This window comes from Pseudomonas sp. AP3_22 TE3818, assembly GCF_053628995.1.
This window is the reverse complement of record NZ_JBRJHL010000001.1, coordinates 3,050,873-3,973,618: the sequence shown is the minus strand read 5'-3', so window position 1 is coordinate 3,973,618 and position 922,746 is coordinate 3,050,873. Positions and strand designations below refer to the sequence as shown.

The window sequence follows — 922,746 nt, the reverse complement described above, 5'->3', positions numbered from 1 at the left end:
ACCCATGACGCGGAAGTCGACAAGGGAGCCGGTGTCTTCCTTGACCTTGAATTTATCGTTCTCGTCCTTGGCGCGGATCAGCGATCCTTCGCCATTGATGTTCGGGCGTTTGAGAGCCAGGCGAGCGAGAAAACCGGCACAGATGATCGCCGCGATGTTGCCGACCACGGCGGCGGGCGCCAGTTGCGCCACGTAGATATCCGGGGTGCCGCCGAGGATCGCCGAGTAGGCCAGCGACAGGGGCAGAATCCCTTCGCCGATCCCGCCGCCAATGATCGGCACGATGATGAAAAAGAACGTGTGGTGAAAGCTGTAGCCCACCAGTTTGCCGACCGCCAGCCCGCTGGCAACGGCGGCCAGGGTGCCGACGAGCAGGGGAATGAACATCCGCAGCATGCCCTGGACCAGGATGAAACGGCTCATCCCCAGAATGCTGCCGACCACCAGGCTGGCGATCACGAAGTACAGGAAATTGGCTTCCTTCATGAGCATTTTGGTGGCGTCGATCGTCGCCGGCCCGAAGAAGCCGTAGAACACCAGGATCGAGGGCAGCATCAGGCACAGGATCGCGCCGCCGCCGATTTCCTTGAGGATCGGCAGGCGCGAGCCCAGTTGGCCGAAGAACACGCCCATGGTCATGATCACGGCGAGCCCGCCGATCATGTTCTTGGGCAGCAAGCCCAGGTGGGCCGAGAGATAAACGATGACTGCGATGCCGAGAAAGATCGGCAGCGGGATGACGCCGATTTCGTAGGCGCAGAGGCTGCGCAGGCGTTGCACGAAACCGCCGTCGGGGGTGTTAAGGGTTTGCTCGTAGGGCTTGTTCATGTCGCGCTTTCCTCATGTTGTTTTTATCGAGGATTCAGAAACCACGGTTGGCCGGGGATGGATTGCCACTCGGTAGATCGATGCTATCCTTCGCGAATAACGCGATAAACAGCAAAAGTATGAGGCGTATGAACACGAATCGTGATCAATTTCCCTTGCCTGAAGACCTCAAGGTGTTCCTCACCGTCGTGCGCAAAAACGGCTTCGCCAGCGCCGCCGAGGAGCTGGGGTATTCGCCGGCCTACATCAGCAAACGCATTTCCGTGCTGGAAACCACGCTCTCGACCCGCCTGCTGCACCGCACGACAAGACGCATCGCACTGACCGACGACGGTGAGCGGGTGCGGGTGTGGGCGGAGAAGTTGCTGGGTGACTTCGATGACTTTGTCGGCGAAATATCCGAGGCGCGGCAACAGCCCATGGGCTCGTTGCACATCTGCAGCAGCTTCGGTTTTGGCCGTAATCATGTGGCGCCGGCCATCTGCGAGTTGTCGCAGACCTATCCGAAGCTGGAACTGCGTCTGGACGTGTTCGACCGCGTGGTCGATATCGTTGGCGAGGGCTTCGATTTGGAGATTCGCGTGGGGGATGACCTGCCGGGTCAGCACCTGGGGCGCAAACTGGTGAGCAACCGGCGGGTGCTGTGTGCGACGCCCGAGTACCTGGAGCGGCGTGGTGTGCCGCAGTCTCTGGCTGACCTCAAAGACCATGATTGCCTGGTGCTCAAGGAGCGCAACAACGCGTTCGGCGTATGGAACCTGACGAAGGACGGGCAAGAAGAATCGGTACGTGTCAGCGGGCCGTTATCCTCGAACAACGGTGAGATCGTGTTGCAGTGGGCCTTGAGTGGCGGCGGGATTCTGTTGCGCTCGATGTGGGATGTGAAGCCGATGCTGGAGCAGGGGCGACTGGTGCAGGTGCTGCACGATTACACCCAGAGCGCCAACGTCTGGGCGGTGTACCCGACGCGGCTGAGTCAGTCGGCCAAGCTGCGGGTTTGCGTCGAGTTTCTCGAGGAATATTTTCGTCATCTGTCTCTGTAGGAGCGAGCTTGCTCGCGATGGACTCAAGAGCGCCGCGTTTAGCCAGTAAACACGCGTTATCGTTGACGACCATCGCGAGCAAGCTCGCTCCTACAGGAATCTGCTCGGCCCGTTGCAACGTGGTGCCAATGGCATCGAGCCCCACCGGCGTCATTATCCTCTGTAGGAGCGAGCTTGCTCGCGATGGATTCAAGAGCGTCGCGTTTAGCCTGTAAGCACGCGTTATCGTTAACGACCATCGCGAGCAAGCTCGCTCCTACAGGAATCTGTTCGGCGCGTTGCAACGTGGTGCCAATGGCATCCAGCCCCAGCAGCGTCATTATCCTCTGTAGGAGCGAGCTTGCTCGCGATGGATTCAAGGGCGCCGCGTTTAGCCAGTAAACACGCGTTATCGTTAACGACCATCGCGAGCAAGCTCGCTCCTACAGGAATCTGCTCGGCCCGTTGCAACGTGGTGCCAATGGCGTCCAGCCCCAGCAGCGTCATTATCCTCTGTAGGAGCGAGCTTGCTCGCGATGGATTCAAGGGCGCCGCGTTTAGCCAGTAAGCACGCGTTATCGTTAACGACCATCGCGAGCAAGCTCGCTCCTACAGGAATCTGTTCGGCGCGTTGCAACGTGGTGCCAATGGCATCCAGCCCCAGCAGCGTCATTATCCTCTGTAGGAGCGAGCTTGCTCGCGATGGATTCAAGAGCGCCGCGTTTAGCCAGTAAACACGCGTTATCGTTGACGACCATCGCGAGCAAGCTCGCTCCTACAGGGTCCTTATCAGTTCAGCCAGGGATTTTCCGCCAGGTGCCGGGCTTCGAACTGGCGAATCTGTACGGCCCGTTGCAACGTGGTGCCAATGGCATCCAGCCCCAGCAACAATGACTGCTTGCGCAGTTCATCGATCTCGAACGGGATCAGGTTGCCGTCCGCCAGTTCGATGGTTTGCTCCGGCAGGTTGACGCTGATTCGAGCCGTTGCCGGATTGCTGGTCAACGCGGCAATCTGCTTGAGTTGATCCTCGGTCAGCTGAATCGCCAACACCCCATTGCGCTGGCAGTTGTCGTAGAAAATGCCGGCGAAGCGGGTGCCGATCAGTGCGCGGATGCCGACCTGCTTCAGGCCCCAGACCGCATGTTCGCGGCTCGAACCACAGCCGAAATTGGCACCCACCACCAGAAACGCAGCCTCGCTCCAGGCCGGTTGGTTGAGGATGAACCCCGGATCGGGTTCGCCGGACTCAAGGAACCTCAAGTCAAAGAACAGGCCCTTGTCCAGGCCCTTGCGATCAATCCCTTTGAGGAACTGCTTGGGCATGATCACGTCGGTGTCGATGTTGGCGGCCAGGAGCGGGGCGGCGCTGCCGCTGATGATAGCGAAAGGTTGCATGGTTCAAGCCTCCAGCGCGAAGGTGCGCACGTCGGTCAAGTGCCCGGTAATCGCTGCGGCGGCAACCATGGCCGGGCTCATCAAATGGGTGCGCGCACCGGCGCCTTGCCGGCCTTCGAAGTTGCGGTTGGTGCTTGAGGCGCAGCGATCACCGGGGGCGAGCACATCGTCATTCATGGCCAGGCACATCGAGCAACCCGACTGACGCCATTCAAAACCGGCGTCGAGGAAGATCTGCGCCAGCCCTTCGTCTTCGGCCTGGTCACGCACCATCGTCGAACCGGGAACAATCATGGCCCGCACGTGGGCCGCCACCCGTTTGCCGCGCACGACGCGGGCGACGTCGCGCAGGTCCTCGATGCGCGCATTGGTGCACGAGCCGATAAACGCGTGGCTGATCACCACGTCGCTGAGCGGCATGCCCGGCTCCAGGCCCATGTAGTTCAAGGCGCGTTGCATGCCCTGACGCAGGATCAGGTCTGGCTGCGCGGCCGGGTCCGGCACATGCCCGCCCACCGGTGCGGCCTGATCGGGGCTGGTGCCCCAGGTGACCATGGGTTCGAGCGCCGCGACATCCAGGGTGACTTCGCGATCGAACACCGCACCTTCGTCGCTGTGCAGGCGGCGCCATGTTGCGACGGCCTGTTCCCACAGCTGGCCCTGGGGTGCGCGGGGCTTGCTTTGCAGGTAGGCGAAGACCTTGTCATCCGGAGCCATGAACGCGCCTCGGGCGCCGGCCTCGACGGCCATGTTGCAGATGGTCATGCGCGCTTCGACGCTGAGGTCGCTGATCGCCGGGCCGGCGAATTCGACGGCATAGCCCGTGGCGCCCGAAGCGCCGATTTTCTCGATCAGGGCCATGATGATGTCCTTGGACGTCACGCCAGGCCCGAGCAGGCCATTGACCGTCACGCGCATCGTCTTCAGGCACTTGTAGACCAGGGTTTGCGAGGCCAGCAGGTGTTCGATTTCCGAGGTGCCGATGCCGAAGCCGAAGGCACCCAGGGCGCCGTAGGTGGTGGTGTGGCTGTCGCCGGCGGCAACGACCATGCCGGGCAGGATAAAGCCCTGCTCGGGGGCCACGACGTGCTCGATGCCCTGGCGCTTGTCCAGCACATCGAACAGTTCGATGCCGAAGTCGCGGCAGTTTTCTTCGAAGTAGGACACCTGACGGGCACCGCCGGCGTCCGGCATGGCGGCAATACGTGTCGGTGCCGTGGGATTGACGTGGTCGACCACCGCCAGCGTCGCACTCGGCCGCCAGGCTTTGCGACCTGCGTCGCGCATGCCGCTGAAGGCTTGCGGGCTGGTGTATTCGTTGGCGACCTGGCGGTCGATGTACAGCAGCACGTGGCCCTGATCGTCGAGGGCACAGACGGTGTGACTGTCGATGTGTTTCTGGTAGAGCGTTCTGGGGCTGTGCATGGTGTGGGCTCTTGTTGTCATGCGAGATCACGGAAACGTACCCACAGCATATTCGTCGCCATTTCTGCATCAAGCGCCATTAAGTGAAGGCATTGAACACGTTGTGTGAACAATCGATGCCTGCCCGGCGTAAAGAAATCACCTGGAACACTGGGGGAAATGCCGTAATCGATGGGGTTCTTCTCAATATCCCGCCTGTGGGGGGCTGCCTTAGGCTGTGTGTTTTTGGCAAACCGGTCGGCGGAGTCGCTATGCGTTTATTTGAACTGATCACTTTCACTGTGCGCGTGCGTACCGTCGCCGACCCTGGTGCGCACCCAGGCAGTCGCCGACGCCGTCTGGCCGCCGGAAAACTCCGGCCCGCAATTGCGCGACATGCGCTCGACGATCTACCTGCCGGCGAAGTTCTCGCCCTGCAGTGACGGGGGCATGGCTCGACTAGCCAGGGGTGAATTCAAGATGGTTGAATAGCGCTCCCCAAGACGTCGAGACAACACAGTGCTCAGAAACGTGACGGACATGGATTTGCGCCTGCTGCGCATTTTTTCCATCGTCGTGAAATGCGGTGGGTTCACCGCGGCCCAGGCCGAGTTGAACATGAGCCAGTCGAACATCAGCACGCACATTTCCGGGCTGGAAAAGCGCCTGGGCTACCGCATCTGCGAGCGCGGCAAGGGCGGGTTTCGCCTGACCGAAAAAGGCCAGCGCATTCTCAAGGCGTCGTCGGTGATGTTCAGTGCGGTGGACGCCTTTCGCGACGAGGCACAGGACCTGGCGGGGCGGTTGGTCGGCGATCTCCATGTGGGCCTGGCCGACAATATCGCGACCTTGCCGACGGCGCGCATCGATGCCGCCATTGCGCGGTTCTATCAGCGTGAGCACGACATGCACCTGCACATCTTCGTCAATTCGCCGACGGAGTTGGAACTGGCGGTGATTGATGGGCAACTGGACCTGGCCATTTCGTACTTCAGCCGGCCGTTGCCGACCTTGACCTATCAGCCACTGTACTCGGAAGAAATCGGGATTTTCTGCGGGCAGGCGCACCCGTTGTTTGACGTGGCGTCGCCGAGCCTGGAACAGCTCCAGGCCAGCGACTGGATTCGTCACGGTTTTCTGCCGGTCGATCAGGTGCTGCCGATTGCACCGGATCGCGCTTCAGCCACCGCCTACCACATGGAGGCGGTGGCCCATGGCGTGCTGGCAGGGACCCATCTGGGTTATCTCCCGGCGCATTACGCCCGGCCGTGGTTACAGAGCGGGCAGATGCGGGCGTTGCACCCTTTGAAGCTGCGCTACGAGGTGCAGCACAGCATGATCACCCATGTCGGCCATCCGCAAAGCGAAGCGGTTCGCGCGTTTATTGCGGACTTGCTGACCGAGCACGGCGTGTAGCCAATCAGCCCAGGCAGCGGGTGACGTGCTTGACCGACTGATAGGCCGACAAACCCCACGGCCCGAGTTCGCGGCCGATGCCGCTGCCCTTGGTGCCGCCCCACGACGTTTCGACGAACACGGCCTGGATCGAGTTGATCCACACATGACCGACTTCCAGCGCATTGGCGACACGTTCGGCACGTTCCAGGTCGGCGCTGATCACCGTGGCGACCAGGCCAAAACGGCTGTCGTTGGCCAGCGACAAAGCTTGCTCTTCTGAACTGAAGCGATGGCTGCACAGCACCGGGCCAAAGATTTCTTCACGCCACAAACGGCTGTTCAACGGCACGTCGGTGTACAGCGTCGGGCAGACGAACCAGCCCAAATCAGGCAGCACGTCCCCACCGGCCGCACAGTGCAGGCCTTCGGCGCGGGCGATGGCGAAGTACTCGTTGACCTTGTTCCATTGCACCTGGCTGGTCAGCGGGCCCATGTCAACTTCGCCAGTGAGCGGGTTGCCCACACGCAGTTTTTCCAGGGCTACTTTCAAGCGTTCGGTCAGCGCATCGGCGATGTTGTCCTGCACCAGCAGGCGCGAGGTGGCCGAGCACATCTGGCCGGCGTTCCAGCAGATGCCGGCGACGATCCATTCCACGGCCTGATCGAGGTCGCAATCGTCGAACACCACGATGGCCGACTTGCCGCCCAACTCCAGGGTGACCGGCCGGCAGTGGGCGGCGCTGCTGTGCATCACCTGGCTGCCAACGGCATTGCTACCGGTGAACGAGAGCTTGTCGATGCCGGGGTGATTGCTCAACGCCGCACCGGTTTCAGCCTTGCCACCGACGATGTTGAGCACGCCCGCCGGTAAGCCCAGTGCCTCGGCGATGTGGCCGTAAGTCTGTTCGATCAGCGGGGTGATTTCCGAAGGCTTGAGCACTACGGTGCAACCGGCGGCCAGGGCCGGTGCAAGCTTCCAGGCACTGGTGACCAACGGGAAGTTCCACGGCACGATCAAGCCGACCACACCCACCGGTTCCAGACGTGTGTGGGAGGTGAAACCGGGCACGGACAGGGCCACTTCACGGCGCTGCTGATCCGCGAGTCCTTCGGCAAGGCCAGCGTAATAGGTGAAGGTGGACACGGCGTCGTCGATGTCGACGACCGCCTCGTGATGCGGTTTGCCGTTGTTCTGCATTTGCAGTGCGATCAGGCTTTCACGGCGCTGTTCGATCTGCTCGGCGAAGCCACGCAGGTAGGCGGCGCGTTCGCTCGCGCTGATGTTGCGCCAGGCAGGCAGCGCCCGGCGCGCGGCGGCGATGGCTTGATCCACTTGTGCCGTGCTGGTGGCCATGAATTCGGCAAAGGGTTGGCCGAGGGACGGGTCGAACACGGTGATCAGTTCGGCACCTTCGCCCGCCACCCAGTGTCCGTCGATGTAATGTGCGTGGGTCATGCGGATACTCCTGGCAGGACGCCCTTGACTGCGTTACTAAAGATCTGGCTGTAGTCGGCGGCGCTGAGGACGCAGGCGTTGGTGTCGGAAGAAGAAATGTCGGCGAGCGCTTGTTCCCCGACCCAGTCTGCCGCCTTGGCGTCGAGGCCGATTTCCTCCAGGCAGTGGGGAATCCCGAGCCGTTGACGCAACTCCAGCACCCAGTCGAGGAAGCCTTGGAAGTCCGCCTGCGGCAGTTCCAGGTAGCGGGCCAGCCGTGCGATGTCGGGGCTGATGGTGTCGCGGTTGGCGATTAACACGTAGGGCAACAGGATCGCGTTGAGCAATCCGTGATGCTTGTGATAACGCGCACCCAGCGGATGGGCGAGGGCATGCACGCCGCCCAGGCCTTTCTGGAACGCCACCGCTGCCATGGCCGAGGCCACCAGCATGCCTTCGCGGGCGACCAGGTCCTGGCCATCGGTGTAGGCATTGAGCAGATGCTGCTGGATCAGGCGAACACCTTCGACGGCCACGCCGGAGGACATCGGGTGATACAGCGGCGAGCAGAAGGCTTCGATGTGGTGGGTCAGTGCGTCCATGCCCGTCGCGGCGGTCAGCGCTGCTGGCAGGCCGCGGGTCAGTACGGGATCGAGGATCACCGTGGCCGGGAGCATTTCCGGGTGGCTGATCACACGCTTGATGTTCAGTTCGCTCTGGGTCAGCACGGCTTCGCGACCCAGTTCGGAACCGGTGCCGGCGGTGGTAGGCAGGGCGATCAGGCGTGGCAGGTTCAGGCGTGTGAAATCCGCCAGGCTCGGGTAGTGGGCCATCACTTGCGACCACTCGAAGCGCACCAGGCCTTCAGGGTCGACGGCCGCGAGGCTGATGCCTTTGGCAGCATCCATCGCGCTGCCGCCACCGAGGGTGATCAGCGAATCGTGTTGCCCGGCGTGGTAGGCGGCAACGCCACGGGCCACGTCGTCCATGCTCGGGTTGCTGGCGAGGTCGCTGAACACCGCGAATGGAATCCGTGCCTCGGTCAGTCGGGCCTTCAGCAGCGCCAGTGGTTCCAGTGCGAGCATGCCAGGGTCGGTGACCAGCAGCGGGTTGCGCATGCCCAACAGGTTGCAACGCTCGGCCAGCAGGTCGAGCGCGCCCGGCCCACAGAAAATTTCTGTAGGGTAATTCCAATAATGAACAGACATTTGAAACTCCGGATCGGCGAGGCCCATCAACCGTGGGCCTCACACAACAAGACAGGGGGTGTTATTCGGTGCGCAGTTGTGGGGTGGCGGTGCGCAGATACGGCTTGGCCCAGACCATGTAAAGCAGGCCCAGTACTGCCAGCACCGAGAACACCAGGATTACCGCCCACACCTGGAACCACGGCGCGCCCGGTGGTGCCAGCGATTCCCTGGGCCAGGCAACGTTGATGGCTTCGAACACCAGCCACACGAACGCGACAACGTTCACCAGCAGCCCCCAGCGGCCGAGGCTGAATACGCCAGGCTCGGGTTTCCAGCGACCACTCAGGCGAGCGAGCAGGGCGCAGGACACGACGATCAAAAACACCACGAAGAAGCCGCCGCTGCCGAACGCAATCAGGGTGCCAACGGCGGTCGCGTTCAAGCCCAGCACCAGGCCGAAACTGGCAAACAGGGTGCTGAAGACCATGGCCGCGAACGGCACCTTGCGCTTATCGACCTGACGCAACAGCGCCGAGGCCGGCAGGATCGAATCGCGGGCCATGCCGAACACGGCGCGACCGATGTAGGTCTGCACCGACACCACACAAGCGATGAACGCCACTAGCACGATGCCCACAAATGGACGCTCCGACCACGCACCGAAGGCGTCGACGACGGCTGGGGTGACCGGGTCGATGATCTGCCCCGAGACCATGCCGGCAGTGTTGGTGTAGGACAGCGTCACGGCGAACGCGGTTAGCATCACGGTCAGGCCGACCAGGATCATTGAACGCAGAATCGCACGCGGCGTTGAGGTACGGGCGTCGGCGGTTTCTTCCGACACTTGCGAGCAGGCATCAAACCCGAGGAATGCCCAGCCACCGACCGCCATCGCCGTCAGGAAACCGGAGAAATACGAACCGTCAGCGTTGCCGGTGGCCGGCAAGCCTTCAAACAGCAACGACAATGAATGGTTGCGGAAGAACAGCAGCAACAGCACGCCAATGCCAATCGAGGCAATGGCTTCGGCGACGATGCCGGCGTTGACGAAATGCTTGAGCGGGTTGATCCCGAACAGGTTCACGCCCAAACCCACCAACAACAGCACCGCGCCACAGAACACCTGGGCATTGGCCGACGGTGGCTCACCGGTGAAAAACAGCCACAACCAGAAACCGCCGAGGTAGGCCACGGTGGTCAGCGAAGCCAGCGCCGAGGCCAGGTACATGAAGCCGGTGAACCAGGCCCAGCGGTCGCCGGCCAGGCGCTTGACCCACTGGTAGCAACCGCCGGCCAGCGGGTATTGCGAGGCCAGTTCGGCATAGACCAGTGCAACGAGCAATTGCAGCGCCAGGCACAACGGCACGATCCACACCCAGGACGACCCGGCGCTCATGGCGCCCAGGGACATCACCGAATAGATACCCACGACCGGCGACACTGTGGCAAAACCCACCGAAAACGACGACCAGAGGGACAAGCCGCGATGCAGTTCCTGGGCATAACCCTGGCTGTGCAGCAGGTTTTCATCGGCATTTTGCCGTGAGGGGGAGGAGGTCATTGATCACCTCCAACACAAGCGCAACGACCGGCACGCAAGCGTGCGAACGTAAATGACATGGGAATTCCTTGGGTCGGCAGACACATTGTTTTTAGGATCGCCTTTTAATCAGGCTTACCGACGAAACGGGCTCCTGCGGGGAGGAGTGGGGGCAAGCTTAAATCAGCCAAACATTGGGAAAAATTCATATGTTTGTAGGCTGACTTCTGGATTTTTAAATGTTTGCCGGGGGCCGCTGCGCGGCCCAACGGGGGCAAGCCCCCTCGCCACAGGGCTCGTGTTTAAAGGGCGTCAGGGTTACTTCATGAAAGCTACAAGACCTTGCGCCGTTGCCTGCGGTTACCGATCCGACATCCCCCTGGGAAAGCCCCGATTCAAAAAAAACTCCACGAAGCCGCCGTGGGTCGCGCAATGCCCTGCTTGTGATGAATGACCCCAGGCAAGTCCCCCCTGTTCGCCCACCCTTTGCCCTGTCGGCAAGGGGCCCGTGCCGGCTGTCGTTGAACTCAGAATCGATCCAGCCGGTACGGCGCCGTCGCTGGCAGGCTGTGGGGCTGGGTGTCGGTCAAGGGCGAGGCCATTTGCGCGATCATCTCTGCCGTGACCGCCGCCTGGGTCAACCCCAGGTGCTGATGGCCGAAGGCAAGCAGGACCTTGCCGTCGCACACCCGGTCGATGATCGGCAGGGAGTCGGGCAGGGAGGGGCGGAAACCCATCCATGGCGTCGCTGCTTCGGCACTCAGGTCGCGTTTGAACAGGCCTTTGCTCAGGCGATGCAACTGCCAGGCGCGCTCCATGGTCGGCGGGCACTCCAGGCCGGCGAATTCAACGGTGCCGGCCAGGCGCAGCCCGTCTGCCATCGGCGTCATGATGAACTTGCGCTCCAGCGACGTGACGGCGAACGGCAGGCGCCCGTGTTCGTGGGGCAGCATCAGGTGATAGCCGCGCTCGGTGTCCAGCGGCACCTTCTTGCCGGTCAGCGTGGCCGTGAGTTTCGCGGAATGCGCGCCGCAGGCGATCAGCACCTGGTGGCTGGAGAGCCGGCCTTGATCGGTGATCAACGACACGCCGTGTGCATTCAATTGCCCGCCCTCGACCCGCAGCTTGAGGAACTGCACGCCGCTGCTTTTAGCGGCGCGGACCAGTTCGCCGACCACCCGGAAAGGATCGAGAAAATGCCCGGTGCGCGGGAAGAACAATCCACCCTGGATCTGCTCGCTCAGTTGCGGCGCCGCATCGCGTACCGCCTTGGCCTGCCAGAAATCCACCGGCACCTGCTGCTGGCGCATGCGCACCTGTAGCGCCTCGATGGCCTGTTGCGAGTCGGCGCGCTCGAACACCAGCAACGAGCCGTCTTCTTTCATCAGTTCGGGACGGTCGATTGCCTGCAGCAAGCGGTGCCAGGCACCCAGGCTGCTTTCATTGAGCGCGCGGATGCCAGCCACGGTGCGCTGGAACGGTGCCGGGCGCAGGTTCAGCAACAGGCGTGCGAACCAGGGCAAGGCCCGGGGCATGTATTTCCAGTCCAGGCGCAGCGGGCCCATCGGGTCCATGAGCATGGCCGGCAGGCGTTTGAGGATGGACAGGTCGGCGATGGGGAACACCTGTTCCGTGGCCAGGTGCCCGGCATTGCCGAACGAGGCGCCACGGCCAGGCTCCTGTTGATCGATGACCACCACCCGCCGGCCCTGGCGCGCCAGGCGCAGGGCGCAAGCGACGCCGATGATGCCGGCGCCGATCACGGCAACGTCCGCCACTGTATTGGGGCTGTTGAAAAGGGAGTCGTTGGACATGGCCTAGGCTTCTCTCTGGCCGTCGAGCAGGCGACGCAACTGCAACGGATTGTCGTGCTTGAGCGCGGCCGGCAGCAAGGCGTCCGGGAAGTCCTGATAGCAGACCGGGCGCAAGAAACGCAGGATGGCGGCGGTGCCGACCGAGGTGCTGCGCGCATCGGATGTCGCCGGGAACGGGCCGCCATGGACCATGGCGTCGCACACCTCCACCCCGGTCGGCCAACCATTGACCAACAGGCGCCCGGCCTTGCGTTCCAGGGTCGGCAGCAAGGCGCGGGCGCTCTCCACATCGCCGTCGTCCAAGTGCAGGGTGGCGGTCAATTGACCTTCAAGCTGTTCGATGACCTGGCGGATTTCCTCGTCGCTGGTGCATTGCACGATCAACGATGCGGCACCGAACACTTCCGCCTGCAACGCCGGGTTGTCGAGAAAGTCACGGGCCTGGGTGACGAACAGGTGGGCCTGGCACTGGTTAGGTGTTTCGCCCCTCAGGCCGGTGGCCACCGATTGCGCGTGCGCATGCTCGAGCAACGCACCGACTCCGGCCTCGTAGGCGTTGAAAATGCCGGGCGTGAGCATGGTCTGCGCCGGGCTGCGTCGTACCTGATCCGCCGCTGCATGGAGGAAGTGCTCAAGCGCCGGGCCCTGGCGGGCAATCACCAGACCTGGGTTGGTGCAGAACTGGCCGGCGCCTTGGGTGAGGGAGGCGACGAAACCTTGCGCCAGCGCTTCGGCTCGCGATTGCAGGGCCGCCGGGAACAGCAACACCGGGTTGATCGAGCTCATTTCCGCATACACCGGGATCGGCTCTGGACGCGCCTGGGCTGCGCTGCACAAGGCCATGCCACCGCTGCGCGAGCCGGTAAAACCCACGGCCTTGATGCGCGGATCGCTGACCAGGGCGATGCCCACTTCGCGGCCGGAGCCGAACAGCAGCGAGAACACGCCTTCGTGCAGCCCGCACAGTTTGACGGCGCGAGCCAGCGCTCGGCCCACCAGTTCACTGGTGCCGGGGTGCGCGCCATGGGCCTTGACGATCACCGGGCAACCGGCGGCCAGCGCCGACGCGGTGTCACCACCGGCGACCGAGAAGGCCAGGGGAAAATTGCTGGCGCCGAACACCGCTACCGGACCGAGCGGTACCTGACGCTGACGCAGGTCCGGGCGGGGCAGGGGTTGGCGTTCCGGCAGCGCGGAGTCGACCCGTACATCCAGCCATTCACCGGCTCGCACGGTGCGGGCAAAGATGCGCAGCTGCTGGCAGGTGCGGACGCGTTCACCCTGGATGCGCGGGCGTGGCAGGCCGGTCTCGACCATGGCGCGGTCGATCAACTCATCGCCGAGGGCTTCGATTTCGCTGGCGATGGTTTCGAGGAATTCGGCGCGGGCGTCCAGGGATGTCGCGCGATAGCTGTCCAGGGCACGCCACGCCAGGGCGCAGGCCTGTTCGACGTGTTCGCCGCTGCCACCGTGATAGGCCGGTTCGAGGGGCAGATCAGTGGCCGGATCAATGCCGCGGATCGCTTCGCGGTTGCCGGAGATGGCCTGCTGGCCGATCAGCATGTTGCCTGTCAGAGTCATGGTGTTTCCTTAAAAAAATTGGGCGGATCGGTCAGCGAAACAACGGGGGCTCCACGGGTTAATGCCGATCGAGACCCCTCGCCACAGGTTGATCAGCGCTGGTCGAGCCTCAACTGATCGGCATTAGGCTTCATGGGACGAAAACAAAGGCGGCGCACCTCGGCACGCCGCTGTACAGCCGGATGTCAGGCGAAGTCCTGCTCCGCCGACCACTGCTCGTACCACTGGCGGAACAGCGCGTACTGGTTCTCGGCATAACGACGCTGGGCATCGCTGAGCGCATCGGTTTCGTTGAAGTGCAGGCTGTATTCCTTGTCGCCGTTGAGCACCATCAGGTGCTTGTAGTAGAGCACCAGGTCGCAGCCCTCATCGAAGGACGACAGCACGGCGAGTGCCGACTCCAGCTCCCGGGCCTGGCGACGGGCCTTGGCATCGCCCTTGGCCGCTTGTTTGCTCAGGGCCACCAGGCGCAACACTTCGCGCGGCAGTGCGTTGCCGATGCCGGTGATGGCGCCGGTGGCGTTGCAGTTGACGAAGCCATGCACCACCTGGGTGTCGACACCGACCATCAGGGTCACGTCATCGTCCTTGGAGGTGATGTGTTCGGCCGCATAGCGCAGGTCGGCCGCACCGCCGAATTCCTTGAAGCCGATCAGGTTCGGGTACTCGCGGCGCAGTTCGAAGAACAGGTCGGCGCGGGTGGCGAAGCCGTAGTAGGGGCTGTTGTAGATCACCGCCGGCAGGCCAGGAGCGGCCTGGAGGATCGCGGCGAAGTGGGCTTTTTGCGCGGTGGCCGAAGCGCCGCGGGACAGCACGCGTGGGATGACCATCAAGCCATGGGCGCCGACCTTGGCCGCGTGTGCCGCATGGGACACCGCTTCGCGGCTGTTGACGGCACCGGTGCCGACGATGGTTGGCACGCCAGCGGCCACCAGGCGCGCCACGCCTTCCTGACGCTCGGCTTCGGTCAGCAGCGGCCAGTCGCCCATGGAGCCGCAATACACCACGGCGCTCATGCCGATGTCGATCAGCTCGCGACCCTTGGCCACCAGTGCGTCGAAGTCCGGCTTGCGCTGGGCGGTGCATGGGGTCATCAGGGCAGGGATGCAGCCAGTGAAAATGTTATCGCTCATTGTGTTGTCACTCCTTGAAGCGTTCATTCAGATTTAGGGAAGAGGCGTGGGGCTTAGATGCCCCACGCAAAGGGATCCTGCTCGTCGATCAGCAAGGTGCTGTCGGCGGTCATGTAGGCGCGGCCGGTGATGAACGGGATGATGCGTTCGCCTTCCCATTCGAAACGGCCGACGAACTGGCTGGCGGTGATGCTGGCCTGGACCCAGCGTTCACCGGCGGCGAGTTTTCCGTCGGCCGCCAGGCACGCCAGTTTTGCGCTGGTGCCGGTGCCGCAGGGTGAGCGGTCGTAGGCCTTGCCGGGGCACATGACGAAGTTGCGGCTGTCGGCGTGGTCGTCCTCGGCGAACAGTTCGATGTGGTCGATCAGCGCGCCGTCTTCACCGTGGATGCCCTGATCCTGGAGGGCCTTGAGCATGGCCCAGGTGTACTCGGTGAGGAACTCGACGTTGTCCATCTGCAACGCGTGACCGTGGTCGGACACCAGGTAAAACCAGTTGCCGCCCCAGGCGATGTCGCCGTAGACACGGCCATGTCCGGGCACGTCGACCGGCACCTGGTGGCGGTAGCGGTAGGCGGGCACGTTGCGCAGGGTGACGTTGCCGTCCTCGTGCAGCGTGGCGCTGATCGGGCCGACCGGCGTATCGATCTTGTGCTCGCCGGGCTGGATGTGACCCAGGTGATGCAGCGAGTTGACCAGGCCGATGGTGCCGTGACCGCACATGCCGAGATAACCGGCGTTGTTGAAGAAGATCACGCCGCAGGTGGCGTCCGGCGACACCGGTTCGCAATACAGCGCACCCACCAGCACATCGTTGCCACGGGGCTCCAGCAGGCAGGCGCGACGCCATGGGTCATGCTGCTCGCGAAAGGTGTCGCGCTTCTCGGCCATGGTCCGGCCAGCCAGCTGGGGCAAACCCGACATCACCAGGCGAGTCGGCTCGCCACCGGTGTGGGAATCAATGACATGTACTTTTTTCATAAACCTTCCTAGTGGAAAAACTCAGAGGTTTTGCAGGCCTGAATTTCAGCGAGAGGTCTGCACGGACGCACCGATCGGGCGCTGGCCTGTGGCCGTGCCGCTGTAGACGGGAATGACTTCTTCTTCACCGTCCTCGGCATCCAGGCGAACCAGATGCGCCGGCACGCCGGTGGCCGCGCCCCAGTAGTAGATGCCCATCGCACAGGCCGCTACGACCAGGGTGTCAAATGGATGGGTGAGTACGCCCATGCCGCCAAAACTGCCAAGCCAGGACAGCACGATGGTCACGGCATAGAAGCCGATCAGCCATGCCGAAGAGCGCACCTGCTGGGCCAGGCTCAGGTGTTGGGTCGGTACGAAACGACCGCACAGCAGGTACACCACGAACATCAGGATCTGCAGGCCGAGCAGCCAGGACACGGTGCTCCAGCCCGACCAGTAGACGATCAGTGCGGCGATGATGAATGACAGCGGGCCGAGGACACCCATGCGCTTGACCTTGAACGGTCGCGGCATGTCCGGCGCATTGCGCCGCAGGGCGGCCACCGACACCGGGGCAACGGCATAGCTCAGCACCAGCGCGGCGGAGACCACGTTGATCAGGGCTTCCCACGAAGGGAAAGGCAGGGTCCAGAACACCGACAGGGCAAAGGTCAGCCACAGCGCCGGACGCGGGATGCCGGACTTTTCGTCAATGCGGGTGAAGACCTTGAAGAAGGTGCCGGTCTGCGCCCAGCCGTAGATCACCCGTGGGGTGGCGTTCATGTAGATGTTGCCGCAACCGCTGGGGGAGATCACCGCGTCGGCCACCACCAGATAAGCCAGCCAGCCCACACCCAATGCCAGGGCGATGTCGCGGTAGGGCAGGGCCAGTTCCTTGGCCACACCGGCCCAGCCGTTGGCGAGCATTTCGGTGGGCACGCCGCCGAGGAATGCCACTTGCAACAGCACATAGATCGCGGTGGACAGCAGCACGGAGAGGATCAGCGCAATGGGAATGGTGCGTTGCGGATTCTTCACTTCGCTGGCCACCGAGATGATCGGCGTCAGCCCCAGGTAGGCGAAGATGATGCCGCCGGCGGACACCGCCATCTCGACACCGGACAGCCCGAACGGCATGAAGCCCTGGGACTGGAAATTCTCCGGTTTGAAGAAGGTGAACAGCACGCCGATCACCAGCAGCGGCACGATGAACTTGAACATACTGATCAGGTTGTTGGCCTTGGCGAAGGTTTTCACGCTGTAGTAGTTGAGCATGAAGAACAGGCACAGCAAGCCGAACTGCACCAGCCAGCCAAGCGCCGTCGGATTGCTGGAACCGGCCTGGGTCAATGCGGGAAACCACGCCGCGGCGTACTGGCGCGCGGCGACCACCTCGATGGCCACCAGGCTGGAAAACGCGATCAGCGTGATGAAGCCCATCAGGTAACCCAACAGTGGGCCGTGGGAGTAAACCGGGTAGCGAATCACACCGCCGGCACGGGGCAATGCGGCGCCGAGTTCACAGTAGACGATGCCCAGCAGCAGCACCGCAAAACCGCCCAGCAGCCAGGAAAAGATCCCCGCCGGCCCCGCGATGGCGGACACGTGACTGGCTGCGAACAGCCAGCCGGAACCGAAGATGGCCCCCAGTCCGATAAACGTAAGGTCTATCAACGAAAGTTGTTTTTTGAACTTGCCTTGGCCTGACATGGCATCGCCTTCTTGTGAGTTATTGGATAGGCAGGTGTGCACTTCAAATCGCCCCCCTTTCGGTTTTGCCGGGGAGGGCGGTGGCCATAGAGTGAACTTGGCGGCGTGCTCGCGATTGATGTTTTGCTTGGGTGTCGATGACGAAATCAGCACAATGGGAACTGTCTGATTTTTGCGAGGGGCCGGTGGATGACTCAGGATGCGTTTGCGCTGTTGTGCCAGGGCGACGACTCGAACCGCCCCGAATCCATCGAGCAACTGCTGGCCGGCGTTGCGCTACTGCTGCCCATGCTCGATGTCATTCCGAATGCGGCGATCTTCATCAAGGATGTGCAGGCGCGCTATGTCATGGCCAACCGCACACTGGTGCAGCGTTGTGGCCTGAAGCAGCTCAAACCCTTGCTGGGGAAGACCAGCGCCGAGGTGTTTCCCGAGCAATTGGGGCCGGGTTACACCGAGCAGGACCGGCGGGTGCTGGAGCAGGGGTTTGTCCTGGAAGACCAGCTGGAGTTGCATCTGTACGGCAGTCGCGAGCCGGGCTGGTGCCTGACCCATAAGCGACCCTTGTATAACCGCCGCAATGAAATCATTGGTCTGGCGGGGATCTCGGTCGACCTGCAATCGGCCAGCGACACGCACCCGGCGTACCAGCGCCTGGCGGCGGTGGACGAACACATTCGCGCGCATTTCAACCGTCGCGTCACCCTCGGCGAGCTGACACGCATCGCCGGGATTTCCGTGGCGCAACTGGAGCGCTACTGCAAGCGCGTGTTCCACCTGACGCCACGGCAGATGATCCAGAAGGTTCGCCTGGAGCATGCGCATCGGTTGCTGCACACCGACCTGCCGATCACCGACGTCGCCCTGCAATGCGGCTACACCGACCACAGCGCCTTCACCCGGCAGTTCAAGGCCTTGACCGGCTTCACCCCGCGCCAGTACCGCCAGGCCACCGGTCTTGAGTAGCCGAGCGCTGCGCATTAGCGACGCGCCCGGAATGGCCCTGTAAACTGGCGGCGCAAAAGGCGCTCGCCTTACCCTTTCAAGCAAGAGAACTTCCAATGGCAAACCACGACCTGACCTTTACGCCTGACCTCGATGCCGATTCGATTTCCTCCGACGTCGTCGGTTTCGCCGGTGTGCTGGTCTCGACCCAGATCCCGACCCGCGCCGACGGCAGCCTGGAACTGGGCGACATCACCCTGCAAAGCGAATGCACCCTGCAAGCGCTGAAGGTTGCGCTGGAACGTGCCGGCAGCTCCATGGACCGCGTGATGCACCTGACCATCTACCTCACCGACATGGCCGACCGCGCCGCGTTCAACGAGGTCTACAAGCGCTACTTCGCCAAACCGTGGCCGGTGCGCGCCGCTGTCGGCGTTGCCTCGCTGGCGGTGGAAGGCATGCGCGTGGAAGTGACCGCGATGGCGGCCAAGGCCTGATCTCGGCAACACACAAAAGCCCTGAGGGCTTAATTTGTGGTCAACGCCGATCAAATGTAGGAGCGAGCTTGCTCGCGATGAACATAAGGGCGACGCGTGCATACAGAATGCCCGCGTCATCGTTAACGTCCATCGCGAGCAAGCTCGCTCCTACAGGGATTGAGGCTGGCCAGGCCTGCCCGAAACGCCACCCGGCAGCATACGGGTGCCGGTCAGGCGAGCAACACACAAAAGCCCTGAGGGCTTAATTTGTGGTCAACGCCGATCAAATGTAGGAGCGAGCTTGCTCGCGATGAACATAAGGGCGACGCGTGCATACAGAATGCCCGCGTCATCGTTAACGTCCATCGCGAGCAAGCTCGCTCCTACAGGGATTGAGGCTGGCCAGGCCTGCCCGAAACGCCACCCGGCAGCATACGGGTGCCGGTCAGGCGAGCAACACACAAAAGCCCTGTGGGCTTAATTTTTGGTTAACGCCGATCAAATGTAGGAGCGAGCTTGTTCGCGATGAACATAAGGGCGAGGCGTGCATACAGAATGCCCGCGTCATCGTTAACGTCCATCGCGAGCAAGCTCGCTCCTACAGGGATTGAGGCGGGTCAGGCCTGCCCGGAACGCCACCCGGCAGCATACGGGTGCCGGTCAGGCGAACAACACACAAAAGCCCTGTGGGCTTAATTTGTGGTTAACGCCGATCAAATGTAGGAGCGAGCTTGCTCGCGATGAACATAAGGGCGACGCGTGCATACAGAATGCCCGCGTCATCGTTAACGTCCATCGCGAGCAAGCTCGCTCCTACAGGGATTGAGGCTGGTCAGGCCTGCCCGAAACGCCACCCGGCAGCATACGGGTGCCGGTCAGGCGAGCAACACACAAAAGCCCTGTGGGCTTAATTTTTGGTTAACGCCGATCAAATGTAGGAGCGAGCTTGCTCGCGATGAACATAAGGGCGAGGCGTGCATACAGAATGCCCGCGTCATCGTTAACGTCCATCGCGAGCAAGCTCGCTCCTACAGGGATTGAGGCGGGTCAGGCCTGCCCGGAACGCCACCCGGCAGCATACGGGTGCCGGTCAGGCGAGCAACACACAAAAGCCCTGTGGGCTTAATTTGTGGTTAACGCCGATCAAATGTAGGAGCGAGCTTGCTCGCGATGAACATAAGGGCGACGCGTGCATACAGAATGCCCGCGTCATCGTTAACGTCCATCGCGAGCAAGCTCGCTCCTACAGGGATTGAGGCTGGTCAGGCCTGCCCGAAACGCCACCCGGCAGCATACGGGTGCCGGTCAGGCGAGCAACACACAAAAGCCCTGTGGGCTTAATTTGTGGTTAACGCCGATCAAATGTAGGAGCGAGCTTGCTCGCGATGAACATAAGGGCGACGCGTGCATACAGAATGCCCGCGTCATCGTTAACGTCCATCGCGAGCAAGCTCGCTCCTACAGGGATTGAGGCGGGTCAGGCCTGCCCGGAACGCCACCGGGCAGCATACGGGTGCCGGTCAGGCGAGCAACACACAAAAGCCCTGTGGGCTTAATTTTTGGTTAACGCCGATCAAATGTAGGAGCGAGCTTGCTCGCGATGAACATAAGGGCGACGCGTGCATACAGAATGCCCGCGTCATCGTTAACGTCCATCGCGAGCAAGCTCGCTCCTACAGGGATTGAGGCTGGTCAGGCCTGCCCGAAACGCCACCCGGCAGCATACGGGTGCCGGTCGGGCGTTTCGCCGCTACAATGCACGCCTCGACCGTGACAAGCCTGACTAAAAAAACTATGTCTTTGCCCAAACATCACCTGGAATTGCTCAGCCCTGCCCGCGATGTCGCCATCGCCCGCGAGGCTATCCTGCATGGTGCCGATGCCGTGTACATCGGCGGCCCGAGCTTCGGCGCCCGCCACAACGCCTGCAACGAGGTGAGCGAGATTGCCGAATTGGTGGAATTCGCCCGTCGTTATCACGCGCGGATCTTCACCACCATCAACACGATCCTGCACGACAACGAACTGGAGCCGGCCCGCCAGCTGATCCACCAGTTGTACGACGCCGGCGTCGATGCGCTGATCGTCCAGGACCTGGGTGTGATGGAGCTGGACATCCCGCCGATCGAACTGCACGCCAGTACCCAGACGGACATCCGCACCCTGGAGCGGGCGAAGTTCCTCGATCAGGCCGGTTTCTCGCAACTGGTGCTGGCCCGTGAGCTGAACCTCAAGGAAATCCGCGCCATCGCCGACGAAACCGACGCGGCCATCGAGTTCTTTATCCATGGCGCGTTGTGCGTGGCGTTTTCCGGCCAGTGCAACATTTCCCACGCGCAGACCGGGCGCAGCGCCAACCGTGGCGACTGCTCCCAGGCTTGCCGCCTGCCGTACACCCTCAAGGATGAAAAGGGTGGCGTGATCGCTTACGAAAAGCACCTGCTGTCGATGAAGGACAACAACCAGAGCGCCAACATCCGCGCGCTGGTCGAGGCGGGCGTGCGCTCGTTCAAGATCGAGGGCCGCTACAAGGACATGGGCTATGTGAAGAACATCACCGCCTACTACCGCCAGCGTCTCGACGACGTCCTCGAAGACCGCCCGGACCTGGCCCGCGCCTCCAGCGGCCGTACCGCGCACTTCTTCCTGCCCGACCCGGAAAAGACTTTCCACCGTGGCAGCACCGATTACTTCGTTACTGACCGCAAGATCGATATCGGCGCCTTTGACTCGCCGACCTTCACCGGTCTGCCGGTGGGTGTGGTCGAGAAAGTCGCCAAGCGGGACATGCAGGTCGTGACGCACGAGCCGCTGTCCAACGGTGACGGTCTCAACGTGCTGGTCAAGCGTGAAGTGGTGGGTTTTCGCGCCAACATCGCCGAACCCAAGGGCGAATTCGAGGAGGACGGCGAGAAGCGTTATCGCTATCGCGTCGAACCTAACGAGATGCCGGAGGGGATGTACAAGCTGCGCCCCAACCATCCGCTGAATCGCAATCTCGATCACAACTGGCAACAGGCGCTGCAACGGACCTCGGCCGAGCGTCGCATCGCCCTGAGCTGGGTCGCTCGCCTGCGTGAAGAACAGCTGGAACTGACCGCGACCAGCGAGGAAGGCATCAGCGCCAGCGTCACCCTGGCCGGCCCGTTCGGCGCGGCCAACAAGCCGGAGCAGGCGCTGGAGCAATTGCAGGATCTGCTCGGCCAACTGGGTACCACCCAGTACCACGCCATCGACATCAAGCTGGATGCGCCGCAGGCGTTCTTCATCCCGAACTCGCAGCTCAAGGCCTTGCGCCGCGAAGTGATCGAGGCCTTGACCCAGGCGCGGGTCGCCGCCCACCCGCGCGGCAGCCGTAAAGCCGAAACCACGCCGCCGCCGGTGTACCCGGAGTCGCACCTGACGTTCCTGGCCAACGTCTACAACCAGAAGGCCCGCGACTTCTATCACCGCCATGGGGTCAAGCTGATCGACGCCGCCTACGAGGCCCACGAGGAAGCCGGCGAAGTGCCGGTGATGATCACCAAGCACTGCCTGCGTTTCTCCTTCAACCTGTGCCCGAAACAGGCCAAGGGCGTGACCGGCGTGCGCACCAAGGTCGCGCCGATGCAGCTGATTCACGGCGATGAAGTGCTGACGCTGAAGTTCGATTGCAAGCCATGCGAAATGCACATCATCGGCAAGATGAAGGGCCACATCCTCAACCTGCCGCAACCGGGCAGCGTGGTCGGCCACATCAGCCCCGAAGACCTGCTCAAGACCATCCCGCGCGCACCGCACTGAGTGACCGGCGAGCGCGCCGCAACGGCGCGCTCGCCTGTTGTTCAATACCCCGTGTAATTGAAGTAAACGACTGCCACGGCAACTGCGAGGCCAAAGGCTGCCAGGGCTTTTGCCTGTGCGCTTGCCTGGAATTCACTCGACGCCTGCTCAAGGGGATGCGCGTACGCGGTGGGGTCCTGGCGGCGCTGCCGCATGGCCCGATAGCTGTAGCGCAAGCCAATCAGCAGGGAAATGGCGATCAGGCCGAGGATCAGCCTGCGTATCGGCGGTTTTCCAGTGGCGGCCAGGCTGCCCTCGTGTTCACAGGCCGGACTCCCGAACTCCACCACGGAAATCGGTTGGTAGACCGCGGGGGACTGCTTTGCATCTTGCAGCGCCGCCATCTGCTCCAGATCCATTGCCTGATACTTCCACAGTGTCGACGATCCTTCCCGGCAGTAAGTGAACGCAACGGGGCTCGAGGCGCCGATGATGCACGCGTCATTGATGCCGATTTTTTTCAGGGTTTGCGTCGCAGACCGTGTGAAGTCCAGTTCGAGGACAGGAATGACGCCGTTGGCAGACACCGCGACCGACACCAGCAGGCCCGCCATGGCGCAGAGGGTTGATATTTTCAAGGTGTGGGCGTCCTCGTTTGTAGTTTTTTTTGTTTTAAACGCGGAGTCGGGTTACAGCCTGTTCTTGCTGGAGTCTAGACGCTGGCGACAAACCCGCAGCGGCAGTCGTTGCTATCCACAGGTCTCGAGGACAGCTTTTTCAGCTCGTTTGAATTCCTGTTTGATGTCGGTGGGGATGCGTTGCTTTTTGAGTTCCTGGCCGAGGAAGGGTTGATCGCTGCGGGAATGGACCTCGGCGTCTTCGGCCGATATCTGTGCTTCGATGGCGGCGGCGTGTTTGTCGATGACGGCATTGACCTCGGCTTCGTTCCTGGCCGTATCAAGTGCCAGGACCAACTGGCCGGCCTCGGCTTTTTCGGCCTCGGCATAGGCTTCGACCGTTAATCCGGAGGCCAGGGCTCGCGCCTGGGTTTCCAGGCCGTTGAGATGCTCCCGGGCGGCCCTGCAGACCGCTTCCTGTCGCTGGCTCTCGATGTGTTCCCAGGTGTTCAGTCCATAAATCGCGGCCCCGACCACCAGGATGGTTGCAAAGGTGCCCATCAGTTTGCCTTTCACATTTTGCGCCCTCAAATGGCAAAGGAGGGGTGTTGAGCAAACGATTTCCGATTCCATCCCCTAAAGGAAAAGCGTAGCAGACGTGATCGGGCCGAATGTGCGTCGAGCACTTCCCCGGGACTTGGCTGAACACTAAGCATCTGTTTTAAAAAACAAATTGTTTTATTGGGGCTTCCCATGCGAGGCAAAAGTTGGTAAATTGCCGCCCACTCTTGCACAGGCCCTCAGGGAGCCTCTCACGCAAGCAGGCAACATCGCTTGTTGCCACTCAAGAAAGCGAGTGCCTGGCACTCATCGCTACAGATACAGGGGCGTCGCCAAGCGGTAAGGCAGCAGGTTTTGATCCTGCCATGCGTTGGTTCGAATCCAGCCGCCCCTGCCATTTTTTCTTCCTGCTCAATCAGAAAACACTCGGCCGACGGTTGTTGTTCGTCGATTCGCCGGTTTTTTGCGTTCGTTATTCATGTTCCGGATGTTCCCTCGCAAACCAGCGTGCAGCCAAGGCTCGCGCAAGGTCTTTGTGCGCGAGCCTCTAGCGAAAGCGCTCCGGGATGGCCTCGGCAAACGGATACCAGGCAAACCAGGGCCGTGCCTCGTCGATCACCCGCTTGACCGAGGGCCTTTCGGTCAACCTGTCGAAATAGGCGTTCAAGTGGCGATGCTCGTCGGCAAAGGAGACGAGGGTGCTGGCATAGAACAGCGCCGGGGCGGCGGCGCAATCGGCCATGCTGAATGCCGGACTGGCCACCCAGGTGTTTGCCGCCAGTTGCCGTTCAAGCAGGCCGTATGCCGTTGTCAGCGCGGCGCGCTCGCGGGACAGGTCGCCGTTGGCGGCGTTCAGGCGGTCAGCGACGATCTTCTGCATTGGCACCTGGACGTGGAGGTCGAAAAAGCGATCCCACAGCCGCACTTCCAGGGCGGCTTCCCAATCGTGCGGAATCAGGTGTGCCTGGCCGGCATGGAGCCGGTCCAGATATTCAATGATCACACTCGACTCCGGCACGTTCTTTTGCCGGGTGTGATCGCGAAGCACCGGAAACTTGCCAATCGGCCACAGCGCTTGAAGTTCGGCCCGGTCGGCGTCGTTGCCCAGGTCGATGACCCTTTTTTCAAACTCGATGTCCAGTTCATAGAGGGCGATCAGTGCTTTGTGGCAGAACGACGAGAGCGGGTGGAAATAAAGAGTCAGTGACATCCTTCCATTCCTCGGTGAGATGCAAACCGCTTCATTATCCGTCGCCATCGGCCAATGCGCGAGGCGCTCCATCATGATGTCCGGTGCGGGCTGTTCGGGTTAGAGTGCAGATCCTGGCCTGAATATCAGGCATGCCACGTTCAGGGACATAGCGCCATGCACCAGATCGGACTCATTGTTTATCCCGGTTTTCAGGTTCTGGGGCTGGCCATGTGTGCCGCCTTCGAATTGGCCAACAGTGCCGGTGACGAATCCTTGTACCGCATCGCCTTGTTGTCCGAGCCGGGTGGCCTGGTGCAAACGTCCGCCGGTTTTGCTGTGCAGACCGAAGCGTTCGACCAGCGCGCGTTCGATACGCTGCTGGTCCTGGGCGACAACCTGATCCGCCCGACCACTGCGGGCATGCTGGCGTTTTTGCGCCGCGCCAGTCACGGCACCCGACGCCTGGGCTCGATTTGCACAGGGGCGATTGCTTTGGCGGAGGCCGGTTTGCTTGACGGTCGGCGGGCGACCACCCACTGGGCGCATGTGCCGGCCTTTCGCAAGGCGTACCCGAACGTGAAGGTCGAGCAAGACCGGATCTTCGTCAATGATGGTCATCTGTGGACGGCGGCGGGCATGAGCGCGTGCGTGGACCTGGCGTTGGCGCTGGTGGAGCAGGACCTGGGCGCCGACCTTGCACGCAAGGTGGCGCGGCAATTGGTGGTGTACCACCGGCGTTCCGGCGGACAGTCGCAGTTTTCAGCGATGCTGGAACTGGCCCCCAAGACCGATCGGATTCAGGCCGCGCTGAACTACGCCAGGCAGAATCTCAAGTCCGCGCTGTCGGTCGAGGAGCTGGCCAGCGTGGCCAATCTCAGCCCCCGGCAATTCAGCCGGGTGTTTCATGCCGAAACCGGCCAGTCTCCGGCCAAGGCCATCGAACGCCTGCGGGTCGAGTCGGCCCGGTTGATGATGGAAACCGGACGGCACTCCATCGATGTGGTGGCGACGGACACCGGTTTTGGTGATCGGGAGCGGATGCGTCGTGCTTTCATTCGTGCCTTCGGGCAGCCGCCGCAGGTGATCCAGCGCGCAAGTCGGGGTTGATTTGGTGATGTCCTGAAAGGTGGTGTATACGACATTCAAGCCTTAATATGATAGGCGTAATCTTGATCTCGTTGAAACCTTTCCCTCAGTGAGATCACCGCCATGACCATCGTCAAAGCCGCCGCCGTACAAATCAGTCCCGTTCTCTACAGCCGTGAAGGCACCGTCGACAAAGTGGTGCAGAAGATTCTCGAACTCGGTGAACAGGGCGTGCAATTTGCCGTGTTCCCGGAAACCGTCGTGCCGTATTACCCGTACTTTTCCTTCGTGCAGTCGCCGTTCGAAATGGCCGCCGAACACCTCAAGCTGCTGGACCAGGCTGTCACTGTGCCTTCGCCCGCCACCGATGCCATCGGCGCAGCGGCCAGGCAAGTCGGCATGGTCGTGTCCATCGGCGTCAACGAGCGTGATGGCGGCACGCTGTACAACACGCAGTTGCTGTTCGATGCCGACGGCTCACTGATCCAGCGTCGCCGCAAGATCTCCCCGACCTACCATGAACGCATGATCTGGGGCATGGGCGACGGCTCCGGCCTGCGGGCCGTCGACAGCGCGGCAGGGCGCATCGGTCAACTGGCCTGTTGGGAGCATTTCAACCCGCTGGCCCGTTATGCCTTGATGGCCGATGGCGAACAGATCCATGCGGCGATGTACCCGGGGTCGTTTGCAGGCCCCCTGTTCGCCTCGCAAATGGAGGTCAGCATTCGCCAGCATGCGCTGGAGGCTGCGTGTTTCGTGGTCAACTCCACGGCATGGCTGGACCCCGAGCAACAGGCGCAGATCATGGCGGATACCGGCTGCGCCATCGGCCCGATCTCCGGCGGCTGCTATACCGCGATCATCAGCCCGGATGGCACAGTGCTGGGTTCGTTGCAGGAAGGTGAAGGCGAGGTGATCGCCGACCTCGACATGGGCCTGATCGACAAGCGCAAACGCATGATGGATTCCCGCGGCCACTACAGCCGCCCGGAACTGCTGAGCCTGCTGATTGACCGTACACCGCACGCCCATGTGCATGAACGCAGTGCGCATCCGAGGCTGGTCGAACAGACCGGGATGGAAGAAGTGATTGGGTAGGTTGTTCACGTAATTGCGGGGAACACCGATACCTGTAGGCGCGAGCTTGCTCGCGATGGAGGTCAACGATGATGCGGGGAGCCTGACACCCCGCGGTGCTCTCAGGTTTTTCGCGAGCAAGCTCGCTCCTACAGGTATCGGTGAGCCCCGGGATTCCGTGAAGTCCCTTCTGTTTGTCCGCATTGCAGATTGCGTTTCAGCGACGCCAGAAGTAACGCGCCAGCAGTGCGTCGAGGCTGAGCTTGCCGGCACCGGACAGCAACAGCGGAGTGAGGGCCACAAGGTAGATCAAGGGCAGTTTGAAGTTGCCGTAACCCTTGTTGCTGATGGCGTACCCTTGGGCAAGTTCACTCAGGGTGTGCCAGTCGGCGGGCCAATGCACGGCGGCGGTGGCGACGACGGTCACCACCATCAGGCTCAACGCCGAGAAGCGTGTGCCAAGGCCCACCAGCAAGGTCATGGCGAAGATGAGTTCGGCCCACATCGACAGTTCCCAGTTCAACGTCGCTGGAAGGTGGTCGAACGGAAACGGGAAGCGCTCCTGGATATCGGCGAACCAGTTCTGGCCGTTGAATTTTTCCAGGCCCGACTCGAGGAATTCCCAGGCAAGGAACACTCGCAGCGCCAGGGGCGCAACCCAGTTGCCGGCACGGTCGAGGTTCAGGTTCAGGCCTTTGACGGCCGAGGAAAGGGTGGTGTTCATGGACGATGATCTCCTTCAGGTCGGGGAGGCGGGGCAACGGCATGCCCCGTGAATTGAGCGCTTTGATCGGCGTGGCCAATCGACAGGCGTATTTCATCAACGGGGTGTATCTGCGGTGTGTCGTTGGGGTGGGGTTTTGCGTGCGGGGTGTGTCTGGGGCGGGGCGGTATACATTGAGATACGTAAGTGCACAACCAGTGTGGGAGCGGGCTTGCTCGCGAAAGCGGTGTGTCAGTTGACATAGTGTTATCTGACACACCGCTTTCGCGAGCAAGCCCGCTCCCACAGGGGATCACCGGTGCGAAGCGTGACGCTCCGGGGAAATTGCTATACATTTTCCGGCCGCCCCCCTGCATGGTGAAACCGCTTCATGTCTCTCGCGCTCGAACGTCTAGTCGCTGGTACGCCCATCCCTTTCGCCGGTAATCGTGTCACCGTCGTCAGCCCCGAACTGGCGCAACGCTTCCAGCCCGGTGATCACCTGCTGGTGGAGCAGGTCAGCGGCGAGTTGTTGTTGATCCCCGTGGCGGACCAGCAAGCGGCCAACGTCGCGATCGAGCGCGCCCAAGCGGCGTTTACCGCGCTGTCGGCGGTGTCTGATCAAGCGATCAGCGCCTTCTTCGACCTGTTTGCCCAACGCCTGGAAACCCCGCAATGCTGGACCTTGATCGAGGCCGCCAACCTGGTCGACATCGAGCGGGCCAAGGCGCGCGGTCGCTCGACCACCCGGTTGCTGGCCGATGAGCGCATGCGTCGCGACATGATCGCCGGCCTGCGCGCGTGGCGTGATGCCGCGGCCACTCGGGGCAAGGTGATCAGCTGCGTCGAGCACGATGGCTGGAAGGTCGAGCAAGTGGTCTCGCCGTTGGGCATTGTCGCGTTCGTCTTCGAAGGCCGGCCGAATGTATTTGCCGATGCGGCCGGTGTGTTGCGCACTGGCAACACCGCCGTGCTGCGCATCGGCAGCGATGCGTTGGGCACGGCCCAGGCAATCGTTACGCATGCACTGAACCCTGCGCTGAGCGACGCCGGCTTGCCGGCCGGTGCGGTGTCGCTGGTGGAAAGCGTCAACCACGCCGCCGGTTGGGCGATGTTCGCTGACCGGCGCCTGTCATTGGCGGTAGCCCGCGGTTCGGGTCGCGCCGTCAGCCAGTTGGGCAGCATCGCGCAGCAGGCCGGCACGGCGGTCAGCCTGCACGGCACCGGTGGCGCCTGGCTGATCGCCAACGCCGATGCCGACGCCCAGCGCTTTGCCGCCGTGGTGCGCAATTCCCTGGACCGTAAAGTCTGCAACACCCTGAACGTCTGCCTGATCCACCGCGACCGCGCCGCTGAACTGGTGCCGCTGTTCCTCTACGCACTCAAGCAGGCCGGTACTGCGCGGGGGCAGGGCTGCAAGCTGCACATCGTCGAAGGCAGCGAGTCGCACCTGGCGCAAGACTGGTTGACCGCAACGGTGGAGGTGTACCGCGCTGAAGGCTATCAGACCGAAGCCCAGGCCGAGGCGTTGCCGGAAGATCAATTGGGCCGTGAATGGGAATGGGAAGAAACCCCGGAAGTCAGCCTGAAAATCGTCGACGACCTGGACAGTGCCATCGCCTTGTTCAATCGCTACAGCCCGCAGTTCACCGTGTCCTTGATCAGTGAAAGTGCCGAGGCCCAGGAGCGTTTCTACAACGCGGTCAACGCGCCTTTTGTCGGCAATGGCATCACCCGTTGGGTCGACGGCCAGTACGCGTTGAACAAGCCGGAACTGGGCCTTTCGAACTGGGAGAGCGGGCGCCTGTTTGCGCGCAGTGCGATTCTCTCGGGTGATGGCGTGTTCACCATCCGTAGCCGCATGACCCAGATCGATCTGGGCGTCAAACGCTGAGACAGCGGAACCAGTGACCGCTGCAAGGGCGGTCACTTTTTTTCAAAAACCGGTGGTTCCGGTCAAGCGGCTTTGATCGCCTTGGCCGATACCGCACAAGTGCCCGGATGCTCGACCAGCGACACGAATCTTCGGCTGTCGGCATCCAGCGCGTCGATCGAACCGGTCTCGATGTCGTACACCCAGCCATGCAGGTTCAACAGGCCTTTTTCCTGGGCCAGTCGCACGCTCGGGTGCGTCTGGATGTTGGCCAGTTGGGCGATGACGTTCTCCCGCACCATCGAACTGACCTTGGCCGCTTCACTGGCGTGTGGCCGGGCTTCGTTGATTACTTTCGCCGACTCGGCGTGTTGCAGCCAGCCGCTGACGGCGGGCAGGTGATCCATGCAGGTGCACTTGGCCACCGCCGTCATGGCGCCGCAGTCCGAATGACCGCAAATCACGATGTCGGTGACGCCGAGCACCGCGACGGCGTATTCGACCGTGGCCGATACGCCACCCGGATGCGGGCTGTAGGACGGCACGATGTTGCCGGCGTTGCGGATCACGAACAGTTCACCGGGTTCTTGCTGGGTCAGCAGTTCCGGCACGACACGGCTGTCGGAGCAGGTGATGAACAGTGTGCCCGGATGCTGGGTGGTGGCCAGGTGTTTGAACAGGTCGGTGCGTTGCGGAAAGGCTTCTTTCTGGAACTTCAGGAAACCGTCGATGAGCGCTTTCATGATCGCGTCCTCATGGGTGAGCAGGGTTCGGCCCGCACGGGGCATGCGGGCCGGTATCAACTTAGAAAGGACGCAGCGGCAGGAACTTGCCGTCGAGGGTGATGACCGCGCGGGAGCCGCCTTCCGGATCGTCGACTTTCTTCATGTCGAGCTTGAAGTTGATCGCGCTGATGATGCCGTCGCCGAACTGCTCATGAACCAGAGCTTTGAGGGTGGTGCCGTAGATCTGGATCATTTCGTAGAAGCGGTAGATGGTCGGGTCGGTCGGCACACCCGAGAGGCTGCCGCGCAGCGGGATGATCTGCAAGCGGGCCACGGCGTCGGCGTCCAGTTCGAGTTTGTCGCCGACCACTTTGGCGGCGCTTTCCGGCAGCGGGTGTTGACCGAGCAGGGCGGCGGTGACGTAGGCCAGGCTCAAGCCGGTGCCATCGGCGAGGTCTTGCCACGACAGGTTTTTGCGAGCCTTGGCATCAAGGACAGAAGTGGTCAGGGCCAGGCTTGGGTCGTTGTAGGCGTGGGACTGTTGCATGGTGATTCTCCTATCGGGAGTGACGTTGCTGGGGGGTGGGGCCATCTTCTGCCGATCCATCCATAGCGTCCAAGACCGATATACAATGCAATGCATAAGCACTGCCTATAGATGGAGAGTCCGATGTTGCTTCGCCATTTGCGTTACCTGCTGGCGGTGGCCGACCAGGGTGGTTTCACGCGCGCCGCCGAAGTGCTGCATGTGTCCCAGCCGACCTTGTCGCAGCAGATCCGCCAACTGGAGGAATCACTGGGTGTGAGCCTGTTCGACCGCACCTCGCGCACGGTCAGGCCCACCGATGCCGGCCAGGCTTACATTGAATGCGCGCGGCGGGTACTGGTGGAGCTGGAGGCGGGCAGGCGTGCGTTGCATGACGTGAAGGATTTATCCCGCGGCACCTTGCGCATGGCCATGACACCGACCTTCATGGCTTATCTGGTAGGGCCGCTGGTGCGCGACTACGTGGCGCGCTACCCGAACATCCACTTGGAGATTTTCGAGTTGTCGATGGACGAGATCGAAGCCGGGCTGGCGGATGATTCGCTGGATATTGCGATTGCGTTTGATCAGGTGCGCAGCACCGACATCGAGTCGATCCCGGCGTTTACCGAGACCCTGGGGCTGATGGTCGGGCGCGATCATCAGCTTTACGAGCATCAGGACGCGTTGTCCGCGCAAGAGGTGGCTCAACTTGAGTTTGCGCTGCTGACCCCGGATTACATCACCCGCACATGCATCGATGAGTATTTCGCTGAGGCGAAGATCACGCCCAAAGTGGTGATTGAAGTGAACTCGGTCAACACGCTGCTGGAAGTCATCCGACACTCCGCTATTGCCACCATCCTGCCGGAACCCATCGCCACGCAGGATCGGGCACTACGCAAGCTTTCCATGCAGGGGGCGGCGCCGGAGCGCGGGGCTGCGTTGCTGCGGCGCAAGAACAACTACCACAGTGCAGCGTCGGTGGCGTTTGTGGATCTGGTGTTGGGGACCGATTTTTCATAACCACTACAAAACCCTGTGGGAGCGGGCTTGCTCGCGAATGCGGTGTATCAGTTGACATAGTGTTATCTGACACACCGCATTCGCGAGCAAGCCCGCTCCCACAGTTGATCTTCGTACGGGCATAAAAAAAGGCCTGCTCCTTAATGGGAGCAGGCCCTGTTTTTCAATAAGTCAGTGACGACTCATTCAATTAGTAGAACCGGTCAATCACCCGAACTTCGTTCTGATTCTGCATCGAGGCCCAGGCCTGTTTCAGGGTTTGCAGAACATTACCGATGAAGTCCTTGTCGGCCGCTGCCTTCTTGCCGACATAGCCCTGGCCGCGACGGTACATCTTCAGTCGGGCCAGCAGGTTCTGGTTGTTCTGGTCGAACTCTGCTTCGTGGGCGTGCGGCGACAGGCAGTCGATATGAACCTGGCCACACTTGCTGATCCAGAGAATATGGCTGTCGTGGCTGTCTTTCTTTGCAGCGAACATACGAGCCAGTTCATCGATAGTTGGTTGATTGTTCAGATTCATCATAAAGCCCCTTGACCAATTGGTGATCTTTCAAAGTTGATTCGCTAATACAGGTAGCCCATCGGTTAGTTGATCCCTGGCACCGAAACCAGGACGTCAGCGTTCGACCGCCTTATCGGGCGGGGTCCTGCGTCTGTTGCATGTAGTCGTGTTGAATAACTGCTACGCAATAGCGTCACAACGAAGAGAAGCGGCGAAAACCTTAAGGCCACTGCCGACATTTTCAGGGTCGGCCACAAGCATCATGAGGATTGCTCGCCAAGACTTCTCGCCCTTGTACTGGACGTTCAGGCCAGGTCAGCTTCTTCAATCTGCCTTGTGGGCAGCGTGTATCCGGGAAAAACAGCTCGGCGGTCAGACGAGCTTGCTCAAACGTGTTGCCTGTACTCCCGATCGGGGAGACGTCTGCATCATGCAAGGGCAAAACGGAGGCGTCAACGGTTTTGTAGTGAATATTTTCAGTCACTACATATTGTCGGACAAAGCTGTTCGGAATTAGCGAGGGGAGACGAGGGTGTGTCCATCAAGACGACAAAGGCGGACACGCAAAGCGGTAAAAAGTGCAGGGATGACCGTCTACCACCTGCTGATGCAAGGTGAACGCGCCAACGCCGAGCCCCGGCATCACGGTGGCCCAGAACAGGCGTGCCGGCTGATTCGCCTCGAGATGGAAAATCTGCCATTGACCGGGTAATTGGCTCAAGAGGGTGGAAACGACAAATCGCGCGACACCCCGGCCACGAAAGCGTCGACTGACAAACAGATAGCCGATGTTGTAGTCGGCGCCGGGGAGATGAGTCCGGTTATCCACGGTCACGAACCCGGCCAGTTCCCCGTCGACCTTGATCAGGAAAGGTCGGGTGGCCGGGTGTCGCCAGTACTCCGGCATGGGCAGGATGTTGAAGAATCCGGATTCACCCAGCTTTAGCGGCAGCCATTCGCTGAAGTCGTAGGTGTAGAACTGCATCAGGTTTTCGAGGGTTTCCAGTTCGTCGCGTTGGGCGGCGTGCAGTGCTATCGAAGACATACGGGGGTGGCTCCTGATCGGCCAAGGGACACAATTGATTATGGTCGGCGTCGCCACAAAGGCTCAGTGTCAGGTCTATGTTTTGCTTGCCGGTTTTGACTTGCGCCGGGTGCCGCTCGCGGGTTTGCGCGGGGCGCTCTTGCGTTTTTTCTTCCAGGGGGCTGCGGCGGATCCGGTGGGCGGCGGACCGCTGATGGTCAGGCTCAGTCCGGCACAACGGCTGACCTGCTTGCTCATCCACGCCGCCTGTTTGGTGACGAACTCTTCAAGGCTCATTTCCCCGCTTTGCACCATGTCCAGGGCCTGTTCCCAGATCGCCGTGGTGCCCGGGTCGGCGATGGCCCGTGGCACGGCGTCGATCAGGCTGAACGCGGCCGGCGTGGCGGCCAGGGCCTTGCCGTTCTTGACCAGATAACCACGGTCGAGCAGGCCCTGGATGATCGACGCACGGGTCGCTTCGGTGCCGATGCCGGTGGTGTCCTTGAGCTTTTGCTTGAGCAGCGGGTCTTCCACCAGTTTGGCGACGTTCTTCATGGCCTTGATCAGATCGCCTTCGGTGAACGGCTTTGGCGGTTGTGTCCAGAGGTCCTTGAGCTGCACGCCGGCCACTGCACAATCGATGCCTTCGGCCAGGTTGGGCAGTGTCTGTGGCGCTGGAGCTTCGCGTCCCCTGGTTGCAGCCAGTGCCTCGGGCAGGGCGCGTTTCCAGCCCGGCTCGATGATCTGCTTGCCGACAGCGCGCAAGGCAAGACCTGCGCAATCGAAGTCGGCCTGGGTGCGGTCGTATTCGTGGTTGGGCAGGAACTGCGCCAGGTATCGCGCGCGGATCAGCGTGTAGACCGCGCGCTGTTTGCCGGCCAGCTTGTCGAGGTTCTTCGCCGCAGCGGTGGGGATGATGCCGTGGTGAGCGCTGACCTTGGCATCGTTCCAGGCCCGTGAGCGCCGTTGCGGATCAAGGTGATCGTGCAAGGCGTTCAACGCCGGGTCGGCCTGGCGCAGCGCCGCCAGAATGGCCGGTGCTTCGCTGTGCTGGCTGAGGGGCAAGTAGCCGCAATCGCTGCGCGGATAGGTAATGACTTTGTGGGTTTCGTACAGCGCCTGGGCGATGTCCAGGGTTTCCTGGGCGCCGAGGCCGAGCTTCTTTGAACAGACCTCCTGCAGGGTGCCCAGGTCGAACGGCAGCGGGGCCACTTCGCGCATCCGTTCGGTGCGCAGCTTGATCACCCGCGCACTGGCCGCGCCGCTCATGGCGGCCGCCGCTTGTTGGGCCAGTGCCTGATTCAGGCAGCGGTCCTGATCGTCGCAAACCTCGGATGCCGCGCGCCATTGCGCCGTGAATGCGGTGCCGTTGTGCAGCAGTTGCACATCGATGGCCCAGTAGGGGACGGGCACAAAGTCGGCGATGCTGCGATCGCGATCCACCACCAGGCGCAAGGTCGGCGTTTGCACCCGGCCCACCGGCAGCACGCCTTGATAGCCGGACTGGCGCCCCAGCAAGGTGAACAGCCGGCTCATGTTCATGCCGATCAGCCAGTCGGCCCGGGAGCGCCCCAGGGCCGAGTGATAGAGACTGAACGTTTCGTTGCCCGGTTTGAGTGCCGCGAGGGCCTTGCGGATGGACGCATCATCCAGGGCCGACAACCAGAGGCGGCGGATCGGCCCGCGATAGCGGCAATGCTCCACCAGTTCCCGGGCGATCATCTCGCCCTCGCGGTCGGCGTCCGTGGCAATGATCAGTTCGCTCGCTTCACCGAGCAGGCGCTTGACCGCCTTGTATTGGCTGGCGGTGCGCGGCTTGACGGTCATTTTCCACTTTTCGGGAATGATCGGCAGGTCGGCCAGCACCCAGCGCTTGTAGCGCGCATCGTAGGCATCCGGCGGTGCGGTTTCCAGCAGGTGGCCGATGCACCAGGTCACCGTGACGTCTGTTCCCAGCCAGCAGCCATCGCCCCGGCGCCGGGCGCCGAGGACAGCCGCAATGTCTTTGGCCTGGGAAGGTTTTTCACAGAGGTACAGCCGCATAACCACCATCGTCGATCTATGTGTCAGGGGTGCACAGAATGGCGCTTGATGGACGATGGAGCAATCTTTATCTGTATGGATGTACAGCCTGGTGTGTCGCTCCCGTTCGGCTGTGAAGCCGTCGGGAGGGGGAAACTTGGGTTATACCTGATAAATCGTGGTTTCAGGTTTGGGGCTGCTGCACAGCCCATCGCGGGCAAGCCACGCTCCCACATCATCGATTTGCAGGTCCATCACCGTCATGAGGAACGTATTCCATGAAAAGCTCCGGTCCTAGTCCTGTCATCACCATCGCCGAGCAGCCTGGCTGTCTGCTGGTGAGGTTTCACGGTATTCAAGTGGCCGCTTCGGCGCGGGCCCTGGTATTGCTGGAGGCCAACTACCCGCCGGTGTACTACGTGCCGCGAGAGGATATCGACGAGAAATATTTCGCCCGCACCGACCACACCAGCTATTGCCCGTACAAGGGCGATGCGAGTTATTTCAGTTTGCAGGTGCCGGGGCATGAGAGTGCCAATGCCGTGTGGAGTTATGAGAACCCCAAGATATCGGTGCAGCAGATACGCGAATACGTGGCGTTCTACCCGGATCAGGTGAAGTTCGAGTTGCTGGACGCAGAGGTTTGACGGGCGCCGTCAGCCAGGCGCAGTGCTGGCGAGAGAGTCCGTGGACGCCCCCGCCAGCAGGACGGATCAATTCTTGTCGAGATCCACGTTACGCGTCTCACGCAGGCATATCATCCCCACCACCAGGCTCACCCCGGTGATTACCACCGGATACCACAGCCCGTAGAAGATGTCCCCGGTGTACACCACCAGCGCGAACGACACCGTCGGCAGGAAGCCGCCGAACCAGCCGTTGCCGATGTGGTAGGGCAGGGACATCGAGGTGTAGCGGATGCGGGTCGGGAACAGTTCGACCATCAACGCCGCCAGCGGGCCGTAGCACATGGCCGAGATGATGATCAGCGCGACAATCAGCGCCACGATCATCGGTTTGTTGATCTGCTGCATGTCCGCCTGTTGCGGGTAGCCGGCGAGGGTCACGGCACCGCGCAAGGCGGCTTCGTCGAAACCATCGATCTTCACGTCACCGACGCTTACCTGCACGCCACTGCCGGCCGGGGCCGCTGCGCCCTGGTACGGCAGGCCCTGCTTGACCAGGAAGGTCTTGACCTTGTCACAGGGGCTGTCGAATTTCGCCTTGCCCACCGGGTCGAACTGGAACGTGCAGGTGGCCGGGTCGGCCATCACGGTGATCGGTGCCTGGCGGCTGGCCTGGTCGATGGCCGGGTTGGCGTAGTGGGCCAGGGTCTTGAAGATCGGGAAGTACAGCGCGGTGGCCAGCAGCAGGCCGATCATCAGCACCGGTTTGCGCCCGACCTTGTCCGACAGCCAGCCAAAGAAAATGAAGAAGGGGGCGCCTATGGTCACGCTGACAATCAGCAAGCCGTTGGCCACGGCCGGGTCCATTTTCAGGAACTGGGTGAGGAAGAACAGTACATAGAATTGCGCGGCGTAGAAGGTCACCGCTTGCCCGGCATTGATGCTGAACAGCGCGATCAGCACCACCTTGAGGTTTTCCCATTTGCCGAAGGAGTCGCGAATCGGCTGTTTGCACAGCTTGCCTTCCTCTTTCATTTTCACGAAGGCCGGCGACTCGTGCAGGCTCAGGCGAATCCAGGTGGAGATGCCCAGCAGCACGATGGAAAACAGGAACGGAATGCGCCAGCCCCAGACTTCGAACTGGTCGCCGGTGAAGTAGCGGCAGCCCAGCACCACCAGCAGCGAGAGCAGCAGGCCCAGGGTCGCGGTGGATTGAATCCAGCTGGTGTGGAAGCCGCGCTTGCCGATGGGCGCGTGCTCGGCGACATAGGTCGCGGCGCCACCGTATTCACCGCCCAGGGCCAGGCCCTGGAGCATGCGCAGCACCACCAGGATGATCGGCGCGGCGATGCCGATGCTGGCGTAGGTCGGCAGCAGCCCGACACAGAACGTCGCCAGGCCCATGAGGATGATGGTGGCGAGGAAGGTGTACTTGCGCCCGATCATGTCCCCCAACCGACCGAACACCAGCGCGCCGAACGGCCGGACGATGAAGCCGGCGGCGAAGGCCATCAGCGCAAAGATGAACGCCGTGGTGTCGTTGACCCCGGCGAAAAACTGCTTGCTGATGACCGCCGCGAGGGCGCCATAGAGGAAAAAGTCGTACCACTCGAAGACGGTCCCGAGGGACGACGCGAAGATGACTTTCTGGGTTTCCTGGCTGGTGCCCGCGCTGCGCACGGCTTCCAGGGGCTGAACGTGTTCTGACATACCGGTATCCCTCACAGTGATTGTTTTTGTTGTTCCACTGTCGGCGCCGGCCTTGTGGGCGGGTGCCGCTACTGCGATGTATCGGGTGTACTCGTTACTTGTAGGAGCGAGCTTGCTCGCGATGAACCTGAGAGCGCACGTGGGTGTCAGGTTTACAGCGTTATCGTTGACGACCATCGCGAGCAAGCTCGCTCCTACAGGGGGCGCACAGGATTCAGGGGTGTGCGATCAGTTCCATTGTCGGTGTGATGCTCCTTGTGGCGGGGTGAGGATCAGTTGTGCCGCTTTCTCTGCAATCATCAGCGTTGGTGAGCAGGTGTTGCCCGAGGTGATGCGCGGCATGATCGAGGCATCGGCGATGCGCAGGCCGGGGATGCCATGGACCTTGAGTTGCGCATCGACCACGGCCTCGGCGTCATTGCCCATGCGGCAGGTGCCCACGGGGTGGAAAATCGTGGTGCCGATGCGCGCGGCGGCTTCGTGCAGTTGTTCCTCGCTTTGCAGGCTGGCGCCGGGCAGGTATTCCACCGGATTGAAGGCGCGCAGGGCGGGTGCGGCGACGATGCGCCGGGTCAGGCGAATGGCGTCGGCGGCGACCCGCAGGTCTTCCGGGTGGCTGAGGTAATTGGGCTGGATCAGCGGTGCTTGTTGCGGATCCGCCGAGCGGATATCCACCCGGCCACGGCTTTGCGGGCGTAGATCGCAGACCGATGCGGTGAACGCCGGGAAGGCATGCAGCGGTTCGCCAAAGCGCTCCAGCGACAGCGGTTGCACGTGGTATTCGAGGTTGGCTGAAGTCTGTTCCGGTTCCGAGCGGGCAAAGGCGCCCAACTGGCTCGGCGCCATGGACAGCGGGCCGCTGCGGTCATACAGGTAGCGCAGGCCCATGCCCAGCTTGCCCCACAGGCTGCCGGCCATCTGGTTGAGGGTGCGGGCATTTTCCAGCTTGTAGATCAGCCGCAGTTGCAGGTGATCCTGCAAGTTGCCGCCGACACCGGGCAGTTCATGGGCGACGCCAATGCCCAGCCTCTCAAGCAGCGGACGCGGGCCGATACCGGAGCGTTGCAGGATGCCGGGCGAACCAACCGAGCCGGCACAGAGGACGATCTCCTTGCGCGCCTTGAAGGTCTTCGCCTGACCTTGCCAGCGGGCGCTGACGGCAGAGGCGCGGCCATTGTCCAGCAGCACGCGGTCGACTTCGACCCCGGTCAGTACGGTGAGATTGGAGCGTTGGCGAATCGGTTTGAGAAACGCCTTGGCCGCGTTCCAGCGGATGCCGGCCTTCTGATTGACCTGGAAATAGCCGCAACCTTCGTTGTCGCCCTGGTTGAAGTCATCGATGCTGGCGATGCCGCTTTGTTCGGCGGCACTGCGGAAGGCGTCGAGAATCGGCCACGACAGGCGCTGGCGTTCGACTCGCCATTCACCCGCGTCGCCGTGAAATTCGGCGGCACCGGCGAAGTGGTTTTCACTTTGCTTGAACAGCGGCAACACGTCTTGCCAGCTCCAGCCCGGGTTGCCGTCGGCGGCCCAGCGGTCGTAGTCACCGGCCTGGCCGCGCATGTAGATCATGCCGTTGATGGATGAGCAGCCGCCCAGTACCTTGCCGCGCGGATAGCTCAGGGCGCGACCTTGCAGGCCCGGTTGCGCTTCGGTCTTGAAGCACCAGTCGGTGCGCGGGTTGCCGATGCAGTACAGATAACCCACGGGGATGTGAATCCACGCATAGTTGTCGCGGCCGCCGGCTTCGAGCAACAACACGCGATGTCGAGGGTTGGCCGACAGTCGATTGGCCAGCAGACACCCGGCCGGCCCGGCTCCGACCACGATGTAATCGTATTCATCAAGGGAAGCCTGCATCCCTGACCTCGTTTTGTTGTTCTTGTTGTCTGTCATCCTAGTTGTTAGCTTTCGTCAAAAGAATGTTAGTTTTTGCGCAGCCGCTGTGCGTTTTTAAACAGCATCCCGAACGGCAACGAACAAGGACGCTTCATGTTCGACTGGAATGACCTGCGGTTTTTTCTCGAATTGCAACGCAGCGGGAGGTTGCTCACGGCTGCCCGGCGCTTGAACACCACCCATGCCACCGTGGCGCGGCACATCGAGGCCATCGAAAAGAGCCTGGGTACGGCATTGTTCGTTCAGCATGCCCAGGGTTATGAGATGACCCCGGCGGGCGAGGCGTTGCTTAAACACGCCGAGGCGATGGAGAACGTGGCGCTGCTGGCCCAGGAGGAAATCACCCAATCCACCGCACCCTTGGGCAAGATCCGTGTCGGGGTGACCGAAGGCCTGGGCATCATGTTCCTCGCCAGCCGCATGAACGGCTTGTTCGAACGCTATCCGGGGCTGGAAGTGGAACTGGTGGCGGTGCCGCGGTTTGTCAGCATCCTCAACCGCGAGGCGGAAATCAGCATCCACCTTGAGCGCCCGGCCGCCGACATGCTGGTCACCCGCAAGCTCACTGACTATCGCCTGGCGTTGTATGCCAGCCAGGAGTACCTCGATCGTTCGCCGCCTTTGCGCAGTCGCGAGGATCTGGGGCGTCATGCCTGGATCGGCTATGTCGACGACCTGCTGTTCAGCCAGGAATTGATGTTCCTCAACAGCTTCTGCCGCAACCCGCAGGTGGTGTTTCACAGCACCAGCGTGATCGCCCAGCAGCAGGCTGCGCGCTCAGGCCTGGGGATTGCGGTGTTGCCGTGTTACATGGCCGGCGCCGATCCGGGGCTGGTGCCGCTGTTGCCGGATGAAAGCATCCAGCGCAGTTACTGGATCAGCACTCGCCGGGAGTTGCACAAGTCGGTGCGGTTGCGGGTGCTTTGGGATTATGTGGTGGAGTTGTGTGAGCGGGAGCAAGACCTGCTACTAGGCCACAATCGTCTGTAGGAGCCGGCTTGCTGGCGAAGGGGCCCGAGAGAATTGCATCCGATTCGGGACCGTTTTCGCTGGCAAGCCAGCTCCTACAAGGGATAGCGGCGTAATCAGACGATCTCGAACTGTGTGCTGGCCAGCCGCTCGCCGTTAACCATGATATGCACCGCATGACGCCCCGCATAATGCCGGCGGGTAGTCAGCTCCTTGATCTGCTGCCCACGGCTGACGGCTTCGCTGGCGTTGCCGGGCAGTGTCAGCGCCTTGAGCTTGAAGACCTTCGCCGAGGTGCTGCCGTTGGCCTTGACGTAATCGATGGCGTAGTCGATCACCAGGCGCTGGCTGTTTTCAACGGTGGATCTGATGGCAAACGACAGGGTGATTTTTTCTCCCAGGCCAATCACCGGCGGTTCGACTTTCACATCGACGATCTCGACTTCAGGCTTGCCGCCCGCGCCGATAATCGCCAGTGCCCGCTGATTGCCCTGTTTGATCAGGCTGCGCAGGGCGTGTTTGGCGATCCATGCGGTGTGCCGGTTATCCAGCGACCAGCCTTCGATCAGGTCCAGCACCCAGCCGGGGTGGTCCTTGGTGATGTCGTTGAGGTGGTTGGCCACGGACTTGCGCACGTGCAGGCTGGTGTCGGCCTTGAGGTTGTCGAGGATTTTCGCGGCGAGTGTCGGGTCGGCCTGGATGGGTTCCAGGCGGAAGGACCAGGGCAGGCGTGGCCGGCAGCCTTCACTGGCCAGGCGTCGTACGTGTTCGTTGTCATCCAGCGACCAGTCGTGCATCAGCTTGAGCGAACGCTCGAGGTCGCCGCGCAGAAAGTGGCGGATCGCGAATTCCGAAGAGCCGAAAGCAGTGAAGTATTTGAGCGCGTCCATCGACTGATCGAACGCATGGGCGCCGTAACGGGCGACGTAGTGCGGCAGGCACATGCTGACGAAGCCGCTGTTCAGGCGCGGGGCGAGGGCGCGCAGCACCTGCAGCGATGCTTCATAGTCCAGCGGCAGCACGGCGTGCAGGCATTCGCTGACCCGGGCCATGCGCTGCATGACGCTGAGGTCTGCCAGGCCGGATTGGGCCAGCTTGAGGAATTTCTTGGCATCAAAACCGGGATACACCGCTGTCATCTCTGTGGCGATGTGCTGGAGGCGCTCGGTGTTGAAGATTTCCTTGAGGGCGGGGGCAGGTTGGTCAGCCATGGTGGTTCCTTGGTCGTTGTTGATCCATCACACCGCGTTATCGTTCTTCGCGAGCAAGCCCGCTCCCACACTGGATCTGAGGTGCGCACAAATGTTGAGCCTGGCAGAGACCTCTGGTGGGAGCGGGCTTGCTCGCGAAGAGGCCATTCCAGTCACCTCATTTCTTGCCCGCCTGCTCCTGCAGTTGATCCGACTCGAACAACCTGGCCAGTTCCGCCCGGGCTTCCTGCGCCGTCTGCATCACTTTCACCGCGTCGTCATACACCGCGTGCTGGGCTTCCAGCACCTCTTCGTCGTGCTGCTTGAAACGCTTGATCCGTGCATCGGCCTGGGCTTGGGTCAATCCCAACCCGATCAGGGTTTGCCGGCTCATTTCCAGGCTCGAAAAAAAGGTCTCGCGCACGGCGTGAGCACCGACGTCCATCAGCCGGTGCACATGCTGACGGTTACGGGCGCGGGCGATGATTTTCATATGCGGATAGAGCTTGCGCACCAGCTCGGCAGTCTTGATGTTGGTGTCCGGGTCGTCTGTGGCGATCACAAAAAACTCGGCTTCGCCGACCTTGGCCGCGCTGAGGATTTCCGGGCGCATCGGGTCGCCGTAGAACACCGGCACGCCACCGAAGCTGCGGGACAGTTCGATGGTTTCCACCGAGGTGTCGAGGGCCACGAACTTGATGTTCTGCGCGCGCAGGATCCGCGCAACGATCTGGCCCATGCGGCCCATCCCGGCGATTACCACTCGCGGCGCGTCGGCGTCGATTTCACGGAAATTATCCGGTACTTCCACCGGTTGCACTTTCGGGCTGACCAGGCGTGCGCAAGCCAGCAGCAATAGCGGCGTCACGGCCATGGACAGGGTGATGGTCAACACCAGCAAGTCATACAGCCCGGCGGCGAACAGCCCATGATCGCGACCGATCTTGAACACTACAAAGGCAAATTCACCACCGGCCGCCAACACGATACCCAGGCGGATCGCACTGACGTTCTTCAAACCTCCGGCCAGGCGGCCGACGATAAACAGCAGCGGCAGTTTGATCGCGATCAGCAGCAGGGTCAGGCCCAGCACTGCGACCGGCGTGCTCAGCAACAGGCTCAGGTTCGCGCCCATGCCGACGCTGATGAAAAACAGCCCCAGCAACAGGCCCTTGAACGGTTCGATCTGGGCTTCCAGTTCATGGCGATACTCGGAGTCCGCCAGCAGCAGACCCGCGAGGAAGGCGCCAAGGGCCATGGAAATACCGACCAGCTCCATCAACCAGGCCGTGCCGATCACCACCAGCAACGCGGTGGCGGTGGAAACCTCCGGCAACGCGGTCTTGGCCACCACGCGGAACACCGGCCGCAGCAGGTAACGCCCGCCGATCACCACTACGGCGATGCTGGCCAGCACTTGCAGACCGTGGTTCAGGTTTTCGCTGGCGCTGGTGCTGTGATCGCCACCGGCCAGCAGCGGCACCATGGCGATCAAGGGGATCGCGGCGATGTCCTGAAATAACAGGATCGCGAACGCCAACCGCCCGTGGGGGCTGGTCAGTTCCTTGCGCTCAGCCAGGCTTTGCAGGCCGAACGCCGTGGACGACAGCGCCAGGCCCAGGCCGAGGACGATCGCGGTGTTCAACGGCTGGCCAAACAACCACAAGGCCACCACGCCAATCACCGTGCCGGTCAGCAGCACTTGCGCCAGGCCCACGCCGAACACAGATTTGCGCATCACCCACAAGCGTCGCGGCGACAGCTCCAGGCCGATGATGAACAGCAGCAATACCACGCCGAGTTCGGAAATGTTCGCAACGCTTTGCGGGTTGTCGATCAACCCCAGCACTGACGGGCCGATGATCACCCCGGCGAACAGATAACCCAGGACCGCCCCCAGTTGCAGGCGCTTGGCTAACGGAACGATGAGTACGGCCGCCATCAGGAACACGACAGCGGCTTGTAGCAGGTTGCCTTCATGGGGCATTGGAAAACTCCAGGACTCGGTACAGCGGGGGTGACAAGAATAAAGGCTGAGCCCTTCGGCGTCAGCAAAGCGCTCGGCTTCAGATGTTACAATTTGCATTAGTTAGTTACATTTATAGGATTAGCTGATCAATCAGCGTCGCTTGCGAGTAACCCCATGGCGATCAACTTCGACCTCAATGACCTGCAGGCCTTCCGTGCCGTGGTCGAGCAGGGCAGCTTTCGCAAGGCCGCCGATACGGTGCGCATTTCCCAGCCCGCGTTGAGCCGGCGGATCGAAAAACTCGAAGATGCCCTTGGCGTGCGCCTGTTCGAGCGCACCACGCGCAAGGTCAGCCTGACCCAGGCCGGACGGGGTTTCATGCCCAGCGTCGAGCGCCTGCTGGACGATCTGGACGTCGCATTGCTGGGCATCAGCGAAGTCGCTTCGACCCGGCTCGGCCATGTCACGGTCGCCTGTGTACCCTCGGCGGCTTACTACTTCATGCCGCGGGTGATCGCGCACTATCACCGGCAGTTTCCGCGGATCAAGGTCAAGGTGCTGGACTCCAGCGCCCACGACGTCTTGAGCGCGGTGGTCAATGGCGAAGCGGATTTCGGCCTGAGCTTCATGGGCACGCTGGAAGCCGAAGTGGATTTCGAGCCCCTGGTGCAGGAAGGGTATGTCGTGGCGTGCCGGCGCGATCATCCGCTGGCGGGGCGAAGCAGTGTCACCTGGGACGAGTTCTATCGGCAGGATTACATCTCGCTGGATAAAACCTCGGGCAACCGTTTTCTGCTGGACCAGGCGTTGACCGGCGTGGTGCCGCAGCGGCCGAGCATCTGCGAAACCCGGCACGTAACCACCATGATCGGACTGGTGGAGGCTGGGTTGGGCGTAGCGGCAGTGCCGCTGATGGCGATGCCGGCAGCGGATCATCCGATCCTGACGCGGGTGCCGCTGACCGATCCGCAAGTGATGCGCAGCGTCGGTCTGATCAAGCGCCGGGGTCGAACCCTGACCCCGGCGGCATTGGAGCTGGAACGGCTGGTGGTGGAGATGAAAGTCCTGCAGCCGGCGGTCAGCGACTGACCGAGTCCAGTCCGGTCGCTTTCACATCCGGTTGAGCCTGGGTCGAGGCCATATATTCCAACAAGGCCTTGGCTTCGGCCGGGTGCTGGGCACCTACCGGGATGCCGGCGGCAAACCGGGTCACCGATTGCACTGACTCCGGAATCTTCGCCACGAAGCTCACCCCCGGCACTGGCAACAATTCGCTGACTTGCTGGAAGCCCAGTTGATAGTCGCCGGTGGCAACCACAGAGCCCACGGGGATTTTCGGCACCATGGTCGATTTGGGCTTGAGCTGGTCTTCGATCCCCAGGCGTTTGAACAGCTGCTGCTCGATGTACACGCCGCTGGCACTGTCGGAGTAGGCCACCGATTTCGCCTCGAGCAATGTCTTTTTCAGGCCCTCGACATTGCTGATGTCCGGCTTCGGTGCACCTTCGCGCACCACCAGGCCAATGCGCGAATCCGCCAGTTCGACCCGTGAAGCAGGGTCGACCTTGCCTTGTTTGATCAGGTCGTCCAGTGCGTAGCCGACCATGATCACCACGTCGGCTTGCTCACCCCGGGCCAGGCGATTGGGAATCGCTTCCGGGGCCTTGCCCATGGAGGGACCGAGCGCGGTGTCGAGGGTGTTGCCGGTGGCGGCGGCGAACTTCGGGCCGAGGATCTTGTAGGCCGCCGTGAAGCCGCCGGAAGTCATCACACGGATCTCTTCAGCCTGGGCAATGCCGCTCAATCCAAGGCTGGCCACCAACGCGATGGCGGCAAAACCGAACTGTTTTTTCATGATTGTGTTCTCGATCAAGGGCAGGTTCACGACGCCACCGGTTGCAGATGATTCGAGGCGCGGCGATAGAGCATGAGCGTCGCGCACAGCGCGCACAGTGCTGCAAAGCTCATCCAGTAGCCTGGCGCCGCCTTGTCGCCGGTGTACTGGATCAGCAAGGTCGACATCGCCGGCGTGAACCCGCCGAACACGGCCGTGGCCAGGCTGTAGGCGAGGGAGAAACCGGCCACCCGGACCTCCACGGGCATGATTTCCGTCAGCGCCGGGATCATCGCGCCGTTGTACAGGCCATAAATGAACGACAGCCACAACAGCACCAGCAGCATGTGGATGAAGCTGGGCGCGTTCACCAGGTAGGTCAGCACCGGGTAAGTGGTGGCGATGGCCAGCAAGGCCATGGTGATCAACACCGGGCGTCGACCGATACGGTCCGAAAGTGCACCGCCAATCGGTAGCCAGATGAAGTTCGAAACACCCACCAGCAATGTCACCAGCAGCGCATCGGACGTGCTCAGGTGCAGGACGGTTTTACCGAAGGTCGGTGCGTACACCGTAATCAGGTAGAAAGCGGTGGTGGTCAGGGCGACCATCATCATGCCGGCGAACACGATCAGCCAGTTTTGTCCCAGGGTGCGGAACACCTCACCCATGCTCGGGCGGTGTTTACGGGTGGCGAACTCTTCAGTTTCTTCCAGGTTGCGGCGTAGCAGGAAGATGAAGGGCACGATCATGCAGCCGACGAAGAACGGAATCCGCCAGCCCCAGTCGGTAATCACACTCGGCGCCATCCACTGGTTCAAGGCGTAACCCAGTGCGGCGGCGACGATGATCGCCACTTGCTGGCTGCCCGACTGCCAACTGGTGAAAAAGCCCTTGTGGCCGGGTGTGGCGATTTCCGCGAGATACACCGACACGCCACCCAGTTCCGCACCGGCGGAAAAGCCCTGCAACAGCCGCCCGATCAGCACCAGGGCAGGGGCGAACAAACCGATGGTTTCGTAACCGGGCACCAGCACAATCAGGACCGTACCGCTGGCCATGATCGACAGGGTCACGATCAACCCTTTACGTCGACCCACGTCATCGATATAGGCACCCAGCACCACGGCGCCCAACGGACGCATCAGAAAGCCTGCGCCGAACACGGCAAAGGTCATCATCAGCGAGGCGAATTCGCTGCTGGCCGGAAAGAACACGGCAGCGATCTGCGTGGCATAGAAACCAAAAAGGAAGAAGTCGAACTGTTCGAGGAAGTTGCCCGAGGTGACCCGGAAGATTGCGCTGGCCCGGGAGCGACCGGCAGTCGCGGGCCGTTGGATTGATGCTGTCATTGATCTGTACTCCACCGCTTTTATGACGTGCACCGGCTGGACGCGGCGCACGGTTCTTATTAGGGCGGATAGTGGAGCAGGGGCATCGATATGTTAATTGCATTGTTGGCATGCATTGATGCGAGAAGTGGATCAATGCATTCGAGGAGCAAACGCTATTCGCTGTGTGCCCGCACCACGCTCTCGGTGCCCAGCCGATACTGATTGTTCCCGCCGCGCTTGGCTTCGTACATCGCCAGCCAGGTCGGCAATGGCCATCAGGGCGTTGAACCGTACGGGTAATAGTTGATTATCTTAGGTCAGCCAACAGGTTTGAACGCAGCGCGCGCAGACGGCAATGGTTGCCAATCGCGGGCAAATCTGGGAAAACGGCGCCCATCAGGCCCTTGAGGGCGAGTGAGCATACGAGTGAATTCAATGAATGACGAGCTTCAGGTAATCGATCTGCAGTTGGGTGACGGAAAAGCCGCCGTCAAAGGCGCGCTGATCACCACCCAGTACCGTGGCTGGCTGGAGGACGGGACCGAATTCGATTCGTCCTACAGCCGGGGCAAACCCTTCCAGTGCGTGATCGGCACCGGGCGGGTCATCAAGGGCTGGGACCAGGGCATCATGGGCATGCAGATCGGTGGCAAGCGCAAGTTGCTGGTGCCGGCGCACCTGGCCTATGGCGAACGCACCATGGGCAAGATCACGCCGAATTCGAACCTGATCTTCGAAATTGAATTGCTGGAAGTGCTGACGCGGGATGATTGACCGGTGCGGCTGGGGAGATCTACGGCAACTGCCCCGTATCCCAAAGATGGACCAGCTCTCCCGGTGCCTGGTCCTCCGGCACTTTGAGCACCATCCGGTCTTCCTGCTCGCCTAGCCGATAGTTCACCTCTATCTGGTAAAAGCGCTGATCGCCACGCCCGGATACCGTGCTGTCCAGGGTCAGGCAACCCTCCAGTACCGAGCAGATGCGGGTGCGCTGGCTGATGTCGCATTGCGCAAACTCGATCTCCCGAGGGCGGCTCAAGGCGTGAATCGCCGCGAAACCACCCTGGCGGGAGAGGCGAACCCGGGCGTCGTCGCCCAATGCAGGCAGGGTTTTCATAGGGTCTCCGTGATTTCGATGCCCGTTTGAGCCCAGCCCTGGCGCACGGCCTCGACTTCTCGCGCACCGAAGCGTTGGCCGGCATGGTCGACGGTCAGCCGGGCGAAGGCATCGAAATCGGCGTCCGGATTCAGGCGTTTGTCGCACAGGGCGTCGTACCAGATCACCCCGGCTTTCTTCCAGGCGAACCCGCCAAGCGCTCTGGCCGCCAGATAAAACGCGCGATTGGGGATGCCGGAATTAATGTGCACACCGCCATTATCCTCCTGGGTGATGACGAATTCACGCATGTGATCCGGTTGCGGATCCTTGCCCAGCAGCGGGTCGTCGTAGGCCGTGCCCGGATGGGACATCGAGCGCAGGCCTCTGCCATTGATCTTTGGCGACAGCAGGTCAGCCCCGATCAGCCAGTCCGCCTGCTCGACGGTGTGGCCAAGGACGAATTGCTTGGTGAGGATGCCGAACACATCCGACAGCGACTCGTTCAAGGCGCCGGACTGGTTGGCGTAGATCAGCCCGGCCGTGCTTTCGGTCACGCCATGGGCCAGTTCATGGGCGACCACATCCAGCGAGCGGGTGAAGCGCTGGAAAATTTCCCCGTCACCATCACCAAAGACCATTTGCGCACCATTCCAGAAGGCGTTTTCATATCCCTGGCCATAATGCACGCTGCCGACCAAGGCAAATCCCTTGTTATCGATCGAGTCGCGGCGCAGCACCTTCCAGAAGAAATCATAGCTGGCACCCAGTGCATCGTAAGCTTCATCGACGGCCGCATCGCCTGTGGCCGGCTGGCCTTCCATTCGCACCGGCATACCCGGCAAGAGCATTTTGTTCTGAGCGTCGTGGAGGCTGCGCTGGGCCACTCCCGGCTTACCGGGCGGTGGCAGAATCGCCCGTTCCGGCGGCCGCGAAGGTGGCCCGGGATTGGGTAGCAGGTTTTGTACATGATGCAGGGTGATCATCGCCGCCGTGCGCTGCGGCTCTGAACCGTGGGCGATGATGCGGTTGAGAATGTAGGGCGGGATGAAACTGCGCAGTGCTGGTGAGTCGTTCATCAGTGCATCCCTGGCGTGACGGCGGTCGATACTGATCTGATCCGGGCACCCCGCGTTCGGTTCCGTGCTCGGTCCTGTGGGGCGAACTTGCTGGCGATAGCGACAGGTCGGTCAACAATGATGTTGAATATCACGCCACCGTGGCGAGCCAGTTCGCTCCCACAGGTTTTATGATTGAACTCACCCCCTTACAGGAAGCCCATGTCACCAACCAATGAATTTCTGGAGATGGTTCAATTGCTGGATGTCGCTTACCGGCACTGGACCGGTGTGCGCTTGCCGGCTCCGCAATCGCTCAGCGAAGACGAGCGTCTGGCCTGGCTGCATGCTCACGCGCCTTTTGCTTTGCTGGCCCATGGCACTGAGGCCGATCCGCTGTTTTATTACGCCAACGAGCAGGCCCTCGCCAGTTTCAAGTACCCGCGCGAGCAGTTCATCGGCATGCCTTCGCGTTTCAGTGCGTCACCGCTGGACCGGGACATGCGCCAGACGCTTCTGGAGCAGGTCACGGCCCATGGCATTGCTCATGGCTACAGTGGCTATCGGGTGGATCGGCAGGGCAATGCCTTCATGATTCATGAAGGCAAGGTGTGGACGCTGGTTGATCAGCAGGGTGTGCATTTGGGGCAGGCGGCGTTGTTCTGGCCGGATGCTGCACGGGTTGGGCGGTTGGACTGAGCGTCGATCAAGCCACCGGCCAGTCCCTGAACAGCGGAATTCGTCCATTGGCGGACGGGCGGTAATCCCAGGTCAGGCGGTCCAGTCCCGGCTTCATCGCCAGAATGTGGCGGACAGTAGCGCCAGCGATGCTCAACGCCAGCGTCTGCCCCGGACATTGATGGCGCCCCGCACCAAAGGTGAAGCTGCGCCGGTTCGGGCGGTCGAGCAGGAGTGCGTCGGGGTTGTCGTTGAGCTGTGGGTCGCGATTGGCCGAGGCCAGCAGCACCAGGATCATGTCCCCGGCATTCAGCTTTGCGCCGTCAATCTCGCAGGGGGCGGCGACGAAGCGGCGGGTGTTCTGTACCGGCGGGTCCAGGCGCTGCACTTCGGCCAGCAGTTCGTCGACATGGGGTGACTCGCTGAGTAACCACGGGTGTTGAATCAACGCCAGCACAGCGTTGCCGATCAACCCGGCCGTGGCGTCGAACGTCTGGGAAAACAGGCCGATCAGGTTGGCGATCAGCGTTTGCGGTGCGCCGCGGGTGAAGCGCTGGCGAATGCCTGCAAGCAGACGGCTGTGGTTGTCCGGGTCGGCCAAAAGCTCGACACAGTAACCGCTCAGTTGTTCGGCGGCGACATGGGCGGCGGCCAGCTGTGCCGAGGTACTCAAGGGCGACAGGCAAGCCACGAAGTCCGCCGTCAGTTCGCTGATGATTCGGCCCTGAGCCGGGGTGAATCCCAGCAACGCCGCCACCACGCACACCGGCCCACGGAACATGGCGTTGTACAGGCCGACGGCGTCGGCGGTGATCAACCGGGCGCTGACCAGACTCTCGACTTCCCTCGTATCGATCAACTCCAGCCCCGGCGCAATCGCCGACCGTGGGCATTGCTGGCGCTCACCCTCATTCATGCGCATCAGTTGGCCGAACACCTGGCCGGCCATGCCATCGGCAATCGCCCTGGGGACTGGCTCCTGCGCGGGGCGAACCTGGCAATCGGCATGCGCCAGCACGGCAGTCACCGCCCGGGCGCTGCTGGCCACCCACATGTTCAGCCCCGGATGAAAAGCCAGCCCGCCCTCGGCACGCAGTTGTGCGTAGTAGGGATAAGGATTGGCATGGGTCGCAGCGATGATCGGGTCCATGGGTCACAGCCTTTTGTTGTTGGAAAGTGTTGCTACTATCTCCAGTCCGAAAGGGCGTTGATTCGTCCGGGAGCGAAATATGAGCGCAGAACAACACGACATGGGTGTCTCGCAGGTGGCGGCGGCCATCGCCGAGCCGGCGCGGACGAAAATCCTCTGTTCGCTGATGGACGGCCATGCCCGCACCAGCACCGAGCTGGCGGCGGTGGCCGAAGTCAGCGCGTCGACCGCCAGTGCCCACCTGGCCAGGCTCAAGGAGCTGGCGCTGGTGCGGCTGCACGTCCAGGGGCGTCACCGCTATTACAGCCTGGCGGACAAACGTGTCGCCCAGGCCCTGGAAGCGCTGATGGTGATCGGCCAGAACACGGCGCCGCGCTTCCAGGCGCGGACCCCGGACCGCCTGCAGTTCGCCCGCACCTGCTACGACCACATGGCGGGCACCCTGGCGGTACTGTTGCATGACCGGATGCTCGAAGCGGGCTGGCTGGAGGAAACCGACGAACAGGCCTATCGCTTGAATGACAGTGGTTCGGCAATGTTTCAGGGGCTTGGGATCGAGGTAGAGGACTTGAGCACCTTGCGCCGTCGTTTTGCCTGTCCGTGCCTGGACTGGAGCATGCGCCGGCCGCATCTGGGCGGGTCGCTAGGCGCAGCGTTGCTGCAAACGGCGCTCAAGCGCCAGTGGGTGACCCAGGATCTGGACAGTCGGGCGTTGGCGTTGACGGCGTTGGGGCGCAAGGAGATGGGCGTCCGTTTTGGTGTCGAGTTGCCCACGGAAATTGAAGGCAGCCGATCGCAGTCTGCGGCGGCCCGGGGGGCATTGCTCAACCCGAACCAGTAGGAGCCGGCTTGCCGGCGATTGGGCCTTCAAGCATGGCGGTGTATGTGAGGACGCCATCGCCGGCAAGCCGGCTCCTACAGGGGCAGGTGGTAGTTTTTGAATTCGGAGCCATGAAAAAGCCCCCCGTCGGTCACCCGATGGGGGGCTTTTGTGCGCCTGGCGTCAGGTCAGACCTTGACGATCCAGCCCGCTGGCGCTTCGATGTCGCCGGTTTGCACACCGGGTCAGCTCTTTGTAGAGCTTCTGGGTGACCGGGCCGACTTCGGTTTCGCTGTGGAACACGTGCAGGTGGTCGTTGTAGTCGATGCCGCCAATCGGCGTGATCACCGCCGCAGTACCGCAAGCACCGGCTTCCTTGAAGTCGGAGAGCTTGTCGATGAACACGTCGCCTTCAACCACTTCCAGACCCAGACGGGTCCTGGCCAGCTCGATCAGCGACAGACGGGTGATGCCCGGCAGTACCGATGGCGAGTTCGGGGTCACGAACTTGTTGTCGTGGGTGATCCCGAAGAAGTTGGCCGAACCGACTTCCTCGATCTTGGTGTGGGTCATCGGATCCAGGTAGATGGCGTCGGCAAAGTGGGCTTTCTTGGCCTTGGAGCCCGGCATCAGGCTGGCGGCGTAGTTGCCACCGACCTTGGCCGCACCGGTGCCTTGTGGCGCGGCGCGGTCGTAGCTGGAAATCTGGAAGTTGTGCGGGGTCAGGCCACCCTTGAAGTAGGCGCCGACCGGGATGCAGAAGATCGAGAAGATGAACTCGGGGGCGGTACGCACGCCGATGTTGTCACCCACGCCGATCACGAACGGGCGCAGGTACAGCGCGCCGCCGGTGCCGTACGGCGGAATGAAACGCTCGTTGGCGCGGACCACGGCCTTGCAGGCTTCGATGAATTGCTCGGTGTCGACTTGCGGCATCAGCAGACGGGCGCAGCTGCGCTGCATGCGCAGGGCGTTCTGGTCCGGGCGGAACAGGTTGATCGAGCCGTCCTTGCAACGATAGGCCTTCATGCCTTCGAAGCATTGCTGGCCATAGTGAAGGGCTGTGGAGCCTTCGCTGATGTGCAGCACGTTATCTTCGGTCAGGGTGCCCTTGTCCCATTCGCCATTGCGAAAGTACGACAGATAGCGCTTGTCGGTCTTGATGTAGTCAAAACCCAGCTTGTCCCAATTGATGCTTTCGTTACCCATGACACCCTCTATCACTTAACAACCGCCGAAACGGTTCAAGGCTTCTGACGTTTTTCCGGATGGGCACAACAATACTTCATTCCGGGCCGATTTCGCAGCCCGCAATGTATTCCTTTGATCGTTCCCGCTTTGCCTCGTAACGATTACATCCCTGTAGGAGCCGGCTTGCCGGCGATGGCGGCGAACCTGATCCACCGCGTTGCATTGATCGCCAGCAAGCCGGCTCCTACAGGATGTGCGTAGAGTGTTTACAGATGCAGCGCGTGGCCCAGAGCCCGTAATGCCGCTTCCTGCACCGCCTCACCAAGCGTCGGATGCGCATGGATGGTGCCGCCGATGTCTTCCAGCCGCGCGCCCATCTCCAGGCTTTGCGCGAACGCCGTGGACAATTCGGACACGCCAACCCCCACCGCCTGCCAGCCGACAATCACATGATTGTCCCGACGGGCGACCACACGCACGAAGCCGCTTTTCGACTCCAGAGTCATCGCCCGGCCATTGGCGGCGAACGGGAAGCTCGACACGATACAGTCCAGACCTGCAGTCCTGGCCTCGTCCGGGGTCTTGCCGACCACCACCAGTTCCGGGTCGGTGAAGCACACGGCGGCGATGGCGGTCGGGTTGAACTCGCGGGATTTACCGCTGATCAGCTCGGCGACCATCTCGCCCTGGGCCATGGCCCGGTGCGCGAGCATCGGTTCGCCGCTCAGGTCGCCGATGGCATAGACGTTGCGCATGCTGGTCTGGCAACGGTTGTCGATCTTGATCGACGAACCGTTCATGTCCAGGTTCAGCGCTTCGAGGTTCCAGCCCTGGGTGTTCGGCTTGCGACCGACGGCCACCAGCACCTGGTCGGTTTCCAGGTTCAGGGTCGCGCCGTTCGGGGCCAATACTTGTAATGTATTTTCTTTTAAATCAAAGCCTTGCACGCTGTGCTTCAAGTAAAGCTTTACGCCGAGTTTTCTCAGTTCGTCGTGCACAGGCTGTGTCAGTTCGGCGTCGTAGGCCGGCAGGATGCGCTCCTGCGCTTCCACCACGCTGACCTCGACACCGAGCTTGCGATAGGCAATGCCCAGCTCCAGGCCGATGTAGCCACCGCCGACCACAATCAAGCGCTTGGGCATGGATGTCGGCGCCAGGGCTTCGGTGGACGAGATGATCGGCCCGCCAATCGGCAACATCGGCAAGTTGACGCTTTTCGAACCGGTGGCCAGCACCAGGTGTTCGCACTGGATGCGTGTGTCGCCGACCTCGACGGTTTTACCGTCAACCACTCTGGCCCAGCCTTGAACGACCTGGACCTTGTTCTTTTTCAGCAGCGCGGCAACGCCGGTGGTCAGGCGATCGACGATGCCGTCTTTCCATTCGACGCTCTTGGTGATGTCGAGGGTCGGCGCTGAAACGCTGATGCCCAGGGCCGAAAGCCGATGGTGCTGCTGCGTCTGATGAAACTGCTCGGCGACGTGAATCAATGCCTTGGACGGGATGCAGCCGATGTTCAGGCAGGTGCCGCCCAGGGATTGGCCTTCCACCAGGATAGTCGGGATGCCCAGCTGGCCGGCACGGATCGCCGTCACATAACCGCCGGGACCGCCGCCGATGATCAGCAGCGTGGTATTCAGGGTCTGCATGACTTTCTCCACAAATGCTTAATCGACAAAGAGCGTGGCGGGTTGTTCGAGCAAGCCACGAATGGCCTGGATGAAGAGCGCCGCGTCCATGCCGTCGACCACGCGGTGATCGAAGGAGCTGGAGAGGTTCATCATCTTGCGGACCACGATCTGGCCTTTGATCACCATCGGCCGTTCGACGATCTTGTTCACGCCGACAATCGCCACTTCCGGCAGGTTCAGCACCGGCGTGCTGACGATGCCGCCCAGGGCGCCGAGGCTGGTCAGGGTGATGCTCGAGCCGGACAGCTCATCGCGGCTGGCCTTGCCGTTGCGCGCGGCGCTGGCCAAGCGCGAGATTTCCGCTGCGCTGTCCCACAGGCTGCGGGCTTCGGCGTGACGTACCACCGGCACCATCAGGCCAATATCGGCTTGCGTGGCAATGCCGACGTGCACGGCGCCAAGGCGGGTGATGACCTGTGCCTCATCGTCATAACGGGCGTTGATCTGCGGGAAGTCGCGCAAGGCGACGACCATGGCGCGGACCAGGAACGGCAGCAAGGTCAGCTTGCCGCGAGTCGCACCGTGTTTTTCGTTGAGGTGCGCGCGCAGCTCTTCCACGGCGGTGACGTCGATTTCTTCGACGTAGCTGAAGTGGGCGGCGCGCTGGGTGGCGTCCTGCATGCGCTGGGCGATCTTGCGGCGCATGCCGATCACCGGGATCTGCTGTTCATCGGTGCGCTGGATGTAAGCGCTGCTGACCGTCGATGCATTCGACTCACCCTGAGCCAGGTAGGCGTCCAGGTCTTCATGCAGCACGCGACCGGCCGGGCCGCTGCCACGCACCAGGCGCAGCTGAATGCCCAGGTCCAGCGCATGCTTGCGCACGGCCGGGGAGGCCAGCGGACGTTCATCGGCCGCGCGAGCCACCATCGGGCCCTGGCAGACAGCCGCTTTCGGCGCTGGGGCAGCGACCGGTTTGCTTTCAACCACGGCTTCGACTTTCGGTGCGACCACCGGGGCTTCTTTAATGGGAGCCGGTTGCGCCGACTCCTTAACGTTGCCTGCGCCTTCGACTTCAATGCTGATCAGCACACTGCCAACCGCCATGACTTCGCCCGGCTGGCCACCGAGGGCAATCACCTTGCCATGCACCGGCGACGGGATATCGACCATCGCCTTGTCGGTCATGACATCGGCCAGCACCTGATCTTCGACGACCATGTCGCCGACCTTGACGTGCCAGACCGACAATTCAACTTCTGCAATGCCTTCACCAATGTCCGGCATTTTAATGACGTGCGTGCCCATTCAGACCTCCATGACCCGTTTCAACGCCGCGCCCACTCGGGACGGCCCTGGGAAATACGCCCACTCTTGCGCGTGCGGGTAAGGGGTATCCCAACCGGTGACGCGTTCGATCGGCGCTTCCAGGTGGTGGAAGCAATGCTCTTGCACCAGCGACACCAGTTCGGCACCAAAGCCGCAGGTACGGGTCGCTTCGTGCACCACCACGCAACGGCCGGTCTTTTTCACCGATTTGACGATGGTTTCAAGGTCCAGCGGCCACAGGCTGCGCAGGTCGATGACTTCGGCGTCAACGCCGCTTTCTTCAGCAGCGACTTGCGAGACGTACACGGTGGTGCCGTAGGTCAGCACGGTGACGTCCTTGCCCGGACGGGTGATCGCAGCGACGTCCAGCGGCACGGTGTAGTAACCGTCCGGCACTTGCGCGGCAGGGTGTTTCGACCACGGGGTTACCGGGCGGTCGTGGTGACCGTCGAACGGGCCGTTATACAGGCGTTTCGGCTCGAGGAAGATCACCGGGTCATCGTTTTCGATGGAGGCGATCAACAGGCCCTTGGCGTCGTACGGGTTGGACGGCATCACCGTGCGCAAACCGCAGACCTGGGTGAACATCGCCTCGATGCTCTGGCTGTGGGTCTGGCCGCCGTAGATGCCACCGCCGCAAGGCATGCGCAGGGTCATCGGTGCGGTGAACTCGCCTGCCGAGCGATAACGCAGGCGGGCGGCTTCGGAAATGATCTGGTCGGAAGCCGGGTAGACGTAGTCGGCGAACTGGATCTCGGCCACCGGACGCAGGCCGTAGGCGCCCATGCCCACGGCGACACCGACGATGCCGCTTTCGGAAATCGGCGCGTCGAACACCCGGGAGGTGCCGTATTTGTTCTGCAGGCCTTCGGTGCAGCGGAACACGCCGCCGAAGTAGCCCACGTCCTGGCCGAAGACCACGACGTTGTCGTCACGTTCAAGCATCACATCCATGGCCGAGCGCAGGGCCTGGATCATGGTCATGGTGGTCGTGGTCATGGCGGTTTCCAGCTCGATATTGTTGTTGTGATCGTTCATGTCAGATCCCCAACTCTTGACGCTGGCGCTTCAGGTGCTCCGGCATCTCTTTGTAGACGTCTTCGAACATGGTCGCAGCGCTTGGAATCTGGCCGCCGGCGAGGGTGCCGTACTGTTCGGCTTCTTTCTGTGCGGCGATCACTTGGGCTTCCAGTTCGGCGCTGACCGCGGCGTGTTCCTCTTCGGACCACTGGCCGACCTTGATCAGGTGCTGCTTGAGGCGCGCAATCGGATCGCCGAGCGGGAAGTGGCTCCAGTCATCGGCAGGGCGGTATTTCGACGGATCATCGGAGGTCGAGTGCGGGCCAGCGCGGTAGGTGACCCATTCGATCATGGTCGGGCCGAGGCCGCGGCGCGCACGTTCGGCGGCCCAGGCGGAGGCGGCGTACACGGCGTAGAAATCGTTGCCGTCGACCCGCAGGGAGGCAATGCCGCAACCGACGCCGCGACCGGCGAAGGTGGTGGCTTCACCACCGGCGATCGCCTGGAAGGTGGAGATCGCCCACTGGTTGTTGACCACGTTGAGGATCACCGGCGCGCGGTACACGTGGGCGAAGGTCAGGGCGGTGTGGAAGTCCGACTCGGCGGTGGCGCCGTCGCCGATCCAGGCCGAGGCGATTTTGGTGTCGCCCTTGATCGCCGAGGCCATGCCCCAGCCCACGCCCTGGATGAACTGGGTGGCGAGGTTGCCGGAGATGGTGAAGAAACCGGACTCCTTGACCGAGTACATGATCGGCAATTGCCGGCCCTTGAGCGGATCGCGCTCGTTGGACAGCAGCTGGCAGATCAGGTCGACCAGCGGCACGTCGCGGGCCATCAGGATGCTTTGCTGGCGGTAGGTCGGGAAGCACATGTCGTCGATGTTCAAGGCCAGGGCCTGGGCGCTGCCGATGGCTTCTTCGCCGAGGCTCTGCATGTAGAACGACATCTTTTTCTGACGCTGGGCGACCACCATGCGGTTGTCGTAGATGCGGGTCTTGAGCATGGCGCGCATGCCCTTGCGCAGGATCTCCACCGGCACGTTTTCGGCCCACGGCCCAAGGGCATTGCCCTGATCGTCGAGCACGCGGATCAGGCCACGGGCCAGGTCAGCCGTGTCAGCCGGTTCAACGTCGATTGGGGGTTTGCGCACCGTGCCGGCATCGGTCAGATGCAGGTAGGAGAAGTCGGTTTTACAGCCGGGACGGCCCGAGGGTTCGGGGACGTGCAGGCGCAGCGGTTCATACGCTTGGGTCATGGCTTCTACGCTCGATCTTGTGAATTTCTTGTAGTGAGCTGACAGATTTCGTTCGGTAGAAGAAATCTTGTCCTACAACAATCATAGGCCCGCCCAAGAAGAATATTTCTCTCTGTTTCGTTGCGCCAAAGATCATTTGCAGATAAAAAACCTGCATAAACAAAAAAAACAGGTGGTTTTGTCTCATGCGCAAACTGGACCGTACCGACATCGGCATTCTCAACAGCCTTCAGGAGAATGCGCGCATCACCAACGCCGACCTCGCACGTTCGGTGAACCTCTCGCCGACGCCGTGTTTCAACCGGGTCAAGGCCATGGAAGAACTGGGGGTGATCCGCGAGCAAGTGACGCTGCTCGATGCCGACCTGCTGGGGTTGCACGTGAACGTGTTCATTCACGTCAGCCTGGAGAAGCAGGTGGAGGAGGCGTTGCAGCATTTCGAAGAAGCGATTTCCGACCGCCCCGAAGTGATGGAGTGCTACCTGATGGCCGGCGACCCGGACTACCTGATCCGGGTGCTGGTGCCTACCATCCAGTCGCTGGAGCGTTTCATGATGGATTTCCTGACCAAGGTGCCCGGGGTGGCGAACATTCGATCGAGCTTTGCCCTCAAGCAGGTGAGGTACAAAACCGCGCTGCCGCTGCCGGCCAATGGCCTGACGTTGGGCACCTGAAAATCAAGGATCGCGCTGTGTAGGAGCTGCCGAAGGCTGCGATCTTTTGATCTTCAGGGAGCCACCTTTCCCCAGAATCAAGAGATCGCAGCCTGCGGCAGCTCCTACAGGGTCAGAGCTGATTGATGGGGATTTTCCGTGTGGTACAAAACCGCGCTGCCGTTGTCGGTCAGTGGGTTGACGCTGGGAGGATGACCCACGGAACTCGGTTAGAAATACTCATATCGATAGTCAAGACCTTCCGTGCTCAGGGTCTGTTCAACGGTAAAGTGTTGCGGCCACGGGGCAGGCTCGTTGTCAGGATTAAAAACCAGCGTTGATTCGAACAGTTCATTAAACATGTCCGGCCGGCCCGAGTATGGAGGTGTCGTTGGGTGTTGACGTCTCCACCGCTCCCACAGGAGATCGAGGTAGCAATGATGCAGGAAAAACAGGGGGTCGTTAGGAGAAGAGGCGGTTGTCATGTCTCCACCGATCCAGGAATGCACGGGATTGTGCAAGTCATTTTCCGATGAGCTTTCCCATCCGCCTGTCGGTTCCTGGTAAAGAGGATTTTTGAGTGTCGAGGTAACTGCCTCAATGGTCGGTAAAAAGGCTGTGCCCGCCAGGTTACGTCGCAGTCCAGGGTTGCCCGTCTCCCCGTCCCACACCCTGATGTCGAATCGACCGTTTGCCATGGCAAACGGCCCAAAGGTGACACGGGCGTCTTGCGCCGGATCGCCATCTCCTCCCATGAAATGCGAAGTGAATGGGTTGTCTGTTCCGCCGAGCTGCCAGTTCCAGTAGGGCAGGGTGATGCCAGGGTTACTGGTTGCAGCTTGCATCGCCAACTCGAACTGACGGAGGAATATTCGATGCCAGGGATAGAAGAGTGGGCTGCCGTGGGGGTTGGGATCAAGAGGAGTTCCCGCGCCCATGGAGTTTTTATGTATTTGAACAAAGTCATCGTAGCGGCTTTGGCGGCCAGGACGAAGGACGCTGCCGACGTCGTTTTTCAGACTCAACACCGCCTCGATAAAATCAGCTTTTTGCTGTGGCGTCATGTCACGGTGGTTGCGGCGGATATCCATATTGCAAAATCTCCATTGGTTGTTTGCCCAATGAAGTCTGATTATCTGATGAGAAATATTCCACTTCACCCCTATCGCCAGGGCATGTAGGCAAAGTCTTTTGTGCCAAACCGTTCGGTGCCTTTTCTTATAGGGTGTTTAGCGGGATTTTCAGATAGACCACGCCGTTTTCCTCCGCCGGGGGTAAATTCCCCGCCCTCACGTTCACCTGAATCGCCGGTAGCAGCAGTGTTGGCATGCCCAACCCGGTATCGCGTTTGGTGCGCATGTCGACAAAGGCCTTTTCGTCGATGCCGTCTCGTACGTGGATATTGCTTTTGCGCTGTTCACCCACGGTAGTCATGCATTGGGAGGAGCGTCCCTCGGGCGGATAGTCGTGGCAGACGTACAGGCGCACGCTGGCGGGGAAGGCCAGCAGCTTGCGGATCGAGGCAAACATCTGGTTGGCATTGCCACCGGGGAAATCACAACGGGCAGAGCCGACATCGGGCATGAACATCGTATCGCCTACCAGAATCACATCTGCGTCGATCAGGTAGGCCATGTCCGCCGGCGTATGGCCGGGCACGTGCAGGGCGGTCGCCTTGAGGTTGCCGATCATGAACGATTCGTCGGGGGCGAACAGGTGATCGAATTGCGAACCGTCGACGCGAAATGATGGCTCCAGATTGAACAGCGCCTTGAACACGTCCTGCACCTTGCTGATCGACTCGCCGATGGCGATTTTGCCGCCCAGTTGCTCGCGCAGATAGGGCGCGGCGGACAGGTGATCGGCGTGGGCGTGGGTTTCCAGCAGCCATTGCACTTGCAGTGTGTGGGCGCGGACGAAGGCGATGATTTTATCAGCCTGGGTGGTCGCGGTACGCCCGGCCGCACCGTCGTAGTCGAGCACGGGGTCGACAATCGCACACTGCCCGCCATCAGCCTCGTAGACCACGTAGCTGTAGGTCGAGGAGGCGGGGTCGAGGAAAGCTTCAATCAGTGCGGGCATGGACACGAACCTGTGCAGGGGTGGAAAAGTCAGTTGCAACACTTTATATAAAAACATAATGTTCGCAGCTTAAGTGACGTTGAAGGCATCCTGCAAATGCAATCCAGTCTGACCGAATGTGAAGTCGCCCAACTGCGCGCCTCGGCCTCCAAGGCTTGCGCGCTGCTCAAGGCCCTGGCCAATGAGGATCGCCTGTTGATCCTGTGCCAGCTGACCCAGGGCGAGCGCAACGTAGGCGAGCTGGAAAAAATGACCGGCGTGCGCCAACCGACCCTGTCCCAGCAACTGGGGATCCTGCGCGATGAAGGACTGGTCGCGACCCGTCGTGAAGGCAAGTACATTTTTTACGGTCTCGCCAGTCACGAGGTGATCCAGGTGATGAAAACCCTCTCCGGGCTGTATTGCGGGGCGGTGCTTAAAAGCTGGGTTCAACCTTGATCTTGTTCAACACACCGAACCTGTGGGAGCGGGCTTGCTCGCGAAAGCGGTGTGTCAGCCAACGTTTATGTCTACTGACACACCGCTTTCGCGAGCAAGCCCGCTCCCACAGTTGTTTTGTGTCGCGGCTGATAGAAAACTTGCGTGCAGCAAAAGGAACAAGCAATGAACGATCAACACTGGGGCCCATCCATCAGTGCAGATATCGTGGTGATCGGCGGCGGCACGGCGGGCATAGGCCTTGTCGCCAGCCTGCTCAAGCGTAGCCCGCAGCTGAACATCACCCTGATCGAACCCGACTCCCGGCACTACTATCAACCGGCCTGGACGCTGGTCGGCGGTGGCGCCTACAACGTGGAAAACACCGTGCGGCCGATGGCGTCGGTGATGCCGCGCGGGGTCAATTGGGTGCAGGCTGCCGTGACCGGTATCGACCCCGACCATTGCCGGCTCATCCTCAGCGACGCGCGCACGGTCAGCTATCAGAACCTGGTGGTCTGCCCCGGTCTGCGCCTGGCCTGGGAGAAAATCGAAGGCCTGGAGCAGACCCTCGGTCAGCACGGCGTGACCTCCAACTACAGCTACCGGCACGCGACCTACACCTGGGATCAGGTGCAGAAACTGCGCGGCGGCAAGGTGCTGTTCACCCAGCCGGCCATGCCGATCAAATGTGCGGGAGCGCCTCAAAAAGCGCTGTACCTGTCCTGTGATCACTGGAACAGGAGCGGTGTGCTGAACAACATCGATGTCGAGTTCAATCTCGCAGGCGCTGCGTTGTTCGGCGTGGCGACCTTTGTCCCGCCGCTGATGAAGTACATCGAGAAGTACAACGCCCGGCTGGCATTCAATTCGAATCTGGTCAAGGTCGACGGCCCGGCGAAAACCGCGTGGTTCGAGGTCAAGGACGCCGAGGGCACTGTCACCCGCCAGGCAAAAACCTTTGATTTGCTGCATGTCGTGCCACCTCAGGTGGCCCCGGAGTTCGTCGCCCAGAGTCCGTTGGCCGACGCCGCCGGCTGGTGCGAGGTCAATCCGCAAAGCTTGCAACATCCGCGTTATCCAGACGTCTTCGCACTGGGTGATATCTGCGGCACCACCAATGCAAAAACCGCCGCTGCGGTGCGCAAGCAGATAGTGGTGGTGGCCGAAAACCTGCTGGCCTTGCGCAAGCAACAACCACTGCCGCTGAAGTACGACGGCTATGGCTCCTGTCCGCTGACGGTGGAGAAGGGCAAGGTGATCCTTGCCGAGTTCGGTTATGCGGGCAAATTGCTGCCGACCTTTCCCCTTGACCCGACGACGCCGCGCCGCTCGGCGTGGTGGCTCAAGGCAACGCTGCTACCGTGGTTCTATTGGAACGGTATGCTCAAGGGTCGCGAGTGGCTGACGCGTCTGTCCCGGGTCGACTGAGAATTCCCTATGTTGCTGGCAAGTCTGTTTGGCGTGGTGATGGGGTTGGTATTGGGTTTGACTGGCGCGGGCGGCGGGATTCTCGCGGTGCCGGCCCTGGTATTGGGATTGGGCTGGAGCATGACCCAGGCCGCTCCGGTGGCGTTGTTTGCGGTGGGCAGTGCGGCGGCAGTCGGCGCCATCGATGGATTGCGCCATGGCCTGGTGCGGTATCGCGCGGCGTTGCTGATCGCCGCGCTCGGTGCGGTGTTTTCGCCGGTGGGCATCTACTTCGCCCATCAGTTGCCGGAAAAAATCCTGATGATCCTGTTCAGCCTGCTGATGGTCATGGTGGCCTGGCGAATGTTGCGCCGTGAACGCAAGGACGAAGGCCCGAGCGACCACGGGCATGCCAACTGGGGCCAGAAAAACTGCATGCTCGATCAACAGACCGGGCGTTTTTCCTGGACCGCCAAATGCACCGCGACCCTCGCCGCGCTCGGAGCGGTCACGGGTGTGGTCTCGGGATTGCTCGGGGTGGGTGGCGGCTTCCTGATCGTCCCGGCGTTCAAGCAACTGACCGATGTGCAGATGCGCGGGATCATCGCTACTTCGCTGATGGTGATCAGCCTGATTTCGGCCATCGGCGTGATCGGCGCGTTTCATGCCGGCGTGCGCATCGACAGTGTGGGTGCCACCTTCATTGGCGCTAGCATCATCGGCATGATCATCGGCCGCAAGCTCTGCGCCCGGGTGCCGGCGCGGGCGTTGCAGGTCGGCTTTGCCAGTGTCTGCGTGGTGGTCGCCGCCTACATGTTGCTCAAGGCCAACGCCTAGCCGGTACCGGTTCCTGTGGATGCCAGTCGGGTCCACAGGCCTACGCCCTAAGTGGCGAGCCTCGCCGACGAGCGGTCTTACGCCATAGCGGTCACGCGCCGCCAGCCAATCCAAAGCACCTCAAAACCAGCCCCAAGGCAGCGTATGGCGCCGCCCGTCAGGTTTCGATAATCGCCTCCGACACTCAGTCCCCCGTTTCGGAGCGCGCCATGCACAACAATAAGAACGTCACGCATCGTTTTCTGCCAGCCTTTATCGCCAGCCTGTCTGCCCTGGGCCTGAGCCAGGTGGCTGAGGCGGATATCATGCTGTACGACAAGGACCAGACCACGTTCTCCACCGACGGCTACATCAACGCCTTCTACGTAAACAGCGATGTCGACCGCGCCGGCGATCAGTACGACCGTCGGCAGTCACGGGTCAAGATGGGCTTTTTGCCCAACTACCTGGGGTTCAACATGGGCAAGCAGGTAGACGATCTCAAGCTCGGCGCCCGTGCCTCGTTCTGGGTCACCATCAACGACAGCCAAACCAACGGCACTGACACTGCCATCGATGTGCGGCAGTTCTTCGGCACCGTGGCCAACCCGGAGTGGGGCGAGGTGCTGATCGGCAAGGACTTCGGCTTGTTCGCCCGTTCCAACATCCTGCTCGACGAAATGCTCGCCGGTTACGGCCAGGTCAGCGATACGTTGGGGCTGGTGGATGGCGGCGGGGTGTCGTTCGGCAACATCGGCACCGGCTACCCGTATCCGTTCCCGACCTCGCAGATCACCTATCGCACCCCAGTGATGGACGGTCTGCGCGTGGCGGTCGGCATCATGGACCCGGTGGACACCAACGACAGCAGCCCGACGGGCAAGGCCTATCAGGAAAACCCGCGTACCGAGAGTGAAGTCACCTATCAGTTCGACCTGGCGGGGGCCAAGATCTACAGCTGGGTCAACGGCAGCTACCAGACCTCGGACAACACCGACTCGACGGTCGAGACCGTTACCTCCAAGGGCGTCGGTTATGGCGTGCAGGCGAAGATGGGCGGCTTGTCCCTCACCGGGTCCGGTTTCCAGGCCAGGGGCATCAACCCGTTTTTCACCAACAATGCCGGCGAGCCGACCCTGCGCAACGTCGACAGCGATGGCTACCTGATGCAGGGCTCCTACAAACTGGGCAAGAACCGCCTGGCCTTGTCCTACGGCAAGACCAATGACGACGGCAACGGCGTGGTCGGCAGCGGTGCGGACTACGAGACCCGCGGCATCGCGTTGTTCCATGACGTGAACGACAACCTCAAGCTGGTGGCCGAATACAACCAGTTCGAAATCAACGGCCATGACACCGATGAGCAGAACGAAGACACCGACACCTTTGCCGTGGGCGCGGTGCTGACCTGGTAGCAGGCTGGAATACAAATAATTGTGGGAGCGAGCTTGCTCGCGATGGCTGAGTGTCAGGCGACATGGATGTTGGCTGTGATGGCCCCATCGCGAGCAAGCTCGCTCCCACAGGTATGAGCTTTATCTGTCTCATCCCATCGAAGCGGCTACCCGCTACCCAAGTAGCATTCGTCGCACCCCACAGACTTCGTACACTCGTGCCTCATACACACGCACCTGCGGGAGGTAAGGATGCAGCAGAGCGAAGGCGTCGTCAGTGCAATGTCCCAGGCCACCGATGCCCGGCAGGTCGCGCAGGAACTGGCACGACAGTTGTTGCATCCGCACCTGGGGTTCGTGCTGTTCTTCTGTTCCGCCGAATACGACTTGCAGGCGCTGGGCCAGGCCTTGCAGCAAAGCTTCGGCGGCATTCGCCTGGCGGGTTGCACCAGCGCCGGGGAAATCACCCCGCTGGGCTATGGGCGCAATTGCGTGACGGCGGTGGGTTTCGACCACCGGCACTTTTCCATCTCGATCGAGCTGATCGACCAGATGGAGCACTTCAGCCTGATCGACGCCCAGCAAATGGTCGAGCGCCTGGTCAGTGGCTGTCGCAGCAACACCCTGGCCCCGATCAAGGGCAACAGCTTTGCCCTGACCCTGCTCGATGGCCTGTCCAGCCGCGAAGAAATGGTCCTGGCAGCCTTGAGTGCGGCCTTGGGCGACATTCCGCATTTCGGCGGCTCGGCCGGCGACGATAACTACCTGACCCATACCCATGTGTACTTCGATGGCGAGTTCCACAGCGGCGCGGCCGTGGTGGTGCTGGTCAATACCTGGCTGGATTTCGAAGTGTTCACCACCCACCACGTGCTGCCCCGCGCCGAAAAGCTGGTGGTCACCGGGGCCGACAGCACCTTGCGCCGGGTCTTCGAACTCAATGCCGAGCCGGCTGCCGAGGAGTACGCCCGGCACATCGGCGTGCCGGTGGCGCAGCTCGATCATCGGGTCTTCGCCGCGCACCCGTTGGCGGTGCGGATCAACCAGCAGTACTACGTGCGGGCCATCCAGCAGGTGCATCCGGACCTGAGCCTGAGTTTCTACTGCGCCGTGGAAAACGGCATCGTCCTCACCGCCATGACCCCGGGGCCGATGCTGCCGAACCTGCAGCGCCTGTTCGAGGGGTTGCAGGAGCGCCTGGGTGATTTGCTGCTGACCATCGGTTGCGACTGTTTCCTGCGGCGTCTGGAACTCGAAGACGACGGCAGCCTTGATCAGATCGGCAGTTTTTTGCGCGAGCAACGGGTGATGGGTTTCAACACCTACGGAGAACAGTTCAATGGCATGCACATCAACCAGACCTTCACCGGCGTTGCCATTGCCCGCGGCCGTGCCCCAGGACATCGCTGAGCTACAGGCCGAGTTGGCCGTGCTGCGCCTGGAGAACCATAAACTGCAGCGCATCAATGCCGCGCTGATCGAACGGGTCGAGTCAGGGGGAACCCGCGGCAACGATCCGTATGCGGCATTCCAGCATTCGGTGGTGCTGGCCGAGCAAGTGCGCGAACGCACCGATGCCCTGAACCAGGCCATGGCCGAACTCAAGGCCGGTAATCATTTGCTCAGCGAAGCCCGCCTGCGCGCGGAAACGGCGCACCAACACCTGATCGATGCCATCGAAAGCATTTCCGACGCCTTCGTGCTGTTCGACGCCGACCAGCGCATTGTGCTGTTCAACAGTCGCTTCAAGGCGTTCTGGAGCAACAGCCGGGTGCGGATCAACGCTGGCATGCGCCTGACCGAGGTCAAGCGGCTGATGATGAACAACGCCCTGTTCACCGAAGAGCCGCGCGGGCATGCCGACGAAAACCTGCTTTACCGCCTGCAGAACGGGCGCTGGCTGCAAGTCAGCGAGCGGCCGACCCAGGAAGGTGGGCGGGTGATCCTGTTCACCGACATTACCGACGTCAAACTCAGCGAAACCGTACGCCGTGAGCAGGCGGTGGCGCAGAAGTCGCATCTGTTGCAACGGGCGGTCGACAACCTGTCCCAAGGGGTGGCGATGGTCAGCGCCGAGGGCATCCTGGAGTTGTGGAACCGGCGTTTCCTGGAGTTGAGCGGCCTGGCGCCGGTGGCGGCCCATCGCCCGTTTGCCGAAGTGATCGCCGACAGCGAGCTGAACCTGCTGACCCCGGCCAGCCGCGATGGCAACGGACGACCGGTGCGTGAATGCGAGCAGCGCCTGTACGATGGCCGGGTCCTGGAAATCCGCACCCATCCGTTGCCCACCGGGGGTTTCGTCAACACCTTCACCGACATTACCGAGCGCTACCAGCACGCCGAGGCACTGAGTGAAAGCGAACACTGGATTCGCCTGATCACCGATCATGTCCCGGCATTGATTGCCTACCTCAATGCCGACCTGGTCTACGAGTTCACCAACAAGGTCTACGAAGAGTGGTACTGCTGGCCTCGCGGCGTGATGCTCGGCCAGAGCCTGCGCGAAGTGCACAGCGAACAGCATTACCAGCGGCTGGAGCCCTACGTGGCCAGGGCACTGGCCGGTGAGAGCGTAACGTTCGAGTTCGCCGAAACCAACGTCAACAACCAGGAGCGCTACATGCTGCGCTCTTATGTGCCCAACCGTCTGGCCAGTGGCGAGGTGGTGGGAATCTTCGTGCTGATCCGCGACATCACCGAACGCCGCCGCACTGCCGAGGCGCTGCATCAGGCGTATCAGAACCTGGAGCTGCGGGTACGCGAGCGCACGGCGGAATTGACCACCCTCAACGATCAGCTGCTGCGCGAGATCGATGAGCGTCGCCTGGTCGAGTCACGCTTGCGCGAGGCCAAGCAGGAAGCCGAGCAGGCCAACCTGTCGAAGACCAAGTTCCTCGCCGCCGTCAGCCATGACCTGCTGCAACCGTTGAATGCCGCGCGCCTGTTTACCAGTGCCTTGCTGGAACGGCGCGAGCCGATGTCCAGCGAGACGCTGGTGCGCAACGTGAGCAATTCCCTGGAAGACGTGGAGAACCTGCTCGGCACCCTGGTGGATATTTCCAAGCTCGATGCGGGGGTGATCAAGGCCGACATTGCGCCGTTCGCCCTCTGTGAACTGCTGGACAACCTGGCCGCCGAATACACCCAGGTGGCGCGCAGTGAAGGCCTGCAATTGCACTTCATCGGCTGTTCGGCGCTGGTGCGCAGTGACATCCAGCTGCTGGCGCGGATCTTGCGCAACCTGTTGAGCAATGCGATTCGCTATACCTACAGTGGTCGCGTGGTGCTCGGTTGCCGGCGGCATCATCAGTGCCTGACGATCGAGGTCTGGGACAGCGGCATGGGCATTGCCGAGCATCGCCTGGAGGAGATTTTCCAGGAGTTCAAGCGCGGCGATGTGCAGCGACCCGATCAGGATCGCGGTTTGGGCCTGGGCCTGGCCATCGTAGAGAAGATTGCCGGCATCCTCGGGCACCCCATTCATGTGCGCTCGTGGCCGGGTCGGGGTTCGATGTTCTCGGTCGAAGTGCCCTTGAGCGCCACCGCGCCGAAGCCGCCGCCCGCGTTGCAGATGAGCGAGCCGATGCTCGAGCGCCTGCGGGGGGCCCGGATATGGGTGCTGGACAACGACGCGACCATCTGTGCCGGCATGCGCACCTTGCTGGAGGGGTGGGGGTGTCGGGTGGTGACGGCGTTGTCGGAGGAGGACCTGGCGCGGCAAGTGGACAACTACCACGCCGAGGTCGACTTGCTGATCGCCGATTACCACCTGGACAACGATCAGAACGGTGTCGACGCTGTGGCGCGCATCAATGCCCGGCGCGCATCACCGGTCCCGGCGATGATGATCACGGCCAACTACAGCAATGAACTCAAGCAGCAGATCCGCGAACTGGGCCATACCCTGATGCACAAGCCGGTGCGGCCGATGAAGCTGAAGACGGCGATGAGTCATTTGCTCGCAAGGCCATGAGCCTGTCGGTGTTTGTGAGGGCCTCATCGCTGGCAAGCCAGCTCCCACAGTGGATGTGTGCTGTTCACAAAACCCTGTGGGAGCTGGCTTGCCAGCGATGGAAGCGACACGGTCTTGCTGACTCAACGCCGCAAATAAGACCCGAAATCAATATCCCCGGCACTCAGGATCGCCTGCACCCGGTTGTGCACGTTGAGCTTGCGCAGGATCGCCGAGACGTGGGCCTTGACCGTGGTCTCGGCGATTTCCAGGGTGTAGGCGATCTGCTTGTTCGATTCGCCCTTGGTCATGCGTTCCAGTACCTGCAGTTGCTTGCGGGTCAGGGCCTGGAGCAGTTCGGGCGGGAAGCTCGGGGTGTCGTTCATCCGCCGGTGGGTGCTGCTTTTGGCGGTGCGGATGATGTCGGGGGGCAGGTAGACATTGCCATTGAGAATCTGCTGGATGGCATCGGTCATCTGGGCACGGGGTGAAGACTTGGTGATGAAACCCACCGCGCCGTAGGTGATGGCCTGCAGCACGATCTGTTTGTCCTGTTCGGCGGAGACAATCACCACCGGAATGGTCGGCGCTTCGTTACGCAGGTTGATCAGGCCATTGAGCCCGTGCATGCCGGGCATGTTCAGGTCGAGCAGGATCAGGTCCAGGTCATCGTGTTCCTGGGTCAGGGCCAGGGCGCTGTCCAGGTCGGCGGTTTCCATCACTTCGCTGCCGGCAAAACCGTCGCTGATGACGTTGTGGATGGCTTCGCGAAACAGCGGGTGATCGTCGGCAATCAGGATTTTGTACATGGCCTTTCACCTCATTATTTTGATTATGGTGTGGCATCAACACGCACGCGTAAAGCTCAGGGAAAGGGTTCGGGCCTGGCTGGCGAAACCGGCAGCCTGGCCGCTTGCCAGGCGTCCAGACCATCGCGATACCAATACAGGGTCTTATAGCCCATGGTGGCTGCGCGCCTGACCGCATTCCAGCTCAACCAGCAGTCGGCGCGGCAATAGAAGACCAGCGGTTGCGTCGGGTCGCCGGCGGTCAGTTTTTTCAGGTTGGCGGCGAAATAGTCCTGCCATTGCGGCGTCAGCTCACCGTCACCGGTATTGGCCAGCCAATGGCTGCCGGGCAGGTTTTCATGGGGTTGGTCTTCGATGAATTGCCCTTGCAGCCACTGCCGGCGGTAGACATCGATCAGCACCGGGCGCGGGGTTTGGCCGAGCAGGGCTTGCAGGGCGGGGGTATCGACGATGGTTGCGCCTTGCAGCTGGTCGGGCGTCGGGCTGCGGTACAGGCCGATGCGATAGCCGTCGCTGGAGAACAGCGCGGTGTCGGCCTGCGCGGTGCTCAGCAGCAGGCCCAGCGACAGGGCGGCGAGAGTAGGGCGCAACAGGCAACGTCGGGCACGCGGCATGGGGTCAGTCCTTATAGTTATGGACCTATTACATGCCAGTCGGGGGACGTTGGGAATGCGACGATAGACAGGGAAAACCAGTACTAAAGTAGGAGCCGGCTTGCTGGCGAACCAGGCTACGCGGTGCAATTGATACGCCGCATCGTCTGGATCGCCGGCAAGCCGGCTCCTACAGTGGGGGGTGTCAGTTGGATTTACGCAAGGCCGCATGCTGCGGGTTGAAGGTCAGTACGGCGAGCAACGCAAACAGCAGCGTCAGCCCCGTGCACACCGCCAGCGCCAGCGGATTGAAGCGTTCATACAGGGCAAAACGCACCAGTTCCACCGCATGGGTGAACGGATTCACCGCGCACAGCCAGTACAACCCTGCGCTGGCTTCGCGCATCTTCCACAGCGGATACAGCGCCGATGACAGGAAAAACAGCGGGAAGATCACGAAATTCATCACCCCGGCAAAGTTCTCCAGCTGGCGGATCGCGTTCGACAGCAACAGGCCCAGTGCGCTGAGCATCAACGCCACCAGCAGCAGGGCCGGCAACGCCAGCAACAGGCCCATGGCCGGTGGCTGCACGCCGTAGACCCAGGCAATCGCCAGGAACGCATACACCTGCAGCAGCGAAATCAATGACGTGGCCAGCAGCTTGCTGCACAGCAGGAAGGTACGCGGCAGGGGGCTGGTCAGCAGCACGCGCATGCTGCCCATCTCACGGTCGTAGACCATCGACAGAGACCCCTGCATGCCATTGAACAGCAGGATCATGCAGGCCAGGCCGGGAATGATGTAGACCTCGTAGGGGATGTAGGTGTCGTAGGGCTCGATGATCGCGATCCCCAGCGCCGCGCGAAAACCCGCGGCGAACACCAGCAACCACAGCAGCGGCCGCACCAGGGCGCTGAGAAATCGGGTGCGTTGCAGCACAAAGCGCAGCCATTCGCGCAGCACGATACCGCTAAAGCATTGCCAGTAAGCGTTCATTGGGCAGCTCCCGATGTAGTCAGGCGGGTGAAGGCCGAGCCGAGGTCTGCGCCGTGTTCCAGGCTCAGGGCATCGGCCTGCCCACTGGCCACCAGCCGGCCTTGATGCAGAATCAGCAAGCCATCGCTGGGCTGCACTTCGTCGAGCAGGTGGGTGGTCCAGAGCACGCTGATGTGCTCCTCGCGACACAGGCTGCGGATGTGCCGGTTGAGCGCCAGGCGACTCGCCGGGTCGAGGCCGACACTGGCTTCATCGAGCAGCAGCAGGCGTGGCTCATGCAACAGGGCGCGGGCAATTTCCACCCGGCGACGATGGCCGCCATTGAGTTCGCGCACCCGTTCGCGGCGGCGGTCGGTCAGGGCCTGGCGGGCCAGTTCGGCGTCGACCCGAAGGTCGGTCTGACGCCGGGACAGGCCATGCAATGCGGCGTGATAACGCAGGTTCTGCTCGACGCTGAGGTCCAGGTCCAGGGTGCTTTGCTGGAACACCACGCCCAACTGCCTGAGTGCCGGGCGTGCCGCGCTGCGCAATGAATTGCCACCGACGCGGATCTCGCCTTGCTGCAGATCATAGAGCCGGGTCAGCAGGGCAATCAGGGTCGACTTGCCGGCGCCGTTGGGTCCCAGCAGCGCGGTGAAACGCCCGGGCTCCAGGCTGAAACTGACCTTGCGCAAGGCCTCCCGGGCGCCGTAGGCAAAGCTCAGGTCGCTGACTTCAAGGGCGTTCATGGCGTCACCACCACGCCCCAGGGATAGCGCCCGACCTTCACCGATTTGCTGACCTTGAGGCTGTCGACATCGATCACCGAGACATCGCCGCTGACGCCGTTGGTGGCCAGCAACTGCTTCTGATCCGGGGTGAACGCCATCTGCCAGACCCGTCGACCCACCAACAGGTAATCGAGTATCTCGTAAGTCCTGGCATCGATCACCGCCACATGATTGGCCGGGCCCAGTGCGACAAAACCGTATTTGCCATCGGCGCTGAGCTTGATGCCGACCGGCTGGACCTTGTCCGGGTGCACGCCCTTGATCTGGAAGTTCAGGGTCTTGAGCACGGTGCGGCTGGCTACATCGAGAATGGTCACGGTGCCGCCGATTTCCGCCGAGGCCCAGAGTTTCGCGCCATCGGGGGAGAACTCGACGAAGCGCGGACGCTGATCCACCAGGGTGCTGTCGGCCAGGGTCTGGGTGCTGGTGTCGATCCAGTGCAGCATGTTGGTGGTTTCGCTGGTGTTGACCGCCCACTGGCCGTCAGGGCTGACGGCCATGCCCTCGGGCTCGACGCCGACATCGATCTGGCCGAGTACCTTGGAGGTCTCGGTGTCGATCACCGTCACCAGCGCATCGTCTTCGTTGGAGACGTACAGCCAGCGGTTGTTCGGGTGCAGGGCGAATTGCTCGGGGTCTTTGCCCGAGGGCAGTTCCTTGATGATCTTGCGTGTGGCCACGTCCATCACCTGGACCCGGTCCGAGTCGCTGGCGCAGATGTACAACAGCTTGTTGTCATGGGACAGCAGCAGGCCGCGGGGGCGCTGGCCGACGGGCAGGGTGTCGGTGACTTGCAGGGTCTGCAGGTCGATCAGGCTCAGGCTGTTGTCCTTTTCGTTGGAGACCCAGGCAGTGCTGGCAACGGCATGGCCAGCGGCGAGCAGCAAGGTGCACGAGAGCAGGGTGCGGCGCATGGCGGATTCCTTGTTGTTGTGATGTTCGGATCAGGGAAAGCGGCAGCTGACTTCGGGTTTGTCGTAGCCCAGGCTGTCCATTTCGTTGAACGGGTGCAGAAAGCCGTCCTGGGGTGAGGTGCTGACCAGCGCCCGTGGCTGGACGATGGGGATCGGCTGGCGCAACTGGCCGTTCCACGGCCGGTAACTGAGCTTGCGACCCTTGAAACCGTCGAGGGGCAACTGGTCGCTGATTTCAAGCGTACGGATCGCCATCGGCTCGGCCTGGCGCAATTTGCTCACGGCGCTGGCGACACTGCGCACGGCCATCCAGGCGGCGAAATCGCGGTCATTCATCCAGCGTCCGGTCAGGGCTTCGAAGCGTTTTTGCAGCTGCGCGGCGCCGTAGGTTTCCACGGTCTTGTGCCAGCCCACCGGGGTCAGGCCCTGGGTGCCGGCGACCGGGCGTGGGTACCAGGTCTGGTAGGGCACGTATTCACCGAAATCGCCGCGTTCATCGGCCACCAGTACCACGTCGTACTCGGCGGTCTGGGTGAACAGCGGCATGTCGGCCTGGGCGCTGCGGCGTTGGTCGTTATCGAAGCTCCAGGTTTTTTCCGCCACCAGTTGCAAGCCGAAACGTTTGGCCCCGCGGCGCAGGGCGGCGGCATAGGCTTGATCGTCCGGCGTCGGGCCGACAATCAGCAGCGCCCGCTGCCATTTGCGCGACACCAGAAACTGCGCCAGCGCATCGGCGAGCATCGCCCGGCTCGGCAAGGTGTGCAGCACGTTCGGCAGGCAATCGGTGGTGCGCAGGCTGTCATCGGCACTGCCGGCGTTGAACAGCAAACTGTCGGGCAGTGCCGCACTCAATTGGCGCAGGCTGGTCGCGGGGGCATTCACCACAAACAGGCGCAGGCCTTGTTCGTGCTGAGCTTTCGCCGCTTCGAGCAAGGCTTCGGGGCTGTCGACGCTGGCGCTGACCAGGCTGTAGCCGTGGTTGAGAAAACGCCCGGTGCTGTTGCTGTCGGTGATCGCCAGTTCGGCGCCGCGCAGCCCGGCATCGGTGGGTTCGGGAATGACGTTGGACAGCAACGGGCCGGGGTCGGGGCGATAACCCAGGTAGCCGATCCGCACCTGCAAGGGGGCATCGGCGGCCTGGCTTTGGGTGGCCAGGCCGGCGGCGCAGGCAATCGCCAGCAGGTAGATCAGGGCGTAAGGGGCAAGCTGGCGCATAAGGCTCTCCATGACCGTTAGCGCCAGCATAGGAAGCCTTTGGTGCAGTGAACATATGCAGAAAGTACCGAAGGGCCAGTACCAAGGTAGTAACTCGCCACGCGCGGCGCGGTTCTAGCATGGGTAGCCACGGCCATTGATCTGGAGGGGATTGACCATGCGTATCGTCAAAGCACTGCTCCTGCCGTTTCTGCTGATCCTGACCCTGATCGGCGTCGACCGGCTCCAGGGCCCGCGTCCGGTGTCCAACGATCGCCTTACGACCAAGGGAGTAGGTGGCGACCACCAAAGCAGCATGGGGTCTGGGCGCAGGGCTTTCTAAGATGGCTGCCATAGCCTCTGCCAAGAGGTTTTGCGTGCAATCCAGAGGGCATGACAATGACAACAAAATGCAACGCCTTGCTCGTGACCGGGCTATTGGCCAGTTTGATCAGCGCAGGTTCCGTCTGGGCCCACGGCAACGTGGTCCCACAAGCCGTGGCCACCCCGGGGCTGACCCCGATCAAGGAAGCCGGTGTGCAACTCGATGCCGATGGCTGGGCCGCGGTGAACCCGTATCGCACCGCCCCGGAACACGACAAGGCAGTGGAAATCGGTGCCTCGGCCTACACCCAGAATTGCGCGGCCTGCCATGGCCTGGAAGCCAAGTCCGGGGGCATCGCCCCTGATTTGCGCATGCTCGATGTCGGCGAGGCGGGCGATGAATGGTTCGCCGAACGGGTGCGCCATGGCGCGGTGCGCGACGGTCGCGTGTACATGCCGAAGATGGCCGACTACCTGAGCCAGGAAGCCCTGTGGGCGGTGCGCACTTACCTGGACACTGTGCACGTCGAGGAGTGACCCATGCGCCTGTTCGCGGTGTTGATCAGCGCTCTGTGGCTGTGCTGCCAGGCGGCGCAGGCGCAGGTTCGCAACTACGACGAAATGATCGCCGCCGGGGAGCTGAAGGTGGCGGTCTACCAGGACTTCGCCCCCTACAGCTTTGAGCGCGCCGGCAAGCCCCAGGGTGTCGATGTCGAGCTGGCCGAAGCCCTGGCCAAGGCGCTCGGCGTGCGCCTGACGCTGATCTGGGCGCCGGCCGGGGAAAAGCTCGACGACGACCTGCGCGATTACATCTGGCGCGCCAGTGCCTTGCACAACCAGCAACTGGCCGACCTGATGATGCGCGTGCCCTACGACCATGACTACGCGCAGAAGCGCAACGAACTCGGTGAGCTGGTCAACGGCCATGTGGTGATGTTCGGTCCGTACCAGAACGAACAATGGCAGGTGGCCTATGACCGCCGAAGGCTGGACAAGGTCGCCAGCGTCGCGGTGTTCGAGCAGCACCCGATTGGCGTCGAAGTCGACAGCGTGCCGTCGTTCTACCTGACCTCGGTGTTCAACGGCATGCTCGCCGGCAAGACCCATCACTATCCGGGCGTGCCCCAGGCGTTTGCCGCGATGAAGGCCGGCGAGGTCGACGCGGTGATGGCCATGCGCGGCGAAATCGACTGGCAAGTGCACGAAGCGGCCGACCCGCAGCTGGCGCTGGCAGAAAACGCTTACCCGAACATGGGCAAGCAGCTCTGGGAAATCGGCATGGCGGTGCACGAAAGCAACCGGCAACTGGCCTATGCCGTGGAAGAGGCGCTCGAAGGCCTGATCCGCGAGGGCGCGGTGAAGACCATCTACGGCCATTACGGCCTGCAGTACGACGTGCCCGAGATGTATCAATAAGGAGCAGGCGATGAAATGGCGAGGGAGTTGTCTGTGGGCCTGCTGGTTGAGCCTGGCGGCACAGGCTGGCGCGATCGATCCCGGCAAAGACCCGGTGCCATCGGTGATGTGGGCCTTCTATCAGCAGCAGTTTCTGGGCAACACACCGTTCGTTTTCGATGAGCGGGTCAAGCTGCTGGCGCCGCCGTTTGCCGAAGATGCCCGACAGGTGCCGCTGGAAATTGATGCCCGGGCGTTCAAGGGCGATGTGGTGAGAATCCTCGCCTGGGCAGAACTGAATCCGTTGCCGAAAATCGTCGACTTCCAGCCGCTGGATTCGGTTTTGCCCTGGCTGTCGTTGCGCATTCGCATCGAACAGGCCACGCCCTTGCGCGCGGCGGTGTTGACCCGCGACGGCGTGTGGCATGTCGGCTCGACCCTGATTGACGCCGCGGGTGGCGGTTGCACCGCGCCGAGCCTGGTGCGCACCCAGCCGGGCTGGGAGGAGCACATCGGCGAAGTGCTCGGCGGGCGCTATCCCCGGGACGGGTTCAGCCGTTTGCGTTTGCAGGTGGCCCATCCCATGGACAACGGCATGGTCAGCGGCATTCCGGAATTCTTCATCAACCATGCCGAGTTGCGCGACCACAACGAGCAGGTGCTGGCCCGGCTGGAGCTGTTTCCCGCGGTCAGCGAAAACCCCAGCTTGGCCTTCGACATCGAAGGGGCAGGGCAAACGCGCCTGCTGCTGCGGGACAACAGCGGCAATGAGTTCGATGCGTCGATCCCCTGACCCCAAGGAGCGTGGCATGCGCTGGATCCTGTTGATGGTGTTAAGCGTCAGTCTGCCGGCCCTGGCCGATCTCGACTACTCACTCAAGCCCCGGCAGATCGCCCAGGACACCTGGCTGCTGGAAGGCAGCACCGATAATTTCGCCAAGGGCAACGGCGGCAACATCGTCAACACCGCGTTCATCGTCACTGAACGCGGTGTGGTGGTGATCGACACGGGGCCGTCCCGGCGTTACGGCGAAGCGATGCGCAAGGCCATTGCCACCACCACCGACAAACCGGTGATCGAGGTCTTGCTGACCCATCACCACCCGGACCATGTGCTCGGCAATCAAGCCTTCACCGACGTGCCGATCGGCGCCCTGGCCGGCACCACCGAGTTGGTGCACCGGCAAGGCGATGCCATGGCCGAGAATATGTACCGGATGGTCGGCGACTGGATGCGTGGCACCGAAGTGGTGCTGCCGACGCAGACGCTGACACCCGGCGTGAAAAGTTTTGGGAATCACGATTTGCGCTTGCTGAGCCTGGGTGGGCATACGGGCGCGGATCTGGCTATTCTCGACCAGCAAACCGGCGTGCTGTATGCCGGGGACCTGGTGTTTTATCAGCGGGCGCTGACCACGCCCAACAGTCCGGGGCTGTCAGTGTGGCTGGCGGACATCGCGACCCTGCAAGGCTTGCCCTGGACGCAGGTTGTGCCGGGCCATGGGCCGGTGGCCAGTGACCGGCAACCCTTCGAGCAGATGCGCGATTACCTGAGCTGGCTCGATCAGCTCATGCGCGACGGCGCGGCCAATGGCAGTGATATGGCGGAGATGATCCGCAGCCCCATCCCCGAACGCTTCGCCGGGATCAACCTGAGCCGTTATGAACTGATCCGCAGCGTCAGTCATCTGTATCCGCGCTACGAGCGCGAGCGGATGATGCGGGTGGATTCCAACGCAAATAACTGACCCACCCCGATCTAATGTGGGAGCGGGCTTGCTCGCGAAGGCGGAGTGTCAGGCGACATCGATGTTGAATGTGCCGGCCTCTTCGCGAGCAAGCCCGCTCCCACAGGGGACCTGTGTCGGGTACAAATCGCTGCTCATCTCCTCCGACCCTGTACCAAGGAACTAGCAATCTCCTCATTGCGGGCAATTGTTGCCAGGGCGGCGGCGCCCAAGAATCTGCACCAGACCGGGAAAATTTCCGGACATAACAAAAATCCGCAGAGGAAGCCGTCATGACTCAACCCGCACGTCGCCAGCCCTTCGTCTTGAGCCTGCTGCTCAGTGCCATGCTGTTGTCCGGCCAGGCATTGGCCGGGGTTTCCGACCAGGACATTCTCCAGGACCCGAAGAACCCGGAACAGGTCGTGACCAACGGCCTCGGCGTTCAAGGGCAGCGCTACAGCCCGCTGGATATTCTCAACGTCGACAACGTCAAGGAGCTGCGCCCGGCCTGGGCGTTTTCCTTCGGCGGTGAAAAGCAGCGGGGCCAGCAAGCGCAGCCGATGGTCAAGGACGGCGTGATGTACATGACCGGTTCCTACTCCCGGGTCTTCGCCGTGGATGCGCGCACCGGCAAGAAACTCTGGCAATACGATGCGCGCCTGCCCGATGACATCCGCCCTTGCTGCGACGTGATCAACCGTGGCGTTGCGCTGTATGGCGACCTGGTGATCTTCGGCACCCTCGACGCCAAGCTCGTGGCGCTGAACAAGGACACCGGCAAGGTGGTGTGGAGCAAGAAAGTCGCCGACCACAAGGAAGGCTACTCGATCAGCGCCGCGCCGCTGGTGATCAACGGCAAGCTGATTACCGGCGTGGCCGGTGGCGAGTTCGGCGTGGTGGGCAAGATCGAGGCCTACGACCCGAAAAACGGTGAGCTGCTGTGGACCCGGCCGACGGTCGAAGGCCATATGGGCTACGTCTATAAGGACGGCAAAGCCGTGGAAAACGGTATCTCCGGCGGCGAGGCGGGCAAGACCTGGCCGGGCGATCTCTGGAAAACCGGCGGTGCGGCCCCTTGGCTTGGCGGTTATTACGACCCGGAAACCAACCTGCTGCTGTTCGGTACCGGCAACCCGGCGCCGTGGAACTCGCACCTGCGCCCTGGCGACAACCTTTACTCCTCGTCGCGCCTGGCGCTCAACCCGGATGACGGCACCATCAAATGGCACTTCCAGAGCACGCCCCACGACGGTTGGGACTACGACGGCGTGAACGAGCTGGTGTCGTTCAACTACAGCGAAGGCGGCAAGGAGATCAAGGCGGCGGCCACGGCCGACCGTAACGGTTTCTTCTACGTGCTGGATCGGACCAACGGCAAATTCATCCGTGGCTTCCCGTTCGTGGACAAGATCACCTGGGCCACCGGCCTGGATAAGGACGGACGGCCGATCTACAACGAAGCCAGCCGACCCGGCGCCCCGGGTTCGGAAGTCAAGGGCAGCTCGGTGTTCGTGGCGCCGGCGTTCCTCGGCGCGAAAAACTGGATGCCGATGGCCTACAACCGGGACACCGGGTTGTTCTATGTGCCGTCCAACGAATGGGGCATGGACATCTGGAACGAAGGCATCGCCTACAAGAAAGGCGCGGCGTTCCTCGGCGCCGGCTTCACCATCAAACCGCTCAACGAAGACTACATCGGCGTGCTGCGGGCCATCGATCCGAAAACCGGCAAGGAAGTCTGGCGTCACAAGAACTACGCGCCGTTGTGGGGCGGGGTGCTGACCACCAAGGGCAACCTGGTGTTCACCGGCACGCCTGAAGGCTTCCTGCAGGCGTTCAACGCCAAGACCGGCGAAAAGGTCTGGGAATTCCAGACCGGCTCCGGCGTGCTCGGCTCGCCCGTGACCTGGGAAATGGACGGCGAACAGTACGTCTCGGTGCTCTCCGGCTGGGGCGGCGCGGTACCGCTGTGGGGCGGCGAAGTGGCCAAGCGGGTGAAGGACTTCAACCAAGGCGGCATGCTCTGGACGTTCAAGCTGCCCAAGGACCTTGTAGCCAAGCACTGATCCCACGTCGACCGCATAACCCCTGTAGGAGCGAGCTTGCTCGCGTGGACCTGAGAACACCGAGGGGTGTCAGGTGCCCAGCGTCATCGTTGACGACCATCGCGAGCAAGCTCGCTCCTACTAAATAACGAGAGCCCCTCCTGCCAACGACGCATTCGTCTGGCACGCGGGGCTCTCTAGTATCGGCTCATCGCCTGTCAGTACGACAGGCATCGACCCAGACAGAGGCCCACCATGATCTACGCACAACCCGGAACCCCAGGCGCCGTCATCACCTTCAAACCGCGCTACGGCAACTTCATCGGTGGCGAGTTCATTGCCCCGATCAATGGCGAGTACTTCACCAACACCTCGCCGGTCAACGGTGAAGTGATCGCCGAGTTCCCGCGCTCCAGCGCCGCCGACATCGACAAGGCCCTCGACGCCGCCCATGCCGCTGCCGACGCCTGGGGCAAGACCTCGGCCCAGGACCGCTCCCTGGTGCTGCTGAAAATCGCCGACCGCATCGAGCAGAACCTTGAGGTCCTGGCCGTCACCGAAACCTGGGACAACGGCAAGGCCGTGCGCGAAACCCTGAACGCCGACGTACCGCTGGCGGCCGACCACTTCCGTTACTTCGCCGGCTGCATCCGTGCCCAGGAAGGCGGGGCTGCCGAGATCAACGAGCTGACCACGGCCTATCACTTCCATGAGCCCCTGGGCGTGGTCGGGCAGATCATTCCGTGGAACTTCCCGCTGCTGATGGCCGCCTGGAAACTCGCACCGGCGCTCGCCGCCGGCAACTGCATCGTGCTCAAGCCTGCCGAGCAAACGCCGCTGTCGATCATGGTCTTCGCCGAGCTGATCGCTGACCTTCTGCCAGCGGGCGTGCTGAACATCGTCCAGGGCTTCGGTCGCGAAGCCGGCGAGGCCCTGGCCAGCAGCAAGCGCATCGCCAAGATCGCCTTCACCGGTTCGACCCCGGTGGGTGCGCACATCATGCATTGCGCCGCCGAGAACATCATTCCGAGCACCGTCGAACTGGGTGGCAAGTCGCCGAACATCTTCTTCGAAGACATCATGAACGCGGAACCGGCGTTCATCGAAAAAGCCGCCGAAGGCCTGGTGCTGGCGTTCTTCAACCAGGGCGAAGTCTGCACCTGCCCGTCCCGGGCGCTGGTGCAGGAGTCGATCTACGAGCCGTTCATGGCCGAGGTGATGAAGAAGATCGTCAAAATCAAGCGCGGCAACCCGCTGGACACCGAGACCATGGTCGGCGCCCAGGCGTCCGAGCAGCAGTACGACAAGATCCTCTCGTACCTGACCATTGCCCAGGAGGAGGGCGCCGAGCTGCTCACCGGCGGCGCGGCTGAACGCCTGGAGGGCGACCTGTCCAGCGGTTACTACATCCAGCCGACCCTGCTCAAGGGCCACAACAAGATGCGCGTGTTCCAGGAAGAAATCTTCGGCCCGGTGGTGGGTGTCACCACCTTCAAGGACGAAGCCGAAGCCCTGGCGATTGCCAACGACAGCGAGTTCGGCCTCGGCGCCGGCCTGTGGACCCGCGACATCAATCGCGCCTATCGCATGGGCCGGGCGATCAAGGCCGGACGGGTGTGGACCAACTGCTACCACCTGTACCCGGCGCACGCCGCGTTCGGCGGGTACAAGAAGTCCGGCGTCGGCCGGGAAAACCACAAGATGATGCTCGATCACTATCAGCAGACCAAAAACCTGCTGGTGAGCTACGACATCAATCCGCTGGGGTTCTTCTGACTTCGCACTAACGACAACCACCCTGTAGGAGCGAGCTTGCTCGCGATGGACGTCAACGATGACGCGTTCTGTCTGTATGCACGCGGTGTCTTCACGTCCTTCGCGAGCAAGCTCGCTCCTACAGCGTTTGTGCGTTCATGTCGACCGCACACCCCCTACCAAATCACCCCGCCAACTCCTTCGAAAGTAGCATTCGGGCGCCCGATGCCCCGTGCATTAATGGCACTACCGGAATCACCCGGCACAAGAAGAGGAATGACCCATGTGGACTAAACCCGCGTTTACCGATCTGCGCATTGGCTTCGAAGTGACGATGTATTTCGCCAACCGTTGATTGATCACCCGGCCAGCCGATGGGTTGGCCGGGCCTGCCTTCTGGAGCATCCGCCATGCACATCCGCGTACTCGGTTCCGCCGCTGGCGGTGGTTTTCCGCAATGGAACTGCAACTGTCGCCAGTGCGCCGGTGTGCGCAATGGCAGCCTGCGGGCCCAGCGCCGTACGCAGTCGTCGATTGCCTTGAGTGACGACGGTGTGGAGTGGGTACTGTGCAACGCGTCACCGGACATTCGCGCGCAACTCGAAAGTTTTGCACCACTGCAACCGGCGCGGCGCCTGCGTGACAGCGCTATCGCCGGCATCGTGCTGCTGGACAGCCAGATCGACCATTGCACCGGTTTGCTCAGCTTGCGCGAAGGCTGCCCCCATGACGTTTGGTGCACCGAGCGTGTGCATCAGGACCTGAGCAGCGGTTTCCCGTTGTTCAACATGCTCGGACACTGGAACGGCGGATTGCACTGGCAACCGGTCAGCCTCGATCGCCAGCCGTTCGGCATCCCGGCCTGCGGGCATTTGCAATTTCGTGCGATCCCCCTGGTGAGCAACGCGCCGCCGTATTCACCCAATCGCGGCAACCCGCAACCGGGCGACACCATTGGCCTGTTCGTTGAAGACCTGCGCAACGGCGCGTCGCTGTTCTATGCGCCGGGCCTTGGCCGAATCGACGATGAAGTGCTGGGCTGGATGCAGCGTGCCGATTGCCTGTTGCTGGACGGCACCCTGTGGCGCGACGACGAGATGCGTCTCTGCGAAGTCGGCCAGAGCCTGGGCAGCGAAATGGGGCACCTCCCACAAAGCGGCCCCGGCGGGATGCTGGACGTACTGGAGGGTTTCAACCGCCAGCGCAAGGTGCTGATCCACATCAACAACACCAATCCCATTCTCGATGAAGACTCGGCCGAGCGGGCGCTGCTGGAGCGGCGGGGGATCGAAGTGGCTTATGACGGCATGAGTATTGAGCTGTAGCGAAGGACGCCTTCGCGGGCAAGCCCGCTCCCACAGGTTTTGTGGACACTGCCGAACCCTGTGGGAGCGGGCTTGCCCGCGAAGAGGCCGGAACAGACACCGAAGATTCCCCGGAGACCCGCAATGACCGACACCCCCCTGTCCCCCAGCGAATTCGAAGCCGCCCTGCGCGCCAAGGGCGCCTACTACCACATCCACCATCCTTTCCATCAGGCCATGTACGCCGGCCGCGCCAGCCGCGAGCAGATCCAGGGCTGGGTCGCCAATCGCTTCTACTATCAGATCAACATTCCCCTGAAGGACGCCGCGATTCTCGCCAACTGCCCGGACCGCGACGTGCGCCGCGAGTGGCTGCAACGGATTCTCGACCACGACGGCGTCCCCGGCAGCGAGGGCGGTATCGAAGCCTGGCTGCGCCTGGGCGAAGCCGTGGGCCTGGATCGCGAGCAGATCCTCTCCCAGGAGCTGGTGCTGCCCGGTGTGCGTTTCGCGGTGGACGCCTACGTCAATTTCGCCCGTCGCGCCTGCTGGCAGGAAGCGGCCAGCAGTTCGCTGACCGAACTCTTTGCCCCACAGATCCATCAGTCTCGACTCGACGCCTGGCCGACCCATTACCCGTGGATCGACGTCGCCGGCTACGACTACTTCCGCACGCGCCTGAGCCAGGCGCGGCGCGATGTCGAGCATGGGTTGCGCATCACCCTGGCGCACTACGTGACGGCCGAGGGGCAACAACGCATGCTGGAGATCCTGCAATTCAAGCTCGACGTGCTGTGGAGCATGCTCGATGCCATGAGCATGGCCTACGAACTTGCGCGCCCGCCGTATCACACGGTTACAGGCGACAATGTCTGGCACCGGGGGATCGCCCTGTGAGCCTGATCGATCGCCAGCAGTCACCGGCCTTGCGTCGCGGTTTTCGTCTGCAATGGGAGCCTCGTCAGGACTGCCACGTGCTGCTGTACCCCGAAGGCATGATCAAGCTCAACGCCAGTGCCGGGCAGATTCTCGACCTAGTGGACGGCCAGCGCAGTGTGGCGGCGATCATTGAGCGATTGAGCGCGAATTTCCCCGGCGTACCCGGGATCGACGAAGACGTGCTGGCGTTTCTGGAGGTGGCCCATGCGCAATTCTGGATCGAGTGAGACGCTTCCCGGCCCCCCGTTGTGGCTGCTCGCCGAGCTGACTTACCGCTGTCCGTTGCAGTGTCCCTATTGCTCCAATCCGTTGGACTTTGCCCGGCACGACGAGGAACTGAGCACACAAGAATGGATTCGCGTATTCCGCGAGGCGCGGGACATGGGCGCCGCGCAATTGGGCTTTTCCGGTGGTGAGCCATTGGTGCGTCAGGACCTCGCCGAACTGATCAAGGCCGCCCGGGACATGGGCTACTACACCAATCTGATCACCTCCGGCATCGGCCTGACCGAGCAGAAGGTGCGCGACTTCAAGGTGGCCGGGCTGGACCATATCCAGATCAGCTTCCAGGCCGCCGATGAAGCGGTGAACAACATGCTCGCCGGTTCGCGCAAGGCCTTTGCCCAGAAACTCGCCATGGCCCGTGCGGTGAAAGCCCAGGGCTATCCGATGGTGCTGAACTTCGTCACCCATCGGCACAACATCGACCGGATCGCGCAGATCATCGAGCTGTGCCTGGAGCTGGAAGCGGACTTTGTCGAATTGGCCACCTGCCAGTTCTATGGCTGGGCTGAACTCAACCGCGTCGGCCTGCTGCCCACCCGTGAGCAATTGCAGCGTGCCGAGCGCATCACTAACCAATACCGCGAACGCCTTGAAGCCCAGGGCCACCCGTGCAAGCTGATCTTCGTCACCCCGGACTACTACGAGGAACGTCCCAAGACCTGCATGAACGGCTGGGCCAACCTGTTTCTCGACATCACCCCCGACGGCACGGCCTTGCCTTGCCACAGCGCCCGGCAGTTGCCGGTAGCGTTTCCCAACGTGCGCGAGCACAGCCTCTCGCACATCTGGAACGACTCGTTCGGCTTCAATCGTTTTCGCGGCGACGACTGGATGAAGGAGCCGTGCCGCTCCTGCGACGAAAAGCACAAGGACCTGGGAGGGTGCCGCTGCCAGGCCTTCATGCTGACCGGCGATGCCGCCAATGCCGACCCGGTGTGCAGCAAGTCGCCGCACCACGGTGTGATCCTCAAGGCCCGTGAGGACGCCGAGGCGCCGGGGCTGGGGATGGAGCATCTGACATTGCGCAACGCGAAGGCTTCGCAGCTGATCTATCGCGGCTAACCCGAACGACACAACCGCCTGTAGGAGCGAGCTTGCTCGCGATGGAGTGTCAGAAAAATGAGTGTCGACTGACACACCATCGCGAGCAAGCTCGCTCCTACAGGGGGGCTGTGGTGAATCCAGCCATTGGTCTGATTGCATTCACGGCAGGATGGTTTAGTGTGGTTTCTACCTTCCAGAACAATAAAAACAGGCTTTCCAATGAGCCAGAGTCTCAACCAGCTGCGCAAGTTCGTTTCCCCTGAAATCATCTTCGGTGCCGGTAGCCGGCACAGTGTCGGCAATTACGCCAAGACCTTTGGTGCACGCAAGGTCCTGGTGGTCAGTGACCCCGGCGTGATCGCCGCCGGTTGGGTCGCCGATGTCGAGGCCAGCCTGCAGGCGCTGGGCATCGAATACTGCCTGTACAGCGATGTCTCGCCGAACCCTCGGGTTGAAGAGGTGATGCTCGGTGCCGAGATGTACCGGGAAAACCACTGCGACGTGATCGTCGCCGTGGGTGGCGGCAGCCCGATGGACTGCGGCAAAGGCATCGGCATTGTCGTCGCCCATGGCCGCAGCATTCTCGATTTCGAGGGCGTGGACACCATCCGCGTGCCCAGCCCGCCGCTGATCCTGATTCCGACCACCGCCGGCACCTCGGCCGATGTCTCGCAATTCGTGATCATTTCCAACCAGCAGGAGCGCATGAAGTTCTCCATCGTCAGCAAGGCCGTGGTGCCGGACGTTTCGCTGATCGACCCGGAAACCACCCTGAGCATGGATCCGTTCCTGTCGGCCTGTACCGGCATCGACGCCTTGGTACATGCCATCGAAGCCTTCGTGTCCACCGGCCACGGGCCGCTGACCGACCCCCACGCGCTGGAGGCGATGCGCCTGATCAATGGCAACCTGGTGCAGATGATCGCCAACCCGAGCGACATTGCCCTGCGCGAGAAGATCATGCTCGGCAGCATGCAGGCCGGGCTGGCGTTCTCCAACGCCATCCTGGGCGCCGTGCATGCCATGTCCCACAGCCTCGGCGGCTTTCTCGACCTGCCCCACGGCCTGTGCAACGCGGTGCTTGTCGAGCATGTGGTGGCCTTCAATTACAACTCGGCACCAGAGCGCTTCAAGGTAATCGCCGAGACGTTCGGCATCGACTGCCGGGGCCTGAATCACCGGCAGATCTGCGGGCGCCTGGTCGAACACCTGATCGCCCTCAAGCACGCCATCGGCTTTCACGAAACCCTCGGTTTGCATGGCGTCAGGACCTCGGACATTCCGTTCCTGTCGCAGCATGCGATGCACGATCCGTGCATCCTGACCAACCCGCGCGAATCCAGCCAGCGTGATGTCGAGGTCGTCTATGGCGAAGCCCTCTGACGAGCAACAACGGGCCCTGACCGGGCTGCTGGGGCTGGGCAGCCATTCGGCGCGCAAGAGTCATTACCCGGAACTGGCCGCGCGCCTGGATGATCTGGAAGCCGAGCGCAACCGCTACAAGTGGTTGTTCGAAAACGCGGTGCACGGGATCTTCCAGGCCAGCCTGCACGATGGCATGCGCGCCGCCAACCCGGCGCTGGCACACATGCTCGGCTACCAGGACCCGCAGGAGGTGCTGTTCTCCCTGACCGACCTGGCCAGCACCCTGTTCGTCGACGGCGCGCAGGAACTGGAAGCCATCGGCGAAATCCTCAGGCACCAGCGCAGCCTGCACGGCTATGAAACCCGCTTGCGGCGCAAGGACGGCAGTCACCTGGATGTGTTGATGAACCTGCTGCTCAAGCCCGGCCAGGAAGGCCTGGTGGAAGGGTTCGTCTCCGATATCACCGAGCGCAAGCTGGCCCAGCGACGTTTGCAGCAACTCAATGACGAACTGGAGCAGCGCGTCGTCGCGCGCACCGATGAATTGCTCGAAGCCAACCGTAACCTTCAGCAGCAGATCACCCAGCGTAAACAGATTGCCAAGGCCTTGCGCGATGCCCGCGATGCCGCCGAGGCCGCCAACCACAGCAAGGACAAATACCTCGCCGCCGCCAGCCACGACCTGCTGCAACCGCTGAACGCCGCGCGGTTACTGATTTCGACCTTGCGCGAACGCAAGTTGCCGGAAGCCGAACAGGTGCTGGTGGAACGCACTCACCAGGCCCTGGAAGGGGCCGAAGACCTGCTGACGGATCTGCTGGACATTTCCCGGCTCGATCAGGCCGCGGTCAAGCCGGACATCGCGTTGTACCGCCTCGACGAACTGCTGGGGCCTCTGGTGTCGGAGTTCCAGTCCGTCGCCCAGGCAGCCGGTTTGAACCTGCGGGTGCACATGGCCGATTACGCCATCAGCACCGACTTGCGCCTGATGACGCGGATCCTGCGCAACTTCCTCAGCAATGCCTGCCGCTACACCGATGACGGCAGCATCCTGCTGGCGGCAAGGCGTCGGGGCGAGATGTTGCGCCTGGAGGTCTGGGACACCGGGCGTGGCATCGCCGCCGACCGGCTCGATTCGATCTTCCTCGAGTTCAACCAACTGGACGTCGGCCGCGCCGCCGACCGCAAGGGCGTGGGCCTGGGGTTGGCGATTGTCGAGCGCATCGCCAAGATCCTTGGCTACAGGATTGGCGTTCACTCGTTGCCGGGGCGGGGTTCGATGTTCAGCATCGAGGTGCCGTTATCCGACGAGGTTCCATTGCCCGTGAGCCAGGCGGTGCCACAGCCGGGCACCGGCAACCCGTTGCCGGGACGCCGTTTACTGGTGATCGACAACGAAGTGAGCATTCTCCAAAGCATGGGCGCGTTGCTCGGGCAGTGGGGCTGCGACGTTCTGGTCGCCACCGATGAAGCGGCTGCACTGGCGGCGTTAGGCGGGCAGGCGCCGGAACTGATTCTCGCGGACTACCACCTCGATCACGGGGTGGTCGGCTGTGATGTGGTGCGACATTTGCGCGAACATTTCCACCAGGACATTCCCGCGGTGATCATTACTGCCGACCGCACCGACCATTGTCGGCGTGCGTTGCAGCGGCTCAACGCGCCCTTGCTGAACAAACCGGTGAAGCCCGGCAAGTTGCGAGCGGTGTTGAGTCAACTGTTGGGGGCATCAGCCTGAAACGGCCGATACTGCAGGGTCAAGCCCAGTTCGGTGGCTTGACCTTGCTCCAGCAAACGCAACCCCGGCCGACCGGGCAGGTGGTGCGCGTTGACCGGGTGGCTCACCGGTTCGATGCAGAAAAATTCCAGGCCCACGGGGCAGTAGAGCAGGTAGTAATCGCTGCCGGTGGCCTGGCAGTCCAGTTCGTATCCGAGGTCGGGCTGGCGGATCAGGCAATGGCCGTTCCATTCGCAGAAGCCGTTGTCCACGAGCGATTCGGGCAATGGCTTGAGCTGCTGAAAATCCCACTCGACCGGCAATGCGCTGAGTTGCGTCGGTAGCTTTTTCTCATTGCACAACCATACCTCGCGAGCTGCGGCCTGCAGTCGGGTGTTGGCGGTGCGCGGCAGATACGGATGCAGTCCCAGTCCATGCCAGGCCGCGTGTTCGGCCAGATGCGTAACGCTCAATTCGATGCTCAACTTGCCCGCGTTCAAATGGAAACGTTGCCGGGCGCGATAAGCGAAGGGGGGTGTGCTGTCGAGTTGCAGGACCACTTCATTTTCCGACCGGGAAACCACATCCCACGCCTGCTGCCAGGCGCTGCCGTGAATCGGCAGGGGATCGGTGAGGCTGTTGGGCGCCAATGCCAGCCAGCCATCGGGGCAATCGAAGCCGCCTTCGGCGATGCGGTTGGACCAGGGGATCAAGGGAAAGCAGCCGAGCTTGCCGGGCAGGCCGGTGTTCAGGGCGTGCTCATCGGCGTGGCGCAGCAAGGGCTGGCCGCTGCTGCGCACGGTCCAGTTGACGATACTGGCGCCGAGTTCGGGGGCGAGGTTCAGGTGAGTGTATTCGTCTTCGAGTTCGAGAAGTGCGGGCGTCATCGTCGTCACTGATCCTGAAATCGCGGTTCCGCCAAGCCCTTCACGCCAGGATCGAGCGCGAACACGCCCCCGGCCAGTGATTGCGGGTCATGGTCGTCGCCGGGGCGGATCGAGGTCACGAACAGCGTGTCCAGTCGAGAGCCACCAAAGGCGCACATGGTGGGTTTTTTCACCGGTACCGCGAGGGAGCGGTCAAGTCGGCCGTCGGGGGTAAAACGGTGAATCAAGCCGGCGTCGTTGGCGCAAATCCAGTAGCAGCCATCGGCGTCGACCGCCGCACCGTCGGGTCGACCTTCGTGCCGGTTCATGTCAACGAACACGCGGCGGTTGGAAGGGGTGCCGGTTTCGGTGTCGTAGTCGAAGGCCCAGATCTGCTGGATCTGCGGGTGGGAGTCGGACAGGTACATCGTGCGCCCGTCCGGGCTGAAGCCCAGGCCGTTGGGCACGATGAACCCGTTCAGTCGGGAATCGAGCGGCCCGCGTTGCCCGGCGCTGTAGCGGTACAACGTACCGTTGGCGGCGTTGGCGCCCATGTTCAGCACCATGCTGCCGGCCCAGAAGCGTCCCTGACGATCGCAGCGGCCGTCGTTCAGGCGCATGTCGGCGCGGGCATGCTCGACGTGGGCCAAGGGTTCACTGTCGAGGCTGCCGTCGTTGTGCGGATGCAGGCGGAAGAACCCGCTTTCCATGCCGGCGACCCAGCCGCTGTCGGCATGACGCGCGATGCAAGCGAGCATCTGCGGGGTTTTCCAGGTATCCACCTGCCCGGTGTCGGTACGCCAGCGCTGTAAACCGCCGGCGGGAATATCGACCCAGTACAGAGCGCTTTCTTCAGGCACCCAGACCGGGCTTTCACCGACTGCGTTGCGGGCGTCGACAATCAATTCAGCTTGCATGGCAACTCATTCCCTTGGTTTTTGTTGTGGGGATCAAGCGGGGCGCAAAGGTTCAGTCACCGAACGGGCCGGCTACGCAGAAGGCGCCGCCCTGATACAGCCGCGCCGGGTCATCGGCGGCAGGCATCGGCTGGGCTTCGATTTTTTCGCGGAACTGTTCGGAGCTGTCCTGCGCGACAAAACCCAGGGCCGTAGCGTAGCGGTTGTCCCACCAGACGTCCTTGTTGTCGGACACGCCGTAGACCACGGTGTGGCCGACGTTCGGGGTGTACAAGGCGCGTTCGAGCAGTTGCGTCAGGTCGCCGAAACTCAGCCAGGTGCTCATCATCCGCCGATTGTGCGGCTCGGGGAACGAGGAGCCGATGCGCACGCTGACGGTCTCGATGCCATAGCGGTCGAAGTAGAACGTGGCCATGTCTTCGCCGTAGGACTTGGACAGGCCGTAGTAGCTGTCCGGGCGGCGAGGGGAGTGGGCGTCGATGACTTCGTCCTGCCGGTAGAAGCCGATCACATGGTTGGAACTGGCGAAGATCACCCGCTTCACCCCGTGGCGGCGCGCGGCTTCATAGATGTGGAACACGCCGCAGATGTTGGCGCCGAGGATCTCTTCGAACGAGTGCTCGGTCGACACGCCGCCGAAGTGCAGGATCGCGTCCACGCCTTCGACCAGTTGATGCACCGCTTGCTTGTCGGCGAGGTCGCACGGCATCACTTCTTCGCGATCATCGATGGCGGGCGCGATGTCGGCGATGTCCGACAGGCGAATGACATTGGCGTAAGGGCGCAGGCTTTCGCGCAGGACTTTGCCGAGGCCACCGGCGGCGCCGGTCAGCAGCAGGCGGTTGAAAGGGGGGCGGGTGGTTGCTGTGGTCGTCATGGGAATCCTGGGGCGCGGTTGTTGTTTTTGATTTGTTGTAGGTTGTCGTATGACTTGGTTGAAGTATCGTTAGGCTTTCCGCTGCTTGTCAACGCGGCATGAGTGGAAATTGACGGAGGGTCGTCCTGTCCGTCCTGTAGGAGCGAGCTTGCTCGCGATGGTCGTCAACGATAACGCTGGAAACCTGATACCCCGTGGCGTCGGGTTCATCGCGAGCAAGCTCGCTCCTACAGGGGCTGGTGTTGATGCCTACGATTTACAACAACGAAATCGGGTAGCTGATGAAAATGCGGTTTTCATCGAATTCGTTGGTGCTGAAACTCTTGCGGATGCTCGCGTTACGCCATTTCACGTTGAGGTTTTTCAGCGCACCGCTCTGCACCGTGTAGGCCAGTTCGGATTCGCGACCCCATTCCTTGCCGTCGGTGATGGCGCCGGTGTGCACGTTGTCACCACTGATGTAGCGGTTCATCAGGGTCAGGCCGGGAATGCCGAGGGCGACGAAGTTGTAGTCGTGGCGCACCTGCCAGGATTTCTCCCGGGCGTTGTCATAGCTGGAGTTGTAGCTGTCGTTGGCCAGGGTGCCGCCGCTGGTGCCGTTGACCCGCATCCACACATCGTCGCCGGTGAGTTTTTGCAGGCCGACATAGAAGGTGCTGCCGCCATATTTGGCCGAGAGCAGGGCAAACGCGGTCTTGTTGTCGAGGTCACCGGCCTTGGCGCTGCCGTCTTCCTTGCCGATGAAGTAGCCCAGGTTGGCGCCCAGGGTCCAGTCGCCGACGGGCTGGCTGTGGGTCAGGTTGAAGTATTGCTGCTGGTAAATGTCGCTGAGTTCCGAGTACCAGACGCCGACCTGGGTGCGCTTTTCATTGAACGCGTATTCACCGCCGCCGAAGTTGAAACGGTCGGAGGTGAACGCCGTTTTTCCGTTCATGAACATGTCTTCCATGCTCGCGTCGTTGCGCGGGCTGTTTTTCTGGAATTGACCGCCATACAGCGTCAAGCCGCTGATTTCGGCGGACGTCACCTGGGCGCCCTGGAAGGTCTGCGGCAGTGAGCGGCCATCGTCGGAGCGCAGGATCGGCAGTACCGGCATCCATTCGCCGACCTTCAATTCGGTTTTTGAAATCTTGCCTTTGAGCGCCACGCCCAGGCGGCCGAAATTGTCGGCCGGGCGGCCGTCGTCGTGGATCGGCAACAGTTGCGTGCCGCCAGTGCCCTTGCCGCCATCGAGCTTCTGCGAGTACAGGCCCAGTACGTCTACACCGAAGCCAACGGTGCCCTGGGTGAACCCGGACCTGGCATCGAGGATGAAGTTTTGCGTCCACTCTTCAGCCTTGCCCTGGGGGTAGGCCGGGTTGATGTAATTGCGGTTGAAGTAGGCGTTGCGCAGGTTCAGCGTGGCCTTGGCGTCGTCGGTGAAACCTGCGGCCTGGCCGGTGATGGGCAAGGCGAGGGCCAGCCCGCTGCAGCCGATCAGGCTCAGGGTATGACGACGAGAAAGGTTTAAACGCGATGAACGGACGGACGAATTGCGGACGAGCTTGCTCACTGTGACGCTCCCTTGTTTCTTGTTTTTATTGTTGTCATACGTCGTCGTACAACATTGGGGGCGATATTTGCGGGATTTTTGTGGGTTGTCAATCGGAAGTTGTACGATGACTTGGTACTGTGGGAGCGGGCTTGCTCGCGAAGGCGTCGTAACATCCAACATAGATATTGCCTGTGCTGGCGCCTTCGCGAGCAAGCCCGCTCCCACAAGGGAATGGAGTGTCAGCTGGAAATCATGGGGGGCAGGGTACCCAGCAGCGAAACCGCCGCCACTGCACCAAGCCCCAGCATCCACTCCAACATCACGCTGGTGCGCAATGCTTGCAGGCGCTGCTCGCAATCATTGATCCGCAAGCGATTGAACAAAGCCAGGCCGAGCATCGTCGCCACCAACGTAGCCTTGATCAACAGGATCAAGGCAAACCCGCTGAACAACGGCGTCGGCCAGAACGCCCCGGTGAGCACCCTTACATTGATCAGCCCGGTGATCAGCAACCCGGCGACCAGGCCGTAACCGACGCCGCTGAAACGCTGCAACATCACGCGGATCGAATGCCCCGCAGGCTGTCGCAGAATCATCACCAGTAACAACAGGCCGCCGAGCCAGGCACCCACGCAGAACAAGTGGATCAGTTGATTGAGGATCAGCAACTGGCCTGCGCTGCCATCGAGCATGGCGCCGTGGCCGACCGGGGCCAGGGTGGCCAGCAGCAGGCCGCTGAGGCTCAGGCGCAGTGCAAGGCTTGTGCGCAAGGGTGTCAGCAGCAACGCCACCAGCGCGAGGTTAATCAGCAAATGCCAGCGCCAGACCTGGCCGAAAAAGGTATTGCCCAGCACCCGGTACAGGGTCGACGGATCGAAGGCCGCGTCCCAGGCCCCGGCCATGCTCGCGGTAATCAGCAACAACCAGCAGACCCCGCTGGCCAGCGCCACCACGGCCAGCCAGCGGCAGGTGCGTGCCAGGCGCTGATCCAGTGCGCTTTCGTCACTCGATAGCAAGGGCCTGAACAGCCAGGCCCCGAACAGCATCAGCACCACGATGAAATGCAGGAAGCGGCACAGCACCAGCGCACTCGCCATGAGTTACTGGCCAACCTTGAAGGCGTAGGCTCCTTCGCTTTTGTGGGTGTCGACCGATACCGCATGCCATTCGACCTTGTAGGCGCCGGCGGTCAGCGGCGCGGCGGGGGTGACGACCAGGGTTTTCTTGTCGCTGCCTTCGGTGGTCAACGCTTTCACCGCCACCGGTGCGCCATCCCGGGTCAGGGTGACTTTGGTGAAACTGGCCTCGACACCCTCGGAGAACTCCAGGCGCAATTGCGTGGGTGCGGTCACGGTGCTGTCGGCGGCCGGTGTCTGGCTTTTCAGGTGGGCGTGGGCCAACACCGAAGAAGCGGCGAGCAGCGAGCCGAGCAGGACCGTGATGGTCAGGGTTTTCTTGAGCAGCATCGTGAGTACCTCAGGCAGTTTCCAAGTGCGCTGAGTTTAGCTTTCCGACAGCGGCTGTACGAAGATTCGTTTTACCCTGTCGCCGCAGTCCAGAGCGGATGCTAGTCTTGCTCAACGCTGTTGTCGGGGACCCGCATGGGCAATCACAAGATCGAGATTCGTCGCAGTAACGTCGAAAAAATCCTGCTGGGGGCGGAAAAGGTCTTCGCTGAAAAGGGCTTCGGCAGCACGGCCATGGCCGACATCGCCGCTGAAGTGCAACTGCCGCGTTCCAACCTGCATTACTACTTCAGCACCAAGACCGAACTGTACAGCGCGGTGCTGTTCGATTTGCTGGAAGTCTGGAAGCAGGACGCGCTGTGCTTCGAGATGTTCGACGACCCGCGCGTGGTGCTCAGCAGCTACATCCGCGCCAAGATGAACCATTCCCGCAGCCGGCCTCATGGTTCGAAAGTCTGGGCCAACGAAATCATCCACGGCGCACCGACCCTCGGCGCAGCGCTGGATGCGAGCCTGTACGACTGGGCCAAGATGAAGGAAGCGAAAATCCGCCAGTGGGTGGACGACAAACGCATCCTGCCGGTGGAGCCGTCGAGCCTGCTGTACATGATCTGGGCCTCGACCCAGCACTATGCCGACTTCGATCACCAGGTGAATATTCTCAACGACCACCAGCCGCTGTCGGACATGCAATTTGAAAAAGCGGTGCAGACGGTGACCAGTGTGATTTTGCGGGGGATCGGGTTGGAGCCCTGAGATTTTTGGTGGTTGTTCGGGACCCATCGCTGGCAAGCCAGCTCCTACAGGTTTATCGCTATCCCTGTAGGAGCTGGCTTGCCAGCGATGGCATCAGTTCAGACACCCCTGAAGTCAGATACTGACGTGATACGGATTCCTCGGATCATGATTCCAGTCCAGGAACGGCTTGCCAGTCTCCACCGGCACCATCTCGATACAGTCCTGCACCGGACAGGTGATCTGGCACAGATTGCAGCCCACGCACTCCTCATCGATCACCTGGTACTTGTGCGTCCCATCCGCTTGCTTGAGGCTGGCCACGGCCTGGTGTGAGGTGTCCTCACAGGCAATGTGGCAACGACCACAGCCGATGCACGCTTCCTGATCGATTTTCGCGATCACCTGGTAGTTGATGTCCAGGTACTTCCAGTCCGTGGTGTTGCCCACCGCGCGCCCCGAAAATTCCGCGATGCTGGCGTAGCCCTGACTGTCCATCCAGCGTGACAAACCGTCCTTCATGTCTTCGACAATCCGGAAGCCATGCAGCATCGCCGCCGTGCACACCTGCACCGCGCCGCTGCCCAGCGCAATGAATTCCGCGGCGTCGCGCCAGTTGCCGATGCCGCCGATGCCGCTGATCGGCAGGCCTTGGGTCTGTGGGTCACGGGCGATTTCGGCGACCATGTTCAAGGCAATCGGCTTGACGGCCGAGCCACAGTAACCGCCGTGGGTGCTCTGGCTGCCGACCATGGGGTTGGCGACCATGCGTTCGAGGTTGACGCTGGTGATCGAGTTGATGGTGTTGATCAGCGACACCGCATCGGCGCCGCCACGGTGGGCCGCACGGGCGGCGACGCGGATGTCGGTGATGTTCGGCGTGAGCTTGACGATCACCGGCAGCGAGCAATAGGTTTTGCACCAGCGGGTGACCTGTTCCACGTATTCCGGCACCTGGCCGACCGCAGCGCCCATGCCGCGTTCCGGCATGCCGTGGGGGCAACCGAAGTTGAGCTCGATGCCGTCGGCGCCAGTGGCTTGCACCAGCGGAAGAATGTGTTTCCAGGACTCTTCGACGCAGGGCACCATCAAGGACACGATCAGTGCGCGGTCCGGCCAGTCCTTTTTGACCTGGGTGATTTCCCGCAGGTTGATCTCCAGCGAGCGGTCGGTGATCAGCTCGATGTTGTTAAAGCCAAGCACCTCCCTGTTCGCGCCGAAGTGCGCCGAGTAGCGCGACGACACGTTTACCGCCGCGGGATCTTCCCCCAGGGTTTTCCAGACCACGCCGCCCCAGCCGGCCTCGAAGGCGCGGACCACGTTATAGGCTTTGTCGGTGGGTGGCGCGGAGGCCAGCCAGAACGGATTGGGTGCCTTGATGCCGGCGAAGACAATCGACAGATCGGCCATTTACGCAGCCTCCACGTTGAGCATCAGTTGAGCGTTGATCGCCTCGGCGGCGCGCTTGCCATGCTGCACCGCTTGCACGGTGAGGTCTTGATCGAGGCTGGTGCAGTCGCCACCGGCATACACGCCGGGGATGCTGGTGCGCAGTTGTTCATCGACGGCAATGCGCTCGCCCTGGCGCTTGAGTTCACGCGCCAGCGGATCGGCGAGGGCGTCGTTGTCGAAGGCCTGGCCGATGGCCTTGAAAATCGCGTCGGCGGCCAGTTCGAAGGTTTCACCGGTGGTTTGCAGGCGCCCTTCGACCAGATGAGTGCGGGCGAAACGCATGCCGCGCACCCGGCCGTGGTCATCGTGCAGCACTTCTTCAGGTTGTGCCCAGGTCATCAGCCGCACCTGATTGGCCTTGGCAATCTCCTGTTCGTGATGGGTGGCGCCCATGTCTTCGACGCCGCGCCGGTACACCAGATTCACGTCACGGGCGCCGAGACGGGCCATTTGCACGGCCATGTCGATGGCAGTGTTGCCCGCGCCGAGGACGATGCAATGCTCGGCCAGGGGCAACTGGCTCAGGTCATCGGCCTGGCGCAGTTCGCGGATGTAGTCGGTGGCGGCGAGCAGACCGGGCGCGTCTTCGTGGGCCATGCCCAGTTGTTTGCTGGCGTTGAGCCCGAGGCCGAGGAACACCGCATCGAACTGTTGATGCAGTTCGCTGAGGGTCAGGTTGTCCCCGAGTTTTTGCCCGTGGCGGATTTCGATTCCGCCGATTTCCAGCAGGAACTCAAGCTCCCGTTGCGCGTAGTCATCCACCAGTTTGTATTTGGCAATCCCGTATTCATTGAGGCCGCCAGCCTTTTCCCGGGCCTCGAAGATCACCACGTCATGCCCGTGCATGGCGCTGCGGTGGGCGCAGGACAATCCGGCCGGACCGGCGCCCACCACGGCGATGCGTTTGCCGGTGGCGGCAGCACGCGGGAACGGGTGAGTGCTGAAATGGGCGTTGTCCACGGCGTAGCGCTGCAACAGGCCGATCATGACCGGCGCACATTCGTGGGCGTTGTTGCGCACGCAGGCTTGCTGGCAAAGGATTTCCGTCGGGCACACCCGGGCGCAACTGCCGCCGAGGATGTTGGCCGAGAGGATCTTCTGCGCGGCGCCTTGCACGTTGTCCTGCTGGATATTGCGGATGAACGAGGGAATGTCGATTTCGCTCGGACAGGCATTCACGCAGGGCGCGTCGTAGCAATACAGGCAGCGCGAGGCTTCGAGCTGAGCCTGGCGCTCGTTGAGCGGTGGCGCCAGATCGGTGAAATGGCCGGCGAGGGCGGCCGCATTCTCAACGGGATGCGGAAGGTGGTCCAGGGTCTTGATCACGGTTTTGGCCTCACGGTTATTTGAGGTGCTGCCTCTGATGGGCATTGTTTTTTTGTTGGCTGTGATGACGCCATCGCTGGCAAGCCAGCTCCTACAAGGGGAATGCATTTCAACCTGTGGGAGCGGCGGTGCGACGATTCGACTTGCCCGCGATAGGCCGCAGGCCGCTTTCAGCGTTTCACAGCGACCGGCTGATTCAACTCGGCCCGCTTGCTCAGCAAGTCAAACACCGCCGGGTACGCCGGTCGTTCGATGTAGCGCCCGGCGCCACGCTCGGCCCGCAGGTCGCCGTCGGCCCAGACCACGCGGCCCTGGCTGATGGTGTGGCTGGGCACGCCGCGCACGGTCTTGCCTTCGAAGATGTTGAAGTCCACCTGCTGATGGTGGGTCTTGGCGGAAATGGTCCGCGTGCCTTGCGGGTCCCACAGCACCAGGTCGGCATCGGCCCCCACACGAATCGCGCCTTTGCGTGGGTAGAGGTTGAAGATCTTCGCGGTGTTGGTGGACGTCAGCGCGACGAATTGCTGCATCGAGAAGCGTCCGCTGTTCACCCCTTCATCCCACAACACCGCCATGCGGTCTTCGATGCCGGCGGTGCCGTTGGGGATCTTGCTGAAGTCGTCGCGGCCGGCGGCTTTTTGCTCGGCGCAGAAGCAGCAGTGGTCGGTGGCGGTGGTGTGCAGGTTGCCCGATTGCAGGCCATGCCAGAGCGCCTCTTGATGACCGCGAGGGCGGAACGGCGGGCTCATCACGTAACCGGCGGCGGTTTGCCAGTCCGGATGGCGGTAGACACTGTCGTCCAGCAGCAGGTGCCCGGCCAGCACTTCGCCGTACACCGGCTGGCCCTTGCCGCGGGCGTAGGTGATTTCGTCGAGGGCTTCCTTGGTCGAGACGTGCACCAGGTACAGCGGCGTACCCAGGGTTTCGGCGATGCGGATCGCCCGGCTCGCGGCCTCGCCTTCAACCTGTGACGGCCGCGACAGCGGATGCGCTTCCGGCCCGGTGATGCCCTGGGCCATCAGCTTGCGTTGCAGGTGATAGACCAGTTCGCCGTTTTCCGCATGCACGGTCGGCACGGCGCCCAGTTCCAGGCAGCGTTCGAAGCTCGCCACCAGGGTGTCATCGGCGGCCATGATCGCGTTCTTGTAGGCCATGAAGTGCTTGAAGCTGTTGACGCCGTGCTGGCTGACCAGTTCGGCCATTTCCTCGCGGACCTGGTCGCTCCACCAGGTAATGGCGACGTGAAAACCGTAGTCCGACGCCGACTTCTCGGCCCAGCCGCGCCATTGATGGAAGGCTTCGAGCAGGGATTGCTGCGGATTGGGAATCACGAAGTCGATGATCGAGGTGGTGCCGCCGGCCAGTCCCGCCGCCGTGCCACTGTAGAAGTCTTCGCTGGCCACGGTGCCCATGAAGGGCAGTTGCATGTGGGTGTGCGGGTCGATGCCGCCGGGCATCAGGTACTGGCCGCTGCCGTCGAGCACTTCGGCGCCTGCAGGGATATCGAGGTTTTCGCCGATGGCCTTGATCACGCCGTCTGCGCAATACACATCGGCGCGATAACTTTCATCATGGGTAATAACGGTGGCGCCACGGATCAACAGAGACATTCCGAGTTCCTCGCAGGCAATGACCGGCTTATGCCGGTTCTAGATGTTCTATACAAAAACAGCCAGGACGGATCGATTCCTGTCAACGCTGTCAGGATTAAACGCTAGCTGCAGTTATTCGAATCGGCAAGAATATTTTTTATAAGCTTATCTAGTTATTAACTGATTGATATTTAACGACTAAATACAAGAATCACCAAAATGGTGAGCGACCTCACCATTTTGACGCACTTGACAGGATCGAAAAATAGTCAAGATTTCTTATGTGAAATCAGCTGTTTGAGTATGGTCTATGGTTGATGCGCAGCCATTGAAAAAAAGATCAACGCACCAGTTTGAGTCCTGACTGTCCGGACAACTTGCCTGGCATTCGGCCTGAGTGGCCTGACAACTAGTCGAGTCAGCGAATAAAACTGATAAACAACAGTGGGTTGCAATGTGTTTATGGAACTGCCCGATGCGTAATCGGGGTACCCGGCACGTTTATTGATGCCGCCAGCCCCCGATGAGCAAAAAAATAATTCAAAGAACAGTGGAGCGGCCATGCAACAGATCAGATCGCAAGTGACCGAGCGCGACGGCTTGTTTGAGCTGGAAGCCGGCAGCGATGTCCTCGACAGTCCCCGTTACAACCACGACATTGCACCGACCAAGGTGCGCGAACGCACCTGGAACAAATGGCACATCACCGCGCTGTGGGTGGGCATGGCGATCTGTGTGCCGACCTACACCCTCGGTGGCGTGCTGACCGCGTACTTCGGCCTGACCGTCGGTGAAGCGCTGCTGGCGATTCTGTTTGCCAACATCATCGTGCTGATTCCCCTGACCCTGAACGCCTTTCCCGGCACCAAGTACGGCATTCCCTTTCCGGTGTTGCTGCGCTCGTCCTTCGGCGTACTCGGTTCCAATATTCCGTGCCTGATCCGCGCCCTGGTGGCGTGCGGCTGGTTCGGCATCCAGACCATGTTCGGCGGGCTGGCGATTCACCTGTTCCTCGGCTCGGTGTTCGAGGGCTGGAAATCCCTGGGCGGTACCGGCGAGGTCATCGGCTTCATGGTGTTCTGGGCGCTGAACCTGTGGGTGGTGATACGCGGCGCCGAGTCGATCAAATGGCTGGAAACCCTGTCTGCACCGCTGTTGGTACTGGTGGGCGTAGGGCTGCTGGTCTGGGCCATGCCGAACGTGTCGATGACCGAGTTGCTGGCGATTCCGGCCAAACGTCCCGAAGGCGCCGGGGTGGCCAGTTACTTCGCCGCCGGGCTGACCGCGATGGTCGGCTTCTGGGCCACGCTGTCACTGAACATTCCGGACTTCAGCCGCTACGCGAAAAGCCAGAAGGATCAGATCGTCGGGCAGATCATCGGCCTGCCGCTGACCATGTTCCTGTTTGCTTCCCTGGGTGTGGTGATGACCGCGGCCTCGGTGAAGCTGGTGGGCGTGACGGTTTCCGATCCTGTGACCCTGATCGGCCATATCCAGAGCCCGGTGTGGGTCGCACTGGCCATGGCGCTGATCATTATCGCCACGCTGTCGACCAATACCGCAGCGAACATCGTGTCGCCCACCAATGACTTCCAGAACATCGCCCCCAAGGTGATCAACCGCACCAACGCCGTGCTGCTGACCGGCTTCGTCGGCTTGGCGTTGATGGCCCATGAGCTGCTGAAAAAGCTTGGCCTGATTGTCTCTGATCTCAGCCTGGAAACCGTTTATTCCAACTGGTTGCTCGGCTATTCCAGCCTGCTCGGGCCGATCGCCGGGATCATGGTAGTGGACTATTTTCTGATCAAGAAACAGCAGCTGGACCTTGCCGGCCTGTACCGCGATGACGTGTATCCGGCGTGGAACTGGAGCGGTTTCATGGCCTTCGGCGTGCCGGTGGTGTTGACGTTGCTGTCGCTTGGCAGCGATGTCTTCAGCTGGTTTTACAGCTACGGCTGGTTCACCGGTTCGATCCTGGGTGGGGTGATTTATTACGGGTTGAGTGTGATGTGGCCCAGCCCGTCTGTCGCGAAATCTGCGGTGTGAACATGGGCCCCATCGCTGGCAAGCCAGCTCCTACAGGGTTCTCGGGTGTTCCCAAAACTTGTAGGAGCCGGCTTGCCGGCGATGGCGGCCACTGAAGAAACAAAAAAGAACAGCCAGAGGAGATCATCATGAACGCGGTCGTCGACGTTCTGCAGTCCAGCCATCAACACATCAACCGCGACCGCCTGTGGCAGTCGCTCATGGAACTGGCCAAACTCGGCGCCACGGTCAAGGGCGGCGTGTGTCGTCTGGCCCTGACCGATCTCGATCGCCAGGCTCGCGACATCTTCGTCAAATGGTGTGTCGATGCCGGCTGCACCGTCAGCATCGACGCGGTCGGCAACATCTTCGCCCGTCGCCCCGGACGCAATCCTGACCTGCCACCGGTGATGACCGGCAGCCACATCGACACCCAGCCCACCGGCGGCAAGTTCGATGGCTGCTTCGGTGTATTGGCGGGCGTCGAGGTGCTGCGCACCCTCAATGACCTGAACATCGAAACCGAAGCACCGCTGGAGGTGGTGGTGTGGACCAACGAAGAAGGCTCGCGCTTTGCCCCGTGCATGATGGGTTCCGGTGTGTTCGCGGAAAAATTCACCCTCGAAGAAACCCTGGCCAAGGTCGATGCCGATGGCGTGACCGTAGGTGAGGCGCTGAATGCCATTGGCTATGCCGGCCCGCGTAAAGTCAGCGGCCACAAAGTCGGGGCCTATTTCGAAGCCCATATCGAGCAAGGCCCGATCCTGGAAGACGAACGCAAGACCATTGGCGTGGTCATGGGCGCTCTCGGGCAGAAATGGTTCGACCTGAAACTGCGTGGCGTCGAAGCCCACGCCGGCCCGACCCCGATGCACCTGCGCAAGGACGCCCTGGTCGGTGCCGCGGTGATCGTCGGTGCGCTCAACCGCGCCGCCCTCAGCCATCAACCCCATGCCTGTGGCACCGTCGGTTGCCTGCAAGCCTATCCCGGCTCGCGCAACGTCATTCCCGGCGAAGTGCGAATGACCCTGGACTTCCGCCACCTGGAACCGGAGCGTCTGGACTCGATGATCGCGGAAGTGCGCGAAGTCATCGAAACCACCTGCGACGAACATGGCCTGACCTACGAACTCACCCCGACCGCGGACTTTCCGCCGTTGTACTTCGACAAGGGCTGCGTCGAGGCTGTGCGCGGTGCCGCCCAAGGTTTGGGCCTGTCGCACATGGACATCGTCAGCGGAGCAGGGCACGACGCGATCTTCCTCGCTGAGCTCGGTCCGGCCGGGATGATCTTCGTGCCGTGCGAGGGCGGTATCAGCCACAACGAAATCGAAAACGCTGAACCGGAAGATCTGGCGGCTGGGTGTGCGGTGTTGTTGCGGGCGATGCTGGCGGCTTCGGTGGCGGTGGCCAAAGGCGAATTGGCTGCCTGAAAACTGTGACGTGCGCTGAATTATTCAGCGCACGTCACAAAGCAAAATGCTCAATCGTCATCCTGTTGAATCCCTCAATCAGTGGAGCAACGCGATGTCGTCCAACACCCAACCGGTCAATCTGCTGCAATTGATCCCGCAGGTTTTCGAAAGCCTGACCCAGGTTCATGTCGCTCTCGACAATCATGATCTCAATCCCACCCTCAAGCATTTGATCCACCTGCGCGCCTCGCAGATCAACCAATGCGGTTTCTGCGTGAAGATGCACACCCGCGAGGCCCGTGAGGCGAACGAGACCAACGAGCGTCTGGATCGCCTGATCGTCTGGCGTCATGTCAGTGATTTCAGCCCTTCGGAGCGCGCCGCGCTGGCGTGGACCGAAGCCTTGACAGTTCTGGATGAAAAAACCGATTACGCCAGTTTGCGCGGTGCGCTCAGAGCGCATTTCAGCGACGAACAGATCGGCGCCTTGACGGCCGAGATCGGCATGATCAACCTGTGGAACCGTTTACAGGTGTCGAGGCACTGATTGATGAGCTCCGCTGAAAACGCCGCCACTGCGTTCGAGCAGCGCCGGCCCTTTTTGCTCGGTCTGGCCTACCGCATCCTCGGCTCGCGCGCCGAAGCCGAGGATGCGGTGCAGGAACTGTTCATCAAATGGCTGGAGGCCGATCGGGCCTCCATCGCCACGCCGGCCGCCTGGCTGACCACGGCCTGCACCCGGCACTGCATCGATGTGCTGCGCTCGGCCCACACCTCCCGGGTCGACTACATCGGCACCTGGTTGCCGGAGCCGATTCACACCACCCATCAGGACTCACCCGAACACCGGCTCGAACTGGCCTCGTCATTGTCCACGGCGTTCATGTTGCTGCTCGAGCGCCTGTCACCCAAGGAGCGCGCCGCGTACCTGCTCCATGAAATCTTCGACATGGATTACCCGCAGGTCGCTGATGCGGTCGGCGTACAGGAAGCCGCTTGCCGCAAACTGGTGTCCCGGGCCAAGGCGAGTCTTGGCAGCGGACACGCCCGTTACCAGCCGCCACCCATGCGTCAAAACCAATTGCTGAGCGCGTTTCACAGCGCTATCGCCAGCGGTTCGACCGTCTCCCTGAGCGCCATGCTGACCGAGGACGTTGAACTCTGCGCCGACAGCGGCGGCAAGGCCCCGGCCATCCGCGAAACCCTGGCGGGTATCGCTCGCGTACTGGATTTCATTGGTCAGTCGCTGCACACCTATTGGCAGGCGTGCCAATGGCTGCCCATTGAGATCAACGGTGCCCAAGGTGTGCTCATCAAGGCCGACGGCGTCATCACCGCGTCGATGACCTTTGGCTTTGATGAAGCGGGGCGGGTGAGCCGGATCTTCATCATGCGAAACCCGGAGAAGTTGGCGCGGCTGGAAGCGTCGTTGGACGTGCACTAGTCAAGCGACCACGAGTTCAGGAAAGTATCGAGATCCGTGTGGGAGCGGGCTTGCTCGCGAAGGCGGTGTATCAGGCGAAATTGGTGTTGGCTGCAACACCGCCTTCGCGAGCAAGCCCGCTCCCACAGGTTCTTCGCACGATCAGACACTCCTGCGGTCGTAGTCTTCACAGGGGAAGAATACTAGTGGAGACGTTATGAGTCAGGACGTCCTGAGCACGGAAACCAATCGCCGCCAATTGCAGCAGATCATCGCCGGTCTGTCCGACGGGGTGATTCTGCTCGATCCCGACCAGAGCATTCTGTGGGCCAATGAGGCAGCGCTGGCCATGCACGGTGTTGCGCAAGTCAGCGACCTGGGTGCCAACGCCGGGGCCTATGCCAAACGCTTCGCCTTGCGCTATCGCAACAATCACGGGGTGGCAATCGACAGCTACCCGATCAACCGGGTCGCGCGGGGCGAGACGTTCAGCGATGTGCTGGTGGAAGTGACGCCGGCGGCGGACGAAGCGCGTACCTGGGTCCATCGCGTGCGCAGCCTGGTATTGGCCGACAGCCGTGGCGAGCCGGAATCACTGGTGTTGATCATGGACGATGTCACCGAGTGGGCCAGCGCCGAGCAGCGTTTTGAAAAAACCTTCACGGCCAATCCGGCACCGGCGGTGATTTGTCGGCTCAGTGATTTGCGCTACATCAAGGTCAACCCGGGGTTCCTCGAAATGACCGGTTACTCCCGTGACCAGGTGATCGGCACTTCCACTTATGAGCTGGACGTGTTGGACCAGGCTGAGCACAAGGAACTGGCCAGGCAGCGACTATGCGAAGGGGCGACCATTCCCCAAATGCAGGCCGAGTTGCGCCTGGCCGACGGGGGCAGCAAGCAAGTGATCGTGGCCGGCCAGCCGCTGGAGCTCAACGACGAAGCCTGCATGCTGTTTTCCTTTGTCGACATGGAGCCCCGGCACAAGGCTGAAATCGCCCTGCGCCAAAGCGAAGAGCGTTTCGCCAAGGCCTTTCGCCTGTCGCCGGTGCCGATACTGGTATGCGGCGCGGCGGATCAGCTGGTGCTGGATGTCAACGAAGCGTTCCTGCATACCCTGGGGTATTCCGGTGAAGAGGTGCGGGGGATCGGCATAACGCAGATCGACTTCTTCGAAGACCGGCACGCACGCATCCAGCTGTTCGCCGCCCTGGAGAAAACCGGCAGCCTGGACCGCATCGATGTGCGTGTGCGTAGAAAAGACGCCGGGCTGATCGATTGCACGGTGTCGGCGGACACCGTGAACATTCAGGACACACCCTGTTATCTGCTGGTGTTGATGGACATCACCGAGCGCAAGCGCACCGAGCTGGAGCTGGTGGCGGCCATCGAGGAAGTGATGAAGGACGCCTCCTGGTTCAGCCGCACGCTGATCGAAAAACTGGCCAACGTAAAAAGCGTGAATTCACCGAAGTTGCCCAGCGCGGCCCTCACCGAGCTGACCGGCCGTGAGCGCGATGTGCTGGGCCTGATCTGCGAAGGCCTGGCCGACAAGGAAATCGCCGCGCGCCTGAAGCTGGCGCCGAACACGGTGCGCAACCATGTGGCTGCGGTGTATTCCAAGCTCGCCATACACAGCCGCAGCGAGGCGATTGTCTGGGCGCGGGAGCGAGGACTGTTCTCCAGCGAGTGGCGGCCCAAGGGGCAGCGCTAAGGTGCAATTGCACTAAGGCACAGGGTGCAAATTCATGTGTCGACCCGCTGTGGCGGCTTTTAGGCTGGGGATGTAGCAGGCGACTTGAAGTCACCTGCGCGCCCCCTGCGTAAACCGTCTACAGGAATAGCCCCCATGAGCCCGTTACACCTTGCATCAAGCCGCCAGGGCCCGTCGCAATGATTACGCTGGCGCAGTTGAGGCTGCTGATTGAACGCAGTTTTTCACCCTTGGCCTGTGAATGCAGTATCACCGGCGAACACTGGCTGACCGTGAAGCTCTATCACCCGGTGTCGGGCCAGGTGGACCTGGTGGTCAGTGGCCTGAACATGAGTACGCTGCAAACAGCAGAGTCGGTCGCCTCGCTGATCGAAGAATTGCGCTATGAACTGCAGTGCAACTCCCTGCAGCGTCCTGACCCGGTGATGTAAGAACTGCCAGCTTTTACTGGCATTGGCCACTGGCTGGGCTATAAGTGATTCGCAGATATTTATTTTTGTGACAGGTGTATGGATTTTGCGCGCCGGTTTTGTTGTCACAAAAATGTGTCTATCACTTATCGCGGGTCAACCTATGAAAACTCTTGGGAAACGCGTTATCTCACCCTTGTCGCTGGCAATGTGCGTAGCGATTCTCGGCGGCTGTTCCAGTCCGCCACCCCCTCCAGCGGTCACGCCGCCCCCTCCTGTACGCACCTGCCAGGCCATGGATAAAACCGATGTGCTGGGCGATGTGCGTGCTGAAAACGGCGAGGTGACCCGAGTCACCACCACGACTCGCTGCGTTACGCAATAAACCCGGGCGCTGCCTTCGTTGAAGCCCCCGTGTCGAGTGCACCGTACTGATCGCCGACCTTGCCGGTACGGCGGTATTCGCCATTGAAGGCGCGATCAGCGCGATGCGCAGTCTCTACTTGCCTGGAGTGATCCGGGGCTTGCAGACCGTCGTCAGCTAAAAATCTTCAATAACTTGTAAGCCATCAGCGGTTTTTATCGCAATTTGTTCTACTTGATCTGTCATTTATGACAGTTCCCAGTGTGTCGATTTTTCCTGATAGTTGAAGGACTGTTTCTAGGTCCATCGCTGAATAGGAAACGTCGTCATGACCGCCAAACTGAAAGCCGCAACCGTTATACCAAGCTCGTGGGATCAAGCCACGTTGTTGATCAACGGCAACAAAGTGGAAAGGGGAGCGAAAGTCGTTTTGCGACGTGGGCAGGATAACATTGTGACGGTAGAGGCCTCTCTCGCGATCGCCAAAAAGCTCAACCTGGGGTTGGTGCATGGTGGCGATTTGATTGTCGATGCAATGCCGAAAGTTGGCGATTGGGTGTCTCCCGACGCAGGCACGTTCAAATGGACGATTACGCCGGGACTGCTCAAGAGCGGCCGTATCACCCTGGTGTTTTTCAGTCGGGAAGTGAATGTGCCGTGGGTCCATCAAAGTGTGGTGGTTTCGAGCAATCTCGCCGCAGAAGCCACGGTTTATTTCGACGGTACTGAAATTCCGGAAAACGGTGTGAATCTTTTCGGCGGCGAAACAAAAAAAATCACGTTGGTTGACAAGAACGGGAATCTTCTGGACGGTATTCCCCTGGCTCTCGATTGGGTTCCTGGCCAAGGGCTTGAATATAAGGATCTTGTTAGTGAACCACCTCTTCGAGAGTTTTCCACGGGGCACGAGTGGGCTATCACCGGTGCTGAGAAGGAGGGAACATTCAGGCTGAAAATTTTCAATGAAGGAGAACAGACGGCACTGCAGACGCCGACTAATCGATTGGTGTCTGCTTACAGGCTAAGGTACCTGGCGCTGATGGGGGGAGAGTATGTAGAGATTCCTCAACCTCCGATTGAGGTGGGTGTAGTCATAGGTATCTACTTCATGATTGTTCGGGTAAGAAAGTCTGATAATTCTCCGGTAGAGGGTGCCACTGTGACATTCAATGTCCCGGGCTTCTCCCCTCAATCGAAAACTACCAATGCTGATGGAATCGCGTCTTCGCCATTTTCTTTGTTGATACCGGGTAAACGAGAATGTTCTGCGGTAATGACAAGCGATGGCCGGGAGTATGTGACGAGGTTACTTTTGGATGTTCTACCGCCGAATTAAAAACGGATCAAACATTAATCGTCTCGCCATTTTTATCATTGGAATGAAGAAAGGCAGTCAATCGACTGCCTTTCTTCATTCCGTACATGACGTTGAAACGCAAATCTAGAGCTTTTATCGAATTTTGCTCAAGATAATCTATCACTTATGACGGTTTTCAACTTGTCGATTCATCCTGATAGTTAACGGACTGTTTTTAATGTCTATTACTGAGAAGGAACGTCTCGTCATGATCACCGAACTAAAAGCTGCAGCCGCTGCATCTAGCCCCTGGAAACAAGCCACGTTGTCGATCAACGGCAAGAAAGTGCAATGGGGAGCGAAACTCGTCTTGCTCCTTGGGCAGGAGAATGTTGTGACCGTGGAAGCCCCACCCGCGATCGCCAGGGCGCTGAACCTGGGGTTGGTGAATGGTGGCGATTTGAATATCGTTGCATCGCCTAAAGTTGGCGATTGGGTGCCTCCCATCCTTGGCAAGTTCGAATGGAAGATTACGTCGGACGCAAGCAAGAGCGGCCGTGTCACCCTGGTGTTTTTCAGTAGGGAAGTGGAGGTGCCTTGGGTGCATCAAAGTGCGGTGATTTCGAGCGATCTGGCGGAGGAGGTCACGGTTTTGCTCAATGGCAATGCGATGCCGTCCCGCGGGGCAAACTTCATTGCCGGGCAGCCCAACCGACTGACGCTGGATTACAAGAATGGAGATCTGCTGGCGGGTGCACCGTTGGCGATTGACGTGGAGCCTCTATCAGGGGTTGTACCCAATGACTTCACTTGTGTGCCAGAGCTTCAGGAACTATCCACGAAGCATGAATGGACGTTAACCGGCAAACAGCTGCAATCCGGAATCTTCAAGTTGAAGTTGTATAGCGAAGGTGAAGGGGCGTCACTTTCAACGCCGGCGAATCGGTTGAGTCGAGAGGTTTTCCGATTTCTTGATCTGCTCAATTTCGACTTGCCATTACCTCCTGGACAAGTCGTGTTGCCGCGTAACCTTTGGCTTGTTTTCAGGGTGAGGCTCATGAATTCAGATGGCTCTCCTGCAGTGGGTGTGGATGTGACGTTTACAGCCCCTGAACACGAGCCATCCCAGTATAAAACTGACGCCAACGGGATAGCCCTTTCGACCGGCTTGCGCTTCAGTACTCCTGGCGTGCGTTTAATCAAAGCGGTAGCAGCGCTTCCTGTGGGGGCAACACCGCTCGACCTGCTGGTGAGGATTACAGGAGGCGAGAGCTAAGCAACAGAAAGGCTGCCCTATCGGCTCCACGGGCTGCCTTTTCATTCCACATTCAACGAAACCCGAGTCATTGATGTTGTTTTAATCAAAGTTGATATCAAAGACTTGCTGTTTATCGCCGAACGATCTTTCGCTCTGTCATTTCTGACAGTAGGCGCCAGCCGACATTTTTCAGATAGTGAAAACACATGGTTTTTCACGCTGTGCCAATGATCGGGAGATGTCGCTATGGCGGGTAATCGTAATTCTGGGGTGATGGCTATTGAACCGCTGCTTATCTGCCATGGTGCTGAACATGACTTGAAGCTCGCGGCAGTCGAGGACAGTCCCTGGATCAACCAGGGCGCCAGCGTCAATCCGATTCCCGGAGAAACATCACCCATCAGTAGCGAACCTGAAATCGGTCAATATCAGCCACTTCTGGCGGACGGGGCCGAGTGGAAGCTCATATGCCCGGCTGAAGGTACCGACATCGATTTCAATCTTCAGGTGCAGAGTGAATTTACCGCCGTGCCTTACCCACTTTCTTTCAAACTGGGGGATTACCGGCGAAAAATTCTGAATGAGCGGGATCCTATCAGTGCGCCGGTGGTGGGCGATGAAGTAACAGCTGAGATTCAGGTCGGTTCGTTTTATACCGATAAGGAACTGGAAGGTGTGGATTCGACTGGTACTTCGACGGGACAATCGTGTGTACTGTAAAAACAACAGGTTTGGGGTGGAGCAAGTTCGACCATGCAGTTACCGAAGTGGGGGAGCATACGATTACGGCCAAGGTCTACAGCCCGTATGACGACACCACGTCGGAGCATAACTTTACGCTCAACGTCTATCTGGAAAGCCCTTGGGAGCAGGCCACACTGCTGATCAACGGTGAGCTTGTTGCCTGGAATTCACCGGGCGTCTTTTTGTTTCGTGGACAGCCCATTGATGTGAAAGTCGAAGCGCCATTCCTGAGGGGGAAGGAAGTCGCTCTTGTTTTGATCAATCCGGACGATTTGGATATTGAAGCCTCTCCGGAATTTGAAGCGTGGGTGCCGACATCCGATGCCAAGGCAAGCTGGACACTTGCGGCGAATGGTACAAAAAGTGGTCGTATCAAGCTGAAGTTGCTGAGTAACGATGTCCAGGCTTGGGAAATCCCTTGTGCTGTGTTGTCAGCCAATTTGGCGGAAGAGGCTGACGTCGAGATTGAATGTGCTCCTGTTCCCAACGACGGCAATTGGTTTATCCGGGATAAGCCGCAAACCGTTACGCTCAAACTAAAACCAGGCAGTCCACTCACGGGGCTGCCTGTAACCTTGAGTCTGGAAGTCATAAACGGTCTTGATCGTTAAAACGTGAGGAGTGAACCGGATTTTGGCTGTGAGGACACAAGTTATAGCTGGGCAGTGACGGGGAATACCAAAAGCGGCGAATTCCAGCTATCGCTGAAAGGTACGGGCATGACTGCGGCGATTACTGTGGCGGTCAGCAAGTTGATATCGAACGATCTGGCCGAAGAAGTAACGGTCAAGATCGGAGGGCAAGACGTTCCTTCCGGTGGTAACGTGTTCTTCAGGGGGCAGTCCAAGGACGTTGTGGTGACCCCCAAGCCTGGCAGCCTAATCGCTGGTTACCCGATAGCACTGGCATGCACGGTCAACGAGCCTCTTCAACTGACGGATTTGAGCAGTAGACCGTCATTCAATGATTCTAATCCAACCTATGAATGGGATGTCACTGGGGCGAACAACAGCGGCTTCTTTCAATTGCAGATAGTTGCCAAGGATATGACCCCGATTAACGTAACAGCCAGTAAGTTGCTGTCGACAGACCTGAACGATGAAGGAGAGGTCTGGATTGGAAGGGAAAACGTTTCTTCTGGCGGTAGCGTGTTCTTCAGGGGGCAGCCTAGGGACGTGGAGTTGAAGCCCAGACCCGGCCGCCCGATCGAGGGGCACCTGATATCGCTGACACGCAAGGTCAACAATCCTCTTGAACACAATGACTTGAGCAGTTCACCGCGATTCGATCCGTTTGAACCAACCCTTAAGTGGAGTGTTACCGGAGCGAACAGAAGCGGCCTCTTTCAATTGGAGCTGACTGCTGAGGGTATGGCTACGCCGATTACCGTAACTGGTAACAAGTTGTTGTCGACCAGACTGGCCGATGAGGTAGACGTCAAGATTGGAGAGAAAGAAGTTACTTTCGGTGGTGGCGTGTTCTTCAAGGGGCGGGCCAAGGTCGTTAAGTTGCTCCCTATACTCGGGAGCCCGATCGAAGGTCACCCAATAGCGCTGACGCGCACTACCGAGATCCCTCTTTCTATGGGCGATTTGAGTAGTATTCCACTATTCAGTCGTTTTTTACCGACCTTAGAATGGGAGGTCACCGGGGCAAATAAAAGCGGCATCTTTCATTTGCACGTGACGGGTGAGGGTATGGCCACACGGATTAACATAACTCCCAACAAATTGCTATCCACCAACCTGACCGATGAAGCTATACCATTGTTCAACGGGAGAGCTATTCCTGCCGACGAAGTATTTGGTGGGGGAGTGACTAAAGTGTTGACTCTTGACTATAAGAGCAGTTTTTTGCCTGGTGTCCCTTTACGCTTGAATTGGGTACCGAAACCCGGCCTTGTAATAAATGATGTGTCTTCCACGCCTCCACGTAATTCTGATACGACAACTCACAGTTGGGACATCGTTTGTGCGAAGAATAAGACGGGTATATTTGATCTGGAACTGGTTGCCGGTGATAACAACGAGGCCAAACTTCTAATTCCGGGTAACAGACTATTTCCTAAGGCTGTCATTTTCAGGTTCTTAAATACCGACGGTGAGTATCATCCCCTGCCTCCAGAGACAATTGTCGCGAATAGAGGTTGGGCGTACTTTGTGGGTGTGCGACTTCTTACGATGGACGGTTTACCGTTGCCGGATAAAAGGGTAACGTTTCGAATTCCTGAGCATCCACTGTCTGAAGGTAGAACTAGTGAAGCTGGATATGCTAGGTCGCCGCTTGGGGTGTTGTTTAGGAATCTAGGAATCTTTGAGGTTTATGCAGAATTCAACATTGAAGGGAGGGTAGAGTCTGTGAGTATGCTGGTGGAAGTTAAAAATATATCGCTCTCGGAGTGAAATATCACAGTCCTGTTAGTCCCCATCCGCCACAGGTGCTGCGGTTATTGCCAATGTTTCGCGATGCGCAATAGGGGGGAAGCACTGTCTTCCCCCCTATGCGTTTTCAGGGATTGATCAGTCAGTTGCCTTGTTCCGTTCAAATCCCCCCATCAAGACAAAAACCCACCATCCACATTCAACGAAACCCCAGTCGTATAACTGGAAGCATCACTCGCCAAATACAGCACCGCCCCCGCCATCTCACTCGGATCCGCCACGCGCTTCAACGGAATCTGCTGCAACGCCGTGTTCAAGATCGCCTCATTCTTCACCAGTGCCGAAGCAAACTTGGTATCGGTCAACCCCGGCAGCAGGGCATTGCAACGAATCCCGAACTGCGCGCATTCCTTGGCGAACACTTTGGTCATGTTGATCACCGCCGCCTTGGTCACCGAGTAGATGCCCTGGAAGATGCCCGGTGAAACGCCGTTGATCGAGGCGACGTTGATGATGCTGCCGCCACCGTTTTCGCGCATCAGCTTGCCGGCTTCGACCGACATGAAGAAGTAGCCGCGGATGTTCACGTCGACGGTTTTCTGGAAGGCGCTGAGGTCGGTGTCCAGGACGTTGCAGAACTGCGGGTTGGTCGCGGCGTTGTTGACCAGGATGTCGAGGCGGCCGAACTGTTCCTTGATGCCGGCGAAGACCTGGCTGATCTGTTCCATTTCGCCGATGTGGCAGGCGATGGCGGTGGCCTTGCCGCCGGCGGCGATGATCGCGTCGGCGACGTGCTGGCAGCCTTCAAGCTTGCGGCTGGAGACGATCACGTGGGCGCCTTGCTGGGCCAGCAGTTTGGCGATGGCTTCACCGATGCCACGGCTGGCGCCGGAGACGAAAGCGATCTTGCCGTCGAGGTCGAACAACTGAGTCTTGGACATGGGATTCCCTTATGAAAAGTCTTGTTATCGAGTCAAATGCCGTGTGCGGCCAATGCTGTTCAGTCGAGGCCAGTCAGTGCGCGTTATCGTTCACGATCATCGCGAGCAGGCTCGTTCCTACAGGCTGGATTTCTGGATCACCTGCAGGCTCATCTGCTCCAGCAGCTTGTTCATGTGAATGAATTGCGCGAAGCGTTTGTCCTGGGTCTGGCCGTGGTAGAAGCGGTAGTAGATCTGCTGCACGATGCCGGCCAGGCGGAACAGGCCATAGGTGTAGTAGAAGTCGAAATTGTCGATCTGGATGCCCGAGCGTTGGGCGTAGTAATCGACGAACTCGCGGCGGGTCAACATGCCCGGCGCGTGGCTTGGCTGACGACGCATCATCTGCACCGGTGCCGGATCATCGGCTTCAATCCAGTAGGCGAGGGTGTTGCCCAGGTCCATCAGCGGATCGCCGAGGGTGGTCAGCTCCCAGTCGAGCACGCCGATGATCTGCATCGGGTTGGCCGGGTCGAGGATCACGTTGTCGAAGCGGTAGTCGTTGTGCACGATGCTGGAGGTCGGATGGTCGGCCGGCATCTTGTCGTTGAGCCAGGCTTTCACCTTTTCCCATTGTGGCGCATCGGGGGTCAGGGCCTTCTCGTAGCGATCGCTCCAGCCTTTGATCTGGCGCGCCACGTAGCCTTCGGGCTTGCCGAGGTCACCGAGGCCATAGGCGTTGTAGTCGACCTGGTGCAGTTCGACGAACTTGTCGATGAAGCTCTTGCACAGGGCTTCGGTTTTCGCCGAATCCAGCCCCAGCTCCGGCGGCAGGTCGGAACGCAGGATGATGCCGTTGACCCGTTCCATCACGTAGAACTCGGCACCGATCACCGATTCGTCGGTGCAGTGCACGTAGGCTTTCGGGCAGTACGGAAATCCGTCGCGCAGTTGATTGAGGATGCGGAATTCACGGCCCATGTCGTGAGCCGACTTGGCCTTGTGGCCGAAGGGCGGGCGACGCAGGACGAACTCCTGTTCGGGGTATTCCAGCAAGTAGGTGAGGTTTGAAGCGCCGCCCGGGAACTGGCTGATCTTCGGCAAACCGCTGAGCCCCGGTATATGGGCCTTGAGGTATGGATCGATCAGGCTGGCATCGAGCTCTTCGCCGGTGCGGATACGGGTGGACTGGTCAGTAAGCGCCATGCTTATCCCTTCTGCTTATTCTGGAGGCCTGAAACTATTGGCTAATCTAATGCGCACACCCCGCACCCACAACCGCGATCGGCTCTTATAGGTGAGCGTGTTGCCGGCCAATCATTGTTTTTGATACAGCTGTTTGAATTGCCCTCAATGAACGACCTGGCTCCTGGCCGGCGGCAAGTCGATCGGCGTCAGCACCGGTTGGCTGGAGAAAAACGCCACGAGGTTCTTGCCCACCAGTTCGACGGTGCCCTGGGTGGCTTCCGGGGACAGTCCGGCGACGTGGGGCGTGAGGATCACGTTGCTCAGGGTCTTGAGCGCATCCGGCACCTTCGGTTCGGCGTCGAACACATCCAGCGCGGCGCCGGCGATCCGGCGTTGCTCCAGGGCGGTGATCAGGTCGGCGGTGGCAATCACGCTGGCCCGGGCGATGTTGACGATAAAACCCTGGGGACCCAAGGCGTCGAGGACCTGGCGATTGATCAGGTGCTTGGTGCCCAGGCCGCCGGGCGTGGCGAGGATCAGGTAGTCCGAGGCGCGCGCCAGTTCGGTCGGGGTCGAGTAGAACGTGTAGGGCACATCGCTGCGACGTTGACGGTTGTGATAGCAGATACTCATGTCGAAGCCGGCACCGGCACGTTTGGCGATGGCCATGCCGACTGCGCCGAGGCCGAGGATGCCCAGGCGTTTGCCGGCGAGGGAAGGGCGCATGATCTTCGGCCACTCGCCGCGCCGAACGGCGGCATCACAGCGAGGCACGTCGCGTACCAGCGACAGCAGCAGCGCCATGGCATGGTCGGCGACGGACGAGGCGTTGACCCCGGCACCATTGGTGACGGTGATGCCCCGGTCGGCGGCGGCCTGCAGGTCGACGTGTTCATAGCCGGCGCCGATCACACAGATGATCTTGAGTTTGGGCAGCGCGGCGATTTCATCGGCATACAGCCCCAATGGTCCACGGGTCAGGACGGCGTCGATCTGCCCGGCGTGGCGGGCGATGGCTTCGGCGCGCTCGGCGGGCGTCGGGGCCAGTATCAGGTGGAAGCCCTGATGTTCGAGGATAGGCAGGTAATCATTGATGGTTTCAACCAGTACCAGAACGGTTACAGGCATGCTTGGCTCCCTGTGGGCATCGAAAAATCGGCTCGAACGTCGCTTGAGATTGCTGATTTCAGGATAGCTTGGCAACCGCCGGCGATCGCTGCCTGCGCCATTTCAAGTGGAACTGCGTGTGTAGGAGCTGGCTTGCCAGCGATGGTCGTTAACGATAACGCGTGTGATCTGGATAAACGTGGCGCACTTGAATCCATCGCCAGCAGGCTGGCTCCTACAGTTTTAGCGTGGGCGCGGTCCTTTGTAGGAGCTGGCTTGCCAGCGATGGTCGTTAACGATAACGCGTGTGATCTGGATAAACGTGGCGCACTTGAATCCATCGCCAGCAAGCTGGCTCCTACAGTTGCAGCGTGGGCACGGTCCTTTGTAGGAGCTGGCTTACCAGCGATGGTCGTTAACGATAACGCGGGTGAGCTGGATGAACGCGGCGCGCTGGAGTCCATCGCCAGCAGGCTGGCTCCTACAGTTGCAGCGTGGGGCACGGTCCTTTGTAGGAGCTGGCTTGCCAGCGATGGTCGTTAACGATAGCGCGTGTGATCTGGATAAACGCGGCGCGCTGGAGTCCATCGCCAGCAAGCTGGCTCCTACGGTTTCCCGGGAATGCGTGAAGAACCTTTTATTTCGACGCTGAGAGTGCTGCCCGCGCAGCCTCGAGAATTTCATCCGACAGTGGATCGCCGCGGGTCGCCCGGGACAACATCAGCGCGCCGAACATTAGCGAATACTGCACCAGCGCCTGCTGCCGTTTGTCGGCTTCGTCTTCGGTGTCGAGCAGTGAGCCCAGGGAGTCGAGCAGGTTGTTCAGGCCCTGCAGATAGGTTTGACGCAAACCGCTCTCGGCGGCCTCGTGGCACATGTCCCCGGCAAAGGCCACCACCGGGCAGCTGTCACCCGGATTATCCCGGCTTTCGTTGGACAGGTACGTTCCGACCACGGCGCGGCGGGCGGTGTCCTTGCTCTCCTGAGCGGCCACCCGCGCTTGCCAACGTTGCGCGGCCTGCTCGAAGGCCCGGCCACTGGCCTCTTGCGCCAAGGCTTCGCGGGATTCGAAGTGCCCGTAGAAGCCGCCGTGGGTCAGGCCCGCGGCGGCCATCACATCGACCACGCTGATCCCGTGCAAGCCGCGTTCGCGGAACAGCCGTGTGGCGGCATCGACAATGGTCTCGCGGTTGAGGTCGGCTTGTTTGCGGGATACGCGTGGCATGGGTCACTCTCGGGTCTGCAGGTTGAGCATCAGAGGGCGTATTGGGCAATTCCGTTGCCGAACGACCAGTTCTCTTTTTTAACTTCCACCAGATTGATGAAAACGTCCTCCATGCGCACGGCCAGCTCTGTGTGAAGGCTTTCGGCGATGGTTTTGTAGAGGTTTTTTTTCTGCTCGACGGTTCTCCCCTCGCTCATGGTGATCTGGATCACCACCAACTGGTCCGTGCGGTCGATACCCAGGTAACCGGGATCAAAGATGAAATGCTGCTCATCGTGTTCGGCGAGTATCTGGAAATTATCATTCTCCGGCACACCGATGGTGCTGTGCATGGCGGCGTAGATCAATTGGCCGATGCGTTTGGCGTGGGTGGGGTCCTGATGTTTTTTGATGTCGACGCGAACCAGTGGCATGGGAAGACTCCAGTAGGAATGCAGGTTGTTTAAAAATACATGATGGCGGACCTTTATCAAGTGCGGATTGCGCTTTGGCGATCAAGTGCCAGTGCCTGAATCACCGCATTCCCCTGTAGGAGCCGGCTTGCCGGCGAAGGCGGCCTTGAGCCTTGCGCCGATCTTTCAGGCGCCTTCGCTGGCAAGCCAGCTCCTACAGGGTTTTTTTCGTCAACCTGGTACCACCGTTCCTCACCTAAGTCTTTGCTTCTGTTCACTAATCCTCCAGAATCGCGCCCCTGTTCCGGTCAGGGCGCTGCCTGTCGGGTATTCCGACGCGTTCTGACCGGGTGGCAAGTGACCGGAATGTGGAGATCCCACCGGATGAATGATCAGGCCAATAGCGTCAACAAACGCTATGTAGCAGCAACACCCGCAACGCTTTCGAGCTGGAATCGCCAGGACACCACGTGGATGCTGGGCCTGTTTGGCACGGCGATTGGTGCGGGCACCCTGTTTTTGCCGATCAATGCGGGCCTCGGCGGTTTCTGGCCGCTGCTGATCCTGGCGTTGCTGGCGTTCCCGATGACGTTCTACGCGCACCGCGGGCTGACCCGTTTTGTGTTGTCCGGTCGCGAAGGCGCCGATATCACTGAAGTGGTGGAAGAGCATTTCGGCATCAAGGCCGGTGCGCTGATCACCTTGCTGTACTTCTTCGCCATTTTCCCGATCCTGCTGATCTACAGCGTGGCCCTGACCAACACCGTGGGCAGCTTCCTCGAGCATCAACTGCACATCACGCCGCCACCGCGCGCCGTGCTGTCGCTGGTGCTGATCCTCGGCCTGCTGGCGGTGGTGCGTTGCGGTGAGCAACTGATCGTCAAGGCCATGAGCCTGATGGTCTATCCGTTCATCGTCGCCTTGCTGTTCCTGGCGGTGTACCTGGTTCCGCACTGGAACGGCGGCATCCTGACCACCGCCAGCAGCGTGCCGGCACCCTCGGCGCTGTTGCACACTCTATGGCTGGCGATTCCGGTGATGGTGTTCTCGTTCAACCATTCGCCGATCATCTCGGCCTTCGCCGTGGACCAGAAGCGTCGCTACGGCGATCACGCCGAGGAGCGCAGCTCGCAGATCCTGTCCCGGGCGCACCTGTTGATGGTGGTGATGGTGCTGTTCTTCGTCTTCAGTTGCGTGCTGACCCTGTCGCCAGCGCAACTGGCTGAAGCCAAGGCGCAGAACCTGTCGATCCTGTCGTACCTGGCCAACCACTTCAGCAATCCGACCATCGCCTTCGCCGCACCGTTGATTGCCTTCGTGGCCATCTCCAAGTCGTTCCTGGGGCACTACATCGGCGCCAGCGAAGGTCTCAAGGGGCTGATCGTCAAGAGCGGCAAGCGTCCGTCCGCCAAGGCCCTGGACCGCATGACCGCCGCGTTCATGCTGGTGGTGTGCTGGATCGTCGCCACGCTGAACCCGAGCATCCTGGGCATGATCGAAACCCTCGGTGGCCCGGTGATCGCGGCGATCCTGTTCCTGATGCCGATGTACGCCATTCGCAAAGTGCCGGCGATGGCACGCTATCGCGGTCAGGCGTCCAACGTCTTCGTGACGGCGGTGGGCCTGGTGGCGATTACCGCGTTGATCTACTCGCTGACGGCATGATCGACCGGCCTGCTCGCGCAGGGCCGGATTGACAGCTACAGTGGCCGCTGCACGTACGTGCAGCGGCTTTTTTTCGCCTGGAGACATTGGATTGTCGAGCGCCCCCAACGCAAATCCCACCGAACAACCCAACCGCTGGCAGGACCTGTTGGCCGGGTTGTCGATAGCCGGCCTGTTGTTGCCCGAAGCCGTCGCTTATTCAAGCATCGCCGCAGTGGCGCCCCAGGCCGGGGTGATCGCCTTGTTTGCCGGGTTGTTGTGCTATGGCCTGTTCGGTACCAGCCGTTTTGCCATTGTCTCGGCGACTTCCTCATCAGCCGCCGTGCTGGCCGCTGCCACCGCGACCCTGGCCGATGGCGATCCGCAATTGCGCTCGACCCTGGCCATCGGTCTGGTACTGATGACCGGGGCGTTTTTCCTGCTGGCCGGGCTGTTCAAACTCGGCAGCGTGACCTCGTTCATCGCCAAGCCGGTGCTGCGCGGCTTTGCCTTTGGCCTGGCGCTGACCATCATTCTCAAGCAGGTCGCCAGCGTGGTTGGCGTGCATTTGACCGAAGCCAACCTGGTGGGTTTTCTGCCGCAATTGCTGGAACAACTGCCGCAATGGAACTGGGCCGCAGCCACGGTCGGTGCCGTCGCATTGGCCTTGTTATGGCTGTTCGCGCGGTTTCGGCGCCTGCCGGGTGGTTTGCTGGTGGTGGTGATCGGCATCGCGGCGGGGCAGTGGCTGGACCTGCCGGCCCATGGCGTGAAGCTGATCGGCTTGATCGACCTGAGCCTGGAGGTGCCGAAGCTGCCGGTGCTGCCGTTTGCCGACTGGTTGCGTGTGGGTGAGTTGGCGTTCGCCATGGTGATGATTCTGTATGCCGAGTCGTATGGCTCGATCAGTGCCTATGCGCTCAAGCACGGTGATCGCGTCACCTCGAACCGAGACCTGCTGGCACTGGGGGCTTCCAACCTGCTGTCCGGACTGTTCCACGGCATGCCGGCGGGCGCGGGGTATTCGGCGACGTCGGCCAATGAGGCCGCCGGTGCCACTTCACGCCTGGCCGGGATCGTGGCGGCGCTGGTGGTGCTGCTCATTGTCCTGACGGTGCTGCCGTATATCGCCCTGACGCCGGAACCGATTCTCGCCGCCATCGTTATCCATGCCTTGGGGCGTGGCTTGAGCCTGCAGCCGCTGGGACGCTATTTCATCTGGCGCCGTGACCGCTTGCTGGTGATCTGCGCCGTGGGGGCGGTATTGCTACTGGGTGTGCTGGACGGCTTGCTGGTGGCGGTGGCGATCAGTGTGTTGCTGATGCTCAAGCAACTGTCGGCGGCGGATATCCAGATTCTCGGGCGCATCGATGGCGGTCACGACTTTGTCGACCTGCAACGCCATCCAACGGCGCAAGCCGTGCCTGGCGTGTTGATCGTGCGGCCGGGTGAGGCGTTGTTCTTTGCCAATGTCGAGCGGATTCTCGGCGCTGCCTTGCACTTGATCCGGCATTCGCAAACGCCGATTCATACGGTGATTCTCAGTCTGGAGGAGTCGCCGGATCTGGATGGCACCAGCATTGAGGCGTTGCAGGCGTTTTTTGTGCATGTGCATCAGGAAGGCCAGTGCCTGATCCTGGCGCGTCTGAAGGACGAGGCACAAGCGGCGTTGGCGACGTTGCCGCAGGTGGGGGCTAACGGGGTGGTGCTGAGTGGGTTGAGTGTGGATGGTGCGGTGAAACAGGCCCTCGAGCTGAGCACATGACCGCTGGGTGCAGGCCTTTGTGGCGAGGGGGCTTGCCCCCGTTCGGCTGCGAAGCAGTCGTAAATTCGGTAAACACTGTTTAGCCATGGAAATACCGGGGCCGCTGCGCGCCCCAACGGGGGCAAGCCCCCTCGCCACAAAAAGCTCTCACTTCACTGGCGAGTTTTCAGGCATAAAAAAACGCCGCTCATCTCACGATGGGCGGCGTTCTTCATTGCTTTGTAACGTTAGGCTTGAACGACCGGGATGTTGGCGTTCGCAGCCGCTTCACGGAACTCGGCGATCTGGTCGAAGGACAGGTAGCGGTAGACATCGGCCGCCATGCTGTCGATCTTGCCAGCGTATTCCATGTACTCCTCGACGGTCGGCAGGCGACCCAGGATGGAAGCCACGGACGCCAGCTCAGCCGAAGCCAGGTAGACGTTCGCGCCGTCACCCAGACGGTTCGGGAAGTTACGGGTCGAAGTCGACACAACGGTCGAGTTCGGCTCTACACGTGCCTGGTTACCCATGCACAGCGAGCAGCCCGGCATTTCCATGCGCGCGCCGGCCTTGCCGTAGATGCCGTAGTAGCCTTCTTCGGTCAGCTGGTGAGCGTCCATCTTGGTCGGCGGCGACAGCCACAGACGGGTTGGCAGCTGACCCTTGACCTGTTCCAGCAACTTGCCGGCAGCGCGGAAGTGACCGATGTTGGTCATGCACGAACCGATGAACACTTCGTCGATCTTCTCGCCAGCAACGCTGGAGAGCAGGCGAGCGTCGTCCGGGTCGTTCGGCGCGCAGAGCACAGGCTCTTTGATGTCGGCCAGGTCGATCTCGATGACTTCAGCGTATTCGGCGTCCTTGTCCGCTTCCAGCAGCTCAGGGTTGGCCAGCCAGGCTTCCATCGCTTGAGCGCGACGTTCCAGAGTACGTGCATCGCCGTAGCCTTCGCCGATCATCCAGCGCAGCAGGGTGATGTTGGACTGCAGGTATTCGGCAATCGACTCTTTGGACAGCTGGATGGTGCAACCGGCAGCCGAACGTTCAGCCGAGGCGTCAGACAGTTCGAACGCTTGCTCTACGGTCAGCTTAGGCAGACCTTCGATCTCCAGGATGCGACCGGAGAAGGCGTTCTTCTTGCCTTTCTTCTCTACGGTCAACAGGCCAGCCTGGATCGCGTAGTAAGGAATGGCGTGAACCAGGTCACGCAGGGTGACGCCTGGCTGCAGTTCGCCTTTGAAGCGAACCAGGATCGACTCAGGCATGTCCAGCGGCATGACGCCAGTGGCTGCGGCGAACGCAACCAGACCGGAACCGGCCGGGAACGAGATGCCGATCGGGAAACGGGTGTGGGAGTCACCACCGGTACCGACGGTGTCTGGCAGCAGCATGCGGTTCAGCCACGAGTGGATGATGCCGTCGCCCGGACGCAGGGAAACGCCGCCACGGGTCATGATGAAGTCAGGCAGGGTGTGGTGGGTGGTCACGTCGATCGGCTTTGGATAAGCCGCGGTGTGGCAGAAGGACTGCATCACCAGATCGGTCGAGAAGCCCAGGCACGCCAGGTCTTTCAGTTCGTCACGGGTCATTGGACCGGTGGTGTCCTGGGAACCCACGGTGGTCATCTTCGGTTCGCAGTAGGTGCCCGGACGAACGCCGGTCACGCCGCAAGCCTTGCCGACCATTTTCTGCGCCAGGGTGAAACCCTTGGTGCTTTCAGCCGGTGCTTCCGGCTTCTTGAACAGGGTCGAAGGTGGCAGACCCAGCTCGGCGCGAGCCTTCTCGGTCAGGCCACGGCCGATGATCAGCGGAATACGGCCGCCGGCACGAACTTCGTCCAACAGGACCGGGGTCTTCATTTCGAAGGTGGTCAGGACTTCGTCGGTGCCGTGTTTGCAGACTTTGCCAGCATGCGGGTACAGGTCGATCACGTCGCCCATGTTCATGTTGGAAACGTCGAATTCGATTGGCAGTGCGCCAGCATCTTCCATGGTGTTGTAGAAGATCGGAGCGATCTTGTTGCCGAAGCAGAAACCGCCGGCACGCTTGTTCGGCACGTAAGGAACGTCGTCGCCGAAGAACCACAGTACGGAGTTGGTCGCCGATTTACGCGAAGAACCGGTACCGACCACGTCGCCGACGTAGGCGATCGGGAAGCCGGCGTTGCGCATTTCTTCGATCTGCTTCATCGGACCGGTGACGCCTTGTGCGTCCGGCACAATGCCGTCGCGCGCCATTTTCAGCATGGCCAGGGCGTGCAGCGGGATGTCCGGGCGGGACCAGGCATCCGGAGCAGGGGACAGGTCGTCGGTGTTGGTTTCGCCGGAGACCTTGAACACGCGCAGGCTGATCTTGTCGGCCAGGGTAGGGCGCTTGACGAACCACTCGCCGTCAGCCCAGGACTGCAGCACGCCTTTGGCGTGAACGTTGCCGTTCTTGGCTTTTTCCGCGACGTCGTGGAAGGCATCGAACATCAGCAGGGTGTGCTTGAGTTCTTCGGCAGCTACTGGCGCCAGTTCGGCATCGTCCAGCAGGTTTACCAGGGTCACGATGTTGTAGCCGCCCTGCATGGTGCCGAGCAGTTCAACAGCGCGCTTCTTGTCGATCAGGGGGGATTTGGCTTCGCCCTTGGCGATGGCGGACAGGAAGCCAGCCTTGACATAGGCTGCTTCGTCCACTCCAGGCGGAACGCGATTGGTGATCAGGTCAACGAGGAATGCTTCTTCGCCAGCCGGGGGATTTTTCAGCAGCTCGACCAGGCCTGCAGTTTGTTCGGCGTTTAGCGGCTGGGGAACGATACCCAGTGCTGCGCGCTCTTCGATATGTTTGCGGTAGGCTTCAAGCACAGTTATTACCCTCATCAGTGGTCCCAAATGGGTGTCCGGGACGCTCATCCCGAAATTGCCGTACTCATGCGCTGCATGGCGTTGTGAGCCACTTAGCCAGAATTACCGACAATTCCTTACAGAAGCTGCTTTCAAAGTTTTACGCCTGCAGAACGGGAGCTGATGAGGGTTGGCGTTGGGCTTTTCCCCGCTGGAAAAACCCCTCGCCAACACCGCTCTGAAGGAACGACTGTGCTCGTGACGCTTTGAAAACAGCTTCTAACGGACATTGGCGCCTAAAAAGGCAGGCTGATTCTACGGCAAAAAAAAATTTAAGGTAAGTCAGGTTTTATTGGACTTTGGTGGCGGCCGGTAAACGCCGATTTACCCATGGCCCTGAACTTTGAGGGGTGATCAATGGTGGACAAAGGTCTAACATGCCGGCCTGTTCTGCTTTTTCGCGTTTTGCCTACCTATGCCCAATCAGACCATCAAGACGCCGTGCGTCGGCCTTTGCTCCACTGTTTACGGTGACTTGGTGTGCCGTGGCTGCAAGCGTTTCCACCACGAAGTGATCCACTGGAACGGTTACAACGAGGAGGAGAAGCGCGCTGTATGGCTGCGTCTGGAGCAATTGCTGTCGCAAGTGATGGCCGCCAAGGTGGAGATTTTCGATCCGGCGCAGCTGCGGATGCAGCTGGAGCAACGCAAGATCCGTTTCGTGCCCCATCAGTCGGAATATTGCTGGGCCTACCAGTTGATCGCCCGGGGGGCGCGGGTGATCAACAACCTGGAAGCCTATGGAATGGTGTTGCTGCCGGAGTTTCGCGACTGGAACCTGCCGGAATTGCGCGATGCCATTGATCGGGAATTTTTCCTGCTCTCCGAGGCGCATTACCAGCGCTACATTGCGCCGGGGTTCCTGAGGGATGCGTTTGAAGGCTGATTTTTAAAAGCTTCGCGAGCAAGCCCGCTCCCACAGGGGATTTGCGTCGTTCACAAATCCTCTGTGGGAGCGGGCTTGCTCGCGAAGACGGCCTTTCAATCACCACATATCTCAATGCTTGCCGGCAATTTCCTCAAGATGATCCTCGATCTCCTGCGGCTTGAGCACCAATACGTCACTTTCAACCGAATCGAGCACCACTTCCGCCGTATTGCCGATCAACGCCCCTGACAACCCGCTACGGGCCACGGTGCCGATGACGGTCACGGCCGCCTGCAGCTTGTGCACCATGAACGGAATCAACACGTCCGCCGGGCCTTCCTCGATGTGCAGGTGATCATCGTCGATGTCGAACTCGGCCTGGAACGACTTGCATTGCTCGCGGTAGCGCGCCTGGATGGTTTCGCTGAGTTGAAACGTCGGGTCGGCCGACGACAGCATCGGCGACGGGTGGGCGCTGATCACGTGCAAATGGGCCTTGGCCAGGGTTGCGATTTCATAACCATGATTGATGATGGTGTTGTGCAGGTGGCGGTGTTCGAGGTCGGTGTTGCCGACGTCGATGGCTGCCAGTATCACTTTGTCTTTCCATGAACCAGCGGTTTTCACCAGCAGTACCGGGGAAGGGCATTGGCGCAGCAATTTCCAGTCTTCGGGTGTCAGCAGGGCCTTTTTCAGGGCGCTGTCGGGAAAGTGCTGCTTCACCACAAGACCGCAGCCTTCGGCTTGCTGCACCTCGACGATGGTTTGATGCAGGCTCTGGTTCCAGGCCTGCTCAGTGGTGACGCTGAAGCCATCCTCCGTCAAAGCGGCCTTGAGCACACTCAACAGGCTACTGTGATCATGCTTGGGGTCGCACACCAGCAGATGCAACTGTGCCTGGGTCACGCCGGCGATCAGCTTCGCCCGTTTGAGCGCGAGGCTTTCGGAGTGTTCGGGGTCTATGACCACCAGAATGCTGCGTACGGCTTGCATGAGCGTGATCTCCTGAAAATTAAAAAGCACGGCGTTGCACAACTATAGTTGCTGTCTGCGATTCGGGGACTTGATGCATATCAATGGTTGGCGACTGGTGGTCTGCGGGCAGGCCGGTATAATCGGCGCCCTTCGTTTTGAACCTATTTGTCCGTGAGCCCCATGATCCTTCCCGAAATTCACGAGTTCCTTGGCTGCCGCACCCCCGACGGCTGGGTTCAAGCCGCGCTGGCCGATCAGGAAACCTTGCTGATCGACCACAAGAACTGCGAATTCAAGGCCGCCAGCACCGCGTTGAGCCTGATCGCCAAGTACCATTCCCACGTCGACCTGATCAACATGATGTCGCGCCTGGCCCGGGAAGAACTGGTGCACCACGAGCAGGTCATGCGCCTGATGAAGCGCCGCAAGATTGCGCTGCGCCAGCTGTCCGCCGGGCGTTATGCATCGGGCTTGCGCAAGGTGGTGCGCAGTCACGAGCCGGTGAAACTGGTGGACACCTTGGTGGTGGGCGCATTCATCGAGGCCCGCAGTTGTGAGCGTTTCGAAGCGCTGGTGCCGCATCTGGATGAAGAACTGGGCAAGTTCTATTTCGGCCTGCTCAAGAGCGAGGCCCGGCATTTCCAGGGTTACCTGAAACTGGCCTACCTGTATGGCGACGCCAGGGACATCGCCCAAGTGATCGACAAGGTCCGCGCCGCCGAACAGGAACTGATCGAATCCCCGGATGTGGAATTCCGTTTCCATAGCGGCGTACCGGCCGCGGCATAATCACGCAATCCCGGGAAACTGTAGGAACAGCCGGTCGACGCTCGATTGCTGGCGATGGACTCAAGTGCGCCGCGTTCCTCCTGTTCACACGCATTATCGTTGACGACCATCGCGGGCAAGCCAGCTCCCACAAGGGACCGTGCCCACGCTGAAACTGTAGGAGCCAGCCTGCTGGCGATGGACTCGAGTGCGCCGCGTTTATCCAGGTCTCCCGCGTTATCGTTAACGACCATCGCTGGCAAGCCAGCTCCTACAGTAGACCGTGTCTGTAGGAGCCAGCCTGCTGGCGATGGACTCGAGTGCGCCGCGTTTATCCGGTTCACCCGCGTTATCGTTGACGACCATCGCTGGCAAGCCAGCTCCTACAGTAGACCGCGTCTGTAGGAGCCAGCCTGCTGGCGATGGACTCGAGTGCGCCGCGTTTATCCGGTTCACCCGCGTTATCGTTGACGACCATCGCTGGCAAGCCAGCTCCTACAGTAGACCGCGTCTGTAGGAGCCAGCTTGCTGGCGATGGACTCGAGTGCGCCGCGTTTATCCAGGTCTCCCGCGTTATCGTTAACGACCATCGCTGGCAAGCCAGCTCCTACAGTAGACCGCGTCTGTAGGAGCCAGCCTGCTGGCGATGGACTTGAGTGCGCCGCGTTTATCCGGTTCACCCGCGTTATCGTTAACGACCATCGCTGGCAAGCCAGCTCCTACAGTAGACCGCGTCTGTAGGAGCCAGCCTGCTGGCGATGGACTCGAGTGCGCCGCGTTTATCCGGTTCACACGCGTTATCGTTGACGACCATCGCTGGCAAGCCAGCTCCTACAGTAGACCGCGTCTGTAGGAGCCAGCCTGCTGGCGATGGACTCGAGTGCGCCGCGTTTATCCGGTTCACACGCGTTATCGTTGACGACCATCGCTGGCAAGCCAGCTCCTACAAGTGTCCTCCAAACCAGTGAAAGTCCCCCCCAAAAAAAACCGGCCTTTCTGGCCGGTTTTTTTCAGGTGCCCAGCTTCAGAAATCCCACGTGGTGGTCAGCATCACGTTGCGTGGTTCGCCGTAATACGTGGTGTCGAAGTTGCCCAGGCCTGTCAGGTAGCGTTTGTCGAAAACGTTGTTGGCGTTGACGGTGAAGCTCAGGTTCTCGTTGAACTGGTAGCGGCTCATCAGGTCGACGAGGGTGTATCCGCCTTGCTTGATGCGGGTGTAGTCGCCCACGGTCGGGCTGTAGATCTTGCCGTAGAACGCGCTCTGCCAGCTGATACCGCCGCCGATGGTCACCTTGTCCAGTGCGCCGGGCAGGCGGTAGGTGGTGAACGTACGCACGACGTGTTCCGGTTTGCTGGTGGACAGCGGGAAGCCGAAGATGCGCTGTTCATCGGCGTCACGGGTGCGGGCGTAGGTGTAGCCGGCCGACACGTTCCAGCCTTCGGCCAATTCACCGGCCAATTCCAGCTCCACGCCTTTGGTGGTCGCGCCGTCGACGGCCTTGTAGATGCCTTCGTTGGTCACCGCGTTGGTGCCGATCGATTCAGCGAGGTTGTCTTGCTCGATGTGGAAGAAGGCCAGGCTGGCATTCAGGCGCCCGTCGAAGTAGGCGGCTTTCAGGCCGGCTTCGTAGCTGTCGCCTTCGACCGGTGCCAGGGTCGAACCGTTGATGTCCTTGTAGGTTTGCGGCTGGTAGATGCTGGTGTAGCTGGCGTAGACCGAGTAGGTGTCGTCCAGGTCATAGACCACACCGGCATAAGGCGTGACCACGCCATGTTCCTTGTAGCTGGCATGGGTGTCATCGAGTCCCGCACCCGGATAGTACGAATAGTCTTCGTTGTACTTGAAGGTGCTCAAGCGGCTGCCGAGGATGATCGACAGGTCATCGGTCGCGTGCAGGCGCGTGGCCAGGTACAGGCCGTTCTGGCTTTGGGTGCGTTCGTACTTGCCGTTCTTCGGGAAGTCCTGTTCCGGCAGATCACCGTTCCAGTCGTAGATGCTCCCCGGGACCATGGCGAAGGCACTGGTGTCGAAGGTCGCGCCGGTCTGGCGCGAGTGGGAGGCCATGAAGCCGGCCACCAGTTCATGCTCGCGGCCACCCAGGGAGAAGGGGCCGGTGACGTTCACGTCAGCGGTGTTTTGCACCCGATGACCTTCCCAGCGACCCCAGTACAGGAACATGCCTTCACCGGTGGCACGGTCCGGGTTGCCGCCACTGGCCGAGGCCAGGCGAGTGTCGTGATCGGTGGTTTTCTGGTCGACAGTGGCCTTGAACGTCCAGTCGTTGGCCAGGGCCTGTTCCAGGGAGGCGAAGTAGGTGATGTCGTCGAAGTCGCGACGACTCCAGTCGGCGCCCGGGTTGAAGTGACGCGGGAAGTCGGTACGGCCGCCGTCCGAGAAGTACACCGGGTTGCCGGTCCAGGACGAGCCGCGCGGGGTGGCGCTGGACTTGTCGATGCCGAAGGTCAGCAGGGTGTCGGGTGTCAGGTCGGCTTCGAGGATGCCGTAGAACAGGTCCTTCTTCTGGCTGTAGTGATCCTGGTAGGCGTTCTTGTCGGAATAAGCGCCGACAAAGCGGCCACGCACGCTGCCGGAATCGTTCAGCGAACCGGAAATGTCGCCGACGCTGCGATAGGCATCCCACGATCCGACGGTCCCGCTGATCGAGGCCTTGAATTCCTTGGTCGGCTTCTTGCGGATCAGGTTGACGGTGGCGGCCGGGTCGCCCGAACCGGTCATCAGGCCGGTCGCACCCTTGACGATTTCGATGCGGTCCAGGCTGGAGGCGTCGTCGCCATTGCTGGGATTCTCACCGTAGACGCCGTCATACGGGATGTTGATGCCGTCGAACTGGAAGTTGGTGATGGCAAAGCCACGGGCGGAAAACTCGGTGCGGTCACTGTCGTACTTCTGCGTCGAAATGCCGGGGGTGTTGCGTAGCGCGTCGCCGATGGTCTGCACGCCGCGGTCGTCCATCTGCTGGCGGGTGATGACAGTCACCGATTGCGGCGTTTCGCGGATCGACAGGGGCAGGCCGGTGGCCGAAGACGTTGAACCGGTGGTGTAGGAGTGGGTGCCTTCGGTGGTGGCGCCCAGCGCCTGGGCGGAAATGGTCGTTGCGCCCAGTTGCAGTACGCCGTCGTCCTTGGCCGGCTTCTTCTGGGCATCGGTTTCAGCGGCGTGGGCAGTGAGGCTCAGCAGGGCGGCGGGCAGGGCCAGCGCCAGAGGGCACAAGGCAAAACGGAAACGGGCGACAAGCGGGTGCGACATGGGGATCCCTTTGCATCGAATCGATCGGTAGTTGAAGTGCTTCTGAGGGGTTAACCGAACGAAAAATGCAAAGGGGAACTGTCGCCTGAAAAAAATTGATAATTATTCTCAGCGAGCCAGGCCGAGACGCTGATGCCACTGGGCGATGGATTCCTCAGGGTACAGATCGAACTGCTGATCCCCGGGCTGTGCCTGGACCTCCACCCACGGCGCTTTCGAGCCGAGCATCAGGTGCGTGTGCTCCGGAGGCACCGGCAGCGGCGTGTCGATGGCAGAGGCGAACGGATGAATCAATTCTGGCCACTGCGGGCTGAACAGCCACAGGCCCGAGCCGCAGACCGCACAGAAATGCCGCTCGGCGGTGCTGCTGTGAGCGCGTTTGTCGCCTGCTTCCTTGAGCCGCGCATGGTAAATCGCGATGTGCTTGCGCCCGCGCACCTTGAGGCTGGCGGCATCGCCACCGAGGTTGATCGCATAGCCGCCACCGCCCTGGGTCTTGCGGCAGATCGAGCAGTAGCAACGCTGGTAGGGGTAGGGGTGGGCGCAGGTCAGGCTGAACGACACCGCGCCGCAATGGCAGGAACCTTCGAGTTGCATGGGAGCCTCCGGCTGTCTTGAGCGTACCCGGGACAGCCTAGACCGTTAGCGTGACTCGACAGGCACCAGAATCGTGTCGCCGGTCGCCACCAGTTTCAACTGGTCGCCGGTTTGCGCGAACAACTCGGCGCGGGTCACTTCGAAGCCGGCCCAGCGGTTGAAGGCCGAGGTCGAGTTGATCTGTTTGAGTGTGTCGAGCATGGTGGATCCCTCCGGTTGAGTGTCCAACATGCGCCGGGTGCGGGTGGATGTCATGGTCCATAAGGGAAGGTGATGGGCGGGTGGGTTTGTGGTGAATGGGCCGGCCTCATCGCTGGCAAGCCAGCTCCCACAGTGGATCGAAGTGCACAAAATCTGTATTTGCCACGGCCCCCTGTGGGAGCTGGCTTGCCAGCGATGAACGATAACGCGGTCCCACTGGACGCCTGCCAAACGCCAAGTCAGCATGTCCACCTCGAAACCGGGACACGACCTGATGCGACGATTACCTTCCCTGGCAGCCCTGCGAACCTTCGAATGCGCCGCCCGCCATGCCCATTTCGGCCGGGCGGCGGCCGAGTTGTGCGTCACCGACAGCGCGGTCAGCCATCAGATTCGCCAGCTCGAGGAGCAGCTCGGTGTGCCGCTGTTCGTGCGCGAAGGCCGGCAGATTCGCCCGACCCTGGCCGCCGGGCGCCTGATGCAGAGTTTGCAGCAGGCGTTCGAATTGATTGGCGATGCCTGCGATGAATTGCGCGATCCTTCATCGCTCGCGGTGCTGCGCCTGGCGGTGACCGCCGAGCTGGCGCAAAAGTGGCTCATGAGCCGTCTCACGGATTTCTATGCGCGCTATCCGCACATCACCCTGCATCTGTACGAACAACCGATCGATGCGACGGCCCCGGGGGAAGACATCGACCTGGCGATCACCTACGGCACCGGCCCGGTGGACAGCAGCGCGTATTTCGTCCGGCCGCTGCCGGCGTTGCAATTCTTCCCGGTGTGCAGCCCCGGCCTGTTCAACCAGGGCTCGCTGAAAACCCCGAAAGACCTGGCCCGGCATTGCCTGCTGCACGACGACCAGGACGGCAAGACCTGGACCGCGTGGCTCACCAGCCATGCCGGCGACCAGCGCCCCGACCGCCAGCTGTATTTCGCCCACGCCGGGCTGGCGCTGGAGGCGGCGGCGCAAGGGCAGGGCGTGGCCATGGGCGACAACCTGACGGCCCAGGAAGATTTGCTCAGCGGCCGCCTGGTACGGCCGTTTACGTCGAGCATGACTGCCCTGGGCCAATACGCGCTGGTGTGCGAACGGGTGCGGCTGGAGCGTCCGGCCGTGGCGCAGATGCTGGAATGGTTCAACGATCAATTGCTCGATTGATGAGTTGAATTCAAGTATTCCGAAATAATCATCGTTGGCGAGCCCGTCACCAACGCCCTTAGCCTGTGGTCATTCCAATCCCTGCTGAAGAGGTTTGACCATGGCCCGTTTGCTCGACACCACCCCCAAACAGGACGGTTTCCGTCTGCCCGGCGAATTCGAAGCCAAGTCCGGTTGCTGGCTCGGCTGGCCGGAGCGCACCGACGTCTGGCGCAACGGTGCCAAGCCTGCGCAGAAAGTCTGGGTGCAGATCGTCACCGCCATTTCCATGAGCGAACCGGTCACCGTGTGCGCCTCGGCGGCACAGTTCGCCACCGCGCGCCGCCAGTTGCCGCCGCAGGTGCGTGTGGTGGAAATGACCTGCAACGACACCTGGTTCCGCGACAGCGGCCCGTGCTTCGTGGTCAATGACCAGAGCGGCGAAGTGCGCGGCGTCGACTTTGAATTCAATGCCTACGGCGGGCTCGACGGCGGCCTGTACTACCCGTGGGACAAGGACGACCAGATCGCGAGCAAGATCCTCGAAATCGAACGTTTCGACCGCTATCGCGCCCCCTTGATTGCCGAACTGGGCGGCATCCAGAGCGACGGTCAGGGCAGCATCCTCACCACCGAGCAATGCCTGCTCAATCGCAACCGCAACCAGCATCTGGGCAAGGACGAAGTCACCCGTCGCCTGACCGATTACCTCGGCGCCGAGCAGGTGATCTGGTTGCCGCGGGGCTGCAAGTTCGACGAAACCGATGGTCACGTCGACGACCTCGCCTGCTTCGTGCGCCCCGGTGAAGTGGTGCTGCAATGGACCGACAATCGCGCCGACCCGCAGTGGGAAATCTATCAGGAAGCCTATGACATCCTGCGCAGCACCCGCGACAGCCGCGGCCGCGAGCTGATTGTGCACAAGCTGCCGCAGCCGGATGTGCTGGAATGGACGGCCGAAGAAGCCGAAGGGCTGGACCAGCAGGACAGCACCCATACCCGTCAGGCCGGGACGAAGATCTGCGCGTCGTACATCAACTACTACGCCGGCAACAGCGCCATCGTGGTGCCGCTGTTTGGTGATCGCAACGACAAGGTGGCGCTGGCGACCCTGGCCGAGCTGTTTCCGAAACACAGCATCGTCGGCATCGAAAACTCCCGGGAAATCCTCCTCGGCGGCGGCAACGTCGCGTGCATCACCATGCCGCAGTACGCCGGCACTGCTTGCAACAAAAAGGGAGTCTGACCATGGGCCTGCACAAACTGACTCAAGCAATACTGCTGGTGCTTGCACCCCTGTGTGTGCAGGCCGCCGACACCGCCAGACCGGTGGTCAACCTGTACATCTGGGGCGAGTACCTGGCCCCGGACACCTTGAAGAATTTCGAGGAAAAAACCGGCATCCATGTAGTGGTCGATCATTTCGATTCCCTGGAAACCGTCGAGACCAAGCTGCTCACCGGCCGCAGTGGCTACGACCTGGTGTTGACGGCGGGGCAGCACCTGTCGCGCGCCATCGAGAGTGGCGCGGTGCAGACGGTCGACAAGCAGCAACTGCCGCATTTCGCCGGCGTCGGCGAGGAATTCCGCCAGCACATGGCGGTGTTCGATCCGGGCAACCGCTATGCCGGGATCTACGCCTGGGGCACCACGGGCGTGGGTTATCAGGAACAGGCCGTGAAACAGCGCCTGCCCGACGCACCGACCGACAGTTGGGCGATGCTGTTCGACCCGGCTGTGGTCTCGAAATTCGCCGATTGCGGGGTCAGCCTGCTCAACGATCCCAATGAAGTGTTCGCGGCGGTCATGAAGTACATGGGGCTGGACATCAACCGCCAGAACCTCGACGACCTGAAACTCGCCGAGCAGCAACTGGCGAAGATTCGGCCGTACATTCGCTACTTCGACAACGACCTGAACATCAGCGACCTGGCCAACGGCAACACCTGCGTGGCGATGTCGTGGAACGGCAACGTGGGCATCGCGGCGGGCCAGGCCGAGGCGGCGGGCAAACCCTATTCGCTCCAGTACCGGATTCCGAAGGAGGGCACGTTGATCTGGTTCGATGCCATGGTCATTCCCAAGGATGCGCCGCATCCAAAGGCCGGCCTGGCATTGATGGACTACCTGATGACCCCGGAAGTGATCGCGCCGATCACCGATACCATCCATTACGCCAATGCGATCACGGCGGCGGATGGCTTGATCGACCCGGCGATTCGCAATGATCCGGGGACGTACCCGACGGCCGCGGTCAAGGCTTCGCTGTACAGCAAGAATGACAATGGCAAGGCGTTCAACCGGGCGTTGATTCGGGCGTTCAGTCGGTTGAAGTCGGGGTTGTGATGGGTTTTGGATAATGTGTTGAATGGGCCGACGCCATCGCTGGCAAGCCAGCTCCCACAGTGTCCGAGTCGTACACAAAATATGTGTATGCCGCTTAACCTGTGGGAGCTGGCTTGCCAGCGATGAACGATAACGCGGTTTACCGCCCGGGCACCCGCCATAAATACCAGGCCGCCACCGTCCGGTAAGGGCTCCATGCCGAGCCGATCTCGATCATCTGCTTGCGCGTTGGCTGCACCTGGAGCCCCTTGAGCCGGCGATACCCCTCACGCACGCCAAAGTCATCGGCCGGCAGGATGTCCGGGCGTTCCAGGCTGTAGATCAGCAGCATCTCCACGGTCCAGCGCCCGACGCCGCGCAACGTGATCAACCGCTCGATCAATGCTTCATCGTCCATGGCCAGCGCCGTGGCGTAATCCGGTACCACACCGTCCAGCGATGCCTGGGCGATACCCTGAATGGTCGCGATCTTGTTCGCGGAAAACCCGCAACTGCGCAATCGGTCGAAATCCGTGGCGACGATCTGTTCAGGCCGGGGAAAGGCACCCGAACCGAACAGCGCCAGCAGCCGCCCGACAATCGCATCGCCGGCCTTGGCGTGCAGTTGCTGATAGGCAATCGCCCGCACCAGCGACTCATAGGGATCACGCGCCGCATGCGGCTGGTGCAGGCACGGGCCGATGGTGTCGATGTGGCGACGCCAGTCGTCATCGATGGCGGCCAGGAATTCACGGGCCGCCTGATAGCCCTCGGTCATGGGCTCAGGCTTTCCCGGACGGTTTCAACAGGGCGTTGATTTCGCCATAGGTGAAAGCCTTCAGGTTGTGGCTGTCGAACTTGCCGGTTTGCAGAAAGCTTTGGGCGATGCCGGCCATGGCACCGTAGAGGAATTCGGCGATGCCGGAACCGGCGCTCAGACGGCGTACGCCGAGCGCTTCTAGCGCTTCGGGCGACGGCAGGCCCGGGAACCCCAGCACATTCAATGGCAGCGAGGTGCCGTGGCACAGCGCCTTGATCTCGTACTCGGCGGTAACGCCCGCCGCAAACAGGCCATTGGCACCGGCGGCCTGATACAGCGCGGCGCGCCTGAGGGTTTCGGCGACGCGGTCTTCGGCAGGCACCAGGCCGCGCAGGTAGACATCGGTGCGCGCATTGATGAACAGGTTCACGTTACGTCGATCGGCCACCTGGCGCGCGGTTTCAATCTTGCGTACCAGCAACTCCGGCGGCGAGGAACCGTCTTCGATATTGATCCCGACCGCGCCGGCGGCGATCACCGCGTCAACCACCTGTGCCACCCGTTCCAGGTCATCGGAGTAACCGGCCTCGATGTCCACGGTCAGCGGCACCGAAATGACCCGGGCAATCGACTCGACGGTCGAGACCAGGCGCTCAAGGGGCAGGGTGTTGCCGTCCGGGTAGCCATGCACCCAGGCCACCGCGGCGCTGCTGGTGGCGACCGCCTTGTTGCCCAGTTGCTCCACCAGTCGCGCCCCGGCGGCATCGGCGACGTTGGTGAGGATCAGCAAACCTTCGTGATGCAGTTGGTGCAGTTGATTGTCGAGCCTGTCCATCGAGTGTCCTTCCTTATGAAAAGCCTGTGGGGGGATCAGAGCGTCAACTGCTCCGTGAGCTGCACCGCAGCGTTTTCCAGCCTGAGCAGAAACGCCTTGCGCGGCTGGCCTCCAGCGTAGCCGGTCAGCGAGCCGTCGGCGCCGATCACGCGGTGGCACGGCACGACAATCGATAAGCGGTTATGCCCGTTGGCCAGGCCCACCGCCCGGCTGGCACCGGGCTTGCCCAACGTCGCGGCAAGGGTGCCGTAGGTGGTGGTCTGGCCGTAGGGGATCTTCGCCAGTTCAGCCCAGACGCGGCGGGAGAACTCGCTGCCGGGCATGTGCAGGGCAACGCTGAACTCCGTCAGCGTCCCGGCGAAGTACGCCGACAATTGCGCTTCGATCTGCTGTAAATGGGTGTTGTGCCCCGGGGCCACGGCGTAACCGAAACGGTTTTGCAGCGCTTGGACCGAAGGGGTCAGTGAGGCCTGATCGAGAAACTCCAGCAACACCAGCCCGCGCCGTTCGGCCATGGCGATCATCGGCCCCAGCGGCGTGGTCAGGCGCGTGAACAGCAGCGGCTCGCTGTTGGCCGCGCGGCCCGGGGTGATGTGAAACGACTTTTGAAAGGCATCGCGAAAGCCGCTCAGGGACTCGTAGCCGGAATCGAAGGCGACGTCGTCGATGGAATCGCCCTGTTTGATCCCGCCCAACGCCATACCCAGGCGCCGGGCGCGCAGCCACGCGTGGAAGGTCATGCCGAAATGCTGCTTGAACCAGCGGCGCAGTTTCAGCGGCTCGATGCCTGCGGCCAGTAGCTGGGCGTCGGTCCAGCGCTGCTCCGGGTCGGCGTCTACCGATTTGAACACCTTCTGCACCCAGTCCGGCGCGCTGGCGGCGGTGTCCAGCGGTTTGCAGCGCAGGCAGGCGCGGTAGCCCGCCGCGAGGCATTGCTCGACGTTGGCAAAGAACTCGACATTCTCAGGCTTCGGGCTGCGAGCGGTGCAGCCGGGGCGGCAGAAGATGCCGGTGGTCTTGACCGCCGTGAAGAACACGCCCTCGTAGGAGGTGTCTCGTGCGAGCATGGCGCGAACCATCTCGGCGCGGGGCGGGAGCAGCGTTTTTTGTAGGTTCATGGGCGCAGCATAGAGGGCGTCATGGGTGACCTCCACCGGAAAATCGACAGCGAATTCCAGTTGTTTCCAATCCTGCTTCGCCCTCAAGTGTGGAATGGCTCGCGATCGGCCAGTTCTTCCAGCAGATCGGCCGAAGGCACAAAGAACAAGCCGCCCGTGACTGCCGTGCTGAAATCCAGCAGGCGGTCGTAATTGCCAGGCGGCTTGCCGACAAACATGTTCTCGAGCATTTGTTCCATAGGCTCAGGCGAACGGGCATAGCCGATGAAATACGTGCCGAACTCACCGGCACCCGGCCGGCCAAACGGCATGTTGTCGCGCAGGATTTTCACTTCCTGCCCGTCCTTGGTGATCGTCGTCAAGGCGCTGTGGGAGCAACTGGGTTTGATCGAGTCATCCAGTTCGATATCGGACAATTTCGTGCGCCCGATCACCCGTTCCTGAGCTTCGACCGAAAGCGCGTTCCAGGCCGTCATGTTGTGCAGGTATTTCTGCACCAGCACATAGCTGCCCGCGGCAAACAGCGGGTCTTCATCGCCGACCATCGTGAAGTGGGCAGCCTTGCGACCGACCGGGTTTTCGGTGCCATCGACAAAGCCGATGATGCTGCGCATATCGAAATAGCGAAAGCCCTGAACTTCATCGACGACCGTAACCGCGTCTCCAAGGGACGAGAGCAATTGCGTGGCCAGTTCGAAGCACAGGTCCATCTGCTCGGCACGAATGTGCAGCAAGATGTCGCCCGGTGTTGCCACCGCTCGACGTCCTTCGGCGCCGAACTCGCGAAACCCGTGCAGCGAAGCCGGGCGCGGGCCGCCGAACAAGGTGTTCCAGGCACTGGAGCCAAAGCCACAGATGCACGACAAATTGCCGGTGGGAACACGTTTGCCGACCGAGCGCGTGAGGGCCGCGATGTCTGCACACCAGGCCCGCACTTTAGCGGCCGCATCGCCGCCGGGCGCCAATGTGGCGACGATGAAAATCGCGCTGCCGGTGATGGGGCTGCATACAGCTTGAGGCTCTGGTGTTGGGTTATTCTTTGGCATTTGCACTCCATGGGCAGGGGAAATGTTAAGGCGCGTCGCGCCATCAGCAACACTGAAGCCGCCGCCGACAGTAACCCGGCGCAGCAGCGGTTGAACAGGCGCTTGCCGGACGGCCTGGCGAACCAGCGACGCATGTGCAGGCCCATGTAGGCATAGGCGCCGATGGCGATCCATTCCAGCACCAGAAACAGCGCGCCCGACACTACGAACTGCGGCGCAATGGCCTGGGTCGAGTCGACGAATTGCGGCAGGAAAGCGGTGAAGATCAGGATCGCCTTGGGGTTGCCTGATCTGAACGTGATTTGGCAGTCGCAGCGCACATCGGGAGGGGCCGGTTTCGACCCAAAGCTGCCGTTGGCCAACGGCGGAACTATCTTTGCATATTGTGTTGAAAGTAGAGCTTTTCGTCGCCATACCGAGACGCCACGATCTTGGAATTCAGAACCAGTTGGCCTAAAAGTTTAGCCTGCCCGACCGTCTCGCCTTTATCCAAGGCGTAAACGTCGTACAGCACCTCTCCGACAGGGAAGTCAGTCAACCTTATCCGAAAGTCATCCTGCATTGTCACCCCGTTGAAGCGAGCAGCTGCTGCGGGACGCGGCTTAAAAAGAAGTTGGTAAGGTGCTCTTGGCGCAGCCACTTTAGAGCCATCGACGTTAATATCGGCCAGATGCTCAACGGTCAAGTGACCGGGGTCTGAATCTCTAGCCCCAAAACGTATGGCTGCCCGTTCAAAGAAACCGGCGAGTAAGCGCGTCGAAAAAGAGTCTGCGGGTGGAATGATGTTGCTGAAAGTCTTCTCGAAGAAATTGTATCTCTCTTGGCCATCGATGGAATTCATAACCTGTAAATTGACCGACGGGTGATTACCGTCAATGAAAAACTTCAAAGCCAAGGCTGGCACAGAGTGCGTATCCGTCGGCTTAGTCGCCAACGAAAGACGACCAATCACGCAGTCGGTGCCGCTTTGGAAGATGCCGGTATAGCTACTCTCCACTGCATGGTTCGCGACAAATCGGAAGCGCGCCTCTGCACCAAATGCATGCACCAATTTGTGCCGCCCTTGCTCCAGCTCATCTCCTTGCGCAGTCAGCGACTTAACCGTAAAACTCGACATTGCCAAGGTTAAGGTATCGCCGATGCCTGGCGCAGTCAGCGCTGGGAGTTCAGAACCGTAGAGCGAAGGCACAATCTTGTTATTCCAGATGAAATCCTCCTTTTGACACGCCGATTGAGACCGTGCTGAGGCATCCCCAGTGATTGATAACGGCTGAACGATGGAGGGGTGGCAGCCCGTTGTCGTGAATACAAAAAAGGCGGATAAGAGGGGGCTTGCATTTCTCAATGGCATCGTCGGGCTCCGAGTATTCCCTGCCAATGTATGCGCAATAGCTACGATCTCCGTATAACACGGCAGATTGGTGTCTTCGGTTCTGCTTCAGCGAGCAGCACCGGTACCACTGCTTGCTTACCGAGCGGGTTGCGCATCAATGCTTCCGAGCTCCTCGGATCTTCTTGGTACAGGCAAACCAGCCTGACTGGGGATTGCTGTTCAAACCGGCACGACCGCTGATTTCAAAGCAACCGCACTGTTGGCGCAGATTGAAAACTGACCCAGGACGGATTGCTGATTTTTGCCCCCGCAATTGTGGATAAGCTTAGCAGCAGTTGTTCGGCATTGAGATGATCGAAAGGCAATCATCCCGGCGAACGCCAGCAACCGGCCGATGCCGGCCACGCACGCGGTGCGGTAGCCATAGCGGGTCGAATTGCCGAGCGATAGCAGGTTGTTGGGGCCCGGTGCCATGTTGGGGCGAAGCAGGCCGGCAGAAACAGGGTGAGGGTGGCTCCTGAAGCAAGAGCGCTATTTTTATCACAGCCCGGCGGCGGTCAGACCCATACAGTGATGGGCGTAAACCACCGTATCAGGGATTATCTGGCGAACTTTTTCGCCCCGGCGACGCACAGGATCACGGCGACGGTCACACCCAGCATGCCGACGCTGACCTGTTCATGCAGAAGGGTCGCCGCCAGGGTCAACCCGAAAAACGGCTGCAGCAGCTGCAATTGTCCAACGGCGGCGATGCCTCCTTGGGCCAGGCCGCGATACCAGAACACGAAACCGATCAGCATGCTGAACAGCGAGACGTACGCCAGGCTGAACCAGGCTGGCGTGCTGATGCCGCTGAACGAAGCCGGCATGCGCATCCAGCTGAGCAGCGCCACGACCGGCAGCGACAGCACCAGCGCCCAGGAAATCACCTGCCAGCCACCGAGGGTGCGCGACAGCTTGGCGCCTTCGGCATATCCCAGGCCACAGGCAAGGATCGCCAGCAGCATCAGGATGTCGCCCTGGGGGGAGGCGCTCAGCCCCTGGGACAGGGCAAAGCCGACCACCAACAGGCTGCCCAGCACCGAGAAAATCCAGAACGCCGCCCGTGGTCGTTCGCCGCCGCGCAGTACGCCGAACACCGCCGTCGCCAGGGGCAAGAGGCCGACGAAGACGATGGAGTGCGCGGACGTCACGTATTGCAGCGCCAGGGCTGTCAGCAGGGGAAAACCGATGACCACGCCAAGGGCGACTATGATCAGCGGGACCAGTTGCTGGCGCGCCGGGCGTTTTTCCTTGAATAACCCCAGCAGGCACAGCGCCAGGATCGCAGCGATGGTCGCCCGCGCAACCGTCAGGAACACCGGGTCGAACTCCAGCACCGCCACCCTGGTCGCCGGCAGCGAGCCGCTGAAAATCACCACGCCGATCAGTCCGTTGATCCAGCCGCTGGTGCTTTTTTCCAGCGTCCGGTGTTGCAGGTTCGAAGTCCGTTCCATTTGGCTCACGCTCATTGTCTGATTGCACGAAACCCATCGTATGAGCGAGTATCGATACAATCAAAAAATTGTCATGGATACATCTCGACATGCCTCGATCCCGCTATAAAACGCTGGTGGATGCCTTTGCCGCCGACATCCGTTCCGGGTGTTTGCCGCCGGGCACGCGCCTGCCGACACACCGGCAACTGGCAACCGAGCACGGCCTGGCGCTGGTCACCGCCAGCCGGGTCTATGCCGAGCTGGAGGGCATGGGCCTGGTCAGTGGCGAGACCGGTCGCGGGACCTTTGTCAGGGAGACCTCGCTGCCGCCGGGGCAGGGCATTTCGCAGCACGTGGTGGCGGCGGGGATGATTGACCTGAACTTCAACTACCCGTCATTGCCCGGTCAGGCCGACCTGTTGCGCCATGCCTTGCGTCAACTGGCGCTGTCCGGAGACCTGGAGGCGCTCCTGCGTTACCAGCCCCACGCGGGGCGCCTGCATGAGCGGGCCTCGGTCGCCCGTCATCTGGTCGAGCGCGGGCTGAACGTGCCGGCCGAACAGGTGTTGATCGTCAGCGGTGCCCAGCATGGCCTGGCGGTGACGCTGATGACGCTGCTCAAGCCCGGCGATGTCATCGCCGCCGATGCGCTGACCTACCCCGGTTTCAAGACGCTGGCCGAAACCCTGCATCTGGAAGTCTTGCCCATTGCGGTCACGGATACCGGGCCTGATCTGCCGGCTTTGGCAAAACTCTGCCGCAGCCGATCGGTGCGCGCCGTTTATTCGATGCCGACCCTGCATAACCCGCTGGGCTGGGTGATGGATGCCGAGCAGCGCGAGCAACTGGTGGCGATAGCGCGCCAGCATGACCTGACGATCATCGAGGACGCGGCCTACGCGTTTCTGGCCGAAAACGTACCGCCACCCCTGGCCGAGCTGGCGCCGGAGAGAACGGTGTACGTGTCCGGTCTGTCGAAGAATATCGCCACTGGCTTGCGCGTCGGCTTTATTGCCGCACCGGCGCAATGGATCGCCGCCTTCGAACGCACCATCATGGCGACCACCTGGAACACCCCCGGCGTGATGACTGCCATCGCCACGGCCTGGCTCGACGATGGCACCGTCGTCCAGCTGGAGGCGCAAAAACGTGCGGACGCCCGGGCCAGGCAAGCCCTGGCCCGGGAGGTGTTGACGGGACTCAGGACTGTCAGTCACCCGAATTCCTACTTCATCTGGTTACCGTTGGCGGAAGACGCCCGGGCCGACCAGATCGCCATGGCGCTGATGCGCGAGCAAGTGTCGGTGTCGCCGGCCGAACCCTTTGCGATTTCAGCCCATGTGCCCCACGCGATACGCCTGGCGTTGGGCTCGGTGGACATGGACTCGCTGCGCATTGCTCTGACCAAGGTGAAAAGCGTCGTCGGTTATTACTCATAGCGATGCAGGGCAGTTTTGTTCAATACGCGAGCCGCTCGGCTCTTTACCTTGAGGGCCTTGTTCAACTCGATGGAAGAAGGTGTGCAATGAGTCTGATGATGTCCATGGCGGCGTTTGCGCTGGTCGCGTCCATCACGCCGGGGCCGGTCAATATTGTGGCGTTGAGCGCCGGTGCGCGGTTTGGCTTCCGGGCCAGCCAGCGTCACGTGGCCGGGGCCACGCTGGGGTTTGTCCTGCTGTTGGTGCTGATGGGGCTGGGCCTGCATGAGTTGTTGCAACAGTGGCCGGCGTTGACCCAGGGGGTGCAATGGGCCGGCGTAGCCTTCCTGTTGTACATGGCCTTCAAGCTGGCGGCCGACAATGGGCAGGTGCAAGCCCGTGAATCGGCGCAGGCCCCGTCGATGCTGTATGGCGCCATCATGCAATGGCTCAACCCCAAGGCCTGGCTGGCCTGCGTGGCCGGCATGGGCGCGTTTGTCGCCGATGGCGAGGCACGTCTGGTCTGGCAGTTTGCCGCGATTTATCTGGTGATCTGCTATGTGTCGGTGGGTTGTTGGGCGTATGCCGGGACGTTTTTGCGCGGTTTCCTGAACAACCCGGCGGGGATGCGGTTGTTCAATCGGGTCATGGCGGCGTTGTTGGTGGTGAGTGCGGTGTATCTGGTGTTGCCGTAGCTGCAATCAACACAGGTTTTGTGGCAAGAAAGTACTTTGTGGCGAGGGGGCTCGCCCCCGTTCGGCGGCGTAGCCGTCGTAAATCCTGCATGCAGAGTATGTCTGAAAGAGCGCCGAGGGCCGCTTCGCAGCCCAACGGGGGCAAGCCCCCTCGCCACAGGGGACAGTCAGGTTCAAGAGCATCTTTGCCAAGAGGTATTGTGCTGCCTCACCCCCGATACTGCCCCGGTGTCGCCGCCAGATGCTGTTTGAACGCCCGTTGAAAATGCGCCTGATCGGCGAACCCCGCTTCCAGTGCCACGTCCGCGATCAGCTTGCCGCTGCGCAATTGATCCTGGGCGAACTGGATGCGCCGGTTCACCAGGAACGCGTGGGGCGTCATGCCGTAATGCTGTTTGAAGGCGCGGATCAGGTAGGACGGTGACAGTTGCGCGGCCTCGCAAATGTCTTCGAGCCTGAGGGTTTGCGTGCAGTGGTCGCGGATGTAATCGGCGGCACGTTCCAGCTTGAAATTGGGTTCGCGCAGCGGCTGATCGACCGGGTTGAGTCGCAGCTGCACGTCAGTAAAAAACTCCACGGCCACGCTGTGCTTGCGCAGGACATCCTGTTGCGGGTCGACCAGCACTTCATACAACTGCGCGAGGCCGGCAAACAGCTGGGCATCCCGCGTATGGGTCGCTGAAAAACGGCGAAACGCCGCGTCATCGCTGAACCCGAGCTGGTGCTGTAAATCGGTCAGCCACGGCGTATCGACGTACAGCATCAGGTACGACCAGGGTTGGTCTTCGATCGGGTTGCAGGCGTGGACGTCGCCGGGGTTCATCAGCACCACCGTGCCGGCGCTGACCTCGAAGGCTGACTGCTCATGGAGATAGGTGCTGCGCCCGGCGGTGATCGCTCCGATGGAAAAGTGTTCGTGGGCGTGTCGGGTGTAGCAGACCTCGCGCCCGTCGGCGATGGCGCGCGCTTCGATGAAAGGCAGGGCGTCATCGCGCCAGAAGCGCGGGGCCTTGTCGGCGTTCTTGGCAACGGCGTGCTTCATGTTCACTCCTCGGCAGGTCAGCGCCCGAGTGTATTAGCTCTCGCCGTCAAAGGCTCGTTGCAGGGTGGCGATATCGAGTTTTTTCATTTGCATCATCGCCTGCATGGCCCGCTGGGACTTTTTCGTGTCGGGGTCTTTGAGCATGTCCATCATCGCGACGGGGACGATCTGCCACGACAGCCCGAACTTGTCCTTGAGCCAGCCACATTGCTGGGCCTCGAGCGCGCCATCGGCCGACAGGTTGCCCCAGTAATGGTCGATTTCTTCCTGGCTCAGGCAATTGACCTGAAACGAAACCGCCTCAGTGAACTTGAACAGGGGGCCGCCGTTGAGGCCGGTGAAACTCTGGCCGTCGAGCTCGAAGCTGACGGTCATGACCGAGCCTTCGGGCCGGCCGTGGAACTCGAAACCGGCGTGGCCGTAATGGGTGACGGCCGTGATTTTCGAATGGTCGAAGATCGAACAATAGAATTTCGCCGCTTCTTCGGCCTGATCGTCGAACCACAGGCAGGGCGTGAGTTTTTGTACGCGTTGCATGGCGGGCACTCCTCGGCAGGTTATGCATGCAGGAATACAGCGTAGCCAGCCTGAGTGGGGTCGGCAGTACCGTAGATCGCCAAACAGCCGTTTCAGGACACGATCAGAACACCCATCGGGTGGTCAGTTGCACGGTGCGCGGTTCGCCATAAAACCCGGTGCCGAAGTTGCCCAGCCCGGTGTAGTAGGTTTTATCGAACAGGTTCTTCACGTTCAGCGTAGTGCTCAGGTGCTCGTTGAAGCGATAGCGCGCCATCGCGTCCACCAGGGCGTAGCCCGGTTGGGTGATCGTCGTGTACTGACCGAGGTTCACCGTATCGGCGGGGTCGGGACGGAACACCTTGCCGAAGAATTCACTTTGCCAGTTCACGCCGGCGCCGACGGTGAGCCTGTCCCACGCGCCTGGCAGGCGGTAGGTGCTGAAAACCCGCACCAGCTGTTCCGGTGCCGTGGTTTGCAGCACCGAACCGTAGACGTAATCACCCTGGGCATCGCGGGTGTGGTTGTAGGTGTAGCCGGCCGACAGGTTCCAGCCGTCGCGCAACTCGCCGGCCAGTTCGAACTCGAAGCCTTCGGTGGTGGCGCCCTGGACGGCGCGGTACACCGACTCGGTATCAACGCCACTGACATGTTCGGCGATGTTGTCCTGTTCGATGCGGTACAGGGCGAAACTGGCGTTCAGGCGCCCGCCAAAGTATTCGGCCTTGATGCCCGCTTCAAGGCTATTGCCTTGTACCGGATCGAGCAGTTGCCGGTTGGCGTCCTTGCTCATTTGCGGCTGATAGATGCTGGTGTAGCTGGTGTACACCGACCAGGTGTCGTCGAGATCATAGACAAGCCCGGCGTAAGGCGTGACGACACCGCTCTGGCGATAGCTGTCGCGCAGGTCGGCGCTGTTCGGGTCGCTGTAGTCCAGGTCGTCGTGTCCGCTGAAGTTGCTGATGCGCGCGCCGAGGATCAGCGCCAGGTCGTCGACGGGTTTGAGCCGGGCGGCCAGGTAGGCCCCGGTCTGGCGCAGGACGATGTCGTCGGTGCCCACCCGCGGGATTTCGGGTTTGGCAAACTCGCCGCGCCAATCGAAGATGCTGCCGTCCACCGGCGGGTACACCGAGCCGTACACCGGGATGTCCTGGCGCGTGTTCATCGACATGAACCCGGCAATCAGTTCGTGCTCGCGACCTGCCAGGGTGAACGGACCGCTCAGGTTGACGTCGACGTTGTCCTGCACCTGGTCGCCCTTGAACTTGCCCATGTACATGAACATGCCGTCACCGCTGACCGGGTCCGGGTTGCCGCCACTGGCGGAGGCGAGGAAGGTATCGTGCCGGCGGTGCTTGCGGTCGTAACTGACCTTGAGTGCCCAGTCGTTGGCCAGTTGTTGCTGCACGTTGGCGAACAGCGTCTGGTTGGTGAAATCGCGACGGCTCCAGTCGGTGGCCGGGTTGAAGGAACGGGAGAAATCGCTGCGCGAGCCGTCGCTGTAGTACATCGGGAAGCCGGTCCAGCTGGCGCCCCGGGAGCGGGTGTCTTGCTGGTCGATACCGAGGGTGACGAGGGTGTCCGGGGTCAAGTCGGCTTCGACAATGCCGTAGGCGATGTCCCTGGTGTTGCGGTAGTGATCGACGTAGGCGCTGCGGTCCTGATAGACCCCGACCAGACGCCCGCGGACATTTCCGCTGGCGCTCAGCGGGCCGGAAATGTCGCCTTCGCTGCGATAGGTGTCCCAGGAGCCGAGGGTGCCGCTGACCGAGGCTTTGAATGCCGGGGTCGGGCGCTTGCGAATCAGATTGACGGTCGCCGAGGGATCACCCGCCCCGGTCATCAGGCCGGTCGCGCCCTTGATGATTTCGACGCGGTCATAGGGGGCCATGTCGGTGCTGGTGGTGCCGTAGTCGTAGACGCCGTCGTAGTCGGTATTGACGCCGTCGTACTGAAAGTTGGTGATCGGCAGGCCACGGCTGGAAAATTCCCAGCGCTCGCTGTCGTAGTTTTGCACGCTGATGCCGGGCGCGCGGCGCAGGGCGTCGACGATGCTGGTGGCGCCCTGGTCGTCCATGAGTTGGCGGGTGATGACCGTGACCGATTGCGGGGTTTCGCGCAGGGACAGCGGCAGGCCGGTGGCTGAAGACGCCGTGCCGACGGTGTAGGCGTGGGAGTCTTCGCTGATCGTCCCGGGTGCCTGCCCGGAAATATTGGTCGCCCCCAGTTCCAGCGGGCCTTGTATGACGGGGGCGGCGTGCAGCACATACCCGCCGTTCCCCTGGCGTTGCGCTTGCAGACCGCTGCCTTGCAGCAGTCGTTGCAACGCTTGCTGCTGGCTGTAGACACCGTTCAGCCCCGGGCTGCGTTTGCCGGCAGCGAGTTCATTGTGTCCGGCGAGGAAGATCCCGGCCTGTTCGGCAAAGCGGTTGAGAACGCTCACCAGCGATCCGCCGGCGATTGCGTAATGGCGTGTCTGGTTGCCGGATTGTTCGCTCTCGACCAGAGGGGCGGCTTGACTGCGGGACACGTCCAGGCCCGGCAAGACCACCGCCAGCGCCAGCACCAGCGGATGCAAGGCGAAGCGCTGGCGAGTAAGGGTGGCGCGCGGCATGGAGTTCCCGGAGGTCGGATCAATCTGCATTCGTAGTGCTTGAAGGATTAACCGAGCGAAAAAGGCAAAAGGGAACCGACGCGCCGGAAAAAAACCTCATCAGGTTTTCGGGCCTACGTTGACCCACCACTCCAGCGGCTTTTGTACCCGTACCGGCAATGCCGCTTCCAGCAGGCGCAAGGCCTGATCGCTGTCCTTGAGCGGGAACACCCCCATGACCGGCAGCCCGGCCACCGCCGGGTCACATCCCAGATGCCCGGGGCAATAGCGGCTCAGTTCTTCGAGCAACTGCCCCAGCGGCAGGTTGTCCGCCAGCAACAGGCCGCGGCGCCAGGCTTCGCGGCTGGCCGACACCGCGGTCGGTGTCGGCGTGTGGTCTTGTGTAAAGCACAGCTGCTGTCCGGCCTTGACCACCTGCACCTGACCCTGGGTGGTGCGAACTTCAACCGCGCCTTCGTAGACATTCAACAGCGTTTGCCGGTCTTCCTGGCGCACGCTGAACCGCGTACCCAGCGCGCGCAGGCGGCCCTCGACGGTTTGCACCAGCAGCGGGCGGCTGGTGTCGCTGGCGGTGTCGATCAACACCTCTCCGGCCTGCAACAGCAATAACCGTTGTGCGGTGTCGAAACGTACATCCAGTGCACTGAGGGCGTTGAGCCAGATCCGGCTGCCATCGCTGAGCCGGGCTTCCCGGGTTTCGCCGGTGCCGGTGGAGAGGTCGGCGGTCCAGCGGGCCAGGGTCAGCGGCAGGGCGCCTTGCCGCCATGCGCTGCAGCCGAGCCAACTGCCCGAGACCAGGACCAGAAGGCTCTTGACCGTCTGGCGGCGGCTGATGGAGGAGCGGCCGCTGTTGCGTAACACGTAACCGGCCGCTTGTTGATGATTGCCCTGTAGCGCGGCAAAGCGCTGACTCACACGCTCGACATAGTGCCACGCGGCCTGATGCTCGCTGCTTTGCGCCAGCCAGGCTTGCCAATGCTCGCGTTCCTGCTCGCTGGCGTGGTGATCGTTGAGTTGCACGTACCAGCTGGCCGCCTGTTCGAGGCTGGCGTGGCTGATGGCAATGGTGGCGGCGCGGGTCACTGAATCAGCAGGCCGTCGAGTTCGGCTTCGAGCATTGCGCAATGCATCAGCGCCTGGGCCAGGTACTTTTTCACCATGCGCTCGCTCACGCCGATTTCTTCGGCAATGTTTCGGTAGGGCAGTCCATGCACCTGTGCCAGAACGAACGCATCACGCACCCGCTGGGGCAAGCGCTGCAGCATGGCATCCACTTCGTACAGGGTTTCGACGATGATCGCCCGCTGCTCTGGTGAAGGCTGGGTGGCCTGGGGCTGCGCGGCCAGGGTCTCGAGCCAGGCCTGTTCCAGCTGGCGACGACGCCAGTGGTCAATGCACAGGCCTCGGGCGATGGTCGCCAGGTAAGAGCGTTCGTGGGTTTCCCCGTCAAACACCTGAGGACGCTTGAGCACCCGGATGAAGGTGTCATGGGCCAGGTCGGCGGCATCGAACGCATTGTTCAAACGTCGGCGCAGCAACTCGTGCAGCCAGTGGTGGTGGCTGGCGTAGAGGTTCTGGACGCAGGAGGAGTCGGCAACCGTCATCGTGAGCACATGTCCATGGGCGATCCGTCGCTTATGTAAATAAGAATTGATCGCGATTAAAGCAAAAGACCTATGACTGTGCAAATGATATTGGTTTGCTTTTACAAAGTTCGACCCGGGTTCGAATGAGCTTGCAGTCTCTATGGCTCTTGTGGGTTCCAGGGCCGCCCATCGAGGCGGCCTTTGCATGACCGGTGGTCGATGCGCCAAGGTCTGGCGGCAAATCTGCGCTTAGCTGAAGGGATAACCCGAGGCGCGCGCAGGTTGTAAAAGGCTGCAGCGACGCCCCTTCAGATCACCGTGAGTCTGAGGAACCGCGCCATGCTCACCCTGAACATCAATGGCCAGGATCAGGAGCTGGATGTCCCCGCCGACATGCCGTTGCTCTGGGTCTTGCGCGATGTCGCCCACCTCACCGGCACCAAGTTCGGTTGCGGCATGGCCCAATGCGGCGCCTGCACGGTGCACGTTGACGGCGCGCCGCTACGCGCCTGCATCACACCGGCCACCGCCGTCGCCCATGGACAAAAGATTCTCACCATCGAGGGCCTGTCGGCGGACGGCTCGCATCCGGTGCAACAGGCCTGGGCGGAGCTCGACGTGGTCCAGTGCGGCTACTGTCAGTCCGGGCAGATCATGTCGGCGGCAGCATTGCTAGCGAAAATTCCCAAACCGACCGACAGCGACATCGATCAGGCGCTGTCCGGCAACATCTGCCGCTGCGGCACTTACCCGCGGATTCGCGCGGCGGTCAAGCGCGCCGCCGAGCTGGGTTGAGGTGGCCATGAACCGCATCAACGCGTTATCGCGCCGGGGTTTTCTCAAGGGCAGTGCCTTGCTGGGCGGTGGGCTGGTGGTGGCGTTTGTCATGCCCGGCGCCCATCGGTTCGCCATGGGCGCGGAGAATCAGGGCAACGTGTTTGCGCCCAACGCTTTCCTGCGCATTGGCAATGACAACAGCGTCACTGTGTTGCTCGGCCATTCGGAAATGGGCCAGGGCATCTGGACCGGCCTGACCATGCTGATTGCCGAAGAACTGGACGCCGACTGGTCGAAGATCCGCGTCGAGCATTCCCCGGCATCGGCCGCCGATTACGGCATGCCCGGGTTTGGCGGGATGCAGATCACCGGCGGCTCGACCTCGACCTGGATGGAATTCGATCGCTATCGTCAGGCCGGCGCGGCGGCGCGCTTGATGTTGATCGATGCCGCGGCCAAGCGTTTCAACGTTGCTCCCTCCGAAATTCATACAGAGTCGGGCGTGGTGGTTGCCGGTGAGCATCGCGCCACCTACGGCGAGTTGGCCGATGACGCCGGACAGCTGCCACCGCCGGACCCGGCCTCGATCAAACTCAAGGACGCGAAAGACTGGCGCCTGATCGGTAAACCCACCAAGCGCCTGGACACACCGGAGAAAATCACCGGCCGGGCGAAATTCGGCATGGACGTGCAGTTCGAGGGGCTGATGACGGCGATGGTCGCCCGTTCGCCCACCTTCGGTGGCTCCGTCAAATCCTTTGAAGGCGCCGAGGCGCTGGCGATTCCCGGCGTGCACAAAGTGGTGCAAGTGCCGACGGGCATTGCGGTGATTGCCGATCATTATTGGGCCGCGAAGCTGGGGCGCGATGCGCTGAAAGTCGAGTGGAACCTGGGGCCAAACGCGGGGCTCAATAGCCGGGCGCTGCTGGAAAGCTTCCGCAAGCTCGCCGCTACCCCCGGCCTGAACGCTGGCAAGGCGGGCGATACCCCGGCTGCGCTGGCGAAGGCGGCCAAGACCATTGACGCCGAATACAGTGTGCCCTATCTGGCCCACGCGCCGATGGAGCCGCTCAACTGCACCGTGAGCATCAGTAAGGAAAAGTGCGAAATCTGGACCGGCACCCAGTTCCAGACCCTGGACCAGATGGTCGCCGGGCAAATCACCGGGCTCAAACCCGAACAGGTCGAGATCCATACCGAGTTTCTCGGCGGCGGCTTCGGGCGCCGGGCCAATCCGACCTCGGACTTCGTCAGCGAAGCGGTGCATGTCGCCAAGGCCGCCGGTGTGCCGGTGAAAACCGTGTGGGCGCGGGAGGACGACATCCGTGGCGGCTATTACCGCTCGGCGTTCCTGCACCATGCGCGTATCGGGCTGGGCGCTGACGGCCTGCCGCTGGCCTGGAAGCATGTGATGGTCGGGCAGTCGATCATGGCCGGAACCTCGCTTGAAGCGAGCATGGTCAAGGACGGGATCGACAAGACCTCGGTCGAGGGCGTGGCCGACAGCCCCTACATCGGAGGGTTGGCCAATCACCAGATCGAACTGCACTCGCCACAAACCGGCATCAGCGTGTTGTGGTTGCGTTCGGTGGGCCACAGCCACACCGCGTTTGTCATGGAGTCGCTGATCGATGAGCTGGCGACGGCGGCCGGCAAGGATCCGGTGGAGTACCGGCGCACCTTGCTCAAGGACCATCCGCGCCACCTCGGTGTATTGAACCTGGCGGTGGAGAAGGCCAACTGGAAGGCGCCGCTGCCGGATGGCCATGCCCTGGGTGTGGCGGTGCATGAATCCTTCGGCAGCTACGTGGCCCAGGTGGCCGAGGTGTCCCAGGACAATCTCGCCATCCGTGTGCACCGGGTGGTGTGCGCGGTGGACTGCGGCATTGCGGTCAACCCGCAGAGCATCGCGGCGCAGATGGAGTCGTGCATCACCTTTGGCCTGAGCTTCGCCTTGCACAGCAAGCTGACGCTCAAGGACGGGCAGGTGGTGCAGTCCAACTATCACGACTATCAGGTGCTGCGGCTCAACGAAATGCCGGTGGTCGAAGTGCATATCATGCCCAGCAGCGACAAGCCCGGTGGTATCGGCGAAGCCGGTGTGCCACCCACGGCGCCGGCGGTGGCCAACGCGGTGTTTGCCCTGACCGGGCAGCGCCTGCGCGAGCTGCCCTTGCAACTGTCGGGAGTGTGAGATGAAACGTCATCACTGGTTGCTTGGGGCGGTGATTCTGATCTGTCTTGCAGCCTACGCGTCGCACGTGTTCGCCGATGACCGCGAGGCCTTGCAGGCGTTCGACACCGTGCAGAAAGTCTTCCAGAGCCCGCGTTGCCAGAACTGCCACATTCCCGGGGATTCGCCGCTGCAATTCGATGCCGGCGTGTCCCACGCCATGAATGTCGTGCGCGGCATGGACGGCAAGGGCGCGGCCGGGTTGCCCTGTGCAACCTGCCATGGGCAAAGCAATCCACCTGACAGTTATGGTCCTCATGCGCCGCCCGGGGCGCCACACTGGAGTCTGCCGCCGGCAGCGCAGCGTATGGCCTGGATCGGCCTGCCGGCCGACCGGCTGTGCGCGATGATCAAGGATCGCGCCAGCAACGGCGACCGGGATTTCGCCGCGCTGATCAAGCACGTCAGCGACGACAAGCTGGTGCTGTGGGGCTGGAATCCGGGCGGCAATCGCGCGCCGGTGCCGGTGCCGCACGACATCTTCGTCACCCAGTTCAAACGCTGGGCCGATGCAGGAGGGCCGTGCCCGGTGGCGGGTAGCTGACCAACGGCGCGCTTGCAGGGAGTCAATGCGGGTATGGGCGACTCTAAAGTGCATAGCCGCAAAGGGAGTGAACGATGTTGATCTCAGGCAAAACGGGCAAATCGGGTCGATCCGCACGCCCGTTACTCACGCCCCAGCAAGAACGGGAACAGCTGCGTGAAATGGCGCGCGAGGCCGAGCGAGAGCTGGCGGGCGTGCAGATGGCAAGCATGGATGAGCTGACGCTGCTGTCCAATCGCCATGGTTTCACCGCGCTGGCCCGGCTCGGGCTGGACGCTTGCCGGGCGCTGGAGACGCCGGCGACGCTGCTGTACTTCTCCCTCGATGAGTTCAAACGCATCAGCTATCTGTATGGTCGGGCCAAAGGTGACGATGCGCTCAAGACCTTCGCCGATGTGCTGCGTATCGGCTTTCGTGAAAACGATGTGGTCGGCCGGCTCGAGGGCGACCGCTTCGTGGCGCTGCTGACCGGATCGGGCAGCGTTGAGATTGCGGCGATCAAGGCACGCCTCAATGAGATACTCGACGAGCGCAACGCTGCGGCGAATCGCAGTTATGACATTCACTTCAGTGTTGTGCAGGTCGAATATGACCCGGTTGTGCATGGCTCGATCGAAGAGTTGCTGGGGGAGGCTGAGGGGGTGATGAGCCGTTAGTGTGATGTTGTCTGGGCGGGCCTCATCGCTGGCAAGCCAGCTCCCACAGGGGTTAATGGGTGTCCAGAAGACGAATGAGCAACGCCGATCAATGTGGGAGCGGGCTTGCCCGCGATGGCGTCCTGACAGACACCACCTATTTGGCAAACAACTGCCCGATATCCTTGAACGCCTTGAACTCCAGCGCATTCCCGCAAGGATCGAACAGAAACATCGTCGCCTGTTCGCCCACCAGCCCCTGAAAGCGAATCCCCGGCTCAATCACGAAGCGAGTTCCCTGCGACTTCAGCCGCTCGGCCAGCGCTTCCCACTGCGCCATCCCGAGCACCACGCCAAAGTGCGGTACCGGCACATCGTGGCCATCGACGGCATTGGTGTGGGCTGCTTCTTGCGAAGGGTTTTTCGGCGCCAGGTGAATCACCAGTTGATGGCCGAAAAAATTGAAATCGACCCAATGGTCGCTCGACCGACCTTCTTCCAGGCCAAACACCGCACCATAAAAGTGCCGGGCGGCGGGCAAGTCGTAGACCGCAATGGCCAGGTGAAAAGGGGAGAGTTGCATCGGGCGAACCTCGGTGGTGGGTGGGCGTGTGTTGAGTTTAGTCCTGTGCTTTTTGATTGAAAGACGATAATTTTTGCGTCGAGCTCAAATAATTTCGATCAATCGAGGCCGCCATGCTGCGAGAACTGAAAACCTTTGTCGCCGTGGCGCGTCACGGCACTTTCGCCGCGGCCGGTATGCACATCGGCCTGACGCAGTCGGCCGTGAGCGCGCAGATTCGCAACCTGGAACAGGCCCTGGGCATCCGTCTGTTCGACCGCACCGGCCGCCAGGCGCTGCTCAATGCGGCGGGGCAGCGTGCGTTGCCGATGGCCAGGGAAATGCTCGAAACCTTCAGCCGCATGGCGGTCAGTGACGATGTCAGCGAGTACCGTGGCGAGTTGAAAATCGGCGCGGTGGCGACCGCCCAGACCGGGCTGCTGCCTCAGGCGCTGCTGCGATTGCGCCAGCAGGCGCCCTTGCTGGAGCCCAAGCTGGTGCCGGGTGTGTCACTGAACCTGCTGAGTCAGGTGGACACTGGAGAAGTGGACCTGGCGATCCTGATCAAGCCGCCATTCGAGTTGCCCAAGGAGTTGTCCGCGCAGGTGATACGCCGAGAGCCGTTCGTGCTGATCGTACCGGCGGACCTGGACGGTGATGATCCGTTGCAACTGCTCGCCGAGCACCCGCATGTGCGCTACGACCGCAATTCGTTTGGCGGGCGACTGGTGACGCGGTTTTTGCGCGAACAGCAGATCGAGGTGCACGGGGCACTGGAGCTGGATGAACTGGAGGCCATTGTCAAAATGGTCGAGTGTGGGTTGGGGATTTCGTTGTTGCCGCTGGCGGGGTTGTGGCTTGAGCATGGGGCGAAAGTCCGGATCATCCCGCTGGGTGAGTTGACCTTCTACCGTGAAATTGTCCTGTTACAGCGTTACAGCCAGCGGCAGCAACCGATTCAGCAGTTGTTCGCCAACTGCCTGACACATATAGCCGGCTAAACACTATCCCTGTGGGAGCGGGCTTGCCCGCGAAGGCGTAGTGTCAGTCGATGTAAAGGCTGAATGACACACCGTATTCGCGAGCAAGCCCGCTCCCACATTTGATCGAGTCATGGCGGAAATCGCAGGCATAAAAAACCCGCCAAAACAGGCGGGTTTTTCTTGGCTGACCGAAGATTACTCTTCGAGGCTGCCCATGGCCGTGGTGTTGAAACCACCGTCCACGTACATGATTTCACCGCTGATGCCGGACGCCAGGTCCGAGCACAGGAAGGCGCCGGCGTTGCCGACTTCTTCGATGGTGACGTTGCGGCGCAGCGGGGTTTGCGCTTCGTTGGCAGCCAGCATCTTGCGGAAGTTCTTGATGCCGGAAGCGGCGAGGGTGCGGATCGGACCTGCCGATACACAGTTGACGCGAGTACCGTCCGGGCCCAGGGAACCGGCCAGGTAACGTACGCCGGCTTCCAGGGAAGCCTTGGCCATGCCCATCACGTTGTAGTTCGGCATGGTGCGCTCGGCGCCCAGGTACGACAGGGTCAGCAGGCTGCCGTTGCGGCCTTTCATCATTTCGCGGCCGGCCTTGGCCAGGGCCACGAAGCTGTAGGCGCTGATGTCGTGAGCGATGCGGAAACCTTCACGGGTGGTGGCTTCGGTGAAGTCGCCGTCCAGTTGGTCGCCCGGGGCGAAGCCGACGGAGTGCACGATGCAGTCCAGGCCGTCCCACTTTTTGCCCAGCTCAACGAAGACCTTGGCGATTTCTTCATCGCTGGCCACGTCGCACGGGAAGCACAGCTCAGGGTTCGAACCCCAGCTTTGTGCGAACTCTTCGACACGACCCTTGAGTTTGTCGTTCTGATAAGTGAAGGCAAGCTCAGCGCCCTCGCGATGCATGGCGGCAGCAATGCCGGATGCGATGGACAGCTTGCTGGCGACACCGACGATCAGTACGCGCTTACCGGCGAGAAAACCCATGTGTTGCTCCTCTTTCAGGTTATTGCGCAGTGGCCGGAGCCAAAAAAGCGGCTTCCAGCAACTGCTGTGTATACGGATGTTGGGGGGCGGCAAAAATGCTTTGCGCGTCTCCCTGTTCGACCACTTGGCCATGCTTGACCACCATCAACTGGTGGCTCAGCGCTTTCACCACAGCCAGGTCATGGCTGATAAACAGATACGTCAGGTTGTACTTGGTTTGCAGCGAACGCAAAAGCTCGACTACCTGGCGTTGTACCGTGCGGTCGAGGGCCGAAGTCGGCTCGTCCAGCAAAATCAACGCCGGTTTTAACACCAATGCCCGGGCAATGGCGATTCTCTGCCGTTGCCCGCCGGAAAATTCGTGGGGGTAGCGGTGCCGGGTTTCCGGATCCAGGCCTACCTCCTTGAGTGCTGCAATGATCGCTTGTTCCTGTTCTGCCTCGGTGCCCATCTTGTGGATCCGCAGGCCTTCGCCAACGATGTCATTGACGCACATCCGCGGGCTCAAGCTGCCGTACGGGTCCTGAAACACCACTTGCATCTCCCGCCGCAGCGGCCGGACCTGTTGCTGCGTCAGGCTGTCCAGCGGCTGGCCTTCAAAGCGAATGGCGCCTTTGCTGGCGATCAGCCGCAAAATCGCCAGGCCCAGGGTCGATTTGCCGGAACCGCTTTCACCCACTATCCCCAGGGTCTGGCCCTGGGGCAGGCTGAAGTTGATGCCGTCGACCGCCTTGACGTAATCCACCGTGCGCTTGAGCAAGCCTTTCTTGATCGGAAACCAGACTTTCAGGTCCTCGACCGCCAGCAAGGGCGGGCCGATCACGTTGCTTGCAGGCTTGCCGCCGGGCTCCGCTGCCAGCAGTTCCCGAGTGTACGGATGCTGCGGCGCGCGGAACAATTCTTCGCACGATGCCTGTTCGACGATGCAACCTTGCTGCATGACACATACGCGGTGCGCAATTCTTCGCACAAGGTTCAAATCATGGCTGATCAGCAGCAGCGCCATGCCCAGGCGGGCCTGTAATTCCTTGAGCAATTCGAGGATTTTCAGCTGAACGGTCACGTCCAGCGCTGTGGTCGGCTCGTCGGCGATCAGCAGTTCCGGTTCGTTGGCCAGGGCCATGGCGATCATCACCCGCTGGCGCTGGCCGCCGGACAATTCGTGGGGCAGGGCCTTGAGACGCTTGTGCGGCTCGGGGATGCCGACCATCTCCAGCAGTTCCAGGGTGCGTTTGGTCGCCACCTTGCCGCTCAGGCCCTTGTGGATGCCCAGCACTTCGTTGATCTGCTTTTCGATCGAGTGCAGCGGATTGAGCGAGGTCATCGGCTCCTGGAAGATCATCGCAATCCGGTTGCCACGAATGTGGCGGATGGTTTTTTCCTTCAGCTCCAGCAGGTTCTGCCCCGAATATTCGATGGTGCCGGAGGGATGGCGGGCGAGCGGGTAGGGCAGCAGGCGCAGGATCGAATGCGCGGTCACCGATTTACCGGAGCCGCTCTCGCCGACCAGGGCCAGGGTTTCGCCGCGCTTGATGTCGAAGCTGACGCCTTCGACGGCCCGCTGACAACGATTGCCGACGACAAACTCGACGGACAGGTTGCGCACCTCGATCAGATTTTCCTGATTCATTTCACTTCCTCGGGTCGAAGGCATCGCGAGCGGATTCGCCGATGAACACCAGCAGGCTCAACATCAGGGCCAGCACCGCAAAGGCGCTGATGCCGAGCCATGGCGCCTGCAGGTTGGATTTGCCCTGGGCCACCAGTTCACCCAGCGACGGGCTGCCCGCCGGCAGACCGAAACCGAGGAAGTCCAGGGCGGTCAGTGTGCCGATGGCGCCGGTGAGGATGAACGGCATGAAGGTCATGGTCGAGACCATCGCGTTGGGCAGGATATGGCGGAACATGATCGCGCCGTTCTGCATGCCCAGGGCGCGGGCGGCGCGTACGTACTCCAGGTTGCGCCCGCGCAGGAATTCGGCGCGCACCACGTCCACCAGGCTCATCCACGAGAACAGCAGCATGATCCCCAGCAGCCACCAGAAGTTGGGCTGTACGAAGCTGGCGAGGATGATCAGCAGGTACAGCACCGGCAGCCCGGACCAGATCTCCAGGAAGCGCTGCCCGGCCAGATCCACCCAGCCGCCGTAGAAACCCTGCAAGGCACCGGCGATCACGCCGATGATCGAACTGAACACGGTCAGGGTCAGGGCGAACAGCACCGAAATGCGGAAACCGTAGATCACCCGGGCCAGCACGTCGCGGCCCTGGTCGTCGGTGCCCAGCAGGTTGTCCGTCGAGGGCGGGGCCGGGGCCGGGACTTTCAGGTCGTAGTTGATGCTCTGGTAGCTGTAGGGAATCGGCGCCCACAGCACCCAGGCGTCCTTGGCCTTGAGCAGTTCGCGGATGTACGGGCTCTTGTAGTTGGCTTCCAGCGGGAATTCGCCGCCGAAGGTGGTTTCCGGGTAGCGCTTGAGCGCCGGGAAGTACCAGTTGTCGTCGTAATGCACCGCCAGCGGCTTGTCGTTGGCGATCAGCTCGGCGCCCAGGCTTGCGCCGAACAGGATCAGGAACAGCCACAGCGACCACCAGCCACGCTTGTTGGCCTTGAACAGTTCGAAGCGCCGGCGATTGAGAGGGGACAGGTTCATCTCAATGCTCCCGGCTTTCGAAGTCGATGCGCGGATCGACAAAGGTGTAGGTGAGGTCGCCGATCAGTTTCACCACCAGCCCCAGCAACGTGAAGATGAACAGCGTGCCGAACACCACCGGGTAATCGCGGTTGATCGCCGCTTCGAAACTCATCAGGCCCAGGCCGTCGAGTGAGAAGATCACCTCCACCAGCAGCGAGCCGGTGAAGAAGATACCGATGAAGGCTGAAGGGAAACCGGCGATCACCAGCAGCATGGCGTTGCGGAACACATGGCCGTACAGCACGCGGTGGTTGGTCAGGCCCTTGGCCCTGGCGGTGATCACGTACTGCTTGTTGATCTCGTCGAGGAAGCTGTTTTTGGTCAGCAGGGTCATGGTCGCGAAGTTGCCGATCACCAGCGCGGTCACCGGCAGGGCCAGGTGCCAGAAGTAGTCGAGGATCTTGCCGCCCATGCTCAGTTCATCGAAGTTGTTCGAGGTCAGCCCGCGCAAGGGGAACCAGTCCAGATAACTGCCGCCGGCGAACACCACGATCAACAGGATGGCGAACAGGAACGCCGGGATCGCGTAGCCGACGATGATCGCCGAACTGGTCCAGACGTCGAAATGGCTGCCGTGTCGCGTGGCCTTGGCGATCCCCAGCGGGATCGACACCAGGTACATGATCAGGGTGCTCCACAGCCCGAGGGAGATCGAGACCGGCATCTTTTCCTTGATCAGGTCGATGACCTTGGCGTCGCGAAAGAAGCTGTCGCCGAAATCCAGCGACGCATAGTTCTTGACCATGATCCACAAACGTTCCGGCGCCGACTTGTCGAAGCCGTACATGTGCTCGATTTCCTTGATCAGCGCCGGGTCCAGGCCTTGGGCGCCGCGATAGGCGGAACCTGCCACCGAAACTTCGGCACCGCCGCCAGCGATGCGGCTGGTGGCGCCTTCGAAGCCTTCGAGCTTGGCGATCATCTGTTCCACCGGCCCGCCCGGGGCGGCCTGGATGATCACGAAATTGATCAGCAAGATGCCGAACAGGGTCGGAATGATCAGCAACAGTCGACGAAAAATGTACGCCAGCATCTGATTACTCCGTGCCCGCAGGATCGGCCTGCAGTATGGTTTCGACTTCTATCGCCGGCTTGATGTCGGGCTTGACCCACCAGGTGGCCGTGCCGATGTCGTACTTGGGCGAGACCTTCGGGTGGCCGATGTGGTTCCAGTACGCCACGCGCCAGGTCTTGATGTGCCAGTTGGGTATTACGTAATAGCCCCATTGCAGAACGCGGTCCAGCGCGCGGGCATGGGCCACCAGGCTTTTGCGCGAATCGGCATTGATCAGTTGCTCGACCAGTTGATCGACCACCGGATCCTTGAGCCCCATGGAATTGCGGCTGCCGGGTTTGTCGGCGGCGGCCGACATCCAGAATTCCCGTTGTTCGTTACCCGGTGAGTTGGACTGCGGGAAGCTGCCGACGATCATGTCGAAGTCCCGGGAGCGCACGCGGTTGATGTACTGCGAGACGTCGACCCGGCGGATCACCAGGTCGATACCCAGGTCGCTCAGGTTGCGCTTGAACGGCAGCAGCACCCGTTCGAATTCGGTCTGGGCCAACAGGAACTCGATGACCACCGGCATGCCGGTGGCGTCGACCATTTTGTCATCGACGATGCGCCAGCCCGCCTCCTGCAGCAGTTGATAGGCTTGCCGTTGCTGGGCGCGGATCATGCCGCTGCCGTCGGTGGTCGGGTTCTGGAAGGCTTCACTGAACACCTGTGGTGGCAGCTTGGCGCGGAACGGTTCGAGGATCGCCACCTGATCGGCGTCAGGGAGGCCGGTGGCAGCCATTTCCGAGTTCTCGAAATAACTGCGGGTACGTGCGTAGGCGCCATTGAACAGTTGCTTGTTGGTCCATTCGAAGTCCAGCAACAGCGACAAGGCCTGGCGTACGCGCACGTCCTGGAACACCGGGCGGCGCAGATTGAACACGAAGCCTTGCATGCCGGTCGGGTTGCCGTTGGGAATCTGCTCCTTGACCAGTCGTCCCTCGGTGACCGCCGGAATGTTGTAGGCGTTGGCCCAGTTTTTCGCGGTCATTTCCAGCCAGTAGTCGAACTGCCCGGCCTTGAGCGCTTCCAGGGCCACGGTGTTGTCGCGGTAGTAATCGGTGGTCATCACGTCGAAGTTATAGAAACCGCGATTGACCGGCAGGTCCTTGCCCCAGTAGTCCTTGACTCGCTCGTAGCGCACCGAGCGCCCGGCCTTCACTTCGCCGACCTTGTACGGGCCGCTGCCCAACGGGATTTCCAGGTTGCCCTTGTTGAAGTCGCGGTCGGCCCACCAATGCTTGGGCAGCACCGGCAACTGGCCAAGGATCAGCGGCAGCTCGCGGTTGTTGGTGTGCTTGAACTTGAACAGCACGGTCAGCGGGTCTTCGGCGATCACTTCCGCCACGTCGTTGTAGTAGCCGCGGTACATCGGTGCGCCGTCCTTGGTCAGCATCTGGAAGCTGAACACCACGTCCTCCGCGCGTACCGGATGGCCGTCATGGAAGCGTGCCTCGGGGCGCAGGTAGAAGCGCACCCAGCTGTTGTCCGGGGCTTTCTCGATCAGCCGGGCGATCAGGCCGTACTCGGTGAACGGCTCGTCCAGGCCTTGCTTGGCCAGGGTGTCGTAGATGATGCCGATATCATCCGCCGGCACGCCTTTGCTGATGAACGGGTTGAGGCTGTCGAAGCTACCGAACCCGGCCTGGCGGAAGATCCCGCCCTTGGGGGCGTCGGGATTGACGTAGTCGAAGTGCTTGAAGTCGGCCGGGTATTTCGGCGGCTCGTTGTACAGGGTCACGGCGTGTTGCGGGGCGGCGCAGGCCAGCCCGGCGAACAAAAGGCCGCTGGCCTGCAGGAGCAGGGTGCGGATGGGGTTCATTGATCTTTCTCCGAAGATTTCAGCCACCACGCATTCAGGCCCAGGGTGTAAGGCGGCGTGGTGACAAAGGCGAGCCGGTTGCGGTACGCCAGACGGTGATAATTGAGGTACCAGTTGGGAACGATGTAGTGCTGCCACAGCAGCACGCGGTCAAGGGCCTTGCCGGCGGCGACTTGCTGGTCACGGGTCTGGGCGGCCAGCAACTGTTCGAGCAGATGGTCGACCACCGGGTTGGCAATGCCGGCGTAGTTCTTGCTGCCCTTGACCCCGGCCTGGCTGGAGTGAAAGTACTGCCATTGTTCCAGGCCCGGGCTGAGGGTCTGGTTGAGGGTCATCAGGATCATGTCGAAATCGAACTGGTCGAGGCGCTGCTTGTATTGCGCGCGATCGACCGTGCGCAGCTGCGCATCGATGCCAATGCTGGCGAGGTTCTCGACGTAGGGCTGGAGGATGCGTTCCAGGTTCGGGTTGACCAGCAACAGCTCCAGGCGCAAGGGTTGGCCTGCAGCGTTTTGCAGGTGCTGGCCATTGAGCTTCCAGCCGGCTTCGGCGAACAGGCCGAGGGCTTTGCGCAAGGTTTCCCGGGGGATAGCGCGGCCATCGGTCTGCGGCAGGCTGAACGGCTCGGTAAAGAGCCTGGCCGGCAGCTGTTCACGATAGGGCTTGAGCAACAGCCATTCATGCCCGACCGGCAAGCCGCTGGCCGAGAACTCGCTGTTGGGGTAATAGCTCATGGCGCGTTTGTAGGCACCGCTGAACAGCGCGCGGTTGGTCCATTCAAAGTTGAACATCAACCCCAGTGCTTCACGGACCCTGGCGTCCGAGAACGTCGGCCGGCGGCCGTTCATGAACAGGCCCTGGGTCTGGGTCGGGATCTGGTGGGGGATCTGGGCCCTGATCACGTCACCGCGGCGCAGGGCGGGAAAGTTGTAGCCGGTGTCCCAGTTCTTCGCCTGATGCTCGATATAGATGTCGAATTCACCGGCCTTGAACGCCTCGAACGCGACGTCGCTGTCGCGGTAGAACTCGACTTCCATGCGGTCGAAGTTGTACTTGCCGCGATTGACCGACAGGTCCTTGCCCCAGTAATCCTTGACCCGTTCGAAGACGATCTGGCGTCCTGGCGTGACCGACGTGATGCGATACGGCCCGCTGCCCAGCGGCGGTTCGAACGTGGTGGCCTTGAAGTCACGGCCTTTCCAGTAGTGCTGTGGCAACACCGGCATTTCGCCCAGGCGCAGGATCAGCAGCGGATTGCCGGCGCGCTTGAACACGAAACGGATGCGCTGCGGGTTGAGGATGTCGACCCGCAGCACCTCCTGAAGGTTGGTGCGGTACAGCGGATGCCCTTCCTTGAGCAGCGTGCGGTAGGAGAACGCAACGTCGAAGGCGGTAATCGGCGTACCGTCATGGAAGCGTGCTTCAGGGCGCAGGTTGAACACCACCCAACTGCGGTCCTCGCTGTACTCCACCGACTGGGCGATCAGGCCATAGCTGGACGCGGGTTCGTCACCCGAAGGCGCGTACTGCCCGGTGCCGACCATCAGCGGTTCGTTGAGTTCGTTGATGCCGTACTGCAGGAAGTTCGGCGTGGTGACCGGGCTGGTGCCCTTGAAGGTGTACGGGTTGAGCGTATCGAAGGTGCCAAACGCCATCACCCGCAACGTACCGCCCTTGGGCGCTTGCGGGTTGACCCAGTCGAAGTGGGTAAATCGGGCCGGGTACTTGAGCGTGCCGAACTGCGCATAACCATGGCTTTCGCTGATCGTCGCGCTTGCGGTGGAGCTCAAGGCCAGGCTGATCAGGAGCAGGGGCAGGGGACGCTTCAAATAGGAGATCCGATCCAGGCGGCTTGGGCTTTGTGGACCGTACAGTAACAGCTTGTATGGACAGGAAAAAGACGGGGGTTAATGGGTAAATTCGGCTGGACGCAATCCTGTGGGAGCTGGCTTGCCAGCGAAGGCGGCGTGACAGGCGAAATCGATGTTGACTGTGCCGATGTCTTCGCTGGCAAGCCAGCTCCTACAGGTATAAAACAGCCCCTGAAATCAGGGGCTCTTTTTAATGCGGACTGGCCACCGTCAACATCTGGCCGGGCTTGAGCGCCTGGCCTACACGAGGATTCCAGCGCTTGAGGTGCTGCATTTCGACGTTGAAGCGCTTGGCCACGAGGGCCAGCGAATCGCCTTGCTGGACCTTGTACTTGGTCTGCTGCTTTTTGGAGTTGGCGGCAATCACGGTGTTGACGCGCCCGGAGCTGCGTTTGCTGGTGTCCTGCATGACCAGGGTCTGGCCCGGCTTGAGATTCTTGCCGGTCAGTTTGTTCCAGCGTTGCAGGTCCTTCACGTCAACGTTGTTGGCCTTGGCGATGGAGCCGAGGTTGTCACCCCGTTTGACCCGGTAGGACCGCCTGGCGCTGGCGACCTGGGTGTCGTCGGCGCCTTCGAAGACCGGCTTGAGCGATTTCTTGCTGATCAACTCTTCAGGACGCATGGTCTGCAGGCTGCTGGTCAGCAGTTGCGCCTTGGAGGTCGGCACCAGCAGGTGCTGCGGGCCGTCGATGGTGGTGCGCTGCTTGAAGGCCGGGTTGAGCTGGAACAGTTCGTCTTCGTCGATGTTGGCGACTTCAGCGACCTTGGACAGGTCCATGCGCTGGTTGATTTCGACGACCTGGAAATAGGGTTGGTTGGCGATCGGGTTGAGGTTCACGCCGTAGGCTTCCGGCGCCATCACCACTTGCGACAGCGCCAGCAACTTCGGCACATAGGCCTGGGTTTCGGAGGGCAGCGGCAGGTTCCAGTAGTCGGTCGGCAGGCCCAGCCGCTCGTTGCGCTCGATGGCCCGGCTGACGGTGCCTTCACCGGCGTTGTAGGCCGCCAGGGCCAGCATCCAGTCGCCATTGAACATGTCGTGCAGGCGGGTCAGGTAATCCAGCGCGGCGGTGGTCGACGCGGTGATGTCGCGACGGCCATCATAGAAACGGGTCTGGCGCAGGTTGAAGTAACGCCCGGTGGACGGGATGAATTGCCAAAGACCCACCGCGTCGGCCCGGGAGTAGGCCATCGGATTGTAGGCACTTTCAATCACTGGCAGCAGGGCCAGTTCCAGCGGCATGTTGCGTTCTTCAAGGCGCTCGACGATGTAGTGAATGTAGAGGCTGCCACGTTCGCCGGCGTTTTCGAGGAAAGACGGGTTGCTGGCGAACCACAGGCGCTGCTGCTCGATGCGCGGGTTGACACCCAGCCCGTCCTGCAACTGGAAGCCCTGGCGCATACGCTCCCAGACGTCCTGTGGAATTTGCGGGCTGGGCTTTTCGCTGAGCCAGATCGGCTTCTGCTTGGCGCGCGCGGCGATGTTCGGCGTGTGCGCCGCATCGGTCTGCGGCGCATGGCTGGAACAGCCCGCCAGGGTGGCGGACACAGCCACCGCAATGGCTTGAGCCAAGCGGGTCAATGCGTCTGAACTGATGGCTTTGCGAATAGGTGACGACATTGGCTGGAAGTAAGTTCCGGGCAAAAATGTCGGGCGATTCTAGAAAGCGCACCCTGCGCGGTCAACCTTTCAGAATTGTTGCAGCCTTGGGGGACCCCTTTAGAACGTGTCTTTCCACGCTCGAAGCGCAGCAAAAACCATATCGGGCGCCGAGTTATCGGTGCCGGTCCGTTCGTCCGCTTTTTCTTTAACGGATGTTTCAGCGGAACGCAAAAACGGATTTGTGAGCTTTTCCAGTGCCAGTGTCGACGGCAGCGTCATGATCCCGGATTCCCGTTGGCGGGTGACTTTGGCCAGGCGTTCGGCCGTATCCGGATTGTTCGGTTCGACGGCTGCGGCAAACTTCAGATTGCTCAGGGTGTATTCGTGGGTGCAGTAGACCAGCGTGTCTTCCGGCAACCCCGCGAGGCGTGTCAGCGAGCTGTACATTTGCTGTGGCGTGCCTTCGAACAACCGCCCGCAGCCGGCGGCAAACAGGGTGTCGCCGCAGAACAGCAAACCGTGATGGTAATAGGCGATATGCCCAAGGGTGTGGCCGGGAACCGCGAAGATATCGAAGTCCAGCCCGAGCACGCTGATGCGGTCGTTGTCCTTGAGCGCAACCTCCCGCGCCGGGATCGTTTCGCTGGCCGGACCATAGACTTTCGCGTCCGTCGCTTTTTTCAGCTGTTCGACGCCGCCGACGTGGTCATGATGGTGGTGAGTGATCAAAATATCACTCAGTACCCAACCCGGATTGGCCGTGAGCCAGGCGTGTACCGGGGCGGCATCACCCGGGTCGACGACCGCGCAGCGTTTGCTGCCGTGGTCTTGTAACAACCAGATGTAGTTGTCGGTGAAGGCGGGCAGGGCTGTGATCTGTATCATCGTCGGATTCGCCAAGCGGTAAACAATGGCGCATCTTAGAACTTCCTGGCGCGTTGGAGAATGCAATGACTGATAAAGCGTTCGCACAGGCTGATCCTGACTGGCTGGCGTTGATCAGCGCGGCCCGCGAGTGGCTGGAAGGTCCGATCGGGCAATTCCTGCTGGACGAAGAGCGGCGCATGCTCGAAGACGAACTCGGGCGGTTCTTTGGTGGCTATCTGGTGCATTACGGTCCCTCGGCCCAGACTCCGCCGTCAGCGCCGCAGGTGCAGCGTAACGTACGCCTTGGCGCGCCGTTGCCGGGGGTCGAGATCGTCTGTGAGGAGCAGGCTTGGCCGCTGAGCGAGCACGCCGCCGATGTGGTGGTGCTGCAACATGGCCTCGATTTCTGCCTGTCGCCCCACGGTTTGCTGCGCGAGGCGGCAAGCAGCGTGCGCCCCGGCGGGCATTTGCTGATCATCGGCATCAATCCCTGGAGCAGTTGGGGCCTGCGGCATGTGTTTGCCCAGGATGGGCTGCGCAAGGCGCGCTGCATTTCGCCGTCACGGGTCGCGGACTGGCTGAACCTGCTGGGCTTCGCGCTGGAGAAACGCCGCTTCGGGTGCTATCGTCCGCCGCTTGCGTCACCGGCGTGGCAGACCCGTCTGGCCGGTTGGGAGCGCAAGGCCGGTGACTGGCAACTGTCGGGCGGCGGCTTCTACTTATTGGTGGCGCGCAAGATCGTGGTGGGCCTGCGACCGGTCCGTCAGGAGCGGCGCGAGCCGATGGGCAAGTTGATTCCTTTGCCGATGGCCAAGGTCAACCGTCGCAACATCGAACCGTAATACACACTTTTCATTTGCGGCCGGGCCTGTCCCGGCTTCGGGCGTCGTCGATCTGCGATCGGCGGGCCAGCGCATTTTCTGGATAGATTGGCATGAGCGATAGCGTAGAACTGTTCACCGACGGCGCCTGCAAGGGCAACCCTGGCCCAGGCGGCTGGGGCGCACTGCTGGTGTGCAAGGGCGTTGAAAAGGAACTCTGGGGCGGCGAAGCCAATACCACCAACAACCGCATGGAGCTGATGGGCGCGATCCGTGGCCTGGAAGAGCTCAAGCGTCCCTGTGAGGTGCTGCTGGTGACCGACTCTCAGTACGTGATGAAAGGCATCAACGAGTGGATGGACAACTGGAAGAAGCGCGGCTGGAAAACCGCGGCGAAGGAGCCGGTGAAAAACGCCGACCTGTGGAAGTTGCTCGACGAGCAGGTCAACCGCCACAAGGTCACCTGGAAATGGGTGCGCGGGCACATTGGCCATCACGGCAACGAACGCGCCGACCAGTTGGCCAACCGTGGCGTCGACGAAGTGCGTGGCTACAAGCAGGACTGATTCCGGTACTACCGATGCACCGCGCCGCCGCCTTCGCGAGCAAGCCCGCTCCCACATTGATCTCCATGCGCCACAGATTCCTTGTGGGAGCGGGCTTGCTCGCGAAGGCGGCGACTCGGTGTATCTGAAAGCCCCTGCAAGCGTGATAACATCACCGCTTTTGCCCGAATACCGATTGAGAGCTGAGCACTGATGGCCACCAGATCCGTTGTACTCGACACCGAAACCACCGGCATGCCGGTGACCGACGGCCACCGGATTATTGAAATCGGTTGTGTCGAGTTGATCGGCCGACGCCTGACGGGCCGGCACTTTCACGTGTACCTGCAGCCCGATCGGGAAAGTGACGAGGGCGCCATCGGCGTCCACGGCATCACCAACGAATTCCTCGTGGGCAAGCCGCGTTTTGCCGAGGTGGCCGAAGAGTTCTTCGAGTTCATCAAGGGCGCGCAGCTGATCATCCATAACGCGGCGTTCGACGTTGGCTTCATCAACAACGAATTCGCCCTGATGGGGCAGCAGGACCGCGCGGACATCACGCAGCACTGCTCGATCCTCGACACCCTGATGATGGCCCGGGAACGTCACCCGGGGCAGCGCAACAGCCTCGACGCCTTGTGCAAACGTTATGGCGTCGACAACTCCGGCCGTGAACTGCACGGCGCCTTGCTCGACTCCGAGATTCTCGCCGACGTCTACCTGACCATGACCGGCGGGCAGACCAGCCTGTCCCTGGCCGGTAACGCCTCCGATGGCAATGGCTCCGGTGAAGGGGCGGACAATTCGGCCACCGAGATCCGTCGTTTGCCGGCGGATCGCCAGCCGACGCGCATCATCCGCGCCAGCGAAGACGACCTGGCCCGTCACGCGGCCCGCCTGGAAATCATCGGCAAATCCGCTGGTGCCCCGGCGTTGTGGGTGCAGTTGGCAGAGGCTGAAGCGCAGGCGTGATCCCCCCCCATTTTGCAAACACTGCTTTTGTGGTGAGGGGGCTTGCCCCCGTTCGGCTGCGAAGCAGTCGTAAATACTGCAAACGTCATTTGTCTGAATAAGCACGGGACCGCTTCGCGCTCCAACGGGGGCAAGCCCCCTCGCCACAAAGTGGTGCATCCCGCTCGCCACTTGCGCGGCAACACTCTACCCTGAGGTGATTGGCAGGTTCCGGTCTGCCGCCTCAGGACACTGAGCCTCATGTATAAAGATTTGAAATTCCCGGTCCTGATTGTCCATCGCGACATCAAGGCCGACAGCGTCGCCGGCGACCGCGTGCGGGGGATTGCCCGGGAGCTGGAGCAAGAAGGCTTCAGCGTCGTTTCGGCGGTGGACTACACCGAAGGACGACTGGTGGCGTCGACCTACCATGGCCTGTCCTGCATGTTGATAGCGTCTGAGGACGCCAGTACCCATTCCCATTTGTTGCAAAACATGGCCGAACTGATCGGTCTGGCGCGAGTGCGTGCGCCGGATCTGCCGATCTTTGCCCTGGGCGAAAAAGTCACCCTGGAAAACGCGCCCGCCGATGCCATGGCCGAGCTCAACCAGTTGCGCGGCATTCTTTACCTGTTTGAAGACACCGTGCCTTTTCTTGCCAGGCAGGTGGCCCGTGCTGCGCGCAAATACCTCGATGGCCTGTTGCCGCCGTTCTTCAAGGCCCTGGTGCAGCACACCGCGGATTCCAACTATTCCTGGCACACCCCCGGTCACGGTGGTGGCGTGGCGTATCACAAAAGCCCGGTCGGGCAGGCGTTTCACCAGTTTTTCGGGGAAAACACCCTGCGCTCGGATCTTTCGGTGTCGGTGCCGGAGCTCGGATCCTTGCTCGATCACACCGGCCCCCTGGCTGAAGCCGAGGCCCGCGCAGCCCGCAACTTTGGTGCCGATCACACCTTTTTCGTGATCAATGGCACATCCACGGCCAACAAGATTGTCTGGCATTCGGTGGTCGCTCGCGATGACCTGGTGCTGGTGGATCGCAATTGCCACAAGTCGGTGCTGCACTCGATCATCATGACTGGCGCGATCCCGCTGTACTTGTGTCCGGAGCGTAATGAGCTGGGGATCATCGGCCCGATTCCCCTGAGCGAGTTCAGTCGCGAATCGATCCAGGCCAAGATCGACGCCAGCCCGCTGACCAAGGGGCGTTCGCCGAAGGTCAAGCTGGCCGTAGTGACCAATTCGACCTATGACGGCCTCTGTTACAACGCCGAACTGATCAGGCAGCAACTGGGCAATAGCGTCGAGGTGCTGCACTTCGACGAGGCCTGGTACGCCTATGCGGCGTTCCATGAGTTTTTTGCCGGGCGCTACGGCATGGGCACGTCCCGTGATGAAGACAGTCCGTTGGTGTTCACCACCCATTCCACCCACAAGTTGCTGGCGGCCTTCAGTCAGGCGTCGATGATTCACGTGCGCGATGGCGGCGCGCGGCAACTGGACCGGGATCGCTTCAACGAAGCGTTCATGATGCACATCTCGACCTCGCCGCAGTACGGCATCATCGCCTCGCTGGATGTGGCTTCGGCGATGATGGAAGGGCCGGCCGGGCGTTCGCTGCTGCAGGAAATGTTCGACGAAGCCCTGAGTTTTCGCCGGGCGCTGGCTAACTTGCGCCAGCATATTGCCGCTGATGACTGGTGGTTTTCGATCTGGCAACCGCCGTCGGCACAAGGCATCGAGCGGGTCGTCACCGAGGACTGGTTGCTGCAGCCGGAGGCCGACTGGCACGGCTTTGGCGGCGTGACCGACGATTATGTGCTGCTCGACCCGATCAAGGTCACGCTGGTGATGCCGGGGCTGACGGCCGGTGGCGCCCTCAGCGAGCGCGGGATTCCGGCGGCGGTGGTCAGCAAGTTCCTTTGGGAGCGTGGCCTGGTGGTTGAGAAGACCGGGCTGTATTCGTTCCTGGTGTTGTTCTCCATGGGCATCACCAAGGGCAAGTGGAGCACGCTGCTCACCGAATTGCTGGAGTTCAAGCGCAGCTATGACGCCAACGTCAGCCTGGCCAGTTGCCTGCCTTGCGTGGCGCAGGAGAATGTCGCGCGGTATCAGGGCATGGGCCTGCGTGATCTGTGCGATCAGTTGCATGCCTGTTATCGCAGCAATGCCACCGCCAGGCACCTCAAGCGCATGTACACGGTACTGCCGGAAGTCGCGATGAAGCCGGCGGACGCCTATGATCAATTGGTGCGGGGTGAAGTCGAAGCCGTATCGATCGATGCGCTGCACGGACGGATCGCCGCGGTGATGCTGGTGCCGTATCCACCCGGCATTCCGTTGATCATGCCGGGTGAACGCTTTACCGAGTCGACCCGCTCGATCATCGATTACCTGGCGTTTGCCCGCACGTTCGACAGCAGTTTCCCGGGGTTCGTTGCTGATGTGCACGGATTGCAACATGAAGATCAGGGCAGTGGGCGGTGCTACACCGTCGATTGCATCAAGGAGTGAGGACCTTTCCCAGTATGCAGCCGGTTATAAATCCGAATTATCCAGGGTTGTCGGTACGGGTTGCCGATGAAGGTTTTGCCGCCTACATCTGGGGCAGTGATTTCAGTTTTGAAGTCGCGGCCTATGGTGCGGCCGAAATCGGCAAACCGGTCGCACAGTGGCCGGTGACGCCGATCACGCCTTATCGCAAGTGCTACGGCATCGACCCAGAGGAGTTCAGCAGCTTTCGCGATGCCGCCGACAGCGCGATTTTCATGGCCTATCTGGATGACCAGCCCGTGGGGCACCTGGTGGTCAGCACCAACTGGAACGGCTTTGCCCATATCGACGAACTGGCGGTGCATGCGCCGGCCCGGCGGCACGGTGTGGCCAAGGCCCTGCTGGATGTGGCGCAGTTCTGGAGCCGCAAGAAGAAACTTCCGGGCATCATGCTCGAAACCCAGAACAACAACCTGGGGGCCTGCCGGCTCTATGAACGCTGCGGTTACATGATTGGCGGGGTCGACCACCTGCGCTATCGCGGCATTGATCCGAACACCGCCGAAGTGGCGCTGTTCTGGTATCGAATATTCGAAAATCCGCTGGAAAACCCGCTCAGTTCGTCAGCATCGCCGCGGCTTGTTCCGTGACGATGGCCAACAGGGCCTGAACCGCCGGAGAGGGTTCGGCGTTTTTCAGGGACAGGGCGTAGAGGCTGATCGGGATGGCGGGTGCCAGCGGGCAGCTGTCCAGTCCCGAGGCTTTGGCGCCGAGGGCGGTGAAGGGGTCGACGATGGCCAGGCCTTCGCCGGCCTCGACCATGCTGCGCATCATCTGGTGCGTCTGCACCCGGGTCTGGATCACCGGGGCAGGGCGCAAGCCGTGCAGTTTGTTTTCCAGCGCCGGGCTCAGCGGGTCGTGCCCCTCCAGGCCGATCATCGATTGACCGGCCAGATCCTGCAGTGAAATGTATTTCTGTTTCGGTTGCAGCCAGCCATGGGGGGCGAGCAACTGAAGTTTGCCCTGGGCAATCACCTGGCAATCGAGGTCGGCGTGATCGGGGTCGTGCAGGCTCAGGCCCAGATCGCTTTCACGCAGCAACAGGCTTCTGACGATGTCGCGGGTCGGCTGGCTCAGCAGTGTGCAAGGCGCGTCGGGCAGGCGTCGGCGCAGGGCCGCGATGCTGTGTGGCAACAATTGGTTGGCCAGGGGCGGGGTGCAGATGATGCGCAGCGGCGGCGCCAGGTATTGCCTGAGGCTGTTGGCCAGACGCTGCACCGGTTCGAGCGCGTCGTAGACCCGGGCAATTTCCACCTGCAGTTGCTGCGCTTCGCGGGTGGCCTGCAATCGTCCGCGAACACTGGCGAACAGCATGAACCCCAACTGATCCTCGGCGTCGCGCAGCAAGCGCTCGACTTCGGCCACTGGCAACTGCAGCCATTCGGCGGCGGTGCCCAGGTGACCGGTCTGCAGGAGCGCCTGGATCACTTCGATATGGCGTAAGCGCATGCGTGAAGTCCATGTTCAGCAGGTGGAGGAGTCAGTGACTGAATCCTACCCCAAGTCCGTGCATATGACTTCTGCTCATAACGACCAGTTATGAAGCGCTGGCGGTTTGCGGTTCACGGATAATGGTCACGCCGGTTTGCACCAGCATGAATTCATTGTCGTCGACCTTGTTGAGGCGGTCGCCAATGGCCAGCTTATAGGTGGTGACAGGCCCTGAGCCATCTGCCGCCGGGGTGGAGTCCTGGAACTCGTGCACCGAATAAATACGGCCTTGCGCGTCTCTTGCATGGAACTGACCGACGAGTACTGCTGCCATCTGCTTAGAACCTCTGGAGATAAATCACTCAATTTGCGGCTCTGTAGACCGTGTCTGGGTGAGGTAAGTTTTCCTACAGGAAAAAAATAGTCAGGGACGGCGTTTTCAGTCGCCCGCTGCTTGAATCGTCATCTATAACTACAAGCTCTTCATATCGGACAGTCGAGACATTCCCATGAGCAACGTCTATTCGGTCGCCGTCGTGGTCGGCAGCTTGAGAAAGGAATCGATCAACCGCAAGGTCGCACGGGCCCTGGCTGAACTGGCACCGGCCAATCTCAAGCTCAACATCGTCGAAATTGGCGACCTGCCGCTCTACAACGAAGACATCGATGGCGCTTCACCGCCGGCAGCCTACAGCACTTTCCGACAAGAAGTGAGTTCATCCGACGCGGTGCTGTTCGTCACCCCGGAATACAACCGCTCGGTGCCGGCACCGTTGAAAAACGCGATTGACGTGGGTTCGCGTCCTTATGGGAAAAGTGCCTGGAACGGCAAACCGGGCGCGATTATCAGCGTTTCGCCGGGGGCCGTCGGCGGGTTTGGTGCCAACCACAACCTGCGTCAATCCATGGTGTTTCTCAATGTGCCGCTGATGCAGCAACCGGAGGCCTATCTGGGGAACGCCGGTTCGGCGTTCGACGAGGCGGGCAAGCTGTCCGAGTCGGTCAAGCCGTTCCTGCAAAGTTTCATCAATGCCTATGGACAATGGGTCGAGCAGCACAAGAAAGTCTGATGTACGTTTGCCAGCGCTCAGTCCTGCGAAGCGCTGGCCAATCGGCTGCAAACCAGCGCTTCCATTTCCGACAGCCAGGCGGCGGTTTGTTCCGCCGCCGGTTGTGCCGTGATGCAGTAGCGACGACCGCCCCAGGCCATGATGACCCAGGCTTCTATAGTCGGCGCTGACGGCTGCGTCGGCAAATCGCCGCAGGCCGCGAAGGCTTCCCGCCATTTTTGCGACAGTTCCTCGTACACCCTTCGGTGGTGCTTGGGTTCGGCGATCTGATGCTCGATGAGCGAAACGGCATGGTTGAACAGGGGTTGTCGGGGATCGTCAGGGTCGCAGGTCAGGCGCACCAGTCGCTTGATGCGTGCCAGCCAGTCCAGGTCGTTTGCCTGGATGACGTCTTGATCCATTTGCGCCAGCAGTACATCCAGGCGATGCCGAATGTAACCCGACAGCAGGGCTTTTTTGCTCGGGAAATAGTCATACAGCGTGCCGACCGCCACGCCGGCTTCGAGTGCCACGTCCCGGGTGGTCAGTCTTGACCAGCCGTTGCGCTGCCAAATCCGAACAAAAGCCTCGTAAATCGCCTCGACGGTGAAAATCGCCCGAGCCTGGCTGGGTCGTTTCAGCGGCTTGGCGCGGGAATTGAGGGTGGGCGAGCTGCCCCTGGTGTTTCCGAACCCACTTTTCATCGGCAGTCATTACTCTTGTGTGACCCGCCACCGTGTCGCAGCAGGAGACCGAACATGCAGGATTTCACCAAGGTAACACGCCTGATTACCCGCAAAAATGCCCTGGACCAGAGCCGCATAGCGCAGGAGCGACATAGCCTGGCTCCGGCAGCCGGCGAGGTAATCCTGAAGATTGATCGTTGCGCGCTGACCACCAATAACATTACGTACGCGGCGTATGGCAATTCAATGAACTACTGGGGTTTCTTTCCCGCAGGCGAGGAGGGCTGGGGCCACATTCCGGCCTGGGGGTTCGCGGACGTCATTGCGTCAACCGTGACCGGCATCGAAGTGGGCGAGCGCTTCTACGGCTACTTTCCGCTGGCCAGCCACCTGTGGATGCGCCCGGAACGGGTCACCGAACGTGGGTTCTACGATGGGGCTGAACACCGCTTGGGGCTGACCTCGGCGTACAACCAATACACCCGTTGCAGCTGGGATCCGTACTACAACCCGGAAACCGAAAACCTGCAGATATTGCTCAAGCCACTGTTCCTGACCTCTTCAATGCTGGCGGACTTCCTTCAGGACAACCAGTTCTTTGGCGCAACCCGGCTGGTGTTTTCCAGTGCGTCGAGTAAAACCGCCTACGGCACGGCGGTCTGCCTGGAGAGTCATCCGCAACTGGAACGGATTGCCCTGACCTCGACCGCCAACAAAGCCTTTGTCGAAACCCTCGGTTGTTACGAGCGGGTAGTGTCCTACGAAGAGCTGACGAGTCTTGGGAATGACCGTCCTATGTTGTATGTGGATTTTTCCGGCGACCTGGATCTACGTGATCGAGTCCACCAGCACTTTGCCGGGCAACTGGTCTACAGCTGCTTCGCCGGCTCTGCGCAAAGTACCGATGAGGCACAGTTGACGGCTATCGAAGGGCCACAACCGGTGTTCTTTTTTGCGCCGATCCAGATCCGCAAGCGCAATGCCGAATGGGGGCCGGAAGGCGTCAGCCAGCATATCGGCGAGGGGTTGCTGCGGTTTTTTCGGCAGGTGACGGAAAGTGAAAAACCATTGCTGAATGTCTTTGAAAGTCGAGGTTACGAGGCAGCGCAAAGCGTCATTTCCCGCTTGTTCCATGGCCAGGTCCCACCTGTCGAGGGGCATGTGATTCGGTTGTAGGCGGGGCGGTCTTCATGCATCCCGGATAGACCGTGGTGACTTGTTCGCGAGCAAGCCCGCTCCCACATTTGATCTCGGTCGACTACAGATTTTGTATCCGCTGAAGATTACTGTGGGAGCGGGCTTGGTCCGGGCGGCGATCCGACGAAGGGGCCGGCTCAGGCAATGCAAAAACTCAACCCTGTCCCGGCACATTCGGCCAAAGATCCGCCACCAGAAACAGGCGCTCGGCCTCTTCCCAGTCGCCATTGGCATTTTCCGTCAGGCGTACCAGCAATTGTGCCGGCGCCAGCGGGTCCAGGTCATTGAGCCATGCCTGCATCTGTTCAGGGGTCCAGGTGTGCTCCCCCGCATAGTGCGCCGGTGCCAGCCAGGCATGGCGGGGCAGGGGTTGCCAGCGGCCGGGCGCGCTCTGGGCAACCAACGCCGGCCAATCCTTCTGATGCAGCCAGCGACCGCGCAAATGCTGCGGATGGGCACCCGACGGCGGGGCAGCCTGTCCGGGCCAGGGGTAGAGCAAATAACCCCCCAGCCATAAGTGGGCGCTGAAGGCCTGGATATCCAGCGCCGCCAGCACTTCACGGCTCTCGGGGCGTGCGGAAATCGGCAGTTGATGCTGGCTCAGGTGCGCCAGTTTGCGGTCGAGCCGATCGTGGCAGCCCGGGCCCAGCCACTGGGCGGTGTCGTGCCCGTCGCCGGATTGCGGGCCGAGGTAGAGCTTGATCGCCAGTTCCAGGTGATGCACGCCGTCGCGGTCGCGCAGCAGCATGTCCAGTTCACCCAGGGTGTGCCCTTCGCGGCGAATCGGCATGTTGGCGGCAATCAGCTCAATGCCCGGCGCGTGCTGCACGGCGAATTGCCATAGGCGTTCGTAGTACAGGCCCAGGCGGCGGGTGCGGGCCTGGGCCAGCCAGTGCAATAAGCCATAACTGTCCCGGTCCAGCTGCCGCAGCCACTGCTCCAGCCGGTCCGGCGCCTGCACCCAGTCGCTGCCGGCCAACGGATGACGTTGCGGCCACGGGGTATCGTCCAGCATGGGCGGGGCGAGGATGACCCACGCCAGGTCACGCACTTCGGGATGGCGTAACTGATGGGGCAGGTGGAGCAAATCCGGAAATAGCATCATCTTGCGAGCATAGCCCGAAACCCGGGCACACCCTTGAAGCTGAAAGGATTTTGTCTACGGGCGGCTTTCGCCCATAATCGTGGTTTTCGCCGTCACACAGATCCCCGCAGGAGCCCCATGGAGCAATTTCGCAATATCGGCATCATCGGTCGCCTGGGCAGTTCCCAGGTGCTGGATACCGTCCGCCGACTGAAACGGTTTCTGCTCGATCGTCACCTGCACGTGATCCTCGAAGACACCATCGCCGAAGTGCTGCCAGGGCACGGCCTGCAAACCTCGTCGCGCAAGATGCTCGGCGAAGTCTGCGACATGGTCATCGTGGTCGGTGGTGACGGCAGCCTGCTCGGCGCGGCCCGGGCGCTGGCCAAACATAATATTCCGGTGCTCGGCATCAACCGGGGTAGCCTGGGGTTCCTCACTGACATCCGCCCCGACGAGCTGGAAGCCAAGGTCGCCGAAGTGCTGGACGGCCACTATCTGGTGGAAAACCGCTTCCTGCTGCAGGCCGAAGTCCGCCGCCATGGTGAGGCCATTGGCCAGGGCGATGCCCTGAACGACGTCGTTCTGCACCCTGGCAAATCCACGCGAATGATCGAATTCGAGCTGTACATCGACGGCCAGTTTGTCTGCAGCCAGAAGGCCGACGGCCTGATCGTCGCCACGCCGACCGGTTCCACCGCCTACGCGTTGTCTGCCGGCGGGCCGATCATGCACCCCAAGCTCGACGCTATTGTTATTGTGCCGATGTACCCCCATACCTTGTCGGGTAGACCGATCGTGGTCGATGGCAACAGTGAGCTGAAAATCGTCGTGTCCAAGGATATGCAGATTTACCCGCAAGTCTCGTGCGACGGGCAGAACCACTTCACCTGCGCGCCCGGCGACACCATTACCGTCAGCAAAAAAGCCCAGAAACTGCGGCTGATTCACCCGCTCGACCACAACTACTACGAAGTCTGCCGGACCAAGCTCGGCTGGGGCAGCAAGTTGGGGGGTGGAGGCGACTGATGCTCGATCCCGCGCGTAGCTACGACCTGATCGGTGACGTGCACGGTTGCGCTCTGACCCTGGAGCACTTGCTCGACCGACTCGGTTATCACAAACAGGGCGGCGTCTGGCGGCACGCGTCGCGCATGGCGGTGTTCGTCGGCGATATCATCGACCGCGGCCCGCGGATTCGCGAGGCGCTGCACATCGTCCACGACATGGTCGAGGCCGGTCAGGCGCTGTGCATCATGGGCAATCATGAGTTCAATGCGCTGGGCTGGAGCACGCCGGCGGTGCCCGGCAGCGGCAAGCAGTTCGTGCGCGAGCACACGCCGCGCCATGCCCGCCTGCTGCACGAAACCCTGACCCAGTTCGAAGGCCATCCGGCTGACTGGCACGACTTCCAGCAATGGTTCTATGAGCTGCCGCTGTTCGTCGATGCCGGGCGTTTTCGTGTGGTCCACGCCTGCTGGGATGCCGGGCTGATCGAGCCGCTGCGGGCGTTGTTCCCCAACGGTTGTATCGACGAGCATTTTCTCCAGGCATCGGCGGAGTCGGGTTCGTTTGCCTGCACCGTGTTCGATCGCCTGTTGCGCGGCACCGACATGCGCTTGCCCCATGGCCTGACCATGACCAGCGGCGACGGCCTGGTGCGTTCGTTCTTCCGCACCAAGTTCTGGGAAGACGATCCGAAAACCTACGGCGACATCGTGTTCCAGCCGGACGCGCTGCCTGAGCCCGTGGCCCGGACGCCGCTGACGTCCACTGAAAAGAACAGCTTGCTGCGCTATGGCATCGATGAGCCGTTGTTGTTCGTCGGCCATTACTGGCGCAGCGGCAAGCCGGCACCGATCCGCCCGAACCTGGCCTGCCTGGATTACAGCGCAGTGCTCTACGGCAAACTGGTTGCCTATCGACTGGATCAGGAAACCCGCCTCGATCCGGATAAATTCGTCTGGGTCGATGTCGAGCGGCCGGAGGTGCTGCAATGAGTGCTGTAGCGGTTTTGCGTCTGCCCCTGGCGGTGGATTTGAGCGGGTTCGTCACCTTGCTCAAACGCATGCAAGTGCCCCATCGGGTCAGCGAAGAAGCGGGCGAGCAAGTGCTGTGGGTGCCGGACAACATCAGTGAAGACGTGCGCGCATTGTACGAACGGTTTCCGGCGGGCGATCCTGACCAGCAACTGGACATTCCGGTGGCGCAGACCATCAAGCGTCCGGGCTTTGTCGAACAGCTGAAATACGCCAGGGCCACTGCACTGGTGTTGCTGCTGAGCCTCATCGTCGGTGCGATTACCTTGCTCGGTGACAACCTGGAAACGATGCGCTGGCTGACCTTCCTCGAATTTCGCGTAGTCGGCGAATACCTCCACTTCACACCGCTGGCCGACAGCCTGGCGGCGGGGCAGTGGTGGCGCCTGTTCACGCCGATGCTGATCCACTTCGGTATCCTGCACCTGGCGATGAACGGCATGTGGTACTGGGAGCTGGGGCGGCGCATCGAGTCGCGCCAGGGCAGCATCAACCTGATCGGCCTGACCCTGCTGTTCAGCCTGGTGTCCAACTACGCCCAGTACCATTTCAGCGGCCCGACCTTGTTCGGCGGTTTGTCCGGCGTACTGTACGGCCTGCTCGGGCATTGCTGGATCTTCCAGCTGCTGGCGCCGAACCCGGCTTATCGCCTGCCGCGCGGCGTGCTGGTGATGATGCTGGTGTGGTTGCTGCTGTGCCTGTCCGGGCTGGTCTCGATGATCGGCTTCGGCGAAATCGCCAACGCGGCCCACGTCAGCGGGTTATTCATCGGATGCTTCACCGGTTTGTTGGGCGGTTTGTATAACCGCCGTAAACTGGCCGCCTAATTCAAGAACATGCAATAAAGAGACGGAGACCCAATGTCCTCTTTTAACGAAATGATCCAGAACATCACCCCCGATATCTACGAGAGCCTGAAACTGGCCGTGGAAATCGGCAAATGGTCCGACGGTGGCAAACTCACCGCCGAACAACGCGAGCTGTCGCTGCAGGCGATGATCGCCTGGGAAATCCAGAACCTGCCCGAAGACCAGCGTACCGGCTACATGGGGCCGCAGGAATGCGCCTCGAAGTCGATCGAAGTGCCGAACATCCTGTTCAAGTCGGATGCCATCCATTGATCGAGATTGGCCGCGGTGCAATCAGCAAAATGTCGGCACGCCTTGACGGGCCGAACGTGCAATACGCTTTCCGTCTGGGCGAAACCGAGGTTCCGGTCAATCCGTTGATCGGCACCACGGTGCGCCTGGAATACCTGGGGGCGATCCACTGCACCCATTGCGGACGCAAGACCAAGACCAGTTTCAGCCAGGGTTACTGCTACCCGTGCATGACCAAGCTGGCCCAGTGTGATGTGTGCATCATGAGCCCGGAGCGCTGCCACTTCGACGCCGGCACCTGCCGTGAGCCGGAGTGGGGCGAGAAGTTCTGCATGACCGATCACGTGGTGTACCTGGCCAACTCGTCGGGGATCAAAGTCGGGATTACCCGCGCCACCCAGTTGCCGACCCGCTGGCTCGACCAGGGCGCGAGCCAGGCCTTGCCGATCGTGCGCGTATCGACCCGGCAACAGTCGGGTTTCGTCGAGGATCTGTTTCGCAGCCAGGTGGCGGACAAGACCAACTGGCGTGCTTTACTCAAGGGCGACGCGGCGGCGGTGAACCTGGCCGAGGTTCGCGATCAATTGTTCGACAGCTGCGCCGAAGGCTTGCAAGGGTTGCAGGAACGATTCGGCTTGCAGGCGATCCAGACGGTTACCGGCGTCGAACCGCTGGAAATCCGCTACCCGGTCGAGCAATACCCGGCGAAGATTGTCAGCTTCAACCTGGACAAGAACCCGATTGCCGAAGGCACGCTGATGGGGGTCAAGGGCCAATACCTGATCTTCGACACCGGCGTGATCAACATTCGTAAATACACGGCTTACCAGCTCGCCGTGCATCAGTAAGGACTCCAGCATGCGCACCGAACAACCGAAGATGATCTACCTCAAGGACTATCAGGCGCCCGAGTACCTGATCGATGAAACACACCTGACCTTCGAGTTGTACGAGGACCACAGCCTGGTCCATGCGCAACTGGTGATGCGCCGCAACCCCGAGCGTGGCCCGGGGCTGCCGCCGCTGGTGCTGGATGGCCAGCAGCTGGAACTGCTGTCGGTCACCCTGGCCGACCAGGCGCTTACTGCAGCGCAGTATCAGCTGACCGAGAATCACCTGACCCTGCAACCGACCAGCGCTACTTTCACGGTCGATACCAGCGTCAGGATCCACCCGGAATCCAACACCGCGCTGGAAGGCCTGTACAAGTCCGGCACGATGTTCTGCACCCAGTGCGAGGCCGAAGGCTTCCGCAAGATCACCTATTATCTCGACCGCCCGGACGTGATGAGCACCTTCACCACCACGGTCGTCGCCGAGCAGCACAGCTATCCGGTGCTGCTGTCCAACGGCAACCCGATCGCTTCCGGCCCCGGCGAAGACGGCCGGCACTGGGCGACCTGGGAAGACCCGTTCAAGAAACCGGCGTACCTGTTTGCACTGGTGGCCGGTGACCTGTGGTGCGTCGAAGACAGCTTCACCACCCTGAGCGAGCGCAACGTGGCGCTGCGCATCTACGTCGAGCCGGAAAACATCGACAAATGCCAGCACGCCATGAACAGCCTGAAGAAGTCCATGCGCTGGGACGAAGAGGTCTACGGTCGCGAGTACGACCTGGACATCTTCATGATCGTCGCCGTGAACGACTTCAACATGGGCGCCATGGAGAACAAGGGCCTCAACATCTTCAACTCCAGCGCCGTGCTGGCCAAGGCCGAAACCGCCACCGACGCCGCGCACCAGCGGGTCGAGGCGATCGTCGCCCACGAATACTTCCACAACTGGTCGGGCAACCGCGTGACCTGCCGCGACTGGTTCCAGCTGTCGCTCAAGGAAGGCTTCACCGTGTTCCGCGATGCCGGTTTCTCCTCGGACATGAACTCGGCCACGGTCAAGCGCATCCAGGACGTGGCGTACCTGCGCACCCACCAGTTCGCCGAAGACGCCGGCCCCATGGCCCACGCCGTGCGCCCGGACAGCTTCATCGAGATTTCCAACTTCTACACCCTGACCGTGTACGAAAAGGGCTCGGAAGTGGTCGGCATGATCCACACCTTGCTCGGTGCCGAAGGCTTCCGCAAAGGCAGCGACCTGTACTTCGAACGCCATGACGGCCAGGCCGTGACCTGCGATGACTTCATCAAGGCCATGGAAGATGCCAATGGCGTCGACCTGACCCAGTTCAAGCGCTGGTACAGCCAGGCCGGAACACCGCGTCTGGCGGTGAGCGAGTCCTTTGATGCCGCGGCGAAAACCTACAGCCTGAGCTTCCGCCAGAGCTGCCCGGAAACTCCGGACAAGGTTGAAAAACTGCCGTTCGTGATCCCGGTTGAGCTGGGGCTGCTCGATAGCAAGGGGGGCGAGATTGCCCTGCGTCTTGCCGGTGAGGCCACCGCGCAAGGCACTTCGCGGGTCATTTCCGTGACCGAAGCCGAGCAGACCTTCACCTTCGTCGACATCGCCGAACAGCCGCTGCCGTCGTTGCTGCGTGGCTTTTCGGCGCCGGTGAAACTGAGCTTCCCGTACAACCGCGACCAGTTGATGTTCCTGATGCAGCACGACAGCGACGGCTTCAACCGCTGGGATGCCGGCCAGCAACTGTCGGTGCAGGTGCTGCAGGAATTGATCGCCCAGCAGCAGAAGGGCGAAGCGCTGGTGCTTGATCAGCGTCTGGTGTCGGCGCTGCGCACGGTGCTCTCGGACGAGTCGCTGGATCAGGCCATGGTCGCCGAAATGCTCTCGCTGCCAAGCGAAGCGTACCTGACCGAAATCAGCGAAGAGGCGGATGTCGAAGCGATTCACAGCGCCCGCGAGTTTGCCCGCAAGCAACTGGCTGACGCGTTGTTCGAAGGTTTGTGGCTGCGTTACCAGGCCAATCGCGAGCTTTCGAAGCAAACACCGTACGTGGCCGAGGCGGAACATTTTGCCCGTCGCGCCTTGCAGAACATCGCGCTGTCGTACCTGATGCTCAGCGGCAAGCCGCAGGTTCTGGCGGCGACGCTGGAGCAGTTCGATGCGTGCGACAACATGACCGAACGCCTGACCGCGCTGGCGGTGTTGGTCAATTCTCCCTTCGAAGCCGAGAAGGCCAAGGCCCTGGCCAGCTTCGCCGAGCACTTCAAGGACAACCCGCTGGTCATGGACCAGTGGTTTAGCGTCCAGGCCGGCAGCGTGTTGCCGGGCGGACTTGCGCGGGTCAAGGCGTTGATGCAGCACCCGGCGTTCAACATCAAGAACCCGAACAAGGTGCGGGCGTTGATCGGCGCGTTTGCCGGGCAGAACCTGATCAACTTCCATGCGGCGGATGGTTCCGGGTATCGCTTCCTGGCGGATCTGGTGATTGAGCTGAACGGGTTTAATCCGCAGATTGCTTCTCGGCAGTTGGCGCCTTTGACTCGCTGGCGCAAGTATGACGGTGCCCGGCAGGCTTTGATGAAGGGGGAGCTGGAGCGGATTCGGGCTTCGGGGCAGTTGTCCAGTGATGTGTTTGAGGTGGTCAGCAAGAGTTTGGCTTGAGTCTGCTGTTGACCTTGGCGGCCTTCGGGCCGACCAGGTTCTTGGGTGATTGAGTACATATCCGTTTCTGCGGTAATGGCCGCTTATGGTTCCGCTCTTACAGCGGGTCACTTTTGGCAAACGCCCCAAAAGTAACCAAAAAGTCTCGCCCCTTACGTACGGCCTCTCGCTTAGGCTCGGGGTACCTTCGCTGCGGTATTCATCCGGGGGCATTGCCCTCCGGTCGGCTTCGCTTCGACCTACATGCAATGAGTTCGACTGCGTCGAACGGCGCTGCGCGCCCATCCCCGGATGAACACCTGCGCTCAGCCTGCCGAGGGGGCGGGTGGATCAAGATCAAGAGCGGCAGGCGAGCTAACGCTCGGCCTGTTGAGTGGTGGGGTTGTACGCGGGCGGCCTTATGGCCGACCAATCTCTTTCGGCTAAACACACGCCCCCTGTAGGAGCGAGCTTGCTCGCGAAAAACCTGAGAGCACCGCGGGGTGTCAGGCTCCCCGCATCATCGTTGACCTCCATCGCGAGCAAGCTCGCTCCTACAGGCCGGGCGGCGTTCCGTTTTTCCAAGTGACCCGCCGTAGGGGCGGAACCATTAGCGGCCGTTACCTAAACAACGGATATGTCCCCCCCCCCCAATCACCCCACCTGATACCCAATCATTCAGACCAAGCCCCCATCCCCCTCGGTTAACAAAAGATAACGTGGCGTCGATTGTCAGACATTAAAAAACACCGATAGGATAGGCCAGCTTCCGAAGGGGCTCTGGATGGCGGGTTTCAGGACTATGCTCTGAAACAGCCGGTCCAGACACGCATCCTTGCGGCGCCCAGAAAGGTTGAACGACCTAACAATAATAATGGGAGAAGGTCTATGAGTGAGCCTGTCATGGGTGTGGGTATCTGCCGCCCGCCGGCACTGCGCAAATTAGCGTTGCTGGCTACAGCGCTCTCGCTGTTGGGCTCTGCCATGCTGTCGGCACCTGTGCTGGCCGCGGCGGCGCCAGCATCCGATGTTGTTTATTCCATTGAATCGGCCAAGGCTGCCAAAAGCCTGATGCTCGATGTCGTCCACGCCGGCAAGCGCCTGGTGGCGGTCGGGGATCGTGGGCACATCCTGTATTCCGATGACCAGGGCGCGACCTGGACCCAGGCCAAGGTGCCGACCCGGGCCCTGCTGACGTCGGTGTTCTTTGTCGATGACAAGCACGGCTGGGCCGTCGGCCATGACGCGCAGATCCTTGCCAGCGAGGACGGCGGCGCGACCTGGACCAAGCAATTCGAAGATCTGAATCGTGAATCGCCGCTGCTCGATGTCTGGTTCAAGGACGTCGACAGCGGCTTTGCCGTGGGCGCTTATGGCTCGCTGATGGAAACCACCGACGGTGGCAAGCATTGGGAAGACGCCAGCGACCGCCTGGACAACGAAGACCAGTACCACCTGAACGCGATCGCCGCGGTCAAGGATGCCGGGCTGTTCATCGTCGGCGAGCAGGGCAGCATGTTCCGCTCCGCTGATTGGGGCCAGACCTGGGAGAAGCTCGAAGGTCCGTACGAAGGTTCGCTGTTTGGCGTGATCGGCACGGCGCAGGCCAATACGCTGCTGGCCTACGGACTGCGCGGCAACCTGTACCGCTCCACGGATTTCGGCAGCACCTGGGAACAAGTCGAGCTCAAGGCTGAGCGCGGCGACTTGGAGTTCGGGCTGTCCGGCGGCACGCTGCTCGACGATGGTTCGATTGTCATCGTCGGCAACGGCGGTTCGGTGATTCGCAGCAGTGACAATGGCGAAACCTTCAAGGTGGTCAACCGTCCGGACCGTATTTCGGTCTCGGCAGTGGCGGCGGCAGGCAATGGCAATCTGGTTCTGGCCGGGCAGGGCGGCGTTCGCGTCACCTCGCCAAACGGTACCGAGTCGGGCAAATGAGCCGGGTTAATAATAAGAAGGCGGAGCTATGACTTCCTTGAGTACACATCACCAGGACAAGGCGACGTTCCTCGAGCGCCTGATCTTCAACAACCGCCCGGCAGTGATCACAATCTGCCTGCTGGTCAGTATTTTCCTGTTCTGGCAGGCGACGCTGATCCGTCCGTCCACCAGCTTCGAAAAAATGATCCCGCTGGAGCATCCCTTCATCCAGAAGATGATGGAGCACCGCAACGATCTGGCGAACCTGGGCAACACCGTGCGGATCTCGGTGGAAGCCACCGATGGCGACATCTTCTCCAAGGAGTACATGGAGACCCTGCGTCAGATCAACGACGAGGTGTTCTACATCTCCGGTGTCGACCGTTCCGGTCTGAAGTCGCTGTGGAGCCCCAGCGTTCGCTGGACCGAAGTGACGGAGGAGGGCTTCGCCGGCGGGGAAGTGATCCCGCAGAGCTACAACGGCTCCCAGGCCAGTCTCGATTTGCTGCGCAACAACGTGCTCAAGTCCGGTCAGGTCGGGCGCCTGGTGTCCAACGATTTCAAATCGAGCATCGTCGATATTCCGTTGCTGGAGTCCTACCCGGACCCGCAGGACCAGGGCAAGCTGCTGGCGCTGGACTACCGCCAGTTCTCCCACGAGCTTGAAGACAAGATCCGCACCAAGTTCGAAGCGCAGAACCCGAATGTGAAGATCCACATCGTCGGTTTCGCAAAGAAGGTCGGTGACCTGATCGATGGCCTGGTGATGGTCGTGATGTTCTTCGGCATCGCCTTCGTCATCACCCTGATCCTCCTGCTGTGGTTCACCAATTGCCTGCGCAGCACCGTCGCCGTGTTGAGCACGACGCTGGTGGCCGTGGTCTGGCAGCTGGGCCTGATGCACTTCTTCGGCTTCGGGCTCGATCCGTATTCGATGCTGGTGCCGTTCCTGATCTTCGCCATCGGCATTTCCCACGGCGTGCAGAAGATCAACGGGATCGCCCTGCAATCGAGCGAGGCGGACAACGCCCTGACCGCGGCGCGTCGCACGTTCCGTCAATTGTTCCTGCCGGGGATGATTGCGATCCTCGCCGATGCCGTGGGTTTCATCACGCTGCTGATCATCGATATCGGCGTGATCCGTGAGCTGGCCATCGGCGCGTCCATCGGTGTGGCGGTGATCGTGTTCACCAACCTGATCCTGCTGCCGGTGGCGATTTCCTATGTCGGCATCAGCAAGCGTGCCGTGGCCCGCAGCAAGAAAGACGCAACCCGCGAACATCCGTTCTGGCGCCTGCTGGCGAATTTCGCCAGCGCCAAAGTCGCCCCGGTTTCCATTCTGCTGGCGCTGATCGCCTTTGGCGGCGGCCTGTGGTACAGCCAGAACCTGAAAATCGGCGACCTCGACCAGGGGGCCCCGGAACTGCGTCCGGACTCGCGCTACAACAAGGACAACAACTTCATCATCAACAACTACTCGACCAGTTCCGACGTGCTGGTGGTGATGGTCAAGACCAAGTCCGAAGGTTGCTCGCGCTATGAAGCCATGGCGCCGATCGACGAGTTGATGTGGAAGATGCAGAACACCGAGGGCGTGCAGTCGGCGATTTCCCTGGTGACCGTGTCCAAGCAAATGATCAAGGGCATGAACGAGGGCAACCTGAAATGGGAAACGCTGTCGCGTAACCCGGATGTGCTGAACAACTCCATTGCCCGCGCCGACGGCCTGTACAACAACAGTTGCTCCCTGGCGCCGGTGCTGGTGTTCCTCAACGATCACAAGGCCGAGACCCTGGATCGCGCGGTGCATGCAGTGCAGGAGTTCGCCAAGGAAAACAACAAGGAAGGCCTGGAGTTCATCCTCGCTGCCGGTAACGCCGGGATCGAGGCGGCCACCAACGAGGTGATCAAGAAGTCCGAGCTGACCATCCTGATCCTGGTGTACATCTGCGTGGCGGTCATGTGCATGATCACCTTCCGATCCTGGGCGGCGACCTTGTGCATCGTGCTGCCGCTGGTGCTGACCTCGGTACTCGGCAACGCCCTGATGGCCTTCATGGGCATCGGCGTGAAAGTGGCGACCCTGCCGGTCGTGGCGCTCGGGGTGGGGATTGGCGTGGACTACGGCATCTACATCTACAGCCGCCTGGAAAGCTTCCTGCGTGCCGGCCTGCCGCTGCAAGAGGCGTACTACCAGACGCTGAAGTCCACCGGCAAGGCCGTGCTGTTCACCGGTCTGTGCCTGGCGATCGGCGTGTGCACCTGGATCTTCTCGGCCATCAAGTTCCAGGCCGACATGGGTCTGATGCTGACCTTCATGCTGCTGTGGAACATGTTCGGCGCACTGTGGCTGCTGCCGGCACTGGCGCGTTTCCTGATCAAGCCGGAGAAACTGGCGGGGCAGAAGGGCAACTCGTTGTTTGCTCACTGATCCATGCAGAAATGAAAAAGCCGCAACCTCAGGGTTGCGGCTTTTTTTATTCGAATTTCACACCGTCCAATGTGGGAGCGGGCTTGCTCGCGAAGGGGCAGGAACAGTCGACATCAATAGTGACTGGCAGTCCCCCTTCGCGAGCAAGCCCGCTCCCACATGGGTTCTTTGGTCGTTATGAAAGATCGGTGCCCAATACGACATTCAACGCACTACGCGCATCATCCAGCTGCACCAGCGTCGCATGCCTCGCGCCCAGAGCATCACGGTTCTCGATGGCGGTAAGAATCGCTTTGTGCCGCGGCAGCGCCAGTTCATGCAGGTTCGGTCGCTGGTTCGAATGCTTCAAGGCTTCGGCAATCGCCACCGAGAGCATGTTGCACAGATTGGCCAGCAAGTCGTTGTGCGTGGCGTCGGCGATGCGACTGTGGAAGTCTAGGTCTGGCTGCAACAGCGCCTCCGGTGTCGGCGCGGCTTCCATGCGCTGGTAGGCCTCACCGATGGACGCGATGTCCGCCTCGGTGGCGAATTGCGCGGCGAGGGCGGCAGCGGCCGGTTCGATGATGCTGCGCACACTGGTCAGCAGGTCGAAAAACTGGTTTTGCGGACTGCTCTGCATCAGCCAGTGCAGCACGTCCGGATCGAGCATGTGCCAGTCCTTGCGCGGCTTGACCACAGTCCCGACGCGCGGGCGGGAATACACCAGGCCCTTGGCAACCAATACTCGGGTGGCTTCGCGCAACACCGGCCGGCTGACCGCATATTCTTCGCACAACAGCGCTTCGGCGGGCAGTTTGTCGTCCGGCAGGAAACGTCCCGAGACGATCTGCATGCCCAGTTCCTGGACGATGCGCGAGTGCATGCTTTTGCGGTCGGAGGGTTTGCGGTAATCCATGGGGAACGGCGCGGTCCTGTGCGAATAGGTGTCGCGCATGATAGCAGGCGCGGCACTTACTTTGAGGCGGGCGTAGATCAAATGTGGGAGCGGGCTTGCTCGCGAAAGCGGTGGGTCAGACAACATATGCGTAGGCTGACACTCCGCTTTCGCGAGCAAGCCCGCTCCCACAGGGGACGGAGGTGATCAGTGAGAGTGACGCGGCACTTCAGCCCCACGGCAACCGACCAGGAAGTCGAAGTCGCATCCCTGATCTGCTTGCAGCACATGGTCGATGTACAGCTGACGATACCCACCGACGATCAGATTCTGCGGCGGTTGCAGGTCGGCCATGCGCGCGGCCAGTTCGGCGTCCGGAATATCCAGGTGCAAACGGCCGCTGGCGCAATCGAGCTCGATCCAGTCGCCTTCCTTCACTGCGGCCAACGGCCCACCAGCCGCCGCTTCCGGCGCCACGTGCAGCACCACTGTGCCGTACGCGGTGCCGCTCATGCGCGCATCGGAAATGCGCACCATGTCCGTCACACCCAGGGCCAGCAGCTTGGCCGGCAGACCCATGTTGCCCACTTCGGCCATGCCCGGATAACCCTTCGGCCCGCAGTTCTTCATCACCAGGATCGAGTTGGCATCCACGTCCAGTTCCGGGTCGTTGATCCGCGCCTTGTACATGTCGAAGTTCTCGAACACCACCGCACGTCCGCGATGCTGCATCAGTGCCGGCGTGGCGGCGGACGGCTTGAGCACGGCGCCCAGCGGTGCCAGGTTGCCGCGCAAGACACAGATGCCGCCATCGGCGCGGATCGGGTTGTCGAGGGTGCGGATCACTTCGTCTTCGCCGTAGATCGGCGCATCCCGGGTGTTCTCGCCGATGGACTTGCCGTTGACGGTCAGGGCATTCGGGTTCGGGATCAGGTTGGCTTCGCCGAGGCGACGCAGCACCGCCGGCAAGCCACCGGCGTAATAGAACTCTTCCATCAGGAAGCGTCCCGACGGTTGCAGGTCGACGATGGTCGGCATGCCGCGACCGATGCGGGTCCAATCGTCGAGGTCCAGCTCTACGCCAATACGCCCGGCGATGGCTTTGAGGTGGATCACCGCGTTGGTCGAACCACCGATGGCGGCGTTGACGCGAATGGCGTTTTCGAAGGCTTCCCTGGTGAGGATCTTCGACAGTTTCAGGTCTTCGCGCACCATCTCCACGGCACGCATGCCGGACATGTGGGCCAACACATAACGGCGCGCATCCACGGCCGGGATCGCGGCATTGTGGGGCAGGGAAGTGCCGAGTGCTTCGGCCATGCAGGCCATGGTCGAGGCCGTGCCCATGGTGTTGCAGGTGCCGGCCGAGCGGGACATGCCGCCCTCGGCCGCGAGGAAGTCGTCGATGCTGATGGTGCCGGCCTTGACCTGTTCGCTGAGCTGCCAGACCACGGTGCCGGAGCCGATGTCCTTGCCCTTGTGCTTGCCGTTGAGCATCGGACCGCCAGTGACGACGATGGCCGGCACGTCGCAACTGGCGGCGCCCATCAGCAGTGCCGGGGTGGTTTTGTCGCAACCGGTCAGCAGCACCACCCCATCGATCGGGTTGCCGCGAATGGCTTCTTCCACGTCCATGCTCGCCAGGTTACGGGTGAGCATGGCGGTAGGGCGCAGGTTGGATTCGCCGTTGGAGAACACCGGGAACTCCACCGGGAAGCCGCCGGCCTCGATCACGCCGCGTTTGACGTGCTCGGCGATCTGGCGGAAATGCGCGTTGCACGGAGTCAGTTCCGACCAGGTGTTGCAGATGCCGATGATCGGCTTGCCATGGAACTGGTGGTCGGCGATGCCCTGATTCTTCATCCAGCTGCGGTACATGAAGCCGTTTTTGTCGGCCGTGCCAAACCATTGGGCGGAGCGCAGGGTGGGTTTCTTATCAGACATGATCGGTTCTCTTATTGTATGACTATATTGTTCGAGCTGAGGCGTAACATAAGCTCAAATTGCGCTGTTTGGAAGTGTTGTTGAGTAAATAGTATTACTATATAGTCGGCTCAAACGGAGGGATGACCCTGGCGGATTTTCGCGAGAGGCGTCCCCCGAGGTTCCATAACAACAACAATCGGAGACCGATCTCATGAGCCAGGAACTGCGGCTTATCCGCCGCATCACGCTGAAACTGATTCCCTTCCTGATCCTGCTGTACCTGATCGCCTACGTGGACCGCTCCGCAGTGGGCTTCGCCAAACTGCACATGGGCGCCGACATCGGTCTGGGCGATGCGGCCTACGGACTTGGCGCCGGGCTGTTCTTCATCGGCTACTTCCTGCTGGAAATCCCCAGCAACCTGATGCTCGACCGCTTTGGCGCACGGCGCTGGTTCGCGCGGATCATGATCACCTGGGGCGCCATCACCATCGGCATGGCCTTCGTCCAGGGGCCGAACAGCTTCTATGTGATGCGCTTTTTGCTTGGCGCCGCCGAGGCCGGATTCTTCCCGGGCGTCCTGTACTACATCACCCAATGGTTCCCGGTGCGTCATCGCGGCAAGATCCTCGGGCTGTTCATCCTCTCGCAACCCATTGCGATGATGATCACCGGCCCGGTGTCCGGCGGCCTGCTGGGTATGGACGGCGTGTTGGGTCTGCATGGCTGGCAGTGGCTGTTCATTGTCATCGGCACCCCGGCGATCCTGCTGACCTGGCCTGTGCTGCGCTGGTTGCCAGACGGCCCGCAGCAAGTGAAGTGGATGGACCAGGCGGAAAAGGACTGGCTGAGCGGCGAGCTGAAAAAGGACCTGGACGCGTACGGCCAGACCCGCCATGGCAATCCGCTGCACGCCCTCAAGGACAAGCGCGTCCTGCTGCTGGCGCTGTTCTACCTGCCGGTGACCCTGAGCATCTATGGCCTCGGCTTGTGGCTACCGACCCTGATCAAGCAGTTCGGCGGCAGCGACCTGGTGACCGGTTTCGTTTCCGCGGTGCCGTACATCTTCGGCATCGTCGGCCTGCTGATCATCCCGCGCAGTTCCGACCGCCTGAATGACCGCTACGGCCACCTCGCCGTGCTTTACGTTTTGGGTGCGATCGGTCTGTTTCTCAGCGCTTGGCTGTCGGTGCCGGTGCTGCAACTGGCGGCGCTGTGCCTGGTGGCATTCGCGTTGTTCTCCTGCACGGCGGTGTTCTGGACCTTGCCGGGCCGCTTCTTTGCCGGCGCCAGCGCGGCGGCGGGGATCGCCTTGATCAACTCGGTGGGCAACCTCGGCGGCTACCTCGGCCCATTCGTGATCGGCGCACTCAAGGAATACACCGGCAACCTGGCTTCGGGCCTGTATTTCCTGTCGGGCGTGATGGTGTTCGGGCTGGTGTTGACCGGTGTGGTGTATCGCTTGCTGGAGCGCAAGCACGTGTTGCCGGCCGATGAGTTTGCGGCGAGTGCGCGTGGGGCCACCCGTACCTGACAGTAAACAGTCATTCACCACGGACTCTGTGGGAGCGGGCTTGCCCGCGATAGCAATCTGTCTGGCACATCAATGTTGAATGTGCCGCCGTCATCGCGGGCAAGCCCGCTCCCACAGGGGGGCATGTTTGCCCAGGTTCTGGGTTAACAGGAGAAAATTCATGCATTTGGTTCAATTCGAATTGAGTAACGGCGAACGCCGTGTCGGCGTGGTCGACAACGGCCTGGTCCGTGAAGTGCAGGACGCGCGCACTGTCCGCGACCTTGCACTGGCGGCGATCGAAGCGGGTGCGAGCCTTGAACAACAGGTGCAGAGCCTGGGGCTGGGCATCAGTCATGACTATGCCGAACTGCTGACGCAACAGCGCATCCTGCCGCCGCTGGATCATGCCGACCCGGCACACATGTTGGTCAGTGGTACGGGCCTGACCCATCTGGGCAGCGCGTCGGCCCGGGACAAGATGCACCAGCAAAGCGGCGACGAAACCGCGATGACCGACACCATGCGCATATTCAAATGGGGCGTGGAGGGCGGCAAGCCGGCGGCGGATGAAGCCGGCGTGCAACCGGAATGGTTCTACAAAGGCGATGGCAGCATCGTCGTGAGGCCGGGCCAGCCGTTTCCATTGCCGCCGTTTGCCGAAGATGCCGGTGAAGAACCGGAGATCGCCGGCCTGTACGTGATCGGTCACGACGGTAAGCCATATCGCCTGGGTTTTGCCGTGGGTAACGAGTTCTCCGATCACGTCATGGAGCGCAAGAACTACCTGTATCTGGCCCATTCGAAATTGCGTAGCTGCAGTTATGGCCCGGAACTGCGGGTCGGCGAACTTCCACAGCATCTGGTGGGCACCAGCCGCATCCTGCGCAACGGCGAAGTGCTGTGGCGGAACGAGTTCCTCAGTGGCGAGGCGAACATGTGCCACAGCCTCGCCAACCTTGAATTCCATCATTTCAAGTACAGCCAGTTCCTGCGCCCGGGGGATGTGCACATTCACTTCTTCGGCACCGCGACCCTGTCCTTTGCCGACGGCATTCGCACCCGACCGGGTGACGTGTTCGAGATCACCCAGGCTGAATTCGGCGCACCATTGATCAACGGCATCGCACCGGTCCCGGCGGCTTTCGAGCCCGGCACCGTCGGTACACTTTGAGGACTTTCCCATGATCCGGATTCTTGGTCACAACTACATCGGCGGCCAACGCAGCGCCGCCGGCAGCATCAAGTTGCAAAGTGTCGATGCCAGCACCGGCGAGACCTTGCCCCACGATTTTTCTCAGGCGACACCGCAGGAAGTCGATGCGGCGGCCAACGCAGCAGCGCTCGCCTATCCGGCTTATCGCAGCCTGAGCGCGGAGCGACGGGCGCAGTTTCTCGATGCCATCGCCGATGAACTGGACGACCTCGCTGATGATTTTGTCGCTGTCGTCTGCCGTGAAACGGCGTTGCCCGCAGGCCGGATTCAAGGCGAGCGTGGGCGTACCAGCGGGCAGATGCGCCTGTTTGCCAAAGTCCTGCGTCGCGGTGATTTCTACGGCGCGCGAATCGACCGGGCATTGCCGGAGCGTCAGCCGTTGCCGCGTCCGGACCTGCGTCAGTACCGCATCGGCCTGGGACCTGTGGCGGTCTTTGGTGCCAGCAACTTTCCGCTGGCGTTCTCCACCGCCGGCGGCGACACCGCCTCGGCGCTGGCCGCCGGGTGCCCGGTGGTGTTCAAGGCCCATAGCGGTCACATGGCCACGGCCGAGCAGGTGGCCGATGCGATCATTCGCGCTGCCGAAAAAACAGCTATGCCGGCCGGCGTGTTCAACATGATCTACGGCGGCGGTGTCGGCGAGGCGCTGGTCAAGCATCCGGCCATCCGGGCCGTGGGTTTCACCGGTTCGCTCAAGGGAGGTCGAGCCTTGTGCGACATGGCTGCGGCACGTGCGCAACCGATTCCGGTGTTCGCCGAGATGTCGAGCATCAACCCGGTGATCGTCTTGCCCCAGGCATTGCAGGTGCGGGCCGACACGGTTGCCCGGGACCTCACGGCCTCGGTAGTGCAGGGCTGCGGGCAGTTCTGCACCAATCCGGGGCTGGTGATCGGCATTCGCTCGGCGTCATTCAGCGCCTTTGTGCAACAAGTGGCCGGGCTGATGGCCGATCAGCCGGCGCAGACCATGCTCAATGCCGGCACCTTGAGCAGCTACGGTCAAGGCTTGCAAAAACTGCTGGCGCATCCGGGGATCGAGCACCTGGCCGGTGATCCGCAGCAGGGCAATCAGGCCCGGCCGCAACTGTTCAAGGCCGATGTGCGCCTGCTGCTCGATGGCGATGAAGTCCTGCAAGAGGAAGTGTTCGGGCCGACCACCGTGGTGGTCGAGGTCGCGGATCAGGCGCAACTGACGGCCGCCCTGAACGGCTTGCACGGCCAATTGACCGCCACCGTCATTGGCGAGCCGCAAGACCTCGAGCAGTTCGCCGGGCTGACGGCATTGCTGGAGCAGAAGGTCGGACGAATCCTGCTCAATGGCTACCCGACCGGCGTGGAAGTCTGCGATTCGATGGTCCACGGCGGGCCTTACCCGGCCACGTCCGATGCGCGCGGTACGTCGGTGGGCACACTGGCCATCGATCGTTTCCTGCGCCCGGTGTGCTTCCAGAACTACCCGGACAGCTTGCTGCCGGACGCGCTGAAGAACGGCAATCCGCTGCGCATCCAGCGTCTGGTGGATGGGCAACCATCGCGCGAGGCGTTGTAACAGGCAACCACAATCCCTGTGGGAGCGGGCTTGCTCGCGAATGCGGTTTATCATTCAACATCTCTGTTGGCTGACACGCCTCTTTCGCGAGCAAGCCCGCTCCCACAGGTTGGTCATTCCAACCGGGGGAAATGGGGTGCGATGAGCTATCATTGCGGCTTTCCCATTCAAAGATTGACTGCCATGACTTCCGCAACCGATACCCTGCTCAATGCCCTCGAACACTGTGGAATGGTGGAAATCGACGGATTGCATGCCTTCGAATTCGCCCTCGATCTCGATGACAACCTGCATATCGAATGCATGGACGGCCGCGCCGCCAAGCATTGGGAGTTCAGCCCGGCGCAGGTTCAGGCTGCGACATACGACACCACACTGCAAAGCTGGTTGATTACCGGTGATTCGGGTGAACACCGTTTGGTTTGCCTGGGCGACGTCGTCAGCGGTGACAACGATGACGATGAATCTGAGGATGAGTAAGCTCTGGCCGCTGCTGATGGCCGGCAGTATCGGCGCGATGGGCGTCCAGGCCGCATCCGCAGATGACTATCAACTGCTCGTCGGCTCCTACACCGCCGGTCAAAGCCAGGGGATCTATCGCCTGGCTTTTGACAGCGCGACGGGGCAGATCAATGCCAAACCTCTACAAATCATCAAAAGCGAAAACCCGTCGTGGCTGACCCTGTCGAAGGACCGACGATATCTGTTCGTGGTCAATGAAAACGGCCCCGGTCAGACCGATCCGGTCGGGCGCGTCAGCAGCTACGCGATTGATCCCAAGACCCATGCGCTAAACCTGATCAGCCAGGTGCAAAGTCTGGGCAACGAGCCGACCCATTCCGGTCTCAGCGCCGATGGCAGCCATTTGTTTGTCAGCAATTACTCGGTGGTCGAAGACCCCGGCGGCACCCTCGCGGTGGTGCCGGTGGCGGCCGATGGCAAGCTAAAGCCGGTGGTGCAGATGAGCAGCCACCCGGCAAGCCGGGTCAATCCCGAGCGCCAGGCCTCGGCCCACGTGCATTCGACCATCGCGTCACCGGATGGCCAATACGTGTTCGCCAATGACCTGGGCGCCGACAAGGTGTTTGCCTATCGCTTCGACCCCAAGGCCAATCCGCAGCTGCCATTGACCCCGGCCAACCCGGCATTCGTGCAACTGCCGCCCGGTAGCGGACCGCGTCATCTGCTGTTCAGCCGCGATGGCAAACACGCCTGGCTGACCATGGAAATGAGCGCTCAGGTGGCGGTGTTCGATTACCACGACGGCACGCTCGAGCAGACGCAGATGGTCGACCTGGCTGCCGGGCAACCCGTCTCGGACAAGGCGGCCGCGGCGCTGCATGCCTCGGCCGATGGCAAGTTCCTCTACGTCAGCAACCGTGGCACGGCCAATCAACTGCTGGTGTTTGCCATCGATCTGGCGACCGGTCACCTCAGTGAGCTGCAGCGTCGGGCGGCGGAGGGCGATCATCCACGGGAGTTCAGCCTCGATCCGAGCGGCAAATTCCTGTTGATCGCCAACCAGAAGAGCAACCAGATTGTCGTCGTCGAACGCGATGCCAAGAGCGGTCTGTTGGGTAAAACCGTGCAAAAACTGCCGATGGACGCCCCGAGCGACCTGAAGTTTCTGCTGCGTCAATAAGCCGCAGGCCCCGGTTGATGGGGCCTGCCTGCTTTTATTAATGGCGCTGATATCTGGTACTGCTACAAAGCATTTCAAGGCATGAACCCTCGAGGGTTAAGTTTGCTTCACGGCCCCACCGGGCAAGCAAGCCAACTGAATCCGAGGAATACCGCCATGAACTTCAACATCTTCTCTGTTATCGCCGCTTCCGCCATTTCTGCCACCGTTGCGCTGCCAGCCAGTGCCAACGTTGAAATCAGCGACAAAAAAGCCCACACCCAGAGCTACACCCAGAAATACCTGCAACAGAGCGCCAACTTCTACGCCGCGCTGGATCACAAGACCCAAGCCTGAACTTCTCCCCCTGCCTTTATGCAGGAGCGAAGTCACTGATGATCGTTGAAAACGATCAGAGTGATGTCGCTCCTGCATAACGCATTTGCGATAGCATCACTTTGCTATCAATGTCGCGCTTGATATCACATAGCCATACGTTTAAATTGACGCTGATTTTTTGACTCCTCCTCACGGCAAGGATCGGCAGCATGGTGACGCGTCTGGCATTGGTTCTTCTGTTTCTCTATTCCACCCCTATTTTGTCGGCATCCGACGCTGTTCCCGGTGAGCCGGATGCTGCGCGCGAGCGCTTGATGAGTTTTATTGAAGACTGAAATAGTCTGGCTTGATGATCAACGAAGCTGATGATCACTATGGATAACCCTGAGTGGTGACCCAGGCTTTTTTGATCGATTCTGTGGGCATTGAAACATGCCTGCGGAGAACATCATGGCCAGCGCAATTCTCACTTCTGCCAAACACGGCGCCTATGTAGCGATCGGCCTGTACCTTGCCATGGTGCTGTTGGTCAGCCTGTCAGCCCAGTCACAATCCAGCTTCGAAGCGCCGATCCAGGTCGCTCATCCCGGCATCCAGTTTGACCACCGTGCGCAAAACGCCAGCGTTGATCAGGCTGAACTCGCAGGAGTCGCCGGCGCATGAAAGGGCACAGACTCTGGGTGATCGCCTTCCTGGCGTTCATGACCAACGGATCCTCCCTGTTGGGGATCGGACAGGGCTCGGCGGGCTCGGTGGCTCGCGCCATCGAAGCCAATCACAACATTGCCCGCAATATCGAAAATGCCAACGCGCAGGGCATGCTGGCCGGCAATCCGCCGATCAGGAATGAAGGCGTGGTTTTCGGGCCGTTCAAGGTGGATTGCTCGGCGATCGGGATGTGTGGGGTGTTGGCTTGAACCCTGCTGGTCACTGAGTCCATTGTGGCGAGGGGGCTTGCCTGTGGCGAGGGGGCTTGCCCCCGTTCGGTCGCGAAGCGGCCGTAAATCCGGAGGACCCGAAAAAGCTTGGGGCTGCTTCGCAGCCCAACGGGGGCAAGCCCCCTCGCCACAGGGGCTGCGTTTACTTTTTCATCACGCCGGTAAACAGTTCAGACTCCAGAAACCGCTGCAACCAGGCCTGCAACCGCCGATACGGCGTCTGCGCAAACCATTCACGGTCGACGTGGGCGAACTGGCGCACGAAGGGCATCAGCGCCACGTCGGCCAGGCTTGGATGCTCGGCCAGCAAATAGTCGCGTCCCTCCAGCAACTCATCCAGCCTTTGCAAAAATACCTCGCCTTCGGCGCGATAAACCTCCATCGGCTGCTCGGGATAACGCTCGGCGTACTTGTAGCGGTTCAAGTGCACCTTGAACACCTGATCGTTCTGTTCGATCAGCGGGGCAATGTGTGCCGCTGCATCAGGATCATCCTTGAGCAACCAGTCTTGCGGATCGTTCTGTGCCAGGGCCCAGCGCATGATGTCGAGGCTTTCGTCGATCACCCGGTCGTCGGCGCTCAGCACCGGCACCGTGCCTTTGCCCGACAGCGCGAGCATCTGGGCGGGCTTGGCCTTCAGGCTGACTTCGACGATGTCCACGGCCACTGCCGAATAACGCAGGGCCATGCGTGCGCGCATGGCGTACGGGCAGCGGCGGAAGGAATACAGCGTGTTCATTTCACCTCCAGGGTGCTCAGGCCGTTGCCCTGGCGGCGGACCTGGATCTGCACCGGGATCCGTTCATGCATTTCCTGTACGTGGGAAATCACCGCGACCTTGCGACCCTGGGCCTGCAAGCCGTCGAGGGCGTCCATGGCCAGTTGCAGGGATTCCGGATCGAGGCTGCCGAAGCCTTCGTCGATGAATAGCGACTCGATTTTCAGCGTGCTCGATGCCATCGATGCCAGGCCGAGGGCCAGTGCCAGCGATACCAGGAAGGTCTCGCCACCGGACAGCGAATGCACCGAACGCAGTTCGTCACCCATTTCGGTGTCCATCACCAGCAACCCGAGCATGCTGCCGCCGCGCTTGAGGCGATAACGGCGCACCAGTTGGCGCAATTGCACGTTGGCGTGATGCACCAGCAGGTCGAGGTTGTAGGCCTGGGCGATCTTGCGGAAGGTATCGCCGGTGGCGGAACCGATCAACGCATTCAGGCGTGCCCAGCGTTGATACTCGTTGTAGGCGTCGGCAATCTGTTGGGCCAGGGCCTGATTGGCGTTCTGCCGGCGCTGGTCTTCGACCTGCTCGGCGCGCAGTTCGGCGCAGTGCTGCTCGCTGACGGCGAACTGATGTTGCAGGTCGGTGAGGGCAGTGGCCAGTTGCTCGGCATCGAGGTGGCCGTTGTGCTGGGCTTGATGGTCGAGCAAGCGCTGATCACGCTCCTGCAGCAGCACCTTGGCCTGTTCGATGGCTTTTTCGTTGTGTTGCAAGCGTTGGCGCAGTTCGCTGACCTGCGTGTCGTCGATCCGCAGCAGATCTTCGAGGCCACCGTCATCCAGCTCAGGATGTCGGCCGCGCCAGTCGGCGATCTTGTCGGTGAGATCGCGATCTTCGTTTTCCAGCGCTTGCAAACGCTCCTGCTGCGCCTTGAGCTCGGCGGCGATCTGCACCCGTTGCGTACGTACGTGCTGCAGTTCCTGCGCCGTCGTTGCCTGGGCGCTGCGTGCTTGCTCTACGGCGTTTTCCAGCCCTTGCTGCCACTGCTCGGCGCTGCCGTGCTCGCCCAGCAGTTGTGCAAGTTGGTGCTGGCAAGCCCGTTGCTGTTCGGCCAGTGCACTGAATTGCTGCTCGGCGATTTGCTGCTGTTGCACGCGGGTTTGCTGGCGATCCTGTTCTTTCTCAAGCGTCTGTTGGCGTTGTTGCTGCTCGGCAAGTTCTTCCTTTTGCTGATCGAGCTGTGTGAGGCGCTCGGCGATCTGCCGATCCAGCTGCATGAACGTCGCAGCAGGGTCCACCCGTAGCGCTTCGAGGGTTTCGGCCGGCAGCAGACTGCCGAACGCGGTGAGTTCCTCTTCGAGTCGTTGACGGTCGCTGCCCAGCTCGCGCTGCTGGTTGCTCAGGTGCTGGGCCGCTTGCTGATGCGCGGTTTCGGCATGGCGCAATTGCTGGGTCAAGCGCGCGGCGTCCTGCTGCAGGGTGAGCAGGGCGCGCTGACGTTGTTCGTCCTGAGCGATGCTCTGGTTCAACTGATCGTTCTGTCGGGTCAGCCAGGCGTCGCGCTTTTCGGCGTCCTGGTCCAGAAGCTGTGCGGCCAGTGGGTGAGCGTCGAGGCTCGGTGCCAAGGCTTGTTGCTGGGCGTCCAGTTGCTCCTGTTGTTGCAGCAGCTCCTTTTGCCGGGCGATGACGCCCACCACCTCGGCGCGCAATTCGGTGAGCTTTTCCTTGAGCTGGTCCACCGCTTGCTGCGCGAGTGCCTGTTCGTTTTCATCGTGGCGACCGAGGCTTTGCAGCAGCGCTTCGGGCTGATGGTAAGGATGCTCATGACTGCCGCAGACCGGGCACGGCTGGTCGTCCTGCAACTGCGTGCGCAACTCTTCGACACTCGCACTGCGGGCCAGACGTTGGCGTTCCAGCAGTTCCCGGGTGACGTTGAGGGTTTGTTCAGCGACCGTCAGTTCGGCTTTGGTTTTCACCCCGTCCTGAGTCAGGCGCTCACGTTCCTGTTGCGCGGCGAGCTGACGCTGTTGCAGTTCGGCGCCGCGCTTGTCCAGTTCCTGCTGGCTGGCCCACAGCCGCGTCAGGTCTTCGATGGCGCGCAGCTGTTTACGGTTGTCCTGCAACAGGTTGCCGAGGATGCCGATCTGCTCGGCCACGGCGTCCGGCTCCGCGCCGGCCTCCTTGAACAGCACTTCAAGTTGCTGCTTTTGCAAGGCGAGTTCTTCGCCGTAGCGGGTGGCGTTTTGTTCGAGGGTCGCCAGCTCGGCCTGACCTTTGTTCAAGCGGTTGCCGATCAACATCAACTGTTGCAGGCGATCCCGATAGGCATGCCACGCGTCGCTGAGCGGTGCCAGATGGCCGCTGTGCTCAAGCTCGGTGGCGATACGCTGCAAACGTTCGGCAACCTGGTTCTGCTTTTCCAGCAAGGCTTGGATGGCGCTTTGGCCCTGGATGCAGGCTTGTTCTGCGGTGTGCTTCGCGTCGGCGCTTAGGGCGGTGTCTTTGGCCAGGCGGGCGAGGGTGCTTTGCTCCTCGAAGGCCTGACGCAGTAGCGGCGCACATTCGGTTTGTCGTTGCTGGGCTTCGCTCAGGGCGATTTGTGTGGCAGAGAGGTTTTGCTCCAGCAACGTCTGGCGTTCAGTCAGCTCGTGCTGCTGCCGGGTATGGGCAGCAACCTGTGCGGCCAGTGGCGTCAGCAGTGCATCGAGTTCGGTTTTGCGGGCGAACTGGTGCCGTTGCGGGCCGAGTTGTTCCAGCCGTGTCAGCTTCAAGCGTTCGCCGGCCAAACCTTCCCACTGCTGTTGGGCACTGTGAAGTTGCTCGGTCACGGCGTGTTGAGCGTCCTGCAACTGACGCAAATCCTTGAGCCAGGTGTGCTGCTGCTCAAGCTGTTTGAGTTGTGCCTGCTGCAACTTCAGCTGTTGCTGCGCGGCATTGAAGCGCTCATCCAGTTCCGCACGGGCCTGCGGCGCCAGCGGCGTCACTCCGCTGGCCTGATCCTGCAGCAGCTTGTGAACCTCGCGAGCCTCCTTGGTCTTGTCGAAGGCGCGACGACCGAGGCGGGTGTAGAGCGCCGTGTCGGTGAGTTTCTCCAGCAGTTCGCTGCGGTCGTTGTCGTCGGCCTTGAGGAACGCGCTGAACTCGCTTTGCGCCAGCAGCACGGCACGGGTGAACTGTTCGAAGTTCAGCCCCAGCGCGGCTTCGAGCTGAGCCTTGTATTCGCCTTTCTGGCTGGCCAGCAACTGGTCCTGATCGATGTCACGCAAGCTCTGGCGGCTGGCCTGCAGTTTGCCGGCAGCCTTGTCCCGGGCGCGATTGGCTTCCCAGCGGGCGCGGTAACGGCGGCCGTCGACTCCGACGAAATCCACCTCCGCATAGCCTTCACCCGTGCCGCGACGCAGCAGGGTGCGCGGGTCGCCGGTGCCGATTTCGCCGTCGGCGTCCGGCACCTTGGCATCGCGGCCGGTGTTGTTCAGGCGGGGTACGGCGCCAAACAGCGCCAGGCACAACGCATCGAGCAACGTACTTTTACCGGCACCGGTGGGGCCGGTGATGGCGAACAGTCCGGCACTGGCCAGGGGTTCGGCAGTGAAGTCGATTTCAAAGGGGCCGGCCAGTGAGGCAAGGTTTTTCAGGCGGATCGCGAGAATCTTCATGGCTGTTCGCTCTCCATCTGCACGTCCTGCAACAGCTCGGCAAAGTCCTTGAGGGTTTGCTCGTCGACTTCGCTGCCGTAGTTATCCTGCCAGGCGCGGCTGAACAGCTCCTGGGGCGTGAGCTGGTCCAGCTCGATCAGCGTGCTGCCCTCATCGACGCCGTCACGGCCGCCGTTGCCGGCGTACTCGGCGGCAATGCGCACCAGGCGCACGGCCTTGCCTTGCAGGGCGGTTTCCACTTGATTGCGCAGGTCGGGCTGCGGTTCATCGAGGCGCACCCGCACCTCCAGCCAGGGTTGGCGCTGGATGTCGGCCAACAGGTCGATGTCCGGCAGGTCCGCCAGCTGCAGCAGGATCTCGCTCAAGGGTGCCGGGCCGATGCGTTGCAGGTTGACCGCGCGGGGAATCAGTTTCGCCTCGACGCTGACCAGGGTTTCGCCGTCGAGCGTGATGTCGAGAATCTGGTGCTGATAGCTGATCTCGGAGAACGACAGCGGAATCGGCGAGCCGCTGTAGCGGATGCGCTCCTCGCCGTTGACCTTCTGCGGTTTGTGCAGGTGGCCCAGGGCAACGTAGCTGATGCTCGGCCCGAACAGACTGGCGGGCAGGGCTTCGGCGTTGCCGATGATCAGGCTGCGCTCGGAGTCTTCCGACACCGAGCCGCCCGCCATGTGCGCGTGGCTGATGGCGATCAGTGCCTGGCCTGGCGTGCGCCTGGCGTTGGCCGCTTCGATCAGCCATTCGTGAACCTGACCGATCCCGCGCAGGTAGTTGTCGCCCAAATGTGCGCCGGTGACTTCCGCCGGGCGTAGGAATGGCAGCGCCAGGCACCAGGCGGCGATCGCACCACTGGCGTCAGGCAACGGCAACAACAGGCGCTCGGCATCCAGCTGCCCGTCGTCGAGCCACAGCACACGGCCGAGCGCGTGGGTGCGCAAGCGCCGCATCAATGGCGCGGGCAGTTCGATCCGCGAGCCGGAATCATGGTTGCCGGCAATCATCACGATGGTCAGCGACGGCTGCTGCTCGTGGGCGCTGACGATGAAGTCGTAGAGACGCTCCTGGGCTTTGACGGGCGGGTTGACCGTGTCGAAGATATCGCCGGCGATCAACAGCACATCCGGCTGATCCAGCTTCAGCTGGCGCAACAGCCAGTCAAGAAAACAGCCATGTTCGAAATCGCGATCCTGGCCGTGCAGGTTTTGCCCCAGGTGCCAGTCGGAGGTGTGAAACAAGCGCAAGGCGGACTCCGGTACAAAAATAGGTGATGGCCGCGTGAAAGATGAAGGCGGCGAAAGGGGGGAGAGTTTACTGGCAAACACAGCGGGATGCTGAACGCCTTTGCCCTTACAGGTCTGCAGCAGCCCCCTTTCTGTCAAAAACTTTCGGTCCGTAGGAGCTGGCTTGCCAGCGATGGCGGCCTGGAGGGCTGCGCAAGATCGAAGAGGGTTTCGCCGGCAAGCCGGCTCCTACAGGTTTGACATAATCCTTGGTTCGGCGTTACTTCGGATAAAGCGGCGGCAACCCACTGTCGCCGACCGGATCCTGCACCCGTTCGGCCATCGGAATCGCCTTGATCGCCCGCCACAATTCGTCGCCTTGCCAGTACTGGCCGGTTTCGCTGTAGAGCGCGCCGTTCAGGCTGGCCTTTGACCGACGAATTGACCGTGCAGTTTCTGCCCGAGGTGCCAGCCGGAGGTGTGGAACAAGGGCAAGGCGGACTCCGGTACAAAAATAGGTGATGGCCGCGTGAAAAATGAAGGCGGCGAAAGGGGGGGAGAGTTTACTGGGAAAAGGACGGGAATGCAGAAGGCAAAAAAAGCAGCCTGCGACAGCTCCTACAGGATATGCGCATGTCCCATGTAGGAGCTGCCGCAGGCTGCGATCTTTCGATCTTGGTGTTGGTAGAGGGGCGCACCTGGTCGAGGTACATTGGCCTCCGGGACGTCTGGTGTTGAGGGTGACACAGGATCTTTCGACGTCTATCAGGGCGGGCATGCTGTTACGCACCATCAGGGAGTAGTTCAGTGCTTATCGGGCCGATTGCATAAGGAAGTGTCATGACTCAACGGTTACTTCAACTTGATCAAGTGTCGTTCAACCTGCCCGACGGGCGCGTATTGTTTGATCACTTGAACCACACCTTCAGTCCCAGGGCCACGGGAATCGTCGGCGCCAATGGCTGTGGCAAGTCCTTGCTTGGCCGGCTCCTGACGGGGGAGCAACAGCCCACCAGCGGCATCGTCCGTCGCGAAGGGCGGGTTTACGCCGTGGCGCAGTTACTGGAACCGGAGCGCTATCCCAGTGTTGCCGCGCTGGCCGGGGTCGCCCCTATTCTGGCGGCGCTGGATCGCATTGCTCAAGGTAGCGTCGACGAGGACGACCATTCGCTGGCGGTCGACCAATGGGACTGTGCCACTCGTCTTGAGGCGCAGCTTGCGCAGATCGGGCTGGGTCATTTGAACGCCGACTCCCGCACCGACGCACTCAGTGGTGGCGAGCGACAGCGGGTGGCACTACTGGGGGCATGGCTCTCCAGAGCCGACTGGCTCATTCTCGATGAACCCAGCAACCACCTCGATAGGGATCAGCAACACAAGCTCGCGCAGCAGATCGATCGCTGGCCGAGCGGCCTGGTGTTGATCAGTCACGACCGAGGGCTTTTGGAACACATGGACGAAATCGTCGAGCTGTCGCCATTGGGGCTGGCGGCTTATGGCGGCAACTACAGTCAGTATGCGGTGGCGCGCGAGCAGGAGCAGCAGGCGTTCCAGTCGGCATTGCAAGGTGAGCGGGCGCAGGCCAAGCGCGAGCAACGCGAGATGGTCATACAGATGGAGCGTCAGCAGCGACGTAATGCCCGTGGCGACCGTCAGGCTCGCGATGGTAACCAGACCAAACTCATCACCAACGCCCAGAAAGAACGCAGCGAAAACAGCCAGGGCAAGTTGCGCCTGAACCAGCAGTTGGCCCGGGAACAGCAGCAACAACGAATCGCCGAGGCCAGGGCGCGGTGTGCGCCCGACATTCAACGCATGATGCTGTCTCCGGAAAGCGTAGTGCCCAATGGCAAGCTGATTGTGCAGCTCAACGACGTCATTCTCCCGTTCGGTTACGCGGCACCGATCAATCTGACGCTGACCGGGCCTATGCGCATGGCGATTTTGGGCGCCAACGGCAGCGGTAAGTCGACGTTGTTGCGAGTGATCGCCGGCCAACTGCCGGTGTGCGAAGGCGAACTCATCCGTAGCTGCCATGTCGGCTGGCTGGATCAACACGCCGGGTTGCAGCACTCCGAACGCACGGCGGTGCAATGGCTCTACGAGAGCAATCCTGAGTTACCCGAAGCCGAGGCGCGAACCCGCTTGGCGCAGATGGGGATTGATGCTGCCCGTGCGATGCTCAAGACTTGCCAGTTGAGTGGCGGCGAACGCCTGAAAATAGCGCTCGCTGCGCAGTTGTATGCACAGCGTCCACCGCAACTGCTGTTGCTGGACGAACCGGATAACCATTTGGACTTGCCCAGTCGAATCGCGCTGGAGCAGATGCTCAATCAGTATCAAGGGGCATTGATCGTGGTTTCTCACGATTGCGCTTTTTTACACGCTATTCATCTGGATGCTGAGTTTCATCTCTAAAGCTTAAAACAATCATTTCGGATAAAGCGGCGGCAACCCACTGTCGCCAACCACATCCTGCACCCGTTCGGCCATCGGAATCGCCTTGATCGCCCGCCACAGCTCGTCACCTTGCCAGTACTGGCCGGTTTCGCTGTAGAGCGCGCCGTTCAAGCCGTCGAGGGCGTTGGACAGTGGCACGAAGCGGGCGGCCATGTCGGCCAGGGTTTCCGGTTGTTGCCGGGCCCAGGCGTCGAGGGCCTGGCGGGTGGCGTGGGAATCATTGGCCAGGCAGGCGCGCTTGAGGTCGTCGAGTACGGTGCGCGGGCTCGGGCCGGTTTGGGCAGTGCGCGCCACCGCCGGTTGCCAGCGGCCACGCCACCAGAGGCCGAAGCCGAGCAGGGTGGTGCAGGCCAGGAACAGGGTGCTGAGCTTCCAGCGCCACAGGGCTTCGCTGTCGGCGCCGGCTTCGACCGCAGACGTGCCGGCCGGGGTGTCGACCACCAGGCTCGGGTTGACCGCCACGTGTAGCGTGCGGGCAGGCAGGCTGCTGTGTTCCAGATGGTCTTCGAAAGTGTTCCACCAGACCACGTCGACGGTGGGCAGTTCGATGGCGCCGGTCCGTGTCGGCACCAGGGCCTCGCGGTCTTCACGGCTGCCGACCAGGCCGCGTTCGCTGTTCTGGTTGCCGAGCACCGGTTGATCCGGGTAGCGGCGCAGGCCGCCGACATCGGTGCCGGGCAGCGGTGGCAGTTGGGTGCTGGACAAGCCTTCGGCCGTCACCGTCAGGCTGCGGGTCAGTGAATCGCCGACCTGGGTATGGTCCGGCTCCGGGTTCCAGCTTTCGCTCAGGGTCAGGCTGCGCGCAGGCAGCCAGGGGGCATCGGCCGGCCAGGTGATGGGTTTGGCCTTGACCGTCAACAGCAGTTCGGCCGAGGTGACGCGCATCAGCTTGCCGGATTTCGGCCCCTGGGCGGCGCTGTCCTGTACCGGTTGTGCGTCGACCAGCGCAGCGTTGAAGACCTGTGCCGGAATGATCAGTTCGCCACTGTGTTGCGGGTAGATCGCGTAGCGCATTTCGATCACACCGTGGCGCAGGCCATCGATGTCTTTTTCGTAGGTGCGTGAGTCGCCCAATTGTTCGATGCGTGCGTCAGGTATCTGCAAGGGTGGCAGGCTGCTGTCGTCGTACAGCGACACCGAGTGGTAGATGCGCAGGGTCAGGACTGTCTGGGCCTGAACGTACACGCTGGTTTGATCGAGGCTGGCATCGATGAACACCGGGGCGCGTTTGTTCGGGTTGTCTGGTGTTTCGCTCTCGACCACTTGCAGGGTGATCGGCTGGCTCTGCAGTTCGCCCAGTTGCAGTGGCGGAATCACGACGCTGCCGTTTTGCCGGGGCAGGAGGGTGATGATCCAGCGCGTGGCGGCCTGGTTTTCACCGCTGAGGGTGTTCAACTGGTTGACCTGGCGGGTGCCGCGCACTTCGAACAACGGCTCAAGCGGTGTCAGGTCGGGTTTGCCGAACTGAGTCACGTCGGTGGATTCCAGGGTCAGCTCGACCGTCTCGCCTGAGCTCAGGCGACTGCGGTCCACACTGGCGGCCAGCTCTGCAGCCTGCGCCTGGACAGAGCAGAACAACAAGCCATGCAACAGCGCGAGCAATAAAACGGTGAAGCGGGTCATCGAGTTTTTTCCTGATCCTGATGTTGTTGCTGTTCGTACCAGAATTTTCGCCGCAGCAGCTCACCGGGGTCATCCGGGATCTGCCGCAACCACTGCTCCAATGCCTGACGCTGTTCACCTTCGATACTGTCGGTGGCAGGGCGCAAGGGCGGCGTGGTGTGCTGTTCGTCACCCAGCTCGCTGCCGGGCACTTCATTGGTGCCCGGTCTGGGCGGCGACACCTGTGGTTGCCTGGTGTTGGAGTCGGCCGGCGGTTCTTGCGTCTGCGGCTCACCGTTGTCCGAAGACTGCGATGAAACACCGGGTGGAGTCTGTTGTTGCATGGCCTGGGGTTCGTCGCTGGCGGAAGGGTCCGGTTCCGGGGCGGGCGGGCTGTTTTTCTGCTTGAGCAGCTCTTCCACCAGCGCCTTGTTGGTCAGCGCCGGGCGCAAATCCGGTTGACGTTCCAGCGCCTGTTCGTACGCGTCCAGGGCCGCCTCCAGCTCACCGCTTTTGGCCAGGGCATTGCCTCGATTGTAGTGGGCGTGGGCATCGTTGCCTTCTGCGAACCGCTCGGCGGCGCGGGCATAGTCTGCGGCTTCATAGAGCGCCACGCCTTGCCACTGGTGGTCTTCGAAGCGCCGGGCGGCTTCGGCCGGGCGCTTTTGCTTGAGCAGGTGCACGCCTTGTTGGTCGGGACGCAACCACAGGTCGACGAGGTCGAAGGCGTAGCTTGGTTGAGGCAATGCCAATAGCAGCGGCAGGCACAGCAGCCAGCCGCGACGCCCCGCGCAGGCCGCCAGCAACAGGAGCGGGAGCAACAGCCAGTAACCTTGATCGGCCCAGGTGTCCAGGCGCAGGGTCTGACCGTCGTTGCGCAGGTGGCGTGGGCCGTCGAACAGGCCAAGGGCATGCAGGTCACTGTCGTCCAGGCGTGCCTGACGAAAGCGTCCATCCAGGTCGTTGGCAAAACCCTTCAAGCCGGGCTCGTCCAGGCGCGGCACGAGAATGGCCCCTTGTTCATCCTTGAGGAAACTGCCGTCCTCCTGGGTGATGGGCGAGCCTTCGGCGGTGCCGATGCCAAGCATCAGAAATTGCGTCGATTTGCCGTTGAGCGCATGACGGATGCCCAGCCGTTCCTGTTCGGTCAAGGACGAACCGATCAGCAGGATCCGGCCATCGCCCAGCGCTGCTTGTTCGAGCAGTGCCAGGGCCTTGGTCACCGCCAGATCGGCGCGATGCCCGGCCTCCGGCATCAACGACGGCTTCAGTGCGTCCAGCAGATTGCGGCTGGTGGACAGATCATCCGACAGCGGTACCAGCGTGTGGGCACTGCCGGCGTAGACGACGATGGCGGTTTGCGCGTCGCTGCGAATCTGCAGCAGATCGAACAACTTGCGTCGCGCCTGTTCGAGGCGGTTGGGCATGACGTCGGTGGCGAGCATTTCCGGGGTCAGCTCGAGCACCACCACCAGCGGGTCGGCGGGCTTTTGACTGGTCTGCTCGACACGCTGCCAACCCGGACCGAGCAGGGCGAGCACGGTCAACAGCCACGCGAGACCGAGGGCGATCCAGGGCAGTTTGCTGTCACGGCCACTGCCGCCACTGAGCAGTGCGGCGTGAAAGGCCGGTGGCAGAATCATTTGCCAGCGCCCGGCGCGCTTCTTGCGGTGCCAGAGTTGCCAGAGCAACCAGCCAAGCACCGGCAGCAGCAGCAGCCACCCGGGGCGGAACCAGTACGGCCACAGCGCACTCATCGACGCCTCCGCAGGCGCAGGCGTTTGAGACGCTGACGCCAGTCAGGCAGCAGTTGGGTTTGCAAGAACAGATCCTTGGTAAACAGGCGTTGCAAGGGGTTGTCCGGCCAGAGCACGGGGGCCACCAGGAGCATGCTCAACCACAGCGCCAGGGCCAGTGGCCAGTGGTACAGCGCTTGAGTCGGCCGGGCCTGGGTGGGTTGCTGGGCCACGGGCTCCAGTTGGTCCAGGGTGTCCTTGATTGCCTGCAGCTCTTTGCCGTCGCGAGCACGGAAATACTGGCCACCCGTGGCCTCGGCGATGGCCTTGAGGGACGGTTCGTCCAGGTCCAGGCTCGGATTCACGCCGAGAAAACCGACCGTGCCACTTTGCTCCGGATCGGCGCCGATGCCGATCGGGTAGATTCTCACGCCTTCCTTGGCGGCGAGTCGCGCAGCGGTGAGCGGGTCGATTTCACCGCCATTGTTGGCACCATCGGTCACCAGGATCAGCACGCGGCTGGTGGCCGGACGCAGACGCAGGCGCTTGAGGGCCAAGCCGATGGCATCGCCGATGGCGGTGTTCTTGCCCGCGATGCCGATGCGCGCCTCATCGAGCCAGACGCGCACGGTGTGGCGGTCGAAGGTCAGCGGTGCCTGCAGGTAGGCCTGGCTTCCGAACAGGATCAGCCCGACCCGGTCACCTTCGCGGCTTTCGAGGAAGTCTCCGAGCAGATGCTGGACCAGTGACAGGCGACTGATGTCTTCGTCCTGCCATTGCATGTCAGGGAAATCCATGGACCCGGAAACGTCCACTGCCACCAGCAGGTCACGGCCGCTGGCGGCGATCGGCAGGGGTTCGCCGAGCCACTGCGGGCGAGCCGCCGCGACCAGCAGCAACAGCCACAGCAGGATGAACGGTGCCTGCTGGCGCCAGGCTGGCAGGTTGGCCCGGGCGCGTCGCCCGGCGAGGCCTTCCAGGTCGCTGAGGAAGCTGACCTTGAGGGACGGTTCACCACTGTCGGCCACCGGCAATAGGATGCGCATCAGCCACGGCAGCGGCGCAAGGGCAAAAATCCACGGCCAGGCGAATTCAAACATGTTTGCGAATCCACGTATCGACGGCTTGGGTCAGGCCGGCAATGGCCTTGTCGTCAAGTTTGCATTCGGGTTTGTAGGCGCCTTCCACGAGCACCATCCAGCGGGTCAGGCCGGCCGCCGGGCAGCGATTGTCGAGGAACGCCAGCCATTTGCGGCCGTTGAGGGTGTGGCTCTGGCTGTAGGGATAGTGGTTGCGGCACAGACGCTTGAGCAGGCCGTTGAGTTGCTGCAACCAGGCACCGGCCGGCGCACCGTCGTAAGGCTTGGGCATCAGTGCCAGCTCGGCCAGGGCCGCCAGGCGTACCGGGTCAAGCGGCTGTTCGGCACGTACCACGGGGCGTTTTTGCGGAATGAAGCGACGCAGCTTCCACAGGCCCAGACCGATCAGTGGGACCACGAGCAGCAGCAGCCACCAACCCGGTGCCGGAGGCCAGAATTCCACCGGTGGCGGGGATATCAGCGGTTGCAGTTGATCAAGGCTGCTCATCGGCCTTTCCCCGGTTTCTGTGGGTTCAGGTACTCGCGCAGTTGCTCGACCATCTCGCTCTGAGTGCTCAACGGCATCATCAGCACCCGTAGCTTCTGCGCGAGCAGTTCCCAGCGAGCGATACGTGCTTCGGCCTGGGCCCGGTAAGTCTGGCGCAGGTCGAAATTCAGCGTGTCGAGTTCAAGTTGCGCGCCGCGTTCGGCGAAACGCAACAGGCCGGCGGCGGGCAGGGCATGGTCCAGCGGATCGGACAATGGCAGCAGCAACAGGTCGCAATGGCGCGATAACAGGCTCAGCTGTTGCTCTGCGCTGTCCGAGAGGGCGCGTTCGTCACAGATCACGATCACCAGGCTGCCAGGGCGCGACACTTCCCGGGCGCGGCGCAGGGCAATGCCAAAGGCGTCGCGGTCCGGCTCGCTTTCGCTGTTGAGCGACTGATTGACCCGCACCAGCCGGTTGAGCAACTGCAGCAGGCTTTGCTTGCTGCGCCGAGGCTTGATTTCGTAGTGCTCGTTGTCGCCATACACCAGCCCGCCGACCCGGTCGTTGTGCCCCAGGGCGGCCCAACCGATCAGGCTCGCGGCCTGGGCGGCGAGCACCGACTTGAACATCAGGCCCGAGCCGAAAAACAGCCGGCGGCTCTGTTCGACCATGATGAAGATCGGTCGCTCACGCTCTTCGTGGAACAGCTTGGTGTGGGGTTCCTGGGTACGGGCCGTCACGCGCCAGTCAATGGTGCGCACATCGTCGCCGGCCTGATAGACCCGCACCTGATCGAAGTCGACGCCACGTCCGCGCAGTTTGGAGTGGTGCAGGCCGATCAGCGGGCTGCGCTGGCTCGGCGTGGAAAAAAGCTGCACTTCGCGCACGCGATGGCGCATCTCGATCAGGTCGGCGAGGCTGACACGGATGCCCGGCTCGGGCGGCAGGCTGGCGTTCATCGGGGTCAAGCGACGGCTACGACGTCGAGAATCCGCTGGACCACCCGGTCCTGATCGATGCCGGCGGCTTCGGCTTCAAAGGAAAGAATGATGCGATGGCGCAACACGTCGAACAGCACGGCCTGGATGTCTTCCGGGCTGACGAAGTCGCGGCCGGCCAGCCAGGCGTGGGCGCGGGCGCAGCGGTCCAGGGCAATCGAACCGCGCGGGCTGGCGCCATAGGCGATCCACTCGGCCATCTCCGGGTCGAACTTGGCCGGGATGCGGGTGGCCATGACCAGTTGCACCAGGTATTCCTCCACGGCGTCGGCCATGTACAAACCGAGGATTTCCTTGCGCGCGGCAAAAATGGCCTGCTGGCTGACCCGGCGCTCGGGCTTGGTTTCGCCGTTGAGCGCTTCACCACGGGCCTGTTGCAGGATCTTGCGTTCAACGGTTGCGTCCGGGAAGCCGATTTTCACGTGCATCAGGAAGCGGTCGAGCTGGGCTTCAGGCAGGGGGTATGTGCCTTCCTGCTCGATCGGGTTCTGCGTGGCCATCACCAGAAACAGGGGCGACAGCTCGTAGGTGCTGCGCCCGACACTGACCTGGCGCTCGGCCATGGCTTCGAGCAGCGCCGACTGGACCTTGGCCGGGGCGCGGTTGATTTCGTCCGCCAGAACCAGGTTGTGGAAGATCGGGCCTTGCTGGAACACGAAACTGCCGGTTTCCGGGCGGTAGATTTCCGTGCCGGTAATGTCGGCCGGCAACAGGTCAGGGGTGAACTGGATGCGGTGGAACTGGGCTTCGATGCCTTCGGCGAGTTCTTTGATGGCCTTGGTCTTGGCCAGGCCAGGGGCGCCTTCGACCAGCATGTGGCCGTCGGCGAGCAGGGCGATGAGCAAGCGCTCGATGAGTTTTTCCTGGCCGAGAATCTGCGTTGAAAGAAAGGTTCGCAGCGCGAGCAGCGCTTCACGATGTTCCATCGATGACTGTTCCTGCAAAAGGGTGGCCGAGGACGTTCGAAAATGCGCCAGGGCTGGGGGCGTTACTTTAATCCATCGCGGGGGGCGGCGACTAACGGCATTTTGCGCAAAGTGCAGGAAATGGTTGGCAATCGTTGTAGGAACTTTCTACAGGTTGCAGGCTGGTGGTGTTCTTTCGGGCCTCTTCGCGAGCAAGCCCGCTCCCACATTTGATCGCATTCTTGCCGGAATAACGCGGTCGACTGTGGGAGCGGGCTTGCTCGCGAAGGCACCATTAAATCTGGCTGATGTAGGTGCCAGTACCCTTGAGAATGTTCTGCAAGGTTTCTTCCACTTCAGCCAGATCCGTCATGTCGGCATCAAAGGTGATCTCAAGCACATCATCCCCATTGAGCGCATCGGCATCTGCCGCCGCAATTTCGATCTTCAGCAGGGAAGGGCTCAGGGTTACTTTCACGCCATCCAGGGTCGAAGGCTCGCCGTCGAGGGTGATTTCCAGTTCATCCTCGTCCGGGTAGCGGCTCATCAGGAACATTTCGCCCTGGTCGCTGTGGCAGCAAAGCATGGCCATGTCGTCTTCTTCGTCATCGCAAGGGTTGACGATCAAGAGGGCGGTTTTCATTTTCATGGGAAATTCCTGGCTCGACGGGCGTGGTAAACGCAACAAGGGGGCGATTCTGCCAGCCCGCGCACATTTCTGCTCGTTCGCGTATCAGTGACCGGGTCGTGAACGGGCAGAGTGTTACTGGTCATTTCTGGTACGGATGTCCCGTAAAACCGGATGGATAACCGTCATTTTTCTGTGCGAATGCTAGTGTTGTTCGATGCGCATGCCTTGAGCAGCGTGCCGATGACCGAATATGTCGCAGCACCGCAAGCATGGGCCTTGCCGCACTCGTTAAGCTGCGCAACGGATGAGCACCCGTAAAGACATTGCGCTGCACCCGGCCCAGTCGTTTTTGCAGATGCCCATTCACGGAAGGTGAATGTGACCTGAGTGTCTCGTCCAGCTTCACCCACCTGTCACCCTGTTTCCTCTGCCCGAGAATCAGGAACCGGGTGACGGCTAGCTTTGAAACGTAGCCCCGAAAGGGGTTTCGCGCGACGCTTTCATCAATAACAAGCCCAAGCGGAGTACCACAGATGGCGTTCTTCACCGCAGCCAGCAAAGCCGACTTCCAGCACCAACTGCAAGCGGCACTGGCGCAGCACATCAGTGAACAGGCACTGCCACAAGTGGCGCTGTTCGCTGAACAATTCTTCGGCATCATTTCCCTTGATGAGCTGACCCAGCGTCGGTTGTCCGACCTTGCCGGCTGCACCCTTTCTGCATGGCGCCTGCTTGAGCGCTTCGATCACGCGCAACCGCAAGTGCGCGTCTTCAACCCCGATTACGAACGCCACGGCTGGCAGTCGACCCACACGGCGGTCGAAGTGCTGCACCACGACCTGCCATTCCTGGTGGACTCGGTGCGTACCGAGCTGAACCGCCGCGGCTACAGCATCCATACCCTGCAAACCACCGTGCTCAGCGTGCGTCGTGGCAGCAAGGGCGAGTTGCTGGAAATCCTGCCCAAGGGCACCCAGGGCGACGACATCCAGCAAGAATCGCTGATGTACCCTGGAAATCGACCGCTGCGCCAACACCGCCGAGCTCAATGTGCTGAGCAAAGAGCTGGAGCAGGTGCTCGGTGAAGTCCGCGTGGCCGTCGGCGATTTCGAGCCGATGAAGGCCAAGGTCCAGGAGATCCTGACCAAGCTGGACAACAGCCAGTTCGCCGTCGATGGCGACGAGAAGAACGAAATCAAGAGCTTCCTGGAATGGCTGGTGGGCAACCACTTCACCTTCCTCGGCTATGAAGAGTTCACCGTGGTCGATCAGGCAGATGGCGGCCATATCGAATATGACCCGAACTCCTTCCTCGGCCTGACCAAGCTGCTGCGCACCGGTCTGACCAACGAAGACCGGCACATCGAAGACTACGCCGTGAACTACCTGCGCGAACCGACCCTGCTGTCGTTCGCCAAGGCCGCGCACCCAAGCCGTGTACACCGCCCGGCTTACCCGGACTACGTGTCGATCCGCGAAATCGACGCCAACGGCAAGGTCATCAAGGAATGCGCGTTTCATGGGCCTGTACACCTCGTCGGTGTATGGCGAGAGCGTGCGGGTGATCCCGTACATCCGCCGCAAGGTCGAGGAAATCGAACACCGCTCCGGCTTCCAGGCCAAGGCTCACCTGGGCAAGGAACTGGCGCAGGTACTGGAAGTGCTGCCGCGCGACGATCTGTTCCAGACCCCGGTGGACGAGCTGTTCAGCACCGTGATGTCGATCGTGCAGATCCAGGAGCGCAACAAGATTCGCGTGTTCCTGCGCAAAGACCCGTACGGCCGTTTCTGCTACTGCCTGGCCTACGTGCCGCGCGACATCTACTCCACCGAAGTGCGCCAGAAGATTCAGCAAGTGCTGATGGATCGCCTGAAAGCCACCGACTGCGAATTCTGGACCTTCTTCTCCGAGTCCGTGCTGGCCCGCGTGCAGTTGATTCTGCGCGTCGATCCGAAAAACCGCCTCGACATCGACCCGCTGCTGCTGGAAAAAGAAGTGGTGCAGGCCTGCCGCAGCTGGCAGGACGACTACGCCGCACTGACCGTCGAGAGCTTCGGTGAAGCCCAGGGCACCAACGTGCTGGCCGATTTCCCGAAAGGCTTCCCGGCCGGTTACCGCGAGCGTTTCGCCGCGCATTCCGCTGTGGTCGACATGCAGCACCTGTTGAGCCTGAGCGACAAAAACCCGCTGGTGATGAGCTTCTATCAGCCACTGGGCCAGGTCGCCGGTCAGCGCCAGCTGCATTGCAAGCTGTACCACGCCGATACGCCGCTGGCACTGTCCGACGTCCTGCCGATCCTGGAAAACCTCGGTCTGCGCGTGCTGGGCGAGTTCCCGTATCACCTGCGTCACAGCAATGGCCGCGAATTCTGGATTCACGACTTCGCGTTCACTGCCGCCGAAGGCCTGGAACTCGACATCCAGCAGCTTAACGACACGCTGCAGGACGCATTTGTCCACATCGTGCGTGGCGATGCCGAGAACGACGCGTTCAACCGTCTGGTACTGACCGCCGGCCTGCCATGGCGTGACGTGGCGCTGCTGCGTGCCTACGCCCGTTACCTGAAGCAGATCCGCCTGGGCTTCGACCTGGGTTACATCGCCAGCACCCTGAACAACCACACCGACATCGCTCGCGAGCTGACCCGGTTGTTCAAGACCCGCTTCTACCTGGCGCGCAAGCTGACCAGCGATGACCTGGACGACAAGCAACAGCGCCTGGAACACGCGATTCTCAGCGCCCTGGACGACGTCCAGGTACTGAACGAAGACCGCATCCTGCGTCGCTACCTGGACCTGATCAAGGCCACCCTGCGCACCAACTTCTACCAGACCGATGCCAACGGCCATAACAAGTCGTACTTCAGCTTCAAGTTCAACCCGCACTTGATTCCCGAGCTGCCCAAGCCGGTACCGAAGTTCGAAATCTTCGTGTATTCGCCGCGCGTCGAAGGCGTGCACCTGCGCTTCGGCAACGTTGCCCGTGGCGGCCTGCGCTGGTCCGACCGTGAAGAAGACTTCCGTACCGAAGTGCTGGGCCTGGTAAAAGCCCAGCAAGTGAAGAACTCGGTGATCGTGCCGGTGGGTGCGAAGGGCGGCTTCCTGCCGCGTCGCCTGCCACTGGGCGGCAGCCGTGACGAGATCGCGGCCGAGGGCATCGCCTGCTACCGCATCTTCATTTCGGGTCTGCTGGACATCACCGACAACCTGAAGGACGGCGCACTGGTACCGCCAGCCAACGTCGTGCGTCATGACGACGATGACCCGTACCTGGTCGTGGCGGCGGACAAGGGCACCGCGACCTTCTCCGACATCGCCAACGGCATCGCCATCGACTACGGCTTCTGGCTGGGTGACGCGTTTGCGTCCGGCGGCTCGGCCGGTTATGACCACAAGAAAATGGGCATCACCGCCAAGGGCGCGTGGGTCGGCGTACAGCGCCACTTCCGCGAGCGCGGCATCAATGTCCAGGAAGACAGCATCACTGTGGTCGGTGTCGGCGACATGGCCGGTGACGTGTTCGGCAACGGCTTGCTGATGTCCGACAAGCTGAAGCTGGTCGCGGCGTTCAACCACCTGCACATCTTCATCGATCCGAACCCTGAGCCGGCGTCGAGCTTCGCCGAGCGTCAGCGCCTGTTCGACCTGCCGCGTTCGGCCTGGTCGGACTACGACACCAGCATCATGTCCGAAGGCGGCGGTATCTTCTCGCGCAGTGCGAAGAGCATCGCGATTTCCCCGCAGATGAAAGAGCGCTTCGACATCGAGGCCGACAAGCTGACCCCGACCGAACTGCTGAACGCCTTGCTCAAGGCGCCGGTGGATCTGCTGTGGAACGGCGGTATCGGTACGTACGTCAAGGCCAGCAGCGAAAGCCACGCCGATGTCGGCGACAAGGCCAACGATGCACTGCGCGTGAACGGCAACGAACTGCGCTGCAAAGTCGTGGGCGAGGGCGGTAACCTGGGCATGACCCAACTGGGTCGTGTGGAGTTCGGCCTCAATGGCGGCGGTTCCAACACCGACTTCATCGACAACGCCGGTGGCGTGGACTGCTCCGACCACGAAGTGAACATCAAGATCCTGCTGAACGAAGTGGTTCAGGCCGGCGACATGACCGACAAGCAACGTAACCAGTTGCTGGCGAGCATGACCGACGAAGTCGGTGGTCTGGTGCTGGGCAACAACTACAAGCAGACCCAGGCCCTGTCCCTGGCAGCCCGTCGCGCCTTGCCGCGGATTGCCGAATACAAGCGCCTGATGAACGACCTGGAAGGCCGTGGCAAGCTGGATCGTGCCATCGAGTTCCTGCCGTCGGAAGAAGCGATCAACGAGCGTGTCGCGCAAGGCCATGGCCTGACCCGTGCCGAGCTGTCGGTGCTGATCTCCTACAGCAAGATCGACCTCAAGGAGCAGCTGCTGGGCTCCCTGGTGCCGGACGACGACTACCTGACCCGCGACATGGAAACCGCTTTCCCGCCAACCCTGGTGAGCAAGTTCTCCGTGGCCATGCGCCGTCACCGCCTGAAGCGCGAAATCGTCAGCACCCAGATCGCCAACGATCTGGTCAACCACATGGGCATCACCTTCGTTCAACGACTCAAAGAGTCGACCGGCATGAGCCCGGCGAACGTGGCCGGCGCCTACGTGATCGTGCGTGACATTTTCCATCTCCCGCACTGGTTCCGTCAGATCGAAAACCTGGATTACCAGGTTTCGGCCGACGTTCAACTGGAGCTGATGGACGAGCTGATGCGCCTGGGCCGTCGCGCCACGCGCTGGTTCCTGCGTGCCCGTCGCAACGAGCAGAACGCTGCCCGTGACGTCGCGCACTTTGGTCCGCACTTGAAAGAGTTGGGCCTGAAGCTCGACGAGCTGCTCAGCGGTGAGATCCGTGAAACCTGGCAGCGCCGTTATCAGGCCTACGTCGAAGCCGGTGTGCCGGAGTTGCTGGCGCGTATGGTGGCGGGTACCTCGCACCTGTACACCCTGCTGCCGATCATCGAGGCTTCCGACGTGACTGGCCAGGATCCGGCTGAGGTAGCCAAGGCTTACTTCGCCGTGGGTAGCGCGCTGGACATCACCTGGTACATGCAACAGATCAGCGCTCTGCCGGTTGAAAACAACTGGCAGGCCCTGGCCCGTGAAGCGTTCCGCGATGACGTCGACTGGCAGCAACGCGCGATCACCATCTCGGTCCTGCAACAGGGCGACGGCACCCAGGACGTGGAAACACGGCTTTCCCTGTGGATGGCGCAGCACGAAAGCATGATCGAACGCTGGCGCGCCATGCTGGTGGAAATCCGTGCCGCCAGCGGCACTGACTACGCCATGTACGCGGTGGCCAACCGCGAACTGCTGGACCTGGCGTTGAGCGGTCAAGCGGTAGTGCCTGCCGCTGTCGCCGCCGAGCTGGAACCGGCGGCCTGATCAGGCGTTGAATGAAAAAGCCCCGTATCGAGAGATGCGGGGCTTTTTTTCTTGAGTTTTTGTAGTGATCAGGAGGGCCTCATCGCGGGCAAGCCCGCTCCCACAGTGGATCAAGGTGCACACAAGTTGTGTGGACGACACAAAATCCTGTGGGAGCGGGCTTGCCCGCGATGGGGTCGTCAGCATCAACCAATTACTTGAAGACAGAAGTTCTTTCAGTGTTCATCGATACATTACTTGTCGGGCTGGTCAATAAATTACTGAGCGACTGGTCAAACTTCTGCAGCGCCCGAACTTGCACATTCTGTTGTTCGTTAATGTCAGCCACTATCTCTTCACTGCGTTTATAGTCGGCCCAGACCGGACTAAGTGACTTGGCGTCATGGCCTTGTGCAGTGCCTATGTAGTTGAAGTTCTTATCGTAAAAGTCCGCACTGACATCTGACTGGATGTCCGAACTGCGCGATGTCATCAGTTGGTTGCGGGTGTCGACCACCGCCATCACGTCCGGTTTCGCCGCCCTGAGGCTCTGCATGTCCGGATACACGGTCACCGAACCGAATTGCCGCTGCAGGGAGGCCTTGACCCAATCCACGGCCATGTCCGGCCTGGAGGTGGCTACATAGGCGTCATGAATCGGCTGCACCAGCAGGCTCTGGCCGAAACCGGTGCCGGCGTTGGCCTGGTAGTCCCGCAGATAGGCACGGTTCGTCTGGGTATTCTGGCTGTAGACGATGCCCAGCGAGACATGGCTGCCATTGTTAATCAGCGTGGCACCGCTGCGGCCTACCGGTTCGGTGAAAATGCCATTGAGCGAAGAGACCGCGGTGGGCGCAGTAGGGATCGAGCAGCCGGTTAAAACTACCGTTAGGGTCAACGTACTGCCAAGAGCAAGTTTCATGGTGTTTCTCCAGTGAAACAATTCAGTCGAAAGTTTAAGTTGCCGGTGCTGTGTCGGCGGTGACTCAAGACTAAACCCTGGCTGTTTTATTTAAATAGCCAATGTCCGCACTTGTCCGACGGCCAATAGTTTTGTTTGGTTTAACAGGCTGTGGTTAATTGCCTCGGGAAATAAAAAGGCCCGAATTCGCCATTCGAGCCTTTTTATTTATAGCTGTACGTTCGGCCATCAGTTTTCCAATGGGATCAACACTTTCTCGTCCGGGGCCAATACCATGAACACCAACAGCTTCGCCGGCTTGGTTGTACTGGCGTTTTTCGAGACCAGGTGTTCCGAACCTGCGGGTTCGTACCAGTACTCACCGGCCTTGTAGGTGACCGCTTTCTCGCCTTTCACCTGAGACGTGATCGACCCCGAAAGCACATAGGCCATGGCCGTGCCGTCGTGCTTGTGGGCGATGGACGATTGGCCTGGCTGGTAGTCAACCTCGATCATCAAAGCCTTTTTGCCCGGGGCATTTTTCAGCATCTGGTCCTGCAAAACGGTGACCTTTTCCGAAGGGTCATGGGCAAAGGCCGATACGGACACAATCATGGCCAGGGCGGCGAGGGAGGCAGCCCGCAAACGCAACATGTTCATGGTTCTTTTCCTGTGGTGGTTAGTTGTTGCAAACCACAGTAGTGCGCAAGCGGTAACGATTAAACAGCCAATATTCCGGAAGGCGAGGGGACCAAAGCAAAGATCGCAGCCCATGTCGGAGCTGCCGCAGGCTGCAATCTCTTGATCTTGTTTTCAGACGATCGGAAAACTGTTGAAGTCCACGGCATTGGCCAGTTGGCTGTCGATCAGGCCGATGAAGCCCTGGACTTCGGGGCAGTTGAAATGCGATTTCATGGCCGCTTCCGATTGCCAGCGGGCGCTGACGGTCCAGCGATTGCTGTCCTCTGGGCAGCGGTCGACCATATAGGATTCGCAGCCCGGTAGTTCACGCAGGGTTTCGACAATCTTTTGCAGTTGCTTACCCAGTTCATCCGAGCGGCCGGCGACGGCACGTACCTGTACGGTATTGATCACTTCATGGGACATTGCTCACACTCCTGAATCAGGCCGGACGAATCCTGCTCATTGAGGGATAACGCCTATGCAGGATAGGCCTGACCTTCCAGACCGCCAATAGCCAATCGCCGGATAAAGCCGCAGGCCAATCCGTCAGGCCACCTGCTGCAAAATGTCGCGCACACGGTCCAGGGCGGTGTCGATGTCCAGGGTCTCGATGGCGCCAAAACCGAAGAAAAACCCGGCCTTGGGCGCTTGCTGATAGAAAAAGCTGTCGATGGCATAGAGCCCGACTTCGACTTTTTTCGCCAGTTCGATCACCAATGGAATATCCAGGGGCACTTTGCACATCACCACCATGTGGAAGCCGGCGGTGGACGGCACCGCCTCCAGCCAGGGTGAGAGGTCGCCGGCCATGCGCGTCAGGATCCGCTCGCGGCGCCCGGCATAGATGGTATGGCAACGGCGGATGTGCTTGAGCAGGCAGCCTTCGGCGATGAACTTGGCCAGCGCCCACTGTGGCAGGGTCGACGTGTGCAGGTCGGTGAGCTGTTTGGCCCGCACCACGGCCTCCAGGATCGCTGGCGGCAGGATCGCATAGCCAAGCCGCAGTTCCGGCAGCAGGGTTTTGGAAAAGGTCCCGACGTAAGCGACGATCCCCTGTTCGTCCATGCTTTGCAGGGAATCGGTGGGGCGGCCTTCGTAGCGGAATTCGCTGTCGTAGTCGTCCTCGATGATGATCGCGCCCAGCTCATGGGCCTTGGCCAGCAGTGCTTGCCGACGCGCCTGGCTCATCGGCATGCCCAGCGGGAACTGGTGCGACGGGGTGACGTAGATCAGGCGCGTGCCGCGAGGAATCTGCTCCACCACAATGCCTTCGGCGTCCACCGGCACACCGATCACCGTGGCGCCATGGGTGCCGAACAGCAGCCGCGCCGGCGGGTAGCCAGGGTCCTCCATGGCGACCAGGCTGCCCGGACTGATCAGCACCCGCGCAATCAGGTCCAGGGCCTGCTGCGCGCCGTTGCACACCACCACATCCTCATCCTGGCAATTGACCCCGCGGGAGAACGCGATGTGCCGCGCAATGGCATTGCGCAGGGCGGGCAAGCCCTCAGGCAAGCTGTACAAGCCCTTGGAGCCGGCAATCTGGCGCAGCGCGTGGGAGGTGCAGCGTCGCCAGTCATCCTGGGGAAACTGGCCCTTGCTGGTGGCGCCACCAATGAAGTCGTAGCGCAGCGAGCCTTCCAGGGTCGGATGACGCAGAAACACCGGCAGGTTGCGCCAGGACTCGATCACCTCAAAGCCGCCAAGCTCTGTGTAGTTCTGTTTACGCTGCACCTTCGACGTGCGCGCATTGACGTAAGTACCTTTGCCGACCACCCCGGTGAGGAAGTTTTCGTAGGTCAACTGGGCGTAGGTATCGGAAATGGTCTTGCGTGAAATGCCCAATTGTTCGGCCAGCAAACGGCTGGGCGGCAGTTGCGTCCCGGCGGCCAGGCGTCCGGACTCGATGGCGCTGCGCAGTTGGTTATACAACTGGCCGGCCAGGTCCTTGCGGCCGTTGATGACAACATGTAGTTCCATGCCGGCGAGACTCCGGGACTGTTGAGGCGCGTGTGCGTCGCGCAAGATTACCCTTATCCGCTCGGTCGGCAGAAGTTGCGCAGCGGAAAAACCGTCAATTGGTCTGCAGGCCTTGGTCCACGGGGAAATCGCGAAATTGGATCTGTCACGCTCCCGCGCCAGCGATTACCGTGAAAATCAACTCAAGGCAGCACGAGAGCGCTCCATGAAGCCCCGCCTGGATTACTACAGTGCGTCCCCCAAAGCGATGAAGGCCATGATCGCCATGGAGGCCCTGACCTGCAGCCTGAGCATCGAGCAGGGCCTGCTGCACCTGGTCAAGATTCGCGCCTCGCAACTTAACGGCTGTGCCTTCTGCACCGACATGCACTCGGTGGATGCAAGGCGCCTCGGCGAAAGCGACCGTCGCCTGTATTCCATCGTGGTCTGGCGCGACAGCAACTTTTTCAATCCGCGCGAAAGAGCCGCGCTGGCCTGGACCGAAGCCGTCACCTTGCTCTCGCAAAGCCACGTACCGGATGATGTTTACGCGCTGGCCAGGGAGCAGTTCAGTGAAAGCGAAATGGTCGACCTGACCATCGCCGTCACCACCATCAACAGCTGGAATCGCCTGGCCGTGAGCTTTCGCCAGACACCCAGCGCCTGAGTCATTGTCACAGCAGGTTCACCAATGATCCGCAGGATGGAGCTGTCAGTGTCATGTCGACAGGGAGTCCTCGATGTCAGTCATGGAAACCAGCGCCCACCGGGGCGCTGCCGAGTATCGTGTAGCCATCGATAAAAATGCGTCCTGGCGCCAGTTGGCCGCGGGTATCGACCCCGAACTGGCGCTGTGCTTCACCGTCAGTGCCCGTTGCGGTTGTTTCATGCAGGCCGCGCGCAGCCTGAACATCAAGGCCACCCGCTTGCGCAGGCAACTGGCGCTGCTGGAGACACAGCTGCGCTGCTCACTGTTCAACCCGTCAGACAATGGTTTGAGCCTCAGTCGCGATGGCTTGCGCCTGCACGCACAATTGATCGCCCTGGCCCATGAGCGCGATTTGCCGGTGATCGAACAGCCGTTGATTCGCCTGGCCGTGGCCGATTCGATCCTGCATGACATTCTCGGGCGTGACCTGGTGGCGCTGCTGCGGCGCAATGCCAGCGTGCGCCTGGACATCAAGACGCTCGACAGCGAATTGTCCCTGCAAGCGGTCAGCGCCGACGTGGTGGTGTGGCTGGGCGAAACCGGATCGCCATTGCCGGGGCCGAGCTTTGCCACCACCGAACCCCGGTCTCTGGCGCAACTGGAGTACCTGCCGCACATTGCCAAGCGTTACTCACGGGTGGCTTCCAGGCCGGAATGCCTGGAGGAACTGGCCGATTTCCTCCTGGTGCAATGGCAGCAGGACTGCCAGGTTGAAAGCTTCCGGCCATGGAATGCACTGGTGGACCAACGCCTGGCGGGAGCAGTGCAGTTGCAATCCTATGAACTGATGCTGGAGATGATCCGTTGCAGCGCCTGCGTCGGCCTGCTGCCGCACTACATGAGCCACTTCGACCGCGGCCTGGTGGCCTTGCCGGGCCTGTTTGACCGGCCGATGCGGCGTCAGGTGTGGATGGCGGTCAACGCCGAGTCACAGGGTGAAGCACAGGTGCGGACGGTGGTCGAGTTGATCGAGAACACCTTCAGCGAGCGTCGGGAGTGGTTCGAAAGGTGAGTGCGATCAAAATGTGGGAGCGGGCTTGCTCGCGAAGGCGTCATCACATTCAACATTGAAGATGACTGGTCAACCGCTTTCGCGAGCAAGCCCGCTCCCACAAGTTTGATTTGTGTCAGGCCACCAGAAAACTTGGCATGTCGAGGATCCGGCCACCGCTGAACCGCGCGAACGAACCGGCAATGGATTCGTGCGGCACGCCTTTGGCCACCTCGCTGACACCGTCCAGCCGCGCCAGCTGATCAGTACTCAACTGTACATTCAGCGCGCCCAGCGTGGCGTCCAGCTGCTCACGAGTCCGGGAACCAAAGGTCGGAATCAGCGCAGTTGTCGAACGCCTGGCCTTTTCCCGCAACCAGGCAATGGCCACGTGGGTCGGGCTGGCGTCGAGTTCGCGGCGACGTCGATCAAGGTGTCGAGCAGGGCGGTTTCGCGGGCGCTTTTTTCAGCATGAATCAGCACGCCGAGCTTGTTCGCGCGGTTTTCACCATCCCTGTTCCATGAACACTCGCCAGAGCGACAACGACCAGCAAACATAAACTCAATACCAAACGCCTCACTGGTTTCTCCCTTGGGGGCCGACGCTGCGAGTTTCGATACCTGATCGTCTTGCGGGCGTTAATCCGCTTTCACGTCCAGGACGAATTCCATGGCACCGCTCTGCAGCGTACGCTGTTTTCTGGGAACGACTTCAAGCGCGCGGTCAACGGGCAGTACGGGAACGCCGGTGCCGAGAAAGATCGGAATGGTGGTGATGAACAGCTGCTGCAATTCCCCGGCGTCGGCAAAACAGGCTGCCGTTTTGCCGCCACCGACCAGCCAGACATTCTTGCCCTTCGCCGCTTGCCTGGCCTTGGCCGCGATGACCCCGGCATCACCGTGTACGAAGGTGATATCCAGATTGGCAGGGACTGACCGATTCCGGTTGCTCATGACAAAGGCGGGTACATCCTGGTAGGGCCAGTCATCAGGAGCGTTCGACATGATCCAGTCATAGGTCTGCGACCCCATGACCACCGATCCGACCGTCTGATAAAAATCTTCATAGGTCGTTGCATCATCCCCCAGCGCAAAGTTCTCCAGCCAATCCAGTTTGTGTTGTTGAGTGGCAATATAACCATCCAGGGTGGCAGCTACGTAATAGACCAGCGTCGACATGTGTTTTCCTTGTAGTCATGCAGGTGGGAAATGACCCGTAAATAAAGAGCACCTCTCGAAAGTGGTGAGGGGCGATGGTGATCATTTATTTCGGGTAGGCGAAGATAATGCCGTTCCCACTTGGCAGGCGCTTTACCGGGTTGCGCCGTATATTAGCTCCATTGGTAATGGGGTGAGCGTTTTTACTTGTCGTGCTGATACGGCGAAGCAGCGGAGCTTTATGTCTCATGCAGCTTGTAAAGTGTCCTTGATTACAAGATGCAGTTGAATTTTTAACTTTGAATTTTAGGCGCAGTGCGGCAATTGCAGTTGGATTTATGATTGATAATTTAGATTGCAAATCAAATGATAAGAGAGTAACAAAATGCTGCGAGGGCCCAAAAATTTGGATAGAAAGCCAATTTTTATGAATGATCTGTAGGAATATTCTGAGGAAGCCCAGCATCCAAAAAACAAGTTCTGGAAGTGCGGGGGCAGACAGATATTGTGCAGGAGAGTGGGTTTTTTCAGCGTTTTTCTAGGTCGCACCAAACTATATAAGAGTGGCTAAAATGGGATATTTATTTTTGAGTCAGGACCCTAGCTAGGGGGCAGATGTTGTTTGTCTGCTTATTGTATTTTTATTTTAATTGTATGGGATGGGTTTCACTACTAAGGTCCGTAATGGATAACTATTGACATATGGATGCTCAATAATGCCTAGCGCTTGCTCGCGAAAGCGGTTGATCAGACACCTTCAACGTTGAATGTGATAACGCCTTCGCGAGCAAGTCGGATCGCCGCACCCCCGCTCCCACATCGATTCTCGCCACACGTGAAGAAAGCGTTATAGAGTGAACGGCCATGTCTGCTTCAAGGATGATTCACCCATGCCGATCACCGAACCCGTTATCACGTTCGAGCGCTTCAACGAATCTCATATCGAAGGCATTACGGCGCTGTACAACGATCCCGCCATCGCCCGGCAGACCCTGCAAATGCCGTTTCAGTCCACCGAGCTCTGGCGCAGTCGCCTGGCGCCGGATAACGAACGCCTGGTGAAGGTAGTGGCCCTGCATCAAGGCACGGTCATCGGCAACATCGGCCTGGAGCAGTTCTCGCGCATTCGTCGCAGCCATGCCGGCAGTTTCGGCATGGGTGTTGCGGTCGAGTGGCAAGGCAAGGGCGTGGGTTCGAAGCTGCTCGCGACGGCGCTGGATATCGCCGACAACTGGATGAACCTGAAGCGCGTCGAGCTTTCGGTGTTTGCCGATAACGAAGCGGCCATTGCCCTGTACCGCAAGTTCGGCTTCGAAACCGAGGGCCTGTTTCGTGATTACGCCGTTCGCGATGGCGTACTGGTGGACACCTTGAGCATGGCGCGCCTGCGTCGCACGCCCAGGGTCGGCTGAGTCATTCGTCCAGGGCGCATGCTGTGCTCCGTTTGTCAGGTGAAGTGCGTACCTGCAGTGCCCGCGATTACGCGACGGTGCAAACTGTCGTCAGGTTTTAGTCGTACGCAGCGTGCGAGCATCTGCCATGCTCCAGGTCCGCAACACCGGTCTATTCAGGGAACACCGCTATGGACGATGTACAGCAACTGGGCGAAATGCTTCGCCACTACGCCGAAAGCGAAGCGCACAAAAAACAAGTGTTCGAGTCGCAGTCGGCCGAGTGGGCGAAGCGCATTGGTGCGCTGTTCGATGAGATCCAGCAGTGGCTCGAACCGGTCAAGGCACCTGACCTGCTCGAAGTGAACCGCGAAGTGTATGTCGCGTCGGGGCCCAGTGTTCCGGTGGAAACCTCTACATTCAAGACTGAAAAGCTGAGCATCCTGATCGCGGGTAAACCTGTGGAGTTCGTGCCGGAGGTGATGGGTGTCGGCGGGCAGATTTCCGTGGCGGTGATGGGCTTTACAGCAGCCCGTTATGGCAGCGTGTCACTGGTGTGCCTGCCGCCATCCACTGGCTGGCAGTGGCGCAAGACCAATGGCTTGAAAGACCCGGATACGTTTGAGTTCGATGCAAACTTCCTGGCGCAACAACTGCAAAGCCTGATTCCCCGGGAACGTGCCTGAAATCTCGACCTACAACCCTGTGGGAGCGAGCGTGCTCCCACAGTCATCGCAGGCCCATCAGATATCGAGGGTTCCCCAATCCGCTTTCGCCTCTTGCGGCGGGAGTGTCTTGACGGTTTTTCCGGTCGCCAATTCCACCCGCCGCGCCACTTCCGGGTCATCCGCAAACGGGATCAGGCTCGCATCGTCCAGGCTCTCGGCGGTCTGGTGGCGCAGACAATACTCTATGGCGAACCACAAAAATGCCACACCCGCCATGTTCAACATGACTTCAATCATCAGGCCAACTGCGCCTCGCGTTCGGCCATCGCCACGTCCGCTACCCGCACCGTGCGCCATACGTTGTAGGCCATCAACAGCATGCCGCTGAGGAAGAACACCCCGCCGGCAAAGCGCACGACGAATCCCGGATGGCTGGCCTGCAAGGCTTCGACGAAGGAGTAGGTCAGCGTGCCGTCATCGTTGATCGCGCGCCACATCAGGCCCTGGGTAATGCCGTTGACCCACATCGAGGCGATGTACAGCACGGTGCCGATGGTCGCCAGCCAGAAGTGCAGGTTGATCAGCGGCGTGCTGTGCATCCGATCGCGTCCGAATACCTTCGGCACCATGTGATAGGTCGCCCCGAAGGTGATCATCGCCACCCAGCCGAGCGCGCCGGCGTGCACGTGGCCGATGGTCCAGTCGGTGTAGTGGGAGAGGGCGTTGACCGTCTTGATGGCCATCATCGGCCCTTCGAAGGTCGACATGCCGTAGAACGCCAGGGATAGCACGAGAAAGCGCAGGATCGGGTCGGTGCGCAGCTTATGCCAGGCGCCCGAGAGCGTCATCATGCCGTTGATCATCCCGCCCCAGCTCGGCGCCAGCAGGATCAGCGACATGGCCATGCCCAGCGACTGCGCCCAGTCCGGCAGCGCGGTGTAGTGCAAGTGGTGAGGGCCGGCCCAGATGTACAGGGTAATCAGCGCCCAGAAGTGCACGATCGACAGGCGATAGGAATACACCGGCCGGCCCACCTGTTTCGGCACGAAGTAATACATCATGCCCAGAAAACCGGTGGTCAGGAAAAAACCCACGGCGTTGTGGCCGTACCACCACTGGACCATGGCGTCGGTGGCCCCGGAATACACCGGGTAGGACTTGAACCAGTCCACCGGAATCGACAAGTGATTGACCACGTGCAGCATGGCGATGACGACGATGAACGCACCGAAGAACCAGTTGCCGACGTAGATGTGCCGGGTCTTGCGTTGCACTACGGTAGTGAAGAACACCACGGCGTATGCAATCCAGACCACGGTCATCCACACCGCACCGGTGAATTCGATCTCGGCATATTCCTTGGTGGTGGTGTAGCCCAGCGGCAGGCTGATCAGCATCACCACGATCACCGATTGCCAACCCCAGAAGGTGAACGCGGCGAGCTTGTCGCAGAACAGCCGCACCTGGCAGGTGCGTTGTACCGCGTAGTAACTGGCGGCAAATTGCGCGCTGCCGGCAAAACCGAAAATCACCAGGCTGGTGTGCAACGGGCGCAAGCGGCCGAAGGTGGTCCAGGGCAGGTCAAGATTCATCTGCGGCCACACCAGTTGCGAGGCGATCCACACGCCCATCGCCATCCCCACGACGCCCCAGAAGACGGTCGCCACCACGAACTGGCGCACGACCTTGTAGTTATAGGCCTGACTGATAGTTGTTGTGCTCATGCTCAATGCTTCCACGGTTGCAATGCCGTGCACTGTAGAAACCCCGATGGAAACAAAACAGGCTCAGGAATATTTCATTTAGGCGGATCAGATTTGAGTGCCGCCTGCGGCCATCTGCCGCGCTCTGATACGGTTTTTATGCACTCAGGTGAATCTGTAATGCGCTGAGCCGCAAGTCCATAGTCAACCCCACACAACACCGCATACCCACCAACCCGTAGGGGGAATGCGGTGGGTGAATCCTGATGAGGTTGCCACATGTATCAGTACGATGATTACGACCGGGCACTGGTGTTCGAACGGGTTGCGCAGTTTCGCGATCAGGTCGAGCGCTTCATGGCCGGCGAACTGAGCGAAGAAGAGTTCCTGCCATTGCGCCTGCAGAACGGCCTGTACCTGCAAAAGCACGCCTACATGCTGCGGGTGGCGATTCCCTACGGCACGCTGAGCGCCCGGCAGATGCGTACGTTGGCGAGCATCGCCCGGGATTACGATCGCAGCTACGGCCATTTCACCACCCGGCAGAACATGCAGTTCAATTGGATCGAACTGGCCCAGGTGCCGGACATCCTCGATCGCCTGGCCGAGGTGGAAATGCATGCGATCCAGACCTCCGGCAATTGCGTGCGCAACATCACCACCGAAGCCTTTGCCGGGGTGGCGGCCGACGAAATGATCGACCCGCGACCGTTGGCGGAAATTCTGCGGCAGTGGTCGACCATCAACCCGGAGTTCCTGTTCCTGCCGCGCAAGTTCAAGATCGCCATCTGCTCGGCCGAGCAGGACCGCGCGGCGATCATGATGCATGACATCGGCCTTTATCTTTACCCAGGCTCCGACGGGCACATGCTCCTGCGAGTCATGGTCGGCGGCGGCCTGGGGCGCACGCCGATCCTCGGCTTGCAGATCCGCGAAGGCCTGCCCTGGCAGCACCTGTTGTCTTACGTCGAGGCGGTGCTGCGGGTGTATAACCGCCATGGCCGGCGGGACAACAAGTACAAGGCGCGAATCAAGATTCTGGTCAAGGCCCTGGGCATCGAGGCCTTCGCCCGGGAAGTGGAAGAAGAGTGGCAGTACCTCAAGGACGGCCCGGCGCAACTGACCCTCGACGAGTTCGAGCGTGTGGCCAGTGCGTTCGTCGCACCGCCTTATCGTGATCTGTCCGACACCCATCTCGATTTCGGCACGCACCTGGCCGAAAACCCGGTGTTCGCTCGTTGGGTGCAGCGTAACGTGCAGCCGCACAAAGTATCGGGCTATGCCAGCGTGGTGTTGTCGACCAAGCCGGGCGCCGCTGCGCCACCGGGTGATGTCACTGCCGAACAGATGGAGGCGGTGGCCGAGTGGTCCGAACGCTTCGGCTTCGGTGAAATCCGCATTGCCCATGAGCAGAATATCGTTCTTCCGGACGTGTCCAAGGCCGATCTGTTCACCCTGTGGCGCCTGGCCTGCGGACACAATCTGGGCAGCGCCAACGCCGGATTGCTCACCGACATCATTGCCTGCCCCGGTGGCGACTTCTGCGCGCTGGCCAACGCCAAGTCGATCCCCATTGCCAAGGCCATTGCCGCACGCTTCGAAGACCTTGACTACCTGCACGACCTGGGCGACATCAGCCTCAATATTTCCGGCTGCATGAATGCCTGCGGTCATCACCACATCGGCAACATCGGTATTCTGGGCGTCGATAAGAACGGCGCCGAGTGGTACCAGATCACCCTGGGTGGCGCCCAGGGCAAGAACAGTGCGCTAGGCAAGGTCATTGGCCCGTCCTTCAGCGCCGCGCAAGTGCCCGGGGTGATCGAGCGCATTGTCGACACCTTCGTGCGTTATCGCGAGAGCGAAGAACTGTTCGTCGACGCCTTCCAGCGAATCGGGCTGGAGCCGTTCAAGGAGGCGGTCTACGGGAAAGTGCCGGAGGTGTCGGCATGAACAATCTGTTGCGCCTGGAAGAGGGCGTGGCGCGGATTGTTGCGGATGATCCGTGGGCGCTCGTGCGCGACCCGCAAGCAGCGCTGCCCGTGGGTGCCGCGATTCTGCCGCTGAGCCGTTGGCTGGAAAACCCGTCGCAAAACGGCGTGTGGCTGGGGCCGGACGATGAAGTGGAAAGCCTTCAGCCATGGTTTGCCCAACTGCCCTTGATCGCCCTGGATTTTCCGAGCTTTCGCGATGGCCGCGGGTACAGCCAGGCGTATCTGCTGCGCACGCGATTGGGCTGGGCCGGCGAGTTGCGCGCCATCGGCGATGTCTTGCGCGATCAACTCAGCCACATGCGCCAATGCGGTTTCGACAGCTTTGCCGTGCGTGAAGACAAATCCGCGGAAGATGCATTGAAGGGATTGGCGGGGATGAGCGTGTTGTATGGGCCTTCAGTGATTGAGCCGCGGCCCTTGTTCAGGCGCCGCTGAAGGAGCGAGCTTGCTCGCGATGGACGTCAACGAAAACGCGAACATTCTGGATAAACGCGTCGTCTGTAACGCCATCGCGAGCAGGCTCGCTCCTACAAATGCGGTTTCGACAGCTTTGCCGTGCAAAAGGGCGCATCCCGAACGGCGGAATGCGCCGGGTGATGTCAGTTGATGCGAACCAGCGAAGCGCGCTCGCCTGGCGACAGTTGGTCGATTTCCAGCAGTGTCAGGTTTTTTGCTGCTTCGCCGGCCAACGGACTGCCGAGGTTACCCGCGGCGTCCTCGGGAAGTTTGTACATTGCGCCGGTCAGTGGATCGACTACCAGCATGCCGATCAACCCGCCAAGCAGAATGTTGCCCCAGTACCAGCCGCTCATGCTGGTATCCAGAGTGGTACTGACATCGGCATAACCCTCTTTCTTGAAGGTGATGGTGTAGGCCTCACCCTTGAAGTAACCACGACCGGAAGGCAGTGTCACGGTGTTGGGCGTGGAGCCGTTATGTACGACGACACCGGCTTTGTTGGTAATGGTGAAGTTGGCGCCGCTAGGCGTGCTCGATACGTTCACCGGGTATTTGCTGTCACCGACGATGCTTGCACAGCCCGAAGTCAGGAGTGCTGTGGTCAGGGCTGTAACGGTGAACAGCTTGCGGAGAGCTTCCATGGTTGATCCTTGCGACCGGTCATTGCCGTCATTGGCCGAGGCTTGCTTCATGTCGCCTCGAAATGTAATGGGGGAGGGGTTTTTCAAGCGCCGCGAACCTTATCACTAGTGGCCTAGTGATATCATTAAAAATCTAAGGGATTCGCATTGTTTGCTGACCGATACAGGGCAAACAGGGAAGAGACATACTTGGGGTGGGCGTTGCTCGCACGGCCGTCTTCGCGGGCGTGCCCGCTCCCGCAGAGTTAGTGTCGTACACGGATTCTGTCGACGACGCTGACCCCGTGAGAGCAGGATTGCCCGTGAACGGGCATCCGGTTCAGCCCCGATCATTTCAACGCAGGATCCCCCATGTTCATTTTCTTCCAGCCCTGCAACAGCACCTGGGCCTTGGGCTCCTGGCCGTTGGCCAGGTAATACTGGATCAGCGAGAGGCGGGCATTGCGGTTGGCCGGTTGCTCTTTCAACAGCCGTTCCAGTTCTGCGCAGGCTTCGTCAATCTTGCCGCTGTCATGCAGGGCCACTGCCAGTACGTAGCCGAATTGCCCACTCTGCGGTTCCAGTTTCGCGGCCTGGCTCAGGTACGGCATGGCTTGAGCCGCCTGGCCGGTACGAATCAGCGCCAGGCCCTGGGTGTATTGCAGCAGGCCCGAGTCAGGATGGTCCTTGAGGCTTTGCGCCAGCAGGGCATGGCCTTCCTGGCTGCGACCGTTGGCCTCCAGCCATTGCACCAGGGTGACCAGCGCCGGGTAGAAGTCCGGATCGCGCTGCAGGGCCGTGCGCAGGAATCCTTCGACTTCGGCGTTGCGACCGCTGGCCTGATACAGCATCGCCAGGTTGAGGTTCGCTTCGGCGCGTTCGAGCAGATTTTTCTGCACCGCCTCGTATTCGGCGATGGCGGCATTCCAACTGTCCTGGGCCGTGCCCAGGCCGTTGCGCGCGACACTGAGCAGATCACGGGCGGCGGCGATGCGCACGGCTCTCACAGGGTCACTCAACAAGGGCGTCAGCAGTGGCGCACGTTCCGCTGGCGGCAGGAAGGCGCTGAGTGCGCGGATGGCGCTCTCACGGACTTGCGGCGCCGGGTTGTTCAGATCCCTGGTGGCCAGTTTCAACGCTTGCTCGCTCGGATACTGCGCCAATTCGCCAAGCAGCGTCGCGCGCTGGATCGCCGGCAGGTTGCTGCGTTGCAGTTGCTCGATCAAGGCCTGTGCGGCACCGGCCTGACCGTTGCGAATCAGCCACAGGCTTTCGTCGTAGCGAGGGGCTTGCACCGCACTGGCGTTGGCGGTGTTCCACAGCTTGAACTGCTCGGTGACCTTGTCGCCGGCCTTGCCCTGGTGGCAGGTCAGGCAAGCATCAGGCGTACCGAGTTTCTTTGCCCGCTCAGGGTTGGGGATGCTGAAGCTGTGGTCATGCCGCAAGTCATTGCCCATGTAGAACTTGCCGGGCATGTGGCAATCCACGCACTGCGAACCCGGTTGGCCCATGGTGTGGTGAGTGTGTTCGGTGGAGTCGTAGTTTTTCGCTTGCAGGCCCTTGCCGTCGATACCTTCCACGGTGGTTTTGCCGGCGGTGTTGTGGCATTGCAGGCAGACACCGTTGCCTGGCGCTTTCAATTGCGTGCTGTGCGGGTTGTGGCAGTTGCTGCAACGCACACCCTTGTCGAACATTTTGCTCTGGGCAAAGGAGCCGTGTTCGAACACTTCGTCCATGATCTTGCCGTCCAGCGCATACAGTTCGCGGGTCAGGACGCTCGGCAGGTAGTCATCCATCAGCCGCTTGCCGACCGTGTAGCCGTCATCCAGAGGCGCGCGACGCGAGTGGCAGCGGGCGCAGGTTTCGATTTCGACGGTGGCGTTCTTGTCCTTGAGGTCGACGGCAAATCCGGCACGGATCAGGTCGGTCTTCTTCGCCGTCCAGTCCAGGTGATTGGACGCCGGGCCATGACAGGCCTGACAGCCGACACCCAGGCTGTTCCAGTGGCTGTCGAAGGTGTTTTTTGGCGCATCGAAATTGCGCTTGAAGCCGGTGGTATGGCATTCGACGCACATGAAGTTGGCGTTCTGGCTCGGTTTGCTCCAGTGCAGCGGGTTCTTGAAGTTCACGCCCTGGCCCGGGTAGAGGTGAAACCAGCGGTGCTTTTCGGTATCCCAGGCAATCCCAAGGGCCTGCAACCGGCCTGCGCCGACCTCGATCAGGTACTGCTGCAAGGGGGCGATGCCAAAGGCATAGGCCACCTTGAAATCGGCATTCTTGCCATCGGTACCTGGCGTGTTGACCCAGAATTCGTCGCCTTTGCGCGAGAACACAGTGGTCTCTTTTTCGGCCTTGAAGGTGACGTTGTTGAAGTCGCCGAGCATCGTGTCGGCGTTGGCTTGCTGCATTGCCAACTGGTGGTGGGAGCCTTGCCAGTCCTTGACCTGCTCGCCGTGGCAACCCTGGCATTGCTGCTCGTCGACCATTTTCGCAGGCGCGATGGCGACGGGTTGCGGCTTGGCCGGTTGAACAGCAGGGGGGCTGACGGTGACCGGCTTGGGCGTCGTTGGTGTACTGCTCAGCAAAAACCAGCCAATACCCGCCACAGTCAGCAACAGGATGCCGATGGTGACGGGGAACAGATAACGGTTGATCAGGGTCGGTTGCGAATCAGGGTTTGGCTGTGCAGCTTTGTTTTTATATGTCGGCATTACGACTTCCATGGTCCAGGTGCGATTGCCGTCAGGCGCGCGTTGAAGCTTGATGCAGCTTTGCCGGATGGTCGGCGTCTGTCAAATAACGGATGCGGTGAAGCTGATGGCCCCTTCGTCGGAACGCCGCCCGGACCAAGCCCGCTCCCACACTGGATCTGTGAGCGCCACAAGTCCCCTGTGGGAGCGGGCTTGCCCGCGAAGGCGGCCGCCAAGGCGCTGCATCACTCCCCGACAAACCACCGGTAATACGGATTCCCGGAATCCCCGCGCATCACCTCACGCATATCCCTGGCCCAAGCGTCACGGTTTCCGTCATAGGCATGCAGGCTCGCCCGGTAGAACTGCATCAGACGTTGTTGCTGGGCGTTCATGCGCTCGATGAATCCGGCGTCGGCGTTCAGCAGTGCGGGCGGCTGATGCAAGTCGAGCAGGGCCGGCAGTACCCGTGTGATCTCCCTGGCTCGAACCCACGGCGCGTATTCGATGCGCGGCTGATCGTCCGTCACCGGTTGCGCTTGCCCAGCGAAGCGTTCCAGCCCCGTACGATCAGTCACCCAGGTGGCGAGCAATGCCGCGGCCGAGCCGATGCCGACATCCTGCAAGGTGCTGCGGACGCTGTCCTGCTGGAAGCGTTCGTTGATCTTCGCCGCATCCAGTTCAATCGGTTCCATTGAACCCACCAGCAGCATCTCGTGGAACTCGCTGGTCCACAGGGTCGCGTAGGGGAACACGTCGAGGAAGCTGCGTACCAGTGAGCGCGAGTCATCGATGTTCTGCGTCGGCAGCGGCAGCCATTGGGCGACCAGGCCCTGTTTCTGCAAACGGCTGGCGGCCAGTTGGTAGAAGTCCCGGGAATACAGGTTGACCACGCCGGCAGCGGAGGGCGGTGGCGGTTCAAGGGTGATCAGGTCGTAGCGCTGGGGATTGCGCAAGAGTTCCTGGCGACCGTCGCGCAAGCGCACATCGACACCCGGATCGGCCGCGGCATTGAAATTGCCCTTGAACAAGGGGGCCGCCTTGACCACCGAGGGCAGCAGTTCGGCGACCACGCGATGATCCAGGCCGGGGTAGCGGGTCAGGGCGCCGGCGGTGATGCCGGTGCCGAACCCGATCACCAGCGCCGAACGCGGTTCACCGTTGTGGATCAACAAGGGCAGCAGCGCCTGAATCCGCATGTAACGCAGGGACGGCATGGCGTCGCCGGTATTGGACACGCCCTGGATATACAAACGCTGGAACGCCCGTTCGCCCTTGCCCTGGGTGACCACGGCGACGGTCCCGCCACGGCCTTCTTCGTAGAACGTCAGCGTGCCATTGCGCGCGCCCGGCAGCAGGCTGGCGAGCTTGTTGACCGGCGTGAACACGGTCAGTGCCAGGGACACCAGGCCAATGGCAATCACCGCCTGGCGCCGGCCTTTCTTCACGCCATGGCCCTTGCGCACGGCGAGGTACGCGATACCGGCGGCGATCATCGCCAGCAGGCCCAGGGTCCGTACCAGACCCAGCATCGGGATCAGGACAAAGCCGCAGAGCATCACGCCGATGATCCCGCCGAGGGTATTGAACGCGACGACTTCGCCGACGTTGCGCCCCACCTGTGCGCCGCCGACGCTCAAGCGCAGGGCCAACGGGAACGCCGCGCCCAGCAACAGGGTCGGTACAAATACAATGCTCAAGGCAGCCACCGCAAACCGCGTGCTCATGCCCGCCAGTTCACTGCCGCCCCATGACAATACCCAGGATTCGGCCAGGGTCTGGGCGAGCACCAGCCATCGTCCGAGCAACGCCACTTCCAGCAAGGCAATCGCCCCGGCTGCGGCAATCAGCAAGCCGAATACCCCCCAGGGATCGCGCAGGCGATCGACCCGACGGGCCAGCAGCATGCTGCCCAGGAACAACCCGGTGAGGTAAGTCGCCAGCACCACGGCAAAGGCGTAGGTACGGGTGCTCATGAACTGCACGATCGATTGCGACCACACCACTTCGTAGCCCAGCGCCACACCACCGGCAATGGAGTACAGCCAAAGGGCCAGGCGGTCGGGGGCTTTTTGAAAGTGATGTTTCGCCACCGCATCAACGGGGGCCACGCGCCGGCGCTGGAACCACAGGGCTCCTGCGGCTGCCAGCAGGTTCAGCATGGCGGCGGCCAGCGCGCTGCCGCGCACGCCGAGGGTGGCAATCAGCACGAACGCGGCGAGCAGGGTGCCGGCGATGGCCCCGGCGGTGTTCGCCGCATACAGTTGCCCGCCGGCCTTGCCCAGGTGTTGCGGGTCAGTGGCCAGGGAGCGAACCAGCACCGGCAGGGTGCCGCCCATCAACAGCGCGGGAATACCCACCAGCGCGAACGGCAGTATCCAGGCCAGCAAGCCCACGTGCGCTTCCAGCCAGGCAAACGGGCTGGCCGCCAGGCTCATGGCGAAGGTCGCAGCGACACCCAGCAGCGCCACCAGCACTTCCAGCACGGCGTAGAGCACAACCGGTTGCCGCATCCGGTCCGCCCAGCGGCCGAACAGCAAGCCGCCCAAGGCCAGCCCGGCAAAGAATGCGCTGATCCCGGTGGTGATGGCATAGACCTCGACGCCCACGACCAACGACAGCTGCTTGATCCACAGCACCTGATACACCAGCGCCGCGGCGCCGGAGACAAACAGCAGCAGGGCGGGGATCAACAGCGCCGGGGAGGCGACTTGCGGGGCAGGTATGGCCGACGACTTGCTGGCGACACGTGAGGTCATGGATCTGTTGCCTTGTGCGAATTTCGAATTGGAAACCAAGCCCTGTAGGAGCTGGCTTGCCAGCGATGGCTGACGTCCAGCCACCCAAGAAGTTGCCTGAGCCATCGCCATCGCTGGCAAGCCAGCTCCTACAGTTGGAATGTGTTCGCATTCCGGAAAAAAGTCCGCTCGCCGGTGAGTGCGAGCGGCGGTCCAGCGGTCTTACTGTGCAGCCGGTGCAGCTTTCATTTTTTCAGCGATCTTGGCATCTACCGCAGCACGGATCTGGTCGATGCTGAAGCTGGCCGGTTTCTGGCTTGGTGGGTATTCGATGAACGTCTGCAGGAACCCGGCCGCTTTTTGTACGGCTTGGGCGGCGAGGTAGACGTTTTTGGTCTGCCAATCGTAATACTGATCGGAAACCACGTCGGCCCGTTCATACGGGTCCATCCTCAGGTTGAAGATTTTCGGTACGCGCAGGCACACGAACGGTTCGCTCCAGACTTTAAAGCCACCGGGCGCGCGTTGTTCGCAGAACACCACTTTCCAGTTACTGAAGCGCATGGAAACCAGCACGCCGTCGTCGTTGAAGTAGTAGAACTCCTTACGCTCGCCTTTAGGTTGCTGGCCGGTCAGGTAAGGCAGCTGGTTGAAACCGTCCAGGTGCACTTTGAAGTTGTTGCCACCCGAGGTTGGTGCCCAACCCTTGAGCAGCTTTTCCTTCACGTCGGTTTCGCCTGCGGCTGCCAGCAAGGTCGGGAACCAGTCCATGCCCGAGAACATTTCGTTGGAGACTTCACCGGCCTTGATCTTGCCCGGCCAGCGAATGATCGCCGGCACGCGGTAGGCGCCTTCCCAGTTGGAGTTCTTCTCGTTACGGAATGGCGTGGTCGCCGCGTCCGGCCAGGAGAACTGGTTCGGGCCGTTGTCGGTGGTGTAGACGACGATGGTGTTGTCGGCGATTTTCAGGTCGTCCAGGGTTTTCAGCAGTTTGCCGACGTCGCCGTCGTGTTCCAGCATGCCATCGGCGTATTCATTGCCGGGCATGCCGCTCTGGCCCTTCATCGAATCGCGTACGTGGGTGAACAGGTGCATGCGCGTGGTGTTCATCCAGACGAAGAACGGTTTGTCCGCCTTGGCCTGTTTCTCGATGAACGCTTGCGCCGCAGCGGTGGTTTCATCGTCGATGGTTTCCATGCGCTTGGTGGTCAGCGCGCCGGTGTCTTCGATCTTGCCGTCGGCGAAGCTGTGGATCACGCCACGCGGGGTGTTGGCCTTGACGAACTCGGCATCGTCTTTTGGCCAGTATGGACGCTCAGGCTCTTCTTCGGCGTTGAGGTGGTAAAGGTTGCCGAAGAACTCGTCGAAACCGTGATTGGTCGGCAGGAACTCGTCCTTGTCGCCCAAGTGGTTCTTGCCAAACTGGCCGGTGGCGTAGCCCTGGGACTTGAGGGCCTGGGCGATGGTGATGTCACGCTTTTGCAGGCCCACCGATGCGCCCGGGATGCCGACTTTCGACAGACCGGTACGCAAGGGCGTCTGGCCAGTGATGAACGATGAGCGGCCGGCGGTGCAGCTGTTCTCCGCGTAGTAGTCGGTGAACATCATGCCTTCTTTGGCAATGCGGTCGATGTTCGGCGTCTTGTAGCCAACCACGCCCATGGAATAGGCGCTGATGTTGGTCTGGCCGATATCGTCGCCGAAGATCACCAGAATGTTGGGTTTATCAGCGGCTCCGGCCGTTGCCGAAATCGCCATCACCGAGGCTGCCACCAGGGCGAGTTTCGGTAACCACTTACCTATGCGAGTCATCTGACTGGCTCCTTTTCACTGCGTCGCTGAATGCGACAAACGTTTATTGCGGTCCTGCGTTACGTCTTTTTATTGCACTTGCTCGGGTGTGGCGGCGTCGTACGGATAGATCCGGCGCCATTCGGACGCCATGTCGACGACTGTCCAGCCACGCTTGTTCGCTTCGTCCAGGGCCTTGTCCAGGCGACCGATCTGCGACTGTCGGTCATAGGCCCATTCACGCTTGGCGTCGGTGTGGTGCACCAATCCCATGAATCGTTTGCCGGGACCGGCGGCGGTCCACTGGAGCATTTGCAGGTCACCGTCGGAGTTGCCGAACGCGAGGATCGGACGACGACCGATCACCGCGTTGATGCTTTCCGGCTTGCCCGGGCCATCGTCGTTGTGGGCCAGTTTTGGCGTGCGCAGGATCGACGCCTTGCCGTCCTTGTACTGGAACGCGGTGACGAAGGTGGTGCCGATCACTTGCTCCGGTGGAATGCCGTAGACCTTCTCGGCAAAGGCGCGCATGAACCCGGTATCGCCACCGGAGACGATGTAGGTCTTGAAGTCGTTGCCGCGCAGGTAGTCGAGCATCTCCAGCATCGGCTGGAAGATCATTTCGGTGTACGGCTTGCCGGTTTTCGGATGCCTGGCCTGACTCAGCCAGGTCTTGGCGTAGTCATCGAACGCTTCGCTGGTCATGCCGGTGTGGGTCGCACCGAAGATCTTCAGGAGGCCTTCCATGCCGGTGGCGGCCAGTGCCTTGTGATCGTTGTCCAGCACGGCCTGGAACGGCTGGGTGGTTTTCCACTCGGGGTGCTGCGGCGCGGTGCGTTTGACTTCTTCGAGGGCGAACAGCAATTCGAAGTACATCGGCTGCTCGCTCCACAAGGTGCCGTCGTTATCGAACACGGCAATGCGGTCCTCGGGTTTGACGAAGTCCTTGCTGCTTTGATCGGTGACCGCCTGCACGAACTCGATGATCTGCTTTTTCGACGGCCCATCGTTCCACGAGGGCAGGAGTTCGGCTGCCTGGACCAGCAGCGGCAGGCTCAAGGCCAGGGTCAGCAGGAAGCTGAATACGCGAGGATGGCGTAACGATGTCGAGTTCGTCATGGGAAATCCTTCTCGTGATCGGGGTTGAGCGGATGAAGAGCAGAAGAGACTGACTCTCTGTTGCCCACGGCCTGACTATGCAGCGTAGACAAGGATTCCCTGATTTGGCGCAGGGCCTGCTCTTTGTCCGTTTCGCGGCCGTAACAGGCGCGCAGGAAGCTTTGCAGGCGCGGGCCGAGACCGGTCAATTTCAGGCCCCGGCGGCTGCGTCGGGTCCACAGGTACAGGGCGCTCAATTGCGTCGGTTTGCTCTCCAGTTGTGCCGGAATCTGCTGCCATGCGTATTCGGCGGACTCGAGCCAGGCGGCATGTCGGGCGCGGCGGCGGGCTTGCCACTTGAGGTGTGCGCGTTGTACGAGCGGGCGACTGAACCAGCCCAGGGCCACCACCGCCAACGCCAGTGCCAATAGTCCGAACCCGTGCCCGGAAAGGTGCAAACGATTGTGCTGACCGAGTTTTTTCAGGTCTTCGGTGATTGAAAACACCGGCTTGTAGGCGCTGTTGGCTGCGGCGTCGAAGGTCACGGCAGGCACCGTGGCCGTGCGGGTTTGCCGGCCGCTGGCATCCCACCATTTCAGTTCGATGGCTGGCAGGCTGTAGTGGCCTTCGGTGTCGATTCGATACGTCACGCTATCGATGCGCTGGCCGCCATTGAAGTGGCCGCGACCGTCATCCAGATTGCGGATTTGCGCTGCTTTCGGGTAACGGCTCAGGCCCTTGATGGCGTCCATAGTCGGTTTCGGTAGCGACATGGCCAGGGCACCGTCGGCCTGTAGCGTCAGTTCCCGGGTGATGCTGTCACCGACCTTCAGCGGCGTGGCCGAATGGATGGTCTGTTGGGAAAACCGCAGCCCTTGAGCCACCAGCTCCGCCTCCCCGGGCTGGAATCCCGGCGGCTGTGCGGCGTTGAAGTGCAATGGCTGACTTTGGGCGTTGAGTGCGTGGCTGGCCTGGCCCGGTGTGGCTTGCACCGTCAGTGCCGGAATGTCGAAGCCCTGAGCCAGGTTCGGGGTGATCAGGTAGCTGTAGCGCATGCCGCTGAAGGATTGGCCGTTGATCGTCTGGTTCAGGTGTTCGGCGTGGCCGTCCGGTGGCATCACCAGTGCACCGGGCAGTTTCAGGTCGGGCAGGGTGGGGGCGCTGGTGAACCAGGTGTCGGTGAAGACATCGAGCTGCAGTTCGACCAGGCCGCCGACCATGACGGGGGCGGCGGGGTGCAGGGTGGCCTGGACTTTCAGTTGAGGGTCGGCGGCGAATGTGTTGAGGCTGATCAGGCCGATGAGCAGGGCTCCGAAATTTGTGGTGAGTGGTCGGGCCCTTTCGCGGGCAAGCCCGCTCCCACAGGGGATCGGTGGCGCACACAAATCCAGTGTGGGAGCGGGCTTGCTCGCGAAGGCAGCGACTCGGTCTTGAAGGCAGCTCATGGCTTGGTCCCCGCCTGATCCTGCAGGCTGAACTTCTGCTTGAGAAACTTCGCCGGCGACGTGGTGAGGTTCTGCAACCATTGCTCATCCGAGGCCGCTTGTTGGGTTTCCATCTTTTTGCTTTGCCCTTTACCCGGCGCCTTGTCCATCTTGATTTCGTCGGGTTTGACCTCCGGCGTGTTTTTCTCGGCGCTTTCGGTATCTTTCTGCAAGGCAACGGCCAAGGCCAGGTTGGCCGTGGCTTCCGGGAACTGCGGTTGCAACTTCAGCGCCTGGTTGTAGGCAGCGATGGCCTGATCGAACTTGAACCGGCGCACGTAGATATTGCCCAGGTAAAAATAGGCCTGCGGTGTATCGAGCCGCGCGAAGCTGGCCAGTGCCAGGTCGAAATCAGCCGCGTTGTAGGCGGCCACGCCTTTCCAGTACGGATCGACGAACAGCGCCGCCGCCTGAGGGTAGTGCCGGTGTTCGAAGGCCCAGCGCCCTTGCTGGTCGCGGGTGAAAAAGGCATCGGTCAGTGCGTGGGCCTGTGCCGGCGCCGGTTGCAGGCCCAGGCTCACCGCCAGCAGCAGTCCCGCCATCCAGTTCACGCTCCAGCCCCTGCGTACGCTGAAGAAGGCGAGCAGCAACAGCGGCCAGCACAACCAGTAACCGGCGTCTTTCCAGTGCAATTCACGCTGTTCGTCGCTGGCTGACTGGTAGTGCTGCTCGGCGTGCAGTTCGATCCAGTCCAGATCGTCATCGGTGAGGGTCAGGCTGCCCAGCGGGGCATTCAACGTTGAGGCAAGCTGCTTGAGGGCGTCCGGGTCGAAGCTGCCGAGTTGCGGGCGACCATTGCTGTCGATGCGCGGCTGGCCGCTGGCATCGCGGATAATCCCGCCGTCGGTGCTGCCGGCGGCCAGAATCAGCACTTGCAACGCACTGCCAGCCAGTCGTTTATCCAGCCCGGCCAGTGCCGAGGTGTCGGCGCCATCGGTGATCAGCAGCAGGGTACCGGGTGTTTTCTCGGCGGTGAGCAGGCGTTTGGCCTGATCGATGACCGCACCGACATCTTTCCCCGGTTTGTTGATCAGGTCGGTGCTCAGAGCCTGAATGAAGGTATCGAGCAGGGCCGGGTCATCGGTGGCGGGCAACACCAGATGCGCGCTGCCGGCATAGGCAATCAAGGCGTTGCGCGAATCGGCGCGGCGCTGGATCAGGTCGTGGAGCTTGTGTTTGACCGCTTCCAGGCGACTGGGTGGAACGTCGCTGGCGTCCATCGACGGCGACAGGTCGACGGCGATGATCAGCGGCGCGCGGTTTTCCAGAAAGTCCGGGCGATCCTGTTCCCAGGTTGGTCCGGCGGCGGCGAGGGCGCCCAGTACCAACAGCGCACACAATAGATGCACCGGGCGCAGGCGGTGCCGGTCTTGCGGGGTGATGAGCAGATGCGGCAGCAGGTGCGCCGCGATGTTGCTGCGCAAGCGCCGTTGTAAATCCTGGCTATGTCGCCACAGCACTGGCAGCAGTGCGCCGAACACGGCGAGCAGCAGCCACCCAGGGCGCAGGAAATGGAAGTCGCCGAGGTTGATGTCCATCTCAGGCCTCCTGCCGTTGACGGGCGAACATCAGCCGTGCAAGCAGCAGGGCGCCCAAGTGATACATCGCCAGCAGAGCAATGGCTGCGCCCAGCGGCCACCAGAACAGATCGCGTTTGGGCTGATGGCTAAGGGTTTTCACCTGATGTGGGGTGAGTTTGTCGAGGGTGCTGTAGACCTGATCCAGGGCGTTGCGGTCTTCGGCGCGGAAGTAGCGTCCGCCGGTGGCCTGGGCGATGTCCTGCAAACCTTGCAGGTTGACCTTGGCTTCGCCTTCGGCGTTCGGGTCGCCGATGCCGATGGTGTGAATCACCACACCTTTGGCGGCAGCCATGGCGGCCGCGTGATCCGGAGTGATGGCGCTGCTGGTGTCGTTGCCGTCGGTGAGCAGAATCAGCACTTTTTCCTGCTCGTGGGCCTGCTCCAGCAGTTTCAGGCTCAGGCCGATGGCGTCGCCGATGGCGGTGTTGGGGCCGGCCATGCCGATGCCGGTGTCATCCAGCAGCAGTGACAGGCTGGCGTGATCGAGGGTCAAGGGTGCCTGCGGATAGGCGCCGGTGCCGAACACGATCAGTCCGATTCGATCGTCCTTGCGCTTGTCGATGAACCCGTGCACTACGTCCTTGACCGCGGCCAGGCGGTTGATTTTCTGACCGTTGGCGTCGGTGAAGTCGGTGGTTTCCATCGACTGGGAAATGTCGATGGCCAGCATCAGGTCACGCACCGGCTGCTGGCGCTCGATGGGCTTTTCCACCCACACCGGCCGGCTCGCCGCCACCAGCAACAGTGTCCAGACCAGCAGGTTCAGGAGCAACTGCCAGCCGTTGCTGCGGGTGCCGGCCTGGCTGGGTGCCTGGCCGACAGCACGGCTCATGGCGCCGAAAAACGGTACGCGCACGGCACTGCGCGCCTCGCGGTAATCGGGCAGGTAGCGATAACCCAACCATGGCAATGGCAGCAGGATCAGCAGCCAGGGGTAATCAAGCTGCCACATGATGACGCTCCACCCAGGTTTTGCAGGTGCTGAACAACAGTTGGCGCTGCTCGTTGGGCATGGCGCGCAATGTTGCGTCAGGCGCGTAGGCCAGCAGCGACAGTTGTTGGCTGAAGTCAGCGGGTAGCGTTTGTTTACTGTGCCGCTGCAAAAATGCCTGCCAGTCCTCTTTGCCCAACGCCGCAGGCCCTTGTAGGAGCTGGCTTGCCAGCGATGGCGCCGGGTCAGCCGACTTCGATGTTGAATGTGAAGGACTTATCGCTGGCAAGCCAGCTCCTACAGGGTGTGGGGTGCGATGGGGGGAGGGCATCGAGAGGGCCACGCGTTTGAGCAGTTCCGGAAGTTCGCGCAACGCATTCAGGTCATTGCTGCGTTGCTGCAACTCCGCCAGCCGTGCCAGCGCCTCGCGCCGATAGCGGTCGCGCCGCCATTGCCGGTAACGTCGGGCACTGGCCAGCAACAGGCTGAGCACCAACAATGTCAGCAACGCCCACCAACCCCACGTCTGCGGCGCATAGCTGACCGGTACCGGCAGGGCCATTTCCTTGAGTTGGTCGATGCTCGGGATAGCGGAGCTCATCGGCGTCTCCCGGCGAGCTTGCCCAGTTCGGCACGCAGTTGTTCGTGGGCTTCGGTGGCGGTGCTGAACATCATCAAAGGCACCTGGCTACGGCGCAGCAAGGTCGCGACGTCCTTGAGCCGACCGCTGAGAAAGTCCCCCAAGGGCTGATGCACCTGTTGCCGATCCACTGCCAATTCCACCTGCAATTGCCCCTGAGTGATCAGCACTCGGCCGTTTTTCGGCAGGTTCAGCGCCAGCGGGTCATAGACCTGCATGGCGATCACATCGTTATGGGCCGCCAGTTGCCGCAGGAGCTGCAAGGTGCGTTCGCCGGCCCCGGCAAAATCACTGACGATGCAGATCAGGTGATCGTGACCGGCCACGGCCAGGCAATGCTGCAGGACCTTGTCGAGCTGGTCTGCGCCCTCGGCATCCGGGTTGCCCGCATTGAGTGCCTGGTTTTGTTGGGCAATGCGACTGCACAGCGCCTCGACGCGTTTGCGGCTGCGCAGCGGGGCGATGCTGTCGATGCGTTGATCGTTGAATACCAGCCCACCAACGCGGTCGCCGGCGTTGAACACCATCCACGCCGCCAGGGCGCCAAGCTCGGCGGCGATGGCGGATTTGAAGCTGCGTTGCGAACCAAAGAACATCGACATGCGCTGGTCGACGAGGATCAGCGCCGGGCGGTCGCGCTCTTCAGTGAATGTGCGTACCACCGGTTTGCCGGTGCGCAGGGAGGCGCGCCAGTCGAGATGACGCAAATCGTCCCCCGGCTGATAACGGCGCAGCTCATCGAAGTTCAGGCCACGGCCTCGCAAGCGTGAAGCGTGATTGCCCGCGAGGATGCTGCCTTGAGGTTGGCGAGCGACAAAACTCAGGTCACGGGCCTTGAACTCCAGGGTCATCAACTGCGCCAGAGAGACATACACCAGGCCGTCGACGCTGTTCATGGGCATCAGGCCGGGATCGCCACTTTATCGAGCAGACGGTCGAGCACCTGGTCGGCGCTCACGCCATCGGCCACCGCGTCGTAGCTCAGTTGCAGCCGATGGCGCAGCACCGGGTGCACCACGGCGCGTACGTTGTCCGGAGACACGAAATCCTGGCCCTGCAACCAGGCGTCGGCCCGGGCACAACGGTCCAGGCCGATACCGCCGCGAGGGCTGGCGCCGATGCTGATCCAGCGCCCGAGATCGGCGTCGTAATCGGCCGGATGGCGCGTGGCATTGATCAGGTCGATCAGGTAACGGTCGATGGCCGGGGACACGTGCACCGCACTGACTTCCCGGCGCGCGGCAAAGATCACGTCCTGGGCCAGGGCGAACCCCTGCACCGCAGCCGTTTTGGCGCCGAGCGCCTGTTCTTCTTCGCGCAGCAGGCGCAGCACCTGGCTTTCGTTTTCCGCGCTCGGGTAATCGAGCAGCACCTTCATCAGGAAGCGGTCCATCTGCGCTTCCGGCAGCGGGTACGTGCCTTCCTGTTCGATCGGGTTCTGGGTCGCCACCACGATGAACAGTTCCGGCAGGGCATGGCTGTTGCCGGCCACGGTGATCTGGCGTTCTTCCATGGCTTCGAGCAACGCGGCCTGGACCTTGGCCGGCGCACGGTTGATTTCGTCGGCCAGGATCAGGTTGCCGAACAGCGGGCCGGGCTGGAAGCGGATTTCGTTCTTGCCTTCGACCTGATGCAGCACCTCGGCGCCGGTGATGTCCGACGGCAGCAAGTCCGGGGTGAACTGGATGCGACTCATCTTCGCGTCCAGGTGTTTGGCCAGTGCTTTCACCGTGCGGGTCTTGGCCAGGCCAGGCAGGCTTTCCAGCAGCAGGTGACCGTTGGCCAGCAGGCCGACGAGGATTTGCCTGATCACCTGGTCCTGACCGAGTACCGCTTCGGCGATGCTGGCTTGCAGGGCGTTGAGGTCGTTGAGTGCGGTCATGAAAGGTTCCTGCAAAAGGTCGAACGGGTGCTGATGGCCATCCCTGGCTACCTCTTAGAAAAATGCCAGGGTCAGGTTGACGCTGATGCCATTGCCTTCGGGCCGGTTCTTGGTGTCGAACTCCGGCACCCAACGGGCACTGATGTTGGCCTGGGCGTCGGCGAACTTGCCGCTCCAGCCTACCGTGGGGCCCGCGCCCACCGATCGCCCGCGAAAACCGCTGGTTGCGCCGGATCCGGAGTCATCGGTGACCTGCTGGATATAGCCTGCCACCAAGCCGGCGTTCCAGCCGTTGCCAAAGCCGTGGGTCCACAGGGCGTCGAGGGTGAAAATGTTGCCGTTTTGATAATCCGTGGCGTCGTTCTCGGTGTAGAACTCCAGGCCGCTCGACAACGTGAACTCGCCGCCCTTGCCGTCCAGATGGGTGAACGCCACGGTCGGCATGAAGGTGTAAGTGTTCTGCCCGGGGTTGGCCAGTCGATCGTCGTTGTAGGCACCGGTCGGCACGTAGATCGGCAGCGAGAAGGCGATGTGGTTGAGTTCGTCGAAGTGATAGCCGGCGGCAATCGGTGTCACCAGCATGTCGGCGAACTGGGTGCCGGTGTCCTCGGTGCCCAGGGTCCTGCCGCGAGGGCCGGTGATGCTCGCGGTAATGTCGGTGTACTGCACCGGTACCCCGATGGCCGAGGCGTAGTTCCAGCGGCCCTTGCCCGTGTCCCAGACGTGAGTGAAGTTGGCCATGGTGTAAGACACTTTCATGTCCAGCCCGGTACTCAGCGCTCCCACGATCGGCACCTGGGTGTTGCCCTTGAGATCGCCGTCGTACCAGATGCTGGTCAGGGACATGACCCAACCCGGCTCCGGGGGCACGATCCCGGCATCGGAAAACACTTGTTGCCCGGTGATCGGGCGACCGACACCCCCTTCGGCCGCCATGACCCATGGACTGAGGCTGACCATGCACAGCGCCAACAAGGGGCGCACTACCAAAGGCCTGATCATGAACGACTCCGCTTATTGTTGTGTGGTGGCTGGCGTCAGCAGCGGCAGTTTCCACTGGCCGTTGTTGACTTCCGGTTTGGGCAGGTACAGGCGCAGCACGCCGTAGAACGGACCATTCGGAGCCGGCAGCCAGTTGCTTTGCAAAGCTTTGGCCGGTGCCTTGTGTTGCAGATAAAGGGTCAGGCCGCCATCGGCATCGAGCTTGAGGTCGGGCAACATCCGCGAATTGATCAAGTAGCGATTGAGCGGGTTGGCCACCAGCAGTTTGTTTTTGCCGTCGTACATGGTCAGGGACCAGAACGCATCGACCGGGGGCAGGGCGTCCTTGTCAAAATGCAGGGTGTAGTCGGTTTTCGACGCGTCGACCGGCTTTGCGTCCTTGTCGACAAAATAGCCGAAGTAGTTCGCCTCTTCGGCAGAGTTGCCGAAAATCCCCATGTTGGCGCCTGCATAGCGGTACAGGTAGTTGCCCTTGAGGTGGTCGCGACTGCCGAACAGGTCACCGCTGCTGATCTCATGGGTGTCGACTTTGGTTTTCTTGAATTCGGCGAACTCGGCCCTGGCGTCACTGATGCCGTCTTCCAGTGCCTTGCGTTGTTCGGCGCTGAGATCACTGAGCTTGAAGGGTTTACCAGCCTCGACGCCGATTTTTGCGAAGCGCGCCAGCAGGTCTTTTTCCACGTCCTGGGCCGGGGTGAATGCCAGCATGAAATTCAGGTAGCGAAACAGGTCCGGGGTCTCGCTCATGGTTGGCGTCGGTTTCGGCCAGTCGATTTTCGGTGCGGCAGCCGGCGCCTTCTGTTTGACGTAGTGACTCAGGGGTTCGACCTTGTAGCCTTTCTGGATCTGCTTGACCTTGGCCAGGTCTTTTTCATCGAACAATTGCGTGCGGTACAGCGCGTAAGCGATGTTGCTTTCACTGCGGACCATGCGGTCGATGTCGACCGGTTGCTGACCCTGCCAGGTCGGGCCGGCAATCATGTAGTGCCCCCCGTTGTTGCCCGTGCTGCGAGTACCCAGATAGCCAAAGTTCTGGGTGTAGGCGTCGATCAGTTGCACCGAGTAATAACGGTGTTCTTCGATGGGCGGCAGGGTCAGCACCAACGGCTCGGCGCGCAAATCCATCCAGACAAAGGAGTAGGGTGTGTCGGAATTCGGGGTGACGAACGCCGTGTCCTTCGCGGTAAACGCCTTGGCGGTATTGCCGATCTGGTTGAACGGTGCCTTGAAATTCGGGCTCTTCCTGTCCACGGCCTGGGTGTAGAGGGTCTTGTACATCTCCACCACCGGGAAGCCGTACAGATAGGCCTCTTTGGCAATGGCCCGGGCTTCGTCCGGGGTGGCGGTGAAGTCGGCCCAGGCGTTGGTGCTCAGAGCCAGTGCAAGGCCGGTGAATACGATGCGGTCGTTCATAGTGCTTCCTGTCTCGGTGTTCATTGCACAGCCGTGATGTCGTCGAGTTTCCAGCTCTTGTCGAAATACGCCTCGGTCGGGGCGTACAGGCGGAAGTAGCTGAACCAGTGCTTGCCCGGCAGGGTTTGCACCCAGTTGTCTTCAAAGCCTTGCGGCGCTGTCGGGCCGAAGTAAAGATCCACCGAACCATCGGGGTTTTTCTTCAGGTTCTGCCGGGACGACAGGTCGGCCTTGCGCTGCGGGTTGTCGATCAGGCAACGGCTGTCGATGTCGTACACGGTCATCGACCAGAACTGCTTGGCCGGAGGGTTGGCGCCGACATGCAGGCGATAGTGCTTGCTGCCGTCGAGCCAGTTACCCTGGTTGTCGGTGTAGGCGCCAAGGTAGGTCTGGCCCAGCCCCGGGGTTTTCGAGACCATGCCTTTGGTGTTGGTCACCGCCTCGTAGAACCAGGCACTGCGCTCCCACAGCTGGTCGTAATAGGCGACACGCTGGGACGGCTCGGCGATGTTCAGCACGGTGTCCCATTGGCGATCCGGCCAGTACTGGGCATCGGGGAAACGCTTGGCGAAGGTGTTGGCCTTGGCGATCAGTTCGCCGACCTGCGCACCCTGTTCCAGGGCAGCGCGTTGCTTGTCGTCGGGATTGAACGGCTTGTCCTTCTCGATGCCCAGGCTGGCCAGCATGGCCATGTAGAAACGGTCACGTTCGTTGACCGGCTCCTTCTGAATGATCTGGTGCAAGCGCTCCCAATACGCCAGGCCTCGAGGCTGGGTACCGGACCAGGCTTTGCCGCCGGGGGACAACAACCTGGTCCTGGACGGTTCTGCACGCTTGGCATACGGGTACATCTTGAATTGCTCGACCAGCGCCTTGCCCTTGGCCGGGTCTGGATCGAGTACGCGGAAACCGACCAGCACGTTCATGGTTTCCGATTTGGCCAGATAATACTTGCCGGCATCGGCCGGTGGCTCGGCACCCGGTGGCAGCACCAGGTATTTGCCTCCCTTGCCTTTGTCCGGGCCTGTCTGGCCCATGTCGATGATCGCCCGCTGCCAGAAATCGCCCACGCCACCGGCGGTCGGGCCCGGTGGCAACTCAATCACCAGTGGCCCGGTTTCATTGAGGTCGACAAAGCCAAGGATGTAAGGCGTGGTGGCGTTGGCCGTGATCACTCCGAGCTTGTCTTCGTAGCTGTTGAGCACCATCAGGTCGCCGCTGTGGGCACCCAGTTTGTCGCGAAACTCTTCTTGCCATTGGGCGTAGGACACCAGCGGCAACGCCCACAGATAACTTTGGGTGGCCTGCTGGAAATCCAGTTCGGCGTAAAGCCTGGCGATCGATTCGTGGGCCGGCAGTTCGCCTTGCATGGCAATTTTGCCGATACGTGTATCGACATCCTGGGCGCCCACACCACAACTGACGAACATTGTCATCAGGCTAAAACCGGCTGCGCGAAGTGCACCGTGCATACAAAAGTCCTTATTTACCGAAGGTGACATTGATCCCGGCGAACAGTGTGAATTGCGGCAAGCCATCGCCTTTTCGGTCAACGGTCCACTGTGGCTCGATAAAGGCATTGAGGATATTGGACCCGGACTTCCAGGCTTTGCCGCCACCCAAACCGAGTGGGATGTAGTGAGTGTTGTTCTTCAGGTCGAACGTCCAGATGCCGGTCGAACGCAGGTACCAGCCTTTTTCCAGGTTGTGGATGATGAACGGCTGGAAGGTGGCGGACTCGACGTGAGGGCGGTCCGAGATCGGTGCTGTAGCCGCTTGGCCGTCTCGGCGTGTGCACAAAAAACAGGCGACAGCGAAGTCACCCAGACGAAGGCGTACTTCCCCAATTGCTTTGACATCATTCCCCCGGTTCCCTGGTGGCTGGCTGATCGGGCCTGCGGCCCCTTATGTTCAGCCGCAACTTCGTAATCCCTTTCCGATCAAGCCTGTAGGACTTATCGGATGAAGTTAGCAGTTAACCACGGGTAATCCAGTCCAATGGATTAATTCTTTCGTTTTGTGTATGGATTCTCGTTGTTTTTGTGTACTAAAAAGTTAATACGGATCAAGGGTTTGCCTAAGCAAGTTAAGTGGCTATCTAGTTCAATGTGGGAGCGGGCTTGCTCGCGAAGGCGGCGTCATATCCAACACAATTGTTGGCTGATCTACCGCTATCGTCGGAGCGCCGCCCGGAGCAAGCCCGCTCCCAGAGGAAACTGAGGAAAAGGTCGAATCAGTCAGTTCTTCTTGGCCTGCTCCCAAACCCGCTGTTCCTGCTCCCGCAGTTCCGGCGTGAACTCGGCGCCAAAATCTTCGGCTTCAAACACCTGGCGAATCTCGATCTCGGCCTCGGTGCCCGGCATCGGGTTGGGGCAGCGCTTGACCCATTCGATGGCCTCTTCCCTGGACTTCACTTTCCACAACCAGAAACCGGCAATCAGTTCCTTGGTTTCGATGAAGGGGCCGTCGATCACCGTGCGTTTTTCACCTGAAAATTTTACACGAGCGCCCTTGCTGCTCGGGTGCAGGCCTTCGCCCGCGAGTATGATGCCGGCCTTGACCAGTTCTTCGTTGTAGTTGCCCATGGCGGTCAGCAGTTCCTGGCTGGGCATGACGCCGGCTTCGGAATCCTGGCTGGCCTTGATGATGATCATGAATCGCATGGTGATGTCTCCGTTGTAATTGAATGACTCGCTCAATGGTCGAATGGCTGCGGTGCAAATCGACAGCACGCTGAACAAAATTGTCGTAGGTACCACCTTGGCAGATTTATTTTCGACTTCCATTTCACTACACGGTATTTCTGGCCCATCCGTTTACTGACCAAAGGAATGTGTCCCCTATGCCAACCTTGCAGCTCACCACGCTCATTCCCGGTCGTACACCCGAAGACGTCCTCGACTTTTGCCTGGAAGGCATCAACTTCCCGAAAATTTTCCCTGAACGCATCACACCGCTGGGCGATGTCGACCTGAGTCTTTTGCGGATTGAAGCCGGGCGGCAATTTCGCTTTCGCCACTGGATGTTCAACGTGATTCCAATGAACTGGACGGTGGTGATCCGTGAAGTCGGCAAAATGCATTTCATCGACGAGATGCTCAAGGGACCGATGCGTGCCTTTCGTCACGAACATCGGGTCGCAGCAGGCGAGAGCGGTACGCTATATACCGACCGGGTCACCTACTCGTCGTTGGGGGGTGCTCCCCTGGAGTGGTTGCTGGTCAATGGCTACCTGCGGCGGATTTTCGAGGCGCGGCACCGCAATATGCTGGAGTTACTCAAGTAACACCGCTGTCCCTGTGGGAGCGGGCTTGCTCCGGGCGGCGCTCCGACGAAAGCGATCTGTCAGTCACTGCAATGCTGAATGTGCTGCCGTTTTCGCGGGCAAGCCCGCTCCCACAGGGTCTTGTAGTGAGTGAGAACGCGCTTGTATCCAGTTTTGTGCCCTGTTACATGACAATTTATGTTCGACCATAGGTCGCAAGACAATTTCGTGGTTAACTTCGGCCTCGTCAAAATTCTCCACCACAACGTTCAGAAGGACTCCGTTCATGGCTCAAGTCACTCTTAAAGGCAACCCGGTTCAAGTCAACGGCCAACTGCCACAAGCCGGTTCCAAGGCGCCAGCCTTTTCCCTGGTTGCCGGCAATCTGTCCGACGTCACCCTCAAAGACTTTGCCGGCAAGCGCAAAGTGCTGAACATCTTCCCAAGCGTTGACACTCCGACCTGCGCTACCTCGGTGCGCCAGTTCAACGCCAAGGCCGGTAGCGTCGACAACACTGTCGTGCTGTGCATCTCCGCAGACCTGCCGTTCGCCCAGGCCCGCTTCTGCGGCGCTGAAGGCCTGGAAAACGTACAGAACCTGTCGACCCTGCGTGGTGCCGAGTTCATCCAGAACTACGGCGTGGCCATCGCTGACGGTCCGCTGAAAGGCCTGACCGCCCGTGCCGTGGTCGTGCTGGACGAAAACGACAATGTGCTGCACAGCGAGCTGGTTGGCGAAATCGCTGACGAGCCGAACTACGAAGCGGCACTTGCTGTTCTGAAATAAGCGTACCTTTACAATGTTTAACGGCCTGGCCCTGTCCAGGCCGTTTTCATTTGTGCTTCAGTGTCTTACACAAAACTCCTGTTACGTAAGCCGAAAGTAAATTGCCGGTAAAGGCGCTTTGCTTAAAACCCGCCAGTGCTTATCGTTCAGCCTCATGTAAAAAAGCCCACGCGCCCAATGGTTGATCACTCAATGCAATCCTCCGCTTCCCGTAGTCCCCGTCGCTGGCTGTTCGGCCTGCTTGTCCTGTTGGTCATCGCCGCCCTGTGCTGGAAATTCTGGCCGGGCAGCGCTGCACCCAAAGAGGCGGCGGGGCAGAAAGCCGTTGCCGGGCATACCGGTCGATCGGGGGGCATGCGTCCGGGGTTCGGCGGTGCGTCAGGGCCGGTGCCGGTGCGCGTGGCTCCGGCCGTCACCGGTGACTTCCCGCTGTATTTCAAGGCGCTGGGCACGGTCACGGCGCTGAACACCATCAACGTCCGCAGCCGTGTCGGCGGTGAGCTGGTCAAGATCTATTTCGAAGAAGGGCAGATGGTCAAGGCCGGCGACTTGCTGGCCGAAATCGACCCGCGCCCTTACCAGAACGCCTTGCTTCAGGCCGAAGGCACTTTGCTGCAGAATCAGGCGCAACTGAAAAACGCCCAGGTCGATGTCGAGCGCTATCGCGGTCTGTACCGCGAAGACAGTATTGCCAAGCAGACCCTGGACACCGCCGAAGCGCTGGTCGGTCAGTTCCAGGGCACGGTCAAGACCAATCAGGCAGCGGTCAACGATGCCAAGCTCAACCTTGAATTCACCCGGATCCGCGCACCCATCACCGGTCGCGTGGGTCTGCGTCAACTGGACGTCGGCAACCTGGTAGCGGCCAATGACACAACCGCCTTGGCGATCATCACCCAGACCCAACCGATCAGCGTGGCCTTCACCCTCCCGGAAAACAGCCTCGACACCGTGCTTGCCCGTTATCGCAGCGGTGCCCAATTGCCGGCTGAGGCCTGGGATCGCGGCGATACCAAATTGCAGGCCACTGGCGTGCTGCAGAGCCTGGACAACCAGATCGACGTCACCACCGGCACCCTGAAATTCAAGGCCCGTTACGAGAACCGCGATCAGTCGCTGTTTCCCAACCAGTTCGTCAATGTGCGCCTGCTGGCCGATACCCTCAAAAACGTGGTGCTCGCACCGTCCGCCGCGATCCAGTTCGGCACCAACGGCACGTTCGCGTATGTGCTGGACGGTGACAAGAAGGTCAGGATCCGTCAGTTGAAAGTCGGCGCCAGTGACGGCCTGAACACCGTCGTCACCGAAGGCCTGTCCGCGGGCGACCGGGTCGTACTGGAAGGCACTGACCGCCTGAAGGACGGCAGCGACGTGGAGGTGGTCAACGACAGCCAGGACGTGCCGAGCACGCCAACCGAACACCTGCAAGGCAAGTCGGCGGTCAACGCGGCTGAGCCCGCGACCACCGACAAGGCGAAAAAGGGCGGCGCATGAATCTCTCGCGGCTGTTCATCCTTCGCCCGGTAGCCACCACGCTGAGCATGCTGGCGATTATCCTGGCCGGCGTGATTGCCTATCGGTTGCTGCCGGTGTCGGCGCTGCCTCAGGTCGATTACCCGACCATTCGCGTCATGACCCTGTACCCCGGCGCCAGTCCGGATGTCATGACCAGCGCGGTGACCGCGCCGCTTGAACGACAGTTCGGCCAGATGCCCGGCCTGACACAAATGGCGTCCACCAGTTCCGGCGGGGCGTCGGTACTGACGTTGCGGTTCAGCCTCGACATCAACATGGACGTGGCCGAGCAACAGGTACAGGCGGCGATCAACGCCGCGACCAACCTGCTGCCCAAGGACCTGCCGGCACCGCCGGTGTACAACAAGGTCAACCCGGCTGACACGCCGGTGCTGACCCTGGCCATCACCTCCAGGACCATGCTGCTGCCCAAGCTCAACGATCTGGTCGATACGCGCATGGCGCAGAAAATCGCCCAGATCAGCGGCGTCGGCATGGTCAGCATCGCCGGTGGTCAACGCCAGGCCGTGCGGATTAAGGTCAACCCGGAGGCCCTGGCGGCCAACGGCTTGAACCTGTCGGACGTGCGCACCCTGATCGGCGCCTCCAACGTCAACCAGCCCAAGGGCAACTTCGACGGCCCGACCCGGGTCTCGATGCTCGATGCCAACGATCAGCTGACCTCGCCCAAGGACTACGCCAACCTGATCCTGGCCTATGCCAACGGCGCGCCGCTGCGGCTTAAGGACGTGGCGGAAATCGTCGACGGCGCCGAGAACGAACGCCTCGCGGCATGGGCCAACGAGAACCAGGCCGTACTGCTCAACATCCAGCGTCAGCCCGGCGCCAACGTGATCGAGGTAGTGGACCGGATCAAGGCCTTGCTGCCGAGCATCACCGACAACCTGCCGGCCGGCCTCGACGTGGTGGTGCTGACCGACCGCACCCAGACCATCCGCGCCTCGGTCAAGGACGTGCAGCACGAATTGCTGATCGCCATCGCCCTGGTGGTCATGGTCACCTTCCTGTTCCTGCGTCGCGCCAGCGCCACGATCATTCCGTCGGTGGCCGTGCCGCTGTCGCTGATCGGCACGTTCGGCGTGATGTACCTGGCCGGGTTCTCGGTCAACAACCTGACCCTGATGGCCCTGACCATCGCCACCGGTTTCGTGGTGGACGATGCGATCGTCATGCTGGAGAACATTGCGCGCTTCATCGAGGAGGGCGACAGCCCGCTGAACGCGGCGCTCAAGGGCGCCAAACAGATCGGTTTCACCCTGATTTCCCTGACGTTGTCGCTGATCGCCGTGCTGATCCCGCTGCTGTTCATGGCGGACGTGGTCGGACGGTTGTTCCGCGAGTTCGCCATCACACTCGCGGTGGCGATCCTGATTTCCCTGGTGGTTTCCCTGACGCTGACGCCGATGATGTGCGCGCGACTGCTCAAGCGCGAACCCAAGGAAGCCGAGCAGGGGCGTTTCTATCGCGCCAGCGGTGCGTTTATCGACTGGATGATCGCCGCTTATGGACGCAAGTTGCAGTGGGTGCTCAAGCACCAGCCCCTGACCTTGATGGTGGCCATCGGCACTCTGGCGCTGACGGTATTCCTGTACATGGTGGTGCCCAAAGGCTTCTTCCCGGTGCAGGACACCGGGGTTATCCAGGGTATTTCCGAAGCGCCGCAATCGATTTCCTTCGCCGCCATGAGCGAGCGTCAGCAGGAGCTGGCCAAGGTGATTCTGGCCGACCCGGCGGTCGAGAGCCTGTCCTCCTACATCGGCGTGGACGGCGACAACTCGACCCTCAACAGCGGCCGTTTGCTGATCAACCTCAAGTCGCACCACGACCGTGACCTGAGTGCAACGCAAGTGATTGCCCGCCTGCAACCGGAGCTGGACAAGCTGGTCGGTATCCGCCTGTTCATGCAGCCGGTGCAGGACCTGACCATCGAGGACCGGGTCAGCCGCACGCAGTACCAGTTCAGCATGTCGTCACCGGACTCGGAGTTGCTGAGCCTGTGGAGCAGGCGCCTGGTCGAAGCCTTGGCCGACCGCCCGGAATTGACCGACGTGGCCAGCGATCTGCAGGACAAGGGCTTGCAGGTCTATCTGGTGATCGACCGCGATGCGGCGTCGCGGGTCGGGGTGTCGGTGTCGAACATCACCGATGCGCTGTACGATGCCTTCGGCCAGCGGCAGATTTCCACGATCTACACCCAGGCGAGCCAGTACCGCGTGGTCTTGCAATCGCAGTCCGGCGAGAAGATCGGCCCGGATGCGTTGAACCAGATTCACGTCAAGACCACCGATGGCGGCCAGGTGCGCCTGTCCAGCCTAGCGCACATTGAGGAGCGTCAGGCGCAACTGGCGATCACCCACATCGGCCAGTTCCCGGCGGTGATGATGTCCTTCAACCTTGCGCCCGGCGTGGCGCTGGGGCATGCGGTCGAGATCATCGAGCAGGTGCAGAAGGACATCGGCATGCCGATTGGCGTGCAGACCCAGTTCCAGGGCGCGGCAGAGGCGTTCCAGGCTTCGTTGTCGAGCACCTTGCTGCTGATCCTGGCGGCGGTGGTGACCATGTACATCGTCCTGGGCGTGCTCTACGAGAGCTACATCCACCCGATCACCATTCTCTCGACCTTGCCGTCGGCGGCGGTGGGCGCCTTGCTGGCATTGATCCTGAGCGGCAACGACCTGGGCATGATCGCGATCATCGGCATCATCCTGCTGATCGGCATCGTCAAGAAGAACGCGATCATGATGATCGACTTCGCCCTCGACGCCGAACGCAACCAGGGCATGGACCCGCAAACGGCGATCTATCAGGCCGCCTTGCTGCGTTTCCGGCCGATCCTGATGACGACCCTGGCCGCGCTCTTCGGTGCCGTGCCGTTGATGCTGGCCACCGGTTCCGGCGCGGAACTGCGCCAGCCGCTGGGGTTGGTGATGGTCGGCGGCCTGTTGCTGAGCCAGGTTTTGACCCTGTTCACTACGCCTGTGATCTACCTGTATTTCGATCGGTTGGGACGCCGCTTTGGCAAGACCGACGCTCAGGAGACGGCGGTATGACGGCCTGCATCACCTGTGGGAGCGGGCTTGCTCGCGAAGGCGCCGGGTCAGTCGCCAGGGATGTTGAATGCAAGGTCCTCTTCGCGAGCAAGCCCGCTCCCACAGGGGGGCTGCAGGGCTTGTGGATTGGTGCCGGGAGCAGTCATCGATGAATCTCTCGGGACCTTTCATCAAGCGCCCGGTCGCGACCATGCTGCTGAGCCTGGCGATCATGTTGCTGGGGGGCGTGAGTTTCGGTTTGCTGCCCGTGTCGCCGCTGCCGCAAATGGACTTTCCGGTGATCGTGGTCCAGGCCAGCCTGCCCGGCGCCAGTCCCGAGGTGATGGCGTCGACCGTGGCCACGCCGCTGGAGCGCTCCTTCGGCGCCATCGCCGGGGTCAACACCATGAGCAGCCGTTCCAGCCAGGGATCGACCCGGGTGATCCTGCAATTCGACCTCGACCGCGACATCAACGGCGCGGCGCGGGAAGTGCAGGCGGCCATCAACGCCTCGCGCAACCTGCTGCCCAGCGGGATGCGCAGCATGCCGACCTACAAGAAGGTCAACCCGTCTCAGGCGCCGATCATGGTGTTGTCGCTGACCTCGGATGTGCTGGAAAAAGGCCAGCTCTATGACCTGGCCTCGACGATACTGTCCCAGAGCCTGTCCCAGGTGCAGGGTGTCGGCGAGGTGCAGATCGGCGGCAGTTCGCTGCCGGCGGTGCGTATCGAACTCGAACCGCAGGCGCTGAACCAGTACGGCGTGGCCCTGGACGATGTGCGCAACACCATCGCCAATGCCAACGTGCGCCGGCCCAAGGGTTCGGTGGAAGACGATCAGCGGCTGTGGCAGGTCCAGGCCAACGACCAGTTGGAAAGGGCCAAGGACTACGAGTCGCTGATCATCCACTACAACGGCGGCGCGGCCCTGCGCCTCAAGGACGTGGCCAAGGTCAGCGACGGCGTCGAAGACCGCTACAACAGCGGTTTCTTCAACGACGACGCGGCGGTGCTGCTGGTGATCAACCGGCAGGCCGGGGCCAACATCATCGAGACGGTCAACGAGATCAAGGCGCAGTTGCCGGCGTTGCAGGCGGTGTTGCCGGCCAGCGTCAAGCTGAACCTGGCCATGGACCGCTCGCCGGTGATCAAGGCCACGCTGCATGAAGCGGAAATGACCCTGCTGATCGCCGTGGCGCTGGTGATTCTGGTGGTGTTCCTGTTCCTCGGTAACTTCCGTGCCTCGCTGATCCCGACCCTGGCGGTGCCGGTGTCGCTGGTCGGTACCTTTGCCGTGATGTACCTCTACGGCTTTTCGCTGAACAACCTGTCGCTGATGGCGCTGATCCTGGCCACCGGTCTGGTGGTGGACGATGCCATCGTGGTGCTGGAGAACATTTCCCGGCACATCGACGCAGGCGTGCGGCCGATGAAGGCGGCCTACCTCGGCGCCCAGGAAGTCGGCTTTACCTTGCTGTCGATGAACGTGTCGCTGGTGGCGGTGTTCCTGTCGATCCTGTTCATGGGCGGGATCATTGAAAGCCTGTTCCGCGAATTCTCCATCACCCTGGCGGCGGCCATCGTGGTTTCGCTGCTGGTGTCGTTGACCCTGACCCCGATGCTCTGCGCCCGCTGGCTCAAGCCGCACACGCCGGGGCAGGAAAACCGCCTGCAACGCTGGAGCCGGCGGGCCAACGACTGGATGGTTGGCAAATACGCCACCAGCCTCGACTGGGTGCTGCGCCACAAACGCCTGACGTTGCTCAGTCTGTTCGTGACAATCGGCGTTAACATTGCGCTGTATATTTTTGTTCCTAAAACATTTTTACCTCAGCAGGATACCGGTCAGTTGATCGGTTTCGTGCGCGGCGACGATGGCCTGTCCTTCAGCGTGATGCAGCCGAAGATGGAGATTTTTCGCCGTGCGGTGCTCAAGGATGAGGCGGTAGAAAGCGTCGCCGGCTTCATCGGCGGCAGTAACGGCACCAACAACGCCTTCATGCTGGTACGCCTGAAGCCGATCAAGGAGCGCAACATTTCCGCGCAGAAAGTCATCGAACGCCTGCGCAAGGAAATGCCCAAGGTGCCCGGCGCACAGCTGATGCTCATGGCCGACCAAGACCTGCAGTTCGGTGGCGGCCGTGAGCAGACCACCTCGCAATACTCGTACATCCTGCAAAGCGGGGATCTCGGGGCGTTACGCGAGTGGTATCCGAAAGTCGTCACTGCGCTCAGGGCCTTGCCGGAACTGACGGCCATCGATGCGCGGGAAGGCCGGGGCGCCCGGCAAGTGACCCTGATCGTCGACCGCGACCAGGCCAAGCGCCTGGGTGTCGACATGGAGATGGTCACGGCGGTGCTGAACAACGCCTACAGCCAGCGGCAGATTTCGACCATCTACGACAGCCTCAACCAGTATCAGGTGGTGATGGAGGTCAACCCGAAATACGCCCAGGACCCGATCACCCTCAAGCAGGTCCAGGTCATCACCGCCGATGGTGCGCGGATCCCGCTGTCGACCATCGCCCATTACGAAAACAGCCTGGAAAACGACCGGGTCAGCCATGAAGGCCAGTTCGCCTCGGAAAGCATTGCCTTCGACATGGCCGAAGGTGTGACCGTGGAGCAGGGTGGTGCCGCCATCGAACGGGCGATTGCCAAGGTCGGGCTGCCGGAAGAGGTGATTGCGAAAATGGCCGGCACAGCCGACGCTTTCGCGGCGACCCAAAAAAGTCAGCCGTGGATGATTCTGGGGGCGTTGGTGGCGGTGTATCTGGTCTTGGGTGTGCTGTACGAAAGCTACATTCATCCGCTGACCATCCTGTCCACCTTGCCGTCGGCCGGGGTCGGCGCGTTGCTGTCTATCTATGCGCTGGGCGGCGAGTTCAGCCTGATTTCGTTGCTGGGGCTGTTTCTGCTGATCGGCGTGGTCAAGAAAAACGCGATTCTGATGATCGACCTGGCGTTGCAGCTGGAGCGGCATCAAGGCATGGCACCGCTGGAATCGATTCGCAGTGCCTGCCTGCAACGTTTGCGACCGATCCTGATGACCACCCTGGCGGCGATCCTCGGCGCCTTGCCGTTGCTGCTGAGCCGCGCCGAAGGGGCGGAAATGCGCCAGCCGCTGGGCCTGACCATCATCGGCGGGCTGATCTTCAGCCAAGTGCTGACGCTTTACACCACGCCGGTGGTTTACCTCTATCTCGACAAACTGCGCCATCGCTTCAACAAATGGCGTGGCGTGCGTACCGATGCTGCTCTGGAAACTCCGCTATGACTGAACGTTCGCTTTTCAACCTGGCTGCACCGCTGATCACGGCTCGAGGCTCGCGTCTGCTGAGCCTGTCACTGTGCGTGGCGATGCTCAGTGCCTGCGCCGTCGGTCCGGATTACCAGCGCCCGCAAACTGCGGAGCCGGCGCAGTACAAGGCCGCAGAAGGCTGGCGCCAGGCCAACCCGAGCGATGCCCTGGCGCGCGGCGCCTGGTGGGAGCTGTATGGCGATCAACAGCTCAATGGACTGATCGAGAAGCTCAACAGCTCCAACCAGACCGTCGCCCAGTCCGAAGCCCAATACCGTCAGGCCCAGGCCTTGGTGCGCAGTGCACGCGGGGCGTTTTTCCCGACGGTCGACCTGAACGTCAGCAAGAACCGTTCAAGCCAGGGTACCGGCAGCAGCAACTCCAGCCTGAGCAGTTCGTCCAGCGGTATTCGCGACACGTATTCGGCCCAGGCGGGCGTCAGTTGGGAGGCGGATGTGTGGGGCAAGTTGCGCCGAGGCCTGGAAGCCGACACCGCGAATGCCCAGGCAAGCTTTGCCGATCTGGCGGCCATGCGCCTGAGTCAACAGTCGGAGCTGGTGCAGAATTACCTGCAATTGCGCGTGATCGATGGCCAGAAGCGCCTGCTGCAGGACACGGTCGAGGCCTATCAGCGCTCCCTGAAGATGACCGAGAACCAGTACCGCGCCGGCGTATCGGGCAAGGACGCCGTGGCCCAGGCCCAGACGCAGCTAAAGAGCACCGAAGCGGACATGATCGATCTGATCTGGCAACGTGCGCAGTTCGAGAACGCCATCGCCGTGCTGATCGGCCTGCCGCCAGCGGAGTTCAGCCTGGCGGAAAGCCAGGACATTCCGCAGTTGCCGCAAGTGCCGCCAGCCCTGCCTTCGCAGTTGCTGGAGCGTCGCCCGGACATCGCATCCGCCGAACGCTCGGTGATGGCTGCCAACGCCAACATCGGTGTGGCCAAGGCTGCTTATTACCCGGACCTGACCCTGAGCTTGAACGGTGGTTACAGCAGCAGTACCTCGAAAGACTTGTTCAGCCTGCCGAACCGCTTCTGGTCGGTCGGGCCGCAATTGGCCATGACCCTGTTCGACGGCGGCCAGCGCTCGGCGGAAGTCGACCGCAGTGAAGCGGCCTATGACGAAACAGTGGCCAAGTATCGCCAGACTGTGCTGGACGGATTCCGCGAAGTGGAAAACTTCCTGGTGCAACTCAAGGTCCTGCAGGATGAAGCCGTCGTGCGCCAACAGGCACTGGACGCCGCCCGTGAATCGTTGCGCCTGACCCAGAACCAGTACAAGGCCGGCTTGATCGCATACATCGATGTGGTGGTGACCCAGGCGGCGGCGCTGAGCAATGAGCGCAGCAACCTGGACCTGTTGCAAAGCCGCCTGATCGCCAGCGTGCAGTTGATTGCCGCGCTGGGTGGTGGCTGGGACGGGCAGCTTGAGGTGAGCGAGAGCCAATAAAGGTTGAACGCTGCAATCCCTGTAGGAGCTGGCTTGCCAGCGAAAGCGCTGTGTCAGGCGACAACAATGCTGGACCTGATGGCCTCTTCGCTGGCAAGCCAGCTCCTACAGGTTTTTGTGTCCGATGCGAGTTAATGTAAAACCTTAAAACAAGCGTTTCATCGGACTGATGGCCCTTTGCTTATTTTGTGAGTGCGTTCTCATTCGGAATCAGTACAATCGCCGCATTTTCCCCCGGCGAAAATCAATATCATTAACGGGGGCATTCGCGAGAAGTCCGCATGCTCATCGGTAGCTATTCCCCCACCCTGGTTATCATTTCGCTCTGTGTCGCGATTCTCGCATCCTATACCGCACTCGACCTGACCGGACGCATTGCCACTGCCAAAGGCCGCGCCGTGCATTTGTGGACCGCGGGCGGGGCCATTGCCATGGGCATCGGCATCTGGTCGATGCACTTTATCGGCATGCTCGCATTCAAGCTGCCGATCGATCTGGGTTATGACGGCGCAATCACTCTGTTGTCGCTGTTGATCGGGGTACTCTCCAGCGGTTTTGCGCTGTGGCTGGTCAGCCAGCCGCAACTGCCGGCCTGGCAACTGGCCTTTGGTGCGCTCGTCATGGGCGCCGGCATCAGCGCGATGCACTACACCGGCATGGCTGCCATGCGCATGCAACCGGGCATCGACTATGACCCGACGCTGTTCGGCGCTTCGCTGATGATCGCTGTCGGTGCCTCGGGCGCGGCATTGTGGATCGCTTTCCGTTTGCGCCAACACACGCCTTATGTCCGTCTGATCCGTGGCGGTGCCGCTGTGATCATGGGCATCGCCATCGTTGGCATGCACTACACGGGAATGGCCGCCGCGCGCTTTGCCGACGGCAGCTTTTGCGGAGCAGCGGTTGATGGGTTGAGCGGCAAGGGCCTGGACAACCTGGTGCTGATCACCACGCTGGCGGTGCTGAGCATCGCCTTGCTGACCTCGATCCTCGATGCACGCCTGGAGGCCCGCACCGCGAGCCTGGCCCAGTCGCTGACCGAAGCCAACCGTGAACTGACCCAACTGGCCCTGCATGACACCCTCACCGGGTTGCCGAACCGGACGTTGCTCGCCGACCGAATCGATCAGGCCATGTCGCGGGTTCGTGAAGAGGGTGGTTGCTTTGCCCTGATGTTCATCGACCTGGACGGCTTCAAACCCGTCAACGATGCCTTTGGCCACCACATGGGCGACTTGCTGTTGCGCGAAGTGGCCCTGCGCCTGCGCGAAGACTTGCGCAGTCAGGATACCCTGGCGCGGATCGGCGGCGATGAGTTTGTGTTACTGGTGCAATTGAGCGAACAGAACGATGCCTTGAACCTCGCGGCCCGTCAGGTCGGGTTGATCGCGCAGGCGTTCCGGGTTGCCGAACATGATTTGCACATTTCCGCCAGTGTCGGCATCGCGCTCTATCCGGGTAACGGGCAGTCCGCCCACGAATTGCTGATGAACGCCGACGCGGCGATGTACCACGCCAAAGGCGCCGGTAAAAACGGCTACAGCTTTTTCGATGCCTCGATGAACAACAACGCGCGCAAGCAGCTGCAATTGCTGCAGGACTTGCGCAATGCCGTGGAACATCAGCAATTCAGCCTGCATTACCAGCCCAAGTTCGATGCCGCCAATGGCCGGCCGGTGGGCGCCGAGGCCCTGTTGCGCTGGGAGCATCCGACGCAAGGGCTGCTGTTGCCGGACAAATTCATTGAACTCGCGGAAAAAACCGGGCTGATCATTCCGATCGGCGAGTGGGTGCTCAACGAAGCCTGTCGCCAGATGCGCGAGTGGTACGTGCTGGGCTATACCGATTGGCGCATTGCCGTGAACCTGTCGGCCATCCAGTTTTGCCATGCCGGACTGGTCCAGAGCGTCGCCAAGGCGCTGGCGACTCACCATCTTCCGGCCAATAGCCTGACCCTGGAAATCACTGAAACCACCGCCATGAGCGATGCCGACGCGAGCATGACGGTGCTTCAGGAACTCTCGGAAATGGGCGTCGACCTGTCCATCGACGATTTCGGCACCGGTTATTCGAGTTTGATGTACCTCAAGCGCCTGCCGGCCAACGAGCTGAAGATCGACCGCGGTTTTGTCCGCGACCTGGAGCGCGACAGCGATGACGCCGCCATCGTTTCGGCCATCGTGGCGCTCGGCCAGGCGCTGGGGTTGCGCATCGTTGCCGAAGGTGTGGAGACGGGCTCGCAGCAGGACTTCCTGACGCAACTCGGCTGCGACTCGTTGCAGGGTTACCTGTTGGGGCATCCGTTGCCGGCCGAAGGTTTCATGATGGAAATCCATCGCTCGGAGCGAATGGCGCTGGCTTGACAGTCCGTGTCATCGTTCATCGCGGGCAAGCCACGCTCCCACAGAATATGCAAAACCTGTGGGAGCGTGGCTTGCCCGCGATGGCGTCTGTGCAAACGCCACCGAAGCCATGCAAAAACCGCCAATGGCGGTTATTCTTGCCCCCGACCGCTTAAGCTTTGATTGGGGGAAGGCTCGCATGGACAAAGTCATCGTCATCACCGGCGGCAGCCGCGGCATTGGTGCCGCCACCGCACTGTTGGCCGCCGCGCAGGGCTATCGGATCTGCATCAACTACCAGGCGGACGAAAAGGCCGCACTCGACGTGCTGGAGCAAGTCCGCGCCCTCGGTGCGCAAGCCATTGCAGTACGGGCCGACGTCAGCATCGAAGACGAAGTCATCGCGCTGTTCCATCGGGTCGACAATGAACTGGGCCGGGTCACCGCGCTGGTGAACAACGCCGGCACCGTGGGGCAAAAGTCCCGGGTCGACGAAATGTCCGAGTTCCGCATTCTCAAGATCCTGAAAACCAACGTCCTGGCGCCGATCCTCTGCGCCAAGCACGCGATCCTGCGCATGTCCCCCAAACACGGCGGGCAGGGCGGCAGCATCGTCAACGTGTCCTCGGTGGCCGCACGCTTGGGCGCGCCCAACGAATACGTTGATTACGCGGCGTCAAAAGGTGCGCTCGACACCTTCACCATCGGCCTGTCCAAGGAAGTGGCGGGAGAGGGGATCCGTGTCAACGCCGTGCGCCCGGGTTACATCTACACCGATTTCCATGCCTTGAGCGGCGATCCGGACCGGGTCAGCAAGCTTGAATCGGCAATTCCCATGGCCCGCGGCGGGCGTCCGGATGAAGTGGCGGAGGCGATTGTCTGGTTGTTGTCGGACAAGGCGTCTTATGCGACGGGGACGTTTGTTGACCTGGGTGGTGGACGCTGAGTTGAGCCTGCAAGCGTCCACCTGTTATTTCTGACAGTAGACGCTGCTGACAAGGGCGCCTAGATTGGCAACGAGCCACGCAACCGAACACTGCGTGTGTTGAAGCCTCTCAAAGTCGGGCGCCCTGTGCATGGACATTCACACACCAACGCTGAGCGCCGTCGACCCTCGGGGTTTAGCCGTTCGTGTGGTGGCTTATCACCGTCGCAGGGCCAGTGAGCCGCCCGAGTCACGGGTCACGCATCAGCAGTATGACGGGGCTGGCCGTCTTGCTCGGCAACGCGATCCGCGATTGTTTGCGTTGCTTGATGCGCCTTCAAACCTGTCCACCACTTACAACCTTTCGAATCAGCCGCTGTGCAGCGACAGTGTCGATGCCGGCTGGCAAGTCGATTTACCCGGCCCCGCCGGGCAGGTAATCGAGTCATGGGATCAACGGGGTTGGCATCGTCGCACCGAGCATGATTCGTCGCTGCGGCCGGTGGCGATGTTCGAGCAAGGCGTCGGTGAGGCAGAACGCTGCGTCGAGCGCATCCGATGGGGCGCAGCCACGGATGAAGAGGCCCGGCACAATCGCTGTGGTCAGCCGATCCGACAGGATGATCCGGCAGGCAGTCGATTGCTTTCCGATTACGGGATGTCAGCGGCGGTACTGATTGATACTCGACATTTTTTGAACAGTATTGATCCGCCCGATTGGCCCCTTGTAGAAACGGAGCGCGACCGTCTGCTGGAACCGGGCGAGGGCACACAGGCATCCTGGTCCTTCCTGCCTTCGGGCGAGCTCTCGCATCAGACCGACACCAAAAGTCACACCCGACATTTCACCTATGACCGCGCCGGGCAACTGCATTCGGTCGGGCTGCAACGGGCTGGTCAATCCACCACCGACACGCTGGTCAATGCCATCGAGTACAACGCCTTTGGCCAGATAGAACAGGAGCGGGCAGGCAATGGCATGCGCACCTCCAGCAGTTATGACCCGGCCAATGGACGCCTGACGAACCTCGATACCCAAGGCCCCGCTCAGGGATATTTGCAGAAGCTCAGTTACGGCTACGACCCGGTTGGCAACATCAGCGAAATCGCCGATGCGGCGCTGCCCATTCAGTACTTTGCCAATCAGCGCATCGATCCGGTGCGGCGCTTCACCTACGACACGCTGTACCAGCTAATCAGCGCCACCGGTTGGGAAACCGCCAAGCCGTCGTTGGGGCCGGCATTGCCCGACTGGCAAGGATTCGGCCCGCCGGACGCCAGTCGCTGGTGCAATTACACAGAGACTTATTATTACGATGAAGCGGGCAATCTGCTGCAGCGTCTGCATCACGGTGCGGTAGACGACACGTTGATCATGGGCGTGGCATCGCACAGCAATCGCAGCGTGAAAGATCGAGCCGGTCAGCCGGCCATTGACGAGCTGTTCGACGCTCGCGGCAACCTGCTGGTCTTGGAGCCGGGCCAAGCGTTGAACTGGAACGGGCGCAATCAGCTGACGCAAGTCACCCAGGTTGCGCGACTCGATAACGTCGATGACCAGGAGCGATATGTCTACGATGGGCAAGGCATGCGCCTGCGCAAGTGTGTGACAGTGGCGGCAAAATCCGTCGTTCACACGTGCGAAGTGCGTTACTTGCCGGGCATCGAGTTGCACAACAACAGTGCCACCGGGGAGCAGTTGCAAGTCATCACTGTTCAAGCCGGGCGCTGCAGCGTACGCCTGCTGCATTGGGACAGTCCGCCGCCAGCGGGATTGGATAACGATCAGTGGCGTTACTGCTTCGACGATCACCTGGGATCGAGTGCCTTTGAGGTCGATGCACAGGCTAAAACCATCAGCCAGGAAGTCTATTACCCCTTCGGCGGTACGGCGTGGTTGGCGGGGCGGCACGAAGTGGAAACCAGCTACAAGACCATTCGTTATTCGGGCGAAGAGCGGGATGCGACGGGGCTTTATTACTATGGCGCGCGGTACTACGCACCGTGGTTGCAGCGCTGGTTGAATCCGGACCCGGCGGAGGATGTGGATGGGTTGAATTTTTATCGGTTTGTCAGGAACAATCCTATTAATTTTTTGGATCAACAAGGTCACTTCCCAACACTGTCTAATTTGTTTTCTCGTTACGGTGAATTTTTACGGTCCACTTTTTTTGATCACAAAATCAAGGCACGAGGGATAGACGAAATATCCACGCTTTATCCGGACAGGGGAGCGACACTAGATGACGCTTTCGGTGGTTTGGAAATTTTGCTGGAGCTTGCTATTTCCGAATTGGACGAGCCCAGTAGCAAAGATATTTATTCTGCAAATTTTGGGGGGGAGGCGCCATCAAGTTTTGATTACTTTAAACACGGGTTTATCGAAATGCTGTCAGAGGTGGAACTCATAAAAAGCAAGCCGGATAGAGTTGTTTTGATTAAAGGGAGTGATGCGAATGCTTATGTCAATAAGTTCGATTTTGAGCGAAATATTTACATTGAAAAGAGCACTTTAAGTCCCCGCTTTCCGGAAGTTTTGCTGTGGACCTTAGGTCACGAGTTAACTCATTTGAATAGTGTTTTTAATTCGGGGGATTTTTGGTATTTTGGTCCCCAAGACGACCCCGCTCTAAACAGTCCCCCATTTGACATGGTTAGGAGGCCCGAAAAAATTTTATCCGGGGAGGTGACTGAGGAGAACTTTGTGAATTCTTTTGGTTTACTTTGGCAGACGGGGGCGATTTCCTTAGCTGGCGCTGTGGAGGTCTTTAACAAGTCTCCAGAAGTTAGAACTCGTTTGGCGCTTCATAATGCTGATACGTTGATTAATTTTGCTTCGTCCTTAGCAAATGCACGAGTTATGAGGGATCAATTCAAAAGGACCTGACAATCCGCCCCAACGTCTCCATGGCCTTCTCCGCAGCCTCATCCCACGGGCTCCCATAATTCAACCGAATACAATTCCTGAACCTTTGCGTCGGCGAAAAAATCGGCCCCGGCGCAATGCTGATCCCCTGCGCCAGTGCCATCTGAAACAACTTCAACGAATCCATCTGCTCTGGCAATTCCAGCCACAAAAAGTACCCGCCCGCCGGTTGGCTGACCCGGGTCTGCGCCGGGAAATAGCGGGCGATGGCGGCGAGCATGGCGGCTTGCTGGTCTTCCAGCGCGTGACGCAATTTCCGCAGGTGCCGGTCGTAGCCGCCGTGTTGCAGGTAGTCGGCGATCGCCGCCTGGGCCGGCATCGAGGCGCACAGCGAAGTCATGAGTTTCAGTCGTTCGATTTTCTGCGCATAACGCCCGGCGGCGACCCAGCCGATGCGGTAACCGGGGGCCAGGCTCTTGGCGAACGAGCCGCAATGCATCACCAGGCCTTCGGTATCGAATGCCTTGGCCGGTTTCGGGGCTTGTTGACCGTAATACAGTTCGGCATAGACATCGTCTTCGATCAGCGGCACCTGGTGGCGACGCAGCAGTTCCACGAGCTGCTGTTTCTTGGCCTCGGGCACGGTGGCACCCATGGGATTCTGGAAGCTGGTCATGCACCAGCAGGCCTTGATCGGATGGCGTTCAAGCGTTTGTTCGAGCACGCCGAGGTCGATGCCGTCGCGCGGGTGCACGGGGATTTCCACGGCTTTGAGTTTCAGCCGTTCGAGCACTTGCAGGCAGGCGTAGAACGCCGGAGCTTCGATGGCCACCAGGTCGCCAGGTTGCGTCACCGCTTGCAGGCACAGGTTGAGGGCTTCCAGGGCGCCGTTGGTGATCAGCAGTTCTTCCATGGGCAGCATCAGTCCGCCGACCATGTAGCGCAGGGCGATTTGCCGGCGCAGTTGCGGGTTGCCGGGCGACAGGTCGGTGACCACCATGCGCGGGTCCATCTCGCGGGTGGCGCTGGCCAGGGAGCGGGACAAGCGTTGCAGGGGGAACAGCGTCGGGCTGGGGAATGCCGAGCCGAAGGCCACGGTGTTCGGGTCCTTGATCGAGTCGAGTACCGAAAACACCAGTTCGCTGACGTCGACTTCCGTGGATTCGTTGACCTGGCTGCTGATCACCGGCTCGGAAAACGGTCGCGGCGCATGGGCATTGACGAAATAGCCGGAGCGCGGACGGGCGCGGATCAGCCCGCGACGTTCCAGCAGGTAGTAGGCCTGGAACACCGTCGATGGGCTGACGCCGTAGGTCTGGCTGGCGTAGCGCACTGACGGCACACGCTGGCCCGGTCCGAGGACGCCGGAGCGGATCAGTTCTGCGATGTCGTCGGCGAATTTTTCGTAGCGTTTCATCGGTGTCCTGCAATGGAGTCGTTTCGATTAATTGTGGTGAGGGGGCTTGTCGGAACGCCGAACCGCCCCGTTCGGCTGCGCAGCAGTCGTAATGCCTGAGTGTCAAATCTATCTGTATGACAAAGAAGGGCCGCTACGCAGCCCAACGGGGGCAAGCCCCCTCGCCACAATGGATTGCATTGCCAAAACAAGACTGCACTTCACCAAGGTCAACATCTTAAAGGCTCAGCGATTCATCGGCGCAACAAACCGGCTCTTCGCCACGCTGTAGACACCAGGCTCATCGCTGTCGACCACCTTGAAGCTGATGCTCTGCGAACTGCTGGCCGGGCGCTCCGAGAGCATCGCCACCGACACCGGCAGATCGACAATCTCACCCGGCGCCAGACTGAACACGGTCTTGCCCTGCAATTCGAAATCATCGGCATCGACAAGGCGCAATTGGTAGTCCTGACGCTGCTGAGTCTTGTTGATCACCTTCAGGCTGTAGATGTTTTCGATCTGCCCCCGGCTGTTTTCGCGGAACAGACCCCGGTCCTTGCTGACGTCGAGCGAGACCATCGGCCGTTCCACCAATGCCACCACCAGGGCGGCGATCATCACCAGCAGCACGGCGGTGTAGCCGATCAGGCGCGGACGCAGCAGGTGGGTCTTGCCACCTTGCAACTGATGTTCGGAGGTATAGCTGATCAATCCTGGGGCGTAGCCCATTTTGTCCATGATCGAATCGCAGGCGTCGATGCACGCGGCGCAACCGATGCATTCCATCTGCAAGCCATCGCGGATGTCGATGCCGGTCGGGCAGACCTGTACGCAGAGCTGGCAATCAATGCAATCGCCCAAACCGACCTCGGCGGGTTTGACCTCGCGTTTGCGCGGGCCACGGTTTTCGCCACGGGCCACGTCGTAGGAAATGGTCAGGGTGTCTTTGTCGAACATCACGCTCTGGAACCGCGCGTAAGGGCACATGTGCATGCACACCGCTTCACGCAGCCAGCCGGCATTGATGTAGGTGGCACCGGTGAAAAACAGCACCCAGAACAGGCTGACGCCGCTCATTTGCAAGGTCAGCAGTTCTTCGGCCAGCGGCCGGATCGGGGTGAAATAGCCGACGAAGGTCAGGCCGGTCAGCAGGCTGATGGCCAGCCACAAGGTGTGTTTGGCCGAGCGACGCATCAGTTTGTTGACACCCCACGGCGCGGCTTGCAGCTTGATCCGTTGGTTGCGCTCGCCCTCGGTGACTTTCTCGCACCACATGAAGATCCAGGTCCACGAACTTTGTGGGCAGGTGTAGCCGCACCAGACCCGTCCGGCAAACACGGTGATCGCGAACAGGCCGAACGCGGCGATGATCAACAGTGCCGACAGCAGGATGAAGTCCTGCGGCCAGAAAGTCGCGCCGAAGATATGGAATTTACTTTCGGAAAGATCCCAGAGCACCGCCTGGCGGCCGCCCCAGTTCAACCACACGGTACCGAAAAACAGCAAAAACAGAAAACCCGCGCCGCTGATGCGCAGGTTGCGGAACAGTCCGGTGAAGCTGCGGGTGTGGATCAGGTTGTCGCTGGTTCTGGCCTTCGTCTTTGGACGCGAAGGCTCGAATGTTTCTACGGTTCGGACGGGGATTCTTTCGCTCATGGTCTTTCGCTCATCAGCCTCCATCAGGCATGAGCACTATGAGCGGCGATCTGTTTGCATAACAGACTCAGGTATCGCATTAAAAAGCGGATCAGATGGCGATGTCCGCCCGGCCTGCGACAACTTGAAGCACCCGTCGCACAAAGGTGCAAACGCCTAGGCAAAACAGCTGCGGCGGGTGTTGATCAACGTCAGTCAAATCACCGAATCACTGTCGGTGGCTTTCAGGTGCCGGCGTCCATCCACCGCGCCTGCGACGGTCAAGGCGTCGGCTTCCGCTTCGGTGATGTAGATGCGCTGGCCTTCGATGTCCACCGCCGACATGGCTTTGCGACCATCGGTGACGATGGTCACGTCAGGACACAGACGAATTTCTTCGCCATTTTCAGTGGTGAAAAAGCAGGTCTGGTTCTCGATGCGCACGGTCATGGCGGAATCCTTTTTCAGGGGTATCTGAAGTTTCAGGCCGCCACCGCCGGTCATCGTTCTGTGCAACCGATTAATGGTCGCTGCGGTCCACTCTCCATGGCTCCTCACAAGGACAACACCATGAACGCCTGGTGGCACGAAGTCTGGGTGACCCTGCAAGCCGAGTTCGCCGACATCACCGATGCCTCGCAATTGACGCGGATGACCGTGCGTCTGTTGATGGCCGCCGTACTGGGCGGGATTCTCGGGTTCGAACGCGAGCACCAGGGCAAGGCCGCTGGCGTGCGCACCCACATGCTGGTGGCGATGGGGGCGGCGCTGTTCGTGCTGGTGCCGCAGATGTCCGGGTCTCAGGCCGATGCCATGAGTCGGGTCGTGCAGGGCGTGATTGCCGGGATCGGCTTTCTCGGGGCCGGCACCATCCTGAAAAACCACGAAGGCGACGAAAGCGACGTCAAGGGCCTGACCACCGCCGCCGGCCTGTGGATGACCGCCGCCATCGGCGTCGCCACCGGACTGGGCCGGGAGGCTACGGCAGTGCTCAGCACGCTGTTGGCGCTGGGGGTGTTCAGTGTGATGCCGAGGATTGTGAAGCTGATTGACAAGGATCATCCACCCTAGGAGCTGTCAGGAATTCACCCTGTCTGCACAAGTCGCTTCACAGCCTGACTCCTGCTCGTTGCTCTGCGTTTCCGAGAGTTCGTGCTGGCTGTAGTCCATATCACTGTGCAGCAGATGTTTCTCCAGTTCCCTGATGATTGAGCTTTTGGTTGATTGTTCAGAGGGATTGCGTTCGGCTTCGAAGCAAAGAAATTGGTAGTTGAATATTTTCAAGAGATGTCCAGCCGTCGGTGGGTCGTTCACGGTGTAGCGCGTGGTGCTGTGCGCTAGCGCTGTTTGCGAATTCGCTGACGCTGGAAAAAAACGTTTTCATGGCTAACCACACTCAAGGCTGAAGAAGTGATGGCTATATAAGGCGCGGGGTGTAAGTTTCGTAAAGTGTCGGACGGGCAGAATGGGCGCTTTAGGATCGGTACTACAGGTACTTGGGAAACGTCATTCATTTTTGATGATCGTTCCTGGTGTCGAGGCAGGAACGATCAACTGTCTTCATTCAGGATTCACAATCACCGGCGGCATCGTCGCTGGCGGTTCTTCCCTTGGCTGCGGGGTCGTGCCGGGCGGGTCCTGTTCGGGCACCGGTTGTGGTTCGCTGGGGGGGATCACCGGGTTGTCGATGTTTGGATCGGGGGTTTCAGCCGGGAATGGATTGTTCATTGTTGAGGCCTCCGGTGGCACATGGCGTGAGTCGTGCTTTAGTAGGTTGACTGCTGTGCGAACGATTTGATTCCGCAAATTGGTGATGAACTTTTCCCGGCGGCTGTCGCTCGGAACCTAAGTGAGTACGTTCCGGGGCGGATTGCCCAACGGGATGGCGACCCGACACAAGCGCGTCCATGGGGCGTAAGGAGAGAGGCTCGATGACGGCTGAAAAACCGACTGAGTTGAGCTACAACCCGCACATGCCGCTGTCGCAGGCGCTGTTGCTGCCGCGCATTGTCATAGAAAACATCATGCCGACCCTTGAAGGCGGGCAGTTCGCGGTCAAGGCGGTGGTGGGCCAGGATGTGGTGGTGACGGCGAAGGTGTTTGCCGACGGGCATGACAAGCTGGCGGTTCGCGTGCGCTGGCGGGCCGAAGACGAGGACGTCTGGCAAAGCGCGGTCATGCAGGATCTGGGCAACAACGGCTGGCAGGGGCAGTTCCGGGTGAACAGTCAGGGCCGTTATCTGTTCTGTATCGAAGCCTGGATCGATCAGTTCGCCAGTTTTCGCTACGAACTGGAAAAGAAGCATGTGGCAGCGGTGCCCGTCAGCCTCGAATTGCAGGAAGGGCGGATTCAGGTGCAGCAAGCCGCCGAGCGCAGTGAGGGGCAACTCAGCGAGCAATTGGCGGCATTGCACCATGAACTGGCAGGGCTGCTCGAAACCGAGCAGGTCGCACTGTTTTTGCACCCGCGTAGCGCCGACCTCATGGCCCGCGTCGATCATCGTGCCTACCTGAGCCTGAGCCCGGAGTACCCGGTGGATGTGGAGCGCGAGTTGGCGCAGTTCGCCAGTTGGTATGAGTTGTTCCCGCGTTCGATCACTGACAGTCCGGAACGCCACGGTACTTTCAACGACGTGCATTCGCGGCTGGCGATGATCCAGGACATGGGCTTCGACGTGCTGTATTTCCCGCCGATCCACCCGATCGGGCGCAGCTACCGCAAAGGCCCGAACAACTCACTGACGGCAGGCCCCGATGATCCGGGCAGCCCCTATGCGATCGGTAGCGAGGAGGGCGGGCACGAGGCGATTCACAAACAGTTGGGGACTCGCGAAGACTTCCGCCGACTGGTCTCGGCCGCTGCGGCCCACGGCCTGGAAATCGCCCTCGACTTCGCCATCCAGTGCTCCCAGGACCACCCATGGCTCAAGCAGCACCCCGGCTGGTTCAACTGGCGACCTGACGGCACGATCAAGTACGCGGAGAACCCGCCGAAGAAATACCAGGACATCGTCAACGTCGACTTCTATGCCCCCGAGGCGATTCCGAGCCTGTGGGTGGAGCTGCGCGACATCGTGGTGGGCTGGGTCGAGGAGGGCGTGAAGATCTTTCGCGTCGATAACCCGCACACCAAGCCGTTGCCGTTCTGGCAATGGCTGATCGCCGATGTACGGGCGCTGTACCCCGAAGTGATCTTCCTGGCCGAGGCCTTTACTACTCCGGCAATGATGGCGCGCCTGGGCAAGGTCGGTTATTCCCAGAGCTACACCTATTTCACCTGGCGCAACACCAAGGCCGAACTGGCGACTTACTTCACTGAGCTTAACGAATCGCCGTGGCGCGAGTGCTACCGGCCGAATTTTTTCGTCAATACCCCGGACATCAACCCGGCGTTCCTGCATGAATCCGGGCGCCCCGGGTTCCTCATTCGCGCCGTGCTGGCGACCATGGGCTCGGGCCTGTGGGGCATGTATTCGGGTTTCGAGTTGTGCGAGTCGGCACCGGTGCCGGGCAAGGAGGAGTACCTCGACTCCGAGAAGTACGAGATCCGCCCCAGGGACTTCAACGCGCCGGGCAACATCATTGCCGAGATTGCCCAGCTCAACCGCATCCGTCGGCAGAACCCGGCGCTGCACACGCATCTGGGCCTGAAGGTCTACAACGCCTGGAACGACAACATCCTCTACTTCGGCAAACGCAGCTTTGACGGCAGCAACTTTATCCTGGTGGCGGTCAGTCTCGATCCGCACAACGTGCAGGAAGCGAATTTCGAGTTGCCGCTGTGGGAAATGGACCTGCCCGACGACGCCAGCACCCAGGGCGAAGACCTGATGAATGGCCATCGCTGGACCTGGCATGGCAAGCATCAGTTCATGCGGATCGACCCGGCGTACCAGCCGTTCGGGATCTGGCGCATCACCGCCTCATAAATACATCACAGGCATCTCTGGCGAGAGGGCAGCGTAGACCTGTAGGAGCCGGCTTGCCGGCGATGGCTGCGCATCATTCTACATGGATGACGCCTGACACACCGCTATCGCCGGCAAGCCGGCTCCTACAGGAGGCAGGCGTCCCATCCAAAGTTTCCCGGCTCTGTGGTGGTTACTTTGAATTGAACAGGAGTTTCACATGGCGAAGAAACCCAAGGCAGCCACGTTCATCAAGGACCCGCTCTGGTACAAGGATGCGGTGATCTATCAAGTACACGTCAAATCGTATTTCGACTCCAACAACGACGGGATCGGCGACTTTCCCGGCCTCATCGCCAAGCTCGACTACATCGCCGACCTGGGCGTCAACACCATCTGGCTATTGCCCTTCTATCCCTCGCCACGGCGCGACGACGGTTATGACATCGCCGAGTACCGCGGCGTGCACAGTGACTACGGCACCATGGCCGATGCCAGGCGTTTCATTGCCGAGGCTCACAAACGCGGCCTACGGGTAATCACCGAACTGGTCATCAACCACACCTCCGACCAGCACCCTTGGTTCCAGCGCGCACGCAAGGCCAAACCCGGATCGGCGGCGCGGGATTTCTACGTGTGGTCCGACGACGATCAGAAATACGACGGCACCCGCATCATTTTCCTCGACACTGAAAAGTCCAACTGGACCTGGGACCCGGTCGCCGGCCAATACTTCTGGCACCGTTTCTACTCCCACCAGCCGGACCTGAATTTCGATAATCCGCAAGTCATGAAAGCGGTGCTGTCGGTGATGCGTTACTGGCTCGACATGGGCATCGACGGCTTGCGCCTGGATGCGATTCCCTACCTGATCGAGCGTGACGGCACCAACAACGAAAACCTGCCGGAAACCCACGACGTCCTGAAAAAGATTCGCGCCGAAATCGACGCCAATTACCCCGACCGCATGCTGCTGGCGGAGGCCAATCAGTGGCCGGAGGACACCCAGCTGTACTTCGGCGACACCGACAAGAAAGGCCTGAACGGCGACGAATGCCACATGGCCTTTCACTTCCCGTTGATGCCACGCATGTACATGGCGCTGGCCCAGGAAGATCGCTTCCCGATCACCGACATTCTTCGCCAGACCCCGGATATCCCCGCCAACTGCCAATGGGCGATCTTCCTGCGCAACCACGATGAGCTGACCTTGGAGATGGTCACTGACAAGGAACGCGACTACCTGTGGAATTATTACGCCGCCGACCGTCGCGCGCGGATCAACCTGGGGATTCGCCGGCGTCTGGCGCCGCTGGTGGAGCGTGACCGACGCCGGGTCGAACTGCTCAACAGCCTGCTGCTGTCGATGCCCGGCACGCCGACCCTGTACTACGGCGACGAGATCGGCATGGGGGACAACATCTACCTCGGCGACCGCGATGGCGTGCGCACGCCGATGCAATGGTCCATCGACCGCAACGGCGGTTTCTCCCGCGCCGACCCGGCCAGCCTGGTGCTGCCACCGATCATGGATCCGCAATACGGCTACTTGTCGGTCAATGTCGAAACCCAGGCCGGCGACCCGCATTCGCTGTTGAACTGGACCCGGCGCATGCTCGCCGTGCGCAAGCAGTCCAAGGCCTTCGGGCGCGGTACATTGAAGATGCTGTCGCCGAGCAACCGGCGGATTCTGGCCTACACCCGTGAATACACAGGAGCGGACGGCAAACGCGAAGTCATCCTGTGCGTGGCCAACGTGTCGCGCAGTGCCCAGGCCGCCGAACTCGATTTGTCGGCCTACGTCGGCATGGTGCCGGTGGAGATGCTCGGGGGTAACGCGTTCCCGCCCATCGGCCAGTTGAATTTCCTCCTGACCCTCGCGCCCTACGGCTTTTACTGGTTCGGCCTCGCTGCGGAAAACCAGATGCCCAGCTGGCATGTGGAGCCCGCACAGAGCCTGCCGGACTTCACCACGCTGGTGCTGAAAAAACGCATGGAGGAACTGCTCGAAGCACCGTCACGCCACACCCTTGAGCAGAGCATCCTGCCCAGCTGGCTGCAGAATCGTCGCTGGTTCGCCGGCAAGGACGCCGCCATCGAGCAGGTCGATCTGGCCTACGGTGTGCGCTTCGGCGATGCGCAACATCCGGTGCTGTTCAGTGAGATCAATGTCACCAGCGGTGGCCAAAGCAGTCGCTATCAGTTGCCGTTCGGCTTTATCTCCGAGGATCAGGTCGGTACCCCGTTGCCGCAGCAACTGGCGCTGTCGCGGGTACGGCGCGGACGCCAGGTCGGCCTGATCACCGATGCCTTCAGCCTGGAGACCTTTGTGCATGCGGTATTGCAAGGGATTCAGGCCGGCACCGTATTGGGCTGCAGTGATGGCGACATTCGCTTCGAGGCCACCGCCGAACTGGAAAAACTCGGCCTCAATGCCGACTCGCCGGTGCGCTACCTGTCGGCGGAACAGTCCAACAGCTCGGTGGTGATCGGCAACAGCATGGTGTTGAAGCTGATTCGCAAGGTCGCCAGCGGCGTGCACCCTGAACTGGAAATGAGCGCCTGTCTGACCGCCGCCGGGTTCAGCAATATCTCGCCACTGCTGGGGGCCGTGGTGCGCCGGGACGGGGCGGGTGAAGACAACCTGCTGATGATCGCCCAGGGCTACCTGAACAATCAGGGCGATGCCTGGGAATGGACGCAAAACAATCTCGAACGGGCGCTGCGCGATGAACTGGCCGACGCCATGTCCGAGCAGGAGCAACACTACAACGCGCTCGGCGAACTGAAAGATTTTGCCGGTATGCTGGGACGGCGCCTGGGGGAAATGCATCAGGTGCTGGCAGCGCCGAGCGCCAACCCGGACTTCTTGCCGCAGGTCACCACGCAGAAGGAGGCGCTGGCCTCGGCCAGGGATGTCGCAACGCAAATCGAGCACGCGTTGAACTTGCTCAAGCAGCATCAAAATCAACTCGCCCCGGCGGACCAGACCCTGGTCAGCCGTTTACTGGACAACAAAAAAGCCATTCTCGGACATGTGCAAGCGTTGGGTAAAAAGACCGCGGGCGGCTTGCGCATTCGTGTGCACGGCGACCTGCATCTGGGCCAGGTGCTGGTGATCAAGGGCGATGCGTACTTGATCGACTTCGAGGGGGAACCGGCGCGGCCCTTGCATGAACGACGGGGCAAACACAGCCCGTACAAGGACGTCAGTGGCGTGCTGCGATCCTTCGACTATGCGGCGGCAATGGCGATCAACGTGCACAACGTCGATAACACGGCGGCGGCCGATGCCGCGCGTGTGCGGGTCACCGAGCGCTATTTGAGTGAAGCGCGAACAGCATTTGTCGACGCCTATCGGCTGGCGGCAGCTAGTCTTGCCCATGCATGGCAAGATCCGGAAGGCGAGGACGCTGCGCTGGCGTTGTTCGGTCTGGAGAAGGCGGCGTATGAAGTGGCCTATGAGGCGGAAAATCGCCCCACCTGGTTGCCCGTGCCGTTGCACGGTTTATATGGATTATTGAGTGGGCTTAAACCCTTTTCCGATCTTGGTGGAGAGTAGTCATGAGTGTCTCGAACAAGGAACAGGGTCATCACAAAGAAGCGCTGCTGCCCGGCGCACGGGATATCGATGCCTTGGTGCGTGCCGAGCATATCGATCCCTTTGCCATACTCGGCCCCCACGGTGATGGTGCCGGTGGGCAGTTCATCCGCGCCTATCTGCCGGGCGCCCTGAGTGTAGAGGTGCTGGCCAGGGACTCGGGCGAAGCGCTTGGGAATCTTCAAGCCACAGAGACGCCGGGGTTGTTTGTCGGGCATTTCGACCGCCCGCAAGCGTATCTGCTGCGCACCCGCTGGGCCGGCGGCGAGCAGACGGCCGAAGACCCTTACAGCTTCGGCCCGTTGCTGGGCGACATGGATTTGTACCTGTTTGCCGAAGGTAATCACCGCGACCTCAGTGCGTGCCTCGGTGCCCAGCTCAAAACCGTGGACGGCATCGACGGTGTGCGCTTCGCGGTGTGGGCGCCGAATGCGCGGCGGGTGTCGGTGGTGGGTGATTTCAACGTCTGGGACGGGCGCCGCCATCCGATGCGCCTGCGGCATCCTACCGGGGTCTGGGAGTTGTTCATCCCACGCCTGCAGGCGGGGGAGGCTTACAAGTACGAAATCCTCGGTGCCCACGGCATCTTGCCGTTGAAGGCCGACCCGATGGCGTTGGCCACCAGCTTGCCACCGGACACCGCCTCGAAAGTCGCTTCACCTTTGAAAGTCGACTGGCAGGATCAGGACTGGATGATCGCCCGTGGCGACCACCAGCGGGTGACGGCGCCCTTGTCGATCTACGAATTGCACGCCGGTTCGTGGCAATGCGAGCTGGACGACCTGGGTGAAGTGGCCCGCCAGTACACCTGGCCGGAACTGACCGAACGACTGATACCCTATGTCAAAGACCTGGGCTTCACCCACATCGAACTGATGCCGATCATGGAGCATCCGTTCGGTGGATCATGGGGCTATCAACTACTGTCGCAATTCGCGCCGAGTGCGCGATATGGCACGCCGGACCAGTTCGCCGCGTTCGTCAACGCCTGCCACCAGGCGGGCATCGGGGTGATCCTCGATTGGGTGCCGGCGCATTTCCCCACCGATACCCACGGCCTGGCCCAGTTCGACGGCACAGCCCTGTACGAGTACGGCAACCCGCAAGAAGGCTTTCACCAGGACTGGGACACGCTGATCTACAACCTGGGGCGCACCGAAGTGCACGGCTACATGCTGGCGTCGGCGCTGCACTGGCTCAAGCATTTCCACGTCGATGGCCTGCGGGTCGATGCGGTGGCCTCGATGCTGTACCGCGACTACTCGCGCAAGGCCGGCGAATGGGTGCCGAACCGCCACGGCGGGCGGGAGAACCTGGAAGCCATCGACTTCCTGCGCCACCTCAACGATGTGGTCGCCCTGGAAGCACCCGGTGCGCTGGTGATCGCCGAGGAATCCACCGCCTGGCCGGGCGTCAGCCAGGGCACGCAACAGGGTGGCCTGGGCTTTGCGTACAAATGGAACATGGGCTGGATGCACGATTCGCTGCATTACATCCAGCAGGACCCGGTGTACCGCGCCCATCACCACAACGAGCTGAGTTTCGGCCTGGTGTACGCCTGGTCCGAGCGCTTCATCCTGCCGATCTCCCACGACGAAGTGGTACACGGCAAACACTCGCTGATCGACAAAATGCCCGGCGACCGCTGGCAGAAATTCGCCAACCTGCGGGCCTACCTGAGTTTCATGTGGGCGCATCCGGGCAAGAAGTTGCTGTTCATGGGCTGTGAATTCGGCCAATGGCGCGAGTGGAACCACGACCAGCAACTGGACTGGTACTTGCTGCAGTACTCCGAGCACAAGGGCGTACAGAAACTGGTCGGCGACCTCAATCGCCTGTACCGCGAAGAACCGGCGCTGCACGACCAGGATGACGTACCGCAGGGGTTCCAATGGCTGATCGGCGATGACGCGATCAACAGCGTTTATGCGTGGCTGCGCTGGAGCAAGGACGGCCGGCCTGTGCTGGTGGTGGCGAACTTCACACCGGTGCCGCGTGAGGCTTATCGCGTTGGCGTGCCGTTTGCGGGGCAGTGGAACGAGGTGCTCAACAGCGATTCGTCGATTTATGCGGGTTCCAATTATGGCAACAGTGGCGGGGCGGTTGCAGAGGAAACGCCGAGCCATGGGCAGGCGTTGTCGCTGGTGCTGAATTTGCCGCCGTTGGCGGTGTTGATGTTGCGGCCGGAGGGGTGATCCGGGACCGCATCGCTGCCTTCGCGAGCAGGCTCGCTCCCACAGGTTCCTTGTGATCCTGTGGGAGACTCCATTTTGCAGGGAAATCCTGCAACCTCAAACTCGGCTGGTATTCACCTTTGTTTTCCTGAATCCTTAATGCGGCAACGGACTTCTGGGACCTGTATACCCCCGTTTTTCGTGAAGATGGATAATTCGGTTTGCCTTATCAACTTCTATAACATCAAAGTCTGCGTGTGGTGTAAATACAGATCCTTTTACTGCCGATGCAGAAGTTGCGCCGTTCATATTTGCGGCGCTAAAACCTTTTATTTTAAAGATGCCACCTTCTAAGTTGGATCTGAATTCTTCGGCAACTGATTGATCGAGGGATACTGAGAGAAAACTCATGGAATGAAGTACGGTGCCACTTTCTTTGGCTGCTTCGTAAGCATTCAATGCCGCGTCGGTTAATCTGCCTCCTCGAAAATAAGTTCGAAGTTTTGTATTTTCTTGATGATATATTTGGTGGCTTACACTTTTGGCATCGTCTAAACCGAAGACGCTAGCCGCTATTTTGATGTGTTTTTTTAATGCTATCCCGCTGCGTCCTTCAAATAGCTTGTCATGTCGATCCCGTATTTCGCGTATTACGGTTGTTTCATCTATTTTTATTTTTGATCCTTTTCTCATTGCATTATTGATCGTGTCTGATCCATGGGTTGTTGTGTATAGCGCGATAAATGTTTTTATGTCGTATTTATTTTTTGGGGTGGGGATGTTTTTTTTGGATGGGGTGACTACCACTTTGCTTGTCTGTGGCGCTTCGGTTGTAGCGGTTGCTACAAAGCCCAGCCCTGACATGATCGTACCAGCATACTGTTTTGGGTCAGCACCTTTTCCCTTCAAGTACTGATTAACAACATCAAGGACATCCTCTTGAGAAAGGTTGCCCATGTCACGTTTGATGGTGTTTGTTATACGGCTAATATCAGCAGTTGTTAGTTCTACCCCTGCATGCCCTTCCAGATCTCCAAGATTGATGGGGCTGTTGCTCACCATCGCATACAAATTCATCCCATCCACATATCCCGCCGGATCCGGATTAGTCCACCGCTGCAACCACGGCGCGTAATAGCGGAACCCATAGTAATAAAGCCCCGTTGCGTCCCGCTCCTTGCCTGAATAACGCACCGTCTTGTACTTGGCTTCTGTGGCCGAGCGGGCCGCGAAACACGCCGTGCCACCAAAGGGGTAATACCATTCCTGGCTGATCAGGTCGGCATTCTGGTCCAGTTCCAGGGCGCTGGACTGCAAGTGGTCGTTGAGGCTGTAGCGCGCTTGATTGTTGGCGATGTCCTTGGGCTGTCCAGCGACCCAATGCAGCACCTGCACGCTGTTGCTGCCCGCGCTGGCAGTGATCACATGAAGGACTTCCCCGGTGCCACCGTGACTACGGATCTCCACGCCGGGCAGGTAGCGCACTTCACTGACCAACGTACGGGCATTGGTCTGGCTCGCCCGGAGCTTGCGCACGCGTTGGCCGCCGCCGTCGTAGATATAGCGTTCGTAGTCGTCCTCTGCCTCCTCGCGCACCACCGGGCGCACGACGGTGAGTTGATTGCGCAAGTCCCACTCCAGCTTCTGGCCGACCTGCAGTTCACGCAGGTTGCCATTGGCATCGAACCCGGCGGCCAGCTCCGCTTCAGTCGGTGGCCGGCCGTTGCGTTCGGGCAGGCAGCGGTTGCTGTATTGGGCGCGAGTCAAAAGGCGGCCGTGGGCCTGGGCGCCGACGTGTACCAGGTTCAGCAGGTTGCCGCCGGCGTCGTAGTGGTAGGTCTGGGTGTAGTTGGCGACTTGGCTGGGGTCGGGGGGCAGGGGTTGCAGGTCGGGCAGGGCGGGGCCGCCATGGCCGGTTTTGGCTTCCCAGCCGCTGGCTTCGATCAGTTGATCGAGAGTGTCGTAGCGGTAGGTCTTAAGCGGTTCGATGCGCTGGTTGTTGAAGTAGCGGATCGGTTGGGCGGCGTCTTCGAGGCTTAGCACGTTGCCGGTGGCGTCGTAGCGGTAGCGCAAGTCTTGAAGGGGGGTGCCATCGGCTTTGTGCGCGCTCAAGCCAATGAGGCGTCCGTCCGCGAGGTCGTAGCGATGGCGGGTGATGACGCGGTTGCCGGCGGTTTCCGCCTCGATCTGGCCGAAGGCGTTGTAATGGAGATCGCTGACCAGCGTGATCTCGTCCTCACCGACCAAGGTCAACCGGGTGTCTTTCAATTCGCCGGCGACGGTGTAGGCAAAGCGCTGACGGTTACCCAACGCATCCGTTTGCTGGAGTGGTTCAGCGCCTGGCGAGTAGACATGGGACGTGGTGGCGCCATCGCCGGTTTCCAGCAAGGCGTCGCGGGCGGCTTCGTTCGCAGGCCAATCCGGTGTGTTGGCATCGCGCAAGAAGTGCCGAATCTGTTGCAGCACCGCGCCGCCGAGCCCCAACTCCTTCAGATGCAGCGTGCCAGCCGGATCGTCATGGCGAATCAGTTGGCCGCAGAGGTTGTGCACGGCTGTGTCAGCATCAACCCCTGCATAGGTAAAGCGTTCAATCACGTGTTCAGCGCTATCACCACCACGTTCTCGCACAGCCACGGGGCGCAACAGTGCATCGAACTCAGTCAGCGTGCGACTACCACGACCGTCCCAGCGCTCAAAAATTTGCCCGGCAGCACCCTGCAACGCGACCCGCCACCCGGCGTCGACGTTGTCACTCGCCAACGGCACGCCGGAGAGGGTGAACACTTGGCTGAGGTTCGCCGGGACCGACGCATCGTTCTGCGCCAAGGCAAACAGGTACGGATCACGGCTGGCCACCGGTCGCCCGGCGGCATCGAAGCGTTGATGCGTGACGCACACGTCAACCGGATCGACCACTTGCCGCCGATGGTATTGAATGGCCCTGACCGTCAGCCCGCGCGCGTCAGAAACCGCAAGGGTGGGCGTACCGTGATGCGCATGGTCCACAGACATCCGTGCCGGCCTCGATCAGGGTGACTTGCCCATTACAATGCATCACCCTCAACCCTGCGGATACTGTAAGAAATACCAGTTTTACCAACGCATTCGTACACCCAGGCTGCCAATCAACCCATTCAAATCATTGTCGTCCACGTCGCTGCTGTAGTCGGCGCTGACGTACAGGCTCACGGTCGGGGTGACCCTGGCGACCAGACCCAGGCCCAGTTCGACGGTCGAGGACTTGCGGCTGCTGCTGATCTTGTCGACCTGATCGAGGGTCACGGTATTGCCGGTGTACACGGTGTGCCACAAGTTGGTCCGCACGTAGGGTTCGACCGGCATCCCGCTGATGTCGTAACTGCCTTTCAAGTGCGCACCGACCCGGCCGCTCCACGAAGTCAGGTCGGAGGAAGACGCGTTGCCCGAGCCGGCATACGGGGTGTCCAGGGTGATGCGCTGATTGATCAATTGCGCCTGGGGTTCAATCACCCAGTTTTCACCCAGACCGATAGGGAAGCCGCTTGAACTGGCCTAATGATCCCGGACACCTCTTAAGGGCGATATGATTCGTCCAATCAGGAGGTTCCATGCAAGAACGAAAGACCTACACCCGCGAGTTCAAGCAACGTGCTGCGAGCATGGTTCTTGATGACAACTGCTCAATTACTGATGTCTGTGCGTCGATGGATGTCGGCCCTACGGCTCTGCGCCGCTGGGTTGATCAGGTTCGCAAAGAGCGTCAGAAAGGCCAGCCACTAGCCGGTACCAAGGCCATCAGCGACGAACAGCGAGAGCTCCAACAGCTGCGAGCCAAGGTCAAGCGTCTGGAGACCGAGGCTGAAATCTTAAAAAAGGCTACGGCTCTCTTGATGTCGGATCCCGATCGTTTTTCCTGATCGAGGAGCTGAGGGAGTCAGGCTCGTATCCGACTAGCCTGCTTTGCAGTGCGCTGAACGTATCCCGTAGCGCGTTTTACGACTGGCTTCGCCGCCGTTCAGCGCCGAATACCAAGCGTGACGTGCTCAGAGCCAAAGTCGTGCAATTGCATATTGAAAGCCGGGGAAGCGTAGGCGCGAGAATGCTCTCTGAGCATTTGAAGGCCCAGCAGCTCAAGGTAGGACGGTATCTGGCCGGAAAACTCATGGAGGAGGCAAATCTGGCCAGCCGACAGCGCCGCAGGCATCAGTATCGCTCCAGAGGCGTCGAAGCTTTTGTGGTCAAGAACCTGCTCGAGCGCAACTTCGAGCCGACCTCAATAAACCAGGTCTGGTGCGGCGACGTTACCAGCTTGTTGGTCGCAAAGCGCTGGTACCACCTGGCAGTCGTGATTGATCTGTTCGCCCGCCGGATCGTTGGTTGGGCGTTTTCTCTGATCAATGACGCCAACCTGGTTAGCAGGGCGTTGAGAATGGCGGTGGGGGTTCGAGGCAAGCATACGGGCTTGATGTTTCATTCAGATCAAGGCTGCCAATACACCAGCCAGCGCTTCCAGTCCGAGCTGCTTGAGCACGGGATAACGCAAAGCATGAGCCGCAGAGGGCAATGCTGGGACAACGCTCCAACGGAGCGATTCTTTGGGACACTCAAGTCAGAGTGGGTACCCACCAAGGGCTACAAGGAAATTGAAGAAGCCAGGCGAGATATGACCAGCTTCTTCATGCGATACAACCGAATTAGGCTCCATAGCTACAACAAATACCTGTCGCCGATAGCCATGGAGCAGCAGGCGGCTTGATCACCGTAAATGGTGTCCGGCAAAACTTGACCAGAACAGCCTTCCACCGACAGCGTCATCGCGCTGCCCTCGGTGGCTCTTCGGGTCCCTTGTTCGTTGCGGCTGAATCCGTTGACCCGGCCACCGCTGGCGGTCAGGTCAACGTGCCAGCCTTGTGGGCCGGTCAGGCTCCAATAGGCGCCGAGGCTTTGCCCCCGGAGGTTGAGCGTGTCGTGGTTGGGGTCGGACATCGCCGGGGTGATCGGCGCGCCCTTGTTGTTGAGCTGGTACTGACTCGTGCCGCCGACCAGACCGACCCTTTGCGTATGGCCGCTGGCACTTTGCAGGGTGAGGATCGCCGGGCCTTTGAGTTCGTGGGTGCCGGGAACGGTCATTCCCTGGGAAAGGTAATCGGCTTGTGCCTGGCGGGAGGGCTGGCCGTAGAGTTGGTCCCAGGCCGTGGGCGCGGCGTCTTCGGTGGTCAGGCTGGAACTGCGCAGATCGGGATGAGCGTTGAATTGACCGGGCCAGGTTGCTGCAAGGCCGGGCAGACCGAGTGTCGGGATGTCCTGGCGATACCACGGTGTTGTTTCCTGCTCGGCAGTGGCGGCGAGCAATTCAATGGAGGAACACAGCAGAAGTGAACTCGATACGGTGCAAAAAGTGACTTTGATTTCTTGCGAGGTGAGGGGGATGTTCATGGAGGCCTACCTTGCAGTTGCATGTGGTATCTCGCTCTGGCGTCTCTCCTACCCCGAATGAGGGGCGACCGAATGGATTAGGGCTCGCTATGGGCTGCCCGTTTTTACGGGGGGCTTGAGGCTGGTCCTGATGGTGATTCCGGGGGTAGTACGTGAAGTCAAGAAGACCGAAACGGTCGCGTCAAGAAGATGATCGATAAGTGGTAACGGTCAAGCAATAGATTTATGGGTTTTCTGTAAGTTGTTGTTTTTTCAAAGAAACGTGAAAAAAGGCCATGGGGTAGAGCGGTTTCAACTCCTCACCACTGCACCCGAATCCCCACGTTACCGAATGTCCCCCGTTGTTGGTTGCTGTCGATATTGCTGGTGTAGTCCAGTCCGGCGTACACGCTGACCGAGGCGGCAACGCTCAGCACCATGCCGATGCCGAGGTCGGCGGACGTGGCTCGTTGTTGGGTTTCGATCTGGTCGACATGATCAAAGGTGACCGTATCGGTACCGGTAAAGGTGTGCCAGATATTGGCCCGCAGATAGGGCTCCAGCGGCCGTCCACTGACTTCGTAGCGACCCTTGATACGTGCGCCGACACGGCCGGTCCAGGCGCTGTCGGAATCGAACGAGACATGGGAAATGCCGTCGTCCTGGCTGTCGAGTTTGACCTTCTGATATATCGCCTGAGCCTGAGGTTCGACCACCCAGTTGCCAGCCACGGTGATCGGGTAGCCGACTTCTGCCGATAACGTCGTTACGTGGCCGTCGTTGTCGATCTTCAGGCCACTTTCGGAACGGTTGTCGCCATTGAGCCAGGTGTACATGGCCACGGCATCGAAATAGGCGCCGGCGGGATCGGTGAGGGTCCAGTACACGCCAAGGCTGTCGCCTTTCAGCTCGACGTTGCCGGAGCGCTTGCCTTCGAAGCCCTGATTGAAACCGTCGACATCACCTTGCAGGCGACTGTGGCCGATGAAGAAGCCGCTGCGCTGGGTTTGCCCACCCGCCAGTTGCGAACTGAACAGGTCATTGCCGACCTGGAAGCCATTGAGCGAGCCGTCCAGTCTTGGTGTGACGGTGCCGGCCCAGGTCTGCTCAAGGTTCTTGCCGTAAACCCGCCCCCAACCTGCACCCAGGGCCCCGGTTTCCGTCAGCAGACGCTGATCGCCTTGACGGTCATGAAAGGTACCCAGTGCTGTCAGGGTCAATTGTGCTGCAGCCGGCGGCACCACCGACCAGGCAGGCACTGCCTCGCGATACAGGGGGATCGGTGCTGCGCCGGGTACGGCGGCCGGTAGCACTGCAGCTTTGAGCGTCACGACGCCTCCAGCGCCTTGAACCCCGGTAGCCACGACCACAGGCGCGGCGACCGGCACTGCCACGATGGGTTCCAGCGTCGGCGGCAAGGCGGGATCCGGGTTGGCAACGGCAACCACGGGCGGCGCCACCACCGAGGAGCGCAAATACCAACTGTTTTCGCTGCCCGGTGTGATGCCGCCTTTGAACAGGCGGTAATCGAAGGCACCCACCGACACCGGGGCTTTGAGGGCGAACGCGGTGTTGTCGCTGACCGCCGTGCCTTGGGCCTGTACCAGCTGGATACCGTTTTGCCGGGTCAGGGCACCCGCGCCGCCAACGTTGGTGACGCCGATCAGGGTGCTGCCGGTCAGCGTTCCATTGTTGACCACCAGCCTGTCGCTGGGGGAGCTGTCATCGCCCACTGTGCTTTGCAAGAGCAACTGACCGCCGTTACCCACGTAATTGCCTTCAACCGTCAGGGTGTCGTTAGTACGCGAGTTACCGCTGGCAAGGTCGATGACCCCGCTGTTGTTCAAGGTGGCGAGCCGGCCCGCGGTCAAAGACGTGATGCTGCCCCGGATTGACGTCAGCATACTGCTGCCATCGACGTTGAACACGCCCGTACCGCTGGTGTCGTCCCCCAGTTGAAAGTTGCCATCCACATCGAAGCGCGAACCGTTGCCCAGGTTGACGGTTTCCCAGTTGATATACCGGGCAGCGCCCGATGAAGTGGTGTGATCGAAGGTCAGCAGGTCATTGCCATTGCCACCATTGATGATCGGGGTCGGGGCGAGGGTGCTTTCGGTCAGATTGCGCAAAGTGACGCGATCATTGTCTGCCCCCAGCAGGACTTGCGAGCGGATGATCCCGCCGCCATCCCACACCAGCGTGTCATCGCCGTTGCCGGCGCGAATCTCGCCGACGATTTCTCCGCCGGTGATCGTGATGCTGTCATTGCCGTTGCTGACACTGATGTTGCCGCCGATACGCCCCCCGGAGAAGATGATCTTATCGGTACCCAAACCGGTCACCAGGTTGCCGAGGATCTGCCCACCGGACATATCGAAGATATTGTTATCGAGTTTCATGTCGACGCGGCCGATGGTACCGCCGGTCATCCTGGCCACGTCGCCATCTTCGAAGGCGCCGACGATGGTGCCGCCGATCATCAGGAAGGTATCGCGGCCGTCGCCTTGGGCCAGGGACTGAAGGCCCCCATCGGACATGATGAAGTCATCGATGCCGCTACCCTGGCTGATCGCTCCGACCACAGTGCCCGAGGCTATGTTCACAGCGTCGGCGCCGGCACCGAAGGTCACGTTGCCGTTGATCCTGCCGGTGCCATTGGCGGGGAAGGTCAGGGTGTTATTGCCGGACAAGTCGGTCAACGGTCCGCTGGTGCCGCTGTCGCAGAGGAAGTTGTCGTTGCCGGCGGTAGGGGCGAGTGTGCAGGCAGCGAAGGCGGGTAAGGGCCAGCCCATGCATAAGAAAATTGAAATGGCACAGGTGCTGTGACGGTTATTGAGCAGGTCGGAAAACTTCATACAAATCTCCCGCGTTTGGATTGGCAGCTTTATGCCGCTCGCGATTAACGGTGACGCATTGGACGCACCTGTAGCGTGAGTTGCGAGACTGCATCGAAAGGCAACTGACCTTGGGGCCGCGCCGATAACTGTGAAACGAGTGAGCGCTAGGCTGCAGAGGTCAAGTTAAACGGTAACAGCAGCTTTTGAATGTCGCTACTGTCATAAATGACAGTTGACAATTTAAGGTGGCTTTCTCCATGGTCAATTTTCGGATTACTCTGTGAGCAAGATTTCAGGTGTCATCGAAAAAGTTTTTGAATAGACGCTAGTATCCCGGTTCTCCGTCGTTGCGTTGGCAGGGGACTTCTGGGCGACTCGAAAGCAGCGTCGTTGGCAGCAGCCTCTCCCAAATTGCCCGGATTTCTTTCGGTGGAAACTACGGGAGCAGGCTGCACATGTATTAGAAAGCTGACTTTGTTTTCAGAGGAAAATTTTTCAACCTTGGTAGCCATCAAACCGAAGTCACTCAGTATTCTTTGGGTGGATTTTCCATTTGGTGTCTTTTTCATAAAGGTTTGAAGCATTTCGTTACTTCCGCTTTTAAGGCGTTTAGTTGCTTTTAGTGTTTCCTTATTGATGACGTTGCTTCTGGTAATGCGGGAGGGAAGGTGACCAAAGAAGTTTTGTTCTCGAGCTATTTTTGTGTACTGAAATCTTGTCATTTCATTTGCGTAGTAATCCGTTGTTTTAGGGTTCCGAAAGTTGTGCATGAATTGCCAGTGATCTCGTTGGAATATGTTGTGAAAGTTATCAGAAATAAACGACGAGTTTATGCCGTATTTCAATATTATTTGATGGGTAAAATTTTTTTCGATGAAATTCATGTGATTTTTTACTGCTTCGCTATCTGAGTCAAAGCGTTCTTCTAAGTGCTGGTCGTAATAGGAGATGTTTGGTTCTGCGTTTTGTCGGCCTGACGTTAATGGTCGATGCGGATTTGTTGTTGATGTGCGCCCAAGGCCATTTTCATCAAAAAAAGCCACGGGATTATTTTTCACCATCAAATATCGATTCAACCCATCCACATTCCCCGCCGGATCCGGACTCATCCACCGTTGCAACCACGGTGCGTAATATCGATGGCCATAGTAATAAAGCCCGGTGGCATCCCGTTCCTTGCCTGAATAACGACGTACCTTGTATTTCGCCTCCAATGCACTGCTGCCAGCCCACCATGCTGTTCCACCAAACGGGTAAAAACCTTCCTGATTCAACAGCCTGGCATTTTCATCCAGCTCCAATGTGCAGGAGCCGAGCAGGTCACCGAGGCTGAACCGCAGTTGATCATTCATTACGTCCTTTGGCGGATGTTCTGCCCAATGCATCATCCGGATCTGGCTATGTCCCGCATCAGCTGTAATGACATGTCGTTCTTCACCGCGTGTGGCGTCGAGGTGAATTTCCAGCCCCGGCAAATAGCGTGTGTCGGCAAGTAAGGTGCGACGGCCTGTGTAGGTGATGCGCGCCTTACGCAGGCGTTGGCCGCGAGGGCCATAAATGTAGCGCTCATGGTCATCAGGTCCGTCCTCGCGCTTGACCATGGTGACCTCACTCAACTGTTGACGACCGTCCCACTGGATGAACTGGCCACGTTGCAGTTGTCGTTGATTGCCGCAGGGGTCGAACCCATTGACGATGTCCTCCTCGTCGAGTCGTTCTCCGTCCGCTTGCAGCGCAAGGCTGCGGTTGCTGGTGCGCGAGGTTTTCATGCTGAAGGTCGGTGCACCGGAGTGGTGGCGAGTGAACAGGTTGCCGGCGGCATCGTAGTCGAAGGTTTGTGTGTAATGGGTCAGTTGATTCGGGTCCAGCGGAGTGGGCAGCATTGCCGGAAGTGCGGGACCGTAAGTGGCGGGCATCACTTGTCTGCCACTGGCTTCGACCAGTTGGTAAAGGCTGTCGTAACGATAACGGTTGATCGGCTCGACCCGCTGGTTTTTGAAAAAAACCACGGGCTGTGCCTTGTCTTCCAAATGAAGGATGTTGCCGACCGGATCGTAGCGGTAGTGCAGGTCCTGGAGTGGAGGGCTACCGGGCACGGCGCTCACCCGTTGCATCGGACGGCCATCTTCGACGGCATACCAAATTCGGGTAAGTACACCATTGCCAGCCGTTTCACTGTCTATCTGTCCGGCGGCGTTGTAATGAATGTCGCTGACCAATAGGCGAGGTTCTTGTCCGGTACTTGCTAGCTGCAACCGGGTTTCCTTGAGCTGGCCGGCTACCGAATAAGTAAATTTCCGCTGGTTGCCTTTGGCATCGGTCAGGCTTTGTGGATCGCCGGCGGCGGTGTAGCTCCGAGTGGAAACAAAAGACTCGCCAACTTCCAGCAATGCCTCGCGCAGTTGAATGTCGAGCGGCCAGTCCGGCGTATCAAGGCTGCCGAGAAACTGCCTGGTTTCCATCCGTATTTCGCCGTGAACGGCATACTCGTTCAAATGCTGACTGCCGGCACCATCATCGTGACGTACCCGTCGACCGCATTGGTTGTGTGCCGCCCATTCACGGCTAGCCATACCGTAGGTGAATCGCTCGATGACTCGAGGTGGCTCACCGGCCAACCCTTCACGGATGGCAACCGGACGCTGAAGTCGATCGAATTCTGATTGATGGCAAGTGCCACGACTGTCCCAACGACACAGAATGGATTGGGCGTCATTCGGTAAACTCAACTGCCAACCGGCATCGACACTGTCACTCAATAGCGTCTGGTCCGAAAGGCTGAAGATCGTCGCGAGGTTGGGTGCAGGAGCGTTGCCCCAAAGGCGCGGATCCCACTGCGCCACCAGTCGTGCGGCAGTGTCGAATACTTGACGGGTGATCCGGGTGTCAAGGGGCTGATCCACCTGCTGTCGGCAGTACGCTACTTCACGTACGGTCAAGCCACGCGCGTCCGTGACCGTCAATGTTGGCGTATCCCTGTGGTGAAGCGCCCGGTAAGTCATCGCGGTACTTCGCTACCTGCCCAATGCCCGGAATCCAGCATGCCTGTCAAACAGGGAGCGCGATACTGTAAGAACTAACAGTTCTGGCGATTCAAAGATGCACTTCCACCGCCAACGGCAAATGGTCGGAAAGGTGCGTCCACGGCTTGTTCCCGAGTATTTTCGGCTCATGGCTGCTGGCATTGCGCAGGTAGACGCGATCCAGGCGCAACAGGGGGAACCGCGCGGGGTAGGTTTTGGCCGGGCGGCCATGGTGGCGCTCGAAGGCTTCGTGCAGGTAGTCGCGGCGGGCAAGGGCGGCATTGCCTTGCATCTGCCAGTCGTTGAAGTCGCCGGCAATGATCACCGGCGCATCATCCGGCAGGGACTCGAGGAGCTGGCAGAGCAACTGCAATTGCAGCTGACGATGGCTTTCCAGCAGGCTGAGGTGCACGCAGATGGCATGCACTTCGCTGTGCCCCGGCACGTCCAGCACGCAGTGCAGCAAACCGCGGCGTTCCGGGCCGGTAATGGAGACATCCAGGTTGCGGTATTCGCGGATCGGGTATTTCGACAGCAGGGCATTGCCATGGTGACCGTCGGGATAGACGGCATTGCGCCCATAGGCGAAGTCGCTCCACATGCTGTCGGCAAGGAACTCATATTGCGACGTCTGTGGCCAATCGTTGTAGCGGGAGGAGTGGCGGTCGTGCTCGCCGACCACTTCCTGCAGAAACACCAGGTCCGCCGACGTACTGCGCACGGCTTCACGCAGCTCGGGCAGGATGAAGCGCCGGTTGAGCGCGGTAAATCCCTTGTGGGTGTTGACCGTCAGCACGCGCAGTCGGTGGATGTCCGGGGGAGTACTCAACGGCACCGATTCAGCTGATTGCCGCTTGGAATGACTGGCCACGTTCGCTCCTGTGATTGGGGGTTGCCTATGCATGCGACTGACGCATGGACGGGCAGTTCAGTTTGCCTTTAACGCCAATGCGCCAGATCTGACACTTTGCGGCGTAACCTCGGCGGCCAATGCCCCCTGTAGGAGCGAGCTTGCTCGCGATAAACCGGAGAACACCGCGGGGCGCCTGCCAACCAGCGTTATCGTTGACTTCCATCGCGAGCAAGCTCGCTCCTACAGAACGCCCAGTGGGCTTAGACGAAGACGATTTCATAAGGCAAACGGATGCGCTCCAGTAGCGTGCGCGGCAGTAACGGCGCAAGGCCGATGGCGGGTTCACCGTCGAGTTGGCTGGCGTAGGCGTGGGTGGCGTGGCTCTTGCGGGCGACGGTCCAGGCATCGAGGCGCACCTTGCGCGCACGATGCCAGGGGATCAGCTCCCGGTCCCGCGCCGGCCAGTGCCAGGCCCGGAACGGCACGTCGTTGTAGGTGGCTCCCACACTGGCCGCCGCCGTGGCACTGGCGCGGCCGACGGTGTCGTGGTCGACGTTGCCGTCTTCGCACCAGGTGCTGAACACCACATCACCCGGGCGCAGGTAGCGCCCGATGAATTGGGCGATCCGTTCTTCGTGTTCCCCCAGGGCGTTGTCGGTAAAACCGCCACGGATCCACTTCAGGCTGTGCATCGGCAAACCGAGTCGGCGTATGGCTTCCACACTTTCCTGGGGACGAAATACGCTGAGGCGTTTTTCCGACCACTGTCGAGAGCCGGGATGGCTGGCGCTGCCGTCGGTGATCGAGATCAATTGCAGCGGGTGGCCCAGGTTACTGAGCAATTGCAGCAGGCCGCCGCAGATCACGACTTCATCGCCGGGGTGCGGAGCAATGAGCACTGCGCGTGCACCGGCAGGCACCAGGGATTGGGTGTTGATGACCGCAATGCTGTCCAGTTGCGGGGCGCTGTTCCAGATCTGGGAGGGCAGGCTGGCTTCGCTGAGGGAAACGGATTTCATGGGTATTACGTCCTTGTGCTGCTTCGCCTTCAGTCGTGCACGGGACAAGCCCGGCCGACCCGTGAGGGCTGGTGGATAGCGAGGTGCGACAACCCCAACCCTGGATCGCCGCGAATCGAGTATTGCTCATGCAACGCTATTCGTCGCGTCGCGACCCCGGTCAAAATTATTTTTCCGCTCTGCGGCAGTCGCGTGCTGAATGCCTGGACCTCGCCGTCACTCCTCTTCCTCACGCTGCAACTCGAACAACAGCAATGAGCGGCCGGTAACCGAGTACTCGTGGCCGAACTCGAAGCGCTCCTGGCCACGGATCGACGGCTGGTTGGTGTCGATCATGCAGGTCCAGAAACCGCCGTCGGGCACTTCCGGCAGGCGGAAATTGACGATGTCGTGATGCGCGTTGACCACCAGCATCAGCGTTGCGTCGGCGCCTTTGCGGCGAATGCCGGTTTCCTGGGCGCGGCCATCGAGCAGCATGCCCAGGCAGCGGTTGTGCGCATCGTGCCAATGTTTGGTGGTCATTTCCGTGCCGTCCGGCGCCATCCAGGTCACGTCCTTGACGCCGATGTCCTCGTTGTAGTTACCCACCAGAAAACGCCCGCGGCGCAGGATCGGGTAGGTCAGGCGCAACTTGATCAGGCGTTTGACGAACTTGAGCAGGGCCTTGCCGTCTTCGCTGAGGTCCCAGTTGACCCAGCCGATCTCGCTGTCCTGGCAATACGCATTGTTGTTGCCGTCCTGGGTGCGGGCGAACTCGTCGCCGGCCACCAGCATCGGCGTGCCCTGGGCCAGCAGCAGGGTGGCGAAGAAGTTGCGCATCTGCCGATGGCGCAGCGCGTTGATCTCGGGATCATCGGTGGGGCCTTCGACACCGTGGTTCCAGGACAGGTTGTTGTTGCTGCCGTCCTGATTGTTTTCATCGTTGGCCTCGTTGTGCTTGTCGTTGTACGACACCAGGTCGTTGAGGGTGAAGCCGTCATGGGCGGTGACGAAGTTCAGCGACGAGTAGGGGCGGCGCCCCCGTTCATTGAACATATCCCCCGAAGCGGTCAGGCGGCTGGCGAAGTCCGCCAGTTGACCGTCGTCGCCCTTCCAGAACGCGCGCACGGTGTCGCGAAACTTGTCGTTCCACTCGACCCAGCCCGGCGGAAAATTGCCGACCTGGTAACCGCCGGGGCCACAGTCCCAGGGTTCGGAGATCAGCTTGACCTGGCGCAGCACCGGGTCCTGGCGGCAGGCTACGAGGAAACTGTGGCGCTCATCGAAACCGCCGTGATAGCGCCCGAGTATGGTTGCCAGGTCGAAGCGGAAGCCGTCCACGTGCATTTCCGACGCCCAGTAGCGCAGGGAGTCGGTGACCATTTGCAGCACGCACGGATGACTCAGGTCCAGGGTGTTGCCGGTGCCGGAATCGTTGATATAGAAGCGTTTGTCATCGGGCATCAGGCGGTAGTAGGACGCGTTGTCGATGCCGCGCATGGACAGGGTCGGGCCTTGCTCGTTGCCTTCGGCGGTGTGGTTGTAGACCACGTCGAGGATCACTTCCAGATTCGCTTCGTGCAGGTGCGCGACCATTTCCTTGAACTCGGCAATCTTGCCACTGGCCAGGTAACGCGGGTCGGGGGCGAAGAACGCAATGCTGTTGTAGCCCCAGTAATTGGTCATGCCCTTGTGCAGCAAATGCTGGTCGTTGACGAATGCGTGGATCGGCAGCAACTCCACGGTCGACACGCCGAGCTTGCGGATGTGCTCCAGCACGTCATCGACCATCAGCCCGGCAAAGGTTCCGCGCAGGTTTTCCGGGACCGAAGGGTGACGCATGCTGAAGCCGCGCACATGGGTTTCATAAATGATCGTCTTGTCCCACGGTACGCTGACGCGGTGGTCGTGGCCCCAGGTGTGCGCCGGGTCGATGACCTTGCACTTGGGCACGAAGGGCGCGCTGTCACGTTCATCGAAGCTGAGGTCGGCGTCGGGGTGGCCGATGGTGTAGCCGAACAGCGCTTCGGACCATTTCAACTTGCCGACCAGTTGTTTGGCGTAGGGGTCGATCAGCAGTTTGTTGGGGTTGAAGCGATGACCGTTGGCCGGGTCGTACGGACCGTAGACGCGATAGCCGTAAATCAACCCGGGATGAGCGTCGGGCAGGTAGCCGTGGAAGATCTCGTCGGTGTATTCGGGCAGTTCGATGCGTTCGAGCTCCACCTCGCCGCTGTCGTCGAACAGGCACAGTTCAACTCGGGTGGCGTGGGCGGAAAACAGGGCGAAGTTGACTCCCAGTCCGTCCCAGGTGGCACCCAGCGGGAAGGGCAGGCCTTCACGGATTCGCGTGGTTTCAGCGCGGGGGGCTGGCGCGGGGGCTTTCTTTGGGCTGGTCATTAGTGCTCCTGCAAACGGGAGTTACCTGTAGGAGCGAGCTTGCTCGCGAAGGCGGTGTGTCAGGCAACATCAATGCTGGATGTGATGGCCTCTTCGCGGGCAAGCCCGCTCCCACAGTGTTTGGTGGTGTGGCTGCAATCTGTGGCAACGCACAGGTCCCTGTGGGAGCGGCGGTGCGACGATTCGACTTGCCCGCGAAGGGGCCTCAGACATATTCAAACCGCGGGCGGTTTTCGTGGTGCTCGAGGCTTTTTCTCGACGGCCTTTTCTCCCGGCGGGATCACTTTTGAAGCCGCCGCCGGTTTGGCTTTGGCTTTCGGCGCGGCGGTCTTGCCATTGAGTGTCTTGTCCGGGGCGATTTTGGCGTCGCCGGTTTTCTTCGGCGCTGCCTTGCTGGCGGCGGACTTCGCAGGCTTTTTCGGGGCCAGGGCTTCGGCTTCCGCCAGTTTGCACGCCATCTCCCAGTGGCGGGCTTCCTGACCTTCGGGTTTTCCTTCGGACTCCCAGATCTGATAGGCGAATTCGCGGATGCGTTTATCGTCGGTACTCATTGCAATGCTCCTGAACTGAACTCAAGTGTGGTGAGTTTGAATAATGAGATTGACCGGGAAATCCCCCAGCGCGGCGCTGATCAGCAGCTCTCTGTGTTTTGTGACTGTGAGGCCGGTAAAAAGTCCCTTCAGATGTTCGTCGGCAACGGTGAACGGCAGTTTGACCCGGGTATCGCCCCACAGCGGCGCGTGGACCAGGGGTACGGCACTGTTTTCCAGCAGTTCGGCACAGCGTATCGGCACAATCACAATGGCGCGTTCTCCCTCCCGTTCGCGGACAAAACCCAGCACTCGATGGGCCTCGCTGCCCAGCACTTCCAGGGCCTGGTAAGTGCCACGCCGAAACAGCTCGGCATGTTCGGCACGCAGACCCAGGGTGCGCGCAATCAGGGCTTGCTTGATGCGCCCGTCCTGCCAGTTCGACAGCAGGTCCGGCAGGTCCACCGCGTGCTGCAGTGCCTGCTGGCGGCCGGCGAAATCGACGGGGCGACGGTTGTCCGGGTCGACCAGGCTGAAGTCCCAGAAATCGTTGCCCTGATACAAATCCGGCACGCCGGGCACGGTCATGCGCAGCAAGGTTTGCGCCAAACCGTTAAGAGCGCCGGGGGCGGCAATTGATCGGGCCGCCTTGGCGAGGGCCGCACGCAGCAGCTCACCTTCGGGGCTGAGCAACAGGCGCTGGATAAAGTCCTCGGTCGCTTGCTCGTAAGCGTCATTGGGCGTGTTCCAGCTGCTTTGCAGCTTGGCTTCGCGCAGGGCCTTGCGCTGCCATTGCCAGAGGCGTTTGGCGTAGTCCTCGAGCGCCGGCGGATTATCGATACCCAACTCCAGCGGCCAACTGCCGAGGATCGCCTGGTACAGAATCAGCTCATCGCCCGCCGACGGCACTTGATCGTCCTGGCGCAATGGCCGGGCAAGGGCGCGCCACAGGCCGACCTGCTCGCTGTACCAGCCGCTGCGCTCGCTCAGTACCGCCAGCCGCGCGCGTGAGTCTTCGCCACGCTTGTGGTCGTGGGTGGCGCTGGCCAGGAGATTGTCCGGGAAGGTTTCAAGGCGCTCGATGCAGGCCCGATGAAAGTCGGCCACCGGCGCACTGAACTGCCCGGTGCTGAACCCCACGTCATTGCGCGAAAGCAGGACGGCCGAACGATAGAACGCGGTGTCTTCCACCGCTTTCGCCGCGGCTGGCGAGGTCAGTTGCTGGAAACGTACGCAGGCGTGCTTGAGGCGTTTGCGCTGGCGACCGGCCGGGCGTTGCCGCCAGGGCTCGCCACCGAGCCAGCCGGCCAGGCAGTCGAGCACCGGCCAGTCTGCCTCGCCCAGTGTCTGGCGGGCGCCGTCCATGGCCTGCTGGAAAAACGCCTCGCCCTGGCCTGTCCGGCCGAGGGGGCTGATGTAGGTGCGGTACACCGGGAAATGCACGATCAGCGCCTGCAAGGCCCGGCGAATCGCACCGAGGGTCAGGTCGCGGCTCATGAGATTGTCCCGGGCCACTTGCAGCAAGGCCTGGGCGACGCTTTCGAAATCGCCGGCCAGGGAGCCGTTGAGGATTTGCTGGCGGGCCAGTTGTGCTTCCAGGGAGAAGTCAGCGGGCCGCTCACTGTGGCGCTGCCAGAGTTCGGCCAGTGTCTGCGCGCCCCGTGGGTCGTGTTGCAGCAGTGACAGTTGGTTCATGAATTCATAACCGGTGGTGCCGTCCACCGACCAGTCGCGATGCAGGGTCTCGCCTTCGCCGAGGATTTTTTCGACATAGATGGGCAGATGGCGGCCCGCGCACAGACTGTCGACCCGGCGCCGCAGCTTTCGGCAGTAGCCCCGCGGGTCGGCGAGGCCGTCGATGTGGTCGATGCGCAACCCGTCGATCAGCCCCTCGGCCACCAGTTGGAAGATCTTCGCGTGGGTGGCTTCGAACACCGCGGGACGCTCGACGCGCAGTCCGCCGAGTTCATTGATATCAAAGAAGCGTCGCCAGTTGATGTCATCGGCGGCCGTGCGCCAGCTGGCGAGGCGATAGCTCTGGCGCTCCAGCAGGTTGTGCAGGCGCTGAAAGCCTTCGTGGGTCACTGAGTCGTAGTGCTTCAGGTGCCGGTCAATGGCTTGAGCAATAAGCGGATCGCTGACCAGATCGCGCAGTTCCGCTTTCAACGGTATGGCCAGGCTGTGGGCGTCGGACTGATAGCTCAGGGTGCTGAAGCGATCGGCCAGGTTTTTCAGTTGTTTGGCCTGCTCCGTATCGAGCGCTGCATCGGTCTTGAGCAGTTCGCCGTAATCCCAGGGGCAAATGGGGAAGCGGTGTTCGTAATGCTCGACATGGAAGCTGCCGTGCCAGGCATCGAAGTGCAAGGGCAGGGTGCCGTCCTGCAACGCCACGCCGTAATCGCTGCCCAGGAACGGCAGGAGCAACTGGCCTTCCATCAACGGATCGGGAGAGTGCCACTGGATGTCGAAAAACTCGCCGTAGGGACTCAGGCGTCCCCACTCCAACAGATCCAGCCACCAGGGATTGTCAGCACCGCCGACCGCCATGTGGTTGGACACAATGTCGAGGATCAACCCCATGTCCTGCCCGTGCAAGGCGTTGACCAGGTTGCGCAGCGCCACTTCGCCGCCCAGTTCCGGGTTGACCCGGGTCGGGTCCACCACGTCATAGCCATGCATCGATCCGGCTCGGGCACGCAACAGCGGGGAGGCGTAGACATGGCTGATGCCCAGGCGTGCGAAATACGGCACCAGCGGCACTGCATCTTCCAGCGTGAAGCCTTTATGAAATTGCAGGCGCAGCGTCGCGCGCAGCGGGCGGGTCGGTTGTGGAGTCATCGGTCACGCTCGGCCGCCTGCAGTCGCGCACAGGCGAGCAGTTCCAGACGCCGCGCGGCATCCGGTCCGTCGAGCAGGGCTTCGCTGTAACCGGGCAGGCGGCGCGACCAGTTCGGGTGGGTGTCGATGGTGCCGGGCAGGTTGGCCTGTTGTTCCACGCCAAGGGCATCTTCCAGCGGCAACAGCACCAAGGGTGCCCGGGTATGACCGAGAAATCGCACGCTGGCGTCGAGCACCTGGTCGGTTTCGTGGGATTCTTCGCGGAAGTTCTGCGGGTCCTGGCTCAACGCCCGGCGCAGGCCCTCGCGCTCGCGCTCGCGATGCTGGCGCCATTCGATCTCACCGCTGGCGTCGACCATGCCGAGCCGGGCGTTCCAGTCGATATCGCGACCATGCCACCAGCCGTTGAGGGTCGGCAGGTCATGGGTGCTGGTGGTGGCCAGGGCGTTATCCGGCCAGTCGAGGATCGGCTTGAAGTGCGTGTTGTCCTGCTCGAACAGCAGTACCCGCATGCCGAGCATCGAACGGGCGATGAGTTTTTCCCGCAGGCCGTCCGGCACGGTGCCGAGGTCTTCGCCGAGGACGATGGCCTGGTGCCGATGGGATTCCAGGGTCAACAAGCGCAACAGGTCGTCCACCGGGTAATACAGGTAGGCGCCGTCGGCCGGCGGCGAGCCGTTGGGGATCACCCACAGCCGCTGCAGCCCCATGACGTGATCGATACGCAAGCCACCGCAGTGGGCGAAATTGGCCCGCAGCATTTCGATGAACGCTCGGAAACCATTGCGCACCAGGCCTTCAGGGGAGAATGCGGAAATCCCCCAGCCTTGGCCCGTGCGGTTGAGTATGTCCGGTGGCGCGCCGACGGTGAGGGACGTGAGCAGTTCGTCCTGACGGCTCCACGCCTGGCTGCCGCCGCCATCGGCACCGACGGCCAGGTCGGCGATCAGGCCGATGCTCATGCCGCTGGCGCGGGCGGCGGTTTGCGCGCGTTCCAGGCAACGGGTGATCAGCCACTGGCAGAAGGCGAAGAAGCCGATGCGCCCGGCATTCTCTTCGGCAAAAGCCGCCAGTTCGGCGCTGCGCGGGTTGCGCCAGGGTTCGGGCCACTGTCGCCAGTCGAGGCCTTCACCGCGGGCGGCACGTGCCTCCTGGATGGCTTCGAAGCGACAGTGGTTTTCCAGCGCTTCGCCGCCAGCGTGACGAAAACTGCTGAAGTCTTCGTGCAAGGGGTGTTCACCCTGGACGAAACCTTCGTACAGCGACTGCAACAGCCGATGCTTGGCTTCGGCGGCGGCCGGCCAGTCAATCAGCGCACGCTCTTCCAGCGCCTTGAGTTCAACGGCGAGCCCGGTGGCATCGATGGCGGTGCGCAGGGCGCGCTCGCCGAGAATGGTGCCGGGGGCGCAGTAAAGGCTGTTGAGAAACAAACGGCTGGACGGCGAATACGGGCTGTAGCGTTGGGTGTCATTGGAAAACATCGCATGCAAGGGGCTGATCGCCAGCGCCTCGGCGCCACGTTCACCGGCCACCCGGGCAAGGTCCTCCAGCGCCTGGGTGTCACCAAACCCGCCATCGCCGGGGCGGCGCAAGGCGTACAATTGCACGCTCAGGCCCCAGGCACGGGGGATCGGGTTATCCACGGCATCGGCGACGCTGTAACAACGGGATGGGGCCACCGCCAGGGTGAAGGTTTGTCCGTCGATGCTGACCTGCTGATAGCCGACCGGTACCAGCCCCGGCAGCTTTGCGTTGGCGTCCAGTTTCAGGTTGAGCCGCGAACCGTCTTCGAGGTGGATTTCGCAAGGGGTTTGAGGTGCAAAAAAACGCGCCAGATCCAGGCCTGTCCCGACATCGGCGGTCATCAATGGCGGCAAATGATGGGTCTGTTGCGCCGCCTGCAATTCCAGCAGGCTGGCGTCGATTTCCTGGGCACTGCCCGCCGGGTGGCCAAGGCCGATCAGCACATTGCGCAACACGGAGGGTGCGACTTTTTGCGGGCGGCCGTTGGCGTCGATCCAGTCGACCGCGAGGCCGGCACGGCTGGCCAGAATTTCCAGTTGCGCATCACTCATGGACGCTCTCCATACGAAGTGGCATAGGGGCTGCGGCGGCGAGGCTGACGAGCGCGCAATACGGGGCAAGGGTGCCCCGGTCCAGCAGATCGGCGCTCTGTGGCGGGTATTCGAACAACCGCGAGGCCCCAGTCTGTGAGGTGTGGACTACGGGCTTGTCGCTGAGGTTCAGGTCAATGCGCAGCTCGCTGCCATCGACCAGGCGCCAGGCGGCACTGACCGCGCCTTCGCCCAACACGTGAGCCCCCATAGCCTGCGTACCCGGCAAGCGGGGGATGAGGAGCCGGTGACGGATCTGCAACAGCCGGCAATACAGGTCGTGCATCTCTGTATGGCCGGTCGAAGGCAGGACAGGGCGGGATGCTGCAAACGTCTGCGGATCATTCGGGTCAGGAATGTGTTCGCGCAGGAGTGGGTCGGCAAACACGCTGAACGCCGCGAACTCGTTGCGCCGGCCGTCCCGTACCAATTTTGCCAATTCACCGTGATGGCTGGTGAAAAACAGGAAGGGTTGCTCGACGGCGAACTCGTCGCCCATGAACAGCAGCGGAATCATCGGCGACAACAGCAGCAACACCGTGGCGGCCCGCAGCGCTTGCGGGTGGGCGAGTTGATGCAGGCGCTCGCCGAAGGCCCGGTTGCCGATCTGGTCATGGTTCTGCAGGAACAGGATGAAGGCGCCAGGTGGCAAGTGCCCGCTGGGTTCACCGCGTGCCACGCCATGGCGATTGATATGACCCTGGAACACGAAACCCTGGCTCAGGCAGCGCGCCAGTTGTTCGGTGGGGTTGTGCGCGTAGTCGGCGTAATAGGCCTCGGTTTCGCCGGTCAGTAGCACATGCAGGGCATTGTGGCCGTCATCGTTCCACTGCGCGTCGTAACCCTGTTCGAGCAGACCGGCCTGGTTGTGTTCGTTCTCCACCATCAGCCACACATGTCGTGCCGGTCCCGTCTGCTGGCGCACCCGTTGCGCCAGTTCCTGGAGGAAATCCGGATCTTCGATGGCGTGCACCGCGTCCAGGCGCAAACCGTCGAAACGGTATTCGAGCAGCCACATCAAGGCGTTTTCGATGAAGAAGTCCCGTACTTCGCGGCGACGGAAGTCGATGGCCGCGCCCCACGGCGTCTGTTTGTCTTCGCGAAAAAAGCCCTTGGCATAACGATGCAGGTAATTGCCTTCCGGACCGAAGTGGTTGTAGACCACGTCGAGAATCACCGCCAGGCCATGACCGTGGGCGGTGTCGATCAAGTGCTTGAGCTGCTCGGGTGATCCGTATGAAGCCTGGGGCGCGTAGGGCAGGACGCCGTCATACCCCCAATTGCGCTCACCGGGAAACTGCGCGACGGGCATCAGTTCGATCGCGGTGACGCCCAGCTCGACCAGGCGCGCCAGATGCCGCTCGACGGCACTGAAGCCGCCGAGCGCACCAACGTGCAACTCGTAAATCACCGCTTCGTTCCACGGCCGTCCCGACCAGGCACTGTGTTGCCAGGCATAGGCCAGCGGATCGACCACCACACTGTGCCGGTCGATATCGCCGTCCTGAGCGCGGGAAGCCGGGTCGGGCACTTCCAGTTCGCCGTCGATGCTGTAGCGGTAACGCGAGCCCGCCGCGCATCGGATGTTGCTCACGAACCAGCCGTCGGCCTGGGGCAGCAACGGCAAGGACTGTCCATGTTCCAGTTCGACACTGACGTAAAACGCATCTGGCGCCCACAACGCGAATTGCGTGTGCTCTGCGTCCAGCATGATTGCGCCGTGGGGCCAGGTCTCAAGGGTCCGTAACGGCATCTTGAAAGCCTCTTACTGTTTGTTCGATTTCCCCAATGCTTTTGCCACAAGCTGTTCATAGAGTTCGGCGTAGGGTTCGACCGCCTTGCACCAGTTGAATGGCGCTGCCATGGCCCGGCAGCGCATGGCGTGCAGCAGGTCGGGGAAGGCGAACACCTTGAACGCGCGGCTCAGGGCTTCCTGGTAGCTCTGTACCGTTGATTCATCGAACAGGAAGCCGGTCACGCCGTTTTCGATGGTGTCGGCCAGGCCACCGGTATTGCGCGCCACCGGCAAGGAGCCGAAGCGCTGGGCGTACATCTGGCTCAGACCGCAAGGTTCGTAACGCGAAGGCATCAGCAAGAAGTCGCTGCCGGCGAACATGCGCCGGGCATCGGTTTCATTAAAGCCGATGCGCACGCCGATCTGCCCGGGGAAACGCAGGGCCAGTTCGCGCATCGACTGTTCTTCTTCCGGCTCGCCACGGCCGATGATCGCGATCTGGCCACCGGATTTGACGATGTACTCGGAGACCGCTTCGGTCAGGTCCAGGCCTTTCTGGTAGACCAGGCGCGACACCACGGCGAACAGCGGCCCTTCGGAGTCTTGCAGGCCGAACAGCTCGCGCACATGGGCGGCGTTCACTGCCTTGCCATCCCAATCGCCGATGCTGAACGGGCAGAACAGGTGCGGGTCGGTCGCCGCATCCCAGCTTTCATCGATGCCGTTGGGAATCCCGCTGAGCAGGCCTTGCTGGGTCTTGGCGGCGAGGAAACCGTCGAGTCCGCAGCCGAAATCCGGGGTGGTGATTTCCTGGGCGTAGGTCGCGCTGACGGTGGTGATGTGGCTCGAGTAGGCCATGCCGGCCTTGAGGAACGACATCTTGCCGTAGAACTCCATGCCTTCCTGTTGCAGCGCGTGATGGGGAATGCCCAGTTCGGGGCACGAGCCCAGGCTGGTCACGCCTTGATAAGCCAGGTTGTGAATGGTGAACAGGGTTGGTGTGCGCTGTCCACGCCAGTGCATGTAGGCCGGGGCCAGGCCAGCGGGCCAGTCGTGGGCGTGCACCAGGTCCGGGCACCAGTGGATTTGCGCGAGGTTGGCGGCGATATCGGCCGCCGCCAGGCCCAGGCGGGCGAAACGGATATGGTTGTCCGGCCAGTCGCGGCCGTTGTTGGCGCCGTAGGGTGAACCTTCGCGCTCATAGAGTTCGGGGCAGATCAGTACGTAGATGACCAGACCATCGGGCATGTCCATGCGCCCGATCTTGCACGGAGGCAACGCGGCATGACCGCCGAGCTCACCGATGATATGAATGGGGTTCTCGCTGTGCAGCACTTGCGGGTAACCCGGGATCAACACCCGCACATCGTGCAGGTGGGCCATGGCCCGAGGCAGCGCAGCGGATACGTCGCCCAGACCACCGGTTTTCACCAGGTCGGCAATTTCCGAGGTCACGAACAACACTTTCTTACGGTTCGGATTCTGGTGGGCTGCCGGGGTCAACGTCCTGGTGCCGGGCACGCTGACGGGTTGGGTGTTCGCGGCAGTTACGGCGCTCGATTCGCCGACCTGATGAGCACGCTCTCCCTGTATTTCCAAAGCCGTACTGATCATATGAATCTCCCGTGCTGTTGATCTAATTCTTAGGTCTGGCAAACGGTGTTTCATGGCCAATTCCCGTGGCCGGGCGCGAAAGCGCTGCGCATCAGTGAGCAAGCGCTGCCCGATGCGTCGAAGCAAAAGGGGTGAATGAGCCGTTGCAAAGATTGCACCAGTCGCAACGCACCTTCTTGTCAGAGGACCGATCGGGAATGGAAAAAGTTTCGACTGTTTTTCCACTTTATGACCAATCGGTTTCGCTTTGAGAAAATGAGTCTAGGCCAGAACTTAGAGCGGTAAAGGGCAGATGGCAAAATTGTTCGACAATTGGTTTGTAACGGTACGGACGTGCCTGATCGAGGTGCAAACGCCCCGACGAAGTGCATGTTTTTTTGCGTTTTGGCTTCAAAAAGTCACCGGGCGGTCACATGAATGTGCGACGTGATCGAGCGGTTGCGCACCAATGTGGTGCTCGCGCTAAGTCCCGGATTTGGCTGAACCACTGCCTTACTGCCGGTCGCGATGCCTTGTTATAGTTCGGGCCTCGTTTTTTGCCCGCAAAAGGATCAATGGAATGTCTCAGTACAGCGCGTTCAACGTCGAACTGGTCGAAAAAATCGCCCATGTGCAGATCAACCGACCGGAGAAGATCAACTCGATGAACGCTGCTTTCTGGAGCGAGATCGTCGAGATCTTCCAGTGGATCGACGACACCGATGAAGTGCGCGTGGTGGTCCTCAGCGGTGCAGGCAAGCATTTCTCCTCGGGTATCGACCTGATGATGCTGGCCGGTGTGGCCAATGAACTGGGCAAGGACGTCGGCCGCAATGCCCGCCTGTTGCGGCGCAAGATTCTTTCCCTGCAAGCGTCGTTCAATGCCGTCGACAACTGCCGCAAACCGGTGCTTGCAGCGATTCAGGGCTACTGCCTGGGTGGCGCCATCGACCTGATTGCCGCGTGCGACATGCGTTATGCCGCCGAGGACGCACAGTTCTCGATCAAGGAAATCGACATCGGCATGGCCGCGGACGTGGGCACGCTGCAACGCTTGCCGCGGATCATCGGTGACGGCATGCTGCGCGAACTGGCTTACACTGGTCGCACCTTTGGCGCCGACGAAGCGCGGAGCATGGGCCTGGTCAATCGCGTCTACAGAGACAACGCCAGCCTGCTCGACGGCGTCATGGGGATTGCCCGCGAAATCGCCAGCAAATCGCCGATCGCCGTCACCGGCACCAAGGAGATGATCAGCTACATGCGTGACCATCGCATCGATGACGGCCTCGAATACATCGCCACCTGGAACGCCGCCATGCTGCAATCCACCGATCTGCGCGTGGCCATGGCCGCCCATATGAGCAAACAGAAACCCGAATTTCTGGATTGATTAACCATGATTCCTCGCTGGACCACTGCAGTACTGGATACCCACCAACCCGGCGGCTGGGCCGTCGCGCGCAGCCCCGAAGGCTTTCTGTTCGATGACAATGGCGCACTGTTTCCACGGGAATGGTTGAAGCGTCAGGACTTGCCGATTCTCGCCGAGCATGGCATCGGTCATCTCGATGGCGAGCCGGTCTATCTGCTGGAGCTGCGCAGCCAAAGCGAAGTGCCGGGCTGCAACTGGAAAGGCTTGCGGGCGTTCATGCTCGAAGGCGATCACACGGTCTACAAGGTGCTCGGTTACGCCGCACAGATCGGCACCTGGGCTCGCGAACACCGCTTTTGCGGCAATTGCGGCCAGGCGACCCATCAGGTGGTGCGTGAGCGGGCGATGTACTGCGAGCCGTGTGACTTGCGCTATTACCCGCGGATTTCACCGAGCATGATCGTACTGGTGACCCGTGGCGACGAGATTCTGCTGGGGCGCTCGCCACGTTTTGTGCCGGGGGTCTACAGCACCCTGGCCGGGTTTGCCGAGCCGGGCGAATCGGCCGAGGACTGCCTGATTCGCGAGGTTCGCGAAGAGGTGAACATCGAGGTCAGGAACATCCAGTACATGGGCAGCCAGTGCTGGCCGTTCCCGCACTCGATGATGCTCGGCTTTCATGCCGAATACGCCAGTGGCGAGATCGTCTGCCAGGAGGACGAGATCGAGGACGCCCAGTGGTTCAACGTGCACGCGCTGCCGCCGTTGCCGGCGTCGCGCTCGATTGCCCGTTACCTGATCGACGTCTACGTGGCGCGGCGTTTAGGCCACGCTGAACCAGTGCTGCCAGGCTAGACGCACGGTCAGGCCCAACACCACGGTGATGAACACCGGACGAATGAATTTCGCGCCGCCGCTGATGGCGGTGCGGGCGCCGAAGAAGGCGCCGACCATCAATGACGAGCCCATGCACAGGCCGATGATCCAGTCCACCTGACCGGAAAAGATGAAGATCGACAGCGCCGCCGCGTTACTGACGAAGTTCATGCTGCGCGCCACGCCGCTGGCCTTCACCAGGTCGATGGGGTAGAGCAACAGGCTGCTCACGGTCCAGAACGCGCCCGTGCCGGGACCGGCCACGCCGTCATAAAAACCGAGGCTGAAGCCCTGGGTCGACTGCCACTTTTTCTTGATCGGTGCATCGCTGTCCGTTGGCGCTTTCGGCGTACCGCCAAACAATAGATAGACACCGCAGGCGAAGACGATTACCGGCAGCATTTTGTTCAGCCATTCCGCCGGCAGGTAGTGCGCGACCACGGCACCGGTCAGCGCGCCGACCAGGGTACCGACGATGGCGTGCACCCATTGCGCGGGGTGGAACAGCTTGCGTCGGTAGAAGGTGAAGCTGGCAATCGCCGAGCCGAAGGTCGAACTGAGCTTGTTGGTGCCCAGCACCAGGTGCGGCGGCAGGCCGGCGGTCAACAGGGCCGGGGTGGTCAACAGACCACCGCCACCGGCGATGGCGTCGATGAAGCCGGCAACAAAAGCGACAAGGGCCAGGATGGCCAGGGTGGAGAGGTCAACGCTGAGTTCGAAAGGCATGGGATCGGCTTATTCGGCGGGTGCAGAAAGGGCTGCAGGGAAGGGCAGCATCTTAACCACCTGCACAACACAAAACCAATGTGGGAGCTGGCTTGCCAGCGAAAGCGGTGTGTCAGCCAACATTGGTGTTGGATCTGACGACGCCTTCGCTGGCAAGCCAGCTCCTACAAAAAAGGACGTGTTTACAGGCCCAGATCCGACAGGCTCGGATGATCGTCAGGACGACGCCCCAGCGGCCAGTGGAATTTGCGCTCGCTTTCCTTGATCGGCATGTCGTTGATGCAAGCGAAGCGACGGGCCATCAGGCCGTCCTCGTTGAACTCCCAGTTTTCGTTGCCATAGGAGCGGAACCAGTTGCCCGAGTCGTCGTGCCATTCATAGGCATAACGCACGGCGATGCGGTTGTCGGTAAAGGCCCAGAGTTCCTTGATCAGTCGATAATCCAGCTCCTTGGCCCATTTGCGGGTCAGGAAGCCCTTGGCTTCTTCGCGGTTATGGGCGAACTCGGCGCGGTTTCGCCACTCGGTGTCCAGGGTGTAGGCCGGGGACACGCGCTGCGGATCGCGGGAGTTCCAGCCATCCTCAGCCAGGCGAACTTTTTCAATGGCCGATTCACGGGTGAAAGGGGGCAATGGCGGACGAACTTCGGCATTAGACATTTCAAGTCTCCGTATCAAGTTAAAGTTAAAACAATTGTCGAGCTTGATCAGGTTGCTACAGGTCCAATAACTTGCGCGCCATGCATTGCGCATTATCGGCGGCACTGTGATCACCCGTTACAAGCGCCACGGTAATGGCACCATCGATCAGGATCAGCAGCTGTCTGGCCAGCCTCTGCGGATCCTCGGCGCCATGTTCGGTACACAGCTCGCACACGTAGTCGAGCAGCTTCTGTTTATGTGCTTTGGCGACCAGTCGCACCGGGTCTTGCGGGTCGCCGGTTTCGCCGCTGGTGTTGATGAAGGCGCAGCCGCGGAAGCCTTCGCTGTCGAACCACGACTTGAGTACGGTAAACAGGTTGAGCAGCCGTCCGGCCGGGGTTTGTGCCTGGTCGACTTCGCTGCGGAACCAGTGCATCCAGCGCTGATCGCGGCGTTGCAGGGCGGCCACGACCAGTTCGTCCTTGTTGGCGAAGTAGCGGTAGATGCTTTTTCTGGAAACACCGGCGGTTTTCACCAGCAGATCCATGCCAGTGGCGGCAATGCCACTTTTGTAGATCAACTTTTCGGTGACATCCAGAATGATGTCGCGTGTGTCGTTGCTATTGATTTCGTTCATGTGACTAACAGTAGAACGATCGTTCTCCTTGGTCAATTGTTATTTTTGCGTGACCTGAAGATTGTCATCGCTGGCAAGCCAGCTCCTACAGATTGACCGCGTTCCCCTTGTAGGAGCCGGCTTGCCGGCGATGACGTCAGGACAGACAGCAACAAGACCCGAACCCAGCGATGGTGTAAGCTCTCAGGCTCTTCGGATTCGACCCATTGCGAGCCCTATGCCGTCGCTTTTCAAACGTTCCCTGCTGCCCAAGCTGCGCAGTTTTCCGCTGACGGCCGATGCCGTCGGCATCCTCTCCGGCGCTGCCGAGTTCCGTCGCTGCCTGCTTGAGCAAATCGCCAGCGCGACCCGGCGCATTTACATCGTTGCGCTGTACCTGCAACAGGATGAAGCCGGCCAGGAAATTCTCGATGCCTTGCACGCGGCCAAACTGGCGCGTCCGGAACTGGACGTGGTGGTGGTCGTCGACTGGCTGCGCGCACAGCGCGGCCTGATCGGTGCCGGCAAGCAACCGGGCAACTCGGCCTGGTACCAGGAGATGACCCGCACCCACGAAAGCGTTGTGCCGATCTATGGCGTCCCGGTACAAACCCGCGAACTGTTCGGTGTGCTGCACCTCAAAGGTTTCGTGATCGATGACTGCGTGATCTACAGCGGCGCGAGCCTGAACAACGTCTACCTGCACAAGTTCGACAAGTACCGCTACGACCGTTATCACGTGCTGCACAATCGCGAACTGGCCGATTCGATGCAGCACCTGGTGCAGCATGGCCTGGTGGCCTCCAAAGCGGTGCACCGCCTCGACCTGCCGAACCTGCCGACCACCCGCAGCCTGCGCAATGACATCGGCGACCTGCGCAGCCGGCTCAAGCACGCGGCGTACGACACCACGCGAGGCACCACCGACCGGACCGGTCTGTCCGTCAGCCCGCTGCTCGGCGTCGGCAAGAACAATCCGCTGAACCGGGTGATCTGCGAGCTGATCGCCAGCGCCCAGCAGCAGCTGACCATTTGCACGCCGTACTTCAACCTGCCGCTGGCGATCATCCGCGAGATCAACCGCGCGCTGGCCCGTGGGGTGAAGATCGACATTGTGGTCGGCGACAAGACGGCCAATGACTTCTACATTCCGCCGAGCGAACCGTTCCGGGTCATATCGGCGCTGCCGTACCTGTACGAAATCAGCTTGCGCCGGTTTGCCAAGCGTCATCAGCGCAACATCGACAGCGGTCAGTTGAACCTGCACCTGTGGCTTGACGGTGACAACACCTATCACCTCAAGGGCATGTGGATCGATCGGCGCTATACCTTGCTGACCGGCAACAACCTCAACCCGCGGGCGTTCCGGCTCGATCTGGAAAACGCCTTGTTGATCGATGATCCGCACGGCGAATGGCTGGAGCCGCGCCGTCAGGAACTGGAGGAGATTTTCCAGCACACCCGGCGAATCGAGCACTTCCAGAACCTGGAAACCCTGGCCGAATACCCGATGGGCGTGGCCAAGTTCCTCAAGCGCGTGAGCCGTGTGCGGATCGAGCGGTTGCTGTACCGGATTCTCTAAAGATTAAAATCAAAAGATCGCAGCCTGCGGCGACTGACGCCTTCGCGGGCAAGCCCGCTCCCACAAGGATCTTTGTCGTACACAAACTCTGTGTTCGCTGAATAACCTGTGGGAGCGGGCTTGCCCGCGAAGGCGTTTTCACTTTCAGTACATCAACGACAGGCACACTGCTTTCGCGAGCAAGCCCGCTCCCACAAGGGATCTGCGTTGAGGTAGCGGTTTCAGCTAATATGCCCCCCACTCGAACAAGATCAGGGCTTGCCGCAATCCATGTCGGAAAAAGACACCATCTCCATCCAACTGGTGCGTGAAGCACTGTTGCAAAGCTGCGCGCCAGGCATCGACAAGGACGAGGTGTTGATCAAGGTCGGCATCGACCCGCAGCTGTTGGGTAACGCCGACGCCCGGGTTCCAGCCACCGCTTATGCGCGCCTGTGGCGGCTGCTGGCACGGCGCGGGGATGACGAGTTTTTTGGCATGGACCCACGCAAACTCAAATCCGGCAGCTTCGCATTCCTGTGTCGCAGCGCGATGCTCCAACCCAACGTAGCGGCGGGACTGGCTGGCGGCCTGGCGTTTCTGTCGCTGATCCTCGAACACCTGCCGGCGCAGTTGGTGCGTCAGCAAAGCCTGGCGGAAATCGTTCTGCTCGAAGACGACAAAGAGCCACGCCGGGCCTTCACCTATTTCACCTACTGGATGATCGTCCACGGGGTTGCCTGCTGGCTGGCAGGGCGACGGATTCCGATTCTGGCCATTGAACTGCGCTGTTCGAAACCGGATTTCTGCGATGACTATCAGGTGATGTTTTCCGAGAACCTGCGTTTCGACCGGCCGCGTACGCGGATGATTTTCTCCGCCGATTGCCTGGATCTGCCGATCAAGCGCAGCCCCGAAGAGCTCAAGCGATTCCTGGCCCTCGCGCCGGCGAACATTCTGGTGAAATACCGTGATCCGCAGAGCCTGGCCAGCCGGATCAAACACGATCTGCGTCACCTGCCGGCCGAGCACTGGCCGGAAACCGAGGCCCTGGCGCAACGCCTGTGCATGTCGGCATCGACCTTGCGCCGCCGGCTGGCCGAGGAAGGGCAAACCTATCAAGGTCTCAAGGACAGCGTGCGCAAGGAACTGGCGATCGTCTGGCTGGCCGAGCCGGCGATCAGCTTCAGCGAAATCGCCACGCGGCTGGGGTTCGCTGACGTCAGTTCGTTCTACAAGGCCTTTCGCAAGTGGTCGGGGTCAAATCCGGGGCATTACCGCAGCCTGATTCTCAATGACGTCGAGTAGATTCAGCGCCTGCCTGACCCTCTCTCACTAGCGGCTGCCAGTGGTCGACCCCGGTAGATTGAGTGTGCCGCTGTCGACGAAACGCATCGTGTTGAACAGCCCGCCCGAGAGCTTGCCGCGCAGGATATAGGGCATGTTGTTGAGGGTTTTCATCTGGCTGATGCCGTAGGTCTGGCGGATGAACGAAAATGCCGAAACGCTGACCGGCACGCTCACGACGGTGTCGGAAAAACGCCCGATCTCGCCCCTCTGATCGCTGACGCCCGAGGCGAATGGCTGGCCGTTGATGTCCAGGTCCAGGGCGACGCCGCTGTAGGTGAGGTTGTAGTCATTGGGGTTCTGCACGCGGATTGTCACGGCAAAGCGTACTTCCATGCCCTCGCCCTGCAGGGGCTCGATCCCCACGACGTTGATTTTCAGCGGGTCTCGATTGGGTAGCGAGGAACAGGCGCCCAGGCAGAGCAGGAGGGAAATCAGGACCGCGTGAACGCTGCGCATGGACGTGCTCTCATCTGAAAAGGGCTGTACCGCCAGCGGCTCAGCCCCTGAGCCCGTCCGGCGGTTTTACGGTGCGACCACCGCAGCCTTTGCGGGTTCATCCCTGGTGGTCACATCGGGGTTCTGCATCACCTGAAGCACGGAGGCCTCCGGATCGAATTCGTCCTCTTCCAGCTCGATGAACTCCTCAGGCAGGAAGATATTAAGAACGATAGCGCACAGCGCGCCGACGGTGATGGGCGATTCGAAAATGTTGTGCAGGGCCTTGGGCAGTTCACGCAAGACTTCCGGCACGGCGGCCACCCCCAGGCCCATGCCGATGGAAATCGCCACGATCAGCATGTTGCGCCGATGCAGGCCGGCCTCGGCGAGAATCTTGATCCCGGCCACGGCGACGGTGCCGAACATCACCAGCTCCGCGCCGCCCAGTACCGGTTTGGGCATCAGTTGCAGTACCGCGCCGATCATCGGGAACAGGCCCAGCACCACCAGCAAACCGGCAATGAAAAACGCCACGTAACGACTGGCCACGCCCGTGAGCTGGATCACCCCGTTGTTCTGGGCGAAGGTCACCATTGGCATGCTGTTGAACACCGCCGCCATGGCCGAGTTGAGGCCATCGGCGAGCAGGCCGGACTTGATCCGGCGAATGTATACCGGGCCTTTGACCGGTTGCCGGGAAATCATCGAGTTGGCCGTGAGGTCACCGGCCGCCTCCAATGGCGAAACGAGGAAGATCACCGCCACCGGAATGAACGCCACCCAATCGAAGGAAAAACCGTACTTGAAAGGCACTGGTACGCTCATCAGCGGGACTTGCGGCAGGCCGTTGAAATCCACCTGGCCCGTGAGCCAGGCCACCCCGTAACCGAGAGTCAGGCCGATGACAATCGCCCCCAGGCGCAGAAACGGCACGTCTACCCGGTTCAACACCACGATGGTTCCCAGCACCAGCGCCGCCAGGGCCAGGTGACTGGCAGCCCCCAGGTCCTGGGCGCCGAAGCCGCCGGCGATGTCGGTCATGGCCACCTTGATCAGCGACAAACCCATCAGCGTGATGATCGTCCCGGTCACCACCGGGGTGATCAGCATGCGCAGGTTGCCGATGAACTGGCTCAACACCACTTCAATGAATGCGGCAAAAAAACACACGCCGAAGATGGTCGAGAGAATCTCGTCGGTCCCGCCGCCCCGGGCCTTGACCATGAAGCCGGCGCTGAGAATCACACTGATGAACGAGAAACTGGTGCCTTGCAGGCACAACAGGCCCGAACCCACCGGGCCAAAGCGCCGCGCCTGGACGAAGGTGCCCAGGCCCGAGACGAACAGCGCCATGCTGATCAGATAGGGAATTTCGCTTTGCAGGCCCAGGGCGCTGCCCATGATCAGCGTCGGGGTGATGATGCCGACGAAACTCGCCAGCACGTGTTGCAGGGCGGCGAAGACGGTGGCGGTCAGGTGCGGGCGGTCATCGAGGCCGTAGATCAGGTCATTGTTACGTGGCGCGGGGGCTTTTTCGGAGGCGGTCATGGTGGTTTGCGTGCCAGAAGGCGGGCCGGGTCGGAAAATGGAGGCGCAGGATGCCAGAACCGCCCGGCCACGGCAAAAGATCCTCCAGAACAGGGGCTTACGGACGCGGGGCGAACACCTCGGCGACGCTGCGGCGCTTGGCGTGCAATTGGCTGGCCTGGATCAGCTGTTCGAGGTCCTCGGGCGTGACGTCATAGAAGGCTTCCATGTCCGCCAGCGCCAGTTTCAGGTCTTCGACGGTGATGGCCTGACTGTCGACGGGCGGGTGATCGGCCGGGATCATGACGGTCGGTTCGCTGCTGCCCTTGGGGTAACGAACGCGGGTCAGGTTGTTGTAGGCGAGGGCGCAGAACAGCATCGTCGCTGCGCTGAGCATGACCGGCTCAATGGCTTTCCAGTCCATGGCAATGGTCACCGGGTCGGCCAGCACCAGGGTCAGGGCCAACGCCCCGGCCGGTGGATGCAGGCAGCGCAACCAACACATCAGCAACACCGCCATGCCCGCCGCCAGACAGGCGCTCCCCAGGGTTCGACCCAACACATGGGCCACCAGCAGCGCAATCACTGCAGCACACAAGTAGCCACCCAGAATCGACCAGGGCTGTGCGAGCGCTCCCGAAGACACGGCAAACAACAGCACCGCCGAGGCCCCCAGCGGGCCGATCAGGTGCTGGGCCACCTCGATGCCAAACACCTGGCTACAGAGCCAGACGCTGAGCAGCGTGCCCAAGGCCATGCCGATGGCGGCGCGGCTCCATTCGGTGGGGCGGGTGTTGATGGCGACGGGCAACCAGCGGGCAAACATTGCGAGAAAACTCCGGCAGAAAAAATCGAGGTAAAAAAGTTTTTTTTTCACGCAATCGCGGGAACTGTAGGAGCCAGCTTGCTGGCGATGCACTCCAGTGCGCCGCGTTTATCCAGTTCACACGCGTTATCGTTAACGACCATCGCTGGCAAGCCAGCTCCCACAAAAGACCGCGCCCACGCCGAAACTGTAGGAGCCAGCTTGCTGGCGATGGACTCCAGTGCGCCGCGTTCATCCGGTTCACACGCGTTATCGTTAACGACCATCGCTGGCAAGCCAGCTCCCACAAAAGACCGCGCCCACGCCGAAACTGTAGGAGCCAGCTTGCTGGCGATGGACTCCAGTGCGCTGCGTTTATTCAGTTCACACGCGTTATCGTTAACGACCATCGCTGGCAAGCCAGCTCCCACAAAAGACCGCGCCCACGCCGAAACTGTAGGTGCCAGCTTGCTGGCGATGGACTCCAGTGCGCCGCGTTCATCCAGTTCACACGCGTTATCGTTAACGACCATCGCTGGCAAGCCAGCTCCCACAAAAGACCGCGCCCACGCCGAAACTGTAGGAGCCAGCTTGCTGGCGATGGCCTCCAGTGCGCCGCGTTCATCCGGTTCACACGCGTTATCGTTAACGACCATCGCTGGCAAGCCAGCTCCCACAAAAGACCGCGCCCACGCCGAAACTGTAGGAGCCAGCTTGCTGGCGATGGACTCCAGTGCGCCGCGTTCATCCGGTTCACACGCGTTATCGTTAACGACCATCGCTGGCAAGCCAGCGCCTACAAGGGATCGTGTGACCTCCAGCCAGTGAAGAACCTAAAAAAGGGCTCAGCTGGGAAACCCAGAAAGCCCTTGAAGGTGTTCCTACTGTTGGGGGAGGAACAGGCACAGTGTGCCGTTCAATCCAGCTACTGACAAATTCATATTAATGAGCTTTCAGTGCATTAATTTTGCTTTAACTGGCCCCTCCGGCCACTCATGTAGCAGAGCAGGCCACCTAGCGTTGCGAGTGCACTCAAGGCATAAAACATCGTCGGCGCCGGGGTGTGCATCAGCATGAAGCCGCAAATCACCGGGCTCACCGCGCCGCCAAGTGCCGCAAGGTTTTGCGCGCCGTAGTAACTGCCGCGCAGTGCTTCCGGAGCCAGGGTGTCGACAAAGAGAAACTCGGCCGGGTAGATGATGATTTCACCCAGGGTGAAGATGAACATTGCCACGCACCAACTCACCAGGCTGTCCGCCAGGCTGAAACCGATCAGGCCGAGGATGAACAGGCCGGTGCCGGCCACAATCCACTGGCGCAATTGCTCACGTTTGAGAAAACGCCCGACCTGGTATTGCAACAGGATCACACTGATGGCGTTGCAGGCGAGCAGGGCGGCCATGATTTCCATGGTGTGCCGGGGATTACTGGTCACCAGCAAATATTGCGACAGGTAAAAGGTAAATCGCCCGTGCACCACGGTGCTGAGCAGGCAACCGGCGGTGAACATGATCAGGGTGCGGTCGTTTTTCAGGGTGATCAGGGTTTTCAGAAAACTCTGCGCTTGACCGGCAAGAGGCACCTTGGCCGGATCCGCGGGAATGCCGGTCATCAGGAAAATACTGAAAAAGGCGATGGCCGCCGCGATCAGGAATGGCGCACTGGCAAAGGCGCCGGCAATCAGCACGCCAAGCATCGGCCCGACAGCGTAGCCAATGTTGGTCAGCGTATAGCTCAAGGAAAACGCCTTGGCCCGCTGGCCCACGGGCAGGTTGTCGCTGAGGATCGCTTTCGAACCGATCAGGAATAGCGCCGAGGCGGTTTCGGTGACGATCAGGGTGATCGTGGTCAGGTAGAGGTTTTCGGCAAAGGTCAGCAACACCAGGCCGATCGCGCTGGACGCCATCGACAGCACAAGCAATCGGCGTTTTTCGAAGCGATCAATGATGTAGCCGCCGTAGAGAGAGAGCAGGGTGGCGACGAACACCGCAATGCCGAGCAGCAGACCAACGTCCTGCTGGTTCAGGCCAAGCTTGTCGCTGACGAACAACGTGAGTAACGGGCTGGTGATGGCGCGGCTGACGACGATGGTCAGCGAGCAGATCAGCAGGCGGCGGATGAGGGGGGAGTAACGGGTCACGACGTGAATGTCCTTATTCGATCGGGCCGGCATCAGCCCAAGGTCAGCGCTACTCTAGCAGTCGGACACCTGCTCGTTGCTACGGGATTTACTTGAGGTGCAGCAGCACGAAATCATTCTTGTCGAAACGCCCGCTCAACACGGGTGGCAAGGCACCGATAGCCGTGCCTTGCAGTGTCCTGTAAACCTTCAGGTCCATCATTAGCCACGCCGGACCCTTGAGGGCGTCAAGTTCCTGGGGGGAGTCGGTGAACTCCGGTTGCAGGCCTTGATTGATGTTGACCATGAACTTGATGGCTTTGGCATCCTTGCCCATCGCGTGCATCACCAGGGGTGCGGGGTCTTTTTGCACGAGTTCAAACGCTTCGTGGCTGAAGGTCCGGGTGTCGTAAAGCTGTCGCTGGATGGGCTCGAACTGCAGGATATATAACGACCACAGTGCCAGGACCGCGCAAAGAGCGAGAATCTGTGCACGCCAGCGGGGTTGCTTGAGCGCCGCCACGGCGACTGTTTGCAGCACGCCGAGAATGATGAACAACGAAGTGAGGTGAGCGACGTCTTCGGGGAATCTTCGCTGTACCACCAGCAAGGTCACGATCAGCAGCCCCGGGATCAGCAGCCATAAGCCCTGCATCAATACGCGCAGCCAACTGAACAGCCGACCTTGCACCGCGTAGAACGGGTAAGCCGCAATGATCGCCGCCATGGGCAGCATCGGCAGCAGGTAACGGGCCTTTTTCGCCTGTGGGACGGAAAGGCCGACCATCACGATCAACCCGGCGGCTGCGCAGTACAGCGTCAGGCGCAATGCCGGGCCTGACTGTTGTCGACCAGACGCTGCGACCGCCACCAGCGCCAGCACTGCCAAGGGCCAGGCCAGTGCGTAATTGCCTATCGAGCTGGTGAAGTAATACAACACTTCGTTGGAGCCTTCACTGCCGTCCATGCGTCCCATGAACTGCATGCGAATCACGTCCTGCAAGAAGGCCGGGCCGCCGCTGACGTCGGCCAGCCACAGCAACAGACCGACACACATCGCCAACAGCACCGATGCCAGCAATCCGAAGACAAACAGCCGCCGCCATTGGCGGTTGACCAGAAAATAGCTGCAGAGTATTCCCGCAGGAATCACCAGGCCGATGGGGCCGCGAATCCAGAAGCCCAGCATCAGCAAGGCAAAAATCAGGCCCCGGCGGCGCGGTGCCGCGAAGTGATCGGCGGCATAACCCAGGTAGAACACGCTGAACGCGACGGCCGCCAGCATCAGGTCGAGGGAAACGGCGCGGGTTTCGGTGATGAAGGTGTTGGTCAGCAGCATCAGGGCGATGCTCAGCAGCGCCCAACGCGTGGAGTAGGGCGCCAGCAAGCGGTACATCAAGGTGACGATGACCGCTGCGGCGATGGCGCTCGGCAGCCACGCGGTCAGGCTGGTGACCTGGCCGAGCGGCAGTGAAAGCAGCCAGATGAATACCGTTGAAAGGCCCGAATAGTCTGCGTAGGGCTGGCCGTAGGTCGTCGGAAAAAATGACGGTCCGTTGCGCAGCATTTCCTGGGCGAACAGCACGAAGCGCGAATCGAAGCCGATGGCCGGCTGCTGATACATCCCGGCGCAGAACAATATCAGCGCCAACAGACCCAGCGCGAGGGACTGTTGGCGCAAGTGGGGGAGCATGACGTTTAAGCGACCACTGATTCGGTCAGCCATTGCTGGTAAGGCATCGGCAACTTGCGCGACTCACCCCGACCGATCGGGAAGTAGGTAAAACCGATGCGCGCCAGTCGGTCCGCGTCGTACAGGTTGCGGCCATCGAAGATCACCGGTGCGTTGAGTCGTTGGCGGATAAACTCGAAGTCCGGCGCCTTGAACTGTTGCCATTCGGTGCAGATGATCAGCGCATCGGCGCCGGACAAGACTGACTCAGGCGTCCCCATGAGCATCAGTTTCGACTCATCCGGGTACAGCTTCTGGGTTTCCTGCATGGCTTCCGGATCGAACGCGCGGACATTCGCCCCGGCGGCCCACAACGATTCGAGCAACACCCGGCTCGGTGCATCGCGCATGTCGTCGGTATTGGGTTTGAAGGCCAGGCCCCAGACCGCAAAGGTCTTGCCACGCAAGTCGCCCTTGTAGAACGCGTTGATGCGCTCGAACAGCTTGTGCTTTTGCCGCTCGTTGATGGCTTCCACCGCTTGCAGCAGGTCGCTGGAGCAATGGGCCTCTTCGGCGCTGTGGATCAGGGCGCGCATGTCCTTGGGGAAGCACGAGCCACCGTAGCCGCAACCGGGGTAGATGAAGTGGTAGCCGATACGCGAGTCGGCGCCGATGCCCAGGCGTACCGATTCGATGTCGGCACCCAGGTGTTCGGCCAGTTCGGCGATCTGGTTGATGAAGCTGATCTTGGTCGCCAGCATGCAGTTGGCGGCGTATTTGGTCAGTTCGGCGCTGCGCAGGTCCATGAACATGATGCGTTCGTGGTTGCGGTTGAATGGCGAGTACAGGTCACGCATCACGTCACGCACTTCATCGCGCTCACAGCCGATGACGATACGGTCCGGGCGCCGGCAGTCGGCCACGGCCGAACCTTCTTTCAAGAACTCCGGGTTGGAGACGATATCGAACTGCAATACCCGCCCGGCGCTGAGCAGGCATTTGTCGATGTGTGCACGCAAGGCGTCGCCGGTGCCGACCGGGACGGTGGATTTCTCCACCAGGATCGCCGGTTGCTCGCGATGACGCGCCACGGCTTCGCCCACCGACATCACGTAGCGCAAGTCCGCCGAGCCGTCGTCCCGGGAGGGAGTACCGACTGCGATGAACAGCACCTCGCCGTGCTGGACGGCGAATTTTTCGTCGCAGGTGAACTGCAACCGCTTGGCGTCAAGGCCTTCGCGTACCAGGCTGGCCAGGCCGGGTTCGAAAATGCTCACGTGGCCCTGTTGGAGCAGTTCGACTTTCTTCTCGTCAACGTCCATGCAGACCACGTCGTGGCCGACTTCCGCCAATACCGCTGCCTGCACCAGGCCAACATAACCGCTACCAAACACACTGATTTTCATGGGGCACTCCTTAATTCGGGCGCACGAGCAGGTCGGGAATTGATGGTAATGACGCCGAGGATGACCAATGCCACGCCAAGGCTTTTTGTAAGGCTGAACGCTTCGCTGAACAGCGGCAGACTGGCGGCCAGCAGGTACACCAGCGCATAGCTGATGCTCAGCAACGAGTAGGCACGGCCCAGGGGCAGGTCCCGCAGGGCGGCGAGCCAGCACAGCATCGAGAAGGCGTAGGCGAGGATGGCCACGAGCACCACGGCAACGGCTGTCAGGTCGATGTGCGCGCTGAGCCACTGTTCTGGCGATGGCAGGTGGCTCATGCTCCAGCGCATGCCCAATTGGGCGCCGCTGACCAGTAACACACTGCCCAGTGCGAAGGTGATACCGCGCCTGCGGTTCATGCGTGTTGCCCCAACAGAGCCACGCCACCGATCACCAATACCACACCGACCCAGTGGCGGCGGTCGATGGTTTCGTGGAACACGAAACGCGCAACCAGGGTGATCAGCACGAAGTTCAGGCTCAGCATCGGATAGGCAACCCCGACTTCCAGGCGTTGCAGTACCAGCAGCCATACCAGCAAGCCCAGGCCCAACGCAGCCAGAGCCAGCCAAAGCCAGGGCGAGCGCAGTTTGTCCATCCACCCGGAAGGTTTGCCGCGCCAGCTTTCCACCGCATATTTCTGGGCGATCTGGCCCAGGCAGGTCAGCAGGCAGGCCACCAGTAGCAATAGCAGGCTCATGGTGCCGCCTGCGGGATAATCAAAATCACCAGGTTGCCTTGTTCATAGCGCTTGCCCTCTTTGGGCAACTGTTCGAGTTCATGCAGCTCTTCCTCACCCTTGACCCGCATGACCACCCCGACCGAGCCTTGCTGGCGGGCGTCGTGCATCCACTGTTGCACCTGGTCCGGGTCGACGCGCTGCTTCAGCGAATCAGGATAGGCAAGGCCATATTTCAATTCGCCTATCGTGTTGAAAAAAGCCACTTGCGGCCGTTTCATCCGCCAGGACAGCGCCGAAGCGGCGCCCAGGTCGTTGCTCAACAACCTGGCGCTCTGGCCGAGTTCCTGGGCGTGATCGAGGATGAACTGGTCAGGCGTTTTATTGGCGACTACGGAATTGGGCAGGCCGGCAGGCAACAAACCGGCGAACAGCAGGCTGCCAAAGGCCGGGGCGGCCCAGCACTGCAATGGGCGGAAGGCTTGCAGCAGGTTGGCCATGATCCAGCCGATCAAGCCGATGAACACCAACACCAGGTTGTGCAGTTCATGATCGTAGATCGGCTTTTTCAGTTGCACGTAAACCAGGGCCAGCAGAGTGACCACGCCCACCACCAGGTTCAGCAGGCCATTGATGCCGAGCACGCGGCCTTGTTCGAGCTTCAACCGGTCAGCCAGCGCATGGCCGAGCAACAAGGCCAGGGGTAACAGGCACGGCAGGATGTAGGCCGGCAGTTTGCCTTTGCTCAGGCTGAAGAAGATCAACGGCATCCCCAGCCACAGCAGCAGGAACCCGATACCGGACTGGCGCCGGGTCTGCCAGGCTTGCTTGAGCGCGGGCGGCAGCAAGGCAACCCACGGCATGCTGAAAACCACCAGCAGCGGCAAGTAGTACCACCAGGGTGCGTCATGCTGGGCGTCGTCCCCGGCAAAGCGGCGGATGTGTTCGTGCCAGAAGAAAAACCGCCAGTAGTCGGGCTCCTGGGCGTGCACGGCCAGTGCCCATGGCAGGCTGACGGCGATGGCGACGACGACCGCTACCGGGCCGTAGACCAGTAGTTCACGCCAGCGCTTTTGCCAGATCACCCAGGGCAGGGCAACCAACACTGGCAGCAACCAGGCCAGGAAGCCCTTGGTCAGGAAACCCATGCCACAGGCCAGCCCCAGCACCGCCCACGCCACCAGCCGTTGACGGCGGCCGACGCTGTCCAGCGCAAACCACAAGGCGACCAGGCTGAGGTTGACCCAGAAGGTGAATTGCGGATCGAGGTTGGCGTAGCCGGCCTGCCCGGCGATGACCGTAAAGCTCATGTAGAGCAAGGCACAGGCGAAACTCTTGCGCGGATCGTTCCACAGGCGGCGGGCGATCAGGTAGCACAGCAGCACGCTCAAGCCGGTGCTCAGGGCCGAGGCGAAGCGCACCCCGAAAAGGTTCTGGCCGAACAGCGCCTGCCCGAGGGCAATCATCCAGTAGCCGGCCGCCGGTTTTTCGAAATAGCGTACGTCCATGAAATGCGGCGATACCCAGTTGCCGCTCAGCAGCATGCCCTGGCTGATCTGGGCGTAGCGGGTTTCGTCGGGAATCCACAAGCCATGACTGCCCAGTGGCAGCAGGTACGCCAGCGCCACCATGGCCAGCAACAACGGCAAAGCCCAGCGTTTGCTCATGCGCCTTGCACTCCCAGCCAGCCTTCGCGACCTTCGAGCGCACCGCGTACCACGCGGCCGACCGGCAGATTGTCAGGGGCCTGGGGCAGCAAGTCGCCCAGGGGTTGAAAACGGATGTCCCGCTGACGCGCATCGCTCAGCAGTTGACGGAAATCGTTGGCCATCAGAATCCCTTCTACCTCGGCATGGATCGTGTAGACGTTGAGTGTTTGCGGAGTGAACCGGTCCAGGATGAACCTGTTGAAGTCCTTGGCGGCGACGCTCGGTCCGACCACCTCGTCGAAGGTCGGCAGGTCCACCGGAATTTGCGGTGCGCCCAGGCAACCATTGGCCAATCGCGGCTGGAACAGGCTCTGGCCACGGCAATCGCTGTTGTAGCGAAAGCCGAACCCTTGCTTGGCCTCGATCACACGCTCGTCGGCACGCCAGCCGGCGGAGGCCGAGCAGGTGATCTTTTCCCCGAGAATGTCGTTGAGGGTGTCCACGCCACGGCGTATCTGGTCGACCAGTTGTGCATCACTCCAGCGCCCGGCATTGGCTTGCCAGCCGTGGTGGTCCCAGGCGTGCAGGCCGACTTCATGCCCGGCATCCCGGGCCTGACGCATCAAGTGCCCCAGGTCGCGGCCGATCGGTTTTCCAGGCCATGCGGTGCCCGCCAGCAGAATGTCCCAGCCATACAGGCCGGCTGCATTGGAACGGAGCATTTTCCAGAGAAACTGTGGACGGATGAGACGCCACAAGTGGCGCCCCATGTTGTCCGGCCCGACGCTGAAGAAGAACGTCGCCTTGATCTGGGCTTCATCAAGGATTTCCAGTAGCCGAGGCACCCCCTCACGGGTGCCTCGGTAGGTGTCGACATCGATCCGCAGTCCCGCCTGCATCAGCGCTTGTCCGCGATTTCGAGCATGGCCTCACGCAGGAAGAAGTCCAGCGTGTTGCCGATGGTTTCGCTCATCTCCACGGTTGGCGTCCAGTCCAGCAGGCGCTTGGCGTTGGCGATGCTTGGCTTGCGGTGCGATACGTCCTGGTAACCGGTGCCGTAGAACGCCTTGCTCTCGATATCGCGGAAGCCGGCGAACGGAGGGAAGTTGTGGCGCAGCGGATGAGCTTCGAACTGGCGCAGCAGCTCTTCGCCCAGTTGACGGATGCTGGCTTCGTTCTCCGGGTTGCCGATGTTGATGATCTGGCCGTTGCAGACGTCATTGTCGTTGTCGATGATTCGTGCCAGGGCTTCAACGCCGTCGGCGATGTCGGTGAAGCAGCGTTTTTGCTCACCACCGTCGAACAGGCGAATCGGCGTACCTTCCACCAGGTTCAGGATCAACTGGGTAATCGCCCGGGAGCTGCCGATACGGGCCGAATCCAGACGGTCCAGGCGCGGCCCCATCCAGTTGAACGGACGGAACAGGGTGAAGTTCAGGCCTTTCTGGCCGTAGGCCCAGATCACCCGGTCCAGCAGTTGCTTGGAGACCGAGTAGATCCAGCGCTGCTTGTTGATCGGGCCGACCACCAGGTTGGAGTTGTCTTCGTCGAAGTTGTTGTCCTGGCACATGCCATAGACTTCCGAGGTCGACGGGAAGATCACGCGTTTGTTGTACTTGACGCAGTAGCGAACCAGTTTCAGGTTCTCTTCGAAGTCCAGTTCGAATACACGCAGCGGGTTGCGGGTGTATTCGATTGGCGTGGCGATGGCCACCAGCGGCAGTACCACGTCGCATTTCTTGATGTGGTATTCGATCCACTCGGAGTGGATGCTGATGTCGCCTTCGACGAAGTGGAAGTTCGGGTGGCTGCGCAGGCGCTCGATGGCGTCCGAACCGATGTCCAGGCCGTAGACTTCGTAGCGGTCGTCACGCAGCAGGCGCTCGGACAAGTGGTTGCCGATGAAGCCGTTGACGCCGAGGATCAGCACGCGGGTGCGACGCGGGGCACGGCCGGATTCGGCACCGCGCAGCACGGAACCGTCCACCAGGCCCAGTTCGTTGGCCAGTTGCGGACCGCTCAGGTACAGGCCGTTGTCGTTGCGCTGGCCGGCGTTGATGATCAACGAGTCTTCACCGCAGGCGATGCGCAGCGGATCGACGCTGATCACGCGGCCCGGCGCCTGGCCTTCGTTGCCCTTGGCGACTTCGGCGCTCCAGACAATCAGCTTGTGCTCGCCCACCGCGCAGAAGGCGCCCGGGTACGGCTGGGTCACGGCGCGGACCAGGTTGAACAGTTCTTCGGCCGGCTTGGCCCAGACCAGTTTGCCGTCAGCCGGTGTGCGACGGCCGAACACCGTAGCCTTGGATTCGTCCTGTGGTGTTTCGCTGACTTTGCCTTGCAGCAGCGCTGGCAAGGTATCGCGTAGCAGATCAGTGGCCGCCGTGCGCAATTTGCCGTGCAGGCTCAGGGCCGTGTCGCTGCGCTCGATCGCGACTTTTTGCTGGGCAACGATAGCGCCGGCATCGGCACGCTTGACCATGCGGTGCAGGGTCACGCCGGTTTCGGTTTCGCCATTGACCAGCACCCAGTTGGCCGGTGCGCGACCACGGTAGCGCGGCAACAGCGAACCGTGCAGGTTGAACGCGCCCTTGCGCGCCGTGGCCAGCAGCGGCTCGCTCAGCAGGTTGCGGTAGTAGAAGGAGAAAATGTAGTCTGGATCGAGCTTGGCGATACGTTCGATCCACAACGGATGGTTGGCGTCCTCCGGTGCATGCACGGCAATGCCGTGGCGGGCGCACAGTTGCGCGACGGAACCGTAGAAGGCGTTCTCCTTCGGATCGTCGGCGTGGGTGAACACCGCAGCGATCTCGAAACCGGAGGAGAGCAGGGATTCGATGCCGGCACAGCCAATATCGTGATAGGCGAAGACAACAGCTTTTGCACTCATGAAGGAACCTGATCTGAAGAAGTGGAAGTAAGGCCGTCGACGGTGACAACGGAAGCAGGGGAGGCCGGCTGGCTGCGCAGCACCTTTTCAATGAAGAAGCGCGGGCGTGCGCGCACATCGCTGTACATGCGGCCCAGGTATTCACCCAACAGGCCCATGCCGATGAATTGCCCACCGGTGAAGACGAACAGCACGGCGAACAGGACGAAGGTACCGCCACCGGCCCAACCGGCGCCGAACACCAGGCGCAGCAGGACCAAGGCGATGGCGAACAGCATGCCCAGGGCCGCCATGCCGACGCCGACGATGCTCAGCAGTCGCAGGGGCGTGGTGGTCATGCAGGTGACCAGGTCGAACATCAGGTTGATCAGGCGCATCGGGCTGTACTTGGAATCGCCGTGTTCACGCTCGGCGTGGGTCACGAGGATTTCCGTGGTGTGGCGGGCAAAACTGTTGGCCAGGATCGGAATGAAGGTGCTGCGTTCACGGCAGGCGAGCATGGCGTCGACGATGGTACGTCGGTAGGCGCGCAGCATGCAGCCGTAGTCGCTCATGGCCACGCCGGTGGAGCGTTGCACGGCGAGGTTGATCAGCTTCGATGGCCAGCGGCGCAACGCCGAGTCCTGGCGGTTGTTGCGCACTGTTGCGACGACGTCATAACCCAGCTCGGCCTGTTCAATCAGCCGCGGGATTTCTTCGGGCGGGTTTTGCAGGTCGGCATCGAGGGTGATGACGACATCGCCCTTGCATTGTTCGAAACCGGCCATGATCGCCGCGTGCTGGCCGTAGTTGCGGTTGAGGATGACGGCCACCACCGGGCTGCCTTCGCGGGACGCAGCGTCTTCCAGGATCTGTGCGGAGTCGTCGCGGCTGCCGTCGTCGACCAGCACGATTTCGTAGGCATGGTGCAACTGCTGGCAAGCCGCTTCGGTGCGCCGGAGTAATTCAGGCAGGCTGTCCTGTTCGTTGTAGACCGGAATGACGATCGACACGAAGTTGATTGGGTAAGGTCTCAAAGGCTTCTATCCATGCAGTTTTCAATGGCGCCGACGACGCGCTGGACATCATCGGTGGTCATGTCGGGGAACAACGGGATCGAACACAGCCGCGCCGAATTCCATTCGGTGTTGGGCAGGTACAGGTTGGGGTAACGCTGGCGGTAGTAGGTGTGCAGGTGGGTGGCAATGAAGTGAATGCCGGTGCCGACATTCTGTTCTTGAAGGGCTTTCATGAACGCTTCGCGATCCAGTCCGCACTGCTCGGCATCAATACGCAGGATGAACAGATGCCAGGCGTGTTGTTGCGAATAAGCGGGGACAGCCAACGGTTGCACCGGCAGACCTTCCAGGCGCTGCAAGTAGGCCTGGGCCAGTCGAGTGCGCTTGGCGTTGATCTCGTCCAGGCGTTCCAGTTGCACCAGGGCGATGGCCGCGTTGATATCGGCCAGGTTGTATTTGAAACCGGGCTCGACCACCTGGGCCTGGGGCTTGCGGCCGTGGGTCAGGCGGTCGTAGGCATCAACCCCCAGCCCGTGAAACTTGAGCATGCGCACCCGGGACGCCAGGGCTTCATCGTCGCTGACGAACATGGCGCCCTCGGCGCAGGTCATGTTCTTGATCGCGTGGAACGAGAAGATGGCCGTGCCTTTGGCGCCGACGTGACGACCTTTGTAGAACGTGCCTGCGGCGTGGGCGGCGTCTTCGATCACGGCAATGCCGTGTTTGTCGGCCAGGGCGTAAAGCGGATCGAGATCGAATGCCGCACCGGCGTAATGCACCGGGATGATGGCTTTGGTGCGCGGCGTGATCGCAGCTTCAATCATGGCCACGTCGGTCATGAGTGTGTCGCGGTCGACGTCGACGAACACCGGCGTGGCACCCAGCAGGGTGATCATGTTGGCGGTGGACACCCAGGTTTGCGACGGAGTAATCACTTCATCGCCGGGACCGATGCCCAATGCCAGCAGGGTGATGTGCATGCCGCCCGTGGCCGAGGACAGTGCCACGGCATGTCGGCAACCGACGTAGTTGGCAAAGTGTTCTTCCAGTGCCTGGTTCTTCGGCCCGGTAGTGATCCACCCGGAACGCAATACTTGCTCGACGGCGGCGATTTCTTCGTCACCGATACTGGGACGGGAAAAAGGGAGAAACGCCTGACTCATGGGCACCTCTGGGGCTGAAAACGTAAATAGCCTTTGAGGCTAAAAGGGATCCAAAAATCAGCATAGACGCTAAAACAGAATGTGCATCAAATCAACTAGTTACCGGTTGGCGGTAAAAAACTGCATCGGTTGACTTTTTTCGCCGTGGGCGGCAGGTTGGACGTCCATTCGGGTTGCGCCGACTTTATAGGAGGTTATGCCCGATTTTGTGAAAGGAACATGAAAAAACGGTTGGGGAATCATTTTATCTGAAGGCCATTAAGCCGCTGTTCAGACTTCTTCCGTTTATCGCGAATGTTAGGAAAAGTCCTACATCTGTAGCGTCTTTTAGATCATCGTTATTTCTCTTCTTAGTTGCTTCATTGAACTGTTTACATTCAAGGCCGTTTCGTTTGATTGACTTACCTGGTACTGATCCACGCACACCTCTCACCAATCCGCTGACCCTGTATCTGGCGCGACTGGCACCCTCCAGCCAGCTGACCATGCGCTATGTGCTGCAGGACGCCGCCGACCGCCTGGGCTTCGAAGACTGCGATATCGAGGAGATACCCTGGCACAACCTGCAGCCCGAAGACGTGATCGCACTCGTGGCCACATTGCGTTCAGACGGCTATGCGCCGAACACCTCTTCACTGTATGTCAACGCGGTGCGCGGGGTAATGAACGAAGCCTGGCGCATGAGCCTGATTTCCCAGGAGCACCTGTTAAAGATGCGCTCCGTGAAGGGCATTGCCGGTACACGGCTGTCCCAGGGACGCAACCTCAGGCGTACGCTGATCCAGGAGCTGATGGCCGTCTGCGCCGCCGATCCGCGGCCACAAGGCTTGCGGGATGCCGCGATTATCGGGATTTTGTATGGCTCGGGAATGCGCAAGTCCGAATCGGTGAACCTGGAACTGAATCAGGTCGACTTCACCCAGCGCAGCCTGCAGGTGACGGCCAAGGGCAACAAGCAGTTGATCAAGTACGCGCCGGCCTGGGCTTTCACCAAACTGCAAGCCTGGCTTGAACTGCGCCGTTCGTTGCTCAAGGAAGGCGAGTCGGACGATCCGTTTCTGTTCAACCGCATCCGTCGTGGCAGCCATATCACCCGGGAGCGCATCACCAAACATGCGATCTACTACATCGCCCGGCAACGGGGCGCGCAGGTCGGGGTGAAAATCATGCCCCACGACTTCCGGCGTTCATTTATCACCCGGGTGATCGAAGAGCATGACTTGTCGATTGCGCAGAAACTGGCGCACCACAGCAACATCCAGACCACGGCCAACTACGATGTGCGCGACGACAACGAGCGGCGTCGGGCAGTGGACCGATTCGACCTGTGAACGATTACAGCTCGCTCAACACGTGGGCGTGGCCAATGGTCGAGACCTGAACCGCGCTGCCGGCGGGTGGTGCGTACATGCCGGAACTGCGCACCAGCAGTGATCGGCCCGGCTGCTCGCGGCGGGTCAATGACTGGAGTTCGACCGTCAGCGTGCAAGTGTTGCCGCTGAAGTCCCGATCGGTGACCACGGCCCGGCAACCACCGGCTTCCGGGTCGCTGGGAAGGATACTGGCCAATTGCAGCTGTTCGGGGCGTAGCATGATCTGTGCCGAGTTGTTGTTGCGGTGGTTGTTGACCGGGATCCGCCCCAGGTCGCAATGAGCCCAACCGGCCTCGATGCGTGCCGGCATCACCACTGCATCCCCCAGGAACAGGGCGGTCTGTTCGTCTTCGGGATAGCGGTAAAGGTCCAGCGGATGCCCTGACTGTACCAGTCGGCCCTGGCGCATCACCGCCAGCTGGTCGGCGAACGACAGGGCTTCACTCTGGTCATGGGTGACCAGAATGGTGGTGACGCCCGCGTCTTCCAGCAGCCGCGCGACCATCTTGCGCATCGCGGCGCGCAATCCGGTATCGAGCGCCGAGAACGGCTCGTCCAGCAGCATCAACCGTGGTTGTTGCGCCAATGCCCGGGCCAGGGCCACGCGCTGTTGCTGGCCACCGGACAATTCGTGAGGCCAGCGCTCGGCCATCTTCGCGTCCAGCGCCACGCTGTCCATCAGTTCGGCGACGCGCTGTTGTTTTTCAGCGCCCTTGGTCGACAAGCCGAAGCCGATGTTCGCCGCCACGGTCATGTGCGGAAACAGGGCGCCGTCCTGTGGCACGTAGCCGATCAGGCGTTGATGGGCCGGCACTTCGTGGGTGCCGTCGACCAGGGTCTGGCCATTGAGCGAAAGACGTCCGGAATCGGGGAATTCGAAGCCGGCAATCATTCGCAGCAAGGTGGTTTTGCCGGAGCCGGACGGGCCGACGATGACCGTGCGGCTGCCGCTCGGCACCGACAGGCTGACGTTGTCCAGCGCGCAATGGGCGCCATAGGACTTGTAGAGGGCATTCAGTTCAAGAGTGTTCATCGGCCAGCCGTTTTTTTCGATTGGTGATAAAGAAGTCCGGTCAGCGGCAGCGACAGCACGACCATCAATAAGGCGTAGGGCGCCGCGGCGGCGTAATCGATTTCGCTGGTCATGGCCCAGAATCCGGTGGCCAGGGTGCGCGTGCCGTTCGGGGCCAGCAGCAGGGTGGCGGTCAATTCGTTGGTGATCGCCAGGAACACCAGCGCCGCACCGGCAGCTGCCCCCGGCGCGGCCAGGCGCAAGGTGATCAGCCACAGTGCCCGGGCTGGCGAACGCCCAAGGCTGCGGGCGATGTTCTCCAGTTCCACCGGCGCCTGGGCAATGCCGGCGCGCAGGCTGACCAGGGCGCGGGGCAGGAACATCAGCAGGTACGCCAGCAACACGGTGAAGGTGGTCTGGTAAATCGGCCGGGCAAAATGGATCGTGACGGTGACCAGGGCCAATGCCACGATAATTCCGGGCAAGGAACTGGTGATGTAGTTGCAGCTTTCCAGCACGCGTTGCATAAGGCCAGGGTAACGGATCGACAGCCAGGCAATCGGGATCGCCGCTAACGTTGTCAGCGCCGCACCGGCGACGCCGAGCAACAGGGTCTGCTCCAGAGCGGGCAACAACTCGGCCATGTCCCAGACTTCCACGCCGCCGGCGATCAGCCATTTGCCCAAGGTGATCAAGGGCACGCCCAGGGCCAGGGCACAGGTCACGATTTGCAGCGTCAACGAGAGCAGGGTGGATGCCGGTTTCAGGCACACGACCCGTTGCTCCCGGGCGCTCCCCGAACCGACGCGAGCGTAACGTGCAGAACCCCGGGCGGCGGACTCGGCCGTCAACATGGCCAGGCAACACAGTGCCAGCACGCTGGCCAGCATGTGCGCCGCCGCGCCGTTGAAGGTCGATTTGAACTGGTCGAAGATCGCGGTGGTAAAGGTGTCGAAGCGGATCATGGCGTACAGGCCATATTCGGCCAGCAGGTGCAGACCGACCAGCAAAGCGCCGCCGCAGATAGCCAGGCGCAATTGCGGCAACACCACACGCAAAAACACTTTCCAGGGTTTGAGCCCCATGGACTCGGCGACGTCTTCGATGGCCGGGTCGAGCCGGCGCAACGTGGCCGCCACCGGCAAGTACAGGAACGGGAAGTAGGCGATGACCGAGACCAGGACACCGGCAAACAAGCCGTGAATCGGTGGTACCAGGCTGACCCAGGCGTAGCTGTGAACGAACGCAGGCACCGCCAGCGGTGCGGTGGCCAGCAACGACCACCAGCGCCGCCCAGGCAGATTCGTGCGTTCGGTCAGCCATGCCAGCGTCACGCCCAGCGCCACGCACAAGGGAATCGTCAGCAGTACCAGCAACACGGTGTTGACCAGCAGTTCACCGACCCGAGGGCGGAACACCAGGGCCACGGCAGTTGACCAGCCTGTCTGCAGGGACACGCCGATAACATAAGCGATCGGTAGCAGTGCCAGTAACGAAACCAGCACCGACAAACCGATCACCCATACACCGCCACGCCCGGCAAACAGTCCGCGGGATCGTCGACGCAATTGTGCGGGAGTCGCCTCGGCGACTTCCGCTGGCAGGGTTTCAGGCATCAATTAGAGCAGTCCGGCCTGTGTCATCAGCTCTACGGCTTTTTTGCTGTCGAGTTTTGAAGCATCGACAGTCGGCGCATCGAGTTGATTCAGAGGCACCAGTTTAGGGTTGGATTCAGCGCCTTTGCCGACGGCGTATTCAAACGACTTGCCGTTCTTCAGTACAGCCTGGCCGTCCTTACCGGTAATGTATTTGAGGAACGCCTGGGCTTGTTCCTTGTGTTTACTGGAAGCGAGGACGCCGCCGCCGGAGATGCTGACAAAAGCGCCCGGGTCCTTGTGCTTGAAGTAGTGCAGGGCGGTGTTCTTGCTGTTTTCGCCGGTCTTGGACTGATCCACCAGGCTGTAGTAGTGGTAGATCACGCCGCTTTCGATCTGCCCGGCATTCACCGCCTTGAGTACCGCGCTGTTGCCACGGTAGCTGGTGTAGTTGGTTTTCATCGCCTTGAGCCATTCCAGCGTGGCGGCTTCGCCCTTTTGTTGCAGGATGGCGGCAACGATGGCCTGGAAGTCAGCACCGCCTGGCGACGCGGCCCAGCGACCTTTCCAGCTTGGGTCCGCCAGGTCCATGATCGATTTCGGCAGATTGGTTTCCGAAAGTTTGCTCGGATTGTAGACAAACACCGTGGAACGCGCGGCGATCCCGACCCATTTGCCGTGGGCCGGACGGTAGGCCGGGTCAACCTGCTCCAGCGTGGCTTTATCGACAGGCGCGAACAGCCCGGCGTTGTCGACCAGCACCATGGCCGGAGAGTTTTCGGTCAGGAATACATCGGCCGGAGAGGACGCGCCTTCCTGCACGATCTGATTGCCCATTTCGGTGTCATCGCCGTTGCGCAAGGTGACAGGGATACCGGTCTCCTGGGTAAAACCCTCGACCCAGGCCTTGGTCAGGCCTTCATGTTGCGCGTTGTACACCACGAGGCCGACCGAGTCAGCGGCGTAGGCCTGGCCTGCGCTGAGCAACGCGGTGGCCAGCAGGGCTTTTTTCAAGAACGAAGGGATTTTGGGAATCATTCTGCGGGCTGCTCCTGGTGCATTTTTTTAAAAGTCATGCGCATTGAAACGCCAGTTAACCAATGCGAATCATTTGCATGTCTGGAATTGCAGGGAATGTAGAGATCCAAATGAGAAAATAACGTCAAAAAAACCGTTAATACATGTAATTTTCATTCAGATTAGCAGCAGTGTGCCCACTGTGGTTCGCTTCGTCGATCAAACGGTGTCGTCGATCAGAATGTGAGGCTGCCCCCGACGGCCTTTTTCAATCCCCCGATGCCAGTTGCTGCTGGCCCCGCATGGCGTTCATCGGGGTTGCGAAAGGATAGCTCGGTGATTGCCGGTGTGCCGGAGAACGGGGCCACCCACTTCAACTCTTCGTCAACGGCCCAACCGGGGGGCGCAGGGTGCAGGCCTTGCGGGCCTTTTTCTGGCCTGCCTGTCAGGGCTGGATTGGCGGGAAGATCAGGACCTGCAGGTTGCCGCGCTGATAACGCGTGCCGTCGGCAGGTAGCGCCTCGACTTCCTGAATCTCATCGACGCTGTTGACCCGCATCACCACCCCGACCGAGCCTTTCTTGCGCGCCTCGGTCATCCATTGTCCGATATCTTGCAGGGTCACTTTGCGCGAGGCGGCAGCGGGATCCTGGAGGCCGTATTTCATTTCACCGACGACGTTGTAGAGCGCTACTTCCGATCGCCTGGTCAGCCACGACAGGGCCGAGGCTGCCCCCAGGTCGTTGCTCAGCAGCGAGGTGGTCTGGTTCAGGCTGTCCAGGTGTTCGGAGATAAACCGGTCGGGCATCTTGCTGTCGACGATCTGAGCCGGCATGGCGGCGGGTAGCAGCGCCACCAGCAGCCAGCTGCCGAGGGCCGGCATCGCCCATAACGTCAATGGCCGCAGGATTTGCAGGGCGTTGGCGATGATCCAGCCCAGCAATACGATGAATGCCAGGGACAGGCTGAACATCTCGGTATTTTCGAATATCTCTTTGCTCAGTTGCAGGTACAGCAAGGCCGTCAGGGCCGCCGTGGCAATGACGACGTTGAGCCATCCGTTGAGGCGAATCGTCCGTCCCCGTGCCTGTTGCAGCAGGCGGGTCAGGGCATCCCCCATCAACAGTGCCAGCGGCAACAGGCACGGCATGATGTAGGTTGGCAACTTGCCGCTGCTGATGCTGAAAATCGCCAATGGCAACAACAACCAGAGCAGGAGAAACCCGCTGACGGGCTGACGCTTGTTGTTCCAGGCCTGGGTGAGGGTTGTTGGTAACAACACAGCCCAGGGCAGGACAGAAACGACCAGCATCGGCAGGTAGAACCACCACGGACGCGCGTGTTGCGCGTTGTCGGCGGCGAAGCGGCGTACGTGTTCGTTCCAGAAAAAGAAGTTCCAGAAGTTCGGTTCCTGATAATGAATGGCCAGTGCCCAGGGCAGGCAGACGGCCGCGGCGACCACGACAGCCAGTGGCCCGTAACGTAACAGCTCGCCAATACGACGCTGCCAGAGCATGTAGGGCAGGGCGATCACCGCTGGCAGCAGCCAAGCCAGGAAGCCCTTGGTCATGAAGCCCATGCCGCAGGCGATGCCCAGGACCATCCAGGCAACCAGGCGAGCATGCGTGGTGCGGCTTTCGTTGGCAAACCACAGGGAGACCAGGCTCAGGTTGACCCACAGGGTGAATTGCGGGTCGAGGTTGGCGTACCCGGCCTGACCGGCAATCAGCCCGAAGCTCATGTACAACAGTGCGCAAGCAAAGCTTTTGCGCGGATCGTCCCAGAACCGGCGGGCAATCAGCCAGGTCAGCCAAACGCTCAGCCCGGTGCTCAGCACCGACGCGATGCGCACTCCGAACAAGTTGTCGCCAAACACCGCCTGACCGATGGCAATCATCCAGTACCCGGCAATCGGCTTCTCGAAATAACGAAGGCCCATGAAGTGCGGCGAGATCCAGTTCCCGCTTTGCAGCATTTCCTGGCTGATCTGCGCATAACGGGTTTCGTCGGGAATCCACAGGCCGTGGCTCATCAGGGGTAGCAAGTAGAACGCCATGAACGCCAGTGCCAGGGCGAACAGCATCCAGCGCTCATTGGCAGGTGTCGTTGGTGCGAGCAGGCGGGAAGAATGGCCAATAAAATCCGGCAGTGGCTGATTTGACGTCATGTCTCGACCTTGGCGCTGAACAGGCTGATTGAAGAAAGAGATGAAAGTTGCAAGAGGGAAAAGCGGGATGATATTGAACAGCGAGAAGTCAAGTCATGTTTCTCGCCGTTTGTTCAGCTGTTATTCAGTCAACTTTGAAGTAACTTGTTGCCAGAGTTCTCGCCGAATGATGACTCAGTCTTTTTCTTGTTGCAGAGTATTCCAGTCTTCGGCATTCACAATGCCGAGTACTTGCAATTGCCCATTGCCAGCGATGTGGACAAACAACGAACTGCCGTACTCGGCATCCTTCGCCGCATGCTTGAGGCCGGTCTGCTGTTCAAAGTCCGCGATGCAACCGCTGTGGGTCACCAGTACCAGGTTGCGATGGGCCACTTTGTGTGCCACGACATCGTTACGCAGGGTCGTGCCGCAGGTGGCCAGCCATTCCTGGGTCCGAGGGTCGCTGTTGAACATGTAATGCGCGGTCTGCACCGTGCGTGTAACGGGGCTGGTCAGGATGTCGGTCTGTGACAGACCCAGGTGCGCCAGACCTTGCCCGACAACGGCGGCCGCTTCACTGCCGACACGGGTAATGCCGTCAGCCGGGCCCAGGCAAGGATTGCTGGAACGGTCGCACCGCTCGGTGTGGCGAACCAGCACCGCGATCTCGCCGGCATTCCATTGTTGCAGCAATTGGGCCCGGGCCCGGGCTTGCGCGTCCTCCTGGGCCAGGTTGGTCGGGGATTTCGGCCACAGGACAAAGCCGGTGACCAGCACGGCGATGGTCAGTGCGCTAATGGCCATGACCGATTTGGACAGGCGCGAAGACGGTTTACGCAAGACAGAGTCGACCAAGTTTGTCCACCATTGAAGCGCCAGGGAAAGTGCTGTTGAACAAACCCTAAACAGCACAAAAAAATCTGTCGAAACTAAGTTCGGCGAATTAACTGGAGCCCAAGTTAAATCTGCGCAGGTGTCGGAACGGTGAACAGAATGTGAAAAAATTGCAGAGGGGGTTGTGGCGGGTAATTAGTCAACTATTGGGAATTGTTATCTTTTGCTCTTGCGTGGGATGGCAGCGCTAAGAAGAGGTTCTTCACGCAGTCCCGGGAAACACCAATAACGCAACTCCTGTAGGAGCCAGCCTGCTGGCGATGGACTCCAGTGCGCCGCGTTCATCCAGGTTACCCGCGTTATCGTTAACGACCATCGCTGGCAAGCCAGCTCCTACAAGGGGCCCTGCCCACGCCGAAACTGTAGGAGCCAGCCTGCTGGCGATGGACTCAAGTACGCCGCGATTAACCAGTTCACCCGCGTTATCGTTAACGACCATCGCTGGCAAGCCAGCTCCTACAAGGGGCCCTGCCCACGCTGAAACTGTAGGAGCCAGCCTGCTGGCGATGGACTTCAGTGCGCCGCGTTTAACCGGTTCACACGCGTTATCGTTAACGACCATCGCTGGCAAGCCAGCTCCTACAAGGGGCCCTGCCCACGCTGAAATTGTAGGAGCCAGCTTGCTGGCGATGGACTCCAGTGCGCCGCGTTTAACCGGTTCACACGCGTTATCGTTAACGACCATCGCTGGCAAGCCAGCTCCTACAAGGGGCCCTGCCCACGCTGAAACTGTAGGAGCCAGCCTGCTGGCGATGGACTCAAGTACGCCGCGATTAACCAGTTCACCCGCGTTATCGTTAACGACCATCGCTGGCAAGCCAGCTCCTACAAGGGGCCCTGCCCACGCTGAAACTGTAGGAGCCAGCCTGCTGGCGATGGACTCAAGTACGCCGCGATTAACCAGTTCACCCGCGTTATCGTTAACGACCATCGCTGGCAAGCCAGCTCCTACAAGGGGCCCTGCCCACGCTGAAACTGTAGGAGCCAGCTTGCTGGCGATGGACTTCAGTGCGCCGCGTTTAACCGGTTCACACGCGTTATCGTTAACGACCATCGCTGGCAAGCCAGCTCCTACAAGGGGTGTGCCCACACTGAAATTGTAGGAGCCAGCTTGCTGGCGATGGACTCCAGTGCGCCGCGTTTAACCGGTTCACACGCGTTATCGTTAACGACCATCGCTGGCAAGCCAGCTCCTACAAGGGAACGCGTCTGTAGGCGCCAGCTTGCTGGCAATGGATGGCCTTCAGGGCGAAGGGCAACTCGCCTGTGGTCGGGTGGCTGCCTGGCTGATCAGCGCGGCCAGGCGTTTGATGTTGTTTTGCTGGGCTAGCACCAGCTCATCGACACTTGCGCCTGACGGCGTTTGCAAGGTGCTGCGGCAAATCACCTGGGCCTTGTTGCCGGGCTCTGCGCTGCGCAGACGCCATATCACGTCCATCAGCGCATATTGACCGGGGACAGAGTCAAAACGCTGCACATCGACCCGCACCGAATACTTGCCCTGTACGGGACTGTTGCTCAGTTGATCGGCCAGCGCACTGCGCAATTCCTCCACCAGGGTTGCGCCCCACCAATGGGTTTCGAGGATCGCCAGACTACTGTTGCCCTCGCGAATGACGATCTGCGCCCGATCGACCTGGGGCGGCAAGCTTATCGTCTCGATCTGAATCACCCCGACGGTGGTCGTGGAATGATTGCCCACCTGGGCCGGGGTCAGGGTGTGGAACTGAATCGGGTCACTGCGGCAAGCGGTGAGCAGCAACAACGCGGTGAACACGGTGAACTTCAGCGGAAAAGCCATGAGTGTTGCTCCTGTGCTCAATTGCGCGGTGGCCCTTGCAGATCCATAGGCGCGGCATTGTTCGGGCGGCCACGAAGCAGCGACTCCGGATGCCGTCCCAGGTAATCCGAGAGATCACGCAAGGATCTCGACGTGCGTCCCAGTTCATCCAGTGTCTGATCCAGTTTTTCCCGTTGCGGCGAGTCGTCGGCCAAGGTCGAACCGGCGGATTGCAAGGTCGAATTGGCGGTTTCCATCGTCTTGCTGAAGTCCGATAGAGTGCTTTGCACGCCAGGCAGGATCTTGCCGTTGAATTGCGCCATGCCCTTGCGCAGTTCGACGAGATTGCCGTCGAGATTGCCGGCGATTCGCTCGATCGGCAGTTTGTTGATCTTGTCGACCATGGCTTCGAGTTTTTCCTGCAATTGCTCGAGGCTGCCCGGAATGGTCGGAATCATGACCGGACGCGCCGTTGCATCGAAAGCGACTTTTTCTGCCTTGGGGTAGAAGTCCAGGGCAATGTACAACTGGCCGGTCAGGAAGTTGCCCGTGCGCGCCTGGGCACGCAGGCCGTTGTCGATAAAGGTGCCGATCAGGCGTACGCCAGCCGCTTCGTCATTGGGGTCATGATTGAGCGCCTTGAGCATCTTGTCGTGGGCCTTGCCCAGGCGTTGCGGGTAAATCACGATGCCGACGTTGACCGGAAAGGAACGAGTCTTTTCGTCGTAATCCAGATTGACCGCCACCACCTTGCCGATTTCCACACCAAGGAATTCCACCGGAGCATCCACCTTGAGCCCGCGCATTGCCTGGTCGAAGCGCATGGCCAGGTACTGCGGCTTGCCGTTTGGCGGGGCGAGGGCGGTTTGCTGGTCGTCGAACAGTTCGTAGGCGTACTCCGCAGCGGCCGGTTTATCGCCAGGGCTGTAGTCGGGTGCGCGGAAGGCAATGCCGCCCACCAGCAGGGAGGACAAGGATTCGGTCTTGACCGCAAACCCATTGGCGCCGACGTTTACGTCAATACCGCTGGCGTTCCAGAAGCGCGTGTTTTCGGTAACGTACTTGTCGTTGGGGGCGTGGATGAACAGCTCGATGTTCACGCCTTTGCCATCCGGGTCCAGCGCATAGGCCACCACCTGACCCACCGGGATCTTGCGGTAGTAGACCGGGGAGCCGATATCCAGCGACCCCAGGTCCTGGGTAAACAGGGTGAAACGCTTGCCCGGCTCGCCGTAGGTGATGGGCGGCGGGTTTTCCAGCCCCGTGAAGCGTTTTGCCCGGCCGTTGGCCTGGCCGATATCGGCACCGATGTAATCGCCCGACAGCAGCGTATCGATACCGGACACACCGCCCGCGCCAATGCGCGGGCGCACGACCCAGAACTGCGAATCCTCGCGGGTAAAGCTTTCGGCCTGCTTGGCCAGCTTGATGGTGGCGTTGACACTCTTCTGGTCATCGCTCAGTTCCACATCCGAGACTTGGCCAATCACCACATTACGGTACTTGACCTCGGTTTTATTCGCCGTCAGGCCGCTCCCTGTCTTGAACGTGACAACGATGGTCGGGCCTTGCTGCAGAATGCTGTGAACCACCAGCGAAATACCCACCAGCACCGCGACGATGGGCACGATCCAGACCAGCGAAACGCTGAAACGGCGGGTCTTGATCGGTGCCTGCCCAGGGGCTTGCGGCCCGTCAGTGGCTTGCGACTTCATCCGTGACCTCCTCATTGTGTGGGTTTTTCCGCTCTTTATCCCAGATCATGCGTGGATCAAAACTCATTGCCGAGAGCATGGTGAACACCACAACCAGACCAAAAAACAGAATGCCCGGGCGCGGCTCGATGTCGGCCAGGGCCTGGAATTTCACCAGCGAGGCCACCAGGGCGACCACGATCACATCGAGCATCGACCAGTAGCCGATGACCTCGACGAAGCGGTACAGCGTCGAACGCTCTTTACGTGCCCACTCGCTGTCGCGCTGCACGGTGATCAGCAGCAAGGTGATGGCGACGAACTTGATGCCCGGCACCGCGATACTGGCAATGAAAATGATCAGGGCGATGTCCCAGGCCCCGGCTTCCCAGAACTCCAGCACGCCGCTCATGATCGTGCTGTCGGCACCATGGCCGACCATTTCGGTGTTCATCACCGGCAACAGGTTGGCCGGGATGTAAAACACCAGGGCCGCGATCATGTAGGCCCAGGTACGGGTCAGCGAATTGGTTTTGCGCCGGTGCAGCGGCGCACCGCAACGCTCGCATTCGTGAGGTTCGCCAGTCATGTCGCAAGCCAGGCCGCAGGTGTGACACAGGCACAGGTTGAGCTCGTCGGCGTACGGAGGCGTGCTCATACAATGTCCCATAGTTCGCGGATGTCGCGCCCGGCGATGCGGATCATCATCAGGCTCAACACGGCCAGGGCAAACAACCCGATACCGGGCAGCACATCAAGCAGCCCGGCGAGTTTGATCACGGCGACCATGGCGCCCAGCAGGCAGACTTCGAGCATGCTCCAGGGCCTGAGGGTTTCCAGCCAGCGCATGCAGAACTTGAATCCGGGTGAGCGTTGCCCGGAGAGTGCGAAGCCCAGCACCCAGATCAACAGCAACAACTGGAATATCGGCGCGATGATCATGGCGATCGCCGCCACCATGGCGATGAAGGTGATAGGCCCCAGGCTCAGGGCCAGCACCGAGTCCCAGAGGGTTGCGCTGTGCTTCGAGCCTTTGAGGCTGATGCTCATCACGGGATAGAAATTGGCGAAAATCCACAGCATCAGCGCGGTAAAGGTCAACGCAAGACGCTGCTCCACCGTGAGGCCGTTATAGCGCTGAAGTACGCCGCCGCAGCGCGTACACAAGGTTTTCTGATGTTTGGCGAGCGTGACTTTCTGGTAAACGCTGTCGCAGTGCTCGCAGATGATCAGTTGATCGGTAGTTGCCATGGGTCAAGCTCAACAAGAGGCAGGAAATTCAGAGCACCCCCTCAATATAGAAGTGCCTCGCGATTGAGCAAATCGAAAGTCGAAACAAGAGGATGGGTAGATGAGCGAATACGCAGAACCCTATGGGAGCAAGCTCCCCAATGACTTGGGTGGTTCGCAGGTTTTGCGCTCAATCGCTGAACCTGTGGGAGCGGGCTTGCTCGCGAAAGCGGTGGGTCAGTCGACATCAATGTTGAATGTCCGACCGCTTTCGCGAGCAAGTCGGATCGCCGCACCGCCGCTCCCACAGTAGGTAGGGGCGCTCGGGAGGATTGTTTCAGCCCAGCATTTCCCGCATCCGATACCAGAACATGCCCAGGGCCAGCAGTGGCGAGCGCAGGGCGCGTCCGCCGGGGAAGGTCATGTGCGGCACGGCGCTGAACACGTCGAAGCCTTTGCTGTGTCCGGCATGGATCGCTTCGCCCAACAACTTCGCGCACCAGTGGGTCACGTTCAGGCCATGGCCGGAGTAGCCCTGGGCATAGAACACGTTCGGGTGCTGGCTCAGGCGTCCGACCTGCGGGAAGCGGTTGGCCGAGATGCCGATCATGCCGCCCCACTGATAGTCGATGCGCGTTTTGGCCAGTTGCGGGAACACCTTGAGCATCTGCGGGCGCATGTAGGCAGCGATGTCCGCCGGGTCGCGCCCGGAGTAATGACAGGCACCGCCGAACAACAGACGCCGGTCAGCCGAGAGCCGGTAGTAATCCAGGCCGACTTTCTGGTCGCACAGCGCGACGTTGTGCGGGATCAGTTGCCTGGCGGCGTCTTCCGACAAGGGTTCGGTGGCGATGATGTAGCTGCCCGCCGGGAGCACCTTGCCGCCGAGCTTCGGTTCCAGCTCTTCCAGGTGGGCATTGCAAGCGAGCACCAGCGTAGCCGCACGCACGGTGCCACCGGCACAGCGCACCTGCACCGTGCTGCCGTGGATCAACTCCAGCACCGGGCTTTGCTCGAAGATCTGCACGCCGAGGGACTCGGCGACTTGCGCTTCGCCCAGTGCCAGGTTCAACGGGTGCAGGTGGCCCGAGCCCATGTCGACCAGGCCGCCCGCGTAAACGCCGGAGTCCACCACGTGCTCGCGGATCTGGCCAGGTTCGATCAGGCGCGTTTCATGGGCGTAACCGGACTCGAGCAATTCAGCGTGTTCGGCCTTCAGCCCGGCAAAATGCGCCGGGGTGTTGGCCAGTTCACAGAAGCCCCAGCGCAGGTCGCAATCAATCCCGTGTTCGCGGATGCGCTGGGCCACGACTTGCACCGATTCGACCCCGGCCTGTTCCAGGTACTGCACGCCTTCGGTGCCCACATGTTTGGCAAAGCCGCTGACGTCATGGCCGATGCCACGTATCAACTGGCCGCCGTTGCGCCCGCTGGCGCCCCAGCCAATCCGCCGGGCCTCCAGCAGGACCACCGAGAGCCCGCGCTGGGCCAACTCGATGGCGGTGTTGATGCCGGTGAAACCCGCGCCGACCACGCAGACATCGGCCACCAGGTCCGAGGCCAGCGCCGGACGCTGCCTCATGCCCTTGGCGGACGCTGCGTAATAGGAGTGGGTATGTTCCTGGGTGTACTGATTCATTTGTTGGACTTCACTTTGCTCCACGAGCGGGTCATCAGGCGCATGATCGACTGTGGCGGCGTGGTGGAGATGTAGAGTTTGTCGAGGACCTCCTGGGGCGGATACACCTCGGGGTTGTTGACCAGCTCGGGGTCCATGTACTGCTTGGCGGCCGGGTTCGGGTTGGCGTAGCCGACCGACGCGCTGACCTTGGCAATCACTTGCGGGTCCAGCAGGTAGTTGATGAAGGCGTGGGCTTCTTTCGGATTGCTGGCGTCGGCGGGGATGGCCAGCAGGTCGAACCACAGGTTGGCGCCTTCCTTGGGAATGGCGTAGGCGATGTTCACGCCGTTCTTGGCTTCCTTGGCGCGGTTGGCGGCCTGGAACACGTCACCCGAGTAACCGAACGCCACGCAGATGTCACCGTTGGCCAGGTCCGAGACGTATTTGGAGGAGTGGAAGTAGGTGATGTAAGGACGGATCTGCAGCAGCTTGGCTTCGGCCTTCTTGTAGTCCTCAGGGTTTTCGCTGCGCGGGTCCATGCCCATGTAGTTGAGGATTGCCGGGAACACCTCATCCGCCGAGTCCATCATCGACACGCCGCAGGCGCTGAGCTTCTTGATGTTTTCCGGTTCGAACAGCACAGCCCAGGAGTCGATCTTGTCGATGCCCAGCACGGCCTTGACCTTGTCGACGTTGTAGCCGATGCCGTTGGTGCCCCACAGGTAGGGCACCGAGTGGGCGTTGCCCGGATCGTTTTTCTCCAGCAGCGCCAGCAGTTTCGGGTCCAGGTTCTTGAAGTTCGGCAGCTGTTCGCGATCGAGCTTGAGGAACGCGCCGGCCTTTACCTGGCGGGCGAGGAAGTGGTTCGACGGCACGACCACGTCATACCCGGTGCGCCCGGCAAGCAGCTTGCCTTCCAGGGTTTCGTTGGAATCGAAAACGTCGTAGATCACCTTGATCCCGGTCTTGGCCTGGAAGTCGGCGAGGGTGGTTTCGCCGATGTAGTCGGTCCAGTTGTAGACGCTGACCTGGGGTTGAGCCTGGGCAACGGTGCTGAACAGAACCGCCAGTGCGGCCGGGACCACGGATTTCAAAAGACGCATATCGATACCTTCTTGGAATTATTGGATTCTTCGATTTGTTGGCTGCCGTCACTGTAGGAGCTGGCTTGCCAGCGAAGGCGGCATATCAGGTACACCGCGTTGCGCCTTTCGCCAGCAAGCCGGCTCCTACAGGGGCGCGTGAGTTCCGGCCTCAGACGCTCAGCATCAGGAACTCACGCTCCCACGAACTGATCACGCGCTTGAAGTTCTCGTGCTCGGCGCGTTTGACCGCGACGTAGCCCCGCACGAACTTGCTGCCCAGGTAGCGGCTGATGGTGTCGCACTCTTCCATCTGGGTCAGGGCGTCTTCGATGGTGATCGGCAGGCGCAGGTTGCGACGCTCATAGGCGCGACCCTGTACCGCGGCGCTTGGCTCGATGCGCTCGACCATGCCCAGGTAACCGCACAGCAGGCTGGCGGCGATGGCCAGGTACGGGTTGGCGTCGGCGCCCGGCAGACGGTTTTCCACGCGCATGGCGTCCGGGCTGGACGTCGGTACGCGCAGGCCGACGGTGCGGTTTTCTTCGCCCCATTCGACGTTCACCGGTGCCGAGGTGTCCGGCAGGAAACGGCGGAACGAGTTGACGTTCGGCGCGAACATCGGCAGCACTTTCGGGATGTACTTCTGCAAGCCACCGATGTGATGCAGGAACAACTCGCTCATGTTGCCATCGGCATCGGCGAAGATCGGCTGGCCGGTGGCAATGTCCACCACGCTCTGGTGAATGTGCATGGCGCTGCCAGGCTCGTCGCCGACCGGCTTGGCCATGAAGGTTGCCGCCACGTTGTGCTTGAGCGCCGCTTCACGCATGGTGCGCTTGAACACGGTGATCTGGTCGGCCAGGTCCAGTGCGTTGCCATGACGGAAGTTGATTTCCATCTGCGCCGGGCCGTCTTCGTGGATCAGCGTGTCGAGGTCCAGGCCTTGCAGTTCGCACCAGTCGTAGACGTCTTCGAACAGCGGATCGAATTCGTTGGCCGCGTCGATGGAGAACGACTGGCGACCGCTTTCGGCACGGCCCGAACGGCCCATCGGCGCCTTGAGCGGCAAGTCCGGGTCTTCGCAGCGCTGGGTCAGGTAGAACTCCATTTCCGGCGCGACAATCGGCCGCCAGCCTTTGTCGGTGTACAGCTGCAGGACTTTCTTCAGCACGTTGCGCGGCGACAGCTCGATCGGGTTGCCGAACTTGTCGAAGGTGTCGTGGATCACGATGGCGGTCGGCTCGATGGCCCATGGCACCACGTAAACGGCGTCGGCGTCCGGCTTGCAGACCATGTCGATGTCGGCCGGGTCGAGCAGGTCGTAGTAGATGTCGTCGTCGACAAAGTCCCCGGTTACCGTTTGCAGAAGGACACTTTCCGGCAGGCGCATGCCTCGCTCATGCAGGAACTTGTTGGTCGGTGCAATTTTGCCGCGTGCAATGCCGGTCAGGTCGCTGACAACGCACTCGACTTCGGTAATCTTGTGATCTTTCAGCCAAGTGAACAGCTGATCGAAAGGGACATTCATAAAGACCTCGTTATTGGTTTTATTAACGCCAGGAGAGGCCGGTTTCATCCGCCGGACACTTCCCCTGTAGCGCGTTGAGGTCTATCTTGGGCGAGCCTTGCGGTTCCATCTATCCACTTTAAGCAGCACAAAGCGCACCAAAAGAGTGCGTAAGGTCACCCATGACAGGTTCCAATTCCCTCCAGGTCCAAGCCTTCAACACCGCCGATGTCGCCGAGCAAATCCGCGCCACACCGGGTTGGACTCAGCATTACCAGCAGATGTCGCCGGGGCATTTCGCGGGGCTGGTACGCTATCTGGATCTGCAGGGTGTGGAGATTTACGAAGAGTCGATGAACACCCGGGTCGAGCAGAATTTCAGCGCGCCCCAGGGCTCGTTGTCGTTCTGTTTCGATCGCGGCGACAACGCGCTGTACGTGTTGAACGGCGAAAGTCGCAACATCTGGATCACCCCGGAGAACTACCAGGAAATCGCCGTGGTGTTCGGGCCGGAGTTTGTAAAACGCCACAGCCTCGACATCGCCCGGCTCGAAGGGCTGTTCATGGCGCCGCTCAACTCGCAGCAGAACGCGCTGTTCTGCCGCTGGCTCAGCGGGACCCTGACGCGGCTGTCGCAGACCTTCGATCCACCGAGCCGCGAAGCGCTGACCCAGCAATTGCTGGAAGATTGTCTGTTCATTCTCGATAACGCCTGTGTCGGCCTCGACCAGGGCGCATTGCAGCGCCGTGCCGGAGAGCGGGCGATCATGAAGCGGGTAGGGGAATGGGCGGCGGACACCCCGGAAGAACACCTCAACCTGCTGGAACTGTCCCAGGTGGCCGGGGTTTCACTGCGCCAGCTGCAGCATGCGTTCAAGACCTACACCGGCATGGCGCCGACCCAATGGCTGCGCCTGCGCCGGCTCAACAGCGCCCGCCGCGAACTGCTGAGCCGCACACCGACGCAAACCACCGTGGCCGAAGTGGCGATGCACTGGTCGTTCTGGCACCTGGGGCGGTTTTCCAGCAGCTATCGCGCGCTGTTCAAGGAACTGCCGAGCGACACCCTCAAGCGTGCGAGTGTCGCGCAGCCCATCGGGCGCGGCCGGCGTTAAAACGTTGGCGGTGTAATCACCCAGATCACCACTGCGTCCACATCGCCGGGGTTGCCGTAGCGGTGCGGTTCCTGGCTGGAAAAGCTGAAGCTGTCGCCTTCATTGAGCTGGAAATGGCGCTCGCCAACCCACAGTTCGAAGCTGCCGGACAGCAGAAAACCGGCTTCTTCGCCGTCGTGGCTGTAGCTTTGCTGGCTGTAGGTGCCGGGCGGGAAACGCGAGTGGAGCATTTCCAGTTGGCGGTTGGCTTGTGGCGTCAGCAACTGGTCGACGATGCCGTCTTCGTAATGCACGTTCAGACGGCTGTTCTTGCGCACCACGACGCCATCGTCTTCGGGGGCGGTGACCGCTTCACTGGCGAAGAACCACTGGATGGTGACACCGAGGCTGCGGGCAATATTGAACAGCGCCGGAATCGACGGGTAGGCGAGGTTGCGCTCCAGCTGGCTGATGTAGCCGGCCGTGAGTTCGCTCTGTTGCGCCAGTTCCGCCAGGGTCATGCCCCGGCGTTTGCGCAGGCCGCGAATGCGCGTGCCGAGGAAATGCGGTTCGGCGCTGCCGGGTGCGGGCGGGATCTTGCTGTTGTTGCTCATGGAAGGTTCCGAACCGGGATGGGGCGTTACAATCCCCTGTAGGAGCTGGCTTGCCAGCGATGGTCGTCAACGATACCGCGTGCTGACAGGCCGAACGCGGCGTCTTCAAGTCCATCGCTGGCAAGCCAGCTCCTACAAGGGTTTAGGCCAAGCCCCGGAGTATAAACAGCCTTAAAGCTCCCACGCGACTTTCAGCCCTTCATAAATCGCTTCTTCGGCGGTGCGCGGCGCCAGGCAGTCGCCGATGCGGCGAAACTCCACCAGCCCTTGCAGCTCGGCACCCAGCGTATCCACCGGTTGATGACCCTGGCACAGCACCAGCGTATCGATGTTCTCCATCAGCATCGGTTCGCCGCTGGCGGTGTGTTGCAGGTAGACCGTGTTGTCATCGCAGCCATACAACCGCGCGTACGGCGTGATCGGCACGCCCAGTTTATGCAGCTCGCCGGCCAGTTGATCGCGCACGTACAGCGGCAGGTTTTCCCCGCAATGGGTGCCGTTGACCGCCAGTTGCACCTGATGCCCGGCACGAACCAGGCGCTCGGCGATGCCGGGGCCGATCCAGTCGCAGCGCCAGTCGACCACCACCACCGAGCGGCCGATCCGTACCTCGTCGCGCAACACCTGCCAGGCATCCACCACCTGCAATTCACCGCCACGCTCGAAGGTTGGCCAGTAGGGTTCGGCACCGGTGGCGACGATCACCATGTCCGGTTTTTCCTGCTCCACCAGCGCCCGGTCGACCCGGGTATTGCGCACCACGCGCACGCCGGCCAGCTGCATTTCCCGCTGCAGGTTGGTGCTGGCGCCGCCAAACTCACCGCGCCGTGGCAGCAACTGCGCGAGCAACACCTGGCCGCCCAGTTGTGAACCGGCTTCGTACAGGGTCACGTCATGTCCGCGCTGGGCGGCGACAGCGGCTGCTTTCATCCCGGCCGGACCGCCGCCGGCGATCATGATGCGTTTGCGATTTGTCGCTTGTCGGCGTTCAGCAAAAATCAGCTCGCGACCGGTTTCCGGGTGCTGGATGCAGGAAATCGGCAAGCCCTTGTGGAAGTGCCCGATGCACGCCTGATTACAGGCAATGCATGCGCGCACGTCTTCGACGCGGCCGGTATCGGTCTTGTTGGGCATCTGCGGATCGCAGATCAACGCCCGGGTCATGCCGCACACGTCGGCCTGGCCGCGAGCCAGAATCAGCTCGGCTTCCTGGGGCTGGTTGATGCGCCCGGTGACGAACAGCGGAATGTTCAAGCCGGCCTTGAACGTCCCGGCTTCCTTGGCCAGGTACGCCGCTTCGATCGCCATGGGCGGCACGATATGCACCGCACCGCCAAGGGAGGCCGAAGTCCCGGCGACGATGTGCACGTAATCGAGCTGCGCTTGCAGTGACTGTACGGCGGCCAGGGACTCGTCTTCGGTCAGGCCTTCGGGGTCGCGTTCGTCGGCAGAGATGCGCAGGCCGATGATGAACTGCTCGTCGGTCGCCGCACGCACGGCAGCGATGACTTCGCGCAGAAAACGCAAGCGCTGTTCCAACTCACCGTTGTAGCCATCGGTACGCCGGTTGACCCGCGGATTGATGAATTGCGCCGGCAGATAACCATGGCTGGCAACCACTTCGACGCCATCGATTCCGGCCTGATGCAGGCGGCGGGCGGCAGCGGCATAACCGGCGACGATCTCGTCGATCATGGCCTGATCGAGGGCGCGGGGCATCACCCGGAAACGTTCGTTGGGCACTGAGGAGGCTGAATAGGCCACCGCCAGCAGGCCATCGCTGGACTCCATGATCTCCCGCCCCGGATGGAACACCTGGGACAACACCAGGGTGCCGTGGGCGTGGCAGGTTTGCGCCAGTTTGCGATAGCCCTCGATGCACGCATCGTCGGTGGCCATCAGCACATGGGAGGTGTAGCGCGCACTGTCGTGCACACCGGCCACTTGCAGCACGATGAGCCCGGCACCGCCTTTGGCACGTGCCCGGTGGTAGGCGATCAATTGCTCGTTGACCAGGTTGTCGGTGGGCATCGAGGTGTCGTGACCGCTGGACATGATGCGGTTTTTCAGGCGCTTGCCACGGATTTCCAGGGGTTCGAACAGGTGCGCGAAGGCAGGTGTCGAGGTCGGCATGGTGCGGGTACTCCAGGCAGGCTGACCTTTGTAGGAGCGAGCCTGCTCGCGATGGACGTTAACGATAACGCTGGGTACCTGACACCCAGCGGCGTTCTCAGGTCCATCGCGAGCAGGCTCGCTCCTACAGAGGCATCAGGTTTTCGGTTGTTATTATTGCGCTATAAAAATTTACCTTCAGTAAAAAATCAACTTGTTTTTTTACTGTGGCGTGGAGTAATTTCATTTCGAGCCCGCTCCCGGGCCGTACCTCACAACAATAAAAAGGGCTGCGCCGGCCTCTGTCCGGGCGGCACCTGCAAGAGGAACCCTTGATGAAATCGCACACGCTCAAGCACGGTTTTTATCCCTTGGTGTTGTCCGTGGCCATGGGCCTGGGCAGCGCTCAGGCAGCATCGGACATGGTGGTGGTCGGATACGGCGGAGCCGGACAAAAAGCCCAGGACGTGGCGTTCTTTCAACCCTTCGCCGCCGTGGATCAAAGCAAGGTGATCCAGAGCGAATACAACGGCGAGATGGCGAAAATCAAAGTGATGGTCGACACCGGCAACGTCGACTGGGACGTGGTGCAGATCGAAGGCCCGGACCTGATGCGCGGCTGCGAGGAAGGCATGTACGAGCGGCTGGACTGGACCCGCCTGGGCCACGCCGACCAGTTGATCCCCGACGCGGCACAGGAATGCGGTTCCGCCGCACTGGTGTGGAGCGTGGCGATTGCCTACGACACCGACAAACTGGCCCAGGCCCCGACCTCCTGGGCGGACTTCTGGGACGTGAAGAAAACCCCCGGCAAGCGCGGGCTGCGCAAACGTGCGGTGTACAACCTGGAATTCGCCTTGCTCGCGGATGGGGTGAAAACCGAAGACGTCTACACAGTACTCGGCACCCCGCAAGGCGTGGACCGGGCATTCGCCAAGCTCACTGAACTCAAGCCGTACATCCAGTGGTGGGAGGCGGGCGCGCAACCGCCGCAATGGCTGACCGCCGGCGACGTGGTGATGACCTCGACCTACAGCGGACGCATCGCCGACGCCGCGCAGAAAGGCAGTCACCTCGGCCTGGTCTGGCCCGGCAGCCTGTACGGCATGGACTACTGGGCGATCATCAAAGGCTCCAGACACGTGGACCAGGCCAAGCGCTTCATCGCCTTCGCCAATCAGCCGGACGCTCAGGTCAACTACGTGCAGCAGATTCCTTACGGCCCGACCAACATCCAGGCCGCCGCACGGCTGGACGACAAGCTGGCGCAATGGGTGCCCACCGCACCGCAGAACCTCAAGGGCGCGCTGTCGATGAACGTCGGCTTCTGGGTCGATCACGGCGAAGAGCTGGAAGAGCGCTTCAACGCCTGGGCCAGTAAATAACCTGGCGCGGACTTTGTAGGAGCTGGCTTGCCAGCGATGACGATCTCATGGTCCGCGCAAGTCTCAAAGCCGCCTTCGCTGGCAAGCCAGCTCCTACAGAAAAGCGTTAGTGGGCGGCTGTACACTAGCGCCCAGCCGATCACCTTGGAGAACCACGACAATGAACAACATCGCCAGCCACCTGGCCCCTGAACGCAGCGCCACCGAGCAGCGTCTGCGTGAGGAACTGGCGGCTTGCTACCGCCTGATTGCGCACTTTCGCATGACCGATTTGATCTTCACCCACATCTCGGTGCGCATTCCGGGGCCGGAGCATCACTTTCTGATCAACCCCTACGGGCTGATGTTCGACGAAATCACCGCGTCCAACCTGGTGAAGATCGACCTCGATGGCCACGCCGTAGAGCCATCGCCGTACCCGGTCAACCCGGCCGGTTTCGTGATCCACAGCGCCATCCATGGTGCCCGTGAAGATGCGCAATGCGTGCTGCACACCCACACCAAATCCGGGTGCGCGGTGGCGGCGTTGAAGTGCGGGTTGTTGCCGGTCAATCAGATTTCCATGGAGTTCTATGGCCGCGTCGCTTATCACGATTACGAAGGCGTAGCGCTGGACCTGAGCGAGCAACAACGGCTGGTGGCGGACCTGGGCGACAAGTCGGTCCTGATGCTGCGCAACCACGGCTTGCTGACGGTCGGCGAGACGGTGAGCCAGGCGTTCCTGCGCATGTACTACCTGGAAAAAGCCTGTGAAATCCAGTTGGCCGCGCAAGCTGCCGGTGAAATTGTTCTGCCGTCGCACGAGGTCTGCGCGCACACCGAGCGGCAGTTCAATGATCCGGGGCGGCCGTTGGATGAGGGCGAGTTGAACGATCCGGATGCCATGCACCTGGCCTGGGCGGCGTTGTTGCGGATGCTGGATCGGGTGGCTCCGGAGTATCGGGGCTGATCTGAATTTTCGGTTGATTGTGCGGGCCTCATCGCTGGCAAGCCAGCTCCCACAGTGTCCGGGTCGTACACAAAACATGTGAACACCCTTGAACCTGTAGGAGCTGGCTTGCCAGCGATGGCGGCACCGCGGTCCATCTTGCTTGCTCTTGACTGGAGACATGCCCCACTCTTGCTGTACAGTCGTTCAGCCCGCCGCCAACCCGCGCAGGTCCAAACGATTGAACCAAGGAGCGTGTCGCCCATGAACCAGGAAGCTCGTTTTTCCCGCATGGAACCGGAGCTGCGCAAAGCCAACCTGATCGAGGCGACGCTGGTGTGCCTCAAGCGTCACGGCTTCCAGGGCGCGTCGATCCGCAAGATTTCCGCCGAGGCCGGGGTCTCGGTGGGGCTGATCAGCCATCACTATTCCGGCAAGGATGAACTGGTGGCCGAGGCCTACATGGCAATCACCGGGCGGGTCATGACCCTGCTGCGCGACGCCATGGAACAGGCCGCACCGAATGCCCGGGAGCGGTTGTCGGCGTTTTTCCGCGGTTCGTTTTCCGCCGAACTGCTCGATCCGCAACTGATCGATGCCTGGCTCGCGTTCTGGGGCGCGGTGAAAACCGCCGAGGCCATCAACAAGGCCCACGATCATTCCTATGGCGAGTATCGCGCCATCCTGCGCAAGGTGCTGGCGGAACTGGCCCAGGAGGAGGGCTGGGAAAACTTCGACGCCGACCTCGCCGCCATCAGCCTCAGCGCCTTGCTCGACGGCCTGTGGCTGGAGTCCGGGCTGAACCCCGGGACCTTTACCCCGGAGCAAGGCATCCAGATTTGCGAGGCCTGGGTCGATGGTTTGCAGGCTGGTGGACGCCAGCGCTTTTGCGTGCAGACGAGCGACTGTTGATCAGTTGTTCAACACTGGATACTCTCTGGCGCCGATGCGGGAAAACACTCTAATAAGAAACTGGCCTTCGGGCCTGAGCCGGACACCAAGCGATGACTCCTCGGGTACTGATCGTCGATGACGATCCGCTGATTCGCGATCTGCTGCACGCCTACCTGTCCCAGGAAGGCTACGACGTCCATTGCGCCGCCACGGCGGAACTGGCGGAAACCTTCCTGGCCAGCCAGACCGTCGACCTGGTGATGCTCGACATCCGCCTGCCGGGCAAGGACGGCCTGACCCTGACCCGCGAGCTGCGGGTGCGTTCGGAGGTCGGGATCATCCTGATCACCGGGCGCAACGACGAAATCGACCGCATCGTCGGCCTCGAATGCGGCGCCGATGACTATGTGATCAAACCCCTCAATCCGAGGGAACTGGTGTCCCGGGCGAAAAACCTGATTCGCCGGGTACGTCATGCGCAAATACCTCAGCCGGCCGTTGCGCTGGCCAAACCGGTCAAGCAGTTCGCCGATTGGGCGCTGGACACCGACCGCCGTCGCCTGATCGATCCATCGGGCAACGAAACCCTGCTGACCCACGGCGAATACCAGTTGCTCAGCGTGTTCCTGCGCAACAGCGGCCACACCCTCAGCCGCGATCAATTGATGGACCAGATCCGCAACCGCGAGTGGGTGCCCAACGACCGCTCCATCGACGTGCTGGTCGGGCGCCTGCGTCGCAAGTTGCACGACGACCCGGCCGAACCGCAGTTGATCATCACCATACACGGCGCCGGTTACCTGTTCACCGCCGGCGTGGCGGCCTGAACCGGATGGCGCGATGGCTTTGCCTGCTGGCGCTGCTGGTGGCCGGCCATGCCGTCGCCGCGGACAAGGTTCGCTATTGCGATTACCCGGTGTACCCGCCGATCTCCTGGAGCGATGGCAAGCAGGTGCGTGGCCTGGCGCCGAGCGTGGTGAAAAACCTGTTCGGTCAGTTGGGGTACGAAGTCGAGATGGTCGTGCTGGGCAACTGGAAACGCTGCCTGCTGGACGCCGCCGAAGGCCGGGTCGATGTGGTGCTGGCCTACAGCACCGCGCAACGGGAGCAGAGCATGCTGTTCTCGACGGTGCCGGTATTGCGTGAAGAAGTGGCGCTGTTCATCAACCGTCAACACCCGGTGAAATTCGAACAGCTGGACGACCTGGCCCATTACCGTGGCGGCCTGTTGTTCGGTGAGAGCTATGGGGTGGAGTTCGATCGCATGGTCGCGCGCAGCAACAACATCGAATGGGTGTCCGACAGCCACCAGAACTTCGGCAAGCTGATTCGCGGGCGCATCGACTTCATCACCCAGGAGCGACGCACCGGCCAGTTGTACGTGGAGAACCTGCCCGGCGGCCAGGACATCGTCGCCTTGCCCAGGGCCTTGAGCGTGGACTATCTGCGGGTTGCCGTGTCGCGGCGCTCGCCCCTGGCCAATCGAATGCCCGAGATCAACGCGCAATTGCAGCGCATGGTCGATGCCGGCGATATCGAGCGCTGGCTCAATGAAAGCGAAGTGATCTACCGCGACATGATCAACCTGCCGGCGGATGCGCAATGATTCGCGCGCGTCCCGGTGGACTGTTGCGGCGCCTGTTGCTGTTCATTCTGTTGTTCAGCCTGTGCTTTACCGTGCTGGCCAGCAGCGTGCAACTGTACATCGAGTATCGACGGGAAATGCGCGACATCGATTCGCGCATGGAACTGATCCGCGCCGGTTACCTGGCCAGCCTGGAGCGCAGCCTCTGGGACTTGAACCAGGAGCAGCTGAACGTGCAGTTGCGCGGGCTGGTGGACTTCTCCGACGTTGCGCGGGTGCACTTGACCAGCGCCGATTTCGACCTGATACAGGGCAATCCCGAGCCGGTCGGGCCGCTGCGTATCGAGCGCTTTGCCTTGGACTATCAGCCGCCGTCCGGCCCGTTGCGCCACCTGGGTGAACTGGAGGTCAGCACCGATCTGGGCGCGGTGTACCAGCGTCTCTACGCCACCGGTTTGACCAGCCTGTTGTGGATGGCGGTGTTTCTCTGCGGTCTGGCCGTGGCGTTGTCGGGCTTGTTTTATCGACTGGTGACTCGACACCTGAAAGTCATGGCCGAGTTCGCCCGGCGCATCGCTGCTGGTGAATGGCAGGAACCCCTGCAACTGGACAAGCGCCGCGGCAGCGACGAAATCGATACCGTGGCCCATGCCCTGGACGACATGCGCCGGGCGATCCTGCGCGACATCGAGCGCCGGGAAAGTGATCGCCTGGCCTTGCAGGACAATCGCGACGAGCTGCTGAAAATGGTCGAGCGCCGTACCGCCAGCCTGATGCGCGCCAAGGATGAAGCGGAAGCGGCCAACCTTGCCAAGTCGCGGTTCCTGGCGACCATGAGCCATGAACTGCGCACGCCCCTCAACGGCATCCTCGGCATGGCCGAACTGTTGCGCGGTGCGCGCCTGGATGCCCGGGACGGCAAACGCCTGGATGCCTTGCACAAGGCCGGCGAAGGCTTGCTGACGATCCTCAACGAAGTACTGTATTTCGCCAGGCTGGAGGAGGGCGTCAGTCATCCCGAGCCGGTGGATTTCTCGCTGCGCCAGTTGCTCGACGAGGTGCTGACACTGCTCGAACCGCGAGCGTTGACCAACGACACGATCCTCAGTTGCCGGGTCGATCAGCGGATTGCCGAACATCACCACGGCGCCGAGCAGTTCCTGCGCCAGGTGCTGAGCAATCTGTTGGCCAACGCGATCAAGTTTACCGAAGGCGGCGAAGTCAGTGTCCAGGTGGCGCTTCTCAGCGACACCGGCGAACAGACCGGGCAGCGACTGCGGGTCAGTGTCACTGACGACGGCATCGGCATAGCCCCGGCGATGCAGGCGAAGATTTTCGAGCGTTTCACCCAGGCCAGCGAAGAAGTCGCACAACGATTTGGTGGCACCGGGTTGGGGTTGGCGATCTGCAAACACCTGGTGGAACAGATGGGCGGCTGCATCGGCGTGGACAGCGAAGAAGGGCGCGGCAGTTGTTTCTGGTTCGAGCTGTCCTTGCAGCCGGCCAGCGGTGTGGCTGAGGCTCCGCCGGTTCGGGCGGCGGGGCCGGCACTGGATATCCTGGTGGTCGAAGACGTGGCGCTCAACCGCGAAGTGGCCGAGGGTTTGCTGCAGCGCGACGGCCACCGGGTGTGGCTGGCCGAAGAGGCGGAGCAGGCGCTGCAACACTGCGCGACGCAGGTTTTCGATTTGCTGTTGCTGGACGTGCATCTGCCGGGCATCAGCGGTGTCGAGTTATGCCGGCAGATCCGCCACAGCGACGGGCCGAACCGCCATACCCGCATTTTCGCCCTGACCGCCAGCGTGCAACCGGCACTGGTGCGCGGTTATCTGGAGGCCGGCATGGACGGCGTCCTGGCCAAGCCCTTGAAGCTGGAAAACCTGCGCCAGGTGCTGGAAGGGCGTACTCACAGCGCCGGGGCGCTGACGAGTGATGAAGCGATGGACTGGCCGCTGTTGCAGACCCATCGCACCTTGCTCGGTGAGCAAAAGGTCCAGGGCCTGCTGGCGGTGCTGCGTGACTCGATCCTTCAACACCGCGATGCGCTGCATGAAGCCATGGCCGCCGATGACTGCACAGAAGTCGCGCAACTGGCGCACCGTCTGGCTGGCAGTTGTGATTCCCTGGGTTTTCGGGCCTTGGCCAGCACCTTGAGGACGCTGGAAACTCTGGCGTTGGCTAACGAAGAATCGGACATCCAGCGCATGAGCACCGCGCTGGATGAGCAATTGCAGCACTCGCTCGATACCCTCAAAGGCTTGTTGCAGAGCTGACGTACAAATTTGTTACGACTTTGTACAACTTCGATCTTTACGGTCAACGCGAACTTACATGGCTTTCCAATAATCGACGCAACCGCCGCAGCGCGGTCTTCGAAGCTTATTGGAGATAATAATAATGAATTGCCGTAAAGCTGATCCCTCCCTGCGCCGTGACGTCCTGTCATGCGCTGCGCTCCTCACTGACTGCTGAGGTGCCGACATGAACGAAAACACTGATCGCAGCACCCATCAAAAAGGCATCCAGCTGACCCGTGCCCTCAAGAGCCGGCACATCTTCATGCTGTCCCTGGGCGGCGTCATCGGCACCGGTCTGTTCATGGGTTCCGGCGTGACCATCAACCAGGGCGGCCCGGTGGGGGCGATCCTGGCTTACCTGGTCGCGGGTTTCCTGATGTACCTGGTGATGGTCTGCCTGGGCGAACTGTCGGTGCAGATGCCGGTGTCCGGTTCGTTCCAGACCCACGCCACCAAATACATCGGCCCGGCCACCGGGTTCATGATCGGCTGGGTGTACTGGATGAGTTGGGCCACCACCGTCGGCCTGGAATTCACCGCCGCCGGCATGTTGATGACCCGCTGGTTCCCGGCGGTGCCGATCTGGTACTGGTCGGCGCTGTTCGTGGTGGTGCTGTTCGGCATCAACGCCATGGCCACCCGCGCTTTCGGTGAAGCGGAATACTGGTTCTCGGGGATCAAGGTCGCGGCCATTCTCGGTTTCATCGTGGTGGGCGTGCTGGTGATCTTCGGCGTGATGCCCCTGAGCAGCGGCGCACCGGCACCGATGGCGACCAACCTGATCGGCGATTCGCTATTCCCCAACGGTCTGTCCGCCGTGTTCGCGGTGATGATGACCGTGGTCTACGCGTTCCAGGGTTGCGAGATCATGGGCGTGGCGGCCGGTGAAACCGACCAGCCGGAAAAGAGCATTCCCCGCGCCGTGCGCAACGTGGTGTTCCGCGTGCTGATTTTCTACGTGCTGGCGATTGTCGTGCTGTCGGCCATCGTGCCGTGGCAGCAGGCGGGGCTGATGGAAAGCCCGTTCGTGCAGGTGTTCGACATGGTTGGCATTCCCTACGCCGCCGACCTGATGAACTTCGTGATCCTCACCGCGATCCTGTCGGTGGGCAACTCCGGTCTCTATGCCTCGACGCGCATCCTGTGGGCGATGTCGAAAACCGGCATGGCACCGAAAAGCCTGGCGCCCTTGAGCAAGCGCGGCGTGCCGTTGCGGGCCCTGAGCATCACCCTGTGCTTCGCGCTGGTGTCGCTGATGACCAGCTTCGTCGCCGCCGACACTTTGTTCATGGTGCTGATGGCGGTGAGCGGCATGTCCGGCACCGTGACCTGGATCGTCATCGCCCTGGCGCAGTACAAGTTCCGCAAGGCGTACCTGCGTGACGGCGGCAAACTCAGCGACCTGAAATACCGCGCACCCTGGTTCCCGGTGTTGCCGCTGATGTGCATCACGCTGTGCTGCTCGCTGTTCGTGTTCCTGGCCCTGGATGAAACCCAGCGTCCGTCGCTGTATTGGGGTTTTGGCTTCATTGCGCTGTGCTATGGCGCGTACTTCCTGATTCATCGCAAGCGCCAGGGCGTGCTGGCACCGAGCTTGCCGACCGTTTAACGGCAAGCACCATGCAAAAACGCGACAGGCGACTGTCGCGTTTTTTTATGCCCGCACGACAGACGTGCACCTGTAGGAGCTGGCTTGCCAGCGATAGCGGCCTTGAGTCATGCGTCAACATTGAAAACGCCTTCGCCGGCAAGCCGGCTCCTACAGGTTGGGTGTTGCCGTTTGTTCGAAGTTGTAACACTCATGCCAGCACCCCATCGGGCTAATGAGAAAAATCCATTAAAAACAATTGGATAGATATTTTTTAAAACTGTTACACCAAGATTCTTTACCGATTGCCGCCTTACTGAACACTCGTTTAGTATGGCCTCAAGTCGCATCACCTCAGACCAATCACAATAATTCGAGGATTCCCATGACCACTCAATCGTCGCTGCTCAGCCAGGTCGAAGCAGGCGTTGCCTGGATCACCCTCAATCGCGCTGCCCAGCGCAATGCGCTGGATGTTCCGACGCTGAAAAACCTGCACGCCTTGCTCGACGGTTTCAACGCCGATCCAGCAGTGCGCGTGGTGGTATTGACGGGCAGTGGCCGCAGCTTCTGCGCGGGTGCCGACCTCGATGAGTGGGCGGATGCCGAAGCCCGGGGCGCACTGGAGACCTACGGCTGGACCGAGACCGCCCACGCCTTGATGACTCGCCTGCACAGCCTGGAAAAACCCACCATCGCCGCCATCAACGGCACCGCCGTCGGCGCCGGGATGGACCTGACCCTGTGCTGCGACCTGCGCATCGCCGGCCAGTCGGCACGCTTCAAGGCCGGCTACACCAGCATGGCGTACTCGCCGGATGCCGGCGCCAGTTGGCACCTGCCGCGCCTGATCGGCAGCGAACAGGCCAAGCGCTTGTTGTTCCTCGATGAACTGTGGGGTGCTGACCGTGCCCTCGACGCCGGCCTGGTCGGCGATGTCTGTGCCGACGATCAACTGCTGACGGTCACCCGCGAACTGGCCGCACGCCTGGCCGCCGGGCCGACGTTCGCCTTTGCCCAGACCAAAAAACTCATGCGCGAAGGCGCCGACCGCAGCCTGGCGGAACAACTGCAAGCCGAACTCGCCGCGGGTCTGCTCTGCGGGCGTAGCGAAGACGGCAACGAAGCCCTGCGCGCCGCCATGGAAAAACGTCCGGCGAACTTTGTCGGCCGCTAATCGCAGTCGACCTGTAGGAGCTGGCTTGCCAGCGATTGACTTCTGCATCGCACCCCAAAAATTGCAATCGAACAACAGGTAGCAGCATGAATTTCCAACTGACCCAAGAACAAGAAATGTTGGTGGACTCGGTACGCAGCTTCGTCGAGAAGGAACTGCTGCCCTATGAAGAGCAGGTCGACCGCGCCGACGAGGTGTCCCCGGAGCTGGCGGCGCAGATTCGCGGCAAGGCGATCGCCGCCGGGTTCTACGCCTTCAACATGCCCGAAGAAGTGGGCGGTGGTGGCCTGGACTACCTGTCCCAGGCGCTGATCGAGCGTGAACTGTCCAAGGTGTCCTGGGCGCTGCACGTATTCGTCGCACGGCCGTCGAAAATCCTCATGGCCTGCACTGGCGAGCAGATCAATGACTACCTGTTGCCGTGCATCCAGGGCGAGAAAATCGACTGCTTCGCCCTGACCGAGCCGGGTGCCGGTTCCGATGCCAATGCGATCAAGACCCGCGCCGTGCGTGAAGGCGACGACTTCATTCTCAATGGCAGCAAGCATTTCATCAGTCACGCCGGGCATGCCGACTTCGCCATCGTCTTCGCCGTGACCGACACCTACGAACACAACGGCAAAAAGCGTAACGCCGTGACCTCGTTCCTGGTCGACCGCAACACCCCAGGCATGACCATTCGCCGTGGACCCAAGTGCGTGAGCAACCGGGGTTACCACACCTTCGAAATGTTCTTCGACGACTGCCGCGTACCGGCCAGCAAAGTGCTGGGCGAAGTCGGCAAGGGTTGGGACGTGGCCAACGCCTGGCTGACCGCCGGGCGCGTGATGGTCGCGGCCAACTGTGTCGGTCAGGCCCAGCGTGCACTCGACGTGTCGCTGCAATGGGCGGCGGACCGCAAGCAATTCGGCCAGCCGATCGGCACTTACCAGGGCGTGTCGTTCAAGTTGGCCGACATGGCCACGCAGATCCGCGCCGCCGAACTGCTGACCCTGCACACCGCGTGGAAAATGGACCAGGGCACCATGACCGATGGCGAGGCCGGCATGGCCAAGCTGTTCGCCAGTGAAGTGCTCGGCCGTACCGCCGACGAAGCGGTGCAGATTTTCGGCGGCATGGGCCTGATGGATGAAGGTCCGGTGGAGCGCATCTGGCGCAACGCACGGATCGAGCGGATCTGGGAAGGCACCTCGGAAATCCAGCGCCACATCATTTCCCGCGAGCTGCTGCGGCCGCTGCTGCGCTGACCGGCCCGGAGAATTCCCATGTCCCAAACCATTCGTGACAACCTCAAACGCATGCTCGCGCCGCAACACGTGGCGTTCGTCGGCGGCCGCAGCATGGCGCGCGCCCTCAAGCGCTGTGCCGAGGGTGGCTACCCAGGGCAGATGTGGCTGGTCAATCCGCAGCATGACAGCCTTGAAGGTGTGCCGTGTGTGCGTAGCGTTGCCGAGCTGCCTTGCGGCCCGGACGCGGTATTCATCGCCACCAATCGCGAACTGACCCTGATCTGTGTGGCCGAACTGGCCGCCATCGGTGCGGGCGGCGCGATCTGCTACGCCTCCGGCTTCGCCGAAACCGGCGCCGAAGGCCAGGCTCTGCAACAGCAATTGCTCAAGGCCGCTGGCGACATGGCCTTGCTCGGCCCCAACTGCTACGGCCTGCTCGACTACCTGCACAGCTCCGCGCTGTGGCCGGTGGCCCATGGCGGCAAAGCGGTGGAGAAGGGGGTGGCGGTGCTGACCCAGAGCGGCAATTTCGCCTACAACCTGTCCATGAGCGACCGCTCGTTGCCGGTGGCCTACATGGCGTCGGTGGGCAATCAGGCGCAACTGGGCGTGGCTGAGTTGATGGACGTGTTGCTCGACGAACCTCGGGTCACCGCTATCGGCCTGCACCTCGAAGGCCTGAAGAACGTCCCGGGTTTTGCCCGTGCCGCGCACAAGGCGCTGGAGAAGGGCATTCCGATCATCGCCCTGAAAACTGGCGTGTCGCAGATCGGCGCCGAACTGGCCTTGAGTCACACCAGTTCGCTGTCTGGCTCCGATGCGCTGTACGACGCGTTGTTCGACCGTCTCGGGGTGATCCGCGTCAGCGGCCCGGTGAGTTTTGTCGAAACCCTCAAGGCCGCGGCCTGCGGCAACCTGCCAGCGGGCAACAGCCTGATCGCGCTGGCCTGTTCCGGTGGTGACGCCGGCCTGATTGCCGACTACGCCGAACGCAACGGCCTGGGCCTGCCGAAACTCGATCAAGGGCAGGTCGGCGAACTCGCGCACGTGCTGCCCACCTACGCCAACCTCGTCAACCCGCTGGATTTCACTACGGCGATCTGGGGCGACGGCGAAGCCTTGAACCGCATGCTCGACAGCGCCCTGCGCACCGAGGCCGACGCGGCGATGCTGGTGCTCGACTACCCGTCGGAGTTCACCGGCGAGCGCAAGGAGTGCGACCTGCTGCTGGAGCTGTACTGCGCGGCATTGCAGCGCCACGGCAAGACCGGTTTCGTGACTTCGGCCTTCCCCGAATTGCTGCCGGCCCATGCCCGTGAGCGTCTGCACGCGCAAGGTGTCGCGGCGTTGCAGGGCGTTGAAGACGGGCTGGCCGCGTGGGGCCGCATCGCCGGTTATCAGCGCAATCGCCAGGCCTTGCTGGCGTTGGGCGAATCGGCACTGGTGCCGCTGTGCCCGCACGCGCTGGAAGGCGAGGGGCGCCTGCTCAATGAATGGGATTCCAAACAGGCGTTGAAAGCCTTTGGCCTGCCGACGCCAAACGGCGTATTGAGCACCCCGGAACTGGCCCTGAAGGATGCCGAGTCACTGGGCTATCCGCTGGTCTTGAAAGCCGTCAGCGCACAGCTGCCGCACAAGACCGAGGCCGGCGCCGTGGCGCTGAACCTCAAGGATGGCGCGGGGTTGAGTGCAGCTCTGGAAAAAATGCACTGCAGCATTGCTGCCTACGCCCCGGGCGTAGCCGTCGATCAACTGTTGCTCGAGCCGATGGCCAAGCCGCCACTGGCTGAACTGATCGTCGGCATCAAGCGCGAAAACGATTTCGGCCTCGCGCTGGTGATCGGTGCCGGCGGCATTCTGGTGGAGTTGCTCAAGGACAGTCGCAGCCTGTTGCTGCCGACCACCGACGGCGCAATCCGCAATGCCTTGCTCAGCCTGCGCAGCGCCCCGTTGCTGCAAGGTTTCCGTGGCAGCGAGTCTGCTGACCTCGACGCCCTGGTGACGGCGATCCGCGCCGTGGCCGATTACGCCTGCGAAAACGCCGCGCAACTGCTGGAACTCGATGTGAACCCATTGTTGGTCGGTGCCCAGGGCACGACTGCGGTCGATGCGTTGATTCGCCTCGGCCACGAGTGAGGACATGAACATGCAAAGCAAAACCTTGACCGGCGGCCAGGCCCTGGTGCGCCTGTTGGCCAACTACGGCGTCGATACCGTGTTCGGCATCCCCGGCGTACACACCCTGGAGCTGTATCGCGGCTTGCCCGGCAGCGGCATTCGCCACGTGCTGACCCGTCATGAGCAGGGCGCCAGCTTCATGGCCGACGGTTATGCCCGGGTCAGCGGCAAACCCGGCGTGTGCTTCGTCATCACCGGCCCCGGCGTGACCAACGCCGCCACCGGTATCGGCCAGGCCTATGCCGACTCGATTCCGATGCTGGTGATTTCCAGCGTCAACCACAGCGCCAGCCTCGGCAAGGGCTGGGGCAGCCTGCACGAGTGTCAGGACCAACGGGCGATGACTGCGCCGATCACGGCGTTCTCGGCCGTGGCGCTGACCGCCGAAGACCTGCCGGAACTGGTCGCCCGTGCCTACGCGGTGTTCGACAGCGAGCGGCCGCGCCCGGTGCACATCTCGGTGCCGCTGGACGTGTTGGCGGCACCGATTGCCCGTGACTGGAGCAACGACGTGGTGCGTCGTCCGGGCCGTGGTCCGGCATCCGCCACTGCGCTTGACCAGGCCGTGGCCAAACTCAACGCGGCCAAACGCCCGATGATCATCGCCGGTGGCGGTGCACTCAATGCCGTGCAGGAACTGAGCGAACTCAGCACACGTCTCGCTGCGCCACTGTTCACCAGCGTCGCCGGCAAGGGCCTGCTGCCACCGGATGCACCACTCAATGCCGGTTCCTCCCTGTGTGTGGAGCCGGGCTGGAACCTGATCGCCGAGGCCGACGTGGTGCTGGCGGTCGGCACTGAAATGGCCGACACCGACTTCTGGCGCGAACGCCTGCCGCTCAAGGGTGAACTGCTGCGCGTCGATATCGACCCGCGCAAATTCAACGACTTCTACCCCTGCGCAGTGGCCTTGCAGGGCGATGCACAACAAACCCTCAGCGGTTTGCTTGAGCGCCTGCCATCCGACGTGCGTGATGCCGGCACGGCGATCGCCTCGGTTGCCGCGTTGCGTGAAGCGGTCAAGGCCAGCCATGGCCCGCTGCAGTCGATCCATCAGGCGATTCTCGAGCGTATTGCCGCGGAGCTGCCGGAAAACGCCTTCATCAGCACCGACATGACCCAGCTTGCGTATACGGGTAACTACGCCTTTGACAGCCTGGCCATCCGCAGCTGGCTGCACCCGACCGGCTACGGCACCTTGGGTTATGGCTTGCCGGCGGGGATCGGCGCCAAGTTCGGCGCACCGCAGCGGCCCGGTCTGGTGCTGGTCGGCGACGGCGGTTTCCTCTACACCGCGCAGGAACTGGCGACGGCTGTTGAAGAACTGGACAGCCCGCTGGTGGTGCTGCTGTGGAACAACGACGCCCTGGGTCAGATCCGCGACGACATGCTCGGCCTGGACATCGAACCCATCGGCGTACTGCCGCGCAATCCGGATTTCGCAGCCCTCGCGCGTGCGTTCGGTTGCACGGTGAACCAGCCGCAAAGCCTGGCCGAGTTGCAGACCGACTTGCGCCACGGCTTCAAGCGCAACGGCGTGACCTTGATCGAACTCAAGCATGCCTGCGCGCACTGATCTGTATTTGAAGGGGACGAAGCCATGCGCTTTTCCGATCTGACTCAACGTATCGCCGGTGATGGCGCTGCCGCGTGGGATATTCACTACCGCGCCCTGGCGCTGCGCGAGCAGGGCCAGGACATTTTGCTGCTGTCCGTGGGCGACCCGGATTTCGACACGCCACAACCCATCGTGCAGGGGGCCATCGACAGCCTGCTGAGCGGCAACACCCATTACGCCGAGGTGCGCGGCAAGCGTGCCCTGCGTGAGGCCATTGCCAGGCGCCATCAACAACGCAGCGGTCAAAGCGTTTCGGCCGATCAGGTCACCGTGCTGGCCGGGGCGCAATGTGCGCTGTTCAGCGTGGCCCAATGCGTGCTCAATCCCGGTGACGAGGTGATCGTCGCCGAACCGATGTACGTCACCTACGAAGCCGTGTTCGGTGCCTGCGGCGCCGTGGTGGTGCCGGTGCCGGTGCGTTCGGAAAACGGCTTCCGGGTGTTGCCTGAAGATGTCGCCGCACGCATCACGCCGCGCACCCGGGCCCTGGCGCTGAACAGTCCGCACAACCCGTCCGGCGCCAGTCTGCCGCGCAGCACCTGGGCCGCTCTGGCCGAGTTGTGCATTGCCCACGACCTGTGGCTGATTTCTGACGAGGTCTACAGCGAACTGCTGTTCGAAGGCGAGCACGTCAGCCCGGCGAGCCTGCCGGGCATGGCCGAGCGCACCGCGACCCTCAACAGCCTGTCGAAATCCCACGCCATGACCGGCTGGCGCGTCGGCTGGGTGGTGGCGCCACCATCGCTCGCTGCGCACCTGGAAAACCTTGCGCTGTGCATGCTCTACGGCTCGCCGGACTTCATTCAGGACGCTGCCGTGGTGGCCCTGGAAAGCAACCTGCCGGAACTGGAGGCCATGCGCGAAGCCTATCGCCAGCGTCGCGATCTGGTGTGCGACAGCCTGGCCGATTGCCCCGGGGTGCGGGCGTTGAAACCTGACGGCGGCATGTTCGTGATGCTCGATATCCGCCAGACCGGGCTCAGTGCCCAGGCGTTTGCCGACCGTCTGTTGGATCGCCACGGTGTGTCGGTATTGGCGGGCGAGGCCTTTGGTCCGAGCGCGGCGGGGCACATTCGACTCGGTCTGGTGGTCGGTGCCGAACCGTTGCGCGATGCCTGCCAGCGGATTGCCCGTTGTGCCCAGGAATTGATGGAGACCCAGGTTCATGCTTAACCACAACGCACTGTTTATTGATGGCCGCTGGCAAAAACCGTCGGGGCAGGGCATCGCCGAGGTGATCAACCCGGCCACGGAAGAAGTGGCTGGTAGCGTGCCGCTGGGCGATGAGCGCGATGTTGAAAACGCCGTGGCGGCTGCACGCCGGGCCTTCGACTCATGGTCACGCACACCGTCCAGCGTGCGCGCCGATTACATTCGTGCCCTGGCCGGGCAATTGCGTGCCCGCGCTGATGAGATGGCCTCGGTCATCACCACTGAATTGGGCATGCCGGTGCAATGGTGCCGCTCGGTGCAGGTCGACGGGCCGATCGCTGGCCTTGAGCAGTATGTCGAACTGGCTCATCTCATGGACGAGGTGCGCGAAGTCGGCAATTCGCTGGTGATCCGCGAAGCCGTGGGTGTCTGCGCGTTCATCAACCCGTGGAATTACCCGCTGCACCAGTTAATCGGCAAACTCGCCCCGGCCCTCGCCGCCGGTTGCACCGTGGTGGTCAAGCCGAGCCAGGAAACCCCGCTGCATGCCTTCCTGCTGGCGCAGATGATCGAGGACATCGGCCTGCCGGCCGGGGTGTTCAACCTGGTCAGCGGGCCGGGCTCGAAAGTCGGCGAAGCGCTGGCCAAACACCCTGACGTGGACATGGTGTCGTTCACCGGCTCCACCGGCGCGGGCGTTCGCGTTGCACAAGCGGCGGCGCCCTCGGTGAAACGGGTGTGCCTGGAACTGGGCGGCAAGTCGCCGCTGCTGATTGCCGAGGATGCGGACCTGGACGCGGCCGTGCGCTACGGCGTGCAGGACGTGATGATCAACTCCGGCCAGACCTGCACCGCGCTGACCCGCATGCTGCTGCCGGTCAGCCGTTATGCCGAAGCCGTGGAAATCGCCCTGCAGGAGACCCTGAGCCTGCGCATGGGCGATCCCCTGGACCCGCAAAGCTTCCTGGGACCTATGTGTTCAGCGGGGCAAAAACGCACCGTGCTCGATTACATCAAGGTCGGCCAACAGGAAGGCGCACGGCTGCTGTGCGGCGGTGACGCGCCGTCGGCATTCGAGCGCGGCTTCTATGTCAGCCCGACGCTGTTCGCCGATGTCGACAACCGCATGCGCATCGCCCAGGAAGAGATCTTTGGCCCGGTACTGTGCCTGATTCCCTACACCGACGAGGCGCAAGCGGTGCAGATCGCCAACGACTCGCCGTTCGGCCTGTCCAGCGGCGTCTGGGCCGGCAGTGCCGAGCGTGCCTTGCACCTGGGCCGGCAGATGCGTGCCGGCCAGTGCTTCCTCAATGGCGCGGCGTTCAATTACCAGGCGCCGTTCGGTGGCTACAAACAATCGGGCAATGGCCGGGAGTGGGGGGAGGAGGGACTCAACGAGTTCGTCGAAGTGAAGGCGATCCAGGTGTGACGGTTGGCGATTCGAACGTTGTATGCACCGGGCCCTGGCCCGGTGTCTTGCGTGGTTTTGAACCGGTATTTCATTAGCTTTTATCAGGGGCAATGCAATGAGCGATAACAAAAACAAGATTACTCAAGCGAACCATGAATTCAGCTTCCCGCGCAGGGACTTCCTGAAGTACAGCGCGGCAGCCGCGGCGGTGGCCGGGGCGTTCTCCATGGGGCTGCCGTTTGGCGCCTTTGCCGGGGAGGCCACGCCAAAGCCGGGTGGCGTGTTGCGTCTGGGCCTGGCGGGTGGCAGCACCACGGACTCGAAAGATCCGGGTTCCTGGTCCGACACCTTCACCTTCGTCGGCTTCTCGGCGGTCTATAACACCCTGACCGAAATTGCCGTCGACGGCAGCGCCATCCCCGAACTGGCCGAAAGCTGGACCTCGACCCCGGACGCGCGTGTCTGGACGTTCAAGATTCGTCAGGGCGTGACCTTCCACAATGGCAAGACCCTGACCGCCGAGGACGTGGTGGCGTCGATCCAGCATCACCTGGGCGAGAAATCCACCTCGGCAGCCAAGACCGTGCTGGGTGACGTGGCCAAAGTCAGCGCCAACGGCAGCGACAGCGTGGTGTTCGAACTGCATTCGGGCAACGCCGACTTCTCTTATGTGGTTGCCGATTACCACCTGGCGATCATGCCGAGCAAGGACGGCGCGGCGGACTGGCAGGCCGGCGCCGGCACCGGTGGCTATCGCCTCAAGGACTTCGAGCCGGGCGTGCGCATGACCCTGGAACGCAGCCCCGATTACTGGAAACCGGGCCGCGCGCACTTCGCCAGCGCCGAGTTGATCGCGATCTCCGACGGCGCGGCACGGGTCAATGCACTGGTCACCGGGCAGGTGGATGTGATCAACAAGGTCGACCTGAAAACCGTCGCGCTGCTCAAGCGCAACCCGAACCTGGTCATCGAAGAAACCAAGGGCGCCCAGCACTACACCTTCCCGATGCTCACCGACAGCCAGGTGTTCCTGAACAACGACGTGCGCCTGGCGATGAAGCACGCGATCAACCGCGAAACCTTGCTGGCTTCGGTGCTGCACGGCTATGGCCTGGTGGGCAACGACCACCCGATCCAGCCCGGCAGCCGCTTCATCAACACCGCACTGGAACAACGCACCTACGATCCGGACAAGTCGCGCTTTTACCTGAAGAAGGCCGGTCTGGATTCGCTCAAGGTGCGCCTGCAAGCCTCCGACGCGGCCTACACCGGCGCCGTGGACGCCTCGGTGCTGTTCAAGGAGCAGGCCCGCGCCGCCGGGATCGACATCGACGTGGTGCGCGAGCCGGCCGATGGCTTCTTCTCCAACGTGTGGATGAAGCAACCCTTCACCACCTCGTTCTGGTACAGCAGCCTGACCGCCGACCGCATGTTCAGCATCGGCTACGCCAAGGGTGCGGCCTGGAACGAAACCCACTGGGACAACCCGCGCTTCAATCAACTGCTCAACGCCGCTCGCGGCGAAATGAACGACCCGCTGCGCCGCGAGATGTACAACGAAATGCAGGCGCTGTGCCGGGACGAGGGCGGGGCGATCGTGCCGCTGTTCGCCAGTTCGGTGGCGGCGCGTTCCAACCGGGTGGTTCACGGTGGGCAGACTGCGCCCTACGGTGAACTGGATGGCCTGCGGGTGATCGAGCGCTGGTGGCAGGCATAACCCCGGGAACGATGGAGATCCCCTGTAGGAGCTGGCTTGCCAGCGATGGCGGTCTGGAGTCTTGCACCGAAAATGAAGACGTCATCGCCGGCAAGCCGGCTCCTACAGTTGGATATTTGCAGTCTTCAAAGGCGTGCCCAATTCAAGGAACTGCACGATGAGAAGTATTTTCAAGCTGTTGGGACAGCGCCTCGCATTAGGCCTGCTGTCCCTGTTCGCCGTTTCGGTGATCATCTTCCTGGCCGTCGGCATGCTCCCGGGCGACATCGCCCAGGCCATGCTCGGCCAGTCGGCCACCCCGGAAACCGTGGCGGCCTACCGGGCGCAACTGGGGCTGGATTTGCCGCCGCTCACCCGTTTCGGCCACTGGATCTGGCAACTGTTGCACGGTGACCTTGGCGTATCGCTGGCCAACCAGCGGCCCATCGCCGAACTGGTCGGCTCGCGCCTGGGAAACACCTTCAGCCTCGCCTTGCTGGCGGCCCTGGTGTCGGTGCCACTGGCATTGTGTCTGGGGATGCTCGCCGCGCTGTACCGCAACAGCTGGTTCGACCGCTTGCTCAACACCTCGGCCCTGAGCGCGGTGTCGTTCCCCGAGTTCTTCGTTGCCTACATCCTGATCCTGGTGTTCGCGGTGAAGCTCAACTGGTTCCCGAGCATTTCCAACCTGGCGCCGGACGCTTCGTTGGGCACGATTCTGGAGCGCTCGGTGTTGCCGGTGGCGACCCTGAGCCTGGTGGTGATCGCGCAGATGATGCGCATGACCCGCGCCTCGTTGATCAACCTGCTGGCCAGCCCCTACATCGAAATGGCCCGGCTCAAGGGCATCAGCCAGTCGCGGATCATCTTCCGTCACGCCTTGCCCAATGCCCTGGCGCCCATCGTCAACGTGGTGGCGTTGAACCTCGCGTACCTGGTGGTCGGCGTGGTGGTGGTCGAGGTGGTGTTTGTCTATCCGGGGCTCGGCCAGTTGCTGGTGGACTCGGTGGCCAAGCGCGACATCCCGGTGGTGCAGGCCTGCAGCCTGATCTTCGCCGCGACCTACATCCTGCTCAACACCAGCGCCGATGTGCTGTCGATTGCCAGCAACCCGCGCCTGATGCATCCGAAGGGGTAGACCATGAGCCTGTTAAAACACGTGTGGCGGGCGCCCCTGAGCGCCCAGTTCGGTTTGTTGATGATCCTGCTTTACGTGCTGGTGGCGGTGTTTGCGCCAGTGTTGGCGCCGTTTGGCGAAACCCAGGTGGTGGGCGACGGCTTCACGCCGTGGGGCGGGCAGTTCCTGTTGGGCACCGACAACCTGGGGCGCGACATGTTCAGCCGCCTGGTCTATGGCGCGCGCAACACCCTGGGCATTGCCTTCCTCACCACGGTACTGGCGTTTTTGCTCGGTGGGTCCTGCGGCTTGATCGCGGCGATCAAGGGCGGTTGGGTCGATCAGGGTTTGTCGCGGGTGGTGGACATCCTCATGGCCATTCCGCAACTGATCTTCGCCTTGCTGATCCTCAGCGTGGTCGGCACCACGGCGACGTCGCTGGTGTTGGTGATTGCGCTGCTGGATGCGACCCGGGTGTTTCGCCTGTCGCGCGCGGTGGCCATGAACGTCGTGGTGCAGGACTTCGTCGAAGCCGCACGCCTGCGCGGTGAGGGCCTGTGCTGGCTGGTGACCCGCGAGGTGCTGCCGAACGCCGCGGCGCCGCTGATTGCCGAGTTCGGCCTGCGCTTCTGCTTCGTGTTCCTGTTCATCAGTGCCTTGTCGTTCCTCGGCCTGGGCATTCAACCGCCCACCGCCGACTGGGGCAGCATGGTGCGCGACAACGCCGTGCTGATCACCTTCGGCGACATCAGTCCGTTGCTGCCCGCCCTGGCCGTGGCCTTGATCACGGTCAGCGTCAACTTCGTCGTCGACTGGATGCTGCACAAATCCAGCGGCCTCAAGGAGTGCTGAACATGACGACCACAAAACCTTTACTGGAAATCCGCGACCTGCACATCGAAGGCCATTACGAAGACGCCTGGCATCCGCTGATCAAGGGCATCGACCTGACCCTGCAACGGGGCGAAGTGCTGGGGCTGATCGGCGAGTCCGGCGCGGGCAAGTCGACCCTCGGCCTGTCGGCCATGGGCTATACCCGCGACGGCTGCCGGATCACCGGCGGCTCGGTGCACTTCGACGGCATCGACCTGCTCAAGGCCAAGCCTGAAGCCCTGCGCAAACTGCGGGGGCTGCGCATTGCCTATGTGGCACAGAGCGCGGCGGCTTCGTTCAACCCGGCCCATCGACTGATCGACCAGCACGTCGAAACCGCTGTGAAAAACGGCGGCATGAGCCGCGACCAGGCCATGCGTGATGCAGTGGAACTGTATCGGGTGCTGCGTTTGCCCAACCCCGAAACCATCGGCCAGCGCTATCCGCATCAGGTCTCCGGCGGCCAGTTGCAGCGGGTCATGACCGCGATGGCCATGGCTTGTCACCCGGACCTGATCATCTTCGACGAACCGACCACGGCGCTGGACGTCACCACCCAGATCGAAGTCCTCGCCGCCATTCGCGACGCCGTGGCGACCTATGGCAGCGCGGCGATCTACATCAGCCACGACCTGGCGGTGGTCGCGCAGATGGCCGACCGCATCATGGTGCTGCGCCACGGCAAACTGGTGGAAGAGGCCGAGACCCGCAAGATGCTCGGCGACCCACAAGAGGACTACACCAAGTCGCTATGGGCGGTGCGCAGTTTCCGCACCGAGCCCAAGGCAAGCCCGCAGCAGGAACAACCGCTGCTGGAACTGCGCAACAGCTGCGCCAGTTACGGCCAGCAACCGGTGCTGCACGACGTATCGTTGAAGCTGTATCGCGGCCAGACCCTGGCGGTGATCGGCGAATCCGGCAGTGGCAAGAGCTCCACGGCGCGGCTGATCACCGGCTTGCTGCCGCCGACTTACGGCCAGGTGCTGTACGACGGCGAACCCTTGCCGGCGGACTTTCGCCAGCGCAGCAAGGAACAACTGCGGCGCATCCAGATGATCTACCAGATCCCCGACACGGCGCTGAACCCGCGTCAGCGCATCGTCGACATCATCGGTCGACCATTGACGTTTTATCTGGGCCTCAAGGGCAAGGCCATGCGTGCCCGGGTCGCCGAACTGCTGGAGATGATCGAACTCGACCCGGCGACCTTCATGGAGCGTCAACCCCGCGAGCTGTCTGGTGGGCAGAAACAACGCATCTGCATCGCCAGGGCCCTGGCGGCGGATCCACAACTGATCATCTGCGATGAAGTGACCTCGGCCCTCGACCAACTGGTCGCCGAAGGCGTACTGAAATTGCTCAACCGCATCCAGCAACAACTGGGTGTCGCTTATCTGTTCATCACCCATGACGTCGCCACTGTTCGGGCGATCGCCGATGAGGTATTGGTGATGCAACGGGGCAGGGTGGTGGACCACGGCTCGCGCAGCCAGATCTTCACCCCGCCACACCAGGACTACACCGGGTTGCTGTTTTCTTCCGAACCGCAAATGGACCCCGACTGGCTAGACCGCTTGCTGGCCACGCGCGCTTGCACACCTTCAACCGATTCGCTGGAACACGTCTAAGGAACCACCATGAAAGTACTGATCGTCCACGCTCACCCGGAGCCGCAATCCTTCACCGCCGCCCTGCGTGACCAGGCCGTCGCCACGCTCCAGGCCCAGGGCCATGAAGTGCAGGTCAGCGACCTGTACAAAATGAACTGGAACCCGGTGGCCAGCGACGCCGACTTCTCGAATCGGGAAAACCCCGAGTACCTGGTCTATGCCCTGGAACAACGCCTGGGCGTGAAGAGCCAGTCGCTGGCGCCGGACATCCAGGCCGAGCTGGACAAACTGTTGTGGGCCGACCTGCTGATCCTCAACTTCCCGATCTTCTGGTTCTCCACCCCGGCCATGCTCAAGGGCTGGATCGACCGGGTGCTGGTGTCGGGCATCTGCTATGGCGGCAAGCGCTTCTACGATCAAGGCGGATTGGCCGGCAAGAAAGCGCTGGTGACCGTGACCCTGGGCGGTCGCGAGCACATGTTTGGCGAAGGCGCGATCCACGGTCCGTTGGAAGACATGCTGCGCCCGATCCTGCGCGGAACCCTGGCTTATGTCGGTTTTGACGTGTTGGAACCCTTCGTGGCCTGGCATGTGCCGTACATCAGTGAAGAGGCGCGCCAGCAATTTCTGGTTGATTACGGCCAGCGGCTGCAGCATCTGAGTGATGACCAACCGCTGGTGTTTCCGAAGCTGTCGCAGTTCGATGACAAGCTCTATCCGCTGACCACCAATGCCTGATCAACACCGCTAACCCTGTGGGAGCGGGCTTGCTCGCGAATACGGTGGCACAGTCAACATTGATGTCGGCTGACCCACCGCCTTCGCGAGCAAGCCCGCTCCCACAATGATCGGCGCTGCCGCAGAGGCTTGACCAACACCACAAAACCTGTAGGAGCGGGCTTGCCCGCGAAGGGGCCTTCAAATTCAACATCATTGGTGGCTGATACACCGCCTTCGCGAGCAAGCCCGCTCCCACAATGATCGGCGTTGCCGCAGAGGCTTGACCAACACCACAAAACCTGTAGGAGCGGGCTTGCCCGCGAAGGGGCCTTCAAATTCAACATCATTGGTGGCTGATACACCGCCTTCGCGAGCAAGCCCGCTCCCACAAAGACCCGCATTGTTCTGAATACGCAAACACTGAAGTCGCCGAGAATGGAATTGTTGGTGCAGTGGCAGGCTTGTAGCCTCCATTACGCCGAACACCACGATCTGCCAACGATCGGGTGGAGCTCAAGCCAGGGCTCATCAAGACGTCATACCTTGCTTTCGGCCTCATGCCCCTTCGGGGGATTGGCGCCTGATAAAAATAAGGAAGGCAGGTATGAGTATTCGTGCATGGGTTTGCGCAGCAACCCTGTTCGCGCCCGTTCTGGGTGCCGACGTTTTGTTTCCCTCTATGGCTCTGGCAGCAGACGATCCGATGGGTTCGCTGGTGCGCAATGTCTTCGGCGACAGCCTTGAGCGCGAACACGGGATCAAGATCTATGGCTGGGCTCAGGCCGGTGTGATCTATAACAACAACGGCACGGATGACGTCAGCAAGCAAAGCTTCTTCAATACCGACGAAGGTGTGAACCTCAACCAGTTCGCCCTGGCCGTGGAGAAGAAACCCAAGAGCAATGTGATTGGCCGCGTCGGACCGTTTCCCGGCGCGATGCCGCAAGAAGCCGATTGGGGTTTCAACGTCACGGCGCTGTACGGCAAGGATGCGCGCTTCTTCAAGACCTACGGCTGGGACGAAGACCTGAGCGTCAACCGCGACAACAAGCCTGAAGATCCGGCGTTCACCGTCGCCCAGGCTTACGTCAACTTCTACTTCCCCGTGCTGGGGGGCTCTGAATTGATGATCGGGATTTTCCACACGCCGCTGGAAAACGAAATCGGTTTCGCCTTGCCATCTCCGGCACCGACCGACTTCTACACCCACACTTACTCCTTCATGCACGGCCCGGCCAAACATGCCGGAGCACTGTACTCGTTCAAACTGCCTTCGGAACCGGGCGAAAGCATGCTCGGCTTCGAACTGGGCGTGGTCCAAGGCTGGAACAACCTGCAGGACCCCAATCACTCGCCGGACGTGATCGCCAACGTGCGCTGGCGCTCGGCGGACTTCGGCACCTGGATCGACTGGGAAAACATCTACGGCAATGGCGCTGGCGACAGCTTCGCCGAATGCAGTTGTGGCTCGCCGCTGCCGGCGGGCACCAAGGATGACGACTACAAGCGCCTGGCGTCCTACCTGACCCTGTCGCAAGTGCTCGACCCGAACAACCGCGTGGCGCTGGAGTTGAACTACGGCAAGCAGGAGCAGGGTGCTTTCGCCGGGTTTGCCAACAAGAACGACGCGACCTGGTATGGCACCGACATCAACTGGTACCACAAGCTCAGCGAAAACCTGATGTGGAACAGTCGCGCCGAGTGGTTCTACACCGACGCTCCGGTCCACGTGATGATGGCCAACATCGACCCGAACACCGGGATTCCCGATCCGACCTGGGGCAGTTTCTACGGCGTCACCACCAACCTGGCCTGGACGCCGACACCCAACGTGCGCCTGCGCCCGGAATTGCGCTACGACATCCATTCAGGCCCCGGCCGCGATGCTTATGCCGACGGCGAAAAAGATTCGCAAGTGGTCGCGTCGTTCGACGTCAGTTTCTTCTTCTAAACGGATTTCCCTGCTTTATCCCTGACCCTGCGTGATGGCCCGGCCACACGTGGCGACCCCGTTCGTCCAGGCTTTTGGAGTACTTACATGACAGACAACAACGATAAAAACCTGTTAGGCCGCGACTTTTCCCGCCGTGACTTCCTGCGCAGTACCGGTATTGCCGCCGGCGGCGTGGCACTGGCAAGCATGCCATTCACCTTTGCCATCGGCGGTGAGCGGGTGATCAAGCTCGGTTATGTCAGCCCGCAGACCGGGCCGTTGGCGCCCTTTGCGGCAGCCGACAACTACATCATCGAGTCGCTCAAGCAAGTCTTGAAGAACTCGATCAATGTCGCAGGCAAGGCCTATCGCCTTGAGGTCATCGTCAAGGACAGCCAGTCCAACCCCAACCGCGCGGCGGAAGTGGCGAGCGAGCTGATCCTGTCGGACCAGGTCGACCTGATGCTGGTGTCGTCGACCCCGGAAACCACCAACCCGGTGTCCGATCAGTGCGAAATCAACGAAATTCCCTGTATCTCCACCGTTGCCCCCTGGCAGCCGTGGTTTTTCACCCGGGGTGGCAAGCCGGATCAAGGCTTCGAGTGGACCTACCATTTCTTCTGGGGCCTGGAAGATGTGATCGGTACTTACAGCGCCATGTGGGGGGCGATGCCGTCCAACAAAGTGGTGGGCGGGCTGTTCCCCAACGATGGCGACGGCAATGCCTGGGGCGACCAGAAGCTCGGGTTCCCACCGGTATTGGCGCAAAAGGGCTTTCAACTGGTCGACCCTGGCCGCTTCCAGAGTCTGACCGACGATTTTTCCGCGCAGATCGCCGCGTTCAAAAAGGCCGATGTCGAGATCGTTACCGGCGTGGTCATCCCGCCGGACCTGAGCACGTTCTGGACCCAGGCCCGACAGCAGGGCTTCAATCCAAAAGCCGTGTCGGTGGGCAAAGCGCTGTTGTTCCCGACGGCAGTCGAGGCATTGGGCAAGACCGGCAACAACCTGTCGACCGAAATCTGGTGGAGCCCGACTCACCCGTTCAGCTCGTCATTGACCGGCGCTAGCGCCGGCCAATTGGCCCAGGGCTTCACCCAGGCCACCGGCAAGCAGTGGACGCAACCGTTGGGGTTCGTGCATGCCCTGTTCGAACTGGCCGTGGACATCCTCAAGCGCACCGAAGAAATCGGCAACGCCCAAGCGGTCCGCGATGCCTTGCTCAAGACCCACCTCAACACCGTGGTCGGCCCGATCAACTGGAATGGCGGACCGGTGAAGAACGTCGCCAAGACGCCTCTGGTCAGCGGCCAGTGGCGACTGGGCAAGGACAATAAATACGACCTGATCGTGACCAGCAATGCCACCGCCCCGGCGATTCCGCTGGGCGGCGAGATGCAGGCCATTACGTATTGATCGCGCAACAGAACACGGGTGCACCATGCAACAACCACTTCTGCAAATGACCAATGTGCATAAAAGCTACGGCTCGGTGAAGGTCACGGACGCCATCGACCTGACCCTGCAACCGGGTGAAGCATTGGGCATCATCGGGCCTAATGGCGCGGGTAAAAGCACGCTGTTCAACCTGATCGCCGGTGGCGTGGCGGCCGACAAGGGACAGATCCATTTCGAAGGCCGCAACGTCACCCGCGAACCTGTGTTCAAACGCTGTCAGCAGGGCATCGGCCGTTCCCACCAGATTCCGCATCCGTTCGTGAAAATGACCGTGTTCGAGAACCTCTTGGTGGGCGCGACCTTTGGTGCGCGGCTGCGTGACAACGAAGCCAGTCAGTGGTGTGCGCAAACACTGGAACTCACTGGCCTGATGCGCAAGGCCAATGTGCTGGCCGGCTCACTGACCTTGCTCGACCGCAAGCGTCTGGAAATGGCCCGGGCCTTGTCGACTCGGCCGCGCCTGTTGTTGCTCGACGAAATTGCCGGAGGCCTGACCGAACCGGAATGCCTGGCGCTGGTGGAAACCATTCAGGGCATCCACAAGTCCGGCGTTGCCATCATCTGGATCGAGCACATCGTGCACGCCTTGCTGGCGGTGGTCAGTCGCCTGACGGTAATCAACTTCGGCGCTAAATTGGCCGAAGGCGAACCGCGCAGTGTGATGGCCGATCCTCGGGTCCAGGACATCTACATGGGCATCGGGAGCTGACGCATGCTGACCATCGAAAAACTCTGCGCCGGCTACGGCGATTTTCAAGCGCTGTTCGACATCAGCCTGACCCTTGAGGCCGGTGAAACCGTGGCGATCATCGGCTCCAACGGCGCGGGCAAATCGACGTTCCTGCGCTCCTTGGCCGGGTTGATCAAGAACCAGCCGAGCGCCATTACTTTCAAGGGGCAGACCATTGGCGACATGGCAGCCAATCAGGTGCTGGAGCGCGGCATCGCGCTGGTGCCGGAGGGCCGAAAGCTGTTTGCGTCCCTGAGCGTTGAAGAAAACCTGCTGATCGGCGCCTACAGCAAACGCCCGGGACCGTGGACGCTCAAGCGCATCTATCAGCTGTTTCCGGTGCTGGAAAAACTGCGCAAGCGTCCGGGTACCGCACTGTCTGGCGGCCAGCAGCAAATGGTCGCGATTGGCCGGGGCCTGATGGCCAACCCGCATTTGCTGTTGTGCGACGAAATCAGCCTGGGCCTGGCGCCGACGACGATCAAGGACATCTACGCCGCATTGCCCTCGATCAAGGCCGACGGCACCACGGTGATTCTCGTCGAGCAGGACATCAATCAGGCGCTGAGTGTGTGCGACCGCTTCTATTGCTTCCAGGAAGGGCGGGTGTCCCTGACCGGTCGGCCTGGGGATGCGGACAAAGCACAAATCAAAGCCGCGTATTTCGGGATCTAGTGATGGAATGGCTCAATACCTTGCTTCAAGGCATGTTGCTCGGCGGCCTGTACGCGATGTTCGCGGTGGGGCTATCGCTGATGTTCGGCATCATGCGTCTGGTCAACATCGCCCATGGCGACTTCATCGTGCTGGCGTCGTACCTGGCGCTGCTGGTGGTCAATCACCTGGGGTTCAGCCCGTTGGCGAGCTTGCTGATCGTGGTGCCGCTGATGTTCTGTTTCGGCTATCTGCTGCAACGGCTGTTGCTCAACCGCACGCTGGGCACGGACATCCTGCCGCCGTTGCTGGTGACGTTCGGCCTGTCGATCATCGTGCAGAACGTGTTGCTGGAATTTTTCAGTGCCGACAGCCAAAAACTGGCTCAGGGCGATCTTGAGGTCGCCAGTGTCGGTTTCGGTGGTTTGAGTGTGGGCGTCATGCCGCTGATCGTGTTCGGCAGCGCCTTGCTGATCATCGGCGGCCTGCAATTGCTGTTCTACAAAACCTCGCTGGGCCGGGCATTTCGCGCTACTTCAGACGATCAGCACACTGCACGGCTGATGGGCGTCAACAACGCGCACATCTTCGGTCTGGCCATGGCGCTGGCGATGGCGGTGGTGTCGATTGCCGGGGTATTTCTGGCGATCCGCACCAGTTTTGATCCTACGGTCGGGCCGGCGCGGCTGTTGTACGGCTTTGAAGCGGTGATCATCGGCGGCCTGGGCAGCCTGTGGGGCACGCTGGCCGGAGGAGTGATTCTCGGCGTTGCGCAAACCCTGGGAGCAAAAATCGATCCCGGCTGGCAAATCCTCGCCGGTCATCTTGTGTTTCTGCTGATCCTGGTCGTGCGCCCGCGTGGCCTGTTTCCCCGGAGTGTCGACTGATGAATGCCTTGAACAACCCCGCGCTCGTTTATCGCGTACAACGCACGACCACCAGCAGCACCATCGGCCTGTCGTTGCTGGGCCTGTGCGTATTGATCTTGCTCAGTGCACCCTTGTGGGCCGACCGGGCGAGCCTGCGCCTGGTGGTGGAGTTCGCCTATTACCTGGCGTTGGCGCAAATGTGGAACCTGCTGGCGGGCTACGCCGGCATGGTCTCGGTAGGGCAGCAGGCCTTCGTCGGTCTGGGCGGCTATCTGCTGTTCATGCTGGCGAGCCAATTCGGTGTGCCGCCCCTGGTCGCGGTGTTGCTATCAGGCGTGTTGGTGGCGTTGCTGGCGATTCCCACGGCGCTGATCGTGTTTCGTCTGCGTGGCGCCTACTTCGCCATCGGTACCTGGGTGGTGGCAGAGGTCTTTCGTTTGGGCCTGGCGCAGATGAGCAGCCTGGGTGGCGGGTCGGGGCAAAGCCTGCCGGCGGCGATTGTGCGGCAGATCGGCAATGACCGGGACGGACGCGAAACGCTGATCTACTTCACCGCGCTGGCGATCGCCATCGTCGCCGTGGCGGTGGTGTACTTCCTGTTGCGCTCGCGTCAGGGGCTGGCCCTGGCGTCGATTCGTGATTCCGAGCCGGCATCCGGCAGCCTCGGGGTGGATACGTTCCGCACCAAACTGATGGTCTACGTACTGGCCGCCGGTTGTACGGGCGTGGTCGGGGCGTTGATCTTCCTGCAAAAGCTGCGCATTTCCCCGGATGCGGCGTTCAACCTGCAGGACTGGACTGCGGTGGTGATCTTTATCGTGATCATCGGTGGCATCGGCACCCTGGAAGGGCCGTTGATCGGTACGCTGATTTACTTCGTATTGCGCGGCTGCCTGGCGCAGTACGGTGCGGTGTACATGATTATCCTCGGCGTGGTCGCGGTGGTGATGATGCTCAAGGCGCCGCAAGGAGTGTGGGGGTTGATCAGCGAGCGGCTGGGCTGGCAGGTGTTCCCGATGCAGCGACGGCTATCGGTGCAAGCCCGGGATGTGTAGGAGCCGGCTTGCCGGCGATAGCGATCTTACTGGCCACATAGAGGCTGGTCGATCTGCCGCCATCGCCGGCAAGCCGGCTCCTACAGGTCTAGGATCTACACAGACCGGGACTCTCCAGGAGCCTGCACCATGGATCGTTTACTCAGTGTCGAAGCCTTTGTGCGGGTGGCCGAAACCGGCAACTTCGCCAAGGCCGCCCAGCAACTGGGGGTGACCCGTTCGGTGATCACCCACCGCATCCAGCAACTGGAACAATTCATCAACGCGCCGCTGTTTCACCGCAGCACGCGCCATGTGCGGCTTTCCGAAGTGGGCGAGACCTACTACAAGGAATGCGCCGACATGGTCGCCGGTTTCAACTCGCTGACCGAACACATGCGCGAACTACGGGCCAAGCCCACCGGCAAGCTCCGGGTGCAGATGCTGCCGGGTTTTGCCATTGGTCACTTCGGCCGCATGCTGGCCGAGTTCACGCGTCTGTACCCGGACATTGAAGTCGACGTGATCGTCAACGACCGGGTGGTGGACCCCATCGAGGAAGGCTTCGACGTGGCGTTCCAGATGTTCCCGCCCATGGCCGAAACCCTGATCGAGCGCAAGCTGTTCAGCGTGCGCCGATTGTTCTGCATGTCGCCCGATTACGCCGGCGAGTTCGGTGTACCGACCCACCCCCAGGAATTGCTGCAACACAAGATCGCCCTGTACGAAGGCTATCCGTCGCGCAACCGCTGGATCTTCACCCGCGACGACGAGCAAGTGGAGCTGAGCCTGCCGGGCCAGGTGCGCTCCAACTCCGTGCACTTGCTGCGCGATTACGCGCAGACCGGGGTGTGCATTGTCTGCCTGCCGACCCTGGTGGCCAGCGATGATTTGCTCAGCGGCCGACTGATTCCGGTGCTGCCGGAATATGCGCTGTCCTCGTTCAACTTCTCGGCGGTGTATCCCGCCACCCAGCGCCGGGCCTTGAAAGTCCGTACGTTGATCGACTTTCTGGTGAACAACTTCGGCGATGAGCCATGCTGGGACAAGCCCCTGCTGGAGCGTGGCTGGGTGCGCTGAGTCAATACACGAACCCTGTAGGAGCGAGCCTGCTCGCGATGGTCGTTAACGATTGCGCGTGACTGCTGGCGAAACGCGGCGCTCTTGAGTCCATCGCGAGCAAGCTCGCTCCTACAGGGATTGCAGTATGGCCAGTGTTTGCGTTTCGCAAACACTGTTGTCGCCGGTCCTCTAATTGTTCGCAGAGCGGGTGCGACGTACTGTTGGCTCACTGTTACTACAACAACAAAACGGTGAAAACCATGAGTAGCGCTGCAATCGAAACGGTCTTCGGCTCGCTGGACAACTACACCAAAGGGTCGGTTGAAATCATCAGCGGCCAGGCCAGCCACTACGCCTTTTCCAACATTTTCGAAGTGGCGGATAAATCCCTCCCTTATGAAAAAGTCGTGGTGGGTTTCAACCTCGGCTACGTCGTTGAGTCCATCCGTGCCGAAGGCCAGTCGCCCTGGTACACCGCAGCACACGACGAATTCGCCATCGTCATGGACGGTGAGGTCCGCGTGGACTTCCTCAAGCTCGATGCGCCGTTGCAAGCCGGCGAGGGCACGCACATGGCCGGTGACGTACCTGCCGGCAAACCGATGGGTTATGTGTTGCTCAAGCGCGGCCATCAGTGCCTCTTGCCGATCGGCACCGCTTATCGCTTCGAAGCCAGTCGCCCGGGTGTGATCCTGCAGCAGACCATCAAAGGCCCGCTGTCGGTCGAGAAGTGGGCCGACATCTGCTTCAAGTGATCTGCCGCACCCGACCGCCCACCCCACAACAACAAGAGGAATTCCGCCATGGCCATGCTTGAAACCGCTGCCGACACCGCCCACCTTGCCGACGATGAAGTCCAGGCCAGCGCACCCCATGCCGTCACCGGCTACCGCTCATTCAAACTCGGCGCCTTCGCACTGTCGCGCGACGAGTATTTCGCCCGCATCACCTGGCCGGCCAAGGGCCAGACCCGCTCGCACCTGATTCCGGTCGACGCCTTCCTGCGCGCCATGATGCGTGACGTGGCCTGGGGCTTTTTCTATGGCTGGGTCAACTTTGACCAGGTCATCGGCACCCGCAACTACTACGGCAAGGTCGACCTGTACGCCGGCACCTTCAACGGCACGCTCAAGGCGGCCGGGGTCAATTACACGGAAAACTTCGAAACGCCGCTGATCATGGCCACCTTCAAGGCCATCCTGCGCGACTGGACCAACGCCACCTTCGACCCCTTCGCCGCCCCGGAAGAAACCGGCAGCGCATTCGGGCGCAAGAACGGCAACAACATCGAAGCCATCGAGCGCTCGCGCATCGCCACCAAACGCATGCCGGGCCTGAAGGGTGACTCGCCGCTGCGTGACGACCTGCCGGTCAACCGCCAGTTCATCGATGTGCCGCAGGACGAACCGGAGGTCCATGCCGCCGAAGGCTTCGAAGGCGAACTGCATGCCTTCAACCTGTTCAAGTACCTGTCGCGCTCCGACGTGACCTGGAACCCGTCGGTGACCTCGGTGTGCAAGGCCAGCCTGTTCTGCCCGACCACCGAGGAGTTCATCCTGCCGGTGTTCCACGGCAACGACCGTATCGAGTGGTTCCTGCAGATGTCCGACGAAATCATCTGGGACGTCGGCGACAAGGACGACGGCAATCCTCGTGCGCGCATCACCATGCGTGCCGGCGACATCTGCGCCATGCCCGCGGACATCCGTCACCAGGGCTACTCGACCAAACGCTCGATGCTGATGGTCTGGGAAAACGCCACGCCGAACCTGCCGCAACGCTACGAAAGCGGTGAGCTCAAGCCGTATCCGATCGAGTTCTAGGACCTCGTGTCCGGCCCGGCCCAGCGCCGGGCAAAGCGTTCAGCAATCACTTCGTCAAACACTGCGCCAGCCGCGCGGTGCGAGGAAACCATTATGCAAAATCAGCTCTATATCGATGGCCGCTTCGTGGATGCCGTCGCCGGCGGCACCATCGACGTCGTGTCGCCCCATGACGGTTCGTTGATCACCCGCATCGCTGCCGCCGAAGCCGCTGACATCGACCTCGCCGTCGCCGCCGCCAAGCGCGCCTTCCCGGCCTGGTCGGCGCTGGGCGCCGCCGAACGCGGACGCCTGTTGCTCAAACTGGCGGACAGGATCGAAGCGTGCGGTGAAGAACTGGCGCAGCTCGAATCCCTCAATACCGGGCATCCGATCCGCGATTCCCGTGGCCTCGACGTGCCGCGCACGGCAGCGTGCTTCCGTTATTTCGGCGGCATGGCCGACAAGATCGAAGGTTCGGTGATTCCGGTCGAGGCGGGGTTCCTCAACTACGTGCAACGCAAGCCGATTGGCGTGGTGGGGCAGATCGTGCCGTGGAACTTCCCGCTGATGTTCACCAGCTGGAAAATGGGCCCGGCGCTGGCGGCGGGCAACACCATCGTGATCAAACCTTCGGAAATCACCCCGTTGTCGACCTTGCGCATTGTCGAGCTGATGACGGAAGTCGGCTTCCCCAAAGGCGTGGTCAACGTGGTGCCGGGCTACGGCCATACCGCCGGGCAAGCGCTGGCCGAACACCTCGACGTGGGCAAGATTGCCTTTACCGGTTCGACCGCCACCGGGCGGCGGATAGTCGAAGCTTCTCAAAGCAACCTCAAGCGCATCCAGCTGGAACTGGGCGGCAAGGGCGCGAACATCGTGTTCGAGGACGCCAACCTGGACGCGGCGGTCAATGGCGCGGCCTGGGCGATTTTTCACAACCAGGGCCAGGCCTGCATCGCCGGTTCGCGGCTGATTCTGCACAAAGACATCGCCGATCAATTCCTTGAGCGTTTCATTGCCTTGGCCAAGTCCATTCGCCTGGGCGACCCGCTGGACCCGGACACCGAAATGGGCCCGCTGACGTCGGCGCTGCACCGCGACCGGGTGATGGCGTACATCGACATTGCCATCGAGCAGGGCGGCAAGGTCCTGGCCGGCGGCAAGGCCCCGGATGACCAGGCGTTGGCGAATGGCTTTTACATCGAGCCGACGGTGGTCGAAGCCAGGCCCGGTGACCGCGTTTGCCAGGAGGAAGTCTTCGGTCCGTTCGTGACCGTGGTGCGCTTTGGCACCGACGAAGAAGCCCTGGCCATTGCCAATGGCTCCGAATACGGGCTGGGCAGCGGCCTGTGGACGCAGAATTTGAGCCGCGCGCACAAAATGGCCGAGGCGATTCACGCCGGCATGTGCTGGATCAACTGCTACAAACGGGTCAACCCGGGCAGTCCGTTTGGCGGTGTCGGTCAGTCCGGCTATGGCCGGGAAATGGGCTTCGAAGCGATCCACGACTACACCGAAGCCCGTTCGGTCTGGGTCAATGTCGACGCCAACATCCCGCCGTACTACAAGCGTTGAGGCCAGCCATGAATCCCTTTGTCTATCAAAGCCTGCCGACCCGTGTGGTGTTCGGCTGGGGCAAGCTCTCGGCGCTGGCCGAGGAAATCGAACGGCTGGGTGCCCGGCGTGCGTTGATCCTGACCACACCGCAACAGCAGGGGCTCGGCGAACAGGTCGCGGCGTTGCTCGGTGATCGTGCCGCCGGTGTCTATCCAAAGGCGGTGATGCACGTTCCTCTGGAAGTGGCGCAAGCGGCGCGCCTTGAGGCGGCGCGGCTGGATGCCGATTGTTGCGTGGCCATTGGCGGTGGCTCGACCATCGGCCTGGGCAAGGCGATCGCGATGGATTCCGGCCTGCCCATCGTGGCAGTGCCGACCACCTACGCCGGTTCCGAGATGACGCCGATCTACGGGCTGACCGAAAATCGCCTGAAAAAAACCGGACGGGATCTGCGGGTTTTACCCAGAACCGTCATCTACGACCCGCAATTGACCCTGACCCTGCCAGCGCACATTTCGGCCTGTTCGGGCATGAACGCCATGGCCCACGCGGTCGAGGCGCTGTACGCCCAGGACGCCAACCCGATCATCGGCTTCATGGCCGAAGAGTCGATTCGCTCGCTGGCGCAGGCCTTGCCGGGTGTGGTCAAGCATCCCGATGACCCCGAAGCGCGCAGCCAGGCGCTGTACGGCGCGTGGCTGGCAGGCATTTGCCTGGGTTCGGTCGGCATGGCCTTGCACCACAAACTCTGTCACACCTTGGGTGGCACGTTCAATTTACCCCATGCCCAGGCGCACGCCATCGTCTTGCCCCACGCCGCGCATTACAACCGCGAAGCGGCGGCCGGGCCTTTGCAACGGGCTGCACGCGCGTTGGGTGGGAGTGAGGCGAGCGAGGTCGGTGCCTTGTTGTACGCACTGAACCAGAAGCTGGGTATCCCACTGGCCCTGGCGGACATCGGCTTCCCGGCCAACGGCCCGGCCGAAGCCGCGCAGATCGCCTGCGCCAGCCCTTACTACAACCCGCGGCCGTTTGAACAAGGCCCGATTGAGGCGCTGCTCAACCGTGCCCTGGCAGGTCAGGCCCCAGCCTGATCTGCCAACCACTCTTATCCTCGTCGGAATAACAACAATGACCGATCAAGACAACACCATGGAATCACTGATCTCCCGACAGGCAGTGAACAGCTTCAACGATGCGCCGAATGCGCGTTACAAACAGATCATGCAAAGCCTGGTGCGCCACCTGCATGCGTTTGTCAGCGAGGTCGAATTGACGGAACAGGAGTGGTTCGAAGGCATTGGCTTTCTGACCGACACCGGGCACAAATGTGATGGCCTGGTGCGCCAGGAATTCATTCTGCTGTCGGACACCCTGGGCGTTTCGATGCTGGTCGACGCGATCAACCATCGCCACAGCGCAACGGCCACCGAGACCACCGTGTTCGGGCCGTTCTACATCGATGGCATGCCGGATCGCGAGTTCGGTGAAAACATGGCCTTCACGCCTGGGGAAGCGGCGCTGGTACGCGGGCGCGTGGTCGACATTCATGGCAATGCCCTGGCCGGCGCGGTGCTGGACGTGTGGCAGACCGCTGAAAACGGTATGTATTCCGGACAGGACACCGAACAGCCGTTCGGCAACTTGCGCGGGCGCTATCGCACCGACGCGGATGGCTGCTTTGCGATTCGCACCATTGTCCCGGTGGCCTATCCGATACCGACCGATGGCCCGGTAGGGCGCATGCTCGATGCCGCCAATCGCCATGCGTGGCGGCCAGCTCACCTGCATTTCATGATTGATGTGCCGGGCTATCGCAAACTGGTCACGCACCTGTTCAACCACGATGATCCGTACCTGCAATCCGATGCAGTGTTTGGGGTGAAGCAGTCGTTGCAGGTGATTTACGAAGACTTGACCTGCCACGACGATGTGTCCGCCAGGCTGGGTATGGACGTGCCGTTCAAGCGTGCGTGTTATGAATTTGTCATGGAATCTGCGTGAATCATGGGTCAGTTCTTTGCGGTGTTTGCCACTGATCATTCGGACTGCCAGGCGCTGCGCCAGCGTCTGCGGCCCAGTCACCAGGCGCATTTACGTGCGACCGGGGATCATCGGGTCGTCGTGCGCCTCGGCGGCCCGATCCTTGATGATGCCGGCGCGGCGATGACGGGGACGTTGCTGGTCATCGAGGCGGGCAGCCTGCCGGAGGTGGAAGCGTTCATGCGCGACGATCCCTATGTCCAGGCGGGACTGTTCGCCAGCCTGCAGATTCGCCCCTGGCACTGGAGCCTGGGCAATCCGGAACTGCGCGGTTTTCCATGACCCGCATTTCCTTGTGCCGACTGGACGACATCGCCGACGGCGGGGCGTTGGGATTGCCACAGCACCAGCAATTGCATCCCGCCGGGTTGGTGGCGGTGCGTCAGGGCGAACAGGTGTGGGTGTACATCAACCGCTGCCCGCATTTCTCGGTGCCGCTGAACTTCAATCCGCAGCAGTTCTGCACCTGGCGCGGCAAGGTCCTGATGTGCGCCCATCACAGTGCGATGTTTCGTTACGACGACGGGCACTGCATCGACGGCCCGTGTAAAGGCGCGCAACTGGAGGCCGTGCCGGTACGTTGGGTCGCAGACCAACTGGTGATGGAGATTGAACTCACCGCCGGTCAGTAACCGGGTGGCTGATGGGGGCTGATCTAAACTCCTGTTGGGGGTGAACCAGGTTCATCCGGAGGTCATCATGAAAAAATTCTCACCTATCAGTCTGTGTCTCGCCTTGTCGGTTTTGAGCGCCCCGGGATGGGCGCAAACGGTAGTGCCGATGAAAGGGCAAAGTTCGCAACAAACCCAGGCCGACATCAACGAATGCAACAGCATCGCCGCCAGCCAAAGCGCCTCGACGGCTTCCACGCCTTCCGGCGGGAGGGTCAAGGGCGCTGCTGCCGGGGCTGCCGCTGGCGCGGTTGGGGCCCAGGTGCGCGGCAATCAACATGACGAGGTTTATGATCGTGTCGACGATGACAGGAAACAGGACTATCGCCAGAACCGCGCCAAGGAGACGGCGGCGGCCGGCGCCGTGGTCGGTGCGTCACGTCAGCGCCAGGAACGCCGGGAGCAATCGAAAACCACGCAGGCGAACACTACGTCGGCTTACACCAGCTGCTTGCAGGGCAAGGGGTATCAGGTGAACCCTTGAATCAGGAATTGAACACACCGTAACTGTAGGAGCGAGCTCGCTCGCGATGGTCGTCAACGATAACGCGGGGTGGCAGGTGCCCCGCGGTGTTCTCTGGTTTATCGCGAGCAAGCTCGCTCCTACAGATGGCATTGGCCGCCGGCGCAACACAAACCCTGTAGGAGCGAGCTCGCTCGCGATGGTCGTCAACGATAACGCTGGCTGGCAGGTGCCCCGCGGTGCTCTCGGGTTTATCGCGAGCAAGCTCGCTCCTACAGATGGTATTGGCCGCCGGCGCAACACAAACCCTGTAGGAGCGAGCTTGCTCGCGATGGTCGTCAACGATAACGCGGGGTGGCAGGTGCCCCGCGGTGTTCTCTGGTTTATCGCGAGCAGGCTCGCTCCTACAGAGGGCATTGGCCGCCGGCGAAAACACAAATCCTGTAGGAGCGAGCTTGCTCGCGATGGTCGTCAACGATAACGCGGGCTGGCAGCTGCCCCGCGGTGTTCTCTGGTTTATCGCGAGCAGGCTCGCTCCTACAGAGGGCATTGGCCGCCGGCGCAACACAAACCCTGTAGGAGCGAGCTCGCGATGGTCGTCAACGATAACGCGGGGTGGCAGGTGCCCCGCGGTGTTCTCTGGTTTATCGCGAGCAGGCTCGCTCCTACAGAGGGCATTGGCCGCCGGCGAAAACACAAATCCTGTAGGAGCGAGCTCGCTCGCGATGGTCGTCAACGATAACGCTGGCTGGCAGGTGCCCCGCGGTGTTCTCTGGTTTATCGCGAGCAGGCTCGCTCCTACAGATGGCATTGGCCGCCGGCGCAACACAAACCCTGTAGGAGCGAGCTCGCTCGCGATGGTCGTCAACGATAACGCGGGGTGGCAGGTGCCCCGCGGTGTTCTCTGGTTTATCGCGAGCAGGCTCGCTCCTACAGAAGCACCAATCTGACAACCGTTCATCGGTGAACTACGCTGCGGTACGTACACTCGACCAGAAATTTGTGAAGTAGGGATCTGACAGATGCGGAGCAGGCTGCTCGTTGTATTGTTCACTGTTTTCGGGTTGTTCTGGTCGTTGCAGCTGTGGGCCGAGGATTCACCAAAAGTGGTTGATGCGCCCGCTGAACTGAAAGTGGCCAACCGCAGTGTCGTGGTGTTTCGCGCGACCCTCCTCGGTGAAGCCCCGGCCTCGCGGGTCAAACGCGCGAAAGCGGTGATCGGTGAGGCGCTGGACGAGGCCGACGACCTGAAGGTTACCCTCGACCCGATCATGACAAGCTACATGGTGCTGCTCGGTTCTCGGCGCGCTTTCATCGTTACGCCCAAGGATTTCGACGCCACCGAATTCGACTCGGTGCAGATGGCCGCCGAAGCCGCGGCTGAAAAACTGCGTCAGGTAGTGGCCGAAACCCAGGAAGCTCGCAGCCTGCACTTGATACTCCGGTCGGTGGGCGCCGCGCTGCTCGCCACCGGTATCTATCTGGGCCTGCTCCTGGCCATGGCTTTTCTACGGCGCAAACTGCTGAAAAAACTGCCCGACCTGATGCATCGACACACCCAGGCCCTGAAGGTCGGGCGGGTTCCGCTGATCGACGCCAGCTTCCTCTATCCATTGGTCAGCCGCGTGTTGGAAGTGCTGCGCTGGGTCATCGTGCTGCTGCTCACCTACGAGTGGCTGGGGTTTGTCCTGTCGCGTTTTCCCTACACCCGGCCCTGGGGTGAAAGCCTTAACAACTATCTGCTGGAAGTCGCCGACTATTTGCTGCAAGGGATTCTCGGGGCCATCCCCGGGCTCGGCGTGGCGCTGGCGATCTTCTTCATTGCGCGAGGCGTGACCGCCTTCTCTCGCCGGATACTGCGGCGCATGGCCACGCCCGGCACCTTCAACTGGCTGAACCACGAAACCCTGAAGCCCACCCAGCGCCTGACGTCGCTGGCGATCTGGCTGTTTGCCCTGGCCATGGCTTATCCCTACTTGCCGGGTGCCGGTACCGATGCGTTCAAAGGCTTGTCGGTGCTGGTCGGCCTGATGATCTCGCTGGGTGCTTCCAGCGTTGTCGGACAGGCGGCGGCCGGATTGATCCTGACGTACACCCGAACCCTGCGCCCCGGTGAATTCGTGCGCATTGGCGAGCACGAAGGCACGGTCACTGAACTGGGCATGTTCACCACCAGCATTCGTACCGGCCTGGGCGAAGTGCTGACCTTGCCCAACTCGATGATCACCGGCACGGTCACCAAGAACTACTCACGGGTCGTACAAGGCCCCGGTTATGTGGTCGACACCGTGGTCACCATTGGCTATGACACCCCCTGGCGGCAGGTCGAAGGGATGTTGCTGGAAGCCGCCAAACGCACGCCCGGCGTCCTCGAAACCCCACCGCCGCAGGTGTTCCAGACGGCGTTGTCGGACTTCTACCCCGAGTACCGGTTGGTGGCCCAGGCCATCCCCAGCCAGCCACGGCCGCGAGCGGTGCTGCTGAGCATGCTGCACGCCAACATCCAGGATGTGTTCAACGAGTACGGCGTACAGATCATGTCGCCGCACTATCTGGGTGATCCGCAACAGGAGAAATGGGTGCCCAGGGACAAGTGGTACGTGGCGCCGGCGCAAGAGTCGAAGGAGCCTTGATTTACGCCTGACCGCTAGTCCGCCCCCCGGTTATTGCCCCCGCTGCCACACCTTCAAGTAGTCCACGCTGAAGGTGGAAGGCAGGTCGGCGTCGTCCACGACGCCGAACCAGTTCCAGAAGGCCTCGCTGTCAAACACGATTTGCATCGGGAAGTGCCAGTGGGTGTTTTTCGATTCCCTGACCAGCACGCCATCGACATACCAGCGCAGGGTGTCGGGTTGCCAGTCGAAGCCGTAGACATGAAAAGCGCTGGCCAGGCGCCAGGGTGCGGTCCAGGTGCTGCCATTGGCCAAATGCTCGGCGCTTTGTGGCGTGGCCCATACATGGGCGTTCATGTTGTACAGCCGGTCGAAAGTACCGTTTGCGGTTTTGCCGCCGATTTCGAAAATGTCGATTTCAGTGGCGTTTTCGGGCAGCCCCGTCCACGCCAGCCAGAACGCGCTGGAGCCGGCCGAGTTCATCGGTTTGGCGCGGACCTCGTAGTAGCCGTACAAGCGTCGGTCATGGGTGTGCACCATCGCCGAGGTGTAATCCTTGAAGCCCAACTTGATGTATTTCTCCGGCAAGGTCTGCTTGCGGAAGACGATATTGAGGTTGCCGTCTGCGACGCTGGCATTTTCCGGCGTGAACAGGGCCGGTCGACGTCCCAGCGAGTCGCTGCCCGTGCCGTTGTTGACGTACCAGCGCTCACGGTCGAGGGCATCGCCGTTGAAGTCGTCGCACAGTGGCGTGTCGAGCACCCAATGCCCGGCATTGGCTTGATCCGACAGTGGCAGGCTGGCATGGGTCGATGCAGGCACGGCGCCCAGCGGACCCACCCGGGTCCAGACATTCGCCTGCTTGGGAATGGCGACCGACCATTTGTTCGCCAGGTACTCGAACACGGCCTGGCGCTCCTGTTGTGTGATCAGCGGCCGGTCATAAACCAGCACTTCAGCAACGTCGCCACGCAAGACTTCGGTGCTGCCGACCACGTTGCGCGCGACGGCGTAGGGGCCGATGGGCACATCATTGAGTTCCAGAAAGTCCAGGGTCGGCTCGAAGGCCGTGGTCTTTTCCACGCTGAGCGCGAAGTTGGGCGCCCTGTTGTCGTTATCGGCCAGTTGCGGACGCGAGCTGAACTGGCGCTGCCAGGTATCGCCGCCGGCCTGTTCGGGCAGCCGGCGTGACACCAGAAACACCGTGACCGGCCCCTTCGCCACGCGGATTTGCTTGCCGATGAATGCCGAAACCCCACTGAAACGCACCACGGCGTTGCCATTGATCCCATCGTCGATGCGCTGTGGCAGCGACGTGGCGTTCGGGTCGTCGACGCTCGCATGGTTGAACTTGCCCGACTTGTCGAGCCAGCGCAGGACCCGGTTTTGCCGGTCCAGGGACATCGCTGACTGATCGGCGCCATCGAGCCACAGGACCAGGCCCTCGGTCGCCGGAAGCGAAGGCGCAGCCTGGGCACAACAGGCCATCGCGGCCAGCAACATAACCAGCCAGCTTACCCTGAGCATGTGAACTCCCTGAAAGGCAATGGAGGAGTGGCGCGGCAGTCACCTGGCCAGGGTGGCTGACAACTCGACAGCGTGGTGGTAGCCGAACGGATTGCTCGATTGCCAGCGCCAGCTGTCCTCGATCATCTGTGCCAGGTTGCGCCGGGCGCACCAGCCCAGGTCACGCCGGGCCTTGCTGGCATCGGCCCAACATTGAGCGATATCGCCCGCCCGGCGCGGGGCGATCTGGAACGGAATGCTGACGCCGGTGACGTCTTCGAAACTGCGGATCATCTGCAGCACGCTGTAGCCGATCCCGGTGCCGAGGTTCCAGATGTGCACGCCGCCCTCACCGTGCAACACCTGCAAGGCCTTGACATGCCCTTCGGCCAGGTCGACCACGTGGATGTAGTCCCGCACGCAGGTGCCGTCGACGGTGGGGTAGTCGTTGCCAAACACCGTCAGCTCGGGGATTCGGCCGATCGCCACTTGGGTCAGGCAGGGCAACAGGTTGTTTGGCCGACCGTTGGGGTCTTCGCCGAGCAGCCCGCTTTCGTGTGCGCCAATCGGGTTGAAGTAGCGCAGCAGGGCGATGCTCCAGCGCGGTTCGGAGAGGGCAAGGTCAGTCAGCAACTGTTCGACCATCAATTTTGAACGCCCATAGGGACTGGCCGGAAAGCCAGTGCCCGAATCCTCGAGGATGGGCGTGCGCGCCGGTTCGCCGTAGACCGTCGCCGAAGAACTGAACACCAGTTTGAACACATTGAAGCGCGCCATGACCGCACACAGGTTGAGGGTGCCCACGACGTTGTTGGCGTAATAGTCCAGGGGATGACTCACGCTGTTGGCCACGGACTTGAGGCCGGCAAAATGCACCACCGCGTCAATGTCGTAATGACTGAAGAGGCTCAAGAGCAAGGCTGTATCGCGGATATCGCCTTCAATGAAGTCGACCCGGGCATGGGCCAGGTGCTCCAGGCGCTCTATGGACTCGTGGCAACTGTTGCTCAGGTTATCCAGCAGCAGCACGTGTTGGCCGGCGTCGATGAGGGTCAGCGCGGTGTGGGAACCGATGTAGCCGGCGCCGCCCGTAATCAGTGTGGTTTTATGCATTTTGGGCGTTCCTGTTTGAAAAAATCAGGGTCAGCGGGCGGTGAAAACCAACTTGAATTCTTGTGGCCAGCGCGGGTGCAGCACGCTGTAGGCCAGCGCATAGGTCAGGGCACCGATGGCGATGCTGCAGGCCAGGTGCAAGAAGCCTTGCAAGGCCAGGTGCGGGGAAACCGAGAACACCGTGACCGCCATGACCAGCGAGGCGATCACGCTGCGGTAGCCGGACTCGAAGAACGCGCCCCAGCCGTAACCGATGGCGGTGTTCAGCCCGCGGATCTGCAATGGCGTGATAAGCAGCATGCGCACCAGCAAGGCCAGGGCAGCGCCCATACCGCCATAGGTCGGGCCCAGCAGATAAACCAGCGCGAGGGCGAGCAGGGTAGTGGTCACCTCGGCCTTGAGGGTGACGCGGGTGTGGTTGACCGCCACCAGTGCCGTGGTGGCGTACATGGCAAGGTTGCCGATGGCTGCGGTGATCGCCAGTACTTGCAGCATGGGAATGGCGTCGGCCCACTTGGCGCCGAAGATCAACAGGATGATATCTTCGGCCGTCAGGGCAATCCCCAGGAAAAAAGGCGTGAGCAGAAAACCGCTGATCGCCGTCGAGTCGCTGATGATCCCGATCAGTCGCAGCGGGTCACTGCTGCGCCGGGCGAACACCGGCAAGGCATAGCTCATCAGACCGTTGTAGATCGCCGAACGTGGCAGGTCGATGATGCGCATGGCCAGGTTGAACATGCCCACCACATGGGCCCCGGCGGTCATGCCCAGTACCACGGTGACGCCACGTTGCAGGGTTTGTGTGCTGAGCATGTTGATGGCTACCGGCGCTCCGGTCTTGAGCAGTTCCCGCAGGAAAGGCCCATCAATGCACAAAGCGATGCGCCGCCTGTCCCCGTTCATCAGCACCACGACGCAGACAAATTCCATGATCAGCGCCTGCGCGATCACTGCCCAAGGACCGAACCCCCAGAGCGCCACGACAATCCCTCCGGCGCCGCCGACGATTTTCCCCAGCAGCGTGCGCGACGCCAGTCGCTTGAAGTTGCTGGTGCGGCGCATTTGCACGACGTACACCCGCGCCATCATGGTGAAGAGAATCTTCACCGAGGCCACTGCCGTCATCCATTGCAGTGCCGGGGAGGGTGTGTACAGCATCGCGGCCAGCGAGATGACGACGATGGATGCGAGGCTGATCAGCACGGCAAACCAGAACGCAGTGCTGATGTGCCTGTCTTCCAGGCGCTCGGCCCGGACCAGTGGATCTTCCAGCACCGATGAATAAAGCAGCCCGACCATTTCCACAATCGCGATGATCACCGTGCCTACACCCAGTTCCGTGGGCGTGAGCAACCTCGCGTAGACGACAAAGGTGATCATCGACAGGAAAATCAGGCCGAATTTCTCGGTGAAGATCCAGAGCAGGGTAACCAGACGATGGTTGGCCATGGTGGGCCCCGGTTCAATGAGCGGTGGTTGACTCGGCGGTCCGGCCCAGGGTTCTGGCGCACGCGTAGAGGTAGCGCAAGGTCGGTTTGCCCCGGTTGAAAATCAGCGCCTGCCAGGAGTGCGCCAGCATGCGCCGGTACACGGTGATCACTTCGGCATGCTCGCCGCAGCGGGAAAAGGCACCGAGGAAGTCCGCGTGGTTGCCCAGCACGAAATCGATCCGCTGTTGCGGGCTCAATTGTGCGCCATAACGGGCGAGGAACAGTTCGATGAACCTGAGCTTGTGCGGGTAGTATTTTTTCGGCTGGGCGGTGACGTTGCCGTCGTTGACCGTCCGCCGCACGAGTATTTGCGGCACCGTGTGGATTTCCCGGTGTTCGGCGATCCGGGCCCACATCATCCGGTCTTCGGAATAACGCAGGCTGGTTTCGAAGCCACCGAGTTGTGTGAGCAGATCGCGGCGGATCAGCACGGCGGAAACGCCATTGACGATGTTGCAATGGATGAAATCGTGGAAATGCATGCCGTTCTTGTAGCGATCTTCCACAAGCCGGGTGCCGTCGCTGTAATCAATCATCACGTTGCAGTCGATCAGCCCCACCGGCCGTCCCTGGCGGAGCAGGTCGTCATACAGCGCCAGTTGCTTTTCGAGCTTGTGCGGATGCCATTGGTCATCGGCATCGAGAAACGCCACCAGGGTTTCTTCCGTGTGCCGCAGGCCATGATTGCGGGCGCTGGCCGGGCCTTCATTGGCTTGCTGCAGCAGCGTCAGGCGAAACGGCGCCGCAAAATCCTTGACCCGTTGCGGCCCATCATCGCTGGAACCATCGTCGATGACGATGACGTGATCGGGCAACCGGGTCTGGCCGGTCAACGAGGCCAGCGTCTGCTCGATGCTGTCGGCACCGTTGAACATCGGGATCACGACGCACACTGAATGCCTTGAAGCGGGGTTTTGCTCTAGCACGAGGTTTTCTCCTTGGGATACGCCTTCGCCGACCCGGGGAAGCGGGCCCTGCCAGTTGCCGGGGAGTGTTGCGGGCGAGTGGCGTGAGGGGACCGAAACGACAGGGCCAGGGTGCAGAACACCAGGAACTCGGCGCTGCGATAGTTGGGAATCACATACGCCACGTAGTTGGTCATGACGAACAGCCCGATGATCACCAGGGCACAGGTGCGCACCTGGGCCGACTGTTCGGACGTGATTGACCGGTATTGTTTGATCAACGCCTGGGCAAACAGCAGGAACAGCGCCGTCAGTTGAATCACGCCGCCGTTGAGCAGGGTTTCCAGGTAGCCGCTGTGGGCGTTGCCGATGTAGCCCCAGCGCTTGATGAAAATCTCGGCATCATCACTGCCCCAGAATGCTCCGTATCCGTAGCCCTTGAGGAATTTGGCATCGATGAATGGCGAGAGCAGTTCCCAGATCAGCGTGCGGTCGGTGAGTGACGAGTCCCGTCCGAGCAGGTCCAGCAACAAGGTGTAGTTGCCGTACAAAAACACGCAAATCAAGGCATACACCAGTGTGGCGCCAAAGAACGCCATCATCGAACGATTGATGCGCAACCGCACCAGGGTCAGGAAGTACCAGTAGCTCGCCGCGCCGGCCACGATCAAGGCAATCGCGGTGGCGGACTGCGCCAGGCCGATGGCTATCAGCGAGAACAGTGCATACAGGATGGCCAACGGGTTGCGTTGCCTGATCGTCGGCAGCAGCAACAGGATGCCGATGGCATTGATCCGCGCGCCGGCGTTTTTCTCGGCAAAGATCCCTTTGAAGGCCCCGTCGCGAATACCGCCGGCGATGAAGGCGATATCGGGTCTGATCACGGCAAAAATCAGCCCCATCAAGGCTATGGCACCGATGAGACAACCGAGCATGAAGGCGATTCTTTCGATGCGGTAGTTGTAGACAATGAACCCTGCGAAGCACACCACACTGATCATCGCGATATAGCGCTTGAAGCTCAGCATCGGATCGTCAGACCAGAAGATCGACGCCGCCACGCAGATCAGGAACGCCAGCAAAAAGAAGTTGCCGCGGTAAAAGCTTTTGCTCAGGAACACCTTGTGGCGCATGAACAGGAACAACGGCACCAGCAAGGTGATCAGGCCGCACACCTGGTTGAGCACGTTGCCTTCGAGGTCTTTTGCGACATCGTCGATGTCGACCGCATTGCCCAGGCCGAGAAAAAACGACGTCACCTGGAAGTAAAACAGCAGGCCAAACAGTGTGAAGGCATCGCGCAGCGTAGAAAACCTGACTTCCAGCTTGTTCATGACGACTGCCTCCCAAGCAGTGCGGCGAGGTAGGTCTGCACGGCGCGGCTGCTCATGAACCGTGCGGCGGCATCAATGCGTGTCTGGCGGTGCCGCCCCCTTGGCTGGGCCAGTTCGATGCCGATGGCCTGGGCCAGCGCTTGCGGGTCATCGACGCTCACCAGCGGCGCCACTGCGCCGTCTTCGAGAATGTCTTGCGGGCCATAGGGGCAGCGGGTCGAGACCACCGGCGTGCCGGTGGACAGGGCTTCGACCAGGGCGTTGGGGCTGCCCTCGAAACGCGACGACAGGACAAAACAATCGGCGGCGGCCACTTGGGCCATGGGGTCGTCGGCATAACCCGGCAAATCGAAACGGTCCGCCACGCCGAGGCGCGCGGCTTGTGCCAGCAGGTCGTCCCTGAGCGCGCCCTCGCCGAAAATGATCAGCCGGGCGTTGCGAACCGGTAGCCGGGCAAACGCCTCGATCAGGGTGTCAAAACCCTTCTGCGGTGCCAGGCGTCCCACGGCGACAATCACCGGGGAGGTCTTTTCCTGAAGCCAGCGATGCGTCGGGCAGCCCGGTGGTTTGTCGCGAAAGTCATTGTCCAGTACCGGATTGTCGGCAATGGTGACGTCCTGCATGCGGGCAACCGTGGTTTCGACCAGGTCCTGGGCCACGCCGCGCGAGACGCAAATCACCGGGTTGGGGATCAGCCGATACAGCAGCGGTGCCAACCAATAGGCCAGGCGTACGCGTATTGAAGAATTGACGTGTTTATCCCGGGAAAACGCATTGCGCTCGCTGACGTGCAACCGTGCCAGCGTCCCCGACAGTGCAGCGGCGGCAATGGCCACCACGTTGACGTGGGTGAGGGCGGCCAGTTGTGCGTCGAAGTGGTTCTGGCGCAGAAAACTGGCCAGCGCCGGCACCGCGCTGGCGCTGCGGGCGCTGCGCAATTCCACCTGTTTGACCCGAGGGTCGACGAGCGCCACGTTGACTCCGCCACCCGTGAGCATCAGCAATGTCACGTCATTGCCGGCGTCGACCAGCGCACCGGCCAGGCGCGCCATCATTTTCTCGGCCCCGCCTGCCCCGAGGTCGTGCAGGATGATCAGCAGGCGTTTCATTGAGCCCACACCGCGTAGTAGGCGTGCGCGGCGTGCACGCTGGTGTACGGACGCACGGTGCGGGTCATCGATCTTGCGCTGTGCGCCCTGAGATACAGGCTTTGCTGTAGCGCTTGCGCCAGGTCTGGCACATCGTTGACTTTCACCAGTTGACCCAGTCGCCCATTATCAAGCAGCTCCCGGGGGCCGGTGGGACAGTCGCTGGCGAGCACGGGTGTACCGAGTGCCATCGCCTCGATCAACACGGTGGGCTGACCTTCGGAAAGAGAGCTGAGGATCAACAGACGTGCATGGCGGATCTGCGGGTAGGGGTTTTGCAGGTGGCCGGTAAAGTGCACCCGGTCGGCGATGCCCAGTTGCCGCGCCTGAGCGGTCAGTGCCTCGCGCTGCGGGCCGTCACCGACAATCACCAGGTCGGGAACGTCCGGGTTGTGGATCACCAGGGCATAGGCCTGGAGCAACAAATGAAAACCCTTGAGCTCGACCAGGCGGCCCACGCCGATCCAGTAGTCATGGGGCATGTCCTTGGGCAGTGGCGCCCGAGAGGCGATGTGCAGTTGCTCGTTGACCACCGCATTGGGGCAGTAGCGGATGCGTTCGCGTCCCCAGGGCATCAGACGGGCAATGGTTTGATGCAGGCCTTGGGACACCGTCACGACTTTGCCGCTGCCACACAGGTACAAGGCATAGAGCAGGCGCAGGCTGTGCACACCGGTTTTCTGTTCCGCGCAATCGAGGGCCGTGTGCCGGGTGTAGATGACCTGGCAACGGCTGCCGAGGGTGGCAACCCAGGTACAGAGGTTGGCTTGCTCCTTGGCGCTGATCAGGTGAGTCACGCCTTCATGGCGAATGATCCTGCGCAGCAGCACAATCGACTTGATCAGGCCCAGGAGTCCGGTACCGCCGCCGCCGATGATTTGCGCGCCCTCTACATCCGCTGTTTCGCCGTTCATGACGAAAAAACTCACGCGCTGCCCATCCTTGAGAAACTGCCCGGCCAAGAGTTGCTGGACGCGCTCGACACCGCCACCGAGCTTGAAATCCTTGAGAGTGAACATAATGTGCATGGCCATTCTCCGGCGCTCAGGGCGCAGTGATGTTGATCGCGACTTTGTGGCGCAGGATCATCGCCGCCAGTTGCAAAAAGTTTTTCGGGTAGTCGATCGCGTAGCGCCTGATCGTGTGCGGCTCGCGGTACATGCGATAGAAGGCTCGCAAGTGCAGACGATTGATTGCCTCGGGGTAATAGACACCGTTGGCCATGGCTTCCTGGCGAATAAAACCGCCGCAGGTAAACGCCACACCGGTGAAGCCGGCATTCAGTGCGCTTAGCGCGAAGCGCTCCTGCAAGCCGGCGCCCAGGCCCACGATCAGGACGTTGGCACGACCCAGGCGAATGTCCGCCTGGATTGCCGACAGCTGAGGGGCATCGAAGTAACCGTTGTGGTAACCGGCAATCGGCAGCCGTGGGTAGCGAGCGTGCAATTTGCAGATGAACAGTTCCAGTTCGTTTTGCGTGGCGCCGACGATGTACACCCGCTTGCCCTGTTTTTCGGCATCGCTGAATACGGGGCCGGCAATCGAAGTGAAGTCGAAACTGACCCGCTCGATGGTTCGTCCGGTGACTTGCGACATGAAACTCGACATCAGCATGCCGTCGCAAAAGTAGGCAATGGCGTCAGGCGGGTGCTGGAAAAAGCTGCCGATCGACGCGAAGTTGATAAAGGAAAACACCTTGTTGGTCTCGAGCATGGCCGGCGAATACTGGCCGATCAAATCCAGGTGAATCATGGCCTGTCTCCCGGTGGCATCAGTGGTGAAGGGGGCGGGCGGCCCACCGACACATAGGTGAAGCCGCGTTTGCTCAGGCGCTGCGGGTCGTACAGGTTGCGCCCGTCGAAGATCAGCGGTTGCTTGAGTTGTGTGGCCAGCAGTTCGAAGTCCGGTGCACGGAAGGCTTGCCATTCGGTAACGATGACCAGCGCATCGGCATTTTTCAGCGCCGCTTCCTTGGTGCCGGCCAGGGTCAGGTCATCCCGGGCGCCGTACAGGCGCTGGGTTTCTTCCATGGCTTTGGGGTCGAACGCCTGAACGCTGGCTCCGGCTCGCCACAAGGCCTCCATCAGCACACGGCTGGGCGCATCGCGCATGTCGTCGGTGTTGGGCTTGAAGCTCAGGCCCCACAGGGCGAAGGTCTTGCCGTGCAGCGCGCCGTTGAAATGCGCATGGATCTTGTGGAACAGCGTGGTTTTCTGTTCGTTGTTGCGTGATTCCACGGCCTTGAGCACGCGTGCATCAAAGTCGAGGCTGTTGGCGGTATGGATCAGCGCCTTCACGTCCTTGGGGAAGCACGAGCCGCCGTAGCCGACACCGGGGTATATGAATTGGTACCCGATGCGCGGGTCCGAACCAATGCCGTGGCGGACCATCTCGATATCGGCGCCCAGTCGCTCGGCGAGATTGGCCATTTCGTTCATGAAGCTGATCTTGGTCGCCAGCATGCAGTTGGCGGCGTACTTGGTCAGTTCGGCGCTGCGGATGTCCATCACGATGATTTTTTCGCGATTGCGATTGAAGGGCTCGTACAACTCGCGCATGACCTCTTCAGCGCAGGGGCTGTCGGTGCCGATGATGATGCGGTCCGGGCGCATGCAGTCTTCTACCGCGCAACCTTCCTTGAGAAACTCCGGATTGGAGACCACGTCGAACGTCAGGTCGCTGCGATTGTTGTCGGCCAGCACCTGGGCGATGCGCGCCCGCACCAGATCGCCCGTGCCCACCGGTACGGTGGATTTGTCGACGATGGTTTGATGGCGCCGCATGTGTAAACCAATGGTCTGGGCCACGCTCAGGACGTATTGCAAATCGGCCGAGCCGTCTTCGTCGGGCGGCGTACCGACGGCGATCAACTGCACATCACCATGCTGCACGGCACCGGCGAGGTCGGTGCTGAACTGCAGGCGACCGCTTTTATGATTGTCCCGAACCAGGGCATCCAGACCCGGCTCATAAATGGGCAGCGTGCCTTCATTCAACGCCTGGACCTTGTCGGCGTCGACGTCCACGCACATCACGGTGTGACCGACCTCGGCCAGCGCCGCACCTTGTACAAGTCCTACATAGCCAATGCCAAACACACTCACATTCATGGCAAACCCTCAGGTTTCGTGGGACCGATCCAGGACCGGGCACGAGGTCAGTAGATGTTTTTCGAGAACAAAGTGAAGGGCGTCTTGAGCAGAATCTTGATGTCCAGCCACAGCGACCACTGGTTGATGTAGTTCAGGTCCTGGGCGACCCGCAGCTGCATCTTTTCCAGGGTTTCGGTTTCGCCCCGGTGGCCGGTGATCTGCGCCAGCCCCGTGATGCCCGGCTTGAGACGATGACGGGCCATGTAGGCGCGGACTTTGCCGGTGTAATAGATGTTGTGCGTGACCGCATGCGGGCGCGGGCCGACCAGGGCCATTTGCCCGAACAGCACGTTGAACAGTTGCGGCAGTTCATCGATGGAACTGCGACGCAGGAAGCGTCCCAGCGGTGTGACACGGTCGTCGTCGCGGGTGGCCTGGCGGACCTCGCAGTCATCGTGAACGCGCATCGATCGGAACTTCCACACCGTGATCACCTGGCCGTCGCAGCCGTGGCGGTTCTGCTTGAACAACACCGGCCCCGGTGATGTCAGCTTGACCGCCAGCGCCACACACAACAGCAACGGGCCGAGCAATATCAGAGCCACGGCGGCCAGGCTGCGTTCGAGCAGGTCTTTGCAAAACAGGCTGCCGGGGTGGGACGTGAGCAGGCTTTCGTTTAGATAGATGGCGGGCATTCGCTCGATCTCCGAGATCGAGTGGTTGAGCAATACCATGCCGCCGAAATCGGGAATCCAGACCACGTCGACGTTCATGTCCAGCAAGTCGATGTACAACGCCTCGATGGTGGCGGCTTGCGCCATCGGCAACACGATATAGACCCGGCGCACTTCCAGGCGCGTGATCAGTTCCCGCAATTCATCGACGTGACCCAGCAGTGGCAGAGTGCTGGGGGCAGGGCCATGGTGTTCTTTGGTGGCAATGAACCCCAGCAGCAATGCGCAATTGGGCCTGGACAGTTTTTTGGCCAGCTCATGGGCGGTCGGACAGGTGCCAATGATTACCGAGCGGCGTTCATAGAAAACCATCCGCGCATACAGCCGGGCAAAGTAGTGCAAGGGCAGGAAACTGGCTGCCTGGACGAGGAACCCGGCGAAGGCCCAGACAATGATGACCTGTCGCGAGAACAAGGCGCTGGTCTGGGTGACGAAGGCAATGCTGATCAACACCGCCAGCAGGATCAGCCAGCCGGCCAGCAGGCGACTGAGCCCGACCAACAGGCCATGTCGCTTGTGGTAGACCTGCATGAGGCTGTAGATCGGCACCGAACCGAGGACGGTCAGAATGATCAGGACGCGGTACTCGGGGGTCAGGCTGCCGACGCGCATCTGTACCAGCAGAATCAGCAACAGGTTGACCAGGGTGATCGCACTCAACCACTGGCCCCAGAAGGTCACGCCCCGGCGGTGCGCCATTTGAGCGGTATAGATCGGAGTCATCGGCTCAATCTCCGGACATGGGGCGTCATTGGAAGCCGGATCGGACGGCCCGGCTTCGATGCGCACATGGGGGATGAGGTCGCGCAGCTACGGCTGCTGCCCGTTGTTATCGCGGGGCTTACCGGGGGGCGAAGTCATAGTCGTAGAAGGATTTGGAGTGGCTGTGGTCGTACTTGCGCGCCTTGCGCAGGTCGACCTGGTTGAGCACCACGCCAAACACCGGCGCATGGCTCTGTTGCAGCATCGCCAGGCTTTTCTGTACCTGGTCGATCGACGTGCTCTCGGCTTTCACCACATAGATCACTGCATCGGAATGCTTGGCCAGCAATAGCGCATCACTGACCATCTCGGCGGGTGGAGAATCGATGACGATGTGCCGCGTAGCGCGACTTGAGCACGTCGAGCATGCGTGCCACCCGCGGCGAACTGAGCAGATCCTGCGCGGGGGGCTGGCGCAGCGTATCGAGCGGATCGTTCGGCGAAGGCAGGCGAGGGGTGTCGAACAGGTCCAGCGAGGGCGATGAGACACTCCCGGCCGGTAGCATGTCCAGATTGCCCACGGTGCGAATGCAGTCTTCGAGGCGGGCGGTCCCGGCGATCACGTTGGAGAATCCCGGGCTGTCCGGCGGAAAGTCGAAGTTCAGCGACAAGGTCGGCTGGCGCAAATCGGCATCGATCAACAGCACCCGTTCCAGTGGCGCCAGCGAGGAGGCGAGGTTATTGGCGATGGTGCTTTTGCCCTCTCCCGGTACGGTCGAGGTGATCAACACCACCTGCGAAGGCTCCTCGGTGCTTTGCAGCATCAGCCAGGTTCGCAGATTGCGAATGGTTTCAGAGAACCGCGGGTTGTCGTTGTCTTCGAACAGCCGTGCCAGTTGCCGGCGACTTTTTTTCATGACCAGCGGCACCACGCTGAGCACCGGCACGTTGAGAATGCTTTCGATGCTGTCGTCGGTCCTGAAGGTATTGCTCAGGGTTTCGAACAGGAAGGCCAGCGCAACGCCGATGATCGACGCAACCACCGCGACAATGGCCACAATCAGGGTTTTATGCGGCTTGCTGGGTTCCATCGGGGTGATTGCCGGGTCGACGACGCGGGCCTTGGCAGAGTCCATGTCGGAGGTGGCGGAGGTTTCCTTCAGGCGAGTCACGAACGTTTCGTACAGAGCACGGGAGCTGTCGACTTCCCGTTGATACTCGCGCAGTTGGAACTCTTTACGTGAAATGTTCTGGATCTGCGCCTTGTTGGAGTTGAAGGATTTCTGCAGGGCACCTTCGCTGGCCACCGCCAGTTGATACTGTCGCTCGATGCCGGCCACCACTTGCTGCACTTGCAGGCGCAAGCTGGTTTGCGCCGTACGCAACTCCGATTGAGCGGAGATCAACGCCGGGTGTTTGGAACCATATCGTCCGGAAAGCTCCTCGACCTTGGCTTGGGCCTTGGCCACCTCCGCCTGAAACTGCTGGATCAACGGGTTGCTCAATACCGCCGGCACACTGGACAACCGGCTCATGTCGCCGTTGCTCAACGACTGGGCCTGGCGGAACTGGCTTTCGGCTTCCGCGCGATTGCGCCGTGCATCGATCATGCGGTTTCCGGTCATTTGCAGTTCGTTGGCGCTGATCGTTGCCACGCCGTCGACGTCCACCAGGCCTTGCTCTTCCCGATAAGCTTGCAGTTTGTCCTCGGCGGCGCGCAGGTTGCTGCGTAACTCGACCAGGCGGGTGTTCATCCAGTTGGTGGTGGTTTGCGATGACTTCAGGCTGGTGTCGAGCTGGCTGTCGATGTAACCCAGGGCCAGCGCGTTGGCCGCCGCCGCCGCGAGATCAGGGTCGGGTAACTCGACGGCAATTTCGATCAGTTGGCTCTTGCCGACAAACTTGACCGTGGTGTGCAGCATGAGGTTCTGCGTGACGTCATTGAATATGTCCTGTTCCGTGGGCGCGGGTTTCTCCGGGGGCAAATAGGCCAGCCAGGGCAGCCATTGACCGGCATTGAGATCGCTCAACCATTGACGAGGCTTGAACCAGGCTTGCGTTTGCTGGCGCGGATCGGTCACCGGGTGGGTGGTGAGACTGAGTTTCTTCACGACCCGTTCCGCCAGATCCCGCGATTGCAGGAGCGCTTGTTGGGTTTGCAGATAGTCTGCGGTCGTCGATGCGCCGGAGTCGGAGACTTGCTGGAAGGTCAGCACCGGTGGGGTCTTTTCCTTGATCAGCAGCGTGGTGCTGCCCAGGTACTGGGGCGTGATGAAGGACAATACCGCCACCGCAAGGGCGCAACAAAGCACCACAAACCAGGCGATGTTCCATTTGGCGTGCCAGATGACTCTCCACAGTTTGAGCAGATCAATGGTGTCCGACTCTTCGCCGTGCTGCGGATGCAGATGCGCCTGGAGCGGACGTTCGACGTAGGTGCTAGGGCTATTGTCCATGATTAGAAAAAGCCTTGTGCAATGGAAATGGTGTCACCGGGGGATATGGCGGTGGTCCTGGAAATGTTGTCTTCAATCGGTGGGCCGCCGTCGCCGCGCAGGATAGTCACGCGTTTCATCGAGGCGCGTTCGGTCAGGCCGCCGCCCAGGGCAATGGCTTTTTCCAGGGTCAGGCCGGGCACGAAGGCGTAGCTGCCGGGCTTCTGCACTTCGCCATTGATGTAGAAGGGGCGGTATTCGATCTGGCTGATGCTGACTTTCGGGTCGATCAGGTAGCCTTGTTTGAGCCCGTCGACGATCTTTCTCTCAACCTGGTTCGGGGTCAGGCCCTTGGCGACGATTTCACCCAGGAACGGGTAGGAAAACGTCCCGGCATCATTGAGTCGGACTTTCTTGATGCTCAATTCGGGCTCCCCGAACACGGTGATGCGCAACACATCACCGGCGGCCAGTTTGTAATCGGTGATGGGGTCTGCTGCATAGGAGAGGGGAGCGAGCAACAGCCATAACAACAAACCAAACAGGCGCGGGTTCATATGCATGTCCTCCTACAGGCTGACGTTGAAACCGAGTTGAAACACATTGCGCAAGAAGCTTTCGTTGTCGGCATCGGAGTCGTTATCGCGCAATCGATAACCCAGCTCGATGTCCAGCCAGCGACGCATCTGGTAGATCACCGCAAGGTTGTATTCTTGAAGCTTGTCGGTGCGGTTTTCACCCTCGTAGACTTTGTGCCCGTAACCGGCCTGTGCGACTGTGGTGATCCGTTCGGTCCAGCCGTGGCGCCAGCCAATCTGGGTGAAGGTTGCCTTGACGGCGTCGGAACCATCGTCACCTTCGGCCAGGGCCTGACGGGCGAGGAAAGTGAAGGTCGAATAGGTGCGGGGTTTCCACTGCAGATCGATTTGCCAGGTCGGATTGTCCAGGTCCTTGGACGTGCTTTCATCGAAGTTCTTGCGCTCATAACCGATACGGACCTTGCCGGTCGTGCGTGCTGTGATGTCCCACTCTGCACCGGCCAGCAGCGCGTCGGATTTACTGCTGCGCGGGCTGTTGGACTGCAAGTAGTCGAAACGGGTGTGGTCGTATTCCAGCAAGCCACGGGTCTTGCTGCCGATGCGGTGATACCAGGTCGTGGTCAAACCGGTGGTGTTGCGTTCTTTGTCGTCGTTGATGCCGTCGGCATTGTCGTAGCGCAGTTGCGCGTAGTTGGCGCCGACGTCTATCTGGTTGGCGGCGCTTTTGGCGCCGTAGGTATAGACGCCCCCCACGCGTTTGTTATTGATCTTGTCGTTGACGCCGGTAACGGCGGTGTCGGTCGTGCGCTCGAACTTGCGGTACTCGGCCTCGAGCTTCAGGCGGTGGCGGTCGGTGAATTCCATGATGCTGTCGGCGCGCAGGCGCTGCGAGGTGCTCGATGCATCGGACTCCGAATGATAAATGTAGCGTGTCGGTTGCCAGATGATGCGGGTGGCGCTGTTGCGGTCTTCAGCCTTGAGTTCGAAGGAGGGCGCAATCCTGGTCACCATCGAGGACTGGACGTTGTGCTCGACCTCCCGAATGTTGTCGTCGTAACTTTCCGTCAAGCCGAAGGTGGGGATGAACTGGAATCCGTAAACATCAATGGATTGCGGGACAATACTCCAGGCAATGCCGGGATACAGGGAGGCCAGGAGAAAAGCAAAAGGGCCGCGCGAGTTGAGGGGCATGTTGTTATTCCCGAAAGGTGAACAAGCCAGGCTGTTGTTGGTTTTGTTGTTGCTACCGTTGGCGCTCGAGATAACTGAGCGGGACGCAGACATGCTGCTGTCGGTTCAAGAACTGTAGCAGGAGCATGACCCGTTCGGCGCCGAGCATAGACAGGAACACACCTTCGAGCGGCGCCAGCGGGCCGTGGACGATTTGCAGCATTTCCCCGGGCTCGATTGTCGTGCAGGTTCGCAATTGATCCAGCGATTGAAGGCTGCGCACGCGCAAGTGCTCGATGATCTCGTCGGACACCTCTGCGGGGACATGGTTGAATTCAACGATACGGCTGACGCCGCGAGTAGAGCGTATGGGCGCCCAGTGATCATGGGGACTCAACTGGATGAAGAGGTACCCTGGAAACAGGGACTCCAGCATCCGGTGGCGCTTGCCGCGAACCAGGCGTTCACTCACATGTTCAGGGCGAAACGTGACGTAGTCTTGTTGCAACAGGTTGAGCTGGGCTCTTTCGTCCTGACGGGGTTTGCATTGCAGTAGATACCAATGAGTGCCGTTGGGGCTATTAGTCAGCATTCTGGAGAGCTCCGTACATAGCTTGGTGTTGAGCACGACAGACCCGAGAAGAGGGGAGGAGACTCCGTCGTGCTGGCTAGTAGGTAGTTGGCCTATCGGGCCTTATAAGAATTCATTCCAAAAAGCATCATGTTTTTTATTGCTGGCTTTATGTGTTTCAGAAGTGAGCGTATATGTGTTTCAGAAGTGAACGTATATGTGTTTCAAGTGTGAGGCAGTTTGGCGGGGTGTATGTAGGGTCGTGTGTGGAACAAGAACCCTGCAACTTTCTCTGGCTCAAAGCTACCGCACGGTCCGCACTTGGCGTCCTGTATGCAAAGGTGTGTTTCACGTGTTGCCCGGACTCTTCGGAGATATAGTTTCGCTGTACTCACGAAGTATCCATGTGGGGCGGTATATAGTTATCGGCCTCTCTAAGCGGTCTGTCAAAACATAAGAAGTCAAAAAGCATACCTTTTATCTGTTTGTGAGTATGCTGCTACTAATCGATTGTTTTTAAAGGTAAAATGTATTCTGTCGGAAAAATTAAACTTTCGCTGACGTCCAGGGTCAGCGGAAGGTGAGTGCATTGCTTAGTTGGGAGACGATAGTGTATTTGTTAGTAATTACTAGTTGCGAATGATAATATTTTGCACGCTTGGCGCGCTATTGGTGCATGGCTTATAAGTGGGTTGCATAAGAGCCCCATAATGTTTCATTCGTTCAGGGGTGGTTGCTGTTTGATGGCTCTTTGAAATGCGTCAGAACTTGGGTGTGTCGCTATTTCTTTACACGCTGTAGTTACAAGAGTCTTGATACATCATGCGCCGCAGAGTGTGCGAAGTAATAGCGAGGGCCAGGTTGGGCGGCGGGGGACGAGCGTTGCGCAGAGTGCGTTGAGCGACCGGCAAGGTCGCTCAGTTGCAGCGGTGTTAAAAAAGCATATAGGCGGATGCAGTCGTCTGATTCAGGTCGATCTCTCCGACCTCCAGGACTTCGTATTCAGCGCGCAGGCCGATGTTGCGAAAGACATCGAACTCCACGCCGGCACCGTAGGTCAGGTCAACCCCGGTATCGTCGTCGGTGGCATTGCCGTCGGCGTCCCAGGCGTGAGCACCGACACTGCCGAATACCCGCAACCGATCACCCAGCGGAAAGCCGACATGGGCGGCAGCCTGAACCGACTTGCCGTCGAAATCGATATTCTTGTCCTTGAATTGACCGAGGTCGACGTAGGCACCTTCGAAGGCCAGGTAGCTGTTGAGGCGATAGCCTGCATAAACTTTGTAGCTGGTGTCCTCGTCGTCCAGTCGGGATTCGTCGGTCTGGATGTTGCTTACGCCAGCTCCAAGATACAAACCTTTGTCATCAGCGAGCGCCTGGAAAGACAGCAGCGATAGCAGTGAAGCGAAGCCAAGGTTTCGAAGTAGCATGTGTAGTGGAGTCCTTGTACAGGTTTGTCAGGTGTTAGGGTTCGGCGAGCATTTGAGGGGCCATGGGGGGTTAATAGAAATCATTGATTGATATTTTCGGGTCGTGAGGCAGGTTGTTGGCCGGGCATTGAAAGTAGCGCCTTGCCAGCGCCTGGACAGGCAGCGCTTTGCAGAACAACCAGCCTTGTGCCAACAGAACGCCCTCCGAAACCAGATGCGGCAGTTGCTCCGGAGTCTCGACACCTTCGGCCACGACCTTGAGCCTTAGCGACCTGGCCAACTGGGCAATGTGTCGCCACAGGGCATCCTCGGCCGCGATCTTGTCACCGGCGATGAACGAGCGATCTATTTTCAGAATGTCGAAAGGCACTGAATCGAGGAGCGAGAGGTTGGAATAGCCGATACCGAAGTCGTCCACGGCGATGCGATGACCGCACGCACGAAGCCGTCGCAATTGCATGGCGGCAGGCTTCTGGTCGAGCATGGTTCTTTCGGTGATTTCAAAGGCCATGGCTGACACAGGCATGTTGTAGGTTGCCAGCACGCTGGCCACATAATCTGGAAAGTCCGGGTCCTGAATATCCTGGGCGGACAGATTGACCGTAATGTAGAAATCCTTGCACGCCCAAAGGTAAGTGCTGTAATCCTCCGCTACTTGTCGAATCACCGAACGCGTCAGTTTGCGGATCAGGTCAGACTTCTCCGCCTGCGCAATGAAAACGTCCGCAGGCACGGGGGTGCCGTTGTCGCTCCAGTGAGACAGTGATTCGGCGCCAACCAGATAGCCCGTCGTCAAGTTGACGATTGGCTGATAGTGAACGCCCAGTATGTTGGCTTTCAGGGCCTTGCGAAGTCGTACGGCAGTAGAGGTGTAATGCCGTTGGATACACCTTGCGAGCAACACCAGCGCTGCGAACACGCACACAAGGCCAATGAATAATTTGAATTTGAGAGCTGTCAGGTAACTCGACGGAAGCGAAATGACCGAGATCAATTCATTTCGGTTGCCCGCAAAGGCAATGAGGGCTTTATCTGCCGAGGTGACCAATTCTTCAAGGTGGAACGGCTTCAGCATCTGCAGGGGCTTGAGGCCAGTAGAGGCAATGGGGACTGCGCCGCCGGGGCCGATGAGGTCCAGTTGCAGGTCATCGGGAAACTTCAAGTTGTCGAACAGAATCTTCTTGTTTGCCCAGACGTAGGTCGACTGTTCTGACACGATGATAAAATCGGTGTCCGCAGAAACGGCGTGGCCGGAATCGACCCAATAGGTTCGCTTTCCAACGGAGAACTTGCGCTTCTCATTACCGGCCGGTATCGACGGGACTTCTTGTCCATAGGAGGAACAGATCTTGCCATTGGGCAACTGGATTGCCGCTTGGTCAACAAATCGCAGGTCCTTAACCAGGTCGGCCAGTTGTGAGTATTGCTCGACAGAGCATTCCTGGCCTGAGCGATCAAGATCGCCGAGGGCTTCCAGTACCTTGTCGATCTGTGCATTGGGCTCCACTTGAGCCGCACGCAGATCGGCATAAACGTTATTCAACTTCCGTGCAATGACTGACTCCGCCAGACCTGCGGCACAGAACCATGCGGCCCAGCCTGCTGCAGCAATCAGACATACAGTGATTGCGTGCCTTCCAGATAACGCTTTATATACGGCAATCATCGAAAACCCCGAGGTATCATTATTTCACTGTGCACCTTGCAGTCGCGAGTTAAACCTCTTCAGTACCAGTCAATGACCCAGGCCAATAAGATGCCGCTGACATAGGCGGTCATGCACAGTATGATTTTCTGCTTGAGTGGCAGCGTGTTTATTCGATGAAGCATGCTTATCTCCTTGAGTGGGAAAACAAGCAATTGTCGGCATCCATGGTCCATCAACGGAAATTATTAATCCTCATTTTCCGGGGCTTGGTGGAAACGTGCCAACGACCTGATTGTAAAGGGATGAGGTGATGTTTCTGGGCCTGGCTGAATTGCGTCTGGCCGTTTCTGACGGTGTCTCTCCGTAAGCAGTCTGATAGGCCTTGGAGAATCGGCCCAGATGATGAAAGTTCCAGAACATCGCGGTTTCCGTCACGGTGGGCCATGTTTTATTGATCAGGTCGCGGCGGGCACTGGCGAGTCTCAGGTTTCTGATATAGGCGATTGGTGACATCCCGAATGTTTCGATAAAGCCAAAATGCAGGGTGCGGGTGGTCGTCTCAAGTTGCCTTACCAGTGACTTTATGGTGAGTGTTTTCTTGACATTGTCATGAATGTACTCGATGGCTTCTATCGCCACCTTTCGTCTGGTCGGGACTTTCCGGCTGAAGCCGCCAGCGGGGGTCAATGATTGCAATACAGACGCCAGTACCGCAGTTTCAATCGTTGAGCGCTCTGCTTCAGCATACTGTGGCGAGGCAGCGTCATTGATGTCGACACAGCAAGCGCTGATGGCTTGAATGGCAGACTGTATGAATTGAAAGTTATCAACCTGGTAGCTGTGTTTTGTTCTGTTCGCCAGTATGTCTTTGACAGGGTGAAGTTGGCGGCACCGGTCATAGTGCTCCAGTGTTGTGGTGATGGTGAACAGTGTTTCATTCGGTTCGCAGGTGTAATGCACCGATTCGTCGCTGTGCAGTACGATGATTTCGTCAGGCCGTAGTTTGTGATTGTTCACGACGGGGCGGCCAATCGGGGCCTGCGAGATGGCGAATGTGACGAATCCGGCGGGGACAGAACTGACCAGGGTGACGGATGAGTCGAACTCGAGGCGACTGCACTGCAGTTCAGGGCTGTGAAAGAGCCTATGTTGCCGGATGCGCGCCTCGTGCTCGGTCGGGATAAGGCTCATTTCCCAATTGCCTATTGTTCTGTTCAGTTGGCTGGGCGAGGCAGAAGACAAATGAAAGATTTCATCGGGAGGTGCGATACTCATGAAATTGAAAGCTCACCTGTTAAATGATTAGGGTCAGGCAATGACTGTCCGTGCGGCGATGACGGTCACATGCCGGATGAAGGTACAGCCGCGTCGGAAGGGTTGTCAGAGCCCCCGGATTATTTCCAGTTCCGCTGAAAATGCGTAATTGCTGTGCGATGGTGAGGCGTCCAGCTGCTGTACGTTGCGCGGGTCAACCATCGGACTGAAGATTTTCGATTGGGGTTTCATCGGGTCAATGGCTGCCGCTGTAAAGGAATAAAAGTCGTCAATGCGGTAACCCGTTTTTACCTGATAGCCAGTTTTCACGGAATCCGGAGCCTTCTTGTTGGTTTCGACACTCGTCAGTTTTGCACTGTAGATGCCTTTGTCGTCGGCCATGGCCTTGAGGGAAAGCAATAAACCAAACGACACGGTGACGAAGTTTTTCAGTAGCATCGAGGCGATTTCCTTATTTACAGTTTATTCAGGCAGAACCTAGTGAGAGCTGCATCTCTGCCACGACGTGGTCTGCAAATAATCTCACCCCGACTGCGCCTTCCAAAGTCAATAACTCATATTTGCCAGGTCGTCAGAAGAGGCCAATCGCCGCTTGCGACGGCAAATACCGCGCTGTTCAAAGTAATATGAGCGAGGTGGCGTAACTCATTCCCGCATCACTTTGTGGAGAAGGAGGGAGGGCTGAATCACTGTCCTGCTCGTCCGTATGATACTCATTCTCACTATGGATTTTCAGATGCGATAGTTTCTGAGTGTCATCCGGGTTTGTTTGAATTTCATAATATTCGATGGTCGTGCTTTCGACGGCGTGCTCGTCGTTCGCTAACGAACAAAATGGCAGGGCAGACAGAAATAAAACCGCCAGGCATCCGAAGGTTGTCGATTTATTGCTTCGCAGGAAATGCATTGTTTTCACTTGATTCCCCTGTGTAGGGCGTTGTCCCGGACGAGAATCAAGCAGGCTCGATTCCAGAGATTATTGGCGGGGGATTTTTTTCCGGGACGCCATCTGATTCAAGTCAATAACCGTTATTTTTATCAGGAGTCATCTTTGATATGAGCCTGTGCCAGGCGGGTGCTGAATCACTTAATGGTTCATGCAGCGCAAACGGCCAAGATCATGTATGTAAAAACACACGGTGTTTTTGTTCTGCGTCGGAATCAATTCGTAGTTCAGGATGGCGCCTTCCTGCAAGACATATTGGCGTCTGAAGAACAGGTCAGGGGTCTTTTCAATGGCAAAGAGTTCATTGTCCTGGCTGAGTTTGACGTTACTGATTTTGATCTGTACCTGGGTTTTGCTTTCTCTGATTATATTTGCCGATAGGGTTGCATTGCGGATTTTCCCATTCAGGCTTTCCAGCGTGGTCCCGGTGAGTCGGCCATGCCCGATAGTGAGATACTCTTCGGTGTTGAGCTGATTGAGATCTTCCAGCCATTGCCGGGCCTTTGTTTGATAGCTGGTATTTTCCATGTAGTGCGAAGGAGAATAAAAAAAGGAGAAAATACAGAGTGCATTGATCAAGGCTATAATCGGCCAGTGAACCGCTTGCGGAATTTCAAACTTCATAAGGTGACTTCCAAGCATTGACGAATCATCATGGCGAGGTCTCTTTCGCTGCTGTTTAATTGTAGATTTGCAGTGCTTAGATCCGGGCGAATGCACGAAACGGAATAGTTGGTTTTATACAGGTTGATCCAGACTTGACCCTTCAGGTTAGGTGGAAGCTGTTCTGATTGTTTGGCCGACAGCTCCATCAACGCTTGTGCCTCGGCAAGATCATTGCCTACGGCGTGGATGATCAGTCCATTCCTGTCGACGCTGGAAATTTCAATTTTTGGCGCTTCGAAGTCGAACTGAAAGACCGTCAAGGCAACGACTGCCAGGGTAACGATATAAGCGATTAGTTGGGCCTTGGTAATGCGGGTGGACTTTTCGGTTTTACTCGAGGGTGCCAGCGACTCATCGCCATCTGGCGGTGGTCGTTGTCCAGGAGTGGCTGCGGGTGGTTGCACAGCTTCTTCTGAGGGGGCCGGCAAGTCGGCTGCTGCATCGACTACAAAGTGCCGGTTGAAGCAATATCCCCGGCGAGGAACAGTCATCAGGATCTCGTGATCCCGACTGTCATTCAAAATGTTTCGTAGTGAGAAAACGGTTTGATTCAAACTGCCGGAAGCAACTACGCGGTCATTCCAGGTGTAGTCGATGATTTCATCGCGGCTTTTAGTGACACCTGGCTCCATGAGCAGCAGGTCCAATAGACGCGACTCGGCCCTGCCTAGCGTGGAATTCTGTACATCTCCATGGGGTGTTGTAAGGGTGAGCATGGCGCTGTCCGGGTCGAATATCGCCACGGCGCCATTTTTCAACTTGAAGGTGTAGCTCATAGAAATCTTCCGATCAGGCGTGCTGGCCTGAGTATAGGGGCCGGATTTGGCTCGGTACATTCGGGACTGGGAGATGAAATGGATGAGGACCAGGCGCAAGGCGCGCTGTGGTGCCTTTACGATGCGGGACCGGCTCGGTTCAGGAGCGCGGGGTGCGGTAAACAGCCCTGCCTGTCAGCGGTATCAGTTGAACCAAACAAAGGAAAAGCATTGTTGGATGCCCCATGGTTTTTGATTTTGACAGCGCGAATGATGCTTTGAATGGATGTTCTGCGCTATCCGAAAACTGCAAGCTCGGGCGGGTGAGTTTGCATGTAGCCAGGGCTTGGGCGGATTGCCTGCGCTGTCCGGACAAGGCATCGGTTGCTCCTGAACGGGTCGAGTGCTTTCACAATACGAGTCAATGATTGTTGTTTGTGCACCCAGTCAACGGCAGATTATTTTTGATCCCAATTAGCTTTGAACCAGGCTCGTTAGCGCTTTTAATGGATCTCGAGGAGCGTTGACACGCATCGCGTTCAGGCTTTGCCTGACGCGGCGCAAACGATCCTCACCTCTCGTTCGACGGCTTTTGCCCCGCGCCCTTCATGGAGGACGCGGGGTTTTTTTGGTTCGGGAAATTGCAGGAGCTGGCTTTCCAGCGATGGTCGTCAACGATAACGCGTGTGAACCGGATGAACGCGGTCCTCTGTAGGAGCTGGCCTGCCAGCGATGGTCGTTAACGATAACGCGGGTGAACTGGATGAACGCGGCGCACTGGAGTCCATCGCCAGCAAGCTGGCTCCTACAGTTTCAGCGTGGGCATGGCCCCTGTGGGAGCTGGCTTGCCAGCGATGGTCGTTAACGATGACGCGTGTGCACTGGATAAACGCCGCCGATCAAGGCAAGACATCGTAGCCACGCTGCTGCAGGCAACTGCTATAGACGGAATTGTTGGCGGTGACGCTTTGCTCGCTCGCCGCATTATTCTGCCGGCGCGCCTGGCGTTGCCTGGAAGCGCCCACCACGGCGCCGGCCGCCGCGGCACTGCGCGCGTGGTTCTGGCGATAGTCTTGCCGGGTGTCGTCGTCGATCTGGTCATAGACGTTTTCATGTTGGCGGCCTCGAACTTCAGCCGCGGTCGCCCCGGCTACGGCGGCGGTAGCGGCGCCCTTTGCCCGACCACCGGATGGCACGGTGCTTTGTACCGGATGTTGTGCGTTGGCCTGGGATTGGCAGGCACTGGTGTCCTGTGCGATGGCCTGGGAAGTCTGTCCTTTGAGAGGGATCACCGTCACTGCCAGGGCGCTGGTGCTCTGCAACAGCATCAGCACCGCCAGGGTATGGGCCAGTATTTTCATGATGGGGTCTCACGTCAGGCGTCGGCACGGCTGACGGTTTGTCAGGGAACAAGCGCGGTTGAAACCCCATGCCAGTCTGCGTGCGATGGGGTTTATCCGGGCATCAGTGCTTGAGGAGCAGGGCCTGCATATCGTCTGTCATGCTTTTGAGCGCGACCTTGAAGTCACTGGCAAGCACCGGCTGTTGGGCATTGTCGAGTGTCGCGCCAAACACCTTGCGAACCATCTTCGCGACCGGCAAACCGGTCTTGGCATCGATCAGGTTGGCTTCGATGTACATCTCGGCAGTCTGATCGCGATGCCCGGTGGCTGCTTGTGTCGCCCCGACAATGGCGCCGATCGGAACGGCCTCATACCAGTGCATGCCTTCGTTGTTGGCGCTGACGTGAGTGATCGCCGCTTGCAGGATCAGCGAGCGCGAATCGGTCGGTGCCAGTTGCGGATAAGGGACGATCGCATAGCGGCGGGAAAAGGCTTGCTTGACGCTGTTGCTGGCCATCAATTGCAGGTCTTGCAGGGTCTTCAGGCTGACGCGTGCGGTCGGCTTCGGCGCCGGATACAGCTCCATCCGCCTGAACACTACGGTGGAGTAGGCGCGAGGATCGAACCCCGGCGATACCCAGCGCAGGACCTTCTGTTCACTCGGTGTCGTTTGCTCCTCCAGGCCCTGGTAATTGCCCAGGAAGCCCGAGTATTGCTCCTGTTGCGCCACTTTCGAGACACAGCCGACCTGAAATACACAGCTCAAAGCAATACCCGCAATCCATTTATTCGACATGCCCATGTGTTCGGTTCTCACGTAATGAAAGTTGTCATTCGGGTACAGGTGTTTGCACGCCGGTCAATGCGGGCCGAATGCTGCCTGCAGCAGCGGGATAATCCGAATCAAAAACTCTCAAAAACCGTTAAACACCCGGCCAGCGAGGGGCAGGGCCGGGTTGCACATCGATCACAGTTGCCTACGCTAACCCTTTGCAACGCCGGTTTTTGACAACGACAGGTGAGTGAGATGGATTTGAAAGATGGGTGGATGGGTAGCGCGTCGACACTCGTCGTTGCGTTGGGCTTCATCCCGATGGCTCAGGCTGAGGATTCGGCAGAGTTGGCGAAAAAAGCCCTCAACCCGGTCGCCGCGATGTACAGCCTGCCGGTGCAGTACAACTGGGACCAGAAAATGGGGCCGTCCGGGGAGGGGATGCACAGCGTGACCAATATCCAGCCGGTGCTGCCGTTTGCCCTGAACGAGGACTGGAATCTCATCTCTCGCACCATTCTGCCGATCATCGACCAGCACGGCCTGGCCCCCAATGGCGCGGCGGACAAATCCGGCACAGGCGATATCACCCAAAGTTTTTTCTTCTCGCCGACCAAGCCGACGGCAAGTGGCTGGATACTCGGTGCCGGCCCGGCGTTGCTGATACCGACCGGCAGTGATGAGTTGCTCGGCAGCGAGCAATGGGGCCTGGGCCCGACGGGGGTGGCGTTGAAACAATCCAATGGCTGGACCCGCGGCATTCTGGCCAACCATATCTGGGGCCTGGACGACAGCCCGCCGGACGACAAGGAAAAGGTCAACCAGACCTTCCTGCAACCCTTTCTCTCGTACACCACCCATACGCTCACGACCTACGGGGTCAACACCGAGTCAACCTATAATTGGCAATCGCGGGAATGGTCGGTACCGGTCAACCTCACGGTCACCCAATTGTTGAAGCTCGGCGGTCAACCGCTGACAGTGCAGGCCGGCCCGCGCTACTGGCTCGACAGCCCGCAAGACGGCCCGCAAGGCTGGGGCTTTCGCGCCGCCGTGACGTTCCTGTTTCCACGCTGATACGCCGTTTCGGACGGCCTGGAGGAGACACCCCATGGACCGATTCACCGGCGGTTGTTTGTGCGGCAAGGTGCGCCTTGTCGCGTCGGGGCGCCCGTTCCGGGTTGGCGTTTGTCACTGTCTCGACTGCCGCAAGCATCATGGGGCGCTGTTTCACGCGTCCGCGATATTTCATCAGGATGCCGTGACGATCGAAGGCGAAACACGTGACTACGCCGGGCGGCATTTCTGTCCGCACTGCGGTTCGTCCGTGTTCGCGCGCAGTGCTGACGAAGTCGAAGTGAACCTCGGATCCCTGGATGCCCCGGACCAACTGACGCCAACCTATGAGAGCTGGGTCGTGCGTCGCGAGGCCTGGCTGCCGGCGTTTGCGCTCACACGACGCTACGAGCGCGATCGGGATGCCACGGGGCGTTTCGAGGACTAGCGGGCACGTATTGCGGTACGCCAGGTCTTGAGGCTCCGGGTGTCCGGTTCAACGATCAGTGAGTTTTCAGCACCGCACAGAAAGATTGATGCAGCGTATCTCTCGCCGCTAATCAATCAGCTGATCGATCAGCACCGCGTTGGTATAAACCAGGCTGCCATCGCTCGCCCGATGCCCGACCAGATGAAACTGACCGCGTTCGTGCTGCAGATAGACGCGCATCTGACAGTCGGACAAGGGCGCGTATCCCTCGGGCATTTTCAAATCCATCGAGTCCATATCGACATCGACCATGGCTTCACGCTCGTGGGTCTTCTGCAGGCGCTCTTCGGCCTGTTCCAGACGGAGATGGAGAGGTCCGTCGACGTAGAAATGGACTTCCCCCATCGGGGTGGACTTTTGGTCGCCGCTGGTTTTGCACCAGCCTTCGATCGTCAGGGCACTCATGACGAAACCTCCCATGTGGATTGCTGGACTGTGTGGCTGTCGTCCCTGCTCAATGTCACCACTTTTGTTTGACGACTCGACAAGGGCAGGGTTCGAACTTTGCGGTGCCGAACTCTGCCATCCGTCATCAGCACTCAAGTATAGCTGGCAACCGGAACTCACTTGCCGGCCTCACGTTACAAGCCGATCGCTCTATACTTCTTACTGACTTTAACGCCCGGACGGGTGGTATTTGTCGGCCCTGCTTGGACGTCAGTGGCGATGCTTATTGCATAACCAATGAACAACAGGAATAGGATGAAGAGCAAATGGCAATAGCAATTGTCTTGATACTCATCGTTATTGCATCCGTGCTATTCCACATACTGGCGCCCTGGCATGCGACACCGGCCGCTTCCAATTGGGGATCCATAGACACCACCCTGTTCATCACCCTGATCATCAGCGGAATATTTTTCATTGCTATCACGGGATTCATGGCGGTAGCGGTGATTCGTTATCGTCACAAGGTGGGTGCCAGGGCGGCCTACCAGCCGGAAAACAAAAAACTGGAAACATGGCTGATCATCGTTACCTCGGCCGGTATCGCCGGGATGTTGGCGCCAGGTCTGGTTGTCTACAACGATTTCATCCGGGTGCCGAAAAATGCCTACGAACTTGAAGTGGTCGGCCAGCAGTGGCAGTGGGCCTATCGTTTTGCCGGGCAAGACGCAAAACTGGGCAAGTCGGATATCAAGTTTGTCGACTCCACCAATCCCCTCGGCCTTGATCCCAAGGATCCTGCCGGGCAGGACGATGTACTCGTCATGAATAATGAAGTTCGCCTTCCGCTCGATCGGCCGGTGAAAGTTTTATTACGCTCCAAAGATGTCCTGCACGATTTCTATGTACCGCAAATACGCAGCAAGATGGATATGGTGCCAGGGATGGTGTCGTACTTCTGGTTTACGCCGACTAAAACCGGAAAATACGAAGTCCTTTGCGCTGAATTTTGTGGCGTAGGTCATTACAACATGCGCGGCCATATGATCGTGGAAGAGCAAGCCGTCTTCGATCAATGGCTGAAAGGCCAACCGACTTTTGCGCAGACATTGACCACAGCTGCCAAACCCGGTGGAGACAGCGTGCTGGAAAAAGGCCGCCAGTTGGTCGAACAGCTAGGCTGCAAGGCCTGCCATAGCCAGGATGGCAGTGCCAGTCTCGGCCCGGGATGGAAGGGGCTGTACGGCCGCACTGAACAGCTTGCCGATGGCACCGGCGTGCTGGTCGACGAGGCCTACCTGAAAGAGTCGATTCTCGATCCGAAGGCCCATCTGGTAAAGGGCTACCCACCGGTCATGGTGGCCTATACTCTCAAAGACGACGAACTGGGTGCCGTCATCGCCCTGATCAAGTCACTGGGTGCTGCCCGGCAAGACGATCAACCTTCGACAGGCGAAGCGCCGAGCCCGGGTGAAGACCTGGTGGCGCAGGGGCAGCGACTGGCCGGGTCGCTTGGCTGTCTGGCCTGCCACAGTGTCGATGGCAACAAGGGTGTCGGCGCCAGCTGGCAGGGCCTGTATGGCAAGACGGAAACCCTTGCCGACGATACGAGCGTAAAGGTCGATGAGGGCTATTTGAAAGAGTCGGTTCTTCATCCCAATGCCAAAATCGTCAAGGGCTATCCAGCCGTCATGCCGACCCTGGCGCCGAGTGACAAGGAACTGAATGCACTGATCGCTTTTATCAAATCCAAAGCGAATGCTGACGCTGATGCGACCAAGGCGGAGCCAGGGAAGTAGCCGTAAAGCAGCCAGAAACACACTGAAACTTCGGAACGAGGATGACGTGATGGCCTATGCGGAACAAGCCGAAACAGAAGCACTGCACGAGCCTAAAAGCTTCCTGACCAAATACATCTGGAGTCAGGACCACAAGGTCATAGCCATTCAATATTCCTTGACGGCTCTGTTCGTGGGGCTTGTCGCGGTGGTGTTGTCCGACTTGATGCGCATGCAAATCGGCTTCCCCGGCAGTTTGGCGTTCATGGATGCCAATACTTACTATCAGGCGATGACCATGCACGGCATGATCATGGTCATCTACTTGCTGACGGCCTTGTTTCTGGGGGGCTTCGGTAACTATCTGATCCCGCTGATGGTGGGCGCCCGTGACATGGTCTTCCCCTATGTCAACATGCTCAGTTACTGGTTTTACCTGCTGGCGGTAGTGGTGTTGCTCAGCAGTTTTTTCGTCCCGGGCGGCCCCACGGGTGCCGGCTGGACGCTCTATCCGCCGCAGTCCATCGCCCAGGGGACACCGGGCGTCGAGTGGGGCATTGTCCTGATGCTCGTCTCACTGGCGATTTTTATCGTCGCCGCCACCATGGGCGGGTTGAACTACGTCACCACGGTGTTGCAGGCGCGCACGCACGGCATGACTTTGTTTCGCATGCCGCTCTCGGTGTGGGGCATCTTCATGGCCTCGATCATGGCCTTGCTGGCCTTCCCGGCGTTGTTCGTCAGCGCGGTGATGATGCTGTTTGACAAGCTGTTGGGCACCAGCTTCTTCATGCCGGCGATGGTCTCGCTCGGGCAGCAGCTCGATCACCAGGGTGGCAGCCCGATATTGTTCCAGCACTTGTTCTGGTTTTTCGGCCACCCGGAAGTCTACATCGTTGCCCTCCCTGCATTTGGCCTGGTCTCCGACCTGATCAGCACCCATGCGCGTAAAAACATCTTCGGTTACCGAATGATGGTGTGGGCCATTATTGCGATCGGCGTGCTGAGTTTTGTGGTCTGGGCGCACCATATGTATGTCAGCGGAATGAACCCGTACTTTGGCTTTTTTTTCGCCGTCAGCACCTTGATCATTGCGGTGCCGACCGCGCTGAAAGTCTATAACTGGGTACTGACCCTGTGGCGCGGCGACATCCATCTGACCGTGCCGATGCTGTTTGCCCTGGCCTTTATCGTCACCTTCCTGGTCGGCGGCCTGACCGGGTTGTTTCTCGGCAATGTGATCGTGGATATTCCGCTTTCGGACACCTATTTCGTCGTCGCCCATTTTCATATGGTCATGGGGGTCGCACCGGTACTGGTGGTGTTCGGCGGTATCTATCACTGGTATCCGAAAGTCACCGGGCGCATGTACAACGACACCCTGGGCAAACTGCATTTCTGGATTACCTTTCTGGGCACCTACGCCATCTTCTTCCCCATGCACTACCTGGGTTTCCAGGGCATGCCACGTCGCTACTACGCCTATGAAAACTACGCGTTCATCCCGCAGTCGGCGCAAGAGCTGAATGCCTTCATTACGGTGGTCGCATTGACTGTCGGGGTTTCTCAATTACTGTTCGTGTTCAACATGGCCTGGAGTGCATTCAAGGGCAAGCCCGCCGGCAGTAATCCCTGGGGCGGGGCCAGCCTGGAATGGCAAACGCCGAACACCCCGCCGATACATGGTAACTGGGGAGAGAAATTGCCGGTCGTGCATCGCTGGGCCTATGACTACAGCGTGCCGGGGATAGAGCAGGATTTCGTGCCGCAAACGGTCTCCGCCGAGGAGTTGGAGCACATGCGCCAACTCAGTGCCGGAACCAAAATAGCGGACGTCAAGACATGAACAGGCTGCTATTGAGAAACGCCGACGGCGCTGACCCCGGCGGCAGTTGGAATCGCGACCCTGAGGGCGTTCACGACGCCGAGGGTGCCAATAGACGTCAAATCGCAAGAGTGGGCTTGCGCTTGTTTCTGGTGGTGGTCAGCTCGTTGTTCTTCCTGTTCCTGATCGCCTTTGTTGCCCGTTCACAAATGGCCGACTGGCTACCCCTGACAGAGCCTTTGGCGCCGTTAAGCAATCTGCGGCCGCTATGGCTGAATTCGGCTTTTCTGCTATTGAGTTGCATCGCACTGCAATGGTCGCGCATGGCCGCCCGACAGGCTCGGCCGGTCGCAACCGTGATGGGTTTTGCACTGGGGGGCGTCTTTGCAATTGCCTTTCTGGCGGGGCAACTCTGGGTCTGGCAGCAGTTTGTCGCCTGGGGTTACTTTGTCGCCAGCAATCCGGCCAACAGTTTTTTCTACCTGTTGACCGGGCTGCATGGGCTCCACCTGCTGGGCGGGCTGATCGCCTGGTGCTGGATCGTCGCTAAATTCCTGCGCCATGTGCCATTGGCGCAACTGAGCGCCAGCGTAGACCTCTGTGCCATCTATTGGCATTACTTGCTGGGACTCTGGTTCGTGCTGTTCGCTCTGCTGGCCAGCACGCCGCAAACCTATGAAGCCATCGCCAGATTCTGCGGCCTGAGGTGAAAAACCATGGCATCGCACCCGCAAGTCCAAGCCCAAGCCGAGACCCGTTCATCCAATCCACCAGGTTCGCCAACTGCGCCGGGATGGCAAGGCATCGCCAGTGACTGGTCCTCGGACAAAGAGGCCTTCAAGCAGGTGCCCTGGGGCAAGGCGATGATGTGGATATTCCTGCTCAGCGATACGTTTATATTCACCTGTTTTTTAACCGGCTACATGTCAGTACGCATGACCATCACGACGGCCTGGCCGAACCCGAGTGAAGTGTTTGCCTTGACGATCGGAGGAAGGGAGATCCCGCTTATTCTGATCGCCATCATGACCTTTGTGCTGATCAGTAGCAGCGGCACCATGGCCATGGCCGTTAATTTCGCCTATCGCCGTGATCGTACGAAAACGACTGCCCTGATGCTGGCGACCGCTGCCTTGGGTGTGACTTTCGTCGGCATGCAGGCATTTGAATGGAGCAAGCTCATCGCAGAAGGCGTGCGTCCGTGGGGGAACCCCATGGGGGCGGCGCAATTTGGTGCCAGCTTCTTCATGATTACCGGTTTTCACGGACTGCATGTGTCAATCGGCGCCATCTACCTCAGCATTGTGGCGCTGAAAGTTTTGCGCGGAGATTATGAACGTTCCGGAAACTATCAGAACGTCGAAATAGCCGGGCTTTACTGGCACTTCGTGGATTTGGTGTGGGTGTTTATTTTTGCTTTCTTCTATTTATGGTAGAGGAGCACGGGTGATGGCACATGCTCAGGGTCAGCAACATCCAATCAGTTTGTACCTTAAAATCTGGGGACTGTTATTCGTCCTCAGCACGCTGTCGTACCTGGTCGACTATTTCCACTTCCATGGCTACCTTCGGTGGTCCCTGATAATCACTTTCATGTTGTTGAAGGCAGGTTTAATTGTCTCCATCTTCATGCATATGGCCTGGGAGCGGTTGGCTATGGTCTACGCCATATTGGTGCCACCGTTATGTTTGCTGGTACTGGTCGGACTGATGGCCACCGAGGCTGACTATATTTTCCTCAGCCGGGTCATTTTCTTTGGCCAGTAAGCCGTTTGCGGATGGCCTCGGGTCGCCAGGCGCTAACCCGATATCACTCGCTTGAACTGATGCCATTTGTGTTGCCAGGCCACTGTCCAATGGGGAGCTGCCGCGCCAGTGCCGGCTATCTCCAGCTGTGGATGTTGCCTGATGACCTGATCCAGTACCGACTCCTGGTTCGGCTCAACATCGACGAAGAAGATATGTTTGCCCTCGTTTACCAGCTGTTTGAAATTGCGGAAGTGAGTGTTTGGCACCTGGAACCCGAAAAAACCGCCTTCCCAGATGCAAAAGCCCAAAATGACAATGGAAAGAAAGATAAACGGCATCCAGCCTGCGGCGGATTCGGTCCAGCCCATCCAATAGGCGCCACCCAGAACCAGTGCCGCCAGGGGCAAACCGATCACCGCGCCAATCTCGCCTGAGTGAACAGCATCCTGTTCCAATAACGAGTTAACCTCGTGGAGGTGATGTTGTTCGACATCGGCAACTTTTTCACTGAGCACATGAATCTGTTCAGAGTTGATGCCGCTGGCTTCCAGTTCATATTCAACGGTTTCAAGATCGTTGAGATTGTCACTGATGTAATAGTGCCGATTCATGCCACACCTCCCGACTCGAGATTGCTGTAGACCTCCTTTGTCGGCAGCGATTAACCTGGATTTGCAGTCGGTGTCTGAACCGTGGGGAACGTTGCACACTTCATGCAATCTGAAAAAAAGTATAGCACTCGCCATCCTGCGGACCGGTCGCTAGTTGATCTGCACAATCACCGGACCTTCCGTCACGATCGGTGGGTTCGCGTGGATATGCGAAGTGTTTTTCTGAATCCACTCACGGGCAACTTTCAGGCTCGCATCACTGCCGGCCTTGTCCTTGCACACAGTGATCGAAGTACCACCGTCACCCGTATTCAACAGTGTGTAGCTGACGAGGCCAGGTACTGTGCGCAAGGTCGCTTCGATGTCGACGCTGCGCTGTTCCATAAGCTCGAATAGCTGCTTGGCTCCAGCACCCAGGTAGGTTCTTATCACCGCATACATGGTCGTCTCCTTTGAGCGTACCGTCTTGATGCAATACAGATCCGTTGATGTCCGCAGTCCCCGGGTTTCAGGTCGCCCTGATTCAGTAAGCTTAGTCAAACGCCGGCGACAATCGACACGCAACGACCACCGGCCACATGGGGTCGATTTCGGCTTCTACGATCGAAGGCGAAACACGAGCTACATCGAACATCTCGATATGTTTAAGCAACATTTCACGGTTTTTCCGATAACACCCTGTCGCGATAATCCCCCCTCAAAAGTAACGGGCAGGACAGCGTGATGGCGAAGGAAGGAAGTTATACCGGTACAGCCAAGTGGCTGCATTGGGGCATGGCCCTGATCTGGCTGGGTGCCTGGGTTATCGGAATGGTGGCAACGCATTGGCGCGACCAATTCAATGCCCACCATGAACTCACCTACTTGCACAAGGCGATGGCCAGCACGCTGCTGTTTCTCATCGTCGTGCGTATCGCCTGGCGATTGAGTCACCCGGCACCGGCGCTACCCGATTCGATGAGCCCGACGATGAAGCGTGGTGCGCTGGTCGGGCATGTGCTGCTGTACGCCGTGGCCCTGATCGGGCTGCCGTTGTCCGGCTGGTACTGGAGCTCGGTCGCCGATAAACCCATCATGGTGGCGGCGCTGTTCATGCTCCCGCCAATCGTTGACCCCGATCAGAGCTTGTACGATCTGGCAAAGGCGGTTCACACCTACATGTCGTGGTTGTGCGGCGCGCTGGTTGGTGGCCATCTGCTGATTGCGCTCAAGCATCACTTCGTTGAAAAGGATGATGTGCTCAAGGGCATGCTGCCCACACGCAACCGCTGACTTTCCTGTCGTTTCATTATTGACGCAACTGCGCCGGACTCACGCCAAGGCGTTGCCTGAAGGTGGTCGCCATGTGCGCCTGGGAATTGAAACCGCAGGCGTAGGCGATTTCAGCCAGCGTGGCGGTCGAGTCGCGCATCAGGGCGCGGGCCCTGGCCAGGCGTCGGTCGATCAGATAAGCATGGGGGCTTTTGCCGGTGGCGTTTTTGAAGGCCCGCATGAAATAACCTTCGGACAAGCCGAGCAGGCCCGCCATCGCCGGTACGCTCAACGGGCCATCGAGGCCCGCGTCAATGAACTCATCGAGCAAGCGCATCCGGCTGCCGGTTATCGAGCCATGGGGCGGTGTCGACACGGCTGCGCTGGCCGTCACGCGCTCGGACAATGCCAGTGCCCAGGCCTCCCAATCGTCCTCCACGCCAGCGTGCAACAGCGCTGCGCGCATGCGCCATGCGAGGGCCGTGGCCTGCCGGTCGATGCGATTGTTGAAAGCGTGATTACCCTCCAGCGCCACACCGTCAGTGCGTATCACCCGCAGATATTCACCCCCCTTGGGCGATTCGGACAACACGTCACACCCCACTGGAACGAACGCCAGGCCGTTGGGCAGGGCATCGAAGGGTTGTACCCGGTCGCTGCCGATCGCGTGCAGGCCTCGCTGGCTGTCGAAGGCAAAGCCGATTCCCGCCTGGGTCGCTACGTATCGGGTCGCGTAGGCGCAGCCGGGGAGCAATTCGATCGCCCAGGGGCCGACCTCGATACGGCGGACCGGTTCGGACAGCAGGGGTGGATGCAGACGGTTTCGATGGCTCATGAGCACCATAGTAGTGAAGAGGGCATACAAAAGTCAGGTCGGTTTTTTGAAAGCCTGCGTGCTGCGCCCCTGTTCAGACTGGGCAAAATCCCGGGGAGACCACTCATGCACACACTGACTCGCGACGACATCGAACAGGCCGCACGCAACGTGTACCAGGTCATGCCCGCCACCGCCCAGTACCCTTGGCCCTTGTTGGGCAGCCGGTTGGGTTGCACGGTGTGGGTCAAGCACGAAAATCACACGCCTACCGGTGCTTTCAAAGTGCGCGGCGGCATCACGTTCATGCACTGGCTCAAGCGCGAGCATCCGGGCGTGAAGGGCATTGTCAGCGCGACCCGCGGCAACCATGGCCAGAGCCTTGCACTGGCGGCTGGCGCACTGGGTTTGCGGGCGCTGATCGTCGTGCCGCAAGGCAACTCGGTCGAAAAGAACAACGCCATGCGCGGCTTTGGCGCTGAAGTGGTCGAGTATGGCCACGATTTCGATGATGCCCGTGAAGAGGCGGCACGCCTTGCCCAGGAGCATGACCTGTTCCTGGTGCCGCCGTTTCACACCGAGCTGGTCAAGGGCGTCGCCACCTATGCGCTGGAGTTGTTCAACGCCGCGCCGGATCTGGACACCGTCTATGTACCGATTGGCTGTGGATCGGGGATTTGTGGCGTGATCGCCGCCCGCGATGCCCTGGGCCTGGACACCCGGGTGGTGGGCGTGGTTTCCACCGAAGCGGCGGCTGCGCAGTTATCGTTCGACACCGGAGCCCTGTGTGAAACGGCCTCGGCGACCACCTTTGCCGACGGTCTGGCCGTACGCAAGCCGGTGCCTGAGGCCTTTGCCGTCTATGCCGCAGGTGCGGCGCGGATCGTTGCGGTCAGTGACGCGCAGATAGCCGAGGCCATGCGCGTGTATTACACCGATACCCACAACCTGGCGGAAGGGGCCGGTGCCGCGGCGCTGGCGGCGCTCATTGCCGAGCGTGAAGCCATGTCGGGAAAAAGGGTGGGGGTGATTCTGTCCGGTGGAAACGTTGACAGATCGGTGTATGCGGGCGTGATTGCGTGAAGAGGGGCTGTAGCCTGGTCGCATAAATTTGAAATGCACGGCATTGCCCGACACAATCGCGCCCCGTTCCGGCCAAAGGCGCCGGACGTTCGTGGTGAGAAGGGGCCGCAGTTGAACGAACAGACATTGTCCATGCGCCTGGAACGCGTGGCGGCGCATGTGCCAGCCGGTGCGCGCCTGGCCGATATCGGCTCGGATCACGGTTACCTGCCGGTGGCGTTGATGCGCCGTGGCGCCATCACGGCGGCGGTGGCTGGGGAGGTGGCATTGACGCCGTTCCGCGCGGCCGAACGCACCGTGCACGACAACGATCTGGAGCAACGGATCAGCGTGCGCCTGGCCAACGGCCTGGCGGCAATCTTGCCGGGAGACGGGATCACGGCGATCAGCCTCTGTGGCATGGGCGGCGAAACGATCCGCGACATCCTCGAGAGCGGCAAGGCGTACCTGAGCGGGCAGGAGCGCCTGATCCTGCAACCCAACGGCGGCGAGCAGCCACTGCGCCTGTGGCTGATGGAAAACGGCTATCGCATCCTCTGCGAGGAAGTGCTGCGGGAAAATCGTTTCGACTACGAAATCATCGTCGCCGAGCGCGCCGGGCCGGTGATCTACACCGCAGAAGAGTTGTACTTCGGCCCGCTGCAGTTGCAGGCCCGCAGCCCGGCGTTCCTGGTCAAGTGGCAGCGCAAGCTGCGCCAGAAGCAGAAGACCCTGAGCCAATTTGCCGGGGCACAGCGGGCCGTGCCTGAGGAAAAGGTGCAGGACATCGCGCGCCAGGTCCGGTGGATCAGCCAGTTGCTGGCTTGATCCTGTTCAGCAAGCATCGAATGGCGTGGCTGCCTGCGAGGCAAAACTCGCTATTTGCAGGGTCAAACGGTGTGAGTTCCGCGCGAAAACCGCTTTTTTTTTCGGCACTGATCATGAATCGATTCAGCCGCTTGGCAACGGTGGTTTCAGCCAATGAAACCGGCCTCCCGAGCCATTATTGACAGTACCGTTTGTCGAGGTTTTTGTTCGAAAAATGAACGATCGGGATATGCTGGGTTCTGATCTTCCAGCAGGCGGATCCCTTGAGCTTCGCACTGCACTCCCTAGTAAAATGGACGTATACCTCATCTGCATTGAATGGAATGCACATGGGGATTTTTTTTACCTGAGACCTGGAGTGATAGTATGCCGTCATCACTGACTCGCGGGGCGAGTCGCTCTCTCTTGTAATACCCAAACTATTTTAGTTGCTTCAATCAATGTGAACTTTGATTGTGCAGGCGTGAGTATTCAATTCTCGTGCCTGGGGCATGGTCAATTCACACTGCCGCAATAAGTGGAGATGTAAGCGTGGATATTAATACAATGATCGGCCTGCTCGGCCAGAAAGAATCCATGGAGTTTATGCGTTTAGGAGTTGTATACGTACACCTGCTGGCTTGCTGCGTAGCCATTGGCCTGGTGTTTGCCAGCGATGTCGCCATGGTCAAGGATTTATTGAAGGGCCGTGTGTCGTCCGGGCACGATAATGATCATATGGCCAGTCTGCAGAAGTCTGTTTCCAATGCGTTGCTATTTTTGTGGATCACCGGTGCAGCAATTATAGGTATTGATTACCTTGATAAAGGCATGACTTATTTTGCCAACCCGAAACTTCAAGCCAAAGTTATTATTGTCCTGTTGCTGACATTCAACGGCATGCTGTTGCACCGCTATGTATTGCCCGCCATGCTCAAGGCCGGTTCCTTGCTTGACCTGCCTATCAATGTGCGAATGTTTGCCCTGTTCTCTGGCGCGCTGTCGGGCGTTTCCTGGCTGTATGCCGCGATGCTCGGTGTAGGCCGACCGCTGGCCTGGAAATACTCGCTGACCGAGTTGCTGATGGCCTATCCGGTATTGATCGTGCTCGGCTTTGCGACGATGGTGGCGCTGACCCAATGGGCGCGCAATCGCAACGCCGCAGCGCCGGCCGAGGAGACTACCTGGCTGTTCGCTGGAATTCCTGCGCGATGAGCTGACGAAAGTCCAGGTGAAGACGGGGGTAACCGTTAGAACCTTGCAAACACCCGACCCCCTCCCTGTGAGGGGGTTTTTTTTGGGTTCTTCACGCATTCCCGGGGAATTGCAGGCGCTGGCTTGCCAGCGATGGGCGTTAACGATAACGCGGGTGATCTGGATAAACGCGGCGTACTTGAGTCCATCGCCAGCAGGCTGGCTCCTACAGTTGCAGCGTGGGCGCGGTCCTTTGTAGGAGCTGGCTTGCCAGCGATGGTCGTCAACGATAACGCGTGTGACCTGGATAAACGCGGCGCATTCGAGTCCATCGCCAGCAGGCTGGCTCCTACAGTTTCAGCGTGGGCGCGGCCCTTTGTAGGAGCTGGCTTGCCAGCGATGGTCGTCAACGATAACGCGTGTTAACCGGATAAACGCGGCGCATTCGAGTCCATCGCCAGCAGGCTGGCTCCTACAGTTTCAGCGTGGGCGCGGCCCTTTGTAGGAGCTGGCTTGCCAGCGATGGTCGTCAACGATAACGCGTGTTAACCGGATAAACGCGGCGCATTCGAGTCCATCGCCAGCAAGCTGGCTCCTACAGTTTCAGCGTGGGCACGGTCCCCTGTAGGAGCTGGCTTGCCAGCGATGGTCGTTAACGATAACGCGTGTGACCTGGATGAACGCGGCGTACTTGAGTCCATCGCCAGCAGGCTGGCTCCTACAGTTTCAGCGTGGGCGCGGCCCTTTGTAGGAGCTGGCTTGCCAGCGATGGTCGTTAACGATAACGCGGGTGAGCTGGATGAACGCGGCGCGCTTGAGTCCATCGCCAGCAGGCTGGCTCCTACAGTTTCAGCGTGGGCACGGTCCTTTGTAGGAGCTGGCTTGCCAGCGATGGTCGTCAACGATAACGCGTGTTAACCGGATAAACGTCCCGAGAATGCGACCCTTTTTGTCCGTGGCCGAATGTTGTCCGCTCATCCCTTGATTCGGCGAGGGGGAGGGCAGCACGCTCGGTCGCGAACCTGCCGCTCGTCGCCAAGGCATAAAATAAACTTTGACATCATTGGGGCTTTGGTAGAGCATTCATATATCGCATGCGATTAAGTCGAATGCGACAACAAATACAGACAACCCTTGCCGTTTGGAGAATCAGCCATGAACACCGGAAGCCGCCGCACCCTGTTGATCGCTACCGCTCAAGCTTCCCATGGCCACAACGGCAACAACTGGATCGTTGCACAGGCCAATTGACGAATGTTGTCTTTTGAATGGTACAAATATCGCACGCGATACAATCGCACGAACTTTAAAACCTGAGGAAATCCCCATGAGCAAAATCGAAAAAGTACTGGCTACCGGCAAAACCCACACCACCCGCAGCAATGTCAGCGGTCACAACGGCAACCTCGATATCGTCCTGTCGTCACCGGGTTCCACCCAGCCAGCCCACGTCTTTGCCGCCACACAGCCGCATCCGAAAGCCGAGCAACTGTTCGCCGGGGCCTGGTCGGCCTGCTACACCGCAGCAGTGGGGCTGGTGGCGCAGGAGCGCAATATCGTTTTGCCGGCGGACATGGCCGTCGACATTGAAGTGGACCTGGGCCAGACTGGTCCGGCCTACTTCCTTCAGGCCCGACTGACCCTGCGCGTGCCAGGGCTGGCACAGGATGTCGCGACCGAACTGGCGCACATCGCCGACTCCATCTGCCCTTACTCCAAAGCGACACGCGGCAATATCGATGTTGCCCTGAACGTGATCACGGCGTGACGCGCAGATGTGTCACTAATATCGCATGCGATGCAAGCGCATACGAATATAGCTGTTTGTAATCCTGAGGGAATCATCATGAGCAAGATCGAAAAAGTACTGGCCAGCGGCAAAACCCACACCACCCATAACAGCGCAGGCAACACGTCGCGCGGTCACAACGGTAACCTCGACATCGTACTGTCGTCCCCCGGCAGCGACACACCGGCACACGTATTGACCGCTGTCCAGCCGCACCCGAAAGCCGAGCAATTGTTCGCCGGAGCGTGGTCGGCTTGCTACATCGCAGCGGTGGGGCTGGCCGCCCAACAGATGAAGGTGACACTGCCGACCGACACGGCCGTCGACATTGAAGTCGATCTGGGCCAGACCGGCGCGGCTTACTTCCTCCAGGCCCGACTGACGTTGCGCGTGCCGGGGCTGGATCAGGGGGTGGCGACTGAACTGGCCCACAACGCCGATGCAATCTGCCCGTACTCCAAGGCCACACGCGGCAACATTGATGTCGACATCAATGTCTTGACGGCCTGACCCGTTGCACGGCCGGCTCAACGGGGATTTTCCCGGTGAGTCGGCCGTCGGTGTTTATGCACACTTCCGATACCATCGTGTACGACGTATAGTTTCAGTCTAGCAAGACTGACCCCTGAGAACGTCCATGAAAAACACCGAAAAGACATCCGCCCTGGATCTCAAACTCTCCGACTTCCTGTGTTTTGCCGTCTATTCCACCAATCTGGCCTTCGGCAAGGCCTACAAGCCGATGCTCGAACGGCTCGGCCTGACCTATACGCAATACATCACCCTGGTCGCGCTGTGGGAAGAGGACAATCAGACCGTCGGCAGCCTTGGCGAAAAGCTGTTTCTCGAATCCAACACCCTCACGCCGATCCTGAAGAAGCTCGAAGCGATGGGTTATTTGCTGCGCCAGCGCGACCCGGAAGACGAACGCCAGGTGCGGATCAATCTCACAAAAGAGGGACGAACGCTGCGTGAAGGCCTGCGCGAAGACGGCTTCCCGCAAACCGGCCTCGATCCCGACGACTTCGTGCAAATGCAGAAGGCCATCGTGAAGTTACGGGGTAATCTCATCCGGACAACGAAAGACAGGGATTAATGGGGATCGACCCAAGACGGTGAGTGGCCCCCGATTTCGGTGTGAGCGTCCCCACAAACGGGGCGCTATTCCCCAGCAGTATTCACGCCAGCATCAGCACGGCATTTCAACTTTCGACGAATGTTTGCAGGGACCTTCCGCTCCTCGCACATATTTTGTTACAGCGATGGCAGGGTAATTGCTCAGTGAGCTTGTCCCGTTCATGAAGGTGCAGCGTCGGCAAGCTGTGGAGCTGTAAGTACCCCATTGAGTGATTGCATGTAACCATCGGTTTGCATCACGAAATACCCCTGGCGACTCAATAGAAGTACTGCAGTCATCCTCTGCGAACCGTCCAGAGGAAATGCTATGAGCCACTCCAGATCAACGTGTGCACAGTTAGCGCTGCACGGGCTATCGGTCGTGATTGTTCTATGGACGATCAGCGCCGGGTCTTACATGGCAATGTTCAACGTACCGCCAGGCGTCAAGCTGGCTATTGTCGACTTGAACATTTCCCTGGCGACATTGTTCATACCGTTGTTCCTGGCGCTCAGGCCTCTGGCTCGCCGTTTTTTGTTCTTTCTGGCCTGCCTGCTGACGGTGACGCTGGTGGCGGCCGACGAGCCGCAGAGCAGTAACAATCCGGGCAATGACAATCAGAGCAATGAGAAGTGGTTAGAGCCGGCACGCTCCAGGCTCATGCATGTGAACGGCGGGATGCCGTTCTTCCCGCACCGGGCCAATACCACCGGTAACCTGGTCTTGAATGTGAAGGACTTCGACAATGCCCAGGTCTGTGGCGCTTGTCATACGGAGATCTACAAGCAGTGGCGCTCGTCGATGATGTCCCAGGCCTGGGATGAACCCATCTATCGGGCCTTGCTCAAGCGTGCGAGTTCGGCCACCGAGGGCAAGGTCGATAATTTCTGCACCGGCTGCCACACACCGATCGGTCTCACGACCGGGCAGATCACTTCGCAAGTCAACCGCTCCTCGGTTGAAGACAGCGCGAAGAACACTCCGATGCCCGGGGTCGATTGCGAAACCTGCCACAACATCAGTGCCCGCACGGGCCTGGACAATGGTGCCTATGTTCTTAGCCCCCGGGCACACGGCAAACCGACCAAGTTTGGCCCGCGCAAAGACGCCGTCTCGCCTTATCACGACACGGTGTACTCGGCTTTGCACACCCGCTCGGACTTTTGCGGCACCTGCCACAACGTCACGCACCCGTTCAGCAGCGTGGCGGTGGAACGCACCTATGACGAATGGCAGGAGAGCACCTACAGCCTTAACGATGTCACCTGCCAGAGCTGCCACATGCCGGGTTTCAAGGGTAAGGCCGCGATCATGGGGCCGGATCGCGAGGAGGTCGCCTCGCATTGGTTTAGCGGGGCCAACGCGATGATGCTCAACCATCTCGGTCAGGATGAGGGCGCACAACGGGCTCGCAACATGCTTGCGCGCGCGGGGGAAATAACCTTCGAGCAATTGCCGGCAGCGATCGTTTCCGGGCAATACACCTCGGTCGCCGTCAAGGTTTCCAATATCGGCGCGGGGCACAAGCTGCCGACCGGCTTTCCGGAGGGCCGGGAGATGTGGATCGATTTCCGGGTGCAGGATGCCACGGGTCGCGAGATCTACCGGCTGGGCTCAATCAAGGACGGCAAGACCGAAGTCAACACGCGAAATTTCAAAGTGCACATCGGCGACAAGGACGGCAACCCGCTGGACGTCGAGGTCTGGAATGCCACGCAAATTCTCTCGGACAACCGCATTCTGCCCAAGGGCTACGATATCGGGGAGTTCTCCTTCCTGGTGCCGGCCGACGCCGTCGGGCCGCTGACCCTGACGGCCGACCTGAACTACTGGCCGTTTTCGCAGAAGCTGGCCGACTACCTGCTCGGCAAGGATAAGGTGCAGGTGGAAATCACCCGGATGGCCAACGTCACGCAGAGCGTACCCCTGTCGACGAGTCTGCCGGTTGTCGGGGCGGATACGGGTGCAGTCTCGGCGCCCGGGCTGGCCCCGGTCCTGCAAGGTGATAATCAGAAGACCACTGATGCGAACAGTTTTGTCATCTTCAGACTTCGTTAAGAATTGTCTTCGATACTGCTCCCCAACTGATCTGGGGAGATGTTTTTCAATGTCCGATTTCAACTGGAACGTTCAGTTGCCGCTGCGCTTTGGCTTGACCGAAGCACAGCAGATGCACCTTGTCAGGGCCTTGCCGGACGCCCCGCAAAGGTGTGTCTTCGAAGCTTTTATCCAGCAACGGTTTCGCAGGGCCCATGGTGCCGATGTTCGCCACTTCATGCCGGAGCTGTTTGGCATGAGCGATGCGTCCGGCACGCTTTGCGCGGTGGTTGGCGTGCGTCTGGCGAGCAGCGGACCGCTGTTTCTGGAAGGTTACCTGGACGAGGCAATCGATCCACTGATCAGTGCCGCCGCCGACCACACCGTAAGCCGCTCAGCCATCGTCGAGGTCGGCAACCTGGCTGCCAGCGACACCGGCAGCGCACGGATGAGCATCATCGCGATGACCTACCTGCTGGCCATGGGGGGGCTGGAATGGGTCGCCTTCACTGGAAACCTGGGGCTGGTCAATAGCTTTCATCGCCTTGGCTTGAAGCCCGTGACCCTGTGTGCTGCCGATCCGGCGCGCCTGGGCGACGACCGCCACGCCTGGGGCAGCTACTACGAAAGCAAGCCGTGGGTTCATTTCGGCAATATCCGCTCCGGGTTCATTCATTTGCGCAACATCGGCCTGTTCAGTCGCCTGGGCTTGCCGACCTCCATTGAAGGGGCCTGCCATGTCGCCTGAAATGGAGCAGTTCAAACAGACCCTGCGTAATCATGCTGAGCAAAAAGCCAACGCCATTGCCTTGTGGGACGACCATCGCAAGCTCGACTACGCCACGCTCTATGCCGAGGTCATTTATCGTCAGCAGCGCCTGCGCGATGAACGGGTCAGGGTGGTCGCCCTGGCGCTGGACAATGGTATCGAAGCCCTGCTGTGGGACCTGGCCGCGCTGTTCGAGGGTTTGACCTGCGTGGCCTTGCCGCCTTTTTTCAGTCCGGCGCAACGCAAGCATTGCCTGGAGCAAAGCCAGGCCGAACACGTCATTGCCGAACCGCCATTGCAGGACGAACTGCAAGCCGCTGGATATCAGAAGTGCGGCGAGTTCTGGCACCGCACGTTCAGTGGCCCGAACCGGATGCCTGAAGGTACCGCGAAGTTGACCTTCACTTCGGGCACCACAGGCACACCCAAGGGCGTGTGCTTGAGTGCCGACAGCATTCTGCGGGTCGCTCGCGAGCTGGACCTGGCCAGCCAACCCAGCGACCCGCAACACCACCTGGCGCTGCTGCCGCTGGCCATCTTGCTGGAGAACATCGGTTGTTACGCCGCACTGTATGCCGGAGCCACCTTGAGCCTGCCCAGCCAGAAAACCCTGGGGATTGCAGGCGCCAGCGGTGTGGAGGTGCCAAAACTGTTGGGATGTCTGGCCAGCCGGTCACCCCAGAGCCTGGTCCTGGTGCCGCAGTTGTTGCTGATGCTGGTCGGTGCTGCCGAGCAGAAGGCTTTCGACCCACAGCACCTGCGTTTTGCCGCCGTGGGCGGTGCCCGGGTCAGTGAAGATCTGCTGCATCGCGCTGAACGCGTGCGCATACCCGTCTATGAAGGTTACGGGCTGTCCGAGTGCGCATCGGTGGTGTGCCTCAATCGCCCGCACGCACGGCGCCCCGGCAGTGTCGGACGACCATTGCCCCATGTGGAGATTCGCCTGGCGGAGGACGGAGAAGTGCTGATCAAGGGTTCAACCTTGCTGGGCTATCTGGGAGAGGCGCCGCACACCGCCCAGTGGTGGCCCAGCGGCGATCTCGGCGAGTTCGACGCCGAAGGTTTTCTCTACCTCAAGGGACGCAAGAAGCATCAGTTCGTGACCAGTTTCGGGCGCAACGTGAACCCCGAGTGGGTGGAAGCCGAATTGACCCAGCGTGGGCCTGTCGCCCAGGCCTTCGTCTATGGCGAGGCGATGCCTCACAACCATGCGCTGCTCTGGCCGCATCGCCCGGACTGTACCGACGAACAACTGGCCGCCGCCGTGGCCCAGGCCAACGAGGCCTTGCCCGAGTACGCCCAGGTCCGCCACTGGAGTCGGCTCGACCAACCCTTCACTGCCACCAACGGTTTGCTCACCGCCAATGGCCGGCCCCGCCGTGACGCCATCATCGAGCGATACCGGCGGCAATTGACCGCATCTGCATTTTCCGAGGAATCCGCACCATGAGCTTTTTTGACACGTTGCAACAAGCCACTGAGCAAGAGCGCAATGAGTTGTTCAACCTGCCGATCATCCGTGACGCGCTGCAGGGCGACGTCAGCCTGGAAAGTTACCGGGCCTTTCTGGCACAGGCCTATTACCACGTGCGCCATACCGTGCCGTTGATGATGGCCTGCGGTGCGCGTCTGCCTTCGCGCCTGGAATGGCTGCGCAAAGCGGTCTGTGAATACATCGAGGACGAATACGGCCACGAACAATGGGTACTCAATGACATTCAAGCCTGCGGCGGTGACAGGGACGCTGTACGCGACGGACGCCCGTCATTGCCGATCGAATTGATGGTCAGCTTCCTCTACGACCTGATTGCCAGGGACAATCCGGTGGGACTGTTCGGCATGGTCAACGTGCTTGAAGGCACGAGCATCGCTTTGGCGACCCATGCCGCCGGCAGTATTCGCCAGCGCCTGGACTTGCCGGAAAGCGCCTTCAGCTACCTCAGTTCCCACGGTTCGCTGGATATCGAACACATGCAGACCTACCGTCGACTGATGGACACTCTGGATGACCCGCACGACCAGGCCGCCGTCATTCATGCCTCCAAAGTGGTGTACCGGCTCTACGCCGATATGTTTCGTGGCTTGCCGCGTAACGGGGAGAACCTGCATGCGCCTGTCTGAAGCCCGCGTCGTGTTGACCGGTGCCAGTGGCGGCATCGGCCTGGCCATCGCCACTGCACTGTGCGCCAGTGGTGCCCAGGTGCTGGCCGTGGCTCGTCATCGGGAACCCCTGGTGCCGCTGCTTGAGCGATATCCCGATAATCTGTGTTGGATCCGTGCAGACCTGACGGTGCTCTCCGACCGCCGTGAGGTGCTGTCGCGGGCCCAGAGCATCGGCGGCATCAACCTGCTGATCAATGCCGCCGGGGTCAACCATTTCGCCATGCTCGAACAGCTCGACGACAGTGAGATCAACTCGATGCTCGCGGTGAACATCAGTGCGCCGATATGCCTGACAAAACTGATGTTGCCACTGCTCAAGCAAGCCGACAGTGCCATGGTGGTGAACGTCGGTTCGACCTATGGCTCCATTGGCTACCCCGGCTACGCCAGTTACTGCGCCACCAAGTTTGCCCTGCGAGGTTTCTCCGAAGCCCTGCGCCGAGAGCTGGCGGACACCCGGGTCAGTGTGCTTTACGTCGCCCCGCGAGCGACCCGTACCGGCATGAACAGCCCGGCAGCCCAAGCGCTCAATGATGCGCTCAAGGCCAATGTCGACGATCCGCAAACCGTGGCGGCGGCGGTGATTCACGCCATTGCCGGTGACCGTCGCGACTTGTACCTGGGCTGGCCCGAGCGTTTTTTTGTACGCCTGAACAGCTTCCTGCCCCATCTGGTGGACCGGGGGTTGCGCAAGCAATTGCCACTGATCCGCCGCCTGAGCCAGAAACCCGACCAGGAGAATCTCGAACCATGAAAAAGATCATCGCTTGCCTGCTGCTGGGCGCATTGAGCCAGACTGTCTGGGCGCTGGATGCTGCCGACCAGCAGCGTCTCAACGGTATCCAGCAAAGCTGGGCGCACATTCAATACGAGTTGCCCGAGGGACAACGCACCGCGGCTTTTGAAAAGCTGGCCGCCCAGGCTTCGAGCTTCAAGCAGGAGCGCCAATCGGTGGCGGAGGCGTGGATCTGGTCTGGCATCGTCACCAGTAGCTGGGCGGGCGCCCAGGGCGGGCTGGGTGCGCTGAGCAAGGTCAAGGATGCCAAGGCCGATCTGGAAAAAGCCCTGGCCCTGGACCCCAAGGCCCTGCAAGGCTCAGCCTATACCAGTCTGGGGGCCCTGTATGACCGCGTACCGGGCTGGCCCATCGGTTTCGGCGATTCGGACAAGGCCGAGCAGTTGCTCAAGCTGGCATTGCAAATAAACCCCAACGGCATCGACAGCCTGTACTTCTGGGGCGATCACCTCTACCGTCAGAAGCGGTATGTCGAAGCCAGGGCAGCGTTGCAAAAAGCCTTGCAGGCTGCGCCCCGACCTGGCCGCGAGAGCGCTGATGCCGGGCGTCGCAAGGAGATCGAAACGTTGTTGGTGGATGTGAACAAGAAACTCGGCTGACAGGAGACCCTGTGCGTTTATTACTCGTAGAGGATGACGTGGCGCTCGGCGAGGGCATTCATCAGGCTCTGCGCCGTGAAGGTTATACCGTCGACTGGTTGCAGGACGGCAACAGTGCCTTGCACTCGCTGCTCAGTGAAACCTTTGATCTGGCGGTGCTCGACCTTGGCCTGCCACGCATGGACGGTGTCGAAGTGCTCAGGCGTTTGCGTGACAGCGGCTCCAACCTGCCGGTGTTGATCCTGACGGCGCGCGATGCCACTGAAGACCGCATCGCCGGCCTGGATGCCGGCGCCGATGACTACCTGATCAAGCCTTTCGACCTGGCAGAATTGAAGGCGCGCCTGCGTGCGTTGCTTCGGCGCAGCGCCGGGCGTGGGCAATCGCTGATCGAGCACGCGGGTATCAGCTTGAACCCCGGCACCCAGCAAGTCAGCTACAAAGGCGAACCGGTGGCCCTGACACCCAAGGAATACCAGTTGCTCCACGAACTGCTCTCGCCACCGGGCCGGGTAATGACTCGCGATCATCTGACGCAGTTGCTGTACGGCTGGAGCGAGGAGGCCGAAAGCAACACGCTGGAAGTGCACATCCATCACTTGCGCAAGAAGCTCTCCACCGACCTGATTCGCACCGTCCGCGGTATCGGTTATCTGGTGGAGGAGCGTCGATGACCTCGATACGGCGTCGCACCCTGACCCTGATCATTGGCCTGATGCTCGCAGGTCTGGCGGTGATCAGCGTGCTGAACCTGCACGACAGCAACCATGAAATTGCCGAAGTCTATGATGCCCAACTGGCCCAGAATGCTCGCCTGCTGCAAGGCGTCATGCGTATGCCCATGGTGAGCAAGGATCACGCAGACCTGTACAAGGCTTTCAACCAGGCCCTGAACGAGGCGATACCCAGGGACGAAGGGCATCCGTATGAAACGAAGATTGCGTTTCAGGTCTGGAATGCCAGGAATGAAGTGCTGGTACATACCGCCAGTTCTCCGTCCTTCAGCCAACCCGCGGTCACACCAGGCTTCAGCGATGTCATCGACCTGAACAACCGGCATTGGCGGGCCTTCCTGCTTGAAGACAAACAGAACAACCTGCGCATCTGGGTGGGCGAACGGGACGATGTGCGAATGGACCTGGTGGACCGCATCGTACGCCACACCTTGTGGCCTAATATTCTGGGGAGTTTGATACTGGCCGCCATGCTCTGGTTGGCCATCGGCTGGGGATTGAGACCTCTGGTCAACATGGCTGCAACACTGCGGGCGAGGCATCCCGGTTCACTCGAGCCCCTGCAATTGACACCGCTGCCTACGGAGCTTGAGCCGATGCAGGCGGCCCTTAACCGTATGCTTGCGCAGATTCAGGAAGTCATGGGACGTGAGCGACGTTTTATCGCCGATGCCGCCCACGAAATGCGCACACCCCTGGCCGTGCTCAGGGTGCATGCGCAGAACCTGATGGAAGCGGGGAGCGAAGGGGAGCGTCGTGCGTCGCTTGAGCACTTGATTGCCGGAGTGGACCGTACCAGCCGGCTGGTTAATCAATTGCTCACGATGGCCCGTATCGAGCCTCAAGCAGGCGCGCAACCGCCAGTACCTGTCGATCTGGCAGCCACGGTTCGCGACAGCCTGGTCCAATTGACGCCCTGGTTGTTGAGCAAGGACCTTGAACTGGTTTTCGATGTCAGCGACAACATCGGCCTTGTGAGGGTCGACCCTGCGGCCATCGACATTGCCTTGAACAACCTGGTCACCAACGCGGCGAACTTCTCCCCCCGGCACGGAGTGATCACGGTAAAACTGGTCGAAAAGAACAAGGGCTACGAACTGTCTGTCGAAGATGAGGGGCCGGGTATCGATGAGCAGGACCGCGATCGGCTTTTCGAGCGTTTCTACAGTCGCGCAAATGATCAGGGGGCAGGGTTGGGGCTGACCATCGTCAAGGCCATTGCGGTTCGCCTGGGTGGACAGATCAAACTGGAGAACCGCATCGCTGGCGGGTTACGCGCCACGTTGGAAATTTGTTGCGTTTGACGTCCGGCCCGGTTTGCCGGGTGCTGTGGTCGCCTGTACCCAAGCGTTGCAGGGCGACTGCTGGTCGGATTGAAGACGGATCCGGGTTTTTATGAAGGCTTCTGTTTTTTTTGTATGTTCAAACCCCTTTAAAACAAAGCGTTGAAATAGAAATATAAAGTGCTTTGTAAGACTTTTTACTTGTTCAGGTTCTGATTGCATCCGACCTAAGTCGGATATCCGGATGACTGGAGCCCGGTACATACGATTGATGGCCGGCGGCTTCGCAGGTTCCCTGCTATTAATCAATGTGTATCCGAATGCTTATTCTTGCGGGAGCGTCTCATGAGTCCATTCATTCGCATCGGCATTGCCGACGATCACCCGATGTTGCGTGAAGGCGTTGCCAATACGTTGAGAAAACGGGCGGATCTTCAGGTCGTGGAGCAAGGTTCCAATGCGCAGGATGCCATGGATATTGCGCAGAAGGAGCGTCCGGACGTGATGTTGATGGACGTCAATATGCCGGGCGACGTGTTCGCTGCGGTGCGGTTCATTTCCACGCAGCTGTCGGAGGTGAGGGTGCTGATGCTGACGGTTTCGGAGTCCGAGGATGATGCCTTCCTGGCACTGGAGGCCGGCGCGCGCGGGTATGTGTTGAAAGGTGTCAGCGGACCGGAACTGGTCCTGGCGATCAGGACGGTTGCCAAGGGTGAGTCGTATATCACCCCCGAGTTTGCCAACAAACTGCTCAGCAACATCAAGAAGCACGAGGCGGAAACCCGCAAGTTCGATCTGACCCACCGCGAGGAGGAGGTCATTCGTGAAGTTTCCAAGGGGCTGACCAACAGGGAAGTGGCGGACAGGCTGTTGATCAGCGAAAAAACCGTCAAGCACCACATGGGCTGCGTGATGCAGAAGCTGAACGCGCGAAATCGAGTCGAAGCGGTCACGGCTCTGCGCCACTACCGGGAGCGCGAAGCTATCGGTCACCTTCACATCGGCGCGGCGAAAGCGCCAATGGATGCCGAAGCGGCGCCTGACTAGAGTTTGAACTGGGCATTGACCGACGTACCCGCGTCGCAGGAGTCGATGCTGAACAACCCGCCCAGCGATTCGACGCGATAACGCAAACCGGCGAGGCCCAGTCGGGTTCTACCGGATTTTTCGAGCTGCATCGCGTCCGCCGCCATGCCTGGCCCACTGTCCCTGACGCTGATGTTCAATACACCATCGATGTACTTCGCCTGGATCACCTGACCCTCGCCGTTGGCGTGCCGGTAAGCGTTGTTGAGGGCTTCTTGCACAAACCGGTACAAGCAGAGTTTGAGCGGCAATGGCGCGGCCTTGGGTAGCTGCCCCAGGGTCAATGTGACCTTGGTGCCAGTGCGTTGCTCGTGCCGTTGCGCCACCAGTTGCAACTCCTCCACCAGGCTCACGTCGTTGATTTCCGGAAGTGCCAGGCCTCGTGATAAATCGCGGACCTCACGCAATGCGTCGGTGGCGGCGGCACGGATGGTTTCCAGCGATTCCTGATCGACCGCCGTGCAGTTTTCGGCCACGTCGTCGAGCCGGATCAGAATCAAGGTCAATAGCTGCGCCGGCCCATCGTGCAGGTCTGCGCCAATGCGCCTCAAGGTGAGTTCGTTGACTCGGGAAAACTCCTGGGTAGCCGTTGCCATCTTGTGCTGGAGTTCAGCATTGCTGATATGCAAACGGGTTTGCTCTATCAGCCGCAAGTGCAGTGCCACCTGCTGTTGCTGGATAATCTTGTCACCGCGTCGCACGATGAAGAAAAGCAGGGTCAGCATGGCCAGTGTCGCGGCGCCGACGACCCCCCACACCTCCTCCCGGACCCGATTGATCTCGCGCCTGAGGCTGTCGGCCTTTTCATAGAATTCGCCCACCGCGATGATTTTCCCGGAGCGCGAATCCCGCAGGGGCGCGTAGATTTCATAGAGAGGCACATTGAGCGTGCGCTCGAACGCATTCTCATCCTGGGTCAGTTCCTGAAGGTCGGTGACCACTTTGCCCTTGAGTGCCTCGGTGATCTCATCCAACGGGAATTGAACGTTGGTGATGTCTTTGTTCGTGCTGTAGACCACCGTGCCATCCGCTCGCCAGATCTTGATCGAGACAATGTGCTGTTTCAGCGAACGACTTTCCGTGAGGCGGTCCAGGGACTGGATACTTGCAGCCGAGAGGGTGTTGTCCTGGCTCAACTCCTGCACAAAGGGCTCCAGAAACGTATCCATGTACTGAGCGCCTGCTTCTGCTGCGCTATGTACCGCGGCACTTTCGATGCGTACGCTCACCAGATTGCCGACGAAAAACATGGTCAGCCCCAGGATCACCGCAGCGGCAATGACAAACTGGGTCGAGTGACTCAGCTTGCGCGCCCGGACCCTGATCCATGTACGCCAGAGGCCATTGCGATTCACATCGCCAACAGGGGCGGGTTCGTCCAGCGCCTCGGCTTGCTGCGCGGTAAACGTCTGGTTTTCCGATTCGACTTTTGCATTTTTTGCCATAGGTCCGCTTCCCTGATCATCGAGACAGGTCGGTTGGAAACCCGGCAGTTCAAGGCAAATCTCGAGATTGACGCCAAGCCCATGACTGACAGTAGTTCACTGCATGGCGATCCGACAGCTTCACGGATGATCAGCCAGGTCGCACGGCGTTGCGTTGCAACACGTAAAAAGCTGGCTCCTACAGTTTGAGCGTGGGCACGGTCCTTTGTGGAAGCTGGCTTGCCAGCGATGGTCGTTAACGATAACGCGTGTGAACTGGATGAACGCGGCGAACTTGAGTCCATCGCCAGCAAGCTGGCTCCTACAGTTTTCAGCGTGGGCACGGTCCCTTGTAGGAGCTGGCTTGCCAGCGATGGTCGTTAACGATAACGGGTGTGAACTGGATAAATGCGGCGCACTTGAGTCCATCGCCAGCAGGCTGGCTCCTACAGTTTCAGCGTGGGCACGGTCCTTTGTAGGAGCTGGCTTGCCAGCGATGGTCGTTAACGATAACGGGTGTGATCTGGATGAGCGCGGCGCACTTGAGTCCATCGCCAGCAAGCTGGCTCCTACAGTTTTCAGCGTGGGCACGTTCCCTTGTAGGAGCTGGCTTGCCAGCGATGGTCGTTAACGATAACGCGTGTGATCTGGATGAGCGCGGCGCGCTTGAGTCCATCGCCAGCAAGCCGGCTCCTACAGACGCGGTCCCCTGTGGGAGCTGGCTTGCCAGCGATGGTCGTTAACGATAACGCGTGTGATCTGGATGAACGCGGCGCACTGGAGTCCATCGCCAGCAGGCTGGCTCCTACAGTTTTCAGCGTGGGCACGTTCCCTTGTAGGAGCTGGCTTGCCAGCGATGGTCGTTAACGATAACGCGTATGAACTGGGTAAACCCGGCCTATGTTCAGGCTTGCGCGGCGCTGAGCTCACCAGTGACCGTGGCGTTCTTGCGCACCGCTTGATACAGCAGGCTCGATACCATGAACCCGACAATGGCCAGCAGGCTCATCAACGAGAAGACGTAGTTGTAGCCTTGTTGACCCGGGAAGTGGTCGAGTATCGCGCCATAGATGACGTAGGCGAACATGCCCGGCGCATAGCCGATCAGGCAACCAATGCCAAAGGCCGAGCCCGTGATGTGCTGGGGAATCCCGACTTCACCCATCGGTGCCCAAAACACACCGCGCATGGAAAACACAATCAACGCGAAGGAGAGGGTGGCCGCCATGCCTGCGTAGATGAAACCCGGGCTTTTCGGGATGAGCATGATGACGCCCATCAGCGGCAACAGCGCCAGGAATGCCCACTTCAGATAACGGCTGGAACTCTTGAACTGCTTGTCGGCAATGAAGCCGCCAGCGGGGCCGCCGAGGATCTTGAGGAAGTACTGGTTGATGATCCCGTAAGCACCCACCAGGGCCACGGGCAGTTCGTACATGTCCTTGAGGTAGGGAATGAAATAGGTCAGGCCGCAGTAGACGATGTAGACCATGAACACGTTGAGGCTGACCAGCCAGATGCCCGGCACCTTGATGGCCTCGAGCAGGTTCGACAGTCCGTTCTTCGGCTTGACGGTCGACTGGGTCTTGCCGCTCTTGAGCAACAGCCAGGTCAGGGTGCCGGCAAGAATGTCGATGACCGAGTAGAACAGGATCGCCGACTTCAAACCGTTTTCACCGGAGCCCATGGCGACGAAGACGCCCAGCGCAGAGAAGGCGACCAGGGTATCAATGACGCCACGCCCGCCTTCGAGCAGGCCGAACAGGCGCCCCTGTTCCTTATCGTCACCCAGGTTGCGGATGGCCTTGAGCAGCGCTGGCCAGAAGAGGCAGTCGGCACACACGGCCAGCAGGCAGAACACAACCAGCAGATTGCTGAACGGCGGAAAGGTCGCCAGGTAAAGCCCCAGGCCCCCGGTACCGATCAGGCCGAGGGGGATCAGCTTGCGCGTGTCGTACCGGTCGGCGAGCATGCCGCCCACCACGAACAGCGCGGTGGCAACGATGGCGTTGGCGCTCAGCAGCACGCCGATTTCAGTGTGGGACAGCCCCATGAATTCTTGCATGGGGATGTAGAAGGCGTCCTTGAGGCTCGCCAGCTTGTAGACGGTGCCGCCACCGAGGATGAGAATCAGGAATCTGAGCCATTTGGCCTTGTCATGGGATGTCATTATTGTTCTCCAGGCATATTAGGGTAGGCAGTGCCGCTCGGCACGTCAGGTTCAGGCGTCAGCGCAATGCGCCAGGGTCAACTCGGCCAGGGTTCGGAACTCGGCCAGCAGACCTCGTACATAGGCGACCTGGTTGTTTGCCCAGCGGTGTTCATCGGTCAGCATTCGCTCCAGCGAGTAGCCTTGCGGCAGGGCTGTCTCACTCATTTCCCGGTACGCAATGAACGGGTCGGCGGTTTCGTCGAGCTGGCGGAACGCCGGTGCCACGTAGTGGTTTTCCTGCTCGAGAATGAAGGCGATCACTTGCGGGGTCGATTCGCCGAGCATCAGCAGTTCGAACAGCATGCGTGCGTTGGGCAGGTCGTCTTCGTCACAGCCCTGCAGCACACCGTAATGCCCGAAGCCGTTTTGCTCAGGCACGATGCGCACACCCTTGAGGTGGGTCTGGCGTATGTGCGGGGCCAAGGCGCGCAGTGCCGCAAGGGGCTGCTCGCAGGCATTGATCATGTTGCCGAAGTCGAACAGGGCGTGCAGGCGCGGGTGGTTCAGCCGGCTCAGCAGTTGCGCGATCTCGCCGCTCTTGAGTTCCTCGTGCTGCTCGAAGTCGAAGAACAGGTCGTGCTCGTCTGCCTGTTGCGCGAGGTAGTGCAGGTCGGACTCGATCACGTCCATGACCCGGGACAGCGCCCCTTCGTAGCGTGAGTAGACACGGATGTTGCGGGTGCCCAGCGCCTTGGCAATGGCGATCACTTGATCGACATCTTTTTTCAGGGTGCTGCTGATTTCCAGATGCACATCCAGCCCGAGGGCATTGGCCTTGGCCGCGAACGCCTGAAGCTGCGCGGCGGTCATTTGACTCAGGCTGTTTTCCTCACCGTCGAGCAGGTGCAGGCTCAGGCCCTGGAGTTCGTGGCGATAGGCAAAGTCCAGCAGGTCGCCAGGGGTGACACGGCCGTGGGTCAGGTTGGTCAGCAAGGGGTAGGCATGGGCAAACAGGCGCAGTTGCCCAAGTCGGTCGAGCAACTGGCGCGCCAGTGCCTCGGTCAGTAGCGGGGGAGTCTCGGCCTCGACAGCCTTATGGCTGAGCAAGGCGTTGAATCGTTCCTGGATCTTATTGTTCATTCGAGTCGTTCCTGGTTCAGGCACCGGGTCTACCGGCGCAGCCTTTATCGCGCCAGTCAGGAACTCTCGATAGATCCATTATCAGTTAAATCATAAGACCACTTGCCCGGCGTCAAGTGGTCGGCTGCAGGTAGCCCATTTTGTCCAGGGCCTGGGCCAGCGCTTCGACCCGCGCCTGGGCCTGGTCCTCGGGGGTGCTGGCAAAGCCGATCAGCAGCGCCGGCGGCAAGACGTGCTCCAGACAATAGTCACTCAGGGGATAGGTGTGAATGCCATGCTGGTCGAGCGCCCTGGCCAGGGCATCGTCATCGAGATGCGCGGGTAACCAGGCGATCAGGTGCATGCCGGCTTCCACCGGGGTGATCCTGAAGAAAGTCCCCAGTTGTTTCTGCAGCTGTTCGACCAGTGCCTGCTGGCGAGCCTGGTACAGGGCGCGCATCCGCCGAATATGACCGAGGAAGTGGCCTTCGCGCATGAAGTCCGCGGTGGCGGCCTGAAGCAGGGTAGGCGGGCTGCGATCCATGACCGCACGCAGGGTGCAGAAGGGTTCGACCAGGGCGTTGGGCAGTATCACGTACCCCAGTCGCAGCGAGGGAAAGAGCACCTTGCTGAAGGTCCCGGCGTAGATGACCCGGGCCCACTGGTCCATGGCATAGAGTGCCGGCAGGGGGCGGCCGTTGTAGCGAAACTCACTGTCGCAATCGTCCTCGATGATCCAGCTTTGATTCTGCGCGGCCCAGTCGATGAGTTCCTGGCGTCGTCCATAACTCATGGTGACGCCCAGGGGATGCTGGCGAGACGGTGTGGTAAATACCAGGCGGGCGTCAGGACACAACGCCAGGCCTTGCCGGACATCGATCCCCTGTTCGTCGATACGCAACGGCACGACCTGACCACCCTGGGCCTGGAGCGCAATGCGCGCCGCGATATGCCCAGGATCTTCCATCCAGAAGCTGTCCTGCGGATTGAGCAACAGCATCCCCAGCAGGTTGAAGGCTTGCTGGGCGCCGGACACGATGACCACCTGCTCGGCACTGCAATCAATGCCACGGGCATCGAAGACGTACTCGGCAATCGCCTCGCGCAGGGCCAGCAACCCCTGCAGTTCGCCATAGCCGAGCATGGCCTTGGTCGGCTTGTGCAGGTGGCGGTTCAACAGGCGCTTCCAGACCGATTGCGGGAACGCATCGTAAGCACTGTGACTGGGCAGGAATGACGTCGGGCTGTCCGTAGCCCAGCCGGCATAGGAAACGCCACGGAAATGATCGCTGCGCAACGACAGCATCGACTGGCTCAGGTCAGACAAGCGAGGCGGCTGGCGCGGCTGCTCGTCATCACTGCCGCGGCCTTCCCATTCATGGCCGACGTAAGTCCCGGCCCCGGTCCGCGACGTCAGGAAACCCTCGGCAATCAGTTGATCGAACGCATTGAGAATGCTGATTCGCGACAGCTCAAGCTCCTTGCTCAGGGTCCGCGTGGACGGCAGGCGCACGCCGCCCTGAAGCCTGCCACTGAGAATCTGTTTGCGAATCTGCAAGTAGAGTTGGCGGTACAAGGGGATGGAACTGGCACGGTCCAGCTCGATACCCGACAACAGCAAACCTGCGGAGGATTTCATTATTCGTTCGTCTGGATGGAGTGTGGTCTGGCCTGAATCGCTGTCAGGCATCCGGGTGCGAAAGGGTAGCGAGGGGTGCTGGATAAGTCATCTACCCCGGCGTCACAATAGCAAGAGTGCCGGGTGCGGCATTGCACTAACCGGTCTGCTCATGGTCCATAACCCCCGCACGACCCTCAGCGGTCGAACCGACCGGCCCCGGATCGGTCATTTGATCAAGGACAGTGAAAGCATGCTCGCCGCCACATAATCAGCAACCCCTCCATCCGGTTCCGTGAATCGGGACTCGCCGTACGTTTACCCCTCAATTCCTTTCGAAGATCTGACCCATGCACCTACGCAAAATTGCAGTTGGGCTGTCGGCCCTTGTTTTGCTCTCGCCCGGGGCGCAAGCCCGCAGTCTGCTGGACCTCCTCAAGCCGCCCGCCGCGCAACACGAACAAACCTCCCGCTCAGGCTCGATCAGCCGGAACGCGGCCCTGGACCTCTATTCAAGCAAACAGAAACAGGCCTCGTTCGATGGCTGTGCAGATCTGTTCCCGGCAGCGAAACCGATCAACGCCGCCACTGTGCCTGCATCCATGAAACCCTTGGCATTGTGTTCCGACAACTTCGCGGTGCTGTACTCGCAGACCAGCAAGACCCCGCTGGTGGTGGTCGAACGCTTGAATGCGGCCCAGTTGCGCGATGCCAAAGGGGAGGAGCGCACCAACCAGTTCTACCCGGACCCACGCATTCCCAAGGGTGGGCGCGCAGAGTTGAGCGACTACCGCAGCCAGCATCCGGCCGTGGACCGTGGTCATCAATCCCCGGCAGCCGATGCACCGAACCCCAATGCAATGGCCCAATCCTTTGCGCTGTCGAACATGGTGCCGCAAGACCCGACCAACAACCGCAAGATCTGGAGCAAGGTCGAGTCGGATGTCAGGAAGTTTGCCACGCGAGCCGATGGCAACGTGTTCGTCTTTACCGGTCCGCTCTTCGATCCAGGCCACTCGACCATCGGCGACAACCAGGTCTGGGTGCCGACCCGTCTGTTCAAGCTGGTGTACGACGCCTCGTCCAAACGGGCCTGGGCCTACGTACTGCCCAACGCTGAAACCCGTATCCAGAAGCCGATGGACTACGACACTTTCGTGAAGAGTACCGGGCTCAAATTGCTCGGGAACCTGCCCGTTACAGGTTCCGCAGGGCGCACCTGACGGCAGGATGAGCAGCACCCCACAGGTTGGACGCAACCTGTGGGGTGTTTCATTCACGGATAAGGAGGGCGGGTGATCGCCGTGAGCCATGCTCAAAAGGTCCGGGAATACATTCAGCAAGAAGTAACAAATTGTGAATTTGAACTATACCCAATAGGGCAATCGCTCCTGGCCACGGGGCATGATGCCTCCCCAGATATTCATCCCAGGAAGTTCAACGTCGGACAGACCGAGAAATTCTGCTGATGAACGCTTTGAAAATCCCTGCCAGCAATGCGGTGCGTTTACAGGTTCAAGGTCTGATCAAGCATTAGCCCTGTCCGGCCCCGTGCTGCACGTCGCCAGGCCCAGGTTCAAAACGCTGAACAAGGCAAGGAGTTTGCGATGGCTGATTCAAGCAAGAAAATGACCCTGATGGGGCTCACGACGCTGGTAACGGTCAACATGATGGGCTCGGGCATCATCATGTTGCCCACCAACATGGCTCAACTGGGCGCCGTCTCGCTGCTGTCATGGATCTTTACCGCGATCGGCTCGATGGCGATCGCTTACTGCTTTGCTCAATGCGGAGTCTTCTGTTCGCGTTCCGGCGGTTTGTCCGCCTACACAGAAGAGGCCCATTCAAAGTCGGGTTTTTTCCTCTGCTCGTACCTGTACTTCTTGTCCCTGGCCATCGCCAACGTGGCCGTGGCCATTTCGGCGGTGGGCTACATGACGGCCTTCGTGCCCTGGCTGGGCACGGGGGCCATTCCGCTGTGTGTCGGCACCATCGGGCTGATCTGGCTGACCACCTTCGCCAACTTCGGTGGCCCGGGCATCACCGGCAAGATCGGCGCGTTCACGGTGTGGGGCGTGATCATTCCGGTCGCGGGCCTGAGCATCATCGGCTGGTTCTGGTTCAAGCCCGATGTGCTGGCCGCCGCCTGGAACCCCAACAGCCTGGCGATTTCCGAGGCCATCAGCAAAGCCATCCCCCTGACCCTGTGGGCCTTCCTGGGCATGGAGTCGGCGGCCCAGGCCACCGATGCGGTGGAAAACCCCAAGCGCAACGTGCCGCTGGCCTGCCTGTTCGGCACTCTCGGTGCCGCCGTGGTCTATGTGCTGTCGACCACCGTCATCCAGGGCATCATTCCCAACGTGGAGCTGGCCAAGTCCTCGGCGCCTTTCGCGCTGGTCTACGCCACGATGTTCAATCCGATGGTGGGCAATATCGTCATGGCCCTGGCCGTCATGGCCTGCGTCGGCTCGCTGCTGGGCTGGCAATTCACCCTGGCGCAAACGGCCAAGATGACGGCTGACCAGAACCTGTTCCTCAAGCTGTTCAGCAAGGTCAACTCGATGAATGCGCCCGTCGTCGGCATGATCGTCTGCGGTGTGCTGCAAACCCTCATGGCCCTGTCGACCATCTCGCCCGACGCCGCTGCGCAGTTCAGCAAGCTGGTCAGCCTGGCCGCGGTCACCAACCTGATCCCCTACATCACTGCGCTGACCGGCCTGCTGGTGATCATGCACAAGGCCGGGGTCTCGTCAGCGATTCGCACGCGTAACGTGGTGGTCTTGCTGATTGCCGTCACTTACTCCCTGTACGCCCTGTATGCCTGCGGCAAGGACGCAGTGATGGGTGGCACCCTGGTGCTCGCTGTCGGCTACCTGCTCTACGGATTCCTCGCCAAGCGCTTCACCGAAGTGCCAGCGGCCAATCAGGCCAGGGCCGCAAACCCTCAGGCGTAGCCATCGGGACTGCACAGTCATCTGCATACGGGGAAACCGGACATGAACGTACCATTTGCCACAACCACCAGACTGCTGCTTGCCTTCGCACTCTTGACGCTGCCAATGGTGGCCGGCGCCAACACCCTTGAACGCGTGCGCAGCAGCCACACCTTCACCTTGGGCTACTTGCCAGACCTGGCGCCTTTCAGCAAGCAGGAAGGCGACAAGGCCGGCGGTTATGCCATCGACCTGTGCCTGAAAGTCGCCGACAAGCTCAGGAGCGAGCTGGGCCTGCCCGACCTGCAAGTGCACTACCACCCGGTCACGGTTTCGGACCAGGTCAGTGCCGTAAGCCAGGGCAAGGTGGATATCCTCTGCACGCCGACCGCGCCCACCCTGGAACGGCGCAAGATGATCAGCTACTCGATACCGGTCTACACCGCCGGCCTCTCGGTCGTGGTGCGCAACGATGCGCCTGAACCCTTGCTCAATGTACTCAATGGCAAGGTCGCCAATAGCGGCCCGACCTGGCGTGCCAGCATCAACAATGGCCTGGCCAACCAGACCTACGCGACCCTCGAGGGCGGGGTGACCGAAGACTGGATTCGCGAACGCATGCGCCTGCTCAACGTGATTGCCTCGCTGGTGACCGTGGCCAACAACGACGAGGGCGTCAAGCTGGTCGCCGAGGGCAAGGCCGATGCCTTTTTCTCCGAACGCATGCTGCTGCGAAATGAAGTCGCCAAGGAAGGCGCGGCCAGGAACCTGATGATCCTGGACCGCATCTTCGAGTACTCGCCGGTGGCGATGATGGTCGATCGCAACGACGAAGACTTCCGCCTGCTGGTCGATACGGCCCTGAGTGAAGCCTATTACTCGGGCTACATAGAAAAGGCCTACGACCAGTATCTGGGCGGGAGCAACCTTACCGTGAAGAGGCTGTTCAGGGTCTATGCGTTGCCTTAGTGAAATCGTTGGCAACGGGCCGTCCGCCGACGTAATGCTACTGTAGGAGCGAGCTTGCTCGCGATGGACTCAAGAACGCCGTGTTCAGCCAGTGAGCACGCGTTATCGTTGACGACCTTCGCGAGCAAGCTCGCTCCTACAGGTGATCAGCATTAATTGGCGAAGGCCCTGGCAAAGCAGGAATCGCCCTGTCGCTACTAACGGTTAAAGCGCTCGGCCAGGCTGTGCAGGTAGTCGGCCATGACTTCAAGATCCTGGCTGATCACGGCGCCTTGTTTGGCCTGCCCGGCGCTGTGATCACAGAGTTGGGCAATACGCGTGATCTGCTGATTGATGTCTTCAGCCACGTGACTTTGTTCTTCAGACGCCGAGGCCATTTGCTGGCTCATCCCGGTAATCCGGGTGACGGCCTGACTGATGCCGACCAGCGCCGACTGCACCGCCTCGACACGCTGCATGCTTTCGCGAGAGATCTGCTCGCCACGGCTGGCCGTGGACACTGCGCGATCGGCACCGTCGTACAGCGAAGCAATGATGCCGTGGATCTGTTCGGTGGAGGTGCGAGTGCGTTGTGCCAGGGAGCGCACTTCATCGGCAACCACGGCAAAACCGCGACCTTGCTCACCGGCCCGGGCCGCCTCGATGGCCGCATTGAGCGCGAGCAGGTTGGTCTGTTCGGCAATGGATGTGATGACATCCACGACACTGCCGATCGATTGCGTTTCGCTGGCCAATGCGTTGACCGCCTTGCCGATCTCGTTGACCGCCTCATGCATGGTTTCCATGGCGCTCAGGCTTTGCCGGGCCAGCTCACTGCCCTCACGCGTCAACTGGTCAGCCTGCGATGCGGCATGCGCAGTGCTGATGACGTTCTGGGTGACTTCCTGGATGGTGGCGGCCATCTGTGAGATGGCGGCGGCTGACTGATCGGTTTCACTGCGCTGACGATCAAGCGACTGCGCCTGCGAACCGGAGAGTTCGGACGACTGCGCGGCCTTGGCCTTGACATTGACCCCGGCATCGACGAGTCGGCTCAGGGCGGTCTGCAAGCGCGCTTCCTCACTGACCATGGCCATGTCCAGGCGCCCCTGGGGGCCATGGTTGTCGCTGTAGGTGAGCGCGACCAGTGGATCGGAAAAAGCTTTCGGATGCTCGGCCAGGGTGCGCTCGATGGCCCTGCGATGCCGGGACTCGATCAGGTACCAGGCCATACACAGGCTCGCCACCATCAGCCCCTGTGCCGCCGAATTGGGCAGCCACTGCTCGGCGAGCAATGAAACAGCGCCAGTGATCAGCAACGGCCAGCCGTGTTGCAGCGGCCGGGAAATCCGCGTGCTCAGGGAAACGATGGGCTTGCCGGCCCGCATCCGAGCATAGAGTGCTGCTGCCCGACGAACCTGGTCGCGGCTGGGCAGCGAACGAACCGACTCGTAACCACTCAGGCGTCCGTTTTCATGGATGGGCGTGACGTAGGCACTGACCCAATAGAAATCACCATTTTTCGCGCGGTTTTTCACAATACCCATCCAGGGTTTGCCTTGCTTGATGGTGTGCCACATATGAATGAATACCCCGGGAGGCATGTCGGGGTGTCGAACCAGGTTATGGGGCTGGCCCACCAATTCGTCGTAGGTGAAACCGCTGATGGCAACAAAGGCCTCATTGCAGTAGGTGATCCGGCTATCGAGATCGGTCGTGGAGATCAATCGTTGTTCGGCGGGAAATACTCTTTCATGCTCGGTTACGGGCAAATTCACGCGCATACGATGCGACCCCTCGGATTATTATTATGGTGTTGAGCCTGTAAACCAGAACGGACCCGACGTCAGAACACGGGATTCAACGCGTGCGGGCCCGAAGAGGAATTTATGGAGGGGGGAGGCTGACGGCCATTCATTCGACGACAATTTCTTTTCATTTCATGACAAGTCCACGATGTCGCTGTGGAATCATGGGTGACGTCGAATCGAGTCGGTTTCGGGGCGCGAGGCATAACCTCGGGTGACGGATATCGTCGCCCCTCTATTCAAGGCAGGTTCCAGACATGGCGGGCAAGCCATGGAGAAAGGTGGCAATCTGCCGGCTATTGCGCAAATGCACCACGGGAATGCGCGGGCCCATGGCCAGGCGCACCGCTTCGATACCTGGGCGGTAGCCTCGATCGAAATTCCACACGAACTCAAGGAACGTCAGGAACGCCCGGTCGAGCTTCTCTGCGCAGCCGGCTGCAAGGTCAGGGCGAGGACGGTTCAAGACGCTGCGCAGGATCACTCGGGCGAAGCAGGTGAGTCGCGGCGTATCGAGCCAGATGATCAGGTCGGCCCGGGGCAGGCGCAGGTCAAAGGTGCGCCGGGCATAGTTGCCTTCACAAATCCAGCTATCCGCTGCGATCGCTGCGCTAACCCGCGCGCGGAACTGCACCGCGTCGGGTTCGACCCAGCCGGGCTCCCAGAACAAGGTATCGAGGTGCACCACAGGCAGGCCAAGACGCTTGCCGAGGGTGCGGGCGAGGGTGGATTTGCCGCTGCCGGCATTGCCCAGAATTACAATCCGTTGCATGAGTGACGTCCTGTCAAAAAAAAGATTCTTCACGCATTCCCGGGGAACTGTAGGAGCCAGCCTGCTGGCGATGGACTCCAGTGCGCCGCGTTTATCCAGGCCACACGCGTTATCGTTAACGACCATCGCTGGCAAGCCAGCTCCTACAGGGGACCGTGCCCACGCTAAAACTGTAGGAGCCAGCCTGCTGGCGATGGACTCAAATGCGCCGCGTTTATCCAGTTCACCCGCGTAATCGTTAACGACCATCGCTGGCAAGCCAGCTCCTACAGGGGACCGTGCCCACGCTAAAACTGTAGGAGCCAGCTTGCTGGCGATGGACTCCAGTGCGCCGCGCTCATCCAGTTGACCCGCGTTATCGTTAACGACCATCGCTGGCAAGCCAGCTCCTACAAGGGACTGCGCCCACGCTGAAACTGTAGGAGCCAGCTTGCTGGCGATGGACTCCAGTGCGCCGCGCTCATCCAGTTGACCCGCGTTATCGTTAACGACCATCGCTGGCAAGCCAGCTCCTACAAGGGACTGCGCCCACGCTGAAACTGTAGGAGCCAGCTTGCTGGCGATGGACTCAAGCGCGCCGCGTTCATCCAGTTCACCCGCGTTATCGTTAGCGACCATCGCTGGCAGGCCAGCTCCTACAGGAGCCGCGTTTATCCAGATCACACGCGTTATCGTTAACGACCATCGCTGGCAAGCAAGCGGCCTCCAAACCAGTGAAAGCCCCAAAAACAGCCGGCAATTGTGCAGGGTTTTGCTGGCCAGTCAAAGGCCTCTGGGGAAAACCGCGGTGACATGACGCCTGCCGGCTCGTTTCGTGTCTCAGGCGGAGGCACCCACGCCTTCGGTTTTCTCCTGCGCCGCCACTTCATGCAGGGAAATCCTCGAGGTCTCCGGCAATGCCAGTCCACCCGCCAATGCGAGCAATGCGATCGCGATCAGGTAGAACGCCGGCGACAGGTTGCTGCCGGTGGTGCTGATCAGCCATGTCGCCACCAGCGGCGCGGTGCCGCCGAACAGGGTGTACGCCATGTTGTAGGTGATGGCCGAGGCGGTGTATCGAGTGCGGGTCGGGAAGGTTTCCGAGAGCAAGGCCGCCGTCACCACGCCACACAACACCGCGCCAATCGCCAGGAGCATGACGCCGACGACGGACGCTGCGAACGAGCCGGAGCTGGCCATCAGGAACGATGGATACACGACAACGATCAACAGCGCGCAGGCCGTCATCACCGTCATGCGACGCCCGACCCGGTCGGAATACAGCCCGGCCAGCGGGCAGATCGCCGCGGCGAACAGCAAGGCAATCAGTGACACCAGCAATGCGGTTGCGCGACTCAGGCCACCGGCGACTTGCAGGTACGTCGCGAAATAGGTGGTGAACATATAAAACGACAGGGCGGTCAGTGACACAAAGGCGCCCAGGCAACAGATCGCTGCCCCATGGTTGCGCAAGGTGTCCTTGAGCGGCGAGTGGGCCACCGCATGTTCCTGGGTCACCGCCTGGAATGCCGGCGTCTCGTCGAGCTTCCAGCGCAGGTAAAGCCCCACCAGGCCCAGCGGCGCAGCAATCAGGAACGGCAGGCGCCAACCCCAACTGCCCATGGCTTCGGCCGACAATGACGCCTCGAGCGCGTAGGCCACCACGGCTGCCGCGGCGAAGGCGGAAAATGTCGACACCGGAATGAAGCTGCCGTACCAGGCTCGTTTGTCGCGCGGTGCATGCTCCATCAGGTAGGCACAGGCACCCGCGTATTCGCCCCCGGCGGAAAAACCCTGGGCGCAACGGATCAGCGACAGCAGAATCGGCGCCATGACCCCGATCGCCGCATAAGTGGGCAGCAGACCGATCAGGGTCGTCGCACCCGCCATCAGCAGAATGGTCATCGCCAGGGTTCGCTTGCGGCCGATCCGGTCGCCCAGCATGCCGAAGAAAATCCCGCCAAGGGGCCGAAACGCGAAGGCCACGGCGAACACCGCAAAGGTCTTGAGCAGCGCGGCACTGGCATCGCCACTGGGGAAAAATTGCTGGGCGATGGTCGTGGCCAAAAAGCCATAGACGGCGAAGTCGAACCACTCGACGAAATTGCCGATGCCGGCGGCGACAATCACTCTTCTCAGTGTTCCCGGGCTGACTTGTTCCGTATTTGCGCTCGTCATGCTTGACCTCGACAGTTCGTCAGTAAGCTATCGATTATCGGGGCAGGCACGGCGGCGGCTCACTTCAAAAGTGTCATCCACATAGTCAACACCGACTTCATACCCTTGAATGACCCCTGATTGGCACCAGATCGGCCGTGCCGGGTTTTTCGTGAATTTGTAAAGCACCGCGGGTATTGTCGGTCGCCAGGATCAGATCGATAGGGAAGGGATGAAGATGACATTGACTGCCGAAAGCCTGGTCAGGATCGCAATGACCAATCCGGTCAACGCACAAATTTACACACGCTTGCCCGAGCTCGGCTTGAACCAATGCATGCTCACGGCCGGTTGCCTGTTCCAGGCGGTCTGGAATCATCAGTCACAGCGACCGCCAGAATGGGGGGTGAAGGATTACGACGTCTTTTACTTCGATGATGATCTGTCCTGGGAGGCAGAGAATGAGGTCATCCAGTCAGCCCGGCAGCTGTTCAACGACCTCGACGTGAACGTTGAGGTCAAGAATCAGGCGCGCGTTCACCTGTGGTACAGCCAGCGGTTCGGCGGGGATTATCCCAGGCTCCAGTCGGCCAGGGACGGGGTCGATCGCTACCTGGTTGCCGGTACCTGCATCGGTTGGGATGTCGCCACCGGCGAGGTCTATGCCCCCAACGGCCTGGCCGACACAGAGCACGGGCTGCTTCGAATCAATCCAGGAAATCCCAGGCCGGACCTGTTCGATCAGAAGGCCAGAAGTTATCAGGCTCGCTGGCCATGGCTCAGGATCATCGCGCCGCACAGTTGAACGCAAGCAGCTGAACTTACCGATTCGGGCCTCAGATCCTTTGAGGCCCTCGTCGCTAAAGCCAGGTTGAAACTCAGTTCTTCACTACCGGCACCGTCACGGTTTTGCCGAAGGCCGACTTGATGGTCGCCGTCGGGGCAGGCGACGGGCCGCTGCCGACGGTTGTCACCGCTATATTCCAGCGCGCGCCTGTAGGCGTAGTGGTCAGGGTGGCGGTGCCAAGGTTCACCGTACCGGTTGTTGTCGTGGCCGTCGCCGTGATGGTATTGCCCGTGCCACGCGAGGTGGTGCCGGACAGTACCCAATACCAGCGGCTGTTGCTGCGGGAGGTGACGGTAGCGCCGGTGACGATCAGGTTCTCGACGACCCCTGCCGAGACCGCCACGGATACCGTGGCCAGTTCCGATTCCGCACCCTTGGCATCGGCGGCCTGATAGGTAAAGGTCGCGGTGAACGGCGCGGCGACCGTGGCCGGTGGCGTGTAGATCACGCGCAGGCCATCGGTGCTGACCGAGCCCTTGCCGGAGTCCGGTTGTGCCAGGCCCACTACTTTAAGCGGCACGTTACCGTCAGGGTCTGTGTCGTTGGCCAGCACGTTGATGGTCACCGGTTGGCCGGTGTTGCTGATGGCGCTGTCGGGGTTGGCGATTGGTTTTTGGTTATCGTCGTTGGTACGGGTATCGCCCGTGCGGAAGGTAGGCAGCGCGGCGGAGTTGACGTAGGTCACGCCGTCCCAGCCAGGCAGAGGCGTTGGCATCAACTGGAACTGGCCCGGGTTCTCGGTATCCCAGCGCAGCAACATGGACGTGTCCTCATGCTGGGTGTTGTGGCAGTGCTCCATGTAGGTCCCGGCGAATTCACGGAAGCGGATCGCGATGTCCACGTCCACCGTACTGTCGATGCCCTGGCCGATAAGATAGACGTCCTTGCGTGCCCATTTTTCCCATTCCGGCGGTGCCTTGCCGTCGCGGCTGAGGACGACGCCTTCTTCGAAATGCACGTGTACCGGGTGGCTCCAGCCGTTGCCGCCGTTCTTGATTTTCCACACTTCCAGGGTGCCGTCGCCGGAGAACCCGGCAGGGGTCGGGCCGGTGGCCAGTTGCGGCGCGGCGCTGATCCGGCGAAGGTCGGCGCGGTTGCCGAAACCACCGTCGGTCTTGATGGTCCAGGGTTCTCCGTCGGTGCCGTCGGAGCGGCCGAAGATAAACTCGCGATGCCGCACTGTCTTGAGCTTGGCCTGCATCGTTGGATCGTCGCGGTTGACCGTCAGCGGAATCATGACCTTGCCGACCGGTTTACCCGGTTTGGCGGGTTCATAGTCAGCGGGGTTCATGCTCACGTCCTGGCCGGCATAAGGCTGGACCACCATCTGCATGAACTTGCCCACCGCCGGGTCACCCAAGTCCCATTCCAGCCCCTTGCTGCCCAGTTTGAGCACCGCTTTGTACTTGCCGGACAGCACATCGGCCAGGCTCAGCGGAATACTCTCCGGACCCTTGCCGTTCTGATGCTCCATCAGGTTGACGAAGTACAGCTTGTCGCCGGTCTTGATCCCGTATTTCGAGAAGTTGACGATGATGTCGAAGCGCTCGGCAATGCCCTGGGTGGGCAGGATCGAGTTGTGGTCCTGCACATCGCCGTCGGCGTCCAGGTCCATGCTGCCGTCGAACGGCACGGCGTGTTCCATGAGGTTGCCGTCGTTGGCGATCATGTGGAACGGCACACGGGTATAGGACAGGCCGGAACCTGCCGGACCGGGGAATTCGCCACCGGTGCCGACGACTTCACGCACCAGCGCGATCTTGAAGAAACGCGACACCGAGCCGTTGAGAATGCGGAAACGATAGCTGCGCGCACGCACGTTCAGGCGCGGCTGGTACTGCCAGTTGACCAGGATCTGATCGCCGAGGAAGCCATCGGTGTTGAACGGGTTGAACCACAACTGGCCATTGGCATCCCAGGCCTTGTCGGCCACCATCAGGTTGACGTCGTAGTCACGGTTACCCCAGGGCAAGGCCGAACCGCTGGGCAGGCGCAGGTTGACGCCGTCTTCCATGGCTTCGTTACCGCGATCCATGGCGCTGTAGTAGTTCATCATCACCGCGTTGCCCTTGTAGACGTTCTGCGCGGTGAAATCGAGCATGTGGTCGTGGAACCAGTGGGTGCTCATGGTCTCGCGCCAGTCGCCACGGATCTTGATGCTGCCGTTGTTGCAGGTCTTGAGGCCCGGAGTGGCGTCGTTGACGAACAGGGTTTCACCCGGGGCGCAGGGGAAGGCCGCGCGCGGATCCTGCGCAGTGGTGTTGATGCTGTCATAGCCGGCCAACTGGATCGGCCAACGATAGTCGTAGTACTGCCCCGGAAAGAAAAACGCATTGGCATAGCCGTCGCTTTCGGCCGGGGAGTGGCCGTTGTGTTCGTGGGTGCTGAGGGTGTGCAGTCCAAACCCCATGTTGGCCGAGGGATCGATCGGCAGGGCGTTGTAGTGTCGCATCAGCACCGGTTGGCCGTAGCGCACCATCAACAGTTTTGGTGGAAAGGTGCCGTCGAAGGTCCAGAGCGCCTTGTGGTTCTGAATCGGCATGTTGGGGTGAAAACGCGTGTCGATGCCTTTGGTGGTGCCCGCGATGACCGGGGCGTCCGACGTCTGGTTGTAGAGCCCGCCTGGCCCGAATTCACCGACGGCGTAGTTGTGCAACTGGCGGCGGTCGCGCATGCCGCCGTTGAGCTTGGCGCCCGCTTGGGCGGTCTTGAAGGCGACCTGTGGGTAGAACTCGTTCCAGCGCTGGTGCGACCAGCCTTTTCCTGGCGGACGCCCCTCGGCCGGCGAGCCGACCGGATGGCGGTTGAGGAAGGCTTCTACCTGCGCTTTCCACGGGTTACGGTCCAGCACGTTGGAATACTGTGACGGAAACGGGTACAGCCCGGGCTGGCGCATGAAAGCTTCGAGCGACGCAGCCGAAGGGCCGCTGCGGGCGATGCTGTTCGGGTCCTGCACGGGCGCCGGGCCGACGGTTGGAGGCGGGAAGGTCAGGGGCGGTGCCGGCAGTGTCGGGTCGAGTTTTTCCGTGCCGAATTCTTCGAACAACAGCAGTTGCTGAGTGTACGGCTGCGCCCCGAACAACGGGCTGGGCTTGCCGTTGGTGGGAATCTTGAACGATGTCTGCAAGGCTGGCGGCAGCACGTTCTCGGCCCGTGGCGTGTACCGGTCGCCATACACACCGTTGGGCAGGGCGATGGCGCCCACGTTGGTGGGTGGCATGGTCAGAATGGCATCCAGCGCGGCCTTGGGGTCGGCCGGCGGGTTGGTAAACGCTGAGGGGTCCGTCGGTGGCGGCGGGCTGACATCGTCCAGTGGCGCAGCGTCTGCCGTGGCCAGGGAAAGGAGCATCGCACAAGGCAGGCTTGATCTGCGCAGCCGGTCGAAGGAATTGCATGGTGGTGTCGCGCTTTTCATTTTTTTACCCCTCGGCTGATGTCCCGTCGTCTCCATGTCCGGGACGACCGCTGTGGTGGGCACAAGTGGGGGGAGTGCAACTAATGAGCCATCACCCGGGCAAAGAAAAAATCCAGGTAAATGAACAGGTTGTTGACTGGATCATGGGCGACAGATGCGGGGGATATTCCTCCGGTTTGGTGGTGATTACCCGGAAGGGTGGGTGAAGTAACCCAGTTATGGGGAAAGTGGCAGCCCGGCCTGAATGGTTAAGCTGATATCATTCAAGAAATACCGGTTGAGCAGAACAGCATGAATCGTCGCAAGAAAATAAATCAGTTGTTAAAGGCTAACGCCAAAAAGGCGAGTGCCAAACTGGCACCGAAAAGCAAGGATAAGTACATCAGCAAGGCTGACCGATTGAAGCTGGCTGCCGAAGCGGCTCAAGACCCGGTTGTTGCCAGCGAGAGCTGATCCGCGCAGCTCACGCCCCCTTTTTCCAATCAGGGCGCTCTGCCACCACCCACTCAGCGAATACCGGCGCCCGCCATGGACTCCGGCACCCACTGCGCCGTCGATAGCGGCTCGATGTAGCGGATGCCGCCATGAGGGCCCACCACGCCATTGATGTTATAGGTGCCTTTCGACAGGTCGTACGTCATGAAGGGCGTGGCATCCGGGACTTGCTGGTCATAGCTCTGGCTGAAGAAAGCGAAGGAGCCGCGATACAGCTGGCCACGGGTGTCGTACTGGTCGGAAGCCACCGCGGCCCAGGTATCTTCATCCAGGTAAAAGCGGCGCTTCTGGTAGATGTGCCTGGCGCCGGGCTTGAGGTTGCCCTCCACGACGTAGACCCGGTGTTTTTCCCAGCGAACGAAATCCGGGGCAATGAAATTCGGCGTGGTCAGGGATTTGGCGTCGCGAGCGTAGGTGAGTTTGTAGGTGTTGTAGGGCACGATCATTTCCTGCTTGCCAACCAGCGTCCAGTCATACAGCTCGAGCGCACGGGCAGTACCGGGGTTGGGGGTGTCGTAGGCCAGGATCGAAATCTGCTTGACCCGGCGCTGGGCCGGCATGTACTGCCAGGCGCGGCCGGGAAACTCCGATGGATTGGTGGCGTTCTTGAGCATGATCGACTCGCCGGCTCGGCGCGCAGGCCCGGTATAGGACAATTTCAACTGATAATAAATGTCCGAGCTGTTGAACGGCTTGGACATGTTCTCGTAGATCGGGAAGGAGACGAATGCCTCGCCGGTGACCGCCAGGCTCGGTACGCCGGCCGTGTCGACCGTCCAGGAGTCGTACTTGGAATGGATGTTGACGCCCTGGTAGCGCAGCAGGAAGTTCCACATCGCTTCGGCGCCTGATTGCGGGATCGGGAACGGCACCCCGGGCATCACATTGTCGATGGCGATCCCGCCGTTAAGCGACCTGGCATGGGTGGCATTCCGGCGGCTGTTGTCCAGTACCGCCTGGGGCAGCGATGCCGTGCGGTGGGTCGGATACACGTCGATGCGAAAGCCGGGGTAGCGCCTGGCCAGTGCTACGGTGGTGGCGGTGAGCATGCTTTTGTACGAATCGACGTTCCTGGCGTTGATCACCAGCAGCGGTTTTTCGCCGGCAAAAGGGTCCGGGCGCATGCTGTCGCCGGACTTGAAACCGGGCGGGGCGGTGGTCAGGCCACCGTTGTAGGGCGGAATGGAGCCATCGGCATTACCGGCCTTTTCGGCACCCACCCACGTCAGGCTGCTGCCCAACCGGGCGGCTTCCTGGCTCGATACATAGGCTTGGGCATCGATGGCCAGCGCCAGTAGGGGTACGGCAGCCAGAAGAGTTTTCACGAATTTCATATTGTTGTTCTCCTGCCTGGCGTTCCAGGCAACTTCTTCCCGGAAAGCTGTAGGAACCAGCTTGCTGGCGATGGACTCACTAGCGCCGCGTTAATCCAGTTCACACGCGTTATCGTTAACGACCATCGCCAGCAAGCTGGCTCCTACAGGTATTGTGTTTCCCGGGATTGCGTGAAGAACCATTAAAAGCCCCACGCATCACAGGCGCTTTTCATTCGACGACAGCCCCTTGGCTATTGATGACAGGCCCGGTTGGCCTCGGCGGGCATTTCGATGGCGTGATCGCTGAGAGTGACCGTCACTTGTTTGTATTTCCCAGCGGAATCATTGAGTTACTGAATGGTCATAGCCATGGCTGAACGTTTCGAGCAGCCGTGACCCTTCCATAATCCCGACATTCAGGACGTTTTCATGAATCGCGCAGTAATCTTGATCGTGGCCATTTCCAGCGCCGTGTTGTTGGGAGGCTGCGGCCCGCATTGGGATGACGGAGAGCGGTACGGGCGATATCACGATCATGATCATCGACGTGGTGACGACTGGAGAGGGGGCGATGATCGAGGTTATGACCGTGACGATGATCGTCGTGGCTATGATCGTAGCGACCATGATCGCGATCACCGTCGCTACCGTGATCACGATGACAATGACGACTGACAGGTCGCATTGAAATCCTGGGGGCTAGTGGGCAGCTGCTGTGAAACCCGGCCCGCCGCAGAGCTTGTGCCTGAGGCTGGAGAACAGAAAATCGAACATCTCTTTCTTGCAGGCATCCAGCGGAATCGCTTCGAGTGATAGAAGCCAGAGACCCGATCCTTGCCCTGTCCCCGTCATGAACCCCGGAAGCTGGACAAGCCCGGGGTCGGGCTCGGCAAAGGCTTGCCACATCAGCGCGACATTTTGACCCGCTTGAGTGGCCGCCTTGAGCGCGGCCCAGGAGTCTACCCAGCTACCGGTCCGGGCGTCTTCCTTGAGATGACGGGTCATCCAGCTTGCCAGCATGCAACCGTTCATGTCTTCAGACCACCCAACCCAGGTTGAGTGCTCCGGGCCCACACGGGGGCGAGGGGGACTCGCGGCGCCATAAACCGCAAGTGACAATCTACCCAGGCAAAGCCCTGTCAAATACTCAGGCCTTGCCCTCAAAACCCCCAGGGCAATGTCGGCTTTGCGTTGGGTCAGAGCGATTGCCGGGTCGCGTACGCTAGAAACTTCAACGGTCACTTCGGCATGGGTCTGTTGAAAGCGCATGATGTCGGGGAGCAGGTCGTTGCCCAGTTCCGCTGCGACGGCAACGCGAACATGTCCTTCCAGTGCGCCTTGTTGCTTGATGAGTGTGGATGACAACTGCGCGACATGCTTTTCGAGTTGCTTAGCACACTTCAAGACTTTGACGCCTACTTCAGTTGGATGATATCCGGACGCCGATTGTTTGAAGAGTGGACTGCCGATGCGTTTTTCCAGTGCTTCGACACGACGGCCTACAGTTGTTCGATTAACCCCCAACGCTTTCGCGCCGCCCAAATAGGAGCCCGCTTCAACGGCGGCGAGGAAATAACGTAGATCGTCCCAGTCCAGCATTCTCGAAGCACCTTTTTGTTCTAATAGTGTTGGCTCGTGCAGCCCGATCTTTCCCCTCAAACACGGGTTTTACTTGTGCTGGATCAGTACCTGGTTAAGGGCGGGCTGTGCATAAAAGCACGTAGAGGGGCAGCGATCAACCATCTGGTAAACCCGGAACTCAAAGCGGCCTCATGGCGTGCACGGTGTATGCCTGCATTAAGGCAACTTGGCTGTAGAGTGCGAGAAAGCACTGCTGCGTGCAAATTTGAACCTTTACACAGAGTTCTGCCACTACTAGTTTTCTTCACATTCATCTGTAGGCGGTTGGCCCTGAAAGTTAACTTCAATAGCGGAAGGAAGATGGTTGATTTTGCACGGATAATCTCGAAGTTGCCTGATCACTATGTATGTGGCCAGCATTGCTTTGGACCGGGGCTATAAGCTCGAATGAATAATGTTGACTGGTAACGCACCCATTAATCACGATCACTTCATGATGAACTTCGAAATGTAAGTGAGGGCGCTGGAATATTTGTTTCTTGCGAAAGAGAGGAGTTGCTGTCTGGTTCTGACGCATAGGGTGACGCACAAAAAACAATAAAAACCTGGAGATACAACCGTGAAAAAAGACTTTTTTTCTGAACGATTCCCCAAGGGATGGTTTGGTGTGCTCTTTTCAAGTGAGCTGGCCGCAGGGGAAATAAAATCGTTCAAGTACTTCAATCGGGACTACGTGGCTTTTCGGAGTGAAAACCAGGAAGTGGCGATACTCGATGCGCATTGCCCTCACCTTGGCGCCCACCTTGGCGGCGGCAGTTGCGTAGGAAATACCATTCGCTGTCCCTTCCACGGGTGGCAGTTCGATCAGGAGGGAAAGTGCACCGCCATTCCGTACTCGGAGCGTATTCCACCCAAGGCGAAGGAAGGCGCCCTGAAATGGCACCACGTGCGCGAACTCAACCAGATGATTCATCTCTGGTTCGACCCTGAAGGCGGCGAGCCCGAATGGGAGGTTCCGCGGTCAGCCGAAATGAGTGGGGAGGAGGGCTGGACGCGTTGGTACTTCAAGCGCTGGAGGATCAAGACCCAGGGTAAGGAGATCATCGAAAACCTGGTGGATACCCCGCACTTCGCCATCGTTCACCAGTCGCCCATCGACAAGATCACCGTTGAGTACGACAGGCACATCGCGCGGCAGATTTCCTTGATTGGCCAGCACCCCACACTGGGCAGTCAACTGGAGACGGTGGCCACCTACTTCGGACCCGGCGTCATGCACGTTGAAATGCAGGGTACCCACGAAAGCCGTCAGGTCAACTTCCATACGCCGGTCGATCACGAGAGTCTGGACCTTTGCTACGGATTGAAACTGCGCCATGATCATGCGATTGCGGATATTGACGCCATTGCCGAGGAATACGCCGGGTTTGCCCATAAGGCCTTCTACGAGGATGTCGAAATCTGGGAGAACAAGGTTTATCGCGAGTCTCCGCTGTTGTGCCAGGCGGACGGTCAGCTGTTCGAATTGAGAAAGTGGTATCGACAGTTTTTTGTTGATGCGCCACCTCAAGCCAACATTGCCTGATCAATGGTCCCATCCATAGAAAGCACTACAAGAACGCCACTCGATAGAGTGGCGTTTTCTTTGTCTGGACCAGTTGCCGCCACTGCGGTTCTCGCGTCATTCAGGACGATGGAACGCTTCATAGAGACGCTGGCCCGGGCAATACGCAGCGAATAATTTGCAGCCCGTCTCATACCTGGTACTAAAGTGAACAAATCATTGAAAAAAAAGCTATAAGCTATAGATAAGATGATAGGTGGCATATTGCTAGCAATCAGTCAGTGAGTGTCCGCGGTTTTTGGCTCAGGGAGCCCTGATGAGTTTTCGTACATTGACCGACTCCCGGCGGCATTCGAGCCATTGCGAAGTGGCCGCACTCCAACCCATAGTGAATCCGGATACTGTCGGCATGGCTTACGCTGGCAACGAAGACTCGATCGAACAGGTGCTGGACTCGGCGCGCAACTGGGCCCACAGCACTGCCTGGGTGTTCTACCGCGCCGGCGAACAAATGCATTGGGTCGGGCAAGGCGATCCGCGGGCGCAATGGCCTTCGAGCATTGCCAATGAGGCGTTTGAAGCCTTTTGCCTGACGTCGAACCTGCATCGTTGGCCGACCGGCAGAGGCGAAAGTGAGCTGGGTTGGCTGCTCGCACCCGTCAATGATGCTGCTGAGCCTGCGTTCGCAGACTTTGCCCAGCGCCTGGGCATCGAGCTACAGACCAATACCCTGGCCCGTGCGCAGATCACCCAGCGTGTGCTGTATGAAATTACCTATTTGGCCAGTTCGACCCGTGACCGTTCAGTGTTCCTGGTGGGGGTTCACCGGCTGCTGGCCAGCCTGATCGACGCCGAGAACTTCTATCTCGCGCTGTATAACCCGCACACTGGCAAGATCGATTACCCGTATTACGTCGACATCATCGACGTCGATGCCCTGGAATCGGAAAACTATGAATACCTTGACCCTTCGCGCCTGTCGTTGACCGGGCAGGTGTTGACCAGTGGCCAGCCATTGCTGATCGATTCCGCCGGCATTCTCGCGGCCCAGGCACAAAACCGTTTCCACTGCGTAGGTGATCGTCCCGAGTTCTGGATGGGCGCACCGTTGAAAAACGCCTCGGATGACGTGTTTGGCATGCTGGCGATGCAGGTCTACGACGTTTCGCGTGTCTACAGTGCTGAAGACCGCGCGTTGTTTCTGGTGGTCGCCCGTCACGTGGCCATGGCGCTGGACCGGATTCTGCACCGGGAGGACCTGGAAGAAACGGTGATGCGACGCACCCTGGAACTTTCCGCACTCAACGATGCTTTGCGCCAGGAAGTGGCAGACCGGGAACGCGCCGAACATCTGCAGAGCGCGCTGTTCCAGATTGCCGAACTGTCCAGCCAGCCCGGTGACATGGCCGAGCTGTTCAAGACCCTGCATGGCATCGTCGGTGATCTGCTGTTCGCGCAGAACTTCTATATTGCGCTGTTCGACGACACCACCGGCGAAGTGACTTTTCCCTATTACGTGGATGAGCGGCAGACGACCTGCCCGCCGGCACGGCGAGGGCGCAGGGGCCTGACCGAATATGTGATCCGCAAGCGCCGACCTTGCCTGATTGACGTCGCCGAGGCCGAACGATTGTCCGTTCAGGGTGAAATCGAACTTGCCCATGAGTCTGTACGCTCTTACTCCTGGCTGGGCATTCCCTTGTTCGAAGACGACGCGGTGCGTGGCGTGCTGGCGGTGCAAAGCTATACCTCGCAGGTGCGCTATACCCAGCGTGACCAGGAACTGCTGACATTCGTGTCGCGGCACATCGACACGGCGCTGTCGCGACGCACGGCCGCTGAAGCGATCCATGCCGCCAACCTCCAGCTGGAAGCCCGAGTGCAGAGCCGCACCCGCGAACTCGATCACGCCAATGCCAAGTTGCAGCACGAAAACGCCCACGATGCGCTGACCGGGCTACCGAATCGCACCTACCTGCAACAGCGCCTCAATCTGGCCTGGTCGCGGTTCGGCCGCGAAGGCGGGCACCTGGCGGTGATGTTCATCGATCTGGACCGTTTCAAAATGGTCAACGACAGCCTCGGCCACCACTTTGGCGACCTGCTGTTGATGCAGGCAGCCCAGCGATTGCGCGGTTGTCTGCGCGAAGCCGACATGCTGGCACGCCTGGGGGGCGATGAGTTTTCGGTACTGGCGCCCGAGGCCCCGCTGGACGTGATGATCGAAATCGCCGAGCGGATCCTGGTGGCGTTCGACCTGCCGTTTTTCATCAATGGCTATGAGGTTTTTTCGTCCTGCAGCATCGGCATCGTCAGCGCCGACAATCAGTTCCATCACGAGCCCGCCGACTTGCTGCGCGATGCCGATGCGGCGATGTACCGGGTCAAGAGTGCCGGGCGCGACAGCTACGCGGTGTTCAACCAGGAAGTGCGCCGTGAAGTCTCGGACCAGGTCGAGCGTGAAGGGGCCTTGCGCAACGCGCTCAAGCGTACTGACGAACTGCTGCCGTATTTCCAGCCGATCGTCAGCGTCGAAACCGGCGAGCTGCTGGCCCTTGAAGCGCTGATCCGTTGGCATCAGCCGGGCGGCCGGGTGATCGCGCCGGGCGAGTTCCTGCCGGATGTCGAAGGCTTGCGCCTGATCGGTCGACTGGACCTGTACATGCTGACCAGCATTGCCCAGATCCTCGCGCAGCCCGAGCACGCCAATTGGCCTGCGGTGCACGTCAACTGTTCCAGCTACAGCATGACGCGCCCCGACTTCGCCAGTGAGGTGCTGGAACTGCTGGCGCAGCATCGGGTGTCGCCGTCGCGGATCTGCCTGGAACTGACCGAAGGAGCGCTGGTCGCCGAGCCGGCCATTGCCCGACAGACCATGCAGCAACTGGCCGACAACGGCATGTCGGTGGTGCTCGACGACTTCGGAGCAGGGTTTTCTTCCCTGAGCTATGTGCATCAGTACCGTTTCAGCGGTTTGAAAATCGACAAGTCGTTCATCCTCGAACTGACCACCAGTTCCCGCAGTCGCGCGATTGTCCGGGCGATTGTGCGGATGGCCGAGTCGCTGGACCTGAGTGTGGTGGCCGAAGGTGTCGAGGATGAAGCGACACTGGAGCTGCTGCGTGAAATGGGGGCAGGACAGGCCCAGGGTTATCACTTTGCCAAGCCGATGGCGTTGAAAGCGCTGTTGGCGAGTGAACTGCTCGGCCGCCAGGGATCAAGCGGATATCATGGCGCAAGCCAACACGGATGAACATTTTTCAAGGGAGAGACTCATGGCATCAGGGCAATGTCTTTGCGGGGCTGTACGCTTTTTCCTGGCGGTAGAACCACGTTTTTTCTATCGCTGCCATTGCACGCTGTGCCGCAAGCAAACCGGGGTCGGCCATAATCTCGCCACACTGGTCAATGCTCGCGACTTTCGATGGGAAGAAGGGCAAGAAGTGATCACCGGTTGGCGCAAATCCAGCGGGTACCGAAATGACTTTTGCTCGCGATGTGGCTCGACCGTGCCTAATGTACTTCGCGAAACGCCTTATTTCTGGATTCCGCTCGGACTGCTCGACGCCGAGCTGAGCATGGAATGCATTGGAGATTTCTGCACCGATGACGCGATGCCATGGGATGAACAACGCTCGGAAAAAAGTCATTGCGCAGCCCCGGAATCATTGGGTTTTCTTCTGCATGAACTCCAGGTCAATGCCTGACCCGGAAACGGTTCACCACTGTCCGCTGCCCGGAGCGCCGAATGCCGCCCATCACCACACCTCTGGTGGCGCTGTTTGTTCTTTGCCTGGCACTTGAAGTGCCGGCCCGGACCAGCGACTGCCCGGCTGGCGAGAGACAGGTGTGCCTGGACGGCTGCATCTGCCTGCCGGACGTGGTGCCCGAGGACGTTTACCAGATCGCGACGCCGGCCCTGGCGCTGTGGCTGACCCAGGCCCGTGATGAAGCCGCCAGCGCCGGTACCCAACCCATTCCTGCGCATATCCGTGAGCAACTGCTGCCTTGGTACGATCCCGGCGTCCTCGATGCCGCGCGCTACAAAATCAGCGACAACGGACAATTCAGCGCCGCCACGGCCATGCTGCAGAACCCCGATGTCGGTGCCGTGACGCTGATCGACATCATCCTTTTCCGCGACCCCCAAGCCGCAGAAACGGACGTCGCGCTCTGGGCTCACGAACTCAAGCATGTGCAGCAATATCAGGAATGGGGTGTGCAGGGATTTGCCCAGCGCTATACCCATGATTTCAATGCCGTGGAGGCACCGGCCTATGCCATACAGGCCGAGGTCAGGCGGGCGGTGCGCAAAGGGGCTGACTGAAGCCCTTCCGACTCAGCCCCGGTTGGCGCAGACGATGATTTCTACCCGCAGCGCCGGGTCTGCCAGTTTCGCCTCGCCACAGGCGCGGGCGGGGGCATGGCCCGCCGGTACCCACGCATCCCAAACGGCATTCATGGCGGCGAAATCCGCCATGTCAGCGAGCCAGATGGTCACTTGCAACATCTGCTCCCGTGACGAACCGGCCTGTGCCAGCAAGTCATCCACCCGTGCAAGGGCATCGCGGGTCTGACCGGTGATGTCGTGACGCGATTCCCCCACTTGCCCGGCCAGGTAAACCGTATTGCCGTGGATGACGATCTGGCTCATGCGCTGGTTGGTCTGCTTGCGTTCGATTGTTTGCATCAATTGCACTCCTTTGGAAGGCATTGCTCAGAAGCGTTGCACGGAAAAGCTGTCGAGCCATTGGGGCGCCTTGCCGGCGATACAGTCCGCCACCAACTGGCCCGTCGCTCCGGCCAGGGTCAGGCCCAGGTGCTGATGGCCGAAGGCATAGATCAATCGTGGTTCGTTGGGTGACGGTCCAATGACCGGCAACGAGTCAGGCAGGGAGGGGCGGAACCCGAGCCACTTGCGCGCGACCGGTTGGGTCAGGCCCATGACCCGGCGTACGTGGCGCTCCAGGTAGTCGAAGCGTTGCGGATTGGCCGGGTCATTGATCGAGCCCAGTTCCACTGTGCCCGCGACCCTCAGGCGACCCGCCATGGGCGTCATGTAAAACGCACTTTCCACCGGGCAGCAGGGGCGGTTGAGCAGGGTGTCCTGCAGATCGAATTCGATGTGGTAGCCGCGTTCGGTGTCCAGTGGAATGTGATCACCCACCTGACGCGCCAGTGCCGCGGACCAGGCACCGCCACACAGCACGACACGGTCGGCCCGCCAGCTTTTCCCTTCGGCGCTGCCCAGGTACAGGCCGTCACTCTTGCGCTGCACGGTGGTGATCGTCGCCTGATGCACTGCGCCTTCGGCGATCAGTGGCGCGGCCAGCGCTTCGATGAAGGCGCGCGGGTCATCCATGTGCGACGACTCGGGAAACAGAATGCCGCCGACCGCTTTGCCTGCGAGCGCAGGCTCCAATTGTTCGACATCCGCCGCGTTCAGCACTTGCTGGGCAATGCCCAGGGCGCGGCGCAATTCGATTGCCGGTCGCGCACCGGCCAGACCTTGCTCGGTGCCGTAGGCATAGATGCAACCGTTGTGACGCAAATGCCGGTCGGCCAGCGGAGCGTCGGCCAGCAGCGGCGCATAGCCGCTGTAGGTGTGCTGGAGAATATTGCTCAGGGCCTGGGTGTTGGCCTCGCAGCGCGATGCGCGACATTCATTGAGAAACCGCAGTAGCCAAGGCATCAACCTTGGCAGGCGTGCCCAGTTGATGACGAAGGGCGACTCCCTGGAAAACAGCAGTGACGGAATCGCCTTCAGCAGCGACGGCTGGGCAATCGGCATCACGCCGTACGGGGCCAGGGTGCCGGCATTGCCATAGGACGCGCCGCTGGCAATCGCCTCGCGCTCCAGCAACACGACCTGGTAACCCTGGCGGCGCAGCCAGAGGGCGGTGGCAACGCCGACAACGCCGGCACCGATAACGGCAATTTCGCAATGAACGGGCTGTGTCATGTCCTCAGATCCGGTTGTGCATGTGGAGGTGACCCTGACGTGCCAACTGGCTGATGATGGTCAGGGCTTTGATCAACTGCTCCCGTGACAGGGCCGCGGAGATATTGATGCGTACGGCTTGCGGCGAGAGTTCCGGACGCAAGGTGAAGGCACCGCCGGCCAGCAGCACCACACCGCGGTCCTGGCACAGGCGGGCGAAACGCGAGCCGGTCCAGGGCTCCGGCAGTACCAGCCAGGCGTGGGTGCCGGTGGCGCTGTGCTGGAACTCCAGGCCTTCAAGGTGCGTGGCCAGCAGTGCCTGGCGAATGCGCAATTCTTCGCGCTGTTCCGACACCAACTGCTCGGCATGACCGTCCTCGATCAACCGGGCGGCAATCAGCGCCGTCAGGGGTGACGTACTCCAGCAGTCGATGCGCTGCATGGCGGCGATGTCCTGCACCAGGGGTTGCGGCGCCATGACAAATCCCATGCGCAGCCCCGGCGCGATGCATTTGGACAGGGCCGAGATATAGATCGTGCGCTCCGGCAGCAGCGCGGCGAAAGGCGCCGGCGACTTGTCCAGCAGGGGACGATAGACGTCGTCTTCGATGACCAGCAGGCTGGTTTCCCGAATGACTGTCGCCAGTTCTTTGCGGCGCTCGGCATCGAGGGTGATGGCGGTCGGGTTATGGATCGACGGCACCAGAAACAACAGGCGTGGCTGATGTTCGACACAGGCCTGGCGCAGGGCTTCGGGGGACATGCCGCGCTCATCGGCGTCGACCCCCACCAGAATCAGCCCCAGTGAACGGCACAAGGCATTGATGCCTTGATACGTCACGCTGTCGGCCAGCACGGTATCGCCGCTGTTGGTCAGGCTGCGCAAGGTGCTGGCGATCCCGTGCTGGGCGCCTTCGCAAATCAGCATCTGCGAGGCCTGGGCCTCGACGCCGGTGTGGCGCAGCCATTGCGCCGCCGCTTCACGGGCCCACAGCGGACCTTCGGACGGGTGATAGTCCTTCATGTCGGCAAAACGCGGATCGCTCGCCAGGCGCGGCAACAGCTGCGCCAACACCCGATTGAAGCCATGGGTGGCGGGGCGATTGACGCTCAGGTCGACGGTGCCCGGGTCATTGCTGGGGGCCGACTGAAATTGCGCCGCCGGATGCCGCGGCTGTGCAACTTGCGTCCCGCGGCCCGGGCGGCTTTCCACCAGACCTTTTTGTTGCAGCACGGCCATGGCTTTGGTCACCGTGGTGATGTTCACCCCCAGTGCGCTGGCGAAATCACGATGGGGTGGCAGGCGTTCGCCCGGCTTGAGCTTGCCGTTGCCGATCGCTTCGGCCAGCGATTCGGCCAGTTGGGCATAAAGGGTTTCTGCCTTGTCGCGTTGCAACGCCGCGCTGGCTTTGAGTTCGTCCAGCAGTTGTTCGAATTGACTCATGGTGCTTTATCCCTGCTTGTCATGCTCTGAGCCAGACAATAAGCGAATTTGTATTGCTTTTTATCCGATACAAAGCCCATTGACAAGCTAAAAAACCGTGATTAGTGTGTGAGTTGTAATGCTTGTCATGCAACACAATAAGAAAATGGCTGGCGATGACCAGCCCAAACGGGTAAGCACATGACTCATAGAACTTTCCAGCCGGGCTCAGTCCTGGCTACCCGACACCTAAGCCTCTTGCCCCTGAGAGTGGGCGGCACAGAGTATCCGGTGAGTTGTCCCCCTCGCGCAAAGTCTTCGATGAATTTATCCGGTCGATCGTCCCTATCCACCGCAGCGGAGGTCCTCCGATGAGCAACGTCCAGCCAAGCAAGACAACATCTGGCCAGCAACGCCTTAGCGGGGCTCTGCGTCAGCGCCATATCACCATGATCTCCCTGGGCGGCATCATTGGTGCCGGCCTGTTTGTCGGCAGCAGCGCTACGATTCAGGCGATCGGGCCCGCCGCGTTTCTCAGTTATCTCGCTGCCGGCATCGTGGTGATGCTGGTGATGCGCATGCTCGGTGAAATGGCCGTGGCGCTGCCCGGTGTCGGCTCCTTTACCGAATACGCGCGTATCGGCCTGGGTAATTGGGTCGGGTTCACCAGTGGCTGGTTGTACTGGTACTTCTGGGTGATCGTGGTGGCAGTGGAAGCGGTGGTCGGCGCCAATATCCTTGAACAGTGGATACCGCTGCCGGCCTGGATGATCGGGCTGAGCCTGCTGGCGATCATGACCGCCATCAACTGCCTGTCGGTGAAGTCCTATGGCGAGTTCGAGTACTGGTTCGCCTCATTGAAGGTTTTCGCGATCATCGTCTTCATCTTTGTGGTGGGCGCCTACCTGTTCGGGTTCGCGCCGAGCACCAGCGCGCTGCTGGGCAATCTGGTGAATGACCGCGGCTTCATGCCTTACGGCGTGAGTGCGATCCTGGCCGGCGTGCCTACGGTGATCTTCGCTGTCGGCGGCGCCGAGATCGCGACGATTGCCGCTGCCGAGTCCGACGATCCGTCGAAGAACGTCGCGAACATGACCCGTTCGGTGATCTTCCGTGTCATCACCTTTTATGTCGGTTCGATCTTCCTGATCGTCTGCGTGGTGCCCTGGGGCCAGATCGTCGCCGGTCATTCGCCGTTCGTGGCAGCGCTGGAGGTCATGCGTATTCCCGGTGCGGCGATGATCATGCAGGCGGTGGTGCTGGTGGCCGTGTTGTCGGCGCTGAACTCCGGGTTGTACGTGTCTTCGCGGATTCTGTTCGGCCTGAGCCAGCGCGGCGACGCTCCGGCAAAGCTGTCGGTGCTGACCGGGCGCAAAGTGCCCAGGGCGGCCGTACTGCTCAGCAGTGTGATCGGCTACATCGCCATCATGGCGGCGATCATTTCTCCGCAGGGCGTGTTCCTGTTCCTGGTCAACGCTTCCGGTGCGGTGATGCTGTTCGTGTACCTGGCGGTAGCACTGGCGCAGATCAGGGTACGCCGTCAGGTCGAAGCCACCGCACCGGCGCGGCTGACCCTCAGGATGTGGCTGTTCCCGTGGCTGTCCTATGCTGTGGTGGCAGTGATTGCGGGTGTATTGGTGGCCATGGCGTTCCAGGAATCCTTGCGTACACAGTTCCTGGCCAGCCTCGTCAGCCTCGCTGTGGTGTCTGTCGCTTACCTGGTCCTCAGGCGCCAACGGCAAACCGCCGCCACCCCCCACGTCAATGCCATCGACATCCTCGCGGGTCTGCCGACACGGTCATAAATCACGGGAAGCATCGCGCCACGGACGGCGGTTGAGTAGCAAGGCTTGTACCGGTCACAACAATAATTTGCCTATAGGTGATGTATGTCCGACTTCAAGTTCAATACCCAGGGTGTTTCCCGGCGCGCAGTGCTCAAGGCCGCAGGCTACGGTTCATTGGCGGCAATGGCTGCCAGTGCCACGGGCCCGATGTCGTTCGCATTCGCTGCCGACAAACCGATCAAGACCGTACGCCCCGGTTACCTGACCGCGGCCTGCCTGGGCGACATGCCCCTGGGCGCGCTGCGCGAAGGCGTCCCGGTCGGTACCGATCTGGAATTGCTCAAGCTGATTGCCGACCGCCTCGAGCTCAAGCTCGACGTACTGACCATGGGTTTCCCGGCGGTGGTCGAAGCCGTGCGGTCCGGGCGTGCCGACTGGTTCGGCGGCAACTTCGCGTGGAACCCCATGCGCTCGAAAATCCTGCTGTTGACCGACCCGGTGTTCTACACCGGTGCCTACGTGATCATGCGCGACAGCGAGCCGTTCGATACCTCCATCACCGTCAACGATGTGAAGGGCCGCACCATCGGCGCCATCACCGGTTATTTCACCATCCCCGACATGAAGAAAATCGAGGGTGTGAAGGAGGTCAAACTCTACGACAACACCGATTCCTGCCTGCGCGACGTGCGCGCCGGGCGCCTGGATTTCGCCGTGCTGGATGCGCCGACCATCGACTACATGATCCTTCAGGACCCGAGCCTCAAGCTCAAGCAGATCCCCATGGCCTACGACGAGAAATTCCCCAGCCTGACCGCCAAGTTCGAGGCGATCTGGGGCGTTCATCCGCAGAACCAGGACCTGTTCGATGGGGTGAACCAGGGGCTGCGCTGGTTGAAAGCCACGGATCAGATCAAACCGGTGCTGGCCAAGTACGGCATCAAGAACCCGGACTACCTCGTACCGCCCGCCAAGGACCCGCGCATCGGTGTGGACCGCGACGAGAAGGGCAATGTCATTGGACCCTTCGAGCATCCAGCCCGTGATTTCAGTCAGGCCTTTGCCTGAATCGAGGACCTGACCCATGGCTGAATCCACTCCACTGGTGCGTATCGAAGGGCTGCACAAGTCCTTCGGTAGCCTGGACGTTCTCAAAGGCATCGACCTCAACGTGCAGCAGGGCCAGAAAATCTCGCTCATCGGCCCCAGCGGCTCGGGCAAGACCACCTTGCTGCGTTGCGTCAACTACCTGGAAGAGCCGACCAAAGGCGACATCTACATTGACAACGAACTGATCGGCCAGCGCCTGGTGGGCAGCCGAAAAGTGCCCATGAGCGATAAGGAACTGGCGCGGATGCGCGCCGAAATCGGCATGGTGTTCCAGCGCTTCAACCTGTTCCCGCACCTGTCGGTGCTGGAAAACATCATCCTCGGTCCGCTCAAGGTGCAGCAGCGCAATCGCGCCGAAGCGGTGGAGCTGGCCGAGGACCTGCTGAACAAGGTCGGCATGTTTGCCAAGCGCGATGCATTTCCCGAGCAACTGTCGGGCGGGCAGCAGCAAAGGATCGCCATTGCCCGGGCGCTGGCGATGAAACCCAAGTTGATGCTGTTCGACGAGGCGACCTCGGCGCTGGACCCGGAGTTGGTCGGGGAAGTGCTGGGCGTGATGCGCAGGCTGGCGGAGGAGGGCATGACGATGATCATCGTCACCCACGAAATGAGCTTCGCCGAAAGCGTTTCCGACCAGGTGATCTTCATGGCCGACGGCAATATCGTCGAACAGGGCCCGCCGCGGCAGATTTTCCGCGAGAGCCAGGTCGAACGTACCCGCTCCTTCATCCGCGCCGTGCAGGAGCATTGATCGATGTTCGATACCACTGCACTGAACAAAGCCATCGAGATGCTGCCGTACTTCTTGAACGTGCTGGGCGTCGGCGCGCTGACCACCATCGGCCTGACGGCTGCTGCGTTTGTAGTGGCGGCGCTGCTGGGTTTTTGCCTGGCGTTGATGCGGCTTTCGCGCAGCCGCCTCCTGAGCCTGATCGCCAGCGTTTACCTGGAGATCTTTCGCAACATACCGATCCTGACCCAGTTGTTCATTCTGTACTTTGGCCTGACCTATATCGGCATTACCTTGCCGGCCATCGGTGCGGCGATTATCGGTTTCGGCCTGAACGGTGCGGCCATTCTGTCGGAGGTTTTCCGGTCGAGCATCCGCACCATTGACCGTGGTCAAAGCGAAGCGGCGTTCTCCATCGGCATGACCCGGTCTTTGGCGATGCGCATCATCGTGCTGCCACAGGCGTTCAAGGTGGCGATTCCGGGGATGGCCAACTTCGCCATCGGCCTGCTCAAGGACACCTCCCTGGCGTCGGCGGCGGCGGTGCCGGAATTGACGTTCAAGGCGAAAATGCTGGTCAGCGAAACCTACCAGACCAACCTGATCTACTTCCTGCTGGCGATGATCTACCTGATCCTGAGCCTGGTGCTTTCCCACTGGGCGGCGCGCACCGAACGCCGTCTCAAAGTCGTCAAGGAGAATTGAGATGGGCTATGGCGAGTTGTGGGACGCGACCCATGTCGAATTGCTGGCGGCCGCCTGGGCCACACTCCAGTTGGCGTTCGGTGCGTTGGTCATCGGCTTGATCGTCGGTTTGCTGGTGGCGCTGGCACGGCTTTCCGGCAACCGCGCATTGCGGCGCGCGGCGCTCTATTACATCGAGCTGTTCCGTGGCACTCCGGCGTTGGTGCAGTTGTTCATCGTCTATTTCAGCCTGACCGAAATCGGCGTTCATTTCAGCTCGTTCCAGGCTGCCATGATTGGCCTGGGACTGAACGCTGCGGCGTACCTGGCAGAGATCTACCGTGCGGGGCTCGAGGCCGTGCCCAAGGGGCAGGTGGAAGCGGCGAAAGCGATTGGCATGGCACGCCACAACGTGCTGCGCTGGGTCGTGTTGCCCCAGGCCATCCGCATCGTGCTGGCGCCCATAGGCAACGTCGCGATCTCGCTGTTGAAGGATACGTCCGTGGCTTCGCTGATCGCGGCACCGGACTTGATGCTGCGGGCACAGGATTTGAGTTCGGTGTATTTCATGCCGCTGGAAATCTACATTCTGGTCGGTGCGATCTACTTTGCCCTGTGTTATCCGCTTTCACTGGCCGTGCGCATGCTCGAGCGCAAAACCAGGCACTGAGGTTATCTGGCGTAGCGCTGCCTGTGCCAACGCCAGGTGATCAACCACAGCACCAGGGCCGTCGCACTGATCGAGGCACCCAGCAGGCTCACGGCTGTCCAGCCCCAGTGCGCATACACCTGGGTCGCGGCCGCGGCGCCCAGTGCGCTGCCCACCGAGTAAAAGCACATGTAGGCGCCCACCATGCGGCTTTGGGCGTCGGGGCGTGCGGCAAAAATGAGGCTCTGGTTGGTGACGTGTACGGCTTGCACCGCGAAGTCGAGCAGGACCACTGCGCACACCAGCGCGATCAGTGACGTCGGCGCAAACGCGATGGGCAACCAGGACAGCGTCAGGATCACCAGCGAAATGCCGGTCACGCGTTGCCCCAGCCCCCGGTCGGCCCAGCGACCGGCTCTTCTGGCGGCGAGCGCACCGGCGACGCCGGCCAGACCGAACAGGCCGATGGCTGTGTGCGACAGCGACAGCGGCGGCGCGCTCAATGGCAGCACCATGGATGTCCACAACACCGAAAAGGCGGCAAAGATCAGCAAGGCCAGCAGGCCGCGGATGCGCAAGACCGGTTCGGTCATGAACAGCCTGAATATCGAACGGATGAGTGCCGGGTAGGTGTTTCGGTTGCGTGGCGACGCGGTGCGAGGCAGCACTTTCCAGAACACCGCCGCGAGGACCAGCATCAAGCCCGACGAAACGAAATACACGGCGCGCCAGCCGGCCAGATCGGCGATCAGCCCGGAGGTAAACCGCGCCAGGAGAATGCCCAGGACAATGCCGCTGGTGACGGTGCCCACGGCCTGGCCCCGTTGTGACGGCGTTGCCAGCACGGCGGCATAGGCCACCAGCACTTGAGCCATCACCGCGAGCAAACCGACGATGACCATGGCGCCCAACAGGGGCAGCCATTGCTGCGCTGCACCGACCCCCGCCAGTGCCACCGTAGACAGCAGCACTTGCGTGAGGATCAACCCCTTACGGTTGAGCAAGTCGCCCAACGGGACGATGAACAGCAACCCCAGCGCGTAACCGACCTGGGTAGCCGTCACCACGACCCCGATCATCGATGAGGCCACCCCCAGGCTGTGAGCCATTGAATCGAGCAGGGGTTGAGCGAAATACACATTGGCGACTGCCAGCGCGCAGGTGACGGAAAACAGCAGCGTGAGTGATGGAGGAAGCCCCGCAGCGCTGTCTGCGCGGGCGCTTTCTCCACTATCCGCATCGGGCAGGCCTGAAGCTTGCGGGTCGAAAGGGCAGGTGGCTGAATCGGCATCGGCTGTCACAGGAGCCTCCGTGGCGCTAAACTGGTTTCAATTAAAAACTGGATTGAATTGTTATCGAATCAGGTTTTAAATTGCAACCACCTTGCTCGGGACTGCACGGTAAGCCGGGCAACCCTTATCCAGAAGGTCAATACGATGGTCGAAGACACTTCATCGCACAGCAGCGAATGCCCGGTAGCCAGAACACTGGAGGCCATTGGGGATCGATGGTCGCTGATGATCATCCGCGACGCATTCGACGGCATTCGCCGATTCAGCGAATTTCAGAAAAACCTGGGCGTGGCCAAGAACATTCTGGCATCACGCTTGAAAATGTTGGTTGAGGTCGGTGTGTTCGACGTTCAACCCGCGTCAGACGGCAGCGCCTACAAGGAGTACGTGCTTACGGACAAAGGGCGGGAGATCTTTCCGGTGGTGGTCAGCCTGCGGCAGTGGGGTGAACGTTTCCTGTTCAAGCGCGAAGAGACGCGTTCTGTGCTGCTGGACAACGAGCGCGGCCAGACCCTGATGCCGATTGAAGTTCGCTCATCCAGCGGTCAGAAGCTTGGGCCGTCCGACTGCCACAGAGTGAGAGTGGTTGCCGACGAGTCGTGAACAAGGGCAGCCAATCCCCTGGCCACTGTTGAATATTCAACAGTACTTCAACAACAAGTGTCCGGCTGGCGATTTCACTCTTCATTGAAATCTATAGGTTATTGATATTTAACGCTTAAATATCATGGCATGGATCATGCTCTCTCTGGGTAAGGCTCCGTACCGACAGTCATTCGCAGGACTGTGCGGCCGTTGGCGGAGCCACCGTTAGAGTGAGGAATCCATGTCAGTTGCAGCCGCCTACCCGATCAATCCACCTTCGGCCCATGTGATCCGTGATGACGCCGAAGCCATACGCATTGCCCATGAAATCGCCGCGTTGTTGCAGGTCGGCGCCTCCGAGCGCGATCAGACGCGCCAGGTGCCGGCCGAGGTGGTCGATGCATTTTCCAACAGCGGGCTCTGGGGCATTACGGTGCCTCGGCAGTACGGTGGCGCCGAGGTGTCTTATGCGACCCTGGCCCACGTCATCGCGATTGTCTCGGCGGCCGATCCGTCCCTTGGCCAGATCCCGCAGAACCATTACTGCCTGTTGGAAGACATCCGCTTGCAGGGTAGCCACGACCAGAAGCAGTTCTTCTTCGACCTGGCCCTGGCGGGCAATCGTTTCGCCAATGCGCTGTCGGAAACCGGCGGCAAGAACGTGCAGGACATCCGTACCCGCCTGGTCGCGGACGGCGAGGGCTATCGCATCAACGGGCGCAAGGGTTATTGCACCGGATCGCTCTATGCCCATTGGCTGGGCGTATTGGCCCTGGACAGCGAAGACCGTGCACAGCTGGCCTTCGTACCGCGCCACACCGAGGGTTTGAATGTGGTGGACGACTGGGACAGCATCGGCCAGCGCACCACGTCCAGCGGCACCGTACTGGTCGAGGGGCTGTGGGTGCCGGCCTTCAACCTGTTCCCGACTTACCGCTCCTACGAACGCCCGACCCTGGCCGGTCCCTTTGCGCAGATCACCACGGCGGCCATCGATGCGGGCATTGCCCGTGCGGCGCTGCGTGACACCATCAGCTTTGTCCGTGAGCAGGCGCGGCCATGGATCGATGCCGGGGTGGAAAAGGCCAGTGAAGACCCGTTGACCATCATTCAGGTCGGCGCACTGGACATCCGCCTGGAAGCCGCCGAGGCATTGCTCGAGCGTGCGGGGCTGGTGCTCGACCAGGCCCGCTCGGCGCCCGATGAGCACTCGGTTGCGCAAGCATCGCTGGCCGTGGCCAGGGCCAAGGTGTTGACCACCGAAATCGCCATCGAGGCCAGCAACAAGCTGTTTGAACTGGGCGGCACCCGCTCGACGCTGCGCAAGCACAACCTCGATCGCCATTGGCGTAACGCGCGGGTCCATACCCTGCACGACCCTGTGCGCTGGAAGTACCACGTCGTGGGTAACTGGTTGCTCAACGGCATCAAGCCGCCTCGCCATGACTGGTCCTGAGGTCGCGCAGATGCCCAAGCAAATTCGTCTCAACGCCTTCAGCATGAATACCGTCGGGCACTTGTCGCCCGGCCAGTGGCGCCACCCCCGTGATCAGTCCACGCGCTACACCGACATCCACTACTGGATCGAACTGGCGAAAACCCTGGAACGCGGCAAGATCGACGGCCTGTTCATCGCCGATGTGCTCGGCGTCTATGACGTCTACCAGGGCAGTGCCGACGAGGCGCTGCGCAGCGCGGCACAAGTGCCGGTCAACGATCCGTTGCAACTGGTGCCGGCAATGGCCGCGGCGACTCGCCACCTGGGTTTCGGCGTCACGGCGTCGGTGTCGTTCGAGCATCCGTTTCCGTTCGCCCGGCGCATGTCGACCCTCGATCACCTGACGTCGGGTCGGGCGGGCTGGAACATCGTCACCTCGTACCTGAGCAGTGGCGCGCGAAACCTGGGCCAGGACCGGCAGTTGTCCCACGATCAGCGTTATGCGCTGGCCGAGGAGTATCTGCAGGTTTGCTACAAACTCTGGGAAGCCAGCTGGGAAGAGGGCGCGGTGCAGGCCGACCGTGCCAGCGGGGTTTACGCCGATCCGCGCAAGGTGCACGGCATCGCTCATCAGGGCGAGTTTTTCAGTGTGCCCGGCTTCCACCTCAGCGAGCCCTCGCCACAGCGCACTCCGGTGATCTACCAGGCCGGCGCTTCCAGCCGTGGTCGGGTCTTCGCAGCGGCGAATGCCGAGTGCGTGTTTGTGGCCGCGCCGAGCAAGGTAGTGCTCAAACAACAGGTCGCGCAGCTGCGTGCGGCGGTTCAGGCGGCCGGTCGCGAAGCCGATCAGGTGCTGGTGTTCGAACAGCTCACGGTCATCGTTGCCGCGACGGACGCCGAGGCCCTGGAGCGCTTGCGCGAGTACCGCGAATACGCCAGTGCGAGCGGCGCCCTGACCTTGATGTCGGGTTGGACCGGCATCGATTTCGGCGAGTACGGGCCCGACCAGATTCTGCGTGAAGTGCCCAGCGATGCCATCCAGTCGGCCGTAGAGGCGTTTACCCGCGCCGACCCGAATCGCACCTGGACCACCGCAGAGATTGCCGATTACTGCGCCATCGGTGGTGATGGCCCGGTGCTGGTGGGTTCGGCGAAAACCGTGGCCGATCAGCTCCAGGAGTGGGTCGAGCAAACCGACGTCGACGGCTTCAACCTGGCCAGTGTGGTCGCCCCGGAAACCTTTGAGGCGGTGGTCGATCTGCTCGTGCCGGAGTTGCAGGCACGGGGCCTGTTCAAGCGCGAGTACGAGGACGGCACCCTGCGCCATAAGCTCTTCGGACAGGGCGATCGCCTGGCGACGCCACACCCGGCGGCGGCCTTGCGCGTGGGAGAGCGGCGATGAACGAGTGGTTCGCTCATGTCAATTGGGGCGAGGTGGCCGAGGCTTGCCTGGACACCTCGAGCATGCTCGGTGCGGCATTGGCCTGCACGGTGTTGCTCGGGTTGCCGCTCGGCGTGCTGTTGTACCTGACGGGCCAGCGCCAGTTGCTCGAATCGCCGCGGCTGTACCGGTTGTTGTCGGTGGTGGCCAACGTGCTGCGCTCGATGCCGTTTATCATTCTGTTGATCGTGCTGATCCCGGTGACCACCCTGGTCACGGGCACCTCGCTGGGCGTGCGCGGCGCTATCCCGCCCTTGGTGGTCGGCTGCACGCCGTTCTTCGCCCGGCTGGTGGAAAGTGCCTTGCGCGAAGTCGATCGCGGTCTGGTTGAAGCCGTGCAGTCCATGGGCGCCAGTACCCCGCAAATCATCCTGCATACCTTGCTGCCCGAAGCGCGGACCGGGCTGATCGCCGCGGTCACGGTCACCGCCATCGTGCTGGTGGACTACACCGCCATGGCCGGCGTGGTGGGTGGTGGTGGCCTGGGGGACCTGGCGATTCGTTTCGGTTACCAGCGTTTCCAGACCGATGTGATGGTGGTCACCGTGCTGCTGCTGATCCTGCTGGTGCAGGCCTTGCAGATGAGCGGCGATCGCCTGGTCCGGCATTACACACGGCGCTAAGCGCCTGATCTACCCGAACGCAGCAGCCGGGTACCGTTGCTGCAGGCCCTACGTCCACCTCACGACGGCCACTTTCCGATCATTCTGGAGTCATGAGCATGAAAAAGACCCTGGCCGCCCTCGCTGCCGTTTTATCCCTGAGCGCCCACGCCAACGAAAAACTGGTGGTGGGTGCCACCCCGGTGCCCCACGCGGAGATACTGGAGTTCGTCAAACCGGTGCTGGCCAAGGAGGGCGTTGATCTGGACATCAAGGTCTTCAGCGACTTCATCCAGCCCAACCTGCAACTGTCCGAGAAAAACCTCGACGCCAACTACTACCAGTACCGGCCGTTCCTCGATGACTTCAACAAGACCCGGCACACCGATCTGGTACCGGTAGTGGGCGTGCACATCGAGCCGTTCGGCGCCTATTCGACCCGGATCAAAAAACTCGCCGATCTGCCCGAAGGCGCCAGTGTCGCCATTCCCAACGATCCGGTGAATACCGGGCGCGCCCTGGTGTTGTTGCACGAAGCGGGTCTGATCAAGCTCAAGGACCCGAGCAATACCCTGTCGACGCAGCACGATATCGTCGAGAACCTGCACAAACTGAAGATTCGTGAACTGGAAGGCGCCTTGCTGGCCCGTGCGGTCAGCCAGGTGGACCTGGCGTTCGTCTTTGCCAACTACGCACTCGAGGCCGGTATCGACACCAACAGCGCGTTGATCGTCGAGAAGGGCAAGGACCTGTACGTCGAGTTCCTGGTCGCCCGTCCGGACAACATCAACGATCCCGGTATCCAGAAGCTGGCCAAGGCCCTGAACTCGCCGCAAGTGCGCGATTTCATCCTGACCCGCTACAAGGGGCAGATCGCTCCCGGCTTCTGACCGGTAGCCAAGACGAACACGCTTTCTGTGGTGAGGGAGCTTGCTCCCGCTGGACTGCATAGCAGTCCCATTTTTGGGGCCGCTTCGCGCTGGAGCGCCAGCCCGGCCCAGCGGGAGCAAGCTCCCTCGCCACAGGGCATGGTGACTTTTCTGTTTGTGCAGGACTTTCGTTCATGGTCAGTTTCAATCCACAGGCCCTGGCTGCCGCCGTGCATATACGGCTGGTGGGCCTGGGCAAGCATTACCGGGTCGGGCAGCAGAGCGTGCAAGCGCTGCACGACATCAACCTGGACATTCGCCGCAGTGAGGTGTTCGGCATCATCGGTCGCAGCGGCGCCGGTAAATCCTCGCTGCTGCGCTCGCTCAACCGTCTGGAACAACCGAGCAGCGGCCAGGTATTGATCGAGGGCGAGGACATCGTCGGTTTCGATCGTGCACGCCTGGCAGGCTTGCGTCAGCGCACCGGGATGATCTTCCAGCACTTCAACCTGATGGCGTCCCGTACCGTCGGCGACAACGTCGGCCTGCCGCTGCGGCTGGCGGGCATCGGGCGTGCCGAGCGTGAGCGCCGAGTCGACGAGCTGTTGCAGCTCGTGGGGCTGCAGGACAAGCGTGAGGCGTACCCGGCGCAGCTCTCCGGAGGGCAAAAGCAGCGGGTCGGCATTGCCCGGGCGTTGGTGTTGCAGCCTGATCTGTTGCTGTGTGACGAAGCGACCTCTGCACTTGATCCGCAGAGCAGCCAGGCGATTCTGGCGTTGCTGCGCGACATCAATCGGCGCCTGGGGCTGACCATCGTGCTGATCACCCACGAGATGGAGGTGATCCGCGACCTCTGTGACCGTGTGGTGGTCCTGGAGCAAGGCCGGGTGGTCGAGCAAGGCGACGTTTGGCAAGTGTTCGGTGACCCGCAACACGACGTCACCCGTGCCTTGCTTGGCACACTGCAGCCGGCCGTGCATGACGTTCCGTCAGCACAGACGTCGGCCGCGATCCTGCTCGATCTGCACTACACCGGTGCCAGTGGCCACGAGCCGGAATTGTCGGCCATCGCCGCGCTGTTCGGTTGCCGCACGCACCTGGTACAAGGGGGTATCGAGCGCATCCAGGGCCGAGCGCTGGGTCGCCTGCGGGTGCGGGTGGATGCCCCCAGTGGCGGACGGGACGTATTGTTGCAACAGGCACGACAGATCGCCGATCGGGTCGAACGGGTCCACGCCTGAGTCAGTATTGGCGGCGGCAGTGCCGGGCAATCATATCGATAGCTGGATCACGCGATGGTCTGGCGCGTCATCCACGGTAGGCTTGATGGTGTATTATTATTTACTATGATTAACTTTGAATCGAGTAACGATCAGGAGTAACCCCATCATGGTAACCACCACGAAAACCCGATCTGTCACGGCTCACGTCCCTGAGCAATTGGCCCAAAAAGTCGATTTGATGGCAGAACGTCTGGAGCGCTCCAAAAACTGGATCGTCAAACAGGCTCTGACCGCCTGGATAGACCAGGAAGAAGAGCGTAGTCGCCTGACCCGCGAGGCCCTCGCCGATGTTGACGCTGGCCGCGTGATTGACCACCAGGCTGTTCAGGCCTGGGCGGATAGCCTCAGCACCGACACGCCGTTGCCGGTACCGCGCTGATGGAGTTGAAGTGGACAAGCAAGGCGCTTTCCGACATTACCCGACTGTACGAGTTTCTGGCGTCGGTGAATCAGCCTGCCGCAGCACGAACCGTGCAGCAAATCACGGCGATACCGATCACGCTGCAGAGCAATCCACGTATTGGTGAACGCCTGGAAGAGTTCGAGCCAAGGGATGTGCGCCGAATTCAGATCGGCCATTATGAGATGCGTTACGAAATAGTGGATTCCACTCTCTATGTGCTGCGTCTGTGGCACACCCGCGAGGATCGGTAGCCTGGTGAAATCACTCGCGATTGCTCGGCCAATCATATCGACAGCTGGATCACCCGATGGTCTGGCGCGTCATCGACGGCACGACGCTTGTTGACCACCAGCTCGCCGATGGCGATCAGGCGCGCCCGGGTCACGTTGCGCGAGAGTCCGAGCAGGCTGGCGGTATGTACCTGGTTGTGATGGCAGAACTGATAGGCGGCGCGCAACAAACTGTCCTCGACCTGTTCGTAAAGCGCGCCCTGGTGTTCTTCGAATAACCGTTTGAACGCACGCTGCAGGAGCGCCTGGGCGGTTTCTTCAGATGTGCTGACTTTTTCCGCCTGGCGTTCGATACGCAAATGCGACAGGCGCAGATCTTCCTGCCGCACGAGTCCGTCCCGGCAGATCAGCAAGGTGTGGTGGATGACGTTTTCCAGTTCGCGAATGTTGCCGGGCCAGCCATAGTCGGCCAGCTTGCGCTCGGCGTCGGCACTGAGGGCAATCTGTCCGTATCCCAGGCGTTCGCTGTAGGTGCGGATGAAGTGGCGGGCCAGCGGCAGAATGTCGCCGGGGCGGTCACGCAACGGATGCAAGTGCAGGCTGACCACGTTGAGACGGTAGTAGAGGTCTTCGCGGAAATGTCCGGCGTTGATCGCTTTTTCCAACTGCACATTGGTGGCGGCCAACACCCGCACGTTGATCGCTATGCTCTTGCGCGACCCCAGTCGCACCACCTCACGCTCCTGCAGCACACGCAGCAGCTTGACCTGGATGGGCATCGGCAGATCGCCGATTTCATCGAGGAACAAGGTGCCGCCATTGGCCTCTTCGAACCAGCCCGGCTTGGCACTGATGGCGCCGGTGAAGGCGCCTTTCTCATGGCCGAACAGTTCGGCCTCGACCAGTGATTCGGAGAAGGCGCCGCAGTTGACCGCCACAAAGGGACCCTGGCTGCGCCGGCTGAGGTTATGGATATGGCGCGCGACCAACTCCTTGCCGGTGCCGGTTTCACCGATGATCAGGACGCTGGCCTCGCTGGGTGCGACCTGTTGCAAATGGGCGAGCAGGGCCTGGGACTTGGGGTCTTCGAAAACCTGGGCGGTGGCGCGGATCGACGTGGCCAGCGACGGGGATGGGGGCAGAGTCAGCAGTTGCATTAGGCTCCCTCGCTTATGAGTAGAAAGTGGGAACAGGGCGGTTCTGGTTCAGCGCCCAGTCACCCAACTCGTGAATCTTGTAGTCCACCGGGTCATGCAGCGTCTGGGTGCGCAGGTTGCGCCAGTAACGGTCGAACCGCAGCGAGGCGTGAGTCGCGCGCGCCCCGGTGACTTCAAACAAACGGGTGCACAGGTCGAGGCCGGTACGGGTCGCGGCGACTTTGGCGCAGGCGATCGACAGCGCCAGTTGCGCACGCTCCTCGCTGCCCAGGTTGTGTCCCTTGCGCCAGGCTTCGTCGAGCTGTGCCGCGGCGCGTTCAACCAGTACACGGGTGCTTTCCAGGCCGACCCAGAACTCGCCGTAGTGGCGCAGGATGTAGGGATCCTCGCTGACATGGCGGACCTTGGAGGTGAACCACGGGCGCCCCTCCTTGAGCGTGTAATGACGGGCTTCCTCGAACGCCCCTTCGGCGATGCCAAGGAAAATATGGGCAAAGTGCAGTTGGGCGATCAGTGGGCGCAGGCAGGCAAAAGGAGTGCTCAAGGGACCCGGATCAAGTAGCAGCTCTGACTCTTCCACCCGCACTCGCTCGAAGGTTGCGCTGCCGCTGTCGGTCTGGCGCTGGCCCATGTTGTCCCAGTCGCCATGCAGGGTAATGCCGGTACGGCCACTGGGAATGGCGGCGATCAGCAGTTTGCCGCCGGCGCTTTCGTCAACCGCTGAAGCAATCAGCATCTCCGAGTCGCTGGCACCGGAGCAGAAACTTTTCTTGCCGGAAAACTCACGCCAGCCATCGTACTTCTTCACCACTGTGCGGGTATCGAGCGGGTTGAGTGCATTGCCCCAGAACCAGTTGTTGCGGGCGGTCTGTTCAAACCAGGGCTGCCACTGCTCGGGCCGCGAGAACAGTCGCACGGTGGCCAGCATCAGGTGCTGGAAGCCGAAGACGTGGGCGATCGAGCTGTCGACCTTGGCAAACTCGCGGACCACGCCGAGCGTCTCGCTCCAGTCGGCCCCCAGGCCACCGAACTGGGTCGGGATGCTCAGGGCCAGCAAGCCGCTGTGACGAAGGGCGTCGCGCTCGGCCTTCGGCGTACCGCCGTGCTCGTCCCGCTCAGCGGCCGTTTCGGCAAAGGTGGCGGCCAGTTTGCGCGCGGTCTGCAAGGGGCTCAGGACGGCAGTCTGTAGTTGGATGCTCACGCGCAACTCCTCGATTGTTGGGTGGTGCCTGCCAGGCAGGTCGCTAACGTCAGGCTCATGGGGTGTGTGTCCGTGGCAGGACATCGTTGGCGATCATTTCGCCAAAGGGGCCGGTGAGGTTGGTCACGCCCCGACCTGCCAGGCTGGCATAGGGTTCGGGCAGCAACGGAAAGACCAGCTCGGCAAAGCGATAGGCTTCTTCGAGATGCGGATAACCGGAGAAGATGAAGCTTTCGATGCCCAGGTCGGCGTACTCCTTGATCCGTGCGGCCACCTGTTGGGGGTCGCCGACCAGTGCCGTGCCTGCGCCACCGCGCACCAGGCCGACGCCGGCCCACAGGTTGGGGGAGATTTCCAGGTTGTCCCGGCGACCGTCATGCAGTGCGGCCATGCGCCGCTGGCCTTCGGAGTCGAAGCGTGCGAATGAGGTTTGCGCCGCGGCAATGGTCTCGTCGGATATGTGCTCGATCAGTCGGTCGGCGGCCTGCCAGGCCTGGTCTGCGGTCTCGCGCACGATCACATGCAGGCGGATACCGAACTTCACGGTCCGCCCGTGCCGGGCTGCCCGGGCGCGGACATCGGCAATCTTTTGCGCCACCGCAGCCGGCGGCTCACCCCACGTCAGGTAGACATCCAGTTGCTCGGCCGCCAGGTCATGGGCCGCATCCGAAGAACCGCCGAAATACAAGGGCGGGTAGGGCTTCTGAACCGGTGGATAGAGGGCCTTGGCGTTTTCCACCTGGAAGTGCTTGCCATGGAAATCCACGGACTCGCCTTGCAGCACTCGGCGCCAGATCTGCAGGAACTCATCGGTGACTTCGTAACGCTCGGCATGGCTCAAGTGGATGCCGTCGCCACGGTTTTCGTCCGGATCACCCCCGGTCACCACATTGATCAGCAAGCGTCCGCCGGATAATCGGTCGAGGGTAGCGGCCATGCGTGCCGATACCGTCGGCGAGATGATCCCCGGACGAATCGCCACCAGATAACGCAGGCGTTCGGTCAACGGCGTCAGCGCCGATGCGATGACCCAGGAGTCCTCGCAGGAACGCCCGGTAGGAATCAGCACTCCGTAGTAACCCAGGCCGTCCGCCGCCTGGGCGATCTGCTTGAGGTAGTTGAGGGTCACCGGGCGCGCGCCCTGGCTGGTGCCAAGGAAGTGGCCGTCGCCGTGGGTCGGCAGGAACCAGAAAACATTCATCGGCTGGCTCCTCAGGCGCTCTGGCGCAGGCGTTGGTGGGTGTTGAAAAATGGCAGGGCGCGTTCTACGGCCAGGCCGATGCGCGCCTGCAACAGGTCGCAGTCGATGCGGTAATCGCGGAAGTCGGATTCGCTGGCGTACACACCCAGCGGCAGAGTCAGCGACTGGAAGAAGCTGAACAGTGGCCGTAGCTGGTGATCGATCACCAGCGCGTGACGAGGGCTGCCACCGGTAGCGGCGAGCAGCACCGGTGTGTCGATCAGGGCGTCCTGGCCGATCAGGTCAAACAGGTGTTTGAGCTGGCCCGGATAGGAACCGCGATAGACCGGCGAAGCGACAATCAACAGGTCGGCGTTTTCGATGGCTTGCAGTTGCGCCTCGACCTCGGCAGGCAGCTCCTGGCGGCTGAGGGCACCGCCCACGTCGCGGGCGAGGTCGGCCAGCTCGATGACCCGGCCAACCATATTCAGACGGTTTGCGAACTCGTCGAGAATGGCCTGGCTGAGCACCTGAGTGCGAGAAGGGCGGTAGGCACCGCCGGATACAGCGATTACGTTCAAGGGGGCAGTCATGTTCAATTCCTGTGCTGTCGCTCTACAAACAGAGTCGGTGGCAGTGCTCAGCAAGAACCGAACCAGTTTTTATCTCTATGAAAATGAAGGGATTTATTTGGTTTTTTTTGGTTGGTGTGTTGCTGTCAGGCAATTTTTGTTGAATCGCTGTTTGCCTGGAAACACTTGCGAGGTGTTCCATTTCGGACAGTTATAGGAGATTGTTAATATTCTTCAAAGGAATTAATAATTATTTTAATATTCCTTTAAGGTATTTATAGCGCGAAGGGAGGGCGGTGCCAGGCAGGTGAATCAGTCGAGCAGTGACACCAGCCGAGGTTCGATGGACTGTGCAGACAGGTCCAGCAGCGCCAGGGTGACCGGCAACTTGAAGCGTCGACGCCCGGCGCTGCCCGGATTCAGGAACAGCCGTTCGCCGTGCCATTCGATGCCTGGTTTATGGGAGTGGCCGCAGATCACCAGGTCGATACGCTCATCAGGATGGATTGCAAGGTCGGCGATGTCATGCACCAGCAGCACCTTCCAGCCGTTGAGGTCCAGGCGCAGACAGTCGGGCAGCTCGCGCGCCCAGGGCGCATCCAGGTCGTTGTTGCCACGCACCCCGTGCACCGGTGCAATGGCCGCCAATTGGTCGAGGATGTGCGCGCTGCCGATGTCGCCGGCGTGAATGATGCAATCGCAGCCCAGCAGGGCGGTGATGGCTTCGGGGCGGAGCAGGCCGTGGGTGTCGGAGATGACACCGACTTTCATCGCGGGCGGGTCGAGCGGCATTCTGACCGGCCTGTCCGGTGTGCGAGGGCGGCCGCCACTAACTTTGCGGCACTAACTTTGCGGAACTACCCGCGCTTCGTTTCCGGCACCCTCGACATAAACGTTCATGCCTTTTGCCAGCGCCGGATTGATTGGCTGTGTCACCTGAACCAGTACGCCGCTGTGGGTCCGAACGACGATCTGCTGAGCGTCCACGGGCTGATCATACTTTTTCTTTTCGATGTAATTGCCGCCTACCCCGCCAGCGAGGGCACCGGCAACCATCGCCACATCCCGCCCGGTACCCTGACCGACCAGGCTTCCCAAGGCTAAACCGCCAATACCACCCAATATGGCGCCGACGCCGCTATCGTGATTGGTCTGCATCTGGGTGAGGGTAATCTGCTCGATTTTCCCCGAACGAATCTCCGTCTCGCCAGCGCCACCGCTCCCGGCGCCGACCGCGGCACAGCCGCCGAGCACCAGCCCAAGTAACGTAACCGACAGCCAGGAAGCGATAGTTTTCATCGTCGAACTCCATTTTCAGGGGAATAGATCATGCAAACGCTTCAATTCACGTTAGACGAAAAAGCCTGGTGCATTAGGTTCTTTTACCGGGCAAGGATCGGCAGAAAGCCGGCACCGATGCTGGACGACTATCGGCAAGTGCTGGCCGAGACCGATACCTTCGTGCTGACGGACAACCTGGAAGTGGTGGGGGTGCTGGTGATGCGTCAGGAGCAAGCCGAAATGCTCTTGATCAATGTCGCGGTATCGCCACGATGCAAAGGCAAAGGCTTTGGTAAAAAACTGATGGTGTTCTGTGAGCGCCATGCACTGGACACAGGATGTGAAGCGGTACGGCGGCCAGCAGATGCACGCCCATCATCGCTTCGTTTGTGACTCCCGCCATTCTCTGGCCGCCACACCATAGAACTCCCGGAAGACCCGGCTGAAATGGGAAAGGTCATTGAAGCCCCAGCGAAAGGCAATGTCGGATATTCGATGCGCTGTATTGACCGGATTGAGAAGATCGCTGCTGCAGCGCTCTAGTCGCCGACGCAGCACGTAGCGCATCAGGGAAACACCTTCCTGTTCGAACAGCTTGTTGATGTAGCGAACGGAGACCCCCGTTGCCAGGGAAACTTGCTGCGCGCTGAGTGTGGGGTTGCCCAGGTTGTCGTTAATGTAGATTTTGACCCGCATCAGTGTCAGCGCCTGTGAGCGCGAATGCTCAGAGTCCATGGGCTGCAGATGGCCGAGTGTCAGCGCGATCAAATGTGTAATCGACTCTGATAGCCGTGCCATTTCGAATGGAGTGAACTGGCCGATCTGCGAGGCAATGCTCTCCAGGAGGGAGCGCATGACCCTCCCCACAGGGCTGTCAGTGGATATCCGCGTTGCGGTGCGGCACTCCATATTAACCACCAACTGGTTGATGCAAGTTCGGGGTACGCTGACGATGATCTGCCTCCAGTCATTCTCGAACGTCAAGTAATGCGGCCGCGTTGCATCGTAGATGGAGAAATCGCCCGGCCGGATCACCGCTTGGTTGCCATCCTGTTCCAGGCATTCCGTGCCTTCAAGCATCAGTACCGCAAAATATCTGTCCTCTTCCCGGCACGTAGGTTGTAAGTGCCGTCGATTCACAGCCTGTGCCGCGGCTCCGACATCGCTCACGCGGAGGAACTCACACTTTTGCGAGCGAACTTTTCCGAAGAAATCGGGGTTCGGGATTGCACCGATTTCCACGTCGGCGAACAGCCGCAAGATCATTTCCCGCCAGTAGTCCACCCGGTCATTGAAAGAGTTGCTTTGAGTCGTGAGGTCAACGCTTTCGCTAGACCAGTCTGTGCCCGCCAGAACCTTTCGACCGGTTTGCGGAGTCACTATGGAGTACTCCCGAGCGTCTTTGATCAATTGCAATGTACCCCTGCTTTTTTGAATTTATTTTCAGGATAGATCCATAGTTTGCTTCGCTTTTTCTGTCAGGCGGGGCTCTTTGACGGTTAGCGAAGTTCCCTGTACGCAACGGCCTGCAAATGCCTTGGGACAACTTTTACAACAGCCTCCGACTACTCGCCAGCTACCTGAGACGGAAGGGCCGTCTGAGCATATTTTTGGTTCCGTTTCAGCCAAGAAGTGCGATGCGCAGCGGCCTCATCCTTGAGTCAGCGACAAACCCGTGCGGTGTGAATGGCCGTTGGATGTCGACCCGTACGCCAGGCATGCCCGGCGCACGACCAGGAAGGTCAAAGACCCAAGTTCCCCGTGAGGGGTTTTCCGAGCAAGGCAGACATAATGAAAACAATAAGACTGTTGCTTCCTGAGGTTAAACAATCGGTATGGGCAGCGCTGACGCTTATCGGCGTTTCCTTTTCCACTTTGGCCGTGGAGGTGGCGCCGGGTGACTACGAGCAATACCCCGCGGGTGCCACCATCGGCGTGGTCTATTACCAGCACGCTACCACTGACTCTCTGCGCGTCCATGGGCGTGAAGCCAGTTCAGATTTCAACCTGACCTCTGACATCGGCATCCTGCGCCTGCTGCACGTCTATCAGTTGAGCGATTCAGTCACCATCGACCCACAGTTCCTTTTGCCTTTCGGTCACGTCTCCGGCGGCGGCGACGCTTCCGCACTGGGAAGTTCCAGCGGCACCGGCGACCTGATCCTGACCGCACCGATCAAGTTCTTGCTTAACAGCGCCCGCGATACTTTCAGCCTCAACGCCTACCTGTACGTACCTACCGGCAGCTATGACAAGGATGATCCGATCAACCTCGGCGAAAACCGCTGGAAGGTCGATTTCCAGACTGCCTATATCAAGCACTTCAGCGACAAGTGGGCGATGGATCTGGTGGGTGATGCGATCTGGTATGGGAACAACGACGACTACGGTCCCGGTTCGGATGTTCTAAAGCAGAAAACTTCCTACGCTGCGCAGCTGATGGGGCGCTACATGCCGGACCCGGCAACTTCATTCGGCGTCGGCTTCGGGCAGACGTGGGGAGGAGAAGCCGAGGTCGATGGCGCAGACCTGGATGGTGCCATGCGCACCACCAACTTGCGCCTCACCGCAACCCGTTTCTTTACCCCCAAGGACCAGTTGCAACTTCAGCTGGGCCGGGACCTGTCTGTTGAAAATGGCCCGCGAGAAGACTTCCGGATGAATCTTCGCTATGCGCGGGTGTTCTGACCTCGCTTTAACCCACAACAAGAGCCAGCCATAGGCCATGCCGCGCATCGGCGGTCAATGGCAATCAAAAACTGTGAGGAACCCATGGAATCAGCAATCGACAAGCACCTGATGTGCCCCCGTACTCGCACCCGGCGCATCGACGACAGTTACACCCCTCCATTCCCGGCCTGGGTAGGACGCGCCGATGCTTCAGTCACCCAGTTCGTAATGGGTTACTTCGGTGTCCAGTCAAAAGGTGAGAGCCAGTTGAGTGCAGCGTGTGCCGCCCTGCGGCAGATCATGACCAGCTTTACCCTGGACGATGGCCCTCATCACCATGACCTGTCTCACTACGTCGATGCTGCCGGCTACGACAACATGCTGGCCATCGCCTATTGGGACGATCCCGCCGCTTTCGCTCGCTGGGAAGCGAACATGCAGGTTGCCAGCTGGTGGAACGCCGAATCCCGTGGCAGCGATGGCTTGGGTTACTTCCGGGAAATCCTGATGCCGGGCGTTGAGCGCTTCGAGACACTCTATGCCATGCCAGAGGGCATGGAAGGTGTGGGCGTTGTCATGGCGACCCGTAGCGACGAGATTCAGGAACATGGCTACTGGGGCGCCATGCGCGACCGGATCGCGCTTTCACAGACCGATGCCATGGCGCCAACGGGGGACCTGGTGGCAGAAGAAAGGCCTTCCCGTGTGATTGTCAGGGGGCATGAAAACCTGGTGGTCATTCGCTCGGGTCAGGACTGGACCGAAACAGTTGGCGAGGAACGGGAGCTGTACCTCGGCGAGATGGAGCCCGTGCTGCGCGAAGGCATGAATTTCCTGAGAGATGAAGGCCAGCCTGTCGGTTGTTACAGCAATCGTTACATGCAGCACATCGACGCCAGCGGGCAACTTCAAGAGAAGAGTTTTTCGGTCAGCCACTGGCACTCCCTGGCGCACCTTGAACGCTGGTCAGAATCCCATCCCACCCATATCGAGATATTCGGAACCTTCATGCGCATGGTGCAAACGCTCCAGGCCGATCTGAAGTGGAAGGGCTACCACGAAGTGAGCGTCATGCGCGCCGAGGACCAGCGCTATGAATACATCAACTGTCACGCCGGTACAGGGCTGATGTGCGGAGCATGAACTGCTCGGTGATTCGCCAAGAGGAGAACGATCATGAGTAACACCCTGAACAAGACTGCGGCACCGGCATCCGCTCGCGCCTATGCCCTGAAAAATGCACTTCAGGAACGCGAACTGCTACCCGCAGGCTATGTCGAGAAATTCACCGAAATCATGGAAAACGATTTCGATCCGGCCAATGGAGCGCGAGTCGTGGCAAGGGCCTGGGTAGACCCCGCCTATCGCGAACTGCTGCTGCGGGACGCTACCGCCGCCTGCGACCAATTCGGTTACACCGGCGTGCAGGGTGAATACATCGTCGCCCTGGAAAACACACCGACACTGCAAAACGTCATCGTTTGCACGCTCTGCTCCTGCACTGCCTGGCCTGTCCTTGGCCTGCCACCGGATTGGTACAAGAGCTTCGAGTACCGCGCGCGGGTCGTACGGGAATCGCGCACCGTCCTGCGTGAGATGGGCCTGGACCTGCCTCTCGACGTTGAGATCCAGGTCTGGGATACCACTGCCGAAACCCGCTACATGGTCCTGCCATTTCGGCCGGCGGGTACGGAAGGCTGGTCGGAAGAGGCGTTGGCCTTGCTCGTCACCAAGGACGTACTGATCGGAATCGCCCGTCCTGAAATCCCGGCAAGCCTTGAGCGTATGGGCCGGGAATGATCCGGTAGCTACTACTTCCTTCATCTGCAGCGAGTGAATGAAAAATGGATGGCATACATGATCTCGGTGGCCTTCAGGGTTTCGGCCGGGTACAGCACACCGCCAACTCCCTGAGCTACAAGCCGGTCTTCCACGAAGACTGGGAAAAACTCGGTTACAGCCTGCTCTTCCTGGGCGCAGCTGAACTCGGTCTGTTCAATGTTGACGAACTGCGCCATGCGATAGAACGCATGGAGCCCCGCCAATACCTGGCGTCCAGCTACTACGACAGGATCATCGTCGGCGTGGCGTCCTTGTTTGTCGAGAAGGGCGCGCTGCAACAGCAACGCCTCGAAGAACTGGCCGCAGGCGCCTATCCACTGGCCCAGCCCTTGGTCGAGGGGCGTGACCCCAGGCCGCCTGGACAGCCGTTTCAGGTGGGCGATCAGGTGCTTGTACGTAATGAGTTCGTTTCCGGGCATATCCGCATGCCCGGTTATGTTCGCGGTAAGCGCGGTGTAGTGGTGCACCGCACATCCCAGGAATGGCCGTTCCCCGATACGGTCGGCCATGGCCGTTCCAGTCCATCCGAACTCACCTACCACGTCCAGTTCACGACCCGGGAACTTTGGGGAGACGAGGCGGACGCGGCAAACGTGGTCGTGGACCTGTTCGGCGGCTATCTGCTCCCGGCCTGACGAACGACTTTTCGGTGCGACGAAGCAGCCAACAGACGCACAGTTTCTGCGTGTCGCTCGGCGCACCCTTTTTCAGCACGGATTTCCATGAGGACACTACATGGCCATTCTCAGACCCGGCAATGAACAAATCGGTGAAATCGCCGCCTCCCTCGGCATCACCTTGAGCCCTTCGCAGATCGAGGATTACCAAGTCGCGCTACAGGCTAACTTCGACGCGTACGACCAACTCGAAACGCTTGCGGATTTTCTTCCAGAAGTGCGCTACCCACGGCAAGGGTTTCATGTGCCAAGCGCGCAGGAGAACCGCTATGGCGCCTGGCAATGCAAATCGCAGATTCGCGGCCGAAGCGGCGGCCCGTTAGCGGGCAAAAGCGTCGCGATCAAAGATAACATTGCGGTCGCCGGGCTCCCCATGCTCAATGGCTCCTTTACGCTCGATGGCTATGTGCCCGAAGTCGACGCCACCGTCGTCATCCGTCTCCTGGATGCGGGCGCGACTATTGCCGGCAAGGCAGTCTGCGAAGCGCTGTGCTTCTCGGGCGGCTCCCATACCGCAGCCAGCGGCCCGGTGCACAATCCTCACCGGCACGGTTACTCCGCTGGCGGGTCTTCGTCGGGCTGCGCCGCGCTAGTCGCGGCGGGCGAAGTTGACCTGGCCGTCGGCAGCGACCAAGGCGGTTCGGTTCGCATTCCAGCCTCCTTCTGTGGTGTATACGGAATGAAACCCACCTATGGGTTGATACCCTATACCGGCGCCATGCCCATCGAAACGACACTCGACCACCTGGGGCCGATCACCGCTGGCGTCCGGGACAACGCGCTCATGCTGGAGGTGCTGGCGGGTGCGGACGGCCTCGACCCTCGCCAGTCGTACCCGACAAAGGTGGGCGGCTACGTCGAGGCGCTGTCACGTGGCGTCGCTGGCATGCGGATCGGCATTCTCAAGGAAGGCTTCGGCCTGGCCAACGCAGAAGCCGTCGTGGATCAGGCGGTACTGGAGGCCTGTGGGACCTTCCGTGCACTCGGGGCATCGGTTGAAGAAGTATCCCTTCCCATGCACGCCATGGGTGCGGTTATCTGGCTGGCAATTGCGGCCGAAGGCGCCACCCAGCAAATGATGAAAGGCAATAGCCACGGCTTCAATTGGCGCGGCCTCTACCTGACCGACATGATGGAACACCATGCGCGATGGCGAGAGCAGGCAGACAGCCTTCCGGACACCGTCAAGACAACAATGATCCTTGGTGAGTACCTCAGTCGCCAGTACCAAGGCCGCTATTATGGAAAAGCACAGAATCTCGCCCGTCAACTGCGCCTGGCCTACGACGGCCTGCTCGAACATTTTGACCTGCTGCTGATGCCCACGTTGCCGATCAGGTCGACGCCGCTACCGAGCGCGGATGCCGCACTGCCGGATTTCCTGGGTCGTGCCTTCGAGATGCTAGGCAACACCTGTGGCTTCGATGTGTCGGGCCATCCAGCGATGTCGATCCCTTGTGCCATGCGCGACGGCCTGCCCATTGGCCTGCAACTGGTTGGCAAGTACTTCGGCGAAGCTGACATTTACCGGGCGGCCCATGCGTTCGAGCAGGCCACTGACTGGCGATCGCGCTGACCCATGAGAAGCGTGGGGCGGACAATGCACCCATCACCCGTCCGTTCCCACCGGGATTCGTAAACGTGTAGACACTCGGATTCGCCGAGCGCAATGCTCTAGTCCGCGCCTTCAGGCAATCGCTGTCGTGAAACTGTAATATTGCAGTCATAGAATTGACATGACCGCTTACATTTACTACAGATGGCCTTTGGCCTTTTCATGGATGAGCAAGCCACATGCGTCGTGTCGTATTCAATCAAAAAGGCGGCGTTGGAAAATCCAGCATCGCCTGCAATCTTGCGGCTGTGAGTGCGGCAGAAGGGTACCGAACGCTGCTGGTTGATCTCGATCCCCAGGCAAACTCGACTCACTACCTCACCGGGCTGAGCAACGAGCGTGTTCCTGCCGGCATAGCCGATTTCTTCAAGCAGACGTTGTCCGGCGGCTTCGAAGGCAGGCGCAATCGGGTGTCCATCACCAAGACCCATTACGACAACCTCCATCTGGTGACGGCGAGTCCGGATTTGGCAGACCTGCAGTCAAGACTCGAGAGCAAGTTCAAGATCAACAAGCTGCGCAAATTGCTGGTTGAACTGTCCGAGGACTATGAGCGCATCTATATCGATACGCCGCCTTCGCTGAACTTCTACACCTTCAGCGCTTTAGTGGCCGCGGACAGGTTGCTGATTCCATTCGATTGCGACAGCTTTTCTCGCCAGGCGATGTACCGGGTCATCGCTCAAGTGGAAGAACTGCGACTCGATCACAATGAGTCGCTTGAAGTGGAAGGGGTGGTGGTGAATCAGTTCACCGGGCACACCGGGTTTCATCAGAATCTCGTCAATGAGCTGCTGGCCGAAGGCTTGCCAGTGCTGCCGGTTTACCTGAGCAGTTCCGTCAAGATGCGCGAGTCTCACGAAGTGTCTGTCCCCATCGTGCATCTGGCCCCGCGCCACAGGCTCTCGCTGGAGTACGCCGGCTTGCTGGATGCACTGGAGCGGGCCGCCTGACAGCGAGTCACTGTCTACGCGCTATTGCAAGGCGCCCGTGAAAAACCTGTGTACCGATCAGAAGTATTTGAGCCAGCCAATATCACGACGACGAGCCTTCAATGCGGCAAACCAGCGCACAGCTGGATACAGCGTTAAAGCCAAGAGCGCTGCCGTCAGCCACACCGCCCAAATGCTGGTGAAACCGAAGTAGTTGCCCTGATTCAAACCGAACAACGCCACATGGGTCAGATACAGGATTTTCAGCACGTAAAGATGGAGCAGGTAGAAGAACATCGGCGCCGCGCCAAATACCGCCAGAGTGCTGATCCACTTGCGTTGCCGAGCCCGCTCAAAGCCACGTAGCAGCAACAGGCCCATCCCTAGCGTCAACGAGAGGAACAGCAGGGAAGGCGGGTACTTTGTGATGTTGAAGACACTCATGAGGGTTTGTGTGGCGCTTGCATAGTGCACCCAATGTGCCTCGCCATAACCGTTAACCAGGCGCAGTGCGATGAAACCGGTCAATGTGCTGGCCCCGGCCAGCAACAGATGGCGCTGACGCACGGTGGCCGAGGCTGGGCGTGCGAACCATGGGCCGATGCAGTAACCCAGGGCGATGACACCTATCCACGGCAGCAGGGGATAGGAAGTGCGCAGGCGCAAGCTGTCGGAGAGTTCGATCCAGCCGCGATCATGCAAGATTGCCCAGGGCAGGTGCATCGCTGATCCGACCGGGAAGTGCAGAGAATCGAGCAGGTTGTGCCCGGCGACGATGACCAGGCCCAGCACACACAGGAGCGGCCGAGGTAGCCAGACCAGTGCAGCGAGGGCCGCCATGCTGACGCCAATCGCCCAGATCACCTGCAGGTAGATCACATTGGGCGGCAACTGGAATGTCCAGGCGAAATTCACCAGGGTGAACTCCAGCAGAACCAGGAATAGGCCACGCTTGAACAGGAACATCGACACGGCTTTCTTGCCCTGGTGCTTTTCGCCGTACAGATAAGCGGACAGTCCAGTGAGAAGAACGAACACCGGCGCACACAAATGGGCGAGGGTTCGGCTGAAAAACAGCGCCGGTTCGGTGGTGTCGATGGCCATCGGATCGGCTACCTGGCGGTGTAGAAAGAACGTCTCGCGCACGTGATCCAGCAGCATCAATAGGATCACCAATCCCCTGAGGGCATCAATGGACAGCAGGCGTTGGCTTACGCTCGTGGTGGGCGGAATCTGATTGAAGTTTGTCATCGAAAGTCGCAGGCAGGGAGGGTGGAGAGCTCTGCCAGTGGCCACCGACAGAGCATGTTTAGTTACTGTATAACATAATAGAGGCCTGTCCCGTGAGCGTTCCGGCCATTGATTCGATATAGCCTGAAGCGAGCCTTATATTCCATAAAGAAAGTACAAATGATTTTTATAGTGCGTTTTAATCTATTCAGGTTTTTTGAATTGATTGGAGCATTTGTCTTTGAAAACTATGGCGCTTCTACCCTTTGGCTTGGCGTTGCTCGCTACCTGTTCAACGGCTTTCGCGGGTGCGACCCTGGATCGCGTGACACAAAAAGGGGAGCTGACCGGCGTCTTGATGGAAAGTTATCCGCCGTTCTCGTTTCTCAATGAACAGAACCAACTCGACGGGTTTGACGTGGATGTTGCCAAGGCTGTTGCGCAACGCCTCGGGGTCAAACTCAAGTTGGAAACACCGTCCTGGGATGTGATTGCCGCTGGCCGCTGGAGTGGGCGCTATGACATCTGCGTCTGCTCGATGACGCCGAGCAAGGCTCGCGCCGAGGTGTTTGATTTTCCGGTCGAGTATTACCAGTCGCCGGCCGTCATCGTGGTGAACGCCAAGGACAAAGACATCACGGCGGGCAAAGACTTGTCCGGCAAAAAAGTCGGTGTGATCAGCGCGTCGACTTACGAAGCCTACTTGAACAAGGATCTGGTGATCGAGGGCGCCGAGGACAAACCGTTGAACTATCCATTCAACAATGTCCAGGTGGCCCCTTATGACAATGAAACGGTGGCCTTCCAAGACTTGGCGCTGGGCACAGGCGTTCGCCTGGATGCCATGGTCACCAACCTCATCACCGCTCGCGAGCGGATTGCCCAGGATCCGCGCTTCAAGATAGCCGGCGATACGCTGTATGCCGAACCGAACGTCGTGGCCATTGAAAAGGGCGACCCGCAATGGAATGCCAAAGTCACCGAGGTCATTACTCAACTCAAGACTGACGGTACGCTGAGCAAGATTTCGCAGAAGTGGATCGGTGCCGACATCAGCCAATGACAGCCCTCAACCCACACCCGGCCAAGGCAACTGCCGCCCCCGAAATCGAGACGCGCCGCTTTAGCCAATTGTTTGGATTTCGCACTCGCCTGTATTTGACGTGGGCGGCGTTGTCTGGAATGTGCGTCCTGTTCTTCATGAGCTTCGATTTGAAGTTTTCGATCATCCTGGAGAAATGGCCCAATCTGGTCGGCCTGCACCTTGGGCCGAACGGTTTCCTGCAAGGCGCCGCGCTGACGTTGTTCCTATGTTTCTGTTCGATCTGGCTTTCATTGCTCCTTGGCTTTGTGACGGCGCTGGCGCGACTGTCACGCAGCGCAGTGGCATTCGGTATTGCCAGTTTCTATGCGTCTTTTTTTCGCGGTACACCGCTGCTGATCCAGATCCTGCTGATCTATCTGGGCTTGCCGCAGTTGGGCGTTGTACCCGGTGCAATCAGCGCGGGGATCATTGCGCTTTCGCTTAACTATGGTGCCTATCTGAGCGAGATCTTTCGCGCCGGCATCCTGGCTGTTGCACCCGGGCAGCGCGAAGCGGCGAAGGCGCTGGGGCTTGGGCCGAGGGCGACCTTTGTGCACATCATCTTGCCGCAAGCCATGCGCACGATCATTCCGCCGACAACCAGCCAGTTCATTTCAATGCTCAAGGACTCATCGCTGATTTCGGTGATGGGCGTGTGGGAGGTCATGTTTCTGGCGCAGTCCTATGGGCGGTCTTCTTATCGCTACATCGAAATGCTCACCACCGCAGCGGTCATCTATTGGTTGCTGTCCATCGGGCTGGAATTGATACAGCACCGCCTTGAGCGCCACTACGGCAAGGGTTTCAAGAATCTGCGGTGATCCGCTCCGTTTAATGACTTTATCTACAGGAACCACGATGTCCGATCCAAAACCTCTTTTGTTTGCGCTCTATGAGCAAGCCAGTGTGGGCTGTGGCGGCGCGCCAAGCCTTTGGACCCATCCCGCTGACGAACGACTGGCGATCAATTCTCTGGGCTATTGGTCGAACCTGGCACGCATTGCCGATCAGGCTCACCTCGACATGCTGTTTTTTGGTGATGTGCTGGGCTTCTACGATGTATTCGGTGGCAACGCCGATGCGGCGATGAAGTGGGCCGTGGAAGCCCCGGCAAACGATCCGCTGATGATCATTCCGGCATTGGCCGCCGCTACGGAAAACCTGGCCTTTGGCGTTACCGTGACCACCAGCTACGAACATCCCTTTACCCATGCCCGACGCTTCAGCACGCTGGATCACCTCACCAACGGCCGGGTCGGCTGGAACATCGTCACCTCCTACCTGTCCAGCGCCGCCCGTAACTTTGGCCTGGAGCAGATGATCAAGCACGATGACCGCTATGAACGTGCCGAAGAGTTTCTTGATGTGGTCTACAAACTCTGGGAAGGCAGTTGGGCCGACGACGCCGTGGTCGCGGACAAGGCGCGCCAACTCTACGCTCGGGGCGAGCGCGTGCGGCCGATCAACCATGTGGGTGAGCATTACCGGGTGGCCGGGCCGCATTTGACGTCCCCGTCGCCGCAACGGACGCCTTTGTTGATTCAGGCGGGCTGGTCGGGGCGCGGTCGTGAGTTCGCCGCCAAGCACGCCGAATTGATCTTCATTGCCAAGTCCAACCCGCAGGAAATTCGTCTGGGGCTGGAGGAAATCTGGGCCAGGGCTCAAGCGCGTGGCCGTCAGCGTGATGATGTGAAGTCCCTGACAGTGCTGCGTATCGTCACCGCGAAAACCGAGATTGAGGCTCAGAGTAAATACGACGAACTGCAAAGCAACTATCACTTGCAGGCGCAACTGGTCAGTTACGCCGGCGACACCGGCATTGATATCGGCCGCTATGCCGACAGCGAGGCGCTTTCCACCTACACCGAAGGCATGACCTCCTATGTGATGCATCCAGATGGCAGTGGCAAACCGTTGACGGCAGGGGACGTCAAACAGCGTTTTGCCAGCGTAACCCGAGGCAGTGATCTTATTCTCGTGGGTACCCCTCAACAGGTGGCCGAGCGCATTGAGGAACACGCAAGAATATCCGGTACCAGCGGTTACATGATTAACCCGCTGATCAGCCCGGGCAGTCTTGAGGATTTCGTAGAACTGGTGATCCCTGAATTGCAGAAACGCGGGCTCTACCGCACCCAACCGCAAAGCGGTACCTTCCGCTCGCGGTTACGGGGTGACGGTTCGAACCATTTGCCGGCGTCGGCTTATGGCGCTTCGTTTCGTTTCAATGAAGGTTTGTAGTGCCCAGGCCTGGAGGTCATTTGTAGGCGCTGGCGAAGCCTGCGATGGTCGTTAACGATAACGCGTTTGAACTGGATAAACGCGGTCCTTTGTAGGAGCTGGCTTGCCAGCGATGGTCGTTAACGATAACGCGTTTGAACCGGGTAAACGCGGTCCTTTGTAGGAGCTGGCTTGCCAGCGATGGTCGTTAACGATAACGCGTTTGAACCGGGTAAACGCAGTCCTTTGTAGGAGCTGGCTTGCCAGCGATGGTCGTTAACGATAACGCGTTTGAACTGGATAAACGCGGCGCACTGGAGTCCATCGCCAGCAAGCTGGCTCCTACAGTTTCCCGGGTATGCGTGAAGAACCTCATTTCAAGGCATGGAGGTGTCCATGAAACACGGGGCGATTCACTACTCAGGAAACCAGCGCTGGTGAAGCCTCTTTAGCACACCATTGGCCTCGATGCGTCGATAGCCCTCGTCATACATTTCCAGTGCGCGCAATCCGTCTGGATGGGACAGGCTAAAACCTATCGTCGAGTTCACCAGGCCACAATTGAAGGCGAAGCGCACGGTATCTTCTGTCCCGGATTGCTGAGCCTTTCGATTTCTGACCTCGAGGTCATTGCTCATGATCACGGCTGCCTGAAAGCGTCGAGCAGCGAGTTTCTGGAGGCTCGTCAAGTCTGAGAGGGAATTCTCGAACACGACCCCTGAGGTCCGGAGTGCCATGACCTGGGCTGAGTATTCGTAATCTCTGGTGATGCCGACGACGGTGCCCGGCGGCAAAATACATTGACCGTCCGGGGGCTTCGGCAAGGGGGTCTTGATGGATTCAAAAACATCGTTACTGACGTTGAATATCGGTCGCGCCGCCAGTTTGATCTTGCCCTGGAATTCAGGTTGCCAGCTCATGTTGAAGCACGCGGCGACCTGCCCGCTGAGTACCATGTACTTACAGCGTGAATAGGGCACTACTTTTAACCTGGCTTCCACGGCCATCTCTTTGAAGGCGGCGAGGACCACGTCGTTGGCGTACCCTGTACCGTCGCTGTTTGACCAGGGTGCAGCGGCATCTTCTACCATGATCGTCAGCGTTTCATGCGTCTGCTGTGCGGCGTTGGCGCCCGCTGCCAGCAGTTGGAGGGCGCACGCCAGAAGGGTCGGAGCAAGATTTGGCCACATTCTGCGATAAGTCCTTTTTTAACCCTGGATGCTGGCTAACCGTGCTTTCCTGAGCCCTTTCAAGCGCACATTCGCCCGTTGCACAGCAGCCATTTTTTCAGGCCGCTTCATGCGTTTCCACTTTCTGATGTCTTCCTTGCTTCGCCCGCAACTGACACACAGATCACCACTGAGTTGGCAAACTGCAATGCAGGGGTTTTCGATTTCCTTAGCCATTGTCAGTCACCTTTGGCCATCCGTGATTGAGCCAGGCGACTTTTCCAGTCACCAGCGTGAGTGCGTTGGCACTCTTGCTCAGAGTCGAAGCGGACATTGTGGTCTGAAGGGGTCAGGTCGATGTTGGCCTCATTCAACGCGATCGCCGTCAACTCAAGGATGCGCGCCTTCGCGTCAACCTGGGCGAGCTGCCTGTCAGCCAGGGTTTCGAACACCCAGGTGACCTTCAGGGTTTCAGCCAACGCACTCAGGTCAGCGGTGTGGGTGAGCCAGGTAAAGCCTTTGATTTTCACCTTTGGCTGTTTCGCACGCTTCGGTGAGCGTGGTGATCAACCGGCGTTCGATCCGCGCCAGTTCACGTTTCCCTGGTGGCATTAGGGGTTCCTTTGGGGACAAGAGTGGGGAAGTGCTGGATCAGACCGGTCGAAACTCGACCGTCAGGTGGCTGACTTCGTGCACCGGCTTGAGACGTTCACGAATGCTGTCGGCGCTTGCGGTGGCTTCGCCAAGGACGCTGACGATGGCCGCATGGGCTTGCGGTCCGACTCGCCAGACGTGCAAGTCCGTGATGGTGGCATCCCCCGGTTTCTCCACGAGTTCGCGGATTTCCTCGGCAACGTGCGCATCGGTCTGATCGAGCAGCACACCTGCGGTTGTCCCCATCAAGGTCCAGGCCCAACGCGCGATAACGATGGCGCCGACGATGCCCATGACCGGGTCCAGCCATACCCAGCCCAGATACCGGCCGGCGAGCAGCGCAACAATGGCCAGAACCGAAGTCAGCGCGTCTGCGATGACGTGGACGTAGGCTGATTTCAGGTTGTTGTCGTTGCTGTGATGGGCATGGGGATGAGCATGGCCGTGATCCTCATGATCGTGCCCATGACTGTGCCCATGACTGTGCCCGTGACTGTGATCGTAGCCCAGCAGCAGGGCACTGACGACGTTGACGATCAGACCGGCAATCGCGATGAGCGTTGCGGTGCCGAACTGAACCTCCGTGGGCTGCAAGAGGCGCATGACAGACTCAACGCCAATGCCCAGGGCGACCATGCCGAGGATCAGCGCCGAGGCGAACCCGCCCAGGTCTCCAACCTTTCCGGTACCGAAACTGTAGCGCTGGCTGTAGGCATGGCGTTTTGCGTATCCGTAAGCGGCCGCCGCGATGCCCAACGCGCCGGCATGGGTTGCCATGTGAAAACCATCGGCCAGTAGCGCCATCGAGCCCGTGATGTACCCGGCGGTGATTTCGCCAATCATCATCACAACGGTCAATGCCACGACCCAAAGCGTACGCTTGGCATTGTCGTCGTGCGCCGGGCCAAGGAACACGTGGTCGTGCCTGTAGTTGATGTGGGGGTTGCTCATGACGTGTACCTGGATGCGTTCACTTCGAGTAACGGCGAATGGCTTCAAGCAGCTCTTCGACGCCCTTGTTGCGTTCTGCTTCGCTCAGCGCAGGGTTCGCGACATGCTCGCGCGCGTGGTCCTCGATGATTTCTTCCATCAAGCCGTTGATGGCGCCGCGAGTGGCGGCCACAAGGTGCAGTGTCTTGGCGCAATCGAGATCCGACTCCAATGCGCGTTCAACGGCCTGGATTTGTCCGGCGATACGTTTTACGCGCTTGAGAAGATCGTCTTTGTTTGCTGCGATATGGCCCATTGGATGGATACCCCCCCTACCTATGCTTTGCGCATGATAGGCATACCCCCTATACCTATGCAAACAATAAGCAACCTGTGGCGAGGGAGCTTGCTCCCTCTGGGGCGCGAAGCGGCCCTAAAAATGGGACTGCTGCGCGATCCAGCGGGACGGTGCGGCGATCCGACAAGCTCCCTCGCCATAGATTCAGTGTTCATCCTTAAGTGAACAGCATCAGGCTGTAGACCTGACTTTGCGACCGGGCAGGCGTCAAGCTGCCATATGGGTTGCAGCCCATTCCTTTTTGCAACTGGCTTTCATCGCTTCCATTTTCTCGCCGAGGTCGTCAAGCCTGGATTTTCCCAACAGTTTTTTCGCCTGAGGAAACATTTCGGTTTCCTCCTCTTCAATGTGGTGCTCCAGCAGCTCTTTGACGACCTTCACCCGCCCGGCAAATTCCGGTGCGCCCGGATCAGTGTGTTTCAGATCCGGCAATACCAGCGAGTCGACGGTGCGATGTTCTTCCTTCGCTTCGAAGTACATGACGTCCTGCTCCTTGGTCCCTGCCTCCTTGAAGGCTGGATAGAGGATTTCTTCTTCCAGTTTTGTATGGATGGAAATCTCCATCTCCAGCTTGTCCAGGAGGTCAGTGCGTTTCTTGATCGCTTTATCCGTCGACTCGCTCAATTGAGCAAGAATGGTTTTCACTGTTTGATGATCGGCTTTCAGAAGGTCAATCGCGTTCATGTTGGCTGCCTCAGGTAGTGTGGAATTGAGCCTCAACGGGGTGCGGCATTGAGGCGTCCCGGTAGCTATCGCATTTCCTGTGCCAAGGGCATCGGCCAGTCAAAACGCCGGTAAACAAGGACTTGCGATCCGTATTCATCCGCTGGGGCGTGCAGTCTGCAAGAAAGGGCGATTTGAGCATTGCAGATAGCAGAGGTGATTTTCTGTGAGGGACGGGTGCAAAAATGTGTAGCGGTCTGATGAACGCGGACACCCTGCAGTACGCGTGGTATCTGGGATGTTATTGCTGCAATCTGTGCATTAATGATCTGCAATCAACCCACCTTGTTCGTCAGGAGGGCAGTACTCACACTGGTGGCACTTGTGTGAAGGCAGCTTCCGATTGAAGGGGAAATAACCATGGTCTCTGCGATTCGATTCAACCAGTTTGGCAATCCTGAAGTACTGAACCTGGAGACACTGAGCGAACAATCGCCAGGACCCGGCGAAGTCTGGCTTGAGCAGGCAGCCATTGGGGTCAACTTCCTCGACGTGACTCAACGCAAGGGCGCGGTGCCCGTTGCGTTGCCATCCGGACTTGGGTTGGAGGGCGCCGGGCGTGTCGCCGGTGTGGGTGCGGGTGTCAGCAACGTGCAGGTTGGCGATCGCGTCGCTTATGCCACCGGTCCTATTGGCTCGTATGCTTCGGCCCGGCTTTATCCGGCTGAGCGGCTGGTCAAGATTCCGGATTCCCTGTCTTTTGAAGATGCAGCAGCCGTCATGTTCAAGGGCATTACTGCGCAGTACTTGTTGAAGGCGACCTATCCTGTGGGGCAGGGCACAACCATTCTTCTCTACGGTGTAGCGGGTGGGCTGGGGGAAATTATGGTGCCGTGGGCCAAGCACTTGGGGGCGACTGTAATCGGCGTCGTTTCAAAGCCGGCCAGTGTCGAAAAAGCTCACGCCTTGGGTTGCAATGAAGTCCTGGTGTTTGACGCTGCCAACCTGGCATCGCAGGTCGCTCGTTTCACCGAGGGTAGAAAGGTCGACGTTGTCTATGACCCCATAGGGCGCGCTTCCTTCCAGGCCTCTCTGGACAGTCTGCGACCACGGGGCCTGATGGTGTCGTTTGGCGCGTCCTCCGGAGCGCCTTCAGCCGTGGAGCTGTCTACGCTCAACGCCAAAGGCTCGCTGTTCCTGACGCGTCCTTCGTTGGCTGCCCACACGGCGAGTGCCTCTGAGTACCAGGAGCGCGCACAGGATGTGTTGGCCGCCATAGGTGCGGGAATTATCAAACCCCGAATCTGGGCAAGCTACTCGCTGGCTGACGCAGCACGGGCACATGCCGACCTGGAGTCGGGGCGTTCATCGGGAGCGATCATTCTAAAACCATGAATCTTGATGTTCTGACCAGTCAGTCCAGTGACGAGATCGCTGCGTTTCTGGCCGTTGCCTCGCAAGGCTCGTTTGTCGGGGCGGGCCGGCTATTGCAGCGACACCCGACTGTCATCTCGAAACGACTCGCCGCCATGGAAAAGCGCCTCGGCGTTCGGCTCGTGGAGCGTTCAACCCGGCAGGTGCGAATCACTGAAGCCGGTGCCCAGCTCGAGCAGCGTCTTCGCTCAGCCATCGAGCTGATGAATGAAGCGCAGCAGCAAGCGGCGAAGGGCGCCAGCGAAGTTCGAGGTACTTTGCGCCTTGCATTACCGGCAGCGATGGGACGGCGTTGGCTAGGTCCGATGCTGCCGGATTTCCTCGAGCTTTACCCTCATGTCTCCATCCTCGCAGACTACAGTGAGCGCCTGGTGGACATCATTGATGAGGGTTTTGACGCTGCCATACGGATCGGCGAGTTGGAAGACAACCGGTTGATCGCCAAAAAGCTGAGCGACCATCGCCGGATTCTGTGCGCTTCGCCGGCTTACATCCGAAAGCACGGATTGCCCGAAACGCCACAGGACCTGATCAAGCACAATTGCCTGCGTTTCAGTGGCCTTGCGTCTTTTCCGCAGTGGCGACTGCATCGCGGCAACGAACTTCAGACGATTACACCTAAAGGAAACCTGACAGCCAATGACAGTGAATCATTGCTGGAGGCCGCGCGTGCTGATGCGGGAATTCTAGGGGCCGGTGACTGGTTGATGAGTCGTGATATCGCGGCCGGAAGGTTGTTGCATGTCCTTCCTGACTGGCAATTGGACACTGCCGGTGGGGTCTATCTTGTCAGGCCTTCGGCCAAATTCCCCACGGCCGTGGTTGTCGCCTTCAAACAATGGATCGAATCAAGGTTTGTTCCAGCACCGCCGTGGAGTAGTTGAGTCGGCCGCAGCGGTCCATATCGTACTCGGGCCTCCAGACCCGGCCTTACAGCGAAGCGTTGAGTTCGTCGATCAGGCTTTCACGATGTTTCAACGCTGAAACGGACGCCTCGCCCAGCTTGCTGGCAACGGCACTCAACAACGCCTGCGCCAGCAACATGAAGGCGCACATGCTGTTGCTGAAGAACAGACTGTGGTTGGGTACATAGAAGCTGTGCAATGCAACCTTGGCCAGCGGCGAGCTGGATGAGTCGGTCAGCGCAATGACCCTGATCCCGTGGCGGGCAGCCACTTCGGCAGTGGCGAGTACGCTGGGGGTGTAGGGGAAGCAGCTGGACACCACCAGCACATCGCCCACATCCAGTTGTGCAAGGGCATCCGCCACACCCTGGCGACTGGAATCGAGCGCCGCCACATCCGGGCGCAACATACCCAGGCCGTAGGACATGAAGAGCGCGAGTGAATTGAATTGGCGCATACCGTGGATCCGTACCCGGTGGGCACTGGCCAGCAATTCGACGGTCTGGACAAACACTGTAGAAATGCTTGCCTTAAATAAGCGCTCTAACTCCCATCCAGCCATTAAAAAAAGCACCCCTTACTCCCGGATATCATGATTTTTCACAAGCTTGAGTCTTCCTTATAGTCCTCCCAAGCCCACTTGGAACACGGTTGTGTTTCCCTTGATGCGAGACAATTTAATGGAAAACGAGAAACGCGCCGTCCAGGCTTCAGAGGTTGGAATGGGGACTCGAGCTGTATGGGGAGGAGAGCAAGTTCGACATCCCTACAATGCGACCCAGACCCCCATCGTGGTCAGTGCCGCCTATGGCTATGACGATATCGACCAGTGGTATGACGTGGCATTGGGAAAGGAGCCCGGCTTCATTTACAGCCGGATGGGCAATCCCACTGTCTCCGTCTTGGAAGATAAACTCTGTGAGCTCGAAAACGCAGAGTCCGCTGTCGCTTTCAGTACCGGAATGGCCGCAATCAGCGGGGTGCTGCACACCTTCCTGTCCTATGGGCAGCGCGTGATATCTACACGTGACAGCTACGGTGGCACGAACAAGATTTTTGAGGAGTTTCTTCCACGCATGGGCGTGGACGTAACCCTTTGCGATACGCTCGATACTGGGGTGCTTGAGCAGGAGATCGCGAAAGGCTGCAACGTCCTGTACCTGGAAACACCCACGAACCCAACGCTGAAAATCGTTGATATTCGGCGCCTTGTGGCCGCGGCGAAGCGAGTGGGCGCTTTGGTGGTTGCGGACAATACATTCGCGACGCCTCTGAATCAGAATCCGCTCGCTCTAGGTGTTGATGTGGTTGTGCACAGCGCGACCAAATTCCTGTCCGGTCATGGTGATGTACTCGGTGGCGTGGTGTGCGGCGCTGAGCATTTGATGTCTCAAGTTCGCCATTACCGCGAAATCAATGGTGCCTCGCTGGATCCTTTTTCGGCGTATCTGATTATCCGGGGCATCAAGACTCTGGCCCTGCGTCTTCGCCAGCAACAGGCGAGCGCACAACTTTTGGCCGAGTACCTCTGCACCGAACCGCTGGTCGAGTCGGTGAATTATCCGGGGTTGCCTCAACATCCAGGTCATGACATCGCTCGTTCGCAAATGAACGGGTTCGGCGCCATCGTCAGCTTCGTGCTCAAAGGAGGCATGGACACCGTGACTCGTTTGCTGCCGCTGCTCAGATATGCGCATCGGGCGGGTAATCTGGGCGCTGTCGAGACCATTTATGGGCCGGCACGGACGACCAGTCACGTGGAAAATACCCTGGAAGAGCGTCAGGCACTTGGCATTTCCGAAGGTTTGGTTCGAGTGTCCGTAGGTATTGAAGATTCGGCAGATTTATTGGCTGATCTGAAACAAGCCTTCGCTTTAGTGCGAAGTAAACAAGGTGATGCAAACTTTCACGCTGACAGTGCCCAACGTTTCATTGAAGTAGAAGCCTGAATACGGGCAGGACTTTCGATATTCATCTTAAGCCCTTCATGAAGAATGAAAATAATAAAATCCAGCGACGACAAAATTGTACTGCCCAACAGCCGGTTACAAGGTGTTTGTCCGAACATTTCATGAGAATAAAACTATGTCCACGCATATCGAAGATAATCAGCCTGATCCAAACTCGCGTTTCAAAAAGGAGATGCAAACACGCCACATCGTGATGTTGGCACTGGGCGGTGTTATCGGTACGGGATTATTCCTGACCTCCGGTTACACGGTTAATCAGGCAGGGCCGCTTGGTGCGGTGATCGCTTACATCATCGGTGCGGTGATGGTGTATCTGGTCATGGTCTGTCTCGGTGAGTTGGCTGTGCAGATGCCGGAAACCGGATCGTTCAGTAGCTACGCAACGCGATACCTGGGCCCAGGCACAGGCTATACAGTGGCCTGGCTTTACTGGCTCACATGGGCAGTAGCGATCGGTTCGGAATTTACCGCGGCGGGCATACTGATGGTTCGGTGGTTTCCTGACACACCGGTCTGGATCTGGAGTGCGCTGTTTGCCCTTGCAGTCTTCTTCAGCAATGTCGTCTCTGTCCGGTTGTTTGCGGAGACTGAGTTTTGGCTTTCGCTGATTAAGGTTCTGACCGTTATCACCTTCATTGCAATCGGCGGAGCGGCAATTTTCGGACTTTTGCAAGTACAAAGTTTGCAGGGGGCGGGACTTTCCAACTTCACACGTGAAGGGCTGTTCCCCACCGGGTTCCTGCCCATTGCAATGACCCTCCTGGCGGTCTCCTTCGCATTTTCCGGAACCGAGCTGATCGGAATTGCGGCAGGTGAAGCGCAAGATCCACAAACCAGCGTGCCCAAGGCAATCCGCACGACAGTGGTACGTTTGGCGTTGTTCTTCGTGGGAACAATTTTCGTCCTTGCGACGTTACTGCCACGGGAGCAAGCGGGGCTCGTAGAAAGTCCATTCGTCATGGTGTTTGAGCTGATTGGCATTCCTTACTCTGCCGACATCATGAACTTCGTCATTCTCACGGCACTGATTTCCGCCGCTAACTCGGGGCTGTATGCAGCCTCGCGCATGCTGTGGACATTGAGCGATCAAGGACATATGCCCAAGCGCTACGCCAGGCTTTCCAGTCGGGGCACACCGGTGAACGCCATCGTGCTTAGCATGGCGGGTGCAGTGGCTTCTCTGCTCAGCAGTGTGCTTGCCCCTGACACGGTTTACTTGGCCCTGGTGTCCATTTCCGGTCTGGCGGTCGTCGTCGTGTGGATGAGCATTGCTGCAAGCCAGATCGCGTTCCGTCGCCAATACGTCGCTAATGGCGGACGAGTTGAAGACCTGCATTTCCGTGTACGCGGCTATCCATGGGTGCCTATCGGTGCACTGTTGTGTTGTCTGCTGGCCTGTGTGGGTATCGCTTTTGATCCTGAGCAGCGAGTGGCGCTTTACTTCGGCCTGCCCTTTATCGCGTGGTGTTATTTCGTTTACTGGATCACTCGAAACAAGAGGGCAGAGCGGTTGGCTTTGGCCGCAGCTGTTCATTCCTCTGGCACCGCGTGAATTTCTCAGGCAATGATTGTGCATAGATAAGGCCCTGATGAGGTTGCGCCGATGAGTCAAAAGTCACTACCCCCCTTGAACTGGTTGAGGGCGTTCGAAGTATCGGCGCGTTATCTGAACTTTACCCACGCCGCGCAAGAACTCCATTTGACTCAAGGGGCTGTGAGTCAGCAGATCCGTCAGTTGGAAAGTCACCTCGGGGTGGCGCTGTTCAAGCGCTTACCCCGAGGGCTTGGCTTGACCGAGGAAGGGCAGTCGTACCTGCCTGTTGTCCAAGACGCGATCAGTCGCCTTGCCGTCGGCACCAACGAGATTTTCGGCCAGCACAATCGAAGACATTTGAAGGTGCGTGGCAGCCTTTCCTTTCTTCACTATTGGTTGGCCCCCCGGCTCGCAGATTTTTGTCGGGAGTATCCCCAGATTGATATTCGATATATCAGCAATATCTGGGTGAAAGAGCCGGATGGCGAGGATGACCTGGAGATTCGCTGGGGATGCGGTGAGTGGTCGGGCTTGCACGCTCAGCGATTGACCTGGGACATCCTTCAGCCTGTTTGCTCCCCACAGCTCATGGCCAGCTCACCCATACATGAGCCACGCGACTTGATGAACCATTCCCTGCTTCACGTGTTGGGTTACGAAGAAGGTTGGGGTTACTGGTTAAAGCGAGTGGGTGCAGACGACGTCGATTATTCCCGTGGCCTTCAGTTCGACACGCTGATTTCCACGATCCGCATGGCTGAATTGGGGCAGGGCGTTGCGCTGGCACGGTCTTCGGTGGTTGAGGATTTGCTCAAGCGTGGGCAATTGGTTGCGCCATTCAGTCACCGAATCGAGGCCAGCGAATCTTTTTATCTGGTGCACGAACAGAGCGAAGCGCTATCGCCTGATGCCGCAAATTTTTCTACCTGGCTGGTGGCTCAAGCCCATCGCCTTTTGTAATACCGATTGGGAGTGGTCATGGATTATGTAAGCACACGCGGCGGTGAGATGCGGGCGGATTTTCGCAGTGTGGTTCTGTCGGGGCTCGCCGAAAATGGTGGTCTCTATGTCCCAGCCAGTTTGCCGGTATTCACTGAGAAACAGATTGCCAGCTGGTCGTGGCTGCCGTTCGATGAGTTGGTTTGGCGAGTGATTTCGCCTTTTGTTGGCTCTTCCATAGACGAAAGTACCCTGCGTGACTTGCTCAGTGACAGCTATCGACAATTCAAGCACCGCGCCATTACGCCGCTTGAACAGATAGGGCATAACGAGTGGATACTCCAGCTGTTTCATGGCCCGACCCGTTCTTCCAAGGATTTCGCCGCGCAATTGCAGTCGCGTCTGGTCGAGCATTTTCTTAAGGAGGTCGGTAAAGAAGCGTTGGTGGTGGGTGCAACTAACGGTGATACGGGCCTTGCTGCGCTTGAAGCCTTTACTGACTGCCCGTCCGCCCGCATGGCGATACTGTATCCGCGCGACGGTCTTGCGCCTGAGCAACTCAGTGCCTTGCAGGCAGCCGACCCGCAGCGAGTCCAGCTGTTTGCGGTTGACGGTAATTTCGATGATTGCCAGATGCTGGTCTCCCGACTCTTGCGTGAGTGGCCGTTGGACGCAGTGATGCCGATCTGTTTCAACTCGACCAATTGGATCGGCGTCCTGGCCCAGATCGTTTTTTACTTCCACGCGGCCTTGCAACTGGGCGGTGGCTCGCGTCCCGTTGGCTTTAGCGTTCCAGCGGCCAGCTCGGCCGAGATCTACGCCGGCTACATTGCGCAGAAAATGGGATTACCCATCAATCAGGTGATCATTTCGACCAACAGCAATGATGCCCTGCACCAGTTTTTTCATTGCAATCGCTACTCCACCCGGATGACTGATCGAACAGTATCGCCGGCGATGGACTTCTCGTTGTTTTCCAACCTGGAGCGGTTTATCTGGGAGATTTACGAGCACGATGGCGGCTCGACAAAAGCGCTGATGGAGCATTTTGAAGGTTACGGAGAAATGAGCATCGGCAACCAGCAATGGCTGCGTGCTCGCGTACTCTTCGATTCCTATGCGGTAGACGAATCCCAGGTGCGCGATGAGGTCGTCGAACTGTTCCGCGAGACGGGCTCGGCCATCGATCCTCACACCGCTGTCGGGGTACTGGCGGGCAGGCTTCATCGACGCAGCCTGGGCGCGCCGATGGTCACCTTCGGGCAAATTGCGCCGGCCAAGTCGGCGGCGCTGTTGGCCGAGCTGGGCGTATGGCAAGCAAGCGTTCCGAGCACTGTCGAGGTGAGCGCGCAACCACCGTACCTGTCCAAGGGCGATCTGGACGGTCTGTGCCAGGCCCTTTGTCTGGCGCAGCAGAGGCTTGTATGAAGCGCATTCTGGATCCGTTGGATGAACGCATACTGGCCGAACTGACCGCCAATGCGCGAATAGCCCATATCGAACTGGGTGCCAAGATCAACTTGTCGCGCAATGCGGTGCGCCAGCGCATCGAGCGTCTTGAGCGCGACGGTGCGATCCAGGGCTATACGGTACTTCTCGGTGAGTCGCGGCGGCCTGCGTCGCTTATCAGTGCGGTGATCTTCGTCTACCGCTACGACCGCATGCGTGGCGAAGCCGTATTGGCTGCGCTGCACTCCATTCCCGAAGTCGTGCAATGTGAAGTACTCAGTGGTGAGTTCGATTTAATGCTGCGCGTGAATGCCGCCACACCGGAGCGGGTCCATCTTGTGTGGAAGGAAATCGCGGCCATGCCCGGGGTGGAAAACACCGTGACCTCGTTCGTCCTTTCTGCAGTGTTTTAAAGAAAATGAGCTTGGGCAAAATGCCCAATTAATAGAGCAGACTGCCATATTCAACTGCCAAAGCCCGGCTCTTAGGATGTTCCTGTCGAACAACATCAATAAAGGAACAGCTTTCATGACCGAGTACAAAATTGCCTTGGTAGGGTTTGGTGGCGTGAACCGTGGCTTCGCCCAGTTGGTCGCCGATCGTAATGCCCAGTGGAAAGAGTCCCTGGGCTTCACTATTAAAATTGTCGGTGTCACCGATCTGTTCCTCGGCTCCATCGTTGCCAAAGACGGTCTGGATGCAATGCAGTTGGTCGCGCTACCGATCGAGAAAGGCGCTCTCGCTCAACTGCCCGGCGGCAATGCCGAGGCCTTCAACGAAACCGTGATCAAGCATTCCGGTGCCGACATCATCGCTGAGGCCACCTTCACCAATCCGGTGGATGGCGAGCCCGCCACGACCTTTTGCCGCTGGGCCCTGGAAAGTGGCATTCATGTAGTGACCACCAATAAGGGCCCAATTGCGCTGCACGGTGCCGAACTCAAGGCATTGGCTCGTCGTAACCAGGTCGCTTTCGAGTACGAGGGGGCGGTGATGAGTGGCACGCCCGTGATTCGCCTGGCCAAGCAGGCCTTGGCGGGTGCCAACGTACAAGGCTTCGAAGGCATCCTGAACGGCACTTCCAACTATGTGCTCAGCCAAATGAAAGACGGCCTGGCGTTCAACGATGCCGTCTTACAGGCGCAACAACTCGGTTACGCCGAGGCAGATCCAACCGCCGATGTGGAAGGGTTTGACGTACGCCTCAAGGTGGTCATCCTGGCCAACGAACTTCTGAATGCACGACTGAATGTCAGTGACGTAGCCTGTTCAGGCATCAGCAATATCAGCGCGCAAGATATCGCTCAGGCCAGTGCCAATGGGGAGAGCTGGAAACTGATTGGCTCAGCCGATCGTGCAGCCGATGGTTCGGTTCGAGCGAGTGTCGAGGCCCGGCTGCTGCCGAATTCGCATCCCCTGGCAGGTATTGCCGGCGCCACGAATGCAGTGTCATTCAATACCGAGTTGCTGGGCGCTGTCACGGTGTCCGGGCCTGGGGCAGGGCGTATCGAGACGGCCTTCGCATTGCTGTCGGACATCGTCGCCATTCACACCGCCCACGGCAAATAACAGGAGAGAGTCATGAGCGTATCCAGCATGGCCAGTATCCAGCTTGTTGAAGCCAAACAGATAGATGTGTTCAGTCCATTCGATGGTCGCTTGGTAGGGAGTGTCCCTTGCCTTGATGCAGCCGCCGTTCCTGGCTTGCTGGAACGCGCGCGAATCGGCGTTCGCGAGAGTGCGGCAATGCCTCGTCACCAGCGTGCGCGCATTCTTGAGAATGCCGCCCGCAGTGTGGAGCTTGAGTCTGATGCATTCGCCAGGTTGATCGTTGCAGAGGCGGGAAAAACGCTGCGACAAGCAGAGAAGGAAGTGAAGCGTTGCGTGAACACGTTGAAGTTATCGGCGGAGGAGGCGCGTCGTAACGCCGGGGAAGTGATTCCATTCGGGGCTTATGAAGGATCGGAATCGCGTCAGGGTTGGTTCACGCGGGAACCCTTGGGACTTATCGTCGCAATCACGCCCTATAACGATCCGCTGAATCTGGTCGCCCATAAACTCGGCCCGGCAATCGCCGGTGGCAATGCCGTGATTTTGAAACCCTCGGAGCTCGCGCCGCTGTCTGCTCTCAAGCTCGTCGAGTGTTTGGTGAAAGCGGGTCTTCCACCCTCTGTGATTACCCCGGCTACGGGTGGCGTCGACTTGGGTAAAGCATTGGTGGAGATTCGCGAAGTTCGGATGATTTCCTTCACGGGTGGTTTTGCAACAGGAGAGGCCATCGCTCGTAGTGCCGGGTTGAAGAAGCTGGCAATGGATCTCGGAGGAAATGCGCCGGTTCTCGTGCTTGAAGATTGTGATATGGAACCGACCGTGGAGTCTTGCGTGTCTGGTGCCTTCTGGGCAGCAGGGCAGAATTGCATCGGCACGCAGCGCATCCTTATCCATAGCTCTATTTATGCGGACTTCCGTGAGCGTTTTGTCAGCCAAACGCGCGCCTTGGTCGTGGGTGATCCTCACCAGCGAGCAACGGATGTAGGCCCGATGATTACCGAGCAGGCGGCGCGTCGTACCGAGCAATTGGTAAATGAAGCGCTGGCCGAGGGGGCTGTTCTGCTGTGTGGGCACCATCGCCAGGTGGGAAGCTATGCGCCGACCGTGCTTGAGCACGTGAGCCATGGCAGTACGATTTGGCAGCAGGAAGTCTTCGCGCCGGTGGTTATCCTGGAGCCTTTTGACCATTTGGAAGACGCCATTGCTCTGGCCAACGCAACAGAGTACAGCTTGCACGCAGGTCTTTTCACACGTGACCTTTCCAAGGCTTTGAAACTGGCGCGTCAGATTGAAGCGGGTGGCGTGATGATCAACGACTCTTCCGATTATCGTTTCGATGCCATGCCTTTCGGTGGTTTCAAGTACGGAAGTCTGGGGCGCGAAGGTGTTCGATTTGCGTATGAAGACATGACGCAGCCTAAAGTGGTCTGCATCAGCGAATTGGATTAAACCTGCGAAATAAATTGTCATCGACTGACAAGGGCCTGAGAGGGCCCTTTTTTTTGCCCGGATTTCATTCGGAGCCGATCTTGACTTGTTCGCTTATAAGCTGGGCAAGTATCCGCACGGGTTCGGTAAATGTCTGCGCAGATCTATGTACGAGTCCGATATCACGGTGGAAGGTGTGCTGTCCGAGGTCGAGCGCTCGCACCCCAGCTGGCCATTTCTCGCGTGCCGCTGTCTGCGGCACCAACGCAACACCTACACCATTGCCGGCCAGCTTGATGATGGCCTCCAGCTCATCCAGCTCGCACACCTCACGCAAAGTGAAATGCATCTGCCGCAGGAAACGATCTACCTGCCTGCCCCCGAAGGATGATCGGTCGTACCGAATGAAAGGATGACTGGAAAGTAGTTTCGACCAGTCTTCTCCAGGTACATCGCGAGGAACGATCAGACGATAGGGCTCCAGCGCCAATGTCGTCCAACGCAGATCACTCTGAAGCGAGAAGGGCGGGCGAATTATTGCTGCCATGTCGATCTCGCTGGCATCCACGAGGTTGACCAGTTCCATGGACAGACCTGGGATTACTCGTGTTCGGCATTGCGGGCATTGTTGGTGAAACTTGGCTAACGCGTCTGGTAAATAAGAGCGCTGTACGGAAGCGATAGCGCCGATATTCACCAGGATGCTGGCAGGAAGTCCGACTGTGGTGGAGCCCAGACTGTCGTAGAGCCTAAGCAGCTCTTGCGCTTGCAGTAAGGAGCCGGCGAACACACCTTCCGAGCCCGGCCGATAAGGGCGATTGTGTCCGCGTAATTTTAAGCGGACGCAATTACCCTTAATGTCAGGATCGCCATGCGTGAACGTAAGTCCTACACAAAATCCTTCAAGGCCCAAGTCGTCCACGAATGCGAGCAGCCCGGCGATTCGGTGGCAGCCATCGCGATGAGTCACGGTATCAACGCTAATGTCGTGCGCCGTTGGCTACCGCTTTACCTTGATCAGCAGGCTGCCGCGCTACCAGCTTTTATCCCTTTGAAGGTCGAATCAAAACGAGTGGCTGAAGCGCCGGCGATTATTGAATTACCACTTGGCCAGCAAACGCTCACGGTAAAGTGGCCAACATCCGATCCCGAAGGGTGCGCCCGATTCATCCGTGGGCTCGCTCAATGATCCGCATCGATTCCATCTGGCTCGCCACCGACCCCATGGACATGCGTGCCGGCACCGAGACTGCGTTGGCCAGGGTGATCGCGGTGTTCGGTGCGGCGAAGCCGCACTGCGCTTATCTGTTCGCCAACCGCCGCGCCACTCGGATGAAGGTTCTGGTGCATGACGGGTTTGGCATCTGGCTGGCGGCTCGCAGGTTGAATCAAGGTAAGTTTCACTGGCCTGCCGATGCTGCGCAGGCCAATGTGCTGATCGTACCGTCCTGGCGTGACCCAGCCGAGGTACCACCCGAACCGATGTTGGATGCGGTGCGAGCTGCCCACGCGCGTGGGGCGACGGTAGTGGGGCTGTGCCTGGGGGCATTTGTGCTGGCTGAAGCCGGCTTGCTGGACGGCCGGCAAGCCACCACGCATTGGAGCAGCGTTGAGCGGTTCGCCGCTTTATACCCAAGGGTAACCTTGGTGCCGGACGTGTTGTATCTGGACGCGGATGACGGGCTAATCGTAACGTCCGCCGGAACCGCTGCGGCGCTGGATTGTTGCCTTCACCTGGTGCGCCGTTGGCATGGCGCTGAAGTTGCCAATCGCATAGCGAGGCGGTTGGTCGCCGCGCCACACCGGCAAGGCGGGCAGGCTCAGTACATTGAGCAGCCGCTGCATTATGCGCGCGGCGGCGACCGCCTTGGCGAGTTGCTCAACTGGGCTGTGGCAAATCTGAGCGTGCCACATTCCCTGGATACGCTGGCCGAACGCGTCGCGATGAGCCGTCGCAACTTTACCCGCCGATTTCGGGAATTGACGGGCACGACCGTTGGGCAATGGCTACTGGGGCAGCGCCTGGCCTACGCGCAAAGAATGCTGGAAACAACGCAAGAACCTATCGAGGTTATCGCGCAGCACGCGGGCTTCGGCAGCGCGGTATCACTGCGGCAGCACTTTAACCGGGTGTATCAGACTTCACCCAGCGCTTATCGGGCGTTGTTTGCACAGCGTTGAAAATGCGCTGGCGACTTTCATGGCATGCCTGGCGGGGCAGGGTGTAATGGTGGCCTTGAGTTTGATGAAACCTTGCCAGTTGGACTGTACCTCTACAGCCATCAGGTTCAAATCAGGGATATCTATCTCGAGGCCCGCGCGGTGCGCGAGGTCCTGGTCAGCCGGCACAACGAGAAATGGCCCCTTTCTATTCGCCTGGGCGGCGCCGGCAGCCGCTGGCTGCCCGTGCGCTCACGCCGCGAAGCCGCTACGCACCTGAGCGAGCCTCACCGCCTAGGACGCTTTGCCGAAGCGATCGGCATGGGGGGCTTTGCCGTCGAGCTGTAAAGCGTTTCGCAGGCGCGAAAATTTTGCCATGGCAAAACCATGCGTGAGGGTTTGAGCGACGGCAGGCGGCGTTTTTCAAGGTAGTTGTCGCGTCAACCGTTCAGCTATGCCGCTCTTTTCTCAGTCTGCTGCTCCCGATCCGGGTTCAGTATCACCGGGCCTATCGGCTCCCAGTTACGCGTCTGACCTGACCAGCGTTCCGGGTTGTTCTCCTTGGCCCGTTCGTACAGTTCATGTCGCCGCGCCAGGATCTGATGATCCAGTCCTCGATGTCGCTCCGTTGGTGTCACGAAGCGGATTCGGCTATGCCGGTGCTCGTTGTTATATGACTTCAGCCCGAGCCGTGCCGGGGAGCATGCGCGTAATTTCCTCGGTTCCTGGAATGGCAAGCTGGTGTGCGACGACTTCGCTGGCTACAAAGCCGGCTTCGAGAAAGGCATGATTGAAATTGGTTGTATGGCTCATGCCCGACGCAAGTTTTTCGATCTGCACATGGCGAATAAAAGCCAGTTGGCAGAACAGGCACTGCACTCGATTGGCGGCTTGTACGAAGTTGCCGACGCAGCGGGCGAGTGAGATTGATCAACTGCTGCCGCATCAGTGGGTATCTGCCTGAGTTACACAAGACCTGATGTCCGTAGACTTACACTACGCCGTCTGCCAAAAGCACTCACTCTAGGATTCTGGCTTGTCAGATCGCTGCAATATTGCTAGTGTCGATCTATGACTAACTATTACCTCACCTCGACTACCACCACCACGACCGCTGAAAGCGGAGCGTGCGAGGTGTCGTGAGCCAATAGCAGACGAACTTCAAAGGCCCGCCAGCGATGGACAGGGCCTTTTTTATGCCCTTGTGTCGCTGGCTCAAACGCAAGGAGTTGCACCCATGTACGCCCTGTTGATACTCGATATCCAAGTCGGGCTTGTTCACGGCCCGGAAAAACTATGGCGCTGCGAAGAGTTGTTGGAAACAGTGAATACGCTGATGGACAAGGCACGCAGCGCTGGTGCTCCAATTTTTCTCTCGCGCCACATCGGGCCCGCTGGATCTCCAATCGAACCAGGCAGCCCGTTGACGATAGTTGCGCAGGAACTGAAGCTTCTGGGTGGAGAGGTGGTATTCGAAAAGCGGCGGCCTAACGCCTTCGAAATGACCGACCTGGCGGACAATTTGCGGTCTCGCGGGGCTACCGGTGTGGTAATCACTGGCATGAAAACTCAATACTGCGTCGACAGCACCTGCCGTGCTGCTCGTGATCTTGGCTTCGATGCGGTACTTGTCGCCGAAGGTCATACCTGTTCAGACACGCCAGTGATGAAAGCTAAGGACATCGTTGCTCATCACAATGCAACTCTTGACGGGCCGTTCTGCCAGCTAGTTCGGGCTGAGGAGTGGAGCTTCTAGCAGAGCCCGAAACTACGGGAATACACATGACTTGCCGTAAGCACTGGCACCATGTGACATTCCCGTACTTTAAATGGGACGTTATGGGTCTGCTGTATATCAAAGATACGAACACCGTCGCATCTGGTGATAGGCCGCAAGATGTATTGCCGGAACGCTTACCGCTTGCAGGAGAATTTGGTGGCCCATTCTATTGAGATGGGCGGAGCGGCCTTTTCTGTCGAAAATTTCGAAGCCGAGCTCGGCCTCCAGACGCTGAATCTGAGCACTGACCGCTGTTTGGGTGAGACCGATTTTGTTTCCGGCAGCGGCAAAGGTGCCTTTTAGCTGCGCCTTGATTAGTTCGATTCCGCGAGCGCACATAGAAGGGTAGGCTTGGAGTGCGCGAATGCAGCACGCTTTGGGCCCTAAGTGGTCGGTGACAGGCTAGTGGCAAATCGAAAGCCAGTGGGTGTGCTATCACCAAATTAGCTAATCCTTATAGTGATGCCCTGACCACCAATGGACAATCAACTGGCTGGGTTCCCGATACCTCAATGGTCTCGATCAGGTGCCGGGCAGCCTTACGACCGATCTCGTAGTACGGCAGTTGCACCGTCGTCAACGGCGGGATGAACAGCTCGGCGATACCGATCATATTGTCGTAGCCGAGCACAGCGACATCGTCGGGGATTTTCAGACCTCGGCCCAACAACAGCTGATAGGCACAAAACGCAATGCGGTCGTTGCCACAGATCAGCATGTCGAACTGGGGACGACCATCAATGATATGCCGGTCGAGGATGCCTGCGGTTTCACCATAGGCATCATGATCGGAAAGGTTGTATTGCAGGAGCGCGTCAGGCGCCAGTCCGAATGCCTGACAGGCACGCTGCAGGCCTTTTTGCCGCAGGCCCCAGGCCAGACTCTGTTTTGGCAGATTGATGCACAGAGGGCGCCGATAGCCCTGGCTCAACGCATGATGTACCGCTCGATACTGCCCCGTTTCGTCGTCTGGCACATAACTCACCAAGCGACTGTCATCTGCCAGGCAATTAGCGAGTACCAGGGGTTTGCTCTTCAAGCGCTCGGGAATGTTCACGTGGCGAAACCCCATGGCGCTGAAGATCAACCCGTCGGGACGGTGCGATAGCATCAGGTCGATATTCTGGTCGGTGGGCGGGTTGCTTAGCAGGTTGAGGATAAATACATTCCAGCCGGCTTGCTGCGCGGTCTGTTCGATGGACAGCAGCAACTCGACCGCGAACGGTGTGGTCGCGGTGTCCAGCGCGAACACACCGATGGTTCGGCTCTGGAGGTTGTCGCCGCGCATCTTGCGCGCCGACAGGCTCGGTACAAATTGCAGTTCATCAATGGCGCGACGCACCCGCAGAAGGGTTTCGGGACTCAGTTTTTCCGGATTATTGAGCGCTCGAGAAACCGTCATCAGGGACACGCCGGCCAGCTGTGCAACGTCTTTCACTGAAGTCATGCGAGGCGAGGCCGGTCAGGTTGACGCAGAATCATGACACATGGCCTGCACTTCTCGCGACTCCAATGACGTTGCTCATAGCCATCCGCCCTCACAGCCATCCAGAGCCGAGAGGCCATGCCTTGGGAATCGAGACACGCCCGCCACTCCCACTTGCAAGGAGCTTCACACCCAGACTGCCAGGCTGGGGGTAGAGGCGACTGCTGAGGCTGAAGCGCCCGTTTTCGTCGAACACCTCGATGGACGAGCGATCGAGGAACACCCGCAGTTCCAGTCGCTCTTGTGTCGGGTCTATCGACACGCTACGTTGACCTGTGACTTGCGCACCCGAGCGGCTGCGGTCAAGCACCAGCCGCTGCAGTGACGCATCGTAGTAGAGCAGCGTTTCTTCCTGGCCATCGACGCTGCAGCGCAAGGCGATTCCCAAGTGGCCGTCGGTACAGCCGTGCACATCCAGATGCACATGGATTTCGAGCATGTCGCCATACACTTCCGGCACCCACCGGGTTCCCGACTCCTCCCACCACGGCGTACTCGGCAATAGAGTCATGCGCAGAGCGGTGAGCTCTCGTGCCGGATACACTCGGAGGCGATCTGCGCACAGTTCAAGTTCGCGTGGCAATCCGAGCATGCCGCACCAGTGATGGGCCTGGCTCGGCATCGGGCTTTCCCACATGTCGAGCCACGCCCACACAAGGCGCCGACCATCGGCAGCCAATAGCGTCTGCGCTGCATAGAAGTCGTGGCCATTGTCCAACTCGATAAAAGGCCCGCCGGTGAAGTTCCACTCGTTGTCGAGTCGGCCTACTCGGTAACCAGTCTGGTACTTGTTGAGCCGTTTGTAACCTTGGGAGGGCATACCTTGGGGGGAGTACAACAGCACATCGCATCCGTTCAGTCGAAACAGATCCGGGCACTCCCACATATAGCCATCACCCTCCCTGCCACCGGATACATAGTTAAGGAACTCCCAGACGCGCAGATCCGTGGAACGGTACAGTGGGAGCAGCGGCAGATCGCCCAGACGTGCGCCGGCAATGAGGTACCAATAGTCATCCTCCTGCCATACCTTGGGGTCACGAAAGTGCATGATCGCGTCTTGCGGCGCGGTCTCGATGACGGCGCCGTGCTTGACGAATCGGATGCCATCGATGCTGGTGGCCAGGCACTGGACTTGACGGATGAAGCGTTCATCACCCACTTCCCCCAGCCAGGTGTGTCCGGTGTAGATCAGTGCCAAGGTATCTCCGCACACCACCGCGCTACCGGAAAAACAACCGTCACGATCGAAGTCATCGCCGGGTGCCAGCGCAATGGGCAGGTGCTGCCAATGAACCAGATCGGCACTCTTGGCATGCCCCCAATACATCGGGCCCCATTTCGCGTCGAAGGGGTAATGTTGATAGAACACGTGATATTCGCCACGAAAGTACACTACCCCGTTAGGATCGTTCATCCAGCCTGCCGGGGGGGCAATATGATAACCGGGTCGATAATCGTGGATGACGCGAGTCAGACCATCACTGAGCGCATGCTGCGCAAGGTCAAGGGCGGAAGACATTGGGTCGTTCATAGGATTCAAATACACAGTCATAGGGCACCTGCTCGTGCCGAGCGCAGAGAGACGCCATCCGGAAGGGTTTCAATGGCTTTTGGGTGGCGCCTCAAGGCCGTGCCCTCGGCGTCGAACAGGTGCAGGTTGTCAATGTCCAGCTGCAGTTCGACCCGATCGCCCACCCGCCATCCGGCGTTGACCTCACAGCGACAGATCAATGGGTCCTCCTGACCTGTCTCGAGGTGCACATAGGTTTCACTGCCCAGGTATTCGACCCCGGTCACGACGACGCCGGCAGTTCCCTGCGCCGCTTTGAGCGACACGTGTTCCGGGCGAATTCCCAGGCTCAGCGGGGCCTCCGCCGCCAGGTTCGAGCTGTCGAAGGGCAGGGAGGTCATACCCAAAACGGGAGTATCGACCAGGCTGGTTTCGCCTGGAGCACGCAGGCGCGCCGTCAGAAAGTTCATTCTGGGGGAACCGAGAAAACCGGCGACAAAGCGGCTCGTTGGGCGTTCATAGAGTTCGCGCGGTGAGCCGACCTGCTCTACGCGACCGCCATTGAGCACAACAATTTTGTCGGCCAGGGTCATCGCTTCCACTTGATCGTGAGTGACGTAGATCATGGTCGAGCCCAGTCGATCATGCAGCCGGGCGATTTCGTTGCGCATCTGCACCCGCAAGGATGCATCCAGATTGGAGAGCGGCTCATCGAACAACAAAATGTCCGGCTCACGCGCCATGGCTCTGCCCATTGCCACACGCTGGCGCTGCCCTCCAGACAGTTCTTTTGGCTTGCGTTGCAGCAGTTTGTCCAACTGAAGGATTTGCGCGGTTTTCAGCACGCGCTCACGCAGGCTGGTCTTTTCCGTCTTGGCCAGTTTGAGGCCAAAACTGATGTTGTCGTAGACGCTCATGTGCGGGTACAGCGCATAAGACTGAAACACCATGCCGACGCCACGCTCGCGCGGCTCCAGGTCGTTGACCCGACGCCCGTCGATCAGCAGGTCGCCGCCGCAGATCGAATCCAGTCCGGCGATCAGTCGTAGCAGGGTCGACTTTCCGCAGCCCGAAGGGCCGACGAACACCACGAATTCACCCGATGCGATTTCCAGGCTGACGTCGCGAAGAATCCGCGCGCCGCCCAATTGTTTGTTCACGTTGTCCAGTTTCAATTTGATCACGATGCTGTTCCTTGTCTTTGTTGGGCATCAACCCTTTAACGCGCCGGCAGTGAGACCGGAAACGATTCGGCGCTGGAAGATCAGCACCAGAATCACCAGTGGGACGGTGACCAGCACTGATGCGGCCATCAACAACCCCCAAGGCAACTCATGTGGGCTGCCGCCGGAAATCAACGCGATGGCGACCGGCACCGTGCGTTGTGTGTCGGTGAGGGTGAAGGTCAGGGCAAACAGGAATTCGTTCCAGGCGGCGATGAAAGCCAATAAGCCAGTGGTGACCAGTGCGGGCCAGAGCAGCGGCAACAACACGCGGGTCAGCGTGACCCATGGGGACGCGCCATCCATGATTGCCGCTTCTTCCAGTTCATGGGGCAGTTGGCCCATAAACGTGGTCAGCACCCAGACGGTGAAGGGCAGGGTGAAAATCGTGTAGCTCAAGATCAACGCCAAGGACGTGTTGTACAGACCCAGGGCGCGGATCACTTCGAACAGCCCCGACAGTACAGCGACTTGGGGAAACATCGACACGCCGAGAACCATCATCAATACCGTGCCACGTCCACGGAATTTCACCCTGCCCAAGGCATAGGCGGCGGTCAGGCTGAGGAACAGCGCCAGCGTCACCACGCAAAGCGCAACCACCAGCGAGTTACCGATAGCCCGCAGGAATGAGGCTTGGTGGAGTACCGACGCGTAATTGGAGAAGTCGGGGTTTTCGATCCAGTAGCTCACCTCGAACAAGGCACTGGACGGCTTTAGCGAAGTCACGATGGCGTAGTAGAAAGGGAAGACCGCATACAGCAGCAACACCCCGATCAGACACCAGAATCCGAGGCGCCACAGCGCTTTTTTCAGTAGGCGCTGGTTCATGACCGAACCTCCAGTTGACGGCGTCCGAGGTAGAGATAAAGCATGGCGATGACCGCAACCACCAGAAACAGCAGCGTCGAGGCCGCGCTGCCATAGCCAACGTCCTGGAACTCCACCAGGTGCTGACGGGCATAGACCGACATACTCATGGTGCTCGAAGAGTTCGAGGTCAGCACATAGATGACGTCGAATACCCGCAGGGAATCGAGGATGCGGAAGATCGCCGCCACCAGCAATGCGGGCATCAGCAGGGGAAACGTGACACGCCAGAACACCTTCAGCGGATGAATGCCATCGACCCTGGCCGCTTCGTAGCAATCGCTCGGCAACATCTGCAAGGCCGCCAGCATCAGCAGCGTGACAAAAGGGACGGTCTTCCAGACGTCGACGATGATCACCGCCCACATCGACAGGTCTGCATCGGCCGTCCAGGCCAGGGGCGCGTCAATCAGGCCGAGACTCAGCATCATGTGATTGATGATGCCGAACTGGTCGTTGAGCATCCATGACCAGATCTTCGCCGAGACAATGGTGGGAATCGCCCAGGGAATCAGAATCAACGCGCGCACCAGAGAGCGGCCGGTGAACTTGATGTTCAGCAGCAACGCCACCAGCAGCCCCAATACGACTTCCAGGCCCACTGACACCACGGTGAAATGCAAGGTGTTGCGCACCGCGTTCCACCATTGCGGATCGACCAGGATGCCCGACCAGCTGGAGCCGTTGTGGAACAGATAATTGCTCAAGCCGACGAAGGATCCGCCACTGGTATCCGACAGGCTGGCGTCGGTCAGGCTGAACCAGAATGTGCGCAGCAGCGGCCAGGCCGCCACCAGGGCCAGACACAGCAACATCGGCGTCAGAAACAGCCAGGCGGCGCGTACCCGGCGACGTTGTACGGGCGTTTCCCTGGTGAGCAGGAACTCGTCACAGGGATCATGGGTAGTAGAGACAGACATGGTGATTTCCTTCCTTGTGGCTTACCAGTTCCGGCGTTTGATGCGCGTGAGTTCGCTTTCCAGTTCGGCCAGCGCCTGATCGACAGGCAACTCGCCCGCCAGCACGCCATGCACTCGATCGAAGAACGCATTGGAGACTCGTGGATAGCGATCGGCGGTTATTGAGGCGGGGCGCATCACCCCATCGTTGAGAATGCTGTGCAACTGAGCGTAATAAGGCATTGCCGCGAGCAGTTCGGGATCCTGATACAGCGACTCGATCACCGGGTTATAGGCGGCAGCCAGAGCACGATGTTTTTGCTGTTGGGCACTGGTCAGGTAGCTCACCAGTTCTGCGGCAAGTTTTGGATGGGCGCTGTATCGCGACACCGCCAGGCCCCACCCACCGAGGGTGGAGGCATGGGTACCGGTCTTGCCGCCACGGGGCAGGGGAGCGACCCCGACCTTGTCTTTTACGGCACTGTCCTGGCTTTGTACCAAGGCCCAGACATAAGGCCAGTTACGCATGAACAGCGCATTTCCCGACTGGAATACGCCACGACCTTCTTCCTCGGTGTAGTTGAGTACGCCACGCGGGGAGATGTCACCCACCCAGCTTTTCGCCAGGGTCAAAGCCGTTCTTGAGGCTTGACTGTTGACCACGATGTCGCCGCGTGGGTTGATCATTGCGCCTTCCGGTTGGCTGCTGATCCATTCCAGCGCATTACACGTCAGACCCTCGTAGGCGCGCCCCTGAAAGATGTAACCCCACGCATTGGGGTTCCCGGCATTGCGCTCAGCCTGTTGAATATTCCTGGCGGTAGCAGTCATCTCCTCCCAGGTCTGGGGAACCTGCTGGTTGTACTTCTCGAGCAAGTCCTTGCGGTAATACAGCAGGCCCGAGTCGGTGAACCACGGCATCGTCACCAGCCGTCCGTTCACCGTGGCGTTATCCACCTGTGCCTGGAAGTAGCCTTGGGTCGCGTTGGCAGGAAGCACCTCACGCAGGTCCATCAAGTGTTTGGCCAGCATCCCTGGCCACACCATATCGATTTGAATGATGTCGATGTCGCTGGATTGCGCACTGAGGATCTGTTGATAGAACGACAACCTCTCGGTCGCCGAGTTAGGGGTGGAAACCACCTCGACGTTGTTGCCGGTCTGTTTCGACCACGCCTCGACAGCCTCCTTGCAGAGCTGCAACTCCGCACCCACCGCACCACACGAGATCGTTAAATCGGCTGCGCTCGAGAGGCATGGAAATCCGGCACAGAGGGTGAGTAGTGCGGCTGGAAGGAGAGATTTTAGCTGTTTCATAAAGCCCTCTTTATTTTTGTTTTTAGAAAAGTTAACGTTAACATCGCCAAATGTAGCAGCGTATTTGCGATGAGGCATCCTTTTTTTCGTCAATTTTGACAATTCACAATTAACGAAAAAAGGCCGCTCGCGGGAACGGAAAAATAAAAACAAAACAGGAAATTCACATGCAGAAAGCATCAAGCTGGCTACTCGCAGGCGTGCTCGGCACATCGGCGGCAACCTCTCAGGCCGCTACTTTGGAAGAACGCATGGCCGCGTTTGAAGCCCGTACCAGCGCAGCGGAAAAGCGTGCGGCCGCAGCCGAACAGCAAACCCAGGCACTCGCCAGGGAATTGCAGCAGATCAAACTTGCCACTGCTCCCTTGCAGCCCGCCGCATCTACTGCGGCAGTAATTTCAGCGCCCGCTTTGGATACCCGACTGACAAAACTCGAGGCCCGTCAGCAAAGCCTGGAGAAAGAGGCCAGTACCGGACACCTCACTGATGGGTTCAGCTTCAACGGCTACGCCCGCTCCGGATTGCTGATCAATGATCGGCTGGGTGGTGGTCGTGGCGGCCCTTATGAAACTCCTGCCGGTTCAGTCGGTGGTGCAGTCGGGCGACTCGGTAACGAGGACGACACCTACATGCGTATAGACCTGTCGAAAGAAATCTATGCGCAAAACGGCACCCGCTCCAAATTCACGGTCTCCATCGCCGATGGTGTGGAAAGTTCCAATGACTGGACGGCTGACGAAAGCAAACTGAACGTGCGCCAGGTATTCACAGCGCTTGACCATGTCGCTGCGTTCAAGGGCAATTCAGTGTTCGAGAACGCCACCCTGTGGGCAGGCAAGCGATTCGATAGAGATAATTTCGATATCCACTGGCTGGACTCGGACGTTGTCTATCTGGCCGGCACCGGGGGTGGAATCTACGATATGCAGATGAACAAGAATTGGCGTTCGAACTACTCTTTGATCGGGCGTAACTATGGGGATTTCAGTCAAGGCGATCTTAGTGCCGATGTGGAAAGCTACATCCTGACCTCCAACCAGTTCTTCGAGGATGGTCAGTGGCAGTGGATGTTCAATGCCATCGGCGCAAAGAAAAACGATTTCGCTACCCGCACCAATGCAGCGGGTTTGACGCCTGCGGATTCCGGCTTGCACAGCATGCTGGCCAATCACCAGAAAAACTTTTTCGGCAGAGAAGGCTTCTTCAAAACGGCGCTGCTCTATGGGCAAGGTCTGGGGGCAGAGGTCAAGAACATCGGCTCAGATGGCGAACTCATAGACGATGCCCGCGCTCTGCGTCTGGCACTTTACGGTGAGACACCCCTTGCGCCCGACTGGCGTATCGGCCCCAGCTTGCTGGCCGAACAGAGCAAGGATAGATACGTCAAGGGTGACGACTACCGCTGGCTGACCCTGAATGTGCGCTTGGCCAATAAAATCAACAGCAATTTCGAGATGGCCTACGAAATAAGCTGGCAAACCATGAACCTCGACCCGAAGGACTATCTACAACGTAATGCGGTCGACGGTAACTTTTGGAAATTCACTGTCGCCCCGACATTCAAACCTGAGGTTGGAGATCTTCTTACACGTCCCGAATTGCGAGTGTTCGCAAGCTTCATGAACTGGTCTTCGGATCTGGACAGTTTCAGTACCACAGACGCCTTTGGCATGACGGACTTCAAAGCCGGAGGTGTATGGCAATACGGTATACAAATGGAAACCTGGTTTTAATGTTTGAACGCGTCGGCCAACACGCCTTCAGCTCATCGATCCCTGCTTTTCACCAAGCGTATTGAGTAATTGATTACGGGTCAAAGCTGATCAACCAGCAGTTATCCCTACGACAAAAAATTGAGGAAATGACGATGGTATTGCCTCGCGCAGTAGTATTTGGCGAAGCCCTGACCGACCTTGTCCAAGGCATTCCTGGACAGTGGAAGGGCTACCCGGGTGGTGCTCCCTGGAACGTTGCACGAGCGCTAAGTCGCTTGGGTGTCAGCAGCGCTTTTGCTGGGTCTGTGAGCATGGATTCACTGGGTGACGAGATCGTTTCGCAGTCGCAAGCGGCAGCATTGGATATGAGGTTTATCCAACGGGTAGACCGAGATCCTTTGGTCGCCATCGTTCCATCGAGCCGTCCTCCACGATACTTTTTTGCTGGAGATGCCGATCTGTTTTTTGATCCGGATCTGATGCCCGAAGGATGGATCAATCAAGCAGAGCTGTGTCATTTCAGCTGCATCAGCTTGGCTCGACAGCCACTCGCAGACAGGCTGGTTAAAATTGCTCAGCAGGCCAAAGAAGCCGGTAAACGGATTAGCTATGATCCGAACTGGCGCAATTTAATGGATAGCCATTATCGGGAGCAGACCTTCCCTACGATGACCACCCTTGCTGACATGATCAAGCTTTCCGACGAAGACCTTCGGCAAATTTATCCAGGGCTGACAGAACGCCAGGCAATGGATGAGCTTCGCGCTCTTAATCCTCAGGCGCAGATCCTTGTTACCCGAGGGGAACACGGGATGATTCTCCACACCCCGGATAGCCAACTCGATCAGCCGGCTATTGCCGTGAAGGTGGAAGACACGGTTGGAGCAGGAGACGCTTGTATGGCTGGTTGGCTGGCTGCGGAGTTGCTGGGGATCGCAGACTTGAGAGAGCGCCTGCGATTTTCAGCAGCTTGTGCATCCATATCGTGCTGCCATGCCGGAGCCCATGCTCCTGCGCTAGCTGATGTAGAAGGTTTACTGAAGCTGCTAATACATACCTGACCGTGGTTGCCGGCGCTGCAAGCCGGGAGCCAAATTCAAGATAAATAAACTGCGCCGGCTGCTCGACGAAGTGGCACCAGACTCCGACCGGTGGTGCATCGATCCGCCTGCGGCAATGAATTTCTATGCGTTCAGTGCAATGATCGCGGCGGATGCGGTTTTGATTCTATTTTTGCGGATAGACAGCAATCGACCCAATATAGCCGATCACCTGTCTACGAAATCAGGGGCGATTCACGTCCCGAGTTCCAGTTATCGAGTGTCAGTTGTAGTCATATGAGCTTGATGACCACCTTGCCTTTGGCTCTGCCCCGTTCGACATGGCTCAATGCCTCAGCCGTTGACTCGAAAGGGAAAACTCGCTCGATCACAGGCGTGATAACTCCGGAGTCGACAAGTGCAGTGATTTTCTCCAATTGAGCACCGCTCGCACGCATGAACACGAACGCATATCTGACGTCCTTTTTGCGGGCTTTTCTGCGTATGCCGCTGCTTAACAGACGCATTACCCAACCCAATCCCCAGAACAGCTTTTGTTCTTTTGCGAACTCTGCCGTTGGTGGCCCAGAGATGGAGATAAGCTGGCCACCAGGCTTGAGAATGCTGAGTGATTTTTCAAGCTCTACAGGGCCGAGGCTGTTCAACACGACATCGTAGTCACGCAAGACGCTTTCGAAATTTTGCTGTTTGTAGTCGATGACGACGTCGGCTCCTAACGCTTTGACCCAATCCACGTTATTTGTGCTGGTGGTCGTGGCAACGAATGCCCCCAGATGCTTTGCAAGCTGGATGGCAATTGTGCCGACACCACCGGAACCCGCGTGGATAAAGACTTTTTGCCCCTTTTTCAACCGGGCTGTTTCAACCAGCACCTGCCAGGCGGTCAACGCAACCAAGGGAAGAGAAGCCGCTTCTTCCATAGTGAGATTTTTGGGTTTGAGCGCGAGGGCACTTTGCTCCACCGCAATCAGCTCGGCGAAGGTGCCAATGCGCGATTCAGGTGGGCGTGCATAGACTTCGTCACCCGGCTTGAAGTGGTGTACGCCCGACCCCACGCGAACCACAACGCCAGCCAGGTCATTACCCATAATCAACGGGAATGAGTACGGCAGGATCAGCTTGAATTCACCTTTGGCAATCTTCGAATCCAGGACATTGACGCTACTGGCATGCACTTTAACCAGGACGTCGTTGATTCCAGGTTCAGGTTCCGCTACCTCGCCAATACGTCCGTGACGCTTGCCGTAACGGTCGATCAAGAAAGCTTTCATGATTCAGTTCTCATGGTTTCAATGGGATGGCAGCATGCGCAACCCAGCGTGCTGCTTTAAGGTGAGCCGAAGGTGCTCAGCCATTCAAGAATGCCGTCGCTCTCGTCACGAAATCAGCGTGATATTGGAAGATCCCGCCATGACCCGCATCCTGGTAAATGATCAGTTGTGAATTTGGAATACGGTTTGCCAACGCCGCAGAGTTCACAGTGGGAACCATGATGTCGTTATCACCGTTTACGATCAGCGTAGGTATCTGGATACGGCCGAGATCCTGTGGCGGTTGCCGGCCCCAGGCGTGAATCGCCTTCAGTTGCCGCATGAAGGCGCCAGGCGCTGGTTTTTTGTTTCGGTCTTTATCACGCTCCTTCAGGCGAACTAAAAAATCCCTGGCAGCTTTTCGCCCATTGGCCGTAGCGGTGAAGAAGAGGTATAACTTTGGGTCGCGCAATGTCAGGAGCCCCTTGAGCATCAACGGCCACGATACTGACCACACCTTGTCGATACCTTGGCCGCCCGCGGGCCCGGTACCGGTCAGAATGAGTTTGCGCACCAGCTCTGGGGCTCTCAGCGCAATGTCCTGTGCGACGAACCCACCCAACGAAAAACCCAGCAGGTCGACTTTTTCGAATCCCAGAGCGCGGATCATGGCGATGGTATCGTTCGCCATCTCGCTGACGGTCAAAGGGGCGTTTCCACCAGAGGCGCCGATTCCCCGATAGTCAGTGGCAATGATTCGCCGGGTGCGGGCAAGTCCATCGACGATGCGTGGGTCGAAGTTATCCAGGACTGCGCCCCAATGATTCAACAGAACGAGCGGCACCCCGTCTCTCGGCCCCACGTCCCGGTAGGCAAATACTGTTCCTTCGACAGTCACCCGCTGGTTCGCGGCGCAGACGAACTGCGCTGGCAATCCAAGGTCACGATTTGTGGCTTCAACGATCATGTGCACACCGTGCCCTGATGAGGGGGGATGAGTGAATGCAAGAAAATCTGCAGCAAGCGCCTTTTCATCCAGGAATGCGTATCAGCGCTTGCAGCGTGACAATCACGCCTGCGCTTGATAACGCTCGGCGACTACAGATTGGCGAATCTCTGAAAGCAAACCTTGGCGGGCAGCCTGCAGAGCCTCCCAACGGGCGGCGTCTTGTAACGGCGGAATGGTCACCGGCTCGCGACGATCAAAACCGACCAGTGCAGCATCGACCATCTCGTCCACGCCCATCACTTCGCTCAGGGTATTGATATCGATGCCCGCACGTTCCCAGATTTCCGTGCGGGTGGCCGCGGGGAGAACAGCTTGCACGTAGACGCCTTTTGGCGAGAGCTCAAGGCTCAGACCCTGCGATAGAAACAGGACAAACGCCTTGGTCGCGCCGTAGACGCTCATCCCGAATTCCGGTGCCAGTCCCACGACCGAGCCAATGTTGATAATCGCGCCATTACCGGCTTGTGCCAGGCGTGGAGCGATTGCGCTGGCGAGTCGCACCAGTGCGGTGGTGTTGAGCGCGACCAGGTTGGCAACGCTGTCTGTGGATTGCTCTACGAAGCTGCCGGATTGGGCGGCTCCGGCATTATTCACAAGGATGCCGATATTGGCGTCATCACGCAGGCGGGCTTCGACAGTCGTCAAATCACTGGTTTGAGTCAGGTCAGCCTGGATAAGGTCAATGGAAACGTCATATTTCTCACGCAGCCGGGAGGAAAGTGCGTCCAACCGGCTTTTGTCGCGGGCAACCAACACCAGGTTGTGCCCGCGTTTGGCGAAGCGCTCGGCGTAAGTGGCGCCAATGCCAGTCGAGGCGCCGGTGATGAGTACGGTTTCAGGGAGGCTCATAATCAGATGCTCTTGAATGGTTGTCGATAAGCGATTGAGTTTTTACGACTGTTCAGCCCTGCGCGGAGCTGGACTCGGCAAGCGTGGGGTAGTCGATGTAGCCCGCAGCACCGCCGCCATACAGCGTCGTTGGATCAAATGCGGATAAAGGCGCATCAGCCTTGAGTCGCTCTGCCAAATCAGGGTTGCCAACAAACGGACGCCCGAAAGCAATGAGGTCGGCTTTGTCTTCTTTCAGTGCCGAGGTAGCCAGATTCAGGTCGTAGCCATTGTTGGCGATGTAGGTGTTTTTGAAGCGTCGGCGCAGGGAACCAAAATCGAAAGGGGCGACGTCGCGCGGCCCACCCGTGGCACCTTCAACCACATGCAGGTAAACCAGGCCCAAGGCATCGAGCTGATCGACCACGTAGTCAAATTGCTGCTGCGGATCACTGCTTGAAACGCCGTTGGCAGGTGACACTGGGGAAATACGAACGCCCGTTCGATCAGCACCGATCTCGTCCACCACGGCAGCACTGACTTCGAGCAGCAAGCGAGCACGGTTTTCAACCGAGCCACCGTAGGCATCAGTGCGAATGTTGGAGCCGTCCTTGAGGAACTGATCCAGCAAATAGCCGTTTGCGCCATGGATCTCTACGCCATCGAATCCCGCGACGATGGCGTTCGCCGCCGCTTGGCGAAAATCATTGACGATCCCGGGAATCTCGCTGATATCAAGCGCTCGCGGCTCTGAAACGTCCACGAAGCTATTATTGACGAACACTTTGGTCGCGGGACGGAGGGCGGAAGGTGCTACCGGAGCGGCACCGTTCTCCTGCAGGTCAACGTGCGATACGCGTCCGACATGCCACAACTGCAGGAAAATTCGTCCACCTTTTGCGTGGACGGCATCGGTGACCTTGCGCCAGCCATCGATCTGCGCCTGCGTGTAGATACCGGGCGTATCCTGATAGCCCTGTCCCTGCTGCGAGACCTGCGAGGCTTCGGAGATCAACAGGCCTGTAGAGGTCCTCTGGCTGTAATAGGTTGCAGCGAACTCGCTCGGGACGAGGCCTTCTCCCGCACGGTTACGCGTCAGCGGAGCCATCACGATTCTGTTGGAAAGTGTCAGCGAACCGAGCGTGTACGGCTCAAACAACGTCTTATCGTTCATTTCGTTTCCATACTCGTTGATCAGTGGAGGCGACATGCGCCGTGCCAGGGAATATTCGTGTTGGCGCTTTTATGATGTCGACCGTACTCAAAACTGTCAATGCTTTTGATTATGATCGACATCAGAGTATGATCAGGGCATTGCTTTGAGATGCAGAGGCGCAGGAAATGAAGATCACCAAGGCACAATCACTCGCCAATAGAGCTCACATCGTTGAGACGGCTTCAGTGCTGTTTCGCGAGCGTGGCTACGATGGCGTGGGGGTGGCTGAACTCATGGCCGCAGCCGGGTTTACGCAAGGCGGTTTCTACAAGCACTTCGGCTCCAAGGCTGATTTGATGGCTGAAGCGGCAGCGAACAGTCTTTCGCATTCGCTGAACAGTTCCGAAGGTCTCGACGTTGCTGAGTTCATCGATTTGTATGTGTCGAGGGATCACCGAGACGGCAGGGGCAGCGGTTGCACCATGGCTGCCCTTTGTGGAGACGCTGCGCGTCAATCAGATGAGTTGAAAGCCACCTTTGCCAGCGGGGTAGAAAGCACGCTGGCAGCGCTCGAAGAAAAGTACAAAGCGAGGCAAGACGCGCCGCAGGATGGGGTGCGGGCAAAAATGATCGACATGCTGGCGCATGCAATCGGTGCGGTTATGTTGTCGCGCGCCTGCCCGGATGATTCTTCTCTGGCTGATGAAATACTCGAGGTTTGCCACGCTGAAATAATTGCGTCATTGCCGTTGTCGCCAGTCAGCCAGGGCGCTGATCGCGGATTCGAGGGCTGATTCAAGCGTATTGGTTTGTCACCTGGCCGTGACTCGTGAGTTCGTCAAACTGTCCCACCAACAACAGCAATCGATAATGCCCGGAAAGATTCGGCACCTGGCTCGGGTGGGCATTCATCGCAAGCGGCAAAAACAACTCCAACATGGCCATACAACATGCACCCGTTACGAGAAAGCCTGCACAACGAACTACACGCGCGCCCGTCACTGTATTTCGATGAGCCGGCCCATGTGTTTCATCTGGCCTTCCTCGGCAGCGATCAGGCGTGCAATGCATTCCTTGAACAATGCTGCCTTGGCACCCTCGACCTGAATGCCGCCCAAGGCATTACCCAACTCGATGGCCATGCACTGAAATGGGAGCGCCATGCCGAGTTTTTCACCCTGACACTGGTGGTCACTTCATCCTCTGATGACCTGTCCTGGACAACGCTGCCCGAGGTGCTGGCGTCAAAGGTTGAAGTGCATTTGCCGGCCCTGATCAACTCGGTGCAGATTGTCGTGCGTGGTGAAACCGGCCTGGATCTGTCCCGGTACGGCTTCAAGGATCCGAGCGGTTCGTGCGTGGGCGGTGGCGATGCCATGGTCTGGAGTGATTTTCGCCTGAGCGAGGAGGGCAACAACCACATGTTGTTCGTCAACCGGCGCCTGAATGCCTACCGCCAGGGCCGGATGATACGCCGCCTGCTGGAAATCGAGACCTACAGGATGATGGCCTCGTTATCCTTGACCATGGCCAAAGACTTGAGCGCGCAGCTCGATGTTTTCGACAAGACCCTGGTCACCCTTTCCGAACGCAACGCCGACCCGCACGGCAGCAATGCGAAAGCCCTGCTTGCGGATATCTCCAACCTGTCTGCGCAAGTGGTGAGCAGCGCTGCGAAAACCCGGCACCGCTTCAGTGCCACGCAAGCCTATGCGCAATTGGTGTTCGAACGTCTGGGTGAGCTGCGCGAAAGTCACGTAGGTGATTGCCAACGCCTGGGCGTATTTATCGAGCGCCGTTTCAAACCTACCGTCAGGTACTGCACCGCCACCGAACAGCGCCTGGAGCACCTGGCCGAAAGCGTGGCCAACCTGGGCGATCTGTTACAAGCACGGGTTCAGGTCGAGATGGAGGAACAGAACTCGGAAATCCTGAAAAGCCTGAATGCCCGCGCCGATGCCCAGATCAAGATCCAGCGCGCAGTGGAGGGGTTGTCGATTATTGCCATTACCTACTACCTGCTCAGTTTGCTCAAGCTGGGTTACTCAGGGGTGCACCTGCTTGGCGTTGAGGTGGCCCCGCGAGAGGCCATGCTGGTCATGGCACCGCTCGCGATCGGTATTCTTGCGTTGATCGTGCTGCGTATCAGGAAAGTCAAAGAGCATTGAGGTGATGGCCTGCGATGTCGTTGCAGCGTATCAATGACGCCGCGGATGGCTCGTTCTGTTTTTGTTTCGTGCCGCTGGACGATTTCCCCAGTTAGTAAACCGCGCATACGGCGACATCTGCAATTAACCCCGGTGGTTGAGTTTTGACGGGGGCGCGGAATGTATCGGGTGACACACCAGGACAGGTATTGCTTCGTCAAGTGCAGGTACGGGTGACGAGTACGCTGATCGATCAGCGGAAAAGATGTCGTTTCAGCTGTGCCGATTCGGGCGCAGTCTTGAGGGCATTCAGCTAAGTCTGAACGCGTCGATCTAGTGGCCTTGAAGAGGGTAAGGGCGGGATGTTTACCCGCCCTCCATTGTTTAACTCCGCACGAAAGCGAGCAGATCGACGTTAATCGTATCGGCGTTGGTTGTAGGCATTCCATGCGGGAAGCCCGGGTAGATTTTCAGCGTACTGTGTTGCAGGAGTTTGGCCGACAGAACCCCGGAATTTTCATAAGGCACGATCTGGTCATCATCACCATGCATCACCAGGACGGGAATCTTGATGCTCTTCAAATCTTCGGTGAAGTCGGTCTGAGAAAAAGCCACGATCCCGTCATAGTGTGCCTTTGCACAGCCCATCATGCCTTGCCGCCACCAGTTCCAGATGATGCCCTCAGACGGTTTTGCACCTGGGCGGTTGTAGCCGTAAAAAGGTCCCGCTGGAACGTTGTGGTAGAACTGTGCGCGGTTGGCCTTCAGTTGTGCCTGCAGGTCGTCGAACACTGACTTAGGCAGGCCGCCAGGATTACTCGGGGTCTGGACCATCAGCGGTGGGACGGCACTGATGATGGCGGCCTTCGACACTCGGTCTTCGCCGTGGCGCGCGATGTAATGAACGACTTCACCCCCGCCGGTGGAGTGGCCGACATGGACTGCGCCTTGTACGCCGAGGTGATCAACCACGGCCGCGACGTCGTCAGCATAGTGATCCATGTCGTGTCCGTCCCAGACCTGACTGGAGCGCCCGTGACCACGTCGGTCGTGTGCAACAACCCGGTAGCCGTTGGCCAGGAAAAAGAGCATTTGCGCGTCCCAATCGTCCGCGCTCAGTGGCCATCCATGATGGAAAAAAATGACCTGGGCATCGCGCGGGCCCCAGTCTTTGTAAAAGATTTCAACACCGTCTCGCGTAGTGACATACCCCATGTTCGCATCTCCTGAATGAAGTGAAGGCCTGAACCGAATCGTGTTTCGATCAAGGCCCTGAATGAACAAAGTGCAGCCCATCCAATAGGCGGTTCAGAGGGCGTGTTTCTGGATGGGTTTCCGTTTGCCCCCTGAGTTCCATGACGGCTTAGCTACCCATTGCACCCGAGCCGCTTGGCCGCCCGAAGACTCTAGGTTTAAAGTCAACTTTAAGGTCAATGGATTTTTTGAGGTGGAATATGAGAATAGGCGAACTGGCGAAAATCAGCGGGTTGGCGCCTTCACGCATCCGCTTCTACGAAGCGAGCGGCCTGATCAAGTCGGTCGAGCGTAAAGCCAATGGCTATCGGGATTATGCGCCTGACACCCAGTGGGTTCTGGAGATCATCACCGGCGCGCAGGCGGCGGGCTTTTCATTGGAAGAAATCCGCCAATTGATGCCGATGAATGCGAGTGGTTGGCAGCACGAAGAGTTGCTCAGTGGCCTCAAGCAAAAGGTTGAGGAAATCGAAGTCCTGCAGCAGCGGTTGGCCCAGAACAAGGCGCAGCTTCTGCTGGTCATCAAGGGCATCGAGGGTAAGCCCGAGGGCATGGCGTGTGCGGACAATGCGCGATTGCTGTTGCATCGTCTGCGCGATGAGGGGGTGGCAGCCACTTCAGGCCGCCGTGATGCAGTGTCTTCCAGGAAAAAAACAGCCCGTCAGGCCTCCGAAGCCTGACAGGCGCAACAGGTTTCAGCGCTCGCCAACCAGGGCGGCAAGTGGTTTTGGCGCATAGAGCGCGCTCTGGAACTCAGGCACATATTCGTACTTCATCATTTTCCCCAGCTTCAGGGAGCGGAGGTAGTTCGACAGACTGCCGTCGCCCAGCGTGAGGGTGGCCGAATCCGCGTCCCGGCTGGAGCCATGGCTGAGCTGGCGGGAAACAGCGTACCCATAGGCCAGTTGGCCCTGGTGATCGAGATTGGTGAAACTGCTGGTGACGATATCGACATCGCGGGACAGGTCGTCGAGCTTCTTCGCTCTGAAGGACACGTCCGGTTTGCCGGTCTGGCTGTCGGTAATGTCATACACCACCGATTGCGCATCCTCTTTGCGGTCAATGCCGGTCAGCCATTTCGGCAGGTTATAACCGACGACACCACGCACCCTCGCCAACTCGGTATTCACCGGCAGCTTCAGCACATACCCCCAGAAATCGCCAGACATCGACTGGCCAATCAGCGTGAACGGCCCCAGATTGGCTTTGCCGGGTTTGTTGGTGATGATCGACACGGCCACCTCGTTGTAGGCGTCGTTATCGCAGTGCTCGTAGGTGTACGCGGTGAACGCGATCAAGCCGCGACCTGGCCAGACTTGCAGCGGCTGCACGGTGGCCAGTACTTCGGGCGGCATCAGTGCCCGGAGCCGGTCCAGGTCCGCCGTATAAACAGCCGTGACGCGACTGTTCTGGTAGTAAAAGTTTGGCGAGTACGACTCAAAGCCAATGTCGACCTTGTTCTTCTCCAATCCCTTGAACCAGCTCAGATCAACGCCCGGTACTTCTGCTGCAATCACCGCCAACGGAGGGTTGGAGCGAAAACGGTCGTACAGGCCGCCCTTGACGACGGGCACCTGGTGGCCTGCGATATCGATGGTGGTTGTGTCGGTCGGGCTGGGCATCTCAGGCGTCCCCGCCAACGCAGCGTTGGCAAAAGTGTTGAACAGTAATCCTGTTAAAACGGCGCTTGCGAGTTTCAATCGGTCTTTCTCCAGGTGATGGGATGGACTTGATGGATCAGCGAGCTACGTTGCCGGCGGCGAGCACGGCCATCACGGCTTCAGCCACGGCCTTGGGCGATTGAGGGTTCTGACCAGTCACCAGCCGCCCATCGGTGATGGCAAATGACGTGAACGGCAGCCAGCCCTTGCGGTAACGCGCACCCTGGCTCACCAACCTGTCCTCAAGGAAGAAGGGCACCTGACTCTTCATGCCCGACAACAGCTCTTCGCGGTCAGAGAATCCGGTGATGTTTCTGCCCTTGATGATCAACTGGCCTTGTTCATCCTTCAGATCCAGGAGTCCCGCTACTCCGTGGCAGACGGCCGATACGATGCCGCCCTGGTTGTAGATGGTTTCGGCGACACGCCGCAGGTCGGGGTTGTTGGGGAAATCCCACATGACACCGTGGCCTCCCGTGAAGTAGATGACGCTGAACCGGGATGGATCGACATCGGCGATCGGTATCGTGTTTTGCAGGCGAGCGCGAAAGGCAGGGGACTGCAAATGCTCACGGGCAGCCTTGTCCATGTAAAGCCAGCCGAGGCTACGCTCGTCCAGAGGCACAGCGCCGCCCCTGGGACTGGCAAAAACCGTCGTGTAGCCGGCCGCTTCCACCACATCGGTGAAATGCGTCAGCTCGGTCAGCCACAAGCCCGTGCTATCGGTTCGTGAGGGATAGCTGGCGTGGTTGGTCATGATCACCAGTATCTGGCGATCTTGCGCAACAACCGTGGAAGGGGCCGGCCCAGCATTTGCAAAAGTCATGAATGCACCGCCTATCAATACCAACGCACAGGAAATAAAGGTTTTCAACATCATCCAGGGTCCGACAGTCATGCAGGTCCGTGCATGCTCACCTTAAACCTCACTTTAAGGTCAACCCCCGCTGTTGGAAAAAACGCCGCGGCAACTCGCACACTTTTGCTTGACCCTCAACCTGACTTTAACGCTAGCGTCTGAGGCTGATCGAGCAAGGCAACAACGCTCGCCATCAATCCTGTCAGGAGCAACGCATGAGTCAGCAAGACAACCCGGATACGCAGATGAAATGGATGATTTACGGCGCCAACGGTTATACCGGCGAGTTGATCGCTCGAGATGCCGTCAAACGTGGACTCAGGCCGGTGTTGGCAGGACGCAGCCGCGACAAGGTCGAAGTCCTGGCCCGTGAACTGGGCCTTGAAGCCCGGGTGTTCGGACTGGATGACGAGGCGCGGTTACTGGCCCAGATCAAGGGCCATGGCCTGGTCTTGCACTGCGCAGGACCCTTTTCAGCGACCGCCGCACCGATGATGGAGGCCTGCCTGCGTGCCAATGCGCACTATCTGGACATCACCGGCGAGATTGCCGTCTTCGAACATGCCCAATCCCTGAATGAGCGTGCGCGTGCGGCAGGCGTGGTGATTTGCCCCGGCGTCGGCTTCGATGTGGTCCCCACTGACTGTGTCGCCGCGGCACTGAAAAACGCGCTGCCGGATGCAACGCATCTGGCGCTGGGGTTTGATTCGCGCTCCAGCTTTTCGCCTGGCACTGCCAAGACTTCGATCGAAGGCATGGCGCAGGGCGGCAAGGTACGCCGCGACGGGAGAATCGTCTCGGTACCGCTGGCCTATCGGGTCCGTCGTATCGACTTTGGCGCCGGAGAGAAACTGGCCATGACCATTCCCTGGGGCGACGTTTCCACGGCTTATCACACCACCGGCATTGCCAATATTGAAGTGTTCATACCGGGTTCTGCCGGCATGATTCGCGGTGCCAGATTTGCCAATTTGATTCGTCCGCTGCTGGGGTTGTCGTTCGTGCAGAGACTGCTCAAGGCGCGCATCGGCAAGACAGTGGTCGGTCCGGATGAGGAAAAACGTGCCGATCAAGGCACCTATGTATGGGGCGAAGCACGTAACGCTCGTGGCGATCGCAAGGTTGTGCGTGTGCACACTGCAAACGTCTATAGCTTGACGATCTACGCTGCGTTGGCCGTGGTCGACAACCTGTTACGGATGCGCCCGACTGGCGGGGCCTACACGCCTGCACGGTTGTTGGGCGCCGATCTGGTGACGCACCTGCCGGGGTCAGGTGACTTGAAAGTCGAATAGCACGTGGGAGCCAACATGGCGCTAAATAGCAGTGGATCGAGTTCTTCATAAACCTTTCAAGTTCAAACCATTGTTTTTGGCCGATTGCTGCCCGTCGCGAGGGGCAGTAATCGACCTCGATTTAGTATTTGATGTTTTACACACGGTCCACCATGAGCGCGGAGCGGACTGTCAGCTCCACAGGTATGACTGTCTACCCATCATCGCAAGCAAGGGCTAGTGGTGTTCGAATGCTTGACCGACTGGTATCAGGCAGGGGCCTTTCTTTAATCCGAAACCTGCAGGACCAGTTTCACATGAGCGTTGCCGCTCTGGAGCAGATCATGGGCTGATGCGGCGCTTTCCAGCGGCAGAACTTCGATGCGGGGTGGATGGGCCTGGCCGCTTGCGAGCAAGGCGGCAATTTTGCCGAGCGGCACACCGCTGGGCATCTTGCTGTAGGTCACCGCAGAACGCAGGCCCCGTTGTGCTGCGGCAACGTGGTTCGGGCCGGCATCCCCCTCGGCTAGCGTCAAAATGGATACGAGCATGCCATTTGGCCGCAGCAGGTCCAGACTGCCAGGCAAACTCCCGCAGCCGACGCAATCGAGCACCAGATCCACCCCTTCAGCAGCCCACTGGCGAGTGGCGGCAAGAATATCCTGTGCGCGGTAGTCGATGCTGAGTTCACACCCAAGGGACCCGCCTGAGCGGTTTTTACACGGGCAGCCTGTTCGGCCTGATTGCCTTGTCGGGCGACTGGCTGGCCTATGGCATGCCCGGCAAGGTGTTTCGCAGCAGCGTTTTTGGTCAGCCCTGGACAGCGATCGAGTCTGGGGTTTGCAGTCGATGAAGCAGATTGTAGGAATGCACTGTTGAGCCAGCTCATCGCCACTAAAGCGTTGATCCGCGCAATGGGGTGGGCGCTGGCAGAAACGTCAGGGTCAATTCGAGCTCTGCTCTGCAGACCGATGAATGGGTTGAGATGACCGGCGCTATTTGCCGTTCATCCGCACCATCGCAAGGCGTATTGCCCTCAACAGTCAGCACCCAAGGAACGCCATGACCAGCAACCATCCACTCGATGAAGATACGACCATTGCGCGTATGCGCGATGTCCTGAAGCGACAGCAAGTGGCTTTTATGACAGAAGGGCCGCCATCGACCGCATTGCGTATCGACCGTATCGACCGGGTCATTCAGTTGCTGTTAGTGAACCAGCAGCGGTTGTGCAGGGCTTTGGCAAGCGACTTTTCCTGGCGTTCCCATGATCAGTCGCTGATGAGCGACGTGCTGCTGTCGGTCGCCGGGTTCAAATATGTTCGCAATCACCTGCGCAATTGGATGAAGCCCCAGCGGCGTAGCCCGGAAATGGGCGCAGGGCGGCTGGGGGCCAAGGCTGAGATTTATTTTCAGCCACTGGGCAGCATCGGCATCATGGCGCCGTGGAATTTCCCGGTGGCCATCGCCCTCGGGCCACTGGCAGAAGCCTTGGCGGCAGGCAATCGGGCGATGATCATGTTGTCGGAGTTCACCCCAGCGACCGCGGCCTTGCTGATCGAGTTGCTGGCTGGGGTCTTTGACGAGACCGAAGTGGCAGCGTTCGTCGGTGGGGCGAAGGTCGGCGCAGCGTTCTCTGGTCTGCCGCTGGACCACATCGTCTTCACCGGCAGCCCGCGGGTAGGCAAGCTGGTGATGGCGGCAGCGGCCGAGAACCTGACGCCACTAACCCTGGAACTGGGCGGAAAATCCCCGACCATTATTGGCCGTGGTGCCGACCTGGACAGCGCCGCACGACGAATCTGGGGCGGGAAGGCTGTCAACAGCGGGCAGGCGTGCATTGCGCCCGACTACGTGCTGGTGCATGAGGACGACCGCGAGCACTTGCTGACCAGAATGCAAACCGAGCTGCAACATATTTTCCAGAGCGACTTGCGGTTTGGCGGCTGTGGCAATTCCGGCTTCGGCCATTATCGAGGAGGGGAAGGCTTCAAGGCCTTCAGCCTGCAGCGGTTGGTGTTCAAGCCGGCGTGGTTCGACGTCATGGGCCTGCTGCGGCCTCCGTACGGGAGCCTATTGCGGCGGGTGATGGGAGCCCTCCTGAAAGCACCAGCAGAAAAGCAGCAACGGAGCCGAGCATGAATCGATTGAGTCATCTTTTTGTCGTCAGCCTTTGTGCAACCTTAAGCACGATGAGCGTGGCTGCAGCGGCGCAAAAGCGGCCCAACATCGTCGTGTTAGTGGCCGACGATTGGGGTTATAGCGATGTCGGCTCGTTCGGCAGTGAAATCGCTACGCCGAATATCGACTCCTTGGCGAAGGAGGGCGTGCGCTTCGCCGATTTTCATGTCGCGGCCTCCTGCTCACCGACCCGCTCAATGCTGCTGACCGGCGTCGACAATCATCGCAATGGCGTCGGCAATATGCCGGAAACAATGCCGGCTGAGCACTTGGGCAAGCCGGGCTATGACGGCGTGCTCAATGACCGTGTTATTACCGTGGCGAGCCTGCTCAAAGACAGTGGTTATCACACCTACATCACCGGCAAATGGCATCTGGGCAAAACCGCCGGTACCTTGCCGAACAACCGTGGTTTCGAGCGTTCTTTCATTCAGGCTGACAGCGGTTCGGACAACTGGCAGGAGCGGCCCTATGCACCGCTTTACGACAAGGCCAACTGGTTCGAGAATGGCCAACCGGCGCATCTGCCCAAGGATTACTACTCATCCACCTTTATCGTCGATCGGGCCATCGATTACATCACGGCGGACAGTCATGATCAGCAACCCTTCTTCGCCTACCTCGGGTTTCAAGCCAATCACGTGCCGATCCAAGCCCCCAGGGAGGTCATAGACAAGTACCGGGGCGTTTATAAAGATGGGTGGGATGCATTGCGCAAAGCGCGCCACGCCCGTGCGATCGAATTGGGCCTGATTCCCGAGGGTTCCGGAATGGTCACAATGGCCAGTACCGGCGATTGGAATGCCTTGAGAGATGAACAGAAGCGCTACGAAGCGCGGCGTATGGAAGTGTATGCCGGCATGGCCGAAACCATGGACCGGGAAGTCGGTCGGCTTATCGACCACCTGAAGGCGACGGGCGAATATGACAACACTCTGTTCGTGTTCCTCTCTGACAATGGCAGTGAGCCCACCGATCCCTACGATATTACCGCCGTCAAACTGTGGCTGCAGTTCAACTATTCCCGTGACATCGATCGTTTGGGCGGCAAGGGCGCGTTCTCCAGCATCGGTCCGAGCTGGGCCAGTGCGGTGGCGGCGCCTCTAAGCGGTTATAAATTCTTCGCAGGCGAGGGCGGGCTGCGTACACCGCTGATCATATCCGGCGTACCCGGCATTCAGGCCAACCAGATATCCAGGGCCTTTACCCATGTCACCGACATCGTCCCGACCCTGCTTGAGGCGGCCGGAGTCAAGGCCCACGATGGGTTTTACCGGGGCAAAGCCGTTGAACCGCTGATCGGCAGCAGCCTGGTACCGGTGTTGCAAGGCAAGAGCGAGTTGGTGCATTCACCGCAGAAGGCGATCGGTTATGAACTGTCCGGCAGCGCCGCCCTGTTCAAGGGCGATTACAAGCTGGTGAAAAACATCGAGCCTGTCGGGGATGGCCAGTGGCACCTGTACAACCTCAAGACCGACCCTGGCGAAGTATTCGATTTGCAGCAGCAGATGCCGGAGCGTTTCGTCAGCATGCAGGTCGATTACACCGAATATGCCCGGGCCAACAACGTTCTACCAATGCCCGTTGGTTATGATTACAAGCGCCAAGGGCAACTGTACGCACTCAAGCATGTGTTGATTCCCAAACTCAAGGCAGCATGGCCGCCAGCTCTGGTTGGGTTGCTACTGCTGGCCGGCGCCTTGGTGGTATGGCGTCGCTGTCGCAACGAGCGCGCTTCGTGATCAGTAGCTTGAACATGATTGAAGAGAGTCTTCTCGCAGTGCTTCTGAAAAAATAACCGACAGGCCGGTTTGGCCTGTCGGTTCGGCTTTCTATATCAATTGTTGAATCTGATCCTCGCTCAAGCCTGCTTCACGCAACACCCGAGCACTGTGTTCGCCACGCGTGGGGATGGTGCCAATGCCTGACGGGGTGGCTGAGAAGCGCGGCGCCGGTGCAGCCTGCAACACGCCATCACGTCGAGAATACACATTGCGAGCGGCCATATGCGGGTGAGTGAGCGCTTCGGCTGGCGTCAATACCGGGGCGAAACAGGCATCGCTGCCTTCGAGCAAATCCACCCAGTGCTGGCGTGGCTGGCTGGCGAACACGTCCGCCAGTCGCTCGCGCAGCGCGCCCCACAGGCGAGCGTCATAGGGCTTCTTGAAATTCTGGTCGTCGCCCAGGCCCAGTTTGTTGAACAGCAAGGTGTTGAACTGCGGTTCGAGCGCTTGCACGCTGACAAAAAGACCATCGGCACAGGCATAAGTGCGCGCCCAGTGGGCGCCGTCCAGTAACCCGCAACCGCGTTGCAGGGGTTGCTGACCGGCGGCGTGGGCAGACAGCAACAGGTTCATCAGGTTGGCGCTGCCATCGACGATGGCGGCATCCACCACCTGGCCCATGCCACTGGTGCTGCAATTGATAATCCCGGCCAGAATACCCATCGCTAGATACAGCGCACCTCCACCCAGGTCGCCCACCAGGGTCGGCGGGGCCATCGGCGGCTCGCCCGCTTCGCCGCTGAACCACAAGGCGCCGGACAGGGCGATGTAGTTCAGGTCATGGCCGGCGGCATGGGCCAATGGTCCTTGCTGCCCCCAGCCGGTCATGCGTCCGTAGACCAGACGCGGATTGCGCGCCAGGCAGACCTCGGGACCCAGCCCTAGACGCTCCATGACACCCGGGCGCATGCCTTCGATCAGTGCATCGGCGCCCTCAATCAGGCGCAGCACCGCTTCGATTGCCGCCGGATCTTTGAGGTCCAGGGCAATCGATTGTTTGCCGCGATTGACGATACTGTGCTTGCCCAGATTGAGCATGTCGGCACCGTTGCTGGCGGCACGCTCCACCAGAATCACTTCGGCGCCCATGTCGGCCAGCAACATGCCGCAAAACGGCCCCGGCCCGATCCCGGCGATTTCGACGATACGAACGCCATCAAGAACTCCCATGCTATTGCTCCTTTGAATGATATGAATGGCCCAAAAAAACGGTTATCAACAGATGAAATACCACCGCAGGCCACAACAGCAGACTGTGGATGACATACAGTCCGAGGTAGACCAGATAGAATGCGATGACAGCGTTGTAGAACAGCATGCCCCGGACCGCACCGGTGTTGGCTGGGCCTGGCCAGCATGCCAATGCGAGCGAAAGCAGGGCCAGGCCGAAACACCGCGCAAACAGGTTGGTCAGCTCGCCGGTGTCGATCTCGAGCAACCAGGCACCGAGCAGCCCTGGGTTAAATAAAAGCGCAAGCCCTGTCACGAATTCGGTGATGACGGCAAGCACAAGTAGGTTACGCGGATTGATCAAATGCGATGGATTCATGGTTGACCTTCGAGGTGGACTTCGCACCCATTGTCAGGGCAAGCGTCGTGCAGCACCGGTCAATTGGATCAAATCGCAGGTCGCTGCAGCGGGGAGAGTCAATCCGCAATGGGAATCGGCCGGGCAGGCCCCGTCACAGTCATTGACCGGACAGGTCGACGGGGGGAGTATTTGAACTCGCACTTTGTAGAGGGAGGTCAGGATTGAAAGGGGATACGTCAATCACCGGTGCTAAATCATCATGGCGTGACGATGCACTGGACCCCACGACCATCAGTAGCTACACCGTGGCGATCGCCAGGGCGCTGGAGGCCAGTGGCGTCGACAGTTCGCGGATTTTTCAGGCTTTTGGCATCCCGAAGTTCTCATCCAACGATCCGTTGGCGCGCCTGCCAACCAGCACCATGACCCGGTTGTACCGAGCGTGCGTGAACGAGACGAATAACCCGTATTTCGGCCTGCTCGTCTCCAAATACATCCACCTTTCCCACCTCCACGCACTGGGCTATGCACTGGTCGCCAGCAGCACGCTGATGGATTATTGCCGGCGTCTGGAGCGTTATTTTCGGTTGGTCTCGCAAGTGGCCAAAATCAGTGTCCTGGAGGAGGACGACAAGGTCCTGCTGCGCGTCGACTACCTGGCGGATATCAGTGGCGAGACTGAAGACGCCTTTTTCGGGTTTCTGCTGTATAGCATGCGCCTGCTGTACAAGCCTGAATTCAACCCGTTACGCCTGGAGCTTCATCGGCCCATGCCCCATGAGGGGGGCCAGCCTTATGAAGCGTTGTTTCGTATTCCTGTGGTTTTTTCCCAGGCCCATAGCCTGGTGGTCTTCGCCAAGCGGGACATGGCCCAGTTGCTCGTCGGCGATTGCCCGGAACTGGCGCAGGTCAACGACAACATCATCATCGGTTATCTGGCGAAGCTGGACAAAAACGATGTGATCACCGGCGTGACCCAGAAGATCATCGAGCTCCTGCCAGATGGCGATTGCTCCCGGGATCGGGTGGCGAGCGCGTTATGCATGAGCCCGACCAAGCTGCAGCGCAAACTGTCGCAACGCGGCACCCACTTCCAACAACTGCTCGACGACACACGCAAGGAGCTGGCCTTTAGTTACCTGCGCCAGCCTTCGCGGCCGGTGACCGAGATCACCTTTTTGCTCGGTTTCAGCGATACCAGCAACTTCACTCGGGCGTTCAGGCGCTGGACGGGGCTTTCGCCGACGGATTTTCGGCAGCAGGCATAGGAAACTGCCGCAATCTATCCGGAGCAGACCCGAACTGCGTCCCGATGAAAATCGAAACTGACGATCCTGTACTCGCTGCGCCGGCTCATGGCATTGCCAGCCGGAGTGCTGGCGATCAAAGCGCGATTGATGTCCGCGTGAAAAGGCGCTGATCAATTGCATCCAATGCATCGGCCCGATCAGCAATATCCATTCACGCCCTAACTTTCTGGCCACTCGGCGCTCAACCTCCCTGCATTGTGTTGACAGGTGATTGCGCGCAAATGACCGGCACCCGGCTCCTGCCCGCGATACAACACTCTCGACCGATCCGGTATGCGACCTCATCTGCAGGTCGCATTCGTGAAACCACCGAGAGGCAAGTACGTTTGATGAATAACAACAATAAGATCTGCCATCCAAACTTGAGACGTGGGCTTTTGGCGTCGGCGATTATGGCCGGGCTGGGTGTGACGCCGGTACAGGCCTTCGAATTCGACACGGGCAATGAAGATCTGTCGGTGCGTTTCGACAACACCTTCAAGTTCAACTACGCCCAGCGGGTGGAAAGCGCCAACTTCAAACTGGCCAATGCCTGGAACAACAATGACGGCGACCGCAACTTCTCCTCGGGCAGTGCGGTGGCCCAGCGCCTGGATGTGCTCTCCGAACTGGATGTGGTCTACAAGCAGAAGGTCGGCTTTCGCGTCAGTGCCGACAGCTGGTACGACCATGCCTATGACAATGTCGGCAGCGACAATGCCGCGACCAATCAGCTCAACAGCGGCCGACCGGATTCGCGCCATGTGAGCGGTTATGTCGATCGTTACTACAACGGCCCATCGGCCGAGATCCTCGATGCCTTCGTCTTTGGCAGCGCGGAAATCGGCGAAGAGTCGATGCTCAGCGCCAAGCTCGGCAAGCACACCCAGTACTGGGGCGAGAGCATCCTGGCCTTCGCCCACGGCAACAGCTATGGCCAGTCCGGTCTGGACATTACCAAGGCTTTGTCGGTACCGGGTACCGAAGCCAAGGAGCTGTTCATCCCACGCAACCAGCTGTCCACCAGTCTTACGGTCAACCCGGAGCTGACCCTGGGGGCCCAGTACTTCCTCGACTGGGACGCTTCGCGCCTGCCGGAATCGGGTACCTACCTGGGCTTCAACGATGGCATCCAGAATGGCGGGCATAACCTCTCGCTGATCGGCGGTCTCAATCCGTTCTTCGGTGCGCCCGGGCCGATCGGTGGCAACCAGTACCTGCGCCTGACCAACGGCCATACCTTCACCCCGGACAAGCACGGCGACTTCGGTCTGATGGCCAAGTGGAGCCCGGAATGGCTGGACGGCACCCTCGGCGTCTACTACCGCAACACCTCCGACATCCTGCCGAACGTGGCACTGCAACCGACCGCCATCGGTCCTGCACAACTGATCTCCGGCAAGGCCGGTAGCTACAACCAGTTCTACGTCGATGACATCGATATCTACGGCATCAGCCTGTCCAAGAGCATTGCCGGAGTGAGCGTCGGTCTTGATGTGAACTACCGCGAGAACATGCCCCTGTCCAGCGTCCCGGCAACCGTCAGCCCGGCCGCGGCGGCCGCCCGTTTACCAGGCTTTATCGGCAGCTTCGATGGTGACAACGGTGTGGCTCGCGGCAACACGGTGCACGCCGTGCTCAACGGCCTGACCACCTTCGCCGACACGCCGGTCTGGGACAGCGCCTCGCTGCTGGTGGAACTGGGTTACAGCCGCTGGCTGGACGTGACCGACAACAAGCAGCTGTTCAAGGGCGAGGACTGGTACCGCGGCGTCGACAAGGTCACCAAGGACAACTACATCTTGGGCGTCAACTTCAACCCAACCTGGTACCAGGTCTTCCCCGGTATCGATATGTCGATGCCGGCTACCTATAACGTTGGCCTCAAAGGTAACTCTGCCGTGCAGCTGGGCGGCAACGAGAACGCCGGCAGCTATTCGGTCGGCGTCGGCATGGATGTACACAACCAATATCGCTTCGACCTCAAGTACGTGGACAACTTCGGTCCGTTCGATACCTGCAATTCACGGGGCAACGCTGGCAGCCAGGGGGACGGCGCTGCGCCGGGCGCCAACGGGCAATACAACTGCACCCCAGGGCAAGCTACCGCCTTTGGCGGCCCCCCGTCCCAGCTCAAGGATCGCGGCATGGTCACCTTTACTTTCAAAACGACTATCTGATCGAACCGTTGCCCAGCAACAGGAGACACCCCATGAAATTTGTCAAAACCTTACTGGCCATCACCCTTGCGCTGGCCGTCGCAAGTGCCGCCCATGCGGCCGTATCCCCGGACCAGGCTGCCAAGCTCGGTAGCACCCTGACGCCAGTCGGCGCTGAAAAAGCCGGCAATGCCGAGGGCACCATCCCGGCCTACACCGGCGGGCTCACCACGGCACCGGCCAGCTTCCAGAAAGGCAGTTCCTTTCGCCCCGATCCCTTCGATGGCGAGAAACCGACGTTGGTGATCGATGGAAAAAATGCCGCCCAGTACGCCGGCAAGCTGACGGCTTCGACCCTGGAACTGCTCAAGCGTTACCCGTCCTATCGCGTCGATGTCTACCCGACCCACCGCACCGTGGCGCTGTCACCGCAAGTGCTGGAAAACACCGCGAAAAACGCAGTGAACACCAAGACCTCCGAGGGTGGTCTTGCACTGGAAAATACCTTGCCGGGCGTGCCATTTCCAATCCCTGTCGATGGCAATGAAGCGATGTGGAACCATCTATTGCGCTATCAGGGTGTCGGCTTCAATACCAAGTACGACTCCTGGAACGTCGACTCCTCTGGTGTCGCTTCGCTGAGCTCCACCGGCAACGTCAATGTGGAATACCCGCTATACGCGCCGAATCGTCCGGCCGGTACGGTCGCCTCTGACGAAATTTTCTACAAGATCAAGCTGCAGTACACCGGGCCCGCCCGCCGCGCGGGTGAAGCCGTGTTGGTCATGGATGCGGTCAACCCGATGAAACAACCGCGCCGCGCCTGGCAGTACTTGCCGGGACAACGCCGGGTCAAGTTGGCGCCGGACCTGGCCTACGATACGCCAAACCCGGGCACGATGGGGGCGGCTACCTATGACGATGCCTTCCTGTTCAACGGCGCGTTGGATCGCTACGACTTCAAGCTGGTCGGCAAGAAGGAGATGTACGTCCCGTACAACACCTACAAGCTGAGCTACCACGAAAAAGCAGCCGACGTGACCACTCCTCACCACGTCAACCCCGATCTGATGCGCTGGGAACTGCATCGTGTCTGGGTCATCGAGGCAACGCTCAAGCCCGGCAAGCGCCATATCTACAGCAAGCGCACCTTTTACCTCGATGAAGACAGTTGGATCGCTGTGGCTTCCGACGAATACGACGCCCGTGGTCAGCTTTACCGCGGGGGCTTTGCCCACCTGACCCAGAGCTACGACGTGCAGGCGCCGGACTCCTTCAACCACATGCTCTATGACTTTGTCTCCGGCGTTTACAACATCAACGGCGTCTATGGCCCTTATGGCGGCCTCAAATACATCGAGCCTCTTTCCAAGGCCCAGTGGGTGCCAGAGTCACTGGCCGGCGCGGGCATCCGCTAACCGAACCCCATAGCGGTGTTTGCCATCGGGAGGGCGCTAAGCCTCCCGGTGGCCTTTTTCCCGGAAAATACATATGACTATGTTTAGGTGGATAGCGCTCACGGCACTCGGCGTGGCATTGGCGCTGCCCTTTACCAGATCCGTCGTGGCGGCGGAGTTTGCCGATACCCTCGATCAGCCCGCGATCCAGGTCGAAAAGGCATTGCAGGGTATTTTCACCGGGTTGGCGACTGCCGGTCCGCGCTTGGTTGCGGTTGGCCAGCGTGGCCACATTTTTTACTCCGACGATGCGGGTGGGCATTGGCAGCAAGCCCGTGTGCCGGTCAGCTCCGATCTGGTTGCCGTGTATTTTCCGAGCCACCGCCAGGGCTGGGCCGTTGGCCACGATGGAGTGGTATTGCACAGCAGCGATGCTGGCCAATCCTGGATCCGTCAGTTCGATGGCCGCCAGGTGGGTCCGAGCATGCTCGCACACTACCAGCGACTGGCCGCCGCGCAGCCTTCGGACATTGACTTGCAAGCACGGGTTGTTGAGGCCCGACACATGAGCGAGGAGGGCGCAGACAAACCGTTCCTCGATGTGTGGTTCGAGAACGATCGGGTAGGTTACATCGTCGGGGCCTTCAACCTGATTTTTCGCACCGAAGACGGTGGCCAAACTTGGACCCCTTGGCTGGACCGCACGGAAAACCCGGGTGCGCTGAACCTTTATGCATTGCGCCCGGTCGGCAACGACCTGTTCATCGTTGGCGAACAAGGCCTCGTGCTCAAGCTCGATCCGGCGACGCAACGCTTCAACGCAACCTCTTTACCCTACAAGGGCACATTCTTCGGCATCACCGGCAAACCCGGCGCGGTGCTGGTGTTTGGCCTGCGCGGCACCGCGTATCGCAGCGTCGATGGGGGGGGCAACTGGAGCAAGGTCGAACTCGGCCTGCCCCTGAGCATCACCGCGAGCGCGCTCACTGCGGACGGGCGGATCCTCCTGCTCAGCCAGGCCGGCCACGTGCTGGTCAGCAACGACGACGGGGCCAGCTTCAAGCAACAGCCACACAATGGCCTGGCGCCGGTTGCTGCCGCGCAGGTATCAGCTGCGGGCTCGCTGGTGCTGGCCGGCGCGCACGGCCTGCGTCAGTTGCCCCTCGAGTAAGCCCACTTGCGTATAACAAAAGAGACAAGAAACGATATGGGTCACTACGAACGCGATACGATGCCGACGGTCAAGGAACTCAGGGGCTTTGATGCACGCTCCGGAAACCTGCTCGAACGCCTGATTTTCAACAACCGCCTGCTGGTGGTGCTGACCTGCCTGACCGTGACCGTTTTGCTGGGCTACTTCGCAGTGACCCGGCTGGCGCTCACCGCCAGCTTCGAGAAGATGCTGCCGCAAAGCCAGCCATTCATCCAGAATTACCTGGAGAACCGCCAGTCCCTGCGTGGGCTGGGTAACGCGGTGCGGGTGGTGGTGGAAAACAGCGAAGGCGACATCTTTGATCCGCACTACCTCGAGGTGCTCAAACAGGTCAACGACACCCTGCTCATCACCCCGGGCGTGGACCGGGCCTGGATGAAATCATTGTGGACGCCTGCAGTGCGCTGGACCGAAGTGACCGAGGAGGGATTCCAGGGTGGTCCGGTAATGCCGGATGCCTATGACGGCTCGCCCAAGGGAGTCGAGCAATTGCGGCTGAACATCGCTCGCTCAGGGATAGTCGGCAGCCTGGTGGGCAACAACTTCAAGTCAAGCATGATCTTCGTGCCATTGCTGGAGAAAGACCCGGTCACAGGCAACGCCATCGATTACCACGCCTTTTCGACCATGCTCGAAGAACAGCTGCGCCACAAGTACGAATTCGCAGGCGAATCCAATGCACATGGGCAGGGCGAGGAGGGCAAAGGCTCGATAAAGATCCATGTGATTGGCTTTGCCAAGCTGGTTGGCGAGCTGATCGATGGCCTGGCGCAGGTCATGATGTTCTTCGGCGCCGCCGCGCTGATCGCCACAGCCATAATTTTCTTCTTCACCCGCTGCGTACGCAGCACGACATTGGTGATCCTGTGTTCGGTGATCGCCGTGGCCTGGCAGCTCGGGCTCGTCACATTGCTGGGCTATGCGCTCGATCCGTTCTCGAGCCTCGTGCCGTTCCTGGTGTTTGCCATCGGCGTGTCCCATGGTGCGCAGAAGATGAACGGGATCATGCTGGACGTCGGGCGCGGCACGCACAAGCTGATCGCTGCGCGCTACACTTTTCGCCGCCTGTTCCTCGCTGGCCTCACGGCGTTGCTCGCCGATGCCGTCGGCTTTGCCGTGCTGATGCTGATCGACATTCCGGTGATCCAGGACCTGGCGGTTACCGCCAGTATCGGCGTGGCGGTATTGATCGTTACCAACCTGGTGCTATTGCCGGTGCTGCTGTCCTACTGGGGCGTGAGTCGCAAGGCCGCGGCGCGCAGTTTGCGCCAGGAAGACAAGGAACTGCACGGCAAGGGCCTGGGCAACCTCTGGAGCCTGCTCGACCGTTTCACCGAGCGTAGCTGGGCCGCCGTGGCAGTCACCGTCGCCTGCTTGCTGGCCATAGGTGGTTTCATGGTCAGCACCCATTTGAAGATCGGCGACCTCGATCCTGGGGCACCCGAATTACGGGCTGACTCACGCTACAACCGCGACAACGCCTATATCACCGCAAACTATTCGCTGTCTAGCGATCAGTTTGCGGTGATGCTCAAGACCCTCAGCGAAGGTTGCCTGAAGTACGAAACGCTGGTGGAAGCCGATCGCCTAGGGTGGTTGCTGCAACAGCAACCAGGCGTGCAGACCACAGTGTCGCTGGTCAATGCGGTGCGACAGATCACCGCGGGTTCCTATGAAGGCAACCCGAAGATGCTGACCATCGCGCGCAATCAGGATGTATTGAACTACGGTGCGCAACAGGCCTCGGTAAACAATCCAGAACTCTTCAACAACGATTGCTCGATGATGCCCATCGTGGCCTATCTTTCGGACCACAAGGCACAGACGCTGGATCATGTGGTGCAAGTCGCCGAGACCTTCGCACGTGAACACAGCAATGATGAGCGACAGTTCATGCTCGCCGCCGGCAGTGCCGGGATCGAAGCAGCGACCAATATCGTTGTACGCGAGGCCAACCGGACCATGCTGCTTTATGTGTACGGTGCGGTGATCGTGCTGTGCTTCATTACCTTTCGCAGCTGGCGAGCGGTAGTGGTGGCAGTGGTGCCGCTGATGCTTACATCGATTCTCTGCGAGGCCCTGATGGTCTGGTTGGGCATGGGCGTGAAGGTGGCCACGCTGCCAGTGATTGCTTTGGGCGTCGGCATTGGTGTGGACTACGCGTTGTACCTGCTCAGCGTACAGATCGCACAGCAGCGCGCCGGCCTGTCGTTGACCGAGGCTTACAAGAACTCGGTGGCCTTTACTGGCAAGGTGGTCGCACTGGTGGGCATAACGCTGGCGGCGGGCGTCATCACCTGGGCCTGGTCACCGATCAAGTTCCAGGCCGACATGGGGATTTTGCTGACATTCATGTTTGTCTGGAACATGGTCGGGGCATTGGTGTTGATTCCGGCGCTTTCGCATTTTCTGCTGCGCGACGTGTCAACCAAAGCGGCCATCAGATAACTACCCTGCGTCAGACCACCCAAACTTGATCGAAGTTATGACAAGAGCTTGCGGGCAGCGATGATCGCCTCGTATCGGCTCGATACGTTGAGCTTGATGAAGATGTTCTTGAGGTTCCACTTGACCGTCTGCACGCTGATGTCCAGTGCCAACGCGATACGTTTGTTCGACATCAATTGTTCGACCAGCGCGAGGATTTCTTGTTCGCGCTTGGTCAGCCTCAGGGTTTGTGCATGAGCAGTGTTGTTCTCAGAGGACTTGGCGCTGGCCGTTGTCATGGCTTTGTTCAAGTTGGACAACAGTTTTTGCCGGTACTGTTCTACCTCCTTGTTGGTCTGTTTTTCGAGTTTGAGCAGCAGTTCGTGCAGCGCCTCTCCTTCGTCGAGGAAAGTGCGCATCAGACCCAGGCGGTACCCGGAGGCGATCGCAGTGCCGAGGCTGCAGCTGGCTTCATCGTCACGGCCAAGTTCATCGAGCGCGAACGCCTTGAGTATGTCGGCCTTGACCAGGAGTATGCCGCGGTTTAATTGCTGACCGATGGCATGCACTTGCTCAAGGTCTGCCAAGGCCTGTTCAGCTTGCTGCCGGGCAAGAGACAGGCGGGCACGTGATAGCGCGGCCGTACTCTGGATGATCAGTTGGCGCGACTCAGTGCTCTGAGGGGTACCCGCCAGGTCATCAAGGGTCGTCTGCAGGGAGTGAGCATGGCGCCAGTCGCCGGTCATCAATGTGACTCTGACCTGTTCGGCGAGCATCAGGGCGATGCCATTGTCCCGTCCCATATTTCGGAAGTGCGCCTCCTGCGTAACCAGATAGTCCAGGGCGGCCTGCGCACTCTCCTGCAGGCACTGTAGCCGTGCATGGGTCAGCGTGGCGCAGTACATGTATTCGGGCAGAGAAAAGTGCAGCACGTTCAGGCGGTTGGCGAGCGTTTCGCGGGCGTCGTCGATGCGGTCAATCTCATACAGCACGGCGCCCATAATAGTGGCCATCGTACTCGCGCTGAGCGAGCGACGGCCGTAACCGGCTTCAGCCGTGGCAAGAATACTCGCACAGCTACGTTCGGCTTCCAGCATATTGCCTTCAAGCCAGGCGACATTAACGATGCCGGCGCGATTGAGCAATGCCATTTCGGAGTCGTGGGTTTGCAGGAAGCGGGCACCTGGCGCATTGAATTCGCTTCGTGCTTCGCTACTGCGTCCCAGAAAGGCGAGCGCACCTACTGTTATGCCAACACGGAAACAATCGAAGAACGGGTGGCGCAATGGCCCGTCGCCGACGACCCGAACCAGGGCCAGCACCGTTTCGACATCCTCTTGGAAAACCGCGATAACTGCATGGAGTAATGTGATGTAGCGCATTTGAAGAGGCGACATCTGGTCTGGGCTGAGCGTACTGACAAGCTGTCTGGCGCGCTCCAGATGCCCGGTAATTGCGGCAAACCACGCACTCATCAACACCAACTGTGGATGGCGCTCAAGCAAATCTGCCGGTACCTGGTCGATCCAGCGCATAAACATGCCCAGATGGCTGAGGCTGCTGGTGGTGGGCACGGCGCTCTGGATGATTTGCACCACGCTGTTGAAGTCTTCGCTCACAAGCGCGTGGCGGATGGCCTCCGGGTACAGCTTTTCGTGGTTAAACCACTCTGCCGCACGTAGGTGCAGTCGGCTGGCGTCGATCTGACTTTCGGCCAGGCGCTGGCCAAGAAACTCGGCGAACATCGGGTGCCAGCGGTACCACTGGTAGCGTTCTTGCAGGTCGACCGCAAACAGGAACAGATTGCGTGCCTCAAGGGTGGCGATCAGCTCTGCTGCGTTATCAATTTCGCAGACGTGGGCGGCCAGTTCCGTATTGAAGCGGCGCAGGATCGAGAGCTTTTGCATGAACTCGAACAACGCGTCGGGGAGGTCGCTGATAACATCTTCGGACAAGTAGGCGCCGAGGTTTGCACTGCTGAGCAATTGCTGACGGGTTTGCTTGCCTGGCTTGACCTTCATGGAGATGGACAGCAGTTGCAGGCCTATCGGCCAGCCGTTGGTCAGGTCATGAATGACATGGGCAGCATCGAGGTCGATAGCCGCATCCAGATGGCTCTTGAGAAAGTGGTAAGACTCACAGAATGCGAACGTCAGCTCACTGCTCTCGATCTCGCACAATTCGCCTATCGCCCGCAGCCTTCCGAGCAACAGTGGTGAGGCTAGCCGCGAGGCCAGTATTAGATGAAAATTCGCCGGCGCATTGTCAACCAAAGCCTGAACCAGAGCGAGGATGGTCGGGCTGTTGATGTGATGAAAATCATCGATCATCAGGTATTGCTCGGCACCGTTGCGGTCGAGCGAGTTGATCAGTGCCGCACAGATCGCTTGAAGCCAGTCATTGTCGCCAGGGTCGAGCAGCAGCAAATCGTCCTCGAGCGCCAGCCCCATTTTCTGCAGCGCTGTAATCAGCCCTGCACAGAAGGTTTCTGGTGCATCGTCCTCGGCGTTCAGCGACAGCCACGACACCACCTCGCCAGCCTTGAGCAACTCCAGCCGCCATTGCGTCATCAACGTGGTTTTGCCGAAACCAGCGCTGCCGGTAATCAGCAGGAGGCGGTGGTGGCGTGCATCGTGCAGACGGGCCATTAACACTTCGCGCAGCATTGCCTGGCCAGATATGCGAGGAGGGGCAAATTTGGTGGAGACAAGCAGGGAAGTCGATTTCATGAGGCTTCCATTTTTATTGGCTGGCCAAATGACAGGCTTTCCCCACTCCACTGGAGTGGGGATGCGTCTGATCGGCATTGCCCTAATTTGTATCCGGAGACTATGAGGTATCCCTCAATGGCATGTCCATACCTCAGGCCACGCCGCGCTTGCGGCCTTCCCAGAACGGCGCACGCAGGTCAGTCTTGAGCACCTTGCCGACGCTGGACAATGGCAGGCTGTCACGAAACTCGACACTACGCGGGCATTTGTAGCCGGCGATACGTTCGCGGCAGTGGTTGACGATCTCCTCGTCGGTCACACGCCTTTCCGGATTGCGGATGATCACTGCGTGCACGGCCTCGCCCCATTTGTCGCAGGGGATGCCGATCACCGCGACCTGGGCCACTGACGGGTGGCTGGCGATGGCGGCTTCCACTTCGGCACTATAGATGTTCTCGCCACCGCTGACGATCATGTCCTTGAGCCGGTCGCAGACATATACGAAACCGTCTTTATCCATGAAACCGCCGTCGCCGGTGTGCATCCAGCCGTCACGAATCGCTTCGGCGGTGGCTTGCGGCTTGTTCCAGTAGCCCAGCATGACGTTCGGACCGCGCACGATGATTTCACCAACGCTGCCGCGCGGTACTTCGCGATCCTCAGCATCGACAATGCGCACTTCCACACAGAACGCTGGCAATCCGGCGGAGTACATCTTGCCACTGTGGTGGTGTTGCTCGCTGTGATACTCCGGGAGCAGGAGTGTCGCTATCGGCGCCAGCTCACTCATGCCATAACCCTGGCGCAGGCCTGCGCCTGGGAAGGCCTCGCGCGTGCGTTCGAGCAATGCCGGCGTGATAGGGGATGCGCCATAGTTGATGGTTTGCAGTGAGGACAGGTCGAACTCGCTGGCTTGAGGATGGCTACTGCGCCAGTCCAGCAGCATCTGGATCATGGTGGGTGCCAACAGTATTTCGCTGACACCTTGCTCAGCGATGGTTTCCAGCACCTTCTGGGGGGTGAACGACGGCAGGATCAGGTGCGTGCCGCCACTGATGAACAGTGCTGTCATCGCCGCAAAGTCGGCCAGGTGGAACATTGGCATCACATGCAGGTAGCGTTCCTGCGGGCGACACGAGCCCGACGCGACCAAGGCCATCGAAGAAGCACAGATATTGGTATGGCTTAGCATCACGCCCTTGGGGAAACCGGTGGTGCCGCCGGTATAGAAGATGCCCAGCAGCGCATCGCCCTGGCGCCGTGCATCCTGCACCGGGGCACTTGCTGCAATCAGTGCTTCAAAATTGAGCATGCCGGTCGGGGTTTCACCGTCGCCGGCATAGATCACCGTGTGCAGTGTCTTGGCTGTCTCGATGATCTTGCCGGCCAAGGCGACGAAGTTGTCGTCGACAATCAACACGCCGGTTTGCGAGTCATCCAGCGAGTAGACGATCTCGGCCACGCTCCAACGTATGTTGACTGGATTGAGCACTGCATCGGCCCAGGGCACAGCCTGGTAGTACTCGATATAGCGCTGCGAATTCAACGATAGCATGGCCACCCGATCGCCACTGGCGATGCCCAAGGTCTTCAGTGCGCTGGCAAGGCGGGCGACGCGATCACCGAACTCGGCATAGGTAACGCTGCCATATTCGGTTTGAATGGCAATGGCGTTGGGGCTGCGCTGCAGGTGGCGGTGTAACCCTTGGGTAATGTACATCGATAACTCCATACTCTTGTTGTTCTGGGGGTGACGGAGATACTTTGTGGTGTGCCACACGATTGGCGTGTGCGTTACTCGGTTGTGGAGGTCGATGGAGGCCAACGACTGCGTACCGCTTCGCCATCCGGGTCGTAGTCATGGCAGGTGATGACCCAGGGTCTGTCATGACACAAGTTTAAACAGCAGCCTCGGCAGGCAGGCGGGCTTGCCGAGGCTGTGGCAAACCCGCAAGCGGCGGGGTACTTAGAGCGAACGACCGACCAGTTCGCGCTGGATCTCGTTGGCACCGCCATAGATGCGCGTCACCCGCGCTTCGGTCCACATGCGGCCGATCGGGTACTCTTTCATGTAACCGTAGCCACCGAAAAACTGCAGGCAGCGATCGATCACGTCGCTCGAACGATCGGTCAGCCAGAACTTGCCCATGGAGGCCTGGGGCGAATCGAGCTTGCCGTCGATCCATTGCTGGATCAGGTGGTCGCAGAACGCCCGCGAGGCCAGGGTGGTGGCCTTGATGTCGGCCAAGGTGAAGCGGGTGTTCTGGAAATCCAGGACGCGCTGTCCGAACACCTTGCGGTCCTTGGTGTATTCGAGGGTTAGCGCCAGGGCGCGCTCCATGCTGGCCGTCGCATTCATGGCTATCTGCATGCGCTCATACGGCAGCTGATTCATCAGGGTGAAAAAGCCTTTGCCTTCGACGCCGCCGAGCAGGCAGTCGGCCGGTACTTCGCAGTCGTCGAAGAACATCTCCGCGGTGTCCTGGGCCTCCCAGCCGAGCTTGTCGAGGGTCTTGCCACGACGGAAACCCGGCAAACGGGTGTCGACCAGGAAGATCGAGATACCTTTTGCGCCGCCGTTTGGATCGGTCTTGGCTACCACGGCGACCATGTCACAGATCTGACCATTGGTGATGAAAGTCTTGGCGCCATTGATGACGTACTTGTCGCCCTGTTTCACCGCACGGGTACGGATGGCTTGCAGGTCGGAGCCTGTGTCGGGCTCGGTCATAGCCACCGAACAGATGACTTCGCCCGAGGCGATCTTCGGCAGCCAGTGCAGCTTCTGTGCTTCGGTGCCATCGGCCAGAATGTAGTGCCCCACGATATGACTGATACCCAGGCCCAGGCTGGAGACGCCGGCATAGGTCATTTCGTTGATCACGGCTGCGACGTGCGCCGGAGTCCCCCCCGAACCGCCGTACTCGACGGGTACGTCGGGCAGGATCATGCCCATTTCGCCAACGGCCAGCCAGGAGGCACGATCAACTTGATGTTGTTCGCGCCATTTTTCTTCCAGCGGCGCCAGGGACTGGGTGACAAAGCGGCGAACGCTGTCAGCGAATGGAATGACGTCCTCGTCCATCCAGGGCGAACGGTAATTATCCAGCATCGCGAATACCTCGAATTCTTCTGAGTGTTAAATCCCGGATAAGCCACTGCACTGTGAGCAATAGCGCATCCGGGGGCGGGACAAGCGGGCTTAGAGGGCGCCGTGGCCGCCGCCGCAGACCAGAGTCTGACCGGAGACGTAGTTCGCTTCCGGCAGGCAAAGCATCACCACAGAACCTGCGGCCTCTTCCGGCGTACCCGGACGGCCCAGAGGGATCACCTGGCTGGCGCCGTCGATCATGGCTTTCTGCACGCCGACCTTGATTTCGCGCCCTTCAATGTTGACGGTCTTGCTCTCGTCGCCGGCCAGTGCCTGGGTCAGGCGGGTGTCGATTAAGCCGAACGCCACGGCGTTGACACACACCTTCATGCGCCCCCACTCCTTGGCGAGGGTCTTGGTCATGCCCAGGATGCCTGCCTTGCCTGCAGAGTAGTTGGCTTGCCCGGCATTGCCGCCGGCGGCGATGGAAGAAATGTTGACCACCTTGCGGAACACTTCACGGCCTTCGGCGGCTTCCTGTTTGGCCTGGGCGCTGATCACCGGCTGGGCGGCACGCAGGATGCGGAACGGCGCAGTCAGGTGGCAGTCGATAATGGCGTACCACTGCTCGTCGGTCATTTTCTGAATGACGCTATCCCAAGTGTAACCAGCGTTGTTGATGATGATGTCGACCCCGCCAAAGCTTTCCACGGCGGTTTTGACGAAGCGCTCGGCGAAATCGGCGGCCGTTACACTACCGACGCAGGCCACTGCGTCGCCACCGGCGGCGCGGATTTCGGCGACCACGTCTTCGGCCGGACCCGCGTCCAGGTCGTTGACCACGACCCTGGCGCCATAGCCGGCCAGTTGCAGGGCGACGCTACGACCGATACCACGACCGGAACCGGTCACCAGGGCCACTTTACCTTCAAGCTTTTTCATTACTGTGTTCTCGTTTCTTATTTGAATGTGTGTGTTCATGTACGCTTCAGGCCAGGGCCACCACGGCAACACCTGCCAGCTTTTCTTCGCCGTACTGGTTGCTGCACTTGATTTCAATGCGCACGCGCTTTTCACCGTCGGCTTCGAACTTCTCGGCAACGGTGCCGGTGCAGGTCGGGATGTGGCCAAGCTGGGTAATGCCGGTGAAGCGCATGGAAAACGAACGTATCTGTTGCTGTGGCACCCAGTTGGTCAGCAGCCGGCCCAGATAGGCGGCCGACAACATGCCGTGGGCGAACACATCGGGCATGCGTGCCTTGCGGGCGAAGTCGATGTCCACGTGGATCGGGTTGTGGTCCCCCGAGGCGCCGCAGTAGAGGGCCAGGGTGGTGCGGTTGACTGCGGGCAATGTCAGCAACGACACTTGATCGCCGATCTGGATATCGCTGTACTGGGAAATGTTCATCGAATGCTCCTCAACGCTGTACCAGCGTGCTGCGGATGTCGGCCACATGTTCGCCGTCTTGATTGGTCACGCGGGTTTCATTGACCACAAACTGCAGGGCACCACCTTTTTTGTCGTAGACATCGACGATGCGCGTGTCGAAGGTCAACACGTCACCGGCAACCGCCGGCTGGTGGTAAACGAACGCTTGCTCGGCGTGCAGAACGCGGCCCAGATCGAAGCCATAAACGTTCAGTTGTTCGACCAGATTGCGTCCTTCGCCTTGCAGGCACATGAGGAACGTCGGCGGCACGGGTAGCGATTTGTAGCCGGCAGCCTTTGCCACCGCTTCATCGGTGAAGACCGGGTCGGTTTCACCGATGGCCTTGGCGAAGAAACGCAGGCGGCCCTTTTCAACATCGGCGTGAGTGACGCCGAGGGAATGACCAATCAGATTCTTGTCTGCCATTTCAGTTAACTCCTGGATATGGCCTGTGAACCCGGGCCGGCGCACAGGCAACTTGGTTCAACCGCGGCCGTATAAGGTCACGACGCAGGCGCCGCCCAGACCAAGGTTGTGTTGCAGAGCATGGCTGATGCCTTCGACCTGGCGTGCCTCGGCGCTGCCGCGAAGCTGGTGGGTCAGCTCATAACACTGGGCCAGGCCCGTGGCGCCCAGCGGGTGGCCCTTGGAGAGCAGGCCGCCCGACGGGTTGGTGACCACCTGGCCGCCGTAGGTGTTGTCGCCGTCGAGGACGAAGCGCTCGGCACCGCCGATTGGGCAGAAACCCAAGGCTTCATAAGTCAGCAGTTCGTTGTGAGCGAAGCAGTCGTGCATTTCGGCGACGCGGATGTCCTGTGGGCCGATGCCGGCTTTCTCATAGACTTCGCGAGATGCGCGCTCGGCCATGTCGCGGCCGACCAACTGAATCATCGACGGTGGCTCATAGGCGATCGGCGTGTCGGTGGTCATCGACTGGGCGAGGATCACCACGTCGGTGCGCAGGCCATGCTTTTTTGCAAACGCTTCGCTACAGATGATCGCTGCGGCGGCGCCGCAGGTCGGCGGGCAGGCCATCAGGCGCGTCATCACACCTGGCCAGACCACTTGGTCGTTCATCACGTCTTCGGTGGTGACGATCTTGCGGAACAGTGCCAGCGGGTTGTTGGAGGCGTGACGGCTGGCCTTGGCGCGGATCGCGGCAAAGGTGCTCATTTGGGTGCCGTATGTCTGCATGTGTTCACGGCCAGCGCCGCCAAACATCTGCAGGGCCATGGGAACGCCTTCGGCATCGGCGGCCAGCCTGGCAACGACTTCAGACGACTTGCTCATTGCAGCCGGACGGTCATCCCAGTGATTTTTCAGGGCGCCTGGCTGCATTTGCTCGAAGCCCAAGGCCAGCGCGCACTCGACGGCGCCACTTTCCACCGCCTGGCGCGCCAGGTACAGCGCGCTGGAACCGGTCGAGCAGTTGTTATTGACGTTGACCACTGGAATACCGCTCAGGCCGACTTCATAGAGGGCCGATTGGCCAGAAGTGGAATCGCCATAGACGTAACCGACATACGCTTGCTGCACCAACTTGTAGTCCAGACCGGCATCTTTCAGGGCCAGACGCGTAGCTTGGGCGCCCATCTCGATATAGGTACCGCTCGCGCCTGGTTTCAGGAACGGGATCATGCCTACGCCGGCTACATACACTTTCTGCGACATCGTCTTCTCCATACGGGGTGGTTATGCCTCGCGCAAAGGGTGGGCGGGGCAAAGGCGGCAGGGCCGGCTCACGTGGCCAAGATACGTATCGCGTGCCAGGGGCGGACCCGCCCCTGCGGAGTGGTAAGGGGGTGGGGTGTGCGCTGAGAATTGGCATCAACGCAAGCGGGGCGCCATGCTGCCTATGCCAGGCTTCACGAATACCTGTCGCTGTGCCCCCTCAACAACCACTCCCCGGGAGTGGGGGAGCTGGTCTCACCGTTGCCGTAGCCTTTTCGATATGGCCGACTTCGTCTGGCCAAACACACATATTCGACCTCAATCGCGGTGCGCTGAAATTGCGCTTGAATCGCCTTGAGGTGATGAGCGCCATCAACGCCGGCTTGCACGCAGAGCTGTTGCGAGTGTTCGCCGGTATTAACCGGCGAGGGCTGGGGGCTTTATGGTGGCCGTGAATTGGCCTGGCTCCGCGACATCCGTTCGCATAAGCACGCCCGCTTGCGGGCATACCAGCGCGTGGATTGAAACGCGTCCGCACTTTACTCATGCCATCCTATTGGAGTTCACAAAATGCACCCTGAGTCTTTGGTTCTCTATCGTGTCGAGGACGGCATCGGCCACCTAACGCTCAATCGTCCCGAGCAGGGTAATGCGGTCAACCTCGCGCTCAGCGAGGCGTGGCAACACGCGGTCGAGCAGATCGCATTGGCGCAACCGCGAGTGGTCGTGCTGGATGCGCGCGGGCCGTTGTTCTGCGCTGGCGGCGACATTGCCGAGTTCGTCGAGAACCGTGGCCGACTTGTCGAGCACATCGGCGCCATACTGGACATGCTCAATCCGGCCATGAGTCGCCTGGCAAACCTCTCGGCCCCCCTGATCAGCGTGGTGCATGGAAATCTGGGGGGCGCCGGAATCGCCTTTGCCTGTTGTGCCGATTTTGTTCTTGCCAGTGACAGCACCAAGCTGCGCGGCGGTTACTCGGCCATCGGCTTTACCCCGGACCTTGGCGCCTCCTATTACTTGAGCAGGCGTGCAGGTGCGGCCGCCGCCAAGCGAATCCTGATGCTCAACGAGTGTGTACCCGCACAGGCGTGTCAGGCCCTGGGCCTGTTCGATGAACTGCACCCCCCGGACGACCTGTCGGCAGCAGCCGAGCGCCTGTCACAGCGCCTCGCCGGCGGTGCCAGCAAAGCATTGGGGCGGATCAAGCGCCTGTGCGATAGCGCAGCGGCGCATGACGTCATCACGCACCTGGACCTGGAGGCTGCCGCGTTACTGGCGTGCGCGCAAAGCGCCGATGCAGCCGAGGGGGTGCAATCCTTTATCGACAAGCGGACGCCGCAATTCACTGGTCGATAAGCGGCTTTCCTCCACCATCCAGGCCAGCATCGGCGCTGCACCCTAAGCGGTGTCGCCAATGAGGCGTTCCGGCTTGATGTCGAACTGCGCTTCGACCCGATCACTATCTGCTGGGACTTTTCGACATCGTGCCCAACCTTCTGGGCCTTGACCCAGTTGCGCAGGGCAGGGTTGTTGGTTTCCTGTTTTGCTTTCCGTTTGACGGGTACCTGACTGCGTCGGCAAATCAGCATGTTGCGTCCTGAGGTGAAGGTGAACTTCAGGCTCTTCAATCAGTACCCGCTGGATTGGCTCGACCCCGGCGTCGGTTTGCTCCTCGGTATTTTGTACTTTTTCAGCCTGTCGTCCCGGAACGCCATCAATTGGAAAATCATCGAGAGCAGGTTCTGGTAACCCAGCCCGTTGGATGTTTCGGGCAGGCGCATATGAGATTCGGATCGCAAGTGACTGGGAAGGGAGCGTTTCTTTTTTTTCTGACAACATCCGGTTTTCAAGGGCAAGCGACAGGCTGTGCAGGGGGACAGTACAGGCGCTACAGAAAAGCTGCCGACGAAGCGGCCTGTCAGTTGTGTCTACAGAATCAAGGGCAATTCACTTCTCAATCAGCGGGCACACTTCTGGTTTGGACCTTTTTACGGACCAAATTGATGATCAACAACACACTGGCTGCGCCCCCCTGTAAACCGCACATAACTCCAATGAGGCTTGTATGAAATTTGATCCACACAATCGCGCCTAACAGCAGCGTCAAAAGCACCCCAAGCAAAAGCAACGTGAAGTGTCGCACAGGGGGGATATCTTCCAGCACGTCAGCAAAAATGCTCCAGCATGCCCATTGCGAGAACAGTAACAGAGTGAGCCACAGTAGACTCCCTTCCCAACCTGTCATGGGCCTTGAAGTGAGCAGAGTGATCGGCAGATTTATTACGAAAAAGAGAATCAAGACGATCGTCGTGGTTGAAGGGACGGTATAGGCGGGCAGTGCAATAGCTATCTGGATCAACTTGAGTATTTGTAGTCGAGTGATCAAGTCGCGCGCTCCTGGCGGTTCGCATTTGGCCAAGTCCGGTGGCCGCCCCAGTGACTATAGATCAGAGGGTAATACAGTGCTGGATAACCCAGGACTGTCTTGGTCGTGTATTAGGTCGAGTTCGTCAACGAAGACGTCGACTACGCGCACCGGATTGGTATCGCTCACGTAGTCGTCGAGGCTCTCGGAAAGTAAGGTACTTTGACCTCGACGTTCACCTTGAATGAAGCGTTTCACTGGCTTCCCCTGTATATGAATACGCAAAAATAATAGTACAGAGACAGCCCTTCATTCATGTTTGAGATGGATGTCTGAGTTCGATGGTGAAGCCAAACTGGGAACCACATATCAGGCTCTCTATACTGGCCTCCCAGGATGGTAGTTGGAGCGCCAAATATGCCCGTCACAGCCAATCAAAATTCCCCAATCATTTTGATCCTAGCTCAACAAAGCGACTTGGATAATCTTGTAGCCATTCGAATTGAGGCCATGCGCGAAAGTCTGGAGCGTGTTGGGCGATTTGATCCAGTGCGCGCGCGCGAGCGGTTTCTTAGCGGTTTTGAAGCTCGCAACACACGCTACATCGAGGTATCTGGAGAGAGGGTTGGTTTTGTAGTGGTCAAGCATCACCACAAGGAACTCTTGCTCGACCACTTGTATGTGAGACCGACCGCGCAAGGATCAGGTGTAGGGTCTGCTGTTCTCACTCAGATTTTCAAAGAGGCGGATGCGGCTGCGCTCCCTATTAAAGTTGGTGCTCTCAAAGAAAGCGCTTCGAATCGCTTTTATACCCGCCATGGCTTCCAATTCATCGAAAGCAGTGAATTCGACAATTATTATGTTCGTCAGAGTGTTCCGGCGATTGGCCCGGCTTGCTAGCTGGATAGGATGCACCTCGACGTATGTTTTGACACACTCGTATGTCGTAACGGGTACATAGTGCTTATGCCTTGAGCGCTGAGTCTCTGCTGCAGGCAATGATGCCCAGGGCAAAGTGAGTCAGGGCATCCGTGAGTTTTTGTTCCGGGACTTCAATGCTTTGCCAGAGGGACTGTCCGTAGAGCATGCCGATGACGGCCTCTGTGATCAGGCCTGTGCGGTCACTGATGCAGCCAGTTTCGCCACACTCGGCGGAAACGATGGCCTTCAGCAGGGTGGCGTAGTTGCTCTTCAGCTGATTGATCTCCTGTTGTTGCTCATCGCTGAGGTTGACGAACTCTCGTGTCACCAGCATTAGCCGATGTTTCTCGGTCAGGTTGAACACCACAAATGCGTGCACAAAGCGCTGGAGACGGTCGCGGTGCGTCCGGGCTCCCCGCATGCGGCGCTTGGTACCGGCCAACAGGTCGGAGACCGCGCCTTCGATCAGTTCGAACAACAGGCTTTGTTTGTTCTCGATATGGTTGTACAGCGAGCCGGCATGCAGCCCCAACTGGCCAGCCAGGTCACGCAGGCCGATGGCCTGGTAGCCGCGCGTTGCAAAGAGTTCCAGTGCAACATCGAGCAGGCGGTCGCGGGCACTCGGGGCGGGGCGCTTCGGTGTGTTTACGGCAAGCATAGGAGGTCAGGCGCTCTGCGTTGAGAGAAGTGCAGTGGCGGTCCTGCTCGACCGCCCTGCCATGAGTGTGTTATCAGGCTGGATTGGCTTCTTCCGGAAGAATCAGCTGCGCGGGAATCCGTTGCGTCGAGTTACGCGCCACCCAGTAGTAAATGAGGGCGGGTACGGTTAGGCCGATCAACCACGAAATGTCCGTCCCACCCAAGGTTTCAACCAAGGGGCCGGTGTAGAAACTGGTGGCAATGAAGGGCATCTGAATCACTACGCCGAGGGCGTAGACTGCTATGCCGGTGACATTCCAGCGTCCGTATCGACCATTCGGATTGGAGAGTGCAGGGATGTCATAGCGCTCCTTGGTCACCAGATAAAAGTCAACTAGGTTGATGGCGCTCCAGGGCGTGAAAAAGGCCAGCAGGAACAGGATGAACGCTGAGAAGTCATGAAGGAACGAATGCCTCCCCAACAGCGCCAGCGCTGTGGCGAATCCGACCATGACCAGGATGTAGATCAACCGCACGGTTTTGGAAATTTCCTGGTTGCCTCTGAAACCGCTGATGATGGTAGCCAGAGACATGAAACTACCGTAGGCGTTGAGCGTGGTAATGGTCACCTTCCCGAACACGATACTGAAAAACAGCAGTGACGCGACGACGCCGCTGGCCCCCATGCCGACGATGTAGGACACCTCGTGGCCGGCAAACTGATCACCTGCCAAGGCGGCTACGAATACACCGAAGACCATGGAAATTTGAGTGCCGATCACTGAGCCCAGGCCTACAGCAAAAAAAGTTTTCCAGGCTGAAGTCTTTCTCGGCAGATAGCGCGAATAGTCAGCGACATAGGGGCCGAATGCGATCTGCCAGGAAGCCGAGAGTGATATTGCCAAGAGAAAACTGGCCAGTGAAAAGTGTCGATTTCCAAGCAGCTCGCTGATGTCATGAGCCGACAGCAAGCGGTAGAACAAGTAGAAGAAAGACACCACGCCAATTAGGCTCGACAGGCGTCCGATCAAATGGATAGTCCGATAGCCCAGCACTGTGAGCACAATGATCATCACCGCGAAAATCAGGATGCCAGCGGCGTCACTGACATTGACCAGTTGACTGATGGCCTGGCCCGCAAGCACCGAGCCGCTGGCAGAAAAGCCCACGTACATCAGGCAGACCAGGACGATAGGGATAACGGCGCCGTAGACGCCGAATTGCACGCGACTGGAGATCATCTGCGGCAGGCCCAACTGGGGGCCCTGAGCGGCGTGCAGCGCCATGATTGCGCCCCCCAACAGTTGCCCGATCAACAAGCCAATCAGCGACCAGAACACATCGCCGCCCAATACGACAGCCAGTGCGCCAGTGACGATCGCAGTGACTTGAAGGTTGGCGCCGAACCACAGGGTGAACTGACTGAGCAGCCGGCCATGGCGCTCGGACTCAGGTATGTAATCGATGGATCGCCGTTCTATATACGTCTTGCGCTGCGCACTTTCTTTGGTGGCGGACATGGCAGTTCCTCTCGGGCGTCGTACCGTACGACAGCCTTCTCGTGGGGGAGTGACTCAGGGGAGGGCCTGTTAAACAGGCCCGGTTTTTCGCTCGATCAGCGCTGGGCGTCGAGCAAGCTTCGCGAAATGATGATTTTCTGCACTTCGGACGTGCCTTCGAAAATGCGCAGGATCCGTGCGTCGCGTACGTAGCGTTCCAGTGGAAGGTCGCGGATGTAGCCATAACCGCCATGGAGCTGGAGCGCTGCATCGGTGATGAAACCGGCGCATTCGGCGGCGACCAGTTTGGCGGTGGCCGAGTCCAGACTGAAGCGTTCACCGCTGTCGCGGCGGGCGGCGGCTTTCCAGGTCAGCATGCGGGCACCTTCCAGCTGTGCATACATGTCGGCGAGACGCCACTGTGTGCCTTGGTAGGCGGCAAGCGGCTTGGGGCCGATCTGCCGTTCGCGGACCCAGTTCAAGCTCGCTTGCAAGGCGGCATTGGCAATCCCCAAGGACATGGCCGCCACTTCAACGCGACCCCGGTCCAGCACCGCCATTGCCGTGTTGAAGCCGGCACCTTCGATGCCCAGCAATGCCGATTCGGGCAACCAGCAGTCCAGGGCCAGCTCATAGATCGTGCTGCCACGCAGTCCCATGGTTTTTTCCGGGCTGGAGAAGCTGACCCCTACCGTTCCCTGGGGAATCATGAAGGCACTGATGCCCTTGTGGCCGGCTTCGGCGTCGGTCTTGGCATAGAGCACAATGAAGCCTGCTTCGCGGGCATTGGTGATGTAGTGCTTACTGCCGCGCACCCGCCAACCGCCATCTTCACGCTGCGCACGGCAGCGCATGTCGGCCGGGTTGGAGCCTGCTGCCGGCTCCGTCAGCGCGAAGGCGCCGAGTAATTCACCGCTCGCTGCGCGAGGTAGCCACTCGTGTTTCTGCTCTTCGGTACCGCCGATCAGAATCGAATCGGTTGCCAGAAAATGCGCAGTCAACGCCGATGCAGTGGAGGCGCAGGCGCCAGCCACGGCTTCAACGACGCGGCTCATGGCCAGGCTGCCAATGCCCAGTCCGCCGTACTCTTCGGGCAAATTGATACCCATGCCACCCAGCTCGGCCAACGCCTGCAGGCTTTCGGCACAGAATGTCTCGGTTTCGTCGTAATGCTGGGCGCGCGGCTGGATCACCTCGCGAGCAAGTTTTTCAGCGGTTTCGACAACGGCCAATTCGACCTGATCTAATTCAAAATTCATGGGAAAGCTCCTGTTTGTTCAGTCCGAAAGCATGGTTGTCGGCGCCGAGGCGTGGGGCGTGAGTGACTGCGTGGGGTTTGCGGCCATTGAAGAAAACAGGTTGCGGTACCAGCGGTTGCGCGGAGCCTTCGGGGTGAATCAGCAACTGTCGTACTTGGGCCTGCTCGCTGCTGGCGGCCTGGGCGAGGTTCCACACCGGGGAAGACGGCACGCCCGCCTCGAGCAGGATGTCGCAGACCTGCTCAACGCTTATTTGCTGCGTCCAGACTTCGATTTCAGCGCGTAGCGCCGGCTCGTTGAGTGTGCGTTGCGGGTCATCGGCAAAGCGGGGGTCGCTGCCAAGTGCTGGCTTGCCCAGGCATTCGCATAACCGTTGGAAGAGCTTGTTGCTCGCCACGGCGATGACCACTTGACCGTTGGCGGCGCGGTAAGTATCAAAGGGTGTCGAAACCGGATGGCGGTTGCCCACCAGCCCAGGCGCAACACCATTGGCGAGGAGATTCGACAGGCCGGTCATTTGCAGGCTGAACAACACATCGAACATGGCGACGTCGATGTACTGGGCGCCGGGTGCATGCCGTTCGCGAGCGAATAGCGCGGAGCTGATGGCCCAGGCCGCATAAACACCGGCGCAAAGATCACCGATGGCTTCGCCACTGCGTGTAGGGCCTGTCTCTGCAAAACCTGTGACGCTCATTAGCCCCGACATTGCCTGGGCGACGATGTCATAGGCCGGGTTAGCCGACAGCGGACCATGCTGGCCGAAACCCGAAATGCTCGCGTAGATCAGCTTGGGGTTGTATTGCTTGAGGGTGTCGAAGTCGATACCCAGGCGACGTGTCACGCCGGGACGAAAGTTTTCCACGACGACGTCTGCGTCACGGACCAGCTCATATAGCCGGGCACGATCAGCAGTGGACTTGAAGTCCATTTCGACACTGCGCTTTCCGCGATTGATCAGGCCGAAATAGACACTCTCGCCATCCTTGAAGGGGCCCAGGTGACGGCTGTCATCGCCGTGGTCAGGGACTTCGAATTTAATGACGTCGGCGCCCAGGTCGGCGAGCATGGCCGTGCAATGCGGACCGGCCAAAACGCGGCTCAGATCAAGCACACGAATGCCTTGGAGTTGCTGGGTAAACGGACTGCTGCTCATGGTGCAGGCTCCTCGATTCCGGGGTTTAGACGTTGCCGATCATCGGTAGGTTGAGGCCTTGTTCCTTGGCACAGTCGATGGCGATCTGGTAACCGGCATCGGCGTGACGCATAACGCCAGTGGCCGGGTCGTTGTGCAGCACGCGAGCGATACGCTCGGCCGCTTCGTCCGTACCGTCGCAGACGATCACCATGCCCGAGTGCTGGGAGAAGCCCATGCCGACGCCACCGCCGTGGTGCAGGGACACCCAGGTCGCGCCACTCGCGGTGTTGAGCAGGGCGTTGAGCAGCGGCCAGTCGGACACGGCGTCGGAACCGTCTTGCATCGATTCGGTTTCGCGGTTCGGGCTCGACACCGAACCGGAGTCCAGGTGGTCGCGGCCGATCACGATTGGCGCGGACAGCTCGCCGCTACGCACCATTTCGTTGAACGCCAGGCCCAGCTTGGCGCGCAGGCCCAGGCCAACCCAGCAGATACGTGCCGGCAGGCCCTGGAAGCTGATGCGCTCGCGCGCCATGTCCAGCCAGTTGTGCAGGTGGGCGTCGTCCGGGATCAGCTCTTTGACTTTAGCGTCGGTCTTGTAGATGTCTTCAGCGTTGCCCGACAGCGCAGCCCAACGGAACGGGCCGATACCGCGGCAGAACAGCGGACGGATGTAGGCCGGTACGAAGCCTGGGAAGTCGAACGCGTTTTCCACGCCTTCTTCCTGGGCCATCTGACGGATGTTGTTGCCGTAGTCGAAGGTCGGCACGCCCATTTTCTGGAAGTCCAGCATCGCCTTGACGTGCACGGCCATCGATTGCTTGGCGGCCTTGATCACAGCGGCAGGTTCAGTCTTGGCGCGAGCGCGGTACTGGTCCCAGGTCCAGCCGGCCGGCAGGTAACCGTTGAGCGGGTCGTGGGCGCTGGTCTGGTCGGTGACCATGTCCGGGCGCACGCCACGCTTGACCAGTTCCGGCAGGATTTCAGCGGCGTTACCCAGCAGCGCGATGGAGATCGCCTTGCCTTCTTTGGTGTACTTGTCGATACGCGCCAGCGCGTCGTCGAGGTCTTTGGCTTGCTCATCGACATAGCGGCTTTTCAGACGGAAATCGATGCTGACCTGCTGGCATTCGATGTTCAGCGAGCAGGCACCGGCCAGGGTTGCCGCCAGAGGCTGGGCACCGCCCATGCCGCCCAGACCTGCGGTCAGGACCCACTTGCCCTTGAGGTTGTCGTTGTAGTGCTGGCGACCGGCTTCGACGAAGGTTTCGTAGGTGCCCTGGACGATGCCCTGGCTGCCGATGTAGATCCAGCTGCCGGCGGTCATCTGGCCGTACATGGCCAGGCCTTTGGCGTCGAGTTCGTTGAAGTGTTCCCAGCTCGCCCAGTGCGGCACCAGGTTGGAGTTGGCGATCAGCACGCGGGGGGCGTTGGCGTGGGTCTTGAACACGCCGACCGGCTTGCCGGATTGCACCAGCAGGGTTTCATCTTCGTTGAGGTGGGTCAGGCTTTCGACGATCTTGTCGTAGCACTCCCAGTTACGGGCAGCGCGACCGATACCACCGTAAACCACCAGTTCCTTAGGGTTCTCGGCGACTTCCGGGTCGAGGTTGTTCATCAGCATGCGCAGCGGCGCTTCGGTCAGCCAGCTCTTGGCGGTCAGCTTGTTACCGCGGGCAGCGCGGATTTCGACATCACGCAGGCGAGTGGACTTGGTGGTCATGGTTATCTCCTCATTCAGGGGTGAACGGGGTGGTAGTCACGCTTACAATGTCTGTATGCACTTATACCAACCTGTATGTACAAGTGAATGCAAGTGAGAGGCCAAATGCGCCTGATGAAAGCCGAATGAAATTTAGAAATTAAATGATATTGTTTAAAATCAAATAGTTAATATCTATTCGAAATTTCAGAGCGGGGCGGGATGGACGAAAATGTTGTTGCAAATTTTCGATTGGTAGTCACGACAGTTGTGCGTTATGTAACATTTTTTCGCCGTCGGCTTGAGGAGTGTCACCATTCTGCCAATTGGGTTGGCACGGGTAACAGCTTCAGAGGGATGGCTAGGGCGATATGTCTATCGAGCGGCAGGCGGGGGCCGCTCGACCTGTGAGTCAGTTGCCGAACTTGCCTTCGAGGCGATAGCGCGAACCTGGGTAAACCAAGCGTGCGCAACCCACTTGACCCATTGCCGCCCATGTACGACGGCGAATCAGCAGGCACGGTTCATAGCGATTGATTTGCAGAAGCTTGCACTCGGCAGATTTGGCGTGAATCGACTCGACCACGTGCTCGCCTTCGGTCAGCGGGGCCAGTTGAATCAGATAAGCGTAAGGCGTGACCTTGGTAAAGTCCTGCTGCAGATAGGCGGGTGCGACCTCGGCATTGACAAAGCGCTCTTCGATTTGCACCGGCACATCATTTTCGTGATGCACGACAACCGAATGGAACAAGCGCTTGACCCCCTCGAGGGGAAAGGGCATCGAAGCTCGCGCCCGTTCAGGCATCTCTTCAAGCACGACCACTTCACAGCGATGCTCATGACCACGGGCCGCAATCTCTTCCGCAATGTTGTGGATCTCGAAGAGCGCCGCATGGCCTTTTGGTTCGGCTACAAAAGTGCCTACACCCTGCATGCGCACCAGCGAACCCTCAATGGTCAGTTCTCGCAGCGCCCGGTTGATGGTCATGCGACTCACGCCGAGCAAATTCAGCAGTTCACTTTCAGAGGGCAGTTTGGAATTGGGCAGCCACGCACCGGAGCGAATCTTCTGCATGATGATTTGCTTGACCCGTGCATAAAGCGGGGAGGGGCTTTCGAGCGAAAAGGGCTCGAGGGATGCATTATCCTCAATAGGTTTGGACACAATAATTCCCAATATAAAAATGAATTGCTCCGATAGGCCTGGAGCGAAGTTTACTCTGCAGCCAAGGATACGCCTATGCAGGCAATGCATCGACGGGGTAAGGCAGCGCTGTTCTGAATAACCGCTTGAGAGCGGCCTGCCGCCAATACTGGAAGCCCGGAAGTCCAACCAGGTTGAGGCGGGGTGATGGGCAATTAACTCAAGCTGTACGCGGCTCTGAGCAAGCGCGGTTAACCCGGTCGTAACAGGGGTTCATGTGGAACGTGAGGGGCCGCTTTTGGCACAGGCTGTGTGAAAACGCATTCACGGTTTTGAAGTCTGCGTTGCTACGTAAAATCTGCCGATCGTTGGTTGGTCAGCAGACCGAAAATTTACGTAGGAAAGCGATTCTTGCTCCGATTCTGACTGTCAAGTTTGCTCTAAACGTTTTCACACAGCCTGGGCCGAAAGCTGCCCGTCGCGAAGGGCTGCAAACGACCCAAAGGTGTCCCTCGCGGAGGACAGTATCGTTGGGATAGCTGGTATCTTCACTCAAAGAATGGGCTTGCCTCCAGTTACGGCATACCGCGATCCGGAGATGTAGCTGGCTTCATCGGAACCCAGCAATACGAAGATCGGCGCCACCTCCACCGGTTGCCCGGGCCGACCGAACGGGTAACCTGAACCGAAGTGGCGGACCGCCTCGTCGGGCATGCTCGATGGAATCAGCGGTGTCCATATGGGACCAGGTGCCACGCAGTTGACCCGAATTCCTTTTTTTCCCAGCAATTGGGCCAGCCCTGCGGTGAAGTTGGCGATGGCGCCTTTGGTCGTGGCATAGGGAAGAAGCTTGGGCGAGGGGTCATCGGAATTGACTGAGCTGGTGTTGATGATCGAACTGCCTTCAGGCATTGAGGGGAGCGCGCGCTGGCAGAGCCGAAAGATCGCGGTAATGTTCACATCGAAGGTCTTGAGCCACTCGTCATCGTTGATCTCTTCCAGCGTCTCATGGGCCATTTGGAATGCCGCATTGTTTACCAGGATGTCGATCCGGCCGAAGTGAGCGACGGTCTTGTCCACCAGGTCATAACAGTGCTGCTTCTGCGCAAGATCACCGGAAAGCAACAAGTACTGTTGCCCGGCTGCTTCGACCCAGCGGGCGGTTTCCTCGGCATCTTCATGCTCATCAAGGTAGGCGATAGCGACATCCGCCCCCTCACGGGCGTAGGCAATGGCTACAGCGCGTCCGATGCCACTGTCCGCGCCAGTGATCAAGGCGATCTTGCCGGCCAGTCGGCCATGGCCCGTATAACTTTGTTCGCCGCAGTCCGGGTGGGGCTCCATCCTGCGTTGCGAGCCGGGGATCTGCTGAGGTTGGGAGGGAAAAGGTGGAGTGGGGTAATTGCGCATGGCACAAGCTCCTCGAATGGGAAACGCACATACTTTGTTCGAAAGCAGCGATGCCCAAGTGTTGGAACGGATACTCTTACACGGCGACGAACGGGCATACGGAGCCATTGCCCGGGAATGAACGAGATATCGCCGTCGCGCTCGACGATGGTGAACATGATCTGCTCGACCTTTTCTCGAGGGGGCGGGAAACCGTCCCTGATCGCATCTGGTTGAAGTTTTGACCAGAGAAGGACAATCCTTCCCTGGACGCGACGGCCTCCCTTTCAGGCTCAGCCGGCCTTGTGCAATGCTTCGACAAGCTCACCTTTGCGCATGGTCGAGCGCCCCGCGATGTGATGCTTGCGTGCCCGCTCCATGAGTTCGGACTTGGTCATGTCTTCCAGTTGCTGACTCGACCGCAGCCCCCCCTTGCGAGTGGCGGCGGCACGTTTGCCAGAAGACTTCCGGGCTTTCTTCTTGGCTGTCTCGCTGGTCTTGTGCCCAGAGCCGCCCTTGCGCTCGCCGCCGCCGGACTGCTTGTTGACTGTGGCCCAGGCGCGCGCCTCGGACTCATCTTTGGAAACGCCCTTGGCCTCGTAGCTCTTTTCGATATGCTCGGCCTTGCGCTTCTGCTTGTCGGTGTACTTGTCTTTGTCTCCACGCGGCATGATGGTTGACCTCCCTCGATTGATTGGATTTTCCAGGTGCCATCACTACGCTCGCAGTCGGCACGGGTATGGGCCAGGTCCGCCGTAGCGTAGTAATGGGTGATGATTTAGGCATCGGCTGCCACGGGTGAAGACGCCGCGATTGCTGGCGCCGCAGCCATTCCCCGGGCGAGGGACAGGCCGATCTGCTTTAGCAATAGGGAATTCATAGGCTCACTCCGGAGGTCGCACGACGTCAGTGTCGCTATAGGGTGGAGCCCGAGGCGGAGCCAAAGGTTTGATTTTTTTTCGCTGGAGTGGGTCTACAACTGCTCAACGGCCGCTTCCGGCAACTCGCCAAGCTTGACCTGTAGCCTGGTGTCCTGCTTCAGCATCGCCATAAGCGCCGGTACCAGCCCCTTCAATACTCGTCGGTCTAGCCATATATCGCCTTCAATGAACGACTCGCAGGGAAGGCTGTTCTACCGAATCGTACTGACTACAGCGTTGGAAAGGCGGGTGAGCCGGATCTTCATCATGCGCTAACCGAACAAGTTGGCGGGGCTGGAGGTGTTGTTGAACGTGCAATAGTCAAACGACTACCCGACCGTGCAGATGTTCACTGACCTGCAAATCCGCCTGATGAATCGGCTTGCGTCGATGCCTGAGCATCCCGCCCTGACGCTGATTCATCACCGCCGTCATCTCCGCCAGTATCGACAGCGCCACGTTCTCCGGAGCATCGCCACCCAGGTCCAGGCCCATGGGGAAATGCAGGGCGCACGTGCCCTGACCGATCTCCGCAAGCAAGCGCTGCGTACGCTCCTTCGGACCGAGCTGGCCGAGGTAGGCGGGAGAGGTCTGCAACAGTTGCCCGAGCCAATGCAGGTCCTGGCGATAGCTGTGGGTCATCACGGTGACGGCGGCGCCATCGGTCAGGGGGTGTAGGTCGAACGGGTTGTCGAGGCTGGCAAAGATTACGGCATCGGCCTGGGGGAAGCGTTCGGGGCGGGCGAAGTGGCTGCGACTGTCGATGACACTGACATGCCAGTTCAGCAGTTTGGCCATGCGTACCAGCGGCTGCGCGTCGTGGCCGGCACCGAAGATCACCAGGCGCGGTGGCGGCGCGATGTATTCGAAGAACACTTCGACTTCGCCACGGGCGTCGGTGTAGAGGCGTATCGATGATTTTTTCTGCGCCAGTGTTTTGCGCAGATCGTGGCGAATCGCAATTTTCAGCGGCAGATTGCGCAGGGTTCCATCGGTGTCGGACAGCAGACGGTCTCCGACCCGCGCCGAGGCATTGCGAGACGTGCCAATCACCGTGGCCATGGCGGCCGGCTGTTGGCTGTCGCGCACCCGGCGCAACAGTTCGATAACGGGTGATGAGGGTTTTGCGCGCAGGCGTTCGAGCAAGACGAACACCGTGCCGTTGCATCCCAAACCGAAGGTCAACGAGCTTTGCTCATCGTCTTCGTCCTCGGTGGCGCCCGTGCTGTAGCGGCGCACCACGGGTTCGCCGGAATCGGTCAGCCACCAGGCTTTTTTCGCCAGGTCCTGCTCCAGGCAACCGCCGCTGACGGTGCCGATGGTGCGACCGTGCAGAGGAATGAGCATGCGCGCGCCGGATCGGCGATAGGCCGAGCCTTCGACCTTGACCACGGTGGCGAGGATGATTTCTTCGCCGGCCTGGGCGGCGAAGTCGATGGCTTGTAGAAGATCATTGAGGCCGGACATGGCAGTAAATCCTGAGCATCATGGAGATCCCTGTGGGAGCGAGCTTGCTCACTCCCACAGGAGTAAAGGTGTGGCAGGACGGTCAGTCGTCCACACTCATCAACTGCCGGACCCCGTCCCACGCCTCGGCCCGCATCCGCTGCATATCCAGCCCCGGAATCACACCGTTATCGACCACCACCCGGCCACCGACCAGGCTGTACTTCACCCTGATCGGCTCGCCCGCTACCACGGGCGCCACGGCAATGTCGTGGAAGCCGAAGTAGCGCGGATGGTCGAGGCCATAGATCACCAGGTCCGCCGCCTGACCGATCTCAAGTGTGCCGACCGCACCCAACCCCAACACCTGTGCGCCACCCGCCGTGCCCCAGTGAATGACATCTTCGGCGGTGGTGGCCGAGGCGCCTTGCTCCGCGCGGTGTATCAGCCACGCCGTGTTTACCTCGCCAACCATGCTCCCGGATTCGTTGGACGCCACACCGTCGACGCCGAGGGAAATCGGCACCCCGGCCTCGAACATCTGCGGTACCGGCGCCACGCCGCTGCCGAGGCGCGCATTGCTCACCGGGCAGTGGGAAATACCGGTGCCGGTTTGTGCAAGCATGCGGATTTCACCCGGTTGCAGGTGCACCGCGTGGGCGAACCACACGTCCGGGCCGAGCCATTCGTGTTCGGCGACGAACTCCACCGGCAGGCAGTTGTATTTCTCGCGGCAGAAGTTGACGTAGTTCAGGGTTTCCGACAGGTGCGTGTGCAGGCGCAAGCCGAGGCCCCGGGCGGTGTGGGCCAGTTCCCGCAGCAGCGTCGGCGGCAGGGAAAATGTCGGTGTGGTCGGCGCGACGACCACCCGGCGCAAGGCGTCCGGGGTGTCCTGGTGATAACGGGATTTCAGTCGTTCGATGTCACCGACCATCTGGTCCAGGGTTTCCGGTTGCAGCGCGGTTTTCGAGAACCCCGGATGGGCGCTGGCCGACTCCAGCGCGCCGCCCCGGCACAGCACGAAACGCAGGCCGAATTCCTCGGCCATGTCGAACAGCAGGTCACCGGTCTCGGTGGTGCCGTTGGCATGGTAGAGGTAGTGGTGATCGGCGCAGGTCGTCACCCCTGACAACAGCAACTCGGCCATACCCAATCGTGCGGCGATGCGCGCCAGTTGGGGGGTGAAGCGATTGAGGCGCGGGTAGGGCACGCTGGCCAGCCAGCCTTGCAGGTCCTGGTTCAGACCTTCGGGCACGGCTTTGAGCAGGTTCTGGAACAGGTGATGGTGGGTGTTGATCCAGCCTGGATACACCACCGAGTGGCGCGCATCGATCACCCGTTCACCGGGTTGTGCTTCAAGGCCCGGGGCCATTTCGGCAATCCGACTGTTGACGATGCGGATATCCACGGCACCGGCCCGGGCCCGTGGGCCGCGCAGGCCGGTCATGACCGCCAACGGGTTCTTGATCAGGATGTTTTGCAGTTGAGTCATGGTCGGCTCCAGTCAGAGGCTGTGGGTGGCGGATTTGCTGGCGGCGGCATCAGGCACGCTGACACCGTTGAGGGTGGCGTTGAGCAACACCGACACCAGGCAAGCGATGACCACGCTGCTGTGCAGGAAGGGCTGCGACCACTCGGGTAATTGCTTGAACAGGGCCGGGGCCAGCACCGGCACCAGGGCGGCGGCGATGGTGAAGCCGACGATCAGCACGTTGTAGCGATTGCGCTCGTAGTCGACCTTGGACAGGGTCTGGATCCCCGCCGCCGCGACCACGCCGAACATGGCGATCCCGGCACCGCCGAGGGCTGCGGTCGGCATCGAGGCGATGATCGCGCCGGCCTTGGGCACCAGCGCCACCGCGCACATCAGCAGGCCGCTGACAGCCACTACCCAACGACTGCGTACACCGGTAAGGATCACCAGCCCGACGTTTTCCATGAAGGCAATGAACGGGAACGCGGCAAACATCCCGGCGATGGTGCTGGCCAGGCCGTTGGCGCGCAGGCCGTTGATCACCTGTTTTTCTTCCACCGGTTTGTCGACGATGTCACCGATGGCCACGAACAAGCCCATGGATTCGACCATCTGCACGATCATCACGACCACCATGGTGGCGATGGGGATCAGGCTGAAAGTCGGCAGGCCGAAGTAGAACGGGTAGGGCACGGTCAGCCACGGTGATTCCTGCACGCTGTGAAAACTGCCCATGCCCATTGCGTAAGCCAGCCCCGCACCGACGAGCATGCCCACCAGCACTGCCATGTTGCGCAGCATCGGGCTGCCGTATCGGTTGACCAGCAGGATGGTCAGCAACACCAACGCCGCGACTGCGAGATACGCCGGTGCGCCGAAATCGGCGGCATGACGTCCGCCACCGACCCATTCATAGGCAATCGGAAACAGCTGTAAGCCGATCACCGTGACAATGCAACCGGTGACCACCGGTGGAAAGAAGCGCCGTAGTCGACCCACGAACGGCGCGACAAGCATGGTGAAAATCCCCGCGCCGATCACCGCGCCGCAGACCCCGGCAAAACCGACTTGCGGGTTGCTGCCGATGGCGATCACTGGCCCTACACTGCTGAACGCCACGCCCTGCAGGATCGGCAGGCGCACGCCGAATTTCCAGAAACCGACGGTTTGCAGCAGGGTGGCGATGCCGGAGCAGAACAGCGTGGTGCTGATCAGCACCACCGTGTCGGCCTGGGACATCTTCAAGGCGCTGGCGACAATCAACGGCACCGCGATGGCGCCGATGTACGAGACGGCCATGTGCTGCAGGCCGAGGGTAAGCATTTGCCGTACCGGCAGAATCCGGTCGACGGGGTGGATGGTGGGCGTTGCAGGGGTATTGGCTGACGACATGGGGAATCACCTCTTGCTGTTGTTATTCGGTAGAGAGGGGTATTCGTTCTGATGCCGACCGCAGGAGCACCATTGCTCCCACAGGTTTCTTGGTGTCCTGACTGTCTGGCACCCGTCATTCATGTGCCCGGAACCGCCATCCACCGGCTCCGATGCCTTTTTTCAGCCTGCCAGGCAGGCGGCAAAGCCCAGGTTCAGGGCTGCGCGGTCCAGGTCGCGGCCGATGAACACAATCTTGCTGGAGCGCGGTTCGTTGCCCCAGGACGTCGATGCACGGAACTCCACCAGGCTATGCACCCCTTGCAGGACATAGCGCTGGTCCTGATCGGCCACCGCGAGCACGCCTTTCATGCGGTACAGGTTGTCGGCCTGTTCTGTGCGCAGCTTTGTGATCCAGCGGTGGAAGTCGCCCAGGTTGACCGCGCCATCCACGGCGATGCCTACCGACGACACGCTTGCGTCGTGGTCATGATCCGGGCCGTCATGATCGTGATGAGGCTCATCGGCGTGATGGTCGTGCTCGGCACCGATTTCCATGAGTTTTTGCGTGGACTCGAAGGCACCGATGCCGAGGATTTTCGACAAGTCGATCTCGGCGTAGCTGGAGGTCACCAGATCCGCCGTGGCGTTCAGGCCCCGGATCTTGTCGGTCAGGGACGCCACGTCGGCGGCGCTGACCAGATCGATCTTGTTGATGACGATGCGGTCGGCGCAGACGATCTGGTCCACCGCCTGGTTGTCTACACCATCGAGCTGCAGGTCTTCCAGATGCTGGGCGATGTGCTTGGCATCAACCATGGTGACGATGGCGTCGAGTTCTACTTCATCGGCAATCGGATCGTTGATGAAAAAACTTTGTGCCACCGGATACGGGTCGGCCAGGCCGCTGGTTTCGATCAGGATATGGTCGAGCCGCACCGGGCGCGCCACCAGTTCACGGACGATACGCACCAGGTCTTCGCGGACCTCGGCGGTGCAGCACACGCAGCCGTTGACCATCTCGTAGATTTCTTCGGTTTCGGAACTGAGCACCAGGTCGCCGTCGATGCCGACTTCGCCGAATTCGTTCTCGATCACGGCGATCTTGCGCCCGTGGTTTTCCTTGAGGATGTAGTTGAGCAGGGTGGTTTTACCAGCGCCGAGGAAGCCTGTGAGGATGGTCACCGGGATTTTGGTGTTCGGGGTCGGGGCGTTGAATGGAGTGTTCATGCGATGCTCCTTGATGACTGAATGGTCGGAGTGCTCCCACCTGTTTTGTATTTGGCTGGAGGCTTGTTGGGTTCTCCCCAGCGCAACGCGGTCCCGGCGTCGAGGCCGAACAGGTCGAGGATACGGCCGAGGCTGTGATCGACCATTTGCGCAAGGTCTTGCGGGCGGGCGTAAAAGGCCGGGACGGGCGGGGCGATGATCCCGCCCATCTCGGTGACGGCGGTCATGTTGCGCAGGTGGGCGAGGGTCAACGGGGTTTCCCGCGCCATCAGCACCAGGGTGCGACGCTCCTTGAGGGTGACGTCGGCTGCGCGACCGATCAGGCCCGATGAGGTGCCGGTGGCGATTTCCGCCAGGGTGCGCATGGAACAGGGCGCAACCACCATGCCCAGGCAGCGGAACGAACCGCTGGCGATCCCGGCGGCCACGTCATCGGTGCGGTGGTAATGGCTGGCCAGTGCGGTGACGTCGGCCAGTTTGTAGTCGGTTTCGTGGGCCATGGTCAGCAGTGCGGCGCGGCTGATGACCAGGTGGCTTTCGATGTCCAGTTGGGCGAGCAATTGCAGCAGGCGCACGCCGTAGATGAAACCCGATGCACCGCTGATGCCGACCACCATGCGCTGGCGGTTCATGATTGCAGGCCTGCGAGCAGTTGGCGGGCACGCTCGACCACGTCCTGGTCCAACTGCGCCTTGATCCCGTCGAAGCCTGAACCGCGAGTGGCGTCCAGGCCCATGCGCGAGGTGGTGCCGTTGATGGAGGACGACGGGTCCAGCGGGCTGCCGGGCAAGCCGTCGATGACGAAGATGTCTTGGTGCGGCTGGAAGTGCGTGGCCAGCGCCCAGAGCACCTGGCTGTCGTCGCTGATGTCGATGTCGCTGTCCACCGCGATCACGGTTTTCAGGTACGGGTCCCAACCGAGCAGCGCGAGCATGATCTGCCGCGCTTCGCCGTCGCGGCTCTGGTCCAGGGCGACGTAGCAGTGAAAATGGGTGCCGGAATTGGGGTAGTGTACGGCGGTGACGGCCGGGAAGCGTGCCTTGAGTTTCTCGCTCATCTCCGCTTCCCGTGGCAGCCGCGCCAGGGTCAGGTGTTCGGCGTAGCGCCCGCCAACCACGTCCACCAGCCAGGCATCCTTGCGCCGCATCAGGGTGTCGACCCGCAGCACATTGTTGGTCGAGCGATCCGAGGAGTACCCGCTGAACTCACCGAACGGGCCTTCTTCGGCATAGGCTGTCGGATCAATGGCGCCTTCCAGTACAAACTCCGCAAAAGCCGGAACGCCGATGCCGTAGCGCGGGGTTTTCACCAGTGCCAGCGGCGCGCCGAACAAACCGCCCGCCACCTCGCGCTCATCGCTGCCGAACGGCAAGCGTGCCGCCGCGGCGAGCATGAACAGCGGGTGTGCGCCAACCACCATGGCCACGCGCAATTCTTCTCCGCGCTCCCGGGCGGTTTGTAGCATGCGCCACAGGTGACCACGTGAATGCAGGCTGGTGGCGAGGGTCTGCCGGGCATGGCGCATCGAGCGGTGATAGCTCATGTTGGCGATGCCGGTGACCGGATCTTCGGCAATGATGATCGCGTTGGTGATGTAGGGGCCGCGATCACTGTCGAAATGCTTGAGCATCGGCAGCAGTGCGAGGTCCACGGCTTCGCCCTCGAAGATTTCATCGAGCACCGGACCGGTTTCCACGTAGCGTGGGGCGATGGGGTTGTTGGCGCGTTTTTGGAACGTCTCGTGCAATTGCGCCGGGGCAACGCCGAACATCCGGGCGATGCGGGTGCGGGAGGCGAACAGGTTGGTGGCTACCGGCAAACCGAAGTTGCCGACTTTTTCGCAGATCAGCAGCGGATCGCGGCCCTGGGTGGCCAGGGTATCGACCAGGGCGGTGACGTCCTGATCGGCTGAAAGGGACTGCCGGACGGTGAGCACATCGTCCGGGTATTGCCGGCGATAGGCGTCTAGAAAGTCGTGAAAATCCTGGGTATCGCCGAGCGTGGAGAGGGTCATGGTTTCACCTCATGAAAAGCAGTGCTGTGCGTACCTGTGGGAGCGGGCTTGCTCGCGAAAGCGGTGGATCAGTCACCATCGTTGTTGAATGACACTCCGCTTTCGCGAGCAAGCCCGCTCCCACAAGGGTTATGCGTGAACCTAGAGGTACGTCGTGGTCAGACGAATGTCCGCCTCGATCAGGTCCTTGGGCGGTGGCGTCGGTTCGATGCCGCACAACCGGGCGATGTTGTTGCCCAGGTAGTCCTCAAGGTGATCCTCATCGATGCCCAGGCCTTGCGGCGCCGGCGAGCACAACACTTCCAATTCACGCAGCCACATGCCTGGTTCGTTCGGTGGCGAGTCGGTGCCGAATACGATCTTGTTGCGCGGCAGATCCTTGGCGAACTCGACGATCCGCGACTGGAAACACCAGCCGGATTCGCAGTACACGTTTGGCGTATCCATGGCCATCCAGAACGCTTCGAACGAGTAGTTGCCGCCAGTCTGGATACCGAAGTGACCGATGATGAAATTGACCATCGGGAACTCACGGATGATCGGGTAGAACATCGTCGGGATGGTGTAGGGCCCGTCGCCGGTGTGGATCAGCACCACGATGTTGTACTTGGCGCAGACTTTCATCGCCGGACGCAGCCAGTCCAGCGCCCGGTCCGGACGATAGCCGTGCATGTTGGCGTGCAGCTTGAGCATCTTGAAACCGTATTCCTTGATGTGGAATTCCAGCTCGGCCGCACCGTTTTCCGGGCCCCAGCGCGGGTTGAAGTTGAAGTTGCCGATGAAGCGATCCGGGTACTTCACGCACAGTTCGGCGACATAGGACATGTAGTCGCGCACGCCCTCGCGCCCCCGGCGGTTGCCGTCGCGATAACCGGTGTTGCCCGGTGGCGGCTGGATGAAGCCCATGTCGATGCGACGCGGCTTGCCGTTGATCATGTACGGGCCGTCCATCAGCTTGAGCATGCGCTCGCCGGTGAAGGGTTCGCCGGTGTGGCGCCAGGCCTCGTCGACCAGATTGGTGGGGTGCAGATGGGTATCGATAATCATCGGTTCAGCTCCTGGCCAGTTGCGTGGTGACGGGGCGCTTGAGCTGCGCCTCTGCTTCGGAAACGGAACGGGGCGGCGGGGTCGGTTCGAGGCCGATCATTCGTGCGGTGTTGTTGCCCAGGTACGCTTCCAGGGTGTCCTCATCGAGGTTCAAACCCTGCGGCGGTTCGTGGCACAACACTTCGAGCAGACGCAGCCACATGCCCGGCTCATTCGGCGGGGTGTCGGTACCGAAGAGGATTTTGTGGGTCGGCAGGACCTTGGCGAACTCGACGATCCGCGATTGCAGGCACCAGCCCGATTCGCAGTAGACGTTGGGCAACTCCATCGCCCACTGCATCGGTTCGAACACGTAGACGCCACCGGTCTGTACGCCGAAGTGGGCCATGATGAAATCGACGTTGGGGAACTCCTTGATCATCGGCACCCATTCCGACGGGATGCTGTAGGGCCCGTCGCCGGTGTGCAGCTTGACCGGGATGCCCAGCTCGGCGCATTTCTCAAAGGCCGGGCGTACCCAGTCCAGGGCGCGGTCCGGACGGTAGGCGTGCATGTTGGCCTGCATCTGCACCATCTTGAAGCCATGTTCCTTGACGTAGCGCTCGATCGCCTCGACGCCGTTTTCCACGCCGCAGCGCGGGTTGTAGACGAAGCAGCCGATGAAGCGGTCCGGGTAGGTCTGGACCATTTTCAGGGTGTAGGCCATGTAGGCGTCGATGGACTCGCGACCGGTCAGGTCGCCGTCGGTCCAGGTGTAGATGGTGTTGCCCTGGGGGGGCTGGATGAAGGCTTTGTCGATGCGGCGAGGTTTGCCGTTGACCATGTACGGGCCATCCATCATCTCCAGTAGACGCTCGCCGGTGAACGGGTCACCGTCATGCCTCCAGGCGAGGTCCACGAGATCCGTGGGATAGCAGCTGATATCGATGATCATTGAAGTCGATCTCCTGATAGCGGGGGTAGGGAACCTTGCGGTTCACAGCAGCCACGTCCCGGGCAATCGGCCATTTCTATGCGCAAAGACTCACGCATTCCCTCGCCTGGTCGCATCCGGCTCGGGACGCTGGCTGCTTGGGGGGAAGTATTGGAAGGGGGTGTCGGGTTCGTACAATATTAATTGGGCGAGGGGTTGATATGTGTTCGATATGAGGAGAAGGGGGGGGGATGTACCGGCCTCTTCGCGAGCAAGCCCGCTCCCACATTTGACTGCATTCCACGTGGAGAAACGCGATCGAATGTGGGAGCGGGCTTGCTCGCGAAAACGTCAGAGCTGTGTACGCAAAGCCAACTGCTTGACCGCCTCAACCACCGGCGCCACCCGCTCGGCCTGCCCCGGTGGCCACACCGCGTACAGGTTGTAATGCGCGGCAATCTGCGCATCGTTCAACACCACCAACCGCCCGCTGCGCAATGCGTCCGCCGCCAGCAAACCGCGCACCAGTCCTGCACCGACTCCTGCTTCGGCAGCCGCGATCAGATTGGCCGCGTTATCAAACACCACCCTTGCCGGCGGCTCATTGGGCTCCATGCCAACGGCATCCAGCCACGGAATCCACGAGCGCCGCGTGTACCCCAAAAGCGGCAGCTCAAGGATCTGCGCCGGACTCAACGGCAGTTGCAAACCATGGCGCTCAAGCAGCGCAGGTGACGCCACCGCCATCACCCGATCCCCGCAGATTTGCGTCATCTCGCAGTCTTCCCATTCGCCATAACCGTAGCGCAAGGCCAGGTTCACGCGCTCGAACGCGCTGCGATCCGAGCGCGGCATCGACAGCAGCACCACCTCATGATCGGGCAACAGATCCAGCAACTGCGGCAAGCGCGGATTGAGCCAGCTCTGGGCCAACTCACTGTCGACATCCAGGGTCAGGCGTTGCGCTACGCTGCGGTTTTTTACCGAAGACAACGCCCGGTCGATCTGCGCCAATCCGTCGGACAGCACACTGGCGAACAGTTGTCCGGCGTCGGTGAGGTTGCTGCCACCGCCTTCGCGCACGAACAGCGGCTGGCCGATGAAGTCTTCAAGGGCGCGGATTTGCTGACTGATGGCGCTGTGGGTCAGGTCCAGTTTGCGCGCCGCGCTGGAGAAGCTGCCGCTGCGGGCCGCCTGGATGAACGCACTCATGGACTGCACCGACGGGTATCGCTTGTACATGCTGTTAGTCCTACTTACACAGGATGGCAGAAATCGTCGCTGGCCCCGTTTGCACAAGGCTTCCAATAATCGATCACCAGGCCTGCACAAAGACGGGCCGCTCTCTTGGAGCCTGACAATGATCGAATTCACGGTAAACGGCGAACGACGCGAGCTGGCAGAGACATCGCCCTCCATGCCCTTGTTATGGGTGTTGCGTGACCACTTGAAACTCACCGGCACCAAGTTCGGCTGCGGCATGGGCCTGTGCGGTGCCTGCACCGTACACCTGGACGGTGTCGCGGTGCGCTCCTGCCAGCTGCCGGTCGCCGCCGTGGCGGGGCACAGCATCACCACCATCGAAGGCTTGTCACCGACTGAGCAGCATCCGCTGCAACTGGCCTGGGTTGCCGAAGATGTGCCGCAATGCGGTTACTGTCAATCGGGGCAGATCATGTCCGCCGCCGCGTTGCTCAATACAGGTGCCGCGGTGACCGACGACTCGATCCGCAATGCCATGTCCGGCAACCTGTGCCGCTGCGGCACTTACGGGCGGATCACCAAAGCGATCAAGCGCGCGGCCAACGCGCCGAAGGAGGCGTGATGACGATCTCCCCGATGGATGTTTCGCGGCGTTTGTTTCTCAAGCAAAGCGCAACCGTAACCTGCGGTCTGGCCATTGCCTTTTACCTGCCTTCGAGCCTGGCCGCGACTGACCGGAAAGCCCCGGCAACCGCCGGTGAGTTCGAACCCAACGCTTGGGTGCGAATCCTGCCTGACGGCACGGTGAAACTGGTGGTGCACAAGCACGACTCCGGTACCGGAACGCACACGGCCTTGGCCGCCTGCGTGGCCGAGGAACTGGACGTCAACCCGATGACCGTGCAAGTGATCTCGCCGGAAAACCCGTTCTTCGAAACCTACATTCACCCGGTCTGGAAAGTCTTCTCCACCGGCGGCAGCACCAGCGTCTCGCTGGAATACGACCGCCTGCGCATGGCCGGTGCTACGGCCCGGGCGTTGCTGATCGCGGCGGCTGCCAAACAGTGGAAAGTCAGCCCCGACAGCTGCATCACTGAAGAAGGCCGTGTGGTTCATGGGGCGAGCAAACGCAGCCTCGGCTACGGCGAACTGGTGGGCGTCGCCGCGCATCTGCCGGCCCCGGCCAAGGTTTTGCTCAAGGATCCGGCGCAGTTCAAGTACATCGGCAAGCTGCGGCACAAGCGCGATGCCCAGGCCAAGGTCTGCGGACGCTTCAAATACAGCATCGATGTAGTGCTGCCGGACATGCTGGTGGCGGTGATTCAGCGCGCTCCCGTACTGGGGGCGAGCGTTGTGTCGGTGGACAGCGCGGCTGCGTTGCAGGTGCCGGGCGTGCACAAGGTGATCAAGGTGCCGGGGCGTCCCGATGTGCTCGGCGGCAACGTCGAAGGCGTGGCGGTATTGGCGCGCAGCTACTGGGCCGCGCACCAGGGGCGCGAATTGCTCAAGGTGCAGTGGAGCGACTCGCCGCTGGCGGGTTTCGACAGTGATGAACTGGCCAAGGCCCAGGCTGCGGCGCTGGACGACAACGGCGCACAACGGGTGTCCGCGATGGCGGAGGGTGATGTGAACGCACAATGGCCGGGTGCCGCAAAGCTGCTCGAAGCCGATTACCGCATGCCCTACAAGGTGCAGAACCCGCTTGAGCCAATCTGCATCACCGCGCAGGTCAAGGACAACGCCATCACCTATTGGGGCGGGGTGCAGGTGCCGTCATCGGCGCTGGAAGCGGCGCAAGTCATATGCAAGTTCACCAAGGACAAAGTCACCATCAACGAACTGGTGTCCGGTGGCAGCTTCGGAGCGCGGGAGGCCAAATACTGGTTGTTCGAAGTGGCCTACCTGGCACAGCAAGCCAAGGTACCGGTGAAACTGATGAACAGCCGCGAAGACGAAATGCGCTCATTGTTCATGCACCCGGCCACGCTGCACCGGGCCAAAGGTGCACTGGATGCGCAGGGCCGCTTGACCGCGATGCAGCTTGACGCGGTGTCGCCGGCCTCGCCGGAGCAGTGGGAGCCTGGCTATTTCGAGCGCCCCGACAAAATGGACTACAGCACCACGGAAGCTATCACCGCGTGGGATTTCGCCTATCGTCCGGCCAACCTCGACCTGACGTGGGTCAGGCACGAGAGTCAGGTGCCCAGCGGTTGGTATCGCTCGGTGAGTTTCATCCCCAATGTATTCGCCGTGGAAAGCTTCATGGATGAACTGGCCCATGCCGCCGGGCAAGACCCGTTGGCCTTTCGCCTGGCCAACATGCAGGACCGGCCACGGCATGTCGCTGTTTTGAAAAGCGCCGCCGAACGCGCCGGTTGGGGCCAGCCGCTGCCAGAGGGCACGGCGCTGGGAATCGCCACCAATCAGGGTTACACCAGCTTCATTGCGGTGGTCGCGCGCCTGTCGCAAAAGGAAGGCGTGATCAAGGTCGAGAAGCTCACCTGCGTGGTCGATTGTGGCCTGACGGTGTCGCCCGGCGGCGTTGAAGAGCAGATCTACGGCGGCTTGATGTGGGGGCTCGGCCACGCGTTGTTCGACCGGATGGACATCAAACAGGGCAGGGTGGTACAGAGCAACTTCCACGATTACCGGGTGACGCGCATGTCGGATATGCCGGCGGTGGACATCCTGCTGGTCGACGGCGATCCGGCCAAGCCCGGTGGCGTCGGCGAACTGGGCAGCCCGTCGGTGGCCCCGGCCATTGCCAATGCCTTGTTCAGCCTGACTGGGGTGCGCCAGCGCTCTACACCACTGAACCTGGGATAACGGGCATGGACTTGCGCTTACTGAGGTACTTCATGGCCCTGGCCGAAGAGCTGCATTTCGGCCGGGCCGCCAACCGATTGCATATCTGCCAGCCACCCCTGAGCCAGCAGATTCGTCTGCTGGAGGAGGAACTGGGCACGCCGTTGTTCGAACGCAGCCATCACCGGGTCGAATTGACCGCCGCCGGGCAGATGCTCAAAGAACAGGCACCACTGGTGTTCGAACAACTCAACCGCGCGCTGGACCTGACGCGCCAGACCGGCCGTGGCCAGTTGGGCGAACTGGAAATCGGCATGATCAGCTCGGTGATGGTCGGGGTGCTGCCACGGGCCTTGCACCTGTTTCGCGAGCGTTATCCGCAAGTGAACTGGCGTCTGCATGAGATGACCCCGGCAGCGCAGGTCAAGGCGCTCAAGGAAAAACGCATCGACGCCTGCGTGTTCCGGGTCGGCTATGACGACCCGCAGTTGCGCAATGAACTGCTGATCTACGAACCGATCCGGGTGGTCATGCCGGTCGATCATCCGTTGGCAAAGCGTGAAACCCTGGCACCGTCGGATCTGGCTCAGCAGCCGTTCGTCGCCTTGGAACTGAAGCAATCGCGGTTCGCCGATTTTCTCTTCCAGTGCTGCATCCAGGCCGGGTTCACCCCGCAGATCCGCCAGCAGGTGATCGAGGTGCAAACCTTGCTCAGCCTGGTGCGGGCAGGTTTCGGCGTGGCGTTGCTGCCGGCATCCATCGAGCAATTGGCGCCGGCGGGCCTGGTATTCCGGCGCCTGACCCCGGCGTTGCCGGAGGTGCCGCTGTACGTCACGTACCGTGCGGATGACGATTCGCCGGTGCTCAAGCTATTTCTCGATACGTTGCGAGAGCTGGTGTTACAGGACGCTCAATAACCGTTGTACCCGTAGGAGCTCGGTTTCAGATTTACGTACCAATCCACGCGAGAGTTTCAAGTTTACCTTCACAAAAGGGACAGGCTGTGTAGGGATTCCAGATACGAGATTTAACATAATATACATTATGCGTACTAACAGGTATTCCACACAGGCCATCTCCCAGGTACATTTCAAATCCCAGCCACATCCCTCGACCACATCCGCCCCAGGATTGTCCCTCATGCATGAAGCAGCCCATCAGATCATCGATCTCTACGAACGTCACGCTCAAACATGGGATCGTGTTCGCTCGCGGCGTCTGGTCGAACAATCCTGGCTGGATCGTTTTCGCCAGGCCATGCCGGTTGCGGCTGGTCATGTCCTCGACATTGGCTGTGGCTGTGCCGAACCCATGGCTGGTTACTTGATCGGCGCGGGACACCCTGTGTCTGGCATTGATTCGTCCATGGCGATGATCGCCTTGTGTCGGCAACGTTTTGCGCAGCACGATTGGCATGTGGCCGACATGCGCCAATTGGCGCTTGGACAGCGTTACGCTGGCATTCTGGCGTGGGACAGTTTCTTTCACCTGACGCCTGAGGATCAGCGTCGAATGTTCCCGATTTTCCAGGCCCATGCCCAACCTGGTGCCGCTCTGATGTTTACCAGCGGAACGGCCCATGGCATTGCGTTGGGCAGCTTCGAGGGTGAAACGCTTTATCATGCCAGCCTGGACCACGATGAATATGTTGCGTTGCTCAATGCCCATGGTTTTAGCGTCGTTGAGCAAACAACGGAAGATCCGGCTTGTGGTGGGCATACGATCTGGTTGGCTGTTTTCGGTTAGAAACGTCCTTTTGCCCTGCTCGTTTATATAGCTGAATATTATAATTAAACTAAACAACTATTTAGTTGAGTTATGTTCAGACGGAATCCTGATCGTATTCGACCAGCGCGGGCAATCTGCTTCCAACCCCCTCTCCCTCCATTTCGCTGGCGCCGCCATAGATCCGGCACCCTGGCTCTCAAGATAGTACCGAGCCACCGTGAAGCCCTCCGCCCCCCCAACGTTGGGGGGCCGCAAAAACTTGGCTGCATTATTTTCAACACATGACAATCCGTTGCGCCCTTCACGTTCGCGAACAGGTGAGCCTATGAAAATAATAATAATGCTGTGTGTCATTGCATCGCTGACTGCGATGCTGGTAACCATCACCCCGATCAGGGAAGTCTGGCTGCAATCGCGCTATCTGCCAGACGATCCATGCAAATCCCATCCATACACCTGCTTCAGGCCTGCGGTGAGTTTCGCCTCGCTGCACTGACCGCTCTCAGCCGCGACCGACACCGGACCGGGCGCGAAACTGGGCCGGCGTGGTTCCGTGGGCCGTCTTGAAGGCGGCTGTCAGGTGGCTTTGTGTACTGAAACCGCACTCCAGCGCGACATGCAGGATGGGCAGCTCCGTTTGCATGAGCAGTTCGCGCGCGTGCTCGAGCCGCAGGTTCATCACATACCGGTGCGGTGCAATGCCCATGGCATTGTCGAACAGCCGGCGAAAATGCGCCGGGCTGACCCCGGCCCGGGTCGCCAGCTGGCTGATCGACAAGTCTTCGGCCAGGTGCTCGCGCATGTAAGCCACCACCGATTGCAGGCGCGCTAGTTGAATATGCGGCGGGTTGATCGAACCCAGGGTCTGCAGGCGTAGCGCACGGCATACCTGTTCGAGCATCACCGCCGCCAACCGCGCCATGAATCCCTGGTCGGCCTGTTTTCCCATATTCAGCTCATCGAGCAGCTGCCGGGCTGCGGCACTGACCAGTGCGTCGCTGAAGGCCAGCGGTGCCTGGGTCCTGGCACAGCACTCCAGCAACTGGCCAAACACACCGTCACTGCGCTCGGGAATGTAGAACACCGCGAAGTCCACGCTGCCCGAGTAGCGCCAATGGGTTGCGCAGTGGGCCGGCATCAGCATCGACATGCTGGGCAAGGTGCTCAGGCGCGACGTCTCGTCCGTGCCCTCTTCCACCCGCGAACCACCGAATTGAGTGAGCAGGGTCATGACCCCCACCGGAGGCATGTCGAGGTCTGTTTCGTGCAGAAAATAGCGCTCGGCATGCAGCGGCATCTGGTTGCACACCAGGCCACCGACCATGGGCAGCCCCAACACTTCATGGACTTTCTGTTGCGGCGTCACCGGCGCTCCCTGATGAGCAGATTTTGACAAATATGTCCCCTTTTCCAGTGAGTTGTCGATCCCGGGAAGAACAATCATGGCGTCCATGTTCCAGCCCCCACGCGGTCGATTGCGTGGGTTCGTTCCTTCCTCGGATGAGCAAGCGCCAATGATCACATTACATGACACCTTGCAGTTGCCCGCCGTTGGCCTGACGGGTTTTGAAACGCCATTGAGCGAAGAAGAAGCGGCCATCCAGCAATCGGTGCATCAGTTCGCCAGGAACGTGCTGCGCCCGGTCGGCCAGGCCCTCGACAAGATGCAAGCGGCCGATGTCTGCGCGCCCGGCTCGCCCTTCTGGTCGGTGTTCGCCCAAGCGGCACAGCTGGGCCTGGACCCGGAACTGCTGACGCAGTTTCCCGCCGAAACCGCCGTGCGCCTGGAGTCGCTGATTGGCGAGGAAATGGGCTGGGGCGATGCCGGCCTGGCCGTTTCCCTGGCGGTCGCCGGCTTCCCGCTGCGCATGGCAAAGGCCGTGGGCAATCAGGAGCTGGTGGAACTGTGCCAGGGCAAGATCGGCTGCTGGATGATCACTCATCCGGACAAGGGCAGCGACATCATGGTCTATGACATGAAGCGCGAATGGCCCCAGGGTCAGTCCGGCAATAAGGGCACCCTCACGGCCAGAGTCGGCAAGGACGAGATCGTCCTCAACGGCCAGTGCTCGGCCTGGGTCTCCAACGGGGCCGTGGCGCAGGTGGCGCTGGCCTACATCACCGCCGACTATGGCGACGGCTTTTTCGACGCCGACGGCCGCCCCAACGGTGTCGCCGTGATCGTGCCCCTGGACCTGCCCGGCGTATCGCGCGGCAAGCCGCTGGACAAGATCGGCCAGCGCTCGCTGCCCCAGGGCGAAGTCTATTTCGACAACGTGAAGATACCTGCACGCTTCGCCATCGCCGGCAAGGATCAATACTACGGCAACCAGTCCTCGGCCTGGTCCTACGCCGGCACGCACATGTCCCAGGTGTTCACCGGGGTGGCGCGCGCGGCGTTCGAAATGGCCTTGCAGTACTGCCATGAACGCAAACAAGGCGGTCAGTTGCTGATCGACCATCAGCTCACGCGCTATCGACTGGGCGACATGCTGCGTCAGGTCGAACTGGCACGCGCGGTGGCCCGACGTTCCCTGGCGTTCGCCCGCCTGTCGCCGCAGAGCCATCCCTACGCCACGGCGTCGGCCAAGGTGACCGTCACTGAAGCCTGCATAAAGGTCGCCAATGAAGCGCTGCAGCTGTTCGGCGGTGCCGGCACTTCCCGTGAATACCCGATCGAGAAGATTTTCCGCGATGCCCGCGCCGCCCTGATCGAAGACGGCGAGAACTCCATCATCACCATGCGTGTTGGCCTGTTGTGCCAACAGCTTTATGCCGAAGGCTGGTCGCAGTACTGACCCCGGCCCTGCCCCTCCCCCCCAAAAAAAACCAACAACCTTTTAAAAACAAGAGAGACACGAAAATGGCTAAATATCCCGTCGTCGTTTATGGCGCCAGTGGCTACACCGGCATGCTCACCATGGACTGGCTGATCGACCAGAACATCCCTTTCACCGCCGTGGCACGCAATGCCGGACGCGTGCACGAGATGATGGCCCAGCGCGTGGTGCGCCTGGAGTCGGCCACCTATGAAGTCATCGAAGCCGAACACACGGTCGAGGCGCTGACCGAGGCGTTCCGTGGCGCCAAGGTGGTCTGCAACACCGTCGGCCCGTTCGTCAAATTCGGCCTGACCACGGTCGAGGCCGCGCTCAAGGCCGGCTGCCATCACCTGGATACCACCGGTGAGCAAAGCTACATGCGCGAAGTGCGGGAGAAGTTCGGCAAGCTCTATGCCCAGGCCGGCCTGCTGGTCTCGCCATCGTTGTCCTACATGTTCACCTACGCGGAAATCGCCGCCGAACTGGCCCTGGAAACACCAGGCATCGACGCCCTGGAAACCTCGACCCTGTGCCGTGGCCCGCGCGGAGTCGGTGCCGGTGTGACCGTGGGCTCGACCGCCTCGATCTTCGAGATGTACCGCGCCGAGCAATGCTATCTATGGGAGAAAAAACTGGTCCCGCATGCCGTCGGCACCTCCTTCAGCATTCCTTCGCCTGACTTCCTGCAGCCGGTCTTTGCCCTGCCATGGGGCGGCACCTCATTGCCGGTGTATTTCGAGAACGACCCGCGCGTGCGCTCCTGTGTCTCCTGCGTCGGCTTCTACGACAACGACGTGATGAAGATGGTGCATGGCCTGGGCCAGAAGTGGGACGCCGAATACAAACACCTGCCGACAGAGCATCAGGATGAGGTGCTCAAGCAGATCGTGCAGTCGACCACGCCGAGCATGCCACCGCGCGAGCGCACCACCACCGTGCGCATGGTCGACACCGCCATCGGCCGCGGCCAGCTTTCGGCCGTGCGGGCCACCGTGCATGGCACCACCGCTTACATCGCCACCGGGGCCTTGCAGGTTGCCGCCGCGATCAAGCTGATCGATGGCGAAACCGACAAGGTCGGCTTCGCTTCCGGCTCCAAGGCATTCGGGCATCGCTACCTGCTGGGCTTCCTGGAAGAGCGTGGCCTGGCACGGGCCACGGTTACCCAGCTCTGATCGACGGCACGGGAGTCCTTCATGGCCATCATTGATTTCTACGACCGCGGCTGGGGTTTGAACCCGGACGGCATCGCCTATATCCAGGGCGCGCGGTCCTACACCTTCGAGGAAGTGGGCGCGTTGTCCTGTCGCATCGCTAACACCCTGCTGGCCCTGGGCTTGCCCAAGGAAACCAAGGGCGCGGTGTGGTCGGCCAACGACGTCACCGCCTGGGCCTGCACCCTGGGCCTGTGGCGCGCCAACATGACCTGGATACCAGTCAATGCGCGCAATTCGGCGCAAGAGAACCACTACATCCTCGATGCGTTCGATTGCGAGGTGATGTTCTACCAGGACGAGTTCGCCGCGATCATCGACGACCTGCGTCCGTCGCTGCCGAAGATCCGGCACTGGGTCTGCATCGATGCCGAAGGTCGCGATGCGCCGTCGCTGCAACGCTGGAGCGCGGAGCAGCCCTCGACCCGTCCTGAAGTCAGCTACGACATGGACGACGTGATCATGCTCTCGCCCACGGGCGGCACCACCGGCATGCCCAAGGGGGTGATGAATACGCACCGCAGTACGCAGACTTTCATCGCCCACTTCATGCTGGCCTGCGCCTACCGCAATGGCGAGACACCGGTGAACCTGGCCGCCGCGCCCATGACCCACACCGCCGGTCTGCTGGCCGTGCCGTGCACCGCCCAGGGCGGCACGGTGGTCGTGGTGACCAGGCCCGACCCTGCGGTGATGCTCGGCGCGATCATGCAGCACAAGGTCACCGAGTTTTTCCTGCCGCCGACGGTGATCTACAAGCTGCTGGAAATGCCCGGCATCGAGACGCTCGACCTGTCATCGGTCAAGTACCTGATGTACGGCGCGGCCCCCATGTCGGTGCAGAAACTGAAAAAGGCCATCGAGGTGTTCGGCCCGATTATGGCCGGCGGTTACGGCCAGACCGAAGCCCCGGCCAGCATCGCCTTCCTGCGCCCCGACGAGCACCTGGTCGACGGCCAGCTGGCCGGCGACGAGCGCCTGTCATCGGTTGGCCGTCCCTACCCGCTGATTCGCGTGGAGGTGATGGACGATGACCAACGGATCCTGCCACGCGGTGCCACCGGCGAGATCTGCGTGCGCGGCGACCTGGTCATGAAGGGCTACTACAAACAGCCGGACAAGACCGCCGAAACCCTCATCGACGGCTGGCTGCACACCGGCGACATCGGCCACATCGACGCCGAAGGCTACCTGCACCTGACCGACCGCAAGAAGGACATGATCATTTCCGGCGGCTTCAACGTGTACCCCAGCGAAGTCGAGCAAGTGCTGTGGAGCCATCCGGCGGTACAGGACTGCGCGGTGATTGGTGTACCGGACGAGAAATGGGGCGAAGCGGTCAAGGCCGTGGTCGAACTCAACCCCGGCCTGAGCGTCAGCGCCCAGGCACTGATCGATTTGTGCAAGGAACGGCTGGGCCACGTCATGGCGCCCAAGTCGGTCGACTTCGTCGACAGCCTGCCGCGCAGCCCGGTGGGCAAGGTGTTGAAGAAAGACCTGCGCCAGCCCTATTGGCAAAACCTGGATCGAAACATCTGACGCCTGTAACCGGCCCCGGCCTGCATCGGCGACTGCGCCCGGTGCAGGCCCTGGGCCCTCCGATTGCTTCCCTGACTCATCACAAGGAATTTTCATGAGCACCGTCTATATCGCCGGCATCGCCATGACCGTCTTCGGCCGACACCTCGAACGCAGCCTCGATGACCTGGCGCGCGAAGCGCTCAATGGCGCATTGCAGGATGCCGGGTGCCGTACCGAAGACCTGGGCATCGCCTTTTATGCCGGCATGACCAATGGCCCGCTGCAAGGCCAGATCGCCATCCCTGGCCAGGTCGTACTGAGCAAGGTCGGCATCGAAGGCATCCCCATCTACAACATCGAAAACGCCTGCGCCTCGGGCAGTGCCGCCTTCAACCTGGCCGTGCAGAGCCTCAGGGCCGGCACCACCGACGTGGCGCTGGCGATCGGTGCCGAGAAGATGAACATCGCCGACAAGCTCAAGGCCCTCTCGATTTTCGAGGCAGGCTGGGACATCTCCCGCGCCGAGCAGAACTACCAGACCCTGGTGCAAATGGGCGAAGGGGTCGAAGTGCCCGAAGGCAGCGAATCGGACAAACCCTACAGCAAGTTCATGGCCATCTACGCTGCGATGTGCCGACACCACATGAGTACCTATGGCACCACTCAACGGCAGATTGCCGCGGTGTCGGCGAAGAACCATACCCACTCGGTGCACAACCCTTACTCGCAATTCCGAAAACCTTTCAGCATCGAAGAGATCCTGGCGGCGCCGCCCATCACTTACCCGATCACCCTGCCGATGTGCGCCCCTCTGTCCGACGGCGCTGCCGCCGCCATTCTCTGCACCGAGGAAGGCCTCAATCGCATCGGTGCCGACAAGACCCGTTGCATCAAGGTCGCGGCCAGCGTCATCCGCAGTTTCAGCAACCGTCGCCTCGATCAGCCCGAGCTCCACGTCGGGCGCCTGGCCGCCAGAATGGCCTATGAACAGGCCGGCCTCGGCCCCCGCGACATGCACGTGGCCGAGGTGCACGACGCCTCGGCCATGGGCGAAATCATCCAGGTGGAGAACCTCGGCTTCGTCGCTCCCGGCGAAGGCGGCCCGGCCGCCGAACGTGGCGAGTTCACCCTGGGCGGGCGCGTTCCGGTCAACACCTCCGGCGGTCTCGAATCCAAGGGCCATCCGCTGGGCGCCACCGGCATCGGCCAGCTCTATGAACTGGTGACCCAGTTGCGCGGCGAAGCCGGCAAGCGCCAGGTCGAAGGCGCGCGGCACGCCATACAGGAAAACGGCGGCGGCCTGCAGGGCGTCGAAGAAGCGGCGGTGGCGATTCATATCCTGAGCAAGTAGTCGCCCCCCTGCCAATCAAGAGGTAGCGAAGATGTTCAACAACAAAGTGGTGGTGATCAGCGGTGCCGGCTCCGGTATCGGCCGCGAACTGGCTGTGCAACTGGCCCGGGAGGGAGCGCTGCTGGCGCTCTCGGACATCGACCGTTCGAGCCTCGATGCCACTCTGGGATTGCTCCCTGAAGCGAGCCAGGCCCGGGGCTACACGCTGGATGTTTCGTCCTGGTCGGCATTCCAGGACCACGCCGAAGAGGTCATGCGCGATTTCGGCACGGTTCACTACGTCATCAACAATGCCGGCGCCACGGTGATCGGCACCGTGGCCAACACCAGCATCGAAGAGTTCGAGTGGCAACTGGGCATCAACCTGTGGGGCGTGCTGTACGGCACCAAGGCCTTCCTGCCGAGGATGCTGGCCCAGCGTGAAGGTTGCATCGTCAACATCTCCAGCGTGTTCGGCCTGCTCAGCTACCCCACACAAAGCGCCTACAACATGTCGAAGTTCGCCGTGCGCGGCCTGACCGAATGCCTCTGGGCCGAACTCAGGGGCAGCGGCGTGCGCGCGATCAGCGTCCACCCCGGCGGCATCAGGACCAACATCGAGCGGGCCGGCCGGCGCTGCAAGGCGGCAGGCGAGGAGGAAGCGAAGTTCGCCCGCCTGGCCGACAAGATGCTGCTGACCCCGCCCGCCGACTGCGCCGCCGACATCATCCACGGCATGCGCCACGGCAGCCGCCGGGTCATCACCGGCAACAAGTCCAGCACCCTGTTCTGGCTGAGCCGATTGTTCCCCAACCGCTACCCCACCCTGCTCAGGCTGCTGGGCTGAGCCTTGTCTGATCCTATTGAGGAGTACTCCATGTCCAACACTTACGCCCGCACCCTGTTCAGTATCGCCGCCGGCTTCAACATCCTGGCGGGCCTGCCCTTGCTGGTGGCCACGCAGCCGGTGGCCCAACTGATGGGCTTGGAGGTGACCCCGACCACCGGCCTGTTCATCCAGATCACCATGATCGTGGTGCTGATGTTCGGCTGGGCCTACTGGATGATCAGCCGCGACCCGGTGCGCTATCGCCCCTACATCGTGCTGGGGATCGCGCTGAAGATCCTCGTGGTCGCAGTCATCACCAGCCACTGGCTGGCGGGCACCATTGCCTGGCCGCTGCCGGCACTGGCGGCAAGCGACATCGTCTTTGCCCTGCTGTTCTGGCGCTACCTGAGCAGCACCCGTTCGGCGCAAGCCCTCTCGCAATTGCACTGATTGAAGACCGCGCGCATCGCCCACCCCCCTCGTCGCCGGGGGGGTAATTTCTGCCCGCTCCCGCACGATGCCACTCAGAACATCCACCTGCCGCCAACGGCCCATCCGAGGAGCACCACCATGCTGTATGAAAGCATCGATACCGCCGCCATCAACGCCGACGACCTGCCCTGGGTGCCTTTCGCGCCTTACAACGACGACGTGCTCATCAAGTACATCAAGTGCGATCCGGTGCGCGGCGAGGTCATTACCCTGCTCAAGGCACCCGCCAGCATGACCCTGCCCAAGCACCACCACTCCGGCACCGTGATCGTCTACACCATCAAGGGTGGCTGGAAGTACCTCGAACACGACTGGATCTCCACCGAAGGTGGCGTGGTGTTCGAGACGGCTGCCACCAGCCATACGCCCATCGGCCTGCCCGAGCACGGCGACGAGGTGATCACGTTCAACGTCACCCTTGGCGATCTCATGTACATGGACGAAAACGACAACATCGTCGCCATCGAGAACTGGAAGACCAGCGTGCAGCGCTACCTGGCCTACTGCGAGGCCAACGACATCCAGCCCAAGGACATCACCAGTTTCTCGGTCTGACCGATATTCGGCGCCCCTCCCCAAGGGGGGGCGCCCCACTCACTCCGCCAACAACAAGAACAGGAGTCTTCCATGATTCAGAAGTTTGCGCGCACCGGGCATTTCACGCTGAAGGTGAGCATGCTGCTGGCGAGCTCCGTCGCCTGCGCCCAGGACACCCTGCCCTTCGCGCCGACGCCTTCGGCCAGCACCGCCGGGCCGACCCTGCAGGATTCCCATCACCAGAAGCGCCAGGCCCAGTCCCATGTACCGGCCGGTGCACCGAACATCCTGGTGATCATGCTCGATGACGCCGGCTTCGCCCAGGCCGACACGGTTGGCGGCTCCATCCACACCCCGACCCTGAGCCGGGTGGCCGACAGCGGTGTGCGCTACAACGCCTTCCATACCACCGCCATCAGCTCAGCCACCCGCGCTGCCCTGCTAACCGGACGCAATCACCACCGGGTCGGCAATGGCGTGATCGCCGAGCTGGCCACCGATTGGGACGGCTACACCGGCAAGATTCCCAAGAGTTCGGCGACCATGGCCGAAGTACTCAAGCAATACGGCTACAGCACCGCCGCCTTCGGCAAATGGCACAACACGCCGACGTCGGAAACCACCGCTGCCGGACCGTTCGACAGCTGGCCGACCGGCTATGGCTTTGAACACTTCTATGGCTTCATGGCCGGGGAAACCTCCCAGTACGAGCCGCGCCTGTACCGCAATACCACGCCGATCGAACCGCCTCGCGATCCCAAGTACCACCTCAGCGAAGACCTGGCCAACCGCGCGGTGAACTGGCTGCAGGACCACAAGACCTACGCCCCGGACAAACCCTTCTTCATGTATTGGGCCCCCGGTGCCGTGCACGGCCCGCACCAGGTCAACGCCCAATGGGCCGACAAGTACAAGGGCAAGTTCGACGCTGGTTGGGATGTGTATCGCGAGCAGACCTTCGCCCGCCAGAAAGCCATGGGCTTCATTCCCAAGGACGCCAAGCTGACCCCGCGCCCCGCCGAACTGCCAGCCTGGGACAGCCTCGACGCCGGGCAAAAGCAATACCAGGCGCGCCTGATGGAGGTTTACGCAGGCTTCCTCGAGCATGCCGACACCCAGGCCGGGAAGATCCTCGACGAGCTGGAGCTGGAAGGCAAGCGCGACAACACCCTGATTTTCTATGTGCTCGGCGACAACGGGGCCTCAGCCGAAGGCATGGAAGGCACCATCAACGAACTGCTGGCGCAGAATGGCATTCCTGTGCCCAAGGAGCAGCAGCTCAAGGTACTCAACGGCAGCTACGGTGGCCTGTCGGCCCTCGGCGGCCCGAAACTCGAGAGCATGTACAACGCCGCCTGGGCCTGGGCGGGTTCAGGCCCCTTTATCGGGACCAAACTGGTGGCGGGCTACTTCGGCGGCACGCGCACGCCGATGGCGGTCTCCTGGCCCAAGCAGATCAAGGCCGATGCCAAGGTCCGCGGGCAGTTTCACCACGTCAACGACATTGTCCCGACGGTCTACGACCTCCTCGACATCAGCGCGCCCAAGGTGGTCAACGGCGTCGAACAGGACCCGATGGACGGCGTCAGCCTGCGCTACACCTTTGCCGACGCCGATGCGAAGTCGCGCAAGCCCCCGCAGTATTTCGAAGTGCTCGGCAGCCGTGGCATCTACAAGGACGGCTGGATCGCCTCGGTATTCGGCCCGCGCAAACCCTGGGTGCAAGGGTTTGCCCAGTTCATGGGCTGGAACCCGGACAACGACCAGTGGGCGCTGTATGACCTTGGCAACGACTACTCGCAAGCCACGGATGTCGCTGCCAGCCACCCGGAAAAACTCGCTGAGCTGAAGGCCGAGTTCGATACCCAGGCCAAGGCCAACCATGTCTACCCGATCGGCGCCGGTCTGTTTCCCTTCATGAACCCGGATGTACGCCCGGGCACCGACAAACGTGAATGGAATTTCAGCGATCGCACCCAGCGCTTCCCGGAGTTCACCGCGCCCAACCTGCGCAGCCGCAACAACCGGGTACTGGTGACGGCCGACGTGCCGGCCAAGGCCAGTGGCGTGCTGTATGCCATGGGCGGGATCGGTGGCGGTGTCAGCCTGTACCTGGACGATGGTTACCTGGTCTACGAGTACAACGCCCTGGCCATTGCCCGGGTCAAGCTGCGCTCGACCGAACGCGTGCCGGCCGGTAAGGCCAACATTGAAGTGTTGACCCAAATGAGCACGACCAAACTGGGCGCGCCGGCCAACCTCAGCCTGCGTCTGGGGGGGCAAGAAGTCGCCAGCGGCGTGACGCCGTTCACCCCGGCATTCACCTTCACCGCCAGCGAAACCTTTGACGTGGCCCAGGACCTCGGCTCGCCAGTTGCCCTGGATTACTTCGACCGCGCGCCGTTCGCTTTCAACGGCAAGGTCGACGACGTGCATGTCGCTTACTTGCCCTGAACCCTTGCCCTGCCCAGGAGATTCCCATGGCCACCACCGAACTTAAAAACAAGAACGTCCTGATCACTGGCGCCGCTTCCGGCATCGGTCGCGCGGCGGCGCTGGCATTCGCCCGCCGTGGCGCCCGGATCATTGCCACTGACATCAATCTCGTTGCGCTCAGGCAGGTGCAAATGGACGTCGAAGCCCTTGGTTCCCGCTGCGCCATCCATCAGCTCGATGTCTCCAGCAGCGAAGCCGTGCGGGAGCTGGCCGAGAAGCTCCATGCCTCGCTCGGGGCGCTCGACGTGCTGATCAACAACGCCGGCATCGGTTACCTGGGCCAGTTCCTGCAAAGCGACCTGGCCCACTGGCAGCGAGTGCTGGACATCAACGTGATGGGGGTGGTGCATGGCTGCTATCACTTCATCCCGCAGATGCTCAAGGCCGGCGGGCCACGCCATGTGCTCAACGTGGCGTCGGCGGCCGGTCTGTATCCGTCGCCGACGATGGCGGCTTATGCCGCCTCCAAGCATGCGGTGTTCGGGTTCAACGAAGTGCTGAAGATGGAGTTGGCCGACAGCGATATCTGCGTGACCACGGTCTGTCCCGGCATCATCAATACGCCGATCACCCATGCCCGCAACAACGTCTCGCCCTCGGTCGACGAAGCCCAGCTCACGCGACTGCACAAGTACTATCAGACCAAGGGCTGCGGGCCTGAGGTGGTCGCCGAAGGCATGGTCCGCGCCGTGCAAAAGAGCCAGGACCTGTTGCTGGTCGGGCCCTTTGCGAAGGTGCTGTACCACCTGCGTCGCCTATCCTTGGGCCTGTTGCGTCGCTTCGTGCTGAGCGACGCACGCAAGGTCGGGTTCCTCTGATGGCGAGCGCTTCTCCCGCGGTGCAGGGGTTGCACTTGATGGCCAAGCCGGTGGGGCCGATCTGCAACCTCGATTGCAGCTACTGCTTCTACCTGGAAAAGGAGCAGTTGTACCCGCCCGGAGAGCGCTTTCGCATGTCCGACGAGGTGTTGCGCGCGTACATCCAGGGCTACATCGCCGCGCAACCCAGCCCCGAAGTGGAGTTCACCTGGCAAGGCGGCGAGCCGACCTTGCTGGGCCTGGATTTTTTCCAGCGGGCGGTGGCCTGCCAGCGCGAGTTTGGCGCTGACAAGGTCATCCGCAATACCCTGCAAACCAACGGCACCCTGCTCGATGACGAGTGGTGTGCCTTCCTCGCCTGCGAGGGTTTCATGGTCGGCCTGAGCCTCGACGGGCCGCGTGAAGTCCACGACGTCTACCGACCGGACAAGCGTGGCCGCTCGAGTTTCGATTCGGTCATGGCTGGCCTGGACCTGCTGAAGAAACACGGGGTGCCGTTCAACGTGCTGGTCACCGTGGCCCGCGACGTGGCGAACCATCCGCTGGAAATCTATGGTTTCCTCAAGGCTCAGGGCGTGCGGCATATCCAGTTCAACCCGGTGGTCGAACGCCTTCCGGGCGCAGCGGACGTCAAGCAGGGCCTGAGTTTCGCCACGCCGCCGGAGCTGCGCCTGCACGCCGTGGACGAACCCGGGGTGGTCACGGCGCAGAGTGTCGAGCCCGAGCGCTATGGCGATTTTCTCATCGCCATCTTCAACGAATGGGTACGCCATGACGTCGGCGACATCCATGTGATGAACTTCGAGTGGGCGCTGGCGGCCTGGTGCCAGCTGGCGCCTTCGGTGTGCCTGTTCAGCCCGCGCTGCGGCAAGGCAGCGATCGTCGAACATGACGGCAGCGTCTATTCCTGCGACCACTTCATGTACCCGGAGTATCGGCTGGGCAATCTCAATGAAGATGACCCGGCCACCCTGCTCGCCTCCCCGGCCCAGCAGGCGTTCGGTGCGGCCAAGGAAACCACGTTGCCGACCATGTGCCGGCAATGCGACTACCGCTTCGCCTGCCACGGCGAATGCCCGAAAAACCGCTTCATGATCGCGCCCAACGGCGAACCCGGCCTGAACTACCTGTGCCCCGCCTACAAAAAATACTTCCGCCACCTGACGCCCTACATGAACGCCATGGCCCAGTTGATCAGCCATGACCAGCCCGCTTCGCTGATCATGCAGGCCTTCGACGGCCCACTGATCGTGCCGCTCAAGCCGGTGCGGTAATAAGTTGGGGTTCTGTGGGCTTGCCCGCGAAGGCGGCCTGACAGGCGACCCGGGATCTATTGACTGAGTACATAGCCATTTCTGCGGTAATAACCACCGGCGGTTACCGCAGGAACGGATATGTACACCCTCAAAACATTTGTCGCCTGACACTCAGCCATCGCAGGCAAGCCAGCTCCCGCAGGGTCCTGGTACATTCGCCAAGTTCAGGTCGGCTGGCAGACCGCCTTCGCGAGCAGGCTCGCTCCTACATTGGAACCGCAGACAGGCCCGCAACCAGGTCGGCTATCAGGCCGTCTCGTTTGGCTTTTGATCTTCCTGCCCCTCGTGAGGCTTCGTTCCGGTTCTGCGTAGTGGGCACCTCGGCATGGATGGCCGATGGCGGCGGGCTTTGTAGGAGCGAGCTTGCTCGCGAAAGACCTGAGAGCACTGCGGGGTGTCAGGTTCCCCGCATCATCGTTGACCTCCATCGCGAGCAAGCTCGCTCCTACAGAGCCCGCCGCATGGGGGGAACCATTAGCGGCCGTTCCGCTGGAATGGAAATGTGCGCGAACAGAGAACCTGGTCGGCCCGAAGGCCGCCAGGATCAAAAGATCGCAGCCTGCGGCAGCTCATACAGGGATTTTTGTCCGTCCACGATATTGGCGAAGGGCTCTGTAGGAGCGAGCTTGCTCGCGAAAAACCTGAGAGCACCGCGGGGTGTCAGGTTCCCCGCATCATCGTTGACCTCCATCGCGAGCAGGCTCGCTCCTACAGAGCCCGTCGTATGGGCGGAACCATTAGTGGCCGTTACCGCAGGAATGGATATGTGCGCAAACAGAGAGCCTGGTCGGCCCGAAGGCCGCCAGGATCAAAAGATCGCAGGCAGATTAGCGAGCCTTCCTGAGCAAGAAGTGCGACAACGCCGGGATCAGCACCAGCGCACCGATCATGTTCCAGATGAACATGAAGGTCAGCAGGATCCCCATATCCGCTTGGAACTTGATCGGTGACCAGGCCCAGGTGATGACGCCCGCCGCCAGGGTGATGCCCACCAGGGCGACCACCTTGCCGGTGAACGCCACCGAGTTCCTGTAGGCCTCGGTCAACGACAGGCCGGCACGCTGCTGGGCCAGCTGCACACTGAGCAGGTACAGCGCGTAATCCACGCCGATCCCCACGCCCAGGGCGATCACAGGCAGGGTGGCCACTTTCACGCCCATGCCAAGACACACCATCAACGCCTCGCAGAGCACTGATGTCAGCATCAACGGCACCACCGCCACCACGACCGCGCGCCAGCTGCGAAAGGTGATGAAGCACAGCACGATTACCGCGCCATACACGTACACCAGCATGGTGCGGTTGGCTTCGCGGACCACGATGTTGGTCGCCGCTTCGATCCCCGCGCTGCCGGCCGCGAGCATGAACTGGCGTTCACCGTTGCTGTGTTCGCGAGCGAAGGCCCCGGCGATACTCACCACATGCTCGAGGGTCTGTGCCTTGTGGTCGGCCAGGTAGGCCACCACCGGCATCATCGAGCAGTCGCTGTTGAACAGTTCAGGGTTGTTCACCGAGGCCTGTTGCGCGCCATAGTTGAGTACGTCCTGATTGCGCGCGATGGTCAGCATCTTCGGGTTGCCTTCATAGGAACCCGCGGTGATCTGCCGTACGGCGTTGACCAGCGACACGGTGGTCTGCACCCCCGGCTGCTGTTGCAACAGCCAGCCGAGACGGTCAGCCTCGACCAGGGTCTCGTACTTCAGGCAACCCTCGCTCGCGGTCTTGACCATCACGGCGAACTGGTCGCTGGACAGCGAGTAGTTGTCGGTGATGTAGGCGTTGTCGCGATTGTAGCGGGAGTCTGCGCGCAGCTCAGGCGCGCCGGGATCGAGGTCGCCGATCTGCAACTGGGTGCTGACCATGAACCCGCCCGCCGCCAGTAGCCCGGCGACGATCACGGCGACGGTGGCCCAGCGGCGCTCGGTGAAGCGGTCGAGCAGGCTCCACAGATTGCCCATGCCCTTGCCGTGCAGCTCCTTGTCTTCCTGACGCAGGCTGCGCGCCGCGGCCTTGCGACTGACACCGCAATACGACAACAACACCGGCAGCAGCACCAGGTTGGTGAAGATCAACACCGCCACACCGATGCTGGCGGTGACGGCCAGGTCCTGGATCACCGGGATGTCGATCAGCATCAGCACGGCAAAGCCGACCGCATCGGCGAGCAAGGCCGTCAGCCCCGCCAGGAACAGGCGGCGGAAGGTGTAGCGCGCCGCGACCAGTTGGTGTGTGCCGCGCCCCACATCCTGCATGATGCCGTTCATTTTCTGCGCACCATGGGACACGCCGATGGCGAACACCAGGAACGGCACCAGGATCGAGAACGGGTCGAGCGCATAGCCCATCAACGCGACCAGCCCCAGTTGCCAGGCCACCGCGATCACCGAGCAGAGAATCACCAGCGTGGTGCTGCGCACGCAGCGGGTGAAGAAATAGATGATCGACGTGGCGATCAGCGCAGCAGCGCCAAAGTACATCATCACCAGCACCAGGCCGTCGATCAGGTCGCCGACCAGCTTGGCGAAGCCAATCACGCGGACCTTGATCGGGCCCTTGCCCTCATCGCCCCGGGCATGGGCATCGCTGCTGCCGGCGAACTCGTACTTGTTACGCAATTGTTCTTCGAGAACCCGCGAGAAAGCGTGGTAGTCGATGGCCTGGCCGGTGACCGGATCGTTCTCCAGCAGGGGCACGAAAATCATGCTCGACTTGAAGTTGTTGCCCACCAGGCTGCCGACGATGCCGGATCGGGCAATGTTCAAGCGCAGCTGCTCGACGCCCTTGGCCGAGCCGTCGTAGGCATCCGGCATCACCGGCCCGCCGCGAAAACCCTCTTCGGTCACTTCGGTCCAGCGCACCGCCGGCGTCCACAGCGACTTGACCCAGGCGCGGTCCACACCCGGGGTCACGAACAGGGTGTCGTTGATCTGCTTGAGCACATCGAGGTATTGCGGGTCGAAGATATCGCCCTCGGTGTTTTCCACCACCACCCGCACCGCATTGCCGAGCCCGCGCAAGGATTGGCGGTTTTCCAGGTAGTTCTGAATGAACGGCTGGCTTTGCGGCAGCATTTTTTCGAAGCTGGCAGTCAGGCTCAGGCGAGTGGCTGCGAAGTAACCGAGCAGCACGGTGATCACCAGGCAACTCAGCACCACCAGCAGGCGGTTGTTGAAGATCAAGCGTTCGAGCAGGTTGCCGGAACGGGCGTCGAAGCCCTTGAGCTCCCGCACCACCGGCATCGTATCGAGTTCGTAGGTACCCATATCGTGTCTTGTCTCTTTTGTTGTACGCAGGTGGGCTTATTCGAGGGGTAGCTGGCGAAGACCGCGGGCGCCGGCCAATACCAGTGCACCGGCCGTTGTCACTTGCGCCGCGGCCACCGGCGCCAGGCCGTTTTTCGCCTGCAGCTTGAAACTTGCGCCGTCGTCGGTGCTGACCAGTACATGGCAGGCCTGGCTCAGCAGGATGATCCGCCCGTCTGCAGTGACCGTGCCGGCGGTGATGCTCAGGGGCAGGCCAAGCTCGACCTTGTTCCAGTGGGCACCGCCATCGACGCTGCGGAAGGCGTTGCCGCGCAAGCCGAACACCAGCACCGCGCCGGGCTTGCCGACAATGCCGAAAAAACTGCCGTTGTAGGGCGTGGGGGTGGCCTTGAAACGCTCACTGGCGGGGTCGAACTTGAGCACCAGGCCCTGCTCGCCGACAACGAACAGTTCATTGCCGGCCGGGCGCAAGGCGTACAGGTTCAAGGCACTGGGGTTGTCGGTCCGGTCCAGCCACGGCGTCCAGCTGCGGCCACCATTGTCGGTACGGAAAATCAGGTTGAAGGCGCCGACGATGTAACCGACCTCGTCATTCTCGAACCACACATCGAGGAACGGCTTGTCGGCGCCCTCTTCGAACATGCGCTGGGCATCGGCCAACAAGCCGGCGACCGCCTCGTCGTCCGGCCGAGCCGCGGCCTGCTTGCGGTAATACGCGAGCAGGGTCGAGCCGACGTCGCGGCCGTCGAATTGACGGCTCCAGCTTTCGCCCGCGTCGCTGCTGTGCAACACCACGCCGTCATGGCCGACGGCCCAGCCCTGGGACGCACTGGGGAAATGCACGGCCACCAGGTCAGAGCTGACCGGTACCCTGGCTTGATGCCATTGCAGGCCTGCATCGTCCGAATAGAAAATGTGGCCACGCTGGCCGACCGCGACCAGGCGCCGGCCGGCACTGGCCAGTCCCGTGAAAATGCCATGCAGTGCCTTGTCGGTCTGCAACGCCGGCCGGTCGAGGGTGTCGGCGAAATCCGCCGCCACCACCGCACGGGTGAAAGGCAAGGCCAACGCGGCACCCAGTGCAATGAGCACTATCCATCTGAATTTGTTCATCGCTGTTTCCCGGATAAAAAAAGCCACCGGAAGAGGTGTGGCCTCTCCCCGATGGCAAATACCACATGGAGTCCTGTCAGCGGATTCCGGCACCGGCCAGCGATTCCGGAGCCCACTGGGCCTTGGAGAGCGGCTCGATGTACTTCACACCACCGTACGGCCCGTACATCCCGGTGATGTTGTAGCTACCGGTGATGAAGTCGTAGAACAGGTGGTTGTCCGAGTTCGGCGCCTGCACGTCGTAGCTGTAGGCCATGTGGGCGAAGGCGCCGCGGTACAACTTGCCGCTGGCGTCGTATTCGTCTGACGCCAGGGCAATCCAGCTGTCCTCATCGAGGTAGAAGGTGCGCTTGCTGTAGATGTGGCGCTTGCCCGGCTTCAGGGTCGCTTCCACGACCCACACGCGGTGCAGTTCCCAGCGCATCAGGTCGGGGTTGACGTGGTTGGGGGTGGTCACGTCTGCGGCCACCTTGTGGTAGTTCAACTTGTAGGTGTTGTACGGGACGTACATTTCCTTCTTGCCCACCAGTTTGAAGTCGTAACGGTCCAGGGCGCCGTTGAACACCCAGGAATCGTCATAGGTCGAGCTGCCGGCCGACCCCGGGTTCGGCGTGTCGTAGGCGATGTCCGGCGCCAGCTTCACCCGGCGTTGACCCGGCAGGTACTGCCAGCCACGGCGGCCTTGCTTGAGTGGGTTGACCGCATCGACCACCAGGATGGCTTCACCGGCGCGGCGTGCCGGGCCCTGGTAATACAGCTTGGTCTTGAAGAACACGTCGCTCTCGTTGGCCGCCGTGGTACGGGCCGGGTCGTACAGCGGGTACTCGATGTAGGCGTTGCCGGTGGTGGCCAGGGTCGCCCTGCCCGAGGAATCGACGTTCCAGGAGTCGTACTTGGAGTTCAGCGCAAAGCCCTGATAGCGCAGCAGGTGGTTCCACATGGCTTCATAGCCATCGGCGGGGATCGGGAACGGCACACCGGGCAACGCATTGTCCAGGGCGACTCCACCCTCGGTGGTTTTGGTCCCGACCGCATTTTTCGCCGTGTTGTCCAGCAGTCGCTGAGGCATGGCCACGGTACGGTGGGTCGGGTAGACATCGACGCGAAACGACGGGAAGCGCTTGAGCAGTTCCTGGGTCGAGGCTGTCATCTTGCCGGCGTACTGGGCCGCATTGCCGGCGTTGATCACCGTGAGCGGCTTTTCATTTTCGAAGGGGTCGGGGCGAAACGAGCTGCCCGCCTGGTAGCTGGCCGGTGCCTGGGTCAGGCCACCGGTATAGGCCGGGATGCTGCCGTCGGCATTGCCGGCTTTTTCGGCGCCGACGCCGGTCAATGTGCTGCCAAGCCGGGCGGCCTGGTCGGAAGATACGGCCGCGTGGGCGGCACCGGTCACCGCCAGCGCAAGGGCTGCGGCCAATACGGATTGGGCATATTTCATGGGGTCTCTCCTGTTGCCTGGCAACGTTCGATCAGATAGTCGTTTTGAAGGTGAAGGTGACCATGCCGCGATCCTTGAGCTGGGCCGATGTACCGCCAAAGGCAGTGGCCTGCCCCGGGGTGCAGTTGTACTGGCCGTTGGCGCCGGGTGCGGCACCTTCTCCCTGGCTGCCGGCATTGCCGGCGCGGTCGCAGGTATCGAACGGACCGAAGTTGTCCACGTACTTCAGGTCGAAGCGATACTGGTTGTGCACGTCCATGCCAACGCCGATCGAATAGCTTCCGGAGTCTTCGTTGCCCCCCATCTGGACGGCGGAGTTGCCATTGAGGCCGACGTTGTAGGTGGCCGGCATGTAGAAATCGATGCCGGGGAAAACCTGATACCAGGTCGGGTTGAAGTTGACGCCGATGACGTAGTTGTCCTTGCTGACCTTGTCCACGCCGCGGTACCAGTCCTCGCCCTTGAACAGCTGCTTGTTGTCGGTCACGTCCAGCCAACGGCTGTAGCCCAGTTCCACCAGCAGCGAGGCGCTGTCCCACACCGGGGTGTCGGCGAAGGTGGTCAGGCCGTTGAGCACCGCATGCACGGTGTTGCCACGGGCCACGCCGTTGTTGCCATCGAAACTGCCGATGAATCCGGGTAGGCCCGCGGCGGCCGCGGCCGGGCTGACGGTGGCGGCGACACTGGCCAGCGGCATGTTCTCGCGGTAGTTGAGGTCAAAACCGACGCTGACCCCGGCGATGCTCTTGGACAGGCTGATGCCGTAGATATCGATATCGTCGACGTAGAACTGGTTGTAGCTGCCGATGTTGCCCGAGATCAGCTGCGCCGGGCCGACAGCGGTCGGCTGCAGGACCAGGTTGGGCAGGATGTCGGAGGTGTTGCGGTAGTAGAAGCCCAGGGTCCCGTCCAGCCATTCCGGGCTCCACTTGGCCATCAGGCCGAAGTCGCCTTGATTGTCCGGGGTGAAGGTGTGGCCATTGCTCAGCCGCAGGAATTCATTGGCGCCGATGGGGCCCGGGGCACCGAAGAGTGGATTGCGTCCACCAATCAGCGACAGGTTGTGCCCGCCACTCTGGATGCCGTCGTTGAACCCCAGGTAGGTACCCGATTCAGGCAGGCGTGAGGCGTCCCAACCGAGGAAGTACTGGGCGCTCAGGGTCAGCTCCGGGCCAAAGGTCAGGCTGCTGGACAACTGATTGCGCGGGATGAACAGTTCCTTGGCCTCGGTGCCCGGCACTGTCAGCCCCTTGGTGATGTCCAGGCCTGACTGGCCATAGCTGTTGCCGTGGGCGAAGGCCAGGATGCTTTCGCCCCAGTACTGCGTATGGCTGCCCAGCTTGGCGCTGAGCAGGGTTTCGTCACCGACCTCGGTGCTGCCAAACACGAAGGCATCGAGGATTTCCGCAGACGGTCCGTTGTAGTAACGGTCGGCATAACCGCTGATATGGCGTGAGTCCGGTACGCCGTTGTTGAGCTGGTTGGTCGAGGCGTTGGCACTGCCGACATTGTCATAGGCATGGTCGTACCAGCTGTTGGCACTGACGCGAAAGCCGGCCTTCTGCTTGTAGACCACGTCCAGTTCCGAGAGCACGTCCAGGCGCTGGGACACTGCACTGCCCGATGAGAAGTTGCGGTTGCCATCATTGTTGTTCCAGCTGTTGGCCAGCTTGCTGTTGGCACTTTCCACGCGCTGGCCGTAGTTGAGCTTGAAGGTGTTGTCGAAGCGCACCGACAGGTCTTCGTTGCCCGTATCGATTTCCAGGGCTTGCGCGGGCGCGATGCCCATCCCGGCCAGGATTGCTGTAGCCAAAAGCCCTCGACGCAGGTTTGCATGGCAGATCTTATTGTTGTTGTTCATCTAACGGGCTCACCTTCTCTGTGGTTCATGAAAACGCATTGAAACGGCACTGCGACGCTGTCCTTAGGTGCGCTGCAGGATGGTTACCGATACCGAACGACCCAGCGCCGCGTTGTGCGCAAGGGCCGTCCGGACACCGTTGTCGTGCCTGGACGGCGCCGTGCCGCGCAACTGCCAGACCAATTCAGTGATTTGCGCCAGCCCCGTTGCTCCCGGGGCATGGCCGCGACCGAGCAATCCGCCGGAGCCGCAGACATCGACCAAGGCGCCGCGGCTGTTGCGCCGTTCGCGCACGAAGCCGTCGATACCTTCCTCCCGGCACAACCCCAGGGCGGCGCTGTACACCATGAAGTCGCCGACGCTCTGGTCATGCAGCTCCACGGCCTCAATCTCGTCGGCACCGATACCGGCGTGCTCATACGCCAGTTGCGCAACCCGCCGGGTCGTGGCGCGGCCCAGCACATCGAGCACGCAGCCGGACTCCTGCTCGGAGGCCAGGTCGCTACCGCGCACACAGGCCCTGACGGCCACACCACCGCGGGCGCCGTAGCGGGCCAGGAAACCCGGGGTACACAGCAGCACCGCCGCCGCCCCGCTCGCCGGCGGGCAAAGGTAGCGAGCCCGCCAGCCATCGAGTGCCGTGCAGCGGTTGAGCACGGCCATGGGGTTGAGCATGGCCTTGCTCCGGGCCTGGCTGAGTACCTGTTCGAAGCTGCTCTGGGCCACACCCATGCGGGTCAGCAACCAACTGGTCTGGGCCGCGAACAGCGCGGCCGGATGCTCGCGTCGGGCAAAATGAGCCTGGCAGGCATCGGGCTGGCCGAGGCCGTCCCAGGCCTGCGGCGCGCTATAGTCCAGACCAAAGAAGGCGCGGTGGGTAACGTTCGCTGGCATGCATTCGAAGCCCAGTGCCAATGCGCATTCGGCCTGACCGGACAACACGCTGTGACGCGCCAGCTGCAAGGCACTGCTGGCTGCCGTGCAGCCGTCCGCGAGGGTAAATACCGGGACACCGGTCAGGCCGATCTGGGCCAGTACCTGCTCAGTGCAACCGACTGCGCTGCCGACGCAGGCACTGAACACCTGGTCGACCAGGTCATAGTCAATGCGCGCATCGTCGAGCGCCTGGCGGATCGCCCTGCCCGCCAACGCAGCGACACTGTCGCCAGCGCCCAGCGGGACGAACGCAGACATGCCCACCCCCGCAATCAGCACGCTTTGACTCATACGCCTTACCTCGATAGTCGGCTAATGCCGATCCTCACTTGTCTTCGAGCAACGCTCGGCGAGCGGAACATCCGCGCGGCCGGGTTGGTTCAAGTGAGGTCCAGACTATCGGTCAGGCGCGATCCAACCCCCCCATCGTCAGGGGGGGTGGAAGAACAAGGGAGGTAAAAAAAATTTCCGGAGAACTGTAGGAGCCAGCCTGCTGGCGATGGACTCCAGTGCGCCGCGTTCATCCAGGTCACACGCGTTATCGTTAACGCCCATCGCTGGCAAGCCAGCTCCTACAGGAGGTGAGCAGCATTAGCCGTCGCGGCTCGGAAATAATGCGCGAGTAGAAGGACCCGGTTTCAGCTGGCTGGATCGAGGATGCCAAGCATGTAGGCACGATCCACCACATGCTTGCGGGTGCCGGCCTGGAATTTGCCGAACAGGTTCTTCAAATGCCATTTCACGGTTTCTTCGCCGACATTCAGCGCCAGGGCGATCTGCTTGTTCGACAGGTTACGTGCAAGCAATTGCAAGACTTCGCGCTCCTTGGGTGTCAGCAACCGGCTGGGCGACACCGTGCTGGTCGCCAGTGGCGCCGGCGCGGGTGGTGGTGTGCCTGGCGCAGCGGCCGGAGGGACCTCGTGCCGGATCTTGCGCACCCATTTGAGCAACTGCGGGTGGGTGTCTTCGACAATCCGCCGCAGGCCGTTTTCCTCGGCCAGGCTGATCGCTTCACGCAGGCAGGCCAGGCCGTTGCCGCCCGACTCGTGGAGCGCCAATGCCTTGAGCAGTTTGATCTGCACGATTTCACGGCCGCGACGAATGCGCTCGGCTGTTTCACCGGCACGCTCCAACAGCGCCAGCATCCCTTGCCAGTCACGTTGCACATGGGCGATATAGGCCTTGGCCAGCATCACCATCAAGGCCAGTTCCGGCCCGAGCAAGCCGGTTTGTTCACGGGCGACCTGCGGCACCTGGGCATCGAGCCGGCGCCCCAATGCCAGACAGGTATCGGCGCGGCCTTGCAATGCGTGCAGGCGAATCTGCTCGGCCAGGGCGGCAATGCAGAAACGCGCAATGCCGCGCTCTTCGCCGAGCACGCACAGCGCCTCGAGCAGGTCATAACCACGATGGCCCTGGCCCTGCAGGACCGCCAGGCGAGAGGCGGTGACAAAGCCCAATACAATCGCATCCGGAGAAGCCAGACGCTCGACCACGTCCAGACGGTTGGCCAGTACCGTGGCCGCCTCTTGCGGCTCATCACGCTCGAGCAACACCGTGGCCAGCCCACTGGCCAGCATCACCGCCACCGGGCTGCGTCGGCCGATGTCCTGCTCGGCGCGTGCCAGGCTGTCGCGCAGAGCCCTTTCGGCCGGTACCAGGCGGCCTTCGGACAGGTAGCTGAGGCCCACGACCCATTCGCCCATACCGCGAATCGCGTCCAGGCCGGAACTCCAGGCATACAAGGGTGCCCGCTGAAAGATCCGCCGGGCTTTTTCTGGCTGGCCCTGGGCCAGGGCCAGACGCGAGGCAAGGTTGGCGACCACGGCCTGTAACTTGATCTCGCCCGTCGGCAAGGCGTCCAGCCAAGGCGTCAACAGCGTCAACGTTTCGTCCGGCCGGTCGGCAAAATAAGCGGCCGTGGCAAGGATCATGTCCGCCTCGCAGCGTGTGCTGTCATCGGATTCCGGGTCCTGCCGGAGACCGGCGACCAGGCGCACCGCTTCCTCATGCCGATCGCTCATGGCCAGGGACCAGGCAGCCGCCAGGCACATGCGCGAGCGCGATTCGACCTCCTGCGCCGGCAGTTCCTCGACCCATTCCAGGACCCGGCTGAACTGCCCGCGCAACATGATTTCGTACAGGCATTGCTCGATCATCTGATACGCCTGGCGGGTGCGCCCGGCCAACAGATAATGACGAGCCGCCTGCTCCAGGAACTCATGGACCTCGAGCCAGCTGGCCGCCCGCTCATGCAGGTCCAGGCGTCGGGTCTCGGGCAGACTGGCAAAGCGCCCCAGCAGGAACTCCCGGGCCAGCGGGTGGATACGCACCCACTCACTGTCCACGCTTTCAACAAAAATCGGCGTCGCCGCGCACAGTTCCTGCAAGCGCAAACCGGCTTGCTCGTCGCCGCTCAAGGCGATGCACAGGGATGGATGCAACATCTCCAGCAGCGCAATGCTGATCAGAAACTCAATCTGTTCGGCGGGCAGGTGGGCGATCAGGGTGTCGACGAAATAGCGCCGTATATCCCCGGTCCCTGCCGACAGCTCTTCGACCGCCGCGACCACGCTCGGGCTTTTTTCGATGGAAGCGATCGCCAGTTGCAGGCCCAGTGACCAGCCCTCGGTGGCCTCATGCAAGCGCACGCACAGGTCCGGATCGATACGATGACCGAAGCGGCTGCTGAGGATCGCCACGGTTTCCTCCACCCGCAGGCGCAAGGCGTCCGCACCGATGGCGACGTAAAAACCGCGGGCTTGCAGGTCGGCCACCTGCAGGTTCAAGCGCCTACGAGAGGCCATGATGATGCGCAGGTTGGCCGGGGCATTGTGCAGCAAGTAGGCCAGGCAATGGCGCACGGTGGCTTCGGGCAGCCGGTCGGCTTCGTCGAGCATCAGCACGATTTCGCCGCCCAGGTCCGCGACCTCGGCCAGCCAGTCGGTCAGCCCTTCCAGCTCGTCGCGCCCGGGCCCGGGCATGCGCTCCAGGAAACCGGCAAACGTTGCCCGGCCACTGCCAACGGCCATGGCCGCGGCCAGCCCCCGGGCGAATCGAACGCCGTCGTCATGTTCATCGAGCGTCAACCAGGCCGCCACCGCCCCACGGGAAAGAAACTCCCGGCGCCACTGGGCCAGCAGAAACGTCTTGCCGAACCCCGCCGGGCCTTGCACGGCAATGGCCATCTTGTCCGCCAGGGCCGCGGAGTCGATGCTCAGCCGCTCACGCATGTGAGCGGTTTTCTGACTTCGCGGTGGCGTGGTCTTGAGGACCAGTTCCGGTGCAATGCGATCCATGGGAGGCCCTTTGGACTGGGGTACAAAGTATCGCTGGTTATAAACGATAGTCCCGGAACTGTTCGCGCAATTTCATTTTTTGCACTTTACCCGTTGCGGTATACGGCAGTGCCTCGACGAAAGCCACCGCGTCGGGCAGCCACCACTTGGCCACGTGGTTCTGTAAAAAGCCGAGCAACTCGTCCCGCGTCGCCAACATGCCCTGCTTGAGCACCACCACCAGCAACGGCCGTTCCTGCCATTTGGGGTGGGGCACGCCGATGACCGCCGCTTCTGCCACCGCCGGGTGACCGCAGGCGGCGTTTTCCAGGTCAATGGAGGAAATCCATTCGCCGCCGGACTTGATCACATCCTTGGCCCGATCGGTGATCTGCATGTAGCCATCGGGGTCGATGGTTGCGATATCGCCAGTGACCAGCCAACCCTGTTCATCGAGCAAGTCCCCGCCCTCGCCCCGGTAATACTGGCTGGCGATCCACGGCCCCCTGACCCGCAAATGGCCGGACGCCTTGCCGTCACGGGGCAGTTCGGCACCGTCTGCATCGACGATTTTGATCCTTACCCCGAACAACACCCGGCCCTGCTTGGCCTGCAGGTCGATGCGCGCGTCGAGCGAAGCGTCGCGGTGCTTGGGCAAGGCATTGCAAACCGTGCCTAAAGGCGACATCTCGGTCATTCCCCAGGCTTGCAGCACCCGGGCGCCAAAGCGCGTCTCGAAGGTTTCCACCAGGCAGCGCGGCGCCGCGGCCCCACCCATCACGACCCGGTTCAGGCACAGGTCCGCGTTCGGCATCAGCCCGGCGTTTTGCACATGCTGTTGCAGGCTCATCCACACCGTGGGCACGCCCAGGGCCAGGGTGACTCTTTCGCGCTGCATCAAGTCATACAGGCTGGCCCCGTCGAGGTCCGCGCCGGGCAGGACCAGACGCGCGCCGCACATCGCCGCCGAATAGGGCATGCCCCAGGCGTTGACGTGGAACATGGGCACCACCAGCAGCGCCGTATCGGCCGAGGACAGGTTGAACCCGTCCGACGTGCAGGTGGCCATCGAATGCAGCAAGGTCGAGCGATGGGAGTACAACACCCCTTTCGGATTTCCGGTGGTGCCCGAGGTGTAGCACAGGGAGGCCGCCACGCGTTCATCCAGGCAGGGCCAGGCGAAGGTCTCGGGTTCATCGCCGATCAGGTCTTCGTAGCACAGCAGGTTGGGCACGACGATGGGCGGCATCTGGCTGCGTTCGGCGAGGGCGACGAACGCCTTGACCGTGGTCAGTCGTGGCGCGAGCTGCTCGATCAGGGCCGCGAATGACAGGTCGAAAAACAGGTACTGGTCTTCGGCATGGTTGGCGATGAACTCGATCTGCTCGGCAAACAGCCGCGGGTTGATGGTGTGTAGCACCGCGCCCATGCCCGAGACACCATAGAACATTTCCATGTGCCGGTAGCCGTTCCAGGCCAGGGTGCCGACCCGCTCGCCGGGTTGTACGCCGAGGTTTGTGAGGGCATTGGCCAATTGTCTGGCACGCCGGCCGATGTCGGCGTAGGTGCAGTGATGCACCGAGCCGTCCTGCAAACGCGAGGCTATCTCGACCTGGGGGTGCGAGCACACCGCGTGCTCCAATACCGAAGAAATGAGTAAGGGGTGATCCTGCATCAGGCCCAGCATGGCAATCGCTCCGTTGTGGTTTTTGTAAGGTTCGGGCGGTTGTATTCTGCGCAGGCGCCGGGCATTTATTTGATAAAACGTGCCAATCATTTGATACTTCGCGCCATTCATCCTCAAAGGCGTGTGCCATGGATACTCATCTCATTCGCAGCATGTGCCTGTACGGTGCCCGCGAACTGATCGCCGATCTGCACGGCGATCCCTGGCGAGTGGCCCATGGGGCATCGATTGCCCCGCAGTCGCTGGACCAGCTGGACGCCCTCCTGCCGGTGCCGAAGGTGGTGCATTTTCTCGACCTGGCCGCCCGGGAAACCGGTCGCGAGGACTTCGGGTTGCTGCTGGCACAGAAGCAAGGGATGGGCGTATTGGGCAGTGCACTGCTCGACATCGTCAGCGAAGCGACCACGGTGGGCGATTGGCTCGAACGCCTGTCACGTTACTTCCATGTGTTGATGTCCGGTGCCCTGGTGCACCTGGAGCAACACGAACTGGGAGTGACCGTGCACTACGAGGTGACCGCGACGGCCGGAATCGACGAAACCCAGTCCGTCCACCTGGGCCTGGCCCTGCTCGCGCGCAAACTGCGCAGCGCGCTGTATCCGCAGTGGTCGCCCGAACGCGTGATGCTGCGTTGCCGGGAACCGCATAGCCGCGCCAGCTACACACGGATGTTCGGCCAGAACGTGTTCTTCAATCAGGAGTGCAACGGCATGCTGCTCAGCCACCAGGTGCTGGCACATCCACTGAACGAGCAACAGCCCTTCTCCCGCCCCGCCCTGCTTGACTACCAGCGTGAAAACCAACAGCGACGCAACCGTAGCCCGGCCTTGGCAACCGAAGATTCAGTGCGCAAACTGCTGTCCAGCAATGGTGCGCCCCTGGATGCCGTCGCCCTCAATCAACTGCAGAGCCGCCGCACCCTGCAGCGCAGGCTGGCCGGTAGCGGCACCACCTTCCAGGCCATCAAGCAGCAGACCAAGCTGGACCTGGCCCGCAAATACCTGAGCCAGACCGACTTGAAGCTTTCACAGATCGCCGAGGTGCTGGGTTTTTCCAGCCTGAGTGCGTTCAGCCGTTTTTTCCACAACGCCCAGGGCTGCGCGCCCAAAGCCTACCGGGCGCTGGCTGCGGGCACGAACCCGCGGTTCATTTCGCCTTAGGCGGCCGTTGGATTGCCGCTGTGTATCAGCGCGGCCGGAACAGGCAGGCGAAAGCGATGGCGCCGATAATGATGGGACTCAATGGGGGATTTTCCTGGTCATTGCCCAAATCAACAGTACCGTCATGACGGCATGCAAGATCACCACTGGCCACAGGAGAACCCCACTCGATTCGCCCGAGAAGCCAACGCAGGCGAGATAAAACGCAACGGCTGCGTTATAGATCAACATGCCGAGCATCGGGGGGCCGGGCCAGCAGGCGACCGCCAGGGCAATGAGGGCGATGCCGGCCACGCGGACGATGACGCCCGTCAGTTCGATGCCAAGCAAAAGCTGCCCGACCAGCGATGGGGCAAGTATCAGCGCCACGCCAGTGGCGGCCTCGATGATCGCGGCGAAAACCAGCAGTCCTCTCATGACATGCACGCTCCGTCCCGGGCTGTATGGGCTGCACGGGTACGGAAAATCGGTTAATCCGATTGCGACTAATGCTTAGTGCTTATCGTGATTAACCTCAGTGGAAAGTTCCGGCCCAGCAGCAATACTCCACTCTGTTTCGAAAACCATTCGAGTATAGCGTGGGGCAATAAGTCATGAACTTGAGCGTCTGCGAAGCGAAAGAATCTCGACTTTCGTTAATCAAGCGATGCTTGCGCCAGCCGTTACTGCACTTTTTAGTTGCCGGTTTTGCACTCTTCGTACTGTACGGAGGTTTGCACCGTTCAACGGTCAATCAAGATCCACAGCGCATCGAAATTACTCCTGAAGTTGTTCAACGGCTCGCGATTTCCTGGCTGGCACGTTGGCAACGCCCCGCCTCGGAACAACAGTTGCAGGCCCTGATTGATGACTATGTGAAAGAGGAAATCCTCTATCGCGAAGCGCTGAAACTTGGCCTGGACAAAGACGACACCATCATTCGCCGCCGACTGGCGCAAAAAATGGATTTCCTCGCCGAAGATGTCGCCTCACTTCGCGAACCGGCCCCCGGTGTACTTGAGGCCTGGTACAACCAGCATCAGGACCAATATGCCCCGCCACCCCTGGCGACCTTCCATCATGTGTTCTTCGCCCTGGACAAACGCGGCGCGAATGCGCAGGCCCAGGCTCAAGCCGCGCTGAGAGGGTTGACTGACAGGAACAGCGGTGCAGGCGATGCGTTCATGTTTGAAAGCGCCTACACAGAGCAATCACAGGATCAAGTAGCGCGAATCTTTGGTTCAAAGTTCGCCCTTTCGTTGTTCCAGCAAACACCGGGTAGTTGGGTGGGGCCTGTGGAGTCAGGTTTTGGCTGGCATCTGGTGTGGATCGATACGCTGGCCAAACCACCGGCACCGGCTTTCGAAACCGTGGCCCAGCAGGTCAAGTCCGATTGGTTGTCCGAGCAACGCAGCGAATCGAAACGCACGAATTTCAATGCACTCAAAGCACGCTACGAAGTTGTGATGACGATGCCGGGTTCCGACGCTGACGTTGCCACTATTCAGACGGAGCGGCCGTGATGAGACGCAGGGTCTGGATAGTGTTGCTGCTCGGGCTCATGGCATTGAGCGCCATGGCCCATGAGTCGCGCCCTGCTTATCTGGAACTCAACGAAACGGCTGCCGGGCGCTATGACGTACTGTGGCGCACACCGCTGCTGTCAGGCATGCGCTTGCCGATTGCGCTGCGGTTTGCCGAAGGTGTGCGCACTGTCGTTGACCCGCTGGAAAGCCAACTGAACGATTCACTGATCGAACGCCGGGGCATTGATGCCGGTCCCGCCGGCCTGGTCGGGCAGCGCATCGAGTTTGTCGGCCTGCAAGCGAGCATCACCGATGTGCTGGTGCGTGTCTCGCGCCTGGACGGCAGCCTGACCACCACCCTCGTCCACCCCGCGCAACCCTGGATGGAAATCGTTGCCACGCCGGGAATGTTCTCGGTGGCCGGTGCGTTTCTGGTCCATGGCATCCAGCACATCCTGGGGGGCTTCGATCACTTGCTGTTCGTCTTCGGCCTCCTGCTGCTGGTGGGTAATGGCTGGATGCTGGTGAAGACCATCACCGCGTTCACCCTCGCCCACTCCATCACCCTGGCGCTCGCAGCATTGGGCGCGGTGCGGCTTCCCGGTCCGCCTGTGGAAGCGACGATTGCCCTGAGCATCCTGTTGCTGGCGGTGGAAATCGCCCGCAAGAACCGTGGCGACGTCAGCTTCACAATCCAATGGCCATGGGTGGTGGCGTTCTGTTTTGGCTTGTTGCACGGCTTTGGTTTTGCCGGTGCGCTGGCGCAAATCGGCTTGCCCCAGCGCGACCTGCCGCTGGCGCTGTTCACGTTCAATGTCGGCGTCGAGATCGGCCAGTTGATGTTCGTCGCCGCCGTGCTGTGCCTGCGAGCGCTGTTGCTGCGTTGTCGACTGCCACGGTCCGCGCTCCTGTATGCCCGACCGATGGCGGCCTACGGGTTGGGAACACTGGCGGCCTTCTGGTTTTTCGAACGAGTCTCGAGTTTCTGGACCTGAACTTCACCCTGTCACTGCCGTATTCCGGAGACGTGGAATATGAAAACCCCTACACACTTCAGCACGCCGTCACTGCTCGGTTGCGCCGTGCTCACTGTCAGCTCGTTGGCATGGGCAGAGGGCAACCCGGACCGCGAGGTTTACTTTGGCCAGACACACTCGCACAGTTCCTGGTCGATCGATGCCTACCTGATCGGCAACCATCAGGTCGATCCCGAGCAAGCCTACCAATACTCGCTTGGCATGCCGGTCAAGCACCCGATGGGGTTTGAAGTGCAGCTCAAAGGTCGACCGCTGGATTTTCATGGCGTGACCGATCATTCGGAATACGTCGGCGTGATCGCCCTGGCCAACGATCCGAAGTCAGACTTCAGCAAACTGCCCATCGCGCAAAAACTGATTGCCAAGACGCCGGCGGATTTCAACCGGGTGTTCAAGTGGATCGCCGGCAGCTTGAACAATCCCATCAAGGAGCTGATTGATCCGAAGGTGGCCGGGAACATCTGGCAGCAGAACATCGCCATCGCCGACAAGTACTACAAGCCCGGCAAGTTCACCACCTTCGTCGCCTATGAATGGACCTCGGCACCCAACAATCAGAACATGCACCGCAATGTGTTTTTCCGTGATTCGAAGAAGGTGCCGGACCTGCCTTTCACGGCCCTCGACTCGAACAAGCCCGAGGACTTGTGGAGCTGGATGGACGATCAACGGAAAAAGGGCAACGAAATACTGGCGATCTCCCACAACGCCAACCTCAGCAACGGCCTGATGTTTCCGGTGGACGTCGATGACCGTGGCCGCCCCATCGATGCCGCCTGGGCAGAAGCGCGGATGCGCAATGAATCCCTCACCGAAATTCACCAGGTCAAGGGCACTTCCGAAACCCACCCCGAACTGTCGCCAACCGACGAATTTGCCAATTATGAAATCATGAGTTTCCTGATCGGCATCGACAACAGCACCTCGAAACTCAACGGCAGCTACATCAGGCAAGCCTGGCAAAACGGCATGGCCATGCAGGAAGCCCGCGGCTACAACCCCTACAAGATGGGCGTGGTCGGCGCCAGCGACTCGCACAACGGGGTGATTCCCTATTCGCAGAGCAACAACTTCGGCTCCCACGGCTTCACCGACAGCACCCCGGCGGCGCGGCTTTCCGGCAAACAGAACTCGGGCATGATGGCCCTGCAAACCAGCACCTCGGGTCTTGCCGGTGTCTGGGCGGAAGAAAACACCCGTGAATCGATCTTCGATGCCATGAAGCGTAAAGAGGTCTACGGCACCAGCGGCGTGCGCATCCCCGTGCGCATGTTTGGTGGCTGGGGCTTCGACAGCAGTCTGTGGAACGAAAAAGACTGGGTGCATGCCGCCTACGCCAAGGGCGTTCCCATGGGCGGCGACTTGCCGGCAAAACCGGGTAAACAGGCACCGTCCTTCGTGGTATGGGCGGTCAAGGATGCCGACGATGGCAACCTCGACCGGATCCAGATCATCAAGGGCTGGACCAAAAACGGCCAGACCTTCGAGAAAGTCTACGACGTTGCCTGGGCCGGTGATCGCCAACCGGATCCGGTCACCGGCAAAGTCCCTGCGGTGGGCTCGACGGTCGATGTTTCCAAGGCGACCTACACCAATACCATCGGTGCCACCGAGCTGAAAAAAGTCTGGGTCGATCCGGACTTCGATCCGGCCCAGCACGCGTTCTACTACGCCCGCGCACTACAGATCCCGACACCGCGCTGGAGCACCTATGACGCGGCCAAGCTGCAAGTACCACCACCGGCCGACGTCTCGCCCACCGTCCAGGAGCGCGCGTGGACCTCACCGATCTGGTACACGCCGACAGCCGAGGACAGCAAGACTGTCGCTGGCGGCAAAACCATCGATCAACTGAAAACCGAAGGCGCCAAAGCGCTGACCAACGAGCAGTTGCAAACCTTCGTGGTGGGTAAAACCATCAAGGTACGCAACACCGTCACCGGCCAGACATTCGAAATCGTCTATGGCACCGACGGCCAACGCCTGGTCGCCAGCGTCGATGGGGCAAGCCGCCCGCCGAGGGGGAATACCTGAACATGCTGCATGGCGGTCAGTTCGGCGTACCGGCCAAGTATGAAATCAAGGACGGGCACCTGCTGACAACACTCGGCGGCTCACCTTTCGAGGCCACGGTGTTCGAGCAGAACGGCAAGTACGTGGCGGCTCGCAGCAGCGAATTCGGTTATGTGAATTATGAGGTTGAAGCGGTCAAGTAGCGCCCTTCGAGCGCAGCCATCCCTCGCAAGGGGGATGGCTGGAACGATAAACCTCACTCGTCCAGACCTTCTCGAACCATGTCGAGAAAGGTCGTCAAGATACGCCGCGTGCTCTGCGCGCGCAGGCACACCAATGTCTCGGTGAAATGCCGCTGACAGTCAACGATCGGCAAGCCGCGAAGTCGTGAATCCGAGCCCAGTTCGGCGGCCGAGACGACCCCGACGCCCATGCCGATCGCCACCGCCTCGCGCGCGGCTTCACGCCCCTCCACTTCGATGGCCTTGCGGATGTGCAGGCCCGCCGCTGCCATCTCCTCTTCCAGGGACAAGCGCGTGACCGAGCCCCGCTCGCGCAAAACCATGGGCGTGTCGTGCAGGTCGGCCAGGCAGATGGACTCTCGTTGCGCCCAGGGATGGTCATGGGCGACGAAGGCCAGCATGGGATCGCTGCGCAAGTGCAGTGTCATCAAGCGGTCGTCTTCGATGTCGCGCCCCAGCAGAGCGATGTCGGCCTGGTGACTGAACAACCGCTGCAGGACCTCATCGGTATTGGCGGTTTCGATCTTCACATCGATACCGGGGTAACGGCTGCAGAAGCGTGAGACATAGGGCAAGACGTGCACCGGTGCATCCACGGCAAGGTTCAGGGTCCCGGTCGAGAGGGTGCGATAGTCCGTCAGCATGTCGTGGGCATCGACACTGATATCGAACAGGCGCTGGGTCAGGCCGAACAGCCGCTCGCCCACCTCCGTCAGGCGCACCAGGCGCTTGTCGCGGTAGAACACCATCACCCCGTAATAATCCTCGAGCTTGCGCACCTGGTCGGATACCGCAGGTTGCGACAGGCAGAGTTGCTCGGCCGCCCGGGTGAAGCTGCCATTCATGGCGACGGCGTGAAACGCCTTGAGTTGGGTATGGGAAATCGTCATCGGCGCACCTTGCTATAGGTTCAACTTATTCGTTCATACGATAAATCGATTTTATTTATGAACAGTGAACTGCAAGCATGATTTTCACAAGTGCCGTCCCTCGTATCCCTCCAGGAATGCCCTATGGAAATTGAACGTTTCGCTGCGACAAAACGCCGTTCGGACATGGTCCGGTACGACAACCATCTGTATATCGGTGGCCAGGTTGCCACGGACCTGAAGGGTGATATCCAGGCGCAGACCCGCGAGGTGTTGGCCGCTATCGAGCAGCTTTTGCTCAGTGCCGGCAGCCACCGCGAGCGAGTGCTTTCGGTGCGCATCCTGCTCGCCCATCGCGAAGACTATGAAGGGCTGAACCGGGTCTGGGACGAGTTTTTCCCTGAAGGCCATGCCCCCACACGCGCTTGCACCCTGGCGCAGCTGATCGACCCCGGTTGGCGCGTGGAAATGATCGTGGTCGCCGCGTGCGGCTGATTGCGTCCTCAAAACCCTGCCTCGAACCGATCCAACGGAGATGACCCCCATGCGCCCCTACTGGCTGGACCAGGCCCTGAAAAATCAACCCGCTGCGCCCTGCCCTGCGCTGCAACAGAACACCCGTGCCGACGTCTGCATCGTCGGCGGTGGCTATACCGGTCTGTGGACCGCCATCATGCTCAAGGAACAGAATCCCGAGCTGGACGTGGTGATCGTCGAAGCCGACATCTGCGGTGCCGGTGCCAGTGGGCGCAATGGCGGCTGCGCGCTGTCATGGTCGGCCAAGTACTTCACCCTGGAGCGCTTGTTCGGCGTCAAGGAGGCGATACGCCTGGTCAAGGAATCGGAGCAGAGCATCTACGCCATCGGCACCTTTTGCGAAAAGTACGCGGTGGATGCCGATTACCGTCTCGACGGCACGCTCTACACAGCGACCAACCGCGCCCAGGTCGGCTCGACCGACGGGGTGATCGCGGCACTCGAGCGCCTTGGCATCAACTCTTTCACCAAATGTGCGCTACCTGACGTGCAACGCATGGCCGGCTCGGCCCGGCACATCGAGGGCTGGTTCTCGCCGGCGGCTGCCAGTGTGCAACCGGGCAAGCTGGTCCGTGGGCTGCGTCGGGTGGCACTGGAACTGGGCGTACGGATTTTCGAGGGCACACCGATGACCGGCCTGGAAGAAGGCATGCCTGCCATCGTCAATACGCCGAACGGCAAAGTGACCTGCGACCGGGTCGTGCTGGCGATGAACGCCTGGATGGCCCGTGCCTTTCCACAGTTCTCGCGTTCGGTGGCCATCGTCTCCAGCGACATGATCATCACCGAGCCGCGACCGGACTTGCTCGAGCGCATCGGCCTGACCAGCGGGGTCACCGTGCTCGACTCGCGGATTTTCGTGCACTACTACCACAACACCCCGGACGGCCGGATCATGCTCGGCAAAGGGGGGAACACCTTTGCCTACGGTGGTCGCATCCTGCCCGTGTTCGACCAGCCATCGCCCTACGCAGGGCTGTTGCGCAACACGCTGACGGAGTTCTTTCCGGACTTTGCCGATGTCGGTATCGCCGCCACCTGGAACGGCCCCTCCGATCGCTCGGTCACCGGCCTGCCTTTCTTCGGCCGCATGGGCGCGAGCGGCAACGTCTTCTACGGTTTCGGCTATTCCGGCAGCGGCGTGGGTCCGTGCCACATGGGTGGGCAGATCCTGTCGTCGCTGGTGCTCGGGGTGGACAACCCCTGGACGCGCTCGCCGCTGGTGCAAGGTCCGCTTGGGCATTTTCCGCCGGAGCCGGTCCGCTACCTGGGCTCATTGATGGTGCGTAACGCCATTCGCCGCAAGGAGCGCGCCGAAGACCACAACCGACCTCCCCGCCGACTTGACGTGCGCCTGGCGAAATTTGCGGCGGCCGCCGGCAAGGCGGACAAGGGATAAGCGCCCCGCCCCGAAGCGAAATTTCACGCTAACGAACAGAAAACCCCGCCCGGTTATTCACCGCGCGGGGTCTTTCTGCTGCCTTTGAATGCCTGCTGCTGATGAACCCTCCAGGCTCAGGCCACGTGCCACCTCAGTTATAAGCTCAGCTTGTTTGTGACATGTGATAAATCGATTTCAGTTATTTCATGCCAGATGTTTTTATCAACCCATGCATCACTCCCCCACAAAAACAACACCGCCGGAGAAGATCATGACCAAAGCCCAATTCCCGACTACCCAGCCACTGGCAACCCCAGCCCTGGGTGAACCCTACCTGCTGACCCCGGGCCCGCTGACCACTTCCAAAGCGACCAAGGAAGCCATGCTGCGCGACTGGGGATCATGGGACGGTGCCTTCAATCAGGTCACCGCTGAAGTTCGCCAGAAACTGCTGGGCATGGCCGGCGTAGAGGATGACAGCTTCGCCTGCGTGCCACTGCAAGGCAGCGGCAGCTACTCGGTCGAGGCCGCCTTGGCCACCGCCATCCCCCGTGACGGCAAAGCCCTGGTGCTGATGAACGGCGCCTACGGTCAGCGGGCCACCAAGACCTTGGAGTACCTCGGTCGCGCGTTCATTACCCTGGACAAGGGCGATTACCTGCCGCCCCAGCCCGAAGAAGTGGACGCCCTGCTCAAGGCCAACCCTGACGTCACCAACGTCTTCGTCGTCCATTGCGAAACCAGCTCCGGGATCCTCAACCCGCTGCGTGAAATCGCCGATGTCGTGAAGGCCCACGGCAAGAGCCTGATCATCGATGCCATGAGCTCCTTCGGTGCCGTGCCGCTGACGGTGAATGAAATAGCCTTCGACGTGGTGGTGTCCTCCGCCAACAAGTGTATCGAGGGTATCCCGGGCTTCGGTTTCGTGATCATCCGCCGTTCCGTGCTGGAATCCGCCAAAGGCCGCGCCAACTCGCTGTCCCTCGATCTCTTCGAGCAATGGGCCTACATGGAGCGCACCGGCCAATGGCGCTTCACACCGCCGACCCACAGTGTGGTGGCGTTCCACAAGGCACTGGAACAGCACAGCGACGAAGGCGGCGTGCACGGCCGGTTGGCGCGCTACACCCGCAACCGCGACGTACTGGTTGCCGGCATGCGCGAATTGGGCTTCAAGACGCTGCTGGAAGACCGTTGGTTGTCGCCGATCATCACCACGTTCTTCAGCCCTGAACATCCCAACTTCGATTTCACGCGTTTCTACGAAGAACTCAAGGCCCGTCAGTTCATCATCTACCCCGGCAAGTTGACCGTTGCCGAGAGTTTCCGCATCGGCTGCATCGGCCAGATCGACGAATACATCGTCCACCAGTTGCTCCGTGCAATCGCGGACAGTCTGGTCGCCATGGACGTGGACATGCTCAAGCCCGCGGCCTGATCGACCCCTTTCAAGGTCTCTGCCGATTCGAGCGAAGGTGCAATGGGTAGCGCCTTTGGGCAGGGATCTTTTTTTAAACCATGGATTCGATGACGTACCGCTCGGCAGCGCCGGGCAGGAGTCAGCGATCGCGTAATTCATGAATCAAAGCCTGATGCCATTCGCACGTTCATCGATCGATGTCGTGCGAATGGACAGACTTGTGCACCGAAAACAAAAACAAAAACCGACCAATTTGCGCTGTCTGGCACCACATACGGGATCAGTACACCATGAACAACACGACAAGCCCTCTCGCCACCGGCTGGAAATCACTCCAGCGTTGGCGCGTGCAGATTTTCCTGATCACCTGGGTGGCGTATGCCGCCTTCTACTTCACCCGCAAAGCGTTCTCCGTCGCCAAGCTGGGTATCGGCGAAGACCCGAACTTCATGCTCGAAAAGGCCATGATGGCCAACCTCGACGCGCTGTACCTGACGGCCTATGCCGTGGGCCAGTTCCTGTGGGGCAACTTCTCCGACCGTTTCGGCCCAAGGGTGGTGGTCCTCAGCGGCCTGGTCATTTCGGCGGCGGCGGCGCTCCTGATGGGGACCTACGCCACGCTACCGATCTTCGTCTCCTGCATGCTGGTGCAGGGTCTTGCCCAATCCACCGGTTGGTCGGGCCTGTGCAAGAACGTCGGGAGTTTCTTCAGTACCAGTGAGCGTGGCCGCGTACTCGGCTACTGGAGCACCTCGTACGCCTTTGGCGGTCTGGTGGCCACGCCGTTTGCCGGCTGGTGGGCTTATCAGGCCTATCACGACTGGCGCATCGCGTTCATCTGCAGTGCCGTTGTCGTGCTGGTGGTGGCGGTGTTGTTCTATTTACTGCAACGCAACCGTCCGGAAGACGTAGGCCTGCCTGCTGTCGAAATCGAGATCGAACCGGTCAGCAACGTCGTGGTTCCCCGCGAAAGCATGTGGGCCGGCATTCGGACCGTGATGAAAAATCGCACCGTGCTGATTCTCGGCCTGGCCTATTTCATGCTCAAGCCCGCCCGCTACGCCATCCTGCTGTGGGGTCCGGTGATCATCTACGAACGCATGCCCGAGATCGGCAAGGTCGCGTCCGCCATCGTCCCCACCTCGTTTGAACTGGCAGGTCTGGTAGGCCCCATCCTCATCGGTATCGCCTCAGACAAATACTTCGGCGCTCGCCGCATACCGGCCTGCGTGCTCAGCCTGGTGGTCCTCACTGTCTGCCTGGGACTGTTCGTTCCCGCCATGCAAAGCGGCAGTCTGTACATGGTGGTCGGCCTGTTGTTCATGATGGGCCTGACGCTTTACGGGCCGGACTCGATGATCAGCGGTTCGGCGGCCATCGACTTCGGCAGCAAGGACGGGGCTGCCTCCGCCGCGGGCTTCGTCAACGGCTGTGGTTCGGTGGGTGCGGTCCTTGGCGGCCTGCTGCCGGGTTACTTCGACACCATCACCGTGTTCCTGGTCTTCACCGGCGCCGCACTCCTGGCCAGCCTGATGCTGGTGCCCTTCTGGAACAGCCGGCCGAAAACACTGGAAAACCCGCTGTTGGTATCGACCCCGGTACAACCGGTCATTGTCGGCACCACGCCCTGAATTCGTACTACCCACTCACCTTTCCCTGGAGCAATCATCATGCAATACAAACAACCTTCCCAACTGCAAGCCGTGGTTCTGGACTGGGCGGGCACCGTCGTTGATTTCGGTTCCTTTGCACCCACGCAGATTTTTGTCGAAGCCTTCGCCGAGTTTGGCGTAGCGGTCTCCCTGGCAGAAGCCCGGGGTCCGATGGGCATGGGCAAGTGGGACCACATCCGCACGTTGTGCAACGAGCCACAGATCGCCGCACGTTACCAGGCCGCCTTCGGACGCCTGCCGACGGATGACGATGTCACCGCCCTTTATGAGCGCTTCATGCCCTTGCAGATCGAAAAGATCGCCCTGCACTCGGCGCTGATTCCGGGCGCCCTGGATACGATCGATGCCTTGCGCGACAAGGGTCTGAAAATCGGTTCGTGCTCGGGTTACCCGGCGGTGGTCATGGAGAAGGTCGTCGAGCTGGCGCGCAAGAACGGCTACGTCGCCGACCACGTCGTGGCCACTGATGAAGTACCCAATGGCCGCCCGCACCCAGCCCAGGCGCTGGCCAACGTGATCGCTCTGGGCATCAGCGATGTGGCCGCCTGCGTCAAGGTCGACGACACCTGGCCTGGCATCCTTGAAGGCCGCAGTGCCGGCATGTGGACGGTCGCATTGACCTGCTCCGGCAATGCACTGGGGCTGACCTATGACCAGTTCAGGGACCTGCCTTCGGACAAGCTGGCCGAAGAGCGCGCCCGCATCACCAGGATGTTCGAAGGTTCGCGCCCGCACTACCTGATCGACACCATCGTCGATCTACCGGCCGTCATTGAAGACATCAATGCGCGCCTGGCTCGTGGCGAAACCCCTCAGGGTTCCTGACCCTGCACGGCGTGTGCCCCTGACAGTGACCGTCCTGAGGGCGGTCACACCCCAAAACAACAAGAGAACCCGATCATGAACTACGCCCACCCAGGCACTGCCGGTGCCATCGTTTCCTTCAAGTCCCGCTACGGCAACTACATCGGCGGCGAGTTCGTCGCACCGGTCAAAGGTCAGTACTTCACCACCACCTCGCCAGTGAATGGCCAACCGATTGCCGAATTCCCCCGCTCCACGGCCGAAGACATCGACAAGGCCCTGGACGCTGCCCATGCAGCCGCCGATGCCTGGGGCAAGACCTCGGTGCAGGACCGCTCCCTGGCGCTGCTGAAAATCGCCGACCGTATCGAGCAGAACCTGGAACTGCTGGCCGTCACCGAAACCTGGGACAACGGCAAGGCCGTGCGTGAAACCTTGAACGCCGACATCCCGCTGGCGGTGGACCACTTCCGCTACTACGCCGGTTGCATCCGTGCGCAGGAAGGCAGCTCGGCGGAAATCAACGAAAACACTGCGGCCTATCACTTCCATGAGCCGTTGGGCGTGGTCGGCCAGATCATCCCGTGGAACTTCCCGATCCTGATGGCCGCGTGGAAACTCGCCCCGGCCCTGGCTGCCGGTAACTGCGTGGTACTCAAACCCGCCGAGCAAACCCCGCTGGGCATCACCGTGCTGGTCGAACTGATCGGCGACCTGCTGCCACCGGGCGTGCTGAATATCGTGCAAGGCTTCGGTAAAGAAGCCGGCGAAGCCCTGGCCACTAGCAAACGCATCGCCAAGATCGCCTTCACCGGCTCGACCCCGGTCGGCTCGCACATCATGAAATGCGCAGCGGAAAACATCATTCCGTCCACCGTGGAGCTGGGTGGCAAGTCGCCGAACATCTTCTTCGAAGACATCATGAAGGCCGAACCGTCCTTCATCGAGAAAGCCGCCGAAGGCCTGGTGCTGGCGTTCTTCAACCAGGGCGAAGTCTGCACCTGCCCGTCCCGCGCCCTGGTGCAGGAGTCGATCTACGACGAATTCATGCAGGTGGTGATGAAGAAGGTCCTGCAAATCAAACGCGGCGACCCGCTGGACACCGACACCATGGTCGGCGCCCAGGCGTCCGAGCAGCAATTCGACAAGATCCTGTCGTACCTGGAAATCGCCAAGGGCGAAGGGGCCGAACTGTTGACCGGCGGCAAGGTGGAAAAACTCGAGGGCAACCTGGCGAGCGGCTATTACATCCAGCCGACGCTGCTCAAGGGCACCAACAAGATGCGCGTGTTCCAGGAAGAAATCTTTGGCCCGGTGGTGAGCATCACCACCTTCAAGGACGAAGCCGAAGCCCTGGCGATTGCCAACGACACCGAGTTCGGCCTCGGCGCCGGCCTCTGGACCCGCGACATCAACCGCGCCTACCGCATGGGCCGCGCCATCAAGGCCGGTCGTGTGTGGACCAACTGCTACCACCTGTACCCGGCGCACGCCGCGTTCGGTGGGTACAAGAAGTCCGGCGTCGGCCGTGAAACCCACAAGATAATGCTCGATCACTATCAGCAGACCAAAAACCTGCTGGTGAGCTACGACATCAATCCGTTGGGCTTCTTCTGACCGCGTAACCGCTATCGCCAGCAAGCCGGCTCCTACAGACCACGCAAACCTGTAGGAGCCGGCTTGCTGGCGATGGCGTCCTCGAAGACATGAATTTTTTCTGTTCCTCCTGATCGCCCCTTTGGAGCCCTCGATGAAAATCCGTTACAAGGTGAGCCTTGTGGCTGCTTGTGTGCTGTTGGTGACCACCAGTCTTCTATCGCTGGTTCAGGTAGAGCAGATCCGTAGCATTTTGCGTCACCAGGTCGAGGCGAGCATTGCCGAATCGAGCACTGCGGTGGCACGTCAGATCGAGAACTGGCTGAACGGCAAGCTTCATTTGATGGACCTGGCCTCTCAGGCGATCGATCGCCAATACAGTGTGCAAACGACCCAACGCATCATCGACTCGCCCATTCTCAAAGACGAATTCAAGCTGGTGTTCGGCGCCCTTGAGTCAGATGGAAAGCCCATCAAGAACACGGCGGCGTGGAATCCGAAACCCGACTATGACGGTCGCACCCGCCCCTGGTACTCGACGGGAAAGACCGGTAGTCAAGCCGTCCTGACCGAACCCTACAAGGACTCCACCACGGGTGAAATCCTGATCTCGGCCGTCGCCCGGATCAGCGACGCGGGACAGCTGCTCGGGGTGTTTGGCGGTGACATCCGCCTGACCACAGTGGCCGATGCCATCAATACCCTGGATTTCGGCGGGGCCGGTTATGCGTTCCTGCTCAGTAAAAGCGGCAACATCATTTCTCACCCGGACGCCGAACTGAACGGCAAGCCCTACAGTCAGCTTTTTGCCGGGAGTGCCCTGCCCCTCGACGCTCAGCTTCAAGAGGTGCGTAACGACGGGAAGTCCCTCCTGGTGTCCTTCATCCCGCTCTCAGATCTCAAGGGTATGGATTGGTACATCGGCGTGGTCCTGGACCAGGACATCGTCATGGCCGCCGCCCATACCCTGAGTTGGCGAGCCGTGATCGGTACCGGCCTGGGCGTGCTGCTCAGCCTGTTGGTGTTGGGCCTGCTGGTCAGGCAACTGCTGCGGCCGCTGGAACAACTGAAGGATTCACTGGCAGACATCAATCGCGGTGAAGGCGACCTGACCCGCCAACTGCCCGTGGTCGGCAATGATGAAATTGCGCTGGTCGCCGGGGAGTTCAACCAGTTCCTGCAGAACCTCAAGGCGCTCATTGGCGACGTGAAAAACAGCTCGCAACAGGTGCGCGAGAGCACCACCGCGACCTCATGCGAAGCGGATCAGGCCGCCAACCGCGTCCAGGTTCAGTTGCAGGAACTGGATCAACTGGCCACCGCCATGACCGAGATGGCCTCGACCGCCGAAGATGTCGCGCGCAACGCGCAAACCGCTGCCGAAGCGGCGATTGCCGCTAACGAAGAAACCGCCGACGGCGTCGCTCTGGTCTCCCGGTCTACCGGGGCCATCAAGCGCTTGGCCGAGGAGATGGACGCCACCGGTCATGCGATCAATGACTTGTCCACCCTCAGTCAAAGCATTGAATCGATTGTGGCGGTCATCACCAGCATCGCTGACCAGACCAATCTGCTCGCCCTCAATGCCGCCATCGAGGCGGCCCGTGCCGGCGAATCGGGACGCGGGTTTGCAGTCGTGGCCGATGAAGTGCGCTCCCTGGCCTCGCGCACCCAGCAGTCCACCCAGGAAATACGCGAGATGATCGACCAACTGCAGACCGGGGTAAAACATGCCCAGGCACGCATGCAGCAGAGCCGCGACACGGCCAGCAGGACGGCCGGGGATGCCAATGCCGCCAATGACACCCTCGAACGCATCCGCGAGGCCATTTACCGCATCAATGACATGAACCTGCAGATTGCCGCGGCCGCTGAAGAACAAAGCGCCACGACCGAAGAAATCAACCGCAACACCACCAATATCCGCGACATCAGTCTTGAAGTCTCCGGCAGTGCGGACAAACAGGTTCGCCAGTGCCAGGTCATGGTCGACCACGTCGGCCAGCAGGACAAACTACTGAGTCGCTTCCGGATTTGAATGTTGTATTTGCCCGAATGTTTGAGCAGCAGACCCGTAACAGATCACAAAAACAACTATTCCACCGAGGTAAGAAAGATGAGTGCGGCTTCCCTGTATCCCGTTCGTCCCGAGGTTCTGGCCAACACCCTGACCGACGAGGCGACCTACAAGGCCATGTACCAGCAGTCGGTCGTCAACCCGGACGGCTTCTGGCGCGAGCAAGCCAAGCGCCTCGACTGGATCAAGCCGTTCACCACGGTGAAGCAGACCTCCTTCGACGATCACCATGTCGACATCAAGTGGTTCGCCGACGGCACCCTGAACGTGTCCTACAACTGCCTGGACCGTCATCTGGCCGAGCGCGGCGACCAGGTCGCGATCATCTGGGAGGGCGATGACCCTGCCGAAAGCCGCAACATCACCTACCGCGAGCTGCACGAGCAGGTCTGCAAGTTCGCCAACGCCCTGCGCGGCCAGGACGTGCACCGCGGCGACGTGGTGACGATCTACATGCCGATGATCCCCGAAGCCGTGGTCGCCATGCTGGCCTGCACCCGGATCGGCGCGATCCACTCGGTGGTGTTCGGCGGGTTCTCGCCGGAAGCCCTGGCCGGTCGCATCATCGACTGCCGCTCGAAGGTGGTGATCACCGCCGACGAAGGCATTCGTGCCGGCAAGAAGATCCCGCTCAAGGCCAACGTCGACGACGCGCTGACCAACCCGGAAACCAGCAGCATCCAGAAAGTCATCGTGTGCAAGCGCACCGGTGGCCAGATCAAGTGGAACCAGCACCGCGACATCTGGTTCGAGGACCTGATGAAAGTGGCCGGCACCGTGTGTGCGCCGAAAGAGATGGGCGCCGAAGAGGCGCTGTTCATCCTCTACACCTCGGGTTCCACCGGCAAGCCGAAGGGCGTGCAGCACACCACTGGTGGTTACCTGCTGTATGCCGCGATGACCCACGAGCGCGTGTTCGACTACCGCCCGGGCGAGATCTACTGGTGCACCGCCGACGTCGGCTGGGTCACCGGCCACAGCTACATCGTCTACGGCCCGCTGGCCAACGGCGCGACCACCCTGCTGTTCGAGGGCGTGCCGAACTACCCGGACATCACCCGGGTGGCGAAGATCGTCGACAAGCACAAGGTCAATATCCTCTACACCGCACCGACCGCAATCCGCGCCATGATGGCCTCGGGCACCGCCGCGGTTGAAGGCGCCGATGGCAGCAGCCTGCGCCTGTTGGGTTCGGTGGGCGAGCCGATCAACCCGGAAGCCTGGGACTGGTACTACAAGAACGTCGGCAAGTCCCGTTGCCCGATCGTCGACACCTGGTGGCAGACCGAAACCGGCGGCAACATGATGAGCCCGCTGCCGGGCGCCCATGCCCTCAAGCCGGGCTCGGCGGCGCGTCCGTTCTTCGGCGTGGTGCCGGCCCTGGTGGACAACCTGGGCAACATCATCGAAGGCGAGGCCGAGGGCAACCTGGTGATTCTCGATTCGTGGCCGGGCCAGGCGCGTACGCTGTATGGCGACCATGACCGCTTCGTCGACACCTACTTCAAGACCTTCCGCGGCATGTACTTCACCGGTGACGGCGCCCGTCGCGATGCCGATGGCTACTACTGGATCACCGGGCGCGTGGACGACGTGCTCAACGTTTCCGGGCACCGCATGGGCACCGCCGAGATCGAAAGCGCCATGGTCGCGCACCCGAAAGTCGCCGAAGCGGCGGTGGTCGGTGTGCCGCACGACATCAAGGGACAGGGCATTTATGTCTACGTCACCCTGAAAAATGGCGAAGAGCCGAACGAGCAACTGCGCCTGGAGCTGAAAAACTGGGTGCGCAAGGAGATCGGGCCGATTGCCTCGCCGGATGTGATCCAGTGGGCGCCGGGGCTGCCGAAGACCCGTTCGGGCAAGATCATGCGGCGGATTCTGCGCAAGATTGCGGCGTCGGAATACGATGGCTTGGGCGATATCTCCACCCTGGCAGATCCGGGCGTCGTGCTGAACCTGATCAACACGCACCGCAGCATGAGCGTCGCCTGACAGTTCGGGCCCCGTCCATGAGCCGCCCGCCTGAGATCTTTTGGCTGTTTCAGCCAAAAGATCAAGGCATCGGCACGACCGTGTAATAAACCCCGTTGGCGCCAAAGGACGGTCGCAACCAGGCGTTGCCGCACTGGTAATACGTGGTATTGGAGAAGCTTATCAAGCCACAGCCTGGAGGCAGTGAGGCGTACGTCGCGCCCATGGGCATTGTCGGTGGTGCGGAAGCCACCATGCCGGCGTTATAGCTGGCGTTCTGGTCGGCGACCGTCGCTGCTGCTTCACCGACGACCACGCCCGCCGCAGCGGCAGCGGCCGGATTGACGCCCTCGTTATAGCCACAGTTGTAGCAGCCACTGCTGGCAATCACGGCGGTTGGCGGATGGTAGTAAGCGGTCCCGTAAGGCACGGCACGGTAGGCGGTTGTGCCATAAACGGGGGGGCGGTAAGCCGTCGTGCCATAGCCATCCGCGTGATAGCCGGCGGCGGTGGCGCCATTTTCACCCTGCGCATGCCAGACACCTTCGCCACCCGAAGCCGTTCCACCTTCCGCGCCCGTGCCGTGCCAGGAGCCCTCGCCACCGGATGCCGTGCCGCCGCGATAACCTGTGCCGCTCCAGCTCCCGTCGCCTCCGGAAGCCGAGCCGCCGCGATTGGTTTCGCCACTCCAACTGCCGCCACCGCCCGAAGCCGAGCCGTATTCACCTGAATGACTCCATGAGCCCCCTCCTCCGTAAGTGCGCCCGAAGCTTGAAGCGTGGTACCAGGCTGCTGCCTGGTCGCAGGTGAGCAGCGCGACAAGCAGGCCGGCGAATTTCAAGGTAGATCTGTTCATGGGTCAGTCTCCTTGTTCAGGGTTTCGCCACGGGCTCTTTTACCCCCTGCGGGGCACGAAGATCGGGCGGTGGGGCAAACTGAATGCGATGGGCCGTTTCGATGTGGTCAGGCTTGAAAAAATCGGTAGGCATCGTCGACTGGAGCTTCCAGTCACTGAAGTCGACTTGATGCCGGGATCGTGTCGGATCATCGAGAAACACGGCGCGCAACCGGCGTGGCAGCTTGTCCTGCACGCCGATCCACGCCTGCACGAACACGCTGTCGCTGGTGTAGGCGATCACATCGGTGGTGGTATCACCGACCACCGTGCTTTGGCCGACGTAAAACGCCACACGCATGTCCCGGGATAAATCCTTGTAGGGATCGGCGACGATCACGTCGGTAAACGGAAAGTAGATCGCGGCACGCTGGTACGCGGCCTCCAGGGTCGCATCAATGGTAGGCGGGGCGTCCGCCTGGGCCAGCAAGTCGCCTTTACGTTCGAAGGCATAGGCTTTTTTGCCGTCGTAGTAAAACTCGGTGGCCGGACCGTCGCCGGAAGTCAGCACACGAAGGCGATCCGGTCGTTGCACATTGACCAGGTCCACCGTGCCATAGGCCAGGGGCGGCCCTAGCCGGCTGGGCTTTTCGTAGGTCGTGACGGCTTTGAAGCTCATGCCCTGAGTGCCCGCGAGCCTGGCACTCATTCCCTTCAGCACCTCCAGCGCCTTGGGTTCCAGTTGCACCGCAGGCGGATTGGCAGAGGGAGACTGTGCGGCGTGCAGCGGGATGGCAAACAGACCTATGGCTAGACCGAGACAGAACAACCGGACAGGCGTTTGGAAGGTAGGCATCGATTGTTCTCCACGGAAACCTTCGGGTCGATCACGTGTCGTCAGAGTCATTAGAAAAGCTCAGTTACCGGGCGATTGCCATGCCTTCGGGAAAATAGTTTGAACAAATCCGCTCAGAAACCCGCGTAAAAGCTTCAGCGCGTCAATCTGCAGGGGAAATCCGGAATCCATGCCGGACTGTCCCTGCACCTTGAGGGATGTTCTCAGTAACTTCTGGACGAATAACCGGCAAGCAAGCGCTCTGCAAACGCGGGCAGATCCGACTCCGCCAAACGGTTGATGCCGGCTGCACGCTTGCGTCCACCCCCCGTCGGGAACTGACGACAGAACGCATCCGCCGTCTGTTCGCTGCCGTCAGGTACACGAAGGCTGAACCCCCATTCACCATTGGCCTTGGCACTGAGCAGACCGATGGCCTGGTGCGGAGCCTGTGCCGCCAATTGATTGGCCAGCACCCCGCTGACCCGTCGCGCCCATGGCTGCGGCGGCAAGCGATAGAGCCGCGCACCGTTGCCCTCACGCCACGGCACCAGGTCAGCGGCAGCTGCCATGTCGGCGGCATACCCCTCTTTCAGGGTGATGAAACTCGCGCTTTCGCGGATGAAGTCCATTGGATTGCGGTACGGCAACAGTTCGCCAGCCAGCGCCAACGGATCGAAATGCAGGTCCTCCAGGCTGTCGCCGTAGGCGTTGTAGTTCAACAACTGACCCAGTTCTTCCAGCGCCACCACCTCATCCGTATTCAACCCGTGTCGTTCGGCCAGCGCACGCGCCGGACCGGCCAGGCCATCACCAAAGGCGGCGGCCACCGCCCAGCGGTGCTCCTGTCCCGAGAGGTAGTTGTCCACCAGGATGCTGGTACACACGTGGGCCGCCGTATCGATAAATGACTCGAATGCCGGGTGTCGCGGCAGGTCACCCGCATAGTGGTGATCGAAATAGCGCACCCGGGCACCGGCGTCGAGTAAACGCCAGGTATCCTCGCGATTCTGCTCGTGGGCCACGTCCAGCACAGTGACCCGCTCGCCATGAGCGGCCGTGACCCGGCGCAGCAGTTCGATATCGCGCTTGACCCCGCTGATCAAGCGCACCTCGCGGTCCAGCTCCCCGGCCAGACGCAATTGCTGCAGCGCACAGAGGCCATCCGCATCGCCATTGAAGGCGCAGTGATCAATCATCTGTCATGTTCCTCAGCACATCATTTCGCCGCCGTTGGCATCCAGTTGCGCGCCATTGATTGCACTGGCGTAATCCGATGCAAGAAACAGCGCGGCGCGTGCGCACTCTTCATCGGTGCGCATGCGCCCGCCCGGGATCCCGGCACTGAGTTCGGCACGTACCTGTTCTTCACTGACGCCCCGGGCGCCGGCGGTCTGGCGGACCAGGGCCTGGACCGGCTCGCCCCACATCCAGCCGCACGCCAGACCGTTGACCCGCAGGCCATGCACCGCCTGCTCGGTCGCCAGGTAGCGCACCGTCGCGGCCAGTGCGCTTTTCGATGCGGCATAGGCCGCACCACCCTGGTAAGGCTTGCGGACCCCCAGGGTATTGATCATGACAATGGCGCCGGCGCCCTGGGTGCGCATAGGCGCCAGCACGGCGCGGCTCATGTTCAAGGAACCCAGCAGATTGACTTCCAGGGCCTCGCGCAATGGGCCGTTGTCGCCCTCCTCCACGGACTGGAAGCCACCGTGGGAGAAGGCGCTGTTGATCAGCGCATCGATACGCCCGAATTGTTCGAGCGTGTTTGCGGCGAAGCGCTGACAGGCTTCGACATCGGTAATGTCCGTGGGTACACACAACACCTCGCAGGTGTGGGTGAGCGCCAGGATGCGTTGTTGCGCCTCAAGCAGCCGCGCCTTGTCCCGCGCCCCAATGGCAACGGCGCGCGCACCTTCGCGTGCGGCCTCCATGGCCAACTTGATACCCAGCCCGGGGCCGACACCCGAGACCATCACGACCTTGTCTTTCAACAGCATGGGGAGATTCCTCTTGTTGTTATGAGCTGCACGGGTTTCAGGCTTGAATATGCCGGGTCCGGTACTCGGCATAGTCTCGTTGCAAAATCTCTTCGCTGAGGCCGAACTGGCCGGGGCTGTAGTGATGAACCGCGCGCTTTTCCCGCCCGTTTGCCTGCAGCCATTGCGCCATGGCGGACCGGGTTTGCGGCGTCAACTGGAGGCCGGCAAACTGATAGATCCTTTCGACGACTGCCTGCGGCTCAGCCACGGTGTCTTCGAAGAGCACATCAAGGAAACGCTGCGGGGGCATACGCTCGCGGACGGCCATCGCATGGCGCAACGCACGTGCCATGCGGCGGTTCCACTGCTCTCCTACGGCCTCGGCATCGGCCTTGTCGCTGTAGAGCAACCACAGGGTATGGATAAAGCTGGCCAGCGAAGGAATGGTCCTGGCCGGTTCGCGATGGGTGAGGACGACCTGCGCCTTGGGAAAAACCTCGAACAGCAGCTCCAGGGTATGCAGGTGCTGCGGGCTTTTGAGCAACCAGCGACGGCCAGGCTCGATGCCGCGACGTGCTTGCTGCCATTGCAGGAACTGCAAGGTTCGCTTGAGGTACCGATAGACCTGCGTCTGGTCCTGAGCGTCAAGCCAGGCGGTATAGCTCGGCACATTGACGTAGGAATCCATGGCGCACAGGAACGAGTGTTCCATCAGCATGAACTCTTCATCGGGTTGCTCGGCGTCCAGCGGGTGGATGGCCAGCAACTGCGGGAGGAACTCGATCATTCCCGCGACTTCTTCGCGTGCCCGGGCGATACGCTTTTGTGGCTGCTCCAGTGTTTCACCGGGCAAGGGTGCGGGGTAACGGGTTTCCCACCACTGCGCCTTGCTGAACTGCGGGTCCACCGCCAGTGTGCGCTGCAGCAGTGTAGTGCCGGTGCGCGGCAGGCCGACGATCACCAACGGGTCATCGATGGGTTGCTCAAGGATGTCCGGGTGACGCCGCAAGTGATCCTCCATGACCAGGCGGTTGACCAGTTGGCCCAGCAGTTTTTCGCGCAACAAGCCCCGCCCGGCGGGCGACAGGCACGCTTCGTTGTTCAGGGCGTCGGCCAATACCCGCAGGCCCTGGCGAAAATCGCCGGGACCGAAGTCGTCGAGTCCCCCGGAACGGGCGCGGGCTTCGGCCAGCAAGGCATCCAGGGCGAAATCATCGGCACTCATCGCACAATCTCCTTCAACGCATCGAGCTTGACCACGCGAGTGGTCGGGTGCACGGGATGCTGCGCCCCCACCCAGCGCAAGCACAGGGTGCCGTGGGGATGGCTGGCGGTTTCCAGCCAATTCTCAAGGCCCGGATCAACGCCGCAGAGCACCAGGCGCAAGCGGCCATCGGCGTCCAGGTGCGCTGAGTGCTTGTTCAGGCAGATGCGGTGGTAGCGGTAGTCCAGCGACTCCATCCAGTAGTTGTTGATCTGCACATTCCAGAAGTCGCAGTCAGGCACCTGATCGACCTCGATCAGCAAGGCCTCGTCCTCGGCCAAGGCCCAGTAGGAGTGGTAATAGAAAATGTTCGGGTCCCCGCCCACTGATTGGCACAGCGCCTGGTCGGCGGCTGGCAGTTGATTGGGATGGGCCTGGTAGCCCTGGGCCCAATCGGCAAACAATCGGGCGGTGTTCTCGACGAAACTGCCCACCCGTTGCAGGCTTTGCTGCAAGCGTGGCGCCGTCAGCGGCTCGGGTGTCTGCCCGGCATTCAGGCGCTCTATTCGCAGTTGGGCCGGTTGCTCACTGCCACGGTCAAGAAACGTCTGACGCACGATCAGGGCATTGCTCTGCGGCTCCAGGCGCAGCCAGTTGCCGTCAACCGGCGGGCGCTGGCTGAGGATGATGTCGAAGTTGCCCTCGGCATCCAGCGCCAGTGACCCGGCATCGAGGAAACCGGTCTGGGTCATCTTGCCATCCGTCTCATACCCCCCCTTCTGGGAGCCGAAGCTGAGGTAGGCAACGCTGCCACGGTGACCGCTGACCCGGTACTCATGCTCACCGTTCAGGCGCGCATAGCTGTACAGGTTATCCGGGTTGTCGGCGCCGATTTTCGCGGTTTCATGGGACGGGGTGATGAAGCCCGGAAAGTCCGGGTCAGCGAACTCCAGGTGCATTTCCAGGGCAATGCGCAGTAACCGGGTGAGATAGCGAAAGCCTTCGGCACGGGTCTGCACATCGGCCGGCGCTTCGCGGCGCAGTATCTGCTCGCCGCTGCGGCGCAATTGCTCACAAAAGAGGTTCCAGCTCTCACCGCTGAGCACCTCCTGATCGATCCTGTCTGTAACCATGTCTGCAACCATGTCGCTCTCCTCTGCCGGCGGACATCCCGCCGCTGCCAGTGACCTTAGGGAGTTCCCGCTTGCCGGTTCTTCGTCCGAGCGGACTAAGCGCCCGCCTAGTCCGCATGGACGAGGAGCCGGGCATCCCGAGCGGGGAGGATCGCGCCTGAGCCCATGGCTTACTCCCGTCGCGATGCGTGGCGCGGAGTCACTCTCAGAGGAGTCACCCATGACCGCAGAGAAAAATCTGGTTCGATCCATCATCGTGGACATCGCCGCGCCAGCCGAACGGGTCTGGTCGGTACTGATCGACCTGGCGCGTTATCCGCAGTGGAACCCCTATACCGTCAAGGTCGAGTCGAGCCTGGTACTTGGGGAGCCGGTCAACCTGTTCCTGCCCCATCCGGGGCAACCGGGTGAGTTGCTGCACGTGATCGAATACCTGGCGGACTTCGAGCCCCACCGACTGCTCGCCTGGGAGATGTATGCCAGTGCCGACAATCCGGACGCTGCCCGCCGCGAACAGCACATCGAGCGCACCGGTCCGGCCAGCTGCCGCTACCACACCACCGACCAGTTCCTCGGCGCGACCGCCGACCAGGTCATGGCCAACCATGGTCCCTGGGTGCAACAGGGCTTCGATGCCGTAGCCCGCGCCCTGAAGGTGCGTGCCGAGACGTTGTACGCGTCCGTCGCGTGACCTCCAGCCGCTGTCGCGTTCTTCGTCCGAGCAGACGAAGAAGCGCCAGCGGCGCTTTACCTACCTTGGAGGTCCGCCGGAGCCAAACCCGGCAGAAATCGAGGAGGTATCCGATGTTGACTCATCTGCAATGGCTGGAAGCGGAAAGCATCCAGATCATCCGCGAAGTGGTCGCCGAGTGTGAAAACCCGGTGATGCTCTACTCCATCGGCAAGGACAGCGCCGTGATGCTGCACCTGGCGATGAAGGCGTTTGCCCCGGGCAAACCGCCCTTCCCCTTGCTGCACGTGGACACCACCTGGAAGTTTCGCGAAATGATCACGTTCCGCGACCAGACGGCATCGCGCCTGGGGCTGGAACTGTTGGTGCACGTCAATCCCGAGGGCGTGGAAAAGGCCATCGATCCTTTTACCCACGGCTCGGCCCTGCATACCGACGTGTGGAAGACCCAAGGGCTGAAGCAGGCCCTGGACCATTATGGTTTCGACGCCGCTTTCGGCGGTGCCCGCCGTGACGAAGAGAAGTCGCGGGCCAAGGAACGGATGTTCTCGCTGCGCTCCGAGCAGCATCGCTGGGACCCGAAACAGCAGCGCCCCGAGCTCTGGCGCTTGTACAACACACGCAAACGCAAGGGCGAAAGCCTGCGGGTATTCCCGTTGTCGAACTGGACCGAGCTGGATATCTGGCAATACATCTACCTCGAACAGATCCCCATCGTGCCGCTGTATTTCGCCAAGGAGCGCCCGGTGGTTGAGCGTGACGGCACGCTGATCATGGTCGACGACGAGCGCCTGCCGCTGCGACCGGGAGAAACGCCGCAAATGCGCAAGGTGCGATTCCGTACGCTTGGCTGCTACCCGCTGACCGGCGCCATCGACAGCGATGCCGACAACCTGCCGGCGATTATCAGCGAAATGCTGGTAAGCCGTACTTCGGAGCGTCAGGGTCGACTGATCGACAGCGATTCGGCCGGTTCCATGGAGAAAAAGAAGCAAGAGGGGTATTTCTGATGAGCGCGCTGAACGATACCTTCAATGGCGACCTGACGCCCTATCTGGAACAGCAACAGAACAAGCAACTGCTGCGTTTCATCACCTGTGGCAGCGTCGACGATGGCAAAAGCACCCTGATCGGCCGCCTGCTTTACGAGTCCAAGGTCCTGTTCGAGGACCAGCTTGGCCAACTCGAAGCCGACTCGAAAAAACTCGGCACCCAGGGTGACGAACTGGACTTCGCCCTGTTGGTCGACGGTTTGAGCGCCGAGCGCGAGCAAGGCATCACCATCGATGTCGCCTATCGGTTCTTCGCCACCGACAAGCGCAAGTTCATCGTCGCCGACACCCCCGGCCACGAGCAATACACCCGCAACATGGTCACGGGCGCCTCGACCGCCGACCTCGCGGTGATCCTCATCGATGCCCGTCAGGGCATCCTCACCCAAACCCGTCGGCACAGTTACCTGGTGTCCCTGCTGGGCATCCGCAAGGTCGTGGTGGCCATCAACAAACTGGACCTGGTGGACTATTCCCAAGCGGTGTTCGAACGCATCGAATCCGATTATCGTGCGTTCGCCTCGCAGATTGGCCTGCACGACATCCAGTGCATCCCGCTCTCTGCGCTACGGGGCGACAATATGCTGGAAGCCAGCCCGAACACCCCCTGGTACCAGGGGCCGACCCTGCTCCAGCATCTGGAAAACGTCCCCCTTGAGCAGGCTCGTCAAGTCGAGGCCGCGTTCCGCCTGCCCGTGCAATGGGTGAATCGGCCGAACCTCGACTTTCGTGGCTACTGCGGCAACGTCGCCGCGGGCAGCGTCAGCGTGGGGGATCGCATCCGGGTGCTTCCGTCGGGTCATCAGAGCGAGATCACCGGGATCTTCGGCAGCGCCGGGGAACAGCAACAGGCCCTGTGCGGCCAAGCTGTCACGCTGACGCTCAAGGATGAAATCGATATCAGCCGCGGCGACATGATTGTCCTGGCCGATGCACCGGCGGCGGTTGCCGACCAGTTCGAGGCGACGCTGGTGTGGATGGACGAAGAGCCGATGTTGCCCGGGCGTCCTTACCTGATGAAGATCGGCTGCCGGACCGTCAGCATGAGCTGCGCCAGCCTCAAGCACCGGGTCGATGTGAACAGCCTGGAACACCTGGCGGCCAAAACCCTGGAGCTGAACGGTATTGGTGTGTGCAACTTGCACCTGGACCGGCCGATCGCCTTCGATGCTTATGCCGATAACCGCGATACGGGCGGATTCATCATTATCGACCGCCTGAGCAACCGGACGGTCGGTGCCGGCATGCTGCACTTCGCCTTGCGCCGCGCACAGAACGTGCACTGGCAGGCCATCGACGTAAACCGCGAGGCCCACGCGACGCTCAAGGGGCAGTCGCCGCGAATCCTGTGGTTCACCGGGTTGTCCGGCGCGGGCAAGTCGACCATCGCCAACCTGGTGGAGCGCAAGCTGCATACCCTCGGCCGGCACACTTACCTGCTCGATGGCGACAATGTCCGCCATGGCCTGAATCGCGACCTGGGCTTCACCGAAGCCGACCGGGTGGAGAATATCCGCCGGGTCTCGGAAGTGGCGAAGCTGATGCTCGATGCCGGTCTGATCACCCTGGTGTCGTTCATCTCGCCGTTCCGTGCCGAGCGCGAGATGGCACGCCGCCTGGCAGGAGACGGTAATTTCCTGGAAATTTTCGTCGATGCGCCACTGGCCCTGGCCGAACAGCGCGACCCCAAGGGCCTGTACCAGAAAGCCCGACGCGGCGAGTTGAAAAACTTCACCGGGATCGACTCGCCTTATGAGCCGCCGGTAACGCCGGACATCCATATCGATACCCGCAACGAGTCGGCCGAAACGGCCGCCGAACGTATCGTCGAGGCACTGCTGGCACTGTAAAACCCCAGGAGCTCAGCGCTATGCCGGCATGAACCGGTATAGCGCTGCCTATCACAAGGCCCGACAACCTGCCTAAGCCAAACGGACGATTTTCCCGCCATGGGCGCGATCAATACTCGAACGACAACAACAAGCAGTAGCGAGGCGCACCCATGACCCTCTCTCTTGCGGTCTGCAAGGACCTGCAGCCCGATATCGAAATCCCGTCTGCCGAACTCAGCCGCTTGCTCGCGCTGGTCTATCAAGGCCCCCTTGAGTCCACCCCCTGGTCCGGCCTGCTGGAAACCTTGCGTCGGCGTTTCGAAGCCAGCTTCTTCACCCTGGTGCTACGCAACCCCAACCATGAACGGCCGGGGCTGATCGTCAATGCATCGATTCATGGTCCCCTGCTGCCGGGCGAGCCGTTCTACAGCGAGCAGTACTACGCAATCTGCCCCTTCATCGACTGGCCTGTCGAGCAGGTGGCCAGCGCCGATCAGGTACTGGGCACCGATGCCTGGCTGGCCCACGACTTCTATCGCAACTATCTGCAACCCCTGGATCTGCGCCACGTGCTGGTCGCCAACATGCGCACGCCCACGGGTATGCACTGCGCCTTGTTCGCCTGCCGCAACCACGCCAGCCGCGACTTCGATGCAACGGAGATTGCCCTGATTCACCTGCTCCTGCCGCACCTGCAACAAGCGGTGGATCTGCACTCGGCGGTAGAGCAACTGGACTCCGAACGCCAACTCTATGCCGCGACCATCGACCGGCTGATGGTGGGCACGGCGATCCTCGACGAAGACGGCAGAATGCTGCGTTGCAACCGCGCCGCCCAGCGACTGTTCGACAGCCGTGACGGCCTGGAATGCCGACACGACAAGCTCTGTGCCTTCACCAGCCAGCAGAACCGCAATGTCCAGCAAGCCATCCAGGCCGTATTGAAACAACGCCAGCGTGGTCTCGATGACATCGAAGTGTTGACCCTGACCCGGCCCAGCGGCGAGATGCCACTCAATTTACTGCTGCGCCCCATCCCCGTGAGCTATCAATCGCGCAACGGCGCACGCCGGCCCGCCGTAGCGGTGTTCATCCGCGACCCGGCGGACTCGCCGCAGGCATCGCGCAACCTGTTGCGCAGCCTGTTCCACCTGACGCCGACCGAAACCGAAGTGGCCATGCTTGTCATGGACGGGCAAACCCTCGATGAAACAGCCCTGGCCCTTGGGGTTTCGCGCAACACGGTGCGTGCCCATTTGCGTGGAGTGTTCGCCAAGACCGGCGCCACCCGCCAGGCTCAACTGGTCAAGACATTGCTCAACAGTGTGGCATCGCTTGGCTAGTGCAAAGACTGTAGATCCGTATTTACTGCGTACACTCTGCAGAAAGCCATGTGCGCAGGTCACGGGCCACGCATGACGCCGCTGTGTATCACACTGTGTCAACGCGACGTCCCGATACACAGACTTTCATCCGGTCGGTGATTGGACACAGGCCGGATACGTTGCCGCGTTTCAATGCAAGCAAGGTTTGCAGGGGTTCAGACCGAACCCCTGGCCATGGCTGGTAATGGAGACATCCCATGAAGATGGCACTGCGCAACAGCAACACCGGCAAGACTCGCCGCCACCTGGTCGGCCCATCGATCCTCGCACTCAGCCTGTTCGGTGTGCTCGGCGCAGCCCATGGGCAAACGGCCGCCACCGTGCAGCCGACTGCGACCCCTGCCCAAACCACGCAGGCGGCACCCTCGCCGTTCGGCCCGCTCAAGCATGTCAACGCCGGGCTGCTGGACGTGGCGTACGCCGAAACCGGCCCGGCCAACGGACCGGTGGTGATCCTGCTGCACGGCTGGCCGTACGACATTCACAGCTATGACGACGTCGCGCCGTTGCTCGCTGCCAAGGGCTACCGGGTACTGATGCCCTATGCGCGCGGCTATGGCGATACGCATTTCCTCTCCGACAAGACCCTGCGCAATGGCCAGCCGGCTGCGCTGGCCAGCGATGTCATCGACTTCATGGATGCGCTGAAGATCAAGCAAGCGGTGCTCGGTGGTTATGACTGGGGTGCGCGTTCGGCTGACATTGTCTCGGCGCTGTGGCCGGAGCGGGTCAAGGCGCTGGTCTCGGTCAGCGGTTATCTGATCGGCAACCAGGCGGCCGGCAAGAACCCGCTGCCGCCCAAGGCGGAACTGCAGTGGTGGTATCAGTTCTACTTCGCCACCGACCGCGGTCGCGCCGGTTACGCGAAAAACACCCACGATTTCGCCAAGCTGATCTGGCAACTGGCTTCGCCGAAATGGGCGTTCGATGACGCCACCTTCGACCGCAGCGCCAAGGCGCTGGACAACCCGGACCATGTCGACATCACCGTGTTCAACTACCGCTGGCGCCTGGGCCTGGTCCAGGGTGAAAGCCGCTATGAGGCGCTGGAGCAGAAGCTGGCCACGGCGCCATCCATCAGCGTGCCGACCATCACCCTTGAAGGCGATGCCAACGGCGCACCGCACCCGGCCCCCGAAGACTATGCCAAGCGCTTCACCGGCAAATACGAATTCCGGCTGATCAACGGCGGCATCGGCCACAACCTGCCGCAGGAAGACCCGCAGGCGTTCGCCAAGGCTGTGATCGATGCGGATCACCTTTGAGGTCGATCTGACATCCGCACACCAGTGCCGCGAACATGGAGAACGTGGCACACAAAAACCCTGTGGGAGCGAGCTTGCTCGCGATGGTCTCGAGAGCGCCGCGTTTACCCGGAAAACAAGCGTTATCGTTAACGACCATCGCGAGCAAGCTCGCTCCTACAGGGTTTGCGCCGTCTGATATCAATGAGTCAAAGACAGCACACCGATTCAATATTCCCGATCCGAACTGCGCAACCATGACGTCCTCACTCCCCCCCGAAAGGACAGTGTCATGGCCATTGCAAAGGCAGTACCCGGCAAAACCCTGCTGACCCCGAACGACCACACCCTGATCATGATCGACCACCAGTCGCAGATGTCCTTCGCGACCAAGTCGATCGACGCCGTCACCCTGCGCAACAACGCCGCACTGGTGGCCAAGGCGGCGCGTGGCTTCAAGGTCTCGACGATTCTCACCACCGTCGCCGAGAAAAGCTTTTCAGGGCCGATCTTCGACGAAATCAAGGCTGTGTTCCCGGAACACAACGTGATCGACCGCACCAGCATGAACACCTGGGAAGACGCGCGCATTGCTGTGGAAGTCAACGCCATCGGCAAGCAGAAGATCGTGCTCGCCGGCCTCTGGACGTCCGTGTGCATCGTTGGTCCGGCGTTGTCGGCGATCGATCAGGGTTTCGAGGTGTATGTGATTGCCGATGCCTGCGGCGACGTCAGCACCGAGGCCCACGAAATGGCCATGCAGCGCATGATCCAGATCGGCGCCCGGCCGATGACCTCGCTGCAATACCTGCTGGAACTGCAACGTGACTGGGCCCGTAGCGAGACCTACGACGAAACGGTGAAAACCTCGATTGCCAATGGCGGCGCCTACGGTCTGGGCCTGATCTACGCCAAGACCATGTTTGGTGCCTCGGAAGGCCACTAAGGCTTTCGGAAATACAATCGACTGCGGGCGCCCCCTGTAGGAGCGAGCTTGCTCGCGATGGTCTCAAGCGCGCCGCGTTTATCCAGTAAACAGGCGTTATCGTTAACGACCATCGCGAGCAAGCTCGCTCCTACAGTGAATCATCACCTGCAGTCGCTGCCCCTATGGTGAACCATTGATGATCCCTTCTTCGCATAACCTCGGGGCTGCAATGTATTTATGCTTCTGCCAGTTGGCCACCCATGCACTGGCCGATGAATCGTCGCAAGACGCGGAAAGCTTTCTGGACGGCGCGTCGCTTGGCGTACTCAGCCGAAACTTTTATCTGAACAGCGACTATCGATCCCCCTCGTCGACCGGCAAGAGCTACAAGGCAGAATGGGCTCAAGGCTTCATCAGTACGTTTCAATCCGGTTTCACGCCGGGCACGGTCGGCTTCGGCCTCGATGCCCATGCATTTCTGGGTCTGAAACTCGATGGCGGCAAAGGGCATTCCGGGACGGGTTTGCTGCCGGTGGACAGTGACGGTCGCAGCGAAAGCGATTACTCCAGTGGTGGCGGTGCGATCAAGTTCAAGGCGTCGAGCACCACCCTGGCGTTTGGCGAAATGATGGTCGAATCCCCGGTATTCGACACCGCGGACAAACGCCTGCAACCGGAGTACGCCACCGGTTTTCTGCTCACCAGCCGCGAAATCGACGGCTTGAACCTGCAAGCCGGACACTTTACGGCATTCAAGAATCAGGACAGTGCTTCCGGCAAGGGCAATTTTTTCGGCTATGGCGCCAACACCGAGGCCGGCGGCATTTCGTTTGCCGGTGCCGACCTGTTTACCCAAAGTCCGGTTGGCGGTGCCCTGTACGCCTCGGAGCTGACCGACACCTGGCATCAGTACTACGGCAATCTGCACTTCAAGCAGTCCGAGGTGTTCCTCGACGCGAACCTCTATCACACGAAGGACACCGGCCAGGCGCTGGCCGGCGCCATCGACAACACCGCATACAGCCTGTCCGGCCAATACACGCTGGGCGCCCATGGGTTCACCCTGGCGTATCAAAAGGTCGACGGTGATACGCCGTTCGATTTTGTCGGTGGCGACTCCATCTACCTGGCCAACTCGATCAAGTACGCCGACTTCAATGGCGCCCGCGAACGCTCCTGGCAGGTTCGCTACGACCTGGACCTGGCCACCTTCGGCATACCCGGCCTGAAGTTCATGACCCGCTACGTCACCGGCGACCGGATCGACGGCACTCATGCGCCACAAGGCGGGGCCTACAACCCGTTCGACCCGGCGTCCGGCACCTTCGTGCCGCAACAAGGGGATGGGGGCAAACACTGGGAGCGCGACATCGATCTGCACTATGTCGTGCAGGCCGGGGCGGCCAAAGGTCTGTCGTTGCAATTGTCCCATGTGTCGCACCGGGCCAACGCCGCCCAAGCCGGCGACAACATCGACCGGGTTTACGTGGTCATCCAGTACCCGTTGGACTTCGGGCCGTTCTGAATGGAAAGTGGCGGAAGGCAGCCGGAGTCGAACCTGCCCGGGAACGGATGCCGTCCCCAACCGGGTTTGAAGCCCGGCCGCGCCACCGGGCGCGATTGCCTTCCTTAATTCCTGCCCCTGAATCAGGGCTCATTGCGCTGGGCCAACGCGTTGTCCGGGCGAACCTGGCGACGATCGCCAAAACGCCGGGTCAGGCCGATGCGGTCGAAGTACTCCAGTATCTGGATACTGCGCTTGCGCCCCAGGCCCACCGCATCACGAAACGCCGCCACCTGGATCACCGGGTTGGCGTCCGCCAGTTGCAACAGCATAGCCGCCAATCGGCGAATCATGCCGTCGGTATAAAACAGGTCGCGCACCACTTGATGCATCAGGCCCAGGCGCGCCATTTTGCGCAGCAACCCGCGCACGACCGCTTCTTCATGCCCCAGGTCGCGCACCCACGGCGGATCGAAAGCGGCCTGTTCGAACAGCGGCTGCAATTGCAGCCACAGGGCTTCGTCCTCTTCGCTCAAGCGCACCTGGTGCCCGGGCAGATGCAACCACGGGCCACTGCTGGCGATGTCGCCGCTGGCCAGCAGCTCGTCGAGCAGGCTGATGAATGTCCCGCGTTCTTGAGTGCTGCCGGCAAATCGGCGCAAGCGATCGCGGTCCGGCCCCATCTGGTCCGGTTCGAGTTGATGAAAGCGCGCGAGCTGTTCCAGCACGGCCGCCTTCAAGGCCTGCCAACGGCTGGCACTGAACAGCAACGCGCCCTGGCGGGTGTCGATCAAACGCACGTCAGCGGGCAACACCCAACGGCTGCGCGGTCGGTTGAACTGGCGCTCCAGGCGCTGCGGATCGAGCCCGGTGTCGCTGTGGGCCAGCAATGCCGGCAAAACATCCTCCAGTTTCGTGCTGCTCGCCAGTGCCACCAGCTGCGCCAAGCGTTCGGGGCTGCGGCGTTGCCGGGTGGGTGCAAACGGATCGAGTACCCGACCGCCCCCCAGGGTACGTTGGGCACTCTGGTCGCGCAGGATCAGCCGATCGCCTTTCACCGCGTGCACCGGCGTATTGAGCAGCAGTTGTGCAAACATCCGCCCACCGGGCGCCAGGCTGGCGCCTTCGAGCAAGGCGACTCTGCCGGTGACGTCCTGGGTGCCGAGGTGCAGGTGCACCGGTTGAAAGTGCTCGAAGGCCCGGGATTCGCCGGCAAGCAACTGCATGTCGATGTCCAGGCGCTGGGTGGGCGCGTACAAGCCGTCGGCGAGCAACCAGTGACCGCGATGGATGTGCTCCAGGGCCAGCCGCTCGGCACTCAGGTTCAACGCCACGCGCTGGCCGGCACAGGCGTGTTCGGCGGCCTGGTTTTGCGCGTGCAGGCCGCGAATGCGCACCGGTTTGCCTTGTGGCCCCAACAGCAAGGTGTCGCCCACCGAGACCTGGCCGGACAGCGCCGTACCGGTCACCACGATACCGGCCCCGGCCACGCTGAAGGCCCGATCGATCGCCAGGCGAAAACCACCTTCCGTATTGCGCTGCGACACTTCACGCTGGGCGTCGAGCAACGCCTTGCGCAAGGTTTCGATGCCCTCGCCGGTCACGCTCGACAGTGCAATCAGCGGTGCATCGGCATAGGGTCCGGGCGCCAGCAAGGTACGGATCTGCTCACGCACGTCTTGCACCCGGGCGCTGTCGACCCGATCGCACTTGCTGATCGCCACCAGCGCCCGCGGGATGCCGAGCAACTCGACGATCGCCAGGTGCTCACGGGTCTGCGGCATCACCCCGTCATCGGCGGCCACCACCAGCAACACCAGGTCGATGCCCTGCGCCCCGGCCAGCATGTTGTGGGTGAAGCGCTCATGGCCGGGAACGTCGATGAAACCGGTCAGTGGCGCCTCCGGCTCCAGCGCGGCATACAGGTAGCCGAGGTCGATGGTCATGCCGCGTTCACGCTCCTCCCGGCGCCGGTCGCCCGCTTGGCCCGTCAGCGCCTGGAGCAGCGCCGTCTTGCCATGGTCGATGTGTCCAGCGGTGCCGACAATCACCCTGCCCGGCCCTCCACCTGCAATTGATCGAGCTGCGTCAGCCAGGCCGACTCGTCGTCCAGTTGCCGCAGGTCCAGCCACAGGGCGTCATCGTCAATGCGCCCGAGCACCGCAATCGGTAAGGCGCGAAAGGCCTCCTCCAGATTCAGCAAGGATCGCCCGCGCAAACGCTTCGACGTGAGTGGGCGAATGCACAGCGCCGCGCTGGCCAGCCGCGCCACCGGTTGGCTGCCGCTGCCGATCATGCCCAGTGACGGCATGGCGCTGACGCTCCAGCCGTCACCCAGCACGCGGGCCAGCGCCGGCTGCAAGCGCTCAGCCTGGGCGAGGATATCGGCCTGTGGGCGGGTCAGCAGGCGCAGGCTCGGCAAACGCTCGGCCAGTCGGTCCGGGTTTCGGTATAGACCCAGCACCGCTTCCAGGGCCGCCAGGGTCATTTTGTCGACCCGCAGTGCACGCTTGAGCGGGTTTTTCTTGATCCTGGCGATCAGGTCCTTGCGGCCGACAATCAGCCCGGCCTGTGGGCCGCCGAGCAGTTTGTCGCCGCTGAAGGTCACGATGTCCGCGCCATCCAGCAGCGCCTGACGCACCGTCGGCTCGGCGGGCAGCCCCCAGCGGGTCAAGTCCAGCAGGCTGCCGCTGCCGAGGTCCTCGAGCAGCGGCAAGCCGTGCCGGTGTGCCAGTTGCGCAAGTTCCGCGGTCGGTACGCTCGTGGTGAAGCCTTGAATGCTGTAGTTGCTCGCGTGCACGCGCATGATCAAACCGCTGCGCGGGCCGATGGCGGCCTCGTAGTCGCGGGCATGGGTGCGGTTGGTGGTACCGACCTCGACGAGCTTCACCCCGGCGCGGGCCATGATGTCGGGAATGCGGAAGGCGCCGCCGATTTCAATCAGTTCGCCCCGGGAAATAATCCCTTCCTTGCGCGTACCCAGGCTGTTGAGGGTCAGCAGCACCGCGGCGGCATTGTTGTTGACCACGGTCACCGCTTCGGCGCCGGTCAACTCGCGAATCAAGCCTTCGATCAGGTCGTCGCGATCGCCGCGCTTGCCGCTGCGCAGGTCGAATTCCAGGTTGAGCGGATAACGCGCGGCCATTTGCACCGCCTCGATCGCTTCTTCGGGCAACAACGCCCGCCCGAGGTTGGTGTGCAGCACCGTGCCGGTGAGGTTGAACACCCGCCGCACATGGCTGCGATGCTGGAGGGCCAATCGCTCGCCGACCCGGCCTGCCAGCACCTCGGCGCTGACTTCTACAGGTTCGAGCAAGCCCTGCTGCACCCCTTCGCGCAACTCATCCAGCAACCGCCGCAAGGCCCCCAGCAAGGCGTCGCGTCCATGACGCTCGGCCAGCGGCCGGCACGCCGGGTGACGCAACAGACTGTCGATGGAAGGTAGATGCAGGGATTGGCTGGCACCGCGTGCAGACATCTGGCACTCCTGAAAACGAATGACCTCGCGCCAGAGTGTAGACGCTGCGTTTATTCGTCTCCCGGCGCCAGGAGCAGATTCGGCGCCAGGCGCTGATAACCGTCCTGGGCCAGGCGCATGTCGAGCATCAGGCTGGACAGGTCTGCCGACAACGCTTCGGCATCCGCATCGTTTTCCAGATAGAGCAACTTCAGATAGCTGTTGCAACCGGGGCAGACTTCGGCGCGCAACGGCGCCTGGTTCGCGGCATGGCGATCATCTTCAAGGCTGAGGTATTCCAGGCCCTTGCTCTGCTCGCAATACACGCACTTGACCCGCACCACGTGCCACTCGCAGGCACACAGCGAACAGACCAGATAACGCAAGCCGTTGTGCTTGCCACGATGGCGGATGACCCCGGCCATGGCCGGCGAGCCGCAGGCCGGGCACTGGCTGAGGCTGTCGCCGGGTGTCAGTGCCAGGTTCGGCGTACTCAACAGCCAGTGGCTCCAGGCCGTTTGCAGCGCCGCGCCGAGAAACGGCACCAGCGCCGCCGGTACCAGCGAATACTGGCCGCTGAGCAGTGCCACCGCCCAGGCGCGGCGTTGCCCGGCACCGGCCAGGCGCAAGGTGTCCACGGCTTCGGCCACGGCGGATTGTGGCGGTTCTCTATAGCGCTGCAACAAGGCATCGAGGTAAAGCTGCCAGTCGTCTTCGCGCGCCAGGCTGTCGGCCGCAAAAGGCGGCAAACCGTGCTGCTGGCACAGTTCGATGCGTTGCCGGTCCAGAGGCTCGCCAAGCGGCGGATCGTCCAGCACCTGTTGCTGCACCCGGCACAACCCGGCAATCAGGCGCAGGTAATCGGCCAGCGGGTGCCCTTCGGCCAGGGTTTCCAGACGCTGGGCGCGCAGGCTGAACAGGTCAGGCGGTGGCAGGTACAGAAACGGCGGCGAACTGGCCGCCGCTTCGATTTCTCCAGGTTCCAGGATGGTTGGCAAATGTCAGCCCTTTTTGGTGATCGGTCGCGTAGGCGCTTCGTCGCGCGTCTCATCTTGAGTCACTTGGCGATACCAGAGTTCGTGGTGCTTCCTGGCCCAGCCGCGGCTGACCCGGCCGTGCACCATCGCGCTGACCGAGCCTTTGATCCAGATGCCGGCGTAGATGTGCACGATGATGCTCAGGATCAGCACAAAACCGGCCAGTGCATGCAGCAACATCGCCCAGCGTATCGTGGTGATGCCGAAATACTCGCTGAAGTAGGCACGCCAGATCACCAGCCCGCTGAACAACAGCACCAGCATGCACAGCAGTAAAGTCCAGAACAGCAGCTTCTGCCCGGGGTTGTATTTGCCGATGGGCGGGACGCCCTCCTCTTCATTTTTCATCACCCGGTCGATGCGCTTGAGCCACAGGCGATCGTTGGCGATGAAGTAGTTGGCGTGCCAGAAGCGAAACACCAGGCCAAGGAACAGCAAGAACATCAGCACGCCCATGAACGGGTGCAGGATGCGTGTCCATGGTCCGCCGCCGAACAGGTTGCTCAGCCAGAACAGCGCCGGGTGGAACAGTGCCAATCCGGACAAACCAGCCATGAAGAACAGAATCGCCACCAGCCAGTGATTGGTGCGCTGGTTGCTGGTGTAGCGCAGGATCGTCTTGTTGCTCATGGCCTGCCCTCCCCACGGGGATCGAAGGTATGCACCGACGGATCGACTTCGTGCACGGCGTTGTCCGGCGGCTCGGGATGTTCATCCTCTTCGACGATTTGCGGGCCGACCCGCACGTAGTGGAAGAACCCGGCCAGCACCGCCGCGCCCATGGCCAGCAGCGCCAGGGGTTTGCTGATGCCTTTCCACAGCCCCACCAACGGGCTGATCGCCGGGTGATCGGGCAAGCCGGCGTACAGCCTTGGCGTATCGGCATGGTGCAGCACATACATCACGTGGGTGCCGCCGACGCCTTCGGGGTCGTACAGGCCGGCGTTTTCAAAGCCGCGGCTTTTCAGATCGACGATACGTTCGGCGGCGTGCTCCTTCATGTCGTCCTTGGAGCCGAACACGATGGCACCGGTCGGGCAGGTTTTCACGCAGGCCGGCTCCAGCCCTACCGCCACCCGGTCCGAGCACAGGGTGCACTTGTAGGCCTTGTGATCCTTTTGCGAGATCCGTGGAATGTTGAACGGACACCCGGTGATGCAGTAGCCACAGCCAATGCAGTGGTCCTGATCGAAATCGACGATGCCGTTGGCGTGCTTGATGATCGCCCCAGGGCTGGGGCATGCCGCCAGGCAACCGGGCTCGGCGCAGTGCATGCAGCCGTCCTTGCGGATCAGCCACTCCAGGTTGCCGGCGTCGGTCTCGTGCTCGGTGAAGCGCATCAGCGTCCAGGTTTCGGCGCTGAGGTCCTGCGGGTTGTCGTAGGTGCCGTGGTTATGGCCGACCTCGTCGCGCAGCTCGTTCCATTCCGAGCAGGCAACCTGGCAGGCCTTGCAGCCAATGCATTTGGTGGTGTCGATCAGCTTGGCGACTTCCTCCATGCCGCGCACCGAGGGCGCGGGTGTGGTGGTGGCCGAGCGGGCAATGATGTCTTGGCTGGCCATTTAGACTTTCTCCACGTTGACCAGGAATGACTTGGATTCCGGGGTCTGTGTGTTGCCATCGCCGAGGAACGGCACCAGGGTGTTGGTCAGGTAACCGTGCCGCGTGAGCCCGGTAAAGCCCCAGTGCAGGGGAATGCCGATCTGGTGCACCACCTGGTTGTTGACCTGCAGCGGACGAATCCGCTTGGTCACCACCGCCACCGCTTCGATGAAGCCACGCTTGCTGCTGACCCGTACCCGGTCGCCTGCGACGATGCCTTTTTCCTTGGCCAGCACTTCACCGATTTCCACAAACTGCTCGGGCTGGGCGATCGCGTTGAGCTTGCAATGCTTGCTCCAGAAGTGGAAATGCTCGGTCAGCCGGTAACTGGTGGCGGCGTACGGGTAATCCTTGGCCACGCCGAGGGAATCCCAGACCGAATCGAAGATCCGCGCTGCCGGGTTGCTGGTGGCTTTCTTGTTTTGCGGGTGCAGCGGGTTGATGCCGATCGGTGTTTCGAACGGCTCGTAGTGCTCGGGAAACGGACCTTCGTTCATCTTGTCGACGGCGAAGAATCGCGCCACGCCTTCGGGGTTCATGATGAACGGGTTCATCCCGGCTTCCGGCGGCACGTCGGCCTTGTAGTCCGGCACATCGGTGCCGGCCCAGGCTTTGCCGTTCCACCACACCAGACGTTTTTTCGGATCCCACGGCTTGCCTTGCAGGTCTGCCGAGGCGCGGTTGTAGAGGATCCGCCGGTTGGCCGGCCAGGCCCAGGCCCAGCCCTGATGCTGGTGCATGCCGTATGGGTCGCTGTTGTCGCGGCGAGCCATCTGGTTGCCCAGTTCGGTCCAGCTGCCACAGAAAATCCAGCACCCGGACGCGGTACTGCCGTCATCCTTGAGCTGGCCGAAACCGGCCAGTTGCGTATTGGCCTTGATCACCGCACCGGTGGCGTCGGTGAAGTCGGTCGTCGCCGAGCCGTTGATCTCCTTGGCGAGTTCCTCCGGCGAAGGTTCGTCGGGGATCTTGTACGGCCACGTCAACTTGAGCAGCGGGTCGGGATACTTGCCGCCATCGGCCTGATAACGCTGGCGCAGACGCAGGAACAATTCGCTCATGATCCGCACGTCGGTGCGCGCTTCGCCAGGGCCGTCGGCGCCTTTCCAGTGCCATTGCAGCCAGCGACTGCTGTTGACCAGCGAACCGTCTTCCTCGGCAAAACAGGTGGTGGGCAGGCGGATCACTTCGGTCTGGATGTCGGCGCTGTTCACGTCGTTGTACGGCCCGACCTTTTGCCAGAACTCGGAAGTTTCTGTGGCCAGTGGGTCCATCACCACCAGCCATTTCAACTTGGCCAGTGCCGCCATCACGCGGTTTTTATCAGGCAGCGCGGCGATCGGGTTGAAGCCCTGGCACATGTAGCCGTTCACCTTGCCTTGCCCCATCAGGTCGAACACCTTGAGGATGTCGTATTGGGGGATGTCCAGTTTCGGCAAGTACTCGTAAGCCCAGTTGTTCTCGGCGGTGGCGTTGGCGCCGTACCAGGACTTCATCAGGCTGACGTGGAATTTGCTGTAGTTCTGCCAGTAGGACAGTTGCCCCGGCCGCAACGGTTTCTGCGTGCGCTTGACGATATAGGCGTTGTAATCCTGTTCGGCATCGCCGGGTAGCGTGAGGTAGCCCGGCAGTGAGTTGGACAATAGCCCCAGGTCAGTCAGCCCCTGGATATTGGAGTGCCCGCGCAAGGCGTTCACGCCGCCGCCCGGCATGCCGACGTTGCCCAGCAACAGTTGCACCATCGCCGCGCTGCGGATCATCTGCGCGCCAATCGAGTGCTGGGTCCAGCCCAGCGCATAGAGGATGGTCATGGTCTTGCCCGGCGTCGAGCAAGTGGCGATTTCCTCCCAGATTTTCTGCATGGCATCGACCGGCATGCCGCAGATCTGGCTCGCCAGTTCCCGGGTGTAACGGCTGTAATGCTGCTTCATCAACTGGTAGACGCAGCGCGGGTCCTGCAGGGTCGGGTCGACCTTGGCAAAACCGTCTTCACCGAGCTCATAGCCCCAACCGGATTTATCGGTATAGAGACGCTTGGCCGCGTCGTAGCCGCTGAAAATCCCGTCCTCGAAGCCATAGCCGGCTTTGACGATGAACGACACGTCGGTGTAGTTGCGCACGTATTCGTGCTGGATCTTGTCCTCGGTCAGCAGGTAGTTGATCAGCCCGCCCATGAAGGCGATGTCGGTGCCGGTACGGATCGGCGCGTAATAATCGGCCACCGAGGCGGTGCGGGTAAAACGCGGGTCGACCACGATCAGCCGCGCCTTGTTGTGCGCCTTGGCTTCGGTCACCCATTTGAAACCGCACGGGTGCGCTTCTGCTGCGTTGCCGCCCATCACCAGAACCAGATTCGCGTTGGCGATATCGGTCCAGGTATTGGTCATGGCACCACGGCCGTACGTCGGGGCAAGACTTGCCACCGTCGGGCCGTGTCAGACACGCGCCTGGTTATCGAACCCCAGCATGCCGAGGCTGCGCACCACCTTGTGGGTGATGTAGCCCGCTTCATTGGACGCCGCCGATGCCGCGAGGAAACCGGTGGTCAGCCAGCGGTTCACCGTCTGCCCCTGCTCGTTCTTCTCGATGAAGTTGGCGTCGCGGTCGGCCTTCATCAGGTTGGCGACGCGATCGAGGGCTTCATCCCAAGAGATGCGCGTCCACTCGGTACTGCCGGGCTTGCGCACTTGCGGGTATTGCAGGCGACCGGGACTGTGGATGAAATCCAGCAGGCCCGCGCCTTTGGGGCACAGGGTGCCGCGGTTGACCGGGTGGTCGGCGTCACCTTCGATGTGGATGATGTTTTGCGCGACATTCTTCGCCGCATCGCCCTGGCTGTACATGATCAAGCCGCAACCGACCGAGCAATACGGGCAGGTGTTGCGGGTTTCATGGGTGTGGGCGAGCTTGAAATGACGCACCTGTTCGGCAAAGGCAAGCGTCGGGGCCATGCCCAACGCACCCAGGCTAGAGCCTGCAAGGCCGATACCGGCGACCTTGAAGAACTGACGACGGCTGAGATCCATCGTGCACTCCTGATCAGGTGGAACCCGGTACATGGCCGGGCTTTTTCGAACAACCACGGTCGCGGCAGGCTGGCTGCCGACAGTTGAACTTTAGTCAACCCATTGGCGTTCTGTGTGAAAACCGACCGTCGGCCGTTAGTCGTCGTTCCTGGCTATTGGCACAAAACCTGTGGGAGCGGGCTTGCCCGCGAAGGCGTCGTAACAGTCAACATTGATATTGGCTGACCCACCGCTATCGCGGGCAAGCCCGCTCCCACAGGGGGTATGGTGTCAGTCATCGCGAGCAGGCTCGCACCCACAGGGATTGGCGCTTATCATGGCCGGCATGATTAACCGGCCTTTACGAGATTTGCGCATGACTTTCGATTTTGATCAGGTGTTCGACCGCCACAATACCGGCAGTACCAAGTGGAGCCGCTACCCGGCGGACGTGTTGCCGATGTGGGTCGCCGACATGGATTTCGCCGCGCCGCCGGTGATCATCCAGGCCCTGCAAAAACGACTGGAACACCCGATGGTCGGTTATAGCGTGGCCCAGGATGACCTGCGCGAAGCCATCGTTGCCGACCTCTGGAACAAATACGCCTGGCGTGTCGAGCCGCAGGCGTTGATTTTCCTGCCGGGCGTCGAGTCCGGTTTCAACATGGCGTTGAAGGCCCTGGTACAGCCGCCACAGAACGTCGTTGTGCAGGTGCCGAACTACCCGCCGCTGCGCCACGCCCCCGGACATTGGGACCTGAACAAGGTCGAGCTGAACTTCGATGCGCAGGCCGATGGCACCTATAGCACGCCGCTGGATACCCTGAGCCAGTCGCTGCAAGGTGGTGGCGCACTGCTGCTGAGCAACCCGCACAACCCGCTGGGCAAAGCCTTCCCCCGCGAAGAGCTGCAGGCCATTGCCGACATTTGCCTTGAGCATGATGCCTGGATCATTTCCGACGAGATCCACGCCGAGTTGTGCTTCGACGGCCGCCAGCACATTCCGATGGCCACGCTGAGCCCGCAAGTCGCCCAACGCACCATCACGCTGATGTCGGCGAGCAAGGCCTACAACATCGCCGGCCTGAAGACTTCGTTCATGATCATCCAGGACCGCCACCTGCGCGAGAAGGTCAACCACGCCCGTTGCGGCATGGTCGACAGCGTCAATCCGCTGGGCATGGAAGCCACCCGGGTCGCCTACAGCGAGGCCGCGCCATGGCTGGCCGAACTGAAGGTCTACCTGCAAGGCAACCGCGATTTCCTCGCCGAAGCGGTACGCACCCGTCTGCCGGGCATCACCATGAACCTGCCGCAAAGCACCTACCTGGCGTGGCTTGACTGCACGGCACTGGGGCTGGACGACCCGCAGCAGTTCTTCCTCGAACAGGCCAGGGTCGGCTTGAGCGCCGGCCTGGACTTCGGCGATGACTGCAAGCAGTTCGTGCGCCTGAATTTCGGCTGCCCACGCTCGCTGCTCGAAGAAGGCATCGCGCGGATGGAGCGCAGCTTGCGCCATCTCAAGGCCTGATCCCGCCCCTCGACAACAACCGGGATCCCTGTGGGAGCGGGCTTGCCCGCGATGAACGCCAGCGCAACGCGTTTATTCAGACAGAACGCGTTATCGTTTACGTCCATCGCGAGCAAGCTCGCTCCTACAAGTCATCTGCATCGCGCGGATGGAACGCAGCTTGCGCCATCTCAAGGCCTGATCCAGCCCCTCGACAACAACCGGGATCCCTGTGGGAGCGGGCTTGCCCGCGATGAACGCCAGCGCAACGCGTTTATTCAGACAGAACGCGTTATCGTTTACGTCCATCGCGAGCAAGCTCGCTCCTACAAGTCATCTGCATCGCGCGGATGGAGCGCAGCTTGCGCCATTTCAAGGCCTGATCCCGCCCCTCGACAACAACCGGGATCCCTGTGGGAGCGGGCTTGCCCGCGATGAACGCCAGCGCAACGCGTTTATTCAGACAGAACGCGTTATCGTTTACGTCCATCGCGAGCAAGCTCGCTCCTACAAGTCATCTGCATCGCGCGGATGGAGCGCAGCTTGCGCCATTTCAAGGCCTGATCCAGCCCCTCGACAACAACCGGGATCCCTGTGGGAGCGGGCTTGGCCGCGATGAACGCCAGCGCAACGCGTTTATTCAGACAGAACGCGTTATCGTTTACGTCCATCGCGAGCAAGCTCGCTCCTACAAGTCATCTGCATCGCGCGGATGGAGCGCAGCTTGCGCCATTTCAAGGCCTGATCCAGCCCCTCGACAACAACCGGGATCCCTGTGGGAGCGGGCTTGGCCGCGATGAACGCCAGCGCAACGCGTTTATTCAGACAGAACGCGTTATCGTTTACGTCCATCGCGAGCAAGCTCGCTCCTACAAGTCATCTGCATCGCGCGGATGGAGCGCAGCTTGCGCCATTTCAAGGCCTGATCCAGCCCCTCGACAACAACCGGGATCCCTGTTGGAGCGGGCTTGCCCGCGATGAACGCCAGCGCAACGCGTTTATTCAGACAGAACGCGTTATCGTTTACGTCCATCGCGAGCAAGCTCGCTCCTACAAGTAATGGTTGTTTTGGGATCCGGATCATGAGCTTCATTACCTGGGTGGCGGTGTTGGGGGCTGTGTTGCTGACGCTGGCACTGACCTCGTCGTACCTGCGCTGGTTGCCGGTTACCACGTCGGCGGTGTGTCTGGTGCTGGGCGTCGCCATCGGTCCGGCGGGCCTGGGTTTGCTCAGGCTGGATGTCAAGGATGCCGCCTTCTGGATGGAGCATCTATCGGAAGTAGCGGTACTTTTTTCGCTGTTTGTCTGCGGGTTGAAGTTGCGCCTGCCCTTGGGCGATCGCCGATGGCGGGTGGCATTTGCCCTGGCGGGACCGGTGATGATCCTGACCATTGCCGGTGTAAGCCTGTTGCTGCATTTCGGGTTTGGGTTCCCGTGGGGGCCGTCGCTGTTGATCGGGTCGATTCTGGCGCCCACCGATCCGGTCCTGGCCTCTCTGGTACAGGTCAGCGATGCCAGGGATTACGACCCGGTCAGGTTCGGGCTTACCGGTGAAGCCGGTTTCAACGATGGCATTGCATTCCCCTTCGTCATCCTCGGCTTGTTGTTTCTGCAACACAGCGACAATACAGGTGCCTGGCTCGACGACTGGGCATTCAAGCGGCTGCTATGGGCCGTGCCCGCCGGACTGCTGACCGGTTACTGGATGGGGCGCGGCATTGGCCGACTGACCTTGTTCATGCGCATCAAAAACGCCGACAGCACCTTCTCACCCAATGATTACCTGGCCCTGGCCCTGATCGCGCTGGCCTACGTCGTGGCCGAAACCATTCAGGGCTACGGGTTTCTCTCGGTGTTTGCCGCCGGCCTGGGTTTGCGCCAGGCCGAGGTCAAGACAAGCGGTGACACGCAGGCACCGGCCGAACATCTGGTCCAGGCGGTGGTCGGTCATCAGCATGTCGAACCCGAAGCGGCCGTGGCCGGCAATGTAGACCACCTGGAAGACACGCAAGTCGCTGCCGGGATCATGATGGGCGACATGCTATCGTTCGGCAGCCTGGTGGAGCGGGCCATGGAAGTGTTTCTGGTCACCTTGCTCGGGGTCGTGCTGGTTGCACACTGGGACTGGCGGGCTCTGGTGCTCGCACTGGTGCTGTTCGGGATGATTCGCCCGCTGGCGGTCTGGCTGATGCCCTGGGGTTCGCTGCTCAATGGCTCGCAACGCTGGTTGATCGGCTGGTTCGGCATTCGCGGCATCGGCAGTTTCTATTACCTGTTCTACGCCTTGAACCACGATCTATTGCCTTCGGTGGCCACCTTGTGCGCCGACATGACGCTCTCGGTGGTGGCCCTGAGCATTCTGGTCCATGGCATCAGCACCCAGCCGATGCTGGCCCGCTATGAACAGCACAACCGCCACGTCACTTCATCGCCAAGGCAATGATTTCCACCAGGTTGAGTTGGGTAAAAGGTTTCGACAACCGTGGCAGATGGGCGGCAAAGCCTTCCAGCCGTTCGGCATAACCGGTGGCGAGGATGATCGGCACGTCCGGTCGCATGATCCTGAGGGCATTGGCCAGCTGTGCCCCACTCATCAGTGGCATGGCCATGTCGGTAATGACCAGATCGATCTGCGGTTCACTACTGAACAGTTCCAGCGCCCTGGCACCGCAAGACGCACTGATGACCCGATGCCCGAGGTCCTCGAGCAGCAGGCAGGTGCTGGTCAACACCAGGCTGTCATCGTCCACCACCAGAACGCTCAGGCCTGGTCCCGTCACGGAGGGCGCTGCGGCGACCGGTTTGACGGGCGAATCCCCGGTGGCGACCGGCAACCAGAGTTCGGCGGTCGTGCCATGGTCCTTCTGGCTTTTGAGGATGAATCGTCCGCCCAGTTGTTCAATAAAACCGTGAACCATCGACAACCCCAGGCCCGTGCCTTTACCGACGCCCTTGGTGGTAAAAAACGGGTCCATCGCCGAGACCAGCGTGGTTTCATCCATGCCCTCGCCGGTATCGGCAATGCTCAGGCAGACGTAACACCCCGGGGCCAGGGATGAGGTGGCGCTGTCGGTCACTTCACGGTTTCTGGCGCTGAAGCTGATGGTCCCGCCGTCGGGCATGGCGTCACGGGCGTTGGTGGCCAGGTTCAGTACCGCCAGTTCCAGCTGATTGAGGTCCGCCAGCACCGGTTCGAGATCGTCGGGAAAGCGCGTTTCTATTTTCACCGAAGGCCCCAGGGAACTGCGCAACAGCCCGGAAATGCCCTCCACCAAGGCCGGTATCCGCACGGGTTCCGACTTGAGTTCCTGGCGTCGGGCAAACGCCAGCATGCGCTGGGTCAGGGAAACGCCGCGCAAGGCACCCTGGGTTGCGTTGTCGATCAAGCGGGTTATTTTTGGATTGTCCGTCACCCGTTTGCGCACGATTTCCAGATTGCCGAGGATCACCGTCAGCAGGTTATTGAAATCGTGGGCGATGCCGCCACTGAGCTGGCCGATGGCCTGCATTTTCTGCGCCTGGAACAAGGCCTCCCGGGTTTGCTCCAGCACCTGCTGCGCTTGCGTGACGTCAGTGATATCACGGGTAATCTTGGCAAAACCGAGCAAGGTGCCGGTGTCGCCCCAGATCGGATCGACGATGACATGGGCGAGAAACCGCGTGCCGTCCTTGCGCATCCGCCAGCCCTTGTTTTCAAAGCGCCCTTCACGCACGGCAATGTCCAGCGTCCTTTGTGGCTCGCGGGCTTCGCGATCCTCCGGGGTATAGAACATCGAAAAATGCTGGCCAATGACTTCTTCCGGCAGGTAACCCTTGATGCGCTGGGCGCCAAGGTTCCAGTTACTCACGCGTCCGTCCGGCGAAAGCATGTAGATCGCATAGTCGGTAACGCTCTGCACCAGCAGGCGGAACTGCTGCTCGCTTTGCTTGAGGATTTCATCGGCCACTCTGCGATCGGTCAGGTCGCGGGTGATCTTGGCGAAACCCAGCAAGGTGCCCGACGGGTCGAAGATCGGATCGATGACCACATGGGACCAGAAATGGGTGCCGTCCTTGCGCACCTGCCAGCCTTCTCCCTCGAAACGCCCTTCATCAAGCGCAGTGTCCAGTGTCCGCTGGGGCAAGCCGGCCCGGCGATCCTCATCGGTGTAGAAACGCGAGAAATGCTCACCGAGGATCTCGGCCTCCTCATACCCCTTGAAACGCCTGGCGCCGGCATTCCAGCTGGTAATGATGCCGTCCGGGTCAATCATGTAGATCGCATAGTCAATCACCGCATCGATCAACAGGCGAAAGCGCTTGTCCTCAACGGTATTCGGCCTGCTTTGATCCTCGCTCATTGAGTTCTCGCGTCATGATTGTTTTTCTGGAGTATGAGACAAACTGCCAATTTGGAAAGCCATGACTCCAGCAATTTGCTTCATAGCTTGCCATCCCCCGCTTAGCGATACACGTATTTGGTGATATAGGAGTAAAGGTCGTTGTAGACGAAATCGGGAACCTGTTTGTCATATTTGCTGGTTTTAAGCAGTTGCAAATGACATTCCCTGACCATCTCGTCACGCTCCTCCATCGAATAGACGGACCTTCTGAGGATAGTGTCATAGGCGCTGTACGCATATGGCTGCAACGTTGAAACTTCGTTCAGATTCCCATTTGAGTCCAGGGTATAGGTGCTGTGTGCACGCTGTACCCGTTCGCTCAGCGTGCCCAGACCGCGCTCGTACAAGAAGATTTGTGAGCCGCTCACTGTCTTTGCGATGAACTCGAACGCAACGAGAACCGCAGGGGCATTACTGATGCTCGACTCGAGTCTCGAATAGCTGACAAACCGTTCCATCTCCTGCTTTTCCAGGCTGGAGAATGCTCTTTTGATGCTGGACAGATGGGCGAACGCATGATTGCAGCCCACGACATGGACTTCGAGTTGATAACCGGGAACAAATTTTGCCAATCCGGCAAAACCGATGTCATCGAACGCGCACTCCATGATGATGTTGTATCTTTGAGACAGCGCGTTGGCGAAGACTTTCTCACCGAGCTCCCTGGCAAACGCTTCTGTATGTTCGTAGGCGTGCAAAACGCCGAGCTTGATCATGTCGGCGTAATGCGGGTGTTTTTTTCGATATTCAGGCAGATACAGTCGAATGTAGTTCCCGTAATTCCCGGATGGCAGCAGGCTCTTTTCCAACAAGTAGGTCTTGCCCGAGCCCTCCACTCCGGCGGTGATCAGCAACTTTGGAATGGCTTCAGCAGTTTTGCCGACGAAGAGCGTAGGGTGGATCTCGTCGAACGCCTTGATCACGTCGTCTGAGGAATAGTTGTATTTTGGTGCTTCTGACATACCTTGATTTCCTTATCAAAGAATTGGGTTGCGATATCTAGCCTTTCCAATAAAGCGTGCTGTCGCTGATTGTTCAATTCATTGTTTTAATCAAGGTATGTATTTGTTTTTAAAGGTAAAAAATCCTACGGAGCAGAGTGGAAATTCGTTGGCGCAATTGACCACCAGCGCGGCAGTAATTGCCTGACCTTGCTCTCGCCAAAACGGTCGTCGATCAACATCACCACCCCTTGATCCTGTTGTGTACGGATGACCCGTCCGGCGGCCTGCACCACTTTCTGTACACCGGGAAACAGATAGGTGTAGTCGTAACCGGCGCCAAAGATGGCGGCCATGCGTCGTTTCAGTTGCTCGTTCACCGGATTGAGCTGGGCCAGCCCCAACGTGGCGATAAATGCGCCGATCAACCGGGCACCGGGCAAATCGATGCCTTCACCAAAGGCCCCGCCCAGTACCGCAAAGCCAACCCCTTGGCCGTCGGCGTGGAATTGGTCGAGAAACTGCTGGCGTTGCGCCTCGCCCATGCCTCGGGACTGCGACCACAGGCTGATGTGCGGATGTTTCTCGGCGAGCAGCTGCGCCACCTGCTGCAAATAATCGAAACTGCTGAAAAACGCCAGGTAATTACCGGGACGCTTGCAGAACTGCCTGGCGATCAGGTCCACGATCGGCTCGAGAGAGGACTGGCGATGCACGAACCGCGTGGATATCTGGTTGACGATGTGCACTTGCAGTTGATCGGCATGAAACGGTGACTCGACGTCGATGCACACCGTGTCCGCCGGCGTTCCCAGTAAATCGGCGTAATAGCGCCTTGGGCTGAGGGTCGCGGAAAACAGCACGGTGCTGCGCGCGGCAGTCAGGCGCGGGCGGATGAACCCTGCGGGTACCACGTTGCGCAGGCACAGCTGCGAGAGATTGCGTTTGCGTTCGAGGTCGCGCTTGCTGATGTCGAACAGGAACTGCTCATCGAACAGTTCGGCCACCCGGCAAAACTGCAGCATGTCGAAGTAGAAGCCTTGCAGTGCGCTGTCCAGCCCTTGTGGGTGATCGTTCAGGTAGTCACCGATGCTGGCGCTGCACGATGACAGTGCCTGAAGCAGCTTTTGGGGCGCCTTGTCATAGGCTTGATAGGCGCCGGTTTGCGCGTCATGCAGAGCATTCCACTCGCGGCTGATTCGCTGCATCGGCTTTTTCAGCACCTCGGGTGCGGTTTTGCGCACAGCGTTGAAGGTCGCCTGATCGAGGCTGGCGCTGTACATCTGCCGACCGCGCTCCACCAGGTTATGCGCTTCGTCGATCAGCACCGCGACCTTCCAGTGATTGGCCTGGGCCAGACCGAACAGCAAGGCGCTGAAGTCAAAGTAATAGTTGTAGTCGGCAACCACCACGTCGGCCCATCGCGCCATTTCCTGGCTCAGGTAATACGGACAGACATCGTGTGCCAGGGCAACCTCGCGCAGGGCACCCTGGTCCAGCAGGCTCAGTTGACTGGCCGCCTGCCGTGCGGCCGGCAGGCGATCGTAGAACCCCCGGGCCAGTGGGCAGGACTCGCCGTGGCAGGCTTTGTCCGGATGCTCGCAGGCCTTGTCCCGGGCAATCATCTCCAGCACCCGCAACGGTGGCGCATCGGCACTGGCCAGCATCACTTGCGCGGCGTCCAGGGCCAGCTTGCGTCCCGGGGTTTTAGCCGTCAGGAAGAACACCTTGTCCAGCTGCTGCGGTGCCAGTGCCTTGAGCATGGGAAACAGGGTGCCCAAGGTCTTGCCGATGCCCGTGGGCGCCTGCGCCATCAGGCAGCGCCCTGTGCTGACGGCCTTGAACACCGACTCGGCCAGATGGCGCTGCCCCGGCCGAAAATCGGCGTGGGGAAAGGCCAGGCGCTGCGCTGCGAGATTGCGCCCGTCACGGTGGGCAACTTCCTGTTGCGCCCATTGCAGGAAGCGTGCGCATTGCCGCTCGAAGAACTGTTGCAGCTGCGCGGCCTCGAAGGGCTCGACCAGGCAGGTTTCCTTTTCGCTGACAATGTCGAAATACACCAGCGCCAGGTTGATCCGGGGCAGATCCCGTTGGCGGCACATCAACCAGCCGTAGATTTTCGCCTGGGCCCAATGCAACTGGCGGTGGTTGGCCGGTTGTTTGCTCAAGTCTCCGCGGTAGGTCTTGACCTCTTCCAGACAGTTTTGCCCCGGGTCATAGCCATCCGCCCTGCCCTTGACCGTCAAGGTCTGATACTGGCCCTCAAGGGCGACTTCACTTTGGTAACCCTCGCTGCGTCGCGAGGCCACCGTGCGGTGCCCGACAATACCCTCCAGCGCGGTGGGCGACGGCGTGAAGCGCAGGTCGAGGTCGCCGGCCTTGGCGGTGAACTCACACAGCGCCCGCACCGCAATGCTGTAGCTCAAGCGTCCTGCTCCGCCCATTGCACGTAGCACACGGCGATGGGCATCTGGTGTTCGTGGCAGAACTCCAGCCAGCGCAACTGGTTGTCCTGCAGGCGATCGCCCGGGCCCTTGACTTCGATCATGCGGTAGGTCTTTTGCTGCGGCCAGAACTGGATCAGGTCCGGCATGCCGGCGCGATTGGCCTTGATGTCGAGCAAGAGGCGGTTGAACCAGTGCCTGAGATGTTCGGCGGGGAGGCAATCGAGGGCTTGCTCCAGCAACTCTTCGCTGAGCACGCTCCAGAACACGAACGGCGACTGCACGCCCCACTTGGCCGCATAGCGTTGGCGGATGGTCTGCCGGTAGCGCCCGTCTTCGAGTTCGGCCAGGCACGCCTGGAACAGTTCGGCCCGGCGGGCCTGGAAGTCTTCGCTGAGCAAATCCACCGGCCCGCGCTGGAACGGGTGGAAGAATGCCCCCGGCAAAGGCGCGAAAATCGCCGGCCAGCACAACAGGCCGAACAGCGAGTTGATCAGGCTGTTTTCAACGTAATGGATCGGTGCCGAATCCTCAGCCAGATGCGCCTGGACGTAAAACTCGACCGACACTGCCGGATCGACTCTGGGTAGTTGCAGGTCCAGACGCTGCATTTCCCGAGGCGCCGCCCGCTTGATGGGCGGCCCGCCGAGCTTGCGCCGCAGGCGCGGCAGTACGCGGAGCAACTGCTGGTGTTCGGCGGCACTTTCCGGTGCCTGTTCGGCCTGCTCGGCCAGATCCAGCGCCAACTCGAACTCCCCGCTGCGCTCCAGCACGCGAATGAGTCGCGCACGCGCACCCGGATAAGCGCATTCGCGGTACAGATCCAGGGCCATGACGAAATCCGCGATGCGTTCGCAATACTGACCCATCTGGAACAACAGCTTGCCGCGCCGGCGTTGCAACCAGGGATTGTCCAGCGCCAGGCCCTTGATGCGCCCGGCCACCTCTTCCAGCGCTTCACCGGCTTCGAATTGTTGCTGGTACGCGTGCAGGAGGACACAGGCATCCACGTCTTCGCGGCTGCGCAAGCCGCGGGACTCGGCGCTGAATTCGACTTTTTCGTAGGTGTAGATACCCAGGTCCGCCAGCACGAACTCCGACCAGTCCTGGTACAGGTTGCCGAAGAACATCAGGCGCAGGCGATCGCACAACTCCATGATGGTCAGGCTGAGCAGGCGCTCATCCAGCCACGGGCACCAGTCGTTGAAGCTTTGCGCCTGGGGAAATTGCTCGATCAACGCCGGCAGCCAATCGATTTTCCTGCCTTTGGGTTGATCGATGACAGAGCCAAAGGTCTGGAGGATTTCACCCTTGAGCAGCAGTTCGAACAGTTCCTCGACCGCCAGCGGCATACGTTCGTCGACCCAACCGAGTGTCAACAGCGGGCCGGCGGCGCCGGGGATATCGCCGATTTCGTCGTAATGCAGTTTGCCGGCCCTGAAATGAATGCCCTTGCGCATGACCATTCTGACCAGCAGTGCCTGCGATTCACGGGGTAACCGCTTAAACTCATTAATGAAACTCAGCTCGTCGACGCTCAGCACATCGGCAAAGCGCTGCTCCAGCCAATCAAGCACTTGCATGAAATTGTTGAGGTAATAGAACGGATCGTCGAGGGGATTTGCAGTCACAGGAAATGGGCCATGGCGAGCGAGTACTGGTTATGCGTACAGATAACAGTTCCGCCCTGCCCGGTGCAATCGGAAAAGGATAAATGGAGGCGATGTACGGAATATTTCCCCGGCAGTAGAACTTTCTGCCCCCTGGCGGCACCAACCGCCATAGGCATGCAGTGACAGGCACGAATGGATGGCACTGCTTCAAAAACGAACGGGAGGTAATCATGGACATCAAGACTTTGGGCTTGCCCCTGGCCGCAGCGGCCCTGCTGATGCTGGCCGGCTGCTCGACGCCGACGGTGGTGACCCTGCAGAACGGCACTCAGTACCTGACCAAGGACATGCCGAAAACCAGGACCCAGGACGGGTTCTTCGAGTTCGAGGACATTTCGGGGGCGAAGGTGAAAGTCAGGGCCGATGACGTGGCGACGATTCGCGAGGAAGACTGACGTTTCTCCTGGCTCGATGTGGCAGGTTTCGAGCACTGCCTTACACTCGATAGACCCCATGCGACCGAATGACTGTACAACGCTTCGACACGATGCGTTGCAATACGGGCATCACGTAAAGATTCAGGTGACGCCGAAATGAAAATGGTCACGCCACTTCTGGCCTCTCTGCTCGCCATCAGCGCATGCGTGACTGCGTGTGTGTGTGAAGCCGCGACAAAGGCAAAGCCAAAACCCTTGCCAACCTACAAAACCAGTTTCGATTGCACCGCGCCCCAGGCATCCGCCGAAAAGCTTATCTGTCACGACGCTCAGCTGGCGCGCATGGACCTGGAACTCGATCGTCTTTATCTGCTGGCCCTCACCGACGAACATTCAGTGCCGCGCCCGAATAAAGTCGAGACAGATCATCGGTTCTGGATGGAGTCCCGTAACCAGTGTGGTGCCGGGCCGCAAGCCAAGGCGTGCGTCATCGCCAGTTATGCCGAGCGTGCGTTCCAACTGCGTCAGGGTTCGGCCATTGCCAGAACCAAGGACCCGAGCCGGCTCACCGAAGGCCCCTTGGCTTATCGTTGCGCAGGGTTTAACGCATTGGTGGCCGCGACCTTCTTTACGGTCGAACCGGGCGTGGTGTTCCTGAAATGGGCCAACTCCTCGGTGACGCTGAACCAGGTGCCGAGCAATTCCGGAACCCAGTACACGGGCAAGGATTACAAAGGCAGCTACAGCTTCTGGCAAATCGGTGATGAGGTTTTTTTCCAGATACCCGGCTCAGGCCAGATGAGTTGCGCAGCCGAGCCGGTCGGCTGACAAGGATGGCAACGGGACATCCTGTCCCGATTGCCTGACCGGGTCTTCAACTGCCGGTGCGAATCTTGTTCCACACGCGCGTGCGAACCCGGTCGATGTTCAATGGCATGGCTTCCAGGGCAAAGAGTTTCCCCATCATTTCCGGGCTTGGGTAAACCTTGGTGTCGTTCTTGATCGCCGGGTCGATCAGGCTGTCAGCCTGCTCGTTGCCATTGGCGTAGTGCACGTAGTTGCTGACGCTGGCCATGACGTCCGGGCGCAGCAGATAGTTCATGAAGGCGTAACCGGCCTTTTCATCAGGAGCATCGACCGGCATCGCGACCATGTCGAACCAGATGGCGGCGCCTTCCTTGGGAATCGCATAACCGATGTCGATACCATTGTTGGCTTCCCTGGCGCGGTTTTCCGCCTGCAGGATGTCGCCGGAGAAACCGACCGCGACGCAGATATCACCGTTGGCCAGGTCACTGGTGTACTTGGACGAGTGGAAATAGCTCACATACGGCCGCACTTTCAACAGCAAGGCTTCGGCCTTCTTGTAGTCGTCCGGGTTCTTGCTGTGAGGCGGCAAGCCGAGGTAGTTCAACGCGGCCGGCAGCAGTTCGGGACCGTTGTCGAGGATGGCCACGCCGCACTTCTGTAACTTCTGCATGTTCTCGGGCTTGAAAATCAGGTCCCAGGAGTCCACCGGGGCGTTGTCGCCCAGCACCGCCTTGACCTTGGCAACGTTGTAGCCGATGCCGGTACTGCCCCACAGGTACGGGAAGCCGTGCTCGTTGCCCGGATCGTTGGTCTGCAAGGCCTTGAGCAATACCGGGTTGAGGTTTTTCCAGTTCGGCAACTGGCTCTTGTCGAGCTTCTTCAGGGCGCCGCCCTCAATCTGCCGCGCCAAGAAGTGGTTGGACGGAAACACCACGTCGTAGCCGGATTTGCCGGTCATCAGCTTGCCATCGAGGGTTTCGTTGCTGTCGTAGACGTCGTAGGTGAAGCCGATGCCGGTTTCTTTCTGGAAGTCTTTCGTGGTGTCCGGCGCGATGTAATCCGACCAGTTATAGATTTTGACGGTTTCGGCCGCCTGACTGATCGATGCAACAAGCAGCAGAGGAGCCAGGGTCAGTGTCTTTCGGAGCATGAGTCGATTCCTGTAGGTTGTTTTTGTTGGCAGGCAATCAAGGATCAGAAAATCAGGACGTAGGTCTTGCGCACGGTTTCCTGGATGTCCCAGATACCGAGGCTGTTGGCCGGCAACATCAGTGCGTCGCCGGCTTCGATGTGCAGCGGCTCACCGCCGTCCGGGGTGAAGGTGCAGCGGCCCTGGATGAAGTGGCAGAATTCCTGGGCGACGATCTGCCGCCGCCAGCGCCCCGGGGTGCATTCCCAGACGCCGGTCTCGACGCCGTCGTCGCGTTCGACGCTGGTGGTCGAAGCCACGGCCACGGGCGTGCCCAGGGGCACGGCGACCGGGTTGGACTCTTCCAGTTTCAGGGTTGCGGTGTGCTTGAATTGCGTGATGCTCATGGGAATACCTGTCGATATGGCCTGTCGATGAAGAGCGTGCCGTCTAGTGCATGAAACCTTCCATGAAACCGGCCACTCCGCTGGCCAGCTTGCGCCGCCAGGGCGCGGTAGCCGGGTTGGCCAGGGTCTGGTCCTCATGGACAAAGCTGCGAATGATTGCGTTGTAGCCGAGCCAGCGGATCGGTTCCGGCTCCCAGGCCCTGAGCGCGTCGAGGCCCCGCTGCGGGATGACCCACGGCTGGCGCACCAGATCGGTGTCGCGCCCCAGGATCAGGTCGGCGAGCGTGCGTCCACCGAGGTTGCTGGCACCAACGCCCTCCCCGCCGTAGCCACCAGACAAGGCGATGCCTTTGGCCCGGTCGCAGAGCATGTGCGGCTTGAAGTGCCGGGACATGCCCAGGTTGCCGCCCCAGGAATGGGTGATCTGCACGTGCTTCAACTGCGGGAACAGCTCGCCGAACAGGTAGCGCCGCAGGTCTTTTTCATCCGTGGTCAGCTCGAAGTCGTGGCGCAGCTTGCCGGCGAACTGATAGCCGCCACGGGCGCCAAAGATCAAACGGTTGTCAGCGGTGCGCTGGCCGTAGGTCACCTGGCGACTGGCCTCGCTGAACGCCTGGCCACGGCTCAGGCCGATTTCATCCCAGGTGGCCGCCGACAATGGCTCGGTCGCGACGATCAGGCTCTGCACCGGCATCTGATAACGCCCCAGGGGCGGCAAGGTGACGGCGTAGCCTTCTACTGCCGGAACGACCCAGTGACAGCGCACCGACGCTTTCGCCGTGCGCAGGCTGCCGGATTGCCAATGGGTGACCGGGCTGTTTTCGTAGATCCTCACCCCCAGGCGCTCCACTGCCCGGGCCAGCCCGCGTACCAGCTTGGCCGGGTGGATGGTCGCCACGTGCGGCGCAAAGATGCCGCCATAGGGCTTGGCGACGCGGATCTGCTGCGCCAGTTGTTCCGGGCTCAGCCAGCGATAGTGGTTGTCGTCGAGGCCCTGGCGATGGAGATCGTCCAGGTAGTGACGCAGGCTGCTGGCCTGCTCCGGATAACGCGCTGCGCAATACAGCACCCCGCCTTTACGGAAATCGCAGTCGATGCCCTCACGTTCGAGGACAATCTCCACTTCATCCGGAATGCCATGCAACAAATCGTAGGAAGCGCGGCGCTCTTGGGCCGATAGACCGGCAAGCAGGCGGTCTTCGCCCAGCAAGTTGCCCATCAGCCAGCCGCCATTGCGCCCCGACGCGCCGAAACCGGCGGTCTGCGCTTCGACAATGGCGATGTTCAGCTCCGGTTTCTGCTGCTTGAGGTAGTACGCGGTCCAGAGACCGGTGTAGCCGGCGCCGATGATCGCCACGTCCACATCGAGGTCCCGCTCCAGCGCCGGACGCGCCAACAAAGGCTCGTCGAGCTGGTCCATCCACAAACTGATAGTGCGCCACGCCGGCATGCAAGACTCCGCCACTGAAAAACTTCGATGGCGTCGATCCTAGTGCGTGGGCTCAGGCGCTGTCTTGCGCGCGTGCACGCAAAGAAATTTGTTTGACGTAAGCCTTGGGTGACTGGCCGGTGTGCTGGCGGAAACAGCTGTAGAACGCTGACAGCGAATTGAACCCGGCGGCGAACGCCAGTTCATCGATACGCAGCGGTGGCGTGGCGTCATCCAGTGCCGCCAACAAGTGTTGCAGGCGCGCCTGGTTGACGTAGCGGTAGAAGCTCTGGCCCAGCACCTGGTTCAACAGATAGGAAATCTGGTTACGGCTGTACCCGCACTCCTTGGCCACCCGTTGCAGGTCGAGCTCCGGGTCAAGATACGGCTGCTGGCGCTGGAAATACTGCTGCAAGTCCTCGGCCATGAAGCTCAACTGGCGAGGCGACAGGCCCAGCCGGCTGACCGCCGGGCGCTGGCCGGGGCTGGCTTTGCTGACGGGTTGTTCATGCACCAGCGAAGCGTATTCATTGACCCGCCAGATCAGTCCGTCCTTGACGGTGATCGCCTCGCTGGCGCGAAACGACACCAGGCCTTCACCACCGCGCAGGGTGATGCGGTACTGAATGAAGGCGGTGTTGCCGTCCAGTCGAATGCGGTCGGAGTGCTCCAGCGCTTCATCCGGATCCCGGGGCATGCTGCTGCGCACGTAGTCGCGCAATTCGGCCAGGCCCATGACCCGGTTCTGGAAAAAGTCGTTGTACTGGACTTCAGGGTGATAGAGCGCCATGACGCCGTCCAGGTCCCGGTGCTTCCAGCGCAAGTGATAGCGCATGACCGTCTCGCCCGTGGCCTGGGTTTGCAGCGGGCCATCATCCTCGGCGTGCATTGAAAATCTCGACGGAAAAAACCGAGCTTGCCCAACTTCCGCTTTGTCTTCAACGACTAAACGGATGCGGGCTTTGGGCCGCCAATATCAAGGAAGCGTGACCTGAATCAAAAAAAGGGTGGCAATCGCCAAACGACCTGAAAAAACCACATTCTTTTCACATTCGGATGCTACTTTTAAAGACTGTCACTGGTTGAGCCATTGAAGGTTCTTCCCTCCTACCATGAGCTAAAGGAAGCGCTCGATACTGAAGGCGGGCAACACATGAATAGAGGGTTCAGCAAGGTCACGTTTCCAAACGCCTGCCAGCTGATGCGCTGGCATTTTCATCCCATGGGTTTCGAGGCGAGCATGGACGCGCCGGGCAGCATGATTGCCCGTCTTTTCGATCGTGCCACTGGCGAGACCATGATCGCCATTGCCGGCATTCCTTGCGCCACCGTCATGAATGCCGCGGATGTAGAACGAATAATCGAAGCGGTGGAGGATGAACTTGAAGCCTTCGTTCCACCGCAGGCCTTCAGGAGTTATGCCTGAAGCCTGTCCACCCCCCTGTAGGAGCGAGCTTGCTCGCGATGGTCGTTAACGATAACGCGTGTTTACTGGCTAAACGCGGCGCACTTGAGTCCATCGCCGGCAAGCCGGCTCCTACAGTGTCTCAATTCAGGCGGTGTTCTGGCTTTTACGATGATCGACAAAGAACGCCTTGCCCTTGCCGATCCGGTCGGACGCCTTGGGCAGGTTCGCGGCCTGGGTGTCTTGCGTATCGACGTACCAGTAGCAATGGCTGACGGCACGGGTAATACCCACGTACGCCAGCCGCAGGATCTCGTCCTTCTGGGCATTGTCGTAGGGTTCGCTGTCACCGGCCTTGCCCAGGCCCGCCATCCGGTAAACCTGATTCTTGTAGGGCGAACTGGTCAGGTGTTGGCAGTCGCCCAGCAAAAACACCGCATCGGCCTGGAGGCCCTTGGCACTGTGATACGTCAGTTGCTTGAGCCTGCGCGCTGCATGGGGCAAGCTCGAATCAACATTAACTACTGACTGAATATGCTCTTCTATCAATGACTTATCGCTACTTTTTCGATAAAGCATCAAGATTGAATCACCCTTTCGGTAATGCTCCATCAGGCGCTGCGCCATGCCCTGGTCATCACGATCGAGGACATTCACCGGCAGCAATGCCTTGGGTTCACCGCTGGCCTTGGCTTTCTTCCCGGCAATCGCCGGCGCTGCGCGCACGATGTGCTCGGCGGCATCAATGATGTGTTGGTGGCTGCGGTAGTTGTCGCTGAGCATGACCTTGGTGGTGCTCGGCGACGGGAACTCCTTGTTGAACTCCATGAAGTAGCTTGGCGAACTGCCGCGCCAGCCATAGATGGATTGCCAGTCATCGCCCACACAGAGCAGCGAGGAACGCTGGGCACCCCGCCCGACGTGCATGGCCGGACCGCGACTGCGGATCTCCGCCAGGCTGGCCCTGATCCAGGAGACGATTTGCGGCGAGACGTCCTGGAATTCGTCGATCATCAGGTGTGACAGCGGCCGCAGCAGCTCATCACCCAGCAACTTGAGGTTCTCCGGCGAATGCTCGCTGAACAGGGCGAACATCCGGTTGTAAGTCATGATCGGCGGTTTCTGGTCGAGCAAATGATCCTCCAGCGCCCGCCAGTAAAGGCTCAGGGCTTCGAAGAAGAACCGGTCGGGATCATCCTTGGCGAAACTCATCTGCCCCACGGCACTCGGCACATCCAGTCCGAGGTTTTCGATGAACCCGGCGGCGGCGACAAAGCAATCGAGCAACGGTGCGGACGCGAGCTCGCCCTTGACCTTGTAATCGAAGCCCGGCCCGGCGCTGGCATCCCCCGCCAGCGAGGCCAGCACACGCTTTGATGACTCGTAACTATCCAACCAAATCAATGGTTTACGACAGAAAGCTTGAAACAAGGTGCGCTTTACCGCCCATTCTGCGCGCACTGTCAGCTTGGCATTGGGCCGCGTGACTTGCGGGTTCTCCCGAGGATCGAACCCCAGCACCACCCAGGCGTCCAGCGTCGGGATGTAGCCGTGACAGTGGAATGCCGAGCCGTTGATATCGAACGACTGGCGATTAGGTTCGATACCCTTGATGGGCCAGGCACCGGCGCGAAACCACAGGTCTTCAATGGCGTCGCACAACTCTTCATCACGCTTGGCCGCCAGTTCGGTGACGCCCATGCGTTTCTGCACATCGGGGTGATCACGCTCCAGTTCCTTGAGTTGCAAGGCATGCCGGGACAATGGCTTGATCAGCTCGCGAAAGCGCTCGTCGTTACTGTGCAGACGGTGATAGCAGGCGTTGAGCTGTTGGCGCTGAGCGTCGTTGATACGCAGGTCGAACGGATTGCTGTCGACCTCCTCGTCACCCTGTGCAGCCCGCAGGCTGAGGTTCTCGAAGGCCTGCAAACGCTCGAAACCCGGAAGACTGCGCACCATCGGCAGGATCCGCGAGTGAAAGGTGCGCACCAGGTCCCGCGCCTCCTTGAAACTGATCGCGCGGCCCCAGAGCGCAAACAGTTCGATCAGCTTATTGATGAAGTCCTTGCGCGACTCACGGGTGAAGGTCACCACCGTCATCGAACTCAGCTCGAAGCCCAGATAATGGCTCAACAGCAAGATACGCAGCACCAGCGTGGTCGACTTGCCTGCGCCGGCACCGGCGATCACCGAGGTGGACGGCGTGTCGCTGAAGATCATTTTCCACTGTGCGGCGCTGGGCTGGGCATGGGCCGGCAGCAACCGGGCGACATCCGCCTTCATGCGCTTCTTCAACTCGGCGCTCAACGGCAGGCGCCAATCGTCGAACAGCAGGTCATCGACAGTCGGTGGCCGGTGTTCAGTGGAGCGCGAGTCGCGGATCAGCAGGACCTGCCGACCCTCCTCCAGCCCTTCGAGCTTGCCTTCCCTGTAGCCGTAATCGACCCCGGCGCTGTGACCGCTGCGAAAACCGTCGGCCTGGCCATGCAACCACGACGCACGATGCTGTGCGTGCAGGCGGGTCAGGCTGTATCCGAAGAACCGGGCGAGCAGGCGCTTGATCAGCGGCATTTCGGCCAGGGGGCGAAGTTCAGGCGGAAGATCGGGGGTGTGTTGCGGCACGCGGACTGACTCCAGGGTGTGAGGCTGTTGAGCGCTATGGTGTCTGCATTTGCCATTGAGTTCTAGTGAATTGCTTATGACTCATTGGCTTATGCGATGAAGTGAAGGTTGGATGAGAACGTTTAGAGCCTATTTCATATCAATTGATTCGATGGGAATGGCGCATTTTTTACGCTTTTTATCGATTGTTGCCTGATGGATGATGGCCGTCATCAACCACCATCAACCACCGGTCTCGCTTCGTGGCTCAGGCGCCTCGCCCCATGACGAACCTTTTCTGGAGACGATCATGCTTGAACTCAGACCTTTCAAAACCCTTGGCGGTGCTCACCACGGCTGGTTGGATGCGCATCACCATTTTTCGTTCGCCGAATACTACGATCCACAGCGCATGAACTGGGGCAACCTGCGGGTCTGGAATGACGACGTGATCGCTCCCGGCACCGGTTTCCCGCAGCACCCGCACCGGGACATGGAAATCATCACCTATGTCCGTGAAGGCGCCATTACCCACCAGGACAACCTGGGCAACAAGGGCCGGACCGAAGCGGGTGACGTCCAGGTCATGAGCGCCGGTACCGGGATCGCCCACAGCGAGTACAACCTGGAAGCGACGCCGACCCGGATTTTCCAGATCTGGATCATTCCGAATGAGTCCGGCCTGGCACCGTCCTGGGGCGCCAAACCGTTTCCGAAAGGCGACCGCGAAGGTTTTGTCACTCTGGCCAGCGGCAAGGAAGGCGACGAGCAGAGCCTGCGCATCCGCGCCGATGCCCGGCTGGTGGCCGCCAACTTGAAGGCCGGCGAAACGGCCGAATACCTGTTGGACAGCGGTCGTCGTGCCTACCTGGTCCCGGCCACCGGGGTCATTGAAGTCAACGGCTTGCGCGCACAAGCTCGAGACGGTGTTGCGGTGGCCGATGAGCAGGTGCTGCGGGTGACGGCCATCGAGGACAGTGAGATCGTGTTGGTGGACCTGGCGTGATCTGCTGAGTGCAATTGCAAAAAAAGGGGCGACCGTGTTGGTCGCCCCTTTTTTTGAGTGCCTGTTCAAATGTCATCGCTGGCAAGCCAGCTCCTACAGGGTCAGCGCAATTCTTGTAGGAGCTGGCTTGCCGGCGATAGGGCCTTCAATCATTTCGCGCAAATGGCACCATCCACCAACGTTTGCGCCTCGGCCACCAGTTGCTTGAGGTGGTCGTTACTGACAAAGCTTTCGGCATAGATCTTGTAGATGTCTTCCGTGCCCGACGGACGCGCCGCGAACCAGCCGTTTTCGGTCATGACCTTGAGACCGCCAATGGCCTGGTCGTTGCCCGGTGCGTGGCTGAGGATGCTCTGGATCGGCTCGCCGGCCAGCTGGGTCGAGGTGACCTGTTGCGGCGACAGCTTGCTCAACAGGGCTTTCTGCTCCGGGTTGGCCTTGGCGTCGACCCGTACCGAGAACGGCTCACCCAGTTCATCGGTCAAGGCACGGTACGCCTGGCTCGGATCGCGACCGGTCCGGGCCGTCATCTCGGCAGCCAGCAGGGCCGGAATCAAACCGTCCTTGTCGGTGCTCCAGACGCCGCCGTCCTTGCGCAGGAACGAGGCACCGGCGCTTTCTTCGCCGCCGAACCCCAGGGAGCCATCGAACAATCCATCGGCAAACCACTTGAAGCCGACCGGTACTTCGTACAGGCGACGGCCCAGGCGTTTGGCCACGCGGTCGATCAAGCCGCTGCTGACCACGGTTTTACCCACGGCAGCATCGGCGCGCCATTGCGGACGATTCTGGAACAGGTAGTCGATGGCAACGGCGAGGTAGTTGTTAGGTGCCAGCAAACCACCAGACGGCGTGACGATGCCATGGCGGTCATGGTCAGGGTCGCAGGCAAACGCCACGTCGAAGCGCTCTTTCAGGCCGATCAGGCCTTGCATGGCGTGGCTGGACGATGGGTCCATGCGGATCTGCCCGTCCCAGTCGACGGTCATGAAGCGGAAGGTCGGGTCGACCTGTTTGTTCACCACATCCAGGTCCAGACGGTAATGCTCGGCAATCGCCGACCAGTAGCGCACTCCCGCTCCACCCAGCGGATCGACGCCCAGGCGCAGCTTGGCATCGCGGATGGCGTCGAAGTCGATCACGTTGATCAGGTCGGCGACATAGGTGTTGAGGTAGTCGTGACGATGGGTGGTGCCGGCCTTCAGTGCCTGCTCGTAGCTGATGCGCTTGACGCCCGCGAGCTTGTTGGCCAGCAATTCGTTGGCCTTGGCCTCGATCCACTTGGTGATGTGAGTATCGGCCGGACCACCGTTGGTGGGGTTGTACTTGTAGCCACCGCTTTGCGGTGGGTTGTGCGACGGCGTGATGACGATGCCGTCCGCCAGGCCGCTGGTGCGACCACGGTTGTAGCAGAGAATCGCATGGGAAATGGCCGGCGTCGGCGTGTACTCGTCGCCCGCGGCGATCATCACGGTCACGCCGTTGGCCGCCAGCACTTCAAGGGCACTGGCCCCGGCCGGCGTGGACAGCGCGTGGGTGTCGATACCGACAAACAGCGGGCCATCGATACCCTGAGCTTCGCGATACAGGCAAATGGCCTGGCTGATCGCCAGCACGTGCCATTCGTTGAAACTCAGGTCGAACGAGCTACCGCGGTGCCCCGACGTGCCGAAGGCAACGCGCTGGGTCGAAATGGCGGCATCAGGCTGGCCGGTGTAATAGGCCGTTACCAGTCGCGGGATGTCGACCAACAATTCTGCCGGTGCCGGTTTACCCGCAAAAGGACTGAGTGTCATGCAAAACCTCTGGAATAGAGTGGTTCAGGGATTGAGTCGCAGTTTACTGGCAGTTTGACCGCAACGCGATGGGATCGATCCAACACAGTGAGGTTGTTATTTTTTGTCACTCACTCGATCGATTCCAGGCGCAGCGCATCCCCCAGCAGTCCCAGCGCGGCCGCCAGGTTGTGATCGCCGCCGAAGGTATGACTCAAGCGCAAATGCTGCCCATGCAGGCCGTGGAGGCTGAACAGCTCGCCCGGCGCGATGACCACCTGTTGCGCCAGCAGGCGCTGGAACACACGACGGACATTGACCCGGCGCAACGAGCGCACCCAGATCGTTGCACCGCCTTCTGGCTCGACGAAATGCAAGGCATCTCCCAGTCGCTCCTGCAACAACTGGGTCATTTGACTCTTGCGCTCCTTGAGTAGCCGTCGCAGCACCAGCAGGTGTTGATCGATGCGGCCGCTGCTGTACAAACGGGCGATGGCTTTCTGGCGAATCGGCGACAGTCGAAACGAACGCAGCAGGAAGTGCCGTTGCAACTCGGCGCTCAAGTGCCTTGAAAGCAGGTAGCCGTAGGGCGCTTCCGGGCCAATGATTTTCTCGAACGCGGAAAACACCATCAGCCGTTGCGGGTCCAGCAAGTCGCGAAAGCGCAGGCCGCCCGGGTCGAATCCGAGCTCGCCATAACAGTCGTTTTCCAGCACCCAACTGTCATGCGCGGCCAACAGCCGGGCAATGACCTGCCTGTTTTCCTCTGGCGCCAGGCTGCCACGGGGCATGTTCAGGGCCGATGACAGCATCACCAGCCGCACCGGCTCGGTCTCCAGCAACGTTTTCAGCCGTTGCGGATCGAGGCAACCATCGGCTTGCACGGGCCACTCGATTACCCGTACGCAGGCGGCTTGAAGCAACCGCAGGATCGTCCAGTCGCAGGGTGATTCAATCACTACCGTGGCGTCTTTCAAGCCCAGCACGGCGATGAGGATTTCGAGGACGCCGCGAAGGTCGGCGCCGATGTAGACATCATCGGCGTGCCAGTAACGCATGGGAGACGTGGTGTAGCGTGCCGCCAGGGCGGTGCGCAGCTCGAGCTCGCCGCAGGGTTGCGAGGGCGACTGCGGCTGCCTTGGATACTGGCGCAGCAACTCTCGCTCCAGCAGCAACAAGGGGCTGTCGAGGGGCTGCAGCAACGCCGGTTCATCGGCGCTCAGGACCAGCATCCCCGGACGCCTGGCGTTGACATAGACGGCTTCGAGCAGGTCGCTGCCGCTGTCCTGCGGGTTGAAAGAGGACACCGGCAACGCGTAATAACCCGACTTGGCCACCGAAAACACACGCCCTTCCTTCTCCAGCAGCGAATAGGCGTACTGAATGGTCGAGATCGACACATTGAGGCGCTCCGCCAGCTGCCGCAGCGACGGCAGGCGGATGCGTGAATCCCCTCCGGACTCATTGATCAGGCTGCCCAAGTACCGATAAACGGCCTGATAGGCGAAATCCGTTTCTCGTGGACCTTTCATGACTGAAGGCCGACCGTACTGGCTGATTGTCCGCCCACCCTCAGTGACCCGCTGACCATTCATCCACCAGCGTGTCACCGGTGTCAAGATCGCCCGCTGCCTCTTGCAACGCGGCACACTGGATCTGTACTTCGGGCGCCCCCTCATCGCTGCCTGGCGCCCGCTCCATGCGATAAAGCCGGCCGATCAGGCTGACAGGCAATCCGCTGACATCGATCATCCATTGCATGATCTGTTCGGCGACCGGATGCCCCTGCATGGCCCGGTGCAATTCGGGCATGGCCACCAGCATGCCCGGATGGCACTGACGCAAAAATCGCTCAAGCCCCGCACCTTCTTCGATAAACGGCGAAAAAAGCAGACACACCAGCTGGGCTTCGCTCAGGCCCAGGTTCTTTTGCGCCTCGGCTGCCGCGCGGGCACGCTGCTCGCTCACTGTCGCCGGGTTGCCGAACACCTCGATGGCCTGCTCGCACAAACGCTCGGGCACGCGCTTGCGGCGCATCATCACCAGGGCGCGTTGCAGGTATTGCGCAACGCCTGACTGGTAATCGCGACCCTGCACGAAGCTCGCTTGCAAGCCACGCACGTGCGCCGAGATCGACGCGCTGACGAATTCGTTGTCGCTGATCTGCGCGGACAGTTCGTCAGGCTGGAAGCCGAGAAACTCAGTCAGCAATGACCAGCGCTCTTCCAGGTTGCTGACCAGCAGGTCGTGAATCTCGATGCAGGTGGTACGACGGCAGGTCTCAAAGCGCTCTTCAGGACGCCATCGGGCCTGGCCGTCATCGGCATAAAACGCCTGATAACAGTCGCTGCCCAGCTCATCGAGCAATGCAAACAACGCCCCATGGCCGGCCTCGCCCACGTGCGAGGGCTTGAGCCCAGCCTTGGTGGCGGCACGCTTCAAACCGTCGATGAACTGTTTCTGCTGACGCGGCGTGTCACTGATGAGCAAGGCGTCGACGCCACCGTCCCAGCGGGCGATTTGCCCGTAGAACTCTCCCGTGGCCAGGTATCCGTCATCCCACAGGTCGAACCCGCCGCGCCACTCCCGGCGATGGCCGATCAGCAGCAGGTTCACGCGGCTGGACTCGCGGCCGGCGTCGGAGATCGGCACCAGGTGATTGAACGGCAGGACTTCCCGATCATCGACCATCAGCACTTCGACCCGCGGATCGTCATAGACAAACAGTGCGCTGTTGGTCCGGTGCATGTTTTCCACGGCCGCCTGGCTTGTCCCGTTCAACCGCAACGAGGCGATGCGCAACTGGAATGTCGCCGGGGACCGAGTGGCGATGGTCAACTGCGCGGCACGCAACAGCGCCAGGCTGTAGCAGTCGTCACGGGCCCCGGACTGGACCGCCAACACCTTGTAATCCCCAATGCGCTCCATGCCCCCCGCCGCCACTGCCAGACGCTGAATCAACAACTGCAATGCCGTGCGCTCGGCACGGGAAAAGAAACCCAGCAATCGCTGCAGCACTTGTTGGTAGACATAGTTCATCGCTTGGTCATGGATGCTGGTCATCTTTATTTACCTGGTACTCATAAGTTCAATATCGCGCGAACAGCGAAATCCGCTGGACTGTCTGCACGAATGGAGTCATCGACTTTATTGCCAAATGCTAGCAATTGAATTTTCTGGAAATCATTTGAAACGATCGTAACAACCCTTCTGGCGCACACCGAAGACGAGACTGTAGCGCCCGGCTGGCAAGGGTTTTCTCGATTGGAGACGGAGTCCTAGGAAACGTCCGACAAAGTCCCACAGACGCTTAACACAAGAAATAAGGAAAGAAGTTGTTGCTGTCTTTTTGGCAACTACACAACTACTAACTAAATCGAAGGCATGCACCGAGGGCGCACATTGAAAAGTTTTAGTCTGACACCCAGCCATGACTCATTCCTTGAGATGAAAGTAATCATTCAATTATCAGGGCTTAGTGGCTGATTAGAAGCTACAGATTACCGGCAAAAACCAGTTCAGTTGCTGGACCGGCCTGCGGGTCGACGGGTTTCGGGGGGGCACAAACGAAAGAGTCCGTGTGGGCACGGACTCTTGGGGGGCTTTTGCGTCGGCTCTTGGGGTAAGTGCTACGCCGGTTCGACCTGCAGGGCGACCCGCTCGCGACAAGGGCATTCGTCCATGTAGCGGTGTGCTTCGACCACCTCGGCAAACGGGAAGACCCGAGTCTTGAGCGGCAGCAGCACGCGGTCAGCGGTCAACTGGTTGATGTCGCGCAAGGCACGTTGCAGTGCGACCTGGTCCTGGATGATGCCCAGTTCCGGCTTGCCGGTGAAGTTGCCGATGCAGTGCACGAAGAACTGAATGTTCTTCTGGAACGCCGCGCAGGCCGGGAATGGCGTCTGGTTGCCACCTTGCAGGCCGTACAGCACCAGGCTGCCGCGAGGCGCCAGCACATCGCCCAGCAACGACATCTGAGGACCGCCCAAACCATCGAAGACCACATCCACACCGCGGTTATCGGTGATCTTGTTGATCCGTATCAGCAGATCTTCTTCCTCGGTAACGATGACTTTTTCGGCACCCAGCGACAACAGATACTCACGCTCCTCTGCTGACTTGGTAGCGGCAATCACTCGAACACCCAAGGCCTTGCCCAGTTGCACGAACGAAGGTCCGGCGCAATGGCTGGCGTCGGTCACCAGGGCGAATTGCCCGGGTTTGACCCGTGCCAGGTCGGCATAAGCAAAATAGGCGACCAGCAGCGGCGTGTAATGCACGCTGGCTTCGATCGGGCTCAGTACGTCCGGGTAACGGGTCAGCGACGAGCGCGGCAGGACAATCAGCTCCCCGTAGACCGGATAGTCGTTCGGGCTTTGGGCCGGGAAACTGGCGACCTTGTCACCTATCGCCAGGTCATCCACACCCTCACCGACAGCCGTGACGACACCGGCCATTTCCTGGCCAAGGCCCGAAGGCAGACGGGCGCGGGACGACGCCAGGTTCTGGCGCCAGAGAGTGTCGTACCAGCTGATGCCGATCGCTTCGACGCGCACCTGCACTTCGCCCGGTGCAGGCAGAGCCGCCGCATGCTCTTCGCATTTGAGCACCTCGGCTGGACCAAACTTGTGAAAACGGATCGTGCGGGACATCGCAAACCTCGCCAATTGAACCTCTAATGCCTTGAACTCTAGCTGGGCTTTCAACCCAACACTATCAGTGGGTATTAATAGTCGACATGCCTGTCATTGATTCCGCAGCGGCGGCGACATTGTGAAATGCCGCAAGAAACCGAAGCCACCTTTTCAGGAAATCTGAATTACCCGGTGCAGAGTACCAGCCTTTCCCCGTAATATTCCTGCTGGCCATTGTTCTCATATGGCCGCCCACGTCAAGTTTGCTGACTCTGCCAGGACTCCAGATGAATCGTAATGACCTGCGTCGTGTCGACCTGAACCTGTTGATCGTTTTTGAAACATTGATGCACGAACGCAGCGTGACCCGAGCTGCGGAAAAACTCTTCCTCGGCCAGCCGGCCATCAGTGCGGCGCTCTCGCGCCTGCGCGGGTTGTTTGATGACCCTCTGTTTGTGCGTACCGGCCGCAGCATGGAGCCGTCCGCCCGGGCGATCGAGATCTTCGCCCTGCTCTCGCCGGCACTGGATTCGATTTCCACCGCGGTCAGCCGTGCGGCCGAGTTCGATCCTGCCACAAGTACCGCCGTGTTCCGCATCGGCCTTTCGGACGACGTCGAATTCGCCTTGCTGCCCATGCTGCTCAAGCGCCTGCGCGCCGAATCGCCGGGGATCGTGCTGGTGGTGCGTCGGGTCAACTACATCCTGATGCCGGGGTTGCTGGCCTCCGGCGAGATCTCCATCGGCGTCAGCTATACCACCGACCTGCCGGCCAACGCCAAGCGCAAGGTACTGCGCCGCAGCCAGCCCAAGCTGTTGCGCGCCGACACCGTGCCGGGGCCATTGAGCCTGGATGATTACTGCGCCCGCCCCCATGCACTGGTGTCGTTCGCCGGCGACCTCAGCGGCTTCATAGATGAAGAACTGGAAAAGCTCGGGCGCAAACGTCATGTGGTGCTCGCGGTGCCGCAGTTCAATGGCTTGAGCACCTTGCTGGCCGGCACGGACATCGTCGCAACCGTGCCGGACTACACGGCCGATGCGCTGACGGCCGCGGGCGGGGTGCGCGCGGAAGATCCGCCGTTGCCGGTGCGCAGCTTTGAACTGCACATGGCGTGGCGCGGGTCGCAGGATAATGATCCGGGGGAGCGTTGGTTGCGGTCGCGGATTCAGATGTTCTTTGGGGATCCGGACAGTCTTTGAATAAGGTTGTCGAGCGGACCTGGCAGGCCCGGACCTGCCAGGTTAAGTAAGACGAAACATAGCGTGCCCTTGCCGACTCAGGCGCTACCATACTTCGGAACCTTCATAAACGTGCTATCAGGGGGGGGCAAGGAAAAAGGGTGGGTGTTTCTTTTATCTATACCCATTGCGTGTAAAGGCCGGATAAAAATAGATCGACCAGGTGCGGCCCAGCGTCTGGATAAACTTTTTCAATATAGAAAAGGAAAACCATGAGGGCGTTTCTTCTCCCGAGTTGTCTTGTTCCTAATCGCCTTCATTTCCAAAACAGCAAATAACCCAGCGAACAAAAGCGGAGAATGCAGGATCCGATTCTCGATACTCACTTTCTACACGCCAGAGCTGTGTAAAGGGAGCTATTGCCTGAGCGCGGGGGGGTTATCAGCGAAGAATCTCCGTCCCGGTGTTTGTGGAATGAGTGTCCAAGTGCGCGTGGAATCTGCAAGTAGAGTAACTAATGGGCGCACTCTAACATTCACACTTTCCACGGATAACACAGTGCCTTAATAACGCTCTGGCGAGCACAAACAAGTATCAATGACTTTTTATAACAATCGTTGACACCCAGACGCTGACCCCCTAAATTGCCGGCACTCTGCCAACACCAAGACGACGCATCAACTTTGTCAAGTTAATGGAATGCTGAGTTTCTGAGTTCTGAGTTTCTGAGTTATTTCATTCCTGGTACAACGCATGAAATATGTAGACGATATTACGAAACTCTTTACACGTTTTGGCGCCAACGCGGAGAGTTACCAGGAAATACAACCGAATTATAAAGATTTCAAAGACGACCCGGTTACACCAGCGGTGGCTGAGCCAGAGTCGTCGGCGGCATTGTCTTCCCCGACACCCCCTGTGTTTCTGCTGGACGAGCCACAGCCTTCCTTATTGATTGGCGTGCCGGTCGAGCCGGTGAAGAATGATGTCCTCTCGCTACCTTCGCCCAAATCCCCTTCCCCGACCGAGCCACCTGCGAGTTCTGCTACGGGTGACCGTCAGCGATTGAGCGACCTGTTGCGTGAACTCAGCCAGGTTCGTCGAGACGCTCTGTCAGAAACGACTCGCAAGCGGACCAAGGCGAAGGTCATTGCTATCGTTTCGGCGAATGGTGGCGTGGGTAGAAGCACCCTCGTTGCGGGTCTCGCGAAAACACTTCGGCGCCCCGGCGGGCGAACCATCGCGATTGATCTGGACCCTCAGAACGCGCTGTCCAGCCACTTGGGTATCACCCGCCAGGCTCCCGGGTTGATTCAGCTCAAGGAACAGGACGCAGACTGGGGCGCTCATCGCCTGCCAGGCTTTAGCGATAGCGAATGCCTGCCCTTCGGCACTGGCGAGGTGAACGATCGCCGATTGCTCAAGCAGATGATGCTTGAAGATTCTGACTGGTTGAATCAGCACCTTGCGTCAATGAACCTCAGCGAAAACGATACCGTGATCCTGGACACTCCTTCGGGTGAGACCGTCTATTCGCAACAGGCACTCGACGCCGCCGATCTGGTGCTGGTGATGACGGTGGCCGACGCGGCCTCCTACCTGGCGCTGGACAGCATGACCCAGTGGCTGGAAACCAGCCGACGACGCGCGCAGCGGCAACGGTATGTGCTCAACCAACGGGATGACTCGCGTTCGTTCAGCAGGGACATGGGCGTGCTGTTTCTACGGCGGCTCGGCGCCAACCTGATTGGGACGATTCGCCTCGATCACCAGTTCAACGAGTCGCTGGCCCATGGTCGGGACTTACTGCAATACGCACCTGAGAGCATTGGCTGTCAGGACATTCTTTCGCTGTCAGGCGCGGTCCATTCCCTGCTTTTTTCGGAGAATTCCAGCCAGCAGGACACGCCATGACCGTCCAGCTGAATCAGCTGCCTGCAAAGACTTGGTGGTTGCAGGGGCTACTGGATACTTTCCAGGCTCGCGTCAGTCGATGGCCCCTGATTTGGCGCCAGGGCCTGAAGATCTCGGGCGGGCTGATCGCAGCATTATTGGTGCTGGGTATCCTCACTGCGCCGCAGAATCTGTATTCCCAGGCCGTGTTTGCCGCTGTCTGTTTTGCCGCCAGCCTGATCATTCGCAAGCAAGCCGGGCGACTGGCGATCCTGACCCTGATCACCCTCTCGCTGATCGCTTCGTTGCGTTATATGTACTGGCGCCTGTCCGACACCCTGGGCTTCGACAACTGGCAGGATGCCGTATTTGGCTACGGGCTGGTGCTGGCCGAACTGTATGCCTTGCTCATCCTGGTCTTCGGCTATGTACAAACCGCCTGGCCGCTGCACCGCAAACCGCAGTTTCTGCAACAGCCACCCGCTGAGTGGCCGACCATAGATGTCTTCATTCCCACCTATAACGAAGCATTGGGTATCGTCAAACTGGTGGTGCTCGCCGCTCAGGCCATCGACTGGCCCGAGGGCAAACTGCGGGTGCACGTGCTCGATGACGGACGCCGGGAGGAGTTCAAGGTTTTCTGTCAGCAGATTGGTGTCAACTACATCACTCGCGACAACAATCAACATGCCAAGGCCGGCAACCTCAACGAGGCACTCAAAGTCACCGATGGCGAGTTCATTGCCATATTCGACGCCGACCACGTGCCTACCCGCTCCTTCCTGCAGATCACGATGGGCTGGTTTTTCAAGGACCCGAACCTGGCGTTGCTGCAAACGCCGCACTTCTTCTATTCGCCCGATCCGTTCGAAAAAAACCTCGAGACCTTTCGCTCGGTGCCCAATGAAGGTGAGTTGTTCTACGGTCTGGTGCAGGACGGCAATGACCTGTGGAACGCGGCATTCTTCTGCGGGTCCTGCGCGGTCATCCGGCGCACTCACTTGCTGGAAGTCGGAGGCATCGCCACCGAAACCGTGACGGAAGATGCGCACACGGCACTCAAGCTCAACCGCCGTGGTTTCAATACGGCTTACCTCGCCATTCCACAAGCGGCGGGACTGGCGACCGAAAGCCTTTCCCGGCACATCAGCCAGCGCATACGCTGGGCACGGGGCATGGCGCAGATTTTTCGGACCGACAATCCGTTGTTTGGCAAAGGACTGAACCTGGGGCAGCGCATCTGCTACCTCAACGCCATGATGCACTTTTTCTACAGCCTGCCTCGCCTGGTGTTCTTGACCGCACCCTTGGCCTACCTGTTTTTTGACGCGCAGATTTTCCATGCGTCGGCGCTGATGGTCACGGTTTATGTGCTGCCGCATATTTTCCATTCCAGCCTGACCAACTCCGCGATCCAGGGGCGCTTCCGCCATTCCTTCTGGAACGAAGTGTATGAGTCGGTGTTGGCCTGGTACATCATGCGACCGGTACTGTTGGCCCTGATCAACCCTTCGCTGGGTAAGTTCAACGTGACCGACAAGGGCGGCACCATCGAGGATGACTATTTCAACTGGAAGCTCGCGCGGCCTTACATCGTCCTGCTGACCTTGAACATGATCGGCCTGGTGATGGGCGTGGTAAAACTGATCGGGAGTGATTCGGCCCAGGCCACTACCCTGCTGATCAACCTGGCCTGGACCCTGTACAACATCATCATTGTCAGCACCGCCGTGGCGGTGGCCACTGAATCCTCTCAGGTACGCAACGAACCCAGAGTGCCGGCGGATCTGCCTGTGCGGGTCTATCGCGAAGACGGCACCTCGTTTGATTGCATCACCCGGGACTTCTCACAAAACGGCGTGGGTCTGGCACTGCCACCGCAGGTTCAGCTCAGCGTCAATGAGACGCTGCGGCTCTGCATTCTGCGCACACCTCCCTCAAGCCTCTTTCCCGCAAAAACGATCTTCAGCAACGACAACGTGGCGGGTGTGCAATTCGAGGGTTTGACCCTGCGCCAGCAAAGTGAACTGGTGCGACTGACCTTTTCACGGGCCGACACCTGGGCCAACACCTGGGGGAACGGCCGCCTCGATGCACCCATGTCGGCGTTGCGCGAGGTCAGCGGCATTGGCTTACGCGCCATCCTGCGCTTGTTCGTTGCAACGCTAAAGGACAGCCAGGCGCTGTTGCGCAAACGCCCGGACGCGCCATCACCTATAGACTCCACCGTGGACACGCAACGATCTTGAACCCTTCCACTCGCCGGACCTTTCTTCCTCGTCACTCACTCATGCTGATCGCCTGTTCGCTAGCGGGCTGGAGCAGTTGGGCGTTGAGTGCTGCCGCCCAAATCAGCGCCACAGAGCCGGCGGTGATGCCGGCCGCGTCGTTGCCCGGGACCGATGCCCCGGGCAACAGTTATACCCGCAGCCTCAAGGAGCTGGGTAAAAGCTATTCGATGACCCTTAAAGGCGTGGAGGCGACCGACAGTGTGAATTTCGATGTGCGCGCCGATGAAGTCGTCACGGCTGCGCAGGTCACACTGCAGTACAGCTACTCACCGGCGCTGCTGTCCGATCTTTCGCAAATCAACGTGCTGATCAACGATCAAGTGGCCGCCAGCCTGCCCCTCCCGAAGGAAGAGGCCGGCAAACTGCAGACCCGGACCGTGCAGATTCCACCGCAGACCATTACCGAGTTCAACCGGCTCAGCCTGCAGTTCATCGGTCACTACACGATGCAATGTGAAGATCCGTTGCACTCAAGCCTTTGGGCCAGGATCGGCAACGAGAGCCAGCTGAACCTCCAGGTGTCCTCGATTCAACAGCCCAACGACCTGTCCGCGCTGCCGCGTCCCCTGTTCGATCGTCGAGACGCCTCGCCCCTGAAGCTGCCATTCGTGTTCGCCGGGCGCCCGGGCGGCCCTGAGCTTGAGGCCGCCGGCATTCTGTCGTCCTGGTTTGGCGCCTTGGCCAGCTACCGCGGCGCAACCTTCCCCGCCAGCCTCACCAGCCTGCCGGCCAAAGGCAACGCCGTGGTGTTTGTCAGCGGCAGCGAATCAACGACCCTGAGTGGCTTACCGATCAAAGAGGCCACGGGGCCGACATTGACCCTCATGAGTAACCCGAATGATGCTCAGGGCAAACTGTTGATCGTCTCCGGGCGCGATGGCGCCGATCTCAAGGTCGCCGCGACCGCGCTGGCCCTCGGTGGCTCGGCCCTTTCCGGGCAGAGCGTGGTGATCGACCGGATCGACTCGCTCAAGCCGCGCCGACCGTACGACGCGCCTAACTGGCTGCCCTCCGATCGCCCGGTTCGTCTGGGTGAACTGGCAAAGCCCGCTGAACTCAATGTGTCGGGTTATAACCCGGGACAAATGACGGTTGCGCTGCGCTTGCCACCCGACCTGTTCAACTGGCGTGAGCCCGGCGCGCAACTAGACCTCAAATACCGCTATACGCCGCAACCGGTCTCCACCAATTCCTCGTTGCTGATCAGTTTCAACGATACCTTTATCAAGTCGATCGACCTGCCTTCGATCGAGAAGCTCGGCAACAGCGACAGCCTGCTGTCGATGCTCAAAGCCGACGACAGTCTGGCCCGCACATCGCGCATGCTGTTGCCGCTCAATTCAGTCGCGCTGCAATCGCGCCTGCAATTTCGTTTCATGTATGACTACATCAAACAGGGCGAATGCCGCGACATCATCATCGACAACATGCGCGGTGTGATCGACCCGGATTCGACCCTGGACCTCAGCCAATACGAACATTTCATGGCCATGCCCAACCTCGGGGTGTTCAAGGACAGTGGCTTCCCGTTCACCCGCATGGCCGACCTTTCCGAAACATCGGTGATCCTGCCCAACGAGCCAGGCCCGGCCGAACTGAGCGCCTATCTGACCCTGCTGGGCCGCTTCGGCGACTCCACCGGTTATCCGGCCACCGGCGTGAAGGTGGTCCACGCCGACCAGGTGGCCGAGCAACGCGACCGGGATTTGCTGGTGCTTGCTTCGGGCAACAATCAGCCGTTGCTGGAGCAATGGCAAAGCCACCTGCCGGCCAAGGACGAGGATGCCGCGCAGTACTTTGAACTGTCTGACCTGCCCTTGCGTCTGCGCAACTGGGTCAGCCCGGATACGAAAGTCAATCTGCGCGAAGCGCGCAGCAGCTTCAGGTTTACCGCTGACGATGGCAGTGCTTATCTGACCGGATTCGAATCGCCACTCAAGAGTGGGCGCAGCGTGGTGTTTATCGCCAGCGCAAGGCCTAACGGCTTGGCCGATGTGACCAACGCCCTGCTGCGCAACGAAGAAAACGCCCACGAGTTGCAGGGCAGTCTGGTGGTGGTCAGGGGCAAGCATGTCGAATCGCTGGTCGCCGAGCAGGATTACTACGTCGGGAGCCTGGGCCCATTGCGCTATCTGCAGTGGTACCTCTCGCAAAACGTAATAGCGTTCATGCTGTTCACTCTCCTCGGGGTCCTGCTGCTTGCTTCAATGGCCTATCTGACCCTGCGCTTACGGGCTAAACGTCGTCTTGGCCAATGAACCGCGCATGCCTGTGACGTCCATGAGCAGCCGGGGTGTTTCACTTCGCCAGTGCCTGCGCGGTAACGCGCGCAGGTCGAGCGCTGTGCTTGCGCTCGCCCTGCTGGCGCCGGCGATAGCGGCCGCACAATCCTGCGAGCCGCCGGCCTGGCCACTGTGGCAAACCTATGCAACGCGCTTCGTCCAGGCCGATGGCCGGGTTCTGGAATCGAGCCTCGAGAACAATCACAGCACCTCTGAAGGGCAGGCCTACGGCATGCTCTTCGCACTGATCGGCGACGATCAGCCACGCTTTGACAAACTCTGGCGCTGGACATCAGCCAACCTCGCAGGCTCCGCCACCGCCACACGCCTGCCGGGCTGGTTATGGGGGCAAGGCAAGGACGGTCAGTGGCGCCTGCAAGACGCCAATTCGGCCGCCGACGCCGACCTGTGGATCGCCTACGCCCTGCTCGAAGCCGCACGCCTGTGGCATCGGCCGGACTATCACCAGGACGCCCTGCACCTGATGGCGACGATCGAAGCGCAATTGGTCGTCAAGCTGCCCGGACTGGGCCCGATGGTATTGCCCGGACCACAAGGTTTCGTCCAGCCGGACGCTCTGTGGCGCCTGAACCCCAGCTACCTGCCGCTGCCACTGTTACGGCGGCTGGCCAAGGAAGCCCCCGCCGGGCCTTGGCAAGCGATTGCCAACAACACCGCGACGATGATTGCCCAATCAAGCCACCACGGTTTTGTCGCTGACTGGGTCGGTTATCAAGGCACTTCAGCGCAATCGGGCGTCTTCGTCAGCGACCCGATCAACGGCGACACGGGCAGCTACGATGCCATTCGCGTGTACCTCTGGCTGGGCATGAGTGATACCTCCGAACCGCTGGCAGCGCTCCTGCTCAAACGGCTGGACGGCATGGCCCGCAGCACTGTCGCGACAGGTTCCCCCCCGGAAACGGTTCAGGTTCTGCACGGCAGTGTTCAGGGTCAGAGCCCTTTCGGATTCCGGGCTGCGCTGATTCCGTACCTCCAGGCCAAGGGCCACCCCCGGTTGGCCGATCAGCAACGGCACCGCGCGGAACTCGCCTTGCGCGAGGCGCTGGCCAGACCTGATGCCGACGCAGGTCCGCCGCGTTACTACAACTTCATGCTCAGCCTTTTCGCGCTCGGCTGGGCAGATAACCATTATCGATTCCGGGAAGACGGAACGCTGAAACTCTCCTGGGAGACCGCATGCACGCGCACCACCGCACGCTAGCCATCGCCGTCATGAGCGCATGGACGGCTGCTGCCCACGCTCAAAGTCCGACGCCACAGACATTGCTCGTCGAACAAGGCCAGTACTGGCAGTCGCGCAAGAACCCTCAACGCGCTGCGGAGGTCTGGCAAAAAGTCCTGCTGCTGGACCCGGTCCAGGTTGACGCACTGTATGGCCTGGGCCTGATTGGCGTGCAACAGGGCAACTCACAACAGGCGCAGCAAAATCTCACCCGCTTGCAGGCCATCCAGCCTGCGCCTCGGCAGGCACTGCAATTGGCACAGGACATCGCCCTGGCCCAGCCGCAGAACCAGCAGCATCTGGAGGAGGCTCGGCGCCTGGTCGATGCCGGTGAGCGCGACAAGGCGACCACGGTGTTTCGTTCGCTGTTCGATGGCCGTCCACCTCAAGGTACGATTGGCCGCGAGTATTACAACAACCTCGCCTTCAATCAGGCTGACTGGGCTGAAGCACGCAGCGGCTTTGAGCGGCTGCAACGTGAAATGCCCAACGATTCGATCGTCGCGCTGTTTTACGCCAAGCATCTGATCCGCCGTGAAGACAGCCGTGCCGAGGGCATCCGCGCGTTGGCCGCGCTGACCCAGCGTACCGACATTGCCGGTGATGCCGATGAAAGCTGGCGCCTGGCGCTGACCTGGATCGGCCCACCCAATCTCGCACAAGTGCCCTTGTTCGAGACGTACCTCAAGACGCATCCGGATGATGGCGAAATCCGGGCGCAGATGAACAAGGGCAAGCAACAGGCAGCAACGACGGCCGGCAAGGAATGGCAACCGCCCGCCGACGTCGCGCGCGGCCTGAAGGCGCTCAAGGAAGGTGATCAGGTCACCGCCGAACAGGCGTTTCAAGCGCGTTTGAACACCCGGCCCGATGATGCTGACGCGCTGGGTGGCCTTGGGGTTATCCGCCAGCAACAACACCGACTGGCCGAAGCGGAAAAGCTCCTGGGTCAGGCCACGCGACAACGCGATGGCAGCCATTGGCAAGCCGCGCTGAACGAAGTGCGCTACTGGTCGGCATTGCAACAGGCCCGCGACGTCCAGGCCAAAGGCCAGGCAGGCCAGGCACAGGTCTTGGTAAACCAGGCGCTGCAGCTCAATCCAAACGGGGCGGACGCCCGCCTCGCCCTGGCAGACATTCAGGCCGGTGCGGGCCAGTTCGATGATGCTCAGCGTAACTATCGCCAAACGTTGAACCTGCGCCGCGACGACCCTCAAGCACTGGAAGGGCTGGTCAATGTGCTGCTCAAGAGCGGCAAGAACGATGAAGCCCTGCAACTGATCAACAGCCTGCCAGCCACCGGACAGACCAGGTTCGGCCAGTCCGCACGCCTGCAAGCCTTGCGCGCGACGCAACTGGCCGCCCTCGCCGAACAACGCAACGACCTGCCCGCTGCGCGCAGCGCCTTGCAAGACGCGCTGCGCTACGAACCGGACAACATCTGGACGCGTTTCGCCCTGGCCCGCCTGAACCTGGCGATGGGCGAACCGCAAAAGGCGCGGGACCTGATCAACGCCATGCTCCAGGCCCACCCCAACAATGCCGATGCGCTTTACGTCAGCGCTTTGTTGTCGGTGCAGATGGGTGAGTGGAAAGCCGCCCAGACAACGTTAGGACGCTTGCGCCCCGACCAGCGCACCCCGGACATGGAAGCGCTGGCCGCCGACGTCAGCTTCAACCTGCAACTCAGCCAGGTGATCGAATTGGGCAAGCGCGGACAGCGCCAGGAAGCCCTGACCTTGCTCGAACGCATTCAGCCGATGACCAACAACAGTCCAGACCGCACGGCGAGCCTGGCCTCGGTCTATGTCGACATCGGCGAACCGACCCGTGCGCTGGCCCTCATGCGCGGCCAGTTGCAAAACACCGCTGCGCCCTCGGCGGACTTCATCCTGCAATACGCCGCTGTGTTGCTTAAATCCGGAGAAGACGCACAGGTCAACGAGATTCTGCGCGACCTTCAGAACAGGCCCTTGAACGCGCCGGCTCGCAAGCGTTTCGACGACCTGCTCTATCTCTATCGCATCCGCCAGGCTGATCAGTTGCGTGAGCGAGGCGATCTGGCCAACGCCTATGACACGCTGGCGCCCGCACTGGCGCAACGTCCCGGTGAGAGTGCTGCCGTCGCGGCCCTGGCGCGGATGTACTCGGCCAACCGCGACACGGCAAAAGCCCTCGAGCTCTACAAACCGCTGTTACAACGTCAGCCAAACGACCCGCAACTGCTGTTGGGTGCCGCCGACGCGGCGGTGTTGGCACATGACGCGGCCTTTGCCGAACAGGCATTGCAACAGCTGCTCAAGACCGAATCCGGCAATCCTCAAACGCTGACAGAGGCTGCCCGCCTCTACCAGAACATGGGCAAGACCGGCACAGCGGCCGATCTGCTGCGCAAGGCCGTGGCCATTGAACAGAGCGAGAAACGCAGAAGCCAGGGCGCCCAACTGGCAGGTTCGACAGTAGCGCCCAACCCTTTTGCCGGGGTGTCGGGTTCACGTAACGAAGTCAGTCGCGACACCTTGCTGGCAGCCATTCCGCCACCGGTACAAGAGATGCCAGGCCGCATGACGTCCCACACCTCTTTTGTCATCGGCGCTTCGCCAAAACCGCAGCAAGCGAGCAATCCATTCGAGTCGCAACAGCCGCGTGCAGCACTGGTGAGCGAGGACATCAGCCCCGCGCAAGTGGCGCTGAATAAAATCCTTCAAGAGCGCAGCGCCTACGTCACCCAGGGCGTGAGCATTCGCAGCAACAACAGTGAGTCGGGGTTGAGCAAACTGACCGATATTGAAACACCGCTGGAAATCAATATTCCGTTGGATGAAAGCCGCATCGCGCTGCGCGTGACGCCCGTCTCGCTGAACGCCGGCAGCGTCAGCAGCGAAGCGCTGTCGCGTTTCGGTAATGGTGCGCAGAGCGGCAATGCCGGTTCGCAAAAAGCCGAAGGTGTTGGCCTTTCCGTCGCCATCCAACGGCCTGCTGACGGGCTCAAAGCCGATCTTGGCACCACCCCGCTCGGCTTCAAGTACTCCACCGCGACGGGCGGCATCAGCATTGATCGCCCCGTGAGCGACACCTCCAATGTCCGCTACGGCGTGAGCGTTTCCCGACGCCCGGTGACGGACAGCGTCACCTCGTTTGCCGGCACCACGGACAAACGCAGCGGGCAGTCCTGGGGGGGTGTGACCGCCAACGGCGGACGTGGCCAGTTGAGCTTTGACGACAACGAAGTCGGCGCCTATGGCTACGCCTCCTGGCACCAGCTATTGGGCAACCATGTCGAGTCCAACAACCGCAGTGAGCTGGGCAGCGGTGTGTACTGGTACCTGCAAAATGCAACGGACAGCAAGCTGACCGTCGGCCTGAGCATGACCGGCATCCGCTACGCCAACAACCAGGACTTTTTCACCTACGGCCACGGCGGCTATTTCAGCCCGCAGACGTTCTTCGCCCTGGGCGTACCGGTGACCTGGGCACAACGCACCGGGCGCTTGACGTATCAGGTCAAGGGCTCGGTCGGCGTGCAGCATTTCGAGCAGGACAGCGTCGACTATTTCCCGAACGACAAAGCCCTGCAGGCGGCCTCGGGTTTGCGCTACGAAGGGCAAAACAAAACCGGGATCGGCTACAGCGTCGCCGCGGCGGCTGAATACAAGTTCGCGTCGAACTTCCTGCTGGGCGCCAATCTGGGCCTGGACAACGCCCACGACTACCAACAACTCAGCGCTGCCCTGTCTTTGCGCTACCAGTACGAGGAGATCAGCGGCCCCATGAGCCTGCCGGTCAGCCCGTACACCTCGCCTTATTCCAACTGATCATTCTGGAGCTTTCGATGCCCACTTCTGCCCTTGCCGGCCTGACTCTTCTTGTTCTTGGGGAGAGCCACATGAGCCTCGCGGACCATTTGCTGGAGCCGCTGCACGACAACCTGACGCGCCAAGGCGCCCAGGTCCACTCCATCGGTGCCTGCGGCGCCAGCGCCGGCGACTGGCTGATCAGTAAAAAAGTCGACTGCGGCGCCGAGCGCAAAGGCAACGACAAGATCGTGATCAAGGGGCGCGAGGCAACCACCACACCGATCCAGGACCTGATCGCCGCAGACAAGCCCGACCTGGTGGTGCTGGTCATCGGCGATACCATGGCGTCCTATGACAAGCCAGTGTTTCCAAAGGCTTGGGCATGGCAAAGCGTCACTGGCCTTGCCAAGGCCATCGCGGCCACCGGGACCCGTTGCGCCTGGGTAGGCCCGGCCTGGGGTAAAGCCGGTGGCATGTACCAGAAAAATGATGCCCGCACCCAATTGATGTCGCAGTTTTTGGCCGCGAACGTGGCGCCTTGTACCTACATCGATTCGCTGGCGTTCTCCAAACCCGGGCAGTGGATCACCACCGATGGGCAGCACTTCACCGTCGCCGGTTATCAATCCTGGGGCAATGCGATTGGTGGTGCGTTGGCCAAACTGCCCGCCGATACGGTCAGCAGCACAGGAGCCGGCAAATGAGCCGATCCGCATGTGGCTGGGCGCTGTTCGCGCCCTTGATGCTGAGCCTGCACGCCCAGGCCGCCGACATTGCCCTGTACCCGACGGGCCCGGATCAGGACTCGGCCTTCCTGCGCTTTATCAACGCCGCCGACCGCCCCCTGCAGCTGCTGGCCGAAGGCTCGCGGGCCAGCCTCAGGCTCGAGGGTTCGAATGCCGTGTCCGACTACCTGCCCGTGCCCGCCAACCAGCCGATCAAGGGCACCCTGGAACTCAACGGTAAAAGCCAGCCGCTGGACATCCAGGTGGCGGCAGGCGAATTCGCCAGCGTGATCGCACTGCCGGACAGCGCTCAAGGTATCCGCCAGGTCGTCATCCGTGAGCAACCCGACGACTTCAATAGCCTGAGAGCCTCGCTGGCGTTTTTCAGCGCCGATCCAGCATGCACCCAGGCCGGTTTGCGCGCTGCGGGAAAAAACGCCGACCTGTTCAAGGAAGTGGCCGACGGCAGCGTACAACGCCGAGCGATCAACCCGGTCAGCCTGTCGGTTCAATTGGTCTGCGCCCAAACCAACGTCGGTGCCCCGCTTGACCTGGGCCAGCTCAAGGCCGGCGAGCGCTACAGCGTTGTGCTGCTGCCGGGCGCAAATGGCCCGTACCTGCTGCTGGCGACTGACGTCCTGGCCCACTGATCCGGATCGCGCCACCACCATGGTTTTTGCCTCTCTCGAGTTTCTGACGTTGTTCCTGCCGCTGTTCCTGTGCGCCTATGCAGTGTGCCCAGCGGCGTGGCGCAACGTCACGTTACTGACCGGCAGCTGGCTGTTCTATGGCTGGTTGAGCCCACGGTTCCTCGCGGTGCATGTCGTGCTGACGATCACGGCGTGGGCCGGCGGCTTGCTGATTGACGCCTTGCGGGAAAAAGACCAGGGCCGCGTGCGGCTACTCGTGACATTGATCGTGCTCAACACCACGGTGCTGTGCTGGTACAAGTACGCCAACATCGTCGCCGGTACGTTGATCGATATCCTTACCTGGTCTGGCGCCATGTCGCTGGACTGGCAGCGGGTCATCATGCCGGCCGGGCTATCGTTTATCGTATTGCAGGCGATTTCCTACCTGGTGGATGTACACCGCCGCACCGTGCCGGTCGAACGCAGCTTCATTAATTACGCCACCTATATTTCGATGTTCGGCCATTCGGTCGCCGGTCCCATCATTCGCTATGACTGGGTTCGGCGTGAGCTGAATCAACGTTACTTCAACCTGCAGAATTTCTCGCTGGGCGCACGCCGGTTCATGGTCGGGATGAGCATGAAGGTCCTGGTGGCCGACACCCTGTCGCCGGTGGTCGATGTGGCGTTCAGTGTGCAGAACCCCAGTTTCTCTGACGCGTGGATCGGCTGCCTTGCCTATTCCCTGCAACTGTTCTTCGACTTCGCCGGCTACAGTGCCATGGCCATTGGTCTGGGCCTGATGCTGGGTTTTCACTTTCCCGAGAACTTCGACCGTCCGTATCTGGCCAACAGCATCCAGGACTTCTGGCGCCGCTGGCATCTGTCGCTGTCCAGCTGGTTACGCGACTATCTGTACATTTCGCTGGGCGGCAATCGCAACGGCACCTGGAAAACCTACCGCAACCTGTTCCTGACCATGGCCATTGCCGGCCTATGGCACGGTGGCGACAGCTGGAATTTTCTACTGTGGGGCTGCGCCCATGGCCTCGCGTTATGCGTTGATCGTGCCTGGAGCCGTTCCACCCTGCCCTCTGTACCGCCGGTGCTGTCCCATGGACTGACATTGTTGTTCGTCTGCCTGGCCTGGACACTGTTCCGCGCCCCCGACTTTCATAGCGCGCTGAACCTGTATGCCGGACAGTTCGGCCTGCAGGGCATCGCCCTCGGTGACGAACTGTCCGCAACCCTGCGCCCGGTACACGGCCTTGCGGGTTTGCTGGGTGTGTTCGGTGTCGTCGCACCGCTAATGCGCCCTTACTGTGAGAAACAACTGGGCGGTATTGCGTTTTACGCCGCCGCCCTTTGGCCCATCGCCGGTTTCATGCTGTCGTTCGCACTGATCGCCAGTCGCGAAACCGTACCCTTCCTGTACTTTCAATTCTGATGACGACCCCAAAGCACACCCCGCCCTCCACTCAACCAGATGATCTGGCGACACGCAGCAGTCGGTTGGCAGGCGTGGCGCTACTGATATTCCTGGGCGTCGGCCTGCTGTCCACTGGCCGCCTGATCGTTTCAGGGCAGTTCTCGCTGTTACCCGATAAAGTGTTGACCCCGCAGCTTTTTGACGGCGATATCACTCACCGGATTGCCAAGGAACTGTCGAACGCTCAACTGCCCACGACCTTCGCCGAGCTGGAGCGCGGTGTCAGTTGGCTGCTCCTGAGTGACACCGGGCCGAGGGTTCGCTCAGGTTGTCCTGGCTGGTTGTTTTTGGCTGATGAGCTCAAGGTCAATCATCAAGCACAGCGCAATGCCGATGCCAAAGTCCGGGCAGTGATTGATCTGAAGCAGCAGCTCTCCCAACGAGACATCAGCCTGCTGGTGGTCATCGTTCCAGACAAGAGCCGCATCGCTTCCGAGCAGCGTTGCGCACTGCAGCGCCCAGCCGCGCACGAAGGGCGCATCCAGGCCTGGACCTCGAAGCTGGACGTGGGGGGCGTGTCGAATCTGGACCTCACCGCTGCGCTGACGCCACTGGGGGCCAGCGCCTGGTTGCGCACCGATACGCACTGGAGCGAATCCGGCGCGAAGGCGGCGGCCAATGCCATCACACAGCGCCTGAAGACCCTGGGCATCAGCGCAACGCCACGCAGATCGTTCAACGAAAGTCATGCCCCGCTCGCGCTGCGACCTGGCGATCTGGTCCATCTGGCGGGCATCGACGGGCTGCCGCTCAAATGGCAGCCCGCCCCCGAAATGGTCGCCCAAACCAGCACCCACGAACTTCCCGTTGCGTCAGCCGCCAACCCTGACACTGAGGCAGACCTCTTTGGCGATGCCGACCTCCCCAACACCGCGCTCATCGGCACTTCATTCTCGCGCAACTCCAACTTCGCAGGGTTTCTGCAGCAGGCACTGGGCGCCCCCGTGGGTAACTTCGCCAAAGACGGCGGAGCGTTCTCTGGCGCTGCAAACAGCTACCTCAACAACCCGGCCTTCAAAGAAACGCCGCCAAAGCAAATCATCTGGGAGATCCCGGAGCGGGACCTGCAATCGGCTTACATCGACCCCATTGTCTTTCGCCCGTTGCGCTAGGCCATGCTCTGCCGTGTAGCAAACGACGAGGTGATCGTCAGAATCCTTCATGACATCAAGGAGTCACTCGGTTTCGAGTCGAACTATTGCATCCAATGCAACACACAATTGTCATCAATCCACTTGATGGCGACCAGACGCAAGGCGCAGTCTAGAGGGCTGGCTTGGGCCTTATATCATTCCGAATGATAGTTACCTTCGCCCCATTCGATTCGTGAGATACCAACCCGCCGCGCATCATTCGCCAATCTCAACACATTGGCGGATGCATCCATGGAACAGTCATTCAAACATTTGCGCTTCCCGTTGGCTTTGTTGGCCGTAGTGGTGATCAGCGCTTGCGGCAAGGCCCCGGAAACCGCCGCCACCCTGCCCGCTGCCAAAGTCAGCGTGGCCAAGGTGCTGGAACAACCGGTCAACGAGTGGGACGAATTCACCGGGCGCCTGGAAGCGCCGGAAACGGTCGAGATTCGTCCACGGGTCTCCGGCCAGATCGATGAAGTGGCGTTCACTGAAGGCGCCCTGGTCAAGAAAGGCGACCTGCTGTTCCAGATCGACCCGCGTCCGTTCCAGGCTGAGGTCCGCCGCCTCGAAGCCCTGGTTGCACAATCGCGCGCCAATGCCACCCGCAGCGAAAACGAGGCCCAGCGCGGTGAACGCCTGCGCACCAGCAACGCCATTTCCGCCGAGCTGGCCGATTCGCGCACCAGCGCCGCCCAGGAAGCCCGCGCCGCCGTCGGTGCGCTTCAGGCACAGCTCGACCTGGCCAAGCTCAACCTGAGTTTCACCCGCGTCACCGCACCAATCAGCGGCCGTGTCAGCCGTGCGGAAATCACCGCCGGCAACCTGGTGACCGCCGACACCACGCCGCTGACCAGCGTGGTCTCCACCGACAAGGTCTACGCCTACTTCGACGCGGACGAGCGTGTGTTCCTCAAGTACACCGAGCTCGCTCGCCAGGGCAAACGCGGCGCCACCACCCCGGTGTATATGGGCCTGTCCAACGAGGACGGTAACCCGCACCAGGGCGTGATGAACTTCGTCGACAACCAGGTCAACCCCAAGACCGGCACCATCCGTGGCCGCGCCGTGTTCGACAACAGCGATGGCAGCTACACCCCGGGCCTGTATGCACGCCTGAAACTGGTGGGCAGCGGCACCTACAGCGCTATGCTGATCAACGATGAAGCGGTGGGTACCGACCTGGGCAAGAAGTTCGTGATCGTGATGGACGGCGACAACAAGACCGCCTACCGCGCGGTGGAACTGGGGCCGAAGATCGAAGGCTTGCGCATCGTGCGCAGTGGCCTGAACAAGGACGACACCATCATCGTCAAGGGCCTGCAACGGGTACGTCCCGGCTCACCGGTCACCCCTGAGGTGATTCCGATGGCCAGCGAACAAACCCTTGCGGCACTCGCACAACAACGCCAAGCGCTGGAAGCCAGCAACCTGCCCCAAGTCGCGCCAGCCAAGGTCGCACCGGGCACCGTTGTGAAACTGGCTGCCACGACCCCACGTGGTTAAGGGATTTTTACGATGAATTTTTCCCAATTCTTCATTTCGCGGCCGATCTTCGCAGCGGTGCTGTCGCTGCTGATCCTGATCGCCGGTGCGATCTCGCTGTTCCAGTTGCCGATCAGCGAATACCCCGAAGTCGTGCCGCCGACCGTAGTGGTGCGCGCCAACTTCCCGGGGGCCAACCCGAAAGTCATCGGTGAAACCGTGGCCGCTCCCCTGGAGCAAGCCATCACCGGCGTCGAGAACATGCTGTACATGTCCTCGCAATCGACCGCCGACGGCAAGATCACCCTGACCATCACCTTTGCCCTGGGTACCGACCTGGACAACGCGCAGGTGCAGGTGCAGAACCGTGTGACCCGGACCGAGCCGAAACTTCCCGAGGAAGTGACGCGCATCGGTATCACCGTGGACAAGGCATCGCCCGACCTGACGATGGTGGTGCACTTGACCTCGCCGGACAAACGCTACGACATGCTCTACCTGTCCAACTACGCGATCCTCAACATCAAGGATGAGCTGGCGCGGCTGGGCGGTGTCGGTGACGTGCAACTGTTCGGCATGGGCGACTACTCGCTGCGGGTCTGGCTCGACCCGAACAAGACCGCTTCGCGCAACCTGACCGCCACTGACGTTGTCACCGCCATTCGTGAACAGAACCGCCAGGTGGCCGCCGGTGCCTTGGGCGCTCCCCCTGCCCCGAATGCCCAAAGCTTTCAGCTGTCGGTCAACACGCAGGGCCGTCTGGTCAGTGAGGAAGAGTTCGAGAACATCATCATTCGCTCTGGCGACAACGGTGAAATCACCCGTCTGAAGGACATCGCTCGCGTCGAGCTGGGTTCCAGCCAGTACGCCCTGCGTTCGCTGCTGAACAATCAGCCGGCGGTGGCGATCCCGATCTTCCAGCGCCCCGGTTCCAACGCCATCGAGATCTCCAACGAAGTCCGTGCGAAAATGGCCGAGCTGAAGAAGAGCTTCCCCGAAGGCATGGACTTCAGCATCGTCTATGACCCGACGATCTTCGTGCGCGGCTCCATCGAGGCGGTGGTTCACACCCTCTTCGAAGCACTGATCCTCGTGGTACTGGTGGTGATCCTGTTCCTGCAGACCTGGCGCGCCTCGATCATTCCGCTGGTGGCTGTGCCGGTTTCGCTGATCGGTACCTTTGCCGTGATGCACCTGTTCGGTTTCTCGCTCAACGCCCTGTCGCTGTTCGGCCTGGTACTGGCCATCGGTATCGTGGTCGACGACGCCATCGTGGTGGTGGAGAACGTCGAACGGAACATCGAGCTCGGATTGACCCCGGTGGAAGCCACCAAACGCGCCATGCGTGAAGTGACCGGCCCGATCATTGCCACGGCGTTGGTGCTGTGTGCGGTGTTCGTCCCGGCGGCGTTCATCTCCGGGTTGACCGGGCAGTTCTACAAGCAGTTCGCCCTGACCATTGCGATTTCCACGGTGATCTCGGCCTTCAACTCGCTGACCCTGTCGCCGGCGCTGGCGGCGGTATTGCTCAAGGGCCATGACGCACCGAAAGACCGTTTCTCCAGGGTGCTGGACAAGATGTTTGGCGGCTGGCTGTTCCGTCCGTTCAACCGTTTCTTTGAAAAGGCCAGCCATGGTTATGTCGGCACCGTTGCCCGTGTGATCCGCTCAAGCGGCATCGCCCTGCTGCTGTACGCCGGCCTGATGGTCCTGACCTTCTTCGGTTTCTCCAGCACCCCGACCGGTTTCGTACCCGGCCAGGACAAGCAATACCTGGTGGCCTTCGCGCAACTGCCGGATGCCTCGAGCCTGGACCGTACCGAAGACGTGATCAAGCGCATGTCCGACCTGGCGCTGAAACAGCCTGGCGTAGAGAGCGCGGTGGCCTTCCCTGGCCTGTCGATCAACGGTTTCACCAACAGCCCGAACGCCGGCATCGTGTTCGTGACTCTCAAACCGTTCGACGAGCGTAAAGACCCGAGCATGTCCGCCGGTGCGATTGCCGGGGCCTTGAACGGCCAGTACGCGAACATCCAGGAAGCCTACATGGCGATCTTCCCGCCACCGCCGGTGCAAGGCCTGGGTACCATTGGTGGTTTCCGCCTGCAGATCGAAGACCGGGGCAACCTGGGTTACGACGAGCTGTACAAGGAAACCATGAACATCATCGCCAAGAGCCACAACGTGCCGGAACTGGCCGGCCTGTTCACCAGCTATACGGTCAACGTACCGCAGGTCGATGCCGCCATCGACCGGGAAAAGGCCAAGACCCACGGCGTAGCCGTCAGCGACATCTTCGACACCCTGCAGATCTACCTGGGCTCGCTGTATGCCAACGACTTCAACCGCTTCGGGCGCACCTATCAGGTCAACGTTCAGGCCGAACAGCAGTTCCGCCTCGAATCCGACCAGATCGGCCAATTGAAAGTGCGTAACAACAAAGGCGAAATGATCCCGCTGGCGACCTTCATCAAGGTCAGCGACACCTCGGGTCCGGACCGCGTGATGCACTACAACGGTTTCATCACCGCTGAAATCAACGGTGCGGCAGCCCCCGGCTACAGCTCCGGCCAGGCCGAAAAAGCCATCGAGAAACTGCTCAAGGAAGAACTGCCGAACGGCATGACCTACGAATGGACCGACCTGACCTACCAGCAGATCCTGTCCGGCAACACCGCGTTGTTCGTGTTCCCGCTCTGCGTCCTGCTGGCGTTCCTGGTACTGGCGGCCCAGTACGAAAGCTGGAGCCTGCCACTGGCGGTGATCCTGATCGTACCGATGACCCTGCTGTCGGCCATCACCGGTGTGATCGCCTCCGGCGGTGACAACAACATCTTCACCCAGATCGGCCTGATCGTACTGGTGGGCCTGGCGTGCAAGAACGCGATCCTGATCGTCGAGTTCGCCAAGGACAAACAGCTGGAGGGCCTCAACCCGCTGGCCGCGGTACTGGAAGCTTGCCGTCTGCGTCTGCGGCCGATCCTGATGACCTCCTTCGCGTTCATCATGGGGGTTGTGCCGTTGGTGTTCTCCAGCGGTGCCGGTGCCGAAATGCGTCACGCCATGGGTGTGGCGGTGTTCTCCGGGATGCTCGGGGTGACCTTCTTCGGTCTGTTGCTGACGCCAGTGTTCTACGTATTGATTCGTAACTTTGTCGAGCGTGGCCAGGCGCGCAAAGCCGCCAAGGTCGCCCTGAAGCTGGAGTCGCACTGATGAGTTTGAAAGCCTTCCTGCCGAGCCTGCTGGTGTTGGCCTTGAGTGCCTGTGCCGTGGGTCCGGATTACCAGACGCCCAACACCGAGGCGGCCAACATCACGGCCGCCACTGATGGCGCCGCCGGCCAGAAGAACTTTGACCGTTCGCGTTTCGAAGGCATCTGGTGGCAGCAGTTCGAAGACCCGACCCTCAACCAGTTGGTGACGCAATCGCTCAAGGGCAACCGTGATTTGCGCGTCGCTTTTGCCCGCTGGAAAGCCGCACGGGCGATCCGCGATGACATCAGTAACGACAACTTGCCGGTCGTCACCAGCCGTGTCAGCAGTGACTTGGGCAAGGGCCAGATTCCCGGCCAGACCACCGACCGGGTCAACAGCGAACGCTACGACCTGGGCCTGGACATGGCCTGGGAGATCGACCTGTTTGGCCGTATCCAGCGCAACCTGGAATCAGCGAACGCCGAGCAACAGTCGCTTGAAGCCGATCTGTATCAGCTGCAGGTGAGCATGATTGCCGAACTGGTGGATGCCTACGGTCAACTGCGCGGTGCGCAACTGCGGGAAAAGATCGCCCTGGCGAACCTGGAGAACCAGCAGGAGTCGCGCAAGATCACCATCAACCTGCGTGATGCCGGCGTCGGCGATCAACTCGATGTGGAACGTGCCGATGCGCGCCTGGCGTCGGTCGAAGCCAGCGTGCCGCAATTGCAGGCCGAGCAGGTTCGGGAGAAGAACCGTATCGCCACGCTGCTGGGCGAGCGTCCGGACAAGCTGACCGTGGACCTGAGCCCGAAAGACTTGCCGCCAATTGCCAAGGCCTTGCCGATCGGCAATCCGGGTGAACTGCTGCAACGTCGCCCGGACATTCGCAGTGCCGAGCGCAAACTGGCTTCGGCCACGGCGCGGATCGGCGTGGCCAAGGCCGACCTGTTCCCGCAAGTCAGCCTCAGCGGCTTCCTTGGCTTCACCGCCGGGCGTGGTTCGCAAATCGGTTCCTCGGCGGCCAACGCCTGGGCGCTCGGCCCGAGCATCACCTGGGCGGCATTCGACCTGGGCAGCGTGCGCGCCCGTTTGCGCGCCGCCGACGCCGATGCCGAGGGCGCCCTGGCAACGTACGAACAGCAAGTGTTGCTGGCCCTCGAAGAGTCGGAAAACGCCTTCAGCGACTACGGCAAGCGCCAACAGCGCCTGATCTCGCTGATTCGCCAGAGCGAGTCCAGTCGCTCCGCTGCCGATCTCGCCGAGATTCGCTACCGCGAAGGCACCGCCGATTTCCTCGTGCTGCTCGACGCCCAGCGTGAACGCCTGGCAGCCGAAGACACCCAGGCCCAGGCTGAAGTCGATCTGTATCGCGGCATCGTCGCGATCTACAAGGCCCTCGGTGGCGGCTGGCAGCCCGAGACGATCGCCAGCAATTAACCCGATGTTTTAAAGCGCTCCTTTGGTTGGCCGCAACCAACCAATTCCCTTGCCCTGCGTCTCATTCGGTCGCGGGGCTTTTTTTTGGTTCTTCACGCATTTCCGGGGAACTGTAGGAGCCAGCCTGCTGGCGATGGACTCAAGTGCGCCGCGTTTATCCAGTTCACACGCGTAATCGTTGACGACCATCGCTGGCAAGCCAGCTCCTACAAGGGATCTTGCCCACGCTGAAAACTGTAGGAGCCAGCTTGCTGGCGATGGACTCAAGTGCGCCGCGTTTATCCAGTTCACACGCGTAATCGCTGACGACCATCGCTGGCAAGCCAGCTCCTACAAGGGATCTTGCCCACGCTGAAAACTGTAGGAGCCAGCTTGCTGGCGATGGACTCAAGTGAGCCGCGTTTATCCAGTTCACACGCGTAATCGCTGACGACCATCGCTGGCAAGCCAGCTCCTACAAGGGATCTTGCCCACGCTGAAACTGTAGGAGCCAGCTTGCTGGCGATGGACTCAAGTGCGCCGCGTTTATCCAGTTCACACGCGTAATCGTTGACGACCATCGCTGGCAAGCCAGCTCCCACAGGGGACCGCGTCCGAGTCAAAACCAGTGAAAGCCCAAAAAAAAGGTTCTTCACGGAACCTTTTTTTACCTTTCCAAGGCAATGCATATCCCTTGTAGGAGCGAGCTCGCTCGCGATGGACTCACGAGCGCTGCGTTTAGTCAGTAAGCACGCGGTATCGTTAACGACCATCGCGAGCAAGCTCGCTCCTACAGGGGGCGGTTATTGTTGGTCTTTGGATTTCTGGTTTTCCTGGACGGTCACGGTGGCCGTGGTTCCCGCCCTGAGTTTGTCTTTACCGGCATAGTCGGCATCGATCTCGATCCGCACCGGCACCCGCTGCGCCAGTTTGATCCAGGTGTAACTGGGGTTGATGTTGGCCAACAGGCGACCGCCCGGCAGGTTTTCCCGGTCGGCAATGGCAAAGGCAATGCTCTGCACTTTGCCGCCGAAGGTTTCGCCACTCATCAACTCGATTCTGACCCGGTCGCCCTCGCCGATCCGTGGCAACTTGGTCTCTTCAAAGTAACCGCTGACATAGAACGAATCGCTGTCCACCAGCGCCAGCAACGGCCCCCCGGCCGAGGCGTAGTCGCCCTCCCGGGTCAGCAGATTGGTGACAAAGCCGGTCACCGGGGAGACGACATGGGTACGCTGCAAATCGAGCTCCGATTGGGTCAAGGCCGCGATGGCCAGTTGCACGTTGGCCTGGGCCAGCACCAGATTGGCCTGATTTCGCAGCAGATCAGCCTGGGCCACCGACACATCAGTGTTGGCTTTTTCCCACTCTTCGCCGGAAATCGCCGAACGGTCCTTGAGCGTGCGCCGCCGCTGCTCCTCACTCTGACGCTGTTTGAGCAACGCCTCGCTGGCGGTAATGGACGCCTGGGCCTGCCCGAGCGAGGCTTTCGACACCTCGACGGCACGCTTGGCATGCTCCACTGCCAGCGTGTAACGCGCCGGATCGATCTCCAGCAGCGTCTGGCCCTTGTTCACATGTTGGTTGTCCTGCACGGCCAGGCTGACGATTCGCCCCGAAACATCGGCAGACAGGGTCACCACATCGGCACGCACCCGCGCATCCCGGGTCCAGGGGGCGCGGGTGTAATGCTCCCAGGCGAACCAGCCCAGGATCAAGGCCAGCAAAACCACCGCCAGCGTCGTGAGTCGGGGAAGGATGTTCTTCAAGGCATCAGACTCCCATCACCAGTATCAACGTGGCGCACACGCAGACATACAACGCGCCTTCGAACAAGGCCTCATGCCAGACGAACTGCAGCACCCCGAGGCGCCGCAGCCCCCAGTCCAGCAGCAGGAAAATCGGCAAACCCAGCAACAACGCCTGGGCAATCGGGGGCAGATAGGCGCCACCCACTTCCAGATCAATGGGCAAGGACAGGGTCTCCTTCAATGCCTGAGGGTTGAAAGTAGCCGCGATATCGCTCAACGAACGACACCACGATCAACAGCGCCACGCGCATGCGGAACACCGACCACAAGCGTTCATGGACATCGGTATGCAGGGCATCCAGTTCGTCGCCCAGGGCGTGCAGGCTATCGAGCACCCGTGTCACTTCGACCCCGGGCCGGCCGGCGACCAGCCTGCCCGTTTCCCGGACGGTGGAAAACAGGCGACTTTGCAGATCCGGACTCAACAGTGCGTTGTTCTGCCCCTGCTGCCTGAGCTGATTCATGGCAATCCCCAGCGCCATGCAGGCCAGGCTGACTTGAAAGCGCTCATGGGATTGTGGCTCCTGGGTCGCCGGCAGCAGCCCCAGCATCATGGTCAGGCGATCCACCATGCGGCTCTCGAAAGCAAACTGCTGTTCATCGGTCGCCGGGGCTTTCAGCAAGGCGTACACCTGCTCGCAGTTCTCTTTATAAAGCCGCCTCATACGCAAATCCGGTCTGAACGGAAAGATCAGCGCATAGACGCTCAACGCCAGCACGGTCGCGCAGGTATAGGCCCCGGCAAATTCGAACCACTGGGTCGCGGTGTTTTGACCGATCCCCACGTTCACCGGACCGAGCAGCAGAAAAGTCGTGAGCCCCAGACCAATGCCGGTGCCTGTCGTGGCTGGACTGGCCAGCCCCACCGCAACGGCATAGAGCAAGGGCGCCAACAGCAAGGCAAGCATCTCGAAATTGCTGATCATCGGCACGAACATGAACTGCAGGAGCGCCGAGGCCACCAGTGCCAGCCCGAATCCCCTCGCATAGCTTTGCACCGCCAGCAGCGGCCTTGGAAAGGTCGACATCAGCGAGCAAAGGATGCCCACCAGCACCATCCCGCCTCGCGCACCGTCCCAGCCGGTTTCGATCCAGATCAGGCCGCAAATCAACAGCGCGGAAAAAGCCCGGATGGCATTCATGGTCGCCAGGGTGAAGTCCAGATGCAGCGGATTTTCCCGCCCGCGAAACACGCTGCTGGCCGGTCGCCCGCTCTGGATGGCATCACTCAATTCCAGAATCTGCTCAAGCTGCTGCAGCAGGCGAGCCTGCTCCCAGCGCAGCGACCAGGCCAGCGAGCGCAAGGTGGCCGGCAACGGCTCGGTCAATTGTTCGGCTCTGTAGGCCAGCTCATCGAAGCGTTGTTGCAGCGACGTGAAATGATGGCGCTTGTCACTGGAAAGCGAACGCCCCTCCCGCGCCAGCTCATCGAGAAACGCCAGTTCTTCGGCACGCAAACGTTGAATTTCTTCGGGCAACTCGCCCTCCCAGCGCTCGGTCAACAGCAGCCGCTGGTGGCGCAGGGCTGTCAGCCGCGCGGTCAACAACACCAACTGGTTGCCCAAAAGTTGCACCAGGCCGTTGGCACTGCGCAACCGCGGCGCATCGAAGTACATGTGCCGACGCACGCCCTCCAGGCCACTGATCTGGCCCAACAGCTGCATTTGTCGCTGGTGGAAATCCGCTTCGCTCTCTTCGGTGCGGATGACGGCGCTGGCATGGGTGGCCAGCAACCGGGTGATCTGGTCGATCCTGGCAAAGTAGTCACGGGCCACGGCTTCCGGCCTGGCGGTCAGCAGGCTGACCAGACACACGCAGGCCACCGCCAGCAGGGTCTCGGTGACGCGGGTCACCGCCAGCAGAAACATGCCGTCCTGATCCGGCACCGCCAGCAAGGCCACCACCACGGCGGTGTAGCCACTGAGGACAAATGCCTGGGAACTGGTATAGCGCAACAAGGTGCCACCGGCGGTGCACAAGGCCAGCCACAATGCCAGGGTGGTAATGAACGGCAGCGGAGCCTGGGGAAAGATCGCCATGATCAACACCGCCACGGCCGCCCCCGACGTGGTGCCGATCACCTGGCCAAAACTGCGGGCCAGTACCATGCCCCCCAGTGGCTGGCTGATGATGACCACGGCCATGATCGACCACTTGGGCTGGTCCAGATCGAACAGAAACGCCAGGTACAGGGTCAATAAACCGGCCGCGATGGTTCGCAAGGCAAACAGCAATACCCCGGGTCCGGGGTTGAGCATGGCCTTGAAGTACTGCAACAACGCTTGCATGGGAACACCCGTCGACACACTTCCAGCAAGCGTAGTCACTGTGGCGGTGCCTTGAGAGGTTTTGCTGGCGACTCAGCTTGCAGGCCCATTGATTGCCGGTTGGAGGGCTTTGGCATGGTTTGAATCGTCAGTGAACGTCGTCAAGGTTTGACTCAAGGCCCGGCCTGACCGAAGCTGGCGCCTTTGCAAAAGTTCGCCAGCTTCCGGATTCCTGCATGCCCCAGTCCCGCCGCTATCTGTTTATCAGCCTCGTCGCCCTGCTCGTCATCGGCCTTGCATGGGTTTCCCTGCGCGATACCACCCCGGTGGTTCCCGAAGCCATCAAGCACGGTTACAGCGAAGCGCTGGCAGCAGCCCGGGGCGGTCAACCCGGTGCCGCGCGGGTGCTCTATCAGCAGTTGGGGCGTCCGGACCTGTCCCCCAAGCGCCGTGTCTTGTTGCATGCCGAGCTGCCCAATTATCCAAGCTCGGTGGCCCTGAAACTGGCGGATGCCGACTTGCAGAACGAGTCGCCCGAAGTGCGCATCGCCGCGATCAGGAGCATCAGCGCCCTGGTACCGAACGGCCAGCGCAGTCTTTTGCTCGGGCCATTGCTCGATGACAGCGAACAAAACGTGCGACTGGCGGCAATCAATGCGCTGCTGGGGTTGTCCCCGGATGAACTCGGTTTGTATTTCGGGCCGCTGGAGCAAGCCATCGATGCCTGGGAGCTGGTACTCAAGAGCGAACCGCAAAGCGCCGAAAACCAATACCAACTGGCCCGGCTGCACCTGCACAACGCCGAACTCAAGGAAGCGCAGCAGGCGCTGGACAACACCCTGCGCCTGGCGCCGGACAACCTGCCGGCGCTGGTGCTGCAAATCGAAGTGCTGGACAAGCAGGGCCAGAACGACGCCGCCCGGCAGCTACTGGCCAGGCAACTGCAGGCACAGCCCAACTCGGCCTATCTGCAACATGCCCTGGGGCTCTGGCTACTGCATCACGACCAAAGCGAATTCGCCCTGCTCGGCCTGTCCAAGGCCGTCGAGCTTGAACCCGATAACCGGGATTACCGCTATGACCTGGCCACCACGCTGCGCGGTGAGCAGGAACTCGAAGCGGCGCAGATTCAGTTGCAGGAAATCGTTCAGCGCCATCCGAACGATCGCAAGGCACGGGTGCTGCTGATCAACTACTGGAAGGAAAGCGGACAGTTGCAAAACGTGCAGATCCTGACGGCCCAGCTCGAACAGATGAACCCTGATGATCCGTCGTTGCAGCAAGGGCTCTGAAAACAAAAGATCGCAGCCTGCGGCAGCTCCTACATGTGAATACGTCACCCTGTAGGAGCTGCCGCAGGCTGCGATCTTTTTGCGTTAAAAAAGGTTGAACGCTCGTCCGGGCCAAGGGTCAAGTGAAAAGGCAGCCCGTTGCGGCACTTGCAAGTGGCTGCCTCATTGCTCCTGGCCACGAGAGGACTCTTATTTGTCTCTAACCAACGAATTGAACCGTACCAAAGCCGCCACCGGTATCGAGGGCCTGGACGATATCCTCAATGGAGGATTGTCCCGCGGTCATGTGTTTTTACTGGAAGGCGAGCCGGGAACCGGCAAGACCACGGTGGCGCTGCACTTCCTGTTGGCTGGCGCGCAAGCCGGCGAGCGCTCCTTGTACATCACGCTGTCTGAAACCGAACGCGAGCTGCGCCAGGGCGCCTTGTCCCATGGTTGGGAGATGGACGACAACGTCCACATCTTCGAGCTGACACCTCCGGAAAACCTGCTCAATGCCGAACAGCAGCAGACGCTGCTTTACTCCTCCGACCTTGAACTGGGCGAGGCGACCCGGCAGATTTTCGAAGTGGTCGAACGGGTCAAACCGACCCGCGTAGTCCTGGACAGCCTTTCCGAAATTCGCCTGCTGGCCCAAAGCTCGCTGCGCTATCGCCGGCAGATTCTGGCCATCAAGCATTACTTCGTGCGTTATGACACCACGGTCTTGCTGCTCGACGATCTGACCACCGAGTCACTGGACAAGACCGTGCACAGCGTCGCCCACGGCGTGATTCGCCTGGAAGAGTTGACGCCCAATTACGGTGCCGAGCGACGGCGCGTGCGCGTGGTGAAGTACCGCGGCCAGAAATACCGGGGCGGCTTTCATGACTTCACCATCACTGGCGACGGCGTGCATGTTTTTCCACGTCTGGTGGCCGCCGAACATCGCAGTCAATACGTGCGCCAGCAATTGAGCAGTGGCATCCGGGAAATGGATGCGCTGCTGGGTGGCGGTATCGAAACCGGTTCCAGCACCTTGATTCTCGGTCCGGCCGGGACCGGCAAATCGCTGATCTCCATGGTGTTCGCCGCCGCGGCGGTGGCCCGGGGTGAAAAGGCAGCGCTGTTCATCTTCGATGAAGAGCTGGGGTTGCTGTTCGAGCGCATGAAGAACATCGGCATCGATTTGCAGGCCCTGCAAGACAGCGGCAATCTGCTGGTCGAACAGGTGGACGCCGCCGAGCTGTCTCCCGGCGAGTTCTCCCACCGGGTCCGGCGCTGTGTCGACGACGGCCATATCAAAACCGTGGTGATCGACAGCATTAATGGCTATCAGGCGGCAATGCCGGAAGAGAACGCCCTGGTGCTGCACATGCACGAGTTGTTGCTGTACCTCAATCGAAAAGGCGCCGCGACCTTCATGACGGTTGCCCAGCATGGCCTGGTCGGCGACATGCAGGCCCCGGTCGACATCACCTACCTGGCCGATACGGTGATCCTGCTGCGTTACTTCGAAGCCCTGGGCAAGGTACGCCGGGCCATTTCGATCATCAAGAAACGCACCGGCAGCCATGAATCGACCATCCGTGAATACCGCATCAGCGCCCAGGGCATGACCATCGGTGAACCGCTGGAAGCCTTCCAGGGCGTACTGCGCGGAGTCCCCACCTATCTCGGGGCCAGCAACCCCTTGCTTGCGGAAGATATTCGGTGAATGCGGTGCTGGCGACATCCGAGCGCACCCTCATCCTTGCGCCGCGGGGGCGTGACAGCCAGATTGCCTTGATGATGCTCAACGAAGCCGGGTTCCACGGGGTGATCAGCCAGGACCTGCCCGGACTGTGCGCCGAGTTGGAACGCGGTGCCGGCCTGCTGCTGATTTCCAGCGAAGCGCTGCTGGGCAGTGATCTCGAACCGCTGATCCGGCTGATTGAACAGCAGCCCGCGTGGTCGGACCTGCCGATCGTGTTGATGACCCACCATGGCGGCCCGCAACAGAATCCGGCATCACGTTTCGGCCCGCAGTTGGGCAATGTCACCTTCCTCGAACGGCCCTTTCACCCGATCACACTGATCAGTCTGGTCACCACCGCCTTGCGCGGACGGCGACGACAGTACGAGGCCAGGGATCGGCTGATCGACCTGAGCCAGAGTGAATTGCGCCTGCAAAACACCCTCGAAACCCTTGAGCAGCAGGTGGAAGAGCGCACCGCGCAACTGCGTCACAACGAAGAGGCGCTGCGCCAGTCGCAGAAAATGGAAGCCGTCGGCCAGCTCACCGGCGGCATCGCCCATGACTTCAACAACATGCTGACCGGCATCATCGGCAGCCTGGAATTGTTGCGTCGACGCCTGGCCCGGGGGCGTACCGAAGACCTGGACAGCCTGATCGACCTGGGGGTGACCTCGGCCAACCGTGCGGCGGCCCTCACTCACCGCCTGCTGGCGTTTTCCCGCCGCCAGTCGCTGGATTCCAAACCCGTGGAGATGAATGCCCTGGTGATCGCCATGGATGAACTGCTGCAACGCAGCATCAACGAAAGCATTCGCCTGGACATGCAACTCGATGAGCAGCTCTGGGTAGCCGAAGCCGACCCCAATCAACTGGAAAGCGCCCTGCTCAACCTGGTGATCAACGCTCGCGATGCAATGCCCAATGGCGGCAGGCTGGTGGTCTCTACCTCGAACCGGCACCTTGACGAGGACTTTGCTCAGTCCCAGAGCAATCTCGATGCGGGTGATTACGTGGTGCTTAGCGTCACCGACACCGGTTGCGGCATGGCGCAAAGCATCGTCAACCGCGCCTTTGACCCGTTCTTCACCACCAAGCCCATCGGCCAGGGCACCGGGCTGGGTTTGTCCATGATCTATGGCTTCAGCAAGCAGTCAGGCGGTCATGTCGTCATCCACAGCGTCGTGGGCGAAGGCACCACGGTGAGTCTGTTTCTGCCACGCTTTGGAGGTGACCTGCCTCAGGAGCATCCGGTCAATGTCGAACACTCGCCCTTCGCCAACCATGGCGAAACGGTATTGATCGTCGAGGACGATCCGGCGGTACGGGTGCTGGTCAGCACGGTGTTGAGCGACCTGGGTTATGCCTTCGTCGAAGCCTGTGATGGCGATAGCGCGGTGCCGATACTCGATTCGGACCAGCGCATCGACCTGCTGATCAGCGATGTCGGCCTGCCCGGCATGAATGGCCGGCAACTGGCGGAAATCGGCCGGCAGCTGCGGCCCGATCTCAGGGTGCTGTTCATCACCGGCTACGCCGAGCACGCCGCCGTGCGCGGCGGGTTCCTCGATCCGGGCATGCAGATGATCACCAAGCCGTTCACCTTCGATCTGTTGACGGCGAAGGTGAGGGAGATGATCAGCGCCTGAATTCGGGTAATGGAAATGTCCATGCCCCTGCGCAGTCATACCTGCATCGTCATACCGGGTGTTTTTTTATGCGCCGCGATCACCTGGCCGTTTCGCTGCTCGCGGTGCAAGTAGATCCCGATAGCGGCGACCTCATTGACGGGTTTCAACTGGCTGACCCCGACCCGCCATGCCGACTCTGAGGCCTGCGGCCCAAAAACGGCGGTCAGCCCGTTGTCGACTTCGGTATTGCCCAGCTTGTAAACCGACTGCACCGCCGCATTGTGAATCAACGATTTTCCGGCATCGATCAACTCCCCGCCCGTTGGCAATGTCATCAATTCGCGATGCCTGCTTTCATACGATCGAGAGTCCACGCCTCCCACAAAACGAATGACTGCGCCCACCGTATTTTTTATCACGACTCCGGCCATGGAGTTCAGTATTGGATGAACGCCGTCAGGCGCTGTCCCGGACCACATGCCCTTAGCCATATTGCCGCTTAAATTGGCAATCGTATTGACAGCCAAAGCACCTCGTGTGCTGATGTCGGGAACGATGGAAGGCCCTATACGGGAAACGACTCGATCAACCGCCTTCGAGCCTATGGATTTAGCAACCCCTTCTACGATACCGATGGGGTCGGGCACTGTTAAACCAGCGGTGAAACCCACACCAAAGCTGATAATGCCTACACCCGCCACAGTCAGGCTCTTGCCGATACCGCTGTCACCTTCGCGATCCAGAAGATGGGCCACCGTCGAGCCGCCGACATAGCCCGCTGCCACACCCGACAGGATTGCAACAGGGTAACGTGCCAGTTGCCCCAACGATGTGTTCAGTGCCTTTTTTACCAACTGCTTTGCGCCATATCCTGCGGCCCCTTTAACGGTTCCACGGCCAAATGCAGCAAGGGTCGCCGTGACGCGTCTCACCTTACCAATCCGGGTTTTGGCCAATCCAAGCCAATCGACATAACCGGTCGGATTGCTCCCCACCATCCGATACAGGTTCAACCCGTCAATCACGCCTGCCGGGTCGGCGTTCAACCAGCGCTGTCGCCACGGCATGTAATACCGCAATCCGTAGTAATACAGCCCCGTGGCGTCGCGCTCCTGCCCCGAATAACGAATGGTCTTGTAGCTGGCCTCAACCTTATCCCTGCCCGCCCACCAGGCTGTGCCACCGTAGGGGTAGTAGCTTTCCTGGCTGATGATCCTGGCGTCTTGATCCAGTTCCAGCGTGCTGGAGTCCTGATAATCGGCAAGACAGTAACGCAGCTGGTATCGGGCGCCGTCCGGCGATGAACCCCTTTCCCAGTGCAGGATCTGTACGGTGCATCGTCCGCTCTGGACACTGATGACATTCAGGGTCTCATCGGGACTCGTACGAATTTCCACGCCCGGCAAGTAGCGGGTTTCATGGGTACGGGTCAATGTTCCGGTGTAAGCCGTACGGATTTTTCTCACACGCTGGTCATCGCCGTCATAGACATAAATCTCCGAGTCCGCAGGTTCGTCCTCCCGCACCACCTGATCGACCTGATGCAAGCGGTTGCGTGCATCCCAGTGCAGTGTCTGTCCCCGTTGCAGTTCGTTGAGATTGCCGCAGGCGTCATAAGCAGCATCAATTTCACTGTCCGCTGGTGATTCGCTGCCATCGCCCCAAGGCAGGCTTCGGTTGCTCAAGGAGGCAACGGCCGTTCGTTCGGTTCGACTTGCGCTGTCAGCGTGGTGATGCAGAACCTCAAGGTTGCCACCGGCGTCGTAGTCGAACGTCTGGAGATAGTTCTCAAGTTGGCCAGGGTCCGGTGGCGAAACGAAAGCCGGCAAATGGGGGCCGCCGGGGGCATTGCAGCGCTGTCGGCCGCTAGCTTCGATGAGTTGACCGAGGGTGTCGTACTGCCAGGTACTGATCGCGGCGACGCTTTGATTGCGCGAGTAACGGATCGACTGAGTGGCGTCAGTCATGCGAATCGGGTTACCGACCGGATCATAGGCATACGTCAGACTCTGCAACGGCGGCTGACCTGGCAGTTGCGCGTGCAGCGTTGTCAGCCGCCCATCCTCGGGATCGAAAACGGCACGAGTAACGACGCCGTTGCCGGCCGTTTGCTGCACTATTTGTCCGAACGCGTTGTACTGAATGTCAGCCATCAGGGTGATTTCAACATTGGCATCGGCCAGTTTCAGGCGGATTTCGCACAATTGACCGGCAACGTTCTGACCCTGCTGTTGTGCGTGGCCCAAAGCGTCAACATGCCGTACCACCTCACCGACACTGTTGAAAGCTATTTGCGTGAGCGCGGCTTGGGGCTCGAGCAATCTGTCACGCTCGGTTTCGTTCTCCGGCCAGTCGGGTAACTGAAGGTGCAACAAAAAACGTCGGTCCTGGTGCAGAGGTGCACCGGACAAACCGAACTCGGTGAGGTGTCGGGTACCCGCACTGTCATCGTGGCGAATCAGTTGTCCGCAGCGATTGTGCCTGGCGGACTCCGGCGAACCGTCACCGTATGCAAAACACGCCGTCCGCTGCTCTGCTTCGCCCATCGTCGACTCAAATCCGCGAGCAGGACGCAGAGATGAATCGTAGGTCATACGCAGGTGATTACGTTTCTGGTCCCAATTTTCCAATCTGTGCCGGGCAGCACCGTAAAGGCTGACTCGCCATCCGGCGTCCAGATTCACAGAGAGCAAAGGCTGCCCGCTGAGCGTAGTGATAGTGGTTTGATTGGCGGGAGTGGACTTATCGCCCTCAAACAGGGCAAAAAGCCGCGGATCGCGGCTATGACTGGCACGGTTGCGCAGGCTGTAGATATGTTGGGTAATGCGTGCCTGAGGGGCTTGCTGGTCCGTACGCCGATGATAGGCAACCTCACGGACCACGGCACGACGCGGATCAATCACTGAAAGTGTTGGAGTATGTCTGTGCATGGCCCCCGCTCCGGATTGACATGCAGGGATGAGCCACATGACGTCCGAAACGTTATCTGCTTATACAACACCCCAGTCAACTGTCAGAAATTACAGGTACGAGAACCACCAGCGTGCTTACGAAAGCATGTCCTGCATCAGTTCCTGCAATTTATCCAGATCGAATGGTTTGTCCAGGATCGGCGCCTTGCGCGTGATCGGGCTGTCGGTCTCACGGATTTCCTGGGCGTAGCCGCTGATGAAGATCACCTTGAGTTCCGGTCGCAGCTTCACGGCGGGTTCGGCGATCTGTACGCCGGAGATTCCACCGGGCAGGCGGAAGTCAGTGATCATCATGTCCAGGTGGGGTTTGCTCGCCAGGATTTCAAACGCCTGTTCGCCGTTTTCGGCCTGCAATACGCGATAACCCTCGCCCGACAGGTAAGCGGACAGCACCATCAGAATCGAGGGATCGTCCTCGACAACGAGTACTACGTCTTGTGCATCTTCGCTCATGGGAAGCCTTTGTTCGGTCAATTGCTGCTGATACGACCGTGGGGTCGATCAGAGGTTGCGTTTATCTGGCTGTTTTCCTACAGCGGCAGACAAACGCGAAACAAGGCGCCTTCGCCAATCCGGCTCTGGACGGTGATTGTACCGCCATGGGCGGTCACGATCTGTTCTGAAATAAACAATCCCAGGCCCAGTCCGGCGACGGCCTGCCTGGCCGATACGCGCTCGAACTGCTGGAATATGCGCGTCTGGTTTTCTTCGCTGATCCCGATCCCCTGGTCGCGCACGTCCACCAGCGCCTGGCCTCCTTCACTGTAGACCTTCACCGAGACCGGGCTCTTGGCCCCGTAGCGCAAGGCATTGGTCAACAGGTTGGATATGACCTGTTCAATACGAAATTCATCCCAGTTTCCGATCACCGGTTGCTCGGCATCGAGGGTCACCGACGTCTCGGCGGCGTCGATCTGCCGGGAAAAATTGTGCAGCAGATCGCGAACCAGGGTCGATAGATCGAACCGCGTCGGCCGGATCGACAGCTTTCCGGTGCGAATGCGCGAGACATCGAGCATATCCTCGATCAAGCGAATGAGGCTTTTGATCTGCCGCTCGTCGCGGTCGACCATGGCGTGCATCTTGTCCAGGGTGAAGGCGGCGGCGTTGTCCCGGGCCAGGTGCATCTTGCGCAGCTGGGTTTCAAGGATCAGGCCGTTGAGCGGCGTGCGCACTTCGTGGGCGACGATGGACATGAAGTCATCGCGCATGCGCACCGCCTGCTGCAGTTCCAGCTGGGTGTTCTGCAGTTGCTTGAGCAGGGCTTCCTGTTCGCGGCGACTTTGCTCAAGGGCCAGCACTTGCTCCTTCATCGCCTTGCTCTGGCGGTACAGGTCGACGAACACATTGACCTTGCTCTTGACCGCGTGGATGTCCAGTGGTTTGTGCAGGAAATCCACGGCACCGCTTTCATAGCCCTTGAACGCGTAGTCCATTTCACGCCCGGCGGCGCTGACGAAAACGATCGGGATGTTCTTGGTTTTTTCGGTGCCGCGCATCAACTCGGCCAGCTCGAAGCCATTCATGCCGGGCATCTGCACATCGAGGATGGCCATGGCGAATTCGTGCTGCAACAGCAGTGACAAGGCTTCATCGGCGGACAGCGCCTTGTACACAATCCGGTCCTCACGCTTGATCAGCGCTTCAAGCGCCAGCAGATTTTCCGGCAGATCGTCCACGATCAGCAGTTTGGCCTGGATATTACTCAGCATGCGATTCGTTCCATCTCGACAAGCAGACGGCCGATGCCGTGTACAGAAAGTATGTGGTCTGGCGAGTGCATATCCAGCGCAGCCTGGGGCATGGTGGCGACCTGAGCCTCTTGCGGGTCTTGCACGATGGTGATGCCACCGCGCTGTTTGACCTGGGCCAGCCCGCGCGCGCCGTCGCGGTTGGCGCCTGTGAGCAAGACTGCAGCGAGCCCGGTGCCATAGGCATCGGCAGCCGATTCGAACAGGTAATCGATGGCGGGTCGCGAATGATGCACTCGAGGCTCCAGGCTAAGGGAAAAGCTGCGGTCTAGCTCCACCGACAGGTGATAACCGGGGGCGGCGAAATACAGCGTGCCAGCCTCGACCGCGGACTTGTCGCACGCCTCGAGCACCGGCATGGCAACCCGGCGGGCAAACACATCCGCCAGTTGGCTGCGGCGTTCGTCCGGCAGGTGCAGCACGACAATGATCGGCAACGCAAAACCTTCGCGCAGCGGGCCGAGGATGTTCAACAGCGCCTCAACGCCACCGGCGGAGGCACCGATCACGATCGCTTGGATAGCTGGCAGGTTCGTTGCACTCTTCATATTTTTCGATAGATCCGCTCTTGTTTGACCAGCGGTTCGAACTCATCGCCAAAAGCCGAAAAATCCGGGGTTTCCTTGCTGCCCAACACCAGGAAGCCGCGATGGCAGAGGGACTCATGAAACAGCCCGAACGCCCGATCCTGAAGTTTTTTATTGAAATAAATCAATACATTACGACATGAAATTAATTGAGTTTCGGAGAACACACTGTCCGTCGCCAGGCTGTGATCGGCGAAGGTCACGTTCTCGCGCAGTGTCTTGTCGAAAATCGCGTACCCATAGGCCGCCGTATAGTAGTCGGCAAACGAACACTGGCCACCGGCCTGCTGGTAATTAGCAGTGTAGGCGCGGACGTTCTCCATCGAGAAAATCCCTTGCTTGGCTTTTTCCAGAGAGCGCGGATTGATATCGGTCGCGTAGATGATCGTTCGGTCGAGCAAGCCCTCTTCGCGCAGCAGGATGGCCATCGAATACACCTCTTCCCCGGTGCTGCATCCGGCAATCCAGATCTTGATCGAGGGGTAGGTTCGCAGCAGCGGTACCACTTCCTTGCGGATGGCCAGGAAGTGCGAGGGGTCACGAAACATCTCGCTGACCGGGATGGTCAGCAATTGCAGCAATTGCATGAAAGCGGCCGGATCGTGCAGGACCTTTTCCTGCAACGCCGAAATGGTCTGGCACTCGAACTGACTCAACGCATGGTTGACCCGACGCTTGATCGACGCGCCGGAGTAATCGCGAAAGTCGTAGCTGTACTTGAGGTAAATCGCCTCGATCAACAGGCGCAATTCGATTTCGCTGCTTCGCTCCCCTGAAAAATGGCGCTCCACTAGATGCGTTCCATCTTCGGCAACCACACGCGAATCAGCGAAAACAGGCGGTCCAGGTCGATGGGCTTGGCCAGGTAATCGTTGGCGCCGGCTTGCAGGCAGCGCTCCTGATCGTCCTTCATGGCCTTGGCCGTCACCGCGATGATCGGCAATTTGCGCCAACGCGGGACCTTGCGGATTTCAACGGTGGCTTCAAAGCCATCCATCTCCGGCATCATCACGTCCATCAACACCAGATCGATGTCCTCCACTTCATTGAGTCGTTCAATCGCTTCCCAGCCGTTGCGACCAATGACCACGACTGCGCCCTTTTGCTCCAGCGCGCTGGTGAGGGCGAAAATGTTGCGCACATCATCATCCACCAGCAGCACCTTGCGGCCTTCGAAAACCCGGTCGCGACTGCGGGCGACCTTGAGCATCTTCTGCCGGTCATGGGACAACCGTGATTCGACTTTGTGCAGAAAAAGTGTCACCTCGTCCAGCAGCCGCTCCGGCGACCGTGCGCCCTTGATGATGATCGAACGCGAATACTTGCGCAGTTCAGCCTCTTCATCGCGGGTCAGGTTGCGCCCGGTATAGACGATGACGGGCGGAAAGGAGCAGATGTCTTCGGTGGACATGCGCTTGAGCAAGTCGTTGCCGAGCATGTCAGGCAGCTTGAGGTCGATGATCATGCAGTCGAAGACCGACGTGCGCAGCAGGTCCAGCGCCTCCTGCGCCAGGCCAACGGCGGTGATCTCTATGTCATCGTCGCCGATCAGGCGGGCAATGCTGTCGCGCTGCAAGTCGTCGTCCTCGACCAGCAGCACACGCTTGACCTTCTGGGTCAGCTTGGCCTCAAGGCGCGCAAATACGTCCTTGAGCTCCTCGCGGGTGGTGGGCTTGACCGCATAACCGATGGCCCCCAAGTGCATCGCCGCTTCGACCCGATCTTCGACCGAAATCACATGCACCGGGATGTGCCGGGTTTCGGCGTGCTCCTTCAGGCGTTGCAGCACGGTCAGGCCGGAATGATCCGGAAGCCGCATGTCCAGCAGGATCGCGTCGGGGATGAACGCCTTGGCCAGGTCGTAGCCCTCGTCGGCGCCATGGGCCACCAGGCACTGATAACCCAGTTCATGGGCAAGGTCGTAGAGGATGTGCGCAAAGTTCGACTCGTCCTCCACCACCAGAATGCAGCGGCTGGTGAACGGCCCCTTGTGGCGGTCGTCGTCGAAACGCGCAATGTCGACTTCGGCCACCAATGGCGACAACGTCGGCGGCACTGCAGTCGGCACCGCCGCCACGGCAACGGCTCGCATCGGTTCGGCAGGCACTTCGCCCGGTTCCACGTACTGCTGGGGCAAGACCAGGGTAAACACACTGCCCTGCCCCGGTTTGCTGGTCACGCTGATGGAACCGCCGAGCAGTGCGGCCAGGTCACGGGAGATCGACAAGCCCAGCCCCGTGCCGCCGTAACGCCGATTGGTGGTGCCATCGGCCTGACGGAAGGCTTCGAAAATGCTGTCGTGTTGATCCGCCTCGATGCCGATCCCGGAATCGCGGATGCTGAACGCGATGCCGTCATTCGGCGCCGCGGCGACGGACAGGCCGACGCTGCCGCTTTCAGTGAACTTCACGGCGTTGGACAACAGGTTCTTGAGCACCTGCTCCAGGCGCTGGCGGTCGGTGAACAGCATCGGCGGCGCGCCGTCCAGCAATTCCACCTGGAAATCCAGCTGCTTGTCCGTGGCCAATGGCTGGAACAGGCCGCGCAGGCCATCGACCAGGCGCGCCACGCTGGTGTTCTCCGGATGGATTTCCAACTTGCCGGCCTCGACTTTGGAAATGTCCAGTATGTCGTTGATCAGGTTGAGCAAGTCATTGCCGGCGGAGTAGATCGACTCGGCGAACTTCACTTGCTCGGCCGTGAGGTTTTCTTCCGGGTTTTCCGCCAGCAGCTTGGCCAGGATCAACGAGCTGTTGAGCGGCGTGCGCAGTTCGTGGGACATGTTGGCGAGGAATTCGGACTTGTACTTGCTCGAACGCTGCAGCTCCAGCGCGCGTTCTTCGAGCTGGATCTGCGCCTGATTGAGTTCGGAGTTCTTCAGGTCCATGGCGTCGCGTTGCTCGGCCAGCACCTCTGCCTGCTCGGCGAGTTGTTCGTTGGTCTGCTCCAGCTCCACCTGCTGGGTTTCCAGGTGCGCCTGGGACTCCTTGAGCACCCGCGACTGTTCTTCGAGCTCTTCGTTGGCGGTCTTGAGCTCTTCCTGCTGCACCTGCAACTCTTCATTGAGCTGCTGGGTTTCGGCCAACACTTCCTGCAAGCGCTGGCGATAGCGTGCAGCCTCGATGGACGTGCCGATGTTGCTGGCAATCAACTCCAGCAACGCGACATCGCGGTCATCCAGCGGACGCAGGAAACCCAACTCGATCACGCCATTGACCCGGTCGTCGTCGCTGGTCGGCACCACCAGCACGCTGCGCGGCAATCCGTCACCGAGGCCGGAGCAGACCTTGAAATAATCCCCCGGCACCTCGTCCAGGCGAATCAGCCGCGCCTGCTGCGCCACCTGGCCGACAATGCCTTCATCGCTGTAAATCTGCTGCTCGCGCTCTTCCTGTTCGCGGGAAAAACCGTAGGTGGCGATGCGTCTGAGACCGCCGTGGTCTTCCCGAACATAAAGCGCCGCCACGGCGGTACCGAGGTACTGCGCGCAAAACTGCAGGATGTTGCGTCCCAGCAGGTTCAGGCTCAACTGTCCCAGCACCTGCTCGGCGAGCTCGGTCTGACCGTTGCGCAGCCAGGCCTGTTGCTCCAGGCGATGGGCACTGGCTTGTTGGGCTGCGAGATTGACGCTGTAGCTTTGTGAAAGGCTGAGCAAATCGCGGCGCCCGACGTACGCCAGCAAACCACTGACGCCGGCGATGAACAACAGATAGAGGCTGATGCTCCAGACCGTGGTGCGGCGCACCTCATCGTTGCGCGTGGTGCGCAACTGTTGCTCGGTGTCGATCACCTCCTCGAACTGCTTGCGAATTTCATCGGTCAGGCGTTTGCCGCGCCCGGCCTTCACCACCGAGCGATAATCACCGCTGCTGCGCTGCAGATCGATCATCGATTGCGCGTAACTGGTCCATTCCAGTTGCAACGCCTGCAATCGCAGCAAGCGGTCGGTCTGCACCGGGTTGTCGGCGGTCAGCTCGAGCAAGGTGTTGAGGGCCACGGCAATCCGCGGCTTGGCGGTTTCGTAAGGATCGAGGAAATGCTCGTCGCCACTGAGCAGGAAACCGCGCATCCCGGTTTCCAGGTCCACGGTCAGCTTGACCGCTTCATTGGCGTTATTGATCACCCGGTCGGTGTGTTCCACCCACTGGATCGTCGACAGCAGATAGGTGATCAGCGAAACGAAGAACACCGCGCTGATAAGGCCCAGACCCAACGGCAGGCTGATATTGCGGCTCAGAAGTTTACGAAATCGTTGTTCATCAACCGAGGACGCGGAGGTCATGGGGCAGGCCTTGTCGAACTGTCAGAATGCAAGGAGTTTGCCCCAAAACTGGCACATTGATCCATTTTTCTGACATGTTTTCGCGCAAACTCCTACATTCCGCTGCGCCCGTGCAAAACGGCGGGTTATCCTTGCTGGCCTGCGCCGCATTCTTTTTTGCGCCCCCTCGGGAACTTGTCTGGATCTGCCACTTACTGATGCAAGAGGCCGGTGATTTCCAGCGACCGGCAATGCCAATCTTTTTCAGGAAGTCCACTATGTCATCCGCCAACGCCTTCACCATCCTCGTCGTCGAAGACGATGCCATCGTGCGCATGCTGATTGTCGACGTACTGGAGGAGCTGGAGTTCAAGGTGCTGGAAGCCGACGGCAGCGAACAGGCGCTGGAAACGCTCAGGGACTCGCACCAACACATTGACCTGATGATGACGGATGTCGGCCTGCCGATCATGGATGGCCGCGAACTGGCCAAAGAAGCACGTGCCTTGCGCCCTGCCCTGCCCATCCTGTTTGCCAGCGGTTACGCCGAAAGCATCGACGTGCCCGCCGACATGCACGTGATCGGCAAACCCTTCTCCATTGATCAGTTGCGCGACAAGGTCAAAGGCATTCTCGAGTGACCTGGCGGTCCACTGTGGTTTAATGCGCGCCTTTTTCGTCCCTGCCCTGTCTTCGCTTCAAGGAAATTCCGTACATGATTGAGCCCCGCGCAACCAAAGTCCTGGTCATTGGTTACGTCTGGCCCGAACCCCGCTCTTCCGCGGCCAGCGGGCATGTCATGCAGATTCTCGAGGTTTTCCTGCAGCAAGGCTGGGATATCACCTTCAGCAGCCCGGCCGGTTTCGGCGAACAGCGCGCAGACCTGGCGGCGCTGGGTATTCGTGAAGTACCTATCGAGCTGAACAACAGCAGTTTCGACGTATTCATCAGTGAACTGGCGCCGGACATCGTGTTGTTCGATCAATTCATGATGGAGGAACAGTTCGGTTGGCGGGTCGAGAAGTATTGTCCCGACGCGTTGCGCGTGCTGGAAAGTTGCGACTTGCAAAGCCTCAGGCAGGGTCGGCATCAACGCCTCAAGGAGCGCTTGAAGGCCAGTGAGGACAACAATGACTTCAGCGGCCTGTTCGCCCCGGCATCGCGTGAAGAGTTTGAACACATGGCCAATACCGATCTGGCGAAGCGCGAGATCGCCTCGTTTTATCGTTGTGATTTGACCCTGATGGTTTCCGAAGTGGAAATCGAACTGCTGGTCGAGCAGTTCAGAATTCCGCGCAACCTGCTGCACTGGTGCCCATTGATGGTCGACCTGCCGACCCGTGCGCCGGTAGCGTTCGAAGACCGGGCACACTTTCTTCATATCGGCAATTTTCGCCATGCGCCCAACTGGGATGCGGTGCTCTGGTTGAAAACCGCTATCTGGCCGCTGATCCGCGAGCAATTGCCCGGCGCCCAATTGCATATCTACGGTGCCTATACACCCCCCAAGGCGACCGCCCTGCATAACCCGGCCCAGGGTTTTCATGTGATGAACTGGGCGCAGGACGCCCTGCAGGTCATGTCGTCGACACGGGTCTGTATGGCGCCTCTGCGTTTTGGCGCTGGAATCAAAGGCAAGATTGTCGATGCGATGCTCTGTGGCACACCGAATGTGACGACGCCTGTCGGTGCCGAAGCGATGCATGGCGAACAAGCGTGGCCCGGTGCAGTGACCCGATCGGCACGCGAGTTCGCCGATCAGGCGGTGCAACTGCACAACGACAAGACGCGCTGGCTCGATGCCCAGGCGCACGGGCAAACCCTGCTTGCCAGTCGCTACCGCAAATCCGTTCACGGCCCGGCTTTGATCCAGCGGCTGGTCGATTGCCAACGGGATCTGGCCAACATCAGGCGAGACAACTTTACCGGCAGCATGCTGCGTCATCATCAGCACAAGAGCACTCAATACATGGCGCAATGGATAGAGGCGAAAAACAGCCAGCAATAACAATATCCCGAAACACTAACAACTTGTGCAGTGCCTGACTTGCGACCAAGAATAAATCGCCCGACATCAAACCTGATAGTCGGGCGTTTTTTTATTCTTAAATAGCAACGGACTGCACGATGACAAATTCTTACCCCTACAAAAACTGGATGTCGACGACATCTTCAATTGACAAGTTAACCCTCTTGGAACTGGTCTGGCCCGGCGCCCATAATTCGGGAGTGGATTATGACTTCTCTTACCCGATCCACGTTCAACCCGCCAGTCACTGGTTCGTCTGCCAGGATGGACCCTTCATCCAGCAGCTCAACGAGGGTGTCCGGGCACTCGACTTGCGATTCCATTCAGACGAGCATTGGCTGGGAGTCAAGAAGTTCCATACGTTTCACGGTTTCAAGCTGCTCAGGGGGCGATCGTTGAGTGAGTTGTTCAAGAGCCTGGACTTTTTCCTCAGTGAAAACCCGGATGAGTTCGTCGTGCTGGATATGCGCGAACTCAAAGGCCTTGATGAAAAAAGTTTCGACTACACAGGCTTTCATGAGGCCATCATGAATGAATTGGGCACGCGATTGATTCCGCGAGAAAACCGTTATTTGACACTGGGCGCATTAAAGAAAATAAATCCCCTGCAAAGAATCGTAGTTGCCGCCGATTGGCATCCGGACTTCAACTCTCCCCTGTATTGGCCAAAAATTCCGGTTGAATGGAGTGGCAACGACTTTACTTCTCCCGAAGAGTTAAGGCAGTACATTGAAAGAACACTGAATAATCCGCCCGACGAAAGCGCGCTCTGGTCGTTATCCGCCACCAGTTATGGAGAACTGGCCGGTGTAAAACGAATCACCCGGGAATTGAACGAGTGGTTTGCTCCGGACACTGGATGGACACAGAAGTGCAGCATCATCAGTGTCGACTTTATTGGAGTGACACGACTGGTCAGCTATTGCCGGGAAATCAACCTTTCCAGGGGACAGAACAAGAAGTAAGGCCTGGGAACTGGATCTGTCCTGGGCGGGGGTGCATGATTGGCGCCTGAAAAACAACAAGACCACACTGGACATGACCCGCACCGCCAGAGTCACCGATCCCTCCTATGAGTTGATGGACGACCACAATGGCTTGTCCATCATCTACCGCCAGCATGGTTTTCCCTGCCCGCTGGTGCGCTGGCATTTCCACAAGGAATACGAGTTGCACCTGATCGTCGCCAGTTCCGGCAAGGTGTTCATTGGCGATTACATCGGCAACTTCTATCCGCAATCCCTGTTCCTGACGGGCCCCAACCTGCCCCACAACTGGATCAGCCAGGTGGCCGAGGACGAAGTGGTGCCCAAGCGCGACATGCTGGTCAACTTCACCGACGAGTTGTTCGACAGCGGCTATCAAGTGTTCGCCGAGCTCAAGACCCTGGCACCCTTGCTGGAACGCGCGCAGTACGGCATCGAGTTTCGCAGCAAGCACACCATCGCCAAGGCGATGGATCTGATGCAACGCATTGCCGATACCAGCGGTGCGACCCGTCTCGGGCACTTTTTCATTCTGCTCGAATTGCTCGCCGCCACCGACGACTACCAATTGCTCTCCGGCGCCACGACCCCGCAACTGGCCGACGAGCACAACGTCGATCGCACCAACCGCGCGGTGGATTACATTTTCGCCCATTACGCCCGGGACTTGACGCTGGAGGAAGTCGCCGAACATCTGGGCATGAAGCCCACGTATTTCAGCCGCGTATTCAAGCAGGCCACCGGGCGCAACTTCATCGAATTCGTCAATCGCCTGCGCATCAGCAAGTCCTGCGAGTTGCTGGCCGATGGCGACAAACCGGTCACGGACGTGTGCTTCGAATCCGGTTTCAACAACATCTCCAACTTCAACCGGCGCTTCCAGCAGCTCAAGGGCATGACGCCTTCGCATTACCGGCGGTTGGTGGTCCAGCGGTTGACCGAGCAAAACCTCGGCTAGATGCGATCAAATGTGGGAGCGGGCTTGCTCGCGAAAGCGGTGTATCAGGTTGAGAAATGTCGCCTGACACTCCGCTTTCGCGAGCAAGCCCGCTCCCACAAGGGGTCGTAGCCAAGCTCGAAACCTGTACGGATTCAATGCCACCCCATCGCTGAAAAGCCTTTCCTTGTGTCTACCGCCCTAAACTCCAGTGCAAAAAAGTATCAGTTGAAGTGCGATGGATGATTTGTCTCGCCCTCCAATGAAGGTTGTAATCCGTGCACATTCTTCCTGCCTTCGGAAGACACAAAAACAATAACTGTCCTTCTGTAACCCGCCGGGTGCAGAAAAGGAGTGCACGATGCAACCTTCGGTAAAAGCCCTGCTTGCCCTCACCTGCATGACCCTCAGCAGCGTCAGCCTAGGCGCCCAGACCCTGACCATTGCCACCGTCAACAACAGCGACATGATCCGAATGCAAAAGCTCTCGAAAACCTTCGAGGCCGAGCACCCGGACATCAAGCTCAATTGGGTGGTGCTCGAGGAAAACGTCCTGCGCCAGCGCCTGACCACCGACATCGCCACCCAGGGCGGGCAATTCGACGTGCTGACGATCGGCATGTACGAAGCGGCACTCTGGGGCGCCAAGGGCTGGCTGGAGCCGATGAAGGATTTGCCGGCCAGCTATGCCCTGGACGACGTGTTCCCGTCGGTGCGCGAAGGCCTGTCGGTCAAAGGCGCGCTGTACGCCCTGCCGTTCTACGCCGAAAGCTCGATCACCTATTACCGCACCGACCTGTTCAAGGACGCCGGCCTGAGCATGCCCGAGCGCCCGACCTGGGAGCAGATCGGTGAGTTCGCCGCCAAACTCAACAGACCGGACCAGGAACAGTACGGCATCTGCCTGCGCGGCAAGGCCGGCTGGGGCGAGAACATGGCGCTGGTCACCACCGTCGCCAACGCCTATGGCGCGCGCTGGTTCGACGAAAAGTGGCAGCCGCAATTCAACGGGCCCGAGTGGAAGAATGCGCTGAACTTCTACGTCGATACCATGAAGAAATCCGGCCCGCCGGGTGCATCGAGCAACGGTTTCAACGAAAACCTGGCGCTGTTCAACAGCGGCAAATGCGCGATCTGGGTCGATGCCAGTGTCGCCGGCTCGTTCGTCACCGACAAGACCCAGAGCAAGGTCGCCGATCACGTCGGTTTCACCTATGCGCCGCATCAGGTCACTGACAAGGGTTCGGCCTGGTTGTATTCCTGGGCGCTGGCCATTCCGACCAGTTCCAAGGCCAAGGACGCGGCGAAAACCTTCAGCGCCTGGGCCACTTCCCGGGAATACAGCGCACTGGTCGCGGAAAAAGACGGCATCGCCAACGTTCCGCCGGGCACCCGGGCCTCGACCTACAGCGAGGACTACATGAGTGCCGCGCCGTTCGCCAGGGTTACGCTCGAATCGCTCAAGGCTGCGGACCCGGGCAAGCCGACGCTGAAACCAGTGCCTTATATCGGCATCCAGTTGGTGACCATTCCCGAGTTCCAGGGCATTGGTACTCAGGTCGGCAAATCCTTCTCTGCGGCGCTGATCGGCCAGACCACGGTCGATCAGGCATTGGCGGCGGCCCAGCAAACCACCGAGCGCGAGATGAAGCGCGCCGGGTATCCCAAGTAACCCCGTCACCCATGTGGGAGCGGGCTTGCTCGCGAAAGCGGTGTTCCAGTCGCAAAAGATGCATCGGATGTACCAGCCTCTTCGCGAGCAAGCCCGCTCCCACAGTTGATTTTCATCTGCCCGTACTCGACTGGTTCTGATCACCATGAATACATCAACTGCCAAAGCTCACATGGACATTGCCCTACCCCTGCGCAAAAGCCGCGTGGCCAATCCCGGCTGGTTTCTGGTCAGCCCTTCGGTGGCACTGCTGCTGTTGTGGATGATCGTGCCGTTGGGCATGACCCTCTACTTCTCGACGATTCGCTACAACCTGCTCGATCCCGGCGAGAACGCGTTCGTCGGGCTGGAGAACTTCACCTACTTCCTCACCGATTCAGGCTTCCTGCCCGGCGCCACCAACACCCTGTTGCTGGTGGGCAGCGTGCTGTTGATCAGCGTGGTGTTCGGCGTGCTGATCAGTGCGCTGCTGGAGGCCAGCGAGTTTTTCGGTCGCGGCATCGTGCGGGTCATGCTGATCTCGCCGTTCTTCATCATGCCCACGGTCGGCGCGCTGATCTGGAAGAACCTGATCTTCCACCCGGTGTCGGGGATTCTCGCCTACGTCTGGAAACTGTTCGGCGCACAACCGGTGGACTGGCTGGCGCACTACCCGCTGCTGTCGATCATCATCATTGTCTCGTGGCAATGGCTGCCGTTCGCCATCCTGATCCTGATGACCGCCATGCAGTCCCTCGACCAGGAACAGAAAGAGGCCGCACGCCTGGACGGTGCCGGCCCCATTGCGATCTTCTGGCACCTGACCCTGCCGCACCTGGCGCGACCGATTGCGGTGGTGGTGATGATCGAAACCATCTTCCTGCTCTCGGTGTTCGCCGAAATCTTCACCACCACCAACGGCGGCCCCGGCTACGCCTCGACCAACCTTGCCTACCTGATCTACAACCAGGCACTGGTGCAGTTCGACGTCGGCATGGCCTCGGCGGGCGGCTTGATCGCGGTGGTCATTGCCAACATCGCGGCGATCATTCTGGTACGGATGATCGGCAAAAACCTGACTGACAAAGCCTGAGGCCTGCCATGACTCTTCAACAATCCCGTCGTTTGCAAAGCCTGTTGCTCGGTACGCTGGCCTGGGCCGTCACGATCGTGATTTTCTTCCCGATCTTCTGGATGGTACTGACCAGCTTCAAGACCGAAATCGAGGCCTTCGCCACGCCGCCACAGTTCATCTTCACGCCGACGCTGGAGAACTACCTGCACATCAACGAGCGCAGCGACTACTTCAGCTTCGCCTGGAACTCGGTGGTGATTTCCTTCAGCGCCACGGCCCTGTGCCTGCTGATCGCGGTGCCGGCGGCCTACTCGATGGCGTTCTACGAAACCCGGCGCACCAAAGGCACGCTGCTGTGGATGCTCTCGACCAAGATGCTGCCGCCGGTGGGCGTACTGATGCCGATCTACCTGCTGGCCAAGAGTTTCGGCCTGCTCGACACGCGGATCGCGCTGATCGTCATCTACACGCTGATCAATCTGCCGATCGTGGTCTGGATGATTTACACCTACTTCAAGGACATCCCCAGGGACATCCTCGAAGCCGCGCGGCTGGACGGCGCAACGCTGGTCCAGGAGATGCTCCGGGTATTGCTGCCGATCGCCAAGGGTGGCCTGGCGTCCACGGTGCTGCTGTCGCTGATCCTGTGCTGGAACGAGGCCTTCTGGTCGCTGAACCTGACCTCGTCGAAAGCCGCGCCACTGACCGCCTTGATTGCCTCGTACTCAAGCCCCGAAGGGCTGTTCTGGGCCAAGTTGTCGGCGGTCTCGACCCTGGCCTGTGCGCCGATCCTGATCTTCGGCTGGATCAGCCAGAAACAGTTGGTCCGCGGCCTGTCGTTCGGCGCCGTGAAATGAAGCCCCCCGACCAAATGCGATCCCTGTGGGAGCGAGCCTGCTCGCGATGGACGTGAACGATAACGTGTACCACCTGGATGAAAGCGCCGCCCGCAAGTTCATCGCGAGCAAGCTCGCTCCTACAGGTTCAACCGAATAACGAAAACGGAGGCCCACCACCATGGCCAACCTGAAAATCAAGAATCTGCAAAAAGGCTTCGAAGGTTTTTCCATCATCAAGGGCATCGACCTTGAAGTGAACGACAAGGAATTCGTGGTCTTCGTCGGCCCGTCGGGCTGCGGCAAATCCACGCTGCTGCGCCTGATCGCCGGGCTCGAAGAAGTCAGCGGCGGCACCATCGAACTCGATGGCCGCGACATCACCGAAGTGAGCCCGGCCAAGCGCGACCTGGCGATGGTGTTCCAGACCTACGCCCTGTACCCGCACATGAGCGTGCGCAAGAACATGTCGTTCGCCTTGGACCTGGCGGGCGTAGCGAAAGCCGAAGTGGAGAAAAAGGTCAGCGAAGCGGCGCGCATCCTCGAACTGGGGCCGATGCTGGAGCGCAAACCCAAGCAATTGTCCGGCGGCCAACGCCAGCGCGTGGCGATTGGCCGGGCCATCGTGCGCAACCCGAAAATCTTCCTGTTCGACGAACCGCTGTCCAACCTCGATGCCGCCCTGCGCGTGCAGATGCGCCTGGAACTGCTGCGCCTGCACAAAGACCTGCAAGCGACGATGATCTACGTCACACACGATCAGGTCGAAGCGATGACCATGGCCGACAAAGTCGTCGTACTCAATGGCGGCAAGATCGAGCAAGTCGGCTCGCCGCTGGATCTCTATCACCAACCCGCCAACCTGTTCGTCGCCGGTTTCCTGGGCACGCCGAAAATGGGCTTCCTCAAGGGCAAAGTCACCCGCGTCGACCGCCAGGGCTGTGAAGTACAACTGGATGCCGGAACCCGCATCAGCCTGCCCTTGAGCGGATCCCATCTGAGCGTCGGCGGCGCAGTGACCCTGGGCATTCGCCCGGAACATCTGGAACTGGCCAAGCCCGCCGACTGCACCTTGCAGGTCACCGCCGATGTCAGCGAACGCCTGGGCAGCGACACGTTCTGCCACGTCCGGACTTCCTCTGGCGAAGCCCTGACCATGCGCGTTCGCGGCGACCTGGCCAGCCGCTACGGCGAAACGCTGAGCCTGCACCTGGACGCGCAACACTGCCATTTATTCGATGCCGACGGCATGGCGTTGACCCGCCCGTTGCGCGTTGCTGCCTGATCCCGGAGAGCCTGTGATGAAACTCGATAAACAGAACCTCAACCGCTTCGCACCCGGAGTGGCCCTGCCCGCCTACGCGCTGGGCGACACCCGTCAAGGCATTGCGCACATCGGCGTCGGCGGTTTCCATCGCGCCCATCAGGCGTTTTACACCGATGCGCTGATGAACACCGGAGAAGGCCTGGACTGGGCCATTTGTGGCGTCGGCCTGCGTGCCGAGGACCGCCGCGTCCGTGACGATCTCAAGGATCAGGACTACCTGTTCACCCTGTTCGAGCTCGGCGATGGCAACGACACCGAAGTGCGGGTGATCGGGGCCATCCGCGACATGCTGCTGGCCGAAGACGGCACCCGGGCGTTGATCGACAAGCTGGCCAGTCCCGAGATCCGCATCGTCTCGCTGACCATCACCGAAGGCGGTTACTGCATTGACGACAGCACCGGTGAGTTCATGGCGCACTTGCCGCAGATCCGGCATGACCTCGCGCACCCCGACACGCCAACGACCGTGTTCGGCTTGCTCTGTGCCGCACTGGCCAGGCGCCGCGCCGCCGGCACAGCGGCCTTCACCCTGATGTCCTGCGATAACCTGCCGCACAATGGCGCCGTCACCCGTAAGGCCCTGCTGGCCTTCGCCGCCTTGCACGACAGCCCACTGCGCGACTGGATCGACGCCAACGTCAGTTTCCCCAACGCCATGGTCGACCGTATCACGCCGATGACCAGCACCCGACACCGTCTGCAACTGGCGGACCAGCACGGGGTGGACGATGCCTGGCCGGTGGTCTGCGAACCCTTCGTGCAATGGGTGCTGGAAGACAAATTCGTCAACGGTCGCCCGGCCTGGGAAAAGGTCGGCGTACAGTTCACCGACGACGTCACACCCTACGAAGACATGAAGATCAAGCTGCTCAACGGCAGCCATCTGGCGCTGACCTACCTGGGATTTCTGAAGGGTTACCGTTTCGTCCACGAGACCATGAACGATCCGTTGTTCGTACGCTATATGCGCGCCTACATGGACCTGGACGTGACGCCGCAACTGGCCCCGGTGCCGGGAATCGACCTGACCGAGTACAAGAGCACCCTGGTGGCGCGCTTCTCCAATCAGGCCATTGCCGACCAGCTTGAACGGGTGTGTTCGGACGGTTCTTCGAAGTTTCCGAAATTCACCGTGCCGACCATCAACCGCCTGATCGCTGACGGCCGCGAGACCAAACGCGCGGCGTTGGTGGTGGCGGCGTGGGCCTTGTATCTGAAGGGCGTGGATGAAAATGGCGACACGTACAGCATTCCCGATCCTCGTGCCGAGTTCTGCCAGGCGCTGGTGGCCGATGATGTGCTGATTACTCAGCGGTTGCTGGCGGTCGAGGAGATCTTTGGTACGGCGATACCCCGCTCGGCGGAGTTTGTCGCGGCGTTCGAATGGTGCTGCAACAGTTTGCGCGAGGTGGGGGTGTCGCGGACGCTGGAGCGAGTGTTGGCGTAAGTCCTGCGGTGGAGCTACTGCCGTCTTCGCGGGCAAGCCCGCTCCCACAGGGGAATGCATTTCAAGGGTGGGAGCGGCGGTGCGACGATTCGACTTGCTCGCGAAGGCGGCCTGACAGGCCACATTCATGTTGAATGATCCAAGGATCCACTATGCCAAACCAACAACTCTTCCTCGGCATCGACTGCGGCACCCAGAGCACCAAGGCCATCATCCTCGACGCAGTCAGTGGTGAAGTGCTCGGCCAGGGCGCGGCCAGCCATAGCCTGATCAGCGCGGCCAATGGCCGCCGCGAACAGGATACCCATCAGTGGCTGGAAGCCTTCGCCACGGCCACCCGCCGCGCGTTGCTCGCGGCCAGGGTCGATGGCCAGTCGATCCTCGGCATTGGCGTGTCCGGCCAGCAACATGGCCTCGTGCTGCTCGACGACAAGGGCCAGGTGCTGCGTCCGGCCAAGCTCTGGTGCGACACCGAAACCACGCCGGAGAATGACCGTCTACTGGCCCACCTCGGCGGCGAAAAGGCTTCGCTGGAACGCCTCGGTGTGGTCATCACGCCGGGCTATACCTTATCCAAACTGCTCTGGACCAAAGAGCAGCATCCAGAGGTATTTTCCCGGATCGCCCATATTCTGCTGCCCCACGACTACCTCAACCATTGGCTCACCGGCCGCAGTTGCAGCGAATACGGTGATGCCTCGGGTACCGGGTACTTCAATGTGCGTACCCGGCAATGGGATGTGCAGTTGTTGCGCGACATCGACCCCAGCGGACGCCTGCAAGCCGCGCTACCCGAGCTGATCGACGCGCACCAGGCGGTCGGCACGATTCTGCCGGGGATTGCCGAGCACCTGGGCATCAATCCGCGGGCACAGGTGTCCAGTGGCGGCGGCGACAACATGATGGGGGCCATCGGCACCGGCAATATCCAGCCCGGTGCAATCACCATGAGCCTCGGCTCGTCAGGCACGGTGTACGCCTATGCCGATCAGCCGAACGTCGCCCCGGATTCCGCAGTTGCCACCTTCTGTTCTTCCAGCGGCGGCTGGCTGCCATTGATCTGCACCATGAACCTGACCAATGCCACCGGCCTGATTCGCGACCTGCTGGACCTCGACATCGATCAGTTCAACGCACTGGTTGCCAAAGCGCCCATCGGTGCCGAAGGCGTGAGCATGTTGCCGTTCTTCAGCGGCGAGCGGGTGCCCGCCCTGCCCCATGCCCACGGCAGCCTTTCGGGCCTGACCATGAGCAACCTGACCCGGGCCAACCTGTGCCGCGCAGTCGTCGAAGGCACGACGTTCGGTTTGCGTTACGGACTGGACCTGCTACGCCGCAATGGCTTACAAAGCCGCAGCATTCGGCTGATCGGTGGTGGTTCGAAAAGCGCGGTGTGGCGGCAGATCGTCGCCGATACCATGAATACCCCGGTGATCTGCACTGAACAAAGCGAGGCCGCGGCCCTGGGTGCGGCGATCCAGGCGGCCTGGTGCGTATCCCGGGCAAGCGGAAACGAACTCAGCCTCGCGGACTTGTGCGAGCGCTGCGTGAAGCTCGACCCGGCCGGTGAAACCCTGCCGGTCGCTGACAATGTACGAGCCAGTCAGCAGGCTTATGAACGCTATCGACAGCATGTCGCGACCCTTTGAAGAGTGAACAACTATGTACCTGGTGTGTGGCGAAGCGCTGTTCGATTTTTTCAGTGAAAACGACGCCGGCGGTCTGGCGTCGAAAGTGAATTTCAAAGCCATCGCCGGTGGCTCGCCGTTCAACGTGGCCGTGGGATTGCGCCGGTTGGGCGTGGATTCGGCGCTGTTGGCGGGTTTGTCCACCGACTATCTGGGCCGGCGCCTGTTGCAGGTGCTGCAGGATGAAGGTGTGTGCCAGGACTTCCTGCTGGATTTCGCCGCGCCGACCACCCTGGCGATGGTCGCCGTGGGTACCAATGGCTCGCCGCAATACAGCTTCCGTGGCGAAGGCTGTGCCGATCGACAGCTGAAACCGGAGCACCTGCCGGCACTCGGACCTGACGTGCGTGGCCTGCATATCGGATCGTTTTCCCTGGTGGTGCAGCCGATTGCCGACACCCTGTTGGCATTGGTGCGCCGGGAAAGCGGCAAACGCCTGATCAGCCTCGACCCGAACGTTCGCCTGAACCCGGAACCGGACATTGAACGGTGGCGTAAACGGATCGCAACGCTGGTGCAATTGGCCGACCTGATCAAGGTCAGCGACGAGGACCTGCACCTGTTGTACCCAGGCCAGGACCCGGCGCAAGTGATCGAGGGCTGGTTGCAGCATCGCTGCCAGCTGGTGTTCCTGACCCGGGGCGGCGAAGGCGCGACCGTGTTCAGTCGGGCTCACGGCTCGTGGTCGGCTCCGGCTTGCGCGGTAAAAATCGCCGACACCGTGGGCGCAGGGGATACCTTTCAAGCAGCGTTGATTGCCTGGTTGACCGAGCAGCAACTGGATTCGGTGGAGGGAGTAAAGCAACTTGGCCGCGAGCAGATTGACGGCATGCTGAAGTTCGCGGTGCAGGCGGCGGCGTTGACATGCAGCAAGACCGGGCCGGACCTGCCTTATCGGGAGCAGTTGGATTTGCGCTGAATTCGAGTTTTTTCGCGAGCAAGCTCGCTCCTACAGGCGCACGATGGTCTTAACTGAAAGACAGGATCGCGCCTTCGCGACAGGCGGCGTTCAGCCGGGTTAACCCTCGTTTAACCGTGCGGTCCGACACTTCACTGGACCGCACGCCCTCAGACTGTTCTGACGCCCGGTGCGGCAGGTTCGACAAGCCACACATCGAACTGACTTTCCGTACGCACTGGAGATCGCCGATGAACACTCGCACCTTGCTGGTTACCGCCGCCCTCGCCTGCACCGCGTTTGCCGGCCTGGCTCAGGCCAACGACACCACGAACTCTCAAGCCGTACCCTATCACTACGGCATGCCATTGCATGTCAGCAAAGTGATTTCACTGACTGAACCGGACACCCTGGAGTGCAAGGTGGTGAAGGCCGATATGAAGTACATCGATGAAACGGGAAAACCCGCAGAAATCACCTACCGTAAACTTTCCGACGCCTGCGAGAACCAAGGCTGACCGAAACGTCTGATTTGACACCTGGCGGTATGCCTTTGAGGGCTGCGGCGCTATGCTCTAGCGCCTCCCTCACTGCCCGCAAGGATTGGCCATGCAGTTTTCGTTTCGCACGTTGTCGATGTTTACCGCCGCCTTATGCCTTTTGCTGAGCCTGGTCTGGGGTTTGGCACCGCAATGGCTACTGTCGCTCTGGGGTATCGAATTTTCATTCGTGGCGGGATTGGTCGCGCGCCGCACCGCCGTGCTGTTCGCAGCGTTTAGCGTGATCTCTTACCTGGTTCGCAACGCCCCCCCTTGTGCAACCCGCCATGCGCTGAGCCTCGGCTTCGTCGTCGGCTGCTGGGGATTGGCCGTGCTGGGTTTTGCCGAATGGCTCGCCGGCCATGTCGGGCCGGGCATGTTGCTGGCTGTCGGGCTTGAACTGGCGCTGGGCCTGGCGTTCTTCCAGACCCGACGCGTGTCGGTGGAACTCGAAACTGCAGGTTAAAGCGCCTTGCCCAGCATCGAGTGTGGTTCGCCTGCCAAGTGATGCTGTCCGGAACGCAGTTGGGCAATCAACTCGTTTATTTCCCGACAACCATTGAGTCCGGAGGCATCGATGCCGGTGACCAATAGATCCAGGTGATCGGTCTGCCCGTCGGCATAGACTTTGACGGTCATCGACAGATCCGGCGACAGCGTGCACTGGCAGCGCTTGGGTAGAAAACTGCTTTCGATGATATTGCGAAGTTCCAAGGCAGAAAGAAACATGGCGACCCTCTCCTTTGTGAGACTGCCAATCAACATCAACGCTCGCTCGTATGCGCTCTCATATAAAAGCTCGGCAAGCTTCAAGGACAGCTACAGCATAAAACATACCCTGGATTTCGCTGTGCAGCTCATCGGCAAATCAAGGGTTTAGGCCAGTCATTTGTAAAACCTCCCGTGCAGTTTGCATTATACGCCCCTGGCGCCCCTGCAATTTGCATGTTGGGCGCCGCGTGTTTGCATTCGCTGCACACCACAGTGAAAATGCCGCCCTTCACTTCAAGCAAGGAGGCATCATGAGTTCTTTGACCGTTAACGCTTGCGCAGCGCTGTTCGCACTGGGGCTTGCCGGCGTGGCGCACGCCGCCAAACTCGAAGACACCGCGCCCTATCCGAAAGCCGGGAGCGGTTTTACCCGCCAAGTGATTCACCTCGCGCCACAGCACCGGGAAGACGACTTCCAGGTCGAGATCCTGGCCGGTAAAACCATGACCGTGGACTGCAATCACCCGCGGCTGGGCGGCATTCTCGAAGAGAAAAACCTCGAGGGTTGGGGCTATCCCTTCTATCGCCTGGAAAAAGTCATTGGTCCGATGAGCACGCTGATGGCCTGCCCGGACGGCACGAGCAAACAGGATTTTGTGCCGGTGGTCGGTGACGGCTTCCTGCTGCGTTACAACAGCAAGCTACCGCTCGTGCTGTACGTGCCCAAGGACATCGAAGTGCGCTACCGAATCTGGTCGGCGTCGAACAAGGTCGAGAAAGCCACTCAGGAATAACCCGGGCGGCCATCACCAGGGTCATGCCGGCGCGCCACTCAACGCGGCGCGCTCGGCCACATACCCCAGGCTGTCAAAATTGATGTTGGCCCCGGAGTCGATGGCGACCAGGGTCTGACCACGGGCCCCGCTGCGTGCCACGTACTGCTTGATTCCGGCCACGGCCAGCGCACCGGAAGGTTCGGTGATCGAGCGGGTATCGTCGTAGATATTCTTGATGGCGGCGCAAAGTTCATCATTGCTGACCGTCACCACCTCATCAACGCAAAACCGGCAGACCTCAAAACCGTAAGCGCCGATCTGCGCCACCGCCACCCCATCGGCAAAGGTGCCGACCCTGGGCAGAATGACTCGCTCACCGGCCAGCAACGCCGCTTGCAGGCACGCCGAATGCTCAGACTCGACGCCGACGATGCGCACCTGCGGCCGCAAGTATTTGATGTAAGCGGCGATGCCGGCGATCAGCCCCCCGCCCCCCACCGGCACGAAGATCGCATCCAGCGGACCTTGATGCTGACGCAGGATTTCCATGGCCACCGTGCCTTGGCCCGCGATCACATCCGGATCGTCAAAGGGCGAAACAAAGGTGCGACCGCTTTCCCCGGCCAACTCCAGTGCATAGGCCTGTGCAAACGGAAAACTTTCGCCATGCAAAACCGCATCGGCGCCCCGGCTAAGAACCCCGATCACCTTCAATTGCGGCGTCGTGCAAGGCATTACGATGGTGGCGCCGATCCCCAACTCCCGCGCCGCCAGCGCCACACCCTGCGCATGATTACCGGCAGAAGCCGTGACCACGCCGCGAGCCTTTTGCGTGTCGCTCAGTTGCACCAACTTGTTGTAGGCGCCGCGGATCTTGAAGGAAAAGGTCGGTTGCAGGTCTTCGCGCTTGAGCAGGACCTGGTTACCCAGTGCCTCGGACAAGGCCGGTGCCGCTTGCAACGGCGTGCGCACCGCCAGTTCATACACCGGCGCGGCAAGGATTTTTTTGACGTAACGTTCAAGCAGGGCTTGCTGGTCGGTTGTAAAACTCATGGTCGTCTCCTGACGTTGATCGGGGCCCGGGAGACAGAAAGTAAAAACCCGCCTCGAGGGCGGGTTGGGTGCTGCAGTCGTGAGCTAGCCCGCCAAATGAGGAATGGCGGCAATAATGCTTGGCTGGCAACGCAATACGGTGGAAGTCATGGCTCGAAATTAGCCGGGCGTTGATGGCAAGTCAATTGCAAATTTGTGCAGATCACTCCAGGCTGCCGATTCCAGTCATTGCCCAAGGAAGGAACACATGAATGCCATTGCCCTGCCCCTTATCGCCCTGATCGCCTTTGCCGGCTATACCCTTTCGGTGATGCTCCAGGCCGAGCAATCGCTGATCGACTTCGGCATCAGCCTGATGTCACGTCCCGATACTGCACAAGTGGTGATCGATCTGTACTTGCTGGCGACGCTGGCGGGTATCTGGATGTACCGGGATGCGCGAAAGCGCGGGCTGTCGGCGGTTGCGGTGGTGCCTTATTTATTGATAACGGCTGTGTTTGTGTCGGTTGGGCCGTTGCTGTACCTGGTGGTTCGCGGAATTCAGGATCGCAAGAAATTGCCTGCCGCGACTCGACAGTTGTAGAAACTTTGAAATGGCTTTCGCGAGCAAGCCCGCTCCCACACTGGGGCTGTGTTGTTCCCTGCTCTTGCGCCCACTGAAATCCTCTGTGGGAGCGGGCTTGCTCGCGAAGGCAGTGTGTGAGACTCACTTCAATCCGACTTTATACAACGCACCATCCTCTTCATCGGTCAACACATACAAATACCCATCCGGCCCCTGTCGCACATCGCGAATGCGCTTTCTCAACGCCCCGAGCAAGCGCTCTTCGTGCACCACCTTGTCGCCATCGAACTCGAGACGGATCAGCTCCTGGCTGACCAACGCGCCGATGAACACGTTGCGTTGCCAGGCCTTGAAACGATCGGAATCGTAGAACGCCATACCACTCAGGCCCGGGGACTTTTGCCAGACATGGTTCGGGGCAACGGTGCCTTCAACGGTTTCACCCCTGGCTTCGGGAATCGGTTTACCGGAGTAGTTGATGCCATGGGTCGCCAGTGGCCAGCCGTAATTCCTGCCACGCTCGATAATGTTGATTTCATCGCCGCCCAGAGGGCCATGTTCGTTTTCCCACAGCGTGCCGTTCCACGGGTTGAGCGCCGCGCCTTGCGGGTTGCGCTGCCCGTACGACCAGATCTCCGGGCGCACGTTGGCCTGGCCGACAAAAGGGTTGTCCTTGGGCACCGTGCCGTCCGGATAGATGCGTACCACCTTGCCTTGCAGCTTGTCGAGGTCCTGGGCGGTCGGGCGGTCATTGTTTTCCCCCAGCGTCACGAACAGATAGCCGTCGCGATCGAACACCAGCCGCGAACCGAAGTGGTTGCCTTCCGAAAGTTTGGGTGCCTGGCGCAGGATCACCTGGAAATCCTTGATCGCCGTCAGGTCGTCGGAGAGCCGGCCGCGCCCCACCGCAGTACCGGCCTTGTTATCCTCTCCACCCCCTTCGGCATAGGACAGATAGACCATCCGGTCCTGTTTGAAATCGGGTGACAGCGCCACGTCGAGCAAGCCGCCCTGGGCCTTGGCCCAGACCGTGGGCACGCCATTGAGCGGTGCCGACAGCTTGCCGTCGGCGGTCACCAGCCGCAGGTTGCCGGGCCGCTCGGTGACCAGCATGCTTTTACCATCCGGCAGGAATGCCAGCGCCCAGGGGTGCTCCAGCCCCGTCACGACGGTGGTCACCTCGAGTGTGCCCTCTTCGCTTTTCATTGTCTGGGTGGGCGCGGCAAGCACCGGGACAGTGGCAGTGATCAATACGCTGGCACAGAGGATTGCCAATGGGTTTTTGCGCAACATGCAGACTCCTTTTCTGATGACCATGGGGCCTGAAAAAAATAGTGGCCACGCGTCATGCTGGCCACTCAACGGTTGCCGGTGCCGGCGGCTCGTGGCGCAGGATTGGGAATGAATGTCGGTGGGCTGGCGGGAGCGCTCCGCTCGGGATAGCGATTACCGATGCCGCCGTTGTCCAGTGTCGGCGGGCGCGGGACCGGCACGGTATTGGGCCCGCGAATGGCCGGGGCACTGGGCCGGGTGCCTTGCATGCTGTTGGGGTTGGCCCGGTTGATCGGGCTGCTGTAAGGATTGTTGTTGGTGCTGCCCGGCAGGTTCTGGGCCACGCGCAACGAAGCAGAGGTGTCGGCCTCGACCAGCGGGACCAGCATGGCACTCAAGGCCAGCGCAAGGGCGCCGGACACGTATCGGTTCATGGGAGGGCCTCGCTACGTCACGTGGATAAGGACTTCGATATCACGCTACGCCCGGGGTTCGTATTTGTTAACAAAAACCTCCCCAACAAGATGTAACACGACGTTGATCCGGTTCAAGGAACGGCCACACAAGCCACGGAAACTTTTACTCGAGGCCGCAGGTCACCTGAACATCACTCGCGAGTAGACGACCATGGCACGGGCAATCTGGAAAGGCGCAATCAGCTTCGGACTGGTGCATATCCCCGTGGCGCTGGTCTCGGCAACGTCTTCCCAGGGCGTCGATTTCGACTGGCTCGACAGCCGCAGCATGGACCCGGTGGGCTATAAGCGTGTCAACAAGGTCACGGGCAAGGAAGTCACCAAGGAGCACATCGTCAAGGGCGTGCAATACGAAAAGGGCCGGTACGTGGTGCTCAGTGAGGAGGAGATCCGCAGCGCTCACCCGCTCTCGACCCAGACCATCGACATTTTTTCCTTTGTCGACAGCGAGCAGATTCCCTTGCAGAACATCGACACGCCTTACTACCTGGCACCCGACAAGCGCGGCGGCAAAGTCTATGCACTGCTGCGCGAAACCCTGAGCAAAACCGGCAAGGTCGCCCTCGCCCATGTGGTACTGCATACCCGCCAGCACCTGGCCGCGCTGATGCCGCTGGAGTCGGCCCTGGTGCTGGTGATGCTGCGCTGGCCGGCGGAAGTCCGAAGCCTCGATGAGTTGGCACTGGGCAGCGAAGTGACCCGGCCGGAACTGGCCAAGGGCGAACTGGACATGGCCAGGCGCCTGGTGGAGGACATGAGTGCGCAGTGGTCGCCAGAAGACTATCGGGATGGTTTCGAGGACAAGATCATGGCCCTGGTGGACAAGAAGGCCCATGAAGGCAAGATTGAAGACGTCGAGACCGCCTCTGGTGAAGAGCTACGTAAAACGGCGGATGTCATTGACCTGACCGAGCTGCTCAAGCGTAGCCTGGGCAGCAAGGGTGCGGGGAAGGCAACGGCGAAGCCGAAAGCGAGCAGCAAACCGGCGGCGAAGAAGAAAGTCAGCAAATGATGCGCTGGATGTCCCGGCCCCTTCGCGAGCAAGCCCGCTCCCACAAGGATTTTCGCAGCAAGGCAAATCGTGCCTTACACCGCTCAACTGAGGGAGCGAGCCTGCTCGCGAAGGCGTGTTGCGCCTGAACGAAACAATCAGATCAGAATGATGACCACCAGCAACCCGGCGAAGATCGACCACTTTTCGAGGTAGTAAAGCTTGCGGTTGCGTTTTTTCAGTTGCTTGCCATGCAGGCGAACCTTGTAGATCTTGCCGAACAGGCGGTTGAGGCCGCCGGTCCTGTCGCCCGCCTCGTTGGGTGCACCCGCCGCCGACATGACATGGCGACTGAACCAGCGATTGAATGCCGCTGCCCACCTGTATTTCATTGGCCGCTCGACGTCGCAGAACAAAATGATGCGGTTCTGCTGCGTGGTGTTTTCCGCGTAATGAATGTAGGTCTCATCGAACATCACCGCTTCGCCATCGCGCCAATGGTAGTCCTGGCCATCGACATTGATGTAGCAACCCTCCGCGTTGGGGGTTTCCAGACCCAGGTGATAACGGTACGAACCGGCATACGGGTCGCGGTGGCGCACCAGTCTGGATCCCGGTGGCAACTCGGCGAACATTGCCGCCTTGATCGAACCAATGCCCTGCACCAGCTCGGTGGTGCGCGGGCAGAGCTTCATGGCCGATGGATGGCTGTCGCCGTACCACTTGAGATAGAAGCGCTTCCAGCCGGTCTTGAAAAACGAGTTGAAACCGACGTCATCGAACTGGTTCGAACGCTTGATCTCGCCGGCCCGAAGCAAATTCTGACCTTCGGCACGAATTTCTTCCCAGTGCGCCTGCAGCGGGCTCAGGTCAGGGAAGTCGGCCGGGTCGAGATAGGGTTTGTTGGGGATTTTCGAAAACAGATAAAGAAAGCAATTGATCGGCGCCAGAAACGTCGAGTGATCACTCAACTGGCGGCCCAGCTTATGGCGCACTTGGCCACGCAGGTGGACATACGCAATAGAGACAACATAGATAACGGCAATGATCAGTTTCACGGAAATCGTCACACGTCAGAAGAAAACAAACTGCGCCCTTTACCGGCATGCCGATAAAGGGCCTTGTGCAGCGGCTGAAAACGAAACAGCGGCCCTGTAGCGCCATCGAGCTACGCCGACGATCGGCGCTCAGCCGACGGATGGCATTTTAGCCACAGTTTGTAACCAATAGTTAACCTGTAACTGTGAAAATCTGTCCACAAAATCCGCCGAAACGTCACTGCGGCCTAAACGCCCTATCGTTTAAAGAGCCAGACCAGTACAATCGCCGCCAAACTTTACGCGCCCCCAGGTTGAAAGCGGGAAAATCCCCTTTCAGCGCACGTTGACTCGCCAGGCGCGCCACATGCTGCTGTCCACTTAATGCCAGATGGAACTTCCACTGCCGATCGGGATGAATGTCCTGAGGTCCGGACAGTGGAAACGGGTACTGAACCGGTACTGCCGCAACCCTAGCTACTCTGAATGCTTCGCAGGAAAAACCTTTGATTTCTACAGCTAACATCACGATGCAGTTCGGCGCCAAGCCGCTCTTCGAAAACGTTTCGGTCAAGTTCAACGGTGGCAACCGTTACGGCCTGATCGGCGCCAACGGTTGCGGCAAGTCGACCTTCATGAAGATCCTCGGCGGTGACCTGGAGCCGTCCGGCGGCCAGGTCATGCTGGAGCCGAACGTGCGTCTGGGTAAATTGCGCCAGGACCAGTTCGCCTACGAAGAATTCACCGTGATCGACACCGTGATCATGGGTCACGAAGAACTGTGGAAGGTCAAGGCCGAGCGCGACCGCATCTATTCTTTGCCGGAAATGAGCGAAGAAGACGGCATGGCCGTGGCCGAGCTGGAAACCGAATTCGCTGAAATGGACGGCTACACCGCCGAATCCCGCGCCGGTGAACTGCTGCTGGGCCTGGGCATTCCCCTGGAACAGCATTTTGGTCCGATGTCTGAAGTGGCTCCGGGCTGGAAACTGCGTGTATTGCTGGCCCAGGCGCTGTTCTCCGATCCGGAAGTGCTGTTGCTCGACGAACCGACCAACCACCTGGACATCAACACCATTCGCTGGCTGGAATCGATTCTCACCGTGCGTAACAGCACCATGATCATCATTTCCCACGACCGTCACTTCCTCAACAGCGTCTGCACCCACATGGCCGACCTGGACTATGGTGAGCTGCGCCTGTTCCCGGGCAACTACGATGAGTACATGACCGCGGCGACCCAGTCCCGCGAGCAACTGCTGTCGGACAACGCCAAGAAGAAAGCCCAGATCGCCGAACTGCAAACGTTCGTCAGCCGCTTCTCGGCCAACGCCTCGAAAGCCAAGCAGGCCACTTCCCGCGCCAAGCAGATCGACAAGATCCAGCTGGCCGAAGTCAAGCCATCGAGCCGCGTGAGCCCGTTCATCCGCTTCGAACAGACCAAGAAACTGCACCGCCAGGCCGTGACCATCGAGCAGATGTCCAAGGGCTTCGACGGCAAGACCCTGTTCAAGAACTTCAGCTTCACCGTCGAAGCCGGCGAGCGCGTGGCGATCATCGGCCCGAACGGTATCGGCAAGACCACCCTGCTGCGTACCTTGATGGGTGAGCTGACCCCGGACGCCGGCTCGGTGAAATGGACCGAAAGCGCGGAGCTGGGCTACTACGCCCAGGACCACGCCCATGACTTCGAAGACGACGTCAGCCTGTTCGACTGGATGGGCCAGTGGACCCAGGGCGAGCAGATCATTCGCGGTACCCTGGGTCGCATGCTGTTCTCCAACGACGAGATCCTCAAGTCGGTCAAGGTCATTTCCGGTGGTGAGCAAGGCCGCATGCTGTTCGGCAAGCTGATCCTGCAAAAGCCGAACGTTCTGGTGATGGACGAACCGACCAACCACCTGGACATGGAATCCATCGAAGCGCTGAACCTGGCGCTGGAAAACTACCCGGGCACACTGATCTTCGTCAGCCACGACCGTGAGTTCGTTTCGTCCCTGGCCACCCGCATCATCGAGTTGAGCCCGAACGGCGTGACCGACTTCAGCGGCACCTATGACGACTACCTGCGTAGCCAGGGTGTGGTGTTCTAAGACCAGCCTGTAGGAGCGAGCTTGCTCGCGATGGACGACAACGATAACGCGTGCCACCTGTATGAACGCGTTATCCAGACGTTTTTCGCGAGCAAGCTCGCTCCTACAGAAATATAGTTAGCCTGCTTCCTTTTATCCCACCGCCGCGCCATGATGCAGTTCTCCCACCGCCGCCCGCGAACGAGCCCTCATGTCTGTGCAGCAAGTGCCCCCGCAAAGCGCCATGGCGATCACCCTGCAGATCGTCTCCATCGTGTTCTATACCTTTATAGCCTTCCTCTGCATCGGATTGCCCATTGCGGTATTGCCGGGTTATGTCCACGAGCAACTGGGGTTCAGCGCCATCGTGGCCGGGCTGACCATCGGCTCGCAATACCTCGCCACCCTGCTCAGTCGCCCCATGGCCGGGCGCATGTCCGACAGCGTTGGCACCAAGCGCGCGATCATCTATGGCTTGTCCGGGATTGTGCTCAGTGGCGTGCTGACGCTGCTGTCGACCCTGTTGCAAGGTTTGCCGTTGCTCAGCCTGCTGATCCTGATCGCCGGGCGCTTGTTGCTGGGCATTGCCCAAGGCTTGATCGGCGTCGGCACCATCAGTTGGTGCATGGGCCAGGTGGGCGCCGAGCACACCGCGCGGTCGATTTCCTGGAACGGCATCGCCTCCTATGGGGCGATTGCCATTGGTGCGCCGCTGGGCGTGGTCATGGTGCAACAACTCGGTTTCGCCAGCCTGGGCATCGCCCTGTCGCTGCTGGCCTTGGCTGCACTGCTGCTGATTCGCAACAAGCCCTCGGTGCCAGTGGTACGCGGTGAACGTTTGCCGTTTTGGGCGGTGTTCGGGCGCATTGCGCCGTTTGGCGCGAGCCTGAGCCTTGCTTCCATCGGCTACGGCACCCTGACGACCTTTATCACCTTGTATTACGTCAATCGCGGCTGGACCGGTGCCGCCTATTGCCTGACCATGTTCGGGGTCTGTTTCATTCTGTCGCGGCTGCTGTTCATTTCCGCCATCAACCGATTCGGCGGGTTCACCTCCGCCATTGCCTGCATGTGCATCGAGACCGTGGGCCTGGTGCTGCTGTGGCTGGCCCCGTCGACCGGGTACGCGCTGATTGGCGCCGGCCTGACCGGCTTCGGCCTGTCGCTGGTGTACCCGGCGCTGGGCGTCGAGGCCATCAAACAGGTGCCCAATTCCAGCCGAGGTGCGGGCTTGAGTGCCTATGCGGTGTTTTTCGACCTGGCGCTGGCGATCGCCGGCCCGTTGATGGGCGCGATTGCATTGAACATGGGGTATTCGTGGATATTCTTCAGTGCGGCGCTGTTGTCGGTGACCGGCCTGGGACTGACGCTGCTGCTCAAGCACCGCGCCATGGCTTGAGCACCTACAAGGGGATCTATTGATCAGCCGTCTGCATCCCCGCCCGGGTCGCCCGGCCCAGGGTGCGCGAGAAAAAGCTTCCGGCTTCAGAGATCAGATTGCGGTGAATGTCTTGCCGATCGACGCCATCGGCATCGGTACACAGCGCGGGCATGATCGCGAACTGCTCGTCATTGCACGGCGCCATGAAGACAAAGTGCCCTGCTCCCGCCAGTAACTTGAAGTCAGGCGCCGTCGGCAGCTTGCGCGCCAGTGCCGCGGCGTTCTTGTCGACCGCCACCAGCTTGTCGCCATCGCCGCTGTAAAGCAGCACCGGCACGTGCACATCGGCCAGGGTGTGGCGGCCGAACTTCAGGCTCAACGGCGCCATCAGCATCAAGGCGTGCACCCGTGGGTCCGCCACCGGTTGCAGGTCGTCGCGGTCGACAATCAACTCGCCCTGGGTATTACAGGCGTCGTGGTCGTCCGGACGTTCCTGGCAATAACGGCGCAGGCGATCCAGGTCCGGCGTAGCGCCGGACAGAATCAATGCGGTCTCGCCACCGGCCGAATAACCAATGACACCGACCTGATCGGCGTTGACGAAGGGGGACAGCATGCGGTCGCCCAGGGTGGCCGTGATGGCTTCGGAAATCTGGATCGGCCGCCCGTACAGGTTACTCAAAGTACCGAGGCGGCTGTGGTCCCGGGAATTGTCCCCGGGGTGGATCACCGCCACCACGACGAAACCCTTGCGTGCCAGCGAGGTGGCGAGGTCGTGCAAGGCCAGGGGGGTCCCGGTGTTGCCATGGGACAGCATCAGCATCGGGAACCGGCCTATCGCGACCTTGGTGTCCTCCCCGGCTTCGACGGTGTAACCCTCGAGTTTGCTGGTGTGCTCCCAATCACTGGAGGGATAGAAGGCGATGGCTCGCATCGGCTGCAGGTCCAGCGGGTCGAGAAACGTCATCTCATGGAAGCCGACGCTCCAGTGCGGATGCGGTGCAGGCGCGGCGTGCACTGTATTCAAGCTGCTGAGCAGGCAAATCAGTAAAACTGCACAAAGACGCACCATGGGATGCCCCACCTTGTTACCGGACTTGAGACGTACACCCCGGACTGCATAAGTCGGGCCACATCCTGAAACGACCAGAAACAAAAAACTCCGTAGCTGGTACTTGCGTAACCAGAATACAGAGTTTTTTGGGCTTTACCTGAACGGTTGCGAACTTTTACGCAAGCCTTACGCGGCGGCGAACAACTGCTCGCTGATGTGCGCGTGGGCAGCGCTCATGGCTTTGCTGCGTACGTCGTCACCGTAAGCCAGGCCTTCGGCGCGGACGATTTCGATGTCGGTGATACCGATGAAACCGAACAGCAACTTCAGATATTCTTCGTGGGCAACACCGGTTGCCTGACCGGCGTGCATGCCGCCGGAAGTCGAAACGATCACCACTTTCTTGCCGCCGCACAGGCCTTCAGGGCCGGCTTCGGTGTAGCGGAAGGTCTGGCCGGCGACGGCAATGCGATCGATCCAGGCCTTCAACTGAGTCGGGATGGTGAAGTTGTACATCGGTGCGGCAATCACCACCGCATCGGCGGCCAGGAATTCGGCGAGGGTCGAGGCGCTCAGTTCGGCTTCGTGCTGTTGTGCGGCGTTGCGCAGTTCGGCGGTGGTGCCGGCGGCGACCAGGGTAGTGGAAGAGAAATGGCTGATGGCGTCAGCGGCCAGGTCGCGGTAGGTCACTACGGCGGTCGGCTCGGCGGCTTGCCAGGCCTTGACGACTTCACCGCTCAACTGACGGGAAGCCGAGTTGTCGCCCAGGATGCTCGAATCGATATGCAGCAATTTCATGTGGGATCTCCAAGTGAGGATCGCCCACAAGGGCGATCTGATGGGACTAATCCTACAGACGAAACCAATAGCTGATTAGTCGGCAACAATGCGATAGTTCGTCTCACAGATAGAACAATCGGATTCACATCATGCAAGACCTCAACGACCTGTATTACTTCGCCAAAGTCGTGGAAGCCGGGGGATTCGCGGCAGCCGGACGCTTGCTCGGCATTCCCAAGTCCCGACTGTCACGGCGCATCGCCGAACTGGAGGAGCGCCTGGGGGCACGCTTGCTGCAACGCACCACCCGACAGCTGAAACTGACCGCCGTGGGTGAACGCTACCTCAGGCACTGCCAGGCGATGCTGCTGGAAGCGGAAATGGCCGACGAGGCCGTGGCCAGCATGTCCAGTGAACCCCGCGGGCGTTTGCGGGTGTCCTGCCCGGTCGGGTTGGCCCACGAAATATTACCGGGGGTGATCAGCGACTTTCTCGAACGCTTTCCGCAGGTCCAGCTGGAAGTCATGCTGCTCAACCGCCGGGTTGACCTGGTGAACGAAGGCATTGACGTTGCCCTGCGTGTGCGGGAGCTGGGCGATGAAGACCCGCTGTTGGTCACCCGCCGCCTGCGTCAGGCGCAGATGCTGATGGTCGCCAGCCCCGGTTTCATCGCGGGGCGTGAGATCAACCACCCCGAAGATCTGAAAAGCCTGCCGGTGCTCGGCGCACTGGAAGCCGACCGCATGGTGCACATCCGCATGCTGGATCAAAAGGGAAAGAGTTGTGAACTCGCGCTCGAGGCCCGACTGGGCATCGATGACTTTATCGTGCGCAAGGCCAGCACCCTTTCCGGCCTGGGCTTTACGATGCTGCCCATGATGTATTGCGAACAGGAGCTGGAAAACGGCTCACTGGTGCAGTTGTTGCCCGAGTGGTCGCTGCCCGGTGGCTGGCTGCAGGCGGTCTATCCTCATCGACGCGGGGTGATGCCGGCGGTACGCGCCTGGATTGACCACCTGGTCGAATCCTTCAATGCCTGTGGGGAACGATTGTTATGAAAGCTGGACGGATGAGCGAAGAGGACGTCGCGAAGTTCTGCCTCGCCCTGCCCGGTGCACGGGAAGATTATAAATGGGGAGGCGTGCGGGTGTTTTCGATTGCCGGAAACAAGATGTTCGCCTTGCAGGGCCTGAGGGGTGATTCCCTGGCCTTCAAGGTCGACAAGGATCTGTTTCTCGGTCACTGCGACCGCCCGGGCATTCACCCGGCGCCGTATCTGGCCCGCGCCCAGTGGATCATCATGCAAACGCCCTACCCCCTCGGCAGCGAAGAACTGCAGGGCTTGCTGCAGCGCTCCCACCAATTGGTGGTGAGCAGACTGCCCAAGCGCACTCAAGTCGGACTGTTGCTGTAGGGCTTTGTTTATCGGGTCAAGGCGAACACATGTGCGCCGAGAAACAGGTGATCGATCCAGAACACCTGGTGCAATAGCACGATGATCCAGAACACCAACTGGTACGAGACTTTGCGGGTTTTGTGGCGAAACGCCTGCTGGGCCAGCAACGCACCGGGCCAGCCGCCGGCGAGCTCCAGCGCATGCAAGACGTTTTCCGGCGTACGCCATTGCTCGGCGCGCGCCTTGCGCTTGTCGCTCCAGTACAGGAAAAACGTCACGACGCTGACGATGCCGTAGGCCGCAAGGGGAATCAGCGACTCCCCGTGCAGCCATGACGACAGCGAACCCGACAGCGGCAACGCGCACAGGACTGCAAACAACAGCCACTTCAACCGTGAATGGCGGATCTGTCCCCCGGATGGGCGTCCGGGGTTGTTGCGCGAGCGCGAGTCACTCACGGCTTGGCCGCGCTCCAGTCGACCCAGCCGAATTGCCAGGTCGCCAGGATGATCAGGCCGAACACAATGCGATACCAGGCAAACGCCGCATAGCTGTGGTTGGCGATGAACTTGAGCAGCCCGCGGACCGCAATCATCGCAAAAATGAACGCCGTGACGAAGCCGATGGCGAACACCGGGAAATCCGCCGGGACAAACAGTTCACGGTACTTGTAGCCCGAGTACACCGCTGCGCCGACCATGGTGGGCATCGCCAGGAAGAACGAGAACTCGGTAGCGGTCTTGCGCGACAGGCCGAACAGCAAACCGCCGATGATCGTCGAGCCCGAACGCGAAGTGCCCGGGATCATCGCCAGGCATTGGGCCAGGCCGACTTTCAAGGCATCTTTCCAGGTCATGTCATCCACGGATTCGGCGTGTACTTCATGCTGGCGGCGCTCGGCCCACAACATGATGATCCCGCCCACGACCAGCGCCGTTGCCACGGTGATCGGATTGAACAGGTAATGGTGGATCAGGTCGGCGAAGATCACGCCCAACACCACGGCCGGCAAGAACGCGATCAACAGGTTTGCGGTAAACCGCCGGGCACCCGGCTGGGTTGGCAGACCGATGACCACGTCAAGGATCTTGCGTCGAAACTCCCACACCACCGCCAGGATGGCCCCCAGCTGAATAATGATGTTGAACGCCATCGCCCGCTCGCCCCCGAAGCCGAGCAAGTCGGCCACGATGATCTGGTGGCCGGTACTGGAAATGGGCAGGAACTCGGTCAGCCCTTCTACAACCCCAAGAATCAATGCCTGAAAGGCGGTCCAAAGATCCATCAATCCCCCAAAAGGCTATGCACGCCGGCATGCCCCGTTAATATTTTTTCAAATGCTTTCATTGCGATCAGCGTAGCTGAGGTCCCGCGCATCAAGGATCACCACAGAACCGTTAAAATCCTGTGAAAAAAACCACCTTGAATCAGCTTTACCCGTGCGGGGGGCGAAATCCTATCAGACAAGTCCGATCGGCGGTTACAATCCGCCCCCTCTTCGATTACCCCAAGGTATCTTCATGTCCGGGCTTGAACTGTTTGCCGCCGCCCTCGGTGTCATCGCCGTCTGGCTGACAGTCAAACAGAACCCCTGGTGCTGGCCTATCGGCCTGGTCATGGTGCTGCTCTACAGCTGGATCTTTTTTGAGGTGAAGCTGTATTCCGACATGCTGCTGCAAGTCGTCTATGCCGCCTTGCAAATTTACGGCTGGTGGCAGTGGACACGGGGTGGCGACACGACCCATGGCCGCGAAGTCAGTCGCCTCGACGCTCGAACCGTGGTGTTGAGCCTGACCATTGGTGCAGTCGGCAGTCTGTTGCTGGGAGCGGCCATGGCCCACTGGACCGACGCTGCGCAACCCTGGCTTGATGCGGCGCTGACCGGGTTCAGCCTGGTGGCGCAGGTCTGGATGGCGCAAAAACGTGTCCAGTGCTGGCCGTTGTGGATCGCTCTGGATGTGATATTCGTCGGGTTGTTCATCTATAAAAGCCTGTACCTGACCGCCACCCTGTACGGGTTGTTCGCCGTCATCGCCGTACAGGGCTGGCGCGAATGGCGTGCCGATCCGGCATTGCGCGCATGAAAGTCCTGGTCCTCACAGGCCCTGAATCCAGCGGTAAAAGCTGGCTGGCGGCCGAGTTGCAACAGCGTTTGGGCGGGATGCTGGTTGACGAGTACGTGCGCTGGTTCATCGAGCAGAATCCGCGGGACACCACGTTGGCCGACATTACGCCCATCGCCCGCGGTCAACTGGCATGGGAAGACCAGGCGCGGGCGCAACAACCCCCTTTGCTCATCCTCGACACGCACCTGCTGAGCAATATCCTCTGGAGCCAGACCCTGTTCGGCGATTGCCCCGCCTGGATTGAACCGGCACTACTGGCCCGGCATTACGATTTGCACCTGCTGCTGTCACCGGAGCACGTCGAGTGGACGGATGACGGCCAGCGTTGCCAGCCCCGATTGAGTGAGCGCCAGGCATTTTTCGAGCAGACCCTGGCCTGGCTTGAACGCCACGCACAACCGGTTCAAGTGCTGCACGGAGATTGGGCAGAACGCCGAATCCAGGCACTGAACGCCGTGACCCGATTGCTCGGCGCCTGACCGGCGTTTGGGGCAATTTCCCCATCCTCCCCCTGCTGCGGGGGGGAAAGTGTCCGATCCTGAAACACCCTCCCTGCCTGAAACCACCTATTTCAACGCCCCTCCTCGTTTACTCGCCGGATGTGTTAAGGCGTTGTTACAACAACGCTAGAACCCTTGTTCCAGAGGGGTTGGTGCGCAAATACGGGTGGCCTGTGCAGGGTTTTGTCTCACCGTTGGTACACCCTCGACAAAAGGTTCCCGATCAAAATCCGTAAGCCATTGAATCAACTCGATATTCAAAAGGCGGCACAGCTTTCGCTCTATTCCTTGCACAGCTGACCGGGGCCAGCTTACGAATGAAGGAATGAATGTCGTGGAGATATTCAAAAAAAAAGGCTTGACGTGCCTCCTGCTGATCGCGAGCGCTGCCGGCACTGTTCTGAGTTTCAACGTTCAAGCCGAAGGCAACGGTGTCATCGTGCTTGATCGTACCGTTCACCCAACGCTCATCGGACGCAGTGGCGGCAGGGATCCGAACCCGGCCACCATCAGTGCCAACCCTTCTGCCCGCGTCACCGGCGAACTCAGCGACGCCGATATCGCCGGGGTAACCACCGGAACGACCCCTCATAACAGCTTCGGGCAAAACCCGGGCGGCATGCAAGGCCTGAATGTCATCACCAACCCCAACGGTTTGCCTGGCATGTCCGTCGGCCACGGTGGTGGCAGTGGCGGCGCCATTTCCGGAACCATCAACCGCGCCATGAGCACCGGCCTCGGCTCACTGGGCAGAATGGCGGGGGGGCAATGAGATGAATCGTTCCCTTCTTTTGACTGCCCTTTTACCTGCCCTGTTGCTTGTCCTGCTCGGCGGCACCAGCGTGATGGCCGATTCGGGCGTCAGTTCGGTGAACAACGCCACCCTCCTGGATTCCGGTACCCAATACCGAGGCAACTTCAGCGTCAACCAGGCGGCCGGTGATCAACAGCAGCAGGCCAACGTCCGCGCGATCGCCATTGGTACCGAAGCCGGTGCGACCACCAGCGTCAGGCAGAAGATCACTTCGCCGGCCAATCCATCGATGGATGCGACGGCCACTATCGGCGGCACCTCTTTCAGTCATGGCAGCGGCGTACTGGGCGTCAACCAGAGTGCCGGGGCAAACAACCAGATGGCCAACGCCCTGCGCATCAGCATCAGCGCTGCACCGCAAGCCATCGACGACAGTGCTCTTTCTCAACAGAACGTGGCGTTGCTACCGAACTCGGGAGCAGCTGGCACCCCAAACGGCAGTCGCCAGGTCGTGACAAGCGACCAGGCCTTCACCGGCAGCCGGGGCGTGATCCAGGTGAACCAGAGTGCCGGGGTGGGGAACCGAATGGCTAACACCCTGAGTATCCGGGTCTCTGACTGACCCCGATACAGCCCGAATGGGGAAGTACCAACACTTGAACAACTAATGAGCACGGAGAATCACCATGAACCCGACAACTGCTCTCAAACCACTGGCTTTCGCCCTGGCAGCAGTGATGGCATTCGCAGCCCAGGCTGATCCCGTGCAGGGCAATGGACAGGGCAGCAACCAACAGTCCAATGGCCCGTCGCTGGATCAGATTCTGCAGATTACCTCAGGCGCCGGGGCCGCCGTGCTGGACTCGCAGGAAAGCAGCGACAGCGGGACAGTGAACCGGGGCACCCAAAACGACGCCAAAATCGATAACTCCCTGAACAGCTCCAACGGCAACATGGGCGCCAACGTTGCAGCCGGTAACGGCAACCAGCAAGACAACGCCGCCGCCCTTGCAACGGCAGACGAAGCCTTCATCTTCGGCTCCGCCGTCACCGTCTCCAGCGCGACTCAGAAGAGCACCGGCAACACCGCCAGGAACCACTCCAACACCAACACCACAACGCTCAATAACGCTGGCAACAGCGGTTCCGGCAACATCGGCATCAACGTGACCACCGGCGACTTCAACCAACAGAAAAACAACCTGGCGATTGCCGTTTCCGGCGGCCGTGTAGCAGTAGCCGCGGCGGCGGCTAACCAAAGCACGTCCGGGCTGAAAGTCAGCAACAACGCCAGGACTGATTTCGTACCCGTGGGTGTACTCGGTCTGTCCGGCATAACCACTCAACAAGTGGTGACGCCAGAAGGCTGGAGACCTCCTGTAACCAACAATGCTTCGATCACGGGCTCGATGAACAACTTCTCCGGCAACGGCGGAGCCAACGTATCGTCCGGCGTCGGCAACCAGCAAAGCAACTCGCTGTCGATCGCCGCAGGCTGCAAATCATGCCCATAGTCGCGACCGCCCTGAAAGCCTCGGCGACGATGCTTTTCCTCGGTTAGAAGGCGTATCGTCAATGCGTAAGACGGCCCTTTTCGCCCTGCTCTGCCTGTCTGGGCTGACCCAGGCCGCACAGATGCCGGTTGCCGCCCTGCCGGGCGGCGTGCTGGTTTACAAGCACGTACAGAGTTTGCGTGAGCGCAAGTTCAGCGACATCGTCGAACAGAAAACCGATTTCAGCTGCGGCGCCGCCGCGCTGGCAACGATACTGCGCCAGGCCTATTGGCTCGACGTCGATGAGGAACACATCATCAAAGGCATGCTGGTCTTCGCCGACCAGGACCTGGTGCGTACCCAGGGTTTTTCCATGCTGGACATGAAGCGCTACATAGAAAGCATCGGCATGCGCGCCCGGGGCTACAAGATCCCGCCTGAAAGACTCGATGCCGTGACGATTCCGGTGGTAGTACTGATGGAAATTCGCGGCTACAAGCACTTCGTGGTGTTGCAGCGGGCGGACAAGAACTGGGTGTACATCGGCGACCCGGTGCTCGGTCACAAACGCTACTCCCATGAAGACTTTGTCCAAGGCTGGAACGGCATTGTCTTCGCTATCATCGGTCCCGGTTACGACAAAACCAATGCGTTACGCAGTCCACCGGAACCGCTGACTGCCAAGAACAAGATGGATAATTTCAACCCGGTCAAAGATGCCGAATTGATGGATTTCGGTTTCATACAGAGCGACTTCTTTTAATCGCCAACAAGATGACAGGGGGCAGGATGCTCCGGGAGCAGCAAATGAAAACCTCGTATTGGGTGGTCACTGCCTGTCTGGCAGCGACCGCTTCAGGTTTTGCTGATGAGTTCAGACCCATCGAAATCAAGGACCAGGAACTGGCCGAGTTGCGTGGCCGGTATGTGATGCCGGGGCGGATCATCAGCTTCGGTGTTGTCATGAGCAGTACCTGGCGCAACGCCAGTGGTGATCTGATCGGGGCAACCACCTCGATGCGTCTTCAAGCCGAAACGGTCAAGCCCGAGTTCTACGTTTCAACCATCAAACACAGCGGTAAAGGCGATTCGCCCAACTCGGGTACCGGTCGTGTAACGGGTGGCGCCGGGCTGAGCAGCTCTCAGGGCATCACCCAGGTCACACGGGCTGCCGGCGATGGCAACAGTTCAAACAACAAGATCGCCATCAACGTCAAAGAGGCCAGCACGGCCCCTGCCCCAGTGCCGAGCCGGGGCCAGGCGCTGACAGCCGGTCAAACCATCACCGGCAGCAATGCTGCAGGCAGTGTCGCCGTGTCCGCGACCGGCGGCGGCGTTCAGGTGGCCATTACCGCCAACAACAACCAGGGTTCAAGCCTGCAACAAGTCGCCCAGGGCGGGTTACTGCAAGACACCCGGTTGCTGGGCAACAGCAATGTGGTCAACAACATGACTCGACTCAGCGTCGTGCTCGACAATAAAAAACCGAGTACTGGTACATTGGGCTATAACCTGAACCAACTCACTGCATTACGGACCTTGGGGTATTGAGCTAAGCTAAGTCACGACCATTGGGCACAAATGGACGGCTTTTTCATGTACCGATCGGTATCACTGCGTGTAGTTATAGGCTTGTGCTCTCTACTCCCGGTGGCGATGGTGCAGGCAGCACCTGACCCGGAACTTGAGGCTCTCAAACGAGAGCTTCTGGAGTTGAAACAACGATACGAAGTCCAGCAAAAAGCCCTGGCGGTTCTCGAACAACGGGTCCGCCAGGTCGAAGAACAGCCCGCTCCACCCCCTCCCAAACGCCTGGCCAAGTCGCCAGCGGACCTGAAGGGCAATCCAAGCGTCGCCACCGGCACCGGTGCCGCGGCGGCTTCAGGGGGGGCTGCCGGGGGCAGCGGCAGTTCGTATGGACAATCGCTGGCCGATGACTCACAACCGGCGCAAAGCGTTTCAAACCTGTATGACGAGGCCAGCGGGTTCTTCGGCGGTGGCAAGTTCAGCGTCGAAACCGGGATCACCTACTCCCGGTACGATACCCGCCAACTGGTCCTCAACGGTTTTCTCGCCCTGGACTCGATCTTTCTCGGTGCCATCAACCTGGACCGGATCAAGGCCGACACCTGGACGCTGGACCTCACCGGCCGCTACAACTTCAACAATCGCTGGCAGTTCGACCTGAACGTGCCGGTGGTTTACCGTCAGTCCACGTACCAGTCCGGCGGCGGCAATAACGGCGCCGCCAACGTCACGACCGAAGACACCGTCAAGGAAGACCCGGCCATTGGCGACGTCAACTTCGGTATCGCCTACAAATTCCTCGACGAGTCGGCCAACACGCCGGATGCCGTGTTGACCTTGCGCGTCAAGGCACCGACCGGCAAAGACCCGTTCGGCATCAAGCTGGTTCGGGTGGACGCCAACTCCAACCTGGCTGTGCCTGAATCCTTGCCTACCGGAAACGGCGTCTGGTCGGTCACGCCGGGGATCTCTCTGGTCAAGACCTTCGATCCGGCAGTGCTGTTCGGCAGCCTGTCGTACACGCACAACCTGGAAGAGTCATTCGACGACATCAGCTCCAACCCGGCGCTCAAGACGCCGGGCAAAGTCCGCATTGGCGACAGTTTCCAGATTGGCGCCGGCATTGCGTTCGCCTTGAACGAAAAGATGAGCATGTCGTTCTCGGTTTCAGACCTGGTGCAACGCAAAAGCCAGCTCAAGGAAGATGGCGGGGATTGGCAATCAGTGGTGTCCAGCGATGCCAACGCCGGTTACTTCAACATCGGCATGACCATTGCGGCCACCGACAACCTGACCATCGTACCCAACCTGTCCATTGGCCTGACGGACGACGCCCCGGACTTCCAGTTCAGCCTGAAATTCCCTTACTACTTCTGACCAGGGAAACTGTAGGAGCCAGCCTGCTGGCGATGGACTCGAATGCGCCGCGTTCATCCAGCTCACACGCGTTATCGTTAACGACCATCGCTGGCAAGCCAGCTCCTACACCGGACCGTGCCCACGCCGAAACTGTAGGAGCCAGCTTGCTGGCGATGGACTCCAGTGCGCCGCGTTCATCCGGTTCACACGCGTTATCGTTAACGACCATCGCTGGCAAGCCAGCTCCTACAGGGGACCGTGACCACGCCGAAACTGTAGGAGCCAGCCTGCTGGCGATGGACTCCAGTGCGCCGCGTTCATCCGGTTCACACGCGTTATCGTTAACGACCATCGCTGGCAAGCCAGCTCCTACAGGGGACCGTGACCACGCCGAAACTGTAGGAGCCAGCCTGCTGGCGATGGACTCCAGTGCGCCGCGTTCATCCGGTTCACACGCGTTATCGTTAACGACCATCGCTGGCAAGCCAGCTCCTACAGGGGACCGTGACCACGCCGAAACTGTAGGAGCCAGCTTGCTGGCGATGGACTCCAGTGCGCCGCGTTCATCCAGGTCACACGCGTTATCGTTAACGACCATCGCTGGCAAGCCAGCTCCTACGGCGACCGCGTCCGAGTCGAAAATGAAGATTGGAATTCAACGAATCTGATGCTTGTGCAACAACCGGTAGAACGTCGGACGTGACACGCCCAATACTTTGGCGGCGACACTCAAATTATCGCTGTGGCGGTTCAATACATCGCACAACGCCTGACGTTCGGCCCGGGTCTTGTATTCTTCGAGGGTGCCCATCGGCGCGGCAATTGCGTGTTGACTGATCAACCCCAGGTCGCGGGCTTCGATCTGCCGGCCTTCGGCCAATACCAGTCCACGACGAACGCGATTGGCCAACTCACGAACATTGCCTGGCCAGTCGTGTTTACCCATGGCAATCAAGGCGTCTTCGCTGAAACTGCGGGGGCGACGTCCGGTTTCACGGCTGTAGAAATGGGAAAAGTGATTGGCCAGCATCGACAAGTCGCCATGGCGCTCGCGCAGCGGAACGGTCACCACTTGCAGTACGTTCAGGCGGTAATACAAGTCTTCGCGAAAGCGTTTCTTCGCGATAGCGGCTTCAAGGTCGACATTCGTCGCCGCCAGCACCCGCACATCGACCGGAATCGGCTGACTGCCGCCCACCCGCTCGATGTGTTTTTCCTGGAGGAACCGTAGCAGATTGGCCTGCAACTCCAGTGGCAGGTCACCGATCTCGTCGAGAAACAGGGTGCCACCGTTAGCGGCTTCTATTCGTCCGACCTTGCGTTGATGTGCGCCGGTAAATGCGCCTTTCTCATGGCCGAACAACTCGGACTGGATCAAGTGTTCGGGAATCGCACCACAATTGATCGCGATGAAGGGTTTGCTGTGACGCTGGGACAGGCGATGCAGGGTTCGTGCGACCAATTCCTTGCCGGTGCCGCTTTCACCGCGAATCAATACCGGAGATTCGGTCGGAGCCAGTTTGCTCAACAGTTTTCGCAGTTCACGCACAGGTTTGCTGTCGCCGAGCAATTCGTGCTCGGGCTGGTCGACATGCACCGTACCCTGCCCACGCAATCGCACCATGCCAAATGCCCGGCCCAGCGTTACCTGAACCCTGGACACATCGAACGGCAAGGTATGAAAGTCAAAAAACCACTCACAGACGAAGTCGCCGACATTTTGCAGCCGCAGCACCTCCTGGTTGAGTACGGCTATCCACTCTGCGCCACTGCGGCTGATCAATTCCTTGACGGCTTCCGGGTGCTCAAGATGATACGGCTGCAGGCGTATCAAGCCCACGTCACAGGTTCGGTCAGTGGCGTGCTCCAGCGTGCAGCTGTCAACATCCCAACCGATAGCGCGCAATCCAGGGAGCAGACGATAGCAATCGTCACAGGGGTCCACCACTAATAGACGTCGTGAAGCTGGCACATCGCTCATGACTGATCCTTGGCGCCAATTTTTAGAAAATTTAGTAAAAACAATCATTTGGCGGACCTAACTGTAACATTAGCAAGAACTTGACAGACCCTTGTATCGTTTGACTATAGGATTGCGATACATCCAGTTATAAGACGCGACTTTGATAGTTACCTAACGACTCTTTCCTTTCATGCAGCTTTCAATACCGGGCTCAATCTTGAGCCTATGAAATAAAGTCGAAATTTCTTTTGATTGTGTGTGACCCGGACCCCGGTTGCGGGCATCAGTACAAGTAACCAGCCGAACGGTAAGCCCAACCGACGGCACATCACTTGATTGGGCACACAGAGAGAAGACCCTATGAACGCCCCGCTCCGTATCAACGAGGCACTTTTGATTGCCGACCGCGCATTTAAACCATTCAAATGCGTGGCCTGGGCTCCACAAGACGGTAATGGCGAACTCAGCCTGACCGTTATCGACCGCACCAGCACCAGCATTGGCCGCAAGCAGATCCCAAGCAGCGCTTATTCCGATCCCGCACAACTCGAATTGCTGCTGGAACAGGCCCGCGCCGAATTGAGCGAGGAAGGTTACACACTGCAGTCGTGGTCGATGCCGCACTAACCGTTTTGCGGATTACTCCGGGGTAATCCGCGCCCTCCCCCGTCTTTTAGTTGGGCTCATCGTGTTCGCCCCTACGCACTCATTGCCCCATTAGTTTGAACTTCTTGCGCCTGATACTTTGCAGGCTTGCCAATGGTTCGAAAAGACACTGTTGTGGCACACAACGACTCTCCGTCTGTTAGTTCATACCGTTGTGCATCTCCCCAATCAGGGATTGAATATTCTCCTTACAAAGTCGCCAGCCAAACTTCTGGACCAGGACGACTCGCAAGGAGATGCGGTTCATGTCAATCCAGTCCGCCATTGCCTGCTCCACCGTCCGGAACACTGCCGGCACTCTCGATACGACGTTTGCAGGCAACGGCAAAACCCAGGTGTATTTCGCCGACAGCCTCTCCAGCATGGCCAACGACGTCGCAATCGATGCCCGGGGCCGTATGCTGGTGGCGGCAAAGGTCACCATGGCCGATGGCAGCCGCTTTGGCCTGGCCCGCTTGCTGGAGGATGGTTCGGCAGACCTGGCGTTCGGCAGGCAAGGCAGCGTCATCGGGCAATTCGAACCCGGGTTCGAAGCCATGGGCGCCAAAGTTTTGCTCATGCCCGACGGCAATATCCTGTTGGCCGGCCTGCAATACGAAAACGCCCACCGCACGCTCCCGGGCCTGGCATTGCTCGATCAAGAGGGTCGCCTGGTTCGAAGCTTTGGCGATAATGGCCGCTGCGTCGTGCGATTGCCTGGCGGTCTGTCCCTCGGTGTGCGCGATATCTGGCTGCCTCCCGGTGTGCCGGGCGCTGAGGCCTGCGATGTGGACGTACAGCGAGACGGCCGGATCCTGATTCTGGCCAACCATCACTTCGAACTGGCCGATCACGTGGGCCTGTTGATACGGCTGGATGTCGAAGGTTCGCTGGACTGCTCGTTCAATGGCCGTGGCTTTGTGGTGGTCCGGCACCTGCTGATGAATACCTGGCTCAGCAGTCTGACGGTGCAAGCGGACGGCCGGGTTCTGGTGGGTGGATCGATCAACTTCCCTGAGGAAGGCTTGCTGGCGCGCTACCACGTCGACGGCCGTCTCGACGACAGTTTCGCCGTGGACGGATTCCTCACATTCAAGGTGCAGGGGCATGGCGCCCGGGTCAGTCAGGTGGTCCAGCAAATCAATGGCGACGTCTTGTGTTTTGGCAGCAGTCGCGAGCCGATGCACTGCCTGACGTTCAAGATGCACAGCAACGGCCGCCCCGACAACCACTGCAACGGCGGCCAGCCGCAACGTCTGGTAATTGGCCATAGCGGCTGCCAGTGGAGTGCCGCGCAGTTACAGCCCGATGGCGGTGTGCTGACGGCGGGCGCAACCATCGGTGGCGTTGAAGCAGACTACATTGTCGGTCGATACCTGCCCGACGGCCATCCCGATTGCCGCTTTGGCGACGGCCGCGGCTATACGCGTACCCGCCTCGGCCCGAGCCTGGATACTGCCACCTGTGTCGCGGCGCAGGCCGATGGAAACATCGTCGTCGGCGGCTATTCACTGCATGGAAACTACAAGGCAGTCATCGCTCGCTATCAGGGGTAGTCACGTGCATTTTTCCTGCGCTTGATCTTCTCCCCCGCTTGCGGCAAGTTGCGCGCTTCTTAAAACAAGGAGCAGCCGATGTCCGGTTCAATGGCCCAGGCGTTCGCGCACAACTTTCTCGGGCATTCGCCCCGTTGGTACAAGGCCTGCATCGTCGGCTTTCTGATTCTCAATGCCCTGGTCCTGTGGACCGCAGGTCCGGTGGCGGCCGGCTGGCTGCTGGTGCTGGAGTTCATCTTCACCCTGGCCATGGCGCTCAAGTGTTATCCGCTGATGCCCGGTGGCCTGTTGTTGATTGAAGCCCTGCTGCTGAAGATGACCACGCCCCAGGCGCTGTATGACGAGTTGCTGCACAACTTCCCGGTGATCCTGCTGCTGATGTTCATGGTGGCCGGTATCTACTTCATGAAGGACTTGCTGCTGTACCTGTTCTCGCGCCTGCTGTTGGGGGTTCGCTCCAAGGCCGCGCTGGCCCTGATGTTCTGCTTTTTGTCGGCCTTTCTGTCGGCGTTCCTCGATGCCTTGACCGTGACCGCCGTGATCATCAGTGCCGCCGTAGGCTTTTATTCGGTGTATCACCGCGTTGCCTCGGGTAATGACCCGCGCCAGGACAGCGAGTACAGCGACGACAAACTTCTGCCGACCCTGCATCAGGGCGATCTCGAACAGTTCCGCGCCTTTCTGCGCAGCCTGCTGATGCACGGTGCCGTGGGCACCGCACTGGGCGGTGTGTGTACGCTGGTTGGCGAGCCGCAGAACCTGCTGATCGGCCATGAGATGGGTTGGCATTTCTCCGAATTCTTCACCAAGGTTGCGCCAGTATCCCTGCCGGTACTGGTTGCAGGCCTGGTGACATGCGTCCTGCTGGAAAAACTGCGCTGGTTCGGATACGGCACGCTGCTGCCGGATAACGTCCGTGCGGTGCTGGCCAACTACGCCGCCGAAGACAATGCCGAACGCACCGCCCGCCAACGTGCAGCACTTGTGGTACAAGGCGCTGCCGCATTGATTCTGATTACCGGGCTGGCGTTTCACATCGCCGAAGTGGGCTTGATCGGCTTGATGGTGATCGTGTTGATCACCGCGTTTACCGGCATCACCGACGAACACCGCCTCGGCACCGCGTTCAAGGACGCCATGCCGTTTACTGCCTTGTTGGTGGTATTTTTCGCCGTGGTCGCGGTGATTCACGACCAGCAATTGTTCTCACCGTTGATTCACTGGGTACTCGCGCTGCCGGCGGACCAACAACCGGGGATGCTGTTCATTGCCAACGGCCTGCTGTCAGCCATCAGTGACAACGTGTTCGTCGCGACCATTTACATCACCGAAGTGAAGCGCGCATTCATGGCCGGTGAGATGACCCGTGATCATTTCGAGACGCTGGCCATTGCGATCAACACCGGCACCAACCTGCCGAGCGTGGCGACGCCCAACGGCCAGGCGGCGTTCCTGTTCTTGCTGACTTCGGCGATCGCACCGCTGGTGCGCCTGTCTTACGGGCGGATGGTCTGGATGGCGTTGCCGTACACCGTGGTGATGGGGGTATTGGGCTGGTATGCGGTGAGTTACTGGCTGTAATCCCCCGACCCTGTGGGAGCGAGCTTGCTCGCGATAGCGGCGGCACATTCACATCCAAGTGTCTGACAGACCGCTATCGCGAGCAAGCTCGCTCCTACATTATCCGAGGCGGTGCCAGATGCGACCGTCACGGGTGAGCAATTCTTCGCCGGCCTTCGGGCCGTTTTCCCCGGCGGCATAGCTCTGCACGCTGGCGTCCTGCTGCCAGGCATCGAGGAACGGCTGCACGGCGCGCCAGCCGTTTTCGATGTTGTCGGCGCGCTGGAACAACGTCTGATCGCCGGTCAGGCAATCGTAGATCAGGGTTTCGTAACCCGTGGACGGCTGCATCTCGAAGAAATCCTTGTAGGCAAACCCCAGCTCGATGTTGTCCATTTTCAGGGCCTGACCGGGACGTTTGGCCAACAGGTCGAACCACATGCCTTCGTTCGGCTGGATCTGAATGCGCAAATAGGTCGGCTGCAGCTCATCGACCTCGGTATCGCGAAACTGCGCATAGGGCGCCGGCTTGAAACAGATGACGATCTCGGTGTCACGCACGCTCATGCGCTTGCCGGTGCGCAGGTAGAACGGCACCCCCACCCAGCGCCAGTTATCGATCATGACCTTCAGGGCCACATAGGTTTCGGTATTGCTGTCGGGTGCGACCTTGTCTTCCTGGCGATAGCCCGGCAGTGCCTTGCCGTCGATTTCACCCGCGGCGTATTGACCGCGCACCGAGTTGGCGCGGGCCTCTTCGACCGTCCAGGGCCTGATCGCGCCGACGACCTTGGCTTTTTCGCCGCGCACCGCATCGGCGCCAAACGCGGCGGGAGGTTCCATCGCCACCATCGCCAGCAACTGGAACAGGTGATTGGGCACCATGTCCCGCAGCGCACCCGTGTGCTCATAAAAACTGCCACGGGTTTCCACGCCGACGGTTTCAGCGGCGGTGATCTGCACGTGGTCGATGTAGTGATTGTTCCAGAACGCTTCGAACAGGCTGTTGGAGAACCGGCTGACCAGAATGTTCTGCACGGTCTCTTTGCCCAGATAGTGATCGATCCGGTAGATCTGCTTTTCCGTCATCACCTTGAGCAGGCAGGCATTCAAGGCCTCGGCCGTTTGCAGGTCGGAGCCGAAGGGCTTTTCGATCACCACCCTTCTGAAGGCCTCGGGAGTTTCTTCCAGCAAGCCGGCGGCACCGAGTCGGCGCGCCACCTCACTGAAGAAACGCGGCGCGGTGGCCAGGTAGAACACCGCATTGCCGGTTCCGCTGTCGGCGATTTTCGCCGCCAGCGCTTGATAAGTGCTGTCGTCCAGGAAGTCGCCCTGGACGTAGCTGATGCCTTTGGCAAGTTTGGACCAGACCACTGGATCAAGGGTGTGATCACCCTTGCCAGCCATCTCGTTTCGAATGAAGTCTTCGAGCTTTTGCGCAAAGCCTTCATCGCTGATGGCGTTGTGGTCAACGCCGATGATCCGCAGTCCATCCCCGAGCAGCCCGTTGCGCTTGAGGTTATACAGCGCCGGCACCAACAGACGCTTGACCAGGTCACCATGGGCGCCAAACAGAAACAGCGTCGTCGCGGGTGCAGGCTCAGCCTTGGATTTCCTGCGGATCACGTGGGTCATTTTTTCGAGGTCTCCACATGGCCGCCGAAGCCGAAGCGCTGGGCCGAGAGAACCTTGTCGCCAAAGGTGCCCTGGCCGCGCGAGCGGTAGCGGGAAAACAGCGAGTTCGACAGCACCGGCACCGGCACCGCTTGCTCCATCGCCGCTTCGATGGTCCAGCGGCCTTCACCACTGTCAGCCACCGACCCGGAGAAACCGTCGAGCTTCGGATCACTGGCCAGGGCATCGGCGGTCAGGTCGAGCAACCACGAGGACACCACGCTGCCACGACGCCAGACTTCGGCGATGTCGGCGACGTTCAGGTCGAAACGCTGGTCCGCTGGCAGGCTTTCGCTGTTTTTGGTCTGCAGGATGTCGAAGCCTTCGGCGAAGGCCTGCATCATTCCGTATTCGATGCCGTTATGGATCATCTTCACGAAATGCCCGGCGCCGGCGGGACCTGCGTGAATGTAGCCACGCTCGGCACGATCGTCGTCGGACTTGCGGTCCTTGGTACGCGGGATGTCACCCATGCCCGGGGCCAGGGTTGCGAACAGCGGGTCGAGACGCTTAACGGTCGCGGCATCGCCGCCGATCATCATGCAGTAGCCACGCTCCAGGCCCCAGACGCCGCCGGATGTACCGACGTCGATGTAATGCAGGCCTTTTTCCGCCAGGGTCCTGGCCCGGCGGATATCGTCCTTATAGAAGGTGTTGCCGCCGTCGATGATGGTGTCGCCGGCTTCGAGCAAGTTGCTCAGGGTGTCGATGGTCTCTTCGGTAGGCGCGCCTGCCGGCAGCATGACCCACACCGCACGCGGCCTGGCCAGGCCAGCGACCAGCGCTGGCAGATCCGTGACGCCGGTGGAACCCTCAGCGGACAGGGCTTCGACAAAGGCGGTATTGCGATCATAAACAACGGTGGTGTGCCCGTTGAGCATCAGGCGCCGCGCAATATTGCCGCCCATGCGGCCCAGTCCAATAATCCCGAGTTGCATGTGCTGATGCTCCCTACTACAAATAAAATGTGTGTCAAAGGTTATAGCCCAACGCGACTCATGAGGTTAGTCCAGAGCGTTGGCGTGAAGTTTCCGGGCATTGTGCCCGATCCTGATGGATAACGTCGGGAATCAAGCCGAAGACACAACGACAATGAAAAATAAAAAAGTTCCCTTCGGGAGCAAAAGAAATCAAAATTGGCGCCGATAGTAGATCAGCCGTTGATTTCGACGCGGCTCTACAGTTGAGACACGCCATTTGCGAGGTGAGCAATGGGCACAGTACATACCGCACTGCCAGCACAAACCCTTTACGTCACTATCCGTCGCGATGAATTGCGTCAGTTAAAGGACGAACGCGATCAATTGAAACAGGAGCTGGCGCAGTTGCGACTGCTGCTGCAAACGGGTCAGACGCAGCCCCTGGCTGCGGTGCAACGCGCCCCACTCGCCTGATTCCCCCCTCTCAAGCGGGAGCAGTCTGCACTGCTTCCGCACCGGCTCACGCCCTGCCATCTGCGACAACTCACGAAATTTTCACAATTGTCTCACGATAATTACAAGTTTCAGGCCGCCCGGTTCCGCGCGGCCCTCGTTCGTCGTCCGCGATCTCCAAGTCCCGGCGGTGGTAGTGAATTCTCGGCTGGAGCGCTGAATGTCTTTGTTCGAACGCAGCAAAACGACTGCGGCAGGTTTTGATTGGACCGGATTCGTCTGGCTGTTTGCATTCTTCTGGTACTTTTCCGGCATTACCCAACTGTTGATCCAACTGACGGGCACCTCCGGGTTTACCGGATTCCGCCAGGCCTTCGTCATGAGCGCGATCTGGCTGGCGCCGATGCTGCTGTTCCCCAAACAGACCCGTGTCATGGCCGCCGCAATTGGCATCGTGCTGTGGGCGTGCTCCATGGCGAGCCTGGGCTACTTTTTCATTTACCAGCAGGAATTTTCCCAGAGCGTCATCTTCATCATGTTCGAGTCGAACGTGGCTGAAGCCGGCGAGTACATGACCCAGTACTTTGCCTGGTGGATGATCCCGGCGTTCCTGGCTCACAGCGCTTTTGCCTATTTCCTGTGGAGTCGCCTGCGCCCGGTGTACCTGCCCCGTGGCAAGGCCATCGCGGCAGCAGTGGCCATTGTCGTGGCGGTGGTCGGTTATCCGCTGATCAAGCAAACCTCGCGCACCGGCAGTTTCGCCGAAGGCTTCGACAAGTTCGAAACCCGCATCGAGCCGGCGGTGCCATGGCAGATGGCCGTGGCCTATCACCGTTACCTGGAAACCCTGGCTGGCATGCAGGACATGCTCAACAGCGCCAGCAGGATTGCACCGCTGCACAACCTCAAGGATGTCACGGCCAACACGCCTGCGACCCTGGTGCTGGTGATCGGCGAGTCCACCAACCGTCAGCGCATGAGCCTGTACGGTTACCCACGGCAAACCACGCCGGAACTGGACAAGCTCAAGGATCAGCTGGACGTTTTCGACAACGTCATCACCCCGCGCCCCTACACCATCGAGGCGCTGCAACAGGTCCTGACCTTCGCCGACGAAGAAAACCCGGACCTGTACCTGTCGACGCCATCGCTGGTCAGCATGATGAAACAGGCCGGTTACAAAACCTTCTGGATCACCAACCAGCAGACCATGACCAAGCGCAACACCATGCTCACGACCTTCTCCGAACAGGCCGACGAACAGGTGTACCTGAACAACAACCGCAACCAGAACGCCGCTCAATACGACGGCGACGTGATCAAGCCGTTCAACAAGGCCCTGGCCGACGGGGCACCGCGCAAACTCATCGTCGTGCATTTGCTCGGCACGCACATGAGCTACCAGTACCGCTACCCGTCGACCTTCGACAAGTTCCAGGACCGCAATGGCGTTCCGGCCGGCGTACGTGACGATCAGGTGCCAACGTACAACAGCTATGACAATGCCGTGCTGTACAACGACTTCGTGGTGTCCAGCCTGATCAAGGACTACGCCAAAACCGATCCGAACGGCTTCCTGCTGTACCTCTCCGACCATGGCGAAGACGTGTTCGATTCCGCAGGTCACAGTACCCTGGGGCGCAACGAGAACAAGCCGACGGCACCGATGTACACCATTCCGTTCATGGCCTGGGCTTCGCCGAAATGGCGGGCCAGCCATGACTGGAACCTCGCCGGCGATCTGTCGCGTCCTTACAGCAGCTCGCACCTGATCCACACCTGGGCCGATCTGGCAGGCCTGAGCTTCGACGAACTCGATCGCAGCAAGAGTGTGGCCAGCGACAGTTTCAAGGCCCGGCCATTGATGATCGGCAACCCCTATGAGCGTGAGCAGCGCGCGTTGATCGACTTCAGCCTGATGAAGCCGAAAACGTCACCCGCGGTCGTTCAGCAGTAATCCTTTGAGGGGCCGGTTCCGGCCCCTTTTTCATGGGAAGGCCAACGGTGAAGTTAATTCCCATTTAAGCGAATCGGCGGATAATGCCATTTCGACACTGCTTCATTGATTCATGGACGAAAGGCATCCGACATCTTTAGTGGGAGGCATACCATGAAACGCACCGCCGTGATCCTCGCCGGCCTGATGGCGCTGGGCTCGACCAGCGCATTCGCCGAAGGTGGAGCCGAACGCATGCGCTATTACTACGAAAGTCTGCGACTGGCCCAGCAAGCAGCCCTCGGCCATCCGATCCAGAGCACCGAACTCCGGGTGCCTGACGATCAAACCGCACAAATGACAGAAACCTACAGACCGAAATGATCCTCTGACTGCGGCTCTACAGTCGCAGAAGTACGTTTGGGCGTCCTGATGGACGCCCTTTTTTTGGGTTCTTCACGCATTCCCGGGACATTGACACTGTAGGAGCCAGCCTGCTGGCGATGGACTCAAGCGCGCCGCGTTCATCCAGTTCACCCGCGTCATCGTTAACGACCATCGCTGGCAAGCCAGCTCCTACAGGGGAGCGTGCCCAAAAAAGGTTCTGTCGAGTTAGAGGCTCTTGGTCCAGAACAGCATGCGTCCATGGGCCGGGTCGAACATGCCCGCGGCGAATCCGGCTTTTTCATACGAGCCCTGCGCCACGGCATTGCCTTCCAGCACTTCCAGGGTGAGCTTGCAGCAACCACGCTGACGGGCGATGTCCTCGACCTTTTGCAGCATCTTCTGGCTCAAGCCCAAGCCGCGAAATTTTTTCACCACCGACACGTCGTGCACATTGACCAACGGCCGGCAGGCAAAGGTCGAGAACCCCTCGAAGCAATTGACCAGCCCGGCCGGCTCGCCCCCGACAAAGGCCAGCACACTGAAAGCGTGGGGACGCCTGGCAAGCTCTGCCGGGAGTTGCTCCAGTACATGGGCCGGCAACGGCTGGCCGCCCCCCATCGGGTCTTCGGCGTAGTGGTTCAACACCAGACAAATAGCCTCGGCATGCACCGGATTGGTGTAGCTGGCCTGAAGCACAAGAATTTCTGCGGAGTCCATTTCCATCCTCGATCACACATGAAGTAGCCCCCAGCATGTATCTCACGCTGAAGTGCCGGCTGACCATAGCGCGAGCACCCGGGTATCGACAATCGCAACCGCTTAATTCTTTGGCGTTCAAGCACCCCAGATCAATGCTTCCGTCCACCCCAGCTCGGCAAAATCTTCGGCCCGCAAGCGCGACTCGCCGGCGCAGAAAAACTCGTCGAGTTGCGGTGGCTTGACCGAGGTGCCGCTGAGCATGGCGTGAATCTGACCGCGATGATGGATCTGGTGTTCGAACAGATGGGACAGCAGGCGCAAACGGCTGTCGTGTTGCGGCTTGTCGCGGGCGATGGTCACGATTTTGCCGAGGCTGGCATCGCGCAGTTGCTCGCAGTAAGCGATCAATCGACGGTCGACATGGGCCTGTTCACGAACGAGGTCCGACGCGATGAGACAGGGTTCGTCTTCCTTGAAAAACACTCGGCAATCGGGATGCGGATCATCGCCGCGCATTTCGCGCTCCAGGGCATCCACATAAAACCAGTCGCAGGTGAGGATGTGGTTGAGGGTCGCGCGGAGGCTGGGGAAGAAGCTGACCCGTGCGGCGATCAAGTCCTGCGGGCTCAACTGCCTCCAGGCCTTGGCCAGTCGGTGGTTGGCCCAGGCATTCTGATAAGCCATGGTCAGCAGGTGGTGCGACAGGGGCTGATTCATGTGTGCTGCTCCCGATCAGACTTCGGCAAACCGTTGCAACTGCATTTCCTGTAATCGACTGAGGGTGCGCCGGAACGGGAATTCCAGATAACCCTCGGTATAAAGCGCTACCATCGGCACTTGCGCCTCAAGGTACAGCGGCACCTTGCGGTCGTAGCACTCGTCCACCAGCGCGATGAAACGTCTTACGCCGTCGTCATGCACCGACAATTGCGGCAACTCGCGGTCCCCCGCTGCCACCCGCTCGACACCGTCCTCGGTACCGCGGGCGATGCGCCCGGCACGTTTTTGCGCGCTGAGGTTGGGTACGTCCCCCAACAGAATAGCGCCGTAGGTATCGCACAGGGCGATGAAATCCATGGCCGCAAAGGGTTGCTCGCACAGCGCGGCGTAGCGGGTCCAGAGCACGGTCGGGCTGGCCTTGACCACCTCCAGCGAGCGGTAACCGACCGGGACCGGCTCGCTCGATGCCGACTGGCCGGCGCTCAACGTCTGGAACACTTCGCCCAGCGCACCGGGCTTGCCGGGCTCGGTCACCCAATAGCGCTGCGAAGCGGCCCCCGGATGCAGGCGATGGTCTTCCCCGCCATCCACCGCGATCACCTGCATGTGTTGCTTGATCGCGGCGATGGCGGGCATGAAACGGTCGCGATTGAAACCGTCGGCGTACAACTGGTCCGGCGGCAGGTTGGAGGTGCAGACCACCACGACGCCCTGCTCGAACATCACCTGGAACAGACGCCCGAGAATGATCGCGTCGCCGATGTCATTGACGAACAACTCGTCAAAACACAGCACGCGCACTTCTTCGGACAACTCACGGGCCAACGCCTTGAGCGGGTCGGCAGTGCCGGTCAGTTGAAACGAACGCTGGTGCACCCAGCCCATGAAGTGGTGAAAGTGCTGGCGCCGCGCCGGTACTCGCAGGCTTTGGTAGAACTGGTCCATCAACCAGGTCTTACCCCGCCCCACCGGCCCCCACAGGTACACGCCGGAAATGGGTGAGCGGCCTTCATGCAGCGCTTCGTGGCATTTTTGCAGCGCCCACACGGCATGCTCCTGAGCCTCGTCCTGGACGAAGCCCTTTTGCTCGATCGCGTGCTGCCAGGCGCTTAAAGGGGATTCGATAGTCATGGGCGGCAGTATGCCATTGCGCATTGATGACGTGACCGGCGATCGGCGGTTTTGTGCAGGAAAGAAAAGCACCTTGACGATTTAAATGATTGGCATAATATTTTATAAATGTCACACATCATTTATAAGTCCTGCCGTCATCCCTCTGGAGTTATCCCATGCATTACAAAGTTTTCGGCCGTAAAACCGGCTTGCGAGTGTCCGAACTGGCCTTGGGCGCCGGTAATTTCGGTACCGGTTGGGGGCATGGCGCCGAGCGTGACGAAGCCAGGCGCATTTTTGATGGCTACCTGGAAGCCGGCGGCAACTTCATCGACACCGCCAATGGCTATCAGGGCGGGCAGTCCGAGGCCATGCTCAGCGAATTCATCAATGCCGAACGGGATAGCCTGGTCATCGCCACCAAATACACCCTGGGGACTACACCGGCGGCCGGCATTTCCCACACCGGCAACAGCCGCAAGAACATGGTGCGCGCCGTCGAAGAGAGCCTGAAACGACTGAAGACCGATCACATCGACCTGTTCTGGGCCCACATGAGCGACGGCGTCACCCCCATGGAAGAGATCCTGCGCGGCTTCGACGACCTGGTCAGTGCCGGCAAGATCCACTATGCCGGGCTGTCGAACTTCCCCGCGTGGCGCATCGCCCGCGCCGACCTGCTGGCTGAAGTCCGAGGTTTTGCGCCGATCGCTGCGATCCAGGTCGAATACAGCCTCGCCGAACGCACCGCCGAGCGCGAACAACTGCCGATGGCCGAAGCCCTTGGCCTGGCCGCGACGCTGTGGTCGCCCCTGGGTGGCGGCTTCCTGACGGGTAAATATCGCAACAGTGAAGGTGACAACCGCGCGAACAAGCTCGGCGTGCTGATTCATGCTGAAAAAAGCGCCCGCGAAACCGCCCTGCTCGACACCTTGATCGACGTCGCCGCAGAACGCGACGCCAGCCCGACCCACGTGGCCATTGCCTGGTTGCGGGAAAAGGCCAAACGCTCGACCACGGCGCTGATTCCGATCCTCGGGTCGCGGACTCGTGAACAGCTGGACGCCACGTTGGGGGCGCTGGATGTGCAGTTGAGTGCTGAGCAAATGGCGCGACTGGACGGCGTCAGTGAAGTAGCCAAAGGCGTGCCGCACGAATCCATTGCCGGTTCGTTCGCGCGGTTCAGTGGTGGTCAGGTCCTTGACTTGCCAATCGTTCCAGTGGCCTGACACCTATCAAAAGTGTGGGAGCGGGCTTGCTCGCGAAGGCGTCTGGTCAGTCGACATTATTGTTGACTGACACACCGCTTTCGCGAGCAAGCCCGCTCCCACAGGGAAATGTGTTTTACCGATCGACCTTATGTCTGGCCGCATACAGACACAGCATCTCCATCGCTAATGTCGCCGCCGCCAGTGAGGTGATCTCAGCACTGTCATAGGCCGGCGCCACTTCCACCACGTCCATGCCCACCAGATTGATCCCGCGTAATCCGCCGAGAATCTCCAGTGCCTGCACCGTGCTCAAGCCGCCGCAGACTGGCGTTCCCGTACCGGGTGCGAACGCCGGATCGAGGCAGTCGATGTCGAAGGTCAGGTACACCGGGTTATCGCCGACCCGCGCGCGAATCGCCTCGACAATCGCTTCGCAGCCACGGCGATGCACCTGTCGCGCATCCAGCACTTGAAAGCCCTGGTGATCATCGTTGGTGGTGCGCAAGCCGATTTGCACCGACCTCGACGGGTCGACCAGCCCCTCCCTGGCCGCGTGCCAGAACATGGTGCCGTGGTCGATGCGCTTGCCCTCTTCGTCCGGCCAGGTGTCGCTGTGGGCGTCGAAGTGGATCAGCGACAATGCCCCGTGCTTGCGGGCATGGGCCTTGAGCAGCGGATAGGTGATGAAGTGGTCGCCGCCAAAGGTCAGCATGGCCGTGCCGGCGTTGAGGATGTGCTCGGCGTGGGCCTCGATGCACTCCGGCGTCGATTGCGGCGAACCGTAATCGAAATTGCAATCGCCGAAATCGATCACCGCCAGATGGTCGAACGGATCGAAGGCCCACGGCCAGTGCCGTTCCCAGGCGATCCCGGCGGAGGCGGCGCGAATGCCCCGTGGTCCGAAGCGTGCGCCGGGGCGGTTGCTGGTGGCGGTGTCGAACGGCACACCGCTGACCGCCACGTCGACCCCGCGCAAGTCACGGCTGTAGCGGCGACGCATGAAACTGGTGATACCGGCGTAGGTGCTTTCGGCGGCCGTGCCATAGAGGCTGTCACGGGTAAGGGCTTGATCGTTTTGCATCGGGACGTCCATTGAAGGCTCCTTTTTGTTATTGGCGACTACGGAAAGTGGTCCACAGGCGGGTGCGCTGACGCAGGTCCTTGAGGTTCATGCTGCGGTCGGCGTACAGCCGCTCACGCACATCGGCCAACGGATAGATGTCCGGGTCGGTGCGCACCGCTTCATCCACCAGCGGCGTGGCGGCCTGGTTCGCCGTGGCGAAGAACAGGGTGTTGGTCAGTGCCGCCACCGATTCGGGGCGCAACATGAACTCGATAAAGGCACGGGCGGCTTCGGGGTGCGGCGCATCCTTGGGAATCGCCAGGTTGTCCTGCCAGACGAGGGTGCCCTCCCTGGGAATCCGGTAGGCAATTTCATAGGGTTTGCTGGCCTTGCGCGCTTGGTCGGCAGCCATGCTCGCGTCACCGTTGTAGGTCAACGCCAAACACACGCTGCCATTGGCCAGGTCGCTGATCTGCCGCCCGGTGGCGACGTACAGCACGTTAGGCTGCAGCTGACGCAACAACGCCTCGGCGGCTGACAGATCGTTCTTGTCGGTGCTGTAGGGATCTTTACCCAGGTAATGCAAAGCGAGTCCGATCACCTCTTGGGGCGAATCGAGAATGGCGATGCCGCAATCCTTCAGCTTGCTCGCGTACTCGGGTTTGAACAGCAGGTCCAGGCTGTTGAGCGGTACGTCCGGCAAGCGCTGCTTGAGCGCCTCGACGTTCATGCCCAAACCCAGGGTGCCCCAGGTATAAGGCACACCGTAGCGGTTGCCGGGATCGACAGTGGCGAGTTTTTCCAGCAAATCCGGATCGAGGTTGGCGTACCCCTTGAGGCCTTCGTGGGGAATCGGTTTCAACGCTCCGGCGGCAAGCCCCCGGGCCAGTACGCTGGAGGACGGCACCACCACGTCATAACCGCTGCCGCCGGTGAGCAATTTGGTCTCCAATACTTCCGAAGAGTCAAAGGTGTCGTAGCGCACATGGATGCCGGTTTCCTGTTCGAACCGTTGCAGGGTTTCGGGGGCGACGTAATCGGCCCAACTGTACAGATTGACCACCTTGTCCTCGGCCTGGGCCGATGCGGCCATGGCAAGGAATAGCGCGGGTAAACACAGCTTGAACATGGGAGCCATGACGAACACCTGACCAGAGGAAGTGGTTGCAGGATGCGTCGTCGGATACATTGGTGAAATATCAAGTTAATTAACCTGACTTTATTAGGAAGTAATGTTTGATGCTCGGCCAACTGCATGATCTGGACCTGCACCTGTTGCGTCTGTTTGTCAGCGTGGTGGAGTGCGGCGGTTTCAGCGCCGCCCAGGGCCAGCTGGGGTTGAGCCAGTCGAGCATCAGCCAGCAAATGGCCAAACTGGAAACCCGCCTCGGCTATCGGCTGTGCAGTCGCGGCAAAGGCGGGTTCAGGATCACGCCCAAGGGCGAACAACTCCTCAGCGCCACCCGTGGCTTGTTCGAGTCCATCGAAGCCTTCCGCCATCAATCCAATGGCGTCGCCGGGCGCTTGATCGGCGAAGTGCGCCTGGGCCTGTCCGAGGCGCTGGATCAATCGGTCCTGCAGCGGGTGGCCGAGGCGATCCGGCGCTTTCGTGAACGGGACGAGTCGGTGCGCATCGAGCTGATCAGCGCCATGCCGGGCGAGATGGAGCGCTTGCTGTTGCAACAGCGGCTGGACCTGGCCATCGGCTACTTCTCGCAGGTGCAAAGCGCGTTTGACTACCGCGAACTGTTCATTGAAACCCAGCACCTGTATTGCGCCCCCGGCCATCCGCTGTTCACCCACGCGAACCCGGGCGATCAGGACCTGCAAGCCTGCGACCGGGTCGGTCACCCCTACCGTTTCCTGCGCAGTGACGAGCCCTTTCAGGGCGAGCGGTGTTCGGCCCGTTCGGAACAGGTCGAAGGCACCCTCGCCTTCATCCTGTCCGGCAAGCATGTCGGTTATCTGCCCAGCCACTTTGCCCGCACCTGGGAAGACAAGGGATTGCTGCGGTCGGTGCGGCGCAGCGACTTGAGTTTCGATGTCGCGTTTCACCTGGCCCGGCACCGGGCGCAGGTGGCCGGTGATGCGCAGAAGGCCTTCGAAGAAGACCTGCTCGCGGCGTTTGCCTGAATCCGCCGTGGTCTACGCTGTAACAATGCCGGACATCTACATGCAAAAATGCACAGATGACCTGCACTTATCCAGCTTGTACACGGCAAATTTGCACTGATACGATCCGCCATCGCTCGCGCGCGAGCATCTCGATAAAGAACAATAAAAGCAGGGAGTTAGTGATGACTGCTCAGGTTACATCGAAGGGGACGCTGTCCATGGATGCCATGCAAAACGAAGTGCTGGCCGAGGTTCGCAACCACATCGGTCACCTGACCCTCAACCGCCCCGCCGGCCTCAATGCCCTGACCCTGGACATGGTGCGCAACCTGCACCGCCAGCTCGACGCCTGGGCCCACGACCCGCACGTGCATGCGGTGGTCCTGCGCGGTGCCGGCGAAAAAGCCTTCTGCGCCGGCGGCGACATTCGTTCGCTGCATGACAGCTTCAAAAGCGGCGACACCCTGCACGAAGATTTCTTCGTCGAGGAATACGCCCTCGACCTCGCGATCCACCATTACCGCAAACCGGTGCTGGCGCTGATGGACGGTTTTGTTCTCGGTGGCGGCATGGGCCTGGTGCAAGGCGCAGACTTGCGCGTGGTCACCGAAAAAAGCCGTCTGGCGATGCCGGAAGTCGGCATCGGTTATTTCCCGGACGTTGGCGGCAGTTACTTCCTGCCGCGCGTTCCCGGTGAGCTGGGGATTTACCTGGGCGTCAGCGGCGTGCAGATTCGCGCCGCCGATGCGCTGTATTGCGGCCTGGCCGACTGGTACCTCGAAAGCGCCAGGCTGGGCACACTGGACGAAAAACTCGACCAGCTCGAATGGCATGACACGCCGCTCAAGGACCTGCAAGGCTTGCTGGCAACACTCGCCGTGCAGCAACTGCCCGACGCGCCGTTGAGTGCGTTACGTCCGGCCATCGACCACTTCTTCGCCCAACCCGACGTGCCGAGTATTGTGGAGCAACTGCGCCAGGTCACGGTCGCCGACAGCCATGCGTGGGCCGTCACCACCGCCGACCTGCTGGAAACCCGTTCGCCGCTGGCCATGGGCGTCACCCTGGAAATGCTCCGTCGCGGACGCGAGCTGCCCCTTGAACAATGCTTCGCCCTTGAGCTGCACCTGGACCGCCAGTGGTTCGAGCGCGGCGACCTGATCGAAGGCGTGCGCGCCTTGCTGATCGACAAAGACAAGACACCACGCTGGAACCCGCCCACCCTCCAGGCGCTGGACGCCGAACACGTGGCGAGCTTCTTCAGCGGGTTTGACCGGAACGAGGGCTGAGCCATGCACGATATCGAATTGAGCGAAGAGCAAGTGATGATCCGCGACATGGCCCGGGATTTTGCCCGTGGCGAAATCGCGCCCCATGCCCAGGCCTGGGAAAAGGCCGGCTGGATCGATGACGGTCTGGTGGCGAAGATGGGTGAACTGGGCCTGTTGGGCATGGTGGTCCCCGAGGAATGGGGCGGCACCTATGTCGACTACGTGGCCTATGCGCTGGCGGTAGAAGAGATTTCCGCCGGCGACGGTGCTACCGGCGCCTTCATGAGCATCCACAACTCCGTGGGCTGCGGGCCGGTGCTCAACTACGGCAGCGAAGAACAGAAGCAGACCTGGCTGGCGGACCTGGCCAGCGGAAAGGTCATCGGCTGCTTCTGCCTGACCGAACCCCAGGCCGGTTCCGAAGCGCACAACCTGCGCACCCGCGCCGAACTGCGCGACGGCCAATGGGTGATCAACGGTGCCAAGCAATTCGTCAGCAACGGCAAGCGGGCCAAGCTGGCGATTGTATTTGCCGTGACCGATCCGGACCTGGGCAAACGTGGCATCTCGGCGTTCCTGGTACCGACCGATACCGCCGGTTTTATCGTTGACCGCACTGAACACAAAATGGGTATCCGCGCGTCCGACACCTGCGCCGTCACCCTGAACAACTGCACCATCCCCGAAGCCAATCTGCTGGGTGAACGCGGCAAAGGCCTGGCCATCGCCCTGTCCAACCTCGAAGGCGGTCGTATCGGCATCGCCGCCCAGGCGCTGGGCATCGCACGCGCCGCATTTGAAGCGGCGCTGGCCTACTCCCGCGACCGGGTGCAGTTTGGCAAGACAATCAATGAACACCAGAGCATCGCCAACCTGCTGGCCGATATGCACATGCAACTGAACGCCGCACGGTTGATGATCCTGCACGCTGCGCGCCTGCGCACAGCCGGCAAGCCCTGCCTGTCGGAGGCGTCACAGGCCAAGCTGTTTGCGTCGGAAATGGCGGAAAAGGTCTGTTCGTCCGCGATTCAGATTCATGGCGGGTACGGGTATCTGGAAGACTATCCGGTGGAGAAGTACTACCGCGATGCGCGGATCACCCAGATCTACGAAGGCTCAAGCGAGATTCAGCGGATGGTGATTGCCCGTGAACTGAAGAACTACCTGGTTTGAAGTCTTAAAGGCATCGCTGGCAAGCCAGCTCCCACAGTGTTCTCGGTTGTTCACACATGTTGTGTACACCCCGGACCCTGTAGGAGCTGCCGAAGGCTGCGATCTTGTGGCTGTAAACTGGTTTGAAGTCTTAAAGGCATCGCTGGCAAGCCAGCTCCCACAGTGTTCTCGGTTGTTCACACATGTTGTGTACACCCCGGCCCCTGTGGGAGCTGCCGAAGGCTGCGATCTTTTGACTGTAAACTGGTTTGAAGTCTTAAAGGCATCGCTGGCAAGCCAGCTCCCACAGTGTTCTCGGTTGTTCACACATGTTGTGTACACCCCGGCCCCTGTGGGAGCTGCCGAAGGCTGCGATCTTGTGGCTGTAAACTGGCTTGAAGTCTTAAAGGCATCGCTGGCAAGCCAGCTCCCACAGTGTTCTCGGTTGTTCACACATGTTGTGTACACCCCGGACCCTGTAGGAGCTGCCGAAGGCTGCGATCTTTTGGCTGTAAACTGGTTTGAAGTGTTAAAGGCATCGCTGGCAAGCCAGCTCCCACAGTGTTCTCGGTTGTTCACACATGTTGTGTACACCCCGGCACCTGTGGGAGCTGCCGAAGGCTGCGATCTTGTGGCTGTAAACTGGTTTGAAGTCTTAAAGGCATCGCTGGCAAGCCAGCTCCCACAGTGTTCTCGGTTGTTCACACATGTTGTGTACACCCCGGCCCCTGTGGGAGCTGCCGAAGGCTGCGATCTTTTGGCTGTAAACTGGTTTGAAGTCTTAAAGGCATCGCTGGCAAGCCAGCTCCCACAGTGTTCTCGGTTGTTCACACATGTTGTGTACACCCCGGACCCTGTGGGAGCTGGCTTGCCAGCGATAGCGTCAGCGAAGACGCCGCATTACTTACCGACGAACTCCGCCTCACGCTTGGCAATAAACGCCGCCATGCCTTCCTTCTGATCCTGCGTCGCAAACGCCGCATGGAACACCCGACGCTCAAAGCGCACGCCTTCGGCCAGGCTCACTTCAAAGGCACGGTTGACGCTTTCCTTGACCATCATCGCAATCGGCAGCGACTTCCTGGCGATCAACGCCGCGACTTTCAGCGCTTCGTCCAACAGTTCATCGCTTGGCACGATCCGCGCCACGATGCCGCAACGCTCCGCTTCCACGGCATCGATCAAACGCCCGCTCAGGCACATTTCCATGGCCTTGGCCTTGCCCACGGCGCGGGTCAGGCGTTGGGTGCCGCCCATGCCCGGCAACACGCCGAGGTTGATTTCCGGCTGGCCAAATCTGGCGTTGTCGCCGGCCAGGATGAAGTCGCACATCAGCGCCAGCTCACAGCCGCCACCCAGGGCAAAACCGTTGACCGCCGCGATGATCGGCTTGCGGCGGTTGGCGACGCGGTCGCTGTCGCTGAACAGGTCGTCGAGGTAGATCTGCGGGTAGGTCAGCTCGGCCATTTCCTTGATGTCGGCACCCGCGGCAAACGCCTTTTTCGAACCGGTCAGGACGATACAGCCGATGTTCGCATCCGCCTCGAAACCATCGAGGGCCTGGTTCAGTTCGCTGACGATCTGCGCGTTCAACGCGTTCAACGCCTGAGGACGGTTGAGGGTGATCAGGCCAACGCGGCCGTGGGTTTCCAGCAAAATCGTTTCGTAGTTCAGCTGTTTGTCGCTCACAGGGGACTCCTTCTTATAGATTGCGCGAAATGACCATGCGCTGAATATCGCTGGTGCCTTCGTAGATCTGACACACCCGCACGTCGCGGTAGATCCGCTCCAGCGGGAAGTCGTTGAGGTAACCATATCCGCCGAGGGTTTGCAGCGCCGAGGAGCATACCTTCTCGGCCATTTCCGAGGCGAACAACTTGGCCATCGACGCCTCGACCAGGGCCGGCTTGCCACTGTCGCGCAGGGCGGCGGCGTAGTGCACCATTTGCCGCGCCACGGCGATCTGGGTGGCCATGTCCGCCAGGCGGAACGCCACGGCCTGATGCTCGATGATCGGCTTGCCGAAGCTTTCGCGCTCACGGGCGTAATCACGGGCCGCTTCAAACGCGGCGCGGGCCATGCCCACCGATTGTGAAGCGATGCCGACGCGGCCGCCTTCCAGGTTGGCCAGGGCGATCCTGTAACCTTCGCCTTCCTCGCCTAAACGGTTGGCCACCGGCACCTTTACGTCTTCGAAGAGGATCTGGCAGGTGTCGGAGGCGTGCTGGCCGAGCTTGTCCTCGACCCGTGCGACTTTATAGCCCGGCGAATCGGTCGGTACGATAAACGCGCTGATGCCACGTTTGCCGGCGTTCGGATCGGTCACCGCAAACACAATCACCACCCCGGCATTCTGCCCGGAGGTGATGAACTGCTTGCAGCCGTTGAGCACGTAGTGGTCGCCTTCCAGGCGCGCACGGGTTTTCAGGCCGCTGGCGTCGGAACCCGCCTGGGGCTCAGTCAGGGCGAAAGCGCCGAGCATCGCGCCGCTGGCCAACGGCTTGAGGAAGCGTTCTTTCTGCTCATCCGTGCCGTAGTTGAGGATCGGCACACAACCCACGGAGTTGTGCACGCTCATGATGGTCGAGCAGGCGCCATCGCCGGCGGCGATTTCTTCCAGGGCCATGGCGTAGGCCAAGTAACCGGTGTCGCACCCGCCCCACTGCTCCGGCACCAACATGCCGAAGAAGCCCAAACCGGCCATTTCGCCGATGGCTTCCTTGGGGAAGCGGTGTTCGCGGTCCCACTCGGCGGCGAAGGGTTTGAGCCGTTCCTGGGCAAAATCCCGGGCCATGTCGCGGATCTGTTGCTGGTCATCATTGGGGATCATGGTGAATCCTTGAATCAGGTTACAACGCAGCCCCCTGTGGGAGCGGGCTTGCTCGCGAAGAGGCCGTGTCAGTCGACATCATCGTCGGATGACACACCGCTTTCGCGGGCAAGCCCGCTCCCACATGGGATAGCGTCAGGTTCAGTAGAGGCATTCCACGGCCATGGCCGTCGCTTCACCGCCACCGATGCAGATCGCCGCGACGCCGCGCTTCAGGCCTTTCTGGCGCAGGGCCGACAGCAAGGTCACGAGAATCCGCGCACCGGACGCACCGATCGGGTGGCCCAAGGCGCAAGCGCCGCCGTGCACGTTGAGTTTCTCGTGGGGGATTTCCAGGTGAGTCATCGCGGCCATGCCGACCACGGCAAAGGCTTCGTTGACTTCCACCAGATCGACGTCATTGATCGACCAGCCGGTTTTCTTCATCAATTTCTTGATCGCACCGATTGGCGCCACGGGGAACAGGCCCGGGGTGTCGGCGAACGCGGCGTGGCCATGGATCACCGCCAGCGGCTTCAGGCCTTGTTTCTGTGCCTGGGACTGGCGCATCAGTACCAATGCCGCCGCACCGTCGGAAATCGAACTGGAGTTGGCCGCCGTCACCGTGCCGCCTTCGCGGAACGCCGGTTTCAACGAAGCGATCTTGTCCAGTTTGGCTTTTGGCGGCTGCTCGTCGTTGCTGATCACCACTTGCTCTTTGCCGACTGTCACGGTGAGCGGGACAATTTCGGCCTTGAAGCTGCCGTCCTTGATTGCCTGTTGCGCGCGGGTGGTCGAGGCGATGGCGAACGCGTCCTGGGCTTCACGGCTGAAGCTGTTGGTTTCGGCGCAGTCTTCGGCGAAGGTGCCCATCAGGCGGCCCTTGTCGTAGGCGTCTTCGAGGCCGTCCAGGAACATCGAGTCCTGCACCCGGCCATGGCCCATGCGGTAACCGGCACGGGCGCGGTCCAGCAGGTAAGGCGCGTTGGACATGCTTTCCATGCCACCGGCGACCACCACGTCGGCACTGCCGGCCACCAGCATGTCGTGGGCGAGAATCGCCGCTTCCATGCCCGAACCGCACATCTTGTTCAGGGTGGTGCAGCGGGTCGATTTATCCAGCCCGGCACCCAGTGCCGCCTGGCGCGCAGGGGCCTGGCCAAGGCCAGCCGGCAGTACGCAGCCAAACAGCACTTCGTCGATGCCGTCACTGGAAACGCCGGCACGTTCAACGGCGGCTTTGATAGCAGCCGCACCCAGTTGCGGCGCGGTCAGGCTTTTCAGTTCGCCCTGGAATCCACCCATCGGGGTGCGGACGGCGCTGACGATTACAATCGGATCGTTGGACAGTGTCATGACAAATCCTCCTTATTTGGCGGCCATGCGCAAGGCACCGTCGAGACGGATCACCTCGCCGTTGAGCATGCTGTTTTCAATAATATGCCTGACCAGCCCGGCATACTCGCCCGGTTTGCCCAAACGCGGCGGGAATGGCACGCCAGCGGCCAGGGAGTCGCGAACTTCCTGGGTCATGCCGGCCATCATCGGCGTCTCGAAAATGCCCGGGGCGATGGTCATCACGCGGATGCCGAAGCGCGCCAGTTCACGGGCCGCCGGCAACGTCAGGCTGACGATGGCCCCTTTGGACGCCGAGTAGGCCGCCTGACCGATCTGACCGTCGTATGCCGCGGCAGACGCGGTGTTGATGATCACGCCGCGCTCGCCATCGGCATCCGCTTCGGTTTGCGCAATCGCCGCTGCCGCCAGGCGCAGCATGTTGAAGCTGCCGATCAGGTTGACGTTGATCACCTGGCTGAAACTGGAGAGCAAGTGCGGACCGTTCTTGCCGAGAATCTTCTCGCCACGCACGATGCCGGCGCAATTGACCAGTCCATTGAGGCCGCCAAAGGCTTCGACCGTCGCCTGCACGGCCGCTTCGGCTGCCGCTTCGTTGCTGATGTCCGCCACCACGCTGTGCGCGCCAAGGCGCTGGGCCTGGGCTGCAACGGCCTCGGCGTTCATGTCCACCAGCATCACTTTCGCGCCTGCGGCGACCAGTACCTCGGCCGTTGCTGCACCGAGGCCGGAAGCGCCACCGGTGACGATAAAAATCTTGTTCTCGATCTGCATCATTGTTTCCCTTTCAAGCTGGAAGGTTCTTCGCCGCAGCCTCTTGAGCCTTGGCGATTTCCTGGTTGCGCAAGATAAAGCGCTGCAATTTGCCGCTGGGGGTTTTCGGCAACTCGCTGACAAATTCGATTTCACGGGGGTACGAGTGCGCCGCCAGGCGCTTGCGCACGTGCTGGCGCAGCTCTTCGGCCAACGCAGGTTCTGCGCGGTACTGCGGGCTGAGCACGACGAACGCCTTGACCAGTTCGGTACGCTCCGGATCGGGTTTGCCGACCACGGCGGCCTCGACCACGGCTGGGTGTTCGATCAGCGCACTTTCCACGTCGAACGGGCCGACCCGGTAACCGGAGGTGGTGATCACGTCATCGCTGCGACCGACGAAGCTGATGCTGCCGTCCGGGTTCCACTCGACGGTGTCGCCACTCAAATAGTAGTTGCCGACAAAGGCCTTGGTCGGCCCGCCTTCGTAGCCGGCGAACCAGCACATCGGCGACTGGCTGCGGTCGATGGCCAGGATGCCGGGTTGGCCAACACCCAGTTCCTTGTATCCGTCATCGAGGACCACAATGCGGTGGCCCGGCGAAGCAAAACCGGCGGCGCCCATGTGAATCGGGTGTTCAAGGCCATGGTGGTTGCACAGCACCATGCCCAGCTCGGTCTGGCCGTAGTGGTCGTGGATGACCACGTCGAGGTTGTCGGCGAACCAGCGGATCACTTCCGGGTTCAGCGGCTCGCCGGCGCTGCTGACGATGCGCAGTTTGCCCTTGATCGATCTGGCGAACTCATCGCCGCCGGCAATCAGCAAACGGTAGGCCGTCGGTGAACCGGTGAGGTTGGTGATCCCGTACTTGTTGATCACCCAGCAGGTGCTTTCGAGGGTGAACGGACCATCGTAAAAGGTGATCGGATGCCCCATCGACAGGGGCCCGGTGACACCGTAGTAGATGCCGTAGGCCCACCCCGGATCGGCGACGTTCCAGAAGGCGTCTTCCGGGCGCAGGTCAACCGCGTCGCGGATGTAGCTCTGGAACGCAACGATGGCCTTGAGCGGCACAGGCAGCGCTTTCGACGGGCCGGTGGTGCCCGAGGTGAACATCAGCAGGAACGGGTCTTCGCCAGTCAGCAGCACCGGTTCGCAATCGGAGGAATAGTTGGCCAGTTCGGCCCAGAAACTGCTATCGCCACGCATCAGGCCCTGCCCTTTGGGGCCAGTGACAGTAACGATGCTCGGGCAGTCGGGGACTTCGGCGAGTTTTGACCGGTTCATCGCATCGGTCACCACCACTTTGGCACCAGAGCAGCTCAGGCGGTGCTCGATGGCTTTGGGTCCGAACGCGGTGAACAGCGGTTGATACACCGCGCCGATGCGCCAGGCGGCGAACACGGTGATCAGCAATTCGATGTTGCGTGGCAGCAGGCCGGCGACCTTGTCGCCCTTCTTCACGCCCTGGGCCAGCAGGTAATTGGCGAAACGCGCGGCCTTGTCCTGCAAATCAGTGAAGGTGTAGCTCGCACTGGCGCCGTCGCGGCCCTCCCAGAACAGCGCGATGCGACCCGGCAAGGCATGCCGGTCACAGCATTCGACGCAGGCGTTGAGCGCCGTCAGATCGCCTGCGAGTGCGGCGTCGACGGTGTGCTGATAGTTGAACTGATCTGTAGCAGACAAGTAATCGCGCATTGCCAGAATCCCTGTGTTTCTTATTAGGTTGGGGGGAACCGTAATCAACAGGGAAATACTCGCTCTGCCAGGGGTGGCGGGCAATGGTCAAAGTTATCAAGTTGCCTGACTGGTTTGGCCAAAGCCCTCAGGTATCAGGACGTGAAGCGCACCCCCGGTTTAGCGCGCTCGTCCACGGTCAGCTCGAACACATCAGGGCGAGCGTAGTGACCGACCACGTCATAGTCGTAGCGGGCGCGCACCAGGTCGTCAGTGTCGATCTGCGCGGTCAGCAGACCGGCGCCCTCTCGCAACGGTCCGGCGAGGATGTCGCCCATGGGCCCTACGATCACGCTGCCGCCGGCGATCAACGGCCGATCCGCCGGCCAGTTGGCGATGTCCAGGCCCAGGGCCTGGGGCGATGCCTGAACCTGACAGGCGCTGACCACGAAACAACGCCCCTCATGGGCGATGTGGCGCATGCTGACCTGCCACATCTCCCGTTCGTCCACGGTCGGCGCGCACCATACCTCCACGCCCTTGGCGTACATCGCCGTGCGCAGCAGCGGCATCATGTTTTCCCAGCACACCGCCGCACCGATGCGCCCGACCTGACTGTCGATCACCGGCAGCGTCGAACCATCGCCCTTGCCCCAGATCAGCCGTTCGGTGCCGGTGGGCATCAGTTTGCGGTGTTTGGCCACCAGCCCGGCCTGCGGATCAAAGTACAAGGCGGTGCAGTACAAGGTGCTGCCGGCGCGTTCGATGACGCCGATCACCAGATTCGCTCCGGTGCGTGCGGACAGCGCCGCCAGCGCCTCGGTTTCCGCGCCGGGCACGTCGATGGCATTGGCAAAATAGCGCGCAAAGGCTTCGCGCCCTTCCGGCAGCCGATAACCGAGCTGCGTGCCAAAGCCCTCGCCTTTGGGATAACCCCCCAGCAGCGCTTCAGGCATGACCACCAGCGCGGCGCCGGATTCGATGATCGCGTGTTCATAGGACAGGATCTGTTCCAGGGTATCGGCCTTGCCACCGGGCAAGGCGCCAATCTGCAAGGCCGCCACGATTGATTTGGGCATCACGAAAACTCCATTCGCATCAGGGGTTGCTCATTCTCCGGCGCCACGTGATCATCAATAAAGACCGATTCACTGCTGAATGATATGAACCAGATGAATATCACCAACATCGACCTCAACCTGCTCAAAGTCTTCGAAGCGCTGCACGAAGAGTCCAGTGCCAGCCGTGCCGCCTTGCGCCTGGGCGTCACGCAATCGGCCGTCAGCGCGGCCTTGCGCCGGTTGCGCGAGGTGTATGGCGATCAACTGTTCGTGCGCACCGGGCGCGGCCTGGCGCCCTCGCTCAAGGCCAATCAGCTCAAGCCGGTGGTCAGCGAGGCCCTGAACAAATGCCGGCAGAGCCTGGCGATGGTCGACCCGGCTGCGCAACAGTACGAAGGTCGCTCGGTCACCGTGGGCATGTCGGATGATTTCGAAATTGCCTACGGCCGACGACTGATCGAGGAAATCGCCCGGAGCGCGCCGAAGTTGCGCCTGATTTTCCGCCAGACCCACAGCCAGATCGTTGCCCAGGCGTTGATGGAGCGCAGCATTGACCTGGCGATCACCGCGGGCGGCTTTGCCGAGCGGCTGCTCAGCCGCCAGGTGCTGGGAGAAGGCGGTTACCTGTGCCTGGCGGACCCGTCGAGCCTGGTCGAGGGCCAGCAAAGCATCAGCCTTGAGGAGTTTGTGGCCCGCGAACACATTCTGGTGTCGTCCGGCGGTTTTATCGGGATTACCGATGAAGGATTGGCGGCGCTGGGCCTGAGTCGGCGGGTGTGCGCCTCGACCACGCATTTTGCCGCGCTGCCGCATTTGCTCAAGGGCAGCCAGGCCGTGGCGACCATTCCGGCCCATGCCGCCCGAAGCATCGCGACGCTCAGCGGCCTGGCACTGCTGCCCTGCCCTTTGGCCTTGCCGCGCTACCCGATCGAACTGGGTTGGCGCACCAGCACCCAGCTTGACCCGGTCGTGTTGAAAGTGCGTGAAGCGATTGTCGCGAGTTTCGCCTGACCGCCGATGTTATTTGTTGGCCGCCATCAGGCGATTGACTTCACTGCGCACCATGTTGGCGTATTCCGGGGGCGACATGCCGTCCAGTTCGGCGCGCACCCATTCGGCCCACTTGCCTTTGCGCTTGGCCCGTTCACCAAACAACCGTGCGGCTTCGCCCTTGGCTTTGCCCAGGTTGTTTTGCCAGAGTTCGAACAGACGGGATTTCTCGTCTTCAAGCGCAGCGCGCTCGGCGAGGGGTTTGTCGGCCAGATTGAAGCTCATGGGAATTTCCTGCTGCGTAAAATTGGCGACATCTTACACTGTAGGGCGAAATGTCCTGCGCCGGTTTTTCAGCAAGATGACCTTTCCGGGCAAAATAGCTGCAACTTTTCCGACGGCCGCAGACTCCATTGTTCACTGTCCACTTACCCGCAAGGAGTACTTCAATGGCCCGCAAAACCGCCGCGCAAGCTGCCGAAGATCAAATCAAGGATCAAGCGTTCAGCGAACTTCAATCGTTGATCGAAGAGTCGGAAAAGCTGCTGAAAAGCAGCGCCTCACTGGTCGGGGAAGAAGCGGACACCCTTCGTGGGCAAATCGCCCTGAAACTCCAGCAGGCCAGGGATTCGGTGACCAGCGTGCGCAACCGCACCCTGCCCGCGGTCGAGGCCACTGAAACCTATATCGGCGGGCATCCATGGCAAACGGTGGCGATTTCCGCCGGGTTTGGTCTGGTGGTGGGGTTATTGCTGGGGCGTCGCTGAGCACTGGCAAACACTGGAACCCTGTGGGAGCGGGCTTGCCCGCGATGGTCGTTAACGATTACGCGGGAAATCTGATTCCCCGCGGTGCCCTCAAGTCCATCGCGAGCAAGCTCGCTCCTACAGAGGTTGCGTTAATTAGACATTATTTGCCAATACCCCGAATCACTCCCCCGCCAGCTCCCGCAGGTTTGCCAGCGTCCGGGCATCGAGTTCAATGCCATTGGCCAGCGACTTGGCGCGCTGATGATGACGCCGGTCACCCGGCAAACGCTTCAGGCCGACACCGTGCATTTGCCGCACCAGTTCCTGGCTGCGTTGGGCAAAACTTTGCCCCGCCGCTTTGTCCGGATCAATCACGATCAGCAATTGGCCCGTCCAGGGCGTCTTGGCGCCTGGGTGGTTGTTCCAGTCGAATTCGAAGGAGAAATTGCCGCCGGTCAGTGCCGCCGCGAGCAACTCGACCATCATCGACAACGCCGAGCCCTTGTGTCCGCCAAAAGGCAGCAACGCGCCGCCCTCAAGAATCGCTTTCGGGTCGGTAGTCGGCTGGCCGAGGCTGTCTACGCCCATCCCTTGCGGCAAGCGTTCGCCCTGGCGCGCGGCAATTTGCACGTCGCCATGGGCAATGGCACTGGTGGCGAGGTCGAAGACAATCGGTTCGCCGTCAGCCCGTGGCGCGGCGAAGGCAATCGGGTTGGTACCGAACAGTGGTCGGTCGGCGCCGTGGGGCACCACGCAGGTCATGCTGTTGACCACGCTCAACGCTACAAGTCCTTCATAGGCGAAGGGTTCGACATCCGGCCACAAGGCCGCGAAATGGTGCGAATTACGGATCGCCAGCACCGCAATGCCGGCGCTTCGGGCTTTCTGCACCAGTAACTCGCGTGCCGCCGCCAGAGCCGGTTGCGCAAAACCGTTATCGGCATCGACCCGCACAAACCCCGAAGCCACATCTTCGACCACCGGAACGGCCTGTCCATTGACCCAGCCGCTTTGCAGCGTCGAAACATAACCCGGGATCCGGAATACCCCGTGACTGTGGGCGCCATCGCGCTCGGCGCCGGCGCAGTTTTGCGCCAGCACCCTGGCAACCTCGGCCGAGGTGCCATGACGCAGAAAAATCTTCTCCAGCAAAGCGCTCAGCGCTTCGAGTGACAGGTGTGACGAGACCGCAGTAGACGCGTGATCGTGTGGCGCAGACATCTGAAGCTCCAGACTGATTATTGGAGGGAACAACAGCGTACAAAGACCCGCCGATTAACAACGCGCGGCGAGCGACCTGTCAACCTTTCCCTCAGGGGCGATGAGGTATGTCCGTGTCACCAATGCCCACGTCCCGTGCGTTATCTATTTACCACCTGCGTCAACGCACCGGCTTTTAGTCTCGATGCTCAACCCACAGGCGCCCTTGAGTGGCACCTTGAACGAGACTCGATGATGTCTACACCCGTAACTCCGCTGTTTTTCCCCGAAGCACTGACAATGCCCGGCCTCTGGCGAGCACTCGGCCAAACCCACGGGCTGGCGCAAAAGGATTTCCAATGGTTCCGCCATATCGAACTGGCCAGCCAGGCCCTGCGCGATGAGCAGACGCCGCCCATGCTGGCAAAAAAAATCTTTTTGCAGGTCCCTGGCCAGGAACCCATGGCGTTGGCCGGCAGTTTTTTGCTGACCGCGACGCCGGACGACAACGGCGTGATTCTCTACACCCCGTACGCCGGCATACAGAAATTCGCCAGCCGCTCGGTCCTGACCGGACATCTGGCGGCACGACTCAGAGCCGTCAACGAAGACGATGAACTGCTGGCCTTCATGGCGCTGTCACAACGCAAGACGGTGGTGGCTGCCGACGATATCGGGCTGGAGTTTCAAACCATTGAAGGTGACGTGTTCGAGGACCAACGCAACACCCTCTCCCGCCATCAGCAACTCAACGACCAGGCCCTGCTCAATGAACTCAAGGCGCTACCGTCCCTGACGTCGCTGCTCGATACATTGCTGACTGAACAACTGACGGCGTCTTTTCCCAACGTGGATCAGAGCCAGACCCGGGTGAACTTCTATCTGGCAGCGACTGCAGGGAACGAGGACGCAAGTCGTCTGGCGAGACCTTGGGTCAATTCCCTGTCGCTGAGTGACGCCGTGCTCCTGCACTATCGCCATCAGCGTTGGCCCACCGGGCAGACCCATGCATTTTCCCACCCGAAAAAGTCCCCGGCAAACGCTGACCAGGGGCACTGGGAAACGGCGGTCACGACAGTCTCGCGCAAGCTGGTCAGCCTGCTGATCGGACAGCTCGAGCACTATTGGGACGCAGCGAGCGCCAATGGCGCATCCCGTCGCGTACTCTTCGGCCGGGCCATCGCCGATCAGGCGCGAGTGCAACTGCTGCTCAAGCGCGAAGCCGGGATCATCACTCCGGAACAAAGCAAGGATCTGCACGCGTTGATCTCGACGGCCAGCCGGACGAACACATCGATGACGGTCGAAACCGTGCGCCTGTGGGAGTACCAGGCCAATTACGTCGAGCTGGCCGGTTCACTGATGGTCAGCGCCAGTCATGCGTTTCTCTACACGCCCACCGAAGGTTTGCAGGTGCTCAAGGACTATCAGGACTTGCACGATACCGTGCGCAGCAAGTTCAACGCAGCGGGTCACGAGGATGAGCTCTATGGCCTGTTGAGCCTGGACGAACGTCAGCGTTTCACTGGTTTTGATCAGCCGAACGTGAGCGGGAAAGCGATGTCCGGCGCTATCTTCCACGAACTCTTCAACGCGATCATCACCAAGCAACTGCAGAACATGGAATATGCCCTGCAAGTGTTCCGTCACAGTGACGGCAACGTTGACATCCACGCCCTGTTCGACAAGGCGCTGGATATCCGTTCGATGATCAACGAGCGGCTGCTGACACTGGAGACCGACGGACGCTGGAGCACGCGGCCGGTGCTGTCCGGTGACCAGCAGCCGTCCATGGTGCTGGCCGATGCGGCGGCAGCGTTCGTCAAGAGCTTCAGCGACATCGAAACACTGATCAATACCGACTGCGCCGCACAACCGCTCGCTTCACTGGCGTTGCAGCGGGTCTACCTGGAAAAGTTGCAGCCGCGCCTGGCCCACGCGCTTTCCGTCGGCATCCGCGGCGAGGCAAGCCTGCGCAAACTCAACGCGACATTGACGGATGCGGACCGGGCCATTGTCGATACGGTGTTCAACCCGGATCAGGCCGAAAGACATAACCGTCGTTCTTTGAAGGGGTTCCGGCCCGATGCCTATTCACTGACCCTTGAGTGTTCCGGCCTGAAGGATGTCCTGCCGCTGGCCCATTGCCTGTTCCTGACCGAGCGCGGCGGACTCGACCCCTCGCATTCCGGCCGGACGATCCTGTGGACACCCGCCGAGGGACTGGAGGTGTTCGACACCATCAGCCGTGCCAGGCAGGAACTGAACCGGCGCCTGCTCGACCCGCAACAACGCATGGCGCTACTGGAAAATCTCACCCCGAGCCAACGCCACTTCCACCAACGCTACTCACTGGGTGCGCTGCGGCTGATTGAAGGGCCTGTCCTGGAGCAGGTCGCACGATCATCCGTCAATCACTTTCTGGCTCGCTGCGAACACGCGCGCAGCCGGGAACTGAACGACACGAAGCAGAAAAAAGCGCTGAAAGCGCTGGCCACGGCCGGAATCGGCACCAACCTGCGAAGAGCCACCGCGATTGCCCGGGCGATCACCTTGCAGCAGTCACTGCCCGCATGGCTTGGCATGGCTCCGCTCGAAGATCAGCGGCTGCACGTTGAACTGCTGGAGCAATACCGCAACAGCGTCAAGGAGGACAAAGACTACCTGCACGGGATCACTCCCCTCAGGTCGTATGTGCATAAACGGCTGACGACGTTGCTCGGCAACCGCTTTCCCGCCATTACGCTGGACCCCGACGATGTTCAAATCATCCCCGACCTCCACCTGACCGGTCCCGCCCGGAGCCTTACCGAGTTCGCCCTGAACCATGTCAGCGTCGCGCAAGGTTCCGGGTTCCAGGTCTCCTCGACAACCACTCAGACGCTGCCGGAGGGGCTGGACCAGGCTGCGGTCCGTCAACTGCTGCAGTCATTGAACGTGCAAAGCTACGCAGCACAGGTAACGCAGACGTTGTCCGGTGCAACGGCCGACGCCGAAAGCCGGATGCAGCGCTTTGTCAAACAACTGCCCTGGCAACTGCTGCAACACGCCCACGAACTGAAGCTGTTGCAAAGGCTATCCAGCAGCGCGTTCGATTTGCTTCGACAGGTGCTCGACATGCCGGACGCCACTGCCCGGGCAGCCGTGCAGGGAGCACACGCGATTGCCCGGCCACTGGAGCTGATCAAGACCACCGGCGCCGCTGCCGTCAAAGCGTTGGGCCTGTACCTGGTGAGCCCCGGCAACGCAAAGGCCGGGCCGCAGATCCTCTATGCCCCTTACCACCCTGGCGGCTCGCCTTTTATCGAATTCGACACGGAGGCCAGCCTTGTCTCGGCGCTGAACACGCCGGGGCCCTTGCAGGACATGTTGCTACGACGCCTGCCGGACAGCGAGCAGTCCGCCTTCCGCAATCTGTTCAACTCGACCGTTGGGCAATTGAGTGAGATCACCCTCGGGTCCAGCCCCATCGACGGCAACTTGCTCACCCGCCTGTTCCACGACAACACCCGACTGCTGTCGCAAATGCTTGGCAGCCAGTCACACGCGGCAAGCCAGGCGGATTGGGAAGCCGTCAAACACCTGTTCGGCGCCAACATCCACCGCATCCTCGGCCTGTTGCCGGGCAAACTCGCTTATGTGCGGTTTCTCTGGAACGCCTACAAAGACGCCCTCAACTCGGCAGAAGCCCTGCAGGATCATCACTGGAAAGTTGCGCTGGAGGACTTTATCGCCGGTGCGGCGCAACTCATCACACTGGGCAAGCTGTCGCTCGAAGGATGGACCGACACGCCCCAGGCAACCCGGGAAACCCTTGCCGCACCGGTTGCCACACCGGTCATCGCACCAAAGTGGTCCCAGATCGATTCAACGGCACCGCTGCGCACGCGGCTGCAACCGTTCGAAACCACGGTCGAGCTCAAGGACCTGACGAAAAACAGCGCAGACGGCACCTACCTCGATGCGGCAAGCAAAAAAACCTACGCCCCCATCGCCGGCAAGGTGTACAGCGTAGACAAGACGGGGCCGGCCTGGCGAATGATCAAGGACAAGGAACAAGGCCCCGCACTGCTGACTGCGCCAGACAGGCAACTGGTGATCGACCCGGACATCCATACGGCGCACTTCGGCAAGGCCATGTCGAAAATGCACAATCAGTTTGCCCATGCCCATATCGCCAGGGAGGTGCTGAATATCGAAGCCCGGGGGATGGAAGACATTCGCGCCAGGCATCCCGAAAAGGCCCGAATGATCGTGCAGGCCATCGACATGGCGCGCTATTACGCGTTCAACAGTTTGCACAACATGGCGCAATTGCGCAGATTCGTCCCCGGTACCCGGCTGGACACCTTCCTCAAAGGCTTCTTTGGTGTCGGCCAGGTCAACGCAACGCTGCTCGACAAGATCAAGGACGCCATCCTCCCCATCTGCAACGCGCTGGTCGACCCCGATGAAGACTGGATGAACTCCCATCGCTTTATCGTGGGTTCAAACCGGGACCCGCAGGACAACCTCATCGCATTTGTCCTGGACAAGGATCTACAGCGCAACGTGCATTTCACCGAAAGGTTCTTCGATCAACAACTCGACTGGTACAAATCCTGTCTGACTGAGCCCTTCAACGTCGACGGCCACAGCCAGGCCGCCACACTGATACATGAATTCGCTCACCTGTTTTCCGCGGCCGTGGACATTGCTTCCCTTGAAGCCCGGCGCCCTTTCAGCGACCTGGTAGCGCCGATCACGGCCTACGGTGCAGCCGCGAAAGAGTCCCAACTGAAATTCCAGCGAGAAGCCTTGTCGCTGGACACGCCGAAGGAGGAACTGTTTGCGCGTTGGAACAGCGGCCTGCAATCGTGGATCAGCCTGGATTCGATCCCGGCGGCCTATCACATCGGCAAGGCCATTCTGAGGCTAACGGGCAGCAAGACCATGGAGAGCGCACGGGAAGCATTCCTGGACGGGCAAAATGCGAGCTTCAGGACGGACGTCATTTTGCACAATGCCGATTCGCTCGCGTTCCTGATCTGCGAAATGGGCCGGCAACTGGACCCGGTGCCGCTCACATCGGCCTCCGGAACCTGATCGGCCAGTCACAGGGGTAATCAGTTTGATTATTTTTACGCCGACAGCAGAGATTCCAGAGGCGAAGCGTTGAAAAAAAGCTACACATTGATGGTTAAATGCCATGACTGATGTTCTCGCAGACTGCCCCCAAGGTTAGAATGCACGAAATCAGGATGAGCCAATGACCGAACACACGCTCTCGGAAGCCGACTACGACGCCATCACCGATGCCGCTGCGCATTGGTGCATGCGTCTGCACGCCAATGACTGCACAGAGCAAGAGCGCCACGCGTTCGAACAATGGCGTGATGCACATCCGCTGCATGCCTTCGAGTACGAAGCGATGCTGGAAATATGGGATGTCGCCGGCGACCTGCCCCGCCCCGCGCCCGTCCTGCCGCTGGTTCGCCCCCAGCCCGAAGCCCCGTGGCGCCGCCTGGCCATTGCCGCGGCAGTCTGTGCCCTGGCGCTGCCTTTGGCCGGTTATGGCGGCTGGCACCTGGGCTGGGTACCGAACGCGTACCAGCATTTCGAAGCCACCGACAATGTTCGCACGGTCACCTTGAAAGATGGCAGCCAAGTGGAACTGAACCTGGGCAGCGAGCTGACGTACAGCAACTACAAGGATCAGCGGCAGGTCACGCTGGAAAAAGGCGAAGCGTTCTTCAGGGTCAGCCATGACACCCGCCACCCGTTTGTAGTCAAGGCCGCCGAAGGCCGGATTCGCGTGACTGGCACCCAATTCAACGTCTGGATGTATGAAGACCAGGTCAAGGTCAATCTGATCGAAGGTTCAGTACTGGTCAGCAGCAACACCGACCTGCCCGGCGACGGTTTGCGCCTCGACCCGTCGATGCAGGCCAGTTACCGCGGCGGCGACTTCATGCCCCGCATCAGCCAGACCTATGACAATGACAGTTCGCTGGCCTGGCGCCAGGGCAAGCTGGTGCTCGACGATCTGGCACTGAGCGATGCGCTGCCATTGATCAATCGCTACCTGGACAAACCGTTGATGGTCGCTGACAACAGCACTGGCTCGATCCATATCGGCGGCATCTACAACATCAAAGAGATCAACGGCCTGGTGAAGTCCCTGCCGCGGGTCCTGCCGGTCTACCTGACCCGCAATGACAACGGCAATCTGGTGGTCAACGCGATCCCGCAAAAGCCCCCGAAAAGCTGAAAAGGCCGCGACCCTTGCGGTGTGCGGCCTTCAGCGTTCCAGTAAAACCCCACTACCTCAATGCGTGGCGACCTTGGCATCCTGCTGGCGGATCGTCTGTACCTGATACTGCGGATCGGACGTGATCTGCTGCTCGGTGAACGGCAGCACGCTCCATTGCTTCTGCGAAAAGGCCTGCGTCTGATCCCGTGAAAATTTCGAAGCAGGGTCACTCGACAACGAGAACGCCAGCAGCCCCTTGGCTTGCGGTCCGTTTTCGTCGAAGGTCACCACTTGCAGGTAACTCGTGCCACTGACCACCTCGCGCTTGCCATCGCTGCGCGGCACGCTCTGGATCGCGTTGTAGACCCCCAGCGTACCCGGCCCGCCATGGATCGGCGTCTGTTGCCCGCCGCTGCTGACCACCTGGATGTCGCCCCAGCGAGTGTCCGGCTTGAGGCCTGACGCCTTGACCTGTTCAGCCGAAGCCAGCATCGCTGTGCGTAGCGCCTTCGCCACTGGCGGGTGATCGACGGCGAGTCCACTCGGGGTATGTTGCGGGTCCTGCGGATCGAACGGCACGCGCCATACGTCCGGCACCGGCTCCAACGCCTCCATGACATTCTGAAAGTGCACAAAGCCCAGACCGCTGCCCAGGTTGGCCTTGCGGTCCCAGGCCTTGAGGCTGGCACACAGTGGCGCGAGGGTTTTGGCATCGGCACCGAGATCCGCCGCGCAGAATTGCAGCAGGTCCGGCATCACTTGAGCCGCCTGATAGACCTGATCGTCCATGACCATATGCTGCAAGTCCGCCACCGCGACCTTGCCGGCCTCGGCCAGCCTGCTCAAGCGGTTCAGGGCAAAGCGTGAACGCAAGCCCAAAGGCTGGCCGTCCTGGCTGATCAGCGGCGAATAGCCGGTCAGCGGTTGCGCCGGATTGGCCATCCACGCCGAATCGTTGGAGTGTTGGACAAAATCCTTGCGCAGCAGCTGCGGCAGCTTGTCCGCTGCATAGATGCCTCGTTGTGGCGCCTGCGGATCGATGTCCCAGGCACAGGCACTGTTGGAACCGTCAAGAATGATCATCTGCAGGCCAACCCGCGGATCGCTGCATTGCGCCAGCTTGTCGACGCTGACGTTGGGCACGACCGAGAGGTTCATGTACAGCGTCTGCCCCTGATCGTCCGCCGCCAGGGTGTTGACCCACGGAATGCCCTGGATCCTGTGCACCGACTCCTGGAAATCCTTGAGGTTTTCGGCGCGGTTCATCGCGTACCACTGCTGCAGGACACGATCGTTATCCAGGTTGGCGTCGCGCAGGCTGAAGGCGTACTGATGATCCCAATCCAGTTTTCCCGGCCATTGCACCACCGGCCCGAACTTCGAGCTGTAGACCTCACGGGAAATCGCCTGGACCTGCCCGTCCGCCTGCCTGACGTTGACCGTCACGGTCTGCTGGTCCATCGGCAAGGACTGGCCGTCGAGCAGGTAACGGGTCGAATCCTTGGGATCGAGTTGCAGGCGGTACAGCGTGAAATGCCTGGACGAATCCACGGTGTGGGTCCAGGCCAGATGTTGATTGAAACCGATGTTGATCAGCGGCAGGCCGGGCAACGCCGCGCCCATCACATCCAGCTTGCCGGGAATGGTCAGGTGCATCTGATAAAAACGCATGCCGCCCACCCACGGGAAGTGCGGGTTGGCCAGCAACATGCCGCGTCCGTTAAAGGAACGCTCGCTGCCGATCGCGACCGCGTTACTGCCGCGGTCCAGAGCAAACCGTTGCATGCGCGTGGCGGCCACCTGGAACGCTGCCTGGGCGTTCGACGCCCCGGCCACGGCTTGGGGCGGCGTGGCACCGGCCAGGGCCTCGGCGAACTGGCCGACACCCCCTTCGACCAACAGGCGCCGGGTTAGCTTGACCAGATCCGACGGGGTGATGTCCCGCACCCAATCGCCCTGGCACTGTTGCGGCAGACCCTGGGCACGACGTTCGCTCAGGGAACGATTGAACCCTGCCACATAACCCTCAATCAACTCACGCACCGGCGGAGTCTGGGCCTGCCAGAAACCGGCGACGGCTTGCGGGGTGTTGAGCCAGGTGAAGAACAGATCGCTGACCAGGTTCTCACGTGCCTCGACGGTGAACTGGTCCGGTCCGAAATAGCGCGAACGCTCCCCGTTCACCGTAGTGATCTCGTTCGCCAGCAGGCACAGGTTGTCCTGGGCGTAGGCATAGCCGATGCCGTAGCCCAACCCGCGCTCGTTGTCGGCGCGGATGTGCGGCACGCCGAAACTGGTTCGGCGGATGTCCGCGCTCGTTGGCGCAGGCGTATCGCTCGCGCTCGCCGCAAGGCTCAAACCCAGGCTCACCCCCAGAGTCACACCCGCCAGGCTCAACCTGGTTAACTGGCTGGAAATAATCACGCTCGCTCCTGATCGAAAACACGATGGCCACTGTTGCGCGCACCCACGCGCGCGGTGCCTCCCTTCAGGAACGAAGCTCACATCAATAATTTAGGGTTTTGCACGCATTGGCGGGCGAACTGACAGGCTGATCACACGACGTCGACAAAATTTCTACATTTGAGCCTTCATGATTTGGGGAGCTCATACGTCTAGACATGCAAGAGCGCCCCATTTTTCCTGATCAGGCTCTGAAAAGGAGTTTTGCCGATGTACAACTCGCAACTGCCAATGGACGGTAGCAACGCGCCAAAGGGTACTTCCATGGGAGTCGGCGTGTTCGAGCCGCGTACCGATCGCCACGGTAACGAGCGGATCCGGATCCTGCTCAAGAGCTATGGGCTGCGTACCAGCCTGATCCGCCTGAAAGTCATCGATGCCCTGCTGACGGCCGCCGAAAGCGACCGCAGTCTTGGCGTGCGTGGCGTGCACAGCCAATTGCTGGAGCTGGACATTCCCCTGTCCTTTCTCAGCGTGCGCGAAGTGCTCAAGCGTTTGTGCATTGAAGGCGTGATTGTCCTCAACCCCGACAAAAGCTACAGCCTGCATCCACAGGCTGCCGCCATCCTGCGCAACCCGTGAGCGAATGATCAGGGCTTGACCTTGCGGCGCATCACGCCATTGATGACGACCACAATCACCGCCACGCCAATGGCGATGTACTGGAACATTTTTTCGCTGATGACGCCGGTGTTCTGCAACCAGGAAAGGCCAAACATGATCCCCAGCACTACCAGGGAGATCAGAATCGAGTATTTCAAACGTTGCGACTGAGTCATTGCGGGTTCCTGAACCTGAAGAAAATGTATCCGTTTTGTATCAAGACGCTTGCCAAGCACTTACCCGGTTTCCGGGAGAAGCGGCTGCAAGCGGGGTCTCATGTTACAGCCGATGAAGAGTTTTAGCTTGATTGCGGCGATAACCATGAGGACTTTCAAAGGTTGCGTCGAATCACGAAGTCATTGCCAGGCTGGGCACAGAGTTCCACCAGCCAGTCGACAAACACACGCACCCGCCGGGACAACTGGCGGTGCGGCGGATAAAGCGCCGTCATCGGCATGCCCGGTGGCGGCACGTCCCGCAGTACTTCACACAAGCGCCCCTCCTGCAGTTGCCGCGCCACGTGGTAGTACGGCGTCTGCACCAGCCCATATCCGGCCTCGCACGCCGCCAGATAACCATCGGCACTGTTGACCGCCACCTGCTTGGGCAGGTCGACCAGCTGTATCTGGCCATCCACGACAAACTCCAGCCCATAGCGCTTTGCGTTGCTGCTGGAGAAGTACTCGACCACCTGATGCCCGCGCAGGTCATCCAGGGCATGTGGTATTCCGTGCCGCTGCAGGTATTCGGGGCTGGCACAGGTCACCTGATCCATCATCATCAGTGGCCGCGCCACCAGCGAATCGTCCAGCGTCGAGCCGCCGCGCAACACGCAATCCACCCCTTCGCGAATCAGGTCGACCGGCCGGTCATTCAAGCCGATTTCCAGCTCGATCAACGGATAGCGGGCCGTGAACTGCGGCAGCGCCGGAATCACCACCAGACGCCCCACGCCCGCCGGCATGTCCACGCGCAACAGCCCCTTGGGATTGTGGCGCGCGGCACTGAACACCGCTTCGGTCTCTTCGAGATCCGCCAGCAAGCGTACGCAACGCGGGTAATAGGCCGCACCGTCGAGCGTCAGGCTGATCTGCCGCGTGGTGCGTTGCAGCAGTTGAACCCCCAGATGCGCCTCCAGTTGCTTGATCAGAATGGTCACCGAGGCCCGGGGCAGTTGCAGGCTGTCGGCGGCCTTGGCAAAGCCTCCCAGCTCGACGATTCGGGTAAAGACGCGCATGGCGTTGAAACGGTCCATTGCAGGTTCCACCGACAGATTGTTTAGATTCTACGAATAGTGATAGCCGTTTTAGCCGGTTTATCTTGTTTCTGTCGAGGCGAACAATGGGCACTCACTTCACAGGGAGCTGATTTCATGCAAACACGTCAATTGGGAAAGAACGGTCCTCTGGTGTCGGCCATCGGCCTTGGCTGCATGGGCATGACCGACTTCTACACCACCGGCACGGATACTCGCGAAGCCACGGCTACCCTGCACCGCGCGCTGGAACTGGGTGTCAACCTGCTCGATACCGCCGATATGTACGGCCCGCACAGCAATGAAGAGCTGATCGGCAAGGCCATTGCCGGCAAGCGCGACCAGGTGTTCCTGGCCAGCAAGTTCGGTATCGTCCGCGACCCGGCGAACCCCGGTGCCCGGGGCGTCAACGGTCGGCCGGAGTACATTCGCCAGTCCATCGACGGCAGCTTGAAACGCCTGGGCGTGGACACCCTCGACCTGTATTACCAGCACCGTATCGACCCGCACGTGGCCATCGAAGAAACCGTCGGCGCCATGGCCGAACTGGTCAGTGCCGGCAAAGTCCGCTACCTGGGATTGAGCGAAGCCTCGGTGGCGACCCTGGAACGGGCGCACAAGGTTCATCCGATCAGTGCGCTGCAGAGTGAATACTCGTTGTGGAGCCGTGATCAGGAAGACAACGGTTGCCTGGCGGCCTGCCGGCGCCTGGGCGTCGCCTTTGTGCCTTACAGCCCGCTGGGCCGAGGGTTTCTGACCGGCGCATTGAAAAGCCCGGATGATTTCGCGGCAGACGATTATCGCCGTTTCAGCCCGCGTTTCCAGGGCGAAAATTTTGCGAAAAACCTGCTGCTGGTGCAGCAAGTCCAGGCGCTCGCGGCCGAGAAAGGCGTGGCGGCAGGCCAACTGGCGCTGGCGTGGGTGCTGGCCCAGGGCGACTACCTGATTCCGATTCCGGGCACCAAGCAACGCAAATACCTGGAGGAAAACGTGGCCGCTCTGCAGGTGAGACTGAGCGCAGATGAACTGCAGGCGCTGGAGTCGGTCTTTGCGGCGAACGCCACCGCTGGCCTGCGTTATCCGGAGGAAGTCATGAAACTGCTCGACCGCTGAGATAACGAAATATCTGTAGGAGCGAGCCTGCTCGCGAAAAACCTGAGAGCACCGCGGGGTGTCAGGCTTCCCACATCATCGTTGACCTCCATCGCGAGCAAGCTCGCTCCTACAGGCTTTTCCAAGTGATCTACCATCATCGAACAGCCGATCTTTGTAGTACTTCGAAACACTCCTTGAATGCCTGACCGAAAAAAAGGGTCAGAATGCGTTTTTTTGCCCGTTAGCCGAGACGAATCCCATGCGAAACCCTCTGCGTCTGATCGCCCTGAGCGCCCTGTTCATGTCCTCCCTGGCCCAGGCCGCCGACCTCATTCCGATCGAGGTTCATCGCGACGCCAATTGTGGTTGCTGCAAGAAATGGATCAGCCATCTTGAAGCCAATGGTTTCAAGGTCGAAGACCACGTCGAAGCCAACATGAGCGAGTTCAAGCAACAACACGGCGTGCCGCCACGCCTGGCGTCGTGCCACACCGCGCTGATCAACGGCAAGTTCGTCGAAGGTCACGTCCCGGCCGACCAGGTCCTGGCCTTGAGCAAGCGCGACGATCTGTTGGGCGTCGCGGCCCCCGGCATGCCCATGGGTTCGCCCGGCATGGAAATGGACGGCATGAGCGATGCCTATCAGGTCATCGGCCTGAAAAAGGACGGCACTGACCTGGTGGTTGCGGACTACCCCGCCCATTGATGCAGGGCGCGTACCTCGGGCTGTTTTTCGCGGCATTCGGTGCCGCCACGCTGCTGCCGTTGCAATCCGAAGCCGTGCTGGTGGGGCTGCTGCTCAGCGACCGCTACTGGCTCTGGGCACTGCTGGCGGTGGCGACGTTCGGCAACGTCCTGGGGTCGCTGCTCAACTGGTGGCTGGGGCGCGGGATCGAACGGTTCCGCGACCGGCGCTGGTTTCCGGTAAGCCCCCGGCACCTGGAAAAAGCCCGACTGCATTACCAGCGCTACGGCCATTGGTCATTGCTGCTTAGCTGGCTCCCGGTGATCGGCGATCCGCTGACACTGGTCGCCGGGGTCATGCGCGAGCCATTGGGGCGCTTCCTGTTGATCGTCACCCTGGCCAAAGGCGCCCGTTACGGCGTGTTGGCCGTGGCGACGCTGGGCTGGATGGGTTGAACCATCGAGGGCGGCGATTGCCTGTGTTTAATGCCGCCCTAATCGAGCCGATCCAGCATCGGCGGATTTTCCATGGAGCTACCCCATGTCGCGCCCTTTCCCCCGCTGGTTGCCCGGCCTGTTGTTGACCGCCGCCCTGCCCGCCATCGCCCACGCCGAAGCACCGGAATACGGCCCTGAGCTGCAAGGTTTCGACTATCCCTACACGCTCAAGCACTTCGCCTTCGAATCCCAGGGCCAGTCCCTGCAAATGGGCTATATGGACGTCGCCGCCCACGGCAAGGCCAATGGCCGCAGCGTGGTGCTGATGCACGGCAAGAATTTCTGCGGCGCCACCTGGGACAGCTCGATCAAAGCCCTCAGCGATGCCGGCTATCGGGTCATCGCGCCGGACCAGATCGGCTTCTGCAGCTCCAGCAAACCGGCGCACTATCAGTACACATTCCAGCAACTGGCGACGAACACCCAGCAATTGCTCAAGGCATTGGGCATTCAGAAAGCCACCCTGCTGGGGCACTCCACCGGCGGCATGCTCGCCACTCGCTATGCCTTGCAATACCCCGAACAGGTCGAGCAACTGGCACTGGTCAACCCCATCGGCCTGGAAGACTGGAAAGCCCTCGGCGTGCCCTATCGCACGGTAGACCAATGGTATGAACGCGAACTCAAACTCAGCGCCGACGGTATCCGCAACTACGAACGCAGCACCTACTACGGCGGCCGCTGGAAGCCGGAATTCGAGCGCTGGGTCGACATGCTCGCCGGCCTGAACAAAGGCCCGGGACATACGCAAGTCGCGTGGAACTCGGCGCTGATCTACGACATGATCTTCACTCAACCGGTGTACTACGAATTCCAGAACCTGAAGATGCCGACCCTGCTGTTGATCGGGACCTCCGATACCACCGCCATCGGCAGTGACATCGCCCCGCCCGAGGTCAAGGCGAAGATCGGGCACTACGACGTCCTCGGCAAACAAGTGGCGAAGTTGATTCCCCGGTCCACGCTGGTCGAATTCCCTGGCATGGGCCACGCGCCACAGATGGAAGAACCGGCACAATTCCACCAGGCCCTGCTCGCCTGGCTGAACAAGACCAACCCCGTGCGTTGAAGAGGAAAGGCTGATGCCTGTGCAGATTGCAGTGCTCGATGATTGGCAGGATGTGGCGCGGGATGTGGTGGACTGGTCGGCGCTGGACAGCGTCGGCCAGGTGAGTTTTCTCCATGACTACCCCGCCGACAACCAGACGCTGGCCGAGCGCCTGGCCGGGTTCGAGGTGATCTGCGTCATGCGCGAGCGCACGCGCTTCGACGAAGACCTGCTGCGCCACCTGCCCAGGCTCAAACTGCTGGTGACCGGCGGCATGCGCAACGCCGCCCTGGACCTGAAAGCCGCCGCCGCGCTGGGCATCCGGGTCAGCGGCACCGACAGCTACAAACACGCCGCGCCGGAGCTGACCTGGGCGCTGATCATGGCCGCCACCCGCAACCTGGTGGCCGAAGCCAATGCCTTGCGTGCCGGCCAGTGGCAACAAGGCCTGGGCGGCGACCTGCACGGCAAGACGTTGGCGATCCTCGGCCTTGGCAGCATCGGCCAGCGCGTCGCGCAATTCGGCCAGGTGTTCGGCATGCGCGTCATCGCCTGGAGCGAAAACCTCACCGCCGAACGTGCGGCGCAAGCCGGTGTGACCCGTGTCAGCAAGCAGGAACTGTTCGAACAGGCCGATGTGTTGTCGGTGCACCTGGTGCTCAGCGACCGCAGTCGGGGTCTGGTGGACGCACAAGCCCTGGGCTGGATGAAGCCCACGGCACTGCTGGTCAACACCGCCCGCGGACCGATTGTCGATGAGGCGGCGCTGATCAAGGCGCTGCAGAAGCAACGACTGGCCGGTGCGGCACTGGACGTCTTCGAGCAAGAGCCGCTGCCCGCCCACCATCCGTTCCGGACCCTGGAGAATGTATTGGCCACGCCCCATGTCGGGTACGTGAGCCAACAGAACTACAGGCTGTTTTTCTCGCAGATGATCGAGGACATCCAGGCCTGGGCGGCGGATGCACCGATTCGTCTGCTGGGTTGAACGAAAATCCCCTGTGGGAGCGGGCTTGCTCGCGAAGGCGGAGTGTCAGGCAGCATTAATGTTGATTGACCCACCGCATTCGCGAGCAAGCCCGCTCCCACAATGAATAATTGTGCGTGCTGGGGTGTTCTCATCACATCAACCTTGCACTGCGCCTGGCCGGGCGCGACCTGATCTGAAACCCATGACCCTGTGGAGCAAAGCCCATGAATAGTCGTTTTGCGTTTCTGATGACCCCGCTGTTGCTGACCGTTGCCTTGTCCGGCTCCCTCGCCCTGGCCAACGGCGGTGGCGGCGGTGACGAGCCGCCCGCCAGACCCAACTGCCCGAAAGGACAGGTGCTCGATACAAGATCGCAGCGGTGCGTAAAGCAGACCAGCAACCTGGTGCCTGACGAAGACCGCACCCACTATGCCTATCAACTGGCCAAGGACGGACGTTATGAAGAGGCCCTGGCCCTGCTGGACACGCTGAAACAGCCCAATACCGCAAAAGCGCTGAACTATCGCGGTTACGCCACGCGTAAACTGGGGCGCACCGACGAAGGCATCGGTTATTACCTGCAATCGGTAAAACTCGACCCGCAATACGCGCAAGTCCGCGAATACCTGGGCGAGGCCTATGTGGTCAAGGGCCGGCTGGACCTTGCGCAGGAGCAACTGCAGCAGATCAAGTCCATCTGCGGCAATACCCAGTGCGAGGAGTATCAGGACCTGGCCGAAGCCATCAACGGATCATCGAAAACCTGACAACCCGAGCGGACGGAGGTCGCCATCGCCAGCGATCAGGCAATACGAACGGAACTGAACCAGCATCTGGCGCGTTTATGGCGCTACGGCCTGCTGTTGTCCCGGCAACGGCATGTCGCCGATGACCTGGTGCAGGCCACCTGCGTGCGGGCGCTGGAGCGGGCCGGGCAATACGAGCCGGGGACGCGCATGGACCGCTGGCTGCTGAGCATCCTGCACTCGATCTGGCTCAACGAAGTCCGTGCCCAGCGGGTGCGGCAAGGCCAGGGCCAGGTGGATGCCGACCAGACCCTGTCGTTCGATGGAGAGTCCGTGGCCCAGACCCACGTGTTGGCGGCACAGGTCATACGCCGCGTCGATGCCTTGCCCGAGGCCCAGCGTGAAACGGTATTTCTCGCCTACGTCGAAGGGTTGTCCTACCGCGAAGTCGCCGACGTGCTGCAAGTGCCCATCGGCACGGTCATGAGTCGCCTGGCCGCGGCCCGGGCGAAACTGGCCGAATATCCACCGTTGCACACGGTGCCCCACCCTTACCGAGGAGAACATTGATGAACGCGAAACCCTCGGACGAACAACTGGTGGCTTATCTCGACAACCAACTCGATGCCGAGCAGCGCTCGCGCATCGACGCGGCCATCAGCGCCGACCCGATGCTCGGCCTGCGCCTGCAATGGCTGGATCGCAGCAGCCTGCCGTTCAAGGACGCCTACGATGAACTGGCCCGGCAGGCACCGGTGGATCGCCTGCAAGCCATGCTCGCCACAATGCCCTCACCCGCCCGCCCGGGGCTCAACCGACGCTGGTTCCTGGCCGCCGCAGCCGGGCTGCTGGCCGGCGGCGTGCTGGCGGACCGTTTGTTCCTCGGCTGGCAAGCGAGCCAGCAGACTCACAGCTGGCGCGGTCTGGTGGCCGATTACATGGCGCTCTACGTGCCGGAAACCCTGGATCACCTGCCCGCTGATGAAGCCTCCCAGCGAGCCCAACTGCGGACCATCGATGCACGCCTGGGCCTCGACCTCGCGCCGGCAAAACTGCACCTGCCCCGTGCCGAGTTCAAGCGGGCGCAAATCCTCGAGTACGACGGCGCCCCCATCGCCCAGATCACCTACCTCGATCCGGCGCACGGCCCCATGGCGCTGTGCGTGACCCGCTCCAACAGCGGCAGCCGCCATTTCGCCCGGGAACAGCGGCGCGAGCTGAACATCGTGTATTGGGCGGACATGGAGCACGCCTGGATGTTGATCGGGCACCAGCCGATGACGGATCTGGAGGAAATGGCCAAGGTGTTGCGCAGTCGGCTGAGCGCCTGAGCCGCATTATCCCGGGCGCGCCTCAGGCCGAAGTCGGCAACCACAAGCGAAACCGCGCCCCGCCCAGTGGCGAGGCTTGCACCGTCAGCGTGCCGCCCTGGGCTTCCAGGGCGCGGCGGCTGATCGCCAATCCCAGGCCGAAACCACCCGTGGCGCGGTCTCGACTGCGGTCGAGACGGTAGAAGGGTTCGAAAATCCGCTCGCGCTCGTCATCCGGAATGCCGATGCCGTCATCGTCGACCCAGATTTCACAGCCGCCAGCGCAGACCTGCACACCGATCTGGATACGCTTTTCGCAGTAGCGCATGGCGTTGCGCAACAAGTTTTGCAAGGCGCGGGCGGTCAGGCGCGGGTCAAGGCTGAAGCGTTCGAGCTGGCCGTGCAGCAGCACGTCGATGACGATCTCCGGGGACTCCAGTTCCTCGTCGACGCTGCCAAGGATGCTGTCGATGAACTCATCCAGTGACACGTCGACCCGCTCCGGTAGCCGCGCCGGGTTTTGCAGGCGACTGTAGGACAGCAGCTCCAGTACAAGCTCATCGAGTTCCCGGATGTGCGCCACCAGGCTTTGCAGGCGCTCGCGGCTGGCCGCCGGCAAGTCGTCGGAGAGGGCCAGCGCCAGGCCGAAATCCAGGCGCGTCAGCGGCGTGCGCAACTCGTGGGACACCGCATTGAGCAAGTCGCGCTGCTGGTTGAGCAGGTTCTCGATGTCGCCGGCCATGGTGTCGAACACGCTGGCCAGGCTGCCGATGTTGGAGCTTGGGGAAATTTGCGTGCGCTCGCCCAGGTGGCCCTTGCCAAAGCGCTCGGCCGCGCCCTTGAGGCGTTCCAGGTCACGCCAGTGCGGGCGCAGCCACAGCAACAGGCACGCGAGCATGGTCGCGCCGATCAGTACGTTGATGCTCCAGTACAACAGGTTGACGTCCAGCGGGTCCGGCGGCACCACCATTTGCACCACGGTGCGCTCGTTCAGCGGCGCGACCGCCAGCGTGCGCCAGCCCCAGTCACCCACGCGCACAACGTTCTCGCCCCGCTGCAAGCGCTGCTGCTCCTCAGGCGTCAGGCTGCTGTCATCGTTACCGCTGAGCACGATGTGCAGCGGATTGAAGTCCTTGTCCATTTCGGCGGCCAGGGCCGGCCACTGTTCGGCCGGGGCCGCGTGAAACTGTTTGACGATCAGCGTCTGCAGGCCACGGGAGTAATCGAGGTTGTAGGTGACAAAGCGTTCGTGGAACACCTTGACCACCAGATCCGGCACCAGATAAATCGCCGCGCTGAACGAGACGATGGTCACCAGGTACAAACGAAAGAGGATTCTGAACATCGGCTCAGCATTCCCACTCGGAACGGCTGAACAGGTAGCCCTTGCCCCACACGGTCTTGATCTTGCGCGCCTCGCCGGCGTGGTCGTCGAACTTGCGCCGCAACTTGGAAATCGCCACGTCCACCGAGCGGTCGGTGCCGTTGAATTCGATGCCGCGCAGGCGTTGCAGGATCTGGTCGCGGCTCAGCACCTCCCCGGCATGCCGGGCCAGCACCACCAGCAGGTTGTACTCACCGCTGGACAAGTCCACCAATTGCTCGCGCCAGGTCACGGTGCGTTCGGACAGGTCGATGCACAGGTTGCCCATCAGAATGCGGTCGTTGGCGGTCTGCGGCTCGCTGAGGCTGCTGCGGCGCAACAGGGTCCGCACCCGCGCCAGCAGCACCCGTGGCTCGCAGGGCTTGGTGACGTAGTCGTCGGCCCCCATTTCCAGCCCCAGTACCTGGTCGTGGCTGTCGTCGCGGGCGGTGAGCATCAGGATCGGCAAGGTCGCCGAATCGGCACGCAGCAGGCGACAGACTTGCAAACCGTCGAGACCGGGCAGCATCAGGTCGAGGATCACCAGGTCCGGCGGATTGAGCCGCGCACGTTCGCGCACATGATCACCGCGACCGATCACGCTGACGGAATAACCGTTGCGTTCCAGGTAGCTGGCAATCAATTCGGCGAGGGCGGTGTCGTCTTCGACCAGGAGGATGTTGGGCATGGGGTGTTTCCAGCAAACGCGGTGGTGACCATCAGCTCGCTATCGCTGGCAAGCCAGCTCCTACAAGGGATCGCATTTCAATTGTAGGAGCTGGCTTGCCAGCGATAGCGGCCTGACAGGCGCAATAAAATTCAAGGACTGAAGGATATACGCCCTCACTCGTCTCTGAGTAAAACCCTTACACAATTTCACACAGCACCAACAAAGCTTCACCGCTACCCTCGCCTGCGCCCAGTAGGATGCTGGGAGTCTTTATTGGGGTATTACATGTCGAAGAATCTGCTTGCCAGGCTCAGTCTGATTGCTCTGGCGTTGACACTGGTTGCGTGCGAGAAGGCCTCGAACGCCGAGGAACAGGCGCCGCTGGCCACGGTTCGCATCGAGACCATCGAAGCGCAACCACTGACCATCAGCAGCGAACTGAGCGGACGGATTGCCGCACCGCGCATGGCCGAGGTGCGTGCCCGCGTGGCCGGCGTGGTCCTGCAGCGGACCTTCCGTGAAGGCAGTGACGTGAAACAGGGCGATGTCCTGTTCCGCATCGACCCGGCGCCGCTCAAGGCCGACCTGGACAGCGCCGAAGCAGCGCTGCGCAAAGCCGAGGCCAACGCGTTCCAGGCCCGGTTGCAGGAACAGCGCTATGCCCAGTTGATCGACGACAAGGCCATCAGCGGCCAGGACTACGACAACGCCCGGGCCAACGCACGACAGACCGCCGCCGACGTCGCGGCCAACAAGGCTGCGGTAGAGCGGGCGAAACTCAACCTCGGCTACGCCACCGTCACCGCGCCGATTTCCGGGCGCATCGGTCGTGCGCTGGTCACCGAAGGCGCGCTGGTCGGGCAGAACGAAACCACGCCGCTGGCGCTGATCCAGCAACTCAACCCGATTCATGCCGACCTGACCCAGTCCACCCGCGAACTCAACGAACTGCGCCGCGCCTTCCGTTCCGGCCAGTTGCAGCAGGTCGGCCAGGACCAGGCCAAGGCCACGCTGATTCAGGATGACGGCAGCCTCTACCCGCTGCCGGGCAAAATGCTGTTCAGCGACATCACCGTCGACCCGGGCACCGGCCAGATCATCCTGCGCAGCGAGTTCCCCAACCCCGACCTCGACCTGCTGCCCGGCAGTTTCGTGCGCGTGCGCCTGGAACAAGCGGTCAACCGCCAGGGCATCAGCGTGCCGCAACGGGCCATCCAGCGCGACAGCGCCGGTATCGCCCAGGTGCTGCTGCTCGACGCCGAACAGCGCGTCGGCCAGCAATCGGTGGAACTGGGCGCCGTGCAGAACGATCGCTGGATCGTCACCGGCGGCCTGAAAGCCGGTGACCGCATCGTCATCGAGGGCCTGCAGCACGCCCGCCCCGGCGAGAAAGTGCAGATAGACGACTCCCCTCTTCCACTTGCCCAGGCGACTGGTCAGTAAGCAGGACGCTTTTTTATGCCGCAGTTCTTTATCGACCGCCCGGTGTTCGCCTGGGTGGTCGCGTTGTTCATCCTGCTGGCCGGTGCCCTGGCCATTCCGCAACTGCCGGTGGCCCAGTACCCGGACGTCGCGCCGCCGCAGATCGAAATCTATGCCGTGTACCCGGGCGCTTCGGCGCAAACCGTGGACGAAAGCGTGGTCAGCCTGATCGAGGAAGAACTCAACGGCGCCGATCACCTGTTGTATTTCGAATCCCAGAGCAGCCTCGGCAGCGCGACCATAAAGGCCACTTTCCAGCCGGGCACCAACCCGGAACTGGCCCAGGTGGATGTGCAGAACCGCCTCAAGGCCGTGGAGTCACGCCTGCCGCAAGCGGTCATCCAGCAAGGTTTGCAGGTGGAGAAAGTCTCCTCCGGTTTCCTGCTGTTGATCACCCTGACGTCCAGCGACGGCAAACTCGACGACGTGGCGCTCAGCGATTACCTGGCGCGCAACGTGATGAACGAGATCAAGCGCCTGGACGGCGTCGGCAAGGCGCAGCTGTACGGCGCCGAGCGGGCGATGCGGATCTGGATCGACCCGCAGAAACTGCTCGCCTTCAACCTGACCCCAGCGGACGTCAACGCCGCCATCGTTGCGCAAAACGCCCAGGTGTCGGCCGGCAGCATCGGCGATCTGCCGACCCGCACCACCCAGGAAATCACCGCGACCATTCTGGTCAAGGGTCAGTTGTCGACCCCCGAAGAGTTTGCCGACATCGTCCTCAAGGCCAACCCGGACGGTTCGACCGTACGCATCAGCGATGTGGCGCGGGTCGAGATCGGTAGCCAGGAATACCAGTTTTCCACGCGCCTGAACGGCAAGCCGTCCACCGCCGTCGCCGTGCAGTTGTCGCCTGGCGCCAACGCCCTGAACACCGCGACCCTGGTGCGGGCGAAGATGGATGAACTCAAGCGCTACTTCCCGGCAAACGTCGAGTACTCGATCCCGTACGACACCTCCCCCTTCGTCAAGGTCTCGATCACCAAGGTGGTCTACACCCTCCTTGAGGCCATGCTGCTGGTGTTTGCGGTGATGTTCCTGTTCCTGCAGAACATCCGCTACACGCTGATTCCGACGCTGGTGGTGCCGGTGGCGTTGATGGGCACCTTTGCGACGATGCTGGCGCTGGGGTTTTCAATCAACGTGCTGACCATGTTCGGCATGGTGCTGGCGATCGGCATTCTGGTGGACGACGCGATCGTGGTGGTGGAGAACGTCGAGCGCATCATGGCCACCGAAGGCCTGTCGCCCAAGGAAGCCACGCGCAAGGCCATGCAGCAGATTACCGGGGCCATCATCGGCATCACCCTGGTGCTGGTCGCGGTGTTCATTCCAATGGCGTTCATGCAGGGTTCGGTCGGGGTGATTTACCAGCAATTCTCGCTGTCGATGGCCACCTCGATCCTGTTCTCGGCCTTCCTCGCCCTGACCTTGACCCCGGCCCTGTGCGCGACGTTGCTCAAGCCGATTGCCAAAGGCGAGCACCACGAAAAGAGCGGATTCTTTGGCGGGTTCAACCGCCGCTTCGAGCAACTGACCGAGCGCTATCAAGGCTGGGTCGCCTACGCGTTGAAACGCACCGGGCGCTACCTGCTGATCTACGGCGTGCTGCTGATTGGCCTGGGCCTGGCCTTCAGTCGCCTGCCCTCCTCATTCCTGCCGGTGGAAGACCAGGGTTACACCATCACCGACATCCAGTTGCCGCCGGGTGCGAGCAAGAACCGTACGGTGCAGGTGGCCGAGCAGGTGGAAGCGCACAACGCCGGCGAGCCGGGCATTCGCGACAGCGTGGTGATTCTCGGGTTCAGCTTCTCCGGCAGCGGGCAGAATGCGGCGCTGGCGTTCAGCACGCTCAAAGACTGGTCCGAGCGCGGCAGCGACGATTCGGCCAGCTCGATTGCCGACCGGGCCAACGTCGCCCTCAGCCAGATCAAGGACGCGGTGACCTTTGCCGTGCTGCCGCCGCCCGTGGATGGCCTGGGTACGTCCAGCGGCTTCGAGTTCCGCCTGCAGGATCGCGGTGGTCTCGGCCACAAGAAGCTGATGCAAGCGCGCACCGACTTGCTCGCGGCCGCCGAAAAAAGCCCGATCCTGATGAACGTGCGCGAAAGCGCCCTGGCCGAGGCGCCGCAGGTGCAACTGGTGGTCGACCGCAAGCAGGCCAACGCGCTGGGGGTGTCCTTTGCCGACGTCGGCAACGTGTTGTCCACGGCCGTGGGCTCGGCCTACATCAACGACTTCCCCAACCAGGGGCGGATGCAGCGCGTCGTGGTGCAGGCCGAGGGCGAGCAGCGCAGCCAGGTGCAAGACCTGCTGAAGATCCACGTGCGCAACACCCACGGGAAAATGGTGCCCTTGTCGGCCTTCGTGCAGGCCAGATGGACCCAGGGCCCGGCGCAGTTGACCCGCTACAACGGCTACCCGGCGATCAGCATTTCCGGAGAACCGACACCGGGCCACAGCACCGGCGAAGCCATGGCCGAGATCGAGCGGTTGGTGGCGCAAGGCCCGGCGGGCCTGGGCCAGGAATGGACCGGGTTGTCGTTGCAGGAACGCTTGTCCGGCAGCCAGGCGCCGATCCTGCTCGGGCTGTCGCTGTTGATCGTGTTCCTGTGCCTGGCGGCGTTGTACGAAAGCTGGTCGATCCCGACCTCGGTGCTGCTGGTGGTGCCACTGGGCGTGCTCGGCGCGGTGCTGGCCGTGACCTTGCGCGGCATGCCCAACGATGTGTTCTTCAAGGTCGGGCTGATCACCATCATCGGCCTGTCGGCGAAGAACGCGATCCTGATCATCGAGTTTGCCAAGAGCCTGTACGACGAAGGCCACGACCTGGTCGACGCCACCCTGCAAGCGGCACGCCTGCGATTGCGGCCGATTGTCATGACTTCGCTGGCGTTCATCCTCGGTGTGGTGCCCCTGGCGATTGCCACAGGCGCCAGCTCGGCAAGCCAGCAGGCCATCGGCACCGGGGTGATCGGCGGGATGATCACGGCGACGCTGGCCGTGGTGTTCGTGCCGGTGTTTTTTGTGGTGGTGATGAAGCTGGTGCGCAAACGCCATAAAGATCTCTAACCCACACCACGTCCCCTGTAGGAGCTGGCTTTGCCAGCGAAGACGGCCTTGATAACGATGCAATCTTCAAGGGCGCTATCGCCGGCAAGCCGGCTCCTACAGGGGATTGTGTAAACCTGATGATGGTGGTCACGACGGACAGCCCTGGGCTAAGGTGATTACATCGCCCCAACCCATCGAGCCTCCATGCCCTACCTCACCCACACCCACCCTCGCCTGTCCGCCGCCACGACGCTCGGTATCGCGGCGGGCATCCTGGTTCCGGCCGATTCGGTCATCAGCAAAATCCTCATTGGCTGGAATGCCGGCGTCTGGACTTACCTGATCCTGATGTCCTGGCTCACCGTGCGTTCAAAAGCGACCGACGTGAAACGCATCGCCGAAATCGAAGACGAAAACGCCGGGCTGGTGCTGTTGGTGGTGTGCATCGCGGCATTGGCCAGCCTGGCGACCATCACCTTCGAACTGGCCGGCAGCAAAGACCTGGAAACCACGCGCAAGCTCCTGCACTACGGCTTCACTGCACTGACGGTGATCGGCTCGTGGCTGCTGATCGGGGTGATTTTCAGCGTGCACTACGCGCGCCTGTTTTACACCTGGGAAGGCAAAGAACCGGCGCTGCGTTTTGCTGAAGGCCTGACGACGCCCAATTACTGGGACTTCCTGTACTTCTCGTTCACCGTCGGCGTCGCGGTGCAGACCTCGGATGTCGGCGTGGCGACCCGTGATTTGCGCAAGATCGTGCTGGCGCAGTCGTTGATCGGCTTTCTGTTCAACACCGCCATCCTTGGGTTCTCAATCAATATTGCGGCGGGCCTGTTCAACTGATGCCTGCACAAACGTTCTAGTCATCGTAATTCCAGCAGGCGTTAAATGGCTCGGCAATCCGTCCCGCAGGTGCAACATGAACACTCACAACTGGATCGACCTGTCTCAGGACGCCGACACCGGCATCGAGACCCTGCGCGCGCATTTCGAAGGTCACGCCTACGACCCGCACTGGCACGACAGTTATCTAGTGGGCGTCACCGAACAAGGGGTTCAGCAATTCAATTGCCGACGGGCCAGGCACCAGAGCACACCGGGCAAGGTGTTTTTGCTCGAGCCCGGTGACATCCATGACGGTGACGCACCGACCGCCGACGGTTTTACCTACCGCATGCTGTACCTCGATCCGCAGTGGTTGCAGCGCGAACTCGGCGCTGTGTTCGATCATGCCCCCGACAACAGCCAACTGAGTTTCGCCGCCACCCTGGCCTGCGATGCGCGCCTGGCCCAGGCCACCAGCCTGGCGTTTGAAACCCTGCATCGCGGTGAGCTGGAGATCGTCCGCCAGACCGCCCTCGACGCGTTGCTCGAGCGCCTGACCAGCCATTTGCATTGGCGCGCCCGCGATGGCCAGGACCCGCGTCTGCCGCGCGTGGCGCAGAAGGCCCGGGACTACCTGCATGCCAACGCGCAATACGACATCGGCCTCGATCAACTGGCAGCCGTCACAGGTGTCGACCGCTTCCGCCTGACCCGTGCGTTCAAGGCCGCTTACGGCATGGCGCCCCACGCGTATCTGGTGCAATTGCGCCTGGCAACCGCGCGGCGAATGCTGGCCCGTGGCGAACAACCGGCGGTGGTGGCGATGGCGCTGGGCTTTGCCGACCAGAGCCATCTGGGCCGCTGGTTCGTGCGCGCCTACGGCCTGACACCGGCGCTGTACCGCAAGCGCTGCTCAAATCTTCCAGACAAGTAACGCCGGGGATTGTGAAGATCGGTTTCACTGATCTTTACCGGAGTTCGCCCGCAATGCTTTCTTCTTTCCCGACGTTACTGCCCTTCTTGCTCTTTGCCTTTGTGGCGTCGATCACACCCGGACCGACCAACATACTTGTGCTCAGCAACAGTGCCCGATACGGCTTGGGCGCCGCCCTGCCGATTATCTTCGGCGCCTGCGCCAGTGCCGCGACGCTGGTGTTGCTGGTGGGCACGGGCGTTGGTTCGTCACTGACGGCCTGGCCCGCATTGCAAAACGTCATGCAATGGGTCGGGGTAGCGTGGCTGAGTTATCTGGCCTGGCAGATTTTCCGCGCCCCGGTCGAAGCCATCAGCATGAAAACCGAGGATCGACTGGGCTGGGTGGGCGCCGCCGGCCTGCAATGGATCAACCCGAAAACCTGGATGATGGCGCTGGCGGTGGTCAGTGTCTTCGCTGGAGCGGGCGAAGATCGGTTCGTGCACGTGATCAACCTGTCCTTGGTGTTTTTCCTGATTTCCTTGCCCTGCCTGGGCGTCTGGGCGCTGCTCGGTGCCGGGTCGAGTCGCTGGTTGCGCTCGCCCCGGGCCATGCAGCGTTTCAATCGCTCCATGGGCCTGTTGCTGCTGGGTTCAGCATGGCTGAGCGTGCTGGCCTGAACGCCACCCGTCGGTGTTTGTTCGACAATCGACAATCCGGGGCTTGACGGCGAATTGGCTTTTGGTGTCTTCTGAAACCGGTTTCAGCGCTATCTCACGAAGCGCTCGGCCTTATAAATCCAATAAGAAGGTTTCAGACCGTGAACGATTTCTCCGCCGCCCAGCGCAGCCGCGTGACCATGCTCGACGTGGCCGAACACGCCAAGGTCTCCAAGGCCAGCGTTTCGCGGTTCATTGGCGAGGACCGCGCCCTGCTCTCCGATGCCATAGCCCAGCGCATCGAGCAGGCAATTGCGGAACTGGGCTATCGCCCGAACCAGATGGCCCGCGGCCTCAAGCGCGGGCGCACCCGCCTGATCGGCATGCTGGTGGCCGATATCCGCAACCCTTATTCAATTGCCGTGATGCACGGGGTGGAAACCGCCTGCCGTCAGCACGGCTATAGCCTGGTGGTGTGCAACACCGACCGCGACGACGAGCAAGAGCGCCAGCACCTGGCCCTGCTGCGCTCGTACAACATCGAAGGCCTGATCGTGAACACCCTCGGTCATCACCGTGACGAATTGCACGAACTGCACCGGGAAATGCCCCTGGTACTGGTGGACCGCAAGGTCGAGCACCTTGAGAGCGACATGGTCGGGCTGGACAATCCGGCAGCCGTTGAAATGGCCCTCACGCATCTTGAAGAACGCGGCTACCGCGATGTATTGATGGTGACCGAACCGTTCGATGGCACCAGTTCGCGGATCGAACGGGTCGCCAGTTTCAAGGCGCAAATTGCCCTGCGCCCGGCCCTCTATGGCAGCCTCATCGAAACCGGCAGCGAACTGACCGCACAGCTGAAATCCTTCCTCGACACGCCTGGCCCCGGCCCGAAAACACTGTTTTGCGCGAACGGCATTGCAGCGCTGGCCTGCACCCATGCGTTGCGTGAACTCAAGTGCAGCCTGTTCGAGGATGTGGGCTTGATCGCCCTCGATGATCTGGATTGGTATCCGTTGGTGGGTAGCGGGATAACCGCGCTGGCCCAGCCGACCACCGAGATTGGCGCCAGTGCGTTTGAGTGTCTGCTCAAGCGGCTGCGGGGGGATGACGGGGCGGTGCGGACGCTGGATTTTTCCGCGCGGTTGATTGTTAGAGGATCGACACTTGGACATTCTCGGTGAATGTTCCGGCCTCTTCGCGGGCAAGCCCGCTCCCACATTTGGAATGCATTCCCCTGTGGGAGCGGGCTTGCCCGCGAAGAGGCCACCAAGAACACCCACTATTTTTTTGAACAAAAATGAAACCGGTTTCAGAGGTATAAAAACAATGAACAAACCCGCCGTTTCCATCAGCCTCTCCAGCTACGGCGCCGACCTGGTGCGCCAGCGCGGCCAAGGCAGTTTTATCGAAGTACTGGCCGCCGCCGGCGCCACGCGCATCGAGTGGCGCGAGGAGTTGCTGACCGTTGAAGACCCCGCTCAACTGGCCAATGCCACTCAGGCAGAAGGCCTGGAGAGCGTGTATTCGTCGCCAATGGAACTCTGGCTGGCAGGACAATCCAGGCCCAATCCAGAACTGATCACCGCCCTGCAACGCGCCGAGGCGTTCGGTGCCAAATGGCTGAAAGTGTCGCTGGGCTATTTCACCGACAACTGCGACCTGCACGCCCTCGCCCGGCTGCTGGATGCCAGCCCCGTGCAGTTGCTGGTGGAAAACGACCAGACCCTGCACGGTGGCCGTATCGAACCCTTCCAGCGCTTTTTCACAGAGGTTGAGCAACACCACTTGCCGATCAAAATGACCTTCGACATCGGCAATTGGCACTGGCAGGACCAATCCGCTGCCAGCGCCGCGCGCCTTCTCGGACGCCACGTCGGCTATGTGCACTGCAAAGCGGTTACGCGTCGCGCCGACGACAAGCTGGTCGCCATCCCGCCGACCGCCAGCGACTGGCAACAGTGGGAACAGCTGCTGCAGCACATGGCCCAAGGCGTTATGCGGGCTGCGGAATATCCGCTGCAAGGCGAGGACCTGGTGCAACTGACCCGCGAACACGTGGCGGCCCTCGCCCGCCTCGGCCAGGCGCAACGGGAGAGTGCTCATGTCTGAGATCGATATCCTCTCGTTCGGTGAAACCATGGCGATGTTCGTTGCCGAGCAGGCTGGCGACCTGGCCAGCGTTGGCGCTTTCCACAAACGCATCGCCGGGGCTGACAGCAATGTCGCGATCGGTTTGTCCCGGCTTGGCTTCAACGTGGCATGGCTAAGCCGGGTCGGTGCCGATTCGTTGGGCCGGTTCGTGGTCGACACCCTGGAAAAAGAAGGCCTGGATTGCCGCCACGTCGACATCGACACCGCCCACCCGACCGGTTTTCAACTCAAGTCCCGCACCGACGATGGCAGCGATCCGCTGGTCGAATACTTCCGCCGTGGGTCGGCGGCCAGTCACCTGTCGCCGCACTCGATCGTGCCCGAGTTGCTCAAGGCCCGACACCTGCACGCCACCGGCATTCCCCCGGCGCTGTCGGAGTCGGCGCGGCAGATGTCGTTCGAGTTGATGACCCGCATGCGCGAGGCCGGGCGCAGCGTGTCCTTCGACCCGAACCTGCGCCCGAGCCTGTGGGCGAGCGAGCGACAAATGATCACCGAGATCAACCGTCTCGCCGCCCTCGCCCATTGGGTGCTGCCGGGCTTGAGCGAAGGTCGCTTGCTGAGCGGTTTCGAAGACCCGGCCGACATTGCCGCGTTTTACCTCGACCAAGGCGCCGAAGCCGTGGCGATCAAGCTTGGGCCCCACGGGGCTTATTACCGCACTCATCTGGATCAAGGTTTCGTGGCTGGCGTGCCGGTGGCAACGGTGGTCGATACGGTGGGCGCCGGCGATGGTTTTGCCGTCGGCATGATCAGCGCGCTGCTGGAAAACCAGAGCTTTGACGAGGCCGTGAAGCGCGCCAACTGGATTGGCAGCCGTGCGGTACAGAGCCGGGGGGATATGGAGGGGTTGCCGACCCGATCCGAAATGGATGTCGAACTTGCGGCCGTCTTCGCGAGCAAGCCCGCTCCCACAGGTTTTGCATCTGTGGGAGCGGGCTTGCTCGCGATGAGGCCAGCACAGTCACTGAAGATCTAAACACCGTTACCTGCTGCGACAAAAACAACAAGCTCAGGAGCACCACTCATGAAAACCGCAACGCTCGCCACCCGCCGCTGGTGGTACATCATGCCCATCGTGTTCATCACCTATAGCCTGGCGTATCTGGATCGCGCCAACTATGGGTTCGCCGCCGCGTCCGGCATGGCGGCAGACCTGATGATCACGCCAGGCTTGTCGTCGATGCTCGGCGCGCTGTTCTTCCTCGGCTACTTTTTCTTCCAGGTACCCGGCGCGATCTACGCGCAGAAACACAGCGTGAAGAAGCTGATTTTCGTCAGCCTGATCCTCTGGGGCAGCCTGGCGACCTTGACCGGGATTGTCTCCAATGCCTACTGGCTGATCGTCATTCGCTTCATGCTCGGCGTGGTCGAAGCGGCCGTCATGCCGGCGATGCTGATCTACCTGTGCCACTGGTTCACCCGCGCCGAACGCTCGCGGGCCAACACCTTCCTGATTCTCGGCAACCCGGTGACCATGCTCTGGATGTCAGTGGTCTCGGGCTACCTGGTGCAGCACTACAGCTGGCGCTGGATGTTCATCGTCGAGGGATTGCCGGCAGTGTTGTGGGCCTTCATCTGGTGGCGCCTGGCCGATGATCGTCCGTCACAGGCCAAGTGGCTCAACGATCAGGAAAAGCAGGATCTGCAAAGCGCACTGGCCGCCGAACAGGTCGGCATCAAGGCCGTGAAGAACTACGCCGAAGCCTTCCGCTCACCCAAAGTGATCATCCTGGCCCTGCAGTTCTTCTGCTGGAGCATTGGCGTGTACGGCTTCGTGCTGTGGCTGCCGTCGATCCTCAAGGCCGGCGCGCAGATGGACATGGTCCAGGCCGGCTGGCTGTCGGCGCTGCCGTACCTGGCGGCGGTGATCGGCATGCTGCTGGTGTCCTGGGGTTCGGACAAACTGCAAAAGCGTAAACGTTTCGTCTGGCCGCCACTGCTGATTGCCTCGATCGCCTTCTATGGCTCCTACGCCCTGGGTGCCGAACACTTCTGGTGGTCCTACACCCTGCTGGTGATTGCCGGTGCCTGCATGTATGCGCCTTACGGCCCCTTCTTCGCGATCATTCCGGAGATCCTCCCGGCCAATGTCGCGGGCGGCGCCATGGCGCTGATCAACAGCATGGGTGCCCTCGGTTCGTTTGGCGGTTCTTATCTGGTCGGTTACCTGAACAGCTCCACCGGCTCGCCGGGTGCGTCGTACCTGTTGATGAGCGGCGCGTTGATGTTCTCGGTGGTACTGACGATTTTCCTCAAGCCCGGCGCCAGCGACCGGGAGCGGCCCTCGGCCACGGTAACGCGCACCGCCGCGGCACATTCCTGAATTGAAACTGAGATCTCGAAGATGAAAAAGCAGGTCGTCCTCTACAAGAAACTCTCGCCGCTATTGATGGCTCGCCTGCACGAGCAGGTCGACGTGACGCTGATCGAAAACCTTGATGCCGAGGGTCTGGGCAAACTGCGCGATGCCCTGCCCCGCGCTCACGGTTTGCTCGGTGCCAGCCTGAAACTGGATGCCGAACTGCTCGACCTGGCGCCCGACCTTCAAGCCATTGCCAGCGTCTCGGTGGGCGTCGACAACTACGACATCGACTACCTCACCGAACGGCGAATCCTGCTGAGCAACACACCGGATGTGCTCACCGAAACCACTGCCGACACGGGTTTTGCGCTGATCCTGGCGACTGCCCGGCGGGTGGTGGAACTGGCGAACCTGGTTCGCGCCGGCCAATGGAACCGCAACATCGGCCCTGCGCATTTCGGCAGCGACGTGCATGGCAAAACCCTGGGCATCATCGGCATGGGCCGCATTGGCGAGGCCCTGGCGCAGCGCGGGCATTGCGGGTTTGGCATGCCGGTGATCTACCACAGCCAGTCACCGAAACCGGCAGTGGAACAGCGGTTCAATGCGCACTATCGAAGCCTGCCGGAACTGTTGCAACAGGCCGATTTCGTTTGCCTGACGTTGCCGCTGACGGCTGAAACCCAAGGGCTGATCGGCGCAGAGCAGTTCGCCCTGATGCGTCCGGAGACCATCTTCATCAATATTTCACGGGGTAAAGTGGTGGACGAAGCGGCGCTGATCGAAGCCTTGCGCACGGGTCGGATTCGCGCGGCGGGGCTGGATGTTTTCGATCGCGAACCCTTGAATCAGGACTCGCCATTGCTGCAGTTGAACAACGTGGTGGCGACACCCCACATCGGCTCGGCCACCCATGAAACACGGGAGGCCATGGCCAGGTGCGCGGTGGACAACCTGTTGGCGGCGCTGGCCGGTGAGCGGCCGGCCAATCTGGTGAATGTTGGGGCGTGGAAGGGCTGAGGTATTCGGCGCCTGTCAGGCAGCCTTCGCGAGCAAGCCCGCTCCCACATTAGGGTGGGAGCGGGCTTGCTCGCGAAGAGGCCAGCACAGGCAACACAATTCCTTCAGGCCCGCCGTACCTCCAGCAGATCCGTCGCACACAAAGCAATGCGCCGGCATGCATCAGCCAGCTTCATCTGATCCACCACCAGACCGATGCGGATATGCCCCGCCGCACTCGGCCCGAAAGCTTCACCGGCCAACACCGACACGCCATAACCTTCCAGCAGTCGCTCGGCGAAGCGCTGGGCCGACAACCCGGTCTGGCGCACATCGACCATCACGAACATTCCGCCGTCCGGGCGTATCGGCTTGAGCCCCGGGCATTGCCCCAGACTTGCACACACCAGGTCGCGGCGCTGGCGATACTCCTCGCGCATCATCGCCACTTCCGGCAGGTTCCGGTCCAGCGCCAACTGCGCAGCGTTCTGCACGAAATCCGGAATGCCGAACAACATGCTCAGCGACAAATTGACCAGGTGACCCGCCATGGGTTTGGGCCCGATCACCCAGCCCACCCGCCAACCGCTCATGGCGTGGGACTTGGACAGGCTGTTGATCGTGGCGGTGCGCTCGGCCATGCCCGGCAGGCTCGCCGGACTGATGTGCTGGCCTTCGAACAGCAAGTCGCTGTAGACCTCATCGCTGATGAGCCACAAATCGTGACGAATGCACAGCGCCGCCAGCGCTTGCCAGATGGCCAGTGGCAAACTGGCGCCGGATGGATTGTTCGGACTGTTGAGCAGTATGGCGCGTGTCCTGGGCGTGATCCGCGCCGCGACATCCAGCGGGTCGACGCGAAACCCGTTCTGAGGGCGCACGGGCACCGGGACCACGGTGGCCGCACACGCGCCGATCACGCCTTCATAGGTCACGTACATCGGCTCGGCGACAATCACTTCATCGCCCGGGTCGAGCAGGCACTGCGCCACCGAATACACCGCGCACTGCGCCCCCGGAAAGACGATCACGTGTTCGCCATCCACCACCTGGCCACTGCGTTGCCGATGCCGGCGCGCAATGCTGTCGCGCAGCCCACGACTGCCGCGCACTTCAGGGTAGTGCGTATCACCGGCCAACAGACTGGCGATGGCGGCCTGGACAATGGGTTGCGGCGTATCGAAGTCCGGGTCGCCAATGGACAACAGCAGGACGTCGACGCCCTGTTCGCGCAAATGCAGCGCTCGATCGTGAATCTGCCAGGCCGCCGCTCCGTCACCGGCGATTCGTTGGGTCAAGGCTGAGTAGCGCATGTCGTTCTCCAGTCGCGCGAGTGCTCCAAGCCTCAACCCTATCTCAAATCACGAAACGCGCCAGCATGGCGTTCAAATCCACCCTCAAAATTGCCATCGGCGCTTTTTGTGGCGAGGGGGCTTGTCGGAACGCCGCACCGCCCCGTTCGGCTGCGCAGCAGCCGCAATACGTATACGGGATTTACCAGGCAAAAAGCGGGACTGCTTCGCAGTCCAACGGGGGCAAGCCCCCTCGCCACAGAAAAACCCTCAGTCGCAGCGAACAGCCATCCGCCAGACACGCGCGATGTCGGTTGCCCGCTCACGCAGCAAGCGCGGCGCCTCGGCACAGGCCTGTTCCAGGGTCATAGGCCCGCTTGCCAGGGCAAACGCAGCGTCGATGCCGTGCTCATAAAGCGCCTGATACCCCTCGCCCAGCGTGCCGGCGATGACGATGACCGGCACGGCGTGCTGCCTGGCGACACGCGCCACACCAAATGGCGTCTTGCCGCGCAGGGTTTGCGCATCGAAACGTCCTTCGCCGGTGATCACCAGGTCGGCGCCTGCAACCGCCTCGGCCAGGCCCACCAGTTCGCCGACCACCTCGACCCCGGCCTTGAACTGCGCGCCCAGGAACGCCTTGGCGGCAAACCCCAGGCCACCCGCCGCGCCACTCCCCGGTTCGTTGCGAACGTCGTTGCTCAAAGCGGCCGCGCAATGGTCGGCAAAGTGCCCCAGTGCGTGGTCCAGTTGTTCGACCTGCACCGGCGAGGCGCCTTTTTGCGGGCCGAAAATCACCGAGGCGCCGTGGGGGCCGCACAGGGGGTTATTGACGTCGGCGGCGATGTCGAAGCGCACCTGGGCCAGACGCGGATCGATGTCGCTCAGGTCCATGCGGGCCAATTGCGCAAGGGCGAGGCCGCCCGGTGACAGCGTCTGTCCCTGAGCGTCCAGCAACTTCACGCCCAAGGCCTGCATGGCACCGGCGCCGCCGTCGTTGGTCGCGCTGCCGCCAATCGCCAGGATCACCCGTTGTGCACCGGCATCCAGTGCGGCGCGGATCAATTGCCCGGTGCCGAAGGTGCTGCTGATGCACGCGTCCCGCTGCGCCAGCGGGACCAACTGCAAACCGCTGGCCTCGGCCATTTCGATGATTGCGGTATGGCTCTGCGGCAACCAGCCCCAGGCGGCATCCACCATGGCCCCCAGCGGCCCGCGAACCAGGGTGTGACGCAGTTCGCCTTCGCACGCGGCAAGAATCGATTCGACAGTCCCTTCCCCGCCGTCGGCCATCGGGCATTTGATCAGTTGGGCATCAGGCCAGACCTGCGCCAATCCCAAGGCAATGGCGTCCGCCACGCCTTGAGCGCTGAGGCTGTCCTTGAACGAGTCGGGGGCGATCACGATTTTCATGGGAATTCTCCAGTTCCAATGTCCACATGCTGCCAGCCGCCATGAACAATAACGCCGGTCCGCTGCACAAGCGGCATAGAGGATTATTGTTCATTTCCACAAAACCCCATCACTCACTGTGCCACCCATTGTAGGAGCCGGCTTGCCGGCGATGGCGCCATGAAGATCGCCATCGCCGGCAAGCCGGCTCCTACAGTTCATCATTCGGTTCGGGGAGGAGTTGGACGCCGAGGTACAACGCGAGCATGCCGTCCAGCCGAAGCGGATCGACGCCACTCAGCTCGGCAATCCGCTCCATGCGATAACGCAGGCTGTTGCGATGAATGCCCAGCGCATCGGCGCAGGCCTGGCTCTGGCCGTCGTGTTCACACCAACTGCGCAGGGTCGCCAGCAACTGACCATTGCTGTCCTTGGCAATGACCTTGCGCAGCGGGTTGAGCAATTCGTCGAGGGCGTCGTCGTTGCGGTGGCGCCAGAGCATCACCGGCAGCCGATAGCGGTTCAGCGTCAACAACCGGGAGCGCGGCAACACTTCGCGTCCGTAGGCCAGCAAGTCACCGACCCGGCGATAGCAGCGACGCAACCCCGCCAGCCCATCGGCTTGCCCACCGACGGCAATGCGCAGGATGTTCCAGCCGAGGCCATCAAGCTTGTCCAGCAAGCGCTCGTTCTCGACCGACTGACTGGCCGGCCGGCACCAGAGCAACGAGGTTTTGGCCGAGCTGACACACCAACTGTCCGGGTGGCGGGTGGTCAACCAGGCACTCAGTGCCTCGACGGTTTGCCCCGCCGCGTGCTCCAGGCCCAGTTCGAACAGGTACGGCACCCGGGTCATTTGTGGCTTGAGGCCCAACTGCTGCGCTTCATCGATCAGTCGCGGAGAATCCCCGGCTTCGCTGAGCAGCAGCGCCAGCAGATCATCGCAGCGCTGGCGCCGCCATTGCTGTTCGGCCTGCTGGTTGCGCTGGCCCACCAGCATCTCGGCGGTCATGCGCACCAGTTCGGCATAGGTGCGCAGTTGCTCGGGTTCGCCGGTGATACCCAATACGCCGATCAGGCGCTGATCGAGCAACAGCGGCAGGTTGATGCCCGGCTGCACGCCCTTGAGATGAATCGCCGTCTGCGCATCGATCTCCACCACGCGGCCGTTGGCCAGGACCAGTTGCGCGCCTTCATGCCGGGTGTTGACCCGCTCCGGTTCGCCGCTGCCCAGGATCAGGCCCTGGCTGTCCATGACGTTGACGTTGTACGGCAGAATGGCCATCGCCCGGTCGACGATGTCCTGGGCCAGGTCGTGATCGAGTTCGAACATGCAAGTGATCCTTGAAGACGGTGATGGAACGGGTTGTTCACCCGCACAGGCCTTGGCTGCAAACCCTGTGCTCAGGCACAAAGACAGCCACCCTGAGGGTGGTCGAGACTCTCTGGGCGATCAACGTTACCCTTTGCATCGCAAAAAATCATAATAAAGAGAGAGCCGCCATGACACAGAGCGCCGTAGCGTCCGAGGCCATCGCTGACGACAAAAACGCCGTCTACAAGCGCATCACCCTGCGTTTGATCCCCTTCATTTTCATCTGCTACCTGTTCAACTACCTCGACCGGGTCAACGTTGGATTTGCCAAGCTGCAGATGCTCGACGCGCTGAAGTTCAGCGAAACCGTGTACGGCCTGGGCGCCGGCATTTTCTTTATCGGTTACGTGCTGTGCGGTGTGCCCAGCAACCTGGCCTTGACCAGATTCGGACCACGGCGCTGGATCGCGCTGATGATGATGACCTGGGGCATGCTGTCGACCTGCCTGCTGTTTGTCACCACGCCCACCGGGTTCTATACCCTGCGCCTGTTTACCGGTGCCGCCGAAGCCGGGTTCTTCCCCGGCGTGGTGCTGTATCTCTCGCAGTGGTTCCCGACCTTCCGCCGTGGCCGCATCATGGCGTTGTTCATGTCGGCGATCCCGGTCTCCGGCCTGCTCGGCAGCCCCTTCTCCGGCTGGATCCTCAACCACTTCGCCGCCGGCCAGGGCGGTCTCGCCGGCTGGCAGTGGATGTTCCTGCTGCAAGGCATTCCGACCGTGATCCTCGGCGCACTGGCTTATTTCCTGCTCAGCGACAGCTACGCCAATGCGAAATGGCTGACCCCGTTCAAGCGTTCGGTGCTGGAAGCCGACCACGCCGAGGACCTCGCCAACAAACCGAAAACCACGACTGATTCGCTGCTGGCGGTGTTCAAGAACCCGGCGATCTGGGCCTTCGGCCTGATCTACTTCTGCATCCAGAGCGGCGTGTACGCGATCAACTTCTGGCTGCCGTCGATCATCAAGAACCTCGGCTTCAGCGATAACCTGGTGATCGGCTGGCTCAGTGCGATTCCGTACCTGCTGGCCGCTGTGTTCATGCTGATCGTGGGTCGTTCGGCGGACCTGCGCAAGGAGCGGCGCTGGCATCTGGTGGTGCCGATGCTGATGGGCGCGCTGGGGCTGCTGATCGCGGTGAACTTCGCCGCCAACCCGGCCATCGCGATTATCGGCCTGACCATCGCTACCATGGGCGCCCTCACCGGCCTGCCGATGTTCTGGCCGGTGCCGACCGCCCTGCTCAGTGCCGGCGCTGCCGCCGGTGGCCTGGCGCTGATCAACTCGATGGGCCAGATGGCTGGTTTCCTCAGCCCGTACCTGGTGGGTTGGGTCAAGGACAGCACCGGTTCGACCGATGCGGCGCTTTACCTGCTGGCGGGTGTGATTGTCTGCGGCAGTCTGTTGGCGTTGCGCATGACCCGTACCTTACGCGCCTGATCACCACGTCCCCCTGTAGGAGCCCGGCTTGCCGGCGATGGCGTTCTCGAGATAGCCATCGCCGGCAAGCCGGGCTCCTACAATGTCAAAATTGCGTTTGCGCCCCACGATTGTTCTGGTATCTGATTGAACCTTTCCCACTGGTAAAAGGATTTGCTCATGAGCTATCGCACACTGGGTCATTCGGGTCTGCAGGTGTCCACCCTGACCTTGGGCACCATGATGTTCGGCGAACAGACCCGTACCGAAGACTCCCTGCGGATCATCGACAAGGCCTGGGACCAGGGCATCAATTTCATCGACACCGCCGACGTCTACACCAACGGCCGTTCCGAGGAAATCGTCGGCGAGGCCATCGCCAGCCGCCGCCATGAATGGGTGCTGGCCACCAAGGTCGGCTTCGGTCCCGTGGACGGCGTTCCCAACCGCAGCGGTCTGAGCCGCAAGCATCTGTTCAACGGTCTCGACGCCAGCCTGACGCGCCTGGGCACCGACTATCTCGACATCTACTACCTGCACCGTGAAGACCACAACACGCCGCTGGACGTCACGGTATCGGCCATTGGCGACTTGATTCGCCAGGGCAAGATCCGCTATTGGGGCCTGTCCAACTACCGTGGCTGGCGCATCGCTGAAGTGATTCGCGTGGCTGACAAGCTCGGCGTCGACCGGCCGGTGATCAGCCAGCCGCTGTACAACATCGTCAACCGCCAGGCTGAAACCGAGCAGATCACGGCGGCACAAAACTATGGTCTCGGCGTGGTGCCCTACAGCCCACTGGCACGCGGGGTACTCAGCGGCAAATACGCGCCGGATGTGGAACCGGACGCCAACAGCCGTGCCGGTCGCCAGGACAAACGCATCCTGGAAACTGAATGGCGCGTCGAATCCCTGCGCATCGCCCAGCAGATCCAGCAGTACACCCAGGAGCGCGGCGTCGGCATCGTCGAGTTCGCGATTGCCTGGGTGCTGAACAACAGCGCCGTGACCTCGGCCATTGTCGGGCCACGTACCGAAGCGCAATGGGACGCCTACACTAAGGCGCAGGCGGTGAAGATCACGGCCGAGGACGAGGCGTTCATCGATTCGCTGGTGACACCGGGGCATGCGTCGACACCGGGGTTCAATGATGTGAGCCACTTTGTGTCCGGGCGTAAACCACACCCAATCTGACCCATTACTCACCCTGTAGGAGTTGGCTTGCCAGCGATAGCGGCGTACCTGCCAGCATTCATGTTGAATGTTAAGCAGCAATCGCCGGCAAGCCGGCTCCTACAGAAGCTGTGTTGATTGAATGGTCAATATTAGTCGGCGAAAACGCGTATCCTCCGCCCCCCCCGTTTCACCTTCAACCTCGCGAGGACAGCTTGTCTAAAGGTATCGCTCTATCGGTTTCAGCCTCGGTGCTGTTTGCCGTCATGTATTACTACACGTCGTTGCTCACCCCCTTGAGCGGCGTGGAAATCTTCGGTTGGCGCATGCTGCTGACCGTGCCCTGCATGACCGTGTTCATGGTGGTGTCCGGCGAGTGGAAGCGCGTGCTGGAGATCGTACGGCGCGCCAAAGCCGATCCGAAGCTGATTGGCGCGCTGATCGCCTCCTCTGCCCTGCTCGGCGTGCAATTGTGGCTGTTCATGTGGGCGCCGCTGAACGGCTACAGCCTCGACGTATCACTCGGCTATTTCCTGCTGCCGCTGACCATGGTCCTGACCGGTCGCCTGGCCTACGGCGAACGCCTGTCCTATCTGCAAAAAGTCGCGGTGGTGTTCGCCTGCCTGGGCGTGGTCAACGAGGTGTATCAGGTCGGTGGTTTTTCCTGGGCGACCTTGCTGGTCTGCATTGGCTATCCGACTTACTTCGTTCTGCGCAAACGGCTGGCAGCGGACAACCTCGGCGGCTTGTGGCTGGACATGGCGTTGACGCTGCCCGTGGCCTTCTGGTTCGTTCAGAGCGGTGCACAGGGTTTTCTCGTGTTTGACCAGCACCCATGGTTGTCGCTGCTGATCCCGCTGCTCGGCGTGATCAGTGCTTCAGCGCTGGTGGTCTACATCATTGCCAGTCGCCTGCTGCCGTTCAGCCTGTTCGGCTTGTTGAGCTACGTCGAACCGGTGCTGCTGCTGGGCGTGGCGCTGCTGCTGGGAGAGAGTATCAAGGCCGGCGAATGGCTGACCTATATCCCGATCTGGATGGCGGTGCTGGTGCTGGTGTTTGAAGGGTTCAAGCATCTGGTGCGACAGCGCAGGCCTTAAGGCCACACATAACAAATGTGGGAGCGGGCTTGCTCGCGAATACGGTGTGTCTGCCAGCTTGGATGGCGACTGGCACACCGCTTTCGCGAGCAAGCCCGCTCCCACAGTTTTATCGGTGTAACGGTTTAGTCGGTGGAGAGAACACCACGACGAACCTGGTCACGCTCGATGGATTCGAACAGTGCCTTGAAGTTGCCTTCGCCGAAACCGTCGTCACCCTTGCGCTGGATGAACTCGAAGAACACCGGCCCCATCAGGGTTTCCGAGAAGATCTGCAACAGCAGACGCTTGTCGCCCGACTCGGACGAACCGTCCAGCAAGATGCCCCGCGCCTGCAGTTCGCCCACCGGCTCGCCGTGGTTCGGCAAACGGCCTTCGAGCATTTCGTAGTAGGTGTCCGGCGGCGCAGTCATGAAGCGCATGCCGATGCTTTTCAGGTGGTCCCAGGTCTTGAGCAGGTCATCGGACAGGAAGGCAACGTGCTGGATGCCCTCGCCGTTGAACTGCATCAGGAACTCTTCGATCTGCCCGGCGCCCTTGGACGATTCTTCGTTCAGCGGGATGCGGATCATGCCATCCGGTGCGGTCATGGCCTTGGAGGTCAGGCCGGTGTACTCGCCCTTGATGTCGAAGTAGCGGATTTCGCGGAAGTTGAACAGCTTCTCGTAGAAGTTGGCCCAGTAGGCCATGCGACCGCGATACACGTTATGGGTCAGGTGATCGATGATCTTCAAACCGGCACCAACCGGGTGGCGGTTAACGCCTTCGAGGAACACGAAGTCGATGTCATAGATCGAGCTGCCTTCACCGAAACGGTCGATCAGGTACAGCGGCGCGCCGCCAATGCCTTTGATCGCCGGCAGGTTCAGCTCCATCGGGCCGGTTTCGATGTGGATCGGCTGGGCGCCGAGTTCCAGTGCGCGCTTGTAGGCTTTCTGCGAATCCTTGACGCGGAACGCCATGCCGCACACCGACGGGCCGTGCTCGGCCGCAAAGTACGAGGCGACGCTGTGGGGTTCGTTGTTGAGGATCAGGTTGATCGCGCCCTGACGATACAGGTGCACGTCCTTGGAGCGGTGGGTCGCGACCTTGGTGAAGCCCATGATCTCGAAGATCGGCTCCAGGGTGTTCGGGGTCGGCGATGCGAGCTCGATGAATTCAAAGCCCATCAGGCCCATTGGGTTTTCGTATAAATCTGCCATGGTTGGCGCCTCATCATTTTTTATCAATTAACTAAGGTTAGTTGTAAGCAATGCTGAGACCGCTGGGTGGCGCACAGGAGATGCCCCGCACGCTGCGGGCGAGAAAATCACCGTAGATCAGTTGAAACCCGAATATCTTCATTATCGACCCAAGGCTCTTGCGGGCGAGGCTTCTGCTGCCAGAAGACGATTATTATTGTATGCGTAACCTGATTCTACACAGCGTAAATCAATTTGTCCGCCTTCTGTATCAAATCCCCTTTTTCCTTACCCGCGCAAGGGGTTTGTTGCAGAGGAAAATCCCCGCCAGTATCAGCGCGCCCCCCAGGCACATGGCCAGCGTCAACGGCTCATCGAGCAACAGCGCCCCCAGGATCACCGCTGTCAACGGGTTCAAGGCAATGAACACCCCGGAACGCGTCGCACCGATTGTGCGGATGCCATCGTAGTAGCCAATGTATGCCAGCGCCGAACCCAGCACGCCGAGGTACAAAAGGCTCAACCATTGCCGAGCGTGCAGTTGGGCGATCGCGGTGACACTCACCTCGCCACGGACGATGCAGGTCATCCAGAGCATGACGGTGCCCAGCAGAATCGAATACGTCACCGTTTGCACCGGTCCCAGGCTCTGGTTCAGCTCTCTGGAGCACAGCGAGTAGACACCCCAGCCGAGCACGCAGCCGAAAATCAGCAGGTCGCCGACCCAGGCATCGGTACCAGCGGCCAATAATTGCGGGTTGCGACTGACGATCACCATGCTCGCGCCCGCCATGCAGATCGCGATGCCGGCGACTTTTGCCCGGCTCAAACGCTCCTTGAACAGTAGCCAGGAAGCCAGGCCGATCACGGCCGGGTTCAGCGCCACGATCAAGGATGCCCGTGACGCATTGATGTAATGCAGGCCATAAAAGAAGCATAGGTTGTAGAAGAAGATCCCGAAAAAGCCAAGCAGGACCAATTGCAGCCATTGCCGGGCGCTGGGTCGGAGCAACGGTATCCGCGCCATGTGTACAAACAGCAGCAATGCCACGCTGGCCAGTAAAAACCGCAGGCTGGCAGCCAGCAGCGGGCTGAGGCCGTCGGCCAGAAAGCGTCCGGCAACGAAGGTGCCGCCCCACACCATGCTGACTCCCGCCAGTTTCAGATACACCGGCAGATCCGAGGGTTTCGACAGGGGTTGCTCACAGATCGTCATAAGGTTCCAGGGTCGGATATCGGAGAGATGAGCTATCATTCGACTAATACCTAGTCATCGTAAAATGAGCAAACACTCATGACCCTCACGCAACTGGAGATTTTCTCCCTCGTGGCCGAACTCCACGGCTTCACGCCAGCGGCCAATCGCCTGGGCATTTCCCAATCGGCGGTGTCCCATGCCTTGAAGTCTTTGGAGCAGGAGCTGGGGGTCGAGTTGTTGCGCCGGCATCAAACCCGGGTCGAGCCAAGCGACATTGGCCAGCAGTTGCTGCTGCGCGCCCGCGCGATGCTGGGTCTGGCCAACACCCTGCGCCAGGAAGCGGCCGATGCCCGGGGCATGAAACGCGGCACGCTGCGTATCGGCTCGTTCGGGCCGACCTCATCGATCAAATTGTTGCCGTTGATTCTGCGGCACTACCACGCCGCCCATCCCGGCATAGAAGTGCATATCGACGAAGGCCCTGACCGCCAGGTGCTGCAGTGGCTGGAGGAGCGACGGATCGACATCGGCTTTGTGGTGTTGCCCGAGGAGCGTTTCGACACGGTCGCGCTGATCGAAGACCAGATGGTCGCGCTGCTGCCCGCCGACCACCCGCTGGCGATTCGCGACAGCCTGAACCTGAAGGATCTGTGCGACGTCCCGTTTGTGCTGACCGAGGCCGGTTCTTCGGAGCTGGTTTCACGTCTGTTCATTGCGGCCCGACTGACGCCCAACATCCGTTATCGCTGCTCACAGCTGATGAGCACCCTGGATGTCGTCGCTCGTGGCGATGGGGTGACGGTAGTCGCCGAAGGCTCATTGCCCTATCAACCAGACAGCCGCTATGTGAAAAAACCGCTGTCACCGACGGTGGTGCGCCAGGTCGGCCTGGCGGTACTCGATCAACGCCAGGCATCACCCGCGACGCTGGCCTTTATCAAACTGGCACAAAGCCTCGACCTGTGTTGAGCAGCGTAACCGCCTGGGGCCAACTATCATGGCCCTTATCCGAACTCTTCATGGGAGGCGTATTGCCCTGCCAGCTGTTGAGAGCCTTACTTCTTCGTGACAGGATTCGCGAATGCCGCTGAAAGCCAAAACCCGCAGTCGCAGCACTAAAACTGCTGTCACCTTGCTCTGTGGATTGCTCCCGGTGCTGCTGGGGGCCACCATTCTTTACATGCAGGCAGGGCGTGCGCTCAAGCAAGACACCGAAAAAACCGCCGAGGAAGCAGTTCGTCAGTTCGACTTGATGCTCGACAACGCCTCTCAGGCCGCTCGCGAACTGCTGCCGATGGCTGGTCAAAGTTGCGGTGACGTCAAACTGGCGTTGCGCGAGCAGGTCACTCGTCGCCCATTCGTGCGCTCGACCAATCTGGTGTGGGACAACAACCTCTATTGCAGCTCGCTGTTCGGCGACTACCAGGAGGCGGTCAGCCCCGGCGACTACACCCAGGGCGCTTTGTGGCTCATGAACGGCAATCCGGTGACGCCCAACGCCGCCTTGCTGGTGTACCGCCTGAGCGAAGGGAAAAAAGGTGCACTGACAACTCTCTATGGTTATCACTTGGGCAATGTTCTGCGCTTGATCGGCCGCCAGACCTTGCTGGTGCTGCAAGTCGGCCCGGACTGGATGTCCGCCGATGGCAAGGTTCACACCGGTGCCGCGCCTGAACTACCCGTTGCGCATAGCCGCTTGGCCTCCGGGCACTATGCCTTTGCCGTGGAAGCGGGTTTCCCCAAAGGCGAAACCTGGCGATACATGAGCAGCGAGTATCCCCCTCTGTTCAGTCTGCTGATTTTCTTCGGCGTGATTGCCGGGTCAATTGGTCACTTCCTGCAAAAGCGCTCCTCGGCCCCCACCCAGGAAATGCAACGGGCACTGGAAGCCGCAGAGTTCATTCCGTACTTCCAGCCCGTGGTGCATGGCGACAGCAAAAGCTGGTCCGGTGCTGAAGTGCTGATGCGCTGGAAACATCCGAAGGAAGGCCTGGTGCGTCCGGACCTGTTCATCCCGTTTGCCGAGCACTGCGGACTGATCGTACCGATGACCCGTTCGCTCATGCGACAAACCGCCGCCCTGCTCGCACCGCGATCCGCCGGATTCAACAAGCCCTTTCACATTGGCATCAACATTACCGCCAGCCATTGTCAGGACCTGGACCTGGTCAAGGATTGTCGCGAGTTTCTCGATGCGTTCGAGCCGGGCTCGATCTACCTGGTACTGGAACTGACCGAACGCGAACTGATCGAGCCAACGGCCATCACCCTGCAACTGTTCGAGCAACTTCGCGAACTGGGCGTGAAGATCGCCATCGACGATTTCGGCACGGGTCATTCAAGCCTGGGCTACCTGCGGCAGTTCAATGTCGACTTCCTGAAAATAGACCAGAGTTTTGTCGCCATGATCGGCATCGACACTCTCTCCAGCCACATCCTCGACAGCATCATCGACCTGGCCGTCAAACTCGACCTTGCCCTGGTGGCCGAAGGTGTCGAAACCCCTGAGCAGAGTGATTACCTCAGCGCTCGTCAGGTCAACTTCCTGCAGGGTTATCTGTTCGGCAAACCCATGCCCGGGGCGGAATTCATTAGTGCATTAAGCGACCATTAACTCGAAAATTTAATCGATAAAACAACGACTACAGGCATAAATTTGAATCAAGACACTACTGCCGTTACATGAAGAGAAAGACAGGATTTACTCTTGGCCAATTAACTACTACAATTTTTCCTGCCTGCGCTAATTTGGCAGGTGAGCCACTATCACCGAGTCGCTTCAAGGCTCTTGGCTTATAGCTTTGTTTGCGGTTGGTATCAGCCAAACACACTATTGGAGTAAAGATATTGTCCAGACTCGCTGAATTTCGTGCAGCCGAAAAGGCCCTTCAAGAACAGCTCAAGCAGTTGGAATCGCTGAAGAACGATGCCGGGCTCAAGAAAGAAATCGAATTCGAAGAGAAGCTCCAGGGCTTGATGAAAACCTATGGCAAGAGCCTGCGCGACATCATCGCCATTCTTGACCCGAATCCGGCAAAATCCGGCCTGCAGGCAGCAGCACCGAAAACCCGCCGTGCCCGTGTGGTCAAGGTTTATCAGAACCCGCACACCGGCGAGCTGATTGAAACCAAGGGCGGCAATCACCGCGGCCTGAAGGCCTGGAAAGAACAGTACGGTGCAGCCACCGTCGACTCCTGGCTGCGCGGCTAACTCTCGCGGCGACAAAAAAGCCCTGCTTATGCAGGGCTTTTTCATGGGCTATCTAAATGCCCACGGCGAGCACAAGACAACTACCAGCCCCCCGATTACTTGGTGCTTAATCCATTTGGATATTTAAAATTTTTTTCATGCATCGAAAAAGCACTGTCGACAACTAAAGTTTCAAGCTGTTACGGGCTGCGTCTATTTCATCCTGGCTCGCCTTATAAGCCTCAGCCTGCCCTGCGTAGGAAAAAACATAGGCCTTATCGGCATCCACCGCGGCCACCAATGTTTGCGAAAGCACATGCCGGCCGTTTTGCGTGACAGTGCAGGTTGTTTCCAACGCAGCCAATCGACTCAAGGTAGTCGAATGAATTCGCGTGCAGACACTTTGATACCCACCCTGAAAGAAGTCTTTTTGAACTGACTTGCGCATCTCCAGCAATACGCCTTCGAGGTTTACCTGATGATCGCTTTGCACCGGGCTCATGGTCAGCTCCATCACCAGGAGCGGCGATCCATCCTGATCATTTTTCACCGCCCGCTGGCGACTGACCCCCGACGCTGGGTCAGGGACGTCTTCGATCTGCCAGCCCTGCGGCCAGGTCACCACTGGCGCATCGGCACGAGCAGCGCCCGCCAGCGAAAACACGCTCAGCAGGATAAACAGCAGGTTACGGAATCGAATCATTGCAATCGGCACTCACGGATCAAGCCGTAAAGTCTGGGCCCAGGCCGGCTTTCAGGCAATAGCCGACTGTTTGGGTTTGGTGATGTCAGAACCCTTGCGTATCATTGTCACCATTCGTTAGCCCACATATTTCCCGGAGGGCCCATGAGCCTGCACGAATTGAACACCTTCCCCGGCGTCACCGCCCAACCGGACACCGCCACGCAGAAATTTGTCTTCAACCACACCATGCTGCGGGTCAAGGACATCACCAAGTCCCTGGACTTCTACACACGCGTCCTGGGTTTTACCCTGGTGGAAAAACGCGACTTCCCGGAAGCCGAGTTCAGCCTGTATTTCCTGGCGTTGGTCGACAAAAACCAGATCCCGGCCGATGCCGCCGCGCGCACCGAGTGGATGAAATCGATCCCCGGCATTCTGGAGCTGACCCACAACCACGGGACCGAGAACGACCCGGACTTCGCCTACCACAATGGCAATACAGACCCGCGCGGTTTCGGCCATATCTGCATTTCGGTACCGGACATCGTCGCCGCCTGCGAGCGCTTTGAAGCACTGGGCTGCGATTTCCAGAAACGCCTGAGCGATGGCCGCATGAAGAGCCTGGCATTCATCAAGGACCCGGACGCCTACTGGGTCGAGATCATCCAGCCAGCGCCGCTGTAGGAGCGAGCTTGCTCGCGATAAACCTGAGAACACCGCGGGGCACCTGCCAACCCGCGTTATCGTTGACGACCATCGCGAGCAAGCTCGCTCCTACATAAGTAATGTGCAAAACACAAAAAACCCCATGATCGTTCATGGGGTTTTGTGTTTTCAGCGCCGGTTTTTTTATGCCGGGGCGGACGTGCGGATCAGGTGATCGAAGGCGCTTAGCGAAGCCTTGGCACCCTCGCCCACCGCGATCACGATCTGCTTGTACGGCACAGTGGTCACGTCGCCGGCGGCGAACACCCCCGGCACCGACGTTTCACCGCGAGCATCGACAATGATCTCGCCACGGGGTGACAGCTCGATGGTGCCTTTGAGCCAATCGGTGTTGGGCAGCAAACCGATCTGTACAAAGATCCCTTCCAGCTCCACGCTGCGCACTTCGTCGCTCTGGCGATCCTTGTAACGCAGGCCGTTGACCTTCTGACCGTCGCCGGTGACTTCAGTGGTTTGTGCACTGGTGATCACGGTGACGTTCGGCAGGCTGTGCAACTTGCGCTGCAACACCGCATCGGCGCGCAACTGAACGTCGAACTCCAGCAGCGTAACGTGGGACACGATACCCGCCAGGTCGATGGCCGCTTCGACGCCGGAGTTGCCGCCGCCGATCACTGCCACGCGCTTGCCCTTGAACAGCGGGCCGTCGCAGTGCGGGCAGTACGCCACGCCTTTGTTGCGGTATTCCTGCTCGCCCGGGACGTTCATTTCACGCCACCGCGCTCCAGTTGCCAGAATCAAGGTTTTGGCTTTGAGCGTTGCGCCGCTGGCGAAGTGAATCTGGTGCAGCTCGCCATTTTTGCCGGGCACCAGTTTGTCGGCACGCTGCAGATTCATGATGTCCACGTCGTACTGCTTGACGTGTTCTTCCAGGGCCACGGCCAATTTCGGCCCTTCTGTTTCCTGCACCGAAATGAAGTTTTCGATGGCCATGGTGTCCAGCACCTGACCACCAAAACGCTCGGCCGCGACACCGGTGCGAATGCCTTTACGCGCCGCATAGATGGCCGCCGAAGCACCGGCCGGGCCACCGCCGACCACCAGCACATCAAAGGCGTCCTTGGCGCTGATTTTCTCGGCCTGGCGTTCAATGCCGCTGGTGTCGATCTTGGCGAGGATTTCTTCCAGGCCCATGCGGCCCTGGCCGAAGTTCACGCCGTTCAGGTAGATGCTGGGCACGGCCATGATCTGGCGTTCATCGACTTCAGCCTGGAACAGTGCACCGTCGATAGCGACGTGGCGAATGTTCGGGTTCAGTACCGCCATCAGGTTCAGCGCCTGGACCACGTCCGGGCAGTTCTGGCACGACAGCGAGAAGTAAGTCTCGAAGTGAAACTCGCCTTTGAGCGAGCGAATCTGTTCGATCACCTCGACACTGGCTTTGGACGGATGACCACCGACTTGCAGCAAGGCCAACACCAGCGAAGTGAATTCATGGCCCATCGGGATGCCGGCAAAACGCAGGCTGATATCGGCTCCCGGGCGATTGATCGAGAACGATGGCTTGCGTGCATCATCCCCGTTGTCGAGCAACGTAATCTGAGTGGAAAGACTGGCAACGTCTTTCAACAGTTCGAGCATTTCCTGGGATTTCGCACCGTCGTCGAGGGAAGCAACGATCTCGATCGGCTGGGTGACCCGTTCCAGGTACGATTTCAACTGGGCTTTAAGATTGGTGTCCAACATACGGGCGATTTCCTTTTTGCTGTTTCATATAAAGCAGGCATAAAAAAACGCCCGAGCGAATCTCACCCGGGCGTTTTTATTGGGCGGTGCAGCTTACCGAGTAGGTGCGGAGTTCCGCCCTGATGGAGCGATCACAGACTTAGATCTTGCCGACCAGGTCCAGGGACGGCGCCAGAGTGGCCTCGCCTTCTTTCCACTTGGCTGGGCAAACCTGACCCGGGTGAGCAGCGACGTACTGGGCTGCCTTGATCTTGCGCAGCAGCTCGGAAGCGTCACGGCCTACACCGCCGTCGTTCAGTTCAACGATCTTGATCTGACCTTCCGGGTTGATCACGAAGGTGCCACGGTCAGCCAGGCCTGCTTCTTCGATCAGCACGTCGAAGTTGCGGGAGATGGCGTGGGTCGGGTCGCCGATCATGGTGTACTGGATCTTGCCGATGGCTGGCGAAGTGTTGTGCCAGGCAGCGTGGGCAAAGTGGGTGTCGGTGGAAACGCTGTAGATCTCGACGCCCAGTTTCTGGAAGGCGTCGTAGTTGTCAGCCAGGTCTTCCAGCTCGGTCGGGCAGACGAAGGTGAAGTCGGCCGGGTAGAAGAACACGACAGACCACTTGCCTTTCAGGTCAGCGTCCGAGACTTTTACGAAGTCGCCATTTTTGAATGCATCAGCTTTGAACGGTTTAACTTGGCTGTTGATGATAGGCATCGTTGACTCTCCGTCAGGGGTTAAGAAGTTGATGGAGAGAACTTTACCCACTCGACGGACGGTTGGCTCATTGGCAAACCTGATGCCGCTGATTGGCTTTAGCTATTAGCCGACTGTATTTATAGAAGAAAACGATCTCTAGAACTCAATCGGCTTTTCAGTGAGGCGCGCCATCCCGAGGAACGGACTGGCTTCGATGTAGCGCATGGCCGACTTCATGTCCTTCCAGCCCACATAACTCATCAGCGACTTCAGATCCCAGCCACTTTGATGCGCCCAGGTCGCAAAGCCGCGGCGCAAGGAATGGCTGGTGTAGAGTTCGCCGGCAATGCCTGCGCGCGCCAGCGCCTGGCGCAACAAGGGAATCACGCTGTTGGCGTGCAAGCCCTCCTCGCCCAGATGCCCCCAGCGATCGATGCCACGAAACACCGGCCCACGCACCAGTGCCGCTTCGGTGATCCAGTCGATGTAAGCCTGCACCGGACACAAACGCTGCAAGGCCGGCGTCTGATAAGTCTTGCCGAGGTTGTCGCGATCACTCTTGCTGCGCGGCAGGTAGAGGCTGATGCCGGAACCGGCGCTGGCCTGCACGTGTTCAACCTGAAGCCTGCACAACTCGTCGCTGCGAAAGCCGCGCCAGAAGCCCAGCAGGATCAACGCCATGTCGCGCCGGGCACGCAGCAACCCCGGTCGGTCGCCTTCGGCCCTTGCGGTTTGCACTTCCAGCTCCAGACGACTGACCACCTGCTCCAGGTGTTGAAGCTGCAAGGGTTCGGCTTGTTTTTCCTGGGCCGGGTGCAACGCACGGATGCCCTTGAACACCTTGCGCACCACCGGCGCCTTGGTGGGGTCGGCAAAACCCTGACTGTTGTGCCACTGCGCCAAGGCCGACAAGCGCAGCTTCAGCGTATTGATCGACAACACGCCGGCATGCGCCACCAGGTAGCGCGCCACGCTGTCGCCGGTTGCCGGCAGAAACCCGCCCCACGTGACTTCGAAGTGTTCGATGGCTGCCCGATAGCTGCGACGGGTGTTGTCGCGAGTCGCGGCTTGCAGATAGCGATCCAGATCGCCCATAAGACATGAACCTGTTTTGACCGACTGTAGGGGTGAGCTCGCTCGCGATGATCGTTAACGATGACGCGGGTTGGCAGATGCCCCGCGGCGGTCTCGTGTTTATCGCGAGCAAGCTCGCTCCTACAAGGGTTTGTGTACGGAAATAGTGCGAGGAATACCTCGAAACTGCCATCACACGGGGTAATACCAGTATATCCCGTGTTAGTGAGATTCAGCATTTAACTTCATCGATTGAATGGTACAATGTGTATTTACGTGGTACGTAACACATTATCAAAACCCGGGAGATCTCATGGCACGCGGCGGTGTAAATAAAGCGGTGGTGCAAGCCGCTCGGTTGGCGATCCTCGCCCGTGGCGAAAACCCCAGCATCGATGCCGTACGGATCGAAATGGGTAATACCGGCTCGAAAACCACGATTCATCGCTACCTCAAAGAACTCGATGACAGGAACGAGACGGTCGAAGCGCCAGCGGAACCGATTGACGACGAACTGATGGCCCTGGTGGCGCGGCTCGCCCAAAGACTCAAGGAGCAGGCGCAGGAGCCCATCGACCAGGCGCGCACGCAGTACGAGGAACAACGCAAGGCGCTGGAAAAACAGCTCGGCGAAGCGCAAGAGGCCAACAGCGAACTGCACCAGCAATACGAGTTCCAGAGCTTGGCACTGACTCAGGAGTCCGAGGCCCTGCACGAAACTCGCGCCATGCTGCAAACGGAGCAAACCCGTAACGCCGGGATGAACCAGGCGCTGGCCGATTTCGAATTGCGTTTGAAAGACAAGGACGAGCAGATCCGCTCCCTTGAGGAAAAGCACTTGCACACTCGCGATGCACTGGAGCACTACCGCAATGCGGTCAAGGAACAGCGCGAACAGGAAATGAGTCGCCACGAAGGCCAGGTGCAACAGCTACAGATGGAACTGCGCCAGGCACAACAAAGCGCCCTGGTACGCCAGGATGAAATCACCCAGTTGCACCGTGACAACGAACGCTTGCTGACTGAAAACCGCGGCACACTGCGCGAGTTGAGCCTGCTGCAGGAACAGCTCAAGCAAAACAATACCCGTCAGGATCAGTTGCTGGAACAGGCCACCCGCGTCGACGGCGAGCGCACCCTCCTCCAGGAACGTCTGCGCGTCGCCCTGCTGGAAAGTCAGGCACTCAAGCAAAACGTCGATGAGCAGTCGCAGCTCAACAAGTCACTGGAAATCGAACTGACCAGGACCCGGACGGATCTGGAAGAACGCGTACGTCTGGCCGCAACCCTTGCGGCAGCGGCAGACGTAGCGAAGGACGATTAACCGGCGACCGGCGTGCGCATGGTGACGAACTCTTCGGCGGCCGTCGGGTGCACGCCGATGGTTTCGTCGAAGTCGCGCTTGGTGGCGCCGGCCTTCAAGGCAATCGCCAGGCCCTGGACGATTTCACCAGCCTCCGGGCCGACCATGTGGCAACCCAGTACCTTGTCGGTCTTGGCGTCCACCACCAGCTTCATCAGCGTGCGCTCTTGGCATTCAGTCAGGGTCAGCTTCATTGGCCGGAAGCGGCTTTCGAAGATCTGCACCTCGTGGCCGGCTTCGCGGGCTTCTTCTTCGGTCAAACCGACGGTGCCGATGTTCGGCAGGCTGAACACCGCCGTCGGGATCATCTTGTAATCCACCGGACGATACTGCTCAGGCTTGAACAGACGGCGCGCAACCGCCATGCCTTCAGCCAGCGCGACCGGCGTCAGTTGAACACGGCCGATCACATCGCCCAGCGCCAGGATCGACGGCTCGGCGGTCTGATACAACTCGTCGACCTCGACAAAACCCTTCTTGTCGAGCTTGACCCCGGTGTTTTCCAGCCCGAGATTGTCCAGCATCGGACGACGCCCGGTGGCGTAGAACACGCAATCGGCTTCCAGCTGGCGGCCGTCCTTGAGCGTGACTTTCAGGCTGCCATCGGCCTGTTTGTCGATGCGCTCGATGTCCGCGTTGAATTGCAGGTCCATGCCGCGCCTGGTCAACTCTTCCTGCAAATGCTTGCGCACGGTAACGTCAAAGCCGCGCAGGAACAGTTCGCCGCGATACAGCAACGTGGTCTCGGCGCCCAGACCATGGAAGATCCCGGCGAACTCGACTGCAATGTAGCCACCGCCCACCACCAGCACCCGTTTGGGCAGCTCTTTGAGGAAGAACGCCTGGTTGGAACTGATGGCATGCTCGTGCCCCGGAATCTCCGGAATCTGTGGCCAACCACCGGTCGCGATCAGGATGTTCCTGGCGGTAAAGCGCTCGCCATTGATCTCGACCTGATGCGGATCGACGATTTTCGCGTGCCCCTCATGCAAGGTCACACCGCTGTTGACCAGCAGGTTGCGATAAATGCCATTGAGGCGATTGATCTCGCGGTCCTTGTTGGCGATCAGCGTCGGCCAATCGAACTGCGCCTCATCCAGGCTCCAGCCAAAACCGGATGCCTGCTCGAAGTCCTCGGCGAAGTGCGCACCGTAGACCAGCAATTTTTTCGGCACGCAGCCAACGTTCACACAAGTGCCGCCCAGGTAGCGACTCTCGGCCACCGCCACTTTCGCGCCAAACCCGGCGGCAAACCGCGCAGCCCGTACACCACCGGAACCGGCACCAATCACATAAAGGTCAAAATCGTAGGCCATTTTCAATCTCCTCGGCAGGTGACCAGCATACCTGCGGACATTTGCGGAGCAAGCGCTGAACACGATATGAGGCCGGAAAATGAAAAAGCCACCCGAAGGTGGCTTTTCTATACAAACAGGTCGCCAGCTATCAGTAAGCCTTGCCCGTCTTGTAGAAGTTCTCGAAGCAGAAGTTGGTCGCTTCGATGTAGCCTTCGGCGCCACCGCAGTCGAAACGCTTGCCCTTGAACTTGTAGGCCATGACGCAGCCGTTCTGGGCCTGCTTCATCAGGGCGTCGGTGATCTGGATTTCACCGCCCTTGCCTGGCTCGGTTTGTTCGATCAGGTCGAAGATGTCCGGGGTCAGGATGTAGCGGCCGATGATGGCCAGGTTCGACGGCGCGTCTTCCGGCTTTGGTTTCTCAACCATGCTGTGTACGCGGTAGATGTCGTCACGGATCATCTCGCCGGCGATCACGCCGTACTTGTTGGTTTCTTGCGGGTCGACTTCCTGGATGGCCACGATCGAGCAGCGGAACTGCTTGTACAGCTTGACCATCTGGGTCAGCACGCCGTCGCCTTCAAGGTTGACGCACAGGTCATCCGCCAGTACCACGGCGAACGGCTCGTCGCCGATCAGCGGGCGGCCGGTGAGGATCGCGTGGCCCAGACCTTTCATTTCGGTCTGACGGGTGTAGGAGAACGAGCATTCGTCGAGCAGCTTGCGGATGCCGACCAGGTATTTTTCCTTGTCGGTGCCCTTGATCTGGTTTTCCAGCTCGTAGCTGATGTCGAAGTGGTCTTCCAGGGCGCGCTTGCCGCGGCCGGTGACGATGGAGATTTCGGTCAAGCCGGCATCCAGTGCTTCTTCGACGCCGTACTGGATCAGTGGCTTGTTCACCACCGGCAGCATTTCTTTGGGCATGGCTTTAGTCGCTGGCAGGAAGCGAGTACCGTAACCGGCTGCTGGGAACAAGCATTTCTTGATCATATAAGTCCTTGAAAGGGCTGTGTGTACGAGTTTCGGCGCAGTCTAATCAGGCGGCGTGCACCTTACAATGCCCCCGCGCTGGCTAACTGATGCCAACATAGAGAATTATTCTGGCGGATAGTTCCCTGCGAGGTTGCACAGGCGATTGCACAACCTCTTATGCATAGCAGAGACTGGCGCAAATGCACGGCTTTCTACCGCCCGCAACCCATCACCATACGCTCATCGGCACCCGTTGCGTGCGTTTGCCGGTATCATGGCGCGATTGAACCAGACAACGAGGCAAATAGATGTCGGAAGCAAAAAGCGTCAACGGATTCCTGATCAACAAGGTGAAAGACGGCCAATGGTGGGTGGCCAGTGTCGCCGGTGAAAATATCGCCGGGCCTTTCCCTTCCGAAGCCCTGGCAATCGAAGTGGCCTCGGTGCTGGAGCTTGAGCACCCGGAACCCAAGCGACGCGGCAAGGACAAGAGCTGATCGACGACCCTCTCGAATAGCCCTGTCTTAGCACAGGGCTTTTTTATGGTTCTTTCACTGGTTTGGAGGTCACTTCGTTTTCGACGCGAACGCGGCCTCCTGTAGGAGCTGGCCTGCCAGCGATGGTCGTTAACGATTACGCGTGTGAACTGGATGAACGCGGCGCATTTGAGTCCATCGCCAGCAAGCTGGCTCCTACAGTTTCCCAGTGTGGGCAGGGTCCTTTGTTGGCTTGCCTGCGATGGTCGTTAACGACAACGCGTGCGAGCTGGATGAACGCGGCGCACTGGAGTCCATTGCCAGCAAGCTGGCTCCTACAGTTTCAGCGTGGACACGCTCCCGTGTAGGAGCTGGCTTGCCAGCGATGGTCGTTAACGATTACGCGTGCGAGCTGGATGAACGCGGCGCACTGGAGTCCATCGCCAGCAAGCTGGCTCCTACAGTTTCAGCGTGGGCAGGGTCCCTTGTAGGAGCTGGCTTGCCAGCGATGGTCGTACGATAACGCGTGTGAACTGGATAAACGCGGCGCACTGGAGTCCATCGCCAGCAGGCTGGCTCCTACAGTTTCCCGGGAATGCGTGACGAACACCGAAAAATAAGTGGCCTTTGGCTATAACCTTTTGAATCCGGCGCTGTCTCAGCCTTAGCCCACCCCCCTGACGATGATCAAACCATGAATAAAATTTTGCCTTTGCTAGCGGTATTGGCCCTGAGCGGCTGCGCAACGTCGAAAGAAACCTACCTGGGCAACGGAGAGCAGGGTCTGACGATCGATTGCTCGGGAGAGGCGAATTCCTGGGCCGCCTGCTACGAAAAGGCCGATGCCTCCTGTGCAGGAACCGGCTACCGGATTGTCGGCACCGACGGCACGCCAGCACTCAAGGTCAGTGAAAAAACCCTCGGCGCCGATATCGGCAATTACAAGAACCGCAGCGTCGTGGTGGTCTGCAAATAAGGGGCTCGACCCTACAGATGAATTTCGGCGAACTTGATCCCGAGTCCGCGTACTGTTTCGATCAACTCGTCGAGTTTGCCAAAGGACTCGACTTCGTCATTGTCATCCACCAGGAAATAGCTGCGCCCGGCGCTTTTCTTGAAAAACACGATCCACTCCCCCAGCTCCGCCGGATTCTGGATCACATGGGTGGCAGAGATAAGTCCCTCTGCATGGCGCTCCCGGACCTGCTCTCGTTTCATAGTCGACTCCAGAAATGACGATGCCGCCAAAAACAGGCTTTGGCGGCATCGGTGCTGTTGGTCGATAGTTTATCAGCCGGAAATGCACTCGGTGGCAGCCTTCTGTACATCCTTTGGACGCACCGGAACATTGGACATGCTCTCGTGCAGCTTGATGCTGCTGCCACCCGAGCGCTCTTCAATGTCGAATATGGCTGACGGCCCTGTGGAATACTTGAGCGGCACGATTACACGCAGGCCATCCTTGTGCGGCTCGATTTGCAAGGCGCCACGACTGTCGGCCAGTTTTTCGCTGAGGCATTGCGCATACTCATGGGGTTTCTTGCCAGAAATCACGCTCATGGTCGGCAGTGACTCGTTGATGTCAGAGACGTTCGCACAACCGCTCACCAATGCCGCCAGCGCAACAACCCACAAACCCCACTTCATACAAAACCTCCGATAAAGAGGCTCGGACAACGCAGATGCGTTTTTTCTCCGAGGCAAACTGCTTTATCGCTCATCAAAGGTGAAATTAGCGTTTTTAATTGTCAAAGCGGCCGGATAATAAGGCCTTCGGGCTGATAAACTGCGCCCATCGCCCATGCTATCGTTTTGATTTTGTAGAAAAAGCCCTTCTGGAGGCGCCCCATGAAATTTATCCATCAGCGCGAGCACCTCAATGAAGACGACATCGTCGTCATTCAATGCTCCCAAATGTGCAACATCCGTTTGATGAACGACGCCAACTTCCGCAGCTTCAAGAATGGCGGCCGTCACACCTATCACGGCGGTGCATTCGACACCTTTCCGGCGCGCATCACCGCCCCCAGCACCGGTTTCTGGAACATCACGATCGACACCGTCAACCGCCGCGCTATCAGCGTGACGCGCAAGCCCACCCTGACGCACTCGATCAAAATCATTCGCCGTTCCAGTACGAAACTGAGCTGATCGGCACACCCGAAACACAAGACAGGCAGATACGACCGTGGCCCAAACGACCAAGTACGTCATCAAATACAAACTCAACGGTGAGCGCCGCTTCGAGTTTGCCCAGCTTGAAAACGGCACCGCAGAGGAAGCCAAAGCGGCGCTGGATGCCATTCATGGACAGGACGACGTCATCAGCGAGATCAGCGTCAGCAAAGCGCTGTAATACGATCCGGAGCGACAATGGACGTCGGCTCCCGTTCGCAGTTCGACCGCAAGCGCCGGAGTGCCTGCTGCATTCAAGTCTTCCAGACTGGCCACCTCAACCACAAGAGGCCGGGCAATGAGCGAGCAATATCTGGACCGGCTGGACTGGCCCCGGCTGGAACAGCAACTTGACCTGGACGGTTACACCGTCATCCCTTCACTGCTGAGCCACAAGGCTTGTGACCAGGTCAGCGCCCTGTACCCCCGGACCGAGTCCTTTCGCTCGCACGTGGTGATGGCTCGTCACGGCTTCGGCCGCGGCGAGTACAAGTATTTCAGCTACCCGTTGCCGGACCTTGTGGCGCGTTTGCGCAGCGCGCTCTACCCGCGCCTGGCGCCCATCGCCAATCGCTGGCATGAACAAATGGGCTTGCCGCAGCGTTTTCCTGACACTCATCCCGCCTTCCTCGAGCGCTGTCATGCCGCTGGTCAGAACCGTCCGACACCCTTATTGCTGCAATATGGTCCGCAGGACTACAACTGCCTGCATCAGGATCTGTACGGTGAGCACGTTTTCCCGTTGCAAGTGGCGATTCTGCTGTCGGACCCCGATCAAGACTTCACCGGCGGCGAATTTGTCATGACCGAACAACGTCCACGCATGCAGTCACGGCCGATGGTCATCGATCTGAAGAAAGGTGACGGGCTGATCTTTGCCGTCAACCAGCGGCCGGTCAAAGGCACTCGCGGTTACTACCGCGTGACCCTGCGCCACGGCGTGAGTCGCCTGCACAGCGGCAAACGGCATACCCTTGGAATCATCTTTCACGATGCGACATGAGCCCATGAACCCGCTGACTTTCGATCTGTTTGCCGATGCAGAGCCCGAGCAAGAGCCCAGGCGCGAGCAGATCGGCGAACAATCATACGTGCTGCGAGGCTTCGCCCTACCCTGGCTGGATCGCTTGCTGCCCGCTCTGGAGGCGGTGCTGCTGGCCGCGCCATTTCGGCAGATGGTCACGCCCGGCGGCTTTACCATGTCGGTCGCCCTGAGCAGTTGTGGCACATTCGGCTGGACCACTGACCGCAGCGGTTATCGATACACCCGCGATGATCCACATACCGGTCAGCCCTGGCCAATGATGCCCGAGGTGTTTTTCCAACTGGCACAAGCGGCGGCGCAGGCTGCGGGGTTCAGCGACTTTGTGCCTGATTCCTGCCTGATCAACCGCTACATCCCCGGGGCAAAAATGTCATTGCATCAAGACAAGGACGAGCATTCCTACGCAGCCCCCATCGTTTCGGTATCGCTGGGCTTGCCGGCGATGTTCCTGTTCGGCGGCTTTGCACGCAGTGACAAAAGCCAGCGCATCCCCCTGCTGCATGGTGACATCGTGGTCTGGGGTGGCGTGGATCGCCTGCGTTATCACGGCGTATTGCCGATCAACGACGGCTTTCATCCGAGACTGGGTGAGCAACGCATCAACTTCACCTTCCGCACCGCCGGATGAAGACTTCGAATTTGACCGCAAGCGCCGGAGTGTGTGGGAATTGCCCCATGGTTAATGTGCAGGCAACTCCTCAAAGGACGTGACGCCATGACAACCCAATCGACCAAGATCACCACCGAAAACGATCCGCGCTGGGCCGCCGTGGTCGCGCGCGATCCCAAGGCTGACGGGCAGTTTGTCTATGCCGTGAAGACCACAGGCATCTACTGCAACCCGAGCAGTCTTGCGCGCCTGCCCAAGCCACAGAATGTCGAATTCTTCGATAGCGCCGAACAAGCCCGGGCCGCGGGTTACCGTCCGAGCAAGCGCGCGGCAAAGGATCAGAGCGAACTCGCCGCGCAGCATGCCGCCACCGTGGCCGCTGCCTGCCGCCAGATTGAAAGCGCCGAAACGCTGCCCACCCTGGGCGAACTGGCCGAGGCTGCGGGATTGAGCAGCTTCCACTTCCATCGCGTGTTCAAAGGCGTGACCGGCCTGACGCCCAAGGGCTATGCCGATGCCCATCGTTCACGCAAGGTGCGCGAGCGCCTGGCAGACGGCGGCTCGGTGACCGATGCCCTGTATGACGCTGGCTTCAACTCCAACAGCCGGTTTTATGAAGCGGCAGACCAACTGCTCGGAATGAAGCCCGGGGACTACCGCGCGGCCGGTCAAAACAACGACATTCGTTTTGCTGTCGGCCAGTGTTCGCTGGGGGCGATTCTGGTGGCGCAGAGTGAACGCGGGGTTTGCGCGATTTTGCTCGGCGATGATCCGCACCAACTGGTCTGTGACCTGCAAGACAAGTTCCGGCGAGCCAACCTGATAGGTGCCGATCATGAATTCGAGCAATTGATTGCCAGAGTCGTCGGCTTTATCGAGGCCCCGGCCATTGGCCTGGACCTGCCATTGGACGTGCGCGGCACCGCATTTCAGGAGCGTGTCTGGCAAGCGCTGCGGGAAATCCCCGTTGGCAGCACTGCCAGCTACGCCGATGTCGCCCAACGTATAGGTCAACCAAAAGCCGTTCGCGCCGTCGCTCAAGCCTGCGGCGCGAACAACCTGGCCGTGGCGATCCCGTGCCATCGCGTGGTGCGCAGCGATGGCAATCTTTCGGGCTATCGCTGGGGTGTCGAGCGCAAACGCCAGCTGCTGGAGCGCGAATCGCGCTAATCAGCGATTCACATCCACCACCACGCGCCCGCGCAACTGCCCGGCAAGCAAGCGCGGCGCAGCCTCGATGGCTTCGCTCAAACCGATTTCGTGGCTGATCAACGGCAACAGGTTGAAGTCCAGGTCCTTGGCCAGGCGACTCCAGGCCTCCACGCGTCTGGCTTTGGGCTGGGTCACGCTGTTGATGCCGGCCAGGGTCACACCGCGCAAGATGAACGGTGCAACGGACGCCGGAAAGTCCATGCCTTGTGCCAAACCGCAGGCCGCAACGGTGCCATTGGCCTTGGTGCTGGCGCACGCATTGGCCAGGGTGTGACTGCCGACCGAATCGATCACGGCCGCCCAGCGCTCCTTGGCCAAGGGCTTGCCCGGCTCGGACAAGGTGGCACGATCGATGATTTCGCTGGCGCCCAGTTGCTTCAGGTACTCATGCTCCGAGGTACGTCCGGTGGACGCGACCACCCGGTAGCCGAGCCTGTTCAGTAACGCGATGGCGAAACTGCCGACGCCACCGTTGGCGCCAGTCACCAGGATTTCACCCTGCCCGGGCGTCACACCGTTATGTTCCAAAGCCAGGATGCACAACATGGCCGTGTAGCCCGCCGTACCGATGGCCATCGCCTGGGCAGCGGTAAACGCTTTGGGCAGCGGGATCAGCCAGTCACCGTTCAGGCGAGCCTTCTGCGCCAGGCCGCCCCAATGCCCTTCCCCTACGCCCCAGCCGTTGAGCAGGACTGCGTCACCGACCTTGTAGTCCGGATGCCCGCTGACCTCGACCACACCGGCCAGATCGATGCCCGGCACCATCGGGAATTTGCGCACCACCGGACTGCTGCCGGTGATCGCCAGGCCATCCTTGAAGTTCAGTGTGCTGTAGGCGACACGCACCGTGACATCGCCCTCGGGTAACTGATCGTCCTGGATCTCTTGCAGTCTGGCCCGGTAACCGCTGTCGTCTTTGTCGATCAAAATACCTTTGAACATTACGGCCTCTCAATGAAATCAGTCGGGTTGTGGTGCATTTGAAATAGCACATGGAAACAGATTGTCGTACTCGACTTTAAGCCAATCAGCCAACCCGTCGGGCGCCGAAGAAAGCCTGGCGAACTGAAAAGACGACTGGCCTTGCGCCAATCGTTGCGTTACAAATCCTGTTCTACCGTCCCTGCCCTGCTTCAACGTCGGAGAACACTGCACATGAACCCATGGCCAGATACCCGCATTCTTGACCTGCTCGGGATCGAACTGCCGATCATTCAGGGGCCGATGGCCGGTGCCACGAACTCGTCCATGGTGATTGCGGCCTGCAATGCCGGCGGCCTCGGCTCGATGCCAGCGGCGATGCTCAGCATCGATCAACTGCGCGAAGAGCTGAAAACCATCCGCCAACACACCCAGCGCCCGATCAACGTCAATTTTTTCTGTCATCAGCCTCCAACCCCTGATGAGCAACGCGCGCAGGACTGGAAAAACCTGCTGCAACCCTACTACCAGGAACTCGGCGCCGATTTCGCTGCGCCAACCCCCGTGTCCAATCGGGCGCCGTTCGATGACGCAGCCTGCCAAGTGATCGAAGAATTTCGCCCCGAAGTGGTGAGCTTTCACTTTGGCCTGCCGGAAAAATCCCTGCTCGACCGGGTCAAAGCCACTGGTGCGAAAGTGTTGTCCTCGGCCACCACCGTCGCAGAAGCCGTGTGGCTGGAGCAGCATGGCTGCGATGCAATCATTGCCATGGGTTTTGAGGCCGGAGGTCATCGCGGGATGTTCCTCAGCGATGACCTGAGCAGCCAGGTGGGCACGTTCGCCCTGGTGCCGCAAGTCGTCGATGCTGTGAAAGTGCCGGTGATTGCCGCTGGCGGCATCGCTGATGCACGAGGCGTCGCCGCTGCCTTCATGCTGGGCGCTTCGGCGGTGCAGGTGGGCACGGCGTACCTGTTCACCCCGGAGGCCAAGGTCAGCCCGTCCCATCACAAAGCGTTGCGCACCGCCAAGGAAAGCGAGACGGCGGTTACCAACGTGTTCACCGGTCGCCCGGCCCGGGGCATCCTGAATCGGGTGATGCGTGAGCTGGGGCCGATGAGCACCAAGGCCCCGGCCTTCCCCCTGGCCGGTGGCGCGTTGATGCCGTTGCGGGCCAAAGGTGAAGCGGACTTCAGCAACCTCTGGGCCGGCCAGGCGTTTACTCTCGGCGTTGAATTGACCACCGAGGCACTGACTCGAAAACTGGCTGAAGAAGGATTAGCGAGGCTGCTGGGTCGCCCCTGAGCTTCACTTTCGTCAAAGTTGTATACAGTTTTTTGGCAATACATTCCGTTAAAAGGCAATTCGCTATATATTTATGTACATAACGATTTACCCTTGCTGCAATTGCCTTTAACGGAGCCGTTTCATGTCCATTCGCGTCTCACGTTTTGCCCCTGCGTGCCTCACGAGCCTGCTCGCCGTATTCGCCTGCGGCTCAGCCCAGGCGGACGAAGTCCAGGTGGCTGTCGCTGCCAACTTCACCGCGCCCATCCAGGCTATTGCCGCTGATTTCGAAAAGGATACCGGGCATAAACTGGTCGCCGCCTTTGGTGCCACCGGCCAGTTCTACACCCAGATCAAAAACGGCGCGCCGTTCGAAGTGTTCCTCTCGGCAGACGACAGCACCCCGAAAAAACTCGAGGCCGAAGGCGACACCGTCAAGGGTTCGCGCTTCACTTACGCAGTCGGCACCCTGGCGCTATGGTCGGCCAAGGCAGGCTACGTCGATGCCAAGGGCGACGTGCTGAAAAAGAACGAGTACCAGCACCTGTCCATCGCCAATCCGAAGGCCGCGCCTTATGGCCTGGCAGCGACCCAGGTGCTGGCCAGGGAAGGTTTGACCGACAAGGTCAAGGACAAGATCGTTGAAGGCCAGAACATCACCCAGGCCTATCAGTTCGTCTCCACCGGCAACGCCGAGCTGGGTTTTGTCGCCTTGTCGCAGATCTACAAGGACGGCAAGATCACCAGCGGTTCGGCCTGGATCGTTCCGGCCAGCCTGCACGACCCGATCAAGCAGGACGCCGTGATCCTCAACAAGGGCAAGGACAACCCGGCCGCCAAGGCATTGGTTGACTACCTCAAGGGGCCGAAAGCGGCAGCTGTCATCAAGTCCTACGGCTACGAAATCTAAAATGTCGCTATCGAGTGCTGACTTTTCCGCCATCTGGCTGACCCTGAAACTGGCGTCCCTGACGACCGTCATCCTGCTGCTTGTCGGCACTCCGATTGCGTTATGGCTTTCGCGCACCCGCTCCTGGTTGCGCGGTCCGGTCGGGGCGATTGTCGCCCTGCCCCTGGTGTTGCCACCGACCGTGATCGGTTTTTATCTGTTGCTGGCGCTAGGCCCTCAGGGGTTCATTGGCCAGTTCACCCAATCACTCGGCCTTGGCACCCTCACGTTCAGTTTTGCAGGGCTGGTCATCGGCTCGGTGTTGTATTCGATGCCCTTTGTCGTCCAGCCGCTGCAAAACGCTTTTTCCGCCATCGGCACGCGCCCCCTCGAAGTGGCCGCGACGCTGCGGGCCAATCCCTGGGACACCTTTTTCAGCGTGACGCTGCCCCTGGCCCGCCCCGGTTTCATTACCGCCGCCATTCTCGGTTTCGCCCACACCGTCGGCGAGTTCGGCGTGGTGCTGATGATCGGTGGCAATATTCCCGAGAAGACCCGCGTGGTCTCTGTGCAGATCTACGATCACGTCGAAGCCATGGAATACGCCCAGGCCCACTGGCTGGCCGGGGCGATGCTGGTGTTCTCGTTTGCCGTCTTGCTGGCGCTGTATTCCAGCCGAAAAACCAAAGCGGGCTGGAGCTGACCGATGATTCACATGCGCCTGAAACTGGATTACCCGGGCTTCGCCCTGGACGTCGACCTGCAACTGCCGGGTCGTGGCGTCACTGCACTGTACGGTCATTCCGGTTCGGGCAAGACCACTTGCCTGCGTTGCATCGCCGGCCTGGAACGGGCCGATCGGGGTTTTATCCAGGTCAACGATGAAGTCTGGCAAGACAGCGACAACAAGGTTTTCGTCGCACCGCACAAACGCGCGCTGGGCTACGTGTTCCAGGAAGCCAGCCTGTTTCCTCATCTGTCGGTGCTGGCCAACCTGGAGTTCGGCCTCAAGCGCATCCCGAAGCCGCAGCGTCGGGTCGACATGGCCCACGCCAGCGAATTGCTCGGCATCCGCCATTTGCTGGACCGGCACCCGCAACACCTTTCGGGCGGCGAGCGACAGCGCGTCGGCATCGCCCGCGCCTTGCTCACCAGCCCGAAACTGTTGTTGATGGACGAGCCACTGGCTGCGCTGGATGCCCAACGCAAAAGTGAAATCCTGCCCTACTTGCAACGGCTGCACGACGAGCTCGACATTCCGGTGCTGTACGTCAGCCACTCCCAGGATGAAGTCGCGCGGCTGGCCGACCATATCGTGTTGCTCAGCAACGGCAAGGCACTGGCCAGCGGTCCGATCGGCCAGACCCTAGCGCGCCTCGACTTGCCTCTGGCCATGGGGGACGACGCCGGTGTGGTGATCGAAGGCCGCGTCAGCGCCTATGACGCCGACTACCAATTGCTGAGCCTGCAATTGCCCGGCACCAGCCTCAACATTCGTGTGCCGCATACGCCCATGGATACAGGCCAGGCACTGCGCTGCAAGGTCCAGGCGCGGGATGTCAGCCTGAACCTGCACAGTGCCGGGCAAAGCAGCATTCTCAATCGCCTGCCGGTCACCGTGGTCAGTGAAATGAACGCCGACAACGCCGCCCATGTGCTGATTCGCCTGGACGCCGCCGGTACGCCGCTGCTGGCGCGGATCACGCGTTATTCCCGCGATCACCTGAACATCCACCCTGGCCAGCAACTCTGGGCACAAATCAAAGCGGTCGCAGTGCTGGCGTAAATCCGTCGGCACGACTGCAGCGGGGCGCGGTCCATGGCTGTAACGCCCCGTGATTCCTCGCCCAGGACGCCTGTCATGCCCGATGAACTGCCACCTGACCTGCATTATGTCGATGACACCCAGCCGGGCATCACCCGCAGGAAACTGCGCGGCAAATTCGCCTATTTCGACCCGGCGGGCCAGCGCATCACCGACCCGGAAGCAATCAAACGCCTCAATGCACTCGCGGTGCCACCGGCCTATACCGAGGTGTGGATCTGCGCCGATCCATGCGGGCACCTGCAGGCCACCGGCCGGGATGCCCGGGGTCGCAAACAATACCGTTATCATCCGCGCTGGCGAGAGGTGCGCGACGCCGACAAGTACTTGCGCCTGCGTGAGTTCGGCCTGGCCTTGCCGAAACTGCGTCAACGACTGGAAGCCGAATTGGCGGCACCGGGGTTCAGTCGCGACAAAGTCATGGCCACGGTCATCACTCTGCTGGACACGACGTTGATCCGTATCGGCAACAGCCAATATGCCCGGGACAACCGCTCCTACGGCCTGACGACCTTGCGCAACCGCCATGTTGAGGTCAACGGCAGTGCCATCCTGTTCCAGTTCCGCGGCAAAAGTGGCGTCGAGCACCAGATCACCGTGAAAGACCGGAGACTGGCGCGGATCATCAAACGCTGCCAGGACATTCCCGGGCAGAACCTGTTCCAGTATCTGGATGAAAACGGAGACCGGCACAGCGTCAGTTCATCCGACATCAACAGCTATTTGCAAACGCTCACCGGCGCCGATTTCACCGCCAAGGATTACCGCACCTGGGCCGGCAGCGTCCTGGCCCTGGCGAGTTTGCGCAAACTGCAGTGGGAGCCTGAAACGGATGCCAGGCGGCACCTGGTGGAAATGGTCAAGAACGTTGCCAGACAGCTCGGCAATACCCCGGCGGTGTGCCGCAAATGCTATATCCACCCGGCGGTGCTGGACGGTTTTCTTCTCGGTGATCTGGCGCAACTGCCAAGGACCAGAGCGCGCAAGGGGCTATCGGCCGAAGAGGTCGGGCTGGCGATCTTCCTTGAGAGAATGCCCGCCGCGCCTGAACCGACGAATTGACCTGCCTATTTTTTGCACGATCACCAATGACTTCTATAGTTGAACTGAACACGAATCCGCTGCGGAGACGCCATGGAAGACATTTTCGTCGTGAAGCGTTGCAACAAGATCATCATTCATGGCCGTCGTGCGGGTGAAAATGATCATCTGCCTCCGGATGCCGCGGTCTGGTATCGCATCGCCGATACCCGCACCCAAGGCTTTATCGGAGATGGCTACGACAAAGAAGAAGACGCTCAGCGTGTTTGCCGGCAGTTGAACGCCAAATCACAAGTGACAGCCCGACAAGGTTGAGGGCCTGTCACCATTTTTTAACGGGTCTATACTGAAATGGCTGAAGGAACAGCAACCCCAACGGCAGAAAGCTCGCTCCCGGCGGGCTTTTTGCTGCCACACCAGGTTTCTTGAACGGAGGTGTCTCCCATGTCCGAAAAAGAGTCCATCACCACCCTGCTCACCTTGCTGGACTCCCGTCAGGCGCGCCTGGCTGCGGCTTGCAAGGAAATCGCCGACTGGGTCGATCATCAAGGCGGACACCCTACCGCCCTCAGAATCCGTGATCGCCTGAACGACATCGAGAAGGACACGCCGCTGATCCGGCACACGCTGTCTTCTCTCCAGCCTGTCGACCGGCCTCTGCCTCGGTTCAGATGATCCGCCACGGACTTGCGGTACGAGGACAGGCCCGATTCGGGCAGCATGACCGGTGGCACTGACGCCTCCGGATAGCTGGCTGCCTGCCGAGTTTTCACCCTCTCTTGCAACCCGACCTCGTGCCGGGATTTTTTGTTGCGCAAAACCAATCGAACGTCACTGCTCACGTGGGGTCAACCGATCACACGTCACCAAGGAGACGTTCCAATGGTCACTCATTTCAAAGTCAGCGGGCACCTGGCCTGCGGTCACCACGGCAACAACCTGGTATCGACCCGCGAACTCAATCGGGTGAAATGCAGAAGCTGCCGAAACACCGACGCCTACAAAGAAGCCCGCAAGACTGAACGCAACGCTGCCCGCCGCGCAGCACGCAAAGCCAAAGCCGTGCACACCGCCGATAACTGGCGTTCAGCCTGGATCGAACGACTGACCGCGATGCCCGGCCTGCAACGACTGCCACGGGGATTTGCCGGCCAACCTTTCGTTTAGACAGCGTTTACTGTGATCAGATGTCCCTGCACGCTGGCTCCATGACCTCGCGCAGGGACATGCGCTTGAACGCCTCGACCAGCGCGCGCCCTTCCTCTGGCATACAAGTGACCGCCAACCGCATGGTCGCCTCGCCCAGGTGCCAGATCAAAAACGCGGATTGCCGGACCTTCAGCTCATCGCTTTGCGGATATACACGAAGCATGGCCTGGGCCAGGAGTGCTCCGGCCACCCGGCTCTCCTCCAGCTCCAGCTGCAACAACTGCTTGTCGGCCTGCATGCCGGACCAGATGTCACGCATCACCGGTGTCGCCATCACGATCTCGTAATACAGGTCGAGCAACTGCGAATAGGCGGCCTGCAAACCCTGGGCATCCTCGACAACCTCCATTGCCTGTTCGATGCAACGACGGCTCTCAGCGTTGTAGCGTTCGGCGAGCGTTCGGATGACGGCGCTCTTGTCGGGAAAATACTGATAAAGGGAACCGATCGAGATCTCGGCGCGCTCGGCGATTTCACTCATCTTGAGCTGATCGCTGCCCTTGTCCGCAATCAATTGAGTCGCCACGGTCAGAATACGCTCCTGACGCTCGCGACTGCGCTGTTGCGTGGGATGACGCCGAACAGCTTCTGCAGCAGGCTGTTCCTGGGCTTCAGGGGTCTTTTTGCGCACGAGTGAATTTCCCGATCAATAACGTGACATGTACTCACCTTAGCATCGCCCATCCCCATGCCAAACAACAGGTGCCCACACGTCGGGCAATTCGATCCGAAGGGTTGACGCACAAACATGAGGATCTATCATCTTTTAAACGTGAGCACTGCTCACATTAACCGATGGAGATGAACGCGATGAACACCGCTCAGCAAACCCTGCTGGTCCTCGGCGCCACCGGCAAAACCGGACGGCGAATCACTCAACGACTCGAAGCGGCCGGCCTGCCCGTTCGCCAGGGCTCCCGCGATGCGAATCCGCCTTTCGACTGGGAAGATCGATTGACCTGGGACGCGGTAATCGATGGTGTTCATGCGGCCTACATTTCCTTCCAGCCCGATCTCGCCGTTCCAGGCGCCGTTGAAACCATCCAGGCTTTCACCGACCTGGCGGTGAAAAGCGGAGTGCGCAAACTGGTTTTGTTATCCGGGCGCGGTGAAGTCGAAGCGCAACAGGCCGAACGTGTCGTACAGGACAGCGGGATTGACTGGACGATTCTGCGGGCCAGCTGGTTTTGCCAGAACTTCAGCGAGGCGCACTTTCTTGAACCCATTGTGCAAGGTGAACTCGCACTCCCCGTCGGTCAGGTCGCCGAACCCTTTGTCGATGCAGACGACATCGCCGAGTGTGCCGTCGCCGCATTGACCCAACCCGGGCACACACACCAGCTCTATGAATTGACCGGTCCTCGGGCGCTGACCTTTGCCGACGCCGTGACCGAGATTGCCCGTGCCACCCATCGCAACATCGAATTCGTGGCCGTACCGGCGCACGCCTATCGACAGGCAATGGAACAGGAACAACTTCCCCCGGCGTTGATCGATCTGGTGCTGTACCTCTTCACTACCGTGCTCGACGGCCGCAACACACCTGTGACCGATGGCGTGCAGCGGGCACTGGGACGACCGGCGCGCGACTTCAGCGACTACGTGCAGCGCACCGCGGCTGCGGGCATCTGGGAAAATGGGCGTAGGATGTAACGCATTGGCGAGAACAGGGTTCGTCGGCTAGGGTCTCTTGCGTATCGAACTGCGGCGCCTTTATTGGCAGGAGCCTGATCAAGGAGAAAACGCATGTCACTCAATCGTAATGCCGAACAAACCTACCGCCAGTGGTCCACCCCGATCCTGCTGGAACTCAAGGAACGAGAGCATGAAATGACCCCGTCAGACCGCCAGGCGTTGGAAAACGTGCTGCAGGAAAGAAGGCTGATCAACACCGGCAACCCGACCGGCAGCGATCGTCGCAAGGCAGACCCTTGATCCCGCATAACGCCCGCTAGCGGAGTCTCTGCCGCGCTAGAACCACCCACTGCGATCATCTTCCAGCGCCTGGCGACACTGCTTGAGTTGGGCGTTATAAATCTCCGATTGCTTTTGCACTTTCTGGGCAACCTGCATCAACCACGGTTTACTGCGATAGGAATTGCGGCTAAAGCCCCCACGCCCCTCGTGATAAGCCAGGTACTGATTGTAGGTGTCCCATTTGGAGATTCCGAGCTGACGTTGCGTGCCCGTGGTGTACCAGCCGATAAACATGATCGCGTCGTCGAAACTGTCACGTGAACCGCCGTTGCCAGTACTGTCCTTGTACTCACCCCACACCGGGTCCTGAGCCTGCGCATAACCATAGGCCGAACTGACTCGCCCCCAGGGGATCACCCAGAGCAGGTAGTCACGCGGCGGCAATGCGTCCGCCACGTAGCTGCTTTCCTGCTTCATGATCGCCATGGCCACATGCAGAGGCGTCCCATACTCACTCTGCATTTCCAGCGAGTCCTCGTACCAGTCGGGATACTCACGGTAAATACTGCAGAGATTGTCCTGATCCTTGGGTGGCGTAGTCGTGCAACCTGTCAAAAACATGAACAACAAAGCCAACAGCAAAATATTTCGTTGTGTCATTCATCACGCTCAAAAATAAAGTTCTTCGCACAATCCCGGGTAACTACTGTAGGAGCCAGCCTGCTGGCGATGGACCCAAGTGCGCCGCGCTCATCCAGCTCACACGCGTTATCGTTAACGACCATCGCTGGCAAGCCAGCTCCCACAAGGGACCGTGCCCACGCTAAAACTGTAGGAGCCGGCTTGCTGGCGATGGGCTCGAATGCGCCGCGTTCATCCAGTTCACCCGCGTTATCGTTCACGACCATCGCTGGCAAGCCAGCTCCTACAGGAGCCAGCCTGCTGGCGATGGACTCCAGTGCGCCGCGTTTATCCAGTTCACACGCGTAATCGCTAACGACCATCGCTGGCAAGCCGGCTCCTGCAAGGCGCCTGAGTCAGGCAATTGCAGGCAAAAACGTCAGAAGACTTCCAGCTTGATCGCGTCACCCTTATCGAAAGGGTTCTTTGTAAATCCCTGTTGCACGACGAGACCAGAGGGGGCCCCTGGGTTTCGATTCAGAGCATCTTCTCCAGACCGACCTTATCGCTGAGCCAGGCTTTGAAGCTGCGCCATTTGCCGCCGGGTTCCTTGCGCAAGGTATGTTGGCGGCCGTCGTCCTCGGTGAGCCAGACGACTTCGCCGTTTTCCAGTCGGGCCTGGTAACTCATGGCCGGCGCCATACCCTCAAGCGCCGCCTGGCGCACGTAGCCGGCCAGTTCGGGACTGTCGACCAGCACCCCGACTTCAGTGTTCCAGAACAGTGAACGCGGGTCGAAATTGAACGAACCGATGAACACTTTCTGCCTGTCCAGGATCATGGCCTTGGTGTGCAGGCTGGAGTCCGAGCCACCACTGAGTCCAAACGAAGAACTGCGGCCGGTATCTTCCGGCTGACGCCGCAGCTCATAGAGTTTCACGCCATGTTCGAGCAGCGTCTTGCGATACGGTGCATAGCCGCCATGCACCGCCGGCACATCGGTGGCTTCCAGTGAGTTGGTCAGCAGGCGCACATCAACGCCGGCATCTGCACGCCCCAGGAGATAGTCCATGCCCGACTTTTGCGGGACGAAGTAGGCCGACATCATGATCAGCTCGTGGCTGACGCCATCGAGTTCAGGCCGCAGTTGTGTGGCCATCAATAACGCGCGTGCCGGTTCGCCGTCAGCCAGGACCTTGCTCGGAGCGTCCCACATCGCCGTGTTATGGGCCCAGATCAGCTGCTTGCGCCAGGTCTCGAATTGCGGTCGAGTCTGGTAGGTCATGAGATGGTCGTACAACGCCCTGTGCTCGGTACGTGAGGACTGGAGCGATTGCTCCAGACGTTGGCGGCTTTCGAGCAAGTCTTGTGTAGTTGGCTTGTTGATCTGGAAGTCACTGATCGACTGGCTCAAGGCGCTGTTCCAGTACTGATCGAAGCTGTGTCCCAACTGCTCGGCGACCGGGCCGATGCATAGCAGGTCCATGTCGGTGAAGTTGAGATCGGGCTTGGCGTCGAAATATTCATCCCCCAGGTTGCGTCCGCCGACGATGGCTGCGCTGTTGTCAGCCAGCCACAGTTTGTTGTGCATGCGTCGGTGTTGTTGGGAAAGATCAAGCAAACGACCCATGGTTCGAGTGACCATGGTGCTGCGGCCCAGATGCAAAGGGTTGAAGACGCGGATATGGATGTTCGGGTGCACCGCCAGGGTAGCGATGACTTCTTCCTGGCCGTCGGTGGCCGTGTCATCGAGCAGCATACGTATCCGTACGCCGCGATCGGCAGCCAGCAGCATTTCATTAACCAGTGCCCGGGTGCTGAGACCGTTATGCACGATGTAGTACTGCAGATCGACGGATTTCTGCGCATTGCGGATCAGCTCGGCACGCGCCCGGAATGCTTCACTGCTGTTGGGCAGCAAGCGAAAACCCGAGCGCCCCTCATGCGCGGCAGCCTGAGTCTGGATCGAACGCCCGAAAGCCGATTCGCTGGCGGGGATCGCCTCGCTGAAGTCGTGGGGCATGCGCGTGGTGGCGCAACCGACTAGCAGCAACGCGAAAAACATGGCGCAGAGGAACCGGGACATGGGCTGGTCCTCAAACTCGACGGGTGTAGATGTGGACCCGGCATCCAGCCAGTACCGGCTGCCGAGAACAAACAGCCCTCGATAATCCGCACGACTTTTTTTAGTAAAGCCCGTTTCAGGCAGCCTGTCGAAAATTACGCTTCTCTGCAGAGCATATGCAGCCCGGGCAGTAGCGAATTGCGGAAAAGATTTTTTGATGGCGGAAAAAACTAAGGGCCTGCATGAGGTATCTCACGCAAACCCTTGATATTCATGGTGCCCGAAGCCGGAATCGAACCGGCACGCCCTTACGAGCGGGGGATTTTAAGTCCCATGCGTCTACCAGTTTCGCCATTCGGGCGGTAGCGCGGTGAAGCGTCCAGGTTTTGCCAAATAACGATCTGGCAGTTCTGACGCCTGTGCAGCAGAGGTGGAAATATATACATCCCGCCCCGGTGAAGCAAGTTCGCAAATACCCTTTTCAAGACTAAATTTTGCAGGTAGCTGCAAATAAAAAAGCTCCGTAAATCATAGATCTACGGAGCTTGTTTATGAGTGGAGGCCGAGGTCGGAATCGAACCGGCGTAGGCGGATTTGCAATCCGCTGCATAACCATTTTGCTACTCGGCCTCAAAACATTTGATATCTAGTAGCGCGACATCAAATGCGTACAAACTTGGAGCGGGAAACGAGACTCGAACTCGCGACCCCGACCTTGGCAAGGTCGTGCTCTACCAACTGAGCTATTCCCGCGTCTTGGTGTGGCGCATTCTATAGAATCCAGAAGCCCCGTCAACCCTTTGATTCAAAAAAGTTTTATTTCTTTTCAACGTCGGTCTTCAGATGTGGCCAGGCAGCCCGCAAGTACTGGACCATCGACCACAAAGTCAGGCCGGCCGACACCATCAGCAAGGTGTAGCCCAGCAAGACCCAGAAACTGAAATCCTTGGGATTGGCCAGCAGGATCACCAGCGCGAGCATTTGCGCGGCGGTTTTCCATTTGCCAAGGTTCGATACGGCGACGTGGGCACGTGCGCCCAGTTCGGCCATCCACTCGCGCAATGCCGAGACGACAATCTCGCGACCGATGATCACGGCAGCCGGCAGCGTGAGCCACAGGTTTCCGTGTTCCTGCACCAACAGTACCAGCGCAACCGCGACCATCAGCTTGTCGGCAACCGGGTCGAGAAAAGCCCCGAACGGTGTGCTTTGTTCCAGGCGGCGGGCCAGGTACCCGTCCAGCCAGTCGGTGGCTGCTGCAAAGGCGAAGACCGAGGCGGAAGCCAGGAAGCTCCAGTGGTAAGGCAGGTAGAACAGCAAAATGAAGATCGGAATGAGCAGAACGCGTAGAACGGTAATCAGATTAGGGATATTCATCGGCACAACTGGCTACGAGGTGAGGGGGCATTCTACTCGCTGTGCAGATTTGCATAAATCAACTCTGCGAGCTTTTTACTGATCCCGGGGGCTTTGGCAATTTCTTCGATGCTTGCACGAGACAGCTCCTGCAATCCACCAAAATGTTTCAACAAATCCCGCCGACGTGTTGGACCGACGCCAGCGACGCCTTCCAGTGTAGACGTCCGACGGGTTTTTCCACGCCGGGCGCGGTGCCCGGTAATGGCAAATCGGTGGGCTTCGTCGCGAATCTGCTGGATCAGATGCAGCGCGGGAGAATCACCGCGCAAGGTGAACTCATGCGCGGCGTCGTTCAGGTACAGAGTTTCGAAACCGGCCTTGCGCGTCGCGCCTTTTGCCACGCCGAGCAGGATCAGATCAGGTACGGCCAGTTCATCGAGCACGTCACGGGCCATGGACAACTGGCCTTTACCACCATCCACCAGCAGGATATCCGGCAGCTTGCCCTCCCCGTCCTTCAGTTTGCTGAAGCGCCGGGTCAACGCCTGGTGCATCGCCGCGTAATCATCGCCGGCCGTAACGCCCTCGATGTTGTACCGGCGGTAATCGGACTTGATCGGGCCTTCGGGGCCGAAGACCACGCAGGACGCCACTGTCGCCTCGCCACTGGAGTGACTGATGTCGTAGCACTCCAGGCGTTGTGGAGGCTCATCCAGCTTCAGCACCTCGGCCAGCGCATCGAAGCGCGCCGTAATGTGCTGACGATTCGCCAGGCGCGCACTCAGCGCCTGCTCGGCATTGGTCACCGCCAATTGCTGCCAGCGCGCTCGCGTACCACGCACGCGATGGCTGATGGTCAGTTCACGACCGCGCAACTCGTCGATGGCCGCGATCAGTGTTGGAAAGTCCTCGTGGACCACATTGACGATCAACTCGCTGGGCAAGTCGCGTTCAGGGCTGCTGATGAAGTATTGGCCGAGAAACGCGGCCATGACTTCGGAAACGTCTTCTTCAATACCGACTTGCGGGAAGAAGTTCTTGCTGCCCAACACCCGCCCGCCCCGCACGCTGATCAAGTGCACACAGGCACCGCCTGGGTTGACGAACGCGGCGATCACATCGACGTCCCCGGTCCCGCCTTCCATGCTCTGTTGGTCCTGGACCCGGCGCAGCAACGCAATCTGGTCCCGCAGCTCGGCCGCTCGCTCGAACTCCAGATTGATCGCTGCCTCTTCCATCCCGGCAGACAACTCGTCAGTCAGCGCGTTGCTGCGCCCCTCAAGAAACATCACCGAGTGGCGCACATCTTCGGCGTACACCTGGGGCTCCACCAGCCCGACGCAGGGCGCCTTGCAGCGTTTGATCTGGTATTGCAGGCAAGGACGGGTGCGGTTCTTGTAATAGCTGTCTTCGCATTGGCGAACGAAAAACGTCTTTTGCAGCAGGCTCAGGCTTTCGCGGATCGCGCCGGCGCTGGGGTAAGGACCGAAATACTTGCCCTTGGCCTTTTTCGCTCCCCGATGAATGCTCAGGCGCGGAAACTCTCCGTCGGAGAGATAGACATAGGGGTAGGATTTGTCGTCGCGCAGCAGGATGTTATAGGGCGGACGCCATTCCTTGATCAGCGTCTGCTCGAGCAGCAAGGCTTCGGTTTCGTTGGCGGTGATCGTCGTTTCGACCTGGGCGATACGCGCGACCAGTGCGGCGGTCTTGGGGGCAAGCCCGGTCTTGCGAAAGTAACTCGACAGGCGATTCTTGAGGTTTTTCGCCTTGCCGACGTAAAGCAACCGCGCTTCGCTGTCGAACATGCGGTACACGCCGGGGCGGCCGCTGACGGTGGACAGAAAGGCGCTAGGATCAAAGGTTTCGGTCATTTTCAGAGGCTGGCGTCGACCATGCCATGACGCACCGCCAACAGCGTCAACTCGACATCACTGCTGATCGAAAGCTTTTCGAAGATGCGGTAACGGTAGGTGTTCACGGTTTTCGGGGACAGGCACAATTTGTCGGAAATGATCTGTACTTTCTGGCAGCCGACGATCATCAGCGCGATCTGGATTTCCCGCTCGGACAGGGCATCGAAAGGCGAGTCGTTGGTGGGCTGGAAGGATTTGATCGCCAGTTGTTGGGCAATTTGCGGGCTGATGTAGCGTTGCCCGGCAAACACCAGGCGGATGGCCTGGACCATTTCCGGCAAACCTGCCCCCTTGGTCAGGTACCCTGCCGCCCCGGCTTGCAACAGCCGCGTAGGAAACGGGTCCTCTTCACACACGGTCACCGCAACGACCTTGATATCCGGATGACTGCGCAATAATTTGCGAGTGGCCTCAAGACCGCCGATACCCGGCATCTTGACGTCCATCAACACCACATCGGGTTTCAGCTCACGCGCCTTGAGCAGGGATTCTTCACCCGACTCGGCCTGGCCGACTACTTGCAGGCCATCGATGTCAGCCAGCATTCGTGTAATGCCTGTACGAACGAGATCATGGTCATCGACTACTAGCACCCTAATCAAGCAGACACCTCGCGATATGGTCTTATTGGGTTGCCAGACACCTTAGCAAAAAGCATCTGGCAGACCTAGCGGAAAGCATCAGATTAAAAGTTTCAATTCATCTTGAAAGGCCAGTCGCAAACGCGTTGCGACAATGTCATGGATTGATATCAAACTGCATTCTCAGGAAACATTCATCCTGACCCACCACTTTGAATCCTTTGCGCTCGTACAACGCCCGCGCCGGGTTATTTTCAAAAACCGTCAAGCGTAACGCCGGTCGCCGCTCCTGGTCCGCGACTGACAGCACCCGATCGATTGCCCAGGAACCAACGCCCAGCCCGCGAAACGCTTCGACGACTTGCAGTTCGCGGATGTACAACGCCCTGGCATCACGGCTCAAGCTCACATAACCCAGCATCTGATCGCCGCTTGTCAGCAAGCGGTTGTCCCGCCCTGCCCAGGCCACGTCAAAAGCTTCGTCCTGCCACATCAGGTCGTGCCGAATGTAGTAGCGCAGCATGTTTTTACAGGTCAGATGGCGGGCGAAGGCCAGGTCCTCTGGCGTGACGGCACGCCATGCGCAATCCATCACGCCGGCTCCACGGCGACGACTTCACCGCTCCAGCCCGCGCTGTTGCGCCGGGCCACTACCATCTGGCTGCCGGTACCGCTGGCGGCCGCAATCAACAAACCGTCCGACGCCCAGATCGCGCTGCGTCCTGCCGACGCCCAGCCACCTGTCGCGCCACCATGATTGGCCATCAACACCACCATGGCGTGCTTCGCGGCATAGCCTTGCAGCAACGCGGTATCCGCGACGTAGCCGTTTTCCGTGATCAGCACGCCTGCGGCGTAGACATCTGCACCCTGGCACGCCGCAGCAGCGGCATGGCTGGCGTGGGAAAAGTCGGCGCAGACCGCCAGTGCAATCGTGTCTGTCCCGATGGTCAGGGGCTCACCCCCGGCGCCCGGTGCAAACGCCACTTCTTCCCCGGGATGCAGATGTTGCTTGCTGTAGACCCCCAGCGAACCATCGGCCCCCAGCACCAGTGCACCGATCAGGACCGGCGAGTTATCCGACAGCCGAATCGGCATACCGACAACCGCCGTCACACCGACGGCCCGGGCGACGTCTCGCAGCGGTTGCAGGATGACGGCATCCGGCACAATGGCCAGCTCGGCAGCGAGCCCGCGTTCGTAGCCTGTCAGCGACAGCTCAGGGAACACCAGCAACTGCACGCCCTGCTCCGCGGCTGCCGCGATGAAGCGTTGGTGCCTGGCGATATTGCCGGCAAGGTCTGCGGCGATGGAGATCGATTGGGCTGCGGCGATGGTCAGCGGTAACATGAAGCGTCCTTGTGTCGATGTGTTTTGGAACAGACGCAGAGTTTGTCACAACCCTCAGGCCACTCAAGCGATAGACAACCCTGTCGCCGGCCAATAGCATTTTCTGATTGAATCTGCGCACCGGCCTCTAGTAAGCTCGGCCCATCCATCGGAGACAGACCATGTTCAACACCCTCTCACAGCTTCGTACCGCCAGCGCCTTGCGCTCGGTTGCGGCTGCCCGGGTGAACGACGGTTGTGCTCCGGTCAGCTTTTATTTTGGGTATTGGTTTAGCCACTGGCGCGCCTGATACCCACACGGCGCCCACTTTAAACGGGTCGCCACCAGAGAATTCTCAACCCCCGGTCGGCCTCCCGACCGGGGGTTTTGTTTTTTCAGCCCCAACCCTTTTAGCGACACACCAGACATTTAGAGGATTCACAACATGAACTACGCCACTTATTACCGTTACGACAGTTTTACCGCCTGGCGATTTACCACCCTCCGCTCGGGACAGCCTGCCGCCTCCGATCGGTCACCCACTGGTGGCAAGCACACACACACAGCCAGTCTGGCCAATTGTCGAACACCCCAGTAGGGCCGAGCGCGCGGGCACGAACCCGCCACCAGCCCAGGAAGCCTTGAATATGAACTCGTCCGTCTCCGCACTGCCGCTGTCCACCTTGAGCCCTGCCAATGAAGCGCTGACCCTGCGCCTGCCCAGCTCATTGCAACTCAAACAGCAATTGCCCCTCGGCAACCTCCTGACCCGGCAAGTAGCCACCCACCGTCAGGCGGTTCGCGCGATCCTCAACGGTGAAGACTCCCGTCTGCTGGTCATCGTAGGCCCATGCTCGATCCACGATCCGGAATCAGCCCTCGAATACGCCGGCAACCTTGCCCGCCTCGCCACCGAAGTCAACGACGAAATGCTCCTGGTGATGCGCGCCTACGTCGAGAAACCCCGTACCACGGTTGGCTGGAAAGGCCTGGCCTACGATCCGCACCTGGATGGCAGCGATGACATGGCCGCCGGCCTGACGCTGTCCCGCGAGCTGATGCGTGAAATGCTCCGCCTGGGTTTGCCCGTCGCCACTGAACTGCTGCAACCGATGGCCGCCGGCTACTTCGACGACCTGTTGAGCTGGGTGGCGATTGGCGCCCGAACCACGGAGTCGCAGATCCATCGGGAAATGGCCAGCGGCCTGGGCATGCCTGTCGGGTTCAAGAACGGGACTGACGGCGGTGTCGCTGTCGCCAGCGACGCCATGCGTTCCGCCGCCCATCCGCATCGCCATTTCGGTGTCGACAGCCAGGGCCATCCCGCGATCATTCAAACCCCGGGCAATGCGGACACTCACCTGGTATTGCGCGGCGGCCATCGCGGGCCGAACTACGACAGCACCAGCGTCGCCCGGGTGAACAGTGACTTGACCAGGCTCAGGATTCCGGCCCGGATCATGGTCGACTGCAGTCACGCCAACAGCGGCAAAGACCCATTGCGCCAGCCGGCCGTGTTCAACGATGTACTTGAACAGCGTCTGCAAGGTGATCGTTCGCTGATCGGCATGATGATCGAGAGCCATTTGTTCGAGGGCTGTCAGCCGTTGAGTTCGTCATTGCAATACGGTGTGTCAGTGACCGATGGCTGCCTTGGTTGGGCCGGGACAGAACAACTGTTGCTTGAAGCGGCAGATCGGCTGCGAGTGCACGACAACGCCCAATAACCGGCATCATCTGTCCGCCCTCCGGCCTTCATGTGAAGACTGGAGGGCAAATGGCGATCAATGCCCCATCAGGGATTGCACCTGAACCCGTGTCACCCCGGATTGCTGAGAGATGCCATCAAGGCGCTCGACCGAACAGGTTACACGGATCGCAGAGTCTCGATGCTCCCTCCAGAACCGGTAGGGAACGATGAATATCAACGGCTCGCCGGCGGTGTCTCTGGTGATTTCGCGCTCGTCACAGTGATTGAATTTCTCCCCGTCGCATCTCAGGCAAACCAGCTCCCCTTTTTCAGCCCTGGGGTTTTCGATGACGACCGTCACGCCATCCTGCGCATCAAGCAGATCCACCCAACCTTCGTCGGCTTCCAGCACAATGGGTGCTGGCAGTGGTCCCCGCTCCATCTTGCCAATCATCAGTGTCGCTGCTTCAGAGTAACGAGGACCATGCCCTGCTTGCTTGACGCAATAATCGACGGAAACCGAGGAACCCAGATTGAGCGCTACGCACTCCGGACTGACCCAAAACGACAGTTCGCCCCCCACAGCAAAGGACTCGACCTTGAGTGCATCACTGAAACTTGCTTCGAGCGAAACGCCAGCCCAGGTCAGCAACACCCAGTCGCCCGCCGTCATGCGCGCATAGGGTTTGATTGTCACAATCGCCCCTTCCTTGACCCGATCCGGATCAAGCGTTCTACCCACCGCGTCGTTCACCGTCGCGGGTAACAGGTCTGACTGCACATCCCCCACACACAGCTGTAAACGATGGGAATGCACGAGCCCGGTAAAGCGACTGCTCAAGAGCGAGTAGCTGATTTCGAGTGAGCCACCGTCGAGTGCCTCGATATAAGCGCTACCCACGGCAAAGATCATGTCCTCGCCGACCCGGTCGTCACTGACAAAACGCGTCACCTGATGATTGCAGGCGAGGCCATCGGCATCCAGACCCGCCCAATTCAATAGCAATTTGTCGCCGCAGGTCATGCCTGGATAAGGGCGGACCCTGATGACGGCTTTTCGGTCAGAGGGGTTCAGAACGCCGTTTTCCGCCTGCTCCAGTACGGGCGGTGGCAAGGGTTGCAGTACGAGATTCAAGGTGTCGGGTTCATAAACAGTCATTCATTCGCTCCATTCCTTGGAATAAACACCGAACGGGTGGCCGGCTTTGGATGACATCTATTTAACCTCACGACTACCCGCCGTGATGTCGGCCTCTCACTCAACCTCGCTCGGAAAGTCGATACATGTGAAGTAGGTCTTTGATCAAGAGCCACCTGAATGCCGTGAAAAATCGTCAAACGATTCCGACTAAAGCCTCAGCAAATCTTGAGCATTCTCACTTGCTCTATTCCGCTTTCCGCAAGTTCCGGCGGACTTTTCATACATCGCGCCAACCTCGAGTGTTTTAGAGTGAAGCGCCATGCAGTCCCGACGAACTTCTGTGCAAAGGTGTGAATATGCAAAGGAATGCAAGCACTCGTTATCCAATACTGCTGATCCATGGCCTTTTCGGCTTCGAAAGAATCGGCAAGTTCGAGCTGTTTCACGACATCAGGCAGGCGCTGAGGAACGCCGGAGCAAGGGTGTTCGTTCCCCACTTGTCGGCCATCCATGACAACGAAGTACGCGGTAACCAATTGCTCATGCAGGTCGAGCGGGTACTGGAAGGAACCGGTGCACGCAAAGTCAACCTCATCGGCCATAGCCAGGGTGCATTGGCCGCACGCTATGCCGCAGCGATTGCGCCACACAGTGTGGCGTCGGTGACTTCCGTCAGCGGGCCGAACCATGGCTCGGAGCTCGCCGATTTCCTGCGCAAGGCATTGACACCGGGCCGTCTGCCGGAACATGTGGCCGAGACGGTAGTGACCCTCTTCGCCGACTTCCTCGCGACCCTGAGCGACAACCAGTACCAGCCGCAGAACGCCATTGCCGCCCTCAATGCACTGACCACCGAAGGCGTAGGCGTATTCAACGACAAATACCCGCAAGGGCTGCCCGCCACCTGGGGTGGCAAGGGGCTCGAACGGGTCAACGGTGTTCGTTACTACTCGTGGAGCGGCGTGTTGCAGTCGAATGTGGCCAAGGAAGGGCTCAATGCGCTCGATCCGCTCAACGCTTTCTGTCGGGCCCTTTCTGGCTATTTCGTCACGGAAGCCGGGCAGAACGACGGTTTTGTCGGTCGCTTCAGTTCTCACCTGGGCACGGTTATCCGTTCCGACTATGCGCTGGATCATCTGGACACCATTGGCCAACCGACGGGCCAGTTGCGCACAGGTGTCGACCCGGTCGAACTGTATGTCCAGCATGCCGAGCGCTTGAACGCCGCCGGCCTGTGAGGGACTGCCCACCGTGAATCCCGCATGGAACGGAACTTTGAGGAGAAATAGCTCACTGAATCCGGTAGGCTCCGCACTTTACCGAATATTGAAAGGAGTATTTTTCCATGGCCAAAGCCACTGCCCGTCACATCCTGGTTGCCTCGGAAGCCAAGTGCAACGAACTCAAGGCCCAAATCGAGGCTGGCGCCGATTTCGCCGACGTTGCCAAGGCAAACTCCACCTGCCCTTCCAGCCGCCAGGGCGGTGATCTGGGTTCGTTCGGTCCAGGCCAGATGGTCAAGGAATTCGACACCGTGGTCTTCAGCGCGCCGCTCAACGTGGTCCAGGGCCCGGTCAAGACCCAGTTCGGTTACCACCTGCTGGAAGTGACCAGCCGTCAGGACTGATCGACGCTTGAGCTATTCACACAACGGCCCGCCTTTTGGTGGGCCGTTGTGTTTCGCGCGCGTAATTCGGCTGGCGAGGGACGCGCCGCTAGCGTACAAATTGTCGTTAACGACTACCCGGCTCTAAGGCTGACAATGCGACTGGCTTTCCCTACCTTGTTGTTCACGGCCGTGGCCCTGCTGTCGGGTGCCGCAGGTGTGAATGCGGCACCGCAACCGGCAATGACCGTGTACGGCGAACCGGCAAAATACCCTGCCGGCTTCAGTCATTTCGCCTACACCAATCCGCTGGCCCCCAAAGGCGGCACGATGCGGCGATCGGCGATCGAAATCGGGCAGTTCGACCATGTCTTGCCTTACATCGACAAAGGCATCGGCGTCACCCAGATTGACGGCTTGCTCTATTCGCCGCTGGCCCAGCGCTCGCTGGACGAGCCGTACACTGTGTATGGCCTGGTGGCAGAGAAGATGGAGCGTTCCGAGGACGGCCTGTCACTGCGTTTTTATCTCAATCCCAAGGCGCGTTTTGCCGATGGCAAAGCCATTACCGCCGAAGATGTGCGCTATACCTTCGACCTGCTGATGACCCAGGGCAGCCTGCGTTACCGCACCCAGTTCGCCGACGTCAAAGGGGTAGAAGTGGAATCTGCGCTGACTATCCGCTTCGATTTCAAGAACAACGAAAATCGCACCCTGCCGCTGGATATCGCGACCCTGCCGGTGTTTCCCGAACACTGGTGGAAGACTCGCGATTTCGCCAGTGGCGGCGGCTATGAAGCGCCGTTGGGCAGCGGCCCCTATAAAGTCGGCAAGATCGATTCCGGGCGCAGCATCACCTTCGAGCGCAATCCCGACTGGTGGGGCAAGGACCTGCCGGTCAGCCGTGGCCTGTACAACTTCGATCATTTCAGCATCGAGTACTTTGGCGATACCGACGTGGCGCGCCAGGTCCTGCGCGGTGGCGCCTATGATTACAACCGGGAATTTTCCGCCACCGGTTATTCCATCGGCTATGACAGCCCGGCCCTGAGCGACGGTCGCCTGCAAAAAGCCCACCTCGCTACCGAGGCACCGCAGCCAGCCCAGGGTTTTGTGTTCAATCTGCAAAAGCCCATGTTCCAGGACCGTCGCGTGCGCCAGGCGCTGGTGATGCTGTGGGACTTCGAGTGGAGCAACCGGCAGATGATGCGTGATATGTACATTCGCCAGCAGAGCTTTTTCTCCAACACCGATCTCGCCGCCCGACAACTGCCGGATGCCGGGGAGCTGGCGATTCTCGAACCGCTGCGCGGGCAGATTCCCGACGAAGTCTTCACCCAGGTGTTCGAGGCGCCGAAGACCGATGGCAGCGGCGTGATTCGCGACAAGCAGTTGCAGGCCCTGGACTTGCTCGAACAGGCCGGCTGGAAACCCGATGGCGACCAACTGGTCAATGCCGACGGCGAGCCATTGAGCTTCACCTTCCTGGTCAGCCAGAACGGCATGGACCGTCTGCTGCTGCCCTATAAACGCACGCTGAAACAGATCGGCATCGACCTCAATATCCGTCGCATCGACTCGTCCCAGTACGTCAATCGCCTGATGAGCCGCGACTACGACATGATCGTCACCGGCTACCCCGTCACCACCTCTCCGGGAAACGAACTGCTCAATTACTTCGGTTCCGAGGCGGCCACCGACCCGGGCTCCAACAACTACATGGTGTTGAAGAACCCGGCAGTGGACACCCTGATCACCGGGCTGATCCGGGCCAATACCCAGGCTGACATGCTGCATTACGCCCATGCCCTGGACCGGGTGCTGCAATGGAATTACTACTGGATTCCCAACTATTACCCGCCGGGCACCTCGACGGTGTGGTGGAACCGCTTCGGCATCCCGAACGTGCAAGCGAGCAATGACGAAGCCATCGAGAGCTGGTGGGAGATGAGCACCACGCCATTGACCAACCAACAGATGACGGCCGAGCGTATCAGCCGTGGCAAACCCGGAGGGCCGCACTGATGTGGGCTTACATACTGCGGCGCCTGCTGCTGATCATCCCGACGCTGGTGATCATACTTCTGGTCAACTTTGTCATCGTCCAGGCCGCGCCGGGCGGCCCGGTCGAACAGGCCATCGCACACTTGCAGGGCATCGGTGGCGCCGCGGTTGGCGGCGGCTCCGGCGAATCCATCAGTGGCAAGTCCCGGGCCAGTCGCGGGCTCGATCCGCAGCTGATCAAGGACATTGAAAAACAGTACGGCTTCGATAAACCGGCACACGAACGCCTCTGGCTGATGCTCACCAGCTACGCGCGCCTGGACTTCGGCAAGAGTTTCTTCCGTGGCGCCACGGTCACCGACCTGATCCTCGAGAAAATGCCCGTGACCATTTCCCTCGGACTCTGGGCGACGCTGATCACTTACCTGGTGTCGATTCCCCTGGGCATCCGCAAGGCCGTGCACCATGGCAGCCATTTCGACATTTGGAGCAGTACCGCGATCATCATCGGCTACGCCATGCCGGCGTTCCTGTTTGCGATGTTCCTGATCGTGGTGTTTGCCGGCGGCACTTCGCTGAACTGGTTTCCCGTTCGCGGACTGGTCTCGGACAACTTCGAATCGCTGTCGACCCTGGGCAAAGTGGCCGATTACTTCTGGCATCTGGTGTTGCCGGTCACCGCGCTGGTGATTGGCGGTTTCGCCACGCTGACCATCCTGACCAAGAACTCGTTCCTCAATGAAATCACCCGCCAGTACGTGGTCACTGCCCGGGCCAAGGGTTTGAGTGAACGACGGGTGCTCTATGGACACGTGTTCCGCAACGCCATGCTGCTGGTGGTGTCGGGCATTCCCCAGGCGTTCATCAGTGTGTTTTTTGCCGGCTCCCTGCTGATCGAAGTGATCTTCTCCCTCGACGGCCTGGGCCGCATGAGTTACGAAGCAGCGGTATCCCGGGACTATCCGGTGGTGTTCGGCTCGTTGTTCATCTTCACCCTGTTTGGCCTTTTGATAAAACTGGTCGGCGACCTCTGCTACACCCTGGTCGACCCGCGTATCGACTTCGCCGCGAGGAACGCCTGATGCTCAAGCTTTCACCGCTGGCGCGCCGACGCTTCGAGCGTTTCAAGAAAAACCGTCGGGGCTGGTGGTCGCTCTGGCTGTTTGTCGGCCTGTTCCTGATGACCCTGGGCGGCGAACTGATCGCTAACGACAAACCGCTGATGGTCAGTTATCAAGGCCAGTGGTACTTCCCGGTGTTCAAGCGCCACACCGAACAGGAGTTCGGCGGGCAACTGCCGTTCCAGGCCGACTACCGCAGCGACTATGTGCAGAAGCTGATCAAGAAGGATGGTGGCTGGTTGCTCTTTCCACCGATTCCATTCAGTGACGACACGCCCAACTATGACCTGAACAAACCCGCTCCAAGTCCGCCCACCAGCGTCAATTGGCTGGGCACCGACGACCAGGCGCGGGACGTTCTGGCCCGGGTGATCTTCGGTGCCCGGGTGTCGATCCTGTTTGCCTTGATGTTGACGTTTGTCAGCGCGCTGATCGGCATCGCGGCCGGGGCCCTGCAAGGCTATTACGGGGGCTGGGTGGATTTGCTCGGCCAGCGCCTGCTGGAGGTGTGGTCCGGGTTGCCGGTGCTGTACCTGCTGATCATCCTGTCGGGTTTCGTCGAGCCGAATTTCTGGTGGCTGCTGGGAATCATGGCACTGTTTTCATGGCTGGCCCTGGTGGACGTGGTGCGCGCCGAGTTCCTGCGCGGGCGCAACCTGGAATACGTCAAGGCCGCGCGCGCGCTGGGCCTGACCGATCGCAAAGTCATCGTCCGGCACATTCTGCCCAATGCCATGAACGCGACCTTGAGCTACCTGCCGTTCATTCTCACCGGGGCGATTTCCACCCTGACGGCACTGGACTTCCTCGGCTTCGGCATGCCGGCAGGCAGCGCTTCCCTGGGTGAACTGATCGGTCAGGGCAAGCAGAACCTGCAGGCGCCGTGGCTGGGCCTGACGGCGTTCTTCACCCTGGCGCTGATTCTTTCCTTACTGGTGTTTATCGGCGAGGCGTTGCGAGACGCCTTCGATCCGAGATCTTGAGCGGACGGCTGCAATGACCAACCTGATCGAAATCCGTGACCTCAGCGTGGCCTTCAGCGGCCAGACCGTGGTGCGCAATCTGTGTCTGGACATCCGCCCCGGCGAATGCCTGGCGCTGGTGGGCGAATCGGGATCGGGCAAGTCGGTGACGGCGCATTCGATCCTGCAACTGCTGCCGCAAACCGATACCCGGACAACGGGCAGCATCCGCTATCGCGGCCAGGAACTGGTGGGTGCCGATGCCGGCAAGTTGCGACAACTGCGCGGCAATCGCATTGCGATGATCTTCCAGGAACCGATGACGTCCCTGAACCCGCTGCACAGCATCGAAAAACAGATCGGCGAAACCTTGCTGGTGCACAAAGGCCTCGCGGGCAAAGCGGCGCAGGCGCGGATCCTCGAACTGTTGCACCTGGTGGGCATCCAGAAACCCGAGGAGCGCCTCAAGGCCTATCCCCATCAATTGTCCGGCGGGCAGCGCCAGCGGGTGATGATTGCCATGGCCCTGGCGTGCGAACCGGAACTGCTGATTGCCGACGAACCGACCACCGCGCTGGATGTGACGGTGCAGCGCAAGATCCTGCTGCTGCTCAAGTCCCTGCAACAACGGCTGGGCATGTCGCTGCTGCTGATCAGCCACGACCTGAACCTGGTGCGCAGCATCGCCCAGCGCGTGTGTGTGATGAAGGCCGGGGAAATCGTCGAGCAAGCGCCGTGCGAAACCCTGTTCACCGAACCGAAGCACCCTTATAGCTGCGTATTGCTGCACGCCGAACCCGAGGGCGAAGCCTTGCCCCGGGACGAGCGCGAAAACGTACTGGAGGTGAACGATCTGCAGGTGCGGTTTCCCGTCAGTGGCGGCCTGTTCCAGCGCAAGACCTGGCTGCGTGCCGTCGATGGCATCAGCCTGAACATTCAACGCGGCAAGACCCTGGGCATTGTCGGTGAATCCGGTTCGGGCAAGTCCACACTCGGCCAGGCGATCCTGCGTTTGCTCGACTCCGAAGGCAGCATCCGTTTTCAGGGCCAGGCGCTGGACGGCCTGACGCAAAAACAGCTACGGCCGTGGCGCAAGAAGATGCAGGTGGTGTTCCAGGACCCCTTCGGCAGCCTCAGCCCGCGAATGTCAGTAGCGCAGATCATCAGCGAAGGCCTGGAAGTGCACAGCCAGTTGAGCACTGAAGAGTGCAACGCCGAAGTGATCCGCGCACTGAGCGAAGTCGGCCTCGACCCGCAAAGTCGCCATCGCTATCCACACGAATTTTCCGGCGGCCAGCGCCAGCGCATCGCCATCGCCCGGGCACTGGTACTGAAGCCGGCGCTGATCCTGCTCGACGAACCGACCTCGGCGCTGGACCGCACGGTGCAGAAACAGGTGGTCGCCCTGCTCCGCCAGCTTCAGGAAAAACACGGCCTGACCTACCTGTTCATCAGCCACGACCTGGCGGTAGTGCGCGCCCTGGCCCACGACATGATCGTGATCAAGGACGGCAAGGTGGTGGAACGCGGCGCCAGCCATGAGGTGTTTGACTCACCGCAGCATCCCTACACCAAGGAGCTGTTGGCGGCGGCGTTGTTGGGGCAGGCATAATCTTGTCGTTGGACCGCGGCGCGGCCTTCGCGAGCAAGCCCGCTCCCACAGTTGATCTGTGTCGTTCACAAATCCCCTGTGGGAGCGGGCTTGCTCGCGAAGAGGCCGGTACAGGCAAAACATAATCAGGATCAGCCCCCATGAACACCACCGAAAGCCTCAAGGACTACCAGCGCGTTCGCCTGCTGGCGATCCGTTCATTGTTCGAGATCATCGAGCAATCGAGCGAGGGCACGGTGATTGTCGACCGCGATGCCAACATCGTCTGGATGAATGAGCGCTATGCCCGACGCTTCGGCCTGCAATCGGCGCAAGTGGCGATCGGCAAGCCCTGCGAAAGCGTGATTCCCGGCAGCCTGTTGCGTGAAGTGGTGCGCACCGGCCGGCCGATTCTGCTGGATATGCAAGACACCCCAAAAGAGCCGCTGGTGGTCATGCGCCTGCCGATTCACGACGATGCCGGTGTGGTGATCGGCGCCATCGGTTTTGCCCTGTTCGACGAACTGCGCAGCCTGTCGCCGATGCTCAAGCGCTATATGAGCATGCAGGAAGAACTGGCTTCCACCCGCTCGCTGCTGCGCGCGCGGCAGACAAAATACAACTTTGCCCATTTCATCGGCACCAGCGCCGCCAGCCTGGAAGTCAAACGCCGCGCCCGGCGCAGTGCGAGTACCGAATCGCCGGTACTGCTGCTCGGCGAAACCGGGACCGGCAAGGAGTTGTTGGCCCAGGCCATCCACAATGCCTCGCCCCGCGCGCACAAGGCGTTTGTCAGTATCAACAGCGCGGCGATTCCCGAATCACTGCTGGAGGCCGAATTCTTCGGCACCGCCCCCGGCGCGTTTACCGGAGCCGACCGCAAGGGCCGCGCCGGCAAATTGCAGATTGCCCAGGGCGGCACTTTGTTCCTCGACGAAATCGGCGACATGCCGCTGCCCCTGCAAAGCAAACTGCTGCGGGTGTTGCAGGAAAAGGAATTCGAGCCGGTAGGCTCCAACGAAGTGATCCAGAGCGATGTGCGGGTGATCGCCGCGACCTCGACCGACCTGGAAGCGGCGATCAAACGCGGCGAGTTCCGCGCCGACTTGTATTACCGCCTCAACGTGCTGCCGATCCAGGTTCCGCCCCTGCGCGACCGCCTCGATGACGTGCCGGCGCTCAGTGAAGCGATACTCGAGGAACTGCGCAGCCAGCATGAACTGCACCACGAGGCCCTGGAATTGCTGGGGCAACACGCCTGGCCGGGGAACATCCGCGAATTGCGCAATGTGCTGGAGCGCGCGGCGCTGCTCAGCGATGACTTGCGCCTGACGGCGGCAGACATCCGCGCGGCGATTGGTACGTTCACCCCGGTGGAACGCGTGACGCCCCTGGCCCAGGAGCCCGTTACCCATGAAACCTTCAGTGCGGCGCGGGAGCGATTCGACCGGCAACTGATCGAAACGACCCTTGCGCAATGCGGGGGCAAAGTCATTGAGGCGGCGGCGCGATTGGGGCTGGGGCGGTCGACGTTGTACAAGAAGATGGCGGCGCTGGGGATTGTTGAGTCTCTATAAAGAGACACAATTCTCCTTTATAGGACGCGCTGCGCGCGAATCGCTGGCAAGCCAGCTCCTACAGGTTTACGCAATCCCCTGTAGGAGCTGGCTTGCCAGCGATGAGGCCAGTACAGCCAACATATGTCTCCAAATTGAGACAAAACCACCCAGAAAATTCACAAAAATACAAATATATCCTTATATTTCAATAGCTTAAGTATCTGGCACAAAACTCGCTATACGCATCTCCTACCAAGCTTCACCCTACAAAAATAACAACCCAGGAGACACACCATGAGTGTGATCATTGCCTTGGCAGCCCTCGCGCTGCTGATGCTGGCTGCCTACCGTGGCTATAGCGTTATCCTTTTTGCCCCGATTGCCGCCCTCGGCGCCGTCCTGCTCACCGACCCCTCTGCCGTCGCCCCCGCTTTCACCGGGGTGTTCATGGAAAAAATGGTCGGTTTCATCAAGCTGTATTTCCCGGTGTTCCTGCTCGGCGCAGTGTTCGGCAAGCTGATCGAACTGTCCGGTTTCTCGCGCTCCATCGTCGCGGCGGCGATTCGTCTGCTCGGCACCCGCCAGGCGATGCTGGTGATCGTGCTGGTCTGCGCCCTGCTCACCTATGGCGGCGTGTCGCTGTTTGTGGTGGTGTTCGCGGTCTACCCGTTTGCCGCTGAAATGTTCCGCCAGAGCAACATCCCCAAGCGCCTGATTCCGGCGACCATTGCCCTGGGCGCGTTCTCGTTCACCATGGACGCCCTGCCCGGTACGCCACAAATCCAGAACATCATCCCCAGCACCTTCTTCAACACCACTGCCTGGGCGGCGCCGTGGCTGGGCGTGATCGGCACGATCTTCGTGTTCTGTGCCGGCATGCTGTTTCTCCAGCGCCAACGCAACAAGGCACAGCGCGCCGGTGAAGGTTATGGCTGCGACCTGCGCAACGAACCGGAAACCGCCGCCGACCTCAAGCTGCCCAACCCGTGGCTCGCGCTGTCGCCACTGTTGGCGGTAGGCATCATGAACCTGCTGTTCACCCATTGGATTCCGCAGGTGTACGGCAAGACCCACAGTCTCGCGCTGCCAGGCATGGCCGCGCCGGTGACCACGGAAATCGCCAAGCTCACGGCGATCTGGGCGGTACAGGCAGCCTTGCTGGTCGGCATCCTCATGGTGCTGGTGTTTGGCTTCCAGGCGATTCGCAGCAAACTCGCCGAAGGCAGCAAAAGCGCGGTCAGCGGGGCGCTGCTGGCGGCCATGAACACCGCTTCGGAATACGGTTTCGGCGCGGTGATCGCGTCCCTGCCGGGCTTTCTGGTGTTGGCCGACTGGCTCAAGAGCATTCCCAATCCACTGGTCAACGAAGCGATTACCGTGACCCTGCTGGCCGGCATCACCGGATCCGCCTCGGGCGGCATGAGCATTGCGCTGGCGGCCATGTCCGAGCAGTTCATCAGCGCCGCCCATGCGGCGAACATTCCGCTGGAAGTGCTGCACCGGGTCGCCGCGATGGCCAGCGGCGGCATGGACACCCTGCCGCACAACGGTGCGGTAATCACCCTGCTGGCGGTCACCGGGCTGACCCACCGCGAGGCTTACAAAGACATTTTCTGTATTACGCTGATCAAGACCCTGGCGGTTTTCGTGGTGATCGGCACTTTCTACGCCACTGGCATTGTGTGAGGTATTCATGACGACTCTTTCGGGCAAGACCGCACTGGTCACCGGCTCCACCAGCGGCATCGGCCTGGGGATCGCCCTCAGCCTGGCCAAGGCCGGGGCCAACCTGATCCTCAACGGATTTGGCGATGCATCCAAAGTTATTGCCGAGGTGGAACAGTTCGGCGGCAAGGTCGGCCATCACCCGGCCGATGTCAGCGACCCGGCACAGATTGCCGACATGATCGCCTACGCCGAGCGTGACTTCGGTGGCGTCGATATTCTGGTCAACAATGCCGGCATTCAACACGTGGCAGCGGTGGACGAGTTTCCGGTGGAGCGTTGGGATTCGATCATCGCGATCAACCTGTCGTCGGTGTTCCACAGCACCCGCTTGAGCCTGCCGGGCATGCGCGCCAAGGGCTGGGGCCGGGTCATCAACATTGCCTCGGTGCATGGCCTGGTCGGTTCGGTGGGCAAGTCAGCCTATGTCGCCGCCAAGCACGGGGTGATCGGCTTGACCAAAGTGGTCGCCCTGGAAACCGCGACCACCCAGGTCACCTGCAACGCGATCTGCCCAGGCTGGGTACTGACGCCACTGGTGCAGAAACAGATCGACGATCGTGCCGCGAGTGGGGTTGATCCACAGCAGGCGCAGCATGATTTGCTCGCCGAAAAGCAGCCATCGCTGGAGTTCGTGACACCGCCGCAACTGGGTGAGCTGGTGCTGTTTTTGTGCAGCGACGCCGGCAGCCAGGTGCGGGGCGCGGCGTGGAATGTGGATGGTGGGTGGTTGGCGCAGTGATCAGCCTCTAACCCTGTGGCGAGGGGGCTTGCCCCCGTTGGGTGGCGAAGCCGCCCTATAAGTATCATTGGCAAATCCGGTTGCCTGGTTTTGCGACTGCTACGCAGCCGAACGGGGGCAAGCCCCCTCGCCACACAAGCTCCCCTGCCACACCTAGCCACAAAAGCCTGCTCCACATCAGCTTGTGTGAAAGCATAAAAAAGAAGAGGCAAACCATGTCCGACATCCTCTGGCAACCCGACGTCAAACGCATCGGCAAGACCCGCATGGAGGCCTTCCGGCGCTTCATCAATCAGCGGTATCACCTCAAGATTGACGACTACCCGGCCCTGCACCAATGGTCCATCGAGCAACGCCCCGACTTCTGGCAGGCCATCGTCGATTTCTTCGACATCCGTTTCCACGAACAACCCGACGCCGTGCTGCTCGAAGGCCCGCAGATGCCCAGCGCCCAGTGGTTCCCCGGCGCCACGCTGAACTTTGCCGAACACCTGCTGCAGCGCCGCGATGATGCGATCGCCGTGGTAGCCGTTGGCGAAAACGGTCAGCGTGAACATTTGACCTGGGCCGAGCTGGCAGAGCATGTCGCCGGCTTTCAAAACGGCTTGATCGCCGCCGGCGTCGGTGTGGGTGACCGGGTCGCCGCGTGCATGCCCAACACCTGGCAAACCCTGGTGGCCATGCTCGCCACCACCAGCCTTGGCGCTGTCTGGTCCTGTTCTTCACCGGACTTCGGCACCCAAGGGGTGGTTGACCGTTTCGGCCAGATCGAACCGAAAGTGCTGGTGACCTGCGCCGGCTACCGCTATGCCGGCAAAGAGATCGACCAGACGGCCAAGGTCAACGAAATCCTCGAACGCCTGCCGTCGTTGCAACAGTTGATCGTGGTTCCGTATGCGCGGCCTCAGGCGCACATCGTAGACTTCCGCACCCCAGCCAACGTGACGCTGTGGGACGATTTCTACGCGCCCGGCGGCGAACCGGTTTTCGTCCCGGTGCCCTTCGCCCATCCGCTGTACATCCTCTATTCCAGCGGCACCACCGGCGTGCCCAAATGCATCATCCACAGCACCGGCGGCGTACTCCTGCAACACGTCAAGGAACACGGCCTGCACTGCGATCTCGGCCCCGGCGAGCGTCTGTTCTACTACACCACTTGCGGCTGGATGATGTGGAACTGGCTGGTCTCGGCCCTCGCGGTAGGCAGTGCGGTGGTGCTGTACGACGGCTCGCCGCTCCATCCTGACCCGCAACGCCTGATCGACCTGATCGACGACGAAGGGATCAGCGTCTTCGGCACCAGCCCGAAATACCTCGCCACCCTGGAAAGCAACGGCATCAAGCCCCGTGAAAGCCATGACCTGGGCAGCCTCAAGACGTTGCTGTGCACCGGCTCGGCGCTGTCGCCGCAGAGTTACGACTTTGTTTATCGCGATTTCAAGGCTGACCTGTGCCTGGCCTCGATGTCCGGCGGCACCGACGTCGTCTCGTGCTTCGTCAACGGCAACCCCGTGTCGCCAGTGCGGCGTGGCGAAATCATGGGCAAGAGCCTGGGCATGGCCGTCGAGGTATGGAACGACGCCGGCCAGCCGGTGATCGGCGAAAAAGGCGAACTGGTCTGCACCCGGCACTTCCCGGCGATGCCCGTTGGCCTGTGGAACGATGCCGATGGCGAAAAGCTGCGCCAGTCCTATTTCAGCCTGTTCCCCGGCATCTGGGCCCAGGGCGACTACGCCGAACAATTGCCCCATGGCGGGATGATGATTCACGGCCGCTCCGATGCCGTGCTCAACCCCGGCGGTGTGCGCATCGGCACGGCGGAAATCTACCGCCAGGTGGAAAAGATCCCGCAGGTGCTCGACAGCGTGGCCATCGGTCAGCAATGGCAGGATGACGTGCGGGTGGTGCTGTTCGTACGCTTGCGCGACGGGCTTGAGCTGGACGAGGCGCTACAGCAACAGATCCGCCAGACGATTCGCACCAACACCACGCCGCGTCATGTGCCGGCGAAGATTGTCGCGGTCACCGACATTCCACGGACCATCAGCGGCAAGGTGGTTGAACTGGCGGTGCGCAATGTGGTGCATGGGCAGAAGGTGAAAAACACCGATGCCCTGGCCAACCCCGAAGCGCTGGAGCAGTACCGCGATCGACCCGAACTCCAGGATTGACTGTAGGAGCGAGCCTGCTCGCGATAAACCCGAGAGCGCCGCGGGGTACCTGCCAACCCGCGTTATCGTTGACGACCATCGCGAGCGAGCTCGCTCCTACAGGGTTTCGTGGCCGTTGCTCTTTTGTAGGAGCGAGCCTGCTCGCGATAAACCCGAGAGCGCCGCGGGGCACCTGCCAACCCGCGTTATCGTTGACGACCATCGCGAGCGAGCTCGCTCCTACAGGGTTCTGTGTCGCTTGACCGTTCACCATGATGGATCCTCCACAATCGATCACCTGTGCAAGAATAGACGCCAGCTAAACCGACTCAGGCGCAGGACTCCCGGATGAACGCAATACCCACCGCCAGCGATGCCCAGGCCCTGATCGCCCGGATCGACTGGGCAAGCAGCCCGCTGGGCGCTGCCAGCACCTGGCCACAGAGCCTGCGAACCGCCGTGGACATTGTCATTCACTCACCGATGCCGATGCTGCTGCTATGGGGCTCGCAACTGACACAGATCTACAACGACGGCTTCGCCCTGCTCGCCGGAAGCAAGCATCCGCAGGCTTTCGGGCAACCGACACACCTGATCTGGCCAGAGTTGAAAGACTTTACCGACCCGATCTACAGCGCCGTCCTGCAAGGTCAGGTACGAACCTACAGTGAGCAGCGCTTTACCCTGCAACGTGAGGGCCGGGAGTCCGACTTCTGGCTCGACCTCACCTACAGCCCGATCCGCGACGAAGGTGCCGAGGTGGCCGGGATCCTGGTGACCGCCATCGAAACCAATGAACGCCGGCGCATCGCCCTCGAACTCGAACAACGCTCGGCGGCCAGCCTCAAGGCCCAGCGTGAAACCGAGGAACGCCTGCAACTGGCCCTCGCCGCCACCGATGCGGTGGGTACCTGGGACTGGGACATCAGCGAGGACCGTTTCATCGCCGATGCGCATTTTGCCCAGCTTCACGGCGTCGACCCGACCATGGCCAACCAGTTGCCGATCAGCGAATACCTGCACGGCGTACACCCGCAGGACCGCGCCCTGATCACCCGCAGCATCAAGCACTGCATCACCCACGGCAGCGAATACGCCGAGGAATATCGCCTGTTGCAAACCGACGGCCAGATGCGCTGGGTGTTTGCCCGCGGTCGCTGCTACAAGGACCATCACGGCCGGCCGATCCGATTCCTCGGCGCCGCCCTGGACCTGACGGAACGCAAACACACCGAACAGGCCCTGCGCCAGAGCCAGACCGAGCTGCAACTGATCATCAACGCCATGCCGATCCTGATCAGCTACGTCGACCGCGAAGAACGCTTTCGCCTCAACAACGCGGCATACCTGGACTGGTACGGGCTGACGCCGCAAGAGCTTTATGGGCGAACCATTCTTGAAGTGCTCGGCGAAGAAGCCTACGCACTACGCGCCCCGTACATCACCGAGGCGCTGTCCGGCCGACCCTGCTGTTTCAGCATCAGCACGCCACACCGCGACGGCAGCATCCGCCAGGCCTTGATGAATTACCTGCCACGCCACGGTGCAGACGGTGCGGTCAACGGTTTCTACATCTTCGTGATCGACGAAACCGAACGCAAAAACACCGAAGAAGCCCTGCGCAACCTGAACGAAACCCTTGAGGAACGGGTGGCCGCCCGCACCCGACAACTGGCCGAGGCCAACGAGCGTCTGCAAAACGAGATGTTCGAGCGTGAGCGTGCCGAAGACGCCTTGCGCCATGCCCAGAAAATGGAAGCCGTCGGTCAGCTTACCGGCGGCATCGCCCATGACTTCAACAACATGCTTACCGGCATCATTGGCAGCCTCGACCTGATGCAGCGCTACATCGCCGAAGGCCGCGCCAACGAGATCGGCCGGTTCACCGACGCGGCAGTGTCCTCGGCCAACCGCGCCGCCGCCCTCACCCATCGCTTACTGGCGTTCTCCCGGCGGCAGTCGCTCAATCGCACGCCCCTGAACCCCAACGACCTGATTCGCTCGCTCGAAGACCTGTTGAGTCGCACCAAAGGCGACCACATTGAACTCAGCCTGCAATTGGCCGAGAACATCTGGCGGGTCAACACCGATGTCAGTCAGCTGGAAAACGCCCTGCTCAACCTGGTGATCAACGCCCGGGACGCCATGCCCGGGGGCGGCGAGTTGCAGATCGAAACGGCCAACGTGTACCTCGACGGCAGCGACATCACGACCCTGGAACCGGTCAAGGCCGGCGATTACGTGATGATTGCCGTCAGCGACAACGGCACCGGTATGACGCCCTCGGTGCTGGCCAAGGCATTCGACCCGTTCTTCACCACCAAGCCTATCGGCCAGGGCACCGGCCTGGGCTTGTCGATGATTTACGGTTTTGCCCAGCAATCGGGGGGCCACGTCAGCCTGTTCAGCTTGCCAGGACGGGGCACCAGCGTGCGTTTGTACCTGCCGCGCCTGCATTCGACCGAGCCGGAAAAAGTCCTGTCACCCGTGGTCGGCGAGGCGCCGGCGGCGATTGCCGGCGAAACGGTGATGCTGGTCGAGGACGATGCGGCGGTACGCATGCTGGTACTGGACCTGCTCAGGGAACTCGGTTACCGCGCCCATGAAGCCGAAGATGCCAAAGACGCGCTGCCGGTGCTGGAGTCGGACCTGCGGGTGGACCTGCTGGTGACCGACGTGGGGTTGCCGGGCATGAACGGCCGACAACTGGCAGAAATCGCCCGCCAGCATCGTCCCGAACTGAAAGTGTTGTTCATGACCGGTTACGCGGAGATCGCGGCCGAGCGCCAGGGTTTCCTTGAAGAAGGCATGGACATGGTGACCAAACCGTTTTCCATCGACCTGCTGGCCAACAAGATTCGCACGATGATCGGTCAACCGGACTGAGTTGAGGCATAATCGCGCCCCCCACTGCCACCCACATAGCCAGTATCGTTGCAAGGTAACCGCCCCATGAAAGCACAAGCCCGCCATATCCTGGTGAAAACCTCGGAAGAAGCCGAGCAGCTCAAACAACGCATCGCCAAGGGTGAAGCGTTTGATGTGCTGGCCAAGAAGTATTCGACCTGCCCGTCGGGCAAGCGCGGCGGCGACCTCGGCGAAGTGCGGCCGGGGCAGATGGTCGGCGTGATCGATGCGGTGATCTTCAAAAAACCGCTGCGGGTGGTGCATGGCCCGATCAAGAGCAAGTTCGGCTATCACCTGGTGCAGGTATTTTACCGGGATTGAGTGGTTGGCTTCAGAGCCTATCGCTGGCAAGCCAGCTCCCACAGTGGTCGCGGGTGTGGCTGCAATCCATTGCAACTCAAAAATCTCTGTGGGAGCTGGCTTGCCAGCGATCCGATGGCGCAGCCAGCGGCCATTCAGCGCTTACTTCGGGATCAACGCCCCCGGCACCTGAATCACCCGACTCGCCAACCGATGCCCGGCCTCGGCGGCCTCTTCGGGGCTGCCTCCTTTGAGCCGCGAAGCCAGATACGCAGCACTGAACGAATCCCCCGCCGCCGTGGTGTCCACCACCCGCTCGACCTTCTGCGCCGGCACCTCGAACGACTCGCCATCACAACGAATCAGGCACGCTTGGGCGCCGCGCTTGAGCACCACTTCCGGCGTACCCATCTGCTCATACGCGGCAAACACCGCGTCATCATCGGCATAACCAAACAACGCCTGTTCGTCATCCACCGTCAGCAATGCCAGATCGACCTGCGGCAGTACGCTGCGATACGCCGCCCGGGCGTCCTCGACCGATGCCCAGAGCCGTGGCCGGTAGTTGTTGTCGAACACGATCCGCGCATCGCGCTGGCGGGCTTCGATCAGGGTTTCCAGGAGTTTTTCCCGACCTTGCACGCCGAGTACCGCCAGGGTGATACCACTGAAATACAGCACATCGTAGTCCGGCAGCGCCGCGAGGATCGGTGCGGCCGCCGGGGTGGTGAAACAGTCGCGTACCGCCGCTTCATTGCGCCAGTAAAGAAAGCGTCGCTCACCGGCGGCGTCAGTCTGGATGCAATACAAACCCGGCAGGCGTCCGGGCAGGCGCTGGACCCTCTCGAGGCCGATGTTTTCCGCCGCCCAGCTCTGGCACATCGCGTCGCTGAAACTGTCATCGCCCAGGGCGGTGACGTAGTCCACGGTGCCGCTCGTCCCCAGTTCCCGGGACAGGTACACCGCCGTGTTCAAGGTGTCGCCGCCGAAGCTTTGTTGCAGGCTGCCGTCGGCGCGATGCTGCAACTCGATCATGCATTCGCCGATCAGGGCGATGCGCGGGGTGTTGGGGCCGAGGGTGTTGATGGTGTTCATTGTTGTGGGGTCTCTGGTATTGCGATGTTGTCTGGTCGGCCGCCATCGCCGGCAAGCCGGCTCCTACAGGGGAAATGTAGGAGCCGGCTTGCCGGCGATGGCGGCACCTCGGTCCTGAGCCTTAGAAACAGGTTTCCATGGTCTCGATGACGTTCAGTTGCTCATCGACCAGACAGCCGACACGCCACTTGTCGAACGTCAGGCACGGGTGCGAAGTACCGAACGAAATGATGTCGCCCACCCGCAGATCAACCCCCGGCGCCACGGTCATGAACGCATGCTGGTCCATGACCGCGGTGACTTTGCAGGCACTCACGTCATCGCCGTTGGCCGGCACCACGCCCGCCTTGTAGCGCCGCAACGGCACCGGCAAACCGGCGTCGTAGGCCACGTCGCGCTTGCCCAGGGCAATCACCGCAAACCCTGGCTCCGGCAACGACTGCACGTGCGCCCATACTTCCAGCGCAGGGCGCAGGCCTTCGTGAAGGTCGCTGCGACGGTCGAGCACGCAGCACTGCGCTTCCTTGTAGATGCCATGGTCGTGCGCCACGTAACTGCCGGGACGCAGCACGCTGAGGAAGCGTCCGGCGGCGTTCTGTGCTTCGAAGGACTCGGCAATCAGGTCATACCAGGCCGAACCCGACGCGGTGATGATCGGCTTGGCAATGGCGAAGGCGCCGCTGTCCTGCAACTGCACCGCCAGGCGCACCAGTGACGCCGCGAAATCGCGGATACCGGTCACGGCGTGATCGCCATGGATCACCCCTTCGTAGCCTTCGATCCCGGTCAGGGCCAGGGCCGGTTGCGCGGCGATGGCCTTGGCCAGGTCGAGCACTTCCTGTTCGCTGCGGCAACCGCAACGCCCGCCGACCACGCCGTATTCGATCATCACGTTCAGGCGCACGCCACGGGAGGCGAAGTAGGCGCCGAGGTCGGCGACGTTGTCCGGGTGATCGACCATGCAATAGAAGTCGAACGTCGGGTCGGCCAGCAGGTCGGCGATCAATGCCATGTTCGGCGTGCCGACCAACTGGTTGGCCATCAGGACACGGCGCACGCCATGGGCGTAGGCGGCGCGGGTTTGCGTGGCGCTGGCCAGGGTGATGCCCCAGGCGCCGGCGTCCAGTTGGCGACGGAACAACGCCGGGGTCATGCTGGTCTTGCCATGGGGCGCCAGTTCCGCTCCGCTGTCGCTGACAAACGCCTGCATCCAGCGGATGTTGTGTTCCAGCGCCTCGCGGTGCAGTACCAGCGCAGGCAGGCTGACATCACGCACCAGGCTGGCACCGATGGGCGCCGCGCCTTTATCCACGTTGGCAGTATGGGGGGCAGAAGACATGGTCGAACTCCTCGTCACGCGGCTGCAGGCAGCCGCTGTTATTCGTTGATGCGACGGGCCAGGCTGTTGGCGCTTGCGATCAGCACCCGGCGGTAGTCGTTGTAGTTTTTCTTCGCATCGGCCCGCGGGGCGACGATGCACAGGGTCGCGATGGCCACGCCGTCGGGGTTTTTGACCGGCGCGGCGAAGCAATGGGTAAAGGTGTCGGCGACGCTATCGAAGGAAAAGAACCCATCGATACCGGCCTGACGGATTTCCTTGAGGAACTGCGCAAGCTCCAAGCGTTCGCCATCGGGCAGGATGAAGTCGTCGTGGTCGATCAGGTCGACGATCTCCTGGTCGCTCAGGTGCGCCAGCAACAGGCGCCCGGAAGCGGTCCAGGGGATGGGCGCGTTTTCGCCGATGTCCGAGGAAATGCGGAAATGCCGCTCGCCTTCCTTCATCAGCGCCACGGTGTATTTGCGCCCGTTGAGCAGGCACATCTGCGCGGTTTCATGGGTCTGGCTGACGATGTCCTGCAAGGCGTGATCGGCCTCGCGGGTCAGGTCGAAATGGCGCAGGTGGGCCTGGCCGAGAAAGTACAGCTGACGACCGAGGTAGACATGACCGTCCTTGCCCACCGGCTCCAGGATCCGCCGTTCCAGCAGCGAGGCCACCAGTTCGTAGACCGTGGATTTGGGGCTGCCGATGCCGTTGGCGATGTCGTTCGGGCGCAGGGGCTGGCCGATCTCCTTGAGGAAATCGAGGATATCGAACGCCCGGTCCAGACCACGTGCCCGGCGCTTGATGGTGTCTTCGGTCATTTCAGTTCCCCTTTAAAATGCCGGGAGTTTACCTAGAGTCCTGTGGCGACCGTTAGGCCGCTATCGCTGGCAAGCCAGCTCCTACAGGTATTGCGCAGCCTTTGTAGGAGCTGGCTTGCCAGCGATGCAATCACCACAAATCTCAGGCCTTTTTCTTGTACGCAATGCAGTCGATCTCGACCTTGCAGTCGACCATCATGTTCGCCTGCACGCAGGCCCGTGCCGGGGCGTGCTCGGGTTTGAAGTACTCGGAGAAGACCTTGTTGAAACTGGTGAAATCCCGCGGATCTTCCAGCCACACGCCAGCACGCACCACATCCTCCAGGCCGAAACCGGCCTCTTCGAGAATCGCGATCAGGTTCTTCATGGTCTGGTGGGTCTGCTCGACAATGCCGCCCGTAATGATCTCGCCATCCACCGCCGGCACCTGCCCGGAAACGTGCAGCCAGCCATCGGCTTCAACGGCGCGGGCGAAAGGGCGAGGCTGACCGCCCGCGGCGGTACTGCCGGTGCCGTAACGAGTAATGCTCATGAGTATTTCTCCTGATTGAAAATTGAAGGATCAAAAACGCGTGCTTTTGAGAAACTCCGCCAGTCGTGGCGATTGCGGGCGTTCGAACAGTTCCTTGGGCGGCCCCTGCTCTTCGATACGCCCCTGATTCATGAAGACGATCTTGTCCGAGACCTCGAAGGCAAAGCGCATTTCGTGGGTCACCAACAGCATGGTCATGCCGTCTTCGGCCAGGCCCTTGATCACGCTCAGCACTTCGCCGACCAGTTCCGGGTCGAGGGCCGAGGTCACTTCGTCGAACAGCATCAGGCTCGGGTTCATCGCAATCGCCCGGGCAATCGCCACACGCTGCTGCTGGCCACCGGACAACTGACCGGGAAAGTGATCGCGCCGCTCCAGCAGGCCGACGCGCTCCAGCCATTTCTCGGCCAGGGCCACGGCCTCGTCCTTGTGCAGCTTCTTCACCTTGAGCAGGCCCAGGGTGACGTTCTGCAACGCGGTCAGGTGCGGGAACAGGTTGAACTGCTGAAACGCCATGCCGGTCATGGCGCGATGCCGGGCGATGACTTTTTCCGGGTGGCGCACACGCTTGCCGTTAACTTCGTCATAGCCGATGGATTCACCGTCGAGCAGGATCTGCCCGCCCTGGAACTCTTCGAGCATGTTCACGCAGCGCAGCAATGTGGTCTTGCCCGAGCCGCTGGAACCGATCAAGGTCACCACGTTGCCGCGCTGCATGCTCAGGTCGACGCCCTTGAGCACTTCGAGCTGGTCGTAACGTTTGTGCAGGCCGCGAATGTCCAGCAGGGGTTGGCCGTTTTGAGTATTGGTCTGAGTCTGAGTCATGGCAAAGCCACCCGCTTTTCAATGTGCCGGCCGAGTAACTCGATGCCGTAGTTGATGACGAAGAACAGGAAACCGGCGAACAGGTAAAACTCCAGGGTCATGAAGGTCCGGGCGATGATCTGCTGGGTACTGAGCAGCAATTCCGCCACGCCGATCACCGACAGCAGGGTCGAGGCCTTGACGATCTCGGTCGACGAGTTGACCCAGGTCGGCAGGATCTGCCGCAACGCCTGGGGCAACAGCACATAGCCGAGTGCCTGGTAGAAGGTCAGGCCGATGGCCTTGCTCGCCTCCATCTGTCCGCGCGGCAATGCCTGCAAGGCTCCGCGCACGATCTCGGCGACGTGGGAGCCGCAAAACAGCGTCAGCCCCAACGCACCGGCCTGGAATGCGCCGATCTGCCAGCCCAGCGCCGGCGCCATGTAAAAGCACGCCAGCACCAGCACGAAGACGGGTGTGCCGCGAATCACATCGACATAAAAACGAAACGGTGCGCGCATCCAGAATTTGCCGTAGGTCAGCACCAGCCCGGTGACGACACCCACCAGCGTGCCGAGCAGAATCGCCAGCACCGACACCTGGACACTGGTCAGAAAGCCTTGCCACAGCACTTCCCGCGCCACCCACAACTCATGCAACCAACTCGGGGATTCGTACATGGGCAGCTCCTATCGGCGAATCGCCAGACGCTGTTCGAGGTAACGCAGCATCATGGCAATGAGGTAACAGGCCGCCACATAGAGCGCCGTGGTCACCAGCCAGGTTTCGATCACCCGGTAGCTCTCGACATTGATCTTGCGCGCGTAATAGGTCAGCTCCGGTACGGCAATCGCGGCCGCCAGCGAGGTGTCCTTGAACAGCGAAATGAAGTTGTTCGACAGGGCCGGCAACACATTGCGCAGCATCACCGGCACGGTGACGTAGGCCTTGACCTGCCACTCGCCCAGCCCGATGGCCAACCCGGCTTCACGCTGGCCCTTGGGAATGCTCAGCAAACCGCCGCGAAACACTTCGGTCAGGTAGGCCCCGGCGTACAGCGACAGGGTGATGATGAACGAGGGGATCTTGTCCAGGCGGATGCCCAGGCTTGGCAAGGCAAAGTAGATCAACAGAATCAACACCAGGATCGGCGTGTTACGAATCACCGTGACATACACCGATGCCATCACCCGCAATGCGCGGTGCCTGGACAGCAAGGCAAACGCCATCATCAGGCCAATCACGCAGCCGAAGGCGATCGACACCAGCGCCAGTTCAAGGCCCAGGCCGAGCCCCGCCAGCAAGGTGTCGAAGTCGCGCCAGACGGCGGCAAAGTTCAACTGATAGTTCATGGTCAGCAGTACCTGAACGGGGCGATTCATCACCGCCCCGCTCTCACGGGATCATTGAAATTCGACGGGGAAACCAATCTTTGGCGAAGGCAGGTCGACGCCGAACCACTGCTTGAACGACGCCGCGTAAGTCGGGAATTCAACACCGGTCATGGCTTCATGCAGGGTGGTGTTGACGAAATTCAGCCAGTCCTGGTCGCCGCGCTTGACCGCGCACGCATAGGTCTGTGGGCTCCAGGCGTAGGCCGGGCTGCGATAACGGCCAGGGTTCTGCACCATCAGGTACTTCACCGAAGACTGGTCGGTGGCCGCCGCGTCGGCCCGGCCGGAGTTCACGGCCTGGTACATCAGGTCGACGCTGTCGTACTGATCGACCTTGGCCTTGGGCAGCGCCTGGTGCACCAGTTCCTCGGCGTAGACGTTTTGCAGCACTGCCACTGTGACGCTGTCACCGGCGGCCTGCATGTCGTCGATTTCCTTGTACTTGCTGTTCGCCGGCAACAGCAGGCCGACACCTTCGCGGTAATACGGCAACGTAAACGCCACTTGCTGGGCGCGGCTGGCGGTCACGGTGATGAACTGGCAACTGATGTCGACCTTGTCGGTCAGCAGGTTCGGAATCCGCGCATCGGACGACTGCACCACGTATTCAACCTTGGTCGGGTCGTTGAACAACCCCTTGGCGATCATGTGCCCGATATCGATATCGAACCCCTGCAACTTGCCATCCGCGCCCTGGAAGTGCCACGGCGCATTGGTGCTGCCGGTGCCCACAATCAGTTTGCCGCGGGCCAGAACGCTATCGAGCTTGCTGTCCGCCGCCTGGGCCACGCCCATGGCAGCGGCTGAAACTGCGAAAAGAAAAACACACGCTTTGAACAAGGATGGTCGGCGATGCATGGCAAGCACTCCAGGGTGATGTTTATTCCGCTATACCGGAACATGGTGTGTAACAACGGAATAGACAGCAGAAAGTGTGCCACAGCAAGTGCAGCGTTTCCCAGTGCATTTGAAAAATGAGCGCAATCAACAAGATGGCAATTCGTCGGGGTAAAGACGTTACCCATCGCCTCGAAAGCGAGCGCTACCGTTGGCTACAAGGAACGGGTACCCGGGCCCCAATCCTGTGCTCAGTCGCGGTAATTGCCCCATTACCCGCCTGCTTTTGCTTTAAGGATTCACTTCCAGTCCCCTATGTGCTATTTGACAGGGAATTTTTTGGCAAATGGCCATCCTATTGCCTTTACCGACGATCACCACCGCACGGGTGATCGGCATCCAGGCAGCCAGGAACCGGATTGGACAACCCCGGATTCGACTGCTTTATTCAAGTTCAAGATGGAATGAACTGCTGCTGGCCACCCTGCGCGCCAGCCTTCGATGCTCCAGGAGGGTTAATGTCTTTTAAGGTCATGATGGTATTCGGTACGCGTCCGGAGGCCATCAAGATGGCTCCCCTGGCGCGGGTCCTGCGTAACTGGCCCGGAATCGAACTGAACATCTGCTCCACCGGCCAACACCGGGAAATGCTCAAGCAAGTGCTCGACTCGTTCGAACTGGCGGTCGACGAAGACTTGCAGGTAATGACCCAGGGCCAGACTCTCAACGGACTCTCCGAACAACTGCTGGGGCATCTCGACAAAGCCTATGCGCGGGTGCATCCGGATATCGTGCTGGTACACGGCGACACTACCACCAGCTTCATTGCCGCCCTCGCCGCCTTCAATCGCCAGATACCCATCGGTCACGTCGAGGCAGGCTTGCGTACCGGCAACTTGCGCGCCCCCTGGCCGGAGGAAGCCAACCGGCACCTGACAGGTGTCATCGCCGATCTGCATTTCGCGCCGACCACCAATAACGAAGACAACCTGCTGCGCGAAGGTGTGCCCAAGGCCAACATCGAGGTCACTGGTAATACGGTGATTGATGCGCTGGTATGGATGCGCAATCACCAACAGCAAGTCCACTGGCACCCGGCCGCCGACTCGCCACTGGCCGTGCTCGACGACACCAGGCGCATGGTGCTTATCACCGGGCACCGCCGGGAAAACTTCGGCGGCGGCTTTCGCAACATCTGCCTGGCCCTGGCCACCCTCGCCGAACGTTATCCCGATGTGCAATTCGTCTATCCGGTGCACCTCAATCCACAGGTGCAAAAAGCGGTCTACAGCGTTCTCTCGGACAAACCCAATATCTATCTGGTGGCGCCTCAGGATTACCAGCATTTCGTCTGGTTGATGGACCGCGCTTATTTCATTCTCACCGATTCCGGTGGCATCCAGGAGGAAGCCCCCGCCATTGGCAAACCGCTTCTGGTACTGCGCGAAGTGACGGAACGGCCATTGGCGCTTGAAGGCGGAACAGTGGTGCTGGTGGGCACCGATACCGACCGTATCGTCAAGGAATCAAGCCTGCTGTTCGATGATGACGCCACCTTCCAGCGCATGAGCCGAGTCCATAGCCCTTATGGTGACGGACACGCCAGCGAGCGCATCGCCAATCGCCTTGGCATCTGGCTGAAACACCGCGCGGTGGCGGGTAAAGCCGTATGAGCCTGGCGTTTGTCGACTTCTTTGCCTATGCGTTGTTCGGACTCAAATACCTCGCCATTACCCTGGCCCTGCTGATGTTCATTCTCGGGCTCGATGACCTGTTCATCGACCTGGTGTACTGGACCCGCAAACTGATCCGACGCTGGCGGATCTATGAAAAATTCAAGCGCGCCGATGAACAACGGCTGTACTCCATCGCCGAAAAACCCTTGGCGATCATGGTTCCAGCGTGGAACGAAGTCGGCGTAGTCGGTGAAATGGCGCGCCTGGCCGCCTCGACCATCGACTACGAGAACTATCAGATTTTCGTCGGCACCTACCCCAACGACGCCGAGACCCAGGCCGACGTCGATGCGGTGTGCCGGCATTATCCCAACGTGCACAAAGTGGTGTGCGCCCGTCCCGGCCCGACCAGCAAGGCTGACTGCCTGAACAACGTGATCGACGCCATCCTGCGTTTTGAGAACGATGCAAAGATCCAGTTCGCCGGTTTCATCCTGCACGATGCCGAGGACGTGATTTCGCCCATGGAGTTGCGCCTGTTCAACTACCTGCTGCCGGCCAAGGACCTGATCCAGATTCCCGTCTATCCCTACGCGCCGGAATGGAATGGCTTCACTGCCGGGCACTACGTCGACGAGTTCGCCGAGAACCATGGCAAGGACGTCATCGTGCGTGAAGCACTGACCGGGCAAGTGCCCAGCGCCGGGGTCGGCACCTGTTTCAGCCGTAAGGCCATCAGTGCCCTGCTCGAAGACGGTGACGGTATCGCCTTCGACGTGCAGAGCCTGACCGAAGACTACGACATTGGTTTTCGCCTCAAGCAAAAAGGCATGAAGTGCATCTTTGCCCGCTATTCGGTGACCGACCCGAAACTGGCACTGGAACAACCCTGGGTGTTCGGCATGGACCGCGCGTTTTCCCAGGTGATCTGCGTGCGCGAGCACTTTCCCCGGGACCTGCAATACGCGATCCGGCAGAAGTCGCGCTGGATCGTCGGCATTGTGTTCCAGGGCACCAAGAATCTGGGCTGGAGCCGCAAAGGCCTGCTCAATTATTTTCTGTGGCGCGACCGTCGTGGCCTGATTGCGTACCTGTTGAGCTTCCTGGTGAACATACTGCTGGTGGTGTTGCTGGCGATGTGGCTGGTCACCGTGATCGCGCCGGATGCCTGGCGGTTCCCGTCGATTCTCTCTGACAGCACGTTGTTGGCGAGCCTGTTGTGGCTCAATGGCCTCATGCTGCTCAATCGGCTATTCCAGCGTGGCTGGTTTGTCACCCGTTTTTACGGACTGGGCGAAGGACTGCTGTCGGCCCCCCGGATGGTGTGGAGCAATTTCGTCAATTTCTTCGCCAACCTTCGGGCGTTGCGCCAGGTGATGGAAATGGGCGATTCGCGTCGCGTCGCCTGGGACAAGACCACTCATGAGTTTCCGGCCCTGGCAGAGGCCCAGCGCACCCCGCTGGGCCATCGCCTGGTGGAAAAAGGCCTGCTCTCTGAAGATCAACTCGAAGCCGCGATCACCAACCCGGTACGCCGGCGCCTGGGTCAGGAACTGCTGCTGCGCGGGCACATCGACACCACGCAATTGGTGCAGGCCCTGGCCGAGCAACTGGACCTGGAATGGGCGCCACTCAACCCGTTCAAGCTTGACAAGCGCCTGATCGAGGCCGTGCCGCGCAAAATCGCCACGCACTACGGCGTGCTGCCGGTCGCCGAGGAGAACGAAACCCTGGTACTGGCCTCCGAAGGTCCGGTGAGCCAGGTGTCCCTGGGGGCCATCAGCCGTCAACTGAAACGCCCGGTGCGTTGCCGCCTTGCACCACAAGGCCGGGTGACGCTGGGGATCCGCTACTGGTACGCCAGCCCTCGTCAAAGCGAGGAGGTGCATCAGATGCTTGAGGTGCTTGAGAGAAATCAGGACGACGAAGACCTGATCGAGCGCGTCAGCCATCACCAGGTGTTGCTGGGCAGTCTGTTGCAAGTACGCGGCATGGTGCCGCCCACCCTGTTCAATCAGGCGCTGATCGATTTCGATGCGGAAAACATGTCTTTAGGTGAACACTTGATTGAACGCGGCATGATCACACACGAAATCCTCGAACAGGCCTTGGTCGATCAGGCGAGCGAGCAACACGCTGCCTACTGCATTGCCCGGGAGGCTGCATGAAGCCTGTCCATCGTCAGACCTTGATGGCCGGTGGCCTGTTGCTTTGCCTGAACACGACGGCGTGGGTGCAAGCCGAGCCCTTGACCGATTTCGATCAGTTCCGCAGTTACCCCTATATGGACCGCAGTTACCGCGAAGCGAAAGCCGGCAACTGGAAGGAAGTCGAACGGCTGATGCGCCACCTGCTGAGCAAAGTGCCAGGAAACGATGAAGCGCGGGCGCTGCTGGTGCAATCGCTGGTCAAGCAGCAACGCTACGAAGATGCACTGCAAGCGCTGCCGGATACTCCGGCCAACAGTGACACCCTGCTCAACCTGCGACTGGCCTGGATCGAACAGGATCCGCCAGACAGAAAACAGGTGGAGCAATGGATAGCCTCCAGCAATCCGGAGCATCGGGTACGCCTGTGGCAGGCCTACAGCGCGAGCCTGGCCAAGCGCGGCGGTGCGGCCGCGGCCCATGACTGGCTGGCGCAACTGCCGCCCAAGGGCGATGAGCGCGCGCTGCAACAGGCCCGGGCCAACTGGTCGGAGCAATTGCGCGATTGGGATGGCACCATCAAGGAGCTCGCGCCCCTGGCCGCGAACCAGCAACTCGATGCCCAAAACTGGCAACGCCTGGCCAACGCCTACGTGCAACGCCTCGACGAACAACCCTTGCAGCAATTACTGCAAACAGCACCCAGCCCGCAAGCCGCGCGCAAGACCCGACTGGCCATGGTCGACCGGGCGATTGCCATGGGCCAGGTCCAGCAGGCGCAACGCTGGATGCAAACGCTGCCGCCCGCCGACCTGGCCGATCCGGCGCAACGCCAACGTCTGTGGGAACTGGCACGGCAAACCGGTGACAGCGCAACGGTGCAACGCTTGAGTGGCGAGTTGCAGCGGCCGTGCCTGGAGACCGCCGACTGGCTGTCGCGTCGTGATCCGCAAGCGGCGCTGACCCAGTTGAAAGCTTGCCAGCCCGAAGAAAATCCGCAAGCCTGGCTAGTCCTCGCCCAGCGCCTGCAAGCCACCGACCTGCTGCAAGCGACCCGTCTGCCGGAACCCTGGGACACGCAACGCCGCGAACAGCTGCTCGACGTCTGGCAGGATGAAGGCCGCAGCGACAAAGTCATGGCCTACCTCGCCAGCCAGCCGCAGACCGCCGACGTGGTCAAACGTCGCGCTGAATTGTTCCAGGCATCGGATCACGATACCGAAGCGGCGGCATTCTGGGAGCGGCATTACCAGCAGACCGGCAACCTCAACTCGCTCAATCAGGCGACCTACCTGGCGCTCAAAGCCGGCCAGCGGGAACATGCACAACAGTTGCTCGAGAGCGCCTTCGACCGCCACGGCGGCAAGCTGCCGACGCCCCTGCTGCAACGGTTGGCGGGGTTGTATGCCGCATCGACACCGACCGCGACACAACAGCAACGTATCGTTACGTTGCTCAACCGCGTCGACCCCGCCACTCGCGGGCAGCTGCTGGCGCAACTGGCGGAAAACGGCCAGTGCGGCGCGGTTCAACAGGCGATTGGCGATAACCCGCAAGCCGCAGGCGACTACCGCGCCCTCGGTCGCTGTGCAATGCCCGAGCGTCCTGGCGAAGCGGTGGTGTACTACCAGACCGCCGAAAAAATGGGTGACCAGAACACCCGCCTGCCACTCGCCTACGCCCTGGAAGCCTCCGGAGACTCGGCGGGTGCCCTGGCCATCTGGCGCAGCATTGCGGACGCCGAACTCAGCGACAATGCCCGCCTCACCGCCAGCCGTGGCGCCCTGAATATCGGCGACACGCAAACGGCCGAACGCTACTGGCAATTAAGCCGCACCCGTGGCGCCAATGAGTGGACGTTGGGCGCGGCGATTGCCGATGCCCGGGGCGATCACGCGCTCGCGCTGCAACGCCAGCGTTCCGCCTTGCAATTGGTACCGGATGCCGAGCATTACTATGCGGCGTCGGTCACGGCGCAAAAGGCTGGCGACCTGCAGCAAAGCAAGGAATGGCTTGCCGAAGCGGTGCGCCGCGACCCGAGCAATCCCCGTTATCGTGCCGACTACGGCGTGCGCCTGGCCGGTGCCGAGACCAAGGCAGAACGCGCCAGCTCCATCCCCTATCTGCAACGCGCCACTCAGGATTTCCCGGAGGACTATCGCCTCGGCGAAACACTGGCCTGGCGTTACGACGAGGTCGAGGACAGCGCCTCGGCGCGCAAGGAACTGGAACGCGTGATTGACCTGGAGCAGAACCCGGTGGCCGCCGATGACGAGGAAGGTAGCATGGAGGCACGGCGCTATCGCCAGCGTCGCGCTCACGAAAGCCTGTCCCGTCGCGACTCATTCACCATCGCCAGTACCTGGTCACCGGCCGGGATATCGACCAACGACTTCGTGCGCCCTGACCAGAGCACCGGCACGCAGCGACGCTCCAGCTCGCAGAATGTGCAACTGGCCATGTGGGACCACGCATTGGGCGATGAACCCAGCCGCGCCGGTAGCACGCTGTCGGTCTATGGCCGTGTGTTGCTTGGCGGCGTGGGCCGGTCGAGCTATGCCGAATCCCTGGGTACCGGCGTCGGCCTGCGCTACAAGCCCTGGGGCACCGCCAACATCAACTTCTATGGCGAGATCTACAAACAAAGCCAGTTCGATGACCAGGACAACCATGGCCTGAGCCTCGGCCAAATGCTGGTCCCCGACAAGGTATCCGATCAGGCCGAGGATCACCGCGATGATGGCCGCACCACCACCGACTACCTACTGCGGTCAACGGCGTCGTTCCTTGATCAGGGTCGGTTCCGCAACGATTGGCGGGTCGATGAAAACGATTGGGAGGAGCGCTTCCTCTACCTCGACGCGGCGTGGTGGACCAAGGCCGGCGACCATCAATGGCTGTCGCGCTTCCAGCAAGGTCACACCTGGAAGCTGCCGTTCAACGGCGCGCAAACGATCATGCCATACGGTTTCCTCGAATTTGCCAGCCAGGACCCGAGCAACGACTGGCGCCAGGATCTGCGCACCGGTCTGGGCCTGCGTTGGCAATGGTGGTTCAACGATGACATTTACAACGCCTATCGCGCGCACCTGACGGTGCGCACCGAGTATCAACAAGCGTTGGGCGGCAATCTGTATGACGGCGGCAACGGCGTGCTGGTTGGCGTGGAGTTGAATTTCTGATGAAGCGACTTCTTTTGGCTTTGTGCCTGTTGTTGGGCGCCACGGCGCCCCATGCCGACGAACGGATTTTCTACCAGCCGCTCAACGCCGATGCCAGCCTGAGCCAGGCGCAATGGCAGCGGATCTGGCAGGACACCGCCCACCAGGGCGTGCACACGGTGATCGTGCAATGGACGGCCTACGGCGATTCGGACTTCGGCGGCGCCAACGGCTGGCTCGCCTCCAGCCTCAAACTGGCCCGGGCGCAAGGCTTGAACCTGGTGCTGGGCCTGCGCATGGATCCGGCCTATTACCAACGCATCAACGAGCTGGACAGCGCCGGACTGGCAACCTACTGGCAGGCACAACTGGGGCAGTCCCTGGCCCGGCAGCAGACGCTACTCAAGGACTGGAAACTGCCGGTCAGCGGCTGGTATCTGCCCATGGAACTGGATGACCTGCACTTTCTGCCGCTCGATCGCCGGCAAACCCTGCAACGCCAGCTCAAGGATTTCGCCGGCAAGCTCGACGCGCCGCTGCACATCAGCGTGTTCAGCGTCGGCAAACTGTCGCCACAGGTGAATGGCCAGTGGCTGGGGGAATTGGCCAGCGCAGGGATTCAAGTGTGGTGGCAGGACGGAGCCGGCACCCGGCGCTTGCCAGCCCTGGTTCGCAACGGCTACGCCAGTGCACTGCCCTGCTCCATCGGCATCGTCAGGGAAGCCTTCCGTCAGGTCAGCTCTGCCGGGCAACCCTTTCGTGCCGAACCCATGGCTCCCCAATCCACATCGCAGGGCTGCCACCCGACGTCGGTGTTCTCCCTGCGCTACCGGCCGTGGGGTAAGGTGATTCTCGACAACCAGCACAACAGCAAGGTCGGCGATGTACAAAACCGTTGAAGACGAAGTGCTGAAAAAGTCGGCGCCGGCCAAGCTCAAAGCCGAGTTCCTCCAGCATGAATTTGATCGGCTACGTACCTTTTGCGTATTGATCTACATCGCCAGCATAGTGGTCTGGATTGTTTACGACCTGATCCTCAGTTTCATCGGCGGACAACCATTCACCTGGCTTTCGCTGGTGTTTATCGGCGTTTTCTCGACCTTCGTCATCGTCCTTCGGTTGATCCGCGATGCCCGGCATTTCCAGACACTGAACCTGCTGTTTGTGTTTGCCATGGCATTGGGCACGCGACTGCTCACCGAAGGCCTGCCCGACGATCACCAACCCGCCTGGCTGTTGCTGGCGGCTTCGACCACCCTGTTTACGGCCTCGGTATTGCCGCTGAACCGCTGGTCGTTCTTTGCCGCGCAAATCGTCACCTGGTCGTTTCTCAACCCGTTCTACAACACGGATCTCGAACACATGGAGCTGAGGGGCGTGATGGCCCTCAGTTACTCGACATTTATCGGCGGCCTGACCATCTACAGCTTCCTGACACTGCGCAAGGCCAAGCTGTACAACTTCATCATGTCCAAGCTGCTGCTGGACCAGGCCTACATCGACACCCTCACCGAAATCCCCAATCGCCGCTCGTTCATGACCCGCGCCAACCAGCACTTGAACAAAGTGCCGCGGGAAAACGACCACTACCTGGCGATGGTCGATATCGACAATTTCAAGAAGGTCAACGACGTCCATGGCCATGACATTGGCGACGAGGTGCTCAAGCGCATCGCCCAGGACATCAAGTCGGTGATGACCCGGCACGAATTTGCGCGCCTCGGTGGCGAGGAGTTCGCGGTTTACCTGGCCGGGGCTCGCCGCGAAGACGCCGAGGCGCTGGCCGCTGAATTGTGTCGGGTGGTGCGCGAACAACCCACTCGATACCCGGTGACCATCAGCATCGGTCTGGCCCGGGTGCTCGACGGCGACACGCTGAACCAGGCGCTGGTCAAGGCCGATGAAGCCTTGTATGAGGCAAAGCATACGGGGAAGGATAGGTATACCTTTCATCAATGAACTGATCTATCCCTGTCGCTGCACTGAGCGTTTCTCATCGGTACCGAACGTTAGGTTTCCATTGAAAAAAGATCTGTTCAAACCCGAAGAAACTGATCACTACTGTCAACTATGACAGTAGACGCTTCGAAGCATAGGAGGAAATACTGGCGCCGTAACTGACTGTCGACACCAAAGGGAATCGGACATGAATACGGCCAGAACTTTACTTTTCTGCACAACGCTGGGAATGGGTTTAACGGGCTGCAGCGTCCATCAGGACGCGACTGTTTCTACGGTCAACGAAGAGTGCCGCGACTTGGTCGACAGAGGGCGCATTGGCCAGAATGGCCCGGAAGTTTGCATCACAACTCCCCTTTCAAAAAGTGCCACATCCATCTCCGGGACTGTCGTTGGGACCGCGGCCACAGGCCCGTTCATCGTAACGGCGGTAACCAGCGATGGGGACATCTTGAAACAGGTACCTACTCTGTCGAACCTCAATTTCACGATGTCTCAATTGAATCTGCAAAACCTGCCAGGCAAGGGCATTTCATTTTCGGTGTTTGTAAACGATACGAGTTCACCGCCTACCAACCTGGTCATTGGCCAGGAGCCACCCTCAACATGTTTACGTAACACTCCAAACTATCCGCTGTGCGGTACGCACCCGGGCGCAATCTTTTTTCCGATAAAAACATCCATCACCACTATTTTTTTGGTTCCGTCGAAGGCGAATTACGGAGCGACGTTGCTCCCCCACCTGATGGGGCTGAACCCGATTAACTGGAAGGAAGACCGATATATCAGCTACTTGCCAAACGTTCCAGCTCAGATAAAGCCAGGGGAAGTACAAACCGTTTTTGCGACCATTAACGCCGACGAATCATTTGCCTACCCGGTCAAGCAGACTGTTCTGCCAAGTCAACCGTAACACTGAACTGACCTAGTGCTTGAATGACGTCATCACCCGTTCAGCATTTTCATCGCAACTCATGCCCTCAGGCTTGGCCTGGATGGTGTCGATCCACCCCAGCAACTGCGCCTTGCTATGGGCCAGATGCCGTTGCATCTCTTCGATCTGCTCGACCTTGCGATACAGGCCCGCCATCAGCTCATCATGCTTGAACGCGCCGGTCACATTATCCGGGAGCAACTGCTTGAGTTCCTCCAGGCTGAAACCGGCCTGTTGTGCGCATTGGATCAGTTGCAGGGTTTGCAGCGCCTGTTGCGAGTAACGCCGATACCCATTGGCAGAACGCTCGACCTGTCGGATCAAACCCTGAGACTCGTAAAAACGGATGCGTGATGCGGTCAGGCCGCTCAATTGCGCCAATTCACCAATTTTCATTGCGGCCTCATTTGCCTGCTTGACATTAAAGTTAACTTTAAGCTTAGCCTCTGCTCATCAGTATGAGGAGTCAAGCATGTCACCCTTCCAAACCTTGAATTTGCCCAACGGCCAGACTATCGGCAATCGCATTGCCAAAGCCGCGATGGAGGAGAACCTCGCCAACACCGATCAGGTACCCGACCAGGCGCTTTTTCGCCTGTATCAGGCCTGGGCCGAAGGCGAAGCCGGTTTGTTGCTGACCGGCAATGTGATGATCGACCGCCGCGCCATGACCGGCCCCGGTGGTGTCGCACTGGAGGACGAGCGACACCTGGAACGCTTCCGCCAGTGGGCCCGTGTCGGCCGGGCCGGCGGTGCGCACTTCTGGATGCAACTCAACCACCCAGGCCGCCAGACTATGGCCAACCTCGGCCAGCAAGCACTGGCGCCGTCGGCGGTTGCGCTGGATCTCGGCCGGTTCTCGAAGATGTTCGCCGAACCCAAACCCATGGGCGAGGACGACATCCAGGAGGTGATCCGACGTTTCGCCAGCAGCGCCGCACTGGCGGAGAAAGCCGGTTTTACCGGTGTGCAGATCCACGCCGCCCATGGCTACCTGCTCAGCCAGTTCCTGTCGCCGCTGACCAATCGACGCACTGATCGCTGGGGTGGTTCTCTGGAGAATCGCGCGCGCCTGCTGTTGTCCGTCGTCGAGGCGGTTCGCCAGGCGGTGTCGCCGCAGTTTTGTGTGTCGGTAAAGCTCAACTCAGCGGATTTCCAGCGCGGTGGTTTCGATGCCGATGATGCACGGCAAGTGATCCAGTGGCTCAACGAGCAACCGATCGACCTGCTGGAACTCTCCGGCGGCAGTTACGAAGCACCGGCCATGCAAGGCGAAGCGCGCGACGGCCGGACCCTGGCCCGGGAGGCGTACTTTCTGGAAATGGCCGGTGAACTGGCCAGCGTGGCGCGCATGCCAGTGATGGTGACAGGCGGGATCCGGCGTCTGGCAATCGTGGAACAGGTCCTCGACAGCGGCATCGCCATGGCCGGCATCGGCACCGCGCTGGCCGTGGAGCCGCACCTGGTCAAGCATTGGCGCGAAGGCAAGAACAGCCACCCACAACTGCCGGCGATCCGCTGGAAGCGCAAACCCCTGGCGGCGCTGGCGAGCATGGCGGTGGTGAAGTTCCAGCTGCATCGCTTGAGCCGCGGACGCAAGACCCGACCTGAGGTCTCGGCGCTGTGGGCGTTGATTGTCGATCGGTTGTACATAGGCAAGCGTACCCGGCAGTATCGGCAGGCGATGGGTAAGTGATTCAAATTTGAGGTTGGCAGGTACACCGCTATCGCGGGCAAGCCCGCTCCCACAGGTCATGCGCAGATTTTGAAATGGCGCTCATCCTGTGGGGGCGGGCTTGCCCGCGATGAGACCAGTACAGGCCAAACAGAACTCAGCCCGGAATCAGCTCGTCGATGTGCCGATACTCGGCCTGCAACTGCGTCGCCAACACCCTGCTGCGCCCGAGCCGGATCGGTCCGCGCTCGATGTCGATCAACAGCCCCGGACACGCAAGCGTCGGCAGCAGCGACCAGTCCTTCAGCCGGCCATCGGTCACCAGCAGCAACCGCTGCTGCTCTGCCGGAAAACGTTTCTGCCGAGCAGCAAGCCACTGCCCCGCTTCGCCCAATGCGGCCAGCAGCGGCGTACCACCACCGGCACCCAGGCCATCGAGCCACTGGCGCAGCCCCGTCGAGGCCTTCAATCCCTGCACCTGCCACCTTGGCGCGGCACCGCTGGCCGTGAGCAACGCCAGTCGTGCGCGTTGGCGATAGGCGTCGTCGAACAACTGCGCCAGCAAGCCCTTGGCATCGCACAATGCCTGATGACGACGGGTAGACGCGGAGGCATCGACTATCACCAGCCACAGTTCATGGGGCGAACGCGTGCGCAGTTGAAATATCAGGTCGTCGCGCTGACGCGGCCGGCCATTGAGCAAGGTGCCGGGCCAGTTGACCGAGCCACTGCGGGCGGCGTGACGCTTGCCCTGTTTGCCATGGTCCAGTCGCCCGGCTCGGGGTCTGGCATTCGCCCCCGCGTCGCAGCGAGAGCGAATGCCTAGGGCTTTTTTGGCCAGCTCGGCACTTCACGTCGTGCGCCGGTCGCCAGCGCCTGGGCAGGCAACTCGCCCCACTGGCCCTGCCCTTCGCTCGGGTTGGCGTGCTGCGGCGCAGAGTGCTGCGGCGCGTGGGATGGCTGAGGCGCCGCAGTTGAATGCTCGCGACGACGGTGGCGCAAGGCGAACTCGGCGACGGCGTCGATATCTTCCTCGGCGATAGCGTTCGCCCCGCGCCAGGCGGCGTGAGCCCGTGCGGCACGCAGCCAGACCAGGTCGGCGCGCAAACCATCGACGCCAGCGGCAAAGCAGCGCTCGGTAATCCGTGCCAGCGCCTGATCGTCGAGGGGAATGCTCGCCAGGGCATTGCGTGCGTGCTGGCAACGTTCGCGCAGAGACGCCTGCGCCGATTCCCATTCGCCGCAGAAACCTTGCGGATCGCTGTCGAAATCCAGGCGACGGCGGATGATCTGCCCTCGCTCGACTGGTGCTGTATGGCCACCAAGGGCGACATTCAAGCCGAAACGGTCGAGCAGTTGCGGACGCAGTTCACCCTCTTCGGGATTCATGGTGCCAATCAGTACGAACTTCGCCGAGTGCCGATGGGAAATGCCGTCACGCTCGACCACATTGGTGCCGCTGGCGGCCACATCGAGCAGCAGGTCAACGAGGTGATCAGGCAACAGATTGACCTCGTCGACGTAGAGCACGCCACCGTCAGCCTTGGCCAGTACGCCGGGGGAAAACTGAGCCCGACCTTCGCCCAGCGCCGCGTCGAGATCGAGGGTGCCGACCAGGCGCTCTTCGGTGGCGCCCAGCGGCAATGTGACGAACTGACCGCTGGCCAGCAGGTCCGCCAGACCACGGGCCAGGGTCGACTTGGCCATCCCGCGCGGGCCTTCGATCAGGACTCCGCCGATTTTCGGGTCTATGGCGGTCAGGTACAGGGCCAACTTCAAATCATCGGCGCCGACCACGGCGGAGAGCGGGAAATGCGGGATGTCTGTCATTGTTTTATCTCGGTCATGGTCGGTGATGTCACAGGCGCCTCATTCCTTGTGGGAGCGGGCTTGCTCGCGAAAGCAGTGTCTCATCCAACCTATATGGCGACTGACACGACCTCTTCGCGAGCAAGTCGGATCGCCGCACCGCCGCTCCCACAGGTTTTACGGTGACTAGCTGTCTTCTTCTATATCCAGCAACAGATTTTCCAATGCCTCGCGGTAGGCGCCCGGCTCCTTCCACATCCCGCGTTGTTGCGCCTCGAGCATGCGCTCAGTCATGTCGCGCAAGGCATGGGGATTGTGTTCACGGACAAAGTCCCGGGTGTCCGGATCAAGCAAATAAGCGTCGGCCAGCAACGCGTACTGGTGATCGTCGATCAACTGCGTGGTGGCATCGAAGGCAAACAGATTATCGACGGTCGCGGCCATTTCGAACGCACCTTTGTAGCCGTGGCGCTTTACCCCATCGAGCCATTTCGGATTGGCGGCCCGGGAGCGGATGACCCGGTTCAGCTCTTCCTTCAAGGTGCGAATCTTCGGCAGGTCCGGCTGACTGTGATCGCCATGATAACTGGCCGCCGCCTCGCCTTTCAGGCTTTCCACCGCCGCGAGCATACCGCCCTGGAACTGGTAGTAATCATTGGAGTCGAGCAAATCGTGCTCACGGTTGTCCTGGTTTTGCAGCACCGCCTGTACCTGGCTCAGGCGCTGGCTGAACTGTTCACGGGCGGCGGTGCCTTCGTCGGAACCACCGTAAGCGTAGCCGCCCCAGTTGAGGTAAACCTCGGCCAGGTCTTCGCGGGTTTGCCACAGGCGACCGTCGATGGCGCCCTGCACGCCTGCGCCGTAGGCCCCGGGCTTGGCCCCGAAAATCCGCCAGCCGGCCTGCCGTCGCGCAGCGTCTTCATCCAGCCCGGCCTGCAACAAGGCTGCACGCTCGGCACGCACCTTGGCCGCCAACGGATTGAGGTCGTCCGGCTCATCCAGGTCGGCCACCGCTTGCACCGCCGCGTCAAACAGGCGGATCAGATTGGCAAAGGCATCGCGGAAGAAACCGGACACGCGCAAGGTCACGTCGACCCGAGGACGGTCGAGCAAACTCAACGGCAGAATCTCGAAATCATCGACCCGCTGACTGCCGGTCGCCCAAACCGGACGCACGCCCATCAACGCCATCGCCTGGGCGATATCATCACCGCCGGTGCGCATGGTCGCGGTGCCCCACACCGACAGACCGAGCTGGCGCAGATGATCGCCGTGGTCCTGCAGGTGCCGTTCGAGAATCAGGTTCGCCGACTGGAAACCGATGCGCCACGCCGTGGTGGTCGGCAAATTGCGCACGTCCACCGAGTAAAAGTTGCGCCCGGTGGGCAACACGTCCAGACGACCGCGACTCGGCGCACCGCTGGGGCCGGCCGGGACGAAGCGACCGCTGAGGGCGTCGAGCAGACCGCGCATTTCCGCTGGGCCGCAGGCGTCCAGGCGCGGGGCGATAACCTCGCGCAAACCATCGATGATGGCCTGCACCTCATGCCAGCCTGCCCCTTGTGGGAGCGGGCTTGCTCGCGAAAGCGGTGGGTCAATCGACATCAATGTTGAATGTTCAACCGATTCGCGAGCAAGCCCGCTCCCACAGGGGTTATTCAACGCGTCCGAAATCAACTGCGCTGCATACAGTTCCAGGCGCTCGCGGGTATCGCCCGCTGTGCGCCAAATCTCGTCACTGATAAGCAAAAGAGACTCGGGACGCGGCCCGATCCACGGCTCGGCCAATGCACAATCGAGCGGATCGAAGCCCAACGCAAACGCCTTGGCCAGCGCCCGCAGCAGACTCGATTGCGCTCCTCGTCCATCGCCCCGTGGAATGCGCAACAACGCCAGCAACGTGTCGATACGCAAGCGACCGGTGGGCGATTCGCCGAACACATGCAGGCCGTCGCGGATCTGCGACTCTTTCAAGTCGCACAGGTAAGTGTCGAGTCGCGGCAACCAGATCGCAGCGTCGGCATCGCTGTCGAGTGGCTCGTCCAGTTGCAGTTCACGGTCGATGTGCGAGTCACGCACCAGTTGCAGGATGTCGCGCTGCAACTCGCGGGCGCGGCGCGGGTCGAGCAACTGCGCTTCGTAATACTCGTCGGCCAACAGTTCGAGGTTGCGCAGCGGGCCGTAGGTTTCGGCGCGGGTCAGCGGTGGCATCAGGTGATCGATGATCACCGCCTGGGTGCGCCGCTTGGCCTGGGCGCCCTCGCCCGGGTCGTTGACGATGAACGGATAGATGTTCGGCAGCGGCCCGAGCAGCGCATCCGGCCAGCAGTTTTCCGACAGCCCCACGCCCTTGCCCGGCAGCCATTCGAGGTTGCCGTGCTTACCGACGTGGATCACGCCGTGGGCGCCATAGGTGTGGCGCAGCCAGAAGTAAAACGCCAGGTAGCCGTGGGGCGGCACCAGGTCCGGGTCGTGATACACCGCGCTCGGGTCGACCTGATAACCCCGCGCCGGTTGAATGCCGACGAAGGTCAGGCCAAAGCGCAGGCCGGCGATCATCATCCGTCCGCTGCGACACATCGGGTCGTTTTCCGGTGCGCCCCAACGTTCGAGCACCGCCGCACGATTGGCTTCGGGCAGGGCATTGAACATCGCCAGGTAGTCGTCCAGTCCCAGGCTTTGCTGGCACGGACGCAGATCCAAGGTATCGAGATCGTTGCTGACGCCGCCCAGCAACTGCTGGATCAGCGCGGTGCCGCTGTCCGGCAATTCTGCCGGCAGCGGATAACCTTCGGCATGCAGGGCCCGCAGGATGTTCAGCGCCGCGGCCGGGGTGTCGAGGCCCACGCCATTGCCGATGCGCCCGTCGCGGGTCGGGTAATTGGCGAGAATCAAGGCGATGCGTTTTTCGGCGTTGGGCACCCGAGCCAGTTCGACCCAGCGCCGCGCCAGTTCGGCAACGAAGTCCATGCGCTCCGGTTGCGGCCGGTAGCAGACCACATCCGACTGGCTGCGCTCACTGCGCCACGCCAGGTCCTTGAAGCTGATCGGGCGACTGATGATGCGCCCGTCCAGCTCCGGCAAGGCAATGTGCATCGCCAGATCGCGCGGGCCAAGCCCCTGTTCACTGGCACGCCAACCCGGTTCGTTGTCCTGGGCGCAAATCGCCTGGATCACCGGAATATTGCGACGGAATGGCCGCAGGTGCGGCGCTTCGGGGCTGGACTGGGCGAAACCCGTGGTGTTCAGGATCACCGAGACGCCGGCTTCATCCAGCCAGTCCTCGACCGCGCCCAGGCAGCCGGGTTCTTTCAAACTGGCCAGCGCAATCGGCAACGGATTCAACCCCGCGGCCTGTAAACGCTGGCAAAAAACATCAATGAAAGCAGTGTTCGCCGCCTGCAAATGCGAACGGTAAAACAGCACCGCCGCCATCGGGTGATCGGCGTGCCAGTCGGCCTGCCAGTCGCTCAGTGCGGCAGAATGTTTGTGCGGATGGTAGATGGCGGTTCGCGGCAGGGTTTGCGGCTCGCCCCAGGTGTAATCGCGTGCCAACCAGCGGTTGGCCAGGCAGCGGAAGAAATCCAGGGCGTTACCCATGCCTCCCTGACGCAGAAACTGCCAGAGTCGGTCGCGATCCTCGGCGCCGACGGTACTCAGGTCACTGAGCTCCGGGTCCGGGCGGTCATCGCCCGGCACCAGAATCACCTGCACGCCGCGCTGGGACAGCTCGACCAGGCGTTCGATACCATAACGCCAATAGGCGATGCCGCCGTGCAGCGAAATCAGGATCACCCTGGCGTGGCGCAACACCTCATCGACGTACAAATCGACCGAGGCATGGTTCTGCACCTGCATCGGGTTGGCCAGGCGCACGCTCGGGTAATCCTCGGGCAACTGCTGCGCCGCCTCGGCGAGCAGCGCCAGGCTGGAGTCGCCGCTGCACAGGACCACCAGCTCGGCGGGGGTTTGTCCAAGGTCGGCGATGTTGTCATCCGACACGAAACCGCCGGGCTGGGTCCTGAGCAGGTGCATGGGTTACACGCTGAGCGCAGCGCGCAATTGCGCTTCGAGCACGGCGGCGTCCAGTTCCTGGCCGATCAGCACCAGACGGGTGATGCGCGCCTCTTCGGCGCCCCATTGGCGGTCGAAGTGCTTGTCGAAACGCGTGCCCACGCCCTGGATCAGCAGGCGCATCGGTTTGTTCGGAACGGCGGCGAAACCCTTCACCCGCAGGATGCCGTGCTGGACCACCAGTTGGGTCAGCGCGTCCATCAGCAGGCTTTCGTCAGCTTGCGGCAGTTCGATGGAGATCGAATCGAAGGCGTCGTGATCGTGGTCGTCATGATCGTCGTCGCCATCGTGATGATGGTCGTGGTGGCTGTGACGGCTGTCGATGTGTTCTTCGGAGCCGGCACCCAGGCCGATCAGCACGTCCAGCGGCAGGCGACCGCTGCTGGCTTCAATGATTTTCACCGCTGGCGGCAATTCTTCTGCGACTTCCAGGCGCACACGGGCCAGGTCGGCCGGGTTGATCAGGTCGGATTTGTTGAGAATCACCAGGTCGGCGCTGGCCAACTGGTCGGCAAACAGCTCGTGCAATGGCGATTCGTGGTCCAGGTTCGGGTCGAGTTTGCGCTGGGCATCGACCTGGTCCGGGAAGGCGGCAAAGGTGCCGGCGGCCACGGCCGGGCTGTCGACCACGGTGATCACCGCGTCAACGGTGCAGGCACTGCGGATTTCCGGCCACTGGAAAGCCTGGACCAACGGTTTTGGCAGGGCCAGGCCCGACGTTTCGATGAGGATGTGGTCGAGATCGCCACGACGAGCCACCAGTTCGCGCATCACCGGGAAAAATTCTTCCTGGACGGTGCAGCACAGGCAGCCGTTGGCCAGTTCATAGACGCGGCCGTTGGCTTCTTCTTCGGTGCAACCGATGGAGCACTGCTTGAGGATTTCGCCGTCGATGCCCAGCTCGCCAAACTCGTTGACGATTACCGCGATGCGGCGACCCTGGGCGTTGTCGAGCATATGCCGCAGCAGCGTGGTTTTACCCGAGCCGAGGAAACCGGTGACGATGGTGACGGGAAGTTTGGCCAGTGTTTTCATCGGATGCCCTATGGCTAGGTGGCGGGCATACGGGACGACGACCGGCAACGCAGATGCGCGTGCCTGAAGAGTTCGCCACCGGATCACCCCGCCCGGTTGAATTTGAGAATCTGTGTCGAGGCAGGTCTCCTGGCTGACGGTGTGCCGGCCTTGGGCCTGGCATTCGCTGCGCCTTCCCGCCGGCCTCATGGATTGAGCCTGCAGTGGCGTGGCAACGAACATCACCGTTCACAGTTGCGGGGGCAGCCGCGGCATTGACCGCGTTCCCTTCTTAGCTTCGACAAACGCCGAAGAACCTCGAAAGCGCAAGGCTACGCATGGTATTGGGGCGGGTCAATGTTCACGTGATTTCTGCGGTGTGCCCTTCGCGAGCAAGTCGGATCGCCGCACCGCCGCTCCCACATTTGATCGGGTTCTTTCAGAGGAAAAGGGTCAAGTGTGGGAGCGGGCTTGCTCGCGAAGAAAGCGACTCGGTTTCCAGTTGAGAACCCTTGCCAATTGACGCCCAACCCTCGCCCATGCTCTCCTACGCACCTTGTTACGGGTGCCCTTCACAGGGTGAAACGGGAAACCGGTGAATCATGTGCTTTACTCTAAAGCCATGTCAGTCCGGTGCTGCCCCCGCAACGGTAAGCGAGCGAAGCATCAAATCCACTGTGCCACTACGGCATGGGAAGGTGATGTTTTCAGGTTCAGGCCCAAGCCTTTGCCCCTCGTGAGCCCGGAGACCGGCCCGCAACATAAAGTGACCATAACGATCACTGAAACAACAAACCCGCGGTGGGCGGGCGCTGTTTGAAACCCTGCGCGCCTGGTCGTGCAGGTTTTTGCATGCGCTCTTGATTCCCCGCTGACAGACCAGAGGGAAACGCCATGTCGATCATCAGCAGCACCGGCCACACTACAGCCAGCACCACTTCTACCCTGACTCAACGTCTGACCGCCGCCGTCTGCGCGTCGATCCTGGGCGCAAGCCTTGTGTATTTCGCCGGTTTCTCGTACATCGAAGCGGTGCACAATGCCGCCCACGATACCCGTCACAGCTCCGCGTTCCCGTGCCATTGAGACCTGCTGACATGATCAAGCGTATTGCGCAAACCGCAGGTTTCACCGGGCTGCTGGCCGCCCTGTTGCTGACCCTGCTGCAAAGTTTCTGGGTCGCCCCCCTGATTCTGCAGGCCGAAACCTACGAAAAAGCCGAGCCGGCTGCCGTTGAAATGCATGAACACGCCGATGGCGCGATGGCTGCCCACACCCACGACGCCGAAGCCTGGGAGCCGGAAGACGGCTGGCAGCGCGTGCTGTCGACCACCGGCGGCAACCTGGTGGTGGCCGTCGGTTTTGCCCTGATGCTGGCTGGCCTGTACACCTTGCGTGCGCCGACCAAAACCTCCCAGGGCCTGCTCTGGGGCCTGGCCGGCTATGCGACCTTCGTGCTCGCGCCGACCCTCGGCCTGCCACCTGAACTGCCAGGCACTGCCGCCGCCGATCTGGCACAACGGCAACTGTGGTGGATCGGTACCGCCGCCTCCACCGCCGTCGGTATCGCGCTGATCGTGTTCAGCCGTCACTGGCTGATGAAAGTTCTCGGTGCGGCAATCCTTGCCGTTCCCCATGTGATTGGCGCACCGCAACCGCAAGTGCATTCGATGCTCGCTCCGGAGGCACTGGAAACCCAATTCAAAATCGCTTCGCAACTGACCAACGTGGCGTTCTGGCTGGCCCTGGGCCTGATCAGCGCCTGGTTGTTCCGTCGCAAAAGCGATGGCCAATACCACGTATGACAGACGTCAGCACAGCGCCGACCCTGGTGGTCGGCCTGGGCTGCCAAAAGGGCTGCCCCGTCAGTACCTTGCTGGCGCTGCTCGACCAGGCACTGGCGGCGCACCAGATTGCCCGCCATGAAATCAAGGCCCTGGCCAGCATCGATTCGAAGCGCGACGAACCCGCACTGATCGAACTGGCTCAGCAGCTTGGCCTGGAATTGATGTATTTCAGCAGTGAACAACTGGCCCCCTATGAGCCGCAACTCAGCCATCAATCGCAAATAGCGTTTGAACGCACCGGTTGCTACGGCGTGGCGGAAAGCGCCGCACTGGCCCTGGCCGAACAACTGGCCCAGGCCCCGGCAAAACTGCTGATCCCTCGACAAAAATATGCCCAGGCAACCCTGGCATTGGCCGGCGCGGCATAAAATCCCCGATAATCCCCGCCTCGATCATGAACATTCTTCATCTGAAGCCCTGTTCAGCCCCTTTTCTCCCCACAGGAACCGACGATGACCGTCTACTTCATTGGCGCAGGTCCCGGCGACCCCGAACTGATTACCGTCAAGGGCCAGCGGCTGATTCGCAGTTGCCCGGTGATCATTTATGCCGGCTCGCTGGTGCCAGCCGCCGTACTGGAAGGACATCGTGCCGAGCAGGTATTCAACAGCGCCGAACTGCACCTGGAACAGATCATCGACCTGTTCAAGGCCGCCCACGCCAAGGGCCAGGACGTGGCCCGGGTACACTCCGGCGACCCGAGCCTGTATGGCGCCATTGGCGAACAGATTCGCTATCTGCGTGAGTTGGGCATTGCGTTCGAAATCGTCCCGGGCGTGACGGCCACCGCCGCTTGTGCAGCGCTGCTGGGTGCAGAACTGACGTTGCCGGACGTTTCACAGAGCGTGATCCTGACTCGCTACGCCGACAAGACCGCCATGCCACCCGGAGAGGAATTCGCCAGCCTGGCCCAGCACGGCGCGACCATGGCGATTCATTTGGGGGTCAATCACCTGCCGAAGATCGTTGAGGAACTGCTGCCGCATTACGGCGCCGATTGCCCGATTGCGGTGGTTCACCGTGCGAGCTGGCCGGACCAGGACTGGGTGACAGGAACGCTTGAGGACATTGCCGGGAAGGTTGAGGCGAAGGGGTTTCGGCGCACGGCGTTGATTCTGGTGGGTCGGGTGCTGGGCAGTGACCACTTCAGTGAGTCATCGCTGTATCGCGCGGGGCATGCGCATCTTTACAGGCCATAGGGCCTCATCGCTGGCAAGCCAGCTCCCACAAGATTTTGTGTTGACCGCAATGCTGTGACCGACTCAAAACCTGGGGGAGCGGGCTTGCCCGCGAAGGGGCCATTGAATTCCACCCACAAAAAAACGGCGCTCACGGGACGCCGTTTTTTTATGCCGCAGCGAACACCTTAGTAGTAGGCGTTTTCTTTCTGCGTGTGGTCGGTCACGTCGCGAACGCCCTTGAGCTCGGGAATACGCTCGAGCAGGGTGCGCTCGATGCCTTCCTTGAGCGTCACGTCGGCCTGGCCGCAGCCCTGGCAACCGCCGCCGAACTGCAGGACGGCGATGCCGTCTTCGACCACGTCGATCAGGCTGACCTGACCGCCGTGGCTGGCCAGCCCCGGGTTGATCTCGGTTTGCAGGTAGTAGTTGATGCGCTCGTTGACCGGGCTGTCGGCGTTGACCATCGGTACTTTGGCGTTTGGCGCCTTGATGGTCAGCTGGCCGCCCATGCGGTCGGTGGCGTAGTCGACAACGGCATCGTCCAGGAAGGCTTCGCTGAAATGGTCGATGTAGGCGGTGAAGCTTTTCAGCCCCAGCGCGGTGTCTTCGGGTTTTTCTTCGCCCGGCTTGCAGTAGGCAATGCAGGTTTCGGCGTACTGGGTGCCAGGCTGGGTGATGAAGACGCGGATGCCGATGCCCGGGGTGTTCTGCTTGGAGAGCAGATCAGCCAGATAATCGTGGGCGGCGTCGGTAATGGTAATAGCGGTCATGGAAACTCCTCGCAGGCTTGGGCGCAGTTTACGCCAATCGGCGCGCCGGACAAAGTCCCAGTATTTTTGTCGGGAAAGATTTATCGATGCCCTGTAGGAGCTGGCTTGCCAGCGAGGCGCCGGATCGGTCGACATTTGTGTTGAATGTCTCGGCCTCATCGCTGGCAAGCCAGCTCCTACAGGGTGGTGGTGTTTCAGAGGTTCTCGTAGCGATTCATGTCCAGCACGCCCTCTTCCACCGGATCGGTCTCCTGGATGTAGCGGCTCAGGTCATGGAAATACTGCCAGAATTGCGGATGACTGCGCCGTATTCCCCAACGTTCAACGATTTTCTCAAAGCTGTCACTATCCTTGGCGCTCTCCATCGCATCCACAAACGCCGGCACTTGCCCGGCCGGAACGTTGAACATGAAGTTCGGGTAGCTGCTGAGCACACCCGGGAAAATCGTCAGGGTATCGAGCCCCGGCTGATAGCGCAGCGATTCGCCGAGCAGGAACGCCACGTTGCTGTGGGCCCGATTGCGCAGCAGGCTGTAGACCTCACGCTTGCCGCTGCCGGTTTCGATACGCAGCATGGTCGCTTCCGGTAGTTGATCAATCACTTTCAACCCCGCCGCCGGACGCGAAGTCAGGCGGCTCAACACTTGCTCGGCATTTTGCAGGTCCGGATCAATGTTCGGCCGCGAACAGTAGGCGCCATCGCAGCGGTTGATCGGGTCGGGCCTGGCATTGAGGTCGCCATAACGGGCGAGCAATTGCTGGGCGAAATCGCGCTTGGGATCCCGCGGATCAAGCTTCAGCGCCGTCGGCGTGTCATCGTCGATGGACTCGTAGTCCAGCCACATCTTGAATTTGCCACTGTTCTGATACCAGTCGTCGAGGTAGGCCTCCCGCGAATCGGCGGGCATCAGGCGCAGGAAATTCTGCTCGGCGCCGTTACGGATCAGGTCGAAATACAGGCGCGTCTGGGCCTGATGGGACACATTGCCGAACACATCGAAATTGACTGCCAGTTGATAGTAGGTGCGCTCCAGCAGCGGATAGTCGAACAGCCACATCGTCTGCGGCACTTCGCCGATCAGGCCTTTGGTCACCGAGGCGCTGTCGAAATGGCGAAAGATGCTCAGCAGCGCGTTGTCGTTGCCGGCCCACAGGGTCGACCAGCTCGGTGCGGGCTCGTCGGCGTAACTGTCGCGGCGCAGAGCCTCGTACTCGTTGCGTTTGTCGCGGTAGTCATGCCACAGGCTCAGGACGCTGCCGACATCATCATTCTGCCCCGGCATCGCCAGCAAGGGCGTGGCTTGCCCACGATAGTTCGGGTCGGTGATGTAGAGGTCATGTTCAGGGGCCTGGAACAACGCCCAGAAGTTATCGCGAATCACGTCCGTGGCGATCTGCCCACGACACACTGGCCCACGGATAAAGGTGCGCACGAAGTACTCGGCGTTATCGAGCATGAACTGATAGCGCGCCTGGGCCGGGATCGCTTCGAAGGTGGCAAAGGGGTTGGCCCGGCTCTGCGGTCCGTAGCCCGGCAATGCATTGGCCTCCCAGTTGCCGCTGTAGAACAGGGATTTGACTCGCGCCAGCTTCGTCGCGCTCAGCGGATAGGAGATGTGGGTCTTGTGCACGATCACGCCCTGCACCGGCCACAAGCGGTAGTAAAACTGCGTGCCCGGATCATCGTTGGGGCGCCGGGTATTGATCAGGTCAATCGGCTGGCCGGTCGGCGTGCGCGAACGCACCCACTGGAAGAAATGCCCGGGCTCACCCTCCTTGAAGTAAAGATGGGCGAGGAACCAGTGCTCATACAGCCAGCGCCCCACCAGGCTTTGCCGGGCGCCCGGCGAATTGAGCAGGTTTTCCCACTGGATCACTTGCTGCGCTTCCTTCGCACTCGGGGCCAGGGCCTGTTGATCGATAGGTGCGCCTGCGGCCAGCCAGCGTTGCAGCGTCTGGTACTGCGGGTCGGTCAGGCCGGTCACCGCCAGCGGCATGCCTTCCTTGGGGTGCGAAGCGGCGTAGCCATCGAACTGCGCGGGCATGGCACACATGTTCTCCCGGTTCAGGCCCAGGACGATGTCTTGCGGCAGCCTGGCATTGGGTTGCAAGGGGGTGTTGTGGCCCAGTTCCAGCATCCGCGCCATCAATGCAGCCTGGCTGCCCTGGGCATCGAGCACCGAAAAGAAGCCCTTTTGCTGCCAGGCGGCTTTTCCGGACGCGTCCAGAAACAGCCGCGTCGGCGCCACCGCCTTAGTACGGTCACCGTCGTAAACCGGGACTTTCGTCGCGCCGCGTGCCGCGCCCTCGCCGCTGCCCAGGTTGAGCTGACAGGCGGCGTCGTTGCAGGCATGGCAGGCCACGCACTTTTCAGTGAAGATCGGTTGAATGTCTCGACTGTAGGAAATGGCAGAGGAGTTCGCCGGACTTTGCGCCGCAGCGCCCCAGCTTAAAAGCATCAACACACTGCTGATGACGAAGCGATAAGACATGTCCCTGGTCCTGGATCCTGAAAAAACGCCGCGATTCTACCGGTCTGTCATCTTTGCCAACATGAACGATATTCATGCAAATCCGAGTCATGCTCTAAAAGCGCACAGGTTTGCTATCATCCCGGCCCTTCGTCATGGTCTTACCGAGTAGTCCAAATGTCCGATCGCAGCGTTCGCCTTCAAGCTCTCAAGCACGCCCTCAAAGAGCGCATCCTGATTCTCGATGGCGGTATGGGCACGATGATCCAGAGCTACAAGCTCGAAGAGCAGGATTACCGTGGCAAACGCTTCGCTGACTGGCCGAGCGATGTCAAAGGCAACAACGACCTGTTGGTACTGACTCGCCCGGACGTGATTGGCGGCATCGAGAAAGCCTACCTCGACGCTGGCGCCGACATTCTGGAAACCAACACCTTCAACGCTACCCAGATCTCCCTGGCCGACTACGGCATGCAGGGCCTAGCGTATGAATTAAACGTAGAAGGCGCTCGCCTGGCACGCAAGGTCGCCGACGCCAAGACCCTGGAAACCCCGGACAAGCCGCGCTTCGTCGCCGGCGTGCTCGGTCCTACCAGTCGCACCTGCTCGTTGTCCCCGGACGTAAACAACCCCGGCTACCGCAACGTGACCTTCGATGAGCTGGTGGAAAACTACACCGAATCCACCAAAGGCCTGATCGAGGGCGGCGCCGACCTGATCCTGATCGAAACCATCTTCGACACCCTCAACGCCAAGGCCGCGATCTTCGCCGTACAGGGCGTGTTCGAAGAACTGGGCGTCGAATTGCCGATCATGATTTCCGGCACCATCACCGACGCCTCGGGCCGCACCCTGTCGGGCCAGACCACCGAAGCCTTCTGGAACTCCGTGGCCCACGCCAAGCCGATTTCCGTTGGTCTGAACTGCGCCCTCGGCGCCAGCGAGTTGCGCCCGTACCTCGAAGAGCTGTCGAACAAGGCAGGCACCCACGTGTCGGCGCACCCGAACGCCGGCTTGCCGAACGAATTCGGCGAGTACGACGAACTGCCGTCGCAAACCGCCAAGGTCATCGAAGAGTTCGCCCAAAGCGGCTTCCTCAACATTGTCGGCGGTTGCTGCGGCACCACGCCGGGCCACATCGAAGCCATCGCCAAGGCCGTGGCCGGCTATGCGCCGCGCCAGATCCCGGACATTCCCAAGGCTTGCCGCCTCTCGGGCCTGGAACCCTTCACCATCGATCGCAGTTCGCTGTTCGTCAACGTCGGCGAGCGCACCAACATCACCGGTTCCGCCAAGTTCGCCCGGCTGATCCGCGAGGACAACTACACCGAAGCCCTGGAAGTCGCCCTGCAGCAGGTCGAGGCCGGCGCCCAGGTGATCGACATCAACATGGACGAAGGGATGCTCGATTCGAAGAAGGCCATGGTGACCTTCCTCAATCTGATTGCCGGCGAACCGGACATCTCCCGCGTACCGATCATGATCGACTCCTCGAAGTGGGAAGTGATCGAAGCCGGTCTCAAATGCATCCAGGGCAAGGGCATCGTCAACTCGATCAGCATGAAAGAAGGCGTCGAACAGTTCATTCACCACGCCAAACTGTGCAAGCGCTACGGCGCCGCGGTGGTGGTGATGGCCTTCGACGAGGCCGGCCAGGCCGACACCGAAGCGCGCAAGAAGGAAATCTGCAAACGCTCCTACGACATCCTGGTCAACGAAGTGGACTTCCCGCCGGAAGACATCATCTTCGACCCGAACATCTTCGCCGTGGCCACCGGCATCGAAGAGCACAACAATTACGCCGTCGACTTCATCAACGCCTGTGCCTACATCCGTGAC

799 protein-coding genes, 5 tRNA genes, 20 pseudogenes and 2 riboswitches (2 of these 826 only partly in view) are annotated in these 922,746 nt (G+C 60.6%); of the genes and pseudogenes, 414 read left to right on the top strand and 410 right to left on the bottom strand.

Annotated features, from left to right (window positions below):
• Positions 1-828 carry the 5' portion of a 2-hydroxycarboxylate transporter family protein gene (locus AB7M25_RS17880; protein WP_429561246.1) on the bottom strand. It extends 510 nt beyond the left edge of the window, so the window shows 828 of its 1,338 coding nt (coding positions 1-828); it begins with the start codon at positions 826-828; its stop codon lies beyond the left edge, outside the window.
• 128 nt (positions 829-956) lie between these two features.
• Between AB7M25_RS17880 and AB7M25_RS17875 the strand changes: the two genes are divergently transcribed.
• Positions 957-1,871: a LysR substrate-binding domain-containing protein gene (locus AB7M25_RS17875; protein WP_429389795.1), complete on the top strand. Its 915-nt coding sequence runs from the start codon at positions 957-959 to the stop codon at positions 1,869-1,871.
• A gap of 768 nt (positions 1,872-2,639) precedes the next feature.
• On the opposite strand, the gene leuD is transcribed toward AB7M25_RS17875, so the two are convergent.
• A complete protein-coding gene (gene leuD, locus AB7M25_RS17870; RefSeq protein WP_429389797.1) occupies positions 2,640-3,248 on the bottom strand; it encodes a 3-isopropylmalate dehydratase small subunit in 609 nt (202 codons plus the stop codon).
• A gap of 3 nt (positions 3,249-3,251) precedes the next feature.
• Positions 3,252-4,673 carry a 3-isopropylmalate dehydratase large subunit gene (gene leuC, locus AB7M25_RS17865; protein ID WP_454237748.1) on the bottom strand — a complete coding sequence of 474 codons (1,422 nt, stop codon included), beginning with the start codon at positions 4,671-4,673 and terminating at the stop codon, positions 3,252-3,254.
• Positions 4,674-4,756: 83 nt separating this feature from the next.
• Here leuC and AB7M25_RS17860 point away from each other — a divergent pair, with 83 nt between their 5' ends.
• Positions 4,757-5,095, top strand: coding sequence for a hypothetical protein (locus tag AB7M25_RS17860; protein ID WP_454238388.1), 339 nt, complete (start codon positions 4,757-4,759; stop codon positions 5,093-5,095).
• Between the two features lie 76 nt (positions 5,096-5,171).
• Positions 5,172-6,068 (top strand): LysR family transcriptional regulator, encoded by an 897-nt coding sequence (locus AB7M25_RS17855; protein WP_454237747.1) that lies wholly within the window; start codon positions 5,172-5,174, stop codon positions 6,066-6,068.
• Positions 6,069-6,072: 4 nt separating this feature from the next.
• On the opposite strand, the gene AB7M25_RS17850 is transcribed toward AB7M25_RS17855, so the two are convergent.
• From AB7M25_RS17850 to AB7M25_RS17815, 8 genes are all read right to left on the bottom strand, one after another.
• Complete coding sequence (locus tag AB7M25_RS17850; protein ID WP_454237746.1) at positions 6,073-7,506, bottom strand: aldehyde dehydrogenase family protein; 1,434 nt, start codon at positions 7,504-7,506, stop codon at positions 6,073-6,075.
• A complete protein-coding gene (locus AB7M25_RS17845; protein ID WP_429518883.1) occupies positions 7,503-8,693 on the bottom strand; it encodes an iron-containing alcohol dehydrogenase in 1,191 nt (396 codons plus the stop codon). The genes AB7M25_RS17850 and AB7M25_RS17845 overlap by 4 nt, the downstream gene beginning before the upstream one ends.
• A 61-nt stretch (positions 8,694-8,754) precedes the next feature.
• On the bottom strand, positions 8,755-10,236 hold the full coding sequence (locus tag AB7M25_RS17840) for an APC family permease (RefSeq protein WP_454237745.1): 1,482 nt from the start codon (positions 10,234-10,236) through the stop codon (positions 8,755-8,757).
• A gap of 506 nt (positions 10,237-10,742) precedes the next feature.
• Complete coding sequence (locus AB7M25_RS17835; RefSeq protein ID WP_454237744.1) at positions 10,743-12,029, bottom strand: FAD-dependent oxidoreductase; 1,287 nt, start codon at positions 12,027-12,029, stop codon at positions 10,743-10,745.
• A 3-nt stretch (positions 12,030-12,032) separates the two neighbouring features.
• Positions 12,033-13,610, bottom strand: coding sequence for an aldehyde dehydrogenase (NADP(+)) (locus tag AB7M25_RS17830; RefSeq protein ID WP_454237743.1), 1,578 nt, complete (start codon positions 13,608-13,610; stop codon positions 12,033-12,035).
• Between the two features lie 185 nt (positions 13,611-13,795).
• Complete coding sequence (locus AB7M25_RS17825) at positions 13,796-14,743, bottom strand: dihydrodipicolinate synthase family protein (protein WP_007980532.1); 948 nt, start codon at positions 14,741-14,743, stop codon at positions 13,796-13,798.
• Between the two features lie 53 nt (positions 14,744-14,796).
• Positions 14,797-15,723 (bottom strand): 4-hydroxyproline epimerase, encoded by a 927-nt coding sequence (locus tag AB7M25_RS17820; protein WP_454237742.1) that lies wholly within the window; start codon positions 15,721-15,723, stop codon positions 14,797-14,799.
• 45 nt (positions 15,724-15,768) lie between these two features.
• Positions 15,769-17,415, bottom strand: a complete 1,647-nt coding sequence (locus AB7M25_RS17815; protein ID WP_429389813.1) for an APC family permease — start codon at positions 17,413-17,415, stop codon at positions 15,769-15,771.
• Positions 17,416-17,604: 189 nt separating this feature from the next.
• Between AB7M25_RS17815 and AB7M25_RS17810 the strand changes: the two genes are divergently transcribed.
• The 3 genes from AB7M25_RS17810 (at position 17,605) to AB7M25_RS17800 (ending at position 22,622) form a co-directional block, all read left to right on the top strand.
• A complete protein-coding gene (locus AB7M25_RS17810) occupies positions 17,605-18,381 on the top strand; it encodes a helix-turn-helix domain-containing protein (protein WP_454237741.1) in 777 nt (258 codons plus the stop codon).
• A 95-nt stretch (positions 18,382-18,476) separates the two neighbouring features.
• Positions 18,477-18,857 (top strand): RidA family protein, encoded by a 381-nt coding sequence (locus AB7M25_RS17805; protein ID WP_116582778.1) that lies wholly within the window; start codon positions 18,477-18,479, stop codon positions 18,855-18,857.
• Positions 18,858-20,633: 1,776 nt separating this feature from the next.
• Positions 20,634-22,622, top strand: coding sequence for a peptidase U32 family protein (locus tag AB7M25_RS17800; protein ID WP_102702707.1), 1,989 nt, complete (start codon positions 20,634-20,636; stop codon positions 22,620-22,622).
• A 41-nt stretch (positions 22,623-22,663) separates the two neighbouring features.
• Here AB7M25_RS17800 and AB7M25_RS17795 read toward each other — a convergent pair whose 3' ends face one another.
• Complete coding sequence (locus tag AB7M25_RS17795) at positions 22,664-23,239, bottom strand: hypothetical protein (RefSeq protein ID WP_454237740.1); 576 nt, start codon at positions 23,237-23,239, stop codon at positions 22,664-22,666.
• Positions 23,240-23,350: 111 nt separating this feature from the next.
• Positions 23,351-23,779 carry a hypothetical protein gene (locus AB7M25_RS17790; RefSeq protein WP_429389824.1) on the bottom strand — a complete coding sequence of 143 codons (429 nt, stop codon included), beginning with the start codon at positions 23,777-23,779 and terminating at the stop codon, positions 23,351-23,353.
• A gap of 322 nt (positions 23,780-24,101) precedes the next feature.
• Here AB7M25_RS17790 and AB7M25_RS17785 point away from each other — a divergent pair.
• Positions 24,102-24,176 (top strand) — tRNA-Gln (locus AB7M25_RS17785).
• Positions 24,177-24,326: 150 nt separating this feature from the next.
• Here the strand turns inward: AB7M25_RS17785 and AB7M25_RS17780 are convergent.
• Positions 24,327-24,989: a glutathione S-transferase family protein gene (locus AB7M25_RS17780; protein WP_454237739.1), complete on the bottom strand. Its 663-nt coding sequence runs from the start codon at positions 24,987-24,989 to the stop codon at positions 24,327-24,329.
• A gap of 156 nt (positions 24,990-25,145) precedes the next feature.
• Between AB7M25_RS17780 and AB7M25_RS17775 the strand changes: the two genes are divergently transcribed.
• Positions 25,146-26,078 (top strand): GlxA family transcriptional regulator, encoded by a 933-nt coding sequence (locus AB7M25_RS17775; RefSeq protein WP_454237738.1) that lies wholly within the window; start codon positions 25,146-25,148, stop codon positions 26,076-26,078.
• A gap of 102 nt (positions 26,079-26,180) precedes the next feature.
• Positions 26,181-27,155 (top strand): nitrilase-related carbon-nitrogen hydrolase, encoded by a 975-nt coding sequence (locus AB7M25_RS17770; RefSeq protein ID WP_429389820.1) that lies wholly within the window; start codon positions 26,181-26,183, stop codon positions 27,153-27,155.
• Positions 27,156-27,351: 196 nt separating this feature from the next.
• Here the strand turns inward: AB7M25_RS17770 and AB7M25_RS17765 are convergent, their stop codons facing one another.
• A complete protein-coding gene (locus AB7M25_RS17765; protein ID WP_429389822.1) occupies positions 27,352-27,858 on the bottom strand; it encodes an HvfX family Cu-binding RiPP maturation protein in 507 nt (168 codons plus the stop codon).
• A gap of 370 nt (positions 27,859-28,228) precedes the next feature.
• On the opposite strand from AB7M25_RS17765, the gene AB7M25_RS17760 reads away from it, so the two are divergent.
• Positions 28,229-29,731 (top strand): aldehyde dehydrogenase family protein, encoded by a 1,503-nt coding sequence (locus AB7M25_RS17760; RefSeq protein ID WP_454237737.1) that lies wholly within the window; start codon positions 28,229-28,231, stop codon positions 29,729-29,731.
• A 62-nt stretch (positions 29,732-29,793) separates the two neighbouring features.
• Here the strand turns inward: AB7M25_RS17760 and AB7M25_RS17755 are convergent, their stop codons facing one another.
• Together AB7M25_RS17755 and cynS are read right to left on the bottom strand one after the other, a co-directional pair.
• Complete coding sequence (locus AB7M25_RS17755; RefSeq protein WP_429386022.1) at positions 29,794-30,453, bottom strand: carbonic anhydrase; 660 nt, start codon at positions 30,451-30,453, stop codon at positions 29,794-29,796.
• Between the two features lie 61 nt (positions 30,454-30,514).
• Entirely contained in the window at positions 30,515-30,982 is a 468-nt protein-coding gene (gene cynS, locus AB7M25_RS17750) for a cyanase (RefSeq protein ID WP_102702606.1), read from the bottom strand.
• Between the two features lie 123 nt (positions 30,983-31,105).
• On the opposite strand from cynS, the gene cynR reads away from it, so the two are divergent.
• Positions 31,106-31,987 (top strand): transcriptional regulator CynR, encoded by an 882-nt coding sequence (cynR, locus tag AB7M25_RS17745; protein WP_454237736.1) that lies wholly within the window; start codon positions 31,106-31,108, stop codon positions 31,985-31,987.
• Between the two features lie 190 nt (positions 31,988-32,177).
• On the opposite strand, the gene AB7M25_RS17740 is transcribed toward cynR, so the two are convergent.
• From AB7M25_RS17740 to AB7M25_RS17730, 3 genes are all read right to left on the bottom strand, one after another.
• Positions 32,178-32,507, bottom strand: coding sequence for a hypothetical protein (locus tag AB7M25_RS17740; protein WP_043302583.1), 330 nt, complete (start codon positions 32,505-32,507; stop codon positions 32,178-32,180).
• Between the two features lie 523 nt (positions 32,508-33,030).
• Positions 33,031-33,534, bottom strand: coding sequence for a GNAT family N-acetyltransferase (locus tag AB7M25_RS17735; RefSeq protein ID WP_429386029.1), 504 nt, complete (start codon positions 33,532-33,534; stop codon positions 33,031-33,033).
• 75 nt (positions 33,535-33,609) lie between these two features.
• On the bottom strand, positions 33,610-35,556 hold the full coding sequence (locus AB7M25_RS17730; protein WP_454237735.1) for a DNA topoisomerase III: 1,947 nt from the start codon (positions 35,554-35,556) through the stop codon (positions 33,610-33,612).
• A 257-nt stretch (positions 35,557-35,813) separates the two neighbouring features.
• Between AB7M25_RS17730 and AB7M25_RS17725 the strand changes: the two genes are divergently transcribed.
• Complete coding sequence (locus tag AB7M25_RS17725) at positions 35,814-36,182, top strand: DUF427 domain-containing protein (RefSeq protein ID WP_102675744.1); 369 nt, start codon at positions 35,814-35,816, stop codon at positions 36,180-36,182.
• Between the two features lie 66 nt (positions 36,183-36,248).
• Here the strand turns inward: AB7M25_RS17725 and AB7M25_RS17720 are convergent, their stop codons facing one another.
• Together AB7M25_RS17720 and AB7M25_RS17715 are read right to left on the bottom strand one after the other, a co-directional pair.
• Complete coding sequence (locus AB7M25_RS17720; protein ID WP_454237734.1) at positions 36,249-37,871, bottom strand: MFS transporter; 1,623 nt, start codon at positions 37,869-37,871, stop codon at positions 36,249-36,251.
• Between the two features lie 228 nt (positions 37,872-38,099).
• Positions 38,100-39,731, bottom strand: a complete 1,632-nt coding sequence (locus tag AB7M25_RS17715; RefSeq protein ID WP_454237733.1) for a GMC family oxidoreductase — start codon at positions 39,729-39,731, stop codon at positions 38,100-38,102.
• A 132-nt stretch (positions 39,732-39,863) separates the two neighbouring features.
• Between AB7M25_RS17715 and AB7M25_RS17710 the strand changes: the two genes are divergently transcribed.
• A complete protein-coding gene (locus AB7M25_RS17710; protein WP_429386037.1) occupies positions 39,864-40,760 on the top strand; it encodes a LysR family transcriptional regulator in 897 nt (298 codons plus the stop codon).
• A 95-nt stretch (positions 40,761-40,855) separates the two neighbouring features.
• Here AB7M25_RS17710 and AB7M25_RS17705 read toward each other — a convergent pair whose 3' ends face one another.
• On the bottom strand, positions 40,856-41,950 hold the full coding sequence (locus tag AB7M25_RS17705; protein ID WP_454237732.1) for a DNA alkylation repair protein: 1,095 nt from the start codon (positions 41,948-41,950) through the stop codon (positions 40,856-40,858).
• Between the two features lie 157 nt (positions 41,951-42,107).
• Complete coding sequence (locus AB7M25_RS17700) at positions 42,108-43,916, bottom strand: monovalent cation:proton antiporter-2 (CPA2) family protein (RefSeq protein WP_429386041.1); 1,809 nt, start codon at positions 43,914-43,916, stop codon at positions 42,108-42,110.
• A gap of 156 nt (positions 43,917-44,072) precedes the next feature.
• Here AB7M25_RS17700 and AB7M25_RS17695 point away from each other — a divergent pair, with 156 nt between their 5' ends.
• The gene (locus AB7M25_RS17695; protein WP_454237731.1) at positions 44,073-44,987 is read left to right on the top strand and encodes a LysR family transcriptional regulator; all 915 of its coding nucleotides are present in this window, start codon (positions 44,073-44,075) and stop codon (positions 44,985-44,987) included.
• Here the strand turns inward: AB7M25_RS17695 and AB7M25_RS17690 are convergent.
• On the bottom strand, positions 44,977-45,753 hold the full coding sequence (locus tag AB7M25_RS17690) for a substrate-binding domain-containing protein (protein ID WP_429386045.1): 777 nt from the start codon (positions 45,751-45,753) through the stop codon (positions 44,977-44,979). The genes AB7M25_RS17695 and AB7M25_RS17690 overlap by 11 nt on opposite strands.
• Positions 45,754-45,779: 26 nt before the next feature.
• Positions 45,780-47,084: an MFS transporter gene (tcuC, locus tag AB7M25_RS17685; RefSeq protein WP_104447433.1), complete on the bottom strand. Its 1,305-nt coding sequence runs from the start codon at positions 47,082-47,084 to the stop codon at positions 45,780-45,782.
• A 417-nt stretch (positions 47,085-47,501) separates the two neighbouring features.
• Here tcuC and AB7M25_RS17680 point away from each other — a divergent pair, with 417 nt between their 5' ends.
• Positions 47,502-47,840, top strand: a complete 339-nt coding sequence (locus tag AB7M25_RS17680; RefSeq protein ID WP_454237730.1) for an FKBP-type peptidyl-prolyl cis-trans isomerase — start codon at positions 47,502-47,504, stop codon at positions 47,838-47,840.
• Positions 47,841-47,859: 19 nt separating this feature from the next.
• Here AB7M25_RS17680 and AB7M25_RS17675 read toward each other — a convergent pair whose 3' ends face one another.
• The gene (locus AB7M25_RS17675) at positions 47,860-48,183 is read right to left on the bottom strand and encodes a protealysin inhibitor emfourin (RefSeq protein WP_429386050.1); all 324 of its coding nucleotides are present in this window, start codon (positions 48,181-48,183) and stop codon (positions 47,860-47,862) included.
• Complete coding sequence (locus AB7M25_RS17670; protein WP_429386052.1) at positions 48,180-49,241, bottom strand: M4 family metallopeptidase; 1,062 nt, start codon at positions 49,239-49,241, stop codon at positions 48,180-48,182. The genes AB7M25_RS17675 and AB7M25_RS17670 overlap by 4 nt, the downstream gene beginning before the upstream one ends.
• A gap of 201 nt (positions 49,242-49,442) precedes the next feature.
• Between AB7M25_RS17670 and AB7M25_RS17665 the strand changes: the two genes are divergently transcribed.
• A complete protein-coding gene (locus AB7M25_RS17665; protein ID WP_429386054.1) occupies positions 49,443-49,919 on the top strand; it encodes an MEKHLA domain-containing protein in 477 nt (158 codons plus the stop codon).
• A 7-nt stretch (positions 49,920-49,926) separates the two neighbouring features.
• On the opposite strand, the gene AB7M25_RS17660 is transcribed toward AB7M25_RS17665, so the two are convergent.
• Entirely contained in the window at positions 49,927-51,048 is a 1,122-nt protein-coding gene (locus tag AB7M25_RS17660; protein WP_429386056.1) for a cytochrome P450, read from the bottom strand.
• A gap of 79 nt (positions 51,049-51,127) precedes the next feature.
• Here AB7M25_RS17660 and AB7M25_RS17655 point away from each other — a divergent pair, with 79 nt between their 5' ends.
• Positions 51,128-51,889: an ArsR/SmtB family transcription factor gene (locus AB7M25_RS17655; RefSeq protein ID WP_429386058.1), complete on the top strand. Its 762-nt coding sequence runs from the start codon at positions 51,128-51,130 to the stop codon at positions 51,887-51,889.
• Positions 51,890-52,056: 167 nt separating this feature from the next.
• Here AB7M25_RS17655 and AB7M25_RS17650 read toward each other — a convergent pair.
• From AB7M25_RS17650 to AB7M25_RS17630, 5 genes and pseudogenes are all read right to left on the bottom strand, one after another.
• Positions 52,057-53,077: pseudogene (locus tag AB7M25_RS17650) on the bottom strand (branched-chain amino acid aminotransferase).
• Positions 53,078-53,325: 248 nt separating this feature from the next.
• On the bottom strand, positions 53,326-54,708 hold the full coding sequence (gene lpdA / locus AB7M25_RS17645) for a dihydrolipoyl dehydrogenase (protein ID WP_454237729.1): 1,383 nt from the start codon (positions 54,706-54,708) through the stop codon (positions 53,326-53,328).
• An 18-nt stretch (positions 54,709-54,726) separates the two neighbouring features.
• Complete coding sequence (locus AB7M25_RS17640) at positions 54,727-55,998, bottom strand: dihydrolipoamide acetyltransferase family protein (protein WP_429386063.1); 1,272 nt, start codon at positions 55,996-55,998, stop codon at positions 54,727-54,729.
• Entirely contained in the window at positions 55,999-57,057 is a 1,059-nt protein-coding gene (locus AB7M25_RS17635; protein ID WP_015095444.1) for an alpha-ketoacid dehydrogenase subunit beta, read from the bottom strand.
• 1 nt (position 57,058) lies between these two features.
• Entirely contained in the window at positions 57,059-58,294 is a 1,236-nt protein-coding gene (locus tag AB7M25_RS17630) for a 3-methyl-2-oxobutanoate dehydrogenase (2-methylpropanoyl-transferring) subunit alpha (protein WP_007976592.1), read from the bottom strand.
• Between the two features lie 185 nt (positions 58,295-58,479).
• Here AB7M25_RS17630 and bkdR point away from each other — a divergent pair, with 185 nt between their 5' ends.
• Positions 58,480-58,968, top strand: a complete 489-nt coding sequence (gene bkdR / locus AB7M25_RS17625) for a Bkd operon transcriptional regulator BkdR (protein ID WP_095967630.1) — start codon at positions 58,480-58,482, stop codon at positions 58,966-58,968.
• 209 nt (positions 58,969-59,177) lie between these two features.
• Here bkdR and AB7M25_RS17620 read toward each other — a convergent pair whose 3' ends face one another.
• A complete protein-coding gene (locus AB7M25_RS17620) occupies positions 59,178-60,038 on the bottom strand; it encodes a tyrosinase family protein (RefSeq protein ID WP_429386066.1) in 861 nt (286 codons plus the stop codon).
• A gap of 127 nt (positions 60,039-60,165) precedes the next feature.
• Positions 60,166-61,029, bottom strand: coding sequence for an MBL fold metallo-hydrolase (locus AB7M25_RS17615; protein ID WP_429386068.1), 864 nt, complete (start codon positions 61,027-61,029; stop codon positions 60,166-60,168).
• A gap of 96 nt (positions 61,030-61,125) precedes the next feature.
• On the opposite strand from AB7M25_RS17615, the gene AB7M25_RS17610 reads away from it, so the two are divergent.
• The 6 genes from AB7M25_RS17610 (at position 61,126) to nahK (ending at position 69,039) form a co-directional block, all read left to right on the top strand.
• Complete coding sequence (locus AB7M25_RS17610) at positions 61,126-61,467, top strand: ArsR/SmtB family transcription factor (RefSeq protein ID WP_007976596.1); 342 nt, start codon at positions 61,126-61,128, stop codon at positions 61,465-61,467.
• A 165-nt stretch (positions 61,468-61,632) separates the two neighbouring features.
• Complete coding sequence (locus AB7M25_RS17605; RefSeq protein WP_429518869.1) at positions 61,633-62,877, top strand: NAD(P)/FAD-dependent oxidoreductase; 1,245 nt, start codon at positions 61,633-61,635, stop codon at positions 62,875-62,877.
• Positions 62,878-62,886: 9 nt separating this feature from the next.
• On the top strand, positions 62,887-63,693 hold the full coding sequence (locus tag AB7M25_RS17600) for a sulfite exporter TauE/SafE family protein (protein WP_429386073.1): 807 nt from the start codon (positions 62,887-62,889) through the stop codon (positions 63,691-63,693).
• 209 nt (positions 63,694-63,902) lie between these two features.
• Complete coding sequence (locus AB7M25_RS17595) at positions 63,903-65,087, top strand: porin (RefSeq protein ID WP_454237728.1); 1,185 nt, start codon at positions 63,903-63,905, stop codon at positions 65,085-65,087.
• 231 nt (positions 65,088-65,318) lie between these two features.
• The gene (nosP, locus tag AB7M25_RS17590) at positions 65,319-66,476 is read left to right on the top strand and encodes a nitric oxide-sensing protein NosP (protein ID WP_102701825.1); all 1,158 of its coding nucleotides are present in this window, start codon (positions 65,319-65,321) and stop codon (positions 66,474-66,476) included.
• The gene (gene nahK / locus AB7M25_RS17585; protein ID WP_454237727.1) at positions 66,406-69,039 is read left to right on the top strand and encodes a hybrid sensor histidine kinase/response regulator NahK/ErcS'; all 2,634 of its coding nucleotides are present in this window, start codon (positions 66,406-66,408) and stop codon (positions 69,037-69,039) included. Before nosP ends, nahK begins: the two co-directional genes overlap by 71 nt.
• A gap of 122 nt (positions 69,040-69,161) precedes the next feature.
• Here the strand turns inward: nahK and AB7M25_RS17580 are convergent, their stop codons facing one another.
• The 6 genes from AB7M25_RS17580 to AB7M25_RS17555 all read right to left on the bottom strand — a co-directional run bounded on the left by AB7M25_RS17580 (position 69,162) and on the right by AB7M25_RS17555 (position 74,316).
• Entirely contained in the window at positions 69,162-69,827 is a 666-nt protein-coding gene (locus tag AB7M25_RS17580; protein ID WP_007976602.1) for a response regulator transcription factor, read from the bottom strand.
• A gap of 56 nt (positions 69,828-69,883) precedes the next feature.
• Positions 69,884-70,441 (bottom strand): PQQ-dependent catabolism-associated CXXCW motif protein, encoded by a 558-nt coding sequence (locus AB7M25_RS17575; RefSeq protein ID WP_429386079.1) that lies wholly within the window; start codon positions 70,439-70,441, stop codon positions 69,884-69,886.
• 184 nt (positions 70,442-70,625) lie between these two features.
• Complete coding sequence (locus AB7M25_RS17570) at positions 70,626-71,417, bottom strand: ABC transporter permease (RefSeq protein ID WP_429386080.1); 792 nt, start codon at positions 71,415-71,417, stop codon at positions 70,626-70,628.
• Complete coding sequence (locus AB7M25_RS17565; protein ID WP_429518864.1) at positions 71,414-72,145, bottom strand: ABC transporter ATP-binding protein; 732 nt, start codon at positions 72,143-72,145, stop codon at positions 71,414-71,416. Before AB7M25_RS17565 ends, AB7M25_RS17570 begins: the two co-directional genes overlap by 4 nt.
• Positions 72,142-73,101 carry a YVTN family beta-propeller repeat protein gene (locus AB7M25_RS17560; protein WP_429386082.1) on the bottom strand — a complete coding sequence of 320 codons (960 nt, stop codon included), beginning with the start codon at positions 73,099-73,101 and terminating at the stop codon, positions 72,142-72,144. Before AB7M25_RS17560 ends, AB7M25_RS17565 begins: the two co-directional genes overlap by 4 nt.
• A gap of 30 nt (positions 73,102-73,131) precedes the next feature.
• Positions 73,132-74,316: an ABC transporter substrate-binding protein gene (locus tag AB7M25_RS17555; protein ID WP_429561223.1), complete on the bottom strand. Its 1,185-nt coding sequence runs from the start codon at positions 74,314-74,316 to the stop codon at positions 73,132-73,134.
• Between the two features lie 157 nt (positions 74,317-74,473).
• On the opposite strand from AB7M25_RS17555, the gene AB7M25_RS17550 reads away from it, so the two are divergent.
• From AB7M25_RS17550 to AB7M25_RS17485, 14 genes are all read left to right on the top strand, one after another.
• Positions 74,474-74,638 carry a hypothetical protein gene (locus AB7M25_RS17550; protein WP_167399490.1) on the top strand — a complete coding sequence of 55 codons (165 nt, stop codon included), beginning with the start codon at positions 74,474-74,476 and terminating at the stop codon, positions 74,636-74,638.
• Between the two features lie 56 nt (positions 74,639-74,694).
• The gene (gene pedF, locus AB7M25_RS17545) at positions 74,695-75,156 is read left to right on the top strand and encodes a cytochrome c-550 PedF (RefSeq protein ID WP_104447415.1); all 462 of its coding nucleotides are present in this window, start codon (positions 74,695-74,697) and stop codon (positions 75,154-75,156) included.
• A gap of 3 nt (positions 75,157-75,159) precedes the next feature.
• Positions 75,160-76,035, top strand: a complete 876-nt coding sequence (locus AB7M25_RS17540) for a substrate-binding periplasmic protein (RefSeq protein WP_429518862.1) — start codon at positions 75,160-75,162, stop codon at positions 76,033-76,035.
• A gap of 10 nt (positions 76,036-76,045) precedes the next feature.
• A complete protein-coding gene (locus tag AB7M25_RS17535) occupies positions 76,046-76,807 on the top strand; it encodes a quinoprotein dehydrogenase-associated SoxYZ-like carrier (protein WP_429386087.1) in 762 nt (253 codons plus the stop codon).
• A 16-nt stretch (positions 76,808-76,823) separates the two neighbouring features.
• Positions 76,824-77,762: a quinoprotein relay system zinc metallohydrolase 1 gene (locus tag AB7M25_RS17530; protein WP_454237726.1), complete on the top strand. Its 939-nt coding sequence runs from the start codon at positions 76,824-76,826 to the stop codon at positions 77,760-77,762.
• A gap of 272 nt (positions 77,763-78,034) precedes the next feature.
• Positions 78,035-79,810 (top strand): PQQ-dependent methanol/ethanol family dehydrogenase, encoded by a 1,776-nt coding sequence (locus AB7M25_RS17525; RefSeq protein ID WP_429518860.1) that lies wholly within the window; start codon positions 78,035-78,037, stop codon positions 79,808-79,810.
• 234 nt (positions 79,811-80,044) lie between these two features.
• Complete coding sequence (exaC, locus tag AB7M25_RS17520) at positions 80,045-81,565, top strand: acetaldehyde dehydrogenase ExaC (protein WP_454237725.1); 1,521 nt, start codon at positions 80,045-80,047, stop codon at positions 81,563-81,565.
• A 262-nt stretch (positions 81,566-81,827) separates the two neighbouring features.
• A complete protein-coding gene (pqqA, locus tag AB7M25_RS17515; RefSeq protein WP_003253598.1) occupies positions 81,828-81,899 on the top strand; it encodes a pyrroloquinoline quinone precursor peptide PqqA in 72 nt (23 codons plus the stop codon).
• Positions 81,900-81,954: 55 nt separating this feature from the next.
• The gene (gene pqqB / locus AB7M25_RS17510; RefSeq protein ID WP_429386092.1) at positions 81,955-82,869 is read left to right on the top strand and encodes a pyrroloquinoline quinone biosynthesis protein PqqB; all 915 of its coding nucleotides are present in this window, start codon (positions 81,955-81,957) and stop codon (positions 82,867-82,869) included.
• A 123-nt stretch (positions 82,870-82,992) separates the two neighbouring features.
• Positions 82,993-83,745 (top strand): pyrroloquinoline-quinone synthase PqqC, encoded by a 753-nt coding sequence (gene pqqC / locus AB7M25_RS17505; protein WP_258681244.1) that lies wholly within the window; start codon positions 82,993-82,995, stop codon positions 83,743-83,745.
• Positions 83,742-84,014 (top strand): pyrroloquinoline quinone biosynthesis peptide chaperone PqqD, encoded by a 273-nt coding sequence (pqqD, locus tag AB7M25_RS17500; protein WP_007972043.1) that lies wholly within the window; start codon positions 83,742-83,744, stop codon positions 84,012-84,014. The genes pqqC and pqqD overlap by 4 nt, the downstream gene beginning before the upstream one ends.
• The gene (pqqE, locus tag AB7M25_RS17495) at positions 83,992-85,134 is read left to right on the top strand and encodes a pyrroloquinoline quinone biosynthesis protein PqqE (protein ID WP_454237724.1); all 1,143 of its coding nucleotides are present in this window, start codon (positions 83,992-83,994) and stop codon (positions 85,132-85,134) included. Before pqqD ends, pqqE begins: the two co-directional genes overlap by 23 nt.
• A gap of 201 nt (positions 85,135-85,335) precedes the next feature.
• Entirely contained in the window at positions 85,336-86,499 is a 1,164-nt protein-coding gene (ercA, locus tag AB7M25_RS17490) for an alcohol dehydrogenase-like regulatory protein ErcA (protein WP_007972176.1), read from the top strand.
• Positions 86,483-88,219 (top strand): PAS domain-containing hybrid sensor histidine kinase/response regulator, encoded by a 1,737-nt coding sequence (locus AB7M25_RS17485; RefSeq protein WP_454237723.1) that lies wholly within the window; start codon positions 86,483-86,485, stop codon positions 88,217-88,219. Before ercA ends, AB7M25_RS17485 begins: the two co-directional genes overlap by 17 nt.
• On the opposite strand, the gene AB7M25_RS17480 is transcribed toward AB7M25_RS17485, so the two are convergent.
• From AB7M25_RS17480 to copC, 6 genes are all read right to left on the bottom strand, one after another.
• Positions 88,195-89,085 (bottom strand): aldose 1-epimerase, encoded by an 891-nt coding sequence (locus AB7M25_RS17480; protein ID WP_454237722.1) that lies wholly within the window; start codon positions 89,083-89,085, stop codon positions 88,195-88,197. The genes AB7M25_RS17485 and AB7M25_RS17480 overlap by 25 nt on opposite strands.
• 5 nt (positions 89,086-89,090) lie before the next feature.
• Positions 89,091-89,981, bottom strand: a complete 891-nt coding sequence (locus AB7M25_RS17475) for an SMP-30/gluconolactonase/LRE family protein (RefSeq protein ID WP_454237721.1) — start codon at positions 89,979-89,981, stop codon at positions 89,091-89,093.
• Positions 89,982-90,033: 52 nt separating this feature from the next.
• Positions 90,034-90,858 (bottom strand): NAD-dependent epimerase/dehydratase family protein, encoded by an 825-nt coding sequence (locus AB7M25_RS17470; RefSeq protein WP_429518850.1) that lies wholly within the window; start codon positions 90,856-90,858, stop codon positions 90,034-90,036.
• Between the two features lie 256 nt (positions 90,859-91,114).
• Positions 91,115-92,410, bottom strand: coding sequence for an OprD family porin (locus tag AB7M25_RS17465; protein WP_454237720.1), 1,296 nt, complete (start codon positions 92,408-92,410; stop codon positions 91,115-91,117).
• Between the two features lie 221 nt (positions 92,411-92,631).
• Positions 92,632-93,489, bottom strand: a complete 858-nt coding sequence (copD, locus tag AB7M25_RS17460) for a copper homeostasis membrane protein CopD (RefSeq protein ID WP_429518849.1) — start codon at positions 93,487-93,489, stop codon at positions 92,632-92,634.
• Positions 93,490-93,492: 3 nt separating this feature from the next.
• Positions 93,493-93,858 carry a copper homeostasis periplasmic binding protein CopC gene (gene copC, locus AB7M25_RS17455; RefSeq protein ID WP_454237719.1) on the bottom strand — a complete coding sequence of 122 codons (366 nt, stop codon included), beginning with the start codon at positions 93,856-93,858 and terminating at the stop codon, positions 93,493-93,495.
• 135 nt (positions 93,859-93,993) lie between these two features.
• On the opposite strand from copC, the gene AB7M25_RS17450 reads away from it, so the two are divergent.
• The gene (locus tag AB7M25_RS17450) at positions 93,994-94,614 is read left to right on the top strand and encodes a TetR/AcrR family transcriptional regulator (protein ID WP_102702465.1); all 621 of its coding nucleotides are present in this window, start codon (positions 93,994-93,996) and stop codon (positions 94,612-94,614) included.
• Positions 94,615-94,728: 114 nt separating this feature from the next.
• Here AB7M25_RS17450 and preA read toward each other — a convergent pair whose 3' ends face one another.
• The 3 genes from preA to hydA all read right to left on the bottom strand — a co-directional run bounded on the left by preA (position 94,729) and on the right by hydA (position 98,981).
• On the bottom strand, positions 94,729-96,003 hold the full coding sequence (gene preA, locus AB7M25_RS17445) for an NAD-dependent dihydropyrimidine dehydrogenase subunit PreA (RefSeq protein WP_454237718.1): 1,275 nt from the start codon (positions 96,001-96,003) through the stop codon (positions 94,729-94,731).
• Positions 96,004-97,371, bottom strand: coding sequence for an NAD(P)-dependent oxidoreductase (locus tag AB7M25_RS17440; protein ID WP_454237717.1), 1,368 nt, complete (start codon positions 97,369-97,371; stop codon positions 96,004-96,006).
• A 170-nt stretch (positions 97,372-97,541) separates the two neighbouring features.
• The gene (hydA, locus tag AB7M25_RS17435; RefSeq protein ID WP_454237716.1) at positions 97,542-98,981 is read right to left on the bottom strand and encodes a dihydropyrimidinase; all 1,440 of its coding nucleotides are present in this window, start codon (positions 98,979-98,981) and stop codon (positions 97,542-97,544) included.
• 543 nt (positions 98,982-99,524) lie between these two features.
• Here hydA and AB7M25_RS17430 point away from each other — a divergent pair.
• The 11 genes from AB7M25_RS17430 to AB7M25_RS17380 all read left to right on the top strand — a co-directional run bounded on the left by AB7M25_RS17430 (position 99,525) and on the right by AB7M25_RS17380 (position 112,015).
• Positions 99,525-101,009 (top strand): NCS1 family nucleobase:cation symporter-1, encoded by a 1,485-nt coding sequence (locus tag AB7M25_RS17430; protein WP_429561216.1) that lies wholly within the window; start codon positions 99,525-99,527, stop codon positions 101,007-101,009.
• Positions 101,010-101,137: 128 nt separating this feature from the next.
• Positions 101,138-102,421, top strand: a complete 1,284-nt coding sequence (locus AB7M25_RS17425) for a Zn-dependent hydrolase (RefSeq protein WP_429386126.1) — start codon at positions 101,138-101,140, stop codon at positions 102,419-102,421.
• A 94-nt stretch (positions 102,422-102,515) separates the two neighbouring features.
• Complete coding sequence (locus tag AB7M25_RS17420) at positions 102,516-102,950, top strand: carboxymuconolactone decarboxylase family protein (RefSeq protein WP_454237715.1); 435 nt, start codon at positions 102,516-102,518, stop codon at positions 102,948-102,950.
• Between the two features lie 3 nt (positions 102,951-102,953).
• On the top strand, positions 102,954-103,847 hold the full coding sequence (gene sigJ / locus AB7M25_RS17415) for an RNA polymerase sigma factor SigJ (protein WP_454237714.1): 894 nt from the start codon (positions 102,954-102,956) through the stop codon (positions 103,845-103,847).
• 196 nt (positions 103,848-104,043) lie between these two features.
• Entirely contained in the window at positions 104,044-105,540 is a 1,497-nt protein-coding gene (locus AB7M25_RS17410; protein ID WP_429386135.1) for a PAS domain S-box protein, read from the top strand.
• A gap of 179 nt (positions 105,541-105,719) precedes the next feature.
• Positions 105,720-105,971 carry a DUF1652 domain-containing protein gene (locus tag AB7M25_RS17405; RefSeq protein WP_429386137.1) on the top strand — a complete coding sequence of 84 codons (252 nt, stop codon included), beginning with the start codon at positions 105,720-105,722 and terminating at the stop codon, positions 105,969-105,971.
• A 671-nt stretch (positions 105,972-106,642) separates the two neighbouring features.
• The gene (locus tag AB7M25_RS17400; protein ID WP_429518841.1) at positions 106,643-107,650 is read left to right on the top strand and encodes an Ig-like domain-containing protein; all 1,008 of its coding nucleotides are present in this window, start codon (positions 106,643-106,645) and stop codon (positions 107,648-107,650) included.
• A 229-nt stretch (positions 107,651-107,879) separates the two neighbouring features.
• A complete protein-coding gene (locus AB7M25_RS17395; RefSeq protein ID WP_429518839.1) occupies positions 107,880-108,887 on the top strand; it encodes an Ig-like domain-containing protein in 1,008 nt (335 codons plus the stop codon).
• A 228-nt stretch (positions 108,888-109,115) separates the two neighbouring features.
• A complete protein-coding gene (locus tag AB7M25_RS17390; RefSeq protein WP_454237713.1) occupies positions 109,116-109,589 on the top strand; it encodes a hypothetical protein in 474 nt (157 codons plus the stop codon).
• Positions 109,577-110,224, top strand: coding sequence for a hypothetical protein (locus AB7M25_RS17385; protein WP_429518837.1), 648 nt, complete (start codon positions 109,577-109,579; stop codon positions 110,222-110,224). The genes AB7M25_RS17390 and AB7M25_RS17385 overlap by 13 nt, the downstream gene beginning before the upstream one ends.
• Positions 110,225-110,332: 108 nt before the next feature.
• Positions 110,333-112,015, top strand: a complete 1,683-nt coding sequence (locus AB7M25_RS17380) for a hypothetical protein (RefSeq protein ID WP_429561213.1) — start codon at positions 110,333-110,335, stop codon at positions 112,013-112,015.
• 152 nt (positions 112,016-112,167) lie between these two features.
• Here the strand turns inward: AB7M25_RS17380 and AB7M25_RS17375 are convergent, their stop codons facing one another.
• The 3 genes from AB7M25_RS17375 to AB7M25_RS17365 all read right to left on the bottom strand — a co-directional run bounded on the left by AB7M25_RS17375 (position 112,168) and on the right by AB7M25_RS17365 (position 115,230).
• Complete coding sequence (locus tag AB7M25_RS17375) at positions 112,168-112,935, bottom strand: SDR family oxidoreductase (RefSeq protein WP_007976320.1); 768 nt, start codon at positions 112,933-112,935, stop codon at positions 112,168-112,170.
• A 117-nt stretch (positions 112,936-113,052) separates the two neighbouring features.
• On the bottom strand, positions 113,053-114,120 hold the full coding sequence (locus tag AB7M25_RS17370; RefSeq protein ID WP_007976318.1) for a phosphotransferase family protein: 1,068 nt from the start codon (positions 114,118-114,120) through the stop codon (positions 113,053-113,055).
• A 144-nt stretch (positions 114,121-114,264) separates the two neighbouring features.
• The gene (locus tag AB7M25_RS17365; RefSeq protein WP_429518833.1) at positions 114,265-115,230 is read right to left on the bottom strand and encodes a 2-hydroxyacid dehydrogenase; all 966 of its coding nucleotides are present in this window, start codon (positions 115,228-115,230) and stop codon (positions 114,265-114,267) included.
• 141 nt (positions 115,231-115,371) lie between these two features.
• Between AB7M25_RS17365 and AB7M25_RS17360 the strand changes: the two genes are divergently transcribed.
• Positions 115,372-115,752, top strand: coding sequence for a hypothetical protein (locus tag AB7M25_RS17360; protein ID WP_454237712.1), 381 nt, complete (start codon positions 115,372-115,374; stop codon positions 115,750-115,752).
• 94 nt (positions 115,753-115,846) lie between these two features.
• On the opposite strand, the gene AB7M25_RS17355 is transcribed toward AB7M25_RS17360, so the two are convergent.
• Positions 115,847-116,434 carry a TetR/AcrR family transcriptional regulator gene (locus tag AB7M25_RS17355; RefSeq protein ID WP_429381777.1) on the bottom strand — a complete coding sequence of 196 codons (588 nt, stop codon included), beginning with the start codon at positions 116,432-116,434 and terminating at the stop codon, positions 115,847-115,849.
• A gap of 29 nt (positions 116,435-116,463) precedes the next feature.
• Positions 116,464-116,847 carry a tautomerase family protein gene (locus tag AB7M25_RS17350; protein WP_104447383.1) on the bottom strand — a complete coding sequence of 128 codons (384 nt, stop codon included), beginning with the start codon at positions 116,845-116,847 and terminating at the stop codon, positions 116,464-116,466.
• Positions 116,848-117,210: 363 nt separating this feature from the next.
• Here AB7M25_RS17350 and AB7M25_RS17345 point away from each other — a divergent pair, with 363 nt between their 5' ends.
• Together AB7M25_RS17345 and AB7M25_RS17340 are read left to right on the top strand one after the other, a co-directional pair.
• On the top strand, positions 117,211-118,491 hold the full coding sequence (locus AB7M25_RS17345; RefSeq protein WP_429382078.1) for a serine/threonine transporter: 1,281 nt from the start codon (positions 117,211-117,213) through the stop codon (positions 118,489-118,491).
• A gap of 91 nt (positions 118,492-118,582) precedes the next feature.
• Complete coding sequence (locus tag AB7M25_RS17340; RefSeq protein WP_454237711.1) at positions 118,583-120,235, top strand: SulP family inorganic anion transporter; 1,653 nt, start codon at positions 118,583-118,585, stop codon at positions 120,233-120,235.
• A gap of 227 nt (positions 120,236-120,462) precedes the next feature.
• On the opposite strand, the gene acnB is transcribed toward AB7M25_RS17340, so the two are convergent.
• A complete protein-coding gene (gene acnB, locus AB7M25_RS17335; protein ID WP_429382345.1) occupies positions 120,463-123,063 on the bottom strand; it encodes a bifunctional aconitate hydratase 2/2-methylisocitrate dehydratase in 2,601 nt (866 codons plus the stop codon).
• 454 nt (positions 123,064-123,517) lie between these two features.
• On the opposite strand from acnB, the gene AB7M25_RS17330 reads away from it, so the two are divergent.
• On the top strand, positions 123,518-123,988 hold the full coding sequence (locus AB7M25_RS17330; protein ID WP_429382083.1) for a DUF1289 domain-containing protein: 471 nt from the start codon (positions 123,518-123,520) through the stop codon (positions 123,986-123,988).
• A gap of 111 nt (positions 123,989-124,099) precedes the next feature.
• On the opposite strand, the gene AB7M25_RS17325 is transcribed toward AB7M25_RS17330, so the two are convergent.
• Positions 124,100-124,963, bottom strand: coding sequence for a universal stress protein (locus AB7M25_RS17325; protein ID WP_429382085.1), 864 nt, complete (start codon positions 124,961-124,963; stop codon positions 124,100-124,102).
• Positions 124,964-125,125: 162 nt separating this feature from the next.
• Here AB7M25_RS17325 and miaE point away from each other — a divergent pair, with 162 nt between their 5' ends.
• Positions 125,126-125,734 (top strand): tRNA-(ms[2]io[6]A)-hydroxylase, encoded by a 609-nt coding sequence (gene miaE / locus AB7M25_RS17320; RefSeq protein ID WP_429382087.1) that lies wholly within the window; start codon positions 125,126-125,128, stop codon positions 125,732-125,734.
• Between the two features lie 222 nt (positions 125,735-125,956).
• On the opposite strand, the gene AB7M25_RS17315 is transcribed toward miaE, so the two are convergent.
• From AB7M25_RS17315 to AB7M25_RS17275, 9 genes are all read right to left on the bottom strand, one after another.
• Positions 125,957-126,079 (bottom strand): hypothetical protein, encoded by a 123-nt coding sequence (locus tag AB7M25_RS17315; RefSeq protein WP_454237710.1) that lies wholly within the window; start codon positions 126,077-126,079, stop codon positions 125,957-125,959.
• Complete coding sequence (locus AB7M25_RS17310; protein WP_454237709.1) at positions 126,063-126,191, bottom strand: hypothetical protein; 129 nt, start codon at positions 126,189-126,191, stop codon at positions 126,063-126,065. The genes AB7M25_RS17315 and AB7M25_RS17310 overlap by 17 nt, the downstream gene beginning before the upstream one ends.
• Positions 126,175-126,303 (bottom strand): hypothetical protein, encoded by a 129-nt coding sequence (locus AB7M25_RS17305; RefSeq protein ID WP_454237708.1) that lies wholly within the window; start codon positions 126,301-126,303, stop codon positions 126,175-126,177. Before AB7M25_RS17305 ends, AB7M25_RS17310 begins: the two co-directional genes overlap by 17 nt.
• Complete coding sequence (locus tag AB7M25_RS17300; protein WP_454237707.1) at positions 126,293-126,415, bottom strand: hypothetical protein; 123 nt, start codon at positions 126,413-126,415, stop codon at positions 126,293-126,295. The genes AB7M25_RS17305 and AB7M25_RS17300 overlap by 11 nt, the downstream gene beginning before the upstream one ends.
• The gene (locus tag AB7M25_RS17295; protein ID WP_454237706.1) at positions 126,405-126,527 is read right to left on the bottom strand and encodes a hypothetical protein; all 123 of its coding nucleotides are present in this window, start codon (positions 126,525-126,527) and stop codon (positions 126,405-126,407) included. The genes AB7M25_RS17300 and AB7M25_RS17295 overlap by 11 nt, the downstream gene beginning before the upstream one ends.
• A complete protein-coding gene (locus AB7M25_RS17290) occupies positions 126,511-126,639 on the bottom strand; it encodes a hypothetical protein (RefSeq protein WP_454237705.1) in 129 nt (42 codons plus the stop codon). Before AB7M25_RS17290 ends, AB7M25_RS17295 begins: the two co-directional genes overlap by 17 nt.
• Before the next feature lie 98 nt (positions 126,640-126,737).
• Positions 126,738-128,981, bottom strand: coding sequence for a TonB-dependent siderophore receptor (locus AB7M25_RS17285; RefSeq protein WP_454237704.1), 2,244 nt, complete (start codon positions 128,979-128,981; stop codon positions 126,738-126,740).
• Between the two features lie 108 nt (positions 128,982-129,089).
• Complete coding sequence (locus AB7M25_RS17280) at positions 129,090-129,578, bottom strand: GFA family protein (RefSeq protein ID WP_429382091.1); 489 nt, start codon at positions 129,576-129,578, stop codon at positions 129,090-129,092.
• A 45-nt stretch (positions 129,579-129,623) separates the two neighbouring features.
• Positions 129,624-129,779, bottom strand: coding sequence for a hypothetical protein (locus tag AB7M25_RS17275; protein ID WP_429382093.1), 156 nt, complete (start codon positions 129,777-129,779; stop codon positions 129,624-129,626).
• A gap of 274 nt (positions 129,780-130,053) precedes the next feature.
• On the opposite strand from AB7M25_RS17275, the gene AB7M25_RS17270 reads away from it, so the two are divergent.
• The 3 genes from AB7M25_RS17270 to AB7M25_RS17260 all read left to right on the top strand — a co-directional run bounded on the left by AB7M25_RS17270 (position 130,054) and on the right by AB7M25_RS17260 (position 133,263).
• Positions 130,054-130,938, top strand: coding sequence for a LysR substrate-binding domain-containing protein (locus AB7M25_RS17270; protein WP_102700570.1), 885 nt, complete (start codon positions 130,054-130,056; stop codon positions 130,936-130,938).
• A 100-nt stretch (positions 130,939-131,038) separates the two neighbouring features.
• Complete coding sequence (aguA, locus tag AB7M25_RS17265) at positions 131,039-132,163, top strand: agmatine deiminase (protein WP_429393542.1); 1,125 nt, start codon at positions 131,039-131,041, stop codon at positions 132,161-132,163.
• A gap of 2 nt (positions 132,164-132,165) precedes the next feature.
• Positions 132,166-133,263, top strand: coding sequence for an extracellular solute-binding protein (locus AB7M25_RS17260; RefSeq protein WP_454237703.1), 1,098 nt, complete (start codon positions 132,166-132,168; stop codon positions 133,261-133,263).
• A 139-nt stretch (positions 133,264-133,402) separates the two neighbouring features.
• Here the strand turns inward: AB7M25_RS17260 and AB7M25_RS17255 are convergent, their stop codons facing one another.
• The 8 genes and pseudogenes from AB7M25_RS17255 to AB7M25_RS17220 all read right to left on the bottom strand — a co-directional run bounded on the left by AB7M25_RS17255 (position 133,403) and on the right by AB7M25_RS17220 (position 139,830).
• On the bottom strand, positions 133,403-134,020 hold the full coding sequence (locus AB7M25_RS17255) for a DNA-3-methyladenine glycosylase family protein (RefSeq protein ID WP_454237702.1): 618 nt from the start codon (positions 134,018-134,020) through the stop codon (positions 133,403-133,405).
• Between the two features lie 4 nt (positions 134,021-134,024).
• On the bottom strand, positions 134,025-134,837 hold the full coding sequence (locus AB7M25_RS17250; RefSeq protein ID WP_007976284.1) for an isocitrate lyase/PEP mutase family protein: 813 nt from the start codon (positions 134,835-134,837) through the stop codon (positions 134,025-134,027).
• 35 nt (positions 134,838-134,872) lie between these two features.
• Positions 134,873-135,955, bottom strand: a complete 1,083-nt coding sequence (locus AB7M25_RS17245) for a bifunctional transcriptional activator/DNA repair enzyme AdaA (RefSeq protein WP_454237701.1) — start codon at positions 135,953-135,955, stop codon at positions 134,873-134,875.
• An 83-nt stretch (positions 135,956-136,038) separates the two neighbouring features.
• Positions 136,039-137,001, bottom strand: coding sequence for a Dyp-type peroxidase (locus tag AB7M25_RS17240; protein ID WP_429517441.1), 963 nt, complete (start codon positions 136,999-137,001; stop codon positions 136,039-136,041).
• A 29-nt stretch (positions 137,002-137,030) separates the two neighbouring features.
• A pseudogene (locus tag AB7M25_RS17235) lies at positions 137,031-137,291 on the bottom strand (LysE family translocator); the annotation flags it as partial.
• 80 nt (positions 137,292-137,371) lie between these two features.
• On the bottom strand, positions 137,372-138,352 hold the full coding sequence (locus tag AB7M25_RS17230; protein ID WP_429382108.1) for a hypothetical protein: 981 nt from the start codon (positions 138,350-138,352) through the stop codon (positions 137,372-137,374).
• 330 nt (positions 138,353-138,682) lie between these two features.
• A pseudogene (locus tag AB7M25_RS17225) lies at positions 138,683-138,837 on the bottom strand (LysE family translocator); the annotation flags it as partial.
• Positions 138,838-138,933: 96 nt separating this feature from the next.
• Positions 138,934-139,830, bottom strand: a complete 897-nt coding sequence (locus AB7M25_RS17220) for a DMT family transporter (protein WP_429382110.1) — start codon at positions 139,828-139,830, stop codon at positions 138,934-138,936.
• 89 nt (positions 139,831-139,919) lie between these two features.
• On the opposite strand from AB7M25_RS17220, the gene AB7M25_RS17215 reads away from it, so the two are divergent.
• Together AB7M25_RS17215 and AB7M25_RS17210 are read left to right on the top strand one after the other, a co-directional pair.
• Positions 139,920-141,251: an aminotransferase-like domain-containing protein gene (locus AB7M25_RS17215; RefSeq protein ID WP_454237700.1), complete on the top strand. Its 1,332-nt coding sequence runs from the start codon at positions 139,920-139,922 to the stop codon at positions 141,249-141,251.
• An 86-nt stretch (positions 141,252-141,337) separates the two neighbouring features.
• Positions 141,338-141,925 carry a LysE family translocator gene (locus AB7M25_RS17210; RefSeq protein WP_429382115.1) on the top strand — a complete coding sequence of 196 codons (588 nt, stop codon included), beginning with the start codon at positions 141,338-141,340 and terminating at the stop codon, positions 141,923-141,925.
• Positions 141,926-142,133: 208 nt separating this feature from the next.
• Here AB7M25_RS17210 and AB7M25_RS17205 read toward each other — a convergent pair whose 3' ends face one another.
• From AB7M25_RS17205 to AB7M25_RS17185, 5 genes are all read right to left on the bottom strand, one after another.
• Entirely contained in the window at positions 142,134-142,967 is an 834-nt protein-coding gene (locus tag AB7M25_RS17205; RefSeq protein WP_429382117.1) for an AraC family ligand binding domain-containing protein, read from the bottom strand.
• Positions 142,968-143,000: 33 nt separating this feature from the next.
• A complete protein-coding gene (locus AB7M25_RS17200) occupies positions 143,001-143,504 on the bottom strand; it encodes a VOC family protein (protein ID WP_429382119.1) in 504 nt (167 codons plus the stop codon).
• Positions 143,505-143,607: 103 nt separating this feature from the next.
• Complete coding sequence (locus tag AB7M25_RS17195; RefSeq protein ID WP_454237699.1) at positions 143,608-146,097, bottom strand: TonB-dependent siderophore receptor; 2,490 nt, start codon at positions 146,095-146,097, stop codon at positions 143,608-143,610.
• A 99-nt stretch (positions 146,098-146,196) separates the two neighbouring features.
• A complete protein-coding gene (locus AB7M25_RS17190; RefSeq protein WP_454237698.1) occupies positions 146,197-147,180 on the bottom strand; it encodes a FecR domain-containing protein in 984 nt (327 codons plus the stop codon).
• Entirely contained in the window at positions 147,177-147,701 is a 525-nt protein-coding gene (locus AB7M25_RS17185) for a sigma-70 family RNA polymerase sigma factor (protein WP_454237697.1), read from the bottom strand. The genes AB7M25_RS17190 and AB7M25_RS17185 overlap by 4 nt, the downstream gene beginning before the upstream one ends.
• A 321-nt stretch (positions 147,702-148,022) precedes the next feature.
• Between AB7M25_RS17185 and AB7M25_RS17180 the strand changes: the two genes are divergently transcribed.
• The 4 genes from AB7M25_RS17180 (at position 148,023) to AB7M25_RS17165 (ending at position 151,893) form a co-directional block, all read left to right on the top strand.
• On the top strand, positions 148,023-148,478 hold the full coding sequence (locus AB7M25_RS17180; RefSeq protein WP_007976259.1) for a (2Fe-2S)-binding protein: 456 nt from the start codon (positions 148,023-148,025) through the stop codon (positions 148,476-148,478).
• Positions 148,479-148,485: 7 nt separating this feature from the next.
• Positions 148,486-150,654, top strand: a complete 2,169-nt coding sequence (locus AB7M25_RS17175) for a molybdopterin cofactor-binding domain-containing protein (RefSeq protein WP_454237696.1) — start codon at positions 148,486-148,488, stop codon at positions 150,652-150,654.
• 1 nt (position 150,655) lies between these two features.
• Complete coding sequence (locus AB7M25_RS17170; protein ID WP_454237695.1) at positions 150,656-151,237, top strand: hypothetical protein; 582 nt, start codon at positions 150,656-150,658, stop codon at positions 151,235-151,237.
• A 74-nt stretch (positions 151,238-151,311) separates the two neighbouring features.
• Positions 151,312-151,893, top strand: a complete 582-nt coding sequence (locus AB7M25_RS17165) for a GGDEF domain-containing protein (RefSeq protein WP_429382135.1) — start codon at positions 151,312-151,314, stop codon at positions 151,891-151,893.
• Positions 151,894-152,029: 136 nt separating this feature from the next.
• Here the strand turns inward: AB7M25_RS17165 and AB7M25_RS17160 are convergent, their stop codons facing one another.
• Positions 152,030-152,455: a VOC family protein gene (locus AB7M25_RS17160; protein ID WP_429382136.1), complete on the bottom strand. Its 426-nt coding sequence runs from the start codon at positions 152,453-152,455 to the stop codon at positions 152,030-152,032.
• A 113-nt stretch (positions 152,456-152,568) separates the two neighbouring features.
• Here AB7M25_RS17160 and AB7M25_RS17155 point away from each other — a divergent pair, with 113 nt between their 5' ends.
• A complete protein-coding gene (locus AB7M25_RS17155; protein WP_429382139.1) occupies positions 152,569-153,435 on the top strand; it encodes a LysR family transcriptional regulator in 867 nt (288 codons plus the stop codon).
• A 177-nt stretch (positions 153,436-153,612) separates the two neighbouring features.
• Here the strand turns inward: AB7M25_RS17155 and fabI are convergent, their stop codons facing one another.
• The 8 genes from fabI to gloB form a co-directional block, all read right to left on the bottom strand.
• Entirely contained in the window at positions 153,613-154,407 is a 795-nt protein-coding gene (gene fabI, locus AB7M25_RS17150) for an enoyl-ACP reductase FabI (RefSeq protein WP_007979113.1), read from the bottom strand.
• A 19-nt stretch (positions 154,408-154,426) separates the two neighbouring features.
• A complete protein-coding gene (locus AB7M25_RS17145; RefSeq protein WP_429517425.1) occupies positions 154,427-156,037 on the bottom strand; it encodes an ABC transporter ATP-binding protein in 1,611 nt (536 codons plus the stop codon).
• Between the two features lies 1 nt (position 156,038).
• Positions 156,039-157,058, bottom strand: coding sequence for an ABC transporter permease (locus AB7M25_RS17140; protein WP_454237694.1), 1,020 nt, complete (start codon positions 157,056-157,058; stop codon positions 156,039-156,041).
• Position 157,059: 1 nt separating this feature from the next.
• Positions 157,060-158,133 (bottom strand): microcin C ABC transporter permease YejB, encoded by a 1,074-nt coding sequence (locus tag AB7M25_RS17135; RefSeq protein WP_007979116.1) that lies wholly within the window; start codon positions 158,131-158,133, stop codon positions 157,060-157,062.
• A gap of 4 nt (positions 158,134-158,137) precedes the next feature.
• A complete protein-coding gene (locus AB7M25_RS17130) occupies positions 158,138-159,979 on the bottom strand; it encodes an extracellular solute-binding protein (protein ID WP_454237693.1) in 1,842 nt (613 codons plus the stop codon).
• Positions 159,976-161,796 (bottom strand): extracellular solute-binding protein, encoded by a 1,821-nt coding sequence (locus tag AB7M25_RS17125; protein WP_429517452.1) that lies wholly within the window; start codon positions 161,794-161,796, stop codon positions 159,976-159,978. Before AB7M25_RS17125 ends, AB7M25_RS17130 begins: the two co-directional genes overlap by 4 nt.
• Positions 161,797-162,040: 244 nt before the next feature.
• Entirely contained in the window at positions 162,041-163,471 is a 1,431-nt protein-coding gene (locus tag AB7M25_RS17120; RefSeq protein WP_429382147.1) for a transglycosylase SLT domain-containing protein, read from the bottom strand.
• Positions 163,472-163,570: 99 nt separating this feature from the next.
• Positions 163,571-164,338, bottom strand: coding sequence for a hydroxyacylglutathione hydrolase (gene gloB / locus AB7M25_RS17115; protein ID WP_104448055.1), 768 nt, complete (start codon positions 164,336-164,338; stop codon positions 163,571-163,573).
• A 65-nt stretch (positions 164,339-164,403) separates the two neighbouring features.
• On the opposite strand from gloB, the gene AB7M25_RS17110 reads away from it, so the two are divergent.
• The 5 genes from AB7M25_RS17110 (at position 164,404) to AB7M25_RS17090 (ending at position 169,783) form a co-directional block, all read left to right on the top strand.
• A complete protein-coding gene (locus AB7M25_RS17110) occupies positions 164,404-165,162 on the top strand; it encodes a class I SAM-dependent methyltransferase (protein ID WP_116579240.1) in 759 nt (252 codons plus the stop codon).
• A 92-nt stretch (positions 165,163-165,254) separates the two neighbouring features.
• Positions 165,255-165,707: a ribonuclease HI gene (gene rnhA, locus AB7M25_RS17105; RefSeq protein WP_007996378.1), complete on the top strand. Its 453-nt coding sequence runs from the start codon at positions 165,255-165,257 to the stop codon at positions 165,705-165,707.
• Between the two features lie 192 nt (positions 165,708-165,899).
• Entirely contained in the window at positions 165,900-166,658 is a 759-nt protein-coding gene (dnaQ, locus tag AB7M25_RS17100; protein ID WP_046037200.1) for a DNA polymerase III subunit epsilon, read from the top strand.
• Positions 166,659-166,898: 240 nt separating this feature from the next.
• Positions 166,899-169,154: an Orn/Lys/Arg family decarboxylase gene (locus tag AB7M25_RS17095; protein ID WP_429517424.1), complete on the top strand. Its 2,256-nt coding sequence runs from the start codon at positions 166,899-166,901 to the stop codon at positions 169,152-169,154.
• 14 nt (positions 169,155-169,168) lie between these two features.
• Positions 169,169-169,783 carry a GNAT family N-acetyltransferase gene (locus AB7M25_RS17090; RefSeq protein WP_429382154.1) on the top strand — a complete coding sequence of 205 codons (615 nt, stop codon included), beginning with the start codon at positions 169,169-169,171 and terminating at the stop codon, positions 169,781-169,783.
• Here the strand turns inward: AB7M25_RS17090 and AB7M25_RS17085 are convergent.
• Complete coding sequence (locus AB7M25_RS17085) at positions 169,749-170,642, bottom strand: LysR substrate-binding domain-containing protein (protein WP_454237692.1); 894 nt, start codon at positions 170,640-170,642, stop codon at positions 169,749-169,751. The genes AB7M25_RS17090 and AB7M25_RS17085 overlap by 35 nt on opposite strands.
• Before the next feature lie 88 nt (positions 170,643-170,730).
• Positions 170,731-170,958, bottom strand: a complete 228-nt coding sequence (locus AB7M25_RS17080) for a hypothetical protein (RefSeq protein WP_429382158.1) — start codon at positions 170,956-170,958, stop codon at positions 170,731-170,733.
• A 175-nt stretch (positions 170,959-171,133) separates the two neighbouring features.
• Between AB7M25_RS17080 and AB7M25_RS17075 the strand changes: the two genes are divergently transcribed.
• The gene (locus tag AB7M25_RS17075) at positions 171,134-171,694 is read left to right on the top strand and encodes an NADPH-dependent FMN reductase (protein WP_429382160.1); all 561 of its coding nucleotides are present in this window, start codon (positions 171,134-171,136) and stop codon (positions 171,692-171,694) included.
• A 17-nt stretch (positions 171,695-171,711) separates the two neighbouring features.
• Here AB7M25_RS17075 and AB7M25_RS17070 read toward each other — a convergent pair whose 3' ends face one another.
• Complete coding sequence (locus AB7M25_RS17070; RefSeq protein ID WP_429382162.1) at positions 171,712-172,377, bottom strand: TetR/AcrR family transcriptional regulator; 666 nt, start codon at positions 172,375-172,377, stop codon at positions 171,712-171,714.
• A gap of 54 nt (positions 172,378-172,431) precedes the next feature.
• Here AB7M25_RS17070 and AB7M25_RS17065 point away from each other — a divergent pair, with 54 nt between their 5' ends.
• Positions 172,432-173,535 carry a DUF2855 family protein gene (locus AB7M25_RS17065; protein WP_454237691.1) on the top strand — a complete coding sequence of 368 codons (1,104 nt, stop codon included), beginning with the start codon at positions 172,432-172,434 and terminating at the stop codon, positions 173,533-173,535.
• A 175-nt stretch (positions 173,536-173,710) separates the two neighbouring features.
• Here AB7M25_RS17065 and AB7M25_RS17060 read toward each other — a convergent pair whose 3' ends face one another.
• Positions 173,711-174,661 (bottom strand): DUF1853 family protein, encoded by a 951-nt coding sequence (locus tag AB7M25_RS17060; RefSeq protein WP_454237690.1) that lies wholly within the window; start codon positions 174,659-174,661, stop codon positions 173,711-173,713.
• 117 nt (positions 174,662-174,778) lie between these two features.
• Here AB7M25_RS17060 and AB7M25_RS17055 point away from each other — a divergent pair, with 117 nt between their 5' ends.
• The 8 genes from AB7M25_RS17055 (at position 174,779) to AB7M25_RS17020 (ending at position 185,628) form a co-directional block, all read left to right on the top strand.
• On the top strand, positions 174,779-175,669 hold the full coding sequence (locus AB7M25_RS17055; protein WP_007979142.1) for an NAD(+) kinase: 891 nt from the start codon (positions 174,779-174,781) through the stop codon (positions 175,667-175,669).
• Positions 175,666-176,640, top strand: a complete 975-nt coding sequence (locus tag AB7M25_RS17050) for a metallophosphoesterase (RefSeq protein WP_454238364.1) — start codon at positions 175,666-175,668, stop codon at positions 176,638-176,640. Before AB7M25_RS17055 ends, AB7M25_RS17050 begins: the two co-directional genes overlap by 4 nt.
• Positions 176,637-177,506 carry a rhomboid family intramembrane serine protease gene (locus tag AB7M25_RS17045; protein WP_429382168.1) on the top strand — a complete coding sequence of 290 codons (870 nt, stop codon included), beginning with the start codon at positions 176,637-176,639 and terminating at the stop codon, positions 177,504-177,506. Before AB7M25_RS17050 ends, AB7M25_RS17045 begins: the two co-directional genes overlap by 4 nt.
• Positions 177,507-177,539: 33 nt before the next feature.
• Complete coding sequence (locus tag AB7M25_RS17040; protein ID WP_007979148.1) at positions 177,540-177,800, top strand: YeaC family protein; 261 nt, start codon at positions 177,540-177,542, stop codon at positions 177,798-177,800.
• Positions 177,797-178,627, top strand: coding sequence for a DUF2797 domain-containing protein (locus AB7M25_RS17035; RefSeq protein ID WP_218484458.1), 831 nt, complete (start codon positions 177,797-177,799; stop codon positions 178,625-178,627). The genes AB7M25_RS17040 and AB7M25_RS17035 overlap by 4 nt, the downstream gene beginning before the upstream one ends.
• Positions 178,628-178,637: 10 nt before the next feature.
• Positions 178,638-181,295, top strand: coding sequence for an aminopeptidase N (gene pepN, locus AB7M25_RS17030; protein ID WP_454237689.1), 2,658 nt, complete (start codon positions 178,638-178,640; stop codon positions 181,293-181,295).
• A gap of 867 nt (positions 181,296-182,162) precedes the next feature.
• A complete protein-coding gene (locus AB7M25_RS17025; protein ID WP_007979965.1) occupies positions 182,163-183,215 on the top strand; it encodes a WD40/YVTN/BNR-like repeat-containing protein in 1,053 nt (350 codons plus the stop codon).
• Positions 183,216-183,243: 28 nt separating this feature from the next.
• Positions 183,244-185,628, top strand: a complete 2,385-nt coding sequence (locus AB7M25_RS17020; protein WP_429382173.1) for an efflux RND transporter permease subunit — start codon at positions 183,244-183,246, stop codon at positions 185,626-185,628.
• Between the two features lie 175 nt (positions 185,629-185,803).
• Here the strand turns inward: AB7M25_RS17020 and AB7M25_RS17015 are convergent, their stop codons facing one another.
• Positions 185,804-186,523: a FadR/GntR family transcriptional regulator gene (locus AB7M25_RS17015; RefSeq protein WP_033048406.1), complete on the bottom strand. Its 720-nt coding sequence runs from the start codon at positions 186,521-186,523 to the stop codon at positions 185,804-185,806.
• Positions 186,524-186,709: 186 nt separating this feature from the next.
• Positions 186,710-188,446: an IlvD/Edd family dehydratase gene (locus AB7M25_RS17010; RefSeq protein ID WP_454237688.1), complete on the bottom strand. Its 1,737-nt coding sequence runs from the start codon at positions 188,444-188,446 to the stop codon at positions 186,710-186,712.
• A 193-nt stretch (positions 188,447-188,639) separates the two neighbouring features.
• Here AB7M25_RS17010 and AB7M25_RS17005 point away from each other — a divergent pair, with 193 nt between their 5' ends.
• From AB7M25_RS17005 to AB7M25_RS16965, 9 genes are all read left to right on the top strand, one after another.
• Positions 188,640-189,962, top strand: coding sequence for an MFS transporter (locus AB7M25_RS17005; protein WP_429382178.1), 1,323 nt, complete (start codon positions 188,640-188,642; stop codon positions 189,960-189,962).
• A gap of 160 nt (positions 189,963-190,122) precedes the next feature.
• Positions 190,123-191,115: an AraD1 family protein gene (gene araD1 / locus AB7M25_RS17000; protein WP_429382180.1), complete on the top strand. Its 993-nt coding sequence runs from the start codon at positions 190,123-190,125 to the stop codon at positions 191,113-191,115.
• Positions 191,116-191,125: 10 nt separating this feature from the next.
• On the top strand, positions 191,126-192,706 hold the full coding sequence (locus tag AB7M25_RS16995; protein WP_429517411.1) for an aldehyde dehydrogenase (NADP(+)): 1,581 nt from the start codon (positions 191,126-191,128) through the stop codon (positions 192,704-192,706).
• Positions 192,707-192,847: 141 nt separating this feature from the next.
• Positions 192,848-193,186, top strand: coding sequence for a DUF5629 family protein (locus AB7M25_RS16990; RefSeq protein WP_429382351.1), 339 nt, complete (start codon positions 192,848-192,850; stop codon positions 193,184-193,186).
• Positions 193,179-194,348, top strand: coding sequence for a lactonase family protein (locus AB7M25_RS16985; RefSeq protein WP_429517410.1), 1,170 nt, complete (start codon positions 193,179-193,181; stop codon positions 194,346-194,348). Before AB7M25_RS16990 ends, AB7M25_RS16985 begins: the two co-directional genes overlap by 8 nt.
• Positions 194,349-194,504: 156 nt before the next feature.
• Positions 194,505-194,684, top strand: coding sequence for a hypothetical protein (locus AB7M25_RS16980; protein WP_007979950.1), 180 nt, complete (start codon positions 194,505-194,507; stop codon positions 194,682-194,684).
• 191 nt (positions 194,685-194,875) lie between these two features.
• Positions 194,876-195,001: a hypothetical protein gene (locus AB7M25_RS16975; RefSeq protein WP_256357711.1), complete on the top strand. Its 126-nt coding sequence runs from the start codon at positions 194,876-194,878 to the stop codon at positions 194,999-195,001.
• A 115-nt stretch (positions 195,002-195,116) separates the two neighbouring features.
• Positions 195,117-195,329 carry a hypothetical protein gene (locus tag AB7M25_RS16970; protein WP_007979947.1) on the top strand — a complete coding sequence of 71 codons (213 nt, stop codon included), beginning with the start codon at positions 195,117-195,119 and terminating at the stop codon, positions 195,327-195,329.
• Positions 195,326-195,583: a hypothetical protein gene (locus AB7M25_RS16965; protein ID WP_429560832.1), complete on the top strand. Its 258-nt coding sequence runs from the start codon at positions 195,326-195,328 to the stop codon at positions 195,581-195,583. The genes AB7M25_RS16970 and AB7M25_RS16965 overlap by 4 nt, the downstream gene beginning before the upstream one ends.
• A gap of 163 nt (positions 195,584-195,746) precedes the next feature.
• Here AB7M25_RS16965 and AB7M25_RS16960 read toward each other — a convergent pair whose 3' ends face one another.
• The 4 genes from AB7M25_RS16960 to AB7M25_RS16945 all read right to left on the bottom strand — a co-directional run bounded on the left by AB7M25_RS16960 (position 195,747) and on the right by AB7M25_RS16945 (position 201,979).
• A complete protein-coding gene (locus AB7M25_RS16960; protein WP_454237687.1) occupies positions 195,747-196,343 on the bottom strand; it encodes a glutathione S-transferase in 597 nt (198 codons plus the stop codon).
• Positions 196,340-199,981 (bottom strand): AAA family ATPase, encoded by a 3,642-nt coding sequence (locus AB7M25_RS16955; protein ID WP_454237686.1) that lies wholly within the window; start codon positions 199,979-199,981, stop codon positions 196,340-196,342. The genes AB7M25_RS16960 and AB7M25_RS16955 overlap by 4 nt, the downstream gene beginning before the upstream one ends.
• On the bottom strand, positions 199,978-201,222 hold the full coding sequence (locus AB7M25_RS16950; protein ID WP_454237685.1) for an exonuclease SbcCD subunit D C-terminal domain-containing protein: 1,245 nt from the start codon (positions 201,220-201,222) through the stop codon (positions 199,978-199,980). Before AB7M25_RS16950 ends, AB7M25_RS16955 begins: the two co-directional genes overlap by 4 nt.
• A 259-nt stretch (positions 201,223-201,481) precedes the next feature.
• Positions 201,482-201,979, bottom strand: a complete 498-nt coding sequence (locus tag AB7M25_RS16945; RefSeq protein ID WP_454237684.1) for a BatD family protein — start codon at positions 201,977-201,979, stop codon at positions 201,482-201,484.
• Positions 201,980-202,041: 62 nt separating this feature from the next.
• Between AB7M25_RS16945 and AB7M25_RS16940 the strand changes: the two genes are divergently transcribed.
• Positions 202,042-203,619 carry an ATP-binding cassette domain-containing protein gene (locus tag AB7M25_RS16940; protein ID WP_429560829.1) on the top strand — a complete coding sequence of 526 codons (1,578 nt, stop codon included), beginning with the start codon at positions 202,042-202,044 and terminating at the stop codon, positions 203,617-203,619.
• A 12-nt stretch (positions 203,620-203,631) separates the two neighbouring features.
• Here the strand turns inward: AB7M25_RS16940 and AB7M25_RS16935 are convergent, their stop codons facing one another.
• The 7 genes from AB7M25_RS16935 to AB7M25_RS16905 all read right to left on the bottom strand — a co-directional run bounded on the left by AB7M25_RS16935 (position 203,632) and on the right by AB7M25_RS16905 (position 211,120).
• On the bottom strand, positions 203,632-205,284 hold the full coding sequence (locus tag AB7M25_RS16935; RefSeq protein ID WP_454237683.1) for a BatD family protein: 1,653 nt from the start codon (positions 205,282-205,284) through the stop codon (positions 203,632-203,634).
• On the bottom strand, positions 205,281-207,020 hold the full coding sequence (locus tag AB7M25_RS16930; RefSeq protein ID WP_454237682.1) for a VWA domain-containing protein: 1,740 nt from the start codon (positions 207,018-207,020) through the stop codon (positions 205,281-205,283). Before AB7M25_RS16930 ends, AB7M25_RS16935 begins: the two co-directional genes overlap by 4 nt.
• Complete coding sequence (locus tag AB7M25_RS16925) at positions 207,017-208,099, bottom strand: vWA domain-containing protein (protein WP_454237681.1); 1,083 nt, start codon at positions 208,097-208,099, stop codon at positions 207,017-207,019. Before AB7M25_RS16925 ends, AB7M25_RS16930 begins: the two co-directional genes overlap by 4 nt.
• Positions 208,092-208,586, bottom strand: coding sequence for a DUF4381 domain-containing protein (locus AB7M25_RS16920; RefSeq protein WP_007979927.1), 495 nt, complete (start codon positions 208,584-208,586; stop codon positions 208,092-208,094). Before AB7M25_RS16920 ends, AB7M25_RS16925 begins: the two co-directional genes overlap by 8 nt.
• Positions 208,583-209,527 carry a DUF58 domain-containing protein gene (locus AB7M25_RS16915; RefSeq protein WP_007979925.1) on the bottom strand — a complete coding sequence of 315 codons (945 nt, stop codon included), beginning with the start codon at positions 209,525-209,527 and terminating at the stop codon, positions 208,583-208,585. The genes AB7M25_RS16920 and AB7M25_RS16915 overlap by 4 nt, the downstream gene beginning before the upstream one ends.
• 5 nt (positions 209,528-209,532) lie before the next feature.
• Positions 209,533-210,492: an AAA family ATPase gene (locus AB7M25_RS16910; RefSeq protein ID WP_007979923.1), complete on the bottom strand. Its 960-nt coding sequence runs from the start codon at positions 210,490-210,492 to the stop codon at positions 209,533-209,535.
• 274 nt (positions 210,493-210,766) lie between these two features.
• Positions 210,767-211,120, bottom strand: a complete 354-nt coding sequence (locus AB7M25_RS16905; RefSeq protein ID WP_429560826.1) for a hypothetical protein — start codon at positions 211,118-211,120, stop codon at positions 210,767-210,769.
• 515 nt (positions 211,121-211,635) lie between these two features.
• Here AB7M25_RS16905 and AB7M25_RS16900 point away from each other — a divergent pair.
• A pseudogene (locus AB7M25_RS16900) lies at positions 211,636-216,533 on the top strand (NAD-glutamate dehydrogenase).
• A gap of 193 nt (positions 216,534-216,726) precedes the next feature.
• On the opposite strand, the gene AB7M25_RS16895 reads toward AB7M25_RS16900, so the two are convergent.
• The 4 genes from AB7M25_RS16895 to pdxR (AB7M25_RS16880) all read right to left on the bottom strand — a co-directional run bounded on the left by AB7M25_RS16895 (position 216,727) and on the right by pdxR (AB7M25_RS16880) (position 220,077).
• Positions 216,727-217,434 (bottom strand): ATPase, encoded by a 708-nt coding sequence (locus AB7M25_RS16895; protein WP_454237680.1) that lies wholly within the window; start codon positions 217,432-217,434, stop codon positions 216,727-216,729.
• A gap of 228 nt (positions 217,435-217,662) precedes the next feature.
• On the bottom strand, positions 217,663-218,073 hold the full coding sequence (locus tag AB7M25_RS16890) for a cupin domain-containing protein (protein ID WP_429517403.1): 411 nt from the start codon (positions 218,071-218,073) through the stop codon (positions 217,663-217,665).
• 153 nt (positions 218,074-218,226) lie between these two features.
• On the bottom strand, positions 218,227-218,520 hold the full coding sequence (locus AB7M25_RS16885; protein ID WP_007979914.1) for an antibiotic biosynthesis monooxygenase family protein: 294 nt from the start codon (positions 218,518-218,520) through the stop codon (positions 218,227-218,229).
• Between the two features lie 123 nt (positions 218,521-218,643).
• The gene (gene pdxR, locus AB7M25_RS16880) at positions 218,644-220,077 is read right to left on the bottom strand and encodes a MocR-like pyridoxine biosynthesis transcription factor PdxR (protein WP_454237679.1); all 1,434 of its coding nucleotides are present in this window, start codon (positions 220,075-220,077) and stop codon (positions 218,644-218,646) included.
• A gap of 205 nt (positions 220,078-220,282) precedes the next feature.
• Here pdxR (AB7M25_RS16880) and AB7M25_RS16875 point away from each other — a divergent pair, with 205 nt between their 5' ends.
• Entirely contained in the window at positions 220,283-220,723 is a 441-nt protein-coding gene (locus tag AB7M25_RS16875) for a carboxymuconolactone decarboxylase family protein (RefSeq protein WP_429382211.1), read from the top strand.
• 73 nt (positions 220,724-220,796) lie between these two features.
• The gene (locus AB7M25_RS16870; protein WP_454237678.1) at positions 220,797-221,777 is read left to right on the top strand and encodes a LysR substrate-binding domain-containing protein; all 981 of its coding nucleotides are present in this window, start codon (positions 220,797-220,799) and stop codon (positions 221,775-221,777) included.
• A 115-nt stretch (positions 221,778-221,892) separates the two neighbouring features.
• Here AB7M25_RS16870 and AB7M25_RS16865 read toward each other — a convergent pair.
• A pseudogene (locus AB7M25_RS16865) lies at positions 221,893-222,275 on the bottom strand (aldo/keto reductase); the annotation flags it as partial.
• Positions 222,276-222,395: 120 nt separating this feature from the next.
• Positions 222,396-222,935, bottom strand: a complete 540-nt coding sequence (locus tag AB7M25_RS16860; RefSeq protein WP_454237677.1) for a dihydrofolate reductase family protein — start codon at positions 222,933-222,935, stop codon at positions 222,396-222,398.
• An 869-nt stretch (positions 222,936-223,804) separates the two neighbouring features.
• Between AB7M25_RS16860 and AB7M25_RS16855 the strand changes: the two genes are divergently transcribed.
• Positions 223,805-224,326: a GNAT family N-acetyltransferase gene (locus AB7M25_RS16855; protein WP_454237676.1), complete on the top strand. Its 522-nt coding sequence runs from the start codon at positions 223,805-223,807 to the stop codon at positions 224,324-224,326.
• A 170-nt stretch (positions 224,327-224,496) separates the two neighbouring features.
• Entirely contained in the window at positions 224,497-224,991 is a 495-nt protein-coding gene (locus AB7M25_RS16850) for a hypothetical protein (protein WP_454237675.1), read from the top strand.
• A gap of 57 nt (positions 224,992-225,048) precedes the next feature.
• On the opposite strand, the gene AB7M25_RS16845 is transcribed toward AB7M25_RS16850, so the two are convergent.
• Positions 225,049-225,270, bottom strand: coding sequence for a CcoQ/FixQ family Cbb3-type cytochrome c oxidase assembly chaperone (locus AB7M25_RS16845; protein ID WP_104448328.1), 222 nt, complete (start codon positions 225,268-225,270; stop codon positions 225,049-225,051).
• Positions 225,270-226,697, bottom strand: a complete 1,428-nt coding sequence (ccoN, locus tag AB7M25_RS16840) for a cytochrome-c oxidase, cbb3-type subunit I (RefSeq protein WP_454237674.1) — start codon at positions 226,695-226,697, stop codon at positions 225,270-225,272. The genes AB7M25_RS16845 and ccoN overlap by 1 nt, the downstream gene beginning before the upstream one ends.
• A 258-nt stretch (positions 226,698-226,955) precedes the next feature.
• Here ccoN and AB7M25_RS16835 point away from each other — a divergent pair, with 258 nt between their 5' ends.
• Together AB7M25_RS16835 and AB7M25_RS16830 are read left to right on the top strand one after the other, a co-directional pair.
• Positions 226,956-228,629 (top strand): nitrite/sulfite reductase, encoded by a 1,674-nt coding sequence (locus tag AB7M25_RS16835; RefSeq protein WP_454237673.1) that lies wholly within the window; start codon positions 226,956-226,958, stop codon positions 228,627-228,629.
• On the top strand, positions 228,626-229,105 hold the full coding sequence (locus tag AB7M25_RS16830) for a DUF934 domain-containing protein (protein ID WP_429382225.1): 480 nt from the start codon (positions 228,626-228,628) through the stop codon (positions 229,103-229,105). Before AB7M25_RS16835 ends, AB7M25_RS16830 begins: the two co-directional genes overlap by 4 nt.
• Before the next feature lie 164 nt (positions 229,106-229,269).
• Here AB7M25_RS16830 and AB7M25_RS16825 read toward each other — a convergent pair whose 3' ends face one another.
• The 16 genes and pseudogenes from AB7M25_RS16825 to AB7M25_RS16750 all read right to left on the bottom strand — a co-directional run bounded on the left by AB7M25_RS16825 (position 229,270) and on the right by AB7M25_RS16750 (position 249,661).
• A complete protein-coding gene (locus tag AB7M25_RS16825) occupies positions 229,270-229,770 on the bottom strand; it encodes a peptidase associated/transthyretin-like domain-containing protein (RefSeq protein WP_429382227.1) in 501 nt (166 codons plus the stop codon).
• Between the two features lie 329 nt (positions 229,771-230,099).
• The gene (locus AB7M25_RS16820) at positions 230,100-232,460 is read right to left on the bottom strand and encodes a tetratricopeptide repeat protein (RefSeq protein WP_454237672.1); all 2,361 of its coding nucleotides are present in this window, start codon (positions 232,458-232,460) and stop codon (positions 230,100-230,102) included.
• A gap of 224 nt (positions 232,461-232,684) precedes the next feature.
• Entirely contained in the window at positions 232,685-235,198 is a 2,514-nt protein-coding gene (locus AB7M25_RS16815) for a fused MFS/spermidine synthase (protein ID WP_454237671.1), read from the bottom strand.
• Between the two features lie 201 nt (positions 235,199-235,399).
• Positions 235,400-236,989, bottom strand: a complete 1,590-nt coding sequence (locus tag AB7M25_RS16810; protein ID WP_429393686.1) for an arylsulfatase — start codon at positions 236,987-236,989, stop codon at positions 235,400-235,402.
• A 69-nt stretch (positions 236,990-237,058) separates the two neighbouring features.
• Positions 237,059-238,087 (bottom strand): HAD family hydrolase, encoded by a 1,029-nt coding sequence (locus AB7M25_RS16805; RefSeq protein WP_429517392.1) that lies wholly within the window; start codon positions 238,085-238,087, stop codon positions 237,059-237,061.
• Positions 238,084-239,511, bottom strand: a complete 1,428-nt coding sequence (locus AB7M25_RS16800) for a hypothetical protein (RefSeq protein WP_454237670.1) — start codon at positions 239,509-239,511, stop codon at positions 238,084-238,086. The genes AB7M25_RS16805 and AB7M25_RS16800 overlap by 4 nt, the downstream gene beginning before the upstream one ends.
• On the bottom strand, positions 239,508-241,088 hold the full coding sequence (locus tag AB7M25_RS16795) for a VWA domain-containing protein (RefSeq protein ID WP_429382240.1): 1,581 nt from the start codon (positions 241,086-241,088) through the stop codon (positions 239,508-239,510). Before AB7M25_RS16795 ends, AB7M25_RS16800 begins: the two co-directional genes overlap by 4 nt.
• Position 241,089: 1 nt before the next feature.
• Positions 241,090-242,082: a vWA domain-containing protein gene (locus tag AB7M25_RS16790; protein WP_429517386.1), complete on the bottom strand. Its 993-nt coding sequence runs from the start codon at positions 242,080-242,082 to the stop codon at positions 241,090-241,092.
• Complete coding sequence (locus AB7M25_RS16785; RefSeq protein WP_429382244.1) at positions 242,069-242,662, bottom strand: DUF4381 domain-containing protein; 594 nt, start codon at positions 242,660-242,662, stop codon at positions 242,069-242,071. The genes AB7M25_RS16790 and AB7M25_RS16785 overlap by 14 nt, the downstream gene beginning before the upstream one ends.
• Entirely contained in the window at positions 242,659-243,603 is a 945-nt protein-coding gene (locus AB7M25_RS16780; RefSeq protein ID WP_454237669.1) for a DUF58 domain-containing protein, read from the bottom strand. Before AB7M25_RS16780 ends, AB7M25_RS16785 begins: the two co-directional genes overlap by 4 nt.
• Entirely contained in the window at positions 243,603-244,583 is a 981-nt protein-coding gene (locus tag AB7M25_RS16775) for an AAA family ATPase (protein ID WP_102673574.1), read from the bottom strand. Before AB7M25_RS16775 ends, AB7M25_RS16780 begins: the two co-directional genes overlap by 1 nt.
• Before the next feature lie 54 nt (positions 244,584-244,637).
• On the bottom strand, positions 244,638-245,585 hold the full coding sequence (locus tag AB7M25_RS16770; protein ID WP_429382248.1) for a SphA family protein: 948 nt from the start codon (positions 245,583-245,585) through the stop codon (positions 244,638-244,640).
• A 12-nt stretch (positions 245,586-245,597) separates the two neighbouring features.
• The gene (locus AB7M25_RS16765) at positions 245,598-246,998 is read right to left on the bottom strand and encodes a DUF1254 domain-containing protein (protein ID WP_429517383.1); all 1,401 of its coding nucleotides are present in this window, start codon (positions 246,996-246,998) and stop codon (positions 245,598-245,600) included.
• Positions 246,999-247,018: 20 nt separating this feature from the next.
• Positions 247,019-248,470 carry a DUF1254 domain-containing protein gene (locus AB7M25_RS16760; RefSeq protein WP_429517382.1) on the bottom strand — a complete coding sequence of 484 codons (1,452 nt, stop codon included), beginning with the start codon at positions 248,468-248,470 and terminating at the stop codon, positions 247,019-247,021.
• A 10-nt stretch (positions 248,471-248,480) separates the two neighbouring features.
• A pseudogene (locus AB7M25_RS16755) lies at positions 248,481-248,759 on the bottom strand (hypothetical protein); the annotation flags it as partial.
• Positions 248,760-249,235: 476 nt separating this feature from the next.
• Entirely contained in the window at positions 249,236-249,661 is a 426-nt protein-coding gene (locus tag AB7M25_RS16750; RefSeq protein WP_429517381.1) for a YciI family protein, read from the bottom strand.
• Positions 249,662-249,840: 179 nt separating this feature from the next.
• Between AB7M25_RS16750 and AB7M25_RS16745 the strand changes: the two genes are divergently transcribed.
• The 9 genes from AB7M25_RS16745 (at position 249,841) to AB7M25_RS16705 (ending at position 266,524) form a co-directional block, all read left to right on the top strand.
• Entirely contained in the window at positions 249,841-250,284 is a 444-nt protein-coding gene (locus AB7M25_RS16745; protein WP_429382256.1) for an SRPBCC family protein, read from the top strand.
• Positions 250,285-250,549: 265 nt separating this feature from the next.
• Positions 250,550-251,050 (top strand): thiol peroxidase, encoded by a 501-nt coding sequence (tpx, locus tag AB7M25_RS16740; RefSeq protein ID WP_102700029.1) that lies wholly within the window; start codon positions 250,550-250,552, stop codon positions 251,048-251,050.
• A gap of 177 nt (positions 251,051-251,227) precedes the next feature.
• Positions 251,228-252,544, top strand: coding sequence for an MdtA/MuxA family multidrug efflux RND transporter periplasmic adaptor subunit (locus tag AB7M25_RS16735; RefSeq protein WP_429517380.1), 1,317 nt, complete (start codon positions 251,228-251,230; stop codon positions 252,542-252,544).
• Positions 252,541-255,636, top strand: a complete 3,096-nt coding sequence (locus AB7M25_RS16730; protein ID WP_429560816.1) for an MdtB/MuxB family multidrug efflux RND transporter permease subunit — start codon at positions 252,541-252,543, stop codon at positions 255,634-255,636. The genes AB7M25_RS16735 and AB7M25_RS16730 overlap by 4 nt, the downstream gene beginning before the upstream one ends.
• Positions 255,637-255,784: 148 nt before the next feature.
• Entirely contained in the window at positions 255,785-258,892 is a 3,108-nt protein-coding gene (locus tag AB7M25_RS16725; RefSeq protein WP_454237668.1) for an efflux RND transporter permease subunit, read from the top strand.
• Positions 258,889-260,370, top strand: a complete 1,482-nt coding sequence (locus AB7M25_RS16720; protein ID WP_429393719.1) for an efflux transporter outer membrane subunit — start codon at positions 258,889-258,891, stop codon at positions 260,368-260,370. Before AB7M25_RS16725 ends, AB7M25_RS16720 begins: the two co-directional genes overlap by 4 nt.
• A gap of 281 nt (positions 260,371-260,651) precedes the next feature.
• The gene (locus AB7M25_RS16715) at positions 260,652-262,733 is read left to right on the top strand and encodes a putative bifunctional diguanylate cyclase/phosphodiesterase (protein ID WP_429382268.1); all 2,082 of its coding nucleotides are present in this window, start codon (positions 260,652-260,654) and stop codon (positions 262,731-262,733) included.
• Positions 262,734-262,911: 178 nt separating this feature from the next.
• Positions 262,912-263,658, top strand: coding sequence for an SDR family oxidoreductase (locus tag AB7M25_RS16710; protein ID WP_429382270.1), 747 nt, complete (start codon positions 262,912-262,914; stop codon positions 263,656-263,658).
• Between the two features lie 130 nt (positions 263,659-263,788).
• Complete coding sequence (locus AB7M25_RS16705; RefSeq protein ID WP_454237667.1) at positions 263,789-266,524, top strand: RHS repeat domain-containing protein; 2,736 nt, start codon at positions 263,789-263,791, stop codon at positions 266,522-266,524.
• Here AB7M25_RS16705 and mapR read toward each other — a convergent pair.
• The 3 genes from mapR to AB7M25_RS16690 form a co-directional block, all read right to left on the bottom strand.
• A complete protein-coding gene (gene mapR, locus AB7M25_RS16700) occupies positions 266,511-267,920 on the bottom strand; it encodes a GntR family transcriptional regulator MpaR (protein ID WP_007974376.1) in 1,410 nt (469 codons plus the stop codon). The two genes, AB7M25_RS16705 and mapR, sit on opposite strands and share 14 nt — an antisense overlap.
• Positions 267,921-268,145: 225 nt before the next feature.
• Positions 268,146-269,558, bottom strand: a complete 1,413-nt coding sequence (ccoG, locus tag AB7M25_RS16695) for a cytochrome c oxidase accessory protein CcoG (RefSeq protein ID WP_429382275.1) — start codon at positions 269,556-269,558, stop codon at positions 268,146-268,148.
• A 195-nt stretch (positions 269,559-269,753) separates the two neighbouring features.
• On the bottom strand, positions 269,754-269,987 hold the full coding sequence (locus AB7M25_RS16690; protein WP_218474169.1) for a DUF3203 family protein: 234 nt from the start codon (positions 269,985-269,987) through the stop codon (positions 269,754-269,756).
• A 120-nt stretch (positions 269,988-270,107) separates the two neighbouring features.
• Here AB7M25_RS16690 and AB7M25_RS16685 point away from each other — a divergent pair, with 120 nt between their 5' ends.
• Positions 270,108-270,608 carry an MgtC/SapB family protein gene (locus tag AB7M25_RS16685; protein ID WP_429382277.1) on the top strand — a complete coding sequence of 167 codons (501 nt, stop codon included), beginning with the start codon at positions 270,108-270,110 and terminating at the stop codon, positions 270,606-270,608.
• Positions 270,609-270,614: 6 nt separating this feature from the next.
• Here the strand turns inward: AB7M25_RS16685 and AB7M25_RS16680 are convergent, their stop codons facing one another.
• Both AB7M25_RS16680 and AB7M25_RS16675 read right to left on the bottom strand, forming a co-directional pair.
• Positions 270,615-270,851 (bottom strand): hypothetical protein, encoded by a 237-nt coding sequence (locus AB7M25_RS16680; protein ID WP_429382279.1) that lies wholly within the window; start codon positions 270,849-270,851, stop codon positions 270,615-270,617.
• Positions 270,852-271,097: 246 nt separating this feature from the next.
• Positions 271,098-271,265, bottom strand: coding sequence for a hypothetical protein (locus AB7M25_RS16675; protein ID WP_429382281.1), 168 nt, complete (start codon positions 271,263-271,265; stop codon positions 271,098-271,100).
• 203 nt (positions 271,266-271,468) lie between these two features.
• Between AB7M25_RS16675 and AB7M25_RS16670 the strand changes: the two genes are divergently transcribed.
• The 3 genes from AB7M25_RS16670 to glgB all read left to right on the top strand — a co-directional run bounded on the left by AB7M25_RS16670 (position 271,469) and on the right by glgB (position 279,241).
• A complete protein-coding gene (locus tag AB7M25_RS16670) occupies positions 271,469-273,466 on the top strand; it encodes an alpha-1,4-glucan--maltose-1-phosphate maltosyltransferase (RefSeq protein WP_429560810.1) in 1,998 nt (665 codons plus the stop codon).
• A 199-nt stretch (positions 273,467-273,665) separates the two neighbouring features.
• Positions 273,666-277,007 carry a maltose alpha-D-glucosyltransferase gene (treS, locus tag AB7M25_RS16665; protein WP_454237666.1) on the top strand — a complete coding sequence of 1,114 codons (3,342 nt, stop codon included), beginning with the start codon at positions 273,666-273,668 and terminating at the stop codon, positions 277,005-277,007.
• A 2-nt stretch (positions 277,008-277,009) separates the two neighbouring features.
• Positions 277,010-279,241, top strand: a complete 2,232-nt coding sequence (gene glgB / locus AB7M25_RS16660) for a 1,4-alpha-glucan branching protein GlgB (protein ID WP_429560808.1) — start codon at positions 277,010-277,012, stop codon at positions 279,239-279,241.
• 135 nt (positions 279,242-279,376) lie between these two features.
• Here glgB and AB7M25_RS16655 read toward each other — a convergent pair whose 3' ends face one another.
• Both AB7M25_RS16655 and AB7M25_RS16650 read right to left on the bottom strand, forming a co-directional pair.
• Positions 279,377-282,232 carry an RHS repeat-associated core domain-containing protein gene (locus AB7M25_RS16655; RefSeq protein WP_454237665.1) on the bottom strand — a complete coding sequence of 952 codons (2,856 nt, stop codon included), beginning with the start codon at positions 282,230-282,232 and terminating at the stop codon, positions 279,377-279,379.
• 81 nt (positions 282,233-282,313) lie between these two features.
• Positions 282,314-282,739: pseudogene (locus tag AB7M25_RS16650) on the bottom strand (autotransporter outer membrane beta-barrel domain-containing protein); the annotation flags it as partial.
• Between the two features lie 68 nt (positions 282,740-282,807).
• Here AB7M25_RS16650 and AB7M25_RS16645 point away from each other — a divergent pair.
• Positions 282,808-283,116: a transposase gene (locus AB7M25_RS16645; RefSeq protein ID WP_007981026.1), complete on the top strand. Its 309-nt coding sequence runs from the start codon at positions 282,808-282,810 to the stop codon at positions 283,114-283,116.
• Positions 283,113-283,955, top strand: a complete 843-nt coding sequence (locus AB7M25_RS16640) for an IS3 family transposase (protein WP_429561740.1) — start codon at positions 283,113-283,115, stop codon at positions 283,953-283,955. The genes AB7M25_RS16645 and AB7M25_RS16640 overlap by 4 nt, the downstream gene beginning before the upstream one ends.
• Before the next feature lie 38 nt (positions 283,956-283,993).
• On the opposite strand, the pseudogene AB7M25_RS16635 reads toward AB7M25_RS16640, so the two are convergent.
• The 11 genes and pseudogenes from AB7M25_RS16635 to glgA all read right to left on the bottom strand — a co-directional run.
• Positions 283,994-284,635 (bottom strand): annotated as a pseudogene (locus AB7M25_RS16635) (autotransporter outer membrane beta-barrel domain-containing protein); the annotation flags it as partial.
• A gap of 299 nt (positions 284,636-284,934) precedes the next feature.
• The gene (locus tag AB7M25_RS16630) at positions 284,935-287,469 is read right to left on the bottom strand and encodes an autotransporter family protein (protein WP_429382293.1); all 2,535 of its coding nucleotides are present in this window, start codon (positions 287,467-287,469) and stop codon (positions 284,935-284,937) included.
• Positions 287,470-287,750: 281 nt separating this feature from the next.
• A complete protein-coding gene (locus tag AB7M25_RS16625) occupies positions 287,751-290,390 on the bottom strand; it encodes an RHS repeat domain-containing protein (protein WP_429382295.1) in 2,640 nt (879 codons plus the stop codon).
• 154 nt (positions 290,391-290,544) lie between these two features.
• The gene (locus tag AB7M25_RS16620; protein ID WP_429382297.1) at positions 290,545-291,345 is read right to left on the bottom strand and encodes an endonuclease/exonuclease/phosphatase family protein; all 801 of its coding nucleotides are present in this window, start codon (positions 291,343-291,345) and stop codon (positions 290,545-290,547) included.
• Positions 291,346-291,587: 242 nt separating this feature from the next.
• Entirely contained in the window at positions 291,588-292,346 is a 759-nt protein-coding gene (locus tag AB7M25_RS16615; protein WP_454237664.1) for a PIG-L deacetylase family protein, read from the bottom strand.
• Between the two features lie 216 nt (positions 292,347-292,562).
• Positions 292,563-294,725, bottom strand: coding sequence for a glycogen debranching protein GlgX (glgX, locus tag AB7M25_RS16610; protein WP_454237663.1), 2,163 nt, complete (start codon positions 294,723-294,725; stop codon positions 292,563-292,565).
• Positions 294,726-294,940: 215 nt separating this feature from the next.
• Positions 294,941-295,276: a DUF2934 domain-containing protein gene (locus AB7M25_RS16605; RefSeq protein ID WP_429382303.1), complete on the bottom strand. Its 336-nt coding sequence runs from the start codon at positions 295,274-295,276 to the stop codon at positions 294,941-294,943.
• A gap of 21 nt (positions 295,277-295,297) precedes the next feature.
• Positions 295,298-298,093: a malto-oligosyltrehalose synthase gene (locus AB7M25_RS16600; RefSeq protein WP_454237662.1), complete on the bottom strand. Its 2,796-nt coding sequence runs from the start codon at positions 298,091-298,093 to the stop codon at positions 295,298-295,300.
• Positions 298,090-300,168: a 4-alpha-glucanotransferase gene (malQ, locus tag AB7M25_RS16595; RefSeq protein ID WP_454237661.1), complete on the bottom strand. Its 2,079-nt coding sequence runs from the start codon at positions 300,166-300,168 to the stop codon at positions 298,090-298,092. Before malQ ends, AB7M25_RS16600 begins: the two co-directional genes overlap by 4 nt.
• Positions 300,161-301,960 carry a malto-oligosyltrehalose trehalohydrolase gene (gene treZ / locus AB7M25_RS16590; protein WP_429560802.1) on the bottom strand — a complete coding sequence of 600 codons (1,800 nt, stop codon included), beginning with the start codon at positions 301,958-301,960 and terminating at the stop codon, positions 300,161-300,163. Before treZ ends, malQ begins: the two co-directional genes overlap by 8 nt.
• Positions 301,961-301,972: 12 nt before the next feature.
• The gene (glgA, locus tag AB7M25_RS16585) at positions 301,973-303,556 is read right to left on the bottom strand and encodes a glycogen synthase GlgA (RefSeq protein WP_015095288.1); all 1,584 of its coding nucleotides are present in this window, start codon (positions 303,554-303,556) and stop codon (positions 301,973-301,975) included.
• Positions 303,557-304,115: 559 nt separating this feature from the next.
• On the opposite strand from glgA, the gene AB7M25_RS16580 reads away from it, so the two are divergent.
• Entirely contained in the window at positions 304,116-304,928 is an 813-nt protein-coding gene (locus AB7M25_RS16580; RefSeq protein ID WP_454237660.1) for a crotonase/enoyl-CoA hydratase family protein, read from the top strand.
• Between the two features lie 6 nt (positions 304,929-304,934).
• Positions 304,935-305,765 (top strand): NAD(+) diphosphatase, encoded by an 831-nt coding sequence (gene nudC, locus AB7M25_RS16575; RefSeq protein WP_454237659.1) that lies wholly within the window; start codon positions 304,935-304,937, stop codon positions 305,763-305,765.
• Here the strand turns inward: nudC and AB7M25_RS16570 are convergent.
• From AB7M25_RS16570 to AB7M25_RS16560, 3 genes are all read right to left on the bottom strand, one after another.
• Positions 305,733-306,512, bottom strand: a complete 780-nt coding sequence (locus AB7M25_RS16570) for a TSUP family transporter (protein ID WP_104448285.1) — start codon at positions 306,510-306,512, stop codon at positions 305,733-305,735. The two genes, nudC and AB7M25_RS16570, sit on opposite strands and share 33 nt — an antisense overlap.
• Before the next feature lie 182 nt (positions 306,513-306,694).
• Positions 306,695-307,171, bottom strand: a complete 477-nt coding sequence (locus AB7M25_RS16565) for a nuclear transport factor 2 family protein (protein WP_454237658.1) — start codon at positions 307,169-307,171, stop codon at positions 306,695-306,697.
• A gap of 55 nt (positions 307,172-307,226) precedes the next feature.
• Entirely contained in the window at positions 307,227-307,790 is a 564-nt protein-coding gene (locus tag AB7M25_RS16560; RefSeq protein ID WP_454237657.1) for a TetR/AcrR family transcriptional regulator, read from the bottom strand.
• 217 nt (positions 307,791-308,007) lie between these two features.
• Between AB7M25_RS16560 and pssA the strand changes: the two genes are divergently transcribed.
• Both pssA and AB7M25_RS16550 read left to right on the top strand, forming a co-directional pair.
• A complete protein-coding gene (pssA, locus tag AB7M25_RS16555) occupies positions 308,008-309,351 on the top strand; it encodes a CDP-diacylglycerol--serine O-phosphatidyltransferase (protein WP_429517346.1) in 1,344 nt (447 codons plus the stop codon).
• Between the two features lie 270 nt (positions 309,352-309,621).
• A complete protein-coding gene (locus AB7M25_RS16550; protein WP_429382353.1) occupies positions 309,622-310,638 on the top strand; it encodes an AraC family transcriptional regulator in 1,017 nt (338 codons plus the stop codon).
• Positions 310,639-310,665: 27 nt separating this feature from the next.
• Here the strand turns inward: AB7M25_RS16550 and AB7M25_RS16545 are convergent, their stop codons facing one another.
• From AB7M25_RS16545 to arnB, 14 genes are all read right to left on the bottom strand, one after another.
• Positions 310,666-311,136: an LEA type 2 family protein gene (locus AB7M25_RS16545; RefSeq protein ID WP_429382322.1), complete on the bottom strand. Its 471-nt coding sequence runs from the start codon at positions 311,134-311,136 to the stop codon at positions 310,666-310,668.
• Between the two features lie 66 nt (positions 311,137-311,202).
• Complete coding sequence (locus AB7M25_RS16540; RefSeq protein ID WP_454237656.1) at positions 311,203-312,666, bottom strand: nucleobase:cation symporter-2 family protein; 1,464 nt, start codon at positions 312,664-312,666, stop codon at positions 311,203-311,205.
• 97 nt (positions 312,667-312,763) lie between these two features.
• Positions 312,764-313,471 carry an HPP family protein gene (locus tag AB7M25_RS16535; protein WP_454237655.1) on the bottom strand — a complete coding sequence of 236 codons (708 nt, stop codon included), beginning with the start codon at positions 313,469-313,471 and terminating at the stop codon, positions 312,764-312,766.
• 47 nt (positions 313,472-313,518) lie between these two features.
• Positions 313,519-314,229, bottom strand: a complete 711-nt coding sequence (locus AB7M25_RS16530) for a hypothetical protein (RefSeq protein ID WP_454237654.1) — start codon at positions 314,227-314,229, stop codon at positions 313,519-313,521.
• 182 nt (positions 314,230-314,411) lie between these two features.
• Positions 314,412-315,623, bottom strand: coding sequence for an MFS transporter (locus tag AB7M25_RS16525; protein WP_454237653.1), 1,212 nt, complete (start codon positions 315,621-315,623; stop codon positions 314,412-314,414).
• A gap of 55 nt (positions 315,624-315,678) precedes the next feature.
• Positions 315,679-317,262, bottom strand: coding sequence for an ArnT family glycosyltransferase (locus tag AB7M25_RS16520; protein WP_454237652.1), 1,584 nt, complete (start codon positions 317,260-317,262; stop codon positions 315,679-315,681).
• Between the two features lie 5 nt (positions 317,263-317,267).
• Entirely contained in the window at positions 317,268-318,647 is a 1,380-nt protein-coding gene (locus AB7M25_RS16515; RefSeq protein WP_104448274.1) for a UDP-glucose dehydrogenase family protein, read from the bottom strand.
• On the bottom strand, positions 318,644-319,045 hold the full coding sequence (gene arnF, locus AB7M25_RS16510; protein ID WP_454237651.1) for a 4-amino-4-deoxy-L-arabinose-phosphoundecaprenol flippase subunit ArnF: 402 nt from the start codon (positions 319,043-319,045) through the stop codon (positions 318,644-318,646). Before arnF ends, AB7M25_RS16515 begins: the two co-directional genes overlap by 4 nt.
• A complete protein-coding gene (gene arnE, locus AB7M25_RS16505) occupies positions 319,042-319,386 on the bottom strand; it encodes a 4-amino-4-deoxy-L-arabinose-phosphoundecaprenol flippase subunit ArnE (protein ID WP_429517337.1) in 345 nt (114 codons plus the stop codon). Before arnE ends, arnF begins: the two co-directional genes overlap by 4 nt.
• A complete protein-coding gene (gene arnT, locus AB7M25_RS16500) occupies positions 319,383-321,032 on the bottom strand; it encodes a lipid IV(A) 4-amino-4-deoxy-L-arabinosyltransferase (protein WP_454237650.1) in 1,650 nt (549 codons plus the stop codon). The genes arnE and arnT (AB7M25_RS16500) overlap by 4 nt, the downstream gene beginning before the upstream one ends.
• On the bottom strand, positions 321,029-321,913 hold the full coding sequence (gene arnD / locus AB7M25_RS16495; protein WP_454237649.1) for a 4-deoxy-4-formamido-L-arabinose-phosphoundecaprenol deformylase: 885 nt from the start codon (positions 321,911-321,913) through the stop codon (positions 321,029-321,031). The genes arnT (AB7M25_RS16500) and arnD overlap by 4 nt, the downstream gene beginning before the upstream one ends.
• Positions 321,913-323,904, bottom strand: a complete 1,992-nt coding sequence (arnA, locus tag AB7M25_RS16490) for a bifunctional UDP-4-amino-4-deoxy-L-arabinose formyltransferase/UDP-glucuronic acid oxidase ArnA (RefSeq protein ID WP_454237648.1) — start codon at positions 323,902-323,904, stop codon at positions 321,913-321,915. The genes arnD and arnA overlap by 1 nt, the downstream gene beginning before the upstream one ends.
• Positions 323,901-324,920: an undecaprenyl-phosphate 4-deoxy-4-formamido-L-arabinose transferase gene (arnC, locus tag AB7M25_RS16485; protein ID WP_007974303.1), complete on the bottom strand. Its 1,020-nt coding sequence runs from the start codon at positions 324,918-324,920 to the stop codon at positions 323,901-323,903. The genes arnA and arnC overlap by 4 nt, the downstream gene beginning before the upstream one ends.
• Positions 324,917-326,065 (bottom strand): UDP-4-amino-4-deoxy-L-arabinose aminotransferase, encoded by a 1,149-nt coding sequence (arnB, locus tag AB7M25_RS16480; RefSeq protein ID WP_429517329.1) that lies wholly within the window; start codon positions 326,063-326,065, stop codon positions 324,917-324,919. The genes arnC and arnB overlap by 4 nt, the downstream gene beginning before the upstream one ends.
• A gap of 392 nt (positions 326,066-326,457) precedes the next feature.
• Between arnB and AB7M25_RS16475 the strand changes: the two genes are divergently transcribed.
• Positions 326,458-327,396, top strand: coding sequence for a site-specific integrase (locus tag AB7M25_RS16475; protein WP_429517327.1), 939 nt, complete (start codon positions 326,458-326,460; stop codon positions 327,394-327,396).
• A gap of 4 nt (positions 327,397-327,400) precedes the next feature.
• On the opposite strand, the gene AB7M25_RS16470 is transcribed toward AB7M25_RS16475, so the two are convergent.
• The 13 genes from AB7M25_RS16470 to AB7M25_RS16410 all read right to left on the bottom strand — a co-directional run bounded on the left by AB7M25_RS16470 (position 327,401) and on the right by AB7M25_RS16410 (position 343,043).
• Positions 327,401-328,471 (bottom strand): ABC transporter ATP-binding protein, encoded by a 1,071-nt coding sequence (locus tag AB7M25_RS16470; protein ID WP_429389747.1) that lies wholly within the window; start codon positions 328,469-328,471, stop codon positions 327,401-327,403.
• On the bottom strand, positions 328,468-330,066 hold the full coding sequence (locus AB7M25_RS16465) for an ABC transporter permease (RefSeq protein WP_454237647.1): 1,599 nt from the start codon (positions 330,064-330,066) through the stop codon (positions 328,468-328,470). The genes AB7M25_RS16470 and AB7M25_RS16465 overlap by 4 nt, the downstream gene beginning before the upstream one ends.
• A gap of 3 nt (positions 330,067-330,069) precedes the next feature.
• On the bottom strand, positions 330,070-331,083 hold the full coding sequence (locus AB7M25_RS16460) for an iron ABC transporter substrate-binding protein (RefSeq protein ID WP_454237646.1): 1,014 nt from the start codon (positions 331,081-331,083) through the stop codon (positions 330,070-330,072).
• A 424-nt stretch (positions 331,084-331,507) separates the two neighbouring features.
• On the bottom strand, positions 331,508-333,229 hold the full coding sequence (gene arnT / locus AB7M25_RS16455) for a lipid IV(A) 4-amino-4-deoxy-L-arabinosyltransferase (RefSeq protein WP_454237645.1): 1,722 nt from the start codon (positions 333,227-333,229) through the stop codon (positions 331,508-331,510).
• 174 nt (positions 333,230-333,403) lie between these two features.
• Positions 333,404-334,066 carry a lipopolysaccharide core heptose(II)-phosphate phosphatase PmrG gene (gene pmrG / locus AB7M25_RS16450; RefSeq protein ID WP_454237644.1) on the bottom strand — a complete coding sequence of 221 codons (663 nt, stop codon included), beginning with the start codon at positions 334,064-334,066 and terminating at the stop codon, positions 333,404-333,406.
• Positions 334,067-334,307: 241 nt separating this feature from the next.
• Positions 334,308-335,159 carry a hypothetical protein gene (locus tag AB7M25_RS16445; protein ID WP_454237643.1) on the bottom strand — a complete coding sequence of 284 codons (852 nt, stop codon included), beginning with the start codon at positions 335,157-335,159 and terminating at the stop codon, positions 334,308-334,310.
• Positions 335,160-335,348: 189 nt separating this feature from the next.
• On the bottom strand, positions 335,349-335,906 hold the full coding sequence (locus AB7M25_RS16440; RefSeq protein WP_429385463.1) for a PqiC family protein: 558 nt from the start codon (positions 335,904-335,906) through the stop codon (positions 335,349-335,351).
• Positions 335,907-335,923: 17 nt separating this feature from the next.
• A complete protein-coding gene (locus tag AB7M25_RS16435; RefSeq protein ID WP_429385461.1) occupies positions 335,924-337,600 on the bottom strand; it encodes a PqiB family protein in 1,677 nt (558 codons plus the stop codon).
• A complete protein-coding gene (locus tag AB7M25_RS16430; RefSeq protein WP_429385459.1) occupies positions 337,581-338,237 on the bottom strand; it encodes a paraquat-inducible protein A in 657 nt (218 codons plus the stop codon). Before AB7M25_RS16430 ends, AB7M25_RS16435 begins: the two co-directional genes overlap by 20 nt.
• Positions 338,234-338,830 (bottom strand): paraquat-inducible protein A, encoded by a 597-nt coding sequence (locus tag AB7M25_RS16425; protein ID WP_104448259.1) that lies wholly within the window; start codon positions 338,828-338,830, stop codon positions 338,234-338,236. Before AB7M25_RS16425 ends, AB7M25_RS16430 begins: the two co-directional genes overlap by 4 nt.
• 316 nt (positions 338,831-339,146) lie before the next feature.
• A complete protein-coding gene (locus tag AB7M25_RS16420) occupies positions 339,147-340,448 on the bottom strand; it encodes an NAD(P)/FAD-dependent oxidoreductase (RefSeq protein WP_454237642.1) in 1,302 nt (433 codons plus the stop codon).
• Entirely contained in the window at positions 340,445-341,533 is a 1,089-nt protein-coding gene (locus AB7M25_RS16415; protein WP_454237641.1) for a polyamine ABC transporter substrate-binding protein, read from the bottom strand. The genes AB7M25_RS16420 and AB7M25_RS16415 overlap by 4 nt, the downstream gene beginning before the upstream one ends.
• Positions 341,534-341,684: 151 nt before the next feature.
• Positions 341,685-343,043 carry a glutamine synthetase family protein gene (locus tag AB7M25_RS16410; protein WP_007974329.1) on the bottom strand — a complete coding sequence of 453 codons (1,359 nt, stop codon included), beginning with the start codon at positions 343,041-343,043 and terminating at the stop codon, positions 341,685-341,687.
• Between the two features lie 161 nt (positions 343,044-343,204).
• Between AB7M25_RS16410 and AB7M25_RS16405 the strand changes: the two genes are divergently transcribed.
• Entirely contained in the window at positions 343,205-344,137 is a 933-nt protein-coding gene (locus tag AB7M25_RS16405) for a helix-turn-helix domain-containing protein (protein WP_429385453.1), read from the top strand.
• Here the strand turns inward: AB7M25_RS16405 and AB7M25_RS16400 are convergent.
• Together AB7M25_RS16400 and AB7M25_RS16395 are read right to left on the bottom strand one after the other, a co-directional pair.
• A complete protein-coding gene (locus AB7M25_RS16400) occupies positions 344,134-344,730 on the bottom strand; it encodes a cupin domain-containing protein (protein WP_429561545.1) in 597 nt (198 codons plus the stop codon). The two genes, AB7M25_RS16405 and AB7M25_RS16400, sit on opposite strands and share 4 nt — an antisense overlap.
• Before the next feature lie 171 nt (positions 344,731-344,901).
• On the bottom strand, positions 344,902-346,863 hold the full coding sequence (locus AB7M25_RS16395; protein ID WP_429561544.1) for an oxidoreductase: 1,962 nt from the start codon (positions 346,861-346,863) through the stop codon (positions 344,902-344,904).
• A gap of 314 nt (positions 346,864-347,177) precedes the next feature.
• Between AB7M25_RS16395 and AB7M25_RS16390 the strand changes: the two genes are divergently transcribed.
• The 34 genes from AB7M25_RS16390 (at position 347,178) to AB7M25_RS16225 (ending at position 387,212) form a co-directional block, all read left to right on the top strand.
• Positions 347,178-348,227: an ABC transporter substrate-binding protein gene (locus AB7M25_RS16390; RefSeq protein ID WP_429390794.1), complete on the top strand. Its 1,050-nt coding sequence runs from the start codon at positions 347,178-347,180 to the stop codon at positions 348,225-348,227.
• A 160-nt stretch (positions 348,228-348,387) separates the two neighbouring features.
• On the top strand, positions 348,388-349,176 hold the full coding sequence (locus AB7M25_RS16385; protein WP_429518072.1) for a class II aldolase/adducin family protein: 789 nt from the start codon (positions 348,388-348,390) through the stop codon (positions 349,174-349,176).
• Between the two features lie 243 nt (positions 349,177-349,419).
• A complete protein-coding gene (locus AB7M25_RS16380) occupies positions 349,420-350,067 on the top strand; it encodes a TetR family transcriptional regulator C-terminal domain-containing protein (protein WP_007974341.1) in 648 nt (215 codons plus the stop codon).
• Between the two features lie 92 nt (positions 350,068-350,159).
• Entirely contained in the window at positions 350,160-350,876 is a 717-nt protein-coding gene (locus tag AB7M25_RS16375) for a response regulator (RefSeq protein WP_258681012.1), read from the top strand.
• 5 nt (positions 350,877-350,881) lie between these two features.
• Entirely contained in the window at positions 350,882-351,655 is a 774-nt protein-coding gene (locus tag AB7M25_RS16370) for a substrate-binding periplasmic protein (RefSeq protein ID WP_429385443.1), read from the top strand.
• Entirely contained in the window at positions 351,652-353,907 is a 2,256-nt protein-coding gene (locus AB7M25_RS16365; protein WP_454237640.1) for an ATP-binding protein, read from the top strand. The genes AB7M25_RS16370 and AB7M25_RS16365 overlap by 4 nt, the downstream gene beginning before the upstream one ends.
• 208 nt (positions 353,908-354,115) lie before the next feature.
• Positions 354,116-355,540, top strand: a complete 1,425-nt coding sequence (locus AB7M25_RS16360) for an amino acid permease (RefSeq protein ID WP_454237639.1) — start codon at positions 354,116-354,118, stop codon at positions 355,538-355,540.
• Between the two features lie 364 nt (positions 355,541-355,904).
• Entirely contained in the window at positions 355,905-356,696 is a 792-nt protein-coding gene (locus AB7M25_RS16355) for an enoyl-CoA hydratase/isomerase family protein (protein WP_429385437.1), read from the top strand.
• Between the two features lie 86 nt (positions 356,697-356,782).
• Positions 356,783-357,943 (top strand): acyl-CoA dehydrogenase family protein, encoded by a 1,161-nt coding sequence (locus tag AB7M25_RS16350; RefSeq protein ID WP_007974349.1) that lies wholly within the window; start codon positions 356,783-356,785, stop codon positions 357,941-357,943.
• A gap of 18 nt (positions 357,944-357,961) precedes the next feature.
• Positions 357,962-360,061 (top strand): acetate--CoA ligase family protein, encoded by a 2,100-nt coding sequence (locus AB7M25_RS16345; RefSeq protein ID WP_454237638.1) that lies wholly within the window; start codon positions 357,962-357,964, stop codon positions 360,059-360,061.
• 10 nt (positions 360,062-360,071) lie between these two features.
• Positions 360,072-361,679: a 5-guanidino-2-oxopentanoate decarboxylase gene (locus tag AB7M25_RS16340; RefSeq protein WP_454237637.1), complete on the top strand. Its 1,608-nt coding sequence runs from the start codon at positions 360,072-360,074 to the stop codon at positions 361,677-361,679.
• 24 nt (positions 361,680-361,703) lie between these two features.
• Entirely contained in the window at positions 361,704-362,894 is a 1,191-nt protein-coding gene (locus AB7M25_RS16335) for a pyridoxal phosphate-dependent aminotransferase (RefSeq protein WP_218474048.1), read from the top strand.
• On the top strand, positions 362,887-364,302 hold the full coding sequence (locus AB7M25_RS16330) for an aldehyde dehydrogenase family protein (protein WP_454237636.1): 1,416 nt from the start codon (positions 362,887-362,889) through the stop codon (positions 364,300-364,302). The genes AB7M25_RS16335 and AB7M25_RS16330 overlap by 8 nt, the downstream gene beginning before the upstream one ends.
• Positions 364,303-364,399: 97 nt before the next feature.
• Entirely contained in the window at positions 364,400-366,001 is a 1,602-nt protein-coding gene (locus tag AB7M25_RS16325; RefSeq protein ID WP_102673533.1) for an ABC transporter substrate-binding protein, read from the top strand.
• Positions 366,002-366,158: 157 nt separating this feature from the next.
• Positions 366,159-367,118 carry an ABC transporter permease gene (locus tag AB7M25_RS16320; RefSeq protein WP_116579363.1) on the top strand — a complete coding sequence of 320 codons (960 nt, stop codon included), beginning with the start codon at positions 366,159-366,161 and terminating at the stop codon, positions 367,116-367,118.
• Between the two features lie 3 nt (positions 367,119-367,121).
• Complete coding sequence (locus AB7M25_RS16315; RefSeq protein ID WP_429561539.1) at positions 367,122-367,949, top strand: ABC transporter permease; 828 nt, start codon at positions 367,122-367,124, stop codon at positions 367,947-367,949.
• Positions 367,950-367,951: 2 nt separating this feature from the next.
• Positions 367,952-369,598: an ABC transporter ATP-binding protein gene (locus tag AB7M25_RS16310; RefSeq protein ID WP_454237635.1), complete on the top strand. Its 1,647-nt coding sequence runs from the start codon at positions 367,952-367,954 to the stop codon at positions 369,596-369,598.
• Between the two features lie 9 nt (positions 369,599-369,607).
• Positions 369,608-370,318: an NAD(P)H-dependent oxidoreductase gene (locus AB7M25_RS16305; protein WP_095965995.1), complete on the top strand. Its 711-nt coding sequence runs from the start codon at positions 369,608-369,610 to the stop codon at positions 370,316-370,318.
• Between the two features lie 586 nt (positions 370,319-370,904).
• Positions 370,905-372,251 (top strand): outer membrane beta-barrel protein, encoded by a 1,347-nt coding sequence (locus AB7M25_RS16300; RefSeq protein ID WP_218502934.1) that lies wholly within the window; start codon positions 370,905-370,907, stop codon positions 372,249-372,251.
• Between the two features lie 87 nt (positions 372,252-372,338).
• Positions 372,339-373,649 (top strand): ABC transporter substrate-binding protein, encoded by a 1,311-nt coding sequence (locus tag AB7M25_RS16295; RefSeq protein WP_454237634.1) that lies wholly within the window; start codon positions 372,339-372,341, stop codon positions 373,647-373,649.
• Positions 373,650-373,674: 25 nt separating this feature from the next.
• On the top strand, positions 373,675-374,400 hold the full coding sequence (locus AB7M25_RS16290) for an ABC transporter ATP-binding protein (RefSeq protein WP_429561537.1): 726 nt from the start codon (positions 373,675-373,677) through the stop codon (positions 374,398-374,400).
• A gap of 3 nt (positions 374,401-374,403) precedes the next feature.
• Entirely contained in the window at positions 374,404-375,096 is a 693-nt protein-coding gene (locus tag AB7M25_RS16285; RefSeq protein ID WP_102674791.1) for an ABC transporter ATP-binding protein, read from the top strand.
• A gap of 2 nt (positions 375,097-375,098) precedes the next feature.
• Positions 375,099-375,962: a branched-chain amino acid ABC transporter permease gene (locus tag AB7M25_RS16280; protein ID WP_454237633.1), complete on the top strand. Its 864-nt coding sequence runs from the start codon at positions 375,099-375,101 to the stop codon at positions 375,960-375,962.
• Positions 375,962-376,999 (top strand): branched-chain amino acid ABC transporter permease, encoded by a 1,038-nt coding sequence (locus tag AB7M25_RS16275; protein WP_429518086.1) that lies wholly within the window; start codon positions 375,962-375,964, stop codon positions 376,997-376,999. The genes AB7M25_RS16280 and AB7M25_RS16275 overlap by 1 nt, the downstream gene beginning before the upstream one ends.
• 129 nt (positions 377,000-377,128) lie before the next feature.
• The gene (locus tag AB7M25_RS16270) at positions 377,129-378,058 is read left to right on the top strand and encodes a LysR family transcriptional regulator (RefSeq protein WP_429385413.1); all 930 of its coding nucleotides are present in this window, start codon (positions 377,129-377,131) and stop codon (positions 378,056-378,058) included.
• 242 nt (positions 378,059-378,300) lie between these two features.
• Positions 378,301-378,795 carry a cupin domain-containing protein gene (locus tag AB7M25_RS16265; RefSeq protein ID WP_429385411.1) on the top strand — a complete coding sequence of 165 codons (495 nt, stop codon included), beginning with the start codon at positions 378,301-378,303 and terminating at the stop codon, positions 378,793-378,795.
• 48 nt (positions 378,796-378,843) lie between these two features.
• Positions 378,844-379,863: a hydroxyquinol 1,2-dioxygenase gene (locus AB7M25_RS16260; RefSeq protein WP_429385409.1), complete on the top strand. Its 1,020-nt coding sequence runs from the start codon at positions 378,844-378,846 to the stop codon at positions 379,861-379,863.
• Between the two features lie 93 nt (positions 379,864-379,956).
• A complete protein-coding gene (locus AB7M25_RS16255) occupies positions 379,957-381,420 on the top strand; it encodes an aldehyde dehydrogenase family protein (protein WP_454237632.1) in 1,464 nt (487 codons plus the stop codon).
• A gap of 8 nt (positions 381,421-381,428) precedes the next feature.
• On the top strand, positions 381,429-382,496 hold the full coding sequence (locus AB7M25_RS16250) for a maleylacetate reductase (protein ID WP_454237631.1): 1,068 nt from the start codon (positions 381,429-381,431) through the stop codon (positions 382,494-382,496).
• 37 nt (positions 382,497-382,533) lie between these two features.
• Complete coding sequence (locus tag AB7M25_RS16245; protein WP_454237630.1) at positions 382,534-383,406, top strand: dioxygenase family protein; 873 nt, start codon at positions 382,534-382,536, stop codon at positions 383,404-383,406.
• A 3-nt stretch (positions 383,407-383,409) separates the two neighbouring features.
• Positions 383,410-383,727, top strand: coding sequence for a YciI family protein (locus AB7M25_RS16240; RefSeq protein WP_007997964.1), 318 nt, complete (start codon positions 383,410-383,412; stop codon positions 383,725-383,727).
• Entirely contained in the window at positions 383,724-384,077 is a 354-nt protein-coding gene (locus AB7M25_RS16235) for a Rieske (2Fe-2S) protein (protein ID WP_429385401.1), read from the top strand. The genes AB7M25_RS16240 and AB7M25_RS16235 overlap by 4 nt, the downstream gene beginning before the upstream one ends.
• A 67-nt stretch (positions 384,078-384,144) precedes the next feature.
• A complete protein-coding gene (locus AB7M25_RS16230) occupies positions 384,145-384,600 on the top strand; it encodes a YMGG-like glycine zipper-containing protein (RefSeq protein ID WP_104448227.1) in 456 nt (151 codons plus the stop codon).
• A 1,001-nt stretch (positions 384,601-385,601) separates the two neighbouring features.
• A complete protein-coding gene (locus tag AB7M25_RS16225; RefSeq protein WP_429385398.1) occupies positions 385,602-387,212 on the top strand; it encodes a mechanosensitive ion channel family protein in 1,611 nt (536 codons plus the stop codon).
• Positions 387,213-387,242: 30 nt separating this feature from the next.
• Here AB7M25_RS16225 and AB7M25_RS16220 read toward each other — a convergent pair whose 3' ends face one another.
• From AB7M25_RS16220 to AB7M25_RS16120, 21 genes and pseudogenes are all read right to left on the bottom strand, one after another.
• Positions 387,243-388,718: a LamG domain-containing protein; glycoside hydrolase family 16 protein gene (locus AB7M25_RS16220; protein ID WP_454237629.1), complete on the bottom strand. Its 1,476-nt coding sequence runs from the start codon at positions 388,716-388,718 to the stop codon at positions 387,243-387,245.
• A gap of 39 nt (positions 388,719-388,757) precedes the next feature.
• A complete protein-coding gene (galE, locus tag AB7M25_RS16215) occupies positions 388,758-389,810 on the bottom strand; it encodes a UDP-glucose 4-epimerase GalE (protein WP_454237628.1) in 1,053 nt (350 codons plus the stop codon).
• A gap of 30 nt (positions 389,811-389,840) precedes the next feature.
• On the bottom strand, positions 389,841-391,259 hold the full coding sequence (locus AB7M25_RS16210; RefSeq protein ID WP_429518101.1) for an oligosaccharide flippase family protein: 1,419 nt from the start codon (positions 391,257-391,259) through the stop codon (positions 389,841-389,843).
• A 13-nt stretch (positions 391,260-391,272) separates the two neighbouring features.
• Positions 391,273-392,226, bottom strand: coding sequence for a glycosyltransferase family 2 protein (locus AB7M25_RS16205; protein ID WP_429561669.1), 954 nt, complete (start codon positions 392,224-392,226; stop codon positions 391,273-391,275).
• Entirely contained in the window at positions 392,220-393,539 is a 1,320-nt protein-coding gene (locus AB7M25_RS16200; protein WP_429385389.1) for an O-antigen ligase family protein, read from the bottom strand. The genes AB7M25_RS16205 and AB7M25_RS16200 overlap by 7 nt, the downstream gene beginning before the upstream one ends.
• Positions 393,536-394,648, bottom strand: a complete 1,113-nt coding sequence (locus AB7M25_RS16195; RefSeq protein ID WP_454237627.1) for a glycosyltransferase — start codon at positions 394,646-394,648, stop codon at positions 393,536-393,538. Before AB7M25_RS16195 ends, AB7M25_RS16200 begins: the two co-directional genes overlap by 4 nt.
• Positions 394,645-395,715: a glycosyltransferase gene (locus AB7M25_RS16190; RefSeq protein WP_429385385.1), complete on the bottom strand. Its 1,071-nt coding sequence runs from the start codon at positions 395,713-395,715 to the stop codon at positions 394,645-394,647. The genes AB7M25_RS16195 and AB7M25_RS16190 overlap by 4 nt, the downstream gene beginning before the upstream one ends.
• Positions 395,716-395,731: 16 nt before the next feature.
• A complete protein-coding gene (locus tag AB7M25_RS16185) occupies positions 395,732-396,439 on the bottom strand; it encodes a WecB/TagA/CpsF family glycosyltransferase (protein ID WP_429385383.1) in 708 nt (235 codons plus the stop codon).
• Entirely contained in the window at positions 396,436-397,797 is a 1,362-nt protein-coding gene (locus AB7M25_RS16180; protein ID WP_454237626.1) for a UDP-glucose dehydrogenase family protein, read from the bottom strand. Before AB7M25_RS16180 ends, AB7M25_RS16185 begins: the two co-directional genes overlap by 4 nt.
• A 47-nt stretch (positions 397,798-397,844) precedes the next feature.
• The gene (locus AB7M25_RS16175) at positions 397,845-399,236 is read right to left on the bottom strand and encodes an undecaprenyl-phosphate glucose phosphotransferase (protein ID WP_454237625.1); all 1,392 of its coding nucleotides are present in this window, start codon (positions 399,234-399,236) and stop codon (positions 397,845-397,847) included.
• Between the two features lie 118 nt (positions 399,237-399,354).
• A pseudogene (locus AB7M25_RS16170) lies at positions 399,355-401,671 on the bottom strand (GumC family protein).
• A 2-nt stretch (positions 401,672-401,673) separates the two neighbouring features.
• Positions 401,674-402,207 (bottom strand): polysaccharide biosynthesis/export family protein, encoded by a 534-nt coding sequence (locus AB7M25_RS16165; RefSeq protein ID WP_429385375.1) that lies wholly within the window; start codon positions 402,205-402,207, stop codon positions 401,674-401,676.
• 12 nt (positions 402,208-402,219) lie between these two features.
• A complete protein-coding gene (locus AB7M25_RS16160) occupies positions 402,220-403,380 on the bottom strand; it encodes an outer membrane beta-barrel protein (protein WP_429518112.1) in 1,161 nt (386 codons plus the stop codon).
• Positions 403,381-403,432: 52 nt separating this feature from the next.
• Positions 403,433-403,951, bottom strand: a complete 519-nt coding sequence (rfaH, locus tag AB7M25_RS16155) for a transcription/translation regulatory transformer protein RfaH (protein ID WP_429561672.1) — start codon at positions 403,949-403,951, stop codon at positions 403,433-403,435.
• Positions 403,952-404,862: 911 nt separating this feature from the next.
• Entirely contained in the window at positions 404,863-405,363 is a 501-nt protein-coding gene (locus AB7M25_RS16150; RefSeq protein WP_429385370.1) for an outer membrane beta-barrel protein, read from the bottom strand.
• Positions 405,364-405,433: 70 nt separating this feature from the next.
• Positions 405,434-407,029 (bottom strand): EAL domain-containing protein, encoded by a 1,596-nt coding sequence (locus AB7M25_RS16145; RefSeq protein ID WP_429385368.1) that lies wholly within the window; start codon positions 407,027-407,029, stop codon positions 405,434-405,436.
• A 234-nt stretch (positions 407,030-407,263) separates the two neighbouring features.
• The gene (locus AB7M25_RS16140) at positions 407,264-408,286 is read right to left on the bottom strand and encodes an AraC family transcriptional regulator (RefSeq protein ID WP_429385366.1); all 1,023 of its coding nucleotides are present in this window, start codon (positions 408,284-408,286) and stop codon (positions 407,264-407,266) included.
• Between the two features lie 105 nt (positions 408,287-408,391).
• Positions 408,392-408,724: a hypothetical protein gene (locus tag AB7M25_RS16135; RefSeq protein ID WP_454237624.1), complete on the bottom strand. Its 333-nt coding sequence runs from the start codon at positions 408,722-408,724 to the stop codon at positions 408,392-408,394.
• A 178-nt stretch (positions 408,725-408,902) separates the two neighbouring features.
• Positions 408,903-409,193, bottom strand: a complete 291-nt coding sequence (locus AB7M25_RS16130) for a hypothetical protein (protein ID WP_429385481.1) — start codon at positions 409,191-409,193, stop codon at positions 408,903-408,905.
• A gap of 180 nt (positions 409,194-409,373) precedes the next feature.
• On the bottom strand, positions 409,374-409,856 hold the full coding sequence (locus tag AB7M25_RS16125) for a hypothetical protein (protein ID WP_429385362.1): 483 nt from the start codon (positions 409,854-409,856) through the stop codon (positions 409,374-409,376).
• On the bottom strand, positions 409,853-410,674 hold the full coding sequence (locus tag AB7M25_RS16120; RefSeq protein ID WP_429385361.1) for a winged helix-turn-helix domain-containing protein: 822 nt from the start codon (positions 410,672-410,674) through the stop codon (positions 409,853-409,855). Before AB7M25_RS16120 ends, AB7M25_RS16125 begins: the two co-directional genes overlap by 4 nt.
• A gap of 711 nt (positions 410,675-411,385) precedes the next feature.
• On the opposite strand from AB7M25_RS16120, the gene AB7M25_RS16115 reads away from it, so the two are divergent.
• The gene (locus tag AB7M25_RS16115) at positions 411,386-411,571 is read left to right on the top strand and encodes a hypothetical protein (protein WP_454237623.1); all 186 of its coding nucleotides are present in this window, start codon (positions 411,386-411,388) and stop codon (positions 411,569-411,571) included.
• Here AB7M25_RS16115 and AB7M25_RS16110 read toward each other — a convergent pair.
• A complete protein-coding gene (locus tag AB7M25_RS16110) occupies positions 411,553-412,014 on the bottom strand; it encodes a hypothetical protein (protein WP_429518117.1) in 462 nt (153 codons plus the stop codon). The two genes, AB7M25_RS16115 and AB7M25_RS16110, sit on opposite strands and share 19 nt — an antisense overlap.
• Before the next feature lie 103 nt (positions 412,015-412,117).
• Entirely contained in the window at positions 412,118-412,798 is a 681-nt protein-coding gene (locus AB7M25_RS16105; protein ID WP_454237622.1) for a DUF3313 domain-containing protein, read from the bottom strand.
• 225 nt (positions 412,799-413,023) lie between these two features.
• On the opposite strand from AB7M25_RS16105, the gene AB7M25_RS16100 reads away from it, so the two are divergent.
• Both AB7M25_RS16100 and AB7M25_RS16095 read left to right on the top strand, forming a co-directional pair.
• The gene (locus AB7M25_RS16100) at positions 413,024-413,845 is read left to right on the top strand and encodes a transporter (RefSeq protein ID WP_429385356.1); all 822 of its coding nucleotides are present in this window, start codon (positions 413,024-413,026) and stop codon (positions 413,843-413,845) included.
• 34 nt (positions 413,846-413,879) lie between these two features.
• Entirely contained in the window at positions 413,880-414,272 is a 393-nt protein-coding gene (locus tag AB7M25_RS16095) for a GFA family protein (RefSeq protein WP_429385354.1), read from the top strand.
• A 108-nt stretch (positions 414,273-414,380) separates the two neighbouring features.
• On the opposite strand, the gene AB7M25_RS16090 is transcribed toward AB7M25_RS16095, so the two are convergent.
• Entirely contained in the window at positions 414,381-414,719 is a 339-nt protein-coding gene (locus tag AB7M25_RS16090; protein ID WP_429518121.1) for a hypothetical protein, read from the bottom strand.
• Between the two features lie 308 nt (positions 414,720-415,027).
• Here AB7M25_RS16090 and AB7M25_RS16085 point away from each other — a divergent pair, with 308 nt between their 5' ends.
• From AB7M25_RS16085 to AB7M25_RS16065, 5 genes are read left to right on the top strand one after another with little or no spacing between them, the layout of a single operon-like run.
• Positions 415,028-416,500 (top strand): c-type cytochrome, encoded by a 1,473-nt coding sequence (locus AB7M25_RS16085; protein WP_454237621.1) that lies wholly within the window; start codon positions 415,028-415,030, stop codon positions 416,498-416,500.
• Positions 416,501-416,549: 49 nt separating this feature from the next.
• Positions 416,550-418,325, top strand: coding sequence for a cytochrome c oxidase subunit I (gene ctaD / locus AB7M25_RS16080; RefSeq protein ID WP_429518125.1), 1,776 nt, complete (start codon positions 416,550-416,552; stop codon positions 418,323-418,325).
• Complete coding sequence (locus tag AB7M25_RS16075) at positions 418,322-419,014, top strand: cytochrome c oxidase subunit 3 (RefSeq protein WP_429561621.1); 693 nt, start codon at positions 418,322-418,324, stop codon at positions 419,012-419,014. The genes ctaD and AB7M25_RS16075 overlap by 4 nt, the downstream gene beginning before the upstream one ends.
• Before the next feature lie 6 nt (positions 419,015-419,020).
• A complete protein-coding gene (locus tag AB7M25_RS16070) occupies positions 419,021-419,740 on the top strand; it encodes a heme-copper oxidase subunit III family protein (RefSeq protein WP_429385344.1) in 720 nt (239 codons plus the stop codon).
• Between the two features lie 13 nt (positions 419,741-419,753).
• Positions 419,754-420,071 carry a cytochrome C oxidase subunit IV family protein gene (locus AB7M25_RS16065; RefSeq protein ID WP_007977898.1) on the top strand — a complete coding sequence of 106 codons (318 nt, stop codon included), beginning with the start codon at positions 419,754-419,756 and terminating at the stop codon, positions 420,069-420,071.
• Positions 420,072-420,103: 32 nt separating this feature from the next.
• Here AB7M25_RS16065 and AB7M25_RS16060 read toward each other — a convergent pair whose 3' ends face one another.
• The gene (locus AB7M25_RS16060; RefSeq protein ID WP_454237620.1) at positions 420,104-420,664 is read right to left on the bottom strand and encodes a magnesium transporter; all 561 of its coding nucleotides are present in this window, start codon (positions 420,662-420,664) and stop codon (positions 420,104-420,106) included.
• Positions 420,665-420,814: 150 nt separating this feature from the next.
• Positions 420,815-421,105 carry a hypothetical protein gene (locus AB7M25_RS16055; RefSeq protein WP_454237619.1) on the bottom strand — a complete coding sequence of 97 codons (291 nt, stop codon included), beginning with the start codon at positions 421,103-421,105 and terminating at the stop codon, positions 420,815-420,817.
• A 282-nt stretch (positions 421,106-421,387) separates the two neighbouring features.
• Here AB7M25_RS16055 and AB7M25_RS16050 point away from each other — a divergent pair, with 282 nt between their 5' ends.
• Positions 421,388-421,936 carry a cytochrome b gene (locus AB7M25_RS16050; RefSeq protein WP_429385338.1) on the top strand — a complete coding sequence of 183 codons (549 nt, stop codon included), beginning with the start codon at positions 421,388-421,390 and terminating at the stop codon, positions 421,934-421,936.
• Between the two features lie 16 nt (positions 421,937-421,952).
• Here the strand turns inward: AB7M25_RS16050 and AB7M25_RS16045 are convergent, their stop codons facing one another.
• The gene (locus AB7M25_RS16045) at positions 421,953-422,759 is read right to left on the bottom strand and encodes a helix-turn-helix transcriptional regulator (protein WP_454238363.1); all 807 of its coding nucleotides are present in this window, start codon (positions 422,757-422,759) and stop codon (positions 421,953-421,955) included.
• A 96-nt stretch (positions 422,760-422,855) separates the two neighbouring features.
• Between AB7M25_RS16045 and AB7M25_RS16040 the strand changes: the two genes are divergently transcribed.
• The 17 genes from AB7M25_RS16040 to AB7M25_RS15960 all read left to right on the top strand — a co-directional run bounded on the left by AB7M25_RS16040 (position 422,856) and on the right by AB7M25_RS15960 (position 438,126).
• Positions 422,856-423,812 carry a threonine dehydratase gene (locus tag AB7M25_RS16040; protein WP_429385336.1) on the top strand — a complete coding sequence of 319 codons (957 nt, stop codon included), beginning with the start codon at positions 422,856-422,858 and terminating at the stop codon, positions 423,810-423,812.
• Between the two features lie 111 nt (positions 423,813-423,923).
• Entirely contained in the window at positions 423,924-424,619 is a 696-nt protein-coding gene (locus AB7M25_RS16035) for a tRNA (adenine(22)-N(1))-methyltransferase (RefSeq protein WP_454237618.1), read from the top strand.
• Positions 424,620-425,165: 546 nt separating this feature from the next.
• Positions 425,166-425,813 (top strand): hypothetical protein, encoded by a 648-nt coding sequence (locus tag AB7M25_RS16030; RefSeq protein WP_007977914.1) that lies wholly within the window; start codon positions 425,166-425,168, stop codon positions 425,811-425,813.
• 132 nt (positions 425,814-425,945) lie between these two features.
• The gene (locus AB7M25_RS16025) at positions 425,946-426,218 is read left to right on the top strand and encodes a hypothetical protein (protein WP_454237617.1); all 273 of its coding nucleotides are present in this window, start codon (positions 425,946-425,948) and stop codon (positions 426,216-426,218) included.
• Between the two features lie 219 nt (positions 426,219-426,437).
• Positions 426,438-426,710 (top strand): hypothetical protein, encoded by a 273-nt coding sequence (locus AB7M25_RS16020; RefSeq protein ID WP_454237616.1) that lies wholly within the window; start codon positions 426,438-426,440, stop codon positions 426,708-426,710.
• A 409-nt stretch (positions 426,711-427,119) separates the two neighbouring features.
• Positions 427,120-427,560, top strand: a complete 441-nt coding sequence (locus AB7M25_RS16015) for an Ohr family peroxiredoxin (protein WP_429385330.1) — start codon at positions 427,120-427,122, stop codon at positions 427,558-427,560.
• A 78-nt stretch (positions 427,561-427,638) separates the two neighbouring features.
• Positions 427,639-428,091 (top strand): Ohr family peroxiredoxin, encoded by a 453-nt coding sequence (locus tag AB7M25_RS16010; protein ID WP_057714894.1) that lies wholly within the window; start codon positions 427,639-427,641, stop codon positions 428,089-428,091.
• A 127-nt stretch (positions 428,092-428,218) separates the two neighbouring features.
• Positions 428,219-428,677, top strand: coding sequence for a MarR family winged helix-turn-helix transcriptional regulator (locus AB7M25_RS16005; RefSeq protein WP_454237615.1), 459 nt, complete (start codon positions 428,219-428,221; stop codon positions 428,675-428,677).
• A 348-nt stretch (positions 428,678-429,025) separates the two neighbouring features.
• Positions 429,026-430,756 (top strand): multiheme c-type cytochrome, encoded by a 1,731-nt coding sequence (locus tag AB7M25_RS16000; protein WP_429385329.1) that lies wholly within the window; start codon positions 429,026-429,028, stop codon positions 430,754-430,756.
• 49 nt (positions 430,757-430,805) lie between these two features.
• Positions 430,806-431,483: a thermostable hemolysin gene (locus AB7M25_RS15995; protein ID WP_429385328.1), complete on the top strand. Its 678-nt coding sequence runs from the start codon at positions 430,806-430,808 to the stop codon at positions 431,481-431,483.
• Positions 431,473-432,954, top strand: a complete 1,482-nt coding sequence (locus tag AB7M25_RS15990; protein ID WP_454237614.1) for an AMP-binding protein — start codon at positions 431,473-431,475, stop codon at positions 432,952-432,954. The genes AB7M25_RS15995 and AB7M25_RS15990 overlap by 11 nt, the downstream gene beginning before the upstream one ends.
• Complete coding sequence (locus AB7M25_RS15985; RefSeq protein ID WP_007979163.1) at positions 432,951-433,625, top strand: TenA family transcriptional regulator; 675 nt, start codon at positions 432,951-432,953, stop codon at positions 433,623-433,625. Before AB7M25_RS15990 ends, AB7M25_RS15985 begins: the two co-directional genes overlap by 4 nt.
• The gene (locus tag AB7M25_RS15980; protein ID WP_429385325.1) at positions 433,612-434,421 is read left to right on the top strand and encodes an SDR family oxidoreductase; all 810 of its coding nucleotides are present in this window, start codon (positions 433,612-433,614) and stop codon (positions 434,419-434,421) included. The genes AB7M25_RS15985 and AB7M25_RS15980 overlap by 14 nt, the downstream gene beginning before the upstream one ends.
• Entirely contained in the window at positions 434,418-435,062 is a 645-nt protein-coding gene (locus AB7M25_RS15975) for a tetratricopeptide repeat protein (RefSeq protein WP_429385324.1), read from the top strand. Before AB7M25_RS15980 ends, AB7M25_RS15975 begins: the two co-directional genes overlap by 4 nt.
• Positions 435,063-435,073: 11 nt before the next feature.
• Entirely contained in the window at positions 435,074-435,736 is a 663-nt protein-coding gene (locus AB7M25_RS15970) for a response regulator (RefSeq protein WP_429385323.1), read from the top strand.
• A complete protein-coding gene (locus AB7M25_RS15965) occupies positions 435,733-437,100 on the top strand; it encodes a sensor histidine kinase (protein WP_429385322.1) in 1,368 nt (455 codons plus the stop codon). Before AB7M25_RS15970 ends, AB7M25_RS15965 begins: the two co-directional genes overlap by 4 nt.
• 324 nt (positions 437,101-437,424) lie before the next feature.
• A complete protein-coding gene (locus AB7M25_RS15960) occupies positions 437,425-438,126 on the top strand; it encodes a response regulator (RefSeq protein WP_429385321.1) in 702 nt (233 codons plus the stop codon).
• On the opposite strand, the gene AB7M25_RS15955 is transcribed toward AB7M25_RS15960, so the two are convergent.
• Entirely contained in the window at positions 438,123-439,610 is a 1,488-nt protein-coding gene (locus AB7M25_RS15955) for a sensor histidine kinase (protein ID WP_429561627.1), read from the bottom strand. The genes AB7M25_RS15960 and AB7M25_RS15955 overlap by 4 nt on opposite strands.
• Before the next feature lie 228 nt (positions 439,611-439,838).
• On the opposite strand from AB7M25_RS15955, the gene AB7M25_RS15950 reads away from it, so the two are divergent.
• Genes AB7M25_RS15950 through AB7M25_RS15935 form a run of 4 tightly spaced genes read left to right on the top strand, consistent with a single transcriptional unit; the run spans position 439,839 to position 440,456 of the window.
• Positions 439,839-439,973 (top strand): hypothetical protein, encoded by a 135-nt coding sequence (locus AB7M25_RS15950; RefSeq protein WP_454237613.1) that lies wholly within the window; start codon positions 439,839-439,841, stop codon positions 439,971-439,973.
• Entirely contained in the window at positions 439,963-440,220 is a 258-nt protein-coding gene (locus AB7M25_RS15945; RefSeq protein ID WP_454237612.1) for a hypothetical protein, read from the top strand. The genes AB7M25_RS15950 and AB7M25_RS15945 overlap by 11 nt, the downstream gene beginning before the upstream one ends.
• Positions 440,210-440,332 carry a hypothetical protein gene (locus tag AB7M25_RS15940; RefSeq protein WP_454237611.1) on the top strand — a complete coding sequence of 41 codons (123 nt, stop codon included), beginning with the start codon at positions 440,210-440,212 and terminating at the stop codon, positions 440,330-440,332. Before AB7M25_RS15945 ends, AB7M25_RS15940 begins: the two co-directional genes overlap by 11 nt.
• Positions 440,322-440,456 carry a hypothetical protein gene (locus tag AB7M25_RS15935; protein WP_454237610.1) on the top strand — a complete coding sequence of 45 codons (135 nt, stop codon included), beginning with the start codon at positions 440,322-440,324 and terminating at the stop codon, positions 440,454-440,456. The genes AB7M25_RS15940 and AB7M25_RS15935 overlap by 11 nt, the downstream gene beginning before the upstream one ends.
• 37 nt (positions 440,457-440,493) lie before the next feature.
• Here the strand turns inward: AB7M25_RS15935 and AB7M25_RS15930 are convergent, their stop codons facing one another.
• From AB7M25_RS15930 to pdxR (AB7M25_RS15920), 3 genes are all read right to left on the bottom strand, one after another.
• On the bottom strand, positions 440,494-441,759 hold the full coding sequence (locus tag AB7M25_RS15930; protein ID WP_454237609.1) for an MFS transporter: 1,266 nt from the start codon (positions 441,757-441,759) through the stop codon (positions 440,494-440,496).
• A 51-nt stretch (positions 441,760-441,810) separates the two neighbouring features.
• The gene (locus AB7M25_RS15925; protein ID WP_454237608.1) at positions 441,811-442,881 is read right to left on the bottom strand and encodes a sugar phosphate isomerase/epimerase family protein; all 1,071 of its coding nucleotides are present in this window, start codon (positions 442,879-442,881) and stop codon (positions 441,811-441,813) included.
• Between the two features lie 112 nt (positions 442,882-442,993).
• A complete protein-coding gene (gene pdxR / locus AB7M25_RS15920; protein ID WP_429385317.1) occupies positions 442,994-444,499 on the bottom strand; it encodes a MocR-like pyridoxine biosynthesis transcription factor PdxR in 1,506 nt (501 codons plus the stop codon).
• A gap of 329 nt (positions 444,500-444,828) precedes the next feature.
• Between pdxR (AB7M25_RS15920) and AB7M25_RS15915 the strand changes: the two genes are divergently transcribed.
• From AB7M25_RS15915 to AB7M25_RS15905, 3 genes are all read left to right on the top strand, one after another.
• A complete protein-coding gene (locus AB7M25_RS15915) occupies positions 444,829-445,701 on the top strand; it encodes a DNA/RNA non-specific endonuclease (RefSeq protein WP_429385316.1) in 873 nt (290 codons plus the stop codon).
• 384 nt (positions 445,702-446,085) lie between these two features.
• The gene (gene potE / locus AB7M25_RS15910; protein ID WP_429518139.1) at positions 446,086-447,432 is read left to right on the top strand and encodes a putrescine-ornithine antiporter; all 1,347 of its coding nucleotides are present in this window, start codon (positions 446,086-446,088) and stop codon (positions 447,430-447,432) included.
• A gap of 42 nt (positions 447,433-447,474) precedes the next feature.
• On the top strand, positions 447,475-448,380 hold the full coding sequence (locus AB7M25_RS15905) for an amino acid ABC transporter substrate-binding protein (RefSeq protein ID WP_454237607.1): 906 nt from the start codon (positions 447,475-447,477) through the stop codon (positions 448,378-448,380).
• 197 nt (positions 448,381-448,577) lie between these two features.
• On the opposite strand, the gene AB7M25_RS15900 is transcribed toward AB7M25_RS15905, so the two are convergent.
• From AB7M25_RS15900 to AB7M25_RS15885, 4 genes and pseudogenes are all read right to left on the bottom strand, one after another.
• Entirely contained in the window at positions 448,578-449,609 is a 1,032-nt protein-coding gene (locus tag AB7M25_RS15900) for a methyl-accepting chemotaxis protein (protein WP_429561632.1), read from the bottom strand.
• Positions 449,610-449,864: 255 nt separating this feature from the next.
• Positions 449,865-450,143: pseudogene (locus AB7M25_RS15895) on the bottom strand (PAS domain-containing protein); the annotation flags it as partial.
• Between the two features lie 259 nt (positions 450,144-450,402).
• The gene (locus tag AB7M25_RS15890) at positions 450,403-450,939 is read right to left on the bottom strand and encodes an AAA family ATPase (RefSeq protein ID WP_454238362.1); all 537 of its coding nucleotides are present in this window, start codon (positions 450,937-450,939) and stop codon (positions 450,403-450,405) included.
• Between the two features lie 819 nt (positions 450,940-451,758).
• Positions 451,759-453,096 (bottom strand): MFS transporter, encoded by a 1,338-nt coding sequence (locus tag AB7M25_RS15885; protein WP_454237606.1) that lies wholly within the window; start codon positions 453,094-453,096, stop codon positions 451,759-451,761.
• Positions 453,097-453,349: 253 nt separating this feature from the next.
• On the opposite strand from AB7M25_RS15885, the gene AB7M25_RS15880 reads away from it, so the two are divergent.
• Positions 453,350-453,880, top strand: coding sequence for a nucleotidyltransferase family protein (locus tag AB7M25_RS15880; protein ID WP_218474574.1), 531 nt, complete (start codon positions 453,350-453,352; stop codon positions 453,878-453,880).
• 73 nt (positions 453,881-453,953) lie between these two features.
• On the opposite strand, the gene AB7M25_RS15875 is transcribed toward AB7M25_RS15880, so the two are convergent.
• Complete coding sequence (locus AB7M25_RS15875; protein ID WP_454237605.1) at positions 453,954-457,271, bottom strand: Ig-like domain-containing protein; 3,318 nt, start codon at positions 457,269-457,271, stop codon at positions 453,954-453,956.
• A 357-nt stretch (positions 457,272-457,628) separates the two neighbouring features.
• On the opposite strand from AB7M25_RS15875, the gene AB7M25_RS15870 reads away from it, so the two are divergent.
• On the top strand, positions 457,629-457,790 hold the full coding sequence (locus AB7M25_RS15870) for a DUF2986 domain-containing protein (RefSeq protein ID WP_007974875.1): 162 nt from the start codon (positions 457,629-457,631) through the stop codon (positions 457,788-457,790).
• A 53-nt stretch (positions 457,791-457,843) separates the two neighbouring features.
• On the opposite strand, the gene AB7M25_RS15865 is transcribed toward AB7M25_RS15870, so the two are convergent.
• Positions 457,844-459,166 (bottom strand): DUF1329 domain-containing protein, encoded by a 1,323-nt coding sequence (locus AB7M25_RS15865; RefSeq protein ID WP_454237604.1) that lies wholly within the window; start codon positions 459,164-459,166, stop codon positions 457,844-457,846.
• Positions 459,167-459,577: 411 nt separating this feature from the next.
• On the opposite strand from AB7M25_RS15865, the gene AB7M25_RS15860 reads away from it, so the two are divergent.
• Positions 459,578-459,823, top strand: a complete 246-nt coding sequence (locus AB7M25_RS15860; RefSeq protein WP_454237603.1) for a hypothetical protein — start codon at positions 459,578-459,580, stop codon at positions 459,821-459,823.
• A 24-nt stretch (positions 459,824-459,847) separates the two neighbouring features.
• On the opposite strand, the gene AB7M25_RS15855 is transcribed toward AB7M25_RS15860, so the two are convergent.
• Positions 459,848-460,747, bottom strand: a complete 900-nt coding sequence (locus AB7M25_RS15855) for a LysR family transcriptional regulator (RefSeq protein ID WP_454237602.1) — start codon at positions 460,745-460,747, stop codon at positions 459,848-459,850.
• Positions 460,748-461,348: 601 nt separating this feature from the next.
• On the opposite strand from AB7M25_RS15855, the gene AB7M25_RS15850 reads away from it, so the two are divergent.
• The 4 genes from AB7M25_RS15850 (at position 461,349) to AB7M25_RS15835 (ending at position 466,620) form a co-directional block, all read left to right on the top strand.
• Positions 461,349-462,314: a Rieske 2Fe-2S domain-containing protein gene (locus AB7M25_RS15850; protein WP_454237601.1), complete on the top strand. Its 966-nt coding sequence runs from the start codon at positions 461,349-461,351 to the stop codon at positions 462,312-462,314.
• 295 nt (positions 462,315-462,609) lie between these two features.
• Positions 462,610-465,546 (top strand): sensor domain-containing phosphodiesterase, encoded by a 2,937-nt coding sequence (locus AB7M25_RS15845; protein WP_429518150.1) that lies wholly within the window; start codon positions 462,610-462,612, stop codon positions 465,544-465,546.
• A complete protein-coding gene (locus AB7M25_RS15840) occupies positions 465,524-466,000 on the top strand; it encodes a GFA family protein (protein ID WP_429518152.1) in 477 nt (158 codons plus the stop codon). The genes AB7M25_RS15845 and AB7M25_RS15840 overlap by 23 nt, the downstream gene beginning before the upstream one ends.
• Before the next feature lie 41 nt (positions 466,001-466,041).
• Positions 466,042-466,620 (top strand): eCIS core domain-containing protein, encoded by a 579-nt coding sequence (locus AB7M25_RS15835; RefSeq protein ID WP_429385302.1) that lies wholly within the window; start codon positions 466,042-466,044, stop codon positions 466,618-466,620.
• Between the two features lie 12 nt (positions 466,621-466,632).
• Here AB7M25_RS15835 and AB7M25_RS15830 read toward each other — a convergent pair whose 3' ends face one another.
• The 3 genes from AB7M25_RS15830 to AB7M25_RS15820 are packed head-to-tail and all read right to left on the bottom strand — an operon-like array spanning position 466,633 to position 469,678.
• Complete coding sequence (locus AB7M25_RS15830) at positions 466,633-466,983, bottom strand: RidA family protein (RefSeq protein ID WP_258680910.1); 351 nt, start codon at positions 466,981-466,983, stop codon at positions 466,633-466,635.
• Between the two features lie 27 nt (positions 466,984-467,010).
• Entirely contained in the window at positions 467,011-468,255 is a 1,245-nt protein-coding gene (locus AB7M25_RS15825) for an NAD(P)/FAD-dependent oxidoreductase (RefSeq protein ID WP_429518154.1), read from the bottom strand.
• A 4-nt stretch (positions 468,256-468,259) separates the two neighbouring features.
• On the bottom strand, positions 468,260-469,678 hold the full coding sequence (locus AB7M25_RS15820; protein WP_429385300.1) for an aminotransferase-like domain-containing protein: 1,419 nt from the start codon (positions 469,676-469,678) through the stop codon (positions 468,260-468,262).
• Positions 469,679-470,028: 350 nt separating this feature from the next.
• Here AB7M25_RS15820 and AB7M25_RS15815 point away from each other — a divergent pair, with 350 nt between their 5' ends.
• From AB7M25_RS15815 to AB7M25_RS15795, 5 genes are all read left to right on the top strand, one after another.
• Positions 470,029-471,462: an amino acid permease gene (locus tag AB7M25_RS15815; RefSeq protein WP_454237600.1), complete on the top strand. Its 1,434-nt coding sequence runs from the start codon at positions 470,029-470,031 to the stop codon at positions 471,460-471,462.
• A gap of 84 nt (positions 471,463-471,546) precedes the next feature.
• On the top strand, positions 471,547-472,512 hold the full coding sequence (locus AB7M25_RS15810) for an ABC transporter substrate-binding protein (RefSeq protein WP_102699561.1): 966 nt from the start codon (positions 471,547-471,549) through the stop codon (positions 472,510-472,512).
• Between the two features lie 16 nt (positions 472,513-472,528).
• Entirely contained in the window at positions 472,529-473,305 is a 777-nt protein-coding gene (locus tag AB7M25_RS15805; protein WP_104448148.1) for an amino acid ABC transporter ATP-binding protein, read from the top strand.
• Positions 473,306-473,308: 3 nt separating this feature from the next.
• On the top strand, positions 473,309-473,989 hold the full coding sequence (locus AB7M25_RS15800) for an amino acid ABC transporter permease (protein ID WP_102699563.1): 681 nt from the start codon (positions 473,309-473,311) through the stop codon (positions 473,987-473,989).
• Position 473,990: 1 nt separating this feature from the next.
• Positions 473,991-474,638, top strand: coding sequence for an amino acid ABC transporter permease (locus tag AB7M25_RS15795; RefSeq protein WP_104448147.1), 648 nt, complete (start codon positions 473,991-473,993; stop codon positions 474,636-474,638).
• Positions 474,639-474,640: 2 nt separating this feature from the next.
• On the opposite strand, the gene AB7M25_RS15790 is transcribed toward AB7M25_RS15795, so the two are convergent.
• Entirely contained in the window at positions 474,641-475,918 is a 1,278-nt protein-coding gene (locus tag AB7M25_RS15790) for an MFS transporter (RefSeq protein ID WP_454237599.1), read from the bottom strand.
• Positions 475,919-476,053: 135 nt separating this feature from the next.
• On the opposite strand from AB7M25_RS15790, the gene AB7M25_RS15785 reads away from it, so the two are divergent.
• The 8 genes from AB7M25_RS15785 (at position 476,054) to AB7M25_RS15750 (ending at position 482,781) form a co-directional block, all read left to right on the top strand.
• On the top strand, positions 476,054-476,512 hold the full coding sequence (locus AB7M25_RS15785) for a winged helix-turn-helix transcriptional regulator (protein ID WP_429385297.1): 459 nt from the start codon (positions 476,054-476,056) through the stop codon (positions 476,510-476,512).
• Between the two features lie 223 nt (positions 476,513-476,735).
• Positions 476,736-477,950 (top strand): SfnB family sulfur acquisition oxidoreductase, encoded by a 1,215-nt coding sequence (locus AB7M25_RS15780; RefSeq protein ID WP_454237598.1) that lies wholly within the window; start codon positions 476,736-476,738, stop codon positions 477,948-477,950.
• Between the two features lie 10 nt (positions 477,951-477,960).
• The gene (locus tag AB7M25_RS15775) at positions 477,961-479,334 is read left to right on the top strand and encodes an LLM class flavin-dependent oxidoreductase (protein WP_454237597.1); all 1,374 of its coding nucleotides are present in this window, start codon (positions 477,961-477,963) and stop codon (positions 479,332-479,334) included.
• Positions 479,331-479,996 (top strand): methionine ABC transporter permease, encoded by a 666-nt coding sequence (locus tag AB7M25_RS15770; RefSeq protein WP_429561262.1) that lies wholly within the window; start codon positions 479,331-479,333, stop codon positions 479,994-479,996. The genes AB7M25_RS15775 and AB7M25_RS15770 overlap by 4 nt, the downstream gene beginning before the upstream one ends.
• A 98-nt stretch (positions 479,997-480,094) precedes the next feature.
• Positions 480,095-480,865 carry a MetQ/NlpA family ABC transporter substrate-binding protein gene (locus AB7M25_RS15765; RefSeq protein ID WP_429385293.1) on the top strand — a complete coding sequence of 257 codons (771 nt, stop codon included), beginning with the start codon at positions 480,095-480,097 and terminating at the stop codon, positions 480,863-480,865.
• A 173-nt stretch (positions 480,866-481,038) separates the two neighbouring features.
• Positions 481,039-482,085, top strand: coding sequence for a methionine ABC transporter ATP-binding protein (locus AB7M25_RS15760; protein WP_454237596.1), 1,047 nt, complete (start codon positions 481,039-481,041; stop codon positions 482,083-482,085).
• Positions 482,086-482,233: 148 nt separating this feature from the next.
• A complete protein-coding gene (locus AB7M25_RS15755; protein ID WP_454237595.1) occupies positions 482,234-482,506 on the top strand; it encodes a CopG family ribbon-helix-helix protein in 273 nt (90 codons plus the stop codon).
• Positions 482,506-482,781 (top strand): type II toxin-antitoxin system RelE/ParE family toxin, encoded by a 276-nt coding sequence (locus AB7M25_RS15750; protein WP_429385291.1) that lies wholly within the window; start codon positions 482,506-482,508, stop codon positions 482,779-482,781. The genes AB7M25_RS15755 and AB7M25_RS15750 overlap by 1 nt, the downstream gene beginning before the upstream one ends.
• Positions 482,782-482,813: 32 nt before the next feature.
• Here AB7M25_RS15750 and AB7M25_RS15745 read toward each other — a convergent pair whose 3' ends face one another.
• From AB7M25_RS15745 to AB7M25_RS15720, 6 genes are all read right to left on the bottom strand, one after another.
• Entirely contained in the window at positions 482,814-483,917 is a 1,104-nt protein-coding gene (locus AB7M25_RS15745) for a sigma-54 interaction domain-containing protein (RefSeq protein WP_429518166.1), read from the bottom strand.
• 13 nt (positions 483,918-483,930) lie between these two features.
• Positions 483,931-485,118 carry an acyl-CoA dehydrogenase family protein gene (locus AB7M25_RS15740; RefSeq protein ID WP_429385289.1) on the bottom strand — a complete coding sequence of 396 codons (1,188 nt, stop codon included), beginning with the start codon at positions 485,116-485,118 and terminating at the stop codon, positions 483,931-483,933.
• 55 nt (positions 485,119-485,173) lie between these two features.
• Positions 485,174-486,319: an FMNH2-dependent alkanesulfonate monooxygenase gene (gene ssuD / locus AB7M25_RS15735; protein WP_454237594.1), complete on the bottom strand. Its 1,146-nt coding sequence runs from the start codon at positions 486,317-486,319 to the stop codon at positions 485,174-485,176.
• An 11-nt stretch (positions 486,320-486,330) separates the two neighbouring features.
• Positions 486,331-486,891 (bottom strand): FMN reductase, encoded by a 561-nt coding sequence (msuE, locus tag AB7M25_RS15730; protein WP_429385285.1) that lies wholly within the window; start codon positions 486,889-486,891, stop codon positions 486,331-486,333.
• Positions 486,892-487,182: 291 nt separating this feature from the next.
• Positions 487,183-487,641 (bottom strand): metallophosphoesterase family protein, encoded by a 459-nt coding sequence (locus AB7M25_RS15725; RefSeq protein WP_429385473.1) that lies wholly within the window; start codon positions 487,639-487,641, stop codon positions 487,183-487,185.
• A gap of 72 nt (positions 487,642-487,713) precedes the next feature.
• The gene (locus tag AB7M25_RS15720; RefSeq protein WP_429385283.1) at positions 487,714-488,169 is read right to left on the bottom strand and encodes a glycine zipper 2TM domain-containing protein; all 456 of its coding nucleotides are present in this window, start codon (positions 488,167-488,169) and stop codon (positions 487,714-487,716) included.
• 30 nt (positions 488,170-488,199) lie between these two features.
• On the opposite strand from AB7M25_RS15720, the gene AB7M25_RS15715 reads away from it, so the two are divergent.
• A complete protein-coding gene (locus tag AB7M25_RS15715; protein WP_429385282.1) occupies positions 488,200-488,544 on the top strand; it encodes a GNAT family N-acetyltransferase in 345 nt (114 codons plus the stop codon).
• Here AB7M25_RS15715 and AB7M25_RS15710 read toward each other — a convergent pair.
• On the bottom strand, positions 488,527-489,531 hold the full coding sequence (locus AB7M25_RS15710; protein WP_454237593.1) for an AraC-like ligand-binding domain-containing protein: 1,005 nt from the start codon (positions 489,529-489,531) through the stop codon (positions 488,527-488,529). The two genes, AB7M25_RS15715 and AB7M25_RS15710, sit on opposite strands and share 18 nt — an antisense overlap.
• 411 nt (positions 489,532-489,942) lie before the next feature.
• Here AB7M25_RS15710 and AB7M25_RS15705 point away from each other — a divergent pair, with 411 nt between their 5' ends.
• From AB7M25_RS15705 to AB7M25_RS15680, 6 genes are all read left to right on the top strand, one after another.
• A complete protein-coding gene (locus AB7M25_RS15705; RefSeq protein WP_454237592.1) occupies positions 489,943-490,839 on the top strand; it encodes a transporter in 897 nt (298 codons plus the stop codon).
• Between the two features lie 84 nt (positions 490,840-490,923).
• Positions 490,924-491,964, top strand: a complete 1,041-nt coding sequence (locus AB7M25_RS15700) for a phenylacetaldoxime dehydratase family protein (RefSeq protein WP_454237591.1) — start codon at positions 490,924-490,926, stop codon at positions 491,962-491,964.
• Between the two features lie 33 nt (positions 491,965-491,997).
• A complete protein-coding gene (nthA, locus tag AB7M25_RS15695; RefSeq protein WP_454237590.1) occupies positions 491,998-492,621 on the top strand; it encodes a nitrile hydratase subunit alpha in 624 nt (207 codons plus the stop codon).
• A 44-nt stretch (positions 492,622-492,665) separates the two neighbouring features.
• Positions 492,666-493,298: a nitrile hydratase subunit beta gene (nthB, locus tag AB7M25_RS15690; RefSeq protein ID WP_454237589.1), complete on the top strand. Its 633-nt coding sequence runs from the start codon at positions 492,666-492,668 to the stop codon at positions 493,296-493,298.
• Positions 493,299-493,398: 100 nt separating this feature from the next.
• Positions 493,399-494,916: an amidase gene (locus AB7M25_RS15685; RefSeq protein ID WP_454237588.1), complete on the top strand. Its 1,518-nt coding sequence runs from the start codon at positions 493,399-493,401 to the stop codon at positions 494,914-494,916.
• A gap of 218 nt (positions 494,917-495,134) precedes the next feature.
• Positions 495,135-495,908 carry a ParA family protein gene (locus AB7M25_RS15680; protein ID WP_454237587.1) on the top strand — a complete coding sequence of 258 codons (774 nt, stop codon included), beginning with the start codon at positions 495,135-495,137 and terminating at the stop codon, positions 495,906-495,908.
• 57 nt (positions 495,909-495,965) lie between these two features.
• Here the strand turns inward: AB7M25_RS15680 and AB7M25_RS15675 are convergent, their stop codons facing one another.
• Entirely contained in the window at positions 495,966-497,138 is a 1,173-nt protein-coding gene (locus tag AB7M25_RS15675; protein WP_429561271.1) for a DUF1624 domain-containing protein, read from the bottom strand.
• Between the two features lie 229 nt (positions 497,139-497,367).
• Between AB7M25_RS15675 and AB7M25_RS15670 the strand changes: the two genes are divergently transcribed.
• From AB7M25_RS15670 to AB7M25_RS15655, 4 genes are all read left to right on the top strand, one after another.
• The gene (locus AB7M25_RS15670; RefSeq protein ID WP_086776972.1) at positions 497,368-498,180 is read left to right on the top strand and encodes an ABC transporter substrate-binding protein; all 813 of its coding nucleotides are present in this window, start codon (positions 497,368-497,370) and stop codon (positions 498,178-498,180) included.
• Positions 498,177-499,022, top strand: coding sequence for an amino acid ABC transporter permease (locus AB7M25_RS15665; protein WP_429385270.1), 846 nt, complete (start codon positions 498,177-498,179; stop codon positions 499,020-499,022). Before AB7M25_RS15670 ends, AB7M25_RS15665 begins: the two co-directional genes overlap by 4 nt.
• A 37-nt stretch (positions 499,023-499,059) precedes the next feature.
• The gene (locus AB7M25_RS15660; RefSeq protein ID WP_454237586.1) at positions 499,060-500,442 is read left to right on the top strand and encodes an LLM class flavin-dependent oxidoreductase; all 1,383 of its coding nucleotides are present in this window, start codon (positions 499,060-499,062) and stop codon (positions 500,440-500,442) included.
• A gap of 248 nt (positions 500,443-500,690) precedes the next feature.
• On the top strand, positions 500,691-500,873 hold the full coding sequence (locus AB7M25_RS15655) for a hypothetical protein (protein ID WP_454237585.1): 183 nt from the start codon (positions 500,691-500,693) through the stop codon (positions 500,871-500,873).
• Here the strand turns inward: AB7M25_RS15655 and AB7M25_RS15650 are convergent.
• From AB7M25_RS15650 to AB7M25_RS15625, 6 genes and pseudogenes are all read right to left on the bottom strand, one after another.
• Positions 500,838-501,611 (bottom strand): substrate-binding periplasmic protein, encoded by a 774-nt coding sequence (locus AB7M25_RS15650; RefSeq protein ID WP_429385268.1) that lies wholly within the window; start codon positions 501,609-501,611, stop codon positions 500,838-500,840. The two genes, AB7M25_RS15655 and AB7M25_RS15650, sit on opposite strands and share 36 nt — an antisense overlap.
• An 18-nt stretch (positions 501,612-501,629) precedes the next feature.
• Entirely contained in the window at positions 501,630-501,827 is a 198-nt protein-coding gene (locus tag AB7M25_RS15645; protein WP_429385267.1) for a DUF1289 domain-containing protein, read from the bottom strand.
• Between the two features lie 2 nt (positions 501,828-501,829).
• Positions 501,830-502,202, bottom strand: a pseudogene (locus AB7M25_RS15640) (hypothetical protein).
• A gap of 39 nt (positions 502,203-502,241) precedes the next feature.
• Positions 502,242-503,195: a CDF family Co(II)/Ni(II) efflux transporter DmeF gene (dmeF, locus tag AB7M25_RS15635; protein ID WP_454237584.1), complete on the bottom strand. Its 954-nt coding sequence runs from the start codon at positions 503,193-503,195 to the stop codon at positions 502,242-502,244.
• Between the two features lie 19 nt (positions 503,196-503,214).
• Positions 503,215-503,490 (bottom strand): metal/formaldehyde-sensitive transcriptional repressor, encoded by a 276-nt coding sequence (locus AB7M25_RS15630; RefSeq protein WP_429385262.1) that lies wholly within the window; start codon positions 503,488-503,490, stop codon positions 503,215-503,217.
• Positions 503,491-503,739: 249 nt separating this feature from the next.
• Positions 503,740-504,216 carry a hemerythrin domain-containing protein gene (locus tag AB7M25_RS15625; protein ID WP_429385261.1) on the bottom strand — a complete coding sequence of 159 codons (477 nt, stop codon included), beginning with the start codon at positions 504,214-504,216 and terminating at the stop codon, positions 503,740-503,742.
• 399 nt (positions 504,217-504,615) lie between these two features.
• On the opposite strand from AB7M25_RS15625, the gene AB7M25_RS15620 reads away from it, so the two are divergent.
• Both AB7M25_RS15620 and AB7M25_RS15615 read left to right on the top strand, forming a co-directional pair.
• Entirely contained in the window at positions 504,616-505,590 is a 975-nt protein-coding gene (locus tag AB7M25_RS15620; RefSeq protein ID WP_454237583.1) for a quinone oxidoreductase family protein, read from the top strand.
• Positions 505,587-506,513, top strand: coding sequence for a LysR family transcriptional regulator (locus AB7M25_RS15615; protein WP_429385259.1), 927 nt, complete (start codon positions 505,587-505,589; stop codon positions 506,511-506,513). The genes AB7M25_RS15620 and AB7M25_RS15615 overlap by 4 nt, the downstream gene beginning before the upstream one ends.
• A 46-nt stretch (positions 506,514-506,559) precedes the next feature.
• Here the strand turns inward: AB7M25_RS15615 and AB7M25_RS15610 are convergent, their stop codons facing one another.
• A complete protein-coding gene (locus AB7M25_RS15610; RefSeq protein ID WP_429385258.1) occupies positions 506,560-507,096 on the bottom strand; it encodes a MurR/RpiR family transcriptional regulator in 537 nt (178 codons plus the stop codon).
• A gap of 118 nt (positions 507,097-507,214) precedes the next feature.
• On the opposite strand from AB7M25_RS15610, the gene AB7M25_RS15605 reads away from it, so the two are divergent.
• The 7 genes from AB7M25_RS15605 (at position 507,215) to AB7M25_RS15575 (ending at position 515,426) form a co-directional block, all read left to right on the top strand.
• Positions 507,215-508,483, top strand: a complete 1,269-nt coding sequence (locus tag AB7M25_RS15605; protein WP_429385257.1) for a cystathionine gamma-synthase family protein — start codon at positions 507,215-507,217, stop codon at positions 508,481-508,483.
• A gap of 136 nt (positions 508,484-508,619) precedes the next feature.
• Complete coding sequence (locus AB7M25_RS15600; protein ID WP_429395996.1) at positions 508,620-510,056, top strand: amino acid permease; 1,437 nt, start codon at positions 508,620-508,622, stop codon at positions 510,054-510,056.
• 51 nt (positions 510,057-510,107) lie between these two features.
• Positions 510,108-510,998, top strand: coding sequence for a LysR substrate-binding domain-containing protein (locus AB7M25_RS15595; RefSeq protein WP_454237582.1), 891 nt, complete (start codon positions 510,108-510,110; stop codon positions 510,996-510,998).
• A gap of 18 nt (positions 510,999-511,016) precedes the next feature.
• Positions 511,017-512,405: a threonine synthase gene (thrC, locus tag AB7M25_RS15590; RefSeq protein WP_454237581.1), complete on the top strand. Its 1,389-nt coding sequence runs from the start codon at positions 511,017-511,019 to the stop codon at positions 512,403-512,405.
• Complete coding sequence (locus tag AB7M25_RS15585; RefSeq protein ID WP_454237580.1) at positions 512,402-512,839, top strand: Lrp/AsnC family transcriptional regulator; 438 nt, start codon at positions 512,402-512,404, stop codon at positions 512,837-512,839. Before thrC ends, AB7M25_RS15585 begins: the two co-directional genes overlap by 4 nt.
• Before the next feature lie 115 nt (positions 512,840-512,954).
• On the top strand, positions 512,955-513,995 hold the full coding sequence (locus AB7M25_RS15580) for a homoserine dehydrogenase (RefSeq protein ID WP_454238361.1): 1,041 nt from the start codon (positions 512,955-512,957) through the stop codon (positions 513,993-513,995).
• A 12-nt stretch (positions 513,996-514,007) separates the two neighbouring features.
• Positions 514,008-515,426 (top strand): aldehyde dehydrogenase family protein, encoded by a 1,419-nt coding sequence (locus AB7M25_RS15575; RefSeq protein ID WP_454237579.1) that lies wholly within the window; start codon positions 514,008-514,010, stop codon positions 515,424-515,426.
• 64 nt (positions 515,427-515,490) lie between these two features.
• Here AB7M25_RS15575 and AB7M25_RS15570 read toward each other — a convergent pair.
• Positions 515,491-516,267 (bottom strand): annotated as a pseudogene (locus AB7M25_RS15570) (LysR substrate-binding domain-containing protein); the annotation flags it as partial.
• 9 nt (positions 516,268-516,276) lie between these two features.
• Between AB7M25_RS15570 and tnpA the strand changes: the two are divergent.
• From tnpA to AB7M25_RS15555, 3 genes are all read left to right on the top strand, one after another.
• The gene (gene tnpA, locus AB7M25_RS15565) at positions 516,277-516,594 is read left to right on the top strand and encodes an IS66-like element accessory protein TnpA (protein WP_454237578.1); all 318 of its coding nucleotides are present in this window, start codon (positions 516,277-516,279) and stop codon (positions 516,592-516,594) included.
• The gene (tnpB, locus tag AB7M25_RS15560; RefSeq protein WP_454237577.1) at positions 516,591-517,586 is read left to right on the top strand and encodes an IS66 family insertion sequence element accessory protein TnpB; all 996 of its coding nucleotides are present in this window, start codon (positions 516,591-516,593) and stop codon (positions 517,584-517,586) included. The genes tnpA and tnpB overlap by 4 nt, the downstream gene beginning before the upstream one ends.
• A 72-nt stretch (positions 517,587-517,658) precedes the next feature.
• Entirely contained in the window at positions 517,659-517,913 is a 255-nt protein-coding gene (locus AB7M25_RS15555; protein WP_429385246.1) for a hypothetical protein, read from the top strand.
• Positions 517,914-518,017: 104 nt separating this feature from the next.
• Here AB7M25_RS15555 and AB7M25_RS15550 read toward each other — a convergent pair.
• Positions 518,018-518,248: pseudogene (locus tag AB7M25_RS15550) on the bottom strand (IS3 family transposase); the annotation flags it as partial.
• Between AB7M25_RS15550 and AB7M25_RS15545 the strand changes: the two are divergent.
• Together AB7M25_RS15545 and AB7M25_RS15540 are read left to right on the top strand one after the other, a co-directional pair.
• Positions 518,229-518,468, top strand: a pseudogene (locus AB7M25_RS15545) (IS66 family transposase); the annotation flags it as partial. The pseudogenes AB7M25_RS15550 and AB7M25_RS15545 sit on opposite strands and share 20 nt — an antisense overlap.
• A gap of 334 nt (positions 518,469-518,802) precedes the next feature.
• The gene (locus tag AB7M25_RS15540; RefSeq protein ID WP_429385245.1) at positions 518,803-519,321 is read left to right on the top strand and encodes a cysteine hydrolase family protein; all 519 of its coding nucleotides are present in this window, start codon (positions 518,803-518,805) and stop codon (positions 519,319-519,321) included.
• A 162-nt stretch (positions 519,322-519,483) separates the two neighbouring features.
• On the opposite strand, the pseudogene AB7M25_RS15535 reads toward AB7M25_RS15540, so the two are convergent.
• The 7 genes and pseudogenes from AB7M25_RS15535 to AB7M25_RS15505 form a co-directional block, all read right to left on the bottom strand.
• Positions 519,484-519,684 (bottom strand): annotated as a pseudogene (locus AB7M25_RS15535) (LysR family transcriptional regulator); the annotation flags it as partial.
• A gap of 115 nt (positions 519,685-519,799) precedes the next feature.
• A complete protein-coding gene (locus AB7M25_RS15530) occupies positions 519,800-520,792 on the bottom strand; it encodes a LacI family DNA-binding transcriptional regulator (protein ID WP_454237576.1) in 993 nt (330 codons plus the stop codon).
• Positions 520,793-520,883: 91 nt separating this feature from the next.
• On the bottom strand, positions 520,884-522,386 hold the full coding sequence (locus AB7M25_RS15525; protein ID WP_454237575.1) for a glycoside hydrolase family 32 protein: 1,503 nt from the start codon (positions 522,384-522,386) through the stop codon (positions 520,884-520,886).
• Positions 522,383-523,528, bottom strand: a complete 1,146-nt coding sequence (locus tag AB7M25_RS15520) for an ABC transporter ATP-binding protein (protein WP_429385240.1) — start codon at positions 523,526-523,528, stop codon at positions 522,383-522,385. Before AB7M25_RS15520 ends, AB7M25_RS15525 begins: the two co-directional genes overlap by 4 nt.
• A gap of 27 nt (positions 523,529-523,555) precedes the next feature.
• Positions 523,556-524,398, bottom strand: coding sequence for a carbohydrate ABC transporter permease (locus AB7M25_RS15515; RefSeq protein WP_429385238.1), 843 nt, complete (start codon positions 524,396-524,398; stop codon positions 523,556-523,558).
• On the bottom strand, positions 524,395-525,357 hold the full coding sequence (locus tag AB7M25_RS15510) for a carbohydrate ABC transporter permease (RefSeq protein WP_429385237.1): 963 nt from the start codon (positions 525,355-525,357) through the stop codon (positions 524,395-524,397). The genes AB7M25_RS15515 and AB7M25_RS15510 overlap by 4 nt, the downstream gene beginning before the upstream one ends.
• A 21-nt stretch (positions 525,358-525,378) precedes the next feature.
• On the bottom strand, positions 525,379-526,653 hold the full coding sequence (locus AB7M25_RS15505; RefSeq protein WP_204931554.1) for an ABC transporter substrate-binding protein: 1,275 nt from the start codon (positions 526,651-526,653) through the stop codon (positions 525,379-525,381).
• 167 nt (positions 526,654-526,820) lie between these two features.
• Here AB7M25_RS15505 and AB7M25_RS15500 point away from each other — a divergent pair, with 167 nt between their 5' ends.
• From AB7M25_RS15500 to AB7M25_RS15490, 3 genes and pseudogenes are all read left to right on the top strand, one after another.
• A complete protein-coding gene (locus AB7M25_RS15500) occupies positions 526,821-528,386 on the top strand; it encodes a carbohydrate porin (RefSeq protein ID WP_429518181.1) in 1,566 nt (521 codons plus the stop codon).
• 134 nt (positions 528,387-528,520) lie between these two features.
• A complete protein-coding gene (locus tag AB7M25_RS15495) occupies positions 528,521-529,429 on the top strand; it encodes a carbohydrate kinase family protein (RefSeq protein WP_429385233.1) in 909 nt (302 codons plus the stop codon).
• A 28-nt stretch (positions 529,430-529,457) separates the two neighbouring features.
• A pseudogene (locus tag AB7M25_RS15490) lies at positions 529,458-529,601 on the top strand (ParA family protein); the annotation flags it as partial.
• Positions 529,602-529,701: 100 nt separating this feature from the next.
• On the opposite strand, the gene AB7M25_RS15485 reads toward AB7M25_RS15490, so the two are convergent.
• The 4 genes from AB7M25_RS15485 to AB7M25_RS15470 all read right to left on the bottom strand — a co-directional run bounded on the left by AB7M25_RS15485 (position 529,702) and on the right by AB7M25_RS15470 (position 533,690).
• Positions 529,702-530,700, bottom strand: a complete 999-nt coding sequence (locus AB7M25_RS15485) for an NADP-dependent oxidoreductase (protein ID WP_454237574.1) — start codon at positions 530,698-530,700, stop codon at positions 529,702-529,704.
• A 76-nt stretch (positions 530,701-530,776) separates the two neighbouring features.
• The gene (locus AB7M25_RS15480) at positions 530,777-531,646 is read right to left on the bottom strand and encodes an alpha/beta fold hydrolase (protein ID WP_454237573.1); all 870 of its coding nucleotides are present in this window, start codon (positions 531,644-531,646) and stop codon (positions 530,777-530,779) included.
• Positions 531,647-531,748: 102 nt separating this feature from the next.
• Positions 531,749-532,537, bottom strand: a complete 789-nt coding sequence (locus AB7M25_RS15475) for an SDR family NAD(P)-dependent oxidoreductase (RefSeq protein ID WP_454237572.1) — start codon at positions 532,535-532,537, stop codon at positions 531,749-531,751.
• A gap of 52 nt (positions 532,538-532,589) precedes the next feature.
• Positions 532,590-533,690 carry an alkene reductase gene (locus AB7M25_RS15470; RefSeq protein WP_429518189.1) on the bottom strand — a complete coding sequence of 367 codons (1,101 nt, stop codon included), beginning with the start codon at positions 533,688-533,690 and terminating at the stop codon, positions 532,590-532,592.
• Positions 533,691-533,857: 167 nt separating this feature from the next.
• On the opposite strand from AB7M25_RS15470, the gene AB7M25_RS15465 reads away from it, so the two are divergent.
• Together AB7M25_RS15465 and AB7M25_RS15460 are read left to right on the top strand one after the other, a co-directional pair.
• Positions 533,858-534,466, top strand: a complete 609-nt coding sequence (locus AB7M25_RS15465; RefSeq protein WP_429518191.1) for a TetR/AcrR family transcriptional regulator — start codon at positions 533,858-533,860, stop codon at positions 534,464-534,466.
• Between the two features lie 156 nt (positions 534,467-534,622).
• Positions 534,623-535,840, top strand: coding sequence for a DUF3422 domain-containing protein (locus AB7M25_RS15460; protein WP_454237571.1), 1,218 nt, complete (start codon positions 534,623-534,625; stop codon positions 535,838-535,840).
• Between the two features lie 363 nt (positions 535,841-536,203).
• On the opposite strand, the gene AB7M25_RS15455 is transcribed toward AB7M25_RS15460, so the two are convergent.
• Positions 536,204-537,034 (bottom strand): alpha/beta fold hydrolase, encoded by an 831-nt coding sequence (locus AB7M25_RS15455; protein ID WP_454237570.1) that lies wholly within the window; start codon positions 537,032-537,034, stop codon positions 536,204-536,206.
• Positions 537,035-537,273: 239 nt separating this feature from the next.
• On the opposite strand from AB7M25_RS15455, the gene AB7M25_RS15450 reads away from it, so the two are divergent.
• The gene (locus AB7M25_RS15450; protein ID WP_454237569.1) at positions 537,274-537,753 is read left to right on the top strand and encodes a MerR family transcriptional regulator; all 480 of its coding nucleotides are present in this window, start codon (positions 537,274-537,276) and stop codon (positions 537,751-537,753) included.
• Positions 537,754-537,768: 15 nt separating this feature from the next.
• On the opposite strand, the gene AB7M25_RS15445 is transcribed toward AB7M25_RS15450, so the two are convergent.
• Positions 537,769-538,695, bottom strand: a complete 927-nt coding sequence (locus AB7M25_RS15445; RefSeq protein ID WP_454237568.1) for an acetoacetate decarboxylase (ADC) — start codon at positions 538,693-538,695, stop codon at positions 537,769-537,771.
• A gap of 115 nt (positions 538,696-538,810) precedes the next feature.
• Positions 538,811-539,614, bottom strand: a complete 804-nt coding sequence (locus tag AB7M25_RS15440) for a type 1 glutamine amidotransferase domain-containing protein (RefSeq protein ID WP_429385216.1) — start codon at positions 539,612-539,614, stop codon at positions 538,811-538,813.
• Between the two features lie 194 nt (positions 539,615-539,808).
• On the opposite strand from AB7M25_RS15440, the gene AB7M25_RS15435 reads away from it, so the two are divergent.
• Entirely contained in the window at positions 539,809-540,888 is a 1,080-nt protein-coding gene (locus AB7M25_RS15435) for a saccharopine dehydrogenase family protein (RefSeq protein ID WP_429385215.1), read from the top strand.
• A gap of 266 nt (positions 540,889-541,154) precedes the next feature.
• On the opposite strand, the gene AB7M25_RS15430 is transcribed toward AB7M25_RS15435, so the two are convergent.
• On the bottom strand, positions 541,155-541,691 hold the full coding sequence (locus AB7M25_RS15430) for a zinc-binding dehydrogenase (protein ID WP_454238360.1): 537 nt from the start codon (positions 541,689-541,691) through the stop codon (positions 541,155-541,157).
• A 238-nt stretch (positions 541,692-541,929) separates the two neighbouring features.
• Here AB7M25_RS15430 and AB7M25_RS15425 point away from each other — a divergent pair, with 238 nt between their 5' ends.
• The gene (locus tag AB7M25_RS15425; RefSeq protein ID WP_454237567.1) at positions 541,930-543,009 is read left to right on the top strand and encodes an aldehyde dehydrogenase family protein; all 1,080 of its coding nucleotides are present in this window, start codon (positions 541,930-541,932) and stop codon (positions 543,007-543,009) included.
• On the top strand, positions 543,006-544,790 hold the full coding sequence (locus AB7M25_RS15420; protein ID WP_454237566.1) for an arylsulfatase: 1,785 nt from the start codon (positions 543,006-543,008) through the stop codon (positions 544,788-544,790). Before AB7M25_RS15425 ends, AB7M25_RS15420 begins: the two co-directional genes overlap by 4 nt.
• Positions 544,791-544,880: 90 nt before the next feature.
• Here the strand turns inward: AB7M25_RS15420 and AB7M25_RS15415 are convergent, their stop codons facing one another.
• Together AB7M25_RS15415 and AB7M25_RS15410 are read right to left on the bottom strand one after the other, a co-directional pair.
• Complete coding sequence (locus tag AB7M25_RS15415) at positions 544,881-546,002, bottom strand: CaiB/BaiF CoA transferase family protein (protein WP_429518197.1); 1,122 nt, start codon at positions 546,000-546,002, stop codon at positions 544,881-544,883.
• Between the two features lies 1 nt (position 546,003).
• The gene (locus AB7M25_RS15410; RefSeq protein WP_454237565.1) at positions 546,004-546,381 is read right to left on the bottom strand and encodes a hypothetical protein; all 378 of its coding nucleotides are present in this window, start codon (positions 546,379-546,381) and stop codon (positions 546,004-546,006) included.
• A 203-nt stretch (positions 546,382-546,584) separates the two neighbouring features.
• On the opposite strand from AB7M25_RS15410, the gene AB7M25_RS15405 reads away from it, so the two are divergent.
• The 5 genes from AB7M25_RS15405 (at position 546,585) to AB7M25_RS15385 (ending at position 554,869) form a co-directional block, all read left to right on the top strand.
• Entirely contained in the window at positions 546,585-547,631 is a 1,047-nt protein-coding gene (locus AB7M25_RS15405; protein WP_429385210.1) for an AraC family transcriptional regulator, read from the top strand.
• 371 nt (positions 547,632-548,002) lie between these two features.
• Complete coding sequence (locus tag AB7M25_RS15400) at positions 548,003-549,832, top strand: DUF1302 domain-containing protein (RefSeq protein ID WP_429518198.1); 1,830 nt, start codon at positions 548,003-548,005, stop codon at positions 549,830-549,832.
• Between the two features lie 32 nt (positions 549,833-549,864).
• On the top strand, positions 549,865-551,229 hold the full coding sequence (locus AB7M25_RS15395) for a DUF1329 domain-containing protein (RefSeq protein ID WP_429385207.1): 1,365 nt from the start codon (positions 549,865-549,867) through the stop codon (positions 551,227-551,229).
• Between the two features lie 73 nt (positions 551,230-551,302).
• Positions 551,303-552,379 carry a WD40/YVTN/BNR-like repeat-containing protein gene (locus AB7M25_RS15390; protein WP_429385205.1) on the top strand — a complete coding sequence of 359 codons (1,077 nt, stop codon included), beginning with the start codon at positions 551,303-551,305 and terminating at the stop codon, positions 552,377-552,379.
• A gap of 36 nt (positions 552,380-552,415) precedes the next feature.
• Positions 552,416-554,869 carry an efflux RND transporter permease subunit gene (locus AB7M25_RS15385; protein WP_454237564.1) on the top strand — a complete coding sequence of 818 codons (2,454 nt, stop codon included), beginning with the start codon at positions 552,416-552,418 and terminating at the stop codon, positions 554,867-554,869.
• 35 nt (positions 554,870-554,904) lie between these two features.
• On the opposite strand, the gene AB7M25_RS15380 is transcribed toward AB7M25_RS15385, so the two are convergent.
• The 7 genes from AB7M25_RS15380 to AB7M25_RS15350 all read right to left on the bottom strand — a co-directional run bounded on the left by AB7M25_RS15380 (position 554,905) and on the right by AB7M25_RS15350 (position 563,751).
• Positions 554,905-557,577 (bottom strand): LuxR C-terminal-related transcriptional regulator, encoded by a 2,673-nt coding sequence (locus AB7M25_RS15380; protein ID WP_429385202.1) that lies wholly within the window; start codon positions 557,575-557,577, stop codon positions 554,905-554,907.
• A 133-nt stretch (positions 557,578-557,710) separates the two neighbouring features.
• A complete protein-coding gene (locus AB7M25_RS15375) occupies positions 557,711-559,279 on the bottom strand; it encodes a long-chain-fatty-acid--CoA ligase (protein ID WP_429385201.1) in 1,569 nt (522 codons plus the stop codon).
• Between the two features lie 246 nt (positions 559,280-559,525).
• Positions 559,526-560,671, bottom strand: coding sequence for an acyl-CoA dehydrogenase family protein (locus AB7M25_RS15370; RefSeq protein WP_429385200.1), 1,146 nt, complete (start codon positions 560,669-560,671; stop codon positions 559,526-559,528).
• A gap of 90 nt (positions 560,672-560,761) precedes the next feature.
• A complete protein-coding gene (locus AB7M25_RS15365; RefSeq protein ID WP_429385199.1) occupies positions 560,762-561,592 on the bottom strand; it encodes an SDR family NAD(P)-dependent oxidoreductase in 831 nt (276 codons plus the stop codon).
• Positions 561,593-561,638: 46 nt separating this feature from the next.
• Complete coding sequence (locus AB7M25_RS15360) at positions 561,639-562,058, bottom strand: MaoC family dehydratase (RefSeq protein WP_429385198.1); 420 nt, start codon at positions 562,056-562,058, stop codon at positions 561,639-561,641.
• 10 nt (positions 562,059-562,068) lie between these two features.
• Entirely contained in the window at positions 562,069-562,506 is a 438-nt protein-coding gene (locus AB7M25_RS15355; RefSeq protein ID WP_454237563.1) for a MaoC family dehydratase N-terminal domain-containing protein, read from the bottom strand.
• Between the two features lie 57 nt (positions 562,507-562,563).
• Positions 562,564-563,751: a lipid-transfer protein gene (locus tag AB7M25_RS15350; protein WP_429385194.1), complete on the bottom strand. Its 1,188-nt coding sequence runs from the start codon at positions 563,749-563,751 to the stop codon at positions 562,564-562,566.
• 570 nt (positions 563,752-564,321) lie between these two features.
• On the opposite strand from AB7M25_RS15350, the gene AB7M25_RS15345 reads away from it, so the two are divergent.
• Complete coding sequence (locus AB7M25_RS15345) at positions 564,322-565,110, top strand: enoyl-CoA hydratase/isomerase family protein (protein ID WP_429518206.1); 789 nt, start codon at positions 564,322-564,324, stop codon at positions 565,108-565,110.
• Between the two features lie 42 nt (positions 565,111-565,152).
• On the opposite strand, the gene AB7M25_RS15340 is transcribed toward AB7M25_RS15345, so the two are convergent.
• The 3 genes and pseudogenes from AB7M25_RS15340 to AB7M25_RS15330 all read right to left on the bottom strand — a co-directional run.
• Positions 565,153-565,593 (bottom strand): hypothetical protein, encoded by a 441-nt coding sequence (locus AB7M25_RS15340; protein ID WP_454238387.1) that lies wholly within the window; start codon positions 565,591-565,593, stop codon positions 565,153-565,155.
• 115 nt (positions 565,594-565,708) lie between these two features.
• Positions 565,709-566,140 (bottom strand): hypothetical protein, encoded by a 432-nt coding sequence (locus AB7M25_RS15335; RefSeq protein ID WP_429385190.1) that lies wholly within the window; start codon positions 566,138-566,140, stop codon positions 565,709-565,711.
• Between the two features lie 111 nt (positions 566,141-566,251).
• Positions 566,252-566,377, bottom strand: a pseudogene (locus AB7M25_RS15330) (hypothetical protein); the annotation flags it as partial.
• A 159-nt stretch (positions 566,378-566,536) separates the two neighbouring features.
• On the opposite strand from AB7M25_RS15330, the gene AB7M25_RS15325 reads away from it, so the two are divergent.
• Positions 566,537-567,019 (top strand): GNAT family N-acetyltransferase, encoded by a 483-nt coding sequence (locus AB7M25_RS15325; RefSeq protein WP_429385188.1) that lies wholly within the window; start codon positions 566,537-566,539, stop codon positions 567,017-567,019.
• A gap of 64 nt (positions 567,020-567,083) precedes the next feature.
• Here the strand turns inward: AB7M25_RS15325 and AB7M25_RS15320 are convergent, their stop codons facing one another.
• The 17 genes from AB7M25_RS15320 to AB7M25_RS15240 form a co-directional block, all read right to left on the bottom strand.
• The gene (locus AB7M25_RS15320; protein ID WP_429385186.1) at positions 567,084-567,698 is read right to left on the bottom strand and encodes a TetR/AcrR family transcriptional regulator; all 615 of its coding nucleotides are present in this window, start codon (positions 567,696-567,698) and stop codon (positions 567,084-567,086) included.
• 73 nt (positions 567,699-567,771) lie between these two features.
• On the bottom strand, positions 567,772-569,199 hold the full coding sequence (locus tag AB7M25_RS15315) for a purine-cytosine permease family protein (protein WP_429385185.1): 1,428 nt from the start codon (positions 569,197-569,199) through the stop codon (positions 567,772-567,774).
• A gap of 95 nt (positions 569,200-569,294) precedes the next feature.
• On the bottom strand, positions 569,295-570,437 hold the full coding sequence (locus tag AB7M25_RS15310) for an acyl-CoA dehydrogenase family protein (RefSeq protein ID WP_429385183.1): 1,143 nt from the start codon (positions 570,435-570,437) through the stop codon (positions 569,295-569,297).
• Positions 570,427-571,506 (bottom strand): CaiB/BaiF CoA transferase family protein, encoded by a 1,080-nt coding sequence (locus tag AB7M25_RS15305; protein WP_454237562.1) that lies wholly within the window; start codon positions 571,504-571,506, stop codon positions 570,427-570,429. Before AB7M25_RS15305 ends, AB7M25_RS15310 begins: the two co-directional genes overlap by 11 nt.
• A 112-nt stretch (positions 571,507-571,618) precedes the next feature.
• On the bottom strand, positions 571,619-573,298 hold the full coding sequence (gene hutU, locus AB7M25_RS15300; RefSeq protein WP_454237561.1) for a urocanate hydratase: 1,680 nt from the start codon (positions 573,296-573,298) through the stop codon (positions 571,619-571,621).
• Between the two features lie 391 nt (positions 573,299-573,689).
• On the bottom strand, positions 573,690-574,442 hold the full coding sequence (gene hutC / locus AB7M25_RS15295) for a histidine utilization repressor (RefSeq protein ID WP_046038586.1): 753 nt from the start codon (positions 574,440-574,442) through the stop codon (positions 573,690-573,692).
• A 531-nt stretch (positions 574,443-574,973) separates the two neighbouring features.
• Entirely contained in the window at positions 574,974-575,831 is an 858-nt protein-coding gene (locus AB7M25_RS15290) for an SDR family oxidoreductase (protein ID WP_429561371.1), read from the bottom strand.
• A gap of 272 nt (positions 575,832-576,103) precedes the next feature.
• Positions 576,104-576,481 (bottom strand): Rho termination factor N-terminal domain-containing protein, encoded by a 378-nt coding sequence (locus AB7M25_RS15285; protein ID WP_429389669.1) that lies wholly within the window; start codon positions 576,479-576,481, stop codon positions 576,104-576,106.
• 570 nt (positions 576,482-577,051) lie between these two features.
• Positions 577,052-578,197, bottom strand: coding sequence for an XdhC family protein (locus tag AB7M25_RS15280; protein ID WP_454237560.1), 1,146 nt, complete (start codon positions 578,195-578,197; stop codon positions 577,052-577,054).
• An 82-nt stretch (positions 578,198-578,279) separates the two neighbouring features.
• The gene (locus AB7M25_RS15275) at positions 578,280-579,668 is read right to left on the bottom strand and encodes an amidohydrolase family protein (protein WP_429389666.1); all 1,389 of its coding nucleotides are present in this window, start codon (positions 579,666-579,668) and stop codon (positions 578,280-578,282) included.
• Between the two features lie 12 nt (positions 579,669-579,680).
• On the bottom strand, positions 579,681-581,042 hold the full coding sequence (locus AB7M25_RS15270) for a nucleobase:cation symporter-2 family protein (RefSeq protein WP_429389664.1): 1,362 nt from the start codon (positions 581,040-581,042) through the stop codon (positions 579,681-579,683).
• A gap of 162 nt (positions 581,043-581,204) precedes the next feature.
• On the bottom strand, positions 581,205-582,251 hold the full coding sequence (locus tag AB7M25_RS15265; protein WP_429389662.1) for a CobW family GTP-binding protein: 1,047 nt from the start codon (positions 582,249-582,251) through the stop codon (positions 581,205-581,207).
• Complete coding sequence (locus AB7M25_RS15260; protein WP_429389661.1) at positions 582,248-582,883, bottom strand: UbiX family flavin prenyltransferase; 636 nt, start codon at positions 582,881-582,883, stop codon at positions 582,248-582,250. The genes AB7M25_RS15265 and AB7M25_RS15260 overlap by 4 nt, the downstream gene beginning before the upstream one ends.
• Positions 582,880-584,265, bottom strand: coding sequence for a UbiD family decarboxylase (locus AB7M25_RS15255; protein ID WP_454237559.1), 1,386 nt, complete (start codon positions 584,263-584,265; stop codon positions 582,880-582,882). The genes AB7M25_RS15260 and AB7M25_RS15255 overlap by 4 nt, the downstream gene beginning before the upstream one ends.
• Positions 584,266-584,406: 141 nt before the next feature.
• On the bottom strand, positions 584,407-585,312 hold the full coding sequence (locus AB7M25_RS15250; RefSeq protein WP_053158646.1) for an amidohydrolase family protein: 906 nt from the start codon (positions 585,310-585,312) through the stop codon (positions 584,407-584,409).
• 4 nt (positions 585,313-585,316) lie between these two features.
• Positions 585,317-586,246: an amidohydrolase family protein gene (locus AB7M25_RS15245; protein WP_429389657.1), complete on the bottom strand. Its 930-nt coding sequence runs from the start codon at positions 586,244-586,246 to the stop codon at positions 585,317-585,319.
• Between the two features lie 330 nt (positions 586,247-586,576).
• Complete coding sequence (locus AB7M25_RS15240; RefSeq protein WP_429389655.1) at positions 586,577-587,467, bottom strand: LysR substrate-binding domain-containing protein; 891 nt, start codon at positions 587,465-587,467, stop codon at positions 586,577-586,579.
• A 118-nt stretch (positions 587,468-587,585) separates the two neighbouring features.
• Here AB7M25_RS15240 and AB7M25_RS15235 point away from each other — a divergent pair, with 118 nt between their 5' ends.
• From AB7M25_RS15235 to AB7M25_RS15220, 4 genes are all read left to right on the top strand, one after another.
• Entirely contained in the window at positions 587,586-588,050 is a 465-nt protein-coding gene (locus AB7M25_RS15235) for a (2Fe-2S)-binding protein (protein WP_218473734.1), read from the top strand.
• Complete coding sequence (locus tag AB7M25_RS15230) at positions 588,050-590,254, top strand: molybdopterin cofactor-binding domain-containing protein (RefSeq protein WP_454237558.1); 2,205 nt, start codon at positions 588,050-588,052, stop codon at positions 590,252-590,254. The genes AB7M25_RS15235 and AB7M25_RS15230 overlap by 1 nt, the downstream gene beginning before the upstream one ends.
• Before the next feature lie 5 nt (positions 590,255-590,259).
• Positions 590,260-591,150, top strand: a complete 891-nt coding sequence (locus AB7M25_RS15225; RefSeq protein ID WP_429389649.1) for a LysR substrate-binding domain-containing protein — start codon at positions 590,260-590,262, stop codon at positions 591,148-591,150.
• Between the two features lie 223 nt (positions 591,151-591,373).
• A complete protein-coding gene (locus tag AB7M25_RS15220; RefSeq protein WP_454237557.1) occupies positions 591,374-591,979 on the top strand; it encodes a class I SAM-dependent DNA methyltransferase in 606 nt (201 codons plus the stop codon).
• A gap of 484 nt (positions 591,980-592,463) precedes the next feature.
• On the opposite strand, the gene AB7M25_RS15215 is transcribed toward AB7M25_RS15220, so the two are convergent.
• Positions 592,464-593,357, bottom strand: coding sequence for a helix-turn-helix domain-containing protein (locus tag AB7M25_RS15215; protein ID WP_454237556.1), 894 nt, complete (start codon positions 593,355-593,357; stop codon positions 592,464-592,466).
• A gap of 118 nt (positions 593,358-593,475) precedes the next feature.
• Here AB7M25_RS15215 and AB7M25_RS15210 point away from each other — a divergent pair, with 118 nt between their 5' ends.
• The 10 genes from AB7M25_RS15210 (at position 593,476) to AB7M25_RS15165 (ending at position 605,294) form a co-directional block, all read left to right on the top strand.
• Positions 593,476-594,759: an acyl-CoA dehydrogenase family protein gene (locus tag AB7M25_RS15210; protein ID WP_429561375.1), complete on the top strand. Its 1,284-nt coding sequence runs from the start codon at positions 593,476-593,478 to the stop codon at positions 594,757-594,759.
• Between the two features lie 65 nt (positions 594,760-594,824).
• Positions 594,825-595,958 carry a saccharopine dehydrogenase family protein gene (locus tag AB7M25_RS15205; RefSeq protein WP_429561376.1) on the top strand — a complete coding sequence of 378 codons (1,134 nt, stop codon included), beginning with the start codon at positions 594,825-594,827 and terminating at the stop codon, positions 595,956-595,958.
• 21 nt (positions 595,959-595,979) lie between these two features.
• Positions 595,980-597,536: an AMP-binding protein gene (locus AB7M25_RS15200; protein ID WP_429519087.1), complete on the top strand. Its 1,557-nt coding sequence runs from the start codon at positions 595,980-595,982 to the stop codon at positions 597,534-597,536.
• A 94-nt stretch (positions 597,537-597,630) separates the two neighbouring features.
• A complete protein-coding gene (locus tag AB7M25_RS15195; RefSeq protein ID WP_454237555.1) occupies positions 597,631-598,869 on the top strand; it encodes a thiolase family protein in 1,239 nt (412 codons plus the stop codon).
• Between the two features lie 31 nt (positions 598,870-598,900).
• A complete protein-coding gene (locus AB7M25_RS15190; protein WP_454237554.1) occupies positions 598,901-599,695 on the top strand; it encodes an SDR family NAD(P)-dependent oxidoreductase in 795 nt (264 codons plus the stop codon).
• Positions 599,696-599,725: 30 nt separating this feature from the next.
• A complete protein-coding gene (locus tag AB7M25_RS15185) occupies positions 599,726-600,127 on the top strand; it encodes a hypothetical protein (protein WP_454237553.1) in 402 nt (133 codons plus the stop codon).
• A 120-nt stretch (positions 600,128-600,247) separates the two neighbouring features.
• Positions 600,248-600,724 carry a 2,4'-dihydroxyacetophenone dioxygenase family protein gene (locus tag AB7M25_RS15180; protein WP_095966183.1) on the top strand — a complete coding sequence of 159 codons (477 nt, stop codon included), beginning with the start codon at positions 600,248-600,250 and terminating at the stop codon, positions 600,722-600,724.
• A gap of 72 nt (positions 600,725-600,796) precedes the next feature.
• Entirely contained in the window at positions 600,797-603,160 is a 2,364-nt protein-coding gene (locus AB7M25_RS15175; RefSeq protein WP_429519094.1) for an arylsulfatase, read from the top strand.
• Between the two features lie 26 nt (positions 603,161-603,186).
• Positions 603,187-604,020 (top strand): SDR family NAD(P)-dependent oxidoreductase, encoded by an 834-nt coding sequence (locus AB7M25_RS15170; RefSeq protein ID WP_429519095.1) that lies wholly within the window; start codon positions 603,187-603,189, stop codon positions 604,018-604,020.
• Positions 604,020-605,294, top strand: a complete 1,275-nt coding sequence (locus AB7M25_RS15165; RefSeq protein WP_454237552.1) for an anaerobic sulfatase maturase — start codon at positions 604,020-604,022, stop codon at positions 605,292-605,294. The genes AB7M25_RS15170 and AB7M25_RS15165 overlap by 1 nt, the downstream gene beginning before the upstream one ends.
• 869 nt (positions 605,295-606,163) lie before the next feature.
• Here AB7M25_RS15165 and AB7M25_RS15160 read toward each other — a convergent pair.
• The 7 genes from AB7M25_RS15160 to AB7M25_RS15130 form a co-directional block, all read right to left on the bottom strand.
• Positions 606,164-608,599: an efflux RND transporter permease subunit gene (locus AB7M25_RS15160; RefSeq protein ID WP_429519097.1), complete on the bottom strand. Its 2,436-nt coding sequence runs from the start codon at positions 608,597-608,599 to the stop codon at positions 606,164-606,166.
• Between the two features lie 36 nt (positions 608,600-608,635).
• Positions 608,636-609,712 (bottom strand): WD40/YVTN/BNR-like repeat-containing protein, encoded by a 1,077-nt coding sequence (locus AB7M25_RS15155; protein WP_454237551.1) that lies wholly within the window; start codon positions 609,710-609,712, stop codon positions 608,636-608,638.
• 76 nt (positions 609,713-609,788) lie between these two features.
• Positions 609,789-611,150, bottom strand: a complete 1,362-nt coding sequence (locus AB7M25_RS15150) for a DUF1329 domain-containing protein (protein WP_454237550.1) — start codon at positions 611,148-611,150, stop codon at positions 609,789-609,791.
• A 31-nt stretch (positions 611,151-611,181) separates the two neighbouring features.
• Positions 611,182-613,011 (bottom strand): DUF1302 domain-containing protein, encoded by a 1,830-nt coding sequence (locus AB7M25_RS15145; protein ID WP_429519101.1) that lies wholly within the window; start codon positions 613,009-613,011, stop codon positions 611,182-611,184.
• A 63-nt stretch (positions 613,012-613,074) separates the two neighbouring features.
• Positions 613,075-614,238, bottom strand: a complete 1,164-nt coding sequence (locus tag AB7M25_RS15140) for a thiolase C-terminal domain-containing protein (protein WP_454237549.1) — start codon at positions 614,236-614,238, stop codon at positions 613,075-613,077.
• A gap of 347 nt (positions 614,239-614,585) precedes the next feature.
• Positions 614,586-617,246: a LuxR C-terminal-related transcriptional regulator gene (locus AB7M25_RS15135; RefSeq protein ID WP_454237548.1), complete on the bottom strand. Its 2,661-nt coding sequence runs from the start codon at positions 617,244-617,246 to the stop codon at positions 614,586-614,588.
• 37 nt (positions 617,247-617,283) lie between these two features.
• Positions 617,284-618,912 carry a 3-(methylthio)propionyl-CoA ligase gene (locus tag AB7M25_RS15130; RefSeq protein ID WP_429519105.1) on the bottom strand — a complete coding sequence of 543 codons (1,629 nt, stop codon included), beginning with the start codon at positions 618,910-618,912 and terminating at the stop codon, positions 617,284-617,286.
• A gap of 128 nt (positions 618,913-619,040) precedes the next feature.
• On the opposite strand from AB7M25_RS15130, the gene AB7M25_RS15125 reads away from it, so the two are divergent.
• Positions 619,041-620,072, top strand: a complete 1,032-nt coding sequence (locus AB7M25_RS15125) for an AraC family transcriptional regulator (protein ID WP_429519106.1) — start codon at positions 619,041-619,043, stop codon at positions 620,070-620,072.
• A 78-nt stretch (positions 620,073-620,150) separates the two neighbouring features.
• On the opposite strand, the gene AB7M25_RS15120 is transcribed toward AB7M25_RS15125, so the two are convergent.
• A complete protein-coding gene (locus tag AB7M25_RS15120) occupies positions 620,151-620,489 on the bottom strand; it encodes a hypothetical protein (RefSeq protein ID WP_429519107.1) in 339 nt (112 codons plus the stop codon).
• A 176-nt stretch (positions 620,490-620,665) separates the two neighbouring features.
• On the opposite strand from AB7M25_RS15120, the gene AB7M25_RS15115 reads away from it, so the two are divergent.
• The 3 genes and pseudogenes from AB7M25_RS15115 to AB7M25_RS15105 all read left to right on the top strand — a co-directional run bounded on the left by AB7M25_RS15115 (position 620,666) and on the right by AB7M25_RS15105 (position 624,830).
• A complete protein-coding gene (locus tag AB7M25_RS15115; protein ID WP_429519108.1) occupies positions 620,666-621,574 on the top strand; it encodes a peptidyl-prolyl cis-trans isomerase in 909 nt (302 codons plus the stop codon).
• Positions 621,574-622,572, top strand: a complete 999-nt coding sequence (locus AB7M25_RS15110; RefSeq protein WP_454237547.1) for a HupE/UreJ family protein — start codon at positions 621,574-621,576, stop codon at positions 622,570-622,572. The genes AB7M25_RS15115 and AB7M25_RS15110 overlap by 1 nt, the downstream gene beginning before the upstream one ends.
• Before the next feature lie 39 nt (positions 622,573-622,611).
• Positions 622,612-624,830 (top strand): annotated as a pseudogene (locus tag AB7M25_RS15105) (DUF3604 domain-containing protein).
• A 53-nt stretch (positions 624,831-624,883) separates the two neighbouring features.
• Here the strand turns inward: AB7M25_RS15105 and AB7M25_RS15100 are convergent.
• The gene (locus AB7M25_RS15100; RefSeq protein WP_454237546.1) at positions 624,884-625,759 is read right to left on the bottom strand and encodes a LysR substrate-binding domain-containing protein; all 876 of its coding nucleotides are present in this window, start codon (positions 625,757-625,759) and stop codon (positions 624,884-624,886) included.
• A 123-nt stretch (positions 625,760-625,882) separates the two neighbouring features.
• Between AB7M25_RS15100 and AB7M25_RS15095 the strand changes: the two genes are divergently transcribed.
• The 9 genes and pseudogenes from AB7M25_RS15095 to acs all read left to right on the top strand — a co-directional run bounded on the left by AB7M25_RS15095 (position 625,883) and on the right by acs (position 637,221).
• Positions 625,883-626,233, top strand: coding sequence for a RidA family protein (locus AB7M25_RS15095; RefSeq protein WP_429519114.1), 351 nt, complete (start codon positions 625,883-625,885; stop codon positions 626,231-626,233).
• Positions 626,234-626,282: 49 nt separating this feature from the next.
• The gene (locus AB7M25_RS15090; RefSeq protein ID WP_454237545.1) at positions 626,283-627,674 is read left to right on the top strand and encodes an FAD-dependent oxidoreductase; all 1,392 of its coding nucleotides are present in this window, start codon (positions 626,283-626,285) and stop codon (positions 627,672-627,674) included.
• Between the two features lie 253 nt (positions 627,675-627,927).
• Entirely contained in the window at positions 627,928-629,094 is a 1,167-nt protein-coding gene (locus tag AB7M25_RS15085; RefSeq protein WP_454237544.1) for a 2-aminoethylphosphonate--pyruvate transaminase, read from the top strand.
• Between the two features lie 272 nt (positions 629,095-629,366).
• The gene (locus AB7M25_RS15080) at positions 629,367-630,707 is read left to right on the top strand and encodes an MFS transporter (protein WP_454237543.1); all 1,341 of its coding nucleotides are present in this window, start codon (positions 629,367-629,369) and stop codon (positions 630,705-630,707) included.
• 39 nt (positions 630,708-630,746) lie between these two features.
• Positions 630,747-631,574, top strand: a complete 828-nt coding sequence (phnX, locus tag AB7M25_RS15075; protein ID WP_007970212.1) for a phosphonoacetaldehyde hydrolase — start codon at positions 630,747-630,749, stop codon at positions 631,572-631,574.
• A 75-nt stretch (positions 631,575-631,649) separates the two neighbouring features.
• Positions 631,650-633,170, top strand: a complete 1,521-nt coding sequence (gene exaC / locus AB7M25_RS15070; protein ID WP_454237542.1) for an acetaldehyde dehydrogenase ExaC — start codon at positions 631,650-631,652, stop codon at positions 633,168-633,170.
• A 133-nt stretch (positions 633,171-633,303) separates the two neighbouring features.
• Positions 633,304-634,329, top strand: a pseudogene (locus tag AB7M25_RS15065) (HAMP domain-containing protein); the annotation flags it as partial.
• A gap of 144 nt (positions 634,330-634,473) precedes the next feature.
• The gene (locus AB7M25_RS15060) at positions 634,474-635,187 is read left to right on the top strand and encodes a methyl-accepting chemotaxis protein (RefSeq protein ID WP_454238359.1); all 714 of its coding nucleotides are present in this window, start codon (positions 634,474-634,476) and stop codon (positions 635,185-635,187) included.
• 78 nt (positions 635,188-635,265) lie between these two features.
• A complete protein-coding gene (acs, locus tag AB7M25_RS15055) occupies positions 635,266-637,221 on the top strand; it encodes an acetate--CoA ligase (RefSeq protein WP_454237541.1) in 1,956 nt (651 codons plus the stop codon).
• 61 nt (positions 637,222-637,282) lie between these two features.
• Here the strand turns inward: acs and AB7M25_RS15050 are convergent, their stop codons facing one another.
• From AB7M25_RS15050 to AB7M25_RS15025, 6 genes are all read right to left on the bottom strand, one after another.
• Positions 637,283-638,056: a hypothetical protein gene (locus AB7M25_RS15050; protein ID WP_429389359.1), complete on the bottom strand. Its 774-nt coding sequence runs from the start codon at positions 638,054-638,056 to the stop codon at positions 637,283-637,285.
• Between the two features lie 16 nt (positions 638,057-638,072).
• Positions 638,073-638,891 (bottom strand): DUF2092 domain-containing protein, encoded by an 819-nt coding sequence (locus AB7M25_RS15045; RefSeq protein WP_454237540.1) that lies wholly within the window; start codon positions 638,889-638,891, stop codon positions 638,073-638,075.
• Positions 638,892-639,094: 203 nt separating this feature from the next.
• On the bottom strand, positions 639,095-640,069 hold the full coding sequence (locus tag AB7M25_RS15040) for an acetyltransferase (RefSeq protein ID WP_454237539.1): 975 nt from the start codon (positions 640,067-640,069) through the stop codon (positions 639,095-639,097).
• Positions 640,070-640,081: 12 nt separating this feature from the next.
• The gene (locus tag AB7M25_RS15035) at positions 640,082-640,870 is read right to left on the bottom strand and encodes an SDR family oxidoreductase (protein WP_454237538.1); all 789 of its coding nucleotides are present in this window, start codon (positions 640,868-640,870) and stop codon (positions 640,082-640,084) included.
• 37 nt (positions 640,871-640,907) lie between these two features.
• On the bottom strand, positions 640,908-642,077 hold the full coding sequence (locus AB7M25_RS15030; protein WP_429389354.1) for a sulfotransferase family protein: 1,170 nt from the start codon (positions 642,075-642,077) through the stop codon (positions 640,908-640,910).
• Positions 642,074-643,201 (bottom strand): hypothetical protein, encoded by a 1,128-nt coding sequence (locus tag AB7M25_RS15025; protein WP_429519124.1) that lies wholly within the window; start codon positions 643,199-643,201, stop codon positions 642,074-642,076. The genes AB7M25_RS15030 and AB7M25_RS15025 overlap by 4 nt, the downstream gene beginning before the upstream one ends.
• A 208-nt stretch (positions 643,202-643,409) precedes the next feature.
• On the opposite strand from AB7M25_RS15025, the gene AB7M25_RS15020 reads away from it, so the two are divergent.
• The 7 genes from AB7M25_RS15020 to AB7M25_RS14990 all read left to right on the top strand — a co-directional run bounded on the left by AB7M25_RS15020 (position 643,410) and on the right by AB7M25_RS14990 (position 651,846).
• Positions 643,410-643,880 carry an SRPBCC domain-containing protein gene (locus AB7M25_RS15020; protein ID WP_454237537.1) on the top strand — a complete coding sequence of 157 codons (471 nt, stop codon included), beginning with the start codon at positions 643,410-643,412 and terminating at the stop codon, positions 643,878-643,880.
• Between the two features lie 65 nt (positions 643,881-643,945).
• Positions 643,946-644,890: a sulfate adenylyltransferase subunit CysD gene (cysD, locus tag AB7M25_RS15015; protein ID WP_429561387.1), complete on the top strand. Its 945-nt coding sequence runs from the start codon at positions 643,946-643,948 to the stop codon at positions 644,888-644,890.
• Positions 644,890-646,782: a sulfate adenylyltransferase subunit CysN gene (gene cysN / locus AB7M25_RS15010; protein ID WP_454237536.1), complete on the top strand. Its 1,893-nt coding sequence runs from the start codon at positions 644,890-644,892 to the stop codon at positions 646,780-646,782. The genes cysD and cysN overlap by 1 nt, the downstream gene beginning before the upstream one ends.
• A 152-nt stretch (positions 646,783-646,934) precedes the next feature.
• Positions 646,935-648,107 carry a helix-turn-helix transcriptional regulator gene (locus tag AB7M25_RS15005; RefSeq protein ID WP_429389345.1) on the top strand — a complete coding sequence of 391 codons (1,173 nt, stop codon included), beginning with the start codon at positions 646,935-646,937 and terminating at the stop codon, positions 648,105-648,107.
• A 239-nt stretch (positions 648,108-648,346) separates the two neighbouring features.
• The gene (locus AB7M25_RS15000; RefSeq protein ID WP_429389343.1) at positions 648,347-649,414 is read left to right on the top strand and encodes an alpha/beta fold hydrolase; all 1,068 of its coding nucleotides are present in this window, start codon (positions 648,347-648,349) and stop codon (positions 649,412-649,414) included.
• Between the two features lie 271 nt (positions 649,415-649,685).
• Positions 649,686-650,339: a hydrolase gene (locus AB7M25_RS14995; protein ID WP_429389341.1), complete on the top strand. Its 654-nt coding sequence runs from the start codon at positions 649,686-649,688 to the stop codon at positions 650,337-650,339.
• Between the two features lie 178 nt (positions 650,340-650,517).
• On the top strand, positions 650,518-651,846 hold the full coding sequence (locus AB7M25_RS14990; protein WP_454237535.1) for an OprD family porin: 1,329 nt from the start codon (positions 650,518-650,520) through the stop codon (positions 651,844-651,846).
• An 8-nt stretch (positions 651,847-651,854) separates the two neighbouring features.
• Here AB7M25_RS14990 and AB7M25_RS14985 read toward each other — a convergent pair.
• The 7 genes from AB7M25_RS14985 to fdnG form a co-directional block, all read right to left on the bottom strand.
• Positions 651,855-651,950, bottom strand: a tRNA-Sec gene (locus tag AB7M25_RS14985).
• Between the two features lie 18 nt (positions 651,951-651,968).
• Positions 651,969-653,876 (bottom strand): selenocysteine-specific translation elongation factor, encoded by a 1,908-nt coding sequence (gene selB, locus AB7M25_RS14980; RefSeq protein ID WP_429389338.1) that lies wholly within the window; start codon positions 653,874-653,876, stop codon positions 651,969-651,971.
• Positions 653,873-655,303, bottom strand: coding sequence for an L-seryl-tRNA(Sec) selenium transferase (gene selA / locus AB7M25_RS14975; protein WP_429389337.1), 1,431 nt, complete (start codon positions 655,301-655,303; stop codon positions 653,873-653,875). Before selA ends, selB begins: the two co-directional genes overlap by 4 nt.
• Positions 655,304-655,353: 50 nt before the next feature.
• The gene (gene fdhE / locus AB7M25_RS14970; RefSeq protein ID WP_429389335.1) at positions 655,354-656,280 is read right to left on the bottom strand and encodes a formate dehydrogenase accessory protein FdhE; all 927 of its coding nucleotides are present in this window, start codon (positions 656,278-656,280) and stop codon (positions 655,354-655,356) included.
• Between the two features lie 3 nt (positions 656,281-656,283).
• Positions 656,284-656,949: a formate dehydrogenase subunit gamma gene (locus AB7M25_RS14965; protein ID WP_429389333.1), complete on the bottom strand. Its 666-nt coding sequence runs from the start codon at positions 656,947-656,949 to the stop codon at positions 656,284-656,286.
• Entirely contained in the window at positions 656,946-657,881 is a 936-nt protein-coding gene (fdxH, locus tag AB7M25_RS14960; protein WP_102701380.1) for a formate dehydrogenase subunit beta, read from the bottom strand. The genes AB7M25_RS14965 and fdxH overlap by 4 nt, the downstream gene beginning before the upstream one ends.
• Entirely contained in the window at positions 657,882-660,947 is a 3,066-nt protein-coding gene (gene fdnG, locus AB7M25_RS14955) for a formate dehydrogenase-N subunit alpha (RefSeq protein ID WP_454237534.1), read from the bottom strand. It abuts the gene before it with no gap.
• Between the two features lie 355 nt (positions 660,948-661,302).
• Between fdnG and AB7M25_RS14950 the strand changes: the two genes are divergently transcribed.
• A complete protein-coding gene (locus AB7M25_RS14950; RefSeq protein WP_429561392.1) occupies positions 661,303-662,457 on the top strand; it encodes a MalY/PatB family protein in 1,155 nt (384 codons plus the stop codon).
• Positions 662,458-662,547: 90 nt separating this feature from the next.
• On the opposite strand, the gene AB7M25_RS14945 is transcribed toward AB7M25_RS14950, so the two are convergent.
• The 5 genes from AB7M25_RS14945 to AB7M25_RS14925 are packed head-to-tail and all read right to left on the bottom strand — an operon-like array spanning position 662,548 to position 663,469.
• Positions 662,548-662,745, bottom strand: coding sequence for a hypothetical protein (locus AB7M25_RS14945; RefSeq protein WP_454237533.1), 198 nt, complete (start codon positions 662,743-662,745; stop codon positions 662,548-662,550).
• Positions 662,729-662,926 (bottom strand): hypothetical protein, encoded by a 198-nt coding sequence (locus AB7M25_RS14940; RefSeq protein ID WP_454237532.1) that lies wholly within the window; start codon positions 662,924-662,926, stop codon positions 662,729-662,731. The genes AB7M25_RS14945 and AB7M25_RS14940 overlap by 17 nt, the downstream gene beginning before the upstream one ends.
• Positions 662,910-663,107 carry a hypothetical protein gene (locus tag AB7M25_RS14935; RefSeq protein ID WP_454237531.1) on the bottom strand — a complete coding sequence of 66 codons (198 nt, stop codon included), beginning with the start codon at positions 663,105-663,107 and terminating at the stop codon, positions 662,910-662,912. The genes AB7M25_RS14940 and AB7M25_RS14935 overlap by 17 nt, the downstream gene beginning before the upstream one ends.
• The gene (locus AB7M25_RS14930) at positions 663,091-663,288 is read right to left on the bottom strand and encodes a hypothetical protein (RefSeq protein ID WP_454237531.1); all 198 of its coding nucleotides are present in this window, start codon (positions 663,286-663,288) and stop codon (positions 663,091-663,093) included. The genes AB7M25_RS14935 and AB7M25_RS14930 overlap by 17 nt, the downstream gene beginning before the upstream one ends.
• Positions 663,272-663,469, bottom strand: coding sequence for a hypothetical protein (locus AB7M25_RS14925; RefSeq protein ID WP_454237530.1), 198 nt, complete (start codon positions 663,467-663,469; stop codon positions 663,272-663,274). Before AB7M25_RS14925 ends, AB7M25_RS14930 begins: the two co-directional genes overlap by 17 nt.
• Positions 663,470-663,518: 49 nt before the next feature.
• On the opposite strand from AB7M25_RS14925, the gene AB7M25_RS14920 reads away from it, so the two are divergent.
• Positions 663,519-664,880, top strand: a complete 1,362-nt coding sequence (locus tag AB7M25_RS14920) for a cation:proton antiporter (protein ID WP_429388962.1) — start codon at positions 663,519-663,521, stop codon at positions 664,878-664,880.
• Here AB7M25_RS14920 and AB7M25_RS14915 read toward each other — a convergent pair.
• The 4 genes from AB7M25_RS14915 to AB7M25_RS14900 form a co-directional block, all read right to left on the bottom strand.
• Positions 664,858-666,777: a PAS domain S-box protein gene (locus tag AB7M25_RS14915; RefSeq protein ID WP_454237529.1), complete on the bottom strand. Its 1,920-nt coding sequence runs from the start codon at positions 666,775-666,777 to the stop codon at positions 664,858-664,860. The genes AB7M25_RS14920 and AB7M25_RS14915 overlap by 23 nt on opposite strands.
• Before the next feature lie 101 nt (positions 666,778-666,878).
• Entirely contained in the window at positions 666,879-667,781 is a 903-nt protein-coding gene (locus AB7M25_RS14910; protein ID WP_429518600.1) for a zeta toxin family protein, read from the bottom strand.
• Positions 667,782-667,906: 125 nt separating this feature from the next.
• Positions 667,907-670,186 (bottom strand): ATP-dependent DNA helicase, encoded by a 2,280-nt coding sequence (locus AB7M25_RS14905; RefSeq protein WP_454237528.1) that lies wholly within the window; start codon positions 670,184-670,186, stop codon positions 667,907-667,909.
• Complete coding sequence (locus tag AB7M25_RS14900; RefSeq protein ID WP_454238358.1) at positions 670,183-671,787, bottom strand: VRR-NUC domain-containing protein; 1,605 nt, start codon at positions 671,785-671,787, stop codon at positions 670,183-670,185. The genes AB7M25_RS14905 and AB7M25_RS14900 overlap by 4 nt, the downstream gene beginning before the upstream one ends.
• Before the next feature lie 260 nt (positions 671,788-672,047).
• Between AB7M25_RS14900 and AB7M25_RS14895 the strand changes: the two genes are divergently transcribed.
• Positions 672,048-672,272: a YgdI/YgdR family lipoprotein gene (locus AB7M25_RS14895; RefSeq protein WP_429518604.1), complete on the top strand. Its 225-nt coding sequence runs from the start codon at positions 672,048-672,050 to the stop codon at positions 672,270-672,272.
• Between the two features lie 138 nt (positions 672,273-672,410).
• The gene (locus AB7M25_RS14890; RefSeq protein WP_454237527.1) at positions 672,411-673,082 is read left to right on the top strand and encodes an MliC family protein; all 672 of its coding nucleotides are present in this window, start codon (positions 672,411-672,413) and stop codon (positions 673,080-673,082) included.
• 46 nt (positions 673,083-673,128) lie between these two features.
• On the opposite strand, the gene AB7M25_RS14885 is transcribed toward AB7M25_RS14890, so the two are convergent.
• From AB7M25_RS14885 to AB7M25_RS14870, 4 genes are read right to left on the bottom strand one after another with little or no spacing between them, the layout of a single operon-like run.
• Positions 673,129-674,214, bottom strand: coding sequence for a polyamine ABC transporter substrate-binding protein (locus tag AB7M25_RS14885; protein ID WP_454237526.1), 1,086 nt, complete (start codon positions 674,212-674,214; stop codon positions 673,129-673,131).
• A 44-nt stretch (positions 674,215-674,258) separates the two neighbouring features.
• Positions 674,259-674,600, bottom strand: coding sequence for a cupin domain-containing protein (locus tag AB7M25_RS14880; protein WP_015095054.1), 342 nt, complete (start codon positions 674,598-674,600; stop codon positions 674,259-674,261).
• Between the two features lie 43 nt (positions 674,601-674,643).
• The gene (locus AB7M25_RS14875) at positions 674,644-676,050 is read right to left on the bottom strand and encodes an NAD(P)/FAD-dependent oxidoreductase (RefSeq protein WP_454237525.1); all 1,407 of its coding nucleotides are present in this window, start codon (positions 676,048-676,050) and stop codon (positions 674,644-674,646) included.
• Positions 676,051-676,102: 52 nt separating this feature from the next.
• Complete coding sequence (locus tag AB7M25_RS14870) at positions 676,103-676,918, bottom strand: helix-turn-helix transcriptional regulator (RefSeq protein ID WP_429388950.1); 816 nt, start codon at positions 676,916-676,918, stop codon at positions 676,103-676,105.
• 264 nt (positions 676,919-677,182) lie between these two features.
• Between AB7M25_RS14870 and AB7M25_RS14865 the strand changes: the two genes are divergently transcribed.
• A complete protein-coding gene (locus tag AB7M25_RS14865; protein WP_429388972.1) occupies positions 677,183-677,455 on the top strand; it encodes a DUF1652 domain-containing protein in 273 nt (90 codons plus the stop codon).
• A 126-nt stretch (positions 677,456-677,581) separates the two neighbouring features.
• Here the strand turns inward: AB7M25_RS14865 and AB7M25_RS14860 are convergent, their stop codons facing one another.
• Complete coding sequence (locus AB7M25_RS14860) at positions 677,582-680,056, bottom strand: UvrD-helicase domain-containing protein (RefSeq protein ID WP_454237524.1); 2,475 nt, start codon at positions 680,054-680,056, stop codon at positions 677,582-677,584.
• A gap of 289 nt (positions 680,057-680,345) precedes the next feature.
• On the opposite strand from AB7M25_RS14860, the gene AB7M25_RS14855 reads away from it, so the two are divergent.
• On the top strand, positions 680,346-681,041 hold the full coding sequence (locus AB7M25_RS14855) for a pirin family protein (RefSeq protein ID WP_454237523.1): 696 nt from the start codon (positions 680,346-680,348) through the stop codon (positions 681,039-681,041).
• A gap of 149 nt (positions 681,042-681,190) precedes the next feature.
• Here the strand turns inward: AB7M25_RS14855 and pgm are convergent, their stop codons facing one another.
• The 4 genes from pgm to AB7M25_RS14835 all read right to left on the bottom strand — a co-directional run bounded on the left by pgm (position 681,191) and on the right by AB7M25_RS14835 (position 687,468).
• On the bottom strand, positions 681,191-682,837 hold the full coding sequence (gene pgm / locus AB7M25_RS14850) for a phosphoglucomutase (alpha-D-glucose-1,6-bisphosphate-dependent) (RefSeq protein ID WP_454237522.1): 1,647 nt from the start codon (positions 682,835-682,837) through the stop codon (positions 681,191-681,193).
• Between the two features lie 110 nt (positions 682,838-682,947).
• Entirely contained in the window at positions 682,948-684,348 is a 1,401-nt protein-coding gene (locus AB7M25_RS14845; protein ID WP_454237521.1) for an aminotransferase-like domain-containing protein, read from the bottom strand.
• Positions 684,349-684,388: 40 nt separating this feature from the next.
• Positions 684,389-685,879, bottom strand: a complete 1,491-nt coding sequence (locus tag AB7M25_RS14840; RefSeq protein ID WP_454237520.1) for a hypothetical protein — start codon at positions 685,877-685,879, stop codon at positions 684,389-684,391.
• A 566-nt stretch (positions 685,880-686,445) separates the two neighbouring features.
• A complete protein-coding gene (locus AB7M25_RS14835) occupies positions 686,446-687,468 on the bottom strand; it encodes a zinc-dependent alcohol dehydrogenase family protein (protein ID WP_104447177.1) in 1,023 nt (340 codons plus the stop codon).
• Positions 687,469-687,737: 269 nt separating this feature from the next.
• On the opposite strand from AB7M25_RS14835, the gene AB7M25_RS14830 reads away from it, so the two are divergent.
• From AB7M25_RS14830 to AB7M25_RS14770, 13 genes are all read left to right on the top strand, one after another.
• A complete protein-coding gene (locus tag AB7M25_RS14830; protein ID WP_053160139.1) occupies positions 687,738-688,652 on the top strand; it encodes a LysR family transcriptional regulator in 915 nt (304 codons plus the stop codon).
• Positions 688,653-689,384: 732 nt separating this feature from the next.
• Positions 689,385-690,545 carry a cellulose biosynthesis protein BcsQ gene (gene bcsQ, locus AB7M25_RS14825; protein ID WP_429518614.1) on the top strand — a complete coding sequence of 387 codons (1,161 nt, stop codon included), beginning with the start codon at positions 689,385-689,387 and terminating at the stop codon, positions 690,543-690,545.
• On the top strand, positions 690,542-692,773 hold the full coding sequence (gene bcsA, locus AB7M25_RS14820) for a UDP-forming cellulose synthase catalytic subunit (protein WP_429560492.1): 2,232 nt from the start codon (positions 690,542-690,544) through the stop codon (positions 692,771-692,773). The genes bcsQ and bcsA overlap by 4 nt, the downstream gene beginning before the upstream one ends.
• A 41-nt stretch (positions 692,774-692,814) precedes the next feature.
• Positions 692,815-695,073, top strand: a complete 2,259-nt coding sequence (bcsB, locus tag AB7M25_RS14815; RefSeq protein WP_454238357.1) for a cellulose biosynthesis cyclic di-GMP-binding regulatory protein BcsB — start codon at positions 692,815-692,817, stop codon at positions 695,071-695,073.
• Between the two features lie 7 nt (positions 695,074-695,080).
• Positions 695,081-696,322: a cellulose synthase complex periplasmic endoglucanase BcsZ gene (gene bcsZ / locus AB7M25_RS14810; protein ID WP_429560493.1), complete on the top strand. Its 1,242-nt coding sequence runs from the start codon at positions 695,081-695,083 to the stop codon at positions 696,320-696,322.
• Complete coding sequence (locus tag AB7M25_RS14805; RefSeq protein WP_454237519.1) at positions 696,298-700,158, top strand: cellulose synthase subunit BcsC-related outer membrane protein; 3,861 nt, start codon at positions 696,298-696,300, stop codon at positions 700,156-700,158. Before bcsZ ends, AB7M25_RS14805 begins: the two co-directional genes overlap by 25 nt.
• Before the next feature lie 17 nt (positions 700,159-700,175).
• Entirely contained in the window at positions 700,176-700,844 is a 669-nt protein-coding gene (locus AB7M25_RS14800) for an SGNH/GDSL hydrolase family protein (protein ID WP_104447183.1), read from the top strand.
• On the top strand, positions 700,841-701,515 hold the full coding sequence (locus AB7M25_RS14795; RefSeq protein WP_429388922.1) for an alginate O-acetyltransferase AlgF: 675 nt from the start codon (positions 700,841-700,843) through the stop codon (positions 701,513-701,515). Before AB7M25_RS14800 ends, AB7M25_RS14795 begins: the two co-directional genes overlap by 4 nt.
• Positions 701,516-701,534: 19 nt before the next feature.
• Positions 701,535-702,944, top strand: a complete 1,410-nt coding sequence (locus AB7M25_RS14790; protein ID WP_454237518.1) for an MBOAT family O-acyltransferase — start codon at positions 701,535-701,537, stop codon at positions 702,942-702,944.
• Positions 702,944-704,098: an alginate O-acetyltransferase AlgX-related protein gene (locus AB7M25_RS14785; RefSeq protein WP_454238356.1), complete on the top strand. Its 1,155-nt coding sequence runs from the start codon at positions 702,944-702,946 to the stop codon at positions 704,096-704,098. The genes AB7M25_RS14790 and AB7M25_RS14785 overlap by 1 nt, the downstream gene beginning before the upstream one ends.
• Before the next feature lie 273 nt (positions 704,099-704,371).
• Positions 704,372-705,625, top strand: a complete 1,254-nt coding sequence (gene mexE, locus AB7M25_RS14780; protein ID WP_429396539.1) for a multidrug efflux RND transporter periplasmic adaptor subunit MexE — start codon at positions 704,372-704,374, stop codon at positions 705,623-705,625.
• 12 nt (positions 705,626-705,637) lie between these two features.
• Complete coding sequence (locus AB7M25_RS14775; RefSeq protein WP_218478416.1) at positions 705,638-708,817, top strand: efflux RND transporter permease subunit; 3,180 nt, start codon at positions 705,638-705,640, stop codon at positions 708,815-708,817.
• Positions 708,817-710,238: an efflux transporter outer membrane subunit gene (locus AB7M25_RS14770; protein ID WP_454237517.1), complete on the top strand. Its 1,422-nt coding sequence runs from the start codon at positions 708,817-708,819 to the stop codon at positions 710,236-710,238. The genes AB7M25_RS14775 and AB7M25_RS14770 overlap by 1 nt, the downstream gene beginning before the upstream one ends.
• A gap of 163 nt (positions 710,239-710,401) precedes the next feature.
• On the opposite strand, the gene AB7M25_RS14765 is transcribed toward AB7M25_RS14770, so the two are convergent.
• The 5 genes from AB7M25_RS14765 to AB7M25_RS14745 all read right to left on the bottom strand — a co-directional run bounded on the left by AB7M25_RS14765 (position 710,402) and on the right by AB7M25_RS14745 (position 714,316).
• Positions 710,402-710,551: a hypothetical protein gene (locus AB7M25_RS14765; protein WP_454237516.1), complete on the bottom strand. Its 150-nt coding sequence runs from the start codon at positions 710,549-710,551 to the stop codon at positions 710,402-710,404.
• The gene (locus AB7M25_RS14760; RefSeq protein WP_454237515.1) at positions 710,526-710,798 is read right to left on the bottom strand and encodes a hypothetical protein; all 273 of its coding nucleotides are present in this window, start codon (positions 710,796-710,798) and stop codon (positions 710,526-710,528) included. The genes AB7M25_RS14765 and AB7M25_RS14760 overlap by 26 nt, the downstream gene beginning before the upstream one ends.
• 222 nt (positions 710,799-711,020) lie before the next feature.
• Positions 711,021-711,986, bottom strand: a complete 966-nt coding sequence (locus AB7M25_RS14755) for an HlyD family secretion protein (protein ID WP_102701656.1) — start codon at positions 711,984-711,986, stop codon at positions 711,021-711,023.
• Between the two features lie 4 nt (positions 711,987-711,990).
• Positions 711,991-712,191, bottom strand: coding sequence for a DUF1656 domain-containing protein (locus AB7M25_RS14750; protein WP_007970588.1), 201 nt, complete (start codon positions 712,189-712,191; stop codon positions 711,991-711,993).
• On the bottom strand, positions 712,181-714,316 hold the full coding sequence (locus AB7M25_RS14745; protein WP_429388909.1) for an FUSC family protein: 2,136 nt from the start codon (positions 714,314-714,316) through the stop codon (positions 712,181-712,183). Before AB7M25_RS14745 ends, AB7M25_RS14750 begins: the two co-directional genes overlap by 11 nt.
• Positions 714,317-714,531: 215 nt before the next feature.
• Here AB7M25_RS14745 and AB7M25_RS14740 point away from each other — a divergent pair, with 215 nt between their 5' ends.
• From AB7M25_RS14740 to AB7M25_RS14730, 3 genes are all read left to right on the top strand, one after another.
• On the top strand, positions 714,532-715,587 hold the full coding sequence (locus AB7M25_RS14740) for a tetratricopeptide repeat protein (RefSeq protein WP_429388906.1): 1,056 nt from the start codon (positions 714,532-714,534) through the stop codon (positions 715,585-715,587).
• Positions 715,588-715,780: 193 nt separating this feature from the next.
• A complete protein-coding gene (locus AB7M25_RS14735; RefSeq protein WP_429388903.1) occupies positions 715,781-717,283 on the top strand; it encodes an ATPase domain-containing protein in 1,503 nt (500 codons plus the stop codon).
• Positions 717,280-718,950, top strand: a complete 1,671-nt coding sequence (locus AB7M25_RS14730) for a response regulator (protein ID WP_454237514.1) — start codon at positions 717,280-717,282, stop codon at positions 718,948-718,950. The genes AB7M25_RS14735 and AB7M25_RS14730 overlap by 4 nt, the downstream gene beginning before the upstream one ends.
• A gap of 35 nt (positions 718,951-718,985) precedes the next feature.
• Here AB7M25_RS14730 and AB7M25_RS14725 read toward each other — a convergent pair whose 3' ends face one another.
• From AB7M25_RS14725 to AB7M25_RS14700, 6 genes are all read right to left on the bottom strand, one after another.
• Positions 718,986-721,862, bottom strand: a complete 2,877-nt coding sequence (locus AB7M25_RS14725) for an RHS repeat domain-containing protein (protein ID WP_454237513.1) — start codon at positions 721,860-721,862, stop codon at positions 718,986-718,988.
• 117 nt (positions 721,863-721,979) lie between these two features.
• Positions 721,980-722,357 carry a response regulator gene (locus AB7M25_RS14720; protein ID WP_007970583.1) on the bottom strand — a complete coding sequence of 126 codons (378 nt, stop codon included), beginning with the start codon at positions 722,355-722,357 and terminating at the stop codon, positions 721,980-721,982.
• Positions 722,358-722,434: 77 nt separating this feature from the next.
• Entirely contained in the window at positions 722,435-723,616 is a 1,182-nt protein-coding gene (locus tag AB7M25_RS14715) for a hybrid sensor histidine kinase/response regulator (protein WP_104447196.1), read from the bottom strand.
• The gene (locus tag AB7M25_RS14710; RefSeq protein ID WP_429388894.1) at positions 723,610-724,203 is read right to left on the bottom strand and encodes a chemotaxis protein CheB; all 594 of its coding nucleotides are present in this window, start codon (positions 724,201-724,203) and stop codon (positions 723,610-723,612) included. The genes AB7M25_RS14715 and AB7M25_RS14710 overlap by 7 nt, the downstream gene beginning before the upstream one ends.
• Positions 724,200-725,033 carry a CheR family methyltransferase gene (locus AB7M25_RS14705; protein ID WP_429396506.1) on the bottom strand — a complete coding sequence of 278 codons (834 nt, stop codon included), beginning with the start codon at positions 725,031-725,033 and terminating at the stop codon, positions 724,200-724,202. The genes AB7M25_RS14710 and AB7M25_RS14705 overlap by 4 nt, the downstream gene beginning before the upstream one ends.
• The gene (locus AB7M25_RS14700) at positions 725,033-728,524 is read right to left on the bottom strand and encodes a response regulator (protein ID WP_454237512.1); all 3,492 of its coding nucleotides are present in this window, start codon (positions 728,522-728,524) and stop codon (positions 725,033-725,035) included. Before AB7M25_RS14700 ends, AB7M25_RS14705 begins: the two co-directional genes overlap by 1 nt.
• 257 nt (positions 728,525-728,781) lie before the next feature.
• Here AB7M25_RS14700 and AB7M25_RS14695 point away from each other — a divergent pair, with 257 nt between their 5' ends.
• The 13 genes from AB7M25_RS14695 (at position 728,782) to AB7M25_RS14635 (ending at position 742,382) form a co-directional block, all read left to right on the top strand.
• On the top strand, positions 728,782-729,144 hold the full coding sequence (locus AB7M25_RS14695; RefSeq protein ID WP_429388887.1) for a response regulator: 363 nt from the start codon (positions 728,782-728,784) through the stop codon (positions 729,142-729,144).
• A 74-nt stretch (positions 729,145-729,218) separates the two neighbouring features.
• Complete coding sequence (locus AB7M25_RS14690; protein ID WP_454237511.1) at positions 729,219-730,511, top strand: glycosyltransferase; 1,293 nt, start codon at positions 729,219-729,221, stop codon at positions 730,509-730,511.
• A 119-nt stretch (positions 730,512-730,630) separates the two neighbouring features.
• Positions 730,631-731,497, top strand: coding sequence for a PI-PLC domain-containing protein (locus AB7M25_RS14685; RefSeq protein WP_429518629.1), 867 nt, complete (start codon positions 730,631-730,633; stop codon positions 731,495-731,497).
• 73 nt (positions 731,498-731,570) lie between these two features.
• The gene (locus AB7M25_RS14680) at positions 731,571-732,476 is read left to right on the top strand and encodes an AraC family transcriptional regulator (protein ID WP_429388879.1); all 906 of its coding nucleotides are present in this window, start codon (positions 731,571-731,573) and stop codon (positions 732,474-732,476) included.
• A gap of 340 nt (positions 732,477-732,816) precedes the next feature.
• A complete protein-coding gene (locus tag AB7M25_RS14675; protein WP_429388876.1) occupies positions 732,817-734,127 on the top strand; it encodes an ABC transporter substrate-binding protein in 1,311 nt (436 codons plus the stop codon).
• Between the two features lie 145 nt (positions 734,128-734,272).
• Positions 734,273-735,199, top strand: coding sequence for a carbohydrate ABC transporter permease (locus AB7M25_RS14670; RefSeq protein ID WP_033047392.1), 927 nt, complete (start codon positions 734,273-734,275; stop codon positions 735,197-735,199).
• A gap of 8 nt (positions 735,200-735,207) precedes the next feature.
• Entirely contained in the window at positions 735,208-736,038 is an 831-nt protein-coding gene (locus AB7M25_RS14665) for a carbohydrate ABC transporter permease (RefSeq protein ID WP_454237510.1), read from the top strand.
• A 160-nt stretch (positions 736,039-736,198) separates the two neighbouring features.
• A complete protein-coding gene (locus AB7M25_RS14660) occupies positions 736,199-737,302 on the top strand; it encodes an ABC transporter ATP-binding protein (RefSeq protein ID WP_454237509.1) in 1,104 nt (367 codons plus the stop codon).
• Between the two features lie 16 nt (positions 737,303-737,318).
• A complete protein-coding gene (locus AB7M25_RS14655; protein ID WP_454237508.1) occupies positions 737,319-738,791 on the top strand; it encodes a mannitol dehydrogenase family protein in 1,473 nt (490 codons plus the stop codon).
• A gap of 152 nt (positions 738,792-738,943) precedes the next feature.
• Positions 738,944-740,440, top strand: coding sequence for a xylulokinase (gene xylB, locus AB7M25_RS14650; protein ID WP_454237507.1), 1,497 nt, complete (start codon positions 738,944-738,946; stop codon positions 740,438-740,440).
• Positions 740,441-740,453: 13 nt separating this feature from the next.
• Complete coding sequence (locus AB7M25_RS14645) at positions 740,454-741,398, top strand: carbohydrate kinase family protein (RefSeq protein WP_429518636.1); 945 nt, start codon at positions 740,454-740,456, stop codon at positions 741,396-741,398.
• Between the two features lie 230 nt (positions 741,399-741,628).
• A complete protein-coding gene (locus AB7M25_RS14640; RefSeq protein ID WP_429388862.1) occupies positions 741,629-741,895 on the top strand; it encodes a DUF2790 domain-containing protein in 267 nt (88 codons plus the stop codon).
• 91 nt (positions 741,896-741,986) lie between these two features.
• Positions 741,987-742,382 carry a hypothetical protein gene (locus AB7M25_RS14635; protein WP_429388860.1) on the top strand — a complete coding sequence of 132 codons (396 nt, stop codon included), beginning with the start codon at positions 741,987-741,989 and terminating at the stop codon, positions 742,380-742,382.
• On the opposite strand, the gene AB7M25_RS14630 is transcribed toward AB7M25_RS14635, so the two are convergent.
• Entirely contained in the window at positions 742,379-742,645 is a 267-nt protein-coding gene (locus tag AB7M25_RS14630) for a DUF1652 domain-containing protein (protein ID WP_454237506.1), read from the bottom strand. The genes AB7M25_RS14635 and AB7M25_RS14630 overlap by 4 nt on opposite strands.
• Positions 742,646-742,938: 293 nt before the next feature.
• On the opposite strand from AB7M25_RS14630, the gene eco reads away from it, so the two are divergent.
• Positions 742,939-743,421, top strand: a complete 483-nt coding sequence (eco, locus tag AB7M25_RS14625; RefSeq protein WP_429388856.1) for a serine protease inhibitor ecotin — start codon at positions 742,939-742,941, stop codon at positions 743,419-743,421.
• Positions 743,422-743,442: 21 nt separating this feature from the next.
• Here the strand turns inward: eco and ilvA are convergent, their stop codons facing one another.
• A complete protein-coding gene (ilvA, locus tag AB7M25_RS14620) occupies positions 743,443-744,456 on the bottom strand; it encodes a threonine ammonia-lyase, biosynthetic (protein ID WP_429388854.1) in 1,014 nt (337 codons plus the stop codon).
• Positions 744,457-744,703: 247 nt separating this feature from the next.
• On the opposite strand from ilvA, the gene AB7M25_RS14615 reads away from it, so the two are divergent.
• Positions 744,704-745,039, top strand: coding sequence for a DUF2834 domain-containing protein (locus AB7M25_RS14615; protein ID WP_429388851.1), 336 nt, complete (start codon positions 744,704-744,706; stop codon positions 745,037-745,039).
• Between the two features lie 123 nt (positions 745,040-745,162).
• On the opposite strand, the gene AB7M25_RS14610 is transcribed toward AB7M25_RS14615, so the two are convergent.
• Together AB7M25_RS14610 and AB7M25_RS14605 are read right to left on the bottom strand one after the other, a co-directional pair.
• The gene (locus AB7M25_RS14610; protein ID WP_429518640.1) at positions 745,163-746,314 is read right to left on the bottom strand and encodes a PQQ-dependent sugar dehydrogenase; all 1,152 of its coding nucleotides are present in this window, start codon (positions 746,312-746,314) and stop codon (positions 745,163-745,165) included.
• 65 nt (positions 746,315-746,379) lie between these two features.
• Positions 746,380-746,727: a hypothetical protein gene (locus AB7M25_RS14605; protein WP_429388845.1), complete on the bottom strand. Its 348-nt coding sequence runs from the start codon at positions 746,725-746,727 to the stop codon at positions 746,380-746,382.
• Positions 746,728-746,920: 193 nt separating this feature from the next.
• Here AB7M25_RS14605 and ku point away from each other — a divergent pair, with 193 nt between their 5' ends.
• Positions 746,921-747,781 (top strand): non-homologous end joining protein Ku, encoded by an 861-nt coding sequence (ku, locus tag AB7M25_RS14600; RefSeq protein WP_429388843.1) that lies wholly within the window; start codon positions 746,921-746,923, stop codon positions 747,779-747,781.
• A gap of 137 nt (positions 747,782-747,918) precedes the next feature.
• Here the strand turns inward: ku and lpxO are convergent, their stop codons facing one another.
• A complete protein-coding gene (gene lpxO / locus AB7M25_RS14595; protein WP_007970035.1) occupies positions 747,919-748,818 on the bottom strand; it encodes a lipid A hydroxylase LpxO in 900 nt (299 codons plus the stop codon).
• A 485-nt stretch (positions 748,819-749,303) separates the two neighbouring features.
• Between lpxO and AB7M25_RS14590 the strand changes: the two genes are divergently transcribed.
• Both AB7M25_RS14590 and AB7M25_RS14585 read left to right on the top strand, forming a co-directional pair.
• Positions 749,304-750,890, top strand: a complete 1,587-nt coding sequence (locus AB7M25_RS14590) for an ABC-F family ATPase (protein ID WP_033044478.1) — start codon at positions 749,304-749,306, stop codon at positions 750,888-750,890.
• A gap of 190 nt (positions 750,891-751,080) precedes the next feature.
• On the top strand, positions 751,081-752,268 hold the full coding sequence (locus tag AB7M25_RS14585; protein WP_429388840.1) for an MFS transporter: 1,188 nt from the start codon (positions 751,081-751,083) through the stop codon (positions 752,266-752,268).
• Positions 752,269-752,284: 16 nt separating this feature from the next.
• On the opposite strand, the gene AB7M25_RS14580 is transcribed toward AB7M25_RS14585, so the two are convergent.
• Together AB7M25_RS14580 and AB7M25_RS14575 are read right to left on the bottom strand one after the other, a co-directional pair.
• A complete protein-coding gene (locus AB7M25_RS14580; protein ID WP_429388837.1) occupies positions 752,285-753,322 on the bottom strand; it encodes an alpha/beta hydrolase family protein in 1,038 nt (345 codons plus the stop codon).
• Between the two features lie 168 nt (positions 753,323-753,490).
• Positions 753,491-754,102: an FMN-dependent NADH-azoreductase gene (locus AB7M25_RS14575; protein WP_429388835.1), complete on the bottom strand. Its 612-nt coding sequence runs from the start codon at positions 754,100-754,102 to the stop codon at positions 753,491-753,493.
• Positions 754,103-754,233: 131 nt separating this feature from the next.
• Here AB7M25_RS14575 and AB7M25_RS14570 point away from each other — a divergent pair, with 131 nt between their 5' ends.
• Positions 754,234-755,142 carry a LysR substrate-binding domain-containing protein gene (locus AB7M25_RS14570; protein WP_429388833.1) on the top strand — a complete coding sequence of 303 codons (909 nt, stop codon included), beginning with the start codon at positions 754,234-754,236 and terminating at the stop codon, positions 755,140-755,142.
• Positions 755,139-755,498: an MmcQ/YjbR family DNA-binding protein gene (locus AB7M25_RS14565; RefSeq protein WP_102700747.1), complete on the top strand. Its 360-nt coding sequence runs from the start codon at positions 755,139-755,141 to the stop codon at positions 755,496-755,498. The genes AB7M25_RS14570 and AB7M25_RS14565 overlap by 4 nt, the downstream gene beginning before the upstream one ends.
• An 8-nt stretch (positions 755,499-755,506) precedes the next feature.
• On the opposite strand, the gene AB7M25_RS14560 is transcribed toward AB7M25_RS14565, so the two are convergent.
• A complete protein-coding gene (locus tag AB7M25_RS14560) occupies positions 755,507-755,938 on the bottom strand; it encodes a DUF1294 domain-containing protein (RefSeq protein ID WP_429518643.1) in 432 nt (143 codons plus the stop codon).
• The gene (locus tag AB7M25_RS14555; protein ID WP_429518644.1) at positions 755,935-756,765 is read right to left on the bottom strand and encodes an undecaprenyl-diphosphate phosphatase; all 831 of its coding nucleotides are present in this window, start codon (positions 756,763-756,765) and stop codon (positions 755,935-755,937) included. Before AB7M25_RS14555 ends, AB7M25_RS14560 begins: the two co-directional genes overlap by 4 nt.
• 235 nt (positions 756,766-757,000) lie before the next feature.
• On the opposite strand from AB7M25_RS14555, the gene pnuC reads away from it, so the two are divergent.
• The 8 genes from pnuC to AB7M25_RS14515 all read left to right on the top strand — a co-directional run bounded on the left by pnuC (position 757,001) and on the right by AB7M25_RS14515 (position 763,257).
• Entirely contained in the window at positions 757,001-757,564 is a 564-nt protein-coding gene (pnuC, locus tag AB7M25_RS14550; RefSeq protein ID WP_429518645.1) for a nicotinamide riboside transporter PnuC, read from the top strand.
• Positions 757,561-758,085 carry an AAA family ATPase gene (locus tag AB7M25_RS14545; protein ID WP_429388823.1) on the top strand — a complete coding sequence of 175 codons (525 nt, stop codon included), beginning with the start codon at positions 757,561-757,563 and terminating at the stop codon, positions 758,083-758,085. The genes pnuC and AB7M25_RS14545 overlap by 4 nt, the downstream gene beginning before the upstream one ends.
• Before the next feature lie 346 nt (positions 758,086-758,431).
• Positions 758,432-758,878: a hypothetical protein gene (locus AB7M25_RS14540; protein ID WP_429518646.1), complete on the top strand. Its 447-nt coding sequence runs from the start codon at positions 758,432-758,434 to the stop codon at positions 758,876-758,878.
• A gap of 1 nt (position 758,879) precedes the next feature.
• The gene (locus tag AB7M25_RS14535; protein WP_429388817.1) at positions 758,880-759,482 is read left to right on the top strand and encodes an adhesin; all 603 of its coding nucleotides are present in this window, start codon (positions 758,880-758,882) and stop codon (positions 759,480-759,482) included.
• Positions 759,483-759,546: 64 nt separating this feature from the next.
• The gene (locus AB7M25_RS14530) at positions 759,547-760,374 is read left to right on the top strand and encodes a heme utilization protein (RefSeq protein WP_429388815.1); all 828 of its coding nucleotides are present in this window, start codon (positions 759,547-759,549) and stop codon (positions 760,372-760,374) included.
• Positions 760,375-760,435: 61 nt separating this feature from the next.
• Positions 760,436-761,116, top strand: a complete 681-nt coding sequence (locus AB7M25_RS14525; RefSeq protein WP_104447233.1) for a C39 family peptidase — start codon at positions 760,436-760,438, stop codon at positions 761,114-761,116.
• A 26-nt stretch (positions 761,117-761,142) separates the two neighbouring features.
• Positions 761,143-761,904: a hypothetical protein gene (locus AB7M25_RS14520; RefSeq protein ID WP_429388813.1), complete on the top strand. Its 762-nt coding sequence runs from the start codon at positions 761,143-761,145 to the stop codon at positions 761,902-761,904.
• 45 nt (positions 761,905-761,949) lie between these two features.
• A complete protein-coding gene (locus AB7M25_RS14515) occupies positions 761,950-763,257 on the top strand; it encodes a hypothetical protein (protein ID WP_429388811.1) in 1,308 nt (435 codons plus the stop codon).
• On the opposite strand, the gene AB7M25_RS14510 is transcribed toward AB7M25_RS14515, so the two are convergent.
• Both AB7M25_RS14510 and AB7M25_RS14505 read right to left on the bottom strand, forming a co-directional pair.
• Positions 763,229-763,837: a hypothetical protein gene (locus AB7M25_RS14510; RefSeq protein ID WP_454237505.1), complete on the bottom strand. Its 609-nt coding sequence runs from the start codon at positions 763,835-763,837 to the stop codon at positions 763,229-763,231. The genes AB7M25_RS14515 and AB7M25_RS14510 overlap by 29 nt on opposite strands.
• A gap of 57 nt (positions 763,838-763,894) precedes the next feature.
• Positions 763,895-765,220 carry a sigma-54 dependent transcriptional regulator gene (locus AB7M25_RS14505; protein ID WP_104447235.1) on the bottom strand — a complete coding sequence of 442 codons (1,326 nt, stop codon included), beginning with the start codon at positions 765,218-765,220 and terminating at the stop codon, positions 763,895-763,897.
• 342 nt (positions 765,221-765,562) lie between these two features.
• Between AB7M25_RS14505 and AB7M25_RS14500 the strand changes: the two genes are divergently transcribed.
• The 3 genes from AB7M25_RS14500 (at position 765,563) to nhaB (ending at position 768,984) form a co-directional block, all read left to right on the top strand.
• The gene (locus AB7M25_RS14500) at positions 765,563-765,829 is read left to right on the top strand and encodes a hypothetical protein (RefSeq protein ID WP_007970062.1); all 267 of its coding nucleotides are present in this window, start codon (positions 765,563-765,565) and stop codon (positions 765,827-765,829) included.
• 284 nt (positions 765,830-766,113) lie between these two features.
• On the top strand, positions 766,114-767,403 hold the full coding sequence (locus tag AB7M25_RS14495; protein ID WP_429518650.1) for an NHL repeat-containing protein: 1,290 nt from the start codon (positions 766,114-766,116) through the stop codon (positions 767,401-767,403).
• Between the two features lie 78 nt (positions 767,404-767,481).
• Positions 767,482-768,984 (top strand): sodium/proton antiporter NhaB, encoded by a 1,503-nt coding sequence (nhaB, locus tag AB7M25_RS14490; protein ID WP_429387517.1) that lies wholly within the window; start codon positions 767,482-767,484, stop codon positions 768,982-768,984.
• A gap of 99 nt (positions 768,985-769,083) precedes the next feature.
• Here the strand turns inward: nhaB and zwf are convergent, their stop codons facing one another.
• A complete protein-coding gene (gene zwf / locus AB7M25_RS14485) occupies positions 769,084-770,598 on the bottom strand; it encodes a glucose-6-phosphate dehydrogenase (RefSeq protein ID WP_429387519.1) in 1,515 nt (504 codons plus the stop codon).
• Positions 770,595-771,599 (bottom strand): phosphogluconate dehydrogenase (NAD(+)-dependent, decarboxylating), encoded by a 1,005-nt coding sequence (gnd, locus tag AB7M25_RS14480; RefSeq protein ID WP_429387692.1) that lies wholly within the window; start codon positions 771,597-771,599, stop codon positions 770,595-770,597. The genes zwf and gnd overlap by 4 nt, the downstream gene beginning before the upstream one ends.
• A 249-nt stretch (positions 771,600-771,848) precedes the next feature.
• On the opposite strand from gnd, the gene AB7M25_RS14475 reads away from it, so the two are divergent.
• The 3 genes from AB7M25_RS14475 (at position 771,849) to AB7M25_RS14465 (ending at position 774,330) form a co-directional block, all read left to right on the top strand.
• Positions 771,849-772,031: a DUF6026 family protein gene (locus AB7M25_RS14475; protein ID WP_007970071.1), complete on the top strand. Its 183-nt coding sequence runs from the start codon at positions 771,849-771,851 to the stop codon at positions 772,029-772,031.
• Positions 772,032-772,230: 199 nt separating this feature from the next.
• The gene (locus AB7M25_RS14470) at positions 772,231-773,967 is read left to right on the top strand and encodes a phosphoethanolamine transferase CptA (RefSeq protein ID WP_429387523.1); all 1,737 of its coding nucleotides are present in this window, start codon (positions 772,231-772,233) and stop codon (positions 773,965-773,967) included.
• Between the two features lie 153 nt (positions 773,968-774,120).
• Positions 774,121-774,330, top strand: a complete 210-nt coding sequence (locus tag AB7M25_RS14465) for a hypothetical protein (RefSeq protein ID WP_429387525.1) — start codon at positions 774,121-774,123, stop codon at positions 774,328-774,330.
• A gap of 16 nt (positions 774,331-774,346) precedes the next feature.
• On the opposite strand, the gene AB7M25_RS14460 is transcribed toward AB7M25_RS14465, so the two are convergent.
• The 4 genes from AB7M25_RS14460 to zapE all read right to left on the bottom strand — a co-directional run bounded on the left by AB7M25_RS14460 (position 774,347) and on the right by zapE (position 776,883).
• Positions 774,347-774,505 carry a hypothetical protein gene (locus AB7M25_RS14460; protein ID WP_454237504.1) on the bottom strand — a complete coding sequence of 53 codons (159 nt, stop codon included), beginning with the start codon at positions 774,503-774,505 and terminating at the stop codon, positions 774,347-774,349.
• Between the two features lie 53 nt (positions 774,506-774,558).
• A complete protein-coding gene (locus AB7M25_RS14455) occupies positions 774,559-775,050 on the bottom strand; it encodes a GNAT family N-acetyltransferase (RefSeq protein WP_015094987.1) in 492 nt (163 codons plus the stop codon).
• 117 nt (positions 775,051-775,167) lie between these two features.
• Complete coding sequence (locus AB7M25_RS14450; RefSeq protein ID WP_454237503.1) at positions 775,168-775,749, bottom strand: DinB family protein; 582 nt, start codon at positions 775,747-775,749, stop codon at positions 775,168-775,170.
• A gap of 15 nt (positions 775,750-775,764) precedes the next feature.
• The gene (gene zapE, locus AB7M25_RS14445; RefSeq protein WP_454237502.1) at positions 775,765-776,883 is read right to left on the bottom strand and encodes a cell division protein ZapE; all 1,119 of its coding nucleotides are present in this window, start codon (positions 776,881-776,883) and stop codon (positions 775,765-775,767) included.
• Positions 776,884-777,041: 158 nt separating this feature from the next.
• Between zapE and AB7M25_RS14440 the strand changes: the two genes are divergently transcribed.
• Positions 777,042-778,094, top strand: a complete 1,053-nt coding sequence (locus AB7M25_RS14440; RefSeq protein WP_454237501.1) for an aldo/keto reductase — start codon at positions 777,042-777,044, stop codon at positions 778,092-778,094.
• Positions 778,095-778,209: 115 nt separating this feature from the next.
• Here AB7M25_RS14440 and speB read toward each other — a convergent pair whose 3' ends face one another.
• Positions 778,210-779,169 carry an agmatinase gene (gene speB / locus AB7M25_RS14435; RefSeq protein WP_007970108.1) on the bottom strand — a complete coding sequence of 320 codons (960 nt, stop codon included), beginning with the start codon at positions 779,167-779,169 and terminating at the stop codon, positions 778,210-778,212.
• 16 nt (positions 779,170-779,185) lie between these two features.
• Positions 779,186-780,277, bottom strand: coding sequence for a polyamine ABC transporter substrate-binding protein (locus AB7M25_RS14430; RefSeq protein ID WP_454237500.1), 1,092 nt, complete (start codon positions 780,275-780,277; stop codon positions 779,186-779,188).
• 101 nt (positions 780,278-780,378) lie between these two features.
• On the opposite strand from AB7M25_RS14430, the gene AB7M25_RS14425 reads away from it, so the two are divergent.
• The 3 genes from AB7M25_RS14425 (at position 780,379) to AB7M25_RS14415 (ending at position 783,698) form a co-directional block, all read left to right on the top strand.
• On the top strand, positions 780,379-781,272 hold the full coding sequence (locus AB7M25_RS14425; protein WP_429518661.1) for a LysR family transcriptional regulator: 894 nt from the start codon (positions 780,379-780,381) through the stop codon (positions 781,270-781,272).
• Between the two features lie 164 nt (positions 781,273-781,436).
• Entirely contained in the window at positions 781,437-782,543 is a 1,107-nt protein-coding gene (locus tag AB7M25_RS14420) for an enoyl-CoA hydratase/isomerase family protein (RefSeq protein WP_454237499.1), read from the top strand.
• A 3-nt stretch (positions 782,544-782,546) separates the two neighbouring features.
• Positions 782,547-783,698: an acyl-CoA dehydrogenase family protein gene (locus AB7M25_RS14415; protein WP_007970104.1), complete on the top strand. Its 1,152-nt coding sequence runs from the start codon at positions 782,547-782,549 to the stop codon at positions 783,696-783,698.
• A gap of 879 nt (positions 783,699-784,577) precedes the next feature.
• Here AB7M25_RS14415 and AB7M25_RS14410 read toward each other — a convergent pair.
• The 6 genes from AB7M25_RS14410 to AB7M25_RS14385 form a co-directional block, all read right to left on the bottom strand.
• A complete protein-coding gene (locus AB7M25_RS14410; protein WP_429387695.1) occupies positions 784,578-785,351 on the bottom strand; it encodes an enoyl-CoA hydratase in 774 nt (257 codons plus the stop codon).
• Between the two features lie 28 nt (positions 785,352-785,379).
• Positions 785,380-786,507: an acyl-CoA dehydrogenase gene (locus tag AB7M25_RS14405; protein ID WP_218478588.1), complete on the bottom strand. Its 1,128-nt coding sequence runs from the start codon at positions 786,505-786,507 to the stop codon at positions 785,380-785,382.
• A gap of 141 nt (positions 786,508-786,648) precedes the next feature.
• Entirely contained in the window at positions 786,649-787,842 is a 1,194-nt protein-coding gene (locus tag AB7M25_RS14400) for an acetyl-CoA C-acyltransferase (protein WP_104447253.1), read from the bottom strand.
• 12 nt (positions 787,843-787,854) lie between these two features.
• Positions 787,855-788,616: an SDR family NAD(P)-dependent oxidoreductase gene (locus AB7M25_RS14395; RefSeq protein WP_429387549.1), complete on the bottom strand. Its 762-nt coding sequence runs from the start codon at positions 788,614-788,616 to the stop codon at positions 787,855-787,857.
• 13 nt (positions 788,617-788,629) lie between these two features.
• A complete protein-coding gene (locus AB7M25_RS14390) occupies positions 788,630-790,294 on the bottom strand; it encodes an AMP-binding protein (RefSeq protein WP_454237498.1) in 1,665 nt (554 codons plus the stop codon).
• A gap of 134 nt (positions 790,295-790,428) precedes the next feature.
• Positions 790,429-791,352 (bottom strand): carbon-nitrogen hydrolase family protein, encoded by a 924-nt coding sequence (locus AB7M25_RS14385; protein WP_454237497.1) that lies wholly within the window; start codon positions 791,350-791,352, stop codon positions 790,429-790,431.
• Positions 791,353-791,436: 84 nt separating this feature from the next.
• On the opposite strand from AB7M25_RS14385, the gene AB7M25_RS14380 reads away from it, so the two are divergent.
• Positions 791,437-792,345 (top strand): LysR family transcriptional regulator, encoded by a 909-nt coding sequence (locus AB7M25_RS14380; RefSeq protein ID WP_102700774.1) that lies wholly within the window; start codon positions 791,437-791,439, stop codon positions 792,343-792,345.
• Between the two features lie 9 nt (positions 792,346-792,354).
• On the opposite strand, the gene AB7M25_RS14375 is transcribed toward AB7M25_RS14380, so the two are convergent.
• A complete protein-coding gene (locus tag AB7M25_RS14375) occupies positions 792,355-792,609 on the bottom strand; it encodes a hypothetical protein (RefSeq protein ID WP_007970091.1) in 255 nt (84 codons plus the stop codon).
• A 164-nt stretch (positions 792,610-792,773) separates the two neighbouring features.
• On the opposite strand from AB7M25_RS14375, the gene AB7M25_RS14370 reads away from it, so the two are divergent.
• Positions 792,774-793,091, top strand: coding sequence for a DUF883 family protein (locus AB7M25_RS14370; protein ID WP_015094973.1), 318 nt, complete (start codon positions 792,774-792,776; stop codon positions 793,089-793,091).
• 162 nt (positions 793,092-793,253) lie between these two features.
• Here the strand turns inward: AB7M25_RS14370 and AB7M25_RS14365 are convergent, their stop codons facing one another.
• Positions 793,254-794,294: an Ldh family oxidoreductase gene (locus AB7M25_RS14365; protein ID WP_429387559.1), complete on the bottom strand. Its 1,041-nt coding sequence runs from the start codon at positions 794,292-794,294 to the stop codon at positions 793,254-793,256.
• 234 nt (positions 794,295-794,528) lie between these two features.
• Here AB7M25_RS14365 and AB7M25_RS14360 point away from each other — a divergent pair, with 234 nt between their 5' ends.
• Together AB7M25_RS14360 and AB7M25_RS14355 are read left to right on the top strand one after the other, a co-directional pair.
• Entirely contained in the window at positions 794,529-799,358 is a 4,830-nt protein-coding gene (locus tag AB7M25_RS14360; RefSeq protein WP_454237496.1) for a hypothetical protein, read from the top strand.
• Between the two features lie 163 nt (positions 799,359-799,521).
• Positions 799,522-800,523, top strand: coding sequence for a FecR family protein (locus AB7M25_RS14355; RefSeq protein WP_429387564.1), 1,002 nt, complete (start codon positions 799,522-799,524; stop codon positions 800,521-800,523).
• A gap of 57 nt (positions 800,524-800,580) precedes the next feature.
• On the opposite strand, the gene pvdQ is transcribed toward AB7M25_RS14355, so the two are convergent.
• The gene (gene pvdQ, locus AB7M25_RS14350) at positions 800,581-802,929 is read right to left on the bottom strand and encodes a bifunctional acylase PvdQ (protein ID WP_429560517.1); all 2,349 of its coding nucleotides are present in this window, start codon (positions 802,927-802,929) and stop codon (positions 800,581-800,583) included.
• A gap of 249 nt (positions 802,930-803,178) precedes the next feature.
• Between pvdQ and AB7M25_RS14345 the strand changes: the two genes are divergently transcribed.
• Complete coding sequence (locus AB7M25_RS14345) at positions 803,179-803,550, top strand: fe2+ zn2+ uptake regulation protein (RefSeq protein WP_429387569.1); 372 nt, start codon at positions 803,179-803,181, stop codon at positions 803,548-803,550.
• Positions 803,551-803,558: 8 nt separating this feature from the next.
• On the opposite strand, the gene AB7M25_RS14340 is transcribed toward AB7M25_RS14345, so the two are convergent.
• On the bottom strand, positions 803,559-803,747 hold the full coding sequence (locus AB7M25_RS14340; RefSeq protein ID WP_007970993.1) for a hypothetical protein: 189 nt from the start codon (positions 803,745-803,747) through the stop codon (positions 803,559-803,561).
• Between the two features lie 155 nt (positions 803,748-803,902).
• Positions 803,903-804,826: a LysR family transcriptional regulator gene (locus AB7M25_RS14335; protein ID WP_454237495.1), complete on the bottom strand. Its 924-nt coding sequence runs from the start codon at positions 804,824-804,826 to the stop codon at positions 803,903-803,905.
• 117 nt (positions 804,827-804,943) lie between these two features.
• Here AB7M25_RS14335 and AB7M25_RS14330 point away from each other — a divergent pair, with 117 nt between their 5' ends.
• On the top strand, positions 804,944-805,939 hold the full coding sequence (locus tag AB7M25_RS14330; RefSeq protein WP_454237494.1) for an aldo/keto reductase: 996 nt from the start codon (positions 804,944-804,946) through the stop codon (positions 805,937-805,939).
• A gap of 14 nt (positions 805,940-805,953) precedes the next feature.
• Here AB7M25_RS14330 and AB7M25_RS14325 read toward each other — a convergent pair.
• Positions 805,954-806,079: pseudogene (locus AB7M25_RS14325) on the bottom strand (outer membrane lipoprotein carrier protein LolA); the annotation flags it as partial.
• A 101-nt stretch (positions 806,080-806,180) separates the two neighbouring features.
• Here AB7M25_RS14325 and AB7M25_RS14320 point away from each other — a divergent pair.
• The 7 genes from AB7M25_RS14320 to AB7M25_RS14290 all read left to right on the top strand — a co-directional run bounded on the left by AB7M25_RS14320 (position 806,181) and on the right by AB7M25_RS14290 (position 811,198).
• Complete coding sequence (locus AB7M25_RS14320; RefSeq protein ID WP_085727060.1) at positions 806,181-806,627, top strand: DUF411 domain-containing protein; 447 nt, start codon at positions 806,181-806,183, stop codon at positions 806,625-806,627.
• Positions 806,627-807,061, top strand: coding sequence for a YqaA family protein (locus tag AB7M25_RS14315; RefSeq protein WP_429387577.1), 435 nt, complete (start codon positions 806,627-806,629; stop codon positions 807,059-807,061). The genes AB7M25_RS14320 and AB7M25_RS14315 overlap by 1 nt, the downstream gene beginning before the upstream one ends.
• A gap of 85 nt (positions 807,062-807,146) precedes the next feature.
• On the top strand, positions 807,147-808,172 hold the full coding sequence (locus AB7M25_RS14310) for an alpha/beta fold hydrolase (RefSeq protein ID WP_429387579.1): 1,026 nt from the start codon (positions 807,147-807,149) through the stop codon (positions 808,170-808,172).
• A gap of 13 nt (positions 808,173-808,185) precedes the next feature.
• Positions 808,186-809,139 carry a D-2-hydroxyacid dehydrogenase family protein gene (locus AB7M25_RS14305; RefSeq protein WP_429560520.1) on the top strand — a complete coding sequence of 318 codons (954 nt, stop codon included), beginning with the start codon at positions 808,186-808,188 and terminating at the stop codon, positions 809,137-809,139.
• A gap of 206 nt (positions 809,140-809,345) precedes the next feature.
• On the top strand, positions 809,346-809,888 hold the full coding sequence (locus AB7M25_RS14300; protein WP_429387582.1) for a tetratricopeptide repeat protein: 543 nt from the start codon (positions 809,346-809,348) through the stop codon (positions 809,886-809,888).
• Between the two features lie 66 nt (positions 809,889-809,954).
• Positions 809,955-810,437: an RNA polymerase sigma factor gene (locus AB7M25_RS14295; protein WP_429387697.1), complete on the top strand. Its 483-nt coding sequence runs from the start codon at positions 809,955-809,957 to the stop codon at positions 810,435-810,437.
• On the top strand, positions 810,437-811,198 hold the full coding sequence (locus AB7M25_RS14290) for an anti-sigma factor family protein (protein ID WP_429387583.1): 762 nt from the start codon (positions 810,437-810,439) through the stop codon (positions 811,196-811,198). The genes AB7M25_RS14295 and AB7M25_RS14290 overlap by 1 nt, the downstream gene beginning before the upstream one ends.
• A 22-nt stretch (positions 811,199-811,220) precedes the next feature.
• On the opposite strand, the gene AB7M25_RS14285 is transcribed toward AB7M25_RS14290, so the two are convergent.
• Positions 811,221-812,522 (bottom strand): ATP-binding protein, encoded by a 1,302-nt coding sequence (locus AB7M25_RS14285; protein WP_429387585.1) that lies wholly within the window; start codon positions 812,520-812,522, stop codon positions 811,221-811,223.
• A gap of 4 nt (positions 812,523-812,526) precedes the next feature.
• Entirely contained in the window at positions 812,527-813,228 is a 702-nt protein-coding gene (locus tag AB7M25_RS14280; protein ID WP_007970971.1) for a response regulator transcription factor, read from the bottom strand.
• Positions 813,229-813,495: 267 nt separating this feature from the next.
• Here AB7M25_RS14280 and AB7M25_RS14275 point away from each other — a divergent pair, with 267 nt between their 5' ends.
• From AB7M25_RS14275 to AB7M25_RS14230, 10 genes are all read left to right on the top strand, one after another.
• On the top strand, positions 813,496-814,653 hold the full coding sequence (locus tag AB7M25_RS14275; protein WP_429518680.1) for an efflux RND transporter periplasmic adaptor subunit: 1,158 nt from the start codon (positions 813,496-813,498) through the stop codon (positions 814,651-814,653).
• Between the two features lie 15 nt (positions 814,654-814,668).
• A complete protein-coding gene (locus AB7M25_RS14270) occupies positions 814,669-817,767 on the top strand; it encodes a multidrug efflux RND transporter permease subunit (protein ID WP_454237493.1) in 3,099 nt (1,032 codons plus the stop codon).
• 186 nt (positions 817,768-817,953) lie between these two features.
• Entirely contained in the window at positions 817,954-818,595 is a 642-nt protein-coding gene (locus AB7M25_RS14265; RefSeq protein ID WP_217838276.1) for a DUF1345 domain-containing protein, read from the top strand.
• Between the two features lie 76 nt (positions 818,596-818,671).
• Positions 818,672-819,511, top strand: a complete 840-nt coding sequence (locus AB7M25_RS14260; protein WP_454237492.1) for an AraC family ligand binding domain-containing protein — start codon at positions 818,672-818,674, stop codon at positions 819,509-819,511.
• A gap of 53 nt (positions 819,512-819,564) precedes the next feature.
• Positions 819,565-820,170 carry a LysE family translocator gene (locus AB7M25_RS14255; RefSeq protein ID WP_429518684.1) on the top strand — a complete coding sequence of 202 codons (606 nt, stop codon included), beginning with the start codon at positions 819,565-819,567 and terminating at the stop codon, positions 820,168-820,170.
• Positions 820,171-820,310: 140 nt separating this feature from the next.
• On the top strand, positions 820,311-821,336 hold the full coding sequence (locus AB7M25_RS14250; RefSeq protein ID WP_454237491.1) for a LacI family DNA-binding transcriptional regulator: 1,026 nt from the start codon (positions 820,311-820,313) through the stop codon (positions 821,334-821,336).
• A gap of 145 nt (positions 821,337-821,481) precedes the next feature.
• Positions 821,482-822,264 (top strand): sugar phosphate isomerase/epimerase family protein, encoded by a 783-nt coding sequence (locus AB7M25_RS14245; RefSeq protein WP_454237490.1) that lies wholly within the window; start codon positions 821,482-821,484, stop codon positions 822,262-822,264.
• The gene (locus tag AB7M25_RS14240) at positions 822,257-823,285 is read left to right on the top strand and encodes a sugar kinase (protein ID WP_429387600.1); all 1,029 of its coding nucleotides are present in this window, start codon (positions 822,257-822,259) and stop codon (positions 823,283-823,285) included. Before AB7M25_RS14245 ends, AB7M25_RS14240 begins: the two co-directional genes overlap by 8 nt.
• A 48-nt stretch (positions 823,286-823,333) precedes the next feature.
• The gene (locus AB7M25_RS14235; protein ID WP_429519727.1) at positions 823,334-824,632 is read left to right on the top strand and encodes an MFS transporter; all 1,299 of its coding nucleotides are present in this window, start codon (positions 823,334-823,336) and stop codon (positions 824,630-824,632) included.
• 21 nt (positions 824,633-824,653) lie between these two features.
• On the top strand, positions 824,654-825,631 hold the full coding sequence (locus AB7M25_RS14230) for a 2-hydroxyacid dehydrogenase (RefSeq protein WP_454237489.1): 978 nt from the start codon (positions 824,654-824,656) through the stop codon (positions 825,629-825,631).
• A 104-nt stretch (positions 825,632-825,735) separates the two neighbouring features.
• On the opposite strand, the gene AB7M25_RS14225 is transcribed toward AB7M25_RS14230, so the two are convergent.
• The 3 genes from AB7M25_RS14225 to AB7M25_RS14215 form a co-directional block, all read right to left on the bottom strand.
• Positions 825,736-826,923 carry a pyridoxal phosphate-dependent aminotransferase gene (locus tag AB7M25_RS14225; protein WP_454237488.1) on the bottom strand — a complete coding sequence of 396 codons (1,188 nt, stop codon included), beginning with the start codon at positions 826,921-826,923 and terminating at the stop codon, positions 825,736-825,738.
• A 249-nt stretch (positions 826,924-827,172) separates the two neighbouring features.
• Positions 827,173-828,315 (bottom strand): glycerate kinase, encoded by a 1,143-nt coding sequence (locus AB7M25_RS14220; RefSeq protein ID WP_454237487.1) that lies wholly within the window; start codon positions 828,313-828,315, stop codon positions 827,173-827,175.
• Between the two features lie 190 nt (positions 828,316-828,505).
• A complete protein-coding gene (locus AB7M25_RS14215) occupies positions 828,506-829,627 on the bottom strand; it encodes a sugar diacid recognition domain-containing protein (RefSeq protein ID WP_429560526.1) in 1,122 nt (373 codons plus the stop codon).
• A 170-nt stretch (positions 829,628-829,797) separates the two neighbouring features.
• Here AB7M25_RS14215 and AB7M25_RS14210 point away from each other — a divergent pair, with 170 nt between their 5' ends.
• From AB7M25_RS14210 to rarD, 3 genes are all read left to right on the top strand, one after another.
• Positions 829,798-831,108, top strand: coding sequence for an MFS transporter (locus AB7M25_RS14210; protein WP_454237486.1), 1,311 nt, complete (start codon positions 829,798-829,800; stop codon positions 831,106-831,108).
• A 159-nt stretch (positions 831,109-831,267) separates the two neighbouring features.
• Positions 831,268-832,281: an aldo/keto reductase gene (locus tag AB7M25_RS14205; protein WP_429387612.1), complete on the top strand. Its 1,014-nt coding sequence runs from the start codon at positions 831,268-831,270 to the stop codon at positions 832,279-832,281.
• 194 nt (positions 832,282-832,475) lie between these two features.
• The gene (gene rarD, locus AB7M25_RS14200; RefSeq protein ID WP_429387614.1) at positions 832,476-833,357 is read left to right on the top strand and encodes an EamA family transporter RarD; all 882 of its coding nucleotides are present in this window, start codon (positions 832,476-832,478) and stop codon (positions 833,355-833,357) included.
• A gap of 125 nt (positions 833,358-833,482) precedes the next feature.
• Here rarD and hppD read toward each other — a convergent pair whose 3' ends face one another.
• Both hppD and AB7M25_RS14190 read right to left on the bottom strand, forming a co-directional pair.
• A complete protein-coding gene (hppD, locus tag AB7M25_RS14195) occupies positions 833,483-834,559 on the bottom strand; it encodes a 4-hydroxyphenylpyruvate dioxygenase (RefSeq protein ID WP_429387616.1) in 1,077 nt (358 codons plus the stop codon).
• Between the two features lie 250 nt (positions 834,560-834,809).
• Positions 834,810-835,754, bottom strand: a complete 945-nt coding sequence (locus AB7M25_RS14190; RefSeq protein ID WP_429560528.1) for a DMT family transporter — start codon at positions 835,752-835,754, stop codon at positions 834,810-834,812.
• A 78-nt stretch (positions 835,755-835,832) separates the two neighbouring features.
• Here AB7M25_RS14190 and AB7M25_RS14185 point away from each other — a divergent pair, with 78 nt between their 5' ends.
• From AB7M25_RS14185 to AB7M25_RS14175, 3 genes are all read left to right on the top strand, one after another.
• Positions 835,833-836,705 carry a LysR family transcriptional regulator gene (locus AB7M25_RS14185; protein WP_429387619.1) on the top strand — a complete coding sequence of 291 codons (873 nt, stop codon included), beginning with the start codon at positions 835,833-835,835 and terminating at the stop codon, positions 836,703-836,705.
• 112 nt (positions 836,706-836,817) lie between these two features.
• Entirely contained in the window at positions 836,818-838,350 is a 1,533-nt protein-coding gene (locus tag AB7M25_RS14180) for an EAL domain-containing protein (protein ID WP_429387621.1), read from the top strand.
• Between the two features lie 233 nt (positions 838,351-838,583).
• Positions 838,584-838,946, top strand: coding sequence for a histone-like nucleoid-structuring protein, MvaT/MvaU family (locus AB7M25_RS14175; RefSeq protein WP_007975932.1), 363 nt, complete (start codon positions 838,584-838,586; stop codon positions 838,944-838,946).
• 163 nt (positions 838,947-839,109) lie between these two features.
• Here the strand turns inward: AB7M25_RS14175 and AB7M25_RS14170 are convergent, their stop codons facing one another.
• Entirely contained in the window at positions 839,110-839,628 is a 519-nt protein-coding gene (locus tag AB7M25_RS14170; protein ID WP_454237485.1) for a DUF4946 domain-containing protein, read from the bottom strand.
• Between the two features lie 144 nt (positions 839,629-839,772).
• On the opposite strand from AB7M25_RS14170, the gene gloA reads away from it, so the two are divergent.
• Complete coding sequence (gloA, locus tag AB7M25_RS14165) at positions 839,773-840,294, top strand: lactoylglutathione lyase (RefSeq protein ID WP_116580475.1); 522 nt, start codon at positions 839,773-839,775, stop codon at positions 840,292-840,294.
• Between the two features lie 165 nt (positions 840,295-840,459).
• Here gloA and ahpF read toward each other — a convergent pair whose 3' ends face one another.
• From ahpF to AB7M25_RS14150, 3 genes are all read right to left on the bottom strand, one after another.
• Positions 840,460-842,022: an alkyl hydroperoxide reductase subunit F gene (ahpF, locus tag AB7M25_RS14160; RefSeq protein WP_429387624.1), complete on the bottom strand. Its 1,563-nt coding sequence runs from the start codon at positions 842,020-842,022 to the stop codon at positions 840,460-840,462.
• Between the two features lie 139 nt (positions 842,023-842,161).
• Positions 842,162-842,725, bottom strand: a complete 564-nt coding sequence (ahpC, locus tag AB7M25_RS14155) for an alkyl hydroperoxide reductase subunit C (RefSeq protein ID WP_007975937.1) — start codon at positions 842,723-842,725, stop codon at positions 842,162-842,164.
• Positions 842,726-842,863: 138 nt separating this feature from the next.
• Entirely contained in the window at positions 842,864-843,802 is a 939-nt protein-coding gene (locus AB7M25_RS14150; protein ID WP_429560529.1) for a site-specific integrase, read from the bottom strand.
• Positions 843,803-844,094: 292 nt separating this feature from the next.
• Here AB7M25_RS14150 and AB7M25_RS14145 point away from each other — a divergent pair, with 292 nt between their 5' ends.
• Positions 844,095-845,105: a DNA-binding protein gene (locus tag AB7M25_RS14145; protein WP_454237484.1), complete on the top strand. Its 1,011-nt coding sequence runs from the start codon at positions 844,095-844,097 to the stop codon at positions 845,103-845,105.
• Here AB7M25_RS14145 and gorA read toward each other — a convergent pair.
• Both gorA and galU read right to left on the bottom strand, forming a co-directional pair.
• The gene (gene gorA / locus AB7M25_RS14140; RefSeq protein WP_454237483.1) at positions 845,102-846,460 is read right to left on the bottom strand and encodes a glutathione-disulfide reductase; all 1,359 of its coding nucleotides are present in this window, start codon (positions 846,458-846,460) and stop codon (positions 845,102-845,104) included. The two genes, AB7M25_RS14145 and gorA, sit on opposite strands and share 4 nt — an antisense overlap.
• A 130-nt stretch (positions 846,461-846,590) precedes the next feature.
• Positions 846,591-847,430 carry a UTP--glucose-1-phosphate uridylyltransferase GalU gene (gene galU / locus AB7M25_RS14135; RefSeq protein ID WP_102702148.1) on the bottom strand — a complete coding sequence of 280 codons (840 nt, stop codon included), beginning with the start codon at positions 847,428-847,430 and terminating at the stop codon, positions 846,591-846,593.
• A 290-nt stretch (positions 847,431-847,720) separates the two neighbouring features.
• Between galU and AB7M25_RS14130 the strand changes: the two genes are divergently transcribed.
• The 3 genes from AB7M25_RS14130 (at position 847,721) to AB7M25_RS14120 (ending at position 848,864) form a co-directional block, all read left to right on the top strand.
• Positions 847,721-847,909 (top strand): hypothetical protein, encoded by a 189-nt coding sequence (locus AB7M25_RS14130; RefSeq protein WP_007975950.1) that lies wholly within the window; start codon positions 847,721-847,723, stop codon positions 847,907-847,909.
• A 241-nt stretch (positions 847,910-848,150) separates the two neighbouring features.
• The gene (locus AB7M25_RS14125; protein WP_454237482.1) at positions 848,151-848,411 is read left to right on the top strand and encodes a hypothetical protein; all 261 of its coding nucleotides are present in this window, start codon (positions 848,151-848,153) and stop codon (positions 848,409-848,411) included.
• Between the two features lie 171 nt (positions 848,412-848,582).
• On the top strand, positions 848,583-848,864 hold the full coding sequence (locus AB7M25_RS14120) for a hypothetical protein (RefSeq protein WP_217838257.1): 282 nt from the start codon (positions 848,583-848,585) through the stop codon (positions 848,862-848,864).
• Positions 848,865-848,875: 11 nt separating this feature from the next.
• On the opposite strand, the gene AB7M25_RS14115 is transcribed toward AB7M25_RS14120, so the two are convergent.
• Entirely contained in the window at positions 848,876-849,106 is a 231-nt protein-coding gene (locus AB7M25_RS14115; protein ID WP_454237481.1) for a hypothetical protein, read from the bottom strand.
• 72 nt (positions 849,107-849,178) lie between these two features.
• Entirely contained in the window at positions 849,179-849,535 is a 357-nt protein-coding gene (locus AB7M25_RS14110; RefSeq protein WP_454237480.1) for a hypothetical protein, read from the bottom strand.
• Between the two features lie 201 nt (positions 849,536-849,736).
• Here AB7M25_RS14110 and AB7M25_RS14105 point away from each other — a divergent pair, with 201 nt between their 5' ends.
• The 5 genes from AB7M25_RS14105 (at position 849,737) to ada (ending at position 852,888) form a co-directional block, all read left to right on the top strand.
• A complete protein-coding gene (locus AB7M25_RS14105) occupies positions 849,737-850,039 on the top strand; it encodes a DUF1883 domain-containing protein (protein ID WP_007912251.1) in 303 nt (100 codons plus the stop codon).
• Positions 850,040-850,076: 37 nt separating this feature from the next.
• Positions 850,077-850,244, top strand: a complete 168-nt coding sequence (locus tag AB7M25_RS14100) for a hypothetical protein (RefSeq protein WP_007985513.1) — start codon at positions 850,077-850,079, stop codon at positions 850,242-850,244.
• A gap of 117 nt (positions 850,245-850,361) precedes the next feature.
• Positions 850,362-851,066 carry a 2OG-Fe(II) oxygenase gene (locus AB7M25_RS14095; RefSeq protein ID WP_429560531.1) on the top strand — a complete coding sequence of 235 codons (705 nt, stop codon included), beginning with the start codon at positions 850,362-850,364 and terminating at the stop codon, positions 851,064-851,066.
• Positions 851,056-851,736 (top strand): DNA oxidative demethylase AlkB, encoded by a 681-nt coding sequence (gene alkB / locus AB7M25_RS14090; protein WP_454237479.1) that lies wholly within the window; start codon positions 851,056-851,058, stop codon positions 851,734-851,736. The genes AB7M25_RS14095 and alkB overlap by 11 nt, the downstream gene beginning before the upstream one ends.
• Positions 851,737-851,823: 87 nt before the next feature.
• Positions 851,824-852,888: a bifunctional DNA-binding transcriptional regulator/O6-methylguanine-DNA methyltransferase Ada gene (ada, locus tag AB7M25_RS14085; RefSeq protein WP_429387639.1), complete on the top strand. Its 1,065-nt coding sequence runs from the start codon at positions 851,824-851,826 to the stop codon at positions 852,886-852,888.
• Here ada and acuI read toward each other — a convergent pair whose 3' ends face one another.
• Positions 852,889-853,872, bottom strand: coding sequence for an acrylyl-CoA reductase (NADPH) (gene acuI, locus AB7M25_RS14080; protein ID WP_429560532.1), 984 nt, complete (start codon positions 853,870-853,872; stop codon positions 852,889-852,891).
• A 213-nt stretch (positions 853,873-854,085) separates the two neighbouring features.
• Between acuI and AB7M25_RS14075 the strand changes: the two genes are divergently transcribed.
• From AB7M25_RS14075 to AB7M25_RS14040, 8 genes are all read left to right on the top strand, one after another.
• Complete coding sequence (locus AB7M25_RS14075; protein WP_454237478.1) at positions 854,086-855,153, top strand: NAD(P)H-dependent flavin oxidoreductase; 1,068 nt, start codon at positions 854,086-854,088, stop codon at positions 855,151-855,153.
• Positions 855,154-855,277: 124 nt separating this feature from the next.
• Entirely contained in the window at positions 855,278-856,045 is a 768-nt protein-coding gene (modA, locus tag AB7M25_RS14070; RefSeq protein WP_429387644.1) for a molybdate ABC transporter substrate-binding protein, read from the top strand.
• Position 856,046: 1 nt separating this feature from the next.
• Positions 856,047-856,727, top strand: coding sequence for a molybdate ABC transporter permease subunit (gene modB, locus AB7M25_RS14065; RefSeq protein ID WP_429387646.1), 681 nt, complete (start codon positions 856,047-856,049; stop codon positions 856,725-856,727).
• A gap of 3 nt (positions 856,728-856,730) precedes the next feature.
• Positions 856,731-857,810, top strand: a complete 1,080-nt coding sequence (gene modC / locus AB7M25_RS14060; RefSeq protein WP_454237477.1) for a molybdenum ABC transporter ATP-binding protein — start codon at positions 856,731-856,733, stop codon at positions 857,808-857,810.
• 75 nt (positions 857,811-857,885) lie between these two features.
• Positions 857,886-858,911 (top strand): DNA topoisomerase IB, encoded by a 1,026-nt coding sequence (locus AB7M25_RS14055; RefSeq protein WP_454237476.1) that lies wholly within the window; start codon positions 857,886-857,888, stop codon positions 858,909-858,911.
• 72 nt (positions 858,912-858,983) lie between these two features.
• Positions 858,984-859,205, top strand: coding sequence for a hypothetical protein (locus AB7M25_RS14050; RefSeq protein ID WP_104447311.1), 222 nt, complete (start codon positions 858,984-858,986; stop codon positions 859,203-859,205).
• Between the two features lie 129 nt (positions 859,206-859,334).
• Positions 859,335-859,565: a hypothetical protein gene (locus AB7M25_RS14045; protein ID WP_007975977.1), complete on the top strand. Its 231-nt coding sequence runs from the start codon at positions 859,335-859,337 to the stop codon at positions 859,563-859,565.
• Positions 859,566-859,772: 207 nt separating this feature from the next.
• Complete coding sequence (locus AB7M25_RS14040; RefSeq protein ID WP_429519346.1) at positions 859,773-860,057, top strand: hypothetical protein; 285 nt, start codon at positions 859,773-859,775, stop codon at positions 860,055-860,057.
• Positions 860,058-860,073: 16 nt separating this feature from the next.
• Here the strand turns inward: AB7M25_RS14040 and AB7M25_RS14035 are convergent, their stop codons facing one another.
• Entirely contained in the window at positions 860,074-860,730 is a 657-nt protein-coding gene (locus AB7M25_RS14035; protein WP_454237475.1) for a TetR/AcrR family transcriptional regulator, read from the bottom strand.
• Positions 860,731-860,909: 179 nt separating this feature from the next.
• Here AB7M25_RS14035 and AB7M25_RS14030 point away from each other — a divergent pair, with 179 nt between their 5' ends.
• Positions 860,910-861,752: an NmrA family NAD(P)-binding protein gene (locus AB7M25_RS14030; RefSeq protein ID WP_429560536.1), complete on the top strand. Its 843-nt coding sequence runs from the start codon at positions 860,910-860,912 to the stop codon at positions 861,750-861,752.
• 93 nt (positions 861,753-861,845) lie between these two features.
• Entirely contained in the window at positions 861,846-862,034 is a 189-nt protein-coding gene (locus tag AB7M25_RS14025; protein WP_429387656.1) for a hypothetical protein, read from the top strand.
• 36 nt (positions 862,035-862,070) lie between these two features.
• Here AB7M25_RS14025 and AB7M25_RS14020 read toward each other — a convergent pair whose 3' ends face one another.
• The 11 genes from AB7M25_RS14020 to AB7M25_RS13970 all read right to left on the bottom strand — a co-directional run bounded on the left by AB7M25_RS14020 (position 862,071) and on the right by AB7M25_RS13970 (position 869,907).
• Positions 862,071-862,676, bottom strand: coding sequence for a transglycosylase SLT domain-containing protein (locus AB7M25_RS14020; protein ID WP_104447314.1), 606 nt, complete (start codon positions 862,674-862,676; stop codon positions 862,071-862,073).
• Positions 862,673-863,020 (bottom strand): hypothetical protein, encoded by a 348-nt coding sequence (locus tag AB7M25_RS14015; protein WP_454237474.1) that lies wholly within the window; start codon positions 863,018-863,020, stop codon positions 862,673-862,675. The genes AB7M25_RS14020 and AB7M25_RS14015 overlap by 4 nt, the downstream gene beginning before the upstream one ends.
• A 154-nt stretch (positions 863,021-863,174) precedes the next feature.
• Positions 863,175-864,722 (bottom strand): phospholipase D family protein, encoded by a 1,548-nt coding sequence (locus tag AB7M25_RS14010; protein ID WP_429519354.1) that lies wholly within the window; start codon positions 864,720-864,722, stop codon positions 863,175-863,177.
• 253 nt (positions 864,723-864,975) lie between these two features.
• Positions 864,976-865,062 (bottom strand) — tRNA-Leu (locus AB7M25_RS14005).
• A gap of 195 nt (positions 865,063-865,257) precedes the next feature.
• A tRNA-Cys gene (locus AB7M25_RS14000) sits at positions 865,258-865,331 on the bottom strand.
• A 47-nt stretch (positions 865,332-865,378) separates the two neighbouring features.
• A tRNA-Gly gene (locus AB7M25_RS13995) sits at positions 865,379-865,454 on the bottom strand.
• A gap of 63 nt (positions 865,455-865,517) precedes the next feature.
• Entirely contained in the window at positions 865,518-866,078 is a 561-nt protein-coding gene (gene pgsA, locus AB7M25_RS13990) for a CDP-diacylglycerol--glycerol-3-phosphate 3-phosphatidyltransferase (RefSeq protein ID WP_102702169.1), read from the bottom strand.
• A gap of 32 nt (positions 866,079-866,110) precedes the next feature.
• Positions 866,111-867,934 carry an excinuclease ABC subunit UvrC gene (gene uvrC, locus AB7M25_RS13985; RefSeq protein WP_429387660.1) on the bottom strand — a complete coding sequence of 608 codons (1,824 nt, stop codon included), beginning with the start codon at positions 867,932-867,934 and terminating at the stop codon, positions 866,111-866,113.
• A 2-nt stretch (positions 867,935-867,936) separates the two neighbouring features.
• The gene (gene gacA / locus AB7M25_RS13980) at positions 867,937-868,578 is read right to left on the bottom strand and encodes a response regulator transcription factor GacA (RefSeq protein ID WP_008015884.1); all 642 of its coding nucleotides are present in this window, start codon (positions 868,576-868,578) and stop codon (positions 867,937-867,939) included.
• A 136-nt stretch (positions 868,579-868,714) separates the two neighbouring features.
• Positions 868,715-869,149: a GNAT family N-acetyltransferase gene (locus tag AB7M25_RS13975; RefSeq protein WP_429519356.1), complete on the bottom strand. Its 435-nt coding sequence runs from the start codon at positions 869,147-869,149 to the stop codon at positions 868,715-868,717.
• On the bottom strand, positions 869,149-869,907 hold the full coding sequence (locus AB7M25_RS13970) for a carbon-nitrogen hydrolase family protein (RefSeq protein ID WP_454237473.1): 759 nt from the start codon (positions 869,905-869,907) through the stop codon (positions 869,149-869,151). The genes AB7M25_RS13975 and AB7M25_RS13970 overlap by 1 nt, the downstream gene beginning before the upstream one ends.
• Before the next feature lie 627 nt (positions 869,908-870,534).
• Between AB7M25_RS13970 and AB7M25_RS13965 the strand changes: the two genes are divergently transcribed.
• Entirely contained in the window at positions 870,535-871,614 is a 1,080-nt protein-coding gene (locus AB7M25_RS13965) for a 3-deoxy-7-phosphoheptulonate synthase (protein WP_429560542.1), read from the top strand.
• A gap of 57 nt (positions 871,615-871,671) precedes the next feature.
• Here AB7M25_RS13965 and AB7M25_RS13960 read toward each other — a convergent pair whose 3' ends face one another.
• Complete coding sequence (locus AB7M25_RS13960; RefSeq protein WP_429387667.1) at positions 871,672-872,736, bottom strand: hypothetical protein; 1,065 nt, start codon at positions 872,734-872,736, stop codon at positions 871,672-871,674.
• 338 nt (positions 872,737-873,074) lie between these two features.
• Between AB7M25_RS13960 and AB7M25_RS13955 the strand changes: the two genes are divergently transcribed.
• From AB7M25_RS13955 to AB7M25_RS13900, 12 genes are all read left to right on the top strand, one after another.
• Positions 873,075-873,956 (top strand): esterase/lipase family protein, encoded by an 882-nt coding sequence (locus tag AB7M25_RS13955; protein WP_429387668.1) that lies wholly within the window; start codon positions 873,075-873,077, stop codon positions 873,954-873,956.
• A 107-nt stretch (positions 873,957-874,063) separates the two neighbouring features.
• Complete coding sequence (locus AB7M25_RS13950) at positions 874,064-874,345, top strand: peptidylprolyl isomerase (protein WP_007974703.1); 282 nt, start codon at positions 874,064-874,066, stop codon at positions 874,343-874,345.
• Positions 874,346-874,480: 135 nt separating this feature from the next.
• A complete protein-coding gene (locus tag AB7M25_RS13945; protein WP_429519358.1) occupies positions 874,481-876,349 on the top strand; it encodes an extracellular solute-binding protein in 1,869 nt (622 codons plus the stop codon).
• Entirely contained in the window at positions 876,349-877,410 is a 1,062-nt protein-coding gene (locus tag AB7M25_RS13940) for a microcin C ABC transporter permease YejB (protein WP_429387673.1), read from the top strand. The genes AB7M25_RS13945 and AB7M25_RS13940 overlap by 1 nt, the downstream gene beginning before the upstream one ends.
• Positions 877,410-878,432: an ABC transporter permease gene (locus tag AB7M25_RS13935; RefSeq protein ID WP_007974697.1), complete on the top strand. Its 1,023-nt coding sequence runs from the start codon at positions 877,410-877,412 to the stop codon at positions 878,430-878,432. Before AB7M25_RS13940 ends, AB7M25_RS13935 begins: the two co-directional genes overlap by 1 nt.
• 13 nt (positions 878,433-878,445) lie before the next feature.
• The gene (locus AB7M25_RS13930) at positions 878,446-880,023 is read left to right on the top strand and encodes an ABC transporter ATP-binding protein (RefSeq protein WP_429387674.1); all 1,578 of its coding nucleotides are present in this window, start codon (positions 878,446-878,448) and stop codon (positions 880,021-880,023) included.
• Between the two features lie 140 nt (positions 880,024-880,163).
• Positions 880,164-881,579, top strand: a complete 1,416-nt coding sequence (locus AB7M25_RS13925; protein ID WP_429387676.1) for a sigma-54 interaction domain-containing protein — start codon at positions 880,164-880,166, stop codon at positions 881,577-881,579.
• Positions 881,580-881,855: 276 nt separating this feature from the next.
• Entirely contained in the window at positions 881,856-883,247 is a 1,392-nt protein-coding gene (locus tag AB7M25_RS13920; RefSeq protein ID WP_429387679.1) for a GntP family permease, read from the top strand.
• A gap of 7 nt (positions 883,248-883,254) precedes the next feature.
• Positions 883,255-884,028: a 3-hydroxybutyrate dehydrogenase gene (locus AB7M25_RS13915; protein ID WP_429519362.1), complete on the top strand. Its 774-nt coding sequence runs from the start codon at positions 883,255-883,257 to the stop codon at positions 884,026-884,028.
• A 215-nt stretch (positions 884,029-884,243) separates the two neighbouring features.
• Complete coding sequence (locus tag AB7M25_RS13910; protein WP_454237472.1) at positions 884,244-886,199, top strand: acetoacetate--CoA ligase; 1,956 nt, start codon at positions 884,244-884,246, stop codon at positions 886,197-886,199.
• A 327-nt stretch (positions 886,200-886,526) separates the two neighbouring features.
• The gene (locus AB7M25_RS13905) at positions 886,527-889,064 is read left to right on the top strand and encodes a PAS domain-containing protein (protein WP_454237471.1); all 2,538 of its coding nucleotides are present in this window, start codon (positions 886,527-886,529) and stop codon (positions 889,062-889,064) included.
• 66 nt (positions 889,065-889,130) lie between these two features.
• Positions 889,131-889,406: a peptidylprolyl isomerase gene (locus tag AB7M25_RS13900; RefSeq protein ID WP_007898282.1), complete on the top strand. Its 276-nt coding sequence runs from the start codon at positions 889,131-889,133 to the stop codon at positions 889,404-889,406.
• 141 nt (positions 889,407-889,547) lie between these two features.
• Here AB7M25_RS13900 and AB7M25_RS13895 read toward each other — a convergent pair whose 3' ends face one another.
• The 8 genes from AB7M25_RS13895 to AB7M25_RS13860 all read right to left on the bottom strand — a co-directional run bounded on the left by AB7M25_RS13895 (position 889,548) and on the right by AB7M25_RS13860 (position 896,210).
• The gene (locus tag AB7M25_RS13895) at positions 889,548-890,480 is read right to left on the bottom strand and encodes a sugar kinase (protein ID WP_429387689.1); all 933 of its coding nucleotides are present in this window, start codon (positions 890,478-890,480) and stop codon (positions 889,548-889,550) included.
• A gap of 121 nt (positions 890,481-890,601) precedes the next feature.
• A complete protein-coding gene (locus AB7M25_RS13890; RefSeq protein WP_429388980.1) occupies positions 890,602-891,819 on the bottom strand; it encodes an amino acid deaminase in 1,218 nt (405 codons plus the stop codon).
• A gap of 38 nt (positions 891,820-891,857) precedes the next feature.
• Positions 891,858-892,622: an IclR family transcriptional regulator gene (locus tag AB7M25_RS13885; RefSeq protein WP_102702095.1), complete on the bottom strand. Its 765-nt coding sequence runs from the start codon at positions 892,620-892,622 to the stop codon at positions 891,858-891,860.
• Between the two features lie 142 nt (positions 892,623-892,764).
• Positions 892,765-893,154, bottom strand: coding sequence for a RidA family protein (locus AB7M25_RS13880; RefSeq protein WP_046038467.1), 390 nt, complete (start codon positions 893,152-893,154; stop codon positions 892,765-892,767).
• Positions 893,155-893,184: 30 nt separating this feature from the next.
• Entirely contained in the window at positions 893,185-893,979 is a 795-nt protein-coding gene (locus AB7M25_RS13875) for an amino acid ABC transporter ATP-binding protein (RefSeq protein WP_429388983.1), read from the bottom strand.
• A complete protein-coding gene (locus AB7M25_RS13870; RefSeq protein ID WP_104448356.1) occupies positions 893,976-894,638 on the bottom strand; it encodes an amino acid ABC transporter permease in 663 nt (220 codons plus the stop codon). Before AB7M25_RS13870 ends, AB7M25_RS13875 begins: the two co-directional genes overlap by 4 nt.
• A gap of 9 nt (positions 894,639-894,647) precedes the next feature.
• On the bottom strand, positions 894,648-895,310 hold the full coding sequence (locus AB7M25_RS13865; RefSeq protein ID WP_429389088.1) for an amino acid ABC transporter permease: 663 nt from the start codon (positions 895,308-895,310) through the stop codon (positions 894,648-894,650).
• Positions 895,311-895,361: 51 nt separating this feature from the next.
• Entirely contained in the window at positions 895,362-896,210 is an 849-nt protein-coding gene (locus tag AB7M25_RS13860; RefSeq protein ID WP_429519397.1) for a transporter substrate-binding domain-containing protein, read from the bottom strand.
• 497 nt (positions 896,211-896,707) lie between these two features.
• On the opposite strand from AB7M25_RS13860, the gene wecB reads away from it, so the two are divergent.
• The 6 genes from wecB (at position 896,708) to AB7M25_RS13830 (ending at position 906,045) form a co-directional block, all read left to right on the top strand.
• Positions 896,708-897,862, top strand: coding sequence for a non-hydrolyzing UDP-N-acetylglucosamine 2-epimerase (gene wecB / locus AB7M25_RS13855; RefSeq protein WP_429388989.1), 1,155 nt, complete (start codon positions 896,708-896,710; stop codon positions 897,860-897,862).
• On the top strand, positions 897,859-900,033 hold the full coding sequence (gene nfrB, locus AB7M25_RS13850; protein WP_429388992.1) for a cyclic di-3',5'-guanylate-activated glycosyltransferase NfrB: 2,175 nt from the start codon (positions 897,859-897,861) through the stop codon (positions 900,031-900,033). The genes wecB and nfrB overlap by 4 nt, the downstream gene beginning before the upstream one ends.
• Entirely contained in the window at positions 900,030-903,194 is a 3,165-nt protein-coding gene (locus AB7M25_RS13845) for an NfrA family protein (RefSeq protein ID WP_454237470.1), read from the top strand. The genes nfrB and AB7M25_RS13845 overlap by 4 nt, the downstream gene beginning before the upstream one ends.
• Entirely contained in the window at positions 903,194-904,072 is an 879-nt protein-coding gene (locus AB7M25_RS13840; RefSeq protein ID WP_429388995.1) for a DUF4434 family protein, read from the top strand. Before AB7M25_RS13845 ends, AB7M25_RS13840 begins: the two co-directional genes overlap by 1 nt.
• Positions 904,056-905,132 carry a GGDEF domain-containing protein gene (locus tag AB7M25_RS13835; protein WP_429388996.1) on the top strand — a complete coding sequence of 359 codons (1,077 nt, stop codon included), beginning with the start codon at positions 904,056-904,058 and terminating at the stop codon, positions 905,130-905,132. The genes AB7M25_RS13840 and AB7M25_RS13835 overlap by 17 nt, the downstream gene beginning before the upstream one ends.
• 187 nt (positions 905,133-905,319) lie before the next feature.
• Complete coding sequence (locus AB7M25_RS13830; RefSeq protein WP_429388998.1) at positions 905,320-906,045, top strand: hypothetical protein; 726 nt, start codon at positions 905,320-905,322, stop codon at positions 906,043-906,045.
• Positions 906,046-906,057: 12 nt separating this feature from the next.
• Here AB7M25_RS13830 and AB7M25_RS13825 read toward each other — a convergent pair whose 3' ends face one another.
• Positions 906,058-906,462: a MerR family transcriptional regulator gene (locus tag AB7M25_RS13825; protein WP_007974662.1), complete on the bottom strand. Its 405-nt coding sequence runs from the start codon at positions 906,460-906,462 to the stop codon at positions 906,058-906,060.
• A 76-nt stretch (positions 906,463-906,538) separates the two neighbouring features.
• Between AB7M25_RS13825 and AB7M25_RS13820 the strand changes: the two genes are divergently transcribed.
• Positions 906,539-907,762, top strand: a complete 1,224-nt coding sequence (locus AB7M25_RS13820) for an NADH:flavin oxidoreductase/NADH oxidase family protein (RefSeq protein ID WP_454237469.1) — start codon at positions 906,539-906,541, stop codon at positions 907,760-907,762.
• 136 nt (positions 907,763-907,898) lie between these two features.
• On the opposite strand, the gene AB7M25_RS13815 is transcribed toward AB7M25_RS13820, so the two are convergent.
• The 4 genes from AB7M25_RS13815 to cobW all read right to left on the bottom strand — a co-directional run bounded on the left by AB7M25_RS13815 (position 907,899) and on the right by cobW (position 914,659).
• Positions 907,899-908,444 carry a vWA domain-containing protein gene (locus tag AB7M25_RS13815; RefSeq protein WP_429394603.1) on the bottom strand — a complete coding sequence of 182 codons (546 nt, stop codon included), beginning with the start codon at positions 908,442-908,444 and terminating at the stop codon, positions 907,899-907,901.
• A 119-nt stretch (positions 908,445-908,563) separates the two neighbouring features.
• Positions 908,564-909,571, bottom strand: coding sequence for an ATP-binding protein (locus AB7M25_RS13810; RefSeq protein WP_454237468.1), 1,008 nt, complete (start codon positions 909,569-909,571; stop codon positions 908,564-908,566).
• A 165-nt stretch (positions 909,572-909,736) separates the two neighbouring features.
• Complete coding sequence (cobN, locus tag AB7M25_RS13805; RefSeq protein WP_429389004.1) at positions 909,737-913,585, bottom strand: cobaltochelatase subunit CobN; 3,849 nt, start codon at positions 913,583-913,585, stop codon at positions 909,737-909,739.
• 3 nt (positions 913,586-913,588) lie between these two features.
• Entirely contained in the window at positions 913,589-914,659 is a 1,071-nt protein-coding gene (gene cobW, locus AB7M25_RS13800) for a cobalamin biosynthesis protein CobW (protein WP_102702111.1), read from the bottom strand.
• A gap of 102 nt (positions 914,660-914,761) precedes the next feature.
• A riboswitch (cobalamin riboswitch) is annotated at positions 914,762-914,974 on the bottom strand.
• Positions 914,975-915,184: 210 nt separating this feature from the next.
• A riboswitch (cobalamin riboswitch) is annotated at positions 915,185-915,410 on the top strand.
• 122 nt (positions 915,411-915,532) lie between these two features.
• Here cobW and AB7M25_RS13795 point away from each other — a divergent pair.
• The 4 genes from AB7M25_RS13795 to cobM all read left to right on the top strand — a co-directional run bounded on the left by AB7M25_RS13795 (position 915,533) and on the right by cobM (position 917,684).
• Positions 915,533-915,724 carry a CbtB domain-containing protein gene (locus tag AB7M25_RS13795; protein ID WP_454237467.1) on the top strand — a complete coding sequence of 64 codons (192 nt, stop codon included), beginning with the start codon at positions 915,533-915,535 and terminating at the stop codon, positions 915,722-915,724.
• 11 nt (positions 915,725-915,735) lie between these two features.
• Positions 915,736-916,443, top strand: coding sequence for a CbtA family protein (locus AB7M25_RS13790; protein WP_429389005.1), 708 nt, complete (start codon positions 915,736-915,738; stop codon positions 916,441-916,443).
• Positions 916,440-916,853, top strand: a complete 414-nt coding sequence (locus AB7M25_RS13785) for a cobalamin biosynthesis protein (protein WP_429389006.1) — start codon at positions 916,440-916,442, stop codon at positions 916,851-916,853. The genes AB7M25_RS13790 and AB7M25_RS13785 overlap by 4 nt, the downstream gene beginning before the upstream one ends.
• An 84-nt stretch (positions 916,854-916,937) precedes the next feature.
• Positions 916,938-917,684 carry a precorrin-4 C(11)-methyltransferase gene (gene cobM, locus AB7M25_RS13780; RefSeq protein WP_454237466.1) on the top strand — a complete coding sequence of 249 codons (747 nt, stop codon included), beginning with the start codon at positions 916,938-916,940 and terminating at the stop codon, positions 917,682-917,684.
• Positions 917,685-917,851: 167 nt separating this feature from the next.
• Here the strand turns inward: cobM and nfuA are convergent, their stop codons facing one another.
• Together nfuA and AB7M25_RS13770 are read right to left on the bottom strand one after the other, a co-directional pair.
• Entirely contained in the window at positions 917,852-918,436 is a 585-nt protein-coding gene (gene nfuA / locus AB7M25_RS13775) for a Fe-S biogenesis protein NfuA (protein ID WP_007912592.1), read from the bottom strand.
• Positions 918,437-918,630: 194 nt separating this feature from the next.
• Entirely contained in the window at positions 918,631-920,928 is a 2,298-nt protein-coding gene (locus tag AB7M25_RS13770; protein WP_454237465.1) for a fatty acid cis/trans isomerase, read from the bottom strand.
• Positions 920,929-921,084: 156 nt separating this feature from the next.
• Here AB7M25_RS13770 and metH point away from each other — a divergent pair, with 156 nt between their 5' ends.
• A protein-coding gene (gene metH, locus AB7M25_RS13765) for a methionine synthase (protein WP_429389012.1) crosses the window boundary here: on the top strand, positions 921,085-922,746 show its 5' end (the start). The gene runs 2,049 nt beyond the window's last position; 1,662 of the gene's 3,711 nt are visible here — the first part of the coding sequence; the start codon lies at positions 921,085-921,087; its stop codon lies off the right edge, out of view.

Excerpts from the sequence above, each read along its gene's own strand:
- AB7M25_RS17875 (WP_429389795.1), top strand. The coding sequence starts at position 957 with ATGAACACGAATCGTGATCAATTTCCCTTGCCTGAAGACCTCAAGGTG.
- leuD (WP_429389797.1), bottom strand. The coding sequence starts at position 3,248 with ATGCAACCTTTCGCTATCATCAGCGGCAGCGCCGCCCCGCTCCTGGCC.
- leuC (WP_454237748.1), bottom strand. The coding sequence starts at position 4,673 with ATGCACAGCCCCAGAACGCTCTACCAGAAACACATCGACAGTCACACC.
- AB7M25_RS17850 (WP_454237746.1), bottom strand. The coding sequence starts at position 7,506 with ATGACCCACGCACATTACATCGACGGACACTGGGTGGCGGGCGAAGGT.
- AB7M25_RS17845 (WP_429518883.1), bottom strand. The coding sequence starts at position 8,693 with ATGTCTGTTCATTATTGGAATTACCCTACAGAAATTTTCTGTGGGCCG.
- AB7M25_RS17840 (WP_454237745.1), bottom strand. The coding sequence starts at position 10,236 with ATGACCTCCTCCCCCTCACGGCAAAATGCCGATGAAAACCTGCTGCAC.
- AB7M25_RS17835 (WP_454237744.1), bottom strand. The coding sequence starts at position 12,029 with ATGTCCAACGACTCCCTTTTCAACAGCCCCAATACAGTGGCGGACGTT.
- AB7M25_RS17830 (WP_454237743.1), bottom strand. The coding sequence starts at position 13,610 with ATGACTCTGACAGGCAACATGCTGATCGGCCAGCAGGCCATCTCCGGC.
- AB7M25_RS17825 (WP_007980532.1), bottom strand. The coding sequence starts at position 14,743 with ATGAGCGATAACATTTTCACTGGCTGCATCCCTGCCCTGATGACCCCA.
- AB7M25_RS17820 (WP_454237742.1), bottom strand. The coding sequence starts at position 15,723 with ATGAAAAAAGTACATGTCATTGATTCCCACACCGGTGGCGAGCCGACT.
- AB7M25_RS17815 (WP_429389813.1), bottom strand. The coding sequence starts at position 17,415 with ATGTCAGGCCAAGGCAAGTTCAAAAAACAACTTTCGTTGATAGACCTT.
- AB7M25_RS17810 (WP_454237741.1), top strand. The coding sequence starts at position 17,605 with ATGACTCAGGATGCGTTTGCGCTGTTGTGCCAGGGCGACGACTCGAAC.
- AB7M25_RS17805 (WP_116582778.1), top strand. The coding sequence starts at position 18,477 with ATGGCAAACCACGACCTGACCTTTACGCCTGACCTCGATGCCGATTCG.
- AB7M25_RS17800 (WP_102702707.1), top strand. The coding sequence starts at position 20,634 with ATGTCTTTGCCCAAACATCACCTGGAATTGCTCAGCCCTGCCCGCGAT.
- AB7M25_RS17790 (WP_429389824.1), bottom strand. The coding sequence starts at position 23,779 with ATGGGCACCTTTGCAACCATCCTGGTGGTCGGGGCCGCGATTTATGGA.
- AB7M25_RS17780 (WP_454237739.1), bottom strand. The coding sequence starts at position 24,989 with ATGTCACTGACTCTTTATTTCCACCCGCTCTCGTCGTTCTGCCACAAA.
- AB7M25_RS17775 (WP_454237738.1), top strand. The coding sequence starts at position 25,146 with ATGCACCAGATCGGACTCATTGTTTATCCCGGTTTTCAGGTTCTGGGG.
- AB7M25_RS17770 (WP_429389820.1), top strand. The coding sequence starts at position 26,181 with ATGACCATCGTCAAAGCCGCCGCCGTACAAATCAGTCCCGTTCTCTAC.
- AB7M25_RS17765 (WP_429389822.1), bottom strand. The coding sequence starts at position 27,858 with ATGAACACCACCCTTTCCTCGGCCGTCAAAGGCCTGAACCTGAACCTC.
- AB7M25_RS17760 (WP_454237737.1), top strand. The coding sequence starts at position 28,229 with ATGTCTCTCGCGCTCGAACGTCTAGTCGCTGGTACGCCCATCCCTTTC.
- AB7M25_RS17755 (WP_429386022.1), bottom strand. The coding sequence starts at position 30,453 with ATGAAAGCGCTCATCGACGGTTTCCTGAAGTTCCAGAAAGAAGCCTTT.
- cynS (WP_102702606.1), bottom strand. The coding sequence starts at position 30,982 with ATGCAACAGTCCCACGCCTACAACGACCCAAGCCTGGCCCTGACCACT.
- cynR (WP_454237736.1), top strand. The coding sequence starts at position 31,106 with ATGTTGCTTCGCCATTTGCGTTACCTGCTGGCGGTGGCCGACCAGGGT.
- AB7M25_RS17740 (WP_043302583.1), bottom strand. The coding sequence starts at position 32,507 with ATGAATCTGAACAATCAACCAACTATCGATGAACTGGCTCGTATGTTC.
- AB7M25_RS17735 (WP_429386029.1), bottom strand. The coding sequence starts at position 33,534 with ATGTCTTCGATAGCACTGCACGCCGCCCAACGCGACGAACTGGAAACC.
- AB7M25_RS17730 (WP_454237735.1), bottom strand. The coding sequence starts at position 35,556 with ATGCGGCTGTACCTCTGTGAAAAACCTTCCCAGGCCAAAGACATTGCG.
- AB7M25_RS17725 (WP_102675744.1), top strand. The coding sequence starts at position 35,814 with ATGAAAAGCTCCGGTCCTAGTCCTGTCATCACCATCGCCGAGCAGCCT.
- AB7M25_RS17720 (WP_454237734.1), bottom strand. The coding sequence starts at position 37,871 with ATGTCAGAACACGTTCAGCCCCTGGAAGCCGTGCGCAGCGCGGGCACC.
- AB7M25_RS17715 (WP_454237733.1), bottom strand. The coding sequence starts at position 39,731 with ATGCAGGCTTCCCTTGATGAATACGATTACATCGTGGTCGGAGCCGGG.
- AB7M25_RS17710 (WP_429386037.1), top strand. The coding sequence starts at position 39,864 with ATGTTCGACTGGAATGACCTGCGGTTTTTTCTCGAATTGCAACGCAGC.
- AB7M25_RS17705 (WP_454237732.1), bottom strand. The coding sequence starts at position 41,950 with ATGGCTGACCAACCTGCCCCCGCCCTCAAGGAAATCTTCAACACCGAG.
- AB7M25_RS17700 (WP_429386041.1), bottom strand. The coding sequence starts at position 43,916 with ATGCCCCATGAAGGCAACCTGCTACAAGCCGCTGTCGTGTTCCTGATG.
- AB7M25_RS17695 (WP_454237731.1), top strand. The coding sequence starts at position 44,073 with ATGGCGATCAACTTCGACCTCAATGACCTGCAGGCCTTCCGTGCCGTG.
- AB7M25_RS17690 (WP_429386045.1), bottom strand. The coding sequence starts at position 45,753 with ATGAAAAAACAGTTCGGTTTTGCCGCCATCGCGTTGGTGGCCAGCCTT.
- tcuC (WP_104447433.1), bottom strand. The coding sequence starts at position 47,084 with ATGACAGCATCAATCCAACGGCCCGCGACTGCCGGTCGCTCCCGGGCC.
- AB7M25_RS17680 (WP_454237730.1), top strand. The coding sequence starts at position 47,502 with ATGAATGACGAGCTTCAGGTAATCGATCTGCAGTTGGGTGACGGAAAA.
- AB7M25_RS17675 (WP_429386050.1), bottom strand. The coding sequence starts at position 48,183 with ATGAAAACCCTGCCTGCATTGGGCGACGACGCCCGGGTTCGCCTCTCC.
- AB7M25_RS17670 (WP_429386052.1), bottom strand. The coding sequence starts at position 49,241 with ATGAACGACTCACCAGCACTGCGCAGTTTCATCCCGCCCTACATTCTC.
- AB7M25_RS17665 (WP_429386054.1), top strand. The coding sequence starts at position 49,443 with ATGTCACCAACCAATGAATTTCTGGAGATGGTTCAATTGCTGGATGTC.
- AB7M25_RS17660 (WP_429386056.1), bottom strand. The coding sequence starts at position 51,048 with ATGGACCCGATCATCGCTGCGACCCATGCCAATCCTTATCCCTACTAC.
- AB7M25_RS17655 (WP_429386058.1), top strand. The coding sequence starts at position 51,128 with ATGAGCGCAGAACAACACGACATGGGTGTCTCGCAGGTGGCGGCGGCC.
- lpdA (WP_454237729.1), bottom strand. The coding sequence starts at position 54,708 with ATGCAGACCCTGAATACCACGCTGCTGATCATCGGCGGCGGTCCCGGC.
- AB7M25_RS17640 (WP_429386063.1), bottom strand. The coding sequence starts at position 55,998 with ATGGGCACGCACGTCATTAAAATGCCGGACATTGGTGAAGGCATTGCA.
- AB7M25_RS17635 (WP_015095444.1), bottom strand. The coding sequence starts at position 57,057 with ATGAACGATCACAACAACAATATCGAGCTGGAAACCGCCATGACCACG.
- AB7M25_RS17630 (WP_007976592.1), bottom strand. The coding sequence starts at position 58,294 with ATGACCCAAGCGTATGAACCGCTGCGCCTGCACGTCCCCGAACCCTCG.
- bkdR (WP_095967630.1), top strand. The coding sequence starts at position 58,480 with ATGCGCAAACTGGACCGTACCGACATCGGCATTCTCAACAGCCTTCAG.
- AB7M25_RS17620 (WP_429386066.1), bottom strand. The coding sequence starts at position 60,038 with ATGGATATCCGCCGCAACCACCGTGACATGACGCCACAGCAAAAAGCT.
- AB7M25_RS17615 (WP_429386068.1), bottom strand. The coding sequence starts at position 61,029 with ATGCCCGCACTGATTGAAGCTTTCCTCGACCCCGCCTCCTCGACCTAC.
- AB7M25_RS17610 (WP_007976596.1), top strand. The coding sequence starts at position 61,126 with ATGCAATCCAGTCTGACCGAATGTGAAGTCGCCCAACTGCGCGCCTCG.
- AB7M25_RS17605 (WP_429518869.1), top strand. The coding sequence starts at position 61,633 with ATGAACGATCAACACTGGGGCCCATCCATCAGTGCAGATATCGTGGTG.
- AB7M25_RS17600 (WP_429386073.1), top strand. The coding sequence starts at position 62,887 with ATGTTGCTGGCAAGTCTGTTTGGCGTGGTGATGGGGTTGGTATTGGGT.
- AB7M25_RS17595 (WP_454237728.1), top strand. The coding sequence starts at position 63,903 with ATGCACAACAATAAGAACGTCACGCATCGTTTTCTGCCAGCCTTTATC.
- nosP (WP_102701825.1), top strand. The coding sequence starts at position 65,319 with ATGCAGCAGAGCGAAGGCGTCGTCAGTGCAATGTCCCAGGCCACCGAT.
- nahK (WP_454237727.1), top strand. The coding sequence starts at position 66,406 with ATGGCATGCACATCAACCAGACCTTCACCGGCGTTGCCATTGCCCGCG.
- AB7M25_RS17580 (WP_007976602.1), bottom strand. The coding sequence starts at position 69,827 with ATGTACAAAATCCTGATTGCCGACGATCACCCGCTGTTTCGCGAAGCC.
- AB7M25_RS17575 (WP_429386079.1), bottom strand. The coding sequence starts at position 70,441 with ATGCCGCGTGCCCGACGTTGCCTGTTGCGCCCTACTCTCGCCGCCCTG.
- AB7M25_RS17570 (WP_429386080.1), bottom strand. The coding sequence starts at position 71,417 with ATGAACGCTTACTGGCAATGCTTTAGCGGTATCGTGCTGCGCGAATGG.
- AB7M25_RS17565 (WP_429518864.1), bottom strand. The coding sequence starts at position 72,145 with ATGAACGCCCTTGAAGTCAGCGACCTGAGCTTTGCCTACGGCGCCCGG.
- AB7M25_RS17560 (WP_429386082.1), bottom strand. The coding sequence starts at position 73,101 with ATGCGCCGCACCCTGCTCTCGTGCACCTTGCTGCTCGCCGCTGGCCAT.
- AB7M25_RS17555 (WP_429561223.1), bottom strand. The coding sequence starts at position 74,316 with ATGCGCCAGCTTGCCCCTTACGCCCTGATCTACCTGCTGGCGATTGCC.
- AB7M25_RS17550 (WP_167399490.1), top strand. The coding sequence starts at position 74,474 with ATGCGTATCGTCAAAGCACTGCTCCTGCCGTTTCTGCTGATCCTGACC.
- pedF (WP_104447415.1), top strand. The coding sequence starts at position 74,695 with ATGACAACAAAATGCAACGCCTTGCTCGTGACCGGGCTATTGGCCAGT.
- AB7M25_RS17540 (WP_429518862.1), top strand. The coding sequence starts at position 75,160 with ATGCGCCTGTTCGCGGTGTTGATCAGCGCTCTGTGGCTGTGCTGCCAG.
- AB7M25_RS17535 (WP_429386087.1), top strand. The coding sequence starts at position 76,046 with ATGAAATGGCGAGGGAGTTGTCTGTGGGCCTGCTGGTTGAGCCTGGCG.
- AB7M25_RS17530 (WP_454237726.1), top strand. The coding sequence starts at position 76,824 with ATGCGCTGGATCCTGTTGATGGTGTTAAGCGTCAGTCTGCCGGCCCTG.
- AB7M25_RS17525 (WP_429518860.1), top strand. The coding sequence starts at position 78,035 with ATGACTCAACCCGCACGTCGCCAGCCCTTCGTCTTGAGCCTGCTGCTC.
- exaC (WP_454237725.1), top strand. The coding sequence starts at position 80,045 with ATGATCTACGCACAACCCGGAACCCCAGGCGCCGTCATCACCTTCAAA.
- pqqB (WP_429386092.1), top strand. The coding sequence starts at position 81,955 with ATGCACATCCGCGTACTCGGTTCCGCCGCTGGCGGTGGTTTTCCGCAA.
- pqqC (WP_258681244.1), top strand. The coding sequence starts at position 82,993 with ATGACCGACACCCCCCTGTCCCCCAGCGAATTCGAAGCCGCCCTGCGC.
- pqqE (WP_454237724.1), top strand. The coding sequence starts at position 83,992 with ATGCGCAATTCTGGATCGAGTGAGACGCTTCCCGGCCCCCCGTTGTGG.
- ercA (WP_007972176.1), top strand. The coding sequence starts at position 85,336 with ATGAGCCAGAGTCTCAACCAGCTGCGCAAGTTCGTTTCCCCTGAAATC.
- AB7M25_RS17485 (WP_454237723.1), top strand. The coding sequence starts at position 86,483 with ATGGCGAAGCCCTCTGACGAGCAACAACGGGCCCTGACCGGGCTGCTG.
- AB7M25_RS17480 (WP_454237722.1), bottom strand. The coding sequence starts at position 89,085 with ATGACGCCCGCACTTCTCGAACTCGAAGACGAATACACTCACCTGAAC.
- AB7M25_RS17475 (WP_454237721.1), bottom strand. The coding sequence starts at position 89,981 with ATGCAAGCTGAATTGATTGTCGACGCCCGCAACGCAGTCGGTGAAAGC.
- AB7M25_RS17470 (WP_429518850.1), bottom strand. The coding sequence starts at position 90,858 with ATGACGACCACAGCAACCACCCGCCCCCCTTTCAACCGCCTGCTGCTG.
- copD (WP_429518849.1), bottom strand. The coding sequence starts at position 93,489 with ATGGCGAGTGCGCTGGTGCTGTGCCGCTTCCTGCATTTCATCGTGGTG.
- copC (WP_454237719.1), bottom strand. The coding sequence starts at position 93,858 with ATGCTGCTCAAGAAAACCCTGACCATCACGGTCCTGCTCGGCTCGCTG.
- AB7M25_RS17450 (WP_102702465.1), top strand. The coding sequence starts at position 93,994 with ATGGGCAATCACAAGATCGAGATTCGTCGCAGTAACGTCGAAAAAATC.
- preA (WP_454237718.1), bottom strand. The coding sequence starts at position 96,003 with ATGGCCGATCTGTCGATTGTCTTCGCCGGCATCAAGGCACCCAATCCG.
- hydA (WP_454237716.1), bottom strand. The coding sequence starts at position 98,981 with ATGTCTCTGTTGATCCGTGGCGCCACCGTTATTACCCATGATGAAAGT.
- AB7M25_RS17430 (WP_429561216.1), top strand. The coding sequence starts at position 99,525 with ATGCAACAGATCAGATCGCAAGTGACCGAGCGCGACGGCTTGTTTGAG.
- AB7M25_RS17425 (WP_429386126.1), top strand. The coding sequence starts at position 101,138 with ATGAACGCGGTCGTCGACGTTCTGCAGTCCAGCCATCAACACATCAAC.
- AB7M25_RS17420 (WP_454237715.1), top strand. The coding sequence starts at position 102,516 with ATGTCGTCCAACACCCAACCGGTCAATCTGCTGCAATTGATCCCGCAG.
- sigJ (WP_454237714.1), top strand. The coding sequence starts at position 102,954 with ATGAGCTCCGCTGAAAACGCCGCCACTGCGTTCGAGCAGCGCCGGCCC.
- AB7M25_RS17410 (WP_429386135.1), top strand. The coding sequence starts at position 104,044 with ATGAGTCAGGACGTCCTGAGCACGGAAACCAATCGCCGCCAATTGCAG.
- AB7M25_RS17405 (WP_429386137.1), top strand. The coding sequence starts at position 105,720 with ATGATTACGCTGGCGCAGTTGAGGCTGCTGATTGAACGCAGTTTTTCA.
- AB7M25_RS17400 (WP_429518841.1), top strand. The coding sequence starts at position 106,643 with ATGACCGCCAAACTGAAAGCCGCAACCGTTATACCAAGCTCGTGGGAT.
- AB7M25_RS17395 (WP_429518839.1), top strand. The coding sequence starts at position 107,880 with ATGATCACCGAACTAAAAGCTGCAGCCGCTGCATCTAGCCCCTGGAAA.
- AB7M25_RS17390 (WP_454237713.1), top strand. The coding sequence starts at position 109,116 with ATGGCGGGTAATCGTAATTCTGGGGTGATGGCTATTGAACCGCTGCTT.
- AB7M25_RS17380 (WP_429561213.1), top strand. The coding sequence starts at position 110,333 with ATGACTGCGGCGATTACTGTGGCGGTCAGCAAGTTGATATCGAACGAT.
- AB7M25_RS17375 (WP_007976320.1), bottom strand. The coding sequence starts at position 112,935 with ATGTCCAAGACTCAGTTGTTCGACCTCGACGGCAAGATCGCTTTCGTC.
- AB7M25_RS17370 (WP_007976318.1), bottom strand. The coding sequence starts at position 114,120 with ATGGCGCTTACTGACCAGTCCACCCGTATCCGCACCGGCGAAGAGCTC.
- AB7M25_RS17365 (WP_429518833.1), bottom strand. The coding sequence starts at position 115,230 with ATGCCTGTAACCGTTCTGGTACTGGTTGAAACCATCAATGATTACCTG.
- AB7M25_RS17360 (WP_454237712.1), top strand. The coding sequence starts at position 115,372 with ATGGTCGTTAACGATAACGCGTGTGATCTGGATAAACGTGGCGCACTT.
- AB7M25_RS17355 (WP_429381777.1), bottom strand. The coding sequence starts at position 116,434 with ATGCCACGCGTATCCCGCAAACAAGCCGACCTCAACCGCGAGACCATT.
- AB7M25_RS17350 (WP_104447383.1), bottom strand. The coding sequence starts at position 116,847 with ATGCCACTGGTTCGCGTCGACATCAAAAAACATCAGGACCCCACCCAC.
- AB7M25_RS17345 (WP_429382078.1), top strand. The coding sequence starts at position 117,211 with ATGAATGATCAGGCCAATAGCGTCAACAAACGCTATGTAGCAGCAACA.
- AB7M25_RS17330 (WP_429382083.1), top strand. The coding sequence starts at position 123,518 with ATGCCCAATCAGACCATCAAGACGCCGTGCGTCGGCCTTTGCTCCACT.
- AB7M25_RS17325 (WP_429382085.1), bottom strand. The coding sequence starts at position 124,963 with ATGCAAGCCGTACGCAGCATTCTGGTGGTCATAGACCCCGAACACTCC.
- miaE (WP_429382087.1), top strand. The coding sequence starts at position 125,126 with ATGATCCTTCCCGAAATTCACGAGTTCCTTGGCTGCCGCACCCCCGAC.
- AB7M25_RS17315 (WP_454237710.1), bottom strand. The coding sequence starts at position 126,079 with ATGGTCGTCAACGATAACGCGGGTGAACCGGATAAACGCGGCGCACTC.
- AB7M25_RS17310 (WP_454237709.1), bottom strand. The coding sequence starts at position 126,191 with ATGGTCGTCAACGATAACGCGGGTGAACCGGATAAACGCGGCGCACTC.
- AB7M25_RS17305 (WP_454237708.1), bottom strand. The coding sequence starts at position 126,303 with ATGGTCGTTAACGATAACGCGGGAGACCTGGATAAACGCGGCGCACTC.
- AB7M25_RS17300 (WP_454237707.1), bottom strand. The coding sequence starts at position 126,415 with ATGGTCGTTAACGATAACGCGGGTGAACCGGATAAACGCGGCGCACTC.
- AB7M25_RS17295 (WP_454237706.1), bottom strand. The coding sequence starts at position 126,527 with ATGGTCGTCAACGATAACGCGTGTGAACCGGATAAACGCGGCGCACTC.
- AB7M25_RS17290 (WP_454237705.1), bottom strand. The coding sequence starts at position 126,639 with ATGGTCGTCAACGATAACGCGTGTGAACCGGATAAACGCGGCGCACTC.
- AB7M25_RS17285 (WP_454237704.1), bottom strand. The coding sequence starts at position 128,981 with ATGTCGCACCCGCTTGTCGCCCGTTTCCGTTTTGCCTTGTGCCCTCTG.
- AB7M25_RS17280 (WP_429382091.1), bottom strand. The coding sequence starts at position 129,578 with ATGCAACTCGAAGGTTCCTGCCATTGCGGCGCGGTGTCGTTCAGCCTG.
- AB7M25_RS17275 (WP_429382093.1), bottom strand. The coding sequence starts at position 129,779 with ATGCTCGACACACTCAAACAGATCAACTCGACCTCGGCCTTCAACCGC.
- AB7M25_RS17270 (WP_102700570.1), top strand. The coding sequence starts at position 130,054 with ATGCGACGATTACCTTCCCTGGCAGCCCTGCGAACCTTCGAATGCGCC.
- aguA (WP_429393542.1), top strand. The coding sequence starts at position 131,039 with ATGGCCCGTTTGCTCGACACCACCCCCAAACAGGACGGTTTCCGTCTG.
- AB7M25_RS17260 (WP_454237703.1), top strand. The coding sequence starts at position 132,166 with ATGGGCCTGCACAAACTGACTCAAGCAATACTGCTGGTGCTTGCACCC.
- AB7M25_RS17255 (WP_454237702.1), bottom strand. The coding sequence starts at position 134,020 with ATGACCGAGGGCTATCAGGCGGCCCGTGAATTCCTGGCCGCCATCGAT.
- AB7M25_RS17250 (WP_007976284.1), bottom strand. The coding sequence starts at position 134,837 with ATGGACAGGCTCGACAATCAACTGCACCAACTGCATCACGAAGGTTTG.
- AB7M25_RS17245 (WP_454237701.1), bottom strand. The coding sequence starts at position 135,955 with ATGAACCTACAAAAAACGCTGCTCCCGCCCCGCGCCGAGATGGTTCGC.
- AB7M25_RS17240 (WP_429517441.1), bottom strand. The coding sequence starts at position 137,001 with ATGCCAAAGAATAACCCAACACCAGAGCCTCAAGCTGTATGCAGCCCC.
- AB7M25_RS17230 (WP_429382108.1), bottom strand. The coding sequence starts at position 138,352 with ATGCCATTGAGAAATGCAAGCCCCCTCTTATCCGCCTTTTTTGTATTC.
- AB7M25_RS17220 (WP_429382110.1), bottom strand. The coding sequence starts at position 139,830 with ATGGAACGGACTTCGAACCTGCAACACCGGACGCTGGAAAAAAGCACC.
- AB7M25_RS17215 (WP_454237700.1), top strand. The coding sequence starts at position 139,920 with ATGCCTCGATCCCGCTATAAAACGCTGGTGGATGCCTTTGCCGCCGAC.
- AB7M25_RS17210 (WP_429382115.1), top strand. The coding sequence starts at position 141,338 with ATGAGTCTGATGATGTCCATGGCGGCGTTTGCGCTGGTCGCGTCCATC.
- AB7M25_RS17205 (WP_429382117.1), bottom strand. The coding sequence starts at position 142,967 with ATGAAGCACGCCGTTGCCAAGAACGCCGACAAGGCCCCGCGCTTCTGG.
- AB7M25_RS17200 (WP_429382119.1), bottom strand. The coding sequence starts at position 143,504 with ATGCAACGCGTACAAAAACTCACGCCCTGCCTGTGGTTCGACGATCAG.
- AB7M25_RS17195 (WP_454237699.1), bottom strand. The coding sequence starts at position 146,097 with ATGCCGCGCGCCACCCTTACTCGCCAGCGCTTCGCCTTGCATCCGCTG.
- AB7M25_RS17185 (WP_454237697.1), bottom strand. The coding sequence starts at position 147,701 with ATGACGGTTGCCGACTCCTCCTGCGTCCAGAACCTCTACGCCAGCCAC.
- AB7M25_RS17180 (WP_007976259.1), top strand. The coding sequence starts at position 148,023 with ATGCTCACCCTGAACATCAATGGCCAGGATCAGGAGCTGGATGTCCCC.
- AB7M25_RS17175 (WP_454237696.1), top strand. The coding sequence starts at position 148,486 with ATGAACCGCATCAACGCGTTATCGCGCCGGGGTTTTCTCAAGGGCAGT.
- AB7M25_RS17170 (WP_454237695.1), top strand. The coding sequence starts at position 150,656 with ATGAAACGTCATCACTGGTTGCTTGGGGCGGTGATTCTGATCTGTCTT.
- AB7M25_RS17165 (WP_429382135.1), top strand. The coding sequence starts at position 151,312 with ATGTTGATCTCAGGCAAAACGGGCAAATCGGGTCGATCCGCACGCCCG.
- AB7M25_RS17160 (WP_429382136.1), bottom strand. The coding sequence starts at position 152,455 with ATGCAACTCTCCCCTTTTCACCTGGCCATTGCGGTCTACGACTTGCCC.
- AB7M25_RS17155 (WP_429382139.1), top strand. The coding sequence starts at position 152,569 with ATGCTGCGAGAACTGAAAACCTTTGTCGCCGTGGCGCGTCACGGCACT.
- fabI (WP_007979113.1), bottom strand. The coding sequence starts at position 154,407 with ATGGGTTTTCTCGCCGGTAAGCGCGTACTGATCGTCGGTGTCGCCAGC.
- AB7M25_RS17145 (WP_429517425.1), bottom strand. The coding sequence starts at position 156,037 with ATGAATCAGGAAAATCTGATCGAGGTGCGCAACCTGTCCGTCGAGTTT.
- AB7M25_RS17140 (WP_454237694.1), bottom strand. The coding sequence starts at position 157,058 with ATGAACCTGTCCCCTCTCAATCGCCGGCGCTTCGAACTGTTCAAGGCC.
- AB7M25_RS17135 (WP_007979116.1), bottom strand. The coding sequence starts at position 158,133 with ATGCTGGCGTACATTTTTCGTCGACTGTTGCTGATCATTCCGACCCTG.
- AB7M25_RS17130 (WP_454237693.1), bottom strand. The coding sequence starts at position 159,979 with ATGAACCCCATCCGCACCCTGCTCCTGCAGGCCAGCGGCCTTTTGTTC.
- AB7M25_RS17120 (WP_429382147.1), bottom strand. The coding sequence starts at position 163,471 with ATGTCGTCACCTATTCGCAAAGCCATCAGTTCAGACGCATTGACCCGC.
- gloB (WP_104448055.1), bottom strand. The coding sequence starts at position 164,338 with ATGATACAGATCACAGCCCTGCCCGCCTTCACCGACAACTACATCTGG.
- AB7M25_RS17110 (WP_116579240.1), top strand. The coding sequence starts at position 164,404 with ATGACTGATAAAGCGTTCGCACAGGCTGATCCTGACTGGCTGGCGTTG.
- rnhA (WP_007996378.1), top strand. The coding sequence starts at position 165,255 with ATGAGCGATAGCGTAGAACTGTTCACCGACGGCGCCTGCAAGGGCAAC.
- dnaQ (WP_046037200.1), top strand. The coding sequence starts at position 165,900 with ATGGCCACCAGATCCGTTGTACTCGACACCGAAACCACCGGCATGCCG.
- AB7M25_RS17095 (WP_429517424.1), top strand. The coding sequence starts at position 166,899 with ATGTATAAAGATTTGAAATTCCCGGTCCTGATTGTCCATCGCGACATC.
- AB7M25_RS17090 (WP_429382154.1), top strand. The coding sequence starts at position 169,169 with ATGCAGCCGGTTATAAATCCGAATTATCCAGGGTTGTCGGTACGGGTT.
- AB7M25_RS17085 (WP_454237692.1), bottom strand. The coding sequence starts at position 170,642 with ATGCGCTTACGCCATATCGAAGTGATCCAGGCGCTCCTGCAGACCGGT.
- AB7M25_RS17080 (WP_429382158.1), bottom strand. The coding sequence starts at position 170,958 with ATGGCAGCAGTACTCGTCGGTCAGTTCCATGCAAGAGACGCGCAAGGC.
- AB7M25_RS17075 (WP_429382160.1), top strand. The coding sequence starts at position 171,134 with ATGAGCAACGTCTATTCGGTCGCCGTCGTGGTCGGCAGCTTGAGAAAG.
- AB7M25_RS17070 (WP_429382162.1), bottom strand. The coding sequence starts at position 172,377 with ATGAAAAGTGGGTTCGGAAACACCAGGGGCAGCTCGCCCACCCTCAAT.
- AB7M25_RS17065 (WP_454237691.1), top strand. The coding sequence starts at position 172,432 with ATGCAGGATTTCACCAAGGTAACACGCCTGATTACCCGCAAAAATGCC.
- AB7M25_RS17060 (WP_454237690.1), bottom strand. The coding sequence starts at position 174,661 with ATGATGCTATTTCCGGATTTGCTCCACCTGCCCCATCAGTTACGCCAT.
- AB7M25_RS17055 (WP_007979142.1), top strand. The coding sequence starts at position 174,779 with ATGGAGCAATTTCGCAATATCGGCATCATCGGTCGCCTGGGCAGTTCC.
- AB7M25_RS17045 (WP_429382168.1), top strand. The coding sequence starts at position 176,637 with ATGAGTGCTGTAGCGGTTTTGCGTCTGCCCCTGGCGGTGGATTTGAGC.
- AB7M25_RS17040 (WP_007979148.1), top strand. The coding sequence starts at position 177,540 with ATGTCCTCTTTTAACGAAATGATCCAGAACATCACCCCCGATATCTAC.
- pepN (WP_454237689.1), top strand. The coding sequence starts at position 178,638 with ATGCGCACCGAACAACCGAAGATGATCTACCTCAAGGACTATCAGGCG.
- AB7M25_RS17025 (WP_007979965.1), top strand. The coding sequence starts at position 182,163 with ATGAGTGAGCCTGTCATGGGTGTGGGTATCTGCCGCCCGCCGGCACTG.
- AB7M25_RS17020 (WP_429382173.1), top strand. The coding sequence starts at position 183,244 with ATGACTTCCTTGAGTACACATCACCAGGACAAGGCGACGTTCCTCGAG.
- AB7M25_RS17015 (WP_033048406.1), bottom strand. The coding sequence starts at position 186,523 with ATGGATTACCGCAAACCCTCCGACCGCAAAAGCATGCACTCGCGCATC.
- AB7M25_RS17010 (WP_454237688.1), bottom strand. The coding sequence starts at position 188,446 with ATGTCTGATAAGAAACCCACCCTGCGCTCCGCCCAATGGTTTGGCACG.
- AB7M25_RS17005 (WP_429382178.1), top strand. The coding sequence starts at position 188,640 with ATGAGCCAGGAACTGCGGCTTATCCGCCGCATCACGCTGAAACTGATT.
- araD1 (WP_429382180.1), top strand. The coding sequence starts at position 190,123 with ATGCATTTGGTTCAATTCGAATTGAGTAACGGCGAACGCCGTGTCGGC.
- AB7M25_RS16995 (WP_429517411.1), top strand. The coding sequence starts at position 191,126 with ATGATCCGGATTCTTGGTCACAACTACATCGGCGGCCAACGCAGCGCC.
- AB7M25_RS16990 (WP_429382351.1), top strand. The coding sequence starts at position 192,848 with ATGAGCTATCATTGCGGCTTTCCCATTCAAAGATTGACTGCCATGACT.
- AB7M25_RS16985 (WP_429517410.1), top strand. The coding sequence starts at position 193,179 with ATGAGTAAGCTCTGGCCGCTGCTGATGGCCGGCAGTATCGGCGCGATG.
- AB7M25_RS16980 (WP_007979950.1), top strand. The coding sequence starts at position 194,505 with ATGAACTTCAACATCTTCTCTGTTATCGCCGCTTCCGCCATTTCTGCC.
- AB7M25_RS16975 (WP_256357711.1), top strand. The coding sequence starts at position 194,876 with ATGGTGACGCGTCTGGCATTGGTTCTTCTGTTTCTCTATTCCACCCCT.
- AB7M25_RS16970 (WP_007979947.1), top strand. The coding sequence starts at position 195,117 with ATGGCCAGCGCAATTCTCACTTCTGCCAAACACGGCGCCTATGTAGCG.
- AB7M25_RS16965 (WP_429560832.1), top strand. The coding sequence starts at position 195,326 with ATGAAAGGGCACAGACTCTGGGTGATCGCCTTCCTGGCGTTCATGACC.
- AB7M25_RS16960 (WP_454237687.1), bottom strand. The coding sequence starts at position 196,343 with ATGAACACGCTGTATTCCTTCCGCCGCTGCCCGTACGCCATGCGCGCA.
- AB7M25_RS16955 (WP_454237686.1), bottom strand. The coding sequence starts at position 199,981 with ATGAAGATTCTCGCGATCCGCCTGAAAAACCTTGCCTCACTGGCCGGC.
- AB7M25_RS16945 (WP_454237684.1), bottom strand. The coding sequence starts at position 201,979 with ATGCCCGCCCTGATAGACGTCGAAAGATCCTGTGTCACCCTCAACACC.
- AB7M25_RS16940 (WP_429560829.1), top strand. The coding sequence starts at position 202,042 with ATGACTCAACGGTTACTTCAACTTGATCAAGTGTCGTTCAACCTGCCC.
- AB7M25_RS16935 (WP_454237683.1), bottom strand. The coding sequence starts at position 205,284 with ATGACCCGCTTCACCGTTTTATTGCTCGCGCTGTTGCATGGCTTGTTG.
- AB7M25_RS16930 (WP_454237682.1), bottom strand. The coding sequence starts at position 207,020 with ATGAGTGCGCTGTGGCCGTACTGGTTCCGCCCCGGGTGGCTGCTGCTG.
- AB7M25_RS16925 (WP_454237681.1), bottom strand. The coding sequence starts at position 208,099 with ATGTTTGAATTCGCCTGGCCGTGGATTTTTGCCCTTGCGCCGCTGCCG.
- AB7M25_RS16920 (WP_007979927.1), bottom strand. The coding sequence starts at position 208,586 with ATGAGCAGCCTTGATCAACTGCAACCGCTGATATCCCCGCCACCGGTG.
- AB7M25_RS16915 (WP_007979925.1), bottom strand. The coding sequence starts at position 209,527 with ATGAACGCCAGCCTGCCGCCCGAGCCGGGCATCCGTGTCAGCCTCGCC.
- AB7M25_RS16910 (WP_007979923.1), bottom strand. The coding sequence starts at position 210,492 with ATGGAACATCGTGAAGCGCTGCTCGCGCTGCGAACCTTTCTTTCAACG.
- AB7M25_RS16905 (WP_429560826.1), bottom strand. The coding sequence starts at position 211,120 with ATGAAAATGAAAACCGCCCTCTTGATCGTCAACCCTTGCGATGACGAA.
- AB7M25_RS16895 (WP_454237680.1), bottom strand. The coding sequence starts at position 217,434 with ATGAAACTTGCTCTTGGCAGTACGTTGACCCTAACGGTAGTTTTAACC.
- AB7M25_RS16890 (WP_429517403.1), bottom strand. The coding sequence starts at position 218,073 with ATGAACATGTTGCGTTTGCGGGCTGCCTCCCTCGCCGCCCTGGCCATG.
- AB7M25_RS16885 (WP_007979914.1), bottom strand. The coding sequence starts at position 218,520 with ATGTCCCATGAAGTGATCAATACCGTACAGGTACGTGCCGTCGCCGGC.
- pdxR (WP_454237679.1), bottom strand. The coding sequence starts at position 220,077 with ATGGAACTACATGTTGTCATCAACGGCCGCAAGGACCTGGCCGGCCAG.
- AB7M25_RS16875 (WP_429382211.1), top strand. The coding sequence starts at position 220,283 with ATGAAGCCCCGCCTGGATTACTACAGTGCGTCCCCCAAAGCGATGAAG.
- AB7M25_RS16870 (WP_454237678.1), top strand. The coding sequence starts at position 220,797 with ATGTCAGTCATGGAAACCAGCGCCCACCGGGGCGCTGCCGAGTATCGT.
- AB7M25_RS16860 (WP_454237677.1), bottom strand. The coding sequence starts at position 222,935 with ATGTCGACGCTGGTCTATTACGTAGCTGCCACCCTGGATGGTTATATT.
- AB7M25_RS16855 (WP_454237676.1), top strand. The coding sequence starts at position 223,805 with ATGCCGATCACCGAACCCGTTATCACGTTCGAGCGCTTCAACGAATCT.
- AB7M25_RS16850 (WP_454237675.1), top strand. The coding sequence starts at position 224,497 with ATGGACGATGTACAGCAACTGGGCGAAATGCTTCGCCACTACGCCGAA.
- AB7M25_RS16845 (WP_104448328.1), bottom strand. The coding sequence starts at position 225,270 with ATGATTGAAGTCATGTTGAACATGGCGGGTGTGGCATTTTTGTGGTTC.
- ccoN (WP_454237674.1), bottom strand. The coding sequence starts at position 226,697 with ATGAGCACAACAACTATCAGTCAGGCCTATAACTACAAGGTCGTGCGC.
- AB7M25_RS16835 (WP_454237673.1), top strand. The coding sequence starts at position 226,956 with ATGTATCAGTACGATGATTACGACCGGGCACTGGTGTTCGAACGGGTT.
- AB7M25_RS16830 (WP_429382225.1), top strand. The coding sequence starts at position 228,626 with ATGAACAATCTGTTGCGCCTGGAAGAGGGCGTGGCGCGGATTGTTGCG.
- AB7M25_RS16825 (WP_429382227.1), bottom strand. The coding sequence starts at position 229,770 with ATGGAAGCTCTCCGCAAGCTGTTCACCGTTACAGCCCTGACCACAGCA.
- AB7M25_RS16820 (WP_454237672.1), bottom strand. The coding sequence starts at position 232,460 with ATGCCGACATATAAAAACAAAGCTGCACAGCCAAACCCTGATTCGCAA.
- AB7M25_RS16815 (WP_454237671.1), bottom strand. The coding sequence starts at position 235,198 with ATGACCTCACGTGTCGCCAGCAAGTCGTCGGCCATACCTGCCCCGCAA.
- AB7M25_RS16810 (WP_429393686.1), bottom strand. The coding sequence starts at position 236,989 with ATGACTCGCATAGGTAAGTGGTTACCGAAACTCGCCCTGGTGGCAGCC.
- AB7M25_RS16805 (WP_429517392.1), bottom strand. The coding sequence starts at position 238,087 with ATGACGAACTCGACATCGTTACGCCATCCTCGCGTATTCAGCTTCCTG.
- AB7M25_RS16800 (WP_454237670.1), bottom strand. The coding sequence starts at position 239,511 with ATGAGCTGCCTTCAAGACCGAGTCGCTGCCTTCGCGAGCAAGCCCGCT.
- AB7M25_RS16795 (WP_429382240.1), bottom strand. The coding sequence starts at position 241,088 with ATGGACATCAACCTCGGCGACTTCCATTTCCTGCGCCCTGGGTGGCTG.
- AB7M25_RS16790 (WP_429517386.1), bottom strand. The coding sequence starts at position 242,082 with ATGTGGCAGCTTGATTACCCCTGGCTGCTGATCCTGCTGCCATTGCCA.
- AB7M25_RS16785 (WP_429382244.1), bottom strand. The coding sequence starts at position 242,662 with ATGAGCTCCGCTATCCCGAGCATCGACCAACTCAAGGAAATGGCCCTG.
- AB7M25_RS16780 (WP_454237669.1), bottom strand. The coding sequence starts at position 243,603 with ATGCCCATGAACAGCGTCGACGGCCTGGTGTATGTCTCTCTGGCGCAG.
- AB7M25_RS16775 (WP_102673574.1), bottom strand. The coding sequence starts at position 244,583 with ATGACCGCACTCAACGACCTCAACGCCCTGCAAGCCAGCATCGCCGAA.
- AB7M25_RS16770 (WP_429382248.1), bottom strand. The coding sequence starts at position 245,585 with ATGATCAGGCCTTTGGTAGTGCGCCCCTTGTTGGCGCTGTGCATGGTC.
- AB7M25_RS16765 (WP_429517383.1), bottom strand. The coding sequence starts at position 246,998 with ATGAACGACCGCATCGTATTCACCGGCCTTGCACTGGCTCTGAGCACC.
- AB7M25_RS16760 (WP_429517382.1), bottom strand. The coding sequence starts at position 248,470 with ATGCACGGTGCACTTCGCGCAGCCGGTTTTAGCCTGATGACAATGTTC.
- AB7M25_RS16750 (WP_429517381.1), bottom strand. The coding sequence starts at position 249,661 with ATGCGATTCATGATCATCATCAAGGCCAGCCAGGATTCCGAAGCCGGC.
- AB7M25_RS16745 (WP_429382256.1), top strand. The coding sequence starts at position 249,841 with ATGCCAACCTTGCAGCTCACCACGCTCATTCCCGGTCGTACACCCGAA.
- tpx (WP_102700029.1), top strand. The coding sequence starts at position 250,550 with ATGGCTCAAGTCACTCTTAAAGGCAACCCGGTTCAAGTCAACGGCCAA.
- AB7M25_RS16735 (WP_429517380.1), top strand. The coding sequence starts at position 251,228 with ATGGTTGATCACTCAATGCAATCCTCCGCTTCCCGTAGTCCCCGTCGC.
- AB7M25_RS16730 (WP_429560816.1), top strand. The coding sequence starts at position 252,541 with ATGAATCTCTCGCGGCTGTTCATCCTTCGCCCGGTAGCCACCACGCTG.
- AB7M25_RS16725 (WP_454237668.1), top strand. The coding sequence starts at position 255,785 with ATGAATCTCTCGGGACCTTTCATCAAGCGCCCGGTCGCGACCATGCTG.
- AB7M25_RS16720 (WP_429393719.1), top strand. The coding sequence starts at position 258,889 with ATGACTGAACGTTCGCTTTTCAACCTGGCTGCACCGCTGATCACGGCT.
- AB7M25_RS16715 (WP_429382268.1), top strand. The coding sequence starts at position 260,652 with ATGCTCATCGGTAGCTATTCCCCCACCCTGGTTATCATTTCGCTCTGT.
- AB7M25_RS16710 (WP_429382270.1), top strand. The coding sequence starts at position 262,912 with ATGGACAAAGTCATCGTCATCACCGGCGGCAGCCGCGGCATTGGTGCC.
- AB7M25_RS16705 (WP_454237667.1), top strand. The coding sequence starts at position 263,789 with ATGGACATTCACACACCAACGCTGAGCGCCGTCGACCCTCGGGGTTTA.
- mapR (WP_007974376.1), bottom strand. The coding sequence starts at position 267,920 with ATGAAACGCTACGAAAAATTCGCCGACGACATCGCAGAACTGATCCGC.
- ccoG (WP_429382275.1), bottom strand. The coding sequence starts at position 269,558 with ATGAGCGAAAGAATCCCCGTCCGAACCGTAGAAACATTCGAGCCTTCG.
- AB7M25_RS16690 (WP_218474169.1), bottom strand. The coding sequence starts at position 269,987 with ATGACCGTGCGCATCGAGAACCAGACCTGCTTTTTCACCACTGAAAAT.
- AB7M25_RS16685 (WP_429382277.1), top strand. The coding sequence starts at position 270,108 with ATGAACGCCTGGTGGCACGAAGTCTGGGTGACCCTGCAAGCCGAGTTC.
- AB7M25_RS16675 (WP_429382281.1), bottom strand. The coding sequence starts at position 271,265 with ATGAACAATCCATTCCCGGCTGAAACCCCCGATCCAAACATCGACAAC.
- AB7M25_RS16670 (WP_429560810.1), top strand. The coding sequence starts at position 271,469 with ATGACGGCTGAAAAACCGACTGAGTTGAGCTACAACCCGCACATGCCG.
- treS (WP_454237666.1), top strand. The coding sequence starts at position 273,666 with ATGGCGAAGAAACCCAAGGCAGCCACGTTCATCAAGGACCCGCTCTGG.
- glgB (WP_429560808.1), top strand. The coding sequence starts at position 277,010 with ATGAGTGTCTCGAACAAGGAACAGGGTCATCACAAAGAAGCGCTGCTG.
- AB7M25_RS16655 (WP_454237665.1), bottom strand. The coding sequence starts at position 282,232 with ATGTCTGTGGACCATGCGCATCACGGTACGCCCACCCTTGCGGTTTCT.
- AB7M25_RS16645 (WP_007981026.1), top strand. The coding sequence starts at position 282,808 with ATGCAAGAACGAAAGACCTACACCCGCGAGTTCAAGCAACGTGCTGCG.
- AB7M25_RS16630 (WP_429382293.1), bottom strand. The coding sequence starts at position 287,469 with ATGAAGTTTTCCGACCTGCTCAATAACCGTCACAGCACCTGTGCCATT.
- AB7M25_RS16615 (WP_454237664.1), bottom strand. The coding sequence starts at position 292,346 with ATGAAATCCGTTTCCCTCAGCGAAGCCAGCCTGCCCTCCCAGATCTGG.
- glgX (WP_454237663.1), bottom strand. The coding sequence starts at position 294,725 with ATGACCAGCCCAAAGAAAGCCCCCGCGCCAGCCCCCCGCGCTGAAACC.
- AB7M25_RS16605 (WP_429382303.1), bottom strand. The coding sequence starts at position 295,276 with ATGAGTACCGACGATAAACGCATCCGCGAATTCGCCTATCAGATCTGG.
- AB7M25_RS16600 (WP_454237662.1), bottom strand. The coding sequence starts at position 298,093 with ATGACTCCACAACCGACCCGCCCGCTGCGCGCGACGCTGCGCCTGCAA.
- malQ (WP_454237661.1), bottom strand. The coding sequence starts at position 300,168 with ATGAGTGATGCGCAACTGGAAATTCTGGCCAGCCGTGCCGGCCTCGCG.
- treZ (WP_429560802.1), bottom strand. The coding sequence starts at position 301,960 with ATGCCGTTACGGACCCTTGAGACCTGGCCCCACGGCGCAATCATGCTG.
- glgA (WP_015095288.1), bottom strand. The coding sequence starts at position 303,556 with ATGATCAGTACGGCTTTGGAAATACAGGGAGAGCGTGCTCATCAGGTC.
- AB7M25_RS16580 (WP_454237660.1), top strand. The coding sequence starts at position 304,116 with ATGTCTCAGTACAGCGCGTTCAACGTCGAACTGGTCGAAAAAATCGCC.
- nudC (WP_454237659.1), top strand. The coding sequence starts at position 304,935 with ATGATTCCTCGCTGGACCACTGCAGTACTGGATACCCACCAACCCGGC.
- AB7M25_RS16570 (WP_104448285.1), bottom strand. The coding sequence starts at position 306,512 with ATGCCTTTCGAACTCAGCGTTGACCTCTCCACCCTGGCCATCCTGGCC.
- AB7M25_RS16565 (WP_454237658.1), bottom strand. The coding sequence starts at position 307,171 with ATGTCTAATGCCGAAGTTCGTCCGCCATTGCCCCCTTTCACCCGTGAA.
- AB7M25_RS16560 (WP_454237657.1), bottom strand. The coding sequence starts at position 307,790 with ATGAACGAAATCAATAGCAACGACACACGCGACATCATTCTGGATGTC.
- pssA (WP_429517346.1), top strand. The coding sequence starts at position 308,008 with ATGCCGTCGCTTTTCAAACGTTCCCTGCTGCCCAAGCTGCGCAGTTTT.
- AB7M25_RS16550 (WP_429382353.1), top strand. The coding sequence starts at position 309,622 with ATGTCGGAAAAAGACACCATCTCCATCCAACTGGTGCGTGAAGCACTG.
- AB7M25_RS16545 (WP_429382322.1), bottom strand. The coding sequence starts at position 311,136 with ATGCGCAGCGTTCACGCGGTCCTGATTTCCCTCCTGCTCTGCCTGGGC.
- AB7M25_RS16540 (WP_454237656.1), bottom strand. The coding sequence starts at position 312,666 with ATGACCGCCTCCGAAAAAGCCCCCGCGCCACGTAACAATGACCTGATC.
- AB7M25_RS16535 (WP_454237655.1), bottom strand. The coding sequence starts at position 313,471 with ATGTTTGCCCGCTGGTTGCCCGTCGCCATCAACACCCGCCCCACCGAA.
- AB7M25_RS16530 (WP_454237654.1), bottom strand. The coding sequence starts at position 314,229 with ATGGTCGTTAACGATAACGCGTGTGAACCGGATGAACGCGGCGCACTG.
- AB7M25_RS16525 (WP_454237653.1), bottom strand. The coding sequence starts at position 315,623 with ATGCCGGCCCGATCGAATAAGGACATTCACGTCGTGACCCGTTACTCC.
- AB7M25_RS16520 (WP_454237652.1), bottom strand. The coding sequence starts at position 317,262 with ATGCTCCCCCACTTGCGCCAACAGTCCCTCGCGCTGGGTCTGTTGGCG.
- AB7M25_RS16515 (WP_104448274.1), bottom strand. The coding sequence starts at position 318,647 with ATGAAAATCAGTGTGTTTGGTAGCGGTTATGTTGGCCTGGTGCAGGCA.
- arnF (WP_454237651.1), bottom strand. The coding sequence starts at position 319,045 with ATGAACCGCAGGCGCGGTATCACCTTCGCACTGGGCAGTGTGTTACTG.
- arnE (WP_429517337.1), bottom strand. The coding sequence starts at position 319,386 with ATGAGCCTGCTATTGCTACTGGTGGCCTGCCTGCTGACCTGCCTGGGC.
- arnT (WP_454237650.1), bottom strand. The coding sequence starts at position 321,032 with ATGAGCAAACGCTGGGCTTTGCCGTTGTTGCTGGCCATGGTGGCGCTG.
- arnD (WP_454237649.1), bottom strand. The coding sequence starts at position 321,913 with ATGCAGGCGGGACTGCGGATCGATGTCGACACCTACCGAGGCACCCGT.
- arnA (WP_454237648.1), bottom strand. The coding sequence starts at position 323,904 with ATGAGTGCAAAAGCTGTTGTCTTCGCCTATCACGATATTGGCTGTGCC.
- arnB (WP_429517329.1), bottom strand. The coding sequence starts at position 326,065 with ATGAGTCAGGCGTTTCTCCCTTTTTCCCGTCCCAGTATCGGTGACGAA.
- AB7M25_RS16470 (WP_429389747.1), bottom strand. The coding sequence starts at position 328,471 with ATGAACACTCTTGAACTGAATGCCCTCTACAAGTCCTATGGCGCCCAT.
- AB7M25_RS16465 (WP_454237647.1), bottom strand. The coding sequence starts at position 330,066 with ATGCCTGAAACCCTGCCAGCGGAAGTCGCCGAGGCGACTCCCGCACAA.
- AB7M25_RS16460 (WP_454237646.1), bottom strand. The coding sequence starts at position 331,083 with ATGATTCCCAAAATCCCTTCGTTCTTGAAAAAAGCCCTGCTGGCCACC.
- arnT (WP_454237645.1), bottom strand. The coding sequence starts at position 333,229 with ATGACGTCAAATCAGCCACTGCCGGATTTTATTGGCCATTCTTCCCGC.
- AB7M25_RS16445 (WP_454237643.1), bottom strand. The coding sequence starts at position 335,159 with ATGGTCGTTAACGATAACGCGTGTGAACCGGTTAAACGCGGCGCACTG.
- AB7M25_RS16440 (WP_429385463.1), bottom strand. The coding sequence starts at position 335,906 with ATGGCTTTTCCGCTGAAGTTCACCGTGTTCACCGCGTTGTTGCTGCTC.
- AB7M25_RS16435 (WP_429385461.1), bottom strand. The coding sequence starts at position 337,600 with ATGAAGTCGCAAGCCACTGACGGGCCGCAAGCCCCTGGGCAGGCACCG.
- AB7M25_RS16430 (WP_429385459.1), bottom strand. The coding sequence starts at position 338,237 with ATGAGCACGCCTCCGTACGCCGACGAGCTCAACCTGTGCCTGTGTCAC.
- AB7M25_RS16425 (WP_104448259.1), bottom strand. The coding sequence starts at position 338,830 with ATGGCAACTACCGATCAACTGATCATCTGCGAGCACTGCGACAGCGTT.
- AB7M25_RS16420 (WP_454237642.1), bottom strand. The coding sequence starts at position 340,448 with ATGAATCAGTACACCCAGGAACATACCCACTCCTATTACGCAGCGTCC.
- AB7M25_RS16415 (WP_454237641.1), bottom strand. The coding sequence starts at position 341,533 with ATGCGTCTTTTGAAATCCGTGGTCCCGGCCGCACTGGCGGTTCTGTTC.
- AB7M25_RS16410 (WP_007974329.1), bottom strand. The coding sequence starts at position 343,043 with ATGAATGTCCCTTTCGATCAGCTGTTCACTTGGCTGAAAGATCACAAG.
- AB7M25_RS16405 (WP_429385453.1), top strand. The coding sequence starts at position 343,205 with ATGACAGGTTCCAATTCCCTCCAGGTCCAAGCCTTCAACACCGCCGAT.
- AB7M25_RS16400 (WP_429561545.1), bottom strand. The coding sequence starts at position 344,730 with ATGAGCAACAACAGCAAGATCCCGCCCGCACCCGGCAGCGCCGAACCG.
- AB7M25_RS16395 (WP_429561544.1), bottom strand. The coding sequence starts at position 346,863 with ATGCCGACCTCGACACCTGCCTTCGCGCACCTGTTCGAACCCCTGGAA.
- AB7M25_RS16390 (WP_429390794.1), top strand. The coding sequence starts at position 347,178 with ATGAAATCGCACACGCTCAAGCACGGTTTTTATCCCTTGGTGTTGTCC.
- AB7M25_RS16385 (WP_429518072.1), top strand. The coding sequence starts at position 348,388 with ATGAACAACATCGCCAGCCACCTGGCCCCTGAACGCAGCGCCACCGAG.
- AB7M25_RS16380 (WP_007974341.1), top strand. The coding sequence starts at position 349,420 with ATGAACCAGGAAGCTCGTTTTTCCCGCATGGAACCGGAGCTGCGCAAA.
- AB7M25_RS16375 (WP_258681012.1), top strand. The coding sequence starts at position 350,160 with ATGACTCCTCGGGTACTGATCGTCGATGACGATCCGCTGATTCGCGAT.
- AB7M25_RS16370 (WP_429385443.1), top strand. The coding sequence starts at position 350,882 with ATGGCGCGATGGCTTTGCCTGCTGGCGCTGCTGGTGGCCGGCCATGCC.
- AB7M25_RS16365 (WP_454237640.1), top strand. The coding sequence starts at position 351,652 with ATGATTCGCGCGCGTCCCGGTGGACTGTTGCGGCGCCTGTTGCTGTTC.
- AB7M25_RS16360 (WP_454237639.1), top strand. The coding sequence starts at position 354,116 with ATGAACGAAAACACTGATCGCAGCACCCATCAAAAAGGCATCCAGCTG.
- AB7M25_RS16355 (WP_429385437.1), top strand. The coding sequence starts at position 355,905 with ATGACCACTCAATCGTCGCTGCTCAGCCAGGTCGAAGCAGGCGTTGCC.
- AB7M25_RS16350 (WP_007974349.1), top strand. The coding sequence starts at position 356,783 with ATGAATTTCCAACTGACCCAAGAACAAGAAATGTTGGTGGACTCGGTA.
- AB7M25_RS16345 (WP_454237638.1), top strand. The coding sequence starts at position 357,962 with ATGTCCCAAACCATTCGTGACAACCTCAAACGCATGCTCGCGCCGCAA.
- AB7M25_RS16340 (WP_454237637.1), top strand. The coding sequence starts at position 360,072 with ATGCAAAGCAAAACCTTGACCGGCGGCCAGGCCCTGGTGCGCCTGTTG.
- AB7M25_RS16335 (WP_218474048.1), top strand. The coding sequence starts at position 361,704 with ATGCGCTTTTCCGATCTGACTCAACGTATCGCCGGTGATGGCGCTGCC.
- AB7M25_RS16330 (WP_454237636.1), top strand. The coding sequence starts at position 362,887 with ATGCTTAACCACAACGCACTGTTTATTGATGGCCGCTGGCAAAAACCG.
- AB7M25_RS16325 (WP_102673533.1), top strand. The coding sequence starts at position 364,400 with ATGAGCGATAACAAAAACAAGATTACTCAAGCGAACCATGAATTCAGC.
- AB7M25_RS16320 (WP_116579363.1), top strand. The coding sequence starts at position 366,159 with ATGAGAAGTATTTTCAAGCTGTTGGGACAGCGCCTCGCATTAGGCCTG.
- AB7M25_RS16315 (WP_429561539.1), top strand. The coding sequence starts at position 367,122 with ATGAGCCTGTTAAAACACGTGTGGCGGGCGCCCCTGAGCGCCCAGTTC.
- AB7M25_RS16310 (WP_454237635.1), top strand. The coding sequence starts at position 367,952 with ATGACGACCACAAAACCTTTACTGGAAATCCGCGACCTGCACATCGAA.
- AB7M25_RS16305 (WP_095965995.1), top strand. The coding sequence starts at position 369,608 with ATGAAAGTACTGATCGTCCACGCTCACCCGGAGCCGCAATCCTTCACC.
- AB7M25_RS16300 (WP_218502934.1), top strand. The coding sequence starts at position 370,905 with ATGAGTATTCGTGCATGGGTTTGCGCAGCAACCCTGTTCGCGCCCGTT.
- AB7M25_RS16295 (WP_454237634.1), top strand. The coding sequence starts at position 372,339 with ATGACAGACAACAACGATAAAAACCTGTTAGGCCGCGACTTTTCCCGC.
- AB7M25_RS16290 (WP_429561537.1), top strand. The coding sequence starts at position 373,675 with ATGCAACAACCACTTCTGCAAATGACCAATGTGCATAAAAGCTACGGC.
- AB7M25_RS16285 (WP_102674791.1), top strand. The coding sequence starts at position 374,404 with ATGCTGACCATCGAAAAACTCTGCGCCGGCTACGGCGATTTTCAAGCG.
- AB7M25_RS16280 (WP_454237633.1), top strand. The coding sequence starts at position 375,099 with ATGGAATGGCTCAATACCTTGCTTCAAGGCATGTTGCTCGGCGGCCTG.
- AB7M25_RS16275 (WP_429518086.1), top strand. The coding sequence starts at position 375,962 with ATGAATGCCTTGAACAACCCCGCGCTCGTTTATCGCGTACAACGCACG.
- AB7M25_RS16270 (WP_429385413.1), top strand. The coding sequence starts at position 377,129 with ATGGATCGTTTACTCAGTGTCGAAGCCTTTGTGCGGGTGGCCGAAACC.
- AB7M25_RS16265 (WP_429385411.1), top strand. The coding sequence starts at position 378,301 with ATGAGTAGCGCTGCAATCGAAACGGTCTTCGGCTCGCTGGACAACTAC.
- AB7M25_RS16260 (WP_429385409.1), top strand. The coding sequence starts at position 378,844 with ATGGCCATGCTTGAAACCGCTGCCGACACCGCCCACCTTGCCGACGAT.
- AB7M25_RS16255 (WP_454237632.1), top strand. The coding sequence starts at position 379,957 with ATGCAAAATCAGCTCTATATCGATGGCCGCTTCGTGGATGCCGTCGCC.
- AB7M25_RS16250 (WP_454237631.1), top strand. The coding sequence starts at position 381,429 with ATGAATCCCTTTGTCTATCAAAGCCTGCCGACCCGTGTGGTGTTCGGC.
- AB7M25_RS16245 (WP_454237630.1), top strand. The coding sequence starts at position 382,534 with ATGACCGATCAAGACAACACCATGGAATCACTGATCTCCCGACAGGCA.
- AB7M25_RS16240 (WP_007997964.1), top strand. The coding sequence starts at position 383,410 with ATGGGTCAGTTCTTTGCGGTGTTTGCCACTGATCATTCGGACTGCCAG.
- AB7M25_RS16235 (WP_429385401.1), top strand. The coding sequence starts at position 383,724 with ATGACCCGCATTTCCTTGTGCCGACTGGACGACATCGCCGACGGCGGG.
- AB7M25_RS16230 (WP_104448227.1), top strand. The coding sequence starts at position 384,145 with ATGAAAAAATTCTCACCTATCAGTCTGTGTCTCGCCTTGTCGGTTTTG.
- AB7M25_RS16225 (WP_429385398.1), top strand. The coding sequence starts at position 385,602 with ATGCGGAGCAGGCTGCTCGTTGTATTGTTCACTGTTTTCGGGTTGTTC.
- AB7M25_RS16220 (WP_454237629.1), bottom strand. The coding sequence starts at position 388,718 with ATGCTCAGGGTAAGCTGGCTGGTTATGTTGCTGGCCGCGATGGCCTGT.
- galE (WP_454237628.1), bottom strand. The coding sequence starts at position 389,810 with ATGCATAAAACCACACTGATTACGGGCGGCGCCGGCTACATCGGTTCC.
- AB7M25_RS16210 (WP_429518101.1), bottom strand. The coding sequence starts at position 391,259 with ATGGCCAACCATCGTCTGGTTACCCTGCTCTGGATCTTCACCGAGAAA.
- AB7M25_RS16200 (WP_429385389.1), bottom strand. The coding sequence starts at position 393,539 with ATGAACAAGCTGGAAGTCAGGTTTTCTACGCTGCGCGATGCCTTCACA.
- AB7M25_RS16195 (WP_454237627.1), bottom strand. The coding sequence starts at position 394,648 with ATGAAACGCCTGCTGATCATCCTGCACGACCTCGGGGCAGGCGGGGCC.
- AB7M25_RS16190 (WP_429385385.1), bottom strand. The coding sequence starts at position 395,715 with ATGCACATTATGTTCACTCTCAAGGATTTCAAGCTCGGTGGCGGTGTC.
- AB7M25_RS16185 (WP_429385383.1), bottom strand. The coding sequence starts at position 396,439 with ATGATTCACCTGGATTTGATCGGCCAGTATTCGCCGGCCATGCTCGAG.
- AB7M25_RS16180 (WP_454237626.1), bottom strand. The coding sequence starts at position 397,797 with ATGAATGTGAGTGTGTTTGGCATTGGCTATGTAGGACTTGTACAAGGT.
- AB7M25_RS16175 (WP_454237625.1), bottom strand. The coding sequence starts at position 399,236 with ATGACTCCGATCTATACCGCTCAAATGGCGCACCGCCGGGGCGTGACC.
- AB7M25_RS16165 (WP_429385375.1), bottom strand. The coding sequence starts at position 402,207 with ATGAACCCGCGCCTGTTTGGTTTGTTGTTATGGCTGTTGCTCGCTCCC.
- AB7M25_RS16160 (WP_429518112.1), bottom strand. The coding sequence starts at position 403,380 with ATGCCCCTCAACTCGCGCGGCCCTTTTGCTTTTCTCCTGGCCTCCCTG.
- rfaH (WP_429561672.1), bottom strand. The coding sequence starts at position 403,951 with ATGCTGACTAATAGCCCCAACGGCACTCATTGGTATCTACTGCAATGC.
- AB7M25_RS16150 (WP_429385370.1), bottom strand. The coding sequence starts at position 405,363 with ATGCTACTTCGAAACCTTGGCTTCGCTTCACTGCTATCGCTGCTGTCT.
- AB7M25_RS16145 (WP_429385368.1), bottom strand. The coding sequence starts at position 407,029 with ATGATTGCCGTATATAAAGCGTTATCTGGAAGGCACGCAATCACTGTA.
- AB7M25_RS16140 (WP_429385366.1), bottom strand. The coding sequence starts at position 408,286 with ATGAGTATCGCACCTCCCGATGAAATCTTTCATTTGTCTTCTGCCTCG.
- AB7M25_RS16135 (WP_454237624.1), bottom strand. The coding sequence starts at position 408,724 with ATGCTACTGAAAAACTTCGTCACCGTGTCGTTTGGTTTATTGCTTTCC.
- AB7M25_RS16130 (WP_429385481.1), bottom strand. The coding sequence starts at position 409,193 with ATGCATTTCCTGCGAAGCAATAAATCGACAACCTTCGGATGCCTGGCG.
- AB7M25_RS16125 (WP_429385362.1), bottom strand. The coding sequence starts at position 409,856 with ATGAAGTTTGAAATTCCGCAAGCGGTTCACTGGCCGATTATAGCCTTG.
- AB7M25_RS16120 (WP_429385361.1), bottom strand. The coding sequence starts at position 410,674 with ATGAGCTACACCTTCAAGTTGAAAAATGGCGCCGTGGCGATATTCGAC.
- AB7M25_RS16115 (WP_454237623.1), top strand. The coding sequence starts at position 411,386 with ATGGTCGTTAACGATAACGCGGGTGAACTGGATGAACGCGGCGCACTG.
- AB7M25_RS16110 (WP_429518117.1), bottom strand. The coding sequence starts at position 412,014 with ATGAAAATACTGGCCCATACCCTGGCGGTGCTGATGCTGTTGCAGAGC.
- AB7M25_RS16105 (WP_454237622.1), bottom strand. The coding sequence starts at position 412,798 with ATGGGCATGTCGAATAAATGGATTGCGGGTATTGCTTTGAGCTGTGTA.
- AB7M25_RS16100 (WP_429385356.1), top strand. The coding sequence starts at position 413,024 with ATGGATTTGAAAGATGGGTGGATGGGTAGCGCGTCGACACTCGTCGTT.
- AB7M25_RS16095 (WP_429385354.1), top strand. The coding sequence starts at position 413,880 with ATGGACCGATTCACCGGCGGTTGTTTGTGCGGCAAGGTGCGCCTTGTC.
- AB7M25_RS16090 (WP_429518121.1), bottom strand. The coding sequence starts at position 414,719 with ATGAGTGCCCTGACGATCGAAGGCTGGTGCAAAACCAGCGGCGACCAA.
- AB7M25_RS16085 (WP_454237621.1), top strand. The coding sequence starts at position 415,028 with ATGGCAATAGCAATTGTCTTGATACTCATCGTTATTGCATCCGTGCTA.
- ctaD (WP_429518125.1), top strand. The coding sequence starts at position 416,550 with ATGGCCTATGCGGAACAAGCCGAAACAGAAGCACTGCACGAGCCTAAA.
- AB7M25_RS16075 (WP_429561621.1), top strand. The coding sequence starts at position 418,322 with ATGAACAGGCTGCTATTGAGAAACGCCGACGGCGCTGACCCCGGCGGC.
- AB7M25_RS16070 (WP_429385344.1), top strand. The coding sequence starts at position 419,021 with ATGGCATCGCACCCGCAAGTCCAAGCCCAAGCCGAGACCCGTTCATCC.
- AB7M25_RS16065 (WP_007977898.1), top strand. The coding sequence starts at position 419,754 with ATGGCACATGCTCAGGGTCAGCAACATCCAATCAGTTTGTACCTTAAA.
- AB7M25_RS16060 (WP_454237620.1), bottom strand. The coding sequence starts at position 420,664 with ATGAATCGGCACTATTACATCAGTGACAATCTCAACGATCTTGAAACC.
- AB7M25_RS16055 (WP_454237619.1), bottom strand. The coding sequence starts at position 421,105 with ATGTATGCGGTGATAAGAACCTACCTGGGTGCTGGAGCCAAGCAGCTA.
- AB7M25_RS16050 (WP_429385338.1), top strand. The coding sequence starts at position 421,388 with ATGGCGAAGGAAGGAAGTTATACCGGTACAGCCAAGTGGCTGCATTGG.
- AB7M25_RS16045 (WP_454238363.1), bottom strand. The coding sequence starts at position 422,759 with ATGGTGCTCATGAGCCATCGAAACCGTCTGCATCCACCCCTGCTGTCC.
- AB7M25_RS16040 (WP_429385336.1), top strand. The coding sequence starts at position 422,856 with ATGCACACACTGACTCGCGACGACATCGAACAGGCCGCACGCAACGTG.
- AB7M25_RS16030 (WP_007977914.1), top strand. The coding sequence starts at position 425,166 with ATGATCGGCCTGCTCGGCCAGAAAGAATCCATGGAGTTTATGCGTTTA.
- AB7M25_RS16025 (WP_454237617.1), top strand. The coding sequence starts at position 425,946 with ATGGGCGTTAACGATAACGCGGGTGATCTGGATAAACGCGGCGTACTT.
- AB7M25_RS16020 (WP_454237616.1), top strand. The coding sequence starts at position 426,438 with ATGGTCGTTAACGATAACGCGTGTGACCTGGATGAACGCGGCGTACTT.
- AB7M25_RS16015 (WP_429385330.1), top strand. The coding sequence starts at position 427,120 with ATGAGCAAAATCGAAAAAGTACTGGCTACCGGCAAAACCCACACCACC.
- AB7M25_RS16010 (WP_057714894.1), top strand. The coding sequence starts at position 427,639 with ATGAGCAAGATCGAAAAAGTACTGGCCAGCGGCAAAACCCACACCACC.
- AB7M25_RS16005 (WP_454237615.1), top strand. The coding sequence starts at position 428,219 with ATGAAAAACACCGAAAAGACATCCGCCCTGGATCTCAAACTCTCCGAC.
- AB7M25_RS16000 (WP_429385329.1), top strand. The coding sequence starts at position 429,026 with ATGAGCCACTCCAGATCAACGTGTGCACAGTTAGCGCTGCACGGGCTA.
- AB7M25_RS15995 (WP_429385328.1), top strand. The coding sequence starts at position 430,806 with ATGTCCGATTTCAACTGGAACGTTCAGTTGCCGCTGCGCTTTGGCTTG.
- AB7M25_RS15990 (WP_454237614.1), top strand. The coding sequence starts at position 431,473 with ATGTCGCCTGAAATGGAGCAGTTCAAACAGACCCTGCGTAATCATGCT.
- AB7M25_RS15985 (WP_007979163.1), top strand. The coding sequence starts at position 432,951 with ATGAGCTTTTTTGACACGTTGCAACAAGCCACTGAGCAAGAGCGCAAT.
- AB7M25_RS15980 (WP_429385325.1), top strand. The coding sequence starts at position 433,612 with ATGCGCCTGTCTGAAGCCCGCGTCGTGTTGACCGGTGCCAGTGGCGGC.
- AB7M25_RS15975 (WP_429385324.1), top strand. The coding sequence starts at position 434,418 with ATGAAAAAGATCATCGCTTGCCTGCTGCTGGGCGCATTGAGCCAGACT.
- AB7M25_RS15965 (WP_429385322.1), top strand. The coding sequence starts at position 435,733 with ATGACCTCGATACGGCGTCGCACCCTGACCCTGATCATTGGCCTGATG.
- AB7M25_RS15960 (WP_429385321.1), top strand. The coding sequence starts at position 437,425 with ATGAGTCCATTCATTCGCATCGGCATTGCCGACGATCACCCGATGTTG.
- AB7M25_RS15955 (WP_429561627.1), bottom strand. The coding sequence starts at position 439,610 with ATGGCAAAAAATGCAAAAGTCGAATCGGAAAACCAGACGTTTACCGCG.
- AB7M25_RS15950 (WP_454237613.1), top strand. The coding sequence starts at position 439,839 with ATGGTCGTTAACGATAACGCGTGTGAACTGGATGAACGCGGCGAACTT.
- AB7M25_RS15945 (WP_454237612.1), top strand. The coding sequence starts at position 439,963 with ATGGTCGTTAACGATAACGGGTGTGAACTGGATAAATGCGGCGCACTT.
- AB7M25_RS15940 (WP_454237611.1), top strand. The coding sequence starts at position 440,210 with ATGGTCGTTAACGATAACGCGTGTGATCTGGATGAGCGCGGCGCGCTT.
- AB7M25_RS15935 (WP_454237610.1), top strand. The coding sequence starts at position 440,322 with ATGGTCGTTAACGATAACGCGTGTGATCTGGATGAACGCGGCGCACTG.
- AB7M25_RS15930 (WP_454237609.1), bottom strand. The coding sequence starts at position 441,759 with ATGACATCCCATGACAAGGCCAAATGGCTCAGATTCCTGATTCTCATC.
- AB7M25_RS15925 (WP_454237608.1), bottom strand. The coding sequence starts at position 442,881 with ATGAACAATAAGATCCAGGAACGATTCAACGCCTTGCTCAGCCATAAG.
- pdxR (WP_429385317.1), bottom strand. The coding sequence starts at position 444,499 with ATGAAATCCTCCGCAGGTTTGCTGTTGTCGGGTATCGAGCTGGACCGT.
- AB7M25_RS15915 (WP_429385316.1), top strand. The coding sequence starts at position 444,829 with ATGCACCTACGCAAAATTGCAGTTGGGCTGTCGGCCCTTGTTTTGCTC.
- potE (WP_429518139.1), top strand. The coding sequence starts at position 446,086 with ATGGCTGATTCAAGCAAGAAAATGACCCTGATGGGGCTCACGACGCTG.
- AB7M25_RS15905 (WP_454237607.1), top strand. The coding sequence starts at position 447,475 with ATGAACGTACCATTTGCCACAACCACCAGACTGCTGCTTGCCTTCGCA.
- AB7M25_RS15900 (WP_429561632.1), bottom strand. The coding sequence starts at position 449,609 with ATGGTGGCGAGCCTGTGTATGGCCTGGTACCTGATCGAGTCCCGGCAT.
- AB7M25_RS15890 (WP_454238362.1), bottom strand. The coding sequence starts at position 450,939 with ATGCAACGGATTGTAATTCTGGGCAATGCCGGCAGCGGCAAATCCACC.
- AB7M25_RS15885 (WP_454237606.1), bottom strand. The coding sequence starts at position 453,096 with ATGACGAGCGCAAATACGGAACAAGTCAGCCCGGGAACACTGAGAAGA.
- AB7M25_RS15880 (WP_218474574.1), top strand. The coding sequence starts at position 453,350 with ATGACCAATCCGGTCAACGCACAAATTTACACACGCTTGCCCGAGCTC.
- AB7M25_RS15875 (WP_454237605.1), bottom strand. The coding sequence starts at position 457,271 with ATGCTCCTTTCCCTGGCCACGGCAGACGCTGCGCCACTGGACGATGTC.
- AB7M25_RS15870 (WP_007974875.1), top strand. The coding sequence starts at position 457,629 with ATGAATCGTCGCAAGAAAATAAATCAGTTGTTAAAGGCTAACGCCAAA.
- AB7M25_RS15865 (WP_454237604.1), bottom strand. The coding sequence starts at position 459,166 with ATGAAATTCGTGAAAACTCTTCTGGCTGCCGTACCCCTACTGGCGCTG.
- AB7M25_RS15860 (WP_454237603.1), top strand. The coding sequence starts at position 459,578 with ATGAATCGCGCAGTAATCTTGATCGTGGCCATTTCCAGCGCCGTGTTG.
- AB7M25_RS15855 (WP_454237602.1), bottom strand. The coding sequence starts at position 460,747 with ATGCTGGACTGGGACGATCTACGTTATTTCCTCGCCGCCGTTGAAGCG.
- AB7M25_RS15845 (WP_429518150.1), top strand. The coding sequence starts at position 462,610 with ATGAGTTTTCGTACATTGACCGACTCCCGGCGGCATTCGAGCCATTGC.
- AB7M25_RS15840 (WP_429518152.1), top strand. The coding sequence starts at position 465,524 with ATGGCGCAAGCCAACACGGATGAACATTTTTCAAGGGAGAGACTCATG.
- AB7M25_RS15835 (WP_429385302.1), top strand. The coding sequence starts at position 466,042 with ATGCCGCCCATCACCACACCTCTGGTGGCGCTGTTTGTTCTTTGCCTG.
- AB7M25_RS15830 (WP_258680910.1), bottom strand. The coding sequence starts at position 466,983 with ATGCAAACAATCGAACGCAAGCAGACCAACCAGCGCATGAGCCAGATC.
- AB7M25_RS15825 (WP_429518154.1), bottom strand. The coding sequence starts at position 468,255 with ATGACACAGCCCGTTCATTGCGAAATTGCCGTTATCGGTGCCGGCGTT.
- AB7M25_RS15820 (WP_429385300.1), bottom strand. The coding sequence starts at position 469,678 with ATGAGTCAATTCGAACAACTGCTGGACGAACTCAAAGCCAGCGCGGCG.
- AB7M25_RS15815 (WP_454237600.1), top strand. The coding sequence starts at position 470,029 with ATGAGCAACGTCCAGCCAAGCAAGACAACATCTGGCCAGCAACGCCTT.
- AB7M25_RS15810 (WP_102699561.1), top strand. The coding sequence starts at position 471,547 with ATGTCCGACTTCAAGTTCAATACCCAGGGTGTTTCCCGGCGCGCAGTG.
- AB7M25_RS15805 (WP_104448148.1), top strand. The coding sequence starts at position 472,529 with ATGGCTGAATCCACTCCACTGGTGCGTATCGAAGGGCTGCACAAGTCC.
- AB7M25_RS15800 (WP_102699563.1), top strand. The coding sequence starts at position 473,309 with ATGTTCGATACCACTGCACTGAACAAAGCCATCGAGATGCTGCCGTAC.
- AB7M25_RS15795 (WP_104448147.1), top strand. The coding sequence starts at position 473,991 with ATGGGCTATGGCGAGTTGTGGGACGCGACCCATGTCGAATTGCTGGCG.
- AB7M25_RS15785 (WP_429385297.1), top strand. The coding sequence starts at position 476,054 with ATGGTCGAAGACACTTCATCGCACAGCAGCGAATGCCCGGTAGCCAGA.
- AB7M25_RS15780 (WP_454237598.1), top strand. The coding sequence starts at position 476,736 with ATGTCAGTTGCAGCCGCCTACCCGATCAATCCACCTTCGGCCCATGTG.
- AB7M25_RS15775 (WP_454237597.1), top strand. The coding sequence starts at position 477,961 with ATGCCCAAGCAAATTCGTCTCAACGCCTTCAGCATGAATACCGTCGGG.
- AB7M25_RS15770 (WP_429561262.1), top strand. The coding sequence starts at position 479,331 with ATGAACGAGTGGTTCGCTCATGTCAATTGGGGCGAGGTGGCCGAGGCT.
- AB7M25_RS15765 (WP_429385293.1), top strand. The coding sequence starts at position 480,095 with ATGAAAAAGACCCTGGCCGCCCTCGCTGCCGTTTTATCCCTGAGCGCC.
- AB7M25_RS15760 (WP_454237596.1), top strand. The coding sequence starts at position 481,039 with ATGGTCAGTTTCAATCCACAGGCCCTGGCTGCCGCCGTGCATATACGG.
- AB7M25_RS15755 (WP_454237595.1), top strand. The coding sequence starts at position 482,234 with ATGGTAACCACCACGAAAACCCGATCTGTCACGGCTCACGTCCCTGAG.
- AB7M25_RS15750 (WP_429385291.1), top strand. The coding sequence starts at position 482,506 with ATGGAGTTGAAGTGGACAAGCAAGGCGCTTTCCGACATTACCCGACTG.
- AB7M25_RS15745 (WP_429518166.1), bottom strand. The coding sequence starts at position 483,917 with ATGCAACTGCTGACTCTGCCCCCATCCCCGTCGCTGGCCACGTCGATC.
- ssuD (WP_454237594.1), bottom strand. The coding sequence starts at position 486,319 with ATGAATGTTTTCTGGTTCCTGCCGACCCACGGCGACGGCCACTTCCTT.
- msuE (WP_429385285.1), bottom strand. The coding sequence starts at position 486,891 with ATGACTGCCCCCTTGAACGTAATCGCTGTATCCGGCGGTGCCTACCGC.
- AB7M25_RS15725 (WP_429385473.1), bottom strand. The coding sequence starts at position 487,641 with ATGAAAGTCGGTGTCATCTCCGACACCCACGGCCTGCTCCGCCCCGAA.
- AB7M25_RS15720 (WP_429385283.1), bottom strand. The coding sequence starts at position 488,169 with ATGAAAACTATCGCTTCCTGGCTGTCGGTTACGTTACTTGGGCTGGTG.
- AB7M25_RS15715 (WP_429385282.1), top strand. The coding sequence starts at position 488,200 with ATGCAAACGCTTCAATTCACGTTAGACGAAAAAGCCTGGTGCATTAGG.
- AB7M25_RS15705 (WP_454237592.1), top strand. The coding sequence starts at position 489,943 with ATGAAAACAATAAGACTGTTGCTTCCTGAGGTTAAACAATCGGTATGG.
- AB7M25_RS15700 (WP_454237591.1), top strand. The coding sequence starts at position 490,924 with ATGGAATCAGCAATCGACAAGCACCTGATGTGCCCCCGTACTCGCACC.
- nthA (WP_454237590.1), top strand. The coding sequence starts at position 491,998 with ATGAGTAACACCCTGAACAAGACTGCGGCACCGGCATCCGCTCGCGCC.
- nthB (WP_454237589.1), top strand. The coding sequence starts at position 492,666 with ATGGATGGCATACATGATCTCGGTGGCCTTCAGGGTTTCGGCCGGGTA.
- AB7M25_RS15685 (WP_454237588.1), top strand. The coding sequence starts at position 493,399 with ATGGCCATTCTCAGACCCGGCAATGAACAAATCGGTGAAATCGCCGCC.
- AB7M25_RS15680 (WP_454237587.1), top strand. The coding sequence starts at position 495,135 with ATGCGTCGTGTCGTATTCAATCAAAAAGGCGGCGTTGGAAAATCCAGC.
- AB7M25_RS15675 (WP_429561271.1), bottom strand. The coding sequence starts at position 497,138 with ATGACAAACTTCAATCAGATTCCGCCCACCACGAGCGTAAGCCAACGC.
- AB7M25_RS15670 (WP_086776972.1), top strand. The coding sequence starts at position 497,368 with ATGGCGCTTCTACCCTTTGGCTTGGCGTTGCTCGCTACCTGTTCAACG.
- AB7M25_RS15665 (WP_429385270.1), top strand. The coding sequence starts at position 498,177 with ATGACAGCCCTCAACCCACACCCGGCCAAGGCAACTGCCGCCCCCGAA.
- AB7M25_RS15660 (WP_454237586.1), top strand. The coding sequence starts at position 499,060 with ATGTCCGATCCAAAACCTCTTTTGTTTGCGCTCTATGAGCAAGCCAGT.
- AB7M25_RS15655 (WP_454237585.1), top strand. The coding sequence starts at position 500,691 with ATGGTCGTTAACGATAACGCGTTTGAACTGGATAAACGCGGCGCACTG.
- AB7M25_RS15650 (WP_429385268.1), bottom strand. The coding sequence starts at position 501,611 with ATGTGGCCAAATCTTGCTCCGACCCTTCTGGCGTGCGCCCTCCAACTG.
- AB7M25_RS15645 (WP_429385267.1), bottom strand. The coding sequence starts at position 501,827 with ATGGCTAAGGAAATCGAAAACCCCTGCATTGCAGTTTGCCAACTCAGT.
- dmeF (WP_454237584.1), bottom strand. The coding sequence starts at position 503,195 with ATGAGCAACCCCCACATCAACTACAGGCACGACCACGTGTTCCTTGGC.
- AB7M25_RS15630 (WP_429385262.1), bottom strand. The coding sequence starts at position 503,490 with ATGGGCCATATCGCAGCAAACAAAGACGATCTTCTCAAGCGCGTAAAA.
- AB7M25_RS15625 (WP_429385261.1), bottom strand. The coding sequence starts at position 504,216 with ATGAACGCGATTGACCTTCTGAAAGCCGATCATCAAACAGTGAAAACC.
- AB7M25_RS15620 (WP_454237583.1), top strand. The coding sequence starts at position 504,616 with ATGGTCTCTGCGATTCGATTCAACCAGTTTGGCAATCCTGAAGTACTG.
- AB7M25_RS15615 (WP_429385259.1), top strand. The coding sequence starts at position 505,587 with ATGAATCTTGATGTTCTGACCAGTCAGTCCAGTGACGAGATCGCTGCG.
- AB7M25_RS15610 (WP_429385258.1), bottom strand. The coding sequence starts at position 507,096 with ATGGCTGGATGGGAGTTAGAGCGCTTATTTAAGGCAAGCATTTCTACA.
- AB7M25_RS15605 (WP_429385257.1), top strand. The coding sequence starts at position 507,215 with ATGGAAAACGAGAAACGCGCCGTCCAGGCTTCAGAGGTTGGAATGGGG.
- AB7M25_RS15600 (WP_429395996.1), top strand. The coding sequence starts at position 508,620 with ATGTCCACGCATATCGAAGATAATCAGCCTGATCCAAACTCGCGTTTC.
- AB7M25_RS15595 (WP_454237582.1), top strand. The coding sequence starts at position 510,108 with ATGAGTCAAAAGTCACTACCCCCCTTGAACTGGTTGAGGGCGTTCGAA.
- thrC (WP_454237581.1), top strand. The coding sequence starts at position 511,017 with ATGGATTATGTAAGCACACGCGGCGGTGAGATGCGGGCGGATTTTCGC.
- AB7M25_RS15585 (WP_454237580.1), top strand. The coding sequence starts at position 512,402 with ATGAAGCGCATTCTGGATCCGTTGGATGAACGCATACTGGCCGAACTG.
- AB7M25_RS15580 (WP_454238361.1), top strand. The coding sequence starts at position 512,955 with ATGACCGAGTACAAAATTGCCTTGGTAGGGTTTGGTGGCGTGAACCGT.
- AB7M25_RS15575 (WP_454237579.1), top strand. The coding sequence starts at position 514,008 with ATGAGCGTATCCAGCATGGCCAGTATCCAGCTTGTTGAAGCCAAACAG.
- tnpA (WP_454237578.1), top strand. The coding sequence starts at position 516,277 with ATGCGTGAACGTAAGTCCTACACAAAATCCTTCAAGGCCCAAGTCGTC.
- tnpB (WP_454237577.1), top strand. The coding sequence starts at position 516,591 with ATGATCCGCATCGATTCCATCTGGCTCGCCACCGACCCCATGGACATG.
- AB7M25_RS15540 (WP_429385245.1), top strand. The coding sequence starts at position 518,803 with ATGTACGCCCTGTTGATACTCGATATCCAAGTCGGGCTTGTTCACGGC.
- AB7M25_RS15530 (WP_454237576.1), bottom strand. The coding sequence starts at position 520,792 with ATGACTTCAGTGAAAGACGTTGCACAGCTGGCCGGCGTGTCCCTGATG.
- AB7M25_RS15525 (WP_454237575.1), bottom strand. The coding sequence starts at position 522,386 with ATGACTGTGTATTTGAATCCTATGAACGACCCAATGTCTTCCGCCCTT.
- AB7M25_RS15515 (WP_429385238.1), bottom strand. The coding sequence starts at position 524,398 with ATGAACCAGCGCCTACTGAAAAAAGCGCTGTGGCGCCTCGGATTCTGG.
- AB7M25_RS15510 (WP_429385237.1), bottom strand. The coding sequence starts at position 525,357 with ATGTCTGTCTCTACTACCCATGATCCCTGTGACGAGTTCCTGCTCACC.
- AB7M25_RS15505 (WP_204931554.1), bottom strand. The coding sequence starts at position 526,653 with ATGAAACAGCTAAAATCTCTCCTTCCAGCCGCACTACTCACCCTCTGT.
- AB7M25_RS15500 (WP_429518181.1), top strand. The coding sequence starts at position 526,821 with ATGCAGAAAGCATCAAGCTGGCTACTCGCAGGCGTGCTCGGCACATCG.
- AB7M25_RS15495 (WP_429385233.1), top strand. The coding sequence starts at position 528,521 with ATGGTATTGCCTCGCGCAGTAGTATTTGGCGAAGCCCTGACCGACCTT.
- AB7M25_RS15485 (WP_454237574.1), bottom strand. The coding sequence starts at position 530,700 with ATGAAAGCTTTCTTGATCGACCGTTACGGCAAGCGTCACGGACGTATT.
- AB7M25_RS15480 (WP_454237573.1), bottom strand. The coding sequence starts at position 531,646 with ATGATCGTTGAAGCCACAAATCGTGACCTTGGATTGCCAGCGCAGTTC.
- AB7M25_RS15475 (WP_454237572.1), bottom strand. The coding sequence starts at position 532,537 with ATGAGCCTCCCTGAAACCGTACTCATCACCGGCGCCTCGACTGGCATT.
- AB7M25_RS15470 (WP_429518189.1), bottom strand. The coding sequence starts at position 533,690 with ATGAACGATAAGACGTTGTTTGAGCCGTACACGCTCGGTTCGCTGACA.
- AB7M25_RS15465 (WP_429518191.1), top strand. The coding sequence starts at position 533,858 with ATGAAGATCACCAAGGCACAATCACTCGCCAATAGAGCTCACATCGTT.
- AB7M25_RS15460 (WP_454237571.1), top strand. The coding sequence starts at position 534,623 with ATGCACCCGTTACGAGAAAGCCTGCACAACGAACTACACGCGCGCCCG.
- AB7M25_RS15455 (WP_454237570.1), bottom strand. The coding sequence starts at position 537,034 with ATGGGGTATGTCACTACGCGAGACGGTGTTGAAATCTTTTACAAAGAC.
- AB7M25_RS15450 (WP_454237569.1), top strand. The coding sequence starts at position 537,274 with ATGAGAATAGGCGAACTGGCGAAAATCAGCGGGTTGGCGCCTTCACGC.
- AB7M25_RS15445 (WP_454237568.1), bottom strand. The coding sequence starts at position 538,695 with ATGCCCAGCCCGACCGACACAACCACCATCGATATCGCAGGCCACCAG.
- AB7M25_RS15440 (WP_429385216.1), bottom strand. The coding sequence starts at position 539,614 with ATGATGTTGAAAACCTTTATTTCCTGTGCGTTGGTATTGATAGGCGGT.
- AB7M25_RS15435 (WP_429385215.1), top strand. The coding sequence starts at position 539,809 with ATGAGTCAGCAAGACAACCCGGATACGCAGATGAAATGGATGATTTAC.
- AB7M25_RS15425 (WP_454237567.1), top strand. The coding sequence starts at position 541,930 with ATGACCAGCAACCATCCACTCGATGAAGATACGACCATTGCGCGTATG.
- AB7M25_RS15420 (WP_454237566.1), top strand. The coding sequence starts at position 543,006 with ATGAATCGATTGAGTCATCTTTTTGTCGTCAGCCTTTGTGCAACCTTA.
- AB7M25_RS15415 (WP_429518197.1), bottom strand. The coding sequence starts at position 546,002 with ATGGGAGTTCTTGATGGCGTTCGTATCGTCGAAATCGCCGGGATCGGG.
- AB7M25_RS15410 (WP_454237565.1), bottom strand. The coding sequence starts at position 546,381 with ATGAATCCATCGCATTTGATCAATCCGCGTAACCTACTTGTGCTTGCC.
- AB7M25_RS15400 (WP_429518198.1), top strand. The coding sequence starts at position 548,003 with ATGAATAACAACAATAAGATCTGCCATCCAAACTTGAGACGTGGGCTT.
- AB7M25_RS15395 (WP_429385207.1), top strand. The coding sequence starts at position 549,865 with ATGAAATTTGTCAAAACCTTACTGGCCATCACCCTTGCGCTGGCCGTC.
- AB7M25_RS15390 (WP_429385205.1), top strand. The coding sequence starts at position 551,303 with ATGACTATGTTTAGGTGGATAGCGCTCACGGCACTCGGCGTGGCATTG.
- AB7M25_RS15385 (WP_454237564.1), top strand. The coding sequence starts at position 552,416 with ATGGGTCACTACGAACGCGATACGATGCCGACGGTCAAGGAACTCAGG.
- AB7M25_RS15380 (WP_429385202.1), bottom strand. The coding sequence starts at position 557,577 with ATGAAATCGACTTCCCTGCTTGTCTCCACCAAATTTGCCCCTCCTCGC.
- AB7M25_RS15375 (WP_429385201.1), bottom strand. The coding sequence starts at position 559,279 with ATGTACATTACCCAAGGGTTACACCGCCACCTGCAGCGCAGCCCCAAC.
- AB7M25_RS15370 (WP_429385200.1), bottom strand. The coding sequence starts at position 560,671 with ATGCTGGATAATTACCGTTCGCCCTGGATGGACGAGGACGTCATTCCA.
- AB7M25_RS15365 (WP_429385199.1), bottom strand. The coding sequence starts at position 561,592 with ATGAAAAAGCTTGAAGGTAAAGTGGCCCTGGTGACCGGTTCCGGTCGT.
- AB7M25_RS15360 (WP_429385198.1), bottom strand. The coding sequence starts at position 562,058 with ATGAACATTTCCCAGTACAGCGATATCCAGATCGGCGATCAAGTGTCG.
- AB7M25_RS15355 (WP_454237563.1), bottom strand. The coding sequence starts at position 562,506 with ATGGCAGACAAGAATCTGATTGGTCATTCCCTCGGCGTCACTCACGCC.
- AB7M25_RS15350 (WP_429385194.1), bottom strand. The coding sequence starts at position 563,751 with ATGTCGCAGAAAGTGTATGTAGCCGGCGTAGGCATGATCCCGTTCCTG.
- AB7M25_RS15345 (WP_429518206.1), top strand. The coding sequence starts at position 564,322 with ATGCACCCTGAGTCTTTGGTTCTCTATCGTGTCGAGGACGGCATCGGC.
- AB7M25_RS15340 (WP_454238387.1), bottom strand. The coding sequence starts at position 565,593 with ATGTTGTCAGAAAAAAAAGAAACGCTCCCTTCCCAGTCACTTGCGATC.
- AB7M25_RS15325 (WP_429385188.1), top strand. The coding sequence starts at position 566,537 with ATGCCCGTCACAGCCAATCAAAATTCCCCAATCATTTTGATCCTAGCT.
- AB7M25_RS15320 (WP_429385186.1), bottom strand. The coding sequence starts at position 567,698 with ATGCTTGCCGTAAACACACCGAAGCGCCCCGCCCCGAGTGCCCGCGAC.
- AB7M25_RS15315 (WP_429385185.1), bottom strand. The coding sequence starts at position 569,199 with ATGTCCGCCACCAAAGAAAGTGCGCAGCGCAAGACGTATATAGAACGG.
- AB7M25_RS15310 (WP_429385183.1), bottom strand. The coding sequence starts at position 570,437 with ATGAATTTTGAATTAGATCAGGTCGAATTGGCCGTTGTCGAAACCGCT.
- AB7M25_RS15305 (WP_454237562.1), bottom strand. The coding sequence starts at position 571,506 with ATGCTCGCCGACCTGGGCGCCGACGTCATTAAATTCGAAGTCCCTGAC.
- hutU (WP_454237561.1), bottom strand. The coding sequence starts at position 573,298 with ATGACCACCAAGTCCACTCGCCTGCGTGATGTCGAAATCCGCGCTGCC.
- AB7M25_RS15290 (WP_429561371.1), bottom strand. The coding sequence starts at position 575,831 with ATGCGCAATTACCCCACTCCACCTTTTCCCTCCCAACCTCAGCAGATC.
- AB7M25_RS15285 (WP_429389669.1), bottom strand. The coding sequence starts at position 576,481 with ATGCCGCGTGGAGACAAAGACAAGTACACCGACAAGCAGAAGCGCAAG.
- AB7M25_RS15280 (WP_454237560.1), bottom strand. The coding sequence starts at position 578,197 with ATGTCCGGCCTCAATGATCTTCTACAAGCCATCGACTTCGCCGCCCAG.
- AB7M25_RS15275 (WP_429389666.1), bottom strand. The coding sequence starts at position 579,668 with ATGACTCAACTGCAAAACATCCTGATCAAGAACCCGTTGGCGGTCATG.
- AB7M25_RS15270 (WP_429389664.1), bottom strand. The coding sequence starts at position 581,042 with ATGTCGTCAGCCAATACCCCTGCAACGCCCACCATCCACCCCGTCGAC.
- AB7M25_RS15265 (WP_429389662.1), bottom strand. The coding sequence starts at position 582,251 with ATGAACACTCCATTCAACGCCCCGACCCCGAACACCAAAATCCCGGTG.
- AB7M25_RS15260 (WP_429389661.1), bottom strand. The coding sequence starts at position 582,883 with ATGAACCGCCAGCGCATGGTGGTCGGCATCAGCGGTGCATCGGGTTTC.
- AB7M25_RS15255 (WP_454237559.1), bottom strand. The coding sequence starts at position 584,265 with ATGACCCTCTCCACGCTCGGCGATACCCAGGATTTTCACGACTTTCTA.
- AB7M25_RS15250 (WP_053158646.1), bottom strand. The coding sequence starts at position 585,312 with ATGATTATCGATACCCATCTGCACCCCACCAATCTGGTCGACGAGGCC.
- AB7M25_RS15245 (WP_429389657.1), bottom strand. The coding sequence starts at position 586,246 with ATGATCATCGATATCAGCTGCTATCCCACGGATCTCGTGGACCTCGCC.
- AB7M25_RS15240 (WP_429389655.1), bottom strand. The coding sequence starts at position 587,467 with ATGTACAAGCGATACCCGTCGGTGCAGTCCATGAGTGCGTTCATCCAG.
- AB7M25_RS15235 (WP_218473734.1), top strand. The coding sequence starts at position 587,586 with ATGATCGAATTCACGGTAAACGGCGAACGACGCGAGCTGGCAGAGACA.
- AB7M25_RS15230 (WP_454237558.1), top strand. The coding sequence starts at position 588,050 with ATGACGATCTCCCCGATGGATGTTTCGCGGCGTTTGTTTCTCAAGCAA.
- AB7M25_RS15225 (WP_429389649.1), top strand. The coding sequence starts at position 590,260 with ATGGACTTGCGCTTACTGAGGTACTTCATGGCCCTGGCCGAAGAGCTG.
- AB7M25_RS15220 (WP_454237557.1), top strand. The coding sequence starts at position 591,374 with ATGCATGAAGCAGCCCATCAGATCATCGATCTCTACGAACGTCACGCT.
- AB7M25_RS15210 (WP_429561375.1), top strand. The coding sequence starts at position 593,476 with ATGATCACATTACATGACACCTTGCAGTTGCCCGCCGTTGGCCTGACG.
- AB7M25_RS15205 (WP_429561376.1), top strand. The coding sequence starts at position 594,825 with ATGGCTAAATATCCCGTCGTCGTTTATGGCGCCAGTGGCTACACCGGC.
- AB7M25_RS15200 (WP_429519087.1), top strand. The coding sequence starts at position 595,980 with ATGGCCATCATTGATTTCTACGACCGCGGCTGGGGTTTGAACCCGGAC.
- AB7M25_RS15195 (WP_454237555.1), top strand. The coding sequence starts at position 597,631 with ATGAGCACCGTCTATATCGCCGGCATCGCCATGACCGTCTTCGGCCGA.
- AB7M25_RS15190 (WP_454237554.1), top strand. The coding sequence starts at position 598,901 with ATGTTCAACAACAAAGTGGTGGTGATCAGCGGTGCCGGCTCCGGTATC.
- AB7M25_RS15185 (WP_454237553.1), top strand. The coding sequence starts at position 599,726 with ATGTCCAACACTTACGCCCGCACCCTGTTCAGTATCGCCGCCGGCTTC.
- AB7M25_RS15180 (WP_095966183.1), top strand. The coding sequence starts at position 600,248 with ATGCTGTATGAAAGCATCGATACCGCCGCCATCAACGCCGACGACCTG.
- AB7M25_RS15175 (WP_429519094.1), top strand. The coding sequence starts at position 600,797 with ATGATTCAGAAGTTTGCGCGCACCGGGCATTTCACGCTGAAGGTGAGC.
- AB7M25_RS15170 (WP_429519095.1), top strand. The coding sequence starts at position 603,187 with ATGGCCACCACCGAACTTAAAAACAAGAACGTCCTGATCACTGGCGCC.
- AB7M25_RS15165 (WP_454237552.1), top strand. The coding sequence starts at position 604,020 with ATGGCGAGCGCTTCTCCCGCGGTGCAGGGGTTGCACTTGATGGCCAAG.
- AB7M25_RS15160 (WP_429519097.1), bottom strand. The coding sequence starts at position 608,599 with ATGGGTACCTACGAACTCGATACGATGCCGGTGGTGCGGGAGCTCAAG.
- AB7M25_RS15155 (WP_454237551.1), bottom strand. The coding sequence starts at position 609,712 with ATGAACAAATTCAGATGGATAGTGCTCATTGCACTGGGTGCCGCGTTG.
- AB7M25_RS15150 (WP_454237550.1), bottom strand. The coding sequence starts at position 611,150 with ATGAAATATGCCCAATCCGTATTGGCCGCAGCCCTTGCGCTGGCGGTG.
- AB7M25_RS15145 (WP_429519101.1), bottom strand. The coding sequence starts at position 613,011 with ATGAACAACAACAATAAGATCTGCCATGCAAACCTGCGTCGAGGGCTT.
- AB7M25_RS15140 (WP_454237549.1), bottom strand. The coding sequence starts at position 614,238 with ATGAGTCAAAGCGTGCTGATTGCGGGGGTGGGCATGTCTGCGTTCGTC.
- AB7M25_RS15135 (WP_454237548.1), bottom strand. The coding sequence starts at position 617,246 with ATGGATCGCATTGCACCGGAACTGGTCCTCAAGACCACGCCACCGCGA.
- AB7M25_RS15130 (WP_429519105.1), bottom strand. The coding sequence starts at position 618,912 with ATGCTGGGCCTGATGCAGGATCACCCCTTACTCATTTCTTCGGTATTG.
- AB7M25_RS15125 (WP_429519106.1), top strand. The coding sequence starts at position 619,041 with ATGGATACTCATCTCATTCGCAGCATGTGCCTGTACGGTGCCCGCGAA.
- AB7M25_RS15120 (WP_429519107.1), bottom strand. The coding sequence starts at position 620,489 with ATGAGAGGACTGCTGGTTTTCGCCGCGATCATCGAGGCCGCCACTGGC.
- AB7M25_RS15115 (WP_429519108.1), top strand. The coding sequence starts at position 620,666 with ATGAACTTGAGCGTCTGCGAAGCGAAAGAATCTCGACTTTCGTTAATC.
- AB7M25_RS15110 (WP_454237547.1), top strand. The coding sequence starts at position 621,574 with ATGAGACGCAGGGTCTGGATAGTGTTGCTGCTCGGGCTCATGGCATTG.
- AB7M25_RS15100 (WP_454237546.1), bottom strand. The coding sequence starts at position 625,759 with ATGACGATTTCCCATACCCAACTCAAGGCGTTTCACGCCGTCGCCATG.
- AB7M25_RS15095 (WP_429519114.1), top strand. The coding sequence starts at position 625,883 with ATGGAAATTGAACGTTTCGCTGCGACAAAACGCCGTTCGGACATGGTC.
- AB7M25_RS15090 (WP_454237545.1), top strand. The coding sequence starts at position 626,283 with ATGCGCCCCTACTGGCTGGACCAGGCCCTGAAAAATCAACCCGCTGCG.
- AB7M25_RS15085 (WP_454237544.1), top strand. The coding sequence starts at position 627,928 with ATGACCAAAGCCCAATTCCCGACTACCCAGCCACTGGCAACCCCAGCC.
- AB7M25_RS15080 (WP_454237543.1), top strand. The coding sequence starts at position 629,367 with ATGAACAACACGACAAGCCCTCTCGCCACCGGCTGGAAATCACTCCAG.
- phnX (WP_007970212.1), top strand. The coding sequence starts at position 630,747 with ATGCAATACAAACAACCTTCCCAACTGCAAGCCGTGGTTCTGGACTGG.
- exaC (WP_454237542.1), top strand. The coding sequence starts at position 631,650 with ATGAACTACGCCCACCCAGGCACTGCCGGTGCCATCGTTTCCTTCAAG.
- AB7M25_RS15060 (WP_454238359.1), top strand. The coding sequence starts at position 634,474 with ATGACCGAGATGGCCTCGACCGCCGAAGATGTCGCGCGCAACGCGCAA.
- acs (WP_454237541.1), top strand. The coding sequence starts at position 635,266 with ATGAGTGCGGCTTCCCTGTATCCCGTTCGTCCCGAGGTTCTGGCCAAC.
- AB7M25_RS15050 (WP_429389359.1), bottom strand. The coding sequence starts at position 638,056 with ATGAACAGATCTACCTTGAAATTCGCCGGCCTGCTTGTCGCGCTGCTC.
- AB7M25_RS15045 (WP_454237540.1), bottom strand. The coding sequence starts at position 638,891 with ATGCCTACCTTCCAAACGCCTGTCCGGTTGTTCTGTCTCGGTCTAGCC.
- AB7M25_RS15040 (WP_454237539.1), bottom strand. The coding sequence starts at position 640,069 with ATGATTGATCACTGCGCCTTCAATGGCGATGCGGATGGCCTCTGTGCG.
- AB7M25_RS15035 (WP_454237538.1), bottom strand. The coding sequence starts at position 640,870 with ATGCTGTTGAAAGACAAGGTCGTGATGGTCTCGGGTGTCGGCCCCGGG.
- AB7M25_RS15030 (WP_429389354.1), bottom strand. The coding sequence starts at position 642,077 with ATGAGTGCCGATGATTTCGCCCTGGATGCCTTGCTGGCCGAAGCCCGC.
- AB7M25_RS15025 (WP_429519124.1), bottom strand. The coding sequence starts at position 643,201 with ATGGTTGCAGACATGGTTACAGACAGGATCGATCAGGAGGTGCTCAGC.
- AB7M25_RS15020 (WP_454237537.1), top strand. The coding sequence starts at position 643,410 with ATGACCGCAGAGAAAAATCTGGTTCGATCCATCATCGTGGACATCGCC.
- cysN (WP_454237536.1), top strand. The coding sequence starts at position 644,890 with ATGAGCGCGCTGAACGATACCTTCAATGGCGACCTGACGCCCTATCTG.
- AB7M25_RS15005 (WP_429389345.1), top strand. The coding sequence starts at position 646,935 with ATGACCCTCTCTCTTGCGGTCTGCAAGGACCTGCAGCCCGATATCGAA.
- AB7M25_RS15000 (WP_429389343.1), top strand. The coding sequence starts at position 648,347 with ATGAAGATGGCACTGCGCAACAGCAACACCGGCAAGACTCGCCGCCAC.
- AB7M25_RS14995 (WP_429389341.1), top strand. The coding sequence starts at position 649,686 with ATGGCCATTGCAAAGGCAGTACCCGGCAAAACCCTGCTGACCCCGAAC.
- AB7M25_RS14990 (WP_454237535.1), top strand. The coding sequence starts at position 650,518 with ATGATCCCTTCTTCGCATAACCTCGGGGCTGCAATGTATTTATGCTTC.
- selA (WP_429389337.1), bottom strand. The coding sequence starts at position 655,303 with ATGTCTGCACGCGGTGCCAGCCAATCCCTGCATCTACCTTCCATCGAC.
- AB7M25_RS14965 (WP_429389333.1), bottom strand. The coding sequence starts at position 656,949 with ATGAGCAACAAGACGATCCTGCGCTACACCAGCAACCAGCGCACCAAT.
- fdxH (WP_102701380.1), bottom strand. The coding sequence starts at position 657,881 with ATGGCCAGCCAAGACATCATTGCCCGCTCGGCCACCACCACACCCGCG.
- AB7M25_RS14950 (WP_429561392.1), top strand. The coding sequence starts at position 661,303 with ATGACTTTCGATTTTGATCAGGTGTTCGACCGCCACAATACCGGCAGT.
- AB7M25_RS14945 (WP_454237533.1), bottom strand. The coding sequence starts at position 662,745 with ATGGACGTAAACGATAACGCGTTCTGTCTGAATAAACGCGTTGCGCTG.
- AB7M25_RS14940 (WP_454237532.1), bottom strand. The coding sequence starts at position 662,926 with ATGGACGTAAACGATAACGCGTTCTGTCTGAATAAACGCGTTGCGCTG.
- AB7M25_RS14935 (WP_454237531.1), bottom strand. The coding sequence starts at position 663,107 with ATGGACGTAAACGATAACGCGTTCTGTCTGAATAAACGCGTTGCGCTG.
- AB7M25_RS14930 (WP_454237531.1), bottom strand. The coding sequence starts at position 663,288 with ATGGACGTAAACGATAACGCGTTCTGTCTGAATAAACGCGTTGCGCTG.
- AB7M25_RS14925 (WP_454237530.1), bottom strand. The coding sequence starts at position 663,469 with ATGGACGTAAACGATAACGCGTTCTGTCTGAATAAACGCGTTGCGCTG.
- AB7M25_RS14920 (WP_429388962.1), top strand. The coding sequence starts at position 663,519 with ATGAGCTTCATTACCTGGGTGGCGGTGTTGGGGGCTGTGTTGCTGACG.
- AB7M25_RS14915 (WP_454237529.1), bottom strand. The coding sequence starts at position 666,777 with ATGAGCGAGGATCAAAGCAGGCCGAATACCGTTGAGGACAAGCGCTTT.
- AB7M25_RS14910 (WP_429518600.1), bottom strand. The coding sequence starts at position 667,781 with ATGTCAGAAGCACCAAAATACAACTATTCCTCAGACGACGTGATCAAG.
- AB7M25_RS14900 (WP_454238358.1), bottom strand. The coding sequence starts at position 671,787 with ATGCAAGTGCTTGATTGGCTGGAGCAGCGCTTTGCCGATGTGCTGAGC.
- AB7M25_RS14895 (WP_429518604.1), top strand. The coding sequence starts at position 672,048 with ATGGACATCAAGACTTTGGGCTTGCCCCTGGCCGCAGCGGCCCTGCTG.
- AB7M25_RS14890 (WP_454237527.1), top strand. The coding sequence starts at position 672,411 with ATGAAAATGGTCACGCCACTTCTGGCCTCTCTGCTCGCCATCAGCGCA.
- AB7M25_RS14885 (WP_454237526.1), bottom strand. The coding sequence starts at position 674,214 with ATGCTCCGAAAGACACTGACCCTGGCTCCTCTGCTGCTTGTTGCATCG.
- AB7M25_RS14880 (WP_015095054.1), bottom strand. The coding sequence starts at position 674,600 with ATGAGCATCACGCAATTCAAGCACACCGCAACCCTGAAACTGGAAGAG.
- AB7M25_RS14875 (WP_454237525.1), bottom strand. The coding sequence starts at position 676,050 with ATGCCGGCGTGGCGCACTATCAGTTTGTGGATGGACCAGCTCGACGAG.
- AB7M25_RS14870 (WP_429388950.1), bottom strand. The coding sequence starts at position 676,918 with ATGCACGCCGAGGATGATGGCCCGCTGCAAACCCAGGCCACGGGCGAG.
- AB7M25_RS14865 (WP_429388972.1), top strand. The coding sequence starts at position 677,183 with ATGAATAGAGGGTTCAGCAAGGTCACGTTTCCAAACGCCTGCCAGCTG.
- AB7M25_RS14855 (WP_454237523.1), top strand. The coding sequence starts at position 680,346 with ATGCTTGAACTCAGACCTTTCAAAACCCTTGGCGGTGCTCACCACGGC.
- pgm (WP_454237522.1), bottom strand. The coding sequence starts at position 682,837 with ATGACACTCAGTCCTTTTGCGGGTAAACCGGCACCGGCAGAATTGTTG.
- AB7M25_RS14845 (WP_454237521.1), bottom strand. The coding sequence starts at position 684,348 with ATGAAAGGTCCACGAGAAACGGATTTCGCCTATCAGGCCGTTTATCGG.
- AB7M25_RS14840 (WP_454237520.1), bottom strand. The coding sequence starts at position 685,879 with ATGACCAGCATCCATGACCAAGCGATGAACTATGTCTACCAACAAGTG.
- AB7M25_RS14835 (WP_104447177.1), bottom strand. The coding sequence starts at position 687,468 with ATGTCCCGCACGATCCGTTTTCACAAGTTTGGTCCAGCCGAGGTGCTC.
- AB7M25_RS14830 (WP_053160139.1), top strand. The coding sequence starts at position 687,738 with ATGAATCGTAATGACCTGCGTCGTGTCGACCTGAACCTGTTGATCGTT.
- bcsQ (WP_429518614.1), top strand. The coding sequence starts at position 689,385 with ATGAAATATGTAGACGATATTACGAAACTCTTTACACGTTTTGGCGCC.
- bcsA (WP_429560492.1), top strand. The coding sequence starts at position 690,542 with ATGACCGTCCAGCTGAATCAGCTGCCTGCAAAGACTTGGTGGTTGCAG.
- bcsB (WP_454238357.1), top strand. The coding sequence starts at position 692,815 with ATGCTGATCGCCTGTTCGCTAGCGGGCTGGAGCAGTTGGGCGTTGAGT.
- bcsZ (WP_429560493.1), top strand. The coding sequence starts at position 695,081 with ATGCCTGTGACGTCCATGAGCAGCCGGGGTGTTTCACTTCGCCAGTGC.
- AB7M25_RS14805 (WP_454237519.1), top strand. The coding sequence starts at position 696,298 with ATGCACGCGCACCACCGCACGCTAGCCATCGCCGTCATGAGCGCATGG.
- AB7M25_RS14800 (WP_104447183.1), top strand. The coding sequence starts at position 700,176 with ATGCCCACTTCTGCCCTTGCCGGCCTGACTCTTCTTGTTCTTGGGGAG.
- AB7M25_RS14795 (WP_429388922.1), top strand. The coding sequence starts at position 700,841 with ATGAGCCGATCCGCATGTGGCTGGGCGCTGTTCGCGCCCTTGATGCTG.
- AB7M25_RS14790 (WP_454237518.1), top strand. The coding sequence starts at position 701,535 with ATGGTTTTTGCCTCTCTCGAGTTTCTGACGTTGTTCCTGCCGCTGTTC.
- AB7M25_RS14785 (WP_454238356.1), top strand. The coding sequence starts at position 702,944 with ATGACGACCCCAAAGCACACCCCGCCCTCCACTCAACCAGATGATCTG.
- mexE (WP_429396539.1), top strand. The coding sequence starts at position 704,372 with ATGGAACAGTCATTCAAACATTTGCGCTTCCCGTTGGCTTTGTTGGCC.
- AB7M25_RS14775 (WP_218478416.1), top strand. The coding sequence starts at position 705,638 with ATGAATTTTTCCCAATTCTTCATTTCGCGGCCGATCTTCGCAGCGGTG.
- AB7M25_RS14770 (WP_454237517.1), top strand. The coding sequence starts at position 708,817 with ATGAGTTTGAAAGCCTTCCTGCCGAGCCTGCTGGTGTTGGCCTTGAGT.
- AB7M25_RS14765 (WP_454237516.1), bottom strand. The coding sequence starts at position 710,551 with ATGGTCGTCAGCGATTACGCGTGTGAACTGGATAAACGCGGCGCACTT.
- AB7M25_RS14760 (WP_454237515.1), bottom strand. The coding sequence starts at position 710,798 with ATGGTCGTCAACGATTACGCGTGTGAACTGGATAAACGCGGCGCACTT.
- AB7M25_RS14745 (WP_429388909.1), bottom strand. The coding sequence starts at position 714,316 with ATGCAAGCGTTGTTGCAGTACTTCAAGGCCATGCTCAACCCCGGACCC.
- AB7M25_RS14740 (WP_429388906.1), top strand. The coding sequence starts at position 714,532 with ATGCCCCAGTCCCGCCGCTATCTGTTTATCAGCCTCGTCGCCCTGCTC.
- AB7M25_RS14725 (WP_454237513.1), bottom strand. The coding sequence starts at position 721,862 with ATGCACAGACATACTCCAACACTTTCAGTGATTGATCCGCGTCGTGCC.
- AB7M25_RS14720 (WP_007970583.1), bottom strand. The coding sequence starts at position 722,357 with ATGAGCGAAGATGCACAAGACGTAGTACTCGTTGTCGAGGACGATCCC.
- AB7M25_RS14715 (WP_104447196.1), bottom strand. The coding sequence starts at position 723,616 with ATGCTGAGTAATATCCAGGCCAAACTGCTGATCGTGGACGATCTGCCG.
- AB7M25_RS14710 (WP_429388894.1), bottom strand. The coding sequence starts at position 724,203 with ATGAAGAGTGCAACGAACCTGCCAGCTATCCAAGCGATCGTGATCGGT.
- AB7M25_RS14700 (WP_454237512.1), bottom strand. The coding sequence starts at position 728,524 with ATGACCTCCGCGTCCTCGGTTGATGAACAACGATTTCGTAAACTTCTG.
- AB7M25_RS14695 (WP_429388887.1), top strand. The coding sequence starts at position 728,782 with ATGTCATCCGCCAACGCCTTCACCATCCTCGTCGTCGAAGACGATGCC.
- AB7M25_RS14690 (WP_454237511.1), top strand. The coding sequence starts at position 729,219 with ATGATTGAGCCCCGCGCAACCAAAGTCCTGGTCATTGGTTACGTCTGG.
- AB7M25_RS14685 (WP_429518629.1), top strand. The coding sequence starts at position 730,631 with ATGACAAATTCTTACCCCTACAAAAACTGGATGTCGACGACATCTTCA.
- AB7M25_RS14680 (WP_429388879.1), top strand. The coding sequence starts at position 731,571 with ATGACCCGCACCGCCAGAGTCACCGATCCCTCCTATGAGTTGATGGAC.
- AB7M25_RS14675 (WP_429388876.1), top strand. The coding sequence starts at position 732,817 with ATGCAACCTTCGGTAAAAGCCCTGCTTGCCCTCACCTGCATGACCCTC.
- AB7M25_RS14670 (WP_033047392.1), top strand. The coding sequence starts at position 734,273 with ATGAATACATCAACTGCCAAAGCTCACATGGACATTGCCCTACCCCTG.
- AB7M25_RS14665 (WP_454237510.1), top strand. The coding sequence starts at position 735,208 with ATGACTCTTCAACAATCCCGTCGTTTGCAAAGCCTGTTGCTCGGTACG.
- AB7M25_RS14660 (WP_454237509.1), top strand. The coding sequence starts at position 736,199 with ATGGCCAACCTGAAAATCAAGAATCTGCAAAAAGGCTTCGAAGGTTTT.
- AB7M25_RS14655 (WP_454237508.1), top strand. The coding sequence starts at position 737,319 with ATGAAACTCGATAAACAGAACCTCAACCGCTTCGCACCCGGAGTGGCC.
- xylB (WP_454237507.1), top strand. The coding sequence starts at position 738,944 with ATGCCAAACCAACAACTCTTCCTCGGCATCGACTGCGGCACCCAGAGC.
- AB7M25_RS14645 (WP_429518636.1), top strand. The coding sequence starts at position 740,454 with ATGTACCTGGTGTGTGGCGAAGCGCTGTTCGATTTTTTCAGTGAAAAC.
- AB7M25_RS14640 (WP_429388862.1), top strand. The coding sequence starts at position 741,629 with ATGAACACTCGCACCTTGCTGGTTACCGCCGCCCTCGCCTGCACCGCG.
- AB7M25_RS14635 (WP_429388860.1), top strand. The coding sequence starts at position 741,987 with ATGCAGTTTTCGTTTCGCACGTTGTCGATGTTTACCGCCGCCTTATGC.
- AB7M25_RS14630 (WP_454237506.1), bottom strand. The coding sequence starts at position 742,645 with ATGTTTCTTTCTGCCTTGGAACTTCGCAATATCATCGAAAGCAGTTTT.
- eco (WP_429388856.1), top strand. The coding sequence starts at position 742,939 with ATGAGTTCTTTGACCGTTAACGCTTGCGCAGCGCTGTTCGCACTGGGG.
- ilvA (WP_429388854.1), bottom strand. The coding sequence starts at position 744,456 with ATGAGTTTTACAACCGACCAGCAAGCCCTGCTTGAACGTTACGTCAAA.
- AB7M25_RS14615 (WP_429388851.1), top strand. The coding sequence starts at position 744,704 with ATGAATGCCATTGCCCTGCCCCTTATCGCCCTGATCGCCTTTGCCGGC.
- AB7M25_RS14610 (WP_429518640.1), bottom strand. The coding sequence starts at position 746,314 with ATGTTGCGCAAAAACCCATTGGCAATCCTCTGTGCCAGCGTATTGATC.
- AB7M25_RS14605 (WP_429388845.1), bottom strand. The coding sequence starts at position 746,727 with ATGAACCGATACGTGTCCGGCGCCCTTGCGCTGGCCTTGAGTGCCATG.
- ku (WP_429388843.1), top strand. The coding sequence starts at position 746,921 with ATGGCACGGGCAATCTGGAAAGGCGCAATCAGCTTCGGACTGGTGCAT.
- AB7M25_RS14585 (WP_429388840.1), top strand. The coding sequence starts at position 751,081 with ATGTCTGTGCAGCAAGTGCCCCCGCAAAGCGCCATGGCGATCACCCTG.
- AB7M25_RS14580 (WP_429388837.1), bottom strand. The coding sequence starts at position 753,322 with ATGGTGCGTCTTTGTGCAGTTTTACTGATTTGCCTGCTCAGCAGCTTG.
- AB7M25_RS14575 (WP_429388835.1), bottom strand. The coding sequence starts at position 754,102 with ATGAAATTGCTGCATATCGATTCGAGCATCCTGGGCGACAACTCGGCT.
- AB7M25_RS14570 (WP_429388833.1), top strand. The coding sequence starts at position 754,234 with ATGCAAGACCTCAACGACCTGTATTACTTCGCCAAAGTCGTGGAAGCC.
- AB7M25_RS14565 (WP_102700747.1), top strand. The coding sequence starts at position 755,139 with ATGAAAGCTGGACGGATGAGCGAAGAGGACGTCGCGAAGTTCTGCCTC.
- AB7M25_RS14555 (WP_429518644.1), bottom strand. The coding sequence starts at position 756,765 with ATGGATCTTTGGACCGCCTTTCAGGCATTGATTCTTGGGGTTGTAGAA.
- pnuC (WP_429518645.1), top strand. The coding sequence starts at position 757,001 with ATGTCCGGGCTTGAACTGTTTGCCGCCGCCCTCGGTGTCATCGCCGTC.
- AB7M25_RS14545 (WP_429388823.1), top strand. The coding sequence starts at position 757,561 with ATGAAAGTCCTGGTCCTCACAGGCCCTGAATCCAGCGGTAAAAGCTGG.
- AB7M25_RS14540 (WP_429518646.1), top strand. The coding sequence starts at position 758,432 with ATGAATGTCGTGGAGATATTCAAAAAAAAAGGCTTGACGTGCCTCCTG.
- AB7M25_RS14535 (WP_429388817.1), top strand. The coding sequence starts at position 758,880 with ATGAATCGTTCCCTTCTTTTGACTGCCCTTTTACCTGCCCTGTTGCTT.
- AB7M25_RS14530 (WP_429388815.1), top strand. The coding sequence starts at position 759,547 with ATGAACCCGACAACTGCTCTCAAACCACTGGCTTTCGCCCTGGCAGCA.
- AB7M25_RS14525 (WP_104447233.1), top strand. The coding sequence starts at position 760,436 with ATGCGTAAGACGGCCCTTTTCGCCCTGCTCTGCCTGTCTGGGCTGACC.
- AB7M25_RS14520 (WP_429388813.1), top strand. The coding sequence starts at position 761,143 with ATGCTCCGGGAGCAGCAAATGAAAACCTCGTATTGGGTGGTCACTGCC.
- AB7M25_RS14515 (WP_429388811.1), top strand. The coding sequence starts at position 761,950 with ATGTACCGATCGGTATCACTGCGTGTAGTTATAGGCTTGTGCTCTCTA.
- AB7M25_RS14510 (WP_454237505.1), bottom strand. The coding sequence starts at position 763,837 with ATGGTCGTTAACGATAACGCGTGTGACCTGGATGAACGCGGCGCACTG.
- AB7M25_RS14505 (WP_104447235.1), bottom strand. The coding sequence starts at position 765,220 with ATGAGCGATGTGCCAGCTTCACGACGTCTATTAGTGGTGGACCCCTGT.
- AB7M25_RS14500 (WP_007970062.1), top strand. The coding sequence starts at position 765,563 with ATGAACGCCCCGCTCCGTATCAACGAGGCACTTTTGATTGCCGACCGC.
- AB7M25_RS14495 (WP_429518650.1), top strand. The coding sequence starts at position 766,114 with ATGTCAATCCAGTCCGCCATTGCCTGCTCCACCGTCCGGAACACTGCC.
- nhaB (WP_429387517.1), top strand. The coding sequence starts at position 767,482 with ATGTCCGGTTCAATGGCCCAGGCGTTCGCGCACAACTTTCTCGGGCAT.
- zwf (WP_429387519.1), bottom strand. The coding sequence starts at position 770,598 with ATGACCCACGTGATCCGCAGGAAATCCAAGGCTGAGCCTGCACCCGCG.
- AB7M25_RS14475 (WP_007970071.1), top strand. The coding sequence starts at position 771,849 with ATGGGCACAGTACATACCGCACTGCCAGCACAAACCCTTTACGTCACT.
- AB7M25_RS14470 (WP_429387523.1), top strand. The coding sequence starts at position 772,231 with ATGTCTTTGTTCGAACGCAGCAAAACGACTGCGGCAGGTTTTGATTGG.
- AB7M25_RS14465 (WP_429387525.1), top strand. The coding sequence starts at position 774,121 with ATGAAACGCACCGCCGTGATCCTCGCCGGCCTGATGGCGCTGGGCTCG.
- AB7M25_RS14460 (WP_454237504.1), bottom strand. The coding sequence starts at position 774,505 with ATGGTCGTTAACGATGACGCGGGTGAACTGGATGAACGCGGCGCGCTT.
- AB7M25_RS14455 (WP_015094987.1), bottom strand. The coding sequence starts at position 775,050 with ATGGACTCCGCAGAAATTCTTGTGCTTCAGGCCAGCTACACCAATCCG.
- AB7M25_RS14450 (WP_454237503.1), bottom strand. The coding sequence starts at position 775,749 with ATGAATCAGCCCCTGTCGCACCACCTGCTGACCATGGCTTATCAGAAT.
- zapE (WP_454237502.1), bottom strand. The coding sequence starts at position 776,883 with ATGACTATCGAATCCCCTTTAAGCGCCTGGCAGCACGCGATCGAGCAA.
- AB7M25_RS14440 (WP_454237501.1), top strand. The coding sequence starts at position 777,042 with ATGCATTACAAAGTTTTCGGCCGTAAAACCGGCTTGCGAGTGTCCGAA.
- speB (WP_007970108.1), bottom strand. The coding sequence starts at position 779,169 with ATGGACGTCCCGATGCAAAACGATCAAGCCCTTACCCGTGACAGCCTC.
- AB7M25_RS14430 (WP_454237500.1), bottom strand. The coding sequence starts at position 780,277 with ATGGCTCCCATGTTCAAGCTGTGTTTACCCGCGCTATTCCTTGCCATG.
- AB7M25_RS14425 (WP_429518661.1), top strand. The coding sequence starts at position 780,379 with ATGCTCGGCCAACTGCATGATCTGGACCTGCACCTGTTGCGTCTGTTT.
- AB7M25_RS14420 (WP_454237499.1), top strand. The coding sequence starts at position 781,437 with ATGACTGCTCAGGTTACATCGAAGGGGACGCTGTCCATGGATGCCATG.
- AB7M25_RS14415 (WP_007970104.1), top strand. The coding sequence starts at position 782,547 with ATGCACGATATCGAATTGAGCGAAGAGCAAGTGATGATCCGCGACATG.
- AB7M25_RS14405 (WP_218478588.1), bottom strand. The coding sequence starts at position 786,507 with ATGATCCCCAATGATGACCAGCAACAGATCCGCGACATGGCCCGGGAT.
- AB7M25_RS14400 (WP_104447253.1), bottom strand. The coding sequence starts at position 787,842 with ATGACACTGTCCAACGATCCGATTGTAATCGTCAGCGCCGTCCGCACC.
- AB7M25_RS14395 (WP_429387549.1), bottom strand. The coding sequence starts at position 788,616 with ATGCAGATCGAGAACAAGATTTTTATCGTCACCGGTGGCGCTTCCGGC.
- AB7M25_RS14390 (WP_454237498.1), bottom strand. The coding sequence starts at position 790,294 with ATGCGCGATTACTTGTCTGCTACAGATCAGTTCAACTATCAGCACACC.
- AB7M25_RS14385 (WP_454237497.1), bottom strand. The coding sequence starts at position 791,352 with ATGCCCAAATCAATCGTGGCGGCCTTGCAGATTGGCGCCTTGCCCGGT.
- AB7M25_RS14380 (WP_102700774.1), top strand. The coding sequence starts at position 791,437 with ATGAACCAGATGAATATCACCAACATCGACCTCAACCTGCTCAAAGTC.
- AB7M25_RS14375 (WP_007970091.1), bottom strand. The coding sequence starts at position 792,609 with ATGAGCTTCAATCTGGCCGACAAACCCCTCGCCGAGCGCGCTGCGCTT.
- AB7M25_RS14370 (WP_015094973.1), top strand. The coding sequence starts at position 792,774 with ATGGCCCGCAAAACCGCCGCGCAAGCTGCCGAAGATCAAATCAAGGAT.
- AB7M25_RS14365 (WP_429387559.1), bottom strand. The coding sequence starts at position 794,294 with ATGTCTGCGCCACACGATCACGCGTCTACTGCGGTCTCGTCACACCTG.
- AB7M25_RS14360 (WP_454237496.1), top strand. The coding sequence starts at position 794,529 with ATGTCTACACCCGTAACTCCGCTGTTTTTCCCCGAAGCACTGACAATG.
- AB7M25_RS14355 (WP_429387564.1), top strand. The coding sequence starts at position 799,522 with ATGACCGAACACACGCTCTCGGAAGCCGACTACGACGCCATCACCGAT.
- AB7M25_RS14345 (WP_429387569.1), top strand. The coding sequence starts at position 803,179 with ATGTACAACTCGCAACTGCCAATGGACGGTAGCAACGCGCCAAAGGGT.
- AB7M25_RS14340 (WP_007970993.1), bottom strand. The coding sequence starts at position 803,747 with ATGACTCAGTCGCAACGTTTGAAATACTCGATTCTGATCTCCCTGGTA.
- AB7M25_RS14335 (WP_454237495.1), bottom strand. The coding sequence starts at position 804,826 with ATGGACCGTTTCAACGCCATGCGCGTCTTTACCCGAATCGTCGAGCTG.
- AB7M25_RS14330 (WP_454237494.1), top strand. The coding sequence starts at position 804,944 with ATGCAAACACGTCAATTGGGAAAGAACGGTCCTCTGGTGTCGGCCATC.
- AB7M25_RS14320 (WP_085727060.1), top strand. The coding sequence starts at position 806,181 with ATGCGAAACCCTCTGCGTCTGATCGCCCTGAGCGCCCTGTTCATGTCC.
- AB7M25_RS14315 (WP_429387577.1), top strand. The coding sequence starts at position 806,627 with ATGCAGGGCGCGTACCTCGGGCTGTTTTTCGCGGCATTCGGTGCCGCC.
- AB7M25_RS14310 (WP_429387579.1), top strand. The coding sequence starts at position 807,147 with ATGTCGCGCCCTTTCCCCCGCTGGTTGCCCGGCCTGTTGTTGACCGCC.
- AB7M25_RS14305 (WP_429560520.1), top strand. The coding sequence starts at position 808,186 with ATGCCTGTGCAGATTGCAGTGCTCGATGATTGGCAGGATGTGGCGCGG.
- AB7M25_RS14300 (WP_429387582.1), top strand. The coding sequence starts at position 809,346 with ATGAATAGTCGTTTTGCGTTTCTGATGACCCCGCTGTTGCTGACCGTT.
- AB7M25_RS14290 (WP_429387583.1), top strand. The coding sequence starts at position 810,437 with ATGAACGCGAAACCCTCGGACGAACAACTGGTGGCTTATCTCGACAAC.
- AB7M25_RS14285 (WP_429387585.1), bottom strand. The coding sequence starts at position 812,522 with ATGTTCAGAATCCTCTTTCGTTTGTACCTGGTGACCATCGTCTCGTTC.
- AB7M25_RS14280 (WP_007970971.1), bottom strand. The coding sequence starts at position 813,228 with ATGCCCAACATCCTCCTGGTCGAAGACGACACCGCCCTCGCCGAATTG.
- AB7M25_RS14275 (WP_429518680.1), top strand. The coding sequence starts at position 813,496 with ATGTCGAAGAATCTGCTTGCCAGGCTCAGTCTGATTGCTCTGGCGTTG.
- AB7M25_RS14270 (WP_454237493.1), top strand. The coding sequence starts at position 814,669 with ATGCCGCAGTTCTTTATCGACCGCCCGGTGTTCGCCTGGGTGGTCGCG.
- AB7M25_RS14265 (WP_217838276.1), top strand. The coding sequence starts at position 817,954 with ATGCCCTACCTCACCCACACCCACCCTCGCCTGTCCGCCGCCACGACG.
- AB7M25_RS14260 (WP_454237492.1), top strand. The coding sequence starts at position 818,672 with ATGAACACTCACAACTGGATCGACCTGTCTCAGGACGCCGACACCGGC.
- AB7M25_RS14255 (WP_429518684.1), top strand. The coding sequence starts at position 819,565 with ATGCTTTCTTCTTTCCCGACGTTACTGCCCTTCTTGCTCTTTGCCTTT.
- AB7M25_RS14245 (WP_454237490.1), top strand. The coding sequence starts at position 821,482 with ATGAACAAACCCGCCGTTTCCATCAGCCTCTCCAGCTACGGCGCCGAC.
- AB7M25_RS14240 (WP_429387600.1), top strand. The coding sequence starts at position 822,257 with ATGTCTGAGATCGATATCCTCTCGTTCGGTGAAACCATGGCGATGTTC.
- AB7M25_RS14235 (WP_429519727.1), top strand. The coding sequence starts at position 823,334 with ATGAAAACCGCAACGCTCGCCACCCGCCGCTGGTGGTACATCATGCCC.
- AB7M25_RS14230 (WP_454237489.1), top strand. The coding sequence starts at position 824,654 with ATGAAAAAGCAGGTCGTCCTCTACAAGAAACTCTCGCCGCTATTGATG.
- AB7M25_RS14225 (WP_454237488.1), bottom strand. The coding sequence starts at position 826,923 with ATGCGCTACTCAGCCTTGACCCAACGAATCGCCGGTGACGGAGCGGCG.
- AB7M25_RS14220 (WP_454237487.1), bottom strand. The coding sequence starts at position 828,315 with ATGAAAATCGTGATCGCCCCCGACTCGTTCAAGGACAGCCTCAGCGCT.
- AB7M25_RS14215 (WP_429560526.1), bottom strand. The coding sequence starts at position 829,627 with ATGTTCGAACTCGATCACGACCTGGCCCAGGACATCGTCGACCGGGCG.
- AB7M25_RS14210 (WP_454237486.1), top strand. The coding sequence starts at position 829,798 with ATGACACAGAGCGCCGTAGCGTCCGAGGCCATCGCTGACGACAAAAAC.
- AB7M25_RS14205 (WP_429387612.1), top strand. The coding sequence starts at position 831,268 with ATGAGCTATCGCACACTGGGTCATTCGGGTCTGCAGGTGTCCACCCTG.
- hppD (WP_429387616.1), bottom strand. The coding sequence starts at position 834,559 with ATGGCAGATTTATACGAAAACCCAATGGGCCTGATGGGCTTTGAATTC.
- AB7M25_RS14190 (WP_429560528.1), bottom strand. The coding sequence starts at position 835,754 with ATGACGATCTGTGAGCAACCCCTGTCGAAACCCTCGGATCTGCCGGTG.
- AB7M25_RS14185 (WP_429387619.1), top strand. The coding sequence starts at position 835,833 with ATGACCCTCACGCAACTGGAGATTTTCTCCCTCGTGGCCGAACTCCAC.
- AB7M25_RS14180 (WP_429387621.1), top strand. The coding sequence starts at position 836,818 with ATGCCGCTGAAAGCCAAAACCCGCAGTCGCAGCACTAAAACTGCTGTC.
- AB7M25_RS14170 (WP_454237485.1), bottom strand. The coding sequence starts at position 839,628 with ATGATTCGATTCCGTAACCTGCTGTTTATCCTGCTGAGCGTGTTTTCG.
- gloA (WP_116580475.1), top strand. The coding sequence starts at position 839,773 with ATGAGCCTGCACGAATTGAACACCTTCCCCGGCGTCACCGCCCAACCG.
- ahpF (WP_429387624.1), bottom strand. The coding sequence starts at position 842,022 with ATGTTGGACACCAATCTTAAAGCCCAGTTGAAATCGTACCTGGAACGG.
- ahpC (WP_007975937.1), bottom strand. The coding sequence starts at position 842,725 with ATGCCTATCATCAACAGCCAAGTTAAACCGTTCAAAGCTGATGCATTC.
- AB7M25_RS14150 (WP_429560529.1), bottom strand. The coding sequence starts at position 843,802 with ATGGGCGATCTGGATCGCTATCTGCAAGCCGCGACTCGCGACAACACC.
- AB7M25_RS14145 (WP_454237484.1), top strand. The coding sequence starts at position 844,095 with ATGGCACGCGGCGGTGTAAATAAAGCGGTGGTGCAAGCCGCTCGGTTG.
- gorA (WP_454237483.1), bottom strand. The coding sequence starts at position 846,460 with ATGGCCTACGATTTTGACCTTTATGTGATTGGTGCCGGTTCCGGTGGT.
- galU (WP_102702148.1), bottom strand. The coding sequence starts at position 847,430 with ATGATCAAGAAATGCTTGTTCCCAGCAGCCGGTTACGGTACTCGCTTC.
- AB7M25_RS14130 (WP_007975950.1), top strand. The coding sequence starts at position 847,721 with ATGTCGGAAGCAAAAAGCGTCAACGGATTCCTGATCAACAAGGTGAAA.
- AB7M25_RS14125 (WP_454237482.1), top strand. The coding sequence starts at position 848,151 with ATGGTCGTTAACGACAACGCGTGCGAGCTGGATGAACGCGGCGCACTG.
- AB7M25_RS14120 (WP_217838257.1), top strand. The coding sequence starts at position 848,583 with ATGAATAAAATTTTGCCTTTGCTAGCGGTATTGGCCCTGAGCGGCTGC.
- AB7M25_RS14115 (WP_454237481.1), bottom strand. The coding sequence starts at position 849,106 with ATGAAACGAGAGCAGGTCCGGGAGCGCCATGCAGAGGGACTTATCTCT.
- AB7M25_RS14110 (WP_454237480.1), bottom strand. The coding sequence starts at position 849,535 with ATGAAGTGGGGTTTGTGGGTTGTTGCGCTGGCGGCATTGGTGAGCGGT.
- AB7M25_RS14105 (WP_007912251.1), top strand. The coding sequence starts at position 849,737 with ATGAAATTTATCCATCAGCGCGAGCACCTCAATGAAGACGACATCGTC.
- AB7M25_RS14095 (WP_429560531.1), top strand. The coding sequence starts at position 850,362 with ATGAGCGAGCAATATCTGGACCGGCTGGACTGGCCCCGGCTGGAACAG.
- alkB (WP_454237479.1), top strand. The coding sequence starts at position 851,056 with ATGCGACATGAGCCCATGAACCCGCTGACTTTCGATCTGTTTGCCGAT.
- ada (WP_429387639.1), top strand. The coding sequence starts at position 851,824 with ATGACAACCCAATCGACCAAGATCACCACCGAAAACGATCCGCGCTGG.
- acuI (WP_429560532.1), bottom strand. The coding sequence starts at position 853,872 with ATGTTCAAAGGTATTTTGATCGACAAAGACGACAGCGGTTACCGGGCC.
- AB7M25_RS14075 (WP_454237478.1), top strand. The coding sequence starts at position 854,086 with ATGAACCCATGGCCAGATACCCGCATTCTTGACCTGCTCGGGATCGAA.
- modA (WP_429387644.1), top strand. The coding sequence starts at position 855,278 with ATGTCCATTCGCGTCTCACGTTTTGCCCCTGCGTGCCTCACGAGCCTG.
- modB (WP_429387646.1), top strand. The coding sequence starts at position 856,047 with ATGTCGCTATCGAGTGCTGACTTTTCCGCCATCTGGCTGACCCTGAAA.
- modC (WP_454237477.1), top strand. The coding sequence starts at position 856,731 with ATGATTCACATGCGCCTGAAACTGGATTACCCGGGCTTCGCCCTGGAC.
- AB7M25_RS14055 (WP_454237476.1), top strand. The coding sequence starts at position 857,886 with ATGCCCGATGAACTGCCACCTGACCTGCATTATGTCGATGACACCCAG.
- AB7M25_RS14050 (WP_104447311.1), top strand. The coding sequence starts at position 858,984 with ATGGAAGACATTTTCGTCGTGAAGCGTTGCAACAAGATCATCATTCAT.
- AB7M25_RS14045 (WP_007975977.1), top strand. The coding sequence starts at position 859,335 with ATGTCCGAAAAAGAGTCCATCACCACCCTGCTCACCTTGCTGGACTCC.
- AB7M25_RS14040 (WP_429519346.1), top strand. The coding sequence starts at position 859,773 with ATGGTCACTCATTTCAAAGTCAGCGGGCACCTGGCCTGCGGTCACCAC.
- AB7M25_RS14030 (WP_429560536.1), top strand. The coding sequence starts at position 860,910 with ATGAACACCGCTCAGCAAACCCTGCTGGTCCTCGGCGCCACCGGCAAA.
- AB7M25_RS14025 (WP_429387656.1), top strand. The coding sequence starts at position 861,846 with ATGTCACTCAATCGTAATGCCGAACAAACCTACCGCCAGTGGTCCACC.
- AB7M25_RS14020 (WP_104447314.1), bottom strand. The coding sequence starts at position 862,676 with ATGACACAACGAAATATTTTGCTGTTGGCTTTGTTGTTCATGTTTTTG.
- AB7M25_RS14015 (WP_454237474.1), bottom strand. The coding sequence starts at position 863,020 with ATGGTCGTTAGCGATTACGCGTGTGAACTGGATAAACGCGGCGCACTG.
- AB7M25_RS14010 (WP_429519354.1), bottom strand. The coding sequence starts at position 864,722 with ATGTCCCGGTTCCTCTGCGCCATGTTTTTCGCGTTGCTGCTAGTCGGT.
- pgsA (WP_102702169.1), bottom strand. The coding sequence starts at position 866,078 with ATGAATATCCCTAATCTGATTACCGTTCTACGCGTTCTGCTCATTCCG.
- uvrC (WP_429387660.1), bottom strand. The coding sequence starts at position 867,934 with ATGACCGAAACCTTTGATCCTAGCGCCTTTCTGTCCACCGTCAGCGGC.
- AB7M25_RS13975 (WP_429519356.1), bottom strand. The coding sequence starts at position 869,149 with ATGGATTGCGCATGGCGTGCCGTCACGCCAGAGGACCTGGCCTTCGCC.
- AB7M25_RS13970 (WP_454237473.1), bottom strand. The coding sequence starts at position 869,907 with ATGTTACCGCTGACCATCGCCGCAGCCCAATCGATCTCCATCGCCGCA.
- AB7M25_RS13965 (WP_429560542.1), top strand. The coding sequence starts at position 870,535 with ATGAACTCGTCCGTCTCCGCACTGCCGCTGTCCACCTTGAGCCCTGCC.
- AB7M25_RS13960 (WP_429387667.1), bottom strand. The coding sequence starts at position 872,736 with ATGACTGTTTATGAACCCGACACCTTGAATCTCGTACTGCAACCCTTG.
- AB7M25_RS13955 (WP_429387668.1), top strand. The coding sequence starts at position 873,075 with ATGCAAAGGAATGCAAGCACTCGTTATCCAATACTGCTGATCCATGGC.
- AB7M25_RS13950 (WP_007974703.1), top strand. The coding sequence starts at position 874,064 with ATGGCCAAAGCCACTGCCCGTCACATCCTGGTTGCCTCGGAAGCCAAG.
- AB7M25_RS13945 (WP_429519358.1), top strand. The coding sequence starts at position 874,481 with ATGCGACTGGCTTTCCCTACCTTGTTGTTCACGGCCGTGGCCCTGCTG.
- AB7M25_RS13940 (WP_429387673.1), top strand. The coding sequence starts at position 876,349 with ATGTGGGCTTACATACTGCGGCGCCTGCTGCTGATCATCCCGACGCTG.
- AB7M25_RS13935 (WP_007974697.1), top strand. The coding sequence starts at position 877,410 with ATGCTCAAGCTTTCACCGCTGGCGCGCCGACGCTTCGAGCGTTTCAAG.
- AB7M25_RS13930 (WP_429387674.1), top strand. The coding sequence starts at position 878,446 with ATGACCAACCTGATCGAAATCCGTGACCTCAGCGTGGCCTTCAGCGGC.
- AB7M25_RS13925 (WP_429387676.1), top strand. The coding sequence starts at position 880,164 with ATGAACACCACCGAAAGCCTCAAGGACTACCAGCGCGTTCGCCTGCTG.
- AB7M25_RS13920 (WP_429387679.1), top strand. The coding sequence starts at position 881,856 with ATGAGTGTGATCATTGCCTTGGCAGCCCTCGCGCTGCTGATGCTGGCT.
- AB7M25_RS13915 (WP_429519362.1), top strand. The coding sequence starts at position 883,255 with ATGACGACTCTTTCGGGCAAGACCGCACTGGTCACCGGCTCCACCAGC.
- AB7M25_RS13910 (WP_454237472.1), top strand. The coding sequence starts at position 884,244 with ATGTCCGACATCCTCTGGCAACCCGACGTCAAACGCATCGGCAAGACC.
- AB7M25_RS13905 (WP_454237471.1), top strand. The coding sequence starts at position 886,527 with ATGAACGCAATACCCACCGCCAGCGATGCCCAGGCCCTGATCGCCCGG.
- AB7M25_RS13900 (WP_007898282.1), top strand. The coding sequence starts at position 889,131 with ATGAAAGCACAAGCCCGCCATATCCTGGTGAAAACCTCGGAAGAAGCC.
- AB7M25_RS13895 (WP_429387689.1), bottom strand. The coding sequence starts at position 890,480 with ATGAACACCATCAACACCCTCGGCCCCAACACCCCGCGCATCGCCCTG.
- AB7M25_RS13890 (WP_429388980.1), bottom strand. The coding sequence starts at position 891,819 with ATGTCTTCTGCCCCCCATACTGCCAACGTGGATAAAGGCGCGGCGCCC.
- AB7M25_RS13885 (WP_102702095.1), bottom strand. The coding sequence starts at position 892,622 with ATGACCGAAGACACCATCAAGCGCCGGGCACGTGGTCTGGACCGGGCG.
- AB7M25_RS13880 (WP_046038467.1), bottom strand. The coding sequence starts at position 893,154 with ATGAGCATTACTCGTTACGGCACCGGCAGTACCGCCGCGGGCGGTCAG.
- AB7M25_RS13875 (WP_429388983.1), bottom strand. The coding sequence starts at position 893,979 with ATGACTCAGACTCAGACCAATACTCAAAACGGCCAACCCCTGCTGGAC.
- AB7M25_RS13870 (WP_104448356.1), bottom strand. The coding sequence starts at position 894,638 with ATGTACGAATCCCCGAGTTGGTTGCATGAGTTGTGGGTGGCGCGGGAA.
- AB7M25_RS13865 (WP_429389088.1), bottom strand. The coding sequence starts at position 895,310 with ATGAACTATCAGTTGAACTTTGCCGCCGTCTGGCGCGACTTCGACACC.
- AB7M25_RS13860 (WP_429519397.1), bottom strand. The coding sequence starts at position 896,210 with ATGCATCGCCGACCATCCTTGTTCAAAGCGTGTGTTTTTCTTTTCGCA.
- wecB (WP_429388989.1), top strand. The coding sequence starts at position 896,708 with ATGTCTTTTAAGGTCATGATGGTATTCGGTACGCGTCCGGAGGCCATC.
- nfrB (WP_429388992.1), top strand. The coding sequence starts at position 897,859 with ATGAGCCTGGCGTTTGTCGACTTCTTTGCCTATGCGTTGTTCGGACTC.
- AB7M25_RS13845 (WP_454237470.1), top strand. The coding sequence starts at position 900,030 with ATGAAGCCTGTCCATCGTCAGACCTTGATGGCCGGTGGCCTGTTGCTT.
- AB7M25_RS13840 (WP_429388995.1), top strand. The coding sequence starts at position 903,194 with ATGAAGCGACTTCTTTTGGCTTTGTGCCTGTTGTTGGGCGCCACGGCG.
- AB7M25_RS13835 (WP_429388996.1), top strand. The coding sequence starts at position 904,056 with ATGTACAAAACCGTTGAAGACGAAGTGCTGAAAAAGTCGGCGCCGGCC.
- AB7M25_RS13830 (WP_429388998.1), top strand. The coding sequence starts at position 905,320 with ATGAATACGGCCAGAACTTTACTTTTCTGCACAACGCTGGGAATGGGT.
- AB7M25_RS13825 (WP_007974662.1), bottom strand. The coding sequence starts at position 906,462 with ATGAAAATTGGTGAATTGGCGCAATTGAGCGGCCTGACCGCATCACGC.
- AB7M25_RS13820 (WP_454237469.1), top strand. The coding sequence starts at position 906,539 with ATGTCACCCTTCCAAACCTTGAATTTGCCCAACGGCCAGACTATCGGC.
- AB7M25_RS13810 (WP_454237468.1), bottom strand. The coding sequence starts at position 909,571 with ATGACAGACATCCCGCATTTCCCGCTCTCCGCCGTGGTCGGCGCCGAT.
- cobN (WP_429389004.1), bottom strand. The coding sequence starts at position 913,585 with ATGCACCTGCTCAGGACCCAGCCCGGCGGTTTCGTGTCGGATGACAAC.
- cobW (WP_102702111.1), bottom strand. The coding sequence starts at position 914,659 with ATGAAAACACTGGCCAAACTTCCCGTCACCATCGTCACCGGTTTCCTC.
- AB7M25_RS13795 (WP_454237467.1), top strand. The coding sequence starts at position 915,533 with ATGTCGATCATCAGCAGCACCGGCCACACTACAGCCAGCACCACTTCT.
- AB7M25_RS13790 (WP_429389005.1), top strand. The coding sequence starts at position 915,736 with ATGATCAAGCGTATTGCGCAAACCGCAGGTTTCACCGGGCTGCTGGCC.
- AB7M25_RS13785 (WP_429389006.1), top strand. The coding sequence starts at position 916,440 with ATGACAGACGTCAGCACAGCGCCGACCCTGGTGGTCGGCCTGGGCTGC.
- cobM (WP_454237466.1), top strand. The coding sequence starts at position 916,938 with ATGACCGTCTACTTCATTGGCGCAGGTCCCGGCGACCCCGAACTGATT.
- nfuA (WP_007912592.1), bottom strand. The coding sequence starts at position 918,436 with ATGACCGCTATTACCATTACCGACGCCGCCCACGATTATCTGGCTGAT.
- AB7M25_RS13770 (WP_454237465.1), bottom strand. The coding sequence starts at position 920,928 with ATGTCTTATCGCTTCGTCATCAGCAGTGTGTTGATGCTTTTAAGCTGG.